The 735220-nt window shown below is 51.4% G+C and carries 657 protein-coding genes, 22 tRNA genes, 1 other RNA gene, 2 pseudogenes and 1 riboswitch; of the genes and pseudogenes, 299 read left to right on the top strand and 383 right to left on the bottom strand.

Going from position 1 to position 735220, the window contains the following annotated elements; genetic code table 11:
• Positions 1-77 precede the first annotated feature (77 nt).
• From fusA to F4X55_04535, 11 genes are all read right to left on the bottom strand, one after another.
• On the bottom strand, positions 78-2162 hold the full coding sequence (gene fusA / locus F4X55_04485) for an elongation factor G (GenBank protein ID MYC40253.1): 2085 nt from the start codon (positions 2160-2162) through the stop codon (positions 78-80).
• A gap of 17 nt (positions 2163-2179) precedes the next feature.
• Positions 2180-2650: a 30S ribosomal protein S7 gene (rpsG, locus tag F4X55_04490; GenBank protein MYC40254.1), complete on the bottom strand. Its 471-nt coding sequence runs from the start codon at positions 2648-2650 to the stop codon at positions 2180-2182.
• 18 nt (positions 2651-2668) lie between these two features.
• Positions 2669-3040 (bottom strand): 30S ribosomal protein S12, encoded by a 372-nt coding sequence (locus tag F4X55_04495; GenBank protein ID MYC40255.1) that lies wholly within the window; start codon positions 3038-3040, stop codon positions 2669-2671.
• 405 nt (positions 3041-3445) lie between these two features.
• Positions 3446-4732 carry a phosphoribosylamine--glycine ligase gene (gene purD, locus F4X55_04500; protein MYC40256.1) on the bottom strand — a complete coding sequence of 429 codons (1287 nt, stop codon included), beginning with the start codon at positions 4730-4732 and terminating at the stop codon, positions 3446-3448.
• 49 nt (positions 4733-4781) lie between these two features.
• Complete coding sequence (glmS, locus tag F4X55_04505) at positions 4782-6611, bottom strand: glutamine--fructose-6-phosphate transaminase (isomerizing) (GenBank protein MYC40257.1); 1830 nt, start codon at positions 6609-6611, stop codon at positions 4782-4784.
• A gap of 1 nt (position 6612) precedes the next feature.
• A complete protein-coding gene (gene glmU / locus F4X55_04510; GenBank protein ID MYC40258.1) occupies positions 6613-7998 on the bottom strand; it encodes a UDP-N-acetylglucosamine diphosphorylase/glucosamine-1-phosphate N-acetyltransferase in 1386 nt (461 codons plus the stop codon).
• A gap of 33 nt (positions 7999-8031) precedes the next feature.
• Positions 8032-8460 (bottom strand): single-stranded DNA-binding protein, encoded by a 429-nt coding sequence (locus F4X55_04515; protein MYC40259.1) that lies wholly within the window; start codon positions 8458-8460, stop codon positions 8032-8034.
• 65 nt (positions 8461-8525) lie between these two features.
• Positions 8526-9122, bottom strand: coding sequence for a CoA pyrophosphatase (locus F4X55_04520; protein ID MYC40260.1), 597 nt, complete (start codon positions 9120-9122; stop codon positions 8526-8528).
• Between the two features lie 11 nt (positions 9123-9133).
• The gene (locus F4X55_04525; GenBank protein ID MYC40261.1) at positions 9134-11080 is read right to left on the bottom strand and encodes a hydantoinase/oxoprolinase family protein; all 1947 of its coding nucleotides are present in this window, start codon (positions 11078-11080) and stop codon (positions 9134-9136) included.
• Between the two features lie 66 nt (positions 11081-11146).
• Positions 11147-11359 (bottom strand): DNA-directed RNA polymerase subunit omega, encoded by a 213-nt coding sequence (locus tag F4X55_04530; protein MYC40262.1) that lies wholly within the window; start codon positions 11357-11359, stop codon positions 11147-11149.
• A gap of 135 nt (positions 11360-11494) precedes the next feature.
• A complete protein-coding gene (locus tag F4X55_04535) occupies positions 11495-13225 on the bottom strand; it encodes an alkaline phosphatase (protein MYC40263.1) in 1731 nt (576 codons plus the stop codon).
• A gap of 197 nt (positions 13226-13422) precedes the next feature.
• Between F4X55_04535 and F4X55_04540 the strand changes: the two genes are divergently transcribed.
• Positions 13423-14082 (top strand): bifunctional phosphoribosyl-AMP cyclohydrolase/phosphoribosyl-ATP diphosphatase HisIE, encoded by a 660-nt coding sequence (locus F4X55_04540; GenBank protein MYC40264.1) that lies wholly within the window; start codon positions 13423-13425, stop codon positions 14080-14082.
• Positions 14083-14148: 66 nt separating this feature from the next.
• On the opposite strand, the gene F4X55_04545 is transcribed toward F4X55_04540, so the two are convergent.
• A complete protein-coding gene (locus F4X55_04545; protein MYC40265.1) occupies positions 14149-14652 on the bottom strand; it encodes a hypothetical protein in 504 nt (167 codons plus the stop codon).
• 9 nt (positions 14653-14661) lie between these two features.
• A complete protein-coding gene (locus tag F4X55_04550; protein ID MYC40266.1) occupies positions 14662-15168 on the bottom strand; it encodes a hypothetical protein in 507 nt (168 codons plus the stop codon).
• 191 nt (positions 15169-15359) lie between these two features.
• Between F4X55_04550 and F4X55_04555 the strand changes: the two genes are divergently transcribed.
• A complete protein-coding gene (locus F4X55_04555) occupies positions 15360-16385 on the top strand; it encodes an alcohol dehydrogenase catalytic domain-containing protein (GenBank protein ID MYC40267.1) in 1026 nt (341 codons plus the stop codon).
• Positions 16386-16390: 5 nt separating this feature from the next.
• Here F4X55_04555 and F4X55_04560 read toward each other — a convergent pair whose 3' ends face one another.
• Positions 16391-16909 (bottom strand): arsenate reductase ArsC, encoded by a 519-nt coding sequence (locus F4X55_04560; GenBank protein MYC40268.1) that lies wholly within the window; start codon positions 16907-16909, stop codon positions 16391-16393.
• A gap of 11 nt (positions 16910-16920) precedes the next feature.
• Here F4X55_04560 and F4X55_04565 point away from each other — a divergent pair, with 11 nt between their 5' ends.
• Positions 16921-17757 carry an enoyl-CoA hydratase gene (locus F4X55_04565; protein MYC40269.1) on the top strand — a complete coding sequence of 279 codons (837 nt, stop codon included), beginning with the start codon at positions 16921-16923 and terminating at the stop codon, positions 17755-17757.
• A gap of 13 nt (positions 17758-17770) precedes the next feature.
• Here F4X55_04565 and F4X55_04570 read toward each other — a convergent pair whose 3' ends face one another.
• Positions 17771-18676, bottom strand: coding sequence for a GTPase Era (locus F4X55_04570; protein ID MYC40270.1), 906 nt, complete (start codon positions 18674-18676; stop codon positions 17771-17773).
• Positions 18677-18788: 112 nt separating this feature from the next.
• On the opposite strand from F4X55_04570, the gene F4X55_04575 reads away from it, so the two are divergent.
• On the top strand, positions 18789-20246 hold the full coding sequence (locus F4X55_04575; GenBank protein ID MYC40271.1) for a deoxyribodipyrimidine photo-lyase: 1458 nt from the start codon (positions 18789-18791) through the stop codon (positions 20244-20246).
• Between the two features lie 65 nt (positions 20247-20311).
• Here the strand turns inward: F4X55_04575 and F4X55_04580 are convergent, their stop codons facing one another.
• Positions 20312-21085 carry a conjugal transfer protein TraT gene (locus tag F4X55_04580; GenBank protein ID MYC40272.1) on the bottom strand — a complete coding sequence of 258 codons (774 nt, stop codon included), beginning with the start codon at positions 21083-21085 and terminating at the stop codon, positions 20312-20314.
• Between the two features lie 256 nt (positions 21086-21341).
• On the opposite strand from F4X55_04580, the gene aspS reads away from it, so the two are divergent.
• The 3 genes from aspS to odhB all read left to right on the top strand — a co-directional run bounded on the left by aspS (position 21342) and on the right by odhB (position 27565).
• Positions 21342-23138 (top strand): aspartate--tRNA ligase, encoded by a 1797-nt coding sequence (gene aspS / locus F4X55_04585; protein MYC40273.1) that lies wholly within the window; start codon positions 21342-21344, stop codon positions 23136-23138.
• 268 nt (positions 23139-23406) lie between these two features.
• The gene (locus F4X55_04590; protein MYC40274.1) at positions 23407-26265 is read left to right on the top strand and encodes a 2-oxoglutarate dehydrogenase E1 component; all 2859 of its coding nucleotides are present in this window, start codon (positions 23407-23409) and stop codon (positions 26263-26265) included.
• Positions 26266-26290: 25 nt separating this feature from the next.
• Positions 26291-27565, top strand: coding sequence for a 2-oxoglutarate dehydrogenase complex dihydrolipoyllysine-residue succinyltransferase (gene odhB, locus F4X55_04595; GenBank protein MYC40275.1), 1275 nt, complete (start codon positions 26291-26293; stop codon positions 27563-27565).
• 55 nt (positions 27566-27620) lie between these two features.
• Here odhB and recG read toward each other — a convergent pair whose 3' ends face one another.
• From recG to F4X55_04615, 4 genes are all read right to left on the bottom strand, one after another.
• On the bottom strand, positions 27621-30113 hold the full coding sequence (gene recG / locus F4X55_04600) for an ATP-dependent DNA helicase RecG (protein MYC40276.1): 2493 nt from the start codon (positions 30111-30113) through the stop codon (positions 27621-27623).
• Positions 30114-30119: 6 nt separating this feature from the next.
• Positions 30120-32369, bottom strand: coding sequence for a type I DNA topoisomerase (gene topA / locus F4X55_04605; GenBank protein MYC40277.1), 2250 nt, complete (start codon positions 32367-32369; stop codon positions 30120-30122).
• 112 nt (positions 32370-32481) lie between these two features.
• Positions 32482-33468, bottom strand: a complete 987-nt coding sequence (locus F4X55_04610) for an NAD-dependent epimerase/dehydratase family protein (GenBank protein MYC40278.1) — start codon at positions 33466-33468, stop codon at positions 32482-32484.
• 31 nt (positions 33469-33499) lie between these two features.
• Positions 33500-34795 carry a UDP-glucose/GDP-mannose dehydrogenase family protein gene (locus tag F4X55_04615; GenBank protein MYC40279.1) on the bottom strand — a complete coding sequence of 432 codons (1296 nt, stop codon included), beginning with the start codon at positions 34793-34795 and terminating at the stop codon, positions 33500-33502.
• A 166-nt stretch (positions 34796-34961) separates the two neighbouring features.
• On the opposite strand from F4X55_04615, the gene F4X55_04620 reads away from it, so the two are divergent.
• The 4 genes from F4X55_04620 to F4X55_04635 all read left to right on the top strand — a co-directional run bounded on the left by F4X55_04620 (position 34962) and on the right by F4X55_04635 (position 37671).
• Positions 34962-35375 carry a YjbQ family protein gene (locus tag F4X55_04620; protein ID MYC40280.1) on the top strand — a complete coding sequence of 138 codons (414 nt, stop codon included), beginning with the start codon at positions 34962-34964 and terminating at the stop codon, positions 35373-35375.
• Positions 35372-35845, top strand: coding sequence for a DUF1285 domain-containing protein (locus F4X55_04625; protein MYC40281.1), 474 nt, complete (start codon positions 35372-35374; stop codon positions 35843-35845). The genes F4X55_04620 and F4X55_04625 overlap by 4 nt, the downstream gene beginning before the upstream one ends.
• Before the next feature lie 50 nt (positions 35846-35895).
• Positions 35896-36630, top strand: a complete 735-nt coding sequence (locus tag F4X55_04630; protein MYC40282.1) for a DNA alkylation repair protein — start codon at positions 35896-35898, stop codon at positions 36628-36630.
• Positions 36631-36876: 246 nt separating this feature from the next.
• A complete protein-coding gene (locus F4X55_04635) occupies positions 36877-37671 on the top strand; it encodes a carbonic anhydrase family protein (protein ID MYC40283.1) in 795 nt (264 codons plus the stop codon).
• Between the two features lie 2 nt (positions 37672-37673).
• On the opposite strand, the gene hemW is transcribed toward F4X55_04635, so the two are convergent.
• Positions 37674-38858: a radical SAM family heme chaperone HemW gene (gene hemW / locus F4X55_04640; GenBank protein ID MYC40284.1), complete on the bottom strand. Its 1185-nt coding sequence runs from the start codon at positions 38856-38858 to the stop codon at positions 37674-37676.
• Positions 38859-38892: 34 nt separating this feature from the next.
• Between hemW and F4X55_04645 the strand changes: the two genes are divergently transcribed.
• From F4X55_04645 to F4X55_04655, 3 genes are read left to right on the top strand one after another with little or no spacing between them, the layout of a single operon-like run.
• Positions 38893-40119: a TolC family protein gene (locus F4X55_04645; GenBank protein ID MYC40285.1), complete on the top strand. Its 1227-nt coding sequence runs from the start codon at positions 38893-38895 to the stop codon at positions 40117-40119.
• Positions 40116-41252, top strand: coding sequence for an efflux RND transporter periplasmic adaptor subunit (locus tag F4X55_04650; GenBank protein MYC40286.1), 1137 nt, complete (start codon positions 40116-40118; stop codon positions 41250-41252). The genes F4X55_04645 and F4X55_04650 overlap by 4 nt, the downstream gene beginning before the upstream one ends.
• Positions 41252-41947: an ABC transporter ATP-binding protein gene (locus F4X55_04655; protein MYC40287.1), complete on the top strand. Its 696-nt coding sequence runs from the start codon at positions 41252-41254 to the stop codon at positions 41945-41947. Before F4X55_04650 ends, F4X55_04655 begins: the two co-directional genes overlap by 1 nt.
• Positions 41948-42072: 125 nt before the next feature.
• Here the strand turns inward: F4X55_04655 and F4X55_04660 are convergent, their stop codons facing one another.
• Positions 42073-43467 (bottom strand): ammonium transporter, encoded by a 1395-nt coding sequence (locus F4X55_04660; GenBank protein ID MYC40288.1) that lies wholly within the window; start codon positions 43465-43467, stop codon positions 42073-42075.
• A gap of 417 nt (positions 43468-43884) precedes the next feature.
• Here F4X55_04660 and F4X55_04665 point away from each other — a divergent pair, with 417 nt between their 5' ends.
• Genes F4X55_04665 through leuD form a run of 3 tightly spaced genes read left to right on the top strand, consistent with a single transcriptional unit; the run spans position 43885 to position 47219 of the window.
• On the top strand, positions 43885-45162 hold the full coding sequence (locus tag F4X55_04665; GenBank protein MYC40289.1) for a phosphopyruvate hydratase: 1278 nt from the start codon (positions 43885-43887) through the stop codon (positions 45160-45162).
• 2 nt (positions 45163-45164) lie between these two features.
• Positions 45165-46589, top strand: a complete 1425-nt coding sequence (gene leuC, locus F4X55_04670; GenBank protein MYC40290.1) for a 3-isopropylmalate dehydratase large subunit — start codon at positions 45165-45167, stop codon at positions 46587-46589.
• Between the two features lie 3 nt (positions 46590-46592).
• Complete coding sequence (gene leuD, locus F4X55_04675) at positions 46593-47219, top strand: 3-isopropylmalate dehydratase small subunit (GenBank protein ID MYC40291.1); 627 nt, start codon at positions 46593-46595, stop codon at positions 47217-47219.
• Between the two features lie 23 nt (positions 47220-47242).
• Here the strand turns inward: leuD and F4X55_04680 are convergent, their stop codons facing one another.
• The gene (locus tag F4X55_04680) at positions 47243-47464 is read right to left on the bottom strand and encodes a DUF2905 domain-containing protein (GenBank protein ID MYC40292.1); all 222 of its coding nucleotides are present in this window, start codon (positions 47462-47464) and stop codon (positions 47243-47245) included.
• A gap of 173 nt (positions 47465-47637) precedes the next feature.
• Between F4X55_04680 and F4X55_04685 the strand changes: the two genes are divergently transcribed.
• The 11 genes from F4X55_04685 to F4X55_04735 all read left to right on the top strand — a co-directional run bounded on the left by F4X55_04685 (position 47638) and on the right by F4X55_04735 (position 55733).
• Complete coding sequence (locus tag F4X55_04685; protein MYC40293.1) at positions 47638-49365, top strand: peptide ABC transporter substrate-binding protein; 1728 nt, start codon at positions 47638-47640, stop codon at positions 49363-49365.
• A gap of 241 nt (positions 49366-49606) precedes the next feature.
• On the top strand, positions 49607-51034 hold the full coding sequence (gene rpoN, locus F4X55_04690) for an RNA polymerase factor sigma-54 (protein ID MYC40294.1): 1428 nt from the start codon (positions 49607-49609) through the stop codon (positions 51032-51034).
• Between the two features lie 3 nt (positions 51035-51037).
• On the top strand, positions 51038-51580 hold the full coding sequence (locus tag F4X55_04695) for an HPF/RaiA family ribosome-associated protein (GenBank protein MYC40295.1): 543 nt from the start codon (positions 51038-51040) through the stop codon (positions 51578-51580).
• 16 nt (positions 51581-51596) lie between these two features.
• Positions 51597-52061, top strand: coding sequence for a PTS sugar transporter subunit IIA (locus F4X55_04700; GenBank protein MYC40296.1), 465 nt, complete (start codon positions 51597-51599; stop codon positions 52059-52061).
• Complete coding sequence (locus tag F4X55_04705) at positions 52048-52467, top strand: hypothetical protein (GenBank protein MYC40297.1); 420 nt, start codon at positions 52048-52050, stop codon at positions 52465-52467. The genes F4X55_04700 and F4X55_04705 overlap by 14 nt, the downstream gene beginning before the upstream one ends.
• A gap of 48 nt (positions 52468-52515) precedes the next feature.
• Positions 52516-52977, top strand: a complete 462-nt coding sequence (locus tag F4X55_04710; protein ID MYC40298.1) for a hypothetical protein — start codon at positions 52516-52518, stop codon at positions 52975-52977.
• Positions 52977-53834: an RNase adapter RapZ gene (gene rapZ / locus F4X55_04715; GenBank protein ID MYC40299.1), complete on the top strand. Its 858-nt coding sequence runs from the start codon at positions 52977-52979 to the stop codon at positions 53832-53834. The genes F4X55_04710 and rapZ overlap by 1 nt, the downstream gene beginning before the upstream one ends.
• 7 nt (positions 53835-53841) lie before the next feature.
• The gene (locus F4X55_04720; protein MYC40300.1) at positions 53842-54252 is read left to right on the top strand and encodes a PTS fructose transporter subunit IIA; all 411 of its coding nucleotides are present in this window, start codon (positions 53842-53844) and stop codon (positions 54250-54252) included.
• Between the two features lie 23 nt (positions 54253-54275).
• Positions 54276-54599, top strand: a complete 324-nt coding sequence (locus tag F4X55_04725; protein MYC40301.1) for a hypothetical protein — start codon at positions 54276-54278, stop codon at positions 54597-54599.
• Positions 54600-54632: 33 nt separating this feature from the next.
• A complete protein-coding gene (locus F4X55_04730; protein MYC40302.1) occupies positions 54633-55433 on the top strand; it encodes an HAD-IIA family hydrolase in 801 nt (266 codons plus the stop codon).
• Positions 55434-55553: 120 nt separating this feature from the next.
• Positions 55554-55733 carry a hypothetical protein gene (locus F4X55_04735; protein MYC40303.1) on the top strand — a complete coding sequence of 60 codons (180 nt, stop codon included), beginning with the start codon at positions 55554-55556 and terminating at the stop codon, positions 55731-55733.
• Between the two features lie 147 nt (positions 55734-55880).
• On the opposite strand, the gene F4X55_04740 is transcribed toward F4X55_04735, so the two are convergent.
• From F4X55_04740 to F4X55_04830, 19 genes are all read right to left on the bottom strand, one after another.
• Positions 55881-58319 (bottom strand): TonB-dependent receptor, encoded by a 2439-nt coding sequence (locus tag F4X55_04740; protein ID MYC40304.1) that lies wholly within the window; start codon positions 58317-58319, stop codon positions 55881-55883.
• A 102-nt stretch (positions 58320-58421) separates the two neighbouring features.
• Positions 58422-58506: transfer RNA gene (locus F4X55_04745), tRNA-Leu, on the bottom strand.
• Between the two features lie 24 nt (positions 58507-58530).
• Positions 58531-58605, bottom strand: a tRNA-Cys gene (locus tag F4X55_04750).
• Positions 58606-58682: 77 nt separating this feature from the next.
• Positions 58683-59474: a PhzF family phenazine biosynthesis protein gene (locus tag F4X55_04755; GenBank protein ID MYC40305.1), complete on the bottom strand. Its 792-nt coding sequence runs from the start codon at positions 59472-59474 to the stop codon at positions 58683-58685.
• Positions 59474-60694 (bottom strand): VWA domain-containing protein, encoded by a 1221-nt coding sequence (locus F4X55_04760; GenBank protein MYC40306.1) that lies wholly within the window; start codon positions 60692-60694, stop codon positions 59474-59476. The genes F4X55_04755 and F4X55_04760 overlap by 1 nt, the downstream gene beginning before the upstream one ends.
• Positions 60695-60712: 18 nt before the next feature.
• Complete coding sequence (locus F4X55_04765) at positions 60713-61549, bottom strand: MoxR family ATPase (GenBank protein ID MYC40307.1); 837 nt, start codon at positions 61547-61549, stop codon at positions 60713-60715.
• A 37-nt stretch (positions 61550-61586) separates the two neighbouring features.
• Positions 61587-62456 carry a formyltetrahydrofolate deformylase gene (gene purU, locus F4X55_04770; GenBank protein ID MYC40308.1) on the bottom strand — a complete coding sequence of 290 codons (870 nt, stop codon included), beginning with the start codon at positions 62454-62456 and terminating at the stop codon, positions 61587-61589.
• Positions 62457-62505: 49 nt separating this feature from the next.
• On the bottom strand, positions 62506-62994 hold the full coding sequence (locus tag F4X55_04775) for a GNAT family N-acetyltransferase (protein MYC40309.1): 489 nt from the start codon (positions 62992-62994) through the stop codon (positions 62506-62508).
• A 19-nt stretch (positions 62995-63013) separates the two neighbouring features.
• Positions 63014-63790 (bottom strand): enoyl-CoA hydratase/isomerase family protein, encoded by a 777-nt coding sequence (locus F4X55_04780; GenBank protein MYC40310.1) that lies wholly within the window; start codon positions 63788-63790, stop codon positions 63014-63016.
• A gap of 30 nt (positions 63791-63820) precedes the next feature.
• On the bottom strand, positions 63821-65521 hold the full coding sequence (locus tag F4X55_04785) for a glutamine--tRNA ligase/YqeY domain fusion protein (GenBank protein MYC40311.1): 1701 nt from the start codon (positions 65519-65521) through the stop codon (positions 63821-63823).
• 109 nt (positions 65522-65630) lie between these two features.
• Entirely contained in the window at positions 65631-66185 is a 555-nt protein-coding gene (locus tag F4X55_04790; GenBank protein ID MYC40312.1) for a thioredoxin family protein, read from the bottom strand.
• A 26-nt stretch (positions 66186-66211) separates the two neighbouring features.
• Complete coding sequence (locus tag F4X55_04795; GenBank protein MYC40313.1) at positions 66212-66622, bottom strand: hypothetical protein; 411 nt, start codon at positions 66620-66622, stop codon at positions 66212-66214.
• Positions 66623-66683: 61 nt separating this feature from the next.
• Positions 66684-67874, bottom strand: a complete 1191-nt coding sequence (locus F4X55_04800) for an acetyl-CoA C-acetyltransferase (GenBank protein ID MYC40314.1) — start codon at positions 67872-67874, stop codon at positions 66684-66686.
• Positions 67875-67876: 2 nt separating this feature from the next.
• Complete coding sequence (locus tag F4X55_04805) at positions 67877-68659, bottom strand: hypothetical protein (GenBank protein MYC40315.1); 783 nt, start codon at positions 68657-68659, stop codon at positions 67877-67879.
• 11 nt (positions 68660-68670) lie between these two features.
• A complete protein-coding gene (locus F4X55_04810) occupies positions 68671-69537 on the bottom strand; it encodes a 3-hydroxybutyryl-CoA dehydrogenase (protein MYC40316.1) in 867 nt (288 codons plus the stop codon).
• A gap of 48 nt (positions 69538-69585) precedes the next feature.
• Positions 69586-70734, bottom strand: coding sequence for an acyl-CoA dehydrogenase (locus F4X55_04815; protein ID MYC40317.1), 1149 nt, complete (start codon positions 70732-70734; stop codon positions 69586-69588).
• A 174-nt stretch (positions 70735-70908) separates the two neighbouring features.
• Positions 70909-73275 (bottom strand): MMPL family transporter, encoded by a 2367-nt coding sequence (locus F4X55_04820; GenBank protein ID MYC40318.1) that lies wholly within the window; start codon positions 73273-73275, stop codon positions 70909-70911.
• A 229-nt stretch (positions 73276-73504) separates the two neighbouring features.
• Entirely contained in the window at positions 73505-74326 is an 822-nt protein-coding gene (locus F4X55_04825) for an outer membrane lipoprotein-sorting protein (protein ID MYC40319.1), read from the bottom strand.
• Between the two features lie 216 nt (positions 74327-74542).
• A complete protein-coding gene (locus tag F4X55_04830) occupies positions 74543-75889 on the bottom strand; it encodes a hypothetical protein (GenBank protein ID MYC40320.1) in 1347 nt (448 codons plus the stop codon).
• Positions 75890-76138: 249 nt separating this feature from the next.
• Here F4X55_04830 and F4X55_04835 point away from each other — a divergent pair, with 249 nt between their 5' ends.
• Positions 76139-77140, top strand: a complete 1002-nt coding sequence (locus F4X55_04835; protein MYC40321.1) for a methyltransferase domain-containing protein — start codon at positions 76139-76141, stop codon at positions 77138-77140.
• An 87-nt stretch (positions 77141-77227) separates the two neighbouring features.
• Here F4X55_04835 and F4X55_04840 read toward each other — a convergent pair whose 3' ends face one another.
• Positions 77228-78367, bottom strand: a complete 1140-nt coding sequence (locus F4X55_04840; GenBank protein ID MYC40322.1) for an ergosterol biosynthesis protein — start codon at positions 78365-78367, stop codon at positions 77228-77230.
• 356 nt (positions 78368-78723) lie between these two features.
• Between F4X55_04840 and F4X55_04845 the strand changes: the two genes are divergently transcribed.
• The gene (locus tag F4X55_04845) at positions 78724-80742 is read left to right on the top strand and encodes a cytochrome P450 (protein ID MYC40323.1); all 2019 of its coding nucleotides are present in this window, start codon (positions 78724-78726) and stop codon (positions 80740-80742) included.
• Between the two features lie 136 nt (positions 80743-80878).
• A complete protein-coding gene (locus tag F4X55_04850; GenBank protein MYC40324.1) occupies positions 80879-82273 on the top strand; it encodes an NAD(P)-binding protein in 1395 nt (464 codons plus the stop codon).
• 42 nt (positions 82274-82315) lie between these two features.
• Here F4X55_04850 and F4X55_04855 read toward each other — a convergent pair whose 3' ends face one another.
• Positions 82316-83218, bottom strand: a complete 903-nt coding sequence (locus F4X55_04855) for a hypothetical protein (protein ID MYC40325.1) — start codon at positions 83216-83218, stop codon at positions 82316-82318.
• Positions 83219-83533: 315 nt separating this feature from the next.
• On the opposite strand from F4X55_04855, the gene F4X55_04860 reads away from it, so the two are divergent.
• From F4X55_04860 to F4X55_04875, 4 genes are read left to right on the top strand one after another with little or no spacing between them, the layout of a single operon-like run.
• Positions 83534-84691 (top strand): SpoIIE family protein phosphatase, encoded by a 1158-nt coding sequence (locus tag F4X55_04860; GenBank protein MYC40326.1) that lies wholly within the window; start codon positions 83534-83536, stop codon positions 84689-84691.
• Entirely contained in the window at positions 84691-85125 is a 435-nt protein-coding gene (locus F4X55_04865) for an ATP-binding protein (protein MYC40327.1), read from the top strand. Before F4X55_04860 ends, F4X55_04865 begins: the two co-directional genes overlap by 1 nt.
• 28 nt (positions 85126-85153) lie before the next feature.
• On the top strand, positions 85154-86335 hold the full coding sequence (locus F4X55_04870; GenBank protein ID MYC40328.1) for an ABC transporter substrate-binding protein: 1182 nt from the start codon (positions 85154-85156) through the stop codon (positions 86333-86335).
• Positions 86336-86380: 45 nt separating this feature from the next.
• Positions 86381-88603, top strand: coding sequence for a HAMP domain-containing protein (locus F4X55_04875; protein MYC40329.1), 2223 nt, complete (start codon positions 86381-86383; stop codon positions 88601-88603).
• Positions 88604-88609: 6 nt separating this feature from the next.
• Here the strand turns inward: F4X55_04875 and F4X55_04880 are convergent, their stop codons facing one another.
• Positions 88610-88969 (bottom strand): STAS domain-containing protein, encoded by a 360-nt coding sequence (locus F4X55_04880; protein MYC40330.1) that lies wholly within the window; start codon positions 88967-88969, stop codon positions 88610-88612.
• A 175-nt stretch (positions 88970-89144) separates the two neighbouring features.
• Between F4X55_04880 and F4X55_04885 the strand changes: the two genes are divergently transcribed.
• Together F4X55_04885 and F4X55_04890 are read left to right on the top strand one after the other, a co-directional pair.
• On the top strand, positions 89145-89609 hold the full coding sequence (locus F4X55_04885) for a peroxiredoxin (GenBank protein ID MYC40331.1): 465 nt from the start codon (positions 89145-89147) through the stop codon (positions 89607-89609).
• 69 nt (positions 89610-89678) lie between these two features.
• On the top strand, positions 89679-92009 hold the full coding sequence (locus F4X55_04890; protein ID MYC40332.1) for an MMPL family transporter: 2331 nt from the start codon (positions 89679-89681) through the stop codon (positions 92007-92009).
• Positions 92010-92085: 76 nt separating this feature from the next.
• On the opposite strand, the gene F4X55_04895 is transcribed toward F4X55_04890, so the two are convergent.
• A complete protein-coding gene (locus tag F4X55_04895; GenBank protein ID MYC40333.1) occupies positions 92086-93129 on the bottom strand; it encodes a Rieske (2Fe-2S) protein in 1044 nt (347 codons plus the stop codon).
• 539 nt (positions 93130-93668) lie between these two features.
• On the opposite strand from F4X55_04895, the gene F4X55_04900 reads away from it, so the two are divergent.
• The gene (locus F4X55_04900; protein ID MYC40334.1) at positions 93669-94706 is read left to right on the top strand and encodes a methyltransferase domain-containing protein; all 1038 of its coding nucleotides are present in this window, start codon (positions 93669-93671) and stop codon (positions 94704-94706) included.
• Positions 94707-94841: 135 nt separating this feature from the next.
• Here the strand turns inward: F4X55_04900 and F4X55_04905 are convergent, their stop codons facing one another.
• From F4X55_04905 to F4X55_04915, 3 genes are all read right to left on the bottom strand, one after another.
• Positions 94842-96290, bottom strand: coding sequence for an SDR family oxidoreductase (locus tag F4X55_04905; protein MYC40335.1), 1449 nt, complete (start codon positions 96288-96290; stop codon positions 94842-94844).
• A 43-nt stretch (positions 96291-96333) separates the two neighbouring features.
• Entirely contained in the window at positions 96334-97245 is a 912-nt protein-coding gene (locus F4X55_04910; GenBank protein MYC40336.1) for a GIY-YIG nuclease family protein, read from the bottom strand.
• A gap of 308 nt (positions 97246-97553) precedes the next feature.
• Positions 97554-98222 carry a glutathione S-transferase gene (locus tag F4X55_04915; GenBank protein MYC40337.1) on the bottom strand — a complete coding sequence of 223 codons (669 nt, stop codon included), beginning with the start codon at positions 98220-98222 and terminating at the stop codon, positions 97554-97556.
• Between the two features lie 198 nt (positions 98223-98420).
• Between F4X55_04915 and F4X55_04920 the strand changes: the two genes are divergently transcribed.
• Entirely contained in the window at positions 98421-99056 is a 636-nt protein-coding gene (locus F4X55_04920) for a sterol desaturase family protein (GenBank protein ID MYC40338.1), read from the top strand.
• On the top strand, positions 99026-100132 hold the full coding sequence (locus F4X55_04925) for an NAD-dependent epimerase/dehydratase family protein (protein MYC40339.1): 1107 nt from the start codon (positions 99026-99028) through the stop codon (positions 100130-100132). Before F4X55_04920 ends, F4X55_04925 begins: the two co-directional genes overlap by 31 nt.
• A 56-nt stretch (positions 100133-100188) precedes the next feature.
• Here the strand turns inward: F4X55_04925 and F4X55_04930 are convergent, their stop codons facing one another.
• The 4 genes from F4X55_04930 to F4X55_04945 form a co-directional block, all read right to left on the bottom strand.
• On the bottom strand, positions 100189-100788 hold the full coding sequence (locus tag F4X55_04930) for a DUF479 domain-containing protein (protein ID MYC40340.1): 600 nt from the start codon (positions 100786-100788) through the stop codon (positions 100189-100191).
• A 9-nt stretch (positions 100789-100797) separates the two neighbouring features.
• Positions 100798-102648 carry a molecular chaperone HtpG gene (htpG, locus tag F4X55_04935; protein MYC40341.1) on the bottom strand — a complete coding sequence of 617 codons (1851 nt, stop codon included), beginning with the start codon at positions 102646-102648 and terminating at the stop codon, positions 100798-100800.
• A gap of 202 nt (positions 102649-102850) precedes the next feature.
• The gene (locus F4X55_04940) at positions 102851-103669 is read right to left on the bottom strand and encodes a class I SAM-dependent methyltransferase (GenBank protein ID MYC40342.1); all 819 of its coding nucleotides are present in this window, start codon (positions 103667-103669) and stop codon (positions 102851-102853) included.
• A complete protein-coding gene (locus F4X55_04945; GenBank protein ID MYC40343.1) occupies positions 103666-103890 on the bottom strand; it encodes a hypothetical protein in 225 nt (74 codons plus the stop codon). The genes F4X55_04940 and F4X55_04945 overlap by 4 nt, the downstream gene beginning before the upstream one ends.
• Before the next feature lie 27 nt (positions 103891-103917).
• Between F4X55_04945 and hemB the strand changes: the two genes are divergently transcribed.
• The 3 genes from hemB to F4X55_04960 all read left to right on the top strand — a co-directional run bounded on the left by hemB (position 103918) and on the right by F4X55_04960 (position 106730).
• Positions 103918-104952 carry a porphobilinogen synthase gene (gene hemB / locus F4X55_04950; GenBank protein MYC40344.1) on the top strand — a complete coding sequence of 345 codons (1035 nt, stop codon included), beginning with the start codon at positions 103918-103920 and terminating at the stop codon, positions 104950-104952.
• A 90-nt stretch (positions 104953-105042) separates the two neighbouring features.
• Positions 105043-105324 carry a type B 50S ribosomal protein L31 gene (locus F4X55_04955; protein ID MYC40345.1) on the top strand — a complete coding sequence of 94 codons (282 nt, stop codon included), beginning with the start codon at positions 105043-105045 and terminating at the stop codon, positions 105322-105324.
• Between the two features lie 524 nt (positions 105325-105848).
• Positions 105849-106730, top strand: a complete 882-nt coding sequence (locus tag F4X55_04960; GenBank protein ID MYC40346.1) for a DUF1295 domain-containing protein — start codon at positions 105849-105851, stop codon at positions 106728-106730.
• 256 nt (positions 106731-106986) lie between these two features.
• Here F4X55_04960 and F4X55_04965 read toward each other — a convergent pair whose 3' ends face one another.
• The 9 genes from F4X55_04965 to F4X55_05005 all read right to left on the bottom strand — a co-directional run bounded on the left by F4X55_04965 (position 106987) and on the right by F4X55_05005 (position 115025).
• A complete protein-coding gene (locus tag F4X55_04965) occupies positions 106987-107871 on the bottom strand; it encodes a methyltransferase domain-containing protein (protein ID MYC40347.1) in 885 nt (294 codons plus the stop codon).
• 26 nt (positions 107872-107897) lie between these two features.
• Entirely contained in the window at positions 107898-108356 is a 459-nt protein-coding gene (locus F4X55_04970) for a hypothetical protein (GenBank protein MYC40348.1), read from the bottom strand.
• Positions 108357-108475: 119 nt separating this feature from the next.
• Complete coding sequence (locus F4X55_04975) at positions 108476-109225, bottom strand: type 1 glutamine amidotransferase (protein ID MYC40349.1); 750 nt, start codon at positions 109223-109225, stop codon at positions 108476-108478.
• 57 nt (positions 109226-109282) lie between these two features.
• On the bottom strand, positions 109283-109963 hold the full coding sequence (locus tag F4X55_04980) for a leucyl/phenylalanyl-tRNA--protein transferase (protein ID MYC40350.1): 681 nt from the start codon (positions 109961-109963) through the stop codon (positions 109283-109285).
• A 67-nt stretch (positions 109964-110030) separates the two neighbouring features.
• A complete protein-coding gene (gene msrA / locus F4X55_04985) occupies positions 110031-110558 on the bottom strand; it encodes a peptide-methionine (S)-S-oxide reductase MsrA (protein MYC40351.1) in 528 nt (175 codons plus the stop codon).
• A 200-nt stretch (positions 110559-110758) separates the two neighbouring features.
• Positions 110759-111865 carry an aminofutalosine synthase MqnE gene (gene mqnE / locus F4X55_04990; protein ID MYC40352.1) on the bottom strand — a complete coding sequence of 369 codons (1107 nt, stop codon included), beginning with the start codon at positions 111863-111865 and terminating at the stop codon, positions 110759-110761.
• Positions 111844-113619, bottom strand: a complete 1776-nt coding sequence (locus tag F4X55_04995) for a menaquinone biosynthesis decarboxylase (GenBank protein ID MYC40353.1) — start codon at positions 113617-113619, stop codon at positions 111844-111846. The genes mqnE and F4X55_04995 overlap by 22 nt, the downstream gene beginning before the upstream one ends.
• Before the next feature lie 9 nt (positions 113620-113628).
• A complete protein-coding gene (locus F4X55_05000) occupies positions 113629-114180 on the bottom strand; it encodes a UbiX family flavin prenyltransferase (GenBank protein ID MYC40354.1) in 552 nt (183 codons plus the stop codon).
• Positions 114181-114182: 2 nt separating this feature from the next.
• Positions 114183-115025, bottom strand: coding sequence for a 4-hydroxybenzoate octaprenyltransferase (locus F4X55_05005; protein MYC40355.1), 843 nt, complete (start codon positions 115023-115025; stop codon positions 114183-114185).
• A gap of 177 nt (positions 115026-115202) precedes the next feature.
• On the opposite strand from F4X55_05005, the gene recO reads away from it, so the two are divergent.
• Positions 115203-115889, top strand: a complete 687-nt coding sequence (gene recO / locus F4X55_05010) for a DNA repair protein RecO (protein ID MYC40356.1) — start codon at positions 115203-115205, stop codon at positions 115887-115889.
• Between the two features lie 36 nt (positions 115890-115925).
• On the opposite strand, the gene argJ is transcribed toward recO, so the two are convergent.
• From argJ to F4X55_05030, 4 genes are all read right to left on the bottom strand, one after another.
• The gene (gene argJ / locus F4X55_05015; GenBank protein MYC40357.1) at positions 115926-117104 is read right to left on the bottom strand and encodes a bifunctional glutamate N-acetyltransferase/amino-acid acetyltransferase ArgJ; all 1179 of its coding nucleotides are present in this window, start codon (positions 117102-117104) and stop codon (positions 115926-115928) included.
• A gap of 112 nt (positions 117105-117216) precedes the next feature.
• Positions 117217-118323 carry a quinone-dependent dihydroorotate dehydrogenase gene (locus tag F4X55_05020; protein ID MYC40358.1) on the bottom strand — a complete coding sequence of 369 codons (1107 nt, stop codon included), beginning with the start codon at positions 118321-118323 and terminating at the stop codon, positions 117217-117219.
• A gap of 71 nt (positions 118324-118394) precedes the next feature.
• Complete coding sequence (gene ychF, locus F4X55_05025; GenBank protein MYC40359.1) at positions 118395-119495, bottom strand: redox-regulated ATPase YchF; 1101 nt, start codon at positions 119493-119495, stop codon at positions 118395-118397.
• Between the two features lie 32 nt (positions 119496-119527).
• Positions 119528-119605 (bottom strand) — tRNA-His (locus tag F4X55_05030).
• A 237-nt stretch (positions 119606-119842) separates the two neighbouring features.
• Here F4X55_05030 and F4X55_05035 point away from each other — a divergent pair.
• From F4X55_05035 to F4X55_05045, 3 genes are all read left to right on the top strand, one after another.
• Positions 119843-121603: a hypothetical protein gene (locus F4X55_05035; GenBank protein MYC40360.1), complete on the top strand. Its 1761-nt coding sequence runs from the start codon at positions 119843-119845 to the stop codon at positions 121601-121603.
• 271 nt (positions 121604-121874) lie between these two features.
• Positions 121875-123758, top strand: coding sequence for a malate synthase (locus F4X55_05040; protein ID MYC40361.1), 1884 nt, complete (start codon positions 121875-121877; stop codon positions 123756-123758).
• Positions 123759-123802: 44 nt separating this feature from the next.
• Entirely contained in the window at positions 123803-126076 is a 2274-nt protein-coding gene (locus tag F4X55_05045) for an isocitrate lyase (GenBank protein ID MYC40362.1), read from the top strand.
• 251 nt (positions 126077-126327) lie between these two features.
• On the opposite strand, the gene F4X55_05050 is transcribed toward F4X55_05045, so the two are convergent.
• Together F4X55_05050 and F4X55_05055 are read right to left on the bottom strand one after the other, a co-directional pair.
• Positions 126328-127818: a hypothetical protein gene (locus F4X55_05050; protein ID MYC40363.1), complete on the bottom strand. Its 1491-nt coding sequence runs from the start codon at positions 127816-127818 to the stop codon at positions 126328-126330.
• Position 127819: 1 nt separating this feature from the next.
• Positions 127820-129685 carry an N-6 DNA methylase gene (locus tag F4X55_05055; protein ID MYC40364.1) on the bottom strand — a complete coding sequence of 622 codons (1866 nt, stop codon included), beginning with the start codon at positions 129683-129685 and terminating at the stop codon, positions 127820-127822.
• A 436-nt stretch (positions 129686-130121) separates the two neighbouring features.
• Between F4X55_05055 and mgtE the strand changes: the two genes are divergently transcribed.
• Positions 130122-131645 carry a magnesium transporter gene (gene mgtE / locus F4X55_05060; GenBank protein ID MYC40365.1) on the top strand — a complete coding sequence of 508 codons (1524 nt, stop codon included), beginning with the start codon at positions 130122-130124 and terminating at the stop codon, positions 131643-131645.
• Positions 131646-132487: 842 nt separating this feature from the next.
• Here mgtE and F4X55_05065 read toward each other — a convergent pair.
• The 5 genes from F4X55_05065 to F4X55_05085 all read right to left on the bottom strand — a co-directional run bounded on the left by F4X55_05065 (position 132488) and on the right by F4X55_05085 (position 135427).
• Positions 132488-132562 (bottom strand) — tRNA-Arg (locus F4X55_05065).
• Between the two features lie 34 nt (positions 132563-132596).
• A tRNA-Pro gene (locus tag F4X55_05070) sits at positions 132597-132672 on the bottom strand.
• A 67-nt stretch (positions 132673-132739) separates the two neighbouring features.
• Entirely contained in the window at positions 132740-133636 is an 897-nt protein-coding gene (locus tag F4X55_05075; protein ID MYC40366.1) for an MBL fold metallo-hydrolase, read from the bottom strand.
• Between the two features lie 31 nt (positions 133637-133667).
• A complete protein-coding gene (locus F4X55_05080) occupies positions 133668-134129 on the bottom strand; it encodes a hypothetical protein (protein ID MYC40367.1) in 462 nt (153 codons plus the stop codon).
• 137 nt (positions 134130-134266) lie between these two features.
• Positions 134267-135427, bottom strand: coding sequence for a DNA replication/repair protein RecF (locus F4X55_05085; protein MYC40368.1), 1161 nt, complete (start codon positions 135425-135427; stop codon positions 134267-134269).
• Positions 135428-135468: 41 nt separating this feature from the next.
• Here F4X55_05085 and F4X55_05090 point away from each other — a divergent pair, with 41 nt between their 5' ends.
• The 5 genes from F4X55_05090 to obgE all read left to right on the top strand — a co-directional run bounded on the left by F4X55_05090 (position 135469) and on the right by obgE (position 140898).
• Positions 135469-137580 carry an AAA family ATPase gene (locus F4X55_05090; protein MYC40369.1) on the top strand — a complete coding sequence of 704 codons (2112 nt, stop codon included), beginning with the start codon at positions 135469-135471 and terminating at the stop codon, positions 137578-137580.
• Between the two features lie 47 nt (positions 137581-137627).
• The gene (locus F4X55_05095; GenBank protein MYC40370.1) at positions 137628-138464 is read left to right on the top strand and encodes a prepilin peptidase; all 837 of its coding nucleotides are present in this window, start codon (positions 137628-137630) and stop codon (positions 138462-138464) included.
• Positions 138465-138468: 4 nt separating this feature from the next.
• Positions 138469-139284 carry a DUF1460 domain-containing protein gene (locus F4X55_05100; protein ID MYC40371.1) on the top strand — a complete coding sequence of 272 codons (816 nt, stop codon included), beginning with the start codon at positions 138469-138471 and terminating at the stop codon, positions 139282-139284.
• Positions 139285-139351: 67 nt separating this feature from the next.
• Positions 139352-139768, top strand: a complete 417-nt coding sequence (locus tag F4X55_05105; GenBank protein ID MYC40372.1) for a hypothetical protein — start codon at positions 139352-139354, stop codon at positions 139766-139768.
• 92 nt (positions 139769-139860) lie between these two features.
• Positions 139861-140898: a GTPase ObgE gene (obgE, locus tag F4X55_05110; protein MYC40373.1), complete on the top strand. Its 1038-nt coding sequence runs from the start codon at positions 139861-139863 to the stop codon at positions 140896-140898.
• Here obgE and F4X55_05115 read toward each other — a convergent pair.
• Genes F4X55_05115 through F4X55_05125 form a run of 3 tightly spaced genes read right to left on the bottom strand, consistent with a single transcriptional unit; the run spans position 140858 to position 142935 of the window.
• Positions 140858-141280: a nuclear transport factor 2 family protein gene (locus F4X55_05115; GenBank protein MYC40374.1), complete on the bottom strand. Its 423-nt coding sequence runs from the start codon at positions 141278-141280 to the stop codon at positions 140858-140860. The genes obgE and F4X55_05115 overlap by 41 nt on opposite strands.
• Before the next feature lie 12 nt (positions 141281-141292).
• A complete protein-coding gene (gene queG / locus F4X55_05120; GenBank protein MYC40375.1) occupies positions 141293-142429 on the bottom strand; it encodes a tRNA epoxyqueuosine(34) reductase QueG in 1137 nt (378 codons plus the stop codon).
• A gap of 8 nt (positions 142430-142437) precedes the next feature.
• Complete coding sequence (locus tag F4X55_05125; GenBank protein ID MYC40376.1) at positions 142438-142935, bottom strand: hypothetical protein; 498 nt, start codon at positions 142933-142935, stop codon at positions 142438-142440.
• Positions 142936-142980: 45 nt separating this feature from the next.
• Between F4X55_05125 and F4X55_05130 the strand changes: the two genes are divergently transcribed.
• Positions 142981-143700 (top strand): rhomboid family intramembrane serine protease, encoded by a 720-nt coding sequence (locus F4X55_05130; GenBank protein ID MYC40377.1) that lies wholly within the window; start codon positions 142981-142983, stop codon positions 143698-143700.
• On the top strand, positions 143690-144937 hold the full coding sequence (locus F4X55_05135) for a 6-phosphofructokinase (GenBank protein ID MYC40378.1): 1248 nt from the start codon (positions 143690-143692) through the stop codon (positions 144935-144937). Before F4X55_05130 ends, F4X55_05135 begins: the two co-directional genes overlap by 11 nt.
• Before the next feature lie 84 nt (positions 144938-145021).
• Here the strand turns inward: F4X55_05135 and F4X55_05140 are convergent, their stop codons facing one another.
• From F4X55_05140 to lysA, 6 genes are all read right to left on the bottom strand, one after another.
• Complete coding sequence (locus F4X55_05140; protein MYC40379.1) at positions 145022-146716, bottom strand: OFA family MFS transporter; 1695 nt, start codon at positions 146714-146716, stop codon at positions 145022-145024.
• A 48-nt stretch (positions 146717-146764) separates the two neighbouring features.
• Positions 146765-146836, bottom strand: a tRNA-Thr gene (locus F4X55_05145).
• 125 nt (positions 146837-146961) lie between these two features.
• A complete protein-coding gene (hemG, locus tag F4X55_05150; protein MYC40380.1) occupies positions 146962-148359 on the bottom strand; it encodes a protoporphyrinogen oxidase in 1398 nt (465 codons plus the stop codon).
• Positions 148360-148374: 15 nt separating this feature from the next.
• The gene (hemH, locus tag F4X55_05155; GenBank protein MYC40381.1) at positions 148375-149316 is read right to left on the bottom strand and encodes a ferrochelatase; all 942 of its coding nucleotides are present in this window, start codon (positions 149314-149316) and stop codon (positions 148375-148377) included.
• Between the two features lie 18 nt (positions 149317-149334).
• Entirely contained in the window at positions 149335-151290 is a 1956-nt protein-coding gene (gene hemE, locus F4X55_05160) for a uroporphyrinogen decarboxylase (protein ID MYC40382.1), read from the bottom strand.
• Between the two features lie 42 nt (positions 151291-151332).
• A complete protein-coding gene (gene lysA, locus F4X55_05165; GenBank protein MYC40383.1) occupies positions 151333-152595 on the bottom strand; it encodes a diaminopimelate decarboxylase in 1263 nt (420 codons plus the stop codon).
• Positions 152596-152834: 239 nt separating this feature from the next.
• Between lysA and F4X55_05170 the strand changes: the two genes are divergently transcribed.
• The 4 genes from F4X55_05170 to F4X55_05185 all read left to right on the top strand — a co-directional run bounded on the left by F4X55_05170 (position 152835) and on the right by F4X55_05185 (position 155754).
• Positions 152835-153455, top strand: coding sequence for a MotA/TolQ/ExbB proton channel family protein (locus F4X55_05170; GenBank protein MYC40384.1), 621 nt, complete (start codon positions 152835-152837; stop codon positions 153453-153455).
• Positions 153452-153850, top strand: coding sequence for a biopolymer transporter ExbD (locus F4X55_05175; protein ID MYC40385.1), 399 nt, complete (start codon positions 153452-153454; stop codon positions 153848-153850). The genes F4X55_05170 and F4X55_05175 overlap by 4 nt, the downstream gene beginning before the upstream one ends.
• 97 nt (positions 153851-153947) lie before the next feature.
• Positions 153948-154856 (top strand): bile acid:sodium symporter family protein, encoded by a 909-nt coding sequence (locus F4X55_05180; GenBank protein ID MYC40386.1) that lies wholly within the window; start codon positions 153948-153950, stop codon positions 154854-154856.
• Positions 154843-155754, top strand: a complete 912-nt coding sequence (locus tag F4X55_05185) for a DMT family transporter (GenBank protein MYC40387.1) — start codon at positions 154843-154845, stop codon at positions 155752-155754. Before F4X55_05180 ends, F4X55_05185 begins: the two co-directional genes overlap by 14 nt.
• 3 nt (positions 155755-155757) lie before the next feature.
• Here F4X55_05185 and F4X55_05190 read toward each other — a convergent pair whose 3' ends face one another.
• The gene (locus F4X55_05190) at positions 155758-156870 is read right to left on the bottom strand and encodes a D-alanine--D-alanine ligase (GenBank protein MYC40388.1); all 1113 of its coding nucleotides are present in this window, start codon (positions 156868-156870) and stop codon (positions 155758-155760) included.
• A 218-nt stretch (positions 156871-157088) separates the two neighbouring features.
• Here F4X55_05190 and F4X55_05195 point away from each other — a divergent pair, with 218 nt between their 5' ends.
• From F4X55_05195 to F4X55_05205, 3 genes are read left to right on the top strand one after another with little or no spacing between them, the layout of a single operon-like run.
• Positions 157089-158723 (top strand): LysM peptidoglycan-binding domain-containing protein, encoded by a 1635-nt coding sequence (locus F4X55_05195; GenBank protein ID MYC40389.1) that lies wholly within the window; start codon positions 157089-157091, stop codon positions 158721-158723.
• Between the two features lie 7 nt (positions 158724-158730).
• Complete coding sequence (locus F4X55_05200; GenBank protein MYC40390.1) at positions 158731-159375, top strand: N-glycosylase/DNA lyase; 645 nt, start codon at positions 158731-158733, stop codon at positions 159373-159375.
• Between the two features lie 25 nt (positions 159376-159400).
• Positions 159401-160051 carry a hypothetical protein gene (locus F4X55_05205; GenBank protein MYC40391.1) on the top strand — a complete coding sequence of 217 codons (651 nt, stop codon included), beginning with the start codon at positions 159401-159403 and terminating at the stop codon, positions 160049-160051.
• Positions 160052-160053: 2 nt separating this feature from the next.
• On the opposite strand, the gene F4X55_05210 is transcribed toward F4X55_05205, so the two are convergent.
• Both F4X55_05210 and F4X55_05215 read right to left on the bottom strand, forming a co-directional pair.
• A complete protein-coding gene (locus F4X55_05210; protein MYC40392.1) occupies positions 160054-160719 on the bottom strand; it encodes a PIG-L family deacetylase in 666 nt (221 codons plus the stop codon).
• Positions 160720-161171: 452 nt separating this feature from the next.
• Positions 161172-162437 carry a hypothetical protein gene (locus tag F4X55_05215; GenBank protein MYC40393.1) on the bottom strand — a complete coding sequence of 422 codons (1266 nt, stop codon included), beginning with the start codon at positions 162435-162437 and terminating at the stop codon, positions 161172-161174.
• 305 nt (positions 162438-162742) lie between these two features.
• Between F4X55_05215 and gatB the strand changes: the two genes are divergently transcribed.
• From gatB to F4X55_05235, 4 genes are all read left to right on the top strand, one after another.
• On the top strand, positions 162743-164167 hold the full coding sequence (gene gatB, locus F4X55_05220) for an Asp-tRNA(Asn)/Glu-tRNA(Gln) amidotransferase subunit GatB (GenBank protein ID MYC40394.1): 1425 nt from the start codon (positions 162743-162745) through the stop codon (positions 164165-164167).
• Between the two features lie 96 nt (positions 164168-164263).
• Positions 164264-164458 carry a DUF5131 family protein gene (locus tag F4X55_05225; GenBank protein ID MYC40395.1) on the top strand — a complete coding sequence of 65 codons (195 nt, stop codon included), beginning with the start codon at positions 164264-164266 and terminating at the stop codon, positions 164456-164458.
• Between the two features lie 150 nt (positions 164459-164608).
• The gene (locus tag F4X55_05230; GenBank protein ID MYC40396.1) at positions 164609-164773 is read left to right on the top strand and encodes a DUF5131 family protein; all 165 of its coding nucleotides are present in this window, start codon (positions 164609-164611) and stop codon (positions 164771-164773) included.
• A 14-nt stretch (positions 164774-164787) separates the two neighbouring features.
• Positions 164788-164997, top strand: a complete 210-nt coding sequence (locus F4X55_05235) for a hypothetical protein (GenBank protein MYC40397.1) — start codon at positions 164788-164790, stop codon at positions 164995-164997.
• A gap of 631 nt (positions 164998-165628) precedes the next feature.
• Here the strand turns inward: F4X55_05235 and F4X55_05240 are convergent.
• The 4 genes from F4X55_05240 to lhgO all read right to left on the bottom strand — a co-directional run bounded on the left by F4X55_05240 (position 165629) and on the right by lhgO (position 171969).
• The gene (locus F4X55_05240; GenBank protein ID MYC40398.1) at positions 165629-167248 is read right to left on the bottom strand and encodes a SulP family inorganic anion transporter; all 1620 of its coding nucleotides are present in this window, start codon (positions 167246-167248) and stop codon (positions 165629-165631) included.
• Positions 167249-167448: 200 nt separating this feature from the next.
• A complete protein-coding gene (locus F4X55_05245) occupies positions 167449-169083 on the bottom strand; it encodes a SulP family inorganic anion transporter (protein MYC40399.1) in 1635 nt (544 codons plus the stop codon).
• 285 nt (positions 169084-169368) lie between these two features.
• Positions 169369-170625 (bottom strand): NADH-quinone oxidoreductase subunit NuoF, encoded by a 1257-nt coding sequence (gene nuoF, locus F4X55_05250; GenBank protein MYC40400.1) that lies wholly within the window; start codon positions 170623-170625, stop codon positions 169369-169371.
• A 138-nt stretch (positions 170626-170763) separates the two neighbouring features.
• On the bottom strand, positions 170764-171969 hold the full coding sequence (lhgO, locus tag F4X55_05255; protein MYC40401.1) for an L-2-hydroxyglutarate oxidase: 1206 nt from the start codon (positions 171967-171969) through the stop codon (positions 170764-170766).
• Positions 171970-172048: 79 nt separating this feature from the next.
• Between lhgO and F4X55_05260 the strand changes: the two genes are divergently transcribed.
• Entirely contained in the window at positions 172049-172546 is a 498-nt protein-coding gene (locus F4X55_05260; protein ID MYC40402.1) for a CarD family transcriptional regulator, read from the top strand.
• A 6-nt stretch (positions 172547-172552) separates the two neighbouring features.
• On the opposite strand, the gene F4X55_05265 is transcribed toward F4X55_05260, so the two are convergent.
• The 8 genes from F4X55_05265 to F4X55_05300 all read right to left on the bottom strand — a co-directional run bounded on the left by F4X55_05265 (position 172553) and on the right by F4X55_05300 (position 184691).
• The gene (locus tag F4X55_05265) at positions 172553-173971 is read right to left on the bottom strand and encodes an alkaline phosphatase family protein (protein ID MYC40403.1); all 1419 of its coding nucleotides are present in this window, start codon (positions 173969-173971) and stop codon (positions 172553-172555) included.
• On the bottom strand, positions 173971-176772 hold the full coding sequence (gene glnE, locus F4X55_05270; protein ID MYC40404.1) for a bifunctional [glutamate--ammonia ligase]-adenylyl-L-tyrosine phosphorylase/[glutamate--ammonia-ligase] adenylyltransferase: 2802 nt from the start codon (positions 176770-176772) through the stop codon (positions 173971-173973). Before glnE ends, F4X55_05265 begins: the two co-directional genes overlap by 1 nt.
• A 9-nt stretch (positions 176773-176781) precedes the next feature.
• Positions 176782-179205, bottom strand: a complete 2424-nt coding sequence (priA, locus tag F4X55_05275) for a primosomal protein N' (GenBank protein MYC40405.1) — start codon at positions 179203-179205, stop codon at positions 176782-176784.
• 97 nt (positions 179206-179302) lie between these two features.
• A complete protein-coding gene (gene ilvB / locus F4X55_05280) occupies positions 179303-181015 on the bottom strand; it encodes a biosynthetic-type acetolactate synthase large subunit (protein MYC40406.1) in 1713 nt (570 codons plus the stop codon).
• 108 nt (positions 181016-181123) lie between these two features.
• Complete coding sequence (tsaB, locus tag F4X55_05285) at positions 181124-181810, bottom strand: tRNA (adenosine(37)-N6)-threonylcarbamoyltransferase complex dimerization subunit type 1 TsaB (GenBank protein MYC40407.1); 687 nt, start codon at positions 181808-181810, stop codon at positions 181124-181126.
• Between the two features lie 82 nt (positions 181811-181892).
• Positions 181893-182933: a recombinase RecA gene (recA, locus tag F4X55_05290; GenBank protein ID MYC40408.1), complete on the bottom strand. Its 1041-nt coding sequence runs from the start codon at positions 182931-182933 to the stop codon at positions 181893-181895.
• 45 nt (positions 182934-182978) lie between these two features.
• Positions 182979-184223, bottom strand: a complete 1245-nt coding sequence (locus tag F4X55_05295; GenBank protein MYC40409.1) for a competence/damage-inducible protein A — start codon at positions 184221-184223, stop codon at positions 182979-182981.
• 12 nt (positions 184224-184235) lie between these two features.
• Complete coding sequence (locus F4X55_05300) at positions 184236-184691, bottom strand: phosphatidylglycerophosphatase A (protein MYC40410.1); 456 nt, start codon at positions 184689-184691, stop codon at positions 184236-184238.
• 96 nt (positions 184692-184787) lie between these two features.
• Here F4X55_05300 and F4X55_05305 point away from each other — a divergent pair, with 96 nt between their 5' ends.
• The 14 genes from F4X55_05305 to F4X55_05370 all read left to right on the top strand — a co-directional run bounded on the left by F4X55_05305 (position 184788) and on the right by F4X55_05370 (position 206348).
• On the top strand, positions 184788-185573 hold the full coding sequence (locus F4X55_05305; GenBank protein MYC40411.1) for a ParA family protein: 786 nt from the start codon (positions 184788-184790) through the stop codon (positions 185571-185573).
• A gap of 79 nt (positions 185574-185652) precedes the next feature.
• Positions 185653-186432, top strand: coding sequence for a ParB/RepB/Spo0J family partition protein (locus F4X55_05310; protein ID MYC40412.1), 780 nt, complete (start codon positions 185653-185655; stop codon positions 186430-186432).
• 38 nt (positions 186433-186470) lie between these two features.
• Positions 186471-186725: a phosphoribosylformylglycinamidine synthase subunit PurS gene (gene purS / locus F4X55_05315; GenBank protein MYC40413.1), complete on the top strand. Its 255-nt coding sequence runs from the start codon at positions 186471-186473 to the stop codon at positions 186723-186725.
• A gap of 1 nt (position 186726) precedes the next feature.
• Complete coding sequence (gene purQ / locus F4X55_05320; protein ID MYC40414.1) at positions 186727-187440, top strand: phosphoribosylformylglycinamidine synthase I; 714 nt, start codon at positions 186727-186729, stop codon at positions 187438-187440.
• A gap of 56 nt (positions 187441-187496) precedes the next feature.
• A complete protein-coding gene (locus F4X55_05325) occupies positions 187497-187736 on the top strand; it encodes a sulfurtransferase TusA family protein (GenBank protein ID MYC40415.1) in 240 nt (79 codons plus the stop codon).
• Positions 187736-188677 (top strand): cysteine synthase family protein, encoded by a 942-nt coding sequence (locus F4X55_05330; GenBank protein MYC40416.1) that lies wholly within the window; start codon positions 187736-187738, stop codon positions 188675-188677. The genes F4X55_05325 and F4X55_05330 overlap by 1 nt, the downstream gene beginning before the upstream one ends.
• Positions 188671-189138 (top strand): M67 family metallopeptidase, encoded by a 468-nt coding sequence (locus F4X55_05335; GenBank protein ID MYC40417.1) that lies wholly within the window; start codon positions 188671-188673, stop codon positions 189136-189138. The genes F4X55_05330 and F4X55_05335 overlap by 7 nt, the downstream gene beginning before the upstream one ends.
• 58 nt (positions 189139-189196) lie before the next feature.
• Positions 189197-190654: an NADH-quinone oxidoreductase subunit N gene (locus tag F4X55_05340; GenBank protein ID MYC40418.1), complete on the top strand. Its 1458-nt coding sequence runs from the start codon at positions 189197-189199 to the stop codon at positions 190652-190654.
• A 59-nt stretch (positions 190655-190713) separates the two neighbouring features.
• Positions 190714-192924: a DNA translocase FtsK gene (locus F4X55_05345; protein MYC40419.1), complete on the top strand. Its 2211-nt coding sequence runs from the start codon at positions 190714-190716 to the stop codon at positions 192922-192924.
• Entirely contained in the window at positions 192921-193580 is a 660-nt protein-coding gene (locus F4X55_05350) for an outer membrane lipoprotein carrier protein LolA (protein ID MYC40420.1), read from the top strand. The genes F4X55_05345 and F4X55_05350 overlap by 4 nt, the downstream gene beginning before the upstream one ends.
• A 329-nt stretch (positions 193581-193909) precedes the next feature.
• Complete coding sequence (locus F4X55_05355) at positions 193910-204283, top strand: SDR family NAD(P)-dependent oxidoreductase (GenBank protein MYC40421.1); 10374 nt, start codon at positions 193910-193912, stop codon at positions 204281-204283.
• A 111-nt stretch (positions 204284-204394) separates the two neighbouring features.
• Positions 204395-204640: an acyl carrier protein gene (locus F4X55_05360; GenBank protein MYC40422.1), complete on the top strand. Its 246-nt coding sequence runs from the start codon at positions 204395-204397 to the stop codon at positions 204638-204640.
• Between the two features lie 32 nt (positions 204641-204672).
• Entirely contained in the window at positions 204673-205446 is a 774-nt protein-coding gene (locus tag F4X55_05365) for a 4'-phosphopantetheinyl transferase superfamily protein (GenBank protein MYC40423.1), read from the top strand.
• A complete protein-coding gene (locus F4X55_05370; protein ID MYC40424.1) occupies positions 205443-206348 on the top strand; it encodes an alpha/beta hydrolase in 906 nt (301 codons plus the stop codon). The genes F4X55_05365 and F4X55_05370 overlap by 4 nt, the downstream gene beginning before the upstream one ends.
• A gap of 38 nt (positions 206349-206386) precedes the next feature.
• On the opposite strand, the gene F4X55_05375 is transcribed toward F4X55_05370, so the two are convergent.
• The 5 genes from F4X55_05375 to F4X55_05395 form a co-directional block, all read right to left on the bottom strand.
• Entirely contained in the window at positions 206387-208201 is a 1815-nt protein-coding gene (locus F4X55_05375; protein MYC40425.1) for a hypothetical protein, read from the bottom strand.
• A gap of 142 nt (positions 208202-208343) precedes the next feature.
• On the bottom strand, positions 208344-209570 hold the full coding sequence (gene nuoD / locus F4X55_05380) for an NADH dehydrogenase (quinone) subunit D (protein MYC40426.1): 1227 nt from the start codon (positions 209568-209570) through the stop codon (positions 208344-208346).
• Positions 209570-210088 (bottom strand): NADH-quinone oxidoreductase subunit C, encoded by a 519-nt coding sequence (locus tag F4X55_05385; protein ID MYC40427.1) that lies wholly within the window; start codon positions 210086-210088, stop codon positions 209570-209572. The genes nuoD and F4X55_05385 overlap by 1 nt, the downstream gene beginning before the upstream one ends.
• On the bottom strand, positions 210085-210570 hold the full coding sequence (locus tag F4X55_05390; protein ID MYC40428.1) for an NADH-quinone oxidoreductase subunit B: 486 nt from the start codon (positions 210568-210570) through the stop codon (positions 210085-210087). The genes F4X55_05385 and F4X55_05390 overlap by 4 nt, the downstream gene beginning before the upstream one ends.
• Positions 210561-210920 carry an NADH-quinone oxidoreductase subunit A gene (locus F4X55_05395; protein ID MYC40429.1) on the bottom strand — a complete coding sequence of 120 codons (360 nt, stop codon included), beginning with the start codon at positions 210918-210920 and terminating at the stop codon, positions 210561-210563. Before F4X55_05395 ends, F4X55_05390 begins: the two co-directional genes overlap by 10 nt.
• Before the next feature lie 127 nt (positions 210921-211047).
• Here F4X55_05395 and F4X55_05400 point away from each other — a divergent pair, with 127 nt between their 5' ends.
• Both F4X55_05400 and F4X55_05405 read left to right on the top strand, forming a co-directional pair.
• A complete protein-coding gene (locus F4X55_05400) occupies positions 211048-211797 on the top strand; it encodes an NAD-dependent deacylase (GenBank protein ID MYC40430.1) in 750 nt (249 codons plus the stop codon).
• A gap of 250 nt (positions 211798-212047) precedes the next feature.
• On the top strand, positions 212048-213577 hold the full coding sequence (locus F4X55_05405; GenBank protein ID MYC40431.1) for a peptidase: 1530 nt from the start codon (positions 212048-212050) through the stop codon (positions 213575-213577).
• A gap of 236 nt (positions 213578-213813) precedes the next feature.
• On the opposite strand, the gene pdxA is transcribed toward F4X55_05405, so the two are convergent.
• Genes pdxA through F4X55_05425 form a run of 4 tightly spaced genes read right to left on the bottom strand, consistent with a single transcriptional unit; the run spans position 213814 to position 217291 of the window.
• Entirely contained in the window at positions 213814-214734 is a 921-nt protein-coding gene (gene pdxA, locus F4X55_05410) for a 4-hydroxythreonine-4-phosphate dehydrogenase PdxA (GenBank protein ID MYC40432.1), read from the bottom strand.
• Between the two features lie 56 nt (positions 214735-214790).
• The gene (locus tag F4X55_05415) at positions 214791-215573 is read right to left on the bottom strand and encodes a TatD family deoxyribonuclease (protein ID MYC40433.1); all 783 of its coding nucleotides are present in this window, start codon (positions 215571-215573) and stop codon (positions 214791-214793) included.
• A 5-nt stretch (positions 215574-215578) separates the two neighbouring features.
• A complete protein-coding gene (gene nrdR, locus F4X55_05420) occupies positions 215579-216037 on the bottom strand; it encodes a transcriptional repressor NrdR (GenBank protein MYC40434.1) in 459 nt (152 codons plus the stop codon).
• 3 nt (positions 216038-216040) lie between these two features.
• On the bottom strand, positions 216041-217291 hold the full coding sequence (locus tag F4X55_05425; protein ID MYC40435.1) for a serine hydroxymethyltransferase: 1251 nt from the start codon (positions 217289-217291) through the stop codon (positions 216041-216043).
• Between the two features lie 267 nt (positions 217292-217558).
• Between F4X55_05425 and uvrA (F4X55_05430) the strand changes: the two genes are divergently transcribed.
• The gene (gene uvrA / locus F4X55_05430; protein MYC40436.1) at positions 217559-220306 is read left to right on the top strand and encodes an excinuclease ABC subunit A; all 2748 of its coding nucleotides are present in this window, start codon (positions 217559-217561) and stop codon (positions 220304-220306) included.
• 67 nt (positions 220307-220373) lie between these two features.
• Positions 220374-220721 carry a hypothetical protein gene (locus F4X55_05435; GenBank protein ID MYC40437.1) on the top strand — a complete coding sequence of 116 codons (348 nt, stop codon included), beginning with the start codon at positions 220374-220376 and terminating at the stop codon, positions 220719-220721.
• Positions 220722-220972: 251 nt separating this feature from the next.
• Here F4X55_05435 and F4X55_05440 read toward each other — a convergent pair.
• Positions 220973-221048, bottom strand: a tRNA-Asn gene (locus tag F4X55_05440).
• Positions 221049-221171: 123 nt separating this feature from the next.
• On the opposite strand from F4X55_05440, the gene rpoH reads away from it, so the two are divergent.
• Both rpoH and F4X55_05450 read left to right on the top strand, forming a co-directional pair.
• Positions 221172-222026, top strand: a complete 855-nt coding sequence (gene rpoH, locus F4X55_05445; protein ID MYC40438.1) for an RNA polymerase sigma factor RpoH — start codon at positions 221172-221174, stop codon at positions 222024-222026.
• 191 nt (positions 222027-222217) lie between these two features.
• Positions 222218-223153, top strand: coding sequence for a porin family protein (locus tag F4X55_05450; GenBank protein ID MYC40439.1), 936 nt, complete (start codon positions 222218-222220; stop codon positions 223151-223153).
• A 347-nt stretch (positions 223154-223500) separates the two neighbouring features.
• On the opposite strand, the gene F4X55_05455 is transcribed toward F4X55_05450, so the two are convergent.
• The 8 genes from F4X55_05455 to F4X55_05490 all read right to left on the bottom strand — a co-directional run bounded on the left by F4X55_05455 (position 223501) and on the right by F4X55_05490 (position 231810).
• Positions 223501-224361, bottom strand: coding sequence for an outer membrane beta-barrel protein (locus F4X55_05455; GenBank protein ID MYC40440.1), 861 nt, complete (start codon positions 224359-224361; stop codon positions 223501-223503).
• Positions 224358-226979 (bottom strand): alanine--tRNA ligase, encoded by a 2622-nt coding sequence (gene alaS, locus F4X55_05460; protein MYC40441.1) that lies wholly within the window; start codon positions 226977-226979, stop codon positions 224358-224360. The genes F4X55_05455 and alaS overlap by 4 nt, the downstream gene beginning before the upstream one ends.
• 132 nt (positions 226980-227111) lie before the next feature.
• A complete protein-coding gene (locus F4X55_05465; protein MYC40442.1) occupies positions 227112-228557 on the bottom strand; it encodes a hypothetical protein in 1446 nt (481 codons plus the stop codon).
• A 104-nt stretch (positions 228558-228661) separates the two neighbouring features.
• On the bottom strand, positions 228662-228916 hold the full coding sequence (locus F4X55_05470) for a 50S ribosomal protein L27 (protein ID MYC40443.1): 255 nt from the start codon (positions 228914-228916) through the stop codon (positions 228662-228664).
• 19 nt (positions 228917-228935) lie between these two features.
• Positions 228936-229250 (bottom strand): 50S ribosomal protein L21, encoded by a 315-nt coding sequence (gene rplU, locus F4X55_05475; GenBank protein MYC40444.1) that lies wholly within the window; start codon positions 229248-229250, stop codon positions 228936-228938.
• A gap of 54 nt (positions 229251-229304) precedes the next feature.
• The gene (thpR, locus tag F4X55_05480) at positions 229305-229856 is read right to left on the bottom strand and encodes an RNA 2',3'-cyclic phosphodiesterase (protein MYC40445.1); all 552 of its coding nucleotides are present in this window, start codon (positions 229854-229856) and stop codon (positions 229305-229307) included.
• Between the two features lie 15 nt (positions 229857-229871).
• The gene (locus F4X55_05485; GenBank protein ID MYC40446.1) at positions 229872-231137 is read right to left on the bottom strand and encodes a hypothetical protein; all 1266 of its coding nucleotides are present in this window, start codon (positions 231135-231137) and stop codon (positions 229872-229874) included.
• A 76-nt stretch (positions 231138-231213) separates the two neighbouring features.
• A complete protein-coding gene (locus F4X55_05490) occupies positions 231214-231810 on the bottom strand; it encodes an HNH endonuclease (protein MYC40447.1) in 597 nt (198 codons plus the stop codon).
• A gap of 311 nt (positions 231811-232121) precedes the next feature.
• On the opposite strand from F4X55_05490, the gene F4X55_05495 reads away from it, so the two are divergent.
• Positions 232122-232880: a prolipoprotein diacylglyceryl transferase gene (locus tag F4X55_05495; GenBank protein MYC40448.1), complete on the top strand. Its 759-nt coding sequence runs from the start codon at positions 232122-232124 to the stop codon at positions 232878-232880.
• Entirely contained in the window at positions 232867-234486 is a 1620-nt protein-coding gene (lnt, locus tag F4X55_05500; GenBank protein ID MYC40449.1) for an apolipoprotein N-acyltransferase, read from the top strand. The genes F4X55_05495 and lnt overlap by 14 nt, the downstream gene beginning before the upstream one ends.
• Here the strand turns inward: lnt and hisC are convergent.
• The 6 genes from hisC to F4X55_05530 all read right to left on the bottom strand — a co-directional run bounded on the left by hisC (position 234463) and on the right by F4X55_05530 (position 240708).
• Positions 234463-235542, bottom strand: coding sequence for a histidinol-phosphate transaminase (hisC, locus tag F4X55_05505; GenBank protein ID MYC40450.1), 1080 nt, complete (start codon positions 235540-235542; stop codon positions 234463-234465). The genes lnt and hisC overlap by 24 nt on opposite strands.
• Positions 235543-235573: 31 nt before the next feature.
• Entirely contained in the window at positions 235574-236866 is a 1293-nt protein-coding gene (gene hisD, locus F4X55_05510; GenBank protein MYC40451.1) for a histidinol dehydrogenase, read from the bottom strand.
• Positions 236867-236934: 68 nt separating this feature from the next.
• Positions 236935-237228: an HPr family phosphocarrier protein gene (locus tag F4X55_05515; protein MYC40452.1), complete on the bottom strand. Its 294-nt coding sequence runs from the start codon at positions 237226-237228 to the stop codon at positions 236935-236937.
• Between the two features lies 1 nt (position 237229).
• Positions 237230-237982: a hypothetical protein gene (locus F4X55_05520; GenBank protein MYC40453.1), complete on the bottom strand. Its 753-nt coding sequence runs from the start codon at positions 237980-237982 to the stop codon at positions 237230-237232.
• Positions 237972-239717 (bottom strand): tetratricopeptide repeat protein, encoded by a 1746-nt coding sequence (locus F4X55_05525; GenBank protein ID MYC40454.1) that lies wholly within the window; start codon positions 239715-239717, stop codon positions 237972-237974. The genes F4X55_05520 and F4X55_05525 overlap by 11 nt, the downstream gene beginning before the upstream one ends.
• Before the next feature lie 187 nt (positions 239718-239904).
• Entirely contained in the window at positions 239905-240708 is an 804-nt protein-coding gene (locus tag F4X55_05530) for a hypothetical protein (protein MYC40455.1), read from the bottom strand.
• 174 nt (positions 240709-240882) lie between these two features.
• Here F4X55_05530 and mqnC point away from each other — a divergent pair, with 174 nt between their 5' ends.
• Complete coding sequence (gene mqnC, locus F4X55_05535) at positions 240883-241962, top strand: dehypoxanthine futalosine cyclase (GenBank protein ID MYC40456.1); 1080 nt, start codon at positions 240883-240885, stop codon at positions 241960-241962.
• A 73-nt stretch (positions 241963-242035) separates the two neighbouring features.
• Here mqnC and F4X55_05540 read toward each other — a convergent pair whose 3' ends face one another.
• From F4X55_05540 to F4X55_05550, 3 genes are read right to left on the bottom strand one after another with little or no spacing between them, the layout of a single operon-like run.
• Complete coding sequence (locus tag F4X55_05540) at positions 242036-242494, bottom strand: hypothetical protein (protein MYC40457.1); 459 nt, start codon at positions 242492-242494, stop codon at positions 242036-242038.
• Positions 242484-242852: a hypothetical protein gene (locus F4X55_05545; GenBank protein MYC40458.1), complete on the bottom strand. Its 369-nt coding sequence runs from the start codon at positions 242850-242852 to the stop codon at positions 242484-242486. Before F4X55_05545 ends, F4X55_05540 begins: the two co-directional genes overlap by 11 nt.
• Before the next feature lie 2 nt (positions 242853-242854).
• Complete coding sequence (locus tag F4X55_05550) at positions 242855-243466, bottom strand: bifunctional 4-hydroxy-2-oxoglutarate aldolase/2-dehydro-3-deoxy-phosphogluconate aldolase (protein ID MYC40459.1); 612 nt, start codon at positions 243464-243466, stop codon at positions 242855-242857.
• A 77-nt stretch (positions 243467-243543) separates the two neighbouring features.
• Here F4X55_05550 and F4X55_05555 point away from each other — a divergent pair, with 77 nt between their 5' ends.
• Together F4X55_05555 and F4X55_05560 are read left to right on the top strand one after the other, a co-directional pair.
• The gene (locus F4X55_05555) at positions 243544-243993 is read left to right on the top strand and encodes a transcriptional repressor (GenBank protein MYC40460.1); all 450 of its coding nucleotides are present in this window, start codon (positions 243544-243546) and stop codon (positions 243991-243993) included.
• A 46-nt stretch (positions 243994-244039) separates the two neighbouring features.
• Positions 244040-245341 carry a hypothetical protein gene (locus F4X55_05560; protein MYC40461.1) on the top strand — a complete coding sequence of 434 codons (1302 nt, stop codon included), beginning with the start codon at positions 244040-244042 and terminating at the stop codon, positions 245339-245341.
• Between the two features lie 28 nt (positions 245342-245369).
• Here the strand turns inward: F4X55_05560 and efp are convergent, their stop codons facing one another.
• The 3 genes from efp to F4X55_05575 form a co-directional block, all read right to left on the bottom strand.
• Positions 245370-245939: an elongation factor P gene (gene efp, locus F4X55_05565; GenBank protein ID MYC40462.1), complete on the bottom strand. Its 570-nt coding sequence runs from the start codon at positions 245937-245939 to the stop codon at positions 245370-245372.
• Positions 245940-246029: 90 nt separating this feature from the next.
• Positions 246030-247829, bottom strand: coding sequence for a DNA mismatch repair endonuclease MutL (gene mutL, locus F4X55_05570; protein MYC40463.1), 1800 nt, complete (start codon positions 247827-247829; stop codon positions 246030-246032).
• 158 nt (positions 247830-247987) lie between these two features.
• On the bottom strand, positions 247988-248326 hold the full coding sequence (locus F4X55_05575) for a GYD domain-containing protein (protein MYC40464.1): 339 nt from the start codon (positions 248324-248326) through the stop codon (positions 247988-247990).
• A gap of 182 nt (positions 248327-248508) precedes the next feature.
• On the opposite strand from F4X55_05575, the gene F4X55_05580 reads away from it, so the two are divergent.
• Positions 248509-249771: a hypothetical protein gene (locus F4X55_05580; GenBank protein MYC40465.1), complete on the top strand. Its 1263-nt coding sequence runs from the start codon at positions 248509-248511 to the stop codon at positions 249769-249771.
• A gap of 54 nt (positions 249772-249825) precedes the next feature.
• On the opposite strand, the gene F4X55_05585 is transcribed toward F4X55_05580, so the two are convergent.
• Complete coding sequence (locus F4X55_05585; protein MYC40466.1) at positions 249826-250047, bottom strand: DNA-binding protein; 222 nt, start codon at positions 250045-250047, stop codon at positions 249826-249828.
• A gap of 131 nt (positions 250048-250178) precedes the next feature.
• Between F4X55_05585 and F4X55_05590 the strand changes: the two genes are divergently transcribed.
• Positions 250179-250613 (top strand): thioesterase, encoded by a 435-nt coding sequence (locus F4X55_05590; protein MYC40467.1) that lies wholly within the window; start codon positions 250179-250181, stop codon positions 250611-250613.
• 28 nt (positions 250614-250641) lie between these two features.
• Here F4X55_05590 and F4X55_05595 read toward each other — a convergent pair whose 3' ends face one another.
• The 7 genes from F4X55_05595 to carB are packed head-to-tail and all read right to left on the bottom strand — an operon-like array spanning position 250642 to position 258083.
• Positions 250642-252111, bottom strand: coding sequence for a DegQ family serine endoprotease (locus F4X55_05595; protein MYC40468.1), 1470 nt, complete (start codon positions 252109-252111; stop codon positions 250642-250644).
• A complete protein-coding gene (locus F4X55_05600) occupies positions 252108-252620 on the bottom strand; it encodes a shikimate kinase (protein MYC40469.1) in 513 nt (170 codons plus the stop codon). Before F4X55_05600 ends, F4X55_05595 begins: the two co-directional genes overlap by 4 nt.
• A 7-nt stretch (positions 252621-252627) precedes the next feature.
• Positions 252628-253260: a riboflavin synthase gene (locus tag F4X55_05605; protein MYC40470.1), complete on the bottom strand. Its 633-nt coding sequence runs from the start codon at positions 253258-253260 to the stop codon at positions 252628-252630.
• Positions 253261-253749, bottom strand: a complete 489-nt coding sequence (lspA, locus tag F4X55_05610) for a signal peptidase II (GenBank protein ID MYC40471.1) — start codon at positions 253747-253749, stop codon at positions 253261-253263.
• Positions 253750-253778: 29 nt separating this feature from the next.
• Positions 253779-254366 (bottom strand): energy transducer TonB, encoded by a 588-nt coding sequence (locus F4X55_05615; GenBank protein MYC40472.1) that lies wholly within the window; start codon positions 254364-254366, stop codon positions 253779-253781.
• Between the two features lie 9 nt (positions 254367-254375).
• On the bottom strand, positions 254376-254852 hold the full coding sequence (gene greA, locus F4X55_05620; GenBank protein ID MYC40473.1) for a transcription elongation factor GreA: 477 nt from the start codon (positions 254850-254852) through the stop codon (positions 254376-254378).
• Positions 254853-254894: 42 nt separating this feature from the next.
• Positions 254895-258083, bottom strand: a complete 3189-nt coding sequence (carB, locus tag F4X55_05625) for a carbamoyl-phosphate synthase large subunit (protein ID MYC40474.1) — start codon at positions 258081-258083, stop codon at positions 254895-254897.
• A 277-nt stretch (positions 258084-258360) separates the two neighbouring features.
• On the opposite strand from carB, the gene F4X55_05630 reads away from it, so the two are divergent.
• A complete protein-coding gene (locus F4X55_05630; protein MYC40475.1) occupies positions 258361-258990 on the top strand; it encodes a hypothetical protein in 630 nt (209 codons plus the stop codon).
• A gap of 16 nt (positions 258991-259006) precedes the next feature.
• Here F4X55_05630 and F4X55_05635 read toward each other — a convergent pair.
• The 3 genes and pseudogenes from F4X55_05635 to F4X55_05645 all read right to left on the bottom strand — a co-directional run bounded on the left by F4X55_05635 (position 259007) and on the right by F4X55_05645 (position 262661).
• Positions 259007-259106 (bottom strand) — tRNA-OTHER (locus F4X55_05635).
• 369 nt (positions 259107-259475) lie between these two features.
• A complete protein-coding gene (gene thiC, locus F4X55_05640) occupies positions 259476-261356 on the bottom strand; it encodes a phosphomethylpyrimidine synthase ThiC (GenBank protein MYC40476.1) in 1881 nt (626 codons plus the stop codon).
• A 110-nt stretch (positions 261357-261466) separates the two neighbouring features.
• Positions 261467-262661, bottom strand: a pseudogene (locus F4X55_05645) (sorbosone dehydrogenase family protein).
• A gap of 157 nt (positions 262662-262818) precedes the next feature.
• Between F4X55_05645 and tsaD the strand changes: the two are divergent.
• Complete coding sequence (tsaD, locus tag F4X55_05650; GenBank protein MYC40477.1) at positions 262819-263838, top strand: tRNA (adenosine(37)-N6)-threonylcarbamoyltransferase complex transferase subunit TsaD; 1020 nt, start codon at positions 262819-262821, stop codon at positions 263836-263838.
• On the opposite strand, the gene F4X55_05655 is transcribed toward tsaD, so the two are convergent.
• Positions 263826-264128 carry a Dabb family protein gene (locus F4X55_05655; GenBank protein ID MYC40478.1) on the bottom strand — a complete coding sequence of 101 codons (303 nt, stop codon included), beginning with the start codon at positions 264126-264128 and terminating at the stop codon, positions 263826-263828. The two genes, tsaD and F4X55_05655, sit on opposite strands and share 13 nt — an antisense overlap.
• A gap of 157 nt (positions 264129-264285) precedes the next feature.
• The gene (locus F4X55_05660; protein MYC40479.1) at positions 264286-264588 is read right to left on the bottom strand and encodes a Dabb family protein; all 303 of its coding nucleotides are present in this window, start codon (positions 264586-264588) and stop codon (positions 264286-264288) included.
• Between the two features lie 155 nt (positions 264589-264743).
• Between F4X55_05660 and F4X55_05665 the strand changes: the two genes are divergently transcribed.
• A complete protein-coding gene (locus F4X55_05665; protein ID MYC40480.1) occupies positions 264744-267473 on the top strand; it encodes a cyclic nucleotide-binding domain-containing protein in 2730 nt (909 codons plus the stop codon).
• Positions 267474-267477: 4 nt separating this feature from the next.
• On the opposite strand, the gene F4X55_05670 is transcribed toward F4X55_05665, so the two are convergent.
• On the bottom strand, positions 267478-267870 hold the full coding sequence (locus F4X55_05670) for a hypothetical protein (protein MYC40481.1): 393 nt from the start codon (positions 267868-267870) through the stop codon (positions 267478-267480).
• Positions 267842-268618: a type III pantothenate kinase gene (locus tag F4X55_05675; protein ID MYC40482.1), complete on the bottom strand. Its 777-nt coding sequence runs from the start codon at positions 268616-268618 to the stop codon at positions 267842-267844. Before F4X55_05675 ends, F4X55_05670 begins: the two co-directional genes overlap by 29 nt.
• A 255-nt stretch (positions 268619-268873) precedes the next feature.
• Here F4X55_05675 and F4X55_05680 point away from each other — a divergent pair, with 255 nt between their 5' ends.
• The 3 genes from F4X55_05680 to F4X55_05690 all read left to right on the top strand — a co-directional run bounded on the left by F4X55_05680 (position 268874) and on the right by F4X55_05690 (position 271371).
• Positions 268874-269644, top strand: coding sequence for a hypothetical protein (locus F4X55_05680; protein MYC40483.1), 771 nt, complete (start codon positions 268874-268876; stop codon positions 269642-269644).
• A gap of 341 nt (positions 269645-269985) precedes the next feature.
• Complete coding sequence (locus F4X55_05685) at positions 269986-270912, top strand: NAD-dependent epimerase/dehydratase family protein (GenBank protein MYC40484.1); 927 nt, start codon at positions 269986-269988, stop codon at positions 270910-270912.
• 246 nt (positions 270913-271158) lie between these two features.
• Positions 271159-271371 (top strand): hypothetical protein, encoded by a 213-nt coding sequence (locus F4X55_05690; protein MYC40485.1) that lies wholly within the window; start codon positions 271159-271161, stop codon positions 271369-271371.
• Positions 271372-271374: 3 nt separating this feature from the next.
• Here the strand turns inward: F4X55_05690 and guaA are convergent, their stop codons facing one another.
• From guaA to F4X55_05710, 4 genes are all read right to left on the bottom strand, one after another.
• A complete protein-coding gene (gene guaA, locus F4X55_05695; GenBank protein MYC40486.1) occupies positions 271375-272907 on the bottom strand; it encodes a glutamine-hydrolyzing GMP synthase in 1533 nt (510 codons plus the stop codon).
• Between the two features lie 54 nt (positions 272908-272961).
• Positions 272962-274431 (bottom strand): IMP dehydrogenase, encoded by a 1470-nt coding sequence (gene guaB, locus F4X55_05700; protein MYC40487.1) that lies wholly within the window; start codon positions 274429-274431, stop codon positions 272962-272964.
• 5 nt (positions 274432-274436) lie between these two features.
• The gene (locus F4X55_05705; protein MYC40488.1) at positions 274437-274814 is read right to left on the bottom strand and encodes a hypothetical protein; all 378 of its coding nucleotides are present in this window, start codon (positions 274812-274814) and stop codon (positions 274437-274439) included.
• 242 nt (positions 274815-275056) lie between these two features.
• Positions 275057-275668 (bottom strand): hypothetical protein, encoded by a 612-nt coding sequence (locus F4X55_05710; protein ID MYC40489.1) that lies wholly within the window; start codon positions 275666-275668, stop codon positions 275057-275059.
• 222 nt (positions 275669-275890) lie between these two features.
• Here F4X55_05710 and F4X55_05715 point away from each other — a divergent pair, with 222 nt between their 5' ends.
• The 3 genes from F4X55_05715 to F4X55_05725 all read left to right on the top strand — a co-directional run bounded on the left by F4X55_05715 (position 275891) and on the right by F4X55_05725 (position 279089).
• The gene (locus F4X55_05715; protein ID MYC40490.1) at positions 275891-276718 is read left to right on the top strand and encodes a porin family protein; all 828 of its coding nucleotides are present in this window, start codon (positions 275891-275893) and stop codon (positions 276716-276718) included.
• A gap of 242 nt (positions 276719-276960) precedes the next feature.
• Positions 276961-277917 (top strand): MoxR family ATPase, encoded by a 957-nt coding sequence (locus F4X55_05720; GenBank protein MYC40491.1) that lies wholly within the window; start codon positions 276961-276963, stop codon positions 277915-277917.
• Between the two features lie 17 nt (positions 277918-277934).
• Positions 277935-279089, top strand: a complete 1155-nt coding sequence (locus F4X55_05725) for a VWA domain-containing protein (protein MYC40492.1) — start codon at positions 277935-277937, stop codon at positions 279087-279089.
• A gap of 31 nt (positions 279090-279120) precedes the next feature.
• Here F4X55_05725 and mltG read toward each other — a convergent pair whose 3' ends face one another.
• On the bottom strand, positions 279121-280122 hold the full coding sequence (gene mltG, locus F4X55_05730; protein ID MYC40493.1) for an endolytic transglycosylase MltG: 1002 nt from the start codon (positions 280120-280122) through the stop codon (positions 279121-279123).
• Complete coding sequence (gene proB, locus F4X55_05735; GenBank protein ID MYC40494.1) at positions 280119-281258, bottom strand: glutamate 5-kinase; 1140 nt, start codon at positions 281256-281258, stop codon at positions 280119-280121. Before proB ends, mltG begins: the two co-directional genes overlap by 4 nt.
• 85 nt (positions 281259-281343) lie before the next feature.
• Here proB and F4X55_05740 point away from each other — a divergent pair.
• Positions 281344-281420 (top strand) — tRNA-Gly (locus F4X55_05740).
• A gap of 18 nt (positions 281421-281438) precedes the next feature.
• On the opposite strand, the gene F4X55_05745 is transcribed toward F4X55_05740, so the two are convergent.
• Genes F4X55_05745 through gyrA form a run of 4 tightly spaced genes read right to left on the bottom strand, consistent with a single transcriptional unit; the run spans position 281439 to position 285724 of the window.
• Positions 281439-282176: an NAD-dependent protein deacylase gene (locus F4X55_05745; GenBank protein MYC40495.1), complete on the bottom strand. Its 738-nt coding sequence runs from the start codon at positions 282174-282176 to the stop codon at positions 281439-281441.
• Positions 282177-282191: 15 nt separating this feature from the next.
• Positions 282192-282797 (bottom strand): glutathione S-transferase family protein, encoded by a 606-nt coding sequence (locus tag F4X55_05750; GenBank protein MYC40496.1) that lies wholly within the window; start codon positions 282795-282797, stop codon positions 282192-282194.
• The gene (locus F4X55_05755; GenBank protein ID MYC40497.1) at positions 282798-283292 is read right to left on the bottom strand and encodes a PaaI family thioesterase; all 495 of its coding nucleotides are present in this window, start codon (positions 283290-283292) and stop codon (positions 282798-282800) included.
• Positions 283292-285724 carry a DNA gyrase subunit A gene (gene gyrA / locus F4X55_05760; GenBank protein MYC40498.1) on the bottom strand — a complete coding sequence of 811 codons (2433 nt, stop codon included), beginning with the start codon at positions 285722-285724 and terminating at the stop codon, positions 283292-283294. Before gyrA ends, F4X55_05755 begins: the two co-directional genes overlap by 1 nt.
• A gap of 146 nt (positions 285725-285870) precedes the next feature.
• Here gyrA and rsmD point away from each other — a divergent pair, with 146 nt between their 5' ends.
• Genes rsmD through F4X55_05780 form a run of 4 tightly spaced genes read left to right on the top strand, consistent with a single transcriptional unit; the run spans position 285871 to position 289242 of the window.
• Positions 285871-286419 (top strand): 16S rRNA (guanine(966)-N(2))-methyltransferase RsmD, encoded by a 549-nt coding sequence (rsmD, locus tag F4X55_05765; GenBank protein MYC40499.1) that lies wholly within the window; start codon positions 285871-285873, stop codon positions 286417-286419.
• Positions 286416-286922, top strand: a complete 507-nt coding sequence (gene coaD, locus F4X55_05770; protein MYC40500.1) for a pantetheine-phosphate adenylyltransferase — start codon at positions 286416-286418, stop codon at positions 286920-286922. The genes rsmD and coaD overlap by 4 nt, the downstream gene beginning before the upstream one ends.
• A 1-nt stretch (position 286923) precedes the next feature.
• A complete protein-coding gene (locus F4X55_05775; GenBank protein ID MYC40501.1) occupies positions 286924-288117 on the top strand; it encodes a pyridoxal phosphate-dependent aminotransferase in 1194 nt (397 codons plus the stop codon).
• 6 nt (positions 288118-288123) lie between these two features.
• Positions 288124-289242, top strand: a complete 1119-nt coding sequence (locus F4X55_05780; protein MYC40502.1) for an ABC transporter substrate-binding protein — start codon at positions 288124-288126, stop codon at positions 289240-289242.
• Positions 289243-289246: 4 nt separating this feature from the next.
• On the opposite strand, the gene F4X55_05785 is transcribed toward F4X55_05780, so the two are convergent.
• Positions 289247-289322: transfer RNA gene (locus F4X55_05785), tRNA-Ala, on the bottom strand.
• Positions 289323-289390: 68 nt separating this feature from the next.
• A tRNA-Ala gene (locus F4X55_05790) sits at positions 289391-289467 on the bottom strand.
• Positions 289468-289601: 134 nt separating this feature from the next.
• Here F4X55_05790 and F4X55_05795 point away from each other — a divergent pair.
• The 3 genes from F4X55_05795 to F4X55_05805 all read left to right on the top strand — a co-directional run bounded on the left by F4X55_05795 (position 289602) and on the right by F4X55_05805 (position 293488).
• Positions 289602-290903: a homoserine dehydrogenase gene (locus tag F4X55_05795; protein MYC40503.1), complete on the top strand. Its 1302-nt coding sequence runs from the start codon at positions 289602-289604 to the stop codon at positions 290901-290903.
• On the top strand, positions 290900-292000 hold the full coding sequence (locus F4X55_05800; protein MYC40504.1) for a PAS domain-containing protein: 1101 nt from the start codon (positions 290900-290902) through the stop codon (positions 291998-292000). Before F4X55_05795 ends, F4X55_05800 begins: the two co-directional genes overlap by 4 nt.
• A gap of 72 nt (positions 292001-292072) precedes the next feature.
• Entirely contained in the window at positions 292073-293488 is a 1416-nt protein-coding gene (locus tag F4X55_05805) for a sigma-54-dependent Fis family transcriptional regulator (GenBank protein ID MYC40505.1), read from the top strand.
• Between the two features lie 3 nt (positions 293489-293491).
• Here F4X55_05805 and rnc read toward each other — a convergent pair whose 3' ends face one another.
• Positions 293492-294148 (bottom strand): ribonuclease III, encoded by a 657-nt coding sequence (gene rnc, locus F4X55_05810; GenBank protein MYC40506.1) that lies wholly within the window; start codon positions 294146-294148, stop codon positions 293492-293494.
• A 346-nt stretch (positions 294149-294494) separates the two neighbouring features.
• Here rnc and F4X55_05815 point away from each other — a divergent pair, with 346 nt between their 5' ends.
• Together F4X55_05815 and glnA are read left to right on the top strand one after the other, a co-directional pair.
• Positions 294495-294833, top strand: coding sequence for a P-II family nitrogen regulator (locus F4X55_05815; protein MYC40507.1), 339 nt, complete (start codon positions 294495-294497; stop codon positions 294831-294833).
• 61 nt (positions 294834-294894) lie between these two features.
• Entirely contained in the window at positions 294895-296346 is a 1452-nt protein-coding gene (glnA, locus tag F4X55_05820) for a type I glutamate--ammonia ligase (GenBank protein MYC40508.1), read from the top strand.
• A gap of 64 nt (positions 296347-296410) precedes the next feature.
• Here the strand turns inward: glnA and F4X55_05825 are convergent.
• From F4X55_05825 to F4X55_05875, 11 genes are all read right to left on the bottom strand, one after another.
• A tRNA-Leu gene (locus tag F4X55_05825) sits at positions 296411-296495 on the bottom strand.
• A gap of 2 nt (positions 296496-296497) precedes the next feature.
• On the bottom strand, positions 296498-297589 hold the full coding sequence (locus F4X55_05830; GenBank protein MYC40509.1) for a general secretion pathway protein GspK: 1092 nt from the start codon (positions 297587-297589) through the stop codon (positions 296498-296500).
• Entirely contained in the window at positions 297589-298278 is a 690-nt protein-coding gene (locus tag F4X55_05835) for a prepilin-type N-terminal cleavage/methylation domain-containing protein (protein MYC40510.1), read from the bottom strand. Before F4X55_05835 ends, F4X55_05830 begins: the two co-directional genes overlap by 1 nt.
• A complete protein-coding gene (locus tag F4X55_05840; GenBank protein ID MYC40511.1) occupies positions 298232-298606 on the bottom strand; it encodes a hypothetical protein in 375 nt (124 codons plus the stop codon). The genes F4X55_05835 and F4X55_05840 overlap by 47 nt, the downstream gene beginning before the upstream one ends.
• Positions 298607-298618: 12 nt before the next feature.
• Positions 298619-299152 carry a prepilin-type N-terminal cleavage/methylation domain-containing protein gene (locus tag F4X55_05845; protein ID MYC40512.1) on the bottom strand — a complete coding sequence of 178 codons (534 nt, stop codon included), beginning with the start codon at positions 299150-299152 and terminating at the stop codon, positions 298619-298621.
• Positions 299149-299568, bottom strand: coding sequence for a type II secretion system protein GspG (gene gspG, locus F4X55_05850; GenBank protein MYC40513.1), 420 nt, complete (start codon positions 299566-299568; stop codon positions 299149-299151). The genes F4X55_05845 and gspG overlap by 4 nt, the downstream gene beginning before the upstream one ends.
• 16 nt (positions 299569-299584) lie before the next feature.
• Positions 299585-300793, bottom strand: a complete 1209-nt coding sequence (gene gspF, locus F4X55_05855) for a type II secretion system protein GspF (GenBank protein MYC40514.1) — start codon at positions 300791-300793, stop codon at positions 299585-299587.
• A gap of 32 nt (positions 300794-300825) precedes the next feature.
• Positions 300826-302463, bottom strand: a complete 1638-nt coding sequence (gene gspE / locus F4X55_05860; protein MYC40515.1) for a type II secretion system protein GspE — start codon at positions 302461-302463, stop codon at positions 300826-300828.
• Between the two features lie 60 nt (positions 302464-302523).
• Positions 302524-305112, bottom strand: a complete 2589-nt coding sequence (gene gspD, locus F4X55_05865; protein MYC40516.1) for a type II secretion system protein GspD — start codon at positions 305110-305112, stop codon at positions 302524-302526.
• 41 nt (positions 305113-305153) lie between these two features.
• Positions 305154-306104: a PDZ domain-containing protein gene (locus F4X55_05870; protein ID MYC40517.1), complete on the bottom strand. Its 951-nt coding sequence runs from the start codon at positions 306102-306104 to the stop codon at positions 305154-305156.
• A gap of 155 nt (positions 306105-306259) precedes the next feature.
• Positions 306260-307303: a DUF4872 domain-containing protein gene (locus F4X55_05875; GenBank protein MYC40518.1), complete on the bottom strand. Its 1044-nt coding sequence runs from the start codon at positions 307301-307303 to the stop codon at positions 306260-306262.
• 145 nt (positions 307304-307448) lie between these two features.
• Between F4X55_05875 and F4X55_05880 the strand changes: the two genes are divergently transcribed.
• The gene (locus F4X55_05880; GenBank protein MYC40519.1) at positions 307449-308390 is read left to right on the top strand and encodes a DUF1152 domain-containing protein; all 942 of its coding nucleotides are present in this window, start codon (positions 307449-307451) and stop codon (positions 308388-308390) included.
• Here F4X55_05880 and F4X55_05885 read toward each other — a convergent pair.
• Entirely contained in the window at positions 308387-308785 is a 399-nt protein-coding gene (locus tag F4X55_05885; protein ID MYC40520.1) for a DUF3568 family protein, read from the bottom strand. The two genes, F4X55_05880 and F4X55_05885, sit on opposite strands and share 4 nt — an antisense overlap.
• Positions 308786-308887: 102 nt before the next feature.
• Here F4X55_05885 and F4X55_05890 point away from each other — a divergent pair.
• The 3 genes and pseudogenes from F4X55_05890 (at position 308888) to F4X55_05900 (ending at position 310234) form a co-directional block, all read left to right on the top strand.
• Positions 308888-308989, top strand: a pseudogene (locus F4X55_05890) (dicarboxylate/amino acid:cation symporter).
• The gene (ruvX, locus tag F4X55_05895) at positions 308973-309419 is read left to right on the top strand and encodes a Holliday junction resolvase RuvX (protein MYC40521.1); all 447 of its coding nucleotides are present in this window, start codon (positions 308973-308975) and stop codon (positions 309417-309419) included. The pseudogene F4X55_05890 and the gene ruvX overlap by 17 nt, the downstream one beginning before the upstream one ends.
• Before the next feature lie 23 nt (positions 309420-309442).
• On the top strand, positions 309443-310234 hold the full coding sequence (locus F4X55_05900; GenBank protein ID MYC40522.1) for an alpha/beta fold hydrolase: 792 nt from the start codon (positions 309443-309445) through the stop codon (positions 310232-310234).
• 125 nt (positions 310235-310359) lie between these two features.
• On the opposite strand, the gene F4X55_05905 is transcribed toward F4X55_05900, so the two are convergent.
• The 6 genes from F4X55_05905 to F4X55_05930 form a co-directional block, all read right to left on the bottom strand.
• Positions 310360-312585, bottom strand: coding sequence for a TonB-dependent receptor plug domain-containing protein (locus tag F4X55_05905; protein ID MYC40523.1), 2226 nt, complete (start codon positions 312583-312585; stop codon positions 310360-310362).
• A 174-nt stretch (positions 312586-312759) separates the two neighbouring features.
• The gene (locus F4X55_05910) at positions 312760-313008 is read right to left on the bottom strand and encodes a hypothetical protein (GenBank protein MYC40524.1); all 249 of its coding nucleotides are present in this window, start codon (positions 313006-313008) and stop codon (positions 312760-312762) included.
• A 77-nt stretch (positions 313009-313085) separates the two neighbouring features.
• The gene (clpX, locus tag F4X55_05915) at positions 313086-314378 is read right to left on the bottom strand and encodes an ATP-dependent Clp protease ATP-binding subunit ClpX (GenBank protein MYC40525.1); all 1293 of its coding nucleotides are present in this window, start codon (positions 314376-314378) and stop codon (positions 313086-313088) included.
• Positions 314375-314977: an ATP-dependent Clp endopeptidase proteolytic subunit ClpP gene (clpP, locus tag F4X55_05920; GenBank protein MYC40526.1), complete on the bottom strand. Its 603-nt coding sequence runs from the start codon at positions 314975-314977 to the stop codon at positions 314375-314377. The genes clpX and clpP overlap by 4 nt, the downstream gene beginning before the upstream one ends.
• 24 nt (positions 314978-315001) lie before the next feature.
• Positions 315002-316309, bottom strand: coding sequence for a trigger factor (gene tig / locus F4X55_05925; GenBank protein MYC40527.1), 1308 nt, complete (start codon positions 316307-316309; stop codon positions 315002-315004).
• 127 nt (positions 316310-316436) lie between these two features.
• On the bottom strand, positions 316437-318389 hold the full coding sequence (locus tag F4X55_05930) for a c-type cytochrome (protein ID MYC40528.1): 1953 nt from the start codon (positions 318387-318389) through the stop codon (positions 316437-316439).
• A gap of 274 nt (positions 318390-318663) precedes the next feature.
• Here F4X55_05930 and F4X55_05935 point away from each other — a divergent pair, with 274 nt between their 5' ends.
• The 3 genes from F4X55_05935 to F4X55_05945 all read left to right on the top strand — a co-directional run bounded on the left by F4X55_05935 (position 318664) and on the right by F4X55_05945 (position 321157).
• Positions 318664-319977: a hypothetical protein gene (locus F4X55_05935; GenBank protein MYC40529.1), complete on the top strand. Its 1314-nt coding sequence runs from the start codon at positions 318664-318666 to the stop codon at positions 319975-319977.
• Between the two features lie 127 nt (positions 319978-320104).
• Positions 320105-320638 (top strand): FMN-binding protein, encoded by a 534-nt coding sequence (locus F4X55_05940; protein ID MYC40530.1) that lies wholly within the window; start codon positions 320105-320107, stop codon positions 320636-320638.
• A 21-nt stretch (positions 320639-320659) separates the two neighbouring features.
• A complete protein-coding gene (locus tag F4X55_05945) occupies positions 320660-321157 on the top strand; it encodes a hypothetical protein (GenBank protein ID MYC40531.1) in 498 nt (165 codons plus the stop codon).
• A gap of 10 nt (positions 321158-321167) precedes the next feature.
• On the opposite strand, the gene F4X55_05950 is transcribed toward F4X55_05945, so the two are convergent.
• The 3 genes from F4X55_05950 to F4X55_05960 form a co-directional block, all read right to left on the bottom strand.
• Positions 321168-322145 (bottom strand): FAD:protein FMN transferase, encoded by a 978-nt coding sequence (locus tag F4X55_05950; GenBank protein ID MYC40532.1) that lies wholly within the window; start codon positions 322143-322145, stop codon positions 321168-321170.
• A gap of 28 nt (positions 322146-322173) precedes the next feature.
• Positions 322174-322255 (bottom strand) — tRNA-Leu (locus F4X55_05955).
• 69 nt (positions 322256-322324) lie between these two features.
• Positions 322325-322398 (bottom strand) — tRNA-Lys (locus F4X55_05960).
• 79 nt (positions 322399-322477) lie between these two features.
• On the opposite strand from F4X55_05960, the gene F4X55_05965 reads away from it, so the two are divergent.
• Positions 322478-323434 carry a mechanosensitive ion channel gene (locus tag F4X55_05965; GenBank protein MYC40533.1) on the top strand — a complete coding sequence of 319 codons (957 nt, stop codon included), beginning with the start codon at positions 322478-322480 and terminating at the stop codon, positions 323432-323434.
• A gap of 45 nt (positions 323435-323479) precedes the next feature.
• On the opposite strand, the gene F4X55_05970 is transcribed toward F4X55_05965, so the two are convergent.
• From F4X55_05970 to F4X55_06000, 7 genes are all read right to left on the bottom strand, one after another.
• Positions 323480-326140, bottom strand: coding sequence for an insulinase family protein (locus F4X55_05970; GenBank protein MYC40534.1), 2661 nt, complete (start codon positions 326138-326140; stop codon positions 323480-323482).
• 12 nt (positions 326141-326152) lie between these two features.
• Positions 326153-326986 (bottom strand): CDP-diacylglycerol--serine O-phosphatidyltransferase, encoded by an 834-nt coding sequence (pssA, locus tag F4X55_05975; GenBank protein MYC40535.1) that lies wholly within the window; start codon positions 326984-326986, stop codon positions 326153-326155.
• Positions 326974-327621 carry a phosphatidylserine decarboxylase family protein gene (locus F4X55_05980; protein ID MYC40536.1) on the bottom strand — a complete coding sequence of 216 codons (648 nt, stop codon included), beginning with the start codon at positions 327619-327621 and terminating at the stop codon, positions 326974-326976. Before F4X55_05980 ends, pssA begins: the two co-directional genes overlap by 13 nt.
• Complete coding sequence (ilvC, locus tag F4X55_05985) at positions 327621-328637, bottom strand: ketol-acid reductoisomerase (protein ID MYC40537.1); 1017 nt, start codon at positions 328635-328637, stop codon at positions 327621-327623. The genes F4X55_05980 and ilvC overlap by 1 nt, the downstream gene beginning before the upstream one ends.
• A gap of 15 nt (positions 328638-328652) precedes the next feature.
• Positions 328653-329147, bottom strand: a complete 495-nt coding sequence (gene ilvN / locus F4X55_05990; GenBank protein MYC40538.1) for an acetolactate synthase small subunit — start codon at positions 329145-329147, stop codon at positions 328653-328655.
• Positions 329148-329250: 103 nt separating this feature from the next.
• A complete protein-coding gene (gene grxD / locus F4X55_05995; protein MYC40539.1) occupies positions 329251-329571 on the bottom strand; it encodes a Grx4 family monothiol glutaredoxin in 321 nt (106 codons plus the stop codon).
• 11 nt (positions 329572-329582) lie between these two features.
• Complete coding sequence (locus F4X55_06000) at positions 329583-329822, bottom strand: BolA/IbaG family iron-sulfur metabolism protein (protein ID MYC40540.1); 240 nt, start codon at positions 329820-329822, stop codon at positions 329583-329585.
• Positions 329823-329948: 126 nt separating this feature from the next.
• Between F4X55_06000 and F4X55_06005 the strand changes: the two genes are divergently transcribed.
• From F4X55_06005 to rnpB, 12 genes are all read left to right on the top strand, one after another.
• On the top strand, positions 329949-330392 hold the full coding sequence (locus tag F4X55_06005) for a CBS domain-containing protein (protein MYC40541.1): 444 nt from the start codon (positions 329949-329951) through the stop codon (positions 330390-330392).
• Positions 330393-330418: 26 nt separating this feature from the next.
• Positions 330419-330796 carry a peptide chain release factor-like protein gene (locus F4X55_06010; protein MYC40542.1) on the top strand — a complete coding sequence of 126 codons (378 nt, stop codon included), beginning with the start codon at positions 330419-330421 and terminating at the stop codon, positions 330794-330796.
• A gap of 121 nt (positions 330797-330917) precedes the next feature.
• Positions 330918-331394, top strand: a complete 477-nt coding sequence (locus F4X55_06015) for a thermonuclease family protein (GenBank protein MYC40543.1) — start codon at positions 330918-330920, stop codon at positions 331392-331394.
• A gap of 31 nt (positions 331395-331425) precedes the next feature.
• Entirely contained in the window at positions 331426-332706 is a 1281-nt protein-coding gene (locus F4X55_06020; GenBank protein ID MYC40544.1) for a putative sulfate exporter family transporter, read from the top strand.
• Between the two features lie 84 nt (positions 332707-332790).
• Entirely contained in the window at positions 332791-333786 is a 996-nt protein-coding gene (locus F4X55_06025) for a zinc-binding dehydrogenase (protein MYC40545.1), read from the top strand.
• Positions 333759-334664, top strand: a complete 906-nt coding sequence (locus F4X55_06030; protein MYC40546.1) for an ABC transporter substrate-binding protein — start codon at positions 333759-333761, stop codon at positions 334662-334664. The genes F4X55_06025 and F4X55_06030 overlap by 28 nt, the downstream gene beginning before the upstream one ends.
• A complete protein-coding gene (locus F4X55_06035) occupies positions 334651-335688 on the top strand; it encodes an iron ABC transporter permease (GenBank protein ID MYC40547.1) in 1038 nt (345 codons plus the stop codon). Before F4X55_06030 ends, F4X55_06035 begins: the two co-directional genes overlap by 14 nt.
• 1 nt (position 335689) lies before the next feature.
• Complete coding sequence (locus F4X55_06040) at positions 335690-336463, top strand: ABC transporter ATP-binding protein (protein MYC40548.1); 774 nt, start codon at positions 335690-335692, stop codon at positions 336461-336463.
• A 92-nt stretch (positions 336464-336555) separates the two neighbouring features.
• Positions 336556-336629, top strand: a tRNA-Ile gene (locus F4X55_06045).
• A gap of 128 nt (positions 336630-336757) precedes the next feature.
• A complete protein-coding gene (locus F4X55_06050) occupies positions 336758-337459 on the top strand; it encodes a hypothetical protein (protein ID MYC40549.1) in 702 nt (233 codons plus the stop codon).
• Positions 337460-337487: 28 nt separating this feature from the next.
• Entirely contained in the window at positions 337488-337904 is a 417-nt protein-coding gene (locus tag F4X55_06055) for a ribonuclease HI family protein (GenBank protein MYC40550.1), read from the top strand.
• Positions 337905-338271: RNase P RNA component class A (gene rnpB / locus F4X55_06060), an RNA gene on the top strand.
• 71 nt (positions 338272-338342) lie between these two features.
• Here the strand turns inward: rnpB and F4X55_06065 are convergent.
• The 4 genes from F4X55_06065 to gltB all read right to left on the bottom strand — a co-directional run bounded on the left by F4X55_06065 (position 338343) and on the right by gltB (position 348127).
• Positions 338343-340661 carry a tetratricopeptide repeat protein gene (locus F4X55_06065; GenBank protein ID MYC40551.1) on the bottom strand — a complete coding sequence of 773 codons (2319 nt, stop codon included), beginning with the start codon at positions 340659-340661 and terminating at the stop codon, positions 338343-338345.
• Positions 340662-340777: 116 nt separating this feature from the next.
• On the bottom strand, positions 340778-342076 hold the full coding sequence (locus tag F4X55_06070; GenBank protein ID MYC40552.1) for a tyrosine--tRNA ligase: 1299 nt from the start codon (positions 342074-342076) through the stop codon (positions 340778-340780).
• Positions 342012-343496, bottom strand: a complete 1485-nt coding sequence (locus tag F4X55_06075) for a glutamate synthase subunit beta (GenBank protein ID MYC40553.1) — start codon at positions 343494-343496, stop codon at positions 342012-342014. Before F4X55_06075 ends, F4X55_06070 begins: the two co-directional genes overlap by 65 nt.
• A gap of 32 nt (positions 343497-343528) precedes the next feature.
• A complete protein-coding gene (gene gltB / locus F4X55_06080) occupies positions 343529-348127 on the bottom strand; it encodes a glutamate synthase large subunit (protein MYC40554.1) in 4599 nt (1532 codons plus the stop codon).
• A 126-nt stretch (positions 348128-348253) separates the two neighbouring features.
• On the opposite strand from gltB, the gene F4X55_06085 reads away from it, so the two are divergent.
• Positions 348254-348619, top strand: coding sequence for a hypothetical protein (locus F4X55_06085; GenBank protein MYC40555.1), 366 nt, complete (start codon positions 348254-348256; stop codon positions 348617-348619).
• Here the strand turns inward: F4X55_06085 and F4X55_06090 are convergent.
• Complete coding sequence (locus tag F4X55_06090; protein MYC40556.1) at positions 348616-349401, bottom strand: biotin--[acetyl-CoA-carboxylase] ligase; 786 nt, start codon at positions 349399-349401, stop codon at positions 348616-348618. The two genes, F4X55_06085 and F4X55_06090, sit on opposite strands and share 4 nt — an antisense overlap.
• Before the next feature lie 78 nt (positions 349402-349479).
• On the opposite strand from F4X55_06090, the gene F4X55_06095 reads away from it, so the two are divergent.
• The gene (locus tag F4X55_06095) at positions 349480-350085 is read left to right on the top strand and encodes a CPBP family intramembrane metalloprotease (protein ID MYC40557.1); all 606 of its coding nucleotides are present in this window, start codon (positions 349480-349482) and stop codon (positions 350083-350085) included.
• 100 nt (positions 350086-350185) lie between these two features.
• Positions 350186-351925: an NAD+ synthase gene (locus F4X55_06100; protein MYC40558.1), complete on the top strand. Its 1740-nt coding sequence runs from the start codon at positions 350186-350188 to the stop codon at positions 351923-351925.
• A 10-nt stretch (positions 351926-351935) separates the two neighbouring features.
• Here the strand turns inward: F4X55_06100 and F4X55_06105 are convergent, their stop codons facing one another.
• The 8 genes from F4X55_06105 to F4X55_06140 all read right to left on the bottom strand — a co-directional run bounded on the left by F4X55_06105 (position 351936) and on the right by F4X55_06140 (position 360290).
• On the bottom strand, positions 351936-352298 hold the full coding sequence (locus tag F4X55_06105) for an acyl carrier protein (protein ID MYC40559.1): 363 nt from the start codon (positions 352296-352298) through the stop codon (positions 351936-351938).
• Positions 352193-353638: an acyl--CoA ligase gene (locus F4X55_06110; protein MYC40560.1), complete on the bottom strand. Its 1446-nt coding sequence runs from the start codon at positions 353636-353638 to the stop codon at positions 352193-352195. The genes F4X55_06105 and F4X55_06110 overlap by 106 nt, the downstream gene beginning before the upstream one ends.
• 7 nt (positions 353639-353645) lie before the next feature.
• Positions 353646-354674 carry an N-acetyl-gamma-glutamyl-phosphate reductase gene (locus F4X55_06115; GenBank protein MYC40561.1) on the bottom strand — a complete coding sequence of 343 codons (1029 nt, stop codon included), beginning with the start codon at positions 354672-354674 and terminating at the stop codon, positions 353646-353648.
• Positions 354675-354778: 104 nt separating this feature from the next.
• A complete protein-coding gene (locus F4X55_06120; protein ID MYC40562.1) occupies positions 354779-356095 on the bottom strand; it encodes a hypothetical protein in 1317 nt (438 codons plus the stop codon).
• 20 nt (positions 356096-356115) lie between these two features.
• The gene (locus F4X55_06125; GenBank protein MYC40563.1) at positions 356116-356916 is read right to left on the bottom strand and encodes a tryptophan synthase subunit alpha; all 801 of its coding nucleotides are present in this window, start codon (positions 356914-356916) and stop codon (positions 356116-356118) included.
• Positions 356917-357064: 148 nt separating this feature from the next.
• Positions 357065-358264: a tryptophan synthase subunit beta gene (gene trpB / locus F4X55_06130; protein ID MYC40564.1), complete on the bottom strand. Its 1200-nt coding sequence runs from the start codon at positions 358262-358264 to the stop codon at positions 357065-357067.
• Positions 358251-358871, bottom strand: a complete 621-nt coding sequence (locus F4X55_06135) for a phosphoribosylanthranilate isomerase (GenBank protein MYC40565.1) — start codon at positions 358869-358871, stop codon at positions 358251-358253. The genes trpB and F4X55_06135 overlap by 14 nt, the downstream gene beginning before the upstream one ends.
• 153 nt (positions 358872-359024) lie before the next feature.
• On the bottom strand, positions 359025-360290 hold the full coding sequence (locus tag F4X55_06140; protein MYC40566.1) for a hypothetical protein: 1266 nt from the start codon (positions 360288-360290) through the stop codon (positions 359025-359027).
• A 167-nt stretch (positions 360291-360457) separates the two neighbouring features.
• On the opposite strand from F4X55_06140, the gene F4X55_06145 reads away from it, so the two are divergent.
• On the top strand, positions 360458-361156 hold the full coding sequence (locus F4X55_06145; GenBank protein MYC40567.1) for a response regulator transcription factor: 699 nt from the start codon (positions 360458-360460) through the stop codon (positions 361154-361156).
• The gene (locus F4X55_06150; protein ID MYC40568.1) at positions 361153-362520 is read left to right on the top strand and encodes a PAS domain-containing protein; all 1368 of its coding nucleotides are present in this window, start codon (positions 361153-361155) and stop codon (positions 362518-362520) included. Before F4X55_06145 ends, F4X55_06150 begins: the two co-directional genes overlap by 4 nt.
• Before the next feature lie 13 nt (positions 362521-362533).
• Here F4X55_06150 and phoU read toward each other — a convergent pair whose 3' ends face one another.
• The 9 genes from phoU to F4X55_06195 all read right to left on the bottom strand — a co-directional run bounded on the left by phoU (position 362534) and on the right by F4X55_06195 (position 372768).
• Positions 362534-363214 carry a phosphate signaling complex protein PhoU gene (gene phoU, locus F4X55_06155; protein MYC40569.1) on the bottom strand — a complete coding sequence of 227 codons (681 nt, stop codon included), beginning with the start codon at positions 363212-363214 and terminating at the stop codon, positions 362534-362536.
• Positions 363215-363227: 13 nt separating this feature from the next.
• The gene (locus tag F4X55_06160) at positions 363228-364070 is read right to left on the bottom strand and encodes a phosphate ABC transporter ATP-binding protein (GenBank protein MYC40570.1); all 843 of its coding nucleotides are present in this window, start codon (positions 364068-364070) and stop codon (positions 363228-363230) included.
• 51 nt (positions 364071-364121) lie between these two features.
• Positions 364122-365738 (bottom strand): phosphate ABC transporter permease PstA, encoded by a 1617-nt coding sequence (gene pstA / locus F4X55_06165; GenBank protein ID MYC40571.1) that lies wholly within the window; start codon positions 365736-365738, stop codon positions 364122-364124.
• Positions 365731-368025 carry an ABC transporter permease subunit gene (locus tag F4X55_06170; protein MYC40572.1) on the bottom strand — a complete coding sequence of 765 codons (2295 nt, stop codon included), beginning with the start codon at positions 368023-368025 and terminating at the stop codon, positions 365731-365733. Before F4X55_06170 ends, pstA begins: the two co-directional genes overlap by 8 nt.
• Before the next feature lie 44 nt (positions 368026-368069).
• Positions 368070-369044, bottom strand: a complete 975-nt coding sequence (locus F4X55_06175) for a PstS family phosphate ABC transporter substrate-binding protein (GenBank protein MYC40573.1) — start codon at positions 369042-369044, stop codon at positions 368070-368072.
• A 191-nt stretch (positions 369045-369235) separates the two neighbouring features.
• Positions 369236-369940: a M48 family metallopeptidase gene (locus F4X55_06180; protein ID MYC40574.1), complete on the bottom strand. Its 705-nt coding sequence runs from the start codon at positions 369938-369940 to the stop codon at positions 369236-369238.
• Between the two features lie 209 nt (positions 369941-370149).
• A complete protein-coding gene (locus F4X55_06185; GenBank protein ID MYC40575.1) occupies positions 370150-371322 on the bottom strand; it encodes an aminotransferase class I/II-fold pyridoxal phosphate-dependent enzyme in 1173 nt (390 codons plus the stop codon).
• 33 nt (positions 371323-371355) lie between these two features.
• Positions 371356-371985, bottom strand: a complete 630-nt coding sequence (locus F4X55_06190; protein ID MYC40576.1) for a TetR/AcrR family transcriptional regulator — start codon at positions 371983-371985, stop codon at positions 371356-371358.
• Between the two features lie 132 nt (positions 371986-372117).
• Positions 372118-372768, bottom strand: coding sequence for a uracil-DNA glycosylase (locus F4X55_06195; protein MYC40577.1), 651 nt, complete (start codon positions 372766-372768; stop codon positions 372118-372120).
• Between the two features lie 131 nt (positions 372769-372899).
• Here F4X55_06195 and F4X55_06200 point away from each other — a divergent pair, with 131 nt between their 5' ends.
• The 3 genes from F4X55_06200 to F4X55_06210 all read left to right on the top strand — a co-directional run bounded on the left by F4X55_06200 (position 372900) and on the right by F4X55_06210 (position 375857).
• A complete protein-coding gene (locus F4X55_06200) occupies positions 372900-374327 on the top strand; it encodes a DUF4403 family protein (GenBank protein MYC40578.1) in 1428 nt (475 codons plus the stop codon).
• A gap of 81 nt (positions 374328-374408) precedes the next feature.
• Positions 374409-375140 carry a molecular chaperone DjiA gene (locus F4X55_06205; protein ID MYC40579.1) on the top strand — a complete coding sequence of 244 codons (732 nt, stop codon included), beginning with the start codon at positions 374409-374411 and terminating at the stop codon, positions 375138-375140.
• A 51-nt stretch (positions 375141-375191) separates the two neighbouring features.
• On the top strand, positions 375192-375857 hold the full coding sequence (locus F4X55_06210; protein MYC40580.1) for a diphthine--ammonia ligase: 666 nt from the start codon (positions 375192-375194) through the stop codon (positions 375855-375857).
• 33 nt (positions 375858-375890) lie between these two features.
• Here F4X55_06210 and F4X55_06215 read toward each other — a convergent pair whose 3' ends face one another.
• Genes F4X55_06215 through F4X55_06230 form a run of 4 tightly spaced genes read right to left on the bottom strand, consistent with a single transcriptional unit; the run spans position 375891 to position 377572 of the window.
• On the bottom strand, positions 375891-376337 hold the full coding sequence (locus F4X55_06215) for a periplasmic heavy metal sensor (GenBank protein ID MYC40581.1): 447 nt from the start codon (positions 376335-376337) through the stop codon (positions 375891-375893).
• Positions 376334-376624 (bottom strand): hypothetical protein, encoded by a 291-nt coding sequence (locus tag F4X55_06220; GenBank protein ID MYC40582.1) that lies wholly within the window; start codon positions 376622-376624, stop codon positions 376334-376336. The genes F4X55_06215 and F4X55_06220 overlap by 4 nt, the downstream gene beginning before the upstream one ends.
• A gap of 8 nt (positions 376625-376632) precedes the next feature.
• Positions 376633-377196 (bottom strand): sigma-70 family RNA polymerase sigma factor, encoded by a 564-nt coding sequence (locus F4X55_06225; GenBank protein ID MYC40583.1) that lies wholly within the window; start codon positions 377194-377196, stop codon positions 376633-376635.
• Positions 377197-377242: 46 nt separating this feature from the next.
• Positions 377243-377572 (bottom strand): hypothetical protein, encoded by a 330-nt coding sequence (locus F4X55_06230; GenBank protein ID MYC40584.1) that lies wholly within the window; start codon positions 377570-377572, stop codon positions 377243-377245.
• 177 nt (positions 377573-377749) lie between these two features.
• Between F4X55_06230 and F4X55_06235 the strand changes: the two genes are divergently transcribed.
• Positions 377750-378529, top strand: coding sequence for a hypothetical protein (locus tag F4X55_06235; protein ID MYC40585.1), 780 nt, complete (start codon positions 377750-377752; stop codon positions 378527-378529).
• A gap of 151 nt (positions 378530-378680) precedes the next feature.
• On the opposite strand, the gene F4X55_06240 is transcribed toward F4X55_06235, so the two are convergent.
• Entirely contained in the window at positions 378681-379838 is a 1158-nt protein-coding gene (locus F4X55_06240; GenBank protein MYC40586.1) for a glycosyltransferase family 4 protein, read from the bottom strand.
• 195 nt (positions 379839-380033) lie between these two features.
• On the opposite strand from F4X55_06240, the gene F4X55_06245 reads away from it, so the two are divergent.
• Both F4X55_06245 and F4X55_06250 read left to right on the top strand, forming a co-directional pair.
• Positions 380034-381248, top strand: a complete 1215-nt coding sequence (locus F4X55_06245) for an FtsX-like permease family protein (GenBank protein MYC40587.1) — start codon at positions 380034-380036, stop codon at positions 381246-381248.
• Complete coding sequence (locus F4X55_06250; protein MYC40588.1) at positions 381241-382377, top strand: glycosyltransferase; 1137 nt, start codon at positions 381241-381243, stop codon at positions 382375-382377. The genes F4X55_06245 and F4X55_06250 overlap by 8 nt, the downstream gene beginning before the upstream one ends.
• A gap of 4 nt (positions 382378-382381) precedes the next feature.
• Here the strand turns inward: F4X55_06250 and F4X55_06255 are convergent, their stop codons facing one another.
• The 4 genes from F4X55_06255 to F4X55_06270 all read right to left on the bottom strand — a co-directional run bounded on the left by F4X55_06255 (position 382382) and on the right by F4X55_06270 (position 386201).
• Positions 382382-383308, bottom strand: a complete 927-nt coding sequence (locus F4X55_06255) for a hypothetical protein (protein ID MYC40589.1) — start codon at positions 383306-383308, stop codon at positions 382382-382384.
• Positions 383301-383921 (bottom strand): hypothetical protein, encoded by a 621-nt coding sequence (locus tag F4X55_06260; protein MYC40590.1) that lies wholly within the window; start codon positions 383919-383921, stop codon positions 383301-383303. Before F4X55_06260 ends, F4X55_06255 begins: the two co-directional genes overlap by 8 nt.
• A 201-nt stretch (positions 383922-384122) precedes the next feature.
• Positions 384123-385433, bottom strand: coding sequence for an oligosaccharide flippase family protein (locus tag F4X55_06265; protein MYC40591.1), 1311 nt, complete (start codon positions 385431-385433; stop codon positions 384123-384125).
• Between the two features lie 27 nt (positions 385434-385460).
• Positions 385461-386201 carry a class I SAM-dependent methyltransferase gene (locus F4X55_06270; GenBank protein MYC40592.1) on the bottom strand — a complete coding sequence of 247 codons (741 nt, stop codon included), beginning with the start codon at positions 386199-386201 and terminating at the stop codon, positions 385461-385463.
• A 443-nt stretch (positions 386202-386644) separates the two neighbouring features.
• Between F4X55_06270 and F4X55_06275 the strand changes: the two genes are divergently transcribed.
• The 12 genes from F4X55_06275 to argF all read left to right on the top strand — a co-directional run bounded on the left by F4X55_06275 (position 386645) and on the right by argF (position 400127).
• Positions 386645-387529, top strand: a complete 885-nt coding sequence (locus F4X55_06275) for an EamA family transporter (protein MYC40593.1) — start codon at positions 386645-386647, stop codon at positions 387527-387529.
• 105 nt (positions 387530-387634) lie between these two features.
• On the top strand, positions 387635-388510 hold the full coding sequence (gene xerC / locus F4X55_06280) for a tyrosine recombinase XerC (protein ID MYC40594.1): 876 nt from the start codon (positions 387635-387637) through the stop codon (positions 388508-388510).
• Positions 388511-388534: 24 nt separating this feature from the next.
• Positions 388535-389071, top strand: a complete 537-nt coding sequence (gene hslV / locus F4X55_06285; protein MYC40595.1) for an ATP-dependent protease subunit HslV — start codon at positions 388535-388537, stop codon at positions 389069-389071.
• Positions 389072-390421 carry an ATP-dependent protease ATPase subunit HslU gene (gene hslU, locus F4X55_06290; protein MYC40596.1) on the top strand — a complete coding sequence of 450 codons (1350 nt, stop codon included), beginning with the start codon at positions 389072-389074 and terminating at the stop codon, positions 390419-390421. It begins immediately after the preceding gene.
• Positions 390422-390482: 61 nt separating this feature from the next.
• Complete coding sequence (locus F4X55_06295; GenBank protein ID MYC40597.1) at positions 390483-391958, top strand: circularly permuted type 2 ATP-grasp protein; 1476 nt, start codon at positions 390483-390485, stop codon at positions 391956-391958.
• Positions 391952-392932 (top strand): alpha-E domain-containing protein, encoded by a 981-nt coding sequence (locus F4X55_06300; protein ID MYC40598.1) that lies wholly within the window; start codon positions 391952-391954, stop codon positions 392930-392932. The genes F4X55_06295 and F4X55_06300 overlap by 7 nt, the downstream gene beginning before the upstream one ends.
• 14 nt (positions 392933-392946) lie before the next feature.
• Complete coding sequence (locus F4X55_06305; protein ID MYC40599.1) at positions 392947-393684, top strand: peptidase; 738 nt, start codon at positions 392947-392949, stop codon at positions 393682-393684.
• Positions 393674-394555 (top strand): transglutaminase family protein, encoded by an 882-nt coding sequence (locus tag F4X55_06310; GenBank protein MYC40600.1) that lies wholly within the window; start codon positions 393674-393676, stop codon positions 394553-394555. Before F4X55_06305 ends, F4X55_06310 begins: the two co-directional genes overlap by 11 nt.
• A 128-nt stretch (positions 394556-394683) precedes the next feature.
• Positions 394684-396933 carry a TonB-dependent receptor gene (locus F4X55_06315; GenBank protein MYC40601.1) on the top strand — a complete coding sequence of 750 codons (2250 nt, stop codon included), beginning with the start codon at positions 394684-394686 and terminating at the stop codon, positions 396931-396933.
• Positions 396934-397142: 209 nt separating this feature from the next.
• Complete coding sequence (gene argB / locus F4X55_06320) at positions 397143-398024, top strand: acetylglutamate kinase (protein MYC40602.1); 882 nt, start codon at positions 397143-397145, stop codon at positions 398022-398024.
• 11 nt (positions 398025-398035) lie between these two features.
• Positions 398036-399229 carry an aspartate aminotransferase family protein gene (locus F4X55_06325; protein ID MYC40603.1) on the top strand — a complete coding sequence of 398 codons (1194 nt, stop codon included), beginning with the start codon at positions 398036-398038 and terminating at the stop codon, positions 399227-399229.
• Positions 399222-400127: an ornithine carbamoyltransferase gene (gene argF, locus F4X55_06330; GenBank protein ID MYC40604.1), complete on the top strand. Its 906-nt coding sequence runs from the start codon at positions 399222-399224 to the stop codon at positions 400125-400127. The genes F4X55_06325 and argF overlap by 8 nt, the downstream gene beginning before the upstream one ends.
• A gap of 56 nt (positions 400128-400183) precedes the next feature.
• Here the strand turns inward: argF and uvrC are convergent, their stop codons facing one another.
• The 4 genes from uvrC to F4X55_06350 all read right to left on the bottom strand — a co-directional run bounded on the left by uvrC (position 400184) and on the right by F4X55_06350 (position 403975).
• Entirely contained in the window at positions 400184-401995 is a 1812-nt protein-coding gene (gene uvrC / locus F4X55_06335; GenBank protein MYC40605.1) for an excinuclease ABC subunit UvrC, read from the bottom strand.
• 38 nt (positions 401996-402033) lie between these two features.
• Positions 402034-402207, bottom strand: coding sequence for a hypothetical protein (locus F4X55_06340; protein ID MYC40606.1), 174 nt, complete (start codon positions 402205-402207; stop codon positions 402034-402036).
• A 93-nt stretch (positions 402208-402300) separates the two neighbouring features.
• Positions 402301-403740, bottom strand: a complete 1440-nt coding sequence (locus F4X55_06345) for a hypothetical protein (GenBank protein ID MYC40607.1) — start codon at positions 403738-403740, stop codon at positions 402301-402303.
• A gap of 28 nt (positions 403741-403768) precedes the next feature.
• On the bottom strand, positions 403769-403975 hold the full coding sequence (locus tag F4X55_06350) for a hypothetical protein (GenBank protein ID MYC40608.1): 207 nt from the start codon (positions 403973-403975) through the stop codon (positions 403769-403771).
• A gap of 333 nt (positions 403976-404308) precedes the next feature.
• On the opposite strand from F4X55_06350, the gene miaB reads away from it, so the two are divergent.
• Together miaB and F4X55_06360 are read left to right on the top strand one after the other, a co-directional pair.
• Entirely contained in the window at positions 404309-405619 is a 1311-nt protein-coding gene (miaB, locus tag F4X55_06355; protein ID MYC40609.1) for a tRNA (N6-isopentenyl adenosine(37)-C2)-methylthiotransferase MiaB, read from the top strand.
• A 17-nt stretch (positions 405620-405636) separates the two neighbouring features.
• Complete coding sequence (locus F4X55_06360) at positions 405637-406113, top strand: bifunctional nuclease family protein (protein ID MYC40610.1); 477 nt, start codon at positions 405637-405639, stop codon at positions 406111-406113.
• On the opposite strand, the gene F4X55_06365 is transcribed toward F4X55_06360, so the two are convergent.
• From F4X55_06365 to F4X55_06385, 5 genes are all read right to left on the bottom strand, one after another.
• Positions 406114-406344: a hypothetical protein gene (locus F4X55_06365; protein MYC40611.1), complete on the bottom strand. Its 231-nt coding sequence runs from the start codon at positions 406342-406344 to the stop codon at positions 406114-406116.
• Between the two features lie 36 nt (positions 406345-406380).
• Positions 406381-407706 (bottom strand): ammonium transporter, encoded by a 1326-nt coding sequence (locus F4X55_06370; GenBank protein ID MYC40612.1) that lies wholly within the window; start codon positions 407704-407706, stop codon positions 406381-406383.
• Between the two features lie 74 nt (positions 407707-407780).
• Positions 407781-408572: an aldo/keto reductase gene (locus tag F4X55_06375; GenBank protein ID MYC40613.1), complete on the bottom strand. Its 792-nt coding sequence runs from the start codon at positions 408570-408572 to the stop codon at positions 407781-407783.
• Between the two features lie 206 nt (positions 408573-408778).
• On the bottom strand, positions 408779-409297 hold the full coding sequence (locus F4X55_06380; GenBank protein MYC40614.1) for a hypothetical protein: 519 nt from the start codon (positions 409295-409297) through the stop codon (positions 408779-408781).
• Between the two features lie 98 nt (positions 409298-409395).
• Positions 409396-410169, bottom strand: coding sequence for a DUF1949 domain-containing protein (locus tag F4X55_06385; GenBank protein MYC40615.1), 774 nt, complete (start codon positions 410167-410169; stop codon positions 409396-409398).
• 62 nt (positions 410170-410231) lie between these two features.
• Here F4X55_06385 and F4X55_06390 point away from each other — a divergent pair, with 62 nt between their 5' ends.
• Positions 410232-411947, top strand: coding sequence for an ABC transporter ATP-binding protein (locus tag F4X55_06390; GenBank protein ID MYC40616.1), 1716 nt, complete (start codon positions 410232-410234; stop codon positions 411945-411947).
• Between the two features lie 8 nt (positions 411948-411955).
• Positions 411956-413989, top strand: coding sequence for an ABC transporter ATP-binding protein (locus tag F4X55_06395; GenBank protein ID MYC40617.1), 2034 nt, complete (start codon positions 411956-411958; stop codon positions 413987-413989).
• Between the two features lie 14 nt (positions 413990-414003).
• Here the strand turns inward: F4X55_06395 and F4X55_06400 are convergent, their stop codons facing one another.
• The gene (locus F4X55_06400; GenBank protein MYC40618.1) at positions 414004-414765 is read right to left on the bottom strand and encodes a sulfite exporter TauE/SafE family protein; all 762 of its coding nucleotides are present in this window, start codon (positions 414763-414765) and stop codon (positions 414004-414006) included.
• 34 nt (positions 414766-414799) lie between these two features.
• Positions 414800-415168: a GFA family protein gene (locus F4X55_06405; GenBank protein ID MYC40619.1), complete on the bottom strand. Its 369-nt coding sequence runs from the start codon at positions 415166-415168 to the stop codon at positions 414800-414802.
• 134 nt (positions 415169-415302) lie between these two features.
• On the opposite strand from F4X55_06405, the gene F4X55_06410 reads away from it, so the two are divergent.
• Positions 415303-416199, top strand: coding sequence for a carbon-nitrogen hydrolase (locus F4X55_06410; protein MYC40620.1), 897 nt, complete (start codon positions 415303-415305; stop codon positions 416197-416199).
• 2 nt (positions 416200-416201) lie between these two features.
• Positions 416202-417257, top strand: coding sequence for an agmatine deiminase family protein (locus F4X55_06415; GenBank protein ID MYC40621.1), 1056 nt, complete (start codon positions 416202-416204; stop codon positions 417255-417257).
• 30 nt (positions 417258-417287) lie between these two features.
• Here the strand turns inward: F4X55_06415 and F4X55_06420 are convergent, their stop codons facing one another.
• Both F4X55_06420 and F4X55_06425 read right to left on the bottom strand, forming a co-directional pair.
• Positions 417288-417704 carry a methylated-DNA--[protein]-cysteine S-methyltransferase gene (locus F4X55_06420; protein ID MYC40622.1) on the bottom strand — a complete coding sequence of 139 codons (417 nt, stop codon included), beginning with the start codon at positions 417702-417704 and terminating at the stop codon, positions 417288-417290.
• A 214-nt stretch (positions 417705-417918) separates the two neighbouring features.
• Entirely contained in the window at positions 417919-419136 is a 1218-nt protein-coding gene (locus tag F4X55_06425; protein MYC40623.1) for an acyl-CoA dehydrogenase, read from the bottom strand.
• A gap of 204 nt (positions 419137-419340) precedes the next feature.
• Here F4X55_06425 and F4X55_06430 point away from each other — a divergent pair, with 204 nt between their 5' ends.
• Together F4X55_06430 and F4X55_06435 are read left to right on the top strand one after the other, a co-directional pair.
• Positions 419341-420309, top strand: coding sequence for an LLM class flavin-dependent oxidoreductase (locus tag F4X55_06430; GenBank protein ID MYC40624.1), 969 nt, complete (start codon positions 419341-419343; stop codon positions 420307-420309).
• Positions 420310-420372: 63 nt separating this feature from the next.
• Positions 420373-421218, top strand: coding sequence for an addiction module toxin RelE (locus tag F4X55_06435; GenBank protein MYC40625.1), 846 nt, complete (start codon positions 420373-420375; stop codon positions 421216-421218).
• 6 nt (positions 421219-421224) lie between these two features.
• Here the strand turns inward: F4X55_06435 and F4X55_06440 are convergent, their stop codons facing one another.
• From F4X55_06440 to F4X55_06455, 4 genes are read right to left on the bottom strand one after another with little or no spacing between them, the layout of a single operon-like run.
• Positions 421225-423021, bottom strand: a complete 1797-nt coding sequence (locus tag F4X55_06440; GenBank protein MYC40626.1) for a M3 family oligoendopeptidase — start codon at positions 423019-423021, stop codon at positions 421225-421227.
• 33 nt (positions 423022-423054) lie between these two features.
• Positions 423055-423999, bottom strand: coding sequence for a hypoxanthine phosphoribosyltransferase (gene hpt, locus F4X55_06445; protein ID MYC40627.1), 945 nt, complete (start codon positions 423997-423999; stop codon positions 423055-423057).
• 15 nt (positions 424000-424014) lie between these two features.
• Positions 424015-424362: a dihydroneopterin aldolase gene (gene folB / locus F4X55_06450; GenBank protein MYC40628.1), complete on the bottom strand. Its 348-nt coding sequence runs from the start codon at positions 424360-424362 to the stop codon at positions 424015-424017.
• A gap of 1 nt (position 424363) precedes the next feature.
• Positions 424364-425080, bottom strand: coding sequence for an SDR family oxidoreductase (locus F4X55_06455; protein ID MYC40629.1), 717 nt, complete (start codon positions 425078-425080; stop codon positions 424364-424366).
• 173 nt (positions 425081-425253) lie between these two features.
• Here F4X55_06455 and tkt point away from each other — a divergent pair, with 173 nt between their 5' ends.
• Positions 425254-427284 (top strand): transketolase, encoded by a 2031-nt coding sequence (tkt, locus tag F4X55_06460; protein MYC40630.1) that lies wholly within the window; start codon positions 425254-425256, stop codon positions 427282-427284.
• Between the two features lie 4 nt (positions 427285-427288).
• Complete coding sequence (locus F4X55_06465) at positions 427289-429019, top strand: hypothetical protein (protein MYC40631.1); 1731 nt, start codon at positions 427289-427291, stop codon at positions 429017-429019.
• Positions 429020-429108: 89 nt separating this feature from the next.
• On the opposite strand, the gene rpiA is transcribed toward F4X55_06465, so the two are convergent.
• Positions 429109-429810, bottom strand: coding sequence for a ribose-5-phosphate isomerase RpiA (rpiA, locus tag F4X55_06470; protein ID MYC40632.1), 702 nt, complete (start codon positions 429808-429810; stop codon positions 429109-429111).
• 262 nt (positions 429811-430072) lie between these two features.
• Between rpiA and F4X55_06475 the strand changes: the two genes are divergently transcribed.
• Positions 430073-430507 (top strand): CBS domain-containing protein, encoded by a 435-nt coding sequence (locus F4X55_06475; protein MYC40633.1) that lies wholly within the window; start codon positions 430073-430075, stop codon positions 430505-430507.
• Positions 430508-430559: 52 nt separating this feature from the next.
• Here the strand turns inward: F4X55_06475 and F4X55_06480 are convergent, their stop codons facing one another.
• The 4 genes from F4X55_06480 to F4X55_06495 form a co-directional block, all read right to left on the bottom strand.
• Entirely contained in the window at positions 430560-432701 is a 2142-nt protein-coding gene (locus F4X55_06480) for a nitrite reductase (protein ID MYC40634.1), read from the bottom strand.
• A 55-nt stretch (positions 432702-432756) separates the two neighbouring features.
• Positions 432757-433143 (bottom strand): DUF4186 domain-containing protein, encoded by a 387-nt coding sequence (locus F4X55_06485; protein MYC40635.1) that lies wholly within the window; start codon positions 433141-433143, stop codon positions 432757-432759.
• A 9-nt stretch (positions 433144-433152) separates the two neighbouring features.
• Positions 433153-435663 (bottom strand): helicase, encoded by a 2511-nt coding sequence (locus F4X55_06490; GenBank protein ID MYC40636.1) that lies wholly within the window; start codon positions 435661-435663, stop codon positions 433153-433155.
• Positions 435664-436417: 754 nt separating this feature from the next.
• Positions 436418-438100: a trypsin-like peptidase domain-containing protein gene (locus F4X55_06495; GenBank protein ID MYC40637.1), complete on the bottom strand. Its 1683-nt coding sequence runs from the start codon at positions 438098-438100 to the stop codon at positions 436418-436420.
• A gap of 109 nt (positions 438101-438209) precedes the next feature.
• Between F4X55_06495 and F4X55_06500 the strand changes: the two genes are divergently transcribed.
• The 4 genes from F4X55_06500 (at position 438210) to F4X55_06515 (ending at position 441986) form a co-directional block, all read left to right on the top strand.
• Positions 438210-438300 (top strand) — tRNA-Ser (locus F4X55_06500).
• A 239-nt stretch (positions 438301-438539) separates the two neighbouring features.
• Entirely contained in the window at positions 438540-438755 is a 216-nt protein-coding gene (locus F4X55_06505; protein MYC40638.1) for a helix-turn-helix transcriptional regulator, read from the top strand.
• Positions 438748-439695, top strand: a complete 948-nt coding sequence (locus F4X55_06510) for a hypothetical protein (GenBank protein MYC40639.1) — start codon at positions 438748-438750, stop codon at positions 439693-439695. Before F4X55_06505 ends, F4X55_06510 begins: the two co-directional genes overlap by 8 nt.
• Before the next feature lie 188 nt (positions 439696-439883).
• The gene (locus F4X55_06515) at positions 439884-441986 is read left to right on the top strand and encodes an N-6 DNA methylase (protein MYC40640.1); all 2103 of its coding nucleotides are present in this window, start codon (positions 439884-439886) and stop codon (positions 441984-441986) included.
• Positions 441987-442064: 78 nt separating this feature from the next.
• Here the strand turns inward: F4X55_06515 and F4X55_06520 are convergent, their stop codons facing one another.
• Positions 442065-444023: a VacB/RNase II family 3'-5' exoribonuclease gene (locus F4X55_06520; GenBank protein ID MYC40641.1), complete on the bottom strand. Its 1959-nt coding sequence runs from the start codon at positions 444021-444023 to the stop codon at positions 442065-442067.
• A 112-nt stretch (positions 444024-444135) separates the two neighbouring features.
• Between F4X55_06520 and F4X55_06525 the strand changes: the two genes are divergently transcribed.
• The gene (locus F4X55_06525; protein ID MYC40642.1) at positions 444136-444318 is read left to right on the top strand and encodes a hypothetical protein; all 183 of its coding nucleotides are present in this window, start codon (positions 444136-444138) and stop codon (positions 444316-444318) included.
• 38 nt (positions 444319-444356) lie between these two features.
• Here F4X55_06525 and pilM read toward each other — a convergent pair whose 3' ends face one another.
• The 8 genes from pilM to amt all read right to left on the bottom strand — a co-directional run bounded on the left by pilM (position 444357) and on the right by amt (position 450371).
• Positions 444357-445418: a type IV pilus assembly protein PilM gene (pilM, locus tag F4X55_06530; GenBank protein MYC40643.1), complete on the bottom strand. Its 1062-nt coding sequence runs from the start codon at positions 445416-445418 to the stop codon at positions 444357-444359.
• 39 nt (positions 445419-445457) lie between these two features.
• Positions 445458-445820 (bottom strand): hypothetical protein, encoded by a 363-nt coding sequence (locus F4X55_06535; protein ID MYC40644.1) that lies wholly within the window; start codon positions 445818-445820, stop codon positions 445458-445460.
• The gene (locus F4X55_06540) at positions 445817-446557 is read right to left on the bottom strand and encodes a hypothetical protein (GenBank protein MYC40645.1); all 741 of its coding nucleotides are present in this window, start codon (positions 446555-446557) and stop codon (positions 445817-445819) included. Before F4X55_06540 ends, F4X55_06535 begins: the two co-directional genes overlap by 4 nt.
• A 14-nt stretch (positions 446558-446571) precedes the next feature.
• The gene (locus tag F4X55_06545) at positions 446572-446985 is read right to left on the bottom strand and encodes a helix-turn-helix domain-containing protein (protein MYC40646.1); all 414 of its coding nucleotides are present in this window, start codon (positions 446983-446985) and stop codon (positions 446572-446574) included.
• A 125-nt stretch (positions 446986-447110) separates the two neighbouring features.
• Complete coding sequence (locus F4X55_06550) at positions 447111-447551, bottom strand: DUF3574 domain-containing protein (protein ID MYC40647.1); 441 nt, start codon at positions 447549-447551, stop codon at positions 447111-447113.
• Positions 447552-447597: 46 nt separating this feature from the next.
• Positions 447598-447670 (bottom strand) — tRNA-Phe (locus F4X55_06555).
• Positions 447671-447850: 180 nt separating this feature from the next.
• Positions 447851-448957, bottom strand: coding sequence for an outer membrane beta-barrel protein (locus F4X55_06560; protein ID MYC40648.1), 1107 nt, complete (start codon positions 448955-448957; stop codon positions 447851-447853).
• A 61-nt stretch (positions 448958-449018) separates the two neighbouring features.
• Positions 449019-450371, bottom strand: coding sequence for an ammonium transporter (gene amt, locus F4X55_06565; GenBank protein MYC40649.1), 1353 nt, complete (start codon positions 450369-450371; stop codon positions 449019-449021).
• Between the two features lie 280 nt (positions 450372-450651).
• On the opposite strand from amt, the gene F4X55_06570 reads away from it, so the two are divergent.
• A complete protein-coding gene (locus F4X55_06570) occupies positions 450652-451584 on the top strand; it encodes a methionyl-tRNA formyltransferase (GenBank protein ID MYC40650.1) in 933 nt (310 codons plus the stop codon).
• A gap of 6 nt (positions 451585-451590) precedes the next feature.
• Here the strand turns inward: F4X55_06570 and F4X55_06575 are convergent, their stop codons facing one another.
• The 3 genes from F4X55_06575 to F4X55_06585 all read right to left on the bottom strand — a co-directional run bounded on the left by F4X55_06575 (position 451591) and on the right by F4X55_06585 (position 453928).
• A complete protein-coding gene (locus tag F4X55_06575; GenBank protein MYC40651.1) occupies positions 451591-451959 on the bottom strand; it encodes a hypothetical protein in 369 nt (122 codons plus the stop codon).
• Positions 451943-452809: an NAD(+)/NADH kinase gene (locus F4X55_06580; protein ID MYC40652.1), complete on the bottom strand. Its 867-nt coding sequence runs from the start codon at positions 452807-452809 to the stop codon at positions 451943-451945. Before F4X55_06580 ends, F4X55_06575 begins: the two co-directional genes overlap by 17 nt.
• Positions 452806-453928 (bottom strand): peptide chain release factor 2 gene (locus tag F4X55_06585; GenBank protein ID MYC40653.1). Its coding sequence is split into 2 segments (ribosomal slippage): positions 452806-453879 and positions 453881-453928, totalling 1122 coding nucleotides; the frame shifts between segments, so codons are not numbered across the junction. Before F4X55_06585 ends, F4X55_06580 begins: the two co-directional genes overlap by 4 nt.
• A 153-nt stretch (positions 453929-454081) precedes the next feature.
• Between F4X55_06585 and F4X55_06590 the strand changes: the two genes are divergently transcribed.
• Complete coding sequence (locus F4X55_06590; protein ID MYC40654.1) at positions 454082-455221, top strand: alanine--glyoxylate aminotransferase family protein; 1140 nt, start codon at positions 454082-454084, stop codon at positions 455219-455221.
• 57 nt (positions 455222-455278) lie between these two features.
• The gene (locus tag F4X55_06595) at positions 455279-455950 is read left to right on the top strand and encodes a DUF2461 domain-containing protein (protein MYC40655.1); all 672 of its coding nucleotides are present in this window, start codon (positions 455279-455281) and stop codon (positions 455948-455950) included.
• Here F4X55_06595 and F4X55_06600 read toward each other — a convergent pair.
• From F4X55_06600 to F4X55_06630, 7 genes are all read right to left on the bottom strand, one after another.
• A complete protein-coding gene (locus F4X55_06600; protein ID MYC40656.1) occupies positions 455933-456214 on the bottom strand; it encodes a hypothetical protein in 282 nt (93 codons plus the stop codon). The genes F4X55_06595 and F4X55_06600 overlap by 18 nt on opposite strands.
• Before the next feature lie 14 nt (positions 456215-456228).
• Positions 456229-456573, bottom strand: coding sequence for a hypothetical protein (locus F4X55_06605; GenBank protein ID MYC40657.1), 345 nt, complete (start codon positions 456571-456573; stop codon positions 456229-456231).
• 10 nt (positions 456574-456583) lie between these two features.
• The gene (aroC, locus tag F4X55_06610; GenBank protein MYC40658.1) at positions 456584-457654 is read right to left on the bottom strand and encodes a chorismate synthase; all 1071 of its coding nucleotides are present in this window, start codon (positions 457652-457654) and stop codon (positions 456584-456586) included.
• A 13-nt stretch (positions 457655-457667) separates the two neighbouring features.
• A complete protein-coding gene (locus F4X55_06615; protein ID MYC40659.1) occupies positions 457668-458660 on the bottom strand; it encodes an SDR family NAD(P)-dependent oxidoreductase in 993 nt (330 codons plus the stop codon).
• 107 nt (positions 458661-458767) lie between these two features.
• Positions 458768-459778 (bottom strand): tRNA preQ1(34) S-adenosylmethionine ribosyltransferase-isomerase QueA, encoded by a 1011-nt coding sequence (gene queA, locus F4X55_06620; GenBank protein MYC40660.1) that lies wholly within the window; start codon positions 459776-459778, stop codon positions 458768-458770.
• Positions 459779-459793: 15 nt separating this feature from the next.
• Positions 459794-460993: an argininosuccinate synthase gene (locus F4X55_06625; GenBank protein ID MYC40661.1), complete on the bottom strand. Its 1200-nt coding sequence runs from the start codon at positions 460991-460993 to the stop codon at positions 459794-459796.
• Between the two features lie 42 nt (positions 460994-461035).
• The gene (locus F4X55_06630) at positions 461036-461464 is read right to left on the bottom strand and encodes a hypothetical protein (GenBank protein MYC40662.1); all 429 of its coding nucleotides are present in this window, start codon (positions 461462-461464) and stop codon (positions 461036-461038) included.
• Positions 461465-461849: 385 nt separating this feature from the next.
• Here F4X55_06630 and F4X55_06635 point away from each other — a divergent pair, with 385 nt between their 5' ends.
• The 5 genes from F4X55_06635 (at position 461850) to F4X55_06655 (ending at position 466934) form a co-directional block, all read left to right on the top strand.
• Positions 461850-463043 (top strand): DUF1214 domain-containing protein, encoded by a 1194-nt coding sequence (locus tag F4X55_06635; GenBank protein MYC40663.1) that lies wholly within the window; start codon positions 461850-461852, stop codon positions 463041-463043.
• Between the two features lie 10 nt (positions 463044-463053).
• Entirely contained in the window at positions 463054-464310 is a 1257-nt protein-coding gene (locus F4X55_06640; GenBank protein MYC40664.1) for a sulfotransferase, read from the top strand.
• Positions 464311-464366: 56 nt separating this feature from the next.
• On the top strand, positions 464367-465368 hold the full coding sequence (locus F4X55_06645) for an SDR family NAD(P)-dependent oxidoreductase (GenBank protein MYC40665.1): 1002 nt from the start codon (positions 464367-464369) through the stop codon (positions 465366-465368).
• A 104-nt stretch (positions 465369-465472) separates the two neighbouring features.
• Entirely contained in the window at positions 465473-466474 is a 1002-nt protein-coding gene (locus F4X55_06650; protein ID MYC40666.1) for an SDR family NAD(P)-dependent oxidoreductase, read from the top strand.
• Positions 466464-466934, top strand: coding sequence for an SRPBCC domain-containing protein (locus F4X55_06655; GenBank protein MYC40667.1), 471 nt, complete (start codon positions 466464-466466; stop codon positions 466932-466934). The genes F4X55_06650 and F4X55_06655 overlap by 11 nt, the downstream gene beginning before the upstream one ends.
• Positions 466935-467024: 90 nt before the next feature.
• On the opposite strand, the gene pgeF is transcribed toward F4X55_06655, so the two are convergent.
• From pgeF to F4X55_06670, 3 genes are read right to left on the bottom strand one after another with little or no spacing between them, the layout of a single operon-like run.
• The gene (gene pgeF, locus F4X55_06660) at positions 467025-467699 is read right to left on the bottom strand and encodes a peptidoglycan editing factor PgeF (GenBank protein MYC40668.1); all 675 of its coding nucleotides are present in this window, start codon (positions 467697-467699) and stop codon (positions 467025-467027) included.
• Positions 467696-468652: an RluA family pseudouridine synthase gene (locus F4X55_06665; GenBank protein MYC40669.1), complete on the bottom strand. Its 957-nt coding sequence runs from the start codon at positions 468650-468652 to the stop codon at positions 467696-467698. The genes pgeF and F4X55_06665 overlap by 4 nt, the downstream gene beginning before the upstream one ends.
• 8 nt (positions 468653-468660) lie before the next feature.
• Positions 468661-469443 carry an SAM-dependent chlorinase/fluorinase gene (locus F4X55_06670; GenBank protein MYC40670.1) on the bottom strand — a complete coding sequence of 261 codons (783 nt, stop codon included), beginning with the start codon at positions 469441-469443 and terminating at the stop codon, positions 468661-468663.
• A gap of 55 nt (positions 469444-469498) precedes the next feature.
• Between F4X55_06670 and F4X55_06675 the strand changes: the two genes are divergently transcribed.
• Complete coding sequence (locus F4X55_06675; GenBank protein MYC40671.1) at positions 469499-470257, top strand: MBL fold metallo-hydrolase; 759 nt, start codon at positions 469499-469501, stop codon at positions 470255-470257.
• Positions 470258-470273: 16 nt separating this feature from the next.
• Here the strand turns inward: F4X55_06675 and pyrF are convergent, their stop codons facing one another.
• On the bottom strand, positions 470274-471191 hold the full coding sequence (pyrF, locus tag F4X55_06680) for an orotidine-5'-phosphate decarboxylase (protein MYC40672.1): 918 nt from the start codon (positions 471189-471191) through the stop codon (positions 470274-470276).
• Positions 471192-471201: 10 nt separating this feature from the next.
• Here pyrF and ispH point away from each other — a divergent pair, with 10 nt between their 5' ends.
• Both ispH and F4X55_06690 read left to right on the top strand, forming a co-directional pair.
• Positions 471202-472143 (top strand): 4-hydroxy-3-methylbut-2-enyl diphosphate reductase, encoded by a 942-nt coding sequence (gene ispH / locus F4X55_06685; protein ID MYC40673.1) that lies wholly within the window; start codon positions 471202-471204, stop codon positions 472141-472143.
• Positions 472144-472154: 11 nt separating this feature from the next.
• Entirely contained in the window at positions 472155-472451 is a 297-nt protein-coding gene (locus tag F4X55_06690) for a hypothetical protein (protein ID MYC40674.1), read from the top strand.
• Positions 472452-472476: 25 nt separating this feature from the next.
• On the opposite strand, the gene F4X55_06695 is transcribed toward F4X55_06690, so the two are convergent.
• Positions 472477-473247, bottom strand: a complete 771-nt coding sequence (locus F4X55_06695) for an SDR family oxidoreductase (protein ID MYC40675.1) — start codon at positions 473245-473247, stop codon at positions 472477-472479.
• 161 nt (positions 473248-473408) lie between these two features.
• A tRNA-Glu gene (locus F4X55_06700) sits at positions 473409-473484 on the bottom strand.
• A 172-nt stretch (positions 473485-473656) separates the two neighbouring features.
• Between F4X55_06700 and F4X55_06705 the strand changes: the two genes are divergently transcribed.
• From F4X55_06705 to F4X55_06715, 3 genes are read left to right on the top strand one after another with little or no spacing between them, the layout of a single operon-like run.
• Positions 473657-474442 carry an HAD-IA family hydrolase gene (locus tag F4X55_06705; protein ID MYC40676.1) on the top strand — a complete coding sequence of 262 codons (786 nt, stop codon included), beginning with the start codon at positions 473657-473659 and terminating at the stop codon, positions 474440-474442.
• 18 nt (positions 474443-474460) lie between these two features.
• The gene (locus F4X55_06710) at positions 474461-476854 is read left to right on the top strand and encodes a glycoside hydrolase family 65 protein (GenBank protein ID MYC40677.1); all 2394 of its coding nucleotides are present in this window, start codon (positions 474461-474463) and stop codon (positions 476852-476854) included.
• A 42-nt stretch (positions 476855-476896) separates the two neighbouring features.
• Positions 476897-477892, top strand: a complete 996-nt coding sequence (locus F4X55_06715; GenBank protein ID MYC40678.1) for a 3'(2'),5'-bisphosphate nucleotidase — start codon at positions 476897-476899, stop codon at positions 477890-477892.
• A gap of 9 nt (positions 477893-477901) precedes the next feature.
• Here the strand turns inward: F4X55_06715 and F4X55_06720 are convergent, their stop codons facing one another.
• From F4X55_06720 to F4X55_06740, 5 genes are all read right to left on the bottom strand, one after another.
• On the bottom strand, positions 477902-478705 hold the full coding sequence (locus F4X55_06720) for an undecaprenyl-diphosphate phosphatase (GenBank protein ID MYC40679.1): 804 nt from the start codon (positions 478703-478705) through the stop codon (positions 477902-477904).
• Between the two features lie 3 nt (positions 478706-478708).
• Positions 478709-481531 carry an excinuclease ABC subunit UvrA gene (gene uvrA / locus F4X55_06725; GenBank protein ID MYC40680.1) on the bottom strand — a complete coding sequence of 941 codons (2823 nt, stop codon included), beginning with the start codon at positions 481529-481531 and terminating at the stop codon, positions 478709-478711.
• 40 nt (positions 481532-481571) lie between these two features.
• Entirely contained in the window at positions 481572-482318 is a 747-nt protein-coding gene (locus tag F4X55_06730; GenBank protein ID MYC40681.1) for a gamma-glutamyl-gamma-aminobutyrate hydrolase family protein, read from the bottom strand.
• A gap of 1 nt (position 482319) precedes the next feature.
• Complete coding sequence (htpX, locus tag F4X55_06735; GenBank protein ID MYC40682.1) at positions 482320-483183, bottom strand: zinc metalloprotease HtpX; 864 nt, start codon at positions 483181-483183, stop codon at positions 482320-482322.
• Positions 483184-483344: 161 nt separating this feature from the next.
• Entirely contained in the window at positions 483345-484442 is a 1098-nt protein-coding gene (locus F4X55_06740; GenBank protein ID MYC40683.1) for a hypothetical protein, read from the bottom strand.
• Between the two features lie 442 nt (positions 484443-484884).
• On the opposite strand from F4X55_06740, the gene F4X55_06745 reads away from it, so the two are divergent.
• The 5 genes from F4X55_06745 (at position 484885) to F4X55_06765 (ending at position 489163) form a co-directional block, all read left to right on the top strand.
• On the top strand, positions 484885-485337 hold the full coding sequence (locus F4X55_06745) for a hypothetical protein (GenBank protein MYC40684.1): 453 nt from the start codon (positions 484885-484887) through the stop codon (positions 485335-485337).
• A gap of 117 nt (positions 485338-485454) precedes the next feature.
• Positions 485455-487371, top strand: coding sequence for a tRNA uridine-5-carboxymethylaminomethyl(34) synthesis enzyme MnmG (gene mnmG, locus F4X55_06750; GenBank protein MYC40685.1), 1917 nt, complete (start codon positions 485455-485457; stop codon positions 487369-487371).
• A gap of 282 nt (positions 487372-487653) precedes the next feature.
• Positions 487654-488058: a hypothetical protein gene (locus F4X55_06755; GenBank protein MYC40686.1), complete on the top strand. Its 405-nt coding sequence runs from the start codon at positions 487654-487656 to the stop codon at positions 488056-488058.
• A 62-nt stretch (positions 488059-488120) separates the two neighbouring features.
• A complete protein-coding gene (locus F4X55_06760) occupies positions 488121-488591 on the top strand; it encodes an RNA polymerase sigma factor (GenBank protein ID MYC40687.1) in 471 nt (156 codons plus the stop codon).
• A 5-nt stretch (positions 488592-488596) separates the two neighbouring features.
• The gene (locus tag F4X55_06765) at positions 488597-489163 is read left to right on the top strand and encodes a hypothetical protein (GenBank protein MYC40688.1); all 567 of its coding nucleotides are present in this window, start codon (positions 488597-488599) and stop codon (positions 489161-489163) included.
• Positions 489164-489229: 66 nt separating this feature from the next.
• On the opposite strand, the gene F4X55_06770 is transcribed toward F4X55_06765, so the two are convergent.
• Positions 489230-491341, bottom strand: coding sequence for a thioredoxin domain-containing protein (locus F4X55_06770; protein ID MYC40689.1), 2112 nt, complete (start codon positions 491339-491341; stop codon positions 489230-489232).
• A 175-nt stretch (positions 491342-491516) separates the two neighbouring features.
• Between F4X55_06770 and F4X55_06775 the strand changes: the two genes are divergently transcribed.
• Together F4X55_06775 and F4X55_06780 are read left to right on the top strand one after the other, a co-directional pair.
• Positions 491517-491933, top strand: coding sequence for an NUDIX domain-containing protein (locus F4X55_06775; protein ID MYC40690.1), 417 nt, complete (start codon positions 491517-491519; stop codon positions 491931-491933).
• Positions 491934-491989: 56 nt separating this feature from the next.
• On the top strand, positions 491990-492784 hold the full coding sequence (locus tag F4X55_06780) for a class I SAM-dependent methyltransferase (GenBank protein ID MYC40691.1): 795 nt from the start codon (positions 491990-491992) through the stop codon (positions 492782-492784).
• Between the two features lie 106 nt (positions 492785-492890).
• Here F4X55_06780 and F4X55_06785 read toward each other — a convergent pair.
• A tRNA-Arg gene (locus F4X55_06785) sits at positions 492891-492967 on the bottom strand.
• Positions 492962-493708, bottom strand: a complete 747-nt coding sequence (locus tag F4X55_06790) for a uracil-DNA glycosylase (protein ID MYC40692.1) — start codon at positions 493706-493708, stop codon at positions 492962-492964. Before F4X55_06790 ends, F4X55_06785 begins: the two co-directional genes overlap by 6 nt.
• Positions 493709-493844: 136 nt before the next feature.
• Here F4X55_06790 and F4X55_06795 point away from each other — a divergent pair, with 136 nt between their 5' ends.
• The 4 genes from F4X55_06795 to F4X55_06810 all read left to right on the top strand — a co-directional run bounded on the left by F4X55_06795 (position 493845) and on the right by F4X55_06810 (position 499808).
• The gene (locus F4X55_06795) at positions 493845-496301 is read left to right on the top strand and encodes a leucine--tRNA ligase (GenBank protein ID MYC40693.1); all 2457 of its coding nucleotides are present in this window, start codon (positions 493845-493847) and stop codon (positions 496299-496301) included.
• 102 nt (positions 496302-496403) lie between these two features.
• Positions 496404-497384 (top strand): deoxyhypusine synthase, encoded by a 981-nt coding sequence (locus F4X55_06800; GenBank protein MYC40694.1) that lies wholly within the window; start codon positions 496404-496406, stop codon positions 497382-497384.
• Between the two features lie 242 nt (positions 497385-497626).
• Positions 497627-498754, top strand: coding sequence for a porin (locus F4X55_06805; GenBank protein MYC40695.1), 1128 nt, complete (start codon positions 497627-497629; stop codon positions 498752-498754).
• 238 nt (positions 498755-498992) lie between these two features.
• Positions 498993-499808 carry a class I SAM-dependent methyltransferase gene (locus tag F4X55_06810; protein ID MYC40696.1) on the top strand — a complete coding sequence of 272 codons (816 nt, stop codon included), beginning with the start codon at positions 498993-498995 and terminating at the stop codon, positions 499806-499808.
• Positions 499809-499946: 138 nt separating this feature from the next.
• Here F4X55_06810 and thiE read toward each other — a convergent pair whose 3' ends face one another.
• From thiE to F4X55_06830, 4 genes are all read right to left on the bottom strand, one after another.
• The gene (thiE, locus tag F4X55_06815) at positions 499947-500585 is read right to left on the bottom strand and encodes a thiamine phosphate synthase (protein MYC40697.1); all 639 of its coding nucleotides are present in this window, start codon (positions 500583-500585) and stop codon (positions 499947-499949) included.
• 53 nt (positions 500586-500638) lie between these two features.
• Positions 500639-502024, bottom strand: coding sequence for an argininosuccinate lyase (gene argH / locus F4X55_06820; GenBank protein ID MYC40698.1), 1386 nt, complete (start codon positions 502022-502024; stop codon positions 500639-500641).
• 1 nt (position 502025) lies between these two features.
• The gene (locus F4X55_06825) at positions 502026-503135 is read right to left on the bottom strand and encodes a mechanosensitive ion channel family protein (GenBank protein MYC40699.1); all 1110 of its coding nucleotides are present in this window, start codon (positions 503133-503135) and stop codon (positions 502026-502028) included.
• 87 nt (positions 503136-503222) lie between these two features.
• A complete protein-coding gene (locus tag F4X55_06830) occupies positions 503223-503858 on the bottom strand; it encodes a DUF924 domain-containing protein (GenBank protein ID MYC40700.1) in 636 nt (211 codons plus the stop codon).
• A gap of 338 nt (positions 503859-504196) precedes the next feature.
• On the opposite strand from F4X55_06830, the gene F4X55_06835 reads away from it, so the two are divergent.
• Entirely contained in the window at positions 504197-506674 is a 2478-nt protein-coding gene (locus F4X55_06835) for an adenosylcobalamin-dependent ribonucleoside-diphosphate reductase (protein ID MYC40701.1), read from the top strand.
• Positions 506675-506712: 38 nt separating this feature from the next.
• Here F4X55_06835 and atpC read toward each other — a convergent pair whose 3' ends face one another.
• The 8 genes from atpC to F4X55_06875 all read right to left on the bottom strand — a co-directional run bounded on the left by atpC (position 506713) and on the right by F4X55_06875 (position 513942).
• Entirely contained in the window at positions 506713-507132 is a 420-nt protein-coding gene (gene atpC / locus F4X55_06840) for an ATP synthase F1 subunit epsilon (GenBank protein MYC40702.1), read from the bottom strand.
• Positions 507129-508529, bottom strand: coding sequence for a F0F1 ATP synthase subunit beta (gene atpD, locus F4X55_06845; protein ID MYC40703.1), 1401 nt, complete (start codon positions 508527-508529; stop codon positions 507129-507131). Before atpD ends, atpC begins: the two co-directional genes overlap by 4 nt.
• A gap of 71 nt (positions 508530-508600) precedes the next feature.
• Entirely contained in the window at positions 508601-509485 is an 885-nt protein-coding gene (gene atpG / locus F4X55_06850) for an ATP synthase F1 subunit gamma (GenBank protein MYC40704.1), read from the bottom strand.
• Between the two features lie 20 nt (positions 509486-509505).
• The gene (locus F4X55_06855; protein MYC40705.1) at positions 509506-511023 is read right to left on the bottom strand and encodes a F0F1 ATP synthase subunit alpha; all 1518 of its coding nucleotides are present in this window, start codon (positions 511021-511023) and stop codon (positions 509506-509508) included.
• A gap of 26 nt (positions 511024-511049) precedes the next feature.
• Positions 511050-511592, bottom strand: coding sequence for an ATP synthase F1 subunit delta (atpH, locus tag F4X55_06860; protein ID MYC40706.1), 543 nt, complete (start codon positions 511590-511592; stop codon positions 511050-511052).
• On the bottom strand, positions 511571-512080 hold the full coding sequence (locus F4X55_06865; protein ID MYC40707.1) for an ATP synthase F0 subunit B: 510 nt from the start codon (positions 512078-512080) through the stop codon (positions 511571-511573). Before F4X55_06865 ends, atpH begins: the two co-directional genes overlap by 22 nt.
• A 45-nt stretch (positions 512081-512125) precedes the next feature.
• Positions 512126-512635: an ATP synthase F0 subunit B gene (locus F4X55_06870; protein ID MYC40708.1), complete on the bottom strand. Its 510-nt coding sequence runs from the start codon at positions 512633-512635 to the stop codon at positions 512126-512128.
• A 26-nt stretch (positions 512636-512661) separates the two neighbouring features.
• Positions 512662-513942 carry a cation:proton antiporter gene (locus F4X55_06875; protein MYC40709.1) on the bottom strand — a complete coding sequence of 427 codons (1281 nt, stop codon included), beginning with the start codon at positions 513940-513942 and terminating at the stop codon, positions 512662-512664.
• A 164-nt stretch (positions 513943-514106) separates the two neighbouring features.
• On the opposite strand from F4X55_06875, the gene pyk reads away from it, so the two are divergent.
• Entirely contained in the window at positions 514107-515513 is a 1407-nt protein-coding gene (gene pyk, locus F4X55_06880) for a pyruvate kinase (GenBank protein MYC40710.1), read from the top strand.
• Between the two features lie 16 nt (positions 515514-515529).
• Here pyk and F4X55_06885 read toward each other — a convergent pair whose 3' ends face one another.
• The 6 genes from F4X55_06885 to F4X55_06910 are packed head-to-tail and all read right to left on the bottom strand — an operon-like array spanning position 515530 to position 522269.
• Positions 515530-516927 carry an SLC13/DASS family transporter gene (locus tag F4X55_06885; GenBank protein ID MYC40711.1) on the bottom strand — a complete coding sequence of 466 codons (1398 nt, stop codon included), beginning with the start codon at positions 516925-516927 and terminating at the stop codon, positions 515530-515532.
• Between the two features lies 1 nt (position 516928).
• Positions 516929-518149, bottom strand: coding sequence for a glutamate--cysteine ligase (gene gshA / locus F4X55_06890; GenBank protein ID MYC40712.1), 1221 nt, complete (start codon positions 518147-518149; stop codon positions 516929-516931).
• Between the two features lie 6 nt (positions 518150-518155).
• A complete protein-coding gene (locus tag F4X55_06895; GenBank protein ID MYC40713.1) occupies positions 518156-518953 on the bottom strand; it encodes an RDD family protein in 798 nt (265 codons plus the stop codon).
• Between the two features lie 19 nt (positions 518954-518972).
• Positions 518973-520013, bottom strand: a complete 1041-nt coding sequence (locus F4X55_06900) for a DsbA family protein (GenBank protein MYC40714.1) — start codon at positions 520011-520013, stop codon at positions 518973-518975.
• Between the two features lie 22 nt (positions 520014-520035).
• Positions 520036-521334 (bottom strand): adenylosuccinate lyase, encoded by a 1299-nt coding sequence (locus F4X55_06905; GenBank protein MYC40715.1) that lies wholly within the window; start codon positions 521332-521334, stop codon positions 520036-520038.
• A complete protein-coding gene (locus F4X55_06910) occupies positions 521331-522269 on the bottom strand; it encodes an MBL fold metallo-hydrolase (GenBank protein MYC40716.1) in 939 nt (312 codons plus the stop codon). Before F4X55_06910 ends, F4X55_06905 begins: the two co-directional genes overlap by 4 nt.
• Before the next feature lie 39 nt (positions 522270-522308).
• Between F4X55_06910 and F4X55_06915 the strand changes: the two genes are divergently transcribed.
• The 4 genes from F4X55_06915 (at position 522309) to F4X55_06930 (ending at position 526212) form a co-directional block, all read left to right on the top strand.
• Complete coding sequence (locus F4X55_06915) at positions 522309-523295, top strand: TRAM domain-containing protein (GenBank protein MYC40717.1); 987 nt, start codon at positions 522309-522311, stop codon at positions 523293-523295.
• Positions 523295-524011, top strand: coding sequence for a 2-C-methyl-D-erythritol 4-phosphate cytidylyltransferase (gene ispD, locus F4X55_06920; GenBank protein MYC40718.1), 717 nt, complete (start codon positions 523295-523297; stop codon positions 524009-524011). Before F4X55_06915 ends, ispD begins: the two co-directional genes overlap by 1 nt.
• Positions 524004-524492, top strand: coding sequence for a 2-C-methyl-D-erythritol 2,4-cyclodiphosphate synthase (locus F4X55_06925; GenBank protein ID MYC40719.1), 489 nt, complete (start codon positions 524004-524006; stop codon positions 524490-524492). The genes ispD and F4X55_06925 overlap by 8 nt, the downstream gene beginning before the upstream one ends.
• Positions 524493-524763: 271 nt before the next feature.
• Positions 524764-526212: a hypothetical protein gene (locus tag F4X55_06930; protein MYC40720.1), complete on the top strand. Its 1449-nt coding sequence runs from the start codon at positions 524764-524766 to the stop codon at positions 526210-526212.
• Positions 526213-526335: 123 nt separating this feature from the next.
• On the opposite strand, the gene F4X55_06935 is transcribed toward F4X55_06930, so the two are convergent.
• Positions 526336-527073, bottom strand: coding sequence for an ABC transporter ATP-binding protein (locus F4X55_06935; protein MYC40721.1), 738 nt, complete (start codon positions 527071-527073; stop codon positions 526336-526338).
• Between the two features lie 146 nt (positions 527074-527219).
• Between F4X55_06935 and F4X55_06940 the strand changes: the two genes are divergently transcribed.
• Both F4X55_06940 and F4X55_06945 read left to right on the top strand, forming a co-directional pair.
• Positions 527220-527831, top strand: coding sequence for a superoxide dismutase (locus tag F4X55_06940; GenBank protein MYC40722.1), 612 nt, complete (start codon positions 527220-527222; stop codon positions 527829-527831).
• Between the two features lie 168 nt (positions 527832-527999).
• The gene (locus F4X55_06945; GenBank protein ID MYC40723.1) at positions 528000-529145 is read left to right on the top strand and encodes a sigma-70 family RNA polymerase sigma factor; all 1146 of its coding nucleotides are present in this window, start codon (positions 528000-528002) and stop codon (positions 529143-529145) included.
• Between the two features lie 13 nt (positions 529146-529158).
• On the opposite strand, the gene F4X55_06950 is transcribed toward F4X55_06945, so the two are convergent.
• The 5 genes from F4X55_06950 to F4X55_06970 form a co-directional block, all read right to left on the bottom strand.
• Entirely contained in the window at positions 529159-530556 is a 1398-nt protein-coding gene (locus F4X55_06950) for an inositol-3-phosphate synthase (GenBank protein MYC40724.1), read from the bottom strand.
• Complete coding sequence (gene rpsI / locus F4X55_06955) at positions 530510-530905, bottom strand: 30S ribosomal protein S9 (GenBank protein ID MYC40725.1); 396 nt, start codon at positions 530903-530905, stop codon at positions 530510-530512. Before rpsI ends, F4X55_06950 begins: the two co-directional genes overlap by 47 nt.
• A gap of 6 nt (positions 530906-530911) precedes the next feature.
• Complete coding sequence (gene rplM, locus F4X55_06960) at positions 530912-531343, bottom strand: 50S ribosomal protein L13 (GenBank protein ID MYC40726.1); 432 nt, start codon at positions 531341-531343, stop codon at positions 530912-530914.
• Between the two features lie 83 nt (positions 531344-531426).
• Positions 531427-532215, bottom strand: a complete 789-nt coding sequence (locus tag F4X55_06965; protein ID MYC40727.1) for an ABC transporter permease — start codon at positions 532213-532215, stop codon at positions 531427-531429.
• Positions 532212-532766 carry a hypothetical protein gene (locus tag F4X55_06970; protein MYC40728.1) on the bottom strand — a complete coding sequence of 185 codons (555 nt, stop codon included), beginning with the start codon at positions 532764-532766 and terminating at the stop codon, positions 532212-532214. Before F4X55_06970 ends, F4X55_06965 begins: the two co-directional genes overlap by 4 nt.
• A 108-nt stretch (positions 532767-532874) precedes the next feature.
• Here F4X55_06970 and grxC point away from each other — a divergent pair, with 108 nt between their 5' ends.
• Positions 532875-533147 (top strand): glutaredoxin 3, encoded by a 273-nt coding sequence (grxC, locus tag F4X55_06975; protein ID MYC40729.1) that lies wholly within the window; start codon positions 532875-532877, stop codon positions 533145-533147.
• Positions 533148-533167: 20 nt separating this feature from the next.
• Positions 533168-533417, top strand: a riboswitch (cobalamin riboswitch).
• A gap of 147 nt (positions 533418-533564) precedes the next feature.
• Complete coding sequence (locus F4X55_06980) at positions 533565-535502, top strand: TonB-dependent receptor (protein MYC40730.1); 1938 nt, start codon at positions 533565-533567, stop codon at positions 535500-535502.
• A gap of 149 nt (positions 535503-535651) precedes the next feature.
• Here the strand turns inward: F4X55_06980 and F4X55_06985 are convergent, their stop codons facing one another.
• Positions 535652-536677 carry an LLM class flavin-dependent oxidoreductase gene (locus F4X55_06985; GenBank protein MYC40731.1) on the bottom strand — a complete coding sequence of 342 codons (1026 nt, stop codon included), beginning with the start codon at positions 536675-536677 and terminating at the stop codon, positions 535652-535654.
• Between the two features lie 110 nt (positions 536678-536787).
• Between F4X55_06985 and F4X55_06990 the strand changes: the two genes are divergently transcribed.
• Both F4X55_06990 and F4X55_06995 read left to right on the top strand, forming a co-directional pair.
• Positions 536788-537843, top strand: a complete 1056-nt coding sequence (locus F4X55_06990; GenBank protein MYC40732.1) for an LLM class flavin-dependent oxidoreductase — start codon at positions 536788-536790, stop codon at positions 537841-537843.
• A gap of 175 nt (positions 537844-538018) precedes the next feature.
• Complete coding sequence (locus F4X55_06995; GenBank protein MYC40733.1) at positions 538019-538579, top strand: hypothetical protein; 561 nt, start codon at positions 538019-538021, stop codon at positions 538577-538579.
• Positions 538580-538636: 57 nt separating this feature from the next.
• Here the strand turns inward: F4X55_06995 and F4X55_07000 are convergent, their stop codons facing one another.
• The 7 genes from F4X55_07000 to F4X55_07030 all read right to left on the bottom strand — a co-directional run bounded on the left by F4X55_07000 (position 538637) and on the right by F4X55_07030 (position 547316).
• Positions 538637-540244 (bottom strand): peptide ABC transporter substrate-binding protein, encoded by a 1608-nt coding sequence (locus tag F4X55_07000; GenBank protein MYC40734.1) that lies wholly within the window; start codon positions 540242-540244, stop codon positions 538637-538639.
• A 7-nt stretch (positions 540245-540251) separates the two neighbouring features.
• Positions 540252-541409, bottom strand: a complete 1158-nt coding sequence (locus F4X55_07005; GenBank protein MYC40735.1) for an ABC transporter substrate-binding protein — start codon at positions 541407-541409, stop codon at positions 540252-540254.
• A 30-nt stretch (positions 541410-541439) separates the two neighbouring features.
• On the bottom strand, positions 541440-541928 hold the full coding sequence (locus tag F4X55_07010; GenBank protein ID MYC40736.1) for a hypothetical protein: 489 nt from the start codon (positions 541926-541928) through the stop codon (positions 541440-541442).
• Positions 541925-543421, bottom strand: coding sequence for an acetyl-CoA carboxylase biotin carboxylase subunit (accC, locus tag F4X55_07015; protein ID MYC40737.1), 1497 nt, complete (start codon positions 543419-543421; stop codon positions 541925-541927). Before accC ends, F4X55_07010 begins: the two co-directional genes overlap by 4 nt.
• A 16-nt stretch (positions 543422-543437) precedes the next feature.
• Positions 543438-544982: a methylmalonyl-CoA carboxyltransferase gene (locus tag F4X55_07020; GenBank protein ID MYC40738.1), complete on the bottom strand. Its 1545-nt coding sequence runs from the start codon at positions 544980-544982 to the stop codon at positions 543438-543440.
• Positions 544983-545049: 67 nt separating this feature from the next.
• Positions 545050-545655 (bottom strand): dephospho-CoA kinase, encoded by a 606-nt coding sequence (locus F4X55_07025; GenBank protein MYC40739.1) that lies wholly within the window; start codon positions 545653-545655, stop codon positions 545050-545052.
• A gap of 2 nt (positions 545656-545657) precedes the next feature.
• The gene (locus tag F4X55_07030) at positions 545658-547316 is read right to left on the bottom strand and encodes a glutamate--tRNA ligase (protein MYC40740.1); all 1659 of its coding nucleotides are present in this window, start codon (positions 547314-547316) and stop codon (positions 545658-545660) included.
• On the opposite strand from F4X55_07030, the gene F4X55_07035 reads away from it, so the two are divergent.
• On the top strand, positions 547106-548104 hold the full coding sequence (locus tag F4X55_07035) for a cobalamin-binding protein (GenBank protein ID MYC40741.1): 999 nt from the start codon (positions 547106-547108) through the stop codon (positions 548102-548104). The two genes, F4X55_07030 and F4X55_07035, sit on opposite strands and share 211 nt — an antisense overlap.
• 2 nt (positions 548105-548106) lie before the next feature.
• Here F4X55_07035 and F4X55_07040 read toward each other — a convergent pair whose 3' ends face one another.
• Complete coding sequence (locus tag F4X55_07040; GenBank protein MYC40742.1) at positions 548107-548364, bottom strand: hypothetical protein; 258 nt, start codon at positions 548362-548364, stop codon at positions 548107-548109.
• 110 nt (positions 548365-548474) lie between these two features.
• Between F4X55_07040 and F4X55_07045 the strand changes: the two genes are divergently transcribed.
• From F4X55_07045 to F4X55_07055, 3 genes are all read left to right on the top strand, one after another.
• Entirely contained in the window at positions 548475-548930 is a 456-nt protein-coding gene (locus F4X55_07045) for a hypothetical protein (GenBank protein ID MYC40743.1), read from the top strand.
• A gap of 56 nt (positions 548931-548986) precedes the next feature.
• Positions 548987-549964: a ketoacyl-ACP synthase III gene (locus F4X55_07050; GenBank protein MYC40744.1), complete on the top strand. Its 978-nt coding sequence runs from the start codon at positions 548987-548989 to the stop codon at positions 549962-549964.
• Between the two features lie 70 nt (positions 549965-550034).
• Complete coding sequence (locus F4X55_07055; GenBank protein ID MYC40745.1) at positions 550035-550928, top strand: AEC family transporter; 894 nt, start codon at positions 550035-550037, stop codon at positions 550926-550928.
• Between the two features lie 4 nt (positions 550929-550932).
• On the opposite strand, the gene rpmB is transcribed toward F4X55_07055, so the two are convergent.
• From rpmB to F4X55_07075, 4 genes are all read right to left on the bottom strand, one after another.
• Positions 550933-551175 carry a 50S ribosomal protein L28 gene (gene rpmB, locus F4X55_07060; protein MYC40746.1) on the bottom strand — a complete coding sequence of 81 codons (243 nt, stop codon included), beginning with the start codon at positions 551173-551175 and terminating at the stop codon, positions 550933-550935.
• A 15-nt stretch (positions 551176-551190) separates the two neighbouring features.
• Positions 551191-551352 carry a 50S ribosomal protein L33 gene (rpmG, locus tag F4X55_07065; GenBank protein ID MYC40747.1) on the bottom strand — a complete coding sequence of 54 codons (162 nt, stop codon included), beginning with the start codon at positions 551350-551352 and terminating at the stop codon, positions 551191-551193.
• 171 nt (positions 551353-551523) lie between these two features.
• Entirely contained in the window at positions 551524-551919 is a 396-nt protein-coding gene (locus tag F4X55_07070) for a MerC domain-containing protein (GenBank protein MYC40748.1), read from the bottom strand.
• 7 nt (positions 551920-551926) lie between these two features.
• Positions 551927-552373 (bottom strand): transcriptional repressor, encoded by a 447-nt coding sequence (locus tag F4X55_07075; protein ID MYC40749.1) that lies wholly within the window; start codon positions 552371-552373, stop codon positions 551927-551929.
• Positions 552374-552657: 284 nt separating this feature from the next.
• Between F4X55_07075 and F4X55_07080 the strand changes: the two genes are divergently transcribed.
• On the top strand, positions 552658-553968 hold the full coding sequence (locus tag F4X55_07080) for an amino acid ABC transporter substrate-binding protein (protein ID MYC40750.1): 1311 nt from the start codon (positions 552658-552660) through the stop codon (positions 553966-553968).
• 36 nt (positions 553969-554004) lie between these two features.
• On the opposite strand, the gene F4X55_07085 is transcribed toward F4X55_07080, so the two are convergent.
• Genes F4X55_07085 through F4X55_07100 form a run of 4 tightly spaced genes read right to left on the bottom strand, consistent with a single transcriptional unit; the run spans position 554005 to position 558178 of the window.
• A complete protein-coding gene (locus F4X55_07085) occupies positions 554005-554766 on the bottom strand; it encodes an SDR family oxidoreductase (protein MYC40751.1) in 762 nt (253 codons plus the stop codon).
• Between the two features lie 41 nt (positions 554767-554807).
• Positions 554808-556106, bottom strand: coding sequence for a sodium ion-translocating decarboxylase subunit beta (locus F4X55_07090; protein ID MYC40752.1), 1299 nt, complete (start codon positions 556104-556106; stop codon positions 554808-554810).
• Positions 556107-556110: 4 nt separating this feature from the next.
• Complete coding sequence (locus F4X55_07095; GenBank protein MYC40753.1) at positions 556111-557928, bottom strand: biotin/lipoyl-binding protein; 1818 nt, start codon at positions 557926-557928, stop codon at positions 556111-556113.
• Between the two features lie 25 nt (positions 557929-557953).
• A complete protein-coding gene (locus F4X55_07100; GenBank protein MYC40754.1) occupies positions 557954-558178 on the bottom strand; it encodes a hypothetical protein in 225 nt (74 codons plus the stop codon).
• Between the two features lie 169 nt (positions 558179-558347).
• Between F4X55_07100 and rpmH the strand changes: the two genes are divergently transcribed.
• From rpmH to F4X55_07125, 5 genes are all read left to right on the top strand, one after another.
• Positions 558348-558497, top strand: a complete 150-nt coding sequence (rpmH, locus tag F4X55_07105) for a 50S ribosomal protein L34 (GenBank protein ID MYC40755.1) — start codon at positions 558348-558350, stop codon at positions 558495-558497.
• Positions 558485-558844 carry a ribonuclease P protein component gene (gene rnpA / locus F4X55_07110; GenBank protein MYC40756.1) on the top strand — a complete coding sequence of 120 codons (360 nt, stop codon included), beginning with the start codon at positions 558485-558487 and terminating at the stop codon, positions 558842-558844. Before rpmH ends, rnpA begins: the two co-directional genes overlap by 13 nt.
• Positions 558841-559077 carry a membrane protein insertion efficiency factor YidD gene (yidD, locus tag F4X55_07115; protein MYC40757.1) on the top strand — a complete coding sequence of 79 codons (237 nt, stop codon included), beginning with the start codon at positions 558841-558843 and terminating at the stop codon, positions 559075-559077. Before rnpA ends, yidD begins: the two co-directional genes overlap by 4 nt.
• Before the next feature lie 195 nt (positions 559078-559272).
• Positions 559273-560940 carry a membrane protein insertase YidC gene (yidC, locus tag F4X55_07120; protein MYC40758.1) on the top strand — a complete coding sequence of 556 codons (1668 nt, stop codon included), beginning with the start codon at positions 559273-559275 and terminating at the stop codon, positions 560938-560940.
• 2 nt (positions 560941-560942) lie between these two features.
• On the top strand, positions 560943-561593 hold the full coding sequence (locus F4X55_07125) for a hypothetical protein (protein MYC40759.1): 651 nt from the start codon (positions 560943-560945) through the stop codon (positions 561591-561593).
• 2 nt (positions 561594-561595) lie between these two features.
• On the opposite strand, the gene F4X55_07130 is transcribed toward F4X55_07125, so the two are convergent.
• Both F4X55_07130 and F4X55_07135 read right to left on the bottom strand, forming a co-directional pair.
• Positions 561596-562033 (bottom strand): nucleoside deaminase, encoded by a 438-nt coding sequence (locus F4X55_07130; protein ID MYC40760.1) that lies wholly within the window; start codon positions 562031-562033, stop codon positions 561596-561598.
• 42 nt (positions 562034-562075) lie between these two features.
• Positions 562076-563797 carry an ATP-dependent acyl-CoA ligase gene (locus F4X55_07135; protein MYC40761.1) on the bottom strand — a complete coding sequence of 574 codons (1722 nt, stop codon included), beginning with the start codon at positions 563795-563797 and terminating at the stop codon, positions 562076-562078.
• Between the two features lie 155 nt (positions 563798-563952).
• Between F4X55_07135 and F4X55_07140 the strand changes: the two genes are divergently transcribed.
• A complete protein-coding gene (locus tag F4X55_07140; GenBank protein ID MYC40762.1) occupies positions 563953-564924 on the top strand; it encodes a sodium:calcium antiporter in 972 nt (323 codons plus the stop codon).
• On the opposite strand, the gene F4X55_07145 is transcribed toward F4X55_07140, so the two are convergent.
• The 4 genes from F4X55_07145 to trpE form a co-directional block, all read right to left on the bottom strand.
• Entirely contained in the window at positions 564913-566631 is a 1719-nt protein-coding gene (locus F4X55_07145; GenBank protein ID MYC40763.1) for an ATP-dependent acyl-CoA ligase, read from the bottom strand. The two genes, F4X55_07140 and F4X55_07145, sit on opposite strands and share 12 nt — an antisense overlap.
• A 249-nt stretch (positions 566632-566880) precedes the next feature.
• Complete coding sequence (locus tag F4X55_07150) at positions 566881-568656, bottom strand: glutathione-regulated potassium-efflux system protein KefB (GenBank protein MYC40764.1); 1776 nt, start codon at positions 568654-568656, stop codon at positions 566881-566883.
• 343 nt (positions 568657-568999) lie between these two features.
• Entirely contained in the window at positions 569000-569569 is a 570-nt protein-coding gene (locus F4X55_07155) for an aminodeoxychorismate/anthranilate synthase component II (protein MYC40765.1), read from the bottom strand.
• A gap of 20 nt (positions 569570-569589) precedes the next feature.
• The gene (trpE, locus tag F4X55_07160) at positions 569590-571077 is read right to left on the bottom strand and encodes an anthranilate synthase component I (GenBank protein ID MYC40766.1); all 1488 of its coding nucleotides are present in this window, start codon (positions 571075-571077) and stop codon (positions 569590-569592) included.
• A 109-nt stretch (positions 571078-571186) separates the two neighbouring features.
• Here trpE and F4X55_07165 point away from each other — a divergent pair, with 109 nt between their 5' ends.
• Positions 571187-572545 carry a phosphomannomutase/phosphoglucomutase gene (locus F4X55_07165; protein ID MYC40767.1) on the top strand — a complete coding sequence of 453 codons (1359 nt, stop codon included), beginning with the start codon at positions 571187-571189 and terminating at the stop codon, positions 572543-572545.
• Here F4X55_07165 and F4X55_07170 read toward each other — a convergent pair whose 3' ends face one another.
• Positions 572546-572953: a hypothetical protein gene (locus F4X55_07170; GenBank protein MYC40768.1), complete on the bottom strand. Its 408-nt coding sequence runs from the start codon at positions 572951-572953 to the stop codon at positions 572546-572548.
• Positions 572954-573107: 154 nt separating this feature from the next.
• Between F4X55_07170 and thiD the strand changes: the two genes are divergently transcribed.
• The gene (gene thiD / locus F4X55_07175) at positions 573108-573890 is read left to right on the top strand and encodes a bifunctional hydroxymethylpyrimidine kinase/phosphomethylpyrimidine kinase (protein ID MYC40769.1); all 783 of its coding nucleotides are present in this window, start codon (positions 573108-573110) and stop codon (positions 573888-573890) included.
• A gap of 227 nt (positions 573891-574117) precedes the next feature.
• Entirely contained in the window at positions 574118-574852 is a 735-nt protein-coding gene (locus tag F4X55_07180) for a hypothetical protein (protein MYC40770.1), read from the top strand.
• Between the two features lie 60 nt (positions 574853-574912).
• Here the strand turns inward: F4X55_07180 and F4X55_07185 are convergent, their stop codons facing one another.
• Complete coding sequence (locus F4X55_07185) at positions 574913-575260, bottom strand: hypothetical protein (protein ID MYC40771.1); 348 nt, start codon at positions 575258-575260, stop codon at positions 574913-574915.
• The gene (locus tag F4X55_07190) at positions 575247-576026 is read right to left on the bottom strand and encodes a DUF4065 domain-containing protein (protein MYC40772.1); all 780 of its coding nucleotides are present in this window, start codon (positions 576024-576026) and stop codon (positions 575247-575249) included. The genes F4X55_07185 and F4X55_07190 overlap by 14 nt, the downstream gene beginning before the upstream one ends.
• Positions 576027-576230: 204 nt before the next feature.
• Here F4X55_07190 and folD point away from each other — a divergent pair, with 204 nt between their 5' ends.
• Complete coding sequence (folD, locus tag F4X55_07195; GenBank protein MYC40773.1) at positions 576231-577088, top strand: bifunctional methylenetetrahydrofolate dehydrogenase/methenyltetrahydrofolate cyclohydrolase FolD; 858 nt, start codon at positions 576231-576233, stop codon at positions 577086-577088.
• 13 nt (positions 577089-577101) lie between these two features.
• Here the strand turns inward: folD and folK are convergent, their stop codons facing one another.
• Positions 577102-577659 carry a 2-amino-4-hydroxy-6-hydroxymethyldihydropteridine diphosphokinase gene (gene folK / locus F4X55_07200; GenBank protein ID MYC40774.1) on the bottom strand — a complete coding sequence of 186 codons (558 nt, stop codon included), beginning with the start codon at positions 577657-577659 and terminating at the stop codon, positions 577102-577104.
• Between folK and F4X55_07205 the strand changes: the two genes are divergently transcribed.
• A complete protein-coding gene (locus F4X55_07205; protein ID MYC40775.1) occupies positions 577660-577938 on the top strand; it encodes a 4a-hydroxytetrahydrobiopterin dehydratase in 279 nt (92 codons plus the stop codon).
• Between the two features lie 29 nt (positions 577939-577967).
• On the opposite strand, the gene F4X55_07210 is transcribed toward F4X55_07205, so the two are convergent.
• From F4X55_07210 to F4X55_07225, 4 genes are all read right to left on the bottom strand, one after another.
• The gene (locus F4X55_07210) at positions 577968-578234 is read right to left on the bottom strand and encodes a hypothetical protein (GenBank protein ID MYC40776.1); all 267 of its coding nucleotides are present in this window, start codon (positions 578232-578234) and stop codon (positions 577968-577970) included.
• A gap of 23 nt (positions 578235-578257) precedes the next feature.
• Complete coding sequence (gene secA / locus F4X55_07215; protein ID MYC40777.1) at positions 578258-581113, bottom strand: preprotein translocase subunit SecA; 2856 nt, start codon at positions 581111-581113, stop codon at positions 578258-578260.
• A 111-nt stretch (positions 581114-581224) separates the two neighbouring features.
• Positions 581225-584764, bottom strand: a complete 3540-nt coding sequence (gene smc, locus F4X55_07220) for a chromosome segregation protein SMC (GenBank protein ID MYC40778.1) — start codon at positions 584762-584764, stop codon at positions 581225-581227.
• Positions 584765-585021: 257 nt separating this feature from the next.
• Complete coding sequence (locus tag F4X55_07225; protein ID MYC40779.1) at positions 585022-586611, bottom strand: hypothetical protein; 1590 nt, start codon at positions 586609-586611, stop codon at positions 585022-585024.
• 152 nt (positions 586612-586763) lie between these two features.
• On the opposite strand from F4X55_07225, the gene F4X55_07230 reads away from it, so the two are divergent.
• Entirely contained in the window at positions 586764-587717 is a 954-nt protein-coding gene (locus F4X55_07230; protein ID MYC40780.1) for a 2-phospho-L-lactate transferase, read from the top strand.
• A 7-nt stretch (positions 587718-587724) separates the two neighbouring features.
• On the opposite strand, the gene F4X55_07235 is transcribed toward F4X55_07230, so the two are convergent.
• Together F4X55_07235 and F4X55_07240 are read right to left on the bottom strand one after the other, a co-directional pair.
• On the bottom strand, positions 587725-588660 hold the full coding sequence (locus tag F4X55_07235; GenBank protein MYC40781.1) for a sucrase ferredoxin: 936 nt from the start codon (positions 588658-588660) through the stop codon (positions 587725-587727).
• A 1-nt stretch (position 588661) separates the two neighbouring features.
• A complete protein-coding gene (locus F4X55_07240) occupies positions 588662-589954 on the bottom strand; it encodes a transglycosylase (GenBank protein MYC40782.1) in 1293 nt (430 codons plus the stop codon).
• 228 nt (positions 589955-590182) lie between these two features.
• Between F4X55_07240 and F4X55_07245 the strand changes: the two genes are divergently transcribed.
• On the top strand, positions 590183-591127 hold the full coding sequence (locus tag F4X55_07245; GenBank protein MYC40783.1) for an ROK family protein: 945 nt from the start codon (positions 590183-590185) through the stop codon (positions 591125-591127).
• Here the strand turns inward: F4X55_07245 and tilS are convergent.
• The 14 genes from tilS to F4X55_07315 form a co-directional block, all read right to left on the bottom strand.
• Positions 591124-592539 (bottom strand): tRNA lysidine(34) synthetase TilS, encoded by a 1416-nt coding sequence (gene tilS / locus F4X55_07250; protein ID MYC40784.1) that lies wholly within the window; start codon positions 592537-592539, stop codon positions 591124-591126. The genes F4X55_07245 and tilS overlap by 4 nt on opposite strands.
• Positions 592508-593209 carry a DUF502 domain-containing protein gene (locus F4X55_07255; GenBank protein MYC40785.1) on the bottom strand — a complete coding sequence of 234 codons (702 nt, stop codon included), beginning with the start codon at positions 593207-593209 and terminating at the stop codon, positions 592508-592510. The genes tilS and F4X55_07255 overlap by 32 nt, the downstream gene beginning before the upstream one ends.
• Positions 593187-593474 carry an integration host factor subunit alpha gene (locus F4X55_07260; protein ID MYC40786.1) on the bottom strand — a complete coding sequence of 96 codons (288 nt, stop codon included), beginning with the start codon at positions 593472-593474 and terminating at the stop codon, positions 593187-593189. Before F4X55_07260 ends, F4X55_07255 begins: the two co-directional genes overlap by 23 nt.
• A 15-nt stretch (positions 593475-593489) precedes the next feature.
• Positions 593490-595904, bottom strand: a complete 2415-nt coding sequence (locus tag F4X55_07265; protein MYC40787.1) for a phenylalanine--tRNA ligase subunit beta — start codon at positions 595902-595904, stop codon at positions 593490-593492.
• Positions 595905-596365: 461 nt separating this feature from the next.
• Positions 596366-597760, bottom strand: a complete 1395-nt coding sequence (mnmE, locus tag F4X55_07270; GenBank protein MYC40788.1) for a tRNA uridine-5-carboxymethylaminomethyl(34) synthesis GTPase MnmE — start codon at positions 597758-597760, stop codon at positions 596366-596368.
• Between the two features lie 118 nt (positions 597761-597878).
• A complete protein-coding gene (locus F4X55_07275) occupies positions 597879-598562 on the bottom strand; it encodes a hypothetical protein (GenBank protein MYC40789.1) in 684 nt (227 codons plus the stop codon).
• Between the two features lie 169 nt (positions 598563-598731).
• Positions 598732-599361 (bottom strand): TetR/AcrR family transcriptional regulator, encoded by a 630-nt coding sequence (locus tag F4X55_07280; GenBank protein ID MYC40790.1) that lies wholly within the window; start codon positions 599359-599361, stop codon positions 598732-598734.
• Positions 599362-599446: 85 nt separating this feature from the next.
• On the bottom strand, positions 599447-600574 hold the full coding sequence (locus F4X55_07285) for a hypothetical protein (GenBank protein ID MYC40791.1): 1128 nt from the start codon (positions 600572-600574) through the stop codon (positions 599447-599449).
• A 452-nt stretch (positions 600575-601026) separates the two neighbouring features.
• Positions 601027-601857: a GTP cyclohydrolase I FolE2 gene (locus tag F4X55_07290; GenBank protein ID MYC40792.1), complete on the bottom strand. Its 831-nt coding sequence runs from the start codon at positions 601855-601857 to the stop codon at positions 601027-601029.
• A gap of 127 nt (positions 601858-601984) precedes the next feature.
• On the bottom strand, positions 601985-602323 hold the full coding sequence (locus tag F4X55_07295; protein MYC40793.1) for a nucleotide pyrophosphohydrolase: 339 nt from the start codon (positions 602321-602323) through the stop codon (positions 601985-601987).
• A gap of 61 nt (positions 602324-602384) precedes the next feature.
• Positions 602385-603194, bottom strand: a complete 810-nt coding sequence (locus tag F4X55_07300) for an aminodeoxychorismate lyase (GenBank protein MYC40794.1) — start codon at positions 603192-603194, stop codon at positions 602385-602387.
• A gap of 9 nt (positions 603195-603203) precedes the next feature.
• Positions 603204-604430, bottom strand: a complete 1227-nt coding sequence (locus tag F4X55_07305; GenBank protein ID MYC40795.1) for an anthranilate synthase component I family protein — start codon at positions 604428-604430, stop codon at positions 603204-603206.
• Positions 604431-604484: 54 nt separating this feature from the next.
• Positions 604485-606488: a 4Fe-4S dicluster domain-containing protein gene (locus tag F4X55_07310; GenBank protein ID MYC40796.1), complete on the bottom strand. Its 2004-nt coding sequence runs from the start codon at positions 606486-606488 to the stop codon at positions 604485-604487.
• Between the two features lie 233 nt (positions 606489-606721).
• Positions 606722-608212, bottom strand: coding sequence for a hypothetical protein (locus F4X55_07315; GenBank protein MYC40797.1), 1491 nt, complete (start codon positions 608210-608212; stop codon positions 606722-606724).
• Between the two features lie 286 nt (positions 608213-608498).
• Here F4X55_07315 and F4X55_07320 point away from each other — a divergent pair, with 286 nt between their 5' ends.
• Both F4X55_07320 and F4X55_07325 read left to right on the top strand, forming a co-directional pair.
• Positions 608499-611042: a TonB-dependent receptor gene (locus tag F4X55_07320; protein MYC40798.1), complete on the top strand. Its 2544-nt coding sequence runs from the start codon at positions 608499-608501 to the stop codon at positions 611040-611042.
• 81 nt (positions 611043-611123) lie between these two features.
• The gene (locus tag F4X55_07325) at positions 611124-611738 is read left to right on the top strand and encodes a thioredoxin domain-containing protein (protein MYC40799.1); all 615 of its coding nucleotides are present in this window, start codon (positions 611124-611126) and stop codon (positions 611736-611738) included.
• 10 nt (positions 611739-611748) lie between these two features.
• Here the strand turns inward: F4X55_07325 and F4X55_07330 are convergent, their stop codons facing one another.
• Positions 611749-613704 (bottom strand): tetratricopeptide repeat protein, encoded by a 1956-nt coding sequence (locus F4X55_07330; protein ID MYC40800.1) that lies wholly within the window; start codon positions 613702-613704, stop codon positions 611749-611751.
• Positions 613705-613970: 266 nt separating this feature from the next.
• Here F4X55_07330 and F4X55_07335 point away from each other — a divergent pair, with 266 nt between their 5' ends.
• Positions 613971-615098, top strand: a complete 1128-nt coding sequence (locus F4X55_07335; protein MYC40801.1) for a glycosyltransferase family 2 protein — start codon at positions 613971-613973, stop codon at positions 615096-615098.
• A 77-nt stretch (positions 615099-615175) separates the two neighbouring features.
• Here the strand turns inward: F4X55_07335 and F4X55_07340 are convergent, their stop codons facing one another.
• The 4 genes from F4X55_07340 to thiL are packed head-to-tail and all read right to left on the bottom strand — an operon-like array spanning position 615176 to position 620830.
• On the bottom strand, positions 615176-617233 hold the full coding sequence (locus tag F4X55_07340) for a DUF2723 domain-containing protein (GenBank protein ID MYC40802.1): 2058 nt from the start codon (positions 617231-617233) through the stop codon (positions 615176-615178).
• Between the two features lie 56 nt (positions 617234-617289).
• On the bottom strand, positions 617290-618498 hold the full coding sequence (locus F4X55_07345; protein ID MYC40803.1) for an HlyC/CorC family transporter: 1209 nt from the start codon (positions 618496-618498) through the stop codon (positions 617290-617292).
• Positions 618488-619828: an HlyC/CorC family transporter gene (locus tag F4X55_07350; GenBank protein MYC40804.1), complete on the bottom strand. Its 1341-nt coding sequence runs from the start codon at positions 619826-619828 to the stop codon at positions 618488-618490. Before F4X55_07350 ends, F4X55_07345 begins: the two co-directional genes overlap by 11 nt.
• Positions 619829-619852: 24 nt before the next feature.
• Positions 619853-620830, bottom strand: coding sequence for a thiamine-phosphate kinase (thiL, locus tag F4X55_07355; protein ID MYC40805.1), 978 nt, complete (start codon positions 620828-620830; stop codon positions 619853-619855).
• Positions 620831-621041: 211 nt separating this feature from the next.
• On the opposite strand from thiL, the gene dnaA reads away from it, so the two are divergent.
• The 9 genes from dnaA to msrB (F4X55_07400) all read left to right on the top strand — a co-directional run bounded on the left by dnaA (position 621042) and on the right by msrB (F4X55_07400) (position 630578).
• Positions 621042-622493 (top strand): chromosomal replication initiator protein DnaA, encoded by a 1452-nt coding sequence (dnaA, locus tag F4X55_07360; GenBank protein ID MYC40806.1) that lies wholly within the window; start codon positions 621042-621044, stop codon positions 622491-622493.
• A gap of 347 nt (positions 622494-622840) precedes the next feature.
• Positions 622841-624001 carry a DNA polymerase III subunit beta gene (gene dnaN / locus F4X55_07365; protein MYC40807.1) on the top strand — a complete coding sequence of 387 codons (1161 nt, stop codon included), beginning with the start codon at positions 622841-622843 and terminating at the stop codon, positions 623999-624001.
• A 15-nt stretch (positions 624002-624016) separates the two neighbouring features.
• Positions 624017-625483 (top strand): hypothetical protein, encoded by a 1467-nt coding sequence (locus tag F4X55_07370; GenBank protein MYC40808.1) that lies wholly within the window; start codon positions 624017-624019, stop codon positions 625481-625483.
• Between the two features lie 26 nt (positions 625484-625509).
• The gene (locus F4X55_07375; GenBank protein ID MYC40809.1) at positions 625510-626118 is read left to right on the top strand and encodes a hypothetical protein; all 609 of its coding nucleotides are present in this window, start codon (positions 625510-625512) and stop codon (positions 626116-626118) included.
• A 9-nt stretch (positions 626119-626127) separates the two neighbouring features.
• On the top strand, positions 626128-627033 hold the full coding sequence (gene gspN, locus F4X55_07380; protein ID MYC40810.1) for a type II secretion system protein GspN: 906 nt from the start codon (positions 626128-626130) through the stop codon (positions 627031-627033).
• An 86-nt stretch (positions 627034-627119) separates the two neighbouring features.
• Positions 627120-628205: a prephenate dehydratase gene (gene pheA, locus F4X55_07385; GenBank protein ID MYC40811.1), complete on the top strand. Its 1086-nt coding sequence runs from the start codon at positions 627120-627122 to the stop codon at positions 628203-628205.
• A gap of 24 nt (positions 628206-628229) precedes the next feature.
• Positions 628230-629315, top strand: coding sequence for a histidinol-phosphate transaminase (locus F4X55_07390; protein ID MYC40812.1), 1086 nt, complete (start codon positions 628230-628232; stop codon positions 629313-629315).
• Positions 629312-630166, top strand: a complete 855-nt coding sequence (locus F4X55_07395) for a prephenate dehydrogenase/arogenate dehydrogenase family protein (GenBank protein ID MYC40813.1) — start codon at positions 629312-629314, stop codon at positions 630164-630166. The genes F4X55_07390 and F4X55_07395 overlap by 4 nt, the downstream gene beginning before the upstream one ends.
• 7 nt (positions 630167-630173) lie before the next feature.
• A complete protein-coding gene (msrB, locus tag F4X55_07400; GenBank protein MYC40814.1) occupies positions 630174-630578 on the top strand; it encodes a peptide-methionine (R)-S-oxide reductase MsrB in 405 nt (134 codons plus the stop codon).
• 6 nt (positions 630579-630584) lie between these two features.
• Here the strand turns inward: msrB (F4X55_07400) and F4X55_07405 are convergent.
• A tRNA-Met gene (locus F4X55_07405) sits at positions 630585-630656 on the bottom strand.
• 93 nt (positions 630657-630749) lie between these two features.
• Positions 630750-631427, bottom strand: coding sequence for a 2-phospho-L-lactate guanylyltransferase (gene cofC, locus F4X55_07410; GenBank protein ID MYC40815.1), 678 nt, complete (start codon positions 631425-631427; stop codon positions 630750-630752).
• 181 nt (positions 631428-631608) lie between these two features.
• On the opposite strand from cofC, the gene hisB reads away from it, so the two are divergent.
• Together hisB and hisH are read left to right on the top strand one after the other, a co-directional pair.
• Entirely contained in the window at positions 631609-632196 is a 588-nt protein-coding gene (hisB, locus tag F4X55_07415) for an imidazoleglycerol-phosphate dehydratase HisB (GenBank protein MYC40816.1), read from the top strand.
• The gene (hisH, locus tag F4X55_07420; protein MYC40817.1) at positions 632196-632816 is read left to right on the top strand and encodes an imidazole glycerol phosphate synthase subunit HisH; all 621 of its coding nucleotides are present in this window, start codon (positions 632196-632198) and stop codon (positions 632814-632816) included. The genes hisB and hisH overlap by 1 nt, the downstream gene beginning before the upstream one ends.
• Here hisH and F4X55_07425 read toward each other — a convergent pair.
• Genes F4X55_07425 through queF form a run of 3 tightly spaced genes read right to left on the bottom strand, consistent with a single transcriptional unit; the run spans position 632765 to position 635994 of the window.
• The gene (locus tag F4X55_07425; GenBank protein ID MYC40818.1) at positions 632765-634933 is read right to left on the bottom strand and encodes a transglycosylase SLT domain-containing protein; all 2169 of its coding nucleotides are present in this window, start codon (positions 634931-634933) and stop codon (positions 632765-632767) included. The two genes, hisH and F4X55_07425, sit on opposite strands and share 52 nt — an antisense overlap.
• A complete protein-coding gene (locus F4X55_07430) occupies positions 634804-635613 on the bottom strand; it encodes an ABC transporter permease (GenBank protein MYC40819.1) in 810 nt (269 codons plus the stop codon). The genes F4X55_07425 and F4X55_07430 overlap by 130 nt, the downstream gene beginning before the upstream one ends.
• A 21-nt stretch (positions 635614-635634) precedes the next feature.
• Positions 635635-635994: an NADPH-dependent 7-cyano-7-deazaguanine reductase QueF gene (gene queF, locus F4X55_07435; GenBank protein ID MYC40820.1), complete on the bottom strand. Its 360-nt coding sequence runs from the start codon at positions 635992-635994 to the stop codon at positions 635635-635637.
• 149 nt (positions 635995-636143) lie between these two features.
• Between queF and F4X55_07440 the strand changes: the two genes are divergently transcribed.
• Positions 636144-636217: transfer RNA gene (locus tag F4X55_07440), tRNA-Gln, on the top strand.
• A gap of 10 nt (positions 636218-636227) precedes the next feature.
• The gene (locus F4X55_07445; protein MYC40821.1) at positions 636228-636755 is read left to right on the top strand and encodes a mobile mystery protein A; all 528 of its coding nucleotides are present in this window, start codon (positions 636228-636230) and stop codon (positions 636753-636755) included.
• Positions 636756-636789: 34 nt separating this feature from the next.
• Here the strand turns inward: F4X55_07445 and F4X55_07450 are convergent, their stop codons facing one another.
• A complete protein-coding gene (locus F4X55_07450) occupies positions 636790-637695 on the bottom strand; it encodes a carbon-nitrogen hydrolase family protein (protein ID MYC40822.1) in 906 nt (301 codons plus the stop codon).
• A gap of 66 nt (positions 637696-637761) precedes the next feature.
• On the opposite strand from F4X55_07450, the gene F4X55_07455 reads away from it, so the two are divergent.
• Both F4X55_07455 and F4X55_07460 read left to right on the top strand, forming a co-directional pair.
• Positions 637762-638526 (top strand): glucose 1-dehydrogenase, encoded by a 765-nt coding sequence (locus tag F4X55_07455; GenBank protein MYC40823.1) that lies wholly within the window; start codon positions 637762-637764, stop codon positions 638524-638526.
• A gap of 61 nt (positions 638527-638587) precedes the next feature.
• Positions 638588-639469 (top strand): hypothetical protein, encoded by an 882-nt coding sequence (locus tag F4X55_07460; protein MYC40824.1) that lies wholly within the window; start codon positions 638588-638590, stop codon positions 639467-639469.
• Between the two features lie 80 nt (positions 639470-639549).
• Here the strand turns inward: F4X55_07460 and F4X55_07465 are convergent, their stop codons facing one another.
• Positions 639550-639927 (bottom strand): cytochrome c, encoded by a 378-nt coding sequence (locus F4X55_07465; protein MYC40825.1) that lies wholly within the window; start codon positions 639925-639927, stop codon positions 639550-639552.
• 139 nt (positions 639928-640066) lie between these two features.
• Between F4X55_07465 and F4X55_07470 the strand changes: the two genes are divergently transcribed.
• The 3 genes from F4X55_07470 (at position 640067) to F4X55_07480 (ending at position 644013) form a co-directional block, all read left to right on the top strand.
• Positions 640067-640333, top strand: a complete 267-nt coding sequence (locus tag F4X55_07470; GenBank protein ID MYC40826.1) for a SelT/SelW/SelH family protein — start codon at positions 640067-640069, stop codon at positions 640331-640333.
• A 96-nt stretch (positions 640334-640429) separates the two neighbouring features.
• On the top strand, positions 640430-641980 hold the full coding sequence (locus tag F4X55_07475) for a 2-isopropylmalate synthase (GenBank protein MYC40827.1): 1551 nt from the start codon (positions 640430-640432) through the stop codon (positions 641978-641980).
• Positions 641981-642432: 452 nt separating this feature from the next.
• The gene (locus F4X55_07480) at positions 642433-644013 is read left to right on the top strand and encodes a calcium-binding protein (GenBank protein ID MYC40828.1); all 1581 of its coding nucleotides are present in this window, start codon (positions 642433-642435) and stop codon (positions 644011-644013) included.
• A gap of 157 nt (positions 644014-644170) precedes the next feature.
• Here the strand turns inward: F4X55_07480 and F4X55_07485 are convergent, their stop codons facing one another.
• Positions 644171-644698 (bottom strand): IS1595 family transposase, encoded by a 528-nt coding sequence (locus F4X55_07485; protein MYC40829.1) that lies wholly within the window; start codon positions 644696-644698, stop codon positions 644171-644173.
• 285 nt (positions 644699-644983) lie between these two features.
• Here F4X55_07485 and mutS point away from each other — a divergent pair, with 285 nt between their 5' ends.
• From mutS to F4X55_07510, 5 genes are all read left to right on the top strand, one after another.
• Complete coding sequence (mutS, locus tag F4X55_07490; protein ID MYC40830.1) at positions 644984-647596, top strand: DNA mismatch repair protein MutS; 2613 nt, start codon at positions 644984-644986, stop codon at positions 647594-647596.
• 128 nt (positions 647597-647724) lie between these two features.
• The gene (locus F4X55_07495; GenBank protein MYC40831.1) at positions 647725-648015 is read left to right on the top strand and encodes a co-chaperone GroES; all 291 of its coding nucleotides are present in this window, start codon (positions 647725-647727) and stop codon (positions 648013-648015) included.
• A gap of 20 nt (positions 648016-648035) precedes the next feature.
• Positions 648036-649670 carry a chaperonin GroEL gene (gene groL, locus F4X55_07500; GenBank protein ID MYC40832.1) on the top strand — a complete coding sequence of 545 codons (1635 nt, stop codon included), beginning with the start codon at positions 648036-648038 and terminating at the stop codon, positions 649668-649670.
• A gap of 282 nt (positions 649671-649952) precedes the next feature.
• On the top strand, positions 649953-650543 hold the full coding sequence (locus tag F4X55_07505; protein MYC40833.1) for an SCO family protein: 591 nt from the start codon (positions 649953-649955) through the stop codon (positions 650541-650543).
• Positions 650544-650555: 12 nt separating this feature from the next.
• Positions 650556-651002 (top strand): copper chaperone PCu(A)C, encoded by a 447-nt coding sequence (locus tag F4X55_07510; GenBank protein ID MYC40834.1) that lies wholly within the window; start codon positions 650556-650558, stop codon positions 651000-651002.
• A gap of 3 nt (positions 651003-651005) precedes the next feature.
• Here F4X55_07510 and F4X55_07515 read toward each other — a convergent pair whose 3' ends face one another.
• From F4X55_07515 to F4X55_07525, 3 genes are all read right to left on the bottom strand, one after another.
• Positions 651006-651416 carry a polymer-forming cytoskeletal protein gene (locus F4X55_07515; GenBank protein MYC40835.1) on the bottom strand — a complete coding sequence of 137 codons (411 nt, stop codon included), beginning with the start codon at positions 651414-651416 and terminating at the stop codon, positions 651006-651008.
• Between the two features lie 12 nt (positions 651417-651428).
• Entirely contained in the window at positions 651429-652271 is an 843-nt protein-coding gene (locus F4X55_07520; protein ID MYC40836.1) for a M23 family metallopeptidase, read from the bottom strand.
• 136 nt (positions 652272-652407) lie between these two features.
• On the bottom strand, positions 652408-653238 hold the full coding sequence (locus F4X55_07525; protein MYC40837.1) for a vitamin K epoxide reductase family protein: 831 nt from the start codon (positions 653236-653238) through the stop codon (positions 652408-652410).
• A gap of 175 nt (positions 653239-653413) precedes the next feature.
• On the opposite strand from F4X55_07525, the gene F4X55_07530 reads away from it, so the two are divergent.
• Positions 653414-654040, top strand: coding sequence for a phosphatase PAP2 family protein (locus F4X55_07530; GenBank protein MYC40838.1), 627 nt, complete (start codon positions 653414-653416; stop codon positions 654038-654040).
• A 24-nt stretch (positions 654041-654064) separates the two neighbouring features.
• Here F4X55_07530 and F4X55_07535 read toward each other — a convergent pair whose 3' ends face one another.
• Entirely contained in the window at positions 654065-655138 is a 1074-nt protein-coding gene (locus F4X55_07535; protein ID MYC40839.1) for a glycosyl transferase, read from the bottom strand.
• A 224-nt stretch (positions 655139-655362) separates the two neighbouring features.
• Between F4X55_07535 and F4X55_07540 the strand changes: the two genes are divergently transcribed.
• Entirely contained in the window at positions 655363-656529 is a 1167-nt protein-coding gene (locus F4X55_07540) for an LL-diaminopimelate aminotransferase (GenBank protein ID MYC40840.1), read from the top strand.
• 42 nt (positions 656530-656571) lie between these two features.
• On the top strand, positions 656572-658032 hold the full coding sequence (locus tag F4X55_07545) for a glycosyltransferase (protein ID MYC40841.1): 1461 nt from the start codon (positions 656572-656574) through the stop codon (positions 658030-658032).
• 81 nt (positions 658033-658113) lie between these two features.
• Here the strand turns inward: F4X55_07545 and F4X55_07550 are convergent, their stop codons facing one another.
• The 3 genes from F4X55_07550 to F4X55_07560 all read right to left on the bottom strand — a co-directional run bounded on the left by F4X55_07550 (position 658114) and on the right by F4X55_07560 (position 659540).
• On the bottom strand, positions 658114-658380 hold the full coding sequence (locus tag F4X55_07550) for a hypothetical protein (GenBank protein MYC40842.1): 267 nt from the start codon (positions 658378-658380) through the stop codon (positions 658114-658116).
• Complete coding sequence (locus tag F4X55_07555; protein ID MYC40843.1) at positions 658368-658787, bottom strand: hypothetical protein; 420 nt, start codon at positions 658785-658787, stop codon at positions 658368-658370. Before F4X55_07555 ends, F4X55_07550 begins: the two co-directional genes overlap by 13 nt.
• A gap of 111 nt (positions 658788-658898) precedes the next feature.
• Positions 658899-659540: a hypothetical protein gene (locus F4X55_07560; protein ID MYC40844.1), complete on the bottom strand. Its 642-nt coding sequence runs from the start codon at positions 659538-659540 to the stop codon at positions 658899-658901.
• 149 nt (positions 659541-659689) lie between these two features.
• Between F4X55_07560 and F4X55_07565 the strand changes: the two genes are divergently transcribed.
• The 3 genes from F4X55_07565 to F4X55_07575 all read left to right on the top strand — a co-directional run bounded on the left by F4X55_07565 (position 659690) and on the right by F4X55_07575 (position 663741).
• On the top strand, positions 659690-660034 hold the full coding sequence (locus tag F4X55_07565; protein ID MYC40845.1) for a hypothetical protein: 345 nt from the start codon (positions 659690-659692) through the stop codon (positions 660032-660034).
• Positions 660035-660396: 362 nt separating this feature from the next.
• Complete coding sequence (locus F4X55_07570; protein ID MYC40846.1) at positions 660397-661953, top strand: hypothetical protein; 1557 nt, start codon at positions 660397-660399, stop codon at positions 661951-661953.
• 159 nt (positions 661954-662112) lie between these two features.
• Positions 662113-663741 (top strand): TolC family protein, encoded by a 1629-nt coding sequence (locus tag F4X55_07575; GenBank protein ID MYC40847.1) that lies wholly within the window; start codon positions 662113-662115, stop codon positions 663739-663741.
• A 47-nt stretch (positions 663742-663788) separates the two neighbouring features.
• Here F4X55_07575 and purH read toward each other — a convergent pair whose 3' ends face one another.
• Positions 663789-665354, bottom strand: a complete 1566-nt coding sequence (gene purH, locus F4X55_07580) for a bifunctional phosphoribosylaminoimidazolecarboxamide formyltransferase/IMP cyclohydrolase (GenBank protein ID MYC40848.1) — start codon at positions 665352-665354, stop codon at positions 663789-663791.
• Between the two features lie 160 nt (positions 665355-665514).
• Here purH and F4X55_07585 point away from each other — a divergent pair, with 160 nt between their 5' ends.
• The 3 genes from F4X55_07585 (at position 665515) to F4X55_07595 (ending at position 667852) form a co-directional block, all read left to right on the top strand.
• Complete coding sequence (locus F4X55_07585) at positions 665515-666300, top strand: MCE family protein (GenBank protein MYC40849.1); 786 nt, start codon at positions 665515-665517, stop codon at positions 666298-666300.
• Positions 666301-666375: 75 nt separating this feature from the next.
• Positions 666376-667155, top strand: coding sequence for a hypothetical protein (locus tag F4X55_07590; GenBank protein MYC40850.1), 780 nt, complete (start codon positions 666376-666378; stop codon positions 667153-667155).
• A gap of 82 nt (positions 667156-667237) precedes the next feature.
• The gene (locus F4X55_07595; GenBank protein MYC40851.1) at positions 667238-667852 is read left to right on the top strand and encodes a GtrA family protein; all 615 of its coding nucleotides are present in this window, start codon (positions 667238-667240) and stop codon (positions 667850-667852) included.
• Positions 667853-667898: 46 nt separating this feature from the next.
• Here the strand turns inward: F4X55_07595 and F4X55_07600 are convergent.
• Positions 667899-667972 (bottom strand) — tRNA-Gly (locus F4X55_07600).
• Between the two features lie 92 nt (positions 667973-668064).
• Between F4X55_07600 and murQ the strand changes: the two genes are divergently transcribed.
• The 6 genes from murQ (at position 668065) to F4X55_07630 (ending at position 679087) form a co-directional block, all read left to right on the top strand.
• Entirely contained in the window at positions 668065-668997 is a 933-nt protein-coding gene (murQ, locus tag F4X55_07605; GenBank protein MYC40852.1) for an N-acetylmuramic acid 6-phosphate etherase, read from the top strand.
• A gap of 55 nt (positions 668998-669052) precedes the next feature.
• Complete coding sequence (locus F4X55_07610) at positions 669053-670234, top strand: anhydro-N-acetylmuramic acid kinase (protein MYC40853.1); 1182 nt, start codon at positions 669053-669055, stop codon at positions 670232-670234.
• Between the two features lie 2 nt (positions 670235-670236).
• On the top strand, positions 670237-671754 hold the full coding sequence (locus F4X55_07615) for a glycoside hydrolase family 3 protein (GenBank protein MYC40854.1): 1518 nt from the start codon (positions 670237-670239) through the stop codon (positions 671752-671754).
• Positions 671751-673493 carry a Na+:solute symporter gene (locus F4X55_07620; GenBank protein MYC40855.1) on the top strand — a complete coding sequence of 581 codons (1743 nt, stop codon included), beginning with the start codon at positions 671751-671753 and terminating at the stop codon, positions 673491-673493. The genes F4X55_07615 and F4X55_07620 overlap by 4 nt, the downstream gene beginning before the upstream one ends.
• A 34-nt stretch (positions 673494-673527) precedes the next feature.
• Positions 673528-674145, top strand: coding sequence for an NADH-quinone oxidoreductase subunit I (locus F4X55_07625; protein MYC40856.1), 618 nt, complete (start codon positions 673528-673530; stop codon positions 674143-674145).
• A gap of 277 nt (positions 674146-674422) precedes the next feature.
• Positions 674423-679087: an autotransporter domain-containing protein gene (locus F4X55_07630; protein MYC40857.1), complete on the top strand. Its 4665-nt coding sequence runs from the start codon at positions 674423-674425 to the stop codon at positions 679085-679087.
• Between the two features lie 85 nt (positions 679088-679172).
• On the opposite strand, the gene F4X55_07635 is transcribed toward F4X55_07630, so the two are convergent.
• Positions 679173-681020, bottom strand: coding sequence for a hypothetical protein (locus F4X55_07635; protein MYC40858.1), 1848 nt, complete (start codon positions 681018-681020; stop codon positions 679173-679175).
• 217 nt (positions 681021-681237) lie between these two features.
• Positions 681238-681561, bottom strand: coding sequence for an iron-sulfur cluster insertion protein ErpA (gene erpA / locus F4X55_07640; GenBank protein ID MYC40859.1), 324 nt, complete (start codon positions 681559-681561; stop codon positions 681238-681240).
• A 155-nt stretch (positions 681562-681716) separates the two neighbouring features.
• Here erpA and F4X55_07645 point away from each other — a divergent pair, with 155 nt between their 5' ends.
• The 3 genes from F4X55_07645 (at position 681717) to F4X55_07655 (ending at position 684613) form a co-directional block, all read left to right on the top strand.
• Positions 681717-682847: an aminopeptidase P family protein gene (locus F4X55_07645; protein MYC40860.1), complete on the top strand. Its 1131-nt coding sequence runs from the start codon at positions 681717-681719 to the stop codon at positions 682845-682847.
• A 16-nt stretch (positions 682848-682863) separates the two neighbouring features.
• Entirely contained in the window at positions 682864-683634 is a 771-nt protein-coding gene (gene mazG, locus F4X55_07650) for a nucleoside triphosphate pyrophosphohydrolase (GenBank protein MYC40861.1), read from the top strand.
• Positions 683635-683704: 70 nt separating this feature from the next.
• Positions 683705-684613 carry a porin family protein gene (locus F4X55_07655; protein ID MYC40862.1) on the top strand — a complete coding sequence of 303 codons (909 nt, stop codon included), beginning with the start codon at positions 683705-683707 and terminating at the stop codon, positions 684611-684613.
• Between the two features lie 12 nt (positions 684614-684625).
• Here the strand turns inward: F4X55_07655 and F4X55_07660 are convergent, their stop codons facing one another.
• Positions 684626-685831: a cofactor-independent phosphoglycerate mutase gene (locus F4X55_07660; GenBank protein MYC40863.1), complete on the bottom strand. Its 1206-nt coding sequence runs from the start codon at positions 685829-685831 to the stop codon at positions 684626-684628.
• Positions 685832-685871: 40 nt separating this feature from the next.
• The gene (locus F4X55_07665; GenBank protein ID MYC40864.1) at positions 685872-686246 is read right to left on the bottom strand and encodes a DUF2237 domain-containing protein; all 375 of its coding nucleotides are present in this window, start codon (positions 686244-686246) and stop codon (positions 685872-685874) included.
• A gap of 96 nt (positions 686247-686342) precedes the next feature.
• On the opposite strand from F4X55_07665, the gene aroA reads away from it, so the two are divergent.
• The 6 genes from aroA (at position 686343) to lipA (ending at position 692453) form a co-directional block, all read left to right on the top strand.
• Complete coding sequence (gene aroA / locus F4X55_07670) at positions 686343-687632, top strand: 3-phosphoshikimate 1-carboxyvinyltransferase (GenBank protein ID MYC40865.1); 1290 nt, start codon at positions 686343-686345, stop codon at positions 687630-687632.
• Positions 687569-688297 carry a (d)CMP kinase gene (locus F4X55_07675; protein ID MYC40866.1) on the top strand — a complete coding sequence of 243 codons (729 nt, stop codon included), beginning with the start codon at positions 687569-687571 and terminating at the stop codon, positions 688295-688297. Before aroA ends, F4X55_07675 begins: the two co-directional genes overlap by 64 nt.
• A 99-nt stretch (positions 688298-688396) precedes the next feature.
• Positions 688397-690106, top strand: a complete 1710-nt coding sequence (locus tag F4X55_07680) for a 30S ribosomal protein S1 (protein MYC40867.1) — start codon at positions 688397-688399, stop codon at positions 690104-690106.
• An 11-nt stretch (positions 690107-690117) separates the two neighbouring features.
• Positions 690118-691017, top strand: coding sequence for a signal peptide peptidase SppA (gene sppA / locus F4X55_07685; GenBank protein MYC40868.1), 900 nt, complete (start codon positions 690118-690120; stop codon positions 691015-691017).
• Positions 691018-691074: 57 nt separating this feature from the next.
• A complete protein-coding gene (locus F4X55_07690) occupies positions 691075-691482 on the top strand; it encodes a LapA family protein (protein ID MYC40869.1) in 408 nt (135 codons plus the stop codon).
• Positions 691483-691505: 23 nt separating this feature from the next.
• Complete coding sequence (gene lipA, locus F4X55_07695; GenBank protein ID MYC40870.1) at positions 691506-692453, top strand: lipoyl synthase; 948 nt, start codon at positions 691506-691508, stop codon at positions 692451-692453.
• 63 nt (positions 692454-692516) lie between these two features.
• Here the strand turns inward: lipA and F4X55_07700 are convergent, their stop codons facing one another.
• A complete protein-coding gene (locus tag F4X55_07700; GenBank protein MYC40871.1) occupies positions 692517-693638 on the bottom strand; it encodes a carbon-nitrogen hydrolase family protein in 1122 nt (373 codons plus the stop codon).
• A gap of 22 nt (positions 693639-693660) precedes the next feature.
• Positions 693661-694062, bottom strand: coding sequence for a hypothetical protein (locus tag F4X55_07705; protein ID MYC40872.1), 402 nt, complete (start codon positions 694060-694062; stop codon positions 693661-693663).
• Positions 694063-694155: 93 nt separating this feature from the next.
• On the opposite strand from F4X55_07705, the gene F4X55_07710 reads away from it, so the two are divergent.
• The 3 genes from F4X55_07710 (at position 694156) to F4X55_07720 (ending at position 695743) form a co-directional block, all read left to right on the top strand.
• Entirely contained in the window at positions 694156-694629 is a 474-nt protein-coding gene (locus tag F4X55_07710; protein ID MYC40873.1) for a cupin domain-containing protein, read from the top strand.
• Between the two features lie 13 nt (positions 694630-694642).
• Complete coding sequence (locus F4X55_07715; GenBank protein MYC40874.1) at positions 694643-695047, top strand: DUF393 domain-containing protein; 405 nt, start codon at positions 694643-694645, stop codon at positions 695045-695047.
• A gap of 63 nt (positions 695048-695110) precedes the next feature.
• Positions 695111-695743, top strand: a complete 633-nt coding sequence (locus F4X55_07720; protein ID MYC40875.1) for a hypothetical protein — start codon at positions 695111-695113, stop codon at positions 695741-695743.
• On the opposite strand, the gene dnaB is transcribed toward F4X55_07720, so the two are convergent.
• Genes dnaB through nuoE form a run of 3 tightly spaced genes read right to left on the bottom strand, consistent with a single transcriptional unit; the run spans position 695740 to position 698938 of the window.
• Positions 695740-697095 carry a replicative DNA helicase gene (gene dnaB / locus F4X55_07725; GenBank protein MYC40876.1) on the bottom strand — a complete coding sequence of 452 codons (1356 nt, stop codon included), beginning with the start codon at positions 697093-697095 and terminating at the stop codon, positions 695740-695742. The two genes, F4X55_07720 and dnaB, sit on opposite strands and share 4 nt — an antisense overlap.
• A gap of 41 nt (positions 697096-697136) precedes the next feature.
• Complete coding sequence (locus tag F4X55_07730; protein MYC40877.1) at positions 697137-698465, bottom strand: glycerate kinase; 1329 nt, start codon at positions 698463-698465, stop codon at positions 697137-697139.
• On the bottom strand, positions 698462-698938 hold the full coding sequence (nuoE, locus tag F4X55_07735; protein MYC40878.1) for an NADH-quinone oxidoreductase subunit NuoE: 477 nt from the start codon (positions 698936-698938) through the stop codon (positions 698462-698464). The genes F4X55_07730 and nuoE overlap by 4 nt, the downstream gene beginning before the upstream one ends.
• 148 nt (positions 698939-699086) lie before the next feature.
• Here nuoE and F4X55_07740 point away from each other — a divergent pair, with 148 nt between their 5' ends.
• From F4X55_07740 to nadA, 6 genes are read left to right on the top strand one after another with little or no spacing between them, the layout of a single operon-like run.
• Positions 699087-699647 (top strand): cob(I)yrinic acid a,c-diamide adenosyltransferase, encoded by a 561-nt coding sequence (locus F4X55_07740; protein MYC40879.1) that lies wholly within the window; start codon positions 699087-699089, stop codon positions 699645-699647.
• Positions 699647-700285 (top strand): O-methyltransferase, encoded by a 639-nt coding sequence (locus F4X55_07745; protein MYC40880.1) that lies wholly within the window; start codon positions 699647-699649, stop codon positions 700283-700285. The genes F4X55_07740 and F4X55_07745 overlap by 1 nt, the downstream gene beginning before the upstream one ends.
• Positions 700228-702930: a [protein-PII] uridylyltransferase gene (gene glnD, locus F4X55_07750; protein MYC40881.1), complete on the top strand. Its 2703-nt coding sequence runs from the start codon at positions 700228-700230 to the stop codon at positions 702928-702930. The genes F4X55_07745 and glnD overlap by 58 nt, the downstream gene beginning before the upstream one ends.
• A gap of 21 nt (positions 702931-702951) precedes the next feature.
• Positions 702952-704532 carry an L-aspartate oxidase gene (nadB, locus tag F4X55_07755; GenBank protein MYC40882.1) on the top strand — a complete coding sequence of 527 codons (1581 nt, stop codon included), beginning with the start codon at positions 702952-702954 and terminating at the stop codon, positions 704530-704532.
• On the top strand, positions 704532-705383 hold the full coding sequence (gene nadC / locus F4X55_07760) for a carboxylating nicotinate-nucleotide diphosphorylase (GenBank protein MYC40883.1): 852 nt from the start codon (positions 704532-704534) through the stop codon (positions 705381-705383). Before nadB ends, nadC begins: the two co-directional genes overlap by 1 nt.
• Before the next feature lie 34 nt (positions 705384-705417).
• Positions 705418-706371, top strand: a complete 954-nt coding sequence (nadA, locus tag F4X55_07765; GenBank protein MYC40884.1) for a quinolinate synthase NadA — start codon at positions 705418-705420, stop codon at positions 706369-706371.
• 36 nt (positions 706372-706407) lie between these two features.
• Here nadA and F4X55_07770 read toward each other — a convergent pair whose 3' ends face one another.
• The 4 genes from F4X55_07770 to F4X55_07785 all read right to left on the bottom strand — a co-directional run bounded on the left by F4X55_07770 (position 706408) and on the right by F4X55_07785 (position 712114).
• Positions 706408-708336, bottom strand: a complete 1929-nt coding sequence (locus tag F4X55_07770; protein MYC40885.1) for an autotransporter domain-containing protein — start codon at positions 708334-708336, stop codon at positions 706408-706410.
• Positions 708337-708384: 48 nt separating this feature from the next.
• The gene (gene ggt / locus F4X55_07775) at positions 708385-710112 is read right to left on the bottom strand and encodes a gamma-glutamyltransferase (GenBank protein ID MYC40886.1); all 1728 of its coding nucleotides are present in this window, start codon (positions 710110-710112) and stop codon (positions 708385-708387) included.
• Positions 710113-710132: 20 nt separating this feature from the next.
• Positions 710133-711437: a hypothetical protein gene (locus F4X55_07780; GenBank protein MYC40887.1), complete on the bottom strand. Its 1305-nt coding sequence runs from the start codon at positions 711435-711437 to the stop codon at positions 710133-710135.
• Between the two features lie 182 nt (positions 711438-711619).
• Positions 711620-712114, bottom strand: coding sequence for a ferritin (locus F4X55_07785; protein MYC40888.1), 495 nt, complete (start codon positions 712112-712114; stop codon positions 711620-711622).
• 205 nt (positions 712115-712319) lie between these two features.
• Between F4X55_07785 and F4X55_07790 the strand changes: the two genes are divergently transcribed.
• Together F4X55_07790 and F4X55_07795 are read left to right on the top strand one after the other, a co-directional pair.
• Positions 712320-714731, top strand: coding sequence for an endopeptidase La (locus tag F4X55_07790; protein MYC40889.1), 2412 nt, complete (start codon positions 712320-712322; stop codon positions 714729-714731).
• 78 nt (positions 714732-714809) lie between these two features.
• Complete coding sequence (locus F4X55_07795; GenBank protein MYC40890.1) at positions 714810-715862, top strand: PA0069 family radical SAM protein; 1053 nt, start codon at positions 714810-714812, stop codon at positions 715860-715862.
• A gap of 30 nt (positions 715863-715892) precedes the next feature.
• Here F4X55_07795 and F4X55_07800 read toward each other — a convergent pair whose 3' ends face one another.
• Genes F4X55_07800 through prmC form a run of 3 tightly spaced genes read right to left on the bottom strand, consistent with a single transcriptional unit; the run spans position 715893 to position 718593 of the window.
• Complete coding sequence (locus F4X55_07800) at positions 715893-716510, bottom strand: ATP phosphoribosyltransferase (GenBank protein ID MYC40891.1); 618 nt, start codon at positions 716508-716510, stop codon at positions 715893-715895.
• Positions 716507-717763 (bottom strand): UDP-N-acetylglucosamine 1-carboxyvinyltransferase, encoded by a 1257-nt coding sequence (murA, locus tag F4X55_07805; protein ID MYC40892.1) that lies wholly within the window; start codon positions 717761-717763, stop codon positions 716507-716509. Before murA ends, F4X55_07800 begins: the two co-directional genes overlap by 4 nt.
• On the bottom strand, positions 717751-718593 hold the full coding sequence (gene prmC / locus F4X55_07810; GenBank protein ID MYC40893.1) for a peptide chain release factor N(5)-glutamine methyltransferase: 843 nt from the start codon (positions 718591-718593) through the stop codon (positions 717751-717753). Before prmC ends, murA begins: the two co-directional genes overlap by 13 nt.
• Before the next feature lie 75 nt (positions 718594-718668).
• On the opposite strand from prmC, the gene F4X55_07815 reads away from it, so the two are divergent.
• The 5 genes from F4X55_07815 to npdG all read left to right on the top strand — a co-directional run bounded on the left by F4X55_07815 (position 718669) and on the right by npdG (position 721858).
• Positions 718669-719280, top strand: a complete 612-nt coding sequence (locus F4X55_07815; protein ID MYC40894.1) for a septum formation inhibitor Maf — start codon at positions 718669-718671, stop codon at positions 719278-719280.
• Complete coding sequence (locus tag F4X55_07820; protein MYC40895.1) at positions 719264-719953, top strand: YggS family pyridoxal phosphate-dependent enzyme; 690 nt, start codon at positions 719264-719266, stop codon at positions 719951-719953. The genes F4X55_07815 and F4X55_07820 overlap by 17 nt, the downstream gene beginning before the upstream one ends.
• Positions 719954-719961: 8 nt before the next feature.
• The gene (gene proC, locus F4X55_07825; GenBank protein ID MYC40896.1) at positions 719962-720777 is read left to right on the top strand and encodes a pyrroline-5-carboxylate reductase; all 816 of its coding nucleotides are present in this window, start codon (positions 719962-719964) and stop codon (positions 720775-720777) included.
• Position 720778: 1 nt separating this feature from the next.
• On the top strand, positions 720779-721078 hold the full coding sequence (locus F4X55_07830; protein ID MYC40897.1) for a YggT family protein: 300 nt from the start codon (positions 720779-720781) through the stop codon (positions 721076-721078).
• 120 nt (positions 721079-721198) lie between these two features.
• Positions 721199-721858 (top strand): NADPH-dependent F420 reductase, encoded by a 660-nt coding sequence (gene npdG / locus F4X55_07835; GenBank protein ID MYC40898.1) that lies wholly within the window; start codon positions 721199-721201, stop codon positions 721856-721858.
• A gap of 7 nt (positions 721859-721865) precedes the next feature.
• On the opposite strand, the gene F4X55_07840 is transcribed toward npdG, so the two are convergent.
• Both F4X55_07840 and F4X55_07845 read right to left on the bottom strand, forming a co-directional pair.
• Positions 721866-722285 (bottom strand): YjbQ family protein, encoded by a 420-nt coding sequence (locus F4X55_07840; protein ID MYC40899.1) that lies wholly within the window; start codon positions 722283-722285, stop codon positions 721866-721868.
• Between the two features lie 7 nt (positions 722286-722292).
• A complete protein-coding gene (locus F4X55_07845) occupies positions 722293-723267 on the bottom strand; it encodes a hypothetical protein (GenBank protein MYC40900.1) in 975 nt (324 codons plus the stop codon).
• A 391-nt stretch (positions 723268-723658) separates the two neighbouring features.
• Here F4X55_07845 and F4X55_07850 point away from each other — a divergent pair, with 391 nt between their 5' ends.
• A complete protein-coding gene (locus tag F4X55_07850; protein MYC40901.1) occupies positions 723659-724765 on the top strand; it encodes a hypothetical protein in 1107 nt (368 codons plus the stop codon).
• Positions 724766-724868: 103 nt separating this feature from the next.
• Here F4X55_07850 and F4X55_07855 read toward each other — a convergent pair whose 3' ends face one another.
• Positions 724869-725288, bottom strand: a complete 420-nt coding sequence (locus F4X55_07855; GenBank protein ID MYC40902.1) for an Hsp20/alpha crystallin family protein — start codon at positions 725286-725288, stop codon at positions 724869-724871.
• Positions 725289-725417: 129 nt separating this feature from the next.
• Here F4X55_07855 and F4X55_07860 point away from each other — a divergent pair, with 129 nt between their 5' ends.
• Positions 725418-727136: a thiamine pyrophosphate-binding protein gene (locus tag F4X55_07860; GenBank protein MYC40903.1), complete on the top strand. Its 1719-nt coding sequence runs from the start codon at positions 725418-725420 to the stop codon at positions 727134-727136.
• 14 nt (positions 727137-727150) lie between these two features.
• Here the strand turns inward: F4X55_07860 and lepA are convergent, their stop codons facing one another.
• On the bottom strand, positions 727151-728947 hold the full coding sequence (lepA, locus tag F4X55_07865) for an elongation factor 4 (GenBank protein MYC40904.1): 1797 nt from the start codon (positions 728945-728947) through the stop codon (positions 727151-727153).
• 235 nt (positions 728948-729182) lie between these two features.
• Between lepA and F4X55_07870 the strand changes: the two genes are divergently transcribed.
• Positions 729183-731723: a TonB-dependent receptor gene (locus tag F4X55_07870; protein ID MYC40905.1), complete on the top strand. Its 2541-nt coding sequence runs from the start codon at positions 729183-729185 to the stop codon at positions 731721-731723.
• 71 nt (positions 731724-731794) lie between these two features.
• Here F4X55_07870 and F4X55_07875 read toward each other — a convergent pair whose 3' ends face one another.
• Positions 731795-733189: an aldehyde dehydrogenase family protein gene (locus F4X55_07875; protein ID MYC40906.1), complete on the bottom strand. Its 1395-nt coding sequence runs from the start codon at positions 733187-733189 to the stop codon at positions 731795-731797.
• 119 nt (positions 733190-733308) lie between these two features.
• Here F4X55_07875 and msrB (F4X55_07880) point away from each other — a divergent pair, with 119 nt between their 5' ends.
• From msrB (F4X55_07880) to F4X55_07890, 3 genes are all read left to right on the top strand, one after another.
• The gene (gene msrB, locus F4X55_07880) at positions 733309-733800 is read left to right on the top strand and encodes a peptide-methionine (R)-S-oxide reductase MsrB (GenBank protein MYC40907.1); all 492 of its coding nucleotides are present in this window, start codon (positions 733309-733311) and stop codon (positions 733798-733800) included.
• Positions 733801-733909: 109 nt separating this feature from the next.
• Positions 733910-734776 carry a trypsin-like peptidase domain-containing protein gene (locus tag F4X55_07885; GenBank protein MYC40908.1) on the top strand — a complete coding sequence of 289 codons (867 nt, stop codon included), beginning with the start codon at positions 733910-733912 and terminating at the stop codon, positions 734774-734776.
• Positions 734777-734796: 20 nt separating this feature from the next.
• Positions 734797-734976 (top strand): hypothetical protein, encoded by a 180-nt coding sequence (locus F4X55_07890; protein ID MYC40909.1) that lies wholly within the window; start codon positions 734797-734799, stop codon positions 734974-734976.
• Positions 734977-735220: the final 244 nt, after the last annotated feature.

The raw sequence follows: 735220 nt of genomic DNA on the forward strand, positions 1-735220 counted from the left end.
TTAAATGAGGCTTCCCCCTCTCAAACTTCTCCTTTGACATTACTCGTTGACCTCCTTACTAAAAAGAACATGAAATATCAGCTGACATTCGCTGCCTGCTTTAACTCCTCGGCTATGTTGGCAGGCAGAGCAAAATAATGGGAAAATTCCATAGTGAACAGTCCCCTCCCCTCGGTCATCGACCTTAAGCTGGTCGCGTAACCGAACATTTCGCCAAGCGGAGCTTCCGCTTTTACCGCCTGCATAGCGCCTCTCATTTCCGTACTGCTCACTCTCCCCCGCCTCGAACTCAGGTCACCTATAACGGTTCCCATATGAGCTTCGGGAACAACCACCTCAAGCTTCATCACTGGCTCAAGAACAACCGGAGAAGATTTATGAACCGCTTCCTTAAATGCCATGGAACCCGCGATCTTAAAGGCAATTTCGGAAGAGTCGACATCGTGAAAAGAGCCATCGTAGAGCGTGACCGCTATGTCGACAACCGGGTATCCGGAGACAACACCGGTTTCCATCGCCTCGACTATTCCCTTCTCCACCGCCGGAATAAACTCCTTTGGAATCACTCCTCCCTTTATCTGATCATGGAACTGGAATCCTTCGCCCCTCTCAAGAGGCTCCACCCTTATCTTCACATGGCCGTACTGACCACGTCCGCCGGTCTGTCTTATGTATTTTCCTTCGGTTGCGGATGTGCCCGTTATCGTTTCTCTGTATGCAACCTGAGGCTTGCCGACATTGGCATCAACCTTGAACTCTCTTCTAAGCCTGTCGACGATTATCTCGAGGTGAAGCTCTCCCATGCCGGAAATTACCGTCTGACGGGTCTCCTCGTCGGTTTTCACCTTGAAGGAAGGGTCCTCCATGGCAAGCTTGCTCAGCGACAGGCCGAGTCTTTCCTGGTCGGCGTTTGACTTCGGTTCTATAGCAATCGAAATAACCGGGTCTGAGATATGAAGACTCTCAAGAATCACGGGATTCGAATCGGAGCACAGGGTATCGCCCGTGAGGGTGTTTTTGAGCCCCACAGCCGCTGCTATCCCCCCCGCCTCAACCTCTTTTATGTCCTCTCGTTTCTCCGCGTGCATGCGAAGAAGTCTTCCGATTTTTTCGTTTTTAAGATTGGATGAATTGTAAACCGTTGTGCCTGATTTAAGTTTTCCAGAATAGACACGAAGGTAGGTAAGTTGGCCGACGAAAGGATCCGACATGATTTTAAAAGCAAGCGCGGAGAAAGGTTCGTCCTTATCCGGTTTTCTTTCGACTTCCTCGTCGGTTTTGGGATGAATGCCCTTTACCGCAGGCAGGTCCACTGGAGCCGGCATGTATTCCACAACGGCGTCGAGCAGCAACTGCACTCCCTTGTTCTTAAAAGCCGATCCCAGCATCACCGGAATTATGGTCGCGTCAATTGTCTGTCGTCTAATGGACTTTCGGATCATTTCCTCGGGGACATCCCCTCCGTCGAGATAAAGCTCCATTATTTCCTCGTCGTTATCAGAAAGGGCTTCCAGAAGCTTCTCCCTGTACTCGGCCGCTCGCTCTTTGGTGTCCTCGGGAATATCGATGAATTCAAACTTGGCCCCAAGGCTCTCTCCGTCCCACACCGCCATTTTCATCCTTATAAGATCAACTATCCCGGTGAACTCTTCACCATCGAACCACGGAATCTGAAGACACACGGGATTAGCGTTAAGTCTCTCTACTATCTGGTCCACAACCCTGTAAAAATCCGCCCCCACCCTGTCCATCTTGTTCACAAAACACATTCTCGGAACGGAGTAGCGATCGGCCTGCCCCCACACTGTCTCAGTCTGAGGTTCGACTCCACCAACGCAGTCAAATACTACTACCGCCCCGTCAAGCACCTTGAGCGATCTTTCGACCTCTATAGTGAAATCAACATGACCGGGAGTGTCTATAATGTTTATCCTGCAGTCTTTCCAGAAACATGTAGTGGTGGCAGAAGTAATGGTGATACCCCTTTCGCGTTCCTGCTCCATCCAGTCCATAGTCGCCGCGCCTTCATGCACTTCGCCTATCTTGTAGGTTATTCCGGTATAGAACAGTATTCTTTCGGTAGTAGTGGTCTTGCCAGCGTCTATGTGGGCAACTATTCCGATGTTTCTTACCCTGTCTATGGGAAATATCTGCTCTGACACCTTGATTCTCCGGGGGATTACCACCTGTAGTGGGCAAAAGCTCTGTTGGCCTCGGCCATTCTATGAATATCTTCTTTTTTCTTTACCGCGGTACCCCTGTTGTTATGGGCATCGATTATCTCTGAAGAAAGCTTGTCTATCATTGATTTTTCAGATCTTGAGCGGGAAGAGTTTATAAGCCACCTGATCCCGAGTGACTGCCTTCTGAAGGAACTAACTTCCATGGGGACCTGGTAGTTGGCTCCGCCGACGCGCCTTGACCTTACCTCAACCGAGGGCTTTACCTTGTCAATAGCGTCGTGGAAAACCTCAAGGGGATCTTTTCCAGTTTTTTCCTTTATTTTTTCAAGAGAACCATAGAAGATTTTTTCCGCCTTGCTCTTTTTGCCGTCGTACATGAGGCTGTTTATAAACTTGGCGACTATGGGGTCTCCGGTTCTTGAATCCGGAGCCAGTTTTCTTCTTGCAACCCTACCTTTTCTCGGCATCTTCTGATTCTCCGCCAGCTACTTAGGCTTTTTGGCTCCGTACTTGGATCTCCCGTTTCTTCTGTTCTCAACTCCGGTCGAGTCGAGAGTTCCCCTGACTATGTGGTACCTGACTCCGGGAAGGTCCTTTACCCTTCCACCCCTTACAAGCACAACAGAATGCTCCTGCAAGGTGTGTCCTTCTCCGGGGATATACCCCGTGACTTCTATGCCGTTTGTAAGCCTTATTCTGGCCACCTTCCTAAGCGCCGAGTTGGGCTTTTTCGGAGTGGTGGTGTAAACCCTTACACAGACCCCTCTTCTCTGGGGACACTTCTGGAGAGCCCTGGCCTTACTTTTCTTCTTGGCCGTCTCTCTTCCTTTGTTCAGCAACTGACTTATCGTAGGCATAAAAACCCCTTCCCGAAATTTGGGGAATCCGATCATTATAAGCTTAATAACGAGCTGATGTCAATAAGCTTGAGGAAAAAAAACGTTAAAGACCCAAATCAAGGGAAGGACTATACTACAGAAAGAAAGCAGGTTTTCAACAGAAATTTGCATACGCAACTGCTCAAGGGAATTCCTGCCGAGAAATTTCTGTATTCTTAGCTAGTTAGAACCGATTTCCTAGCACTATTCTTGCCTGACAATTCAAAGATAAGTGTAGTAGGATCAAGAGAATTTGTAAGGAAAACCAATGCTAGGCGATCCCGCATAATTTTCTCCGCAGCTTCGCGTAACAATGGAATAGCAGAAAAGCAACCCAAACTCAGAAGGAACAAACACAAGAGGAACAGAAATATGGTTTCAGGGTTATTTATTGTCCCCCACGCGCACAAGCGCTTTTTTCCCTATATCTGTTCTGTAGACGAGGTTTTCCTCGGAGATAGAATCAACGGCCTTATACGCACTTCGTATTGACTCCTCTATGGTATCACCGAGAGAAGTGACTCCAAGAACCCTTCCGCCATTTGTAACCAGCTTGTCCCCGGAAAAAGCGGTTCCCGCGTGAAAAACCACCGTCTCCGAAGTGTCAGTGAAGTCCCCGAGCCTCTTAAGTTCCACACCCTTGTCATAGCTTCCCGGGTAACCCCTGGAAGCCATAACGACACAGACGCAGAAACCGTCCTTCCACTCTATCGGATCACACTTTACCTCCCCCTTAGCTATTGAATAAAGAATGGGAACTAGATCCGATTCCATTCTCATAAGAAGCGGCTGAGCTTCGGGGTCGCCGAAGCGGCAGTTAAATTCAAGCACTTTAAGATCGTTGTCTTTTATCATCAATCCAGCGTAGAGAATTCCCCTGTAGGTTCTGCCCTCGGATTTCATTGCCCGCACGGTCGGAACCATTACCTCATCAATTATTTTCTGCCTTAATTTATCGGTAACCACGGGAGCGGGAGTATAAGCCCCCATGCCTCCAGTGTTCGGTCCCTTGTCCCCGTCAAAAATCGGCTTATGGTCCTGGGAAGGCTCCAAGGGGAGTATGTTCTCCCCGTCGGTGAAAGCAAAGAAAGAAGCTTCCTCCCCAGTAAGAAATTCCTCTATTACAACCTTCGTCCCCGCTTGGCCGAACGCTTCATGCTCCATCATGGAGCGAACCGCGTCTTCTCCCTCCTCGCGGGAGTGACATATGATAACCCCTTTGCCGGCGGCAAGGCCATCGGCTTTCACCACGAAGGGAGGCTCAGTTTCCGCCACCTTGGCAAACGCCTGCTCGATATCAGTAAAAACAAAATACTCTCCTGTCGGAATACCGTATTTCTTCATAAGGTCTTTTGAGAAAATCTTGCTTCCTTCAAGCTCCGCCGCAACTTTTGAGGGACCGAAGATCAGAAGACCCTCTTCTTCAAAGAAATCGGTTATCCCCTCGCAAAGAGGTTGCTCGGGACCAACGACCGTAAGATCCACCGACTCTTCTTTCACAAATTGCACAAGCGAATCAAAATCTCCCACGCCGATATCAAGGCACTCGGCGTGGCGGCTTATCCCGGCGTTTCCGGGAGCACAGTAGGTTTTCTCCACCAAGGGACTCTGGCTTATCTTCCAGCAGAGAGCATGCTCCCTTCCACCTCCTCCGACAACAAGTACTTTCATTCAGAACCCCTCACAAAATTCATATCCTTTCGCCTAGCGACAGTAGAGATCATTCAACCGTGACGACCTTGGCCAGATTCCTCGGCTGATCCACATCCGTACCCAGAATATTGGCAACATGGTAAGCCAGAAACTGCACGGGGATAACAGATATCATCGGGCTTACCAGATAGGAACTTTTCGGAATCACTATCTTTCTGTCCCTCTCGTCTGGAAGTTGAAGACCCTTATCCGAGGTTATGAAAATGATCCGCCCTCCCCTGGCCTTTACCTCCTGGAAATTTCCAAGGAGCTTCCTGTAATACACATCTTCCTCGGGCGCGATGAACACTACGGGCATGTTCCTGTCTATAAGGGCTATGGGGCCGTGCTTCATCTCCCCGGCAGCGTATCCCTCGGCGTGAATGTAGGAAACTTCCTTGAGTTTAAGCGCACCCTCAAGAGCCACGGGGTAGTTAATCCCCCTGCCAAGATAGATAAAATTCCTGTAACGGTGAAAATCTCTTGAAAGATCTTTAAGCTCCCCGTCAAGCTCAAGGGTCTTCTGTTGGAGCTTTGAAACCGCCATGGCATCGGCTATTAGTTGCCTCGCCCTCCCAGAATCGATCACCTTCCTTGAGATTGCAAGGTATACGGAAAAAAGATAGAAGGCCATAACCTGCGCCGTGAAGGACTTGGTGGAGGCAACTCCGATCTCGGGACCCGCCTTTGTTGTTATGACGCAGTCAGATTCTCTTGAGATTTTGCTTAGCCTCACGTTCGTTATGCCGACGGAATTCATACCGAGGTCCTTGGCTTTTAGGAGGGCTTCCGAGGTATCGGCAGTCTCGCCGGACTGAGAAACCGCAATAAAAAGCGCGTCGGGACCGGTGACGGGATTTCTGTAACGGAACTCAGAGGCAAGCTCTACCTGGGTGTTCACCCCGGCCAATTCTTCTATCATGTATTTCCCTATAAGGGAGGCGTGGTAGGAAGTGCCACATGCCGCAATAATGATTCTTTGAGTTTTTTGCAAAAGAGAAGGGTCAACGTCCTCGAAAACCACTTCCTTCATGTCCGCCGTGAATTTTCCCCGGAGCGTGTCGAAAATCGCTTGGGGCTGCTCAAAAATCTCCTTCAGCATATAATGACGATAACCCGATTTCTCAGTCGCCGAATGATCCCAGTCTACAACCGTTGGCTCCCTTTTAACCGCCTCGCCGGCTGCGTCGGTTATCGAGATACCGTTTTCATCCATAACCACGAAATCGTTGTCCTCAAGAAAAACAAACTCTCTGGTATAGGGCAGAATCGCCGGGATATCGGAAGCCAGAAAACATTCGTCCCCGTTGCGCGCTATTATAAGAGGAGAAAAGCGCCTTGTGGCTATTATCTTTCCGGGTTCTGTATCCGACATGACCGCCACGGCGTAAGAGCCCTCCACTTTTTCAAACGCTTTTCTTGTTGATTCGAGAAGGGAGTTTCCTTTTTCCGTGAAATCGCGGATCAGATGAGAAATGACCTCGGTATCTGTATCGGAGCAAAATTCGTAACCGGCCGTGACAAGCTCCTCCTTGAGTTCGGGGTAATTCTCCACTATGCCGTTGTGCACCACGCTGATCGGGCCCGATACCTGAGGGTGAGCGTTTCTCTCCGAGGGATCGCCGTGGGTGGCCCACCTTGTGTGGGCAATTCCGAGCGAAGAAGTCACTTCGCAGTCTTTTAGCTTGGTGAGAAGGTTTTCAAGCTTTCCTTCGCTCCTTATTACCCGGGAGCGGCCGTTTTCAAAAAAACATATCCCGGAAGAGTCGTATCCCCTGTACTCAAGTCTCCCCAGGCTTTCACAGAGAACGCTTTTGGTTCTCCCGGAATTTCCCACGTATCCGACTATTCCGCACATCTCAGGATTTCTCCTTCTTCGGCCTTTTTCTCTCCGCCCAGCCCTTTATTTCCTTCTGCGCCGCTCGCTCTATCGCGAGAGCACCAGAGGAAACGTCTCTCGTTATTGTGGAACCCGCAGCCGTAGTGGCCTCTTTCCCCACCTTTACAGGCGCAACCAGCATTGTGTCGCTTCCTATGAAAGCACCGTCCTCTACAATAGTCCTGTGTTTGTTTACCCCATCGTAGTTACACGTGATGGTCCCGGCGCCAATATTAACCCCGGCGCCGATATCGGCATCCCCCACGTAGGAAAGGTGAGGAACCTTGGAACCAACTCCTATTTCCGATTTCTTTATCTCGACGAAATTCCCGATCTTGGCCCCGTCTTTTATCTTGGCCTCGGGCCGCAGATGACAGAAAGGCCCCATTACTACCCCGTCTTCGACTTCGCACCCCGTAAGATACGAGGAGAATCTTATCTCAACGTTATCTCCTATACGCGAATCTTCAATGTATACCGAGGGGCCCAGCCGACAGCCATCCCCGATGCGGGTTTCACCGTAAATATAGGTATTCGGACAAACCGTCGTATCCTTGCCTATGCTAACAGAACCCGATATGTAAGTGGTTTCAGGATCCTCTATAGTAACCCCGTTTTCCATGTGTCTGCGGTTTATCTCACGTCTTATGGTTTTCTCCGCTTCGCCAAGCTGTTCTCTGCTATTCACTCCGGACACCTCCTTTGAATCCGCCAACGTAAAGGCCTGAACCCCGCATTTTCGGGAAACGCAGAAATTTATGATCCCGGGCAGGTAATACTCTCCCTGTCTGTTTTCACTATCAAGCCCGCCCAGACCTTCCCAGAGAAAAGAGGAATTCACGCAGTAAATTCCGGCATTTATTTCCTTTTCCCTCCTCTCCTCAGCCGTAGCGTCCTTGTGCTCCACTATGCGAAGCACTTCCCCTTCGGCATTTCTCAACACCCTTCCGTATCCATCAGGATTCTCAACAAGGGTGGATATGAATGAGACATCCGCTACGTTTTTCGCATGAGAATCCGTAAATTCACGCAGAGTGAGCACACTCGTCGCAGGAACATCTCCGCTAAGTATTAGAATGTCTCCTGAAAAATCCCTAAGAGCTTCCTCGCAGCACGAAACAGCGTGTCCCGTTCCGAGCTGCGGCTCCTGGATCACTATCTCCATCGGGTAATCCAGAACCGACTCTTTCACGAGCTCAGAGTCGTGCCCCAAGACAAGCACAATCTTGTCGGGTTTCATCTCTTGGGCTGCGTCCAGAACATAACGCAGCATGGGTTTTTTCAGGATGGGGTGCAGCACCTTGGGAAATTCCGAATTCATGCGGACTCCCTTGCCCGCCGCCAGAATTATAACGGCCAGAGACATAACCTTATTATGTGTCAGTAAAAACCAAAAGAATCAGAACGGAACGTCATCGTCCGTGAGGCCGGCACCCTCTTCGTAGGCAAAATCATCTTCTGCGGGGGGTGCTCCTCTACCTCGACTTCCGCTTTCCCCTCTAGCGGAGAGAAACTGCACGGTCCTTCCCACAATCTCGGTCGTATATCTCTTGTTTCCTTCCCTGTCTTCCCAGGAACGGGTTCTCAGATAACCCTCCACGTAAACGGAACTTCCTTTGGAAAGATACTCTCCGCAGACTTCTCCCAATCTGTCAAACACCACCACTCTGTGCCACTCAGTGCGCTCTTGGGAATTTCCGTCCCTGTCTCTCCATTTTTCCGTCGTAGCAACCGAGAAATTGGTGACCGCCTTCCCGTCCGGCGTATATCTCACTTCGGGGTCTCTTCCCAGATTGCCGAGTATTATAGCCTTGTTAACCGCTGCCATGAGTTTTAATCACCACCGTTTTTACGTTTGCAGAAATTTACACGATCATCAGAGAGATTTAAACATTATCTCTTGAAACATCCCGAAGTTTTCCTGAAAAACTCATCAAGTATTCTTCCCGTAAGTCCCCATATTATGTGATTGCCGTAAGCGAACACATAATCATTTATCACCTTCCCGTCCCGTTTTCTTTCCCTCACGTCGCGGTTTTTCGGATTAACCAAGTGGGAAACAGGAACGCAGAAAAATTCAGATACTTCGTAATTGGGAACAAATTCCACTTCACCATCTATCATGGCTACAAAAGGCTTTACAGCATATTGCCTGACAGAAGGGGTGTAGGGACGTACGAAATCCATTTCCCCGAGAATCTCCGCTTCCTTCGTAGCGTCAAAGCCGAGTTCCTCCCCAGCTTCCCTCAAAGCCGTATCAACAAGAGTCGCATCGCTTTGTTTTTTCTTTCCGCCCGGGAAAGCTACGTGGCCTGAGAAAGCATCATTCCTGTATTCGGTCCTCTTTATAAACCATATTCCATGGCCTTCACCCTGCTCGCAGAACATAACCAACACAGCGGATGCCAGAAGTCCTTCGCCAGAATCAGGGGAGGCTCCTGGAGGATCCAAGGCTTTCCTTATCTCTTCCCGTATGTTCATCGTGCTCATCAAAAAAAGCTCTACGCATCGAAACTCACTATAATGCTCCCGTAATCGTCCACTTCGCAAGCACTATCGGGAGGAATAAAGGTAGTTGCGGTTTTCTCGTAGAGAACGCATGGCCCTTCGAATCGAAAACCCGGCCCGAGCTTTTCTCTCTCGCAGCATCTGGCCTTCACTTTTCTGCCCTCAAAAGTCACATCTTTTACGAAAAACCGCGGTTCCGATCCCAAACCTGAAGCGGGAAGAATATTTACTTTGCGTTCGGGCATATAAGCCCTCAGTCTCAGGGTCACGATCTCGACAACGGAAGATTCCTTCTTGTATCCGTAAGCTTTTTCGTGCTCGCGGTGAAAATCCGAAGCCATGGAATCACTGTAGGGAATCGTGAGTTCATGGGATTGCCTTCGGTATCGGGCGTCAACATGTTTTTCGAATCTGAGATCTTCTCTCCCCAGATCCGCATATGCGATTTCCTTGAGTTCCGCGAATTTTCGGTCCGTTTGCCGAAGGTCTTCATTATCCGCGGAGGAGAAAAACGTAACTCCGTAGTCCTTAAATGAATCGGCCAGAAGCATCCCGTAGGCGGAAAGCGCACCCGGATTCCTCGGAAAGACAACTTCCTGGATGTCTAGAGAACGGGCAAGATCACAGGCGTGAAGACCCCCGGCACCGCCAAACGAGACCAGGGAGAATTCCCTCGGATCATAGCCCCTCCCGACCGATATCACGCGAAGCGCCTTTTCCATGTTTGAATTCGAAATTCTGATTACGGATTCCGCAATCTCTTCCGCGGAGTGATCCGGGGCAAGAGAGCTGAGTGCCTTGAACGATCTTTCGGGATATATTTTCATCTCGCCGCCCAAAAACCAGCCAGGGTCCATTCTGCCAAGGACTATATTAGCATCCGTTACAGTCGGCAAAACGCCCTTTCCGTAGCACGCGGGTCCGGGATCAGCCCCAGCGCTTCGCGGCCCGACCTTCAATATGCCTCCCTCCGCGATATAGGCGATTGAACCCCCTCCCGCCCCTATGGTGGAAATGTTTATCATCGGCACCTTGAGCGCGGTACCACCAAAGGTGTTTTCGGTCGTAAAGCCTATCTTACCGTCGCAAAGAGATATGTCGGTCGAAGTTCCCCCCATGTCATAGGTAATAATTTTTTTTCTTCCAGAAAGCACACATATCTCAAAAGCCCCTACAACTCCCCCCGCAGGGCCGGAGAGAACTATTTTTGCGGGCTCTTCGGCAGCCTGCTCAGCGGATATAACTCCGCCGTTTGACTGCATGATAGAAAGAGATTTTTCTTCGAGGCTGCGGGAAAGCGAACGCATGTAATTGTCCACTTTGGGAATTAGGTAAGAATTCAAAACGGTTGTTGAGGTCCTTTCGTACTCCCTGAATTCCGCAACGAGGTTCGACGAGAGAGTGATAGGGATACCGAGTTGAGCAAGCACGGTCGCGACTTTATGTTCATTTTCGGGATTCGCATACGAATGGAGAAAACAGACCGCTATAGCCTCAACACCTAGAGAAGATATCTTCTCCATTATCTTCCCTACCTCAGCCTCATCCGGGCTATCAAGCACACAGCCGCGGTAATCCGTTCTCTCGGAAACACCGAATCTTAGCTCCGAGGGAACCAGAGGCACGGCGGGACTCCAAGACAGGTCGTAAAGTCTCTCCCTGTTTTGCCGTCTAATCTCGATTACGTCTTCAAAACCTCTTGTGGTGACAAGGCAGGTTCTCGCGCCCTCGCGTTCCAAAAGGGCGTTTGTGGCCACAGTGGTTCCGTGGATAATTTCCGATATATGGGAAAACTCAGCGGGATGGTTTTCAAGCCCCTTGAGTACCGCTATGGAGGGGTTACGTGGGGTGGAAGGAACCTTGTCTATCGATATTTCTTTTCCGTCGAAAAAAACAAAATCGGTAAAAGTCCCTCCCGCGTCTATGCCTACAGAAAGCATAAAAGGATTTTTACCTCACTGCGTGCGATTTAAGACCGCACGTGGAATTACTTCCAAGGTGTTTGATTAGTAGTTATCCCTGTCTTTGGGATATATAACGTTTACCTTTCCCTCGGCTATCTCTCTTAATGCCGAAACGACATGCTTGTTGTCGTCATTTTCAGACGCTACGACTGTAGCTCCCTTGGATATCTGGCTTGCCCTTTTCATCGCCGCTATGGAGAGAGCAAATCTGTTCTCGACTTTCTCTAAGCAGTCTTCAATTGTAATTCTGGCCATAAGTTATTACCTTCCCTGATTAGTACCGAATTATTAAAAACGGTTTTAAAACAGAATACCCAATATCATTCAACTCTTCACGATAATGTCAATTAAATTCCGCCCTCTTTCTCTCACTCAAAATGTTTTCATCGATTAATCGTCAACAGCAATCAACTTGCGGTTCCCCGCATCAGGAAGTACACCCAGCATCTTTCCGCCTGAAGTCAACTCCCTGAATTCCAGCTGTTTGACGGTATCCACGTATATCCACTGCGACTGCGCCCTTTTAGCGGTAAAACTGACGATTATATAACCGCGGTCCTTTGTGTTTGAGTAGACGAGGTCATCAACCAGCACTTCCAGATCGCGGGCAAACTCCTCGGCCTGTTGCGACGTAAGCTTGAGATAAGTTTCAAGACCTCCTGAAGACACAGATGGGGTAGCGAACTCAACGCCTACCTGATTTCCCATTGCATCCTTAAGGTTGTTCGCCCATCCGTTATGTGTATCCCCTGCAAGTACCACCAAGTTATTATCCGCCCCGTAAGCCGTTCCCAGCACCGCTTCGCGCTCCGCAGGGTAACCGTCCCAGGCATCAAGATTATAGGGAAGAACGGTATTTATACGATTCATCTCATCCTGAGTTACAGAAGAATCCTCTCGCAACATCCGGGCCTTAATCTTGGTCAGTTGATCAATAAGACCAGCAACCTCAGGCGTACGATCGCCCAGATGGGGAATTATTTCAAATGGAACGTTCATCCTGCCCATAAGGACCTGCTGACCAAGAACCTGCCAAGTGGCGGTTGAACCGGCAAGTTTTCCCCGAAGCCAAGCAAGCTGATCCGGACCGAGCAGTGTCCGTTCTGGAGAACCAATATCTTTACGGAAACGCTGGCCGTCAAAACCAGTGTCCGGGTCGAAATAATTTTTGTAACCAAGCTGTTTTTCCCGTCCGCTCAGGCGGGTATCGAGCATGAAAAGTTCAACTAGGTTTCCAAAAGAAAAACTGCGGTATATCCGTTGAGGATTTTTCCCGTCTACAGAACGAACTGGCATCCATTCGTAATAGGCCTGAAGCGCAACCGTCTTGCGTTTATCAAAACTTCCTTCACTTTCATCATGATTCTGGGCACCGCCTACGTAAGCGTCGTTTGCAACCTCATGATCATCCCAGACGGTGATAAACGGATGTGCGGCGTGAAGAGCCTGAAGCTGGGGGTCTGTCCTGTATAGAGCATAACGCCTCCGGTAATCACCAAGTGTCAGGATTTCCTTGTCACTGTACTGCGGAAGATCCCTGTCGGCTTCCTTTGAATTACCAGTGCCGGAATCCGGTGCTCTACCATACTCGTAAATATAGTCGCCAAGGTGAATGACGGCATCCACGTCAGCCGTTTTAGCCGCGTGACCGTAGACATTAAAGTAGCCGCCATGGGAAATGGGATAGTTGGAACATGAAAACACCGCCAGCTTAACCGAGTTTACATCGCCCTGTGGCAGGGTCTTGGTACGACCGATAGCGGATGTTACCTTCCCCGAGCGGAAACGATAGTAGTAAACGGTTCCGGCCGAAAGACCCTTAACATCAATTTTGACCGTGTAATCCCTCTTGGCCGTGGCAGTCTGAACGGAACTATAAACGAGGCTTTCGAACTTTTCATCCGAAGCGACTTCAACCCTGACCCTAACTCTTTCCTGAGATGTCAGAGGAGTAACTCTTGTCCAGACAATAACCCTGTCAGCCAACGGGTCTCCGCTTGCAATACCATGATCAAAACTCACACGCCCTGAACCGCCGTATAATGCAAAACCGATAGCAACCAGCAAAACGGCAAAGAAAAAGGCCGTTAAGGCGTAAACCAGATGTTTTCTGGAAAGCAAAATTCAACTCCTCCCTGCGCAGAGCAGTTTTACAGTTATACACCCAAAATCAACAACAATTCAGAGAAAAACTCTCAGATGCAAAAAGTGCTTCGAAACGAGCCCTCCGAACGATGATCTCCTGCATCTCCGGCTCTTTGACAACTAAGGCTTTGCAATTATTATCTTGACGTATTACCAGCGGAGCGAAACCCCCCATGGATATGGATTTTGAAAAACTGAAGTTCAACGACGAAGGTCTTCTGCCCGTGATAGTGCAGGACAGTTCAAGCGGACAGATCCTTATGCTCGCATACGCGAATAGGGAAGCCCTTGAGATGACCGTCAAGACGGGAAGGACCCACTTCTGGAGCAGGTCAAGAAAAAAGATCTGGAACAAGGGCGAAGAATCAGGCCATTTTCAGGACGTAAGGGAAATCTTCGTCGACTGCGACTGCGATACGGTGCTCATAACGGTGAAGCAGACAGGGGCAGCCTGTCACACGGGAAACCCCACATGTTTTTACAGATCAGGGGAGATGCAAGAAAAAGCGGCCCCTACATTCGAAAAAGCATCCCTTAAAAAGGTGTTCTCCGTAATAGAGGACAGGAAGCAAAACCCGAAGGAAAAATCCTACGTAAGCAGCCTTATGAAAGGCGGGCTCGACAGGATACTAAAGAAAATCGGAGAGGAAGCCGGCGAAGTCGTAATAGCCGCAAAAAACAGGGATAAAGATGAACTCGTATACGAGCTTACTGACTTGTGGTTCCACTCCATGGTGCTTCTCTGCGAAGCGGGCCTTTCGCCCCAGGACATATCAGATGAACTTGAGAGAAGGTTTGGCAAGCGCAAAGAAGAATATTCTGGGAACAATTAAGCGCGACCAGACGCAAGAACCCGGTTAAAAACCAAGAAATCGTGTGCCGACGGCTAGATTTTTTTCTTAGGAGAGTCTTTTCGGAGTAGGCCTGTTCTTTTTAGGCCTGTCCTTCTCTTCTATGTACTCCCCGATATGAGTTCTTTTTCTCACCGAAGGCGGCAGGTTTGAGAGATCGGGCTTCGGCATGTCGGTTGAAAGGTCCCTGGTAAAAGCGAAAGTCGAGATCACTTTTTCCACCTTCTTTTTCTCCCCGCAATAGCACTTTACGTTCTTTTCATCCCCTTCTTCGTATATAAGTTCGGAAAACCTGTAGTTTCGCATGTTGAAAAGCGCAAGCAGGGTTCCATTCTTAAGGTAGTAGTCGTTGAATATGGAATCTTTTCCCTTTCTCCCGTGTTTTGCGACTATTTCTTCGCGCTCGAGGTCGACAACCTCTATAGCATAGATGTTGTCATATTTCTCGACAAGGCTTTTGACGGTACTCTTGTCCCGTTTTCTCTCAAGAGTCTTTAGTGATTTTTCAACGTTGCCTCTGCACTTAGTGCATTCAAATTCATAGAGTGGCATTTGCGTCTCCTATCTGTTGAAATACTGGTTAAGGTGATCCTGTCCTACCCAGTCGCTTGCTATTTCTTCATCTTTTTGCTGCTTGTATTCAAGATGCCACCTGAGTTCGTCCCCGGGACCCGGAGCTCTTTTGCTCTTGTCGTCGAATATGGCCTTGAAGGTGGAAAAAACCCTTCTCACAGATCCGGGATCGTCGCAGAGAGGACATTTGATTTCATCCTGATCGTCGTCATCTCCGTACACAAGGTGGTCGAAACGAAAATTCTTAAGCTCAAGATAAAGCACTTTCCCGTTATCAAGCTTGTAACGAAACCGCCTTGCACCGCTTATACCCCTTTCCCCTAGTTCAAAGAACTGTTTTCCATTCTTGTCGCTTGTTACTTCGATGTAACAGAAGTTGCGGTTCTGCTTGAAAATTTTCCTCGCATTAGTCTTGGTAAGCTTAGCGACCAGATCGTCTATATCCGTGTTGTAACTCTCCATACAACTGTCGCATTCATATTCGTATAACGGCACGTTATGCCTCCGGAAAAACTTTTAATCTGGAGAATTATAAACAATATAATCTGAGTTTAAAGCCCGAAAACCCTGAAGCCTCCAAAACATTGCTGAAAAAGAGTGCAGTGAGCAAACACCGCTGCACTGAAATCACATCACCCGAATTGATCAATTCCCTGCCATATTATGGTGTTATACTTTGTAGCACGATGAAGGCAATGGTTCTAAAGGGTACGCACGACCTGTCTGAAAACAATACTCCTCTTGAGTTGCTGGAAATCCCCACTCCGAAACCCGCTGAAGGAGAAGTGCTGATACGGGTTTTGGCCTGCGGCGTCTGTCACACCGATATGGATGAGGTGGAAGGAAGGGTGATGCCTCCTTCTTTTCCAATTGTTCCTGGGCACCAAGTTGTAGGGGTGATTGAAGAACCCAGCCTGAGATTCAACGCAGGCGACATGGTTGGAGTCGCGTGGATAGGAGGAACCTGCGGAAAATGCGGCCACTGCGGGAGTGGACGGGAGAACCTCTGCCATGAGTTTACTGCTACCGGCAGGGACAGAAACGGGGGGTTTGCCGAGTTCATGGTCGCAGACGCAGAATTCATTTACCCCATACCTGCGGAAATGGATCCGGTGAAAACTGCCCCTCTCCTATGCGCTGGAGCGATAGGTTATCGCTGCGTGAAACTCTCCGGAATAACAGACGGAGACGCCATAGGGCTTATGGGATTCGGGGCTTCAGCTCATCTGGTGATAAAGCTGCTTCGCCACACATATCCCCTAAGCGAGGTATTCGTATTCGCAAGGGGGGAAAGGGAAAGACAATTTGCCACAGATCTCGGAGCATTCTGGTCAGGGAAAATTGAAGAGCATTCCCCAAAGCAACTTTCCGCCATCATCGACACCACGCCGGTATGGAAGCCGGTTCTGCACTCGCTTGAGAATCTCGTCGCCGGGGGAAAACTGGTCGTAAACGCCATCAGTAAAGAAAACTCCGATATTGACTCTCTGCTGAGCCTTGATTATCAGTCGCACCTCTGGCTTGAAAAAGAGATAAAGAGCGTAGCAAACGTCACAAGAGAGGATGTCGCAGGCTTTCTCTCGGTCGCATCCAGCTTGGGAATAGAGGCTGAGGTCACCGAGTATGGACTTGAAGAGGCAAACACGGCGCTTTTGGAAATCAGAAGGGGAGGAGGCAAAGGTGCCAAGGTTCTAAAAATAGCCGACCGGTAACTTTTTCAAAATACAGAGTGTCCAATTTCCTCCAGTTTATTCTCAAGCGACTCGCTCTCAAGCGACTCGAATGGAAGAGACAAAAACGCCCTAACCCGTCTTTCCAATAATCCATAGGCTTCGGCGAAAGCTTCTCGCTGTTCGGCCTCGGTCCCCTGAACGCCCGCAGGATCCTCAAGACCCCAGTGGGCCGTTACGGACCTGCCCGGCCACACAGGACAAACCTCATTCGCCGCATTGTCACACACTGTAAAGACAAAATCCATCGCAGGGGCACCCGCCGCCTCAAACTCGTCCCAAGACTTGGAACGCAGGTTCTCCGTGTCATGCCCCCGGCGGAGCAGAAGTTCAAGAGCATAAGGGTGAATTTCTCCCCGCGGATGACTTCCAGCGCTGTAGCCGACAAAACGCCCGTCACTATTGCGATTCAAAAGAGATTCGGCGATAACCGAACGGGCCGAGTTGCCCGTGCAGAGAAACAGTACCCTGTAGATTCGTTCGCGTGATGGCTTCTTTTCTTTCATAACCTTGCTCTATCGGTTTGCCTACATTTAGACACCTAGGCTTGGTAATATATAATTTCTCCGTGCCCAAAAATAAAGAAATTCTTGTAAAAACTGAAAATTCCGTCTGTACCCTTACGCTTAACCGCCCCGAGAAAAGAAACTCTCTTACCCCGAAAACTCTCAAACTGTTAACAGAGGAATTCCTAAAACTGGGAGAAATCCCCGAAATCAGGTGTGTTGTGATAACGGGAAGCGGCGATAGGGCATTTTGCTCAGGATACGATATAGACTCAATATCCGATGAAGAAATTGCCATAGAAAACGACCATCCTCTTACCGAAGCCATACGGGCAGTAAAATCTTACCCCCTTCCCGTAATAGCAATGATAAACGGTCACGCTTTCGGGGCAGGGCTTGAGCTTGCGGTTGCCTGTGATATAAGAGTGTGCGTTTCCGATGCCAAGCTCGCAATCCCGCCCGCAAAACTGGGAGTCACCTATCATTACGGGGGAATAAAACAGTTTCTGAATTTGGTGGGTCCCGGATTTACAAGGGAGCTTTTCTTAACAGGAAACTCCGTTAACGCCGAAAGAGCCTTGGAAAAAGGGCTTGTCAACCATGTCGTGAAAAAAGACGAACTTGAAAAATTCACCTACGCACTTGCCGAGGGGATAAGCGAGAACGCGCCACTTTCCATGATATCAATGAAAAAGATGATAAATATCTGGGAAGAAGGGAATCCGCCTTCAGAAGAAAACGAAGAACTTATAAAATCCCTTCTTGCGAAGGTAAGGGAAAGTAGCGACGCCCAGGAAGGGAAAAAAGCCTTTCTTGAGAAAAGAAAGCCCGTTTTCAAGGGAAAATAGAAGCTTTTAAAGTTCAGTTTCCGTAGCCAAATTCCTTTATCAGGAAATCCCTCTGGGTCCAGTTCTCCTTTACCTTAACCCAAAGCTCAAGAAACAGCTTCACTCCCAGTATTCTTTCAATCTCGACCCTGGCCTCAGAACCAATCTGCTTGAGCATCCCCCCGCCCTTGCCTATAAGAATTCCCTTGTGGCTTTTCCTCTCAACGTAGATTTCCGCGTTTATCCTAATGAGGTTCTTCTCCGCATCCTCGCTGAACCCCGAGACCACAACGGCAACCTTATAGGGAATCTCCTTTCGCGTGAGATTGAAAACCTTCTCCCTTATGAGTTCGCTTATATAAAAAACCTCGGGCTGATCCGTGAAGATATCATCGGGGAAATATTTCGGTCCCTCGGGCAGGTATTTCTTCAGAAGTTCCGTGAGATGCTCCACCCCGTCGTTGTTAAGTGCTGAGATGGGAATTACTTCGAGGAATTTGTCAGAGAATTTTTCAGCGGCTGAAAGTATCGACAGGAGTTTTGATTTCTTTACCTTATCGATTTTGTTCACGACGAATAAGGAGGGCTTTTTAAGCATTCTCAGTATGGATTGATCCGCTGTTCCGAAAGGTTTCTCCACATCCGTAACAAACGCCACAAGATCTGCTTCCGACAATGCGCCGCTTACCGCTCGGGCCATTGACTTTCCAAGCCTGCTTTTTTCCCTGTACACGCCCGGAGTATCGAGGAAAACCAATTGAGAATCTTCGAAAGTCTTTACACCCAGGATTCTGTTTCTCGTTGTGCTTGGCTTATCGGAAACGGCGGAGACCTTCTCTCCCACGATGGAATTCACAAGTGTGGATTTGCCGACGTTGGGCCGTCCTATCACGGAAATAAATCCGGATCTGAAACTCTCTTTCGAAGCTGTCTGGGACATAGGAACAGATCTCTGGTTAAATTCTAACAAAAAGCTACCGAATTTCTGCCAGGGAGATACCTTTTTACCAGTATAATTTATCGTCATCTCCAGAGCAAAAACCAAGTTTCCAATGAAAATCAATCAAGACACAGAAACTTCACGTCCAATTATCCATTGGTTCAGAAACGACCTCAGACTCTCGGACAATCCGGCACTTGTGGAGGCGGTAAAATCCACTCGGCCCGTAGTTCCGGTCTATATACTTGAGGACGCAGATTCAGACCCCTGGGCACCCGGTAGTGCAAGCAGATGGTGGTTACACCACAGCCTCGCGGCACTAAGTGAATCATTGGAAACCCGCGGGAACAGACTGATTCTGCGTCGCGGACAACCCAAGGATGTGTTGCAAGATCTGGTAACCGAGACTGGCGCCACAGCAGTCCACGTCACCCGGCTTACGGAACCGCGTGCAATCAAGGTTGAATCCAAAGTGAAGACCGCTCTGAACAGTCTTGGAGTTAGGCTAAGGGTATTTGACGGCAACCTGCTTTTTCCGCCGGGGTCCATAATGACAAGGAAAGGGGAACCCTTCAAGGTTTTCACGCCCTTCTATAAAACCTGTCTGCAGAGATTTTCGCTCCAGAAATCCTTGCCCGCTCCCAAACGGCTTATTTGTACGAAAGAACCCGTCAAGAGTGATTCGCTCGACCAGTGGGATCTGCTGCCTACAGGGCCTGATTGGGCTAGCGGCTGGCTTGATATATGGACGCCAGGTGAATCAGGAGCTCTTGATTCTCTTGACTCGTTTTTGCAAGATTCAGCGACGGAATACCAGACTCAACGCGACCGGCCTGACATTACGGGAACTTCCAAGCTTTCTCCACATCTTCATTTCGGAGAACTATCGCCAAGGACATGCCGGCACCGCTCGCTCATGAATGTAAAATCCGCCTCGAGAGACGATTTGGAACCCTTTTTTCGCCAGCTTATATGGAGGGAATTTTCCCATCACCTGCTTTATCACTGGCCGACATTCCCTGAAAAACCGTTCCGACCCGAATTTGAACGCTTCCCATGGGTAAGAGACGAAGAAGCGTTACGCCTGTGGCAACGCGGGCTTACGGGTTATCCGATAGTTGATGCGGGGATGAGAGAACTTTGGACGACGGGCTGGATGCACAACCGGGTACGCATGATAGCTGCTTCTTTTCTTGTGAAACATATGCTTATCCCGTGGCAGGACGGCGCCAAATGGTTTTGGGATACTTTGGTAGACGCAGATCTTGCCAGCAACTCAGTGAACTGGCAGTGGGTAGCGGGCTGCGGAGTCGATGCTGCCCCGTTCTTTCGAATTTTTAATCCGATTCTTCAGGGTCAGAAATTCGATCCCGATGGCACTTATGTGCGCAGTTGGGTTCCCGAGCTTGAGAATTTGCCAAACAAGTATATTCACCAGCCATGGACAGCGTCTGAACATATACTTGCGGACTCGGGAATTTCTCTAGGAAGCACCTACCCCTGCCCCGTTGTAGATCATATGGACGCGAGAAATCGCGCTTTAGCCATGTTCAAACAGATAAGAAGCTAAGTTTTATGACTTTCGCTGAAGTCGTCTCTGGCCTTAATTCCCCTACATTAAACAAACGGAAACGCTCAGAAAATCCCGCCTATCGACCTCTCAAGACCCGCCTGAAGATGCGGTTTTGCCTCCTCAAAATCTAGATTCGCCTTGTTGGCAACGCTCACGACCCTAGTCCTGTAGATTTTCCATCTCACGTCGTCAACATGCGAAGTCTGTCTGGTTTTTGTCGCAGTGCCTTGTTGGGCATCAGTATCATCTGTCTGGTAAATAAGTTCTCCCTCACGGGCTTTCTCCCTGATTTGAATATCGGTGACCATCGTGAAAAGGTCATCTGTTACAAGCGCATCAAATAAAAAGCCCGCAACTCCGCCCGCAATAGCACCCGCAACGGTACCTTTGTTGACCTCGTCAACATCTCCTCCTATAGCGCCACCTATCACTGCTCCGATAACCGCTCCCTCGACCACGCCCTGATAGCCCTCTCCGAACATAGCGTTTGTCTCTTCAAGATCGGATCTGCCGACCTTTAGTATGTTGGCCTGAAGAATGAAAGTCGCCTCGGCCGGGTCTTCCGTGACCCTGTAACCGTTAGAGGCTATTCTCCCTTTGATCCCGTATTCAATTCCGGGTAGTTCCTTATCGGTCGTATTTTTTATGTCAACGTATACGACTCTCTCTTCCGGCGACACCGGTTCAAGAAAAATCGTCTCGGACATCTTAGTCTCAACGGTAAGTTTCCTCTTCTCTATAAGGGTTCTGGTCGCCGCGCAGCCGTTTACAAGAAAGATAAGGCTGACAGCTATAGCAAAAAACAAATTCCTTCTACAGATAAGATCTTTTCTCATTGATTCGAAACTCCCTTGGTTTTAGTATCGGAGGGAAAATTCCCGCCTTCCAAGATAAAATCGTATTTAAAAAGAAAGAAAAAAACAAATAGAAAAAGAGCTTGAAAAACAGGTGCCATCGAAGTCTTTTTCACCAGAAATACGGAAGAAAAGATCACGCCTTACCCTCCTCTTAAAACGTCGCCACGACCTTGCCAACGCAAATCAATCTAGTATCATTAGCCAATCTTTTTACTGCCGGGAGAACCGCGTTTTCATGCTTGAACTTATGGGAGAGTGGGAAAGATCAAATTTCTGCGGAGAGCTTACCAAAAAACATATAGACAAAACGGTAACTCTAATGGGTTGGGTCCAGTCCCGAAGAGATCATGGCGGGGTGATTTTCGTTGACCTGCGCGACAGGGAGGGACTCTGCCAGATCGTTTTTAATCCGGAGCGTGATCCAAAGATCCATCAGACCGCTGAGCAACTGCGGGACGAATGGGTCATAGCGGTAAAAGGTAAAGTAACACCGAGAACTGAGGAAACCCTAAACCCGAACCTAAAAACCGGCGAGATCGAAGTCATAGCGGAGCACGTAAGGGTTCTTAACACTTCGAAGGTAATACCGTTTCTAATAGAAAACGAAGTGAACGCCGATGAGCTTCTGAGGCTTAAGTATCGTTATCTTGACCTCAGAAGACCGCCGATGCGGGATAACATAATCCTCCGCCACAAAGTCGCCGCCATGGTGCGAAGCTACCTTAACGAAAACGGGTTTCTCGAGATCGAAACCCCCTATTTCACTAAATCGACTCCAGAGGGAGCAAGGGATTTCCTCGTCCCGAGTCGACTTAACGAAGGGCAGTTCTACGCGCTTCCCCAATCACCTCAGATATTGAAACAGACCTTAATGATTTCGGGCTTTGATAAGTACTACCAGATAGTCAAATGCTTCAGGGACGAGGATCTAAGAGCGGATCGCCAGCCCGAATTCACCCAGATAGACCTGGAGATGTCGTTTGTCTCAGAAGACGACGTAATCTCCACGGTCGAAGGCATGATAAAAACAGTCCTTTGGGAAACAAAAGGAATCGAGGTAAGCACTCCCTTTATGAGAATGCCTTACGAAAAAGCCATGGAGAGATACGGGACTGACTGTCCCGATACGAGGTTCGGACTTGAACTAAAAGATATCTCCTCCATATTCGAGAACTCGCAATTCAAGGTGTTTCGCGGAGCGTTGGAAAAAGGTGGAGCGATAAAGGCGCTTAACTTAAAGGGAGGGGCCGAGAAACTCACCAGAAAGGAAATAGACGATCTTACCGAATACGCGGTTTCTCTCGGAGCAAAAGGGCTTGCCTGGATAAGGGTCGGCGAGGACGGATGGAACTCTCCCATAGTTAAGTTCCTAAGCGAAGAGGAATGCGAGCTTTTAGCCGAAGCCCTTTCAATGGAGAAAGGAGACATAGTGTTTTTCGGTGCGGACTCCGTTGAGATGGTAAACCAGGTGATGTCAAGCGTAAGGCTCAGCCTTGGCCGAACTCTTTCTCTTGTTGACGAAGAGAAACTCGAATTTCTCTGGGTGGTCGATTTCCCGCTTCTTAAGTACAGTCCCAAGGAAAAAAGATACGTCGCCGTTCATCACCCCTTTACCGCCCCCAAGGACGAAGACATGGAAAAAATTGAAAGTTCCCCGGGTGAGGCAGTTTCAAAATCCTATGACATAGTCCTAAACGGAGTGGAGATAGGCGGGGGAAGCATAAGAATCCACAGAAAAGACATACAGCAAAAAGTGTTTGAAGTAATAGGGGTAGGAGAGGATGAGGCACGGGAAAAGTTCGGTTTTCTCCTCGAAGCCCTCGAATTCGGAGCCCCTCCCCACGGAGGCATAGCGCTCGGCCTTGACAGGCTTTTGATGCTTCTCTCCGGCGAAGAATCGATAAGAGACGTAATAGCTTTCCCAAAAACGCAGAAAGGATCCTGCCCCCTGACAGAAGCACCTTCTGAGGTCTCTCCCGAACAGCTTCTTGAAGCGGGAATAAGCTCCATAGCCAAAAAGCCAGAAGACTGACTTTCAAACAAGAACCGCACATTCTGAATATGCAGAACCCGTGATTTCTTCATTGACGAGGGCAACTGACCATTAAGATACGGTCTAACACGGGAAAAACTTCTTGAATATGAAATCAAACAAATCTGCCAAGAGCGTGAACCCGCTTCATACGCAGTTTAGAGTCGTTATTACTTCATTTTGACAAGGTCTCAAAAATCCTTGTTTGCTTTATATTTTTTTATGCTATGATTCTATGCGGTTACCGTTCAGAGCAGGCGGAAGGTGCATGGACATCTGGAAAAACTTTCACGGGCTCAATTCAGGTTACGTAATGGATCTCTACGAACGTTACGTAAGGGACTCCTCTTCAGTCGACCCCGCGACAAAAACCATCTTTAAGGATTGGAAACCCGACACCAAATACTCGTCCCTCAGAGTTGAAATAGAACCTGAAATCGAGAAAAACGGCTTCAAGCAATCATCCGTAAGAGACGTAAACAAGGCCGTTGCGATCGCGAACATGGCCCAGGCGATAAGACGACACGGCCACCTGGCAAGCAAGATAGATCCACTCGGGGGTCCTGTTCACGGAGACCTCACCCTGCACGCCGAAACGTTCGGGCTTGAAGAGGAAGAGCTAAGAGACTTCCCCTCGACCCTTGTAGGATGGCCTCTTTCGCAGAACTCACTTGACGCGCTCGACGGAATAAGAAGGCTAAGGAAAATCTATTCATCCACGACAGGATACAACTACGACCATATCTATGAAGCCGAAGAGAGAAGATGGATGAGGGGCGCAATAGAGTCTGGTGTTTACCGTCCTCCCCTAAATCCCGTGAACGAAGGGGAGCTCCTAGATACCCTCACTAAAGTGGAGGTATTTGAAAACTTCCTCCACAGAATCTTTCCTGGGAAATTCAGGTTCTCGATAGAAGGCGTCGACATGCTGGTGCCGATGCTGAATGAACTCATACATCTCGCCATCAAAGCCGACATACACCAGATAATTCTGGGAATGGCTCATCGCGGACGGCTGAACGTAATGCACCACGTGATGGAGAAAAACTACAAGTACACGCTGCTTAAGTTCAAGGACCCTGTTCTGGTAAGAGACTTTGCCGACGACATGGGATGGACGGGGGACGTGAAGTACCACGAGGCCGTAAAACGCGATATCCCGACGGGAGACATGCTCGACCGCAACATGAGGATAACCATGGTCCCCAACCCCAGCCACTTGGAATCGGTAAATCCTGTAGTGCAGGGAATGTCGAGGGCATGCGGGATAAGTGACGATACGCCGGGTTCTCCGCAATTTGACCCGTCGGCGGTAATCCCGGTACAGATTCATGGAGATTCGGCATTCATGGGACAGGGAATAAACGCGGAAACGCTTAATCTCTCCGCTCTTTCGGGCTACCATACCGGCGGGACGATACACATAATCACCAACAACCAGCTCGGCTACACTACTCTTCCCGCCGACAGCAGAAGCACGCTTTACGCAAGCGATCTTGCCAAGGGATTCGAAATACCGATTGTCCACGTAAATGCGGATGACCCGGTTGCCTGCATAGAGTCAATACGCCTGGCCTTCGGCTACACATCCAGATTCGAAAAACATTTCCTTATAGACCTAGTCGGCTACAGAAGGTACGGACACAACGAGGCAGACGAACCGGGATTCACCCAGCCCATGATATACAAGAAGATAGATGCTCACCCCAGGGTGATGAGTATCTGGGCGAAAAACCTGATAGAAAAAGGCACTGTCTCCGAAAACCAAGTAGAGCAACTCCGGCAAAAACATATGGAGAAGATTTCCGAGGAATTCGAATCGATCTCCCCTGACGACTCCCCCGAGGAATCAACGGCACCTTCCCCGGAACGGGGGATAGCGAAAAAAACGGTTACCAAGGTTCCAGACGAAACCCTCCGCGAGCTAAACGACTCCCTTCTCTCGGTTCCCGAAGAGTTCACCGTAAATTCGAAAATCGCCAGAATACGGGACAGAAGAAAAAACGTTCTCGACGACCCGAACGAAAAGACAATCGACTGGGCCATGGCGGAAGAGCTTGCCTACGCCTCCATAGTCGCACAAGGCATTCCCATCAGGATAACCGGACAGGACTGCGAGAGAGGGACTTTCAGCCATCGCCACGCGGTGCTCCACGACCCCGAGAACGGCGCGATCCATATTCCCCTGCAGAGAATTCCCCAGGCGAAAGCGGCGTTTGAGATAAAAAACAGCCCGCTCAGCGAAAACGCCTGCTTGGGTTTTGAGTACGGATACTGTATCGAGAGAACGAACTGCCTTGTCATATGGGAAGCTCAGTACGGAGACTTCATAAACGGGGCGCAGACCATAGTGGATGAATATCTCGTATCGGCAAGGGCGAAATGGGGGCAGACCCCATCTCTGGTTCTCCTGCTTCCCCACGCCTACGAGGGACAGGGACCCGACCACTCGAGCGGAAGGCTTGAAAGATTTCTCATGTCAGCCGCTGAATATAATATAAGGATAGTAAACTGCTCCACGTCGGCGCAGTTTTTCCACGTGCTCCGTCGCCAGGCCCTGCTGCTTGAAAAAGATCCCCTTCCCCTGATCGTGATGACGCCCAAGGGACTTCTTCGAAACCCGATGATAAACTCGTCCCTCAAGGATCTGTCCGAGGGGAAATGGCTCCCGGTAATTGACGACCCCATGAGCACCCGGCAGGCCAAAAAAGTAAGAAGGCTGATATTCTGTAGCGGAAAAGTATACATTGACCTCATCTCAAGCGACCTCAGAACCAAATCTCCCGACGTAGCAATAGCCAGAATCGAGCAGCTTTACCCAAGACCCAAGGAAGAGGTAAGCGCCATCTTGGAGAGGTATGGTAAACTTGAAGAGGTTGTCTGGGTGCAGGAAGAACCCCAGAATGCGGGAGCCTGGAAATACATGCTGCCTTTTTTCAGAAGAAAAATTATCAAGAAGCGGTTTCCACTCAGTTATATAGGAAGAAAACGCTACTCAAGCCCTTCCGAAGGACTTTCCTCCATGCACAAATACAATCAGGGTCTGCTCATCAAACAGGCGTTCAGCATAGATAAAGTAGTGGAAGGAAATGAAGAAAGCGGTATAACCTGGCACAGGGATATCTGAAACAAGCGCGCAAGCGAGGGAGAAAATGGCCAAAAACATCGTCGTTCCCCACTTGGGGGATTCCGTAATAGAAGCAACAATAATCAAGTGGACCAAGCAGCTGGGAGACACGGTAAAACTCGGAGAAACCGTGGTTGAGCTTGAAACCGAGAAGGCCAACTTCGAAGTCGCTGCCGAAACAACGGGTATTCTGGCATCAATAGCGAAAAAAGCCGACGAGGATGTCGAAGTGGGAGACATCCTAGGAACCATCGAGGCGTCCGCAGGCAAACAGGATACAAAAGACGATACGGAAGAGCCCGCCAAGGAGGCTGAGGCTGCACCCGAGGCGCCAGCCGAAGAAATTCCACAGGAAAAGCAACGGGAAGAAGAACCGCAGACCCGCGTGACTCCCGTCGCGAGGAATATCGCCGAGCAAAACCAAGTTGACCTCTCCCAAGTCGTACCCGAGGGAAACAGAATCACGAAAGAAGACGTGGAAAAACACCTTGAGTCACAGAAAACCAAAGAGGAAATCCCGCAAGAGGCTCCATCGGAGGAAAAAACTCCCGAAACCCCTGTGTCACCCGAGCTTTTCCCATCCCTATCCCAGCTAACCGCTAACAGGGAAAGAAGGATGAAGATGTCGAGACGTCGCAGGACTATCGCAAGACGTCTTGTTGAGGCTCAGCAGACGGCCGCCATACTCTCCACTTTCAACGAGATCGACATGTCAAACGTAATGGAGCTTCGCTCGAGAAAAAAAGATGACTTCAAGGAAAGATACGGTGTGAACCTCGGTTTTTCCTCCTTTTTCATAAAAGCCTCTATCGGAGCACTGAAACTGTTTCCCGAGATAAACGCCGAGATCCAGGACGATGAAATAGTTTACAAGGACTACTACGACATCGGAATAGCCGTAGGGGCCGAGGGAGGGCTTGTCGTTCCCGTCATAAGGGAAGCTGACAGAAAAACCTTCGCGCAGATAGAAAAAGAGGTCAGGGAACTTGCCGAGAAGGCAAACGCGAACACGCTCTCACTTGATGAAATTTTCGGCGGGACCTTCACCATAACAAACGGCGGGGTGTACGGTTCCCTTATGAGCACCCCGATACTGAATCCCCCTCAGGTCGCGATACTGGGACTTCATAAGATAGAGGAAAGACCCGTTGCGGTTAACGGGGACATATTAATAAGGCCGATGATGTACACGGCTCTTAGTTACGACCACAGGATAGTCGACGGGAAGGAAGCCGTACAGTTCCTTGTAAAAGTAAAAGAACTTATCGAAGACCCCGAAGCTCTTCTTATCGAAGGCTGAGTCCTGCGCTTTGCACCAAGTAAAAACAAGGCAATAAGTAATACCCATTCGGTATTTATGAACTCGTATCCAGTTCAAGCATTTCGCCCCATTTCTCCGCTACATGCGTGAAGAGTTTTTCGTATTCCTTGTAGTTATCCACCTTACCCATTAATTTGCGGGCGGAATTCCTTGATTCGCCCAGCAACGCGGAATCCCTTATAAGGTTGGCGAAATTGAAACTGGGAACCCCTGATTGCTTAGTGCCCATAAATTCCCCGGGCCCCCTGTTCGCAAGATCAAACTCAGAGATTCTGAACCCGTCTGAAGTTTTACCCATTATTTTAAGTCTCTCCCCGGAGTCCTCTCCCGACGCAAACGAATATACTACATAGCAGGTCGACTCATGCCCGCCCCTGCCTACCCTTCCTCTCATCTGGTGAAGCTGAGAGAGCCCAAAACGTTCCGCATTTTCTATAACAATTTCAGTAGCATTGGGAACATCAACTCCGACTTCTATCACCGTTGTGGAAACAAGAATATCGCAGCGCTTCGCAAGAAAATCTCCCATTACCATGTCCCTCTCTTCACTTTTCATCCTGCCGTGGAGAAGGGAAACTCGAAACTCGGAGAACTCTTCCCGCAGTTCCTCAACCATTTTGGTCACATGCCTTACGCGCTTAAAATCCTGATTCTCGGACTCCTCTATAAAGGGATAGACAAAATAGGCCTGACGCCCCTGTTCAAGCTTCTTTTTTACCTGATCATAAAACCATGTTCTGTTCTTCTGCGTATCCCTAAGAACAAAGGTCTCTACCTTTTTTCTTGAAGGAGGGAGTTCGTCGATTATGGAGACTTCGAGATCTCCGTACACTGTGATGGCTAGGGTTCTCGGAATTGGAGTAGCCGTCATAACCAGCACATCTGGCACCGTTGCTTTTCGAACAAGCTCGGCCCTCTGAACAACTCCGAACCTGTGCTGTTCATCTATTACCACGAACCCGAGAGCCTTAAAATCCACCGATTCCGAGATCAGAGCGTGGGTTCCCACCACTATATCGGCCTGGCCGGTTTTTATCTCTTCGTGAACACGAGATTTATCCACTTTGGAGAGGGCACTTTTAAGAAGAACTACGGTTACTCCTATGTTCTGGGTCATTTGTCGCATATTTCGAAAATGCTGTTCGGCCAGTATCTCTGTCGGAACCATAAGTGCGGCCTGATAACCGGACTCAACCGCCCGGAGCATGGAGGCAAGCGCAACAAGTGTCTTTCCGCTTCCAACATCACCTTGCAACAGTCTGTTCATCGGGCGAGGAGAAACCATATCGGCCTTTATTTCCGAAACAACTTTTTCCTGTGCGCGAGTAAGAGCAAAAGGAAGTGAGCGGAAAAGTTTTTCTGGAAGAGCGTCACTGGAGTTAAAAGATATACCGCGACTTTCGTCCACCTTTCGCTTCTTGGAAAAAAGTCCGAGCTGAAGAACAAAAAACTCAAAGAATATAACGGTTCTGTGGGCCCGGGAATCCGCGACCGACCCGGGGTCGTCCAGGTCAACCGGAAGCACATCGCCGGGCGGGAAATGAACCTGCTCAAGGGCCTCGGGCAAGTCCATCAGATCGTTTTTTTCCTGAATGTCTTTCGGGATCAATCCCTTGAAGTCCTGTGCGTGGATATCAAGAGCGTTTCTTACCGCCTCCCTCAGTTTTTTTTGCCTGAGGCCTTCAGTAAGAGGGTAGACGGGGACAATTCTTCCGAACTGAAGAGGGTTTCCGATATCCTTTTCGCTCTCTATTATCTCAATGTCCTGGGCAAGCGGGTGAATTATCTGAAGAGCCCTGCCGCCCGGAGCCACGGACACCTTACCATGAATTATGAAACTCATCCCCTTTCTAAAAACTCCCCTAAGGTAAGAAGAGTTGTAATTAAACCAAGTGAGTCTCAGCTTGCCGGTTCCGTCATAAATCACTACCTGAAAAAATCTCCTCTTCCTGTTTCTTATGTCGCCCACAGAAGCAACCGTACCCCTGACCGTACAGAATTCTTCTGGGGTGGCTTCAGAAATACTGACTATTTTTCTTCGGTCGTCGTATTTTCTGGGAGAATAAAAAAGAAGGTCATAAACCGTGTGTATGGATTTTTTCGCGAGAAGCCTTCCAACTCTTGATCCGACCCCCCGAAGTCGTGTGACACTCGGAGAAAAGGCATCTGCACCCGGGTGAGGTTTTTTTTCCGGAACTTGGGCTCGGGTGCGCTTCTCAGGCAAAACATTCTCATGGGCTTTCTCTTCTGAGAAGCTTATTGCTTTGTGAACGATTCTGAGTGCGGAAGATATTTTTTTTCTTTTCTCTCGCCGTCCCAATCTCTCGAAGTCAGAAAAAGAATCCCGGAGGGCAGTTATTTGAGTTTTTATCTCCGCCGGGGGACCGGATGTAAGAACTTTTGTGCATGAGTTCCTTACGGTTACTCCCAGGCCAGCCATCCTGTCTAGATTTGAGAAATTATCTTTTGAGGCAAATTTAAGAGGTTTTTCCAAAGAAAGCAGATTTTTTTCCAGCTCGCCCCGCATGATGAATCAGTTTTTTTCCGCTTTCGTGGTTTTTCTGACTATATTGCCGTCTTTATCGAGGTTAAGGGTGCTTCTACACTTGGGATAGCCGCTGCAGCCGAGAAACTGCCCGCGTCGGCTCCGCCGAACAACCATCGGTTTGCCGCATTTCTCGCATTTGATATCTTCGCGGATCTGGGGAGCCTCTTTATGCTTTATGACAATTCTGCCATTTTCTCTTGTGAATTCCTTGGGGTTTTTGCAATCTGGATACCTTGAACAGGAAAGAAACTGCCCGTAGCGTCCCTCCTTTATCACCATGGGAGCTCCGCACTTGTCGCATTCGACATCATCGCAGATTTCGGGATCGGTTTTCTTCCCCACGATGATTTCCCCGTCCTCCCCCCTTGTAAAGTCCTTTGCGTTCTTGCAGTCCGGGTATCCTGAACAGGAAAGAAACTCCCCGTAGCGCCCTTCCCTTATTACCATCGAGGCTTCGCACTTATCACATTTGATATTGGTTGGAATTTCCACCTTGCGTCCCTCGATTTCCTCCTCGGCCCGGGTCACGCTTTTTGAAAACCCCTCGTAAAAGCCCCGCAACAGATCAACCCAGTGAACTTCACCTTCTTCCACCCTGTCAAGATCGCTCTCCATCTGGGCCGTAAACTCCTCGTTCATTATCCCCGGGAACCCTTCCATCAGAAAATCGTTCACGGAGCATCCAAGAGTGGTCGGGACGAACCTTCCTTTCTGCCGCTCGGTGTACCCCCTATCCTGTATTGTCGAAAGGATAGAAGCGTAGGTCGAGGGTCTTCCAATGCCTTTTTCCTCAAGTTCCTTCACAAGCGAACTCTCCGAGTATCTGGGCGGAGGTTGAGTGAAATGCTGCTTGGGGTCAAGCTTCAGAAGGGAGAGAACGTCTCCTTCATGAAGCTCGGGGAGTTTTTTGTCCTCATCTTTTCTCGAGCTCGTATCCGTTTTGGCATTTTCCTCTTTCTCCGTGGCTTCCTCGTAGGCGGCCGTGAAACCCGGAAATTTCATCACGTTGCCCGTCGCCCTGAAAACCGCTTCGCCCGCAGTGATATCAGCACGAGTCTGGTCGTATACAGCCGGGGTCATCTGCGAGGCAATAAACCTTTTCCATATAAGGGAGTAAAGCTTGTACTGGTCTTCTGTGAGAAACTTCCTTAGCTCATCGGGATGCCTCGAGGGAAACGTGGGCCTTATGCATTCATGGGCGTCCTGCGCAGATTTTTTTACCTTAAAAACGTTCGGGCGTTTCGGTACGTAGGTTCCACCGTAATTCTCGGATATAAAGCTCCTGGCCTCCGCTACGGCGTTATCAGACGCCCTCACAGAATCGGTTCTCATGTAGGTTATAAGTCCTACCGGGCCCTCCCTTCCAAGCTCAACTCCCTCGTAAAGCCCTTGTGCAACCAACATGGTCTTCTTGACGGAGAAGCGGTTTTTCTTCGAGGAATCCTGCTGAAGCGTGCTGGTTATGAAAGGGGGTGACGGCCTTCTTTTCCGTTCTTTCTTTTCAATTGATCCTACGACAAAATCCTTTCCTGAAATTGCGGAGACTGTTTCCTCGGACTGCCGTGCGTTTTCGATCTTGGCCTTTTTTCCCCGGAACATATGGAGCGAAGCCGTAAAAGCTTCTGAATCGGGGACTGCGTTCTTCTTAACGAGTGCATCAAGAGTCCAGTATTCCCGCGGCTTGAAATTCTCAATCTCCCTCTCCCTCTCCACAACGAATCTAAGAGCGACGCTTTGCACCCTGCCGGCGCTCAGCCCCTTTTTCACCTTTTTCCAGAGAACAGGACTCACCTTGTAGCCGACGATTCTGTCAAGAATTCTTCTTGCCTGCTGGGATTCGAAACGGTCCCTGTTGATTTCAAGAGGCCTGCTCATTGAGTCCTTGATGCCCGCTTCTGTTATTTCATGTATAAGCACCCTTTGGACCTTGTCCCAGAGATCGAGGCGGTTGGCTATATGCCACGCGATGGCCTCCCCTTCCCTGTCCGGGTCGGAGGCCAGATAGACTTTTTCCGCGTCCCGCGACGCTTTTTTCAGATTCTCAAGATACTTCGTTTTACCTTTTATGACGGTATAGTTGGGCTTGAAATCGTTTTGGATATCCACCCCGAGCTTGCTACTCGGAAGATCTATGAGATGCCCCGAAGAAGCCTCCACACGGAAATCCCGGCCGAGATATTTTTTTATTGTTCTCGCCTTTGATGGAGATTCGACTATTACAAGGGATTTAGCCATAAAAACAGTTGTTCCGTTTATAGAATTCAGCCTAAATCTTATAAAAAGCCGACGGAATCTGTCAAGACCGACGGAAAATCCGGGATTGTTTCCCCAGAGCCGCTACAGCGTATCAGACTTCAATACTCCCCGCAAGAGCCCTGTTGGCATTATACCACCTGAGCGAGTTTTCAATGCCGGTTTCTATATCAAAGAGAGGGTCCCAGTCCAGAATTCTTTTTGCCTTGTCTATGCTTGCTAGGGTAACCCTGATATCGGAAGGATGCGGAGGGTCACAAACAATATTGGCTTTTTTGCCGGTTCTGCGCTCTATTACATCTATCATCTCGTTTAGGGAAACCGAAGTCGCGCTTCCGAGGTTTATTATCTCAAAGCCCAGATTCCTTATCGCTGAAACCGTACCCGCCGCAATATCATCAACATAGGTAAAATCCCTTTTCTGCTCCCCGTCGCCGAGTATAACTATTTCCTCTCCCTCATTTATCCACTTTATGAACCGAAAAACACTCATGTCCGGCCTTCCCGCGGGCCCGTAAACGGTAAAGTAGCGGAGCACCGAGATATCTATTCCGTAAAGGGAGTTGTAAACCGAGCAAAGGCCCTCGGCGGATTTCTTTGAGGATGCGTATGGAGAAAGCTGATAATCGGTCTTCATATCCTCGCTGAAAGGAATATCGTTTTCCCCGTAAACGCTCGAAGTTGAAGCCTGCACGAACTTGCCTATTTCCTCGCAGCGGCAGAACTCAAGCAGATTAAGGGTCCCCGTCACGTTGGTAGAGTAATATATCCAGGGATTTTCGATGCTCTGGCGAACCCCGGCACTGGCCGCAAGGTTAATTACGCAGTCAATTCGGCCACCCTCGCAAAAACCTTTTATTTCTTCACACGCCGAAAGAAGCCTGGGGTTATCCGATATATCGCATCCGAAAAAACTGAACCTCTCCCGCTCGAAGAGAGTTTCAAGCCTGTGGTGTTTGAGTCTCACGTCGTAAGCATCCGACATGTTATCGAGCCCGAAAACAAAATCCCCGCGCTCAAGAAGGAACTCGCACACCCTAGCGCCTATAAATCCCGCACAACCCGAAACGATTATATTCATGACAGTAAAAACCGCTCCCAGACCATCTTTCTCACCTGCCGATTCCGAAATACGTGATGCCCAAGATCTTTAGTTTCGCTTGATCATAAATGTTTCTTCCGTCAAATATCACCGGGGTCTTCATGAGTTCCCTTATCTTCTCGAAATTCGGCTGTCTGTACTGGCTCCACTCGGTGTGAATCACCAAGGCATCCGCATCTCTGCAGGCATCATAGTAGGATTCGAAATAATCCACACTGTCTCCAAGGACAGCCCTCGCGTTACCCATGGAAGCAGGGTCGTGGACGGCAATCGAACATCCCACCTCAAGGAGTCTGCCTATAACGTAAAGCGACGGGGCCTCTCTTATATCATCGGTATTGGGCTTAAACGAAATTCCCCACACGGCAATTCTTCTTCCGCTTAGATCGCCGAAAAATCCGGCTATTTTATCAAAAAATCTCTCCCTCTGCGCTGTGTTCACCCGATCAACCGCAGTTACCACTCTGGATTCATACCCTACATCGCGCGCCATTTGCTCAAGAGCCTTTACATCTTTCGGAAAACACGACCCTCCGTATCCGATTCCCGGGTAGAGGTAATATCTGCCTATCCTCGAGTCAGAACCCATCACAGAGCGTACCTCGGATACGTTCGCGCCAAGAAGCTCACACAGGTTCGCTATATCGTTCATAAACGATATCCTGGTAGCAAGCATTGCGTTTGATGCATACTTTGACATTTCAGAAGACCGGATGGAAACCACTATTGTCCTGTCGGCTGACCTCATGAAGGGGGAATAAAGATCCCTAAGAACGGAACCCACCGATTCGTCCTCAACCCCTATGACAACCCTGTCGGGTTTAAGAAAATCTTCTACAGCCGCGCCTTCCTTGAGAAACTCCGGGTTAGACGCCACACCGAATTCCTGGTCCGTTATAGACTTTATGGTGTCGCGCACTTTCTCGGTAGCGCCCACGGGTACCGTGCTTTTGGTGACGACTATCTTGTAGCCGTCAAGATTCTCTCCTATCGATCGCGCCACATCGAGAACGGAGGAGATATCGGCTTCGCCGTTTTCCGCCTGAGGAGTTCCGACCGCAATGAATATCAGAAAGGATTCCCTGACGGCAAAAGCTATGTCGGTCGTGAAAGAAAGTCTTCCCTCGTCAATGTTGGTGCGCACTATCTTGTCAAGACCGGGCTCGAAAAACGGAACCTCTGCACGCCGAAGAGTCTCGATTTTCTCCTTGTCTATGTCAACGCACAAAACGCTGTTTCCGCTTCCGGCAAAACACGCGCCTGTGACAAGCCCGACGTAACCTGTTCCTATAACCGCTATTTTCATCTCTTGAATCTCTCCGGAAAAACCCGTTGGCAACACTCCCACAGGAGCTTTTCAGCAACCTAAAAAGACAAGATAGGGTACAACAAATCCCCAAAAAATAAACAGAACCGAGGAAAACCTGCGACGGACAAAGTATAGTTACAGTAAAAAAACAAGGAGGCGGATTTTGAAATCTCACACCGAGTATCTGTGGTTTAACACAGACAAAAAAAGGGAGTTCATTCATATAACTCCGACGGTAAGACGGATCGTGCAGCAAAGCGGCATAACCGAGGGTTTTGTCCTCGTGTCCGCGATGCACATAACGGCTTCTGTCTTCGTAAACGACCTTGAGCAGGGACTTTTCGAGGACATCTGGGAGTGGCTTGAAGGCATCTCCCCCTTCAGGGAAGATTACAAGCATCACCGCACGGGGGAAGACAACGGCGACGCTCACCTGAAAAATCTCCTCATGCACCACCAGGTGATGGTTCCCGTTACGGAAGGAGACCTTGACCTCGGTCCCTGGCAGGAGATCTTCTACGGAGAGTTTGACGGCGGAAGAAGAAAAAGGGTCGTCGTGAAGGCCCTCGGAATATGAAAAACAGTCGACAGAACAGAAAGCCCAGAATATTCATAGACAGCCGTGGAAGGTGGTTTCACGATGGGGTCAGGATAACCCACAGGTGGACATACCTTGAGAACAACAAAAACCTCGATATAGACGAGGACGGAAGATTTTTCGTTGAAGAAAGAGGAAGCAGGGTCTACGTTGAGTGCGAGGACACCCCTTTTGTTGTTACCATGGTAACTAAGACGGAAGACGGTTTTTCAATAAGGTTAAACGACGAATCCGGGGAAGAACTGGATTTGACGACTCTCACCATAGCCGAGCAGAACATACCTTACGTAAGAGTAAAGAACGGGAAATTCGAGGCTAGGCTGCTTAGCGCGGCCTACTACGAACTAATGAAATACGCAGGAAAAGACGAGAAAGGCTTTTACCTGGAATCTGGACGGAGCAGATCCTATCTGCACCCCAACTCAAGAACCGTAAAAAACTACAAGTAAGTTCGTTGCGGAAACATTTTTTATAAACTTATAGACTTCGAGGACTTTTTTTGAACCACATCAAGAAACTCCAAACCAAGCTCGATGAAGTCTCGGATGAGAAAACGAGAAAATGGTTTGAGAATTATCTGAAAAACGCCATCTCTTACAGAGGAGTAAAGACTCCTACGGTTGCGAAGATTGTCAGCCATTGGAGAGTTGATAAGGCCATTGACAAGCTACCTCTGAAAAAACAGATGGAGATAGCATGCGACCTGATCAGGGAGAAAAAAGCCGAAGATAAGTTTGCCGGAATCATATATATACAGAAGTATCTCTTGGGCAGCCTCGAGACCGATATTCTCCTTCAGAACTTCAGTCGCCTGTACGATCAGGAGGCGTTCCAGGACTGGTCAACTACCGACTGGTTTTGTATTCGAGTTCTTGACCCTTTTATAATGAAGTCAGAGGATACAGTCGCACGGGAAATAGGCTCCTGGTACAAGAGCAGGGATCTCTGGCAAAGAAGGTCGTCAATAGTTTCTTTCAGAGGTTCGGCCAAAAAAAACAAATATCTGGCAATCATAAAAAGAAATATAGCTTCCCTAGTAAAGGAAGATGAAAGATTCATTCAGACAGCTATCGGCTGGCTGATCTCGGAGTTATCTCGCCACTACCCCGATGAGGCAAATAATATCGTATCAGAGCATTTCTCGGACCTTTCATACGAAGTGGTTAATCGGCATACCAAATATTTACCAGACCATAAAAAATTAAAGGAGAGAAAAAGAAAGTCGTTACGGTAGCTGAAAATCCCGTTTAGAACAGGAGAAAAAAAGAGAAATAACACCAGATTTAAGAATCATCTAATTAGATTTGTTTGAAACCTGTTGGGGCATGGGTTACACTGCCCCTGCAAATTATGGGCTCCATCCGCTCAGAAAACAGATTTGCAATGCAGTCCATAAAACCGTGTATTGAAATCGCCATCAGCCTTGGCAATGCGATTGGAGAAAAATGCTGCAAATTGAAATTATTACGGTTTCGTCGCAATCGGGACAATCGAGGTCTTTACAGCCTGCAGTTTTGGCAACGGCTACGCGTATTATGCTAGTGATATCTGCATTCACAAAAACCCATACGGAAATGCGTCATGGAGGACTGGGTTGACTTGCTGGGGTTATACCGGGGTCAAAGGTCCCGATAACTGGGGCTTGCTCTCGCCGGATTATGAGACCTGCGCTATCGGACGCATGCAGTCACCGATTGACATCACCGGTGCCTTTCCCGTCAATGGACCGGCACTGAAATTTGATTACAAACCCTCTTCTCTGAAGATTCTAAACAGTGGACACACCCTCCAGGTAAATTACGCACCAGGCAGCACACTGACTGCAACAGGCGAAATTTACGAACTGTTGCAGTTTCACTTTCACGTTCCGAGCGAACACGCCTTTGATGGTTCGCACGCGGCGATGGAGGCACATTTCGTACACAAAAACCTAGCAGGCGTGCTGGCAGTGGTTGGTGTTATGATGGAAGTAGGCACACAAAACCATGCTCTGGCTGCGGTGTTTGACAACGTACCGACCGAGGCAGGAATAGAAGTTGATGTTGCGGGCACGACAGTGGATGCATCTGCAATACTGCCGACGGCGACCACCGGTTACTTCCATTACAAGGGGTCACTCACCACCCCTCCCTGCAGTGAGGGAGTACACTGGTTCATTTTTCCGGACGCAATTCAGGTGAGTGCAGAACAGGTCGCAAACTTTGAGCGGATGTTCGGACACAATGCACGTCCGTTACAAAAGCGCAACGACCGTCTGCTGATTGTATCTTCGTAGTTTCAGTGAAAAACCCCGCACACCCTTGCAACCAACTCATCGGTGAATACCCTTCCCTTGGCGGTGAGCCTGAGACGGCCGCCGTCGGTGAGAATAAAGCCGTCTGACTCAAGATATTCGAGGCTGCAAGTATCGGTTTCACAGCCAAAACGTTTTTCTATGTCTCCAATTTCCACCCCTTCACTAAGCCGAAGTCCCATGAGAATGGTATCCTCAAGGGCGGTCATCCGCGAGAGATCATAAGAGGCACAGACAGCTCTTCCATCTCCCGCTATCCGTTTCATGTAGAGTTCGGGATTTCTTACGTTTGACCACCTTCTTCCCCATCCCTCTTCTCCTTCGTGGCGAATATGGGAATGGGCCCCGGCACCAACTCCCAAGTAATCATGGCAGTTCCAGTAAATAAGGTTATGCCTGCACTCATAGCCACGCTGGGCAAAATTCGATACCTCGTAATTACCGTATCCCTGCCCCTCCAGAATCTCCCGTGCACTTTGCATGAATTTGACCAGAACCGAATCATCGGGAAGAGAAAGCTTCCCTTTGCGCCAAAGTGTCGCAAACTCCGTACCGGGCTCAATCGTAAGACAGTAAGCAGATATATGGGTCGGGGAGAAACTCAGGGCGGTGTGGATATCGTTCTCAAACTCTTCCCGAGTCTCCTGCGAACTTCCGTATATAAGATCAAGGTTATAGTTATGAAAACCAGCATCCCCAACATCAACAAGCGCTCGAACGCAGTCCTCCGGAGTCGTGAATCTCCCGTAGAAATCAAGTTTTCTCTGGGAAAAAGACTGTATGCCGACGCTTATCCTGTTTATGCCGACGCTCCGAAGCAAAACCAGTTTTTCCCTGTCGGCGGTTCTCGGGTTTACCTCAAGGGTTACTTCCGCGGTGGATGAAAAGGAGGCAATCGAAGCAAGTTTCTCCATTACCAGCCCTATGTTTCGGGGTTTTAAAAGCGACGGGGTTCCTCCCCCGAAAAACACCGTGCTTATTTCTCTTCCTTCAAGAATCTGCCGGCAGCTTTCAATTTCTCTTTCCAGAGCGCAGACATAATCATCCTCCGGAAAGTTGCCATTAGTCCCATAGGAGTTAAAATCACAGTAAGGACATTTGGTAAGACAATACGGAATATGGACATATACGCCAAGCGGCGTTTGGTCTTTACAGATATTCTCTTTCATCCGCGCTCAAGCGGCACACAGCGGTTGCCACACGATGAGTATACCGAAAAAATTCCTCCTTTCTCTCTGTTCACTGCTGCTGTTTTCCCAGACCGCGTGGGCACAGGAAATAATCCCGATTGAGCGAGCCGTCGAGATAGCTCTGCTTAACAATCCCGAATTCAGGATTTCCCGTTCCGAGGTCGACATCTCGAAATCACTGCTCACGCAGGCCAAAGCTCCCCTTTACCCTCAACTTAAGGGAAAAGTGGTAGTACCGTTTGTGGGAAGGGAATCCGGTTTTTACGTGGACCAGATGATATGGGACTTCGGAAAGACAAGAGCCAGGATAAGGGCAAGAGAACACCACCTCGAGTCGGCAGAACACTCGCTTACAGGTTCAAAAACGATGCTTGTACGCGACACTCACATAGCCTATTACCAAGCGCTTTCCGAAAAGAACCGGCTTCAGGAAGCAGCCACGGAGACCCAACGCAGAGGATGGCTTCTTGAAAAGACCGAAGAACTTTTCGCCGTCGGAAAAAGATCCGCCCAGCAGCTAAGCCAGGCGGAAATCGACCTGCAGCAGGCAAAACTCGAACTTGTCTCAAGAGAAAGCTCCTACGAGCTGGCCATGCTTAACCTAAGACACCTGATGAATGATCCTTCGCTTGAGCAATTCGATATCCGGGAGAACCTTTTCTATGAGAAGGTGAACGAAACCAGAGAGAATCTTGTGGGGCTCGCCCTTTCTCAGAACCCGGATATAAAGAGTCTCCTGGCGGACCGCGGCGGAATAAAAGCCTCGCTTGCCGAGAACAGAGGGAAGTTTCTCCCGTCGATATTCGGCAGGGCGGCCTACAGGTTCGAAGGAGAAGGTGCCGAGACGCCGGCGTTTATCGCCGGGGTCGGCATAAAGATTCCCATTTTCGAGGGATTCTCAAGATTCGGCCAGATGGCCCAGTCAAGAGCCGAACTCGTAAGAAACGATGCGCAGACCGAACTGCTTAGAAACAGAATAATTCTCTCGGTCGGGGAACTCTATCTCCAACTCAAACATCTTGAGAAGAGAATAGGAATATTCGCGGATTCGGAATCGATATCTGAGAGAAACCTGCGTCTCGTGAAAGAAAGATACGAGGCCCGAAGCGCTTCGAAAATAGAACTCGCCGAAGCGCAGGCGCTTTACGAAGAGGCGGTAGCGGACTACAAAAACTCCATATATGACTATAAAATAGTGAGATTAAGACTGCTAAGTCTCTGTGGAAAAGAGATACCATGAAAAACTTGCCACGCTCAAAACTTCTCTACGCCCTCGCCGGAGCAATCGTTATCGCCGGATACTTCATTTTCTTCGGAGGAAGCAAGGGCGAGATAAAATACGTAACTCAGAAAATCGAGAGGGGAGATATAACTTCCCTAGTAAGAGCCTCTGGAACCCTGGAACCCACGAAGGAAGCAAGGATATATTCACAAATAAACGGAACCATAAAGGAAATCCGCGCGGAGGTAAACGACGAGGTAAAAAAGGGCCAGGTGCTCGCCCTCATAGAAGGGCCGGAGGGACTTTCGGGAGACGTTGAATACTTCAAGGAGATACTTAAGAAGACCGAAACCGACCTCGAAATTTCAACCAACTCGCACGAGGCAAGCAAGAGGCTTTACGAAAAAGAACTCATTTCCCGTGAGGAATTCAACAAATCGCTTTCCGAGCACAGCATGGCGGCTGCCGCCCGGGAAAAAGCTCAGGCCGATCTGGATACGGCACAGAGAAGACTCGACTCAACGCGAATTACTTCAATTCTTGACGGCGTGGTGCTCGAAAAAAACATCATAATCGGCGAACAGATACACCCGAACAAATCTGAACCCCTGTACGTACTGGCCGAGAACCCCAGAACTCTCCATCTGGTTTCAAACGTAAGTGAAGCAGACATAGGAAAGATAAAAGAGGGTCAGGATGTCCTCTTCAAAGTTGACGCATTCCCGGGCAAGGATTTCAGCGCAAAGGTAAAGCGGGTGGCAAACTCCCCCAGCATAAAAAACGATGTCGTCACCTACGACGTAACGTGCCTTGTCGAAAACCCGGAACTTGAGCTTAAACCCGGTATGACCGCCGAAGTAAAAAAAGTCATATCAACCAAAAAAGACGTGCTCAAGATTCCTACTGCCGCACTTCGCTTCATTCCCCCGAAATCCTCAGCCGTCGCTGCTGAGGCAGGGGAAAACGTCTGGATCCTCAAACAGGGGAAACCCTCGCCCATAGTAATAGAAACCGGGATAAGCGATGATTTCCACACAGAAGTCGTAAGCGGTCCCCTCTCAGAAGGAGACCAGATAGTGGTTGAGTACACAATTTCCGGCAGAAACAACAAAGGACCGGGATTTGCGCTGCCCCAGCCGAAAAGATTCTGATGACACTCTCTGTAATCAAGCTAAAGGACATCGGCAAAACATACTCGAACGGGAAAGTGCAGGTCGAAGCGCTTCGCGCAATAAACCTTGAGATCGCACAAGGAGAATTCGTCGCCATCATGGGATCCTCAGGGTCCGGCAAAAGCACCCTTATGAACATTCTCGGCTGCCTCGACACCCAGAGCCGGGGAGATTATCTGCTTGACGGTACCGACATAATGGAGCTTGAAAGCGATGAGAAGGCGGAAATACGGAGCACGAAGATCGGCTTTGTCTTCCAGAGCTTTAACCTGTTGCCCCGAACGACGGCGCTTGAAAACGTGGAGCTGCCGCTCGTTTATTCAGCCATGCCGGGGGCGCAGAGAAAAAGGCTCGCCTCGGCCGCGCTCGCCCTCGTGGGACTTGAGCAGAGAGCGGACCACCTTCCCAACCAACTCTCGGGGGGACAACAGCAAAGGGTGGCGATAGCAAGGGCAGTTGTGAACAACCCGAGGATGATACTAGCGGACGAACCCACCGGAAACCTGGACACGGCAACTAGTTACGAGATAATGAAGATATTCAGGGACCTGAACGAACAGGGAAAAACCATAGTAATGATAACGCACGAAGAAGACATCGCCTCTCACTCAAAAAGAATAATAAACCTGAAGGACGGGGAGATTATCGAGGACAGACCGAACGGCCCGATTTGATTCCGTAGACCCTCGCAAACCGTGACGCCGCAACTCGGGAAATCCCGATTGTGAGAACTCAATCGGGTCGCAACTTGCCTCTGGCCGCCCGCGGTCAAAATCGGAAGACTGCCCTGGCGTTCTAATCAGTCTTCTTCCGGCATTACCACGAATTCTGGATAAGCTTCGATGCCCAGTTCGCCCACATCCTGGCCGATGGCCTCGACATCCTTCGAGACCCGCAATCCCAGGGTCCGGTCGATTAGAAACCACAACAGCATCGAAAGCCCAAACACAAACGCGCCGATGGCCAAAATGCCGATGACCTGAGCAAAGAGGCTTCCACCGGCGGCGATGCAGACCGCCAACGTCCCCCAGATTCCGGTGCAGAGATGAACGGGGACAGCACCCACGACGTCGTCAATCTTTATCATTTCCAAAGACTTCATGGACAACAGGCAAACAATGCCCCCGATCGCTCCGATCACTATTGCCCAGTGATGCTGGACGATATCCGGCGCCGCTGTGATCGCAACGAGACCAGCCAGAGCGCCATTAAGTCCGGCGAACAGATCGACACGGCCCAGCACGGGCCGGGAGAGGCTCAGAGCTGCCAGAACCCCAGCCCCGGCGGCTAGATTGGTGTTGGCGAAGATGTTGCTCACGGCCACGGCATCGAATGCGCCGCTGAGGGCAAGCTGTGAACCGCCATTGAAGCCGAACCAGCCCAGCCACAAGATAAAAACGCCGAGAGTGACGACCGGAACATTGGATGGAGGGGTCGATTTGACACTGCCATCGGCCCGGAACTTGCCAGAGCGCGGCCCAACCATGATGGCCCCCGCGAGCGCTGCCCAGCCTCCCGTGGAGTGGACCACGGTGGAACCGGCGAAGTCCTTGAACCCCAATTCGGCCAACCAGCCCCCAGCCCAGGTCCAAGCGCCAACAACTGGGTAGATGACCGAGGTCAACACCACTATGAAAACGAAAAAAGACCACAGCTTCACGCGCTCGGCCAGAGTACCCGAGACAATCGAAGCCGTGGTCGCCACGAACACCATCTGGAAGAACCAGTACGACATCGCCGAGTAGCCGCTCTCGACAACGGCCGTGGCAGCTGTTTCCTCACCGCCCAGCAGTGCTACTTCATCGGCGGTCGTGCCGTACAGGAATTCCAGCGAACCAAACCAGCCACCCGGCTCGACGCCGACATACATGATGTTGAAGCCGATCAGGTAGTACGCCAGTCCGGCAATGGAGTAGAGACCAATGTTCTTCAAGCAAATGACCGAAGCGTTTTTCGTCCGCACCGAACCCGCCTCGAGCATTGTGAAGCCTGCTGCCATCCACATCACGAGGGCACCCCATACAAGGAACCCAAACGTGTTGAAGACGAACTGCGCCTCGCCCTCGACGGCGGCCTGCGCGGGCGTGGGCGACAAGGCGCAGACAAGTAGTATCGCGACAATGCCGAATCTAGTCACAACCCGGGCGGCAACACTTCGACAGCCCTTAAATAAGCGAAAGTCATGGATGATCATAGCTGCTTTTTACCTCCTTCTACGATGGACAGTGTCCACGCAACGAGCGACAAGACCAAGACGCAGCCTTAGAGAGCATAGCGCTCGTGTTGAAATCAAGTCAAAATAATGCCCGATTGCCGAAAAGATATTTCTCTACCCATTATAAGATACATTACACGCCTTGGGCAACTGCTCAATACAAACCAATTGATTCTACACCGCAGTGAACAAGCAATTCTGCCGGTTTTATCACGAAATCCAGATGCCCGTAACTTCCAGACGTGAGAGGAAGTCTTTGTTTCGCGTTGGAGATTGTCACCTTTGCACTGCTAATTCTACGACATGTTTGAAAAATACTTCCAATTCCGTACAATCAAACCCAAATCAGGCGGTTGCGCTTCATAGTTGAACAGGAGACTCAAGAGGAAATCAAAGATGTCAAAGATAAGCAAAATAAGAGCAAGAGAGATACTGGACTCAAGGGGAAATCCCACGATAGAGGTAGAGGTTCATTGCGCAGACGGCGCCATCGGCCGGGCGATGGTTCCCTCGGGAGCATCGACCGGAGAGCACGAAGCACTTGAGCTTCGGGACGGGGAAAAAAGCAGATATATGGGCAAAGGGGTTCTCGAGGCGGTAAAAAACGTCCACAACATAATAGCCCCCCATCTCGCGGGCTTTGACGCGTGCAATCAGGTTCGAATAGACCGGGCCATGATAGAGCTTGACGAAACGGAAACAAAATCCCGGCTCGGAGCGAACTCCATTCTGGGCGTCTCGCTTGCTTCGGCAAGGGCAGCAGCGAATTCTGAGGAAATATCTCTTTTCAGCTACCTGGGAGGCGAAGGCGCAGTTACCCTTCCCGTACCACTTATGAACATAATAAACGGCGGCGCCCACGCGGATAACAACCTTGATTTCCAGGAATTTATGGTAGTGCCCCACGGCTTTTCAACTTTTAGAGAAGCCCTTCGAGCGGGAGTGGAAACCTTTCACGCGCTGAAATCCATACTCGCCAACAAGAACCTCTCAACAGCGGTAGGAGACGAAGGAGGTTTCGCCCCCTCCCTGGGATCAAACGAAGAAGCCCTAGAGTGCATAATAGAGGCAATATGGAGAGCTGGATACAAACCCGCAGAGCAGATATCAATAGCGCTTGATGTAGCCTCAAGCGAGTTTTTTCAAGAGGGGAAGTACCACGTGGAACGGAAAACCGTACCCGTTGCCGGGTTAATGGAGATATACGAGGAGTGGATAGAAAAATACCCTATCGTTTCAATAGAAGATCCCCTGGATGAAAACGACTGGGAAGGCTGGAAGGCTCTTACAAAAAAAATAGGTTCCGCCGTCCAGCTCGTCGGAGATGATCTCTTTGTAACAAACACGAAGAGACTTTCGGACGGAATAACCGCAGGCGTTGCAAACTCGATCCTTATAAAGGTAAACCAGATAGGAACACTTACAGAGACCCTCGAGGCCATTGAGATGGCCAAGCAGGCGGGTTATAGTTATATAATATCCCATCGCTCGGGAGAAACGGAAGACTCGACGATAGCGGATATTGCGGTTGCCACAAACGCCGGTCAGATCAAAACCGGATCGGCGTCCCGAAGCGACAGGATAGCAAAATACAATCAGCTCCTCCGCATAGAGGAAGAGCTTGGGGAAAAAGCACGGTTCGGGAACGAAAAAACAACGTCTTGGAGCGGATAAAAATGGCGGGAAAAACTCTTTTTGACAAAATCTGGGAATCTCACCTCGTTCATGAGGAAGAGGGCAAGCCCTCCCTTCTCTACATAGACCTTCACCTCGTTCATGAAGTTACTTCTCCGCAGGCGTTTGAAGGGCTTAGAATCACAGGGCGGAAGGTAAGACGACCTGATCTCACTTTCGCCACTATGGATCATAACGTCCCGACCACAGACCGCAGCGGACCCATCTCGGACCCCATATCCGCAAAGCAGATAGAAGCTTTGCGGCAAAACTGCAAGGATTTCGGAATAACGCTCTTCGGAATAAGAATAAACAATCACTCCCAAGGTATAGTGCACGTTATCGGTCCCGAACTCGGTCTCACAAAACCAGGGATGACCATAGTGTGCGGAGACAGCCATACCTCCACCCACGGTGCGTTCGGAGCGCTTGCTTTTGGCATAGGAACAAGCGAGGTGGAGCACGTTCTTGCGACACAGTGCTTAAGGCAGAACCGCCCCAAGGTGTTTGAAATAAAAGTCGAGGGCGAACGGCAGTACGGAGTTACCGCGAAAGACATAATCCTTGGCATAATCGGGCACATAGGAACCGCAGGGGCCACAGGAACCGTAGTCGAATACCGGGGGGAAGCAATAGAGGCACTTTCCATGGAAGAAAGGATGACGGTGTGCAACATGTCGATAGAGGGAGGAGCCAGGGCCGGAATGATAGCACCTGACCAAAAAACCTTTGAGTACGTAAAGGATCGCCGCTACGCCCCCAAAGACGGCAATTACGAAGACGCGCTGCGTCACTGGGAAACGCTTCGCACGGACCCCGACGCCGTATTCGATAAATCCGTCACTCTTGATGCCTCCGAGATAGCTCCGCAGGTAAGCTGGGGAACAAACCCCGGGATGGTAACGGACGTAACTTCAAGAGTACCTGACCCCAGGGAATGCGAAGATTCAAGTAGAAGAAAATCAATGGAACAAGCCCTTGAGTACATGGGCCTAAAGGCAAACACCCCAATAACGGACATACACGTTGACAGGGTGTTTATCGGTTCGTGCACGAACTCCAGAATGGAGGACCTTCTGGCGGTTGCGAATCTTGTAAAAGGGAAAAAAGTCGCCGACGGAGTAAATGCCATGGTGGTTCCCGGTTCCCAGCTCGTAAAGAAAAAAGCCGAAGAGATGGATCTTCACAAGGTATTTACCGAGGCTGGGTTTGAGTGGCGCGAGTCGGGATGCAGCATGTGTCTCGGAATGAACCCCGACATACTTGCGCCGGGAGAGAGGTGCGCCAGCACGTCTAACAGGAACTTCGAGGGTCGCCAGGGAAAAGGGGGAAGAACTCACTTGGTTAGTCCGATTATGGCGGCGGCGGCAGCACTCACGGGACATTTCGTTGATGTGCGCGGCTGGGAAATAGAAAAGGGAATCTGAGACATGGAAAAACTTCTTAAGGTATCGGGAAAAGTTGCGGCTCTTGACAGAATGAATGTCGACACCGACCAGATAATTCCCAAGCAGTTCTTAAAACGTATTGAGAGAACCGGGTTCGGAGAGTTTTTGTTTTTCGATTGGAAATTCAACGATGACGGCACCTTAAATGAGGATTTCGAACTCAACCAGACAAGATACGCAGGCGCGTGCATACTGCTCACGAGAGAAAATTTCGGAAGCGGAAGCTCTAGGGAACACGCTCCCTGGGCGATAAGGGAAGCGGGGTTCAGGGTAATTCTGGCTCCTTCCTTCGCAGATATTTTCTACAACAACTGTTTTAAGAACTCGATACTTCCCATAGTCCTCCCCAAGGACAGAACAGATGAGTTGTTTCGCATTGTATGGGAAAATGAGGGTTATTCCCTTGAGGTTGACTTGGTTGAAAAATCCGTAACAGGGGAAGGGATAAGTTTTTCATTCGAGATAGATGACTTCAAAAGAAAGGTGCTCCTTGAGGGACTCGACGACATATCGCAGACCCTTGAGTTAGAAAACAGCATAGAGAAGTACGAAAAACTTTTCGCGGATAAAAGAAAGTGGGTCCTTCCTGAAGAGCGAGAGAGCCTTTAATCCCCACCCAACCTACCCCGTTTCTATTTTCTGAAGAAAAGATTGCCCAGAAGCGTGAGCAGGATGCTCAGCACTATGCAGGTTACGATCGGAAAATAAAAACTGAAGTTCTCTTTTTCGATTTTTATATCTCCGGGAAGTTTTCCGAAGAAATCAAGTTTCGCCGCATAAGGCAGCATGACTCCGAGCGCTATTAGCACCGCACCGAGAATGATTATGATTCTTGCGGCTTCGCTTACGTTCACACGAAAAAAGATAACCGCATAAAAACAATTGAGAAATTCTCCGCAGTCTCAAAGTTTTTCCGAGCATCTGCAATTGATGGCCCCGATAACGATTGCGTTCCAAATGTTTCTTGGTAATAATAGGAAAATTCTAAAACTTCAGTAGTACTAATAACCTCTCAGGAGAAATTCAGATGAAATACAAAAAAACGTTCCTAGTCTTGGCCATGATAGTGACAGGACTCTTCATAACTTCCTGTGGAGATGACGATGATGATGAAACCCTGACCATACTTTACTGGCAGGCCCCTACTATCGCCAACCCTTATCTCGCCGGCGGGACCAAGGATGTTGATGCTAGCGCTTTGATCCTAGAGCCCCTGGCTAACTATGATGAGGAAGGAAGGCTAGTACCTCGACTAGCCGAGGAAATCCCGACCGTGGACAATGGCGGCGTATCAGAAGATATGACCATGATTACCTGGAAGCTCAAAGAAGGAATCCTCTGGTCCGATGGCACCCCTCTAACGGTCGAAGACGTTATATTTACCCACAGATACCTGTGTTCTCTGCCAGCAACGGAAAATGTGTGTGGTCCCGTACCTATAGGGAACGTGGACCCTGTCGAGGATTCCCCCCATAGCGTCAGAATTACCTTCTCCGCCCCCGTAATTTATCCATATACTCTCTTTGTCGGGGCCTCTTCCCCTATCCTGCAAAAAGCGCAGTTTGCAAACTGCGTTGGTGAGGCAGCTCAGGGTTGCCGCATGGAGAACCTTTATCCCGTAGGCACGGGGTCCTACAAAATCACCGATTTCACAATCAGTGAATCGGATGCCGAAACTACCTCTGTTCTTACCTACAAAATCAATGAACATTTCCACTCGACCGAGAAACTCTTCTCGAAAGTAGTTATCAAAGGCGGCGGGAACGCTACGGCTTCCGCCCGGGCCGTTTTGGAAACAGGAGAGGCAGATTATGGTTGGAACCTGCAAATAGACCCTCAAACTCTCGCATCTTTCCAAGAGGTCGGCAGGGGAACAGTTCGGCCGGCCTTCGCCTCTCTTATTGAGCATTTGGTAGTCAACTTCACTAATCCCGATCCAGCTCTGGGAAACCGGCGCTCCGAGTGGTCAGACGGCAATAACCCTCATCCCTTTCTGACCGACCCGGCAGTGCGCAGGGCCTTGTCTTTAGCAATTGATCGCGGACATATCGTCGAACAGCTTTACGGCACCGCGGGCAGGACAACCTGCAATGTTGTTCCGGCGCCTCCCCAGTACACTTCACCAAATAACGAAGACTGCCTGACCCAGGATATTGAGGAAGCAAAAACCCTGCTCGATCAGGCCGGATGGGTACCAGGCGACGACGACATCCGGGAAAAAGATGGAGTCCGCCTGAAAATTCTTTATCAAACCTCTACAAACCCGGTTCGCCAAGGTACCCAGGAACTGATTCAGAGATGGTGGAGGGATATAGGGGTGGAAACCGAGTTGAAGAGCATTAACGCAGGTGTTTTCTTTAGCAGCGATCCAGATAATCCCGACAACCTCTGGAGATTTTATGCCGATATTGAAATGTATGCCAACGGAACATCATCCATTGATCCGCAGGGTTATCTGTCGAGCTGGCTAGCTACTGAAATTCCCGGCTCCGAAAACGACTGGGCGGGCAGCAACGTATCCCGCTGGTCTAACCAAGATTACGATGATCTCTATCAGGAACTGACGCGGACCCCTATCGGCCCAGATCGCGAAAACCTAGTCATCCAAATGAATGACATGTTGGTTCAGAACCATGTAGTGATTCCCTTGGTTCACCGCGCCTTTGTCTCGGCTTTCAGCAACAGCCTGAAGGGAGTAAGGGTAAACGGATGGGATTCCGAGCTGTGGAATATACACGAGTGGTACCGGGAATAATCCCAACCGCTGACACTTGAAATTCGGGGTTCAGGTTTTACATCCAAGCTGTAATCACCGCCAGATGCCACTATCATCGATCCGCCTGAACACCCCCTGCTCCGCATGCTGCAGCAATTGCTATTAACCTTGCTCTTCCCGCTCGGTGCCTTGCCATAGCAGGTCGAAAATTAAATAAAAATCAAATGGTGTTATACTTTTTGTAAGGGGTGGAAGAACAAGGAAAGGAGAAAATAGTTTAATGAGCGGAATCGGAGTCGGTCTCGCGCAGAGCCCGAACGTGGTACAGAAGCAAAAGCTCATACTCACCCAGCATCTTAAGCTTTTTCTAAGCCTAGTCCAGATGAATACGGTTGAGCTTAAGGAATACCTTGAGGAACAGCTCATAGAGAATCCCGCTCTAGAGGAAGATCCCGATTCATCTGTGGAGACGGAAAAAGAGAGCCTGAGCGAATCTCTTCTAAACGAGCTCGGCCCCTCAGAAACCGACTATCCTATGCCCGAAGAGTTCTCCCCGGAGATAAACGAGGCACCGGAGTGGGAGAACCAGATACCCAGCCAGGATTCCCTGTTTGAGCACCTCAGCTGGCAACTCTCAATGACTGATTTAAGCGAACGGCAAAAGCAGATAGCTTCGCTTATAATCGGGAACATAAACGAGGACGGATACCTTGAGATTGAACCTGAAGAGATAGCAAGGCTGCTTGAGGGAGAAAGCTCATCCGCAGGGGGTGAGAACTGTCTAATGGAAGTAATGCGGGTTGCCGAGAAAATACGCACCACGTTTGATCCCGTCGGAGTTGGTTCCCGCTTCCTCTCCGAGTGTCTTGCGGCGCAGGCCATGGATCTCGGTTATCAGAAGGAAAGTCCGATTATGAAAGTGCTGGAAAATCATATCGACGACCTAAGCACAAAAGACTACGACAAGATCTGCGCGGAGCTTGAGGTGAGCAGTGAAGAAATAAAGGAAATCGAAGCTGTAATAACCTCGCTTGAGCCTAAGCCGGGGAGACCCTATTACACCAAAGACACCGCCAGAAGCATCGTCCCCGACTTCTATGTGTACAAGGTGGGAGACGATCTCCAGATGCAGTCAAACAGAAGCTTCCCGAAACTCAGGATAAGCTCCTACTGCAGAAAAATTCTCGCCGACCGCGCGAACCTTACCGGAGAAACCACGGACTACCTGCGGGAAAAAATCGAGGTGGCCCAGAGAATAGTCCGCTGCATTGAAGAGCGGGAGACCACAATGCGCAAGGTGATAGAGAAGATCGTAAACGAGCAAAGAGAGTTCTTCGACCACGGAAGCGCTCACATAAAACCCCTCAGGCTAAAGGACGTGGCTGAAACCGTGGGCATTCACGAATCAACCGTGAGCCGGATAACAAGCAGAAAATACATACAGTGCCCGCAAGGAGTCGTGGAACTTAAAAAACTTTTCTCAAGAGGAGTTCACTCATCAAACGGGCAAAAAGTTTCGCTTGAGAGAATAAAATCAATGATAAGGGAAATAGTTAATGACGAACCGGCCCAGTGCGCATTCTCGGACGAAGACATATCCAGAATACTTTCCATGAAAAACATAAAGGTCGCGAGAAGAACGGTCGCGAAATACAGAAAAATACTTGGGATACCCAGTTCATCAAAAAGACTCTCAAAGGAGGTTTGAACCATGAAGGTTGATATCATCACGAAAAACATTCCCGACAAAAGAAGATCGGAGCACCTCAAGCGTTACGCGATGAAAAAAATGCCAAAGCTCCAGAGGTATATAGACCCTGAGAGGAATCCCTCGGAGGCAAGAATACTTCTTTCAGCAGAAAAACTCAGAAACAACGCGGAAATTACTATCAGCTCGGGACCCTTAAAAGCATCAGCTTCAGTAGAAACCGAAGAAATGCACTCCGCCATAGACAAGCTTTTCGACACGATCATAAAGCAGCTGCGAAGAAGAACGGACAAACAACTGACACTCAGAAGAAGGAACGCGTCAAAGACCCCTTCCGCGGCACGCGAACAGAGAGCGGAAAGGGGAAACAACCTTAGGGTGGATCACCAGTTTTTGAGCCCCAAACCCATGAGCGTTGCGGAGGCACTGCTGCAGCTTGACGCCTCCGAAGAGGATTTCGTGGCCTTCAGAAACAGTGAGACGCTTGAAATGAATGTTGTTTACAAAAAAGCTGATTCGAAAAAGGTAGGACTTCTTACCCCCTGAACGCGGAAAAAGAAAAGTGAGAATATCGGAATGCCTGGAGAAAAATTCCGTATTTCCCGAACTCGTTTCGACAACAAAACCGGACGTGCTGAAGGAAATCTCAGAGAAAGTCGCAGGGGCCGTCCCCAGGCTTAACGTGCAGAGACTTAACGAAACTCTTGCCGAACGGGAGGGAATATGCAGCACAGCGATTGATTCCGGGGTAGCAATTCCGCACGTAAAACTCCTCGACATTCCAGATATAACCATCGCATTTGCCAGAAGCGAGGCCGGGGTTGATTTTGACTCGCTTGACGGAGAGAGGACCCATCTCTTCGCTGTTTTAATAACCCCAGAGAACTGCCCCATGGAAACCCGGGTAAAACTGCTTGCCCGGTTATCCCGTATACTCGGGCAAAATGACTTGAGGCCAAAACTCGTTGCCTCAAAAGAGGCTTCTGAGATTTATAATCTGCTTATTGAAGAAGATGAAAAGCTCTGAAAATAATCACTCCCTCTCGGTTGGGGATTTTTACGGAAAGTTCGGAGAAAAGCTCTGCCTTGATCCCGTCCACGGGGAAAGGGGGTTTGAAAGACGCATAATTTCGCCGAGCGCCAAAAAGCCGGGACTGAGAATGATTGAAAAGAAAATAGAGCTCGAGGAGGGAAACATACAGGTACTCGGCAGAACTGAAATCTCCTACATAAACGGATTCCCCGACAGAACACAGAAAAAGATAATAACGAATCTTCTGTCAAACGATATTCCGTGCTTTATACTCTCAAAGGGAGCCCGCCCGGATAAATCCTTTGCCGAACACTTTGAAAGAAAACAGATACCGCTTTTCACCACTACCCTGGGCACGGGTAAATTCATAACCATTTTAAATGAGCTTCTCACCGAGTAATTCGCGACCCGGATAACAGTTCACGGAGTACTGCTGGATGTGCATCATATGGGAGTTCTTATCCTCGGGAAAAGCGGAATCGGGAAAAGCGAATGCGCTATTGACCTTATAATACAAGGTTCCAAGCTTATCGCGGACGACGTGGTTGAGATAAGAAAGATAGGCTCTCAGACACTTGTCGGAGTGGGTCCTGAGAACATAAGATATCTTCTGGAGGTAAGGGGGATAGGCATAGTGAACATAAAGGATCTTTTCGGAACCACCTGCGTTATGGAAAAAAGAGAAATCGACATGGTCATAGAACTTCACAAGTGGGACTCCGAGACGGAATACGATCGTCTTGGCGTGGACACGAAAACATACTCCATACTCGACATCGAACTGCCGTACATGGTACTGCCGGTGAGCCCGGGAAGGAACATGGCGTCGGTAATAGACGTGGCAGTGCGAAGCCATATACTTAAGGACACCGGTAAAAGTATCGAGATTCCCTCCGGCACTCGGAAATAATGGAGCAGATAATAATATTAAGCGGACTCTCCGGTTCGGGGAAAAGTACCGCGGCGAAAGTGCTTGAAGACCTGGGCTTTTTCTGCGTCGACAACCTGCCTCCCGAGCTTCTTTTCTCTTTTATCGACCTTTGCGGAAAATCCCTTACGCAGATAAAAAAAGCGGTCGTAGTAATTGACATACGTATACCGGTAAAAGATGCGCTTCATGACTTCGAAGAGGTGCTGGGAAAAATAAGAGAGTCGGCCAAAGAAGTCGACCTCGTATTTCTTGAATGCTCCGATGAGACAATTGTTAAAAGGTATAAGGAGACAAGGAGAATCCACCCGCTTGGAAATGAGAGAACTCTCCCCGAGGGAATATCAGAGGAGAAGCAAATTCTTGAAGACATACGCGAACTCTCGAACCATCGCATAGACACAAGCGCTCTCAGCATTCACGATCTAAAAGCGGTCATAGCCAAGATTGCCGGGACAACTGACAAAAGCACCCCCCTTCTTACCTTCCTTTCCTTCGGCTACAAGTACGGAATTCCCGAAGATGCAGACCTGGTTTTTGACGTTCGCTTCTTGAGAAATCCTCATTTTACCGAATCCCTGAGGGATTTAGACGGAACAAGGAGCGAAATCGTTGATTTTGTCATGTCGGATAAAGCTTCACAGGAGTTCCTGGAGAAACTCTGCGCTTTTCTGCGCTTTTTGATTCCCAAATATTCCGAGGAAGGGAAATCATATCTTACCTTGGCGGTTGGCTGCACCGGGGGAAAACATCGGTCGGTAGTTATAGCCGATGCCTTGGGCAAAAACCTCTCCGAACACTCTGCGATTATTAGACACAGGGATATAAATAAGCTATAAAAATCCTATGTTTTCCATAGTAGTGATCACGCACGGAGAGCTCGCAAAAGAGCTTATATCAGCCGTGAACTTCATCCTGCCCGAGAAACCTAGGGTCAAGATGACTGCGGTCTCAATAGACGCTTCAAAAGACTCAAAAGATTTCGAAAAAAAGGTGCGGGCTTCAATTGATACCGTTGACGAGGGAGGCGGAATACTGCTTGTAACTGATATGTTCGGAGGAACCCCTTCCAATATAAGCCTTATGTTTCTTGAGAGCGGCGAAATGGAGGTAATTTCAGGGGTAAACCTGCCTATGCTCCTAAAACTAGGCACTGTTAAGGAAGAAACTACTCTCAAAGAAGCTGTGGACCTCGCGGCCAAGGCGGGAAGAGATAACATAATAGTGGCAAGTGAACTTCTTAATAAAAACGGTTAGAATACGCCGGAGAGGATGCTGAAATGGACGTAAACACGCTTGACTCCGTTATCGAGATGTACACAAATCACCTTCTTCAGGGCGATCTTGAGGGATTTAAGATCGAGATATCTCCGGAAATAAAGGATGAGCTCGCGGCAATAGCCCTTTACCTCGATTCAAAGACCGTCAGGGCGTCGGGGGAAATAGAAGAATTCTACGAAGGGTACAAAAGAGCGGCGTTTGACGTACTTACTTTCATGGGGGTTGAGTTTTTTGAAGACAGGGAGAACAAGCTGATCAAGATAATGAAGTCAAACTATAACTCCCAGCTACAGGAAGAGCTCAAGAAAAGTATCTGGGGATAGAATACCCTCCCCCGTAAATTCCCGGCCCCGATTATGGATTTTGGAAATTCATTTGATTACTTCGTCTTTGATCTGGACGGGGTTATATATTCCGGCGAAAAAGCCATCGGCAACTCCCCCCGAGTGCTCAAAACATTAAGGAAGAATAAAAAGAAAATACGTTTCATAACCAATAATCCTTCACGGGCACCCTCTGAATACGCCAAAAAACTCCGAAAACTCGGAATCGAATCCCACAGCAGTGAATTTGTAACTTCCCCCATGGCAACCGTTTCTCTTATAAAGGAAAAGCTTCCCTCTGAAAAATGGAATACCGTCTTCATAGCGGGAAGCGACTACCTGAAAAACGAAGTCACCCAAACCGGACTGGTTGAACTTTACGGGGAAGATTCCCTCGACGCAGACCTCGTGGTGATGGGAAGCCATCCCAGATTTAACCTTGAGGAAATAAAAACCGCATCCATAGCCATCGGAAACGGAGCAGACTTTATCGGTACGAACGGAGATTACTTCTATCCCTGCGAACACGGCCGGGCTCCCGCGACAGGAGCCCTTCTCGCTTCAGTGGAAGCGGCGTCGGGAAAGAAGGCGTTGACAGCCGGAAAACCCCAGAGATACATGTTTGACCTCCTGGAACAAAGCGGTGTAGCACCGACAAAAAAGACTCTTCTTGTCGGAGATAGTCTCCGCACCGACGTTGTCGGAGGGAAAAAAGCGGGTTATAGCACGGCGCTTGTGCTGAGCGGAGTTACAAAGAAAACCGACCTCGGGAGCGATGAAACAACACCCGATTTTATCTTGGAGAACGTCTCTTTTCTTTTGAGATCGCAGTAAGGGACAAGTAATAGATGAGAGTACATCGCATTCCTTAACAAAGACCCAATCTCGGGCTGTTGACTTTTGGTAACCGGGGTGTAGTGTTTGGATAGAAATTTTTTCCCGCCGGAGGCAACCATGCTCAAATTTATCAAAAAAGAAGATGAAAACCTCGATTACCCATTAGATATATTTGATGAAGAGGATGAATTTGCCGACGAGTTTGATGAACTCTTCGAAGAAGTAAACTACCTTTATTACGATGACGACTCAGAAGAAATTCTCGGAGATGAAAAAGAAAGAAGAGTGCTTCACTGAGTCCCGTCGTAACAATTTGTCATCACTTTTATAAACTCTCTGAGAATCTTTTCCCAATTCCCAGATCCGAGTTTTGAAAGCGGATTCAAGACGCCCTGAGTTCCACACATAACTCAAAGCGTCTTAGATCAAACTGAACCCCATCTATCAGAAGCGCATGCGGGTAACCACGCCGAAAGTACGGGGTTGACCCACTCTGTAGGCAAGACGGGCCCGTCCGTTCCTCTCACGATCAAACGAAAGCCTCACGTTTTCATCGGTAAGATTCTTCACGTAGGCGGTGAATTCAAGATTGTTATATACAAGCCCTGCCGAGAGATTGAACAGGTGGTATGAATCAAGCAGCAGATCAACAGTTGTAGAAGCAGGGATACCATGTGGGAAACCATGCTCGAAAACTCCCTTGCCGGGTACTTGATCACCCGACTGTGTTATGCTGTCACCTACGAACTGCCATGAACCGGAGATATAGCTTTCTCTAGCGTTCAAAAGACCCGGCAAAGTATAAGTGGCGGATCCCGAGAGCTGCCAGTCGGGAACTGAAGGTATACGGTTACCTTCTTCTATTCCATCAAGCACACCTCCTCCAACCGTCCTCAAAGTGGAATCAAACTCCGCTTCTATGTAGCTTCCCGCAAAGGCAAACAGCAAATATCTTGTCGGCTGAATGGATAACTCAAGTTCCGCTCCTGCCGTGTGAGATTCGGGTACGCTGATCGTAACCCTGGAAGAACAGGGTCCCGCATCAACATTTACACCCAGATTTTCAATGTCGGTATAAAAAACCGAGCCGTTGAATGTAACATTCTCAAAGGAGGACTTAAACCCGACCTCATAGTTCCAGAGAGTCTCGTCTTCAAACTCCTGATAAACACTATATACAGGAAAATGATTAACCCCCTTACTGTCTGTACAAAGCGGTTCGTTCAGCGGGTCGTTGACGCCGCCTAGGCGAAATCCACGGGAGACTTGGACATTAAAAGTAAGGTTATCGTTAGCATCATAACTCACCATGAACCGGGGCGAGAACCCGTCGGAGGAAACCGTTTCGTCCTGATTCTGGGCAGCACTATTAGAGAAACCTCCGCCAGACTTGAAAGTCTTATCCTCTTCCCAGTCATACCAGCGAAGCCCCGCCGTCAGATCCAGACGTTCAAGCAGAGCGTAGGTCGCTTCACCGAAAAGCGCGATCTGCCTCAAGTCGTAAGTAAGATCGGAACTGTATGGCGAGTCCACCGCGTCAGGGAAATTAGTGTCAGCCGAAGGCACCATCCATAGATCATCATATCCAGGCGTCGGCAGACGCTGGGAATAGTCACGCTCCACATCCGAGTAGAAAACCCCCGCAAGCCACTGCAGACGGCTTGCGCTATTTGAGCTTAAACGGAACTCATGGGTCATCTGCTCAAGATCCGTGGTATCGCGCAGGTTAGAAGGATTTATTACGTTGCTAATAGGATCATTGGGAAAAGGAACAGCTGGATGATTACGAAGATCCACACTTACGCTGCCGGTAAGAGCGCTTGCGTCGCGGCTTACAAGAAGATCGCGGTTTATATAAGCCGCGGAGTAAGTAACGTCAAAAACTCCTTCTATCTCCCAGTTAATTACCGTGTCGAAAACAAGAGTCTCGTCTTCAAAGGCTTCGTCGAGCAGAAGTACCTGCTCCCTCTCTCCAAGAGTTACGCTATTACCCAAGTAAGCAAAAATGTTGAATACCTCGTCGCGGTTAAATCCCCCGAGATCAATGTTCTGATACACAACGCGAGGGGTGATGGAGAGATTTTCGGTCGGCTTCCACAAAAAGGAGAGGCGCCCGCCGTGTCGGCTTCCGTCATTAACATCTTCATCCATCCCGCCGCTTTCTCTATGCGCATCGATGAAGCCGCCGTACCTAGTTCCGTAAGCTACAAGCCTTACGGCCGCGTCATCGCCCAGAGGAACGTTAAGGGCGGTTTTGAGATGACCTCCCGCGGAGCCTTCGTCAAGATAGTTTCCGTCAACCTCGACTTTAATCTCATTTACACCAAGTTGCGGCTGGTTGGTTATGTAGCGAACCGTACCGCCGATTGAGCCTGATCCGAAGAGCGTGCCCTGCGGACCTCTCAGTGTCTCAACACGGTTAAGGTCGAAAAGGTCGATATCAGGGGTGAAAAGCGACAATGATATCGGGGTTTCGTCAAGATAGACCCCTACCTGCTCCTTTACGCCGGGCTGGTCCCGCACTATCTGTCCGGAAGAAACGCCACGGATCGTAACTACGCTCTGGCCCGGTCCGAGGTTCTGTATGGAGAGTCCTGCGACGTTTCGGGAAAGATCCTCCAGGTCAGCGGTGTTAAGGCGCTTGATATCCTCTTCTGACTGGACATTCAAGGAAAAAGGGACTTCCTGGGCAAGCTGAGCGCGCTTGGTGGCGGTCACGATCATTCTCCGAAGCGTGTAACTGCCTTCCTCTACAGCACTGAGATTTTCTTTTTGTTCATCCTGCCCCTCCTGCGCAACTGCGGTTAGGGAAAAAACCAATGAGAACAGGGAAAGAAATGCAAAAAACCTTATGGCTACGCCAAGCCGAATCTTAAAATTCATCTCCAAAACCTCCTTAAATCACTCACTTTACTGTGACTCAGGCCACATACTTAGGCAATATTCGCATTTTAACACATTTGTTTCAGGATTTGTTAGAAAAAATGCCCAGGGCCGGACTCGAACCGGCACGGGAGATACTCCCGAGGGATTTTAAGTCCCTTGCGTCTACCAATTCCGCCACCCGGGCATTACGCTGAACTTGGTTCAGAACTGGAGGCGGCGCCCGGAATCGAACCGGGGTATGACGGTTTTGCAGACCGTTGCCTTACCTCTTGGCTACGCCGCCCCTGTAGCACGGAATTTTGAATTGTACCGAAAAAAAGAAGTTTTGTGAATTTTGCCAAGCGGCGCATCCAGCTTCTCTCACGACGCGGGATCAATTTCGAAGTTTCCCGTAACAGTTGCTTTTCCCGACAAGCAGACTCTTTTCTCAAGAAGTCTTGTATGAACTAAGCCACCCCTTTCTGACGCCTGGTAGCCAGCGAGTTCTTTTTTCCCGAGCCTACGGCTCCAGAAAGGGCAGAGGCAGCAGTGAGCAGATCCCGTGACCGGATCCTCGTCTATCCCGGCGTTGGGTGCAAAAAAGCGTGAGACAAAATCGTAACGATCAGAACTTGAGATGCTAGTTATGATAAGTCCTCTTGAATCAAGCTTCTTAACATGGTTCAGTTCCGGGACAGCGTTTCTTATTGTTTCCTCGTTTTCGTAGAGGGCGATGTAATCAAAACGGTTTCTTCCCACGTAAAGAGGCGCAGAGGAAATTGCTATGAGCAAATCCTTCGGCATCCCCACTTCCCAAGGATCCTCCGAGGGAAAATCCATCTCTACAAGATCATTTTTTCTCCTTGCGGTAAGAACCCCGCTTTTTGTAGAAAACACGGCATCTTCCGTCGCGGGGATGATGCCGAGAGTAAAGATAATGTGGGCACTCGCCAAGGTAGCGTGTCCGCACAAGTCAACTTCTGTTTCGGGAGTAAACCACCTGAGTTCAAAAACGCCGTCTTTTTCGAGAAGAAAAGCCGTCTCGGAAAGATTTACCTCGGAAGCGATTTTCTGCTTTGCCCGATCTGGTATTTCTTCCTCAAGAATGCTCACGGCAGCCGGATTCCCTGAATCCGGCCCGTCGGTAAAGGCATCAACGATGTATACTCTCATTAGAAGCCCGCTGGAAATTCCGACGCGCCACGGTGGCCGGGACGGCGCTTGAGAGCCAAAATCGCGTCTTTTATGCCTGCAAGCGTCAGGGGAAACATGCTACCTTCGTAGAAATCGTTCAGCATTCCTATGCTTTCAGTCCACTTCCAATCATCCCGCGGTACGGGGTTAAGCCACACGGTAAAAGGATATTTCGTTTTTACTCTCTCAAGCCATCGCAGGCCAGGCTCGTCGTTATTGTGCTCGACGCTTCCGTTGGGATAAACAAGTTCCCATGGGGACATGGACGCGTCGCCGACTATAATGCACTTGTAATCGCTGTTGTATTTGTTGAGCACCGAGAAGGTAGGTATCCGCTCGCTGAAACGTCTTGCGTTATTTTTCCATACGGCTTCGTAGATACAATTGTGAAAATAGTAGAATTCAAGGTGTTTGAACTCATGTCTGGCTGCGGAAAAAAGTCTTGAGCAAAGCTCGACATGATCTTCCATCGAACCTCCGACGTCGAAGAACATAAGAACCTTGACGTTGTTTTTCCGTAGGGGAACAAACTCAAGGTCAAGCAGCCCCGCGTTTTTCGAAGTTCTGTCGATCGTCCCCTCGATGTCAAGTTCCTCCCCCACCCCTTCTCTTGTGAGAACCCTGAGTTTTCTCAGGGCCATCTTCATGTTCCTGACGTTTAATTCCACCGAATCGTCAAGATCACGAAATTCCCTTTTGTCCCATACTTTAACGGCCCGTCTCTGCCTGCTGCCATCCTGTCCTATGCGAACCCCGGCCGGGTTGTAACCGTAAGCTCCGTAAGGCGAAGTCCCCCCGGTGCCTATCCATCTGTTTCCTCCCTGGTGGCGTTTTCTCTGCTTCTCGAAAATTTCTCTCAGCCTCTCCATCAGTTCCTCTAGCCCGCCCATGGAGCGGATCATCTCTTTATCCTCCTCGGAGAGGACGTTTTCGAAATTCTTGCGCAGCCACTCAAGCGGAATCTGCATGAACTGCTCGGTATCGGCAAGCTGGGCTCCTCTGAAATAAGCGGAAAAGAGCCTGTCGAATCTGTCAAGATGCCGTTCGTCTTTTACCATCACGCAACGGGCAAGATAGTAGAAATCGGTTGAGTCATAACCGATCACGTCACGGTCAAGGGCTTCCAGGAAAGTAAGATACTCTTTTAGGGTGACGGGAAATCCGTCGTTTTTAAGCAGCAGGAAAAAATCAAGAAACATGAGCGTATCCCCCAGCCCTCACCTTCTGAATCTTCGCCTCATAACCTCAAGCATCTCGTAGTCCGCCTCATTTTTGATAAGTGCGCCCGAGTAAGGAGGCAGGTTCTCCTCAAGATCCACTCCCGGGAGTTCCCCTGCGGCCACTCGATCAGCCGCAAGGAGCTTTATCCAGTCTATGAGTTCGCTTGTCGAAGGTTTTTTCTTAAGACCGTCGATTTCCCTGACGGAATAAAAAAGGGTAAGCGCGTTGTCCATAAGTTTCCGCCCGAGATCCGGGTAATGAACTTTTACTATTTTCTCAAGAGTCTTGCGGTCGGGAAAGGCTATGTAATGAAAAAAACATCTTCTCAAAAAGGCGTCGGGAAGCTCCTTTTCGTTATTCGAAGTAATTATCACTATTACTCTCTTAACCGCCCTTACGGTTTTTTTAAGCTCGTAGCAATAAAATTCCATCTTGTCTAGTTCCAAAAGAAGGTCATTCGGAAACTCTATGTCCGCCTTGTCTATCTCGTCAATCAGAAGTACTACCTGCTCCGGGCTCTCAAAAGCCTCCCAGAGTTTTCCTTTCTTTATGTAGTTTGAGATATCGTTTACCCTCTCGTCCCCGAGTTGTGAGTCACGAAGCCTGGCGACGGCGTCGTATTCGTAAAGACCCTGCTGGGCCGTCGTAGTGGACTTTATGTGCCACGTTATAAGTTGCTTTCCAAGCGCCTTCGCAACCTCAAACGCGAGCATTGTCTTACCCGTGCCCGGCTCTCCCTTCACAAGTAGCGGACGCTCAAGAGTAATAGACGCATTAACGGCTACTGATAAGTCGTTTGTGGCTATGTAATCGCTTGTGCCTTTGAACTTCATTTTTCACCTGCCTGTTGGGGAACCGCAGAGACCCCGCCTATTTATTGAATACGATTGTCCTGTTTTTGTAAATCAAAATCTCCCGGTTTATATGGGACCAGATCGCGTTTGAAAGAACCAGCTTCTCAAGATCCTGCCCCTTTCTTTTGAGGTCGTCTATCGAGTCATCATAGTTAACCTTTATGACATCCTGCTCTATTATGGGTCCCGAATCGAGTTCATCGGTTACGTAATGACAGGTTGCTCCGACCACCTTAACCCCCCTTTCATACGCAGAGTGATAAGGGCGCGCACCAGGAAAGGCCGGAAGAAACGAATGATGGATATTCATTATTCTGTTGGGATAATGCGATACGAAATTCTCGGTAAAAATCTGCATATACCTTGCAAGCACTATGAAATCCACATCGTAGCTGTGAAGAAGTTCAAGCTGCTCTGCCTCCACTTTTTCCTTGTTGTCCTGAACGTTCTCGAACACATAGAAATCCGCTCCGTGAAGACCCGCCACATCCCTGAGATCCGGATGATTGCTTATCACAAGGGGCATCTCAACGTCCCATTCCCTAGCGCGGAGTCTGTAAATTATGTCCGAGAGGCAGTGGGGAAGCTTGGAAACGAAAACCGCCATGCGCGGGATGTCTCCCGTAAAGAAAACCTCGAATTTCATGTCGAGTTTCTTCGCTACTTTCTCGCGGAAAATCTCCTCCGTCTCCTCGCGGGAGAGAGTAAAGCCGTCCATCCCCCACTTGGCCCGGATAAAGGTCACCATGTCGTTCGTGTCAACACAATGCTGCAGTGCGTGGATATTACCCCCGTATTCGAATATAAAGTTGGTGACCGCATGAACAAGACCGGGGCGATCCGGGGAGTGCACTAGCAGAATTGCTTCTTCCTGTTTTTCCGGCATTTTCAGTTAAAATCCGTTTCCTAGTTTTTGATGGCTTCCGCCTATAAGACTACGACCAAGGCTCCTTGTAGTAGTAGGTAAAGTTAGCAACCTTCGGCCGCTCCGTCCATCCTTTTTTTCTGTAAAAACCCCGCAGGTACGATGGCTTGTCCCTGCCGTTGGTCACCATCAGACGGTAAACATCCCTTTTTTTACCCTCTTCCATAACCGCTTCGATAAGGCGGCTCCCCGCCCCCATTCCACTTGCCGAAGGACTTACGAACAGGTCTGAGACGTAGCCCTCGTAGCTTCCGAGCATAACAAACGGTACCCAGTGAACGGTGGTGAACCCGAGGACCCTTCCCCCGGAATCACATGCGACGTACATGGTGTGCCCTTCCGGATCTCCGTTTGCTTGAAGTATGAGATCCCGAATCGGAGACGACACTTCCTCAAGTGAAAGGGAGTTCCTTCTCTCAGACCAGCCAATCTCTTTCAGTATCAGGGCCATCGCCTCCGCGTCGTCGTCCGTGGCTTTTCTTACGGTGAGTTCTTTCAAAGTTCTTCCTGCAACATTATCATTTTTTCTTTTTTCCCAAGGTTTCAACCAGAGCCCGGAGGCTCTCCAAAACTCCCGGGCTGCGCAGAATTTTCGGAAGTTCCCTGTCAACCTCGGCACAAGTTCCTTCTATATTCGCCACGACCTCGCGGCGAAGAGCCGTTTTAGAGAAGGCGTAACCGGGAATAAGCGACGGACCGTACTGACCCGCGAACTCAACGCAGTGAGAAAGAAGCTTGTCCGCTTCGTTGCTTTCATCGAAAAAACCGAGTCTGACGGCGTCGCGGGGTTCGTAAAGAAAACCTGTTGTCATGACCTGCTGCGCAATTGCCGTACCCAGCACGTAAAGCACGATCTGGGCTATCGCCGAAGGAATGGGAAAACCTATGGTGATTTCATTAAGACCGAACCTTGCTCCTGAATCAACGCATACCCTGTAATCGCAGCAGAGCGCCAGTATAAGTCCACCCGCTATCGCGTGACCGTTCACCGCAGCCACAACAGGTCTTTCATAAGTAAAAACCCGAAGCAAAGCGCCGCGAAAACGTTCGTACCACTGCCAGATTTCCTCTTCGTCCCCAGTGGTAAAAAGCGAAAGATGGTACTTAAGATCAAGGCCGGCGGAAAAAACCCTCTCAGAAGAGGTAAGGACCACGGGGCTTTCCGTGTGATCGCTCTCAAGCGTCGTGAAAGCCTCGTCAAGGTCACTGAAGAAGCCCTCGCCCATGACGTTCATCGGGTTTGAGTTCATGCGCACGACTGCGACGTCACCAATTCTTTCAATTTCCCAGCTCATAATGTTTCTCAATCCGCACGAAAGCCGCAATCAAGCCGTTTTGCCTCCCGAGCGGCGACTCCATGAATCCCTAAGGGAAACCGTCCTGTTAAAAACGGGCGCCCCGGGCACTGAATCCGCGGAATCAAGCATGAAATATCCCTTCCTTTCAAACTGATAGTTGATATCTCCTAAACAGTCCCCAAGAGCCGGTTCGGCCGCGCAATTCTCGAGTATCTGCAGGGAATCCGGATTCAGAAACTCGGTAAACTCCCTCTGCTTGTCGGCCATCGGGTTGGGAACGGTAAAAAGTCTGTCGTAGAGCCTGACGGTCACCCTCGAGGCGTTTTTCGCGCAAACCCAGTGTATGGTACCTCTTACTTTCCTTCCATCAGGCGCGCTCCCACCTCTTGTTTCGGGGTCGTATTCACAGTGAACCTCGGTTACCTCTCCGGTCGCCGGGTCGCGCTCAAAACCCACGCACCTCACTATGTAGGCGTAGCGCAGGCGCACTTCGGAACCGGGGGAGAGCCTGTAGAACTTTTTCGGCGGATCCTCCATAAAATCATCCCTTTCAATGAAAAGCTCTTTTGAGAAAGGGACTTTCCTTTTTCCCATGGAGGGATCTTCCGGATTGTTTACCGCTTCGAGCTCCTCTTCCGCGCCCTCGGGATAGTTAACTATCACCACTTTCAGCGGGTCAAGCACCGCCATAACCCTCTGCGCCCTCTTGTTAAGGTCTTCCCTTACGCTGTGCTCAAGAAGCTCCACGTCTATAACGCTGTCCTGTTTCGTAATACCTATTTTCCGGCAGAAATCCCTTATCGACTCAGGCGTGTATCCTCTTCTGCGCAATCCCGAGATTGTGGGCATCCTAGGATCGTCCCAACCGCTTACGTATCCCTCGGAAACCAGCTTCATGAGATTTCTTTTGCTGAGAACCGTGTAGCTGAGGTTGAGCCTCGCGAACTCGATCTGCCGGGAATGATATATACCGAGCTGGGCGATAAACCAGTTGTAAAGAGGCCGGTGGTCCTCAAACTCAAGAGTGCAAAGCGAATGTGTGATGCCCTCAATGGAGTCGCTCTGTCCGTGGGCCCAGTCATACATCGGATAAATGGACCAGGAATCCCCAGTACGGGCATGGGTCTTCTTCATTATCCGGTACATGACCGGGTCGCGCATGTTCATGTTGCCCGAAGCCATGTCTATTTTCGCCCGAAGCACGTACTGTCCATCGTCGAAATCCCCGTCTCTCATAACCCGGAAAAGCTTCAGGTTCTCCTCAATAGACCTCTCCCTTGAAGGGCTCTCACTGCCGGGTTCAGAAAGTGTTCCCCGGTATTCTCTTATTTCCTCAGCGCTCAGGTCGTCCACGTAGGCCTTCCCCTCGCTTATCAGCCTAAGGGCGTATTCATAGAGCTGCTCGAAATAATCAGAGGCGTAATAAGTCCTGTCTTCCCACTCAAACCCAAGCCAGCTTATATCTTCCTTTATGGCCTCTTCGTAGATTATGTCTTCCTTTGAGGGGTTTGTATCGTCAAAGCGCAGGTTGCATGTTCCGCCGAATTCTTCGGCTACACCAAAATTGAGACATATGGATTTCGCGTGGCCTATGTGGAGATAGCCGTTTGGCTCGGGCGGAAAACGGGTAATGGGCTTTGCAATTCCGGATTGAAGATCGCTTCTTATCCTGGCCCTTATAAAATCCTCGGACTCCGGAGGTCCGTTTTTGTCCGCCTTCGGTTTCATGGTTACGCGCGATGACATCCACCGAGCAAGAAGATGAAGTTTCGGGTAGCGGTCCCGAAGCGGTCCGTTTTTCCCCCCGGGGCGGTTTCACGTGGCGGGGAAAACCGCACTATTTCCATTTTATGTTGCACCCGATACTCGGAATCTGCTCCCATCCAATTGTCTGGCCCGCTATAATGGAGTCGAGTGCCATACGCATATCCTTTCCGGTAACCGGTTTTCCGTTTCCGGGTCTTGAGTCGTCAAACTGCCCCCTGTAAACGCATTTCAGACCTTGGTCGTAAACGAAAAAGTCGGGTGTGCAGGCGGCGTCATAGGCCCTGGCGACTTCCTGCGTCTCATCGAACAGGTAGGGAAACGAATACCCCTTTTCCTCCGCGACTTCCTTCATTTTCTCGGGAGAATCATCAGGGTAGTTCTCAACGTCGTTTGAATTTATCGCTACGAAGGAAACTCCTCTGGGAATGTACTCATCGGCAACTTCCACCAGCCCATCCTGCAGGTGCTTCACGTAAGGACAGTGATTGCATATGAACATAAGCACCGTAGCCACATCCGACTTGAGATCGCCAAGCGACAGTTCGCTGCCGCTTACGACATCCGGCAGCCGGAAGTCAGGAGCCTCGCTCCCCAACGGAATCATCGTCGATAGAGTCTTAACCATTTTTTCATCTTCTCCTGGTTCTTAGGTTATTTGTCAGTGAAACCGATCTGCTTGTGCGAACCGTCGCAAAACGGCTTGTTCTCAGAAGCCCCGCAACGGCAAAGATAGTAAGGATCATCCCCAGAGAGTCCCGAATCATCCCCAATGCAAAGTTCAGTATCTCCGCAGACCTCGTAGGGACCGTTCTTAAGCGATCTTATAACCGTGTCGCCTTCCTTGTCGGGGACAGAAGACTCGCCAGGGGGAATAATGCTTTTAAAACCCGCCCTCCTGTGCGAACCATCGCAAAATGGCTTGTTCTCAGAGTTTCCGCAACGGCAAAGAGCGATTTTCTTTTTTATCGCCAGTCCGTTCCCTTCCCCGTCTTCAAGCAACTTGAGGTCGCTTACAATCAGGGGACCATCGTCCATGATCTCTATTTTGGCTTTTTCGCTCATATCGGGCTATTGGTCAAGGGAATCCGCCGCCCACTCGGACAGCTTCCACTTATGTCTGAGTTTACATTTTTTCGACAACCATTGCTATACCCATACCGCCTCCCATGCAAAGAGAAACCATCCCGTATCCACCGGGGCGGACATTTTCAAATTCATGAAGAAGCTTTACGAGCAACACCGCTCCCGTGGCCCCCACGGGGTGCCCGAGCGCTATGGCTCCACCGTTTACGTTCAGTTTTTCCTCAGCAATTGGGAAATCGCTCAGTACCGCGAGGGACTGCGCCGCGAAGGCCTCGTTAAGTTCAACCAGATCGATATCGTCGATTCCGAGCCCGGCTTTGTCAAGAGCCATGCGCATTGCGGGAACCGGACCGATTCCCATGATCGCAGGGTCAACGCCGGAAATCGCATAGGATTTAATCGACGCAAGCGGATTCAGACCCAGTTTTTCCGCTTTACTCTCGGAAGATACGATCAGGGCGGCAGCACCGTCGTTGATGCCCGAGGAGTTTGCTGCCGTTACCGTGCCGTCTTTCTTGAAAACCGGTCTTAACTCCGAAATCCTCTCAAGCGTAACGTCCGGTCTCGGGTGCTCATCAGCGTCAAACTGAACGGAACTGCCCCTTCGCCCGGGAACGGACACCGGAACGATCTGGGAAGTGAATTTCCCATTCTCCATCGCGGTTTTGGCCTTCATCTGGCTTGAGTAGGCGAACTCGTCCTGGCGCTCTCTTGATATTTCGTATCTCTCCGCGAGGTTCTCCGCCGTAACGCCCATGTGGTAGTCGTTAAACGCATCCATGAGCCCGTCACACAGAATTCCATCCACAAGCTCATCGGAAGGCGTTGACATCTTGTATCCCCACCTAGCTTTCCGAAGATAGAAGGGAGCCGTACTCATGCTCTCCATCCCCCCCGCCACAATGCATTCGCAGTCGTCGGACTTTATGGCCTGGGCGGCATTTACGACAGACTGAAGACCCGAGCCACATACCCTGTTAACGGTAATCGCGGGGGTTTCAGCCTTTAATCCGGAATTAATCGATACCTGCCTCGCCGGATTCTGCCCCTGCCCCGCTCCCAGTATGTTGCCCATTATGCAGTCATCTACCTGTTCGGGCGGCAGGGACGCTCTGTTTATAACCTCCTTGACAACCGCCGTCCCGAGATCGACTGCGGAGACATCCTTAAGCGTTCCTCCGAACGTCCCTATCGCAGTCCTAAGTGGCTCTGAAAGCACGACTTTTTCCATGGCTACTCTCCTTTGAACTCAGCCGTCCTCTTCTCAACAAATGCACTCATTCCCTCAACCCTGTCATAGGAATCAAAACACTGAAATCCCGTTTCCATCTCGTACGCAAGTCCTTCGGAAAGCCCCGTCTCGGACCCCTGGTTTATCGCTTTCTTGGCGTAACTTACGGCAAGCGGGCTGTTGGACGCGATCTGCTGTGCTATTTTCATGACTTCATCCATAAGTTCATCCTGCTCTACTACCTTATCCACAAGCCCGAGGGAAAGCGCTTCGGCGGCGGTGATCATCTCCCCGGTAAAAACCAGTTTTTTGGTTCTCCCAGGTCCTATAAGCCTGGTTGATCTCTGGGTTCCTCCCCAGCAGGGAAAAAGACCGAGCTTGGTTTCGGGAAAACCCACGCGGGCATTTTCGGAAGCGATTCTTATATCGCATCCAAGCGCAAGTTCAAGCCCACCTCCCAAGGCATATCCGTTTATTGCGGCTATAACCGGAAAAGATGCCTGCTCCAGATAGTCAAAAGCCCCTCTGCCCAAGGCACAGTAATCCCTGAATTCGTCAGTTGTCATTTGACTCATCTGCCTTACGTCGGCCCCGGCGACAAAAGCTTTTTTTCCGGCTCCGGTCACAACCAGCACTTTAAGATTCTCAGCGGGCAGCTTTTCGGTCACAAAGTCTTTAAGCTGACTTATGGTGTCGCCATTAAGAACATTCATAGACCTCTCTTTGTTAATCGTCAACACTCCCACGCCGTCATCAGTGCTTTCAAACAAAAGATCCTTGTACATTTATGCCTCCCTTACTTTTTGCCGTATTCAAAAAAACCTTTTCCCGTTTTTCTGCCAAGATTTCCCGCTCTTACCATTTCCTTAAGCAGCGGAGCGGGTCTGAATTTCGGATCTCCATACTCTGTGTAGAGAACGTTAAGTACGCTTAAAGTGACGTCAAGCCCTACAAGATCCGCAAGCGCAAGCGGCCCTATAGGATGATTCGCTCCTAGTTTCATGGCGTTATCGATCTCTGCCGCCGTTGCAATGCCTTCATCAAGAGCAAAAATCGCTTCGTTCATCATCGGCAGCAGAATTCTGTTTACAACAAATCCAGCTCTGTCTTTTGCCATAATCGGATATTTATCAAGGCTCCGCGCGAATTCCATTGTCTGCTCAAGGGTCTCGGGGGATGTTTTCGCGGTATTGATCACCTCAACCAGCTTCATTATCGGTGCGGGATTAAAAAAGTGGATTCCAACAACCTTTTCGGACCTAGAGGTGCTCATGGCAAGCTCGGTAACCGACAGGGTCGAGGTATTGGTAGCGATGATCGCGCTTTGTTCGGTGTTTTCCTCGATTTCAGCGAAAACAGCCTTTTTAAGGTCCATATCCTCGCTTGCGGCTTCAATTACTATATCCGCACCGTGGAAATCACCGTAGTCTTCGGTCGGGTGAATCCTTGACACGATAAGGGGGACCTGCTCTTTTTCGATTTTGCCTCTTCGCGCCAGTCTGCCAAGACTTTTTTCTATTTTTGCGACCGCATCCTCCGCAATATTTTTTTCAATATCCAAAAGAACGACGCCCTTCCCCACTGAGGCTACAAGCTCGGCTATACCCGAACCCATAGTGCCAGCCCCAACGATACCTACAGTGTTTGTGTTTGACTCGGACATGCTTTTCTCCCGGCTGATAACTGATTATGAACCTTGAATTATAACACCTTAGAGCGACTCGGAAAGAACCTGTCTGGCGATAACGATCCTCTGTATCTCAGAGGTTCCTTCATATATCTCCGTTATCTTGGCGTCGCGGAAATGCCGTTCCACCGGATAATCGGTCGTATATCCGTTTCCTCCGTGTACCTGAATGCCTTTGGTCGCCACCCACATCGCGGTTTCCGAAGCGTAGAGCTTGGCCATGGATGAGTGCTTGGCATATTTTTCTCCACGATCCTTCATCAAAGCCGCCTTGTAGGTAAGCAGCCTCGAGGCCTCGATCCTAGTCGCCATGTCGGCAAGCATAAACTGTATCCCCTGAAAATCTGAGATCTTCTTGCCGAAAGCCTCTCTTTCCTGAGAATACCGAGTCGAAGAGTCAAGGACCGCCTGGGCTATCCCCACTGCCTGGGCCGCGACCCCTATTCTTCCCGCATCAAGTGTTTTCATGGCGACCTTGAAACCCTCTCCCTCTTTGCCGAGCACCCGACTCGTCGGCACCTCGCAGTTCTCAAAAACGATCTGCGACGTGCTCGTGCCCTTTATCCCGAGCTTGCTTTCCGATTTTCCAAGAGAGATTCCAGGAGCGTCGAGATCAATGATAAACGCCGTGATTCCACCGCTTCGTTTCGTTTTATCGGTCTTTGCGAAAACCACGGCGACTTTCGCCTCGTGACCGTTTGTAACCCAGCTTTTGGTTCCGTTAAGGATATAAACCCCGCCTTTTTTCACGGCGCTTGTCTTTATGGCCGCCGCATCCGAACCCGACTCGGGTTCGCTAAGAGCAAAGCACCCTATGGCCCCCCGGGACAGCCGTGGCAGATATTCTTCCTTTTGCTCCTCGGTGCCGAAATCAATAATCGGAGCGCACGCAAGGGAATTATGAGCCATAACTATCGTCCCGGTTGAAGCACACGCCCGTGATATCTCCTCAATGGCGATTACGTATGAGAGGTGATCAAGACCGCTTCCTCCGTAGCGCTCTTCAATGAAATGACCCATAAAACCAAGATCGAACAGTTTTTCCACGATCTCCGAGGGGAAAGTGCTGGTTTTGTCAATTTCGGAGGCAACCGGCCTGATTTCTTTTTCGGCAAACTCCGAGACGAGATTTTTAATTAAACGCTGCTCTTGCGTAAGAGCCGAAGCGAGCATGGTGTGTAATTCCCTTTTTAGGATTTGGGTATGCAGAAATTTTAATTTACCCCTCTCTAAAAGGCAAAAACGTGTGTTTTTCAATTTGTACAGTTTCAGGGTACCCGGTGCGGTTTGTTACTTGCCAACCCTGTCCAGTGAGCCCCCGGGTGGCGTCTTGGTGAACTGTCCTTCTCACCTTGATAACCGCTTCCCAGAGAAGACGGGACGCCCATTCACGTCGAACTTCATGAGAAGCGGTGGCAGGAGAAGGAAATCGGCCACTAGGGCCAAAGCGATTACAAGCGCTGTGAGCTTGCCCATCGCTGAATTGAGTTCGAAATTGGAAAAACTCACCACGACAAAGCCTGCCACGAGCACAAGCGAGGTCGTAAGCAGTGCCTGACCCACGGTTCGGAAGGCAGCCAGTACCGCGTCAGCAGAGGTGGAACCGAGTTCGCGTCGGGTTCGTTGGTACCTGCTGAGAAAATGAACAGTGTCGTCGACCACGATACCCAACGTCATGGCTGTTACCATCGAAAGTGATACTCCCACTTGTCCGACTGTCAAACCCCATATGCCGAAACCCAATGCCCCGGGAATCAGGTTTGGGACCATGCTCGTGATTCCGAGTCGCCATGATCGCAGCGCGAAGATGAGAATGAAGGAAATTCCAACGAGCGCGAGCGTGGTTCCAGCGAGCATGGAAATAATATTTCGGCGGCCGAGATTGGCGAACATCAACGTGGTGCCGGCACTCACCTGACCGGAGATATTCGGCGCGTGGCCTGCGAGCCATTGCCGCGCGCGCTGATCAAGCGCGATCACTTCGTTTGACGAGAGCGTCCGCGTTCTCACTACCATCCGGGTGGCTGACTTACTGACGTCGATCTGGTTGTTGAGATCAAGGCCATAGGGTAGAGAGATCTCGTAGAGAAGCAGGTACTGCGCAGCAAGCTCCCGGTCTGCGGGTAGCCGGTAATAGGCGGGATCGTCTCCGTTCATGCTCTTGTTTAGCCGTCGGAAGGTATCGGTGATGACGTTTACGTGTATCGTTTCAGGCTGCCCCCTGTACCACTCGGCAAACCCTTCGACGTCGGAGAGATACGCCGGGTCGCTAACCCCACCCGGGGAGCGCGATGGGAGCGAGTACTCCATGGCATACAAACCGGTGAGGTTGTTAACGATGAATTCAGAGTCTTTTCGGAATTCGACGCTCTCGTCAAAGTAGTGGAGGAAGACATCGTTTAGCTCGTTCTTGGAAATCGATGCCACAAGCACTACCACGATCAGCACGGAACCCCAGAGCAACTGGCGGCTTCGGCGTATCACGAACTTGCCGAACATGATTATCAGGGAATTCTCTCGAGGCAGGGATGTGCGTACCCGAACCGGCAGCAGCGAGAGCAGCGCCGGCAGAAAAGTTACGGAGAGTACAAACGCTGCACCTACCCCAAATGCAACGAAGGTACCCAGATGGCGGAAGGGAGGCGAATCGGAGAAGTTCAAGCTCAAAAAACCGAGCGTGGTTGTCAGGCTCGACAGGAAGACCGGCTGAAAGTTCACCCGGACCGACTCGACAATTGCATCCCGCCTAGTTCTGCTGCCGTGATTCTCAGACGTGCCGGACACCGCATCATGCATGTAGTTGACAACGGCGGAATAGATGTGGACGCAGTTGGCAATAGCCACCGTCAGCACGACGACCGGGGAAACCGCCGAAGGTGATGTCATTGGAAGTCCTACCCAGCCTCCGATGCCCACAGCGGTCATTACCGACATCGTCACGACGAGCATTATTGCGAACGTTCCAGAAAATCCCCGCGTCAGCAGCAACAGCATGAACGCCATTGCCAAGAAACTCACCGGGATAAGCGTCCTAAGGTCGTCCAGCGACACATCCATAAAGGCCTGATTAAAAATCACCATTCCAGCCAATCGCACATCAATGCCGGGGAAACGCTCCCGAAACTCATTAGCAAGTTTCCGCGAGTGCTCAACAACCTCCGCGCCTTCGCGCATCTGGTCCTCGCCCGGCAACTGCAATGTGACGTTTACTCCCGAAACACCGCCGTCGCGTGCCAGCAGGCGCCCCGCGAGAGCCGGTTCCGCCAAGGCGATTTCGCGAATCCGTGACCGCTCTTCGGCATCGCTGAAAGCACTCTCGTCCACAAGTTCACGCACCAATATCTCGTCGCCGTCGGCTTCGGTATGCTGAAAGTTGGTAATGGAATCGACACGGCTCGCGAATGGGGTCTGCCAAGCCCGTTCGGTGAGCCACTCCGTAGCTTTAAGTGCGAGAGCCGACGTGGCGTCCCGGTCCTCCGGCACGATGGCGAAAAAGACGTTGTCGCTCTTGCCGTACATGTCCTCCATCTCCTGGTACTCCAGAAGCTGAGGGTTATTTTTGGAAAAGTAGACGCGGTGGTCAGTCGAAAATTCAAGCAACAACGTGCCGCTTGTTGCAATCCCGGTCAAGACAATGGCGGCGACTATGATCGGCCACCGGTGCATGATGGCCCAGTTGCCCAGCCGCGACTCTATCTCTCTCAGCAATTTCATTATTGCCAAAACAGGGGATTTGACTTGCGCCCGGAACTAAGGGTCACGTCCCCACTTTCTGGGTAATGGGTTGTAGGAATGGTTGAAGACATAGGTATTCCGCCGTTTTTCATGGGCCTGATGAATCCACTTACGGAAGTTCTCCGTTCGTTGCGTAGTGTGCTCACCCAATTTCAGTTGCGGTCACTCCGGCGGGCGGCAAACCGGACTGGGCAGTCAAGAAACCTTTCTACCGTATCCGCTTTAGGGCTGTTTTGGTAAAGTCCTTGGCGTCGAGATCGGTCCCGAACTTGTAGTCTGACCATAGCAGCACGGTACTCTTGCCCGTCAGCAGGTTTGTCATCGTTATAGTGCTGCTCCGCCAAAATCGATCAAGGTATTTTGCATAGCCCTCCACGACCATCGTCTTGAGGTGCTCATCCCTGCGATCGAAGTAGTGGACCTGAATTGTTCGAAGTTCCTCCCGGTCTAGCCAAACCACCTGGCGTGAGTACCCGGAATCCTGGCTTTTCGGGATACGCTCCAGAACGAGGCACTTGAGATCACCGCAAGGTTCTTCGCGGATGAACCGGTGAATGAATTTCCCGACCTCAACCGCTCCCATGTCCTCGTAGGAGAATTCGCTGCCCATGAAAGAACCTGATTGTTTTGAGGCGCTGATGCCTTTCACCCGCTTAAGGGCGGGAAGATAAAGCCACTGTTTGTCCGGGCCGGTCTTGTGGGCGTGGACGAGAAAAGCGGTTCCTTTGACGTCCCGTGGATGGTCAAACACAAACAGGGTTCGATCGCCGTCCTCCTGGACTTCAATGACCTTGAGGCGGAGTGAACGCTGGGTTTCTTGCCCTTGTTTGTTACGCAGCGTCATAGTCAGGCTTGCGGTAAAATTGCCGAAACCCTTCTGGCGCTCACGAGCTTCGGTCGCAACCCTGAGACCCGCTTCCTCAGCGGTACCGCTCAGGAGATCGGAATACGACTCAGCCGGCCAGAAACAAATTGCAAGAAAGCTCCCAAGCACCGCAAGTACTACGCGTGGAATTGAAAACCGAATCATTGGTTCCTCCTGCCAATGGGTATAAACAAAACCGGAGATATAGTCAAGTCTGGCGTATGGATACATGACCAACCGGCGGCTTGGTTGTGTTATTTTAACTCGATTCCATCTTTGAATTTCACTTCGGTTATTACTTTTTCAGGAAAGTCACAGAATACCATCAGTTCATTACGGTCTTTCTCAAGACACCGCGCCACTTTCGGGTCCTAGTCCGATTTAGAAACTGTAGGCCAAATTGACCTTTACGAAGCTGTCGCGCCGCACATAGTATATGAAGTCCTCCTCGTCGATATCCAGAAAAGCTGAGGCCTCAATATGCAGGAACCAGTTGTCCGAAGAAAGGCGACGCTTGAACTCGCCCGCGAGGACGCGACTGCTCTTGTTGAGGGAGCCCAAAACGCTGACGACAAATTCGGTGCTCTGCGGATCGTTCAATCCGAGACGCGCGGCAATGAACAGGTCGTTCTCGAATGCATTGGTTGCCCACCGTCCACGTCCGTCGTAAGCCCATTCGGCAAACAGGATCAGATCAGAGTTCGAACCCAATATGGAATAGAGTGTGTACTCGCTACCCAAGATAAAAGCCGTGTAGTCCTCTTCCTCTAAAGTATTGAGGTGCTGAATGAACCTGCTGTTCCTCGCGCCGGCACGGTAGATGGCTTCCAGCTTAAGCAGCAGGGAGCCCTTAGTAAGCTGGGCATCCACGCCGAATTGGCGAATTTTCTCGTAATGTGGAGCCAAGACCAATCCGGAGTCAAGAAATATCGGCAAAAGGGTGGGTTCTCGGTTTGTACCGTTGAACAGGCTGAGACCGATCTCGAGCGGTCCGAATAAGCCACTGTACCGGCTGGCAAGATCAATATGCCACTTTTTCGCGCCGGATTCGTATGAAATCATATCCTGGTCCACAATGAACTCATACCGCTGGCGACCACGCGGGCCCGGATAGGTGCGCGCACGGTGCCATGTCATTGCGAACAATTCCAGCGCTCCCCAGTCCCCCGACCAGGTGAAATGGGCCATTGGCTGACCCATCTTTATCTTTTCGTTCTGGTGTTCAATAACATCGGTCTGATTGATGATGTCCACCAAAGAACGCAACTCCACGACGCCCCAAAATACCCGATCGATGCCCAGACGCAATTCCCATTCCCCGTTGCCAATATCGCCGTACATCAGCAGATAGGCCTCACGAAAATCACCGTATGTGCGGTCCGGGTCCCCGGCATCGTACCGCAAAAAGGGAGTCACCGTTATGCTTGTGCCTTCGTCGTTCTCAACATAGAACGTTGTCTCCAGAGCAAGCCCGCCAGCATACGAACGCTGGTCAGGATACGCGGCACTTTGGGGATACAGCCAAGCCTCAGTCGAGAGGCGCCCGGAGATATCAACCTCGTCGCCGAACCCGGCCGGGTACGCTACGGTCGGGAGCACCGAGACAAGCACCCCCAGCACCACCGCTAAAATCGCCGGGAAGATTGAAGCCGGAACGCTCCTGCCGCTCTCAGTGGGTAAGGTGAACGGATTTTGGATAATCCGGCGCTGGGTCTTTTCAAACAACATGATGGTAGTGCGTAAGCCTCATTTTATTCAGGAATATAGTAACCTAAATTTTCGCGTTCCAAGTCTCGAACCAGAATTATATTCAAATCTGGTTTTATTGAGGTTCTGAAAAAAGCGGGTTTGGCAATCCAAAGAATGTTTTTGACCCATTGACGGAGATTGGATAAGATGGTTTCCCAAAATTCAGAAGAAAAGTCAGAAGGTGATAAGGAATCTTTCATATAGAAGATTCCTCAGAAGGAAACACAAATGGCAGATGACTCCCATAACCCAGTTTCAAATGCAGTTCAGCCGGATGATATTTTGGAAAGGCTGTCGAAGTACCGCAGAAGCCAGGGGATGAGCAAGGAAGAGTACGCCAGCACGGTAACGGCGTTTTATAACCTCATTACCGACTTTTGCGAACGTGGATGGGGACAGTCAATTCACTTCGCAGTGATGGAGCCGGGGGTGTCTTTCGAGGAATCCATTGCCAACCATGAGTATTTTCTGGGCGAAGCCATTGGGTTGAGACCGGGTATGAAGGTGCTGGATGTCGGGTGCGGAGTGGGCGGGCCCCAACGCTCCCTCGCAAGAAAGTTCGGCGCTTCGATCGTGGGCCTCAACATCAACAGATATCAGCTCGGGAAGTGCTCCGTGTATAACAGCGAGGCTGGCCTGGACCATCTCTGCAGCGTCCTGCACGGCGATTTCCTGAATATACCGGCGGAAGACGGAAGCTTCGACGCGGCTTACCATATCGAGGCCTTGTGTCATGCGCCGGATAAAGCCGCGGCCTATGCCGAGATATTCCGTGTATTGCGGCCCGGCGCGGTCTTCGTCGGCTACGACGTGTGCACGACCCCGCTTTACGACGGCGGAAATCCTAAGCACCGGGAACTCAAAGAAATAAACGAATACGTCTCCGCTCTTCCGGAAATCGCTTCATTCACGGAGGTAGACGACAGCCTGCGGGCAGCCGGTTTCGAACTTGTCGAGGCGCGTGACCGCGCTCTTGACGCCGACTCCAAGACGCCGTGGTATCAACCGCTGGAAGGGGGCAGCCTGAATCTGAGGAGTTTCTCGAGAACGGCCCTTGGCCGCAAAATCGCCTCGGCGGTTGTGCCCGTTCTGGAAGGCGTGCGCGCCGTACCCAAGGGGTCGTCCGAGGCACGGAGAATTATCAATGTCGTGGCCGACAGCCTCTTGGCCGCAGGACGTCTGGGAATTGTTACGCCCATGTACTACCACAAGGCGCGCAAACCGGGTTGATCCGTAAAGTAATCGGTACAACTCGAGCACGATACGGACAGGCGGCGACCGCAATCACCCCCCGAATAAACTCCGAAGAGAACTCTATCAATAAATGCCGGGAAGAATCCGGTATTTGACCCGTGCCTGATATTCCGCCCACTTTTCGGCACCGTATTTCTCGGCACAGTACGCATCGTCAAAACGTTGACGAAAGGTAAAAAACGTTACGACGAAGACAAAGTAGGTCCACGCCCAGGGATTAGTAAAGTAGCCGAATGCCAGGGCAATTGAAAGACCAAGGAAACCTTCGCCCAGGTAGTTGAAGTGGCGAGCGGCACCCCAGAAACCACTGCACAGGATCTTGCGGTCTCCGGCCTGGATGTACTCAGGCTCGAAGATCCCGAGAAATTTGCGGTCGGGCCATCGCTTGAATGTATATTTCTGCATGTTGGCGCCGCGAGAGATGCCCCACCCGAACAGGAACAGCGCAGTCGTTCCGATTAGCCAGAAATATGTCCACGCCGACGAAAATCCGGGAGACGGATAAGCGGCCATGCCCCACAACGGGAGGATGAACAGCCACCCGTAGATCACGAGGCCTCCCCAGAACATTTTGAAGCCGATGCCCTCATGGATCAGATCGTAGGTATATAGCTGGACGCGCTCAAAGATAAAGTAATCCAGTATGTAGTATGTGTAGAATGCCGCATACAGGAAAACGCCCGGATTATAGTTCTCGCCAAAGATTTCGTAGTTGTACGCAGCCCCGGACAAGGCGTTGAGCGCCAGCATCGTCCCACCGACGACATAGAAATACATCTTTATATCGAAGCGCTCGTTAAAGAACGATATCTCCTGCGCCCGCCCGTCCCAAAGCGCCAGAAGCGGGTTCTTTATCTTGCCTTGCGGCTGGCTGAAAACCGCTATGATCGCAAAGATTGTGGTGAAGACTGTTCCGCCCACCACGGCATAGATCGAGGACCGGTAGAACCACTCACGCGGCATCCCGGTGAGCTCGAAAGCCCACACGATCAGCGCAACTGCAAACACCACGATACCGTTTAGCCGATAATTACGGGGTTTACCGGTCTGCGGATTAATAACGTAGCCGGGAACCCGCTTTCCGGGCAGGATAAGCTGCGCCAGAAAAAACACGGCGAAAATCACCAGCGGGGTGAAAAAACCCGCAATCGCTTCCGTACGGGAAAGCTCGAAAAGGTGGGTAATACCAAGCCATTCAATCATAACCAAATCCTCCTTCCTTCAATAACGTGGTCACTTATGGATATGGACACAGAGAAGATCAATAACGCACAACACTGGAATTAAATAATATTCGTAGTATATAGATTATATATCATGTTATGTAGAAGGGTAGTGCTTGGAATTTTTCGCAAATTCAAGTCTTCGGCATTTCTTCAGTCTAGATTCAAAAACCCGTGAGTCTTTGAATCTAACTCTGATCTTGTTCAATATACGCCAGATTTGACTATATACCGGTTGGTATATACAATTTTTATGTTGAGAACCATGGTTGTCGGCCTTACAATTCCTGCAATCATTACCGCGCTACAGATTCAAATTGAAGGAGGCGCCGGCTGATGAATGACCCTATTGAGAGCCAGCCGCTGAGCTTGCTCGACGAGTTCATATTGATGCTTCTCGACGAGGAGAGCGGCTACTTTTACCAAATAGCCGCCCACAAAATGAACTGCGCTATTATCGGCGCGGCACTTGCGGAACTCTCTCTGCTTTCTCGTATCGACACAGACGTCGATTCTCTTCTCCTTCTGGATCAAACAGAAACGGGTAACCCCGGCTTGGACCTAATTCTTAAGGAAATCGTCAATGAGCCAGTTCAGCACAACGCCCAATACTGGATTGAAAAGCTCTTCAGCCATGCGGAAACAATCACTGATTTTACATTAGAGAACTTGGTTAATCTGGGAATTCTGGAACATCACCAGGGTGATTTCTGGACAGTGGCAGCTGGCAAACTATACGCGGATGCAAACGGCGACGATGAAGATGCAAGTCTAAGTCAGTTCATCAAAACCAGAATCGGCAAAGACATCTTTTCAGACGACATTCCACATCCGCGAGATATTATCATCATTTGCCTGATCGAGACATGCGGTATCTTTCCCCTCATGTTTAAGCTTGACAAAAAGGCGGAAGAACGGATCGAGCTTATCTGCAGGATGGACCTCATCGGCCGTTCAATGGCGGACGCGGTCGCACAGAACATCAATAATCCGCTGCTTACAACTTCCCATCATGGCAAAAAAATCCCGCGCGCCTCACTTCATCGGGTACTGCTCAACCCACATACTCGTAGTGGAAACCTTCCAGCACTTTTTGCAGATTTGACAAAGCAGCACGGCCCAGTCTTTGAGCTCACACTTCCTTTCTCAAAGCCAAATATTTTTATTTCCGGACCGGAAGTAAACCACTGGGTACGTCGACACGGACGGAAGTACCTGACATCCAAGAACCTTTTTGGCGAATTTGAGAAAGTGTATGGGGCGGTAGGCATATTACCTGCCCTGGATGGCGCAGACCATTTCCGGTATCGGAAAACCATGACTCCAGCCTACTCCCGCGGGAGACTGGAAGATCAGCTGGATGTGGTCTTCAGTAGGGCTCGCGAATTCATGGCAAATTGGAAAGTGGGCGAAAGCTATCCTGCAAGGGACCTGTGCCGAAAAATGATTAACGCTCAGACATCACCTTTAATGATGAACATTGATACGCAGGATATCATGGATGATATAATTGCCTACAAGGAGCGGGCGCTCAGCACCCATCTCTTAAACATTCTGCCAAAATTCATGTTGGAAACACCGGGAATGAAACGCAGGGCCAAGGCAATAGGCACTTTGATGGAGCGGGTGCAAAGTGTCCATACAGCAGCACAACGGGCCGGTTGTCCGCGAAACTTTGTGGATGATCTGCTAAGCCTCAATGCGAACTACCCGCTATTGATGCCCGAGTCGAATCTGAGTTTCGCTCTATCGGCAGTGGTGCTTGCCAGCATGTACTTGGGTGACGGCTTTAACTTCGCCCTTTATGCCATGGCGTCACATCCTGAGCTTTACGAAAGAATTCGAAGTGAGGCCGACGCACTGTTTTCAAATGGTGATCCAACTGGCAAAGACTTCTCTCCTGCCAATCTGGAAGTCACCGATCGCTTCATCAATGAATGCCTTCGGGTGTACCCGATTGTTCCAATGTCCATGCGTGGCGTCGTGAATACGTTCACGATCGAGGGCTACGAAATACCGCAGGGGGCCAGAGTAAACATTGCACAAACCGCCCCGCACTATATGGAAGATTGCTTCCCGGATCCCTTTTCATTTGATATCGACCGCTACCTGCCGCCCCGCAATGAGCATAGAAACCCCGGATACGCCCCATACGGACTGGGCCCGCACACGTGCCTCGGCGCCCGATGGATGACTCTGCATATGGCTGTCAACCTGCTGATCATAGCGCATTACTTTACCCTTCGCGTACACCCCGAAAACTATAAACTTGGGATCACCGCGTTTCCATCAATGAAGCCGGACAAAAAGCTTAAATTTCATATCGCCGAGCAGAAGCACGAACTACCCATCTGATGTGCCATAATCCCTGAATACGTTGACGCAGCAGGGGTCGAATTTCAGCTTTCTAGGGCTTCCTCCTAATGTCTGTTCACCCTTGTTTTACACCCGGCTGACCGGGTGCTATAATGGGCAAGCACATTAAGAGGCCATGGTATCGGCTATGAATGAAACGGAGGACACTGGAAAAATGAGAAAGGTTGCTATCATCGGTGGTGGAGTATCCGGGCTGGGGGTGGCTTGGGCTCTGCACCGACACCCCGATCTGTTCGAATTTCGAATCTTTGAAGCCCAGCCTCAGCTTGGCGGCAATGCCGTAACAGCTGACATGCCTCAAGAAGATGGGACCTCGATTCCGTTCGATATTTCCGTCACCGCGTGCATTCCATCGGTATACCACAATATACTGCTGTTCATGGAGCAACACGGTATTGATCTGTTAGACACCAAATTCAACTACAGCGTTAAGTACCGTGGCGAAATCTATGCACACGATTTCGACTCAGACATCAGGAGCCAGCTGCAACCGGAAATTGCCAAGTTCCAGAAACTCCTGGGACGTCTCAAATGGTTCGGCCAACTTAACCACTCCAGATCCCGATTGCTCAATGCTCTCAATCCGTTCAACTACATCAGCATGGGTGCGGTTCTCAACTGGGGCAGGTTCTCCGGAGACTTCAGGTACAAGGTTCTGAAACCGATGTTCGTCAATTTTCTGATGGCAACAAACGTGTTCGACATGCCCGCGTCCCTGTTTGCCCGGTATCTTGAGTTCTTTGATATAGAAACCGCAACACCAATGCAAACATGGGAGATGGGTACGCGGCGTATATACAAGGAAATGTCAGCCGGATTTCGGGACAAGATATACCTAAACAGGCCCGTGAAGAAAGTGTATCGGCGCGCATCCGGTGTGGTCATTGAAGATGAAAAGGGAACCACGGAGACATTTGACGATGTGGTCTTTGCGTGCAACGCGAACCAGACATTGATGATTCTGGACAATCCGACCTTACTGGAAAGCTTTCTTCTTTCTTCGATTCGTTACGAGAGCGAATTGCACAACCATACGATTGTCCATTCAGATGCCTCGGTTCTCCCGGACAACGCTGTCAAGCCCCTCGAAACCCGAAGCAACCACATTGAACAGTATGGTGTGAGACCCGACAACTATGAAATCACCTACATCATGCACAACCAACAGCCCTGGGCAAAGAAATCGGACAAGCCATGCCTGGTGACCTACAACCCGATCAGTCGTATCAACGAAGAAAAAATCGTAAAAAAATGGTGGTTTCAGCATATCGTGCACGATGTGTTTCACATAGCTTTTCTGGTTAATCTGTTTGGTTTCGTTCAAGGCAGGAAAAGAACTTGGCACTGCGGTGCCCATACTCTGATCAACAGTCAAGAGACATGTTTTGTTTCCGGCCTCGTCACGGCAAGACAACTTGGAGCAGACTATCCGTTTCAGGATTCCGAAGCGAGGAAGTGGTTTAACTTCTACGGACGTATGATGTACGGCTGGCGCTTCAGAAAGGCGTAAGACAGCCCCGGCATCTCCGGTTCCGGGAGATGTTGCAAGCCGTCAGTAGTCGTCATCGTCATCGTCATCGGATTCATTGAGGCTATTTAGGGCCTCGATCGCTTCGGTGTGCAGTATCCGTTCGTAAGCGTCCTTGGCCGGCAACTTGATGGCACGCATCAGCAGATCCCGTGCCTTCCCCCGGTATTGGTAATCATCCAGCGCCAGCAATCCGAGTGCGTATTGCAGAGACACGGCTTTTGCATTGGGAGCCAGGGCAAGAGCCTTTTCAAAAGAGGCAATTGCATCCTTTTTCCGCGCACCGTAGACGGTGCGGGCCATGAACGAACCCATCGCGCCGACCAATTCCGAATGCCACCTCCCCAGGCTGAGATGTGCTGCTACCAATTTGGGATTAATTCGAAGCGCGTTTTCCGTGGATTCGCGTATTTTTTCCGCCTCTCCCGCCGCTTCGAACACCCCGACAGTCTCCGCGCGCCGTCCGATAGTACGCGCCAGCTGCAGATGGGCATCCGCATTGCCGGGATTGGAGGTAACCGCCTTTCTCGCCAGCGTTACGGCCTGCTCAAGCAACTCTTTCTTCTCGCCTTTTTTGGCAATGTAGTTGGCGTGAACCGACAGCGACTTTGCGGAAAGCGCGAACCCCTGCGAAGTCCCGAGCCTTTCACCGATCCGGGCCGCCTCGGCGAATCGCCCCTGTGCATAGGCCGCCTTTGCCTCGTCAATGCTTTGTGCGTGTGCAACACCGATCAGAGACAGGACGCATACAAAAGCCAGACAGCAGGAAAAAAACAGGCAGACCGCATTAACTGGATAGTATTTACTCCGACTGTTCATTAACGGTTCCAAAGTAATTGGTGTCTGCCAGAAAACCGAACGTTTACGCAACAGTTCGGACACGCTATGTAGCGTACCAACCACAAGAGTTATATTCAAATCTGGCATGCGGAAGTTCTGAAAAGAAGCGACGTATGCGGTTCATTTAAATTCACCGAACAAACAACAGCAGGATACGCCACTATGGGCTGAGAATATAAGGATTCTGAACTGGAACAGCTTGATTACGAAAATGCCTTTGCTTAAGTTCTTGCCTAATGCTTTTGCCATAAAATAACTGTGTTTTCGGTGGGTCTGCTAGTGTCGGACACAGATATTTTGCCGAGCCGAGTATATGATTCCCTATACATAACTTCGCGTAATCAGGTATATAATTACCGATTTAGCAATTAAATAGGCCCTAAATGGCAAGGTAGGTTCTAAATGGACGACAGCAGAATCCGAATTTTGGTTGTCGATGATGAGATAGATTTAGAACAGCTTATGTTGCAGAGAATGCGGCGTGAAGTTCGTCGCGGTCGTTACGAATTCGAATTTGCACACAACGGTGTGGAAGCACTCGAACTTCTACGCAAAGACGACGGATTCGACATTGTACTGTCTGACATCAATATGCCCGTTATGGACGGGTTGACATTATTGGCACAGATACCCGACGTAGACCCTGATATTCGTGCCGTAATGGTCTCGGCATACGGCGACATGGAAAACATACGGACTGCCATGAACCGTGGGGCATTCGACTTCGTGACCAAGCCGATAGACTTCACGGACCTGAAGACTACAATTGAACGCACGATTGAAAACCTTGCTATGTGGCGTAAAGCACTGAGTGCGCGCGACAAACTCGTAGCTCTCCAGAACGAGCTTGATGTGGCACGGACAATGCAGCAGGACATTCTTCCAAAATCCTTCCCGACTTCTGAAGCATTTGATCTGTACGCGAGCATGGTTCCGGCTCTTTCCGTAGGCGGCGACTTTTTCGATGTTTATCAATTTAGTGACGGCCGGATCGGCGTTGCAATAGCTGATGTGTCGGGCAAAGGAGTGCCCGCGGCAATGTTCATGATGGCCAGTCGTACACTGTTGAAGGCTTGTGCGGCAATTTCCACCTCTCCGGCCGCCGTGCTGGAACAGGTAAATACGATGTTGGCGGATGAAAACGATGCCATGACATTCGTAACCCTGTTATATGGCATTTACGATCCTGGAACGAAAGAATTCGTTTACGCAAACGGCGGACATAATCCGCCGGTCATCGTCAAACCGAATCTGACAACTGAACTATTGGAGTCAACGGGCGGAATTGCTCTGGGTGTGATGCAGGATTTCAAATATCAGGAAAATACAATCACCCTTGAACCAGGTTCCATGATTGTATTTTACACTGACGGAGTAGTGGAAGCTGAAAAAGAAGATAAGGAATTATTTGAAATGGACAGGTTTTGCGAAATTTTCCAAAGCGGCACTTTCAAGGACGCCGAGGAAGTTACAAATGAGGTATTCGAGACGGTCAAAGAGTTCGCTGGTGAAAATCCGCAATCTGACGATATAACCTGTCTAGTTCTGCGAACCACATAATGGGCAAAGAAGGCCAGATACAAGCTTCACGTAAGTTGATCGTTCCCAATCGGATGGAAGAAATCCGAACGATCACAGCGGCGCTGGAGGAATTTTTTGAACAGCAGGGTCTCCCCCCTGAAGCATTGTTTAACACGCAGCTCTCCTTAGAGGAAATCTTCACTAACGTGGCAAGCTATGCGCATGATGATGATCAGGAACATGAAGTGGAAATCATACTTTCTAGAGAAGGTGAAACCATAACTGTTGAGATACTGGATGACGGATCCCCCTTTAATCCGCTAGAAGACGCACCGGAGCTTGATGTCGAAAGTTCGCTTGAAGACCGCGGTATTGGTGGAGCGGGAATAATGCTGGCGAAGCAACTGATGACAGAGTTGCGCTATCGACGCAACAGTGATCGTAATCATCTGACTATGATCAAGAAAATTTAGCAAAGATAAAATGCGGTTATTAAGCAGACTGTCTCTCAAAAAAGTGGTTACCGCCTCAATAGTTGCAATACTGGCAACCGCAGCATCAGGGGAAGCCCAACAGCAAACACACGCTGTGCCGGGCGTATACAGTGACCGTATTGTCTTTGGGCAGTCAGCTGCCTTCAGCGGCCCGGCCGGCAAACTTGGTAAAGGCATGCAAACCGGCATTCTTTCCGCGTTTAAAGAGGTTAATGACCGGGGTGGCGTTAACGGACGTCGTCTGGAACTGCAATCAATGGATGACGCATACGAACCGGAAGCGGCAATTGTAAATACGCGACGACTGATTGGTGAAAATGTTTTCGCACTCATCGGCGCAGTTGGCACTCCTACATCCAAAGCTGCGGTACCCGTCGCGGAGGAACACGATGTACCTTACATAGCACCTATGACCGGTGCGGAATTCCTGCGTGACAGCGCACGCCGGACAGTGATCAATCTTCGGGCTTCGTATTATCAGGAAACCGAGGAGATGGTAGAACGATTGACGACCGATCTCGGAATTAATCGCATTGCCATTCTCCATCAGGATGACTCATTCGGTCGTGCCGGTTTGAATGGGGTCCTTCTTGCCCTTGAGCGTCGCAAGCTTTCTGCTATCGGAACGGGGATATTTCCTCGCAATACTGTCGCGATAAAGACGGCCCTTCTTGATCTGCACGCTACCGGACCGGAAGCTGTGATTATTATTGGTCCCTACAAGCCAACCGCGACATTTATTAAGTGGGCGCGCCACATCGGTATGAACTCCATTTTTATGACACTTTCTTTCGTAGGCAGTAGTGCCTTGGCAAGCGAACTGGGTGATCAAGGGGCCGGAGTTCTGGTTACCCAGGTGGTTCCTTTTCCAACCGGAAACACGGTGCCTGCTTCCGCTTCCTATCGTGCTGCGCTCAAGGCGTACGACCCGGCGGCAAAACCCGGATTTCTATCGTATGAAGGATATTTAGCAGGGCGTTTGGCTATCTATGTGGTAGATAATTGCGGCAACCGGGTTAACCGCGGTTGCATCGACGCGGTGCTGCGGACCGGCAACAACATTAATTTGGATGGCTTCACCTTGCGATATAGCAAGAATGATAATCAAGGTTCAGACAGCGTGTTTTTGACGATTATTGGTCCTGATGGCCAGTATACGCCACTCACGTCTCTAACACGACGATACTGACCGACGTTTTGCATAGGCAAAAGACGTTGAATTGAGATAAGCGAAATGTTTTCAAAGCTTTGGAACCGAATTTCTACGCAAATTTCTACGCAACTTTATATAAGTTACGCAGGTGCTGTAGTACTCATCATCATCGTCAGCTTGATGGCTCTTTCCTTCCTTAACCAAATCGGCAAAGTTCAGCAGAACGTTAATGAAAAGAATATACCCGAGATGACATCGGCGTTTGCAATTGCCCAGCAGACAGCCATGCTCGTCGCCGCTGCTCCCCGACTCACCGCGAGCACGCCTGAGCAGTTCAGGACCGTTGTCGGGACGGTCGACCTGCAGGCGGATGCATTTAAAACACAACTCTCGACAATGATGGAAAATCAAGGAGAAAGCGAACAAGCGCGGCAGATTCAATCTGACGGGGTCGCCATAATCCAGAACATTGAGCGGATCAAGCTGCTTGTCAGGGAACGCTTTGAACTTCGCGAGAGCAGTCTCAATCTTAGAGACGAGCTCCGGGGTATCCAAAGTAAAATAACGCCGATTATGATTAACGAAATCGACGATCAGATGTTCTATTTAATGACCGGACACCGGTCTCTTGATGCAGTACAATCTCCCCGCTCGGTTCATTTCTCCGAACCGGAATTCCTGATCTATCGTCGCCTGTTTGAACTCCGCGAAGCGGCTGTAGTCGCTTCGCAGTTGCTCGCAACCGCGTTTGTAGTGACCGATGCGGCCATGCTGCAGCCATTGCGAGAACGGTTTGAAGCCGCAGCCGGTAGCACCAGCCGATCGCTTGATGCGCTTGAGAAATACGAACAGGGGGGAGGCGACCTTCATGACCAGCTGTCTGGGATTTTCGAAGACCTGGTCTCATTCGGCAGAAGGGAAAACAACGGATTTGACCTGCGCAGTCGGGAACTTGCAGTTGACGATGAATTATCCGCCCTGCTTCTCGAGAATCAAGCTTTGGGAATTGACATCGTAGCGCGAGTAGAAAGCGTTGTAAACGATTCAAGCATGACTGCAGGGGAGATGGCGAGCAAAGCGGCGGCGGTAACTGCCACCAGCACGAAGGTACTACTGGTTTTCAATATTGTTGCTATAAGTGGTGGAATCTTGTGGGGATGGATACTTGTACATCGTCGTCTGATTCGGCGTCTGGAGAGAATATCGAATCAAATGCAAGAAATGGCTGATGGCAACCTGGAAATAGCCGTCGACACTAGAGGTAATGACGAAATCGCGCAATTAGCCAAGGCGCTTGAGGTGTTCCGATATAACGCACTGGAAGTACAACGCCTTAATCTTGTAGAGACGCTCGCCAACCAGCTGCAAGAAAAAAACGAAGAACTGGCACATACTAACGAAGAGTTGAAACGGGCGCAGGACCAGATCGTGATGCGAGAGAAACTTGCTGCGCTTGGCCAGTTGACAGCCGGGGTCGCACACGAAATCAAAAATCCAATGAACTTCATCATGAACTTCTCGGAGGTTTCACAAGAGCTGCTGGAAGAACTTCTGGAGGAAGTGGCCAAAATGGAGGCTAACGGGGACGCGAAAGAGGAATACGATCCGGAGTTAGTCGAGGAAGTAGCCGAGGATTTGACAGGAAATTTGAAACGCATTCACGAGCACGGAACTCGTGCGAACCGAATTATAACAGACATGCTCAAGATGGGCCGTGGTGGCGGGGAATGGCAACCGACTGACCTCAACATATTGCTTAACGACCATGCGCTGCTCGCGTTCCACAGCGCTCGCGCTGCCGACCCTGACTTCCAGCTAGAAATCCAGGAAGACTACTCGCCGGATATAGGCGAGATCACGGTGCAACCGCAGGACATCGGCCGGGTTTTCCTAAATCTGGTAACTAATGCTTGCTATGCCGCGGACGAAAAACGAAAAATGCTGGCAGCCGACAATGCGTCGAAGAAAGATTATCAGCCGACGCTTAAATTGAGTACGCGGCTCGTTGATGACCGTATTGAGGTACATGTTCGTGACAATGGAACCGGTATTCCCGAATCCGCATTGGAACGTATCTTCAACCCGTTCTATACAACGAAGCCCACGGATCAAGGGACAGGCTTGGGATTATCGCTGTCCAACGACATAGTACGACAGCACGGCGGTGAGTTTCGCGTAGAAACGGAGGAAGGAGAATACACAGATATGATTGTCGTCTTGCCGCTTGACCCTGTAGCTCATCAGGTAATTGATACTTCAGAAGAAACCGCAGAAGGCGAGGACTCGGCAACTGCCTCTTCGTGACGCGTTTTAACCCGTTGTTGCAGCTATAGCGTCAGAACGAGATTTGAGCACATCAATGATTTTATCAAAACCTGCGATCTCGAAGATTTCCCTTATGGGACCAGGCAAGGAACACAGCATGAATCTCGTATTTCTACTTTGCAATGTTTTTGCAATAAGCAGAATTGAACGCAATCCCGCACTGCTGATGTAGGACAGCTTTTCAAGATCCAGAACTACGGGATTGTCAGAACCACCTATTTCCTTGTCCAGGTTCTCGTGGAATTCCTGTGCGTTCAGACCATCAATTCGACCAGCTACGGTTATTATCAAGACACCTTCGACCTGATCGGACTGCAATTCAAGTTGATTGTTTTGACTAGCCATTTTTCAATCGTAGTAACTTATCTAACTATAAAGCGATAATCAAGATAGGATTTGCATGTCCAAACAAAAGAGACAATACCGGGATATTCCAAGGGATGCAACCCCGGGAATCCGGGGTTGCGCAGGTGCCGGGGACTTGTTACCCTTTATCAAGCTTGTTTGTCAAGCTACAATCATGGGAAAAAATCTTGAGATAGGGAACCAGGCCCCTGATTTTGAAACCGAAACCTACGGAGCGGAGAAAGTAAGGCTAAGCGACTTTTATTCTAAAGGAACCGTAGCGCTTTACTTTTATCCTAAGGACAACACTACGGGCTGTATTAATGAGGCTTGCTCGCTTCGCAATGCGGAGGAGGAACTTGCGTCTCTTGGAGTACAGGTCTTGGGGGTAAGCACAGACGGGGTGAAGTCCCATGAGAAGTTCAGAGACAAGTTTTCACTCAATTTCCCGTTATTGAGCGACAGGAGCAGGAAGATAGTGGCTCTTTACGGGGTAAGGTGGAAGTTCTTCCCCTTCGTTGCTCGCAGGACTACCTTCCTTATAGAAAAAGGCGGCAGGATAGCGTATATTTGGAACAAAGTTAAATCCTCGTCCCATGCCGAAGAGATACTCAGCAAGGTAAAAGAACTAGGTCTTTGAACGGTGAACAAAGTATGAGGAAATGCCAGATCTGAAACCTACACATATTGTATAATTCGGCACGATCTTATGAACTTGGAATCCTACATCTCAACAATTCTCGCCCGCCGCTGGCTGACCATTCTGCTCTCTTTGCTTGTTATGCTGGTCCTTGCCGCGGGAGCCACGCGCTTGATTGTGGTGGACGTAGACTTCCGCAACCACTTTAGTAAATCCGACCCACACCTCGTTGCACTCGAACAGCTTGAAGAGACATATGCACTGTCCGATGTCGTATTGGTTGCCATAGCACCGCATGACGGCACCATTTTTACACGGGAAACGCTTGTTGCCATTGAAGAGATGACCAAGCAGCTTTGGCGCACCCCGTACGCCACCCGCGTCGATTCTATTTCAAACTATACGCATAGCGAGGGGTTTGAAGACGAGCTGGTTGTTGAGCAGCTTATAGACGAAGCCAGTTCCCTGAGCGATACCGATATACAACGAATCATGGATATCGCGCTCGGCACTGAGGAAGTTGCCGGGCGATTCGTCTCCCGTGACGGACGAGTTGCAGGTCTGGTTGTCAGTATTATTCTTCCTGACGACAATAGGGAATTGGCCAAGCGAGAGGTTACTGACTACCTGTATGAAACTGTTGCCGACGCCGGGGAGAAATATACATCCATCGACTACCACCTTTTAGGTGGACTCATCCTCAATCGTGTCATAGGTGACGCGCTTGATGATGAAACGGCCATCCTCGGGCCCATTGCTCTTGGAACCATGCTGCTTGTCGCCTTGGTTCTGATACGTTCGATATGGGGGACACTTGCCATTGTGCTGATGATTGCTACCGTCATCCCATCCGCGCTGGGCTTTGCCGGGTGGACAGGCTTAAGACTGTTTGGTGAAAGCGGTGCCGCAATGTTCGTGCTGATGGCCGTGACCGTCGCTCACTCCGTGCACATTATTGAGGCAATGGCCGGGGGCTTACGCCAGGGCATGACGAGAACAGAAGCGGCAATCTATGCCGTGCGAGTGGACGTGTGGCCTATTTTCCTTACCTCGTTCACAACCGCAATCGGATTTCTGAGCCTGAATTTCGTAGATATGCCACCGTTTAAGGTCATGGGTAACATCGTGGCGTTCGGTTCCATGTGCGCTTTCGTCTTTTCGGTGACTCTGTTGCCCGCATTCCTGTCACTATTACCTATTCGTCCCCGGAAGCTGCGCGAAGACAAACAGGATTTTTTCGATCGTCTCAGCCGTTTTGTCATCTCCTATCGTACGATCCTTCTGTGCTTCTTTGGCATTGTGACTGTCTTTCTGGTTGCAGGCATTTCCAAGATTGAGCTTAGGGAGAACTGGCTTGAGGTTCTTGACGAGAGTTACGAGTTCCGGCGATCCGCGGATTTTCTGAGCGAGAATTTCCCTGGCGTGGAAACCTATGAGTACTCTCTCGATTCCGGCCGTGAAGGCGCCGTCACGGATATAGAATACCTAAAACAGGTTGAGTCGTTTGCGGATTGGTACCGGGAGCAACCGGAATTTGTCCATATCTTCTCAATTGCCGATATCATGAAGCGTCTTAACAAGAACCTGCATGGTGATGACCCGGATTACTACGCCCTTCCCGACGATCCTGACCTTGCTGCGCAGTACCTTTTGCTTTACGAATTCTCTCTTCCGGTAGGCCGCGATCTGAACAACCTGATCGACCATGACCGGAGGGCAACACGCGCAACGGTCTCAGTGAAGAGTATGTCCAGCAAGGAAAAGATCGATCTTGACGATCGTTCACGTGCGTGGCTGCGGCAAAATGCCCCCGGCATGGAAACCGGCGCTACAGGAATTTCGATTGTGGGGTCTCATTCGATTCAGAGGAACATTGAAAATATGTTGCAGGGCACTTTTGTGGCGATGGCCATCGTCTCCCTGCTGCTGTTCGCCATATTCAGAAGCATACGCCTGGGACTGGTCAGTTTGATCCCCAATTTCCTTCCGGCCGCTATGGCCATGGGACTGTGGGGGTATTTGGTGGGAGAGGTAGGAGTTCCAGCGGCGGTCGTCACCGCTATAGCATTCGGCATCATCGTGGATGACACCATCCACTTCATGACAAAATATACGGATAGCAGAAAAGCAGGGAAATTGCCTTCGGAGTCCGTTCAAATTGCCTTTCGCTTGGTGGGCAGGGCACTGTTTACAACTACCGTAGTGTTTGGTCTGGGCTTCATGGTGTTCGGAGCATCCGGGGTGGTGGGAAACCAAGTGCTTGGTCTTTTGGTAGGAATAACGGTAATTATTGCTCTACTGGCAGATTTCTTCTTTCTTCCGCCGCTTCTGATGCTACTTGACGAGACCAAGGAAACCACCGAGGAGATTAGGGAGAGATTGAGACGCTCAACCGCATAGATCGCGAAGATTCCACTGTGCGGTATGGAAAAGCTGAATAGTATGCCGAAATCGGCATAAACGTCTCCACATACCTCTACGGATTATAATACTGACCATCCGGATAGAACTGCCTGCAGTAGCGCCGATACTTCCCGATATCGCCGTCAACGCTGCAAAGCCTTGGAAGTGACCGATGTTTTAGATTGCTCCAGATGACGACATCCTGCATGACGTCATGCTCCTGGGAAGCAATGAGGACCTTGTTCATGAGGCGGGTCCTGAGTCCCAGGGGAAGGAGCCGCAGCCCGTGGCCCACTCCCTTCAGATTACGAAGTTGTCGCACTTGGCTCACCAACGTCAATTCAATAATTTTGCCATCAATCGGTGTTGCAAGCACCCACAGGCGGGTGTCCATATTGATCGAATGTTCGTGAACCTCGACAATTGAATAGCCAAGCCCGTGTATACTGGCGACCGCAGAAACGTCGTACTCGAAAAGCTTGATGCCAGCAACTGTAAGGTTACGTTTGAAGTTAAAGGAGTTCCTGAGGAAGGTGCCGTCAATCGATACCGAACCGACAATGTTCACACTGTTGTAGTGGTGCACATAGTTAAGGTGTGCAACATCCACGGAGTTCTCGGTAGTTTCCTGGGGATGTCCCGGGAAACGGAGGTGGCAGAATTCCATCCCGCTCCAGTCGGTATCCGTTGTGGAGATTTCGGGCAGGTGCCATAGAGGTTCTCGACCGCCGCTGCCCCACCAACCAAAAATGAGACCCTCTATCTCTCGTGTCTCGAACACCTTCAGCTTGGCGGTTTTTGGCGGAGGAGCGAAGGGTGTCGCCACGCATTGACCGCTCACGTCAAACTCGAAACCGTGAAAAGGACATACGAGGCAACCGTTGCGCACCCGCCCCCCTGCCTCAGGGCCAAGATCGGCTCCAAGATGCGGACAGACCGCCTCAGCAACACAAACGTTCCCTTCCCCGTTGCACCAGACAACAATCTGTTCTCCAAGCCAAGTTCTCTTTAAGAGTCCCTTTTTTTCAATCGTCTTGCGGCTGGCAACAAAATACCAGCCTTCCGGAAATGGGTAAAGCAAGGCTTCATCCTTGCGCACGTTTGAGTTTGGATTCATTTGCTGTTATTCCGCTTATCCAGCGTTAAGTACCAGAAATGCATTTGCATTAGCTTCAGGGAATTATATATCTAAACCGAAAAAGTGTAAATTCTGCTTTTTCTCGTTTGTGGGGGGAATAATAATAAGCGTTTTGCTTGCCTTTTGTTTCTAGATCAATGCACAGCTAGCCTGTTCTCTTAACATAAACTCATAACTTGTCCTTATGAAATATTTTGGTTGCAGACAAAATGGCATCCGTCTAGCCAAGTTGATCTTGAAATTGCATCTTTCATTAAATACTATACTAGTGCTGGTGGCGACCGGCTCGTTCCACAGGACTCTTTATGAGGCAGATGCCTTTGCTTCCGTGAACTATGGAAAACCTTAGATACATAATCGCTTACCTGTTGGGCTTTGTGGCTATTGCTCTTGTGGCAATTCTGATAGTAGTCGGCGGTGTTACTCTAGTTCGCTGGATTTTTGGGTAATTAAAGGGTTAAGCCCATAACCACTTATTGCGAAAAATAATTCCATAAATTTTATAGGGGAAACCTGCTATGCAACTCCGCAAATTATTGAACGGACTGAAGACCGCGTACAGCGGGTCGAACGTCGCCCGCCGCGTGCAATACTTCAATGGATGGACAGACAGGGCGTCCGCGGAGAATACCGGTGCGGCGGACTATGATCACACCAAGACCGTCAAGGAATACTACGACCTTTGCAGCGAGCTCATGGTGTTCGGCTGGGGCGAATCCCTTCACTTCGCACCGCTGTCGCCCCGCGAGAGCCTGGAGGACTCCAAGATTCGGCATCAGCGGCTGATGATTGCCAAGCTGGAGCTGCACGAGGGGATGACGGTGGTCGATATCGGTTGCGGGATCGGCGGCCCGATGCGCCGTGTCGTCCGCGAGGCCGGAGTCAGGGTCGTCGGGGTCAACAACAATGAAATCCAGTTGGACAAGGCAAAATCGTTGAACGTTGAGGCAGGGCTCGACCACATGGTCGACTACATCGCGTGCAGCTTCATGGACATGAGCGCCATCGCGGATGACACCTTCGACCGGGGCTACGCGATCGAATCGACGTGCCACGCGCCAAAAAAGACGGACGCGTTCGCCGAGATCTACCGCGTGCTGAAACCCGGAGCCCTCTTCTGGGGTCAGGAAATGTGCCTTACGGACAAGTTCGATCCCGACGACAACCGGCACCAAGCCATCAAGCAGGAACTAATGCACGGCATCGCGCTCAAGGATATCGCGACGATGGGCGAGGTGGACCGGGCGCTTGAAACCGTGGGATTCCAGGTCGTCGAGGGGGCGGACCTAGCCGTCGAGGAGAACGGTCCGACCACGCCGTGGTACCAACCCATGGAAACCCGGCACGGAACGCTGGACAATTTCCTGCCTAGGCTTCCGCTGGGGCGTAAGGTGTTCATCGGGGCATCCAGGCTGGCCGAGATACTGGGGGTGTTCCCGAAAGGTTCCGCGGAAGTCTTCAGTCTGATGGATCGGACCGCCGACGCCTATGTCGCGGGCGGCAGGACCGGGGTCTTCACGCCGCTATATTGCTTCCTGGCACGCAAACCCCTCTAAATCCCCGCATTCCCTAGTGCTCCAGCGGATCCTCCCATGGCGCACTTCAGGCGGACAATTTGCACATCCGCTCGGCAATGCGGAATTTCAGCTTTTGGTTCGGTTTCATCGCAGGTAAGGGTATATCTTAGGGAATCAATAAGCTGCGCGTCTTGCAATTTCTTTAAGCATCTGCCTGAAAATAATCCAGTGGATTGGATAAAGACCATACCAGTAAAGCAGACCGCCGAGACCCAAGGGCTGGAAAACGGCCGTCTGCGTTATCTGACTGCCCCTTTCAGCGGGCTCGACTTCAAACTGAAGCCACGCCTGACCAGGCAACCTCATTTCCGCTCTCAGGCTCAGCAGTCGATTCTCTTCATACGCCTCAACACGCCAGAAATCCAGAGGGTCGCCCTGGCGCAAGTCGGTCGGATGCCGCCTGCCCCTCCGCATCCCTACTCCACCCACCAGCAGATCAACCAGGCCGCGCAGATACCATATCCAAGTGGCAAAATACCAGCCCTGCTCTCCGCCAATGCGTCGTATGGGCGCGAAGGCTCGGGCGGGGTTCACTTTGACGACGGCCTGCTGGCGGTCAACAAGTTGTGAGCCGAAACGTCTTCTGCCCCAAGACGGCCGGTTACCGCTTGAAGACACGGCGTCGCTCCAGCGGGTCTGGGCAATTTCCATATTTTCCTGCTTAAGGGCACGGTCTATCGCTTGGCGCACTCCCAAGGGATGTACCGGGAAACGCTTCAGGGCCGTTTTATCGCGGACGATGGTCTCGTTGCGTAAACCGTCAACGAGTTTCCTTCCCACCCGGGCGTAAAGGGGAGTCACAAGACCCAGCCAGAGACTTGAGAGATTGGGACTCAGTACAGGCACCGGAATCATGAAGCGCCGCACGCCGATCTGGCGTGCGTACTCCTGCATCAACTCACCGTAGGTAACCTGGTCAGGACCGGCGATTTCAAAAACCGCGCTGTCTTGCAGTTCCAGATCCAAGCCACAAATGAGATAGGCTATTACGTCTTCGATGGCGATGGGCTGGGTTAATGTTCTCACCCAGCTCGGGGTAACCATCAGCGGCAGCCTGTCAACCAGGCTTCGCAGCAACTCAAAAGAAAGCGATCCCGAGCCGATTATGATCGAGGCGCGAAATTCCAAGGTCAGGGGACCTTCTGAGGCCAGAATATCCCCTACTTCCCTGCGGCTCGCTAAGTGAGAGGAAAGTTCACCATCTCCGAACAAGCCTCCCAGATAAATAATTCGACGCACCCCATGTCGGCGTGCAACCCGGGCAAAATTACGCGCCCCGATACGGTCCTGCTCCTCGAAGTTGTCCCCGGAACCCATGGAATGGACCATGTAGTAGGCCGTGTCCACCCCTTCAAGCGCGATCTCGAGAGAATCAGGGTCAAGCACATCGCCGGCGATAATCCGGGTATCGGGGGAGAAACGACCGGCGAGATATCCGGGATTGCGGGCAAGACAACGCACCGGCTCTCCCCTTCCCTCCAAAGCCGGGACCAGCCGCCCGCCAACATAACCGCTTGCCCCCGTTACCAGTATAATCCGGTCTTCTTTCTTATCATCGGACATTAACTTCTCGATGCAATTATTAACTGAGATTAATTAACCTCTTTTAAAAAACATCGCTGAGCTTTTTTGCTGTCCTGAGCTTTTCAAATGTGGTGTAGCGTAGCCCCTGCATAGCTCCAAGCGGAGCGTCGCTGAAAGGTATCGGCCCAATCTCTTGTGCTTTCTCAGAGAAAACAATCCGATACTTACCACTCTCCCCATATGGTTCGATCCGGTCAACCGGCGCATAGTGTGTGATTGCGGAAACTGGATTTGTTTGATAAGCGGCGATGTATTTAATCTTTCCAAGCATCCCACCAGAGATACGTATTGCATGCCAAGAGTCTTCTCCGAGAAAGACCTTCTTAAACCCCTCTTCACGTGCGGGCACTATTACAGTATCGGGTTTGTGCGAAGGCAAATTGGGCAGTATATCTTCAGTAGTAGCTCTTGGCGTAGCAACTGGTTTCGGAAACTCGAACACTCGCAAGCCCACCAATGGGAGTATTTGGAGGATTTCCTTTAGAAATCTCTTTGTATCCGCTTTCTCAGATTCAGTCATCACAGGTTCTTGCGGAACATTACCGTTGGCCAAATGGCAGCGGTTAGCTTGCGCTGCACGATCCAGTAGCGCATATTCCAGCCAAGTAATATGAGCCCGGTTGAGACCATCATTGGCTGAAACAAACACGATCCCATGATCCCAGAAATCCTTATCCTTATAGTGAGACTCAATACGTTTATGGACACCATCCGCCTGACCAACATAAATAGTTGGCAACTCATCATCCTCATTCTCATAACCCTTTAACATATAAACACCGGCTCGAGTGAACTCAGGACGCTGCTTGATTTCTGCCCATTTGGAACGTGGAAAGGCCAAACCGACCCCTGTCCAATTCATATGGTCAATCACCATAAGGCTTTCTGGGTCGCCATCGGGGACATATATGTGGATTGTAAACGCTTCAGCCATTAATTGCTCTGGTTTTTAATACTCCCACACTGAGAACTTAATATTGATGATTTCATTAGACCTAGAACTGGAGCATACTCCAAACAAATTCTATGTAATGAGAAAATATATGTAAGAACATGTTTAATTGTCAATCATGTATGCACAACTATAAGAACGTGTTCTGAGTTTGCTAAAATTCAGGTTTTGACATTTCTTCAAATTTCTTCTTATGGTTCAGGAAAATCACATCCAATCCCCTACCTTGATGGAAATTGCTAAAAAAATGTTTTTGCCCAAAAAGGAAAAGAGTCCTCAGTATACGGAAACTAGGAAAGCAGTTTCTGAATTCTCTTTATCCTCTCTTCTTCCGTTTCCTCTTCCTTCAAGCTTGGGGGAATCCCGTTTCCTCTTATCACGGCGGGCCTTTCGCCAACTTCGGCATGCCACCTAGTAAGATTCGGAAAAGCCCTGAGATCCAGTTCCGCCCAGTCGTAAGCGTTTATCCAGGGCCATGTGGCTATGTCGGCGATCGAATACTCTTCTGCAAGATACTCCACTTCAGAGAGTCTTCCGTCGAGTATCGAGTAGAGCCTTTTAGTCTCCTCGGTGTATCTCTTTATGGCATAGGGTATTTTTTCCGGGGCGTACTTTAAAAAGACGTTCAGCTGTCCCTGCATGGGCCCTACCGCCGACATCTGGAACATGAGCCACTGGATGCACGTTGTTCTGCGACTGTCCCCTAGGGGCGGAAGAAAGTTTCCGAACTTGTCGGCAAGATATATGAGTATGGCTCCTGACTCAAAAACCGCCGTGCCGTCATCATTGTCAACTATTGCGGGTATTTTCCCGTTCGGGTTTATCTCGAGAAACCACGGCTCCTTGTGTTCAAGCTCAGAGAGGTTAAGAGCGTGAATCTTGTAGGCGGCTCCCAGTTCTTCAAGCATTATTGAAACCTTCTTGCCGTTCGGCGTGGCCGCCGTGTAGAGATCGATCATTTTTTGCCTCGGTTTATATCGGGCCCTCAGTTAGGGAATTATATACAATAGTTACGAAAAATCCGGTCAATTTAACTTGTTTCCTGCATCGGCCGTATATGTTAAATTTTCTTTTGGAAGGAGTCAGACGATGACCGCAACAGGTCACGCTCCCGAAATGAAACGTAGATTGAGTACGGCTGGACGAAGGATGCCCAGATGACCTATATAATAAGCGCAATCCTGGTGATGAGCGGATTTATGGCCGGAGCCCAGCTGGCCTACTCTAAGCTCTATGACTGGAGAATAGCCGAGGGAGACGGCAGTCGTCTCAAGGACCGTTACAGAAATGCTTCAATGAACGGAACGATCGCCGTGGCGCTTTACCTTGTCGCGATCGTGATGTTCGGGGAACTCCTGATAGACTTGGATGCAGCTTCCACCTGGTACAAGCCCATCCTTGTCCTGCTGCTTTACGATTTCGGGTACTACTGGCTGCATCGTCTGCTGCATGTGCGGAAAGTCATGCAGAAAGTGCACTGGGTTCATCACATGAACCTGCATCCCACTGCCGTCGACTCCCTGTATCTGCACCCGGTGGAAATGATCGCGGGGCTGGCTTTCCTGTTAATCTCGATAGTGATAGTGGGCCCCTTGGGTATCGGAGCGTTTCTGGCGGTCGTTTTGCTTCATACCATCATCAACATACTGCATCATACGAATCTGCAGCTACCCTATCGTCTGGCATGGCTCGCGAACCACTGGGCCTCAAGTCACGATGCGCATCATAGCCAGGGAGGAAATTACGGAGTGATTACGCCTGTATGGGACTGGATATTCGGAACGCGCTCATAAAAGGTCCCGTACTGGTAACCGGCGGATGTGGATTCATCGGAGGGGCGATTGTCCACGCATTGGCCGACGAGGGGCGGGATGTGCGGGTAGTCAGTCCGCATTGCCATTCGTTTCGGTCCGACGTGCGATTTCTGAACGTGGATATCAGAGACCTGTCTGCCCTCGTCCGGGCTTGCCAAGGATGCGAGACGGTTATTCATTGCGCGTCCGTCGTACAGACCCGCAACACGGCACGGGATGAAATGTGGTCCGTGAACTACGGCGGGACGGTCAACGTGATAGAAGCATGCAGGAGGGCTGGGGTACGCAAACTCGTGCATATCAGTTCGGCCAGCGTGGTTTTCGAGGGCAGGGATATCGAGGCCGGAGACGAGACCCTTCCCTATGCGGAAGTATCTATGAGCGCCTACGTGGACAGCAAGATAGAGGCGGAACGGCGTGTCCTGGAATTCGCTACAGAGGATGTAACCCGGGCATGCGCGCTGCGTCCTCACCTTGTCTTCGGTCCGGGAGACCAACGTTTCCTCCCGAACATTCTCAAACGGGCAGACGGGGCAGGTATCCGGGAAGTTGGTCGGAGGGAGAAGCTGTCCGATTTCGTCTATGTCGACAATGTGGTCGATGCCGTGCTGGCCGCGGAACGGGCCCTTGACTCGAACGGGCTGGTATCCGGTCAGGCATATTTCGTGACAAACGCGGAGCCGGTCCCGTTTTTCGAGTTCATAGAACGCCTGCTTATGGCGTCAGGGTACGGTCCCATCCGACGACGTATTCCCTACTGGGTGGCGTACGCGGGAGCGGGCATTGTGGAGGGCTTCCATGCCGTGATACGACGGGGTTTGGTCCCGGAGGACGGCCTGTCCCGGTTCGCGGTCCGCTACTTGAATACGCATCACTACTTCCGTATTGACAAGGCGTGCCGCGACCTGCATTGGCAACCCCGCGTATCCCTTGCCGAGGGGATAGCACGCACGGCCGATTCGTTGCACGATTCGGCGTACGACAGGGCGTTACGTGTTCAACAAGAACCCTCTATCGCAAAGGAACCAGACGATAAAGGTGATGTCCCGCGATAACTGGACCTTCGACGCACAGATCGTAACCGCCGTAGGAATGTTCAGCGCAGGGTCCATTAGGCCTGAATCTCGTCCGCTCTCTCAAGATGTTTCGCGTATTCAATAATTTCCGGGAAAAACCGGTTGAAATGCTCGTTCATCTCGTCGTAGTGCGCCACGAGTTCCTGCTCGGACCCGGAAAGGGGATTTTTTCTCCTTACTCTTATCGACATCCCCCGGAATACGACGCTTAGCCCGGAAATGCTCCGGTACTTCTCTATCCAGCCGTCCTTGATGATGGTGTTTATCCTGGCCGCCGCGTGCTCGGGGAAGATATCCGCCGCCCCGAGGATTATACCGTACGACCTGTCAAGAAAGTCCCTTAGGCTCTCATCCGAATACCTCTCCCAGTTAACGGCAAGCAGGTGGTCATAGAAGATGTCAAGAATAACCCTACTCCAGCGCCTGCGCTCGGGACTTATAAGCCGGGCGCACTCCCTCGTTATTTCATGAGAATCCGTCCAGGCGTCAATCCTGCGGTGCATCACTATCCCGCGTCTTATGCCCGGGGAATAGCGGTCCTCGGTGAGGCGGCCCTTCACGAAATCGCCCAGGAAATTTCCTATCAGGCATTCAGGGTCATCCCCGGCAAGGCGGATATGGGCAAGGTAGTTCATCTGCGAACGTCACCCGGAACTCAGCCGCTCAAGAAACTTGTTTATTCTTCCGACCATGCTTCCGGGATTCTCCATGTACCCGGCGGCCAAAAGCGCGTTATCAAAGAGTTGCTCAACTATGATTGCGGCGAATTCCCCGTCTTTTCCTCTCATGGATGCAAGGTTTTTTATAAGCGCATGGTCGCCGTTTATCTCAAGGCGGACGACGGAACGCATCTCGGCACCCGCGCTGATGTTCTTCATGATCCTTTTCATTCCCTGGGTCATGGTGGAATCGGAGTTAAACGCAGCAGCGGGACTCTCAATGAGCCTCCGGCTCATGCGCACGTCCCCGACCTTCTCGCCAAGCACTTCCTTCATCCAGCCGCAAAGCGATTTTTCCTCCTCGGAAGGACCCTCAGAAGAACTCTCCGCATCCTTACCCACAACTCCTATGTCAACGCTGTCGGCAGAAATAATCTTTTTTTCCTCATACTCCCCGAGAGTCGACATCACGAATTCGTCAATCGGTTCGTATATGAAAAGAACCTCGATGTTCTCGGAGCGGAAAAACTCCATGTGAGGCCCGTTCTCAAGCGTTTCTCTTGCGGAACCGAACAGGTAATAGATCTCCTCCTGATCTTCGCGCATCCCCGAGAGGTAGTCCTCAAAGGAAACCAGTTCCCCTTCCCCCTTGCGCGAGGACTCAAAGCGCAGCAGCCCCCGAAGCTGCTCTTTGTGTTCAAAATCCGATGCTACACCCTCTTTTATGAAAAAACCGAACTTGCCGTAGAAATCGCCGTAACTTTTCGGGTCGTCAGCCGAACTCTGCTCGAGAAACTTTATGAACCTTTTCGTGATGGCGGAATTAAGCTTCTTCACAAGCGAGCTGTCCTGCATGGTTTCTCTTGAGATGTTAAGAGGAATGTCAGCGCTGTCCACCACGCCCTTTAGAAATCTTGCCCATTCGGGAAGAAGATTTTTGGGAGAGGCGTCTATAAGAACCCTTCTTGAGTAAAGACTCACTCCGGGATCCATTCTCCCGAATCCCAGGCGCTCCATGTTGTCCTCAGGCACGAACAGAAGCACGTTCATGTCAATCGGGGCTTCCGAGGAGAAATGAAGCCTGTATCTGGGTTCGTCAAAGGAATTTGTCTGGAATCTGTAGAAGCCGCCGTACTCCTGATCCGTAATTTCGCTTTTGTTGCGAAGCCAGACGGCTTCCGTCGTATTTATCTGCTCACCGTTTAGCTTAAGCGGGAATGGAACAAACGCGGAGTATTTTCTAAGGATGTCCCTTATCACTTCCGGGTCGGAGTACTCCTTTGCATCCTCCCTGAGAGACACGACGACCTTTGTGCCCCTTCTGTGCCCCTTTCCCTTTGTTATCTCGAACACTCCGTCCCCGCTGCTTCGCCAGACGAGATGCTCTGAATTCTTCCTGTAGCCACGGGTCACCACTTCAACCGAATCGGCAACCATAAAGGAGCTGTAAAAGCCCACCCCGAACTGCCCGATCAGATCTCCGCCTTCAGTCCCGCTTTTCTCTATCGCCTCAAGAAAACTCCTTGAACCCGACCGGGCTATCGTTCCGAGGTTCTCAACGAGCTCTTTTCTGCTCATTCCGATGCCGTAGTCGGTAAAGGTGATCGTATTGTCCTCGCTTGATGTGGATATTTCGATTTCAAGCGGGAGCGCCTCGTCGTATATCTCTTTTTCGGTAAGCTGTATGTACCTCAGTTTTTCAAGGGCGTCACAAGCGTTTGAAACCAGCTCCCTGATGAATATCTCCTTGTCTGTATAGAGAGAATTGATCACGATATCCATCAGCCTTCGCACTTCGGCCTGGAACTCGTGCTTTTCAGTTTTCTCCTTGGTCATCTAAAACCTCCATTAAGCGGCAAATTCCATTTGGAAAAACCGTTTTCACTTAGTAAAAATAAGACTGATTGCTCCCTTGACAAGTGCACGCGGCCCGAGAACCGTTTTTTTATACGGTAAATGTTCCAAGACGGCGAGCTTACCGTAGAGAATTCGGAAGAAAGATATGGGGTCAGGTCTTGATAAAGTCCCAAAGGCAATCCTATTTGCGCCCTGTCGCTTCCCCCCAGGCAAAAGCCGCCAGCGCTCCAGAGGTGTCCTTCCACTCATCAAGCTTCCGGCGCCAGTCATCGAACTGTTCCTGGGTAGCAATACCGTATTTCGTGGCCGCTTCAACTGTATCAGGGGAGAAAAACCAAGCGCTAATGAAACCGTGAAGAAAATCAATGTCTTCGTCCGTGCAGAAAGGTTCGAACGAAACACTCGCACTTATGTCCGAGAAACCGGCCTCAACAAACAGCCGCTTGAGTTCCCTGCCGATCTGGGGGTGGCCCCCGTTAGCTTCGATAAGCTTCGCAAACGTTTCCCATCCGTCCCTCAACGAAGGCTCCAAAAACGAGGAATCAACAAACATCTCCCGGCTTGAGATGATGCCGCCGGGCTTCAGGACTCTACGCACCTCCGCCAGAACAGCCAAGGTTTGCGGGGCGTGCATGAGAACGGCGTGACAGTGTGCGACATCAAACGAGTCATCCTCAAAGGGCAGATCTGCCACGTCAGCGGTCTGGAACACAGCGTTTCGGTGTCCGCCGGCATCCGCGGCGGCCCGTGCGATCTCAATCTGCGAAGCCTCCATATCGACACCGAAAAACTCTCCGGGTTCAACCGCTTTTGCCAGTCCCACAGAAATCGTTCCGGGGCCGCAGCCGAAATCAAGAACGCGCATGCCCGGCTCAAGGTGCGGAAGCAGGTGTGCGGCGCTGGTCCCCGCATTGCGGCGCCTGAGCAGTTTCTGAAAATCGTCGCTGTATCCCATGGTGTAGGCAGAAGTGGAAGCATCTTGGGTCTTGTTGCTGTTCATGGATTCCTCCTCAGTGCTTTTGGCAAATCATTATAGACCCCGGCTGCCACATTTAAAAGCCCTAGGAAGGCAGAATCCGGAAAAAACTTGAGCAGAGTCTTCTCCACCGTCCCCATCCTCCAAGTGCTAGCCGGGAATATTCGGCTTTTGTTGACTATTCTCCCGAGCCTTTTATTATTTTCCGGGGGTTTCGCGCTGTGTAAAAGCGCTTCTCCTCCCATGCTTATAAAACCAAGATTGCAAAAACCATGAGCACCAGAAGAAAAACTAAAATAAAAACGCCGGTTAGAGACGTCCCTTCTCTTGACCTCTCCGCAAGGCCAAGAAGAAACCGCAAATCCCCTTCCATAAGAGACTTGGCGCGGGAAACTTCGCTTCTGCCGGGAGACCTTGTGTATCCACTTTTTATCCACGATAAAAACGGCGATGAGGAAATAGAATCGATGCCCGGATGCAAAAGATGGGGCATTGCGGGTCTTGTGGAGGAAGTGAGGCAGTCCCACAATCTGGGCGTCGGGGCGGTAATGATTTTCCCTGCAATCGAAGACGGACTTAAATCTCCTTTTGCCGAGGAGTGTTATAACCCGAGGGGTCTTGTGCCAAGGGCCATAGCCACCATTAAAAAAGAGGTTCCGGAAGTTGCCGTCATAACGGACATAGCCCTTGATCCATACTCAAGTGACGGGCACGACGGCGTGGTGTCCCCATCCGGGGAAATACTTAACGACGTAACGGTCGAGGTGCTCTGTAAGCAGGCTCTATGCCATGCCGCCGCAGGAGTCGACATAGTCGCCCCGAGCGACATGATGGACGGGAGGGTTGGAGCGATCAGGGAGATCCTCGACGAAGAGGGCCATACGAACGTTTCGATAATGTCGTACACGGCAAAGTACGCCTCCTCTTTTTACGGACCGTTTCGCGGAGCGCTTGACTCAGCGCCCAGAGGCGGGGACAAAATGACTTACCAGATGGATCCCGCTAACTCAAGAGAAGCCTTGAGGGAGCTCATTTTGGACGAAGAAGAGGGTGCGGATATGGTGATGGTAAAACCCGCTGGGTACTACTTGGATCTGGTATCCCAGTTTCGGGAAAACACCGACCTGCCGGTGGCGGCCTATCAGGTAAGCGGCGAGTACCTCATGATAAAGGCGGCCGCGCAATCGGGGTGGCTTGAGGAGGAAAAAATAATCCTTGAAAGCCTTCTTAGCATAAAAAGGGCCGGGGCCGACATTGTAATCACCTATTTTGCGAAAAAGGCGGCTGAAATTCTTTCCCGAACCTAGCAATAGGAAAAGACCGGTGCCGCAGCGCGCTTTACAAAATTTTATAGTCGTATAGAATTCCCTTTCTCAAAAAAACACTGGACAGACAAGATGAAAAAAGACATTCACCCAGATTACAACTACGTGGTTTTCAAGGACTCGTTCACCGGGCATATGTTCCTTACGCGCTCGACCAGAACATCCGAGGAAACCACCAAATGGGAAGACGGAAACGAGTACCCGCTTATAAGCGTGGAAATCTCAAGCGACTCTCACCCTTTCTACACCGGAAGGGAAAAACACTATAAAAAAGAAGGCAGGGTCGAGAAATTCCGTCGCAAGTACCAGAAAAAGTCCCCCAAGGAAGAGACCGCGGAAACCGAATCACAGTAAAAAGGTTTCAGAATCCCTCCGTTTTTGCCATAACCGAATGAGGGAAGATGTGGTTGCAAAAACGGTTTGATCAATTATTTCGTCTGGCGCAGTACGGGATCGTGAATTCGCAATCGATGAAGGGCTCTATCCAGATGTATTCATGAATGCTCCGGGTAGCCGCACTGCGGGTGGTTCGGATGGAATCATGCTCAACATTTTGGCTGAACGTGTTCTCGGAATGCCACAGGACATCCGCTTCGATAAGGGGATTCCATTCAGCAAAATTCCGACGGGAAGCAACAATTGATGAGCGTAGGGCCGTTACCGGGCAAGTCGATACGTGTTTAAGACTTTCTTCGGTTTGCTTAGTGTGTTACGAGCAATGAATCAATCGAAAGTTCAAGATTTGCCGGCATGGCGCGAACTTAATGCACGTGCAAATTTCTAAGTTGGTACTGTAGAAACTCATTTGCGACATTTGAACAGAGCGATATTGATGCTGGAGCGTATGACGGATACGTTAGTCGGTGGAAAATGAAAGTATGCTGGATATCAATTTTTTTAACCATCCACTCGCAGGTACACCGTTTGGTACAGCATTTGACCTGTGCTTGATCTCGGCGGCGATAGTGTGGCTATTGTCCGTGGTAACTCGCGAATACTCTTGGGTTGATCGGTTGTGGTCAATTTGTCCAATCATCTATTGCCTTATCGTTGCAGCAAGTGTTGACTTTGACGTGCCGCGTTTAAATCTCATGTTGATTCTCGTATCGCTTTGGGGAATTCGTCTCACATTCAACTTTGCGCGCAAAGGAGGTTTTTGGAAAGGAGGTGAAGACTATCGATGGGGCATAGTACGCGAAAAAGTTGGCGAACTCAAGTTTCAAGTGATTAATATCCTGTTTATTGCGTTCGGGCAGATGCTCATAATTTGGTTGTTTACTGCTCCAGTGCATCTGGCATGGTTAGGACGCGATACGTCGCTTACTTGGATTGATGGAGTATCTGTAACTTTATTCCTGGTGTTCCTTGTTGGTGAAACCATTGCTGATGAGCAAATGTGGGCGTTTCAGCAGGCTAAGAAACAGAAGATCGCAGCAGGCGAGGAAATTACGCAACCATTTATCAAGACTGGCCTTTTTGCTTTTTGCCGCCATCCGAATTATTTTTGCGATATAAGCCTGTGGTGGGTGTTCTATCTCTTTGCCGTTGCGGCTACGGGGCAGTGGTTGAACTGGTCTGGGCTCGGCTTCATTATATTAACGTTGCTTTTCATTTTTACTTCAAAATTGGTAGAGTCCATTTCTCTTGAGAGGTATCCTACCTATCGGGAATATCAGGAATCGGTTCCACAGCTAATGCCATTTACGCGGATAGGCTGCCCGAAGGTGCGAAACGACAATGGAACTGAGCTGCTCAGCTAACCTGTATAGGAGACCGTCCACGGTATGCTGACCAATTGGGCCTGATTCTGTTTGAGAGTGAATGCTACTGACGTCAAATTTTGAATTCGAACGGTAGTTTTCAACTTGGCGACAGTCGCGGGCCTCCAGCTTATCTATTTGTTAAATAGTCAGAATTCGAGGTCAATACGTGCAAATGATTCTGCAGTTGGGAAAATGGCTTGCTCGGATGAAAAAGGAGCTTCCAAACTATAGAAAATCCAAGTCCACCCTGCCCTCAGGCTAGCGCAATGATGAACAGGCGAGGGAAAGGATACAGCGTACGGTTCCCCGAACCCCTGGGATAAGCATCCCGAAGCCGCCGCTTGTATACTTTTAAAAACCGGTTTCGTTCAGTATCGGACAAACCATTTAGAATCGGGCGCAGACCGCTGCCCATAACCCATTCAAAAACAGGATCATCGCCCTCCAGCACATGGAGATACCGTGTTTCCCAGATATCAAGGCGTCGCGTACAGGGAGAAAGGATATCATAGTAAAAGTCCGCATCTTCAACCCATTTGTTCGACAATGTGGCAAGAAGCGAAGTGTCGCCAACGGGCTTCCCGTCGGGACCGCCATCTGCCAACGTATTCCGCATCAAGCGGTGAGACGGAAGATCCCAGCTAAGCGGCATCTGGACCGCAAGGCAGCCTCCCGGGTTAAGGTAGCCCACCAAGCGCGCAAACAGTTCAGAGTGGCCGTCAACCCAGTGCAAAGACGCATTGGAATAGATAAGGTCCGGGGCTTCCTCCGGCACCCAGCTGCGGATATCGGCATCTGCCCAGTGTACGGTCGACGGCTCCGCAGCCGCCTCGGCCAGCATCTGTGGTGAGTTATCGATACCGTATACCTTGGATGAGGACCAGCGCTTCGCCAGAAGACGGGTTATGTGGCCTGAACCGCAGCCCAGATCATAGATCACACCCGGAGCCTCAAGGGGTATACGATCCAGCAACTCAAGGGCCGGTCGCAAACGCTCCTGGGAGAACTTCAGGTACTGACCGGGGGCCCAGCGCGTTCCGGCAACCTCGCCCTGATGCGCTCTTTGCGACATGCGATTTCCTCGCTCCACCCCTCGGAGATGTCCGCACGGTTTTTTGTGCGGAGTGGTCAGCAACATCGTCTTTTTAACTTCAGGAACTACGATTAGTCGCCGCTCAGGTAACTTACCACGTCATCCTGAATGGACTCGTCCACAAGTTCCCTCCACTCCTCATTGCCGCTTGCTATCGATTCGCGTATTTTGGTAGCCGATATGAACCCTATGTTCTCAGGCGGAAAAAACTCGTTCATCTCGTAACCGACTCCCCTGCCCCAGTTTACCGATTCAATGTCCGGAATCACCATCACGACCACATCATCCCCCTTGCTCTCGTGATATTTTCTTATCATTCCAACGGTCTGTTCCGTGGTGAAGGGGTTTTTCGGGTCGGGAGGAATATCCCTTACCATTATCAGGCACGGAACTCCATTGTCGAGCTTCTGCCTGACAAGGCTTATGTGCCCGGCGTGGTAGGGCTGATATCTGCCGATGAATATGGCTCTTCTGGAAGGAGAAGGCTTTATGTCCGGATGACCGTGATTTTTACATTCCCAGTTGCTCATTATTTACCTCGTCGAGTGGATTAAAAGAAGATTTTTACTAACTGAAAGACGCACGGATTATACACACGTCCGGATTTTTTTCAACAGCAATCAATAAGGGGACTGCAGGCGGCAAAGCTTCAGACAGAAGGCATATGCGCCTTTTTCTCCGAGATGCCCCCGAGCAGATCGATAAAACCGCCGAAAGTCCGCCTGCTGAGATCGGAAAGGGCATCTATGTATTTTGGCGTCTCGGATCTTATAACATCGGGATTTATCTTGCCGCCGAGTTCTTCGATTTCCTTTTTGTTCACCGGAGTAACAAGCCAGCGCTCTATCATTGGTGCGTCTACCTCGAGGTGAAACTGGAACCCGTACACCTTGTCTCCGTATCGAAACGCTTGGTTCGCACACGCGGGGGAAGTGGCCAAGTGCACGGCTCCCGGAGGAATCTCAAAAGTATCCCCGTGCCACTGAAAGACCTTCTCAACCGCGCCGAATGCGCCCATAAGACGGTCCTCTCCCCCCTCTTCGGTAGGGGAAACGTCATACCAGCCGATCTCCTTCTCCGGGTTCTTGCGAACCCGGGCTCCGAGGGCCTTGGCAATCAGCTGCGAACCGAGACATACGCCGAGCACCGGAGCGTCCATTTCGATAAATTCCCTTATGGACTCGGTCTCCGGTACGAGGTAAGGATACTCCTCGGTCTCGTCCACGTTCATCGGCCCCCCCAGAACAACAAGACCGTCGTAATTGCGGAGTCTGGGGATCTTGTAGTTTGAACGGCCGAAGTTTACGTAACGTATCCTGAAACCGGCATCCCTTAGCATCGGGTCAAGCGTTCCCAGTATCTCGTGAGGCACGTGCTGGAAGACAAGCAATTTCGGCATGAGGCAGGATTTTAACCATTTTTCCGGCCTCTGTCATTTTGCTGGGGCAGCGACAGTTCAGAGCTCCCACCTGCCGCGCAGGGTCTTCTTCTCAAGAGAGGATTCAAGCGCAGACAGAAACTCCTTTCTTGAGATTTCTCTTCCCCCGAGAGTCCTCATATGATCAGTCGGAACCTGGGAATCTATGAAATCAAAACCGGATTCCCAGCATTTTCGCGTCAGATGGAAAAGGGCCACCTTGGAAGCGTCGGTTTCGAGGTGAAACATCGATTCCCCGAAAAACGCACCGCCGAGAGACACTCCGTAAAGACCGCCGACGAGTTTCCCATCCAGGTAGGTCTCAAGAGAATGAGCGTAACCCAGTTCATGCAGTTTCCCGTAAGCCGCCTTCATCTCCTCGGTTATCCAAGTCCCGCTCTGCCCTTTCCTTTGGACCTGAGCACAGTTCTCGACGACCGCGGCGAAATCCGTATCGGCCCTTACCGAGAATTTCCCGGAAGACACCGTTTTTAAGAGGGTTTTTGAGAACTTGAAGTCCCCCGGAAGAAAAATCATTCTCGGGTCGGGAGAGAACCATAAAATGGGGTCTTCCTCGGAATACCAGGGGAAAATGCCGTTTTCGTAGGCCAAAAGAAGCCTCTCGGGAGAAAGGTCCCCTCCGACCGCCAGAAGCCCTCCCGGCTCCGCTTCGGACGGATCGGGAAACATTATTCGGGAGTCGAGAAAGTAAACGGTCATCGGTTCCGGATAAAATCCTTTTAGCGTGACGGCCGCTCACTCAGGAAAATCCCTCGGGTTTGCCAGTTCACTGAAGATCCTGCTTCCCCCAGGTTCTTTCAATAAAGCCCTCCCTCCCCGAACCTATTTTGTAATTGCCGTAGTGAATCGGGTTTTTCTTGTAGTAATCCTGGTGGTATTCCTCCGCTCTGTAGAAAGAGACGAACTTCTCTACCGAGGTGACTATCGGCTTTTTGAATTTGCCCGACTCCTCGAGTTTCTTTTTCGAAAGAAGGGCTTTTTCTTTCTGTGAATCGTTATGGTAGAAGATAGCGGTTCTGTAGTGCCTTCCCCTGTCGGCAAACTGCCCGTCCACCTGGGTCGGATCAATGTTTATCCAGAAAGTCTCAAGAAGGGTTTCGTAGTCTATCTTCGCGGGGTCGTAAACGACCCTTATCGCTTCCGCGTGGCCCGTCTTTCCCTGCCAGACCTGCTCGTAGGTGGGATTTTCCTCCTTTCCCCCAGAGTAACCCACTACCGTTTCGACAACCCCGCTGAGACTGTCAAAAGGAGGTTCCATGCACCAGAAGCATCCTCCGGCGAAAGTTGCCTCCATGTAACCGCTGTTTTTCCCACTTTCCATGTTTTTAACCTCCCCTACACTTTCGTTGTACACGGGAAAAGCCGCACCCGCAAGCACAACAAGCACCGAAACAAAAATCCTAGACCAGAAATCACGTCTCATTTTTCCTCACACCAAGCAAAAACCGGGAAATTACCGACTCCGAGGACCCGTAGAGCCCCCCCAGGCGGGAATCAGTTATATACCCTTATTTCGTTATAAAGCGCGTCTCTCTCAACGGGAACGTACCCCGAATCCCGGATCATCTTTATCATGAAATCCCTGCTGTGACCCACTTCAGAAGGAGCGCCGGCGTCGTGAATGATCTTCTCCCTCATTATCGTTCCGTCCGCATCGCTCGCACCGTAATGCAGGGCCACCTGGGCCGCTTTTTCCCCAAGGGTAATCCAGTAGGACTTTATGTGAGGGAAATTGTCAAGATAGAGCCTCGCAAGCGCGTGAACCTTCATGTCGTATGAGGCCGGAAAAGGCTTTATATCCTTAAGACCCGTGTTCTCCGGCTGGAAAAGAACGGGGATGAACGCAAAAAACCCGGGGAACTCGTCCTCTATTTTTCTAAGCCTCTCCATGTGGTCAACTACGTGGAAGGGTTTTTCAAGATGGCCGTAGAGTATGGTGGCGTTTGTAGGGATGCCGAGTGTGTGGGCTAGGCGATGGATTTCCTCCCACCTTGTCGCAACCGTCTTCGGGGCGCAGATCTTTTTTCTTACCTCTTCGTGCAGTATCTCCGCTCCCCCGCCCGTAAGTGCGTCAACGCCCGCGTCTTGAAGGGCAAGAAGTACATCCTTCAGGGAAAGGCCGCTTATCTCCGAGAACCAGTCGATCTCAACCGCGGTGAAGGCCTTTACGTGAATATCCGGGAAGTGGCGCTTTATCATCTTCACTATGTCCAGGTAATGATCGAACTCCCAGTCAGGGTGAAGGCCGCCAACTATGTGAACCTCTCTCATCTCCTCGCTCAGCATGGAAAGCATCTGCTCGTCCGAGAGCTCGTAGGCGTTTGCGGACTTCTTCGTGGTCCCGAAAGCGCAGAACCGACACGATATGGCGCATATGTTTGAAGGATTTATGTGGCGGTTCACGACGAAATAGACCTTTTCCCCCGATTTCTTTCTCTTAACGTAATCCGCCATCATGCCGACCGTGTTAAGATCGGGGGAATCAAGTATCGAAAGCCCGTCTTCAAAGGAAAGTCTGCGGCCCTCGGCGACCTTCTCCATTATGGGGAGCAGGTTCGGGTCGGTGCAGAAACTCTCGGTCAACTCCAGTACTCGCTCCATCTCGTCTCAACCTTGTCCTTCATATCCTCCGACATCTCTATTACCGGGGGATACCACTGTTTTATGGTGGCGTCGATTCCCATCCTGCCGTCGTAAACGACTGCCGAACCACGAAGTTCCGTATGTTCGAACAGAACATCCAGGTAAGGATCGAACCTAGTAAAGATACCCCAGATAAGTTCCGTGTCATCAGTTAAATCTATATCCGGGCTCACAAGGGCGATTATGCGCACCCCCTCAAGACCCGGAGTATCGAACAGTCTGCGTATCATCTCCTTGGGATCGGTCCGGGATTCATCCATCCGGACGACGCAGAAACCTCCCGAAAGAAGTCTGAATCCCGTTATCTCCGGATGTTTTTCCCTAGGATCGGGAACCTCCTTGGCGTAGGTTTTTCTCTCGGGGGAGTTTTTCCTTACTGCGTTTATTCCCATCTTGCTTCCCACGTTAAACTTGTTGCTCGTAAAATCAAGGGTGTCCAAGGGGGCCCACTGTATCATGAGGAAATCCTCCCTGGGATCGAAGTTCTCCCCAATTTCGTGAAGCACTGCCGAGAAATCCCTCGGGTTAACGTCGCCTGAAACGCAGACCATGCACTTTGTGAGAAGCAGCTGCCCAGTTCCCCAGAGGGCCAGCATTGCCTTTATCCCACCCTTGGGATAGCGCTCATCGACGGAAACAGCGAGAAGGTTGTGAAATCCCGCCTCGGGATACGCCCACATGTCCTTTACCTCGGGCTGTATTATTCTTATAAGAGGGGAGAACATCTCGCCGGCGGCAATCCCAAGGTAGACATCCTCCTGCGGGGGCTTGCCAACCACGATGGAAGGGTACACGGGGTTTTTCCTGTGGGTTATTTCGCTCAGGTTAAAAACGGGGAAATCGGCCTCCATCGAGTAGTGACCGAAATGATCTCCGAAGGGTCCTTCCTGCCTCAGCACGTCCCTCGGAACGGAACCCTCAAGTACGAATTCCGCGTCGGCCGGAACATGAAGCGAGATGCTTTTTCCTTTTACCATAGGCATCGGGCTTCCGCGAAGATAGCTCGCAAACGCAAGTTCATCCATGCCATCAGGGAGCGGAGCGACCGCGGAAAAGATCATCCTGGGATCTCCCCCGAGAATCACCGCGGCTTCGAGGTCCCTTCCCAGTTTTTTCGCCTCGTGGTAGTGCGCAGCTCCTCCCTTGTGCGCATGCCAGTGCATCCCGGTGGTCCTCCGGTCATATACCTGAAGCCTGTAAATCCCGAGGTTTCTTGAACCCGTAGCGGGATCCCTAGTTAGCACCAGACCAAACGTCACGAACTTTCCCCCGTCGCGCGGCCAGCATTTCATCACTGGAAGTCTTGAGAGGTCAGGTTCGGTTTCAACCTGCTGAACATCGCCGCGCTTCACCTTCTTAGTTCTCATGGAAAGCAAGCCGGTGGCCTTGGGAAGCACGGAAAAAATCCCCTGTATTGAGGGAGGGTTAACCTTGCGGAATATCTCGACAAGCTCCTCGCCGACGTCCGACGGTCTTCTGCCGAGAGCAAGCTCCACCCTCTGCTCGGTTCCGAAAAGATTGATTACAAGAGGAAAATCCGATCCTTCCACGTTTTCAAACAGAAGGGCAGGACCACCTTCCCTAACGGTTCGGGAAGCTATCTCCGTTATTTCAAGCTCAGGTGAGACTTCGGTTTTTATTCTCTTGAGATCGCCTATGCTTTCAAGATGGCTTATAAAACTCGCTAGATTGGAAAAACCTTTTGGGGGCATGGGAAAAAACTACTCCAGTTCGTCCCTTTTCCATCCCCTGCCGGTATCGACGCCGACGAGGCCTAAGAGCTTGTCCACGTATCCGCTCACCACATCGGAGATCGATTCGGCGCCCATGTAGTCAGTCGGAGAAATCGGCGCGATCACTACTCCCTCGCGGGAGAGCCGAAGAGCGTTCTCAAGGGCGATTGTGCCAAGCGGGGTTTCCCTGAGGGCGATTATAAGCCTTCTTTTTTCCTTGAGGGCGACGGCGGCTATTCTGGTTATGAGCGTGTCGGCTATGCCGTTTGCGATCTTGGCAAGCGTTGATACCGAACACGGTACTATGACCATAGAATCGAAATGGTTGCTCCCCGAGGAAAAAGGCGACGCGAGGTCTGAATCGCTGTAAATATCGGTTACCCAGGGACGCAGTTCCTCAACCTTGAGGCCGAGTTCCTCGTGAAGAACCCTCTTTCCCCATTTGCTTGCCACCAGATATTTCTCGTCGGGACACCTTCTTAGAAAATCAACCCCGTAAGCAACCCCCGACGCCCCGGTAATTCCGACTATGGTTCTCATTATTAAGGTAAGTATATACCCGCGAGAGTGAAAAATAAAACCGCAAAACCTATGAGAATATTGGTTCTGAAAAAAGCGGAATCAACCTGCCCGAAGCTTCCGTGTTCAAGGTAAAGCAGGTAGCCGCAGAGCAAAAGCGGCAAAAGCGCAGACAGGGTCCGGAACGAAAGAATATAGAGAAACACGAGGCAGGCGAACGAAAGCAGGTGAGAGACCCTCGAGACAAGCAGCGCCTTCTGTCTGCCGAAACGAGCAACAAGCGAGTAAATTCCGCGGCGGCGGTCAAACTCCTCGTCGGCCGTGGCGTATATTATGTCAAAACCCGAAATCCAGAGGAAAGTGAAACCCGAGAGCACAACTGCCGGAAGCATCTCCTCGAAGGAGCACTTAACGGCAAGCCATCCGCCAAGCGGACCGAGCGCAAGGGAGAGTCCCACGCCGAAATGACAGAGGCTGGTAAATCTCTTCATTAACGGATAGACGGTAAACGCCACAAGCGGAAGCGGCGAGAGAAAGAATACAAGCGGACATATGAGATAGGCGGAGACAAAGTAAAGCAGGGCCCCCGCGGCCGCCACGGCCAAAGCCTCGACCATGCTCATCTTGCCCGAGGGAAGCTCTCTCTGAGTGGTTCTCGGGTTCTCCCGGTCTATTTCCCGGTCAAAAATCCTGTTAAGCGCAAGCGCGGCGGTCCTCGCCCCCGTTCCCGCGAGCACTATCAGCACAAAAAGCCGGGCACTGAATATCCCGCCGGCGGCAAGAAAAGCTCCCGCGAAAATGACCGGAAGTGAAAAAAACGTATGTTCTATTCTAAGAAATCCCGAGAGATTCTTTAAAAAAGCCATTGCTTGATACGGAATCCTACTGAATGTTTCGTCTGCGCGGACGATCTTCCGGGCGGATAGTCACCCGCAGAGAACGTGTCCGCAGCTTACTTTGCCTGTCATCTAAAATAACAGTAATCTTCTCAAACACACGGGAAATTTCAATGAAAATCAACATTTTGAGCCTGGAAACAAACGATGGAAACATGTGAAGCGCTTGTTTTAAGGAAATCAAGTTACGGGGAAGCCGATCTCCTGGTAACCCTTTTCTCAAGGGAACTCGGGAAATTCAGGGCGCTTGCCAAAAACGCGAAAAAAAGCCGAAAGCGCTTCGGGGGACGTCTCGATTTCTTTAACCGCCTGGCAATCGAAGTAACCCTGAACAAGGGAAGATTCAATCTCATCGGGGACGTGACACTTAAAAAAAGCTACAGGGAGATAACGGAATCCGTTGACTCTTTCGTCGTGGCAACCCGAATTCTCGAGCTGCTCGATTTCCTAACCCCCGAACAGGAACCCGGAGGCGAACTGTTCGACCTTGCGGCAGAAACCTTGGGGCTTCTCTCGGAAAAACGGGAACCGTATTCTGTTTTTCTCGTTTTCTTCCTTCGAGCGCTTACCCTTTGCGGTTACAGACCCGATTTGCGCTTTGACAGGGAAAAAGACATCGCGGGGTTTGACGTTGAGAACGGAAAACTCGGCAATCTTGAGAAAACACGCGGGAAAAGAAACGTCTACCCCTTCCACATGGACATAATGAGACACCCGGAAATCATGGACGCAAACCTGGAGAAGGTAAAAAATAACATAAGGGTTCTCACGAGATACGCCGAATACCGCACCGGAAGACATCTTGAAAAAACCGGGTTTGCTGACGAAACCTAAGCATGAAACACGAAGTCTCCGCCGAAGGCCCCCTGATCAGGTCCTGTAATCGGAATTGATCGAGACGTACTTGTGGCTGAGATCGCTTGTGAGAATCGAGTAGGCCGCTTCCCCTTCCCCGAGACTAAGTGTCACGGTAAAGGACGGTTTTTTGAACACGGAGGCAAACCTTGATTCCGGTTTAGATCTTACCCCTTTTGAAAATACCTCTATTCCGCCAAAATAAAGCTTTATTTTTTCCGGATCGAATTTCACGCCGGCCCTTCCGGCGGCCGCCACTATCCTTCCCCAGTTCGCGTCCTCTCCGTAAAACGCGGTCTTAACGAGCTGGGAAGTGGCTATCGTCCTTGCGATCTTCTCGGCGTCTCTCTCGGTCTTGGCTTCCGTAACATTGATCCTGACGGCCTTAGTAGCTCCTTCGCCGTCGCTTACTATCATCTCGGCGATCTCTCCGCATAAAGACGAAAGCACGTCTACGAACCTGCCGTAATCCCCGCTTTTCTCCGTAATCTGCTTGTTTCCCAGAACTCCGTTTGCAAGGATGAAAACGGAGTCGTTGGGGGAAGTGTCCCCGTCAACAGTTATGGCGTTAAAAGAACCGCCTGCCGTTGCCACAAGAGCTTTTGAAAGAGCTTTCCGCTGAATATTAAGGTCAGTCATTATAAAACAGAGCATGGTCGCCATGTTAGGACATATCATCCCCGCCCCCTTGCCGATAGCCGAGACGGTAGCGGTCTTTTCTCCCACGGCAAGCTGCCTTGATGCGTACTTGGGAAAGGAGTCGGTCGTCATGATGGCTTCGGCCGCCTCGCGTAAATTGTCTTCTCCAAGACCCTTTATGAGCCTAGGAATGGACTTTTTGATTTTCCCGACGCGCAGCCGTTCCCCTGTAACCCCGGTTGACGAAGGGATCACGAGCGATTCATCTATACCGAGCCGCCCCGAGAGCGTATCTGCAATTTCAAGTGAGTCTTCATAGCCCTTTTGACCCGTGAAGGCGTTAGCATTTACGCTGTTTATTATTAGCGCCTGGCAGAGCCCGCCTGCGATTCTCTCCTGCCCAACAAGCACGGGGGCGCCTTTTATCAGGTTTTTCGTGAATATGGCGGACGCGTGGGCCGGAACCGTTGAGAATATAAGCGCCAGGTCCCTCTTTTCGTCTTTCCTAAGCCCGGCGGATACGCCGCTTAGCAGAAATCCCGGTACGTTTTTCATAGGGGAATTATATACAAACTATGCTGTCTACGGAATAAAAACCGGAACCAAGCCGCAATGACCACCGCAAGAAAGACTCAAGGTCCGGTCTCCCTTAACGCTTCTCTGCGGTTCACCGGTGGTCGGAACCTGTAATCTCGCTTATGTCGCTGATTCCGTTTTTATCCATGAACCGGAGAAGCCCCCTGTTTATCAAGTTCGCAACCGAAAGCCCCTCTCCGCGAAGACCCGTAACCACCTGGAGGGCTCTTGCGCCCGCACAAAGCTTCTCAAGCGCAGAAGCGGTGTCGCAAACGCCCCCGACCCCGATTATCTCAAGCTCCCCGCCAGTAGTACGGTAAATGTGGGAAATAATCGACGTTGAAAGCGACCTGTACTCAGGATCGTTTCCGCTTATTCCCCCGGGAAGACCTTCCCACTTCGCGCCGTATTTCGCCTTGAGGGCCCGGTTGTCACTCGTATTGGTAGCGATTACGCCCGAAATCCCGGAATCGATCACGACCCTAAGGAGGTCATCGATCGCCTCCAGGGAAAGATCCGGGGAGATTTTTACAAATAATGGTTTCCCCACGCCCGAGGAATCCACGAGTGACTCCGTTACCGCACATATTATCTCCCCAAGGCGCCCTCCGTCCTGAAGCTTCCTGAGCCCCGGGGTGTTCGGGGAACTCACGTTTATGGCGAAGTAGGCAGCGTCGGAACGGAATTTCCGCGCGACGGCGGCGTAAGCCCGCGGAGCGTCTTCATGGCTTGTGTCAGAGTTTATGCCCAGGTTTATTCCCACGGGCGTATCGAGACGGCCATACCACCTGAGGTTCTCTAAAACAGCGTCCATCCCCGGGCTGTTAAGGCCAAGAGAATTAAGGCACACATCGGGGGTTACCATGAACTGCCTGGGCTTGGGATTTCCCCTCTGGGGCCTCTCGACGACCGAACCCACCTCGACTCCCGCAAACCCAAGAGAGTAAAGCGCTCGAAGCGCTTTCCCGGTCTTGTCCCATCCGGCGCCCACGATAAGCGGGTTCTCAAAAGGCACCCCGGCGACCGTAACGCCAAGTCTCTTGTCCCTGACCCTAGCCCCGCCGCTTGCGGCGAACTCAAGGAGTCTCAAAGTGAGGCCCGAGAACTCGCAGAGGTGCATGAGTTCCTTTACGTTATGGTGCCACGTTTCTGAATCGAGACGGTCAAGAACCGGCCTTAGAAAAGTTTTATAGATCATGCCTTTTGGAGAATTTTATCCGAACAAGGCGTCGGCAGGCAAAACCGGACCCGGAACTAGGCACGTGCGGGTCAGACGTTGAACCTGAAAAACATGACGTCCCCGTCGCAGACCTCGTAATCCTTTCCCTCAAGCCTCATTTTTCCGGCTTCCCTTACCATCTGCTCGGAACCTTCCCTCACGTAGTCCTCGTAGGATATGGTCTCGGCCCTTATGAAGCCCCTTTCGAAATCGCTGTGGATAATCCCGGCAGCCTGGGGCGCCTTGGTTCCCCGCTTGACCGTCCACGCCCTTACTTCTTTCGGCCCCGTGGTGAAATAGGTAAGAAGCCCGAGATTCGAGTACGCGCAGTTAACAAGCCTGTCAAGACCGGAGTCGCAAAGCCCGAGCTCCTCCAGAAAAACCGCCTTCTCCTCGTCCCCAAGTTCGGATATCTCGGCCTCTATCTTGGCCGAAACAATGATAACATCATCTCCCGCGCCGCTCGCGTGCTCCCTCACCTTCTGAACCTCCACATTTCCTTCGGTCCCCGAAACTTCGTCCTCCGATACGTTACATACATAGATAACAGGCTTTGAACTCAGAAGAAAAAGCTCCCGCATAGTATCCGCACATTCCTCTCCGCCGGGAAAATCACGCGCGCGCCTCCCCGTCTCGATAAATTCTCTAAGAGATCTTACCGTCTCAAGCTCCCTGATTATGTCCCTGTCCCCGCTTTTAGACTGATTCGCGAGTCTTTCCTCCCTTTTCTCAACCGTTTCGAGGTCCTTGAGGATAAGTTCGTCCTCGATCGTGTGGATATCGCGGATGGCGTCAATTCCCTCCTCAACGTGAACAACGTTTTCATCCTCAAAACATCTGACTACGTGAAGTATTAGATCCACTTCCCTTATATGGGAGAGAAAAGCGTTTCCCCTGCCCTTTCCCTCAGAAGCTCCCTTCACGAGCCCCGCGATGTCAACGATCTCTATGCTTGCGGGGACGGTCTTCGGGGGTTTTACGATATCCGAGATGGCATAAAGTCTGGGGTCCGGAACCCCGACCACCCCTATGTTAGGATCTATAGTGCAGAAAGGGAAGTTGGAGGCGTCCGCGTCCGCGTTTGTAAGCGCGTTAAAAAGAGTCGACTTCCCGACGTTCGGGAGTCCCACTATTCCGCATCGAAGTCCCATTTGTCTTTAATTTTCCGCTGCCTGTGAGGAAATGGGGTGGATGACCGGATTTGAACCGGCGACCTCTTGGGCCACAACCAAGTGCTCTAACCGGGCTGAGCTACACCCACCGTTGAAACTTTCATTTTCTATAGAAGTAAAAACCAAGCTTGCTAGTATACCGGCAACCCCATTAACAGACAAAATCGCCGGGAGAAAGTCCCCAGAAGCCCTGCGTCCGCTTTCGGCGCCACGGGGCAGGTCTCGATCGGCAAGCCGTCGCTGCCGGACAGACGGCGGGATCGTTTCTGCTTGCAGCTCAAACACATGATTTCCAAAATCTGACCATTTTAGTATAGTATCTCGGCATGTCTACCGACACTTCCACTTTGCGATCAGACGTCCGCTACGAACCTAACGACAGACCGCCAACGCCACTGGTAGCCGGGCTGGGCCTGCAACTTGCCATTATCACCATATCGGGGATCGTCCTCACGCCGTTAATCGTGATCAAGGCGGCCGGCGGATCTGAGACTTACATGATGTGGGCGGTATTCGCATCAGTCGTGATCAGCGGGGTCAGCACGATATTGCAGGCCGTCAGAGTTGGTCGAATCGGCGCAGGATATGTCCTCCTGATGGGCACCTCCGGCGCATTCATCGCAATCTGTATTACCGCGATCGCGCAAGGCGGACCCGCAATGTTGGCGACGCTCGTCATTATCTCGTCTTTGTTTCAATTTGCCCTAGCGAGACGTCTTTCCCTCTTTCGCCGGATACTCACCCCCACAGTCGCAGGCACGGTAATCATGCTGATTTCCGTCACCGTGATGCCAATAATTTTCGATCTCCTGGACAACGTTCAGGATGCCGCACATCCCCAGGCTGCCCCCCTCACTGCGCTTGCAACCGTACTTGTCATCACTGCCATCGCCCTCAAGGGCACCGGTGTATTTCGACTTTGGGCACCCGTAGCAGGCGTCATTATAGGATCCATTCTTGGCGGCTTTTTCGGAATTTACGACACGGCACGCATTTCCGAGGCCGCCTGGATCGGGTTTCCGCAAGGAGGCTGGCCCGGCCTCGATCTGAGCTTTGGACCTATATTCTGGACGCTTCTGCCCGGGTTCATTTTTGTCACCCTGATTGGTGCAATCGAAACAGTTGGCGACTCCGTAGCAATTCAGCGCATTTCGTGGCGACGGCCGCGGGCCGTAGACTTTCGTTCCGTTCAGGGAGCCGTGGCTGCCGACGGGGTGGGCAACCTGCTATCCGGGTTCGCCGGCACGATTCCAAATACGACGTACTCGACCAGCGTATCGGTAACGGAACTTACCGGAGTGGGAACCCGGACAGTCGGGACTGCTGCGGGCATCGTCTTTCTCATCTTGGCGTGCTTCCCCAAGGCACTCGCCGCAATTCTTGCAATTCCGAGTCCGGTGGCTGCCGGGTATCTAGCCATCCTGGTGGCCATGCTGTTTGTGGTCGGAATGAAGGTCGTCGTCCAGGACGGAATTGACTACCGCAAAGGCATGATTGCAGGAGTTTCATTCTGGGTAGGTGTCGGCTTTCAGAACGGCGTGATCTTCCCTGAGTATTTTGCTGAATTTGCCGGTGGCTTATTGCAGAACGGCATGACAGCAGGTGGCCTCACCGCTCTGCTCCTGACGCTTTTTGTTGAAGTCACTGAACCCCGGCGAAGACGCATAGAACTTCCGTTCCACATTACGACATTGCCGAAAATCCGGGAGTTTCTGCGATCGTTTGCTTCCCACAGCAGTTGGGGGGAGGCAATGGCTAACCGCCTTGACGCCGCCAGTGAGGAAACCCTGCTCACACTGCTTGAGCAGAAGACGACATCAGATCAGGAAGAACCCTTGCGGCGACTGCGCATTATTGCGCACAAGGAAGGCGACGAGGCTGTGCTTGAATTCGTTGCATCAGCCACTAAAGAGAATCTCGAAGACCAGATCGCGCTGCTAGGCGAGCGGGCTACGGAAGCCCCAACTGAACAAGATGTGTCTCTGCGACTGTTGCAACACATCGCCTCGTCGGTACAACATCAACAGTATTACGACACGGACATCGTCAAGATCCGCGTGAAGGCACCGGCTCCTTCATCCGACTGAGTGCTCAAAGGAAGAGCGCTCGAGGTTTTAGCTGTGTCAGCCGGGAAATACCGGCGTTCCCGACCGCCTGTCTTCCCCTATGAAGCTCACATACCGGCAGCTTAAAAAACCCCTTCTATACTCACCTGTATGATCCCGTTCAAAGTTAAAAAACCGCCGTTTTCCCCGACGCCCAACGGGTTCCGGCTGGGATATTTGATTTAATCGAGAACTTGTTTATACTAGGCTGTTTTTATTCAATCATAACAGGCATCCGAGGAGCGAATAACCAATGGGCACCACGCTGCACATAAGAGACAACATCGAGCAATCCTACGGGGACGTGTACACGCCGGAGGCGCTGGAGGCCCTTGAATTCATGGCCCACTTCAACGGCGAGCAGAAGGCCCTCATGGAAAAAAGGACCCAGAGAAGAAAAAGGCGCTATGAATCCAAGGAAAGAATAACTTTTCTTGATCCAGATTCTCTTATCCCGCGCACCAATCTCAAGATCCAGGACGCAAGGGACGGAAAATTCGAGGGGCCGGAGATTCCCCACGACCTCAAAACACAGTGGATACAGGGAACGGGCCCAGCGGCAAAACCGAACTCCCCGGTTGAGAAAAGCATAAGAAACGTCGCCTACGCCCTTCTCTCGGGCGCGGACGGGTGGATGTTCGACGGCGAGGACGCCCTGGGGCAGATATCAACGATGTCCCTTGACAATCAGCGTAATCTAAAGCTCGCAATCGCGAGGGACGAAGTGTTCATGAAAACCGCGGAAGGCGTGGCCGGGGAAATGAACAGGTGGGGACGGGATTTCTTCGGACACGACATAATCGAGGACTGGGAAAAGCAGCTTGACTTCACCACCGTTATTTTCAGGGCGAGGGGACTTCATCTGGACGACCGCCACATACGCGACGCCGATGGCGTAGCGCTTTCGGCTTCCGTGGTCGACATGACACTCTTTGTCGTTAACAACTACAAGGAGCTTGCCAAGAGAAACTCATCCATAGTCCTTTACCTGCCTAAGATCCAGACCGCCGAGGAAGCCGCGCTATGGAACGAGATGCTCAGCGCCCTTGAGGGCCACATCGGGCTTCCCGAAGGCACGATAAAGGTATACGTGCTTATAGAGCAGCTCGAGGAAACCTTTCAGCTGATGGAGATAAGGGCAGTTTTGGGCAAGCACTTCGCCGGGTTTAACACCGGCAGGTGGGATTACATAAACAGCGTCTCAGATGCCATGGCGTGGGATGAGGATTTCGTTAACCCGAACATAGAGTCAATCACCATGACCTACGGATACATGAGAAACTACGAGGACCGCGTGAGAAGGGCCGTAAACACCCCGGACGTAAACGGGAACTTTGCGCTCTGGCAGGGAGGCATGGAACCTAACATACCGGTGGGGTCGAAAGAGGGGGTCGAGAGCAGCATGGAGAAGGCCTACGCGGGGGCCGTAAGGGAGCAGCAGGAAGGAGCAAGCGGCAAATGGGTTGCCCACTGGAAGATGGTTCACATAATAAGGCCCGTCTGGGAGAAGGTCGGCGAGGAGAACCAGCTCGGAAGGGAGTTCCCTCCCCTTACCTACACCCAGGAGGACGCAGACGGCCTCATACTTCTTGAGCCCGCCCCGAGAACGATAAGGGGGGCGCGCAACCTGCTTAGCGTCGGACTTCAGTACGGAAACGCATTCGGCCAAGGATTCCAGGCCGCGGCACTTAAGCCCGCCGACTTCTTCGGAAACGACGACATCCTCTACCTGATGGAGGACGCCGCGACCGGGGAGATAAGGCTCAGCATACTCTGGGAGTGGATCCACAAGGGAGCGGAACTCACCGAGGACGACCCCGAGACGGGGCTTAAGGCCGGGGACACGTTCACCGTCGAGGTCTTCGAGAGGCTTCTTGAAGAAGAATACGCAAAGCTCCAGGCGGCAAGCGACAGGGACGTCCACGACATCTCTAAGCCCACTACCCTTCCGATAGCAAAGCAGATAGTGAGAGCCTACGTGCTTGACGACGTAAAGGTGCCGTGGTACATAGACCTGCTCAACATAAACCTAAACAACCACGACCACGAGGTGGCCTCGCAGAGAATCGAACTCTACATGACGGAGTTCGCGGGCAATGACACGAGAATCACCGAGAACCTCGATTTCGTAATCTAGGTTCCCGAAAAAACAACCATTTTTATTTTCAGGAGAGCATATCGATGAGCCAGTTAGAAGCTGAGATAAGGAAGACGAAAAGGTATTTCTCAAGCGCGCGCTTCAGGGGAATAACCCGTCTTTACTCGCCCCGCCAGGTGGTGGAGCAGAGAGGAACCATAAGAAGGGACTACTCGATCGCGAAAAACGCCGCGGGAGCGTTCTACAAGAGACTCCGCGAGCTTTTCGCCGAGCGAAAGCAGATAACGTCCTTCGGCCCCTATTCGCCCGGCCAAGCGGTCATGATGAAAAGAAAGGGAATAGAGGGCATATATCTCGGCGGATGGGCCACGTCGGCAAAGGGATCGATCGGCGAGGACCAGGGAGCGGATCTCGCGAGCTACCCGCTTAGCCAGGTGCCGGACGAGGCGGCCCCCATAGTGAGGGCACTTCTCGCCGCGGACAAGAACCAGAGATACAACCGCGCAAGGATGACCGAAAAGGAAAGGCAGCAGACGCCCGAGATCGACTACAGCCCCTTCATAATCGCCGATGCGGACACGGGGCACGGCGGCGACGCCCACGTTAGAAACCTTATCAGAAGGTTTGTCGAGGCGGGCGTTACAGGCTATCACATAGAAGACCAGAAGCCCGGAACCAAGAAATGCGGTCACCAGGGCGGAAAGGTTCTCGTGCCTTCCGACGAGCAGATAAAGAGGCTTAACGCCGCCCGGTTCCAGCTCGATATCATGGAAGTGCCGGGAATAATAGTTTCAAGGACCGACGCCGAAGCCGCCACCCTTCTTGACGGAAACGGGGACGAGCGCGACCAGCCGTTTGTCCTGGGAGCAACCAAGCTCAACATCCCAAGCTACAAAAACGCCTACCTTACTATTCTTAAAAGAATCCACGAAAAAGGCGTAAAGGAGATAAACGGCCACAAGCTCTACAAGATAAGCAAAGAGGTCTACGCGGAAACGGACAAGTGGCTTGAGGAAACCGGCATAGCGTCGTTTATTGACGAGAATATAGAAGCAATGAAGGGGGATACCCAGGAGCTTGAAACCGCTTTGGATTCCGTAGTCACCAAGTTCGTCGAGATATGGGAAGAGGAGTCCGGCCTCAGCACCTTCGGCGAAACAATAGAAACGCTAATGGAGTTTAACATGGAGCAGGGCATTGAATTCGATATGACCATCGAGCAGTGGAGGGAGTTTGCCAAGACCGCCTCCACTAAAGACGCCATGGAGAAAGCTGATTCTCTGGGAATCGACTACATATGGGACCCCGAGATTTCAAGAACGCCCGAGGGATATTCCCAGGTAAAAGGCGGAATCGAATACGCGATCGCGAAGTCGCTTGCCGTGGCGCCCTTCGCCGATCTGCTCTGGATGGAGACCAAGACGGCTGACCTTGAGGACGCAAGGCAGTTCGCGGACGCCATCCACGAAGTGTTTCCGGACAAGATGCTTGCCTACAATCTCTCTCCTTCCTTTAACTGGGACACGACGGGAATGACCGACGAGGAAATGAAGAAATTCCCGGAGGAGATAGGGAAGCTCGGCTTCGTGTTCGATTTCATAACCTACGGAGGCCACCAGATCGACGGCATGGCCGCCGAAGAGTTCGCGACCGCGCTCATGCAAGACGGCATGCTCGCCCTAGCGCGCGTGCAGAGAAGGCTGAGGCTCATAGATTCGCCCTACAAGACTCCGCAGACCCATGTCGGAGGACCCCGCATGGACGGAGCGCTCGTGGCAAGTTCGGGAAGAACCGCAACCACGAAGGCCATGGGCAAGGGTTCGACCCAGTTCCAGCACCTAGTTCAGACGGAGGTTTCGATCAAGCTTCTCGAAGAGTGGCTCGAGGCCTGGACAAGGCACTACAAGATTGAAGACAGCTTCACCGTTGAACTCAAGCCTCACACCGTGGGCACTTTCGTGCTTGAACTGGACATCATGAACGGCAAAGGCGATAAGGTGGCAGATGTCATATTCGAGATACTGCAGGACAGAAAGGGAGAGAAGATACTGACGGTGAGGGACGAGAACAATTTTGACCCTGCCCTTCGCCAGAAACGTCTCGCTACCCTGCTTCACCTGTTTTTGATCCACCGCTACAGAACGGATTTCGTGCACTACGTGAGCCCGACAGAGGATAATCTCATGCAGACCAAGGGGATGATGAGGCTTGGGATCTACGAATCGGTTAACACCGAAGTCGGTCACATAATAGTGACGAAGGTGAACGTCGAATACGTGAAGGAACTGCTTAGTCCCAACCGCAGGGAACTCAAGAAGCTTATCGCGAAAAAAACCGGTAGACGCAAAAAGAAGTAACGGAGTGCCGGATTGAAAAGATTCTGTTTTTGTGCGTGCCCAAGGTGAAAAGTGTTTCTTTTGGGAATTATATATCTAGGTTGACTGCTTTCTCTGTTTGTCCGCTTCCGTCGCCATCGTCTTCTCGACATACTGCCGAGCCCGTTTGTTCGCAGCCCGCTTCAGGAACCGCTTGACGAGGACTCCGTTTGTGTCCTTGTTAGGTCACGGAAGTGCAATTGTCCGTGCTTTTTCGATGGTTCCATTGTGCTTCACCGTTTCCCCGGTCGGTAGGTCTGCACCCCCTTGGCCGCTTCTTCGGGCGTTGCACTCTTGTAACCCGCTTTGTATGTCTGCTTTTGCGGATGGCTAAACCTGTCGGTAAGTTTCGCTACGCCCGCTTCGGCAGATAAAACGGCTTGCGATTTCATGGACATTCCTTTCTTCATGAACGAATCTATGTTGCGTAACATACTTGATTTCGGCAGCGGAACCAAAACATTCCTGATGTGATCCTCAGTCAGTTCATCCACAACCGCACCATGAATGTTGGCAATTAGTTGAATCTGCCCCAACGGGGATGTGAGGAACGAGCATAGATATCCGGCGGGACACGCCTTTTCCTGCGGCACGACACGCATAATGTGTTCGGAAGCCGCCCAGCCATCCCACTCATCTGGGCAAATGGTCACGCGCCCTACGGTTCCAGATCGTGTAACGAGAACCCACCCGGCTTCAATCGAGACTTCGTCTATGAGTTCATGTTCTCGGGACAGGTATTTCAAGTCCGCTGCTTGGAATTGGACAACGTGACTCCCTTGGAGAAACGGCACCCCGTACTCGGGTTGGACGTAGATTCTCTTGAATCTCTTTGGCATGAAAACTTCCGCAACATTCCGTAGCGGCACCGCATCCATTTCGCGCAATTGGTCAAGGGCGTCGAAAAGGGCAGGATTGTAGTGTCCGGCATCGATTCTGAGTTCCCCGCTCAGGTGCGTTGACCGAAGGGAGAACCAATTGGCTTGGGAACAGTCTGCCGATGACGTTACCGGGATGGTGTCCACGGCCTTGCGTACCAAGGTCGCTGCTTCCGAGCGTTCATCGACCGATGCTGTCATTGCAGTCTCAATCGAATGGACCAATGCTCTATCTTCCGCCGTTTCCGGTAAGGGCACGAGAATGTCTTCTGCTTGTTCTTCGGTTAGTTCATCGACCACCGCCCCATATATGTTTGCGGTCAACTGGGCTTGACCGAGTGGCGAAGCGAGGAACGCGGCTAGATAACCGGAAGGGCATTTCGTCTCATCTGGAACAATACGAAGGATATGCTGCGAAGCCGCCCAGCCATCCCATTCCGGCAGGCAGATGGCAGTTCTTCCAATGGTTCCCGAGCATGTCACCAAAAGCCATCCGGCGCGCACTATCCACTGTTCGAGCCTATGGCTGGACAGGGATAGGTATTTGAGATCGGCGGGTTGGAAGTGAACGACGTGGCTTCCCTGCAAGAATGGGATACCGTGTTCTCTCTCGACGTACATGCGTTTGAATCTCGGCGGGATGAACACGTTTTCCGTGATGTCGGCCAATCGTTCGAGGCGCATGCCCGATTCATTCAAAGTGCGTAGCGCTTCGATCAGACGGGGACTGTATCGTTCCGCGTCAAAGCGAAGTTCGTCCGAGTCTGTCAGGAAGCCGGACGGCAGGACGTAGCTCTCCGTTTTGGACGGAGGTGCATGCTTGGGAGAGGGAACCGTTTGCAGCATCTCATGCTCCTAGCCATTCCTCGAAGTCCAGCACTACCTTTGGCAAATCGTCATCTATCGTTGGTTCTTCGTTGTCGTCGAGAATCACGAATCCTTCCGGTGTCTTCACGAAGACCTTGTTTCCCCTCTTGTCTATGCCGACCTTCTTGGGAATGGCCATGAAGACACCGTATTCGTCCAGCGCTCCCGCCCGCGCCAGCTTTACTTCCTCCCGAGAGAGTCTTTGCAGCACCAGGACACTCGGATTCGGCACTCCACCCCCTTCGGCGAAGGTCTCCTTGGGCAGGTCTATGGAAGCCACGATCCGCGTGTTCTGGAGCAGCCACTTCCGGATGAATCTGAGTCCGGGGTTGTTGGCGATGCTTCGAGGAAGGACGATGGCGAGGTATCCGCCCCGCTTGACGTACTTCAATGCGCCCTCCACAAACAACTGTTCGGCGGGCATGAATCTCCGCATGTCCTTGGATTCCAACGCAGGCAATTCATAGCGAGAAAGAATATGCGGGTCGTCTATGTTTGCTTGTCCTCCAAACGGAGGGTTCGTCACCACGATGTCGAATGCGCCTTGCTTGATTTTCTGACGGGCCGTTTCGTCCTCCCATTCCCCCGGTGCAGCGAGGGAGTCACCTTGGAACACGTTCACGGAACCGTCGCCGTGCATGACGAGGTTCATCTGCGTTGTGCGGACAAGAAAGGGGTTGATATCCATGCCAAAGATGTTGCGTTCCGCCAGTTCTTTGACGCGGATTTCCGCACGGGTGCGGATATCTTCTTCGGAACCACCTTTCGCCCGCTCGAATCCGGTTATCTTTTCTCGCACAAGGTTGATTACCGCGACGAGGAATCCGCCCGTTCCGCAGCAGCAGTCGAGCACCTTCAAGGAGGCGATTCTCTGGTTCGAGTGCAGCGACAACACCATACGGACGGCCATGTCGCAGACATTGCGAGGCGTGAAGAACTCGCCCCGATCTCCCCGCAGGTTTGCTCCAACCAGTTCCTCGTATGCCTGCCCCTTTATATCCGTCCGGGTATTGAGCAACGAGTATCGCTGCAATTCGGATACGATGTAGGCGAGAACCTTCAGGTTCAACTTGATCCGGTCATCTGGTTCAAAGATATAGGGATAGCGGTCCTTGACCTCGTTGAACAATGGCGAGATGCGTTCGTCCCGAAGCCTGCGCTGCCCAGCGATGGACTTGCGCTCCTCCCCGAGAACGAAAAATCGCAGATCGTCCACGACCTCTTTCTCGTCTAACACCTTGCAGAAGATAAGCTTTTGGAGTTCGTGGAATGCTTCAGCCTTCTGGATTCCCTGATTGGCGTAAATATAGTTGTGACAGCGCCGGAGTGAAGCCTTGAGGTCAGTCGCCGGGGTAAGTTCGTGGAACTTGGGCGGTTGCGGCTGCGTATCCCCAAACCGTGGAATATCGGTCGTGTCTTCAATCTTCCCGTCTTCGGCTTTCTCGTAGGCCAGCCTCTCCGAACCTACCCACAGCCCGAACCGGCACGACGAACAGGCGCTCATGTAGCTCTTGAGTTGTTCGACGCCTTCATCTTTGTCCTTCGGCTTGATGTCTTCGCGCTTCGCTTCCACAATGACGGCAACTGTGTCCTGCCGTCTGGGACCACCCGGTTTGAAGATCACGATGTCGGCGCGTTTTCGCTTCGTCCCCATCTTCACCGAGAACTCGACGGCCATGTCCGATACGTCATATCCGTACTCGTCAACGAGACTCCTCGCCCATCGCTGCCGGACGTTTTCCTCGGGGGTATCCTTCCGCAGTTTACCGCTGACAAAGCACCTAATCTTGCCTGCCGGTACGAAGGGAATTACCTCGGCAGGAGGTTTTTTGTCTTTCCCGCTCATGCCTGTACCTCTACCGACAGTCTGTTGTTGCTCACCAGCTTCCGGTAGGGCAGCATGAGTCCGCCTGTGACGATGGCCATCTGTTCGATAGTGTCTAGTTCCTGGATGTTGTGGCAACTAGCGAACTTATCTACGAACCATCGGCGGGCGGCTTCCTCGTCGGGAAACATCCGCACCAGTTCTATGAGGGAAATGCCTTTCCTGTGGGCATTGGCGGGTGCCTTACGTGCCATAGTCTTCGTCCGTTGTAATTTAGGCTGAAGTATGCCCGAACCGGAATCAAATGCCAACCCAAGTATATAGTCCCCTTTCTTTTCACCTTGGGCACAGCTTTTGTCTGCTTCTTCCGCGAGATATCGCTCACTGATTAAATCTCACTTCCCGATCACCACTCCCCCATAGGAGTTATGCGCGACCATAACCACAAAGTGGGGGAATGCTCGGTTTCCCGCCGCTACAGCTTCAAAGAAAAAGATCGCAGGATATATTTTTTGTAGTAATCAATACCGAAAACTGTATCCTAATCTGTTCAGGAAAGAGGCACTCAACACGCCTCCCGAGAAAACACGGAACCGAGAGTAACAAAATGCCGATTAACGTCAAAAAAACGGTAAAAAGAATAGACAGAGTCCTTAAGAAAGGGAACTGGGATGCAGTTAGAAGCATAACACAGTCCATGCACCCCTCCGAGATAGCATCCCTTATACAGGCTTCTCCGCAGGAAAAAAAGCATCTGATACTTGAGGCTCTCGACACCGAAGTAGCCTCTGAGGTCTATTTCCAGCTAAACCCCGAGGAACGCGTAAGCATGCTGAAGCTTATGCGGGAGACGTCCATCACCGCGATGGCAGAAGAAATGGAATCGGACGATGCCGCCGACTTCCTGGGAGAACTGCCGGAAGACCTGGCGAAGAAGGTTCTCGAGGCTATGGATCCGGAAGAACGCGAGGAGGTGACGCCGCTTCTCAAGTACCCGCAAGATTCTGCGGGCGGAATCATGCAGACCGAAGTTCTAAAAGGTTCGCATGACGCTACTTCTAGAGAAACCGTCGAACTGATAAGAAAAATCGAGGAAGAAGACGAAGAGGACGTAGAGGACCTGCATATGGTCTACGTTGTGAACGAAACGGGAAGGCTCGTCGGAAGGGTGTTTCCACTTAAGCTCTCAACTGCGGCGCCGGATTCTCCCCTCTGGACGATAATGGACCCTGTCGAGGTAACGCTCACTCCGAATATGGACCAAGAGGAAGTTGCCAAAATCTTCAGAAAATACGATGAAATGTCGCTTCCCGTTGTGGACGATTCGGGAGTGCTGCTCGGCAGAATAACCGCAGACGATATACTCGACGTCATATCCGAAGAGGCTGGGGAAGACATATACAAGCTCGGGGGAATAAGCGGCGAAGGACTCCACCCCATACACACGTCCATATACGACAACGTGAGACTGAGAGCGCCCTGGATAATGCTCGCTCTTGTGGGAGAACTTCTGGTGGCTTTCATAATAATGCAGAAGTTTCAAACCACACTTGAGAATTTCATCATACTCGCGGCGTTGCTACCCTTGGTCATGGCCACGGGTGGAAATGTCGGAGTTCAGACAAACACCATCACTGTCAGGGTCCTAGCCACTGGTGATTTCGTGATGAACCGGATAAAAGACCTCCTTCTGGCGGAACTCAAGGTGGGACTGGCCCTCGGGATCATAAGTGGCCTTCTGGGCGCCTTGATCGGACTTCTGCTAAATACCGCGGAAGCTGATGTTACAAGATTGTTTCTGGTAATATTCGCAGGGATTGTTGGAGCTACGCTTACAACTTCGTTTCTTGGAGTTGCGGGGCCCCTTGTTCTTAACAGGCTAAAGATGGATCCGGCGGTATCCTCAGGGCCGTTTCTCGTTACTTTCAATGATATATTCGGCACCGCTTTCTACCTGTTTTTAGGTGCGGCGCTGCTGTAAATGAAGTAGAGTCAGTATCCTTAGCAAATGATGTTAATCAACACTTAGTAGTTTGCCCTCATTGTCTAGCCGCCACTGAGCCGCATCAACAACATCGTTGCAAAAGAAACATGAATATTTTACTATCAGTGCTTCGAAACTGCGGTCGAGTTGGCTGCGATCACGGAGAACTTTAAACCCTTGTTGGAGATCAGCACTAATCGCGAGTTTTGACAATGCGTTAATGGGACCATCGCGTTCAATCATTTGCCGAGTTCGCGATGCCGCAAACCCAATGGCTTCCTCATAAAGTGTTATAGATTCCTCAATTTCTCGTAACAACGATCGTTTTGACAACATAATGTTCTTTTAAGCTTACCCGAATGTTTGACCTAAACGTGATTATATAACGTAATGGATGCTTTATAGAACTTGCAGTTTGGTCGCTAAGGACAAAGTGTGTTATACTTATGTCCATCGATTTAGCCGATGAATTGTTTTTTTTAGTCCGCTTTATCTTTGTGGTATGTATTAGCTTCATTTCGGCTTCCGCACATGGGAATTTAATCCTGAAAGTGGAGGTAGATATGATAATTGCCAAAACGTGCGTGGAGATGTCGGCGATCTTGTGGAGGCCGTAATGGTATGCTGATCTACGCAATAAAATGTGGATAGTGATTCTAGGCTAGAAGGATCGCCTCATTGCCACGGGGAGGTCGCCCTCCCCCTCCACGCCCACTCTTTTGCCATGTTTGAATGGTATAAAGTGTGTGAAATTCATCGGTTTAAAACCTTTTACTAAGTATCAGATTTAGTCCCCAAAGTGAGTATTCCGATAGGAATTACATCGGAATATGGAAATGCGCGCCCGAGAGGATTCGAACCTCTGACCTACGGATTAGAAGTCCGTTGCTCTATCCTGGCTGAGCTACGGGCGCCAAAAAACCAAACACGCATCAAATCACGAAGAAATGGTCGGGGTGAGAGGGCTCGAACCTCCGACCTCAGCATCCCAAATGCTGCGCGCTCCCAGCTGCGCCACACCCCGATTTAAAAACGCATAATTATAACGACAGCTACTGAAGAAAACAAAACCGCCGTCCCGGCGGAAAAACTCAGGAACCCGGAAGCATATACTTCTTCCAATATCTTATGAGACCGCCGGCATTCATATGGTAAGGAGTCATAAGATCATATTTTTGATAGACTTCCTCGCTCACCCCTTCCCGCTCGAATATTCCCCTGAAGTAGTCTCCGAATTCTTCTGTTATCTCCTCATCGCTCTTCCCGGCCGACACTCTCTCGCCGATCCACTCAGACCACTCTTCGAGTTTTTCGGCGGCGTCGTCAAGCATGGGACCCACATCCGTGTATCCGCCGAAATGGGTGAGATAAAGTATGTCGGGGGATATCTCCCTCATCTTCTCAATAGAAGCGTTCCACTTCTCAAGGTGTATCTCCGGAGGAGGAGTCGCAGGAATCATGGGCCCGCCCGCCATCAGGCACCCCGCAGTATCCCCGGTAAAAAGGGCGTTCTCAATCAGGTAGCAGTGATGATGCCCGGCATGTCCGGCTGTCTCAATAATTTTCACTTCAACGTCTCCTATGTTGATGACTTGGCCGTCCTCAATGGCAACCACGCGGTCTTTATCCATTCCCCTGACCTCACCCCAGAGACGTCGCATGTTGTCCTCCCCGTATATCCTCGTCGCAGATCTCATGAGTTTCTCGGGGTCAACAAGGTGCGGAGCTCCCACCGGGTGAACGTATATGGTGGATCCCGCCTCGGCAAAATGCCAGGCGGCACCCGAGTGGTCAAGATGAATGTGGGTTACGAACACGTGTTTTACGTCAGAGGGTGCGTAGCCGAGGTCCGAAAGACCGCTTTTAAGATTCTCAAACGACGTGTCGGGACCGGTTTCTATCAGCATCGGCCCTTCTCCAGTCTCTATCAGGTAAGACGCTACCGCCTCCGTTGTAAAGAAATTAACGTCAATGATCTTCAAGTCCATTTAGTTATGTCCTCCTGCGTTTGTTCCATTTTTAGAATCCGAAACGTAAACCTGCGTGAAAAGTAGTATTGTCGATTGACAACGAGTCTATTATATCGCTGCTTCTGGCAATCCCCAGTTTCAGCCTTGCGCTCTCTCCCAGGTTAACAAAACCCGCAATGGCCAACGCGGTGTTACCTACACACGGGTCCCCGTCCTTTACCGGGTAAGAAGTCCCGTTTGTATAGTGACTGACACCCATGCCCAGTTTCACCCCCGCTACCTTGAAGCCCGCTCCCCCCGTAAATACGCTGATATTGTCAAGCTCAGAGTACTTTTCATCAAACGGGGTATGCGACGCGCTTACGTCAAACGTAACTTTCTGGTGAACAAGTTCGGGTACCGCGTGGATTGCTAGATTGTTGTTTTCAACGGTACTGCAATCGTTCGCAGTTGCCAGCGCCGGCATAATAGCTATTAAGCCCGCTATTAGGAACATTTTGATCTTATTCATTTCTCTATCTCCTTTAAATCAGGAACTTACCTTGTCGATTGAGCAGTCTGCCAATGCAGACGGTTAACTGCATCGGCATAATTCTTCCTTTTCAGATATTTTTTGGCAATCATTTTCTATACGGGAACTTTCGTCTCCTATGCGCCGGCTTTTACCCGGCCGGAGTCAACAAAAAACGAGTGGAACTCTCCTTGACGAGGTATCTCGTTTTTATCAGTCGATGTAACAAATACCTGCCCGGTAAATTCCGAAAGCGTCTGGAAAAGAAAGCTCCTGCGTTTAATGTCAAGTTCGCTTGTTATGTCGTCTAGAAGAAGTATGGGATTGGTCCCTGTATGCTCCTTAAAAAGCCTTATCTCTGAGGCCTTAAGCGCAAGAACCAGGTTTTTTGACTGCCCCTGCGAGGCAAAGCGCGAAGCGTCCTGTCCATTCAGCAGAAAACCGACCCGGTCCCTGTGGGGACCGACAGTCGTGTGGCCCCTTTTTTTATCCGAAGGGAAATTCCTTGAAAGCGCCTCCCTTATGCCCTCGCCTAGGTCTGCCTTGCGTTCAAAGGAAAATCCGTAGCTCACGCGCGCCGACGTGTCAGACTCCCCGTGCTCTCCGTATACTTCGGCTAGCTTGCGGTTAAAGCTTTTTATCATCTCGACGCGCCTGCTTACGATATCGGCTCCGATCCCGGCTATCTGCTCATCCCAGAGTTCCATGGAAAGAGAAGACATTTTCTCCCTTGAACCGAGCATGTGGTTTCTCTGGCTCACGGCCCTCTGGTAATCGCGAAGCTGCTTTATGTGGACCGGATAAACAGCGCTTATGACGGAATCGAGATAATTTCTCCTAGCCTGAAGCCCTCCCTTTACTATCTCTATGTCCGAGGGAAGAAACAAAACTACTTTGAAACGGCCGAAGTGCTGGCTTATGCTCCGCACGGTCTTTGAGTTAAGCCGCGTGTGGCGGCCTTCTTTCTTCACGGTTATGTGCACTTCGTTGAGGCCGTTTCCCGAAAGAATCTCCCCCTTCACGAGGGATGCTTCGCAGCCGAAGCGCACAAGCTCAGAGTTTTTCGCACCCGAAAACGGCCGCAGTCCGCAGACAAGATAGATGGCTTCGAGGAGGTTGGTTTTCCCTTGGGCGTTTCGACCGTGGATAACGTTGAATCCGGGATAGAACGGAAGGGAAAGGTTTTCGTAATTTCTGTAATTTCTTAGGCTTAAATGTTTGAGCTGCACTTGATCTACCGACTGTTTTTTCTGGGAAAAAACCGCTTCGCCGCTTCCCGCAGGCCCTTTCTTGACCATAAAATTTTAAGCGTTAATATCTTTTTTGAAAGGTACGGCTAATGATATCGCTTAAAATATCGGAAATCCACTCAAAGGACTGGGGAAAGGGTTACGCCAGGATCAGCAGTCTGGATATGAAAGAACTCGGCCTCACATCCTGGGATCTCATACAGATAGACGGAAGGAAAAAAACCGTTGTAAGGGCTCTGCCGTTAGATATAGACGAAGAGGAAACGGAATCCGTCATAGAAATAGATACGGTAACGAGAGAAAACGCGGGAGTGGGGCTTGACGACATAGTGATAGTGACAAAAGCCGATCTTGAGAAGGCAAGCAGGATAACGCTTTGCCCGAGGGACAAGGCGTTTCTCTACGACCCCGCAAAAAGCAAGCGCCTTTCCAACAGACTCGAAGGGCTTGCGGTAACGGTCGGAGACAGGGTGTCGGTCAGGGTATCCGCCGCCAAGACCGAAGACTTCGACGTGCTTACCGCCATGCCGGAGCATTCAGTGATCATAAGCCAGAAGACCCGCATGGACGTGATACAGAGACCGAAAACCAAAGTAGACGCAGAAAGGATCTCTTACGCGGACATAGGGGGACTTTTAAGCCAGATAAAGAGAATAAAGGAGATTCTTGAATTTCCGATACGCTTTCCCTCGCTTTTCGAAAAGCTCGGAGTTCAGCCACCCAGAGGAGTTCTTCTTACCGGACCTCCTGGAAGCGGAAAGACCCTGCTTGCAAAAGCCATAGCGTTTGAAACGAATTCCAATTTCCAGGTAATAAACGGTCCCGAGATAATTCACAGATTCTATGGAGAAAGCGAAGCTAAGCTGCGCCAGATATTTGAGGCCGCGACGAAAAACCAGCCGTCAATAATATTCCTTGACGAACTCGATGCGATAGCTCCCCGCCGGGACAAGGTAACGGGAGACGTGGAGAAAAGGGTAGTGGCACAGCTTCTCTCGCTCATGGACGGACTTACGAACAGGGGAAACGTTACGGTTATCGGAGCGACAAATCTTCCGGATATGCTTGATCCGGCACTGCGTCGCCCCGGCAGGTTCGACAGGGAAATCCACCTTCCGGTTCCCGATACCAAGGCCCGCCTCGAGATATTCCAAGTTCATTCAAGAAGCATGCCTCTTTCAAATGACGTGGATCTCCAGAGGCTCTCTGAGCTTTCAAGCGGTTACGTCGGGGCCGACATAGAAAACCTCTGCAGGGAGGCAGCCATAAACTCCCTTACCAATATTCTGCCGGACATGGAGGAAGACTCCGCCTCTGACTTCGGGCAGAGCTTTCCCGTCGAAGTCAGCATGGAAAACTTCCTTGAGGCCCTCCGGAACATCCATCCTTCCGCCATAAGGGAGATAGTGGCTGAGATACCGAAAACCTCCTGGGATGACGTTGGAGGTCTTGAGAACGTAAAGAACGACCTGATCGAATCGGTTATATGGCCGATGAAACACAGGAATTTCTACGAGGCTCTGGATGTAACGTCCCCGAGGGGAATAATGCTTCACGGTCCGCCGGGAACGGGAAAAACCCTTCTTGCAAAAGCGCTTGCCAACAGAACGGAAGTGAACTTCATTTCCATAAAGGGAGCGGAGCTTCTCTCCAAGTACGTCGGCGAGTCGGAGCGTGCCGTAAGGGAAGTTTTCAGAAAGGCAAAGCAGGTTTCTCCGTGCATAGTGTTTTTTGATGAGATTGACGCCCTTTGTCCCAGACGCTCCGAATCAAACTCAACCCGTGTGAGCGAAAGGGTCGTAAGTCAGCTGCTTGCCGAAATTGACGGGGTTGAGGAGCTCCCGGATGTTCTGGTGCTGGCTGCGACAAACAGAATTGACATGGTCGAACCGGCTCTTCTGAGACCGGGAAGATTCGATCTGGTGGTTGAAGTTCCCGCTCCGTCAAAACAGGAAATTCTCGAAATCCTGAAAATTCACACCTGGAAAAAACCTCTAGGCACCGACATAAAAATCTCTGCGCTTGCGGAGCAACTGGAAGGCAGGACCGGAGCGGACGTAAAACTCGTATGCAACAGGGCTTCTCTGCATGCGATAAAAGAACATCTGGGGAAAAACAAAAAAGTCATCAAACTCTGCAAAAGACATTTTGACCTGGCACTTGCGGAACTCCAGAAAAGAAGCGGTTACCGAGAAGAGTAGCTAGGACAGGAGTCGTCTTGGAAAGTTCCTTTTTCTTTCTTGACAGTATCGTTCCAGAAATATGGTTTTTCATCCTGGGGGCGGCACTCGGAAGTTTTGTGAATGTCTGCGCAAGGAGAATTCCGGCCGGGGCATCAGTTATCTCCCCCCGCTCCCGCTGCGAGAGCTGCAAGACTGCTATACGGAGCTATCACAACATTCCCGTTTTAAGCTGGATTCTTCTAGGGGGCAAATGCGCCTACTGTAAAGAGCAGATATCGATTGAGTATCCGCTCACGGAACTTCTGTGCGGAGTGCTTGTGCTTTTTCTCTACATGGAGTTCGGAGTATCGCTTGAGCTGCTTTTCTACCTGGCGCTTTGCCTGTCGCTTGTGGTTATAACTCTGATAGACATAAGGCATCTCATTATCCCCGATGTGGTAACATTGCCGGGAATAGCAGCCGGGGTTTTGCTCAACGCAATTAAGACCGACTGGGAAACCGTAGCCGAGGTGGTTTTCTCTCCCGCACTTTCCGACTTTCTGCCCGCCATAGCGGAAATCGCGGTTTTTAATTCAATAGGTGGGGCACTGCTTGGAGGAGGAGCTTTCTTGCTAATCGCCACGGTTTACAGAACCTTGAGAAAAAAAGAAGGGATGGGGATGGGTGACGTCAAGCTTGTCTGCATGCTTGGTGCTTTCTTCGGAATGTGGGGAGTGCTGGTCATAATATTTCTAAGCTCCATCCTGGGAACCCTGATCGGACTGTCGGTTATAATACTGCGCAAAAAGGATCCGGGACACGCTATTGCCTACGGCCCCTTTCTTTCCTTCTCGGCCATCTTGTATCTGCTTGGAAATGAACTTTTTCTTCTTGCCGGAATAAGCATCGGGCCACTGGGGTAAAATCATGAACAGAATAATCAAAAATCTCTTTCTCCTGATCGTCATAGTCATCGCGGCCAAGTTTCTGATCACGGTCTTCGGAAAAGACCTCTCCACCGGATATCCGGAGAAAATAATCCTTGGAAGCTGGACGGAACAGAGCATTGAAACCCTTATAAAACAAGCCGGCTCGAAAAATAGTTCCGGGGAAAAGATAGAATTTCTCTCGGAGAGTTTTCTTGGGACTCCCTACGCCGAGAACACCCTAGGCGGAGGAAGCGATCAGACGGAGCAGCTTACCGTGGATCTCTCGGGACTCGACTGTTTCACTTATATTGACTACGTGGAATCGCTGAGACTCTCGGGAAGTTTTGCGGAATTTAGAGAAAAACTCGCGAAAATCAGATACAAACACGGCGCCGTGCTATGGGAGAAAAGAAAACACTTTTTCTCCGACTGGGTTAGCGGTGGGGATAAAAACGCGCATGACGTCACGGGGAAAATCGGGGGTGACGCCGTGCTTACGGCAACCAAGGAATTAAACAGAAAAACAGACGGTTCGCTCTGGCTTCCGGGCCTCACCACAGTAAAAAGGGAAATAAGCCACATTCCCTCTCAGAAAATCAGTCCGCAGGTACTTCGGGAGATAAAAACGGGAGACTACATTGGAGTCTACTCCGATAGAGACGGTCTTGACGTGTCTCACACCGGAATCGCGGTGAGAAAAAATGGCGGGGTTTACCTGCGTCATGCTTCCCTGGTGCATAAGAAAGTGCTTGACGAGGAACTTGCCACCTACATGAAAAACAAGCCCGGACTCTTGGTATACAGGGTAAAGTAATCTATTATGTGGTAGAATCAGAACTGCCCCAAGGAGGGGTATGATCGTAATCTAAGGAGGCAAATTGATGTCTTTAGACCCGAAAGAACTCACGGGATGTCTTAAGGAAGTGCAAAAAGCGCAGAAATCTCTTGATCATCTTCTTGACTTCGTAGACCTGATGAAAAACGTAAAGGAATCTTTCCCGGGAGATGTGGCGACTCCGGCTGAGAAAATCAGGGAGATTTCAAGCACCGTGGCGCCTTACATAAAAGAGATAAAAGCGGCTTTTGACGAGGAGCTGAACAAGGTTCCGATAAATGACGAAGAGGTTGAAGACGCTGCGAAGAAACTGGTTCTTTATCACGGAGACCACATGCAGGTTCTTATCTGGGCCGAGCAGCAGAAGGCAAACCACGAACCGGACTCCTACTGGTGGAAATATTGGAACGGTATAACGGAAAACGTAAAAAAAGACATGGCGGAGCATCAAAAACAGCTCTGAGGCTTCTCTCCAGACACGGCCTCCCAAAAATCCATCCGGACAACTCCAACTCCGAAGCCCCCGTGAAGTGATTCCCGCCCGCCCAAACCAAAATGCAATTCATAGACGAGGCAAGAATAACCGTCATATCAGGTAACGGCGGCAACGGATGCGTCAGTTTCAGAAGAGAGAAGTTCGTCCCCAAGGGGGGGCCAAACGGCGGCGACGGAGGCAAGGGGGGAGACATAGTAGTGGTCGCGGACGCGAATATGTCCTCTCTTCTTGACTACAGGTACAAAAAGGAATACAAAGCCCAAAACGGGGAGCCCGGAAGGGGGAAGGACCAGCACGGAAAATCGGGTTCTGACCTCATTATTCCGGTCCCCACGGGAACCATAGTGACATCCTGCGAAGACGGAGAGACGCTCGCCGACCTTACCAAAGACGGCCAGCGTTTTACAATAGTGCAGGGAGGAAGGGGAGGAAGAGGGAACTCAAGGTTCGTCTCACCGACTAACCGGGCGCCCAGAGAAGCGGAGAGCGGTCGGGAAGGACTGCGCCGGGAAGTGAAGCTCGAACTTAAGATACTGGCCGACGTCGGCATACTGGGATTCCCAAACGCGGGGAAATCAACCCTTATATCGAAAATCTCGGCCGCGAGACCTAAAATCTCAGGTTATCCGTTTACCACACTCGTCCCCAATCTCGGGGTCGTAGGCTACGGTGACTATCAGTCTTTCGTAATCGCGGATATCCCCGGGATCATCGAGGGAGCTCACAAGGGCCAAGGACTGGGTCTTCAGTTTCTAAAGCATGTCGAGAGAACCCGCCTTCTGGTTCACATGCTGGATCTTGACCCCATATCGGGGAGAGACCCCGTGGAAGATTTTGACAAGATCAATTCAGAACTCAGGAAGTATTCAGCTAATCTTGCTGAAAAAACCCAGCTGGTGGTACTTAACAAGATTGACATCACTGAAGCCAGGGAGTTAAGCGTTAAGACAGCCGAGAGATTTAAAGAAAGGAACATTGAAACCCTCAGCATATCCGCGGTCACGGGAGAAGGTTCGCAGGAGCTTGTTTACTCAATCGGGGAGAGGCTCAAGCTTCTTACTGAAGATTCTCGTAATCAATCTCCTTCCGCGGAATAGGCATCAAAGAGGCGTGGTGAAGTGCCATCTTCCATTCTCCATCCGCATGCTCAAATATGTTGGTTGCCTGAGCCAGCACGACAACCCTGCGATTGTCTAGCGAGTAAGTTGCCCTCTCAACACAGTTAAGCCAAGCCGAATTTCCCTTCACTTCAACAAAGAAATCAGAAATATCAACACGGTCAAATCCGCCCGTTTCAAAAATAGTTTTCCAGCTCTCTTTTATAGCTTCCCACCCGAAAATTATCGGCCAGCCCGCATGGACGCACTTGGCCCGGCCATCGGTAAGCCAGACCTGTTCTATCAGATCGATATCGTAGCGGTTGCGGGCATCGTAAAATTTTCTGTTTGCCTTTATTATTTCGTCTTTTTCATAACTCATAGAAAACAGGCCTCAGTTTCGCACGGAATCAATAGCATAATGAACTTCTTCTAGAACCTCTTCGTCGGTTTCGGTCTCAAGCAGGCGCTCAAGTTCAACCAGACATCCCTCGCCCTTGAGCTTCCAAAGCGCCCAGACCGCATGAGCCCTTATGATCGGCTCATCATCACCGAGAAAGCCTATTACGTATTTTATATACTCCTTATTTCCCGAATTTCCAACAGCCACAAGTACATTTCTCATAAAACCCCTGCGCTTGGCCCTTTTTACGGGACTTTTCCTGAAAACTTCCCGGAATCCGTCCCCGTCAAGTTCCATAAGCCATTTGAAATCAGGGCTGAGCAGTTTCTCGCGCGGATTGAAGCTTTCCTTCAGGGTGAAAAGGGCATCGTGGTTCCACGGACAGATATCCTGACAAATGTCGCACCCGAAAACATTGTTTTCCATCCCTTCCCTGAGTTCAAGCGGTATTTTCCCCTTAAGCTCTATTGTGAGGTAGGAAATGCATTTCCTGGCATCAAGCACATAGGGTTCCACTATGGCGTCGGTGGGGCAGGCATCTATACATCTGGTACAAGTACCGCAACGGTCCTCAACCGCCGTGTCGTAGTCAAGTTCAATATCAGTTATCACCTCGCCGAGAAAAAGCCAAGAACCGGCCCGCTGATTGATAAGACAGGTGTTTTTTCCTACCCACCCTATTCCCGAATGGCTGGCGTGCACCTTCTCGAGAACGGGACCCGTATCCACATAAGCCTTAACGCCGGATTTCTCGGGACAAAGACCCGTTATGTATTCGGAAAGCTCGCCGAGCATTTCCCCCATTACGTCGTGATAATCATCTCCCCACGCGTACCTTGATATCCAACCGTCTCCCGAAGTCTCGGTTGAGTGGGGATTTTCCGTATTGTAGTTAACGGCGCAGGACACAACCGATTTGGCACCGGGAAGAACCCTTTCCACCTCTTTCCTCTTCAAAAGACCCCTGTCAAGATAGCTCATCTCCCCGGCGTAACCCCGCCCGAGCCACCTCTCAAACAGGTCCGCTTCCCCGTAATGGCTCTCGACCGGACTTATCCCTACAAGGTCAAACCCAAGAGCGAGCGCATGATTCTTTATAAGTGCGGAAAGTCGGCGGGATGTCTTCATCTCAACACTCAACCCCCCCTCTTTGAGTTTACGATCAGGTTCCCAAGCTCCGTGAAAACCGCTTCTCCGTCAAAGTTTGATACGTAATTCGAGACCATTCTGAGGTCAAGCGGAGCGGAGATGGGTACGACGGAAAAAACCCCGGAACAGAATAAATCAATGTCGGAGACTTCCGAGCCGAGCAGTACGCAGTCTTTTTTTTCCGCCCTGTTCCGAACGTAGCCGCGATCTTCGGTGACACGGTGGCCGTTTTTTTCGATCAGGTCCCCGAACCCGCTCGTCGAAGCAAAATGCCCTCCCCCGGAACCATAAAAAACGATCTCGGTGCCAAGGGAGTGAAACTCCCCAAGAAGCTCCGACGCGGAAAAATTCTCGGGAACCCCAAGGTCACCGTTTGACGGACGGGCGAACACCCCGACGTTTACCAGAAGGGTAGTGGCTTCGCGGAATATCTTTTCCATGTCCGTCCTGATCCTTGTCAAAACGTCTTTGCTGTGTTTTCGCAATTTACCCTAACTCCCGAAACTCTCTCAAGTATAATTGTCACGATAATGATACCGATTAGAAGCACAATAAAAACCGAAATCATACCCTACGTAAATTACACGCTTCTTGCCGTAAACATTGCGATTTTCGCGTACACCCTTTCTCTTACGGGTGAGTCACTTGAGATGTTCTACCAAACGCACGGTATAGTGCCCAGCAAGATAACGGCTTTGGACACCTACGGATTTTTCGACAGGACGGCAAAGTATTTCAGTTCCATGTTCATTCATGAAAACTGGGTGCACATAGCCGGGAATCTCATTTTTCTCTATATATTCGGAAACGGAATTGAAGATCTGCTCGGCCACACAAGATACCTGCTTTTCTATCTGGTGTGCGGGCTCGCGGCTGTATTTATTCAGGTGATCCTAAACTCTCACTCGGCAATCCCCGCAATAGGAGCAAGCGGGGCAATCTCCGGAGTTCTGGGTGCGTACATGCTTTTTTTCCCCAGATCAAAGATCCTTACGCTTCTCATAGTCCTGGTTTTTGTCCACTTCGTACGCATAAGTGCCTACCTGTTCATAATTTTCTGGTTTGCCGTTCAGTTTCTGACGGGAATCGGCTATATTGGTGACGCAGGAACCGAGGGTTTATGGGCGCATTTGGGGGGATTTGCCTGTGGAGCCATTGCCGGAAGCGGTTTCCTATACACGAGGGGATATCGCAGCAAAAAATACAAAGCTGGCTACGGAACCGGGTGGTACAGAAAAGATGGCGAATAGAAAAATGGACAATGTGGGAATAATTGCGGCGGGAGGACCTGCTCCTGGGATAAACGGCGTTATCAGCTCAGCCACGATCGAGGCCAGAAACAGAGGGAAGAAAGTAATAGGGATTCTCGACGGGTTCAAGTGGATTTCTAGGGGAGACACCTCGAAAGTTCTAGATCTTGATATCCACAACACTTCGAGGATTCATACAACCGGCGGCTCGATTATCGGAGTATCAAGACAAAGTCCCCTTGCTACTGAGGAAACCTTTAAAAACACGGTTTCCTCGATCGAAGAACTCGGCATAGGAAACCTGATAACCATAGGCGGCGACGGAACAATGTTTCTCGCAAAAACGCTTCACGAGCGCTTCGGGGGAAGATTAAAAATAGCGCATCTGCCTAAGACTATAGACAACAATATCGCCCTTCCCGACTACATATCAACCTTCGGATTCGAGACCGCAAGGGATGTGGGAGCGAAGATAATGAATAATATAATGGAAGAGGCGAGAACTACGGGCAGGTGGTTTCTGGTTATAACCATGGGGAGAAGAACTGGCCACCTTGCTCTTGGAATCGGGCAGTCAGCTGGAGCCACAATAACGATAATCCCAGAGGATTTCGAAGAGGAAAGAGTGCCGCTTGAGAAAGTCATAGCCATCCTCGAGGGTTCCATAATAAAAAGAATGAGCATGGGGAGGGAGTACGGAGTGGCGATACTCGCCGAAGGGATGCTTGACAAGATAGATCCCGTTGACCTGGGACTTATGGACAAAGACGGCATGGGAAGAATAAGATACGTTGACGTTAACTTCGGTCAGCTTCTGAAAAGCACTCTTAGCGAAAAACTCTCCGAAAAAGGAGTCGAAGCGGAGCTAGTGCATAAAAGGTTGGGCTACGAACTCCGCTCGGCCAATCCGATTCCGTTTGACGTCGATTATACGCGAAAGCTCGGCTACTGTGCCGTAAAGTACCTGCTCGGCGGAGAGGCAGATGGGGCTCTTGTATACGTAAGAACGGGAAAAATACAAGCGACCCCGTTTCAAGAACTAATAGATAAGAAAACAAACAGCATTAAAGTAAGATATATGGACAAGAACACAGAAGCCTACGAGGTTTCGCAGAAATACATGATCAAGTTAAATCGCAACGATATCGAAACGCCCGCAACCCTTAAAAAACTCTCAAAACAGACCAACCTTAGCAGCAGCGAATTCAGGGAATACTTTTCAAAAATTTTCCGCTGACGCCGTACGCTACGTTCGGTTCCAGCGCGAGCAGTTTCTCTGCGAAACCGACGGGACGGAAGTCGGAAGAAAGGCCAACCAACATCAGTCCTTTATGTGATGTTTTTCGTGAACCGGTTTTATCAGGAGATTGCTTATCAACGCGATTATTAATAACGCCGCCATCACATACATCGTCGAGTTGTACAAGGAAGCCGTCGGGTCTACTGTCCCTTCAGGCGCGATATCCATAAGTTTCGCAAGCGTTACGGTTTTATTTTGCACGAGTATCTCTAGGTCGCTAACTCCGGCTCCGAAAGTCCTGACGAATTCATCTGGCGATACCTTTTCAGCGAGGCGATTGATTTCGGCCATAAGCGAACGATCTCTAAGCGAGGTGACCGCCAAGGGACCGAGCACGCCGGCGACGCTCCAAGCGGTCAGCAAACGTCCATAGATACCACCAACGTAACGAGTACCAAACAGGTCGGCCAGATATGCCGGAACGGTGGCGAAGACTCCCCCGTAGAAAGTAAAAATTATCATCGTCGCCGCGTAGAACATTAACAGCCAGAAAATCGAAGGATTAAGGTTAACGTAATGGGCGGCCACAGGAATGGACAAATACAACAAAAAACCGGCCGCGCAAAATATCGAACACGTATTGCGTCGCCCTAGTTTATCGGAGGCACTCGCCCACATAACACGCCCTAGCATGTTGAACATGCCGATCATCAAAACGTAAGTGGCGGCAAAGGTGACGTCAACAATATCCGGAAGCGCGTTACTGAATATCTCGGTCATCATTGTCTTGGCGACAGAGATAATCCCGATGCCGGCTGTAACGTTAAGGCACAGTACAACCCACACTTGGTAGAACTGAGGTGTTTTTAACGCCTGATCCATATGCACATCTTTCTGACTGATCATTCGCTTGCTGGAATCCTTGCCGATCGGCGGCTCCCATCCCTGCGGCTTATACCCCGGAACCGGGACACGATATAAAAAGGCCGATACCATTATCACAAGAAAATAAACCGCTCCGAAGAAAAGAAAGGTCTGGGCGACTCCCGCGGAACCGGTGCCAACCACATACACTCCGGCTGCTTCGGTTCCGGGCGCCAGCACATGTGCCGCCTCGGCAGCCCCCGCGACAACGACCTCTTTGAGCTGACCGCCGACTTCAACAAAGCGTCGGCCCGAATGAGTGATCATATCGAGGGCGTCGGCCGTCCCCAAGTATTGAGGCGCCTTGTAAAAGTACTGGAGGAAAAATTCCTTAAGCGGCACCGCGATCATCGCCCCGCCGCCGAAGCCCATGATCGCCATTCCGGCGGCCAAGCCGCGTCGGTCCGGAAACCAGCGAATTAAATTGGTGACCGGAGAAACATAGCCTAAACCCAGACCGATACCGCCGATTACGCCGTAACCCAGATAAATCAGCCACAATTGATGCAAAGTAACGCCGAGACTGCTGAGCATATAGCCGCCACCCCAAAAACACGCTGCCATCACACAGACCATGCGCGGTCCCACCTTCTCAACCCACTTGCCGGCAAACGCCGCCGTAAGCCCGGTGAACGCGATCGCGACGCTGAATATCCACACTACCTGACGCAGAGTCCAGTCGTCCGCCGCACTGGTGGCAACCCCAAGCACCTCAATTAACGCGGGATTATATATGCTCCAGGCGTAAACGGAACCAATGCACAGGTGAATCGCAATAGACGGAGGCACAGCCAGCCAGCGGTTGAATTCCGGACCTCTAACGATACGTTCCTTTGATAAAAGACTCGCCATTGGCTGTACCACGTAGTTAGTCGAGGAGGTGGAGCTGAAGCTACATACAGCCGACGAGGGGATTCGAACCCCTGACCTGCTCATTACGAGTGAGCTGCTCTACCACTGAGCTACATCGGCAGTAATAAGCCTTTAATTTTGCCACAGTAAAAGTCTTTGTAAACATGATCCCTTCAACAATCACCTTAAGCTAATAGGATCCGAAAGCATACAATTAAATATGGGTGGGCGTATCTTGTTTTATATCAGGGTGCCATATCCACGTGAATTTTTCTGGCCGCAAATTCCGCTGAACGCACGCAATCGGGAATCCCAACGCCCAAATAAGCCGCTCCGCAAAGCGCAAGCCCCGAGTGACGCGAAAGTCGGTGCATAACGCCCGAGATATCCTCTTTGTGCCCCAGCGCAAAGCGCGGCATGGACATCCTATATCTCCTGATATAAATATCCGTCGGATGATTATCGAATCCAAAAACTCTCGCAAGTTCTTCCCTTAAGACGGATTTTATTTCTTCCTCATCCCAAAGCACCGCATCGGGGTTAAGCTCTCCTCCGAGAAAACACCTGATCACCACTTTTCCGCTCCCGGACTTTCCGGGAAACTTGCTGCTGTAAAGCGAACAAGCAACGAGGTTCATTCCCTCTCTGGAAGGAATTATGATTCCCAAGCCCTCGGGAAGACCGCGGAAATCCTTTTCCTCAAAAACAAGAGTCGCGACAACAGAAGAAACATAGCGCACGCCCGAGAGCCTCACTCCAAGCTGCGGATCGATATCGGAAAGCAGCAGGCCGGCCGCATCGGCCCCGACAGACAGGATGACAGCGTCAAACTCCTCTTCTCCACGGTCAGAGCCGACAAGCCATCCCTTTTCTGATTTTTTAAGGGAAAGAACCGGGGTCTCAAAATCCTGCCTCGCAAATTCGGCACTTTCGCAAAGTCTTTCGGCGATAATGGACATACCTTCCGCCGGAGTGAGAAAAAGACCGTACCTGGCACCGCTTTCCCCACGGGACGTCGGTGGATTGCGAAGAAGGTCCCAAAGAACGCTTCGGCTTCGCTGCTCCATCTCAAGGAACTGCGGCATGGTGGCCAAGAGGCTGAGCTTATCCGGGTCGGCCATGTATATCCCGCCCAGAAGAGGCTGCGCGGCCTTCTCGAAGATTTCCCTTCCGAACCTCCTTTCTACAAAAGAACGGACGCTTTCATCCCCTCCCCCACCGCGGGGAACCAGAGGCTCAAGAAGCACCCTGAGCTTGGCCCCGGCGCTGAAAAGTCCGCTACGCAAAAAGGGAAGAAGCTTTGAGGGAGCCATCAGGAAAAAACCTTCGGGAAGCGCCGAAAGCCTTTCCTCCTGATACACGAACGTATTCTTTCCCTTGCCGTATCCCACCCCAAGGAGCGAATCCCCCAGTCCGAGTTCCCTTGCAAGATCAAGCGCCCAAGGCTTTGACGTTATAAAGGAATCGGGTCCGAGTTCAAGAACCATGTCCCCCTTTTTTACGGTATCCAGAACCCCACCTGGACGCTCAGAGGACTCGAAAAGAACAAGCTCAAGGGGGACACTTCCCTCCCGGCAAAGCTTTCTCAGGTAATGGGCCGAGGAGAGACCCGAGATTCCCGCGCCGACAATAGCGACTTTCATACCAAACTATCTTACTTACTGCTGGGAGTTTTCTGAATCGATAAGCCTCAGCACCCCGTCACCCAAGGCCTTTATGTAGCGGTCATCATCGTTTACGGTCTCAGCCCTGTAAAGGTTCACCCCGCACTCACGCGCGGCTTCGCTTGCTTCAACACCTATATCGAAAAGTACCTCGATATGATCGCATACAAACCCTATCGGCTGAATCACAATATCCGTAAAACCCCGGTCAGCAAGATTCCTTATCACGTCGCATACGTCCGGTTCAAGCCACTCCTCGTTTGGAGAACCGCTCCTGCTCTGATAGGCAACCATCCATTTTTTGTGCCTAGCTCTGTCCGCCACCAGCATGGCGGAAGTTTCAAACTGTAAAGCATAAGGGGATGAATCCGACATCCTCTTGGGAATGCTGTGAGCCGTAAAGACCAGCATGGTGGTATCGAGCCTGCTCTCGGGAATATCGCCCATTCGCTCCATTACCTTGGCCGCGGAGCCCTCTATGAAAAGAGGATGGTTAAAAAGCGGCGGAACATATTCCACATGAAGTTCCATCTTGAGATCTTCGCAGGCATCGCTTACATCTCTCATGTACCTCTCCCAGCTCGCATCGGAACGGTAAACGGCCATTATGAGGCCTATAAGACTTTTCACTCCCTCCTCCTGCATGCGCTCAAGAGAGTCCCTAATGAACGGATGCCAGTTCCTCATCCCGACGTAAACCGGAAGATCGTACCCCCACACTGAAAGAAGCCTCTCAAGTTTCCGGGCCTGCTTGTACGTAAACTCGTTGAGCGGAGATTTTCCGTCGAAAATTTCGTAGTGGTGGGCGACTTCCCGCAACCTGTCCTCAGGTATCGGTCTCCCGCTCGCCACGTTTTTGAGAAAAGGCATTATGTCCTCTTTTTTCTCGGGAGCTCCGTATCCGATCATCATTATGGCATCAAAGTTTTTTCGCATGGAATTCCCTTTTAAACATCACCCTCGCGCGGAATACTCGTGTACCTCATCAATCAGTCTAAGAACATTATCAACCGGTGTCTGCGGCAGTACTCCATGACCCAGATTAAATATGTGCCCAGGCCTCCCTCCCACTCTGTCCAGTATCTTCCTTGCCTCCCCTACGACGTGAGACGGGGTTGAGAGCATCGAAACCGGATCAAGATTCCCCTGAACCGCAAGAGAACTGCCGGCCCTGCGCCAGCCGTCAAGAATATCAACCCTCCAGTCAAGACCGATAACCCCCGCTCCCGTCTGCCCCATGAGTTCGAGAAGAGAACCGGTTCCGGTTCCAAACAATATTACGGGAACATCAGAGGGGATTGCGGATATGAGTTTCTTTACGTGGGGAAAAACAAATCTCTCATAATCCGCTGGGGAAAGACAGCCTACCCAGCTGTCGAAAATCTGCACGGCATCGGCCCCGGAATCCACCTGGGCACAGAGATAATCCGAAATACTCGCAGTCAGAATCTCCATCAGCCTTTCCCACAGGGAAGGGTCTCCATACATGAGTTTCTTTGTGTTGACGTAGTTTTTCGAGCCGCTTCCCTCAACCGCGTAGGAAGCCACGGTAAACGGAGCACCGCTAAAACCAATAAGCGACACTTCGGGGTCAAGCGCCTTTCTCGTGATACGCAGAGCCTCGTAGACAAAATCCATGCTTTCGGAATCAAAGTCTCTTAAGGCCTCTATGCGCCTCCGGGTCCTAAGAGGCTTAGCTATCACTGGACCGTCAACGCTTGAATACTCAAGGGAAAGCCCCAAAGGTTCCAGTATGAGCAATATGTCCGAGAAGATAATGGCCGCATCCACGCCGAAGCGATCAACCACCATAAGCGTAATTTCCGAGGCCATATCAGGAGTTTTGCAAAACTCCTTGAACGAAACGCGGGAGCGGACCTCCCTGTATTCCCGAAGAAACCTGCCCGCTTGGCGCATAAGCCAGATGGGAGTATAATCGGCTTTCTCGAGCCGACACGCCTTCATAAACGCCCCCGAAGACGTGGTTCCCCTCCTTTGTGGCTGGGCGGCGTCTCCCGACCAGACCATCTGCGTGCGGTTCCAGTTCCGGGTATCCACCCCGTTTTGAAAAGCGGTTCTTTTCTTGGCGAGAAGCGCCGCTGACCTTCTGGCCACCTCTCTCACCAGATTTCCCATCTTCGGGCTGTCGGGCTCATAGTCAACGGATATTCCGTTTTCCCTGAGCGTCTCCGTGGTGGTCGGCCCGATTGAACATATAAGCGCCTTTTTTATTCCCTCCATGAAGTCGGCTCCGCACTCCTCCTTCCCCGCGACTTCAAAAAGGTTAGATACCTGCCGGGAACTTGTGAACAGAAGACAATCCTCTGCGCCCTCGGATATAGACCTTACAGCATCCTGCAGGGGACCCAGATCTTCTGGCAACGCCCACCTGTAAATGGGAATTCTTCTCACGTCCGCCCCTCTTTTTTCAAGGGAAGCGAGAAACTCCTCGTTGGAAACCCCGTATTCCTGAACGTACACGACCAGGTTTTCAAGCGACATGTCCCTGCGGTCAAAAGTGGAGAGAATGTCCCTCCACGTGTTCGGTTCAGGAACGGTGATATCCGGCCTTATCCCGAATTTGCGAAGTGCCGCAACGGGTTTCGGGCCTCTTGCAAGAATTGTCGTCGCACGCAGGGCATCGAAATATTTCTTTTCCTCCGACTCCGCAATCACCATGTCGGAGAGAATCCGGGTGCCCACCCCCGTCATCAGAACAAGGATATCAACGCTGCCCGAGAAAAGATCATCGGCAAATCTGTCAACGTAAGGACTTTTCAGATCGGGAACTTCTCTCATCGAGGGCGCGACTCTGGGCACTCCGCCATGATAAGAGATAAGTTTTTTCATCTCCTCGCAACGGCGACTTTCAAAAGACGTTACCCTGAGTCCGTTAAAATTCTGTTTCACAACTTAACCCCCGATCCAGGCTCCACAACCGAAGCCCCGATACTACAGAAATTCCGCTATGCTCTCAGCTTTCAGCATATCCTCGAGAGTTTCTCTCGCCCTTATCTCACAGTACCTATCGCCGCTTACAAGAACTTCCGCCGCCCGGGGTCTAGTATTATAATTCGACGACATCACGAAACCGTAGGCCCCCGCGCTGAAAACCGCAAGCAGTTCGCCCGCGGAAACCGCGGGGAAACTCCTGTCTCTTGCCAGAAAATCACCCGATTCGCATATGGGACCGACTATATCCACTATCTCGGAAGATCCGGAATCTCCCCCGTGCACCGGTTCTATGCGGTGAAAGGAGTCGTAAAACGCGGGTCTCACAAGATCGTTCATCGCGGCGTCAACTATTACGAATTTCTTTGAAGTTCCCTCCTTAACATAAAGCACCCTAGTGGCCATTATTCCCGCATTTCCCACCATTGATCTTCCGGGCTCAAGAACCAGTCCGTAACTGGTATCGCGAAGATGTTCTTTGAACACCTGCGCGTACTCGGATTTCGCCGGGGGCTTCTCCTCGCTCTCGTAGCTTATCGCCAGGCCCCCTCCTATGTCTATGTAGGAAATTTCAATCCCGTCGTCCCCCAGCCTATCGGCAAGATAAACGAGCTTCGATATGGACTCGGAAAAGGAGGAAAGATCGAATATCTGGGAACCTATATGGGCGTCGATTCCCCTTATCTCGATTCCCCTCATCCGCGAAGCGTTTCTATAAACATCCACTGCTTTTGCGATTCCGATTCCGAACTTGCTTTTCTCAAAACCCGTTGATATGTACGGATGTGTGTCGGGATCGATATCAGGATTCACCCTTATGGCAACCGGGGCTCTTTTTCCTATGGAAACGGCTACCTCGTTTATTTTCTCAAGCTCCGCTTCGGATTCCACGTTGAAAAAAAGTATCCGGGAGCGAATGGCAGCTGCTATCTCCTCTTCGGTCTTTCCGACTCCCGAGAACACCACTCTCGAGGTGTCTCCCCCCGCGGCAACAACCCTTTGCAGTTCCCCGGACGAGACTATATCGAAACCCGAGTCCATGGAGGAAAAAATCTTGAGTACTGATATATTCGAGTTTGCCTTCACGGAATAGCAGATCAGAGGGTCGATCTCGGAAAACGCCTCCCTATATTCAAGGAAGCTTGAACGGATGGAGTTGTGGCTGTAGATATAGACTGGAGTTCCAAAGTCCTCGCATATCTGCCTCACGGGAACTTTTTCCACGTAAAGTTCGCCGCCGGTATATTCAAAATCGGAAGTCATAGTGCAAATCCCCACGGGTTTGAAGCTAGAAAATCTACCCGAAAAAAACAGCGGAAAACAATTATGGAATCCGAAGCCGGGCAAAGCCCTGCAAGCCCGGGGTGGCAACTATGACTAAGGAAATAAAGGGATTCCCCAAATTTTGCTTGGACAAAACCCGGATTTGTTTTATAATGGTTTCGTCGTATTGAAAATCCAGACTTCGGAGCAAAAACCTCTCTATTTAAGGATAAATCCCCATGGACGCAATTATTGATCTGTTTACCAAGGGCGGAATATATATTTTCCCCCTGATTTTATGTTCCATATTCGGGCTTGCGATTTTTCTTCAGAAGTTCCATATACTTCAGAGGAAAAAGCTTCTCCCCGAAGAATTTCTTTCAAGCCTGTACAAGACTGTCGAGACAAAGGGGCTTGAAGAGGCAAAATCTCTTTCTGCATCAAGCGATTCTGCGGTAGCCAAGATAGCTCTCGCGGCCGCGCAGAACTCGGGCACATCGAAAGCGGAAATGCAAGAAGCCATTGAGGCTGTCGGAAAGGCCGAGGCGCAGGGCCTTGAAAAATATATCGAGACCCTGCTCACCATAAGCAGCATAAGCACTCTTATCGGGCTTCTCGGCACAATATCGGGAATGATAAAGGTGTTCGCCGTCATATCGGAGAAGGATATAGTGGATCCGCCTTCCCTAGCGGGAGGCATCTCGGAAGCACTTTATACGACGGCCCTCGGACTTACGATAGCGATCCCGGCACTCATAGCCTACAAGTACACAGACGGAAAATTCAGGGAGCTGATCTCTGAACTCGAGGATGAAGGCAAAAAAATACTTGAAGCTTTTTCCGCAAAAGCATCCCTATGAAATTCGCGCAAAGAAAATCAGGTAGTAGATCCGGCATAGACATGGCTCCCATCGTGGACGTGATTTTCAACCTCCTTATTTTCTTCGCCCTTACACTTAATTTCGCCATATCAAGCGGCATAAAAGTCAACCTCCCGAAAGCAACAGGCGAAATCGTTGAGATAAAAGACGTAAACATACACATTGCCAAAGACGGAAAAGTCTACTTCAATGACGTGCTTATGCGTTCCGCCAACTCCTTAAAGCGGGAGTTTCAGAAGATACCCAACAAAGACACCTTGGTAATAATAAGGGCGGATTCCGAGGCCATGCACGGCCCGGTGGTAAGCACCATGGATTTGGCCAAAACCCAAGGGTTCTCGAAAATAGCAATCGGAGTTGAGCCAAAGCGATAAAACCCCACCATAATCGCTTTCCGGCAACCCGGCTGCCTTACGGTAACAAACAAAGTTGAACTCGATACAAGGCGCTTTAACCTCGCTAAACGACCTCATAACAAGATTTTTCATCCTCTGGATAATACTGTTCTCGGCCGTCGCATTCTTTTTCCCCTTCGTCTTTGAGGATCTCGGGTTCCTTATAGTACCCATGCTCGCGGTGATAATGTTCGCGATGGGCATGACGCTGAGAATAGATGACTTCAAAAGAGTTTTTCTAAGACCGCTTGAGATTCTCGTGGGCGTTTGCGCTCAATACGTCGTGATGCCCCTTTTGGGCTTTCTGCTCGCCCTTGCGTTCGGAATAAACCCACTGATTGCGGTCGGAATCGTTCTTGTGGGTTCCTGTCCCGGGGGAACAGCTTCAAACGTCATTACCTATCTGGCAAGAGGTGACCTCGCGCTTTCCGTAACGCTCACTTCGGTTTCGACGCTTCTTTGCCCGTTTCTGCTGCCCGCGCTGATGTACGTTTACGCGGGAAAATGGGTAGACGTTCCGCTCACAGACCTTTTTATCTCCGCGCTTCAGATAGTGCTGCTACCCGTACTTATGGGATTGGTGTTGAGGAGTCTGCTCGGGAAAAAGTCAGAGAGCGTACTGCCCTTTCTGCCTTCCGTATCGTCTTTGGCCATAGCGTTCGCAGTAGGAATAATCGTGGCCCTAAACGCAGAATCCATAAAAACCATTGGCACGGTGGTTTTCCTTGTAGTAATAATTCATAACGCTTTGGGCCTTATATGCGGTTATCTTATAGCGAAGGCACTGGGCTTCCGGGAAAGCAGTTGCAGAGCGATATCCGTAGAAGTGGGAATGCAGAACTCGGGGCTCGCGGCGGCTCTTTCCCAGCTGCATTTCGGTTATCTCTCCGCGCTTCCCGCCGCACTTTTCAGCATCTGGCATAATATCTCGGGCGGAGCAATAGCCTCGTTATGGAGACACAGGAGCGTTCATGAACAAACCTGAGAAAAAAGAAAAGCTCCCTATAAAGGGCTATCTTTTTCTGATAGCCACAGCTTTTTTCACGGCACTCTCCTACGCCATAGGAAAAGCCCTTGAGCGAAGCGATCTTCACCCGGAAACCACCACATTCTTCTGGTTTTTCGGAGCTTTTATAGTCGCCCTGATTCTGTTCCCCTTCCTCCGTGCGCAGAGAGAAGAACTTAAAAGAATTCGCCTGTACCGCGACATTTTCATCTGGAGTTCCGTTATAACCTCGGCCGGAGCCGCCTTGTGGATGGTGGCACTTTGGACAATCGGGCCCGCTCTCACTTCATTTTTAATGAAAGCCCAGACGCTTTTTGCGCTCCTGCTCGGCATACTCTTTCTCGGAGAGAGGCTTAACAAGGGAGAGAGCATAGGGATAGCCATGACGGTGGCGGGCGGAGCGGTAGTCGCCTACCAGAGGGAAGGCTACCTCATCTTCGGGACAGCCATGGCTCTGGGGGCCGCGTTCTTGTATTCCTTTCTCTCCTTCATGGTAAAAAAAATAGCGCAGGATCTCAATATGCTCACAGTCGCAACTCTTAGAACTCTTGGGGTCTCGATTGTTCTTTTTCTTTACCTATTAGCCACCGGAACCTTCGAGCCCCCCAGTCTGAATCAGGCACTTATAATGGCGTGTGGAGGGGCGTGCGGAGCATACATAGCCAAAGGAAGTCAGTTTCACGCCATAAAGCTTCTTGATATCTCAAGAACAACGGCCGTTATGCCGATGGAATCGATTTTTGTGCTGATTTTCGCGCATGTCTTCTTCGACGACCTGCCGTCGGTCACGAAACTTCTGGGGGGAGCTTCCATAATCGCCGGAGTTGTTTTCCTGGTGCTTTTTCGGGGACAGAAAAACGATATTCTCGGCAAGTGAACCCTACCGGAAATCTGAGAAATCCGTTCTGAGTTCTCTCTTCATCCGATGTCTCTGCTCCGCAAGCTCAAACAGCATCTCGAGCATTTCCCCGACGGGAATCCCGCTTGCCTCCCACAGCTTCGGATACATGCTTATGGGCGTGAAACCCGGGATCGTGTTTATCTCGCTAACAAACACCTGTTCCGTATCGGCGTCAACCAGAAAATCCACCCTTGCCATACCGGTGCAACAAAGAGCGGAATAGGAAGCAAGAGCGAGGGTTCTTATTTTATCCTGAATCTCTTGACCAAGGTCGCAGGGGATGCAAAACTCCGTCGATTCGTCGTGGTACTTCTTTTCGTAATCATAAAAACTTCCTTTCACAACGAGTTCCCCGGGAATCGACGCCTTCGGATTCTGATTCCCTATTACGCTTACCTCGACTTCCCTTAGGTTCAATACGGCCCGCTCAACAATCACCCTTTCAGAAAAATCAAAAGAAGCCTCCACGGCATCGGCAATTACCGCAGAAGAGTCCACTTTTGAAACTCCTACGCTTGAACCGAGGTTTGAGGATTTTACGAAGCAGGGAAATCCTATTTCGTCTTCTATGCGGAAGAGGATGGCTTCCTTATCGTTTTCCCATTCGGTTTTCGCGAAACCGAAAAAGGGAACAACCGGAATACCATTATCCCTGAGAATGGTTTTTGAGACTATCTTGTCAATGCAAAGTGAAGACCCGAGCAAATCGGCTCCCACGCAGGGAACACCCATAAGGTCAATCAAACCCTGTACCGATCCATCCTCGCCGAAAGTTCCGTGAAGAACGGGGAAAACCGCATCTACGGAAAAGATCTCAGCTATTTCCCCTTGGATTATTTCAGCAAAACGACCGGGAGGAAAACCTTGAAGCATGGGCACGATCTCGGAATCGGGAATCAGGGCAGGAGGTTCCTCCTCAGGCCAGTTCTCAATAACGGCTCTCTGCCAGCGACCTTCTTTCGAAATAAAGATTGGTAACGTGACGAATTTTGAAGGATCAAGGTTGCTGACGATAAACTTTGAGGAAACGAGCGACACCTCGTGCTCAACTGAAACACCACCGAAAAGAACCGCTATTGTTTTTCTGCTCAACTTACAACCCTCGACATTTTTAAGAAAAAAATTTCATGAAAGATTCTAGGAAAACAACAGCCCGGAAAATCTTGTTTTTAAGAGATTCCCCAAAACATACTTTGACTATTAGAACTATGTGGTTACAATTATTGTACAAATAACTAACGGAAAAATAAACCGGAAAGTTCTATTAGGGGATTGCCGTCCCCGCCATTGATTCAAAACTGCGAACATACATGGATAAATTTACTTCAGACAGAATCAATTCTAGCTTAATTTTTACACTTTGCGCGATTTTCACTGTTTTCCTGCCGTGTGCTTCCGCTACCGCATTCAGCAAGGATTTGCTGGGGTCAACTCCTTTTTCGCAAGAAGAACAGGCCGAATTCGTCGAGTTAGCGCAGAAAACTGAAGAAGCAGGGCCGATACGGCAAACTGAAAAGCCCGGAGAAGTCGAAAAAATTGGGGGAAAAGACTCTCATACCGAAACCCAATTATCTTCTGAATCTGCTAAGCAAATTCCCCAGATAGAGCTTGGCGCTCAAGAAACCCCGGCACTCGAGCACACAGACCCTCCGCAGAGTTATGAGGATATAAAATTCGAGACAAAGAGAAACTCAAGAGTTGAACATTACATCCGCCGGTTCTCATCGGGAAAAGGAAAGAAAAACTTCGCCGAGATTCTCAAAAGGTCCGGTAAATTCCTTCCCGAAATCAAGGAAATACTCCGCTCCGAGGGAGTTCCCTCAGAAATCGCGTATCTGCCTCTCATAGAAAGCGGGTTCAACCCCCGCGCCGTTTCGAGAAAAAACGCCGTCGGGCTCTGGCAATTCATAAGACCGACCGGACTGAAGTACGGGCTCAAAATAAACTACTGGGTAGACGAGAGGATGGACGTAGAGAGATCAACCTTGGCGGCGGCCAGATATCTCAAGAAGATGCACGAGGAATTCGGTTCATGGGAACTCGCTCTCGCAGGTTACAACTGCGGGGAGAAAAGGGTATCGAAGGCCATTAGGAAAACGGGTTCGACCGATTTCTGGACACTCTCAAGAAAGCTTCCGAGGGAAACAAGGAACTATCTGCCGAAATTCAACGCCGCTTTGATAATAGCCGAAAACCCTGAGAAATACGGCTTCAGAATCACGAAATTGGAGAAAGATTATCAAGCTGTGAGCGTTCCGCCCAGAAAAAGTATTGCGGAAATTGCCAACCTCCTTGACATGGGATACAAGGAAATTTCCAAGTACAACCCCTCGCTTGTCGGGCTTTCCACTCCCCCGGGAGGAAACTATGAGCTTAAGGTCCCTAAGGACTACGCGGAGAAGCTCATTTCAGTCCAAGACCAAGTAATTGCCCTCAAAGACGTTGAAATTCCTTTCAGGACAAGGCCCGTAAGGTACACGGTGAGGCAGGACGACAGCTTGTGGAAAATAGCCAGGAAATTCGGAACGTCTGTCGAGAAGCTCAAGTACGCAAATCACCTTTCTAGTTCGATCATACGTCCCGGACAAAGGCTGAAGATACCCTCGAGGGGAAATCTCGTATACGTAAAGCACAGGATTCGCCCTGGAGAAAATATTTACCTTCTGGCGAAAAGATACGGAACCTCAATCGACGCAATAAAAAGGGCTAACAACCTTAAGAGTTCGCTTATAATAGCGGGAAAAACCCTCTCTATTCCCCAGAGACTCTCATCCACCTATGTGCCACGCGACGTTCCGAAGAAAATGAGCCACAAGATAATCCCCGGCGATACTCTGAGCGAACTGGCCCTTCGCTACAGGGTCTCGGTCTCACAGATCAAGAGGTGGAACAACATGTCCTCAACCACGCTGATCGCCGGAAGAAATCTGGTCATCTACAAATAAGCCCTAGATGTTGACAGTAAGGTCAATAAGGGAAACCCTTCCGCAGAAAGCCCCTGAGATACGGCACAAGCTCAAGGAATTTGAAAACATCATCAAAAACGCTTCTGAAGAAGTGATCTTTGAAGAACTGGTTTTCTGCATATTCACGGCCGGAACAAGCGCCAGGATGGGTCTGAGCGCACTCAGTACAGTAAGAAGCATCCTCCGGAGCGCAAGCGAGGATGAACTAAGGGCAAAACTTCGGGGAGTATACAGATTTCCAAACGTACGCTCAAAACACGTGATCCACACAAGAAACTATCTTGCCCGCGAATATGGACTCAAGCTGAGGCCGCTTCTTCTGTCGTTTAAAGATCCGGTTGAGAGAAGAGATTTTTTCGCACTTAACAAGGATATAAAGGGGCTCGGTTTCAAGGAAGCAAGTCATTTTCTAAGAAACATCGGTTTTCGCGGTTACGCGATACTTGATAAACACATACTCCAGTGCCTTTTCGAACTCGGCATAACGGAATCCTCCCGGGCACCGCACTCAAGATCCAGATACATTGAAATTGAAAACAAGTTTAAGAAATTCTCGGAAAGAAACGGATTTGATTTTGATGAAATGGATCTGTTTCTCTGGAGTGAAAAAACAGGCGAAATACTGAAATAACGCCTCGGAAAAGAAAACTCTCCCCATGACTGAGGAACAAAAACGAGAACTTCTGGAACTCTATGAGCTTAGAGGAGAAGAAATACGGAAGCGGCTTCTGGAATTCAAAGAGACTTTCCAAAAGGCCGATGACCTCCAAGTATTTCATGAACTCTCATTCTGTATACTGAGTTCCGGTGTCGGTCCCAAAATAGCCGGCCAATGCATGAGGGCCATAGGAGAAAAGCTTGCGGATGGAAAAGAAGATGAACTCTTGGGCCGCATTGAAACGATTCATAAATATGCCGAAAACGTCTCCCGCTATATTGTTTTTACAAGGGAATATCTTAAAGAAGAGCACGGATTTCTTCTGAAATCACTTGTCAGTTCCTTTGAAGACAGAGTGGAAAGAAGAGATTTCTTTGCAAAAAACCCGGGAATAAAAGGACTCGGATACATGCAGGCAAGCCATTTTCTGAGGAATCTGGGATTTTCCGGCTATGCGATTCTTGACAGAAACAATCTGGCGTCCCTTTCCGAACTGGGGATCATAGGCGAGACGAAATATCCCCTGACGAAAAGAAGATACCTTGAAACCGAAAGTCTTATGACGGAAGCCGCTCACGAACTGGGAATCAGTCTTGATGAATTTGACCTGCTCCTTTGGTCAAGGAAAAGAAAATACGTTCCGAGATAAGGTCACTCGGAGTCATGCTTTATGAAAACCTCGGCCCAAAGCGGCGCAAATCCGTCCGCGGTGTCGTGAAAAGCCCCCCGGTACCTGTTAAGGCCCATGATGCCGTCAGTGTAATCCTTGTAGGCCGTCTGGCTCCTATGTGCCTCGATCGCCCGGCGCTTGCGGTCGGCAAAAGACGTTATATCCTCGATCCGGTCGTATGAGGGAAAAGGCGTCCATACCTCATAAAACCAGCATTCGCACTCAAAGGGAATCTCCTTAATTGCCGCCTTAAGACAATCAAGAGTCAGACGCGAAACCGTCCTGTGGGTTCTGTGCTTGTCAATTTCGGGATGCGGGAGGTATACCTCCCCCGGGCGGAGATTTGTTATTATTTCCACCATCCTGGAACTGAATTCACGCTTGTTCGAATCGGATTCCATGTCGGAGAGCCCCAGAACAGAAAGCTCCACTCCGAGTATCTCCGATGATTCCCTGACTTCTGACTCCCTCGTCCGCACAAGTTGCTCCTGCGTGATACCAAGCGGATTCGCACTTCTTCTTCCATCTGTAACGACAACGGAAATCACGTCAATACCTTTTTCCAGAAGCAGGCAGACAGTTCCTCCCATGCCTATTTCAAGATCGTCGGGGTGGGGAGAAATTATAAGGGCTTTTGTGTCTTGCATATCGGTCCTTCTCAGTGAAAAGAGTACCGGAATCTACATTACACCGTGAACTCAAATTAGGAAAATACTAATAAATAACCTGTTACGCGCTTTATCGAGAAAGCATCGAAAAGGCTCATAGTTCAAAAAACCCACCTATCCTGCAGCAATTCATCTATGATTTTAAAAACACCTGAGAGGAACATTTGCCAGCAGGTCGTTGCTTTCTAGACCCATCGGGGGTTGTATCTCGTAGCTCCCTGAAATTCCGAAGTTTCCGCCGAACTGCAGAAAATTACTCAGACGTATGAAGACTCCAACCAAGCTCAATATCGTCAAAACGTAAAAGAGTGAAATTCAAAGATGGAATCGAGCAGACAATGGACAAAACAACAGGGGTAAAAACATACTATCAGGTCGGCGGTTGATTATGCTCCTATACACCAGATTTGACTATATTTCTAAATGCATCTCTAGAAGTAGGTCTGAACCTGCGCTCTTACCATCGACTCATCAGACTCTACGCCAGCGAGATCCTCTTCTCTCTGGAACGTGTAGTCAAGCTGTATTTTCCACTTGTGATTGCCGCTGAGGTAGTAGTTAAGTCCCTGCGTGAATGTCCATATGTTGTCAAGGTCATTTCCCCTGACAACGTTGGCATCATCGTCAAACATGACCATCGCATACCTTGAGGCGAGCTCAATCCTCTTCGGAAGAAGGAAGAAACCGCCCTGTACCCTGAAACCGGAATCATAGGCAGTGTCCACACCGGCGTCATCGGGATTGACCCACCTTCCGACATACTCGCCGGTAAGATTGAATCTCGGGTCCCTGTAGTTTACGTCAGCCGTAAAGGAAGTGACTCTACCGCTTTCAAGGTCTCTCTCTCCAGATGGAATTCCTATATTGCCATCATTTCCATCCTCAACATCTATGCCCGCAACAGCGGCTCCTACCATGAGCGTGGGCCTCTTGGCGAAATTCTCTTTTACACTCTTGGCTTTCCCGCCGATAATGGCCGCCTGAACCCTTCCTGCCCAGAGCATTCCGGTGTCACCCTTATCGTTTTTCTGGTTCGCGCCTTCACCTTGGAAAACACCCGCATCATAGCGGATCATCCCGTCGCCGAGAAAACCGTAAACACCGCCACCGATATCCCTGCCATACCGAAAGTAATCGTCTATGATCGAGGTTCCCACAAGCTGCAGGGCGGTAATTGAGGTAAGAAATTCTCTGCTAAACGGAACCTTGTACTGGCCCACGGTAGGAATGAACATCTTGTTCTTGGCAAACGAAAGCCTCATGTCCTTTAGTGCTCCACCTGCGAGATCATACTGAATCGTGTATTTCATCCAGGGAGCGAAAGCGTTACCGTCCCAGATCAACCAGAGGTTTCTTACACTGAAGCCAAAACCCTCTTCGTCGGTGTCAGGATCTGTGTAGTTGGCCAGAAACTGACCAAAAAATCTCATCCTGAGTTTGTAGTTGCTGTCCGCGGTCTGGAAAGTAAGGCCCGCACCTTTTTTGGTCTTGACCTTTATCTTGTTGTGCCAGGCCTTGGAATCTTTCACCGTGGCCTCGTACTCCTTCATGTTCATCTGCTGCTCAAGCTCTTCTATCTTCTTCTTAAGTTCCTCTATCTGCTCCTGTATGCTCTGGTCGCCACCGGCCTGGGCGGGAAGTGACATAAAGGAAAGCAGAATGAAAAAAGAAACAGCTAAAACTGCTAAAATCCTCATATTACGTCCTCCTCTGAGTTATATTCAAATCTGGTGCACGGAGGGTTTGAAAAAAAAGCGGCATATCCGGTTGATTTGAATTCACTCAAACTAATCAACAGGAGGATACACCTCCATGGGCAGAAAGAATAAAGTTTTTGAGACGAAAGGTCAAAAAGAAACGATGGATCTGTTGAGAGGACTTTCCGCTAGATCTATTCCCTGTCCTGAACAGAAATACGCGGACCAGAGGTTGCCTGCTGGCCAAGTACATATATAATTTTCGCTCGACTGCTTTATCAAATTTTCCCTGAAGGAACGATCATATGGAGTACGAAGCGGTAATCGGTCTCGAAGTACACGCACAACTCGCCACTGAATCCAAGATATTTTCTTCTTCCTCGACGAAATTCGGAAGTCCCCCCAACTCCCAGGTGAATCCGGTCTGTCTGGGCATGCCGGGGGTTTTGCCGGTTTTTAACGAAAGGGTTCTTGAATACGCCATAAAGGCCGGTCTGGCGACCAACTGCGAAATCGCCCGGAAATCCAGATTCGCAAGGAAGAACTACTTCTACCCGGACCTTCCGAAGGGCTACCAGATTTCCCAGTACGACGAACCGCTTTGCCTCAGAGGGCATCTCGAGATAGATTCGGGGGATGGCAAAAAAAAGATCAGGATAACCCGAATACACCTGGAAGAAGACGCGGGGAAACTCGTGCACGAATACTCCGACTTTGAAAGCCATGTGGATCTCAACAGGGCCGGAGTGCCGCTTGTGGAGATAGTCAGCGAGCCCGATATCTCAACCGCCGAAGAAGCGGTTGAATACGTAAAGAAACTTAGGACAATCCTCAGATATATCGAGGTTTGTGACGGGAACATGGAGGAAGGAAGCCTGCGCTGCGACGCAAACGTCTCCGTGCGGCCGGCAGGGCAGAGCGAACTCGGAACTAAAACCGAGATCAAGAATCTTAATTCCTTCCGCTTTATACAGAGGGCCATAGAATACGAAATAAAGAGACAGGAGGCGGTTCTGCGAAGCGGAGGGAACGTGGTCCAGGAAACAAGGCTCTTTGACTCCCAAAAAGGGATCACGTTTGCAATGAGATCAAAAGAAGAGGCTCACGACTACAGGTATTTTCCAGACCCAGACCTTCTGCCGGTAGTGGTGGTGGTGGATTATCTGGAAAAAATCCGCCTGTCTCTCCCGGAACTTCCCGAAGAAAAACTCAGCAGGTTCGTGGATGAATTCAACATACCGAGAAACGATGCCGAGACGCTTTCATCCTCAAGACCGCTTGCCGAATACTTTGAAGAGTGCGCAAAACACGCAAAAGACCAGAAGGCGGTGAGCAACTGGATCTTAAACGAGATGCTTAGAGAAGTCGAGAACGAAGACAGCATAGCCGAATTTCCAGTTAAGCCTGAGAACCTCGCTGAACTGCTGAACCTTATCGGGGAAGGAAAAATAAACCGCAAGACCGCTAAGGAAATATTCTCCGAGATGATAAGCGGGGGAAAACGCGCAGAAGAAATAGTAACCGAAAAGGGGCTTACCCAGATTACCGATGAAGACGAGATCTCCTCTATTATAAGCAAAATAATCGAAGAGAATCCGAAGGAAGTCGAAAGATACAGGAACGGGGACACAAAGCTTCTCAGCTTTTTCATCGGTCAGGTGATGAAGGCAACAAGGGGGAAAGCCGATCCCGCAGTAGTAAATCAAACGCTCAGAAATTCTCTCGGATAATCTATGGGTGCGCATGAACATATGCTATAACGGCGAAAACAGTTTGGCGAAATTTGGAAATGAAATGGCGAGTTTTTTTTGCCGTGTCATGCGACCATGGCTTGCCAGGAAGGCAACCATCACGTGTACCAAGTGCTGACGAAGAGGGCGGAGAGAATGTGGGAGTTCGTGAATCGGCCGATGATCGTAGAAGACATTTACGATTACTGGTATTCCGTCTCCGAACAGCCCAAGGAAATGCAGTCTTGGCCTCTGCCTAATGTCTGGTTCGGAGTGAGCGTGGAGGACTAGGAAAGGCTTTGCCGCGCGAACTGGCTGGTAAAGACCCCGGCCCCTGCGCGGTTTCTCTCGGTAGAGCCCATGCTCGGGCCGGTCCGGGACATTCCCCGGGGAATTAACTAGATAATCTGCGGCGGGGAGTCCGGGCCCGGAGCGCGGCCGATGGATCCCGCCTGGGTACGCGAGCTCAAGGATGAGTGCCTGGATAAACGCATTCCCTTCTTCTTCAAGCAGTGGGGAGGGGTTAACAAAAAGCGGACCGGCCGGGAGCTTGACGGCAGGACCTGGGACGAGATGCCTATTGGCACAACAGAATGCGGAGTATAAAGTATGTATTTACGATGAAATTCAAAGAAATCACAATAGACGAAGTTAGGGTAGGCTCCGTTAACTTGTCAGACCAAGAAACCTTCTCTACAGATCACGGAATTGCTGTTGATTTTTACAAAGGCGGCAAGAAGGTGGCTTCGATTATTGGACTGATGATACCTATAAAAGAAGGCGCAGAGATACCGCCTTTTAAGGTAGATTTCTCGCCTTTTGTGAGATAGATTTGGGAGCTTAGTACCAAACCAGGAGAATCGGAAGCTTTCTCAATTCTAAGGTTTTGGCCAGAATAACCGCATCGATTGTTTCTTCCGTAGCTTGGACCGTTATCGGTTTGTGTTGTCCTTTGAAATAAATTGTAAACTCTTTCATAATGTTAGCCTTAATATTTTTTGTTGTAATGATAGCGCTTATAATTTGGCAAGTCAAAGACGATTTGTAGGATATTGGGTACCCCTAAATTTAAGTAACTGGCTTAAAAAACCGTTTGTCCGTTCGGTGTCCGTTCAACTTGTCTAACTGCCTGAGACCACTTGTTTTTCTTGTCCGTTCAAAAAAAAGTAGCGATTTTATAGCGCTCGTGTTATTCTTGCGTAAGGTCTTGATATTACGGCGTTTTTTCGGGGTTTTCAGGCGGATTTCCGGAACATCATCGCTACTTTAGCGCTACTTTTGCTACTTTCTGAAAACGGACATTTTCTGCCCGGTCAGCTCTTTTTTTGGGGTTTTCTCAAAGAATAGCAAGGACTTACGAGAAAACAGAAACTCGCCAAGTCATATCTTTCAAAAAGACAAAGTAGCTATTAAAACATATATGCGCCAACGCATTTGCACGGCACCGTTCATCCTCCTTCACTAGGCTTCGTCATCGGCACCGCGCTTTTGGAGAAGATCCTTGGACAACTGCTTCGCCTCGTCAAGACTGTCCACGAAATTCCCGGCGGGGACACGGTGGAAGACCTTGAGAGATTGCAGAACTCTACCCACGTCACCAGACAGGCCCAACACTATGCAGGCGGTGTCATCGTCGATGGCAGATTGGACGAGTTCCTCGATCGCAAGCGCGGCGCTATCGTCCACGCTGGTGGTCTCAGAGAAATCGAGGATGATTACGTCGTGATCCTCGATGTCCGCAGCAATCACTCGGGTCAATTCGTTTGCCGAAGCGATCGAGAAACTTCCTCTCAATTTGATGAGTCCGACCGGCATGTTATAGGGATCGATGTCTGCCAGAGACGGTAAAAAATCAAAGTCCAAAACTGGCAGGGAAAACACGCCTTCCAGTTCGTTCTGCGTCAGGTCTCTTGAGCGTACCACGCCCGCAGTGATCAACCCGAGCGCGACGGCGGTGACTAAATCGACGAACACCGTCACAAGGAAGGTGAGGAGCATTATAAAGACATACTCAAGGCGGATTGCTCGCAGGTGGACAACGAAGCGCCAGTCAATAATGTCCCAGCCGACTTTAATGAGAATGCCGGCCAGAACAGCGAGCGGAATCGGTTCGGCAATCCAGCCGAAGCCGAGCAGTAAACCGAGCAGCAAGATCGCGGTCAGGATGCCTGCCAGCGGACTGCGCCCGCCGGCCCGGATGTTGGTGACGGTGACCAGTGGGGCTCCTGAACCCGGCAACGCGCCCAGAATACCGGCCGCCAGATTGCCGAAACCTTGCCCCATAAGCTCCCGGTCGGGATTGTGGCGTGTGCGGGTTTGGGAATCCGCTATCAATGAGGTCAGCAAACTGTCGATGGAACCGAGAAGCGCAAGAATCAGTGCCGGCTCCAAGAAGCCCCCGATTGAGCCCAACCCTATCTGCGGCGCCTGAAACGTGGGCAGGCCCGTAGGAATCGCGCCGATGGTTCGTGCCTCTGTGAGCCCGAAGAACGCAATGCAGGTGCCGATTGTCAAGGCGGCCAGCGCAGGGGGCAGGAAACGTCGTATTCGACGGGGCCAGAAAACGCAAATAGCCAAGGCAACTAACCCAACAGCAAGATCGTGCGGATTGGGGTTGGCGATTGCCTCCGGCCAAGCTGCAATCTGGACAAGCGGCCCTCCCGAGACCGGATCGGCGCCGAGGATAGTCAGGACCTGCAGGAGTATGATGATCGCGCCGATCCCGGTCATGAAACCGGAAATCACGGAGTATGGAGTGTAACCCACAAAGCGGCCGACCCGGAGAAACCCCAGGGATATCTGTATCAGGCCGGCTAGCATAACGATGGTGAATGCGGTCGCCAGATCGTGGGCATACAGGGTGACAATCGCAGCCATTGCGATAGTCATCGGACCGGTGGGACCGGAGATCTGCGCAGGCGTGCCGCCGAACGCGGCGGCAAAGAATCCCACCGCGACGGCGCCGTAGATTCCAGCAACTGGCCCTAGCCCCGAGGCAACACCAAAGGCTAACGCCAGCGGCAACATTACAATCGCGGAAGTGACACCGCCGAATACGTCATCTAGAAAAGTGTGCCTCATCTCAATCTTCTGATAGTACCAAAGCTCGTTGTAAAATTCTACCTCTCTCCCTATACAACTCCTTGCTTCTTTAACCGAACCATAAGTGTTCAGATACGCTCGCTCTTATTTTAAACCGCAAGCGCTAAGAATATCCTCTTTTTATATGCTCTTCGAACTCGTCTCTGAATTTTCTCACTATTGATTCAATGGGCATGGAGTCAGCTTGAGCCTTGGCTGATCGCCTTCGGCGTTTCGCCCCCTGCATTTGCGCTACCCTCACCAACGCTGAGCTTCATTGCATCGGCACTGCATTCGTGGAGGAGGTTCTTGGATAACTGTTTCGCTTCGTCAAGGCTGTCCACGAAATTCCCGGCGGGAACACGGTGGAAAACCTTGAGAGATTGCAGAATTCTACCCACGTCACCAGACAGGCCCAACACAACGCAGGCGGTATCATCGTCAATGGCAGATTGGACGAGTTCCTCGATCGCAAGCGCAGCACTATCATCCACGCTGGTGGTCTCAGAGAAGTCGAGGATGATGATGTCGTGATCCTCGATGTCCGCAGCAATCACTCGGGTCAGTTCGTTTGCGGAAGCGATTGAGAAACTTCCTCTCAACTTGATGAATCCGACCGGTAGGCTATAGGGATCGATGTCCGCCAGAGACGGTAAAGAATCAAAGTCCAAAACTGGCAGAGAAAACACGCCTTCCAGTTCGTTCTGCGTCAGGTCTCTCGAGCGCACCACACCCGCCGCGATCAACCCGAGCGCGACGGCGGTGACTAAATCGACAAATACGGTCACAAGGAAGGTGAGGAGCATTATAAGAACGTACTCAAGGCGAATCGCCCGCAGATGGACAACGAAGCGCCAGTCAATAATATCCCAGCCGACTTTAATGAGAATGCCGGCCAGAACAGCGAGCGGAATCGGTTCGGCAATCCAGCCGAAGCCGAGCAGTAAACCGAGCAGCAAGATCGCGGTCAGGATGCCTGCCAGCGGACTGCGCCCGCCGGCCCGGATGTTGGTGACGGTGACCAGTGGGGCTCCTGAACCCGGCAACGCGCCCAGAATACCGGCCGCCAGATTGCCGAAACCTTGCCCCATAAGCTCCCGGTCGGGATTGTGGCGTGTGCGGGTTTGGGAATCCGCTATCAATGAGGTCAGCAAACTGTCGATGGAACCGAGAAGCGCAAGAATCAGTGCCGGCTCCAAGAAGCCCCCGATTGAGCCCAACCCTATCTGCGGCGCCTGAAACGTGGGCAGGCCCGTAGGAATCGCGCCGATGGTTCGTGCCTCTGTGAGCCCGAAGAACGCAATGCAGGTGCCGATTGTCAAGGCGGCCAGCGCAGGGGGCAGGAAACGTCGTATTCGACGGGGCCAGAAAACGCAAATAGCCAAGGCAACTAACCCAACAGCAAGATCGTGCGGATTGGGGTTGGCGATTGCCTCCGGCCAAGCTGCAATCTGGACAAGCGGCCCTCCCGAGACCGGATCGGCGCCGAGGATAGTCAGGACCTGCAGGAGTATGATGATCGCGCCGATCCCGGTCATGAAACCGGAAATCACGGAGTATGGAGTGTAACCCACAAAGCGGCCGACCCGGAGAAACCCCAGGGATATCTGTATCAGGCCGGCTAGCATAACGATGGTGAATGCGGTCGCCAGATCGTGGGCATACAGGGTGACAATCGCAGCCATTGCGATAGTCATCGGACCGGTGGGACCGGAGATCTGCGCAGGCGTGCCGCCGAACGCGGCGGCAAAGAATCCCACCGCGACGGCGCCGTAGATTCCAGCAACTGGCCCTAGCCCCGAGGCAACACCAAAGGCTAACGCCATCGGCAGCATTACGACCGCGGAGACAACACCACCGAATACGTCATCTAGAAAAGTGTGCCTCGTCGACCCGAAAGAAGAATTTCCTTTTTTTTTCCTGAACAATTTAAAGCTGCTTCCTTTTTCAGCAACTTTCCACCCAAACCGTAATAAGCTTCATCCGGCGTATGCCCCTCAATCCCCTGATGGCGCTGAAGCTTGTTGTAAAATCCTACACACCTCCCCATACACCTCTTTACCTATCTAACAGAACCGTAAGCGTTCAGATACACATCCCCGCATTTTAAACCACCAGCGCTAAGAATGCCCTCTTTTTATATGCTCTTCGAACTCGTCTCTGAATTTTCTCACTATCGATTCAATGGGCATGGCGCAGCCGTCTGCAAGAGCGCATATGGTCGTTCCCCTCATCTGCGAGCATGCGTCAAGCATTATATCGAGGTATTCAATGGACCCTTTACCTTCGTCAATCTCTCTTAGTATTTTCTCAAGCCACCACGTTCCTTCCCTGCACTGAACGCACTGTCCGCACGACTCATCCCTGTAAAAATGGGCGAGGTTCTGAGCTACCTTGATCATACTTACCGTTTCATCCATCACCGTTACTCCCGCCGTTCCGAGCATGGAACCCGCGGCTGCCACTGTATCGAAATCCATAGCAATGTCCAGCTCATCCGCGGAAAAAACCGCGGAAGAAGAACCGCCTGGAGAAACGGCCTTTATTTTTCTTCCCCCGGGAATTCCTCCGCCGTACTCTTCAATCAGCTCAAGAAGATTTATTCCGAGGGGAAGCTCGTAAAGCCCGGGGTTGTTAATGTGTCCGCTCAGCCCGAAAATCTTGGTTCCGGTGTTTCTGGGAGTCCCTATCGAGGCAAACCAGTCCGCTCCGTTGTTTATTATATGGGGAACGCATGCAAGGGTCTCCACGTTATTAACTATTGTGGGACAGCCGAAAAGGCCTACCTGGGCCGGGAAAGGGGGCTTGGGTCTCGGCTCTCCCTTTTTTCCCTCTATTGACTCAAGAAGGCCGGTTTCCTCCCCGCATATGTAGGCGCCGGCACCTATGTAGAGCTTCATATCAAGATCAAAACCGCTCAGGAGTATGTTTTTGCCCAGATAGCCGTGCTCATAAGCTTCCTCTATTGCCTGCTGTATTCTTCTGGCTCCGTAAGGCATCTCTCCCCTTATGTATATGTAAGCCTTGTGGGAGCGTATAGCGTAGCAGGCGATTATTATGCCCTCTATCATCTGGTGGGGATCTTTCTCCAGAATCTCCCTGTCCTTGAAGCTTCCGGGTTCGCTTTCATCGGCGTTGCAGCAGAGATAAACGGGTTTTTTGGAGTCGGGCGGGATGAAGCTCCACTTTATTCCCGCCGGAAAACCCGCCCCTCCCCTTCCACGGAGACCTGATTTCTTGACCGCGTCGGTTATCTCCCCTGGGGTCATTCCGAGGGCCTTTCTGAGCGCTGAATATCCACCCGAGGCCAGATATGACTCTACTGTATAGGAATCGGGCCTGTCGACATAATTTCTTATGACTCTTTGTTCGGGCATTTTCGAGTCCGGTTAAAGCAACTTCTCAATGGAAAAAAGGATAAGTACGGATAAATATTAAATGCGATTGCCGGAATTTTTTCAAGGAAAAATGGAAAAAATAAGGCCGGGCATAAAAAAGCCCCATGTTCACTGCTTCTAGCGAGCTTCTTCCTCAAGGAGAATGTCTGCGACATACTTGGCAAACGACATTGAAGAGGTAAAAGCGGGAGATATCGCGTTTAGCACATGAAAACTGTTCCCTTCCGTGCAGACAACATAGTCCATAACCAGCTTTTTCTCCTTCCAGTCCACAAGCTGTGAGCGGATGCCGATTTTCGCAGAGGAAATAAGGTCTCGGGGAGAAAGCCTGGGAACCAGCTTTCTGGCTTCAGAGTAAAAGTGGCGCCCCAGATATTTTTTCGCTTCGGAGAACGCATTTGCCCTGAAGCCGTTGTCGCTTATGAACATCGATGCGTTCCTGTAGAGAAAGCGGAACGACTCAAGTCCCAGATCCTCGAGAAATCCGTAGCTTTCCCTTCCCAGAACCGGCACGGCTGTAGGACCGATAAAGACCCGCCCCGAAGTGCTCCTCGTAAAGTGTACCCCCAGAAAGGGCATTCTCGGGTCGGGAACCGGGTAGATATTGCCGCGGACGAGGTATGAGCTTTTCTTCGTAAGTTCCCTGTAGGAACCCATAAAAGGAATGGATCTGTACATAAGACCCACTCCGAAGTGGCGCGCCACTACGTCTGCGTGGAGCCCGGCCGCGTTTATGAGTTTTCCGTAACTGATATTCCCCCCGCTTGTAGTGGCGACTTGCTCCTCCTTTTTCCCGGTAAAAGCCGTATCAAAAAGTACGCGTGCCTCTCCAGTTCCCGTAACCTTAGAGTAAAGAGCCTCGAGAACCCCCAGAGGATCAAACACGGACGTTGCCGGAGAATATATTGCTTTCTCAAACGTGGCGGCGTGCGGTTCTATCTCCGCAAGCTCTTTCTCATCAATAAGGTACGACTCCACGCCGTTTCTCTGCGCCCTCTGCTGAAGCGCCTCGAGCCCCTCAAGCTTCTCCTCTGAATCCGCCACAATGACCTTTCCGCATTCAGATATCATAACTCCGTTTTCCCGGCAGAAATCCCTCATCAGCCGGTTTCCCTCAATGCAGTACCTTGCCTTCAGAGAATCGGGCGTATAATAGATCCCGGCATGCAGAACACCGCTGTTCCGACCGCTTGAGTGCACTCCGAGATTCTTTTCCTTTTCCAAAATAAGGATGTTCTTGCAGCCGCGCAGAAGAAGTTCGTTTGTAATGGCGAGACCCACAATTCCTCCCCCAATGACAAGAAAATCGCAGCTTTTTTCCATTGCTACAGCCCTTATAACCCGTTTTCTGGCAAACCGACGGTAAATCAGGTAAAATATCGGTTTTGTATAACTTAATAAAATGAGCAAGAAATTTAAAGCAGGACAGAACGCCGTGTATCCAGTGCATGGGGTGGTTGAGGTTCAGGGAGTCGAAGAAAAAGAGATACTCGGTTCGAGAAAAGCCTTTTACGTGCTCAACGTTCTTGAGAGCAACGTGAAGCTTATGGTTCCCACGGACAACATCAACTCCGTGGGGTTAAGACCCGTAGTGGCTAGAAAGGAAGTAAAGAAAATCCTTGACATACTGAAGGAAGAAAACGGCGAGATACCCAAGCTGGGCGTACAGAGCTGGAACAAAAGGTACAAGGAATACGCAGACAAGGTTAAAAGCGGCGACATATACGAAATAGCGCGGGTGTTAAGAGACATACACCACCTCAAGAAGGTAAAAAACCTCTCTTTCGGTGAGAAAAGAATAATGGAAAACGCTCTCTCCCACGTCGTTAAGGAACTTTCCATAGCGCTTCGGAAAAAAGAGGGAGAAGTAAGCAGCCAGATAGAGGAGATCTTCTCCTAAAACCATTCACTCAAGGATATCCCTTCCGTCAACGCCCTCGGGAATATCCAGTCCCATATAACGGACAATACTAGAGAATATATCCGCGGTCCGCACATAGTCGTACTGTGCTGGTCGGCTTATAAGAATGGGAACCGCCATGTGGTCTCTGTGCAAAGAGCCGTGGGAACCATGATGCTCAGGGTTCTCGTGGGTAGCCCGAAGGTCGTAGCCCGGTTTCGAGCTCACCACCACGTCGCCGGTGCGAGGCGATTCGAAGAGCTGTAGAATCTGGAGGGGAGCATCGGGGTAATCAGAATCGATCGTGAGTCGAAGCGACTCCGATGCGTCCATCTTCTTCGAGGAAAAACCGTAGCCGAGAGGGTCGCCCGAAACACTTCGGTAGCAGATAAGCCCTTCATCATCGATGTTCACCAAAGCCTCTCCCCTGGGATTTATTATTTTCACCTCTCCTCCAGCCCCGCCAGTTCTGGCGCAGACAATGTCCACTTCCGGTCGGTTGGAAAGCTCATCCACTATATCCGTTATCTCTTCACAGAAGGTATGTCTTTTCCACCCATCGGAATTTTTAAAATAGTAATGGGCCATGGAGTTTCCCGAAACCATGACGGATGAATCAGCGTCTAGGAAATGCCTAAACACGTTGGTGTAATAAAGCGGCTTTAAACCCCGTCTGCGAAGAAAACCCAGAGAATCGAAATGAGAATGCGTAGATGTAAGACCGTGGTCGCTTCCCACGACAAAAAGCGTATCGTCAAGTTCACCTTGCTCGGCGATCCTCTCCGCAACCATCCCAACGTACCGGTCAAGCCTTCTGTAGGATTCCATAACCTTGCGGTGAAACGGATGGTAGCGGTGGGAGTAGGCATCTGCCGCGGTGAAAACACAGAAAACAAAGCGCGGAGAATCCTTAAGAGAGTCAAGTAGAATTCTTCCCGCTCCCTCTTCAACGTCGTCGCTTCTGTCCGTGAAGTGGCTTTTTACAACTAGGTAATACTTAAGATACTTGGTCTTGTTGTTCCCCGAGGGACTTATATCCCTGGTTATCTCGTTTAGGATGCTTACGCTCCCTGGAACCAGGCCGAAAAGCGTCGGGGAGCTGCACTCTATGTCCCGATTGATAAGAGACGCCTGGGGACCCGCATAGCTTCTGAATCTTCGCAGGGAAAACGGGGTCTTATCGTAATACCTTCTGTCAAACCACCTTATGCCGGGGAGGTTGCACCTCCCCGGGAACTTGCCAAGAAGGTACGGAGTATAAGCCGGCCCCGTTGTCGAGGGAAAAACCGTGATTCCCCTGAGAAATTTCCCCGGCTCTACGACATACTTCTGTATATTCTCAAGATCGCCTCTTTTGAAAAGTTCAGCAAAGACATCCAGCCTCGTACCATCGGCAAGAAAAAAAATGCATTTCCTTTTATCCATCAGGCGCTTCCCAGGAAATATTTGTTATAAACTCCCCTGATATCTCCAGTCACGCGTGCGTATTCTGACCTGAGAAAATCCCCCTCTCCACCGGAACCACCGAACTCAGGCGCCATTCGGTCAAAATCGCGCCGCGTGATTTCGTTTTTGGTCCTGTCGTTGAAAAGACTCAGCAGATTTCCCATTTTTCTTAAAAACAGATAGCCCTCGCTAAGCGTCAGAGCCTCGCCACTTTTAATTAACCCGGCCCTGTAGAGTGCCCCGATAGCCTCCATGGTGTTTGCCGTTCTTAGCTCGGGGTTTGCAGGACCATGGGCAAGCTGAAGCATCTGGACGAGGAACTCAACGTCAACCAATCCCCCCCTTCCCGTCTTCAGGTTAAACTTGGATTCCGTCTCGTTGGCGAGTTCTTTTTCGACCCTCCCGCGCAACCTGTGGATTTCCTTGCGAAAATCCGGAGCGAGCTCTTTCGCATAAACGAAATTCTCTATGACTTTCATTACCTTCTCGCCGAGCGCTCGGTTTCCCGCAACGGCGCGGGCTTTTACAAGAGCCTGTCTCTCCCAGATATGAGCGCTTGATTCATGGTACTCCTCAAAGGCCTCAAGCGAGGCAACGAGGGCACCCGAGTTTCCCGACGGGCGCAGCTCCACATCCACCTTGTAACAGAAGCTCTCGGAAGTGTAAACCGAAAGATTGGATATGAACCTCTGACCATACTTTGAGAAAAGCTCATGATCATCTCCTTCGTAAATGAAGATTATGTCGAGATCGGAAGTGTAGCTCATTTCCCTGCCTCCAAGTTTTCCAAGCCCAAGAACAACCATGTTGTCAAGGAGCTTTTTCTTCTTCGAAGAAGCCTTAAGAGAGTCCTTGGCGAGCTCGAGACTTGAGTCCATTACCACGTCTGCCACCATCGACAGATATTTTCCCACGTGGATCGGTTCCAAGTCCTCGGAAAGTTCCTTGAAGCAAAGCTTGAGCGACTCAATGTGCTTGAAGCTCCTAAGAGCGTTGAGTTTGTCCTCAAAGAATTCCTCTTCCGAGACGATTTCCCCGAGAGCCCGTGCCATGGCATCTTCCGAATCGTAAAACTGCGTCACGTCCTTCAGTATGATGGAGTCAAGATACTCGGGATGCCTGATAAGAAAATTAGACAGCATGCCGCCTCTTGAAAAGAGCCTTGAGAGAAGAGCAATGATTTCCGGGTTTTCCGATAAAAGAGAGTAAACCGACATCTTGGATCCCAGACCGGAGATGAATCTTTCAAGATTCATGAGTGCCGAATCCGGGTCGCTCAGCCTGATTATGCTTGAGAGAAAAGCCGGTATCACTTTTTTTGAAAGGATCCTTCCCCTTTCCGTGAGTCCGGCCCTCTGGGGATTCATGAGGCTCGATATGATTTCGATCGCGTCGTCCGGCGCCAAGAACCCGAGATTTCCGAGGGTCGAAATCGCCTCCTCGCGGTTTACATTTCCCTCGGCCATAAAATCCGCCACCTCCCAGAATTCCCTGCCTTTTTCCTCAAGCTCCACCTCGGGATCGAAGAACAGGTTCCCGCAGTTCTTCACGACAAGCGAGGTTATCTCTTCGTAAGCAGCCTTGAAGTCTGCCGTCGTTTCAAAACCCATCCTCCTTGAGAGTCTGGCGAGCGAACTTTCCTCCGTGGGAATGCTGTGCGTCTGAAGTTCATCCCAGAGCTGAATCGAATGCTCCACCTTTCTGAGAAAAAGATAGCAATGCTCCATCTCTTCCTTTACCTGTTTTGTTATGAAACCCGTCGTCGCCATGGCGGAAAGGCCGTCAAGAGTGTTCATGAGTCCCCTGAGCTTCTTCACCGCCCCGCCGCTCATAAGCTGGGTCGCCTGCACGAAAAACTCGATATCCCTTATTCCTCCCCTGCCGAGCTTCACGTCGTTTTCCTTCCGGATACCCTCGAGACGAATCTTCATGTCCTTGAGATCCTCTATGGACTCGTAATCGAGCAGCTTGCGGTATATTACCGGTTCAAGGTCCCCGAGGAATTCGCGACCGAGCCCAATGTCCCCGGCAACAGGGGTCGCCTTGAGCAAAACCGCTCTCTCCCAGGTCTCGGCCCAGTGGTAATAATGATCAAGGGCCGCGTCAATCGACACCGCGACCGGACTCCTGCTACCCCCCGGACGCAGACCCAGGTCGACTCTGTAGAGAAAACCGCCCGGGGTGACGGAACTTATCGTTCTAGTAATCGATGAGGAAAGCGTGAATATCTGTTCGGCGTACCCCTCGCTTCTGTAGAGATAAACGAGGTCTACATCGGAACTGAGATTAAGGAGTCTTCCGCCGAGTTTCCCCATGCCCAGCACCACGAACTCAAATTGGTCCCCGCCCTCGACTCGGGACCTGTAAAAATCAAGCACCGCCCTGACCACGGAACCGGCGAGGTCGGAAATCTCCTCCATGGTCTGGCGAAACGCGCAGAGACCCAGAATTTCTCTGTAGATTATTCTCGAGAGTTCTGTGTACTTGTACTCCTTGAGTCTTTCAGAGAACCGCTCTGAATCCTGCGAATTTCTCACAATCGAGGCCAGCGGAGCACGGTGGGAAGAAAGCGTTTTTTTTCTTGTAAGAGCTTTTTCATTAGCGAGTACGGTCAGCGCACGTGGATTTCTTATGATCGAATTGCCGAGGAATCTGCTGTGCGAAGAGATTATGCGGAGGATCTTTTCTTTTTCTCTGGAGAGTCTGCCGTTTATCTCCCGGAATCTCTCAACGGTTAAGCGCGCGTTTTCTTCGTCGGGAAGAGGGATTTTCTTTCTCATCGAGCCGGGTCACATGAAATCATAGGGATCAACATCAACTACAAGCTTAATTCCCGAGGCGTGTTTTTTCAACGAATCGTAAAGCGCCGAGGCGTAGTTCCGAAGCAGCCCCAGATTCCCTGATGCGACAATGATCTGCCATCTGAACCTGTTCCTGAGTTTGTATATGGGAGCCTCTGCGGGGCCGAGCACTCTGAGCGACCCGGGCGGAAGATTGAGAAGAAATCTCTCGGCCGTGCGTTTCATTCTTTCGGCGAAATCTCGCGTTTTCTCCTCATCAAATCCGTTTACTCTGAAGGATATGAACCTTGAGAAAGGAGGCTGATCAAGAGACTTTCTAAGCTCCAGTTCTTCATCCAGAAACCCGGAACTGTTATGGGAAATGGCAAATCTTACCGAAGGGTGTTCGGGATTATATGTCTGCAGAATGACCGTCCCGGGTTTTATTCCCCTGCCTGTTCTTCCGGCTACCTGTGTGAGGACCTGGAAAGTTCTTTCTCCCGAGCGGAAGTCGGGAATCCCTAGCATATGATCGGCTGAGAGAATACCGACAAGCGTAACCCCCGGCAGATCATGTCCCTTGGCTACCATCTGGGTCCCGATAAGAACATCCACCTCTCCGGACTCAAGTTTTCTGTAAAGGTCAAGAAGTTTGGTTTTTCCGCGAGTGTAATCCCTGTCCATAACGAAAACCCTGGCGTCGGGAAGCATGCTCTTTACCTGCTCCTCTACTTTCTGAGTCCCGAGACCCTTGCCCATGTATCTGGCGCCGCAGTGGGCGCAGGTATTTTCGAATTCCTGCATAATTCCGCAGTAATGGCATTTGATCGAATTATCCTTTTTGTGAAAAGTCAGGGTTATAGAGCAGTTGGGACACCTGAAGATTTCACCGCAGTCCCCGCAGACCAGAAAACTTGAAAAACCTCTCCTGTTAATAAAAAGAATCGATTGTTCCCCACGGCTGAAATTTTCCACCAGGGCATCCCTTAGGTGCGGGGAGAAAACAGTTTCATTCACGTTTTTCATATCCACAAGCTCAACATCGGGAAGCCTGTTCGTTCCCACCCTTGCGGGAAGAGAAAGATATTCGTACTTGCCCCTGATCGCGTTTGCATAGGATTCAAGCGAAGGAGTCGCAGAACCCAGTAGCACCGGACAGCCGTATATGGTTCCGAGCATGACCGCGGCGTCGCGGGCGTTGTAACACGGCGCCTCGTTCTGCTTGTAGGACGACTCGTGCTCCTCGTCAACCACCACAAGGCCGAGATTCTCAAGCGGAGCGAAAACCGCGGAGCGGGCCCCTATCACCACACTCAATTCGCCGCTGCGCGCCCTTCGCCACACGTCAAACCTCTCGCCTTCGCTAAGAGCGCTGTGAATCACCGATACCGCATCGGCAAAACGTGAACGAAACCTCTTCACAAGAAGCGGAGTAAGCGCTATCTCGGGAACGAGAACTATCGCCTGTTTCCCCTTGGCAATGACCTCGCTAACGACTCTCAGGTAGACCTCGGTTTTTCCGCTCCCGGTAACTCCGTGAAGGAGGAAACAGCGATATTCGTCCCCAGTTACGTAAGGCAGGATTTTCTCCATCGCCATCCGCTGATCCTGGGTAAGTTTTTCAGGCCGCTCTTCTTCCGCATCAAAGGCGCCGTAAGGGTCCCTTCCGATCTCTTTCAGTTCCACGGAGACCAGTGCATTATCCACAAGCCACTTTACGTGGACCGTAAAATTGCCGAATATCTCCTTTAGTTCCGAGTGAGGTGCGGAATCCCGGCTGCTTATAAACTCAAGTATGGTTCCCTTGGCCGGTTTTTTTCGCTTAATCTCTGAGACGCTGCCGGAATCGCAGGAGGCGCGGTAGATCTTCTCATACTTTACCTTCTCATCGCTTATGACCCTGTAGTCGAACTGAATATATCCTCTTCTCTGAAGAGAGTTAAGATTCTCTAGCGATGCTTTGCCGCTTAGTTCCAGAAGCTTTTCCGAAACCAGTTCCTCTTCAAGCAAAAGAGTTTCTAGGACCTTTTTCTCAAGATCGTCCAGACCCCTTTGCTGAAGACGGTTTTTCCCCTCCTCCGTGATCCGCACGGTTTTCCCGACGCTTTTACCGAGTCCCAGTGGGTGAGCAAATTTAAGTACCACTCCGAGAGGTGCCATGTAGTACTCGGAAACCCGGCGAAAAAAGTCCAAACGCTTTTCGTCAAAAAGCGGGGACTCATCCAGAATGTCGATTATATCCTTTAACTCGAAATCGACTTTCCGTTCGGCTTCATGCCCCACCACGTATCCTATGGCCTTTCGGTTTCCGAAGGGAACAAACACCCTCTTTCCTGTGGCGACCCCCTCTGGAAAACGTCTTGGAACCGAGTATAGAAAAAGCTGTTCGGAATGAATCGGCAAAGCTACCTGAACAATCTTTCCTGAAGCCATAACGATACCAGAAGACCCGAAGGCGCGGTCTTAGGGAAAAGTATATATGAAAGTGGGAAAAGAACCTTGAGTCCAGACCAGGAAACTGCTTGCAATATCAGGCAAGATCCGCGGGCATCATTATCATGTCGTCCATCGTACCGCCGGGAGCTATCATCGGATAAACCATTTCCGTACAGTCAACTTCTATCTCCATGAGAACAACCCCGGGGGTGTTTAGGCCTTCCCTGAGAGTGGGCTCAAGCTCCTCGGGCTTCACCGCCCGAAGACCTCTGGCGCCGAACGCCTCGGCAAGCTTTACGAAATCGGGCAGCACTTCAAACCGCGACGCGGAGTAATTGCTCTCAAAAAACATCGTCTGCCACTGCCTTACCATTCCGTGGTGACGATTGTTGAAAACAATAATTTTAAGATCCAGATTGTTTTCAACTGCCGTCGCGAGTTCCTGAAAATTCATCTGGAAGCTTCCGTCGCCGGCAACGCATATAACCTGCTCATCAGGTCTCGCGTATTTCGCTCCCATAGCCGCAGGGAAACTGAATCCCATAGTTCCCAGTCCTCCCGAGGTAAGATGGGTTCTGGGTCTCTCAAACTTGTAGAATTGAGCCACCCACATCTGATGCTGACCCACGTCAGAAACTATTATGGAGTCTCCTTTGGTGAGCTTGTAAAGCGTGTCTATGGCGTAGGTGGTGAGGATCTTCTCGCTTCCCTGGGAATAGGTAAGCGGATGTTTCTCCTCCCAGTCCCTTATCCTCCTGAGCCAGGATTCCCTTCCTTCAAGGTCAACTTCTCCAGGAAGAGCGTCAAGTATCTGGCGCAGTACGATCTTGGCGTCTCCTACTATCGGACACTGAACCGTTATGTTCTTGTCTATCGAGGAAGGATCTATGTCTATGTGGATAATTTCCGCGTTGGGGGCAAATTCCTCGAAGTTTCCGCCCGTGGCCCTGTCGTCAAAACGCCCGCCGATCGAGATAACGAGATCCGATTCAGTAACGGTCATATTGGCCGCGTAGGAACCGTGCATCCCGAGCATGCTTATGAAAAGCGGGTCGCTTGCCGGATAGCCTCCGAGTCCCATGAGGGTTGATGCCACGGGTATCTGGAGGCGGTGGCAGAACTCAAGCAGTTCATCCGTAGCCCCGGACCAGATAACCCCTCCTCCAGAATAAACAACCGGCCGCTTCGCAGCTACCAGCATCTCTACAGCTCTTTTTATCTGCGAGGGATTTCCCTTCATGGTGGGCTTGTAGCCTTTGATATCTATTTCACTATCCTCGGGGATTACAAGCTCGTCTTCCCCTATGAGGACGTCCTTCGGCATATCAACAAGAACCGGGCTGGGTCTTCCGGTGCCGGCTATGTGGAAAGCCTCCTTCATCGCTCTCGGAAGATCCCGGGTTTCCCGTACAAGGTAGTTATGTTTCGTGCAGGGTCTCGTTATGCCAATATGGTCTGCTTCCTGAAACGCATCGCTTCCAAGGTACTGCGTAGGAACCTGTCCCGTAAAGATAACTATAGGAGATGAATCCATCTGCGCCGTCGCTATACCGGTAACGGTGTTGGTCGCCGCCGGGCCCGAGGTGCAAAGCACCACTCCCGGCTTGCCCGAGGCCCTAGCGTATCCGTCGGCCATGTGCGTAGCTCCCTGCTCATGCCTCACGAGCACGTGATTTATCCTGTCCGTATAGTCGGTCATCACGTCATAGACCTTGAGAACGTAACCTCCCGGCAGTCCGAAGACCACGTCAATGCCTTGGTGAAGAAGCGTCTCAAAGAACATCTGTGCGCCGAGCATCTTGGCCATTTTACTATGTCTCCCTGATTGTTTTTAAAATACGGAGTACCTAAAACCTCACCCGCTTAATCTATCACCGCGTACAGACAACTTCAAGACCGCCGGCGAAAAAGATTCCTATCCCCTTTTCTGCGACTCCACTCCGCGCTCAGCGGCAGAGCGGCGAAGATAAAAGGGAGTCAGGGTGAAGGGATCGTCCTTTTGTCCGGAGAGAATCTTCTTTCTCCCCAGAAGCGCGCAACCGGACGCTCTAGGAGTGTTCAGATTCGGGGGCAAAAACAAGGCGTCCCCTCCCTGCATCTCCCGTATAAGTTTGGCGTGGAGAACCGCAGCGCTGCCCACAAAAACGGTTTTCCCTCTCGTCTTGGAGCATACAGACTCCGGGGTGGCGATTTCCGCCTCCGCTACTTCTTTGCCCTCGGAGTCATAAAAGGCAAAGAAGACTTCCCCTCTGCCCGCATCGGTCATGACGCATACGTCATCTCCTGACCAAAGCGCGTTTGAGGCAAGAATTTCAAGCGAGGGAACTCCCGCAAGATCTGCCCCTAAGGAATAGCTAAGCGCCTTCGCTGTGGATACCCCTATTCGAAGCGAGGTGAAGGAGCCCGGTCCGGTTGATACGCAGACCGCGTCCAGATCGTCTTTCCCGAGCCCGCAATCCGAGAGAAGCTTCTCGACTGTGGGAATAAGAACTTCATTGTGCCTAGGACCGGTGTTAAAGACATATTCGCAAAGAAGCGCATCGTCGTCGGATATTGACACGCTTCCCGAAAAAGTAGAAGTTTCGATCCCTAGAATTTTCATATGTATTGCCAAAAATATAGCAGGAGGGGTACTAAAGAGTGGCGCTATGCGCTCAGACTCAGTCGATTCGGCATTCCGGAAACTATTTTTTCGCGGGTTCCTCTTCCTCCACTTCCCCAGAAGAACCCATCCCCGAGGCTTTTATGATCTCGTTTCTTATTTTCTCGCGAATTTCCGGGTTTTCGTGGAGAAACTTCTTGGAATTCTCTCTTCCCTGCCCTATCCTCTCCCCTTCATAGGAATACCAGGTTCCGCTTTTCTTTATCACGTTGAACTTGGCTCCCAGATCCACAAGCTCCCCGAGTTTTGATATGCCCCTTCCGAAAACCACTTCGAATTCCGCTTCCCTAAAAGGCGGAGCGACCTTGTTCTTGACAAGCTTCGCCCTGACCCTGTTGCCCACGATGCGATCTCCGTCCTTAAGAGACCCAATGCGCCTTATGTCAACTCTCACCGATGAATAGAACCTAAGCGCGTTACCCCCGGTAGTCGTCTCCGGGTTCATGTACGCCGGAACCCCTATCTTCATGCGGAGCTGGTTAACGAAAATCACTATGGTTTTGGAGCGACTCACGTTAGCCGTTATCTTGCGAAGCGCCTGCGACATCAGTCTTGCCTGAAGACCCACGTGAGTGTCCCCCATCTCTCCCTCGATCTCAGCGCGAGGGGTAAGAGCCGCGACCGAGTCAAGCACTATGAGGTCAACGGCGTTGCTTCTTATCAGAGTATCGACAATCTCAAGGGCCTGTTCCCCGAAATCGGGCTGGGAAATGAGAAGATCTTCAACCTTGATGCCCAGCGCCGCCGCGTAGCTTGTCGAAAGAGAGTGCTCGGCGTCGACAAAAGCGGTTATTCCGCCGGCCTTCTGCGCTTCCGCTATGGCGTGAAGCGCTATTGTGGTCTTACCCGAAGCCTCGGGACCGAAAACCTCTATGATCCTTCCCCTAGGAAAACCTCCGACGCCAAGAGCTATGTCAAGCCCGAGGGAACCCGAGGTAATCACCGGGATGTCTGAGAGAGAAGCATCCTCGCCAAGTCTCATTATGGACCCCTTTCCGAACTGCTTCTCTATAGTGTCTATAGCTACGTTTATGCTTTTGTTTTTGTCGTCGGTATCGCTCATTTAAGTTTTAGTCTCCGTTCTGGTTTTTTGCGGTTCTAAAAATTACTATCCTACATAATCGAGACAGAACTTCCTAACCATATCGATCGCTGTTGCAGCGGCAAAGTTTTTTATCTCATCCCTCGTGCCCGCAAAATTCCGTCTCTCGCAAAAAGTTCCGTATGAAACGTGAGTGAACCCGAACCACACCGTACCCACCGGTTTCTCCGCGGTTCCGCCTCCCGGACCCGCGATCCCGGATATGGAAAGCCCTATATCGCTTCCGAAAAGATTCCTTGCCCCGCGGGCCATCTCAGAGACCACTTCCCCGCTCACCGCGCCGAACCGCTCAAGGGTTTCGGCGCTTACCCCGAGCAGTTTTTCCTTGGAATCGTTGCTGTAAGTCACTGCTCCTCCCAGAAAATAAGCCGAACTTCCTGCGATGTCCGTGAAGCGGCTCGAGCAGAGTCCTCCTGTGCAGGACTCTGCGATTGATAGGGTCAGGTCTTTTTCAAGCAGTAAAGACGCGGTTACCTCTTCAAGGGTCTCATCCCCTAGTGAGAAGAGGAAGTCTTCTAGCCTTTCTTTCGCTTCACCGCAGGCATCGCGCAGAAGCGAATCGAGCATCTCGCCGTCATTGCCCGAGGCCGTGAGCCGAAGATGAATCTCGGGCAACCGGATCCTGTATCCAACATCCACTCCTTCGGGGGAGAAGCCTTCCAGTCTTTCCGCCACTTCGGACTCGCCGAGACCGAAGGTCCTGAGCACCCTTACGCACAGCATGGTTCCCTTCTCCGCAACGCCGCTTATATCCGGGAAAACATGTTCTGAGAACATTCGCCTGAATTCCCTTGGGACACCGGGTAGAAAGTAGAATTTCGAGCTGCCGGAAACAAAACTGAAGCCGGCGGCCGTGCCGACGGGGTTTTCGATGACTGTCGTTTCCTCGGGAAACATGGCCTGTTTTTCATGATGGGTGTTAGGCTTTCTTCCCCTCTTCTCAAGCTTTCTGGCTATGTCTTCATAGACCGCGGAATTGAAAACGAGGGGAGTTCCCAGGAACTTCGAGGCGGCAAGCGCGCTTAGATCGTCCCCGGTGGGGCCGAGTCCTCCTGAGACTATGACAAACCTGGCTCTTTTTGACGCTGTCTTAAAAGAAGCAAGAAGATCCTCGAGGTCATCTGCAACCGCGCACTGATACTTAACCTCAATGCCCGACGAGGACAGTTGCGCGGCGACCCAACTGAAATTTGTGTCCTGGGTGAGACCGCTCATTATCTCGTTTCCGGTCGTTATTACCTCAACGCTCATTGCCGGGTAATTCTAACCGGAAAGGAAAACAAACGCCTGAAGACACAGATTTCCGTACACTCCGGCCAAAACATCATCCATCACGATACCGTAGCCCCCCGGGAGTCCTTCGACTTTCCTTATCGGGAAGGGCTTTGCGATATCGAAAAACCTGAAAAGGAAAAAGCCGAGCGCTAGGTTAACAGGATTCAGTGGGACAAAAAGCATACAGACCAAAAATCCGCATACTTCGTCAATCACAACCTCAGGCGGGTCTTCCCTTTTAAAAATCGACACGCAATGGCCAGCGGCTATAAAAGAGAGGATAATCAACCCTAAAGTGAATGCTGAATAAAAAACCGCACCGCCCGCGAGGCTGAGCAGGTACACAACTCCGACCGCCGCGAGAGTCCCTGCGGTTCCAGGGGCTCCAGGCACATATCCCACCCCGAAAAAGGTCGAAAAAACAACGCATATCCTGTTTAACAAGACTAACCCTCCGGGAACTGTCCGCGCAGGCGTAGTTCCGGTACAAGACTTATTTGACTGATAACATCCGCAAGTTTATCATTCTTTAATCACCAAATGTCAAAAGTAATATGCGTGGTAAATCAGAAAGGGGGAGTCGGCAAAACCACAACCGCGGTTAACCTTTCGGCTTCTCTGGCGGCGGCAAACCGCCGCACACTTCTAATAGATCTTGACTCGCAGGGAAACGCAACTGGGGGGCTCGGCGTCGACAAAGAATCGATCAATTCGAAAAACATCTGCAGCGTCATACTGGGAGAAATTGCGCTTGGGGCCACCGCAATTGACGTCCATCCGGATCTTCTGAACGGCTACCTGCACTTGTGTCCCGCGAACCACGAACTCACCGGGGCCGAGGTGCATCTCATAGAGACGGAAAACAGGGAGTACCGCCTGAAAGAGGCTATTGACGAGATAAGGGAGAAATATGACTACATATTCATAGACGCCCCGCCGTCACTCAGCCTGCTCACCATAAACGCGCTTGCCGCGGCCGACCGGGTGCTAATACCGGTTCAGTGCGAATACTACGCGCTTGAAGGAATAGGCCAGCTGCAGACCACCGTATCCCTGGTAAAGCAAAGGCTAAATCCCTCTCTTGAGGTGGAAGGCTATCTTCTGACTATGTTCGACTCCCGAAACAACATATGTCACTCGGTGGCCGAAGAGGTAAGAAACCATTTCGGCGAGAAAACCTTTGACACCGTGATAAGCAGAAACGTGAAGCTGGCCGAAGCGCCAAGCTACGGAAAACCGCTTCTGCTTTACGAAATAAAGTCGAGCGGAGCACAAAACTATATGAAACTCGCAAATGAGATAATAAGCAGAGCGGAGGTTAACTGAAGTGAAAAGACGGAGTCTGGGAAGAGGACTTGATTCGCTTATACCCAAGAATCTGGAAACGGAATCGAGAGAGTATCAGATGGTGAGCACGGACCTGCTGAAGCCAAACCCCTCGCAGCCGAGAAAACAGTTCGAACAAAGCACTCTTGAGGAACTCGCGGAGTCAATAAAGGAAAACGGAGTTATACAGCCGCTTATCGTCAGGAAGGAAAATGGTGGCTTCGAAATAGTTGCTGGAGAGCGCAGGTGGAGAGCGGCAAAAATAGCAAAGCTTGAGAAACTGCCCGTGATAATAAGGACCGCGACTGATCAGGACGTAGCGGAACTCACGTTAATAGAAAACATACAAAGAGAGGACTTAAATCCAATTGAAGAGGCAGAGGCTTATGAGAAACTCGCGGAGCGCTTTGGGCTTACCCACGAGGAGATAGCGAAGAAAACGGGAAAAAACCGCTCTGTCATCACAAACCAGATGAGACTCCTCAAGCTTTCCGAAAATACTAAAAAAGCCCTTGTCTCGGGCGCAATAACCGTGGGACACGCAAGGGCTCTTCTGGCTGCTTCTTCACCCGGGCAGATGGATTCCCTTCTCGGCGAGGTGCTGAAAAAGGACCTTACGGTAAGGAGGACCGAAGCGCTTGTAAAAAAGAAAAACGCAAGCGCTCAACCGCCCCCGGAGTTCACTTCAGGAGTAGTGGAAGAAGATATTTTCACCAAGGAACTTACCGAAGAGCTTTCCGGGAAGTTCTCAACCAAAGTGAGGATAAGCCGCAACAAGACAAAGGGGAAAATAGAAATAGAGTACTATTCTCCCGAGGAGCTTGAGAGAATTGTTGGCATACTCCTCTCGCGCGGGTAATATCCCGCGGAAGTCGCTCCGGAGCAAGAAAACGAGAGATGAAGCAGTTTTCGGTAAAAATAGAGGTCAAGCTTAAGCCCGTGGTGCTCGACCCCCAGGGCAAAGCGGTGCTAAACGCGCTCAGCGGTCTTGGATTCAGCGGGGTTTCCGACGCAAGGGTAGGAAAGATCGTGGAACTCACCATGGAAGGGGCGTCCGCCGATGAAGTAGGCCGCAAAGCGGATGAAATGTGCCGGAAGCTCCTCTCCAATCCTGTAATTGAAGATTCTTCTGTAGAGATAACGGAAAAGTAAGATGCCAAATTTCGGAGTTCTCCTCTTCCCGGGTTCCAACTGCGACCACGACTGCTATCACGCCATAAGAAAAATTCTGGGACAGCCCTGTGATATGGTATGGCACGAGGAAACTTCCCTCGAAGGAATCGACTGCGTCGTGATACCGGGAGGATTCTCCTACGGGGACTACCTTCGCGCGGGCGCAATATCACAGTTCTCTCCGGTGGTAAGCCCGCTCAGGGAACTCGCCGCACTCGGAGTTCCGGTAATAGGAATATGCAACGGGTTTCAGATCCTGGTCGAATCGGGGCTTCTCCCCGGAGCTTTCATACACAACTCCTCTCTTAAATTCGTCTGCAGATGGACAAACGTCAGGATTGAAGACACCGACACCCCTTTTACCTGCCTTCTGAGCGAGGGAGAAGTTCTGGAGCTTCCGGTAGCGAACGCCCAAGGCAACTTCGTTCTGCCCCCGGGTGGGAACGACACCCTGGAGCGGAGAGTAGTTTTGCGGTACTGCGGGAAAGGGGGAGAGCTGACCGCTGAGGCAAACCCAAGCGGCGCCGAGGACAACATAGCCGGAATCGCCAACAGCCAGGGCAACGTACTCGGGATGATGCCTCACCCGGAGCGCAGTTTCGAGAGCCTGCTGGGCTCAGAAGACGGCAAGAAGATGTTCGAATCCGTAATATCGTGGATAAAGTCCCGAAATAAAGACGGGGCGGCGGTTTGAGTAAAACGCGGACTGTGTTAGTCTTAACGGGAGAATGAGCGCACGAGGTTTTTAACATGGACGATACGCAGAGCAACGAAAGAATAGATATAACGGACTACATCTGTCCGATGACGTTTGTTAAGACCAAGCTTAAGCTTGAAAAGATGGATCCGGGTGAGATCCTTGAAGTCAAGCTCTGCGAGGGAGAACCTCTTTCCAACCTCCCAAGAAGCGTGGAACAGGACGGCCACAAGGTTCTGGCCATAGAGAAGGAAGAAGGCCGCTACCACAAGGTAATCATCGAGCGCTGCTAATGCATAGACCCGAAGCCGGAGCCTCCGCTGCCAGAGGTTCAAGAGTCGAATCGGTGGTTGACCTTATAGGCAACACCCCCCTTCTGGAACTTTCCGAAACAGCAAAAGAATGCCCCCCGGGGATCAGCATTTACGCAAAGGCCGAGTGGTTTAATCCCGGAGGTTCGGTAAAAGACCGCCCAGCCCGCAAAATGATCTTGGAAGCCATACGCTCAGGCGAACTCACAAAAGACAAGGTCATCATGGACTCCTCCTCCGGGAACACCGCAATCGCATACGCGATGCTGGGAGCAGCGCTTGGGTACGAGGTTGAAATCGTAACGCCGGAGAACGTAAACACCGAGAGAAAAAAAGCGATCGAAGCATACGGAGCAAAAATAATCTTCTCAAACCCTCTTGAGGGTTCCGACGGGGCTATAAGAATGGCGCACAAGTTAAAAGTGGATAATCCTGACAGGTATTTCATGCCGGACCAGTACAACAACATCAACAACGCCCTCGCCCACTACGAAACTACCGCTCCGGAGATCTGGGAGCAGACAAAGGGTGCCGTGACCCATTTCCTAGCTGGACTCGGCACATCGGGAACCTTTATGGGAACCGCAAAAAAACTTAAGGAGTACAACCCGGAAATAAGAACAGTCGCTATCCAGCCCGAAGAAAGTCTTCACGGACTTGAGGGTATGAAACATATGCCCACTTCAATAGTTCCCGGCATATATGACGAGGAGGCAGCCGACGAAGTTGTCTTCGTCTCGACCGAGAAAGCTTATGAGATGATGGAGCGGCTTATGGATACAGAAGGGATGTTTGTCGGTCACTCGGGCGGAGCAGCGGTTTGCGTGACGCTTGAGTACGCGAAAAGGCTGAAAGAGGGAGTGCTGGTAACGATTCTTCCCGACTCGGGCAGAAGATACCTGAGTGAGAGACTCTGGTGGTAAAGATACTTAAATCGGCTTATCTGGGCATGACACGAGACGCTGAATCCGGTTACCCTTACGAGGTGTGCGGCGTGATGATCGGGAAGGGAGACACCGTGACCCACTTTCGCAAGTGCGCCAATCTGGTCGCCGACGACGAATCAGAAACAGCGTTTAAGGAAACAGGCAGTATTGACAGCAGACGGTTAAAAGACCGTTTCGAGCTTGACCCGCGCTCTTACATAGAGACTGATTCGTGGGCAAGGGAAAACGGCCTCGAGATCCTCGGCATATATCACTCGCATCCGGACCACCCTTCAGTCCCTTCAGAAACGGACAGACAGGTGGCATCACCCGGATGGGCGTATATAATCTTCTCGGTAAACCGCGGAAAGCTTGCCGACGCAAGAATATGGTACATCGACGAGCAGAACTTCCAGTTCGAGGAAAAAAAGTTCGAAGTGGTTGAAAACTCCGATTGAAGCAATAAAAAACGACTAAGGTCCGGAAAAAATTGTACATGCCGGAAGAGACGCAGCCATGAATATACAAACCCTATTTGAAAGCACGCTGGTCATCCTTCCCGAGTGCATACTTATACTCTCCGGGCTTCTCATACTTATCTGCGCCCCGATTTTGAAAAAGAGATGGAAAGAATCGCTTTTTCTTCTCGCGGTTTTGGGTACCGTAGCCTCGTTCATTCTTAACTTCTCAAGATTCTCTGGTACGGGTTCCGCGTTTTCCGGCGCGATTGTAATAGATTCCTTTTCCGCCTATTTTAACTCCATTTTTCTGCTGGCAGCCCTTGCGACAATTCTCTTTTCAAAAGATCACTTAAAGAGCCGAACGCAATGGCTTGAGGAGTTCTACGCCCTCGTCCTGTTCTGCACGAGCGGGATGATGGTTCTCGCCTCATCGGTTGAACTCATGACGCTTTTCGTGGGATTCGAAATCATGTCAATAGCCATCTACATACTTTCGGGGTTCAAAAGCAGGTCTCTTGACTCAACGGAATCGGGCGTAAAGTATCTTATCCTGGGAGGATTTTCTTCTGCCGTACTGCTTTTCGGGATCGCCCTTCTCTACGGGGCTACAGGCTCCACTTTTCTGGACGAAATTCTGAGGGGTTCCGCAAACCTGCCGATGTATATCTGCGGAGCCGTTTTCGTGGCAGCAGGAGTTATTTTCAAGATAGGAGCAGTACCGCTTCATCAGTGGGTACCCGATATCTACGACGGCGCTCCCCTCACCGTTACGGGGTACATGTCCGTGGCGGTAAAAGCGGCGGCTTTCGTGCTGCTGCTGAGAATATTCCTTGACTTCGGTCCGGCGTTTGAGAACTACTTGACAGCCGCGATACAGATCGCAGCGGTGCTGACAATGGTAGTGGGGAACATAGCAGCCATATACCAGAAGAGCATAAAAAGGATGCTAGCCTACTCAAGCGTGGCACACGCCGGATACGCCCTTGTTGGAGTGGCAGCCGTTCTCTCGGACGCTTCGGTCGGAAGCGGAAGCGTTCTTTATTATCTGTTTGCCTATACTTTCATGAACCTCGGGGCTTTCGGAATTCTCGCCTACGCAAGCAGGGAGGAGAACGACTGCGACACCTTCGAGAGAATATCGGGACTATGGAGCAGAAAACCGGCTACATCGCTCGCGCTTGGAGTATTCATGTTCTCGCTTGCGGGAATTCCGCCGACTATAGGATTTTTCGGAAAATACAGGGTGTTTTTAGCTGCGGTTGACGCTAATCTGACGCCACTTGCAGTTATAGGAATAATAACAAGCGTAATCTCCGCATACTACTACCTTAAGGTGCTTGTCTACGCGTTTATGAGGGAGGACAGTTACGGAGCAAGCGCAAACAAGCCGCTTTCTGGAGCCACAATCGCCGTGCTTACCGCAGCCACGGTTTTTTTCGGTATATTTCCTTTGTTGTCATGGGATCTGGCGGCCCAGGCCTCAAACACGCTTCTCGCGGTAATCGCCTTCTAGGTGGCGGGAATCTTCCCTTTCGCCCGGGTGCGGAGGGTTTTTATTTCAGAATTTAAGAAATGCAGAAAGGCAAAAACTCTCAAGGCGTATTCGTAGACGTGATGGCGGTCTTTTTCTTCGCCCTCGGTGTATTCACCTTCGTAAGTCTTCTGGTCTTCAGCAACCTGCTTGAAATCGACGTAAAAGGCGCAATGGGGAACGCGGGACTTTACGTGTCGGGATCTCTTGGAAGTTCCTTCGGCACGCTTTCCTTCGTATTTCCCGTGCTGATGTTCTATGCGTCATACGTGATTCTGAGGAAACAGCCCGCCGGGAAGATATACTGGAAGCTCTTCTCCACCATTATCTTCCTTCTCTCCTCGACCACCCTTCTCGGGCTCGTTTACGGAAAAAGTTCCCTTCTTGGCTACTCGCCGGCCGGGGGATGGTTGGGTCTTGTGATCTCCCGGGAATTCGCGCAGAACATCTTGGGGACTTTTGGAACATACATTATCGCCATAATCATCATATTCCTCTCCGTGATAATAACAACGGAGACCAAGATCGCCAGCATAGTGAAAATCATCCGCCTGCTCTTCTCAGGCGTTCTAAAAGGAGTTTTTGCACCGATCGGCGCGCTAAGACGCATCGCCACACGAAGGGGCACCCGAGAAAAAAAGAAGCAAGGCGCACCGAAGGCAACCCCTAGCGCGGCAAAAGCCCCTCCCGTAGCACAGAAGCAGGAACCCGACGGAAAAACCGACGCAGAACCGCAGATAGTGTTCACTCCTCCCACCCCAGATAACAAAACCGAGCCGGCACCCACCGTACCCGAGAACAGATGGCTTGACTTCTCTCTCCCCGCAATTGATCTGCTTGACCCGAAAATCGATACATCAGTAGAGATAGACAAGGAAGCCATGTACCACAAAGCCACCTTGATCGAGGAGAAACTTGCGGACTTCGGAGTAACCGGAAAGGTCATGGAAATACGTCCCGGCCCGGTCATCACGATGTTCGAATACAAGCCCGCCCCTGGAATAAAAATAAACAGAATATCATCCCTCGAAGGCGATCTTGCAATGGGTCTTAAGGCTCTCAGCATAAGAATAATAGCTCCCATACCGGGAAAAGACGTGGTGGGAATAGAGGTGCCGAACGAAAGCAGGGAAATCGTGGTGCTGAGGGAACTTTTCGAAAGCAGTTCATTCATGGCGCAAAAATCAATGCTTACAATCGCCCTCGGGAAAGACATATCCGGAAAACCGCGCTATATGGATCTTCAGACCGCCCCGCACCTCATGATCGCCGGAACAACCGGCTCGGGGAAAAGCGTGCTTCTAAACGCCGCGATCACAAGCCTGCTCTACAGGGCCACCCCCTATGAACTCAAGCTCATAATGATAGACCCGAAGATGCTTGAACTCTCGATATACGAAGATATTCCCCACCTGCTACACCCTGTGGTCACCGAATCGAAAAAAGCCGTGGCCGCCCTCAGGTGGCTGGTTTCGGAAATGGATTCCAGATACAGCATGCTCTCCGAAGAAGGTGTAAGAGACATAGACAGCTACAACAAGAAGCTTGAGACACTTGAGATCGAGGAAAAACAGCTCAGGTGGCTTCCTTACATAGTGGTTATCATAGATGAGCTTGCCGACCTGATGATGGTTTCCCCGACAGACGTCAAGGATTCGATAATAAGGCTTGCGCAGAAGGCCAGGGCGGCGGGAATCCATATAATAGTCTCCACCCAACGTCCCTCGGCGGACGTGGTGGCCGGACTCATAAAGGCTAACTTCCCGGCACGCATATCCTTCCTCGTGTCCTCAAAAGTGGATTCGAGGATCATTCTCGACACCGGGGGAGCGGAGACCCTGCTCGGAAAGGGCGACATGCTTTTTCTCACATCCGGGGGAGCCAACCTACTAAGACTTCAGGGCGCCCTGATATCCGATGACGAAAGAAAACGGGTAACGGATTTTCTGAGGTCCCAGGCAAACCCGGTCTACATAGAAGAAATAACCAAAGACGACTCAGATGATGAAAGCTCGGGGGTTAGCGAAGACGAGAAAGACGAACTTTACGAAACCGCCTTGGGAATCATAGCGGAAACCGGGCAGGCATCCATCTCGATGATCCAGAGAAGGTTAAAGATAGGGTATAACCGCGCGGCAAGGATCGTTGAAGTGATGGAAAAAGAAGGCCTTATAGGCCCCCAAGGGGCGGCCGGGAAGCCAAGAGAAGTCTATGTAGACATGATTAAGGCGGACAGGGGAAGTTCGGATTGAAGAAAATCCCGCTTGCGGCGGCACTTCTCGCCGTATCCATTCTCTTTATCACCCACCCGGCGAGGACCCAAGACCCGACCACTGTTGTAAGCAACATCCAGAAAAAATACGCATCGATAAACGACCTTAAATCGCCTTTCACGCAGGAAACCCGGATAAAAGACCTCGAGGAGAAAATCTCATCCTCGGGAAAAGTATGGTTCAAGAAACCGGCGATGATGAAATGGCAGTACGAAGAACCGTGGAAAGATACGATAGTCTCTGACGGAAAAAAGGTCTGGTATTTTGACAGCCAGGAAAACCAGGTTGCCGAAACGGAATTTGACAGCGTTTGGACAGGCTCCTTCGGCTCCTATACAGTCATTTCTATACTGGAGGACCTTGACCGTCTTTTCGATGTCCGCCTAGGCGCCGGAAGCACGGATGAACAGGGAAACATCCTTCTTGACTTGAAACAGAAAGACCAGGAGCAGTCAAAGCAGGTAACGATAGCAGTCGATCCCAAGACCTATGCGCTGAGAAAAATCATAATCGGCGATGTTTTCGGAAACACGACCATTATAGAACTGGGTACGGCAGAAGTTAACCTCGGCATTCCCGATTCGTTTTTTACGTTTAAAAAACCGGCGGGAGCAGGGACAGTGACTTTTCCTTGAGGCCCGGCATTCATTTGATTGTGATAACCTCGCAGACAGGGGCAAAAAGCGTACAAATGCCAAACTGCCTGTCCGGTTTGTTGAAAACCCGCAAATCTTAAATAAAATGCCACCTGGATTTAGCGCGAGATAGTCGTGGCACGGGCAAAGAAGAGCTTTGTTCCCTGGCCTTCCCTATGCTAAACTTTTCTGAAAGAGAATTATCAAAGTCAGTGGTGAACTTCATAGTTCAAGTGGTGAGTTGAAAACCGTTTTGTAAAACAGAAACGGTTCAGATTGAGGGAACACAGGTAGAACCATCAGTTCATAATCTTGGGAGGGAGATTTCGATGACAAAGTCAAACAAGTCTTGCGATTCTTCTGGGGAATCGCTGCCCAACTCTGAAACTCAGAAACAGGAAAAATCTGGATTCGGTCCGCCGATAGCGATCGTGGGCATGGGGTGCCGGTTCCCCGGCGCATCGAGTATACCGGCCTTTTGGCGCCTGCTCGAATCCGGCCAGAATACGGTGACGGAGGGTGTCCCGGGTTCCGGCGTCGGGCGTATGGACGAGCTTTTCCCCGATGGACAGATTCCGAGCAATGCCTGTCGTTTCTGTGGCTATGTCGACGGAATCGAGCAGTTCGACGCGGGGTTCTTTCGCATTTCTCCGGTCGAGGCCCAGTTGCTGGATCCACAGCAGCGGATGATGCTGGAAACCACTTGGGAGGCTCTCGAGGATGCGGGCATGGATCCGGATCGGCTGAAGGGCAGCCGCACCGGGGTATATACCGGGATCAGCAACGACGAATACAGGATGCTGGTAGTGGAGTCAAGGAAACCTGCCGAGGCTGCTTCATGTCTTTATGCTCTGAGCGGCACGAACTTAAACGGTACCAGCGGTCGGGTCTCTTTCGTGCTGGGACTCATGGGACCGGCGAAGGCAGTGGACGCCGCGTGCGCGTCGTCCATGGTGTCGGTCCACGACGCGGTGGCGGACCTGCAGCAGGGCAAGGCGGATCTAGCCATTGCGGGCGGTGTGCAGGCCATCCTGAACAGTCGCATTTTCGAACTCCGTGCGGATGCGATGATGCTGTCTCCGGACGGGCAGTGCAAGACGTTCGACGCGTCCGCGAACGGTTACGTGCGCGGCGAAGGTTGTGGCGTCGTTATCCTGAAGCGGTTGAGCGAGGCCGAAGAGGATGGCGATCGGATCTGGGGGGTAATCCGAGGCTCGGCGGTGAACAACGGCGGGCCCGGCACCGGACTGACCGTACCACATACCCCTGCATTGGAACAGGTGATGGAAGCGGCACTGTCGCAGGCCGGAGTTACTGCTTCGGATGTGGATTACATCGAGGCACACGGGACTGGAACAGCTGTAGGCGACCCTATTGAGATCGAGGCCGTCTCCGCCGTGTACGGCAAAGGGCGCAAAGCCGACCGTCCTCTTTTGATCGGTTCCGTAAAGACCAATATCGGCCACCTCGAGTCGGCTGCCGGAATCGCCGGTCTGATCAAAGCAGTGCTGGTGATGCAGCGCGGCGTGATTCCGAAGCACCTGCATTTCCAGGTTCCCAACCCCGCCCTCGATTGGGACCGACTGCCTTTGAAAGTTACTTCGTCCATAATGGACCTGCCCGAGCGTGGCGGACGGCCGCGACTGGCAGGAGTAAACTCCTTCGGGATATCCGGGACGAACGCCCACATAGTGGTGGAAGAATACATCGCCCGGGGGACATCGCCCTACAGAAAGCATGAGCTTGCGGGCTCGGCCCAGGCGGTGACAGTCTCTTTGCCGGAGGCCGTGGAGAGTTTGTCGCCGCCGGAGCAGGAGTTAAAGAGGCGCGAGACCCGTTTGCTGCCGCTATCCGGCAAATCGGTGAGCGCGCTCCGCGAACTTGCGGAGCGTTACCTCTCATGGCTTGACGAGCGTCCGGAGGATATTGCTTCCCAAAGCGCCTCTGCGGAGCCGTTGCTCTCGGACATGGCGTGGACTGCAGGCGTAGGAAGGAGCCATTTCGATCACCGCGCGGGCGTGGTGTTCCGGGATGCCGGGTCGCTGCGGGAGGGGCTGAAAGCGCTGGGGGATTCGGGCGAGAGTCCAGGGCCGCAGACGCCGACGAAGGTGGCGTTCGCTTATACCGGGCAAGGAAGCCAGTGGGCCGGCATGGGAAAGGCGCTCTACGAACGTGAGCCGGTGGCGCGGGCGGTTCTCGACCGCTGCGAGGAGGCGTTTCGGGACGAAAGGGGCACCTCGCTGCTTGACGTGATGTTCGGGGGCGGCGAAGGGGATCTGGGCGATACGGCGTGGGAGCAGCCTGCCCTCTACGCTCTTGAGTGCGCGCTCACGGCCCTCTGGTCAAGCGTAGGGGTTCGTCCCAGCGTGGTGCTGGGGCACAGCGTCGGGGAACTGGCGGCCGCACAGGCGGCGGGAGTGTTCAGCCTGGAGGATGGAATGCGGTTTGCCGCGGCGCGAGGCACCCTGCTGTCGGAAACCGAACCGGGCGCGATGGCAGCGGTTTTTGCCACCCCGGCACGAGTGACGTCGACGGTCGAGGAGATAAACGAATCATCTGCCAGTGTCGGGCTGAGCATCTCGGCGGACAACGGCGGCCACCAAGTGGTGAGCGGCCCGGTTGCAGATATTGAAACCATCTCGAAGCGTTTCAAATCGGAAGGAGTCCGGGTAAGACGATTGAACACGACCCGCGCGTTCCACAGCGCCTTGGTGGAGCCAGCTCTGGACATGCTGGAAGCTTCCCTGGATAGTGCGGCGATCGAACCACCCTCCCTCACCGTGGTCAGCAACCTGACCGGCCAGACGGTGGAGCCCGGCCAAGCGCTGGACGGAGCCTACTGGAGGCAGCATGCCCGTGAGAAGGTGGCGTTTGCCAGCGGTGTCCGGACATTGGCGGAATTCGGGGTGGATTTGGTGCTGGAGATAGGACCGAGACCGATCCTGGCCTCGATGACAGTCTCGGCCTGGCCGGACTCGGCACAGACACCAGCGCCCACGGTGCTGTCGAGCCTGCGCCCGCCGTCTGGTGAATCTTCAGCGTCTGTGGATGACGCCGATTTCACGCGGGCGGTCGCGGAAGCGTATCAGGCGGGGCTCCCGATTCGTTTTGAAGGGCTCTTTGCGGGGGAGTCGCGCCGTCGCATCTCGTTGCCAAGCTATCCATTCCAACGCGAACGCCATTGGCTCGATTCGAAGAGAAAACAACGCTCGGGCGTCGGCCACCCCCTACTGGGGGTTCGGCACGAATCCGCCTCAGGCCAAGTCACATTCGAGACAGAAGTGTTCCAGTCGGATCCGGAGTGGTTGAGCGATCACCGGGTGTTCGGCCGGGTTATAGCTCCGGGCGCGCTCTACGGTGCCATGGCAGCATCGGCATCCCTTACGGAAGAGAGCGGAGCGGTGGTTGTGGAGGACATGCAGCTGCTCAACGCGCTGATTTTCCCGGAGGAGGGTTCCGAGGACGGTACCGGCGACGAGGGCCGGGAGGTGCAGGTTGTGCTTGATTCTTCCGAGCGGGCAAATTCGCGTCGCGTCCAGATATTCAGCAAGGGGAGCGGAGAGGACTGGACGGCACATGTGGAAGGCCACATATCGTCGGGCGCCCCGATTCCGGAAGCCGGTGGGCGCATCGATCTCGAAAGCCTCAAGGCCCCCCTGTCGCCGATAGACGTGGCAGCCTACTACCGCGCCCGGGCCGATACGGGGATCAATCTCGGCCCGTTCTTCCGCACGCTCGAGAATGCCTGGTCCGGGCCAGGCGAGGCGTTAGGCGAGATCTCTTTCCCTGAAGCTCTCGGCCGCAATGAGCTGGACGTTCATCCGCTCCTGCTGGACGGTTGCTTTCAGGTTGTGGCCGCAGCACGCAATCCAGGCGGGGTAGAAGAGGAAACCACCTATCTGCCATTTGGCTGGGAGCGACTGTGGCTGGCGGACCGGCTGCCGGATCGCTTGTTCTGTCACGTGCGCATGAGTGAGGTTTCCCAAGGGACGGAAGCGGAACAGGACGAGCCGCCTGAGGTCTGGAACGGAGAATTGAGAATCTACGACCCCAATGGAGTTCTGCTTGGCGGGCTGAACGGATACATGGTGAAACGCGCGACGCGGGCGGCGCTGCTCTCCGCAGGCGAAGGGGTGAATGAACTGCTGTATGAGGTTGTGTGGCGCGAAAAGGCTCTCACGCCCGGAATGCTGCCCGCAGATTTCCTCGCGTCTCAGGCAACGATTGTGGCGCGCTCGGGATTGCTCTCAGATTATTTAGCCGACGAAGGAGTCACGCCCAAAGACAGAAGCGCCCTCCTGACCGACCTGGAGCGGTGGTCCCGGTCCTGCGCGCTCGAGACCTTGGAGAAGCTGGGGTGGGAACGCGAGGTGGGCGTGGCCGTGGATTCAGAGGACCTGCGGCAGCGCTTGAACGTCGTGGAGGAGCATAAGAAGTTGTTCCGCCGAACGCTCGAGATGCTGGCCAAGTCCGGGGTGTTGGAGGAGGTGGACGGTGACTTCGTCGTGAGAATCGGACCCGGGGATCCCTTGCCGGATGAAATGCCTCCTGACACCGAGGAATTCGCTGCCCGAATGGCTGAACTGTATCCCCACGGCTTGACCGAGATCGGGCTTTTTCGACGCTCCGGCAACGCCCTGGCAGACGTGCTGCTGGGCCAAGCGGACCCGTTGACGGTCCTGTTCAGCAGCGGAGACCCGACCCCGGGCGATCTGTATCTAAAAGCTCCGGTGGCACGTGCGGCGAACCGGCTACTGCGAGAAACGGTTCAGACTCTTGTGGCGGGGCTGCCCGACGGCCGACACCTCAGGGTGATCGAAGTCGGGGCGGGCACAGGGTCGGCGACCGCGGCCATCCTGCCGGAACTCCCGGAAGGGCGGTTCGACTACATGTACACGGATATCTCGGCGGGCTTCTTTGCGGAAGCGGAGGCGCGTTTCGGAGGCGAGGAAGCGTCGATAGATTACCGCATGCTGGATATCGAGAAGGATCCGGTGGAGCAGGGATTCGACTCCCACGGTTATGACCTGGTGATTGCGTCCAATGTGCTGCACGCCACTCGATACCTAGACGAGACGCTTGGGCACTGCCGGCGGCTTCTCGCGCCATCAGGACAGATGGTCGCGCTCGAGAACCTGAGGGGTATGGGTTGGATGGACCTGACTTTCGGGCCGCTGGACGGCTGGTGGCGGTTTGCCGATGCCTACCGACCGCAGCACGCCCTGGTGGAACCTGCTGTGTGGCGTCGCGTACTCGCTGACGTGGGTTTCGAGGAAATAGAAGTGCTGGGGGTGAAAGAGTCCGACTCGACCGAGATGCCGGATAAGGGTGTGATCGTGGCGCGGGGTCCGGCTGAGGTGACCGAAAAACCGGGCGTCTGGGTTCTGGCGGCGGATAGCGCCGACGTGGCCGAGGAGCTGGCAGCAGGGTTGGCCGCGCGCAACCAGACAGTCGTGCTGGCGGACCATCAACCCCCGGAGAACGGGCATTCAGAAGTGGACGGGTCCGGCATTTTGCGGTCAACGGTGGAAATGGAGCGGCGCGAGTCGTGGCAATCGTTGCTGGAGAGCCTGCCAGGAGATACGCCTCTTAGCGGCGTCGTGCACCTCGTGGCGCTGGGCGGCCACGGCCCGAATGCGACAACCGAAGAGATGGCGGAGGACACGAGGCGAGCGGTGGCAAGCGCGCTGGCGTTGACGCAGGGGCTGCTTGACTCCGATGTGGCGCCCGAGAACGGAGTGTGGTTTCTTACGCGGGGCGCGCAGGTGCTGGAAAAGGAGCTTGGCGGGGAACTTGCCGGCGCGACGCTATGGGGTTTCGGGAAGGGCGTGTCCCGTGAAGCGGCGCATCTGAAGCTGAGAATGATTGACCTCGACCCCGTAGAAACGCAATCGCCTGAACTCCTCGACGAACTGCTGTATCCCGATCACGAGAATCACATCGCGCATCGCTACGGCCGACGTATGGTGGCCCGCCTGGTCCGGGCGGGGACCAGCACGGAGCGGTTGACATTTCCGGAGCAGTCGGCCTGGGCGTTGGCTCCGGACCCGGACGGCATATTCGATAAGCCTTACGTCAAGCCGCTGCCGGCGCGTTCCCTGGAGCCGAAAGAAGTCCGCATCGCGGTCCGGGCTGCCGGAATGAACTTCTGGGACGTATTTCGTTCACTTGGCTTCATTGAAGAAGAGAACTTAGGAAAGGAGATGTGTGGCCACGTGCTTGATGTGGGTTCCGAGGTGTCAACCGTCTCGGTCGGCGATCACGTGGTTGGATTGGGGTTCGGCGGTGCGTTCGCAGCCGAAACGATCATACGGGAGGAACTGGTGGTGCCCGCGCCACCGGGAATCCCGGCGACGGGTCTCGCCACAGTGCCGAATGTGTACGTCTCAGCCGCGTTTTCGTATGAGCTCTCAGGACTGAACGCTGGCGACCGGGTGCTGATTCACGCGGGCGCCGGCGGTGTGGGACTCGCGGCTATCCAGTTGGCGCATGCCGCGGGCGCCGAGGTGTATGCCACGGCGAGTGAACTGAAGCGGCCCTATCTCCGCTCCATCGGCGTGGAGCATGTGTTCGATAGCCGTACGACAAAATTCGGGGAAGAGATCCTCGAGGCCACGGACGGCGCAGGAGTCGACGTGGTGCTGAACAGCCTGACGGGAGAGGGATTCATCGAGGCGAGCCTGTCATGCCTGGCACAGGGTGGCCGGTTTGTGGAATTGGCCAGGCGAGACATCCTGAGCGAGGAGGAGATGGCGGAAGTTCGTCCCGACGTTGCCTACTCCATCCTGGAGCTGGATGTTTTGAAGAAGACTGAGCCGGCTTGCGTCGGAAGAGTTTTCCAGGAAGTGATGGAGCGCATTGCGGCGGGAGAACTGAAACCCCTTATCCACAGCAGTTGGCCCCTAGCTGAAGCGGGGGCCGCGTTGAGATTCATGCGATCGGGTCGGCACATAGGCAAGATCGTTCTTACAAATTCGCCGCTGCAGACGGGACGGCTGCGGGAGGACAGAACCTACCTGGTGACCGGCGGCCTGGGCGGTATCGGGTGCGCCGTGGCCGGCTGGCTGGCGGATCACGGTGCTGGGACAATCGTGTTGAATGGACGACGGTCGCCGGACCCCGAGGTTGAAAAAGAGATCGACTCGTTGCGTGAACGCGGGTTCACGGTGAGGGTGGAACTGGCGGATGTGACGGATACCGCTGCCGTGGACGACATGCTGGGGCGGATGGATCGGGAACTGCCGCCGCTCGGCGGAGTGATTCACAGCGTGGGAGTGTTGTCGGACGCTTCGCTGTCGAACCAGAGTTGGGAGAGTTTCGAACAGGTGCTGTGGCCGAAGGTGCTGGGCGCTTGGCACCTGCACCGTGCGACGGCGGAGCGCGATCTGGAGTTCTTCATCCTCTTTTCGAGCCGAGTCGGCGTCATGGGCAATCCGGGCCAGTCAAACCACGCCGCGGCCAATGCGTTCCTGGACCAGCTCGCCGCCCACCGGCGGGCGGTGGGGCTTCCGGGACAGGCCATTGCCTGGGGGGCGTGGTCAGAGATCGGCGAAGCGGCGGAACAACGAGACCGGATTGAACGGCAACGATCGGCGCTCGGCGGCCGCTGGTTTACACCGCAGCAAGGTCTCAGGGCGTTCGACAGGCTGGTGCGCCAGGACGTAACGAATTCCGTGGTGATGTCTATGGACTGGGAAGTTTTCGAGGAGGCTGTCGAAGACCGTCCCTCCCTGCTAGAGGACCTGATTTCCACCAGCCTCAAGGCCGACACCGACTCGCCTGCTCAGACGGACGACCTGATGTCCAGGGTGCGGAAGACGACTGTGGCGGAACGCGAGGGTATGCTGGTGTCATTCCTGCAGGGGGAAGTGCAGGCAGTTCTGCGGCTGCCGTCGACGCCGACGCCAACGGTGGGGTTCTTCGATCTGGGGATGGACTCATTGATGGCAGTAGAACTGAGAAACCGGCTCAACCGGGCATTCGCGGGCGAGTATGTCGTCTCCAACACGGCCGTCTTCGACTACCCCGACATCACGACCTTAGCCCGCTATCTGGGGGATGAACTCGGTCAACTGGGCGGGGACGACGGGACGTCCCAGACACCCGAGACAGCCACGCCCGCACCGCGCGCCCCCGTCTCTACTGAGAATGACGACATAGCGATAGTCGGCATGGCGTGCCGTTTCCCGGGCGCGAAAAACCTTTCGGAATATTGGCATCTCTTGGAATCGGGCACTGACGCGGTAACCGACGGACGCCAGGCCGGCGATTCGCCGAGGAACGCCTTTGGAGACTCGAACTCCGAGAGCACCACCCACCTGCACGGCGCGTTTGTTGAGGATATCGAGTGGTTTGACTCACGCTTCTTCCGTATTGCGCCGATAGAAGCGCGGATGATGGACCCACGACAGAGAATGATGCTGGAGACGAGTTGGGAGGCTATCGAAGACGCCGGAATCGCTCCCGACAGCCTACGAGGCAGCCGCACCGGAGTGTATGCCGGAATCAGCCACAGCGAATACCAACATGTGATTGAAGAAACCCAAGGCAAGGCCGACACTTTCCTCGGTCTAATGGCCAGCGTCACCGCCGGGCGGGTCGCGTCCGCACTGGGCCTTGAGGGCCCGGCAATGGCCATCGATATGGCTTGCGCCTCGGCATTGGCTGCGGTGCATCAAGCCGTCGCCGGGCTACGGCGGGGCGATGTGGACCTAGCCCTCGCCGGAGGCGTGCATGCGGCGCTGTCGCGCAACATTTCCAAACTTATGCTGGATGTGGGGATGCTGTCGCCAAGCGGGCAGTGCCACCCCTTTGATGCGTCTGCGGACGGCTATGTACGCGGCGAGGGCTGCGGAATGCTCATTTTGAAACGGCTGGGTGAAGCGCAGATTGACGGCGACCGGATATGGGGCGTCATCAAGGGTTCTGCCGTTAACCAGAACGGGGCAAGCGCGGGATTCACCATCCCGAACGGCCCGGCACAGGAGCGTGTTATAGAGGAGGCTCTTGCTCAGGCGGGCCTCACCGGGAGGGATGTTGACTATCTCGAAGCGCACGCGACAGCCTCCCAGTTGGGCGACGCAATTGAAGTACACGCAGCAGGTTCGGTGTACGGCAGGGGGCGAGATGCCGACCGACCGCTGCTGATAGGCACCGTAAAGTCAAACATCGGATATCTGGAGACGGCGGCGGGCGTTGCCGGCCTGATAAAGGCCGTGCTGGCGATGAAGCAAGGTGTCATTCCGAAACATCTGCACTTCAAGGAACCGAACCCACAAATCGACTGGGACCGACTGGCCGTGCGAGTGACTTCTGAAAAGACCGACTGGCCACCCCATCCTGACAGGCCGCCACGCGCGGCAGTAAGCGCGTTCGGCATATCGGGCGCAAACGCACATATGGTGGTGGAAGGCTACGGAATCGCAACAGAGAATGGCAGCGGAAGTGCCGGAGTGCAGTCGCTTAGGGGCGCTGCACAGCAAGTACCCATTTCTCTGCCAGAGCCGGTTGCGAATCTGCCGCTAGTCATGGACGGGCTAATGGAGCGCACAGTGCGGTTCCTGCCGCTATCGGGCAAGTCGGACGGCGCACTGCGGGACATTGCAAAACAGTACCTGTCGTGGTTCGACGAGCATATTGCCGAGTCGTCGCCCAAAGCGCCTGCACTTGCTGACATAGCGTGGACGGCGGGTGTCGGACGCAGCCATTTTGACCATCGGGCCGCTGTAGTGTTCGGGGATATGCAGTCTCTGCGCGCGGGGCTGACGAAACTCGCGGAGACCGGCGCCACGCCTGATAAGCCAGATCCGCAGCCTTTAAACAAAGTGGCATTCGTGTACACAGGCGAGGGCAGCCAGTGGGTTGGCATGGGCGAGACATTGTACAACAGCGAGCCGGTCGTGCGCGCTGTTTTGAACCACTGTGACGCCGTGGTGCGCGCGGAGAGAGGAGCATCGCTGCTCGATGTGATGTTCGGGCGCACCGAAGCAACGGACGATCTGAATGATGCAGACTGGGCACAGCCGGCTCTCTACGCGTTGGAGTGCGCGCTGACGGCGCTTTGGGCAAGCGTTGGAATCCGCCCGACCGCCGCGCTGGGGCACGGCACGGGTGAGATTGCCGCAGCTCAGGCCGCAGGAGTCTTCACCTTAGAGGAAGGATTGCGCTTTGCCTTGACTCGCGGCACGCTGATGGCGGCCCTGCCGGGAGTGGACCCGGACCAATCTCTGAACGGTCTGGAAGCGGCATTTGCAGAGAGTGCGGTCTCGCCTCCATCCCTGACTCTGGTGAGCGGCGTTACGGGGCGAGTTGTGGATGCGGACAGCCCACTCGACGGGGCGTACTGGCGTACGCAGGCGTGCGAAACCACGGCGTTCGGCGCAGGGGTCTCCGCGCTTGCCGAGTTGGGAGTAGATGCAGTGGTAGAGATTGGCCCCGGCGCGGTACTGGGGCCGCAGGTGAGTCTCGAGTGGCCGGACTCGTCGGACGGAGAGGAAGCCACCACTTCACCACTCGTGCTTGTGAGCCTGATGCGGCCATCCGACGAGGATTCAGAGGAGGACGGTACCGGTTTTGCAAAGGCGGTTGCAGGGGCATACGAGGCGGGACTGGCGCTTTCCTTTGAGGGCATGTTCGCCGGGGAGTCGCGCCGCCGCATCTCGCTGCCGAGCTATCCGTTCCAGCGCAGGCGTCACTGGGTGTAATCGGGGGGTCGTGTCACGAAGAAAACTAGAGGAAATTGATTGACCTAAGCGCCTATATGTTATACCATTGACTTCTAATATCTTAAATTCTTAAAAGGAGGGCTTTATATTATGGCTTCAACTGAAGAAAGACTGAGACAACTTGCGGACGAAAACCTGGAGGTAGATGGACAGCCGGTAGGCAAGTTGCTGGACCTAGACAAGGGTCTTGCTGATGTGGGTGTTTCCTCTATGGACGCAGTCTCATTCGCCAAAGTGCTAGAACAGGAGTTCAATGTCTCCCTTCTTCCCGATAAGGCCGGGGAGATTCAGACTATTGGAGACTTGATAGCGTACTTGGAGGCCAACGCTTCTTAACACCTCACTCCTGTAGAGGTAACCGGCATCTGATGTCCGCTTCTGCTGCAAGGTACTGGTGGAGTTTTTTCCGTAAAGCTGGTCCCGTTACCGTCACGCATGTAGACCTGACGCCTAATGCCAGCCGTGAGGCATCATCTTTATTATTGCTGAACGAGGAAGAACAGGTGCGTTGTCGCCAATATCCGCTTCCAGGTCCTCGTCGCAGATTTGCTCTGTGCCGTGCTGCGCTTCGGACTATCCTCTGTCGCCAACTCGGCTGCAGCAATGAACGCCTCAGCTTCGGTTCATCTGAGTATGGAAAGCCGTTTGCGCTAGTAGACGAGGAACCGGCAGCCATCAGCTTCAACCTCAGCCACAGCGCAAAGCATGGCTTGATAGCTCTTGTTCCCCATGGACGGCTGGGCGTGGATGTGGAGGAGCGGGTCCCTCGAGGGGATTTTGACGAACTGAGCGAAGCCGTGTTCGGTCCTCATGAACAGTCCGCCCTTGGAAACGTACGCGGACGCGACAGGACTCGGCTGTTCTTCAGACTCTGGACCATCAAGGAAGCCCTAATCAAGGCTCTTGGCCTAGGCTTTACTCTTGATGTGTCTCAGTTTGAAGTGCCACCAGCCTTGCATCAGGGGAGAGTGGGCATATTTCGCTTTCCACAGCTACCGGAAGTGCACTGGCGCGTCGAATACATCGGCAACGAAGATTTCTCAGCGGCCATCGCGCATGAGCTTGTCCCGTCCCAATTGGGCGACCAGTCACTGCAGCGGCGAAACGGTGACGTGCTGGAAAAACAAGGAGCTTGCCAGTGACTTCAGAAATCGTATGGGAGGTACCTGAACCACTTTCCACTCACGATGTCCGCGTGGATGACGACACCATAATTACGCTGCGGCAACATGGAAATCCGTCAGGACCGCGACTCGTCATGAGCCATGGCAACGGTCTCGCAGTCGATCTGTACTATCCATTCTGGTCGCTCCTGACCGACGACTTTGACCTAATAATTTACGATCTCAGAAACCATGGATGGAATCCGGTAGGCGATCTTCAAAACCATAGTCTTCCAACATTGGTTCAGGACAACGACACCATTCTCGAGGCTATCGACCGCCACTATGGAGCAAAGTCCAGAATAGGTGTGTTCCACTCAGTTGCGGCTCTGGCGACTCTGCTATCACCCAAAAAGGGCGGCGACTTTGCAGCCCGGGTTCTGTTCGACCCGCCTGTCTGCAAACCTGGCCGAAGCTTTAAGGATTATGAAGATATCGCAAAACGTATGGCCAAAACGATCCGTCAAAGCACGAGTCAGTTTAAAACCACGCAGGAACTTGTGGACATTCTTCCCTACATTCCAGCCTGGCAGCACGTGGTGCCAGGGGTATTCGACCTTTATGCAAGAACAACCCTGCGTGAATGTGCGAATGGAGAGGGGTATGAACCTCGCTGCCCTTCTGAGTACCAGGCGCAGTTAATAGAGTACGCCAGCGCCTTTGCCGTACTCGTGGACTTTCAGTCGCTCCTCTGCCCGACAAAGGTCATCGGGGCCGACCCGACCTTGCCATACTCATACCTGCCGACGCTCGACCTGAGCGATATGTCTACCGTGGATTACGACTTTCTGCCTGACACTACGCACCTTCTTCTTTTGGAAAAGCCGCAGGAATGCGTCAAGTCCATGCTTGAGTTCATCGAGCCGATTATCACTACGTAAACTCGACCCCTTCCCTTGCGTTCCAATCCAGAGAGTCGTTACGCTTCGACCCGCACCGCGACGATATCCATCCCCTGATATTTCCGGTGGCGCACCGATGAAGCATAATGACGCAACAGGCGGAACGATATTTCCCTCTCGTCCACGCTTTCGTCCTCTTCGTTCAGATACGCGAGACGGTCCTCCAGATTCTCCTCGTCCTCAAGCGTCGAGATGAATTCCATCTCCGCTGCTCCACCGTCGGGACGCACGGCTATGATCAGGCGCGGAGTCTTGTCCGTCCCACCACCCGCGGGATGTCCGCTGTCCGGCTGCAACAGGCTCGACAGCGTCTCCTCGCCCGCCGAACGCAGCCGCTGGGTCGCCTCCTCGCTCCAGTGCATATCGGCGGCAACTTTCCGCATGAAAGCGTCAATTCGCGGCAGGTCGGAAAAGTCCAGTCGGACCTCCAGCCGCCTGGAACGCGGACTGGTCAGATTCAGGAAGACGTTGAGCGCAATCGCCGTTGCCGCGCCCACCGTGATGCCGTTGCCAAGCAGTGTGCCCCACGGGTGCACCAATAAGTTCTCAAGAATGTTTTGTTGCTCGAACCCGGCACCAAGCGCGAACGACACGCCTACCACAACGGTCTTTTGAAAATCGAGCCCGTCCCGCACGATAGTCTGTACTCCCTCGACAAAAAATATTCCCACGGCAAGTAAGAGAAATGCCCCCATCACCGGACTGGGTATGGTGAGCAGCGCGCCCGTGAACTTTGGCAGCAATGCCAGTACCAGAAGCATGATCGCTATGACGTATCCCACATTGCGGGCGGCAACTCCCGTCATGTTCACGACCGACGCCGTGAATGACGAATATGGCGACGCAGGAGGCGTTCCGGCAAGACCCGACAGCAAAACACCCAGCCCATTTGAGTAGAGCGAGCCTTGCAGCAGCCGAAAATCGGTCGTCCTCGGTCTGCGCCGCGACACCCGTTGAATCACCACGTTGTCTCCAATGCCTTTGATCGCCTGCACCAGAGTGACAATCAAGAACATCGGCAGCAGCGCCCAGAATCCGGCAGTCGGCGTAAGGTCCAACCCTTGGAAACCGACTTCGGGAATGCCGACCCACGGTGCTGCGTACAGCGGCTCCAGGTCATACACTCCCAGCAGGGCAGCGGCCACGCAGCCGGACGCGAATCCGATCAGTATGGACCACGGACGCCAGCGTCGCGGGGCGCGTAGTATCAGCACAGTGGATACGATCAGCGTTACCAAAGCTACGCACAGCCCAGCAAGTGTCGGCGCACCCTCCGGCACTTCCCCGAATCGATCCAGACAGATGGGCAGCACCATCACGGCTATCAGCATAAGGACCGTGCCTGAGACGGTCGGCGTTATCACTCGCCGCAGTTGCGGAAGCCTTGTCGCTATCGCAAAGAAAAAGAACGCAGACACAACCATCAGGCTGGCCAGCATCGCCGGCCCTCCCTCATTCAAGGCGAGCACCGACAGCGGGATGTAGTTGGGAGTCACTCCCATGACGACCAGATGCCCCGCGCCAAATCGACTTATCCTGGAGGCTTGCAGCGCGGTAACTATCCCTACGATTATCAGCGCCGAGAATACGGACCAAGTCAGGAATGCTTCGTCCTGGCCGGTCGCTAGAACATTAATAACCACTATCGAAACTGCGAGCGGCAGCACGAGCACGATGCCCTGTATGGCGACGACGAAGGACGAGAGTGGCGTGCACTTCTCATCCGGCTCGTAGCGGATGTGGTCGTTTATAGGGGTTGACGCCAAGCTGAACCTCCCAATCAGGTTTCGTCGCTGGCGTAAAGAGTAGCCGGTGTTCCGAGATTGCGTCAAATGAGCATGCGGCTAATGGAGAGAGATATGGGCAACCCAAAAATTGCTGCTTTCTGCCGCAGCTATGAAGACGTATAGAACCACGACAGGTTCAGGGATGATCCCATAGCGTCAGGGATAGTGGCAGTTTTTTCTAGTTTAATCAGCGGTCAACTTCCCCGAGCACTATGTCGATGCTGCCTATTGCGGCAACGACGTCGGAGACAAATCCCCCCTTCACCATATCCGGAAGGGCCTGCAGATTCACAAACGACGGCCCACGAACCCGCATCCTGTAGGGCTTTCCCGTACCGTCGCTTACTATGTAGTAACCAAGCTCTCCCTTGGGGTTCTCGACGGAGTGGTATATCTCCCCCGGAGGAGTCTCAAAACCGTTGTAGACCAGCACGAAATGTCTTATCAGGGATTCCATTTTCGTGTAGACAAGCTCTTTTTCAGGCAAAACGATGTCGGGAAGATCGGCAATGTAGGGACCGTCCGGAAGATTTTCAAGGGCCTGCTCGATTATGCGGAGGCTCTGTCTCATCTCCTCCATCCTGCAGAGATATCTTGCGTAGGCGTCTCCCTCATTAGCAACCGGTATGTCGAACTCGTAGTTTTCGTAATCAAGGTAGGGAACGGCTTTTCTCACGTCGTAGGGAACGCCGCTTCCTCTAAGTATGGGTCCCGTAATACCGAGATCGATCGCCTGCTCCTTGCTTATGACCGCTACCCCCTTGGTGCGACCGATCCATATCTTGTTTCTTGTAAGAAGCCTGTCTATTTCGTTTAACGTCTCGGGGAATATCTTAAGGAAGTTCCTTATCGTGTCGGAGAAATCCTCGGGCAGGTCCTGGGGAAGACCCCCTACCCTCGGATAGGAAGTCGTGAGCCTTGCTCCGCATACCATCTCGAGAATTTCGTAGATACGCTCCCTCTCCTTGAAGCAGAAAAGAAAAGCGGTCATCGCGCCGAGATCCATGGCGTTTGCGCCTATGCCTATGAGATGGGACTCGATTCTTCCGAGCTCAAACATTATCACCTCGGCTACCTTGGCTCTTTCGGGAATTTCATCCTCGATCCCGAGAAGCTTCTCAACGGCCAGTATGAAACCTATGTTGTTGCATATCGAGGCCAGGTAATCCATCCTGTCGGTGTAGGGAAGACATTTCTGATAGGTGATGTCCTCGCAGAGCTTTTCTATTCCCCTGTGCAGGTAGCCGATGTGAGGAACGGCCTCCTTGACTATCTCCCCATCGAGATAAAGAACCACCCGCAGAACCCCATGAGTTGACGGATGCTGCGGCCCCATGTTAAGCATCATGGTCTGCTTTCTCGTACCGTCAGCCTCAGTGCCGAGTTCTTCCGTAACAATCTCTACTCTTTCCATCACTCAGCTCCTTCATCAAGAGCCCTCTCGAAACACCTCTTTGAAGATTCCCTGTCTCTCACGTCGAAATCCTTTCTCAGCGGAAACTGGTCGTAATCCTCGGGCATAAGTATTCTTCTCGGGTCGGGATGTCCACTGAAAGTTATCCCGAACATATCGTATGCTTCTCTCTCAAGCCAGTTCGCCCCGGACCACACTGACGTCACGGAATCAATTGCGGGGTTGTCTTGCTCGAGAGCAGCCTTGAGCCTTATTCTCAGATTCTCTTCGTAGTTCTCGCCGAAGCGGTGAAGGAGGTAAACAACTTCGTATCTCGGAAACTTGACGGTCAGGTAGTCGACAATCGTAACGTCCACAAGATAAGTAAAACCGAGCGCGTTTTTGAGAAGCGAGCAGCACTCTACTATCGACTCGGCCCCTACGGTAAAGCTGGTCTCCCCGCGGAATTCGCTCTCCGAGAGGATGTATCCGCTTATTTTTTCCCTTATTTGATCGACAGGGTCAGGTTGGGAGGTCATACGATCGGGGGTCCCTCGTTATCTATTTTCTTCTGGATTTTCATGACGGCGTCAATAAGGGCCTCGGGTCTCGGCGGACAGCCACCCACGTAAACATCCACCGGAAGAAACTCGTCAATCCCCTGAACGACGGCGTAACTGTCAAAAGGTCCGCCACCGCACGTACACGACCCCATCGCTATTACCCACTTGGGCTCGGGCATCTGCTCGTAGATCCTTCTGCAGACCGACGCCATCTTGTAGGTTATGGTCCCAGAAACTATCATCAAATCCGCCTGCCTAGGCGAAAACCTAACGGTTTCGGCCCCGAACCTCGCGATATCGAACCTCGAGGAAAAAGTCCCCATCATCTCAATCGCACAGCAAGCAGTTCCGAAAGCCATGGGCCAAAGGCTGTGCTTTCTTCCCCAGTTGGCAACCGCAGAGATCTTGGTCGTGAGAAAACCGTCTCCGCCAAGGAGTGGTCCGCTACTTACTCCCATTCCAAAGCTCCTTTTTTAAGAACGTAGAAATAACCGCCGATGACAATAATAAGAAACGCCAGCACCTCGATAAGGGCCACCATTCCAAGCTCCCTGAACACTACCGCCCAAGCTATGAGAAACACGATTTCTATGTCAAACAGTATGAAAAGAGCTCCTATAAGGTAGTACTTGAGCGAAACCTTTTCCCTTGCGTCTCCCTTGGGAATCATCCCCGATTCATATGGAATTAGCTTGCGCCAGCTTCCGTATCTCTTTGGACCCAGCAGATAGGAAACGGACAGAAGCGCCGCGGCCAAAACGATCGCTATTACTATTATCAGGAGGACGGGAACATACTGGTCTAACACAACACAGACAAGGTTAGTATCAGGGGATGAATTGTCAAGGAAATCTCCTGCTTCCACAGTCAGGTTTTTACGGTCAACAATGGGAAAAGACCCATAAAACGGTTAACATATCCCGGGTTACAGGAACATGGAAAAAGAGATCGCAAAAGCGTACGAACTCGTAACCAATTCCAACGAAATCGTCGTCCTTACAGGGGCGGGAATCTCGGCTGAAAGCGGTATTCCCACATACAGGGGAGAAGAAGGGCTCTGGAGGAATTACGATCCCCACGAACTTGCGACGCCAGAGGCCTTTTTCAGGAATCCCAAGCTCGTGTGGGAGTGGTATGACTCGAGAAGGGCCATAATGAAAAACGCCAAGCCCAATCCCGGCCACTTCGCAATAACCGCGCTTGAGAAAGAAAAAAGAGACTTCACCCTCATAACACAAAACGTAGATGGCCTTCACTTTGCGGCCGGAACCCGAAACGTAATCGAGCTTCACGGAAGTCTCTGGGAAATCAAATGCACGGAATGCGAAAAAGTGGAAAAAAACTATCAGGTGCCTATTCCGGAACTTCCCCCGAAGTGCGGCGCCTGCGACGGGATAATGAGACCGAACACCGTGTTGTTCGGAGAAATCATCCCGATGGAAAGAATAGACAGGTGCCTGTTTGCCATAGAGCAATGCGATCTTCTTCTGATAGTAGGAACTTCCGGAGTGGTTGAACCCGCGGCTTCAATGGGACTCATAGCGAAAAAAAGCGAGAAACCTGTAGTGGAAATCAACATCGATATAACTCCGGGCACGGGCCTTTACGACGCAAGCGTAATGGGGAAATCGGGAGAGGTGCTGCCCCTCCTTGTGGAATCCGAAACCTCTCGAAACCGCATGTAACTAGGATGAAACCGAGCCTCCAGAACTCGGATCAAAAAATCCATCCAGAAAAAACTTGCAAGAGCATAGAGAGATTAGCGTTTTGGCACACACTACCATCCGGCCGCAACGGCCACCATTAATCACCTGTCAAGCTTGAAAAATCGGGCATATAAAGTACCGTATAGGTAACTTGATAAATTTGGACCATCTGGTGATAATTTAAGTCTATCCAACTCCACCCGGTCGCTTAATCATAGAGGGAACTATAGTGCACAAAAGAAAAAATCACCGCCTTTTTCCATACAGATCCGCCTCGAAACGCCTGCTCGCGATATGCCTGGCGCTGCTCGGAGTATCGATTTTTCTCGGTTGCGGCGACACTTATGAAACAGCCCCAGCAGAAGAACCGCTGTTTCTTCCCAGTGATATCTTCGCAGATACCTGTGCCGACCTCAGCAAAGCTCACTTTAAAAGTATCTCTTCTCAAGGCATTTACGCAGATGAAAACAACTGGCTTCGCTCCTGGAGTCACGAAACCTATCTCTGGTACGACGAAATCATAGATCAGGATCCTTCCTGCTGCAGCACTCCCGTCTACTTTGATTTGATGAAGACTTTTGAAACAAATGCTTCCGGAGCTCCCAAGGATAGATTTCATTTCACCGTACCTACCGCGGAATTCCTGGCGAACAGACAAAGCATTGATATAGGATACGGCGCCGAGTTTGTGATTTTAAGCTCTAGACCCCCACGAGATGTAAGGATCGCCTACACGGAACCTAGTTCGCCGGCTACGGCTCCCGAGGTTAATCTTTCCCGCGGCGCGCAGATTCTCGAGATTGACGGTGAAAAGATGTTAGATTCGGATAACCTAGACGTATTAAACAACGGCCTGTTTCCACGCACAGTAGGCGAGAGCCACACATTCACCGTCTTGGACCTCGGATCACAGACTCCCCGCACGGTAACCATGACTTCCGTGGCAATAACTTCTCATCCGGTTCAGAACGTGAAAATCCTTTCCACTCCCAGTGGAGACCGCGTAGGTTACATGCTGTTTAACGCTCACAACGCGCCTGCCGCACAAGCTATCGTGGAAGCGGGCAAACATCTGAAAAACGCAGGCGTCGATGATCTGATCGTTGATCTTCGCTATAACGGCGGCGGACTTGTCTATGTAGCGCAAATATTATCGTCGATGGTCGCAGGGGCTGATAAAGAGGGGCTTACTTTCGAAGAGTTTGAGACAAACGGCAAGATTCCATCGGAAAGCTGGGAGTTCACTTTTGAATTCACGGCGGATGACATAATCGGCGACACAGGCTTAACGGTTCCCAGCCTCGGCTTGCCGCGCCTGTTCGTTCTTACAAGCCCCCGAACCTGCTCGGCAAGTGAATCAGTCATAAACAGTTTGCTCGGCATCGACATAGACGTAATCCGAATCGGGTCGGCTACCTGCGGCAAACCCCATGGTTTCCTTCCAACCGAGAACTGCGGCACTGTTTACCATTCGATTAACTTCAGGGGGGTAAATGCCAAGGGCGAGGCAGACTTCGAAGATGGTTTTACTCCGCACTGCCGAGTTGCAGAAGATTTCAATCACCAGCTCGGTGACCCCGAGGAGATTCTCCTCAAAACAGCTCTTGCTTATCGAGCCAGCGGTGCTTGTCCTCTTGCCGAGGAAAAAGGTAGCAGAGCAACAGGACCATCTGCGGAGTCTTCGTCCGGTGAAGCTATTTCCAGACCTCCTGGATTTTCAGGCAAGATAGCTGGATCCGGGATATCACCATCGAACTGATCCCTGATGAAAACAGAGATCAATATTTTTTCTGTCCTCTGGAACTCATTACTGCGCCCCTGCCAAACAGTTTTTCCATCATTTATGGTAAGTATGCAGCAACCGCGGCTATCCAGAAAAGGACCGCTGTGACGGGCAATTTATAATTGCCAAGCAGGAAAAGCTCCCCAAGCAGACTTCGGAGCGTGTTCTAGACACGTTATGCTGTTTATTAATATGGCCGCTGAAGCGCTTTACTACCTTGCGTCGCATATCTCCATGGCTACTTTTATCGCCTGAATCATGCTCTCGGGACGCGCCGCACCTTTCCACGCTATGTCAAAAGCAGTTCCGTGGTCAGGAGAAGTCCGCAGTATAGGCAGTCCCAAGGTGACGTTAACCCCGGTATCGAAAGAAAGCATCTTGAAGGGCACGAAACCTTGGTCGTGGTACATGGCGACCACCAGATCCCATTTGCCGCGAAGAGCGTCGTAGAAAAGAGTGTCCGCAGGGAGGGGGCCCTCGACCGATATCCCTTCGGCTCTTGCCCTCTCAAGAGCTGGAATTATATGCTCCTGCTCCTCATTTCCGAAAGATCCCGACTCTCCAGCGTGTGGGTTGAGCCCGCAGACAACTATCTTTGGATCTTCAACGCCGAATCTTTTCTTGAGTTCCCGAGCAGATATGGAAACGGTCACATAAACGCTTTCTTCCGTAATCATGTCCGGAACTTCGCGAAGGGGAACATGTATCGTCACGGGCGCTACACGGAACCTCGTTCCCTCAAAAAGCATTACTACGTTTTCTGAACCGGTAAGATCCATGAGCATTTCCGTGTGCCCTGGATAGGTGGAGCCGGCCATGTGTATGGATCTTTTGCTTATCGGAGCCGTGACAATAGCTTTAACCTCGCCTGAGAGAGCCATGGCCACTGCCTTTTCTATACACGCAATAGACGCCCTGCCCGCTTTTTCGGATCTCACCCCTTCTTCAATATCCCCGAGCACAAAATCCGTGGGGTCTATAATTGAAAGAGGACCATCCTTTCCGAACTCACTGTTGGCCCTCTGGAGAACAGATTCACTTCCGACAAACACGATGTCGTATATTTCCTCGAAGAAACCGTCGTAAAAAGCTCTTATGCAGACCTCGGGCCCTATCCCGTTCGGATCTCCCATCGTTACAGCTATTTTCGGTTTTCCGCTCACGCAAGCACCTCTTAATTTCTCTTTAACTAGATAAGACCATTTTTTTTCTTCTGTACTTTTGGGAAAAGCTCCGTCACGTTCTCGAAGACAACCTGAGTAAATTCCTCAAGAGGCAGTCCCCTGAGCTCTGAAATAAGCTTGGCCACGTAAACGACATTGCGCGGCTCGTTCGGTTTTCCCCTCTGGGGCACCGGCGCCAGGTAAGGAGAATCGGTTTCGTAAAGAAGCCTTTCGATGGGGATTCTGGCCGCCGCGTCCCTTACCTCCTCGGCCCTCTTGAAAGTCACTATGCCCGAGAAAGAAATAAAAAAACCCAGATCGAGATATCTCTTCGCTGTTTCGTAATCCCCCGAAAAACAATGAATAACTCCGGGATTCTGGCCAAGGTTCGTTCCCCGAAGCATCGAAAGCAGTTCCTCCTCCGCGTCCCTTACGTGAACCACGAAAGGAAGGCAGTGCCTCTTTGCAAGCTCCATGTGCGCCTCAAACGACCTTATCTGATCTTCCTTGGGGGAATTCATGTAGTGATAATCAAGCCCGGTCTCTCCAATTGCCACTACTTTTGGGTCTTCGGCTAGGCGCTCAAACTCCCGCATTACCTCTTCGCTGAAAGTTGAAGCGGAGTGCGGGTGGATACCGACCGAAACGTAAACTCCCCTGTATTTCCTCGAAAGCTCTATGGTAGCAAGCGAAGACTCAAGCCCAGTTCCGATGGATATGATTTTGCCGACGCCTTCGTCCGCAGCCCTCGACACGGCGTCCACTGGGTCCTCAAGGCTAAGCAGATGGGCGTGGGAATCAACCAGCATGCTGTTTATTTCTTCTCCTTCAAAAGACCCGTTACTTCGTTGAGAAACTCGTTTACGTCCTTAAAGGACCTATAGACCGAAGCGAACCTCACGTATGCGACCTGATCGATTTCATAAAGCTTGTCTATCAACTTCTTTCCTATATCTTCGCTCGATATCTCCCGTTCTCCCCTCTCAAGAAACTCCTTTTCAAGACTGGAAACGAAATCCTCTATGACTTCAATGCTGACCGGCCTCTTCTCACACGCCTTGCGCATTCCCGCTATTATCTTGTTGCGGTCAAACTCTTCCCTGCGCCCGTCTTTTTTCACCACCATGACTTCGGCGTGATGAATTCTCTCGTAAGTGGTGAACCTCTCCTGGCAATCGTTGCACTCCCGACGTCTCCTGACGGAAAAACCGTCTTTTCCTTCTCTCGAATCAACTACTCTGGTGTCATCTGACTTGCAGAAAGGACACTTCATTTCTTATCCGCCTAATCTGTGGCCATAAACGGGAAAACGCAGGCACAGTGCCTTTACGTCTTCTTTTATTCTGCTGAGAACCTTTTCATTTTCATGATTGTTAAAGGCTTCCATTATAAAACCGGATATCGTATCGATCTCCGCCTCTTTCATTCCTCTTGTGGTAATCGCGGGGGTTCCGATCCTTACCCCACTTGTGACCATTGGAGGACGTGGATCGAAGGGAATTGTGTTTTTGTTGACTGTTATTCCCGCCCGCTCAAGGGTCTGTTCAACAACCTGTCCTGTAAACTCCGTTTCCGTAAGATCAACCAGCACCAAGTGATTATCTGTTCCACCCGAGACAAGCTTAAGACCCGCATTTACGAGATTTTCCCCGAGACGTCTTGCGTTTTTCACAATCTGGCGCTGGTACTCCAAAAATTCAGGCTCAAGAGCCTCCTTAAACGCAACAGCCTTGGCCGCTATCACGTGCATAAGCGGACCGCCCTGAGTTCCCGGAAAAACCCTGCTGTTTACGGTCTTAGCGTGCCGCTCCTTCATCATTACCATACCGCCACGCGGTCCCCGAAGCGTCTTATGTGTGGTAGTAGTTACGAAATCACAGTGGGGAACGGGGTCCGAGTGAAGTCCGGCGACCACAAGCCCCGCAGGATGCGCTATATCCGCCAGCAGAAGTGCCCCGCATTCATCCGCTATGCTTCTGAATTTCGCGTAGTCAACATCCCTCGGATAAGCACTCCAGCCAGCGATTATAAGTCCGGGAGAGTGTTTGAGGGCAAGCTCCCTTACCTCGTCGTAGTCAATCGTTCCCGTTTCTTTCGAAACCCCGTAGGCAACAACATTGTAGAGTCGGCCGGAAAAATTAACGGGGTGTCCATGGGTAAGATGTCCTCCGTGGTCAAGCCTCATTCCCAGAACCGTCTCTCCAGGCTTAAGCGCAGCGAAAAAGACGGCCATGTTCGCCTGAGCCCCCGAGTGCGGCTGCACATTCACGGCGTCCGCCCCGAAAAGCTCAAGGGCACGGTCGCGCGCAAGGTCTTCAGCCACATCAACGAATTCGCATCCCCCGTAATAACGCCTTCCCGGAAGACCCTCGGCGTACTTGTTGGTAAGAACAGACCCCATGGCCTCCATGACGGCGTCGCTCACGTAGTTCTCAGACGCTATCATCTCGAGTTTCCATTCCTGACGCTGCGTTTCCATGCGGATAACTTCCGCTATCTGCTCATCGACTCCCCTTAGATGGCTCATCTGTTCACCTCGAAGCAAAAAAGTATTTAGAAGACGGCCCCTCGGGGCCAAGCGCCGTCCGGCGCGGCGACCCGTCGATAATCCGGTATCCTGGAAAAAAATCGCACGATAATTGTGTAAATTTAAAGTGAGAAGCCACGGGATATTTCATTTTTCCCGAGGAAAAGAATACCGAATGCCCCGGAAACCTCAATTTCGCTATAAATGTCGCTCGGGGGAACGGAAAATCCCTCTGGGAGAGGATAAACACGGGGAGTGAGAACTGTAATGGCGAAAACCGCAAAACGAAACGGATACATAAAGATAAAAGGCGCCAGGGAAAACAACTTAAAGAACATAGATGTTCTGATCCCTCAAAACAGGTTCACTGTGGTAACCGGTCTCAGCGGCTCGGGTAAATCATCCCTAGTACTTGATACCGTTTACAAAGAAGGACTCAGAAGATATATCGACTGTCTTTCAACCTACGCAAGACAGTTCATAGAAAAAGTCGAGCGCCCCGCAATGGACGACATAGAAGGTCTTCCGACCCCCATAGCGATTGAAAGCCGAAACAGCGTAATAAACTCCCGCTCCACCGTGGGCACAACAACGGAAATATACGACTACATGAGGCTTCTCTTTGCAAAAATCGGAAAAACCCGCTGCTCCGAGTGCGAAGAGGGGGTAACCGAGCACTCCCCTCAATCCATCATCCGACTGCTGATTGAAGAATTCCCGGGAAAAAGAGCCGTCATATGCTTTGAGACCGAAGAGGGGGTATCCCTATCTCAATACATGAAAAAGGGCTACTCCCGCGCGTACAAGGACGGGAAAACAGAGGATATCGAAAAAAGCGGAAGGCAACCGGGCGGAAAAACACAGATAGTCACCGCTAGAACCACTATCGGCGAACGGTCAAAATCGAGGATCACAGAAGCCCTAGAAGCCGCCTTCTCCGAGGATAGCCGGGCGTTTGTGCACATAGTTTCAGATCAAAGCCTCCGTTTCTCGAAAGAACTCCGCTGCGACAGCTGCGACACGGTATTTGAAAAACCCACCCCGAACATGTTCTCCTTCAACAGCCCCTACGGCGCCTGTGAGGAGTGCAGCGGATTTGGAAGAAACCTGGAGATAGACCCCGAACTCCTCGTCCCGGATCCCGGTCTAAGCCTCGCCGAAGGGGCAATCGAACCTTTTACGAAAACTTCTTATAGAAGGCAAATGAGAAAACTGCTTGCCTTCGCGGAGGAGACGGGGATAGACACGGGAAAACCTTTTTCGAAACTTTCGGCAAGAGAGAAAGATCTGGTTTTCAGCGGAAATGACGACTACTACGGCGTGAAAGGATATTTCAGGAGACTTGAGCGGAAGAATTATAAAACCCACATAAGGGTTTTTCTTTCAAGGTACCGCTCCGCTTTCACCTGCGGGGACTGCGGTGGAAGCAGGCTCAAGGAGAAAGCCCTTAACGTACGAATAGAAGGGGAAAATATATTCGATCTCTCGAGGATGTCCGTAAAGGATCTAAAATCCTGGTTTGACTGCATAACTCCATCCGCTTACGAACTTGAGATCGCCTCCGACATAATGAAGGAGATAAATTCGCGGCTGGATTTTCTTATCCACGTGGGGCTTGACTACCTGACTCTCTCGAGACTCACGCGCACGCTCTCGGGCGGAGAGGCACAGAGAATAAATCTCGCCTGCCAGATGAGTTCACGGCTTACCGAAACCCTCTACATTCTGGATGAGCCCTCGATAGGTCTGCACGCAAGGGACATGAACCGGCTCAACTCGCTTATAAGAGAACTCCGGGTAAGAAACAACACCATCATTCTTATAGAACACGATCTTGATACAGTAAAATCCGCCGACTATATAGTGGAGCTAGGTCCCCAGGCGGGCGACGGCGGGGGAGAGATCGTATATCAGGGAACGCTAAGGAATTTCCTGCGTTCGGCGAAAAACTCGGTCACGAAAAAATACCTCGCAAACGAAAGGAAAATAGAGGTTCCGAGTTCCCGTAGAAAGACCACCGGCAATTCAATAAACGTAATCGGCGCAAAAGAAAACAACCTTAAAAACATCGACGTACGCTTCCCCCTCAGAAGTCTCACGTGCGTAACCGGGGTATCGGGGTCGGGGAAAAGCTCGCTTGTAAACGACATTTTGTATAACGCTCTTTTAAGGAAATTCAGAAGAAAAACGGACAGGGTCGGAAAACACGAACGGATAGAAGGCACGGACAATATAGATGACGTGATAATCCTTGATCAGGCAAGCATAGGAAGAAGCTCGCGGTCAAATCCCGTCACTTATATAAAAGTTTATGACGATATACGCAAGATTCTCGCCGGACATTACCAGGCGAAGCTCCGCAAACTTACCCCTTCGCATTTTTCCTTCAACGTAAGGGGAGGGCGATGCGAGAAATGCATGGGAGAGGGAAGTCACAGGGTCGAGATGCATTTTCTAGCCGACGTCATGGTGACGTGCGAGGAATGTGAGGGCAGGAGGTTCGGAAAAGAAGTTCTTGGCTACAGATACAAAGGAAAGAACATAGATGACATACTCAACCTTACAGTTGACCAAGCCATGGTTTTCTTCTCGGAAAGTGTTGCCGTCACCAGAAAACTCAAGGTTCTAAAAGACGTCGGCTGCGGTTACCTGAGGCTCGGTCAGCCCGCAACGACGCTTTCGGGCGGGGAGGCTCAGAGAATAAAGATAGCCAGGGAACTCTCAAGGAAGGAAAAAAACAACATCCTCTACATCCTCGACGAACCCACGGTAGGACTTCACATTGACGACATAGGAAAACTTCTTAGTGTCCTCAACAGGCTTGTCGATGCCGGAAACAGCGTGATAGTGATAGAACACAACCTTGAGATGATAAAATGCGCCGACCACATAATTGATCTCGGACCCGAAGGTGGAGACAAAGGAGGGCGGATAGTGGCCGCCGGCACTCCCGAGCAGGTAACCTCCGTAAAAAACTCTTACACCGGAGAGTACCTTAGGCCGCTTCTCGGCTAGCCGGGTTATGTATTTTTTCGCCATGGTGTAGAATAAAACCTTAAAAATAATTTTCCGGAGAGAAAAAATGCTTGCAGACAGAAAAATACCTTTTAGCGAATCCAAGGAAGAAGAGTGGGAAATTCTGAAACAGAAGACTGAAGGCGGTATAGAACTTATGCTCGAAGACTCCCAGCGGTGGTTTCTGGCCACGACAGAAGGCGATGGAATCAGGATAACTTCAGCTGAGAAAAACGTGCGGCCGCTTGCAGTTCGCGAACCGCCGCTTATCGAGTTCGATGAGTTTAAAAGAGTGGCAGAAGTCTATAACGACGCCTTTTTCGGCGGAATCGGGGATCTATCGGCAAGACTCGACACTCACAATTCAAGCCCGAACATGCGCTACCTCTTCATGATGATCTACAATCTGATCTAGACGGCCCTGAAAGCGGTAAGTATATCAAGAAACGCTACATCGCATTTGAAAAAATTATCCTATGATCAGATGCCTTACCGAGTGGAAACCAGCTCAAGGATATCTTTAGGCCAATTCAAGAAAACAATTTCAAATATCCTAAACTGCCCGTAGCTCTCAGTCCGACGATCAATCACAACTTCGCCTTAAAACCTATGAGAAGAGCATTAAAATCGCACTTCTGTGTCACTTAAGTTAGATGGATGGAAATTTGGCTCCGGCGGCAGGGCTCGAACCTGCGACCCGATGATTAACAGTCATCTGCTCTGCCAACTGAGCTACGCCGGAACTGTAGAAAATAGAAAAAACCCAAAGAGTAGTTAATTTTATATAGATAAGAAAAACAGTCAATAAATCCAACACCGAGTAAAAATGACCGGGGAAAAAGAAGAAAAAAAGAAACCGGAGAAAGTGAATTCATCTCTTCCCGCACTTTCAAACTCCCTGCAAAGCTATCTGGCGCAGATCAGAAACTACCCCGTTTTGAGTAGAGAGGAGGAGTACGAACTCGCAATGAGGCACAGGGAAACGGGAGACCTTGAGGCCGCTAGGAAACTGATCGTATCAAACCTGAAATTCGTCGTGCGCATCGCGAACGAATACAAAAACTATAACGTAAACACCATGGACCTTATCCAGGAAGGCAACATAGGACTTATGAAAGCCGTAAGGGGCTTTGATCCGACCAAGGGATACAGGCTTATCTCATATGCAGTTTGGTGGATAAGGGCTTACATACAGAACCACATAATGAAAACCTGGAGTCTTGTGAAAGTCGGAACAAACCAGTCCCAGAGAAAGCTCTTTTACAAACTGAGGTCAACGAAAAACAAAATCGAAGCCACCGGAGCGGAGATGGGAGAGGACATTTACTCCGAGATAGCCAGAGAACTTGACGTGCCAGACAGCCAAGTAATCGAGATGGACCGGATAATGTCCGGAAAAGACCTGTCTCTTGACGCAAACATAGAAGGCAGCACGGAACGTACCTACGTTGACATCCTAGGGGACACATTCGATCAGGAGCAATTCCTCGAAGATTCCCAGATCCGACCGCTTGTGGCCAAGAAGATAAAAGAAGCCCTGGAGAGCCTAAAAGACAGGGAAAGATACATTATCGAAAAACGGGTTCTCACCGATTCTCCCGAGACTCTTGAAAAGCTTTCCCGTAAATTCGGCATCTCAAGAGAGCGCGTAAGACAGATAGAAAAAAATGCTCTTAACAAAATCAGGCAGGAATTTCAAAAAGAGCAGTTTCACGTATAAAGTTCTCGGGACAAGCATAAGCCCGAGAGGATTTTTCTCCATAACACCCTGAAATTTCTAACTATTTACGAACCTTCCATTTTTCAATCACAACTGCAAATTTTAATTGAATTAGTACCCGAATTATAATATGTTCTATAGGTAGGTAGTGTGGTTTTTGTTCCCAGTAGAAAATCTAATAGGAGGGATGAATGAGTAGATTTATAATCCTTACCTCTTTTTTACTTGTCTTCATACTGTTTCCTTTCTCATCAAATGCCCAGCAGTTGTATATAAGCACTGAATTGGGAATTGGTATCGGGAATTCTCTGGATACCGACGCCAGTGATACCGATTTCGGTACGCTGTGCGATCAGCACTTAAACAATCCAGAGGACCGTAATCATTTTGCATCTGGTGTATGTTCTTCCGAGACATCAGTCTGGGATAACAGCTTTGACGGTTCAACGGGAGTAATAGCGGGCGTCGCTTTGGGCGTCAGCACAGATTTGGGTGCGAGAATTGAAGCTGAATATCTTTATTTTGGCGCGCAATACGACTCGACATCCCCGGTTGTTGGAGGAGGTGGAGATATTGCGGATAAAGTAAATGAGGAACTTATCCGTTCTGACGAACGCATAGGAGGGGTAAATATAAACAGTCTGTTCGTTAACGTTTATTATGACCTTCCGGTTTCCGGACAGTTGCGTCCTTACATTGGAGGCGGTGTGGGTTTTGGAATGGCCGAGGTGGAATGGGATGCTGTTTGGGCCCGTAATATAAACCCGGATGTAATCACGACGGCGGATGATGCAGAATATCTGGGTGACGGCAACGAAGAAGAGGACCGCCAAGCTCTGCATGGAAGAATCGCCGGTACTTCAAGCACGGCGAGTCACACGCTCGAAGATACGGTGTTCGGTTACCAAGCAATTGTCGGCGTGGACTACATGCTGACCGATAATGCCTCAATTGGAGTCAAGGGTCGCTGGGTCAGGTACGCCAAGTTCAGCGGCACAGATGAGTGGGACCAGTTGCGCAGTCACGCCCCGAACAATGGCCCGGGAACGAATACGGTTGAGTATACAATTGAAACTGACGACTTAAGCGCATTTGGGGTCAGTCTGATTATGAAATACGCGTTCTGATTTCCGCTTCCTCCAAGCGGAGCGGAGCAAAACTTAACGGACCGAGGTCCCGTATGGTTTTTGGGAACACGGCGGTGCTCTCATAAACAGGATGAAGGCATAGGGCCAGTCACCATGAATTCATACGGGATCCTCGAGTCCATCTTAGCAGGAAACTTAACCACTGAGATTTTCCACAGGTCCCGAATCTCAATTCATGTCAATCCCCATCTACACATGAAAAGCTTTTCCTTATATGAATTTTTCAAGTAGAGATAGACTTTTCTAGTCAAGTTTGAACTTCACGAAAAGGAGTTCCGTACAAGCTGTTTGGGATTTACAAACCAGCCTAGTGGGTCTCGCCAAACTCAGAACCGGCGAATTAGTGCAAGGCGTGCAGTGGAAAGCCTGTTTTCAACTTCGTAGTACGCGGCCCTTTTGGGAGTTTCGGGTCCGCAGCAGCGATTATTTGCGGATCGGTTAACAAGATGTGTGCTCTCCCCGAAATCCATATACAAACCTTCAAACCGAAGCGTCCAGGCATCTGACAGCGCAGCTTCGAGGCCGGCTCCAGCCGCCCAGCCCACCTCAGTTGAATCTTTGCTGAAAGAATCATCGGGATCCACCATGGAACCCGATTCATTGGAGTCGATATCGGTTACCGAATTGCTGATTCCGGCAAAAGCCAGTCCGCCGGTGACAAATACCGTTATGCGGCCAACTGCCTGTTCAACTCCCCCGCGCGCAGTAACGATCCATGAAAATTCTGATTCGGCAGTTTCGTCAAGACCTTCAGGATCAAGCTTGTCAGTTGACGCCGATACATTAGTCAGCGTACCGTCAAGCTCGCCTCTCAGGGTAAACCCGCCGACATCGAATTTCCCCCCTACAAGAACCCCACCGACAAAGCCCGTATCGTCGTAATCTGAAACAGAACCCGGGTTGCCCCAGTCAGCAAAACCGTCAATGTCAACGATCCGGTTTTTCATAAAACCGGCACCCATAAAAACCCCGGCGTAATTGCCAAAGCTTGCAAACTCAATTTCACTCTGCGCAGCGCCATCCACGATTTCGCTTGGTGCGAGATCTTCCGGCACGACACCCGAAAAACCGGTATCTGGAATGATCAGACAAGCGAGCAGAAAAACTGCCAAACTACCTGCCAGAAGTTTTGCTCCGTCGTTTTCTCCCAGCGCAAGACCTACAAAGAAATCAATAATCTTTTTCATATGAGTTCCTCTAGGTAATTCAGCATCTTCGGTATGTTGCCGGGCATGTTTCCGCCCGCCTGAGCCATTTCACCGCCCCCGCCTCCCTTTCCGCCGACAATTCCGGCAAGCTCGCTCACTAATTTTCCGGCGTGATACCTGCCGACAATATCTTTCGTAATGCCCACAAGAATAAAAACCTGTCCTCCTCTCTCCGCCACAAGCAAAGCAACTCCATTGCTCATTCTCCCCTTCAGGTAATCCCAAAGAGAGCGTAGTTCCGCCGGTTTTGAAACGGAGACCTTGACCCGAAGAAGATTTATTCCCCCCACGTTCTCAATCTTGTCAATTAACCCTGTGGCCGTTTCAGAAATGGTTTTTGCCCTGAAAGATTCGATTTCCGCTTGAAGTCGTGCGTTTTCGTCAACCACGCCCGCAAGCCTAGAGAGAAGTTCGGAAGTGGGAGCGTTAAGTGCGGAAGAAAATTTGTTCAGTATATTCTCTTGACCTTTCATGTAATTCCACGCCGCCTGGCCGCTTACGGCCTCTATCCTCCTAACCCCCGCAGAAGACGCGCTCTCGGACACTATTTTCATCATTCCTATCTCACCCGAGGCCCGCACATGGGTTCCGCCGCAAAGCTCCTTGCTGTAATCCCCTATGGTTACCACTCTTACCCTGTCGCCGTATTTCTCTTCGAATATCGCAGTGGCACCGTCCTTTATGGCTTCGTCGTATGAGACATCTTCTTTAGTCACGACCGCATCGTCACGTCTTATTCTCTCATTAATAATCTGCTCTATGGAATCAAGTTCTTTTCTTTCAATCGAGGAATAGTGGCTGAAGTCAAATCTGAGCCTGTCTGGTCCGACGAACGATCCCGCCTGGTTCACGTGGGTGCCGAGAATTTCTTTTAAAACGGCATGAAGCACATGGGTTGAGGTGTGGTGAGCCATAACCCCCTGTCTGAACACTGGGTCAACCTCCATACGCACTCCTTCGCCCACCCGCACTTCTCCCCTTTCCACAAGAACATTGTGGAAGAAAAGCGTGGGAGTGAGCTTTTTCGTATCGAGGACTTTCGCCTGAAACCCCTGCCCAGCAATCTCGCCCCTGTCCCCCGTCTGTCCGCCCGACTCTCCGTAAAAAGGGGTGACGTCAGTCAATATCTGGGCTTCCTGACCCTCCTGGGCAGTCTGGGATATCTCTCCGCGACTTATTATTCCCGTAATCACGCTATCGGATGAGAGTGTCTTGTAACCGACAAACTCAGTAGTCGTCTCTCCGGCAAGCTCAAGTAAAAGAGACGCAAGATCGGTTTCACCTCCGCCTCCGCGGGCCTTTCTTGACTTGGTTCTCTGCTTCTCCATCTCTTTCTCAAAACCCTGCAGGTCAATCTCTATACCCTCATTTCTGGTTATGTCCTCCGTGAGGTCAACCGGAAACCCGTAGGTATCATAGAGACTGAAAACCACCTTGCCGGAAAGCTTTTTCTTTTTCCCAAGCTTTGAGATTTCCTGATTAAGGAGTTCAAGCCCCCTGTCCACCGTCTCAAGGAATCTCTCCTCTTCGCTTTTCACCACCTGGGACACGAAATCCCCTTTTTCCCTGATCTCAGGATAGGCCTCTCCCATTATCCCCTCAACCGCGGGCAGAACCCTGTAGACAAAAGGTTCGTCTATCCCCAGAAACTTCGAGTGGCGGACCGCTCTTCTGAGTATTCTCCTTAAAACGTATCCCCTGCCCTCGTTTGACGGGAATACTCCGTCTGAGATAAGAAAGGCAAGCGCTCTTGAGTGGTCCGCTATAACCCTCATCGCCACTTCCGTTGAGCGGTCGGCGGAGTATTCTTTCCCGGAAAGCTCCTCTATACGGTTTATGACGCCTCTTAAAAGATCGGTCTCATAGTTGCTCGGCACTCCCTGAAGAACCGCCGTAAGTCTTTCAAGCCCGAGCCCCGTGTCAATGCTGGGACGAGGAAGGGGCGTCATCTCGCCTTTCTCGTCTCTCTCAAACTGCATGAACACGAGATTCCAGAGTTCGAGATAACGATCGCACTCGCACCCGACCGCGCATCTAGGCTTCCCGCACCCGAACGACTCCCCTTGGTCTATCAGTATCTCGGAACACGGACCGCAAGGACCCGTATCTCCCATTGACCAGAAATTGTCCTTCTCCCCCATTCTGACTATCTTTTTCTTGGGAACGCCGATGTTCTTGTTCCAGATATCAAACGCCTCGTCGTCGTCTTGATAAACGGTGACCCAGAGTTTTTTCTTTGGCAGCCCGTAAACGTTGGTAATAAGATCCCATCCGTAGCTGATGGCTCCCTCCTTGAAGTAATCCCCGAAAGAGAAATTCCCCAGCATTTCGAAAAAAGTATGGTGTCTCGCCGTATACCCTACGTTGTCAAGATCGTTGTGCTTTCCCCCGGCCCTGAGACACTTCTGGGAGGAAACCGCCCTTTCAAAATCCCTGGTCTCAGCTCCCGTGAAAACATTTTTGAACTGAACCATCCCGGCGTTGGTAAAAAGAAGAGTCGGGTCGTTCTCCGGTATGAGAGTCGAACTGCGGACCGGTTCATGGCCTCTTTCGGAGAAATACTCTATGAACTCTCTTCTAACGTCGTATCCTTTCATCTGATAAACCCCCGCACACGCAAACGGCAAACTGCGATTGACTGCGAAGCCCGTTGTTCAGTCCGGATGAGAAAATATAACAGGAATGGTAGAAAACTGAATTGAAGCAAAAGCGGGAAACAAGCAAGAACGTTACTTTCCGGTCCGCCGCAATGCTTCTTCCTCGACCCCAGTAACGGAGTAGCAGAGTTCGCCCTGAACCTTCTCGCGCCTTACCTCGAGATAATCACTTGCGCTTTCGCGGAAATCCGTGGTAACAAATATGCTCCAGGCCCTAGCCCCATCGCAAAGAGTCTTGGCTTCATCCACAAAGGGCTTTGCTTGCGTGAAGACGTCCGATTCCTCCGGCACCGCTAGATCAGCCGAGGCAACGCCCATTTTAAGCTTTAGATCCGACCGGCCTGGTATTCTCTGCCCATTGACAACGCCGGCGAAAAGCTGCATTGTCTCAACTGCGCAGCATACGCAGCTGAGTTCCGCCGCGGGACCTGCATCGGGGTCGGAGTTTGTGAAAAAGGCTACAACCTCATCGCGGAGTATGGCTTCTACTTTCCCCCCGAAGGCACTTATGCTGGTTGAAACGGATTTTCTGTAATCAGCCGTAAGGGAGTTGACGCTAGACGGCGAAATATCTTCAATCAGGTTCTCAAAATCCGCAATCTTTATGACGAGGACGCTGATATCCGTTTTCTCTCCCTCGGAATCTTCAGAGACGGCAACAGGAGAAGATGGCTCTTCAGGTTCCGTATCCTCTTCGTCAGAAACATGGACGATTTCCACAACACCATCGTCAAAGAAATCTTCCGAGGTCTCGGGCGGAGCCTGAAACGAAACTTCGGGCGGAATCTCGGACGGTTTTTCCTGGCTTAGGATTATTTTCGGGCGAAAATCCGCCTGCATCTCAACGGAACCTTCAGCGTCCAGATCTTCTGACTCTCCAAGACCTCCACGTACGGCCGAATCGCCCTCGAGTGAAGAGGTCATTTCGTTAAATTCGCGGCAGAGCCGCTGAACCCCGGCTCCCGCAATAAGCGAAGATCGCCCGTCTAGACGAACCGAGTAATCTCCACTGGCAACGGAACTCAGAGCGTCTGAGAATTCCCTCAAGAACCTAAATGCCCGATCGCTTACAAAACGTATCAAGGAGGTAAAGACAACCGCCAGCAGGGAACCGAAGATCAGGCTCCAGAGCAGGGCGTCAAAGGAGAATTTCTTGCCGATGGAGCTTCTCAGTCCCACAAGTACGGTTTTTCCCTCAGGTCCCCTGAGCGTGAGCTTTTGAAAACCCTCGTCATCCTGAAAGCCGAAGCTTTTCTCAAGCACCCCGTTATGGTCAAGTAGTCTTACGTACCCTACATCGTTTCTGGTATCGAGGACGCTCCTCGCGCGGTCGGCGAAAAACTCCTCCTCGCCGAACACTTCTTCCATCTCAGCAACCCTGAGATCGGCGTATCTCTCCGGAAAATAGAAATACTGGAATACGAAGACCGCCAAGCACGAGAGTATGAGACAGAAAAGAAATACGGGGAAAAATGGAACGAGATTGAAAGATTTTTTCCGGTTTTTCAAAGGACTCAAGATAAATTTCCGTTTAACTTATCCAGAAAAACAACATGCCGGTAAAAGTGTTGCAGTAATTATAATAGGAGAAAAACAAAAAAACTAGTTTTGCGGGGAATCGCTCAGGCGGGGACTACGGAAACCTTGGTTCTGCCTTTTCCGGATTTCTGGAATTTCACAACTCCGTCAGCCATCGCGAATATCGTGTAATCCTTTCCAAGCCCCACGTTCAAACCGGGCTTGATGCTGGTACCACGCTGCCTTACTATTATGTTCCCCTTGACAACCGGCTGGCCTCCGAATTTTTTTACGCCAAGCCTTCTGCCTATGGAATCCCTTCCGTTTTTGGAACTTCCGCCACCTTTTTTGGTTGACATTCTTATCCGCCTCCGCGAATCAAGCGCTTATGCCTGTAATCTCAACGCTGGTCAGGTTCTGGCGATGGCCCGCCTTCTTCCTGTACCCCTTCCTTCTTTTGAACTTGAAAACTACTATTTTCTCGCCCTTTTTCTGCCTTACTATTTTACCCTCAACTCTGGCACTTTCAACAAGAGGGCTGCCGACTTTAACTTCCTCTCCGTCAGCGGACACGAGTAGGACTTCCTCAAAATTAACCTCTTCGCCTGGTTCGCCGGAAATTTTCTCTATATCAATAATGTCACCCGGCTTGACTATGTACTGCTTTCCGCCGGTTTTTATAACAGCGTGCATAAGATCCTCCGCACTTTATGGAAGCACTATTTTGCCTGTTATAAAATTCTTTTGTCAAATACCACCCTGAAAATCCCATGTCTTAAGGCTGGTGTAACGGGACCCCTGAGGTCCGAGTTCGCTTCGTACAAGCCCGATCCTAGTAATGGAAAACTCCGTTGCGTCCACTGGAGGAATCTTTCTGATTCCCCGAAAATCTCCCTTGATCCTGCCTATGGTCACGTGAGGGGTGAACTTTCTTTTTTCCCTCTCGAACCCGTTTTGCAAGACCGCTTGCTGCACTCCGTCAAAAAGAGCTTGGAACCGCTCGCTTCTCACAAGGCACAAGGCCAGCACTCTAGGATTTCTCGGGCCTGGAAACAGACGGAGACCGTCAAACCCCGACTCGACGCATCCAGAACCGCTAACCGCGGAACCGATATCCGTTGATATTCCCACAAGACGCGATTCTTCCACATCGCCCAGGAATCTAAGGGTTACGTGAAATTTCTCCTTGGGCTCCCACCTTACTCCTCGGACAAGATCCCGAAACGAATTCACGTAGCGAAAAAGCGCGTCTTTTGTTTCCTCGGGAAGAAAAGCCGCGATAAAAAGTCTCAAGAGCAAGGTCCTCCCCGCCCGCTATTTCACGCACCAGGTGGAAAACGAATCGTTTTCGCCGCGGGAAAGCGGACGCTTGTTCTCTCCGTTTAAATACATAATATGTATCTGTCTCTTCCCCAGTCTCTTTGAGGAAAAAGTGATGTAGTGGCCGTCGGGAGACCAGGAGGGATGCTCGTTTCTCCCAGAAGAGGTAAGCCTCTGTTCCCCCCGGCCGTCAGGTCCTATGGCGTGGATATCGGCCTTGGATTTTCTTACTTTGACAAACGCTATACGGTTAACCGAAGCATTCGGAGACCATACGGGATCGGTGTTATAGCCGCTCGAGGTAATTCTTACGGCACGGCCTCCCTGCGAACTTATCACGTATATGTTCGGAGTCCCTGCCCGATCCGACACAAAAGCAATCTTTCCGCCGTCGGGAGACCAAGTGGGCGAGAGATCTATGGCGGGAGAGCTGGTAAGCCGCTTCAGTATTTCTCCTGAAGACGAAGCTATGTATATGTCTCCGTTACGGCTAAACGCCACGCGAGTGCCGTCAGGAGACCAGCGCGGAGAATTGTCAAGATGGATGCCTCGGGTTATTCTCTGGCCCTCAGCGGGAAGACGGGTGGCCTTGAAGTTAAGAAGATAGACGTCATGGTCCCAGCTTCTGTCGGAAGTAAAAACCAGACTGTTTCCGTCGCGTGAACAGTCAGGAGAGAGAACCGAAGATCCGTGGTTGGTCAGTCTTTTCCTGTTGTGTCCGTCGTAATCCATTATGAAGAGATCCTTTCCCTGCCCCCTTCCGCTGACAAACACGATCTCGGATTCAAAAAACCCCTCAAGACCCGTAAGTTCCTTCATAAGCTCGCCTGCAAACCTGTGCACCACGTTTCTTATGTGGCGCGGAGACGTCGCGTATCTTCTTCTCATGCGCTCCCGCATTGAGGGCACGTCATAAACTATGAGTTCGTAGAGGACCTCCCGGGACGAAACATCGAAATTTCCGCTCACCAAGTACTTGGTTTTCTGCGCAGCTAAATACTCGAAATCTATGTCTTCAAAAGAGGAGGAAAACAGTATGTTCACCGTGCGGACGTCGAAAAGCGCGGCGTTTGTAAGATCATTTTTGAGGACATCGGTAAAATTTTTCCCGTAAGTGCTTAACTCCCCTTTAGCTTTAAGCACGGCAACAGCAAGGGGAATTTTTTTTATCGGAGAGGCCACCGGCGGGAGCAGTATCTGCGCGGTCGCAAGGCAGGGCAAAAACAAGAGAGTAAGGAAAACCGCAAGCGCTGATCTCATTTTTTTCTCTTTCCAAGCCCCGAGGCTGAAGACTAGGTAACGGTCCCGCAGCGAAAATATATCCTGAGATAAACCTTCAGTCACTCAGTTCAACATTCCAGTAGGACATATCGACAAAGCTCAGGAAAGGCTCCCACTCCTCATACCTCACGGTCCTGAAATGGAGGTTGGAAAAAATACTAGCAGCGGGCTTTACGGGTTTGGTAAGCAGTTTCATGTTCGCCTGCTCGGGAGTCTTTCCTCCCTTTTTCCTGTTGCACTTAACGCAACAGCAAACCACATTGTCCCAAGTGCTTCTTCCACCCATAGACCTCGGAACAACATGGTCAATGGTAAGGTCGCTTTTCGAAAAACCCTTCGCGCAGTACTGGCATTTATCCCCGTCCCTTCTGAAGATGTTTATTCTGTTGAACTTAGGCTGTTTTCTGTGATACCCATCGTACCTCACGAGAATTATCACCCTAGGAACCTTTATGACGCTGGTAACGGTCCTTACGCAGTCGTCGGCATCGACCGAACGGATATCCTTCCACGAATCGAAATCAAACGTCTCGTACTCCCTGTTTACAGCCTTCGCGGCCCCGCCGTAAAGAAGAATAAAAGCTCTTTTCAGGCTGGTTACCGAAACAGGGATGAAAAACCTGTTTAAAACCAGTACCGGTGACTGAAGCATATTAGCCGACTAATTTACCGGCTTGGTAAGGTTATTCAAGAACGGTCCGGCACTTTTATTTTCCTTAACTGTTGGTTAAAATTCCCATCGCCCAGCCAAAATGCAATCACGACTGCATCCCGTTCGTCTTTACTAAGCAAGCATGCACTTTGAGGAGAATGTTCAAGAGGAAGTCCCTTAACATGGAAATGAAAACCAACCTGCTGATCCAGATAATCCTCTGCATAGCACTTTTTCTGTCCATATTTCTTCTCGTAAGGTCAAACTCCGAAGCGGAAAAAGAACTGGAATCTAGAAAAGATAAAGAATAGATGTTTCCCGAGCTTCTCAGAATAGGCGATTTTCATATTACATCCTTCGGGGCGATGGTCGCCGTCTCTTTTCTTGTCGCTTTCTGGGTTTCCGGGATGGAATTTGAGAGGAAAGGAATATCCAGACGACTTCATGAACACATTTTTCTCGCCTCTATCCTTGGAGGCATATTGGGTGCCAAGTTCCTTTTCCTGATCGAGAATGTTCCCTTAAGCGATCTTCTTTCCTACCCCAAGCATTATCTGCTTCTACGGGGTGGCCTTACTTTCTACGGGGGGCTTTTTTTGGCTCTCTTTGCAGCTTTCGTAGTAACAAAAAAGCACAAGGAAAGCTTCTGGAAGGTTCTTGACGCCACCGCCCCGGCGCTCGCAATAGCCTACGCGACGGGAAGGGTCGGCTGTCTTCTAGTTGGAGACGATTACGGAATCCCCTCCACACTTCCCTGGGCTATGCCGTTTCCTAAGGGTTCCCCCCCAACACTTGAAGCGGTTCATCCGACTCAGATTTATGAAACGATAGTAATGTCGCTTGTGTTCGTAGCGCTGTGGAAAATTAGGAAGAAAGAAAGACCCATCGGGTGGCTTGCGAGCATATACCTTGTGCTCGCAGGTCTTGAAAGATTCTCAGTCGAGTTCATAAGAAATACCACTGAGAGCCCTATATCCGGCTTGTCGGTAGCGCAAATAATGGCATTTTTTCTGATTCTTATCGGAGTGCTTAAATATATGTCCATTCGCAAACGCGGTGAGTCATCTTGAACTCGTAATTTCGCCGCTACACATGAGAAGAATCCGGATAACCAAGCCGACCGGGAGCCAGATCTTGGCCGCCGGGTCGGGAATACTTTTTTCCGTATCCCTTTTTTCAAGCGCGTTAGGCATACTGGGCTGGATATGCTTTGTCCCGCTGCTCGTGGCACTTCAGGGAAAAAGTGCCTCTCGGTCCCTCCGACTGGGCATGATATCCGGGACATCCATGAATCTCGTCTCGCTCTACTGGCTTGTAGGAACCCTGACCAGATTCGGGGAAATACCTCTGCTCGCGAGCATCGCGGCCGTATTTATTTTCTGCGTCTACTCATCGCTTCAGTTCGGAATTTTCACCTGGTATATCTCAAGACTTGGACTCTGCCGTGGGAAAAGCGTCGCAAACGCACTTATGATCTCCTTTGCATGGGTGGTTGCGGAATTTTTCTTCCCGGTTCTTTTCCCCTACGGAATAGGAGTCTCCCAAAGCTACTATCCGACGGTAATACAAGTGGTTGATACGCTTGGGGTGAACTTTCTCGGGTTTTTGATGTTTTTTGCAAACGTATCAGTTTTCTACCTCTTAGACGATATGCAGCAAAGAAGAAAACCGGTGTTCGCTCCCCCGGTAATCTCGATCGCCGTAATTGCAATTGTGCTCGGCTACGGAACTTTCAGAATAGACGAAATAGAGGAGCTTCTTGAGACAGAACCCCGGGTGGAAATCGCAATGGTTCAGGCAAATTTTGATTACGCGGAAAAAAACCTCGACAACGAGCCGATTATAACGGAAAAACACAGGGAGATGTCGCGGGAGTTCACGGAGGTGGATATTGTGATCTGGCCGGAAACATCGGTTCAGCACTGGTTCCCCAAAGAAGAGTCTGTGTACAGAATAGATTACCAAAGAAATGTAGTGCCGACGGGACACACAGCACACTTCCTTATAGGGGGACTCTCCTTTATCCAAGACCCTGCCCTCCTCGAAGACGGCTGGGACGAGGAGGATCACAGAAAATACAACACGGCTTTTTTAGTTGATCCCCAAAGCAATATCCTTGGGCAATACAGCAAGACCCGGCTTTTTCTACTGGGCGAATATTTCCCCTGGATAAATGAGGAACTAAAGTTCTTGAAAAGGGTCTTTCCTATGATCGGTGATCTCACCCCTGGAGAGGGGCCCAAGGTGCTTGAGGTTCCCGGAAAGAACTTAAGAATAGGACCCCTTATATGTTATGAGGACATAATGGCCGAACTCTCGAGAAACTACGTGAAAACGGGAGCCAACCTGCTCGTGAATCTTACAAACGATGCGTGGTTCGGAAGGAGCGTAGCTCCCCACCAGCACTTGCTTCTTTCAATTCCAAGGGCGGTTGAAACACGCCGCTACCTAGTGAGATCAACAAACAGCGGTATAAGCGCGATAGTATCTCCGACCGGGGAGATCGAGGCCCGCACGGATATATTCACCACGGAGAATCTGAAGGGAGAAGTGGTTCTGATCGATTCGCTTGAAACTCTCTACACGAGGGTGGGGGATATATTCGCGTGGGTAGCATTGGCCATGACCGCGCTTTTCGCCGCGAAGAAATACCTAGGAAGAAAATATGCTGACTAGGGCCCTGATGAGACTGTCGTTTTCCTCTCTGGTTCCGACCGTGATCCTGAGACAGTCGGCAAGCCTCCCCCCCTCTCCAAAGCAACGGACTAGAATGTCGTTTTTAACAAGCTCTGTGAAAAGAAAATCCGCGTCCGGAACCTTGATCAGAAAGAAATTTGCATCGGTCGGATAGACCAAAATGGCGTCAATCTGCTCGAGCGCGTCGCGAAGTCTTTCTCTTTCGCTCAATATAAGGTCTATCTTCCGTTCGATAACCTCGGGATTCTCAAGCGCAAAGGACATTACAAGCTGGCTAAGAGAATTTATGTTGTAGGGAAGACGCGCCTTGTTTACCTCGCCCACGATCTGCGGCCGCGCAAAGAGCATTCCCAGTCTGGCCCCCGCAAATCCTATTTTGGACATTGTTCTCAGTACCAGCAGATTCTCATATTTCTTTATATGGGGAATATAGCTTTTTTTCGAAAAATCGCAGTAGGCCTCGTCGACAACCACCGCGCCCGCGCTTGCCTCCAAGATCTCAAGCACTTTTTCCTCTGAAAAAGAGTTCCCCGTAGGGTTATTCGGAGTCGCTAGAAAAACGATGTCAGGATCCTCCGCGCGGATCATCTCCAGAGTCGGCTCGAGGTCTATATCAAAGTTCTCATCAAGCGCAACCTCCGTTACCCGTTTGCCCAAGACAAGCGAGGTGATTCTGTACATCGAAAAAGTCGGAGACGGTACGAGCACGCGACCGCTTTTGCCTCCGAATACCTCGACGATCATCTGGATGATCTCGTCTGAACCGTTTCCAAGCGATATACCGTCTGTGGGAAAGTCCAAAGTGCGGGAAAGAGACGTTCTCACGCCTAGAGCCTCAGGATCCGGATAACGGTTCACGGGAAGTTCCGCCAGCCGCTCGGAGAGCAGAATCTTCTCCTCACCCTCGAGGTCATAGGGACTTTCGTTCCCGTCAAGCTTCACCGAGCACTCCACCCTCGGCACAGAGTAAGGAGATATTGACCTTACGTTCTCAGGAATCCTGCTTTTAATTGAACTTGAGTCAGACACCTGCATCTCCTGGTTTGGGTCGTAGTATGAACATTACTCAGGAATTCTCAATACGTCTTTTTACCGAAAACGCGTGGCCCGAAAGCCCCTCGGCGTGGGCAAGGTTCATAACGGCCCCACCGAGAGACGAAAAACCTTTTCTCGACATCGATATGGTGCTCGGCATTCTCAGAAAATCATAAACGCTCAGGGGAGAGGAAAACCTCGCCGCTCCTCCCGTGGGAAGCACGTGGCTCGGACCCGATACGTAATCGCCGAAGGGCTCGGTGGAAAGAGACCCCAAAAACACCGCTCCTGCGTGCTTTATGCCTTTCAGAAGAGATTTAGGGGCACGCACGCAGAGTTCAAGATGCTCGGGGGCAACCGCGTTTGAAAGCGCCACCGCCTGCTCCATATCCTCGGTCACGTAGATTCTTCCGTTGTTCGAGACCGCGGCGCCCGCAATCTCCTTTCTGTCAAGTTCCTCCAGCTGCAAAAGCAGTTCCTTTTTTACTTCCTTAGCGTAATCGTGGCTTGTGGTAGCAAGAATCGGGATTGACATCTCGTCATGCTCGGCTTGGGCAAGCAGATCCGAGGCCACCCATTTTGCCGGACACGAACCGTCGGCGATAATCAAAACCTCGGTCGGACCCGCCAGCATGTCAATATCACAGAAACCGTAAACCAGTTTTTTAGCTATCGTAACGTAGATGTTCCCAGGACCCACTACCTTATCCACCTTGGGGATGCTCCTAGTCCCAAATGCTATGGCCGCTATTGCATGCGCCCCACCTATTTTGTAGACATTGCTCACCCCGGCAATTTCGCATGCCACAAGAACCTCGGGATTCACTCGTTCCCCAGAACACGGCGTGACAACACTTATTTCGCTTGCTCCCGCGACTCGCGCCGGTATGGCGGTCATAAGCACGGTTGAAGGATATGAGGCCTTTCCGCCGGGAACATATATTCCCACCTTCTCGATAGGTCTTATCAGCCAGCCGAGTTCGTTTCCGAGAGTGTCCTTGTAGGTTTTGGGCTTCGGAAGCTTTTTTCTCTGGTAGGAACGAATCCGCGAGGCTGCCTTTTTAAGGTCTCTTACAATGCCCGGCGCAACAGCCCTTGCGGCCTCTTTGAACTCGCGGTCGGAAACCCTCACGTTTTTTGCGTTTACCCGAGCCCGGTCAAATTTTTTCGCGTAGCGGAAAAGAGCAGAGTCTCCATGCTTGCGGACATCCTCTACAATCCTCTCCGTCTGCGAGACAAGCTCCGGGTCAAAATGGGAAGCTGATTTTTCTATCTCTCTGGATCTTCTTTCCAGGTTCTTTGAATTGATCCTTATAAGTTTCATGGCAGTAACCGCATTTTTCCCTTAAAAAACCGGGACTGAATTTATCCCGTTTGCTAAGATGCGCGAACTCAGTTCCCCGAATCGATTCCTTCTCCAAAGCCGCTTTCAATCAAACGGGAGACTTCCTCCATGGCAAGCTCCGAATCTTCTCCCTCTATGGTAACGGCAACTTCCGTACCGCAGATGGCGGCAAGGGACAAAACGCCCAGTATGCTCTTTCCGTCTATCTCGAAGCTATCCTTCCTTATCATTATACTGGAACTGAACCTGCTGGTCAGGGCAACCAGAACTGCGGCCGCTCTGGCATGAAGACCCAACTGGTTTTTTATTACGAAGTTTCTCTCAAGCGGTTTTTGCGACAATTCACCGTTCCTCCACAGGGCGGAACAAAGAAAGATCAGCCTTTGAGTTTACCCGTAAATTTTCATCATAATTCACGCTGAGACTGTAGTTCGCGGTTTCAAACAGCAGTTTTCTCGGGAAATAGGTATTCCGGGCAATCCGTGTCAGAAGGGAGAATTCAATTTTAGCCTTCTGTCCGCCGACAAGCTCACCCTTAACTCTTGTTATGAAGTTTCTCCGGGAATCAACCGTTACCTCAACGGGCGTCCTTTCCGAGAACACGAAAATTATTTCCCCTTCTTTTTTTCCCACCCGTGCAGAATAATCTTTCTGGGGAATGACAAACGGAGACCCCCCGAGCAAGAAGTTTACAACTTCCTCAATGCCCAGTTGGGGCGGAAGTCCCGGATAAAGATAGGAAAGTCTGAAATCCTCTGTGTTCTCAAAAACCAACTCTTCCCAGTTGGTTTTCATTCTCACACTTTCTCCATCAGAAACTATCTTCGCGAGCATCTCGCCGAAAGGAGCGAAAACAGCAACTGTCAAAAACTCCGGGCGGACAACCGTGGCCACCTGATCGAAAACGATTTTCCCTTCTGGGGACTTTATCGACACCCTAGCCCTGGCTTTTACTGAAGCAAAGCCCTGCTGGGTCTGTATCGCCTGCGTCAATACGGAGTAGATATCCGGATGCCCGGCAACTATCGGCGGGAGTTTTCCAGCGCAGGAAAAAAGGAGAAAAACAAGAGGAACAAGAACGTAGCTATGCCTCATCGCGTCCGAATCCCCTTAGCTTCTCTTTTAGCCTCGTGCGGATTTTTTTATCTTCAGTTGTAAAAAGTTTCTGCGAATTCAAAAGCTCGAGGGCCTTTGTGTAATTTTCCTGCGCAAGTTCCCTTTTGCCGAGTTTTTCATACGCATCGCCCACATGCTCCAAAATGGTCGGATCGGGAGGAGGTATCTCCGAAGCGCGAAGCAGATATTCAAGGGCTTTGGCGAAATCCCCCCTCTGATAATAAACCCACCCGAGACTGTCTATTATGTAGCCCCGTCCGGGAGCAAGCTCAAGAGCTCTGTTTATAAGCTCCTCGGCGTAATCCAGTTTCTCTCCGCGCTCGGCGTATGTGTACCCTATAAAATTCATCGCGTCGAAATTATCCGGATTCCTGCTCATTATATCCTCCATTACCGAAAGCGCTTCCAGTATACGGTCGCCGTAGTAATAGGAAACGGCAAGCGCGTAGAGAATGGATTCGTCGTCGGGGTGCTTTTCAAGGTATCTGCCATATAGAGAGAGCGAATCTTCCTGTCTTCCCTGCCTTCCGTAAAGCTCTCCCAGAGAATTCACGGCCTTGGCGTTATACGGATCTTTTTCGTAAAGTCCTTCCAGTATCTCGACCGCTTTCTGTGCAGAACCCTCAAGTTCGTGTATGTAGGCTCCGTGAACGACCGCGTCCACGTAAAGTGGAGAGCTGTGGGGTATTGAATCGAGAAGCTTCCTTGATTGAGAATACCGTTCAAGCTTGGTGTTGGCGACGGCGGAGTAGTATTTTGCCTCGAAATGGGCAGGCAATCTTTTGAGAACCTCCCCCAGTTTTCCGATCGCTTCCTCGTAACTGCCGCTTTCAAGGTACAAGAGACCTGTTCTGAACTTGATCTCGGGATTGTCCGGATCCGCGGCCTCGGCACTTCGGTACTGCTCGATGGCCTGTTTGAACATGCGGTGGCGGTAAAGCATGTTCCCGTAGGAAATGAAGACATCGCGGAAAGGAGAAAATTTCCTGATCGCAGACTCGTACTGAGCTATCGCCTCTTCGATCCTTTTTGCCTTCTCAAGGGTTTCAACGAGTCCCACAAATGCGGGGTAGTACGTCCGCTGAATTTCAAGCGCCCTTTTGTAGTGCTTTACGGCGACGTCGAGATCATCTCTTCTGACCGCGATACTCCCTAGGTAGAAGTGGCCCATGACATCGGTCGGACTTATTGAAAGGCTTTTTTCAGCGTATTGTTCTGCATTTTCAAGATTGCCGGAATACAGTTCACTTGCGCAAAGAAGCAGATAGGTCTCCTTATCTTCAGGATCGATTTCGGCCGCCTTAAGCAGAAACTTCTTCCCCCTCTTCTTCATGGCTTCGTCAGGGGATGCAAGGTAGATACGGGCAAGATCCCTGTAGGCAGGAGAATTTGACGGATCAAAAACGATAGACTGTGTGAACTTGGCGACGGCCTTCTCGCGCACGTTAAGGGCCATGTAAATCAAGCCGAGGCGATATTTTATTTCGGAAGATCGGGGATCAATCTGCTCCGCCTTCTCAAGGTTTTCTACCGCGCGCGGCAGATCTCCTTCCTCGAGAAAAAACATCGAGAGTGCAAAATAATAATAGGCGTTTGTCTGGTCTCCGCTCTCAAGACTCCGTTGGGAGTCAATGGAGAGCCCCGCACCTGCGCAGGAAAGGCAAAAAAACAGAAAGAAAAGAAGAAAAAGTTTTTTCTCAGGAAATTTCTTCAAGCCACACACCCAAGCACATATCAATCCTCGGTTCCGAAACCCTGGTGCGTATCAGTCACGAAAGGAAAACCCGCCGGGATACCACCGGGCAGAATCTTTTCAAACAGAATAACAAAAATGGATCAAAATACACAGCAAAGGGAAACAACACTGACTGCTTCTGCCCAGCAAGCTGGTCAGTCAATAGCTATTGTCTTTCGAGCCGTTGTATCCAGCCACGCTTCGCAAGGATCTCGGCAAACTCCTCGATTCCCGTTGCGCGCTCCAGATCAGTTCGTTCCACTTCACCTCCATGTTCGACAAAGAAGTGGAGTTCTGAAAAAATACAGCCGGACGGACAATCGCCCCATGCCCTGCGAAACACCACGTACCATTTCCCATCCGACCACAGCGCTTCAATATCGGAACTATCTCCCAACACAGAAACAGGTCTGGCGTAAATGACTCCTTCTATTTTCTCATATGATGCGCCCGCGGAGTAGATGTGCTCGCGCGGGTCAAACCTGATCTCTACCGCATGCACATATTTCAAAGGAAAAATTTCCACGCCTCGCAGACCGACCGCAGCATTGAGAGCATCAAACTCCGGGTGTCCAGTGCAAAAAAGAGCGGAAACACCATCCTCTTCAGGCAAACTGAGGGACACTGCCTTAAACAAAGACGGTTCCAAACGCAGAATCAACGTCCCGGGTTCCCATCTTGGACGCGCATTCACCTTGACCATCTCCGGCCATGTAGAACGTATTATCCCCAGGACCCGCGCTATCTCGTCGGTCAGACCGTCTCCAGAAAAACCCGGAATTCCTAAGACGCGACGGGCCAGAATCACAGGATCAGTCTCGCTAGTCCGTCCAAGACTTCCGCGAGTGACAACTGGGGCCTTGTCGCCGCACACATCAGGTGAAATAACAGCAGACGGTGATACCGGTGAACCCGCGAAGCATGCCGTCATCAACATCGACAAAACAGCAATTATTGAGATCCTGACCATTGATATCCAAAACCTCTGAACAGATACAGAGTATATACTTTTTCAAGCCGCTAAATTATACGTTTTTTCTCAACTGCGGGGAACCTTTTGCTCACACCCGTGTTGAAAGCGGCTTAAGGAACACTGCACGCGGAATTGACTTTGCCTCCGCTATTAGCTTTATTAATTTTCTCTATGAGTTCGCTTGAAAATATCTACGCGAAGGTCTTTGAAGGTAAGCGTATATCGACCGACGAAGCCGCCCTGCTTCTCGGAAAGGCTGACCTGCTCCAGCTAGGTTCCCTGGCTGATATAGTAAGGAAGAGATTTAATCCGGAAAACATAGTGACCTTCGTTGCGGATACAAACCCCAACTACACGAACGTCTGCGACACGGAGTGTCTTTTCTGCGCCTTCTGGAGACCTCCGGGCGCCTATGATGCTTACACCCTGAGCGTCGACAAGGTAATTGAAATAATGCGCACCTCGTACCACAACGGCGCCACTACCGTCCTTCTGCAGGGAGGCCATAACCCGGAACTCAAACTCGACTACTACATCGAAATCGTAAAAAGGGCCAGGAAGGAAATACCAGACCTTCATCTCCACGCCTTCTCCGCCCCTGAGATAGCCGCCATTGCCAAGTATGAAGACCTTGACACCAAGTATGTGCTGCAAAGCCTTTGGGACGCGGGTCTAAGAACAATACCGGGAGGAGGAGCTGAGGTACTCTCCAACAGGGCAAGAAGAGCAATAAGTCCTCTCAAGATAGACGCCGACGAGTGGATGAAGATCACCAGGGAAGCTCACCTGACGGGCTTTAAGACAACCGCGACTATGATGTTCGGTCATCTCGAGCAGGATGAGGACATAATAGAACATCTCTCGAGGATAAGAGAGCTTCAAGATGAGACGGGGAATTTCCTAGCGTTTATCCCGTGGACGTTTAAACCGAAAAACACCTTGCTCGAGAAAAGAATAAAGGACGAGGTCGGCGGGGAAAGATACCTGAGGGTTCTATCGGTGTGCAGGATATTTCTCGATAACTTCAAGCACGTCCAAGGCTCGTGGTTTACCCAAGGAAAGAAAATGGGCTCAATGTCCATGCACTACGGCGCAAGTGATCTCGGCGGGACTCTTTACGATGAAAACGTCTTGGGATGCGCCGAGAACAAGATTCGCTCAACCGTGGATGAACTGGTTCACATGATAAAAAGCGCCGGGTTTATCCCCGCGCAGAGAAATACCTATTACGAAATTCTGGAGCGGTTCTAGAGGCAAGCCCCACCTCTGTATCGGTGACCTCAGGCTTCACCCTGCTTCTCCACTCCCAAAGTGAGCAGCCCGCTCATTGATTTCCCCTGCCCCCGGGACCATTCAGCACGCCTCCCCAATAACATGTCCGGACATATCCTTTTCCGATACAGTTCTCGCCAGTACCAAAATTGTAGTAATATCCCGTCCGGCTATCGTAACTCCAGGGGTTATAATTGCTGTCGTAACCCCTCATATCCCCATCCGGTTCGATAGTCGCATTCCAGTACGAACCCGTTTTCGTATCAAAGCCGTGAACGGTTGTCTTACCCCTAGAATCCGTATTCCAATAGTAGCTGTTTCCCGAATACCAATCGTAGCCCGTCCCGCTCTGTGCATAAACAGGCAACGAAAACGCGGTCACTAAAATCAGCAATAACAGCGAAAATCTCATTTTGCTAAAATAACAGGTTTTCAGCGCACCAGCAAAAAAGCGAACCGGAAAAAAAACCACATCTAAAAACGGCCGGAAACAACCGCCATCATTGGTCATTAACGGCTATTATCCAACTGTTTCCCGCAAAATCCACGCCGCAGACAACCTCCGATCTTTGGGAGAAGACATAGTCGAAAAACTCAAGCGCACTGCTTGTATGCACAGGAACCCCGAGATACTCTCCAAGATCCGCCGAGGCTATGCCCGAACACTCAAGGGCACAAAGCTCGAAATCAACAGCCCTCTCTCGATCGATCTTCTGGTTGACGCGTGAGAAAAAAGCGCTTACAAGCGAAGTTTCGGAAGCAATTTCCATCCGGACATCAAAGCAACCGCCGAAAAGAAAGAAAATCTCAGCGAAGACCTCATCTATAGAATCCAGGTAAAACTCCCTTGCCTCCAGTTTTGTATCCATTTTCACGCACAAAACTCGGAGAATTCTTCTGCCCTTTGTCTTATGGACCGATAGTCGTCTCCCCCGCTCAGAAGCGCGGTGGAGACTCCTGCAAGCGCGGCTCCCGACGCAAGGTAATCCCCGATGTTGTCTGTGGTAATTCCCCCGGTGACCATGATATCCATGAATCCGAGAGGCTCCTTTATGGCCTTTATGTAACCCGGACCGAAGCTCGAAGCGGGGAACACCTTTACAAAGTCCGCTCCGATGCTGCGGGCGTTAACCATCTCCGAGGATGTAAAGGCGCCTGAGATAACCGTGATGCCGTTTTTGCGGCAATACTCGATTATCTCGGGATCCGTGTGCGGAGAGACTATGAAACGGGCCCCGCAGCCGGACATCCGCTCGGCAGAGCCGCGATCAAGAACCGTACCTGCCCCGACGCATATTCCGTCCTCTGAGGCAAGTTCCCCAAGAAGTCTCTCCGAACCGGGAGAGATAGATATGATTTCTATGATTCTTATTCCGCCGTCAACGCATGCCCTTGCAAATTCAAGAGATTTTTCGTAACTCGTGGACCTTATAACGGCTACGACCCTGTTTTTTTTCATAAACTCAATCACAGTTCTCTCCATGACGCGCGGTTTGAGACTTGAACACTTTTAAGGTACATTGAGATTGGATTGTTTTAATTTTCTTCAAGGAACGGAGCATGAAGAATCCGGAACTCAGGACCGAAAACAAGATATCGCAATTCATAAAAAGAAGCAAAGAACTGGGGCTTAAGGTAACTCCCCAGAGAATAGCGATATACAGGGAACTTGCGGGGAGCATGCAGCACCCGAGTACCGAAATGATCTACAAGAACATAAAGGACTACTACCCGAACATATCCCTTACCACCGTGTACAGAACGCTTGAAACATTTGAGAAGATGGGACTCATATCCGTAGTGAACACTCTGTATCACGCCGCAAGGTACGACGCCAACATGGAACCTCACCACCACGTCGTATGCGTTAAATGTAAAAAAATAGAAGACCTCTACGACGATTCCATAGCTTATTCGAAACTCGACCCGCAAATAGACAATTACAAAATTCTCGGATACTCGGTGCTTTTCAGCGGAATCTGCGAGGAATGCAAAACCCTCAACAACTGACCGGAACCCAGCCGTTTCTCGCGAGGCCGCCTAAAAGAGCGGAAAAATGAAAATCCCCCAGGGCTTTGAAAAAGCCATAAACTTCAGTCTTCTGGACTCCATATTCTCAAGAAGGTCGCGTCGCTTCGGCCTCGGCATGGAAATTCCCGAAGGAAACCTCGCTTACAGTTCCGCTCACGATCCCGTTCCTCTTTCCGAACTCGAAGAGGCATTCCTGATCTGGGCGGGCACGGGAACCACGGGTCTTTCCCTTGGGGATCTTCCAAGAACCGGCATATCGTGGCTTTTCCAGTGGACGGGAAGAAGCTGGCCGTGCTCCTGTAACTCCCACTCGACCGAGCTTTTCTACACAAACGACGAAGGAGTCTACATGGTACGGCTTTTTGACCTAATGCCCCCCGACACCTCCATCTTCATGTCACTTGACAGGGAAAAACAGCTTGAAAAAATACTTGAGCTTTTCAGGGCAAGCAGAATTACCCTTGAGAACCAAAGAGCAGACCTTCCGAAAGGAGAACCCGGCCTTTTTGACTTTAACGCCTGGAATACCAACAAGCCGGGAACGACCTTCTTCATCCCGGTAACAAACACCACCGTTGAGTATATGGTGCTTCTGTTCATATACTTCGGAGCCAAATACGGCTTTAACATCATCGACGAGCTAAACGGGGGAAGGTCGTGCGGTCTTGATAAGTGGATAGAGAAAGGCTACATAAGAAACGACGTCAGGCTTTCACTGTTTGATTTGGAACTAAGGGTGCTGACAACGCTTAACGTGGAGCAGGCATTCATAAGCCAGAACATGAATCTCGCGCTGCAGGCCCTGGGTCTCGGGGGCTGGACTTTTACGGGGCTGCTTCCCCATTACGCACTCGGGGTCGACCCTTCCCACAAGGGACTTGGATTCCGGTTCGTCCAGCCGGAGGAAAGCATCAGGAGCACAAACCCACCTTATCCCGTCGGAAGAGACGGAGTTTTCGAATCCCTCTGCCCTCCCTACGTGGCGGACATGGGCGAAGCGGTCGACAGGTTTCTCAAAGTAAGAGGGGGGTTCTGGAAGGAGGACAATCCGTTTCCCTACAGAGATCCCGCGTCTATTCTGCAGGATGAATACCACCCTTCTGAAATCAGGATACAGATAGTAAAGGATTTCTGCACCTACGTGTACGAGAACTACGGCAGATTCCCGGCTTTTCTAGACCCTATGTTCGTGCGGCTGGTGTTCCAAGCCCACCATCTCGATCTTGAATTCTACGACAAGTATTTCGAGAAAGATTCATACCACGACCTGCACAGGGAACACTTCAGACTCTGGCATCCGGAGATGGAGAATCCTTTCGGAAAATAAGCCTGGTCGACAATTCGGCGGTCTCCGCTCAGGATTTCGCCCTTTCGAGATAGTTTCCGTTCCTGGTATCGACCTTTATCATATCCCCGATATTAATGAAAAGAGGGACGGCCACCACCGCTCCGGTTTCTATGGTCGCAGGTTTGGTAGTGCTTGAGACCGTATCCCCCTTAACTCCAGGTTCGGTGTGAGTAACCTCGAAGACAACGGCGGTTGGAAGTTCCACGCCTATGAGCTCTCCTTCATGCATCTGCACCGTGACTTCCTGCTGCTCCTTAAGAAATTTCACCGTATCACCTATTATGTCCGCACTGAAAGGAAACTGGTCAAAAGTCTCGGAATCCATGAAGTAAAACATCGTATCGTCCCTGTAGAGATACTGCATAGTCCTTCTCTGGATGTCGGGAACGTTAAATGTGTCTCCCGCACGGAATTTCATTTCCCGCACGGCCCCCGTGGCGATATTTTTAAGCCTCGCGGTAACTATCGGGCTTCTCTGCGCCATTTTCGAATGCTTGTACTCGACTATCTCCCAGATGGCCCCCTCGGTCTCGATCTTCATGCCCTTGTGAAAGCGACTCGTGTCAACAACAGCCATTTCGGATTTACCTCTCCTTTATGAGTTTGCAAAAAGTAATCTTTTCTCGAAAATCCTCGCTTACGATCATAACGTATTAACCCGTCCGAATCAGGTTCTTTTAAACATCTTCTCGAGCATATTGTACGATATCCGGGCCGCAACCGGCCGGCCGTGAGGACAGGCGTGAGGATTTTCAGAAGCGTCCATATCCGCAAAAAGAGCCATCGCCTCCTCTTGGGAAAGCATACGGTTTGCAGTTATTGAACTGTGGCACGCCATCGTAGCGCACACGGTGTCAAGATGTTCCCTCAGACTCCTGGGATCGCCGAAACCGTCAAGCTCATCAAACAGATCACTGAAAACCCGGGAGTAATCAGAGTCTCTCAGGAATCCCGGAACGGATTTCACCCTTACCGCGGTTTCTCCGAAAATCTCAAAATCAAAACCGAGCTTCCCCATCTCATCCGCGAACCGTTGGGCCACACTTATCTCCCGAACCGTAAGTTCGATGACTTCGGGAATGAGAAGTTTCTGGGAACAGGAAGAAGTCTCTTCAAGGTAAGATCTCTTTATTCTCTCGAAGTTAACCCGCTCATGGGCCGCGTGCTGATCAACAAGGATGATCCCGTCGGAATTCTCACATACTAGATACAGTTTCCCGACCTGTCCCAAAAACCTGAGGCTTGAGTAAAAGCCGTCGGAGAACATGTCCTCTTTCGCAAGCGGGGGGGATTTCTCAAATACAGCGGAAGCGCCGTGGTGGGAGCTGGAAGACCCCAATTCGGACTCGTAGGCAACTTGAGTGGAAGTCCTCTTGGCCGAAGATGCGGCGGCGTAATTCCTCCTCTCGGAGGATCCCGAGTCCTTCTGCCCCTTGTAATAATCTTCAAGGGCCTTTCGGGTTCTTTCCCCGTGTCCTTTCATCCACGGGGCATCGGCAAGCATACCGCTTATCGCACGGCGGATACTCTGGCCAACTTCGTACTGGTTCTCAAACATCACCTCACTTTTAGTCGGGTGTACATTCACGTCCACAAGAGCGGGATCCCTTTCAATGAAGATCACTCCCTGGGGATACTTTCCCTTTTCGAGCATCCTTCCGTAGCAATCCATTATGATCCTGTTTATAAAACGGTCCCTTACGGGTCTTGCGTTCACGTAAGTAAACAGCCTGCGCATCGAGGAGCGGGGGTCCAGAGGACTTCCCAGAAAGCCGTGCAGCGCAAGCACCTCGTCTTCAAATTCTATTTCGTAAAGCGATGTGCCCGGAATTATCTGCGCTACGCGCTGTGCGAGCGATTCGCTTGCGCCGTAGCGATGGATATTCTTCCCGTCCGAAAAAATCTCAAAAGACACTCCAGGCCTTGACAGGGATTCGCGCTGGATAGCCTCAAGAACCCTGCCAAGTTCGGTTTCCGGCTTTTTAAGAAATTTAAGGCGCGGCGGCGTATTGAAAAACAGGTTTTTAACCTCAACTGAAGAACCTACGGGAGAGGCCGACTCCTTCACCTTCCTCATGACCCCGCCTTCGATGTAGATTTCGGTGCCAGATTTAGACCCCTCAGCACCCGTTATCATCCTGAACCTTGAAACGCTGGCTATGCTCGGAAGCGCCTCGCCGCGAAAACCGAGAGTTCCTATAGAGAAGAGATCGTCAATATCCCTTATTTTGCTCGTGGCGTGGCGTTCAATGCTCATAAGGGCGTCATCCCGGGACATCCCGTGGCCGTTATCTACTACCCTTATAAGTCTCTTGCCTCCGGCTTGAAGATGTATGGATATCCTGGTCGCCCCGGCATCAATTGAGTTTTCAACAAGTTCTTTTACTACAGAAGCCGGTCTCTCGACTATTTCTCCGGCTGCTATCTTGGAGACAAGGACATCAGGGAGCGTTCTTATCTTTGCCATTAATACTTCAGAAGAGCTTCAACACAATAAACAGAATAAGTATAACAAGGGGCAAAATGACTGCGGCAACCGAGAAAAATGAAAAAACTGAGAGGGTTTTTTTCGCATGCGTCCCGAAAACGTCCTGCGACTGTTCTTCTACCACGCCGAAATATTTCTTAAACATCTTTACCTTCCTCAGACGGCGCGGGAGGCATTTTTTCCGTCCTAGCTCTGTTAAGCGACTCCACCAAAGATTCGACTGAGACCGCCGGAAGGGTTATCAGTTCGACCGTCCCCCTGGAGCAGAGATCCACCGAGACTTTTCCTATGGTCTCGTTATCGGGCGCCTCCACTATGTTCACAAAATCGTACCTGCCCAGAGTCGCGTACTGCTCGATAACCCTCACGCCTATATCCTCAAGCTCCTTGTCAACTTCCTTTATTCTCCCGGGTCGCTCCTTCACGGTTTTTCTGCCCTCTGGGGTAAGCCTGCTGAGTAATATATAAATTGCCATTGAAAAAACCTGCTGTTTCTATGAGTTGCGGCGAATCGTGTGCTGAAATAACCTTCGGTTGCCGGTTAGCTGTTCTAGATTTATAACCTTTTTGCAAGATATCTCAAGAAAAAAAGCCCCTCCCCGGAACTTCCATAACAAAAACTCTCCGTTATATTATTATAAGCATTCTTTCAGACCTGATGAAAAGCATACTCCACGTTGCGACAATCACTCTTGCTGTTCTGCTTTTTCCGCTTTTACTTTCTCCGCGGGCGGAGGTGGCTTACGCACAGGCAAATCCGCGGGAAGAACTCAGCGTAAAAGACTACTCGTGGAAATCCTACGGAGTGGGACGCATGGCGACGCTTGGGGAAGTAACCGTCGCAAACTCGGGCAAAAACAGCTACAAGAACATCAAAATCAGGGTCGATCTGTTTACGAGAACAGGCAAGCTTCTGGGATCGCTTCAAGGGACAATACCCGAGGAATTGCCCGCCGAAAGTGAAAAAACCTTCTCCGACCTGGATCTGGGGCTTATGAACTCGGATCTTGAAGAGTCTGAAGCGATGGTAGTGGGAGCAGAAGTATCGGGAAGCTCTTCGTCCACAAGTGCCGAGAACGTGATTTTTATAAAAAACTGGGAGTTTGAAGGCGCAAGCTTCGGAACTGAAGGCTTCATAACGGAAATCACCCTTGAGAACACCGGAAAAATCCACTTCAAAAATATAAAGATACTTTTAACGGAAAAAGATGGTGGAGACAGGCCGGGGAGCACTCACCTGTCCTCGGTGGTAATACATGACGTTCTCCCAGCCGGAGCGGAAAGAACTTTTACGGGAATAAACGTGGGCTTCTCGAGTCCGAACGCTCTTGAGAGATCAATCGCCATCTCAGGAGCCGTGCCTGTAACAACAAAGGAACTCAACTACATCCTTGGGGGCGGGGGAAGCATCGGCGAGAAGATAAAGGAAAAAATCAGCTCCGTGAGCATACTTCGGAAAAAAGACGGAGAGAAAAAAGCTGAGTCCCAACAAAAGATATCATCTCCGGATAAAGCTGAAAGCGGCTATGAAGGCGGAGCGGAGAGCCCTCCCCCTTCAGCCGAGACAGCTATGGAGAGAAACACCCAGCCCTATCAGGAACAACTCAGTGAACCTTTCCCTAAACACGATATAGTCATAAGGGAATTTAAATGGGGAAGCGGAATCCCCGGATCAACCGCGACGCTAAGCAAACTCGTCATCGAAAACATAAGCGACATCACTTACGAGAAAATAGAGTTTGAAATAGAGTTTTTTACATCCTCTAATGCACCTTTCGGATCAAACCGCTTCAAGGTGAAGAAAGTCCTCGCTCCGGGACAGGTGATGCGACTGAAAAATGTTCAGGTCGGGTTTATAAGTAAACTTCCCGACCCGAATTATATAAAGCTCAGAGTGGTAAAAGCAAAAGTGGTAATGTAAGAAACTTACGCCTGAGTACTGAATGGGGGAGGGATTAAAGCGCTTGGGAACTCTCTAGTTCCCCACTAACTCAAGGGATTCTTTTATCGTTTCGACCAGCTTGTCCCTGAACTGCTCTATTCCTTCAAAAGGAACCACTATGCTGGATCTGCCGCCGCTTAGTTCCGTAATCCTCAGGTACTGACCCTTGTGGTTCTCCTTAACGTCAAAGAAAAACCTCTTGGATTCAATATCGACGTGGTTACTAACATGCTCCTTTTCTGTCCTTTCTTCCATCTAATTCTGCCTCCTAGAAAAATTTGTTGGAACAATTATTGGAGCATGACTATAACCCCTTAAAAGCAAAAAGCAAACAATTCTTTCCTAGCCGCGCAAATGCTGATATATTCAGGGGGAAAACTCCAAAAATGTCCAGAATAAAAATAGATATCCCCAGCAGATTCGTCTTCTCAACGCAAATCCCGATAAGAATAGACGACATAAACTACGGTTCCCATCTCGGACACGATTCCGTGCTCACTCTGACGCATGAGGCTCGCGTGAGGTTCCTCACAACCCATGGTTACACCGAAGACGACATAGAGGGGGTGGGAATCATAATGGGAGACGTGGGGATTACCTACAGTTCAGAAGCATTTTACGGAGACGTACTAGAAATAAGCATAGGCATCGGTGAATACGGCAACCATTTTTGCGAACTTGTCTATGTGCTTGTGAACGAAAAAAGCGGTAAAGAGGTTGCGAGGGTGAAAACCTCGCTCGTGTTCTTTGACTACAAAGAGAGAAAGACCGTGCGGATGCCGGAAGAATTCCGAAGAAAAATCATCCCCGAAACAGAGTAATAATCATCGCAATCTCACATGTCCGCCGCTACTGTTTCTTTTTGACGGCGTAGCCGATGTAAATGGTGTTTTTGCGTTTTTTTACCAGAAAAAGATACTTTTTCCCGGGTTCCAAGCGGCTAATGACCTTGTTGTAGTCCCCTAGGTTCGCCACGGGGCTTTTGTCAACCTCGAGTATCACGTCCCCAGGACGAAATCCCGCTTCCCAAGCAGAACTGCCACGGCTTACGTTGGTAACCAGAACTCCGGTTTCATCTTCAATGCCGAACCGTGAGGCGATATCCGGGGTAATGTCGCTTAATTCAATATCCTCGTCCTGCCGGGATTCGGCGGCAGTCTTATCATCCGGCATCTCACCAAGAACAACGGAGATGTCCTTACGCTTCCCGTCGCGGAGAACCGTGAGTTTAGAAGAAGTGCCGGGAGCCTTCATTGCCACGAGTTTGGACAAAGACGTAAACTCCTTTATAGGATTTCCGTCAAACTCCACTACCACGTCTCCCCTTTTAAGACCCGCCTTTTCCGCGGGGCTTCCCGGGCTTATATCGGATATAAGAGCCCCGTCCGTACTTTCATGGCCCATGCTCTCCGCAATCTCCTGCGTTATGGGCTGGATGATGACCCCAAGCCATCCTCTTACCACCTTGCCTTTCTCCATTAGCTGGGATATGACTCCCTTGGCCATGTTAGCGGGGATGGAAAAACCTATTCCCTGCCCCCTAGCAGCTATCGCAGTGTTAACCCCGACCACCTCTCCTCCCAGATTAAAAAGCGGACCTCCGCTGTTCCCTGGGTTAAGCGATGCGTCGGTCTGAATGAAGTCATCGTAGGCACCGAGACCCAGAGATCTTCCCTTCGCGCTTACTATTCCGACCGTGACAGTGTAGCCAAGACCGAAGGGGTTTCCGATGGCCATGACCCAGTCGCCGATCCTCAGTTTTCCGGAATCTCCGAAAACAACGGGCTTAAGTTTTTTTTCAGGTTTTATCTTCAGCACCGCGAGATCTGTCTTTATGTCCTGTCCGACAATCTCGGCCGTATATCTTGACCCGTCGTAAAGAACGACTTGTATATCTTCTGCCCTGCTAATCACGTGGTTGTTGGTTACTATGAAACCGTTTTTGCTGACTATGAACCCGGAGCCCAGCCCCTTTTTCCTGAACTCCCGCTCTCGGTCGTTCGGAAAAAATCTCTTGAAAAACTCCTCGAAAACATCTCCCTCGCCGAAATCAGGGAACATGGGTCCTCGTTTTACGACACTTGTGGTGCTTATGTTCACAACCGAATGTTTTTGCTTCTCGACAAGACCAGAGAGAGAGGGAAAAGTCTCCGTAGAACCTGAAGAAGAAAGAAGCTCAGGGGCGCTTTCGCCCGACAGCAGTTCAGAGGTCTTATCATCTTCCTCTACTTTTGCGCATGAAAGAGAACCAACAAGCAGAAAACAGGCAGCAAAAAACAAGAAAACAGTTTTTTTCATAGTTAAAGCCTCCAGATTCATTTCAGCATTCCAACTATTTTATCAGCAACTTCGGAAATACTCATATCATCCGTAAAAACAATATGCGGCAGGCGTTCGTAAATATCTTTTCTTTTCATGAAAAGCTTCTGGAACTCAGCACGAGGATCCTTGACATCAAGAAGGGGCCTTCCCTTCTTGCGCCTTACCCTGTTCCAGAGGGTATCAATATCCGCCTTGAGATAGAAGACCTCGCCCGAGGCACTCATTATGTCCCGGTTCTTTTCCCGTAGGACCACTCCTCCTCCAGTCGAGATCACAGTCGGGGACGCTTTCTGCGAGAGAACCTCAAGTATTTCGGTTTCCTTCTCCCTGAAGCCATCCTCCCCGTCCGTCGCGAAGATCTCGGTTACCGAAAGCCCACGGGCCCTTTCCACTTCACTGTCAAGATCATAGAAATCCACATGCAGCTTCCGGGAAAGCTCCCGGCCAACGCTGGTTTTGCCCGCTCCCATGAACCCCGCAAGGAAAATGTGTCGTTTCTCGCTCAAGTCACTGCTACAGTTTTCTTCCGACAGAAGAACCCTTGGCAGGGGTATCTGTGCCGGAGAGCATTTTCTCAACGTACTTGCCTATTATGTCGCACTCTATGTTAACTTCCCTGCCCCGGCGAAACTCAGAAAACGTCGTTTCCCGAAGCGTGTAAGGAATTATGTTTACCGAGAACTCCACACCCCTTACCGAATTAACGGTGAGACTCACGCCGTCAACGGCAACCGATCCTTTTTCAACCACATATTTTGCAAGCGCAGCGGGGATCGAGAAAGAAAAAACCCGGGATTCCCCGACCGGGGCAGTAGACTGAACGGCCCCTACCCCATCCACATGACCTGTGACGATATGTCCACCCATCCTGTCTCCGACCCGAAGAGATCTCTCAAGATTTACTCCGCTTCCCGCCCGAAGGCCGGAGAGATTAGTTCTTGAGAGGGTTTCGTGGGAAGCGTCAACAGAAAAACTCCCGTCCTCCACTGAAACCACCGTAAGGCATACGCCGTTTACAGCCACGCTCTCCCCCAGAACAAGTTCCCCAGCATCAATTTTCCGAACCCCGACTCTTAAAACAACTCCCTTGTCTTTTTCCTCAAGCGCCTGGAGCACTCCAATATCTTCAACTATCCCGCTAAACATCTACCTCTCCTTGTTCCGTCCCACAACCCCGGAAATCAGAATCGAAATCGCTCCGACCGTGATCGCGGAATCAGCCACGTTAAACGGTGGCCAGAGCAGATCAGGATTTCCCGGCCAGTAGACCGCGATAAAATCGGTCACGTATCCGTAGGCAAACCTGTCTATTGAGTTTCCAATCGCTCCTCCAAGCACAAAAGCCAGAGCATACCGAAAGAGCCTCTGTTCCTCCTCCAGCCTGCGAAGAAAGAAAAAAATCACGATCAGCACCAGAACGAAAACGGCAATGTAAAAGTAGAATCTTATATCCTCGGACATGTTCCTTAGCATGCCAAACGCGATTCCGGGGTTTCGCAGATGCGTTATATCAAACCAGGAAAACACGTTTATCCTCGAGAGAAGCGGCACGTGCGCCTTGACGAGCCACTTAGTCAGCTGGTCAAGCGCCACGATCAAAAAAGATATAACGAACACGCCCAGATAATTTCTCATGAAAAAGACAAAGAAGCCCGGCTGACCGCTCAGCCTCCCTCCAGTCGAAACTCTATCGGAACCTTAACCCAGCTTGATACCGCCTTGAAGCCCCTCTGGGCCGGGACGAATTTCCATCTTTTTACAGCCTTCAAAGCAGCATTATCAAGAACCTTGTGACCGGAGGATCTGAAGATGGTCACTTCATCAACCTCGCCGTTTGGAAGCACATGTGCGTTAAGCAACACGCTTCCCTCGTAACCGCGCCTTATTGCAACCGCGGGATAGCCGGGTCTGGGAGTAAAACCGTAAGAGGGCCTCGCGCTCGCGTAAGTCTCATCAGGTTCCTCGGCCGGAGCGGATTTTTCTTCCTTTTTGAGCGCCAGGGAATCATCCCGCTTTTCCACTTTCTTTACGGTTTCTTCCTTTTTCTTCTCGACAACCTTCTTTTTCTTTACGACTTTTTCCGCGGGTGCGGGTTTTTTGAATTCAAAACGCCTGAGGGAAACCTCTATGTGATCGCCGTATACAGGAACGCTTCTCTGCACGACAATCTTCCCCCAAGCAAAAGAGATAAGAACATGGAAGGCAATTGAAAACAGTATGAATTTCCTAAGATTGTCAACCGGCCCGCCCATACCAAAACACTATTCTATACTAAGAACCAGAAATTCCTTAATTCCTCCGGGAACCCTGACCTGTATCTCGTCATCAACCCTCTTACCGATAAGCGCGCTGCCGACCGGAGAGGTAACGGATATGAAGCCATTTTCAGGTTCGGATTCATCCTCTCCCACGAGCTTATATTTTCTTATATCACCGGAATCGACATCCTCAACCGTAACCGTAAGACCGAAGACAACCCTGTCCCGCGCGGTGATTTTCTCGGGGTCGATCACCTCCGCTCGGCCAAGGCGGCCTTCTATTTCCAGTATCCTGCCCTCTATGAATGACTGTTTCTGCTTGGCGGTCTCGTACTCGGCGTTTTCAGAAAGATCCCCTAGAGATCTCGCGTACTCTATGAGCTTGATAACTTCCTGTCTTTCGACGGTCTTTAGCCTGTGAAGCTCGTCCCGAAGCTTTTTCCATCCATCGGGAGTAATTAAAACTCTTTGGCCACTCATCAATATATCCTCTGCGTCCCAATCATCGTCCCCGTATCCTTGCTAATAGTAGCTTTGCAAAGCCTTTACCTCGAGGCCGCTTCTCACAAGAGCCTCAATCGCACCGACTCCGGCAACTGCGCCGGCAAGAGTCGTGAAGTAAGGAACGTTGTTTACAAGCGCGGTCCTTCTTATTGAATAAGATTGCGCGATCTCCTTTTTCCCGAAAGTGGTGTTTATAACCAACTGGACCTCACCGTTTTTAAGGTGATCGACTATGTGGGGACGGCCCTGCTTTACCTTTTTTACTGTCCGGGAAAATATACCATTTTTATTAAGAAATTCCGACGTGCCCCCGGTAGCCATTATATCAAAACCGGTATCGCTGAGCCTTTGGGCTATATCAACCATCTTGGCTGACTTGTCCTCGTCCTTTACGCTTATGAAAGCCACCCCTCCCGATGGAAGGCTGTTGCCGGCCGCGATCTGGGACTTGGCAAACGCCTGGTCAAGGTCGGGAGCAATCCCCATGACCTCGCCGGTGGATTTCATCTCCGGACCCAGAATCGTGTCGACTTCCGGGAACTTGACGAAGGGAAAGACCGATTCCTTCACGCAGTAGTGCTCCGGGACGATTTCCTCCGTGTAGCCGAGTTCCTCAAGAGATTTTCCAGTCATCACTTTGGTCCCTATTTTAGCTAACTGAACCCCTATGGCCTTACTCACGAAAGGAACGGTGCGGCTCGCTCTGGGGTTTACCTCGATTATGTAAACCTTTCCGTCCTTTACGGCAAACTGGATGTTAACAAGCCCTTTTACATCCAGAGAAAGAGCAAGTTTTTTCGTCTGGGATTTTATTTCCTCGACAATCTCAGGTTCCATCGAAAACGGGGGCAGAATCGCCGCGCTGTCCCCGGAATGAACCCCTGCTTCCTCAATGTGCTCAAGCACTCCGCCCACAACAACGGTTTTACTGTCGCAAACTGCATCCACGTCGACTTCCTTTGCGTCCTTTAGAAACTTGTCTATCAATATCGGGTGGTTCGGCGAAACGCTCGCGGCTTCCTGTATGTAAGTCCGAAGAGACTCTTCGTCGTAAACTATCTCCATGGCACGACCACCCAGAACGTAAGACGGGCGGACCATGACCGGATATCCTATTTCGCGGGCTATGCCAATGGCTTCCCCCTCGCTTCTCGCGGTATCGCTCTGGGGCTGAAGCAGATCAAGGTCAGAAACGAGCTTTCTGAACCTGTCTCTGTCCTCGGCAAGATCTATGCTCTCGGGGGAAGTTCCTATTATCTTCACCCCCTCCTCCTCAAGCGCGAGTGCAAGGCGAAGAGGAGTCTGGCCTCCTAAATGAACTATAACTCCCCAAGGATCTTCCCTTCTTATCAGAGCCAAGGTGTCTTCAAGCGTAAGCGGTTCAAAATAAAGCCTGTCCGAGGTGTCGTAATCCGTGCTCACGGTCTCGGGATTGCAGTTAACCATAACGGCCTCGTACCCTTCTTCCCGAAGCGCAAAAGACGCGTGCACGCAGCAGTAGTCAAACTCTATGCCCTGACCTATGCGGTTCGGTCCCCCGCCGAGTATCACAACTTTTTTTCTGTCCGTGGGAAACGCTTCGCTTTCGCTCTCGAAAGTCGAGTAGAGATAAGGCGTGTAGGCCTCAAACTCGGCGGCGCAAGTATCAACCATCTTAAAAGCAGGCTCAATTCCCTCGCGCAGGCGGAAATCCCTCACTTCCCCTTCTTCCATGGAAAGAATCTTCGCGACCTCAATGTCGGAAAAACCGTGGCGCTTGGCCTGTAGTATGGTCTCGCGGTTAAGCCCATCCTTCGCAATATCAGATTCGAAATCGACAATCTGCTTTATATTCCGAAGAAACCAGGGGTCCACATGAGAAATCGAGTAGATTTCCTCCAAGTGCATGCCCAGACGAAACGCGTCGGCTATGTACCAGAGTCGACGAGGGGATGGAACCCTGAGTTCTTCCCTTACCTCTTCGGGGTCATCAGACACCTTCTCGAAACCGTAGGAATCTATCTCAAGAGATCTCATCGCCTTCTGCAGGGATTCCTTGAAAGTCCTTCCCATGGACATGGCTTCCCCCACTGATTTCATCTGTGTGGTGAGAGTCGGGCTCGTCTGCGGAAACTTCTCAAACGCGAACCTAGGTATCTTCACCACAACGTAATCTATCGTCGGCTCAAAAGACGCGGGGGTGTACTTCGTTATATCGTTTGAGATCTCATCGAGAGAATAGCCAACCGCAAGCTTAGCGGCTATCTTGGCGATCGGAAACCCGGTGGCTTTTGAGGCAAGCGCGGAGCTTCGCGAAACCCTCGGATTCATTTCTATTACCATCATCCGTCCGTCTTTGGGATTAACAGCGAACTGGATGTTTGAGCCGCCTGTTTCAACGCCGATTTCCCTTATTATCGCTATGGACGCGTCGCGCATATGCTGGTATTCCTTGTCGGTAAGAGTCTGCGCAGGAGCTACCGTTATGCTGTCTCCCGTGTGAACACCCATGGCGTCGAAATTCTCTATGGAGCAGATTATGACGACGTTATCCATGTGATCCCGCATTACCTCGTATTCAAATTCCTTCCACCCCACTATGGATTCCTCTATTAGTATCTCGCTTGCCGGAGAACTTTCGATTCCCGCCTTGGCAAACTCTTGGAATTCCTCCTTGTTGTAGGCAACGCTTCCGCCGGTTCCTCCAAGGGTAAAAGAAGGCCGTATAATGACCGGAAACCCTATCTCATCCACAACGTTCCAAGCCTCTTCCATGTTATGCGCGATGCCGCTTTTCGGCACCTCAAGACCTATGTCGGCTATCGCTTTTTTGAAAAGATCCCTGTTCTCGGCTTTTTTTATCGCGGGAATTTTCGCACCTATGAGTTCCACGCCGTGGCGCTCGAGCACGCCCGACTCGGCAAGCGAAACGGCGAGGTTAAGTGCCGTCTGTCCGCCTATTGTGGGCAGAAGGGCGTCGGGCTTTTCCTTCTCTATTATTTTTTCCAGTATTTCGGGAACCAGCGGTTCCACGTAAGTGCTGTCGGCAAAGTCCGGGTCGGTCATTATGGTGGCCGGGTTGCTGTTTACCAGAACCACCCTGTAGCCTTCTTCCTTCAGCACCTTGCACGCCTGAGTGCCCGAATAGTCAAACTCGCAGGCCTGTCCTATCACTATCGGACCGGAGCCGATGACCATTATGGTTTTTATGTCAGTTCGCTTGGGCATGGAACGGAAAAGCTTGTAACAGGTTGCAAATATATACTTAATAACACGCTGACAGGCAACACGGAGAAATTGCTGCTTTCCGTTTTAGAGTCCATTTTTAATTGGTCTCGCTGACATATAGCGGATGCCTCAGCATTTCGCTTTTGTATGTATCAAGATGCGTATAATTTATGGGAATTACATACATAAATAAAAAGAGATTGGTATGTTTGTATTCTGTACCATGTAGGATACGAACGGGGTATAATACAAACATACCAACCAAAGAGGATTTTACATGAGAAATATAGCCATAGCAGTATTGATTTTTATGATGGGAACGACAATGGTGGGCTGCGGTGATGATTCTAACGCTACAAGTGAACCGGTATCAAAAGAACCGGTAAAGATGACGGCGTTTTTTGCCACTATCACAAACGGCAATGATGTCTGTGAAAGCCTTGATCTTGATTTCTATTTCGATGAAGACCCTGTTGCCGGATTGGAAATTGGAAAACCCAATATCAGAATACTAAGGTCAGGTGAAACCGTGGAAAACGCAACCTACGGCCATATAGGAATTGATCTCGGTAACGTGCTCACCACTGCATACGTGCTTCGAGACCAAGACGGAAACTTTGCAACACCGGGATCCACTTATGTCATGACTCGAATAGATACCGATATCAGTCAGGAAGAAATTTATACCGGTCTATGGGTTGGACAAGCAGTTCGTACTCCCGGTAATCCCCTTGTGATTTGTCCGGTTGTCCTGATACCGGAGGGAACGGTGGGAAAGGACGCTTGTGGGATGTCTCCTACTGACGTAACCGGCATGGATGAAGGTTTGAGTAAATATCTTCTGAATGAGGATGGGACTCTTAATACTTGTAAAAGTTTCTTGAAGGATGGCGTGTTCAGTTATTGAATGGAATGATAAGAAGTGGAGGTGACGGGTCTCGAACCCGCAACTTCCCGGCCTCGTTTATTATTGTGTAAATAATAAACTTAGTGGGCTATTTCCCCGGTTAATACTACACCCCCGCTTCTTACTCTATTATAACATGATAATACGAAAAAGTTAATAGTTAGAGGGGCTTAAAAGTGAAAAAGGATAAATTTTTAGGGGAGGAAAAAACTTTTCATGAATTGGGTTCTTTCTGGATGTAATAGTGTATAGGGTTTTTTATTTAAGTATGTAATTCCCAAATTTAGTGTCCGGTTTTTACGAAACTGCTGGCCAACGTCTACGTGCGTACCAGTCTCCGGCTCCTAGGGTTCGTGAAGATCGAATTGATCCAGAAAGTGTTACTCCAGAGGGGCTACAACGTACAACTAAAGAAGAAAAATCCGAACACACATAACCATCATGATTTGGTAGTTAAAACCAAAATAAAATGTAAAAACGTTTATCTAGTCCGGCCTTTCGACGTATATCTCTTTCCCCTTATCCACAAATTCTCTGGCCTTGGAATCAAGCCCTTTCTGAACAGCATCCATCTCTGAAAGACCCTGCTCTTTCGCGTAATCCCTTATATCCTGCGTGATTTTCATAGAGCAGAACTTGGGGCCGCACATGGAGCAGAAATGCGCAACCTTTGCCCCTTCTGCCGGGAGAGTTTCGTCATGGAACTCACGCGCGGTATCCGGGTCAAGAGAGAGATTGAACTGATCATTCCACCGGAATTCAAACCTGGCTTTGCTGAGCACGTTGTCGCGAAGCTGCGCTGTGGGGTGGCCCTTAGCAAGGTCCGCAGCGTGCGCGGCTATCTTGTAGGTTATAACCCCGTCCTTTACGTCCTTTTTATTGGGAAGGCCGAGATGCTCCTTCGGGGTGACGTAGCAAAGCATCGCGGTCCCGTACCAGCCTATCATAGCCGCTCCTATGGCGGAAGTTATGTGGTCGTATCCAGGGGCTATGTCGGTCGTAAGGGGCCCAAGAGTGTAGAAAGGAGCCTCTCCGCATATCTCAAGCTCCTTGGTCACGTTCTCCCTTATCATCTGCATCGGGATGTGTCCGGGACCTTCTATCATAACCTGAACGTCGTGCTTCCAGGCTATCTGGGTAAGTTCTCCGAGGGTATCGAGCTCGGCAAACTGCGCAGCGTCGTTCGCGTCGGCTATCGAACCCGGTCGAAGGCCGTCACCCAGAGAAAATGCTATGTCGTAAGCCTTCATTATCTCGCAGATTTCTTCGAAATTGGTGTAGAGAAAACTTTCCTTGTGATGTGAGAGACACCACTTGGCCATTATTGACCCGCCCCTCGAAACTATCCCCGTAACCCTGTCGACGGTAAGGGGAATGTAGCGAAGGAGCACTCCCGCGTGTATGGTGAAGTAGTCAACCCCCTGCTCCGCCTGTTCTATTAAGGTATCCCTGTAAATCTCCCAGGTAAGTTCCTCCGGTTTTCCCTTAACTTTCTCAAGGGCCTGGTATATGGGAACGGTTCCCACGGGAACCGGGGAATTTCTTATTATCCACTCCCTGGTTTCGTGAATGTTGTCTCCGGTCGAAAGATCCATTATGGTGTCCGCCCCCCATCTGCAAGCCCAGACCGCTTTTTCGACCTCCTCCTCAATGCTCGATGTAACGGCGGAGTTCCCTATGTTCGCGTTTATCTTCACGAGAAAGTTCCGCCCTATTATCATGGGCTCGCTTTCGGGATGGTTTATGTTGTTGGGAATTATGGCGCGCCCGGCGGCAACCTCTTCCCTTACGAACTCGGGGGTGATGTGGCGGGTCTGAATGCGCGCATCAAAATCAACCCCCTCGTGGTAAGCCGCAAGTTGCCCGTAGGCATCCTTCAGTTCGTCGATTCTCTGGTTCTCCCTTATGGCTATGTACTCCATCTCGGGCGTTATGATTCCCTTCTTCGCGTAGTGCATCTGGGTTACGTTTCGCGAGGGAACGGCGCAAAGGGGCTTTCTTATGTTCCCGAAAGTTATCCCGTTTGCCCTCTCAAGTCTTTTTCTCGCGAATTCCGAGGAAAAATCAGAAAGTTCCTGAACATCTCCCCGCTCCCTTATCCATTTTTCGCGAAGCGGCGGAAGACCCCTGTGAACGTCAATATCGACATCGGGGTCGGTATAGGGACCGCTTGTGTCATAAAGGGTTATGCTGAACTTGTCCGCACCCGGGGCATCAGAGATAGGATCGTCGGTCTCAACCTCTCTCATGGCCACCTTTATGTCGTGGATTTTTCCATCCACGTATATCTTTTTTGACTTGGGAAAAGGGTCTCTCGTTATTACGGATTTGGTGGGTATTTTCTCTTTTTTCCGGGAAGAACTCATTAGCAAAGGCCCCCTTGACCAAAACGCTTCGGACAATATTAGTTTAGGGGATTATAAGCCCCTTTACAAATAATTTGGACGACAAAAAACTCCGGTTATCAATGGAAATGTCAGCGGGAAATCCTGTAGACAGCGTCTCTGCGGTCATCGGATACAAGCAAAGCTCCGTCCGGGGCAACGAGTACATCAACGGGCCTCCCCCAAGCGGTCCCGTCGCTTCCGAGCCACCCCTGGGCAAACACGTCGTATGAAGCCGCGTTCCCCGATTGATTGAGGCGCACCGCGGTCACCCTGTAACCTGCGGGCACGCTTCTGTTCCAAGATCCGTGCTCCGCGATGAAAATCGCGTTTCTCCAAGACACGGGGAACATGGAACCCGTGTAAAACCGCATGCCGAGCGCCGCAACGTGCGCGGGAAGTTCCCACTGAGGAAAAACAAACTCGTCGCAACCGCGCTCCGAGCCGAACTGCGGATCCTGAACATCCGCCCCGTGGCAGTAAGGAAAACCGAAATGAAGTCCGGATTCCCCGGCGCGGTTAAGTTCATCCGGAGGGCTGTTATCATTAATTTCCCGATCGCTACTGATATTATCTCTTCCGTTATCCGTAAACCAGAGCACACCGGATTCCGGGTGCCAGTCAAAACCCACGGTGTTTCTCACTCCGTGGGCGAAAACCTCAAGATTCGATCCGTCGGGATCGATTCTCAGGATCGCGGCGTAGCGCTCGTCGTCTCTTTTGCAGACGTTGCACGGCGCTCCGACCGGAACGTAGAGTTTTCCGTCCGGTCCGAATCGGATGAACTTCCACCCGTGATGCGTATCCCTCGGGAGCGTGTCAATTACAACCACGGGGTCCGGAGGAGAAGAGAGATGGTTCTCGATATTGTCATAGCGGAGAATTCGGCTTATTTCCGCAACATAAAGGTCTCCGTCTTGAAACGCAACGCCGTTTGGAGTATTGAGGTTGTCCGCGATTATACGAACGGTTTCGGCATAATTATCACCATCCGTATCGCTAAGGGCGTACACAGTTCTAGATCTAGTGCCGACAAACAATGTGCCCTTGGCGCCAAGTGCAAGCGAACGCGCACCGGGCACCGGGCACCTCATTTGAATAAAACGAAATGGAAAAACCCTCGGGAAGAGATATACGTGAGAGCATGGGATCCGCAGGAATTTCCGAGGGCACAGGCTCGCTGGGAGTTTGAATGCTCCCGTCCGGGGCGGCTTTTTCCCCACAGCCGCAGCCGAACGAGAGGAAAACGCAAAGACACGGAATTAGCAGCTTGAAAATCCTCGGCATAATAACCTCTCTGAAATAAAAACACTCGCAAACCCGCTGAATGTCAACATATTCGCATGCAAACAGAGTAGGACCGAAAATTCTTCCTTGGCACACCGTTCACTAAATTGAGCACTTGGGTAAAGTTATTATCCATCTCATTGAAGAGGTTCGATTTATGTCTTCTCTAATCCTGGGTATTGAAACATCATGCGATGAAACTTCCGCGGCAGTGATAAGAGACGGAAAACATATGCTCTCAAACGTGATTTCCTCGCAGATTGACGTTCATAACGCCTTCGGCGGAGTCGTTCCGGAGATAGCGTCGCGCATGCACACCGAAATAATCCTCCAGGTAATAAATCAGGCTCTCGAGAACGCCGAGACTTCCGCCGGGGAAGTAGACGCCGTAGCGGTAACCCAAGGACCAGGACTCATAGGCTCTCTCATGGTCGGAATCTCAACGGCCAAGGCGCTTGCGTTCTCGCACGGAAAACCTCTTGTCGGGATAAACCATCTGGAAGCACATATAGCCGTGGCGCACCTTGAGAACGAAATTGATTTTCCCTTTGTCGCACTCATAGTTTCCGGAGGGCACACGAACCTTTACATGGTAAGGGGGTTTCTTGACTTCGAACTGCTCGGAAGCACGAGGGACGACGCCGCAGGAGAGGCTTTTGACAAGGGGGCAAAGGCACTCGGGCTCGGATACCCGGGAGGAGTTGAAATAGACAAACTCTCAAAAAACGGCAATCCCGACGCGATCAGTTTTCCAAGACCGTTTAACAATGAATCCCATGATTTTAGTTTCAGCGGGCTTAAAACGGCTCTTCTTAACCACATAAAGAAAAACCCGGTTAAAAGCGAAGAGAACCTCTGCGACGTATGCGCCGGGTTTCAGGAAGCCATAGTGGAAACCCTTATTGACAAGACGCTTAATGCCACAAGGAAAAACGGAGTTGAAAGCGTCGTTTTAGCAGGAGGGGTAGCCTGCAACTCAAGGCTAAGAAAGCTAAGCGAAGAGAGAATAAGAAGCGAAGGAATAAATGTTTTTATCCCCTCGCCCGCTCTTTGTACCGATAACGCAGCCATGATAGCCACGCTCGGTTACCACATGTACACGGATAACAGGGTGTCCGCACTTGATATATCTCCTTATTCAACCGCCAGACGAAACCAAAGAAATCACGTTTCGTAGTCTACAACAACCGCATCCGTCCTTATCTGCCGGATGAATTCCGCAACTTTCAGGTGCTCGGGGTGCTTCTGGTAGATTTCAAGATCTTCCTTCGATTCAAACTCGGAATAAAGAGCAACATCAAATGAGGTGGGAAGTTCATTAGAATTCCTGCCGATCTCCATGTCCTTTATCTCAGGAATCACGCTTTTGAGACTTTCAAGATCCTGCTTGATCTTGTCCATGAGCTCATCCTTGCTCATCCCTTCGTGCGAATCCTTGAGTTTCCACATCACTATATGCTTTATCACTTGAGTCTCCTTGGAGAAAGTGTCCGTAGCTTACCTAAGCAGTGTAAATTATTTTTCATAAAATTGCGAAAACTTTTTCATTGCCGATAAAAGCGGGTAACAGGGTGTCCGCACTTGATATATACCCTTATTCAACCGCAAGGCGGAAGCAAAGAAATCACGTTTCGTACTCGACAAGAGCCACGTCCGTTCTTATCTGCCGGATGAACTTCCCGACCTCCAAGTGCTTGGGATGCTTCAGGAAAACTTCGTAATCTTCCTTCGAGTCGAACTCAGAATAGAGAGCTACATCGTACGTGACGGGAAGTTCGCTAAAACTTTTGCCAAGCTCCATGGTCTTTATCTCCGGAACGGCGCTTTTCAGTCCCTCTAATTCCTGTTCGAACTTGGCAATAAGCTCATCCTTGCTCATTCCTTCGTGCAAATCCTTCAGCTTCCACATCACCATACGTTTTATCACTTGAGTCTCCTTGGAAAAAGTTTCTGTAGTTTTTTCAAACAGCGTAAATTATTTTCAGCGGAATTGCGAAAAAGCCCTTGATCATATCCAGACATATACCCCGCTTCCGGTGACAAAGTATATTCTGTAGATAAAAAAGGTATGATTTATTTTTTATGTGGGAAAAAAAAGAGATATTCAGCGAACTTCCGTTTGTTTCGAATTTCGAGAAAGACAAAACTGATTTCCTGCTTAAGATAGGCGAACTGATAGAAGTGCCGGAACGCTACGTTCTCACCAAGCAATTCGAACCGAGCCATTCCTTCTACTTTCTGGTTGAAGGCCAGGTGAATTTCTCAATCAGCGTCGAAGATAAAACAGATGAGTTCTCCGTGGGGAAGAGCAGTGAAAAATTCACGCCCATAGGTTGGTCGGGCTTTCGCTCTCCCAAACGCTACTACACAACTATTACATGCGAGAAGCCCTGCATACTGCTTAAGTGGAGTCACCAGAATCTTGAAAAATTCTTTGACCAGGAACCGCTTCTCGGACGTGAATTCCTGCTTTTCGTTCTCGGCAAGAGCATAAACCTCCTGACGCATGTCCGAGCAGAGCTTGCAGAATACAACAACCTAAGCTGGGATATTGAGTCGGGAAAAACAGGCGACTTCTCCCAAGAGGGAAAATACATATCCGTGCCCAGCCCGCTTGCGCTTCTGAGGCAATCCCCTTTTTTCGAGATTTTCCCCGACAAGACACTTCGCCATCTGGCAAAAGCGGTCCAGAAAAAATATTATCTGAACAACGAGCCCATATTCGCTCAGGGGGATATCTCAAAGGGGATAGACATACTGGCTTACGGAAAGGCGGCACTGTGCTTCTCGCCCGACAGCTCGCAGGGTGGAATCGAGGAATCGGTCGCACTTCACCTGATTAACCTTCCCGGATATCTGGTCGGCTGGATGGGGGCCGCCCCGGCAGGGTCAAACGACGTTACCGCCGTTGCGAGCAGGAATTCAGTTATCTACCACATAAGCGCACGCAATCTTCATAAAATCCTGAATCAGGACCCATACTCGGCCCTGGCTCTGGCCAGAAGACTCCTGTGGCTTATATCGATTCGGCTTCGAAACGCCCGCGCGGGACTCATATCGCAGAGATATGAACGCGAAATACTGGCCATAAGCAATCTTATCGAGCAAAACTCCATGCAGTTAAGCGTGAATTCTCCCATCCATAAACTTCCTCATCTGCTGAATAACCCGCTGACGCTCGATGACGCCTTCCGGCTTCTGTTCAGACTGGAAAAAGAAGGAAGCAGCCTTGAGAGGGAAATGTCCCGTCTCAGCCTTGATATTCTCGGAAAAATCTACAAGGAGTACAACTTTTTCGAGGGCCTGAAAAACGTTTATCAGTCCGTGACTGCCGCGCCAAAGTCGCTTTCTCCAAGCGAAATAAGAACAATGGCGGCCAAGCAATTCGCAGGTGTATTCAAAAACACCCCTTACGTAATCGAAGGCTGGGAGAACCTGCCCGACCAACCGGGGCACATCTTCATATACAATCACCTACTGAACCACCCCTACAACACCCTTCCCAACCATTTCCAGATCACGCTCGATTCCCACTTCATAAGCTCAATGGTTCTCTACGCAAAGTACGGCGAGGCCGGGATCCGCGTCGTGCGCGTCCCAAGAGCCGAGGAATACGGACACGAATACTACTACGAAAGACTCGGGCATATAAACGTCTACACCGACGAATCCGACACCGCGAACCAGACCCCCGAGCGTAGAAAAGCATGGAGGAAAAAATTCTACGATACCGCCAGGGAATACATCGCGAAAGGATTTAACATAGTTATAAGTCCCGAAGGAACCAGCATGACAACCGAGGAATCGCCCGGGCCGTTCAAGCTGGGCGCCTTTCTCCTGGCAGCGTCAATTGAACCTGAACCTTATATCGTTCCCATAGCGGTTGCGAACTTCGACAAGAGAATAAACCAGAACGTGTTTTCCCTAGCAATAAAAAAGCCCTTCAAGACATCCGATTACGTCAAAAATCCCGAGGATAACAAAGACAAGCTTTTTGAATTCGTCAAGGAATACGGAAACCTGTACAGGACTTACGTGGAAGAGGCGGCGGGGCTCGCAAGGCGAGCGGAATCCACCAAGATCAACTTAAAAACTTTTGAGCAGGTCGAAAAAGAATCCCTCGTAATCGACAAAAACCTGTTTGAGCAAGACGTAAGGATTCTTGAAAGACGTCATGTCGGAAAGAAAAATGACGCTACGGTTTTTTACGGCAGTTCAAGCTTCCGCCTCTGGAGAGGCATGGCAAGGGATTTTCCCGAATACAATGTTTCAAACCTGGGTTTCGGCGGCGCCAGGATTGCCTACTGCCTGCACTATTTCGAACGCCTTATAAAACCGAATGACGTTAAATCCCTAATTTTCTATGCGGGCGACAATGATATAGGAGACGGCTGTCTGCCAAGACAAATACTGAATTTCTTCGTGGATTTTTACTACCGCTTCAGAGAATCCTATCCCCACACGAAATTCACGTTTGTTTCCATAAAACCAAGTCCCGTAAGGTTCCCTTTTCTCGACAGAATCGAAGCGTCAAACGATCTCATAAGGCAGTTTCTGTCAAGAGAACCCAACGCTTTTTACCTAAACGTCTACGATTACATGCTAAATGAGAACGGAGACGTAAAAGAGGAACTGTTCACAGAAGACAGCCTCCATATGAACAGAAAGGGATACGCGTTATGGAGAGAGCTGTTTTTGGCGAACGAAAAAGAAATTTTTTACGATCCAAGACCCGAAGAATCCGAAAAACTCAAGGTTCTCCCAAAAACGGGAAACCATACCAGGGTATCGACTGACCTCGGTCTAAAATAGCCGGTCACTGCCGACCGCGCTCCCTCCCAGAAGCGGGAATCAAAAGCCACATCTTTCTTCGGGAACGTCGCCCCCAGCTTGGAGAAAGTAAAACGTAATTGCCCTCAAGCAACGGAGAGTCATCGAGGTAAAAAGAAAGTTTAGCGGAACCTTCGTGGCGCGAAACGTACCTTCCAGAAACGGAAAAATCGGCTTTCGCCGAGCAACATTGCCCGCGTAAAAAAACCCAAAGGTCGTTTTCTTCAAACTCAATCCCTATAGCCTTCTGCCTTTTATCCATCCATCCAGCGTTTGGAAAAACCCAGTGGCGACGGCCCTCTGAAAGTTCAAGGGAAAGAACAAAGCAGGTGGTTTCCGAGACGATTTTCCTAACAGAGTATCTGAGAGTTAAGTTCATAGAGCAGTCTCAGGCCATGGAGAGCAAGGTCATTGTCGACCCGGTTCGCGCAGGTGCATTCCTCAGAGATCGCTTCGGCAAACCCCCCGGTCATTACGATTTCAGGAGAGGATTTCATCTCCTCCTTGAGCTTTGCGCAGAGCCCGTCAATCATTGAGGCGTAACCGTAAAACAGCCCCGACTGTATGCACTCGACTGTGTCTTTGCCGATCACCTGTTCGGGTTTTTCGGGATCAACCTTCGGAAGCTTGGACGTCCCGTGGTAAAGCGCTACTGTAGATAGCTCGATCCCCGGGACTATCACTCCGCCCAGATATTCCCCTTTTTCCGAAACGCAGTCAAAAGTTGTAGCCGTGCCGAGATCAACCACTATCACGCTTCCGCCGAAACGGTGGTAAGCCGCAACAGCGTTTGCTATCCTGTCGGCTCCGAGCTCCTCGGGATTGTAAATCCGGATCTGCATTCCCGTCCTCGTCTCAGGACCCACGATTATGGGCTGATGACCGAAATATTTCTCCACCAGTTTCGCCATCCCCTCCTGCATCTCGGTAACCACACAGGAAAGTATGGCGCCGCTTAACGAAGAGGACGATATGTCGTTATCGTTCATCTTCCCGAAGAAGATAATTCCGTAATCATCGGGACTTTTAGTTCTGTCGGTATCGATCCTGAAACTGTATACGAGATCCTCTCCGGAAAATATTCCGACCATTATGCTGGTGTTGCCGACATCAATTGCGAGAAGCATGGCTAATTAAGCCCGGTCATTGTGATCTCACCTGTTGATTGACAGGTGCAGGCGTTTCCGGGACAACAAGATATTATTAATCCGATGCGGATAAACTGGTTTCGAGGGGAGTATAACTTAAAAACCGTGTAAACCGAAGCACTAAACTATGTACACTGACATAAAAACAGACCTTTGATAGGAGTAGATCGTACAAGTATTTCTATGGGAATTGTGCTATAATCGCAAAATCTTATATTAGAGGGGGTTTTAGTTATGAAGAGGTTTTACAATAATCCCGCGTGGTGCCGTATTCGTGGGTTGCGTGGTCTCGGAACTCTTGCTTTATCGATTGCGTTTTGTCTTACCGGATTGCTCGCGCTCTCATCTTGCGATCTTGATTTTTGGGATGACGATGATAATGGAGTGGAGCCGATTGAGATGAGAGGATTCTATACCAGTGTTAATATGGGTGGAGATACGGATTGCGTAACCGAAATTGTCAAAGTTTCTTCGGAAAGAGATGATGTGGTTGGGGGTGAACCTAACGTTACGCTTACCGCCAGCAGTAGCGCTTTTGGAGAGGGGTTCTTCCCGCAAATTGGTATAAGGGTCGGCGAAAGTGATAATAATCCGGCGACTATCGTATCCGCCTATGTGAGTGAAACGGGCGAAACTTTTGACAGGCCCGGAGCATATTTTCTTGCTGCAACAACCGACGATGCAGTTGTTCAGGGAGAAACGATATATACCGGTTACTGGACGGGCTACGCTTACCGCCCAGGGGGAGAAGGAACACTTAAACCTGTGGTGATTTGTCCCTACGTGCTGGTACCAATAGATACATTAGATGTTGAGAGTTGTGGCGGAACAAAAGATCCTGATGATGAAAGTGCGACAACGGCGAATGGAACTGATCCAGACATGGTCCACACGGGGCTGCAAAAGTATCTTACACAGGATAACGGCAACGGACTGGAACTGAGATCATGCTACAATGTTTTTGACAGCGATGGCAGGGTTTCTCCCGAGCAGCGTATGCCATAATCGAAATACCGCTGAACAATTAAAAAGATTGGAAGGGAGAATCTCGCGATTTCTCCCCTTCCATGCCTCCACATATGGGTTCGTGTGCACCGGTTTGATAGATTCAAGCTGCTGAATCGGTCAACACAGAAACAAGGTCAAGCTTAGTAGAACAACCTTTGGCGGAGCAAAGGGAAGCGCCGAGTTGTTCCTGATACACCATAGACTGCACAACCCGCGACGGGTTGGGTCATCAGGTTCCTACCAATACCGAGACAACACAATCTCGTAAAGTGCATGCTAGCTTTTTGACAAAATCCTAGGGGAAAACTATTATTTCACCGCGTCCGGAAGAAGAAAAAGTGAGAATAATAGTTACAGGCGGAGCGGGGTTCATAGGTTCCTGGGTATGCGAAGCGTATATTTCCGAGGGGCACGAGGTTTTCGTAATAGACAACCTCTCCACGGGATCTGAAAACAATATTCCGCCAAAAGCCGAATTCATTGAGTGCGACGTAAGGGATTTTACGGGACTCGAAAAAGTGTTCCTCCAGTTCCGCCCCGAGGTCGTAAACCACCACGCGGCCCAAATAAATGTAAGAGACTCGGTTGAAGACCCCAGTTTCGATGCCGATGTAAACATAGGTGGTTCCCTCAACGTTCTAAGGCTCTGCGCGGAACACAAAACAGAGAAGTTTATCTTCTCATCCACCGGAGGTGCCCTCTACGGAGAACCAGAAAAACTTCCTGCAGACGAGTCAACCCCGGCTCTTCCCCTCTCTCCCTACGGCATCTCGAAACTCTCAACGGAAAATTACGTGAGGTACCACTCGAAAAACCATGGCTTCGGACACGTGATCCTAAGATACGCAAACGTGTACGGAGAAAGGCAGAACCCCGAGGGAGAAGCGGGAGTAATAGGGATTTTCTGCGAGAACATAATCAACGGAAAACCCTGCCTCATATTCGGAGACGGAGAACAGACGAGGGATTACGTACATGTCTCTGACGTCTCCCGGGCAAACCTTCTCGCCGCAAGCCTCGAAGAAGAGGGAACCTTCAACATAGGAACGTCTATCGAAAGTTCTGTAAATGATATAGCGTGCATCCTCGGGGAAGTAACAAAAACTGGATTCGAAACCGTCCATGAAAAACAGCGTCCCGGCGAGGTAAGGAGAATAAGCCTTGACTGTTCCTTGGCGGTGGAAAGACTAGGATGGAGTGCGCAAGTGGCTTTGCGCGAGGGGCTTTTTAGAACATGGAACTGGTTTTCACAAGAGAGAGGTTAAGTAGGACCAGAAGCTTTTGTCTTTGAAAAAACCTCGTCCGTGGTTAAAATCTTGCTTTCACGGAGGGCGGAAGATGAAGGACAATGAAGAATTCTTTGATGTGCGTATTTACAAAAGATACATAACGGAAGGGGAAATCTCCCAGAAAGATTACGATAAACACATAAAATCCCTTCCCGACGTAACTGACAAGGCAACGTTCCTTGTCATTGACGAAGAAGAGGAAACCGGAGAGCAAGAAGAATAATGGAACGCTGGGATTACAAGGTAGTCTCGACCGACGTGCTTGTCAAAAGGCCGCAGGACCATGATATAGACGTCTACAAGGAAGAGGTTGACTCTCGAAGGGAAAGCACAAGGGGAAACCTTGAAGATTCCTTGGTTTCGCTTGGCGAGGAAGGCTGGGAACTTGCCACAATTACTGGCGAATTCGCCATATTTAAAAGAAGGGTCAGCTAAACGTCACTGCCACTCTATTGTGCCGGGAGGCTTCGTGGATATATCATAGACGACCCGGTTTATCCCCTTTACCTCATTTATTATCCTCACAGAAATTTTCCCGAGCAGGTCATAGGATACCTTCGACCAGTCGGCGGTCATTCCGTCCGTACTGCTCACGGCCCTAAGCGCGCAGACATTCTCATAGGTGCGTTCATCGCCCATCACCCCGACTGTCTTCACGGGAATAAATACGCAGAAAGCCTGCCATATCTCGTCGTAGGCGCCCGATTTCTTAAGCTCGTCGATAAAAATGCTGTCGGCACACCTCAGTATGGAAAGTCTCTCTCGCGTGACTTCCCCCATTATCCTGATCGCAAGACCGGGACCGGGAAAGGGGTGGCGGCCTATCAGGGAGGTAGGGAGACCAAGCTTCTCGCCAACACTTCTCACCTCGTCTTTGAAAAGTTCTCTAAGGGGTTCGACTATCTCAAAGTTCATTTTTTCCGGAAGTCCCCCGACGTTGTGGTGGGACTTTATAACGGCCGAGGGCCCCTTGACGCTCACACTCTCAATCACGTCGGGATAGAGGGTTCCCTGGGCAAGGAAGCGGACGTCGGATATTTTTTCCGCCTCTTCCTCAAACACCCTAACGAACTGCTCGCCCATAATCTTCCTTTTCGTCTCGGGATCCTCAACACCCTCAAGATGAGAAAGAAACCTGTCGGAGGCATCCACGTGAATGAAGTTCATCTCAAACCCGGAGAAGGCATCGCAGACCTCCTGCGCCTCATCAAGCCTCATGCATCCCGTATCGACGAAAATACAGTAAAGCCTACGGCCGACCGCCTCGTTAATGAGGGCCGCCGCAACCGAGGAATCCACTCCTCCTGAGAGCCCGCATATGATTTTGCCGTCCCCGACTCTTTCTCTTATCTCGTGTATTGAGTGCTCTATGAAAGATCCCGCCGTCCAGTTCCCGCCGAGACCCGCAACCCGGAAAAGAAAGTTAGAAAGTATCTCGACTCCGAATTCCGTATGCACGACTTCCGGGTGGAACTGCACTCCGTATATGTCTCCGCTCACGTTCCTAACCGCCGCGCACTCCGTGTTTTCGGTATCGGCTATCGCCGAAAAACCCTCGGGCACTCTCAAGACCCTGTCGCCGTGGGACATCCAGACGCCCGAGGTCTTCGCCACGTCCGAGAAAAGTGGATCTTCAGTGACTAGGTTCAAAACGGCGGGTCCGTATTCCCTTTTCTCAGAGCGCTCGACTTCCCCGCCAAGCTGGAAGACCAGCACTTGAAGCCCGTAACAGATTCCCAAAACGGGAACTCCCAAAGACAGTATCTCCTCATCCACCCTTGGAGAAGCATCCTCCCAGACGCTTGAGGGCCCTCCGGAAAGTATTATCGCCCCCGGCGGGTCCTTGCTTATTTCGTCTGCTGGAGTGTTGTAGGGCTTTATCTCGGAATAGACCCCGAGCTCCCTCGTGCGCCTAGCGATAAGCTGCGTATACTGGGAACCGAAATCAAGAACCAGAACTTTTTCGCGCATTTTAGGGTAAACCGCGCTCCCTGAAGCTTGCTTTACGAGACAATAAAACCGTTATCACCCGATCCTGTAGTTAGGAGATTCCTTGGTAATTACGATATCGTGAACGTGACTTTCCTGAAGCCCGGCGTTGGTAAGCTTCACAAACTTTGCGTTTTCCTGAAGTTCTTTCACGGTCGCGGAACCTGTGTAGCCCATCCCCGCCCGAAGCCCACCGACCAGCTGATAAACTATGGCTCCTATATTGCCTCTGTAAGGAACTCTTCCCTCTATTCCTTCGGGAACAAGCTTGGCTTCCATCATCTCATCGTCCTGGGCGTAGCGGTCCCTGCTTCCGGCCCTCATCGCTTCAATCGAACCCATGCCACGGTACACCTTGTAGGTTCTCCCCTGATAGAGAACGACCTCCCCGGGAGCTTCATCCGACCCGGCGAGCAGATTTCCTATCATGACGGAATCAGCGCCGGCGGCAAGTGCCTTGGTTATATCCCCCGAGTACTTTATTCCCCCGTCTGCTATTACGGGTATGTCATGTCTTTTCGCTACGGAACAGACCTTTCTTATGGCTGTTATCTGGGGCACTCCTATACCAGCTATAACGCGCGTTGTGCATATCGACCCGGGTCCGACCCCAACCTTAAGACAATCCACACCCGCTTTTATAAGATCCTCGGCCGCCTCGGATGTGGCTATGTTGCCGGCCACAAGATCTATATCGGGGTACTTATTTCTTATTTTAGCTAGGCTGTCGAGCACTCTTTTCGAATGCCCGTGGGCGGTATCCACCACTATGACATCACAACCCCCGGCGACAAGCTCATCCACCCGCTCCTGGCTGTGCTTGTCAACTCCGACCGCAGCTCCCACAAGAAGTCTTCCCATCGCATCCTTGGACGCCTTGGGGAACTTCTCTATTTTCTCTATGTCCTTCATGGTTATGAGGCCACGAAGCTTAAAGCCCTCGTCAACCACGGGAAGTTTCTCTATCTTGAACTTGTGAAGAAGCTCCTTGGCTTCCTGAAGAGTTGTGCCCTCTTTGACCGTGACAAGATTTTTTCTGGGCGTCATAACTTTATCGATTTTAAGGTCCATGTTCTTTTCGAACCTTATGTCCCTATTGGTGATTATTCCGTGAAGAGTGTTGTTGGGCTTTACGACGGGAAGACCCGAGATATCGTTTTCAACCATTATCTCAAGCGCTTCACTGACCCGTGTTCCCGGCCGTACAGTCAGAGGATTCACTATCATTCCGCTTTCGTATTTTTTTACCCTTTCGACCTCGCCCGCCTGCGCCGGGATGGAAAGATTCCTGTGGATTATTCCTATGCCGCCTTCCTGCGCCATGGCAATCGACGTCCGGGACTCGGTCACGGTATCCATAGCCGCGCTCAGTATGGGGATATTAAGGGTTATGCGCCGGGTAAGCCTTACTGAAACGTCAACTTCGCTCGGAAGAACTTCGGAGTAGCAGGGAGAAAGTATTACATCGTCAAAGGTAAGCGCTTCTTCAAAAACAAAATCCTGCATAGCAGTTAGCCGGCCTTCTTTGTGGCAGTGACCTTCCTCGCCCTGGGTTTTTTTGCTTTCGGGGCGGGTTTTGCTTTTTCCTTATCACTGGGAACATCGCTCCCGCTCATACTTTGAAAACCCTTCCCGAAAAGATCCAGAATTTTCTTTCTCGCGTCGGAAGCCTCAACCCCGAGTTCAATCTCTATTTCCTGCTCTTTATCAAGAAGATTCAGGAAAACGGATACGATACCCACATAAGTCGTATCGTCCACTTTCTCAAATCCCATGGATTTCAAAAGCTTCCTGGGAATGACCGGAAACTGGAAATCAACAGTGTCGACAGATTCCTTGGAAAGGGAACCATCTTGACTTATGCTTACTTTTATTCGTGTAGATTTCATCGCTTAACCACCGGATTGCTCTATAATAAGAGATCGTAGTTTACTAAAAACGGCTTAATAAAGCAATTTAAGTCCTTCCAATATGCATTTGCGCCGTAACAATTTTTGGGGCCCGGTTTCCGTAATGAGAGCGGGGAAGGCACGGCACCAGCCGTATCGCAGCAATCTGACAGCCGGATTTCTTGATTAAGACACAATGCAGCACTGATTTCCACAGAATCCCCAGCCCTAAACAGATCCCCTTAGCCCTCAGACATCACTTCGAAATCCGTAATCTCGATTTCATACTTAAGGCCCAGTATCTTGTTAACGGAAAGGTAAAAAGTGTTGAAAAAGACGGTGTTGCCGGGCTTTATGTTGACATTGGCAGAGGCACCAGTACCGGTGAGCGCCGAGAGGTCATCCCCGCTTTTTCTGTTCAGTTTCTGAAGAGGATGGTCAGTATCGGCATTTCTAAGATCCCGAATCGAGAGGGTGTTTCCGGAATAAAAGTCCTGAACGTAAACGGTCCGCCCCGATACCTGAAAGCTGCTCCTGAGCTTTATGTAGCTGACTGGCACATCGCTTTCATTCATGATCTCCCCGCGAACGAAGAAAAGGTAGCCTTTCTTCGTGCTTATCCACTGGGATTCCATATTTCTTACGATCAGTTTGCGGGAAATGCCATCGCTCTCCCAGAACCACTGCTCGGGGTAAAGTCCGAACTTAAAAGCCCCGAGACCCAGTGCGAGGAGAACCGCTATCAGGATAGGTCTGCGCGGATATCTTCTCTTTTTTCCTTCGTCTATACCGTAAAATATCTTTTCCGCATCCATAAGCCCGGCCCCGGAAATAAAAAGCCTTCTAAAAGGCAAAGCGATGCCTTCGGAGGCAGATTATAACCGTAATACATGCTTTTCCCCACAAACCAAGTCTTCCTCGCGGACCACAGTCCGGAAAAGCATCTGGAACCATTAACCGCTTCATTTTACAACCGCCGTCCTTCTAGCTATAAATATTAGTGAAAAAAGGGTCCCAAGCCCCGCCCTACGTAGAAATTCAACCTCGGAAATAAGAACATATAGGGAGAAAAAACCATGATCAAAACTCTTAAGAATAGTAAAACTCTTTGGGTCTTAATACTTGCGGCAGGAATGATTTTCGGTGTTTCCGGCAACGCGGTCGCCCAAAGTGGCAGTTTTTACATCGGAGCTTCAGCCGGGATTGAGCGCGCGAGCATGGAACACGCGAAAACCGTTGACAACACCGATGTTCCGGCCAATTTTCTCCAGCACGGAGAAATCTACAACACCAGCGACTCGGCAAGCAAAACGGGTTTTTCAGGCGGACTCCTCGCCGGCTACCGGCTCAATCTCGACCCAAGCGGCACCATCTACTTAGGCGTCGAGATTGACGGACAGTTCCACAGCGGCACAATAAGCGGAACGCTTCCCGGAGAAGGCCAATCCCAAGGCCGAAACCAGCACGGAGAGGCCTGGCCGGACGAGTGGAGCGTCGAGAGAAAAAACAGCTACGGCGTGACGTTGATGGCAGGGTTTAGCCCCCCGTTTCTGATCTCGCTTCTGGGTCCAGGTGCCGGAATCTACGCTCTTGGCGGCGTACGCCGCTTGGATGCGGAGTTAAAGGTTGATTACAACGGCTGCCCAACTGGCGACGTGCTCTGTGGTCCCGGCGAGTTTACCGCAGAAGGCACCAATTCCTACGACGAGACTTTATACGGGCTGACAGTAGGTGGAGGTCTTGAAAAGATGATCGGCGATAAGATAGGAATCCGGGGCGAGATACGCCATACGCAGTACGGAAAGGAGGACCGGGAGACTTTTGCGGATTTTGAGGTCAAGGTTCCCATATCGCTTGACGGAAGCGAAACCGGCTTTTCAGTAAAAGCGGTTGTGTACTTCTGAACCGCTCCTAGTCGGTCGTCTCGCAGAAATCTCGGTCCCGTTCAAGAAGACTCTTTCTCTCCCGACGGCTTTTGGATTCGGGAGAACAACAGTTAGCTTGGAGTTCCAGACAAAGTGGGCCTTGTGGCTTTTCCCGAGAAAACTGCACCCGAAACTACCTGTTCCGTGCACAGCAAAACAGATTGAAAAAAATATCCCTTTATGTAATAATAACGCTCATTGCCTTTTTCAGGAGTGGATGAATGAACCCGGCTAACCCCTTTGCGTCCCTTCGGGAGGAAATGGATAAGCATGTCGTCGGACACGACGAAGTGAAGACTGCTCTTCTTCTGGGAATAATCTCAAGAGAGCACATTTACATTGAAGGTCCTCCAGGTACGGCAAAGACCATGCTTTCGGAGATCGTTTCCAAGGCAGCCCAGCTCAATTTCTTTTTCTACCAGCTTCACAGAGACACCAGGCTCTCAGAACTTGTCGGAGACCTTACCATAGTGAAGGAAGACACCGAACTCGGAGAAAGGATAAAGCAAGATATCATAAAGGGCGGCATACTGACGTCTGAGATTTGTCTTTTAGACGACATATCGCGCGCGCCGGGGGAATCACTCAACATACTCCTTCGTATACTTAACGAAAGAAAATTCTTCAACGAACCTATTCCCCTTCTGACAGCAATAGCGACAAGCAACCCGACGGCGGACGAGTACTACAACGAACCCCTTGATCCGGCAAACCTCGATCGGTTTATTCTTCAGGTGAAGGCCCTTGGAATTTCCTACGGAAGAAAATGGGACGAAGCCAGAAAGGTTATCGAGCTTTACGCCGAAAAGCCGTTTGAAGAAAAAATACCAAAAAGAGTAAGCAAAAAGCTTTTCGACAAAAGTTACAAGAAACTTGAGAAAATCCAGATCCCGCCCGATGTGCAGGAAGGTCTTGCGAGATTTACCGCCATAATGATCGAGGATTTCGGGCTTAACGAAACCAACTCCCTTATTACAGACAGGACGTTTTTCGTAAAAGCACTGAAGCTTGTCCGCTCCCACGCGCTTCTGAACGAAAGAGAGGTATGTTCAAGAGAAGACCTCGACGTTTTAAGATACATGACCGCTTTCCGGGTTCCTCCCGATGTCTACGAACAGATGGACAATATTCTTCGGAACATAGTTCAGGATAAAAAAAAAAGCCAGATGACCAGCTAAAGCCTGATCCGGATCAGATGCCTGATTCGGAGTTCGACCAGGATTTTTCTCAGGAACCCAAAGGGGAAATCCCTGACGAGGAAGCGGACAAGGAAACCGAGAACCCGCTTGCCGAAGCCCAGAAAACCTTCTTCGACGCGCTCAAGGATCTAAAGCAGAACCTTGATAACAACCAGAGCGAAATGGCTCCTCCCGAGGGCCAAGACGTGCCGAGCGACCCCACCGGGAACCCCCAGGACAGCGGAAACACGGAAAGGGAGGACAAATCCGCGCGCGCCTACATGAGCAGCAAATCCACCAAGGCCGGAGAGGACGACGATACTGTCATCCCGGGAAGGGGAAATACGGAAACCGCCGAGAACATAAAACGCATCATGAGAGTCCTTGAGGGCAATTTCCAGAAAAGCATGGCCAAGAAAACCTCCCACCCGGGAGGCTCCCCCAGAAAATGGAAACGCATGTCCTCTTTTGACGAGATAGAAGATATAGATCCCGTAGAGGCGTTCATATGGTCCCAGCATACCTCTCCCAAACTCCCGCGGGTTCACCTTCGAGAGAAAGAGACGCTCGGAGGAGAAATAGCCATACTCAGGGACATAAGCACTTCGATGATGGGAGTTTACAGCGAGTGGTCTTCATCCGTCGTAAAGGGAGTAATAGAGCTCGCGAGAAGAAAGAGAATGAGAATCGGCTATCTGGAATTTAATCACCGCTCAAGAAAACACACGAAAAATTCCCGCTTTTTCACCAGGGACTACAGGTGGATAGAACAGCTTGCGGAGAAAACGGACTGCTCTGGCAACACAAACTACGAAGAGGCACTTGGAGAAGCGCTTAAGGAATTCCGAGGCAGAGGGCTTAGAAACAAGCACATACTCTTTATAACCGACGGAATTCCAACTTCCGGCGATCCAAATGTGGAAGCTCAGAGAGTACGCGCAAAAAGTATAGGCGTCTGCATACACTCCATATTCATCGGGTCGAAGAACTACCCGCCAATACTTGAAATAATTTCAAAAGAAACGGTCGGAACACAGTTCATGGCGTCAAAGGGGCGTGACGACATAATACGCATAGAGAGAAAAGACAGGGCTTATCTGCAAGCCGAGCAGGAAAAAATCGCCAGATCGCAGCATGACGGCTTCGCAAGAGCATTCAGAGGAGAGTTCTAGTATGCCCGAAAGATGTTTTGAACATAGAAGATTATTGCTTCGCCTTCTTTAAAAGCTTGTTCACGGCATTTAAATGATCCTCGTATTTGCTTGAGAAAATATGGACCCCGTCTCCGTTTGAGACGAAGTAAAGATAGTCCACGTCTGCCGGTTCAAGCGCCGCGCGGATTGAATCAAGACCAGGGGCGGCTATCGGGCCCGGGGGAAGTCCTGAAACCACGTAGGTGTTATAGGGAGAAGGGAAACTCAGATCTTTTTTTCTAATATCGCCGTCAAACTTCTCGCCAAGAGCGTAAATCACCGTCGGGTCAAACTCAAGCTTCATCCCTTTGCGAAGCCGGTTGCGTATTACGGCCGAAACAAGAGGCCTCTCCGGGGAAAAAGCCGTTTCTTTCTCTATCAGTGAGGCGATGGTCACAATCTTCTTGATATCGGGTTGCGTGCTTACGATACCAAGCGTCGCGCAAACTTTCCGAAATCTATCGAGCATCGTTTCAATTACCTTTTCCGCAGGGTAGTCCCGCGCGAAGAAATAAGTATCGGGGAAAATGAATCCCTCAAGATTCGAAACGTCCACGCCAAGTTTTTTCTTGGAATACTCACCGTTTTCCGCAACCGCGAGAAACTCTTCCCGGGAAACTATCTGCGAGGCATCGAGAATCCCGGCCATCTGTACAAGAGTAATCCCTTCGGGAAAAGTGACTTTCCTTAAAGACACTTCGCCGCGACGCAGCTTTCTATGAACAGCATAAGGCGTCTCGCCGGCTGAAAACACGTATTCGCCGTGCTTAAGCTTCCTCTGGGTTCCGCTTAAAAAAGCCGAAAGAAAAAAAACCTCAGCTTTTCTTATCACTCCATCCCCTTCAAGCTTCTCCGCTATAGCGGATAGGCCAAGGCCTTGCGGTATGTCGACAATTTTTGTCTCAGTTGAAAAACCGTCTAGGAAATAAAGCCAAGCAGACAAAGCTAAGAGAAGGAAAACAAAAACCGCAAGCCCCGCTGATAAACGGTTAAATCGACGAGTCCCGCTCATCTGGAGAGTATCACCATCTCGTTTCGGTGGATTATCTCATCGCTGTACCTGTACCCAAGCACATCCTCTATTTCCGATGACCTCTTTCCGACGATCTTCCTTACCTCTGAAGAGCCGTAGGAACAAAGCCCTCTTGATATCTCGACCGCAGAGGAATTAAAGCAGCTTACAAGCTCTCCTATCCCGAATTCTCCCTCAACTTCCTTTATTCCCGAGGGAAGAAGGCTCTTGCCTTTCTTGGTAATCGCCTCTGCGGCGCCCTCATCCAGTATGAGTTTCCCCTGAGGCTTAAGCGTATAGGCAATCCAGTGCTTTTTGCCCGTGAGCCTTTCCCTTGTCGGAAGTATCACGGTTCCGTATTCGTGGCCGTCAAAAATACTCAGAAGAGAATCTTTTCTTTTACCGTTTGCGATTATAGTCGGCACCCCGAAGGCAGCGGCAGACCTTGCCGCCTGAACCTTGGTTCTCATCCCCCCGGAAGTGGTCTTGCCGAAAGTATCCCCGGCAAAGGACTCTATTCTCGAATCTATCTCCGCGATCGTGGAAAGCAACTTTGCGTTTTCGTCTTTCGCCGGATCCTTGTCGAAAAAACCCTCCACGTTGCTCAGCAGCACGAGAAGATCCGCTTCCGTAAGGGAAATCACAAGCGCCGCGAGATTGTCATTATCCCCAAACATGATTTCCTCGAAGGCCACCGTGTCGTTTTCGTTTATAACGGGAATTATCTCCATCTCAAGCAGCCGCCGGATGGTCTTTCTAGAGTTAAGGAACCTCTTCCTGTCGGAGAAGCCGTCGCGGGTAAGCAGAATCTGCGCGACATTAAGGCCGAACTCGGAAAAAGCCTCTTCGTAATTCCTGATAAGCTCGGTCTGACCGCAAGCCGAGATCGCCTGTTTTACGTCTATCTCCCGGGGTTTGGTCGAAAGACCCAATTTCTTCATCCCCGACGCTATGGCTCCCGAAGAAACTATGATCGTTCTCACTCCCCTCTGCTTAAGGTTAAAGATCTGCTTCGCCATTTCCTTGAAAACAGACTCGTTAAGAGACCCGTCGCCGTGGGTAAGCACGCTGCTTCCTATCTTGACTACGGCGGTCTTTACCTTCTTGATGAGATTTTTTCTTTCCTGCTCGCTCATGGCGGTTCTATTCTACCCAAATACGAAAATCCATCCTATTTGACAACAAATAAGGCTCTTGATATCTTTTCAGTTCGCTTTCGTTGCGGGAATAGCTCAGTTGGCTAGAGCGTCTCCTTGCCAAGGAGAAGGTCGCGGGTTCGAATCCCGTTTCCCGCTCCACTTCCCACACTGTTCCGTTCATATCTCGGTTTCTTCGAAAAATTCGCCGATTTTCCTGCGGATCACTATATCAGCCTCATCATCAAAAGGAGTTTCCATCAGATTTATGATCACAAGCGCGGCTCCTTTGGAGAGAGCTAGGCGAGGAAGTCCGCTCGCCGGAGCAACGAGAAGGGAAGAGCCCATAACGATAAGCGCTTCCGAGTTTGAAACGAGATCAATCGATTTCTCCCACGGTTCCTCTGGAAGAGCTTCCCCGAAAAAAACGGCATCGGGCTTCAAAATTCCCTCGCACCGCGAGCAGAGCGGAGGATTTTCTCCCTCAAAAACCCTGCTCATCACATCTTCCATCGGATAGTACTCCCGGCACTGGAGACAAACAACGCGTCTTACGGAACCGTGGAGCTCAAACACGTTCTCAGAACCCGCCTTGGTGTGCAGGCCGTCCACGTTCTGCGTTATAACCCCCTTGAGCCAGCCCCTTTCCTCAAGACGCGCAAGTGCGTAATGGCCCGCATTGGGTTCGGCGGCAGCCCTGACCGGATAGGATTCCATGGCGTAGGAATAGTAATTCTCGGGATTTCTCAAAAACCCGGAGAGCGAGACCACTGACTGGTCCATTTTTTCCCACATGCCGGTTCCGGGAGAACGGTAGTCAGGTATTCCGGATTCGGTACTTATTCCGGCTCCAGTGAAGGCAACCGCGCTCTTGGTTTCCTCCAGCAGTTCCAAAAAAAGCTTGACTTCCGTTTCCATAAAGTACAGCCAGCACTACCCGGCAAAAGCAATGAAGTTCGGAGTTTCTTCGACGCTCCCACACCACCTTCTGACCGACGGATAAATCTCCAGGTCGAATCCCCCTTCGCCGCAAAGCATTGTGTAAGGATAGCACGCGATGTCCGCTATGGAGTAACTCCCGCAGAGAAACTCGTTTCGGGAAAGGTGGTCTTCAAGAATCGCAAGCGCGACGTTTCCTTGTGCGTGAAGTTTCTCTAGCGTCCCTGGCGGCACTTGGTCGGGGGACAGAAACTTCACAAAATACCTTGCGAGCGCCAAGTTAGGATCTACAGTTGTCTTTCCGAAAAAAGTCCACTGCGCAATCAGACCATAAGTTTCCGGATCATCCGATAAATAGGGATTCGGAGAAAATTTCTTTGCCAAGTAGAAAAGTATTGCGTTTGATTCCCACATAACAAAGTTCCCATCCGCAAGAACCGGGATCTTGCAGTTGGGATTAAGCGCGGAAAACTCCTTTTTTTTATGTTCCCCCGCGAATATATCCACAGTCACTCCCTCATATTCGACCGAGAGCTGGTGCAGGAGAAGTTTCGCTTTGTAGGCGTTTCCAGAAAGCGGATGTTCGTAGAGTCTTATCATTTAATCCCTCACATATTGCAAGAATTCTTCGCTCAGAAGCTCAGGGCCCAGTATCTCGCGCAGAGTTTCCTTTCGGGGGAACACGTAGGTCACCGCGGCACTTGCAAGCTCGGTTCCGTCCTCATCCCTTATTACCGAATCGACTTCAACTCTTCTTCCCCTGATCTCCCTTATCTTGGCTCTCACGTCAAGCATTGTGCCGCTTGGAACCTTTTTCATGTAAGCAATGTCTATTTTCGCCGTAAAGGCAATCTTGCGGGTTTCATTGAACATGGCCCAGAAAGAAACCTCGTCGACAAGAGCACACTGAACTCCCCCGTGCACTATCCCCGGCCAGCCGCAAAAATGCTCCTCGGCAGAAATGGTAGTGAAAACCTCGTCGGTTTCCTGATCATGAAAAAATTTAAGGCGGAGTCCGTGCTCATTGTGCGGACCGCACGCAAAGCAGTTATAGCCTGGAAAACCGGAGAGCACGTTTTCGACTTCCTTTATCATCAGTCTCCCTCCGCGACTTTCGCAACCGCGGCCACAAGTTCCTCGGGCTCAAGGTTTATGACTTTCACCCCTTGGGCGGCTCGGCCCGTGTTACGTATCTCGGAAACGCTCGTTCTTATAATCTTGCCGCCCTGATTACTTATGAGCATTATCTCCGTATCATCATCCACTTGGAACCCCCCGACCACTCTTCCATTTCGCTCGGTTATGTTGACGGTCTTCACCCCCACCCCTCCCCTTTTCGTGAGCCTGTACTCCGAGATTAGGGTGCACTTGCCGTAGCCCATCTCGGTTATGGTAAGTATCTGCGCGTTCTGGTTCCTTATGACCTCAAGACTCACCACTTCGTCACCTTCTCTGAGCCTTATACCTTTAACACCTGTCGACACCCTGCCCATGTTCCTGACGTCCGTGCCTTTGAACCTGATCGCCTGGCCGTTCCTTGAAGTAAGAAGCACCTCGTCGTCCTCTGACGCAAGCGCCGCTCCCACAAGTTCATCTCCCTCGAGTATGTTAAGGGCTTTTATCCCTCCTACGCGGGGATTTGAATATGCTCTCAGCTTCGTTTTCTTAACGATTCCGTTTCGAGTCGCCATGACTATTGAGACGTCTTCGGCGAAGTCCTTTACGGGCAACACGGCTGCCACCTTCTCTCCCTTATCAAGATTAAGCAGGTTCACCATCGCCCTTCCCCGCGCGGTGGGAGAGGCCTCGGGAATCTGGTAGACCTTGAGCCAGTAGCATCTTCCTAGGCTTGAGAAAAACAGAATGCTGGTGTGTCTTGACGCGGTGAACAGGTCGTTAACGAAATCGGCATCCTTGGTGCCCATTCCGGTTCTTCCCCTCCCGCCCCTTCTCTGGTTTCGGTAAACGCTGAGCGGTATGCTCTTTATGTAACCCCCGTAGGTGGTGGTAACCACCATCTCCTCGTCGGTTATAAGATCCTCGATGGATATCTCCCCGACGTCCTCAACGATTTCGGTTCTCCTTGTGTCCCCGAATTTTTCCCTCAGCTCGGTTAGTTCTTCCACCGCAAGATCGAGTATCAGTTTTTCGCTTTCCAGTATCTCCCTTAGTTTGGCCACGGTGGCGATAAGCTCGCGTCTTTCCTCGAGTATCTTGTCCCTCTCAAGTGCCGTAAGTCTCTGAAGGCGCATCTCCAAGATGGCCTGAGCCTGGCGCTCCGAAAGCGCAAACGTCCGCACAAGACCCGCTTTCGCGGCCGCGGGGCTCTCGGAACCTTTTATGAGCTCGACGATCTCATCGAGGTTATCAAGAGCGATCTTGAACCCCTCAAGAATGTGAAGACGCTCCTCCGCCTTGCGAAGCTCATACTGGGTTCTTCGGGTAATTACTTCTTTTCTGTGCTCTATGAAGTAGGCAAGGAGTTCCTTTAAGCTAAGAACCTTCGGCTGGTTTCTCACAAGCGCCAGCATTATGATGCCGAAGGAGGTATACATCTGCGTATGCTTGTAGAGCTGGTTAAGAACCACCTGGGCGTGCTCCCCGCTCTTCACGTCGATAACGAGCCTTATACCTTCTCTGTCGGACTCATCCCGTATGTCGGTGATCCCCTTTATCTTTTCCTCCCTTACGAGTTCGGCGATTTTCTGGGCAAGCCGCGCCTTGTTAACTTGATAGGGAAGCTCGGTGACGATTATCACCTCCCTTCCTCCTTTTTTCTGCTTCTCTATGCGAACCCTTGCCCTCGTCCTGACTATTCCGCGGCCGGTGGCATAAGCAGTGCGGATGTCATCGCGACCGCTTACGAAACCCCCCGTGGGAAAATCTGGCCCCGGCATGATCTCAAGAAGCCTGTCCACAGTGATGTTGGGGTCGCGTATCTGTGCCACTACGGCATCGAGAAGCTCCCCAAGGTTATGAGGAGGAATATTGGTTGACATGCCCACCGCGATTCCCGAAGAACCGTTTAGAAGCAGGTTCGGCACCTTGGTCGGCAGCACGCTCGGCTCAAGTTCTCCCCCGTCGTAGTTCGGATAGAACTCAACCGTTTCTTTATCCAGATCCTCAAGCATCTCAGAAGAAATTCTCGAGAGCCTGACTTCCGTGTAGCGCATGGCCGCCGGGCTGTCCCCGTCAACGGAGCCGAAATTACCCTGACCATCGACAAGCGGGATCCTCATGGAGAAATCCTGAGCCATACGGACAAGGGAATCGTAGATCGCCGAGTCTCCGTGAGGATGATATTTACCCATGACGTCCCCGACCACCCTGGCGGATTTCTTGTAGGGGCGGTTCCACACATTTCCTGCCTCGCTCATCCCGTAGAGAATTCTCCTGTGAACGGGCTTGAGTCCGTCGCGCACGTCGGGAAGAGCCCTTCCGACTATGACGCTCATGGAGTAACTGAGATAGGACTCCTTCATCTCATCTTCAATGTTTACAGTCTGCACTCTGGATGAAGTGTCCATTCCTGAAAAAACCCTCCGGAGAAAAGAAAAAGAATGGTTGTGAAATAAACCAGTTAGAATGATATTTTACATGAATAAATCTGCGACTTCCAGAGCAAAACGCGGAGTAAATCTAGTCTTGCCGAAAGAGTTCGTATACAATCGACATGCGCGTACTTACCGGACAATCCAAGGGAAGGATACTGAAGGTTCCGAGAGGAGAATCGCTTAGACCAACCGCGGCCAGGATAAAAAAATCGATGTTCGACATATTGGGTCCTGAAGTTCCTGGAACAAGCGTGCTTGACCTGTTCTCGGGCTCGGGAAATCTGGGAATCGAGGCTTTAAGCCTAGGTGCCTCATCCTGCGTGTTTGTTGAGAAAAACCCTGCCGCGGCGGGGATAATCGCCCGGAATCTGCGTTCCTGCGGGTACGGTGAGCAATCGAGAATACTCAATTTTGATTTCAGGAAAGCATTGAGTATGTTAAGTGCGGAAAATTTTGGGTTTGATCTTGTTTTCATTGATCCCCCGTATAAGTTTTACGAAAAGACAGAGCCGCACTCGCTTGCCCGCGAGATAGGAAGTGTCGTCGGAGAAAAAGGAATCATGGTCATTGAACATCCGTCCGGAAATGTTATGAGACCTGAAGGATTTGAGGTGAGAACCAGAAAATACGGAGGCACCTCCGTAAGTTTTTTAAGGAGACTCGATTGAACGGCAAAACTGTAATATATCCGGGTTCATTTGACCCTTTCACAAACGGGCACCTGAACATAATCGCCCGGGCGGCAGGGATCTTCGAGAAAATCATAATCTCGGTCGGACACAACACTTCCAAGAAAACGACCCTCTCGACCGAGGAGAGGGTGTCTCTCATTGCCGAGGTGACCAAGGATTACCCCAATGTCGAGGTTGAAAGCTTCGAGGGACTGCTGGTCGACTACATAAGGAAAAAAGAAACCAACACCATACTGCGCGGAATGAGATGCCACTCAGACTTTGAGTACGAACTTCAGATGGCCACCGCGAACAAGCTTATGAACGAAGAGGTGGAGACGCTGTTTATGGTGACCGAAAGCCAGTTCTCCCACATAAGCTCATCTCTGATAAAGGAAATAATCTCTCTGGGAGGTTCCGCAAAGGGTTTCGTCCCGGCGGCGGTTGAGGAAAAACTGATCGAAAAACTCCGCCCGGCAAAAAAGCGGAGGAAAAAATAAAGTGAGACTTTCAGAAAGGGTAAGCAACCTCAAGCCTTCCGCGACTCTGACCATAACGGCAAAAGCCAAATCGCTTCGCGCCCAAGGGGTCGACATCATAGGGTTCGGAGCTGGAGAACCTGACTTCGACACTCCCGAGAACGTGAAGAAAGAGGGTGTGGCCGCGATTAAAAGCGGCTTTACGAAGTACACAGCCGTCGGTGGAATCGATGAACTCAAAGACGCGATAGCGGCGTCCCTGAAAAAAGACCACGGCCTTGAGTACGCAAGGGATGAGATACTGGTTTCCTGTGGTGCCAAACACTCGATATACAACATTACCCAAGCGCTTTTCGAACCCGGAGACGAGGTTATAATCCCGGCCCCTTACTGGGTTTCCTATCCCGACCAGGTAGCGTTGACGGGTGCAACCCCGGTGATCATAGACACAGACGAGCAAGAACTTTTCAAGATCACCCCTAAGCAGCTCGAAGCGGAAATAAACGAACGGACGCGGGCCTTTATTCTCAATTATCCTTCAAATCCCACGGGGACAACGTATTCGCGCGGAGAACTTGAGGAAATAGTCGAAATCGCCCTTGACGCCGGTCTGATCATAATCTCAGATGAGATATACGAGAAGATAATCTATGGGGAAACGGAGCACGTATCCGTCTGCTCTCTTAGCGACAGGGCTAAAGAATCCACCATACTTGTAAACGGGGTATCAAAATCCTACTCAATGACCGGATGGCGCATAGGATACGCGGCGGGGGATAAAAGAGTAATAAGCGCGATGGCGAAGCTTCAGGGACAGTCTACCTCGAACCCCTCTTCAATTTCCCAGATGGCCGCCCTTGAGGCACTTTGCGGACCGCAGGACCTGCTCGCCAAAAGGGCAAGAGAATTTGAGAGAAGGAAGAACTTCATAGTGAAAAGGCTGAACGAAATTCCGGGATTTACCTGCTTTGACCCAATGGGAGCGTTTTACGTGTTTCCCAGCATAAGCGGTTTTGTGGGCAAAACATACGGAGACAAGAAGATTGACGGGTCCATCTCGTTTACCGAATTCCTGCTTGAGGAAGCGAAAGTGGCCGTCGTTCCGGGCATAGCCTTCGGAAAGGAAAACCATCTCAGGATATCCTACGCCACATCCATGGAGAACATAGAAGAGGGCTTAAACAGAATCGAAGAGGCGGTAGGAACCCTGCTCTGATTCGAAATGAACTCCTTTAAAATCGGACTTTCCGCAACGCTCTCTGGACGCCACGCCGTCCAAGGCAGGGAAAGCCTTCGGGGAATAAAGCTTTTCACGGACCACCTGCGCAGCCGTGGCGGAGTTAAAACGCGGGATGGAGATTCCTTGGTGCCAGAACTTGTTTTCTACGATGACTCTAGCGTTGCCGAGAAAACAAGGGAGAACACCCGCCACCTGATAGAAAAAGATCGGGTAGACATACTGCTGGGACCGTACTCAAGTAGCCTCACGCTTGCGTGCGTCGAGGTCGCAGAAAAGGCGAAAAGAGTAGTTTGGAACTACGGCGGATCGCTTGACGACATTCCAGTCCGCACCCGGGGAAAGACTGTAACCGCCATAACCGAGGCATCTTCTTACTTCCATGCTGTAGTGGACATGATCCACGACCGCTACGGCGAGGCAGCCGAAATCACTGTTTTGCGTCTTGAGGGAAGCCGATTTTCCCATACCGTGAGTGAAGGAGCGCTTCTTCGTGCGGAAAAACTCGGGATATCGGCACAAGTCTATGATTTTTCCTCCGGCACGAAAGACTTCTCCTCCATACTCGACCGAGCGAAAGGCCAAGGCGCTTCCTGCGTGCTCTGCTGCGGGGGGATGGAAGACGATATAAATCTCGCCAAGTGGGTATCGAAGAACTCAGCCGACGCCTTCGTGGTGGTGGCAACGCTTGCAGCCGCAGTAAACGAGTTTGAAAAACGTCTCGGCAGGGAGGCCGAGGGTTTTGTCTCGACAAGCCAGTGGGAACCCACGCTTTGCGTATCCGTGGATTTCGGCCCGAGTCCCAAGGAATTTTCAGACGAATTCGCCCGCGCCTACGGATACACGCCCGACTACACAGCCGCACAGTCTTACAACATGGGGCTCATAATAGAAAAACTCATCGGGAAAACAGGAACTACGGACGAACAGACGCTTCTGAGCGAAGCCCTGCACTCTCGGTTTACGACTTTTTACGGAGATTTCCGCATAGACCCCGAGACCCTGCGCCAGACGGGACACCGGATGCTGGTAACCCAGTGGCAGGACGGGGAGAAGAAGATAGTTTTTCCGCAAGAATATTCGAATTCCCGGCTCATAATCTGAGGGGTGGTGGAGCCGACGGGAGTCGAACCCGCGACCTCATGAATGCCATTCATGCGCTCTCCCAACTGAGCTACGGCCCCGAACGAAACAGGATTATAAATCTAGTTCCAAGGTAAGTGTATGTCAAACCCGAAGGAAATTCGAGAAGTGGTGGAGCCGACGGGATTTGAACCCGCGACCTCATGAGTGCGATTCATGCGCTCTCCCGGACTGAGCTACGGCCCCACGAAAAACAAGAGTAAGTAGTTTATTTCAGGAAATATCACTGTCAAACTTTCAGTGCCGTATAACGCTTCCACTGTATTGTGGAAAGGATTATGTATAATTTTTCTTTTTTGAATAATTGAGGAGATCATGGGATGAATTCCGTTAACATAGGTCTTGTAGGCGCCGGAACCATAGGTTGCGGAGTTTATAAAACGATAAGCGAAAACACAGACATAATAGAAAAAAGAACCGGGATAAAGCTGCGCATAAAAAAAGTGGCCGATATCGACATAAAGAGAAAACGCCCGGTCAAGATCCCGAAAAGGCTTTTCACCACCGACGCGGACGAACTCATAAACGACGAGAGCATCTCTATAATAATAGAGCTTATCGGCGGAACCACGGCGGCGCGCGAACTGGTTCTGGACGCGATACGGAACGGAAAAAACGTCGTAACCGCGAACAAGGCCCTTCTGGCTCACCACGGCGGGGAAATTTTCAGGGAGGCAGCCGCAAACGGAGTTCACGTGGCGTTTGAAGCTAGCGTGGGAGGAGGGATACCTGTAATCAAGGCGGCACATGAAAGCTACGTGGCTAACAATATCCTCTCCATACACGGAATAATGAACGGGACGTGCAACTACATACTTCATAACATGTCGGAGCAGAAAAAAGGGTTTGAGGAAATGCTGCGGCGCGCCCAGGACGAGGGATATGCCGAAGCCGATCCTTCGTTTGACATAGACGGCATTGACGCCGCCCACAAACTCTCGATCCTGATAATGCTTGCCTACGGATTTTTCCCGGAATTCGACGACATATACGTCGAGGGAATAAGAAACATCTCCTCGACCGACATAAGCTTCGCCGAACAGCTCGGCTACAAGATCAAGCTGCTCGCCATAGCCAAGTCGACCGACTCGGGCATACAGGCTGGAGTTTATCCGGCCCTTATAAGAAAAAACACACAGCTTGCCGACGTAAAAGACGCCTTTAATGCAATCCACATCGTGGGAGACAAGGTAGGTCCGACAATGCTTTATGGAATGGGGGCCGGGATGCTCCCGACGGCAAGCGCTGTCGTGGGCGATCTGGTTTCAATAGCCAAAACCGTTCAGAACGGCTCGCAGGCTGCTCCTCCCATGCTTTATTCCGAGGATGCCGGACACAGGTCTCTTGTCGGCACCGACCGCCTTGCGGGACGCTACTACCTTAGATTCCAAGTTGAAGATAAGCCTGGCACTCTCGGGAAGATAACTACGGTTCTCGGGAAGTGCGGAATAAGCATAGAGTCCATAATACAGCAGACAAGAGAAACAAACGGCGGGGAAGTTCCCATCATAATAATGACCCATGAGTCGAGCGAGAAAAGCCTTAGAAAAGCGCTTGGGAGAGTAGAAAAATCCATGACGTCCGTTGCCGACGCGATTTTCATAAGGATTGAGGAGATATGAGAGAACAGGCGGCTGTAACCGCGAGAAAGATAATTACGGGCATAGAGCGGCAGGAACATCCGACGTTCTACAAGGATCTTCTGGATTCGCTTCCCGAGGGAGTGATAGTAGCTGACGGGGATCTCAATATAATTTCCGTTAACGAACCGTCTGAAACCATACTCAATATCTCAAGGCGAAAAACCGTCGGAAAGCATATATCCAGATTTCTGCCTGAAGAAATAACCAACCTCTGCACCAGGGCGGTGAAAGAGGAAAGGGTTATGCAGGAAAACGACCTGCTTTTCCGCATATCAAAGGACTCGTCGATCAACGTGGAATGCACGGCATCTCCCATACACGGAAACGACGGGAAAATGAGCGGACTCGTAATACAGATAAGAAACACGGAAAAGATGAACATGATGTCCATCATCAGCAGGAACTGTAGCCTTGAAGAAAATTACGAGACCCTGGTAAGAGGACTTGCGCACGAAATCAGAAATCCACTCAGCGGGATAAAGGGAGCAGCACAGCTTCTAAAAGGCACGTTGTCGAAAACGGAGAAAAACCGGTGTTCCAAGATAATAATAAACGAAGTAGAGAGACTGAAAGACCTGGTCGACAGGCTCGTCAAACCCTCATCTGTATCAACGCAGCATCTGATGTCTGTGGATATAAATGAGATTTTGATTGACATAATATTTCTCGAATCGAATCTTCATAAGAACATAGAGTTCAAGCACAAGCTCGACATTACCATTCCTCCCATACCCGGGGACTACAACTCTCTCAAACAGGTGTTCATAAACATCATCCAAAACGCCGTGAGCTCGATCAAGAGCGACGGGCAGATAACGGTCAGCACGAGATGGGTGACGGATTACAAGATACGTAATAAACACACTGTCATGATATCGGTAAAGGACAATGGAAGCGGCATACAGAAAAAAAACCTGAAAAAAATATTCACCCCGTTTTTTTCAAGCAAAAAGAAGGGAACCGGGCTTGGTCTTTTCATATCGAACCAAGTAATAGCCAAATACGGAGGAATAATTACCGCGGAGAGCTGGGAGGGAAAAGGCTCCGAATTCAAGATACAGCTTCCGGCAAGCTAGCGAATCATCCGCTCCTCGCCGCTCCGGGAAAAACAATGTAGCGCACAACGCGCCTACTAGAGGAATCAGATCATGAAAGACCGTATTCTGGTAGCCGACGACGAAGAAGACATCAGGTGGATACTCGAGACATCCCTTAAGAAATCGGGATTTGAAGTCGAGTGTGCGGAAAACGGAGAGGATGCCGTCCGAAAGGCCCGCGAGGAGGCGTATTCCCTGATTCTCCTTGACATAAACATGCCGGATATGAACGGGTTTGAGGTTCTCTCCCAGCTTAGAGACAGGGGAATTGACTCTCCCATAATATTCATAACCGCGCAAAATACCGTCAGTAACGCCATAGATTCAATGCAGCTCGGCGCCTATGATTACCTGACCAAACCATTTGATCTCGAAGAGGTGAAACTCTTTGCCGAGCGGGCGATAAAAAGCTACGATGCGGGAAGAAAAATAAGGCTGTCCGAAGATGCCGAGGAAAACATATCGTTTGAGGAAATAGTCGGCAGTTCGCCCGACATGCTAAACGTATACAAGATCATCGGCCGCACCGCCTCCAAGAACATCACAGTGCTTATATCGGGAGAAAGCGGCACGGGAAAAGAACTTATCGCAAGGGCGATACACTATAACAGCCCGAGAAGAAAAAAAAGGCTCGTGTCCGTAAACATATCCGCAATCCCCAAGGAACTTATGGAGAGCGAGCTGTTCGGATACGAAAAAGGAGCGTTCACGGGTGCCGCGGCCTTGAAGAAGGGAAGATTCGAGGAAGCCGACGGGGGAACCCTCCACATAGATGAAATAGGGGAACTTTCAACCGACTTGCAGTCAAAACTCCTAAGAGCCATCGAGGAGAAGCAGATCTACCGGCTCGGAAGCGAAAAACCAGTCCCGGTTGACCCCAGGATAATCGCGAGCACGAATAAGAACCTAAGAGATGCCGTCGCGGAAGGCTCTTTCAGAGAGGACCTGTTCTACAGACTCAACGTCATAAGCATAAACCTTCCTCCCCTGAGAAAAAGAAAAGAAGATATAAGCGAACTGCTCAAGCATTTTCTGAAGAAGTACTCCGCGGAACTCGGCACCGAGAAAAAGGTCTTCTCCAGCGAAGCGGAGCAGTTACTGATTACCCACAACTGGCCCGGAAACGTAAGAGAGCTTGAAAACACCATAAAACGCCTCTTGGTCCTAAGCCCCGATAGCATAATAAGTGCGAAGGAGACAAAAGACGCCATGGATTCGCAAACCAGCTACGGGGAAACTGAAACAATGGAGAGGAAAACCGAAGAACTTGTCCGAGTTATGGTAGAAAATTCGGACTTCTCGCTGCAGAACGTCCACGAGCAGGTAATCGGCAGAGTTGAAAAACAGTTAATCCAAACAGTTCTCGCGAAAACTGGCGGAAACATGAAGCAGGCGGCAGCTATACTGGGAATAAACAGGAACACGCTTTCAAAAAAGATAAACGACCTGGGAATAGAAAAGGGTTAAAGACTAATAGCCGAGCTTTCTCAAAGCGTCGCGGGCCGCGGACTGCTCGGACTGCCTTTTACTGCTGCCTTTTCCCCTACCCCTCAGGTCGGAAGGAATTGTGACCTCTACGGTGAAAGTCCTTTCATGCGGAGGACCCTCCTCGCTTAAGATTCTGTACTCAGGAGTCTGTCCAAAGATGCTCTGGGAAACTTCCTGAAGCTCGGTTTTGCTGTCGCGTGGGAAGTCGTTTTCCTCAATAGCGTCCCGAAACAACCCAGAGACCACCTCGAAAGTTTTCTCGTAGCCCGCGTCAAGATACAACGCACCTATAAGCGCCTCAAAAGCGTTTGCGTTATTTGACTCCCTTTTCCTTCCCCCAGTGTTCTCCTCTCCTTTCCCAAGCCTCATCTGTTTTCCCAAGCCAGTCGTCTCGGCGTATCTCGCGAAATTCGCGCCGCTTACCACTCGACTTCTGACCTTGGAGAGATCTCCCTCAGTGTGCGAAGGGTATTTTTCATAAAGAAGCACACTCACCATGCATCCCAGCAGGGCGTCTCCGAGAAACTCAAGTCTCTCGTTGCTAGGGCACGAGAACTCATTTGCGTATGAACTGTGGGTAAGAGCAGTTTCAAGCAGTGAGCGGTCTTTGAACTTGTAGCCAAGTTTCTGTTCGATCATTGGGGAAAAATATCATTAACGACATTTAAAATCAATCTGCCCGCCGCGGTGTCTAAATTTTAAGATTCTATGCACAATAAACGTGCATCTTTGGAAAAACGAAAAATCTTTCTTGGGGGAAAAAGAGATTTTTTTGTAAACGAAAATATAAATTGCGAAGCTGGCAGATTCTAAGAATATTGAATGATAATACGGAGTTGCAAAACGAAAAACTTTCCCTTCGCAAAAGAAACAGTTATTTTATACGCCGGTTTGGGTAATCAGTTCACTTCAAAGCGAAAGAAATGGTATATTTCTTGATACTTTAATGTAGATGAATAAATACGCGTAGGAGGATTTTATTACCATGAAGAAGATAGAGGCCATTATCAAACCGTTCAAACTGGAGGACGTTAAGGAGGCTCTCAGAGAAATAGGGATTCAGGGTCTGACAGTTGTCGAGGTAAAGGGGTTCGGCCGTCAGAAAGGTCATACGGAGCTTTACAGGGGTGCAGAATACGTCATCGATTTTCTCCCTAAAATAAAGCTGGAAATAGTAGTTTCCGACGATATGGTCTCCAAGGTAATCGAGACCATAAGAGAAAGCGCGAAAACCGGCAAGATAGGAGACGGAAAGATATTTATCTTCCCAGCCGAGGACGTAGTGAGAATCAGAACTGGAGAAAGAGGCGAGGATGCTATATAATTAGCGCTCGTACCAAATAATTTCTTTCTGAAAACAATCGCATTAAGGAGGATAATTGATCATGCCTACTGACAGCAAGTCAGGTCAGCCGGTTATTCCAAAAAAGCCGGCTGAACTAATAAAGTTCATAAAAAATTACGAGATTGAGTTTGTTGATCTCAGGTTTCTTGATTTTATAGGAATGTGGCAGCACTTCACTATACCGGCGGAGGAAGTTGACAAGTCATTTTTTGAAAACGGCCTTGGTTTTGACGGTTCAAGCATCAGGGGCTGGCAGGCTATTAACACAAGCGACATGTTGATTATGCCAGACCCAACCACCTGCAAGCGCGATCCTTTCATGCAGGCCGAGACTCTCGCCATAATATGTAATATTGAAGACCCCATAACAAGGGAGCCCTACACGAGAGACCCGAGAAACATAGCGATGAAAGCTATTTCTTTCATGCAGGGCACGAAGGTCGCGGACACCGCTTACTTTGGTCCCGAGCTGGAATTTTTCATTCTTGACGATGTCAGATACGATCAGAGTCCGCGTGGCGGATACTACTTCATAGATTCGGAGGAAGGCATCTGGAATTCTGGGGCCGACGAACAGCCGAACCTCGGTCACAAGCTCAGGCACAAGGAAGGCTACTTTCCAACTCCTCCTTCAGACAGCATGCACGACATACGTTCCGAAATGGTAAGCGTGCTTCTGAGCCTCGGTATTTCAGTTGAGGCCCATCACCATGAAGTCGCGACGGCAGGGCAGGCGGAGATTGACATGCGTTTCGCTCCTCTGGTCCAGATGGGAGACAATATGAAATGGTATAAGTATGTGGTAAAGAACGTTGCCCGGGAACATGGGAAAACAGCCACTTTCATGCCAAAGCCCGTCTTTGACGATAACGGTTCCGGAATGCACATTCACCAGTCTCTGTGGAAAAACGGAAAACCTCTTTTCGCCGGAAAGGGATATGCTGGACTGAGCGACCTTGCAATGTATTATGTGGGTGGAGTTCTAAAGCACGCAAGAGCCATATGCGCATTTAGCAACCCGATAACGAACTCCTACAGGAGGCTCGTTCCTGGGTTTGAAGCTCCCGTGAATCTTGCTTACTCCGCGAGAAACAGAAGCGCTGCGGTAAGAATCCCCATGTATTCTCCTAACCCAAAGGCAAAGAGAATCGAGACCCGGTTTCCGGATCCCTCGTGCAATGGTTATCTAACGTTTTCTGCTTTGTTGATGGCCGGACTCGACGGAATCGAAAACAAGATTAAGCCGGGAGACCCGCTGGACAAGGATATTTACGCACTGGGACCCGAGGAACTGAGTAACATCCCCTCCGTACCAGGTTCGCTCGAAGAGGCCGTAAAAGCCCTTGAAGAGGATCACGAGTTCCTGCTTAAAGGAGACGTGTTCACTGAAGACGTAATAGAGACATGGATTGACTACAAAACGGAAAACGAGATCAACCCGATCAGACTAAGACCCGTACCGTACGAGTTCACACTTTATTACGACGTGTAAAAAAGGAAAAAACAGATAAGAAAAAAGGGGTGCTTTCTCGGAAGGCACCCCTTTTTTTATGCTCTGCCGAAGGGGGGAGTCGAACCCCCACGGGCGCAATGCCCACAGGATCCTGAATCCTGCGCGTCTACCAATTCCGCCACTTCGGCTTTTATCTTTCTCTCCAGGATACAACGGTCGGATATGAATTCTTCTTTTTCAGGTTTTTGCGGATGACGGCTCGAATCTGTCTTGACACCGGAATTTCTCTTCCCACCATGCCGGTGGAGACGGCGGTATAAACATCGCTTTTCCCGCCTTTAAGAACCACGCCCGAAATACCGGAACTTATTTTCAGACTGGAATCCACTTTCTTCAAGATCTTCTTGGTCTCACTAGCCGATATGATCCTCTTGGTGCTCCTGCGTGTTACTATCTCGTCGGCCATTCTCCGCACAACGCTGTCTTTTATCTCTCGGTAATCGCTCTGTCTCTCGTTGACCGAGACCCCAGCGGCCTTGATAGTAGACATTATCACCGTCTCCGGAGCGGTGCTGAAATTCACCTGCTTGTCCTTAGGATACACGGTCAGATAGTCCTTGACCTTGAAAAAGAAATCCTTATCCATCCCCTGAATCATCCTAATTTCCTCAACGCTGTCAAGCAGCCCGTCTTTGATATAATAGGGGTTTTCAAGTCCCGCGTAATAAGCTGCGGTGGCACCATCGGGATCCTGATCGTTTCCAGCGCCTTGCACCGCTCCGTCAAGCCAGTTTACAAGGCTTGCCACGAAAAGATCGGCTTTCTCCGTCTCCACACCGAGAAAGCGGAAAAGTTCATTTAGCTGCGTGCGGACCTGGAAATCCACCCGGTTTGATTTCTGGTCCACAAGAGCGTTGAGGTTGACTCTTGATCTCTCATCTATCACCTCAAGGGATATGTTTCCGTCTCCAATGGGGAAGGAGCTGATGGAAAGACTCCATCCGCCGGCACCGTTCTGCGACTTTATTGCCTGGGCTAGCACTCCCTTGATTACGGGAATATCCTCAAGCGTTTTCTTTCTCAGCACGCCTTGTACGACCCTCACCCCCGATTTCGCTATATGTCTTGCCTGGACGTCGCTTGAGCTGTTCGCGGAGATCTCGTAGCTCACGCGGGTTGAATATATGAAGTCAATAACGATCGTGGAGAGTATGGCGATCGTTATGACGACAATAACAAGGACTATACCTCTCTGCGCTGTTTTCGAATCTGCTCTCCGCATCAGTCAGCCACCGGTATGGCAACAATCATGGAATGGACTTCTTCCTGTCCTCGGTCCCCCACCAAAACGATCTGGATCTGAACGGCTCCGGGAAATCCTCGCATTACTGACGAATCCCACTCCCATACTCTCTGCTCACTCGCCGAGTTCAGGGACCGCCCGCTAAGGAAATTCACCCGGAAACTCAGCACCCTCTCCGAAAGTGGGTACGCGGCTCCGGCCTCATCGTTTCCGATCCAGTAATTATCCTTCCTCATAAGGGCGAACATATTTTCGCGCTCGCCGCGGAGCGGAAGCACGTAATAGGATATCTCACTCTGACCGGACTGGGTGGAATAATGCGTTGGGTCCTTTGCAAAAGAAGTAAAGACAATCCTGCTATTCTCCCCTTCAAGCCTCCCGGTAAAATAGCGGTAGGTGGAGGAAGAAGTCCCGGCGTTGATATTCCCCCGGGGAAACGCATTCACCAAGTCGTGGCGCATCTTGAGCAGGATGGTGTTTGTCTCCTGGATCAGTTCGTTTTCCGTCTCCACTCTGCGTTTGGCGGTTATTAGCTGGGAAAAAGAACTATAGAGCATCGTAAGCACGATGACCGTTATAGTGACGGCGATAAGAACCTCTATAAGGGTAAAGCCGCTTTTGTCATCCCGAATCGACGAAGTTGATTTCATAGCTTTCCTCCCCGTCATCCCAGGTTATAAGAATATTTACGATGTTCATTTTCGCTTCGAACTGCGGCAGGTTGTAAGGAACGACCACGATATGCCACTCAAAGCCCGGATGGTTATCAAACTTTCCGCTTCTCTTCGACGCGGAGGGAAGCCCCTCGGCGTCAATCCGGGAAGCTATCTCGTCAGCAAGGCTCGTGGCTATGAGATAGTTTGTGGATCTTGTGGCAATATTTATATTGTGACCCACAATGCCGAGTATGGACACCATCGCGAAGGCAAGCAACCCCACAGCAACCATGACTTCAAGCAGCGTGAATCCGCAAATGCCGTTTTTCCAGGTTCTCATTCCGTTTTTCTCCTACTGCTCCGTCACGCTTTGAAGCCGGTTGTTAAACTCGACGTACCTGTCAAAAACTTTCGTAGCCCCCGTATAGGGATTAGTTGAAAGCGTGAAGAAATTGTCCTCACCGGTTCTCAGGTGAATAACCGCTGAGTCGACAATCCCAGTTGGCAGAAAAAGTATAAACGCGTCCCTTCCCGAACCGACTTTCCCTTGAGTTCTCTCTGTTTGTATGTCGTTGAAAAAAACTCCGTTGGGAAGATTCCTGCGGCCGTATCCGGAATCCTCTCGCGCCTGAAACTGGTTTCCCTCAAGAACCTCCGCCCAGTACTCCCCGGCGTCAATATCGAAAGAAAGCTTATATATCCGCTTTTCAAAGATGGACCTGCTGTAAAGATATCTTATTGTCGTTACAAGCCCTCTTGAAGCGCTGCGCAGGTTCATGTCATCTGTCTTGAAGACCCTCGGCATCGCCACGGAGAAAAAAGCTCCGAGCAGAAAAACAACCACCATGAGTTCAATTAATGTAAAACCTGCGGATTTTCTTCTCATCTGTCTCTGCTGGACAGATCGTCGTCTGAATTCCCCACCCCGTCGGGGCCATTAGACCTTATATAGTACAGTCCGTCCTCGGTCTGGTCGGTCCCGAAATATACAAACTCGTTTCCCCAAGGATCAAGCGGCACGCCTGCGGATTCCAGATAACGCCTCCACCTCCTGGCTTCCCTGCCAACCGTTACGGGTTCGACCAGAGCGCGTAATCCCTGCTGGGTTTCGGGATAAAAACCGTTATCAAACTTAAACAGCTGGAGCGCCTGCTCAAACTGCCTGATCTGAATCATGGCCTGTTTTTCCTTTGCCCTCTCCCCCTGACCTATCACGTTGGTGCCTACTATGTAGGCAAGCCCTGCTATGATAAGCACGACCACCATAATTTCAATCAGAGTAAATCCCATCTGGGATCTCATTTTCTCTACCTCCTGTTCAGTTTATTACCGAAGTTAGATTCAACACTGGTAAAAGTATAGCAAAGACTATAAAACCCATCACAACGCCCATAATCAGTATCATTACCGGTTCAAGAAGAGAAGTCAGAGTGGAAAGCATGCCATCGACCTCGGTGTCGTACATATCAGCCACTTTCGAGAGCATGTCTTCAATTTTGCCGGCCTCCTCCCCCACAGATACCATTCTCACTACAAGGGGCGGAAAAATCCCGGTCTGTCCAAGAGAGGACCCGAATGCCGCTCCTTCCGCCACCTTGACCCGGACATCCTTGATATTTTCAACGTAAAGACTGTTTCCCAAGACCGATTCGCTCACCTTAACCGACTCAAGAAGAGGAATACCGCTTGAAAGCAACGTTGAGAGCGTCCTTGTAAAACGGGAAATCATTACTTTTGAAGACATTTTCCCGAACACCGGTACCCTCAGGGAAAACCTGTCGTATACTTTTTTTCCGGAAGGCGTTTTTACGTATCTGTGCGCAAAAAAGAATACGACGGCCATAAAAACCAGAATCAGGGCGAAATTTTCCCTTAGAAAATCGCTTGCCCCTATGAGCACTACTGTAACAAAGGGCAGAGCCTTGTTGCTGGCCTCGAATATATCGGCGACTTTGGGAATTACAAAAGTCATCATGAAAACAAGCACCCCAAGCCCAACGATAAACATTATCGCCGGATATATCATTGCGCCCCTTATCTTCGAATTGAGTTCCTGCTGCTTTTCAAGAAAATCCGCGAGACGGTCAAGTACGACGTCAAGAGTTCCGCTCGCCTCACCCGCGCGGACCATGCTCACATAAAGATCGGAAAAAACGTTTTTATGCTCCTCGAGCGCAACATGGAGAGAACTGCCTTCACTCACTCGGCTTCGCACCTGGGAGAGAATCTCCTTAAGCTTCTGATCATCTGTCTGCTCGTAGAGAGCCACAAGCGACGTTTCAAGAGGAAGACCGGAAGAAACCAGAGTGGAGAACTGTCTCGTCATGACGGCAAGCTCCGAGGTGCTTACCCCGGTCCACGGAAGGCTTATAGACGAGCGGCGAGACCCGGTCGCTTCCTTTATGGAAGAGAGATAGACCCCTCCTTTTCTTAGCTTGTCGCTTGCGATCTTGACCGATTCCGCGCTTATAACACCCCTTACCGATTCGCCCTTGTCGTTAATGGCTTTATAGTTGTAAACAGGCATTTCCAGATACCGATGTTAAGGATAACCGTGGACTAGGTCTCCGCCAGTTCCTCTTCAGTGACCCTGAGCACTTCGTCAATCGACGTTATGCCTTTCGCAACTTTGTCGGCACCGTCCATTCTCAGGGTGACGAGTCCGTTTCTCAGGGCCTTTTCCTTAAGCGTGGCCGAATCCGGGTGGGTCAGGACAGTGTTTTTAAGTTCGTCATCAATAAGAAGTATCTCGAAAATCGCTATTCTCCCGGAGAACCCCGTCCCCATGCACTCCTGGCACCCCTTGGCTCTGTAGATCTTTCCTTCGGGACAAGACTCGCGCGCTAGCCCAATACGGCTAAGCTCCTCATCAATCGGTACGTACTGTTCCTTGCACTGCTCGCAAAGAATCCTGACAAGTCTCTGGGCTATGACCGCCGAGAGGGTCGAAGCTATGAGAAAGGACTCCACTCCCATGTCGGCAAGCCTGGTCACGGCGCTTACCGAATCGTTGGTATGAAGCGTGGAGAATACGAGGTGTCCGGTAAGAGAGGCATTCATGGAAATATCGGCGGTTTCCCTGTCCCTTATTTCCCCCACCAGTATAACGTCGGGATCCTGTCTCAGTATTGAGCGAAGTCCGTTTGCGAACGTAAGATCGACCTTGGTGTTGACCTGTATCTGGTTGATCCCCTGTATCTGGTATTCAACCGGATCCTCTACGGTAATTATCTTCTTGTCGGGAAGATTGATTCTCTGCAGGGCGGCATAAAGACTCGTCGTCTTGCCGCTTCCCGTGGGTCCCGTAACGAGTATGATCCCATGGGGACGCTGGGTAAGAGATTCCACAAGTTCAAGCTTCTTGCCTTCAAGGCCCAGCTGCTCGAAGCTCATAAGCACTGAAGACCTGTAAAGCAGCCTCATCACCACGCTTTCTCCCCACGAAGTGGGAACGGTCGAGACCCTTACGTCTATATCTCTTCCCCCAATCTTAAGCCTTATGCTTCCGTCCTGGGGCTTTCTTTTCTCCGCTATGTCAAGCTCGGACATGATCTTCACGCGCGAAATTACCGAAGACTGCACCGTCTTCGGAACTTTCGTCACGTCGTGCAGAATGCCGTCCTTTCTGAACCGGACCAGCACCTCTTTCTCGAAACACTCTATGTGAATATCGCTTGCGTGCTCCCTTACGGCCTGGAAAAGAAGCGTGTTTATGAATTTTATGATCGGGGCTTCGTCCTCGGCCTCAATCAGATCCTGAGGTTCTGTAAACTCCATTTCGGAGAGCCCGGAACCCTCGTTTATATCTTCTGAGACAACATCCTTGCCCTGTTCGTAAACCCTGTTGATGCTGTCGTTGAGCACGCGCTCAAGGGTAATATATGTTTCAAGCGAGCACCCGAAGCGGGAGCGCACTTCGTCAAGGGCATAGAGTTCCTGGGGCGGGGCGAATACGACTTTGAGCGTCCCGTTATCCTTGTTTATGGGAAGTATTCTGAATTTTTTCGCGAAACTGATCGGGAACTGTTTTATCAGTTCATAATCTATCTCGTCTTCCGGAATCGATTCGATCTTCTCGATTCCGTAGAATTCGGAAAGAACGTCAAGGGCCGGGAAATCCTTGAGTACATCTGTTTTGAGCAGTATGTCTTCGGTGTTCCGGCCGTTTTTCCCTTTCAGCTCTTCAATTCTCCCCATCACCTCGGGGTAGCGCCTGCTTATTATTTCGTCAAGAGCCTTCATTTCTTAAAAACTTCCCTATTCAAGCGTATTCAGGTCCCTTCTGTGAAGCAAGGTCTTTCTCCTCTGGTGATCCAGAAGCAACTGCTTCATGTCGCTTTCCGTCTCAACTATCCGCGGGGTAAGGAGTATCATCAAGTTGAGTTTCCTGCTCTGGTTGCGCTTGAACCTGAAGAGGTTTCCAATCAGCGGGATATCTCCAAGCAGAGGAGTCTTGTTGTGAAGCACCTCTTCTCTGTCCTGGACCAACCCGCCTATAACAAGGGTCTGTCCATTTTTGACTATAACTGACGAGTCGGCACTTCTAGTCGTGGTTGCGATACCGAACTGCGCTGTGTTAAGTCCCGCTGGAGCCTCCCGGGTGGAGGAAACTTCGGTAACTATGTCAAGGTTGAGGTATTCTCCTTCACTTATCTGGGGAGTAATGCTTAGCCTTATTCCAACCGGCAGTCTCTCAATCGTCTGAACCGTCACGCCGCTTGTGCCCACGGTGCTGCCCATCGGAAACGGTATTACGTCAGCCACCACTATCTCAGCCGGCTCATTGTCGGTTGTAATGATGCTCGGGGTTGAGAGAACATTGACGTCGGTCACGGAACTCAGTGCCTGAAACACCGCAGAGAACGAAGGAAGAGCCGGAAGCGGGCCTGAACCGTCGGCGTCAACTTCCTCTCCCACGACCCCAAGAAAAAGTCCTGAAAGACTGCCTATGGAGGTTGTTGCGATCGCAGGGTCGGCCGCAACTCCGAGGAGGCTCGGTATGCCCGGCAGCTGCTGTCCGACAAAACCGAGGTTGTCGCCTTCTATTCTAAGACCGAGACCGAAATTGGTTCCCAGCGCATTCAGGTTGTCAAGACCCACTTCAAGTATGGCAGCTTCCACGAATACCTGTCTTCTTCTTATGTCAAGCTTGTCCACTATCTGCTTGACCATTCTGTACTGAGTAAGAGAACCGATAACTATAATCGAGTTTGTCGCGGGGTCCGAAGTTATCTTCAGTCCATCGGCCGAAGACACGACAACGGAACCGCCACCGGTCTTACTGCTTCCTCCCCTCTCAATGGTTCCGCCTTGCGATCCGAGACCGCCGGTATTCCCACTTCTACTCAGGTTGCCCTCTCCGAGGCGGTTCGAAGATTGACCGGTTCTGCCGGACTGTTGCGTCTGGCCACGGGAGGAAACCGATGAAACCATAGCCCCCCCCCTCCCCTCCGCAAACAGATTCCCGAGAACTTCGATTATCTGCTCGGCATCGGCGTTTTTAACCGGTATGACGTAGACGTCCTGTTCAGCGTGTTCACTTTCTATGTCCAAAACAGCGATCGTTTCCTTTATCAGGGAAATGTCCCTCGGGTCGGCAATAACTATTATGGAATTCGTCCTCTCGTCATTTATCACTTTAAACCCTAGAAGCTCGGAACTTCCGGATACGAAGCCGTCTTTCTTGCTCTTTGAAGCTTTTCTTTTGGCTCTTTGAGGGCTGAATATCTCAAGCAGCTTGTAGATGACGCTGGCCGAGCTTGTGTTATGCACCCTTACGAACTCTATTTTCTTGTTGTAATCAAGGCTGGCCACCACTTCGGCTATCCTGTTCACGTTCTGCTCGTTGTCGATCACAACCAAGGTGTTTGACGGTTCGTAAGGCTTCATGAACCCTTCCTTGCTCACCAAGCTTCGAAGGGTGTTAGAGACCCCTTTGGCCTTTACGCTTTTAAGCTTTATAAGCTTCATCACGTATTTCTGGGAAGATTCTCCAGGGTCGAAATCCTGCCTCAACGGTATGCTTTCTGACTTTATCCCCTTTTTCGGAACGACCTTGTTGACTCCGTCCGCGCTCACGACCGAATAGCCGTTCATATCAAGCAGTATTTCAAAAATCCTAAACGCGTTTTCTTTCTCGAAGCCACCCTGAGGAGTTATGATCGTCACGTTCTTGTCTCTGATCTGGTCACTCAGGAGATAGACCTCAGAGGTAATCTCACTTATAGTCTTCACCATCTCCTTAAGCGTCATGTTGGCACGAAGGTTTACCATTCCCTGATCCTCGGGAATTTCCTCGTCCTTCTCTTCGAGGGTCTCATCAGCCGGAACCTCGGCAATCTCCTCACCCCCAGCTCCAGCGACTTCCTCGCTTGGGACCTCGGCAACCGCAGGCAACGTCTCCTCAGGTTTCTGTGCTTGAGACTCAGGCGTTTTCTGCGGCTCGGGTTCAGACTCAGCCACGACTCCCTCAGGCGCTAAATCGAGCGGGAGACCGGGTTCCTCAACGATACCCTCCACGGTCTCGTTGCCGGAAACCTTAACGGCGTCTTTGCCGAAGGGTCTTAAGGTTTCTTTGCGAGGGTCCTTTGCAGCCTCCTCCGCTAATAACTTCGCGGCCTCCTCGGTAACCTCAGCGGGTTCCGAGGGCGAATCTTCCCCGGATTCATTCTGCGCAGGCGCTTTTTTCAGTCTGGTACCCGGAGCGACAACAACCTTCGCTCTGGTAAGATCCGGCAGCGGCTCGGATTTCTCGGCGAAAGCCGGCTGCGGACAGACGACGGAAACAGAAAAAAAGAGAACCGCCGACAGAATCGGGAAAAGACTACTATTAAGAAGATATTTCATAACCTGTTTTAACCTCAAGAAACCGATTTTTCGCCGCAGACCTAGTAAACCGTGTACCGGTTGCTTTTTCTTTTGCCTCTCCTAGTGAAATCAACAGTAAATTCGCTCTGCCCCTTTAAGTCGGTCAAAAGCGAAAGAGCGTTCGGCACGTCGTTTAAAGCGACTTCATTTATCTGGTGAACTATATCCCCGTTTCTAAGACCCATTTTATAAAACACGCTTCTGCTCTTCACGCCGAAGATCTTGATGCCGTCATCGCGCGGCACAATTCTAGCCTCGGTTATTAAGCTTCTTGGTTCCGCTAGCAACTCATCAAACATCCTTCTCTCTATCTGGTACACGCCGTCGCCGACTTTGCTCACTCCCGAGGCCGACGACTTTTTCGACTTCACAGACGTCCTGCTTCTTTTGGGAGAAGAACTAGCGGCGCTTTTTGAAAAAACGGATTCAAGCTCATTTCCGCAGGTAATCAGTTCAGGACCTCCGGCGCGACGTATAGTCACTTCGCAGTCGTCTATTTTCACTACCTCCACTTTTTCGGATGCTATGAGGTCAACCAACTGCCCTTCAGAATAACCCTTTATTTTAAGATTTTCCATACTCTTTATTACTGCAACACTTTTGTTCGTTGAAGGATGAGTTCTGCTTTTGAGTATGAAAGTTCCCATGAGTTCAAGCTTAAGGGAGGTCTTCGGAGTAATTTCTCCCTCGAAAACCTCGGGAAGATCACCGGTGTCCGTCGGCCCCGAGTACCCACCAACTCCAAACAGATTCGTTTTCAATATCGAGTCGTAGTAACTCCTCGCACGATAAGGAATCTTAACCCGTCCGTACTTCTCCTTGTACAGGTGCTCGCCTGTCATACCGCCCTTGTCAGACTCTATTCTGTCACGCAAGCCGTTGTTGACCATAGCCGAGACCGAGTACGCGATGGCAACTATCAGCAAGACGTTTACGACCCATACATATTTCCTTAAAAGAAAAAAAAGCATAGTCAGTTCCTAAAATAATTCCGCATAATTTAATAGAATACCTTATTTTTTTGGCAATATCTCAATTATTATGCAACCTGCGGAAACGCAACGTCACGAAAACCCGGAACTCCCAAGCGATACCGCGCCATGATTTTTAAATGCCAATGCAATGTTCATTCACCGAGACTTCTTTCTCCCGCAGTGTGGACAACAGGGGATTTTTCAAGCACGACGTTAAAATACTGCCTTTCAAGATCATATATTTCAAAAGCAAGTTCCGAGGCCCGTTCGAATCCCCGCTCGCATGAATCGCTCTCGCTTATCTGTTTGAAAAGTACTCCCATATCGTACCATTTCTGGCCGATTCTGTTCATCTCCTCTGGGAGATCAGACCCGTAAAAAGGCGAAAGCACCGAGGAGACCTCTTCCAGAAAATCCCTGTAAAACCACCTGAAGGCAGCGCCGCAAACCCCTCTTCTGCATATAACTTGGTAAGTAAACCTGGAGGTCCACTTCCAGTCACTAATATCCTTCCAGCCCGGTAGATCCTCAGCCCACTTCTTTATGACTTCAACGCTTGAGGTTCCTCTGAGAGTGGTTCGACCTTCAAGCATCATCTCTGCGTTTTTCCTTACGGCACCGAAAACCATATCCCGAAGATCAGAACCGTTTCGAAGAGACTCCACTTCAACGCGGTTGTTTGAAAGCGGATACGGCCTCGCTTTGGAGCTTCTCGCTTTCGCCATATTTTCAAAAGAGACGGTCTTAAGATCTTTAAATGAGTTGTCCGCCACGTAAAAAACAGATTCAGAGTCATCGTACCCACATACCGCAATTACGTGTCCGGGGAAATGGGTTTTGGAGTCAAAATACTCAAGGTAACGAATATCTGCCTGTATCAGTACCGGGACGTCCCTGTCAATAGATTCCCTAAGGTCAGCCGAGGCCCGCTCATCGTCGTCCTCGTATTTCCAGTCGGTGATGTCAGCACCGAAGTTCCTGAGGAAATTAATTTCCATCAGGGGACCACGGGGCTGTATAATCCTGCTCGGGTTCATGCTCTCGTCACAAGAGTAATAAAAACCGAGCCCGGCTCCGAGCCCGAAACACATCTGCTCTGAGAGATCATGTCCGTAATAGGAGCATATGTCCCTGATCGCGGCGGAACCGCAGTGCACGCCTTTTAAGTGTTTCCAACCCTTTATTATTTTCTTCATAAGAAGCCGTAAAACGGAGAGATTAATATAGCCGGAAATCAATTTCCCATAAAGACCCTGACCCGGCCAGTCGATTCGCCGCGCGTAAAAATACCTTGATGATTACTGCAGAACGGATATTAGTAATCACCACTGCGGATAGATCATGCTTGAGGACATTCTTAAAAATTCGAGAAAGGCCATCGTGCTCGGAATAGGAGGTGGAGGTGATATAGTCGGAACCCTTCCAACCGTAAACCTGCTCGAGACGAATGGTACGCAATGCGTTCTTGGGGGACTCAGCTGGGAGCGCTTCACGATAGACCCCGACCCGGGACCCAGAAAACTCGAAGAGGCACGCAATGTCAGTGAGATAAACGACGTGGTCTGGAGATGTAACAAGGACTCCTTAACCCGGGCGGGAGCAAGATTCGCCGAGGCGGGGATGGCCGAAGTGCTGGGAGAAGAAACCCTTCTTGTCGATATCAGTTACGGCCCAGCTAAGGTTTTCGAGGGGATAACCGATGCTGCCCAGAAACTCGGCGCGGATCTGGTAGTCGGGATAGACGTCGGGGGGGACGTACTCGGATCCGGAGACGAAAAGGGGCTCATGAGCCCGCTTGCCGACGCCATAATGACCGCCGCACTTTACAGGCAGAGTTTCCGGATGCCCACCATAATGGGGGTATTCGGTTTCGGAAGCGACGGGGAACTGTCCAAGGAAGAACTTGAAAGATCCTTCGGCGCCATTGCGCGCAACAACGGAATGCTCGGAAGCTGGGGAATATCCGCAAAGACACTGAAGCTTATGGAAAAAGCCATAGGCATAATACCCACCGAGGCAAGCAGAGGACCCGTTGAATATGCAAAAGGCGCCTTCAGGACCACCTCAATAAGGGAGGGCAGAAGAAAGGTCGAACTTGATATAAGATCTACCGTGACTTTTTACGTGGACCCAAGGGTGGTTTACGAAAAGGTATCAAAACCCGCACAAGCGGTCTACGAGTGCGAAACGATAGGGGAGGCAAACACGAAGCTCAACGAAGCAGGAATAAGAACAGAACTTGATATTGAGATGGAGCTTTACGAAAATCTCGAGGGAAGCTAATAAAGCTTTTCGTGAATAAGCTTGAGTATGCGCCTTGATTCGTCCTCATCTCCCCATATGCCCACGCGGATATGAAGATCGGTTATTTCGGGCTTGTGGTACTTGACGGTTATGTAGACATCTTTGTCCTGATCACGAAGCTTGGCTTCAATCAGTGCCTTTCCCGCATCGCTTTCTTTTTTGGTTACCTGAAACTCCTGCTGTTCCACGATCTCCACCACCGCGAACCACACCTTGTCAAACGAGGCGGGCTCCTTGGTTTTTAGAACTCCCTTAAGATAAGCAGCAGCGCCCCCGCCGATCACACCACCCGCCACGACCGCACAACCCGAAGAAAAAACAAGCAGGAACAAGCATAAAAGAACTGTGCGACAGTTATTTGAAAGGAAATTCATCTTTACCCCCGGCGGGCTTTACAAAAAAAATCTATATGATTAATTAAGCTAACCTAGGGGGGAAAAGAGTCAATACGATGGAATCTTTTATATCAAAAAACAGATTGGTTTTTGGACAGGTTCCGCACTACCGTAAACATTTGGGGAGACAGCATAGGAGCGGCAGTCATAGAAAAACTTGAGTCCGATGAAGATACCGGCTGAAAAGCAAAGCAAAACTTCAGGGAGAACAATCTCCCTTGATATAGGAACCAAGACCATAGGGGTTGCTGTAAGCGACGAACTTGGGATCACGGCAAACGGCGTCTGTACAATCCGTCGCGAAAACGAAAAGAAAGATCTCTCGCAGCTTCGCGATGTAATAGAGAGATATTCCCCCCATGAAATTCTAGTGGGGATTCCCTACAACCAGGATGGTTCCCTTGGAAGCAGGGCAAAAGGCATAAAGAAACTCTCCGAACGCATTCGAGATTTTCTGGGTCTTCCAGTTAAATACTGGGACGAGAGTTTTTCCACCAAGACTGCGGAGAAAACACTGATAGACGCGGGTATGGGAAGAAAAAAGCGAAAAACGGTAATAGACAAGATGGCGGCTACAGTGATACTGGAAGAGTACCTTCTGAGCAGGAACTAGATAAACCTCAGGGCAGACCTGATATGCCATACGCAAGGACAAACGCAATAAATCTTTATTATGAAGAATGCGGAAAGGGAGATCCGCTCGTGCTCATCCACGGCCTCGGGAGCAGTCTTGAGAGCTGGGATGTACAGGTTCCCATCTACTCGGAGCATTTCCGCGTGATAGTGCTCGACAACAGGGGCTCGGGCCGCTCCGAGAAACCCGATTATCCCTATACGATGGAACAGATGGCGGATGACGCCGCGGGGCTCTTGGACTTTCTCGGGATAGAAAAAGCACACTTCGTTGGAAAATCAATGGGCGGAATGATATGCCAGTGGCTGGGTATAAAGTACCCCGAGAAGGTAAGCAAGCTCGTTATGGGATGCTCCTCCGCGCACAGGGACGAGGTCGGAAACTTGCTTATCAAAACCGCGAGGGACATAGTGGATAAGGCAGGACCGGGGGCGGGATGGGTTTTTGCACTTTTTCTCGGATACAGAAGGAAATATATCGAAGAGAACTACGACTCCTTAATAAGCAGAATCCAAGAAGTTCCCGTTGACCCTGATGCGGCCGCCGGATACAGAAACCAAAGTTACGCATGCGAGAACCACGACGTGTTAGCCCAACTCGGGAAAATCTCCGCGAAAACCCTGGTCATGTACGGAGAGCGGGACATCGTCACGCCTCCCGAGAGATCGAAAAAGCTTGTGGAATCTATACCGAACGCGGTTGAAAAGGCGTTTGCGGACGTCGGCCACGGATTCTGGAGGGAATGCCAAGCCGAGGTGGATAAAGCCGTGCTTGATTTTCTCACGAAAGACTAGCCACGCGGAACTCCGCCCAAAAAACGGCCGCAGTTCCTGCCCCGTAATCTATCCAGATCCTGCGGGCTTCTATCTGCCCGCTTTAAAAAACGCAGCCGCTGTACATGTGTATGCTTTTCTTTCCTCTATGACCTGTGTCGGTAGGTTAGCTGCACACCGAAGGTTCTGCCTTTGGAGAGCGGCGCGAACGAACCTCCCCCGAGTTGGGGGTGGAGCTCAACATAGCTTCCGTGTTTGACTCGGTCAAGAAGGTTCTTTCCGTAAAATCCGATTGAAAACCTGCCGTCCATCGGGGTGATATCAATTCCGGCGTCAAGAATTTTCTGCGCGGGAGTATATCCTTTGTTGTCATCTGTAAGGTATAAATTGTCGCGAAATGAATAGCTTATTCTTGAATTCATCTTCGCCCAGTTCGCAAGTCCAGTGTCATGGGTCGCGCCGACGCTCCAAGTCCACTTCGCGGCCCGGGGAAGTTCTAAAGCTAGGTCTTTTTCGTCAAGAGTGCCGTCTAGATTAAGGTCATGTTTTACCTTGGTGTACTCGGGATCTACGTATCCGACGAAACCCAAAAGAAAAAGCTTATCGGTAACGGCAATCAGCCCGTCAACTTCAAAGCCGAAGGCTTCTACATCCGCGGTGTTGTGAATTTCCTGAGCTATGCCGCCCAAGGCCACGGATTCTGGAAGAGTTATCACTCTCTGCACATCATCGATAAAGTTATAGAAAACCGCACCGTTCAGGATGCCTATGTTTGTTGATATCTTCAATCCCGCCTCGAAGGTATCGATCTTTTCTTCATCGTACGGTCCCGGGAGTTCCACCTCTGGGGCATAGGTATTTCGCAGATTATAGCCTCCGGAGCGGTATCCCCTGGTCCAGTGCCCGTAAACGTTCGCTTCAAAATTCGCTCCGCCGCCCATAAAATAGGCAACGCCGAGCTTGGGCGACCAACTGTTCCAAGTCTCCTCGTCGGTGAAATCAAGCGGGCATGCAGGTCCGACCGCAAAGTTGCATGGCGTTCCCTCGCTGCTTGTAATGGCGGCGGAGGAGGTTTCAGCTTCTCTCTTTTCATAGCTGTAACGGGTGCCCGCGGTAAGCATTATCCGATCCGTAAGGTCGTAATCAAAGGAGAGAAACACGCCTAGCGTATCGACGTAATAATTTCCTCCCAGATCTTGGGGGGGAATAACTCCTCCTAACAGATAACGGCGGTCATGATAATTTATCTCGTTTGTAAAGTAATAAAAACCGGTCGTCGCGTGGAGACTTTCGAAGAATCTGCCCGCGTAGCGCAGTTCATTGCTCCACTGGCGGTAGGGGGTCCATCCACGTATATTCAAAAGGTTTTCCGGCGAAGAATCGATATCAAGCAAGGCGGACCCGTCCGCGTCGTAAAGGCCAAATATGTTCGTTATGGTTCCGTCTCCGAAACCCACATCCCAATTCACCTGAGCGGAGAAAAAGTGATTTCTATGCTCCCTGAAGCCTTCCTCGTCGATGCTGAAATCGTGACTATTAATATTGAAGTCGCGCTGGTTCTGCCCCGCAGAGCCATCGCTTTCCGAATTCTCGTACCGGTAGCGCAAAACAAGGCTTACGTCATCCGTCGGATTCCACGTAATAACCGATCGTACCATTCGTGTGTCGTTCTCTCCGAAAGCCTCGCCCGTGTGGAAATTCTTAAACCAGCCGTTATCCTGATTTGTGTAGGCAGTTACCTTTATGCCGACGGTCTCGCTAATAGGGCCTCCGATTGTTCCCATGTAATAGCTGTTAAGGCTTTCCCCCCCTCCTTCAAACGTAGTGCGTGCCGATATCTCAAGAACATCTCCCGGTTTTTTCGTGTTAACCAGTATAGCGCCCCCTGTGACATTCCGCCCGAAAAGCGTTCCCTGCGGTCCCCTCAGCACCTCTATGCTTTCAATATCGAAGGTATCAAACAAGACGATGGTTGTCTGCCCTAGATACACGCCGTCGACAAATACCCCCACGGTCGGATCAACAGACGCTATGGAGTTGTTTATCCCGACACCGCGGATGGAAAAGTTGGCTATTGCCATTCCCGCGATGGAATCGTCAAGTGCCACATTGGGCACGCTCACTGCGAGGCTTTCAAGGTCGTTTACCTTCAAGGCTTCAATCTTTTCGGAACCGAAATGAGTGATCGCCAGGGGAACGTTCTGAATCAGTTCTTCTCGTTTTCGGGCGGTGACCGTGATTTTTTTGAGAAATACGCCGCTTACCCCGAACACATCCTGTGGAACTGCATCATCGTCCTGCGCAACCGCGTCACCGCCGCCGAGCGACGCTAGGAGCAGAGCTGCGAGAAACAAGCTTAAAAACTCCTTCATTCCTGATTTGAATTTCCTTTTAATTATGACGCCCTCCTTTTTGCCAGAAATTATAACATAATCCTGCACGAAAAATCCAAGTCATCAGAGATTATTGCATAACAGGACCTATAGCGCGACTTGAAACGCTCGGTCCTAATAAACGCACGGGCATGCTTCGCCACGCAGGGAAAATCAAGCTGCGGGAATGGAGTTTTCGATCAGAAGAATCGGTATGTTTTCCCTTACGGGGTAGAGATATTTTCCCCCGCGGCAGATAAGACCCCCCTCAATCTTTTCGGAAACCCGCTCTCCCGACCTGTCAACGAGAGTTCCGATCTCAACAAGTTCGTTAAGCCTGTCGATAATTTCCCGACCAGCCTCTTCGAGAGGTTCTCCGGTCTCAGGACACACGAGAATTTCAAGCAGTTCCTTGTCAATCATCGGTTTTGGAATTTGCGGTTTGCGAGGGCATCCACTGGGATGCAGGCGCAGGGGAACCTCCGCTCGCAAGAAATCTTCTAGGTTCCCAGCAGCTTCTGGTCTTCCTCATCCGATTTCTCAAAATAAAACTTGGGATCGCTCCGCCCGGCTATAACGCTCTCGTCAATGACGCAACGCGTTACCCCCTGCAGTGAAGGCACTTCATAGAAAACTTCAAGCATAATCGATTCTATAATGGCTCGAAGCCCCCTGGCTCCGGTCTTTCTCAATACTGCCTCCCCGGCAATGGCCTTTCTCGCGTCTTCCGTTACCTCCAGCTGCACCTTCTCGATTTCCATCATCTTCTCAAACTGCTTCACGATCGCGTTTTTGGGCTTGGTCAGAATTTCGACCAGCTGCTCTTCGGTAAGTTCGCTCAGACTGGCGATAATAGGGACTCTCCCGACGAATTCGGGAATCAGCCCGAACTGAACAAGATCCTCGGGCTGGACCTTGTTGAGAAGATTGCTCTCGTCCTCAGCAGTCCTGTCCGACAACTTCGCCCCGAAACCGATTGATTTTTCCCCGATCCTCGCACGGACAATATCCTCAAGGCCGCAGAAAGCGCCGCCGCATATGAAAAGTATGTTCGTGGTGTCCACCTGGGTAAATTCCTGCTGGGGATGCTTCCTTCCCCCCTTGGGAGGAACGTTCGCCAGAGTTCCCTCCATTATCTTGAGCAGAGCCTGCTGCACGCCCTCTCCCGAGACATCCCTTGTGATTGAGGGACTGTCGCTTGATTTGCGGGTGAGCTTGTCTATTTCATCTATATAGATAATGCCTCCACGGGAAGCTTTTTCGACATCGTAGTTTGCCGCCTGAAGCAGGCTTACGATCATGTTTTCCACGTCCTCGCCCACATAGCCGGCTTCGGTATAGCAGGTAGCGTCCACTATTGTGAAAGGAACATCGAGAATCTTGGCCAGCGTCTGCGCAAGCAGGGTTTTTCCCGAACCCGTGGGGCCTATGAGAAGTATGTTGCTTTTCTCCACTTCCACCTTGTCGCTTCTTCTCCTGCCGGAATCGCTGAACTGCATTCGCTTGTAATGATTGTAGACAGCGACGGAGAGCACTTTCTTGGCGTTTTCCTGACCTATTATGTATCCGTCGAGGAAGGACTTCATCTGCTGGGGAGTCGGAAAGGATTTTTTCGGCTTCGGAAAAGCGCTGTCCTTGGTCTTTTCTTCCGCTATTATCTGGTTGCAGAGATCTATGCACTCATCGCAGATATAGACGCCGTGGCCCGCTATGAGCTTGTTAATCTCTTCCTGATTCTTCCCGCAGAAAGAGCAGTAGTGTTTCGTTTCTTCTTTGCCTTTTCTGGGACTCATCCGGTTGCCTCCTCCCTCTCGGTAATTATGGCATCCACTATACCGTAATCAATGGAATCCTGAGCGGTCATGAAAAAGTCTCTGTCTGTATCGTTTGCTATCTTCTCAAGAGTCTGCCCGGTGTGCTTCTCAAGTATGGAATTCAACTGTTGTTTCACCCTTACGATCTCTCTTGCGTGTATTTCTATGTCGCTTGCCTGCCCGGAAACACCCCCCAGCACCTGATGGATCATAACCCTTGAATGAGGCAGAGCGTACCTTTTGCCCGCGGCGCCGCTGGCCAGAAGAACTGCAGCCATGCTCACGGCCTGCCCGATGCATATGGTTGAGACTTCGGGCTTTACGTACTGTATGGTGTCGTAGATGGCAAGACCCGAGGTAACATGTCCTCCGGGAGAGTTTATGTAGAGGTAAATAGGCGTTTCGGGGTTCTCGGATTCAAGGAAAAGAAGTTGCGCGATAACGACGTTGGCTACCGCGTCGTTTATGTCGGAACCTATGAAGACGATCCTGTCCTTAAGGAGCCTTGAGAAGATATCATATCCCTGATCGCCCCTGCTCGTACGCTCAATAACATAAGGTATGAAATCGGTTATCATCAAAAACCGATTATACTAAGCAGGTTATTCCTTGTCAATCTGCTCGGAGTCGGGTTCAACTTCCTCAACCTGAGCTTGCTCGAGGAGAAGATCCAAAACGCCCTGTGTTTTAATCTGGGACTCAAGATGCTCCATGGTCCCCGGCTGCTCGTAAGCCTTGTACACCTGATCGCGGGGGAGATTGTACGAAGCGGCAAGGCGGTCTATCTGCTCATTTATCTGCTTGCGGGTGACTTTTACGTTCTCCTTCTGCGCGATGCGGCTGAGAATTATCGAGGTCCTGACGCTCTCAGTAGCCTTCTCGGTAAATTTCGGCATTACATCTTCTTCGATTTCAGGCTCTGGAACTCCGCCCCTCTGCATATCGGAAACAAATCTTGCTTTTAGACTCTCTTCTTCCTTCTCAAGCATCGACGGCGGAACGTCAAACTGATTGTTCGAGAGAAGACTGTCGACTATCTGCTCCCTCATGGAGGAAAGCTGTTCGTTTTCGTGCATACGCTCAAGCTGTTCCTTTATGGCATCTTGCAGCTCAGAGACACTCTCGACTTCGAAATCCTTGGCGAAATCATCGTTTACCTCGGGAAGCACCCTGTCGTGAATCTCCTTTACCTTTACGGTAAAGCTGACAGTCTTTCCGGCAGCTTCCTGTATCAGGAAATCTTCCGGATAGGAAACTGAGAATTCCGCCTCCTCGCCCGTTTTCTTCCCAAGCAGGTTCTCTTCAAACTCTGGGGAGATTTGCTCTTCGCCCAGCAAGAATCTGACATCCTGCCTGTTAAGATCGTCTATGGTTTCTCCATCTTCAAATGTGCCGCTGTAGTCAACAAAGACATAATCACCTTCTTTGGCCGGACGGTCCTTCTCAATAAGTCTCGACTGCGCTGCCCTCTCCCTGAGTTTCTGCACCTCGGCGTCTATATCTTCCTCCGCTATCTGGCGAACGATTTTCTTCACGGAAATTGAACTGTAATCAGAGAGCTCAAAATCGGGAATCACCTCGAATTCAGCCGAGTAGGCAAACTCTTCACCGACTTTGACCTCATCTATCTCCGTGATGTCGGGGCGCGTCACCGGCAGAAGCGAGCGCTCCGCAAGGGCTTCTGACAAGGTGTCCGAGACTAGGTTGGACGCGGTTTCCTGGTCGACTTCCTTCCCGTACATGGATTCGACCACATGGCGGGGAACTTTTCCCTTTCGAAATCCCTTGACGCTGACTCCTCCCATCACCTCGCGGAACACTGAATTTCTTTTTTCCGCAACCTGTTCTGAAGAAAGGGAAACCCTGATCTTTTTCCTAGTGCTGTCAATGTCCTCAATATTTATCTTCATCTCGTCTAAGACCCCTCGGTAAATAATTCGGGTAACAATATATCATTATTTGCAAAATACCAACATGTCCCAAGCATAAAGCAGATCTTCAAATCAGAAATCAAATACTGGACTGTGACGCTTCATCTTAAGTAGCGCTCGCGGCTCGCGAATGTTTTTCCCGGTATCCGTAATGCCGTGCGAACAATAACAAGGCAAGGACAATTAGAACAGCTTGGGGGATAGCAGTTTCATAAGTGGGATATATTCCGAGAGTATCCACGTAAGGAATGAAATCCGCCGAAGTCGAGGAAATAATTCCCGATTCCTGGAATTCCAGTATTCCCTTGCCAAGCAGTATGAAGCAGAGCAGGTAGAGGAAAATGCTCGCGAAGGAAAAAAAGTATTTAAGAGGAATCCTGAGGGTAAACCTGTACATAAGAAAAGCTATGACGAAAACAACCGCTACTCCCGCAACAAGCCCGTAGACCACGTGGGGCATGGATGAACCTGTCTGATAGAAAAGGGCCTGATAGAAAAGCATTGTTTCGAAAGCCTCTCTGTAAACAGCCAGAAACGAAACAAAGGCAAGAGTAAATCCGCTTCTACGGGTAAGCGCGCCCTGGGTTTTGGAGCGGACGTATTCCTTCCATTTTTTTACATCTGCCTTTGAAACAAGCCAGTAACTCACGTAGAAAAGAACCACGGCTGCCAGAAGAGAAGTTACTCCCTCGACAATCTCCCTTCTCGCTCCCGAGATATCTATCACGGTCCTTGCCGCAACCCAAGTCGCAAAACCCGCAAAGATTGCAACCACCCATCCATAGTGGACGTACCTGATCATCCCGCGGTTACCTGAATGCGCCAAAGCAGCGATAATGGCCGCGATTATAAGCAGAGCCTCAAGCGCCTCTCTCAGTATTATGGCAAAAGAATTAACGAAACTCAGGTATTTGCCGAGAGACGAACCGCCTTTGAGGATACGTTCCGACTCGAGAAGATCCTCTTCTATGCTCGCTTTCAGATCACGAAGCTCGGACGAATCCCGGTCTGACATTACCCATGACCTGAAAAATCCCATTTTCTTCTCAACCTCAAAAACAAGCGCTCTCTTTTTCGAGACCAAAGCAGGCTCGATTCTCTGAAAACCCCCCAGGTACCCGTCGAGAGCCTCCTCTAACGCCTCATCTTTTCTTCCAGCTTCGTAAAGCTCTATAGCTCTTTCAAGTTTTCTAATGGTATGGGCTATAGCCTCAGAAGCTCCACCGGCAATTCCGTCCCGAAGGTAGGCGGTTCTAAGGTAAAAAAGCACGTCCCCGTCACTGCCCCCGGTCCCGGCATCAAGAAGAATCTCCGCGTTGCTTGCGAGGGCGAGATTTTCAAGTTTCCTCATATCGTCCGGGATGTCCTTAGAAGAGAATCTCGAGCCGCTTCCTCCTGAAGGAATATCCGGATACCCGAGCGAAAGAACGTAAAACGCCACATCCCACTTCTGTTTTTCGTCAAGCACCCTTTCAAACGAGGTCATGGCGGTACCTTCAATCCCGAAAGTGGTGGTGTTGTAGACTTTAAAGGGTGAGAGCCCGAGATTTATATCGGGGTCCGTGAAATCCGTGGGAGGAGGGTTAAGAGTCTTGGAGAAAGCATCATCCGGTCTTCCCGAGAGCCCGTGACAGGAGGAGCAGTTCTCCGCGTAAAGCGCCTTTCCGCTTTCGTAATCAGGAATCTTTGCCGGGTATGGCTTTATGTCATAGGCCGAGATGATCCGCCCCTTGAGTTCACCGGCAAGACTTTCCACCTCGGAGGTGGGACCTCTGGATACTATGATTGAGTGAAGGCGCGCAAACTTTTCGGAAAAATCCGCCGTCTCTTCTCTCTTTTCCACAGCCTTTTCCCACAGTTCAACTGCGGCGGAAGAGAAATCCAGCATCTCCTGATACTCAAATTCGTTTATGATCTTCCCGTCTTCAACAGCGTTTAGGTAATCTCCCCCTATGTAGTCGACAAGAGAGAGGATCCTATCCATCTCTCCCGCGTAGGAAAGTCCCGGAAAAAGAAAAAATATGAGAACGGTTACACGGAAGAGACTTTTTCTAAGCATGGTTTATAACCATTTCCACATCTGGGAACTGGGAAGCGTATTTTTTATCATTCTAGACCTTTATTGTCAATAATTCTCACTGCCGTTATCTTTGAAGACAGAAAGGAAATCAGGTGGACAATTCAGCTGATTTTCTCCTTGGCAAATATTTCTCAAAAAATATTCTTGACATCCTAGGTCCAGGATGTTATTAATTTCCATCCTGGATATCAATTATCCATGATATCTATCACTTGTACAAACATAATAAGCTGCAAAAGGAGGATGTTAAGAAATGGTCAATTATATAATACGGTGGAAACCACTTTTAGCCTTTTTCCTGATTTTCTCACTAGGGAGCACACAGGTTTCTCTCGCGGGTACGGCTTCGGAGGAAAGGATAAAAAGGCTTGAGGAACAGATAAAGATTCTCGCAGACGAAATAGAAGCCATAAAATCCGCTTCGGTAACGGAGCCTCCCGTATACGAAATGGAATTCGGGGTGGCCCCGGCAGCTTCAAAGGTCTACAGGGTTGACCAAGGAGTATCTTTTGGAGGATACGGTGAGCTGCTCGTAGCCAATGTAAAAGAGGATTCACACGACGTAGTGGATACACTGAGACTGGTTCTCTATAACGGCTACAAGTACAACGACCACATAGTTTTTAACTCGGAGATAGAGTTCGAACACGGCACAACGGGAAGCAACAAGGACGGAAAAGAGGGTTCGGCGTCGGTTGAGTTTGCGCTGATTGACTTTCTTATCAGCGATCAGTTCAACCTGAGGGGCGGTCTTCTCCTGGCTCCTTTTGGAGTCGTCAACGAAGTTCACGAACCGACGACGTTTTACGGAGTAGGCAGGCCTTCGGTTGAGAGACAGATAGTTCCCTCTACATGGAGAGAAGCGGGAGCCGGAGCACACGGAACGTTCGATCTGGGTAGCATAGGAGCGCTCTCATACAGAGCCTACGGAATGTCGAGTTTCGATTCGCGGGGATTCAAGGCATCAAACAACAGGAGTCTTCGGATAAAGGGAAACAGGGCTAGGTTCGACGACATAGCTTTTGTCGGAAGACTTGAATACGACCCGATTCCGGGAGTCAAGATCGGAGGATCCCTGTACTACGGCAACACGGGTCAGGACGAGGAATTTAACGGCCAGACGATAGACGGTCTTTTCAAGATGTACTCGGTGGACGCGCAGTTTCAGTACGCAGGACTTGACTTAAGGGCGCTGTCCGTGTGGACAAGTCTTGATGACGCTGCACTTATAAACCAGAACAACGGCCTTGAAGGCAACAAATCTGTCGGAGAAAAACAGTCCGGCTGGTATGTTCTCGGAGGGTACAACATCTTCTCCATGCTTAACTCGGGAAGCAAGTACATGGAGTATCTTGCGCCTTTTATCCGGTACGAAAAATACGACTCTCAGAAGGAGGTCCCCACCGGGTATGAAAGAGACCCAGCAAATAATAGGACCGAATATACTTTCGGGATAAATTACAAACCGATTTCAAACGTGGTAATAAAAGCCGAATATCAGAAGCTTGACAACGAAGCAAGTGAGGCGAAGGATCAGTTTAACTTTGGGCTCGGATATGTGTTTTAGGGTACGAGACTTAAATCCGCGATAAACGGGCGCGGGTTTATGTTTTTTTTCTCTCTTTCTCTCTCTTCACAAGGGCAATATTCAGATAGAATGTTGCCCTTATTCTACCATGACTATGAAAATCCTCATGTTAATAACGCTTGTGTTTCTTTTCCATGGTGCAGAAGACGCCTCCGCCAAAGTCCTTCTTACCAAGGGCAAGGCGCTTGAACTTGCTTTCCCGAAAGCCGACGAAGTGGAAAAAAGGCATGTTTTTCTTACCGAGCGCCAAGCCGAGAGCATACGCAAGATGGCCAAGGCTGAGGTAAATTCAAGACTCTACACCTTCTATGTAGCAAAGTCCGGCGGAAAGGAAACAGGCTACGCGGTTATCGATACCCATACTCTTCGAACCCTGACTGAGACCGTAATGTTCGTAATAAACCCTGACGGGACGCTTCGCCACGCCGAGATTCTTGCGTTTTTTGAACCCACAGATTACATGCCGAGCGGAAAATGGATAAACTTGTTCCCAAGAAAAACCAAGCTGGACAAAATGAAAGTAGGCAAAGGAATCCCCAATATCACAGGAGCAACAATAAGCGCCAGATCCTTTTCAACAACCACAAGAAGGGTTCTAGCCGTCTATCGGGTTATGTTCGGGGTTCCGGCTGATTCATAATTAGCTGTCCAAGAGAGAGAAATGAAATTCTTTATCTCAGGAGATATAAGAAAAAACGACCTGCTGAAACTCGTCGTCCTGCTCACGACGATTTTCTTTCTCTTTTTGTGGCTAACCAACCTTCTGCTTTTTTTGAAGGTGGGATTCAGTTATGAAAGCGTCGTCGAGTACTACAGGGGGTCCGAGGAGAGCTTCAGGCCTCCGAGAAGCTACCTGGGGCTACTTGAAGAAGCTCATTTCCACCTTTTCTCAATGGCCGTTTTGCTTGTAACTCTTAACCACCTGTTCCTTTTCACGAACAGAAGTTCCGCCGAAAAGCTCCTCGTGATAATCGCGTCATACGGTTCGGCTTTCCTCGATATAGCCGGCGGCTGGCTCGTAAGATACGTAAGCGCCGAATTCGCTTATGTTAAGATCGGTTCTTTTGTCGTCCTTCAGATATCCCTTCTGTATCTAATCGCCATCGTAACGGTTTACCTCTATAGAAAAAAGCCCGAATACCCGAAGCCACCGCAATGACCCCGGAACGCTAGGGGCACACGTAAGACCCGAAGCAGGATTTTTCCTCTCCTTTCCCCCCGACAACCAGAAAACCCAGGGACTTATCCCTCTGGACAAACGTCTGCGCGCCGGGCAGACCAAGAACCGAAACGGCTGTCGAGAAGACATCAGCTTCCGTAGCGGTCCTAGAAACGGCAACGACAGAAGTCACGTCCCCGGCAGGCCAACCCGTTCTGGGATCTATTATATGGGAGTATCTTTTCCCCCCGTGCTCAAAGTAGCGTTCGTAATCCCCCGAAGTCGCAACACCCTTGTTCACAAGATCAATATTTGAGATGATTTCACTGTCGCTCCCGGGCTTCCTTACTCCCACATACCAGAATTTCTTGCCGGCGGGAGGATTCATCGCATATATGTTTCCCCCGAAATTCACAAGTCCCCTCGTGATCCCGTTTTGCCTGGCAATCCTTACCATCTCGTCAACCGCGTAGCCCTTTCCGATGGCACCGAAATCGAGTCTGAGGCAATCCGTGTCAAAGAAAACCTGAGATTTGGCTTCGTCTATCTTTATTTTCCGAAAACCTGTACACCTAAGCGCACTGTGTATCCGTGATTTCTCGGGCAGCCGTCCCGCAACGGTTTCAGCACGCCAGAGCTCAAAAAGACTACCGATAGTTATGTCAAAAGCTCCGCCGGTAATTTCCGAGTAATTAACCGAGATCCGCACGAGACGCAGAAACTCCCCGGGAACGGATACGGGACGGGCCCCCGCGTTTCTGTTAACTTCCGCAAGGACGCTGTCGTCCCTGTAGTTGCTGAAAAGCCGGTCTATTTCCTTGGTTCTCTCAACGCAGGCATCGACAACCCGGTGAAAAAGCTCCTCGCTCGGGGAATAGAACTTGAGTTCTACGGTTGAGCCCATCGAGTGAAAAGATCTCTCGTAGAGATGCTCTGTGCTTTGAGAACAGGAACAGAAAAGCAGAACTAGAAGCGCAATCAGGCGCATGTTTTCGAAATTACGTAAACCGTGTTTCTGCGAGAGGAGGGAGTCGAACCCTCACACCCTAAGGTACTAGATCCTAAATCTAGCGCGTCTGCCTATTCCGCCACTCTCGCTCTTTAAAGTCAAAACCGGCAAGTGCCTGGAATCGCATTCCAGACAGCGCCGCAAGACGCAAAATGAAATGGGCTGCGAGGGATTCGAACCCACGACCGACTGATTAAGAGTCAGCTGCTCTACCAGGCTGAGCTAGCAGCCCGGAAACAGAATAACAGAAAAGAAAATAAATGAAACCCGCAACACCAGTCAGTGGAAACACCTGAAAAACTTCCGCCTTTTTGAACTATCCCCAAGGATCGTATATTTTTGAAGTTGTGGAAAATCTAATAAATCACTTCAGAGAATACCACAATGCTTACAGCTCGCAGATAGAAAACCTACTGCTGTCCATTCTGATAGTGGCGGGGTTGCTCTTCCTCAGAAGAATTCTTATCTCCCTCATATCCAAGAACACAAAAGATCCAAAAACCGTTTATCACTCCAAGCGCATTATCGGGTACTCCCACGCTTTTCTTCTCATAATACTGCTCGGCAGCGTGTGGATAAAAGGGTTCGGTTCCATAGGAACCTACCTTGGTATCGCCAGTGCAGGTATCGCGATAGCACTTCATGAAACCATTGCCAACATCGCCGGATGGTTCTTCATACTCTGGAGAAAGCCCTTCGTAATAGGGGACCGAATACAGATAGGAGACACCAAAGGAGACGTAATAGACTTAAGGCTGTTTCAGTTCAGCCTAGTCGAGATCGGAAACTGGGTGGAAGCGGAGCAGAGCACGGGCAGGATTATACATGTTCCAAACAGCCATGTGTTAAAAGAAAGAACCGCAAATTACCACGGCGCATTTAACTACATATGGAATGAAATACATATTCTCGTAACGTTTGAGAGCAACTGGGGAAAAACCCGCGAAATCCTTGAAAAGGTAGCGAAAGAAAAAATCGACCCCTCTTGGAAACAGGCAGAGCAACAGCTCCACTTAGCCGCCGAGAGGTACATGATACATTTCTCAAAGCTCACTCCGGCGGTTTACATGTCGGCAAGAGAAAGCGGAGTGCTGTTCTCAGTCAGATACATGGTGAACCCGAGACAGAAAAGGAGTTCGGAGCAAACCCTGTGGGAAGCGATATTAAGCGAGTTTAAAAAGCATTCCGACGTTGAGCTCGCTTACCCAACAACGCGCTTCTATACCTATACGCAGGAGAGCACGGACAAAACAGATCCCGCTCCATGAGCCGGGACGGAGGAAGTCTACTAAGAGTTGTCCCACCAAGGACCTCTATTCGGGCCTCAAGATGGCAACTGCGGCCGCCCCGGGGTTTATGTACTTCCTAGCTACCCTCGCTACATCATCCACCGTAACGGCGAGGATTTTTTCCGGGAACTTTCTGTACTCGTAAGTACCTATACCGTAAAGCTCGTCAAACCCGACTGTGGACGCCTGGGCGGAGTTTCTCTGAAGTCCTATCTCGAAGCTTCCGACTATGTAGTTTTTCGCCCTCTCAAGTTCCTGCTCCCCAACACCGTTTAAGACGAGCCGAAGTTGTTCCCTTATAGCTCCGAGCGCTTCTTTTTCCTTCTGAGGAGCGGTTCCTATATAGACTCCGAAATAGCCACCTTCCATCCCCGGAACGTAAAACGAGGTGACCGCGTAGGCAAGGCTTTTTTTATCCCTAAGTTCAATAAAAAGTCTCCCTCCCTGACCAGAAAGAACGGTGTTGAGCACCTCAAACGCGTAGCGGTCCTGGCTCCTAAACCCTGGGGCGTGAAAACCGGCTATAATGTGGGTCTGGGCCTTTTCCCTTTCAAACTCGATGTTCTCCCTTGCGCTGGAAAGTGCGGATTCACGCGGCGGTCGAATCTTTTTAAAACCGCCTTTTTTCATGCCGCCAAACAGTTTTTCAAGGACGCCAAGTGTTTTCTCCGTATCGATGTCGCCCGCAACGGAAATGACCATGTTCTCGGGTCTTATAACTTTCTCATAGAATCTTGAAACGTCGGTCGAGGTAAATCCGCTTACGTTCTCCTCGGTCCCAAGAACGTTGAACCTGTAAGGGTGACTGAGAAAAAGGGTGCTTAGAAAATTTCTTACCGTCTTTCCCGTGAGATTGTCTTTCTGTCTCTCTAAAGCGGCCAGGATTTCCCTTCTTCCCCGCTCCATTTCCTCATCGGAAAAAGATGGGTTAAGTATCACGTCGGAGAAAATATCCATGGCTCCCTCAAAGTTTTCGCTTAGGGCGGAGAGGGTTACGCCGACGCTGTTTTTCCCCGAGAAGCCGTCGACCGTTCCACCTAGCCCCTCTATCTGGGTGGCTATATCTTCAGCGGAGCGGCTTGATGTGCCCCGGGTGAACATCTCGGCCATGAAGTTTGAAATTCCGTTTGTGCTCTCGTCCTCATACCTGAGACCGCCTAGAAACACCGCGTGAACAGAGAAAAGCGGAACGGCGGGATTCCGTTTCAAAAGAACGCGGACACCGCTTGAAAGCTTGTATTTTTTAAACTCCGCCTGAGGAACGGGACCCTTTTTCTTTTCTTTTTTGGAGGTTGAGCCGGGAAAAACAAGGGCTTTTTTTAAATCCCGCTCGACCTCCTTGGTTTTATCTTTCGGAAGCAGCACTCCCGCGGTGAGGTTTTTCCCTATCAGATACTTCCTAGCTACGCGCATTACATCCTCCGAGGTTACGCTGCTAACCCTCTCGAGGTAGAGCTGTTCGTAACTGTAATCGCCAGTTTCAATCTCAAAGTACCCGAGTTTTCTTGCCTGGCCCTGCATCGTCTCCTTGGCACGGATGAAGTCCCTTTCTATGTTCGTTTTGGCACGGGCAAGTTCCTCAGCTCCCGCGAGCTCGTTTTTTATAAGCTCTATCTCCGCTATTATCTCCTTTGAGGCCTTTTTGACCTTGCCGGGATCAAACACCCCGCCCACGACGAAAAGACCGCTTTCCTTAAGGCTGTACGCATAGGCGTATATGTCATTTACGGTACCGTTCTGCTCCTTTAACTTTCTGTAGAGCCTTGAGCTCTCCCCAGTGCCGAGGATGCCGCTTATCACGTCAAGAACCGGCGTGTCCGCGTGGCTTGCCGGAGGGGTGTGGAAGGCGAAACTGAAGTAACCCGTGCTTACGTCGCGGCCAATAACGAAGGTTCTAGTGCGTTTCTGCTCGGGCTCTGGTGGAAGTTCGCACGCAGGGGTTTTTCTTTTCTTTATCTTCCCGAAAGTCTTTGCCACCGAGCCTTTTATCCTCTCGGGATCAAAATCCCCGACCACAACAAGAATCATGTTGTCCGGGGAGTACCACTTCCTGTAGAAATCCAAGATTCCGTCCCTAGTGAAACTTCCCACGCTCTGCTTGGTTCCTATTATGGGTCTTCCGTAGGGATGAACACTGTAGGCGGTGGAAAAAAGCTTCTGGCTGATTACCCTTGAAGGAGAGTCCTCCCCCCTTCTTATCTCTTCCTGTACAACTTCAAGCTCCTTTTCGAGTTCCGTGGGGTCAAAAGCCGAGTTCTCCATAACGTCGGATAGTACGTCAAGCGCCATGGGCAGGAAGCGCCGCGCGCTTACGATGTAGTAAACCGTCTCGTCAAAGGAGGTAAAGGCGTTTATGTCTCCGCCGCCCGCCTCGACCATCCCTGCTATCTCCCCGACCCGCCTTTTCTCCGTCCCCTTGAAAAGCATGTGCTCGTGCACGTGAGCAAGACCGTATTCCCCCTCCTCCTCGCACGCGCTCCCCGTTTTCACCCACACGTTGACGGCGACGACCGGAGAGGAATCGTTTCTCTCTAAAAGTACCGTCATGCCGTTATCAAGACTGTATTTAGTTATTCCGCCAACACCCGGCAAGGTCTGCGCATTCAAACTCATAAGGTTTACTCCCGTAATCAGAATGAACAAAAAAAGTAATTTGAAAACCCCGTTCATCAACTCCGGCCGCATGAAGAAAAACCTCTAGGATTCGTCACCAGCGAGGGTTTCTGATTCCTTGCCCCGCGATTTTGCCTTCATGGCAAGCTTCCAGGCGCAACGTCCAAGCTCGAGGAAAAAATAGCAGTAAGTTATTACGACCGCGACCACTCCAGGATTGGTAACAAGCGCCGTAATAATTATGGAACCCGCAACAAGAGTGCTGAAAGGCCCGAATCTGGCAAACCGGGGAAATTTCCTGTGAGGAACCTCGCTTACCATGACAAGTCCCACGATAGGAACGAAGAAGAGATAAAAAGACTTCATAAGAGGCGTAGCCATAATCTGAAACTCGGAGAAAAGAAGTATGGGAGAAAGGATAAGTCCCGCGGCCATCGGACTCGGAAGACCCGTGAACATGCGTTTTTCCTTGGTTGTGAACTGCACGTTAAAACGCGCTAACCTAAGCGCCGCGCAGACCACGTAAAAAAGCATCGCCATCAGTCCCGGATTTCCGTAACCTGAAAGTCCCCACACGTAAAGAAGCACGGCCGGGGCCACTCCGAACGATACAAGGTCGCAGAGAGAATCATAGGATGCACCGAAGCGGCTTTCCGAGTTAAGCGCCCGGGCTATTCTGCCGTCAAGCATGTCGACAAGCACCGCCAGGCCGATAAAGGCTGCGGCCCACCAGAACCGATTGAAAAGCCACTGTTCGGAAACGGCGGTGGAGCCGTAGTCTCCGTAAATGGAAATCGAAGTCGCAATCGACGCAAGCCCGAGCGTAAGACCCAGGGTCGTGAGCAGGCTCGGCAGTATAGGAATGAGTCTTCCCGGACGGGGAGACCTTCTCCTTCTCTTTTTCTTCAAGTTAACCATGCTATAACTGTCCTGCCGGCTACAACCTTCTGCCCCACCTCGACTCCCACCTTCACGTCCTCGGGCAGGTATACATCCACCCTTGAACCGAACTTTATCATCCCGAATTTTTCCCCGATTTCCAACTCATCGCCGAATTTTGCGCGCGATACGATTCTTCTCGCGAGGAAACCGGCCACCTGAACTATAACCACTCTAACGCCACTTTCGCACTCGATCAGGGTTACAAGACGCTCGTTTGCATCGGATGAATTTCTCTCAAAGGCCATTTTGAACTTCCCGGGATAGTAGGTGGTTCCGACAACCCTGCCCGAAACAGGAGATCTGTTTATATGGCAGTCAAAGATCGAGAGGAAAATACTTATTCTCCTTGTGTTCTGCTTAAGGTAGCCGTCTTCGAAGGTCTCCGAGATATCTATTACTTTCCCGTCCGCAGGACAAATCACGGAACCCGGGTCAAGCGGAGGAAGATCCCTCTCGGGATCCCTGAAGAAATAGACAAAAAAAGCGGTCAGCAGAACAAGAACAAAGAAGAGAAAGAAAAAACCCAGAAGCGCGGAGAGAAGACAGAGTGCGACAGAAACAAAAATTACACTGAGTCCTTCGCCTGCGACCCTCAGAAACCCAAAATCCATCAGTTCTTGTCTTTATCAACCAGCTTTTTTTGGAAAAGCGAGCTCATCATGCCCCTGAGCTCGGCTCCGACGCTTTCAATCGGATGTTCTTCCCCTTGTCTCAAAAGCGCGTTATAGGTGGGCCTTCCGGCCTGATTCTCAAGTATCCACTCAGTGGCAAACTGCCCGGACTGGATCTCCCCGATTATCTTTTTCATCTCCTGTTTGACGGAGTCGTTTATGAGCCTCGGGCCTCTGGTTATATCTCCAAATTTGGCCGTATCGCTTACCGAGTAGCGCATGTTCGCTATTCCGCCCTCGTATATGAGGTCGACTATCAGCTTGACTTCGTGGCAGCATTCGAAATAAGCCATCTCGGGCGGATAACCGGCCTCGACAAGTGTTTCGTATCCGGCCAGGATGAGGGCCGTGAGTCCTCCGCAGAGAACCGACTGCTCCCCGAAAAGATCGGTCTCAGTCTCATCCTTGAAAGTCGTCTCTATAACACCCGCCCTCGAGCATCCGATGGCCCGGGCGTAAGCTAGGGCAAGGCCTTTCGCGTTACCCGTCGGATTCTGGTGAACAGCAACGAGTCCCGGCACCCCCGCACCCCCGACATACTGGTCTCTCACAGTGTGCCCGGGAGCTTTCGGAGCGACCATGAACACGTCCACGTCCGCAGGAGGTTTGATCTGTCCGTAGTGAATGTTGAAACCGTGGCTGAACATAAGAGCGTTTCCGGCAACCAGATTCTTTTCGACATGCTCATGGTATATAGCCGGCTGATAAGTGTCAGGAGCAAGCATAACCACTATGTCTGCGGATTTAGAAGCGGTTGAAACGGTCTTTACGCTAAAGCCCGCCTCCTTGGCCTTTTTCCAGTTGGCTCCGTCCTTAATATCCGCGACCGTGACCGAGATTCCGCTCTCTCTTAAGTTCTGGGCGTGTGCGTGGCCTTGGCTTCCGTAACCTATGATCGCAACTTTCTTTTTCTTAAGCTTAGACGGATCAATATCCTTATCGTAATAAACTTTCACCGGTTATATCCTCCTTTACTTGCTTTTCTTGTTCGCCCGGGACATGGCGACGGTTCCCGTTCTTGCGATTTCCTTTATCCCGAAAGGTCTTTGAAGCTCAATAAACGCCTGAAGCTTCTGCTCATCCCCCGTAACCTCGAAGGTGTAGGATTTCGGAGACACGTCAACGACCTTGGCCCGGAATATGTCCGCGACCCGGAGGATCTCCGCCTTGGAATCGGCCTTCGCGTCAACCTTAATGAGAACCATCTCTCTTTCCACGCGGTCAAGCTCGGTCATGTCAACAACCTTGATCACGTTAACCATGTTGTTGAATCTTTTTATTATCTGCTGAATTATGGCCTCGTCGCCGGTTGTGACCAGGGTTATTCTGGACGTCCCCGGTTCCTGCGTTTCCGCAACGTTAAGACTCTCTATGTTAAAGTCCCTCGCGCTGAAAAGCCCCGAGATTCTTGAAAGTACTCCGGCTTCATTGTCTACCGTTATTGATATGGTGTGCCTCGATTTCATGGAACCTCCAAACTATGGTGAAAAAGTTATCAGGGAAACGCAATTATACCGAATCCCCGAAAAATGTTAATACCCCCGGTCGAAGAACCGGCCGCCGCTCAGGCTAGCCCTCCGCAGTCCCCTTAAGAATTTCTCCAAGCTCCCCGTTTACGTGCATGTCGGTACATATATCGCATCCGCCTATGAAATTGCCGTTAACGTAGAGTTGAGGAAGCGTCGGCCACTGCGAGTAGTCCTTTATTCCCTGACGGATCTCCGGGTCCAAAAGAACATCTACCGTTTCGTAATCCACCCTGTAAAAATTGAGGATGCTCACCACCTGGGCCGAAAAACCACACCGGGGCGCATCCTTTGACCCCTTCATGTAGAGAATAATGGGGTTCTCCTCGATCTGACGCCCTATTTTTTTCTGTATATCCGACATTTTCCTGCTCCTTACTTCTTAAGCTTCTCCCACTGATCATCCGTGTAGGTTTTTATCGAGATGGCGTGGATCTCAGATTCCATGGCGTCTCCAAGCGCCGCGTAAACAAGCTTGTGACGTTCAAGCGGCGGCTTGCCCCTGAACTGCTCGGACACCACGACCGCCTGAAAATGGGTCCCATCCCCTTCGACCTCTACAAACGACGTTGAAATACCCCGTTCTATCATCTCGCGAACCTGCTGCGTTTCCATCACAGCGGGAAATTATATACGCATATCACGGCGTTTCCAAGAAAAGGCCCAGGGCCAAGCTCCTTGCAAAAATCCCCGGCTGTTCTATTCTTAAAAGTGCCTGAGAAAAGAGGTTTCCAAGAACATATGAAAGCAAAAGATATAATGAACAGCCCAGTGGTTACTGCCAGCGAGGATGACTCGCTCGAGCAGTGCGCGCGCAAGATGCTTGAGTTCGGAATTGCCCAGCTTCCCGTAGTAAACGATGAAGGAATGCTTGTCGGGTTTGTCTCCGCAAGTGATTTTATCGCCAAAAAAACCACCGTTTCCTTCTCGAGAACCGAAATTCTTCAGCTTTTCGGACAGTGGTTTAGCAAGGGAGAAATCGAAAAAGTATACGAAGATGCGGGACGTATTACCGCAAAGGAAATAATGAGCACCCCAGCCATATCCATCGGCCCGGACGAATCGGTAATAGAGGTATTCGAAAAACTGGCCGGAGACGGCATCCACAGCGTCGTCGTGGTCAAAGACGAAAGACCCGTGGGGCTTATCTCGGTATCGGATTTTCTGAAACTCATCGTAAGATAATCCACCTCCCGGTCCGCCGGCCCATCATGAAAAGCTTCGGAGTATCAAAGGAAAAACAGACGGCACTTGCCAAAGAGATGGAACGTCTGGGCATAAGGGAAGAAGATATAGAGGAAACTTTCACGAGATCCTCGGGACCCGGGGGGCAGAACGTAAACAAAGTAGCCACCTGCGTGCAGCTGCGACACCGCCCAAGCGGTATTACAGTGAAGGTTATGAGAGAGCGCTCTCAGGCGCTTAACAGATTCCTAGCCAGAAGAAATCTCGCCGAGAAAATCGCGACGCTGCTTTACGGAGAAGATTCCGCGGAAAAGAAAAAAACGCAGAGGATCATAAAACAGAAGAAAAGAAGGAAAAGAAAAACAGCGAAAAAGCTGGCCGGGGACGGCGCAAACGCCAAGTGATGAGCTGGCAGTTGCCGAGTGCGTAATGAGAAAAGCTTCCGATTCAGAACGTGACGCTAAAATGCAGGGTGCCAAAAACAGACCCGCGTTTCAGTGTCCCCTACGGAAATTACGGTGCGTAATGCTTTTTTTACTGCTCTGCCCCACAGCGGTCGAAGCCGAGACCCTGACGGGCAAACCTTATGTAACTGACGGCGACACGATCAAGATTTCAGGGGAGCGAATCAGGCTAGAAGGTATTGATGCTCCGGAGACAAACCAGCGATGCAGAGATGCAGCCGGCAAGAATTACGGCTGCGGCCTTGCCGCGACTGCGGCGCTTAAAAACAAAATAGGGCGTAACTCCATAACGTGTAAGAGTGCAACGCGTGACCGCTACGGGAGGCTCCTCGGTACCTGTTACCTGAATGAACTCGACCTGAACGGCTGGCTGGTTCAAAACGGTTACGCACTCGCTTACAGGCGCTACTCGAAACGCTATATCGCCAAAGAGAAAGAGGCTCGCGAAACCGGCAGCGGCCTGTGGTCCGGAGAATTCGTTGCCCCTTGGAACTGGCGAAAGGGAGAACGGCTCGGCGATTCGGCAGCCCCGCATTGAAAAATCGGGAGTTCGTGTTAAGGTCTCGCGTATGGAAAATGAGGTCACAGCTTCTCCCGAGGAAGAACACGGACTCTCCGAAGACTGGGTAGTTTTCGGACCGGCTTTCATCCTTATAGCTCTCGGGCTTCTTTTTCCCTACCTATCTCTTCCCAAGTTTTCGTGGACCCCCGATTCTGTGGCCAAGGTTCTCAGCGCACAGAACATCTCTCTTTCCCTCTCGCTGGGCGTGGTCTTCTTATTTTTCTCAAGCTTCGGCATCCGTATGATGGGCGGATCGGTCGCCCGCTACGTCGTGGGCTTCCCCATGGTCTTCGCCCTCGCATGGGCATCCAAGTTTCTGGCCGGAAACGCAATGGCCAAGGAATGGGGCGTGAGCTACGTAATCTTCGCCCTTTTCATCGGAATGCTCGTCGGCAACGTTTTCCCCAACCGCTTCCGGGAAGCGGTCCGCACAGAGTACTACATCAAAATCGGGCTTATCATCTTAGGTTCAAACATTCTGTTCGGCAAAATACTCTCCGCGGGGTCGGCGGGGATTCTACAGGCCCTGATCGTTGTGCTCGTCATCTGGTATGCCTGTTACTGGGTCTGCAGAAAGCTCGCCGTGGATTCAGAGTTTGCCGCCATGCTTTCCACGGCCGTTTCAATATGCGGAGTGTCGGCCGCCATTGCAGCCTGCGGGGCCATAGGAGGAGACAGAAAAAAGCTCTCCTACGTAACCTCCATCGTCCTTATAGTGGCCGTCCCAATGATGCTGATTATGCCCTGGGCCATAGAGCATTTCCAGATTCCCGCAGCGATCGGAGGGGCATGGATCGGAGGAACAATTGACACCACCGGGGCAGTGGTGGCAGCAGGGGAACTGGTAGGAGAATCGGCGATGAACGCCGCCGTCGTGGTGAAGTTCTCGCAGAACGCCATGCTGGGTCTCGCGGCATTCGCTCTTTCCCTGTGGTGGACATTCCGTCAAGGTGCGGATGAAGGGGTAAAGCCGTCGGCCGGAGTCATATGGGAGCGCTTTCCCAAGTTCATCCTAGGCTTCATGGCAGCATCGCTTCTTTTTTCCTTCGTCGTGGGAGATGATCTCGTCTCCCAGACAAAGGGGCTCATGAAAGGACTTCGCGGCTGGTGGTTCGCCCTTGCCTTTGTCTGCATAGGCCTTGAGACCCGCTTTTCCACGCTAGTCAGCATGGAGGAAGGCCGCCCAGCCTACGCATTTCTCATAGCACAGGGAATGAACATCATCTGGACACTGATTGTGGCATGGATCCTTTTCGGCGGCCTCTTATTCCCTGCCCCCGTTCTTTAGGCGTTCCGATCGCTCCAGAGATATTGCCAAACCCTCAAAGCCAAGTACCTTAATCCGACAAATATTCTAAAGGAGTTCGCGAAAATGAAAGCCATTATCTATCATGAATTCGGAGAAACTGACGTCCTTAAGTACGAGGAAGTAAGCAACCCGGAGCCTGGACCCGGAGAAGTGCTGGTAGAGGTAAAATCCTCTTCGATAAACTTCGTCGATCTCAGGCTTAGAAGCGGGAAATCCCCCCGCCCGGTACCCCTGCCGCACATCGGGGGAGTAGACGTGGCGGGCATTGTCTGTGAGAAAAGCGACGACGTATCCGACGTGGAAATAGGCCAGCGGGTCATAGTCATGCCGGCGGTGCGCTCGGATAGGGGACTCGAAATAGTCGGGGTCAACCTCCACGGAGGATTTGCCGAATACGTAAAGATACCTTCATCGAATGTTGTAGCGATTCCCGAAGGACTTTCCTTCGATGACGCGGCGACGATTCCCACCTGTTACGTTACCGCCTGGTACGGCTTTTGCGAAAGAGGAAATATCGGCAAGGGAGAGACGGTCCTCGTGCACGCGGCGGGAAGTGGAACGGGGAGCGCGGCGATTCAGGTGGCCAAGCTTTTCGATTCTTTCGTGATAGCTACCGCAGGAAGTGACGAGAAACTCGAAAAGGCAAAAGAAATCGGGGCCGACGTCACCATAAACTACAACTCCTCGGATCTTGGAGAAGAACTCAAGCAAGTCACTAAAGAACACAAGATAAACATGATCTTCGATCCCGTGGGAGCTTCCGTGTGGAAGGAGAACACGCAGTATCTGGCCCCCGGGGGAAAACTTCTGCTAATCGGTGTCGCAGGAGGAGGGGCCACTGAAGCGGCCCTCGGCCCTCTTATCATGAAAGATCTCTCGGTACTCGGAGTAACGGTGTTTAACGCCCGGGCGGAACATTTCGAAAAAGTCGCCCAGCTTGCCGGTGAAGGAACTCTTAAACCTTCGATACACAGCAGGTTTCATCTGAGCGAAGCGGCGGCGGCGCAGAAAATTCTCGAAGACCGACAGCAATTCGGAAAAGTCATTCTGAACCCATAAGGAAAAGCCGGGGGTTCAAGGTGAGCATCAAAAATCTGTTCGCGGCGGTCCTGCTTTCCCTGGTAGTTGCTCCTGCCGCGTGCCTGGCAAAAGCGTCGCCTTGTCCCGAAAGCATAATATCGCTTACCTTAGCCTCAGACGAGATACTGGTTGACATAGTCGGCGACAGGAAAAAGATAGCCGCGCTCACCTATTTCTCGACAGACCCGCTTATTTCAAACGTAGTGGGAAAAGCGCAGGGAATTCCCCAGGTCCGGGCGAACCTGGAACAGGTAATCGCAAAATCGCCGGATCTCGTGATAGTAGCGGGCCACACTAACCCGAACATACGCTCGCATCTTCAGACGGCAGGAATAAATGTTCTCGTTCTCAACGAAATCATCTCGCTTGGAACCATAAAAAAGAATATAAAAATGGTGGGGGAGGCTGTCTGCGAGGAGTCCGCAGCAAAGAGCCTAGTGGAAAACATGGAAAGACAGATCGCCGAGGCCAGAGCAGAAATTCCCCCGCAAGCAAAAGCTCCGACGGTTCTTTTCTACGGAGCTCCCGGGTTCACTGTCGGCAAACGCACTACCATAAACGACATAATAGAGAGTTCCGGAGCTATCAACCTCCCGGCCCGCCTCGGACTAAGCGGATACAGAAACATATCGACCGAATACGTGATCCAGAACAACCCTGACCTGGTGCTTACAAGTAGTTATAATCCTTCTCATCCGGATTTTGTCGGCCAGATGTTCCAAAATTCAGCTTTCAGGGACAAAAAGATTATAGTCCTTGAGGGAAAACATCTCGATGCCGCGTCTCACTACGCGGCCCTCGGTGTAAGCAAACTGGTGACCCTGATTTTCAAAGCAAAAAACAATGCCGACCGGTAAAAAAACGCTTTCCGTATACGCAATACTTGCCTTCCTGCTTCTGCTGACCGTCGTTGCGTGCGCATCGCTCGGGGCAGTAAGCGTTCCCTTTGACGAGGTGCTCAGGATAATAGCCCGCAAATTACTCTGGTTAGATGTAGGAGGGGAGATTGAGAAAACATACGAACTTATCGTATGGGACGTGAGACTTCCGAGAGTCCTGCTCGCCGCGACTATAGGCGGGGGCCTCTCAATTGTGGGAGCTGTAATGCAGGCAATGTTCAGAAACCCCCTGGCCGAGCCCGGAATACTGGGCTGGTCAAGCGGAGGAGCGTTTTTCGCCGTTCTGGCAATCTACACCGGCGTTTATCAGCGGTGGTTTTTCCTGCTTCCGCTTGTCGCCTTCGCGGGCACCCTTCTTACGGCATATGCGGTCTACGGAATATCCCGCTACAGGGGTTTTGTCGAGAACACGACGCTTCTTCTCTGCGGAGTGGCGCTCGGAACGCTTTTTGTCTCTCTGACGACTTTCGTGCTCTCCATATCGAGCGCATGGTCCATGAAGGAAATGCTTTTCTGGATAATGGGCGGAGTCGATTCACGCACATGGACACATTTCGCAATGGCCGCAGCACCAGTGCTCCTCGCCTCGGTCGCCCTGCTTTTCTACGCCAAGAACTTAAACGCAAGACTCCTAGGCTACGAGACGGCAAAAACCATCGGTGTTGATATCGAAAAAACGACAAAACACCTCATAATCCTCTCCTCCCTCATAGTCGGAGCAAGCGTGGCGGTAAGCGGCATAGTCGGTTTCGTCGGACTTATAATTCCGCACTCTGTAAGACTCATAATCGGAGTAGATCATCGTCGGCTTCTTCCCGCGAGTTTTATCGCGGGAGCCATATTTCTTCCTGTAGCCGATCTCATAGCAAGAACCGTCATGAGCCCAGAGGAACTGCGGCTCGGAATAATCACTTCCCTTGTCGGAGTTCCTTTCTTCGTATTCTTGCTGAGGAAAAACTTTAACGGGGATAAAATCGCGTAAAATGCAGAAAGAAAAATCATCCATGAAAATATCGGGTCTTAGCTACGGCGTAAACGGAAAAACCATAGTTGCCGACGCAAGCTTTGAAATCAAAGGGAACGAGCTTCTAGGCATAGTTGGCCCCAACGGCGCCGGGAAATCCACGCTCCTGCGGCTCCTTACCCGGATAATCCATCCCTCCGGAGGAGACATTCTGCTTGACGGAGAAGATATCTCCCGATACCAAGCAAGAGAGCTATACAGGAAAATATCTTTTCTCCCCCAGAGTTCCTATTTCGATTTTCCGCTGAGCGTACTCGAGGTAGTGCTCATGGGAAGGTACCCGTATCTCGGAATTTTCGACAGCGAGACCAAAGAGGATATAAAGCACGCCGAGAACTGTCTTTCGCTCGTGGACATGGACGGGTTCTCTCGCAGAAAAGTGACCACGCTTTCCGGGGGGGAGCAGCAGAGGGCATTGATTGCGAGAGTGCTTGTGCAGGAAACCGATTTTATTTTTCTTGACGAACCCTCTTCCCACCTTGACATACATCATAAGTTCGCCCTTATGGAACTGCTTAGGTCGGTTGCGCAAAAAGGAAAAGGAGTTGCGGTGGTTCTACACGATCTGGGTCTTGCAAGCAGGTTTTGCGACAGGATACTGGTGCTTGAGAGCGGACGGATCAAAGCCCTAGGAGAACCATCCCGCGTACTTTCTGAAGAACTTCTTTGGTCAGTGTTCAAGGTAAGAGGTTCGTGGGATCCCGGAAGCGGAAATCTTCTTGTTTTCCAGTGAATCCGAGGAGGTTAGAACCGTTTTTTATATTTTCAGGCTGAGAATTTGACAAAAAAATTCGATTAACTATATTCTGTTGCCTAGTTTTATTAGGGCCCATAGCTCAGTTGGTTAGAGCAGCGGACTCATAATCCGTCGGTCCCTGGTTCGAGTCCGGGTGGGCCCAGAATTGAGAAACACAGGCCATGAAGGTTCGCAGAGAGAAAATCGAAGCAACTCCCTCCAAAAGCGCAGAAAATACCACTTTTTCCTCTAAAGAGCACGCTGAGACCGCTTTGCCTGAAGTAAAAGACTATGCAAGAACATATTGAAAGCCTGCAGAAGCTTCAGACAGTTGACTTAAGAATCAGAGAGTTAACGGAAGGACTCAGAAAATATCCAAACGAAATCGACAATCTTAAAAAAAACCTCCTGGAAAAAGAAGAATCAATAAAGCTAAAGGAAACCAGCCTCTCGGAACTCAAGGAGCAAAGAGACGGCCTCGAGTCGTCGCTTCGCTCCAATCAGGAATCCATAAAAAAATCCGAGGAGAGGCTGTTTGCCATAAAAACCCACAAGGAATACGAAGCGCTTCAGAAGGAAATAACCGATACCAGAAAGGAAAACCTCGAAATAGAAGACAGGACAATCTCCGTAATGACAGAGATTGAAGAGATCGAGGCGGTGCTTGCCGAAGAAAAGGAAGACTACGCGTCACTAAAAGAACAATCTGCGGAGCAAATCGCGGAAAAAGAAAAAAAGATTGAAGAACTCCAAATTTCCCGTGAACCGGCGGAGAAGGAAAAAAGCGAAATCGTATCAAAGATAGACCCGAAGATACTTCCGCTTTACGAAAAAATCTTCAACAGAAACGGTAGAGCGCTTGCACTTGCCGAAAACGAGAAGTGCACAAGCTGCAACATAAACATCCCCCCTCAGCTCTACAACGAAATACTGAAACGGACAAAGCTGGTTCAGTGCCCGAACTGCAAGAAAATTCTTTACACTGGCTCATAACCGTTCAAGCGGTTATCTTCCAAAGAACATGCCCTCTGGAAAAATAACCGAAGTCTACGTAGACGGAGCCTCGAGGGGAAATCCAGGAGAATCCGGCATCGGGGTTCTTGTAATCCGTCCCGACTCGGGCAAAAAGGAGATAAGGGAGTACATCGGCAAGGGAACAAACAACGAGGCGGAGTACAAGGCGCTCATTAAGGCCCTCGGTTATCTTGCGGCCGAAGGAGGTCCCGCCGCAAAGATTCACACGGATTCTCAACTCGTCGCAAGCCAGATGAACGGGCTCTGGAAAGTAAAGGATTCGAGGCTAAAACTCTTGTACTCAGAAGCGAAAAGACTCGCTTCCCGGCTCCCGGCACTCGAGATAGAGTATATCCCAAGGGAGAACAATACCGACGCCGACAGGCTTGCAAACGAGGCCATCGATAGATATTTTAATGACTAGCGAGTCGGCCGCGCGGTCGCCCGCGGCTTGTACGCGGGAGGAAAGTCCGAGCTTCGCAGGGCAGGGCGCTGGTTAACGACCAGGTGTCGCGAGACAACGGAAAGTGCAGCAGAAAGTATACCGCCTAGGCGCCGCAGGCGCCCCGGCAAGGGTGAAAAGGTGGTGTAAGAGACCACCGCTCCGAAAGTGATGGAGGAGGCAAGGCAAACCCCGCCCGAAGAAAGACAAATAGGAAAACACCCGGACAACTCTCCGGTCAGGGCGGCCCGTCCTGGTTTTCGGGTAGTCGCTTAAGGTATTCTGGTAACAGATATCTCAGATGGATGACCGTGCTTGACGGAACTCGGCTTACAGGCCGACTCGTTTTTTCCCATCGCAACCCGCGCCCGGATTCAATAATCTCTCCCCCGTCCCATTGCTTCACATCCATAGAACGACTTATTGCCCCCGCTCAGCCGCTTTCGCCATGCTTTCAAGGACCTGTTCCTTGTAGTCTCGTGCCAACTCAAGGGTCGGGTCAAGAAAAAGAGCGCGCTCCAAACTCTCAAACGCTTCCTCCGCTTTACCGGTTTTAAAAAGCGCGATGCCGATTTGAGAATGAGTAACTGCGTTATCGGGTTCGATCTCGGCGAGCGCCTTATAACGGTCCGCTGCTTCCTCGTAACGTTCCTGAAGCAGCAGTAATCCTGCAAGACTACTTAAAGCCTCCTTAAAATTCGGTGCGGTTCGCAAAGCATCTTCGTAATGGACCTCGGCCTCGTCGTGGCGACCCATCTTCCGAAAAGACTGGCCCGTGAGATAATGCAGAGTAGAAGCCAAGGGAAAATCGGGCATTAGCTCAAGGGCCCGTTTCATGCTCGAGACGGCTTCCGGGTAGCGGCCTAACCGGTAAAGCGAATCTCCCATTCCGGCGTAGGCCAAGGTGAAATCGGGATCTAATTCAACAGCGGAGAGATACCACTTGAGTGATTCCTGATGCAGTTTTCGCCCGCGCAGATCCTGGGCCCGGGAAAAAAGAACTCCCGGGTCACGCGGATTCATCTCCATGCCGAGTTTCACGCTGAGATCAAAGTACTTGTCCGCCTCGCCGTGGCGACCCATCTTCCTTAACCCCTGACCTATAAGAGAATGAATCCCCGGCGCTGTAGAGAAGTCAGGTTGAATCTCAAGAGCCCGTTTCATGTTCGAAATTGCCTCCTCGTATAGTTCCAACTGAAAAAACACCGTTCCCATGCCCACGTGGTTAAGAGGTTTGTCGGGTTCCAGACTGACTGCGGCACGATACCACTTGAGCGATTCCTCGTAGCGCTCCTGCCTCCTAAGCGCCTCTCCCAGATTCCGAAAAGCCTTCGGGTTAAGCGGAAAGATTTCCAGGGAGCGGCGAAGATAGCTCTCCGCCTCCTCAGATTCGTTGAGCCTGAGCAAGGCTATGCCCAGATTCTGATGAGCCACCCATGATTGAGGATTAAAAGAGATGACATGCTTAAACAGGGAAACCTCGTTTTTGTAGACGCCTGTCTGGTTCCAGGTAGCAACGCCTAGTAAGGCGAGCAATGCCAAGGCGATGCCTTTTGCGGCAGATTTGCTGGACACGGATGGCAACCTCTGCACGCCGCGCGTCGCGGCGGCAGCGAAAAAAACTATAACCCCGGCCCCAGCTAGGTACTGATAGCGATCAGCCACGAACGATTGGCCCATGTAGTTGTAGTCGACGAAACCAAGAGTAGGAGACAGAGTGACCGCGAAAAAAAGCGCGCAGGCAAGCGGTCCTCTGCCTATTCGGTGCCGCAAGGTCCAGAAAGCCAAAGCAACCGCTGCCGCCGCAACGACGTAAACCCAGCCAGCAGGGTCCGCCGCGTCAATTTCCCAGCGGGGATAGACCACTGCTAGGTCTACGGGCCAAAGAAGCCTTTCCACATAGAACCATAAGGCGCGTGAGGCGATAAGCACCCGCTCGTAAACTGAATAGTCAAAAGAAAGGGCAGTATTAGCTTTGTAAAACCATGTGTCGAATCCCCCGACGATAAGTCCGACAAGAAAAAACGGCGCCGTCAGGATAAAATCCCTCGGCGTAACACGATCCTCTCGCCACCACTGAAAAATCAGGAGAGTCACGGGCAAGGTGATCGCAATCGACTTACAAAGCAAAGCGACTGCGAACAACAGAAGTGCCGCCACATAGCACCTTGAGCGAGACATCTTGATAAAACGCATCCACATAAGAAACGCACTCAGGTAGAACAGCGCTGAGAGCAGATCCTTGCGGGAAATCACCCAAGCAACCGATTCCACATGCAGCGGATGCACAGCAAATATCGCCGCAGCGAAAAAAGCCCCGGGAATCTCCAAGCGCAGAAGCAGGCGCCAGAGAAGCGCCGTGTTTGCGAAGTGAAGCAGAAGATTAAACACGTGATAGCCCAGAGGGTGAAAGCCCCAGAGCTTGTGATCAAGCCAGAAAGTCGTATAGAGAAACGGCCAGTAGTGACTCTCCACGGCATCTCTCTGCAGGTAGGCTGTCGCGGGATCAAACCAAAGCTGCCAGATACCTCCCCAACTCGAGACAGCCTTGAGCTTCGTTAAAAGAAAATCATCCCACACAAACTCCGCCTGAAGAGCCGGAGAGTAACTTGCCGCTACAAGAAGACCCAGAATCAGCAGCGATGCCACGGGACCCTGCAGCACCCCAAGCCCCGTAACCCTTTCCCGAAAATCCGCCAGGGTTCCCGCATTCTCCCCATCAGGCCTGTCCCGCGTCATAAGGCGGGAATCATACCCGCCGGATGGTTCTAAAGCAAAGCTTGTGCTTTATCCCACAATTCCCGCATAGGCAGGTTCGATATGGTAAGGATTGTCTGGAAAAAAAGCTGGGCGGATTACTTGATAACGACTTTCAGGAACTCTTTTTTCCCGACCTTAACCTCGAAAACAGCTTTGTCGGGAAACTCCGAATTTGGATCGGTGTACTTATCCCCGTCTATTACAAGCCCTCCTTGGGATATGAGCCTTTTTGCCTCCCCTTTGGTGCTGACGGAATCGGACACTTCCAGAACAAGATCAACTACCTTGCGGGAGCCGGGAATGTATTCCTTTTCCTTGGCATCTTCCGGAAAAGATCTTTTTGAAAACTTGGTTTCAAAATCTCTAGCGGCCTCCAGCGCGCTTTGCGAGTCATGAAGCCATGAGACAATTTCCGAGGCAAGCGCTTTTTTCGCTTCCATAGGATGGCGGGCTTTTAGCTTTCGTATCTCCTTTTCATCGCGCATGCTCAGAAGAAGATAGTACCTCCACATAAGATCATCCGAGATCGACATCACCTTTCCGTATATATCCTGAGGAGATTCATCAAGACCTATGTAGTTTCCAAGGGACTTCGACATCTTTTTTACTCCATCGGTTCCCTCAAGTATCGGAAGAAACACTCCTACCTGCGGGGGCTGTCCGTAATGTCTCTGGAAATCTCTGCCTAGCAGTATGTTGAAGGTCTGATCCGTGCCGCCAAGCTCAACGTCGCAGTGCATCTGTACTGAGTCATACGCCTGCACCAAGGGGTATATGAACTCCCTAAGAGAAATCGACACCCCCTCTTTGTATCTCTTTGAGAAATCATCCCGATCCAGTATCCGAGAAACGTTAACCAGAGAAGTAAGTCCGAGAAGCTCTTCTGATCCAAGGTCGCCGAGCCAGCGGGAGTTTGAAAGAACCCGGGTCTTTTTCTTGTCAAGAACCTTGAAAACTTGGCGCTCGTAGGTCCTTGAGTTTTTAGCTATCTCCTCTCTTGATATTGACGGGCGGGTTTCACTTCTCCCCGAGGGGTCTCCTATATAGGCAGTAAAATCCCCTATGAGGAAAAGAACCTCATGGCCGAGAGTCTGAAAATCGCGAAGTTTCTTGAGAATGATCCCGTGGCCCAGATGCAGATCGGGAGAAGTGGGATCAAACCCAGCTTTTACCTTGAGGGGGCGGTTGCTCTTTGCCGAAGCTTCAAGCTTCAAAAGGAGCTCTTCTTCGGGAATTATCGCCTCGGTCCCTCTTTTTATTACCTTTAATTGTTCCTTCGGATCAGAAAAACCCACCTGAAAATTCCTCCTCGTCGCGTGCAGAGAGTGTTCATGGAAGGTCAGTTGATCCCATAAGATACCTGTCGCATTCCCTGGCGGCCTCCCTTCCCTCATTTATCGCCCACACAACAAGACTTTGCCCCCTGCGCGAATCCCCCGCCGCGAAGACTCCCTCGATGTTCGTCATGTACTTTCCGTACTCAGCCATGGCATTTGAGCGCTCGTCGGTACAGATTTTCATCTGTTCCAGAAGTCCCTGTTCGGGCCCCAAAAATCCGAGAGCCAGAAGCACGAGTCCGCATGGCCACCTCTGCTCAGAACCCTCCACTTCCCTAAACGTCATCCTTCCGTCGTCTCCCCTGTACCACTCAATGCGCACGGTCTCAAGTCCCGCTACTCTGCCTTCGTCGTCGCCTATGAATCTTTTGGTCAGAACCTGATACCTTCTCGGATCTTCTCCGAAAACCGCCATAGCTTCCTGCTGACCGTAATCAAGCCTGTACACCCTGGGCCATTGCGGCCATGGGTTGTCCGCGGTCCTCTCGGTCGGAGGCTTGGGAAGTATTTCAAATTGAAGAAGGCTCCTGCATCCATGCCTCATGGAGGTCGCGACGCAGTCGGTTCCGGTGTCGCCGCCCCCGAGAATGATCACGTCTTTGTCCGCGCCGGAAATGTAGTGGCCGTCGTTTAGCCCGCTGTCAAGAAGGCTTTTCGTGTTGGCCTTTAGAAACTGCATGGCGAAATAAATCCCCTCAAGGTCCCTCCCCTCAATCGGAAGATCTCTGGGTTTGGTCGCCCCCGTGCATATCACTACGGCGTCGAAATTTTTTATGAGTTCATTCCCGTCAACGTCCTTTCCCACTTCAGTGTTGGTAACGAACTTGACTCCCTCCTCCGCTAGGATATCGACGCGGCGGTCAACGATTTTCTTATCAAGGTGAGGGTTGGGAATTCCGTACATTAGGAGTCCGCCGATACGGTCATCCCTCTCAAACACCGTGACCAGATGCCCGGCCTTGTTAAGTTGCGCGGCGCACGCAAGTCCCGCGGGTCCGGAGCCTATGACTGCCACTTTCTTTCCGGTTCTAAGTTCAGGAGGCTCGGGCATGATCCATCCCTCCTCAAAACCCCTGTCAACTATGGCGCACTCTATGCTCTTTATGGTAACCGCGGGTTCGTTTATCCCCAGAACGCAGGATCCCTCGCAGGGAGCCGGGCATATGCGGCCCGTGAATTCGGGGAAATTGTTCGTCTTGTGGAGCCTCTCAAGAGCCTCTCTCCAGAGGCCCGAGTAAACGAGATCGTTCCACTCGGGTATAAGGTTGTTTATCGGACATCCTGCGGTCATTCCGCCGATTATCTGACCCGTCTGACAGAAAGGAACCCCGCAGTCCATGCACCTTGCCCCCTGGGTCGCTAGCTCTTTTTCAGGAAGGTGCCCGTGGAACTCGTCCCAGTCGGCGATTCTCTGGGCAGGATCCCTGTCAGGCCCGAGCTTTCTTTTGTAATTCATAAAACCTGTGGGATCGCCCATTTAAGAACCTTTCCTCCGTTCGAGTCTCCGTGTCAGTTTCCGCTTACGCGCGCGAGATCTCTTTTGTTTTCTTCAAAGGCCGCCATAAGGGCTTCATCGCCGGAAAGACCGCTCTGTTGCGCGCGGTTTATGTGCTCAAGCATTCTCTTGTAGTCTTTCGGTATCACCTTAACGAATCTGGGGAGACTGGTGGACCAGTTCTCAAGAATCCGTTGCGCTACCTCGCTCCGGGTGTACTCAAGATGCTTCCTTATCATCCCGAGAAGTTCCGCTTCGTCATGCTCTTCCACGAACTCAAGGAACACAGACTCCGTATTGCATCTTCCCGCAAAATCCCCTTCGGGGTCATAGACATACGCTATGCCGCCTGACATTCCTGCCGCAAAATTCCTCCCCGTCTGACCCAGCACCGCGACGCGGCCCCCGGTCATGTACTCGCAGCAGTGATCTCCTACCGCCTCCACCACGGCGCGGACCCCGCTGTTTCTGACGCAGAATCTCTCGCCGGCAACACCTCTGACGTATGCCTCCCCTCCGGTGGCCCCGTAGAATGCGACGTTTCCGATTATTATGTTCTCCTCGGCAACAAAAGTGGATTCCTTAGGAGGATAGATGATCACCTTGCCCCCTGAAAGTCCCTTTCCCGTATAGTCGTTTGAGTCGCCCTCAAGAACAAGTGTCATGCTCTTGGGAACAAAGGCTCCAAAACTCTGTCCCGCCGAGCCGGAGAAATGAAGTCTTATTGTATCCTCCTCGAGCCCGTCAAGACCGTATCTTCTGGTAAGCTCGCTTCCGACAATGGTTCCTACGGTCCTGTTTACGTTTCTTATAGGCACGGCAGCCTCTACCCGCTCGCCTTTTTCAATCGTCGGGCGACATATATCCATCAAGACGGTTTCGTCAAGAGAGTCCTGTATGCCGTGGTCCTGTTCTATCTGGCAGTAGGTTCCCCAGTCCTCCGGGACTTCGGGACGGACGAGGATACTGCTGAGGTCTATGCCCTTGGCCTTCCAGTGGTCAAGCGACTTTCTCATCTCGAGGCGGTCCGTTCTGCCTATCATCTCGTTTACGGTCCGGAAGCCCATCTTCGCCATTATCTCCCTGAACTCCGCGGCGACAAAATGCATGAAATCAACCACCTGTGCCGGGTCTCCTGTGTATTTCTTTCGAAGCTCTGGGTTCTGCGTAGCAACTCCTACGGGACAGGTATCAAGATGGCAGACCCTCATCATTATGCATCCGAGAACTATCAGTGGAGCCGTTGAAAAACCATACTCCTCGGCACCCAGAAGGGCAGCGATAGCAACATCCCTTCCGGTTTTCATCTGACCGTCCGTTTCGAGGACCACCCTGCTTCTGAGATTGTTAAGAACCAAGGTCTGATGCGTTTCAGCTATGCCTAATTCCCAGGGAAGTCCCGCGTGGTGTATGCTGCTTTGTGGGGATGCGCCCGTCCCCCCCGAGGTCCCGCTTATGAGTATCACGTCCGCGTGACCTTTCGCCACGCCTGCGGCTATGGTGCCGACGCCGACCTCTGAAACCAGTTTCACGTTTATCCGGGCATGCTTGTTCGCGTTTTTAAGATCGTAGATAAGCTGCGCCAGATCCTCAATCGAGTAAATGTCGTGGTGCGGTGGCGGCGATATAAGCCCCACTCCAGGGGTCGAAAGTCTCACCTTGGCTATCCACGGGTAGACTTTTCTCCCTGGAAGCTGTCCCCCCTCTCCAGGTTTTGCACCCTGAGCTATCTTTATCTGTATCTCATCCGAGTTCACCAGGTATTCGCTCGTGACGCCGAAACGGCCCGAAGCTACCTGCTTTATGGAGCTTCTCCTGAGGTCTCCGTTCGGATCGGGAGTGTATCTGTCGGAATCTTCTCCCCCTTCGCCCGTGTTGCTCTTGCCGCCGATGCGGTTCATCGCGATTGCCAGGCTTTCGTGGGCCTCCTTGCTTATCGCCCCGTAAGACATAGCCCCGGTCTTGAACCTTCTGCATATGCTCTCAACCGACTCCACCTCGTCAAGCGGTACGGGGTTATCCGAGAACTTGAGATCTATGAGGCCGCGGAGCGTGAAGTGCTCTTTTTCCTCGTCGTTTGCAAGCTTGGTGTATTCCTTGAATTTTTCGTAACTGCCGGTCTGGCAGGCTTCCTGAAGCTTGTGCACGGTGCGCGGATGGTACATGTGCCGTTCTCCGTCGGGCCTCCACCTGTAAACCCCTCCGGTTTCAAGCGTCGCAGTCTCAACGTCCCTTTCAGCAAATGCCCTCGAGTGGCGCTTTATCGCCTCTGCGGCTATGACATCGATCCCCACTCCCTGTATACGGGAAGCTGTCCAAGTGAAGTATTTATCGACAAACTCGGTGTTAAGCCCGAGCGCCTCGAATATCTGGGCTCCGTGGTAGCTTTGCACCGTGGAAATGCCTATTTTGGACATTATCTTCACTATGCCCTTTACAAGACTTTTCACGTACCCCGATACCGCTTCCTCGTAAGATATGCCCACGAGCATGTTCTGGTGAATCATGCCGTTTATGGTCTCATAAGCCATGTAGGGCGCTACGGCGCTTGCTCCGTAGCCTATGAGAAGCGCCATGTGGTGAGTTTCTCTCGGCTCGCCCGATTCAATGACTAGTGCCGCGCGCATCCTGTTTCCGTTTCTTATCAGGTGATGGTGAAGTCCCGAGACCGCCAGCAAGGCGGGAACGGGGGCGTTTCGAGCGTCAAAGCCCCTGTCCGAGAGAACCAGTATGTTGGCACCTTTCTCTATGAGTTCGTCAGCACGGGCGAATATCCCGGAGAGAGCGTCCTCGAGTCCTTCTGTTCCCTTTTCAGGATCAAAAAGAGTGGGAATCACTTCGCAACGGAACTTCTCCCCCTGAATCATCTTAAGCTTCTCAATCTCGGGATTAGTCAGAAACGGAGTCTCAAGCTCTATTTTCTCGGAGCTCCTCGCCTCGGGCCGCAGTATGTTGGCCGTTGTCCCGAGCGTAACCATGGTCCCGGTTATAAGTTCCTCGCGTATGGCGTCAATCGCGGGGTTTGTTACCTGAGCGAACATCTGCTTGAAATAGTTGTAAAGAAGCTTCGATTCGTCAGAGAGCGCCGCAAGCGGAGTATCGACTCCCATGGCTCCCACCGGTTCGACCGCATTTTTTGACATCGGGCCCAGAAGAATGCGCAGATCCTCAAACGTGTAGCCAAAGACCCTCTGCCTCGTAAGAAGCTCTGAGGGGTCATAGTCGGGTGGTGTCTCGGCGGGCTCTTCTTTCATCATCCCGGAGAAACTCTCCATGTTCTCCTCGAGCCACTTCCCATAGGGGTTTTCCGTCGAAAGCCTCTGCTTGAGTTCAGAGTCCCCGACTATGCGGCCCTCGCAGGTGTCTATAAGAAGCATCCTTCCCGGAAGCAGGCGACCCTTGTAGCTCACCCTCTCGGGCGGTATGTCAAGCACTCCCACTTCGGAGCCCAGCACCACGGTGTCGTCCTTGGTGACGTAGTATCTGGTGGGACGCAGCCCGTTTCTGTCGAGCACCGCTCCCACTTTTTCGCCGTCTGTAAAAGCTATGGAAGCGGGACCGTCCCAAGGTTCCATAAGACAGCTGTGAAACCTGTAGAAATCTTTCTTCTCAGCCGACATGCTCTCGTGCTTTGACCACGGCTCGGGAATCATCATCATAACGGCGTGCTCTATTGAGTAGCCCGAGAGACACAGAAATTCCATTGCATTATCAAAGGAGGCGGAATCACTACCCTCGGGAGCTATCACGGGAAAGATCTTTTCTATATCGTCGCCGTAGAACTCGGATTCCAAAACAGCCTGCCTTGAGTGCATCCAGTTTATGTTTCCCCGAAGGGTGTTTATCTCCCCGTTGTGTATCACGTACCTGTAGGGGTGAGCCCTGTCCCAGCTTGGAAACGTATTCGTGCTGAAACGCGAGTGCACGAGCGCTATCGCGCTTTCCATTAGATCGGACGTGAGGTCCGGGAAATAAGGTTCAAGCTGCCAGGTAACGAGCATCCCCTTGTAAACTATTGTTCTGCATGAGAGGCTGGGAACGTAGAAATGCTCGTCGTGCCCCGCGGTCTTTATTTCCGCCTCGGCACGCTTTCTTATTATGTAAAGTCTTCTCTCGAAGCCGTCTCCGGCAGGGGTCCCGTTCCCCCGGCCTATGAATACCTGCCTTATCGCGGGCTCACATCCCAAAGCGGTCGCACCCAGAGAGGAATTGTCGGTGGGAACGGTCCGCCAGCCCAAAACGGTCTGGCCCTCCCCGGTGATTATATTTTCAAGTGTCTTTTTCGTTTTCTTCCCAACGGACGGGTCGGGAGAGAGGAACATCATTCCGACTCCGTAATCCTCCTCCGCCGGGAGGGTAATTCCCTCGGTTCCTAGAGCCTCGACGAAAAATGCGTGGGGTTTCTGAAACAGTATTCCGGCTCCATCTCCCGTGTTCGGCTCGCATCCGCACGCTCCACGGTGCTCGAGGTTTTTGAGCACGGTTATGGCATCGCGGATTATGGAATTCGACCTTACACCCTTTACGTTAACGACGAATCCTATCCCGCAGGAATCGTGCTCAAACGCAGGATCGTAAAGCCCGTTTTTTTCGGGAAATTTCTTAACACTCATATAAACTGTCCGCCTGTTGTGTCGTTATGAAAAAACAAAGCGAGAACTGATGTGGCGCAAGCAACCTCATTCATACGCCATCGGGTAATTATAACATAAATCCCGAACTCCGCACACGCCCCGCCCATGGTTATAATAAACAGTATAGAGATGACAACTAATCCCCAAGAGAGTAAAGAAAAAGAAGACCCCGGAAGCGTAATTCTCTCTTTCCACATGGAGTCAAGCGCCACCTTGTGGAACAGGATATTCGAGGGCTTTTCCTCAGAGATGATCCTTGTAAGCAGGTTTGAGGGAAAAGACAGAAAGGCCCTTGAGATACTCTACAGGTTCGGCTCCATGGTCGCGAAGAGATACCGAAAGTGCGCAGTCGAGCCCAGAGTCTACGGAATAGTCATAAAAAAAGATGTAAGTGACGAAACCGAGGAAACGATAAACGAGTGGATGGATCTCATGCGCAAGCTTCGTCACGAAATAACCGGGTTTCTCTAAAAGACCGTATCCCCAGTAATCACCCTGCGAAGATCGCCCTCACCAGTTCTCAGGTAAAGAAATCCGTTCGCGTCAACGCGCTCTACCACCCCGCTTATAATTTCGCCCGAGACGTCAACCGATATCTCCTCCCCAACAAATCCCCACCTCTCGATCCACATATCCACAATCGCTCGCGTCCCGCGGCGACGAAACTCACGGTAGAGACGGTCAAGGGCGCTGATAAGCTCGGCGCAAAACTTTTCTCTACCGACCTCTTCCCCAAGCAGTATCGAAAGAGAAGTGGTCTTCTGTGAAATATCCTCCATCTCGCGGCGTATGAATTCCTCGGGCAGGTTGAGGTTGACCCCGATTCCGATCATAAGATAATCAATCGCGCCGTCCGAGGTGCCAAGCTCTGTAAGCACCCCGGAGATTTTTCTTCCGCCGACCAGAATGTCGTTCGGCCATTTTATCGTGGCGTCTACACCGTAGCCGGAAAAAACATCCACAAGCGCGCAGGACGCAAGAAATGTGAAAACGGAAGATTCCTGAGGGGAGATTTCCGGGCGAAACAAGGCTGAGAGGTAAAGATTGCTGCCCGCGGGAGATACCCACCTGCGCCCGAGCCGCCCCCTGCCCGCAGTCTGCGAATCGGAAACCACTACCGTCCCGTCCGTGGCCGTGCCCTCACCTACGAGTCCGAGAAGAACATCGTTTGTGGAACCTACTTCGTCATAGACAAAAAGCTTCTCCCCGACCGTCTCCGTGGCAAGATGTTTTCTTATTTCCGAGATTTCCATTAAGACAACCTGCTCCTTTTCCGAGATATTCAAGTATTATAGTCGCAATCCAGACTCAAGAGAAAAACCCCTGTTTCCGTGAAACAATTTCTTTCCAAAAACCTTGCGGTACCGCTTATCGCCTACGTGACAGTCATAACGGTGATAATTGTCTCGAGAACGGCGATCAGCCGCGAGTACGCCCTTTTGCTCTCGGCAGGGGTTATGCTCTGGGTTCCGTTTCTCCTTGATCGCCACAGTGCGAACGTTTTGAGGTTCGAGCTGCGCGGACTACTGCGGGGAACGGGGATTTCTCTCGCGGTGCTTTTCGGCTACCTGGTCTGCTTATATCTTCTCTCTTCTTACTTGGGAAAGACGGTTAAGTTCACAGAGCCGACGGCGCTTTTCGTGTTTACGCATCTTGTGGCCATAGCATTTCCCGAGGAATTTTTCTTCAGGGGGTATATACAGAGAACACTCGGCGGCGGGTGGAGCGCGATCATCGCGGCAAGCGTGCTCTTCGCCTTGGCGCACCTTCTTGTAATCTGCGTATTTGCCGGTGGGGGTGTCTGCGGGCAAAACACTCTTACCTTTTTCCCTTCGCTTGTCATGGGATATCTCTACATGAGAACCGGGACCATATGGTCAAGCGTTTTCTTTCACTTCGCCGCAAACATCGTCTACCTGTCTTTTAGGTTGATTTAGTATGAATCTTCGAAAAAACCTCTTTTCCCAGTCAAGCCCAAAATAGTTCTCAAGCCGCAGAGTTCTAGAAATATCACACAGTTACGAGTATAGTTTTCAAATGAAACAGTTACGGGCCGGGCTCTCCCAGATTAACCCGAGCGTGGGAGACATAACCGGGAACACGAAGAAAATAACCGAAGCGATCGAGGCGGCGCGAGGTCTCGATATAGACATCCTGTGTTTTCCCGAGCTTGCCGTAACGGGCTATCCTCCCGAGGACCTTCTTCTTAAAACCGAGTTTATCGACGACAACATCCGCGCTCTTGACGAAATAAAGAAGCACTGCCGGGACAATATGGCCGTCATAGTGGGATTCGTGGACAAAAAAGACGACATATTCAACTCTGCGGCGGTAATCCAGAGAGGAGAGCTAATCGACATATATCACAAGCTCCGCCTCCCAAACTACGGGGTGTTCGACGAGAACCGCTATTTCCAGTCAGAAAGACGGTTTCCCGTGTACTCAATGGGGAAAATGACCTTCGGGGTCACGATCTGCGAGGACATATGGTACCCCGGAGAACCAATAAGAAGCCAGGTTCTGCTCGGAAACGCCCAGATCATATTCAATCTCTCCGCGTCTCCCTACTACATGGGAAAGCCCGTGGCGAGAGAAAGAATGCTTGCGACGAGGGCGGTTGACTATAACACCATAATAGCCTACTGCAACATGGTCGGGGGACAGGATGAGCTTGTATTTGACGGAAACAGTATGTTCATAGACGAAAAAGGCAATGTCGTCGCCACCGCTCGCAACTTTGAGGAAGAGCTGCTTGTCTGCGACGTTAACACCGAGAGGGTTTATAAATCAAGACTCAACACACCTACCATAAGAAAAACAAGATACGAACTTTCTTTCGAGGAGAATCAACTGGAGGCGTTTGCGCTTAAGTCCGCAAAGGCGAAGCGCAAAGTGAAAATCCCGCAAAAACAGGTCATCCCTCAGGAAGATCCGCTACGATGCGCCTTCTCCGCTCTTGTCCTCGGCACAAGGGACTACATAAGGAAAAACGGCTTCAAAAAAGTGGTGCTCGGGTTAAGTGGCGGGATAGACTCCTCTCTTACTGCCGCCGTTGCCGTAGAAGCCATCGGACCCGAAAAAGTCGTCGGAGTCTCCATGCCTTCAATGTACAGCTCCAAGGGAAGTGTTACAGACGCACGCAGGCTTGCGCGCAATCTCGGAGTGGAACTTCTCAGCATTCCCATAGAGGACGTTTTCAGGTGCTACGAGGGAATGCTCGCCGAGCTTTTCTCCGGAATGGAAGACGACGTGACTGAGGAGAATATCCAGGCGAGGATAAGAGGAAATATTCTTATGGCGCTTTCAAACAAGTTCGGGTGGCTGGTGCTCGCAACCTCGAACAAAAGCGAGTTGGCAGTAGGCTACTCGACGCTTTATGGGGACATGTCCGGGGGATTCGCGGTGATAAAGGACGTGCCCAAGGCCATGGTTTACGAGCTTTCCCATTATTACAACCGCTTGCGGGGAAAGAGGATAATACCAAAATCAGTGATTGAAAAACCCCCTTCAGCCGAGCTTCGCCCCGGCCAGAAGGACACCGACTCGCTTCCTGAATACGACACGCTCGACAGGATACTGAAGGCTTACGTGGAAGATGGCCTCGGGGTTGACGACATAGTAAAGCTAGGAGAAAAGAAAAACACCGTGCGCAAAATAATCAGGATGGTCAACACGAACGAATACAAAAGAAGGCAAAGCGCCCCAGGGGTAAAGATAACGTCGCTTGCCTTCGGGAAAGACCGCCGCTTCCCTATAACCAACCTCTACAGAAAATAAAAGCGGTTAATCACTCAAGCGAGAGAATAAACTCAGAAAGACTGTCAACAGTCTCAAGAACCTCCGGGTTAACTTCGGACTCGTCGATAGATATCCCAAACTCCTCTTCAAGCTCCATAATGAACTCAAGAGTTGATACGGAATCGACGCCTACTCCGAGTTCAATCAGCGATTGCTGGGCCGAGATGTCCCGGGGTTCAATATCAAGATCAAACTTGCTTACGACAAGCTGTCTTATCTTCTCCTCTAAAGCTTCTTTTCGCACAGTCACTTGAGTTTCTCCCTCAAGACCTTGCCCGCTGGGCTTCTTGGAAGCGCATCCAGAAATTCCATCTTCACGGGAATCTTGTAATCCGAGATCTTGCCCCTGCAAAAATCCACGACTTCCCGCCTCGTGAGACCGTCTGCAACGATAAAGGCCTGTACCTCTTCGCGGCCTCCCGCGCCGGGGGCGCCTACCACCGCAGCTTCAGTTATTTTCTCATGAGTCATAAGCAGGCTCTCGACCTCGTAGGGATCGACCTTGTTCCCCGAGATGTTTATGAAAAGCTTTTTTCTTCCGCGAATGAAAAGATACCCGTCGCTATCGAACATTCCGAGGTCCCCGGTATGGTAAAAACCGTCAACGAAAACCCTCTCGGTCTCTTCAGGAAAATCTACGTAACCATCGGTCATGGAGGGGCTATTTATAGTGATCTCGCCGATTTCCCCGGCCGGAAGTTCGCTACCATTCTCTGAAACTACCCTGACAACTACGTTTTCAACCGCCACTCCGACCGAAAGACGCTTCTCCACTATGTTCTCCGCGACATTAATCGTCATAACCCCGGTCTCAGAGGAACCGTATAGCTGGCGGGGATAGGTACCGAAAGCACTGTGGAAGGAGAAAAACGTCTCCTCTGCCAAAGGGGCCCCGGCCGAGATAACATGCTTTAACCGGGGGAAATCGTAATCTCCCCGGCTAGCGCTCCGCGCTAGGGTCTCAAGCATGAACGGGACAGCGGGGAAGACGGTTATTTGCTCTTTTTCAAGCACCCCCAAGACTTCTCTTCTTACGAACTTCGGAAGAAAATAGCAGCACGCCCCGACGCTTACGGCGCTTACGAAGTTTCCAAGGCCGTAGGTATGCGATATCGGAATCGAAAAAAGAATTCTGTCCCCGCTGTCCCAGTTTATGGTAGCTGTATGGTTTCTGGCAAGGGCTATCATGTTGCCGTGGCTTCTCGCGACACATTTAGGTTTTCCGGTGGAACCCGTAGAGAAAAGATAGATCGCCTTGTCAGCAAGAGAGTTTCCAGGCGGACCCGCGGGGGCGTCACCCGTAAAATCGTCCCGGGTTACGGAAACGGTTTTTATGCCTCCAGAAACTGGAGTCACGGTTTGCTCAAGGGACTCGTCTGTGACGATCAGAGCAGGCTCTGAGAACTCAAGGCAGTGTTTTATCTCTTCTGTTCCGCAGGCACTGTCAATCGGAACGCAAGCAGCTCCGAGCCTCGCGATCGAGAAAACGGACACGGCAAGCGAAAGCGAATTAGGAAGAAAAACGCAGACTCTATCTCCCCGTGACACTCCCCGCTTGAAAAGAAAGGAGGAAAAACCGTCAACAAAACCGCAAAGCTGCTCGTAGCTGTAGGTCTCTCCCTCGTACCAGACTGCAGCTCCCCGGGAATTTCGCCCAAGGTTCGAATAAAGTATTTCGCAGTAGTTTCTCATCGCCCCGTCACGGGAAAAGGGGAACTTGTCCGAGCGCCGTTTCCTCGGAAAATCCGAAAACGATGTTCATGTTCTGAACCGCCTGGCCCGCAGCCCCTTTCATGAGATTGTCAAGAACCGATACGACAACAAGGTAGCCTTCCCGCTCGCAGAACCCCAAGGAAACGTAATTGGAACCCGAAACAGACGCCATCCCGGGCGGCCCGTCGCAGATCCGGACGAAAACATCCTCTTCGTAGAACTTTGAGTAAAGCTCCCTCACCTCCTGAGGAAAGACCTGCGAGCGAGGCTTGAGGTACGAAGCGGCCATTATACCTCTTTTAACCGGAACGCGGGTGTTAAAGAAAAGAAGCTTTTTTGAAACACCGCAAAAATCAGAAAGTACTCTAAGAATCTCATGCTTCTGGTCTTCTCCTCCAGTATCCCGGGCAGAGACATCTTCCTTTACCTCGGTGTAGTGACTCTCCGGCTTCGGGGCCCGCCCAGAAGTCGAGAAAGAAGACTTGATATCTACTATAATGTCGTCTTCCGCGTCATATTCTTTTAGAAAAGGGGCTATTCCAAGGGAAACGCAGGTTGAATAGCAGCCCGCGTTAGCGACCAAGGAGGCGTTCTTTATCTTCCCGCGGTTAAGTTCGCTAAGACCGTAGACCGCCCCGGAGAGAAGCTCTGGAAATCGCGGTGCCGTGCCGTGGACCCGGGAGTAATCGGCCGGATCAGAGAATCTTAGGTCCGAACTCAGGTCAATTACCTTCGCGCCCGTTTCAAGGAACTTCTGCACGAAAACAGAAGAAGTTCCTCCCGGAAGGCAGGAAAACACGACATCGAGCGGCTCCGAGTAAGAAATTTTTGATACGGAGCTCAGGTAAAGGTCCGCGTAGCCCAGAAGGTGCGGGAAGGCCTCGTCCGCCTTTTTGCCCGAGAATTTCTCAGACGTAAGCAGGCGCAGATCCGCGTTCGGGTGGCACGCCAGAAGGGAAAGAAGTTGCTGGCCGACATAACCCGTAACTCCAAGAATTGCCGTTTTAAGTTTCATTTTAGGAAACCGCCTCGGTGTGGTGAACCCGTCCCGATTAATATAGCTTTAAAAGCGCCTAGGAAAAAACCGGGGCCGGCGGAAAAAAGGCTTCCCCTTTGTCTTCAGGCATTCTGAGCGGTCGCCGTCCGAAAGACTCGGTCAATCCACTGCTCCATGCTTTTGCGCGAGGTCCTTCCTATAAGCTCCCTTACCTCGCTCATGGGAATCACGGCCTTGGCGTAGGACCTGTGCCCCCCGGCACTTCCGATTTCGCTGAAAAGTTCGAAAAGCAGGCGCCCGGCGCTTTTGACGGAGCCGCTGTTTCTAACGGATATGACTACATGGGAACCGGAAATGATTCCGAAGGCTACCGACCACTCGACCCCTCCCACTTTCATTCCCATGTCCGCTACCTGAGAAATCAGGTGCTCCTTTTCTATCCTGCCTAAGTTCATGAAGATTATTCCGTCATTTATCCAGTGCTTGGAAAGCGCCTCGCCGTAATGCTTGATCTCCTCTGAATACAGGTTCCTGGACTCTATTTTCCTGAGAAGCCCCAAGTCGGCCTGATTGTAGAGGTAGGTAAACGCTTCCAGATCGTCAAGGTCGGCACCTCTGTTGAGAATCATGGTGTCAGTCTTTATGCCATAGAGAAGGGCGGTTGAGAGTTTCGCAGAAATCTCAACCTGTGCGGCTCTCAGGAACCGGGTCATGATCGTCGCGGTAGCACCTTCCTCGGAACTTATTTCGGTGAATTTCGCGTCGCATTCGGGAGTTCTCGGATGATGGTCGATAACCGAATCGATATCCGTAATCTCGCCTCTAAAATAAGAAGGCTGCACATCTACAAGCGCTATGGAATCGAAATTCTTTACATCCTCATGGGAAATCACCTGCAGATCTATGTTCATAAGCTCTACCATGGCCACGTTCTCGGGCCTTGAAATCTTCTCTCCAAGGTAACCTATGGTCGCCGTTTTTCTGTTTCTCCTGAGAAGAGTCCGAAGCGCCAGGGCGCTTGCTATGGCATCCGGGTCAGGCTGGTTGTGAACGAGTATAAGAAGTTTTTTGGCGTCCTGGTGAACTTCCCTGAGCAGCCTTACCGAGATATCCGATCTCGCGAGCTTTTCCTCAAAAGATATCTGGCTGTCTGCAACTTTCTCGAATCTTACGTATCTCGCTATATAGCCATCCTTTCGTCGCTCGCCGTCAGCAGAAACAACTATCGGGCTCGTGGGGTAACTGCGAGCAAGAGACAACAGAAATTCTTTGCTTGAGAGATGGTTGTTCACAACTATGAGGGTAAAGGTTCCCCCCTTACTAAGCGCGTCCTCGGGAGAGTCAAGCTGTATTACCTTGCCTCTGTTTCTAAAAAGACTCATCAGGAGAACTTCAACTTCCCCGATGAACATATATCTTCTCTCCCCGTTCGTACTCATCGTATCAGAAACGCAGACAGCTACCTTTGGCAGGCTGCGCTGAGCTCCTCCGTGAAGCTTGAAATTCTTCCAAGTACTTCCTGCCTTTGCACTCCACCGTCCTCAATTATTCTCACAAGCGCGCTCCCGACGATAACAGCGTCTGAAAAGGATGCTATCGCGGCGGCCTGGCGCGCAGAAGACACCCCAAATCCCACCCCTACGGGAAGTTCCGAGCGACGCTTGATTCTTCCCACGAGATCCTCGAGATCGTAGTCCATATCAGGGCGTGCTCCCGTGACCCCGGTGACCGAAACCACGTAGATAAACCCCGAGGCGTTCTGCGACACCATCTCTATTCTTTCCTCGGTGCTCGTCGGTGCAAGAAGGAAGATACGGTCAAGCCCCTCCCGCTCGACATGAACGCTGAGTTCCCCGGCTTCTTCGGGCGGAAGATCGACAACCAGAACCCCGTCCGCCCCCGCCTCGCGGGCGTCGCGGGCAAAACGCTCAGTGCCGTAGGAGAAAAAAGGATTGTAGTAGCCGAAAAGTATTATGGGAATATCCGAGCGGAACCTTATTCTTCTAACGAGAGAGAGCACGTCGGAGAGGGATGTTGAGTTCGCAAGAGCCCGCTCAGAAGCCGCCTGAATGACCGGTCCGTCCGCCATGGGGTCTGAGAAGGGAATGCCGATTTCAACCATGTCGACACCGCTTGCCTCCAAGCGGTCAATAATCTGCTCGGTAAAATCGATATCCGGATCCCCGGCGGTAACATAGCAGATAAGAGCCGCTTTGTCCTGCTCCCCAAGCTCGCGGAATTTTTCCTCTATCCTTCCCATGTGCTTTTAGAAGACACCGGCTTTCTGGCACAGGCCGGAAACGCAGAAATCGTAAGCAACCAGAATGAAAATGAAGCTCCAACCTTCCCACCTTTATATACACGCTTATGGGCATTGTCAAGCGCGCGACACAGGAGAAAAACCGGTTTCACATAAAAGAAGAAGCTGTATGTATGTCTTTATCCCCCCTGCCCGAAAGACAGATAACGATAATCTGCTCGTGGGACATCGAGGGAGCGATCTTGCGCACATGGGCGACGGCGTGAGCGGTCTCAAGTGCGGGTATTATTCCCTCAACTTCCGAGAGAAAGGAAAACGCAGAAAGGGCCTCTTCGTCCGTAACGGACACATACTCAACCTTGTCCGAGTCCTGAAAATACGAATGCTCTGGGCCCACGCCCGGGTAATCAAGCCCGGCTGCAACAGAGTGAGCGCCTTTCACCTGGCCGTCAGCGTCCTGAAGCAGGTAGGTTTTGCTTCCGTGAAGAACCCCTACGGAGCCCGCTGTTATGGTCGCCGAATGCAGATCACTCTCAATTCCGTGGCCCGCTGCTTCAACACCGATTTTGCGCACGCCCTGCTTCTCTATAAAGGGAAAGAAAAGACCCATGGCGTTTGAGCCGCCTCCAACGCAGGCAACAAGGGTGTCGGGGAGCCTTCCTTCCGCGGCGAGTATCTGCTCCCTCGCCTCGCGTCCGATTACTGACTGGAAATCCCTTACCATCATCGGGTAGGGATGGGGACCGGCGACGCTTCCTATTATATAGAAAGTGTTTCTGACGTTAGTGACCCAGTCTCTCATGGCCTCGTTCATGGCGTCTTTAAGCGTCTTCGTGCCCGAGCCAACGGGCATTACCTCGGCACCCAGAAGCTTCATGCGGAAAACGTTTAGTTCCTGGCGCTTGGTGTCCTCCTCCCCCATGTATATCACGCACTCCTTGTTCATAAGTGCGGCTACAGTGGCCGTTGCAACTCCGTGCTGTCCCGCCCCGGTTTCGGCTATTATCCTCTGCTTGCCCATTCTCTCGCAGAGAACCGCTTGGCCTATCGTGTTGTTTATCTTGTGTGCTCCCGTGTGGGCGAGATCCTCTCTTTTAAGGTAAATCTTGGCGCCGCCGAGGCTCTCAGTCATCGCGCGGGCGTAGTAAAGCGGGGTGGGCCGCCCCACGTAGTGCTTCAGGTAGTAATCGATCTCCTCGTGAAAGGTCTTGTCCGCCGCGGCCTCCTCGTAGCCCTTCTGAAGCTCTATCAGAGCCGGCATCAGGGTTTCCGAGACGTAGCGGCCACCGAAATCCCCGAAATGACCCCCCACGTCAGGGTAGCTGTATTTCCGGTTAGTTTTGCCCATCACTCACAGCCTCCATGAACCTCTCAAGCTTCGTATGGTCTTTTATCCCCGGGAAACTCTCAACCCCGGAACTTACGTCAATGGCGTAGGGACCTACCGCCCGTATGGCATCGCGCACGTTATCCGGGTTAAGTCCTCCGGAAAGTATAACGAATTTGTCCTCAAGTTTCCGGCGAGCGAGAACGTCCCACGAAAAATTCTCTCCCGTCCCCCCGTAGGCGTCGGGAGAGTAAGTGTCGAAAAGAAAAGTGTCCGTATCGTATAGATCGATCGTATCAAGACTGTCTGCGTTTTTTACCCTTATGACCTTTATGTAGCCCTCGCCGAACGCGGCGCAGAACCCAGGGGTCTCGTCTCCATGGAATTGGTAGACGTCAAAACCCGCGATCTCCTTTGCCTCGCGCAGGGAAGCCGCTTCAGCGTTAACGAAAACCCCCACTTTCGTTACAAACGGGGGAATCTGCCTGATCACCTCTCCTGCCTCGCGGGGCGTAATGAACCTCGGGCTTTTCTCATAGAAAATAAAACCGAGCGCCGAGGCTCCGAGCCGCACGGCGCAGAGAGCGTCTTCCAAGTTAGTTATCCCGCACACTTTTACTCTAGTCATTTGCGGGTAATCCTAACCGATGAGACAGAATTAATTAACCCGAATTTAAGCGCGAAAAAACAAAAGCCCTCCCGCATCGTCTCCAATGCGAAAGGGCTTCAGCCTAACAGATTAATAAGGAAGGAGAAAAAAACTTGTTCCTTCACGCGGATCCTAGAAGTAGGCCTGAACCTGCGCTCTTACCATCGACTCATCAGACTCTACGCCAGCGAGATCCTCTTCCCTCTGGAAAGTATAGTCAAGCTGTATTTTCCACTTGTGATTACCGCTTAGGTAGTAGTTAAGTCCCTGAGTGAATGTCCACACATTGTCAAGATCATTTCCTGCGCCTTCATCAAGAGTGACTCTCGCGTACCTTGAGGCAAGTTCAATTTTCTTCGGAATCAGAAAGAAACCGCCTTGGACTCTGAAACCATAGTCATAGGCTGTCTCGATACCCGTTTCATCTGGATTCACCCATCTTCCGATATACTCGCCGATGAGGTTAAATCTCGGGTCCCTGTAGTTCACGTCGGCGGTAAAAGAGGTTGCTTTTCCACCAGCCGACAAATCTCTTTCGCCTTCGTGAATTCCGATATTGCTGTCTTTGCTACCTTCCTCAACATCTATACCGGCAACAGCGACTCCTACTATCAAGGTTGGTTTCCTAGCAAAATTCTCTTTTATCTTCTTTGCTTTTCCGCCGAGAATGGCCGCTTGAACTCTTCCTGCCCAGAGCACGCCCGTATTATCTTTGTCGTTTTTCACGTTCGCACCCTGACCCTGAAAAAGACCGAAATCATAGCGAATCATCCCGTCTCCCAAAAGACCGTAAACACCTCCACCGATATCCCTGCCGTACTCAAAGTAGTCGGTTATGATAGAGCGTCCGACCAGTTGAAGCGCGGAAGAGGAATTAAGCCGCTCCTTGTTAAATGGAACCTTGTACTGACCCACTACAGGAACAAGAGCCCTGTTCTTGGCAAACGAAAGCTTTATGTCTTTCAGTTCCCCGTTTCTTGAGAGATCGTATTCAACTTTATATTTCATCCACGGAGCAAAGGCGTTACCGTCCCACACTACCCTGAGCCTTCTTACCCTGAAACCGAGACCCTCGTTGTCACCTCCGTCAGAATTTATGTAATTGGCCAAGAACTGGCCGCGAAGCCTCATTCTCATCTTGTAGTTCTTGTCCGCGGTCTGGAAAGTAAGACCCGTGCCTTTTTTAGTTTTGACCTTTATTTTGTTGTACCAAGCTTTGGTGTCCGTGGCCTCGTACATCTTCATGTTCATCTGCTGGCTCTGCTGCTCGAGCATTTCTATCTTCTTCTTCAGTTCCTCGATCTGGGCCTGAATACTGTCCTCGCCGGCGTTTGCCTGCAGGGGCATAAAGGAAAACAGCGTCATGAAAGACACTGCCAAAACTGCTAAAAATCTCATCTCTCATGTCCTCCTTAGGTGTTTATTACTATGCTTTGAACAACTGTGAGCTAATGATATGCGCGAATGGTTAATTCATAATAAACGAATTGTTAGTTCTATGTTAAGAGGCCGCACCGAGCAATTGATGTACACCTGCGCATTCTGTAAATTAAGAGGGAAAGCATATGGAAAAGCTCATAGCGGTAGTAGATGACGAAAAGGACATACTCAACCTTATAACCCACCACCTGAAGCGCGAGGGGTATCAGGTAAAGTCCTTTCAGAGCGGAAAGGATTTTCTGCTCTACATAAATTCCGTCCCGCCGGACCTGGTGCTGCTTGACATAATGCTCCCCGGCCTAGACGGCTTGGAGATCTGCAGGATCCTGAAAAGCAAGACCTCCACTGAATCTATACCAATAATAATGATCACCGCGAAATCCACCGAGGCCGACATAGTCGTGGGCCTCGAACTAGGCGCTGATGACTACATAGTGAAGCCCTTCCGTACCCGTGAGCTTGTCGCCAGGGTGAAAAGCATCTTGAGAAGATACGCGATGAAAGATCCTGGAGACGGAACGCTTCGAGTCGGTCCCCTCAGCATAAACCCCGCAAGCTATGAAGTATCCGTTTATTCACGGAAAATCGACCTCACCACAACTGAGTTCAGAATACTCGAGACCCTAGGGGAAGCGGAAGGAAAGGTGTTCACCCGCGATCAGCTGCTGAAAAGAAAGACGCTGTGGGGAGACGAAAGGGTGGTTTTTGACAGGACCATAGACGTCCACATAAAAAACCTGAGAGAGAAACTGGGTTCCGCCGGTAAGATGATAAAGACTGTGAGAGGAATCGGTTACAAACTAGAAGAGATCCAAACAGCTTGAAGATATTCAGAAAACATTTTCTATACCTGCTTTGCATAGCCGCCGCCGCGGCCCTGCTCGCGGTGCTGCTTCCCCCCGGGCGCGGCCCCCTCGGCTACATCATTTACGTGTTCGCGTTTGTCGTGTTCGGATTCATCCTCTCCTGGATCATCGAAAGGGATATTCTCAAGGACTTTTCAAGGATATCAAAGGCACTTGAGCATTTGCCCGAAAAGCAGAAAAAGGCCCGGAAGACGGGCCGCAAGGTAGGCGGCTTTGACACGGGGGTTTCGATCTCCATAAGCGAACTCTCAGAGAGAATTTCCCTTCAGATGCAGTCAGCTGAGAGAGAGGGAAACCAGCTTAAAAGCATAATCGAATCCATGTGGGAAGGGGTCATAATAATATCGAGGGAAGAGGAACTGCTGCTTCTAAACGACACCGCGAAGGAAATGTTCGCAATAGACGACGCGGCCATCGGACGACCCTACATGGAAACCGTGAGAAACCCCGACCTCCAGGCGCTTATCTCCCGGATGCAGCGGAAGAAAAAATCGGCCACCCAGGAAATATCCGTGCTCTACCCCCAAGAAAGATCATATCTTGTGAGCGTCCGCGTGAGTCCACGCTACAGGGAAATCGTGGTAGTGATATTTGACATCACGGAATTCAAAAACCTTGAGCGTATAAAGGCGGATTTCGTGGCGAACGTCTCCCATGAGCTCAGAACCCCGCTTACGTCCATAAAGGGATACATTGAAACCCTTCTTGATAAAAGCTACGACACAAACGCGGAGAAAAAAAAATTTCTCGAGATAATAGAGGAGAACACCGACAGGCTCATAGCCATAGCCTCAGATCTGCTCGTGCTCTCCGAGCTTGAAAGCGGGGAAACCGATACTCAGGACTCAAGGAAGGGGGACGAAGAAATCGATATAAGGGAAACGATCCTTCGCTCCGTGGGTTCGCTTGACTCCCTTTTCTCGAAAAACAGAGTCAATCTTTCCCTTGAGATAGAAGACGGCATGCCCCCTTACAGGGCAAACAGGTTCCTCGTGGAGCGCATGTTGATTAACCTCGTTGAGAACTCGGCCAAGTACACTCCCGCCGACGGTTCCGTTTCTGTCCGCGCCTCGGCACAAAACGGCTCCCTCCGCATAGAGATTGAGGATAGCGGAATTGGAATTCCCCCGGAGCACCACGAGAGGATATTCGAGAGGTTCTACAGGGTGGATAAGAACCGCTCGAGGGAAATAGGGGGGACGGGGTTAGGCCTCAGCATAGTAAAACACATAGTGATACAGCACGGGGGAACCATAGCCCTCAGAAGTACAGAAGGCGAGGGGAGCACTTTTACGGTCGAGCTTCCGCACCGCGATCAGTGAGCGCGGGAGACGGTTAGTTCATCTCCGAAGTGTGCTGATGCTTAAGCACCTCTCCGGTGGCTATGTAATAGGCGTCCTCAGCTATGTTCGTCGCGAGATCCGCCACTCTCTCAATGTGTCTTGCGACATAGATGTAGCGAAGTGCCCTGTTAAGCGTGGAAGGGTCCGACATCACGAAGGTTATGAGTTCCCTTACTATCTGGGGCTCGTAGTTATCGACCTCGTCGTCTTTCTGGCATACCGCGACTGCCAGCTTCGCGTCCCGCCTTATAAACGCATCGAGGCTCTCTCTCAGCATCTCCATCGCCTTATCGGCCATCTTGGGAATGTCCACAAGCGGCTTTATCGGCGGGTAGTCGGCCATGAAAAGGGCCATTCTCGAGATGCTAGAGGCGTGATCCCCTATCCTCTCGAGATCGTTGTTAACCTTCATTATCATGGTGACGGTCCGAAGATCCTTGGCCTCGGGCTGGTAAAGAGCCAGGATCTTTACGCAAAGATTGTCTATCTCGATCTCCATGGCGTTTACCTGATCGTCGGTGCTGATCACTTCCTGCGCAAGGATCATGTTACCCTCCCTGAGGGCCTTTATGCTCTTGGCGATCATGCTTTCGACGAGCGACGCCATCTCAAGCAGTTTCTTGTTAAGAAGCACGAGTTCCTCTTCGTACTTTATCATCCGTGATCGCTTCATCGAGACGCGCCTCCTAGCCGAACTTGCCCGAAACGTAGTCTTCGGTGTGCTTTTTGGCGGGGTTAAGGAATATCTTCTCCGTGGTGTCAAACTCCACTATGTCACCTATGTACATAAAGGCCGTGTAATCCGAAACCCGGGCGGCCTGCTGCATGTTGTGGGTCACGATCACTATGGTGAACTTGCTTTTAAGCTCCGTAACCAGATCCTCTATCTTGGCCGTGGCTACGGGATCGAGCGCCGAGCACGGCTCATCCATCAAGAGCACGTCCGGTTCAACCGCTATGGCCCTTGCGATGCAGAGTCTTTGCTGCTGGCCTCCCGAGAGGCTCATGGCGCTGTCGCTAAGCCTGTCATTTACCTCGTCCCAGAGGGCTGCGCGCTTGAGGTTCTTCTCTACGATATCATCAAGAACAGATTTTTTCTTGATCCCCGCTATCCTCGCCCCGTAAGCAACGTTTTCGTAGATTGACTTCGGAAACGGGTTTGATTTCTGAAATACCATGCCGACCCTTTTTCTAAGATCGGTGATGTCGACGTCGGGGTCGAATATGCTTTTGCCGTTAATCGATATCTCCCCTTCGACCCTGCAGTCGTCAATGAGATCGTTTAAGCGGTTAAAGCAGCGAAGCATCGTGGATTTGCCACAGCCCGAAGGGCCTATAAACGCCGTTACATGTCTTCTTGGGATATTCATGTTGATGTCCCGAAGGGCCTGCTTTGCACCGTAAAAAAGGCTCAGGTCTTCGACTTCGACCAAGGGATCGGGGACGGGCTTTGCCTTCTCTTGTTTTCTGGCCTTGGGAGCCGGGGCGGCTCCGTTTATCTCTGGGGCTCTGAATTCTTGTCTCTCCATCGGTTCTCCAGACAGCATTAAATCTTCCTCCTCTACTTATACACTATAAAACTACACCGCGGAAGTCGCATATTTTTTCCTCAGCCTGTTTCTTATTATTATCGCCGTTATGTTAAGAACAACCACTATCAGTATGAGCAGAAACGCGGTCATAAACACCATGGGTTTCGCAGCCTCGGCGTTTGGAGACTGAAAGCCGAGATCGTATATGTGGAATCCGAGATGCATGAACTTTCTCTCGAGATGAAGGAAGGGGAAGTGCCCGTCTATGGGAAGATCAGGCGCAAGCTTAACGACCCCCGTTATCATAAGCGGTGCCACCTCCCCAGTGGCCCGGGCGACCGCGAGGATAAGACCCGTGAGTATGGCCGGAAGCGCGCTCGGTATAACTACTTTCCAGGTAGTCTCAAACTTAGTGGCCCCAAGTGCAAGCGAACCTTCCCTTATGTTTCTCGGAACTGCCGCAAGCCCCTCCTCGGTCGCAACTATCACCACCGGAACAGTGAGAAGAGCCAGGGTAAGCGACGCCCACAGTATGCCTCCCGTGCCGAAAGTCGGACTTGGGAGAGCTTCCTTGAAAAACACCGTATCGATTATGCCCCCTATTCCGTAGAGAAAAAATCCCACTCCGAAAACCCCGAACACTATCGAGGGAACCCCGGCAAGGTTATTAACGCATATTCTGACTATCCTCACCATCACTCCCTGCCTAGCGTACTCCCGCAGATAAAGCGCCGCTACGATTCCGAAAGGCATGACCACTATGCTCATGATCAGCACCATGAGCACCGTGCCGAAAATGGCGGGGAAGATTCCACCCTCGGTGTTCGCCTCCCTCGGGTTATCGGTAATAAATCCCCAGAACCTCTTTACGTAAAAACCGGCTTTCTCCGCAAATCCCATGTCGTTTGGGCGATAAGCCATGACGATTTTCCCAAGCGGTATCACCTTCTCGTTTCCATCCGCTGAGAGCATCACCGCCTCGTTTCTGTTAAGTTCCGAATACAGCGCTTCAAGCTTAGCCTCGCTTGCCTTGTAGCGCTGCTCGTACTCTTTTATTCTCAGGCGATACTCAGCCTCCTTCACCGGGTTATCCTCTCCGCGCATGGAAAGTCCCCTGAGCTTGAGGCGTTGCCGCTCGATCCCGTAGTTTATGTCCCCTATCTCACCTTTCTCTATCTTGAGTATCTTGGTATGTATCCTGTTTGCGTCACGTATTAGATCATCAAGAATGGTGAAAGCTTCGGGATTCCCGCCCGGGATAACCCGCCCTTCCCTCCTTATCTCCTTTAGGTAGCCGTGATAATCTCCCCATTCGCGTCGCTCAAGCACCACGGCGTCGCGGGGATAGTCTCGCGACGCTATGTCCACCTCGTCTATCCATCTGAAGTCAAGGCCGTAGAGATCCCTGTTTCCTATCTTAAGCTTGATGCGGGACTCCGAACCGCTCGCGCCGTCTTGTCCCCGCACGGATTCCCTCGCGTGAAGCTGCCCCAGGTAGACAGAGCCGTCCCTGAGCGTGTAGCGCCCGATGTCCGCCGGCCACATCGAACCCAAGCCCTTTGTGGCTATCAGAAACAAAAGCCCCCCTATCATCACAAGCGTGATCATGAGAGCAAGGCCCGATATCCAAATGTAGGCGTCGCCTGCTTTCCAGAACCTAGGCATCGGACTGCGCGTACTTCCTCCTGAGTCTCTGGCTTAGAATTTCCGCCAGGGTGTTAAGCAAAAAGGTGACCACAAACAGCAGAATCGCCGTCAGGAAAAGTACCCTGTAGAGGGTTCCCCCGTGCGGGGCCTCGGGAAGCTCAACAGCGATGTTGGCCGAGAGAGCCCGGAAGCCGTTAAAAAAGCTCCAGTCCATAACCGGGGTGTTACCAGTGGCCATGAGCACGATCATCGTCTCTCCCACGGCTCTTCCGAAACCTATCATGACGGCCGAGAATATGCCGGCGCTTGCCGCAGGCACAACTATCCTCATGGCCGTCTGCCACCTGTTGGCCCCGAGGGCCAGAGAGCCCGCGGACAGAGTTCTAGGAACGCTTGAGAGCGCGTCTTCGGAGATGGTGAATATGATGGGAATCACTGTAAAACCCATCGCGAATCCCACAACCAGCATGTTTCTCTGGTCGTAGCGAAGATCGAAGAGCCTGAAAAACCAGTCCTTAAAGTCTCCGGCGAAAATAAGGCTCTCAAGGGGGCCGTTTAACCACAAAGAAAGAGCGGCCGCTATTCCTATCACGCCCACCAGCGTGAAAAGCTCGGCCCCCACGCGGAACCTCCCGGAGAAGGAAAAGGGAAAGCGGTGCCAGAGAAAAAGCATCACAAGCGTAAGGCCGATCACTATAAACGGCATCACCACGATCGCAACGAAGATGTTCTCAAGCAGCGGCGCAAGCCAGAGGCCCGCGAGAAAGCCGAGCACCACGCTCGGAAGCGCCGCCATCACCTCTATAACAGGCTTAACAACATTTCTTATCGAGGGATGGAGAAACTGCGAAACGCAGATTGCCGCGAGGACCGCAAGCGGTATTGAAAGTATCATCGTGTATATGGCGCCCTTGAGGGTTCCATAGGCAAGCGGCGTCAGGCTGAACTTGGGTTCGAACTCGTCGGTTCCCCCCGTCGACTGCCACACGTAGCGGGGCCTGTCATAGCCCTCATACCATATTTTTCCGAAAAGAGTACGGAAGTTCGTCTCGGGATGCGGGTTGTCAAGATAATAGCTTGAAAGCACCATGTCCGAATCCACGGCCACCACCCCGTTCGCCTTCGGAGAGAAGGTAAGTCCGGCATAAGGAGCTCCTCCGCCCGGAAAATCAAGCTGCTTTGTGGCGGAAGTCGCCTGGTAAAGCGAGATGTTTCCCGAGATGTCGGAAGCAAGAAAGCCCCTTCCCCTCTGTGACGCGGAAAACCTGTCGACCGCAGCGGGAAGCGGGGGGAGGACGTGTATCTTCATAAGCTTGCTTTCCCCGCCACCGCCCGTAGTTTCAAACCACACGCTCACGTTTCCCGCGGCATCACCGACAATGAGCGAACGGTGACCCAGAAGGAACCCTATTTCAGTAACTGCCACCCCGGGATTCGCGGTAGCCGCAAGCGTGGATTTGAGTTCCGGAGAAGACGGATCTGAAAGCGACCAGTGATAAAGCTTCCCGTTCTCCGTTGAGACATAGAGGTTTTCAGTTTCGGAATCGATCTGCACTCCGGTTACCGCGGCTCCTTCAAGTTCCCCGGTAAGATCAGCCGTGAATATCTCCGTTTCACTCTCCCCCAAAAACCCTTCCTCCTCGACCTCAGCGTAGGTGAGAAGACGCCCGGACGCCGTGTAGGCCGCGACCACGGGGGTCCCGGTCTCGGGCGAACTCTGGTAGGCAAAGATTTCTATGGGTTCCCCCGTTATCTGGAGAGCTTCTCCCTCCCTCACTTTTGACACTATGGTCCTTTCCGTCCCTTCGCGGAACTCCACCCTGAAGCTGACATCGAAAGGCACTACGCGACCCTCCCTGTCGGCAATCGCGTAGGACGTGTTGCTTTGAGCCTTATAAAAAGAGGTATAGCCAGCTGTCTTGTGGGAAATCGTGTGGGTCTCAAGGAGCTTGGGTTCTTCTTCAAGGGCAAAAAAACGAACGGACCCAAGGGAGTCTACAGTGAAGAACTGTTCCCTGTGCTCATCCACCCCCACATCGAAAATACGTATTTTGTCGGCAGCCGCCCCGGGGCCCAAGCGGTCCCACATCTCCGAGACGGTTTCAAGTTTTTTCTCGGGGCTTTTCCAGAGAGGAACAGCTTCGATTCCTATAAAAAAAAGTATCGCTATGATGCAGAAAATGATTCCCGCGCCGCCGACAAATACCACGTGCCTTGCCAGCCTGTCGTAGAGCTTTCTTCTCCGTATCTGCTTTTGCTTGGAACTCTCTTCGATTCCAAGCTCGTCAGTTTTATTGCTTGACAATGAAGTTACCTTTCATCCGAAATATCAGGCATGAAAAAGAGGGATTAGAACCCGACCTCCTTTGCTCCTACAAGTACTCTGAGCTCGGAGACTTTGGCGGCTGTCAGGGGCAGATAGCCGTCTTTTATGACTATTTCCTGTCCCTCCTGGCTAAGAATGTACCTGAGGAACTCGAGGCGAAGCGGATCAAGCGCTTCATTTGGTTTTTTGTTAATGTAGAGGTAGAGGTACCTTCCAAGCGGATACTTCTTGCCGACAATATTTTCGAGACTGGGACCAAAACAGCCCTTCTCCACAGACTTCGCAATCTCGATTGCCTTTACTCCGGATGTTTTGTACCCGATGCCGCTGTAGCCGATACCCTGAAGATCCTCGGTGATTCCCTGCACAACGGCGGAGGATCCGGGCTGTTCCTTGACGGTGTCCTTGTAGTCGCCCTTGCAAAGCGCCTTCTTCTTGAAGTAGCCGTAGGTGCCCGACGCGGAGTTTCGTCCGTAAACGCTTATCGGCTTACCGGCCCAATCGCCGCCTAGTCCTGCCGCTCCCCACGTGAAAATATCGGAGCCACCCCCGCATTTTCTGTTCTTTGAGAAAATGGCATCAACCTGCTTTATCAAGAGACAGCTAAGCGGGTTGTCCTTGTTTACGTAGACCGCGAGCGCGTCAATTGACGTCGGAACCGCGGTCGGCTTATAGCCGGCTTCCTTTTCAAATTCGTCAATCTCTTTTGATTTCATCATTCTTGACATGGGTCCGAACTGTGAAGTCCCCGCTATGAGGGCCGGAGGAGCGGTACTTGAACCCTTGCCCTCTATCTGGCATCTAACGCTGGGGTAGAACTTTGCGAATCCCTCGCACCAGAACGTCATAAGATTGTTCATGGTGTCGGAACCCACGCTGTCTATGTTTCCAGAAACACCCGTCACCTTAGTGTAGGAAGGTATGGCCGGGTCAACAGTGACTGTCTGGGCAGAGGCGACCGGACCGAGGGCGAGCGCGCAGATGACCGCCACAAACACAAAACATGATTTAACACTCAAATTTTTCACTACGGGAATCCTCCTTAAGATAGTGAAAAACAGATCAAACAAGCTGGATTAATTAAAACCCGGAAAGGTTAAGTGCGTGTTAAGAAGCAATTAAAGGAGGGTAAACAAAAATAACGAGGGAGAACGACGCAACCGGAAGAAAAAAGAGCCGCTTGACAGCGCTAGCGTCCGGTTTCTTTGGCAATTATAATGCGATTGTTGGGAGCCTTCCGGCTTGCCTCGTAATATTCCATGGCTTCGGGCATCCACTTGCGAAGATTCTTTATCCTGGTCCTGTAACCTGGGTGGGTAGAAAGAAACTCAGGCGGAGCGCCCCGTCCCGCAGCTCCCATCCTCTCCCAGAAAGGAATCGCCTCGCGCGGGTCATAGCCCGCCTTCGCCATATATATAAGGCCTATCCTGTCGGCCTCGGATTCCTGCTTTCTTGAAAACGGCAGGGCGACCACGAGAGTGGTTCCGATCCCGTAGGCCGCAAGAACCCTGCTTTGTGTTTTCTTGTCCTTTTTGTTCATGGCCGACGCCAGGGCCGCAGAACCCATCTCAAGCAGTATCCCGAGAGTGAGTCTCTCCCCGCCGTGGCGCGCTGTTGCGTGGGCGACCTCATGGGCCATCACAGTCGCCAATCCCGCATCGGTTTTGGCAACGTGCATCATTCCCGTGTAAACCCCGATTTTCCCGCCGGGAAGCGCGAAGGCGTTTACCATCTTGTCATTATCGAAAACTGTGTATTGCCACCTGAGATTGGGTGTGTGTGATACCGCCGCTATGCGTTGGCCGACCCTTGTTACGGTCTGGGCGTAGTGCTTGTTTTTCGAGACCTTTTCGGTCTCAAGCATGCCGAGATACGCACTTGCGCCGAGCTGCATTTCAAACGCCCGGGGGAGGAGGATTAGCTGGGTTCTGTTAGTGATCGGAACTTTGGCGCACGCAACAAGTAGGAGCAGAAAAAGCAGAACTGCAACCGGAAAAAAATTCTTCCTTTTGAGTATCGACCTCAATTCCCGTTAATTCTCTAGGCCCGCAAGCCTGCGGGCCCAAGATAAAGTAAAAATCCTAGCCTTCTATGCTAATGGAATCAGGAAAGATCAGCTTCCCTCATTCTCTTCATGCCCTCGTCTATGTCATCGTCAGAACATGCGTAGGTGACGCGGACATAACCTTCTCCCTGGCTTCCGAAGGCCGTACCGGCAACTACGGCAACCGCCGCGCGCTCCACGAGCCTGTCGGTGAACTGCTGAGAGGTAAGTCCCGTGCCCGAGATGTCGGCAAACGCGTAAAAAGCTCCGTCGGGCGTATCGCAGGTTATGCCATCAACACTGTTTAGCCCGGCAACCATACGGTCCCTTTTCTGCTCGAGCAAAACAAGCTTGTTCTCGACCCAGTCCTGCGGTCCCGTGAGCGCCGCGTGCGCCGCTTTCTGTATGAACGCCGCCACGTTCGTTATCGAGTCCTGAAGGAATATCGAGAGCTTATCGATAACAGGCTTCGGAGCCACGGTCCACCCTATTCTCCACCCCGTCATGGCCCAAGTCTTTGAGAACGTGTCTATGCAGATCACCCTGTCGCGTATGCTCTCTATCGAGGAGATCGAGAGATGCGGCTTTCCGAAGGTGACCTGAGAGAATATCTCGTCCGATATAACCATCACCTGGGGATGGCGCTCAAGCATGTCGGCTATCTCCTGGGGATTTTCCACTAGGTGGCCGTTAGGCCTCTGGGGGGTGTTTATGATCACGAGCTTTGTTTTAGGAGTTATGAGTTCCTCAAGCTTCTCTACGTCGAACTGCCAGTCGGGCTTCGTTAACGGGGTATGCTTTATCACCGCGTTTGCGTACTTTGCCCATACCTCATCGGGGGGATACCCTGGGTTCGGAAATATCACCTCGTCCCCGTCCTCAAGAAAAGTAAGAAGGTTCATCGTAAGGGAGTGCTTAGCTCCCGCTGTCACTATGACCTCATCTGGCTCCGTGGGCCTTCCCCGCTCAAGCATCTTCTCCGCTATGGCCTCCCGAAGCTCCGGAAGTCCCGGTCCGGGATCGTACCTTACGTAACCGTCTCTAAGTGCCTGCTCCGTAGCGTCAAGAACATGCTCCGGCGTATCGAAATCGGGTCCCTGATAATCACCCTTTTCAAAGTGAATGATCTTTTTCCCCGTTTTCCTCTCAAGTTCCCTCGCGACCCTCATGCTCGCCCACTGCTTGGGCGGAACAAAGTGCTGGGTCCGCGAACTGTATCCATATGATGACATAACTTCTATCCTCCTTAAATATGTTTCAAAAAGCTAAGATTCCGTTTTTACAAGCAGTCCCGAAGCAAGCTGCGAGAAAACCGCGTCTGCCACCTCTCCCGCGTCCATCGAGAAATCGTGATGAACCATTACCGCACCCACGGCCCCGTAGAGCATGAGGGCTCGGAGCCTCGGGTTCTGTCTCACGAAGCTTCCTTCGTCTATGCCTTTTTCTATTATTCTCTCGTAGAGTCTCACGCGACTCATTCTCCATTTTTCGGTAAGTTCGAAGTGCTCCTTTAGAAGATGGGTCTCGTCGCGGGAGAGGATCCGAAGAACCTTAAGGTTCCGTCTGTAGAAAGTGAATATGGTCGCAAGCAGTTTCCTAAGCTTAGCGGGAGCGGGATCTGAGTTTTCTATTTCCTTCTGCAAAAGCGTCTCTATCGCCTCGAAGCTCTCCTTCAAGATTTCGAGGTAGAGGTTCTCCTTCGAGGAGAAGTAGTTATAGATTGTTCCCTTAGATACGCCAATCTCCTCAGCTATCTCCTCCATGGTGAGTTCATGATAGCCTTTCTCGGAGAAAAGATCGGTTGCGGTCCTCAGTATCTCGCCGCGACGGCGGAATTTTCTGGATGTTTTTGCTGCTGACGTGCTTCTCTCGGGAACGCTTGTAGCTTGAACCATACCTCACCCACTGACTGACTCGTCAGTCAGATTAACAATTTCCAAAAAAGTTGTCAAGCAGAAATTTGGAGAATGGGCTAGAAATACTCGCGGAGGTTCTCTGGCAATTCTTATTGGGACAGCAATTTGCCGTCAGGACCGCATATCCGGACGGGTAAAACCGTATATCTCACTCATTCGTCTTCGAAACTCCCTTTGACCTCCGTGGGCGGGATGGCGGACCCGGAAAACCTCCCTGTCTACCCGCAGACGCTCTAGGCTAAAAACCGCGTCGTTTCCTATGGCAACCAATCTTTCGGGCTTCAAAAGACAGATAAGTTCATAAAGCATTTCCTCTCCCGCTTTTCTTTCGCAGGCGTTGTGCCTGCGGTTTGTAAAAGGATTTTGGGGCTTGTGCGGATGTAGCGGGAAAACGTTCCAGAGAAATACCGTGTCATTAATCTGGTCAAGAACATCCCATACGACAGTGGCAGTACCCTCATTTATCATGCCTTTTGTCGGCTTTTCAATCGAAACACCCCAGCGCTTTGCGTGGTTATTGAGGTGCGCGTCATCAGTGAAAGCCAGCCCCGTTCTCCTGCCACCTCGATGCCCGAAATCGCGCCCGACCCAGAGGGAATCGACCCCCGATTCCGTGGCCGCAATCAGTATCTTAAGCAGAGAGTCGCGTCGTATCCGAGCCGCGCCTTTGCGGTCGCACACTGCGCAGCACTCGGAATAGGGATTAAATGCATCCTGAAAACTAAGGCCCTCTAGTGTTTTTACAAACCCTTGGTGCGTCATGATCCCCTCCGCGCCTGCGGCATCATATCTGCGGAAACCAATCCGCATACGTAGGACCTAATATAAACGACATCCCCGGGGTGGGAGAAAATCTTTAAATTCACGAAAATTCCCTTACCATAATATCTTCGATGAAAAGGATACTGGCCATTCTCGCATTCGGGGTCATTCTAGGTGTGGGCCTTTGCATGTCGGAGAACGTATCGAGGCATGACGCTGAGAAACCCACTCCCAAGACCCCGGTGCTTGAGCCGCTTGCGGAGCGGCTTTCAAGAGCAACTATCCCGGTCACCGTTCCCACAGCCGCCGTGGGAGAAGCGCTTGAGCGCAGAACGCCGAAACGGGTGTCAGGCTTGAGGAAAAACGTTCTCGGAGGACGTTTTATCCAAAGCGAGCTTAGCTGGGATCTTGTACGCTCGGACCTTAGGGTATCGGGCCGCAGCGGGGCGCTGAGCGTAGCAACCGAGCTTAGCGGAGAGACCCGCGCAACGGGAACTCTTCAGCTGATAAGAAAGTTTGACGTGAAAGCGCGCGGCGACGTACTTGCAAGCGTCTCCCTCACCGCAAATCCGACCCTCGAAACTGACTGGCGCATCTCCCCGAATCTCTCCAAAACAAAAATAGACATACAAAGAGCCGATATTCCGATAAAGCGCATCGGAAATCTTGACGTAGGGAAGCATATAATTCCCGGAGTTCAAATCACGGCTGAGGGACTTCGCACGCAACTCAACCGAAGCGTGGCCCGAAGCAATTTCTTCAGGCAGGCAGCCGAAAAAGGCTGGAAGAGGCTCTGCGGTTCAACGCCGCTTGGAGAGGGCTCGGGGCTCTGGCTTGAGACAAAGCCCGTAGTCGCGCGCGCGGCGCAGGTCCGCATCGGTCGCAAAGAAATCCGCTCCACGATTGGAGTTGAAGTAAAAACGCGCATCCTAACCGAAAAGACGCAGCCCAGATGCCCCTTCCCGAAAGCCCTGCTCATAGAAAAGCCCAAGCCAGGAGGCTTCGAAATCGTCATTCCCACTATAATCGATTACGAAACGCTTGAGCGGACGCTTGCCGAGGAGACAGTCGGCAAGTCTCTCGGCAAAAACGTCTCCATAGTCATAAAGGCAATAAGGATCCGCCCGCATGGAGAGCGGCTTCTGCTTGAAACCACGGTGGCAGTGGAAACGGATTACCTATACGGCACGGGGACCAAGGGGATCCTGTACGTGCTTGCCGAACCGAAACTAAACCCTAAAGCGCAGACCATAACGCTCGAAAACGTAAAGCTTGAAACTGATTCGCAGAATGTGCTTTTCTCAATGGCGGGAAAGGCCGCGGAACCCCTGCTGCTGGAGGCCGTCTCAAGGCGCATCCCCTTTGACCTTGGCCCGAAGCTCGAGGAGCTTAGGAACCGGTCAGAGGACGCGATTTCGGCGCTTTCATCAGAAAATGTCTCGGTTACGGGCAAAGTGAGGCGGGTGCGTATAACGCGCCTTGACGTGGGGCCCGAGCACCTGCGTTTAGTCCTAACGGCAGAAGGCAGGGTGAGAGCAAGGGTACAGGCGATTCCCTAGCTGAATTCTTCCGCATCCGGGAGTCTTAGGAAGATTCCGAAGGGCGGTTTTTCTGGTACACTTTTCAGAGGAGAAGATCATATGAGCGTATGGGGAAAAATAATCGGCGGCGCGGCGGGATTCGCGCTGGGCGGCCCGCTCGGGGCGCTGCTCGGCGCCATGGCGGGACACGCGTTTGTCGACACCGGGGAGCGGCCGACCGACACGCGCTCGAGAAAGCAAGTCGCCTTCACGGCCGGGGTTATAATACTCGCGGCCAAGATGGCGAAAGCCGACGGGGTAGTGAGGGAAGAGGAAATCGAGGCTTTCCGCCAAACTTTTAATCCGATTTTAAGAAACGAGGTGAAAGAGGCCGAGGTAGCACGCATCTTCAACATCGCCAAAAAAGACTCGGAGGGTTTTGAGCCCTACGCTCAACAGCTTGCCGAGATGTTCAGGGGCAACCCCGCGGTCCTTGAAGAGCTTTTAAACTGCCTGTTTCTCATTGCCAAGGCCGATAACGTCTACCATCCAAAGGAAAACGAGTATCTCGAAAGCGTGGCCGAGATATTCGGGCTGAGCGAAGCGGCATTCAGGCGTATCCGCGCTGCGCACGGTGTCGACAAGCCGGATCCGTACGAAATCCTAGGAGTTGCGAGGGAAATTCCGGACGAAGAACTCAAAAGCAAGTACCGCGAACTTGTCCGCGCCCACCATCCCGACACGCTGATCGCCCAAGGCGTTCCCCAGGAGTTCGTAGACGCGGCAAACGAGAAGCTCTCGGTCATAAACGATGCGTACGACCGGATCGAGAAGGAGCGGAAGGTGGTCTGATCCCACTACCTGGACGATCCCCTATAACACCCTAAAAGGAGAATCATCCCATTGAGCGAGACGATCGCCCTTTGCTTCAGCGGCGGCAAGGACAGCGCCATGGCGCTTCAGGAAATTCGAAGGCGCGGAGGATACCGCGTGGCGGAACTTGTGACGACGGTAACTGACGCCTACGACCGGGTGAGCATGCACGGAGTGCGCCGCGCACTGCTTCGCAGGCAGGCAGAGTCCCTAGGTCTGCCGCTTATGGAAGTCGTGGTACCGCCGGAATCGTCAAATGCTGTCTACGAACGGGAAATGGGAAAGGCGTTCTCCAGGATTCGCGACAAGGGCATTCGCCAAGTCGCCTTCGGCGATATATTCTTGGAAGATCTCAGGGATTACAGAGAACGACAGCTTGCAGCCTCGGGACTAACCTGCCTCTTTCCTATATGGAAGCGACCGACACGGTCTTTAGCCCAAACCTTTATAGATGAGGGATTCTGTGCGGTAACGGTATGTGTTGACTCAGAGGTGCTGGATAAGTCTTTTGCGGGGCGCCATTTCGACATAGCGTTTCTTAACGACCTTCCAAGCAGTGTCGACCCCTGCGGGGAGAACGGCGAATTTCACACGTTTGTTTTCGACGGACCGATATTCTCCCACCCGATTGAGTTCACAGGCGGTACGGTAGTTGAAAGAGATGGTTTCTTTTTCTATGACCTCTTGCTAAGTTAACACCGGCAAACTGGGAATTCTTTCGCATCTAACTCAATTTATCCGCGGGAGATGTCTGAACTTAGACGACCGGCGAAGTATATCCGCAAGAGCTTTTCGTTCCTCCCAGTTAAGCTCGGATGCTATCTCGGCTATAACTTCGAGAACCCGCCGCTTCTGCCTATGGCGCTCCAGAAACATCTTATCCAGGCTCTCCCGGTAAGCTTGAGCATTGAATTGCTCCGCCTCGAGAATAGCGATTACCTCCCCGCTCAGCTGACGTCTTACTTTTTTCCTCTCCGCATCGGGAAGCGCAGTGCGCAGTTTTTCCTTAAGCTCGGCGCGCCTTGCTTCCGGAAGGGAAGATTGGTCAAGTAGGGCGATTATACGCTCTCCCCGCTTCACTTGATGACGGTCGCACCCTCGCCCAGTTGCAAAACCTATGAGAACAACTCCCAGGACAACCAACAACAGTACTAATAATCTGACCGGGTTTCTCATAACAATCCTTCCTCGTCGTCAAGCAGCTGCTCGATAACGCTCTCGGGGGCCACATGGGAATCCGCTCCGCCGTAGCTCATCACGCCTGCCAGGAACCCGACCGCAAGAAACAAGGCAAGGCAGAATGCGGGAACGGGCGACCAGAACACCCTGAAAACCCACCTCAAGGCTCCCTGTCTCTGCGGGACGAGCGACGCCGCGCTTATTATTCTCCCGGCCAGGTCACCGGGGACCGGGGGAACGTCATACGTGCGCAACAACTCCTCAAGTTTCCTGTCCTTATCCATATACCTTCTCAAAGATAACGGCCCATCTCCCGTCTGAGTGTCGCCTTGGCCCTCATTAGTAAAGAGCGAATCGCCGAAACGCTTATCTTCATGATCTCGGCGGCGTCCTCATGTCTCAGTTCCTCGTAGAAGCACAGGATCAAAGCGGTTTTCTGTCTCGGAGGCAACCTCTTAATCTCCCTTGCAAGCAAGGCCTTCTCCTCGCTCTCGGCAACCTTGCTTTCCGAGTCGGGGTTTTCATCTTTTGGTTCAAGAGATTCGGGGACCGCCGCCTCGGCGCGTTTTTTCCTGCTGTCAAGACAGAGATTCACCACCACCCGGTAAAACCAGGTAGTGAACCTTGCTCCCCTTCGAGGATCCCATATATCCGGGGTCTCCCACAGCTTTATAAATGCCGCCTGCACTATGTCTTCTGCTTCCTCACGCCTAGCAGTGTAGCGGTAGGCAAGCCGGTAATACCTGTCGCTATGCCTCCTTACAAGCACGGCGAACGCCGCACGGTCGCCTTCGCCTACACGTTCAAGCAAGCTTTCATCGTCCGGTGACTCTTTTGCCATGCGGTTTGTTTCCATCTAGCCGTGGCCGCAGAGCGCCACCGATCTTATTGCTGTTTCCGCGCTATTTGCCGGCGCACTGCCCGGAATCTTTTTTCTTCTCTCTGTGCTTTTCTTTCTTGGCGGCCCAGTATTTCTTTACTTCTTCCTTTGTAAGACTGCCGTTGCCGTCAGCATCCATCTTGGCGAATTTTTTCTCCACGTGGGCCATAAACTCGGCCTTTGAGATAACGCCGTCAGAGTTTGCGTCTTTTTTCTCGAACATTCTGTCCATTTTAGCGGACTTTCTGGGGCAATCCGCTTCCTTACCACAATCTCCGCAATGGGCCGAGGCAAATGTCGCCCCACCGAGGAACAGAACCGCCAATACGGAAAACATCAGTGCTTTTCTCATTACGCACCTCCATGTGATTTATGAATTTAGAACTAGTCTACAATTTTATACGATTGAGAGAGAAAAAGTGTTCGCGGTGAATAGAAACAGGTCTGTTTCTTAACGACTTTTTTCTCGCGTTTGTATATTCTAGCACTATATGATTGGATCTAAGCAATCTAACACGGAAAAATTTTAATGCTTGAAAAATTCCCTTATTGTTCTGGAACCTGGCAATACCGACGAATCGTAAGTGCAACTGTGGTTTTGGTGGTTTGGTTTATGTTTTTGGGTTCTTCAGAAATCCAACAGCATCCCAAGACATTTCACAATGCAAAGATGCTGTTGGCAGATATTCATGAACAGATCGACCATTTAGAGACCTTTTATTGTAGATGCCATTATGTTCGCAAGAATTCAGGCGGTGACATAGACCGCAACTCTTGTGGCCTTAAAGCACGCAAAAACGAGGACCGATCTGACAGAGTTGAATGGGAGCATATTGTGCCTGCATCTTGGATTGGGGAAAATCATTCTTGCTGGACACAAGGACATGATCTGTGCGTTAAAAATGGAAAACGATTCAAGGGTCGAAAATGTTGCATGGAACCAGGGGTTGACCAAGAATTTATGGTAGCACATAACGACCCGCACAACCTTTTTCCAGCTAGCGGAGAATTAAATGGTGACCGTTCCAATTATCCCTATGGGACTGTAAATGGAGAACCGCGTAAATATGGATCATGCGACTTCGAGCTAGGAGGTTCGCCGAAAGTAGTCGAACCAACTAACAGTGTTCGCGGTGAAATTGCTCGCGCAATGCTCTATATGGAAGACAGGTACAAGGTAAATGTGAGAATGGCACGCAAGGAATTGCTTAAATGGCACAAGGACGATCCACCCGCCAGTTGGGAGTTGAACCGTGCAATGCAAATCGAAGTTGAAACCGGACTGGAAAATTCCTATATTACCCCGTAATTTTACGTGCGATTCTCTTACTCTTATTCGCAATAAGAGGTTTTTCCGCTGAGAAATTTAAATTCGATTTGTTCTTGGCCGGCCGTAAGATTTCTCTTTTAAAATATAAAAATCTTCAATTTGGGCCCCTAGGTGCAACTAGTTGGAAAACTCACACAGCGTCAACCCCAACCCCGTCAATTATCCTCTCCACCCTCTTCTCCCACGTGTATTCGGCAGCGTCCGAGCGGGCCCCTTCTGAAATCCGAGCGCAGAGCTCCGAATCAGCAAGCATGAGGCCAAGCGCCCGAATAAACTCCCCCCCTTTATCAGGAGGAGTAACAATCGAGTTCTCCCCCGGCCTCAATATCTCAAGAACCGACGGAACCCCGGTAGCAACAATGGGTTTTCCAGCGGCCATATACTCGAAAAGCTTAAGCGGAGAAGTAAACTTCCCTGCCTCCGTCCCGTCCCTTATCGTTACCTTGGACGAATAGGGCATAACCAAAACATCTGAGGCAAGGAGGTAAGAAGGTACTTCCCGTTGTCGCACAAACCCCTCTATTTTGAAATTGGCCGATCCATCTTGCCTCACCATCTCGCGCCAAAGCGCGTTGTCCTTCTCCCTGCCCCCGACAATGAGAAACTCGACTTCGGGCATTTGTGCCGCGGCACGCACTAGAATCTCAAGCCCTCTTCCCCTGTAAGTATTCCCACAGTAGCACACTATTTTTCTCCCGAGCGGAAGACCGAGACGCTCCCGGAGCGAGGAAATGTTGTGTTCTCCTTCGAATGCCTCCCGTTCGAAGCCGTTCGGTGCAACTATGGGATTTTGCCCCGTCATCCCGAGGCAGAAGTATATGTCGTGTAGCCCCCGCGAGTTAAAGGACATCCCGAGCAGGTTCTTCGAGCGGGAAAAAGAACTTATTATTCTTTCGGCCGCCCAGTTAACCGGAGGGTGGTGAGCATCGTAGACCGTCGGAACCCCGAGAGCCTTGGTCGCGAACCAAGCAAAAACAAGGTCCCTGGTGAGCACAAAATCAAAATCATTTCTTTTTCTCCGGGCATAAAAAGCACTCAAAAAACCATGTAGCGGCCGCCTAGCAGGCCCGCCCGAAAGCGCAATCGAGGTTACGCGAAAAGGAGTCTTAATACCGTAATATGAAAAAAGTCTTTCCTTGTTAACCCGCCCCGGCAGGACGCACTCAACCTCGATTCCCAGATTGGCCATCGCCTGACACATCTTGAGCATGTGAACGGCGCTTGCCCCTTCTGTAAAGAGCGGGTGGCTTCCTACGTAAAGCACTCTCAGTCCTTCGTATTTTTTCATCCGGGCTTAAACCTTAAACCCTCTTTCGGCTTTATTTATAACCCCGACCGATCTTCGAGAGGATTGCTTGCGTAAAAAGCGGATACTTCGGGATCAGAAGCTCGCTTGAGGCTATTTTACCTTGAACGCCGTCCATTCTTAAATCCAAACCGTTCCCGGTCACACACCCGTACCAATTCAGTTAGAATTAGCCCCATGAATCCACTTCTCTCGATCGATATCTCATACAGAGCGATAAGGAGCAACAAGGTAAGATCGTTTCTTACCACTCTGGGAATAATCATAGGTGTCGCGGCGGTAATTTCCCTTGTATCGATAACCGGCGGCGCGAAGAAAATGATAGAGGGACAGCTCGCGTCCCTCGGAGCCAACTCCCTGGCAGTAAAGAGCGGAAAAATTACAAAGAGCGGAAAAACCCTCCTCGGGGGTAATGTAAAACCACTTACAAGGAAAGATGTGGAAGCGATAAGAAATCTTGAATCGGTCAAATACGTCTCAGCGATATCCAACACGACCGCCAATGTGGTCTCGGGAAACAGAAACGTTTTTACCGCCGTGATAGGAACAGGAAAAGACTTCATATTCATAAACGACTGGTTTCCCGAGAGGGGAACGTTTTTCAATGAGATTGACGTAAGGGAAGCGGCCCTCGTCTGCGTGCTGGGAAAGACCGTGAAGGAAAATCTGTTCGGAAGCCAAGACCCTATAGGAAAAAACCTGAGAATCGGCAAATACACCTACAGGGTTATCGGGGTGATGTCCCCGATCGGTCCCACTCCCAGCGGAAAAGACCAGGACGATATCGTTCTGCTTCCCTACACCTCTGTTCAGAAGAGGCTTGTCGGAACCAGATCGCTCGACAGAATCACGATTTTCGTGGACCCCTCCTACGATCTCGCTCTCGCCCAAGGGCAAGTGGAAAAAGTTCTGCGAAGACAGCACGGGATCAAAGACGAAATGGAAGACGATTTTTCCGTAAGAACTCAGCAAACGCAGATAAACACCATAAAGAACGTCTCAAGAATCCTTACCGTGCTTCTCGGAAGCATAGCGTCGATCTCGCTTGTTGTGGGAGGAATCGGGATAATGAACATAATGCTCGTCTCGGTAGGGGAAAGAACAAGGGAAATAGGCATCAGGCTCGCCGTAGGGGCTAAGGAGAAAAACATACTGGTCCAGTTTCTAATCGAATCCGTACTTCTTTCCCTTGTAGGCGGCGCGATAGGAACGGCGGCCGGAATACTGATCTCCAAGTTAGCTTCGGCGATAACCGGCTGGCCCACCCAGATATCCGTGCTGTCTATAATCGTGGCTTTTCTGTTCTCAGCCCTCGTCGGTATAGTCTTCGGCATATACCCCGCGAAAAAAGCGGCGGCGCTTAATCCAATAGAAGCTCTGAGGTATGAGTAAGAAATCCAACGCCCGCCCTAAAAAGATCCTTTTCGTCTCTCCCAATCTCGCGGCCGGAGGAGCTCAGAGGCAACTAATCAATATCGCTAACGGCTTGCACCGCAGAGGATACGAAGTCTCGGTCTTTTTGTTCTATGACAAAGGAAACTTGAGGAATTCCCTCGATAAAAACATAAAAATATTTTCCCCATGCTCCATAAAGTTTCTGCAAAGACCGAAGCTCCTCGGGATCCTTTATGGAACACTGAGACTTCTGGGGATCGTAGTGACCGAAAAACCGGATCTGCTCTACAGCAGGCAGTGGCCCAAGATACCAGTCGCCATAATAGGAAAAATCCTGAAAGTTAAGACGGTTTCAGTTGAGGGGAACAACCTTGAACACACGCTTCTTCTAAGAAAAAGACCGCTTCTATTTCGGATCAGGAAACTGTGCGCGCAACTCTCGGATAAGGTGGTCGCCAATTCCAGAAGCCTCGCCTACGAAGTAAAAGAGGTGTTCAGTCTAGATTCCGAAGTGGAGGTAATTTACAACGGTATCGACATCGAGGATATAAGAAAAAAATCAAAAGAGGAGCAAAATCACAAATGGCTTGGAACCGAAGCGCCTCTCATACTCGCGATGGGGTACCTAAAGGACGAGCAGAAAGGGTTTTCTTATCTCCTTGAGGCCCTTGAAATCGTAAACCGCTCAAAATCCGCACGACTGATAATTATCGGAAACGGCAAAAAGGAAAAACTGGAAGAACTCTCAGAGAGACTTTCAATAAGAGACAAAACGGATTTTTTCAGTACGGTCCCTAATCCTTTTCCCTACATGGCAAGAGCCGACATCTTTGCGTGTTCTTCCTTATACGAAGGACTCTCAAACGTTATTCTCGAAGCACTGGCTCTGGGAAAACCGGTGATATCCACGGACCACAAACACGGCGCAAACGAAATCATCGAGAACGGAAAAAACGGAATTCTCGTACCCATAAGAGATCCGCAAAAAATGGCGGATGCCATCCTGAAAGTACTGGAAGACGGAGAACTGAGGCAAAGTCTGGAAGCAGAAGCGAAGAAAAGATCGGAGAACTTTTCAAGAGATAAGATGATCTCCGGATACGAAAAACTCTTCGGCGACATGTAGCGCGCTATTCCCGAAAGAGACCTAGTCGCCTGACCGAAAGACCATCCCACGACACCCAGAAGACAAACGCCGCAAGCCACTGCGGAAAAGGCGTTCCTATGATAATCCCGAAACCCAACAACATAAAAAACAGTCCCGGAACTATAACCATCCTCAGATGTCTGTTAACCAAAGCCAAAGGAGCGCAAGACTCAAGCAGTACCGTCGCGCCGGCCAGACAGGAAGAGAGCCAGACCTTGCTCCCAAGCCAAAAAGGTAGCCACTCTATGAGCGGATCGACCCTGTCTCCCGCAAGTCCCTTATTTACGAACAAAGTTGCCATGTATTCAGAAGTAATCCACTCCAAATTGGGGTTTCTTAACTTCGAGATCCCGGCCGCGCAGAAAACCAGCGTGATCATCACCCAGATCAATCTTACGGGCCACTGATACGCAGGGCTTGGTTTTTTTACGCTCGACCCGAATGGCCACCACCCGTACCTTCGCTTAACCACCGAGTCAAGGGAGAAACCGTCCCCGCAACGGGAAAAACACAAAACGCAGAATATAACGAGCATCAATGATTCCATATGGTGCGTTTTGGCGAAGCTGTTTTCCATCCCGAGCAGATAAAAGCCCACTAGAAAAGAACAAAGAGTGCTGAAACGCGTAAGGAACCCGAGAGAGCTCAATAGAAGACTTGCAAGCCACAGAAACCCTAGAAATCCGAGAATATCAGCGGAGAGAACCGGTATACGGAAAAAATCAAAGATAAATATCGGATGCCAGAGAACATCGGGAACCTTGGCCCACTGGGAAAAATCCTTTCCCAAATAAAGACACAGGATGATTCCGTAGAAAAGAAACCTGCATATTCCAAGATTCCGGGGGTCAGCATCCTCAAAGAAAAAACCGGAAAAAGCAGAACTCAATTTCCCAGAATTACTACTCATCCTCAGGTAACCCGTATTTATAAGAATAAACCAGCTTGGTTTCGGGAATAACTTCTTGTGGCGGTACATCGGTCCAATCCCACTTGGTTAGGTAAAGATTCATGGAGACAATAGGTGGGCTGCCGTGAAGTTTTTCCCCGCGGTTATGTTCATATTGCGCAAGCAGGTAGTCAAACAGTATGCGAAGCTCTTTTTTGGTGTCTCCCACAGCACCGCTTTTCTTATAGGGAAGCAGACGTTTTATATTTTCTTTGAGGTCTGTTTGATCCACCGGCAGGAAGTTTAGACGCCCAAGAGCGGATTCGAGTTCTTTTTCCTGCTTACGGGCAAAAGATTCCCGGTTGAGAATCCTGTTTATACCCTTCTCCAACCTGACTTTGTCAAGAGGCAAGAAAGCTTTTTGGCTGTCCAGTATCACCTCTTTTCCGTCGCTTGTCAGTCCATAAAACTCAAAACTCGAAGCTATAGTTACTGGATTAGACTTGCTGAACATCGAGTAATTCGAAAACGGCCAGATATCGGGAAGGGGAAAAACGACGTATAACCCCTGAATGGTTATCAGGGTTATTACAAATACCTGTACGCACCTGCTTCTCACGGTGTTTTTATTCATAAACTCTGCCAGCGGAAAATTCGGTTGCCGCCAGTTCTCTCAGAAGGAGATGTCCCCTGAACGCAAAAACCGACTTAAAACTCGGTAGAAACACTCTTAAGATGATAAAAAGTTAACCGGATGCTGAGGGCTTTTTGTTTATCTCCAGATTAAAAAACATCCGATTAATAATTACAAACAATCTCTCGAGGGGCAAGACAGTCACCTCAAATACACATGTTTAAGCCTCTGCGCCAAATAAAGGGCCGCTAGGAAATGAACAAATTCCACAACAAGGTAAGTGATGCCGGCGCCCATGTATGAATATTTTGGAACTAACACAAGCAATAAAGCAACATACCCCAATATTTTAAACATACTGACTGCCGTTCTCAGTCCAGGTCTTCCAACAGCCAGAAGCAACGGAGTTAGCCAGAATGTGGCTCCCGTAAAGAGAACCCCTATTGTCAGCACCCTCATGGTATTGGAAGCGGGCACGTACTGGTCACCGAAAATGAGGCCAATGAACTGTTCCGTAAACAGAAGTATTACGATAAGAACCGGTACTATGAATTTTAGCAGGCTCCTAACGGAAAACTTCACGATTTCAACTAGCCTGTCATATAAATTCAACGTTGAAAGACTTACAAGCTTCGGGAAAATTGCCTCATATAAGGGATCCGTAATCCTCCCAATCACTTTGATGACAGCCCTTGCAACTTTGTATAAACCCGCAGCCTCCGTGGTGAAAAAATATCCCAGCACCAAAACGGCGATTTTCCCCTCATTGGCTATCGTCAACGTCGCGTTAAAGCTCGTGTTGACCAGAAACCACGTTATCTCTCTCATCCTGTGCGAAAGAAGTCCTATTCTCGATGAAAACCAACTGCCAAGCCCCTTATCCCTAAGCATCCTGCTGACCACTATCTGAGTCAGTAAAAATTCAAAGAACGAAACGGCTACATAGGCGAAAAGTACACCCCTGATTCCGTAACCGAGATATAAGGCTATCAATACGGAACTCAGCTTAAAAACCGCCTTTGATGACTTAACGAAAACAATCGTTTTGAACTTGTCAAACACCCTGAAAAGTGCTTCGGACGTGGCATTAGCGGTAGCAATCACTAAGCTGAAAGAAAAAATCAGGACCAGTTCAAACCCGTCAGGAGATTTTATGAATACATCATTAGCCACTCCGGCAAGCAAAACACAGACCGCAAAAGCTAAAAGACCAGTTGCAACGTCAACTAAGTAAGAGAATTTTATCATTGATAAAGCATTGTCCGATTCATTTTTCTCCGTAAACTCACCCACATATTTCACAACGGATTCCCAGACTCTGAAATCAAGAAGAGAACTTACGATTTTCACGTAAGCGACAACCAAAGTCAGCAGACCAAAGAGTTCAAGCCCAAGAAATCTTGCCAGAATAATCATTTCCACTATGTTAGCAGCGGATGGAACGGACTTTGCCACAAAAAGCCAAGACACGTTTTTCGTAAGTTCCTTTTTGTCCGCTTTTAGTTCATTCATTAGGTACTTACCATGCTCTTTTTGAGGCTATTGCTGGATTGGGCTCGACGTAACAACCGTGAAACGCCCATAACTTGCAACAGTAAAATCAGGATAGCTTTGTCGAATCTGTGAATGCACCCACTTGTTGTCTTCAACGAAATACACAAACCGATCAGAAAGATAAGGAACTACACACTCCATTGTTTTCATGATGGCTTCGGAGTCATGGACACCATCGTCAATAAAAATATCGATTTTGTCATGGCCCAGAATGTCCCCCAAGTGTTCATGATTATCTTCATACTGATCAAAGTAATGCAGTTCCGGCATGTTATTTGCGAAAGCTCCCAAGCCCTTTAGCTTGTCAATATTCGCATTGAAATATTCAAGATCAATATCGAGACCTATTATCCGTCCAGATTCAAACAGATCGCACCACAAGGCAAGACCCGTTCCCTTTAAAATGCCGAGTTCTATGAGAGTAAAAGAGTCAGAGCTGGAAACGAAAGGGGCAAGATATCTTGCGTACACTTTCCCGTAATCATGAAACAACATGCGATCCCCCCCTTGCATGAGTCGACGCTCCAATTTGGCTTTGGTATGCGAATCATGGTGCTCGCTCATAACTCTACGAGGCAAACCGCCTATATATCCTCCATATTTTTGCTCTGTCTCGATCAGCCATCTTAGATTCCCAGGTCGCGAAGAGTTGTTTTTGCTAAGATATATTTGTTTCCGAATGTAAACTCTGGCAAAACGAATGTTTCGTTTAATAAAACGCCACATGCTCAAAATTTGATTCCTCCTATAATTTACTAGGTGAAAAATGTTGGAGCATAATATATTTCTATTCAAGTTAATGCTTTTATAGCAAGGATTTTACGTGAAGAGCTCTCTTACCAATGCGCTATAACATACTCTAATAGGAGAAGAATAGATTATTGTGAGGAGATTTGCGAATAATGAAAACACTATTGATAACGGTATTTGTTTCGGTGACCGCGTTCACGTTACCATTCAAAGCTGAACTATTCAGATTAAGCACATACGGAAACTGCACAATTTATAAAGAGATAAATGAATTCAATGATGAATTAAAAGGCTATCATCTTACATATAGCTTTGAAGGGACGGTTATTACAGTTCCGCACCGAAACCCGGTTATCAGGTCCAAGGCAGTTTCCGCTACACTTCAACCCTATATTCAGAGGTAATGGAAGAAATATTTAATGCGAGCAACGCTGATCGGATTTAGCGCAATCCTTATGTGGTCGCTGCTGGCCCTTCTGACGGCCTCATCAGGGAAAGTGCCGCCATTCCAGCTTGCCGCGATGTGTTTTTCGATTGCCGCCTCCATCGGACTGATCGCACTTTCCGCAAAGCCGTCGGGCTTTCGCAATTTGCGCCAGCCCTTGCACATATGGTTTCTCGGCGTTGGAGGACTGTTCGGCTATCACTTTTTCTATTTCACCGCACTGCGCAACGCACCGGCTGTTGAAGCGAGTCTGATCGGCTATCTCTGGCCCCTGCTTATTGTCGTTGGTTCAACGTTCCTTCCCGGAGAGCGGCTTGGCTGGCATCACATAACAGGCGTACTGGCTGGTCTGGCGGGAACAGTGCTGATCGTTTCGAAAAACAGCCTTTCTTTCGATGATAGCTTTGCCTTCGGCTATGGCGCGGCGCTGCTCTCCGCCTTTACCTGGGCTGCCTACTCTCTTCTGTCACGGCGGTTCGGCGCGGTTCCGACCGATGTCGTCACCGGATTCTGCGCAATGACGGCCACTCTTTCGCTCATCTGCCATCTGGCGCTGGAACAGACCGTCTGGCCGCAAGGAACCGGACAATGGCTCGCCGTCGTCGGCCTCGGCCTGTTGCCTGTGGGTGCCGCCTTTTACGCTTGGGACTTTGGAGTCAAACACGGCGATATCCGGGCCTTAGGTACTGCGAGCTATGCAGCGCCGCTGCTTTCAACCCTGATCCTTATTGCATCAGGTGTCGGCCAAGCCGACTGGCGCATCGCTCTTGCCTGCGTCCTGATCACCGGGGGTGCCGTGCTGGCCGCAAAGGATCTGTTGTTTGCGTCGGCGCGCCAAGAAGAACGGGCAGAGGAATGATGCGGATATTCGAATACGCCCTCGGTTCGCCACAGTTCGGCAGCCGCTAACAATACTTCTTTTATCCCTTGTCCAAAGCAAATGAGCGTATATATTTCAGAATAGATGAACGAACTACTCGAAAGCTTCATAAAGCACCTCTCGGACGAAAGAAACTATTCGGAACACACGGTAAAAGCCTACAGGGGCGATCTTGAGAATTTCTGCGATTTTCTCTTAAAAGAGGAAAAGAAAATCGAGGAAGCAGACGTCGCAACCATAAACGCGTACATCTCAACCCTCTACGGAAAAAACTCCCCTGCTTCGGTCGAGAGAAAAATATCGGCCGTGAGATCCTTTTTCTCGTATCTCGTAAAAAAGAACATCGTGGCACGGAACCCCGCAAAACTTGTGCGCACCCCTAAAAAAGAAAAGCATCTCCCCGTGTTTTTAAGCGTGGACGAGGTATTCAATCTCGTCGACGTAAAGGATCCTGAGAATAGCCCTCTTCGCGTGCGTGACAGGGCGATTCTTGAGCTTCTTTACTCAAGCGGCCTACGGGTAAGCGAACTCGCGGAAGCCACCCTCGCCAACTTGAGCATAGGAGAGGCGATAATAAGGGTGCGCGGCAAGGGGAACAAAGAGAGGATAGTTCCCGTGGGATCAAAGGCGCTTTCCGCCCTAGGAGAATATCTACAGATAAGGGAAAAGTTAAAACCCGTATCTGATCATATATTCCTTAATTCCAGGGGAGGCGGGATAACCACGAGAAGTCTCGCGCGGATAATAAAAAAATACGGTCTTGTCTCCGGGATATCGAAAAACGTAAGTCCCCACGTGCTTAGGCACTCTTTCGCAACACATCTGCTCGCGGGCGGAGCCGACCTTAGGGCGATCCAAGAGATGCTCGGCCACGCAAGCCTCTCGACCACTCAGAAATACACCCATCTCTCGGTCGAGCGGATAATGGAGGTATACGACAAGACCCACCCGAACGCCTAGGCGCTAGGGAAAGGAAGAAAGACTATGAGCCAGTTTCACGGAACAACGATACTCTGCGTTAAAAAAGACGGCCGGGTGGCCTTGGGGGGCGACGGCCAGGTGACCATGGGGGCGACCGCGGTAAAACATAACGCGAACAAGATAAGGAAGATGTACGGCGGGAAGATCTGCGCCGGCTTCGCGGGCTCGACGGCTGACGCCATGACTCTTTTTGACAAATTCGAGGGAAAGCTTGAAGAATTCCGCGGCAGCCTAGAGCGTGCCGCGGTCGAACTTGCGAAGGAATGGAGAACCGACAGGATCCTTAGAAGACTCGAGGCCCTGCTTATAGTGGCCAACGCGGAGACCATGCTTATAATTTCTGGAAGCGGAGACATAATAGAGCCCGACGAGAGCGTGATAGCCATAGGATCGGGAGGTCCCTTCGCCCAGGCAGCGGCCCTAGCTCTTGCCAAGTACTCGGAGCTCTCCGCCACGGAAATAGTTGAGCGCTCCCTTGAGATCGCAGCCGGTATCTGCATTTACACAAACAGCCACATATCGATAGAGGAAATAGAATAGATGTCCCAGGAATCCTATCTCACCCCCAGAGAAATAGTATCGGAACTTGACAAATACATAGTCGGACAGAACATGGCCAAAAGGGCCGTTGGCGTCGCACTTAGAAACAGGTGGAGAAGACAGAAGGTATCTCCTGAGCTCAGAGACGAGATTTCTCCCAAGAACATACTGATGATGGGACCCACCGGGGTCGGGAAAACCGAGATAGCGCGGCGTCTCGCGAAACTCGCTCAGGCACCCTTCGTAAAAGTAGAAGCGTCCAAGTTCACCGAGGTCGGCTACGTAGGGAGGGACGTTGAGTCGATGATACGGGATCTCACGGAGATAGCCGTCAACATGGTGACCGAGGAAGAGACCTTGTCCGTTAACACAAGGGCCAGAGAACTTGCCGAGGACAAGCTGATTGACCTGCTCGTTCCGACGCGCCCCGTCACGGAGGCGGATGGGGACATCGACGAGGCAAAAAGGAAAATGAGCGAGACCAAGAAGAAGATGAGAAAACTTCTCTGGGACGGAAAGCTTGACGACAGGGAGGTCGAGATAGAGATAACGGCGAGGTCACTCCCGATACAGGTGTTCAGTCAGGCGGGAGTGGAGGAGATGGATCCCGGGATCTCGGAGATGATCGGAAGTCTCATGCCCAAGAAATCAAAGGTGAGAAAGGTGAAGGTCCCTGAAGCCATGGACATCCTCACCGAGGAGGAAGCCCGAAGGCTGATAGACATGGACAAGGTAACGCAGCTCGCTTTAGAGAGAACAGAGAACTCGGGGATTATCTTCATAGACGAGATAGACAAGGTCGCAGGGAAAAACGGCGTTTCGGGCCCCGATGTTTCAAGGGAGGGAGTGCAGAGGGACCTTCTCCCGATAATCGAGGGAAGCAGCGTAACAACAAAGCACGGGATGGTCAGAACCGACCATATACTTTTCATCGGAGCCGGGGCGTTTCACGTCTCAAAACCATCTGATCTAATACCCGAACTCCAAGGGCGTTTCCCAATAAGGGTAGAGCTTGAGGCGCTCACAAAAGACGACTTCATACGAATCCTCACCGAGCCCAAAAACGCGCTCATAAAACAGTACACCGAGCTTATGAGGACCGAGGATATAAACCTCGTATTCAGCGAACAAGCGGTGGAAAAAATAGCTGAGACCGCTGCTGAGGTTAACAGCTCCACCGAGAACATAGGGGCGAGAAGACTCCACACCGTTCTTGAGAAACTGCTTGACGAGATATCCTTTAACGCTCCCGACATGAAGGAGAAGAAATTCACCATAGACAAAAGCTATGTCGAGGAGAAAATAGCCGACATCGTCAGGGACCGTGACCTCAGCAGGTACATACTCTAGGGAGCTTTTGTCATAACCCTCGCTTTTAGTTAGATTTTCTGAAAAACTCCTTGGAGCCAAGATGGATTTTAAAGACTACGACACAGAAGGCTTTTACGACGAGGTCTTCAAGGATAGTTCCACCCCGTACGAGTGGACTCGCTTTCTGACCGACAAAATAGAAAGCCTCTCCGACGGAGAACTCATCGAAAGGCAGAAAGCTGCCGAGATGAACCTCTTCGAGATGGGGGTCACGTTCACCCTCTACTCTGAGAAGAAGAAAGGCTCAGAAGAAAACATCTTCCCCTTCGACATAATCCCGAGAATAGTTTCAGCCGAGGACTGGGAGATAATCGAAAGGGGCCTTAAGCAGAGAATCCACGCGCTTAACCTCTTCATAGACGACATATACAACGACCGGAAGATCCTGAGGGACAAAGTGGTCCCCAAGGAGCTTATCCTCTCAAGCAGAGAGTTTCGCTTGGATTGCGTGGGTTTTTCTCCACCGAGGAATATCTGGTGTCACATCACGGGAACAGATCTCATAAGACATTCTGACGGCAACTTCTACATCCTGGAGGACAACCTCCGTTCCCCTTCGGGCGTTTCCTACGTGCTTGAGAACCGCGAGCTGCTAAAGCGCACGTTCCCCAAGGTGTTTGACGCGGTGGAGATAATGCCGATAAGCGATTACGGGCTCCATCTTCTGGACACTCTCCAGTATCTGCTCTCCGACAGAACGGCGAATCCCAAGGTGGTGCTTCTCACCCCGGGGATCTACAACTCGGCCTACTTTGAGCACTCGTTTCTGGCCAAGGAGATGGGAATAGAGCTTGTCGAGGGAAGAGACCTAATCGTAGTCGACAATTTCGTTTACCTGAAAACCACTAAGGGACCTGAGAAAGTAGACGTCATATACAGACGGATAGATGATAACTTTCTCGACCCGCAGGTGTTCCGCCCGGATTCCATGCTTGGAGTTCCAGGTCTTTTCAGCGCGTACAAGGCGGGAAACATCGCCATAGCGAACGCCCCCGGAGGAGGAGTAGCCGACGACAAGATAATATACGCCTACGTGGAGAAGATAATAAAGTACTACCTCGGGGAGGATCCGATGATTCCGAACGTGCCGACGTATATCTGCGAGGAGGACGAGGCCCGAAAATACGTGCTTGACAATATAGAGAAGCTGGTAGTGAAACCCGCAAACGAATCCGGCGGATACGGGATAGTGTTCGGTCCCAAGGCCACCAAGGAAGAACTTGCCCGGGCTAAAAGGAACATAAAGACCGATCCAAGAAATTACATAGCGCAGAAGACCATGGCGCTTTCTAGGGCCCCGGTGATAGTCGACGATCACTTTGAGGGACGCCACGTCGACCTAAGACCCTTCATTCTCTACGGAGAAGAGATATTCGTCCTGCCGGGAGGCCTCACCAGGGTGGCTCTTCGCAAAGATTCGATGATAGTTAATTCGTCCCAAGGCGGGGGAAGCAAGGACACGTGGGTTCTCGCTCCCGGAAATAACAGCGGGAGCAAAGGAGGCAAAAAATCCTAAGCCGCGTCGCAGAATCAATATACTGGATGAGCCGCTACGCCGAGCGCGCAGGAAACACCGCAAGGCTTATAAGCACTAATCTCGGCCTGGCTATCGACACCCACGACTCCGTTGAGCAGGAGTGGGATCCCATAGTAAGGGTCACGGGGGACATGGAACTTTTCAGAAGCCTCTATGAAAGCGCGACCCGAGAGAACGTAATAAACTTCATGGTGCTTGACCGCAACAACCCCAACTCCATCATCTCCTGCGTTAACCACGCCCGGGAGAACGCAAGCTCGGTAAGGGAGATAATCTCCTCCGAGATGTGGCTTCTCATAAACCGCTTCTACCACCGACTAAACAGCAACGAGGCCAAAGGGAAGCTGCTTGACAATCCCGGCAAGTTCTGCGAAGTGTCAAAAGTGCAGAGTCTTCTTTTTCACGGCTCTGGGTACATCAGCATATCCCACGGGGAGGCGTGGCATTTCTCGGAGCTCGGAAAGCAGATGGAGCGGGCCGATAATACCTCGAGAATACTTGACGTGAAGTACTACACCCTGCTTCCCAAGGCAGAACTTGTGGGAACGTCGATAGACAACATGCAGTGGATATCGCTTCTTAAGTCCTCAAACGCCCTTGAGACCTACAAGGCAAAGCACCAGCAGATATCGATAGAGAATGTGCTTAACTTCCTCATCCTCGACAACCAGTTTCCCCGATCGATAATCTACTGCGTCGCGCGCGCCGACGAGTCGCTTCACTGCATATCGAACAGCCCGGCGGGCACTTACAACAACGAGACCGAAAAGAAAATGGGGAGACTTCTCTCCGACCTTCGATTTATAAGCGTGGAGGAAATAATAGAGCACGGAATGCACGAATACCTGAGCAGTTTCCAGTCCCGCATAAACGAGGTCGGAAACCGCATATACGACGATTACTTCAGCTATAACCTAAAAAACGGCGTCCTTAGTGGCTTTGACGATATCTGAGAGGAAAAAACAAAATGACTTTCTGCGTGGGAATGAGACTCAAAGAAGGGATAATCGGCCTCGCCGACAACCTCATAATAACGGGAAACGAAGCCATACGGGCAAAAAAGGTCACCTCCCACAGGACCGGGAATAACTCATTTTTCCTGATGACCTCGGGTCTTCGCTCCGCAAGAGACAAGACGATCACCTACCTTGACGAGGCGCTTGAGCACCCCGAAGAACCCCTTGACCGTATCTATAAGGCCGTGAACCTGTTCTCAAAGCAGCTTCGAAAAGTAAAGGAAGAAGACGGAGAGGCGCTTTCCGAGTCGGGATTTACCTTCAACATGTACTCCATAATAGGAGGGCAGTTCGAGGACGACCCCGAGCCACAGCTTTTCCTAGTCTACCCCCAGGGAAACTGGATAAACGTGGGAACCACCTCCCCTTACGTGATAATAGGCGAGTCGAAATACGGAAAACCGATTATAAAAAGAACCCTTACCTACGACACGAGCCTAGATACCGCGCTTCGCATCGCGTACCTCGCGTTTGATTCAAGCCGCATAAACGCCATAGATGTCGATTTCCCGATAGACGTGATCGTCTACAGAACCAATTCGTTTTACCTCGAGCAGTACCGCTTCAGCGAAAGCGAGCTGGCCTATATATCCGAGTGGTGGCAGGAGAGACTCAGAAAATCGGCCGAGGAAATGCCTGCCGAATGGGTAAGGAAGATCCTTAACGGAAAACCCCAAAGTGCTGCTTAGCATAGATCACAACACGACCTACTCCTACGGGAGAGAAGTTGTTCTGGCTCCCCACACCGTTAGGCTCCGCCCGAGAGACGGCGGCGGGCAGATGACCCATATGTTTTCGCTCAGGACCACTCCCCCCGAAGCGGGAAGAAGCGTAAATTCCGATCTTGACGGGAATGTCACCATTACCCTGTGGTTTGTGGGCGAATTCGACCGCCTGGTGATTGACACCGGCTGCGTCGTTGAGACGCTCAGGGAAAACCCCTTTGATTTCATCCTCTCCGATGTAAGGTTCCTCGATCTGCCCATGCAGTACCCGCCGGAGCAGAAGGCCGCCTTGGGACCTTATCTGGCGGTGAGCAGAAAAACCGCCCTTGCAGTCACAGAACTTCGCGAGACCATTCTTTCTCGGACTCGGGGAAGAACCACGGATTTCATTCTCTCGCTCTGCGAGCACATACACGAAAACTTTCCTCATGTGGCGAGAGATGAGGGAGCCCCATGGCCCGCCGAGAGAACCCTCAGGGAAAAAAAGGGCTCCTGCAGGGATATTGTGGAGCTTTTCGCAAGCGTCTGCCGTTCGACGGGACTCGCGTGCAGGCACGTAAGCGGCTACGCCCTAAGTGAAAGGAGCAGGACAGGGAACGAGCTTCACGCCTGGGCAGAGGTCTATTTGCCGGGTGGGGGGTGGAGAGGATATGACCCTTCGGCAGGTCTTGCGGTCGCAGACCGACACGTAGCGGTCGCAAGCGGAGCGACCCATGAGCTTATCGCCCCTATTTCGGGAAGCTTCTACGGAGAGGGCGCCGAAGCCGAACTCCAGTTCCAGGTAAGGGTAAGGAAAACGGGGAAACGCGAAAAAAAAGCTCTGGGGCTTCTGTAAATCCAAGAAAGCTCCCCCTAACGCCCCTCCCTAAAAAATCGTGCGATCAAGATCCGGTTCATGCTATAATGGAAATTTGAGGGGAGTATCAGCTATACCTAAAGAATGCAGTAAGGGGGATTATCAACATGATTCGCAGGAAACTAATATCTCGGATAAAAGCGCTTTTCGCCACGTTTGCCGCGGGAGCAATCTTGATTCTTATCAGCAGCACGGGAGCCTATGCCCAGGAAGCGTTCGGCGTAAGCAGCGTTTTGCTTGAAAAAATCACGGTCACGGCGCGAAAGCGGGAGGAGCCGATCCAGAACGTTCCGCTCTCGGTAACGCATTTCAGTTCCGAGCAAATTGACACCCTTAAGGTAAGAAACCTTGAGAGTCTCACGGTAACGATGCCCAATGTCGCGCTTGACGACATCGGGACCGTGGGAGGAATTGCCAACTTTTCGATTCGCGGATCCGGGATAAACAGTTCCATCCCGTCTGTCGACCCGACAGTGGGAATGTTCGTAGACGGCGTGTATTTCGGGGCCAACATCGGCGCCTTGTTCGATACGTTTGATATTGAAAGCATCGAAGTGCTGAGAGGGCCCCAAGGAACGCTTTTTGGCCGTAACGTGATCGGAGGCGCAATACTTGTGAACACAAAAAAACCCGGCGACAGCCTTGAGATGTCCGTTCGCACCTCGTTTGAAGGAGGCGGAGAAAGCCTGAACTCCTATTACATGGGCACCGTCGGAGGTCCGTTAAGCGAAACCGTCAGCGCCAGGATAACCGCGTACACAAACCAGGATAACGGCTGGTTCAAAAACCTCCACACCGGCGAAGCTTTCGGCGATCTCGATATCCGAATGGTACGGCCGGTGCTCGTCTGGGAACCCATGGACGACTTGAGCCTGGTGCTCCGATACCAGTACGAGAGGGTTGACGGCGACGGCCCAGCGGCACAGAGTCACACGAACGGGTTCGGTGTTACAAACCCATTGGTTCCCTTTGACCGCGACAGCCACGACTTCAGCATTGACGAGAAAGGCAAAAGAGAAAACGATGCTCACTTTTTCACGGCCCAGATGGACTGGGAGGTGGATTTCGGTGGCGGAACGATAACAAACATCTTTAGCTGGCGCGATTCAGAAACCTCCTCTTTAGTCGACCTCGACGCTTCTCCGCTTAATCTCCTCCACGCGGAGGCATGGAGCAACTACAGTCAGTTAAGCAACGAGTTGCGTTACTCGGGCAGGTTTCTCGAAAAACTCCACGCAACCACGGGAGTTTACTACTTTACAAACGAGATTAACTACCATGAGCGCCGCTCCCTGCTTACCGGCGCTATTTCTCTGCTCGGAGGCGGAAATTACGACATTGAAACTCTGGGTCTGTTTCTGTCCTTGGACTATGATCTCACGAGTCAGTTGACGCTCACCGCGGGCACACGATACACGCGTGAGAAAAGAGAAGCCGAAATAGCCCGGATCGATGCCATTCAGCCCTGCAACATCGTGGAAGGCCCAGCCTGCGAGTTTGACTTTACAGGCGAGGAAACTTGGCACAGTTGGTCACCCAAGCTAGGCGCCGCCTATTACATAAGCCCCGGAGCCAACGTTTACGGACACTGGACTAGGGGATTCCGCTCGGGAGGCTACAATCTGCGCAACCTTATTCCCATTGAGATCCAACCCCCGGGACCGTATGATGAAGAAAAGATCGACAGCTTCGAAGCCGGATTCAAGATTTCAAAAGACCGCGGACGTCTCTACGGGGCGGTTTTCTACAACATGATTGATGACATGCAGAGGGAGATCAACTTTTCCGATGAAACACTACCCGGCGGCATAGTCCAGCTGATCGACAACACTGCCGACGTTGAGATCTACGGATTCGAGCTTGACGGACTGTTCGCCATCACGGAGAGCCTGTTTCTAGTCGGTTCGGCGGGGTACCTGAATCCCGAGTACACCAAGGTGAAACAGGACCTGAATCGCGATGGCACCTTGGATGAAAATGACTTAGCCCTTGAGGTTCCCCGCGCCGCAAAGTGGACTTACAGCGTGGGACTTACTCACGACACGGGAACGACTAACTGGGGTCGGATGACCTCCCGCATAAGCTACGCTTACCGAGATAAGGCATATTTCACCGATGACAACAGGGGCTACATCATGGAGCAGAACATCCTTGACGCAGGAATTGACATAACTCCCGCAAACGGCCGGTTCTCAATCGGTCTTTACGGCAAGAATCTGCTTAACGAAGTCAAGCATGGAGGCGACAGCCAGCTACCCGCCACGCTGTCGGGTCTGGCGGATCTGGGTGGCACGTTCTCGCCGCTTGCCAAAGGCAGGATTTTTGGAGTGCAACTGACCTACAGGCACAGGAGTTAACGGACCGGTAACCGCGGAAAGACATCTTAGACTTAAATTCCATCTCCGCCCGCAAGCGGCTTTCTCACTTGCGGGCGGATTTTCCATCCGGGACACGCCATCTTAGTACTCTGCCCCGAAATCTGAATTCTCATATATGATTATCCCCGGGTGTTGTAATAAAAACCCCGGTTGCTATATAATGTTTTTTTCGCAAAAAGGAGTTTTTCATGGACAACTCGGCAAAAAGGGCAGAGATACTGGTTGAAGCCCTCCCGTACATAGAGGCCTTTCACGGCAAAACCGTAGTGGTCAAGTACGGGGGAAGCGTCGCCAGCGAAGATCTCGCGAATTTCGTGCGTGACCTGATACTCATGAAATACGTCGGGATAAAACCGGTAGTGGTGCACGGGGGCGGCCCGCAGATCCAGGAGCATCTCGACAGTCTGGGAATAAAATCCGACTTCGTCGCCGGGCTTCGAGTTACAGACGAGCAGGTAATGGAAGTGGTAGAGATGGTGCTTGTCGGGAAGATAAACCAGCAGATCGTAACGTCGATAAATAAACACCAGATGGAAACGGTAGGACTTTCGGGCAAGGAAGGAAAACTCATAAAGGCCAAAAAATTCGATCTGCAGAAATTCGCCGCCGAGCACAAAATAGACATTCCCGAGGACTCGGACCTCGGGTACGTCGGGGAAGTCCAGGAAATAAACCCCGAGATAGTCAAGGTTCTTGAGAGCAAGGACGTCATTCCGATAATAGCCCCGATAGGCGCGGGGGAGGACGGAACCACCTACAACATAAACGCGGACCATGCGGCGGGAAAAATAGCCGGGGCACTTCGCGCCGCAAAGCTCATACTGCTTACAAACGTGGACGGCATACTCGATAAGGAGGAAAAGCTCATATCCTCCGTGACGAAAAAGCAGGCCGCAAAACTTATCCGCAACGGAACAATAAACAGCGGAATGATCCCGAAGGTGATGTGCGCGCTTGAAGCCTTGGAAGAAGGGGTAGAGAAAGTGCACATAATAAACGGAAAGGTGAAAAGGGCTTTGATACTCGAACTTCTTACCGATTCCGGAATAGGGACGGAGATAACTCTTTGAGGTAAGAGGATATGAAAGACCCAAGGGCAAAACACCTGATGGAGACCTACAGCCGTCTCCCCATAACGATGCAGAAGGGAAGCGGTTCGTGGCTATGGGACACCGAAGGCAAAAAGTATCTTGACTACACAACTGGGATAGCCGTTAACAACCTCGGGCACTGCCACCCGAAGATCAAAGATGCCATAATCTCCCAAGCGGCTACTTTAGTTCACACCTCAAACCTCTTTAACATAGAAAACCAGAGCACACTCGCAGAAATGCTCATATCAAACTCGTTTGCGGACAGGGTGTTTTTCTGCAACAGCGGAACCGAAGCTGTTGAGGGTTCGATAAAACTCGCTAGGAGGTGGGGAGCGCAAAACGGCGGAAGACACGCGATCATCTCAACAGAAGGAGCTTTTCACGGAAGGACTTTAGGGGCGCTTAGCGCGACGGAATCGGAAAAATACAGAGAGGGATTCTCTCCTTTTCTTGAGGGATTTCACTTCGCTCCCTACGCGGACCCCGACGCGATAGCCCGCCTGGCCGCCGAGACAAACCCCTGCGCGGTCATTCTCGAACCGGTGCAGGGAGAAAACGGAGTCATCGTTCCGCCCCCGGGATACCTAAGGCAAGTAAGGGAGATATGCGGGGAAAACAACATTCTGCTCATACTTGATGAGATCCAAGTCGGGATGGGAAGGACGGGAAAACTGTTCGCCTACGAGCACGAGGACATAAGGCCAGACATAGTGGCTCTTGCAAAGGCCCTCGGCGGCGGTGTGCCGTGCGGTGCGGTTCTGGCCACGGAGGAAGTGGCGAAGCACTTCACTCCCGGGGCACACGGAAGCACTTTCGGCGGGAACCCCTTGGCCGCGGGGGCGGCATGCGCCACGATCGAAACAATACTCAAAGAAAACCTGCCCGAGAGAGCGGGCAAGCTCGGGAACTATTTTCTCGAGAAGCTTGAAGAAATACGGCAAAAGTATCCCGAGTACATAAAGGACGTAAGGGGAAAAGGGTTTATAATCGGGGTTGAGTTTTTTGACGGGGATTTCGCGCGGGACTGTTTTTCGGCTTCGGTTAAAAACGGACTTTTAGTTATTCTTACTGTCGAGCGCGTGTTTCGGATTCTCCCTCCGCTCAATACGAGCGAGGAGGAAATTGACTTTGCCGTCGCGGCAATAACGAAATCCATCGAGGAGGTAGTTTCAAATGGGTAGGAGTCTTCTTGCAGTCTCTGACCTTAAAAAAAACGACTTCAGGGGAATACTCCGTCGCACGGGCGAACTAAAGGAACTTAAAAAACAAGGCGGGAGTCCCAAGAGCCTTGAGGGTATGTCGGTAGGCCTTCTCTTTGAAAAACAGTCGACCAGAACAAGACTTTCCTTTGAAGCGGGGCTTTTTGATCTGGGCGCCCAGGCGGTTTACATGAATCCTGCGGACACTCAGCTCGGAAGGGGAGAAACCATAGCCGACACGGCGAAAATTCTCTCCTCCTATCTTGACGGAATAATAGTAAGAACCTACGGACAGGAAAAGGTTCAGGAGCTCGCGGAGAACTCGTCAGTTCCCGTTATAAACGCCCTTACCGATCTTGAACATCCAACGCAGATAATCTCCGATCTTTTCTCGATCTCGGAGCAGGGAGTGGACCCAGAAAGTTTCAAGCTTGCCTTTCTCGGCGACGGAAACAATATCGCCAATTCCTTCGTGGCCGCTTCCGCGATAATGGGATTTGATCTTTCGGTTGCGGTTCCCCCAGGACATGAACCCGACCCGACAATTATGGGCGAGGCCACGGAACACGGAAGTTCCAAAATCGAAGTCACCTACGACCCCGCCTCCGCTGTAAGAGATGCCAACGTGATCTACACCGATGTCTGGGTAAGCATGGGAGAAGAGGGAAAGGGAACTGAGATTTTCAGGCCCTTTCAGGTAAACAAGAAGCTTCTTTCCCTCTGCAGTAAAGACCCATTGATAATGCACTGTCTCCCGGCACACAGGGGAGAAGAGATAACCGCGGAAGTCATGGACAGTCCGCGCTGCGTCGCCTTCACGCAGGCCGAGAACAAGCTTCACGCGGGAAAGGCCATACTTGAATTCTGTCTTCAGGATTAGCCGTAAGGCTTAGTCAGTAAATCCGCATGCCATGATCGAATCTGGCGTTTAACCGACTAGCGCAAAAACTCTTTTATGTTCCGTGCGGCCTGTTTCGTCATTCCCTTAACGGAGGCAAGTTCTTCGGCGGTGGCTCCTTTTATTTTCTCCACACTCCCGAAGTGATTAAGAAGCAGAAATTTTCTTTTTTTCCCTATACCCGGAACGCCGTCCATCTGCGAAGCCAGGGTTTTATCCTTCCTTAGTCCCCTGTGATAGGTAATCGCAAAGCGGTGGGCCTCGTCCCTTACCCTCATCAGGAAGTAAACACCCTTTTTGTTGGAAGAGAAATCGCAGGGCTCGCCATTTCCATGCACGTAAATCCTGTCAACTCCGGATCGACCTTCGGTTTTCGCTATAGAGGCAAGATCGACCTCATTTTGCACCCTGCAGTCCTGAAGCGCGGCGTAGGCAGCGTTTAGCTGTCCCTTGCCTCCGTCTATAAGAATGAGGTCGGGAAGATCCCAGTTATCCTCCGCCGCCCTAAGAGCCCTCCTGTAAACTACCTCGTACATCGACCGGAAGTCATCCTGCCCCGTGGTGGCCGTGATTCTGTATTTTCTGTACCTGTCCCTCTCCGGTCTCGCGTTTCGAAACCTTACGAGCGACGCGACCGTCTGGCTCCCCTGAATATTTGATATGTCAAAACACTCTATGGTATAGGGAATCCGTTTTATCCCGGCTGACTTTCTTATGCTTCGAAGAAGCGTGCCCTGCCTAGCTTTTTCCTCGGCCTTTCTCGAAGAACTTTCCTGTGCGTTTTTCATGGCGAAACGCACAAGCTCGTTTTTAGGCCCTCTACGGGGGGTCTCGAGGTAAACACGCTTGCCTCTTTTTTCGGTAAGCCACTCTGAGTACCCTTCTCGGTCCCTTATGGAAAGAGGCAGCAGTATCCTCTTGGGGACGTAGTGATCTGAGAAATAAAACCTGCCGAGAAATTCCCTCAGGCATTCGGCCTCATCGCCGTGGAGACTCTTTACCGAAAAATCAAGCTTGTCGACCACGGAACCTCCTCTCGAAAGCAGAACGGTAAATTCGTACTGTTCCGATTCCCGGTAAAAACCCACTATGTCCATATCTTCAAACTTCGAGGAAGTAACCTTTTCGATCTCGGCGTTTTCTCTCAGGCTCACAAGCTGATCCCGGTAGTAGGCCGCGTTCTCGTATCTCCCCTCCTCCGAGGCCTTTTGCATCATCTCCCTGATCATCCTCACGAGTTTTTTCCTCTCTCCCCGAAGAAACGATGTCGCCTGGCGTACCAGTTCTCCGTAGTTTTCCTCCGAGATCTTGCCCGCGCACGGCCCCGAGCAAAGCTTCATGAAGTAGTTAAGACAGGGACGGGCCCTGTGTCTTTCGAACTTGCCCTGAGTGCAGTCCCTGAGAGGAAAAAGTCTGTGGACAAGATTTATTGTGCTTTTCAGAAACTTCCCAGAGGCAAACGGACCGAAATAAAGCGCCCCGTCATCCCGTACTCTCCTTGTGCGTGAAAGCCTGGGGAACTTATCTCCCACGGAGAGACGAAGAGAAGAGAAAGTCTTGTCGTCCTTAAGCCGTATGTTGTACTTCGGCTTGTGGCGCTTTATAAGGGAATTCTCGATGAAAAGGGCTTCGCTTTCTCCCTCCGTCACCACGTAGTCGATCGAGTCGACCTCTCTTACCAGATAGGAAATCTGTCCTCTGTCCCTTCCCCCCTGGAAATAGGACATTACGCGGGAACGAAGGTTCTTGGCCTTGCCTATGTAAACAGGGGTGCCGCCCGCCCCTTTCATTATGTAAACCCCGGTTGTGGAGGGAAAAGATTCGGAAAGCTCAAGAATTTTTTCACGCATAAGATGTAAAAATCAGAAGCCGCTATACGTCAAGGTCCTTACCACTGGTCTTCTAATTCCTTAATTAAACAATTTATTTGAGGCCCGTTGTTGCCACTGACATTAAAATAAGAGCTGATCCTGCTTCTCAAATTCTTGGCTTTTCCTGTATAAACAGGCCTGCCGGATGCATTTTTCACAATATATTTTAAATAATTGAAAATATTTTTCAGATTATAAAGCTATAGAGACAGCACCAAGCTGGCGTGAAAATTGTCGGAAATATGCATTGAAAGGAATTCAGGCGGGGCAGCCTCTTAATAATTTCAAGACGGCTGCTGGAATGTTTTATTTGTTTTTTTCAACTCGGTTAAAACCACCGAAATCGTAATCAGCGTATTGATGGCAAGTAGTATCAGATCCGTGCGTAAACCCATTACCATGCTTGGCACGAGTCCAAAAAGCGACAGTAAAAACACAACTAGGCTGATAGCCGTAACAACTGGGATTACTGTACCGAAGCTTCTTCCTTTGCATAGAATTGAGGTAAGGACCATAGGTGCCATGAGAGCAGTACCCATGAATCCCGACACAGCAAGAGATATAATTCCCTGAGAGCTCTTCATGGCAACAATGAAAGCGGCTATGCAAAATACCAGTATCACTAGTTTCACAAAAACAATAGGAGATACTTTTAACTTCCTGCTAAACCTGCCAAGAGCATTGTTAATCTCAGATCCAAGAGCGAAAAACTGAGAGTCGGATGTGGACATAGCTGCCGCCAGAATACCTATCAAGGCAACGGCACCTATAACAGGATTCTGCTCAAGTATCAGTTTACCGATGAACTCCGGACCCGTTTTAGCCGGTATTGCAACTGCACCGTATAAACCAATTATAAGGCCCGCTATCAGAAGCAGGAAGGTGAAAGACGCATGCAAAACCGGGATTTTGCGCCTCTCGTTCAAACCCTTCAGAATGCTGAGCCTCGAGGTCAACTGAGGTTGCGACACAGGCAGCAGCACAATTGATATAAATCCCGCAATAAGCCACTGAACCGATAACAACCCCTTGGGGCCGGGAGTAGACAGCAGTTCAGGTTTCTCCGCCGCTACGGCCTGAACTAATTTCCCAAGACCTCCAAAGTTATCCAAAACAATGAACGCCATTATCCATATAACGGTAAACAGTACAACTCCCTGAAGTGAATCACAGTACATAATACCCCTGAGTCCTCCTATGGAAGAGTACAGATACATAAGAAACAGTATAATGACAGCCCAACCCCACTGGGGAACTTCATAGGGAACAATATGGGCTAGAATGCCCGACGCTCCTTTTATTTGAATTGCTATGTAGGGAACGAGAAATATGACAAGGCCCAGAACATACACGAAAACTCCACGGGAACTAAAAGTTTCACGTACCAGATCCGATATGCTCCGAAAATCCGTTGAAGAGATCCTTTCCCTTAATTTGAGTGAGAGCCAAAGCGTGAAAACGGCTAAAGCCATATCGGTAACGCCAAGAAATATCCATGTTCCCACGCCGTGTACGCGGAAGAAATTGGGCATCCCTATCAATATGAATGTACTGTAGAGGGTAGCAAAAAAGGTTAAGAAGCCAATTATAGTTCCAAGACTGCCGCCGGCAAGAAGGAACTGATGCTCATCCCCTTTGTTTTTCCTGTTTCCTATGACAGCGAGGGATATCAACACTGCAAGATATACTAGTGCAACCGCAACAAATGCCATTCCCCTGTTCATGTCTATTTCTTCCTCTTATATGAGTAGACTACCCTTGGTCACCGGACGTAAGCATTGCCAAAACAAGCAGCACATATATGCAGAGTGATATTCCCAACCCAGCCCAGAGAGTCCTAGGGAGTCCCAGAAAATATGGCTCCGCCACTCCATAGGGAATTACCAGAGGAGTGAAAGACACCGCCGACAGAATAGATACCGCCACCCCAAAGAATATCCATCGATTCTTGTTATTCATATCTAAAACACAACTGCCTATTAAGGTTAGAGTTTCTGAAGAAACCAACCTACTAAATCTACAAGAAAGTGTCAAATAGATTAAGGCTAAATATAAATTTCTTTACAATTATAGACAAGTTAAATATGCCGATAACCTTTTCATCTGCAAGTACCGTTTTCCTGATATTGATGTAGTTGAGAAAATGGTTTTGCCATTTGATCCTTTTCGTTATACCCGCAACAGGCAGGGTTAAAAACAATCGAGGCTGACGCCGCTGGAATTTCCTTTCAGAAAAGCTCATCTCGCCTTTCTTGATACTTATATTCCCATGCGTTAGGATTTCCCTTAACCATGAAGACCGATACCCTTTACCTTGAAACCTACGGTTGCCAGATGAACGAGTATGACTCGGACAGGATACAGAACGCCCTCGGCGCCAGCATCACCAGCAACCCCAAGGAAGCCGATATAGTGATTGTAAACACCTGCGCCATAAGGGAAAAGGCTGACCAGAAGGCGCTCAGCAGCCTGGGACGGTTCAAGCACTTAAAGGCGAAGAACCCGGAGCTTATAGTCGGGGTATCGGGATGCGTGGCGCAGCTCTACGGGGAGGAACTCATCCGCAGGATGCCGCATCTTGATTTCGTGCTCGGGCCCCGCGCGATCCCGGGACTCCCGCGGCTCATAGAAGAAATAAGAGAGAAAAAATCAAGGCCCGTCGAAACATCTTTCGACGTGGAAGAGCCCTTCGATGTACTTCCCTACCACCAGGAGGGAAAACCCACCGCGTTTCTGTCCATACAGCAGGGATGCAACAAGAAATGCGCTTACTGCATAGTGCCTACGGTAAGGGGCTCTGAGGTAAACAGGCCGGTTGAGGACATAACCTCAGAAGCGCATTACCTTATCGAAAAAGGCGTAAGGGAGATAACCCTGATAGGACAAACGGTCAACTCCTGGAAACTGGAGGGGCTTAAGTTCGGGGACCTGCTCCGGGCCCTTGGGGAACTCGACGGTCTTGAGAGAATAAGGTTCACGACTTCCTATCCAAGAGACATAACGAAAAAGATGGTGGAAGCGATGGCGGATGTGCCCAAGGTATGCCGCCACATTCATCTGCCCGTGCAGTCGGGCTCCGACAAGGTGCTTAGACTTATGAACAGGACATATACCAGGGGCTGGTATCTGGACTCGGTTAACAGGCTCCGCGACGCCATGCCGGACATAGCCATATCTTCTGATATAATAGTAGGGTTCCCCGGGGAGACCGAAGATGACTTCGAGCAGACGATGAGCCTTGTCGGGGAAGTGGGTTTTGACAGTTCCTTCTCGTTTAAATACTCGCCGCGCCCGGGAACTGTTGGTGAGGAGCTTTGGAGATCGGACGAAAGGGTTGGAGACTCGACGGCGGGCGGGCGGCTCGCGCGCCTTCAGGAGTATCAGAGGGAAATCACTCTTGCCAAAAACATGGAGAGGGTAGGAAAATCAGAACGGGTGCTGGTTGAGGAGGAGAGCAGAAACGACTCCTCGTGGCTTTCCGGGAGAACCGAGCATAACAGGATAGTCAATTTCCCTGGAGGAAAAGAGCTTATCGGAGAAATGGTGGACGTGAGGATAACCGAAGGACTTGCGAATTCGCTTAGAGGACAATATCTGAATTAAAACAGGGAGGAGAGAAAATGTTTCTTGAGATGAAAGTTTCCTGCATAGTTGCCGACCCGTTTACCGACATGCCCGTCGTTATCCTAAACGACGAGGAGGGAGAAAAAAGTCTTCCGCTCTGGGTAGGATTCGAGGAAGCAAGCGCTATAGCCATGGAGATCAAAAAAACCCCAAGACCGAGGCCTCTCACCCACGATCTTCTGAAAAACGTAATCGCCGCCACGGGCTACGAGGTCAGCGAAATAGAGATTACGGAACTTCGGGAAAATACCTTTTACGCGCGTCTTCGCATCAAAAAAGACGGAGAGGAACTCCTTGTGGACTCCCGTCCGAGCGATGCCATAGCCATAGCGCTCAGGACGGGGTGCCGCATCATGGTTGACGAAGAGGTGATAAAAGCGTCCCTGAGCGTAAAGGTCGGGGACAAGGGCCAGAGCGCGGGCGACATCCTAGAAGACATGCCGGATGAGGATTTCGGCAAGTACAAGATGTGATCAGCGGTTGCGGAGCATATACTCCTCGAGGAATTTTCCGTCTCCCTCAATCACGTCGAAAATCTCCCCGCAACGGTCACACTCTATGTTGATCCGCTTCGCCGGGTAGCTTATCCCGCAACTCATAACGAACCAGCCGAAAAGAGAGTACCTCTGCTTCGGAACCACCCACGGGTCCCCAACGGAGTACCCGCAGGCACAGACCACAGTTTCCCGTGCAGGAGGGCTCATACATAAACCATGCGGGTGCAGACCTCCGCTCCCACTCTAGATGCCGTGGTAACCCTCTTCTCCATGATCCGTTATGTCAAGACCCTGGCGCTCTTCGTCCTCATCGACCCTGAGCCCTACGAGCATGTCAACAACTTTGAGCACGATATAGCTCACTATGGCGGTGTAGACGACCGCGAATATGCCCCCGTAGATCTGCACGCCGAGCTGCGCGCCTATGTCCAGGTCTGCAATCGACCCGCCGTAAGAGGTTGAGGCGAAAATCGCAACCAGTATGATTCCCACAAGGCCTCCGACTCCGTGGACTCCCACGACGTCAAGTGCGTCGTCATAACTGAACCGAAACTTTATATAAGTAGCCGCTATGTAAGCCAGTATGGAAGATGCAGCCCCTATGACTATGGCTCCAAGCGGTCCCACTGTGCCCGAGGCGGGAGTTATGGCGGCAAGACCCGCGATGGCCCCCGTTACGAAACCCAAGGCGCTAGGCTTGCCCGATCTTACGCTTTCCAGGAATATCCAGGTGAGGGCGGCAACGCACGGAGAAATCTGGGTCACGACAACCGCCATGGCTGCCTGTCCCCCCGACGCGAGAGCGCTTCCACCATTGAACCCGAACCACCCGACCCAGAGCATCGCGGTACCGATCATCGTAAGAGTGAGGTTGTGCGGGGGCGCAAGCTGGTTGGGGTAGCCTCTTCTAGCGCCGATCACTATCGCCGCCACCAGAGCCGCGGTACCCGCCGTGATGTGAACTACTATTCCTCCGGCAAAGTCGATCACTCCCTTGTCTCCAAGGAAGGAACCTTCCCCTCCCCAGACCATGTGCGCGATCGGGAAGTAACAGAATATCACCCACAGTCCGGTAAACAGAAGCATCGCCGAGAACTTCATTCTCTCCGCAAACGACCCGATTATAAGTGCCGGAGTGATAATCGCGAAGGTAAGCTGAAAGGCGAAGAACAGAACTTCGGGGATTGTTCCCGAAAGAGTGTCAACACCCACTCCGTTTAGAAAGGCCTTTGAGAAACCTCCCACAAAGGCGTTCATCCCGACCTCTCCTGCTACCATGCCGGTGGTGTCAAAAGCCATGCTGTAACCGAAAATGGTCCATATAACCGTTACGACCGCAGTAATAGAAAAACACTGCATAAGCACAGAAAGAACGTTCTTCTTGCCGACAAGGCCCCCGTAGAAAAGCGCAAGTCCGGGAATCGTCATGAAAAGAACAAGCGCGGTTGAAGTCAGTATCCAAGCGGTATCGCCCGTATCAAGTTCACTCGCCGAAGCGGGATCGGTGAAAGCAAGAAAAGCAAAACCAAAAAAGAAAACCAAAAGTGAAAGCGTTTTTTTGAAACTCATCGCACACTCTCCTCCTCTTATTCCATGTTCAATTCCCTAAGTATATCACATAATTGGGGCCCGAAAACACGACCTCAAAAAGCGTCATCCAGTCTGCTAAGCTGCTCAGGGGAAAGTCTCCACCCCGAAGCCCCGCAGTTCTCAACGGTTCTTGCGACCGAATCCGCCTTCGGAATCACGATGACGTTCTCCTGGCAAACGCACCAGTTAAGTGCAACCTGAGCTTCTGTCTTTCCCGTCTCGACCGCTATCTGAGACAAAACTCCTAAAATTCCTCCCCGGCGGGTTCGGCAGAGCCTTCCTGCGTCAAGCGGGGTATAGGCCATCACGGTTATGTCGTTATTCTGGCAGTAGGGAAGCAACTCTTTTTCTATATCTCTTGATCTAAGATTATAGAGCACCTGGTTTGATACTATCGGATAATTCGGAAAACAGTGCTGCGCCTCGCGCATCTGTCTCACGGAGAAATTGCTCACCCCCACGTAACTCACGCATCCGCGGTCAACCAGCTTCTCAAGCGCTCTCATCGTCGCGTCTATAGGATAGGCGGGATTCGGCCAGTGTATCTGGTAAAGATCTATGCAGTCCGTGCGAAGCTTCTCGAGACTCGCCTCGCAGGATCTCAGCACGCTGTCATGGGCGAGATTCCTTCCCGAAACCTTGGTAGCTATGATGACTTCGTCTCTGAAAGGCAATACGGCCTCGCCAACTATGTCCTCTGTGTAATACCCCTCGGCGGTATCTATGAGCGAGGCCCCCAGTTCGATCCCGGCTCTTAGAGGCTCGACCCCTCCCTTGTAGTTCCACGTGCCGAGCCCGATCTCGGGAACGAAAACTTCCGTTTTTCCAAGTCTCTTGAGGTTCATCTCATTCAGTTCTTGCAACCTGATGGGACGCGCCGCGAATCTACTCGTCCGAGTGGATGAGTTTGTAGATTGCCGCAGCGAAAAAGCCTCTGATGGAGTTCGCACACAGGTAAATTCATGAAGACCCTGAGATTCCCATTATGATTATTCCCACAGGCACCGCAGAATTAAAAAGTCCCTATGAACTCGACGAAATATTTATTCATTCAAAACCCTTCGCGAATTCTGTTTCCATAACTATTTAGGTGAAAGACCTCGTCGGGGCTTTTCCTCGATTTCCCAGTGGCGACCCGTCTTTTGTCAAAGTACCCGAACGGAAGTACCGTCAGGACGTCAAGCTCATTCGGCACTCCCAGGTAGCTTTTAAGCTCCTCTTTCTCTATTCTTCCTATCCAGCAGGATCCGATCCCGTGGCTCCACGCCACAAGAACCATGTTCTGAGCTGCTCTGGTGCCGTCGATCTGGTGCCACTTGCTTCGGGGGTCCACCAGAAGCACTACCGCGAAAGCCACCTGCACTATGAAACTGCCACTGGTGCAGTATTTTCCCATTTCCCGGAGCATCGCCCGGTCATTTATTAGCACAAACTCCCACGGCTGATTGTTGTGGGCACTTGGCGAGAGCCTGCCCGCCTCTATGACTTCCATTATGATTTCGTCCGGGACTTCCCCATCGGTGTAGCTTCTTACGGAACTAAGGGATCTTACGCACTCATAAACGTTCATAACTACCTCCAAGGCTTATTAAAAGTTAGTATACCGGCTTTGACCGCACGTAAGAACGGGCAAAAGCTCAAGGAAATTCCTGAGAGGCAACACCGTTTCTATGTCCAAACAAATTTGGATTTCCCTCTGGTCAAAGAAGCGATTCTCTCTTCAAGGTTCTCGGCGACGTTAAACGGCGCTGCGAAACTGAAACGTACGTCTTCGGCGCGCTCGACGCTCGTTATCGTAACCCCCGATTTTTCAAACAGAACCCGTATGGAATTCTCATGAGCGTATGAAAACACCAGATATCCGTTACGCACCGGAACGTGTTCCTTTATCTCAAGTTCCCCGAGGGCAGTTCGCAGACAGTCCGTGTATGCTCTCAGGAGCCCACCGGGGCCGAGCTTTATCCCTCCGAAATACCGGCTTACAACCGCCACTACCTCCCCTATGCCGCTGTGTTCCAAAAGAGTAAACATGGGCCGTCCTGCGGTTCCCGAGACCTCTCCGTCGTCGCCAAAACCTATATCGGTCCCGCCCGGAGCGCAGGCCACAAACGCGTAGCAGTTATGGCTCGCCGCGGGGTGAAGGTCCCTTACGCTTTCTATGAAATCTTCGGCGTCCCGTCTTGTGGCTGCCCTGCCGACGGCAGCCACAAACCTGCTTTTCTTTATAACCAGTTCAGCAGTAGAGGCTCCCACGGGAACCTTGTAGGAAATATCTTCCACGCTCTTTGCCTCCGCCGGAGAAAAATACCCTATCAACCGCCACGCGGGCAAAATCCGTTGCCGGTCGCAGCGGATTACCCTCTGGGGGTTTTTCACTGTATAATGATTCGCGGCGGGATTTACCGCGCGGTGCGCGGCTCCCAGAATTTGCTTTTTATCCAAAAGGACTGAGGCTCGGCAGCCGCCTAGCTTTTCAGTCCCGTAAAATATTTACTCGTATACAGTTGGTCAAAAAAACAAGCATCTCCTCCCTCATTCTGCGCTACAGGTACTCATTTCTAACGGGTATCGCCTCCCTCACTATGGTGGATCTGGCCCAGCTTTCGGTTCCCATAGTAATCCAGTGGATAATAGACGAACTCACCCTGCAAAGCGCGAATTTTTCCCTCATAACCAAGTACTCACTCTACATACTCGGCCTTGGGTTGTTCATGGCGTTTTTCCGCCTCGGCTGGCGGTATTTCATAATGGGCGGCGCGAGGAAAATAGAGTATTCGCTCAGAAACGATTTCTTCAAGCATCTCCAGAAGCTTAACTTTGATTTTTTCTCGGGAAGAAAGGTCGGCGATCTGATGGCGCACACGGTAAACGACATAGAGACTCTCAAGTTCTCCTGCGGCCTCGGACTGCTCATAGCGTACGACGGAATATTCCTGTTTTTCTTCATCTTCGGCGCAATGATTTACATTTCTCCGGAGATGGCCTTCTACGCGTTTTTGCCGTTTCCCGCACTTGCCGTCTTTGTATACAAGTTCGGAAACATGATAGAGAGAAGGTTCCAGCGGTCCCAGGATTCTTTCTCGGAACTCACCGAAAGCGCGAGGAAGCCAGTCTCGGGAATCAAGGTGGTAAAGGCGTTCGGGCTTGAACAGGCCGAGGGACGGGATTTTGACCGCGCAAGCGCAGATTACCTTGAAAAGAACGTACACCTCGTGAAGATCCGGGCGGCCTTCCAGCCGTTTATATATTTCGTACCCTCACTAGCAATGGCCCTGTTTCTCTTCTTCGGCGGAAAGGGCGCGATCGGCACCGAAATAACCCTAGGGGAGTTCACCGCCATACTCGTCTACCTAATGATGCTCGCTTGGCCCATGATGGCAATGGGATGGGCAATTGATCTTTTAAAAAGGGGAAACGCTTCGATAAACCGACTAAACGACATTTTCGCAGTTGAGTCAAAAAACGCGGCTCAGGAAGGGGAGAAGGATTACGAACTCAAGGGAGACATAAGATTCTCCGGGGTTTCCTTCTCCTACGACTCCACCCCGGCTCTGCGCAATGTTGATCTCCATATGCCCCGAGGAACAACTCTGGGAATAACGGGACTTGTGGGCTCCGGGAAGACCACGCTGATGAAGCTGCTCATGAAAATCCACGAACCCGACTCGGGCGCAATAACGATCGACGGGATCGATATAAGGGAGATATCGAGAAAAAGCCTCCAGGATACCATCGTCTACGTGCCGCAGGAAATAACCGTGTTCAGCGGAACGGTTTATGACAACATCACTTTCATAAACCCGAACATAACACGCGAGCAGGTAGAGCAGGCTGCCAAAACGGCGGGGATATACGAACAGATAATGGAGTTTCAGCAAGGATTTGATACCGTGGTGGGAGAACGGGGACTCAGTCTATCGGGAGGGCAGAGACAACGCTTGGCTATAGCGAGAGCCCTGGTGCTCAAGCCCGAGGTCCTGATACTCGATGACGTGCTTTCGTCTCTTGATCCACAGACGGAGAACACCGTGATAACAAACGTGATAGGGGCAATGCGCGGGCGCACCGTGGTGATAATCTCAAACAGGATATCCTCCGTAACGGGGCTCTCGCGGATCGCGGTAATGAAAGACGGACAGATAATCGAAAGCGGGGGACGGAGAGACCTCGTGGAGCGACGCGGAGTTTACTACGCGCTTGAAAAACTGCAGTCGGCTTAGGCAAAACAATGAGCGACTTGGAGAGAAACAGAAAATCAACCTACGATCTTAAGATACTGAGGTGGATTCTGGGATTTTTGGGAAAGTACCGCGGTTACTTCGCCCTGTCCCTTCTTCTGATGATCGCTACCGCAGCGCTTGAAATCACGGTTCCCTACCTAATCAAAGTCGCGGTCGACGACTATATCTATCCCACCTGGAGCAAAGCGGAGGGAGGAGGAGAAACGGAGCGTATGCTCTCGGGACTCGAGGGGAAGTCCGTACTCGCCCTTGTGGACGGAGAATTCCTGGTTGATTTCTCAAAGCTCTCCTCCTCAGAGAAAGACAGAATCGAGCGCTCGGGCGTTGAGTTCTCCGAGACAAAATACATCGTGGTCAACCCCGGGGAATTCGAGGGAGACGAAAAACAGGAGGTTCTGGGAATAATAGCCCGAAACGCCTCCCTGTTCGAGAGGACCGAAGGAGTCGCGTTTCTGCCTCATTCAGACCTTGACTCACTCAGCAAAGAGGAGGTATCGCTTCTCCGCTCAAAACAAACTAAAAGGCTCGGGACCCTAGCTCTCTACGTGGTTTTGTCCGTGATCGGAATTTTTGTCTTCACCTCGGCTTTTACCTACATTCTTCACTACTCGGGCCAGAAAATAATGCACGACATGCGAAACCATACTCTCTCCCACATACTCTCCCTTCCCCAGCAGTATTTCGACCAAAACCCCGTGGGCAGGATAACCACCCGGGTCACAAACGACGTAAACGCCATAAACGAGATGTACACCTCCGTTCTCATACATTTCATAAAGGACATCATAATCATAATTGGCACCTTAGTGATCATGTTCAGGATGAATGTCGGACTCACGCTTATAATCGTCGGGCTTACCGTGTTTCTGACTTTCACGGTTTCCATTTTCCGAATGAAGCTTCGACTGGTGTACAGGGAAATTCGAAGGACCATAGCCAAGCTAAACGCCTTCGTCGCTGAAAGCATGAGGGGAATTGTACTCCTTAAGCTTTACGGGAAAGAGGAGAGGAACTTCGAGAAATTCTGGGAGGTAAACAGGGAGAACTACAGGGCAAACATACGGCAATTGTGGGTCTACGTGATTTTCCGTCCCTCCATAGAGTACGTGGGCATAGCCGCGACCGGAATAATTCTCTGGTACGGGGCGATCAGGGTGATGAACCTTGACCTTTCCCTGGGCGCGCTGCTCGCGTTTCTCTACTACGTAAGGATGATATTCAAACCCATACAGGAGCTCTCGGAAAAATTCAACGTCTTCCAGTCCGCAGTGGCCGCCTCGGAGAATCTCTACGACACTTTGGCTGAAAAACCGGAGGCAACCGGGTCTATGGTACCTGCGACAACCGAGGGTACGCTTGAGTTCCGGGGCGTATGGTTTTCGTACAACGAGCGGGAGTGGGTGCTTAAGGACGCATCCTTTGCAATAGGACCGGGGCAAAGCGCTGCTTTGGTGGGAATCACCGGAGCGGGAAAAACGACCATCGTTAACCTGATCCTTAAATTCTACAAGCCCCAGAGAGGGGAAATCCTGTTTAACGGCGTGAACGTAGAAGAGCTGTCAAACGAGTACCTGCGCTCTAACGTAACCGCCATTTTCCAGGATCTGTTTCTGTTCGAAAAGGACGTCTCGGACGAAAGAGACGAGCGGGATGGCCCGGCTCCCGAGACCCAAAGGCTATCTTCCGGACAGACCCAGGCCCGCTCGATTGAAAAAGCGGTCAGGAAAAATTCAAAGCTCCTTATAATGGACGAGGCCACATCCCACCTGGACGCAGAAACGGAGGAAAGGATACAGGGAATTATAAGGAAAAATGCGGGCGCCCAGACAAGGCTTATCATAACCCACAAGCTCTCGACCCTGAAAAACGTGGATAACGTAATAGTCATCCACAAAGGGGTGGTGGTGGAGCAGGGAACTCACGAGAAGCTCCTGGAAAACGAAAGCATTTACTACACGCTCTATGAGTTTCTAAGAAAAACCGCCGCAGATCCGGATCCGCTCCCAAGTGCCAGCACATGACATCCGACTAAGGCCTAAAACACTCCGAGAAGCTTAAAAGCCATCAATCCGACGGCAATGACAAGCGCCACCCTTATGTATTTTTCGCCCCCTCTTACGGAAAACGTGGCGCCGAACCATCCTCCGATCGAGTTCCCCGCGGCGAGACAGATTCCTATAAACCAGCTTATGTTCCCGCTTAGAAAAAATATGATGATCACGGGAATTGTGTAAAGAAGGACCACGATCACCTTGTGCGCGTTCACCCTAGCAAGGGATGCTCCCATAAGATGGTAGAGAGCCGCCATTATGAAAAGCCCCACGCCGACCTGGATAAAACCGCCGTAGAACCCTATCAGCACAAGCGCCGGGTAGAGAATCCACCCCCGTCCCGATCCGTTGCGCCCGCCGAGCAGGTTTCTGAAAGAATCCACATTGAGGAAAAAGGAGACGCAGACGAAAATAAGCACTACGGCCAGGATCTTCTCGAAAAGCTCATCCCCAACCCGCACCGCCGCAAACGCTCCCACCAGGACGCCCGGGAGAGTAAAAGCCGCGAGTTTGATGCCGGTTTTTACATCAGCGATGCCCTCTTTTCTGAAGGAAAGAGTCGCGAAGAAATTCTGAAACAGGATCGCCACCCTGTTTGTTCCGTTTGCGACAGTGGGATCGATTCCAAGAAATATGAGCACGGGAAGCACTATGCTGCTTCCACCGCCCGCCATCACGTTTATTACTCCTGCCAGAACACCTGTGAAAAAGAGCAGAATTAGAGAAAGAAGATCGTATTCGTACATGTTGCCCAGCTACCTGATCAGTATAATCGCTCGGTCAGAGCTCCGGAAGGTCGTAGTAATCGCCAGCGTCCTCGGTGTAGATATTGCGCTCGATTGTGAGCCCAGTCGCGCCGTCGAGGGTACCGGCGGCAATCGAGACGCGATCCTCGCCCGTCGGTTCCCAGAACAGGTTGCCGCCGCAACGCCCACAGAACCCGCGCCTGGCTAAATCAGAAGACTTGAACCAGACCAGGGTCTCGTCAGACTCGAAAACGAGGTTGGCACGGGGTACCGAGGTCATGGCCGTATGATGACCGGATGTCTTGCGGCACTGCGTGCAGTGGCAGGCGATCACTGAGCGCAGGGGACCGGTAGCCTTGTATCTGACGCCGCCGCAGAGGCAGCCGCCTGTGTGGATATCCATCACGTCGCCCTCCTGATCCTATTTCCTTCATAACATAATTAGAAAATCGGCTTTTACAAAATAAGTCGAAAAGTCGCATGTAGAAGCTGCTTCATCTTCTTTTATTCTCCGTCTTCGGGGGTTATCGTATTCGCATGAGCGCTTTTAAAGTCGCCCTTGTTCAGACCCGGGTGCATAAAGACAGAGAAGAAAACCTAAAAAAAGCCATATTAAACGTAGAAAAGGCTTCTGCCCTCGGAGCAGATATAGTCTGTCTTCCGGAACTTTTTCTTACTAGGTATTTCTGTCAGTCAGAGGACACAAGCTGTTTTGACCTCGCCGAGCCCATCCCTGGTCCTGCCACAAACAGATTCTGCGGGGAGGCAAAAAAAAGAAGGGTTTTCATCGTATGCCCGCTTTTCGAGAAAAGGGCTTCTGGCGTATATCACAACTCTCTTGTACTTATCAGCCCTGAAGGTGAGATACGCGGCATTTACAGAAAGATGCATATACCGGATGACCTAGGCTATTTCGAGAAGTTCTACTTTGCTCCAGGAGACACGGGGTTTTCCTGCTTTGAAACCGGCTTTGCAAAAATAGGAACGCTTATCTGCTGGGACCAGTGGTATCCCGAAGCGGCGCGCATAACCTCGCTCAAAGGAGCGGACATGATTTTTTATCCGACCGCCATAGGATGGCGCACGGACGAGGACGAGCGTTCGAAAAATACCCAGCTTGAAGCTTGGAAAACCGCCCAGCGTGCCCACGCTATCTCAAACGGAATTTACGTCGCGGCCGTTAACAGGGTGGGGTTCGAGGAACTGGGAAAAACAGGCGAAGGAATAGATTTCTGGGGAAGTTCCTTTGTATGTGACCCGGAAGGGGTAGTGATTTCCGAGGCATCGGGCGAAAAAGAGGAAATCATCCTGGCTGACATAGATCTTCGAAAGCTTGAGGAAACCAGAAGAAACTGGCCTTTTCTCCGGGATCGAAGAATTGACGCCTACTCGGAGCTTCAGCAAAGGTTTATTGATAATGATTCCGGGACCTGAAATTGAGTGACTCGCACGCGGTTCGCTACAGACTTCCAGCTGAATGGGAGCCTCACGGCGCCACATGGCTCGTGTGGCCGCAGAACACAAGGGACTGGCCGGGAAAATTCCAGAAGATAAAATTTGTTTACCGCAAGATCGTAAGCCACCTTTTAGAATCGGAGAAAGTAAGAATAATCGTCAATCCCGGAGAAACCCGGAAGCACGTTAAGAGTTTTCTCAAAAAAGAATCAGTTGACCTTGCCAACGTAGAGTTTTACGAGTGCCCGACCAACAGGTCCTGGATACGGGACTCAGGACCTTTTTTCGTAAGGGAAGATTCCGCAGAGCCAAGCATTCTGGATTTCAGGTTTAACGGATGGGCAAAATACCACGACTGGGAAAACGACGACCTGGTCCCGGGATTCATCGCCGAAACCCTCGGTATTGACCTGTTAAGTCCAAACCGCCTCGGAAAGAAAATCGTTCTTGAGGGCGGAAGCATTGATGTAAACGGAAAAGGTTCTCTCATCACGACAGAGCAGTGCCTTTTAAGCTTGGATAAACAGGCAAGAAACCCTTCCTTCGAGAAAAAAGACTACGAGGAGATATTTTCCGAGTACCTAGGCGCAACGAATGTTCTTTGGCTGAGCGAAGGAATTGAAGGGGATGACACAAACGGTCATGTCGACGATATATGCCGGTTTATCGACCCCTCGACCGTTGTTTTATCTCTAGAGGACAGTCCCGAAGATCCGAACTGCTCACCGCTTCGCGAAAACCTCGAGATACTCCAAGACCTTAGACTCGAGGACGGGGGGAAAATCGAGGTCGTGCCTCTTCCGATGCCCTCCCCTCTTTTTTTTGACGGCGAGAGGCTTCCGGCGACTTACGCCAATTTCTATATCTCAAACGAAAAGGTTCTAGTTCCCACCTATAACGACCCGAAGGACCGTGAGGCACTCGGCATACTGTCGGAGCTTTTTCCCGCAAAGCGTGTCGTGGGAATAGACTGTGTTGATCTTGCGTGGGGATTCGGAGCTATTCACTGCATGACAAAAGAAGAGCCTGTCCGCTAACTCTGAAGACTCGAATCAAATCCGTCGTCCCTAGACTGTGCTCACGCCCTCGTATTCAAGAATCGCCCTTTTTATGTCCAGACCCCAGCGGTAACCGTGAAGGTCCCCCGTTTTGCCTATGACGCGGTGGCACGGCACCAGGTAAGCAACCGGGTTTCCAGCCACAGCGTTCGAAACGGCTCTTACGGCTGCCGGCTTTCCGATCGACCTCGCGAGATCTGAATAGGACAGGGTTTCTCCCTCTTTGACTTCCAGCAGTTTTTCCCAGACCCTGAGCTGAAACTGCGTCCCAAGAAGCAGTATAGTAGGTGGCCGTCTTTCCGGAGAGAAAAGCACTTCCCGCAATGCCTCGGCCGTCTTCCCTTCATCTCTACAGTTCTTCGGGTTCTGCCATGTCTTCTTGAACTTTTCCATATGGGTCTGCGGGTCGGAGCGGAAAAAACTCATATGACATATACCTTCTTCGCAAACTCCGACAAGGCATTTTCCAAACGGGGTGCCATGAACTCCGAAGACAAGGCGAATCTCAGCCCTGACTCTCTTCTTTTTCTGAGAGGAAACCTCTTTTGCATTAACCAGAATATTCCGCCATAGGAGGCTCTTGGAATTTTTCAAGACACTTTTGTTGTGGTTATCAGTATTTATCAGCCTCAAGACAGAACTACCTCCTTCCGAAAATAGATCTCGCTATTATCATCTTGTGTATCTCGTTTGTACCCTCGTATATCTCCCCGACCTTCGAATCCCTGTAAATCTCTTCAACCTTGTAGGTGGAGGAGTCGTGGGCGAGTTCCACCATGAGCCCGAGGCCTCCAAATATCTGAACCGCGTCACGGGCCATGGTAACGCTTATTTCCGAGCCGTAGTACTTGGCGGCGGATGTCTCGAATGTTGGGAAAGGATCCCCCTTGTCAAGGCAGAGCGCGGCTTTCAGATACAAGTTTCTCGCGTTTTCTATCTCCACCGCCCTTTGCGCCAGCAGAAACTGCCAGTATTGAAAATCCGCTATCTTCTTTCCAAAAACCTCCCTTTGGTTCATGAACTCTATGCACTCATCAAACGCCGACTGAGCCATCCCCACTCCGCTTGCCCCGATCCCGGTCCTTCCGTAAAGAAGAGAGTTGACCGCCACTCGGAGGCCGTCTCCTTCCTTCCCTATGAGATTTTCCCGGGGCACCTCCACATCCTCAAGATATATGTCGTAGGTAAGCTCCCCCCTGTTTCCGAGTTTTTTATCCGGAGCGCTCACGGAACAACCCGGCGAATCAAGATCGACCACTATCATTATGGATTTGTCTCCTCCCACGCTTGCGAGCAGGGTAACGAAATCCGCCACTCCGGCGTTTGTTATGTAGCGCTTGCGGCCATTTATAATGTATTTTTTGCCCTTTTTCCTGGCTTTCGTTACGAGAGACTCGGTCCTTACGTCAGAACCTGACTGGGGCTCGGTCATCGCAAACGATGCCACGGAAGTTCCGTCGAGGGCAGGAGCGAGATATTTTTCCTTTATGTGGGGGGAGCCCATGGCTAAGGTCTTTCCCGAGAGCAGAAAGTGGGCATTTATCGTTCCCGCCACGCTAGCGCTTATGTAGGCCAGTTCCTCGGCCATGACCGCAGCTCCGCATGCGGGGTAGGAGAGGCCAAGTCCCCCGTCTTCCTTTGAAAACGGAATCCGGAAAAACCCTTCGGCCGCCATTTTCCTGAAAAGCCTGCGGGGAAAGTTCCTGTTTCTCTCTTTTTTCTCTCCTATATCCCGGGCCAGTGGAAAAACCTCTTTTTCCGCAAAGGCCCTCACCTTCTGTCTAATCTCCCTCGTCTCCTCGGGAAAAAGGTGCTCCTTGTAAAGCTTGGTCTGCATTCTTGAGGGTAACTTGCGCATTGTGCTAACTCCCGAAAAGATCGTGTTTTCAGAAAGACATCTCGGCAGATATCCTGTAAACAGTCTAACCAACTATCGGAGGAAGGTTAAAGCCGTCCCCAAGAGGCTAGCGCCCCGGAGGTGCAGGCAGGAACCGCGCCTTCTCACGGTCTTAAAATTCAAGTAAAATGAACCCGAGCAAACCCACGCGGAAGGAGGAAGCAATTGTCTTCGACGGGGATCGTCGTGCCCTACTGGGCGGACGTAAAAAAAGATGATCTTACCTATTTTTCGAAACTGGCCGAGAACCTAGGATATCATTCGATCTGGGTTCCCGAGATGTGGGGGCGTGACGCGTTCTCCCTTATATCCCACATGGCTTCGGTCACGGAGAAAATCAAACTGGCCACGGGAATCATCTCAGTCTACAGCAGAAGCCCAGCGCTTATCGCTCAGAGCGCCGCAACTATGGATGAGTATTGCGGGGGAAGACTGATTCTCGGCTTGGGAATAAGCAGTGTTTACCTGAATGAATACTGGCACGGCACAAAATTCGAGAGACCTATCCGCCGAACGCTTGAATGCGTCGAGATAATAAGAACGATAATCGCGGGAAAAAGGGTTAACTACGACGGGGAGATCTTCAGGCTCAGAAACTTCAGGCTTCTTTTCGAACCGCTTCGAAGCGAGATTCCTATATACATAGCGTCCATGGGACCGAAGAACATCGAGCTTACCTCCCGTGTCGCAGACGGCTGGATTCCCTATCTCTGCCCCGTGAGTCTCATAAACGAGAGGAAGAAAGTACTCGCTTCCGGCGAAAGAGAAATAACGGTAGCTCCGTTTTTACCGGCAATGGTTTCCGATGACCGAAGCGAATCAAGGGAAATCGTAAGAGAGTTCGTGGCTCTCTACGTATGCTCCATGGGAGATTACTACCACAAGCTTGTGAGCAGCTACGGATTCGGAGAGGAAGCGGACAGGGCAAAAAAACTCTGGCGCGATAACAGAGCAAAAGCAATAAAAAGCATAAGCGACGAACTGATTGACCTTGTTTCCGTGAGCGGATCCCCGGATGAGGGAAGAGAGAGCCTCAGGGCGTTCGCCGAGAACTCCGATCTTCCTATTTTAATGTTTCCCTACAACGCCTCGAAGGAGCAGATGGTCTTTGCCATGAAGGCGCTTGCGCCTTGAGGGAATAATTCGACTAAGGGTCAGGTCTTGAAATAATTTTCCGTCTTTGTTATAATTTACCGTATGGCAAGACCCTTAAGACCGGAATACCCAGGAGCGATCTATTACGTCTCCTCCGTAGGAAACAGGGGGCAGAGCGTCTTTCAGAACTCGGCCGACGGCAACGCGTGGATAGAAATTCTTGAGGGAGTATGCGGAAGGTTCGGCTGTCGCTGCTTCGGCTACTGCCTTATGTCCGACGGATACCATCTCGTCATTGAAACCCCGAAGCCTAACCTCTCAAAAGCCGTAAGACAGTTAAACGGAGTTTACACCCAGCGCTCAAACAGGCTGCACGACACAGACGGCCATGTTTTCCGGGGAAGGTATAAATCCATAGTCGTTGAAAAGGAGAGATACCTTCTGCCGCTTATGACCCACATTTTTCTCCTGCCGCTTCGAGCCGGCTTCGTAAAACATCCGAACCAGTTTAAATGGAGCAGCTGCAGGTATCTCTACAGAAAAGATGAAGCGCCTGAATATATCGACCTTGAATGGTTCTCCGAGGGCTTCTCCTCGGACACAGACAGTTTTGATGAATTTTGGGAGGAGAACCGTTCTCGCGACGTGATCTCGGAGACTCGAAAGCAGATATATCTCGGCGATGACAAATTCATAGAGCTTGTGCAGAAAAAAACCAAGAAAGGACCCCACTCAAAAGATATTCCCAGGTATCAGGTCACAAAACCCGCATCAAGCGTCTTAAACGGTCTCGAGCGAAGCGGGCATTCAAGGGACGAGGCCATAGCAAAGACCTATCTAACCGGGGACTACACGCTAAGGGAGGTCGCAGACGCAGTCTCCGTTCACTACTCGGTTGTAAGCAAAATCGTAAGCGAGTACGAAAAAAGCTCCACCCGCCCGCAGTAAAAACTCTCATCCAAGTCCCGAGAGTTCCTCGACCTCGTCCACCATCGCGCCTATTACGTTAAGTCCTGACTGCCAGAAATCGGGGTTGTTTATATCCACTCCTACCCCCGAGAGAAGCTGTGCCGGAGAAGCGCTTCCCCCAGAGCGGAGAAGCCGCATGTAATCGGGAACGAAAGATCTTCCCCGCTCCAGAAACATTCCGTAGAGAGCGAGGGTAAGCAGTTCGCCGAAGGAGTACGCATAGCAGTAAAATGGGGAGTGTATGAAATGGGGGATGTAGAGCCACCAGTAAGAGTAGTTTTCGGTGAGGGTGACAGAATCTCCGAACATCTGCCGGTTGGCCTCAATCCAAAGCTCGTTTATCCTCGGGGTCGCAAGCTCCCCTTTCTCTCTTCTTTCGCGGTGCAAGTTCTGCTCGAATCTTGTAAGCACCGCTTGTCTGAAAACCGTGGCCATTATGTCCTCAAGTTTCTCCGCTACCAGAATCAGCCTGCCTTCCCTCTCCGTCTCCACCTCTTTTAACCGATGAAACACGAGCATCTCAGCAAAAACGCTCGCGGTCTCGGCAGTGGTAAGAGGTGTGTGGGCCTGGAGATATCCTTGGCGCCTCGAGAGATACTGGTGCACTCCGTGACCGAGTTCATGGGCCAAGACCATCACGTCCCTGGGTTTTCCGGTGTAGTTTGTAAAGACGTAGGGATGCACGCTGGGAACCGTTCCGTGACTGAAGGCACCTCCTCTTTTTCCGTCCCGAAGTTCGGCATCTATCCAGTTTTTCTCGAAAAACAAAGATGCAGTCTTTTTCATCTTGGAAGAAAACTCTCCGAACGAAGAAAGTACGATCTCCTTTGCCTTCTCCCACGGCACCTGTTCCCTCTCTGAGCCCAGTGGAGCGTAGCGATCGTAGTCGTAGAACCTGCGGTATCCGAGAAGTTCTCTTTTAAGGCTGTAATAGCGCCTTACGAATCCAAAACTCTGCTCGCACGATTCAAGAAGCGTGTTCACAGCCCCGTGGGATATCTCGTTGCTGAGATGCCGCGCCGACATGGGATCTTCGTAGCTCCTAAGCCTGTCGTTTATCGAGTGGTCGTTTACAAGCGTGTTGAATATATAGGTAAGCACGTGCGAGTTTTCCTTAAGTCCTCTGGTAAGACCGGACCAGGCCGTCTTTCTCTTCTTTCTGTCCGGATCGTAGAGAAGGGAAAGAGTCCGGGACTGGTTCAGCCTCTCGACCTTGCCCGAAAGCCTCACACGAAACTGGATATTGTTCACCACCTCATCAAAAAGCCTTGAAAACGCCTTCTGTCCAGTGTTTGATTTTTCCTGAAGTATTTTTTCCTCGGGTTCCGAGAGGGTGTGGTCTCTGTACTGTCTTTCCTGCTCAAGGAAATGTCTGTATCCCGAAAGTTTCGGGTTATTCAGTAGTTTCTTCGCCCTTTTCTTGGGAACTGAAACCCACTCTACGTAAAAGAAGATAAGCTTTCTCTGAACTTCAGTCGCCTTCTGCTGCATTGACGAGCGAAAGGCACCGGTTTCGGGGTTCCGAGTGTCGGTAGCGAAAAGAAGGTAGGCAAAGGAAAGTATTTTTCCGATTCCCTCCGATAAGTGCTCAAGCTCCCTTACCGCTTCCGCGAGTTTCCCCGCAGTAAGCGAAGAAGACTTTATCTTGCCCCTGTACTTTTCCTCAAACCTGTCGGCACGCGCCGATATTCTCTCGAAATCCTTCTCCAAGCGGGGATCAGAAATTCCTTCGTAAAGGTCTCCAAGATCCCACCTTACGTCTTCTGCTTTCGCCATGTCCATCTTTCTAACCCTTTGTCGGGAGCAAAAACAAATTTACTCCTGAAGCAGGTATATGTCCTCAAGCGCCCGTCCCCTTTCCATGTAATCCATTCCATAGCCCACGAGAAATCCTTCGTCCACCCTAAAACCCACATAATCAGGTTCTGGACCCCTTGGATTTTTTCCCCTTTTGTCCACAAGCGCGCATATCCGAAGCGAACCCGGGTTTTTAGATTCCATGTACCGGAGGATAAACTTCGCCGTCTCCGAAGTGTCAATTATATCCTCAATGATTATAACGTCCCTGCCATTCACTTCGCATTCAATGTCTCTTACGAGCTCGAGACGCCCCGGCCGTGTCGCCTCTCTGTAACTTGAAACCCTGAGAAACTGTCTTTGGACCGTCACGGTCACCTGCGCCAGAAGATCTTCAAAAAAGGGACGCGCTCCCTTAAGAACACAGACCGCAACGGGAGTTTTCCCCTCGTAGTCTCCTGAAATTTGCTTGGCGAGTCTCCAGACGGCGTTTTTTACATCGTCTTTTGAGAGAAACTTTCTAAGCGTGATACCTTCTAGGATTTCGGTTTTTTCAGGCAGGACCCTGTCCCCCTCAAGTGTTTTTTCAAGTTCAGGACAAAGTTCGATCACGGAACGGCGAAGAAATTCCCGCTCGTAAACGTCAGAATCGACAATCTCTCCGTTCCACACCAGTATATCCAGATCCATTTTTCTCGGGCCATAGCGATCCTCCCCTGCACCCCTTCCAAGGGCAATTTCCACCCCCTTAAGCAGGACTTTTAGACGTTTGCGGCCGAGACGGGTTTTTACCAGCAGGGAACCGTTTAGGAAATCCCGCTGCTTCCGGGATCCTACAGGTTTGGTTCTTATGAATTCTGACTCTCCAAGAACATTGAGTTTTTCGCGGAGCATTCGTTTGGCTACGCTTACGTTGTTCTCGGCATCTATGTTTGAACCGACTCCGATAATGACCGTGTTCACACCCTGATACCCCGTCTATCTCTCTCTTGCTTCGGTCACCGAGACGGAGTCGGCAAAGCGGAGCGCTCCGGGTTTTTCCACCTTTACAGAAGCCCACCTGACCGCGGGGTCCTCAAAAACTATATCGCATATGCCGGCGGCGACTCTCTCAAGCAGATTAAAACTGTTTGTCTCTACAAAGCTTATGATCTTTTTGTTCATGGCCTTGTAGTCAATAGTATCTTCTATATCGTCGCTCGCCGCAGCTTTTTCCCCGTCAAAATCGATAGTGACGTTTATAACTAGGTCCTGGAGGGTTTCCTTCTCCCAGTCATAAATCCCTATTATCGTGCGAAGCCTCAGGTTTTCGATTTTTATTATCATCTCAATAGGTAAGGCTCTTTCCCCCGTCAACAAAGAGACACTCTCCGGTGACGTAATCATTTTCCAGAAGATAGTTAAACGCGTTAATTATATCCTCAATAGAACCCGGCCGCTTCATCGGAGCACCACGAGCCATCTTGCGAAGATAGTCTTCCCCCTGCCCCGGAGGCGCAAGAATGGCTCCCGGACAAATGGCGTTTACACGGAAACCGGGAGCGAGTTCTCTGGCGAGCATTTTCGTTAAGTGATAAAGGCTCTTTTTGCTCAGGTTGTAGCAGAAATGCTCTACGGGGGTTTTCTTAACCCTAGTGTCAAGGAAGTTAACGATAAGCCCTCCGCTTGTCCCGGCAGAAAAAGACTGGGAGAGGAACAAAGGAGCCTTGAAGTTTACGGCCATATCCGTTTCAAGAAACTCCGGGGTCACATCATGGAACCCGATGTTCTCGAAAATCGAGGCATTGTTAACCAGAACGCAGAGTCCCTCAAAGTTTTTCATGACTTTCGGAACAAGCTCTCTCGCGTCATGAGGAGATGAGAGATCGCATCTGAAAAGCTCGCAGCCCGCGCCGCTCTCAAGAATCAGCTGCCTTGTAGCAAGGGCTTCTTTTTCAGAGGAATTGTAATGAAGGGCGATATCGTAGCCCTTTCGTGCGAGGTTAAGGGAGATTTCCTTTCCTATTCTCACCGCCCCGCCTGTAACTAAAGCCGCCTTTTTCATTTCGCCGGGAAAGCAGCGGTTTTTATGTTGCGCACGTCGCGAAAACCGCCTAGGGGTATATATTGATATATTATCACTATTGTTTATGATAAGTAAATTTAAAAGCGGCCCGCGCAAGCGAAACCCCGGTCGTCTTTTTACATGAATCAAACGCGCGGCGCGGCAGATTTTCAATGTTCCCGCGTGGATTTCTCCCCGAGGATGAAGAATTGGAAAGCCTTGTAATCAACTGCATAAGAACACTCGCCATGGACGCTGTCCAGAAAGCTAAATCCGGCCACCCGGGAACCCCGATGGCCCTAGCTCCAGCGGCTTTCGTGCTTTTCGACAAGTTCTTGCGGCATAACCCCCAGAATCCGAACTGGCCCAACCGTGACCGCTTCGTACTTTCCGCAGGTCACGCTTCCATGCTCCTCTACGCTACTCTTTACATAAACGGATACGACATCTCGATTGACGACATGAAGAAATTCAGAAGCCTTCACAGCCTCTGCCCCGGTCATCCGGAGCTTGGAATCACCGCCGGAGTCGAGACCACAACCGGACCTCTGGGCCAAGGAGTCTCCAATTCGGTCGGAATGGCCATAGCGGGCAAATGGCTTTCGGAGCACTTTAACCGACCCGGTCACAACATCGTAGACCACCTCGTGTACTCGATCTGCAGCGACGGGGACATGATGGAGGGCATTTCCTCAGAAGCCGCATCAATAGCGGGTCATCTGGGGCTTGGAAACCTGATCTGGATATACGACAGCAACAGCATAACCATCGAGGGCAGCACCTCGCTTGCGTATTCAGAGGATACGGAAATGCGCTTCGGTTCCTACAACTGGCATGTGGAAAAAGTCGAGGACGCAAACGATCTTAAGGAAATAGAAGGAGCCCTTGTGCGTGCACGGTCCGAAACCGAGAAACCCTCAATTGTCATACTCAAAAGCCAGATAGCCTACGGAAGCCCGAACAAGCAGAACACGTGTGAGGCTCACGGAGCACCGCTTGGAGATGAGGAAGTCCAGCTTACGAAGGAGTTTTACGGATGGGACGCCCCGGGGGATTTTCACGTCCCCCCCGAAATCCTCTCCTACAGGGAGGAGACTATCGCTAAGGGAAGCGAGACCGAAGCGCTTTGGACTGAGAACTTCAGGAAGTACTCAAACGAATATCCAGAACTCGCTCACGAGTTCGAGATGCTTGAGAAAAGAAAACTGCCCGAGGGATGGGACAGCGATATCCCGTCTTTTCCCTATCCGGCCGACCCGGTTGCGACGCGCTCTGCGAACTCAAGCGTAATTAACGCCATCGGGAAAAAGGTGCCTTGGTTCATGGGCGGCGCCGCAGACGTGGGTTCCTCGACGAAAACCTATCTTAAGTGCACAACAAGCTTTTCCGCAGAGGACCGTGAGGGAAGGAACTTTCATTTCGGAGTCAGGGAACATTCAATGGCTGCGATAGCAAGCGGCATGTGTCTTAGCGGACTCAGAGCTTACGCCTCGACCTATTTCGTCTTTGCCGATTACATGAAACCTTCAATGAGGCTTGCTGCCTTGATGAAACTACCCGTCATCTACATTTTCACCCATGACAGCATAGGGGTAGGCGAAGACGGACCCACGCACCAGCCCATAGAACACCTCGCGGCCCTGAGGGTGACACCCAACATCGACGTCATCCGACCCTGCGACGCGAACGAGCTTGCGATTCTGTGGAAACACGTGATGGGACTTTCTGACCGTCCCGCAGCGTTCGTTCTCACAAGACAGAATGTTCCGGTAATAGACAGAGATTGTTACGCCGCGGCCGAGGGAGCGCTTGCTGGCGGATACGTGATAGCGGATTCAGACGGCACGCCCGACATCATACTGATATCAACGGGTTCTGAAGTCCACATCTGCCTTGAAGTGTATGAAAAACTGCGTGAGACTGGAGTAAACCCCAGGGTGGTGAGCCTTCCGTGCTGGAGCCTTTTTGAAGCACAGCCCCAGGAGTACAGAGACAGTGTTTTGCCGCCTTCTGTGCGCGTGAGAATCAGCGTCGAGGCCGGAGCAACATTTGGATGGGAAAAATTCACGGGATCGGGCCCTAACGCAAAGGCCTACGGAATAGACTGCTTTGGAGAGTCGGCGCCGTATCAAGATGTGATGAACAACTTCGGTTTCAACGCGGAAACCATCCTCAAGGAATGCCTCGAACTGCTTGGTAACTAAGGCCGTGTCCACTGAAAACAAAGCCGGTTTCGAGTCGCAAAACTACTTCGAGTACCTTGACGATTATCAAACCGTAATCAAATCTGAACTCCTTAAGCTTGAAAGAAACCGATTTGCCGAAAGATTCTTCAATTATGATTATCTGCTCTGGGCTGATGATCCTTCGGAAATCACAAACCGTCTAGGCTGGGTTCACCTCCCCGAAGAGATGCTTCGGGTGACGGATGAAATTGACGATTTCTCAGAATCCGCAAGGAAAAAAGGCTTCACCGACGTCGTAGTTCTGGGCATGGGGGGATCAAGCCTCTCCTCCGAGGTTTTCAGAAACATATTCACTCCGCAAGAAGGTTTTTTGCAACTAACTCTTCTCGATACGACGGATCCGGATTCCATCCTTAGGGCTCGAAACAACCTCGATCTTCTGAAAACTCTATTCGTGGTCTCCTCGAAATCAGGCTCGACCGTGGAAACCGTTTCTCTGATGAAATATTTTTACGGCGAGCTAGCGGAGAAAACTGATTCTGCGGGAGAACATTTCGTCTGCATCACTGACCCGGGCTCAGAACTCATCGATGCGGCCAACAAACATGGTTTCAGCAGAGTGTTTATAAACGATCCGAATGTCGGCGGAAGGTTCAGTGCACTTTCCTACTTCGGTCTCGTGCCGGCTTCTCTCGCCGGGATCAATATACGAAAAATACTTCAGTCGGCCGCTTCCGTGCTGTTTGAACTTAAAAGCGCAGTCGGAAGAGACTGCCACGAAAGCCTCTCTTTTCGCCTAGGGGTTTTTCTCGGGGTCATGGCCAGGGAAGGAAGGAACAAGCTGGGTTTTGTTTTTTCGAAAAAACTTTTTCCTTTCGGTTACTGGGTGGAGCAGTTGATTGCCGAAAGTACCGGAAAAGATGGTACCGGCATCCTTCCCCTGCTTGATGAAGCAAGCATTGGAACACCGCGACCCGGAGAAGACAGGGCTTATATACTCCTTTCCTTAAAGGAAGACGAAGAAATAGACGCTGTGGCCAGGCGTCTAGTGGACGGAGAAGTCCCCTTCGTGAGAATAGCCGTTGACTCGCCCGATCAGATCGCAGCGGAGTTTCTGCGCTTTGAGTTTGCGGTTGCGGTTGCCGGAAGCATCATGGAAATAAATCCTTTTGATCAGCCCGATGTCGAATCCGCAAAGGCTTTCGCCAGAAACTTCCTCAAGCTCTATAGAGAGACTGGCGAGCTTGAATTCGAAAAACCCGATTTTTCCGAAAACGGGCTTGTCTTTTCAAGTAACAGAAATATAGAATCCTCCGAGCATCTAATAGAGACTGTCTGTTCAAAAAAAAGAGGGTACATATCGATTCAGGCGTATGTGGATCCCAGAGAAGAGAATTCAAAGGAGCTTCTTTCCCTCCGTGGGCAGATCGAAAGCATATCATCCGTGCCTGTAACTCTGGGTTTCGGCCCGAGATTCCTGCACTCAACCGGCCAGCTTCACAAGGGAGACTCCGGAGAAGGGTTTTTCATTCAGATCGTGAGCCGGAACGCAAACGATCTTCGCATACCTGACGATGTCGGCTCTCCGGAATCGGTATTTTCTTTCGGGATACTCAAGATGGCACAGGCCACGGGCGACTTCAAGTCTCTTGACGAAAAAGGAAGGGGGATAGTAAAAATCGACATTCCGTCAGAGGTTGCGGAAAACATCGCGAAGATTGCCCGGCTCTTTTCAACTGGAAAAACTGATTAACCTTAAGATAAAACGCTGAACACTCCTCTATCACACGCAATCATGTTCTCCGACTGCAGTTAAGGCGCGTATACGGGAACCGCAAGGACTCAAGCCGCTTCACCTGGGACAAGATGCTCCACTCCTCCCGCAAAACCTATTATGATATCGCTTGCGACCCCCACAAAAAGACCGTGTTCAACTATCCCGGCCCTTTTTGACAGACGATCGGCGAAAAAAGAAGGATCACTAATCTCTCCAAAACCCCAGTCGACAATAAAATTACCCTGATCCGTCAAAAACGGAGAACCGTTCCGAGTAAGCCGCAAGCGCGCCGCTCCTCCAAGGCTCTCAAGGTAACCTTTTTCAGCTTCGAGGGCGAATTCAAGCACCTCGACGGGCACGGGAAAACGCTCTCCCAGCCGCTTTGAGAGCTTCGACTCGTCAGCGACGATTATGTTTCTCTCGCTGTTCTGGGCAAGTATTTTTTCTCTCAAAAGGGCGCCTCCGCCCCCTTTTATAAGATTGAAGTCGGAGTCGATTTCATCTGCTCCGTCAATAGTTACGTCAATCTTTCTTGCCGAATCAAGCTCAACGAGATGAAGGCCCAAGGAATGAGCGAAATCTTTCGTTCTCTTGGAACTTGGAACGCAGGATATGTTCGAGAGTCTGCCGTCCCTTATCCGTTTTGAAAGCTCCTCTATGGCAAACTCGGCCGTTGACCCAGTACCGAGACCAACGAGCATCCCGGTATAAACAAAGTCAACAGCTCTTACGCCCGCAGCCTTTTTAAGTTCTTCCTTTCCGCTCATTATGAAAAAAGAGTTAGCAAAATTATCCCGCGTACCCAAACACTTAACACAGACATAATACTATACGAATAATTACCGGATACGGTAACAAAAGAGATGAAATTTTCCGAAAGCAATTACGAAAAACAAGTGTCGGCTCCTAAAGCTTTCCCCAGTTACAACCCCCCTTGTTCTTAGGGCGCGTATCGTTTTGTTTTGGCGGAAAAAGCTTATATACTTGATAATGAGGCTAAATTACCAGATATAAAAGATAGAGTGGGTTATGGAAAATCTAAGACACATACTCAAACACAAAGGCAGCAGCGTATGGTCGATAGGGCCGGATGAGACCGTGTACAAAGCCCTTCAGATGATGGCGGAGAAGGAAATAGGGGCTCTGCTCGTGCTTGACGGAGAAAAAGTCGTTGGGATATTCTCCGAGCGCGACTACGCGAGGAAGGTCATACTTCAGGGAAGATCGTCAGCCAACACTAAAATAAGCGAACTTATGATAAGGGATGTCATCTATGGTTCACCCGATGACCCGATTCAGGAAAGCATGGCGATCATGACGGCAAATAAGATAAGACACCTTCCGGTAATAGAAGACGGCAAGCTCTGCGGGATGGTGACAAGCGGCGATATAATAAATCACATCATCTCCCGCCAGAAATTCGAAATTGAAGCGCTTAAAAAATACATAACCGGAGGCTACTGATCCCCGACTGTCTGTAATTGATAAGGAGCAGGATTTATACGCTCCCGGGGTCCTACGCGGTCAGTTGTTCCTGAACCTTTTCGCAGTCTGAGTGGAAACTCTTTGCGACTTCAAGAAATTCTATGGCTTTTGACGCCGAGGCGTCTCCGTCCCTGTATTCACTGAACTTACGCGAAATATCAAGCCACTTATCATCGGTTTCCCCAGTTCTCACAACAAGATTCTCAAACTCCCATATCGTCTGCTCCGGAGTGAACGGATCGACAAGCTTGGTGTAGAGGGGAACATGGGCGCTGTCTGAGCACGCCAGATAAAGTTCGTTTATGCACGCTTCGTAGTCGCCGTGGAGGAAAAGGGCCTGAGCCTGTTCAAGACGCCTCTCGGCATCTGCGAAAACCGGGATTTTCTCTTCGACGGTAACCCCGGCGCACTCTCCCCTTACTCCCTGCTGAACGGCAAATTTCTCTTCTTCGTGCCCCCAGTCGGTGTAAAAGTCCGGGTCGTCCTCATACGAGGGAATCGTGTTGAATTCGGAAACCGCTTCCTTTATGTACTTGGCGCCGAGTCTTTTCATCGTGAGGTCAAAATGCTCGCCGTCTTCTTTTTCCCTCTCGTATATCTCAAGCAGCCTCTCGACAACCTTGGGAGCGTTTCTGGTCGGAATCTTGGTTACCGGCATGGCAAGACGCGAGTCGTCTCCATAAAGTCCCCCGCCGAGGAAAAGCATCTCCGCCGGAACGCTTCTCCCCTCTCTGGTTATGGAAGCCCCCTGAAACCCTATGCTGGCCGAGACATGCTGGGCACATGCGTTGGGGCAGCCTGATATTTTGATTCTCAGGTCCCCGAGAGTTTCCTTGTACTTTCCAAGACCGTTACCCATCATGCTGGTAAGCTTAGTCGCAAGACCCTTGGCCGAAGTGATGCCCAGACGGCAGGTATCGGCGCCCGGGCAAGCGGTTACATCCTCAAAAGTGTCCGCACCCGAGTTGGAGACACCCGTCTCTTTAAGACCTGCGTAAAGTGAGGGAATCGCCTGGTCCGGAACCCACCTGATCACGAAGTTCTGCTGGATCGTTATCCTTATTGAACTGTCGGCAAAGGCATCTATCATGTCCGCAAGCGCTCTTGCCGTATCAGACGGAACATCCCCAAGAAGGACTCTAACGTTAACGATGGAATATCCGTCAACCCCCGCCGGGGAAACGTTTTTCTGCCGCCACTCCGCAAAATCCGGGTCGTCCTCAACCCAGCCCGGAGCTTCTGGAAGGTCATGTCCGTTCAGTCTGGGGGTTTCGTGCTCCTGGTCAATTTCCTTAAGATAGTCATTCCAGGAAGGATCAACCTCAAGCGAAGCCCTCTCTTCCTCGACTACCTCCTTGAACTTATCAAAGCCGAGTTTTCTCACAAGAAATTTCATCCTCGCCTTCATCCGCACCTTCCTCTCCCCGTACCTGTCAAACACCCTGACTACCGAAGCGGAAAAAGGTATCATCTCCTCAACTGGCATGAACTCGGTCCAAAGATGTCCAAGCGAAGGTGAAGCGCCGAGCCCGCCGCCCACGTGAACCTGAAATCCGCGCTTTCCGTCCTCTTCCCTGACCCTAGCACGAAAACCCAGATCGTGGATGCGCACTCCGGCGTTATCAACATCAGGATTGCTCTCGAAGCAGACTTTGAACTTCCTCCCCATGTTCTGGCATATGGGATTGCGGAGCATAAACTCCTTAAATGCCTCGGCGTAAGGAGTCACGTCGAAGGTTTCTGTAGGCGAAGCGCCGGTTATAGGGGAAGCCGTGACGTTTCTTATGGTGTTGCCGCATGCCTCTCGGGTGGTGATTCCCGCGCTCGCAAGATCCCTCATCATGTCGGGAACGGTTTCAAGATTGACATAGTAAAGCTGCGCGTCCTGACGGGTCGTAAGGTGAAAGAAACCGCTTGCGTACTTGTCCGAAACGTCCGCAAGCCTTCTTAGTTGAGCAGAGCTCAATTTCCCGTAGGGAATCTTTATCCTCTGCATCTGGACTCCTTCCTGACGCTGGGCGTACACTCCCAACTGAAGTCTTATCTTCTGGAATTTTACTTCGCTTATCTCTCCGTTCCTGTACTCGGAGATCTGATGCTCAAACTCGTCGATCTCGTCCTTTACAAGTTCAGGCAGTGCGACTGTCTCTTCATCCATGTCTTCTGGCTCCATCAAAATCCTTTAATATCTCCCGATATTCTAACACAAAACAAATATTTTTTTGAAATTAGGCTTGCGTGCTACTCTGGGCCGAAAGCCACCTCTCAATCACCAGAAGAATATAGCCAAGCTCCCGTTCCGTAAGCTTTTTTCCCTTGGGAATACCGTGCCACTTCAAAAGACAACTTCGACAGCACGTGGCCGTGGCATGCTGGGCCCGAAACACCGGATGCCCTCCCCAGGGGGTCTGCTTCCCGTCGTTTGCTGGCAGAGCTGGGGCAAGCCTTTTCTGAAGAAAATCCCTTCCGTGCGAAAGCACCGCAGGAAGCCCCTTTTCCCTGAGATAAAGCACCTCTTTCGGATTCAGCTTAAACCCCGAGCGGAACCGAGATCTGCGGAGCCTTCTGAAAACATTTTCCAAGCTCTTCTCTCCGCCGTTTTTCTCTTTATCCATGGAAGAAATTCAGTGCTTCTCTGCTCTGAAGAAAAAATCCCGCATTCTCCCCAGGACTTCTTCCGTTTTCCCGCAGAAAAAAGCGCTCCCCGAAACGGAGTTTATAAAGAACTTCCCGTAATACTTTGACACTATGCGTCTGTCAAGAACCATGACCACGCCGCGGTCAGTCTTCGTGCGTATGAGCCTCCCGAAACCCTGCTTGAATCTCAGAACTGCGTGGGGAAGTATGTACTCGCGAAACGAATCGATATCCTGTTTTTCCATGTACTCGATTTTCGCCTCCGTAACGGGATCCGTTGGAACCTTGAAAGGAAGCCTGCATATAACGACCATACTCAGGGAATCCCCAGGGACGTCAACCCCCTCCCAGAAACTGTCGGTCGCGAAAAGCACCGAGTTTCCAAGCGTTTTGAATTTCTCAAGCAGCAGACCTCTGGGCATCTCTCCCTGTTTAAAAAGGGAGATGTGCGCGAATCCGCTCTCCTCAAGGATCTTCCCTGTCTTTTCGTAAACCCTGTTAAGCGAAGAATAAGACGTAAAAAGCACCAAGGCGTTTCCGTTCGTTATGGAAATGGAGTCGGATAGTATCCGCGAGAGAGAATCCTCGTAGTCATCACGTCCAGGCTCGGGAATGTCCGCCGGGACCAGCAGCAGGGACTGCGTACGAAAATCAAACGGGGAATCGACGATCAGTCCCCTGAATCTCTCGTCATCCGAAAGCCCAATGTTTTTTTTCTGAAAATCGAAATTCCTGTCCACGGCAAGCGACGCGGAGGTCATAACAACGGTCTTTGTCTTTGAGTAGAGCTTTTCTGAGAGCTCTTTAGACACGTCAAGCGGAGAGAGGTTGATGGAGCAGAAAATGGCCGCGCGTCTACGGTTTCCCTCAAACCACCTGATGTGACTCTCGTCCCCCTCGCCGAAGAACCTTGCTATGACTTCGCGGAAGGCAAGGGATCTTTTAGCAATGCCACCGAGTTCGGCGGTGAGTTTTATGTGGGAATCCGCGTGCGGTGAGGGCTCAACCACTCCCAGAAGGTGGCCAATCTCGTTTTCAAGCGAGAAAAGAGATTTTTCAAGCGCTCCGAAGCGCTCTTCCACGCCGGTCCATTTCTCATTCCGCACAATTTCCTCCGTAAGCCTAATGCTTATCGCTGCTTCCCCTGATATCTCCGCCCCGAAACCGTAAAGCGAGTTAAACACTTCTTCGCTCACGGCTTCGATCCGCTCGACGGCGGCGGCAAGAGCACCGCCCGAGCGCTCGAAAACCCCCCTCAGGGCGGAATCCTTTTCCCTCTGTGCAAGATGAGAGATGTAGGATAGGATCCCCTTGTTCCCGCCTTTGCTTTTCCGGGAGCGGAGCCTCGAGAGGGTTTTCATAATCCCGTGCTTGCTCAGTTTCAGGCTGAAATGCGAAGTCGCCGCCTCGGCAATATTGTGCGCTTCGTCGAAAACGACCTTCGCGTAGCGGGGAATTATCCCGAAATCCGAATCAGGTCCAGCAGTCCCTTTTATTGCGATATCGGAGAAAAGCATATGGTGGTTAGCGACCAGCACCGAGGCTCTTGAGAGCTCTCTTCGGGACTTGAAGAAAAAGCAGTTTGAATAGTGGGGGCACTTCATCCCCGGGCAGCTTTCGCTTTCTGCAGACACCCTGTCCCACACGTCATCAGGAGGCGTGAAGGCAAGGTCGGAAAGAGAACCGTCCGTGGTAGTCTTCGCCCACTCGAGTACGTCCTTCATTGATCCTCTTTCTCCGTCATCTATAAAATCGAAAAGATCCTGTCCCACGGCTTCGCCGCGCAGAAGACAGAAATAGTTTCTCATTCCCTTAACAAGCGCGTAATCGAACTTCTTCGGGAAAACATCCCGAAGGAGCGGAAGATCCTTGTTTATCAGCTGTTCCTGCAGATTGATAGTGTTTGTAGAGATCAACACCCTTTCATCGTTGTTAATAGACCAGAGAATGGAGGGGACGAGATAGGAGAGAGTTTTTCCGGTACCCGTGCCGGCCTCTATCATCGACAGGTATTCATCGTTAAAGGCATCGGTTACGTTTGAGAGGACTTCGAGCTGCTCGTCTCGGTATTCGTATTTCTCTCCCAAAACCCGGGCCACGGGACCTGCCGGCAGAAGGTATTCCCTCGCGGATTCATTATCGACGCGTACCGTCTCTCCCGGAACAAAAGGCTCAATCACAACGTATACATTTTCGACCTCGCTGTCCACTATGTAGAAACCGACCCCCTTATTTCCGAAAGCCGAGGCAACGGCCACATCCTGAGGAGAAGGTTCTAGGTTGCCCGAGGGATGATTGTGCACAACCACGTTTCCCGTCTTCGCCGCGGCAAGGATCGCCGGAACCGCATGGCGGTTGCCACGGGCAAAGACCCTGACGTCGTAAACCAAGGAATTATCGTTTATTTTCCCGACGAAAAAAACCTCGTTTCCGTGGGCCTCGGTTATCGCCTCCCTGATGAATTCGGCAGCCTCGGGAGTAAAGTGGTCCTCAATCATATCCGCTTAATTTTACACGGAGGCGTTAATAACAAAACTTCCCAGGAAATGTTGCCTTGCCTCTTGAGTTTGAATCCCACTCTGTCCACCATCTTCTCCAATCCGTACCAGTTGCGCTATGATCAGATATTGTTGCACTCCCACAAGTTCTTACTGAATATTGAAACAATTGTACGCTTGAGTACAGAGAGCGTTTCGCTCAGTGAAGAAATCTTCCTTGAGGATATGGCCCACCATATACGTCTACAGCGAGAATCACGGCGGGGTCACGTGCTGCTGTTCATGCCCGCGTATTACGTAGAATGGCAAATAAGGAGGACTTTCCGCCCTGTTGTTCGAGGGTGACGTCAGGAACGAACTTTCGCCCGTTCAGAAGGAAGCACTTGACCTGTTGGGAATGGCGGAAGAAGATTTCTGGGGCAGTCTTGTCACCCAGCAATGTGATTGATGATGTCCGGAATCAGAAAATTCGCAAAATTGGAAAGCAGGTTCCAGAATTATTCCCTTTGTTTTTTTTCAGCAAGTTAAGGAAATCCCTATTTTTGTCCGAACTTCTATGGGAAGTTGTCCGTAATCTTGAACCGCAAACCAAATTTTTAGAAGTGCCCTGAATGCTATACTGGGTTCGGTGTGCCGAATATCAGGTTTTTCGCGCTTGAATTCTGTTTCAGCTCTTCGTTAGGAAAAGTCCGTATCCGAAGATCCGAGGGATACACATCCAGCTCCTTCCGGTGCCGCTCAGACAATTTGCCGGTTATTCACATCGAAAATCACTGTCTTCAATAAACCTTTTCATAGTTTCTGAGTTCGGCCCGTCCGAAGCATGCTGTTTCATGTAAGTCGGAATTCGGGTGTGAATAAACAGAGAAGCCGGTTTGGTAGGCTGCTGTCCAGACGGCCCGACGAAGTCGAATGCCTCCGAGGCCAGAGAAATCACCTCGCCTTCTCTGTTTAAAACCGGGCCGCCACTCATGCCGCCGCGAGAGGATGGCGAGAAGAATTCGGACAAATACTTCCGGGTTCCGCGATAAACGGCCGTGACTCCCTGCAGGTTTCCCGCCGGCCTGTAATCGGCGGCGGTGCCGATTACAATGACAGGGTCGCCACACCGAAGCGAAGAGGAATTGCCGATTTCAAGTTCTCTATATCCCGACAAGGCTCCCGGCGCCGTTTTTATAACGGCGATATCACATTTTCCCGGTTCGTTCTGTGTTTTGGAAACAGTACCCTTGTGAACTTCGCCGTCCGCTGTTGTAATGTAGACTTCCAATCCCGTTTCAGTGACCACGTGTCCCGCGGTGATGACGGTACTGTCGTCATATATAAAACCGGAACCAACTGATATTTCCGAGTCTGATGACACTTTCAGGCTCACGGCTCCTTCGCGCTCTCTTTTGTATACATCGTTCATGTGGTCAAACTGGTCGATCGGAAACGGGTTGTATTTGTCGCCGAACGCGTTATCCGTAGTTTTCCACTGGTTGTCATCCCTGTACTGACCGGCGTTTGCGGGTTCCCGAAGATCGGGAGCCGCGCTGTTGTTGTAAAGCTGTTTTAATTCCTCGGGATTCGACCCGAACTCGTAGGAACCGGGAATCGGCTGATAAAATGCGTAAACCCAGAGCTTTTCGGGCAGCCCACGTGTCGTGAAACCAAGAGGTATCTTTGTTCCGGATACCGTGGAGACCACTTCTCCATTGCGATTGAGTACGGGCCCTCCACTCATTCCTCCTATTACGGGCGCCAAATGGTATACTCTGTCGCGCGGCAAATCACATCTGGATTCCACCCTTCGGCAGTGTGACTCATCAAGCGCGGGTCCCATCGTAACGATCCATCCTCCAAGACCTGATGCTATGGAAGTCTGACCTATTACGATAAGCATGTCATCTTTTTCGGGTCTTGCGTCGGCGATTTTCAGAGGAACGGCATCAATCTCCCGCTCAAGCTTAAGCAGAGCCAAGTCGCTTGTTCCTGTTTTGTCATACCATGCGACTTCCGCGCCTATAGTTTCGCCGTCAAATGTCTGGACGTGCATGGTATTATAATTTTCATTTATCGAGTGCGCGGCTGTGACAACATGGCGAGGAGCTATAAGCCAGCCTGTTCCCAGTCTTCGACCTGATCTTATCCGCAATACCGAGCGGCTTATCTTCTTTACGGTTTCGTAATCATTTTCGGTCGGGGATATGTCCCCAAGGGCGCGACTGTCCAGGTTCGGATAGTAAATCTCTCTTTCGTATCCTCCCCGCTCGGGAAGGTCGCACTCTACGGGAGGTTCGTAACCGGGTGGCGGCGGTTCAGACGTTTCGCAGGAAACCGCCACCAGAAAGAAGATAGCAAGCAAAAACGGGAGGAAATTTCTTAAGCGGAATGTCATGACAAAGGTACTGGGGGGATCCATACCTTTCCTCCGTTTGGGTATCGCTTTTCCCATGTTACTGGTATTCTAACATTCTGACAGTAATTTAAAAAAGTCGGGACTCTGCCTGTTTTCGTAGATGTTGCCTTGCCCCTTGGGCTTCGGTAGCCTGTTTTGCGGGTTGGGAGGGATGGCCGAGTGGTTTAAGGCGCTGGTCTCGAAAACCAGTGGGGTCTTTTTGGCCCTCGTGGGTTCGAATCCCACTCCCTCCGCCAGTCAAAAAATTCAAACCAAACTCTCTCTCAATTCACAAGGCCAACAAGATTAAATCCTTCTTTTTTCCCTGCCCACAAAAGTAACCCCTTAGGATAAAAAATTGTCCTAACATCTGTGTTCCTCTCTAAAGAGAAAGCTCCCCAGCACCCTTTTTAATATAAAACTTATCTGCCAACTATAGTATGTAGAACTAAAGTTAGCAAGAACATATGCTTTAACAGCGTAAAGTCATAAGTTCATGAGTAAAACCACTCTAGAAAAATTTGGTCAGAAAGTACGGGAAGAAAGGCTTAAACAAGGACTTTCGCAAGAGGAGCTTGCTGCAAGGGCAAGAGTTCACAGAACTTACATTGGAATGATTGAAAGAGCTGAGAAGAACATAACTTTAGAAAACATAGAGAAGATTGCGACGGCTTTGAAGTTAAAAATAAATGACCTGTTAACATTTGAATAATACAAACAAAAACATCCTGAAAGATTTTGGAGTAAGTGAGCAAACCTTTTACGAAGCACTAAGGTCAAGTCCAAATGCAAGGGGCTATATACTAGGTGCTATCAGTGAGATATTGCTTAAAGACCACCTTGAAGCAAAAGGTTATAAAGTAGTTAGAATCAAGGAGAAACCGAGTGGTGGCAACAAAGCGAAAAATGACCAAGCAAGAGGCGATTTTTACATCAGAAAGAAGGGGAAAAAGGCCAAGAAGTGGCTAGTAATCGAAAGCAAAGGATTAAAAAGCAATTCCGAGTTTCGAGGTGGAAAACTTGATAATCCTAAGAAGGTTTTCAGATTTCTTAAAAATCGCATATTTAACGTGCAAACCAAAGAGGCAATTTTCAACAAAGGGTCTGATAAATATTCAAAGGCAAAGCTATCTTTCAAAAAGAAAAACCCGAGAAAAAGGTTTCCCGATTTCAAGTGGGACCATAATTTCCCTGGACCAGAATGCTATAATCTTGACGACCTTTGGAGCAATGAAGATGAACTTAAAGAATGGGTTTTTTCTCTAGACAAAAAATTTTTCACAGAAGATGCTTATAGAGATGTTGCAGGTGCTATTGCAATACTGGAAACTCACCAACCAACTAGAAGAAAAGGAATTAAAACCGATATAATTCAGGCTGCTCCACTCGTTAGTGATTTTAATATTATGAGTATCGATTTATTTTTGAGAACTGGAAAGCATGAGTTCGTATTTACAAACAGTGAAAAAATTAGTCATTCTCCAACATCACCGGAACATTTATATCAGAATTACACAATTGATATATTGGTCAAAGACAAAAAAGACAACCCTGTAATCCAACCTCCTTGGTATGATGATATTGATATTTGCATACAAGAAACGAACCCAATGTATAGAAAAATCGATCACTCGCAAATAGATGATAGGTAGTCAATTGCAACCCCTTATATATGTAGGCATTTGAAGACCGACCCCCAAATCTTAGCGAGATACAGAAGTTATTTACAATCCTGAAACACTTCTGTATTATCTCTTTTATTGCATCATTGATAATTAAATCCTAGTATTGGTGTGTACAGTAAACAGACCAAAATTCAGGTTTTCTATTAGTAAAAACTATGAGTCAAATTACACTTCCCTTATTTCCCCCTTCTGAGCAAACATCTTCCTTAGAAAAAAGCGATAAATTACTAAAAGTCTTTGAAGATGTTCATAACCATATTTACGCTAACGATGGCTTGTTCCCAGAACAGGCTTTGGAAGAAACAATAAAAATACTTTTTCTGAAAATTTTCGATGAAAAAAACAAAAAATTTGAATTCAAAATTACATCATCAGAGTATGAAAACATTATCAACGGGAAAAACGAAAGCGATTTTCTTAGCAGGCTCTACAAGCTACAAGAAAACACTTTTACTTATTTCTCGGACCTCTTTGAAAAAGATGAAAAAATAAAATTAAAAGATAATTCGCTTGCTTTTGTCTTCAATAAGCTTCAGAACATTGACCTTCTAAATTCTTCAAATGATGTTAAAGGTCTCGCTTTTCAAAAATTCATACATGCCTCGCAGAGAGTTGGGAGAGGACAATTCTTCACTCCTGAACAAGTGGTTAAACTGTGTGTTGAAATAATACAACCAAAATCAAACGAGAAAGTCCTAGATCCAGCTTGCGGAAGTGGGGGTTTCCTGAGTTCAACTTTGCAATATATCTACTTAAACGAACCTGGTAAAGCTAAAGATTTCGCTAGAAACAATGCTTATGGAATCGAGATAAACAAAACGGCCGCTACGGTCGCAAAAATGATGATGATTTTAGATGGCGACGGTTTCTGCAACATTATCCGACATGACTCATTATCTGATTGGAATAGTATTGATGCAGAATTAAATAAAACCAGCAAAACCAACTTAAAAACATATCGAAATTATTTTGATATTGTTCTCACAAATCCACCTTTCGGTACACAAGGCAAAATTACTAGTAAATCAATACTTAAAAACTTTGACTTAGGTTACAAATGGAATGAATTTGATTCTAAGTTTTACAAAAGCGGGGACCTGTTGCATGGACAGGTCCCGGAAATCTTATTCATTGAAAGATGTTTAAAGTTTTTAAAACCTGGAGGTAGAATGGCAATCGTTTTACCCAATGGTGATTTTGAGAACTCTAGCCTTTCTTATCTTCGTAATTATATAAAAGAACAAGCGGATGTGCTTGATATTATCAAGCTACCTCAAGAAACATTTATTCCATCGGGTACAGGAGTGAAAACCTCTATTTTATTTTTAAAAAAGAAAAACGATGAAAAACCAACTGAAAAAATATATTTTGCTCAAGTAACAAAATTGGGCTATGCAGGAAACAAGAATGGGTCTTTAATTTATAAAAAAGATAATTCAGGAAATATACAAAAAAATGAAAAAGGAGAATTCAAAGTAGATGAGGATATTTCTGATGTTATTTCTTCATACATAAATTTCAAAAAAGATAAAAAATTTAATAACACTGAAAATGCCTTTTTGATAAATAGAGACGACTTAAACTACATGCGACTGGATTTCGAGTTTTATAAACCGAGCTACAGAGAAACCGAGAAAATTCTTCTAAAAAATGGTGCTAAAAGACTTGGAAATTTACTGGATATAAAAAAAGCGAAGTCAAGCAAACTTAAGCAAAGAAATCTCACCGTTCGCTATGTAGAATTGTCCGACATTAGCACACAGTACAATGAAATAACAAATGCGACAGAGCAGCTTGTTCATGAGTTACCAAGCAGAGCATCATACGAATTAAAAGAGGGTGACATAATCACCGCTGTAGCGGGCAACTCCATTGGTACAAATAACCATGTTTCAGCATACGTAACAAAAAAATATGATGGCTGTATTTGTACAAACGGATTTAGAGTTTTCAGTAAAAGAAAAAGAAATACACTAGACAAAGAATCCTTATATCAACAGGGTTCTAATTTTGACGAAGAAGTATTAAACCCATTTTATCTATTATATTTTCTTAAGTCTAAATATTTTCTCGACCAAGTGTATCGATTCAGAACCGGGGCTGCCATACCATCATTGTTAGATTCTGATTTACTTAATATTTTGATTCTAGTCCCAAGCAAAGAGGAACAGAATAGAATAGGAAAGATCGTAAAAAAGGGTTTTGAGCAGAGAAGAAAATATCAAGATCAAATTAACAACTTAAAAATTAACATATAGTCTAGAAAGAAATTATTGCAAAAGTCAGCAAACTGGAAGAAGGGTCACCAAAGTAGAACGAAAAACTTGAATGGGCACCTAAGACGCAAGATCAAAAGTGAGCCTTCTTCTTTCCAGGTCAGCTGACACGAGTTTTACGCGAACATCCTCTCCGAGTTCAAACCACTTCCTTTTCTTGCCCTTGTGTTTGTAAAGGTGCTCGGGGATGAGTCCTTCGACGAAGTGTTCCTTTATTTCTATGAATACTCCGAAGGGATGTATGCTGAGTATTTTCCCGTGGAATACTTCGCCCACGCGAGTTTTCATGAAATTCGCAGTCTCGAGGTTCATGAACTGACGTTCCGCGCCCTCTGCCGCCCTCTCCAGAATCGAGCAGCGTTCGGCAATCTTTTTGAGAAGAGCGGAATCGTAGGAAGGGTCTTTTTTTTCCAGTATATCGTCGACAATCCTGTGAACAACAAGATCGGGATACCTTCTTATGGGCGAAGTGAAGTGGGTGTAATCATCTATCGCAAGACCGAAATGGGGAACATGCTTTGTCGAGTAGACAGCTTTTTTAAGCGCGCGCAGAATCATGAAATTTATCTGTTCCCGGTCCCGTCTTCCCGAAGCGGTCTTCATCACCGCCTGAATGTCAGGCTGTTTTGCTCTTGCTCCCAGGTTCGCCTTGATTCCTATTTTGAGAAGGCTTTCGCGCAACTGCTTTATTGAATCCGGGTCAGGAGGCTCATGAATTCTGTAGATCGATTCGAAACCGTTTCTAAAGACAAAGTCCGCAACTACGGAGTTAGCCATGATCATGAACTCCTCTATTATCTCGTGGGCCGTGTTTCGCTTAAACCTGTCGACGTCTCTTACCTCTCCTGAGGAATTGCGAAGCAGCACAGCCTCGGGAAAATCGAAGTCAAGACCGCCTTTTCCGATTCTAAGCTCCTTGAGCTTGCCATAGAGCTCTCTCATCACAAGCAGGGAAGAAGTTATGCTTTTGCTAAGTGAGGAGGAGGCAGTACCATTTCCCTCCAAAACGGCCGCGGCCTTGGAATAGGTGAGCCTCGCGGAGCTTTTTATCACGCTGTTGTATATCCTTGAGTCTTTAAGTCTTCCCGAGGAATCAAAATCCATCTCGACTGTTTTGGTAAGCCGTCTTTTTCTCGGTCGCAGGCTGCAGAGATCATTCGAGAGCCGCTTGGGAAGCATGGGAATAACCCTGTCCGAGAGATAAGTGCTGGTGGCCCTGCGCGCGGCCTCCTCATCGCACGCGCTCCCGGAAAGCACGTAATGAGAAACATCCGCTATGCTTACCCAGAGTCTGTATCCCTTGCCCTTGCGGATTCTTTTTATGCCCACCGCATCGTCAAAATCCTTTGCGTCATCCCCGTCTATGGTGAAAATGGTTTCCCCCTCAAGATTCACCCTCGCCGAAAGATCACCGTTTGAGAATTCCGCGTTCAGGTTGCCGACCTCTTTGATCACGTTGCGCGAAAAACCCTTCGGAAGACTGTACTCGGAAATAATCCCTTTTTTCTCGGTTTCGATTTCTCCAGATATCCCAAGACGCTCGGTCACTCTCGCCGATGTTTTCCCAAGCCCAATCTCTATAACCACGAGTTCCCCGTCGGAGAAGCTCCTTTTCCCCCCTCTGCTTTCAATCTCACACTCGGGAATCTCCGTCTTTCTCGGGCATGCAACAAAACCCCTTGGGGTTTTTCGCAGGTCGGCCAAAACCCTCAGGGAGTTCCCGTTTGACAGGCCGTTTGACCCGATCTTTTTCCGGTTCCCGTTTAAAGTGTGACCGGGAAAATTCGGACGCCGGTGATCTTTCCCGGCGGATTTTTTCCCGTATTTTCCAAGGCGGTAGCGCCCTTTGGAGGTCCTTTTGATCGTACCCTCAAGAACCATGCGCTCAAGTGTAGCACGGAGGTTTTTTCTTTTTCTCTCGGGTATCTTAAGCTCCCGGAGAATTTTTTGCTCGGAGAGGCTTTTGCCCTCTTTTTCGCTAAGCAGCCTCAGTACCCGTGACTCCCTTTTACTCAACATTGTATTAGTTCAGCTCTCCAGCCGCGGTGATTCCCTGTTTTAAGAATTGAAATTTGCGCGGTCTTATATACAATAGTGCCGTTTTTATTAATTCTGCTTACTGGAGTTTCGTATGCTTAGAACAAACATCCTCGGAGGAATTCTTATAACCGCACTCGTTCTCTTTATAATCGGTTTCGGAATTTCCCTCAAATTTTCACTTGACTGGTCTTTTTACTTCAAGACTCTCTCGGTAGTCGGCGCGGTCGCGCTTGCGGTTTCCTTGATAATCCACCTTATACCTTCAAGAAACTGATCTGGTACGCGGAATTTCTTACCAGTTTTTTCTCCTATTCACAAACCCCTAAGCGCAAGGCCTACTGCAACTGTCATCTTCGGGGCCAGATGCTCGATGTACTCCGAGTCAAAACGCGAATCCGAAACAGCGATATTGCGAAAAGGATTTGAAATCTCAACTGATGTCCCCGTAGCATCCCCTAACGCGTCAGGCATGGTAGCGATCTTGGAAGATCCCCCAGAAAGGATTATGCGGGCAAGCCCGCCTCCTGCATCGTCCAGAAACGTTTTTATCTCACCCACGGCACGGGCGACAAAATCGGCGAAAACAGAGGTTATCTCATCATATCTGCCGTAACCCTTTATGCTGCACTTTATTCTCTCCGCCTCCTCATAGGTGATCTTGAACTTCTCCATAAGGCGGAGCGTGACCCATTGCCCTCCAAACGGAATGTCTCTCAGCATGAAAGGCACGCCGTCGTCCAAAACGCTCAGATTGATCACCGACGCCCCAATGTCTACAAGTGCCACTTTCTCGCCGCGAACTGCACAGGAAACCGCGTAGGCGTTTGAAAGGGCCATGGCGTCAATATCAATTACCCGAGCGCGAAGGCCCGCGGTGGAAACCAAGTTTTTATATCCCTGCGCCGTTTTTTTCGAAACCGCAGCGATCAGCACCGGGACCTCCGCTGATTTTCCGTTGCGCCGGAAAAGCGGAGTATAGCTGTAATTAACCCCGCCAACGTTTCTCCGAAGACTGGTGCTCACAAGGTCCGGAACAAGCTTTTCCATGTCATTTCTGAGAAGAGTTTTGGGAACACTGACGATTTTTAAAGCAACGGCTTCGCCGGAGAGACCTATGGCTACCCTTCTTGCCTTTATGCCGAGTTTTGAAACAAGATTTGAGATGACCGCCGAAACCACGTCTCCCTTTGAAACCGACTTGCCGGTTATAGCGCCGCTTGGGAGCATAGCCTCTCCAATATTCTCAAGCCGGTAATTTCCGCCCTCGTAGGCAAATTCCACGACCTTAACGGAATTTGAACCTATATCCACTCCAACCATGGAGTCTTTCCCCTCGGAGGACGAATCCGGGCGGTGAAGTTTGCCAAAAGCCAATTTTTTAAACGGAGAAATCAACAAAACGAGGATGGAAGACTACTCTTCCAAAAGGTCGTAATATATTTGTACTTCCCTGGAATGGGCTTCCGGGGGAAGATTATCGAAACTGGCCGTGAAGAAAAAGCTTTGCGCCGGATCAAGTATATCCCCTTCTTCAACAAGGGCAGAGGTTGCGGCAAGGGCGTTTCCGTCCGAATCCTTCACGAAGATAACAACATAGACCGACTGCACGGGGAAATTCGCCGTGTTCACGACGGCGCCGTTAAAATCCACGCTCCCGTCAAAGTTCTCAGTCTCGAGAACGGGCCCGTCAAGCTCGACGGCGGATTCTTCCGCGATACAGGCCGCAAGGAAAAGAACCCCAAAAACAAAGGATATTATCAGAAAACTTTTTTTCATTTTTCCGGTTTAGTACCCACGTTTGAAATCGAAATGACGTTCCTTGAGTCCGCGGTTTTTTCCTCCGGAGATTTTTTATCCTCCGAAGCGTGATCTTCTATTATGTCTCCTAGCACCTTGTGCATAAGCTTAAGGGCACTTATGGAGTGTTCCTTCAGGTAACCCTCTCCGCCAAAAGGTATCTCTTCTTTTCTCCTTCTGAGAAACAGATGAAGAATGAAGGCCTGGTTGTTAAGCACCACTAAAATGGCTACATAAAGCAAAAAGTTGTCGGCGAAGACCTTTTTCATCAACGTTTTCGTATCGGAGTCGATTTTAACTATGCCGAGCGGCCCGTCGGCCTGCGGAGCGAGAAACGGAACGGAAACGGAAATCTTCCCTGCATATTTCTCAACCGAGTATCCCTCGGGAGGATAAGAATTTTCCAGAAAATGCCCGGAAGCTATTTCATTTTCTCCCTGTTTCGTAAAAGTGACGCTGAAAAACTTTGGGGAAACGCCGAAAGTGTTAAACAGTTTTTCCCTGCCCAGCCTTTCGTCAAGAAAAAGATAGAATTCGTCGCTTGTGGATGCTTCCCCATGGTCTCTGTAAAAGGTGGTTGCCTGGTCCCCTATTGTTTCGGCAATAGCTCGTGTCCTCGTGACGAATTCTTTTTTCGCGTTGTCAAACTGGAAATAAAACACCACCCCTATAAGGGCGATAATGCCCAATTCAACCATGGATATTTTGAACAACAATCCAAGTTTTTGGTTCAGGCGCATTTTACGAATTCTTCAAGTATCTTGCGTAATTTTTTGTCTTGGGAATGACGGAGAAGCATGAATATCATTCCGGCAAAATCCTTTTTTATCTCTCCGTCAAGGCTTCTGTAAAGCTTAACGAGCATCTTCTCCTCGTTTGTGAGAACCTCGAGTTCCTGCTCGGATATGGCTTCTTTATCGATGAATCTTTTGAGTCTCTCAGCCCTTGAAACGCTCCATATTTCTTCAACCTTGACCCCCAATATTGAAGATATCTGCCGGCAGCGATCAAGAGAGGGTGCGTCAACCTTCCCTGTCTCAAGCTGATGTATATACACGCTTGAAACGTCAAGAGATCGAGCTAGATTCTCCTGTGTAATTTTTTTTCTCTTCCTTATCCTCTTTAGATAATCTCCAAATTTCATTTAAAACTCCTCCGAGAATAAAATAGTCCTATGTATGGCAAGTTTAACCTAATGTATATAACAAAACAACTTGGCAAGACGCACCTCGGCTAAGACAGTTTAAAAACCTGGAACAGAAAAAAGAATCAGAACGACGCGCAGGTGGCTTTAACCTCGCGCAAAACCCCCTGCTGGGAGAACCTCTGCTTGTACTCCTCGATAATCCTGTCTATTCCGGGAGCGGAGTCGGCATCAGGCGGGACGAGTATTATAAGTACCTTAGTATCCTCTTTTATCAGATTTCCTGCGGAGTCCGTGTACTGTCCATAGGCATCTAAGACGGTAAGACCGGCTGGAAACTCCACAGTGATGGTATCTTCGAGAAAACCTTCCCACTGCTGATCACTAACGACCTGGGGATTATCCGCATCTCCACGCCCGAAAAAAAGCCTGTATTCGGTATAGGGTTCGGTGCCGTCAGGACATGGGTTTGTCTGTGCCTCGGAAGAACATGAAAGGATAAGAGCGCAAGCCGCAAGAGCGACAACAGTGGCGAGAGCGCCAGACATCCGATTAAGCTTCGACATAAATCACCTCGCTCAAGTGTCCCTGTAAGAACGTGACAAAATGATGTGCCCGGAGGCGGAATCGAACCACCGACACGAGGATTTTCAGTCCTCTGCTCTACCAACTGAGCTATCCGGGCAGAAACAAACGGGCTTTAATTCTACCCGAAGAAAATATTTCGTTTCAAGAAAGAGTGCCTCTTCGTTCATAAACAAAGGGGCCTCGGCCTTTTTTAAAAGAACCGAAGCCCCCCTGAACACAGAAAAAAGAGGTATGGAGAGATGGTTTTTTCTTCTGCGTTGTGGTTGTTTTCCTTTATCTATACGTCAAGCCAGTAAAGAAGCTGTACGGCAAATCCGTGCTGATCATCTCCTCCGGCGAAATAAGCGTCGTCTCCGTCTGCCTTGTCGTACCTGTACTCAAGTCTCGTCTCGAAGTTCCCCACGGACTCGAAAGGAGTCAATATGAGCGTTGAGGTAAACTCGTAAAGCTTGACGCCCGCCAAACCCGTGAAGTTTCCGTCATCGTCATAGTTTCTTATTTCCTCGTCATCAACATATTCACCCCTGAGAGCGAGTGACATGGAGTCCGCAAGACTCACTATCGCGTAACCAGCAAAACCCCAGCGGTCTCCGCCGTAGTCATGCGACGTATACTCGAAATCGGCTATCAAGGTGACTTTCTCCATGAGGGTCATGGTACCAACGACCGTGACAAGGGTCCTAGTATCGCCGTCAGTATCGCCGAAGTATCCAGTAACGCCGAGCCAGCCGTCGTTTGGCAGATTAAGCGCGATCTGGCCTTCAAATGTCTTGCCGTCGTCTTCATCATCAAGCGCATCCCAGTCGTTGCTCAGGCCAAGCGCGAAATCAAGCGATCCGGCACTGAAGGTGGCGCGCACACCGCTATGCGCAAACGGAATCCTGTAGAAAAGCAGGGATCTCGTTATGTTGGTGTTGTCCTTGGCTTCTATAAGCTCCCAGCCGGCAAGCGTGGTGAACTGACCTGCGTAGACGTTAAGACCGCTTCCGGCCCCGGGAATGAGCACGTTTATGTAAGCCTGGTAAGGGCTTACCGCGCCGTCACCATCGCTGTTAAAACCGAAGCCGAGCCGCTCGGCCTGCTCGCCGAAAAGAACATCAGCCCTGAAACCCACCTGATCCATCACTCCTTCGCCGACGGTTGGAACCTTTTCAAGCGAAAGGGTGAAGGCATCTATCGAAAAATCGTTATGCTCGGGATAAAGGCCCCTCTCGTCGATCCCCTCTCCGACTTCCCCATCCGAAATATACTGATAGGTCGTGTCGAGCGAAACGCCGATCCCAATCGAATTTCCGATATCAACGGCGTTTGCCCTAGGGGCCGTAAACTGGGCCCCCAGCAGCAAAACCGTTGCGATCATCAATTTAGAAACTATACTTCTCATTTTTTCTCCTCCTTTAAGAGAGTTGTTTTTTCTCTACTTTTTTTCCTGTTCTAATACTTGATTAAACCTGCGATACGGCTTGGAAATCCGGATAGGACTCCATTCCATGCTCGGTTATGTCGAGTCCTCTTCTCTCCTCTTCCTCGCTCACTCTTATGCCTATAGCCATCTTTATTGCATAGAAAATGATGAAGGCACAGACAACCGTGAAGACTCCGTAGGCCACAACTCCGATAAACTGGGTCACAATGCTGAAATCAGGTCCTCCGAAAATTCCCACGGCAAGCGTTCCCCATACACCGCAGACTAGGTGAACGGAAATCGCACCCACCGGGTCATCTATTCTTATCTTGTCAAAGAAGCTGACCGCGAAGACCACGATTATTCCGGCCACAAGTCCTATGATGACGGCCTCTCCGGGACTGACCACGTCAGCTCCCGCCGTGATTCCCACAAGACCGGCGAGCACACCGTTTAGGGCCATGGAGAGATCAGGGTACTTAAAGGTTCCCCACGACGTGAAAGCCGCTCCCAAGGCGCCCGCAGCAGCCGCAAGCGAAGTCGTCACTATGACCAGCGAAATAAGTTTCGGATCCGCGCTCAGAACCGAACCGCCGTTAAAACCGAACCATCCCATCCAGAGCAGGAATACACCAATAGCAAGAAGAGGTAGCGAGTGACCCGGAATCGGCCTCATCGCTCCCGAGGCAAGGTATTTCCCGACACGCGGGCCGAGAAGATACGCCCCGACAAGTCCTCCCCATCCGCCGACGCTGTGAACGAGCGTGGAACCGGCGAAATCATAGAAACCCATCTGATCAAGCCATCCGCCGCCCCACTTCCAGGATCCCGCTATGGGATATACGATCGCAACGAATACAGTTGCGAAAATGAGGAAGCTTGAAAGCTTTATACGTTCCGCGACCGCTCCGGAAACGATAGTGGCCGCCGTCGCGGCAAACATCGCCTGGAATATGAAATCTGTGTAGTAGGTGTAACCACCATCGGCATATTCTATGAGCCCCTCAGCCCCTGCCGGCGATGAAATACCGAAACCCGCAAACCCGAAGATCCCGCCGCCTATAAGGTTGAAGTCCCCCGGGTACATAAGGTTAAAGCCCATAAGGGCATAAGTGAGAATACCCGCCGAGATGATGAACGTGTTTTTAAACAGTATGTTTACTGTGTTCTTCGATCTGGTAAGTCCGGTCTCAAGAGCGGCAAATCCGAGATGCATTATAAAAACAAGAAAAGTAGCAAGTAGCATCCATACGTTGTTCGCCACAAAGACTGAGTGCGCAGAACCGTCTGACGCAAAAGCCGAATAGCCCCCCAGAACAATAAAAGCGAAAACCGAGAGAAACAGCACGCGGCTGCATCCGAAAGGTTTTCTCAAGAAATCTGCGATATTCATAACCAACTCCTCCATTGTTTGGACAATTTTCTTCTCAACACTTTCTGCAATTAAGAGGCCAAAAAAACAAAAGGCGGATGATGTTCAACTTAACTCTCTGAAATAATTAGAAAAAATTAAATTCTCAACACCCACGGATTTTCAAGTAGACTTAGAGTTTGAGAACCATGCCTAAAAAATGTGCACCGCATGCACCGAAAAAAACCGCTTGGAACAAAAATCGCGCGCGGGCACAAAGAATGGAGACCGAAGCAATCGCTTCTCGCAAGAACACGGAAAAATGAAAATTCTTTTCGCAGGAACGCCGGAATTTGCCGTACCATCCCTCGCGGCACTTTGCGACTCCCCCCACGAGGTCATCGGACTTCTCTCGAGGCCGGACAGGCCGAGGGGCAGGAGCCGAAAGCCCGTATGGACAGAGACAAAGAAATTCGCCAGAGAGCGCGGAGTACCCGTTTTTCAGCCCCAGGACTTAAAAACGCCAGAGTTCGGGGAAACCCTCAAAGCCCTTTCCCCCGACCTGATAGCGGTCGTGGCCTACGGAGAGATATTCCCCGCAACCGTGCTGAACATACCCCCGCTTGGCTGCGTAAACGTTCACGCGTCTCTGCTTCCCAGCTACAGGGGCGCAGCCCCCATTAACTGGGCCATAGCAAAAGGAGAGAGGAAAACGGGAGTCACCATCATGCTGATGGACGAGGGAATGGACACTGGAGACATCCTCACTCAAAGGGATGTTCCGATAGGGGAGGAGGAAACCGCGGAGGAACTTTCAAAAAGACTTTCGCTTGAGGGAGCCGGGCTTCTTCTAGAAACGATCGACCGCGTCGCAAGAAATGACATATCGCCCGTAAAACAGAACTCAGATACAGCTACCTATGCTCCTCTTCTCTCGAGAAAAGACGGCGAGATTGACTGGAGCCAGAACGCAGAAGAGATAAAAAACCTAGCAAGGGCGATGACTCCGTGGCCGTGCGCCCACACAACTCTGGGAGGAAAGAACCTCAAGATATTCAGGGCGCTTGCGGGCACGGGAAAAGGGAGTCCCGGAGAGATAGTATCGGTGGGGGGCGAGAGTCTTGATGTTGCCGCGGGTAAGGGAATTGTTCGCATATTGTCCCTTCAGATCGAAGGCGGGAGAAAAATGGACGCCTCAGAATTCATAAGGGGGAAAAAAGACCTTCAGGAAGGACAGTTCATGGGGGTTGTCTGAAGTTCTCTATGTCCTGATTGAGATTTCGAAAGTTCCTATGTTCACTTTGCCCGCGAGTCCGCATTTCCAGCAAAGATCCGTAACTTGAGTTTTTAACTTCGCGGGAACCAGCAGAACCAGCTGGGCGGAAAGGGCCGAGAGTTCCTTCCAGTATTCGCTTCTTTTCTCGTCGATAGTGGCTTCAGTCTCAACTTCCATTATCTGCACGACCTGTCCGTAGGAACCGAGAATTATGTCGGGGAAAAAACCCTCGAACTCGCAAAGCTGCTCTCCCCCGGGGTTGGTACGGATCTCCTTGTAAAGCGAGGAGTACTTGTGCTCCACCTGCTTTATTACCCAGTCATGCATGAACCTCTGGTCACTCGGAATTTTCATATCTCCCGCTCCACATAAGTTTTGTTTTCAGGATATTGAAATAATCCCTGAAAGGGGATTTTATGATATTCACGAAAGACTCAGAACCTTCAAGTATAACCTCGTCTCCGAGAGAAAGAGGCACTCCCACCTGACCGTCAAGCGTGAGGTAGGTGTTCTGTATGTCGGTAAGCACCTTCGTCCTTATCTTTTTCGTGTTGGGCACCACAATGGGCCTGTTGGTCAGAATGTGCGGACATATGGGAGTAACGGTTATCACAGGCAGCGTGGGGTAGATTATCGGTCCGCCCGCAGAAAGAGAGTAAGCGGTTGAACCGGTCGGAGTCGCGAAGATGATTCCGTCAGCCTTAAAAGTAGTTACGTATCTTTCTTCTATATATATGGAGAGGTCCACTACCTTGGAAATGGGACCGTTGTTTATCACGATATCGTTTAGCACCGTGAATTCTTCCTGCTCTCCGTCCTTTCTGACCACGGAGCACGATATCATATCTCTTCTCTCGATCTCGTAATCTCCGGCGACCACTTTTTCCATCATCGGAAAAAACTCGTCCACGGTAAATTCCGTTAAAAATCCGAGCCCGCCGAGGTTGCAGCCGAGTATCGAAACGTCCTGTCCCTGCGCTATGCGGGAGACCCATATAAAGGAGCCGTCGCCGCCGAACACAACTATTATGTCGACAGCCTCGGCCAGATCCGGCTCCGCAAGCAGGTTTTCCGCTTCTATATTGCGGCCGAGGTTCTGCTCGACGAAAAACTCTATGCCCCTTTCACCAAGCCACTCGCACAACCGCCTGGCGATTTCGTAGACTTCCGCACTGTCCTTTTTCCCCGTTATACCGAATTTCAAGTTGCTTCCTCCCTTTGATTTTCGGTCGCTTCATGCAAAAGATATGATTCTATGAAATCTTCTATCTGTCCGTCAAGTACCGTGTCAACTCCAGAGGACTCGAAATCTGTTCGGTGATCCTTAACCATGCGGTAAGGATGCATGACGTATGACCTTATCTGACTTCCCCAGCCGATCTCTTTTTTCGAGGAATTCAGCTCCTCTTCTTTCTGCCTTTCCTCCATTCTGCGCAACTCATAGAGCCTCGCCTTGAGTATCCTCAGGGCGCTTTCCTTGTTCTGGCGCTGGGATCTCTCGTTCTGGCAACTGACCGCGACCCCAGTGGGCAGGTGGGTGATGCGAACCGCAGAATCAGTCTTGTTAACGTGCTGGCCTCCCTTTCCGCTTGCGCGGTAAGTATCGATCCTGAGATCTTTTTCCTCTATGTTCACCTCTATGGAATCATCTATTTCGGGAGAAACAAAAACCGAGGCAAACGACGTGTGCCTCCTTTTGTTCGAATCAAACGGGGAGATCCTCACCAGCCTGTGAACCCCCGTCTCCGCCTTGAGATAACCGAAGGCAAACTTCCCTTGGGCAAGAATAGTGGCGCTTTTTATGCCGGCTTCCTCTCCGTCCTGAGTTTCAAGCAGCTTTGCGGAAAATCCTTTCCTCTCCACGTATCGAAGGTACATGCGGAGAAGCATCTCGGCCCAGTCCTGAGCCTCGGTTCCCCCGGCTCCGGCATTTACGGATATGATAGCGTTTCGCGCGTCGTCGGGGCCACCGAGAATCCGGGCGAACTCAAGCTCGGAAAGCCTCGCGTCAACAGACGCAAGCATGTTGTGGGCTTCTTCAATTGAATCGGGGTCGTCTTCACCGACCGCGAGTTCGAAAAGGCATGTCGCATCCTCCATGTCGGAGCGGAGCTTCTCGAATCCCGAAACGCAGTCCTTGATTTCGGACTGCTCCTGAAGCGTTTTGCGCGCTAGCTCGGAGTTATCCCAAAATCCGGGACCCGCTGTAATTTCTTCAAGCTCTTTGAGTCTTTCAGTTTTGCCAGGCAGGTCAAAGACAGTCTCCTGTCCTGTGGATTCTGCTTCTCAGATCTTCTATAAGACTGCGCAATTCTTCTTTCATCTAAGATGCCTCCTTAAACGCACCGAAAGATAGTACGCAAATAACCAGCGAATTCAAAAAAAACGGCACGGAAATCAATTGAAACAGCGTACGTTTGTGGGTATTTTATCCGCTTTGATTCAATCCCTTAACTATGCGAGGAGAAACACCGAAATGAAAAAGTTGCTGCTGACCCCGGGTCCCGTGGCGGTCTCAAGCGAAATAATGGTTGAGATGGCCAAGCCGCTCATTCACCACAGAACCACAGAGTTCGAGGCGATATTCGAGCGAGCAAGAGAAGGACTGAAGCATATTTTCCAGACCGAAAATGAAGTTTTCATACTAGCGGCTTCGGGAACCGGCGCCATGGAAGGAGCAGTTGTGAACACCCTTTGCGCAGGTGATAAGGTGATCACGGTAAACGGCGGAAAATTCGGTGAGAGATGGGGGAAAATTGCGAGGGCCTACGGACTTGAGGTGGATGAGATACAAGTTACGTGGGGGGAGGCGGTTTCGCCCGCAATCATAGAGGAAAAGCTCGATAGCGACCCCTCAATAAAGGCGGTTATGATGCAGGCAAGCGAAACCTCTACGGGCGTGAAGCATCCCACGGATCAGGTCGCAGCGATTACCTCAAAAAGAGACGACGTACTGTTGATAGTCGACGGCATAACGGCCGTCGGCGTGTTTCCTCTTCCGTTTGACGAACTGGGAATCGACGTTCTGGTGGGCGGTTCGCAGAAGGCTTTCATGCTTCCACCGGGACTTTCATTCGCGGCGATGAGCGAGAAAGCCTGGGAGTTCAACAAAACCTCGGATCTTCCGAAGTTCTATCTAAACTTTGCCGACTACCAAAAAAGCGCCGAGAAAAACACGACGCCTTGGACTCCGGCCGTCACGCTCATAATCGGCCTCGGTAAGGTTATAGAGGGATTCATGGAAGAAGGGATGGAGAACATTTACAGAAAACGCCAGATCATGTCGCTCGCGACACGCGAGGCGCTTGGAGCGATCAACATAGATCTTTTCACCACAGATGAGGCAAGCCAAGCTCTTACCGTTGGGGTAGCCCCCGAGGAAATAGGTGCAGGAAAGATCATCTCCGAGCTTCAGACGAAATACCACATGACTGTCGCCGGGGGACAGGACCACGCCAAAGGGAAAATCTTCAGAGTATCTCACATAGGAGATGTTGACCGAAACGACATGGTCGCGTTTGTCTCGGCCCTTGAATCCGTCTTGGAATCTCTGGGACACGATTTCACAAGCGGAGCCGGTGTTTCCAAGGTCTCGGAAATACTGGCAACCGTGTAGCTGCCGCTACTGTGCGGTGTGCAGAAGTCGGCTGCGCTTGGCACTGGTGAAATCTTCATGAAACACTTCTCCACGGAGACCTTCCGTTTTTTAAAAGACCTAAGCAGTCCACGCGACAAGAAGTGGTTTGAGGAAAATCGTGGTCGCTACGAGGAAAGCTTGCTCGGGCCGTTGCGGCAAGCCATTACCGACATAGGTCCCGCCCTTAGAGAAGTGATCAAAGACTTAGAGATCCGTCCCGCGGTCAACAAGACGATTACCCGGATCAACAGGGACATGCGTTTTGCAAAGGGACAAAGTCCTTACAAAGACAACATGCTCGCGCTTTTTTATAGAGAGGGACGTAAAAGACTTGACGCTCAATTGTTTCTGGGTTTTCAGCCGAAAGGGGTATGGCGGGGACTCTACGTACCCACCCCTCTGCTGGCCCTGGATTCCCCGATGGCCGGAAAGATAAAGAACGATCCGCAAGGCGTTATAGATCTCGCGCAAGACATCGGCATCGGAGACGATATAGATTTAGTCGCGTGCAAAAAGTACGGAGAGGTTGACCGAACGCTTGACCCCATAAAAGTGGAAAGCTTTCTTGAAGGACCGCACCTCTGCGCTCTTCAAACACGGGAACCGGTCGAGGTTGCGGCCGACCCCTCTGCCTTTATCCGCGAAACCCGGGACCTGCTGGTGCGACTCGCTCCCCTCTGGAGTCTTTATTCAGGAGAAATGCTTTGATACAAGCGGGTCGTTGTCTATTTCCGAGATCAGATAACCGGTCCCGTAATAATCGCCCGAGTTGTGGTAGAGTCTCACCCCTTGGGGAGTGGTGAGATAGTTTCCCGTTTTTACGGTTTGCTCAGGAAGATCAACCTCGTATACCGTGTAGCCGATCGTTCCGGAACCGATATTAACTTTTTTCCGCTCTTCCCTAAGCTTCCTGACGCTTTTCGCGATCTCCCAAGCTTTGGGGTAGATGTGTCCTTTAACAAGAAACTTCATAACGACTGAGAAAATTAAACGACTTCCATCTCCACGCGGTCTATTAAACCGATGCACATCATTATCTTGTCTATCGCCGGATTGCGTTCATGGATGAAGGTTTCCGAAATCTCTCCGTCGCAGTCCACGCACACACCCCCCTCCTCCAACTCCTTCTCGCAATTCCCGCAGTAATATGTCTTGAGGTTATACCAATGTAAAGAGGAGTAAATAAGCTCTCTGAAACCGCTCTTGCTAAGACACTCTCCCCACTCGGAAATCGCTTCAACCAAGTTGCTGCGGTAGTAATCGGGGATATCCTCCAAGTGCCCTGAGTATATCTCTTCCTCTCCTACATAGATTCTGAAAAGTTCCGGCATGGCAGTAAAATCAGATCGTTGACAGTTTCGAGATCAGGAGGTGATCAACCAGAACGAGATTGACCATGGCCTCCGCTATTGGAACAGCCCTAGGGCAAAGACACGGGTCGTGCCTTCCCTTTACCTGCAGCTGCGTTTTTTCTCCTCTCTTATCTACCGTGTCCTGCACCTGTGATATGGAAGAAGTGGGTTTTATGGCAATTCTGACAACGAGATCCGCCCCGCTCGTTATGCCGCCTAGAAGACCGCCCGAGTTGTTCGTTCTGAAACCCAAGGTCCCATCCTCCTTTTTATACATGAGGTCATTTACCTGCGAACCTTTCTTCTCGACAACCCCGAAACCCATCCCCACCTCAAAGCCCCTTATTCCCCCTATGCTCATAAGCGCGCGCGCAAGGTCCGCGTCAAGCTTGTTAAAAACTGGGTCCCCGAGACCTGAAGGAAGCCCTTGGGACACGACCTCGACGGTTCCTCCCACGGAATCCCCTTCCTTCCTGACCGATTCTATAAGACCGATCATCTTCTCGGCGGCTTTTGGGTCAGGGCAGCGAACCGGGTTTTCCTCAATCTGGTCAAAATCGATGTCTTGGGCGACTATATCCCCCACCTGCTTTACGTATCCAGTTGTCCTCACTCCCTGGGAGTCCAGAATTTTTTTCGCTATCGCGGCGGCCGCCACTCTGCCTACCGTCTCCCGCGCCGAAGAGCGACCTCCCCCGCGGTAATCCCTGTGCCCGTATTTTTCATCGTAGGTGAAATCGGCGTGGCCGGGACGGTAGACATCCTTTATATCCTCGTAGGATTTGGATATGACGTCCGTGTTTCTCACCATCATGGATATAGGAGTCCCTAGGGTCTTTCCCTCAAAAACGCCTGAAAGTATTTCGATTGCGTCGGCTTCTTTTCTCTGGGTCGTGATCCTGCTTTGCCCGGGACGCCTTCTGTCAAGTTCGTACTGTATGTCCTCGGGAGAGATATCAAGTCCTGCGGGACAACCGTCAACGATCACTCCGAGGGCCAGTCCGTGAGACTCTCCCCAAGTGGTAATCCTAAAAAATCTTCCGAAACTGTTTCCCGCCACTTTACTCTCTTCTTCAGCTTAAATAGCCGTTCTCCCTGAACCACTCAACGGTTTTCCGTATAGTCTGCTCAATGGGAGTCGTAGTGAACCCAAGTTCCTTTACTGCCTTTGAATTGTCAGCGTGCCAGTTGTACCTTGAAAGCCTTATGGAATCGATGTCAAGTGTCGAATAGTTCGGGAATCCGAGCCCCAATACCCTCTCGAGCAGAAACGCTGTGGTGTAGGCAAACACGTAGGGGATCTTCATTTTCGGAGCCGAGATGCCGGTTATCTCTTCAAGAAGAGCGAAATAGCCCCGCACATCGACGTTTTCGTTCGCAAGTATATAGCGCTCTCCGGGTTTTCCATTCTTCTCCGCAAGCAGATGTCCATTCGCAACATCCTCAACGTCGACAAGGTTAAAGGTGCCGTCCATGTAACCAGGAAACCTTTTCTTGCAGAACCAGAGAACCGACCCGGAGCTTGAGAGATAGATGTCCCCTGTACCCAAGACAACCGAAGGATTAGTGATAACCACGGGAAGTCCCTTTTCGCTGAAGCTCTTTGCCTCTCTTTCCGCGAGGTACTTGCAGTTCATATACCCTATCCCTTCGGAGTAAAGGTCGTATTGCGTGGCTTCGGTTACCGGGGAGCCGTCCCGCTCAACTCCGATTGCGGCAACGCTGCTTGTAAAAACGACCTTTGATATTCCCACATCCATGGCGGCGGAAAGAACATTAGAAGCGCCCCGCACGTTTATATCCAGCATTTTCTGATGGTCGGATTTCTTAAACGATACGAATCCCGCAGTGTGAAAAAGAGTGTCGCATCCGGAAAAAGCGGCCTTAAGGGAATCAGGGTCTCCAACGTCCCCGTAGACCTTCTCCACGTCAAGGGAGTCTATGTTTTTAGTATTGCTCGTCTTTCTGACGAGAACCTTGACTCTGTCCCCTCTTTCAACCAGCTTTCTGGTTATGTGCGATCCTATGAATCCGGTCGCTCCCGTAACTACTGTCGCCATCTGCATTTTCCTCCGGGGAAATTGATTGAAGAAAAAACTTGTTCCAAAGAGTATAACAATTCCGCCTGATAATGTACAAGAACAGGCCCGAGTTGCGCACGGCCAGGGTCCCGTCACACTATTATCATAGAGTCGCCGTAACTCAAAAACCTGTAATCGTGCAATTTCGCTTCCTCATAGGCGGCCAGAGCCAACTCCCTGGTACCGCAGAACGCGGAAACAAGCATAAGAAGCGTTGAACGCGGCATATGGAAATTGGTTATAAGAACATCTACAAACCGGAATTCGTACGGAGGTCTTATGAAAAGATCCGTCCTACCGGAAAAATGCCGCATCTCACCGCCTTCGCTCCTTGCCGACTCAAGAGTCCTCGTGACAGTGGTTCCGACGGAAACCACCCTTCTTTTCTCCGCCTTGGCTTCGTTTACCGCTCGGGCGGTTTTCTTTGAGACGAAAACGCGTTCGGAATGCATAGCGTGGTTATCGATCAATTCTTCTTTTACGGGCCTGAAGGTCCCTTCTCCGACATGGAGAGTGACATATTCCATCAAAACGCCCTTTTCACGAAGATCCGATAGAAGTTCCAGATCGAAATGAAGACCGGCCGTCGGAGCGGCGACGGCCCCCTCCTCGGTCGCGTAAACGGTCTGATAGGTTTTTTTATCCGACGGCTCCGGTTCTCTTGGTATGTAGGGAGGAAGCGGCATCCGCCCCGTGCTGCTTATGATCCGCTCAACCGGTTCGCTGAACCTTATTGTCCAGCTTTTATCGGGTTCCCTTTTAAGACTGCCCGACACTCCTCCGTCCAGCTTGACCCGAAGACCCTCGCTCGGGTTTTTAAAAAGCACTTTCCACTGGGTCTCATCCTTTCTCTCGGTAAGAAGAAACTCCACATCTCCCCTTCGCTCCACGTGCCCCGCAAGCCTCGCAGGAATGACTCTGGTGTTGTTTAAAACCATGAGGTCACCTAGGCGCAGCAGGTCCTTAAGATCGGAAAATCTGGCGTGGGAAAAGCGTCGCGTCTTCCTATCGACCACAAGAAGCCGGGAGGAACTGCGTTTGGAAAGCGGGTAGTGCGCAATCAGCCGCGGGGGGAGATCATAGTTGAATTGATCCGTTCTCATCCGCTATGGAAGTCATTACCCCTCAAGAAGTTTCTTTACTGAGAGGCGAAGCGAGTTAAGCCTTATGAAACCGGTAGCGTCCGACTGGTCGTAAACCGAATCCTCCTCGAAAGTCGCCAGATTCTCGCTGTAAAGAGAATTCGGAGACTTTCTGCCGCAGACTATGACGTTTCCCTTGTAAAGCTTGAGCCTCACCGTACCGCTTACATCTTCCTGGCTTTTGCGGACGGCGGCAGTCAGCATCTCCATCTCGGGGGAAAACCAAAAGCCGTAATAGATAAGTTCAGATATCTTGGGAATCAGAGAATCCCTAAGGCGCATCACTTCCCTGTCCATCGTAATTGATTCAAGAGCCCTGTGCGCCGCGTGAAGAATCGTGCCGCCGGGGGTCTCGTACACGCCCCTTGACTTCATCCCGACAAACCTGTTTTCAACAATGTCGACCCTTCCGACGCCGTTTGCCCCGGCAACATCGTTTAAGAGGCCAAGAAGCGCGGAAGGAGAAAGCTCCTTTCCGTCCACGGAAACGGGGATGCCGCTCTCAAATCCGATTTCGACGTAAACGGGTTCATCAGGAGCAGCCTCGGGAGAAACCGTCATCTCGAACATATCTTCGGGCGGTTCGGCCCAGGGGTCTTCCAGAATCCCGCCTTCGTAACTTATGTGAAGAAGATTGCGGTCACAGCTGTAAGGCTTTTTCTCGGTCGCGGTGACGTCTATTCCGTTTTCCCTAGCGTAATTTATCAGGTCGGTTCTCGACTTGAAATCCCACTCGCGCCACGGGGCTATGATCCTTATATCGGGGTGAAGGGCGTAGAAAGTAAGTTCAAAGCGGACCTGATCGTTCCCCTTGCCGGTCGCTCCGTGGGAAACGGCGAAAGCTCCCTCGCGCTTGGCTATCTCGATCTGCCTTTTTGCGATAAGGGGCCTAGCTATGGAAGTTCCGAGAAGATAACTGCCTTCGTAAACGGCGTTTGCGCTTATCGCGGGAAAAACATAATCCCTTACGAATTCATCCCTCAGGTCTTCAATAAATACCGCGCACGCACCGGTTTCCCAAGCCTTGCGCTCCGCCTCCTCAAGATCTTCTTTCTGCCCTATGTCCGCCACGTAGGCTATAACATCGGAATCATATTCGTTTACGAGCCACTTGAGAATTACCGAGGTGTCAAGCCCCCCTGAATAAGCAAGGACTATCTTGTTTTTCTCAGACATTTTACGGTTGCTCCAGGATTTCTTCGCGTACGGAAAGCTTGATCAGGGCCTATCCTGATTCTGCTCGGAGATCGGACGAAGATCTAGAAGATAGAATTTTATTCCTTTGTTCTGGTAAAACTTCTCAAGCGAAAGGCCCGCATACTCTATTTTCTGGAGATCGTCTCCCGTGTAGTTAAGATTTTTTACCTCGCCTGAAAGCTTGCATGAAAACGGTATGTCCTTATCCGGTCTTTCCTGACAGATAAAACCCATGTCTATCTGCCCGCTCAAATCCATGCTCAAAGGAACAATAAATCCCACCACCAGATTCACACTCTGCAGTTCGACCACCATGATCTTTATCCTGCTTGAATCCTCCTCATCTCCGACTTCCATTATGTAGCCGTAGTAGTTAATTTCCTTGCTCTGCTCGCTAAGGGAATTCATGTACCAGTAATCTTCCGAATCGAGCCAGGACATTATCTTCATTGTTTTTTCCTCCGGGAATTCACATGGATATTTTAGGGAATTATATACTATTATTCCATCTTTGGGCAACGATGCGGGATTGATTTAAACTGCCGTTATCCTTTATTGTCAAGTGCCTTTTTCGTCATCCTCTTGAGAATCTCGAGAAAATCTTTTTCTCATTCTGCAGTTTCTATAACAAAACAATTGTCATTTTTTGGATGTCTTATATATTTGTTAAGTCATTACAGGATAAAACGAATTATTCTCGGACAAAGTGTGTGCCACAGGAAATACAAAAAAACACATCCGCAGTTATGTATATAATTCCCCTTTAATTTAATCATTGGTTCGTTCGCAGCAGTCTACTACGAGCGATGAAATCAGTTTTGCTTAGAGGTACGCCATGCCAAAATTCGCAATCCGTCTTCTCGCCTTGTTTCGACAGACATCTCTTTTCATCTGGAAGCTGCGTGGCAAAACGGAAGCCGACTTAGCCGCTCAACGGGTAGTCAGTGGAAAGTCCTGGGATGAGTTCTGCGATACTTTAAAGGCCGCGGGAGCGGCTTTAAATTTCCCAAAGGCACCTAAAGACGCATTTAGTCAGGCAGAAGGGTATCGGTACTTAAGCCGCATCGCCCGGGCCGGATTGATGGCATTTATCGAGCATGCCGACCCGAAAGCACCTGTGCTTCATCGCGTCGTCAACGAAACAACCAAGCTAGGTGCGGACAATCCCGACAATTTCTACCAGACAGCAGCCCTGAGCGGAGAGTATGAATACAAAATCAGAGGGAGGCGCAACAATATTGCATACCTAAGCTTTGGCACTCAGTCCGGCAACTATGGGCAGGGACGAGGGTTGCCTCCAACAGGGCATATAGAGTCTGACAAGATAGAAACCGACGAAAACGGGTGCTTTGAACTGATACTCAGTCGCAAACCTCAAAGCAAGAACTGGCTTCCTATGACCCCGGAAACCGGCACATTAATCGTACGTCAGACTTTCCTTGATCGCGAAACAGAAACTCCGGCAGACTTGCGAATAGAACGGATCAACTGTTCCGAAGATGAACGCCGCCCTTCTCCATTGACGCCGAAGCAGCTCGACGAAGGATTGAAAACCGCGGGAATGCTCGTGGCAGGCGCACCTTTACTGTTTGCCAAGTGGGCTCGTGATTTTCAAAAGCACACCAACGAACTGCCAATGTTTGATCCGGAAGTATCGCTGGCCGCCGGGGGTGACCCCAATATCGTTTATTACCACAGTCATTGGAAAATAGCGGAAGACGAAGCACTTTTGATAGAAGTAACGCCGCCGGAATGCGAACACTGGAACTTCCAGTTAAATAACTACTGGATGGAATCGCTGGACTACCGCTATCACACTATACACACTAACAAGCACCTTGCCCGCTATGAAGATGACGGTTCCGTGCGCCTAGTAGTAGCTCACGAAAATCCCGGTCATCCCAACTGGCTCCAAACAGCCGGACATTCTTCCGGCACGATGTGCTTTAGGTGGGTGCGCGCCAAGGAACATCCTCAACCACAGACCAGACTGATCAAGTTAACCGAGCTTAAGCAGCTGTTGAATTGAGCAAACCGCGATGGCTAAAAAGAATCTAGCGACTTCTACAGACTATGAGAATCCCTACCGTCCTCTTCCCGTTAGGATTTTCAATTCCCTCGGGAAGCTAAGTGAAAACCTCGGATTGTCGAGTTCTTTAAATATTGAAAAGCTCACCGCCAGCGCGACTCGAAAGACCGGGCTTGAGGATTTTGGCCAGGACGGTCACTCTGAGGCGTTGGAAGTTCTCATAAATTCGATTAACAACGAAGCCGAGCTGACCCCAACCGGCAAACTGATACAGAAAATTCGACTTGCAAGCGCATTAGTTCATCGCTTGCGAATTGAAGAACTGCTAAAACAACACCCTGAAATACATGACATCAATTTGGGGAAGATTATCCTGATCACGGGATTGCAGCGCAGCGGAACGACAATATTGCATAGACTGCTGAATTCTCATCCGAATATCCGAGGCGTGTCAGGCACAGAAGCACTCAATCCGTTACCGCCAAGCAACAAAGCCAAAAGAATGGCCGCTCGACATGTGCATGCAGTCCTCGCACAGCGACTGATCGCGTATTTGTCCCCGCAGTTCATGGCAGTCCACCCCATTGACCATAACGAGCCGGAAGAAGATGTAATGCTCCTTGATCTGAACTTTATGAGCCAGGCGCCGGAAGCCACAATGTATGTGCCGAGTTACTCCCGGTGGCTTGAGGAACAGGACCATACGCAGACCTACGAATATTTCCACAAGGTGCTTAAGATTCTGTGCTGGCAACGCCCCAGCATTAACTGGGTGCTCAAAACACCGCATCACATGGAATATCTGGATGTGTTTCTTAAGGTTTTCCCCACCGCGACAGTCGTGCAGACCCACCGCGACCCTCGAAAAACCATGCCCTCTTTCTGCAGCATGGTTGCTCACAACCGCGGCATATTCAGCGATCATGTGGACCCGAAGGAAATCGCCAGGCACTGGTCCAGGAAAACTCGCAGGATGGTTGAGTTAACCATCGAATCTCGAGATAAAGCAGATGCCGATCGATTCGTCGACGTTTCGTACTACGACTTGATGAAGGATCCGATTGCTCAGCTTCACCGGATTTATCTAAAGGCGGGGATTGATTTTGATGCTGAAGCGGTGCAGCAAGCCGAGACTTTTATGAAAAGAAATCCGCAAAATCGCTTTGGCAGACACGTCTATCGTTTGAGTGATTTTGGGTTGAGCGAGGAAATTATTGAAGATTATTTCTCCTTTTATCGGGAGAAGCATGAAATTCCCTTCGAATAGTCCATGCAAATCCAAGCAACCTCAGAGAACCGGAAAACAATGCGGAGAAACTCACCATGAAGCGAAAAACAAACCAAATGGGGGATGGTTCTTTCATAGACGCTATAATCATCGCAATTCGAGATTTGAAGCAACCCAAGGTATCGGAAGTAAATCCCGTTCCAAGGCACGTACGTATCGATGGCAAAACTTGTCTAATAACCGGAGCGAACAGCGGGCTGGGTAAAGCCACCGCCATTGAGCTTGCTCGCCGTGGCGCAAACATGATTTTAGCTTGTCGGCCCGGTCATACGGAAACATGCGACGAAATAAAGACGCTGTCCGGGTCTCAAAACGTAGAAATGATGGAAGTAGACCTCTCGGACCTTCGGTCGGTACACCGTCTTTGTGATAATCTGAGCAACTGCAACATCAAGATTGATATTGCGGTTTTCAACGCAGGCCTGGCGCTCCAAAAGGCAACCAAAACACCGCAAGGATACGAAACAATGTTCGCGGTTCATTTCCTGGCGAATCGCGTCATGATTGACCGGTGGCTGCAAGACGGCGTGATCTGTCCATCCAGCCAAGCTGGAAAGACACCGCGAATTATCTTCGTTTCATCTGAGGCTCATCGCTCCTCTTATACGATCGATTTCGACCGCCTCGGGGAATTTACCGACTATGAGCCCAGGGATGGCTTCAAGTATTACGGCATCAGTAAACTCGTTCTGTGTATGTTTGCGACTGAACTCTCACGCCGTCTGAACACAGGCGGCAAAACCGAAGTTGCAGTTCACTCAATGTGTCCTGGAGGCGTCGCTACGAACATTTCACGAGAAACACCGTCGATTCTGAAGCCCATAGTTAACCCGTTGCTGAGATATTTTTTCCAATCTCCGGAAGAAGCTATTGGGCCGGTAATTTACTTATGCTGTGCGGAAGAGGCCGGTACCGACACAGGCATCTACTTACATTTAATGCAGCGAAAATCAGTGTCTCCTACGGCACTGGATGAGGAAAACGGAACCAAGTTGTGGGAAGCAAGTGAGCCATTAGTCGCCAGTTCCCGAGAGTGAACCCCATAACCGGCACAGCAGCAGGCCACGTAAGTACCGGACGCGCATTTGTGTTATATAAAGAGTTGTACGAGACCACACCCTATACATAACGCTGTTCCCACATGCCTAACACGTTCTCAAAATCCGTAACCCATATCTTGCAGTTGTTTACGAGTAAGCCAATGGCGGAAGAAGTCGACATGTCGAGTCGGAACGTCATTGTTACGGGTGGCGCTCCTAATTCAATTGGTTACGAAACGGCCAAGATTCTTGCAAGCTGGGGAGCTACGGTTGTTGTCACCAGTACTCCCGACATTGAATTGATGGAAAGCTCTTTGAAAAAAGATTTGCGAATCATTGGCGCTGACGAAAAGAAGATTACAGCCCATGCGTTAGACCTGTGCGATGTTGACAGTGTCAACAATTTCACGACGTGGTACCGAAAAAATTACAGCGACCGACTGCACGTACTTATCAACAACGCAGGGATTCACAAGAATATTCTTAATCCCAGGAAAAAGCCGCCCATGACAAAAGACGGTTTTGAAATTCATTGGCGAACCAATTTCCTTGGAACCTTTCATCTGACGAGTTTATTGCTTCCAATTCTTAAGCAAAGTGGTCTGGAAAGCGGAGACGCGCGAATCATAAACTTGACTTCCCACCTGCACGACAGGGTGAAAAACAAGAGCATGTTTAACGATGACGGAGAATACCACTCCTGGGACGCTTACGGGCTGTCAAAATTAGCGCTAATTCACTTTACCTTCGAGATCCAGAGACGATTTGCCAAAAAGTACAACCTCCAATCGGCAGCGGTACACCCCGGGTCTGTTAAGACTAATCTTACGCGGATTGAGGAATTTGAAGGAAAAACCGGGTATCTTCTAAACCAAATCTGTTCCGCGCTCGCATCTTTTGTCCTGTTAAGCCCGATATCGGGCGCACAAACTTCCGTGATGTGCGCTAGCAAATACCCGCTTCAAGGTGGAAACTATTACAAACGCTGCGAAATAGCGGAATCATCCGACGATACAAAAGACCAAGATGTGTCGAAAATTCTATGGGACAACTCAGATGCATGGATTAAAACCCTAGTTAAGGGCAGCAGAGATGGGCATTAATAGTTCTACCGTACGTACCGACCGCATTCAGATCAACGCACCCATTGACTTCGTTTGGGAGGTCCTTACTGACGTTGAAAAATATGGTGAGTGGAATCCATTCACATCTCAAGCCAGAGCCGATTTTAAAATTGGGTCGCCCGTTCGTCTACTGGTAAGAATGGGACCCACAAAATTCAGAATAACTGAAACTCTATGTGCATTTGAAAAACCACGCCTTATTGCTTGGAGCAGAAAATTCGGAGCTTCCTGGTTTTTGTTTGTGGTGCGAGAGCAGCATCTGGAACCTATAAGTGATACCAGTTGCAGCTACCATAATGTCGACCTGTTAAGCGGTGTATTTTCATCAATCGTCTCGCTGCTCTTCGGCGGTTATATGCGTCGCGGTTTCAGCGATGTAGGCGTGGGATTAAAACTTCGTGCAGAAACTCTGTATCGGGAGACGAAGAACCAAAGCTAACCTAATCCCCCAAAGGTACCGTGTTCCGTCTCGGCGTGTAGGATTTTTGGAGGATACCGAACTAACGCTGAAAGAAAAAGAAGAACTCTACTAAGGAGAAATCCCGACAAAGCTGATCATCTTGTCCGTACCGGAACCGTCTCTTCTGTACGAAGGAAGATCCTGACAGCAAGTGCACATGTCCATCGTCTCGATTTCTGAGACCCCAGCGTTGCGAAGCTCGATTCTGTTAAGTTCCGCAAGATCAAGAAGGAATTTCCCGTCCCCTTTTTCGAAAAGCCAATCCCCGCCGCCGAACCTTGAGACAAACTGTGACGCCACGTCGTCCCGAACCTCGTAGCAGCATTTTCCTATGGCCGGACCTATCACGGCCAAAGAGTCCTGCGGTCTCAAAGAATACTTTTCACAAACGGCGCCAAGACAATTTTTAACCACGCGCGAGAAAGTTCCGCGCCACCCCGCATGGACGGCGCAGACGCATCTTGAATCGGGAAAGCAAAGAAGAATCGGAAGACAGTCGGCCGTGAGAATCCCGATCCCAACCCCCTTTTGGCGCGTAACGATAGAGTCAGCTTCAACAAGCTCCTCACCAGCGCCGCAGTCGGCGAAAAAAACGGAGTTCCCATGAACCTGGTTGACGGTAAGGATGCTTTCAAGCCCGTGAGCAGAAGCAATCTTCGGAATATCCGGTCCTCCCGGATCATGCACGAACCCGTGAATCACGCCGTTATATTTCTCAAGCATAGACGAATGGAAAACCCTCATCCGCCCTGTCTCCTCAAAAAATCGATCACGGAAATCATATCTTCTGGAATTTCGGCCGAGAACTCAATCCGTTTTCCCGTGGCTGGGTGGGTAAATCCGAGGCTTTTTGCGTGAAGGGCCTGTCTTTTTATTAAGCTCCCTACGGTCCCGGAGTTTCGCGGACGGCTTTTTTTGCCTCCGTAAACCTTATCGGCAAGCACCGGGAACCCGTTCTCGGAAAAATGAACCCTTATCTGGTGGGTTCTTCCGGTCTTCGGCCAAACGCTCACAAGCGTCGCTCCGCGCAGCCTCTCAACCACTTCCCAGCGGGTCTCTGCATCTCTTGCGGCCTTGGAAGAAGAGCTCATTTTTATCCTGTTCGAGGGACTTCTTCCTATCGGGGAACTAAAAACACCTGAACTTTTCTTCATCTCCCCCGAAACAACGGCCGCGTACTCTTTTTCCGTTTCCCTGCTTTTGAACTGCTCGGAAAGACTCTTGTGCGCACGATCGTTTTTCGCAACGACCATGATCCCCGAAGTCTCCTTGTCAAGGCGGTGCACTATCCCCGGACGCATCTCGCCTCCTATTCCCGAAAGGTCCTCGCACATATGAACAAGGGCGTTCACAAGCGTACCACCCGTAACTCCCGCCCCGGGATGAACCACCATGCCGGCGGGTTTGTTGACCACGATCATGTCGCGATCCTCATGGAGAACCTCAATATCGATTTCCTCTCCCTCGACGCCACAGGGTTCGGGAGGCGGAATGTTGACGCTCAAGCTCTCTCCGCCACTTATGATCTTAGAAGGCTTAAACGTTTTGCGGTCAATAAGTATGTTTCCCCGCTCTATATGCTTTTTGATGCTTGAGCGGCTAAGATCCGTCAGGAAACCCGAGAGAAACACATCCGCTCTTTGTCCCGCAAACTCCAGGGGTATTTCCGTTATGTTCTTTTCCTCGGGGGGTTCCATAATTCCTCTCAGTTCTTCTCCTCAACGATAATGACTTCCGGCGGCTCTTCGCCGAAAACATCACACGCTCGGCCCTGGTTAACCGATATCTCGATATATCCGCCGCTTCCTCCGACGGCGAGAATCTCCCCAGTCTCCGCCGAAGAATAGGACTCTGAAATTCCGGCGATCCGTTTCCCTCCGACGGTCACCGAGGCCCCGGCCCCGTTGCCAACGGCCTCAGTCGGTATGCTGGTCACAAGGTTCCCGAACTTGTCGGTGTAAACAACGGTTCCGCGAATCTCATTTCCGGTTACCGAGTATCCGTCGCGGGGAAGAATTTCGGGATCCTTTATCTGGGGTCCGATTTCCGAGAACGGAACCCCGAGCGAGAGATGTGCCGCTACCGGGGCGAATATGTCCCTTCCGTGAAAAGTGGAGCTTATCTCTTTTAGACAATAATCAAGGTTTTTTATCTCGCGGGCACGGAAATCTTCGCAGGAACGAATGACCGAGCTGAATACACCGTTATCCGGTCCCACGAAGAAATGACCGTCAGCCAAAACCGCAACGGGTCTTCGTTCGCTTCCGACCCCAGGATCAACAACTACCAGATGCACGGTTTTTGCCGGAAAATACCGGTATGAATTGCCGATCACAAAAGACGCGGCGCGGATGTCGTGAGAATCAATGCAGTGGGTTATATCGACCGGACGGGCATTTTCGTTTACGGAAAGCATCACTCCTTTCATCACTCCCACATAATGATCCTTTAACCCGAAATCGGTTGTCAGTGTTATAATGTTTCCCATCTAAACGGCTCCGCGAGTAAGATTATGGAACGGAGACGGGATTATATCAAGTCAGATGGTGAAACTTACGGTTTTGGGTTCGGGAACATGCGTTCCCCATGAAAAAAGAGGTTCTTCCGGATATCTTCTGAGCACCGATACCGGCACGTCCCTTTTTGACTGCGGAAACGGCACGGTATGGAAACTCGAAAAAATTGGGGTCGACTATCTTGGAATCGACAATGTTTTCATAACCCATTTTCACCCCGATCACACGTCCGACCTGATCCCCCTTCTTTTCGCCACGAGGCACCCCTATGGGAAAAGAAGAGAAAAGACACTTGGAATATGGGGGCCGGATGGGTTCTCGGAATTTCTCGAAAAGCTACGGGTGCCCTACAGAGAGTGGGTAAGGCCTGAACTCGTGGAAATCCACGAGATAGGAAAAAAGAAACAGAAAGTCGGCGACCTTGAAATAAAAACATTCAAAACCGTTCACACTGAAAACAGCATCGGTTATGTCGTGCGCTCGGACGGAAAGAAAATCGTTTATACCGGAGACACGGGTTATTTCCCCGGCCTTCGCAAGGCGGCTAAGGAAGCTGACATATTCGTTACGGAATGCGCACTTCCAAATTCAGAGAAGATGGCCGTTCACATGACTCCCTCCGACATAGCAAAGATTCTTCAGGAAAGCAGTCCCAAAAAAATCGTGCTCTCGCATCTTTACCCGTCAATGGACGGAAGGGACCTGCCGGAAGAAATAAAAACCCTTTCGGGAAACAACGAGACGGAAATAATAGTCGCAGAAGACTTAATGGAAATTGCTACATAAAAAATTGGTACTTAGTTCAATCCTCTCTCACTGCAACGGCACGATTTACTTCCTCTATCAGGCTCTCCGTAATCTCGAGATTGTTTTCCGCCTCAGTAACCGGCCGTCCCACAACCAGATAATCTGCTCCGTACTCAATAGCCATCGTCGGAGTTAGAGCCCTTTTGTGGTCGTTTCTTTCCATTCCCTGAGGGCGTATTCCCGGAGCGACTATTACCAGACGGCTTCCGAATTCCTGCCTTATTTCCCGTATCGATTCCCCAGAAGCCACGACCCCGTCGCAACCGGCTTCGACCGACCTCCGCGTAAAAACTCGCACGTACTCCTCAAGTTCAAGATTCTCATTCATCATAAGCGCCCTCAAGTCATCCTGATTAAGGCTCGAAAGAAAAGTAAGCGAAAGAATAAGCGGCCGGTCTCTTTCGCCACGGCCTTCCTTCGCCGCGGCCACGGTGGCCTTCCCGCCATTTATGGTAACGAACTCAACACCCTCGGGCACCGCCCGAAGCGCCGCCGCAATTGTACGGTCTATGTCCCCCATTTTAAGATCGAGAAAAACCTTCTTTCCAAGTCCCACGAGCTCTTTTACAAAACTCATCCCCTCTCGCATAAACAGTTGATACCCGACCTTGTAGGTGCCGATCCTTTCGCCAAGAAGCTCAACAAGGACAAGGGCTTCTTCCCTTGAGTCAAAGTCAAGCGCTACTATAAGCCTCTCACAACTCTGCACGGCGTTTTTTCCGTTGTTCTCAGGTGCCATAGCTCGAAATTCCTTCGATGTGTTTTTCCGGTCAGATGTTCTGACGATAACAAGACCGCAAGCGGGATAAAGCATACCCGGCAAACGCGTGCCGTGCCTGCGGCAGAACCTAGTTTTCCCCATCTCCGCTCCAAAGCCGTTTTGCTTGACCCTCTTTTGCCGCGGCGTTATCATCTACGGTGAAATGCGAGTCGTAGTCGCTAAACCCAGAGGATTCTGCGCCGGAGTGGAGAGGGCAATTGAGATAGTCGAAATGGCCCTTGAGATGTACGGACCCCCGATTTATGTCCGCCACGCCATAGTGCACAACAAAAGGGTCGTCGATTCCCTAAGAGAAAAGGGTGCTGTTTTCGTCGAGGAACTGGACGAGATCGAAAATCCCGAAGCGCGAGTCATCTTCAGTGCCCATGGCGTAAGTCCCGCAGTCATCGACGAAGCCAAAAGACGAGGCTTCCAGATAGTAGATGCCGTCTGTCCGCTAGTGACCAAGGTCCACAACGAAGTAAGGCACTACTCCGAGAGGGAATATACAATAATACTCGTAGGTCACAGGGATCATGTTGAAGTAATAGGAACCAAGGGCGAGGCACCAGAAAGCGTAGTAGTGGTGGAATCGGTAAGCGAAGCTCTTTCGGTTAATGTTCCGGACCCGGAAAAAGTAGCCTACGTGACGCAGACCACCCTAAGCGTCGACGATACCAAGGAGATAGTGACTGCGCTTGAGAAACGTTTTCCGAAAATCGCAAAACCTTCGAAGCTCGATATCTGCTATGCGACCCAAAACCGCCAGGACGCCGTAAAGAAGCTTGCCGAAATATCAGATGTCATCTTTATCGTTGGATCCCCCGAAAGTTCAAACTCAAACAGGCTGGTTGAAGTCGCCAAGTCCTGCGGCGTCAAGGATGCCTACCTTATTGAAGACACAGACGGACTGGATGGCATGGGAACGCTTAAGCGCGGTATGACCGTGGGTATAAGCTCCGGGGCGTCAACCCCCGAGGTGATAATCGAAGAGCTGATCTCAAAGCTAAGGGACCTTGGGGCCACTACCTTTGAAGAGTTCAGCTTGAAGGAAGAATCCACCAAGTTCCCCTTTCCCCACTCCCTTGAGTTCTCAACAGGCTGAGTTTACCGAAAATGCAGGAGCAAACCTCAAGGTACGTAGCCGACATAGAAATCCCGGATGGGATAGTGTCGATAGACTGCGAAGTGAGAAGCGGGGAAAAAACGGAGATTCTCTTTATCCTTAACAGTTCGACATGCGAAGGAAATAAAAACCCTGCCGCCGGGGACTTCCGGGGCTCTCTTGAGAGCCGCGGAGAAATCCTCGTTGAAGCCGAAACAGATGACCCAGAATCCTTTATAAGGGAAACTCTCTCGGCCACGTACGGACCACTTGCGGACATAACCCTTACAGACACCGATACCGACTGATAGCGCCAGAAACGAAAACGGTTTCTTAGTTAGCTATCCAGCCGCCGTCGACGGAGAGTTCTGCTCCAGTCATATACGCCACGTTTTCACTGTCGCAGAGGAAAAGCACCGCGTGTGCCATTTCCTCCGGGGTCGCAAAACGGCCCAGATGCCCGGTTATAGGCTGAAGTCCTTTAAGATATGCATCAAGCTCCGGGGGCGAATTGTCAAGAAAAGCCTGTACCATCGGAGTCAGGGTGGTGCCGGGATTTATGGCGTTTACTCTGATGCCGTTTGCCCCGTACTCAAGGGCCATGCTTCTTGTGAGCTGCGACACTGCTCCTTTGGTGGAATTATATGCAGCGGTACCTGGTATGGCTTTAATTCCCAGTATGGAGGAATTGTTGATTATTGTGCCTCCACCCTGCTCAATCATGTGTGGAATCGAGAACTTGGACATCATGAAGGTTCCCCTTACGTTAATGGCAAATACCTGGTCCCAATCCTCAATAGATGTCTCGTGAGTAATTGAGAGGGGAAGCACCCCTGCGTTATTAAACAGTATGTCAATTTTGCCGAAAAGCTTTATGGCGTGCTCCACAGCTTCTTTGCAGTCCTCTTCCTTCGACACGTCGCTTACGAGATACTCTATGCTGCCGGGAGAATCCTTGGCCAACTCCGCAGCCTCCACAAGAGTGCTTTCAGTTCTGCCGGTTATAAGAACATTTGCGCCCTCATTTGCAAAAAGAAGCGCCGTGACCTGTCCTATTCCCAGACTGCCACCGGTGATTATCGCGGATTTACCCTCAAGTTTCATTTTACTCCTCCTTTGTGTGTATTAATGCAGGCGTCAAGCACCTGCCACTTCAAAGTTAGTTTAAAACATCATGGGTAGTTGCGTCAATTTTCAGGTGACTTTTTTCGCTGTCCCAGAGATAAGGCAGGGAGAAAATGGAGAAAATCGCCAAAAAAGGGAATTGGTAGCCCCAACGGGATTCGAACCCGTGTTTCAGCCTTGAGAGGGCTGCGTCCTAAACCCCTAGACGATGGGGCCAAACTCGAAAGAGACTATCAAACTATCATAAAAAGAATTCGATTTCAAAAAAATGGCGCAGGAAGATACGAAAAAAACTGACTTGGCTTCGTATGGTTTTTCCACGGGAATATGCTGTATAATTACCACGGCGAAAACGGCCCTGCCGAAATCCCTGACCGCAAAAGCTGATATGGAAACAAGCACAACCAAAGTGAGAATTCCAAACGGGGAAGCCATCTTTTCAAAAAACATCTACGACGCAGTTCTTTTTGACCTTGACGGAGTGATTACCACGACCGAAAAGATTCACTGCGCCTGCTGGAAAAAAACGTTTGACGAGTTTCTCCGCTCCCACGCAAGCAAGAGCGGGGAGAACTTCGTTCCCTTCAACGAAACGGACGACTACCTCGAGCATGTTGACGGCAAGCCCCGCTACGAGGGCGTGCGCAGCTTTCTACTCTCGCGAGGAATAGAACTCCCTGAGGGTAGCAGCGATTCCCCGCCGGGTGAAGAGTCTGTTTTCGGACTCGGAAACAGGAAAAATCAGTTGTTTGGGGAAACCCTCGAAAAAGAGCCCCCCGGTGTCTACGAAACGTCCGTCGTGCTTGCGCGCCGTCTTAAGGAAACCGGATTCCGTCTGGCGGTCGTATCCTCAAGCAGAAACTGTCGGGCTGTGATGGCAGCCTCAGGAATAGAGAATCTCTTCGAGGTCACGGTCGACGGGGTCACGGCGGTCGAAAAAAATCTTCGGGGAAAACCCGAGCCGGATACTTTCATTGAAGCGGCATCGGCACTTGGAAGCAAGCCTAAAAAGAGTATCGTTATCGAAGACGCCACGGCCGGGGTTGCGGCGGGAGCAAGCGGGGGCTTCGGACTCGTAATCGGCGTCGCGAGAAAGCAAAACGAGGATGAGCTGCTTTCAAACGGAGCGGACGTGGTCGTCAGCGACTTGGGAGAACTAGAGTTTGCAGAATAGCAAACCAGAGAAACTGAGATGATAAAGAGAGAGAGAAAAGGGATATATTCAGCCCCTCACATATACTCCCCGGACCCTTGGAGGATAAGCGAAAATCAGTTTTACCCCGAACTGATAGGACTTACGGAAACCATCTTCTGCACATCAAACGGTTACATAGGAATGCGCGGGGCTTTTGAGGAAGGAAAGCCCAGTTATCAGAACTTCACCATAGTCAACGGTTTTTACGAAACATGGCCTATCATATACGGAGAGGAAGCCTTTGGGTTCACGAAGATGGGACAGACCATAGTGAATGTCCCGGACTCAAGGATAATCAAGCTTTACGTGGACGACGAGCCCTTTTACCTGCCGACTGCTACTCTTGTTCACTTCGAGCGGTTCCTCGATATGAGAAACGGCGTGGTTGAAAGAAACCTCGTATGGGAAATGTTCTCGGGCAAACAGATATCGATAAGGTCGAAAAGGCTGGTTTCCCTGGAACACCGCCATCTGGCAGCCATATCTTACGAAGTAACGGTTCTTAACGACAGGGCTCCTGTGGTCATATCTTCGGAAATCGTTGATCACGAAAACTACGCGGAAGGGGATGAAGAGCGGCGAACCCATGGTAATGGAGGAGATCCGCGAAGAGCGAGCAGGCTTGAGCATCGAGTCTTGGAGCCAAGCCTTAGCGACGCGCAGGACACGAGCGTGATTCTCTGCCATTCGACCCGAAACAGCAAGATGACTATCACTTCGGGAATCGAGCACACGCTTGAGACAAACTGCAATTTTTCCTACACGAGCAGGGCGACGGATGACCGCGGAAAAGTAGTTTTCATGGTTGATGCCCGCAAGGGAGAACCTATAAGCCTTACCAAGTACATGACCTACCACACCACCAGAACCGCGCCACACACAAACGAGGAGCTTCGGGAGAGGGCTAGGAGAAGCCTTAAAAGAGCCAAGAAATTCGGATTTTCGGACCTGCTTGAGGGACAGCGCAAATACCTCGACGAGTTCTGGGAAAGAAGCGACGTGCGCGTGGAGATGGACAGTGACGAGCAGACCGTATCCTTCCAGCAAGCGATAAGATTCGGCCTTTTCCAGATGTACCAGTCGTCGGCAAGGGTTGAAGGAGCCGGCGTGCCGTCCAAGGGGCTGACCGGAGTGGGTTATGACGGCCATTACTTCTGGGACATGGAAATATATTTGATGCCTTTTCTCATCTACACCTCGCCTACTATAGCCGAAAACCTGCTCAAGTTCCGTTACAGCATGCTTGACAAGGCGAGGGAATACGCAAAAAGGCTTAACCAGAAGGGAGCTATGTTTCCCTGGAGGACAATAAACGGGGAGGAGGCGTCCGCCTACTATGCCGCGGGAACCGCGCAGTACCACATAAACGCCGACATAGTCTACGCGCTTAGAAAATACGTAAACGTTACAGGAGATCAGGATTTTATCTTCAAGTACGGAGCGGAAATCCTGATCGAAACGGCTAGGCTCTGGAGCGACCTTGGATTCTACTCCAACTCGGAAGGGGAAAAATTCGAAATACACGGAGTCACGGGGCCGGATGAATACAACACCGTGGTGAATAACAATACCTACACCAATCTCATGGCACGCGAGAACTTAAGACTGGCCGCCGCCACGGTTGAAAGACTCAAGGAAACCGAACCAGAACTGTTCAAAAGCCTCGCCCACAAAACCGACTTCCGCATCTCGGAAATCAATGGCTGGAAAAAGGCCGCCCGTCACATGTACATACCTTATGACAAAAAACTCGGAATACATCCCCAGGACAACTACTTTCTCGAGAAGGAAAAATGGGATTTTGAAAACGTCCCGGAGGACAAATACCCAATACTGCTCCACTATCATCCGTTAGTAATCTATCGTCACAGGGTGGTAAAGCAGTCGGACCTTGTACTCGCGATGTTCCTTCTGGAAAAAGAATTCTCGCGGGAGGAGCAAAGACGCAATTTCGATTACTACGACCCCCTGACCACGGGAGACTCCTCGCTTTCGGCCTGCATACAGGGCACAGTGGCCGCCAAGGCCGGACGCATGGACAAAGCGATGGAATACGCTGAAAACGCGGTTTTCATGGATCTTGGAGACATGGGACGAAACACCGTCGACGGCTGCCACATAGCTTCCATGGGAGGAACCTGGATGATGTTTGTGTTCGGATTCGCCGGACTCGCCAATACGGGGGAAAACCCCGAATTCTCTCCCAACCTGCCGGAAGAAATCCTTAGGCTCAATTTCTCCGTCACGATCCTAGGTAATCTGATAGAAGTGGACCTTAACCACTCGGAAGCCAGATACACGCTTAAAAAGGGAGATGGAATAGCGCTTTGCCACTCCGGGGTCGACTTTGAAATTTCCCCGGAGAGCCCAACATTCTTAACGAAAAACTGAAGAACTACCGCAGCTTTGCTCTAGACAAGGAATCGGATAAAAATGGGCTTTGAACTGGAAAAAAAGGTTGGGCTGGACGCGGTAACCAAAGCAGCGCAGTCCTGCGCGCAAATGGGTGAAAACCCCGAGTTCCGCGAAGTGCTTTACAAAACGGACGGCTCCCCGGTTACCCTCGCGGATTTTTTCGTGCAGGCATTGATAAATGAGGAACTCGCGACCGCTTTTCCCGAGATTCCCATAGTGGCTGAGGAAACCTCGCTTTGTCTTGAGGGCGGTTGCGGAAAAGAACTAAGAAACCATCTAGGGAAATTTCTCCCCGGAAGAACCCCGGAAGAAATATTGCGCATGATCAACAGAGGAAATCACGGGGCCGGGGGAAATGGAAGATTCTGGACGCTTGACCCGATTGACGGAACAAGGGGTTTTCTCGCGAAACGCCAGTACGCAATCGCGCTCGCGCTGGTTGAGGACGGAGAAGTCGTTCTGGGGATCTTGGGATGCCCCGAGCTGGGACCGAATGCAACCAACGGCGCGGGCGGAGAAAAGGGGTTCGTATTTTTCGCCGAGAAGGGGCAGGGCTCCTACCAAGTGGGGCTTTCAGGAAGTCCCGAGACACGCATTTCGGTATCCGGAATTAAAAAAGCCTCGGACGCCGTCATGTGCGAATCTGTCGAGGCCCCGGATTCATCCTATGAATTCTCGGGGAAAATCGCCCAGTCCCTCAATATAAGCGCAAAGCCCGTAAGAATGGACAGCCAGTGCAAATACGCAGTTCTAGCCCGGGGAGACACTTCCATTTACTTCCGTCCCTCTCCGCACAAAAACTACAAGGAAAACATATGGGACCACGCAGCTGGGTACATAATCGTCAAGGAAGCCGGAGGAACGGTTACGGACTCTTCCGGAAAATCGCTCGATTTCTCCGTCGGCAGGAAGCTCCATGGGAATAAAGGAATCTTGGCAACAAATGGTGCCATCCACGAGGCGGTCCTGCAGTCAGTGAGAAAAAACCGTCTCCAAAAAAGAGATGCTAGCTGACAGGACAGTCTATGCCCATAAATACACCGCAATTATCACAACTGAGAGAACCGCTCTGTAAACGACAAAAAGGGTAAATGATCTTGTCCTCACGTAACCCAGCAAAAACCGGATGGCGAAAAGCGCCGAGAGAAAAGAAGTCGCTACCCCGAGAGCAAAAGACCATCGGAACATCTCCGCATATCCCAGATGCCTGACCTCGAAAACCCCGGCCGCCACTATGACAGGTATGGCCAGGAGAAATGAAAACCGGGCGGCTTCTTCTCTTCTGTAGTTTCTAAAAAGCCCTCCCGTAATCGTAACGCCCGCTCTCGAAGCCCCAGGCAGAATCGCAAAGGCCTGCGCCACGCCGAAAAAAAGCGCATCGACAAGGTTCATGTCCCGAAGAGTTTTGCTCGCCGTAGTCTTTCTGTCGGAAATGTAAAGAAGCGCCCCGAAACCCAGAAGAAAGGCGGCAACTGGAACCGGGTCGCGAAGCACGCCGGAGGCGTAGCGCTCAAACAAAAACCCGGTCGCAACCGCGGGCAGCGTGGCAACTATTAGATAGACCCCCGTTCTCCCATCCTGACGCCCCTCGAATGAAAAAGATCTCAAGCCGCAGAAGAAATCCCGTATGATGAGCACAAGTTCTTCCCTGAAACAGTAAAGAATCGCGAAGAGGCTCCCTACGTGAAGAGCAACCGTGAAAGGCAAACCCTGATCCTGCCAAGAAAAAAGCCACGGAATCAGAAACAGGTGAGCGGTGCTGCTTACGGGAAGAAACTCGGTTATTCCCTGTATGAGGCCGAGGACTATCGACTGCACTATTTCCAATTCTTAGCTCCCCGCAAACCCATTTTCCAAAACTCCTCTAAGATAAAAAGCCGTGTGCGAATCGCCAACCCCGCATATCTGCTCAGGGGTACCGGAAGCCACAAGTTCTCCTCCATCCTCTCCGCCCCCAGGCCCAAGATCGATCACGTGGTCTGCGCACTTTATGATGTCCAGATTATGTTCTATTACAACTACGGTATTTCCGAGATCCACGAGCCTGTGTATTACCGAAACGAGCTTCTGTATGTCATCGAAATGAAGCCCGACCGAGGGTTCATCAAGCACGTAGAGGGTTTTTCCAGAGGTTCTTTTCCCAAGCTCCCTTGCGAGCTTTATGCGCTGTGCCTCCCCTCCGGAAAGAGTCGTCACCCGTTGGCCAAGCCTCACGTAGCCGAGACCCACGTCGTTTAGTACCCTAAGTTTCCCTGAAATCTTCGGTATGTTCTCGAAAAATTCCGCCGCCTCTTTTATCGTCATCTCAAGAACATCCGAAATGCTCTTGCCCTTGTACTTGATCGCCAGAGTCTCGTCATTATATCTTCTCCCTCCGCACACTTCGCACATGACGTAAACATCGGGAAGAAAATGCATTTCGATTCTCACGGTTCCGCTCCCTCCGCACCCGGCACAGCTTCCCTGCGAGAGGTTAAAGCTGAAACGGCCCGGGCCGTATCCCATTACCTTGGCCTCGGGAAGCATAGAGAAGATTTTTCTTATCTCGGTAAGCACACCGGTGTAAGTTGCAGGATTTGATCTCGGGGTTCTCCCTATCGGGCTCTGATCGACCTTTATGACCTTGTCAAGATTTTCAACGCCGGTAATTTTTCCGTGGGGAGCAACGCGGTTTCTGCTCCTGTTAAGCTTCCTTGAGAGACCGTTGTAAAGAGTGTCGACAACAAGGGTGCTTTTCCCAGAACCAGAAACTCCCGTCACGCATATAAACGTTCCAAGGGGGAAATCGACATCGAGTTTTCTCAGATTGTTCCCGAAAGCTCCCCGCACTCCGACCCGGATGTCTGAAGACCGCCTTGAGCCGGGGACCGGGATCTTTTTTTTCCCCGAAAGATATTTTCCGGTAACCGAACCGGCACAACGGGAGATTTTTCCGACGCTTCCAGAGCAGACAACCTCCCCTCCAAGCTCGCCAGCTCCGGGGCCAACATCAAGCACGAAATCCGCACTCTTTATGGTTTCCTCGTCATGCTCAACAACAATAACAGTGTTGCCCATGTCCCGTATGTTTTTAAGCGTTTCCACCAGTTTTCTGTTGTCTTTCGGGTGAAGTCCTATGGAGGGTTCGTCAAGCACGTACGTTATTCCCGTAAGCTTCGAGCCCACCTGAGTCGCGAGCCTCACCCTCTGAGCCTCTCCTCCTGAAAGAGTCGGAGCCGTACGCTCCAGACTCACGTAGCCAAGCCCTATATCGCCCAGAAAATCGAGTCGGGAAGATATTTCCTTTACCACTTCTCCGGCAATCGTCCCTTCCCTGTCCGAGAGCTTAAGCGACCCGAAGTAAGAAACGAGATCGCAGACCGCCATCCCCGCAAGGTCCGATATGGTCTTCCCCCTGAAAAGCACAGAAAGAGCGATCTTGTTGAGCCTGGCTCCGTCGCACATTCTGCACGGAACCGTTCTCATGTACTTTGATAGCTTCTCCCGGAGTTCCTCTGACTGGGTTTCCGAGTACCATTCCGTCAGCATGCCGACAATCCCCGGGAAAGTCGCAGTGTACTCCCTCAGTCTTCCCCTTCTCGCCTTCCTGAAACTTATCCTCTCCGCCCCTGAGCCGTACAATATCTTTTTCTTGTGCGATTCAGAAAGCCGGGAAAACGGCACGTCGAGTGCGAACCCGTAATGTTCGGAGAGTCCCTTAAGTATCCGCGCGATGTATTTTGAATCCTCAAACGGTTTTATAGCTCCCTTGGAAAGCGGTTTCCCGGGGTCTTCCACTATAAGTTCGGGGTCGAAGAACGTTTCGAACCCGAGTCCCTGACAGTTCACGCATGCCCCGTAGGGACTGTTAAAGGAAAAAAGCCTCGGGGATATCTCCGGGTAGTTTATCGCGCAGCGGGGACAGGAAAAATGCTCGCTGAAAGTAAGAGTCTTTCCACCTTCGATCTCGCATTTCAAAAGCCCGCCCGACCTTTTAAGCGCCAAGGAGACTGCGTCTGAGAGCCTTTTCCTTGAACTCTCGTTGCGCAGCACTATACTGTCCACCAGAAGTTCGATTGTGTGCTTTTTGTTTCGGGAGAGCTCTATGTCGTCTTCGAGGTCGTAGGTTTCTCCGTCAATTCTTACCCTTACGAAACCCTCCCTTCTCATGTCCTCAAGCTCTTTTCTGTATATTCCCTTCCTTCCCTGAACTACCGGTGAATACACGTTCAAGGGGTTTTTGCCCGCCTCTTCACAAATCCTCTCGATCATGCTCGATGGGGTCTGGGAGGATATTTCCTCGCCACACTCATAGCAGTGCGGCTCTCCAACTACGGAGAAAAGCACGCGCATGTAATCATATATCTCGGTAATCGTCCCAACGGTTGAGCGAGGATTTCTGTGAAAGGTCTTCTGGTCAACCGAAACAGACGGGGAAAGACCCTCGACAAAATCGACGTCCGGCTTGTCAAGCTTCTCGACAAACTGCCTTGCGTAGGAGGAAAGAGACTCCATGAACCTTCTCTGCGCCTCCGCAAAAAGTATGTCAAAAACCAGAGAAGACTTTCCCGAACCGCTAACTCCCGTAACTACGGTAAAGCTCCGCCTAGGTATCTTGACGTCTATGTTTTTGAGATTGTGCTCTCTCGCACCGATAATGCTTATGAACTTCAATCCAGAGGCTCCCAGCGGAGGTAAGAATACGGAGATAAAATTACCCGATACTCGAGGAACCGTCCGCCGTCTGAGCAGCTTCTGAGAGAAACCGGGTGAAAATCAGCTCTGAGAGGCGGGTCTGCTCAAGCTCGGGATGCCACTGAAAACCCATGAGGCGGCCGTCTGCGGACTCGAATCCTTCCACTATTCCGTCCGCGGCCGAAGCATTTACCCGAAGACCCTCTCCTAATCTGTTTATAGCCTGGTGATGGTAGCTTTTTATTTCGAATTCCTTTTCTTCCGTCAAACCGCCGAAGATCGTATCCGCAAGAACCGTGACGCCGTGAACCTTGCCCCCCTCGTGACAAAGCGCATCGGGCAAAAGCGCTTTTATGTCCTGATGGATCGAACCCCCGTGGAAAACGTTTATAAACTGCATGCCCCCGCATATCCCCAGAACTGGCATATCTCTCTCAAGGGCAAGGCGAAGGACGCTGAATTCCGTTTCCGTCCTCTCGGGGTTCATAGAATTTATGGCAGGATGCGGGGATTCGCCGTAGAATTTCGGGTCCATGTCCCTTGAGCCCGGTACCAGAAGCCCGTCAATAGCACGGACTATATTTAACAGGAAATCCGAGCCCGAAGCTTCTGCAACTGTGGGAATCAGAACCGGGGCGCCGCCATAGAACTCAACTGCCTTTGAGTAGGCAGATTCTATAAGGTTGGATTTGTCCTCTAGGTCGGTTGTTATGCCGATGAGCGGTCGTGCTTTCATGTGCTCCTTTTGAAGAATTCTTTCTTTCAAGCTAGAGAGAAGTGCCGCCGACCATGGCTTCCAGCCTAGCGACTCTCTCTTCGGTCGGAGGATGCGTGCTGAAAAGCTTCGCGAAACCTCCCCCGATCATCGGGCTAACTATCATCATGTGCGCCGTGCTCTCAGCCGCCTGCTCGCTTACCTGAAGGGGAATTCTTGACGCTCCCGCCTGCAGCTTTCTAAGCGCGTCGGCGAGATAAAGGGGGTTCCCGCATATCTCCGCCCCGGTCTTATCCGCTCCGAACTCCCTTGTTCTCGATATAGCCATTCTCACGATCATGGCCGCCATAGGGGCGATAATTGCCATGGCCAAAAGTCCCAGCATTCCCCCGCCGCCTCTTCTGCCACCGCCTCCTCCAAAAATGGCCGCAAACTGCGCCATGTAGGCAAGGTAGCTGATGGCTCCCGCGATCGTCGCCGCCACGGAACCGATCAGTATGTCTCTGTTCTTTATATGCGCAAGCTCGTGAGCAATTACACCTTTAAGCTCGTTTCGGTTCAAGAGCCGCGTGATTCCCTGAGTGACTGCGACGGCTGAGTGGTGCGGGTCCCTTCCCGTGGCAAAGGCGTTTGGAGCCTGTTCAGGGATTACGTAGACCCGGGGCATCGGAAGCCCGGCTATCTGAGCAAGTTCCTCCACATCGGAATAAAGCTGAGGAGCGTCGTCCCTTCCAACTTCACTTGCCTTGTACATTCTGAGAACGATCTTGTCGCTCCACCAGTAGCTTGCGAAATTCATAACTCCCGCGAGGACAAGCGCCACCAAGGCGCCGTTTTTGCCCCCGATCATACCTCCCACCCAAACCAGAATGGCGGAGAGAAAAGCAAGCAGAAAAAGACTTTTAAGAGTGTTCATTTTTTACGAATGCCTCCAAAATATTTTCCAAGCCCCAAGAAAAACAGCGGCTTCCTCTTATAAAAAGTATAATAATACCGCCGACGGTAAATTCAACGGAAATGGGGGGATGAAAACAAGCTTTAGAATCTTTGATTATAAGACTTACCTGCTAATTCAAGTCAAAACTCAAGTTTAAGCCCACTGGATTTCCCGAAAGGAATTCCTGCTATTTTGCAGGCTTTTCGTAGTATGCGAACTTTCCTATCAGTTGATGAATGGGTTTTTAACCACCAGCCTCCGGGAAGACGCCTAGCTGTTTTCTGGGCAACATCATAGTCTCCTAGGTCTGCAAGATTTCGGGAGAGCTGTTTGTTTTTCCTGCCTTCAACTTCTGGAGCTAGTAGGGTAAGAAAATTCTTATCTCTCTCAGCAAGGATTTCTATGATTTTTGTAAACGCAGAAGCTATAGTATCCTGACCTAGATACTCCTCACCTAAAAGAAGAAAAGAAGGCTTTCTTCCAGTCGCTCTTCTTTGAAAACGTTTTTGGTCTTTAGGTATTTTTGGTTTTATTTCAGAATGAACCTTCAGGCTTCTTTCAACATTTTGGATGCTTCTAAGAAACTCTTCTACATCCGACCTTGCTGGAGCGTATCCAGAAGAAATCCGCGATGTTTCTTCAATAAGCAGAGTAACAAGTTCGTCGGAAGAACCGTCCAGTAGATTTTCCCAAGCCATGGAAATGTTTTTTCTAGTCTCAATACTTTTAATTCTTTGATTATGGTCACGCTCTGCATTCTCTTTGGCTTTTCCTGAGCGTGTATTCTGAAAGGATAAATAACGGACCAGTCCATTAACTATTTCTTCGTGCGAATGCTTCCCAAAATCCAGAGTACGGACAAGTCTTTCCTCAAATTTCCCTGGGACCATTGGAAGATAGAACCTCCAATGTCTTCCATCAGTAAGAACAGCCAGTGGAGCACCTGCGAGGAATGCATATTGAAAAAGTTGGTGGTCGGCATCCAGGTTTCCTTCGGCTTTGACTTCAATTATGCATCGCAGACCTTCCCTGTTACCTTTAGAAATTTTGAGACCGTAATCAACCTTGCGTCTATCAAGCGGATACTGCGGACAAACATAATCTGGGCTGTGTATATCCCAACCTAGATGTCCAAGAACCGGCAGAACAATCTGCACACTAACGGACTCTTCACTCGGGTAAGAACCTAATCTGCTTTTTACCGAGGATACAAATTCCAGAAACTCGGAAGATATCATTTCACGAAATTCTAACAATTGTATGGAGTTCGGTCAATCTTAACATAGAAAAATCGGAATTAGTGTGGATTAAAAAAAATAACAAATATCTAAAACTCCAACTCTTCTCCTTAGTCAAAGTGTGGTTATTTTTGTTGATATATAACATGGCTATGTATAGTTTCTGAGCACAGTGGCAAATCATATTTTCCAAGATACTGTAGATCAGATAGAGAATTTCTATGTAGAGCATGGCTACCAACTTGGCTGGAGATTTTTAACTTGCTCCAAAACCGTCTTGAAAAGCAACCCTAAGATAGCCCTTATTACATTGAATCCAGGCGGGAGTAGAATACGAGACGATCATCCATCGGCCAGTTGTGAAAACGGTAATCCCTACTTAGACGAAAGTTGGAAGGACCGAAATCCGGGAGAAAGTCCCTTACAAAAGCAGGTTCAGGCAATGTTTGGCAAAATCCGCGAAAAGACAAATTATCTGGGAAGTACGCGCAAACTGATTGAATCCACTTTGTCTGGCTATTTCATACCTTTCAGGTCTCCAAGCCTAGATGATCTGGAGCACGGAAAAGAAGCTTTTGATTTCGGAGAGAAGATATGGCTAAGAATACTGAAAACCGTTCAGCCGGAGCTGTTTGTATGCATTGAGAAAAAAGCAGCTAAACGCTTAAGAAAAATAATCGAAATCGCTTACAACTTGCCTGAAAGCAGATCGTGCAAGCTGCCAACCGGCTGGAGCGACACCACCAACTACACTGCCGATATCTTTGAGTTCGGCAGTAACACCGAGGTCAAACTCCTGAGACTTCCGCACCTGTCTACATACAAGCTTTTCTCAAGAACAGAATGCGGAGAAAAAATTGAAGACATCTTCACGCAGTTCTGCGGTAAACAGTAATCTTCAGGTCAAAGTCCTGAACGGCGCTTGGAACAGTTCTAAGGTTTTTCCCCGTTTATCCGTCGGATTCTGACGGTTATACTTGGCAGGGAAAAACTCCTTGGGTGAGTTAGAAAAATGTCTCTTTTAGGTTCAAAAAAATACGAAGTAATAGTAATTGGAGCTGGTCACGCAGGCTGCGAGGCTGCGCTCGCCGCGGCCAGGATGGGCTGTACCACATTGGTTCTCACGGCAAATATAGATACCATCGGGCTCATGTCGTGTAACCCTTCGATAGGAGGAGTCGGAAAAGGTCATCTGGTGAAGGAAATAGACGCACTTGGAGGCGAGATGGGAAAAGCCGCCGACACCGCGGCCATACAGTTCAGAAGGCTTAACACCCGAAAGGGAGCTGCGGTCCAGGCGACCAGGATACAGGCCGACCGCCAAAGCTACAGGACCTACATGAAAAAGGCTCTTGAGGGCGAACCCAACATAGAGATAAAACAGGCGATGGTCGAGGAGTTTTTGGTTGACGGAAAAAAAGTAGCAGGGGTTAAAACCGCTCTAGGGGAGAGGTTCTTCTCGGATACCGTCGTGGTTACCCCGGGAACGTTTCCCGGGGGACTTATACACATAGGACTTACCCGGATCTCTTCAGGACGCGCGGGGGAAGCCGCCGCGGGAGCCATATCGAATTCCTTTGCGGACCTGGGCTTCACGACGGGACGGCTTAAAACCGGAACCCCTCCGCGCTTTGACGGAAGAACTATCGACTGGGACAAGCTCGAGAGGCAAGACGGGGATGTGGATCCGGTGCCTTTTTCCTTTTCCCCCGGAAAAATCACGACGCAGCAGATGCCATGCTACATAACCTACACGAACGAGGAAACTCACCGCGTGATAAACGAAAACATGGACAAATCCCCTCTCTACTCTGGCCTCATAAAGGGAATAGGTCCAAGATACTGCCCTTCGATAGAGGACAAGGTGGTCAAGTTTCCCGACCGTAACCGCCACCAGATATTTCTTGAACCGGAGGGAAGAAACACTTATGAGATCTATCCCAACGGAATTTCGACCAGCCTTCCCATCGAAGTTCAGTATGAATTTTCAAGAACCATGGAAGGACTCCACAACGTGGAAATAATGAGGCCTGGATACGCGGTCGAATATGACTTCCTCGATCCCACGCAGCTCGGGACGTCCCTTGAATCGAAACTTCTCGCAAACATATTCTTCGCGGGGCAGGTAAACGGAACCACGGGCTACGAGGAGGCGGCAAGCCAAGGACTCATAGCGGGGATAAACACAGCGCTTCGGGTGAAAGGAAAAGATCCTTTCGTACTCGGGCGCTCAGAAGCCTACATAGGAATCCTGATTGACGACCTAGTCACAAAAGGAGTCGACGAGCCCTACAGGATGTTTACATCGAGGGCAGAGTACAGGCTCATATTGAGGGAGGACAACGCCGACCTGAGGCTCGGAGAGCTGGGACACGCCATAGGACTTCTGAGTGACGAGCGGATGGAGGAGTTTCGCACAAGGAAAACCAGACTTGAAAACGAACTTGAAAGGCTTGAGAACGAAAAGGTGTTTCCAAACGAGAAGACAAACAGGATTCTTGAGAATCTCGGTTCCCAGAGAATCAGAAAGCCCCAGAGCCTAAAAGAGATACTGAGAAGGCCCGGCTTTACTTACGAAATGCTGGGCTTTATCGACTCCGCCGCAAACCCGGATATCTCCCCGAAACTCGGAGCGCAGATAGAGATGGAAGTAAAATACGAAGGCTACATAAAAAGGCAGAAAGAAGAAGTCGGGAAACTGCAGAAGTTCGAGAGCATGAAAATCCCGGAGAAATTCGAATACGGAAGCATCCCGGGACTTTCAAATGAAATCGTTCAGAAACTATCTAGAGTAAAACCTGAATCGGTAGGGCAGGCAAGCCGCGTTTCAGGTGTAACGCCCGCCGCTATATCGGTACTGCTTGTGCATATAAGGAAAATGCGGGGGCTTGAGCAGGAAGCTCAGTTAAAATCAAGTTCCCCGTCGTAAAGACTGTCGGTTCCCTCCATCTCCTCAAGCTCCTGCTCATAAAGCTCCATGGCATCGCAGTCGCTTCCGATGTAACCGGAACCGTCAGGGTCCTGCATCATTTCAACAAGATCTCTTACTTTTTTCTCATTCCTTCTATTGGTCATCTGGTCCCCCCTGAAAAAATTTTACATAGATTATAGAAACACTTTTCACAAATGCAACAGTCCTGACAAAAAAATTTCGTTAACCCCTTGGCGCAATCAGAAGACTATCCCGTTCGTCTCTAATAAGTAACCACTCATGTTAAAGGAGGTATACAACATGAAAAGCATCATGATAATACTGGTCTTACTGGCTTTCCCCCTGACCACCCTTGCCGCCAACGACCCGAACATTAAAGGGGAGAAGCGCCGCGCGATCCAAGCAGCGATGCAGGAACACATTGGCCAGAACACTGTGAACGGGCATTACATCCTGTATGATACAATCACAGATGATGTCCTCAAACTGAAACTCGCAAAGTTACATGACGGAATCGTGAAAAAGGCCGATTACTACATCAGTTGCGCAGATTTCTACGACCGTGACGGTACTTATTTTGACCTCGATTTTATGGTGATCGAGAAAGACGGCAGGTTCAGAGCTTTACAAGGCATCGTACACAAGGTCGGGGACGTCAAACGGAAGTATCATCTGGAAGACTGAACCGGGCACAGAAACTAGGAAGCGGCAGAGGCGGCTGGGGTCGTGCCTAGCCGCGCGAAGCCATGCCAGAATTACTATCACCCAGTGCGGAAGAACTGTTACAGAGCGGATTTCAGTATGCCTACGCACTCACGCATCACCATCACGATGCTGAAGATCTGGTGCAGACTGCTTGGCTAAAATTACATCAGCGGTATGGAACGGTGACGACGAAAGCTCTTTTCTTTACAATTATTCGAAATCTATACATCGACCAATACCGCAGACGTCAACGCGTCCGGTTCGTCACGCTCACCAGCGAACACGAACCCTTCTCGGCTTCAGGAAAGACCACTAGAGAAGAAACGAAGGTTGCGATAGAGCAGATGCTCGCCAAGCTGCGGGACATTGAGCGGGAAGCCCTGTTTCTACATATCGTCGAGGGTTACTCCGCTAATGAGATTGCCACTCTCACGGGTAGACCGCGGGGAACCGTCCTGAGTCTCATACATAGAAGTAGGAAAAAATTGGCTGCCCTAGACGCACCTGACTGAGCATCATGAAGAACTTGGAGCAAGAACTCAAGAACTACTATCGAAGCAAGCGCCTTGCTTCGCACAGGATCACGGCAATACAGGTCTCCATGCATGAGACAGGCAGAACCCGCCACCGTGTTTCTTATCTTATCCCGCTGGCCGCAGTCGTATTGCTGACAATCGGAATTGGGTTGTGGTTGCACATGAGCACGGACAGCAGTCTTACCCATCAGGTGGTTACCGAAATCAGACACAACCACTTGCAGCACGGTGCTCTGGTGGCAAAATCAGATCAGTACGCCGTTGTACAAGCCGCGCTTAGCAAATTGGACTTTCCCATCCGGCCGCGCCGTGACGAGCTGATCCAGGACTTCATCCTCATAGGCGGCAAGTATTGCACCATTCAGGGCTACCGGGCAGCTCAGTTGAAGTTGAGCCACCGCAACAGCCGGATCATTCACACCTTGTATGTTTTGCCGATGACCGATGACATAAAGGATATTGAACCAGGTGTCTATGAAACAAACGGTGTACAAATAGAATTGTGGACCGACCAATTGCTGTTTTACGGTCTTGCCCACAGTCAATAATCAAAACCTGGAATTGCGGAGAATGGTCCTGTTCTTTCTGTACTGGGCTTTTCCGTGCAAATATCCCTACTCAGGGGCTTTATCAGAATTTCTGGCCTCTTCCATAAGTTCAAGCATCCGTGCCGGGTCATCCGTCGGCAGCCGGCACTCGTAATTTGAGCACACATACGCCGCAGTTTTTCCGTTAAGGGGTTTGTGGCTCTCCGCGTAGGGAGCGATTCTCGATATTTCCGCTTCGTTTGCTTCGTCTTTTAATATCACCACCTTGTTCGGCAGGTACTCGCTTGAAAGGGTGTTGAGAAACCGGCGGGTCTCGGGGGAATTTCTGTCCCCGGCTATAACTATCTCAAAAGAAGGCCCCAGCATGAAGTCAAGAGAGTTCATGTGCATCGAAAAAGAAGCGGGGTGCCTTGAGATTTGAGAGGAAAAAGCCGCGGCCATCCGAGCCGCTTTGTCCTCGAGCTCGGGGTCACCGGTCAGCCTCGCTATTTTCAGGATGTTAAGAGTCGAAACCGAGTTTGCGGACGGGAGTGCCCCATCATAAATTTCCTTTTGCCTGGTTATCAGGGCTTCGCCGTCATCGGCCGTGAAGAAAAAACCCGAAAACTCCTTGTCCCAGAAATGTTCGAACTGATCGCGGCACAAAGAAATTGCCAGAGCTAGATATTTTTCGTCGAAAACACTTTCGTAGTACTCAAGAAGTCCCCATATAAAAAAAGCGTAGTCATCAACACTTGCCATTATGGCCGCTTCGCCCTCGCGGTAGCGGTGAAGGAGCCTTCCGTCACGGACAAGGTTTTGCCTTACGAACTCTATCGAGTCCTGCGCCGCGTCAGAATATCTCTTTTCGCCGAAAGCCGCCGCCGCTTTTGAAAACGCGGCTATCGCTATTCCGTTCCAGTCCGTGAGCACTTTGTCGTCCTTGTAGGGATGTACTCTTTTTTCCCTGCTGGCAAAAAGCTTCTCCCTCAGACCCTCAAGTCTTTGCTCAAGCTCCTCGGCGCGGACTCCGAGCCGAGCGGCCGTGTCGTCCAGGGGCTCTTTCAGATGAAATATGTTTCTCTCTGTTTGCTCTCCCGTAGCCTCGTCCTTGAAATTTCCGTCGCGAGAAAGATTATAGACCTCGCAGAGAAGTTCCGCGTCATCCGCTCCCACAAGCTCCTCTATCTCCCCTACGGTCCAGAGATAGAACTTGCCCTCCTCCCCTTCGCTGTCGGCATCCTCGGCCGAGTAAATGCCTCCATCGGGAGAGGTCATGTCGCGAATCAGATATTCAAGTATCTCTCTCGCCTTTTTTTCGTAAAACGGGTTTTTCGTGATCTGCCAGGCTTCTGTGTACGTAATTGCCGCGAGCGCCTGGTCGTAAAGCATCTTCTCGAAATGGGGGACGAGCCACTGCGAGTCAGTCGAGTACCTGTGAAAACCGAAGCCCACGTGGTCGTATATACCGCCCCTTCCCATGGCAAGAAGCGTCTGCTCAACCATCCTCAAAGAGGCTTCCTTCCCGGTGCGCCCGTAATACCTCATCAAAAACATCAGGTTGTGGGGAGTCGGGAATTTGGGTGCTCTGCCGAAGCCGCCTTCATCGGGATCAAAAGTCGAAAGAAAATAACTGTAGGCCTGATCAAGGGTCTTCTCGTTAAGCAGTGAAGTCCCGACTCTCCGCAGAGAGTCCCCCATATTGCGGACGGCATCGGTTATCTGTCGGGCTGACTCAAGCACCTCTTCCTTTTTATTTTCCCAGAGTTCCTTTATCGCCGGCACAAGCTCCTTCATTCCGACCCTCCCGTAACGGTTCTCCTTCGGTATGTAGGTTCCGGCAAAAAAGGGTTTTCCCTCGGGCGTCATGACTATGTTAAGGGGCCAGCCGCAGCTTTTCCTTGAAATCACGTGACAGACGGTCATGTAGATATTGTCGATATCCGGGCGCTCTTCCCTGTCAACCTTGATGGAGACGAAGGCATCGTTCATTAATTCCGCCACCTCGGGATCCTCAAAGGATTCGCGTTCCATAACGTGGCACCAGTGGCAGGTCGAGTACCCTATGGAAAGAAACACCGGCCTTCCAAGCTCCCGGGCCCTCTCAAACGCCTCCTCCCCCCACGGATACCAGTCGACCGGATTCTCCGCATGCTGGAGAAGATAGGGGCTTTTTTCGTCTTTAAGCCTGTTTGACACTTAAACCTCCGTTGTGGAGAAATGGAAAAATTATACAGTCTGACTGGAAATAAGCTCTATACAACAAAAAGCATTTCCTGTTTTAAAAAACGCGCCGGAAAAATTTTTCCCGATCGAGAAAAACAGCATTTTCTTTCTGTTCATATTCGATTTTTAGGCTAACATTCTCACCTAAATGCGTAAACCCGTACAAAAAGCTGGAGTCGTCGCCTACAGGGAAAACAGCAGTGGAGAAATCGAAGTCATTCTGGTGAGTTCAAGAAAGCTTCATAATTCATGGGTTTTTCCCGCAGGAGGAGTTGATTACGGCGAAACTCCCGCCGAGGCGGCGGAGAGGGAATGTCTTGAGGAAAGCGGATATAGGGTGGAAATAGAGCATCCTCTCGACATAATGATCATCGAAGGCGGGAAAAGACACGTTCTTTACACTTTTTTCCGCGCTAAGGCCATAGAAGATACGGGAGATTACGAGAGGGATAGGGAAAGAAAATGGTGCAGGATTGATGACCTTCCCGATACGGTGGCTTACCTGTTCAGGGAAATCGCGGAGAGTTTCCAGAAAAACATGCTGAGTCCCCGCCCCCTCGGATGAAGTCTTAATCGGTCAAGCGACAATCGGAATTTCATACTCACACCGGAGAGGAACAAATGAAAAGCCAAAAATTCATAAAGAAAACGCAGAGTCACTACGCGCGGATAGCGGACATCTACAGATCCCTGAGGGTTACCGACTCTGAACCCGTACTCTACATAAAGGAAATAATCGGGGACAAGGGAAAGATAACGGCCGCCGACGTGGGGGCCGGAGCAGGACGGTACGCCAGGCTTTTCTTCGAGCAGCTTGGCAAGGAGAACCTGTTTCTTTACTGCTACGATACAAACGAGTTCATGCTTGAGAGTCTCGAGCAGTACCTTGACGATAACGATATCCGGAACTACGCGACCAAAATTGCCATGGCCCAGGAGCTTCCCATAGCGGACAATTCTCTTGACGCGATATTCTGCTTCAACGCCATACATTTTTTCAACACCCCGAAATTCCTCAGAGAAAGCGTGAGGGTGCTGTGCGAGGGGTCGTTCCTTTTCATCTACACAAGAACCAGGAGCCAGAGCATGAAAAGCATATGGGGAAAGCATTTTCCGTCTTTTAACCAGAAAGAATCGGATTTTTACAAAACCGAAAGACTTGAGTCCGAGATTAAAGAAACCCGGGGACTCGAACTTATTGAAAAGAAAACTTTTACCCTAGGGCGCGAGAACTCCCTTGAGGAACTCACAGAGAGGGCGCAGAGCAAGCATTACTCAACTTTCTATCTCTACGAAAGCGAAGAGTTTGAAAGATCTCTTGAGGAATTCAGGAAAAATATCCGCAAATCCTATAAGGATCCCGGCAAGATCAAATGGTCAGACGAAAAAACCATGTATACGGTACTCAGAAAGTAACGTGAGGGTCTCTTCGGTTGCGGTTGATTCAACACCCGGGTGCTCCCAACTAATAAAACCGACTTCATATCAGTCGGATTTTCGGGTCGATGCGTAATGGCTTTCATGGCGGGCGATGGGGGATTCGAACCCCCGACCCCAGGCTCCGGAGGCCTGTGCTCTAATCCACTGAGCTAATCACCCGTCAACAGGTATCCCGAGTTCCCTCATCACAAGCTTCATGTCCTCCCAGACGGGCTTTTTAAAAGAGGGGTTTCGCAGCAACGCGGCGGGATGGTACGTAATCATAAGCTTTGAGTTCCCATACTGGTGAAAAGTGCCTCTTAGCTGCCCCATCTTGAAGTTCTTAAGCTTGAGCATCAATCCGGTAGCAACGCTTCCGAGGGAAACTATGACCTCGGGATTTATGCTTTCTATCTGTTTTTTAAGAAACGGCTCGCAGCTTGCTACCTCATCGGGTTCCGGGTTCCTGTTGCCCGGAGGACGGCACTTCACGACGTTGCATATATACACGTCCTTTCTCTCAAGCTTCATAGCCCGGATTATCCTCGTAAGCAACTGCCCCGCCCTTCCGACAAAGGGCCTGCCCTGAATGTCTTCGTCTCTTCCGGGACCCTCGCCGACAAATACAAGTCTCGCCTTGGGATTGCCCTCGCCGAACACTATGCTCTTTCTCGTCTCGCAAAGACGGCACCTCGTGCAGTCTCCAAGTTCCTCCCTTATCTCGGAAAGCGTTTGGACCGCCGATGACCCGCGTGGTTCTCTGCGATCATGCGAAAGAGCGGTTCCGTTTTTCTCCGTGTCCGCTATCTCGATCCCTCCTGCCGCAAGCCCCGCCGGCAGTTCTCCTATTCCGATTTCCTTGCAGAAACGAAGATAGTTCTCAAGCGCCCGCGCCGTCTCGTAAAATTCGTTGGAACTCATGGCCTGTAGGGGAGAAAGTTTAACACAAATACAGGGAGGGGGCGAAACGGTTTGAAAGCGGAAAGGGTTTTAATTAGAATAAGACCGCGTTTGCAAAAACCTAAGACCTAAACCCATCAAACGCTTTCCCCTAGCAATGGAAAGAGAGTACAGACCGCAGGAAATCGAGAAAAAGTGGCAGGATTTCTGGGCGGAAAAAGATACCTACAAGGTCTCCGAGGAGACTTCCGGAGAAAAGTACTACGTTCTCGAGATGTTTCCCTACCCATCGGGAAGAATCCACATGGGACACGTGAGGAATTATACGATCGGAGACGTCGTCTCCAGATTCAAGAGGGCAAGGGGATTTAACGTTCTCCATCCCATCGGCTGGGATGCCTTCGGGCTGCCCGCTGAAAACGCGGCCATACAAAACGCCATACATCCCTCGACCTGGACTCGGGCCAACATAGAGCAGATGAAACAGCAGCTCATGCGCCTTGGGTTCAGCTACGACTGGAGCAGGGAAATCGCAACGTGCGACGTTGATTATTACAGATGGGAGCAGTGGCTTTTCACCAGACTTCATCGCGAGGGACTAGCGTACAGAAAGACCTCGGTGGTGAACTGGGACCCGGTTGACCAGACCGTGCTCGCAAACGAACAGGTAATCGACGGAAGGGGATGGCGCTCGGGAGCGCTTGTCGAAAAAAAGGAGATACCGCAGTGGTTCCTCAGGGTAAGCGACTACTCAGAAGAACTGCTGAATGAGCTTGAGAAGATGGAAGGGTGGCCCGATGCTGTCAAAACCATGCAGAAAAACTGGATAGGAAAATCCGAGGGAGTCGAGGCCGAATTCCGCGTGGACGGGCAAGAAAGCGTCCTGAAGATATTCACCACGCGCCCGGACACGATAATGGGAGTAACCTACCTAGCTCTGGCCCCCGAGCATCTGCTTGTAAGCGAGGTGGCGGAGAAAAACCCCGGGGTTGCAGACTTCATCGCCCAATGCCGCAAGGCCCCCGTTTCCGAAGCGGAGATCGAGACTATGGAGAAAAGCGGCGTCCCGCTTGGAATAAACGCCATCCACCCCATAAGCGGGGAGAAAATACCCGTATGGACTGCGAACTTCGTACTTATGAGCTATGGAACGGGAGCGGTAATGAGCGTCCCCGCGCACGACCAGAGGGACTGGGAATTCGCTAAAAAATACGGTCTCCAGATAAAGCAGGTGATTTTCCCCGCAGACGGAAGCGTCTCCGACATCGAAAAAGAAGCATTTACGGAAAAGGGAACGCTTGGGAATTCGGAATGGCTCTCGGGATTCACCTCGCAGGAAGCCTTCGGAAAAATAGCCGAATTTCTCCAAGAAAACGCTTCGGGCGGCGTGAAAACCAACTACCGTCTTCGGGACTGGGGAATCTCGAGACAGCGCTACTGGGGAGCGCCGATACCGATAGTGTATTGCGGGCAGTGCGGAGAGGTTCCGGTCCCGGATTCGGATCTTCCGGTAGAGCTTCCCCTTGAAATAGACATTGACGGAGAGCGTATTCCGGCTCTCTCCAAGATTGAAAGCTTCATCGCCACCAATTGCCCTACCTGCGGGGAAGCTGCTAGGCGGGAAACCGACACGATGGATACGTTTGTCGAGTCGTCCTGGTACTTTCTAAGATACGCATCCCCTGATTTCAAAGAAGGAATGTTCGAGCCCGGAAAAGCTTCTTACTGGCTTCCGGTAAATCAGTACATAGGCGGAATAGAGCACGCCATACTTCACCTGCTTTACTCAAGATTCTTCACTAAGGCGCTTCGCGATATCGGCGTTTTTGAGCTTGACGAACCCTTCGCGAATCTTCTTACCCAGGGGATGGTGGTAAAAGACGGGGCGAAGATGTCAAAGTCCCTCGGAAACACCGTGGATCCCGATGACATGATAGTCCGTTACGGGGCCGACACCGTGAGGATGTTCATGCTTTTCGCGGCTCCGGTGGAAAAAGACCTTGAGTGGAGCGAGCAGGGAGTAAACGGAATGTTCAGGTTTCTGGGCAGGGTTTGGCGCTTTGCGGTCGGGTTTTTTGCCGAGCGGGAAAACGAAAAGAGGGACCTGGAACTCCCAGAGGAGGGAAAACCGGCTACTCTCGTCACCGCAACCAATCGGACAATCAAGAAAGTCACCGAAGACATAGAGAGCTTCAAATTCAACACGGCAATATCGGCAATAATGGAGCTTTTCAACGAACTAAGCGTGCTTTGGAAGGAGAAAAGCGTGGGAAGGGAAGATGCCCGAGCGGCGCTGCTTGCGGTCACGAGACTTATCTGCCCAATGGCTCCCCATTTCGCGGAGGAGCTCTGGGAACTCTCAGGAGAAAGTGGAAACCTAGTCGATAAGGAGTGGATAAAGTGGGACGAGAGCGCTTTTGAGAGCGCGGAAATAACCATCCCTGTAAGGGTGAACTCAAGAGTCAGAAACCAGATTTCCCTAAGTGCGGACGCGGATGAAGATACAGTCAGGGAAATTGCCCTCTCCGACAGCAGGGTAAAGGAATATATAGCGGGGCGGGAAATAAAAAACTTTGTCTACGTGCCGAAAAGACTTGTAGACATAAGAGTTTAGCGAGAGGGAAAAAACGTGAAGGAAGACTCAGGCTATCTAGGGAAAAAAGTAAAAGCTATAGAGGTCTCTCCCGAGAAGCCAATCTCTAGGCTGCTTGAAGAAATGGCGGAAACGGGATTTCAGGGCAAGAACCTTGCTAGGGTCGCGGACGTTTTCTGCAGGATGGTGGAAGCCGAGAATCTTACGATTTTCTTCGGCTACGCGGGTTCCCTTTCCACGACCGGGCAGTGGAAAATAATAAACTGGCTCATAGAAAACAGGTACATAGATGTCTTGATCCCCACAGGCGCGAACATCTCCGAGGACATAGTTGAGGCAATGGGGTTTTCCTACTGGCAAGGAACCCCGAATGAAGACGACGCGAAGCTTTTTTCCGAGGGGATAAACCGCTACTACGACGTTTACGGGACTGAGCCCGACTACCTTGAGATGACCGAACTTCTGGCTGAATTCATAATGACCCTCGATAAATCCCGGGCCTATTCCTCAAGAGAATTTCTAAAAAGATGCGGCCAGTGGCTCGACAGGAAAAACATAAACAGCATCGTGGCCGCCGCCGCGAGAAATGAAGTCCCGGTCTTCTGCCCCGCCATAGCTGACAGCCCTTACGGAGACGCGGCACTTATCGCTGAAAGCAAGGGGCATCATCTCACGATTGACGCCATACAGGACTACGTGGAGTTTATGGGAATGGGCGAGAGCGTGATTGACACGGGAGTGGTTTACATAGGCGGCGGAGTGCCGAAAGACTTTATTCAGCTTTTCGCCGTCACGGGCGACCTTCTTTACGAAGACAGGAAGATTCCGGGAAGAGCGGCCGGCCTTAACCGCAAGGGAACCGGGGAACAGGAAACCTACTATCCTCATAAATACGCAATCCAGATTACGACCGATTCTCCACAGTGGGGGGGACTTTCGGGGTGCACTTTCGAAGAGGCGGTTTCCTGGGGAAAGGAAAACCCTGAAGGCGGCCTAGTTCAGTGCTATTGCGACGCCACCATAGCTCTTCCAATCGTCTCCCACGCCCTTTCGGAAAAAACGAAAGTGAAAAGAAAGGGGACTGTTTTTAAATTCGACGATTAATACGAACCCCTCTCCTTAACCGTCGACGCGCATCAACGCCAAATCAAGCACTTTTTCTAATCCAGAAACTTTTACATCAAAAAACTCCCCCCCTATAAACCGATTGTTTTAGGCGTAAGCCTCTGTAACCATTAGACTAAAGGGATGTATACGAATTTAGAAAATCTTTTGCCACAGAAAAATGAATAATATGGTAGAATCTTCAGTATAGATGAACACAGATCCATAAGGAGGGATGAATTATGTATCGTTTTATAAAGAACGGTTTAATGGTTTGTTTGCTGGCTTGCGCTTCACTTGTGATCTCGCTGCCAGCGTTTGCCGGCGGAGGTGGGGACGTATCCGAGGAGAGCATGGCCGAGGAAGCAGCGCCTGAGGAAGCCATGGCCGAGGAATCAGCACCCGAGGAAGCCATGGTTGAAGAAGCGCCGCTTATCAAGGATACCGACGTTTCAATTTACGGCAGGTTCTGGCCGAGGGTTACTTATGAAAACAGTGATGGGAGCTCAACCGACATCACCGACGCGCTTTCACGGGTTGGTATCAAAGCCAATACGCAGATAACCGAAACGCTCAGCGCGGTGTTGCACGGAGAGTGGGATGTTGATATTGAGCAAAACGGCAATTTCGGCGACGCGCGTCAGGCTTACGTGGGTTTACGAAGCGAGGAATTGGGTATGTTAGCTATCGGTAAGCAATGGGATCCCTATTTTAACATCGTTGCTGAAGTAACCGACATTTTCTATCATCGCGCAAGCCCCTTCGGATATGACCAGCAGGGTCCTTTCCGAAGCAGCAATCTGGTAACCTACGCGAACAATTTTGGGGGGTTAAACGTAAACGCGGGTATGCAGGTAGACGGTGAGGTCGGGAACAATGCCTACTATGCCTCCGATGACTCCGCCTCTAATGCTGACAACGTTGACGCGGCTTCAGTCGGCGTGGGTCTCAGTTCCGGTCCGGTTTATATCGGCGTATCCTACTTGCGTCAGAATCAGGACGATAACGAGCGTGAGAGAAATTACTTCGGTGTAGGCGGCAGCCTGAACGTAAATGACAATATCTACATGGCGGTTACCTACCAGTACATAGTGGACAATTACGATAACGGCGATGAGCTCAATCCCTTTACTCTCGACGTAGCCACTTCCTTTTCTTTTACCCACGGGGTTACGGCGCTTGCGGGATTTTTCATGTCTGATCCAGATGACGGAAACGAATTGATGGGTGGAAACCTTACCTTGATTAAAGAGGTGCATCCTGCCTTGGACGTCTTTGCCGAATGGGTATTGACTGACGAGGACCAAGGCGAGAACGTAAATACTCTTAGCCTCGGTTTCCGCTATGACTTTGACGTAGCAATCTTCTAGTCAGCCATAGACTTTAAGATCTAAAGGTCAGAATCATGACGGCGACTTTGTCGTGATTAATATTCTCGGGGACATGTTTGGAGTTTTCTTCAGATATGTCCCCGTTTTTTTATCTCCTAGTCGACTAACTTTTAAAATTCCTTTCCGCAACCGCCTAGAGCCTTGCGTTTAGGCAATTAAATTGTAGATTCAATTACGGAAATTCCTTAAAAATCCAAGCGGAGGAAACACACGGCAGATGAGCGAAAAACGTATAGGGGTAGATTATTCTGAGCTTCACCAGCTCGACAGTCCCGCAAACAGGCTTATAAGAGAATCCATATGGGGAAAAGAAGACGACATAGGACAGCAGTCGTTCACTACCCCACGCTATCTCGATCAACTGATCCCGAGGCTCAGCATAGGAAAAACAACCCATGTGCTTGACGTTGGAAGCGGAGCGGGAGGTCCCGCGGTATACATAGCCGACAGGACCGGATGCAGGGTATCCGGGATGGAAATTAACGAAGTGGGGGTCAACGTATCTAGAAAACTAGCGAAAAACTCAGGGCTTGAGGATAAAGCAGAATTTTATCTGGGCGACGCGATGAAAATGCCGTTTACGGAAAACACTTTTGACCTCGCCATAAGCCTCAACGTGATGAACGTGTTCGAAGATAAGACTGGGCTTTTCAAAGAAGTTCTCAGGGTTCTTAAGCCCTCTGGCATCTGGGCGTTTTTAAGCGGCACATTCGAGATATCCGGTGACGAGGAAACGAAACAGAAGATGGCAAGGGGCTATCTTATCCCGCAATATTACGACTCGCTTGAAAGTTACAGGGAAATGCTTGAATCAGCCGGGTTCCGCATTGAGGAAATAACGGAATACGTGGCGGATTTCCGGGTTCAGGTCAAGAGATGGGGAGACGCCTACAAAAAACACTCGAAAGTGATTGCCGAGGAGCAGGGAGAGGAAAATACCCGGTATCACATTGAGTATTTTGATACGTATCTGAAACTGGTGGATGAGAAAAAAGCTTCAAACCATCTCGTCATATGCTCAAAACCTGAATAGCTGTACCAACCGTTAACAGTATTTCGTGCAGTCCACATCGGGGAAAGAGAGAAGAGCCCAAGAGGCCGCTTCCCCTTTTTTATTTCGACTAGTTTACTTCTGTTTTTTCGATGCTTGTCCGCAAGTCCCCCGTACAGGTCAGACAGCCGGACGGTCAAGGACGGAGCAGAAAGCCCTTGAAGCCTTCTCCGGGTCGTCTGACCCGAAAACGCTAGTTATGACCGCTACGCCGTCCACTCCTGTAGCAAGAACCTGCGTCGCATTATGGGGGAATATTCCCCCTATGGCAAATATCGGGATCCCTGTGATAGCAGTTTTCGCTTCAACCAGGGTTTCAAAAGGGGTGGGGGTCCTGCCGGGCTTTGTCGGAGTAGACCAAGGCGTGCCGAAAACAACGTAGTCCGCTCCCATTCTCTCGGCGTGTATGCCCCTTGGAAGAGAATAGTAGCAGGAAACACCTATGATGGCGTCGTTACCGAGCTTCTTTCTCGTAGGTATTATGTTCGGGTCGTCCTCGCCCAAGTGCACTCCGTCGGCTCCTATTTCCATCATGAGTTCCGGGAAGTCGTTTATTATAAGTGGCACTCCGTACCTTTTCGTAAGACCGAGAAGCTCCTTGCCCAAAGCAACGACGTCCGAACGCAGGGAGGTCTTGTCCCTTAATTGGACGATGTTAGCTCCTCCAGACAAAGATTTCTCTACTGTTTCAAGAAAAGAGTCGCGCGGAATAAGCCCCTCATCGGTAATTACGTAAAGTCCCTTAAGTTCAAAACCCATGGCGCATCGGAAACGGAACAGGAATCACTCTTAACCCCTTTCGGAAGAATCGGCTACATGCATCTCTTAAGGAACCTTCTGGCTGCTGCTATCTCTTTTCTGACGTTCGCGGTTGAAGTGCCCCCGAATGAATTCCTGCTCTCAGCGGAACCCGAAAACGTTATCACCTCGAAAATGTCCTCGCCGATTTTCTTAGAAAACCTGCGAAATTCGGAAAGCTTGAGATCGGAAAGCTCTTTTCCATCCCGCTCTGCGTAAGAAACTATCTTTCCTACGGTTTCGTGGGCCGAGCGGAACGGAACGCCTTTGCGGGCCAGATAGTCCGCCACGTCGGTCGCGGTAACAAAGCCCCCCTCAAGAGCTTTTTTCATATTCTCTTCCTTAAATTCAAGCGTCTTGAGTATTTCGATATTAACCCGAAGGCAGAGCTTTACCGTGTCAACCGTATCGAAAAGAGGCTCTTTATCCTCCTGCATATCCCTGTTGTAGGAAAGAGGGAGTCCTTTCATCAGAGTCAGAAGTGCATTCAGGTTCCCGTAGACCCTGGCAGTTTTTCCCCGGGTGAGTTCCGACATGTCGGGATTTTTTTTCTGGGGCATTATGCTCGACCCCGTAGTGAACCCGTCCCCAAGGTCAACGAAGTCAAACTCTTTTGCGCTCCACAAAACAAGTTCCTCGGAGAGCCTGCTGAGGTGCATCATCAGAACCGAGCAGCAGAATACGAACTCTGCGCAGAAATCACGGTCGCTCACCGCATCAATGCTGTTTTTGGAAACCGACTTAAAACCCAAGTCTCCGGCCGTCATCTCCCTGTCTATCGGAAACGAAGTTCCCGCCCCAGCGCAACTTCCAAGCGGGCTTACGTCCACCCTCGAAAGGCAGTTAATAAACCTCTCACGATCGCGCTTCAGCATCTCGTAGTAGGCCAGAAGATGGTGGGATAGAAGCACGGGCTGGGCGCGCTGCATGTGTGTGTAGAGAGGAAAAATTACTCCGAGATTCTTTGCGGAAAGCTCAACGAACTGTTCCGCCAGAGCGCACACAAGTGAAATTACCTCTTCCGTTTCCGTCTTAAGATAAAGCCTCGTGTCGGTTAGAACTTGGTCGTTTCTGCTCCTGGCCGTGTGCACCTTGGCACCCGAAGAACCTGTTTTCTCGATAAGCCTTTTTTCTATATTGAGATGAATATCCTCGTAGTTCTCACTGAAAGGAAATTCCCCGCGGTCTATTTCCTTTTCGATCTCTCGAAGACCTTTGGTTATCCGGGACGCATCCTTGCGGGAAATAATCCCGGTTTCGCGAAGCATTTTCACATGAGCGATACTTCCCCTTATGTCTTCTTTGTAAAGACGCCTGTCAAAACTTACCGATTCCGAGAACTCCTCGGCGATGCTGTGTGTACGGGAAGCGAAGCGGCCTCCCCATGCTTTTTTAGCCAATTCAGTCTCCAGTTCCCGCGCCGGTCAACGCAGTGTCCGTCGAATCAAGAAAAACCTTCCGGGTAGGATAAGCGAACTCTATTCCCTCTTCTGAAAACCTTTTGAATATCTTCAGGTTAACGTTCTGCTGTATATCCATGTAATCATCAAACGAAGGAGTAAGAACAAAGTAAACTATATCGTAGTTAAGGGCAAAATCGCCGTAACTGCTGAAATGCGCCCGGCCGAATCTCGCCTTCGGTTCCCCGTCTATTATCTCCTTTATCAACCCGGGTACTTTCACGAGCTCATCGTATGGCGTCTCGTAGACAACGCCGAGGGAAAAAAGAATCCTGCGGGTGTTCATCCTCTTGTAGTTTTTTATGCGGCTTTGCAGCAGGTCGTTATTCGACAAAACAAGCTGTTCGCCCGAAAGGCTCCGCAGGCGCGTGGTCTTAAGCCCTATGTGCTCCACGTCCCCGCTCATACCGTCTATTACTATAAAATCCCCGACCTCAAAGGGCTTGTCGAAAATAATGGAAAGCGAGGCTATTAGATCGCCCAGAACGTTCTGGAGCGCAAGCGCCACGGCTATGCCCCCCACACCGAGCCCCGCGATTATCGTGGTCGGGTCAAAACCCAGGTTGTCAATTGTTAGAATTACGAGAATTACCCAGAGAACCGATTTCGCGAAAAACCCCAAGCTCCTTATGTGCGTTATGGAAGCACCGGCGCCAGTTCCGATTTTTGAGAGCTTCTTCGAGACGTAATAGTCGATGAAACCCCCTCCCCATAAACCGACCTGAACGAGAAGGCAGATAATTACCACACTTTTTCGGAATTCCTTTACCTGCTGGGTGAGGTCAAGGAAGAAGGTCGCCACATAGACCGAGAAAATTATGATCAGCACTATGCTGGTTTTCCCTAAGAGTGCCGAAACCAGATCGTCAAGATCGGTTTCGGTCTTCTCGGCAAGACTGGCAAACGACCTCACGAACCTTTTCAGAATAAAGTTAAAGGCTAAGGCTAAGACGACCGCCGCTCCGAGAGCCCAGAGCCACGACTCGGCGGAATTGCCCAGGTAAGTCTCGCTAAATATTTCCTCGATGTTCAATTTAATGCCCTCTCTGATACAAAAACACGCCCGTCCCCGTGTACGGCCATCATATAGATACCCGCTTGATTAACCTTAAACAACAAAGAAAGCCAGAGGAAAGAATCAGAAGGAACTTCCCGGCTCTTTTAGAAACTCGGTTTCTTCCGGAGTGGATTCTCTTCCCAAAGCCGCGTTCCTGTGGGGATACCTTCCGAATCTTTTTATTATGTCAGAGTGCCGCCCCGCGAAATCTGTAGAACAGGCTAGAGTTTCCCTGATTTCCGGATGCGGGGCGTATTCTTTTTCAAGAGCGGAGTATTTCTCAACACTCAGGCTCTGAATTTCCGGGCTCTCCGAGTGCATAAGCGGGAGGTAGAAAAAAGTCCTGCGTATTGGATGAAGGCCTTGGTCAAACCCCTTTTCAATACCCCCAAGGCATGCGCTAAGAGCCAAGGCGTCCCTAGAGAACGCTCCCGGGGTATCGCGGTAGATGTTCCTCGGAAACTGATCGACGACTACTATAAACGCCACGGTGCCCAAGGGCGTCTCGAGCCAGTGGGAAAGTTCCCCTTTTTCGGCGAGCAGAACATATTTCTCAAATCTCCGCCTTACAAGATCGTCAAACTCCTCTGACTTCATCCACCAAGTCATCTGCTTTTCCTTCTCCGGCAGTTCACCCTCGCGCAGGTCGCCGAACCAGAAACTCAGCACTTCGGAGATTTCCTCGAATCCGTCTGCTGTCGAAGCTCCCTTTTTCATACTTTGGGAGTATAACACAGGCAGCCAAAATCCTCATGGAAGCCCCACTCCCCGACCCAGAATCTTTCACTCTGCAATTATGAGGGGGTTTTTAACCGCCCCGGAGTTACAAAGAAACTTTCATGATCCGAAGCTAATCATCTGATCTCACTGAAATTTTAGAACCTGATAGTCTCTCTTTATATGGGCCTCTTTAATTTTATCTTAACAAAAATAAAATAGTTTCTTGACAATACCCAATATATTGTGTTTAAATAAACTTCACGCACAAGATAAGCAATACATCTTGTACGTAAACTGGAAGGTAATGTTTATACGGAACTGCAAAGGAGGAGAATGTGCCCGGAGATAAGAACCCCCCTGAAATCGCCGCGAATGGAACATCTGATCATGAAACTACAGCCGTTAATGAACAAGAAGCTAAGACTCAAGAACCTTCTCCGGAACATGTAAAACCTCCAAGCGATACTATAGATATTCCCGCAGAAACCATCGACGCCTTCGGCGGAGATAAGCTCAGGGCCCGGGTTTTCTACGAAAAATACGCCCTTCGCAACATAAAAGGAGAGATAGTAGAAAAGACTCCAGAGCAGATGTGGCGGAGGGTGGCAAGGGAAATAGCATCCCCCGAACAAAAAAAGGAACTAAGAAAGCAATGGGAGGAAAATTTCTACTGGCTGCTTTCCGATTTCAAGTTCATCCCCGGCGGAAGGATTCTCTTCGGCGCTGGTCAGAAGAGAAGGGCTACGCTCCTTAACTGCTATTTCATGCCCATAAAGGAAGACTCCATAGAGGGAATATTCGAATGGTGCAAGGAGGCAGCCAGGACCTATTCTTTCGGCGGAGGAGTCGGAACCGACATATCGGTTCTTAGGCCGAAAGGCGCCCCGGTGAACAATTCAGCCATATACTCGACTGGGGCCGTATCGTTCATGGACCTCCTGTCGACCACAACCGGAACCATAGGGCAGGCGGGAAGAAGAGGAGCCCTCATGATAACCATGAAGGTCAATCACCCCGATATAATGGATTTCCTCGACATAAAAAACGACGAGGCAAGATCAAAGGTCCAGTTCGCCAACATCTCGGTAAAAGTGGATGACAAGTTCATGGAAGCCGTTGAAAAAGACACGGATTACGAACTCAGTTTCTCAAACGAGAAAACCGAAATGAAAAAAACTGTACGGGCCCGCCAGATATGGGACAGGCTGGTTAAATCTGCATGGTCTTCGGCCGAGCCAGGGCTTATCTTCTGGGACACGGTCAAAAGGTACTCCCCTACCGAATACGCAAACATGGAAGTAAACGGCGTGAACCCCTGCAGCGAACAGGCGCTAGAGGACTACGGGAACTGCTGTCTCGGAAACGTGAATCTCTCCATGTTCGTCAAAAACGCTTTCGAGGAGGATGCCTCAATAGAATGGGAGAAACTCGAGAAAGCCTTTCAATACAGTGTCAGGTTCCTTGACGACATACTGGATTACAACATCGAAAAGCATCCCCTAAGTTTCCAGACAAAAGCGTCTTTAAGGTCTAGGAGAATAGGGGTCGGGTTCACCGGCCTAGGGGACATGCTTGCCAAGCTCAACATAAAATACGACACGGACGAAGGTGTAAAATTCACTGACGAGCTTTTCGAGCATATAAAGAACATCGTTTATGAAGCCAGTTCCGACCTTGCCAAGGAAAAAGGAGCCTTCCCGGTATTCGACCTCAAAACGCACATAGCGAATCCGTTCGTAGAAACCATGCGCGATAACGTAATGAGCAAGATAAAAAAGCAGGGCCTTCGAAATGCGTGCATACTTACGGTTCCACCCGTCGGAAGCGGTTCGGTTCTTGCGGGGACCACAAGCGGCGTCGAGCCCATGTTCGCCCTGTCTTACCTCCGGCGCTCGGAATCCCTGTCGGAAGGAGAATTCAAGGTCTACCACCCACTTGTTTCTGAGTACATGGAGAAATTCGGGCTGGACGACGAGGCGGATCTTCCGGACACGTTCGTCACCTCTCACGAGATAAAGCCGGAGCTTCGGGTTCGCATGCAGGCAGCTATTCAAAAGCACATAGATTCGTGCATATCAAGTACCGTAAATCTCCCCAAGGACATAAGCCTTGAGGAAGTCGAAAAAATATATTTCCTCTCTTGGAAACTCGGCTGCAAGGGTATAACCGTCTACAGGGAAGGTTCCAGGGAAGGAATACTGATCACAGAAGATCAAGCAAAAGAAAAAACAAGCTCTCCACCCCGGGATGAAGGGATGTCAACCACCCACTCCAACCTCACACCATCCCCTCATCCCCCTCAAAAAGAAGCGGTAAAACCTGTCACGAGACCCCAAGTTCTGGAAGGTTTTACCGAGGCGATAAAAACTGGGTACGGGAATCTCTACGTGACTGTCAACAGTCACGAAGGCAAGCCGTTTGAAGTTTTCGTCCAGATTGGAAAATCCGGATTTACTACAATGGCCGATGCCGAGGCAACTGGAAGGCTGATATCTCTGTCTCTGAGGTCCGGGGTCGATGTCAGAGATGTCGTGGAACAGCTGGAGGCCATTGGAGGTTCCTCACCAGTTTTTTCAGGCGGACGGGTCATAATGTCCGTCCCCGACGCCATAGCGAAGGTGCTGAGAAGCCATTTCGTCACTAAGGAAAAAACTGGTGGCGAAGCCGAGGTGGCGGTGGATGCAAATGGCGGCAGCCAGAAGATTTCAACGGATCTTATGCTTGAGCAATGCCCGGATTGCGGAAGCAGAGCCCTGGCGTTTGAATCCGGCTGTGTTACCTGCAGAGGTTGCGGATTCTCAAAATGCAGCTAGGCTTCTAGCTCTGAATTCAGACAAGTTCTGAAAAAGAATTACTCTCCTGCCCGAGCCCGTGCTATCCTGAGCTTTCTATCAAGCTCCTCTCTCTGCGAAGGTTCCGCGTCCTGAAGTTCGTCAAGTTCCCTCTGGAAAGTCTCAGCGTCTTTTTTAGCGGCCGAGACGTCAACTTCTTCGGGATTCTCTGACTGGTCGGTAAGAATGCTGATGGTGTCGTCCTTCACATCAGCAAGACCGCCATGGATTATAAGCGTATTTTCTCCCGACTCCTCAGTTTTAAACCGGAGCCTTCCAGGAAAAAGCACGGAAAGAAAAGGAACGTGACCCGGCAAAACGCCGAATTCTCCCATCTGGCCGGGAGCCACGAGTTCCTCGACCTCGCCGTCAAACACGAGTTTTTCGGGAGTTATTATCTTGAGTCGCAGTTTTTCAGCCAATGTACTTATCTCCGTCAGGAAGCCATCGCCGCGGCCTTCTCGCGCACTTCGTCAAGATTGCCCACCATGTAGAAGGCCTGTTCGGGGATATCATCCATGTTGCCCGAGATGATTTCGCCGAAAGCCTCTATGGTCTGTTTAATAGGCACGTATTTACCCGGAGTACCCGTGAACTGCTCGGCCACGTGGAAAGGCTGCGATAGGTATCTCTGAACTTTCCTCGCCCGGGCAACCGTGAGCTTGTCGTCTTCTGAGAGTTCGTCCATGCCGAGAATCGCGATTATCTCCTGAAGCTGCTTGTAGCGCTGCAGAACCTCCTGAACATCCCTTGCAATCCTGTAATGCTCATCCCCTACTATTCTCGGATCAAGAATGTTCGAAGTCGAGTCAAGGGGATCCACGGCCGGATATATTCCAAGCTCGGTAAGCTGCCTTGAGAGAACGATCGTACCGTCAAGGTGCGCAAAGGTGGTAGCTGGGGCAGGGTCTGTAAGGTCGTCCGCCGGAACATAAATCGCCTGCACCGAGGTGATTGAACCTTTAACCGTAGAAGTAATTCTCTCCTGAAGTTCCCCGAGGTCGGTTGAGAGAGTCGGCTGGTAACCAACGGCAGAAGGCGTTCTTCCCAAAAGAGCCGATACCTCAGAACCTGCCTGGGTGAAACGGAAGATGTTGTCGATAAAGAGAAGCACGTCCTGGCCCTGGGTGTCGCGGAAATACTCGGCAAGAGTAAGCGCCGTAAGGGCAACCCTAGCTCTTGCTCCCGGAGGCTCGTTCATCTGTCCGAATATGAGCCCGGTGTTTCCGAGAACCCCCGATTCCTTCATCTCCCAGTAAAGGTCGTTCCCTTCTCTGGTTCTTTCTCCCACTCCGCCGAAAACCGAGTAGCCGCCGTATTCCTTGGCTATGTTATGGATGAGCTCCATGAGCAAAACTGTCTTGCCTACACCGGCTCCGCCGAAAAGACCGATTTTCCCGCCCTTAAGAAAGGGAGCGAGAAGATCAATAACCTTGATGCCCGTCTCGAAGAGCTCCATCTTGGTGCTCTGCTCGACGAACTCCGGCGCGGGACGGTGAATGGGCCAGCGCTCCTCCGTCTCTACGGGACCGGCTTCGTCTATTGGTTCTCCGACCACGTTAAGCAATCTCCCGAGAGCTTCCTTGCCGACGGGAATCGTTATACCGTCGCCGGTGTTAAGTGCGTCCTGCCCTCTTTTCAGTCCCTCGGTCGAATCCATGGCGATGCATCTTACGCGTCCTCCGCCGAGCTGCTGGGCAACCTCAAGCACCAGATTCCACTCGGTTTCGCCGAGCGCCGGATTCGTCACCTTAAGAGCCGTGAACACGGTGGGAAGAGCCCCCTCCGAGAATTCGACGTCCACAACGGGGCCCATTACCTGAATTATTCTCCCCATCCCATCGTCCGCACCACCTGCCGCATCGCCGCCGATACCGCCTGCCGTAAACGCTGCTTCAATACTCATTTTTACTCGTTGCCTCCTTTCTGAGCTTCCGTACCGTTAACGATATCCATAAGCTCCGTTGTAATGATCGCCTGCCTGGTTTTGTTAAAGAGCAGGGTAAGTTTCGCTATCACCTCGTCCGCGTTGCTGGTCGCGTTCTCCATCGCCGTCATCCGCGCCGCGTGCTCGCTAGTGAGCGACTCGTTCATCGCACGCTCAATCCTCACCTGAACGTACTTCGGAAGAATCGAACCTATTATCCGTTCTTTCTCGGGCTCGAATATGTAATCAGAAGAACTCTCCGCAGCACCGTCGTCGCTCTCCTCAGCCGAAAGCGGAAGAAGTCTCTCAAACGTCATCCTCTGCGAAATGGCGGAAACAAAATGGTTGTATGCAAGCACTATTTCGTCACTCTCCCCCGCCCTGAACTCCTCTGTCAGCGCCTCTGCCAGTTCCTCGGAGAATTTCCGGGAATTCTTTTCGTTCACTCCTGTGTAGTACTTGCCCGGGGCAAGCCCGTTTTTCGAGAAATAATCCCGTCCCCGCCTTCCGACGAAACTCAGTTTTATGTTCCCGAAAATCTCCCCCTGTTCCTCGATGTAGCGCTGCATGTTTCTTATCAAAGCACTGTTGAAGCTTCCGCAAAGCCCCCTGTCGGAAGTGAAAAACAAAACGTGCAGGCTAGTTTTTTCCTCAGGGACCCGAAGAAGGGGATGATCCTCTGATTCCGAAAGCGCCGCCACGTTTAGGACTACATCGCGGTACGCATCCGAATAAGGCCTGTATGCCATAAGCGCCGCTTGGGCCTTCTGCAGGCGCACAGCGGCTATGAGCTTCATAGCGCCCATTATCCGCCGCGTACTTCTCACGCTTTTTATCTTTGTCGTTATCTGTTTAAGACTCGGCATTGTCCTTTTCCGCTAGTATGTCAGGCAAGCTCGCCCAGTTGGTTTTTAAGTTCGTCAAGCGCAGCCTCAAGCTTTCCCTCAAGCTCATCCGAAACAACTTTTTTCTCCTTTATTTCCGCGAGATACTCAGGGTACTTAGACTCAAGGAAAGAAAACAGCTCCCTTTCGTATTTTCTCACCGCGGAGGTCGGATAGTCGTCAACATAGCCGTTTGTAACAGCGAATATAATCAGGATCTGCTTTTCAACCCCCTGGGGTTCGTACTGATCCTGTTTGAGGGCTTCAACAAGCCTGCTTCCCCGGGCAAGCTGGTTCTGGGTTACCTTGTCAAGGTCGGAAGCGAACTGCGCGAACGCCTCGACTTCCCTGTACTGGGCAAGCTCGAGCCTCAGGGTTCCGGCAACATTCTTCATCGCCTTTATCTGAGCGCTTCCCCCTACCCTTGAAACCGAAAGACCGACGTTAATCGCGGGGCGCACACCCGAGTAGAAAAGATCACTCTCAAGGTATATCTGCCCGTCGGTAATAGAAATCACGTTCGTGGGAATGTAAGCGGACACGTCACCCGCCTGCGTTTCAATTATTGGAAGGGCCGTAAGCGAACCCCCACCGTCCTCGTCTCTCATTTTGGCAGCGCGCTCAAGAAGTCTTGAGTGAAGATAGAAAACGTCTCCCGGGTAAGCCTCTCGTCCCGGCGGTCTCTTTAGAAGAAGCGAGAGCTGACGATATGACCACGCGTGCTTCGTCAAATCATCGTATATTATGAGCGCATGGCGGCCGGTGTCTCTGAAATACTCTCCCAGTGCACAGCCAGAGAAGGGAGCAAGGAACTGAAAAGGAGCCGGGGTGCTGGCCGTGGCGGAAACTATGGTCGTGTACTTCATGGCATCGTGTTCCTTGAGCTTGTCGACTACCTGCGCTACTGTCGACTGTTTCTGCCCTATGGCCACGTATATGCAGTGAACATCCTCTTCCCTCTGGTTTATTATCGTGTCAATTGCAATAGCGGTCTTTCCGACCTGACGGTCCCCCAGTATAAGCTCTCTCTGTCCCCTTCCTATCGGTATCATGGAATCGACGGCCTTAAGTCCAGTCTGAAGGGGTTCGTTTACCGACTGGCGGTAAATAACTCCAGGGGCTTTCACCTCGATCTGCCTTGTTTCCGTGGTAGCTATTTCTCCGAGACCGTCAATCGGTCTTCCGAGAGCGTCAACTACCCTTCCGCCAAGAGCGTCTCCGACCGGCACCTCGGCGATGCGGCCTGTGCGCTTTACCGTCCCCCCTTCGCTGAGGTGAGAGTCTTCTCCGAAAAGAGCGACTCCGACATTATCCTCTTCAAGGTTTAGGACAAGTCCGGTGATTCCGCCGTCAAACTCGACGAGCTCTCCCGCTACCGCCTGGTCAAGACCGTAAACCCTGGCAATACCGTCGCCGACGGAAATAACCGTGCCGACTTCTTCGGTATCAACCTTTCGTTCATAGCCCTTTATCCTGTTTCTCAGAATCTCGCCTATACTTTCTGCTCTTAGTTCCTGCATTTCTAGCTCCTTTGGAATTATTGGAATCAGGACGGGGAGAGAACTCCTCTTATTCTCTCAAGTTGCGTCCTAACGCTGTTATCGTAAACCTTGTCTCCCACCTGCGCCTTTATTCCGCCTATCATGGAAGGATCGACCTTAAGCGATACTTCAACCGTTTTTCCGGTCGCCACGCGGAGTGCAGCGCTGAGTCTGTCGACATCGCCCGGGCTAAGATCCCTAGCTGAGGTAACCTCGGCCGTCACCTTTCCTACCGCTTCGTCAAGTCTTGCGAGCACGGCTTCCCTTGAACCAAGAAGAGCCGGAACCTTCTCCATCTCCAAAACGAGCAGAATAAATCTTCTCGTAATATCAAGAAAAGACGCCGCCTCGAGAAAATCCCCCACAACCGCCTTTTTCTCCTCCATCGAAAACACCGTGCTCAAGAGAACGTCCCTTAGTTCCCCCGAACCGCAGAACCGTTCGAAGAAATTCTCCATGTCGGTTCTTACCCCCGAAAGCTCGCGCTCATCCGCAGCGGAATCCACAAGTGCCGAGACAAGATCTCTCAGTGTCGCAACTGTTGCCATTTTCCTTCCTCGATCATTTTTACAAAATCGTCAACCGAATCGGTCGTAAAATCTGCGTCCACCTTCTCCCTTATCATCTTCTCGGCAAGCACAAGAGCCGAGTCGACCACTTCGGACTGTATCTCGGAAACCGCCTTTGTGGTCTCGAGCCGAATAGTATCCTCGACCTCTTTTTTTATCATCTCGCAGCTTTTCTCGGCCGCGGAGACAAGCTCATCCCTCTCGGTCTCACCCTGCTTTTTTATATTCTCCTGAAGAGCCGCTACCTCGGAGGCCACCGCATCAAGCTTCGCCGAGTATTCTTCAAGCGTCGCTTTCGCCTGCTCGGCCGCAGCGGCAGCGCGGTCCACTTCCGAGCGGAGTCTTTCTTTTCTGTTTTTCAGGAAGGAAAGAAAGGGCTTCCTGATGAGGTATATAAGAAGACCCATCAGCAGACCCAGGTTAACGGCGTGCTTTATTACAAACGCCCAATTAAAATGGCTATCCAATTCGTGGTTCCCCCGAAAAATTAAAATCCGAATCCGCCCTCAAAGCTATACCCCCTTCCTCAAGACGCGCTGGCTTATTTCCCCGGCAAGTGACTCTATCTCGCCTTGCAGGTCTGCTCTTATCTTCGCTACCTCGCTCTCAAGAGTCCCTCTCGCCCCCTCAAGTTCCGCCTGAGCGGCCTCTCTTGCCTCAAGAAGCATCTTCGAAGATTCGGCCTGCCCCTGCTGACGGAGTTCGTTTCTGGTTTCGGTCGCCTGGGCCCTTGCCTCGGCAAGTTTCTCGTTGTACTCGGAAATGGCGCTCTCGGCCTTCCGAGTCATCTCTTCGGCTTCCCTGAGCGTGCCCGCGGTGAGCTCCTCCCTCCTGTCCCAAACCCCCAGAAGAGGGCGGAACACGAGCCTGTTAAGGAGAAAGAGCGCTATCAGAAAGATAACAAGCTGAATTACCAGCGTTTGATCGACGCTTAACAGGTTCTCCGCGGCGCTTGCCGGGGGAACAACCGCCAAAGTGAAAATCACAGCATATAACAATGTCTTAAGACTGCAGAATCTCATGATTAACACATCTTCAAGGTTATTTGCTAAACCACACTTTCGTTCAGCTCGTGTTCCTTGCTTTCTTTCTCAAACATCCACTTTAGAAGCGGCGGCACTATGAAAGTTGTCAGTATGACCATAGCCGTGACGGCGGAGAAAAGATCAGTTTTGAAAACGCCGTACACAAGACCGATTTTAGCGAAAATAAGCCCAACCTCACCTCTTGGGATCATTCCGACGCCGATTATACTTTTTCTTACACCTTTTTCATAGACCACATAGCCGCTCACGTACTTGCCTATAACCGCGACCGCGAAAAGAATTAAAGCGATTGATATTACCATAATATTTTCAGATACAAAGGGGTTAAACACAGAAACATCAACGGCGGCGCCCACCATCACGAAGAATATCGGTGCAAAAAAGTGCGAAACGGGCTTCACACCCTCCTCTATCGTTTTGAACTGGTCGGTTTCACGGAGAACCAGACCGGCCGCAAACGCACCGACTATGGGGGCCAGAGAAAAAAGATTTGAGCAGTAGGCGTAGACAAAGCAGAAGGCTATTGCCATGATCCAGACGAGGTTGTTTCTATCGATACGGGCGAAAAACCCGAAAATTCTGGGAGCGACAATCCTGCCGACGACTATGGAAACGGCAAGAAAACCGAAGGCCTTCGCGGTTATAAAGGCCACCGAACCCAAGGTAATGCCTTCCGCCCCCGCACCGCCTGATTGAAGAGAACTCACTAGACCGCTTACGACCCCGAGAATTATGAGCCCGAGCACATCATCTATTATGGCAGCTGTAAGGACTATCCTGGCTTCTTTTGTCTGGAGCTGGTCAAGGTCCGCAAGGACCCTGGCCGTGATCCCGACGCTCGTGGCAGTAAGAGTTGCCCCCGTCACTATGGCCACTAGCCCGACCATGTTGGCTTCAAGGCTGAGTATGGCAAACTTCTGGAAGTAAATTATGGAAAAATATCCAAGCACAAACGGAAGCACCACACCAACTATGGCGACAAGCGCAGAGACGGGACCCACTTTTATCAGGTCCGCTAGCCTGGTCTCAAGGCCTATTTCGAAAAGAAGAAGAACGACCCCTATTTCCGCAAGAAGGTGAAAAACATCATATCCGACCATGCCTTCCGTAGAGGGAATAAGCGCCAGAACACCCGCGCTCAAAACAACCCCGGCAAGGAGCTCCCCCAGAACCGAAGGCTGTCCGATTCTTTCAGCCAGCCGGCCGAAGGCCTTGGCAAAAACAAGGATTATCAGAAGATAAAGAATGAATTTTTCTACTGATAAATGCTCAACGTATTCCATTGTCTCGTCTTGGGAAATTCGGGGGTTTCGTCAGATTAGAAAGCAGTTTACTATCATAAAACGGGGGGACTGTCAAAAAAGACTTGTCGGTTTATCTCAGCATATTAAGTTTAGGGTTAAGAGAATTTTGCATTTTCTGAATTTATCGACATATTTTCCCGCTTATGAGACCTTCTAGAAAAACCAAGATAATCTGTACCGCCGGCCCTTCCACAAGCTCGTACGAGATGCTGACGAAAATGTACGAGGCGGGCATGAACGCCGTACGTCTTAATATGTCGCACGGCACTCACGAAAGCCACCTTGAAGTAATCAACACGGTGAAATCCATCAACAGTGAAGTCGAAGATTCAATCGCCCTGATACTTGACACGCAGGGACCCGAGATCAGAACCGGAGTTCTGCAAAGTGATCTGCATATAAGCGAGGGAGACGTAATTACAGTGTCCGTAAGACCCGGTGACGTCGAAGAATCCTCAATTCATATTAACTATGAGGACATTATCAACGAAGTTCAGATAGGGGAGAAGATAACCGTGGACAACGGTCTCATAAATCTGGAAGTGCTCAAGAAGGACCACGGAACTATGAAATGCAAGGTAATCGACGGCGGAACCATGAAGAGCAAACGCCACGTCAATCTGCCCGGGGTAAAAGTCAATCTTCCTTCAATAACGGATAAGGACAAGGCGGACATAGAATTCGGAGTCAAAAACGAAGTCGATTACATAGCCCTTTCCTTTGTGAGGGAAGCGCAAGACGTTTTGGATCTCAAAAAACTGCTAGGACCCGACGGGGAGGGAATAAAAATCATCTCCAAAATCGAAGATCAGGAAGGGGTGCGCAATGTAGAGGAAATCGTCGAGGCATCAGACGCGGTAATGGTCGCCAGGGGAGATCTGGGCATTGAAATAAGCATCGAGGAATTGCCGGACGTGCAGAGAGTGATAGTCGGCAAATGCCAAGAGAAAGGCAAAAGAGTCATAGTAGCCACCCACCTTCTCGAATCAATGATCGATAACCCGATTCCTACCCGGGCTGAAGTAACGGACGTCTCAAACGCGGTCTATGAAGATGTGGACGCACTTATGCTCTCGGGGGAGACGACAATCGGGAAACACCCCATAAGGTCAATAGAGCATCTCGACAAAATAGCCTTAAGGGCAGAGAGCCTCAGGAGTCTGCAGATGGGCAAGCTTCTTGTTAAGCAAGATCTCAAACAGCATATAGCGGCTTCGGCAGTTGAACTCGCCGAATCAATTGACGCCAAATGCCTGGTCGTAATAACGAAAAAAGGATTGATGGCTCAACTGACGACAAACTGCAGGCCGGCCAAAACACCTATTCATGCGGTAACTTTCGATAGCAGAATAAAACGGCAACTGTCTCTGAACAGAGCCGTAATCGCGCATCGCATGGATGAATCCGAGGATCCCGAGGGGAGGACCCAAGAAGCATTCGAACTTCTGAAGAAAAAGCGGATATTAAATCCGGGTGACCGAGTCGTGTTAGTATCCGACGTCATAACGACTGCCGGCATAGACTCAATCCAGCTAAGAGAGATAGGGTAAAGGAATTTAACTCTGCTTAAAGCAAAACCGCACACACAGCCGTAATAATAAACGCGCCGATAAAATTAAGCACTACCCCCTTCCTCGCCATCACCCTAGCCGGGAAGGCTCCTGTGCTGAATACCACAACGTTCGGCGCAGTCGCAACCGGAAGCATGAACGCGCAGCTTGCGCTCATCGCCGCGGGGACCATAAGCAGGGCCGGTTCAATGTCCATCGCCATCGCGGTAGCAGCCAGAATCGGCATCATCAGAGTTGTGGTTGCGGTATTGCTCGTGAGTTCCGTGAGAAAAGTAATCGTAAGGCAGATAATGGCCAGTATCAAAACGATGTGCAAAACGCCAAGACCGGAAAGAGCTTCGCCGAGCGCAATGCTTAACCCGGACGAGATAAAAGCCTTTGCAATCGCGATACCGCCACCGAACAAAATGAGCATTCCCCAAGGAATGTCGCTTGCCGTATCCCAGTCAAGCAACCTGCCTCCCTTGCCGTTTGGGACGAGAAACATCACTATAACGGCTGCAAGCGCCACACTGGCATCGGTCGCTCCAGGAACTCCAAACCAAGTTTTCCAACCGCCAAACGGCTCGCTGCGCGTCATCCAGGCAACTGCAGTGAGTAGGAAGACAATCAGCACGCGCATCTCGTGAGCACTCCACTTCCCCACTTCCGGCATGGTGAAGCTGCCCGAACCGCTAAGATGCCGAGTTAGGTAGAACCCGATTATGGGAACGAAAATCACGACAACCGGAATTCCCCAGCTCATCCAAGTGAGAAACGGGATTTCCGCCCCGGTGTTCTGGAAATAAATCTCGCTGAACACTAGGTTGGGGGGAGTTCCTATGGGCGTTCCTATCCCTCCGACACTCGCCGCGTGTGCTATGCCGAGCAACAGTGGCACCGCTAGCGTTTTGTCTTTGGCTTTTTCCAGCACGGCTATGGCCACGGGGAGCATCATAAGAGTGGTGGCGGTGTTTGAAATCCACATGCTTAACACCGCCGAGGCTGCCATAAAACCGAATACCAGCCGCCTGTTGCTTGACCCTCCGAAAAAACTGACCATGGTGAGCGCTATGCGCCTGTGGGCTCCGCTGCCCGCCATCGCCGTTGACAGTATGAATCCGCCGAGAAGGAGCAATATAAGAGGAGCCCCATAGGATTCACTGATTTCCCTCGGAGAAAGAACACCCAGAATCGGAAACAGTGCAAATGGCAACAGGGAAGTCACAGGAATCGGCACGGGTTCAAAAATCCACCACACCGCACATACGGCGGAAACCGCGGCAGTCCAGCACGCGTCACTCTCCCACCCAAGGGATTTTAGCGTGAAAAAAAGGACGGCCCCGAGAACAGGACCCATGATGAGAAAAAAAAGAGAGAGTCCGCTGGTCGGAAACTGTTTTTTTCCGCACATTTCAGCAATCCACGTCTCTCAGCACCTTTTCTATCTCGTAACCCGCTGCTATGGTCGCAACCTTGGAAACAAGATCAAACGTTGACGGAATCCCGTTTGGCGAAGAGGTCTCACACGGCAGAAACTCCATCCCTTTTGAATTAAGGTTCTCAAGTTCACTCCGAAGAGGATTAACCCTGTAGAACATCCCCGCCACTTGGGACTGAACGAGGTAAACAACGGGCTCGCCGACAAGACCGTCCCCGACGCGAAGCGATGTCGGCACACCCTCCTGTATGACAACGTCCCGAACAGGTACTCCTCCTTTTGAAACCCGCATTCTCTTCCTGTCGCGCGAGTTCATCCGCACTATGCTTTGCGGATCGATGACACTCGCAACAGCCATGCCGTAGGTCCCCGAATTGCTTTTGACGAAAAGTGAAGGCTCGTGATCTATGCCTCTTTTCGAATACTCGTCTTTGACTATTGAAAGAACTTCGCCGGCCCTTGCAGAAACCCGCTCCCTGTCCTCGGGAAAATCGAAATCCACCCCGCTTTCCAAGACAGTTTCAACCGACATCACCCAGGGATCAACCTCCAGTATTTCGGCAAGTTCGCTGCAGAGACGATTATAAAACTCAAAATGTACGTCTTTTTTTCTCGCATGCCATCCTATTTCAACGGGCGGCAAGACGGGCTGGCGCAAATTATGAAGCGTCTTCGGACATCTTTCCGAAAAATCGTTGTTTATCATTACAATATCAGGAACGAAGCCGTCTATTTTTGCCAAGCCTCCCTCCTGAAAAACCCGTTTCGCCTCGATTACCTTCCCGCTTGCCGAACTGAACGAGACGCTTTCTCTTCGAAACTCCTCATTCGCGATTCCGACCTCTACCTCGTAGTCCTCGTCCTCCAGAACAGATTTTATTACCAAGACGTTTTCCCAGTAGTGGGTGTTCTTAGTATTCAACTCGGGAACCAAGAGAATTTTTTGGGCACTTGGATACCTGGAAAAAAGATATTCTCTGAAAAGCTTTCCAGCATTTTTCCTGAACCCTTCGGAAAGATTGTTAAAGCCCGCGGGAAAAACGTTGGTATCTATAGGGGCGATTTTGTGCTCGGAGAAACGCAGGTCGACGGAACTGTAAAGCGGCACCATAACCTTTTCGCAATGAGACCCTATCCAGCGGGAAATCTCCTCACTCTTGCCTTCTATACTTTTTTCAAGCTGCTCCATAAACATCGTACGCTATGAGACCCTTACGACGAAAGTTCCGCAGAGCCTGTCACTGAGAGTCTTGCGTTGAGGATCAGGTACCGCCAGTGCAAAACCCAAAAAAACCGTGGCCACGGAAAAAACCCAGCCTATCCACCTGAGTAAGTTTGCCTGAAACCCGGCAAGTGAACCGTCCTGCATCACGACCCGAATACCCGCAACCGCATTTCCGAGAGTCGTTCCGCACAAGAAGGGAAGAAAAATAAAATAAGTGGTCGCCAAGATATAAGCGCAAAGACATACCCATCCCCATATGGAAACAAACTCGCTGAAACCCGGGAAAAAAGTCTCTCCGATCAGGTGCGCTCCCGAGAGAAGCGCAACAGCAGCCACGCAGAGAGTAAACAGAAGATCAACGGAGAACGCGAAAAATCTCTCTCCGAAAGTCGCAGGCACCATTCCGTGGGGCAGCGGCGGGGGACTCTCCTTTTCTATTTCTTCTTCCTTTGCTTCCGCCTCTACCTCCGCGATTTCCTCTCCCAGGTCCCTTTCAAACCTGAGAAAATCCTCCATCTCCTCTGTCTCATCCGCCGCCAAACCCTCGTCCCGAAGCTCATCCGGGGCGCCAAGCTCGCTCAGGGCTTCAACAGTCTCGGACCAGGTAAGAACGCCGCTGGGTGCGAGTTCTCTGTCCCCGCCAATAACCACCTCCGTACTCAGCTCGTCTTCGTAGAGATACTTAAAAATAGGCACTGGTGACAGGACGGCTCCACATTTCTTGCATTCCTCAAGATAATCGAAGCTTGTGTAACCGCACTCAGGACATTTCATGGTCAGGATCTTGCGGAGGCTATCTCCCGGAGCGCTCGGAGTTCAGGGAGAGACGGTAATCCACGGCATTTCTGATCGCCTTTATGTTGGCCCCTCCCGAGATCACGAAACCATCAACAACGAATGTCGGCGTGCCGCTTACCCCGATCGATTTGCCTTCCTTCATATCCGAAGCAACCCTGCGTTTGGCCTGCTCGGATTTTACGCACTCATTGTATTTTTTCATGTCGACCCCGAGCCCGCGTGCCAGCCCCTCAAGGGTCTTTTTAGCGTTGGCCACCTTTATCTCGCCCTGCTTTTCGAAAATGGCGTCGTGGAACTTCCAGAATTTCTCGTTCGACTGGTCATAGACGCAAAGAGAAGCAATCGAGGCTTCTTCGGCCCACTTGTGAAAGGAAAGCGGAAACTGCTTGTAAAAGAACTTGACTTTGCCTTTGTAATCCTTAAGAAAATCGGCCATCTGGTTCGCGGCTCTCGCACAGTAGCCGCACTGAAAATCCGAGTACTCAACCACCGTTACCTGGGCCTTGGGATCTCCTTTTGAAGGAACATTCTCAAGAGAGATTTTCCGGGCGGTCTCGGCGGCGGGATCCGCATCGAGATTTTCAAGATCGCCGACCATTATTGTTTTGCCATCGCCGGAAATCAGAATCGGAACCTGCCCGCCTTCAGTGGCAAGAAGCCCTCTCCTCATTCCTTCCACGCCAGTTTCCTCCATCTCATCCACCTTTACAGTGGGAGCACTGCCCATTATCAAAAACCTGCTGTCGCGGCTTACGAAAAACGGGTACGTCCTGCTTCGGCCATCGGGAAACCCGACCTGATATCCGCCTTCCCTGAATCCCTTTATATCAGAATCCTTCACTTTGACTACCTTTACTGTGAAACCACCGGGCAGATAAACCCCGTAGCGGTTCTTGAAGTGGTGCTCAAGTTTCCCGACATCAACGTTGTCGAGCGCGAAGAGGCTCCCGGGGAAAAGAAAAAACACGGCTAAAATAACCGATGCGGCTGTCGCCAGAATTGATTTTCTCATTTTCGAAGCAAGTATTTTTTCCATAAGAATGAAAGCTCCTTGTCAGTTATGACTCGCCGAATACCGTGGCGAAGATACGGTCCACGTTCTTAAGGTCTTCCTTGAGTTCAAAACACGAATCGATCTCTTTTTCCGAGAGAACATCCGTCACTTCCCCGTCGCTTTTCAGCATCTCCCGGAAGTCCTTTTTTTCCTCCCAGCACAGCATGGCGTTTCGCTGCACAAGCGAGTAGGCATCTTCCCTTGAAACGCCCTTTTTTACAAGTTCAAGCAGAACTTTCTGGGAAAAAACCAGTCCTCTAGTAATCCAGATGTTGCCCTCAAGCCTCTCGGGATAGACCCGCAGACCTTCAATGAGACCGCAAAGCCTCTCAAGCATGAAATCAACCAGTATGGTTCCGTCAGGACCTATAATTCTCTCAACGGAAGAATGGCTTATGTCCCTTTCGTGCCAGAGCGCTATGTTTTCAAGAGCCGCGATTGAGTGAGACCTTACTATCCTTGAGAGCCCGCAGAGGTTCTCCGATAGCACTGGATTTCTCTTATGGGGCATGGCGGAAGACCCCTTCTGTCCTTCGGTGAAGGGTTCCTCCATCTCCCCTATCTCGGTTCTCTGATAATGCCTTATCTCGGTAGCAATTTTCTCCACCGACGCCGCTATGAGAGAAAGGCAGAGAAAATACTGGGCGTAAATGTCTCTCTGTATAACCTGCGTCGATATTCCCGCGGGACGGAGCCCAAGCAGTTCGCACGCGTAATGCTCAACCTCGGGAGTGATATTGGCGTAGGTGCCGACGGCGCCCGACATCATCCCCACGCTCACGGCCTCCCGTGCGACGTTCATCCTTTCAAGATTCCTTCTCATCTCGTCATACCAGAGCGCAAAGACGAGACCCAGTGTTCTGGGTTCGGCGTGTATGCCGTGGGAACGCCCGATCATGGCAGTGTCCTTGTAGTCAAACGCCTTTTTGCGAAGAACCCCAAGCAGCTTCTCAAGTCCCCCGACTATAAGTCCTCCCGCCTCGCGAAGCTGCATTGAAAAAGCGGTGTCAAGAACATCAGAAGAAGTCATCCCGAGATGGACGAATCTTGAATCGTCCCCCACATACTCGGAAACGCAGGTGAGAAAAGCCAGAACGTCGTGCTTAAGGGTTGTCTCAAGCTCCGCAATTCTTTTTACATCGAAGTCGGCTTTTTCCTTTATATTAGAGAGGGCGTAGGCGGGGATTTCCCCGTAATGCGCCCAAGCTTCGCACACGGCGAGTTCCACCTCGAGCCAGATACGGTAGCGGTTCTCATCCGACCATATCTGCGACATTTCCTCTCTTGAATATCTTGAGATCAAACCGTTATAACCTCCCCGACCGTGTTTCGTGGAGCGATGGCCACGGCGACGCGGCCGTCAGCTCCCTTTCGGCGCAACACACCAAGCGAACATCCAAGTGCCTTCTCGGGCGTGTTGTTCTTCGTGCTTAGGTGCGCGAGCAGAACGTATTTTAACCTGTCGTGCAGAACATCGCCCAGAAGTGAAGCCGACTGATCGTTTGACAGATGTCCGTGTCCCCCGCTTATTCTCTGCTGCAGGTAGGGAGGGTAGGGACCCGAGAAAAGCATTTCCCTGTCATGATTCGACTCGAGAACCAGCGCATCGCAGCCCTTAAGACTCTCCACGACAAGCGCCGTGGACTTTCCTATGTCGGTTACTACGCCTATCTTGACCCGGCCGTCGGTTACGGCGAAGCCGACCGGATCAATCGCGTCGTGGGCCACCGAGAAGGGAGTTATGGTAAGGTCGTTTATACAAAACGGCTCCTCGGAATCAAATTCCCTCAGTTTCTCTATAGCGCCGTTTCCGTTGCTGTACCCGTTTCTCTTTCTCTCCCAGAAACCCACGGTTTCACCCGATACGTAAACGGGCACCTCGGACATTTTCCCGACGGCTCTCGAGTGGTCTTCGTGCTCGTGCGAAAGCACCACCGCATCAAGATCGGATACAGCTACGCCCATGCTCCCGAGACTCCGCGAGATCCTTCGGAAACTAATCCCCGCGTCAATCAGTATTTTCGAGTATTTCGACTCAAGATAAAGCGAGTTGCCAGAACTGCCGCTGGCAAGAGTGCAGAATTTCATCATGTTCCATCCACGCGAAAACCGGCTGTGTGGAAAACCAGAGAACCGGGTCGTCTCGCCCGGCGAACCGTAATTATAACTGACCAGAAAAAATCGTGGAAAAGCCGCGCGCATCAATACCGGAAAACTTGTTAAAACCGAAGCCGTCATATATCCTATAATTGCTCCCTCGGAAGGGCCGGATTATTAATGAGACTCTCGATCACACTTTCCATAGCGTTTGCGCTCGTGGCGCTTGCACTCGGCCCTGATTACCTTTCGTTTTCCAGTTCGCTGCTTACGGCACTGGGTTGCGGGATATTCGCCTTTGTTGTGCTCTCAGGCTTCCGGGTCCTTTTCAGGAAGATATCCCCTCGCTGTGCGATCGGAATCTCGGCAGGTGCGCTTACGGGCGTTTTTATATACCTTGCAGTGCTTACGATCCTTAACAGTTTTCCGATAGCCACCCATCTTCTGCCCCATGTAAAAGCGGGGATATTCCTTCTTCTAGTCTGCCTAGGCGCAGTAATAGGCTATGACAAAACATCCCTTGCCGGAGCGGCTTCCGACTCGTTTTTCAGGAAGCCCGAGGCGCTTGCTCCTAAAATACTCGACACGAGCGTGATAATAGACGGGCGCATCGCCGATATCGCGGAAACAGGATTTCTCCAAGGAGAGCTCATAATACCCAAATTCATCATACAGGAACTTCAGTACATAGCGGACTCCCCGGATCCCGCGAGAAAAACGCGAGGCAGAAGAGGGCTTGACATCATAACCAGGATGCAGAAGGAAATTCCCTTAATAAGCGTCAGCATCACCGACCATGATTTCGAACACATAAAAGACGCCGACATAAAACTCATCGAGCTTTCAAAAAGACTGAACGGAATACTCGTCACCAACGACTACAACCTGAAAAAGATTGCCGACCTGGAAAAGGTCACCGTGCTCAACATAAACAACCTCAACCACGCCCTCAGGCCCGTCGTGGAACAGGGACAGACGATAAGAATAAGCCTCGTAAAGCCAGGGAAGGAACAGCATCAGGCAGTCGGCTACCTTGATGACGGAACCATGGTGGTAACAGACAACGCTTCGAGGCAGATAGGAAAAGACGTGGAGGTTTCAGTGAGGAGCATGGTGCAGACGCCTACTGGAAGAATAGTTTTCGCGAAACTGAAAAAAGAGGGCTAATCCCCGTGAGCGCGCCCAAAGTCTCAGCCGTAGTGCCGGCCGCAGGTCTCTCGAAAAGATTCTCCCTGAGTGAGAAAAAACAGTTCGCCACACTCGGCGGAAGACCTCTTCTCAGCTATTGTCTCTGGACCCTTGAGTCAAGCGAACTCATAACAAACATAGTGGTGGTGGTGCCTGAAGACGAGATCCAGAATTCCAGGAAGCTATTTGAGGACCTCGGGCTTAAAAAAATCACTTCGGTCGTTGGTGGCGGTTCAAAAAGACACATATCTGTAAGAAACGGTTTTCGCGCCACGTCCCCGGACAGCGAAATTGTAATCATTCACGACGCCGCAAGGCCTTTTGTCGATAACGATACTATAAGAAGAGTAATAGAGCAGTGCATGCGCACAGGTGCTTCAATATGCGCCGTTCCCGTTACAGACACTTTGAAACGGGCAGAAGAGCAAGGCTCGTTCATCTCGGAAACGGTTTCGAGAGAAAAACTTTGGAGAGCCCAGACTCCGCAGGCCTTTCGCCGGGGAATACTCGAAGAAATCTATTCATCTATCGGTACCGAGGATATAGCCGTAACTGACGAATCGGCACTTGCGGAAGCGAAAGGAATAAGAGTAAGTATAGTAATGGGAAGCGAACTCAACATGAAAGTCACTACCGCCGCAGACCTTGCATTCGCGGAGCTTATCGTAAGTAGAGGAATATGGAGCCATGTATAGGATAGGGACGGGGTTTGACGCACACGCTTTCTCCGAGGAAAGAAAACTGGTACTTGGCGGAGTTGAGATCCAAGGTTGCCCGGGACTTGTCGGTCACTCAGACGCCGATGTGCTCTCCCATGCCGTTGCCGACGCTATTTTGGGAGCTATCGGAGAGGGAGACCTGGGAAAACATTTTCCGCCGAACGATCCGAAATACAAAGACGTATCAAGCCTCGAAATTCTCTCCCAGGTCGCCCGGATGATGGCAGACAAGGGCTACCGCATAGAAAATATTGACTGCACGGTGGTGTGCGAGGAGCCAAGAATTTCTCCTCACTCATCCGCTATGGAGGTGAAAATCGCCGATGCCCTGGGAATTTCAAGCGACGCCGTAAACGTAAAGGGAACTTCAACCGAAGGGCTGGGTTTTACGGGAAGAAAAGAGGGTATAGCGGCCATGGCCTCAGCGTGCCTAAGCCCGTATTCGCCGAAGCTATAATCCTTAGAAAAACTCCTTCCCAATAAGAATTCTCCCTCTTTTTCGGGATCCGTCATGAAAGAATCTATGATCTTCTCGTTAATTCTTTCCAGTATTCACGGTTAACTGGAACTTCTTCTAAAAAGATCTATGATTTAAACGATTTTTTACGAAGAATTTCCATCTCTTCTGCTCTTAGAACTCAAGAGTTGATGCAGATTTTCCTTGACAAAAATCAGGTTTTTTTGTTCAATGAAAGCACGGAGTATTACTAAAAAGGAGATCTCAAAAAATGAAAAATCCTCTGCTGTTTTCCTGCTTCATGTTTGTTCTTGCTGTTGTTTTTGCCGATACGCATCCCGCTTCTGCGCATGAGATGTATACAACAACTGCCCAACAGGCGCGTGAGACGGGTACTATGGAAGCTATGAGAGATTTCGTACTGCACGTAAAAGAACACCGGGAGCAACTCAGAAACTACGATGATCACGCTGAATTCCGCAATGTCATGAGAACTGATGATGGAACATGGAAGAGCGGAAATACATACATTATCGCCGTTAATTCAGGAGAATTCGGCGGGAGGACAAAAGCAGGTGAAGTCATAAGCTTTCATGCGCAACACCCCGGCGCTACAGATAAGTCGTTGAGGAACATCAAAATTTTTGAAGAGCTCATGATCAAGCTAGAAGGAGCAGGCGGAGAAGCGGTCTGCGTTGAAGACCCAAGCGAGAATCATGGCAACCATATCTGCGCCGTTGAAACTACCATTACGAACCAATTTGGTGTCAGAAATACTCTTATATCAGTCGCCGGCTTCCACCATGAACTGGGTGAAGAAGGCGATCACAAGGTTGTGTGTCCTGATTTCGGCCCCCAATACTTTAGGGAGCCCGGAACAGACTCCAATGGAGAAAGCTTTACACGCGTAAGCGCTGGAATGCTTGATATGGCTGCCGACAGGGAGACTCTCGTAAATTATGTGAAAACGGTAGACGAGCACATTACTGAGCAAATTAAACAAGTTACCGAAAGTCCGCAATACGCCGAGTTAGAGGGTAGCCCTACTAGGCAAGGAGGATTGATAACCACAAGACTAGTTCAACTCAGGCCCTGCTGGAGGCAGGAGCCCTGGAGATCGGAATCCATATATTTCGTTATGTTCAGACATGCGGCGGGCAAACGATACAGTGTATTTAACGGGCTCAATCCGGCACTTAAGGATTCAACGCTTATTGCCTATGACGGCTGCGTCGATGTCGATCAGCTCGTTGTTCAGAAATCAGGAGAACAGGACGAGGACGACCGTTTTGTCGAATACTACTGGTCTAACCCTGTTAAAGACGATGACGTAGTGCTTGATGAAGATGGAAACCCCATACCGGGCTTATCCCCTGGTACGTCGCTCAAGGTGAGCTATGTTTTACCAACAAACTTCGGCGGCGCGATAAGAGCGAATTTTGTTATTGTTTCCGGTATTTATCCCGAGGATAGAAAACGTTACGTTCCCGAGAGCGGGATGTGTCATCCCATCCCTGATAACTTATCAGCATTTGCCCGCGATCAGCTTCACAGATACCCCGGACCGGCAAAAGATGACGGAGGATGTGCAATTGCCTCCGGGGACCAAGGCAATATGAAGATTGCGGGGTTCAACCTGTTTTTGCTAACCGTGGTTCTGTTCTCCGCGATTTGGGGAAAAAGCCGCTCTGGCGGAAAGTTCTGGACTTCGAAGCTCTGAGCGCGGCGGAAGAATCGGGGCCGGAAAGACTGAAGAACTGAAGATGCTGCTTTAATTTGGGAATTTGAAAGCCAAATGGAGAACCAATCGCAGTTACTTTAATCGAACCTGGTTACAATATCGCTACATCTTGCTATCGAGGAAATTCCTGAAAGTGGAAATGTTGCTCTCGCGGGCCTCAGGCACCGTTCCCGAGAAAATAATCTCCCCCTCGTAGAGAAAAGCCACCCTGTCTGAAACCTCGTAGGCGGTACCTATGTCGTGCGTGATGACAACCCCTGTTATGCTGAGCCGGTCTCTCATGTTTTTTATCAGCCTAGCGATCCTTTTCGTATTGGGAGGGTCAAGGCCGGTAGTGGGCTCGTCGTAGAGAAGAATCTTCGGACGCGTTGCGATTGCTCTTGCAAGAGCCACCCTTTTCTTCATTCCTCCGCTGAGCTCTCCTGGATACTTGTCCTCGATTCCGGGAAGGTCGACCAACTCGAGGTTCCTAGCAACCGCTTTTTTTATCTCCTCTGGAGAGAGGTCGGAATTTTCAACCAGAGGATAAGCGATATTCTCCTCAACCGTAAGCGAGTCAAAAAGGGCCGAGCCCTGAAACAGCATGCCCGTTTCCTTTCTTATTCTCACAAGCTGTTTTTCATCCATCTGCGACGTGTCTTCCCCAAGAACCGCAACCTTCCCGCTGTCGGGCTTAACCAGACCGTTTATTTCCTTGAGCAAAACGCTTTTCCCGACCCCGCTTTCCCCCAGAACCGTAACAATTTCCCCCCTTCTTACAAAAAGATTTATCCCCCTGTGAACCGGTTTCCCGTCAAAGGACTTATACACGTCCGTCATTTCAATTATATTTTCCGACATGGCGACCTCGGGTTTAAATTTACTTTATCGTAACTATATGTAAAAACGGAAGAAATTTTCTGGTATAATTTACTTGTAACTGCCCGCAGTTGCTGATACAATGCCAGATTTAGCTTTTTATTTCGAGAGATTAACAGGAGAGGGAAATGGCACACGAATTACCTGATCTTCCTTATGATCACGATGCTTTGGAACCGCATATAGACGCGGAAACGATGAGAATACATCATTCAAAGCACCATCAGGGGTATGTAAACAACTTAAACGCCGCACTGGAGAAACATCCGGAGCTTGCGGAAAAATCGCTTGAGGAACTGCTCAGTGATCTTGACTCGGTTCCCGAAGACATAAGAACCGCAGTAAGAAACAACGGCGGAGGACATGCTAATCACAGCCTTTTCTGGCCGTGTATGGCTCCCGGTTCTGGAGGAACGCCATCGGGAGAGCTTGCCGACGCCATAGATTCCACATTTGGAAGCTTTGACGCTTTTGTCGAGATGTTCTCAAAGGCCGCCGCCACAAGATTCGGAAGCGGCTGGGCATGGCTTTGCGTGGATGGGAACGGAGGACTGGTGGTAACATCCACCGCGAACCAGGACAACCCGGTTTCCGATGGGCTGAAGCCGATTCTGGGTCTTGACGTCTGGGAGCATGCATATTATCTGAACTACCAGAACAGAAGGCCCGACTACGTGAAGGCGTGGTGGAATGTGGTGAACTGGGAACAGGTTTCCGAGAACTTCGCCGGGGCTAAATAATTCCCCGCAAAAACACTTTCGGAAAAAAACGCTTACATTTTAGCACGAAAAACCTTATAATGGCAGTAGGAACGGAAGGTGCCGATTTTCATTGCCCGCTTGGGTTTTGAAGGTTTTTTTGTTGCCTCCGTATTCTGTTTTCAATCAGTAAATTGGTGAAAAATTAGTATGGACATAAAATACAAGGATTTTCAGGATGACGCCGGGCACGACGCCAGTTTCGAATCCTACGATGTTGATGACGACATCGAGGAAGAGGAAGTCGAAAAGGATTTTGACTCCCAAGAAGAAGAGGAACTGAAACCTAGGGGAAAGGAAAAGGACAAGGACAAGTGGATCCCGGATGAACAGCTCCGCCTTCTCTATGTCTACTTCAAGGACATGGCCGTTGAGCCTCTTTTCGCCGCAAAGCAGGAAGTCGAGATATCCGCAAGAATCAAGATGTGCGAACTCAGGATGGCCAAGGTGCCTAAGAGCATCGAAAAATTCGAGAAAATCCGCACGAGGAAAAACTCAGCTAGGGCGCGCGCGATAGCGCGCAGAATAGCAATCCTGCGCGCGATGGAGAGAATTTACGTCGACTGGGCGCTTAAGCTCAAGCAGAAATTCGTAAAGGCAAACCTTAGGCTCGTGATAACGATCTCGAGACGGTATATGAGCAGGGGGCTTCCCCTCCCGGACCTTATCCAGGAAGGAAACCTCGGCCTTATGCGCGCGGTTGAAAGATTCGACTATACCAAGGGCTACAAGTTTTCCACCTACGCCTCCTGGTGGATACATCAGGCCATACTGAGGGCTCTTCAGGGACAGACGAGAACCATAAAGGTTCCCGTTTACCTATTGGAGCAGGCAAACAGGGTTTACAAAACAAGCGCGAAGCTGAGCAAGGAAATGGGAAGGAAGCCGACACCGAAGGAAATATCCGAGGCTTCAGGTATCTCGGCCGAGGTAATAAACAGGATTCTCAATTCCACAAATGACGCCATAAGCCTTGACACGCCGGTTTTGGATGGGGAGAAAACCACGCTTCTTGATTCGGTTGCTGACAAGGAAGCTAAAATTCCCGATACCATCATAGCGAAAATGTCTCTTGCAGAAAAGCTCCAGGAAGCACTCACCCTTCTGAACTCAAGGGAAGAGGAGATCATCAGGCTCCGCTTTGGCATAGGACGCCAGAGCACCTACACGCTCGATGAGATCGGCAAGAGGTTCAATCTGACCAGGGAAAGAATAAGGCAGATAGAAAAAGCCGCCCTAGGAAAACTCGCAAGTTCCGGCGTGAGAAAAGATCTGGAAAGCTTTCTCAAGCAGTAAGTCCGCGGTCCGTTCAGCCGAACCCGTAGTAATCAATCCCCAAGTGGCTTATCAGTTCCTCGCCCCGCAGATAGCGGAGCGTGTTCTGCAGCTTCGTGAACTGTACGAAAAGATCATGCTCCGGGTAGAGCCTTTTATCAACCATGGGGCTTTTGAAATAAAAGGAAAGCCACTCCTGGACTCCGTAGATGCCGGCTCGGTGAGCAAGATCCAGAAAAAGCACCAGATCCAAGACCACGGGGGCAGCCAGTATGCTGTCACGACAGAGAAAATTGACCTTGATCTGCATAGGGTAATCGAGCCATCCAAAAACATCTATGTTGTCCCACGCCTCTTTCTCATCCCCGCGCGGCGGATAGTAGTTTATTCTCACCTTGTGGTAGTAATCCGAGTAAAGCTCTGGATTCATTTCGGGCTGGAATATGTACTCAAGCGCGCCCAATTTGCTTTCTTCCTTCGTTTTAAAAGAACCCGGGTCATCGAGCACCTCTCCGTCCCGGTTGCCCAGTATATTGGTTGAAAACCATCCGTTGAGCCCGAGCATCCTGCTTTTAAGCCCCGGCGCCAAGATGGTCTTCATGAGGGTCTGACCGGTTTTGAAATCTTTGCCGGCTATCGGAACCTCGTTTTCGATCGCAAGTTGCTGGAGAGCAGGGATGTCCACGGACAGATTCGGCGCCCCGTTCCCGTAGGCGGCCCCGCACTTTATGGCCGCATATGCATAGATCATGCTCGGGGAAATGTCCTCGTGATTTTCCCTGAGTCCTTTCTCGAAACTCTCCACGGTTTCGTGAACTTCGGACGGTTCGAGATATACCTCGGTACTTCCGCACCAGAGCATTACAAGTCTTTCGATGTCATTTTCCCTCTGGAATTTCTTTATGTCCCTGATCAGCGCCTCGGCAAGATGCATCTTGGTCTTGCCCTTTTTTACGTAAGTGCCTTTGAGATTGCGGACATAGTCGTTATCGAAAACGGCTCGCATCGGGGACTCTTTCTGAAGATCCCGCCTTATCTTTCCGAGAAGTTCTGGGTTAAGAACCCCTGCGCGAAGCGCGGAAGCGTAGCAGTCCTCGTCGTATATATCCCATCCGGCAAACACCATGTCCTGTATTCTCGCCAGTGGAACAAGATCTTTTATGAAGGGAAAATTCTTCTCGGTTCTCTTGCCGATTCTGATTTTGCCCATCTGAGTCAGGGAACCGATGGGTCTTCCAACCCCCTTTACCACCGCCTTTACGCCCGCTATGAAAGTCGTGCTTACCGCACCGCTCATTCCGGGGATAAGAACGCCCAGCTTCCCCTTGGCGGGGCGGATGTCAAATTTCCTCTGAAACTTCTGGGTTGGATCGGTCAAGTATGGATTACCTTTTGGAGAACTGTTGTCCTCTTCTCGCCTTGCGCTTCCCATACTTTTTGCTTTCGACCATTCTGGGATCGCGTTTCAGCAGTCCGGAAACCTTTAGCTTCTTGCGAAGTGATTCGTTGGCCTTGAGAAGGGCTCTGGCAAGTCCGTGGCTCACGGCTCCCGCCTGACCGGTGAGTCCCCCTCCTTTCACCCTTACCATCACGTCATACTCCATGGAAGTGTCGGTGACGCTTAGAGGTTCGCGAGCCTTTATCTGCCACACTTCCCTGGGAAAATACTCTTCCACGGATTTTTTGTTCACAGTAATGGAACCGCTGCCCCTTTTAAGCCAGACTCTGGCGATTGAGGTTTTTCTTCTCCCAGTGCCATTGTAAATAACGGTTTCAGGCATAATGAATCAGACCTCCAGAACCTCGGGATTTTGGGCCGCGTGCGGATGCTCGTCTCCGACGTAGACCTTCACTCGCTGTATAAGCTTCTTCTGCCACCTGTTTTTGGGAAGCATCCCCCAGACGGCCTTGCGGATTATCTCGCCCGGTTTCTTCTCGGCGAGTTTTTCCGCAGTCACGGATTTAAGTCCTCCAGGGTAGTGAGAATGGCTGTAGTAGGTCTTTTGCTCCCATTTCCTGCCCGTGAAACTGGCTTTGTCTGCATTGACTATCACGACGAAATCCCCGATATCCGAATGGGGAGCGAACTCTGGCTTGCCCTTCCCCCTGAGAATCGAGGCTACCCTGCTCGCAAGCCTTCCGACGGGTTTTCCCTGCGCGTCAATCAGGTACCACTTCTTTTCAAAATCGCCGTTTCTGGGCATGTATGACTTCATAATATCCTCTCTCGGAGAAATTAGGGGTCACAATTCTACTGAATGTAACTTTAAAGTCAAAGGACTTTGCTCGGGCCGGGGAAAACCTAGAAGTCGTAAATGGCGATAACGAATATCTTCGAGAGAATGAAGTCGAAAAGTATTATCAGAAAAAGCGAGATCACGACCGTTTTAGTGGTGGCGTTCCCGACTCCGCGCGTTCCTCCCTCGGCCTTCATTCCCACATAGCAGCCGGTAATCGCCACTATGATTCCGAAAAACAGCGTCTTGGAAATACCGGTCATAAGGTCCTCAAGAGAAACCCAGCCCCTTATGCTCTCGATAAAGAGAGTGGGTTTCACGTTAAGTTCCATCTGCGAGATAATCATCGCTCCCCCTATGCCGGCGAGGTTCGATATGACGGCAAGCAGCGGGAAGGAGATGATGCACGCCATAAGTCTCGGCGAAACGAGCTTTCTGATCGGATCGGCCCCAAGGGTCTTTATGGCGTCTATCTGCTCCGTGACCTTCATTGAACTTATCTCAGCCGTGATTCCGGAACCAACCCTGCCGCCCACGAGAAGAGAGGTTATTATGGGACCGAGTTCCCTAACGAATGCAAGCGTGACCATGGGACCCACAAGCCCCTTCGCCCCGAACCAGGCAAATCCCCACGCCATCTGCACCACCATCACCATTCCAATCGCCATAGCAGAAACCACTACTATGGAAATTGAACGAAAGCCTATATCGTATATCTGGGCAACCAGAAGACCGTAGTCATAAGGAGGAGTAACAGTGGCCACGATCGAATTCCAGAAAAAAAAGCAGACCTCCCCGACCCCGAAAATGAAGTTAAGGCAACTGTTGGTCACCTCGGACAGAAACCTGCTCATTTGGCCCACAGCTCCTCAAAACCGGAGAGAAAATCGAAGAACTTTCCGAGATGCGCCTGAAAGCCGGACGGGTCCGCGGAATAGCTAAAGTCATAATCGCATTTCTCGGACTTGTGCACTACCGTCGCAAGAGCAAAGCTCTCATCGTCAAGCAACGCCTCATACTCAGTGTAAAGTCCCGCGGCGCCGCCGACCTCGATATCCTTTCGCACTCTCATCCGCTTTTTGCTCAGACCAATCACCAAGGAGTCCGACAACGTCTCAAGATCGTAATCCCGGTCCTCCGTGCAAACGGAACTTACAGTGAACATGATATCGTCCGCAGAGTCATAAAAAGCGATGTCCCCACCTTCTATAGGAACTCTCTCCCAGCTTTGCGGAAGCGGCGCGACACGGTAGCTGTTTTGCTCCGCGGTGTAAACCCAGTCCTTTATCTTTCCGGGTTTTCTGTCATCGCCCGAGGCGTAGTTCATCAGAAACTTCGTGGCTGAGCACGAGCTTACAAGGAAAACCAGCGAAAGCGCAATGAAAAAAAAGGCTTTTTCCCGCATAACGTAGAGACTCCATCGCCTGTCAAGGGCGCGCAAACGCTTAAAGTACTTGAATATCTACAAAAAACCAAGCATTCTAGGACCCAAAGAACAAACCGAGGTGCAATATTGAGTTCCGTAACGATATACACGAGCGCTTACTGCACTTACTGCAGAAGGGCAAAAAAGCTTCTTGAGAGAAAACAGGTGGATTATGAAGAGGTAAGGCTTGACGAAGATGCGGAGAAAAGAAAAGAGATGGTTGAGAGACTGAACTGGAGAACCGTGCCCATGATCTTCGTAAACGAGCAATTCATAGGAGGTTACGATCAGCTCGCGGCCCTTGAGCGCTCAGGAGAGCTTGACAGCATGCTCGGTTCCGCCGCCCCAGGCGATTCCTGACTGCGCCACCCGTCCCCCCTCCGGCTTTTGACACCGGAGGCCCTAGCACGTAGAGTTATCTTCAGATTCAGGTTAAGGGAATCGGGTGAGAATCCCGAACTGTTCCCGCAGCCGTAATAAGGGTTTTTTCCATGCCCTAGCGGAGCGCGCCTGCGCTTCGGGTCACTGGCTTTGAGAAAAGCCGGGAAGGCCGCATTTGGAAAACCAGTTCTGTTTTGACAACAGATGGCCCTTTGAGTCGGAAGACCTGCCTGCGTCAATCTAGTAGCTTTGCCTCGGGAGTTAGGCGCATGATCTATAGAAACACATTTTTCGTTTTCCGCGCTGTCGCGCGGTTGTTGTTTCCTGCCTTACACGTTCATTCAGGCAACCACTCTTCCAGGAAAAGCTATATACCAGCACCTGGAGGAGCTAAGAATGAACGGCCTTAAGGCATTTTTTACCTTTATTTTGCTTGTGTTCCTGTTCCCGCACGCGGGTTTTTCCGAGCAAGAGGAACCGAAAAAGATCATAGTAACGGGGACAAAAACCTGGATTGACGTCGACCGTCTAGGGTCTTCCGTTACCGTCATCAACAGAGAGGAGATTGAGAGAAGCGGGGAAAAAGACATCTCGTCCATACTCTCGAGAGTAACGGGATTCAACGTAGTCGGCACGGGAAGCCGTGGAGGCAACTCCTCGATTTTCGTGAGGGGCGGTCAGTCGGATTACAATCTCGTGATGATAAACGGCGTTCAGATAAACCAGGCCGGAGGAGGTTTCGACATCTCTTCTCTTACTACCGAGAGTGTAGAGAGAATAGAGATAATAAAAGGCGCACACTCTTCTCTTTACGGTTCAGACGCGGCGTCTTCCGTTATAAACATAATAACGAAGCGCGGCAGCGGAAAAATCAAAAGGACAGGATCAGTGGCCCTAGGATTCCGTGCCGAAGACGCCATGATCCTCGAGCATTCCGCGAGTGTATCGGGCAGCTTGGAGAAACTGGGATATTTTCTTTCTCACCAGAGAATCGTCGATGAGGGCATTTTAGAGATCAACAACGATTACAAAAACAATAACTTCACGGCAAACCTGAACTTGGAAGCAAGCGATAATTTAAATCTCTCCTTCTTCTCCTTATACAGAGACTCAAAGTTTGAATTCCCGACCGCAGGCGCGGGGGACAGATTCGACGCTTTCGCCGACCCCGACAGCCAGACTAAAGAAAAATCATTTATCACGGGTTCGGACATCGTTTTTTCCCCGACGCAATGGTGGGAGAATTCACTTAAGATCGGCTATATGAGGCTTGACCGGGAAAGCTACGATGGTCCCGAGCCCGTTGAACTGGATGGGGCAGAGTCAGAGTTTGACACTCTCGACAAAAGAATATCCCTTGAATACGGGTCCAGCCTCTTTGTCGACCTTGATCAGATCTCGAGCATAATCTCAACTGGGTTTGAGTATGAAAAGGAAAGCTTCAAGACCGACTCCCTAGATGAATCAAGAAAAAACTACGCCTTCTACGCTCAGAAAAACCTCGCACTGCTTAAAACGTTTTTCGTAACAGCGGGCATAAGGTATGACGACAATGAAGCGTTCGGGAGCGAGTGGAGTCCGAGCATCTTCGTTAAGTGGAAGGTAAAAGAATCGGGAACCGAGATAAGGGGAGGGGTAAGCAGGGGAATCAAGGAAGCGAACTTCTTTGAAAATTTCAGTACGGCTTTCGGAACAATACCTAACCAGGACCTAAAACCCGAAGAGACCCTGACCGCGGAAATAGGCATTAATCAGCCGCTGTTTGACAACGCGGTCGAATTCGACCTGAGCTTTTTCCAGAACAAATTCAAAAACATTATCGCCTACAGTTTCACACCTTTTGAGAATGGAACTAACTACGAGAACATAAGCCGTGCGGAGTCAGAGGGCGCAGAAGCCGTAATCCGCTTCTACCCGAGCGACACTTTAACTCTGAGCACAGCCTACACGTACGTTAAAACCGATGTGACTGACGACGGCGGCTTGGGGTCTGCGGCCTTTTCCGAAGGGGAAAGGCTCATACGGGTACCCGAACATTCGCTCTCATTTAACGCAGGATATTCAAAAAACGCTATTAACCTCAGTCTTTCGGGAAGCTACGTAGGCAGCAGGGATGACGTGGACTGGAGCGGGTTTCCGAGCACCAGAGTTAAAAACGATTCTTTTTTCCTCGTTGACGCGGCGGCTTCCTACGAAATCAGCCTGAAGGGGTTTGTCGACAAAATCAGGCTGTTCTCAAGAGTAAACAACCTGTTCAATAAGGATTACGAAAATGTTTTCGGCTTTTCATCCCCGGGGTTCAGCATGATTTCAGGAGTTTCAGTAGTGCGGTAGCGAAGCGAGTTTGGGAAGCTGTCTCAGCAGATGAGAATCAAGGGCCTGTCTCGACAGGCCCGGGTGGTTGCTTGAGTCAATCCGGCCAAAAGACCGGATGACATCTCATCCGCAGGCAGCTCCCTGAATTTGCCCTTCCCTGATTCGCCTTAAGATTTGAATTCGGGAATTACCTCTTTGCCGAAAAGCTCAATTGAGCGCGTTATAACTTCGGCGGGGGCTTGAGGAAACACCATCCTGCACATTATGTTGCGGATCCCCGTTTTCTCCTCATATTTTTTTACCTCCCGGGCGCAGTGCTCAGGGGTGCCGATCATGAAACGGTCTTCCGCCATGTATTCAAAGAAAGGATCGTCGGGATCCGTTATGCTTTTTCCCCTTATCACTATTTTAACCCCGAGGCTCAGGTAAAACCTGTACATGTTTATTATGTATTCGGTTCCACCGGCAAGAGCTTGTTCAGTACTTTCGCCCACGTAAGTTTCCCGAAGCAGTACGTGCTCCACTTCGGACGGATCGCGGCCGGCTTTTTTGGCTTCGTCATCATACCACCCGAGGGTATCCATGATCATTGGAACCGTCCTGCCGGGACCGATAAGAAGCGGGTAGCCAAGCCGCCCGGCCCTTCTTACGGCAGGTTCTTCGAAGGCTCCTATGTATATGGGTATGGGCCTCTGCACAGGCTTGGGAGTGACATCTATGTTCGAGAAACTGAACCTTTTGCCATCGTAGGAGAAAGGCCCGTCCTCCCAGCATTTTTCAATTATCTCTATGGCTTCTTCAATTCTCGAGGGTCTTTGCTTTATCGTAAGGCCGAATCCTTCAAACTCCTCTTTTCTGTATCCTATAGCAACTCCTAGGTCGAACCTTCCGTTCGAAATCAGATCGACCGTGGCGGCATCCTCGGCGATCCTCACTGGATTATGAAGCGTGAGTATCAGGGCCCCGGTACCTATCCTCACCCTTTCGGTCACAGCCGCTATTGCGGCGGCCATCGTGAGAGGGGAAGAGCAGTAACCGTCCTCAAGAAAATGGTGCTCGGAGAGCCATACGGAATCGAAATTCACCGCTTCGGCGAGTTTTACGTGCTCCAGGGAATTTCCGTAAAGGTCCACATGGTCGTAGTCAAGATCCTTGTGGGTCTGCATGCTGAAGAGTCCTACTCCGAATTTCATTTCGTACCTCCGGTATATTGGCTGGATTATTTGCCTTTGGACAGCAAATCAACCATAATTTTAACCGTGATCGCTATCTACTTCCAAAACCATCCACGAGGTACTACACAATGGGAAAAGAAATAAAATTCGGACTTTCGGCTCCGATGCCAGGAGCTGACGTTGACGGACTCGTAAATTTTTCGGTAAAGGCCGACCAGCTTGGATTCGACACCATATGGTACCCCGATCATCTGCTTTTCGTGGCACCGGGAGCCATCGCTCCCGAGGCGTGGACCGTAGCTGCGGCGGCAGCGATGAGAACGGAAAACATAGCTTTGGGAACGGTTTCCGATCCCCACAGAATGCATCCTGCCGTTTTCGCCCAGAGGCTCGCAACTGTTGACCAGCTTTCAAAGGGTAGGGTAGTGCTCTCCCTCGGGGTAGGCGAATCGATGAATCTTGACGCGTTTGGAATCGAGTGGGGAAAACCTCTTTCGAAGCTCAGAGAATCCATAGAAGTCATGGAACTTCTTTGGGAAACCGACGAACCCGCGGACTTTAACGGGCAGTTCTACAATCTCGAGAGCGCGTTTTTGCAGATAAAACCCTACGAGAGAAACAAAATACCGTTTTACATGGCTACCCACACCCCAAAAGGACTTCAGTTGACGGGAGAAAAAGGCGACGGGTGGCTGCCGATAGATCTAAATCCCGATCTCTACTCCCATTACCTGGGAGAAATAAAGGCCGCGGCGGATAACGCGGGAAGGTCGCTTGACAACGGTTTCGATCCCGCTTTATGGGTATTCACCTCTCTTGGAGAAAGCGTTGATGCCGCCTACGAGACGCTTGAACCCTTCAAGTACGTACTGGTTATGCAGGACCAGCTGCTGAAGGCCGGATACGATGTCGAGATACCCGAAGAATATCACGGTCTTAACTACTTCAACATAGTTCCGACGGATGAAGAGGGAAGGCAGAGGTTCAGGCAGCTCGGACAGCTTTTCCCGAGAGAAGCCATACTTGATTTCACAATTACGGGGTCGAAAAAAGACTGCATAGAAAAAATCGAGAAATTTATAGACGCCGGGGTAAGAAATTTCGTCTTGTTCTACAGGTTCAGCCCCGATCCTGATCTGGCGCTTGAGACTTACTCGAAGGAAATAATTCCTTATTTCAAATAAAGTCTCCGGCGGTCTCAGGATCTCTTTGCAAACAGTTTCTGTATCTTTGTTAGGACTTACCGTCTCGTATTGCCTTGAAATCACTTTATTTCTTGACAATCCTCCAAATCCTTTGTTAAATATAAAAGTGGCATTTGGCATCTAAAACCACCGGAATAAGAACTCCGGAAGGAAAATGCTTTTGAAGAAAGCGACCGCCGTTATACTTTGCGCTATAATTCTCCTAGCTTGGGGATCCGTGTCATGGATGGTTCTTCCATGGCACCAGATGGTGGCCAATGAATTTACAAACGAATCCGAAGTCGCCGAAGCCATAAGGGCAAATGCCCCGAAAGCCGGAATTTACTGGCTGCCGTTCTCGCATAAGGATCATAAGCCGGGAGAGACAGCAGCGTTTGTAAACGCCCTTCCTCAGGGCTACGGTCCCGGCATGATAAAACAGCTTGTCACCCAGTTCATCGGCGATCTTGTAAGCGTCCTGATCGTTGTCTGCCTTCTATCCCTGACAGCAGGACTTGGTTACTGGGGACGAGTGGGGTTTGTCACTTTAGTCGGAGTGGCCATAGGCTTTGTAGGCCATTTTGCTTACTGGAACTGGTTCGGGTTTCCAACTCCGTACCTGATCGTCACCGTCGCCGACAGTGTGATCGCCTGGCTTCTCGCGGGACTCGCGATGGCCAGATTTGTAGCAAAAGATACCAAAAAGTTAACCACCGCCGGTGGAAGGTACGGTTAGGCCGGCAAATAATCCGTGCTCAGACATTCTCTTCGAGCGCAGAATCCTGGTGGATCCTTAACGTTCGCCGGAGGCGGAAGGACTTGCAAACCTGACTTTGCTGAAGTAAAGAAAATTGAGGCGGTCGGGCTCGAGTCCCTCCACATACGGCTTGATCATATTCTGCTGAACCGAGTTCAGGTAAGGAACTATCGCAACTCCCGTTTCCACGAGAATTCTCTGAGCACCGTTGTAAAGAACCGCTCTTTGCTTGCGATCCAGAACCCCGGCGGCCTTTTCAACCAGACGGTCGTATTCCGGATCGCACCAGCCTGTACGGTTGTTCCCGCTTCCGCACTCAAAGAGGTTCATGAAATTGTGAGGATCCGGGAAATCCGCCTGCCATCCGGCTCTGAATACGGGAGGAGGGTCGGTTCTGAGCGTACTCAGGTAAACGGCCCATTCTTGATTCATAAGCTTGACTTCAATGCCCAGATGCTCCTTCCACATGCCCTGGAACGCCTCAGCGACAATTCTATTGTTTCCGGTATCCGGGTAGAGAAAGGTAGTCTGCGGAAAATTCTCTCCGTTCGGATATCCGGCCATCTCAAGAAATTCCCGCGCCTTTTGCACATCGAACGAAATACCGATCCGAGGATTGTGGGCAAGCATGTCGATCGGTATCCATGAAGTTACGGGTACTCCAGCCCCCTGAAGAAGTCCGGCGAGGCTTTCCCTGTCTATCGAACTCGCAAAAGCCTTTCTCACCAGAGGATTGTCAAATGGGGCTTTCTTGGTGTTGAATCCTATGTAGTTGTTTCTGAAAACTATGCTCTGCTTAAAATCCGGAAGTTTCATAACCCTTGGAACCTCAAGCAGGGGAATTCCCTTGCTGTCAAGAAAATCGAGCTCCCCGCTCTCATAAAGGGCCAGAGTGGATACGGGATTTTCGTTCATTATCATCTTTACCTTCTTAGCGCTTTTGGGTTTCTCCCCCCAGTAGCCTTCGTACTCCTTGATAAGAACTTCCTTATGATGCTTCCATTCTTTCAATCTGTAAGGTCCCAGAGTTGCTATGTTTTCGGCTTCAGTCCACCTGGTTCCGTATTTCTCAACAATATCCTTTCTCATCGGAAAAGTGGACATGAAAGTCACCAGGTTCAGAAAATAGGCCCTCGGCTTTTCAAGAGTAACGACAAGAGTATGTTCATCCGGGGCTTTTACCCCGACTTTGCCAAAATCCTTTATCTCCCCCGAGTTAAACTCCCTGGCGTTTTTTATGTCAAAAAGAAAGTAGGCGTAGCTTCCGGCGGTTTCCGGCTTGAGAATCCTTTTCCATGAATAAAGGAAATCCCCGGCCTTAAGGGGCTTTCCATCCGTCCACAAGACTTTTTCCCTTATTTTAAAAGTATAAGTCCTTCCGTCCTCGCTTACTCGCCAGCTTCGCGCGAGAGCGGGTACGGGCTCATATTTTTCATCAAACGCCGCGAGGCCGTCCATTATGTTCTCTATGATTGTAAAAGATGTGACATCGGTAGCGAGAGACCAGTCAAGCGTGGGAGGTTCGGTGCCGATATTTATGTTAAGCGTGTCCTTGCGGGAGATATCTGCGGCGTCGGGGGCCCTGTTTCCAGAACCGCAGGAAATAAAAAGCATGGAGAAGAAAACGCAAAAAAAGACTCTCAACTGAAAATTACTGGCCTAAAACTTTGAACCCGCCGTCTTGCTCTATTCCTACAACCGGGTCGTAAACGGCGTCTCCGTTAAGATCAAAATAGAAATCGCTGCCGTAAATACTGTTCTCCAGCCTCACATTCTCCATTGCGTCGCGAATCGCCTCCCGGTCGGTTGAACCCGCGTCAGCTACAGACTGTGCGAAAATCCTGACGGCTTCGTAGGCCCGTGCGGTAAAAGAGCTGGCATCTTCACCCGTTCTCTCTTTGTACTCGTCGCGGAACTTGCGGTTCTCCGGCGTATCGATGGAAGGAAGCCAGACCGTAAAGGTAAGCGCGCCTTTCCCCGCCCCGGCCTCTTCTTGCTGTGCGTCTCTGATTTCGTTGGTTGTGAGAAGAATTCCTATAATGGAAGCTTCCAGTCCGTCAACCCTTTCGGCCTGAACCAGGATTCCCGTGCGCTCTGTCCCCTGAGCCGACATGAATATATACTCTGCTCCTGAGTTTGCTATCTGGGTCAACTGGGCGGTCAGGTCAGGCAACTCTTCGCTTGAAGGTACTGTATAAGTCTGGTCGCTGACGATCGAGATGCTTCGGTCCTTTTCAATCTCCCGCTTCACCGCCTCATAAGCGCTAGCTGAAAAAGTGTCCCCCGCATTTGTTATCATGGCCACTTTAGTATAGTTAAGCTCCCGCTTAGATTCTTCGACCCCGTGAGGAACCAGTCGCTCCACGGTGAGAGATGAACGGAAAAGAAATTCGCTTCGGGCGCTGAGCCCCATAGCGGCCGAGGTCGGGCTTAAAGAGACGGTCCTGTTTTTATCAATGATATCAATAATATCTTCGGTCCTGCTTGAACTGAAGGGACCGAGTACGGCTGCCACTTCGTCCTGTTCAATAAGCTTTGTGTACGCTTCCCGCACGGATTGCCGATTACTTTTGGAATCCCCAAAAATGAATCTGATTTCCTGGTCCCCGAGAAGCGGCGATTCGTGAATTTCTTCAAGGGCAAACTCCATAGCTTTTCTCATGGACACGCCTATCGATGCGTGCGGGCCCGAAAAGGGAAGAACAACACCTACCGGAATCTCATTGGCGCTTTCCCTGTCATCGCAGGAGGCAAAAACCAGTACCGCAGCGACCGCGGCGAAGAGCATAACAACAGCAATTTTTTTCATAACCAGGCTATCTCCTTGCTCTGAATACTTCTACTCATCGGAGAGAACGACCAGAACAGAGTCCTTCTCAGCCGTTTCCCCTTCCTTGACCCTTATTTCCTTTATTGTACCCGAAGCGGATGCCTTAAGCTCGCTTTCCATCTTCATGGCTTCAACCACTATGACGCTGTCTCCCACCTCGACGCTGTCTCCCTGCTTCTTAAGGATCTTCACTACCCTGCTGTGCATCGGCGCCGTTATGTTAAGACTTCCCGTGCCTTCCTCCTGCGAAGCGTCCCTTCCGGAAACGGCCTCTATCTCATAGAGGTCGCCCTCGTGGAAAACCTGTATTTTCTTCCCTTCCCTGAATATCCCTACGGTAATGCTTTTGTTATCAACTAGGATCGAATACGTATTTTCGTCTATACGCAGAAATTCTATCTCTTTCTGCTCGCCGTCGATGCCGAAGAGACTAAGCCCCTCCTTCTCTTCGAAGTCTACTTTGTAGGTTTTGTTCCCCAGTTTGAAAGTGTATGTCATAAAAGCGGATTCCCGGATACGCCCATTCTTCTGGCAAAATGCTTCCAGCCTGAAGAGATAGCCTTTGTTCCCTGCGCGATTTGGTTTGAGCCGCCGTTCATGGCGACAGCCGCAGCCATGAGTATAAGTTCAGGATCGGATTCCTCGGGCACCAGAGTCTCCGGATGTCTTTCTATAAAACCCGTGTCAATCTGCGCCTTGCGGAACTCAGGGTCCCGCATCATTCTGATCAGAAAACCGAGATTGGTTCTCACTCCAAGAACCACGTATTCCCTCAGGGCAGAGAGCATTCTGTCTACCGCGTCTTCCCGGGAATTTCCCCAGACGACAAGCTTTGAGAGCATCGGGTCGTAGAAAGACGTTATCTCGCAGCCGCTGTAAACGGATGAATCATCCCTTACTCCCGGACCGCTGGGAGCCCGCACGTACCGAAGGACTCCTGGCGAGGGAAGAAAATTGGTGGCGGGATCCTCCGCGTAAACCCTGCACTCAAGGGCGTGGCCTTGCATTTTTATGGCGGACTGTTTAAACGGCAGTTTCTCTCCCGAAGCTATCCTTATCATCCACTTCACAATATCGATTCCTGTGATCATTTCCGTGACCGGATGCTCAACCTGCACCCTGGTGTTCATCTCCAGAAAATAGAAATTCTCCTCTTGGTCCATTATGAACTCGACAGTGCCGGCCCCGAAATAGTCAACCGCCTTTGCTATGCGAAGGGCGACTTCGCACATGTTTTTTCTGGTCTTAGCGCTTATAAACCCCGAGGGGGCTTCCTCTATCACTTTCTGGTGGCGCCTCTGTATTGAGCATTCCCGCTCAAACAGATGCAGTAGGTTTCCATGCTTGTCCCCAAGAACCTGGACTTCTACATGTCTCGGTTGCTGAATAAACTTCTCTATGAATACAGAATCATCCCCAAAAGAGGAAAACGCTTCGCTTCTGGCCATTCGGAGGGACGATTCGAACTCTTCCTTGGAATTAACAAGCCTCATTCCCTTTCCGCCTCCGCCCGCAGAAGCCTTTATCATGACCGGGTAGCCGATTCTCTTCGCCACCCTTGAGGCCTCAACGTCGGACACGGCTCCTTCGGATCCCGGGACAAGCGGCAGTTTCGCGTCTCTGGCTATTTTCCTCGCGGTGACCTTGTCCCCCATAAGCCTTATAGCCTCGGCGGAAGGCCCTATGAAAACTACGCCTTCTTTCTCGCACAGCTCGGCGAAAGAATCGTTTTCGGAGAGAAATCCGAATCCGGGGTGTATGGCTTCGGCTCCCGACTCCTTGGCAGCGGCGACTATCTTTTCTCCGACCAGGTAGCTTTCCGAGGGTTTCGGCGATCCTATGTGGTAGGCCTCGTCCGCGAGCATCACGTGAAGAGCGTCTCTGTCAGCGTCTGAGTAGACAGCCACGGTAGCGATCCCAAGCTCCCGGCACGCCCTGATGATTCTTACCGCTATCTCTCCCCTGTTTGCTATCAGTATCTTCTTGAACATCTTTCTAACCGGCCGCTCAGAGGGGAATGTTCCCGTGCTTTTTCGGCGGGAGCGTCTGTCTTTTTCCGCTTAGCATCTCCAGTGCCGCTATCACTCTGTGTCTCGTGTCTTCGGGTTTTATGACCTCGTCTATGTAACCTAGGCTCGCAGCGCGATACGGATTCGCGAAATTCTTTTTGTACTCCTCAATGAGCCTGATTCTCTCGGCGTCGGGGTCGTCCGCGGCGGCTATTTCCCCGCGGGAAATTATGTTCACGGCCCCGTCGGGCCCCATGACCGCTATTTCCGCCGTGGGATAGGCGAGGTTAACGTCTCCCCTTATGTGTTTTGAGGACATGACGTCGTAAGCTCCTCCGTAGGCCTTTCTGGTTATCACCGTGATTCTCGGAACCGTGGCCTCGCAGTAGGCGTAAAGCAGCTTCGCACCGTGCCTTATGATTCCCCCCCATTCCTGCGAGGTTCCCGGAAGAAAGCCCGGCACGTCGACAAAAGTAAGAAGCGGGATATTAAAAGCGTCGCAGAACCTCACGAACCTGGCTCCCTTAACCGAAGCGTCTATGTCAAGGCATCCCGCCAGCACCTTGGGCTGGTTCCCGACGATGCCGACTGTATGTCCGTTCATCCTCGCGAACCCTATAACTATGTTTTTCGCGTAGTGCTCCTGCACCTCAAAGAAATACGAATTATCGACTATAGGTCTGATCACATCCAGTATGTCGTAGGGCTTGTTGGGGTTATCAGGGATAAGTTCGCGAAGACTCATCTCCTTTCTGTCCACGGGGTCATCGCACGGGACCACCGGCGGATCCTCCATGTTGTTTGAGGGAAGAAAACCCAAGAGTTCCTTTATTATCTCTATCGAGTCGCCGTCGTCCTCGGAGGCAAAATGCGCGACGCCGCTCACGGAATTGTGAACCATGGCGCCGCCAAGCTCTTCAGAGGACACCTCTTCATGCGTAACGGTCTTGATCACGTCGGGACCCGTCACGAACATGTAGCTTGTGCTCTTTGACATGATCGTGAAGTCGTTCATTACCGGGGAGTAAACGGCCCCGCCGGCGCACGGGCCCATGATCGCGGATATCTGCGGTATGACTCCCGAAGAGATGACGTTTCGGAGGAATATTTCCCCGTAAGCCCCGAGGCTCTTGACCCCTTCCTGGATTCTGGCCCCGCCGGAATCGTTAAGACCTATGATAGGCGCCCCGGTTGAGAGGGCAAGATCCATTATCTTGCATATCTTTTTTCCCTGCTCAAGGCCCAGAGAACCGCCGAAAACCGTAAAGTCCTGGGCATAGACAAACACTTGGCGCCCTTCAATTTTTCCGTAGCCCGTAACCACGCCGTCGCCGAGGATTCTCCTTTTCTCCATGCCGAAATCGGTGCAGTCGTGAAGAACGAACTTGTCAAGTTCGACAAAAGTATCCCTGTCAAGGAGCTCGGCTATTCGTTCGCGGGCCGTCTGCTTGCCGGAATCATGCTGTCTCTTGATTCTGGCTTCGCCGCCGCCTAAGCCCGCCTCTTTTTCTTTATCTTCTAGAATTCTGACTTTCTCTTTCATTAGATGCTCCAGACCCACCCACAGCTAAAAAACGGATCAGTCAATCATAACACGCGGGGACGCTGTTTCAAGACTCAACGGCGCAAAGAGCCTCGAATAAGGCACACACCTGAGCGCCCAGATTCTCCATGTCGGAGGAATTTTCTATCAGAAAATCGGCCTGGGATGCCTTTTCCGCTTCAGACATCTGGGAATCCATGCGGCGACGGATTTCCTCAGGCGACATGCCGTCGCGCTCCGCCACCCTGCGCTCCCTCAACTCCCCGGGACACGTAACCACCACCAGACCGTCGATCAGGTCATTAAGACCGCCGCTTTTGCGATCTATGAGAGATGCCTCGACGAACACCATCTGTTGCTCGTCGTCTCGGGTGGATATTCTCTCCTTTATGCGCTCAAGAATCCTAGGATGGGTTATCCGGTTTAGCCGCGCGCGCTCTCTTTCGTCTGCAAACACCACTTCGGCAAGGGCCTCGCGGTCAAGTGTGCCGTCCTCGCGGAGAATTTCCCTGCCGAAGCCGGCAACGATTTCCGCAAGCGCCGGTTCCCCTGGGCTCACGATTTCCCTCGCCACCTCATCCGCGTCCAGGGTGAAGGCCCCCAGTTCGCGAAGCATCCGCGCCACCGTCGACTTGCCCGAACCTATGTTTCCCGTGAGTCCGTATATTTTCATCTTCAAGCACTCCGGGACCTTGTAAAGTCAATTGCCCTGGCAAGGCGCCGCGCAACTGTGTCCCTGCCCAGTATCTCAACGACATCGAAGATTCCCGGGCTCTTTGTCGAACCGGTAAGCGCTACTCTTACGGGCTGGGCTATCTTCCCGAGGCCGAGACCCGTGCGCTGCATTACGCGCTCGAAGCCTCCGTGAATATCATCATGGGAAAAATTCTCAACTCGGGAGAGCTCTTCTGAGAGAAGCTCGAAAATCTCGCCGCTTCGCTCCACCAGGAATTTATCCGCCGCCTTTTCGTCGTATTCAAAATCATCGGTGAAAAAATAAAGGGACTGCTCCACAATTTCGTTCAGCGTCTCCGAACGCTCGCGCATCTGTGCGATTATTTTGCGAAGCTGTGCGGGAGGCGGTTCAGGCAGCTCCGTCTGCTTAATGAGAGAAACCACCCCTTCTGATATGCGCTCCTCGGGCAGGTCCCTTAAGTATTTTCCGTTAAGCCAGAGGAATTTCTGAGAGTCAAACACCGAAGGGGATTTACCGATGCCTTTCAGGCTGAATTTTTCAATGAGTTCCTCTACTGTAAAAATCTCCTGATCCCCGAAAGACCACCCCAGTCTCACCAGGTAGTTAAGTACCGCCTCGGGAAGATATCCGCGCAGTCGGTACTCCGTAACGGATTCCGCTCCGTGGCGCTTTGAGAGTTTTTTTCCGTCAGACCCGAGTATCATCGGAACATGGGCAAGCTTGGGCTTCGCCAGACCGAGCGCGTCGGCTATCAGTATCTGCCTCGGGGCGTTTATTATGTGGTCATCGCCCCTTATAACGTGAGATATTCCCATCTGCGCGTCATCAACCGCGGCAGCGAAATTGTAGGTCGGAAACCCGTCGGCTTTCAGTATCACGAAGTCTTCAATTTCCGAAGAGTCAAAAACTATCCCGCCGCGGACGAGATCCTCAACGGAAATCTTTTCTCCCAGGGACACGGAAAGCCTAACGGCGTAGGGTTTTCCGGGGGCGGCGCCGATCTGCGACCACTCCCTTCTGTATCTGAAGACCTCCCCTTTCTCTCTGGCTTCTTCTCTCCTGCGCGCGAGTTCCTCGGCCGCAACATAGCATCTGTACGCTTTTTCCTCGTCAACCAGCCGCTCGGCAAGTTGTCCGTAAGTGTCAAGTCGCTCTGACTGGCGGACGATTTCCCCCTGCCACTTAAGTCCGAGCCACTTAAGCGATTCTACGATCTGCCGTTCGAATTTCTCCTCGGAGCGCGCGCGGTCGGTATCCTCAATCCTGAGCAGGAAATCTCCGCCAAGACTCGCGGAAAAAAGCCAGTTGAAAATAGCGGTGCGGGCCGCTCCCACATGAAGAGCGCCCGTGGGGCTGGGAGCGAATCTTGTTACGATCTTCACAAAGACTATTTTACACGCCGAAGCGGTAAAAAAAGAAATGCTCCATGGAAGGGGGCTTGGGAGTTCTCTTGCGGCGACTGTATAATAAGGGCATGAGAATATGTTCTCTCCTCCCGAGCTCAACCGAGATAATATTCGCCCTTGGGCTTGAGGAAACCCTGGTCGGAGTAACGCACGAATGCGATTACCCTCCGCAGGCGCGAGACAAGCCCGTGGTGGTAAACAGCATTCTCGAAGGAAAAGGCAAGCTCTCAAGCGCACGCATAGACGAACTTGTAAGCAGCAGCCGCTCGGAGGGAAAAAGCGTTTATCTGATCGACTCCGAGCTCCTAAAGGAGATGAAACCGGATCTCATAGTAACCCAAGGGCTTTGTGACGTCTGCGCGGTATCTGAAAACGAGGTGACGGATGCCTGCGAAATTCTCGAGAACAGTCCTGAAATACTGTCCCTTGACCCTACCACCGTCGGCGAGATAATGGATTCCATACTGGTTCTGGGAGAAATCACGCGCACCAGAAGCAAGGCTTCGCAACTCGTAGAGAATCTTCGCAAAAGAGTCGAGACCGTCGAGAAAAAACTTTCGGGAGAAAGATACCGTCCGGGGGTTTTCTGCCTTGAGTGGCTTGACCCTCCGTATGCGGCCGGGCACTGGGTGCCGGAAATGGTAATGACGGCTGGAGGAGAACCGCTCATCTCAAGGGTGGGAGAACCTTCGTTTAAGACAAGCTGGAATGAGATACTAGAGGCGAACCCTGATTACATGATCATAATGCCCTGCGGGTTCGACATAGAAAAAACGCTTGACGGAATAGAAGAGGTAACGGGCAGGGTAAGGCAATGGCACGTACTGCGCTCCGTAAGAAAAGGCCACTGTTACGTAGTGGATGCGAATTCCTATTTCAGCAGGTCTTCACCCAGGGTAGTTGATGGAATTGAACTGCTGGCAGGAGTAATCCACCCCGACATATTTACGCAACGACCGAAGGATAACTCGGTCTTAAACTTGAAAAACCACTTCTATCTGCAGACTTTTCTCGGTTAGGATTATTGCGGAGCCTGAAAGGGATCCACTTCTCCCGAAGCAGCACCGGAATCCGAGGGAGCCGCTGCGCTAGCTTCCTGTGGAGCCGCTTGAGCAGACTGGAAAGGATCCGCATCGCCTTGGGACTCCTGAGGTTCAGGCGGAGCGGGTGGTTCGGAAGCCTGCTGCCCACCTCCTCCTCCTTCGTTTACCATAAGGAATATTCCTATGATAAGAATCACGATAGCTAACAGCACTAACTCATTCCCTTGTATAGTCATGAAATCTATCTATCCTCCTGATACTCTTTATACTACTATGTCAGGACCACGAACCTAAAGTCCGCAATAACCTGCGTCCTACCCTTAATGATACTGATTGATCGAGCGATATGTCAAGGATATTTTCAGCGCCTCAAACAGCATACGACACCCTTGAGCGGGACATGGAGCTGCAAATAGCGCTCTCGCAAATCCTCTACGGCTGCGTGCCGCACGCAACGGACGAGGAATGCCTGATGATTTTCAAGGAGAAACCGGAAAAAATCGCAGCGATTGCCGACACCCGGAAAATATCAACCCGCTTTTTCGCAGTGGAAAAAGAGGAATTCCCCTCGGTAGCCATGGAGATAAGGATAACGACGGGCAAAGATCTCAGGCTTAAGTACGAATACTTCTTCCTCACCGAGTCCTCTGAGGAAGCCCTGTTTCTGACCACCCTGACGAAATCGGGGAAGTATTTCCTTATTTTTCTCTGCGACGAGGCTCGTCATGCGCTCGCGGCGGAGATAACCGAGGCGGAGATGGAGCCGCTGAGGGAGATTGTCTCCTCGATCGGAGATGTTTGACAAAATCAGGGCTTTAAACTATTATTGCGCTAACCGCTTCGGAGAGAAATTCCAAGTTGAAGTACGCAAAGATCATAGGAACCGGTTCTTCGGTTCCCGAGACCGTGCTTTCCAATTCAGACCTGGAAAAGATGGTCGACACTTCCGACGAGTGGATTACGTCCAGGACCGGAATTAAAGAACGGAGAATCGCGGATGAAAACACTGCCGCCTCCGATGTTGCCTATGGCGCCGCCGAAAAAGCCCTGAAGGCCGCCGGCGTAAGCCCCCAGCAGCTAGACGTGATCATAGTTGGAACCATAACCCCGGATTTTATCTTCCCCTCAACCGGCTGCATTCTCCAGAGCCGCCTCGGAGCGAAGAAGGCATACGCCTTCGATCTTATGGCCGGCTGCTCGGGATTTCTTTACGCACTTCACGTCGCCGAGGGAATTATAAAATCTGGAGGCGCGGAAAAAATCCTCGTAATAGGCGCAGACGTTCTCTCGAAAGTCACTGATTTTGAGGACCGCTCAACCTGCATACTTTTCGGTGACGGGGCGGGGGCCGCAGTTCTCACCGCCTCTGACGAACCGGGAATTCTCTCATCCATTCTCAATTCGGACGGAAACGACTGGGACCTTCTCTATGTTCCGGCGGGAGGCTCGAGAACGCCGATTGACGAGGAAGTGCTTAAGAGCAGGGAGCAGTACATAAAGATGGAGGGAAACGACGTCTTCAAGGTCGCGGTCAAAAGTATGGAGTCGGCAACCATGGACGCCATCTCCAAGGCAAACGTCTCTCCCGAAGACATTGATCTCTTCGTCCCGCACCAGGCAAACTACAGGATTTTGGAAGCCGTGAGGAAAAGACTTGATTTCCCGGAGGAAAAAGTGTTCGCAAACCTCGACAAATACGGGAACACCTCAGGGGCATCCATTCCGCTCGCCCTTGACGAGGCAGTTCGCCAGGGAAGCGTAGGAGAAGGAAGTCTTGTGCTGTTCGCGGCTTTCGGAGCCGGTTTTACCTGGGGCGCTTCGGTGGTAAAGTTCTGAGCACCTTCCATGACGCCGTATCGGGCTTGTCAAGGATACGGTTTGTTTTCTTCGCGGAAAAAAGCAGAACATGACTCTTTCCTCAATCCCAGAGCTTGCAAACATCGTCCTGCCTGCGTTTCTTGTAATCGCCGCGGGTTTTCTTTTCAGCAGAACAAAGAAAATAGACATTTCCTCGATTAACGAGCTTGTGGTCTACGTGACCACGCCGTGTCTCATAATCTCGTCCCTCTCAGACTTCACGATGGACCCGTCCGTGACGGCAAGGCTGTTTCTCTCGATATCGGCGGTCATTTTCGTCACCATCATAATCGGCGGGGCGCTCGCGAAGGCACTTAAGCTTGACTCGAGGGTGTACGTGCCTCCCGTGGTTTTCGCGAACACGGGAAACCTGGGGCTTCCCCTCTGTCTTTTCGCATTCGGGCAGTACGGGTTCAACATTGCGATACTCTGTGTCGTCTCGACCATGCTGCTTCACTACACTGTGGGAATTCTGATTCTCGGGTCCGGGAAGAATCATCTGCGCGAGATATTCAGGCTTCCCCTGATATACGCCACCGTAGCCGGAATAATCATAAACTCGGTCGGCTTTCAGATCCCGGTAGTTATCGAGAGGCCAGTAGCCCTTCTCGGGGATATCACCATACCCGCGATGCTTTTCTCGCTCGGATACAAGCTCTCCGAGATGAAAATCTCCAGGCTTTGGCTTTCATTCTTCTTCGGTTCCGCGAGGATATTCCTCGGGGTCTTTCTGGGAGTACTGTTCGTAAATATGTTCGGCCTGAAGGGAGTCGAGGCGAAAGTGGTCATTCTCGAGTGCTCGATGCCTCCCGCGGTCTTTAACTTCGTGCTCGCGGAGAAATACGGGAGGGACTCGGAGACGGTCGCGTCAATAATAGTGGCCGGAACGGCAGTTTCCCTTCTGGTGCTTCCGTTCGTTATTTCGTATCTCGTAAATCAGTGAGAGTTCAGCGGGTTATGTCTCTCAGGGTGAGGCCCTCGTCCCTCAGGTAGGGCATAAGACCTTTTTTGGTGATTGTCCTCAGCGCACGGGCGGAGATTTTTACCCTCACGTATCTGTCCAGCTCCGGAACGTATATTCTCTTCCAGTGCAGGTTCGGATTCTGGCGTCTTTTAACGTGGTTGTTCGCGTGGGAAACGCTGTTTCCGAAAAGGGGCTTTTTTCCTGTTATAGCGCAGCGGCGGGCCATAGGGATCTCCTTCGACTACTTGGTCTCCTTGAAAACGACATGTTTTCTTATGACCGGGTCGTACTTTTTGAGCTCAAGGCGGTCCGGAGTATTCATCTTGTTTTTCTTCGTGTAGTAGATGTAAGGACTCTCGGTGCTTTTCATCTTCACGAGTACTCTGTTTAACGACTTTCCCATTTTAACCCTCGAAAAAGTGAATGGTTATTATCCACAAAAAAAAACTGTTTTCAAGAAAATTTTAAAATTTCTTTCGTTTTATCCCGACGAGAAATCCATTGCGGGCAATTAAGTTCCGTGCTTTAACGCCACAATCTTGCGGTTTTGATGTTCAAAAAAAGTGGTGAAGGCTCAGTGCTCGCAGTGCTCACAACTATCTTCCCTGCAGAGCCTGAAATTACGCAGGTGGCCGGAAATCATGATAAAAGCGCCGATAAGAGTAAGAATCGATTCTAAGTAGCCCGTAACGGCGAAAGCTCCGACTAGGAGAAAATAAAGTCCCACACCCCCCAGCATGATCACGCTGAAATCCTTATGCCGCCTACAGCCAAGAAACATGGCGACCGCACTTGCCGGAATGACCATAAAAAGCATCAGCTCGTGGAAAACCTCTTCAAATACTAATGTCGAACCCACAACCGGGAACAGTATGAGTGCCACTGGCGTCAGAAAACAGTGGACGACGCAGATACCCGCAAGGGATATCGAAGTATAATCGGTCAACCTCTGAATTTTTACCTGGTTCATTGTATCGTTAAGCCGCCTCCGCGCATTTTCCGCATTGACCGAAAAGCTGTATAAAATGATCCTTCACGCGAAAACCCTGCCTTTCGACCGAAGCGTAATCAAAGCTTTCCACCGGACACTCGGGAAAATCGAAAACCTCCCTGCAGTCAACGCATACCATGTGATGAACATGCTCGCCCTGGGAAAACGCGTAGCCGTGGCCCCCGTCGGGGAAATGAAGGCGCTTCACGATGCCCAGGTCCTCAAACATCTCAAGCGTTCTGTAGATGGTGGCAAGCCCCGCGGCACCGAGCATTTCCTTCACCCCGTCGTGTATTTCTCCGACCGAAAGCGATTTTCCGCTCGTGTGGAGAACATGAACGACGGCAAGGCGCTGCGTGGTGGACTTAAGTCCCTTTTCCCGCAGAACCTCCCTAGCATACAATTCCTGAGTGCATTCAAAATCTTTCATCATGAGAATGATTAAATGAGAATGATTTTCAATTAGCTCTTATTCTAAATCGCTTATTACGAACCGTCAAGGACAAAAACCGAAATTAAAAAGACGCAACCGCGGAAAGCAAGGAGCCTATTTGCGAGGTGATTACATATCGGAAAATCCATGTGAATAAGGGTGCCCAGCGTTTGTTCCCATAAGTATTCAGGGTTATACTCTCATCGGAATAAAGATGTATTCGGGTTTCCATTTCCAGAAAAACGATTTCAATTTGACATGCGCGGGAGACAGTTAAGTTCATCATGAGAATTCTGAGAGGAGTACTTTCGATTGCGCTTCTTGTCTTTGCCTTCCTTCTCCTGTCCCCGGGATGTGACGACGGAACCAACGAGCAAGTCGGCACCGGCTGCGAAGACGCCTTTTGCATAGGGACGCTTTTTCGGGCAGGCGATTCTCCTTCCTCCGTAATAAAGGCCGCAGAATTCGCAAGGGACGACATTAACAAAGCAGGTGGAAACGTAAAGCTTATCACCGGAGACGGCGCCACGCCTCTTGCCTCAGCCATGGAACTCCTGGAAATGGGCGTGAAGGCGATAATCGGACCCGGAACCTCGCAGAGTTCCGTTGAAATTTTTGATTTCCTAGTTGACAACGGCCTAGTCGCGGTTTCACCTTCCGCAACCTCCGTCACCCTGACCGAAAAAAACAGGGAAATTTCCCAAGCCGGTGGGACACCCTTTTTCTTCAGGACCGTTCCAACGGATTCGTTCCAAGCGAAAATTCTGGCGGCCGAAGTCCGAAACGGAAGCGAAGTGCTGATAGTCCATCGAAACGACAACTACGGAGTGAAACTTGCGGAACTGATCAACGAGGAATTCCTTTCCCGAAATCGTCCCGCCGCCAAGGTCGTCTGGTACGAGCGATACTATTCTGACGATCCAAGGTTCGATGAGAAAACCCAGGCCTTGCTTGACGATATCGAGGCGGTAAGTGGAATCGGTGACATAAGTTCCGTAATACTGATCCTGTCGATAGACGAAGGAGGGAAGATAATAAAGGGCATGCTTGACTCCACGGTCGTTCCGTCCGCCGCGAGATATTACATCTCCGACTCATTCGCAGTTGAGAACCTGTATGAACGCGTGGACCGGAACAACCCGGCCGCGGTTGAGGGCTTCAAAAGCACGACTCCGTGCTCTCTGCCGAACCCTCCCGAGAGAAAAGACGAGTTTGAAAAGCGATTTGACCGGGAGACGTACCCTTCCCTTCGATTCGCCGTCCATGCTTATGACGCAGTGGTAGCGGTAGCACTCGCGGCCTTGAGCGCCGGAAGTAACGACCCTTCCGAATATGTCTCCGAAATGGCAGACGTTACGGGAGGAGGAAACCGGTGCTTAAGCTACGCGGAATGCGCCGCCGCCATTACTGATGAGACCGCAGCCAACGACGACATTGACTACGAAGGGGTTTCAGGACCGATCGAGTTTGATGAAGATGGGAACATAGGAGCCGGATGCTATTCCGTCTACACATATGATGCCACGGGCGGGCGCACGAGACGAATTTTCGACGTTCCGGGATTAAACGACGTAACACCTGGCCGGATGCCTTAAAACCGCCTGGGCACCAAAGCGGTTTCGAATAATGAATTATTTAGCTATAATGCCGCCGTCGATGGAGAGCATAGAGCCCGTGTTGAACATGGCTTTCTCATCGCAGAGAAACAGGACCGCTTCTGCTATCTCATACGGATCGGCCAGCCGCCCCATGGGGTGAAGCGACTCCATGAACGCCAGGGCTGCGTCGGCATCCTCGGCTCTCTCAAGATAGGAGTCAAACATCGGCGTCCAAACTCCGCCGGGACAGACGGCGTTTATTCTAAGTCCCTTGTCCGCATACTCAAGAGCCATGCTTCTTGTGAGCTGAACAAGGGCCCCCTTGGATGCCGAGTAGGCCGAAAGTCCCGCGAACCCCTTTAACCCGATAACAGAAGAGTTGTTGACGATAAAACCCCTGCCCGCGGAAATCATGTGAGGAATCGCATATTTGCACATCATGAACGCTCCCCTCACGTTTATGTCGAAGATCTGCTGGAATCTTTCGGTTTCGACTTCGTGGAGGGGACCGGAAAAAATGATACCGGCATTATTAAAAAGAATGTCGATCTTTCCGTGCTCAGAAAGTCCAGCCTCTACGGTGGCCGCGCAGTCGCTCTCAACGGAGACATCACAAACCTTGTATGCTATCGAAAGCCCCTCTTCCTCCGCTTTCTCACATACCTCTTTTAGCTTCTCCTCTCTTCTCCCGGCAATCAGAACCCTGGCTCCATTTCGCGCCAGCAGAAGTGCCGTAGCCTCACCGATTCCGGTGCCTCCTCCGGTAATAATCGCAGACCGTCCTTCAAATCTCATTGTAGGCTCCGCAAAAACATCTCTTTGAAGAAGTCAAAAACTTACTGAAAAAACGCAAGCAGCATTCCCGCCGCCACAGCCGAACCTATGACCCCGGCTACGTTCGGACCCATGGCATGCATAATAAGCACGTTCTGGGGATCCTCCTTCGACCCCATATCCTGTGAAACCCGGGCAGCCATAGGAACCGCCGAAACCCCGGCTGAACCGATCAGAGGGTTGATCTTGGTTTCTGAGAAAACATTCATAAGCTTGGCCATCAGCACTCCGGAGGCCGTGCCTATGCAGAAAGCTACGATCCCAAGAAGAAGTATGCCGAGGGTCTCAAGGGAAAGAAATTCGGAGGCCAGCAGCTGCGACCCGACTCCGAGGCCGAGAAATATCGTAACTATGTTGATAAGCGCGTTTCTCGTCGTATCCGATAGCCGGTCAACCACTCCGCACTCCCTCATCAGGTTACCGAAAGCGAAAAAACCTATGAGCGGCGCCGCGGATGGAAGAAAAAGAAAGCAGAGGGTAAGGGCAATCAGCGGGAACATTATTTTTTCTCTTTTCGCCACGGGACGAAGCTGCTTCATTCTTATTTTTCTCTCCTCAGAGGAAGTAAGAGCCTTCATTATCGGGGGCTGGATTATCGGCACAAGCGCCATGTATGAATACGCGGCGACAGAGACCGCACCGAGAAGCCTTGGGGAAAGCTGCGAAGAAATATAAATAGAGGTCGGTCCGTCCGCTGATCCTATTATTCCTATAGACGCCGCGTCGGTTAAGGAAAAATCAATTCCGGGCACATACTGGGTAAGCACAAGCGCACCGATCAATGTTGAGAAAATACCGAACTGTGCGGCGCCTCCCAGAAGAACCGTCTTGGGATTGGCCAGAAGCGGCCCGAAATCGGTAAGCGCCCCCACTCCCATGAATATCAGAAGGGGAAAAATACCGGTCTTTATACCAACATCGTATACGTAGTAAAGTACCCCTCCGGGGTCGTTTATCCCCGCAAGCGGAATGTTGGCTAATATGCACCCGAAGGCTATTGTAACCAGAAGAAGAGGTTCGAATTTCTTCGCGATCCCGAGGTAGAGAAGAAGGAACCCTACCAGAATCATCAGAAACATCCCGAACCCGTTAACCCAGGAAGACGCATTGCCCGCAATGAACCCGTAGATACCTGTACTGGTAGCCACGTTCTTCAAAAGCTGGGAGAAAGACGCAAGCTCCCTGGTTTCCTCGGCGGCGACTTCCCCGGCGCTCACAGTTTCCCCAAGACAATCGGGTATACCGGCAAACACTCCCAGAGAAAACGCAAGGATCCCAAAAATGAATATGAATCTTTTCATGAACTCAAGAGGGAAGAATGGTCAGGATGAGCTGACCCGCTTCGACGACCTGTCCCTGTTCAACCTCGATTGACACCACTTCCCCGTCGCACGGAGAGGCAACCGGAGTTTCCATTTTCATGGCTTCAAGCATGATCAGCGTTTGATTTTCCTTTACCTTGTCCCCCTCCCCGACTAACACCCTGTATATGTTGCCCGGCACGCTCGCCGTAACAGCCACAACATCGGGAGAATCCTCTTCCTTAACGGAGGATGTCGTCGCAACAGGCGCTTCGGTTACTGAAGCGACCTCCGAAGACCCCTCCTTCACTGTTACGTTATAGCTTCTCCCGTCAACAGTAATTACGAAGTTCTCTCCGGTACCGGACACCTTAGACGCCACGCTTGTGGTAAGACCGCGTTTTGGCGGAGACTTATCTTCAGGTGTTTCCCTTCTGACGTTGACGCTGAAGTTCCCCTTGAGGAAATCAAGACCCTTGTTTCCGCCCTGGGTCTGAAGCGCCCCGACTATGAATATGTTTTCTTCTGTGACCTCAAGGCCTTCTTTTTCAAGAATTTCGGTCGCCTTCGGAATTCCGGGGTCGAGTATATCAAGCGGGTCGCCTTCAAAGCGGGGCTTGCCCATCTGCTCTTCCGCTATGGCCACCACTTCGGGATCGGGCTCGACGGGCGTGCGTCCGAAGTAGCCGAGGACCATGTTCCCGTAGCCGTCTGTGATTTTCTTCCACGGTCCCTGAGTGACATTAGCATAAGCCTGCTGGAAATAGAACTGGGAAACCGGTGTGACCGAGGTTCCGAATCCTCCCTTTGCGACGCATTCGCTCATCGCCTCTATAACCTTCGGGTAGAGATCGAGGGTGCCCGTGTCCCTCATCATCATGGTGTTCGCGGTAAGCGCCCCGCCGGGCATCGGAGAGAGAAGAACCTCCGAGGAGACCCGAAGGGCCTCGGGCGGGAAATAATAGCCCGACATGCATTCCTTGAACACGGAATTAGCCTCGAGAACCTTATTTATGTCCACATCCAAGGTGTATTCCGTTCCCTTAAGGGCGTTCCACATTGATATCAGATCGGGCTGTGACGTTCCCCCGGAAACCGGGGCTCTCGCGACGCAGATTCCGTCGCACCCGCCGTTTATGGCGGCCATGTACTGATTGACTCCCTGAGCAGCCGTCTCATGGGTGTGCACCCAGAGAATGGTGTCTTCTCCGACCAGCTTTCTCGCGGCCTTAAGCGTCTCGTAAATCTTTTGGGGATTCGAGGTTCCCGAAGCGTCCTTGAAGCATATGGAATCGTATGGAAGTCCCGAATCGAGTATTTTTCTCAGCCTATCTATATAGAAATCAACGTCGTGGGCTCCCTCGCAGCCCGGGGGAAGCTCCATGAGCGTCACCACGGCCTGGTGATGCAAGCCCGCGTTTTTTATGCACTGGCCTGAGTACTCGAGGTTTCTTACGTCGTTTAAGGCGTCGAAGTTTCTTATGTGCGTTATGCCGTGCTTCTTGAACATCCTAGCATGAAGATCTATCATGTCCTTGGGCTGCTGGGACAGCGCGACCACGTTAATTCCCCTTGCAAGCGTCTGCAGGTTGGCATCCGGCCCAGCCGCCTCGCGGAAGCGGTCCATCATGTCAAAAGCAGACTCTCCGCAGTAAAGAAACAGGCTCTGGAACCTAGCTCCCCCGCCCGCCTCGAAGTGGGTTATTCCGGCTTCCCTCGCGGCTTCAACCGCCGGGATAAAGTCTTCCGTAAGTACTCTCGCGCCGAAAACGGACTGAAATCCGTCGCGAAAAGATGTATCCTGAAATAAAATTTTCTTCATGACAAAACCTTGGGATTTTCAAGATCTAGCCGTCGTCGGCATGCTTCGCCCTGTAGGCCGCAACCGCCGCGGCTATAATCGGAATGACGTCCCTTCGGGACTTTTGGGGTGCTGCGGAATCCGAAGGCTCGCGGGCGTCGCTGTCTTTAAACAGCTTCGCCGACAGCATTACGCTCAGCATCAAAACAAGCAGAAAAACATATACTATGGCCATACCGATGACCATAAGTTTTACACCTTCAAGGATCATAATGGACGAAGAATCTCGAAAATCGATTTGAATTTGATAGCTATCAATTATTTATAAGAACTTGTTTGTTGTCAATTTGGACCCGGGCCTCGCGCTGATGTCACGGATTCTGACCCCCCTGCTTTTCTCTTGACCTTCAAATCCTTACGTGTTATTCTGACCCCCCACTATGAAAAGGACTTATCAACCGCACGTAAAAAAGAGACTGAGAACGCACGGCTTCCGCGCGAGGCTCAGCACTAGGGGAGGAAGGAGCATACTGAGGAGAAGAACCGCCAAGGGAAGGTATGTTCTAACGGTTGGGAGATGGAAAAAGTAGCGATTGAGTCCGATAATTCGTTCCCCGCAAAATTCAAGATAAAGACATCCCGCGACTTTCGCAACATACTCGCAGAAGGCACTAAAACCCACTCGAAAAACTTCATACTCTACGTAAAACCTAATTCCCTGGGCTTCCCCCGCCTCGGAGTGTCCGTGGGCAAAAAGACATCGGCAAGTTCCGTCAGAAGAAACAGGATGAAAAGGGTGCTGAGGGAGGTTTTCAGGAAAAACAAGCCTGTCTTTTCCTCAAACGATATTGTGTTCGTAGTAAAAAACGATGTGTCGGACAGGAAGTTCTCGGATCTTTACTCGGAAATAAAAAAACTCGCAGGCCGTATCAAATGAAAGGAAATTTCACAGTCAGATTCTTTGTTTTCCTGGTAAGACTCTACCAGAGGGCGATCTCTCCCCTGTTTCCCTCGACCTGCAGGTTTTACCCCAGCTGCTCTGCGTATTCGATTGAAGCACTAAGGGAACACGGAGCTCTCAGGGGAATATGGATGACCCTTAGGAGAATACTGCGCTGTCATCCGCTAAGTGCGGGGGGATATGATCCCGTGAGGAAAAAAAAGCGATAGGCGGGAAGGCGCATAGACAAAAAACGGTCTATTCCTATTTGAACTTATCATGTATCATTGCTTTAATGAGTTTTTGCCATTTGATCTCCTGCTACATGCTAAAACCACGCACAGAAAAAGGGAGCGGTTTCACAAGTGTTTCGCGGAAATCACTATAGCGTCCCACATCCCGGATAAAGCCCGAAGAAACAGCATATGAACAGCGACCTCAAGAAAAACTATATTTTATTCCTTGTACTGTCGGTACTGGTAATCGTCGGTTACTCGGCATTTTTCGCAGAAGCCCCGAAGGAAAAACAGCCGGCAAAAATAGATCAACCCGCATCGGCGTCCGCCGCCCCGGGGAAAACATCCGAAGAAACGGGTTCCATGCAGGAACTCCCTACGGAATTCGAGCCGATAAGATCTTCCTACGCTTCCAAGATCATAAAAGTCAAATCCGATCTTTACACAGCCGAGATAGACACTCTCGGAGGAAGGGTGGTCGGCTGGAATCTTGCCGAATACAAAAAGACGATTGAGTCGGACTCGGTTCCGGTGGAAGTGATAAACGAAGGGAAGAAGTCGTTTAACACAATACTGAGAGTCAAGAACGAAAAAATGCCGGAGCTAATCCCATTTTCCTACAATGGGAGCACGAATCTGGTCGTGGGTCCCGATGGACTTAACGTCAATTTGGTCTGGAAAAAGCCCGGCGGACTCGCGGTTCGAAAAACCATCTCCTTTTACCCCGGGAAATATTTCATCAAGGAAAACCTCGAGATTCTTAACGGAACCCAGAGACAGATAAACCAGAAAGTTTACGTTTCTTGGGAGAACACGGTATATGAAAGCGGTTCAAACAGCCTGTACGAATTTATTTCCATGGTCGCAGGCGATGTCAACCGGACCAAAAAACCTCTGAAGGAAACCAAGATGTTTAACGGAGAGATAAACTGGTTCGGCTTTGGCGACAAGTATTTCCTCGGCGCATTTCTACCCGAAATAGGAGGAGACCAGGGGCTCTACCTGCAACCCCTCGACGCAAAAGGTCTGGCGGGAGCGGGTTTTTCCTACCCGCAGCAGAGAATCGCCGCGGGAAAAAGCTATAAGGTCGGGTGGAAATCGTATTTCGGTCCGAAAAATGAACCGGACCTCAGGGAAGCCGGTTACAACCTCGAGAAGTCCATTGACTACGGCTATGCGGGAGTACTTACCAAGATTGCCGTCATAGCTCTTAAGTTCGTCAACGACTTTTTCAGCAACTTCGGGATCTCCATAATAGTGCTTACGGTTCTTCTCAGGGTGATATTCTTCCCCCTTACCGTGAAAAGCATGAAATCGATGAAAGCCGTGCAGAACAAGATGAAGAAGCTGAAACCTGAAATCGACGCCTTGAAAGAAAAATACAAGGATGACAAGTCGACGCAGCAGGCTGAGATGATGAAGCTTTACACGAGCAACAACATAAACCCTCTCAGCAGTCTCGGGGGATGTCTGCCCCTGCTCATACAGCTTCCCGTTTTCATAGCTCTTTATTTTGCGCTTCTGTATTCGATAGATTTAAGACACAGCTCGTTTCTCTGGGTAAATGACCTCTCCCAGCCCGAACATCTGTTTGACGTACTGGGGATACCGTTTCGGATACTGCCCCTCTTGATGGGCGTTTCGTGGTTTCTCTCTCAGAGGCTCACCCCCATGACTGCTCCGGGAAGCGAAACGATGGAACTGCAGATGAAACTCATGCAGTTTATGCCTATAATTTTTACCGTAATGTTCTGGGGCCTGCCCTCCGGTCTGATACTTTACTGGACCGTGAGCAACATTCTTTCCGTCGGTCAGCAGCTTTACATCAATCGACAGGTTCCGGAAGAAGGAGGATAACGATGGCCAATGTAATAGAAAAGGAAGGAAAAACCATTTCCGAAGCCGTAGTAAACGCCTGCGAAGAACTCGGAGTCTCAAAAGACGAAGTAGAAATCGAAGTTATCAGGGAAGACTCCAAGGGGGTTCTGGGGATAGGCAGCAGGAACGCCATAGTCAGGGTGGAGGTAAAAACGGGAGGACTGGGCGAAAAGGCGTTCTGGGCGAAAAAAACTCTTGAAACCGTTCTGGGCTTCTTGTTTTCAACACCGCAGAGCGTAAAAGCCGAGGAGACCGAGAACAGGATAATACTTGAAGTATGGCCCGTTAAAGACAAGAAATTCCTCATAGGAAAAAACGGGGAAGTGATAAAGTCCCTCGAGTACATAGTCGGGAAGATAGCTTCGAAAAACAGCGACGAGGGAAAAAGCAAGCGGGTGGCCATAAACATCGGAGGCCATGATGGCAAGAAAAAGGACACTGACGTGCCGAAAAAAGTCGCAGAGACGGTACAGAAGGTAAAAGAGAGCGGAAACTCTCACTCAATCGAGCGGCTCTCCTCTTACGAAAGAAAAATGGCCTACATCGAGCTTAAGAAGCAGGAAAACATAACGTACGAGACTGTCCCCAGCAAAGGCAACTCGAAAAAAATTGTCGTAAGCCCCCAGGCCTGAGCTCAGGAATCCCGAAGCATCCTGAAAAAATCCTCTAGAATCTGTGCGCATTGCTCACCGCACACCCCCCCGGAGAACTCCACCTGGTGATTGAGTTCCCCTCCTGCGCCGATTCCGAAGTTGCTTACAAGCGCTCCACCCTTTGGGTCGGGAGCGCCGAACACAACTTTGGTTATTCTTGCGTTAACAATGGCTCCCATGCACATGGCGCATGGCTCGAGAGTAACGTAAATAGAGGTATCTGGAAGTCTCCAGCTTCCTAGAACTTCGCACGCGCGCCTTATGGCAAGAATCTCGGCGTGAGCGGTCGCGTCCGAGGCGGACTCCCTCAGGTTGTGGGCCGCCGATATTACAGCTCCTTCCCCATCGACGATAACGGCACCGACCGGCACCTCGCCCTCCGAAGCGGCCCTCTCGGCCTCCCTGATAGCCAGGGCCATAATGCTTTCATCTGACTGCCCTGCCACGGACAAACGGCGAACCTACTTTCTCGCGCTGAATTTAAGACCCGTTTCGTTTCTGTCCCAGGTGTTGTCGGTGATTTCCTTTATCTCGGCAACTTTCACTTTCTGGGTCGCAGTTACAGGGAACCCTTCCTCGTAAACCTCTATGAACCTGGGAACCATGGCCACTATGACCCTTTCGGCCATCCACTTGGAGAACTCGACCGGATCGAATTCCTCACCCGCCTTGAGCGTCACGCAGAGCTTGACCTCGTCATCCGAAACGTTCGGAAGCCTTATGCCGACCGCTATGGCCTCCTGGATCGCGGGATAGAGCATAGCCTCGTCTCCGACGGCTACCGGATCCACGTTTTCACCCGAAACCCTGATGCGGCTGAATCTTCCAACAAAATAATATCTCCCGTCAATACCTCTGGCGAAGAGATCATCCGAATTGAAAAAGCCGTCATCGTCAAACGCCTCTCTGGTTCTTCTCTCGTCCTTGAAATATTCATTCAGGGTTGTATGCGGAACAAGCGGCTTTACGAAAAGAAGCCCCTTGGCCTCGTCGGGAGGAGTAATATCGTCGGTAGAGTCCCAGAACGGTCTTACCACGGCATCGATATCTTCGGGGTCTCTGAGCTCAACGTAATATCCTTCCATGGGAAAACCCGATGACCCTGGACGGTGATCCTCGGGATCTTTCCAAAGAACCATGCCCATCTCGGTCGAACCATATCCGTCTATTACCCTGACCCCGAACCTTTCCTGGAATTCCTTCAGGTTTCTCGGAGCCGGTGAACCCAGCATTATCCTTACGTTGTGCTTCTGATCCCACTCGCTCTCGGGCGCCGCCCAGAGGTACTCGGCAACCGCCCCCAGCATGTTAATGCAAGTAGCGCCGCACCCGCCTGCCCACTTCCAGAAATTAGAAGCGGAAAATCTCGGGAAAAACACGGCCGTCGCACCAGACGCCATGGCACTGAAAAGACACATTACCTGAGCGTTAGCGTGGCCGAGGGAAAGTATGCTCATAAGCACGTCATCGCTCCTTACCCCCTGCTGCTGCAGATAAGAGCGAACCGTCATGATCACTCCTCCGTGATCCCTGGCAACCCCCTTGGGCATCCCGGTAGTACCGGACGTGAACATGCATCTCTCCATGTCGGCTGTAGTAACATCCACCCCGGGATTAGTATCGTCATATTTGTCGAATTCTGAAAAAGGTAGTGCTTTTATGCCCCCGATTTCTTCAGGAGGGCTGTCAACCGTTACGAAAATCACTTCAAGATGCTCGAGACTGTCGCCAATCTCTTCTATAAATGATATGCTCCCCTCGTCAATAACAAGGGCTCTCATGTCCGAATAGTTGATCACGTAGGCAAGTCTTTCGCCCTTTTCGTCCTTGTTTACCGGAACCTGCACTCCGCCACACTTGTGTATGGCGATAATCGATATCACGTGCTCAGAACAGTTAAGCATGTACATGCCTATTTTGTCCCCTTTCTTTATGCCGAACCCCTCGGAAAAACCATTTGCCACCCTGTTGGCCCATGCGTTGGTTTCCGCGTAAGTGTAGCTCTCGACAATGTTTCCATCCCGGTCTCCGACCTTGAACATTGCCTTTTCTGGAAACGCTTCGGCACCTTTTTCGAGATTTCTAGTTATAGGTTCCCACTGCGAAGTGTCCTCAAATCTGCCGAAGGGAAGGTCTCCGCTCCCCAGATAAGAAGCTTCGCGCGGTTTGAATAATAATTGCATTTACTGTAACCTCCTGAAAGTCTTATAACGTTGGAAATAAAAAAACACCCGGACTATTATAGGTTAATCGGTGCTTCATTGCAAACCTTGTTCTTTCCGGTTCCTGAAAAAAGCTCTGGCCTGCCATATAAGGACTGAGTTCCGCTTCTGATCATATGGAAATTTTGAATCTGCTGATTTTTGTCGCAAGTTTATTTGTTCTCTGGAAAGGAGCCGACTTCCTCGTTAAAGGCGCATCGGGGATCGCGAAGCTGACCGGCATGGGTGCTTTTCTCGCAGGATTTATTGTGGTCGCACTTGGAACATCCGCTCCTGAATTCGTGGTTTCCCTCATAGCCATCGTAATGAACTCAAGCGACATAGCGGTCGGGAACATGGTCGGGAGCAATATCGCTAACATCGGGCTTATTTTCGGCCTGACAGTCCTTATAAGTCCCATAATGATAAGCAAGGAAGCATGGAATGAGCAGAAGCTTCCACTTGGTTTCCTAGTGCTTATGACTCTTGCCGCTTATGGTCTCAGCCGCATGGGATTCTCCATCGGAAGAGGCGAGGGGGTACTGCTGTTTTTTCTGCTCATCGTCTTCTTGTCTGTTCCCTACAGAAGATCAAGGGAAGAAAAAAACGAGATTTTGTCCGCCCAACAAAGCGACAGCGGGTGGAAACTTCTTTTCTACGTGGTCCTAGGCTCCGTGCTTCTGTCGGGAAGCGCGCATTTTCTTGTTAAAAGCGCAATAGGGATGGCGACAGAGCTTGGAATAAGCGAACTGTTCATAGGCGTAACGGCGGTTGCTCTCGGAACCTCACTTCCGGAACTTGGCGCTTCGCTTGTGGCAGCGTGGAGAAAAGAACAGAACATAGTGGTGGGAAACATAATAGGCAGCAACTTCTTTAACCTCGGCTTTCTGGGTCTCGTGGCAGTCATCCGGCCCCCCGTAGACGTAAACCAAAATATGTTCGGGAACACGTCCGAATTCGCATTTCTTATCCTGCTTACAGTCCTTTTCGTGGGATTAATCGGAAAAACCCGGATCAGCAGCAGAAACAGGATCGGAAAAAAGAAAGGGGCGCTTCTGCTTATCCTTTATGCGGCATTTCTGTATTTTATCTCAGGCTCACTTTCTTGATCTGAGCTTGAGCCCGCTTTCGTGCCTGTCCCAGGTGGAATCGGATATATTCTTAAGTTCTGAAACCGCGATCTTCTGCGTTGAGGTGAGCGGAAACTCCTCGTAGATTTCGATGAACCTTGGAACCATGGCCACCATAACTTTCTCGGCCATCCACTCGCAGAACTCCACGGGATCGAAGTCCGCACCTTCCTTGAGTATCAGGTTAAGCTTGATCTCGTCATCCGATATGTCGGGCAGTCTCAGTCCTACGGCCACGGCTTCCCGAACGGAAGGATGTTCCTCCGAGACATCGGCCACAGCTACCGGATCCACGTTCTCTCCCGACACCCGTATCCTGCTGTAGCGACCCATGAAGTAATATCTGCCGTCGGTCCCTGCGGCGAACAGGTCATCCGAATTGAAAAAACCTTGGTCGTCAAAGGCGTTTCTCGTTCTCTTTTCATCCTTGAAATATTCATCGAGGGTAGTGTGCGGAACTAGGGGCTTTATGAAAAGAAGCCCTTTTTCCTCCTCGGCGGGAGCGGGATTCTCATCCACATCCCAGAGTTTGTCTATGATTTCGTCTGTGTTTTGCGGGTCTCTTATTTCAAGGTGGTATCCCTCGACAGGAAATCCGCAGGAACCGGGTTTCTCGTCCTCGGGGTCTTTCCAGAGCGGCATTCCCATCTCGGTCGAGCCGTAGCCCTCCACTATCTTCGTGTTGAACCTTTCCTCGAACTCGCGAAGCTTTTTCGGCGCGGGGCCTGAAAGCATCATCCTTATCCCATGCTTTGAATCCCATTCAGACAGCGGCGAAGCCCATATGTACTCGGGCACCGCCCCGAGCATGTTCGCCCCGGTCGCCCCGCATCCGGCTGCCCATTTCCAGAAATTGGAAGCGGAGAATCTCGGGAAGAAAACAGCAGAACCACCAACAGCTACTGAAACAAAAAGGCACATCACCTGGGCGTTCGCGTGTCCCAGGGAAAGGATCGTCATTAAAACGTCCTCGCTTCTGAGTCCCTGCTGCTGTATGAAGGAGCGGACCGTCATGATCACTCCCCCGTGATCGCGGATAACCCCCTTGGGCATCCCTGTGGTGCCGGAAGTGAACATGCACCTTTCCTTATCGGCGATTGTCACGTCAACTCCCGGGTTTTCGGATGAGTATTGGTCAAAAGTGGAAAAAGGAAGTGTCCTGATGCCCCCGATATCTGCCGGAGCATCCTCCGAGACAAGAAAAATCGCCTCAAGGTTCTCAAGCTTATCCGCTATCTCACTTATGTAGGGAAGGCTCTGGGTGTCAACCACGAGCACACGCATCTCGGAGTAGTTTATTACGTAAGCCAGCCTATCGCCTTTTTCATCCTTGTTTATCGGAACCTGGACGGCGCCCGATTTGTGCGCGGCGATGATCGATATAACGTATTCGGAACAGTTGAGCATATACATGCCGACCTTGTCCCCTTTTTCTATGCCAAACTCATCGACAAGACCATTTGCCACCTTGTTCGCCCAAGAGTTGGTCTCGCCGTAGCTGTAGCTTTCTGCTACTTTGCCGTCCGAATCCCCGAGGCTGAACATCGTTTTTTCCGGATATGACTCAGCCCCCGCCTCAAGGTATCTGGTTATTGGAAGCCATTTGTCGGTATCGTCTAAGGGGCCGTTTGGAAGAGTCCCTTTCCCTATGTATTTTTCGTCTCTCGGACGCAAAGGCAGTTTCATTTTTTCCCTCTTGCGTATTTTAGTTTCAGGATAAAAATGGGAACTTTTGACGGTTCTTAACCATTGTCTATTCTGAGCGTCCTAGTTTACCTGAAAAACAATTGACCGGAACTTGATATCCACACGCTTACGGCCTACCGGGTTATTGTGCGTTTTCTTTAAACTGACAAAAAACGCTGTTCAAAGGACTTCCGCTTAATTTTGCACAACTTGAATTGGCTAGTATGGCCGGATTCGCAAAAAAACTTATCAAGTTTTATTTTCGACGCGGAGACTGGTTTTTTTATCTTCCTTGAACAATTCCTTTAGTTCCTGTGTCGTATCAAACACATCTTCGGGAAACCCGGCCTTATCGTGATAAACCGCCATCTGATTATCCAGAGCTTGGGCATCGTGTTCTCGAAATGCCTGAATTATCCTCGCCGCATCGGGCGGGGTTAATCCCAGATGCTCAAGCAGCTGGGTTGAAAGAGCAAGGCTTGAAAGTAGAGTCTCGCGAATCACGGAAGTCACTCCAAGCTCGCGGAGCTTTATTTCGTGAAAACGATTCCTAGCACGTGCCATGATTTTAAGGTTCGGAAAAGAGTTAGATACTTGGCTGACTATTTTCAGAGACGATTCGACATCGTCAATCGCCACGATAATCGCAGGAGCCCGGTCAATATGAGCGGACAGCAGAACCCGCAGGCTTGATGCGTTGCCATAGTATGTTTCGCTTGCAAACTGACGAACGAAATCAACCCTCTTGGGATCGAGTTCAATTACCGTAAACGGAATTTCAAGTATGGTCAGTATTCGGGCTACAGTCTGGCCGAACGGACCAAAACCTACGATGATAACGGAATTTTGCGATCCATGAGTTTCCTCTAACGGCACAGGTGCACTGTCCTTTTCGGCACCGAACCGGGAACCGAGCGCAACGAGAAAAGGTGTTGCTGCCATTGACAGCGTTACCACCAAAACGGCAATATCGACAATGAATTGATCTACAAGCTGCGCCGAAACGCCTATGGTAAACAGAATAAAGGCAAACTCCCCGCTCTGGGAAAGCACAAGTCCCGTCCGTACCGCTTCATCGTGCTTAAGACCCTGCAATCTGGCAAGCGGGTATATAACGAGCGATTTTACGACCATGAGAACCGCAGTCAGTCCGACGATTAAAAGCGGCTTGCTGATCAATAAACCCAGGTTGGCCGACATGCCGACCGCAATGAAGAAAAGACCCACAAGCAACCCCTTAAAGGGCATTACGTCCGCTTCAAGCTGGTGGCGATACTCAGAATCGGCAACCATAACGCCCGCTACGAAAGCCCCGAGCCCCATTGAAAAACCGATGCTGTGCATCGCTAAGGCAGCGCCTGTCACGAGCGTAAGCGCGGCGGCCGTGAAAAGTTCATGGACTCCCGTGGAGGCAACAAAACGCAGGGCGGGGCGAAGCGTAAACCGAGCAATCACGAATCCAGCCACAACAGCGATAAGAAGCAGCAAGTTCAACGACACCGAATCCCCGGGCTTAGAAGACAAGATGCCTATTAAGGCTATTGCAGGGATAACGGCAACATCCTGCATAAGCAGCGTGCCGAAAGCCGCACGTCCATGGGGCCTGTTAAATTCCTTGTGCTCCCCGAGCCACTGCACGACAAATGCCGTGCTTGAAAGAGCAAGGGAGAACCCGATCAGCATTGACGCAGGCGTTCCCATCCCCAGCAACATGAAGCAGAGCACCGCAATGACGACTGAAGTGATAAGGATCTGGGTTATACCCAGCCCGAAGAGAAATCTCCGCATGGTCCAGAGACGATGCGGACGAAGTTCGAGACCGATGAGAAACATCAACAAAACGATTCCGAACTCAGCGAAGTGCAGAACTTCCGTTGCATTGCCCACAAGCCCGAACACGCTTGGACCGATCAACAATCCGACAAGCAGGTAGCCAAGCACGCTGCTCAATCCGAACTTACGGCAGACAGGAACAACGACAATCGTCGCCAGCAGGAAAATGAAAGCTTCAACCAGAAGACTCATCTGACCTCCTGCGAAACGGACTCGAATCCTGCTCTCTTAAAACTTCTCTTTGTTTAACCAACTCAGACATAGCTTACTCCTTCGGGACTTTGCGCTCACACTGAAATGTGGGCAAGTAAAAACAGACCGTAAACCGCTTTTTCGGTTCAGGGCCGCATTTGGGTGAAAAGCCGGTCAAAATGCGGTCCTATGCTCTAAATATGTTAATAAGTCGAAAGGGTTTCTCAAACAGGAAAAAAGAAACGGTTCCTCTGCGGTTTGCAAAACGGGATGAAAGATTCAGAACTTGGTTATTTCCCAGGATACGGAGTTATGAGGAAGAAACGGGAAAGCCGTATCGGCTTTACCCATAGTAGTCAATAAAGTTTCTTAGAAGATCCTTTCCACACTCTGTAAGGATGGACTCGGGATGGAACTGAACGCCCTCAACGGGGAATTCCCTGTGCCTTATTCCCATGATCTCACCTTCCTCGGTCCAAGCGGAAATCTCGAACTCAGGGGGAAGAGATTCCTCTTCAACAAGAAGCGAATGATATCTAGTGGCTTCAAAAGGATTAGGAAGGTCTTTGAAAATAGTTTTTCCGTCATGGAGAATCGGGGAGGTTTTTCCGTGCAGAAGTCTTTCAGCCCGCACTATGTTCGCCCCGTGGGCGTAGCCAACCGCCTGGTGTCCCAGGCAGACGCCGAGAATGGGTTTTTTCCCGACGTACCTTTTTATTATGTCGACCGAAAGCCCCGCCTCCTTGGGCGTACAGGGACCCGGAGAGATTACAATCATGTCGGGGTCGAGGCCGTCCACGAAATCAAAATCAAGACTATCGTTTCTCTTCACCTCGATCCGCTGGCCGAGCTCCCCGAGGTAATGAACCAAGTTATAGGTAAAGGAATCGTAATTATCGATCATCAAAATCATTTTCCTTTCGCTCTCGGTCATCAGATTCCGTCCTTCGCAAGCTCAACGGATTTAACCAAGGCCTTTACCTTGTTAACCGTTTCCTGGTACTCGGTCTCGGGATTCGAATCGGCTACTATGCCGGCTCCCGCCTGTATGTAGACTTTACCGTCTTTTATCACAAATGTTCTTATTGTTATGCAGCTGTCCATATTGCCCGAGAAACTGAAGTAACAGACGCAGCCTCCGTAGGCCCCTCTCGTTGCCGGCTCGGCCTCCTCAATTATTTCCATAGCCCTTACCTTGGGCGCCCCGGAAAGGGTGCCCGCCGGGAAAGTCGCCTTTATTACGTCAAAGGCATCCGCCCCGTCGGCAAGCAACGCGGTCACGTTGGAAACTATATGCATCACGTGGGAATATCTCTCCACAACCATGAACTCTTCAACTTTGACCGAGCCCGTGTCGGAGACCCTTCCCAGATCATTTCTCGCCAAGTCAACAAGCATTATATGCTCCGCTCTTTCCTTAGGATCCGCAACGAGTTCGGCCGCAAGGTCATCGTCCTCGGAAACGGTTTTTCCCCTGGGCCTGGTCCCGGCTATAGGCCGGCTCGCTATTCTTTCTCCCTCGACCCTAACCATCACCTCGGGAGAAGATCCGGTGAGCATTTCATCTCCCATCCTCAGGAAAAACATGTACGGAGACGGATTTAGCATCCTAAGGGCCCTGTAAAGATCAAAAGGATCAACTCTAAGGTCCGTTTTCCACCTTTGCGATATGACCGCCTGTATTATGTCTCCCGATTTTATGTATTCCTTGGTTTTCAGGACCGCTTCTTTGAACTGCTCGGGCTCGAAATTGGACTCAAGTTCGAATTCTTCCTCGGAAGCACCTTCGGAAATACCGTTTGTAAACGTCTCGTCCAGTGAACTTCTAAGCTTTCCTCTAAGCTCGGCTATTTTCGCCAGGGATTTTTCGTATTCCTCTTTTGCGTTTTCTGCGTCGGGAACATAGGCGTTTGAAATGATCTTTATCTTGCTGGTGACGTTATCGAAGGCCAAAACGGTGTCCATGATCATGTAAATGGAATCCCACAGGTCAAGCTCATCGGGAGAAGTGTCGGGAATATCTTCGATGAACCTCACCATGTCGTAACCGAAATAACCGACCGCTCCACCGTGAAACCTCGGAAGTTCCTCGCAGGAAACCGGCCTGTAGCACGAAAGCAGATCCCTTAGCGCCAGAATCGGATCGCCCGTTAACGCTTCGGTTTCCCCGTCCGCACGCATTATCTCGATGCTTCGGCCCTTGGAGCGGAACACCACCGAGGGTTCCGTGCCCATAAAACTGTAGCGCGCCCACTTGTCTCCTCCTTCGACGCTTTCGAGAAGAAAGGAGTACTCGGGCGATTCTATCTTCCTGAAAACCGAAACCGGGGTGTCATAATCGACCAGAACCTCCTCCCACACGGGTATAAGATTCCCGTGTTCGAGGTGTTCGAGAAACTGCTCGTAGGAGGGAGAAATCATGAGAGGAAATGATAAGACCCGAAAAACTAAAGTCAAGAAAGGAGGCTTCCATAAATTCCCGGGGACATTATAATTAAGGGCTTGAAAATAAAGGAGCAAGTGAAAGTTGATTCCCGATAAAGCGATATTCAGAGAGTACGACATAAGGGGCATAGCGGGGGAGAGCATCACAGAGGAAGTCGTCGAGAGGATCGGAAAAGCCTACGGAACCATGGTAGCCGATGGCGGCGGAGCGGAGGTTTCCGTGGGATACGACTGCAGGAAATCTTCCCCGGCATTTCGTGACGCGCTTTGCGAAGGAATAACCTCAACCGGCGTGGGGGTAGTCGACATAGGAATGGTGACGACTCCCATGGTTTATTTTTCCACCTTCACCTCGGGCGTCGACGGCGGGGTGATGGTAACCGCGAGTCACAACCCCTCCGAATACAACGGGCTTAAAATGTGCGTTGGCCAGGACTCCCTTTTCGGCGAAGGCATACAAAGAATAAGAAAATCGGTCGAAAAAGGAAAATTCAGAGCGGGAAAAGGGAAAAAAAGAGAGACCGATATAATTGAACGCTACCTCGAGTTTTTCGAGCGGAATCTCCACATAGACCCGGGGATAAAGGTCGCTGCCGACGGCGGCAATGGAACCGCGGGGGTTGCCTGCCCGGAGATACTCAGAAGATTTGGCTGTGAGACCCACGAGCTTTACATGGATCCCGACGGGGATTTTCCGAACCACCATCCGGATCCCACGGTCGAGGAGAATCTCTCCGACATAAAGAAAAAAATTGTGGAAGCCGGTCTTGACGTGGGTTTGGCATTTGACGGGGACGCGGACAGGATAGGTATCGTCGATGAGCGGGGAAGCTCCATGAGCGGCGACATGCTGCTTCTTGTCTATTCGCTTGATCTTCTCGAAACGAATCCGGGAGCGACCATAATAGGGGACGTTAAATGTTCGGGGAATCTTTTTGCCAAGATACGGGAAGTTGGCGGAAACCCCATCATGTGGAAAACGGGTCATTCCGTTATCAAGGACAAGATGAAAAAGGAGGGTGCGGAACTCGGAGGGGAAATGAGCGGCCACATCTTCTTTAAACACAGATTTTTCGGATACGACGACGCGCTATACGCGGGACTTCGTTTTCTCGAAATTCTCTCGAAAACGGGCAAAAAAGCATCTGAATTGCTCTCAGGACTTCCAGAGACTTTCGCGACTCCTGAAATAAGAATCGACTGTCCGGATGAAATCAAGTTTCAGGTTACCGAAGCGGTAAAGAGAAAGCTCGGGGAGCAAAACGAAGTGATCGATATAGACGGGGTCAGGGTCGAGTACCCGGACGGCTGGGGGCTTCTGCGGGCGTCCAACACCCAGCCAGCCCTTGTGCTCCGGTTCGAAGCGCAGACCGAATCCAGGCTCGCGGAAATAAGGGAAACCGTGGAGAGGACGCTTAAAGAAACGATCAGTGAAATTAGCTGATCAGGAACACTCTCTTGCGGGAATGAACTTGTAGGATCTTACATCCGTTCCGTCGGGCGCCGTCTTTATCACACCGATCGTAACGGCCATCTCCTCGCCGAATTCAAGAGAATCGGGGTCTTCTGTTTCAACCTGTGCCATGACCCTTACCCCTTCCGGAAAATCAACAAGAGCGAGAACATAGGGCACCTTGAATTCCGGCATGCTTCTTCTCACGACCGTAAAGGAATGCAGAACGCCCGTGGGGCTTAGAAACTTCTCCTCCACGTCGTCTGTAAAACTCACGGGGTCCGCAAGGTACTTTGGAAAGGTCCAGTTGTCGGATTCCTTGCAGTAACCCGCGATCAGCCTAATTCTGCCCTCATCGTCGGTTGAAAACAAATCCTGTCTGAAAATATCTTCGCTCATGACACTCTCTCCTTAAACGATCGTTTAGCGTGAAGGGAAATTATATACAACTGAAAACAGTTTTCAATTCCCGCAAAATCACATTGAGGCAAAGTCCGCGTCCGGGTTTGTAAAACAACGGCCGAATTTGTAGAATCCTTACGTGCCGGAAAAAATCCCAAGAGCACTGACCGTAGCCGGGTCCGATTCAAGCGGAGGGGCGGGAATCCAGGCGGACCTTAAAACCTTTACCGCACTGGGAGTATACGGACTTTCCGTGCTCACCTCCGTTACCGCACAGAACACTGTTGAAGTAAGCGCGATACATGATCTTCCCGAACAGTTCGTGGGGTTGCAGTTCGACGCCGTGATGAGCGATATAGGCTGCGACGCGGCGAAACTAGGGATGCTTTCCAACGAAAAAATCGTCGAGACAGTAGCTGAAAAAATAGATCAGTACGGAATCGAAAAACTTGTTGTAGACCCTGTGATGCGTTCAAAAGGCGGAACCGCTCTTTTAAGGGACTCAACGGAACTTCTGAAGGAGAAGATTCTCCCAAGAGCGCTTATAGTTACCCCAAACATACCCGAGGCCGAGATACTGAGCTCCGTGAGCATAAGCGACATAAGCGACATGAAGACCGCAGCTGAGAAGATTCACTCGCTCGGAGCGAAGACGGTTCTTGTAAAAGGCGGACATCTCGCGAAAGACCACCCGGCGGTGGACCTTTTTTTCGATGGGGAGAGTTTTAAAGAGCTGGTTAGCGAGAGAATCGAAACGAAAAACACCCACGGGACCGGCTGCACTTTTTCAGCGGCAGTATGCGCTTTTCTGGCAAAAGGAATGTCTCTTTCGGCTTCCTTGGAAAATTCGAAGTCCTTTATCACGGAGGCAATAAAGAATTCCTTGGAAATAGGAAAAGGCCATGGGCCTCTTAATCACCTCGGAAAGACCTGAACCACAAGGCTGACCGATTTTGCCTGCTGCGCACCGCTACAGCTTTCGCGCCTCTTGCCGATGAACAATTTCAGCAGGGAAGTCAGGTTTTTTCTTGACTATTGTATATAATTCCCCTATCGAAAGTATCCGTCTGGAGCACGGCAAGTTTGTCCGGAACGTGAGACGCTCCGAAGAGTACAATGTAGCGAGGCGTAACGCCAGGCTTTTTCCGAGGATCAGAACAAATGCCCGAAAACCGAACCGACCGAGCACACTCCGAACCCGGAGCACCCCAGACCCGGCTGGCAATTTCGGCAGTGCTGTTCACAGTGCTGATTATCGCGACCCTGACATTGGCAGGCATTGGCGCGCGTTACTGGATCCACGGAGATTTCAACGTTATTCATGCCCTGTTGATTCTGTTCCTTTCGATTAATCTGGTGATCTGCTATTGGGAAGTATGCCTGTTCCTCAAACGCGACTATATCGAGCTGCGCACCGAATATTGGCGCAAGCGCTGGCGGGAAACGGGCCGAAAACCGGCCACCGAATTCCTTACCACAAAAGTTCCGTTGACGAGAGTGTTGTCGCCGACGGTATGGGCGGATGTCTGGGCAACCTATTCCCAGTTCGACGGTTCCTACGCAGACCGACGCACATACGGTTACACCGTGGATATTGCCAACGGCTTCGCGAGCCCGCTCCCGACGCTGATTCTCTACGTCGCCTTCACCTTCGATATTCTGTCCGCCCCCGTCGCGGGCATCGTCGGAGTGATGCTGTTCTGGCAGTTGACGTACATAACTTCAGTTTATTGGGTCAGTTTTTTCTCGGCCAATCGGCAAACCCGGATCAGCCGAGGGGATATGTACATCTACATCTGGGGGATGAATTCTCCATGGGTGCTTTTCGCGTTGCTGGGACTCTACGTCTCCATTCGCCTGATCGTGAACGGCGACTACAGCGTTCTGGGTTATTGATAACGCTTCGGCGAGCAGTCGACCCGATAATTGCCAGCTCCAAAAATCAACAGATTACGTTTAACCAGACCCAGCAACTGATTTTAAGTATTCCTTAATCCTGGTCCGATCCTCGTTTTCTTTATTTCCCTTGTAATAAATCTCAATGAATTCAACTTTCTCTTCTCGTTCAAGATACGCGTAAATAACCCGAAGAGACCTGTCGCGAAGCGAGCGACACGCCATGCGCGCTTTTACTATTTTGATAACTTCGGTGGAATGGATAACGGTAAAATTCTTTCCAAAACCGGTTGGAGAACTTGAGAGAACTTCTTTGAATATTTCCAGATCGTCGTTAAGGGTGCCGTATTTTCGAGAGAGTTTTCTTAATTCCCTCCTGAATTCAGGCAGGGAATTAAAGTTCTTCATATTCTCTGACGGAGGTTAACTGGGGACGGTAAAACACATGCTCATACTTTAGTTCCTCCCTGTCTTCGGCCACGACCCAAGGAGTATCAAGATGGGACAATTCGCTTATTTGCGCAGCAGTCATATTTTCCAATCTGCGTATTTCCCAATTTATATGCTCAAGTTCCTTGGATGAAAGAGATGATATGTCCAGTTCTTTTGAATTGACCAGATATTTCACTTGGTCGTAGTTGTGAAACTTGGTTTTTACTTTTTCGATCTTGTCTTCTTTTTCAAGCTCCTCAACGATTTTGGCGAACATTACGGGGCTGGGCCCATAAGTGTTTTTAATATACTTTGCACCGATTAACTGCTCCTCGTATTTTTCGTAGTAATCAAAGTCGATAAAATAGAGAATCTTATAGAGCACCGTCTGGCCCATATTTGGCCGGGCGCCTATTTTGGCAAGAATATACAAAAGAACCTGTTTGAACTTCTCCATTTTTTCCTGAGGAATGCTGATGCGGATATTGGATTTTTCAGCCGGTTTTTTCTTCTTGGGTTTTTCAATTTCAATCATAGGAGACGTTTGTTCCCTTTCATTAAGAAAATCCTCAATAGGCATGTCAAAAAATTCCGCAAGCTTTATCGCCTCGCTTACCTTAAGCTCACGCTTCCCAAGTTCAATCTGCACGTAAGTGGCACGAGATAAGCCGAGTTTCGAAGCAAGATGTTCTTGTGTAATAAGACACTTTTTCCGTTGTTCGCGTATAAAATCTCCTAACATTTCACTATAAACATAAAGAGGTTTGTTTTTTTGTCAATAGAAATGTATGAAATTTAATACATTTCTATCGCCGCCTAAGTACATAGTTGAGCAACCTTGTCTAAACTGTCTAGATAAATCCGGTCCAATGTGGATTAACCCGCCGGAGTCGATTATACTAATAGTTTTCCAACCAGCCATCTTTCGAAAAAAAGGGAACTGAACATGTCTAAAATCATGGATGGCAAAAAGGTCTCTCAAGACATTAAAGAATGGATCATCCGAAGGACCCAAGAACTTAAAGACCGCACGGGAGTAGTGCCCGGTCTTGCTTCCATTCTGGTCGGCGACGATCCCGCGTCCGAAATATACGTGAGGAACAAGAGAAGGGCGTGCGGAAGATGTGGAATGCTTTCAGAAGAATACAATCTTCCAGAGAAAACCACAGAACAGGAGCTTCTTTCGCTGATCGAGCGCCTCAACTCGGATGAAAAAATTCACGGCATACTGGTACAGCTTCCCCTTCCGGTCCATATGAACCCGGCAAAAGTGATAAGAACGGTGTCTCCTGACAAAGATGTCGACGGGTTTCATCCCGAGAACATCGGAAAACTGTTCCAGGAAAACCCTAGCGCCATCTCCTGCACCCCGTACGGAATAGAAAAAATTCTCGATTACTACGGCGTAGAGATATTGGGCAAGCACGTAGTGGTCGTGGGAAAAAGCAACATAGTTGGAAAACCCGCAGCGGCCTTGATGCTCAACAGGGACGCCACCGTCACCATAGCCCATATCGAAACTCGAAACCTCTCGTCTATAACCACCATGGCGGACATACTCATAGTCGCAATAGGGGATCCGCAGTTCATAAAGAAAGAGATGATAAAGGACGGAGCCGTACTAATCGATGTCGGAATCAACAGGAGCGAGAGCGGAAAGATCGTCGGCGACATTGACTTTGAGGACGTAAAGGAAAAGGCCTCTTACATAACCCCCGTTCCCGGGGGGGTGGGTCCGATGACCATAACCATGCTTCTTTGGAACACGCTTGAGGCGGCGGAGATATTCGTGCTGGGCGAGTAGCCCCAAACCGGGGTCAGAGAAACACCTCGGGGCCATCGGTTTTGGAAATCGCCTGCGAATCCCCGAGCCCGGAACATATATCCCTTACCGCCATCTTCTTCGCGGGATGCCAGGCGGCCGGGTCTATCTCGAGCAGAGGTTCCAGGACAAATCTTCTTTCGTGCGCCCTCGGGTGAGGAATTACCAAGGAATCCGTGCTTATTACGAGATCCCCGTAGAAGATTATGTCAAGATCTATCACCCTGGGGCCCCACCTCTTCGTTCTTTTTCTCCCGATCTCCCTTTCGATTGTCTTGAGATAATCAAGAAGCTCAAAAGGGGAGAGTTCCGTTTCCACCTTAGCGACAGCGTTTGTGAACTTCGGCTGATCCTGCGGTCCCACGGGATCCGATTCATAGAGGGAGGACATCGCCACCACGCGCGCACGCTTTTCTATACTCCTTAGCGCGCGGGTGAAATTCTCGCGCACGGGGCCGAGGTTGGCTCCAATGCCTATGAAAACAGCGCTTGACGAAACTTCGGATTCATTCAATGGAATACTCACCACGGTTAATATATAATGAGAAAATATATGGCACTTCTAACCGAAAAAGAAATTTCTTCCGCGCTTGAAGGTCTTGACGGATGGCAGAGGAAGGGAGAAGAGATAGAAAAAACCTTCGTTCTCAGAAACTTCGTCGATTCCATGGGGTTTGTTAACAAGGTCGCGCTTCTCTCCGAGATGGCGGACCATCACCCAGACATCCTGATCCGCTGGAACAAAGTTTCCATTACGCTTTCCACTCACAGCGAGGGAGGAATCACGGAAAAAGACGTGAGTTTGGCGGGGGAAATAGAAGGAGCGCTCTGATGCCGGCTCCCGCCGCCCTTCGCGGGGAGCTAGTCGACGTCCCTTATTTCGTAATCGTCATCGCCTAGGGTAATAGTGTCTCCCTCGGGCCCGCCGACGCGGGGGCCATCCTTTTTACCCCTGCCTGGAAACAGCTTCCTTAACACCGAAGCACCAGCCCCTAGCACTCCAAGCACAACTAGGGCCAGAACGCCGAAAAACGCGAAAAGGCAGACGGCCACGACCACGAAAAGCATTATGAAGGGAAGAGAGAAAAGAGGGGCTCTGCCCTTGCGAATGTAGATTTTTCCAGCCATTAAAACACCTTATCCTAATATTATTACCGACCGCAGCATCTTTTGTACTTCTTCCCGCTGCCGCAGGGACACGGGCTGTTTCGACCGACTTTTTTCTGCGTTCTCCTGACCGGGGTCCTGGCTTTTTCCTCCGAGCCTTCTCCCCGCCCGAGCACCATCTTCTTCTCCTCAAGCTCCCTCTTGCGCTCAAGTTCCTCGATCTGCTCTTCGCTTGCCGGCCGTATCCTGAAAAGATTCGAGCAGACGTCCATCTTGAACTTGTCCATCATGAGGGTGAACATGTCGAAGCCCTCTCTTGTGTACTCCCGGAGGGGGTCTTTCTGCGCGTACCCTCTGAGCCCCACTCCTTCCCTCAGGTGGTCCATGTTAAGAAGATGATCCTTCCAGAGATAGTCGATGTGCTGAAGCATTACGTAACGCTCGACCTGGGTAAGATTGTCAGAACCTATCTGCTCCTCTTTTTCCCGGTACGCTCCGATCAGCTTTTCAACGACTTCATCCGTTATCGCATCCGCATCCGCCTTGCCAGGAGCCTCTATAACAATCTCCGTTCCGAAGATTCTTCCAAAAGTCTCGGAAAGTACGGAGAAGTCCGACTCCGAGTCGTCGTCCTGCTGCGCCAGATAGCTGCCTACGACTTCCCGCACTACATCTTCTGAAAACGAAAAAAGCATTTCCCTCAGGCTCTCGCCACCCTCGAGGATTTCGCGGCGCTGCCTGTAGACCACATCTCTCTGGGTGTTCAGAACGTCGTCGTACCTCAGAAGATGCTTCCGTATGTCGAAATTTCTTCCCTCGACCTTTTTCTGCGCGTTTTCAATCGACTTGCTTATCATCGAGTGCTCTATCGGCTCCCCTTCTTCCCACCCGAGTTTGTCCATGACCCCCGTTATCCTCTCCGAGGCGAAAATGCGCATCAGGTCGTCCTCGAGGGAAACGTAGAACCTTGAAGAGCCGTCATCTCCCTGTCTTCCCGATCTTCCCCGAAACTGGTTGTCTATCCTTCTCGCCTCGTGTCTTTCGACCGAGAGAATGTGAAGACCTCCCAGTGTCTTCACCTTTTCCTTTTCCGAATCGCAGATCGACTTGGCCTCGAAAAGCGCTTCCTCGTACTGCTTGGGCTCCGCCTCGTCGGGCTCTATCCTAAACTCTTTCCTCAGAATATCCCTCGCGAGAAACTCCGGGTTTCCTCCGAGCAGTATGTCCGTCCCCCGCCCCGCCATGTTGGTCGCTATAGTGATTGCTCCCACCCTGCCTGCCTGGGCCACGATTTCGGCCTCCTTCCCGTGCTGCTTGGCGTTCAGTATGTTGTGGCGAAGACTCATCTTTTCAAGGTGGGCGCTCAGTTTTTCCGACTGCTCGATCGAGGAGGTGCCGACAAGCACCGGCCGGCCGGCGGAATTCATCTCCCCTATCTCGGCGCACGCGGCGTTGAACTTCTCGCGTTCGGTCTTGTAGACAACATCGTTGTGATCCTTTCTTATAAGCGGCTTGTGGGTCGGTATCACCGTGACGTCAAGATCGTATATATGCTTGAACTCAAACGCCTCGGTGTCGGCGGTACCGGTCATCCCGGCAAGCTTCCTGTACATCCTGAAATAGTTCTGGATGGTTATGGTGGCCATAGTCTGGTTCTCGCTTTCGATTTCCACCCCTTCCTTTGCCTCAACCGCCTGATGAAGCCCGTCGCTCCACCTGCGTCCGGGCATGAGCCTTCCCGTGAACTCATCGACTATCACCACCTTTCCGTCCTGCATCATGTAGTCAACGTCGCGGCTGAAAAGGGTATTGGCCTTTAGAGACTGGTTCACGTGGTGGAGAACCTTGAGGTTTACGGGGTCGTAGAGGTTCGGGATGTCAAGCGCCTTCTCCACCTTGGAGACCCCCTCTTCGCTGAGATCCACCTGTCTTGTCTTTTCGTCCACCGTGAAATCGCTTTCCCCGGAGAGTCTCTTTACCACCCTGTCCACATCGTAGTAAAGATCTGTCGAGTCTTCGGAAGGTCCAGAAATTATGAGCGGGGTCCTTGCCTCGTCTATCAGAATGCTGTCGACCTCGTCCACTATGGCAAAATTGTGGTCGCGCTGAACGTAGTCCTCAAGGGAAAACTTCATGTTGTCGCGCAGGTAGTCGAAGCCGAACTCGTTGTTCGTGCCGTAGGTAACATCCGCCCCGTAGGAATCCTGCCTGGAGCAGGGCTCGAGGCAGGTCTTAAAGGAATTAATGATCTCAAGATTTTTTTCCGGGAGAATGTCGCTTGAGATGTACTCGTTCGGCCAGGCGGTCAGGCTCTTCTCCATAGCCTCTTCAGCCCGCTTCGGATCTTCCCACACAAGCACGTAGGAGGCGTCGTGATTTATAACCCCGACTTTCATGTCCAAAACCATGAAAATCGGCGACATCCAGGTGGCATCTCTCGCGGCGAGGTAATCGTTTACCGTGACTAGGTGGGAACCGAGTCCCGTGAGGGCGTTTAGATAGAGCGGGAGGACTGCTACAAGGGTCTTTCCTTCCCCTGTTCTCATCTCGGCTATTCTTCCCTTGTGAAGAACTATCCCCCCTACCATCTGGACGTCGAAGTGCCTCATGGCTATTGTCCTCCTCGACGCTTCCCTGACGGCGGCAAAAGCCTCGGGCAGAATCTCCTCGAGGACCCGCTCCATCTCCGCGAAATATTTCTCGTCAGCAAGGTTTCCGTTCGGGCCGAGGCGGGAGTGGATCAGTTCCCGGAACTGCGCGGTTTTGGCGCGGAGCTCCTGGGTCGGGACCTCGATCAGGGTTTCCTCAAGGGCATTTACCCGCTCGGCGAGGGTGCCGAGCTTTTTTACTTCCCTCTCGTTCTGCGAGCCGACTATTTTTTTTAGCACGTAAGAAATCATGCGCCGAAACGGTCTCCTTTACTGCCGGATCCCGGAAAATCCGGGGACAGCTCTCCTAAAACAGTGTAATAATCCGTGGGAAATAGACAAGGGATGTCTCCCGGGGCGGCTTCAGGCGGCATCAAGCTTCACGCTTACCACCCTTGACGCTGCAGTGCCGTCCGTGGTTATGCCTATAAGTGCGTGAGCTTCGTGCATGGTAGTTCTGTTATGGGTGATGACGGCCACCTGGGAGTGGGTAGAGATCTCGCTGAGGATCTTGTTGAACCTCACGGTGTTCACCTCGTCAAGAGCGGCGTCTATTTCGTCGAGGAAAACAAAGGGTACGGGCTTTACCAGGCACGCGGAGATTATGACCGCTATGGCCGAGAGCGCCTTTTCTCCCCCCGACAGCAGGTTTATGGGCTGGAATCTTTTTCCTCCGGGCCTTATCATGACCTCCACACCGGTTTCAAGCATGTTAGCGGGATTCGTAAGCTCAAGGCGAGCCTCCCCGTTTTCGAAAAGCTTGGCGAAGGTCTCGCTGAACTTCTTGTTCACGGTCTCAAACGCCTCCCGGAACCTCGAAATCGACTCCCTGTCGAGTTTCCTTATCGCGCTCTCAAGGTAATCAAGCGCCCGGGCGAGATCGTCGGTCTGGCGCTGGAGAAAACTGTTTCTTTCCTCAAGCTGCTCGTGTTCCTCGGGCGCGAGCAGGTTCACGGGACCGAAATTCTCCACGCGGCGGCGAAGCCCCTTAAGTTCCCTCTCCCCCTCGGGTATCGAAACGGAGGATGGATCCGGCTTCTCGAAGGTGTCGGGAAGCTCTTCGCCGAATGCCGCGTCATACTGTTCGCTCAGATACTTAAACTCATCTTCCGCGCGCTCAAGCTGCGCCTGCGCCGAGGCAAGCCGCTCCCTGCTCGAGGAAAGCTCTGCGGAAGCGGCCTCGAACTCCTGCTCGCTTCTCTCAAGCTCCTCCGCGCAACGCGACACTTTTTCCCTGAGCTCCCCGAAGGATTCCTCTCTTAGGCCGAGGTCGCGGGATATCTTCTCAAATTCCTCTTCCGACTCGCGTTTTGAAAGGGCAAGCGCCTCCCCCTCGCGGTTTTTAAGCTCGATGTCCTTTTTTCTGAGCGCAAGCTTCTCGTTTATTACGGCCTTTATTCTTTCGGCCTCAGATATCTCGTACTCAAGAGCTCTTTCCCTCTCAAGAACCCCGGCGTTATCTATCCTGAGTTTCGTGATTCTCTCCTGAAGCGCGTTCTCCTCCTCGGCAAACTCAAGGACCCGTTTTTCTATCTCCCCGTACTTTGACTCGAGGGCGCCCCTCTGGGCGTCAAGCTGCTCTATAAGCGACCCCATTTCCTCAACTGTGCGGTTTTTGCTGCCGAGCTTGCGCTCAAGGTCCTCGCGCTGGGCCCCCAGGCTCTCGATTCTCATCCCAAGCTCCTCTATCCTGGCCTCCACGCTTGAGCGGTCCTTTACATTTTCAACCGAGCTTATCTCGCAGCGCCGGAGAAGCTCCTCGACTTCCGCGCGACGGCACTCAAGTGTGTCCATCTCCTCGCGAAGCGCCTTGCACGCAGCTTCCGATTCCGCGACATCGGCGGAGAGGATTTGCGTCTGTTCCTCAAGCTCCCCTATCTCCCTTTTTCTCTCAAACACACCCGCCGAGGATTTCCCGCCGGTTATGGCTCCGTGGGAATCGACGTAGTCTCCTTCAAGGGTGGCGAAGCACGCGCCGTTGCCCGTGTGTGTCTTAAGATTGATAGCTTCCCTGAGGTCGGAAGTGACGTAGACCTCCTGAAGCATCGAGTCTACAAGGGCTTTCTCTATCACCTTCACGTCAAGGAGGCTGTTAAGCGACTCGGCGTCCGGCTTGGCATGGGCGTTGCCCGAACCGTTTCCGTTGCCTGCACCGTTTTGCGCGAACCGGTCCGTGGCCGGTATGAAGGTTCCCCTTCCCGCATCAAATTCCCTCAGAAGCTCAACGGCGGCAACCGCCTCGGTGCTTCCCTCGACCACTATCCAGTTAAGTTTTTCCCCGAAAGCCGCCTCTACCGCCCTTTCGTAGCTTCTCGGAACGGAGACGAAGTCGGAAACCACCCCGAGCACGCCTCTCTGCTTGCGCTCGAGCACGAACTTCCGCGTGGCCTCGGGAAGCCACTCGTAATTGCTCTGTATTCTGTTAAGGGCCTCCATTCTCGAGGCACAGTCTTTTTTGCGGCCCTCAAAGCTCCTCAGTTCCCCGAGTTTTTTCTCGTGCTCAACCCTGAGGTCGTAAAGGCGTGAATCGACTTCCTCTTTTTCCTTGGCGCTCGAGGTGAACTCGCTTTTTATTTCTCCCTCCCGGCGGAGAAGCGAGGCGAGTTTCTGTTCGTACTCAAGCTTTTCAACCTCCAGGGCGGAGAGTTCCCCGTCAAGGGTGTCCTTTTTCTCCGAAAGTTCCTCAAGCTCCTTTGAGAAGGCTCCTACCGTGCTTCCGATCGAGCTTCTCCTGGTCATAACGTCCGAGAGATGGTTCCCCGTCTCCTCAAGTTCCTTTTTGCTGCGCTCCCATTCGCTTTTAAGGGCCGCGAGGTTCTGCTCCTCCCGCAAAATCTCCTCGGAAGCAGAAAGACGGCTGCTTTTAAGTTCGCCTGACTGGCGCTCGGCGCGGCTGCTTTTCGCCTCCATGTCCGAGATCTCGCGCCCCAGACTCTCTATCTCGGCTTCTATGTTCTCCACGTATCCCGAAATCCCGGCGATCTCCCGTTCAATCGAGGCCCCTCGGTATTCGTTTTCCTTTCTCTGCGCCCGAAGCTCGTATATTTCCCTCTCAAGGGATCCAAGTTCCCGGCCCGAAACGGAGTTCCTCTCCCTGGCGCTCTGAAGAGATTCCTGCTTTTCCTCCTTTCCGGCCTCAGCCGAGAATACCACCTGCTCCGCGCCCCGCTTTTTCTCAAGAAGCGTTTTCCTTCGTCCCTCGGAGTTTGCGAGCTTGGCCGAGAGGATATCGAATTCAAGCGAGCGGGCCCGCCCGGTAAGCTCCTCGTACTCCCTGGCGCGCTTCGCCTGCAGGGCCACCTCCTCAATGCGGTCCGACACCTCCCGCTTCATATCCAGAACGCGCGTGAGGTTCTCCTTGGTCGACTCTATCCTGCTTCGGGTCTCCTTTCTCCTGAGCTTGTACTTTTCGATTCCCGCGACTTCCTCTATGAACTTCCTTTTCTCTTCGGGCTTTGACATGATGAAGGACTCTATCTGGCCCTGCTCGACGATTGAGTAGGCCCTCGCGCCCATTCCGGTGTCGAGAAGCATCTCGGTTATGTCCTTGAGTCGGCACTTGACCCCGTTTATGCTGTATTCGCTCTCTCCCGAGCGGTAGAGTTTCCTTCGGATCCTGACTTCCTCGAAACCGAAGCCCTCCACCCCTTCAAGCACTAGGGACACGTCGGCCATGCCCAGGGGCTTGAGCTCCGCGCTCCCGTTGGAGATAACGTCTTCCATGCCCCCTGCGCGCAGCTGTCTCGGATTGTGCTCGCCGATTACCCACCTGATGGCGTCCAGGATGTTGGATTTTCCGCAGCCGTTTGGACCGACTATGGCGGTTATACCCTCGGAGAAGTCTATCTTCGTCTTCAGGTAAAAAGACTTAAAACCTGCTATTTCAAGCGCTTTAATTCTCATGGGAGAGCCGCGACCCGGTATAGCGACGACATTTACGCGCGTCGCTTCCCGCTTTGCGTCAAAACCCCTGCCGCAACAGGGAAATTAAAACTCCCGCGTCCATTATAGAAGCCCTGACGGGGCCAGAATCCTGAAGAAGGCCGCCGGGATACATCTTCGGCGGTTAGGTGAAAAAAGATTCCTTGTCGCCCATGGTCTTCCGGTCAGTACCATTATACCACAAATCCGGAAATATTTACAAATTCTTGGGCGGGAACTCATCCTCCCTGGGAAAGGAGGTTCTTGTTGGGAGAAATTTTGGAGCTTTCTCTCAGCTTCTCAAGCAGGCTTTCGACTACAAGCGCCTTGCGCGCCGAGACCTCTTGTCGCCTGAAAGAGTCCTTTTCTAGCCCGAAGGCCCCGCTGTCTACGGGCTTTGTTTCGGCAAGCGACACTATGTAAAAAGTCTCCCCGGACCTGTAGACGCGATCCATGGTGGGCCGGTTGCTCCTCAGCCCGAAGACATCCGATATGAAATCCCCGGACTCAACCCCAAGAGGGTTCTCCGACCTTGAGAAAAAGCCGGTCTGCTCCACCACGTGGTCAAGAGACTTAGCGGCCGCCGCGAAGCCTTTGGCAGAAGCCTTTATTTTTCCGAGGTCGCCCCCGGCGGTCTCCCTGGCCCGCTCGACGGCTTTTTCCTTATTAAGAGCCCTAAGTATCTCCCCGCGCGCGGGCTCAATCCCCGAGCGCCTCGAGCGCTCAACGCGAGTCACCTCGAAAAACCAGGTGAAATCCCGCAGAACCACGTTCGCGAGCCTGTTTTTCTTAACCGAAAAAGCCTCTCTTCTTATGGCCCCGGGAACGTCTCCGCCCACACCCCCGAGCGTGAACTCCGCGGTTTCCCGCACCTCAAGCGAACTCCTCTCGGAAAGAAGGTCGGACAGGCGTTTTTTCCGAACGAATTCCTCAAGGAACCGGTCATAGAGAAGGGAAGCCTTCCCGTCCACAAGCTGCTTCCTTATCTCCTCCCTTACCTCGTCAAGCGGTTTCGGAGTCCCGTCGGAGGCAAACTCCTCCGGGTACGTCCTGTAGTATGCCTCGATTTCCTCGTCCGAGACCTCGGCATCCCCGGCAAAATCCCCGGGAGAGAGCTTGACGTAGCGAGCCTTTCTTTTCTCGGGCTCCCAGAAAAGATCGGTGTTCGCCCTGTAGTACCGGGCGATTTCCTCTTCGCTTGCCTTCTGGCCCCCGGTGTAGTCCTCGGCGGCAAACGAGACGTAGTAAAGATCGATCTCCTCTTCGCGCATCCTGTAGATGCTTAAAAGCTCCTCGTCGCTTGCCGTTATCGAGCTGTCAAGGACCGAAACAAGCTTCTCCACCAGCAGGTCTTCCCTGTAGGAATCCTCAAAATCCTTCACGGTGCGGTTAAGCCCCCTAGAGATAAAATCCCTGTAGCGCTCGAAACCCACGAAAGCTCCGTCCACCTGGAAACCGGGATCGTTTCTTATGGCGTCCGAGAGTTCCTCCTGGCTTACCCTGATCCCGAGCTTCTCCGCCTTCTGGGCAAGCAGTTTCTTGTTAACCAGTGAATCGATCACCGCAAAATTCACGTATTCCACAAGCTCGTCCGATATTTCCTGGTCGCTTCGGCGCAGGCGGTCAAGCATCGAGTCCCTGAGGTTATAGAACTGCGCTATGGAAACCTTGTCCCCGTTCACCTCAACCGCTACTCCGCCGCTTGGACCCCGCCCGCCGATGCTTATTCCCCCCACGTATCCGAAACCGATAACGAAGGTGAGGGCAAGCAGCAAAAGCAGCGCCCTCGTGAGAAAGTTCTGCTTGTTTTTTATGATATCGAACGACAACGGGGTTTTCCTTGAAAAGACGAACTAAACTCTATACAAGCCGGTATCAACTTTCAAGCCTCCCGCGCGGGCCGCGCGGCCTCCCGGCTTGACACGGATAAGGCGCTTAAATAGCTTACAGGTGAAATGCCCGGGGGCACGACAAAACTCAGATGATAACTGCGCTTGGCGGCGGAAGCGGAGCCGCGAAATTCCTTAAGGGACTCACGGGGGTAATTCCCCCATCGGAACTCACCGTAATAGTTAACACGGCGGATGACATGGACCTTTACGGAATGAGGGTCTCCCCGGACATAGACACCATAATCTACAGGCTTTCGGGAAACATAGACGAGAAAAAAGGGTGGGGGCTCCGCGGCGACACGTTCGAGGTTCTGGGCGCCGCAGCGAGATTCGGCTTTCCGACATGGTTCGGACTCGGCGACAGGGACCTGGCCACCCACCTGTTCAGAAAGGCAGTAATTGACGCGGGCGGAACCCTGAGCGAATCCACGGCCAGGATAGCGCAGCGCTTCGGCCTAGGGGAAATGCGCATACTGCCCATGAGCGACGACAGGGTCGAGACGTGGATAGAGACCGACGAGGGCGAGATGCACTTTCAGGAATACTACATAAAGCACGCGATGCGTCCCGAGGTGCGGGGGGTCAATATAAAGGGCGCACGCGAGGCCGCTCCCGCCCCGGGAGTTCTCGACTCCATAGATGCCGCAGAGCTGGTGATCATATGCCCGAGCAACCCCATAATCAGCATAGGGCCCATACTCGAGGTAGGGGGAGTGATGGAAAGGCTCGTCGGCGCACCGGGGCTCAAGGTGGCCGTAAGCCCCCTCATGCGCGGAAAGCCCCTTAAGGGTCCCGCCGACAAGCTCATGAGAGGATTGGGGATGGAGGCTTCCTCGACGCAGGTGGCGAGGCTTTACGCCGATTTTCTCGACGTGCTCGTAATCGACCGCTCGGATGCGGCGGAGGCGGCTAGCATAAAACTGCTTGGGGTAAGCGTTTTCGTCACGGACACGGTGATTCCCGACGAGCAAAGTTCGAAACGCCTTTCGCGGGAAATTCTTGGTTTTACGGAATCTCTGGGGCGGCGGCGCGCTTCGCCCTAGGAAACGATCAGGAATCCTCTTTTTCTTTTCTCTGCGGCTCGTAGGGCACGATGCTGTAGAAAAAGAACTGGGGTATGCCCTTTACTTCCGATGAATCGCAACTCGTCCGGATCTTTACGATATGGTTCATGACCACCGTTCCTATGGCGTAAACCGTGGTTTCCCCCTCAACTCCGAACTCAACCGCGGTATAGTCCTCGTTGTCTTTCTCGAATTCCCACCTTATGTCGTAAATGCCGAGTTTTTTCAGCTCTTTCCTCAAAAAATAGTCGGAAACCTGCGAAGTCTGGGAATAACACGACCTTCCCCTGAAGCAGTCAAGAAATATTTCGCCGCGAAGGTGAGAGGAAACCACATCACCGAGATTTCCGCCGTTCACCCTCCCGTAATATATCCCCTCGGGAAGCATGATCATGTTGGCGGCGAAGCGGTGGCCTCCCACATGGCTGGTTCTCCACGCGGAAATCCCCTCTTTCTTTAAAAGCTCCCTGTAGACTTCGGCCCCTGCGACCGCACAGCATCCGTCGTGGGCTCCGTGGGTGCAGACCAGAACGAGCTTTTCCCCGCAGGAAAATTTCTCTATCTCCCCGGTGCGGACAAGCTCGGGGAGATCTATCGAGAGGAGATCTTCGTATGTTTCTATCTCGAACCTGTAGAGTTTCGGGGAAAACTCAGAAGAGTGCGCGTAGTAAAAAGCGAGGTTTCCCTTGCTTGGGCCCGGCCCTCCTATCAGCTGAATCCTAGATTCCTCAAAAGACGAAAGAAGGCCTTCAAGATGCTCTTTTACCTCCGCCGGCAGCGCGCTTTCTGGAAAAGCATCCCTTTTCCATACCCTAGAGTACTCAAGCAAAAACCAGTTCTTCACCTCAAGAGCGGTTCCGTAGAGATGTTCTCCGCTTTGAAAAGACCCCTGGGAACATGTAAGTGCTTTTTCGTCGGTCATTTCATCCTCCTTGGCTCTGTCCGCCGTTTTTTTCCCTAAGTACCGTCAGGAATTCCCCCTTCGGCACCAGATAGAAGAACTTTCCCCAGTTTTTCATCACACCCGCGTGCCGGGAAGCGTCTTTTCCCTCCCCCCAGAAAAGGTCGACGCGCCGGGCCCCTTTTATAGCCCCCCCGCTGTCGTGGTTAACGACAAAGCGGGAAACCGGTTCCCATTGCGACGGCTCGACCGAAGAGGGAGTTTCGAAGACCGGTCTCTCAAACTCCATGAACGCCAGAGCTCCCTTAGGAAAAAAAGCCTTGTCGGTCGCTATGGTTCTGCCGTCAACGACTTCCGTTCCGAAAGAGGTCTCGGGTTTGCCCGGAAGTCCGCGGAAGAAAATGTAACTCGGGTTTTTGTAAAGGATATTCATCCTCTCCGCGTAGGAGAGGGATCTCAGGTGGCTTTCTATGGCCCAAAGGCTCATTTTTTCCTTCGGAATCCACTTGAAGAGAAATTTCCCTATTGCCACGTAATCGTGTCCGTTCTGGGCGGCGTAGCCCACGACCCGTTCCTCTCCGTCTGCGAACCTTACCTTGCCTGAGCCCTGAATCTGAAGAAAAAACGCGTCGACAGGGTCCACCCACGCGATCTCGAGCCTTTTCCCCCGGAGTCTTCCCCCGGAGTCTATCTCGCTTCGTGAGTAATAGGGAACCAGTTCGGACGTCCTGCCGGGGCCTCCGGGGGCAACCCTGCCGTAAAGGGACTGGAGCTTTCCCCGGGCGATTTTGTCGTCCTCAAGAAACGAAAATCTCTCGAACCGCTCGACGAACCTGTCTATCCTCAAACGCACCAAGTCGTCGGGAACCCCGTAGAGCGGCTGGGTGTGCTGCGGCGTCCTGGTCCGGGAAGCGGAGAGCACCGGAGAAAAGTAAGAGGTTATAAAAACCTTGCCCCAGGGTTTTCCCGGAAAGCCGTAGAAATCAAAATTCTTCCTCACGTCCTTTATGAAATCGTCCTTGCTAACGCCCGCTTCAAGCCTGGTGAGAAGATAATCGAGCGCCAGAGCGTAATCCCCCGCGGAGACGGTCTTCTGCCCGAAAACGAGTTGGGAGTTCTTTGTCCGGGAAAGTTTCTCAACGCTTGCGCCTATGGATTCCTTAAGTCCCTCGGGGAAAAGATCGTCGTCCATCTCGGGAACGACGGGAATCGGGCGCATGGACCCGGGTTCAGGAATCTCGGGGGGTCTTTCGCAGGAGAGATAGAGAAAAAGCGAAAAGACAGCTAAGAGAATGCCCGCGGCTTTTGAGTTCATTTCGACCTGTTAGTTACAAAATATGCGACGCGAAACGCCCGCGCATCAGAATAAATTTATACCCTGTTAGGTGCGGCTTACGCAAAAAACCCCGGGCAGCGGGGAGAAATTCCGCGTCCCGGGCCACCGCCGCGGTCAATATTTTTGCGAAAAGACAGGGTAGAATAGAGATTTCGGGGCGGTTGGATCGCGGCCGTCCGCAATTTTTCACAGTCTGCAGGCGGAAAAATGAAGCGGAAATTTCTCGGCATAGATATAGGGGGGACCAATCTCAGGGGAAAAATCATCTCCGAGGAGGGAAACGTGCTCGGGGAGGGAAAAACTCGCTCGGACGCCCATATGGGCATCTCGTCGCTCATGGAGCACTTGGGCGATTTCATAAAAGGATTCTCCAGAGAAGAGATATCAGCAATAGGGATAGGGGTGCCGGGAACGGTTGACCGAAGAGATGGCATGCTTGTTCATGCCCCGAATATAGCCAACACGAAGAATTTTCCGTTTACGGAGGCCCTTTTGGAGAGAATCGGGACTGAAACGCCCGTTTTTATCGAAAACGACGCATCCTGCGCAGCCCTGGGGGAATACCGGGCAGGTGCGGGCAGAGGCTCCGATTCAATGGTAATGATAACCTTGGGAACCGGATTCGGAGGCGGGATAATCCTCAACGGCAACCTCTGGTCGGGAGAGGACGGCTTTGCCGGGGAACTGGGACACATGACTATTGATCCGTCGGGGCCCGAGTGCGCATGCGGGGGAAGAGGATGTGTCGAAACCTACGTTTCGCAGGTAGCGATAAAGAGAATCGTCCGCGAGTGCCCGGAGCTTGCCCAAAAACTGGCCGGTACCGAAGAATCGGCCATCCCCGAGCGCCTGGCGGAGCTTGCCCGCGAAAAAGACCCGGAAGCCGTCTCCGTATGGAACGATTTCGGGGCGAACCTCGGGGTGGGAATATCGATTCTCGTAAACGTTCTGGACGTAAAAACGGTGGTTGTTGGCGGGGGGCTTTCAAACGCGTGGGAACTATTTATCGGGAAAACCCTCGAGGAAGCCGGAACAAGGTGCCTTAGCGGGACGGAGAGAAAGCTAGAGATAAAAAGGGCCGCTCTGGGAGACGACTCCGGAGTCCTAGGGGCGTGCTACGTGGCCAAAAGCGGACTCGGAGAGAACTCCTAGGGCGCTTCCAGGCTTCTAACCGCAAGATCGAGCAACTTCTGCGAAGAACCGCAAATTCTTATCCTAAGCCACGGCCCTTTCGTCTTATCCGCTCTGAACCTGTTGTCCGTTCTTAACCCGCCCACCCAGATTATTCCGTCTCGGGTTTCAAAAATCGGCACTTTTTTTCTTAGGAATCTCGGTATTTTTTCGTCAATGAAGAAATCCTTCAGCTTCTTGGCCCCCCTCATTCCGAGCGGAACGAACCTGTCTCCCTCGGAAAAGCTCCTGAGCGTTATGGGAAAACCGACTTTTTGGGGCGGAAAATATCCGACGTCGGCCTCGCCCCACAGAGAGACGTCGTCTGTAAGCTCAACTGTGACCTCAAGGTCCGGGGAGACCCGGTGGGTTCCGTGGCTTTTTATCTCGGTTGGAGGGAACCCGTGGAAATTCTCCTCGCGCGTAAAAAAGAAAACCCCGTGACCCGCGTGAAAAACGACTCCGCCTGGGAGGTTCACCTCCGCTGAGGAATCGCCCGAGCGCACTACCTCGTCAATCGAGAAGAGATGCTTGGCGGAAACCGAGTTGAGGTCTCCTTTTACGGCAAGAATCGACTTTCTCATCACGGAGAACCTGATTGCCGGGGGTTCGCGAAGGAGTTTTTCCGCATCTCCAAGCACGCCTCCTTCCACAACACGGGCGATTTTACCAAACCTCTTCTCGCCCTCGGCCGAAATAAAATCCGCCTCCGCAGCGCAGACGGCCGCTACCCGGGAGAGAACCTGCTCGACGGCCGGATTGTAGCTCTCAAGCAGGGGAACAAGTTCGTTTCTTATCCTGTTTCTTAGAAATTCGTCGGAACTGTTGGTCGAATCTTCCCTCCAAGACACGCCTTTTGACTGAAGGTACTCCCTGGCTTCAAGCTTGGTAACGTTTATCAGGGGACGTATTATGTTGCCGACTGACGGTCTTATCCCGGCAAGACCCTGGGAGCCGCTCCCCCTTATGAGCCTCATTATAACGGTCTCCGCCTGATCGTTAAGCGTGTGTGCCGTGGCGATTCTATGAGCCGAGCGTTTCGCGAGAATATCGTTGAAAAAACTGTAGCGAAGCTCCCTGGCAGCGTCTTCGAGGGAAAGCCCGCGCTTTTTCCTGAAGGCTTCGGTGTCAACCCGCACGCACTCAAACGAAAAGTCGAGCCGCCGCGCCGCTTCTCTCACGAACTCGGCGTCTTCGTCCGATTCAGCGCCCCTGAGACCGTGATTGACGTGGGAAACCACCACGTCCGTATCTGGATAGAACTCCCGCAGATCCCAAAGAGCGAACAGAAGCGCCATGGAGTCCGATCCCCCGGACACTCCGGCGACAACCACATCCCCGGGATCAAGCATCCCGAAAGAATCAACCGTTTTTCTTATCTTGCCCAGAAACATCGGAGTCGCTTTGAGAAATTCCGGCGGAAACTATAAGCCGAAACGCGTCTTCCACGGAAATATCCAGTTCCTGCAGTTCCTCCTCCGGAACCATTACGTAAATACCGCTTGTCGGATTCGGCGTGGTGGGAACGAACAGGCTGACGAGCTTTTGGTCCGTCATGTTGTGGTTCCTTCCGGCCTCCGTAACTCCCGTCACGAAAGCTATGGCGCGAACCCCCTTTCTGGGGTACTCGACCAGCACGACCCTTTTCATGCTCTGCATCTGGGAAGTGAAAAAAAGCGTCTGCACGACCTGCTTCACGCTCACGTAGAAGGCTCTCGCAAGCGGAATCTTCGAGATAAGCGACTCGCCGAACAGAACTATCCTTCTGCCAACGAAGTTCCGCGTCACGGCTCCCAAAAAAATGATTAGCAGCAGGGTGGCCACTATCCCTATGACAAAAGATATTCCCTGGAACACGTAAGGCGGGACATCTATGAAGTGGCGGAGTATTCCAGCGGGGCCGGTGCTGAAAAAGAAGAGCATCCACTTTATCAGCTTGTAGAGGACAAAAATTGTTACCCCGAAGGGAACGATAATCAGGATGCCGGCAATGAAGCTCTGCTTGAGAAAAGATGATTGGGGCGGTTTCGAGTCTGGTATTTTAATCCCCCCGTTTTTGGTCAATCTTTTTCCTGAGAAACCTGCTGGGCTTGAAAACGACCGTGAGGCGGGAAGGTATGTCTACTTCCTCTCCGGTGGAGGGGTTTCTCCCTATTCGTGATTTTCTTCTCGTGACCCTGAAGGTTCCGAAACCCGGGAGTTTCACCTCTTCCCCGGCCATAAGCCTCTCTCTCATCAAGTCGAAAAAAAAGTTAACTATTTCCGCGGATTCCCTTCTTGAAAACCCTATTTCCTTATACAAAACGCCTGCCAGATCCTTCTTTGTCATGAAAACCCCCCTTTCTTAAACCGAACGCAACTCAGCCCCTATTGTCTTTTCCAAACTCTTGAGAACATCCTGCTGAACCCTGTTAGCATCCTCATCGGTAAGGGTTCTTTCCCTGTTTCGAAGAATAAGGGAAAGCGCGACGCTCTTTTTTCCTTTCTCAAGGGAATTTCCCTTGTAGACATCAAACACCCACGCATTTTCTATTATACCAGAATCAGCCTTTTTTATAACCGAAAGAATCTCCCTCACCGGAACCGCGTCATCAACCACAAGCGCGATGTCGCGACGAAGGGAGGGAAACTTGGGAAGCGGGGAAAACTTTCTCTCGAAACTCGTGTAGACAACCGACAGGAGGGATAGGTCGAGTTCGAGCACGTACACGCTCTCGCTTATCTCGAGTTTTTCCAGAAGATGCGGGTGAAGCTCCCCTACCACTCCCAGAACATTCCCGTCAACCAGCACGGCGGAAGATTTTCCCGGCCACAAAAATCCATGGTCGGGAGAAATGGACTCGAAGTCTATCCTGGAATCCACGGAAAGAACCTCAAGGCTTCTTTCAAGCACGCTTTTGATGTCAAAGAAATCGAATTTTTCCCCATCCCATATCTCAGGGGCCCTTTTTCCGGTCGCAATTGCGGCGAACTTTTTCACTTCGTTTGGCAACTGGTCCATGTCCTTGGGGTAAAAAACCTTTCCGGACTCGAAGAGTCTCACGTCCTGGTTCTGCCTTGAGAGATTGAGTCTCACGTTTTTCACCAGAGAGGGAAGAAGGCTCATCCTCATTTCCGAAAGCTCCCGCGATATGGGGTTCATAATGTGGATCGACTCTTCAAAACCGAAAGTTCTTAGAAGTTCGGGAGACTCGAAACTGTAGTTTATAGCCTCGAGAAAACCGTAGGAAACGAAAATATCCCTGAGCCTTTTTTCCATGACGGTTATCACGTTGGGCTTTTTGGCTACCATCGGAACCTCCGGCAAGACGGAGGGAATGTTGTCATAACCCAGAAGACGCGCGACTTCCTCAACGATATCCACCTCGCGCTCTATATCCACCCTGAAAGTCGGAACCCGAAGCAAAAGCGCGTCGTCGGAGAGGCTGAGAACCTCAAACTCAAGGCCTTCAAGAAGCCCCGCTATCTCGTGGGAATCGGTGGATATGCCGACTAGGTCGCAGACCCTGTCAACCGAAAGGGAAATCTCCCTTGGGCTGACGGGGTCGGGATAGACATCGATGAGGCCTTGGGCGACCGTTCCTCCGGACAAACGGCTTATAAGCTCGGCTGCGCGGTCAAGCGCAAACAAAACATTGTTTATGTCGACCCCTTTTTCAAACCTGCTCGAGGATTCACTCTTAAGACCATTGCGCCTGGATGTCTTCCTTATGCCCACGGGAGAAAAGTAAGCGGCCTCAAGCAGAACGCTGCTTGTCGCGTCATCTATTTCGGAGTCGGCACCACCCATAATTCCGGCAAGCGCGACGGGGCGGTCCCCGCTGCAGATAACCAGATCTTCAACGAGCAGTTCCCTCCCGATGCCGTCAAGCGTTTCTATCGTTTCCCCTTCCCCGGCCTTTCTGACTGAAATGCTGCCCCGATCAAGCTTGTCGCAGTCAAAAGCGTGAAGCGGCTGTCCCTGTTCAAGCAGAACGAAGTTCGTAACGTCAACAACGTTGTTAACGGAGCGGATTCCGCAGTGCTCAAGCCTTTCCCGAAGCCATGAGGGAGAAGGTTCAATTCTGACTCCTTCAATCAGCCGGCAGCAGTACCTAGGACACGCCTCCGTATCCTCAAGCTCTACCGTCACCCTTTCCGAAATGCCCTTTTCTCCCTCTTTTATGGAGAAGCTGGGTTTCTGAAGGTTCTCCCCCAGTATTGCCGATACTTCCCTTGCAATTCCGAAAATGCTCATGCAGTCAGGGCGGTTGGGAGTAATTCCAACCTCGAAAATGACACCGTCGTAGCCGATCTGGTCGCTCATGCTGGTTCCAAGCTCGGCCTTGGAAGAGAGAATCATTATTCCGTCCTCGCCGCCCGAGAGACCCATTTCATCGGCGGAACACAGCATTCCCTCCGAATCTTCGCCACGGATCTTAGAGCGCTTTATCTTGACGCCTTCGGGGAACTTGGACGTAGCGGGAAGAACCGTTCCCGCCTTGGCGAAAGCGACCTTGTCCCCTTCCTTCATGTTGTCCGCCCCGCAGACAACCGCGTAGCGGTCCTGGCCGTCGGTAATCTCGCAGACACTCAGCCTGTCGGCGTTCGGGTGCTTCTCTATACTGTTTATCTGGGCGACGCAGACATCCCCAAGAGCCTTGCCCTTGTCTTCGAGGGCCTCAAGCTCCAAGCCTGCCATGGTAAGCATTTCTCCCAGTTCTTCTGCGGAAACGTCGATTTTCAGGTAGTCAGTAAGCCATCCAAGAGGAAAAATCATAAGTTCACCCGGCAAGTTAGGTTACACGCTATAAAAAACTGGTCAACAGTTAACCCGCTGAAAATAAAAGACTATTTAAGAAAACGCAGGCAACCCTCGAACAGCCCCGACGAGAATCCGAGTGACTGCAGGATCAGTTCCGCCGGCACACCGGTTTTTAATCGGCCATAGGGACAAAAAGCCGACTTTCCCGGGATGGGAAAAGCGTGCGTACGCGAGAAATCCCTACAGAGGTTCTGCTATTGTTAATAAATCATTAAAAATTCGTTTGAAATTCCTTAATTAACTGATATGAAACACTTTTTCTTGTCGATAAATTGTGAATGGAATTTTCCGAATGACACAGGGTATAACTTAACTGCCTTAAATCATTGAATAATTTTAAAAGCAGCCCGTCCCTTCCTTTTTATCCCGCAAAGCACTCTGTGAAATGTTTCACGTGAAACATTCTGTCCCTGATATTACTTTCCGATACAGAATCTGGAGAAAATTCTGCCCAGAAGATCTTCCGTGGTTATTTCTCCCGTGATTTCGCCAAGCGAGTCCATGGAGTTGCGAAGCTCTATCGAGAGGATCTCCAGATACTCGTTCCGCTCAAGAAGCCTGAGAAACATGCGCAGCTGGTCTCGGGCCTTTTCCATCGATTTCTTATGGCGGAGATTAGTCAGCACAAGTTCCGAGGCATCCGTGCCGCGGGGCGAGCCCGCCAGGGTCTCGAACATTGTTTGCCTAAGCCGCTCTATTCCCTCTTTTGTAAGCGCCGAGGTTTTCACCGGCTCTTTCCCCTCGAGAATCTTCTGCAGCTTCGACTCTTCGAGCCTTTCCTCAAGATCCATCTTGTTGATTACGACAAGATGTTTCTTTTTGGCGGCAGTTTCGAGGATTTTTCTATCCAGGGAATCGAGTTCGGTGCTCTGGTCCAAGACGACGAGCACAAGCTCGGATTCCTCGGCTTTTTTGAGAGAAAGTTCCACCCCGAGTCTTTCTATCCGGTCTTTCGTGTCTCTTATGCCGGCCGTATCCGTTATAACGAGGGGAATCCCTCCAACATTTATCTTTTCTTCAATAAAATCTCTCGTGGTTCCGGCTACCGGGCTCACTATAGCCCTTTGGGCCTCGAGCAGGCAGTTAAGTATGCTCGATTTCCCGACGTTGGGCTTGCCCAGTATCACCATCGTCACTCCGTCTCTGAACATTCTGCCAGTATCGTAGCTCTCGATGAGGGTCGAAAGTTCTTTTTCCACGGATTCAGACGTTTCCTTGAGGCGGTTTTTCGCAACAGGATCTATATCTTCTTCGGGAAAATCGAGGTTCGCCTCTATTTCCGCCAGAATGTCGAGGATTTGATCTTTAAGCGCGTTCACCTTGCCCGAAAGGACTCCTTCGAGCTGCGCCTCGGCGTACCGAAGGCTCTGCTCAGTCTGGGCGTTTATGATGTCAGAGACCGCCTCGGCCTGGGCCAAGTCCATTTTCCCGTTAAGAAACGCCCTCTGGGTAAATTCCCCCGGGGCGGCAAGGGTCGCCCCGAGGCCGATTAGGATTTCAAGTATCTTCCGGGGAACGATATGCCCCCCGTGAGAGTGTATTTCGGCTACGTTCTCGCCCGTATAGGTATCAGGAGAGTTCATAACGACGCAGAGGACCTCGTCCACGGTTTCATCGGTTTGGGGATTGACTATTTTTCCGAAACAAAGTTTTCTCTCGGAAAACCCCGAATTTCCGGCAGGAACGAAGATTTTCCTTGCGATCGCGTGAGATTGCGCGCCACTTATGCGGATTACGGCCACTCCTCCCTCTCCAGGGGGGGTGGAAATGGCGGCTATGGTGCTTTCGCGTTCGGGCACAAGTGACGACATGAAAGAGAATCTACCATATAAAGCCGCATTCGGTCAGAGGAAAAAGCTAAAAAACCCCGAATGTTTCACGTGAAACATTCGGGGTAAATGAGGAGGATTTTCAAAAAAACCGTTAAAGCTATTTCTCGAGACTCTTAAGCGTGTCCATGGCGATGCTGGTGTGCGCATAACAGGAACCGGCGGTCATGACCATGGCAACGTTTATGGCCTCAGCCATCTGCTCCGCAGTTACGCCGTCGGTATGCGCGTCCTTCACGGTTCCCCTTATACAATAAGGACATTTGGTCGCATGAGCGCAGGCAAGACCTATTATGCCCCTTTTCATTGTTTTGCTGAGGGCTCCGTCGGCAAAAATTTTCTTGTGAAGCTCCATGAAATGGGGAGAAATATCGCCGCTGCATTCTCTGAAACTGGCAATTTCCTTTGCTATGTCCTTTTTGAAGAAATGCCCCTCGGTAAGCGGGATGCCGCTTTCGAGGGTGTCCCAGGCTTCAAAAGCCAAGCTTGAAAACGCGAAAGGGCCACCCATGTTGAGCCTAAGTCCCACGTATATCGATTCGACTATTTCCTGGTCGCTCGCTCCCTCTTTTTTGCTGGCGCGGACCCTTGACCTTATGCAGTAGGGACAAGCCGTAATATGCGCTACGGCTACCGCAATGAGCTGTTTTTCCTTTGCGCTAAGGGCTCCGTCGGCAAATACAGAATCATGATAAGCCATCCAAGAATCGTAAAGATCCGGGTTCAGTTTTCTAAGATGAGCTATATCCCCGCCGATCTGGGCCTTCATTATAGTATCAGACATACCGATTATACCTCTCCTTGATTATTATTTCCCCGTCTTTCAAAGAACTGCGCTTGACCAAAGCACAGAAACCTCAAATCCTCGGGCATAGAGTAACTGCTTCGGACAGGAAAATCAACAGGTTGGGTACCAATGGAAACAGGTTTTGCCTGGATAGCGAGGATGCGAGTTAGGTTTCATCGATTAAGCGCATCCACTCATCAGCTAAGTGTATCCACTCGTCTCTAAAAAGGAGGTATTTCCCCTGCCGGATTACATCTTTTATAGGAGAAAGGGATTTCCTGGCTTTAGTCAGAAGCACGGCTCCTTCGAACTGAGAAACCATGAATCTGGCCAATTCCTTCGGATCAATATCCTCTTTAAAAAACCCCTGTTCCATTCCTCTTCTCAAACCTTCCTCAATCAGAGCTTCGCATTCCTGGAAATACTTATCCAGAAGAGAACGGAATTTCTCGTTGATGGAACTCTGTTCCAAGGCAATGTTTCCGAAAAAAGAACCTGGGTATATGGGCCGCTTGAGAAGACTGCTGTGAGAAGTAAACGACATCTTGTATACTTCCATAAACTGTTCATGAGCATTGAGATCAGTCTGCATGGCTTCCGAGAACTGACGGACATGCTCATCGGCAAGTTTTGTGAGAACACTTAATCCCAGCTCTTCTTTGCCTTCGAAGTAGTAGTAGAAATTGCTCTTGGAAACGCCCGCTTTCTTTATGAGCATATCTATGGAAGTTCCGTCATACCCGTAGAGATGGAAAAGCTCGGTGGCGGCCTCCATAATTCTATCTTTATTGCTCATAACGCTTAGTTGCCCCTAGTACTAAGAGTACTAAACCTTTAAAAAAATCCGTTGTCAAGAGCGGTTCAAGCGAATCTAGGAGTCATTACAAAGTAATACGGAACGATCGGTCCTTATCGAGCCCAGCCAGTTCTTCGGGTGAAAGACCCTTTGACTGGAGCAGAACCTTGAATTTCCTCCCCATGAATTCAGGCATAAAAAGCGTCTTGGCCGCAAGACGGTCTCCCTGGTCCTGGGGCTTGTCGTATGTCTTGAAAATTTCGAGAATTCCCCAGTCAACAAGGAACTGCCCCTGCGTTGTATACTCGACAGTGGCAAGACCCGAGACATCCCCGACCCTCATAAGTTCGGAAAAATTAACGTCAGCTGTTATATCCTGCTCTCCAACTCTCATGTAGGGGTCGAAACTCAGTTCATGGCGATAAAAGCACCTGAAGGTACCTTTTCGTCTTCCGGGGGAGTAAAGATCGGGAGCGAGAGATCCATAATCAATGCATAGAACAAACCCTTTTTGAAGCGCTTTTCCCACCTCGGCAAGCCATTTTCCCGCCAGCGGACAAGCTTCCGCCTCTTCGCCCTGAGCGTATCCGTCCAGATACCGTTTCGAAAACTCATGGACATCTTCGGTTTCAGGATCCCGGAGAACCTCCTCGATTTCCCCGTCGCGAAGGGAAAGAAAAACCTCGCGCATCTTCCCCCCATCCGATTTCAGCCTGTGGAAAGGCAAAGAATCAAGAAACTCGTTCGCGATTACCACTCCGCAGAAGCCGTCTCTTTCGATTTTTCGCAGGTCGTCCGTCCACCGCACTTTTTCGCGGTGTCCCTCCAAAGTTTTTTTCGCCGCCTGTCTCGCCACAGGGCTTATTTCGCTTATAACGTAATCGGTTCTCGAGTAGAGGTCCGGGTGGGTTTCACGAAGAGCTTCGAGTATGTCGAATGCAAGCTGACCGTTTGAGGCCCCGAACTCCACGACCGTGAACTTTCCGCCTCCAAGAAGAAGCGAAGCCTTGGCAAGCAACCGCGAGAGGGTCTCCCCGAAAGAGCGGTGAACCGACGGGGCGGTGTAAAAATCGCCCTTCTTTCCGATTCTCGCGTTCCCCGACGAATAGTAGCCCTGCTCAGGGTGAAAAAGGGAAAGTTCGACAAACTTCCGGAAAGAAATCGAGCCGGATTCCCGTATTTCCTCCTTTATGATTTCCAAAAGCGTACGCATTTTTTCTCCGCCGCAGAAAACAACAGCCCAGAGATTAAATTACACAGCTTTTTGAGGTTTTAAAAACGGGGAGAAATCCTCCTGAACCGCCTGAAAAATAAAGGGAAAGAAGAACTTTCGCACGGATAAAAACGGTGTTTGCTCCGGGCGGGCATTTCACAGAACGCTAAAAGAACCCTCGTTGAGCCTAAAAAATTTATCAAGTGATTTCAGGGAATTACCTCTTTCGAACTGGGTCTAATCAAAACATTCCACAATCTATCAACAGAAAAAAATTGTTTGATATCAAGTAATTACGAAAACACGAGGCCCTCTTTCGGCTTCCTCCGCGACACGGAACGCAAAAGTTGCCGAAGGAGTCAGTTTACGTCCATTATCAACTGGGAAATCCAAGGCGGATTATGCCCGAAAAACACCTGGAAACCGGCACAAACCCTATGGTTTCCGTCGGTCTACTTGTTTGAGGATCTTTTGCCGATGCTGGCAAAGGCGTTATGGCTGTGAATGCTCTCGTAGTTAAGAACCCTGAGTTCGTAAGAGTCGAAACTGGGGTTGCCGTGAAGCTCCGAGGCTATGTTTCTCACGACATCCTCCACGAAGCAAGGCTTGTTGTAGGCACTCATCGTGACATGGCGCTCGTCTTCTCTTTTTAAAAGCGGGTAAAGCGGGGAAGATGCCCCTCTTTCGGCGATCCCTATGATTTCCTCAAGGCATATGTCTATCGGGTCGCTTTCCTTCTTGTTTTCGTGCGTGATGGTTATGAAAACCTTGGAACGCTGGTTGTGAGCCCCGTAATCGCTTATCTCCTTGCTGCAGGGACAGAGGGTCTTTACCGGAACCACCACGCTCTGGGTGAGGCGTATGCCCTCCGGGTGCATTTCGCCGTGGTACGTGCATTTATAGGGCTGGGGGGATATCTTGCCGCTCACAGGGGCGTGCCGGTTGAAAAAGTAATCAAATTCTATTTTGACGTCGGAATCCTCCGAACCCTGTCTGTCGCAGAGAGCAATCAGAAAAGAAGCCATATTCTCCAAGGAAAAGGCTCCGTTGAAATCAAGAGCCGTTTCAAGCAATCGGCTCATGTGAATCCCCTTCTGGTCGGGATTCAGGTTGACGCTCAGGCTCAGGGAAGCCTGGACGCTTTGGTCTCTCTCCGAATCGATTTCGCAGCCTTTTAGCTTGAGCGGAATCTTGAGGTCGCAGACGCCGACTCTGTCTATGGAGATATTCCTGTAGTCTTTTCTCGCCTGTATGTCTTCAATGGGCTTTTCTTCCAATTTCATTTTCAAAGTACTTTTCCTCTTTCTTCGATAGAGTAACCGCCGCTGATCAAAGGCGGATTCTTCTCAGGACGGGGAAGGATACCACAACAAGAGACCTTTGCAACAACCAGAACAATGGCAAGGGGCTTCAGCGAAGTTTGGGATTATCCGCGTGCCGTTTCCCGTCCCTATGCGTTTTCTTCTCAAAGTTCTTTCTCAAAACCTCCGTAAGATCAACTCCCGTCTGATTCGCTATGCATGTCAAGACGAAGAAGACATCGGCAAGCTCGTCCCCAAGCTCCCGGCGATCCTCATCCCCCTTGAAGCTCTGCTCCCCGTAGGTCCTGGACATGATCCTCGCAACTTCGCCCACCTCCTCGACAAGCTGCGCGAGATTGGTAAGCTCAGAGAAGTACCGCACCCCCACTTTGCTTATCCATTCGTCAACTTCCCTCTGATACTCACTGACCGTTATCTCGCTGGACATAAAACCACCCTCGGCTTCTTAGCGACCGCAACAAGCTCGAAAAAATCTTCTTCTCTTAATTCTACCACCCAAACCTCAAAAGAAGCGATTCCCTCATAATCCGGTAACTCTTGGGAACCGAAGGCATCGCTTCGCCGTCCACCCCGCTTACGTAAACAATACCCGCAACTGCATTCGTAAGAAAAGCGTAATCGCTTGAGAGAATATCCTCAAGGGAAAAACTCCCGCAGACGGCCTCGTGGCCCAGCTGCTCGGCCGAGCGCAAAACAATCTCCCTTGTCACTCCCGGCAGAACGGGGCACTCAGAAGACGGGGTAAAAAGCTTCTCTCCCTTGACCCAGAAAACATTATGGCACGAGGTCTCGGCCACCCCGCCGTCCGTATCGAGGAAAAGGGCCTCGTCAAACCCTTTCTCAAGAGCCTCTCTTCTCGCCAAAATGTTTCCCAGGTAGTTAAGGGTCTTGTGCGAAAAAAGACGGTTCCGTCGAGACCTCCTCTCCCCGCAGACCCAAAGAGAGACGGCCTCGGGGCTCTTTGCGCGGGGCTTTACGGACACAAGAAGCGAAGCCTCCCGGGGTCGCGAGTGAAAAACCACGTCCCCTTCTCCAAAAAGACATGCCTTTACGTGAAGATCGTCTCCCGCGGCTTTTCCCACGGCATCTTCGATCCGAAGCCTCACCCGGGCTTCTCCGGGAAACGGTATGCCGAGAAACTCGGCTCCTCTTTTCATTCTCTCAAGGTGCATGGAGAGGAAAACAGGAGGCGCGCCCTTCCACGTGAAGCTCTCAAAGACCCCCTCTCCGTAAAAAAGAGCGCGGAGCGCGGGCGGGTCTTCAAGCCTTTTTCCGTTAAGAAAGAAAAGTTCCTCCATGGCCGATGATTATATCACCTGTCGGGACGCGACCGACGCAAGCGCCTTTGCCTTGAGTTCCGTCTCCCCGTATTCCTCTTCCGCTCTCGAATCCCACACGATTCCGCCTCCGAACCAGAAGTCCGCACCTTCGGGACGGTTAACCCCAGTGCGGATCGCGACGCTCATGGTGAAATTCCCGTCCGGGGGGAAAAGACAGATCGCCCCGCAGTAAGGACCCCTGAGATGGGGCTCGAGGCTGTCTATTATGCTAAGAGCCTCTCTTTTCGGGGCGCCGGTAACGGACCCCGGGGGAAAGGTGCTGGCAATTATCTGGGAGAATCCGACTCCGGGGCGGAGGCGTCCCTCGATTTCCGACTCCATCTGGAAAAGGGTGCTGTAGGGCCTGACGGCGAAAAGCTGCCTCACCCCTATGGAACCGTAACCGCATATTCTCCCGAGGTCGTTTCTCATGAGATCAACTATCATGAGGTTCTCGGCCCGCTCCTTGGGGCTTTTTCCGAGCGTCTCGGCAAGTTCCCTGTCGCGGCGGGGGTCCGGGTCCCTGCGGATCGTCCCCTTTATGGGCCTTGTGGTAATCCTGTCTCCCCTTTTCCTGAGAAAAAGCTCCATAGAACCGCTTACGAGATCAAAACCCGGAAAACTGATAAGGGCGGCGAAAGGAACGGGCTGAGCGCGGTAAAAATCCGCAAACCACGAAAGCGATTCGCCCAGGGGCTCGAAGCGGAACTTGCGCGAAAGGTTCACCTGGTAAACGTCTCCGGCGGCTATGTGCTCCTTTATCGCGGAAATCTTCCGGGCGTACTCCTCCTTCCTGATGTTCGGGCGCGGAGCGCCCCCGGGGCAGTTCTCCGCGGAGGAAGCGGGGACAGAGAGCGCCTCCTCGCAGGAACCGACGTAAAAGCCGCTCTGCTCGTAGAAGTGGAAAAACACGAGGGGGAGCTTTTCTTCTCCCTTTCTCTCCGAGGTCCTAACCCCGGGAGTCGTGTACCGAAAGTATTCGTAGCTTATGTAGCCGAGCGCGGTGTATCCCTCGGCGGCCAGGCGCTCGACGAAGCGGAGGGGGTCTTCGGAAGAGGTTTCCTCCGTGGAATCGGAGAACATTCTGGTCTTTCCGCCTGAGAAGCAGAGAGTTAAAACGGGATCGCCGAAAACTCCGGCCATGGGAGAGGAACCCGAGTCGAACCATCCTCCGCCCGAGTCTATCAAAAGGGACCTTGGCTTGTAAGACTTCATCGGCTCCTCCTTCTGAGACTCAACACCCGGTCAGGCAGGCGCGCGGGAACCTGTTTACGACGGGGGCGAAGCATCCGCACCGTCGACCGAGCGGCGAAGGATCTCGGCTATGTCCTGAATGCCGATATCCTCCTCCTTGCCCTTGAACCTGGCGGCGTCGTCAAACATCGTGTTGCAGAAGTAGCACGCGGTCGCCAAGGTGTCCGGGTTAATCTCCGCCGCCTCATCGAAGCGGTTCCAGTTAACCCTAGGAGCCTCTTCCTCCATCCATATCTTTCCGCCCCCGGCGCCGCAGCAGAAGCTCTTGGTCCTGTTCCTTTTCATCTCCACGAGATCAATCCCCGGGATGCTTTTCAGTATTTCCCTCGGGGAGTCGTAAACATTGTTGTAGCGGCCGATGTAGCAGGAATCGTGGTAGGTTATCTTCTCGTCGATCGGGGCGTCGGGATTAAGTTTTCCGTCCTGGATGAGCTGCAGGAGAAAATCGGTGTGGTGAACGACTTCGTAGTGCCCGCCGAACTGGGGATACTCGTTCTTTATGGTGTTGAAGCAGTGCGGGCAGTTCGCGAGAATCTTCTTTACCTTAAGCTCGTTCATAGTCTCGATGTTCTGGACGGCGAGCATCTGATAGAGGGCCTCCTCCCCGAGCCTTCTCGCGGGATCTCCCGTGCAGGTCTCCCCGGGACCCATAACGGCGAAATTTACCCCCGCGATCTTAAGCAGGGTCACTATAGCCTTCGATACTTCCTGCCCCCTGGGGTCGTAGCCCCCGAAACATCCCGTCCAGTAGATCACGTCGAATTCGCTTGCGTTCTCGGCGGAAACGCCCAGGATGGGAACTTCCATCTCAGAGAGCCACGAGCCGCGGTCCGCCTCCGGGAACCCCCAGGGGTTTCCGTTGTTCTGAAGCTTCTGAAGAGTTCTGGTCGCGGTTCCGCTCAGTCGGCCCTCAAGCGTAAGGAATCTTCTCATGTCCATTATCTTGCCCATCTGATCGATAAAAAGCGGGCACTGCTCCACACAGGCATTACAAGTGGTGCACGCCCAGAGCTCATCTGGAGTCACCCACTCGGTGTCGGGAAGGTCGGGCTGCTCTTCCAGGGGCTTTCCGGCGAGTATGTCCTTCCCCTCGCTTGAGACGTAATGGCGAAGCTTGACAACGATGTCCCTGGGAGAGAGAACCTTCTCGGTGTTCCACGCCGGGCAGTTGTCCGTGCACCTTCCGCACTCGGTGCAGGTATAGGCGTCAAGTATGTCTTTCCAGCTGAAATCGGCTACCTTCGAGGAGCCAAAGTGGTCAAGGTCCTCGGGGATCTCCTCGAAATCAAGCTTCGAGAGCTGCCCGCGGGGCTTTAGGCTCTGGAAAAAAACGTTAAAAACCGCCGTCAGCACGTGGCTGTGCTTCGAATAGGGAAGGTAATTGAGGAACGAAAGCACTATCAGGACGTGGAACCACCAGAAAAACTCCTTCCAGAAAAAGGTGCTCCCGGCGCTCATGCCGTCGTAGAGCCCGGAGAAGGCGCCGGACACCGGCAGCATGGCGGGGCTTGCCTCGGCAAGCGCGATCCTTGCTCCCGTGGTGAGAAAGGCGGTGATCATGAGGCCGAATATAAGACCCAGTATCACGACCGCGTCGGGTCCGTTAACCTCCCTTCTTCTGCCTATGGTGAGCCTGTTTATTATGCCCATGGCTATGGCGACCAGAACCAGGGCCTGCACTACGTCGAGGATCAGCTCGTAGATTCCCCCCAGAGTTCCCGGGAAAACGTGAAATCCGGGAATAACGCCGCTTATCAGCATCTCAACCGTCCCCACCGTTATTATGACGAAACCCCAGAAGATCATGGCGTGCTCTATGCCGGCGAAACGGTACTTGAAAAGCCTTCTTTGCCCGAACACGTAGATGATGACCTTCTTTATCCTCTCGGGAATGTTGTCAAACCTGTTGTCTTCCTTTTTGCCGAGAGTAACGAGCCTTATGAGCAGGCGGATGTTGTAGGCGAAAAAACCGAAAGCTGCCACAAGCACCAGAAGCATTATCGCGGATTTGGGGTTCATACAGTTTCTCCGAAGCAAGACTATGGAAAAAAGCAGGATGAATTATATTGAATCCGCGGGGTTTAATCAAGCCGGGAGGAGAGCGCCGGTCTCATCTGCCACTCAAGCGTCGAGGCACGCTCGCCGGGAATAAAAACCGCCTCTTTCACGGTGCCGAAGAGGCAGCGCTCGACTCTGTTCGGCAAAAAAAGTTTCCCTGTTCCGCTGCCCGCGGCGCGTTCGCTCAGACAAGGTCAGCTTTTCCGGCTCCTGTCCTTCCGCCGCGCCCGCAGATCCCAGGTCAGAAGCTTTTCGCCCGGGCGGCTTTTCCCCGAGGTCGCCAGAAACAGAACCGCAGTGATTAAAAACAGGCCGAAAGCCGAAACTTCAAGCCCGTTCCCGCTCCCGGAAGCAATCGCGCATCCTCCAGCTCCGCCCCCGCCCCTATGGGGCCTCGGATAAATGCCGGAACCGAGGATATAGTCGGTATCTCCTTCTATGCCGAAGTCTGTCAGCATGAAGTACCCGCGCTTAACCGAGGTGCCGAGGGCCCTGCCGGGGATAGGTCCTCCCTCGTCGCAGAAGAGCATCTGTTCATCTTCGTCCCCGCCTTCATCCTCCAAGGGGGACGCAACAGGAACAAATCCCGTCTCCCTGCAGAGCACCTCGTCGCCGTCGACAGACGGATCGTCCCAAAGGTAAGTGAGAAAGCCCTCGCCCGGGGTATCGTCCTGTTTGCGCAGTTCTTCCAGCACGGCCCGGGCAATGTTGAGACCGTTGTCGTCTATGACATGGAATGCCGTATCCTGAGATGCCGGGTTGTGTCCGTTAAAAATCGCAAACCGCTTATCCGTATAAGTGAATATAAAGAAATATATGGAACCCGATTTCCAAGGCCCGTTTTCATCCCTCCAGCAGGGCATAAGCTGAATCATTCTCACCAGAGGAAACCTTCCCTGCGCGTTATTGGCGGGAACCTCGGCAAGCTCACCAGTAACGTGCTCGTTTACCGTTTTCACGTAATTCTCAAGACTCTCCTCGTCGCGGACCATATCGGCCCTTGTGCGTTTGAACTGTTCTCCGTTGGGGCCTGTTCCGGGTTCGTTAAAGTACTCGGGGCCGAGATCGGGGCACCGGACCTTGGAAAAATCCACTTTATCCCGTTCATGATTAAAACCCGCGACTGTATAAACGATATTTTGGGCTCCTGTCTGGCTTGTAATGATAGTTTGAACGGCGCAGACACGGTTGCCGTATTTCTTCTCCTCCTCGTTTTGAGCTTGAACGCAGACCGCCTCTTCACCTGCCCCTTCTGCCCTGGTCATAAGTCGCTCGAAAATTGCGAAGTTCCTCAAAGACCCGCTTCCGGCGGAAGGATGTTTCCCATGAAAAAACACGATATCGCCTGACTGAGCGGAAGCGTCGGTCTGTTGCCCGCCGCCTGCTTTATTAACGGTAATTACGTACATGTCGCCATGCCTCCACACTCCGTTACTGTTTCTCATGGCGTTGCGGAAATCCGCGTGCTCATCGTAGCTTCTGCGTTGCTCCTGATGCTCTTTTACGTGCAGTACGAAATCCTTCACCGCCCTCTCGGCTTCCCGATCATCGTTTCCCATATTCGCGTCACTCGCCTCTTCGGCAGTTGTTGTATACATCCCTTCGTCATGCGCAGAAGCGGGAGGGGCGGCGGAAAAAACGATTACACAGAAGAAAAACAGGGTGAGCGCCGGAAATTTTTTCATGATTTAAAATCCCTCCCTTTTCGCCGATTAAGAGAGAAGTTCGAGCTTAACTGCAGGTTTTGATTCTTTATCGAACTGATAATACCTAGTTGGCGCTAAAAACGAAATTGGGATAAAGTAATTTTCATAATTCGGATTCCTGCCCGATTAGATTCATGAATGCCGGGATTTTACAAAGTCCGCCGGTTTTGCGACGATTTCCGGGAAGTGAGCGGATTCAGGTATCTAGAAACGCCATCATCAGACGGGGTCTGGAAGCTCAAGCGGCAAAAAGGAGTAACAAAAAATGATTCATAAGTTTTATGAGGCAATTAACCAAGCTGCGTCCCGGAATATTATTTTCGCGCTGCTTGTCCTGGCGACGGGCCACCCCATGGCCTGGGATGCAGCCGCAACAGAAGGGAATCTTGTCGGCAATCGGCCGTATTTCGAAGCGATATCCGGAAGCCTGCACCCCGTGAAAGTTATCACCCTACGGGACATTGAACTCTCAGGCGTAAAAAGGATAACTGACCTGTTGGGTCGGCGGGCTTTTAACAATTTCGGTCTTCAAAGGCCGTTCGTTCTTGGAGGAAGCCGTACTCTGATCCTGATTAACGGGCGACGGGTCTCAGACTCCGGAGTTGACCTAGACGCCATCCCGATCGCGGCTGTCCAGCGCATTGAAATCTTCAGTGACAGCACAAGCGCCCTGCATGGCGGGGAAGCGATCGGCGGCACCATAAATATAGTTTTGAAAAAAGACTATAAAGGTCTTGATATCCAGCTAAACGCCGGGCGTCCCCGCGGTGAGGGCGCCGATTCCGAGCACCTAAGCGTTCTCTGGGGCACAAGCGTCGGAGAGGGAAATCTTACTGTCGGGGCGGATATATTCCGGCGGGACGAGGTACGCGACGCCGACCGAGATTACAGCCGCGCCAGATATGAAGCCGGAGGTTCCTTCGCCGACACCGAAGGAGTGTCGTCTCTCGGCAACACGGTTTTCGTGAGAAAAAGTGACGGAGGATCCGTCTCGGGACCGCTGGGCGACTGCGACGAGAGCGTGTATACGGGAGAACTCACGGACCCCCCGGGCGGATTTTTCGGCACCGTCTGCGGGTTTGCCTATGCGGATATCGCGTGGCACTTGTGGCGCAGGCAAAATGACAGCGCGTTTGTGAATTTCAGTTATCCGCTCGCCGACGCGGCCGAAATATACGTTGAAGGACGCGTGACCAAGGAAGAACGAAGGCTGCTGTATGCGCCAGACCCTAACCTTTTTCGCCTCGCGCCGGACGAGACGCTGAGAAACAGCCTGATTGAAAGTGGAAACTTCGAAGGTCTTGACGAAAGCAATTTCCCCGAACGTATCACGGTCGGCCACCGTTTCCTGGGACACGGAAACCGCCAGTGGGACTCGGACCTTGAAGAATATGACGTTGCGCTGGGGCTGCGGGGGAATATTAAAGACAACATAAGATACGACGGCTATGTTCACTACAATCGCTGGGACTATGGCGAAGATGGCCGCACGTTCATTAATGAACCCATAATAAACGCCGCCATCGAAAGCGGAGATTACAACCTCCAGAATCCTCTTTCCGACGACGAAAGGCATAGGGCCGCAATCAGGGAAAGCAGCGTGCGGAGCGAAGAGAAAGGCAAAACCGAGTATGTTGACGCCGGGGTGGAACTTGACGGCCCGCTGTTTGAGCTTATGGGCAACAGGATTCGCTGGAGCGCCGGTCTGCAGGTCGCCAAAGAAGATATAAGCTTTTCCGAGGAAAATTTCAATCTTAGCGGCGAACCGGTTGACGCGGATGATGTCTTGGGGGGAGCTTCGCTGTCGCTGACGGCCGATCGTCGACGCCTGTCGGCTTTCGGCGATATTCTGGTGCCCCTGGGGGACGCGCTGGACGTGTCGTTTGCCCTTCGCCACGACGACTTTGACGACGTCGGGGGAGCGTTTTCGCACAGGATAGCGACGCTTTACCGCGTAATCCCCAATATCGCGCTACGGGCATCATGGAGCGGGGGCGCGCGGGCGCCCGGCCTTGCATTGCTACATGCAGAGGAATTTGTTTATTACCCGTATGTATGCGACGCTGACACGCCGACTTCCGACTGTCCCAGGGAACAGGTACGGGTGGTCACGAGCAGCAACCCGGAACTTAAACCGGACGAGGCTGAAAGCTTCGGCACCGGCGTCTCCGCGGGCTGGGGTCCGCTTTCGGCCGACTTTGACTGGTTCCGCCTCCGTCTTCAGGGAACGCCCACCACGCTGAGCACGCAGTTCGTCGTCAGCCTGGAAAGAAGCGGAAGGCTTAGCGAATATCCGGGACTGAGCGTTACACGTTCCGACGGTCGATTGGCAGAAATCCGCAATCCGCTGACCAACAGCGGAGAGACTGATATGGACGGGTTCACAGCCCGGCTCGGCGGCGACCTGAAAACCGACCTGGCGAATTTCATGCTCAATGCCAACTGGATCAGGATAACGAATTACGAAAGACGCGTAGGAGTAGAGACGCAGCCAGGAGATATTCCGCGCAACCGTATTCACGTTCTGCTCCGCGCAGACCGCAACGACCTGTCCGTGCAGTGGAACACGCACGCGGTTACGTCTTTTTGGAACAGCACCAGAACCAAACGCTTCAGAAAATGGGTGGGACACGATATCGCTCTTAACTGGAGAAACGCTTTCGGCTTTAACTGGTTTGAACTCACGGGAGGCGTTTTGAATGTCGGCAACGAGGGACAGTCCCGCCCTGGTTCTGATGAGGATCACATATTGTATACGGATTCGATTCTGGGGCGCACGCTGTTTCTGACTGCAAAGTTTGGGATCTAGTGCATACGGTCATTCCTGACGAATAGAAAGACCTGACCCTATACAGAAACCTTTTTCTTTCGGAAAAAACCGCGTTCCGGTATCCTTAAGGGGAACGTGAATATCCTCCTCTACTACGACTACATCTGCCCCTTCTGCTTTCTGGCCACCGAAAGGGTGCTCGGCCTGACAGAGGAGTTCGGCCTCGAAGCGAAGTGGCTCGGCGTGGAGATTCACCCCGAATACCCGGCCGAGGGAAAAAGGCGGAGAAAAACGGAGAGAACCGTCCGCGTCTCGAAGACGCTTGAGAACGTAGCCGCCGAGGCCGGGGTGGAAATAAAGCTCCCGGGATTCGTAACCAACTCGAGGCTCTGCCTTGAGGGAGCGGAATTCGCAAAGCAAAAAAACAGGTTCATGGAGTTTCACAAGGCCTGCTACGCAGCCTACTTTCGGGAGGGCAAAAACATAGGCCTTCTGGAAACCGTTCTCGAGGCGGGCGAGAGAGCAGGGCTCTGTTCCGAGGAACTCTCAGAGTCTCTTCGGGAAAGAAGCTTTTCGGAAAAAATAGAGGAGAACATGGAAAGCGCCAGGGAAAACATGGTCTTCGGCGTTCCCACCCTCTACCTCGGCGAATTGAGGATACACGGAATCCAGCCGCTTGAATCATACAGACAACTGATAGCGAAAGAACTCGGCAGGGGAGAGTCGCTGCACTGAGGCCATCTAGTCATTTCCGCTTCGGGGCAAGCTCCCTGGCGCGACGCAGGTGTCTTTCGGCCTCATCGTGGCGACCCATTTTCTCAAGCGCCTTTGCTGTAAGAAAATGAAGTCCTGGGGCTATAGGCAAATCAGGTTTGAGCAAAAGAGCCCTCTTCATGCTGGAGACGACCTCATCGTAGCGCTTGAGCTCGAAAAACACGTAGCCCATTCCGACATAAGGAAGCGGGTAGTCCGGATCTATCCTGACCGCAGCCAGATACGCCTCAAGCGCCTCTTCGTAACGTCCCCGAACCCTGAAACTTTCTCCGAGGTTCAAAAAGGCCGGCGCATAGCGGGAATTCAGTTCAATGGCCCTGCGCAAGTGCTCCTCCGCCTCTTCATACCGCCCCAGTTTCGACAACGCCAGCCCCAGAACATTATGGGAATTGTAATAAAGAGGACGCTTCTTTACGGCAATGCGGGCGGCGGCGAGAGCTTCTTCCGATCCGCCCTTGCTGTGGATCAACGCGTATGCAAGGTTAAGGTGAGCCGTGCGAGCGTCCGGATTAAGAGAAATAATGTGCCTGAACAAGGTGACCTCGTCCTTGTAAACACCCGCCTGATTCCATGTCGCCGCCCCAAGCAGAACGAGCAGCGCCAAGGCGGTTCCCCTTGCGACCTTTCCCGGCAGATCCGGCAGTTTCCCTGTTCCCCGGGCCGCGGCGGCGGCAAAAAACACGATTAGGCCGATGCCCGCAAGATACTGGTAGCGGTCGGCGACAAACGAATAGCGCATGTAGCCGTAGTCAATGAAACCAAGAGTGGGGGACAGCATGGCCGCGAAAAACAGGGCGCAGGAGAGGGGTCCCCGCCCGATCCTGCGGCGAAGAAACCACAACGCCGCGGCTACGGCAACTGTAGCGACGACATATACCCAACCCACGGGATCAGCAATGTTTACATCCCAGTGCGGATAGATAACCGCCAGATCTGTCGGCCAAAGAAGCTTGCCCGCGTAGAACCAGAGAGCCTGCGCCGCTATAAGCACCCTCTCAACCATCGAGTAACCAAAAGAAATATGTTGTACGCCTTGGTAAAACAACAGGTCCCCAGCCGCTATAGCAAGTCCCACGAGGAAAAACGGTGCCGTCCGCAGCAAATCTCCCCGGGTGATGCGACCATCTCCCCACCACTGAAGGATCAGCAGAGCGGCCGGAAAGACGACCACGACCGACTTTGAGAGCATGGCGGCCGCAAACAGCAGAAGTGCTCCCGCGTAGCGTCCCCGGCTTGGTGACTCGGCGAAGCGAAGCCACAGCAAAAGCGAGGAAAGGCAGAACAGGGTTGCGAGCATGTCCTTCCTTGCCATTATCCAAGCGACGGATTCCGCGTGCAATGGATGCACGGCGAACACCGCGGCCGCAAACCAGGCGCCAGGAACCGCAAGGCGCGAAAGCACGCGCCAGAGCAGCACGGTGTTTGCGAAGTGAATCAGAATATTAACTATGTGATAGCCCGCGGGAGAAAAGCCCCAGAGCTTGTGCTCAAGCCAGAAGGTCGTATAGAGAAGAGGCCAGTAGTGTCCTTCCTTCCGCGTGCCCCCCTCAAGATAAGCACCTACGGGATCAAACCAGATCTCCCAGATTCCTCCCCATGTCGAAACGGCCACAAGATTCCTCATTATGACGTCGTCCCAGACAAATCCCGCCTGGGTGGCCGGAAAGTAAATGACGGCTACAAGCACACCGAGGACTAGGGTGGCGAAAGCATCCCGCCGGGAAATCCTCATCCGAGACGACAGTTGCACATGTGAAGTCTCAAGATATTTTGGCCTGCTTCCCGTTGCGTCTGTCGGTGGAGTAGTCCTAGATCTGCTAGAACCTCTTTTTTTCTTTCCGGTCATCATTTCCGTAACTGGACTTAATTGCAAAATACAGCAATCAGGTCGTTCCGAAGGGTACATGATCCCTTGTTCTGAAGCCAAGACATTTTCGCGGTCGATTATTCAGTTCGTCCTTGATGAACCAGCTGGTGACTTACGAACCGGCCTTCGTCGTCCGCTAGTTTCCAAACCTTCCCAAACCACGTATCTTTTCTCGCAAACAAACTGGTAGTGTTTATTGAACAAGTGTTCCTCTGGTTCGACATTCCCCGATATAGCTTTGACAGAAAGTTTTTGTCTAGAACAAGGAAAAATATGCTGTTGTTGTATCCTTTTATAAATATGTGTTGTGCAGCGAGGTCGTCCAGTTGAATCAAGATATGCGTGGCGAAAAAATATGCTTCGTTATCCCCACGTACAACGAGGCGTTGAACGTAAATCCGCTGTTGCGTCAACTCACTGAACTCTATAGAAACCCGGACGTTGCGTTTCTTGTCGTCGACGACGAAAGTCCCGACGGCACGGCTCATTTGGTCAGAGAGTTTATGGAAAAGGTTGACGGTCGCGTACGCCTGCTTCAAGGCAAGCGACGCGGACTGGGAGACGCCTACGTACGGGGAATCACCTATGCCATCAACAACCTCGGTGCTGACATCATAGTACAGATGGATGCCGATTTCTCGCATGATCCCGCCGCCGCGGGCAGACTGCTTGACCGCATTGCAGGCGGGGCGGATGTAGCCATAGGAAGCCGTTATGTCGCGGGCGGGTCGCTTGATGAACGATGGCACGTCAGGAGACGACTGTTGTCCCGCTGGGGAAATCGCCTGGCCAGATGGATCGGCGGTCTGAAAGGGGTTTCGGATTGCACCGCGGGGTTTAAGGCAATAAGAGCGGACAAGTTAAGAGAAGCAAAAATTGAGAGCATCCAGGCCCGGGGTTATGTGTTTCAGGTAGAACTCCTGCACCGACTGATCCGCTGCGGGGCACGGGTCGTTGAAGAACCAATTCATTTCCGCGACCGCGAGCGCGGAGAAACCAAGCTCGGTATGTTTAACATGCTTGAATTTTTCTTCAACGTACTGCTGCTGCGCCTGAGAAGCCACCTTACCTTCATCAAGTTTTCCCTGACGGGAATTTGCGGGGTCTTTGTCAACCTCGGCTCCTTCTTCATTCTCACTGAGTTGGGGCTTCACAAATTCCTTGCGTCGCCGATAGCCATATTGGCTTCTATCATTTCAAACTTCCTGATGAATAACCACTGGACTTTCGGTGACCGCGTTATGACCAGCCGCAAGTCCGTAAGGGGCTTTAAATTCATAGTCGTTTCTCTAACGACGCTGTTGCTCAGCTACACGGTCTTTGTTGTCCTATCAATGCTTTTTCCGAAAGTTTTACCCTTACTGCTTCAGGCAGCGGGCATCGTCCCGGGTGCTTTGCTTAACTATTACCTGAACTCCCGCTGGACCTTTCGCGAGGCATCCCGCGAGGGGTGACGGCTTTCAAACCAGAGTTTTCCGTAAAAACGCCGAGCTTTCTTGGGGAGTCGGTGTCTTTGGTTAATGATGACGGGTCATTGATCGGCGGTTCCTTCGAGTTTCTTGAGCATCTTTTTGGACCTGTTCTCCGGGTTATTGTAGACGGCTACCGATTCTCTGAACACCGAGACGGCGGCTTCTTTTTCACCGCTTTGAAAAAGCACAAATCCTTTAAGATAAAGAAACTTGGCCTCGTCATCCCTTTTCAATAAAGTGTGGGGGCGCAGGTATTCTGCCTGCTTCACCCAGCCTTTAGCCTGCTCAAGGTATCTCGCGTTCCACCGACGGAATACCGTTTCCATCATGCTCGTGAGGCTATAGAAATCCTGCTCCGCAAGCTGTATCAGGTGTTCTGCCCGCCCCCGCAACTTCGGGTTGTTGGAAATGATGAATTTGCCAAGGTAGTCTCCGTAAAGTCTGAACAGATTGTTTCTCGTGTAACGCTCCCAGGCATCGGCAGGCTCGCGCGACAATAACTCCTTGAAGTATCGTTCTCCTTCAGAACTATACAGCAGACGCTCTGTGCGCGGAGTTCCGTCCCTTATGACTTTCTTTATGAATCCGTAATTCCTCACTTCGCAACCTGGGCAGAAATCCCGACGGGTCCCGGAGGAAAAAAAGACCGGGCCGTCAGTTTTGCTGATAAACTCCCGCAGGATTCCTCGTTTTTCTTTCTGGGGCATGCGAGGTCGGTTGGACTTGCTATTGTAAACTAACCCTGACCGATGCAGAAGAGTGATGTCGGGACGGCGGTTCTCGACAAAGCGGTAATAGCCGAGCACCCCGGTTTCCACATCGTTGGATACCAGCATTATCGCACCCGGCTCCATATGACCGAACATCATATCCGCATACTCTTTTGCGAAACCACTTGAGGACCGACCGCTTTTCTGCCAGTTCCCCTGTACGGAAAAAACCACCATCGCCAGACTTAAAACGGCGGCCAAGGCGATATGAAGAACCGGTTTGCGTCCCTGATCCGTGTGTAACCGCAGACGCAAATAATCCATAAGCAACTGAAACCCCACCGCTGACCATATCGCCAGCAGTCCGTAGCAGACAAGCGAGTAGGGACGGAAAATTCCAATCTGTATATAGTTGAAACTGAAGTTCGTCAGGATGATTAGAACGATGCTTTGCCCGAAAAACACTAATAGCCCCGAACCGGCTTCCGCCAACTGCCGCCTGCGTAGCAGAACTACAAGCCCCAGCACGGCCAGCAGGAAAGCCGGAAGGGTCAACTGCCACGTGATTTCCCCGGCGAACCACCGCAGAAACTCAAAATTGTCACCCCATTTAGGAGCAGAACCGTAGAAATGGGAGTAGCCCTTGCGACTGATGTGATACCAGAGGTCGCCCCAGCCGTTCATGGAACCGTAGAAGCTGATCTTGGGGTTCTGCTGGGCCCGCAGAAACATCCAAGCGTAGGGAACAGCCGCCCCCAGAGCAGCAACGCCGGAAAGCATCGGCAGCCTGCAAAACATTGCCTTTCTGGCAGGAAGAATCAGAAGAAACAAACCAGGTGCCGCCAGTACCATAAGCGGCCAGTGATTCGCAAGGCTCATGCCGTAACACGCCGCCGCCAGAATCCAGACCCAAAGACGCTGCTGACCTCTTAAGCCATAGAGAAGAAGCGCATAGACTGCAAAGAAAAACAACGAGTTAAAGGCATAAACCTCGGCTATTGTGGACTGGGACCACACGTGTTCCGAGGCGCCGAAAAGCCACGCGGCGGCAAGAGCGGGAAGCGCGGCTGCGCCAAGCAGTCTCGCACAGAGGTAAACCCCTCCGCAGGCGAGCGCTCCCAGAACAGCGCTTGAAAGGTGTCCCAGAAAGGCCGGAGTCCCAAAGGGCAGTTGCATGAACAGGTGAAGAATAAGAGTATAGATCGGGTAACCCGGAGGGTGAGCTATGCCTAGGTGGGCACCCGCCATGAGAAATAACCCGTCGTCTTCAAGGGCCACGGTGTGGGATAAAGTGAGTATGTAGACCGCAAGCGGTCCCAGCACCGCTGCGGCAAGCGCCAGCGAATCGGTTACGCAGAACCCTGTCCGGGGCAGAACCAATGCATTTATGCGCGATTTATTCCCCATCCGCTTTTGTTATTCTCCACATCGGCTTTCGGAAGCGAAAAACCCGGAAAAGGATGTTATTTTTCCACCCGCAGATGAACTTCGTTTATCATCCTAACGGTCGAAGAAACCACTGTAAACGTTTTTTTCCCGAAAACTATCACGGTTCCGGGAGCGGGAATCGACCCGTACCTGTAAAGAAGAAACCCTCCGAGCGTCTCGTAATCTTCTCCCTCGGGAATAGCCAGCCCGAGGCCATCGTTAAGCCGCTCTATCTCGACTGTGGGGTCTATAAGGTACTGCCCGGCGCCCAGATTTCTCCACGGGGTCTGCCCCGTATCATACTCGTCCTCTATTTCCCCCACCACCTCTTCAATTATGTCCTCGAGGGTTATGATCCCGACTGACCCTCCGTACTCGTCGACCACGACAGCCATTCCTGCGCGTCCCCCTTTCATCTCGTCCATAAGCTCGTTCACGAGCTTTGACTCCGGAACGTAGAAGGGGGGTCGGGCGTACTGCTCCACGCTTTTGTCAAGATCCTGTTCCCCGAGAACATAAAACGAGTTGAGTATGCCGGTTATGTTGTCGACCCGGTCGCTGAAAATCGGGATCCTCGAGTGGCTTTTCTCCGCTATGAGCCTCTTTACGTCCCGAAGCGTGGATTTTCTCTCAAGCGCGTCCACCTTCACGAGGGGAATCATTATCTCTCCCACGGTGGTCTCCGAGTACCCGAAGATCCTGCGGAGAACCCTTCTTTTGTAGTCCGCGCTCGGCTTGTTCTTGTCCTCCTCCACCACGCCCTCGAGCTCCTCGCGGGTTATGGAACTCATCTTCATTCCCCGGGTGAAGAGACCGACGAAGAAAAGCACCGGATAGAAAAGCTTGGAGAAAACCCAGAGGGGATAGATCACCCAGAGCACTATTGAATTCCTCTTGCTCTCGAAAACCGCCTTGGGGACCACCTGGCCGAAAACTACTATGAGCGGAGAGAGCAAGGCCACAGTGTAGATGCCGCTTCGCTGCCCGAACGTCTCCTCGAAATAAAAGGTGAGCACGAGGGTGTTTATTATGAGCGAGAGGTTAACCCCTATGAGCGTGGTGCCGATGAAGCTTTCGATCTTCGAGTAGGCGTCGAGAACGAGCCCAGCGGCGGCCGAGCCATCCTCGGCAAGGGATCTCATCTTTATCTTGTCGCAGGAGATAAGCGCTATCTCGGAACCGGCGAAAAAGGCCTGGAGAACCAGAAACAGCAAAACCAGCAGAACCACAATCTCAATGGACATCGCCCCGGACCTCCTTGCTGACGCCAACCCGTATCTCTGAAATTCTTTTCCCTTCCTTGCCCTCAACCGTGAAAACCAGCCCGCCGAAACCTATTTTCTCCCCTTCCGCGGGCAGCCTCCCGAAAAGATCAAACACGAAGCCGCCCATCGTCTCGTTCTCCATCCGAAGCGGGATCACGCTCTCCTCCAGTATCTCTCCCAGGTTCTCGAGTCCAGCCGAGCGGGCGACCGAGAAAAGATAGTCGTCGTTAAATTCCTCTATTCTCATCCCCCCGGGAATCGTAATGGCGCCCCCGCGGACCGCGGGAGCGGCCTTCTTGAGTACCGAGCGCTCATCCTCTATTTCTCCGAAAAGCTCCTCCAGTATGTCCTCCATGGTCACGAGCCCGTCAAATCTTCCGTACTCGTCAACCACTATCGCTATGTGGATCCTGTGCATCTGGAATTCGCGCAAAAGCGCCCCCGCGGGCTTGGAGCGGGGGATGAAATAAGGGCTCCTGAGACACTCGCTCACTGCGGCGGCCGAGTTCTGCTCGGTGAAGTCCCACTTGAGAAGATCCTTGCTGTAGAGAACGCCGGCTATGTTGTCCCGTCCCTCCTCGTAAACCGGGATGCGGGAGTGACCCATCTGGCGGACCCGCCCCACAGCCGCCTCCACGCTTATGTCGTGGGGAAGAGTGAAACAGTCTATGGCGGGGGTCATTATCCTGTGGGCGGGCAGGTCCTCGAGATTGAAAAAGCCGTCGGCGAGATACTTCTCGACCTCGTTCAGCACCCCTTCGTCCCTTCCCATGCCCACGAGAATCTCAAGCTCATCGGAGGAGATGTCATTCCCCTGGGCACGGTGGCCGAGATCCGCACCAAAGGCCCTTATGAAAAAACCCGAGACAAACATGATCGCCCACCTAAGCGGGGTGACCGCAACGTGGAAAAAGTAAAGGGGAAGCGCAACGGCCTTGGATATGGTTCTCGGGGACTTTACCCCGGCGGTCTTGGGAATAATCTCCCCGAAAACAAGGAGCGTGGGGGACGCTATGGCCAGGGAGATAAGGGCAACTGTCTGCTCCGGGGTGTCCTGGAGGTATTTTCTCGCCGTGAGACCTATGACGCTTGAGTAAGCTATGTTGAAGACTTCGTCGGCCAGCAGGACCGTGGTTATCAGCTTGTGGGAATTTGAGAGAAGTTTCTCTATAGCCGCCGAAACCCTGCCCCCCTGCTTCGATATGCTCTCCCTCTGGGGACGGCTCAGGGAAAAAAGAGCCCCCTCGCTGAAGCAGAAAAACGCCGAGCAGCAAAGCAGAAAGAGAATCAGAATAAAATTTTCGCCCAAAAGAATCTATCTCCCGCGGAGGAGTCAGCAGAAATGCTCAAACCCCCCGGTATCGTAAAAAACCTCCTCCCCACCTTCGTCAAAAAACCTTACTCCCCGCCCTCCGGTAACGGATCCGATCTTCGAGATCGCGACCCCGCAGAGGCGGGAAACCTCATCCACCGCAATGCGCTTGTCCTCAGGCGAGGTGAAAAGAAGCTCGTAGTCCTCCCCGCCCGAAACCGCGAGGAGGTAGACATCCTCGCAAAACCTTGCGGAGAGGGAGAGAAAACACCGAGAGAGCGGAAGGCTCCCGAGGTTCACTTCGGCACCCAGCCCGCGCTCGGAGGTAAGTTTCTCAAGATCGCAGAAAAGCCCGTCGCTTATGTCTATCATAGATGTGGCTATCCCGCGCTCCGCCACCATCCGGCCCACGGCAAGGCGCGGCGTGGGTTCAATATGTCTCGAGACGGCAATCTCGCCCCCGTCAATCCCAGGATCGCTTGAAAGAATCCTGAGGCCCAAGGCGGAATCCCCGAGGGTCCCGGTCACGTATATGCCGTCTCCCTCCGCCGCTCCGGAGCGGAGAACCATGTCGTCCCCCACCACCTCTCCAAGCGCCGTCATGTTTACGAAAATGGTCTGCGATTCGGAGAGGTTCCCCCCGACTAAAGAGACATCGAACTCCCGGCAGCCATCCTCGACCCCCCGCGAGAACTCCTCAATGAACTCCCCCGCGCCCGCGCCCCGACAGCCCAAGGAGCAGAGCAGGTACCTCGGCACGGCTCCCATCGCCCCTATGTCGCTTACGGCCACGCAGACCGCCTTTTTGCCCAGCTGCCTCGGGGTCTGGGTTTCAGCACGGAAGTGAACGCCTTCAACCAGAGTGTCAGTCGAGGCGACAAGACAGGTTTTGTCTCTGAGTTTTAAAACAGCGGAATCGTCCCCTATCCCCATCAAAACTTCTTTCTGAGTAGCCTTGAACCTATCAGCTAAAAATCTCAAGGCGTCTTCTTCACCCATTTGTGCTTGAAAAGTGTATTGTAAACGCGGTTGGGTGTCAATTTGGCCGTAGCGGGCGAAAAAATTTTTTCTCCCCTTCCCACAAGCACAAAAACCGGGTTTCGCCCCGGGAAAAACCGTTTTTTCTTGACACGAAAAACCGATGTAATTAGAATTAAATTCCACTTTCCGAAGGGTGGGCTGGACTTTTTTCTGAAGTACCTGTTTTTGGGTGGTTTTTTGCTTTTCTGGAGAAGCACTGTTGAAAAAGGCAGAGGATGTTGCGCACGGCAACCTGGCTACTGAAACCGACCAACTGAATCAAGAAATAGAGTTTGACTGGGACGCAGTTCTCGACTGCGTCAAAAAGGATCTTTACTTTCCCCCCTCATGGCTGTTTTCCATAAAAGTCGCGAAGATCGAAGGCAGGCTGGTAACGCTTGAGGCTAAGAGTCACTTCCAGGCCCTGTGGGTGAAAAACCACTATCTTCAGTTGATAAACGAAACCGCCCAGAGCCTCTACGGAGTGGGCCGCTTCCAAGTAACGATAGATGAGCGCGAGAGGAATTCCGTGGCGGACGGAGCGAAAAAAAACAACGCCGCGGAATTCAAGGCGGGGGACCGGTCGCACGATCCCCAGTCCGTAAGCTTTTTCAGTTCAACCAACACGTTTGAGAACTTCGTCGTCGGACCGAGCAACCAGTTCGCCCACGCGGCATCCTACGCAATCGCCGAGAACCCCGGCATGGCGTACAACCCGCTTTTCATACACAGCGGCGTGGGGCTCGGGAAAACCCACCTCCTCCACTCAATAGGGAATCACATACTCCAAAAATACGGAAACCGCCTGAACACCCTCTGCATCTCGGCCGAGCACTTCACAAACGGAGTGGTGCAGAGCATAAAAACGGGTTCCATGGACAAGTTCAGAAACCTCTACAGGTTTAACTGCGACGTTCTGCTCATAGACGACATCCAGTTTATCGCCGGAAAGGACAGCACCCAAGAGGAGTTCTTCCACACCTTTAACTCCCTCTACACCGCAAAAAAGCAGATAGTAATAACCAGCGACAAGCCTCCGAGCGTGATGAAGAACTTCGAGGAGCGCCTCAAGTCAAGATTCGAGTGGGGGCTCACGGCGGACATACAGCCGCCAGAAGTGGAAACCAAGATAGCCATCATAGAGAAAAAGGCCGAGGAGGAACAGATAGAGATCCCCGGCGACGTGGCCTCATTCATAGCGCAGAACGTCCTCTCCAATATAAGGGAGCTCGAAGGCTCGGTGAACAAGCTGTTCGCCTACTCGAGAATGTTCAGAGAGAGAATAACTCTCGAGCTGGCAAAGCAACTCCTCAAGCATCTGGTGAGAAAAGAGACCCCGAAGATTATAACCATAGAGTTCATTCAGAAAGAGGTGGGATCGTTTTTCGATCTTTCGGTAAAGGACCTGAAATCCAATCAGAAGCAGAAAAAAGTCTCTGAACCCAGGCAGATAGCGATGTTCCTCTCAAGAAAGTACACCTCGTCCTCGTTCCCCGAGATCGGGAGCAAGTTCGGCGGAAAGAACCATTCCACCGTGGTTCATGCGGTAAAGAACATCGAAAAGAAAACCGACAAGGATCCGAACGTATCAAACGCCGTCGCGGCGATCTCCGCAACCCTAGAGAAGTTCATCACATCCTGAGGCCAGACCGAGGCACAGCCTGTTAGAAAAGAACCGAAAAAGCTGTGCAGTGATTTTTGTTTCCCGCCAGCACGGCCACACCAAGAAAAAATGTGTGACTTTCTGTTAGTAAAAAGAAAAGCTGTGAACACGCCGTCGCCGGAAAAAGAAAAGGGTTTTAGGCAATTTCACACATTTCACCCTTTTCACAGCAACTACTATTACTGCTACTGAGAAAAGTTTTTAAATACAGATAGAAGTAACAGTAGAAAGAACAGCAATGTTTGCGGATTATGGTTTTGTAGCCAAAAAATGGTTATTATCCCTATGATAGACATGTTTTCACACGACAGGAGGTTTTTCCTCAGATGATGTTTAAAATCAAGGTCGGGGATTTTTCAAGGAAGCTCGGAATGATTCAGGGAGTTGTTGAGAAAAGAACGACCATGCCTATTCTCTCCCATGTCCTTATGAGTTCTACGGACAAAGGCCTTCTGTTGGAAGCCACCGATCTTGAAAACACCGCTACCGTTTTTTGCGACGCTCAGACGGAGGGAGAATTCAAAATAGCGGTTCCCGCCGGAATACTTTCCGACCTCGTAAGGGAAATGCGCGAAGAAGAGGAAATTTCGGTTACCGCCGCCGAGAACAACTGGATCGAGGTGGTAACAAGCTCCGGTTCCTTTAAGATAGCCGGGCTTGCGGCCGATGATTTCCCGAGAATCCCTGAGATTTCCTCCGAGGATCTCTTCCAGGTTTCTTCTGAGGCGCTTGAGGAAATGATATCCAAGACGGTTTTCTCCGTATCGGACGATGAGATGAGAAGGAGTCTCTCCGGGGTGTTTTTTGAAAAAAGGGGAGAGCAAACCCTGAGGCTGGTCGCTACCGACGGCCACAGGCTAAGCTTCGTCGACCGAAAAATAGAGGGTCTTAATCTCTCAAAAGACATACTGGTTCCCAAAAAGGCGGTCATGGAGATAAGAAGGCTTCTTCGTCTCTCAAAAGAGGTCAGAATCGGTAGCAGCGGCAATTTCTTCGTTTTTGAACTCGGGGACGAAAACTTGGTTTTCATCTCAAGGGTGATCGATGCCGAATTTCCAGACTACATGCAGGTAGTTCCGGTCTCGACGAAAAACACGGTCAAGGTTGACGCTGCCAGCCTACTGCTTGCGCTTCGGAGGGTTTCCCTCTTTTCCGCCGACAACGTAAGGGGCGGAGGCAGGTTTGTCGAGATGGCTTTTGGGGAAGGAAGCATGCTCCTTGGCGCCTATCTTAACACCGGCGAGGGAAGGGAGAGTATCCCGATCGAGTATTCTGGGGAAGAGGTCAGGCTGGGTTTTAACTTCACCTACTTTCAGGATGTTCTCGACGCGGTCGGGTCGCCCGAGGTCATAATCGGTTTTTCCGGCCACAAAAACCCGGTGTACGTGGTTCCCTGCGAGGAGGGAGAGAAGCAGGACGGCTACGTGAACGTCATAATGCCAATGGAGCTTGACGCCAGAGCGGCGGAAGGGCAGGCAAGGGGATAATTCTCGTACCTTAAGATGCTAGGTGGATTCATCGGAGTCGATTTTTCCGGCGGAGGCGTCAGGACCGTAACCGTAAGAAGGGGGCTCAAGGGAACTGAAGTTCGCAAGGCCTCTTTTGACGGGAAATCTGGGAGCGACGATACGGTTGCCTTTCTCCAAGGAGAAATTTCTCTTGGAACGCGGGCGGTCACGGGGATAAGCTTTTCGCCACTTCTCCTCAGGGTGCTCAAATTTCCGTTTTCAGACTCAAAAAAACTCCAGAGGGTCTACCGCTTCGAGCTTGAGAACTCCACCGGGTTTTCCCTAGGGGACGATGTTCTGTCCGACTACCACGAAGTAAGGAGGCCAGAAGGGGCAGAACTTATAGTCCCGGCCTTTGAGAGGGAAGCGTTTGAAACCTATCTTGGTTCCATGCGGGAATCCGGCGTGGATCCCGACCAAGTGACTTTTTCCCCCGTTGCGTTTTCTTCTTTGGGGGATTTCCTCGGGGAGCAGAGACCTCTTCTTCTGGTGGACATGGACCAGGGCCACCTCAACTTCTCGTTTTTTGATGAGGGAGGGTTAAGCAGGGTCAGAAACTGCGACGACGCCGTGGAGAGAGTTAAAAAGGCCCTCTCCGTGGACGCCCTTGACTTTCGGGAGATAAACGCGAGCGAGGAAAGAAGAAAAGCCTTTTTCGAAAGCTCTCGCTTCATCGCCGAGGAGATAAGAAACACCTCCCGCTACTTTGAGGGCGAGACCGGTGAGGGGATAGAAGCCGTTGTTCTTACGGGCGGGATCTGCGAGGTTGAGGGGATCGCGGAAAAACTGGGAGAGCAGCTCGGCCGGGAAGTAGAAACGATTTTCATACCGCAGCTCGGCCGGGAAGATTCCCCCTTGTTCGCCAAGGCGTACGCACTGGCTCTCTATGGGGGTTCTTCGGGCAGGGGCGCGAGACTTAACCTTAGAAGGGACGGGTACAGGCCGCGCGGAATCGTGAAGGATCTTCTGAAGGAATTTAGGGTTCCGGTAGCTCTGTGCGCAGCCCTTCTGCTGATAGTGGTTCTCGGGCGCGTAACAGAAACTGTCTCCGCCAAGAGCAAGATGAGTTCCCTGCGCTCCGAGATGGAAAGAGATCTCAGGGAGGAGTTTCCCGAGGCCGCCGGAACCCAAGACCCGGTTGCTTTTTACAGTGGGAAGCTTGAGATCATCAATCGCAAACTGGACATACTGAAGCAGGTAAGGGGCGCCCACAGCCCGCTTGAGGTGCTGACGGCGGTTTCGGAAGCCGTTCCCAAGGACGTAAGCTTCTCGATTGACGAGATAAGGATCGAGGACGGGGGCAAGGCCAAGATATGGGGCAGGGGCGATTCCTACGAGGAGATAGCGTCCATAGAGAAGGCCTTCTCCGAGTCGGGGAGTTTCACCCAGGTAAAGATGGGACAGGTAAGAAAAGGGGTTAACAACAGCTTGAAATTCGAGATTTCAATGGTCGTCAGGTGAAAATGCGGGGACTGATACAAAGACTTTTGCAGGGACTTAAATCGCTTCTCGGGGTCGTTCGGGAAAAAACCGAACCTTTGGCGCAGAGGGCAAGAGACCTTGTGGGAAGACGGGATTTTTCCCCGAGAGACATCCGCGCCCTCAAGATAGGCGCCGCGGTCGTCGCGATCCTTATCGTCTTTTCGGTCTACAGGGCGGTCTTTCCCGGGGGCTCCGCCGCAAGAACCGAGGTAAGCCAGATGAAGCTTCAGCTAAACGAGATAAGGGCCATTAAGGAAGAGTACCGCTACTCAAGGGATCTTCTCGCCAAGGTAAGCGGCTCCATGAAGGAGGAAAAGGAAGCCCTGATTTCGGTGGCGGAGAAGGTTCTTATCAGAAACGGCATAGACCGCCGCTCCTTTTCAATAAGAGGAATCAACCCGTCGGTGAGGGGGAAGGGGATAAAGAGGGAAAGGGCCGTTTTGGTCAAAGTAAACAAGGTAGCGGTTCCCAGGGTGCTGAACATCCTCTATTCCTTTCAGAGGAGCAAGACCATACTCAGGGTGTCGGACCTCAGGATAAAAACCAGATTCGACAACCCGAACCTGACGGATGTTTCCTTCCGCCTGTCGACTTTTTCTTTCAGCGAATCATAAGCGGGAAAAATGAATATAAGAAACAGGATAAAAATACCGGGAAAAATATCTGTCCCCGCATACGTCGGGATATTCCTCGTGTCCCTTCTGGCTTTTTTGCTCCTTGGATTTCCCTGGGACTCGGTTGAGAGAAGAGTCGCCTTCGAGATACAGAGCAACTCCCCGGTTCCGGTTCTCATAGGCAGCACGGACCTCAAGGGCATTTCCTCGGTCGAGCTTAATGATGTCCGGATTCTGCTTGGGGACAGGGGGATGCTTGTGATTGACAGGGCAAGGGTGAGCGCTGGTCTTTTCTCCGTCATTTTTTCGGACGACACGCGGGTTTCCTTTTCGGTTGATGCCTACGGGGGGAAAATAGACGGCAAGGTTTCGCAGAACAAGAAGAAAAACAAGGTCACAAGCGCCGAGGTGGACGTGAATTCCGTCGAGTCCTCGACCGTTTCCCGCCTGTTTCTCGAGGGCGGGGGGATTTCGTTGAGCGGCAAGGTTGACGGAAGCGTGAAGTTCCTTGGAGAAGGGGAAAGCGGGGGAATTTCCAAGATGGAGTATCTTGTATCTTCACCTTCTCTTTCGGTCGGGGTTGAGGAGGTGCAGGGTTTTAAGGTGAAGGAGGAGTACAAAAACTTAAGCGTGGTGCTCCGCGGCACCGCTAACCGCTTCGAGTCGCGAGTCGAGAGGTTTTCCCTCACTAACCCCAGGCTGTCACTTGAGGCGGAGGGAAAGGCTCCGTCTCCGCTCAGGTTCAGAAAGGGAGCCGCCCTCGATCTCTCCGTTACGTTCAGGCCTTCTCCGGACGATAAGAAGCTTGCTCTTGTCGGCGGTTTTCTAAGCCCCCGCGGGGACGGCAGCTTCTCCGGGAGGATTCAGGGTACGCTCTCAAAACCCAAGATCGTGAGCCCGGACGGGGGCGGTTGAGAGGCCCGTTTTTGGCGACTCGGACTATTTGACTTTGCCCTACCCCCTCGCTATTCTTCTCGCAATATTCTCCTTAAGACTGGATAATGGCTCCCAACAAAGAACTCGCCGCTGTAAGAAAGGAAATAGACGCGCTTGACTCCGAGCTGCTTGAACTTATAAACAAGCGGGCCGAACTCGCGACAGAGGTAAGCAGGCTCAAGAAAAAAGCTTCCCTGAGAGTTTACGACCTGGACAGAGAGAGGGAGATTGAAGCCAAGATAACGGAGAGCAACTCCGGCCCCCTCTCGGACGAGGACATCCTTTTAGTTTTCAGGGATATAATATCGCGTTGCAGGTCTCTTCAGCACGATGAGAAAGTCGCCTACCTGGGACCCGAAGGCAGTTTCTCAAACCAGGCCGCGTTTCGAAGATTCGGCGCTTCCTCCGAGCTTTTGCCCGTGTCGAGCGTCGTGGACGTGTTCGAGGAGGTGCACGGCAAAAGGGCCGATTTCGGCATAGTGCCCGTCGAGAACTCGGTAGAAGGCTCGGTGGGAGACGTGCTGGACATGTTCCTTGAGTGGGACCTCAGCATTTCCGCAGAGTGTTTTGAGCGCGTCGAGCACTTTCTGCTTTCCGCAAGCGGCGACATGAAGGATGTAAAGACCGTCGCCTCGCATCCCCAAGCGCTGGGGCAGTGCAAGAGGTGGATCGCCGCGAACCTCTACGGAGTCAAGCTTCTTGAGACCTCAAGCACCGCGGCGGCGGCGAAGCTTGCCGCGAGGGAAAACGATGTGGCTGCGATCGCAAGCGAGTTCTCGGGAACCATATACAACCTGAAGACGATCCAGAGCTACATAGAGGACAGCCCGCGCAACATGACCCGGTTCGTGATCGTGGGCAGGGAGAAGCCTCCCCCGTGCGGAGAGGACAAGACTTCGATTGCCTTTTCCGTCAAGGATGAGCCGGGAGTGCTTTACAGGGCGTTTTTTCTTCCTTTTTCGAAATCCAACATAAACCTCACCAAGATCGAGTCCAGACCCCTGCGGGACGGGCAGTGGGAGTATGTGTTCTTCGTTGACTTCTCGGGACATCGCGAGGAAGATGCCGTAAGGGACGCCCTCGAGAAAGTGGAAGCCAACTGCGTTTTTCTAAAGGTGCTCGGATCCTACCCAGTCGGATCGCTGGGCTGACGCCGCCTGCCGGGCAGAACCCCGATGGAACCAAGAGCAAGCGTAAAAAGCCTTATCCCCTACATTCCGGGAAAACCTATCGAGGAACTTGAGCGGGAACTCGGGATCCAAGGCGCGGCGAAGATGGCTTCGAACGAAAACCCCCTGGGCCCCTCCCCGCTCGCGCAAAAGGCGCTTGCGGAACACGTCTCGAAGGTAAACCTCTACCCGGACGGGGGCTGTTTCGAACTCAGGCGGAAACTTTCTGAGAAGCTCGGGGTGGCGGAGGACACCATAGTGATCGGCAACGGTTCGAACGAGGTGATAGAAATAGTTGCCAGGACGTTTCTCGAGCCGGGGGATGAAGCCATATACGGCCGTCACGCGTTTATCGTCTACCCGATCGTTACCCAGTCCCTCGGATGCTCTCACGTCATCTCCGAAATGCCGGATCTTACGCATGATCTCGAGGACATGCTTTCTCTGGTGACTCCGAAAACGAAAATCATCTATATCGCGAACCCGAACAACCCCACGGGGACTATAGTGAGGAGGGACGAGTTCGAGCGGTTCCTCAAGCGGGTGCCCGAGGACGTGATAGTGCTTGTGGACGAAGCCTATTTCGAGTACGTTGACGACCCCGAGTATCCGGACACGCTACGCTACCACCACGCTCGCGAATCGCTCGTGACGGTGAGAACCTTCTCCAAGATTTACGGGCTCGCGGGCCTCAGGGTCGGCTACGGGGTGGCGTCCGCCGAGGCGGTTTCCTACATGGACAGGGTGCGGGAACCGTTTAACGTGAACTCGGCCGCCCAGGCGGCGGCCTGCGCCGCGCTTGACGACGAGGGCCACGTCGCGCGCTCAAGGGGGCTTAACCGCGAGGGGAAGGAATTTTTCCGCGAGAAACTCGGCGAGCTCGGGGTCGGGTACACTGAGTCCCATACGAATTTCTTTCTCGTGGACCTTGAGAGGGACCCGATGCCGGTTTACGAGGCGCTTCTTCGCGACGGAGTGATAACGAGGCCCGTGGGCGGCTACGGACTTAAAACTCATCTCAGGGTAAGCTTCGGTCTCGCGCAGGAAAACGAAAGATTCATCGAATCGCTAAGGAGAATTCTCGGAAGATGACTTTTAAAAAGGTGGCGGTGATCGGTTTGGGGCTCATAGGAGGTTCCCTCGCGGCGGCTCTCCGCAACTCAGGAGAGGTGGGGGAGGTCTTCGGGGTCGAAAGGGATGCGGAGTCGCTCCGCTTCGCCCTCGAGGGCGGAATCGCGGACGCGGGCTCTTCCGAGATAGGCCCTGGGATATCCGGATCCGAAATAGTCGTCGTCGCAACCTATGTAGACGTCATAGCCGGGGTCGCGAAGGAAGCCTCCCGGTTCGTTTCCCCGGACGCGGTCGTTTGCGACACGGGGAGCGTTAAGGCTCCGATAGTGAGGGAGATGGAAAAGGGTCCCCGGAAGATCCGCTTCGTGGGAGCCCATCCCATCGCGGGAAGGGAAGTGTCCGGGGTAAGGGAGTCTGATCCCGCTCTTTTCTCCGGAAAAAGATGCGTGGTCACGCCCGTGGAGAGCACGTGTCCCGAGGCTCTCTCCGTGGTCAAGATGCTTTTTTCGCTTGTTGGAAGCGAGGTTGTGGAGATGGATCCCGAGTCCCACGACGAGGTCTTCTCGCTCGTAAGCCACCTCCCCCACGCGGTCGCCTATTCGCTTGTCGGTGCCGTGGCTTCTTCGGGAGGCGAGAGAAACCTTTTTGATTTTTCGGGAGGGGGCCTTGCCGACTTCACCAGGGTCGCGGGAAGTTCCCCCGAGATGTGGGCCGGGATTTTCATCGAGAACCGCGACGCGCTGCTCCGCGCCATCTGTGGTTTCTCGGGGAAGCTCGAGGAAATTGAAAAAGCCCTGGTCTCCGGTAATGTAGAAGAACTGGCGACACTTTTGAGGGAAGCCCGGGATTCCAAAAGGGATCTCGGGAAGTGAGCGGAGAATGTCCGATAAGGTAAAGAAAACGGACGAGCAGTGGCAGCAGCAGCTCTCCAGCGAGCAGTTTCTGGTCACGAGAAAAGCGGGCACCGAGAGGGCCTTTACCGGAAAGTACCACGACCATCACGAAAAAGGCATGTACAGATGCGTGTGCTGCGGGCAGAAGCTTTTCCGTTTTTCGGAAAAATTCGATTCCGGAACGGGATGGCCAAGCTTCTGGGAACCCGTCTCGCAGGAGAACGTGACGGAGAAGGCCGACCACTCCCACGGGATGACGAGAACCGAGGTTCTCTGCTCAAAGTGCGACGCCCATCTGGGCCACGTTTTCCCTGACGGCCCCCAGCCCACCGGGATGAGGTACTGCATAAATTCCGCCTCTTTGGATTTTGAGGAAGAAAAAGAGGAGTAGGAAAAGTGGCGACGGGTGGGATCGAACCACCGACACAGGCCTTATGAGAGCCCCGCTCTACCCCTGAGCTACGCCGCCCCAGGAAAAAACAAGGTAGACAGAAAGGCAGCAAATTATACCGGAACTCCGCCAGGATTCAACGCGCAGATCCACTATCCGGGCTTTTAGCAATCAGCCGGCGGCCGCGCCGTTTTTCTTGGTTTCTTCCCTGATGAGTCCGAGTTCCAGGAGTTTTCTGTAGGTTCTGGTGTGGGAACCGTAGAGGGAGAAGGTCTCTATGTCGCCGGGTTCGTCAATATCGATGCTGATGTTCAGATTCTTGTAGATGTCGCAGGGCACGTATCTCCGTTCGGCTTCCTCCCTGTGTTTCCTGAAGCTGTCGTTGCCGAACATGGATGGTATGGTGTCGGGGGGCTTTCTCAGTATGGCGTTTGTGCCGAGCTCGTCATCTGAGGGCACCAGGATAACGGACTTTCCCTTTTTTTCCTTCTCAAGGATGAAATCGAGATCCTCGCCGGTTACAAGCGGGGTGTCGCCCGGAATCACGAGCACCGATTTGGCGCCCATTTTCCTGCAGACCTGAAGCGCCAGGTCGACCGACCCGCTTTCTCCGAGCGGCTCTTCCTCCCTTATGACGTCAAACCCTTCCTCAAGCGCCATTTTCTCCGCCTTCCTGTCAACCGTCACGATAACCTTGTTGTCGGCAAGCTTGGAGCTTCCGACCGCGGAGAACACATCCTCAAGCATCACGTAGGCAAGCTCGGTCCTCTGTTTTTTGCTGAGCACGGAGGCGAGCCTCTCGTTCGCTCTGGAAAGATCTTTTACCGGAATCAATATGAACTTCAAAATAGCTACCTCACAGTGGTGGGCTTCCGCCCCCGCACTATTCTATCAATAAAACCATCGCTTGAAAAACAAAAAGAAGAGGCGGCTCTTGCCGCATCCCGTTTATTGACAATGAAAGATGCCTCTATATAGAATGATTAGCAGAAATTCGCCGGTAGGCCGCGAAAAAAGGAGCCCAGTTTAAATGACCCGCAAAGCGGTTTTAAAAAGAAAGACATCCGAAGTGAGCGCCAGCGTAGAACTTGATCTTGACGGAACCGGGAAATTCGACATCTCGACCGGGGTGCCGTTTTTCGATCACATGTTGAGCCAGTTCGCAAAGCACGGCTACTTTGACCTGACGGTGAAGGCCGAGGGAGACATTGACGTTGATTTCCACCACACCGTTGAGGACGTCGGGATAGCGCTCGGCGAAGCTTTCTCTGAAGCCCTCGGAGACAAGAGGGGAATCACGAGGTACGGACACGCCGTAATTCCCTTTGACGACGTGCTTGTCGTGGTGGCGGTCGATCTAAGCGACAGGCCCTGCTTCGTTTTCAAGGGGGATATCCCGGGGGGCAAGGTCGGGGACTTTGACGCGGAGCTTGCCGAGGAGTTTTTCAAGTCTCTTACGAACTCGCTTCGCTGCAATCTGCACATCGAGTTTCGCCACGGAACGAACCTGCACCACATAATAGAGGCCATGTTCAAAGCCTTGGGAAGATCCATGGATGCTGCCTCAGCGCTTGACGGGCGCCGCGACGATATTCCCTCGACCAAGGGGACTCTCTAGTGATTTCCATAGTGGATTACGGAATGGGGAACCTGAGAAGCGTCGAGAAGGGCTTTACCTCCCAGGGCATTGACGTGCGCGTTACCTCGGATCCGGGCGACATAGAGAGCTCAAGCGGCATCGTGCTTCCCGGAGTCGGGGCTTTCGGCGACTGCGTAAAGAACCTTCGGGACCGCTCCATGATCGGACCCATAAAGGATTTTGTCGAGAGCGGGCGGCCTTTTTTGGGAATATGCCTCGGATTTCAGGTGCTGTTTGAGTCAAGCGAAGAGGCGCCGGGGGAGCAGGGGCTCGGGATCTTCAGGGGGAAGGTCGTTCGGTTCCGCCCCGAGGATAAGAGCATGAAAGTGCCCCACATGGGCTGGAACAGGGTGAGTGCGCCCGAGCGGAATCCCATACTCGAGGGGATACCGCAGCGAAGCTGGTTTTATTTCGTTCACTCCTACCACGTGGTCTCGGAGCAGGCCGGGGTTGAGGTTCTTGTCTCTGATTACGGAGGCTCCTTTGAGGCGGGGGTCATATCGGGCAACCTCTCGGCTTTCCAGTTTCACCCTGAAAAAAGCTCTGACTACGGGCTCACGATCTTGAGGAACTTCTCGAAGCTCTGTCTTGAGAACTGATCCTTCTCCCGTCCGTAAACCGCTTCGTACGCGGCGTAGCTCCTGAGGATTTTCTTCACATAGTTCCTTGACTGCTCAAACGGGATTTCCTCTACGAATTCGTCGATGTCGAGAGAGCCGTTTTTCTCGTACCATGTCTTGGCGCTCGTGGGACCGCCGTTATACCCGGCGAGGCTTACGGCGAAATTCCCCTCGAAGATGCTGAGCAGCCAGCTCAGGTAGTAGCATCCGAGATCAAGGTTTATGTCGGGAGAGAAAAGCTGGGAGGCCTGAAAATTGCTGAGGCCCGCCTTGGGCGCCGCCTCAAGCGCCGTCGAGGGCAGAAGCTGCATGAGTCCCCTCGCGTCGGAAACGGAAACCGCCTCCTTGTCGAAATGGCTCTCCTCCCTTATGACGGAATAGACAAGGAACTCATCAAGGGCGTATTTGTGCGAAAAAAGCCTTACCCGCTTCTCAAACCCCTTCGGAAAGGAGAGGCGGAGCGCCTCGGGGGATCCGAGACCGTCTGCCAGGCTTATGGAGCTTTTGTAGTCGTGCGCCTGCAGGTAAAGCGAGGCGAGATAGATCCGCTGCACTACCGTTTTCGCCCGGGGGCGCAGAAGTTCCGCCTCCCGTAGCGCGAGATCGTATATCCCGGCCTTTATGAAGAAAAGGAATTTCTCGATCGCGGGATTTTTCCCGAAGGGGTTCCCCGAGTAGGCGGCGGCCGTGCTCCGAAGCGGGGGCAGGGCCTGCTTGAGCCTGAGTTTGGCGAGGAACGAATAGTAGGTGATTTTCCGCGAGTCGGCTAGCTTTCCAAGCGCGAAAAGAGCCCCGGGCTTGTCCCCCGCCCGCTCGGCCGCTCTCGCGTACCAGTAAAGAAAGCGCTCCCGCTCGGCGCCGTACGCCCAGGCGCGGTCAGAGAAAATCTCGACCGCCTTTTCGTACTCCTTTTTCCTGTAGTGGATCCATCCGAGATTCCAGGCGCTTTTCTCGGCCTCCTCCCTCCTGGGATATTTCTCGATGATGAGGCGGTAGAGGCGCTCGGCCTCTTCGAATTCTTCGCGCAGGTGGCGGAGCCTCGCGGCCTTAAAAAGCGATTTCACGGCCCAGGGACTTTTCGGGTTAAGCTTATGGAGAAGCTCGAAAACTCCTATGGCTTCTTTTTCTTTTTCCATGCTCATCAGGGTCACGCCCTTCCAGTAAAAAGCCTTCGGGGAGTCTATGGCCGAGAAGACTTCCAAGGCTTCGGGAAACCTCGAGAGCCTGTAGAGGCAGATGCCGGTTTTTATTCTGACCGCTTTTGTCTGGGGAGCCCCGGAGAAGGCCGAAAGCGCACTCTCCCAGTTTCCGGCTGCGAACATGACTTTCCCTCTTTTTACGAATTGCTGCGGAGAGGGAGTGAAGACCTTTTCGTTTTTTTCGTGAAGTTCAAACACGTAGTCGGAGAAGCTCACTTCGGGGTGCTCGACCCAAATTCTCTCAAACACCCCCGAGGCCGCGTGAAACAGCCCCTGTCTTTCCTTTATTTCGCCCAGGTTTTTAAGATGGACGGCTTTTTTCCACCTGCTGTCCGTTTTTCGGGCGAGCTGGGAGTATATTTTCTCCGCCTCCGCGTGGCGATCGCTTTCAAGGTGGATTTTGGCGAGCTGCTCGTGCGCGTCATGGCCGACCGCCGAATTCGGGTGATGTTTCAGGATTTTAAGGAAAAGCGCTTCCGCTTTTTCTTTCTGCCCGAGGCCGAGCGCCGCCTCCGCCTCGTAATAGAGCAGGTAATCCTCCATGAAGATGAGCTTGTCCCTTATCTCGGCCAGGATCCCGCGCACCTCCGCGTGCTGATCGTTTCGGGCGTGGCAGTGAAGCTTGAGAAACCGCGCCTCGAGGGTTTGCTCGGCGGAGAGCAGGGCTTTTTTGCAGTCGGCGTTGCTGGCGCGCGCCGCATCCGCGGAGACGGCGACAAGAAGGAAAACAAAAAGAAAAACCCGCAGCGCGGTCTTTTTCGGCCCCATTACCTTGAGTTCTCCGAAGCGAGGAGGTCCCTTATGCCTTCTCCGAAAAGATTGAAAGAAAGCGCCGTTACGAAAATCGCGAGGCTTGGGAACACTATCAGGTGAGGAAATGTCCTTATCCCCTGCCATCCGGTGCTCGCAAGCGTTCCCCAGCTTGCCTCGGGAGGGGATATGCCGAGGCCTAGAAAGCTAAGCGTGGATTCCGTTAGGATGGCGTAGGGAACCGAAAACGTGACGGTGACTATCAGGGGACTGAGCGTGTTGGGAAGAATGTGCCTTATCAGAATGGTCCGGGGGGGTGCCCCGAGCGCCCTTGCCGACTCAACGTACTCAAACGACTTTATCTGCAAAACGCTTCCCCTAACTATCCTCGCGACCCTCATCCACGACATAACCCCCAGGGATATGACGATGCCCGTTACCCCGGTTCCGATAACCAGCGTCAGCAGGACGATCAGCAAAAGATCGGGAACGGCGTAGAACACGTCCACCGTGCGCATTATGAGTTCGTCGATTTTTCCCCCCGCGTATCCCGAGACCGCTCCGAGCACCGTTCCTATGACGAGGGCCATGGCCGCGGTTCCAACGGCGACTGCGATCGATATCCTCGAGCCGTGGATGACCCTGCTCAGCAGGTCGCGCCCCTCCTGGTCCGTTCCCATGAGGTGCACCGAGTCGGGAGCGCGAAGGGCGTTCGAGAAATTCGTCTGGTCGTACTCGTAGGGGGAGAGAGCGGGCGCGAAAATAGCTACCAGAATTATGAGGAGTATTATCGTTCCCGTGATCGCTATCTGGGTTTTTACGTACATGCTGCCTGGGACCCCGGAAGTTCAGGTGTCCTTTCTGTGTGTGGCCCGGACGACCGTCTTTATTCCGCCGCGGACATTGAAGTCGCCCGTGACCTCGACCGACCTGGGATCGCACACGGAAACAAAGTCATTTAGAATCCTGTTTGTCACGTGCTCGTGGAACTCGCCCGTGTTTCTGTAGGAGAACATGTAAAGCTTAAGGGACTTCAGCTCCACGCAGAGACGGTCGGGGACGTATTTTATGGTGATGGTCGCAAAGTCCGGCTGCCCCGTTTTCGGGCAAACGCAGGTGAACTCGGGACAGGATATCTCGATTTCGTAATCCCTCTCCGGGTTTTTGTTCTCGAAAGTCTCGAGGATTTCCGGGTTCGGTTCGTCCATGGGGCAAAAACGCCGCGCGGCCTTCGCGCACGCCACCTCCGTCTCCGCATAATTTATCAGATGTAAGTCGGTAATCAACCCCGGGGGCGGGAGTTTTCCCCGGTTTGACACCTCGGGGTTTAGAGTAAATAATCTTTTCTCCAATGCTCTGGGGCATCGTATAACGGCAGTACAGCGGACTCTGGATCCGCTAGTCTAGGTTCGAATCCTAGTGCCCCAGCCAACTGTTTTTGATGATTTCCCCCTATCAAGCTTTACTTACAGCTTTTGTTCTGTTATTATTTTCTTGTTTACAGAATATAGGCTGTGATATGACCGATAAATTCAAGTATATCCAATTACGGACACTGGATGATCACCTCTCCAGAGTAAATGTTTGCGACCGTCCCTCTAGCGGTTGGATTCGTGCTGTCCGCACCTCGCTTGGCATGAGTGTCCGCCAGATGGCGGAACGTATGGGCATCGCGCAGCAGTCCGCCGCTCGTCTGGAAAAAAACGAGGCGGACGATGCCATTAAGTTAAAATCACTCCGCAGAGCTGCCGAGGCACTAGGTTGCAGGCTCGTTTATGCTCTTGTTCCCAATGAAGGCAGCTTGGGGGGTATCGTACACAAGCAGGCGCTTAAAAAGGCCAGAGATATTGTCGCTCCTGTGGACCACAGCATGATGCTGGAAGGGCAGAATGTGGGCGATAGGCAGGAGAAAATCCTGCAGATTGCCGATGAACTGGCGCGGAATCCGGGCCCCAGGCTTTGGGATTAAATGGCCAGCGGATAAAATATTGTCCCAGGCGAAGTCACTCCATTATCTCAAACCGGAATATGTCCGGCCTTGAGAAGTGCCCCACGGAGTCTATGACGGTCTTGGCCCTTATTATCTGGTCAAGCTCGATTTCGGCGTAGAGAATCTCCTCCTTTCCGTACACGGGACCGGCTATGTACTGTCCCCTCGGGTTTATTATGCCGCTTCCCCCGGGGTAATCCCAGATCGTATGCTCTTTGAGGGGAAAGGAGTCGGGGATCATGTCCTCTTCAATGAAGCCCGCTGAGATTATGACGAACACCTGCCCCTCAAACGCGTACTGGCGGCTCGCGAAATCCATCGTGTCCTTAACGAACGAGTGTCCTCCCCAGAGCCCCACGTGCACCTGCTCTCCCTTGGTGAACATCGCATACTTCTCAAGGGTCATGTGATGCTCGTAGCAGAAAAGCCCCCCTATTTTTCCGACTTCGGTGTCAAATACTCTCACGTCCTCGGCGGTTCCGTTGGCCCAGACGCATTTTTCGCTGTCAATCGACATGAGCTTTCTGTGCCTTCCGAGAAGGGAGCCGTCCTTGCCGAAGTAAAGTATGGTGTTGTAGAGGGTTCCCCCCTCCTTTTCGTTAACCCCTATTACGACGCACATCTTGGCCTTTCTTGCGGCATCGCCGATTCTTTTCGTATCTTCCCCCGGAACCTCGACCGAGTTTCTGTGAAGCTCGACGTGGGCGTCCATGGTGAGCTTTTTCTCGGCGCCGAACCCGAGATCCTTGGGCCAGTAGGGATAGGTGGGTATGAAAGCCTCGGGGAAAACCACCAGTTCCGCCCCGTTTCCCGCGGCCTCCTTTATTAGCCTGAGGACTTTATTGACCGTGCCCTTTTTGTCGAGAAAAACGGGAGCGGCCTGCACCGCGGCCGCCGTAAAGGATTTTCCGTTGCTCATAATGAGTTATTATATAATGAAAGTTAAAAAAAAGCAGGGTTTTAACCCGAAGCAAGGGGGATAAAAATGGGAAGACTTACCGGAAAAACCGCGCTCATAACGGGCGGGGGAGAAGGAATAGGAAAAGCGACGGCGCTTCTGTTCTCAGAAGAGGGCGCCAACGTGGGCATAATGTCCAGAACGGCGGAGAGGCTGGATGAAGTGGTAGCCGAGAACCCGGGTCCCGGGGAGATAAGGGCATATCCGGGGGATGTTTCAAAGGAAGAAGACGTAAAGAGAGTGGTCGAGGCCTTCTACGAAGATTTCGGAAAGGTCGACATACTGTTTAACAACGCCGGAATTCTGGAGGGCGGCACGGTGGTAACTACCTCTAACGAGGTTTGGGACCGGACGATCGACATAAACGTGAAGGGGGTCTTTCTCGTAAGCAAGTATGTCGTTCCGCTGATGGCTGAGCACGGCGGGGGCTCAATAATCAACAATTCAAGCGTGCTCGGCATCGTGGGCATGGAGGGCTGCGTGGCGTACAATGCCTCCAAGGGTGCCGTGAGGCAGATAACGAGGAGCATGGCCCTTGATCACGCAAAGGACAACATAAGGACAAACTCCGTCTGCCCCGGCTACATAAAGACCAAGATGGACCCCGAGTTCATGGGGAACCCCCCGGACGCCGAGGAGCAGCTTGACGCGATAGCGGCCGACATGATTCCCCTTGTGAGAAGGGCCGAGGCCGAGGAGGTGGCCCACTCGGTGCTCTACCTGGCTTCTGACGAGGCGCGGTACGTAACGGGTTCCGATCTGGTGATAGACGGGGGCTGGACCACGCTTTAGGCGCGGTCCTGCCGGCAGAAAAACTTGAGAAAACAAGCTAGAGATAGAGGAGGAATTTCACATGGAAGTTTTTGAAGCAATGGGCACGAGGAGAAGCTTTCGGTTCTACAAGCCCTGGAAAGAGGTCGAGGACTGGAAAATACAGAAGATGCTCCAGGCGGCGCGGTACTGCTCCTGCCAGGGCAACTGCAACTCGACCGAGGCGATAGTTATAGACAAGAGGACCTATCCCCCGGAGAAATTCGAGAAGATAGTGGAGTGCGGATCCGCGTTTAACGAGATTCATTTGCGCCAGGCCCCGATTATCGTGGCGTGGCTCATAAACCTGGACGCCTGGTACAAGGAGCTCATACAGACCTTCCAGGTGCTGTTTCCCGCAAGGGCCATAACCGCGGCTCACGGCTGGACCTACAAGATACTGACCGAGAGCACCTATCCGAGGCTTATGAGTTTTCCAAAGGACAGGGCGGAGGATCTCCTGAGGGTCGAGGCGGGCCAGGCGATAGCAAACGCCATGCTCGCGGCCACCGACATGGGCCTTGGGTGCTGCCTTATCGCCACGGGAAGAAAGCCGGCCGAGTTCCCGAAAGTTCTCGGGACTCCCGAGAATATAGTTCCGATCTGGCTCATGACGGTGGGATACGCGGCCGAGGACCCCGGGCAGAGGCCGAGAAAGAGGTTCGACAGGCTTTATCACTCAAATGAGTACGGAACTCCGCTTGCCGAGGATCAGAGCGTGCGCAAGGAGCTTGAGAAGGAGAAACTGATACAGCCCATGGATCCGCTTCCTGGAAGGGAGGAGGAGTTGAGGCACATATGCAGGATGTTCGGTTTCACAGAAGACATGTGCGACATGCCGAAGGAGAGGGTTCTCGAGATGTACGAGGAGGACTCTCCCTATTACGGAGAGCTTCCCCCTGGCCTTGAAGAAAGGGGAGTCTGAAAAAACGTATATATAATAAGGAAAAGGGGCGCGGCCGTCTGTGGGATGTCTCCGCGGAAGCCGCACCTTTTTTCCCGGCCCTACTTCTTATACTCGCACTTGCAGAGATTCTGCCTTATGTATGCCACCACGTTTTCTATGTCTTCGGGACTCACCACCCCGCCCCAGGGAGGCATGGCCGGGGACTTGCCTACAGCCATCCCGCCGTTTGTTATCACGTTAACCAGATACTCGTCCGTGTAGGTTTCAAGCAGCGTCGCGCTCGAGAGGTCTCTCGGTTTGGGATCAAGCGCCGCCGCGCCGACTCCGTCGCCGAGCCCCGTGGGGCCGTGGCAGAGAGCGCAGTAGGTGTCGTAGACTTCCTGACCTTTCGCGCTGTCAGCCGCTTGTGAGGGCCCTGCAGCGAGAAAAAGCGCGCACGAAAAAACAAGGGTTGCCAGTAGAATTCCGTTTTTCATTTTCTTTGGTCTCTCTCCGGGAAAAAGTCTGATTCGGGGAAAAGCTTCCCCGGCCTTTGAATATATCCTCTTTGCCTTTTATAATCAAACTGTGGAGGCGGCTTTGCGTGAGCGCCTCGGGACAGGAGATAAAGGCGAAATGGTGGAGATAAAGTACTGCGTGCGCTGCGGCTGGCTTCCGCGTTCCGCGTGGATGGCGCAGGAGCTTCTGGGCACCTTCGGGGAAGCCCTGGGAGGGGTGTCGCTCGTTCCCTCAAGCGGCGGGATCTTCGAGGTGCGCGCGGGCGGGGAGCTTGTGTGGTCGCGAAAGGAGACGGGAAGATTCCCGGAGATAAAGGAGCTTAAGCGCGCGGTGCGCGACGCGGTGTGTCCCGGCATGGACTTGGGGCACACGGATTCGGTCTGAGGACCGGGCTCGCGCCCCGCGAAATTGTTTTTGACAAGAGCGTGCGGCGCGTGTAAATACCTGCCTTTACGGCTAGAGCAGAGAGAAGGTTTGGGAATGTCAAACAACAACTACATACATATATTCGACACCACGCTTCGCGACGGGGAGCAGGCCCCGGGCTGCAGCATGACCTCAGGGGAGAAACTGCGGGTCGCATATCAGCTCGAGCGCCTGGGCGTCGACATAATAGAGGCGGGGTTTCCCATATCCTCTGAAGAGGACTTCCAGTCAGTCAAGAAAATAGCGCAGAGGATAAAGGGCTGCCAGATAGCCGGGCTCTGCAGGGCCAACCTGAAGGACATAGACCGCGGCTGGGAAGCCGTGCAGCATTCAGAGAGCCCGAGGATACACACCTTCATCGCCACATCCGAAATACATCTTAAGTACAAATTGAGAAAAACGAGGGATCAGGTCCTTGAGATGATAAGCGGTGCCGTAAAGCACGCGCGAAACTACACGGACAACGTCGAGTTCTCCTGCGAGGACGCGACGCGCACCGATATCGACTATCTCTGCACCGCGGTCGACGTCGCCGTCCGCTCGGGAGCCACGACGATTAACATTCCCGACACGGTCGGGTACACGATCCCCGAGGAGTTCGCTTACATAATCCACACGCTCGTTAAAAACGTCCCGAACCTCGACGACGTGATCCTCAGCGTCCACTGCCACAACGACCTCGGACTCGCCGTCGCGAATTCCCACGCGGCCATAAGCGAGGGGGCAAGGCAGGTGGAATGCACGATTAACGGCCTCGGTGAGAGGGCCGGCAACGCATCGCTTGAGGAAATAGTGATGGGCCTGAGCGTAAGAAGCGACAAGAAACCCTACACTTTCGGGATAAACACCACGCAGATATATCCCACCAGCAGACTCGTTTCCCAGGTTACCGGGGTCAACGTTCAGCCCAACAAGGCGATTGTGGGAGCGAACGCGTTTGCCCACGAGGCGGGAATTCACCAGGACGGGGTGCTTAAGGAGAGCATAACCTACGAGATAATGACCCCGCAGGAGGTAGGGATTCCCTCTAACCAGATAGTGCTCGGCAAGCACTCGGGACGCCACGCGTTTCGGGATCGCCTCGAGGAGTACGGCTACGTTTTGGAGCAGGAAGCCTTTGAGAACGCGTTTACGAAGTTCAAGGCCCTTGCCGACAAGAAGAAATACGTTTTCGACGAGGACATAGAGGCCCTTATAAACCAGGAGTTCCTGCGATCCTCTGATTATTACGAGTTCACGGCCGCGAGCTACTCGGGCGGAACGGACACGTCGCCCGAGGCGAGCGTCACGATCATGGCGGGCGGGGAGGAGATCTCGGTTTCCGAGACGGGCTCGGGGCCCGTCGACGCTATTTTCAAGGCGGTTAAGAAGGCGACGGGGCTTGACCCGAGGCTTGAGAGTTTTTCGGTTTCCTCGATAACCGGCGGAACCGACGCGCAGGGAGAGGTCACGGTCAGGATATGGGATGAGGGAGTGATATCCCAGGGGCAGGGGGTCGATACGGATATTTCAGTTGCGAGCGCGAAGGCTTTTGTTAGCGCGCTTAACAGGCTTCGCTGGAGAAAGGAGCATCCGCGCAGGGGCTCCGAGCTTAAGGGAATTTAACGTGGTTCTGACCGTTCGGTTTTCCGGGGAACGGCTGACCGGATGTTCCTGAAATGCGGCTTGCGGACCGAAGTTCCGGTTCGGCTTTTGGGATGTGCTGGGGCGGGGGCAAAACGGAGGTACGGCGGCACTTGATTTGCCGGTGAATATCGGTTTTTATTGAATTAAGTTGAATTTCGATTTTATTAGTGTTATTGTTTGAGTTAGACGGAAGGTAGCTTGAAGTGAAAGAAATCAAGAATGGATTCAAGAAAGCGGTGGGTCTGGGATTCTTTATCTCTAAAAACCGCTTGACATTCTGTCCGGTGTCAGAGTAAGATAATGATTGAAAAAAAGCGGGCGGTTGTATCGGTTTGCGTTCAACAAACCATTGTTTAGAGGCTGATGCCTCTTCTCGGTATTGTCGCCTTAGAATTATGGAAACAAAATTATTTTCAAGGAGGAGGTTTTAAATGAGGTTATTTAACTTCTTTGCAATAATGTTCTTGCTGGTGGGGGCGTTGGCTTTTTCCGCCTGCACGGGCACGGACACGGAAACCGTAACCGAAACCGTAACGGAAACCACAACGGAAACCGTAACGGAAACTGAGTACGTGTGCGCTGACGGAACTACAGCGGCAAGCGCCGACATGTGCCCGGATCCGGAACCTGTTTATGACGAGATAGGGCCGGGTCATGAGGTAGGAAAAATGAACTGCTATGAGGATGGTGATCGCGACGGCATGATAGCCGGTACCGACATGGGCGATTGTATCCATGGCGAGGAGGGCAACGACTCCATTAAGGGCATGGGTGGTAACGACGTTCTTGACGGCGGTCCTGGAAACGACACGCTCTACGGGGGGCCCGGCAATGATGACCTTATCGGCGGCAGCGGCGACAACACGCTCTACGGGGGTGAAGGCGCCGACATTGCGGTCTACAAGGATGCTATGAGAGTAGTGGCCAACCTGGGCAACAATACAGCTAGGATTCGACACGCCGATCCTGAAATGGTGGACGAGCTCGTAGAGACGGGAGATAGCGGAATAGGTACAGATACCTTGATGGAAATCGAGAACGTCAAGGGCTCTCTCCTAGGAGCAGACATACTAACCGGCGATGACGGTCCGAACGTGCTTAAAGGTCTTGACCAGGCCGACACGCTTAACGGTGGAGACGGTGACGACATGATTCTTCCCAACCGTCCTGTGGATATGGATTCTAACGGTATGGCTATAGCAAACGTGGCCAGCGGCACCGAACCAGAAATTGACGGCGTTGATGTGGTCGACGGGGGAGAGGGGAGCGACACCATAAACTACGAGGGTGAAAGCGGATCGCTGGTCGTTGCCCTTGGCACTGTTGTTGCAGCGGTGCCAGACGATCCTGCCACGACGGATACCAACGAAGCGGTCATTGCTCACGTGGCGGCCACGGTTGGTGCCGTTACCGACATGGTCGTGGTTGTGAATCGAGGCACGGAAGATGAGCCGAAACTAGAGAGCACCATTGAGAACGTTATGGGAGGCTTCGGTGGCGACACGCTTACTGGTGACGCTCGGAGCAACACGCTTACAGGCGGAGCCGGTGTCGACACGCTTAACGGAGAAGCAGCCCCCGACGGCGCGGACACGATGGGCGCTGACGACACGCTTAACGGCGGTCCCGGTGGTGACACGCTTAACGGCGGTCCCGGTGGTGACACGCTTAACGGCGGCGCGGACGACGACACGCTTAACGGCAATGCAGGCGATGATACGCTTGACGGCGGAGGCGGTGACGACACGCTTGCAGGCGGCGACGGCGATGACGTATATATTATCACCAAAGGCGATGCCGGTGATACGATCAGCGCGTTTGTGGCTGGCGACATGATACATCTGAAGGGCTTCACGTCCGCCGATAGGACTGAGAACAACCTAAATATGACAGCAGCAGGCGTGCTTCAGCATGTGGACAAAGATGACTCAACTGATACTACTGATCTTGTCACCCTTAGTGCCGGTGGGGGTCTTGTCCGGCTGACCCAGGACGTACGGTACGTGGACTGAGGCAACGGAGCTAAACTTGTTTGTTTTAAGCGCGGTTTCCGGTAATCCCGGTTGCCGCGCTTTTTTTTTATGGGGCCGGTTTGCTAGCGCTTCGTGTCAGGTGAGTTCCCGCTCTCGTTTGCAAATGGCCCGCCCCCTTTTTAATCTCCTCCTGTTGTTATGAGAGGGTCGGTGCCGGTTTTCCGCAAGTCCCGGCTGAAGATGTCCCGACATGCCGACCCTTCCATTGAATCAGCTCTTTGTACTTGAGTCTTTTCCCGTTCACTGCCTCGATAACGGCATCTATCTGCTCGATAGTCACAAGCGGGCGGATGTTGCGTCTTCCCGCATGCTCATCTGTGTGGCGTTGAAGGTGCTGCTTGCTCATCTTGCGATAAACTCCAGCGTGCCCTCTTTTGAGCATGAACCAAAAAGGCTCTATGCCTTGCCTGTGAGCTTGTCCTTCTTTTATGGATTCTCCGGCTGAGTGGCTTACCGCCTCGTGCCTGTAGCTCTTCTTCGCGAGCCATTTGTACCCGCAGTTCTGACCCGTGTAAACTGCGGTGCCTTCGGGTACGGTTTCTTGCATCATGCTCTGAAGCGTGATACTTGAAACGGGTTCGGCAATCTTCGCCTTAACCTTCTTGCCTGCTCTTTCCTTAATTGCCACGACAGGGATCTTGTCCTGCGCTCCGGCTCCTGACACGCGAGGCTTCTTTTAAGTGTGCGTGTTGTGGTATTTCCCCCTGACGCAGGTTTTATCCATCTCTACATCTACCGCGTGTCACCGTGACGATGTCGTGCGGATGAGGACGATGGACGTATTGGCTGGCGGTATTTGAAATAAACTTTTATAATAAGCCCTCCCCCCACGCGTGTTCTTAAACTGTATCGATCTTCAAAAGCTTTGGACAATGGTGTCGCCTCGCACCGTTGTGCCCCCTTTTGCCGTTTCTGCCGCCCCGTTAAAATTCTGTATAATAGTACTCCCATGAGTTCGCAGACTCCCCTTATGAACCAGTACCTCCGCGTAAAAAGGGAATGCCCGGACGCGATACTTCTTTTCAGGCTCGGGGATTTCTACGAGATGTTCTACGATGACGCGAAAACCGCGTCGGAAATACTCGGCATAGCCCTCACCTCGAGGGACCGCTCAAAGAAAAACCCCGTGCCGCTTTGCGGCGTTCCCTTCCACAGCGCCGAACCCCACATATCTAAGCTTCTCGCAAGCGGAAAGAAGGTGGCGGTCTGCGAGCAGATAGGGGATCCGAAGCAGGCAAAGGGAATCGTTGAGAGAAAGGTAGTGAGGGTTCTCACTCCCGGGGTGGTCCTAGATTCAGAGAACCTCGAAGGAAAAAGCAACAATTTTCTCGCGTGCGTCGCGGAGGAAGAGGACGGCTTCGGGCTTTCTTTCTCCGACATCTCGACCGGGGAGTTTCGCGCCTCCTTTTTTCACTCGCGGGAAGACCTTCTCTCAGAGCTTGTGCACATCGATCCTAAGGAAATCCTCGTTCCGGATCAAGACACCGATTCTCCTTGGCTTAAATCCCTGCTAGGCTCAACCCCCTGCGCTCTTGTGACCAAGGTCGATTCCTGGAAGTGGGAGGTTGGGAGATGCGCGGAGATCCTGCGGGACGGCTTCTCCGTGCTTACCTTGGAGGCCACGGAGATCGAGAAAAGACCGGGATGTGTTGTGGCCTGCGGGGTGCTTTTCGATTACCTGCGGGAAACGCAGAGGGACTTCCTGCCGCGGATAGAGTTCCCGAGGTACTACGATACCGTCGACTACATGAAAATAGACGAGTGGACCGCGAGGAACCTCGAGCTCAGAAGCTCTGCCGACGGGTCCGTGAAACACTCGCTGCTCGGCGTAATGGACGAGACCCGCTCTCCAATGGGCGCGAGGCTCCTTCGCCGCTTTATGAGCTATCCTCTGCTCGATGTCGAGGAGATAAAGAAAAGACAGGAGGCCGCGGCCGAGCTGCTTGAGAACCTCTCCGCGAGGGAAGACCTGGCGGAGGCGCTTCGCCATATCGGGGATCTTGAGAGGCTCATTCACAGGATCGAAACCCCGTCCGCGAGGCCCAGGGACCTTGCCTCGCTTCGGGATTCCTCGTTTTACATAGAGAAGCTTCGCGACGCCATGTGGGATCTTAGCTCGGAGGCCCTTGCGTCACTTCGAGAGAGGATGGATGATTTCCGGGATCTTCGGGATTATCTCGAGGGAGCGCTTGTGGAGGCCCCGCCCGTTTTCGCGCGGGAGGGAGGGATAATAAGGGAAGGGTTTTCCCCCGAGCTTGACCGCCTCCGCAAGATCCAGAGCGACGGGCGCAGGTGGATATCCGAGCTTGAGGGGCGGGAGAGGGAGCGGACCGGGATAACCAACCTAAAGATCGGCTACAACAGGGTGTTCGGCTACTACATAGAAGTTACCAACTCAAAGCTCTCGCTCGTTCCCGAGGACTACTCGAGAAGACAAACTCTTGCGGGAAGCGAGCGCTTCATTTCCCCCGAGCTGAAGGAGTACGAAGAGCAGATACTGACGGCAGCGGAGCGCATAGCCGAGCTTGAGACCTCTCTTTTCGAGCGGGTGCGCGTGCGTGCGGCCGCCGAGGCGAAGCGGATAAAGGCCACGGCGGCAGTGGCAGCCGAGACAGACGTTTTTTGCTCCATGGGAGAGATAGCCTCGCGCTACGGCTACTGCCGCCCGGAATTTGTCTCTAATCCCACAGTCGAACTCCGCGACTCCCGCCACCCCGTGGTAGAGAGGATAAGCCTTGAGAAGGGATTCGTTCCGAACGACGTCACGCTTGATTCTGAAGCTGACCGCTTCATGATAATCACGGGGCCCAACATGTCGGGCAAGTCGACCCTCATAAGGCAGGTGGCCCTCATATCTCTCATGGCCCAGATGGGAAGCTTCGTTCCGGCGCGCGCGGCGCGCCTCGGGGTGGTCGACCGGATATTCTCAAGAGTCGGGGCGTCGGACAATCTCACGGCGGGGCGGTCAACATTCATGGTTGAGATGGTCGAGACGGCGCACATCCTGCAGAACGCCACCCCGAGGAGCCTCGTCATACTGGATGAGATCGGGCGGGGCACCAGCACCTTTGACGGGATGAGCATAGCGTGGGCGGTTTCCGAGTATCTGTATGACTTGGGGCCCCTCACCCTTTTCGCCACACACTACCACGAGCTCTCAAACCTCGTGGACGTAAAGCCCGGGATCACGAACTCCAACGTGTCGGTAAAGGAGGAGGGGGGAGAGATACTGTTTCTCCGCAAGCTTCTCCCGGGAGCCACGAGCCACAGCTACGGCATACAGGTGGCCCGTCTTGCCGGTGTCCCTCCGAAGGTTCTTGCCTCGGCCAGGAAGGTCCTTTTTTCCCTCGAGAAGCTGAAGGCCTCTTTGTCCCAGTCGATGCTCGGCGGACAGCTTCTTCTTTTCGACGAGGAAGCGGACAGGGAATCGGAAGCCGCCTATCGCAAGGAAGAGCTTTTGGCTGAGGATCTTGCGACGCTTGATCCCATGAATATGACCCCTATGGAGGCGTTGGAAAAACTCGTGGAACTCTCCGAGAAGGCCAAACAGAGCCGCTCCTAGCCCCGGGGGATGCCCTCTTTTTTCCCTCCATCCCTTGACACTCGCAAAAACGTGCTTACTTTATAGTTGGCACTTGGCAGGCAGGAGTGCCAGACAAGCTTTAAAAAGTTAAAAAGGAGGTATTTGAGATGAAGATAAGACCGCTATATGACAAGGTCTTGATAAAGTGTCTTGATATGTCTGAGACGACGGAAGGGGGAATCATAATCCCCGACACCGCCGCTGAGAAACCCCAGCAGGCGGAGGTTGTTGCCGTGGGAAAGGGAAGGCCTATTGAAAACGGAGAAATTTTTCCGCTTGACGTCAAGGAAGGCGACAGGGTTCTTTTCGGGAAATACAGCGGAAACGAGGTTTCCCTCGGCGGCGAGGATTACCTGATTATCGCCGAACACGAAATACTCGCGGTAATAGAAGACTAACTAAAGGAGGAAGCAAAAAAATGGCAAAGGATCTGTTATTTGACACTGAGGCCAGAGAGAAGGTTCTCGAGGGCGTTAACAAGCTCGCGGCCGCTGTAAGGGCGACGCTGGGTCCCAGGGGACGCAACGTGCTCATAGAGAAAACGTTCGGAGCTCCGGTAGTAACCAAGGACGGGGTTTCCGTGGCTAAGGAAGTGGAACTTGAGGACAAGTTCGAGAACATGGGAGCCCAGATGGTGAAGGAAGTCGCCTCGAAAACAAGCGACGTCGCGGGAGACGGCACCACCACAGCCACCATACTGGCCCAGGCCATATACCGCGAAGGAATAAAGCTGGTGGCCGCGGGACACGACCCCATGAAGCTTAAAAGGGGAATAGACCAGTCGGTCGAGGTTGTGACCGACAGCATAAGGAAATCAAGCAAGCAGGTAAAGGGCCGCACGGAGATAGCCCAGGTTGCCACGGTTTCCGCAAACGGTGACGGCAATGTCGGAAGCATCATAGCCGACGCCATGGAGAAGGTAGGAAAGGACGGCGTTATAACCGTGGAAGAGGGAAGAAGTCTCGACACGGAGCTTGACGTTGTGGAGGGAATGCAGTTTGACAGAGGATACCTGAGCCCCTACTTCGTAACCGAGCCCGAGAAGATGACGGTTGAGCTTGAGGATCCGCTCATCCTGCTTTTCGACAAGAAGATAGCTAACATGAAGGATCTTCTCCCGCTTCTTGAGGAAGCGGCGAGAAGCACCAAGCCCCTTCTGATAATCGCCGAGGACGTCGAGGGAGAGGCCCTCGCGACTCTCGTCGTTAACAAGATCAGGGGAACGATAAAGGTCGCGGCCATAAAGGCTCCCGGGTTCGGGGACCGCAGGAAGGACATGCTCGAGGACATAGCCGTTCTCACCGGAGGACAGGTTATATCCGAAGAGGCCGGCATGAAGCTTGAAAACGCGAAGATAACCGATCTCGGAAAGGCGAAAAGGGTCGTCATAGACCGCGACGACACCACGCTGGTCGGAGGCTCGGGCACCAGAAGCGCCATAGAGGGCCGCATAGGCCAGATCAAGAACCAGATAGGGATAGCAAGCGGCGAGTACGACCGCGAGAAGCTCCAGGAGCGCCTCGCCAAGCTCGCCGGAGGCGTGGCCGTGATTAGGGTAGGGGCCGCCACCGAGACCGAGATGAAAGAGAAAAAGGACAGGGTTGAGGACGCCTTAAACGCCACCCGGGCAGCGGTCGAGGAAGGAATAGTTCCGGGCGGAGGCGTTGCCTTCATAAGGGCCATAGGCGCGGTCAGCAAGTACGGCGGCGCGGACTCGGAGGAGCAGGCGGGAGTCAACATCGTAAAGAAAGCGCTTGAGGAGCCCCTTAGGGGAATAGCTTCCAACGCTGGATGGGACGGTTCCATAGTGGTCGAGAAGGTAATCAACCAGAAGGGCTCAAACGGCTTTGACGCCGCGAAGCTCGAGTACACGGACCTCATAAAGGCCGGTATCCTCGATCCCGCGAAAGTGACCAGGACCGCCATGCAGAACGCGGCAAGCGTCGCGGGCCTTCTGCTTACCACAGAGGCGCTCGTGGTCGACATTGAGAAAGATGATTCGGGCGCGGGAGTGCCTCCGGGCGGACCGATGGGCATGGGCGGCATGATGTAAGAGCCTCCCGGCACTGGGGAAAACAAACCGAAGCGGGCACGGCGCTCTGGCGCCCTGCCCGCTTTTTTTTTGCCGTTTTGAATTTTTTTTAATTTTCCCTTGACAGTTTAAGTAAATTACTTATATTTTATAGTGTTGATTAGAAACAATGATCAATACTCATCCTTCATCCTCCTTTTTGTAATAGAGAGCGTCTCGGCCCCCCTGAGGCGCTCTTTTTTTGTCTAATCGAAAAGGTGGTGTATATTTTCTGCCCAGACGCGTTTTCGGGAGTCTATTGAAATGAAACGATACTACCTGCCCTTGGCTGCCCTGGTTCTGATCGCCCTTGTGTGGTTTGCGGTCCTGGGGTTTCTTCGCACGGACAAGACAAAGTTCTACGGGGACGAGTACCGCCGCCCCGCCTTTGATTTTTCGCTCACCGACCAGCGGAACCAGAAATTCATTCTCTCTGAGCACGCGGACAAGGTCATACTGCTTAACTTCGGCTTCACCAACTGCCCCGACGTGTGCCCCACGACTCTCGGGATACTGGGCGAGGTGCTTGATATCGTGGGAGACGATAGGGCGATGGCGCTTTTCGTAACCGTCGACCCCGAGCGCGACACCGCCGAGCGCCTCGGCGCCTACATACCGTTTTTCCACGACCGCATAGTGGGGCTTACGGGTTCCGAGGAGAAAATAAAACAGGTAAACGACGCCTGCGGGACCTTTTATTCAAAGGAGCAGGAGATCTCGGAAGAGGATTACATGGTGGTTCACTCTCCCGCCGTTTACCTGATAGGCCCGGGCGGTGCGATGTTGCTGCGCTACCCCAAGGAAAAGCTTCTTCCGGAGAAAATGGCCGATGACGTAAAACGCCTTCTCCTTTAATGGACCGAACCCATGAGAAAACGCCTTCTTTTCCTTCTTCTTTTCCTTCTTCCGGCTCCCTTGGCGCACGGCGAAGGAATATCGGTAACGGATCCGTGGGTAAGGCAAAACCCGCCGGGCACTTCCGTGACCGCGGCCTACATGGTTATCGAGAATCCCGGTGCGGATGACGAGCTGCTCGGGATTCGCTGCGCCTGCGCCCGCGAGGCCTCGATTCACGTTATCGAGATGAAGAAGGGTTCAGATTCCATGGTGATGCGGGAGGTCCCGTCGATAGCTATTCCCTCGGGCGCTTCGCTCGCCCTTTCCCCGGGAGGCACCCACGTGATGCTGATGGGACTCTCGGGCGATATGGATAAAAGCGTGGTTTTGGAGCTGGAATTCCGCTCGGGCGCGCGGATATCGGTTACCGCGCCCGTTCTCTCCCCCAAGGCCGCGCAGAAGCACAGCCACCACTAGGGCTTACTGCTTGGAGTAGGAGACGGTCAGCACCTGGTCGTCCGAGCCCGTCTGCTGCGCGGGGCCTTTCATTTCGCACTTGGCCCTCATGACGCCCCCCGCCTCGGTTATCAGGGTTTCGATCAGTATTTCTCCGGTTATCCTGCCGGTGCTTTTGATCTCAAGCGACCCGGCGTCTATCTTTCCGTTCACTTCCCCGAATATGATGACCCCTCCGGCGTTTATGTCCCCGGTGACCGAGCCGTTCGGACCAACCACGAACGTGTGGTCCGCCTTCACGTTCCCCTTGAGAGTCCCCTCGACTTTCATCGACCCCTCGCACGAAATGTTCCCCTCGAACACCGCGCCCTTGCCGAGAATCGTTTCAACCGTCTCCGGGTTCTTTTTGCCGTTTTTCTGTTTCTTGCCGTACATGTCGTTTCCCCCCTATCTTATGTATTTTTTGGGGTTTAATCTCATTCCGTGCCTTATTATCTCGTAGTGAAGATGCGGCCCGCTTGAGCGTCCGGTCGACCCGATCTCCCCTATCTTCTCCCCCGCGACGACCTTCTGGCCCTTTTTTACCTCTATCTTCGAGAGGTGCGCGTAGAGAGTCTTGTAGCCTTTTTTATGCTTGATGACTACATACTTGCCGTAGCCCTTGACCCGTTTCGCCTTGTCGACCACGCCGTCTGCCGTGGCGACTACCTCGGTCCCCGTTTTCCCCCTGAAGTCGATTCCGCCGTGAAACTCCCTCGCACCGGAGAAAGGAGATTTCCTGTAGCCGTATCCCGAGGAGATGCTCCCCGAGACGGGTTTTCCGAATGGAAGGACCGCCAGGGAGTCGGCGATGCGGTCTATGTCCTTTTCCACCGCGTCAAAGTAGTCATGGCCTATGTCGTCCACCCTGAACCCGCGCCCGCCTATGGCCGGAGTCCGCCTCTGCTTCTTGGTCGAGAGCTTCTTCTCCATGGAGGCAAGCTTTTTCTCAAGCCTTAAAACTCTTTTTATGAACTTGTCCTCAAGCCGCTTGTCTACGATTATGTCCTGCGACATGTTCGCGACGGCGTCGAGCAGCTCGTTTATCTCCGCTTCCTTCTGCGCCCGTATATCTTCTGCTTCCCCGTAGAGACTGTATGAGAAGAAAAAGGATAAAAACGCGCCCGCAAGGAAAGTTCCAAGCACTCCAAGCGCCATGTGAAACCGCGCCCTGCTGATACCCCAGGAGCGGGTCCAGCCGAACTTGTTGCAGGATACGGTAAGCGACAGTCCGTCGTTTCTTTTCTCCACCCTTAACCTCGCTGCCGCCCGGGAGGCGGCACGTAAATCATGATACGAATCTCCCGTTAAGGATAATCTATAAAAGCCCCTTGTCAAAAAGCCCCAGGCCGCCGCGGCGCCCTGCCGTGGGGCCGGAGAGTCCCCGCTAGTCCGAGTAGCCGGAGATGCGCCCCAGCTGCTCAAGCGTCCTCACTCCCTCGTAGAACTCTCCCCCGATTTCCCAGGTGGGATAGCTCTTTATGTTCTTGGCCGCGCAGAGCGCGGGGTCGGGGTCGGGACCTCTTCGACTGCACTCAACGTAGGTTATGTAGCCGAACGCCCCTCCGAAAAGCTGCTTCTGCCTCTCGCAGTGAGAGCATTTGTAGGAGCCGTACATGGTGGCTCCCCGCTCGGAGAGGTATTTCGCGAGGCTCGCCTGGTAAAAGGTGGCGCTTGAGGGCGATGAGGCCTCTTCTGGCGCCGGAGAGTGAACGGAGTAGGAAATGGCGAACACAAGGACGATCACCGCCCCCGCCCCGCCAAGCGACACGAGAGCACGCCCGGTCGTCCCCTCCCTCCGGGATGCCGCGAGCAAAAACACCGCCGCCGCCACTGCTGCAGACACAACGCACCAGGAGCAGATCGCGTCTATTATAAAAAGCTCGAGGTAGGTTAGGTAGGCGGAAAAACCGACCGCCGCGGCCGAGAGCCAGAAAACAAGGCTCCACTTGGTCCTCCGCCCGAGCGGCAGGAGCACGGCGCCGGCCATGGTGGCGTATCCCAGCACTCCCAGAAGCGAAACCGGGATGCCGCCGATGCTCGAGTAGCGGCTCTCCCTCACCACGTCACAGCCATGCCCCGTGAGGCAGAGCTCGGCTCCCCCGAGCACAAAGTCCGCCACGAGCAGATACACGGAGACCGCCGTTCCCAGCACGCAGAGGGCAAACGCCGCAAGCCCCGTCCCCTCGCCCAGAAAGCTGTTTTTCCATTTGGCCATGGCTGAAACCACCCGTGGGGATATTATACAGCCTATCCGCGGGGTTTAGAAACCGCGGCGGCACAGAAGTTTAAGGACGCGTTAACGGTTTTTTAAGAGGTGATTAAAAAACGCAAAACCTTCGATTTTCCCCTTGTTTTTTCCGCTCCCTGCGGTTTAATAGGTCTTAGGGAAGATGATTAACAACGACAACGTAGCTCACAAGGTCACATTTCCCCGTCCGGCGGAAGGCGGCAGGGCGGCGGCGACGGCGAACCTCGTCTCGACGGTGTTCTCTCCCGCGCTCGTGGTCTTCTACGCCGTCCTTCTCTGCTCCTACTCGATCGAGCACTCCTCGAAGTTTCTCTGGGCCTCCTTTTTCGTGCTGCTTTTCGTGCTCGCCCCCACGGCCTACATTTTCTATCTCATGGGCCAGGGCAAGGTGACGGATTTTCACATAAGCGTCAGGGAGGAGCGGATAAGGCCGCTGAGCGTCATCTTCATCTACTCGGTCTTTCTGCTTATGTTTTACAGTTTCGTCGGCGGACCCGCCGCGCTCGTGACGCTCGGCTATTCGTGCCTGGCGCTGACGGGCCTCTGGATACTGGTATCGTTTTACTGGAAGATAAGCGGCCACTGCGCCGCCATGGGCGCTTTGGGGGCTATGGTGTTCGCCCACCCGCACGAGAGCCTGATTTTCGTTCTTCCGCCCCTGGCCCTGCTGGTTATGTGGTCGAGAGTGAGGCTCGGGTGCCACAGCCTAGCCCAGACTGTCGCGGGACTGGCCATGGGCACAGCGGTTTTCTGGTTTTTCCTTTCCTGATTCCCGGGGTCGGGCGGTCCTTGTTCAGATAAAAAGGTCCATGAGCCCCTTTTTCTCCGCGTCCTCTATGGGGGAACCGCTTGGGTGGCGGAACTCCTCCTCGCCTCCGTAACGCTCGGCCAGGGCCAGTATGGTTTCGGATATGTCGGGAACGACGTCCCGGTAGGGCTCGGACTTTGCCCGGGGAAGCCTGACCCACTTCTCGAGGGTCCCGTCGAATTCTTCGTCCACCCTGTGGAGCACCTCGAATCCCATCTGATCAAGCGCCACGGCGTTGCATTCCTGCTCGTACTGCCCCTTCATCGGCACCGCCAGCAGCTTCTTCCCGAGGAAAAGGGCCTCAGACGGCGTCTCGAACCCCGCGTTTGTGAGTATGCCCTCGCAGCCGGTGAAACTCTCTATGAACCTCTCGTAGCTCACCGGGTACACGGCGACGTTGCCCTCCGTGTAGGGCTCTCCCTTGTAGTGCTTCGAGAAAAGCTCCCAGGGCACGTCGATTTTGCTCAGGTGCCTGATCAGGGTGCGCTCGTCAAAACTCGGGAGGTAAACCGTGTAGTGGCCGTTTTGGCGGACGTCGAAGCGGCGGAGCTCCCCTCTTATTATGGGAGTCTTTATGAAATTGTCGTATTCGCGGAAGTGGAGCCCCAGCGGTATGCACACCGGGGCGTACCACTTTATTATGAACTCCATCACCTTGTTCGGCTTCTCGGGCCTCGGGGTCTTAGGGGAGACGAACGAGGTCTGGTGGGAGAGCGAAACGCAGGGGCGTTTCTTAAGGCGGCACGCCCACGAGGATATGGGCTCGAAGTCGCTTACCACCATGTCGTAATCCGCGACGGGGAGGTCGTTGACGTCCCCTAGCAGCTTGTCGAAGCGGGCCTTCTTTATCGAGGCGTAGTAGTCGATCCCGCCGTTTTTCCCGAAAACGAACCCGAGCCCCCGCAGGTTGTACTTGACCTCGAAGCCGAGATCTATCTCGTGCTGGCGCTCGCTTACCATTATGTCGACCTCGACCGACTTTCTGAGCTCGGCTATCACGTCTCTTGAGCGGCTTATGTGACCGTTTCCGGTTCCCTGTATGGCGTAGAGTATCTTCATCTGCTCTTTTCCCGCGCGAAAATATATTGTAATCCCTTTTGCGCGCGTTGTTAAACGGAACCCGCGGATACAGTTATCCGCGGCATTGTCAAAGCGGGGTAAACGTCCCGTTAAGGGGTGGTTAAAGGCTCGTTCCGGGCGCTTTGGGGCCACTTGCCCATTCGCCGGGGTTTGGTTAACCTAAATGCTCCGTCAAGGCGCATCCGTCATCGGGAGGACTTCATATGGAAATCAAATGGGCGAAGAGAATCGAGGAGCTTCCTCCGTACCTTTTCGCGGAGATCGACAGGAAAAAGGACGAGCTCGTCCAGAAGGGGGTCGACGTGATCGACCTGGGGGTGGGCGATCCGGACATACCGACGCCCGATCACATAATCGAGTCGCTTCGCGAGGCCGCGGGGAATCCCGAGCACCACCGTTACCCCTCCTACGTGGGGATGCTGTCTTTTCGGGAGGCGGCGGCCGACTGGTATGCGGAGCGCTTCGGGGTGACCCTCGATCCCGCAAAAGAAGTAGTGACGCTGATAGGCTCGAAGGAAGGGATAGCCCATGCGCCCCTCGCGTTCGTTGACCCGGGGGACGTGGCGCTCGTGCCGGACCCGGGATACCCGGTGTACCCGGTTTCGACCACGTTTGCGGGAGGAGTTCCCTATCCCATGCCGCTTCTCAAGGAAAACGGCTTTTTCCCTGACCTCGACGCCATTCCCTCCGCGGTGGCGGAGAAAGCGGTCATGATGTTTCTTAACTATCCCAACAACCCGACCACGGTTCTCGCAAACGAGGGATTTTTCAAAGAGGTGGTCGATTTCGCGCGGGAAAACAGCATACTGGTGTGTCACGACGCGGCCTACACCGAGATAGCGTTTTACGGCCAGAATCCCATCAGCTTCCTTGAGATACCGGGGGCGATGGATGTCGGAATCGAGTTCCACTCGCTGTCGAAGACCTTCAGCATGACCGGGTGGCGCCTAGCGTTCGCCGCGGGCAACGAGAAGGCCATAGCGGGCCTGGGGAAGATAAAGACGAACATAGACTCGGGGGCTTTCCAGGCGGTCCAGGAGGCGGGCATAACGGCTCTTCAGAACAGCTCCTTGGGGCTTGAGGAAAGAAAGGAGGTCTACAGGGAGCGCCTTGAGATATTCTGCCGGGGGCTTGAGGAGGCGGGCATAGAGTACACCCGGCCCGAGGCCACCTTCTACGTGTGGTTCGAGGTTCCCGAGGGGATAAGCTCTTCGGAGTTCTGCGCGAGGATGCTTTCTGAGGCGGGAGTGGTGGTCACTCCCGGAAACGGGTTCGGGGACTGCGGGGAGGGCTACGCCAGGGTTTCCGTCACGTTCGATACCGAGAGGATAAGGCAGGCGGCCGAGAGGATAGCCAGTTTCAGGCCGTAGGCGCTCGGGGCCCTAGCCACAGCGAAAAAGAGGTTTACCATAGTGTTTGATTTTCTTAAGTACTTTTGCACCCTGCTTTACATTATTTCTTCCGTTTTTCTCTGCGTATTCGGTCTTCACCGCTACTACCTGGTGCATCTTTACTCGAGGGCCAAGGCGCGCCGGGGAGAAGCCCCGGGGGGCGGGGGTCCGCTTCCGCGCGTCACGGTGCAGCTGCCCGTCTATAACGAGATGTACGTAACCGAGAGGCTTATGCGGGCGGTCTGCGGCATCGACTACCCGAGAGAGCTTCTCGAAGTGCAGGTCCTTGACGACTCAACCGACGACACAAGCCGCATAGCCGCGGGCTGCGCGGAGGAGCTTCGGGCCGCGGGGTTTGACATAAAGCATATCCGAAGGGGATCCCGGGAAGGGTACAAGGCCGGGGCGCTTGCAGCGGGCTGCGCCGAGGCAAGCGGGGAGCTTTTGGCGGTTTTCGACGCGGATTTCGTTCCCCCGAGGGATTTTCTCAGAAAAACCGTGCCATGCTTTGAGGATCCGGAGGTCGGGATAGTGCAGACGAGATGGGGGCATCTGAACCGCGACTACTCCCTTCTCACAAAGGCCCAGTCCGTGCTTCTTGACGGCCATTTCGTAATCGAGCAGGCGGCGCGCCACGGAAACGGCCTTTTTCTTAACTTTAACGGCACTGCCGGCGTGATCCGCAAGAAATGCATAGAGCTCTCCGGCGGGTGGCAGCACGACACCCTCACCGAGGATCTTGACCTGAGCTACAGGGCGCAAATAAATGGGTGGCGTGCGGTCTACCTGCCCGACGTGGTGTCTGACGCCGAACTTCCCGTTGACATGAACGCCTTTAAAATACAGCAGCACAGGTGGGTTAAGGGAGGAATCCAGACTGCCCTCAAGCTTCTGCCCACGGTACTCGGCGCCCCCGGGATTCCGTTTAAGGTAAAGGCCGAGAGCGTATTCCATCTTCTCGGCAACTTCAGCTACCTTTTCCTGCTCGCCACGATAATCCTCATAATACCCATGAACTTCCTCTGGGAGCGCATCTGGCTTAACGACCTTTTCATCGCGAGCGTCACAGGGGTGGCGGTCGGCACTTTCGCCATAATAAGGTTCTACATACTTGCCGTGGGGGAGGCCCACGGTTCCCGGGCTCGGGGATTTTACAAGTACATACCCGTTGCGCTAAGCGTTGGGGCGGGCATCGCCGTTAACAACGCCAAGGCCGTTTTGGAAGCGGTTGCGGGCAGGACGTCGGGCTTTGCGAGGACGCCCAAGTACGCCGTCGTCAGCAGGAAGGACGGGTGGAGAACCTCGGCGTATGTTTCCTCAAAAGGGGTTACGACTTTTTTCGAGGTCGTTCTCTCGCTTTTCTTCACGGTTCAGGTGGCCTACGTCCTGTACATGGGATTTTTCATCTGGATTCCCTTTTTACTGCTCATGCAGTTCGGTTTCACCTATACAGCTTTTCTCTCCATATATCACAGTTCGTGAATCAGGCACTCACCCGGATTGTTCGGATCCTCCTGGCTCGAAAAAATCACGAGTTTCGCGCCTATTCTGATCGAACTCAAGTTAGCCAACGTGCTCTCGAGGAGAAGTAGCGTATTCGAAAGCTTTTGTTCTTACTTCCTCGAGAATTTCTGCGTCGTTCCCACTCGGAGAGATCAGATCTTTTTCGGCCTGGGTAAGATCGGTTCCGTCCTTGAATCCCTCTCCCGTGTCGTCATCGTATATTTCTTCGACCGTGACCGCGATGCAAGGGGGGAGCGGGGCCATGACGACTAGCAGAAGAAAAAGTGCCCCGGGGAGAAGCTTTTTCACCACACTTAGTGATTGCATCTGATATGGGCCTTCCCCTTCTCGTCGAACCATGCCTTGGTTTCAACCATCTCGGATTCGGGAACATCGACCACTATGACGTAGTCTCCGTTTCCAAGATCGATCTGCCTGCCTTGGAATACCGTCTGGGTATTCTCAGGTTCGGGGGTGTTGGAGGAGGAGCGCGGAATCGCCTCGGCTTCGTCGTTTTCGAGGCCGAGAGCATGCCATCTCTCATGGGTCAGGATTTCTCCCGTGTCCGGGTGTATGAAGGCTTTTGATTTGGCGCTGGGTGCGTCGGCAGGTCGCGAAACCGCCGCTTTTTGCCTTGAACGCTCTCCAAGAACTTCAGAAGTCTGGCTGTCGGCAAAAGACCCTGTCGGCCAAACGCAGATCAAAAGCGCGGTGATGAGCAGAAGTGCTTTCATATCAATGACAATTATAAGCGGATTTCGCTTCGAAGCGCAACCGGATTGAGTGCTAGGGGACCGTTGCAAGCCGGATTCGGTACGCTCCGCTCGCCTTGTTAAAAAGGTCATCTATTCCGAAGTAAAGGACGTTTGACGCCTCGTCCTGTTTTCCTTTATCCTCCTGAACGTGAACACGGGCCGCTCGCCTATGGACCTCGATATGAGCATTAGGCTCTGCACCACGACAAGCGTTACCTCGTAGGCTATGTTGAAGTAGGACTCTTCCCGCACCCGCACTCCGGAGACGACGTGGTTAACTATCTCCTCCGGCATGAAGTAGTGAGATAATGGGTCTATTTTCACTGAGTAGCGGGGAAAAACGGGAGAGAAGAAAAGAAGGTCATCCTCTCTTCCCGTTTCCCTGGCCACAGTCACTATGTTTGAGAAAATGGCGTTATCCCCCTTGGGATCTATCCAGAGGATGCTACGCCCGGCTCTTATGTCGTGCTCTATCATGGTTTCTGCGAGGCGGGTCTTTCCGCTTCGCGTGGCGCCCATGGTGAATATGTGCCCCTCCCTGTCCGCATCGGGAACTGTTATGGGAGCAGATCTTGCCTCGGGATCGCGGTCAAGTGCTGCGCCTTCGCCTATAGCGGTTCCCGCAGGCGGGGCCGGTTCCCTAAGTTTCTTTGTGCCGAGAGAGATCAAGAGATTTTTCTCCTGGGTTTTTTCTTGATTTTCTTCATCGCTGCCCTTTTGTTTTTTGTCCATTTTTCGACATTTGAAATACAATGTATTACAATTAGGAGCAAATGTCCATATCTTTTTTTGAAAACTTTTCCGGGACGGCGGATCCGCGGGAGCCTAGGGACGGAAAAACCGTCGGTTTTCCTCGCTTTACATATATGAGGAACAAAACTGTGAGCGGTGGACGCGGAGGATTCGTTCCCATATCGTCCTCTCCGCATGCGTCTCCCAGAAACATGATAGACGCGATATCGGAGATACAGCAGTACCATATATATAGAGCGCACGGGATTCTTGTATTTTTTGTGTTTAACCTGCTCGTGTTTCTGTTGAGTCCGAAAAACGTTTTTTATCTCACAGAAGCAGTCGGGAGTTTTATCGGGGACTCGGCTTCGCTTTATTGGGGAATAATGGAGATGAAGGAGCCTTTGCGCAAAAGCGCCGCTACGCAGCTTGTCCTCTCGCCCGCGCTCAGCCTGATTCCGTTTGTCACGCTTCGGCTTTTCGGGCGGGGGTGATGCTCAGATTGGTTTCTGGCGGGGATTCGCACGGATTGCATACCAGATAGTCCAATACGGGTGTTTTCGCCCCGGTTTCTGTCCTTGCCAAAGACAGCCCTATGATGCTTCAAAAGCTCCCTGTGGTTGTTGATTCTTGGTTTTCCCAGTCAAAAAACTCCTTGACATAATTGCCATTGTGCTTTATTGTTAAGGACGTATTAAGGAAGTGGAAGGTTTTCCGTTAAGGAAAAAAACGCTTGAATTAGGCTTGCTTTTATAGTAAGCTTGTAAAGAAATTGGTCATGTTCTGTGTCCATTTTAGGGGGATCAGTAATGATCGTTTACTTTGGAAATATAAATTTTACAGGAGGTAAGGAGAGATGATTCAAGCCAGATGGCTTATTATATTTTTCGCCGTTCTCGGTATGTCGATTCCGTCATTCGCCATAGACTGGTCGCTTGGCGGATTTCCGAGTTACCTGAGAACGAGGGCTCGTGTCATTGATAATGCCGTTGCCGGTGGTGATGGCATGATTAGTGTTGTTGATACGACGCTCAGGCTCACTCCGCAGTTGGGCTTAAGCGATGCAGTCACCGTGAGAGCTCAGGTTGATGTTGCTAGCAACATGATATGGGGTGGGCAGACTGCCCACTTTTTCGGTGGCACCATTTATGAGGATGACAGTGTGGTGCTTTCCGATCTCAGACCAAGCGACCGTTTCAACGGTGCGATTCTGACAGGCAATAAGGCGGTAGACGATGATTACGGGTTTTTCACCGTACGCATGCTTCACGCCGACATAGTTCTTCCGAACAACCTTGGTTTTGTAAGGATAGGACGCCAGCCCTTTGACTGGGGTCTCGGCATCCTTGCAAACGGCGGACACGATCCGCATTCGGATCTTGGTTTCGTGGTTGACAGGGCTCTTTGGTTAAAGTCCTTCCCGGCCGGAGCTGGAACCTTCACCTTGGTTCTCGTATCTGACGTGTTCAGCAACGGTAGTTCGTTGTTTGCCGGAGAAAACGGTGTAGGTTACGACATACTTGCCGCGGCGGGTATCTATAACCAGCAGATGGGAGACGTTAACGTGACTGTTGGGGCATACGGATTCCCCTACTTGCATCAGAACGACGTATTCAACGATGCGGGTTTCGGCTACGATTTTGATGTTGACCGTACTTCCCTATACTCCGGTCTTCTCGTTCTTAAGGCCGCTAGCTGGAGCCTCACCTACGAAGTCCAGATGTTCGGAGGGGGAGAAATAACCAATCCTGCGTTAGGTCCTCTTCCCGCTGGAGAATTTGAATTTGACTACGCTTTTGACATGGCTGGCCGCTTAGAGGTTTATCCTTCGATGATGGCTCAGGTAAGCACGGTAGGTGTTGAAGCTGGTTGGGCTCAGGGTGACGATGGTTCTACTCCTTTGACGATTGAGGGGAACGCTCTTCCTTTCAGCCCGGCTTATAACGTTGACAACCTCCTCTTCAAGCACGTCATTCCGACTATATATCAGATAGAGGGAAGCGTTATAAACGCTATTTACGTCAGGGCATACGCAAATATGCAGCTTGCTGACAATATAGGGTTTACTCCTCAGGTTCTGTTTGCCTGGAATGATGAGACGAATGCAGTTTCGGCCTTTGACTCGAATTATCCTGGTATTGCGGATTTCGGTGGTGGTGCAGGTAATCGGGGTATTTCTAGCACTGAAGTTGAAAAATATCTCGCTACCGAGATCGAGGGGACGCTTACTTGGACGCTTCATCCGGGTGTAAACCTTGACTTCATCGGAAGCTTGGTGCTTGCCGGCGACGGTCTTACAGACCTTATGGAGTCTCATGCAGCTGCTAATGAAGTGACTGATGCCGATGTTGAGGATACGATCTGGGGATTCCAGACAAGGTTGATGGTTTACATCGATCAGTTCGCGAAATAAAAACAAAATCAAAGCTCACAAAGCTTGAATGAAGCGGGCTTCCTAACAAAGGTCGCCCGCTTTTTTTTGCCCTTTTGAAACCGGGAGGAATTTTCTCTTGGCCCCAAATTAGTCTTTTTCCGGTTTTTTCAGTAAATTCTTAGCGCAGATTCGGGGAGGATGACGAAGAATCCGGACCTATGCATAGAGCACAAGGGTTCGGTTTCAGGTAACAGAGCTATCTCGATGTCGAAACGCTTAAAGATATTTCTGGTTTTTGCCGCGTGCTTTCTTTTCGCCACAGGTGGGGTTTCAGCCCTTACGCTCACGCAGGCAAAGATAATGGCCCTTGAGAAAAACCACGACATAAGGGTCTGGATGCTCGGCGTCGACGCCGCCCGCGGGGAGCACAAGAGCAGGAAGGGCGCATACGATCCCGAGATAAGCTTTATGGCCTCGTACGCTGATACCAAGATTCCCACCTCGAGTTCTCTCATAGAGGACGGAATAATAAATGCCGAAGTTTTCTCTTTTGGAAGCGAACTCTCGGGCAGGCTTCCCACCGGGACCTTCTATAAGCTCTACGACCTCGAGGTGTCGAGAACCGAGACCGATTCCCCGATTGAAAGCCTTAGCCCGTCATGGGCTGCGAGCCTCGGTTTCAGCGTGGGGCAGGAGCTTCTCCGCGGCTTCGATATTGCTTCTGACAGGGTATCGGTTGTGCTCTCGAGAAAAGACAAGAACATATCCGTGTACGAGTTCGAGCGCGTGGTGGCAAAGACGCTTTTTGATCTTGAGAAAAGCTACTGGGGAGTAGTGGCCGCCGCCCGCGACCGCGACCTTGAGAAAAAAGCCTATGATTTGGCACTTGATCTTGAGAGGAGAACCGGAATACAGGTGGAGGTCGGGGTTCTGCCGAGAGTGACCCTTACACAGGCGCGCTCTGAGAGCGCCGCTAGGAAGGTGAGGATGATAAACGCGGAGAACGCCTACGAGGCCTCTATGGACGCGCTTAAGAACCTGCTTGTCATCCCCTTGGAGGAGAGCGTCGAACTGCTTGAGATAACCGATTCCATGCCGACTGCGTATGACCCGGTGTCAGAGCTTGAGGCGGTGCTTCAGGCCTTTGAGAAACGTCCCGAGATGCGCCGGGCAGAGCAGGAGATGGAAAAGGCCCAGGCGCTTAAGACCTTTTACTCCCGCCAGAGGCTTCCCCGTCTCACGGTCGAGGGCCGTCTCGAGTATCTGGGTCTCGGAGGCTCCGAGAACCCCGACAGGATAATTTTCGGGGGGCTTGCCGACGTGTCCCCGCGCTTTGCCGATTCCTCGCACGCCTATGACAGCATCGTCGACCGTGATTTTCCGAGCTGGAGCGTCACGGGGAAGCTCAGCTTTCCCGTTTTTGGGAGAAAGGCCGGGGGAGACTACGCAAAGGCCCGTGCCGACTATGACCGAAGCGTTATAAGCTACCAGAAGCAGAAAGATGCTGTGCGCCTTGACGTGAGAAACGCCATAAGGGAGATTGCAAGCAGCCGGAAAAAAATGGAGGCCGCCCTGCTTTCGACCAACTTGGCCAAAGAGGTTCTGGGAAACGAGGAGGAAAAGTTCAAGGCGGGACTTTCCACAACGAGGGAGATACTCGAGGCGCAGAGGGACCTCATAAGCGCAGAGGCCAACTACATAAGCGCCTTCGCAAGCTACCGGATCGCCTTGGCCGACCTTGAACGCGCAAGGGGGACGATGATTGAAAGCAATTCCTTTCTCATAGAGAACCACTCGGACATCGCGCCTTATCTTGAAGTTAACTGATTTTCCGGAGGCCTATTGCAAGATCTTTTTAGCTGGCGGCCAGCACATCAGTGCTTGAAGTGCCTTTTCCCGGTGAGGACCATCGCCATCGAGTGTTCGTCCGCGGCAGCTATAACCTCTTTGTCCCTTATCGATCCCCCGGGCTGCGCTATTGCGGTTATTCCCACACGCGCCGCTTCGTCAACACCATCTCTGAAAGGAAAAAATGCGTCGGAAGCTAATACCGAGCCGTCGGTCGGCGTACGGGCTTTCATCCCCGCGATCCTGACGGAATCAACCCTGCTCATCTGGCCCGCTCCTATGCCCACCGTCCTGCGATCCCTCGCGTACACAATAGCGTTTGACTTGGTGTGCCGACAGACCTTCCAGGCAAACCGGAGGTCGGCCATCTCCTCCTCGGTGGGTTTTCTTTTGGTCGGGATCTTTATGTCTGAGAAATCATCCCCCCAGTCCCTGTCGCTTTGCTGTATAAGCGCCCCGCCCGTCACTTTCTTTATGTCCCAGCTCCCCGCCCCGCCGATCCCCATACCGCCTGTGAGAAGCACTCGCAGGTTCTTCCTGGCCGAAAGCAGCATAAGGGCTTTTTCCGAGAAACCGGGCGCTATAATGACTTCCGCGAACATGCTGGCTACCTCTTCTGCCGCCGTCTCGTCAACCTCCCTGTTGAAGGCTATTATCCCGCCGAAAGCGCTTTCCGGATCACACTCCCTCGCCCTTGAGAAAGCCTCCGCGGGAGTAGCCCCAAGCGCCGCCCCGCAGGGGTTGTTATGCTTTACTATCACGCAGGCGGTGTCCGAAAACTCTCTCACCAGCTCGAAGGCCGAGTCGGTGTCGTATATGTTGTTAAGTGAAAGCTCTTTTCCCTGAAGCTGTCTTGCGTTTGCGACGCAGCAAGCGTCGCCGATTCCGCTCTCTGTGTAGAAGGCTCCACGCTGATGGGGGTTTTCCCCGTAGCGAAGGTCGAACTTCTTTTCAAGGTAGAGAGTGTAAGTCCCGGGAAGGGTGTTTCTCGCGCCACCGGGCTCCACAGACGAGAGGTAGTTCGATATAGCCGCGTCGTATCTTGAGACATAGGAGAAAGCCTTAGCCGAGAGGCGGAAATTGGTCTCGGGAGAGATTGTGCCCTTGTTTTTCCGAAGCTCACGGAGCACCGTCCCGTAGTCGGCCGGATCCGTGAGCACAGTCACCGACGCGTGGTTTTTCGCGGCGGCTCGAAGCATTGCGGGCCCCCCTATATCTATGTTCTCCATAGCTTCAGAAAACGAGGTTCCCTCTTTTGCCGCAACTTCCTCAAACGGGTAGAAGTTCACCACCAGCATGTCTATGGGCTCGATGGAATTCTCGGCCATCTCCTCTGAGTGGCGCTCATCGTCCCTTATCCCCAGAAGCCCTCCGTGTATTTTCGGGTGAAGGGTCTTTACCCTTCCTCCGAGGATTTCCGGAAAGCCGGTGTAATCGGAAATCTCAGTCACCTTCGCTCCGCCGTCGCGAAGCCTCTTGGCGGTGCCGCCCGTTGAGAGTATCTCCACTCCCAGTTCCCCAAGACCCTTTGCGAGCTTGGTTACTCCCTTTTTATCATAAACGCTTATTACCGCTTTTTTTATCGTTGTCATGAATGAAAGCGCCTTTTGGAGATCGGGTCGTGCCTAGGGCGGAATCAGAGTACTAAAGCTATCACAGCCGCCCGCATTTTCAATTCTCCGCTTACAAACAATCAGGTTTTTCGGTACAATATCAAAGATAAAGCACGGCACTCGTGCCGGAGAAGCGCAGATGAAAAAAGAAAGGTCAGCTCAGCTCAAGGTAGGGATTTTCGTTCTGGTGTCGATCGCTATTTTCGTTTACGGAGTTTTCACGATAAGCGGCCAGGAGGAACTCTTTGAGAAGGAGTACACGGTAAAGACCTACTTTGACAACACGGCCGGGCTCCTCGAGGGTGCCTACGTGCGCCTCTCGGGCGTCGGGGTCGGGTCGGTTTCCTCAATCAGCTTCTCCGACGATTCCTCCCTGGGGAAGGTTCAGGTGGTGATGGAGATCAACAAGCGGGCGCTTGCCAGGGTCTCAGTGGACTCTCACGCCACGATCAAGACTGAAGGGCTTTTGGGGGCGAAATTCGTCGAGATCGTTCCCGGCCAAGGGGAGAGCATAGGAAAGGCGCGCGACGGGATCGTGATCAGGGGCTACACATCGCCCGAGATGCAGGAGATAATAAGCCAGTCAGAGGAGTTCGTCACGAACCTCACGTCCATCTCCAGGAACCTGGACAAGATGGTGTCGGCATTTGCGGAACAAACCACCCCTGAACAGGAGGGCTTTCTGCACACTCTCATCTACGACGAGGAGTTCGCAGCGGACATGCGGAGCTTCTCCTCCAACTTGGCCGAGGTTTCCCGGATGATCAGGGAAGGGGAGGGTTCCATTGGAGCGCTCGTAGTCGATCCGTCGGTTCACGACGCGCTTAAAGGAGTGCTCGGGGAGGCGGAGAGAAACAGGTTCATCCGCTCCGCCGTGAGATATATGATAGAAGAAAAGGAGAAAAAGGCGTCAGAGGAGCATTAGAACTTTCGTGGGGAGTGGTTTCCGCTTTCTGGTGGCGCCTGAAGATTAAGACACAGTTTCAAGGAGGTAATAGAGATGTCAGCGAGAAGATTTATGGTTTTTTTAATTGCTCTTGTTTTCTGCGCTGTTCCGCTCACGGCGACGCATGCGGATCAGTGCTCGACCAAGGCGGCGAGCAGCTCCACTTCGCTTCCGGGCCCCCAGCTCGTGACGGGCGCGTGGATGTTCATAGCGGCCTACAAGGCCGACCCGGAGGTTTTGAAATCGATGCTTCCGGCGGGCCTAAAGCCGCATCCCAACAATCACATAGTCATCAACATGTATACGGTTCCCGACAAGAACCAGACCTCGGGATTCGGGGCGTACACGCTCACCTATCTTACGGTGGAGGTTGACGGAAACGACTCGTACGTTATGGATTCGGACATAACCTACCCCGGTAGGTATTTCGTCCAGTACTACAACAGCTCCCCCAGGATGAGGGAGTTCACGAAGGCAGTCGGCATTCCCGCCCAGGAGGGAATGACCACCACCGTGGTAAAGGATGGAGTGCTTACGACAAGGCTTGAAGTTGACGGCAAGACGATGATTGAGGCCACGGCCGAGGTCGGAAGCGAACTCGGAGGCTTCGGCGGAGGGCACCTTAACTACTTCGGCTATCTGAAGGAGAAGGGGAAGGTGGTCAAGTACCCGATTCCGTGGAATGGGGGAACGGTGTCCATGGCTAACCCGAAAATAAAGTTCAAGGCTCCAAAGGGCCATACGCTTAGCAAGCTGAAGCCGCTTGGGGATCCCACCTGGGCCATCTGGACCAAGGGAAGCTTCGTCTATCCCCAGTTCCAGATAATGAACTGAACGTATAAATAAATGTAGTTCTCAGGGGTTGCGCTCCGAAGCCTCCCGCTTCGGGGGGCACCCCTTTTTTTCTGAAGCCGACATGACCAGATCGGATTACCCCGTCTTATTCGTAATAAGCGAGATAAGCGCGTTTTTCGTACTGCTTCTTTTCTTCACGCTCCGCGCGGAGATGCCCGGCGTGCACTCCACGCTTGTCGGGGTGCAGTGGGGGCTTTTCATCCTGAGTCCCGTGATCCACTTTCTTTTTCTCCGGTTTTTCTCCCAGTGGTCCTCGCTTGTCCAGTTCGCGAAGTTCTGCATGATAAGCTTTTCGAACCTAGTGATCGACTTTGGGATACTCAACCTGCTCATTTATTATTCCGGGGTGGCCGAGGGGGTTTTGTACTCGGTTTTCAAGGCGGTTTCCTTTATCCTGGCGAACGTTAACGGGTATGCGTGGAACAAGTTCTGGACGTTTCAAAGCAACGGAGCCGAGGGGTGGATGAACCAGCTCGTAAGATTCTTCGTAGTAGTGGGCGTGGGGCTTGTGATAAACGTTGCGGTCGCCACGTACGTGGTCACCGAGTTCGGAGGTTCGGGGGGGTCCATCTCCTCCACCGTCTGGGCGAACATAGGAGCCGCAGTGTCTCTCCTGATAACGCTTTTCTGGAACTTTTTCGGCCTTAAGTATCTGGTTTTCGAGAAAAAGTCTTGAACGACCGGTTCGGAGCACTGCTTACACACGGCTTGGGGAAAGTGAGAGCGGGCGACGGGATTCGAACCCGCGACCCTTGGCTTGGGAAGCCAATGCTCTGGCCAGCTGAGCTACACCCGCAATACCCAGAGGACTCTATACGGATATTGTCTACAAATCAAACCTGCCGCTGCGGACAGTTGCCCGGATAACCGCGGCGGGTTTCAGATATAATGTTGTCTGTGAAGAAGACTCGCCGTACAGCCCATTTGCTTACAGAAAAGGTAAACCCGAGAACGATCAATATTGATGAACTTTCGTGCTCAGAAATTATCGATCTTATAAGCGGGGAAGATCGGGAGGCGTTTGAGGCTGTCTCAAGGGAGAGGGATGCCGTTTCCCGGGCGGCGGAAATGGTTTTCCGTTCGCTTGAGAGCGGCGGCAGGGTTTTTCTCGTCGGGGCGGGAACGAGCGGACGGCTCGGGGTTATGGAAGCCGCTGAATGTCCTCCGACTTTCGGGACGGACCCCCAGACAGTGCAGGCGGTTATGGCGGGAGGACGCGACGCGGTGTGGGAATCGGTTGAAGGCGCTGAGGATTCCCCTACGGCTTCTGTGAAAGCCCTTCGCGGCAAAAAGCTCTCCGGCGACGACGTGGTCCTTGGAATCGCGGCCAGTTCCGGGACGCCGTTTGTGGTATCTGCCCTGGAATACGCCCGGGCGGTCGGTTGTGCCACCGTCCTTATATGCTGCAGCGAGCCCGAGGATGTCTCCGCCGACTTGGTCATTCCTCTTCTTGTCGGTCCGGAAGTGATAGTGGGTTCGACGAGACTTAAGGCCGCGACCGCGACCAAGATGGTCCTTAACATGATTACGACGGCCGCAATGGTGCTTCTCGGGAAAACTTACGGAAACCTGATGGTGGATCTTAAGCCGGCATCCTCGAAACTTATTGACAGGGCAGGGAGAATCATAATGGACATATGCGGCGTGGGGGAAGAAGAAGCCGCTTCGCTTTTCCGGGAAGCTGGAGGGAACCTCAAGGTTGCAGTGGTAATGAAACTCGGGGATCTCTCTCGCGAAGAGTCGGTAAAGCTGCTGAAAGAAAACGGTGGATTGCTGAAAAAGACCCTTGCGAACGTATCCGGCGGCACGGAAAGTCCTTAATTGTTCCCGGCCGCCTGTCTGCTAAATCCCCTTTTCATCAGGTAGCTTTTTCCGTGTGAACTGGCTTCATCCGATAATTTCGAAAAAGGAAAAACTCATCATCGGTCTCATTTCCGGGACTTCAATGGACGGCATTGACGCGGCGCTGGTAAGAATTCGCGGCTCGGGGGAGGATACCGAAGTGCGGATCGAGGACTTTATCTGTAGGGAATACTCGGATGCTGCCAGAAAGTTTCTTCTCTCGATCGGTTCCTTAAACGCCGGTTCGGTCTCCGACCTGAATTTCCTCCTCGGCCAGGAGTTTGCCGCCGCAGTGTCTGATCTTCTCCGCAAAGCCTCCCTGAAAACGACCGATGTGGATCTTGTGGGCACCCACGGTCAGACGGTTTTTCACAACCCGCCCTCTCTCGGGGGAGTTGTTTCCTCGACCTTCCAGCTCGGCGAAGCCGATGTTATCTGCGAGGAAACGGGAATCACCACTGTGGGAGATTTCAGGACGAGGGACGTGGCGGCTGGTGGAGAAGGTGCTCCCCTTATGCCCTACGTGGACTACCTGCTGTTCTCTAGGACCGGGAAAAACATAATCGCCCAGAACATAGGGGGCATTTCCAACTGCACTCTGGTTACGGGAAAACCCGGGGAACTCCTGGCGTTCGATACGGGCCCCGGCAATTCCCTGATTGATTCGGTGGCGCGGCTTGCCTCGGGAGGGGAGAAAAATTTTGACGAGGACGGAGCGATGGCGAAGAGGGGTTCGGTCAGGGAGGATCTTCTTCGCAGTCTTATGAAAAACCCTTACTTCGACATAGAACCCCCTAAATCGACCGGCAGGGAGCTTTTCGGGGAAGAGATGGTCGCGAGGCTTTTCTCGCTTACGGAAAAAAAGAACATCTCCCTGCCTGATCTTCTGCTCACGCTTGTCGAATTTACCGTCTGCTCCATAGTTTCCGCCTATGAAAGATTCGTCTACCCGCGCGCGGACGTGGAGGAAGTCGTGCTGAGCGGAGGAGGGGCCTACAATCCGGTGATGGTCTCAAGGCTTTGTGAAAAGCTCGCCCCGACGAAGCTCTGCCTCTCGGATGAGTACGGCATTCCCCCGGATGCCAAGGAAGCCGTGGGATTCGCGGTACTCGCAAATGAAACCGTGTGCGCAAACCGGGCGAACGTGCCAGAAGTCACGGGAGCCCGAGAGACTACGGTTCTCGGGAAAATCTCAATCGGGAAGAATGTATTGTAAAAATGTATGAAAATCCAGCCGTGTTTTCATCAGAAGATCTCCCGCCGCCCCGTCTGGCGGCGCAGTTCCTAATGCCGAGGATCGATTTTTCAGATTCCGGCTCCGTCAGGCGTGCGGAGCGCCTCGTGCGGGATTTCTGCGTCTGCGGTTTCATAGTATTCAACGGGGACGTCGAGCAGGTAAGGGAGACCACCAGGAAACTTGCGTCCTTGTCCGAACTTCCGCTTCTTTTCGGCTGCGATGTTGAAAGGGGCCTCGGTCAGCGGGTCTCGGGAGCGACCCTTTTCCCCTTTGCTATGGCCCAGGGGGCGATAGATGACGAGGAGGTTTTAAGACGCCAGGCCGTTATAACCGCCCAGGAGATGAAGTACTGCGGGCTTAATTTGGCCTTCGCCCCGGTTCTTGACGTAAATACCGAACCGCAAAACCCGATAATAAACGTAAGAGCATTCTCTGATGACCCTGCGGTCGTTTCAAAACTGGGAAGTGCCTTTGCGGAAACCCTGCAGAAAGAAGGGGTGCTTGCCTGCGCGAAACATTTTCCCGGTCACGGCGCAACTCTCGAGGATTCCCACGCGCGCCTCCCAAGCGTCAAGAGACCCCTCGAGCGACTTATGGAAACTGATCTTGCTCCTTTTAGAGAAGCGATCGCGGAAAGGCTTCATTCCGTGATGCCGGCGCATGTCCGTTTTCCGGCCCTTGACCCGCTCGGGCTCCCTGCCACGCTCTCCGAACCGATTCTGTGCGGCCTTCTGCGGGAAAAATTCGGATTCAACGGCCTGATCGTCTCGGATTCCTTCAGGATGGATGCCTTGGGTGGAGAAGAGCGAGAGGAGGAAAATATACTCGCAGCGCTTGGAAGCGGGGTGGATATAGTCCTCGATCCCAGAGATCCAGAAGGGTTTCTCGAGAGGCGCGCGGAGGATAGCTTTTTCCGGGATCCGGCGCGCGGGGAATCTCTTAGCAGGATATTCTACGTGAAAAGGCTTTTCGCCACGGGCATGGAGAAAGCGCCTTCGCCCGATTTTGAGAAAAACGCAGAAGACGCAAGGGAAATCTCCCGCTGCTCTGCCTGCGTTCTGAGAGGAGGAGTTCTTTCCGGCGGGGAGGTCTCGGTTTTCCACTTCGGCACGGATGAGACAGAGGAGCTTCTGGGCGGGCTTCGCGAAGGGTTCTCCGGGGGAGGAGTAAGGATAGAGAAGCTTTCCTGCTGGCCCGAGACTCCGCAGTTGCATGGAGATTCTTCGCTTGTGTGCGTTTTGTCGGTCGCGCCCGCGGGCTGGACTGAGAACTGCGTTATTCCCCCGGAGATAATCGATTGCGTAAACAGTTTCTGTTCTTTTTCGGGCGAGAAGATTCTGCTTACCTTCGGGTCTCCTTATCCCGCGGCCGAGTTTACCTTTTTCGATACCGTTATCTCGCTTTTCGACTCCTCGCGCGCGGCGGGCCGGGCGGCCGCGGAGGTTCTCACGGGAGATAGGTTTTCCACGGCAGGGCTTCCGGTGAAAATAACGCTATGAAACTCTATGCAATAGACTGGGCGCTCGTGGGCATCTATCTGGTTTTTTCCTTGGGGGTCGGCTTTTATTTTTCAAGGAGAGCGTCCGGAAGTCTTTCGGACTATTTCGTCTCGGGACGCGGGCTTCCCTGGTGGCTTCTCGGAACCTCGATGGTCGCCACCACTTTTGCCGCCGACACCCCCCTTGCCATAACGGGGTGGATAAGAACCGAGGGGATATGGAAGAACTGGTTCTGGTGGAACTACATCTTCAGCCACGCGCTTGTGATAGTGGTTTTCTCAAGGCTCTGGAGAAGGGCGGAGGTGATAACCGACAACGAGCTCATAGAGCTTCGCTACGGGGGCCGCCCCGCGGCGTTTCTCCGCGGCTTCAAGGCGTTTTATTTTTCGACGATTTTCAATTTCATAGTCATGGGCTGGGTGATTACCGCGATGACCAAGGTATTTGAGGTATTTTTCGGAGTCGGCCAGATATATGCCGTTTCGCTGTGCGTTGGAATCGTGCTTGTCTACACGGTTTTCTCCGGGCTCTGGGGGGTGGTGATAACGGATTTGGTGCAGTACGCAATAGCGCTCGGCGCCACGGTCATACTCGCCGTCGTGGTCATAAATTCTGACGCGGTCGGAGGCTACAACCAGTTCGTAAGCAAAATAGCGGAACTTCCCCCCGAGCAGGTCTCTATGTTCATCACGCAACCCACGGGCGGCGAAGATTTTTTCTCTTCCGATTTTTTCACCTTCCTCATTTTCATGACCGTCGTCTGGTGGTCTTCCCATAACGCCGACGGGGGAGGCTATTTTATACAGCGGCTCTGTTCGGCGAAAAACGAGAGGCATGCCTTGGCGGGCACCGCGTGGTTCGCGCTTAACCATTACGTGCTTCGCCTCTGGCCGTGGGTCCTTGTCGCCTTGGCGTCGGTCGTAATCTTTCCCGAAGCGGCTGGGGTGGCGGGCGGAGACGATGAATCTATGTACCTGGTTATGATAAGGGATTTTCTCCCGCCGGGTCTTCGAGGTCTTCTGCTGGTTTCTTTTCTCGCGGCGTTTATGTCCACGGTCTCTACGCATCTTAACTGGGGCGCCTCGTATCTTGTGAATGATCTTTACAGGAGGTTCATGCGGCCAAGCGCCCCGCAGCGCCATTACGTGCGGGTCTCGAGGATAGCGACCGTGGCGCTTGCCGTGATCGCGGGCGTGGTGGCGCTTCAGATAAAGAACATAGGGGATGCTTGGATATTTCTCTGGGCGATGAGTTCGGGTATTGGCCTTGTGCTGATACTCAGGTGGTTCTGGTGGAGGATAAACGCCTGGAGCGAGATAGTGGCGCTTGCCTCATCGCTTGCGACCATACTGGTTCTGATTCTCTACACCGAGGCGAAGGGAATTCCGCTTGAGCTTCGCCACCAGATACTCGTTGTTCCAGTCTCGATAACCTGCTGGGTTGTGGCCACTTTCGCCACCGCTCCCGAGCCGTGGGAGAAACTCTCGGCATTCTACTCGAGGGTAAGGCCTCCGGGTTTCTGGTCGCCTGTCCGTAAGAGGGCGGGGGTTGAGCGGGAGCGGGGAGCCTTTTCCTCGGTTCTTCTTAACTGGTCGCTTGTCGTGTCTTTCCTGCTCTGTTTAATGATAGGGGCGGGAAAGCTCGTCTTGGGAGACGGCAGAAGCGCTCTCTGGCTTCTTTCTGCCTCGGCGATTGCGTTCGCCTTCATCCTGCATCGTCGCGGCAGTTTTTTCCGCTAGCGGTTTCAGTATTTTTCTTTTCTGTGGTATATAGATGGTTGCTATGGCGATTAACGTGAAAGTGCTCAAGCGGCCGCGGCTTTCCTTCTGGGAAAAACTCTACATTCCCCAGGTGCTGAGGGGTCTTATGATCACCATAAGGCATATTACGCATTTTCAGCCTATAACAGTGAAATACCCCGAAGAGGTAAAAGCCCTTCCCGAGAATTACAGAGGACTTCACGTGATGCCTGCCGATGACGAAGGGGAGATAAGGTGCGTCGCGTGCAAGCTCTGCGAGATTGCCTGTCCCACCCAGGCTATTTCCATAGTTTCCGAACCCGCCGACGATTACGGCATCGAAAGAAGGCCCAAGGTTTACAACATAGATTTCATGCGCTGCGTTTTCTGCGGCTTCTGCGTTGAGGCCTGCCCGTGCGACGCGCTTCGGATGGGGATGAAGTACGAACTTGCCTCCTACAACCGCGCGGGACTCGTTCACACAAAAGAGGTCTTCTTCGACCCAAACGTGAAAAGCGACGCCCCCAGGGACAACGCGAATTTTCTTTACAAGATGCAAAAGGGAGAGATACTCGATTCCCCTGAAGAAATTTCAAGAATAACGGGGATGGACGGCACCTACTCCAAAAAGGCCGACCCGCATTCTTCTTAGGACTAACCGTTCGTATAGTCCTGAAATCACTTTATAAATTCCTTGACATAACTCAAAATCCCCTGTTAAATATAAACCGTGGATTTAGTGCTTGTAACCACACTCACAACTATGGGTTGTGTAGAAACAGGCGATTCAGCGGGAGTTTCGCCTTACTTAACAGATTAAATCGAAAGGATTTTTAGTCTCGGGAGCGTGCACATACGCACTCCCAAGACCTGAGAAAAAGAGAAGTCGGGTTGTTTTTTCCTGATTTCTTCACGCAAGACCGGCCGAGATGGTGGAACATAAACGGCTTGTCTGTCGGGCAGAGCGCCAGCGGGAATCCCTCTCGTCCTTGCATCGCAATGAGAGAGCGGCTGAGCCAATCCCGAAACGGGCGAGTTTCCAGATCAAGGTTCTTGGAACCTTATTTTTCCTCTTCTGTCTGAGGGGACTGCGTGCTGTATGTCCCTTATCCCTTTTCACCGTCAGGAAAAGAGTAACCCTGAGAAGCGGGGTCTGTCTCCTGCTGTTTGTGTACATGCTGTCGATGTTTTTCTCCGTAGCCGCGCATGCCCAAACTCTTGGATTCGCCACAGATAGCTATAAGGTGACGGATACCACGGAGAAAATTATCCGGGGAAGGCTTGAATACAGTAATGGTCAAGGAGTATGCGACGATTACTTCACGGATGAAGACGCAATGGTTGCGTGCGCGGAGTTGGGGCATATACGTAGTGAGGGGAGAGCGCTGACAAGATTGCGTAGCGCTGGCAATGACGACTTCCGGTTGGATGACTTGTTGTGTGACGGCAGTGAAGCAAGTCTTGGTGATTGTAGTAGAAGCGATGATGGAAATCCCGGTGACCACAATTGCCGGGACACCGAGCATACGGGTGTTGTCTGTCATACAGAAGTCGTCAAACCAAAAGCACCGGAGCTAAGTGCGGCCCCCGACCCGGAAGATGAAGACACGGCAATACTGTCCTGGACTGCTCCAAGGATCGAATTCACGGGCCACGGCATTAATTACATAGAATCCATAGTTGACAGATATCAACTCCAGATATCGGAGGATGGCAATACGGGCTGGACGGATGTTTCCACCGGTATTAGATCCACAAGAAGAGAGTTTCTTCATAGAGGTCTTTCCTCCGGAACGTGGTATTACAGGATCAGGGCTGTCAACACCGCGGGTAACGGCCCGTATTCGAACGTGGCCGAAGTTACTCTTGGAGGGAATGGGAGCCCCGTATTTTCCGAAGGAACTTCTGCCACCCGTTCTGTAGCGGAAAACACCGTGGCGGGAGAAAACATCGGTGGTCCGGTCGAGGCTGCGGGTTCAGAAAGCTACTTGCTTGGCGGCACGGATGCGAACTCGTTCGATATTGATGGAACTACCGGGCAGCTGAAGACAAAGGCGGCGCTTGACTATGAGGACAAGAATTCTTATTCAGTTACGGTTACCGCCCAGCATAACGGGAGTGCGACCTCAATAGATGTGGCAATTTCGGTTACCAACGTGGATGAACCGGGAGTGGTAATTTTTTCTTATCCGTCACCGTTTCAGGTGAATGAGATCGTGACTGCGACTTTGAGCGATCCTGACGGTTCCGCTTCAGGCGTCACGTGGGAGTGGGAGAGGTCATTGAGCCAGAACAGCGGTTGGACTTCAATCACCGAGACCACGGACGCGAGCCACGATCTGGTTGTAGCCGACGAAGACCATTATCTGAGAGCAACGGCGACCTATACGGACGCTGTTTTTGGTTCCGGCAAGACTGCGCGGGCGATCTCCAACAAGGTGCCGAATCTTAACTGGCCGCCCATGTTTGATGAAAGTGATCCCGCCACGCGTTCCGTTGCTGAGAATACCACCGCCGGAGAAAACATCGGTGCCCGAGTTACGGCTATGGATCCGGAAAGCGACACGCTTATCTATTCGCTCGGAGGTACGGACGCGAATTCATTTGATATTGACAGTTCGACAGGGCAGATAAAAACCAAGAATCCGCTTGATTTCGAGACCAAAAACTCTTACTCGGTTACTGTCATTGCCAGGGACCGGCCCGTGGGCGCCGCAGACCTCCAGAGTGATACGATCACAGTGACCATCGGCGTAACCGACGAAGAGGAGGAAGGGACAATAACCCTCTCTTCTGTGCAGCCGCAGGTAGACGCGCTGTTGACTGCGGCTTTAAGAGACCCGGACGGTGACGTATTGGCCGTCACGTGGACTTGGGAGAAATCAACAAGCCGGAATAATGGCTGGACTGTCATAAGCGGTGCCACGGGATCAGGCTACACGCCTGTTGACGACGACGTGGATAATTACCTGCGTGTGAAGGCAGACTATACGGACCGGCGCGGTTCCGGGAAAATGGCGCACGTAATTTCCGACCTTGTGGTGCGTGTCGAGCCGCCGTCAAACAACGCGCCTACGTTCTCCGCTCCCACGGCCACGCGTTCCGTTCCTGAGAACACCCCGCCCGGAAGGAACGTCGGCGCGCCGGTAACCGCGATGGATCAGGATAACGATCCGCTTACCTATTCGCTTGGAGGTGCTGACGCAGCTTCGTTTGCCCTGGCCGATCCAACTTCAGGACAGATAAAAACCAAGGCACCTCTTGACTACGAGACCAAGAGATCTTACTCGGTCGAGATTACTGTGAATGACCCTTCCCTGGAGAGCGCTACCATCGCGGTAACCATCAACGTGACCAATGTGACCGAATCGCCTTCAAGCACGAAAACGCCTGACCCCGGGGTAACGCCGAACACACCGAACACACCGAACAAGCCGAACAAGCCAAACACACCGAAAGCGACGGTTCCAAGCGCTCCCGGAAATCTCATGGCGGCTGGGGGCGACGGAGAGGTGACGCTTAGCTGGAGGACCCCGAATGACGGCGGAAGCGTCATCAAGTACTACGAATACATGATTGATGACATCCAGTGGATCTCGACCAAAAGAAAATCCACTACCCACACCATAACCGGGCTTATCAACGGTGAGACCTATAAATTCAAGGTGCGTGCGGTGAACAGCATCGGTCCCGGCCCTGAGTCTAGGCCGGTAAGAGCCACGCCTGCCACCGCGCCTGGCGCCCCGCAGAATCTGACGGCGGTTCCGGGCGATGAGCGCGTGACGCTCATGTGGGAGCGACCCGTAGATAACGGCGGTCTTCCGATCACCAGTTACGAGTACAGCCAGAAGGAAGAGGGTGGCTCGTTTGGCAACTGGATATCCATAGATAACAGCGGTCCCATGGAGACAAATGAAACCAGCTACGTGGTCACGGGTCTTAAAAACGGCACTGTCTACTCCTTCAGGGTGCGCGCGGTGAACGTAGTAGGTCCGGGAGATGCTTCAGCCGAGGCCACGGCCGAGACGAGCGCTTCTGCCTTTCGGCGGCTAAGACGTGTCAGCATCAGTATTCTTCCCGAGTTCGGGAGGACTATGACGAGGAATTCGCTTGATGCGCTTACGTGGCGTCTTGACAGCGTGCTTTCGGGGTCTTTTGAGCGCACAGGGATGTTCAGGCTCATGGATCAGCGCGCGGGGCTCCACGATGTCATTGGAATTGATATGTGGGATGATCCGGAACTGTTGGAAGAGCTCAGCCTCGAGGAACTGCTCTACGGGTCTTCATTCATAATCAAGGCCGGAGGGATGCCTAGGAAACCGAAGCAATATCCAAAAGAACGGCCCAAAGAAGCTCCCGGAAAGCATACTCGGGAACATTCAAAAGAATTACCGAAAGAATTACGGAGGGAATATCCCGGGGATGAAAATATGTGGATTGAAGAGGATGGGAAACCGGAGCTCATAGAGAGGCAGGGGGATATAGCGTTCTGGGGCAAGGCGGACTACAGTGCCCTTTCGGTCGGGAGAAGCGGCGAAAGTCTGAACTGGGACGGTAGCGTAGCAAGCGGCTATCTCGGGGTCGACAGGCGGTTAACCGAGAGCGTGCTGATGGGACTTTCCGTCGCTTTGACGAAGGGAGATTTCGATTACACGGACTCCACCCCGGGAGAGGGAGGAAGTGGAGATTACTATGTAAGGATGCTTAGCGTGGCTCCGTACGTTGCGTGGCTTATATCCGAAGACGCTTACCTCTGGGGTGCGATTGGCTACGGTCGCGGGGAAATAGAGATAGACGACGAAGAAGTTCAGAGCGTCGCTTCAAGCGACCTCAGCTACAAGTCGGCGGCCGCGGGAGGAAGCGGCAGGGTGTTTGACGTGGGAGACACCACCTTCTCGCTTAAGGGCGAAGCGTTTAAGGTATGGATGGATGTTGAGGGCGACGACTACCTGATCGATGACTCCTCCGTGGGAGTACACCAGCTGCGGTTGAGCATGGAGGGAAGCTATGAGTACAGGTTTGCGTCCGGAACTTGGCTCAATCCCCTTGTGGAAGTTGCGCTTCGCCATGACGGGGGAGACGGAGAGACGGGCACCGGGGTTGAAATCGGAGGCGGGTTCCTTTTCGAGGATCCGAATATGGGCCTGAGTATTTCCGGAAGGGGGCGCTGGCTGGCGACCCACAGCTCAGATAAGTTCAGCCAGTGGGGCGTGGGGGGAGCGATAATCCTTGATACGGGAGCGGACAAGCGGGGAGCGCTGTTCAGCGTGGCTCCGGGGTGGGGAGAGACTTCAAGCGGGATTGAGAATCTCTGGGAGCGCGGAGTTAAAGGACTCTCGTCAGAAGACGGCAGGAACAGCGATATGCACCTTGACGCGGAGTTCGGATACGGACTCTCGGCTCTCGGCGGAGACGGGCTCCTTACTCCTTACAGCGGCCTCAGGGTTAGAGGAGACGGGTGGCGACAGTACCGCCTCGGCAGTCGTCTGGACCTCGGGCATTCTGCAAGCCTGAGCCTTGAAACCGAGCGCAGGCAGAGCGACGCGAAGAAACCCGAGCACGGAGTCATGCTGAGAGGAAAGCTTAATTTCTGATCGGTTCCAAAGGCGGCGTCCGGACTGCTGACTGCTCCCTTTATCGCAAGAAGAGTCCTCAGGTAAGAATCGGCTTTTTAGACAACTACAGCCAGTCGTCTTCAAACGTATCGGCCGGGCGCTGGTGGAAAGCTCCCGTGTCCAGACTGTTTTTAAAACCCCGGAACTTAAGCAGTCCCGAGATCGCGGGTTTTATCTGGCTTCTTTCGACCACCAGGTGAACCCCTCCGTGTTCTTCGTAGAATTCAGAGGACATTATTTTCGGGTCGACCCCGCGGCCGCCGCTTGTGAGCTTCACAACGCGGTCCCCGGCAAAAGCTATGGTCGCTTTCTTCTCCGATATCAGGAAGTCTCCCTGCACAGCGTAGCTCGCAAGCGCTCCTCCCGTTGTCGGGTGGCCGAGTATGGAGATGTTCGGAAGCCCGTGCTCCTTGAGCCTCATTATCGCGGATATGGTCTTCGCCATCTGGTAGAGCGCCACGGTCCCTTCCTGCATCCGGGCGCCTCCGCTTACTGTTATCGTTACCAGGGGGAGCTTGTGTTCTATGGCGTAGCTCACCACTATGTTCATCTTCTCACCGAAAACGGAGCTCATTGACCCGCCCATGAACCTGAAATCGCAGACCGCCACCGCGACGGGTATGCCGAACATGGTCCCGTAGCCCGTTACCAGGGAATCTTTCGAGTCGGTCTTTCCGGCGAGCTTCTGTCTCGAGGACGAATAGTTAAAGAACTTGTAGACGGAATCCACGTCTTCAAGAGAGAGGCCGGGTTCTATTTCGTGAAAAGACGCCTCGTCGAGGAGAAAGTCAAGGTAGTCGTCCGAGCTCAGCGCTTCAGGGCGGTTGCAGTAAGGACACGAGGAATTGTTCGCATGAAGCTCTTTTTTCGTGAGCTGCTTTTTGCAACCGGGGCGTATGATTTTTCCCTGCCCGTCCTTTTCGTCGTTGCAGAAATGGGGTTCCGATCCGTAGATGGCTATCTGCATCTCTTCGATGTCGGGATTTTCCTTTCTTCCGCTGAAATAGTTGGGAAGCCAGGCCTTTATTTTCTTTGAGATTCCTTCGTAGATTCTTTGCTGTTTTTTCACGCGCCCGCAGCGCTCGATTTTCCTTCGAAGCTCCTCGCGCAGGTGCCTTACGTCGTAGCGGTCAAGCTCCTTTGAAGCGGCTGAGAGAGACGCCTGCAGGTTTTTCAGGGTCGCGGGGATGTAATTGCTTTTTCCAAGAGGGGCCTCTTTCACCACTTCGTCTATTATTCCGTATTTCTTCATGTGAGTCGCGGTGGGCTGAAGCACCTCGAGGGCTTCTGCGACCTTGTCCGCGCTTCTGAAGAGAATGGCGGAGCAGCCCTCGGCGGTTATCACGGAGTATTCGGCTCGCGAGAGCATAAGTCTTTTGTGTCCGAGCTGTATGGCGATTGCGCCCCCGCTTCCCCCGAGTCCGAGCACGGTGGTTATCGTTTTCGTTCTTATGGAGATCATTTTCGACTGGCAGTAGGAAATCAGCCAGGACTGAAGTTTTTCGGCCGAGTACTCGTAGGGATCTCCTCCTATGGTATCAATGAACGTGAAGAGCTTGAGGCGGTTCTGTTCCGCATACTCCATCATGCATAAAGACAGTCCGTAACCGTCTGCCTTTACCATTCCGAAGTTAAGTGTTGTTCTTTCCTTTTCGCTGGAAGGGGTCTGCTGGGCTATTACGGCCACTTCCTCTCCCGTGCCCTTGAACACTGCGGTGCCTACTATGACGGCGGGATCGTTAACGAATTCGATCTTCTTGCCCGAGGGGGCGTGGATGAAGTTTCTGAACCCGTGGAGCTTGTTCCAGGGAGTAAAGTCGGTGAAGAGAGTTCCGATCAGGTGCTTTGACTTGATCCTGTCGTAGCTCTTTGCCTCCTCGTGGGCCCGAAGTATTTTTGCCGTTGATGCCATGGTGTATTTTGCGGCGACCGCTCCACGGACCCGCCATATATAAGTATATAATTAAATCTGTTTGTGGGAAAAGGAATCTGTTCTCCAGAAAACCGCGAACTGCCTCCCACTATACCAACCCGCCTGTGCCCAACGAATCCTCCGCGCGAAGAATCGTCGCAAGATTCGTCCAGGGTTTTGTTATGGGGAAAATCTAGATATACGGGTTTCTGCTTTTTTATGCGTTGAAAGACTGTCCGCAGCCGCAGGAACCGGTCGCGTTCGGATTTTCGATCGCAAAGCCCTTTCCCTCAAGACCGTCCTTGAAATCAAGGACTGCCCCGTCAAGATAGGTATAGCTGAGCTCGTCGATGGCGACCTTTATGCCGTCGGATTCAATCAAGTTATCTCCTTCTTCGGTCTCGTCGTCAAATCCCATCTCGTAGGAGAATCCGGAACAGCCGCCGGGTACTATCCTCACCCGGAGAAACGCTTCCTCGATATCATCTTCGGCAAGCAGCCTTTTTATTTCATCTACGGCTTTGGGAGTTACGGAAAACATATTTCCTCTGCCTCCTCGCAGTGTGAATTCTTTTACCACTCCGTCTAACAAAATACATCTGCCGGGCGCGGTTGTCAAAGCGAAGCCAGCAACGAACCGTTCGGGCATCCCCCGCGGTTTGCCCGTACGCCCTGGTTTGCTGTATAGTTTTCGGCGTGAGCAGAACCGCCTACCTTATAATCGATTCAAGCGAGCGCAATTCCGACCTTTACCACAGAACCGGTTTTTTCGTTCCGGATCCCGTTATTTTTTTCGAGCACGACGGCGAAGGAACACTGGTTCTCAGCGATCTTGAGCTTGAGCGGGGAAGAAGAGAGGCTAGGGTAGAACGGGTCGTCTCGCTCGGGGAGTGGGTTGCCGCAGTTCGCGGAAGGAGGAGGAAAAGGCCCGGCATTGCCGAGGTGGCTGCGGCAATCCTAAGGCAGAGAGGAATAAGGAGCCTGATTGTCCAGAGATACTTTCCGGTTTCCTATGCCGACGCGCTTCGGGAGGCCGGTTTTTTCGTCAAGATTGCAAAGACAGATTTTCTTTTCCCCGAGCGTCTCAGGAAATCCCCGGCGGAAGTCTCACTCATAAAGAAGGCCCTTTCCGCTACGGCATGGGCCATGAGGATTGCTATTTCAATTATATCGGACTCAGTGGTGAAGGGCTCCGTGCTTTACCGTGACGGCAAGCCCCTTACCTCGGAGATAGTGCGCTCCGCCGTAAGTTCCTATCTTGCCGCACATGGGTATGTGGCTTCGAACACTATAGTGGCCGGAGGGGTCCAGGGCTCCATGCCCCATGAGAAGGGTTCGGGTCCTCTTAAGGCTGGATGGCCGGTGGTGATCGACATTTTCCCGAGATCTCAGGAGAACGCCTACTTCGGCGACATGACGAGGACAGTTGTTAAGGGCGAGCCTTCGGCGGAACTTTCAAGGATGTACAATACCGTTTTGCGCGGCCAGAAAATCGCGTTTTCCATGATAAAAGACGGCGTGAGATCAAAGGACGTGCACGGCGCGGTAATGGATTTTTTCACGGAACGGGGGTTTCCGACCACGGCTTCGGGTTCCGCAAGCCCCCAGGGCTTCATACATTCCACGGGGCACGGTCTGGGGCTTGACATCCACGAGCCGCCGAGAATCGGTCCCGGCAACGAGATTCTGAGGGAGGGAAACGTCGTTACTGTAGAGCCCGGTCTTTACTACGAGCGTCTCGGGGGAGTCAGGATAGAGGACGTGGTTGTGGTGACGCGGGATGGAAACGAGAATCTGACCCGGTGTTCGAAGAGGTTTCGGGTCTAAGGTTGCCCTAGGAGCCATGGAAGAGAAAAAGACTTTTGAGGATATAGTTTCGCTTGCGAGGCGTCTTCGCGCTCCGGGAGGCTGTCCGTGGGACAGGGAGCAGACCCTCGAGTCCCTTCGTGCTTATGTTCTCGAAGAGGCCTACGAAGTGATACAGGCAATAGAGCTTGAGGACACGGACGGACTCGTAGAGGAGCTTGGAGATTTCCTTTTCCAGGCCGTCTTCATCTCCCAGATAGCGAGCGAAGAGGGGAAGTTCGACATAGGCGACGTCACGCAGAGACTCCACGACAAGCTCATAAGAAGGCACCCTCATGTGTTCGGGGAAAAAAAGGCCAAGGATGCGGCCGACGCATTGAGGACTTGGAATGCCGAGAAGCTCAAGGAGAAGAAAGGGAAGCCCGATCTGGAGGAAATACCCAGAGCCATGCCCTCTTTGATGAGGGCGCAGAGGGTTGGCGAGAAAGCGGCCCGCTCCGGGTTTGACTGGAGGGATACTTCTTCAGTTCTTGCTAAGGTAAAGGAGGAACTGCTTGAGCTTGAGCGGGAAATGGAGGCCGGAGAGGGAAACAGATCCCGGGAGGAATGGGGAGATTTAATCTTTTCCGTCGTGAATCTGGCAAGACATCTAGACATCGACGCCGAGACTGCGTCTCATGGGGCCATCGAGAAGTTCATAAAGAGATTCTCCCGGTTCGAGGAGAAAGCGCGGACCAGTGAAAAAGAGATAACCGCTCTTTCCATGGAGCAGATGGACGAGATCTGGGAAGAGGTAAAAAAGACGTAGCTTTTTCCGCTTCAGGGGTATTCTTTGGCCGTGAACGGTTCTTAAATTGAGAAATACAAGGAGAAAACATATGAGGCATTTTACGGGGAACGGGTGTTTTTGGCTTGTGGCGGTTCTTGTGGCGTCCGTCTTGTCGGTGACGGATTCCGCGGCGGAAGGTTTTTATGTAGGGCTTGAGGCAGGTTTTTCAAAGTCGGGAGACATGGACGTTTCCCAGTCCTTAATTGATCACCCGACCCAATGCGATTCGTTTCTTTACCCTTCCGGTGCGACTCCGCCGATGGACGCGGAGTGTACCACCGAAAAAATAACTACCATTGCAAACGTGTTTGCCCCCGGCGCTGGCTTCGCGGGAGGCGCGACCCTGGGTTATGCCTTCGGCAACGGGCTTCGTTTTGAGGCGGAGTATCTGAACCGCCGTCAGGGCTCGCAGAGAAGGCTCGCGCGCCTCGGTCCCGGCGGCGGCGAAACGCTTGAGCAAAAGGAGAGCGAATGGGACGAGAACGATCCTCCTTCAGAACGCGTGTACGACCTCAGCGCTCATCATTTCTTCCTGAACGCCTACTACGACCTGCGCAACGGCTCGCCTTTTACGCCCTATATCGGGGGCGGTATAGGTGTGGGTTCGACGGAGATGCGTTACTCGGCCAGATTTCTGCGCAGAAGCGATCTGGGTCCGGAACCGTGGCAGATGGCCGCGTCGGGAACGGTCAGCGACATAGACACGAAGCTGGGAAAAACCAGGTTCGGCTTTCAGGTTGTGGGCGGAGTCGACTATGCGCTTGGCGACGATCTTTCAGTCGGCGCCAAGGTCCGCTGGACGCGCCTCAGCGGTTTTGACCGAAACGACATGTCTTGGACGCGGGTCAGAGGCCACAAACCCATACGCGCAGACGGCGTTACGCCGCTTACGACCGATTTCGAAGTGAGTGACGCAGACATCTGGACCTTCACGGTCGGGCTCAAGTATTATCTCTGAGGTGCCTCGCGCCTATCTGGCGACGAGCGTTCCCATGAGCTTCCAGCCTTGCTCAACGAAGATTCCGCTTGAGGCGGCGCTGTCCTCGGTATAGACAAGCGAGCCGTTTTTTACCGAGCGGTTCCCGGAATCGAGTATGGCGAAGGGAACGGGTTCGTTTGTGTGGGTCCTGAGGTCTATGGGGGTGGGATGGTCCGAAAGTACAAGCACCCTGTATTCGCCGAACTGCTCCATCCCGGCAAGCGCGGGCCCCACTACCTTCTGGTCGAAATCCTCGACCGCCCGTATCTTGAGGCGGGCGTCCCCCACATGCCCCGTTTCGTCAGTCGCCTCTATGTGGATCATTGCGAGGTCCACGCGTCGCAGCGACTCAATAGCGCCGCTTACCTTTCCCGCGTAGTTGGTGTCAAGGTACCCGGTCGCTCCTGGAACCTCGATTACTTCCATCGAGGCGAAAATTCCTATTCCCTTTACGAGGTCGACCGCCGATACGACGGATCCGGTGATTCCGTAGAGTTCTTGAAGGGGCGGCATGTCGGGTCTTGTCCCTTCGCCCCAGAGCCATACGGAGTCGGCGGTGTTTTTGCCCTCAGCCCTTCTTTTTGCGTTCACGGGGTGATCTTTCAGTATCCTGCGGGATTTCTCCATCAGACTCAGAAGTTTTTCCGCTCCGTCTCCCGAAGGAAGCCAGGGAGCGATTTCTTTTCCCGAAATGTCGTGAGGCGGGGTTGTTCGGATACCGCTGTTTCCTCCGCGCCAGAGCAGAAGATGCCTGTAGCTTACCCCCTGGCTCAGGGAGAACTCTTCCCCGTCGAACTCTTTTTTTAGATCCTCGATTATCCCGGCTGCGTCATCATCCGTTATGTGCCCGGCGCTGTAGTCCTCCATGACCGTCCGGCCGTCTCTCTCCGCAAGGGTTACAAGGTTGCACCGGACTGCGACGTCCGTTTCCCCGAGCGAAATCCCTATGCTCGCGGCTTCGAGGGGGGATCTTCCCGTGTAGTATTTCGTGGGGTCGTAGCCCAGCACCGCGAGGTTTCCCACGTCGCTTCCCGGAGGAAGCGGGTCGGGAATGGTTTTCGCGATCCCGAAAATCTCTGCCCGCTTCGCGATCTCGTCAAGATTGGGAGTGTCGGCTGCTTCAAGCGGAGTCCTGCCGTCAAGCTCGGGGAGCTTGTGGTCGGGCATGCCGTCGCCTTGGAGGATAAGGTATTTCACGGTGAGAAGAGGGTATATGTAAATTTGGGGGAATCAAGCTTCAGGACACGTCGACCGCGTGTTTTTTAAGATCGGAGAGATCGATGACCCTGAGCACCGATTCATGAGTCGACTGAAGAAATACCGGGGGAGCCACGCCGCCGTCAAGGGCCTCTTTCCACCGAAGCGCGCAAAGACACCACCTATCTCCGGGTTTTAGGCCCTCGAAACCGAACTCGGGGCGGGGGGTTGTAAGATCATTCCCCTTGGATTTTGAAAACGCGAGGAACTCCTCGGTCATCTCCGCGCAGACCAGATGAAGCCCCACGTCCTCAACCGCCGCCCTGCAACAGCCGTCGCGGAAAAATCCGGTCATGGGATCCGTTCCGCACTCTTTTAGCTCTTCGCCGAATATGTTTTTCTCTTCAGTTTTCATTGCGCGCGCCCGGCAAAAACACCCCGGCGGGGTGTTCCCGCCTGATTATTATATATTGTTTTGCCGAGTATAAGTATATAATTCTCAATCATAAAGATGGCCGATTTCATACTGAAGGAAAAACCCCGCGCATTCAGCGGGGATATAGCACTTCCGGGAGACAAGTCCATTTCCCACAGGGCGGTTATTCTGGGTTCTCTGGCGCATGGAAAAACCCGGGCGAAAGGGTTCCTCGCCTCCCGGGACACTCTCGCCACCGCGAACGCTTTCAGGAGCATGGGGGTCGAGGTGGCCGTGGGCGCGGGGGAAGTGGAGATCTCGGGAAAGGGACTTTTCGGCCTTGAGGCGCCCCGGGAAACCATAGACGCCGAGAATTCGGGGACGACGGCCAGACTGCTCTCAGGAGTGCTAAGCGCCCAGAGCTTCCCCTCGACCATTACCGGGGATTCCTCGCTTCGCCGCCGTCCCATGTCGAGGGTGACCGTTCCCCTTCGCAGGATGGGGGCAAGGATTTCGGGAGAAGGGAAAACCCTTCCGCTTCGCATAACGGGCTCGGAACTTCGGGGAATAGACTACGAATCTCCCGTGGCTAGCGCGCAGGTGAAGTCGGCGATTCTGCTCGCGGGACTCTACGCGGCGGGGCGGACCAGCGTTACGGAACCCGAGAGAACCCGGGACCATACCGAGAGAATGCTTCGCCATTTCGGGGTTCCCGTGGAGACGGAAGGAACCTGCGTTTCGGTAAGCCCTGGTGCGGAGTTCTCGGGAACCGAGATTGAAATTCCCTCCGACATCTCCTCGGCGGCTTTTTTCATCGTCGCCGCGCTTATAAACCCGGGATCGGAAATCATGGTAAAAAACGTGGGCCTTAACCCCCTTAGAACGGGGGCGCTGGATATCCTGCGGGAGATGGGGGCCGACATTTCGGTTGAGAACCTCCGCGAGCGCTGCGGAGAGCCTGTGGGGGACATAATAGCCCGCCACTGCGCACTGAGCGGCGTGCGGATAGGGGGAGAGTCGGTGTCCCGGGCAATAGACGAGCTTCCGGTTGTTTCGGTAGCCGCGTGTTTTGCGGAGGGCGAAACGGTTATAAGCGATGCGGGGGAACTTCGGGTAAAGGAAACCGACAGGATAAGCGCCATGGCGGGGGAACTTTCGAAGCTGGGAGCTGACATCAGGGAAACGCAGGATGGCATGGTTATAAACGGCGTGGAGGAGCTTTGCGGCGCCCGGTGCGGAAGCCGCGGCGACCACCGCGTGGCCATGTCTCTTTCCGTCGCGGCCACGCGGGCCCGGGGAGAGACGGTGATTGAAGACGCCGGGTGTGTTTCCATCTCGTTTCCCGAGTTTTTGTCGCTTTTCGAGGCGCTTGGAGACCGGAAGTGAAGCGAAGCGGCGACAATATAGTTACCATAGACGGACCCTCGGGAGTCGGGAAAAGCACGGTCGCAAGACGGGTCGCCGAGCAGCTGGGTTTTTCGTGCCTTGAGACAGGCGCCATGTACAGGGCCGTCGCGCTTAAAGTTAGCAAAGCGGGAGTGGACCTAAGCGACACAGTATCGCTTTCTGGGCTGCTTTCCGGGACAGCGGTGGGATTCTCCCCGGCGGGCGGCATTCTCCTTGACGGATGTGATGTCTCTGAGCTTATAAGGACGGAGGAGATATCTTCCCTTTCATCCCGGCTCGCGGAACTCGGCGAAGTAAGGGAATTTCTGATCGGAATCCAGAGAGAAATCGGGGAGAGCGGGAACATAGTCGCCGAGGGAAGGGACATGGGAACGTATGTTTTCCCCCGGGCGAAGCACAAGTTCTATCTTGACGCCACCGTGGCCGAGAGGGCGAAAAGAAGGTTTCTTCAGGGGGAAAGCGGTTCCCTTCCGGATGTCGAAAGCGAGCTTCGCAGAAGGGACAGCCGCGACACGCAGCGCTCAGAAAATCCTCTTCATCCCGCCTCCGACGCCGTGATTATAGATACGACCGACATGGAGGCCGAGCAGGTGGTTTCCGAGATAGTTCTTCGCGCGAAGGACATTTCCCTTCGGGACGGCTGAAAATAATTTCCCTTCTCGAGTATCCTTTCCCTTTTAGGCAGTTTTCATGTAATCTTGGCATTATTATTAAAAGACTGACGGCAAAGGCGGCTAAACCAAATGACCCAGGATAATGGTATTACGGATTCGAACGAAAAAAGCTTTGAGGAGTTGCTTGATGAAAGCATGGAATCGCGCTTGAGCGAGCCCGAGAACGGGGAAATAGCGAAAGGAAGAGTCATAAGAGTTGACTCTGACGCTGTTTTCATAGACCTTGGGTTTAAGTTTGAGTGCATAGTTCCAATAAACCAGTTTTTAAACAAAGACGGCGAATATGAAGTCTCGGTGGGCTCGGAAATAGAGGTTTTGGTCGAAAGACCGAATCCCAACACCGTCAGGGCCTCGAAACAGAAGGCGGACCAGATCAGGGAAAGAAGGGCGATCGAGGAGAAGTTCAAAAACAAAGAACCGGTCGCGACGAGGATTCTAAACAGGGTTAAGGGCGGTTTTAACTGCGATATAGGGCAGAGCAGCCCCTTCAAGGTTTTTCTTCCAGGCTCCCAGGTCGCCCTGCGCCCGGTTGCGGATTTTGACGAGATGGTAGGCCAGACGATCGAAACCCGCATTATACAGAACAACGATAACGGCATAGTAGTGTCGAGAAGGGCGATTCTCGAGGAGGAAAGGGAGGAAAAGAAAAAACAGACTCTCGCCACCATCTCCGAAGGCCAGATGATTTCGGGGAACGTCGTGAAGATAATCGATGCGGGGGCGTTCGTAGACATAGGGGGTATAGAGGGCTTCGTTCCTATAGGGGAGATTTCCTGGGGCAGGGTGAGGCACCCGGGAGACGTTCTGAAAGAGGGTGTAGATACGCAGGTCAAGATTCTTAAGCTCGATATCGAAAACGGAAAAATAACCCTCGGGGTGAAGCAGACCACGGAAGACCCGTGGGAGACCATACAGGAAAGATACGAGGTCGGCGGCAGGGTGCAGGGGAAAGTGGTTTTCGCCGCGGAGTTCGGCGTGTTCGTCGAACTTGAGCCGGGAATAGAGGGACTCGTGCACGTAAGCGAACTCTCGTGGGTTAAGAATTTCCGCCACCCGAACGAAGTGGTCTCCGTCGGAAGCGAGATCGAGGTCGCGGTCCTCGGAGTAAAGCCCAAGGAAAGGAGAATTTCGCTCAGTCTCAAGCAGGTACAGGAAAACCCCTGGGATGAGTTCAAGAGGAACAACCCTCCGAACACCAGAGTGACGGGAACCATAAGAAACGTCACGGAACTCGGGGTCTTTGTAGAGGTTGCTCCTGACATGGTCGGTCTTGTGCGCCCTGAGAATCTGAGGTGGGAGGGGGAGGCGAGCCCCCTTGAGGTCTTCTCAAGCGAGGATGTCGGAAAGGAAATAGAGCTTGTGGTGCTTAATGTCATCCCGAGGCAGAGAAAGATCGGGCTTGGAGTAAAGCAGCTTACCCCGGATCCGTGGAATAAGGTGCTTCGGGACTACAAGGTTAACGAGACGGTGGTCACTTCCAAGATAGAGGAAATTGATGATCATGGAGTTACCGTGGCGCTTGCGGACAACGTGAGGGGTTTTTACGCCATACGCGAATTCCAGGACGATGAGTTAAGCCGTGAATCAATCAAGGTCGGAGACGAAATAAGCGGTCTCGTCACGGGGTTTAACAAGCCAAAGCACCAGGTGAACCTAAGCCGAAGACGGCTTGAGAAAAAGCAGGAGAAGGACACGATGAGAGACTTCGTGTCATCCCAGCAGGAAAGTTCCTCAAAACTCGGGGACATCCTCAATGAGAAACTCAAGGCCCTTGACTGACGAGCGGTGAAGTGAAAGTCCTCGATCTTAATTTCTTTCTTAAAACTTTTCTTTCCCTTCTGGTCATCTTCATTATCGGTTTCGCCGGAATCCTGATAGGAATGCTGATTTCGGGCGAGAGCCATCGTCCGGGCGGGGACGGCGTGGCGGTAATAAACGTCGACGGCATAATAATCGACTCCGACCCCTACATTAAGAGCATAAGGAAGATACGCGAGACCGGTTCCGTAAAGGCCGTTGTGGTGAGGATAAATTCCCCGGGAGGATCTGTTGCCACTTCCCAGGAAGTATACGAGGAACTGAAAAATCTCGGGAAAGAGATGCCGGTTGTAGCCAGCATGGGAACGGTCGCCGCTTCGGGTGGCTACTATATCGCCTGCGCGGCTTCAACGATTTACGCAAATCCCGGCACCGTAACGGGGAGCATAGGCGTGATAGCGCAGTTCGCTAGCTACGAGCAGCTGCTTGAGTGGGCGAAAGTTGAAGTAGAAGTGATAAAAAGCGGGGAATTCAAGGATCTCGGCTCACCGCTTAGAAAGATGCCCGAGGCTGAGAAAGCCTACCTGCAGACGCTGATAGACAGCGTTCACTCCCAGTTCAAAGACACGGTTTCCAAGAGAAGGAACCTGTCCCCCGAGGAAGTTGTTTCGCTTTCGGACGGAAAGATATTCACCGGGAGCCGCGCCAGGGAACTTGGCTTGATTGACCGCATCGGAACCCTTGAGGCGGCAATCGCAGAGGCAAGAAAACTGGGTGGCTTGGATGAGGATTCGTGGATCAGAGAATATCCCGTGAGGAAAAAGACATTGCTTGATTTCGTCTTTCCTGAGACTCTGGCCGAGCGTGCGATTTTTGCCTCTCCAGTGAAAACCGGGTTTGGTCTCTACTACATAGCCGACGTGATTTACTAGTACAGCGCAACTGGTATTTTCTCGAAAAACCGATATTCTAAGCATTGTTGTCGCTAGATGGGTTGCACTGGCGTAGCGAAACCGTTTTTCAAACAACCGATGAAACACGTAAAAAGATTTCTTTTCTTAGTCATATGCTGTTTCGTAGCCGTTTTCTTCATCCAGAACCTGGAAATAGCCACGCATGTATTCGGAATCGAGCTTGGTTTTTTCTCCTATAAATACACCTGGGCGGTTTACAACGCCGGGGTGCTGGGGGTTTCGTTTCTTCTGGGTGCGTTTGTCTTTTTCCTGCTGAGCTTTTCCAGAGGCCATTCCAGAAAATCTGAATTGAAACGGAGCAGGGAAACCGTAAAGAATCTAGAGGAAAAAGTCGGGAAGCTTGAGGTGGAGCTTCTCCAGAACAAGTCTGCCGGTTACCAGCAGCAGGCTTCTTCCCATGAGATGTTCAGGCCGCCGAAATGAGATCTTCCATCACCGAAACCCAGATGCCTGGCCGGACGGGCATTCGCAAGAAACCCGAGTGGATAAAGGCAAAAATTCCCAGCGGTCCGAATTACACGAGGCTCAGGGGCCTTGTGCGCGAACTCGGTCTTCACACGGTGTGCGAGGAGGCGAAGTGTCCAAACATAGGGGAGTGCTGGGGAGCCGGAACGCTTACTTTCATGATTCTGGGGGACGTATGCACGAGAAGCTGTGGTTTCTGCCACGTCAAGACCGGAAAAGGCGGCGAGCTTGACTGGGAGGAGCCTGCCAGGGTGGCAAAGGCGGTTGAGGAACTTCAGAAAAACAATGCACAGGTGACTCACGTAGTCATAACTTCTGTGAACAGGGATGACAGGAATTATGAAAGTGCATGTATATTCGCCCAGACTGTTAACGAAGTGAGAAACAAGGTTCCGGACATAAAGATCGAGGTCCTTATCCCGGATTTTAAGGGGGAGACCGAGGCGATTGAAAAAGTGATAGAATCGTCTCCCGATGTTCTGAATCACAACATTGAAACCGTCCCAAGACTTTACTCCCTGCCGCAGAAAACCCAGTCGGGAAGAACAAGATCCGTAAGGCCTCAGGCGGTTTACCGAAGGTCTCTCGAACTTCTTTCGATGTCCTCGAGCGGGGGAAATCCCGCAGTGCTTACCAAGTCGGGCATCATGGTCGGTCTTGGGGAGAGCTACGAGGAGATCGTCGAAACGCTCGCCGACCTCAAGCGGGCGGGATGCGATATAGTCACCATAGGCCAGTATCTTCAGCCCACGGTTGACCATATACCCGTATCAAGGTTCTATCATCCTGTCGAGTTCGAGTCTCTTAAAAGCTACGGGGAAAAGATAGTCGGCATCCCGCATGTCGAAGCCGGACCCCTTGTGAGAAGTTCCTATCACGCGGAAAAGCAGGTTTTCGAACTTTCCCGCGACATTATGACTGGAACGTGAAAATATATTTCCACTTCTTCTCGTAATGCCCGAGTTTGCGCTTTTTTCTTGAGAATTTGCCGTTTAGTCAACAAGCTTTCTGAGCTCTTCGGCGATCGCTTCCAGCTTTTCCTCGGAAACCCCGTAGTCCTCGGAAATTCTCTTTATTTCCTTGGAGGATATCTGCGGTTTTGTGGTTTTTTCCGTTACGGGTTCCTGTTTTTCCCTGTCAATGAGAAGCTTCGCGACGTCCCATCTTGAATAGTGGCCCAGAGAATCGAAAACCGCCTTTACCGCCTTTATCTGATTAGCGTAACAGTCGGCGTAGAGTATCGCGTCTTTTTCGAAATGGGGAGGGAACAGGTACCTGCCGGCAGGATTGACGATAGAACTCCCCCCTCGCGCCCAGTCGTAGTTCATGTGGTTCCCGTCCCGCACGTAGTGCCATCTTTCGGGAAAATCATCATCGTCAAGGTAACCGCAGGCACTGAGCACAAAGGCCCCCGATTCAAACGCGTGAACCCTTATAAGCGGCTGCACGGTGCATCCCGCTCCAGGGTCCTCAGTTTCGGCGGCTAGCAGTTTTTCGTCTCCCCTTCTCCAGTTCCCCGGCCACACTGCCACGTGGAAGTCCTGACCGCTGTGGACCATCGCGGCTCTCACGAGAATCATGTGGTTCTCCCAGCAGACAAGTCCTCCTATCCTTCCTATGTCCGTATCATAGGTGGCTATGTCACTCCCGTCTCCCTGGCCCCAGTAGGTCCTCTCAGTGTAGGTGGGCATGAGTTTTCTGTGTTTGCCGAGCACATTACCTTCGCGGGATATGAAAAGAAGGGAATTGTAAACGGTGCGGCTTCCCTTGCGGTCGTCAAGCTCGTTGCAGCCTATTACCACGTGGGTATCTGCCGCGCGTGCAGCTTCCGCGAGCATCTCGGTATCGTCTCCAGGAATAACGATGGAATTATCCTGAAGGGCGATCATGAAGTCAGTCCAGTCGTGTGGCGGGGTTTCATAACCGACTGTGTAGTAGGCTGGGTAGCCCGGTATGAAGGCCTCGGGAAAAGCGACCAGTTCCGCCCCGTTACCCCCCGCTTCCTTTATCACGCGGCAGGCCTTCTCAAGGGTACGCTCCTTGTCCATGAACACGGGAGCTGTCTGGGCAACCGCGACTTTTACTTTTTCCCTACCGCCTAGAACTTTTCTCATGAGCCTTGGGCCGCGAATGGGTTCAGGTTATTATCCTGCTTCCGCCCGGGGGCTCCCCTTCGGCTTGCTTTTGCTGGTTTTGCCTTGCCCTCGCGTAGACGAGGTCGAAAAGTCTCTGCTTAAAGTCATTGTCAAAAGCGCACACCCCGGGAATTATGTATCCCATAAGGGCTATCTGGAGAAAGTATTCGGTGTTTGCCTTGAGAAAGGACTCGTTTATCTCGCCGCCGTATGCCTGTGCGAAATTCTGGTATATCTGGTTTCCGAGCTCGGTCGCTATTTCTACGACGTTTTTTGACTGACCTGACGACTGATGGGCCGCTACTCCTAGGTTAAAAGCCATGTTTATGGAGTTCATGAACTGGTCCGCAACCATCTCTTCCGGGTTTGTTTCCTCTTCCGGCTTTGTATCTTCTTCTGACATTTTATCTCTCCCGTTGTTTTATATGGTTAAATCATCCTGCGGTATTATACTATATTGCTGCTTTGATTTTAACAATTTTGCTGGAGGAAAATCATGAAAGCTGATCACCTTATACAGAGACTCGGGCTGAAAAGGCTTCCGGGCGAGGGAGGATACTACAAGGAGACTTACAGAAGCGACCAGACAGCAGGGAACGACCGCGATCTTTCAACCGCTATCTACTATCTTATAACCCCGGAGGCCAGTTCAAAGATGCACAGGGTGAGTTCGGACGAGATTTTTCATTTTTACTTCGGCGACCCGGTCCAGATGCTGCTTCTCTATCCTACGGGAGAGTCAAGGGTAGTGGTTCTGGGTGATAATCTTCCTTCGGGGCAAAAACCCCAGCTTGTCGTTCCGAAGGGAACCTGGCAGGGCGCCATGGTTGTTGAGGGAGATTGCGGATACGCTTTTATGGGAACTACAATGGCTCCAGGTTTCGAGCTTGACGACTTCGAGCTCGGCGCTCTGGAGAGTCTGCTGCTGCGATTTCCCCAGCATGAAATGCTGATACGGGAACTTACGTAAACGGGGGAGAGAGATTCCAGGATCAGAAAAACCGGTGATTTTCTTTGACGGCGTGTGCGGATTCTGCAACAGGTTTGTCGATTTCGTAATGTGGGCGGATGTCCGCCGGGAAATACTCTTTTCCCCTGTGCAGGGAGAGACATCCGTTAAGTTTTCCCTATATCAAAACCAGCCGCCGCGCGAGTGGAAAATTGCTTATGCTGACGAAAAGGGGGTTTACGAGGGAGCCGACGCCATTTTGCTGGTTCTGAGGAGGCTTGGAGGGCTGTGGATGCTTCCCGCGCTCCTCATATATGTTCCCCGCCCGGTGAAGGATTATTTTTACGGGATGATATCAAGGAACCGCTATAGTATTTTCGGTAAAAGAGAAACCTGCCGCGTGCCGTCTCCTGAAGAAAGGGAAAGGTTTTTGCCCTAGTGTGCTTTTTTGATAAATTTGCCCGTATATGTATATTGAACCGGAGGAGAATTTTCATTTCAGATGCCTTCACTTGAAGAGCTTGTTTCGGCCGACGAAATTGCGGATGAGATAGCCCGCGCAAGCGAGATAGCCCGGGAAGAGTGGGAGAAAATAAGGGTTTCCCTGGCTCTCTGTGGGGATATCGGGGAGTTTTGCGGGGATGATTTCATGCTGGGAACCATTTCGGGGGAAACCATAACGCGCGAGCCGCTTGGGAGCCCGACGAAATCCGTTTCGCTTTACTCTCCGACTTATTATCCGATGTATCTTCTGGAAAACCTGCGCGAGTTTCGGGAGAAGTTCCCGGAGAAAAACTACCGCACGACAGAGGCTCTCTATGTCTATGTTGAGCTGGTGAACGCCGCTGCGCTAAGGCTCGGACTCGAGGGGACGCTGGCGATGGGTTTTGCAAGCGGCTACGCGAACGTCAGAACGGGGTGGATTGTGGAGAAGGGACTTGCGGAGGAGAGCGCCGTATTCTCCGAGATGTTTTTTTCTGACAGGCCGAAGAAATACGACTGGGATTTTCACTGGACCTCGGTAAGGCAAAGGTTCGGGGAAATCTACGAAAAATTCATCGCCTGGCAGCGCTCCCCAGCACTTTACCTCGAGGAGTCGAAATCCAGGGCGACCGTAAAGCCCTTCATAGTCTAGACGAACCCTTCCTCGAATTCGTCTGAAGGGTTCTCGAAACTCGGAACCCCGTTTTGCTCCAAGAACACGAGCTTCACCGTGCCCGTGGGTCCGTTTCTTTGTTTTCCGATTATAAGTTCCGCCATGCCATCTTTCTCCTCGGGGTTTTTCCTGTATATGTCCTGGCGGTGAATGAAAAGCACGACGTCGGCGTCCTGCTCTATGGCGCCGCTCTCTCTTAGGTCCGAGAGCTGGGGGCGGCGGTCGGTTCTGGTTTCGGTCTGGCGGCTAAGCTGCGAGATCCCTATTACAGGCACGTCGAGTTCCTTGGCGAGAGCCTTGAGTGCGCCCGAGATCTCGGCTATCTCCCTTTCCCTGGTTTCGTTTCTCGAACTGCCCCTCATGAGCTGCAGGTAGTCGACCACTATCAGGTCAAGCCGGTTGTCCTTTTTAAGTCGCCTTGCCTTGGCCCTTATCTCGAGAACCGTGAGAGCGGGGGTGTCGTCTATGAATATGTTCGCGTTTGCGTACCTCTCGGCGGAATCAAACAGTCTCTGGAGGTCGTCATCCCTTATGTACCCGCTTCTCATCGCCGAGAAGCTGACTTTCGAGCTTATGGAGAGAAGCCTCAGCATTAGCTGCTCCTTGGTCATCTCGAGGGAGAACATCGCGACCGAGAGATCCTCGTTCACCGCGGCGTTGCTTATTATGTTGAGAGAAAGCGATGTTTTCCCGGCACCCGGACGCGCGGCGATTATAACCAGATCGGATTTCTGAAGACCCGAGGTCAGGTGGTCAAGCCTCTCGAAGCCGGTTCTTAAGCCGGTTATAAGCTCCTTTTTCTCGTGGAGCCGCTCGATGTTCTCTATAGCCACCGGAGCAAGGTCTCTTGAGTGCCAGAAGCTTGGCTTTATCTTGTTCTGCGCGATATCGAGGATCGACTGCTCCGCCCTGTCGATGAACTCGTCGACGTCGATATCGGGTCCGTACCCCCGGTGCGCTATGTCGGTTGCGGTGAGCACCAGTTTTCTCAGGACGGACTTGTCTTTTACTATTCTTGCGTAATGGGCGACGTTTTCCGCCGTGGGAACGGTCGAGACGAGATAGGTGAGGTAGGCGGCTCCCCCGATTTCCTCTATGATTCCCTTCGAGCTCATCCACTCGTACAGGGTGAGGACATCTATGGCCTGGCCTTCCTTGTCAAGATCTATCATGCAGCTCATTATCTTGGAGTGGCTCTCGCTGTAGAAATCTTCGGCTATCAGGATTTCAAGAACCTGGTTTATCGAGCTTTGTTCGATGAGTATGGAACCCAGTACCGCGCGTTCCGCTTCCTCGTTGCTCGGAAGGGGGGCTTTCGTTAAATTTTCCATCGTTCGAGGTTACCTTCTTGTTCCGCCTTCACGATGGCTTCTCATTCCGCTATCAGAACCACTCCCACGTCCATGACGTTTGTTCCGGTGCTTCCGGTTTTTATAAGATCTCCCAGATTTTCAAAGAAAGAGTATGAGTCATTGTCGGCGAGATGGTCTCTCGCGCTTATGCCCATCGATCTTGCTATAAGGCGCGACTGCCCGTCGCATATGGCTCCGGCGGCGTCCGTGGGACCGTCTATTCCGTCGGTTCCGGCGAAAAGCCCCACGATTCCCTCGCTTCCTATTATCTCAAAGCAGAAAGAAAGCGCGGTCTCGGTGTTACGTCCGCCCCGCCCCCTTCCCATCACGTTCACTGTCGTCTCTCCCCCGAAAAGTATGCAGGCGGGTTTCTTCACGGGCCTTCCGAACCTCTTTATGTCAAACGAAATTCCCGCGATCACCTTGGCCACTTCCCTTGCCTCTCCCGATATCTGGGAGGAGAGAAAAAGCGTGTTGTACCCCATCTCCTTCGCCTTCTTCTCCATCGAGGCTATGGCCTTGTGATTGTTTCCGACAACGACCGTGGTGGCTCCGCTTCGTTCGTACTGTTCGTGGTCCATCGCGGGAGAAGCGTTCTTGTTTCTTCCCTTTTCAAGATGCACTACCACCCTCGGGGGAATCCTGTGCTCAAGCCCGAGCGCCTCTATGACGCGCCACGCGTCTTCATAGGTGGTGGTGTCGGGAACCGTGGGCCCCGAGGCTATGAATTCGAGCTGGTCGCCCACGACGTCTGAGAGGATAAGCGTGATGACTTGGGAGGGAAGGGCCTTTTTAAGGAGCCCGCCTCCCTTTATCTGCGACATCTTTTTTCTCACCGTGTTAAGGCCGTAGGTGTCGACTCCGCTGAGCATCAGTCTCTGGGTTGCCGCTCTTTTATCTTCTATGGTGAGACCTTCGCTCGGCATCGCGAGTATGGAACTTCCGCCTCCCGATATGAGGAAGATCACAAGATCCTTCTCTCCCGATCTTTCGAGAAGCGAGAGCACTTTTTCCGCCGCCTCGACGCTTTTTTCATCCGGCACCGGGTGGGAGGACAGATGAAAGTCCATTTTCTCAAAAGCCCGCTTGGAGCGGACGTTCGATACCACGATTCCCTCGGTTATTCGATCGCCGAGAAGTTCCTCAAGCGCCGTGGCCATAGAGGATGCGGCCTTTCCGAAGGCCACGACGTAGAGAGACTCGAAATCGGGGAGATTGAAGCTTCCTCCCCCGACCCTGAGCCGGTTGCCCCTGAGTTTAATGTGCTCCAGGACGCATTTTCCCGGGTCGGCTTCGGTGAGCGCCTGATCAAAAAGCTCCCTGGCGTCTTTTCTGAGTTTTTCGTTCATCCGCTTTTCTTGATCTCATCCACTATTCTGTCAACTTTCGATTCGGTAAGGTTCTCGTAAAGGGTGTCGTCCACAAGCATGGCGGGGGCCGTCCCGCAGGAGGCGAGGCACTCCGCCTCAAGAAAGGTTATTTTTCCGTCGGCGGTCGTTTCCCCGGTTTTTACCCCGAGACGCTCGCAGAGATGATGCTCCAGACCCTCGGCTCCGCGAAGCGCGCAGGAAAGGGTTCTGCAGAGCCACATGACGTGGGTTCCGACCGGTTCCGTGAAGAACATGGTGTAAAACGACGCTACGTTCTGAACCGAAGAGGCGGGAATATCAAGCGCCTCGGCCACTTCCTCCATGGATTCTGTGGAAAGCCAGCCGAATTCGTTCTGCACTTCCCGCAGGACGGGTATAAGCGCCGAAAGCCTGGTTTCGTGGTCATCCGCTATCTCTTGTATCTTGTCCCTGAGTTTAGGGGGAAAGGGCACTCCGAACCTCCTTGCGACTTAAAGCCGGGAATTAAAAATTAACATGATTTACCATGCCGGGCAAGGCAGGAGCCGGCGGGCTAGGTTTTAAATCGCAATTGAAGCTCGCAGGGAGGCGGTTAAAATTTTTTACGTGCCGAAAAAAAGAATAACTTCTGTTTACACGGGTCTTGGAGATGACGGGAAAACTTCGCTTCTCGGCGGAAAGAGGGTGAGAAAATCGTCCCTGAGGGTCGAGGCGTACGGAGATGTGGACGAGCTTAACTCGGTTCTTGGGGTCGCCTGCACGAAGGCGGTCGATCCAAGAGTCGGGGATCTTCTGCGGGGAATACAGAACGCCCTTTTCACCGTGGGGAGTGATCTGGCGACCCCGCAGGATTCGACCTTTTCCGCCCCCAGAGTAACCGCTCAGATGGCACAGGAGCTTGAGAAGCACATAGACGCATTTTTGCCCGAGGTAGGGGAGCTTCGGGAATTTGTTCTGCCCGGAGGGTCAGAAGGCGCATCCTATCTTCATCTCGCCCGCGCGGTGTGCAGGAGAGCCGAGAGAGGAGTCGAGGCGCTTTTGGGGGATTCAAAAGAGGGGAGGGATGTTCTGGTTTATCTTAACCGTCTCTCTGATCTTCTTTTCGTTCTTGCCAGAGTCGAGAACAAGACCTCGGGAACGGGGGAGATATTCGTCGATTTCGGGCGGAGCGAGGACGGGTGATGGACGAAACCTTAACCATAACGAACCCCGAGATTGAAGAATACATCCGTTCTCTTTATCCCCGAGTCCACGAGGTTTTCTACGAAATGGAGAAGCGGGCGGAAGAAAGCGACGTGAAAATAGTGGGGCCCCTCGTGGGAAGGTTCCTCTCCCAGATATGTCTTCTGCGGAGGCCGCGGAGCATTTTCGAGATGGGTTCGGGGTTCGGGTATTCGGCTCTCTGGCTCTCTCTTTTTACTGAAGGCGAAGAGGCGATAACCTGCACGGACTGGCTTGAGGAAAACGGGGAGGCGGCGCGCGAGTACTTTGCGCGGGCCGGGCAGATTCGCAAACTTCGTTTTGTCTGCGGGGACGCCCTCGATATACTGGCGAATTCGAACCGTAAATTTGATATGATATTCAATGACGTTGACAAAGAGGACTACCCGCGGGTAATCGAGCTTGTGCGGGAGAAGCTTAACCCCGGGGGCATGCTCATTACCGATAACGTGCTTTGGGGAGGGAGAGTTCTCAAGGGCGAGGGTTCTGAGAGCACCGAGGGGATCTTGGAGTTTAACCGGCTTTTGTTTTCAGACCCGGAATTTTTCTCAACGGTGGTTCCCCTTCGCGACGGGGTGGCGATCAGCGTCAGGATTTAGTGGATATTTTATTTTCTTGGGATTCCGCAGTGAGAAAACCTGAAATCACAGAAAAGGATCTAGTGGCTTTTTTCACGGACTCCTACGAGCACATACGCAGGCGCCATTACGCGAGGAGAAGAAGAAACAGGGCCCTGATAGGCTACGAGCTTGCACGCGAGAGGACTGCAGTTGTGGACAGCTTCATCAAGCAGGCCCTTTCGCAGTACGGTTATCCGGAACTTAAAGGCGTCTCCATAGTTGCTCTGGGTGGTTACGGCAGGGAAGAGCTCTCCCCGTACTCCGACATAGACCTTCTTTTTCTCCACGAAAAAGGTTCAAAGGGTCTCGCGGAAGAGATAATAGAGCGCCTTCTTTACCTCCTCTGGGACACCAAGATGGATATAGGAAACTGCACGAGAAGCGTCGATGAATGCAGGGAACTCTCCATGGACAAAAACGATGTCACTATCCTGAGTTCGCTCCTTGACTCGAGGTTCATCTGCGGGGACAGGGGTCTTTACGACGAGCTTGAGAACGAAATTTATGGCGAGGTGCTCCCCAAGATCTCGCATGATTTCATAAAGAGGAAGATCGAAGAGAGGGACAGCAGGGGAGAGAGGTACGGAAAGACCCTCTACATACTTGAACCGAACGTCAAGGAAGGAAGGGGAGGGCTGAGGGAGTTCCAGACGGCGATGTGGATCGCCCAGGCAAGCTACAAGGCCAAAAACTTTGAGGAAGTGCTTCAAAGAGGCTTTATCTCGGAAAAGGAATACATGGTAATGCGCAAATGCCTTAATTTCCTTCTGCTCGTGCGCGCGCAGCTGCATTACCAGGCGAAAAGACGGGAGGACAACCTGAGTTTCGAATTCCAGTCCCAGGCGGCTAAATCTTTCGGCTACAGGGACGGGAACCTCCGCGCGGTTGAAAAGTTCATGAGAATTTACTACCTGCGCGCCGCGGTGGTGGTGCAGCAGTCCCGCAGGCTGACGGAAAAATGCACCAGGGTCTATGCGCGGGGAAGGCTCACCAGAAAGGCCGTTCATCTTGACCATGGGTTTACTATACGGGGCAAATATCTCTCCGTGACGAGCAGGAACGTTTTCAGCGAGGACTTCTGCAATTTCCTGCGCGCGTTTGAGTACGCTGATCGCTACTCGGTCGAATTCACCGAATACCTTGAGCTTCTCATGGGAGAACAGGTCTTCCGTGTAGACGAAAAAGTCAGAAACGACCCGGAGTTCAACAGGATATTCACAAGGCTTCTGCGTTTCGGAAAGGATGTCTCGAAAATGCTGCTCAAGATGAACGAGATACGCCTTCTGGGACGCTTGATACCGGAATTCGGAAAGATAGTCTGCATGGTGCAGTTCGATTCCTACCATGTCTATACGGTCGATATACATTCCATATTCATGGTGAGGGAAATCGAAAGGCTTATAAATTACGAATACGAGGAAAAGTTCCCTTTTCTTACCAAAATCTCCGAGGCTCTGGTGAAAAGACATGTTCTTTTCCTCGCGTGCCTTTTCCACGACATGGGAAAAGGCCAAGGGGGAAGCCACGCGCAGAAAGGGGCCGCCATGATTCCTAAGATAGCCGAGAGGATGGGGCTTGGCGCCTCGGATGCGGAGCAGCTTGAATTCCTTGTGAGACATCATCTGGCCATGGTTCATTTCTCCCAGAGAAGGGATCTTGAGGACCCGGTAGTGCTGAAACGGCTGGCCAAATCCATTCCGGACCAGGAGACCCTCTCCCTTCTATACCTGCTGACCTTTGCGGACATAAGATCGGTCGGTCCCGACGTGTGGAGGGACTGGACGGGAATGCTGCTTCAGGAACTCTACATAAAGACTCTTCGGCAGATGTCTGCGGGCACGTACCGGCGCAAAACCGAAGAGGAATGGGTGCACAAGATGACCTCGGACATAGTGGCGGACGCCGAAGGGGAGATTCCCGAGCGGAAAGTGAGAAAAATACTGAAAAAGATGCCGATTTCCTATTTCAGCCAGTTCTCAAGACAGAACATTTTACGCCACGTGAAATTGATTGGCTCCATGGAGGGAAAGTTTGCGACGGAGGTTGTCCGCTACGGGGAATACGACGAGTTCACTGTTTGCGCCCCCGACAAGAAGGGAATATTTTCGGTGTTCTGCGGGATTCTCAGCGCAAACGGACTTAATATTCTGGGTGCGAGAATCGTAACCACACTTGACAAAAAGGCGCTTGACGTTTTCTACGTGGACAGGGCCGATCACCTGACCGAAGAGGAGTACGACGAGGTGTGGAAAAAAGTGGAGAAGAACCTGAGGAAGGCGCTTGACGGAGATGTTGATGTGGACGAACTCGTTGAGAGAAGGAAGAGAAATTATTCCTCCTACGGAAGGAAGGTTCCCGAATATCCTCCGGAAATCGTGTTTGACAACGAATCTTCCGACAAGGCGACCGTTATGGAGGTCTATGCCCATGACAGAGAAGGGCTTCTCTACGGCATCACAAAAGCGATTGCGGAACTGGGTCTTTCGATTGACTACGCCAAGATCTCGACCAAGGCCGATCAGGTTGTAGATACGTTTTACGTTCGCGATTCGAGGGGGCGTAAGATAGGCGGTCCCAAGAAACTGAAAAAGATAGAGGATTCCCTTATATCCGCGGTGAGCTAGAGAGATAAGGCGGCGGTTTTAATGAGTGTGGAAATTATTGACGTTGAGTGCGATTTTCTTGTTGTGGGCGGTGGACTCGCAGGCCTTTACGCCGCCGTGTGCGCGTCGTCTCTCGGCCGGTGCGTTGTGGTGACCAAACAAACCCTTGTGCAGAGCAATTCTTACTGGGCTCAGGGGGGAATCGCGGCAGCCGTCGATCCTGAGGATTCTCCGGTCTTTCACAAAGAGGACACAGTTGCCGCGGGGAGAGGGCTTTGCGACGCCCGCGCCGTGGAGATTCTGGTTGAAGAGGGAAGGGAGAGGGTTGCGGATCTTATAAATCTCGGCATGAAATTCGATTCAGACGACAGCGGTCTCCTGCTCGGCCTCGAGGGGGGTCATTCGAAAAGAAGAGTTCTTCACGCGGGAGGCGACTCCACGGGAAAGGAGATGATCGATTTTCTGATCTCTTACGTGAGTTCAAGCGAATCGGTAACCATTCTTGAGCTTGTCACGGTTACAGACATAATCTCGGATGGGGAAAGATGCTACGGTGTCTGGGGTTACGACGAGGGGAAGAAAAGCTACGTGAGAATAGCCTCTCCTTCGACCATCCTGGCCACCGGCGGCGCAAGCGCTCTATACAGGAGGACCACCAATCCGGAAGGAGCCTCGGGGGAAGGCATATCGCTTGCTTGGAGGGCTGGGGCCGAGATCTCCGACATGGAATTCGTGCAGTTCCACCCCACGGTGTTCAGCGGTCCGAAAGGCGAGGCCTTTCTTTTGACCGAGGCGATAAGGGGAGAAGGCGCATATCTTCTGAACGCCCGGGGAGAAAGATTCATGGAACGCTACAGCTCCCTTCTAGAGCTTGCCCCTAGAGACGTGGTTTCAAAGGCGATTCACGGCGAGATGAGATCCTGCGAGGAAGACTACGTGTGCCTTGATCTCTCTCACATGGATCCAGAGTTCGTCAGAAAAAGGTTCTCAAACATAGAAAAACTCTGCAGAAACTCGGGTTTTGACCTTGCCAGGGACCGCATCCCCGTGGCTCCCGCCGCCCATTACACCATAGGGGGAGTGAGAACCGGTCTCATGGGGGAAACCAGCATAGAAGGGCTTTACGCCTGCGGCGAGGTTTCAAACACCGGTGTGCACGGGGCTAACCGTCTTGCGAGCAATTCTCTTCTCGAGTGCATGGTGTTTGCCAAAAGATGCATTGACGGCGCGGCGCGCGCGGGCCGCCCGGGCGGCGTTGGAGGAGATTTCGAGGGTTTTATGCTTGCCGACACCAGGGGAGCTGACACCGAGTTTTTCAACGAAGCCAGAGATGCGATAATCGGGGGGATGAGCACGCATCTCGGGATAGTGAGGGAGCGGGAGGGAATAGAGCGATTCATCGCGCGGCTCGAGGAGATTTCCTCGGCAAGCGAGGACGTTACGGGGTGGTTCGGGTTCAAGCTCGGGACGATGCTCGATGTTTGTCTGCTCGTCGCACGGGGAGCTCTTTTGAGGAAGGAATCTCGGGGAGCCCACCTGAGGTCTGATTATCCGGAAGAGGACACGGATTATGAAAAGCACCTGATTTTCAGGAAGGATTTAGAAGTCTACGGAGCCGATTGATGAAAATCCGCGAAAGTTACCCCCAGGAAGTGGAAGCCGTCTTGGATCTTGCCCTTCGGGAAGATATAGGGAACGGGGACGTTACTACGGAGAGCATCGTTCCCGAAGATGCAGTTTTGACAGGAGAACTGCGTGCGAAGGGGAGCGGTGTTATCTCGGGGGTCGGGCTCTCCGGTGCGGTTTTCCGGAAACTTGACCCTGACTGCGAGTGGGAGGAGATGGTTTGCGACGGGGACGGGGTCTCGCCCGGAGACGTTATCGCTCGCGTTACGGGCAGGAGCAGGGCGATTCTTTCGGCTGAGCGGACAGCCCTTAACATTCTTCAGAAAATGAGCGGGATCTCGACTCTCACCTCTTCTTTCGTCAAGGCCGCGGACGGGTCCGGAGTTAAGATAAAAGATACGAGAAAGACGCTTCCGGGACTCAGGTGGATCAGCAAGTATGCCGTGGCCGCGGGCGGGGGACATAATCACCGCGGCGGGCTTTACGATGGAGTGCTCATAAAGGACAATCACATAAAGGCCGCAGGAGGCATAGCGGCAGCCGTCGGGAGGGCAAGGGAAAACGTTGGAGATACTTTCCCCATAGAGGTTGAGACTAAAACCTTGGAGCAGGTGAAGGAGGCGGTTTCCTGCGGCGCCGACGTCATAATGCTTGACAACATGGACATTGCGCAAACAAGAGAAGCCGTGAGTTTCATAGACCGCCGCGCGCTTGTCGAGGCATCCGGCGGAGTCACCCTTGAGAACGTAGGGGAGATAGCCCGAAGCGGAGTCGATTTCATATCCGTCGGCGCCCTTACGCACTCGGCTCCGTGTTTAGATATTTCTTTTGATGTGTTAGAATCTTGACTGCAGGCCGTATAATAGGGGTTCGGCTGTTGAGATGGACAGCGTGCGTGACATTTCAGAAGAAATAGACAGGCTCAGAAGGGAAAAAAACGCGGTAATTCTGGCCCACAACTACCAGATACCCGAAATCCAAGACCTTGCCGATTATACCGGGGACTCACTGGGTCTCTCGCAGAAGGCTTCTGAAACCGAAGCGGAAATCATTATCTTCTGCGGGGTTCACTTCATGGCCGAAACCGCGTCCATCATCTCTCCCGACAAAAAAGTGCTTATTCCGGATCCCGAGGCGGGCTGCTCCCTCGCCGAGACCATAAACCTCGAACAGCTTAAAAAGTGGAAATCGGAGCATCCCGACGCCCTCGTGGTCTCCTACGTTAATACCTCGGCCGCAGTTAAGTCGGAGACCGACTACTGCGTCACTTCCTCAAACGCCGTCAAGATAGTGGAATCCATTCCCAAGGACAAGGAGATACTTTTTCTGCCGGACATGTTCCTGGGCGCTTTCGTTTCCAAGGCTACGGGCAGAAAGATTCACATCTGGCCCGGGGAGTGCCATGTCCACGCGGGAATACGGCCGAAGGACATAAGGAGGATAAAGGAATCCTATCCTAACGCGGAGATGATAGTTCACCCCGAATGCGGCTGCACCACCTCTTTTCTTCACTCCGCGGCCGGGGATGATGAGCTTGCGAAGGAGATAAAGTTTTTCTCTACCGGAAAGATGATTGACTACACGCGCAATTCCGATACTCCGGAGTTCGTGGTAGCGACTGAAACCGGCATTCTTCATACGCTAAGGAAGCAGAGTCCCGAAAAAGAGTTCTACCCCGCCAAAGCCGACGCGATCTGCGAATATATGAAGATGATAACGGTTGAGAAGGTGCTGAACTCGTTAAGAGAAGAGGTGTACGAGGTCAGGGTTCCGGAAGACATCGCTCGCAAGGCTAAAAAATCGATAGACAGGATGCTCTACATCTCGGCTCAATAACCGCCGCTTTATTACATAAAGGTCAAATCATCATGACTAGAATGTAATGCGCGCTCCGAGACTGAACTCGTGGTTGAGTTTAGAGTCGTTGCCGAATCGCCCCGAGTAGCCGATGAAAGTTTTCGTCCGGCTGCCGATGTCGGCGATAAGGCCGCCGCCGGCGTTCACCCATTCCTTCGGCGGCTCGAAACCCGAGAAAGTAAAGCGGCCGGACATGGTGTTTGATCCTGCGGTGACCGAAACTGGATCGTCGTTAAGTTCTCTCTCGTAAGAAACGCGGAGATACGGGAGCAGCCTTTCGCTTAAACCCGGATTTCCTTTGATCTGATAACCCGCTCTCGCAACTAGGGAGTCGCGTTCAAAGTCCGAGAAATTCATCGAGGTGGAGCTAGTGCCGTTTTCACTGTAGCCGTCGATTTTCTGATTGAGCCATCCGAGCCCCAAAAACAGGTTGTGTATATATCCCTCGGATCTGCCTAGAACCCAGCCCGCCTCAACATCGGTTCCGAACTGATAAGAGCTTGTGGAGCCGTGCTCCGTGCGCAGTGCCGATCCGAGCCGGATCGAACGGTTGATGTCAATGGATGCTCCGCCCGCGTTAAAGGCACTGCTTAGGTAAAAAATGTCGTAAATGAGCGTGCCGTGCAGCGAGCCGGTCACAACGAAGCTGTCAATGCTTGCGCCCGGGATGTCGCTGTCGTGGTTCCCGAAGCTCAATGCCGCGCCCAGATGGAGTACATTCCCGACGCGGTAGTCGGTACCCAAGGTAAGCGCCCGCGTTTCGGCCTTCGTTTCACCCAGATGGGGCAGGGATTCGAGTTCGTATTTGCCTATGTGGCCCCTCGCGTAGCTGTGCCATTTCCCGGTCGAACGGCTAGGCCCGAGATCAAGCATCCGCTCCGTAAATACGGCGTCGCGGTGCACTCTGGCAATCTCTACTCCTCCCTCCCCCCCAAGTGATACCTGAACCGGGGCCGCGAGGGTGGAAGTTACCGTGTTTGCGATCGCAGCGTGAACCGCTCCGCTGGGATGGGAACCGTCCGCAAAAAGATAGTTCTCACTGGCGTCGGGAGGCGATAGATAGCCCGAGTCGGTCGGACCGCACACGATTGACTCCAGTCCTCCATCGGGGCGCAGGGGATTGGAACCTGGAGTGCAAGCTATATCATCAATGTTGGTAAAACCGTAGTTAGCGGGGGCTTCAATTATCTCGTCCATCAGTGCGGAGACATTTATGGGGATGATTCCGCGTTCCAGAGAAGCAAGACCCGTGTCTAGCGCTTCATTGTAAGAGCCGGATAGGGTGGAGAGTCCCGCTGCAGCTTCGGCTCCGGCACGCTGAGAGTTTAAGGTTTTGCCGATGTCGGGCAAGTTAAGAACAACGATGTAGCGCGCGCCGGCGTCCTGAAGACCTCGGATCTGATCTACGTACGCTTCCGCCGCTTCCAAGGCGCCGTCGAGTGCGCCTTGTGGATCAGACTGATTTTCCCCGGCTACGGCGCTTATATCGTTTGCGCCGCCCCAGATCATGTAAAACGTGTTCGGATCGGCGCTTGCCCCTGAGAGATGCTGGTTAATCTGCTGGTGTGTTGTAGGCACAGGATTCTCACATGGGCCGGTCGGATTTACGCAGGCGCCTCCCCAGGAATAGTTTGTTCCGCCGGCGAGCGAATTGGTTATCGATGCTCCGAAGGTTTCGGCCACTATCTCGGCCCAGACAGGGTCGGGATTTGTGGTGAAGCTTGTGCCGGCCGGGAGGCCGCTGGTCTGGGCGATATTTCCGGAGTCGGTCAAGCTGTCGCCGAACACGACGACGGAATGAAAAGTTTGGGCCTGAACGCTGTAGACAACCCCGAACAGTATTGCAATCAAAAGTGCAAAATTCAGACGCCGAAACATTTGGGGTACTCCTTGGGATTTTATTTCAATATTAATTTTACCATCTGTATACGGCATCTTCCACATGGCACCGGTTTTTGAGATGAGTTTGCGGCGACTTGTTTTTCCGGTGAATCAGTACCCCCGCGCCAGTCCCCCCGGATGCCTGGGGTCGGCCGCCCCGTGAAAAACTCCGTTGACTCTGGATACGCTCTGCGTCCTTCCTATCGGGCCGGTTCTTTTTGCTTCGTACCCTTTTTTCCGGAGCTCGGCCGCCAGATTTTCTCCCGCTTCCTTTTCCACGTACAAGATGTCGGGGAACCACTGGTGATGTACCCTCGGTGCCGATGTGGCCTCCCGTATGTTCATCTTGTGGTCGATCATGTTCAGGATTACCTGGAGCACGGACGTTATTATCCTGCTTCCCCCGGGGCTTCCCGTTGCGAGAAAAAGCTCCCCATCCTTCAGCACTATGGTCGGGGTCATAGAGCTCAGCATTCTTTTGCCGGGGGCTATGGAGTTTTTTTCGCCGCCTGTAAGGCCGTAGGCGTTGGGCGCCCCGGGCTTTGCCGAGAAATCGTCCATTTCATTGTTCAGCAGTATTCCGGTTTCCGGCACGGCGAGCCCAGAGCCGTAGGAGAAGTTAAGCGTGTACGTGTTTGAAACCACGTTTCCGAACCTGTCGGCTACCGTGAAATGCGTTGTGTTGGCGTCTTGGACAGAGACGGGAGAGCCGGGCTTTACGTATCTGCTTGGAGTCGCTTTTTCCGGATTAATCCGGTTTGCGAGGCGTTTTGCGTACTGTTTTGAGATTAATTGTTCTGTGGGAACGGGGGAGAAGTCCGGGTCGCCCAGATATTCTGACCTGTCCGCGTACGCAAGCTTCATGGTTTCCGAGAGAACGTGAACGTACCGGGCGGAGTTATGTCCGTACTGCTGGAGAGGATAGTGCTCGAGAATGTTGAGCATCCCGATTAGAAGAACCCCGCCCGAGCTTGGAGGCGGCATCGAGTAAATTTTGTAGCCTCTGTAGTTCCCGGTCACGGGTTCTCTTGCCACGGCTTCATACGACGCCAGGTCCATTTTGGTTATAAGCCCGCCTTTGTTTTTCATGTAAGCCGTGATTTTCTTCGCTATGGCCCCCCTGTAAAACGCTTGCGGCCCGTTTCTGCTTATCTGCTTCAGGCTCCACGCAAGATTCTTCTGCCTCAGGATTTCCCCTTCCCGGGGAGGCTCTCCGTCCTTTCTGAAAAAAACATCCATGCTCTCGGCTGATTTTTTCATCCGTTCTTTTGCCCCGAGAAGCGATTCTCTGAGTTCCGCCGAAACCGCAAAACCCTCTTCCGCAAGCCTTATCGCGGGCGCAATGACTTTTTCAAGAGGCATGGTCCCGTATTTCTCGAGTGCGAGGGAGAGGCCCGCAACCGTTCCCGGAACTCCAGAGGAATAAACGCTGTGGCGTGCCCGCTCGATGTTCACTTCTCTTTTTTCATCTAGAAACATGTTGCGCGTGGCTTTAAGCGGGGCCTTTTCCCTGTAGTCTATGGCGACGGTCCGCCCGGTTTTGCCCAGATGAACCAGCATGAATCCGCCGCCCCCGAGATTCCCGGCCCTCGGGTAAGTGACCGCAAGCGCGAATCCCATGGCAACCGCGGCATCAACCGCGTTTCCACCCTCCTTGAGCACCGAGAGGCCGACAAGAGTTGCTACCCTTTCCTCGGATACGATCATGCCGTTTCGAAGGGACGCGGGTTCCGCCGTATCTCTGCTTGAGGAACCGGGTTCCGCGCGGGCGGAGGTGACCAAGATAGATAAGACTAGTAGGAGTGCGACGGTGTGTTTAAGGATTGAGTCCGCGGGCATCTTAAGTGGCCGGGGAGCGTTTAAAAGGAAATTCCGTGTCTGTAGCGCTTCGACATGTTTATCCTGTCTTCGCAGATCTTTATTTTTTTGGAATAGAACGCTCTCTCGAAAGTTCCTTCGGCAAGGCCGATTGCGCGATTGAAGTTCGATATAGCGTCTTCGTACTTGTGAAGCTGGAAATGAAGATTGCCCAGAGTCGAGTACAGAAGATCGTTCGATGACAGTTCCTCGACCTTGCGTATGTCCCTTATCGCCTCAAGACCTTCTTCGGGTCCCCGGGTTTTCGAGATGGCGATTGCTTTTTGGAGCTCGACGAGCGGACAGTAGTTGCATGCCAGGTATTTATCGTAGAGAGAGATTATTCTGTCCCAGTTCGTGTCCCCGTATTTTTCCGCCAGGGAGTGCACAGCGTCAACGCCGGCCTTTAAGTGAATCTCCGTGACCTCTCCACCTTCCTCGGCTGACAGGGCCAGGTGCTCGAATCCCCTTTTGATCATGTTCCTGTCCCAAAGTTCCCTGTTCTGCTCCTTTATCCCGAGAGGTTTTCCGGTACCGTCGTTCATGGTGTGAAGCCTTGAGGCGTTTAGCAGCATGAATGATAAAAGGGCATGAACCCCGGGTTTTTTAGTAGCTGGGAAGTCAAGCAGCGCCTCGCCCAGTCTTATCGCGGAAAAACACAGGGAAGGGGTTGAAGGTGTTCCTTTTCGCAGACCGCTTTGGCCGAGAGAGAAAATCTCGTAAATGTTCTTTGTCACTGCCCCGAGATTTCTCTCCGCTTCGGCCCGGGTCAGGCGAACGGCTCCTTCGGTTATTTTTTTTCTTTCCGAGGCGAGTTGTTCCTCGAGCGCCTTTTCGTTTCTCTCAAGTATTCTGGCTAGAGAGGAACTCGAAAATCCGCAGAGTACGTTCAGTATCAGGTACTTCTGAAAGGATCTCTCTATCCGGGCGGAGGACAGCGCAAAGAGAAGTTCAACCAGGTTTTTCGTCACTTCCTCTTTTGGGGGGAAGGGGAGCCGGAACCCCGACACGTCGATTCTTTCCTCTCCCTCGTTTAGCCTGGAGAGGTAGTTTATCTTTCTGCAGAAAAGCTTGCTTGAGTTCTCCGTTATGTCAGTCCACACCGCGCCTTGGGGATCATCGGGGATGCCTTCTTTCCCCCACTTGGCCCTCATTTTCTCAAAGGAGTTGGCGCACGATCTCTGCACGTGCTCAAGGCTTTCGCAGCCGAAGACCTTGATCAGAGTGGAAACAATCGCTCCGTAGTCGTTTATGAGCTGTTTTGTAATCTGCCTGTTTACTTCAGGCCGGTTGTACTTTATTCCCAACTGTCCGCTTCCTTTCTCCCGACTGTGGAGAACAGTTTTAATCCAAAACCTGACTAAAATACATACCGGAGACTGAAAGTAAAGACTGGTGGAATTTTTGCCTGAAGAAACCGGAGAGGGGAGGTAGAGACGGTTCTTCCCCGACAAAAATTACTTGCAAGGAAAAAACGCTCCGCTTTTGCTTATTCTCCCTCTCTTGCGGCGAGTTCCCTGTCCAGGATCAGAAGCGCCGCCGGGCTGTCTTCGGCGAGTTTCAGCTGCTCAACGACTTCTTCGGCGCTTTTTTCCTCTTCAACCTGCTCTTCTATGAACCAGTGAAGCATTACCAAAGTCGCCTGGTCGTTTTTCGAGGTGGCCAGATCGTAGAGATTGTTTATCATCCCGGTCACCTCCCTCTCATGCTCGAGCACCTCCTCGAACATCTCGACAAAAGCTCCGAACTCGGAAGCGGGCTGCTCTATCGATTCCAGGACTACTCTTCCTCCCCTGTCAAGCAGGTAGTCGAAGAACTTCATCGCGTGGACAAGCTCCTCTTCGCTCTGTTTGCGTAGCCAGCTTGCGAAACCCGGAAAGTTCCTGGATTCGCAGTAGGCGGCCATTGAAAGGTAGAGATAGGATGAATAGTATTCGTTTCTTATCTGCGTGTTTATCGCGTCCTGTATGTCGCTGTCAATCATTTTAACTCCTCCTTGGTTTCTTGCTTTGCAGTGTTAATGATAACCTGTTTATTAAAAATTACTACTAAATGGTAATAATTCCCAATAAGGATTTCCCCTCTTGATTATGCCTGATCCCCCGCATGCTGTATAATACTAGACCTTGTAAAGATCCGAATCGTTATTATATAATCTAAACAGGCCTTTTTTTTACGAGGAGGAGAAAATGTCAGATTCCGTAAATGTTAACGAGAAAGTTCTTCCGCTCCTTCCGCTTCGCGACGTAGTTATTTACCCCTACATGCTGGCTCCGCTTTTCGTGGGCAGGGAAAAGTCTATCAAGGCCCTTGAAGAGGCGGCGAAGGGCAGCAAGGAAATATTCCTTTCGGCGCAGAAAGACGCGAAGGTGAACGAACCCGGAAACGAGGACATGTACAAAATCGGGACCATCGGAACGATAGTTCAGATGCTCCGGCTTCCCGACGGCACGGTGAAGGTGCTCGTCGAGGGCAAGAAAAGAGCCTCCATAGCGGGCTTTGTCACCCACAAGGACATGTTCGTCGTGAAGGTGAATGAGATAGAGGAGCCGCCGGGGGAGAGCGTCGAGGTTGAGGCGCTTATGCGTTCGGCGACCAAGCTTTTCGAGGATTACGTGAAGCTGAACACCAAGATTCCCTCCGAGACTCTCGTCACTTTCATGTCGATTGACGAGCCGGGCAAGCTCGGCGACACGGTCGCTTCGCATCTTAACATGAAGCTTTCGGACAAGCAGGAGATCCTCGAGGTGATCCATCCGCTCGAGAGGCTTGAGAAGCTCTGCGAGAAGATGCAGTCCGAGCTTGAGATACTCCAGATGGAAAAGCGGATAGGGAAAAGGGTCAAAAAGCAGATGGAAAAGGCCCAGAGGGAGTACTACCTCAACGAGCAGATGAAGGCCATACAGAAAGAGCTCGGCACAGGCGACGACCTTAAAAGCGAAATAGACGAATTTGAGGAAAAACTGAAGGAGAAGACCCTTCCGGAGGACGTGGAGCAGAGGGTTAAGAGAGAGATAGGCAAGCTTCGCATGATGTCCTCCATGTCGGCCGAGGCCACAGTGGTCAGAAACTATATCGACTGGCTTCTTGATCTGCCGTGGATAGAGGAGAAAACCGAGGACAGCCTTGATCTCAAGGGAGCCGCGACGATCCTTGATGAGGATCACTACGGCCTTGAAAAACCCAAGGAGAGGATACTTGAATATCTGGCGGTGCGCGTTCTCACAGAGAAGCTCAAGGGGCCGATACTGTGCTTTGTCGGACCTCCGGGGGTCGGAAAGACCTCCCTGGCCAAATCCATAGCGCGCGCCATGGGCCGCAAGTTCGTAAGGACCTCTCTTGGCGGTGTGCGCGACGAGGCCGAGATAAGGGGACACAGAAGAACCTACATAGGGGCCCTTCCCGGCAAGATCATACAGGGAATGAAAAAGGCCGGAACCGTGAACCCGGTTTTTCTCCTTGACGAGATCGACAAGCTTGGGATGGACTTCAGGGGAGACCCGGCTTCAGCGCTTCTCGAAGCCCTCGACCCCGAGCAGAACTCAAGTTTCAACGATCATTACATCGAGGCCGACTACGACCTCTCGAAGGTGATGTTCATAATGACGGCCAACGTGCTGCACACTATTCCCTGGGCGCTTCAGGACCGCATGGAGATAATCCGCCTTCCGGGCTACACCGAGGGGGAAAAGCTCCAGATAGCCAGGAAATTCCTTATAGGAAAGCAGAAGGAGAACCACGGTCTAAACGACCACAAGGTGTCCATAAAGAACGAGGCGCTTCTGCAGATTATAAGGAGGTACACGAAGGAAAGCGGCGTCAGGAACCTCGAGAGGGAGATAGCGGCGCTATGCAGGAAAGTGGCGAGGGAGATAGTCGAGAAGAAAAAGACCAAGGGGGTCAACATTACGGCCAAGAGCGTTAACAAGTATCTTGGTACTCCCAAGTACGAGTACGGGGAGATCGAGCAGACCGACCAGGTGGGAGCCGCGACGGGTCTTGCTTGGACGGAACTTGGAGGGGAGCTTCTCACTATAGAGGTCTCGATCGTTCCCGGCAAGGGGAATTTTACCGTGACCGGCAAGCTCGGGGAGGTAATGCAGGAGTCCGCGCGCGCGGCTATGAGCTACGTGAGGAGCAGGGCGCAGCGCTTGGGGCTTGAAAGGCTGTTCTATCAGAACGTGGATATACACATTCACGTTCCCGAGGGAGCTACTCCCAAGGATGGACCGAGTGCCGGCATAGCGATAGCGAGCGCCATAGTGAGCGCCATCACCAGAAAGCCCATAAACAGGGAAGTTGCCATGACGGGAGAGATAACGCTTCGCGGAAGGGTGCTTACCATTGGAGGGCTCAAGGAAAAAATCCTCGCGGCCCACAGGGGCAGGGTGAAGGAAGTGCTGATTCCCGTGGAGAACAAGAAGGATATCGAGGACATACCGGAGAACGTGAGAAAAGAGGTTAAGATAACCACCGTGGAGCATATGGACGAGGTTGTTGAAAAGGTAATCCTCTCCGATGAGCCGGTGCTTAAGAACTTCGTCGTTCCCAAGGCCGGCTACGCTATTGAGACCGACCCGGTGCCGAAGAACATAAACTGAAGGGAAAAAGTCGTTTAGTGTTTTAAAAGCCCCGAGGCGGTTGATGCCGCTTTGGGGCTTTTTAGTTTCAGGGAGACTCTGAAAGTGAAGCCCGCGATAAAAGGAAGGGGATCGCCGGAGAACCCGGCGGGAAGGTTCGAGCGGATCGACTTCGTTGCGGACGGGGAAGCGCCTGCAGCTGAGGGTGTCCCCGAGACCGTTTACTACAGGGACCGGACGAAAACCATAATCTCCTACAACCAGAGTCCCGACGTTTCCTTTGACGCGAGCGTCAATCCCTACAGGGGGTGCGAGCACGGATGCGTTTACTGCTACGCTAGGCCCACGCACGAGTATCTGGGGCTTTCCGCGGGGCTTGATTTCGAAACGAAAATTTTCGTCAAGCAGAACGCCCCGGAGCTTTTAAGGAAAGAGCTTAGTTCGGCGAAATGGGTTCCTAAGCCTATAGCGATGAGCGGGGTCACGGACTGCTATCAGCCTGCGGAAAAACATTTTCGGATAACGAGAAAATGCCTCGAGGTCCTGCGCGAATTCCAAAACCCGGTCGGCATAGTGACTAAAAACTATCTGGTGACCCGTGATCTCGATATCCTCTCCGACATGGCCGAAATTGGCTGCGCCAGCGTGATCATCTCCGTCACGACCCTTGACGGCGAACTCTCAAGAAAAATGGAACCGCGGGCCTCGCACCCCGAATACAGGCTAAGAGCAATAGCTAGGCTCGCGGATGCGGGCATTCCCGTTACGGTGCTTATAGCCCCGGTGATTCCCGGACTCACGGATCACGAGATTCCGGCCATAATGAAAGAGGCTTCGGCCCGCGGGGCTCAGGACGCAGGTTATGTGATGCTCAGGCTGCCCTATGGCGTGGGCGATATATTCTCTTCGTGGCTCGAGCGTCACTACCCCGGCAGGAAGAAAAAGGTTCTCGGGCGGATCGAGTCGATGAGGGACGGGGAGCTTAATTCTTCTGAGTACAGTGTCCGGATGAGAGGGAAGGGGATTTTCGCCGAGCAGACGGAGAGGATTTTTCGCGTCGCTTACGGAAAATTCGGCTTTTCGGGGAGAAAGGCGCCTCTTGACGTTTCCCGCTTCAGAAGGGGCGGAGCCGGTCAGCTTTCGCTTTTCTGATGCGCCGCCGTGAAATAAGGAGCCTACGGCCTACCTTGCCTTTTCAAGCTTGGCCAGCAGCAGCTTGATCTCCTTTGACTTTATTTTCATGCTCACCTTGTTAACGACGAACTTTGCGCTTATCTCCGTAACCACTTCGACTATCTCAAGTTCGTTTTTCTTAAGCGTTTCCCCCGAGGCCGTAAGATCCACTATTACGTCGCAGAGGCCTATTATGGGCGCCAGCTCAACCGAGCCGTAGAGTTTTATGACTTCCGCGGTTACGCCTTTTTTGTTGTAGAAGTCGCTTGCGATTTTCGGATACTTACTGGCGATCCGCAAGGAGGTCTTGCCCGATTTATCGAAGCCCCTCGGAGCGGCGACCACCATCTTGCATTTCCCTATTTTGAGGTCGAGGGGTTCGTAAAGATTGCAATCCTGCTCCATGAGGGTGTCCTTGCCGACTATTCCGCAGTCCGCGGCGCCGTACTCGACATAGGAGGCGACATCCGTGGGTCTCACTATAAGCAGCTTGATTCCCTCCTCTTCGAACTCGAATATGAGCTTTCTCGAATCCCCGATTATTTCCGTTATGTCTATCGAGGCTCTTTTGAAAAGCTCAACGGTCTCCTCAAGCAGTCTTCCTCTGGGCGTCGCTATCGTTATCACTCTTTTTCCCTCCAGATGCTGGCTCCTACGGAGCGAAGCTTTTCATCAAGTTTCTCATATCCGCGGTCAAGATGATAGATTCTCGACACTTCGGTTTTGCCGGCGCCGCAGAGCCCGGCCAACACTAGCGAGGCGCTTGCCCGAAGATCGCTCGCCATTATGGGGGCGCCCCTAATTTCCCGTACCCCCCTTACCACGGCGCTGTTTCCCACGAGCTTGATGTCCGCGCCCATCCTCCGCAGTTCAGCGGTGTGCATGAATCTCTGCGGAAATATGTTTTCCGTTATCACGCTCATTCCGTCGGCAACGCACATGAGTATCATCATCTGGGCCTGCATATCGGTCGGAAATCCTGGGTAGGGAAGGGTGGAGAAATCTATGCTTCTTATCTCTCCCGTGCCCCGGACTCTGATAGAATCCCCGTTTTTCTCTATTTCCGTCCCGGTCTGGAGCAGTTTTCCCGTAAGCGCCCCCAGATGCTCGAATCTGCAGTTCCTTATCGTGAGGTCGCTTTCGTTAAGGGCGCCCGCTATCATCAGGGTTCCCGCCTCTATCCTGTCGGGCATAACCCTGTAGTCTTTAAGCGGACCGAGAGAGCTTGCCCCCGTTATCGTTATTATATCCGTCCCCGCCCCTTCTATTTTCGCTCCCATCAAGTTGAGCGCGTTTGCGAGATCCACCACTTCAGGCTCGCAGGCGGCGTTTAGGATGACGGTTTCTCCTTCGCAGAGGCTTGCGAGCAGCATTATATTTTCGGTTCCCGTAACGGTCGAGAGATCGAAGGGGACGGTGGTTCCCTCAAGTTTTTCCGCCGCGGCGCTCACGTAACCGTCTTCGAGGCGCACGGAAGTCCCCAGAATGCGAAGTCCCTTTATATGCTGGTCTATGGGTCTCTCCCCTATCGCGCATCCTCCGGGAAGAGATACCTCGGCTTTTTTAAAGCGGGCCACAAGCGGTCCCAGAACCAGAACGGAAGCCCTCATCGTCTTTACCAGATCGTAGGGAGCCTTGTAGTGGTCAATGGTGCTCGAGTCGACGAGCAGTTCTCCGTCTGTGTACTCGCATCTCGCGCCCAGGGTTTCGAGGAGCTTCATCATCGTCCGCACGTCCGCCAGGTCCGGAACATTCGAGATGGTATTCTCCCCGTCGTTGAGTATGCAGGCCGCCATTATGGGGAGCACGGCGTTTTTCGCTCCGCCGACCGTTATCTCTCCCGAAAGCCTCTTTTTCCCCTCTATTATTATTTTTTCCAAGTCGCTTTCACTACCCTTCTTATATCGCCGATATCGGTTTCGAAACGTATGTCGGAAAAACCGTTTTCACGAACTATACCTTCTACGCTTTGCGCCTGCCCGGCTCCGATCTCGAGAAGCAGAAAGCCTCCTTCGCGAAGCGCTTTTGTGGCTGCGGCAGTTATTTTCCTTATATACGCAAGCCCGTCCTTTCCGCCGACAAGCGCGGAGCGGGGCTCATAGCACCTTATTTCCTTGGAAAGGCTCTCGTACTGCGCTTGGGAGACGTAAGGCGGATTGGAAATTATGATGTCAAACGAGGATTTTGCAAAGCAGCCAAGAAGATCGGAGTTTACAAACTGTATGCGTGCGCCGTGCGTGCGTGCGTTTTTTCTCGCTACCGAAAGTGCGGCGGCGGATACGTCCGAGGCGAAGACCCTGCAGCCTCGCGTCTCAAGAAAGACGGTTACGGCAATACAGCCGCTTCCCGTGCCGAGGTCAAGAACCCGGGGATTTTTCATCTGCCCCGCGGTTTCTATGGCGAGTTCCGCGAGCGTTTCGGTCTCCGGTCTCGGTATCAGGACGTCCGGCGTCACGGCAAAGGGCCTTGAATAGAATTCCCGCTCGCCGGTTACATACGCCAGCGGTTCTCCCGCGAGGCGCCTGTGAAGGAGTTTTTCGAACGCTTCTGCGCGCTTGGAACCCACGCGTCTTTCCGGATGGGCGTAGAGTTCCAGCGGGTCTGCGTCTAGGCTTCTTGCGAGTATCGCTCTTGTTTCTATGCCGGGGCACTCGAAACCGTTTCTCTCGAAGCTTTTTCTACCTTTCAGGTAAAGTTTTTTCAGTTCCATTTGAGCTTGGATGAGTGTATACGCGAAAGACGCGTTTTCAAGTTTCAGGCTCCGGCCCGGAGGGGTTTTCCCTAAATGCTTAAAAGCAGAAGCTTTATACTGGCGTCCTCTTCCCCGAGAAGGCGGGAGCTGCTCGCGAGAGTGGGTCTTGATTTCGAAGTGATTGAGCCCCGGGTGCGCGAGAGGGCCCGGGAGGGAGAGGGACCGCTTGATTTTGCAAAGCGCATGGCCAGGGAAAAAGCGCTCAGCGTTTCCGGGAGTGTGCAGCGGGGGCGAATCGTCGTAGGCAGCGACACGGTCGTTTCTGTTTCGGGAGAGATTCTCGGCAAGCCCAAAAGCGAAGAGGACGCGTTTTCGATGCTGCAAAAACTTTCCGGAAAGACCCATGAGGTCATAACGGGCTTCTGCGTGGCGAAATCCCCCTCAGAGGTCATTTACCTGGGTGCCACCCGTACCGAAGTGCGGATGAAGTCCCTTGATAGCAAGGGGATGCGTCGGTACATTAAAACCGGGGAGCCCATGGACAAAGCGGGTGCCTACGCCATCCAGGGTGCCGGGTCCTGTCTTGTCGAGTGGATAAGAGGTTCCTACACGGGGGTCGTCGGACTCCCGCTTTTTGAACTGGTTTCCGTACTCTCGGGTATAGGTGTCGTGGAAGGTTTCAGTCCGGATGGGTTTGAAGAATAGAATAGACTGGGTGGAAGAGAGAATCGGGGAAGCGTGCCGAAGATCCGGAAGGAACCGGGGGGAGGTGAAGCTGGTTGCGGTCTCCAAGAAGTTTTCCATCGACGTGATTCTGGAGGCCAACCGGCTTGGGCTTTGTGATTTCGGGGAGAATTACGCCCAGGAACTTCGCGACAAGCAGAAGGAGGCCGGGAACCAAGCGGACGGAATGCTTCGCTGGCACTTTGTCGGGGCTCTGCAGAGAAACAAGGTTAAGTACGTTTTGGGCAAGGCGGATCTTATACACGCGGTTGACAACATGGCCCTTGTGGCGGAACTTGATAAAAGGGCCGCGGCTGCCGGAATCTGTGTCCGGGCGCTTGTGGAGATAAACGGCGGCGAGGAGAGCAAAAACGGGATTTGCGGGGATGACCTTCGGGAGTTTCTCGAGAGCGCTTCCCGGTTCCGAAACGTTTCGCTTGAGGGACTCATGATAATGCCTCCTTACTTTGAGGATCCCGAGATGGGGAGGCCATGGTTTTCGGGACTTAGGGAGATGAGAGACGAGGTAGCGGGGGAATTTCCGGCCGTACAGGAGCTTTCAATGGGCATGAGCAACGATTTCGAGGTGGCGATTGAAGAGGGAGCCACGATTCTAAGGGTCGGTTCGGCGCTCTTCGGTCCGAGGCCCGGGTGAATTTGAGAATGAAAAAGGCAGCGTTCATAGGAGCGGGGAACATGGCCGAGGCGATGATAAGGGGACTTCTTGCCTCGGGGAGCTTTAAGAAAAAGGACATAACGCTCTCAGACATAGACCCCGAGAGGCTCTCCTGCCTGTCGTCGCAATACGGAGTTGCGACTACCCCTGATAACAGGGAAGCGGTGAAAAAGTCCGACATAGTGATTTTCTCCGTGAAACCCCAGGTAATTCCTGCGGTCTGCACGGAAGTGAGAAACGTTGCCACTAAAGACAAGCTCTACATTTCAATCGCGGCCGGAGTGAAGCACTCTTCCATAAAAAAGCTTGTAGGCAGGGATATAAAACTTGCCCGGGTTATGCCAAATGCTCCGAGTCTGGTGCTTGAGGGGGCCTCCTGCGTTTATTTCGGGGAGGGGTTCTCCGTTGAGGAGGAAGATCTGGTTCTCACCGTCCTTGGGTCTTTGGGAAAAGCCTTTAGGGTTGATAGCGAAGGCGTTATGGATGCCGTTACCGCTCTTTCCGGAAGCGGCCCGGCGTTTGTGTCGATTTTCATCGAGGCGCTTTGCGACGGAGCGGTTAAAATGGGGCTTTCAAGAAAACTTGCCACGGATCTTGCCGTGCAGACGGTTCTGGGCACCTCGAAAATGGTTCAGGAGAGCGCCAAACATCCGGCCGAGATAAAGGACATGGTCACATCGCCCGGGGGAACCACGGCAAGCGGGATTCATTCGCTTGAGCAGGGTGGTTTTCGGGCCGCTGTAATATCTGCTGTCGAATCGGCAGCAAGACGTTCCGCGGAACTTTCAGGAGAGGAGGACTGACATGGAAATATTAGGAGGCAATTTTTTAAGGGCCGTAGCGGAAGTGGTGGACATACTTCTTAGTGTCTACATATGGCTCATAGTGGGACGGGCGATACTCTCCTGGGTGAATCCCGACCCGTACAATCCCATAGTGAGGTTTCTTTACTCGGCCACGGAGCCGGTTCTGGGTTTTGTCAGAAGATACATGCCTCCCCTCGGGGGCTCAATAGACCTGAGTCCGATAGTGGTGCTGCTTCTGATAGTTTTTATAAAGCGTGCCGTCGTAAACTCTCTTTTCCAGATTGCGGCCGGTTTGTAGTGGTTTACGAGCTGAATTCTGCTATTCCCGACATAGCGGTTTTTGCCTCGCTTGAAAAACGCTCTGCGGGCATATAGGATAGATGTTCTGGAAAATTTTTATGCAAGGAGACGTTGAAAAATGAAAATTTCACTTCTGGGTGGAACGGGAGACATAGCGGAAGGTCTGGTTTTGCGGTGGTCGAGAGCTGGGCATGAAATCTACATAGGTTCTAGAAGCGAGGAAAAAGCGCTCGGCATAGCCGCGGGTCACGCGGAAACGCTTGATGGACTCGGCATAGAATCGAACATACACGGTATGGCCAACGCGGACGCCGCGGCGGCTTCCGAGATAATAATAATAAGCATTCCGCCCGAGTATGCGGCGGCCACTGTAGCGGGATGCGGAGACAGCATCACGGATCAGATAGTCGTAACCCCGGTAGTCTCGATGAAAAGGGAAGGCAAGACTTTTCTGTTCGATCCTCCCGCCCAGGGTTCTTCGGCTCTTGAGATAAAGGATGCGCTTCCCGAAACGGCGAGACTTGTGTCCGCTTATCACAATCTTCCCGCAAATGAGCTTGCCAAAATAGACGAGGATCTTGATTATGACGTGGTCATATGCGGGGATGACGAGGGGGCAAAAGAAGTGGTCAAGAATCTTACCGAGGAAATGAAGAATCTCAGGGTGCTTGATGCGGGTCCGCTAGAGATCTCCTCGATGATAGAGTCGCTTACTCCTCTTATCGTTAACCTTAACGTAAGGTACAAGCCCTCGCATTTTTCGGTCAAGTTCGTCTAAGGCGCGGTCATTCTCCGATAATCTGGATGATTACCCTTCTAGTTCTGGGGCGGTTATCGAAGTCAACGAGCACTATCTGCTGCCAAGTGCCGAGCAGGGGGTTGCCCTCTGAAAACGGAACTGTAAGCGAGGGTCCAAGCACCGAGGCCCTTACGTGCGAGTGTCCGTTTCCGTCGCCCCATCTGGCGTTGTGCGCGTAGGGCATGCCCTCTGGCGCCATTCTTTCAAATGCGTCTTTAAGATCGGAGAGTACACCGCTTTCGTACTCTATGGTTGTTACGGCACAGGTCGAGCCGGCGACAAAGACCGTGGCCGTGCCCGAAGATAGTTCAGCCTTGGAAAGCTCACGGCTCACGTGAGGAGTTATGTCCAGTATGTCGCAGTCGCCTTGGGTGCTTATCGTGAATGATTTCGTTTCTACCGGCATCTTGTCCTCAGAAAAGCGCCAGCTGGCGCGGTTTTTTAAACGCAGTTATGTTCCACCCGTCCTTCTTGAGTCCCTCCGTGAAGCTGTCGCCGAAGTTTCCCCTTATGATCACGTTCTCGGGCCTCGAAACGCCGAGATACTCTGAGATCTCATCGTATCCGAAGTGGTTGCTTAAGGGAAACGCCACCTCGGCCCGCAGAGCCGATCTAATAAACGTTCCGTTTTCCATTGAGCGGCCGCTTATCACCGCAACCTTCTTTCTTTGAAGGTTCTCGATGACCGCTGAGCCCCTGTAGGAAAGAGGGGCTATCATGACATTGTTTTTAAAATGCTTTCTTTTTATGCCCCCATAGGGCGGAATCTTCACCCCGAGTTCTTCATAGAGCCTGAGCGTCTTGGCCATCGCGGGGTGGAGGCTCAATTCAATGTCCCTTTCCCCGAGAAAAATTATCAGGTCCTGTGCTTTTCCCATCGGGTTTAACAGGATTACCGGTATCTTGTCCTCAAACAGCGTCCTGTTTACAAATTCGAATATGGATTCCATTACTACTTCGGGCGGAGGGAAAATGAACTTCGGCGCTCCGTAAGCGCAGTCGACAACCAACGTGTCGCATCTTCTGAGTTCCGCGTAACCCGCAGTGGCGGTATTTTTAAGCTTGAAACCGCCCGCGTAAACGATTCTCTTCCCGTCTTTTTCGACGACTACCTGCGCCGCCCCGAGCATCTGTCCCGATGGGATAAGCTCAATCGAGTAGCTGCCCAGAGTGAAAGGTTTTCCGTAAGGGGAAGAAAGAGCCGCGGAGTCTTTAATTTTTTTCCCCAGAAGCTTTATCGTTTCGGGCGTAGCTATGATTTTTTCGCTTCGGGGAAGTTTGTTGAAGTTTGCGCTTGAAACAAAAGAAAGCGGCACGGCCCGTTTTGAGTCAAAGTATATATCGGTGCCGGAAAGCTTTATTTCAGAGCTAGAATTGATCTCCAGCATACGGAAGAAAATTTACTTTAGTTTCTTCTTCATAACAAGCGATCCGTCCCGGCCTCGCAGACTTCATGGATCAATTGCTTGGCGGCGGCCGATAACGTGCTCGGCCTGAAATCAGATTGCCTGAAGACAAATATCTCGGGACAAAAAACGGCCGAGGTCACCGGTTTTCCCGGTCGTTATTTGAAAGCGGAAAGGTCTTTTCGCCACGGAAGACTTACGGGTCAAATTATCATGGCCGCAACCCAGAGGGGTTTACACGCAGTTTTGTTTTGTTTAGTACTTGACAGTCCTTTTGTTTTTTTGTTTTAATTGGAAAATAAATTCTATAGGTGACCCGGCGAGAGCATGGGTTCCTAGAGTTTAACCTGACTGAATCAATAAGGAGGATATAATGAAAATCTTAATGAGAAACACAGCTTTTAAGACCGCGATGCTTGCGGGCCTTTTTTCATGTTTGCTGGCACTTGCTGTTGTCTTTTTCGGTACTGCGGATTTTGTGCATGCCACCCATGACGAAGAACCTAGTATAACGGCGGATCAAGTAGAAACCGAAGCGCAGCTTGAACAGTTTGTAAAAGAGGCGGTCGATGCCTATTACATAGACTTTATCATGAAGCATCACTGTGACTTTACCGGTCATACAATTACTGTTCCGGGATTTGGCACGTTTGATGGGCAAACGATTAATGCCCTTCTTCCAGGCCTTCCTACGTCCCAGATAAAGGGTTTCATACCTCAATTTTCTAGTATAGCCTTAGAGGATGTTTGCGACCTTGAACAACCTTTCCATGAGGTGTTTGGTAGAGCAGACGGATATTGGAAGTCGGGCTCCATATACCTTTTTATTATGAATGATCAAGGAGAGATGCTTTATCATGGAACAGAGCCAAGTGTTGAGGGCACTACTCTGGATGCCAGGGACGCGGACGGAAGAGATGTCCTTGAGGAAATTACTGACGAGATAGAGACTCCCAGTAACGCCGGCATTGTTCGGTATTGCTGGGATGATCCGACCGTAATGAATGACGACAACCGCGATGAGAATGGAAACCGCATTGCAGGAGAGGCCCCTGGTGACTCCTGGAAAACTAGCTACGTTGTGGATCCCTTTGAGTACTTGGGAATAAACCCACCCATGGGTTCTCCGGGTGTTATTTTCGGTTCCGGTATTTATCCGAAAACAGGTGCCCCGCCTTCGGGATGCCGAATAGTTACGGATGACGAGCCTGAGCCAATGGAGCCTGAACCCATGGAACCCGAGCCAATGGAGCCTGAACCCATGGAACCCGAGCCAATGGAGCCTGAACCCATGGAGCCTGAGCCAATGGAGCCTGAGGAGGTCACTTCTGTTAGCGGAGGAGGTTGTGCAATTGCGGCGGGAAGCAGCAGTACTCCTCGGAATAATGCGTTCAACCTGCTGTTGATAGTGTCTGCATTGCTTTTTACCGTATCTTTCGGAGGCCGTGCAGTGAGCAGACGGAACGACATTCGGTCTTAGTTTTTAGAGATGTTTTTTGACTAAGGCACCTCCGCAGAGCGGATTGGTGTTTTAGCTTAGACAATTAAAGGGGGAGCGTCGCTTGACGCCCCCCTTTTTTTGATCAGTTCACCTCTATTTTCTTTGAAGGTTCATCCTGCTTTCTCGGTAGCGTGAGGTGCAGGACGCCGTCTTTGTACTCGGCTTTTATGTTTTCTCTGTCTATGTTGTCGTCAAGAAAAAAACTTCTCTCAAACGCTCCGTAGGATCTCTCGACCCTGAGATATCCTTCCTTTTCGGTCTTGTTCTCAAGCTTTTTTTCTCCCTTTATCATAAGCCGGTTGTCCTTTACGTCTATGTCGAGGTCTTCCCTGCTTACCCCGGGCAATTCCGCCGATAAAACGAAATTGTTTCCGTCGTCAAAGATATCAACTCTCGGACTCCGGCCACTCTCCGCCGCATCGGAATCAAAAACCCTTGGGAAGACGCTTGCGAAATTACGAAAGACGTTAGCCGGCTCCCACAGATTTACCGCATATTTCATTGTTTTTACCTCTGTTTAAATGGATTTTTTATCCCCGTTTTCCCTTCCACAGTTCCATATTAATCATCATCCGGGGCCACTCAAGGAAGAAATTTTTTATTTTCTCCGGGTTGTATTTCCCGCCAAATAATGGTTTGTTTGATTACGGGAGAACCATTCATGGCGAGACTACAGGGCGGATACTTGGTTTCCAAAGCTCTTTACGACCTGGGAGTGAGGGATGTCTTTACCTTGGGAGGGGGACACATAAACCCTGTTTACAGGGCCTGCACGGATCTCGGCATAAGGCTTGTCGACACCCACCATGAGCAGGGAGCCGCAATGGCGGCGGATGCCTACGGAAGACTCAGAAGAGTGCCGGGGATATGCCTTGTGACGGCGGGCCCCGGTCTCACAAACGCCCTTACGGGTGTTTCGGGTTCCTACCTTGCCAATTCTCCAATGATGCTGATTTCGGGACGTTCGGGGATCGAGGAGAACGACAGAATGTCCCTTCAGGAAATAGACCAGGAAGCGATCGTAAGACCCGTTACGAAGTGGGCTAGGACGGTTTACGAAGTCGGAAGACTCGAAGAGTACGTCTCGGCCGCCTACGGAGCCGCAATCTCTGCCAGGCCGGGGCCCGTGTACCTTGGAATGTCCTACGAGGTTCTCTATCCGAGCTGCGACGAGAGGGAAGCTTCCCCTGCGAGGGCTCCCGTTCCCGATACGGACTGCGAACCGCCTGAGCGCAAGATATCGGAGTTTTTCCGGTTGCTTTCCGCCTCGAAAAGGCCCGTTGTGGTTGTCGGAAGCGGCGGGTGGTATTCTGGGGCCGAGCAAAGTATTTTGGAATTCGCAGAAAGACTCGGGGCGCCTTTTTTCACGCTTAACATGGGAAGAGGCATCCTGCCGGACAACCACAAATGTTGCTTCGGGGCCGCTTCCCCGGCAAGTCCCGGGGGATTCAGGGAAATAAGCGCGAATACGGACCTTGTAATCCTCCTCGGCATAAGGCTCAGCATCTATGCCGGGTTCGGAAACACCATAAACCCTAATGCCAAAACGGTACAGGTGGATATTAACCCAGAGGAAATAGGAAGGAACCGCCCGGCCGATCTCGGGGTCGTCTGCGATCTCGATTCTTTTCTCGCAAAGGCTAATCTCTACGCACGGGAAAACAAGGCAAGTCTCAATTTCAGTTCCTGGATGAAGGAGGCCCGCTCCGCAAGGTCCCGCGCCCGCGCGGCGTTTCGCCGGACCGTTTCCAAATCGAAAGGAATCCACCCGGCCGCGGTAGCAAAAACTGTTTCTGACTACCTTGGGGGAGAAGGGGTAATCGCGGTTGATGGCGGGGACTGCCAGTCATGGACCGACCTTTCATCCGAAGTGAGAAAACCTGGACATTACTTAAAGGGAGGCCCGCTCGGGTGCATGGGCGTCGGAGTTCCTTTCGCCCTCGGGGCAAAGGTGGCCTTTCCCGAAAAGCCCGTGGCTCTTGTGACCGGGGACGGAGCCGTGGCCATGAACTTCATGGAGATGGAAACCGCCGTGAGACACTCCATCCCGTTTGTAGCTGTGGTCTGCAACGATTCCGCGTGGGGAATGACCAAGCACCAGATAGAGATAACCTATCCGGATGCGGGAGCGACCCAGGGCGTGGATCTCGGTTTTGTGGATTTTCACGAAATAATAAAAGCGATGGGCGGGTACGGAGAGAAGATAGAAAACATAAAAGACCTGACCCCAGCATTGGAAAGGGCCTTTTCTTCGGGGCTTCCGGCGGTTCTTAACGTGAGAACAGATCCGGACGCTGTGAGCGGCGCCACGCGTGTGATCACGGAGATGATGATGAGGGCGATGGACTGAAGCCGTTTTTACCTTCAGTCGTTTTTTAACACGGCCAGAAAAGCTTCCTGCGGTATCTCCACCCTGCCTACCTGCTTCATCCTCTTTTTTCCCTCTTTCTGTTTTTCAAGAAGCTTCCTTTTCCTGGTGACGTCTCCACCGTAGCACTTGGAGGTAACGTCTTTTCTCATCGCCTTTACCGATTCGCGGGCTATCACCCGGCTTCCGATCGTCGCCTGTATGACCACCTCGTAGAGCTGGCGGGGAATTAGCGAGCGGAGCTTCACTATAAGTTCCCTCCCCCTCTCGTATGCCTTGTCCTTGTGGGAAATTATCGAGAGCGCGTCAACCGGGTTTCCGTTAACGAGGATATCAAGCTTTATGAGGTTCGAGTCCTTGTATCCCGCGGGTTCGTAGTCCATCGAGGCATACCCCTTGGTGACGGATTTTAGAGTGTCGTAGAAATCGTAGACTATTTCCGCAAGCGGGAGTTCGTACTCGATTATGGCCCTGTTTTCGGTCACGTAGCTCAGATTTTTCTGTATTCCCCTTCTTTTTTCACAAAGCTCGAATATCTGTCCAAGATAGTCCGAAGGGGTATGAACGGACACGAACACGTAAGGTTCCTGGAGTCGGGCGGAACGGTCTCCGGTCGGAAGTTCGCTGGGGTTGTCGACATACACTTCCCTTCCTCCCGGATAAATGGCCCTGTAAATGACCGTGGGGGCGGTCGTTATGAGATTTACTTCGAATTCCCTCTCCACTCTCTCCCGCACGATCTCCATATGGAGAAGTCCAAGAAAACCGCAGCGGAATCCGAATCCGAGCGCAAGCGATGTCTCCGGTTCGTAAACGAGAGACGAGTCATTTAGCTTGAGTTTTTCGAGTCCCTCTTTCAGTTTGTCGTAATCTCCCGTGTCGATCGGGTAGAGTCCGCTGAAGACCATGGGCTTTATGACCTTGAATCCTTCAAGGGGCTTTTCAGTGGGGGAATCGGCCGCCGTTATTGTGTCCCCGACCCCCGCTTCGCCGATTTCCTTTATCGAGGCAGTTATGAATCCGACCTGTCCCGCTCCTAGCTGCTCAAGTTCCGTTGCCTGCGGAGCGAACGTGCCTATTTTCCTGACTTCGTATTTCTTGCCGGTTGCCATTAGCTTGATGTTCATGCCGAGTCTTACGGTTCCTTCGTATATCCTTACCAGCATCACGACGCCTTGGTACGAATCGAACCAGCTGTCGAATATGAGCGCCTTGAGCCTTGAGTCCTCGGGGCTTTTCGGGGGTGGTATGAGCGCCACGATCGATTCCAGTATTTCCTTAGTGCCGGTTCCTTCCTTGGCACTTGCCAAAACGGCATCTTCTGTGGAGATTCCGACTATGTCCTCTATCTCTTTTTTCACCCTGTCGGGTTCTGCGGAAGGCAGGTCTATTTTGTTTACGACGGGGACGAGTTCAAGCCCGGAGTCGGCGGCCAGATAGGCGTGGGCAAGCGTCTGGGCCTCAACTCCCTGGGAGGCGTCAACGACCAGTAGAGCTCCCTCGCACGCTATCAGGCTTCGCGACACTTCATAGCTGAAATCGACGTGCCCGGGAGTGTCTATAAGGTTGAATTCGTATGTTCTGCCGTCGTCAGCCTTGTACTTGAGCCTGACCGCCTGAGCTTTTATCGTTATTCCCCTTTCCCTCTCTATCTCCATGTTGTCCAGGAACTGCTCGGTTTTCTCGCGTTCGCTTAGGGTGCCGGTGAACTCAAGGAGCCTGTCGGCGAGAGTTGACTTGCCGTGATCGACGTGGGCTATTATAGAGAAATTTCGAATTAGGTCTGTTTCCATGATCAGGCTGAAAGTATAAAGCAATGTACTTATGTTTCAAACGCCGGAAAAACCCATTGCGCCTGAATGAAATCCGATCGTCCGCACTTGCTCCGCGATGGTCTTTCTTAGGATTTGTAAAGAACGGTAATTACTCCTAGATTTTTTGTTTTCCCGTAGATATTAGGGGTTTAAACTATGCTGTGTTCTGTGTTATAATCGGAAATCTGCATTGTTTGAGTTATGGAGGATCAAGATGAAGAAAGGAATTATTACAGGGCTTACAGCGTTGCTTTTCGCGGCTTTGTTAAGTCCCTTGGCGCAGTCTTACGAACTTGAAAAGCTGGTGGTGCTCGGCAGCCGTTTTCAGGAACGCAGCGTTTCGGATTCACCGGTTCCGGTTGATGTCATAACCGAAGAGGAAATTGTCGCCACCGGACAGACCGAGGTAGGCAGGGTTATTCAGGAACTCATACCGTCTTTTAACTTTTCAAGCTCAACCATAAGCGACGGAACGGACGCTCTCCGTCCCGCTACGCTTCGGGGCTTGGGACCTGATCAGGTCCTGGTGCTGGTTAACGGAAAGCGCCGCCACAAAAGCGCCCTTATACATGTAAACACATCCGTCGGACGTGGTACGGCGGGCGTTGACATGAACACAATTCCGGTAAGTGCGATAAAGAGAATCGAAGTTCTGAGGGACGGTTCTTCAGCCCAGTATGGCTCAGACGCTATCTCCGGCGTTATAAACATAATCCTTAAGGATGGCTACGATGGTAAGGTCGCGGCATCTGTGGGACAACTTTACGAAGGAGACGGAGAAACCGTGGTCGCGAGCATAAACAAGGGTTTTTCACTTGGCGGCGAAAGCGTCGTGAACGCTACGCTTGAAGTAAGGGACAGAAGTTCCTCCAACAGGGCTGGGGTCATGGGAGATATTCAGTATCCGGGCAGCGAATGTCTTGACGAGAACGGAAATACGGCACCGTGCGGAAGCCTGAGCGGTCCGCGGACGCTTTCGGCCAGTAGCGTGAACGACCCCGAGCGCGCTTTTGACAGGGACAGGTTCCGGGTAGGTGATGCTGACTCCACCCACGTAAGCTTCGTGCTCAACATGAGGGGACCGGTGGATTTTATGGACGGGGAGGTATACAGCTTCTTTGACTTGTCCACAAGGGAAAATGAGAGCGGAGGTTTTTACAGAAGGGCAAATCAGCTTGACAGAAACCCCGCCGGATCAGATTACCCGGATGGTTTTCTTCCTCTTATCAACACCCGTATAAATGATATCGCGTTCGGTGCGGGTTTCGAGGGAAACCTTACCGACAGCGTCAAAATGGACGCGAGTTATGTAGTGGGCGGAAACACTTTTTCCTTCGAAATCACTGATTCCCATAACGCCTCATGGGTCAGGTGTCATACCGGTGAAGCGGAGCAATGTCTCTCCGACGTGGATTACACCGGCTCAATTCCATTGTCTGCCGACGCGGGAGAGTTGAAGCTTTTTCAGCACACCGTGAATCTTGATTTTACGACTCCTTTTACGTTTGGAAATCTCGCTTGGGGAGGTGAGTACAGAAGGGAGGAATATGAAATAGAAGCCGGTGAAGCGTATTCATATGAAGACTACGATGGTCCCGGAGGTAGAGGGTCTCCCGGAATACAGGTGTTTCCCGGTTTCAAACCCAGCAATGAGCTTTCAGAAACGAGGGATGCTTTTTCCGCTTACGCCGACGCGGAATTTGACGTAGGGGAGATGCTGCTTTTAAGTCCTGCGGTGCGCTACGAGAACTACAGCGATTTCGGAAACACCTTTAACGGAAAACTCTCTGCCCGAGCTGCGCTTTCCGATTCTTTTGCCTTGCGCGGTTCTGCGAGCACGGGTTTTAGGGCTCCTTCCATGCAGCAGATTTATTTCAATAACGTCTCGACGCAGTTCAATCTCAATCCGGACACGGGAGAGTTTGATGCATTTGAAGTGGGAACTTTCCGTAATGACAGTGATCTGGCAAGAATGATAGGAATTCCGGAACTTAAAGAAGAAACCTCAAGGAATTTCAGTGCCGGCTTTGTGTTCAATCCCCTTCCTGCTTTGACGATTACAACCGATTTTTACTACATACTTATTGACGACCGCATTATCCTAAGCGGCAGGATTAGCGAGGGCAATGAAGCTATTCCTCAATCGGTAAGGGACAGCATTGGGATACAGCAGGGTCAGTTCTTCATGAATGCAGCGGACACTACAACCAAAGGGGTGGACGTGGTTGCGAGCTTCGATCATTCCTTTGCCGACAATTCCACTTTGAAGATCGTTTTGGCCGGAACGGTAAACGAAACCGAGATCACGGACGTGAATCTTCCGCTTGGCCTTCCCGAGGAGCTTTTTACAGCGCAAGACCGTTCGATCGTGGAAGAGTGGCAGCCTAAAGACCGTTTCTCCCTTTCCGGCTCTTATTCGAAAGGATTCGCTTCCCTGCTGGTTGCTGTTCACCGTTACGGAGAGTATACGGTTCTCGACGGTGGAAAAAGCCAGACTTACGGAGCAAAGTACCTGACCGATGCGAATCTTAGCTTGGACTTGGGTAAAGTCGGAATGTTTAAGATCGGAGCGAACAACCTTTTTGACGTAAAACCCGACAAAAACGAGATCGGCCAGTCAAGAGGCGGTATCATATACGATCACGACGGATCCCCTATAGTGAATTCTCCTGGAGTTTTCACTTATTCCCGACGTTCAGCGCCTTTCGGATTTAACGGCGGTTATTACTACTTGGCTTACGAGTACAGCTTCTGAGAACATTTCAGTTAGACGATATTTTCCTGCCGGGACATAACTTATCCCGGCAGGAATTTCTTCCAATTTCCTCATATCGCGGATGATCTTATTACCATAAGCTTTTCATGGGTCATCTCCCGCATCGTATAAGGAATTCCTCCCGTTCCGATTCCCGAGTGTCCAGCTCCCCGAAAAGGCATCCAGTCGACCCGAAACGCGGTGTGGTCGTTTACAAGCACCGACGCCGCTTTTAATTTCCTTACAGCTTCAAGGGCGCTGTCGATGTTCTTAGTGAACACCGACGCCTGAAACGAGTAGGGGAGACTGTTCGCGAGCTCTATGGCCTCTTCCATTTTTTCGTAAGAGTAGACGGCTATAACGGGTCCGAAGATCTCACTACGCGAGAGTCTGCAGTCTTGCGACGGATTAAGGATTACAGTCGGTTCATAGCAGGTCTTTCCGATTTTTCTGCCTCCGCAAAGAAGCTTCCCGTTTTTCCTCAAGGCCTCTTTTACCCAGGTATGGACTCTTGAGACCTCCCTCGGACTTATGAGAGGGCCTATCTGCGTTTCTTCGCTCATCGGGTCTCCGACTTTTGCCTCAAGGGCGAGTTTTTTTAGTCCTTCGGCGACCTTTTTAACTACCGAACTCTGCGCGAAAACCCTCTGCACGGAAACGCAGACCTGTCCTGCGTGATAGAATCCGCCTTTTGCTAGGAGAGGGAGCATGTCGGCCATGTCGGCGTCGCGCTCAACTATCACGGGAGCCGCACCTCCGTGCTCAAGGGCGCATCTTGCTCCAGGCGCGAGTTTTGACCTCAGATGCCATCCCACTTTCGCGGAGCCTATGAACGTAAGGTAGTCGACCCTTTTGTCGGTGGCCAGCGCTTCCGCGAGCGTATCGTCCACTACAACTGCTCGGGCCCATTGTTCCGGGAGGCCGCTTTCGTAAAGGGCTTCAAGAAGGTTAAGGCAGGAGAGGGGAGTGTTGAGCGCGGGCTTTATGATTACTGGGCAGCCGACGGCCACCGCGGGTATTACCTGGTGAACGGCGAGATTGAAGGGATGGTTAAAGGCTGAGATGGCCACCACAACCCCTATCGGTTCCCTGATGGTAAAGGCCATCCTGTTAAGCGAAGCCGCGTTTGAGCCCATAGGTATTTCCTCTCCCCCCAGGGCAGAAAGGGACTCAATCGCCACCTTTATTCCGTTTATGGCTCTTGTGATCTCGGCTCTGGTATCAATGAGGGGTTTTCCGCCCTCCGCGGCGGCATCCGCTACGATGCGGTCGTAGTTTCTCTCGACAAACAACCTCGTTCGCTCGAGGATCTCTATTCTTTTCGGAAGGGGAATTCTCCCTGACGGGTCATCGGCAAGAGCCCTAGCTGTGGAGAGTGCTTTCTGCATCTCCCTTTTTCCGGTCACGGGAATTTTTCTTATGAGTTTTTCGTCGTAGGCTCCGAGGACATCAAGTGTTTTCGGCATGCTTGTTACCTCCATAGCGCTTCGCGCGGGCGTTTTGTTTTTAGATACCTGATTTTAAGACACTTTACATGGACAGCACGGATGTTTATATTGAGAAACAAGAGGTCATCTTCATGATTATGCGCGGAATATTCTTGATTATCCTTGCGGTTGCGGCGCTTGTTTTTTCGCCGTTTTCGCCTGCGGGAGGCGAGCAGGCTGAGAAGAAGCCGCCCGAAGGGATAATGGGGCTCACAACCGAGCAGTGGAAAAAGAAGCTTTCGCCACTTGAGTACAAAGTGCTCTGGAAAAAAGGCACGGAAGCTCCTTTCTCGGGGGACCTGCTTTACAACAAGGAAAAAGGGGTATACGTGACCGCGGGCTGCGGACAGCCCGTTTTTTCCTCCGAACATAAATATGATTCAAGGACCGGATGGCCGAGTTTCTGGAAGCCCATAAGCGAGGATGCTGTGAGGATAGTTCCCGATAATTCCTTCGGACTCAGACGCTTCGAAGTGGTGTCAAGCAAATGCGGGGAGCACTTGGGGCATGTTTTCAGGGACGGCCCCCCTCCGACCGGACTTAGGTATTGCATAAACTCTGTTGCCTTGGACTTTATTCCCTCTCAATGATGCCGTATCCCCCATGGGTAACAATGTATATAGTTCCCATTTTTAAAGATAATCTTGTTTATCAAGGTTATCCCTGGTACAATCACCGTTTTTTTAAGGAGGAGAAATCATGTTTCAAAAAGCATTAAAAACAGTCATGAAGTATACCCTTCCAGTAGTTGTTTTTTCTTACCGAAAAAACGGTAAAACCGAAAGCCTGATTGCAACTTTTGTAGTTTTAAACGATGAGGGATGGGTTCTAACTGCAAGTCATGTTATAGAACACGCAAGGAGGTTAGAAGATTCCAAACTCTTTGACTCGAGAGTTGCTGAAATTAAACAAAACTCCAAACTCAACAAAAAAGAACAAAAAGAAAAAATTCAAGCTTTAGGTACTCGCCCAAAAAACCCAGTTCAAGAATTTTCAATTTGGTGGGGACACAATGAATGGAAAATCGAAAATTTTTCTGGCAATAGTACAGTAGATTTAGCTGTTGGGAAGATACTTGGTTTTCAGAAAAACCAGATATCAGATTACCCTGTTTTTAAAAATCCAACTGTTAATTTCCACCCAGGAGAAGCTCTCTGTAAATTAGGATTCCCTTTTCACAAGTTCGACGCCGAGTACGAAAAAGAAAACAACAGATTTTTTCTTCCACCTAAAGCATTACCCTTTCCACTTTTTCCAATCGAAGGAATATTTACGCGTGTTATAGAGACAGAACAAAAAGAAAAAAATTCATCCCAAATTCGATTTATAGAAACTTCTTCTCCTGGTTTAAGAGGACAAAGTGGAGGTCCTACTTTTGACGTTGAAGGGAGAATTTGGGCAATACAATCAAGAACAGTTCATTATCCTTTAGATTTTTCACCGGTTCCTCCGGGAGGGGGGAATAAGGAACATCAATTTCTTAATGTTGGCGTAGGAACACACTCAGAAACTGTTATCCAGTTTCTAGACAGTTTAAATATCAGGTATAACTTATCTGAGAATTGACGTTGATAAGGAGAACAGAGATGAAAAACATTAAAGAAATCAAAATTACAGAAACAAAACCAACTATATCCTTGGACGAAGAAAAACCAATAACGGCTTTTGAAGGAAACGAATTCTGGGACTCAGAACTTACTTCACAAGCTGAACAACCGGATGATCTTGTTTTCGAGTTTTCCAATCAAGAACTGGCGAAGAAGTAATTAACGGTCGGTTCTTCCTACTCTTAACCCTTCCTTCCCTCGTTTCTAGCACCACGCCCAGGATCGCTCCAAGAGTGTATAACATAGTATATAGTCCCCTAATTTAATGCTTGACATTGAAGACTCATCTATGATAAAAGCATAATTAGCGGCCCCTGTCTTGGGGCTAGGAACGGTTATGATCTCATAAGGAGGTATGGTTGGTATGGTTCCAATAGAAGCTTTGTTAGGTTACGTATTGCTG

It is taken from the genome of Candidatus Dadabacteria bacterium (assembly GCA_009840385.1).
Taxonomy (GTDB): Bacteria; Desulfobacterota_D; UBA1144; order Nemesobacterales; family Nemesobacteraceae; genus Nemesobacter; species Nemesobacter australis.

What these genes read in the sequence shown, in the direction of transcription:
- rpsG (MYC40254.1), bottom strand. Translation starts at nt 2,650, where the DNA reads ATGCCGAGAAAAGGTAGGGTTGCAAGAAGAAAACTGGCTCCGGATTCA.
- F4X55_04495 (MYC40255.1), bottom strand. Translation starts at nt 3,040, where the DNA reads ATGCCTACGATAAGTCAGTTGCTGAACAAAGGAAGAGAGACGGCCAAG.
- purD (MYC40256.1), bottom strand. Translation starts at nt 4,732, where the DNA reads ATGAAAGTACTTGTTGTCGGAGGAGGTGGAAGGGAGCATGCTCTCTGC.
- glmS (MYC40257.1), bottom strand. Translation starts at nt 6,611, where the DNA reads ATGTGCGGAATAGTCGGATACGTGGGAAATTCCGGGAGAACCAAAAGC.
- glmU (MYC40258.1), bottom strand. Translation starts at nt 7,998, where the DNA reads ATGTCTCTGGCCGTTATAATTCTGGCGGCGGGCAAGGGAGTCCGCATG.
- F4X55_04515 (MYC40259.1), bottom strand. Translation starts at nt 8,460, where the DNA reads ATGGCAGCGGTTAACAAGGCTATAATACTCGGCAATCTGGGAAGAGAC.
- F4X55_04520 (MYC40260.1), bottom strand. Translation starts at nt 9,122, where the DNA reads ATGAGCACGATGAACATACGGGAAGAGATAAGGAAAGCCTTGGATCCT.
- F4X55_04525 (MYC40261.1), bottom strand. Translation starts at nt 11,080, where the DNA reads ATGCTTTCTGTAGGCATAGACGCGGGAGGGACTTTTACCGATTTTGTT.
- F4X55_04530 (MYC40262.1), bottom strand. Translation starts at nt 11,359, where the DNA reads ATGGCCAGAATTACAATTGAAGACTGCTTAGAGAAAGTCGAGAACAGA.
- F4X55_04540 (MYC40264.1), top strand. Translation starts at nt 13,423, where the DNA reads ATGGATATGGATTTTGAAAAACTGAAGTTCAACGACGAAGGTCTTCTG.
- F4X55_04545 (MYC40265.1), bottom strand. Translation starts at nt 14,652, where the DNA reads ATGCCACTCTATGAATTTGAATGCACTAAGTGCAGAGGCAACGTTGAA.
- F4X55_04555 (MYC40267.1), top strand. Translation starts at nt 15,360, where the DNA reads ATGAAGGCAATGGTTCTAAAGGGTACGCACGACCTGTCTGAAAACAAT.
- F4X55_04560 (MYC40268.1), bottom strand. Translation starts at nt 16,909, where the DNA reads ATGAAAGAAAAGAAGCCATCACGCGAACGAATCTACAGGGTACTGTTT.
- F4X55_04570 (MYC40270.1), bottom strand. Translation starts at nt 18,676, where the DNA reads ATGTCCCAGACAGCTTCGAAAGAGAGTTTCAGATCCGGATTTATTTCC.
- F4X55_04575 (MYC40271.1), top strand. Translation starts at nt 18,789, where the DNA reads ATGAAAATCAATCAAGACACAGAAACTTCACGTCCAATTATCCATTGG.
- F4X55_04580 (MYC40272.1), bottom strand. Translation starts at nt 21,085, where the DNA reads ATGAGAAAAGATCTTATCTGTAGAAGGAATTTGTTTTTTGCTATAGCT.
- aspS (MYC40273.1), top strand. Translation starts at nt 21,342, where the DNA reads ATGCTTGAACTTATGGGAGAGTGGGAAAGATCAAATTTCTGCGGAGAG.
- F4X55_04590 (MYC40274.1), top strand. Translation starts at nt 23,407, where the DNA reads ATGGACATCTGGAAAAACTTTCACGGGCTCAATTCAGGTTACGTAATG.
- odhB (MYC40275.1), top strand. Translation starts at nt 26,291, where the DNA reads ATGGCCAAAAACATCGTCGTTCCCCACTTGGGGGATTCCGTAATAGAA.
- recG (MYC40276.1), bottom strand. Translation starts at nt 30,113, where the DNA reads ATGCGGGGCGAGCTGGAAAAAAATCTGCTTTCTTTGGAAAAACCTCTT.
- topA (MYC40277.1), bottom strand. Translation starts at nt 32,369, where the DNA reads ATGGCTAAATCCCTTGTAATAGTCGAATCTCCATCAAAGGCGAGAACA.
- F4X55_04610 (MYC40278.1), bottom strand. Translation starts at nt 33,468, where the DNA reads ATGAATATAATCGTTTCGGGTTGTGCGGGATTTATAGGCGCTAGGGTG.
- F4X55_04615 (MYC40279.1), bottom strand. Translation starts at nt 34,795, where the DNA reads ATGAAAATAGCGGTTATAGGAACAGGTTACGTCGGGCTTGTCACAGGC.
- F4X55_04625 (MYC40281.1), top strand. Translation starts at nt 35,372, where the DNA reads ATGAAAAACAGTCGACAGAACAGAAAGCCCAGAATATTCATAGACAGC.
- hemW (MYC40284.1), bottom strand. Translation starts at nt 38,858, where the DNA reads ATGAAAGAGAATATCTGTAAAGACCAAACGCCGCTTGGCGTATATGTC.
- F4X55_04645 (MYC40285.1), top strand. Translation starts at nt 38,893, where the DNA reads ATGAGTATACCGAAAAAATTCCTCCTTTCTCTCTGTTCACTGCTGCTG.
- F4X55_04650 (MYC40286.1), top strand. Translation starts at nt 40,116, where the DNA reads ATGAAAAACTTGCCACGCTCAAAACTTCTCTACGCCCTCGCCGGAGCA.
- F4X55_04655 (MYC40287.1), top strand. Translation starts at nt 41,252, where the DNA reads ATGACACTCTCTGTAATCAAGCTAAAGGACATCGGCAAAACATACTCG.
- F4X55_04660 (MYC40288.1), bottom strand. Translation starts at nt 43,467, where the DNA reads ATGATCATCCATGACTTTCGCTTATTTAAGGGCTGTCGAAGTGTTGCC.
- F4X55_04665 (MYC40289.1), top strand. Translation starts at nt 43,885, where the DNA reads ATGTCAAAGATAAGCAAAATAAGAGCAAGAGAGATACTGGACTCAAGG.
- leuC (MYC40290.1), top strand. Translation starts at nt 45,165, where the DNA reads ATGGCGGGAAAAACTCTTTTTGACAAAATCTGGGAATCTCACCTCGTT.
- leuD (MYC40291.1), top strand. Translation starts at nt 46,593, where the DNA reads ATGGAAAAACTTCTTAAGGTATCGGGAAAAGTTGCGGCTCTTGACAGA.
- F4X55_04685 (MYC40293.1), top strand. Translation starts at nt 47,638, where the DNA reads ATGAAATACAAAAAAACGTTCCTAGTCTTGGCCATGATAGTGACAGGA.
- rpoN (MYC40294.1), top strand. Translation starts at nt 49,607, where the DNA reads ATGAGCGGAATCGGAGTCGGTCTCGCGCAGAGCCCGAACGTGGTACAG.
- F4X55_04695 (MYC40295.1), top strand. Translation starts at nt 51,038, where the DNA reads ATGAAGGTTGATATCATCACGAAAAACATTCCCGACAAAAGAAGATCG.
- F4X55_04705 (MYC40297.1), top strand. Translation starts at nt 52,048, where the DNA reads ATGAAAAGCTCTGAAAATAATCACTCCCTCTCGGTTGGGGATTTTTAC.
- F4X55_04710 (MYC40298.1), top strand. Translation starts at nt 52,516, where the DNA reads ATGGGAGTTCTTATCCTCGGGAAAAGCGGAATCGGGAAAAGCGAATGC.
- rapZ (MYC40299.1), top strand. Translation starts at nt 52,977, where the DNA reads ATGGAGCAGATAATAATATTAAGCGGACTCTCCGGTTCGGGGAAAAGT.
- F4X55_04720 (MYC40300.1), top strand. Translation starts at nt 53,842, where the DNA reads ATGTTTTCCATAGTAGTGATCACGCACGGAGAGCTCGCAAAAGAGCTT.
- F4X55_04725 (MYC40301.1), top strand. Translation starts at nt 54,276, where the DNA reads ATGGACGTAAACACGCTTGACTCCGTTATCGAGATGTACACAAATCAC.
- F4X55_04730 (MYC40302.1), top strand. Translation starts at nt 54,633, where the DNA reads ATGGATTTTGGAAATTCATTTGATTACTTCGTCTTTGATCTGGACGGG.
- F4X55_04735 (MYC40303.1), top strand. Translation starts at nt 55,554, where the DNA reads ATGCTCAAATTTATCAAAAAAGAAGATGAAAACCTCGATTACCCATTA.
- F4X55_04740 (MYC40304.1), bottom strand. Translation starts at nt 58,319, where the DNA reads ATGAATTTTAAGATTCGGCTTGGCGTAGCCATAAGGTTTTTTGCATTT.
- F4X55_04755 (MYC40305.1), bottom strand. Translation starts at nt 59,474, where the DNA reads ATGAGAGTATACATCGTTGATGCCTTTACCGACGGGCCGGATTCAGGG.
- F4X55_04760 (MYC40306.1), bottom strand. Translation starts at nt 60,694, where the DNA reads ATGTTTCTTGATTTTTTCCTGCTGCTTAAAAACGACGGATTTCCCGTC.
- F4X55_04765 (MYC40307.1), bottom strand. Translation starts at nt 61,549, where the DNA reads ATGAAGTTCAAAGGCACAAGCGATTACATAGCCACAAACGACTTATCA.
- purU (MYC40308.1), bottom strand. Translation starts at nt 62,456, where the DNA reads ATGCCGGAAAAACAGGAAGAAGCAATTCTGCTAGTGCACTCCCCGGAT.
- F4X55_04780 (MYC40310.1), bottom strand. Translation starts at nt 63,790, where the DNA reads ATGAGCTGGGAAATTGAAAGAATTGGTGACGTCGCAGTCGTGCGCATG.
- F4X55_04785 (MYC40311.1), bottom strand. Translation starts at nt 65,521, where the DNA reads ATGAAACCGAAGGCGGACAAAAACGGACCTCCGGAGTCCGAGGATTTT.
- F4X55_04790 (MYC40312.1), bottom strand. Translation starts at nt 66,185, where the DNA reads ATGGTTAAGACTCTATCGACGATGATTCCGTTGGGGAGCGAGGCTCCT.
- F4X55_04795 (MYC40313.1), bottom strand. Translation starts at nt 66,622, where the DNA reads ATGAGCGAAAAAGCCAAAATAGAGATCATGGACGATGGTCCCCTGATT.
- F4X55_04800 (MYC40314.1), bottom strand. Translation starts at nt 67,874, where the DNA reads ATGGAAAAAGTCGTGCTTTCAGAGCCACTTAGGACTGCGATAGGGACG.
- F4X55_04805 (MYC40315.1), bottom strand. Translation starts at nt 68,659, where the DNA reads ATGTACAAGGATCTTTTGTTTGAAAGCACTGATGACGGCGTGGGAGTG.
- F4X55_04810 (MYC40316.1), bottom strand. Translation starts at nt 69,537, where the DNA reads ATGTCCGAGTCAAACACAAACACTGTAGGTATCGTTGGGGCTGGCACT.
- F4X55_04815 (MYC40317.1), bottom strand. Translation starts at nt 70,734, where the DNA reads ATGCTCGCTTCGGCTCTTACGCAAGAGCAGCGTTTAATTAAAAATCTC.
- F4X55_04820 (MYC40318.1), bottom strand. Translation starts at nt 73,275, where the DNA reads ATGAAATTGCTGAGAGAGATAGAGTCGCGGCTGGGCAACTGGGCCATC.
- F4X55_04825 (MYC40319.1), bottom strand. Translation starts at nt 74,326, where the DNA reads ATGATTCGGTTTTCAATTCCACGCGTAGTACTTGCGGTGCTTGGGAGC.
- F4X55_04830 (MYC40320.1), bottom strand. Translation starts at nt 75,889, where the DNA reads ATGTTGTTTGAAAAGACCCAGCGCCGGATTATCCAAAATCCGTTCACC.
- F4X55_04835 (MYC40321.1), top strand. Translation starts at nt 76,139, where the DNA reads ATGGCAGATGACTCCCATAACCCAGTTTCAAATGCAGTTCAGCCGGAT.
- F4X55_04840 (MYC40322.1), bottom strand. Translation starts at nt 78,367, where the DNA reads ATGATTGAATGGCTTGGTATTACCCACCTTTTCGAGCTTTCCCGTACG.
- F4X55_04845 (MYC40323.1), top strand. Translation starts at nt 78,724, where the DNA reads ATGAATGACCCTATTGAGAGCCAGCCGCTGAGCTTGCTCGACGAGTTC.
- F4X55_04850 (MYC40324.1), top strand. Translation starts at nt 80,879, where the DNA reads ATGGTATCGGCTATGAATGAAACGGAGGACACTGGAAAAATGAGAAAG.
- F4X55_04855 (MYC40325.1), bottom strand. Translation starts at nt 83,218, where the DNA reads ATGCCAGATTTGAATATAACTCTTGTGGTTGGTACGCTACATAGCGTG.
- F4X55_04860 (MYC40326.1), top strand. Translation starts at nt 83,534, where the DNA reads ATGGACGACAGCAGAATCCGAATTTTGGTTGTCGATGATGAGATAGAT.
- F4X55_04865 (MYC40327.1), top strand. Translation starts at nt 84,691, where the DNA reads ATGGGCAAAGAAGGCCAGATACAAGCTTCACGTAAGTTGATCGTTCCC.
- F4X55_04875 (MYC40329.1), top strand. Translation starts at nt 86,381, where the DNA reads ATGTTTTCAAAGCTTTGGAACCGAATTTCTACGCAAATTTCTACGCAA.
- F4X55_04880 (MYC40330.1), bottom strand. Translation starts at nt 88,969, where the DNA reads ATGGCTAGTCAAAACAATCAACTTGAATTGCAGTCCGATCAGGTCGAA.
- F4X55_04885 (MYC40331.1), top strand. Translation starts at nt 89,145, where the DNA reads ATGGGAAAAAATCTTGAGATAGGGAACCAGGCCCCTGATTTTGAAACC.
- F4X55_04890 (MYC40332.1), top strand. Translation starts at nt 89,679, where the DNA reads ATGAACTTGGAATCCTACATCTCAACAATTCTCGCCCGCCGCTGGCTG.
- F4X55_04895 (MYC40333.1), bottom strand. Translation starts at nt 93,129, where the DNA reads ATGAATCCAAACTCAAACGTGCGCAAGGATGAAGCCTTGCTTTACCCA.
- F4X55_04900 (MYC40334.1), top strand. Translation starts at nt 93,669, where the DNA reads ATGCAACTCCGCAAATTATTGAACGGACTGAAGACCGCGTACAGCGGG.
- F4X55_04905 (MYC40335.1), bottom strand. Translation starts at nt 96,290, where the DNA reads ATGTCCGATGATAAGAAAGAAGACCGGATTATACTGGTAACGGGGGCA.
- F4X55_04910 (MYC40336.1), bottom strand. Translation starts at nt 97,245, where the DNA reads ATGGCTGAAGCGTTTACAATCCACATATATGTCCCCGATGGCGACCCA.
- F4X55_04915 (MYC40337.1), bottom strand. Translation starts at nt 98,222, where the DNA reads ATGATCGATCTCTACACGGCGGCCACGCCGAACGGCAAGAAGGTTTCA.
- F4X55_04920 (MYC40338.1), top strand. Translation starts at nt 98,421, where the DNA reads ATGACCTATATAATAAGCGCAATCCTGGTGATGAGCGGATTTATGGCC.
- F4X55_04925 (MYC40339.1), top strand. Translation starts at nt 99,026, where the DNA reads ATGGGACTGGATATTCGGAACGCGCTCATAAAAGGTCCCGTACTGGTA.
- F4X55_04930 (MYC40340.1), bottom strand. Translation starts at nt 100,788, where the DNA reads ATGAACTACCTTGCCCATATCCGCCTTGCCGGGGATGACCCTGAATGC.
- htpG (MYC40341.1), bottom strand. Translation starts at nt 102,648, where the DNA reads ATGACCAAGGAGAAAACTGAAAAGCACGAGTTCCAGGCCGAAGTGCGA.
- F4X55_04940 (MYC40342.1), bottom strand. Translation starts at nt 103,669, where the DNA reads ATGAACAGCAACAAGACCCAAGATGCTTCCACTTCTGCCTACACCATG.
- F4X55_04945 (MYC40343.1), bottom strand. Translation starts at nt 103,890, where the DNA reads ATGGGAGGAGAAGCGCTTTTACACAGCGCGAAACCCCCGGAAAATAAT.
- hemB (MYC40344.1), top strand. Translation starts at nt 103,918, where the DNA reads ATGAGCACCAGAAGAAAAACTAAAATAAAAACGCCGGTTAGAGACGTC.
- F4X55_04955 (MYC40345.1), top strand. Translation starts at nt 105,043, where the DNA reads ATGAAAAAAGACATTCACCCAGATTACAACTACGTGGTTTTCAAGGAC.
- F4X55_04960 (MYC40346.1), top strand. Translation starts at nt 105,849, where the DNA reads ATGCTGGATATCAATTTTTTTAACCATCCACTCGCAGGTACACCGTTT.
- F4X55_04965 (MYC40347.1), bottom strand. Translation starts at nt 107,871, where the DNA reads ATGTTGCTGACCACTCCGCACAAAAAACCGTGCGGACATCTCCGAGGG.
- F4X55_04970 (MYC40348.1), bottom strand. Translation starts at nt 108,356, where the DNA reads ATGAGCAACTGGGAATGTAAAAATCACGGTCATCCGGACATAAAGCCT.
- F4X55_04975 (MYC40349.1), bottom strand. Translation starts at nt 109,225, where the DNA reads ATGCCGAAATTGCTTGTCTTCCAGCACGTGCCTCACGAGATACTGGGA.
- F4X55_04980 (MYC40350.1), bottom strand. Translation starts at nt 109,963, where the DNA reads ATGACCGTTTACTTTCTCGACTCCCGAATAATGTTTCCCGATCCGTCC.
- msrA (MYC40351.1), bottom strand. Translation starts at nt 110,558, where the DNA reads ATGGAGGCAACTTTCGCCGGAGGATGCTTCTGGTGCATGGAACCTCCT.
- mqnE (MYC40352.1), bottom strand. Translation starts at nt 111,865, where the DNA reads ATGGAGCGAGTACTGGAGTTGACCGAGAGTTTCTGCACCGACCCGAAC.
- F4X55_04995 (MYC40353.1), bottom strand. Translation starts at nt 113,619, where the DNA reads ATGCCCCCAAAAGGTTTTTCCAATCTAGCGAGTTTTATAAGCCATCTT.
- F4X55_05000 (MYC40354.1), bottom strand. Translation starts at nt 114,180, where the DNA reads ATGAGAACCATAGTCGGAATTACCGGGGCGTCGGGGGTTGCTTACGGG.
- F4X55_05005 (MYC40355.1), bottom strand. Translation starts at nt 115,025, where the DNA reads ATGGCTTTTTTAAAGAATCTCTCGGGATTTCTTAGAATAGAACATACG.
- recO (MYC40356.1), top strand. Translation starts at nt 115,203, where the DNA reads ATGGAAACATGTGAAGCGCTTGTTTTAAGGAAATCAAGTTACGGGGAA.
- argJ (MYC40357.1), bottom strand. Translation starts at nt 117,104, where the DNA reads ATGAAAAACGTACCGGGATTTCTGCTAAGCGGCGTATCCGCCGGGCTT.
- F4X55_05020 (MYC40358.1), bottom strand. Translation starts at nt 118,323, where the DNA reads ATGATCTATAAAACTTTTCTAAGGCCGGTTCTTGACCGTCTCGATTCA.
- ychF (MYC40359.1), bottom strand. Translation starts at nt 119,495, where the DNA reads ATGGGACTTCGATGCGGAATAGTGGGACTCCCGAACGTCGGGAAGTCG.
- F4X55_05035 (MYC40360.1), top strand. Translation starts at nt 119,843, where the DNA reads ATGTCTACCGACACTTCCACTTTGCGATCAGACGTCCGCTACGAACCT.
- F4X55_05040 (MYC40361.1), top strand. Translation starts at nt 121,875, where the DNA reads ATGGGCACCACGCTGCACATAAGAGACAACATCGAGCAATCCTACGGG.
- F4X55_05045 (MYC40362.1), top strand. Translation starts at nt 123,803, where the DNA reads ATGAGCCAGTTAGAAGCTGAGATAAGGAAGACGAAAAGGTATTTCTCA.
- F4X55_05050 (MYC40363.1), bottom strand. Translation starts at nt 127,818, where the DNA reads ATGCTGCAAACGGTTCCCTCTCCCAAGCATGCACCTCCGTCCAAAACG.
- F4X55_05055 (MYC40364.1), bottom strand. Translation starts at nt 129,685, where the DNA reads ATGAGCGGGAAAGACAAAAAACCTCCTGCCGAGGTAATTCCCTTCGTA.
- mgtE (MYC40365.1), top strand. Translation starts at nt 130,122, where the DNA reads ATGCTCGGTTTCCCGCCGCTACAGCTTCAAAGAAAAAGATCGCAGGAT.
- F4X55_05075 (MYC40366.1), bottom strand. Translation starts at nt 133,636, where the DNA reads ATGGACTTGAAGATCATTGACGTTAATTTCTTTACAACGGAGGCGGTA.
- F4X55_05080 (MYC40367.1), bottom strand. Translation starts at nt 134,129, where the DNA reads ATGAATAAGATCAAAATGTTCCTAATAGCGGGCTTAATAGCTATTATG.
- F4X55_05085 (MYC40368.1), bottom strand. Translation starts at nt 135,427, where the DNA reads ATGGTCAAGAAAGGGCCTGCGGGAAGCGGCGAAGCGGTTTTTTCCCAG.
- F4X55_05090 (MYC40369.1), top strand. Translation starts at nt 135,469, where the DNA reads ATGATATCGCTTAAAATATCGGAAATCCACTCAAAGGACTGGGGAAAG.
- F4X55_05100 (MYC40371.1), top strand. Translation starts at nt 138,469, where the DNA reads ATGAACAGAATAATCAAAAATCTCTTTCTCCTGATCGTCATAGTCATC.
- F4X55_05105 (MYC40372.1), top strand. Translation starts at nt 139,352, where the DNA reads ATGTCTTTAGACCCGAAAGAACTCACGGGATGTCTTAAGGAAGTGCAA.
- obgE (MYC40373.1), top strand. Translation starts at nt 139,861, where the DNA reads ATGCAATTCATAGACGAGGCAAGAATAACCGTCATATCAGGTAACGGC.
- F4X55_05115 (MYC40374.1), bottom strand. Translation starts at nt 141,280, where the DNA reads ATGAGTTATGAAAAAGACGAAATAATAAAGGCAAACAGAAAATTTTAC.
- queG (MYC40375.1), bottom strand. Translation starts at nt 142,429, where the DNA reads ATGAAGACATCCCGCCGACTTTCCGCACTTATAAAGAATCATGCGCTC.
- F4X55_05130 (MYC40377.1), top strand. Translation starts at nt 142,981, where the DNA reads ATGATACCGATTAGAAGCACAATAAAAACCGAAATCATACCCTACGTA.
- F4X55_05135 (MYC40378.1), top strand. Translation starts at nt 143,690, where the DNA reads ATGGCGAATAGAAAAATGGACAATGTGGGAATAATTGCGGCGGGAGGA.
- F4X55_05140 (MYC40379.1), bottom strand. Translation starts at nt 146,716, where the DNA reads ATGGCGAGTCTTTTATCAAAGGAACGTATCGTTAGAGGTCCGGAATTC.
- hemG (MYC40380.1), bottom strand. Translation starts at nt 148,359, where the DNA reads ATGAAAGTCGCTATTGTCGGCGCGGGAATCTCGGGTCTCTCCTCGGCC.
- hemH (MYC40381.1), bottom strand. Translation starts at nt 149,316, where the DNA reads ATGCGAAAAAACTTTGATGCCATAATGATGATCGGATACGGAGCTCCC.
- lysA (MYC40383.1), bottom strand. Translation starts at nt 152,595, where the DNA reads ATGACTTCCGATTTTGAATATACCGGCGGCGAACTTTACGTGGAAAAA.
- F4X55_05170 (MYC40384.1), top strand. Translation starts at nt 152,835, where the DNA reads ATGGACGCAATTATTGATCTGTTTACCAAGGGCGGAATATATATTTTC.
- F4X55_05175 (MYC40385.1), top strand. Translation starts at nt 153,452, where the DNA reads ATGAAATTCGCGCAAAGAAAATCAGGTAGTAGATCCGGCATAGACATG.
- F4X55_05185 (MYC40387.1), top strand. Translation starts at nt 154,843, where the DNA reads ATGAACAAACCTGAGAAAAAAGAAAAGCTCCCTATAAAGGGCTATCTT.
- F4X55_05195 (MYC40389.1), top strand. Translation starts at nt 157,089, where the DNA reads ATGGATAAATTTACTTCAGACAGAATCAATTCTAGCTTAATTTTTACA.
- F4X55_05200 (MYC40390.1), top strand. Translation starts at nt 158,731, where the DNA reads ATGTTGACAGTAAGGTCAATAAGGGAAACCCTTCCGCAGAAAGCCCCT.
- F4X55_05205 (MYC40391.1), top strand. Translation starts at nt 159,401, where the DNA reads ATGACTGAGGAACAAAAACGAGAACTTCTGGAACTCTATGAGCTTAGA.
- F4X55_05210 (MYC40392.1), bottom strand. Translation starts at nt 160,719, where the DNA reads ATGCAAGACACAAAAGCCCTTATAATTTCTCCCCACCCCGACGATCTT.
- F4X55_05215 (MYC40393.1), bottom strand. Translation starts at nt 162,437, where the DNA reads ATGAGGATTTTAGCAGTTTTAGCTGTTTCTTTTTTCATTCTGCTTTCC.
- gatB (MYC40394.1), top strand. Translation starts at nt 162,743, where the DNA reads ATGGAGTACGAAGCGGTAATCGGTCTCGAAGTACACGCACAACTCGCC.
- F4X55_05225 (MYC40395.1), top strand. Translation starts at nt 164,264, where the DNA reads ATGGCTTGCCAGGAAGGCAACCATCACGTGTACCAAGTGCTGACGAAG.
- F4X55_05230 (MYC40396.1), top strand. Translation starts at nt 164,609, where the DNA reads ATGGATCCCGCCTGGGTACGCGAGCTCAAGGATGAGTGCCTGGATAAA.
- F4X55_05235 (MYC40397.1), top strand. Translation starts at nt 164,788, where the DNA reads ATGAAATTCAAAGAAATCACAATAGACGAAGTTAGGGTAGGCTCCGTT.
- F4X55_05240 (MYC40398.1), bottom strand. Translation starts at nt 167,248, where the DNA reads ATGAGGCACACTTTTCTAGATGACGTATTCGGCGGTGTCACTTCCGCG.
- F4X55_05245 (MYC40399.1), bottom strand. Translation starts at nt 169,083, where the DNA reads ATGCTGCCGATGGCGTTAGCCTTTGGTGTTGCCTCGGGGCTAGGGCCA.
- nuoF (MYC40400.1), bottom strand. Translation starts at nt 170,625, where the DNA reads ATGCCCGAACAAAGAGTCATAAGAAATTATGTCGACAGGCCCGATTCC.
- lhgO (MYC40401.1), bottom strand. Translation starts at nt 171,969, where the DNA reads ATGGAAAAAAGCTGCGATTTTCTTGTCATTGGGGGAGGAATTGTGGGT.
- F4X55_05260 (MYC40402.1), top strand. Translation starts at nt 172,049, where the DNA reads ATGAGCAAGAAATTTAAAGCAGGACAGAACGCCGTGTATCCAGTGCAT.
- F4X55_05265 (MYC40403.1), bottom strand. Translation starts at nt 173,971, where the DNA reads ATGGATAAAAGGAAATGCATTTTTTTTCTTGCCGATGGTACGAGGCTG.
- glnE (MYC40404.1), bottom strand. Translation starts at nt 176,772, where the DNA reads ATGAGAAAGAAAATCCCTCTTCCCGACGAAGAAAACGCGCGCTTAACC.
- priA (MYC40405.1), bottom strand. Translation starts at nt 179,205, where the DNA reads ATGGCTTCAGGAAAGATTGTTCAGGTAGCTTTGCCGATTCATTCCGAA.
- ilvB (MYC40406.1), bottom strand. Translation starts at nt 181,015, where the DNA reads ATGGCCAAGATGCTCGGCGCACAGATGTTCTTTGAGACGCTTCTTCAC.
- tsaB (MYC40407.1), bottom strand. Translation starts at nt 181,810, where the DNA reads ATGAAAATTCTAGGGATCGAAACTTCTACTTTTTCGGGAAGCGTGTCA.
- recA (MYC40408.1), bottom strand. Translation starts at nt 182,933, where the DNA reads ATGAGCGATACCGACGACAAAAACAAAAGCATAAACGTAGCTATAGAC.
- F4X55_05295 (MYC40409.1), bottom strand. Translation starts at nt 184,223, where the DNA reads ATGAGCGTTGAGGTAATAACGACCGGAAACGAGATAATGAGCGGTCTC.
- F4X55_05305 (MYC40411.1), top strand. Translation starts at nt 184,788, where the DNA reads ATGTCAAAAGTAATATGCGTGGTAAATCAGAAAGGGGGAGTCGGCAAA.
- F4X55_05310 (MYC40412.1), top strand. Translation starts at nt 185,653, where the DNA reads ATGGTGAGCACGGACCTGCTGAAGCCAAACCCCTCGCAGCCGAGAAAA.
- purS (MYC40413.1), top strand. Translation starts at nt 186,471, where the DNA reads ATGAAGCAGTTTTCGGTAAAAATAGAGGTCAAGCTTAAGCCCGTGGTG.
- purQ (MYC40414.1), top strand. Translation starts at nt 186,727, where the DNA reads ATGCCAAATTTCGGAGTTCTCCTCTTCCCGGGTTCCAACTGCGACCAC.
- F4X55_05325 (MYC40415.1), top strand. Translation starts at nt 187,497, where the DNA reads ATGGACGATACGCAGAGCAACGAAAGAATAGATATAACGGACTACATC.
- F4X55_05330 (MYC40416.1), top strand. Translation starts at nt 187,736, where the DNA reads ATGCATAGACCCGAAGCCGGAGCCTCCGCTGCCAGAGGTTCAAGAGTC.
- F4X55_05340 (MYC40418.1), top strand. Translation starts at nt 189,197, where the DNA reads ATGAATATACAAACCCTATTTGAAAGCACGCTGGTCATCCTTCCCGAG.
- F4X55_05345 (MYC40419.1), top strand. Translation starts at nt 190,714, where the DNA reads ATGCAGAAAGGCAAAAACTCTCAAGGCGTATTCGTAGACGTGATGGCG.
- F4X55_05355 (MYC40421.1), top strand. Translation starts at nt 193,910, where the DNA reads ATGACAAAGTCAAACAAGTCTTGCGATTCTTCTGGGGAATCGCTGCCC.
- F4X55_05360 (MYC40422.1), top strand. Translation starts at nt 204,395, where the DNA reads ATGGCTTCAACTGAAGAAAGACTGAGACAACTTGCGGACGAAAACCTG.
- F4X55_05365 (MYC40423.1), top strand. Translation starts at nt 204,673, where the DNA reads ATGTCCGCTTCTGCTGCAAGGTACTGGTGGAGTTTTTTCCGTAAAGCT.
- nuoD (MYC40426.1), bottom strand. Translation starts at nt 209,570, where the DNA reads ATGGAAAGAGTAGAGATTGTTACGGAAGAACTCGGCACTGAGGCTGAC.
- F4X55_05385 (MYC40427.1), bottom strand. Translation starts at nt 210,088, where the DNA reads ATGACCTCCCAACCTGACCCTGTCGATCAAATAAGGGAAAAAATAAGC.
- F4X55_05390 (MYC40428.1), bottom strand. Translation starts at nt 210,570, where the DNA reads ATGGGAGTAAGTAGCGGACCACTCCTTGGCGGAGACGGTTTTCTCACG.
- F4X55_05400 (MYC40430.1), top strand. Translation starts at nt 211,048, where the DNA reads ATGGAAAAAGAGATCGCAAAAGCGTACGAACTCGTAACCAATTCCAAC.
- pdxA (MYC40432.1), bottom strand. Translation starts at nt 214,734, where the DNA reads ATGGGAGATCCGAACGGGATAGGGCCCGAGGTCTGCATAAGAGCTTTT.
- F4X55_05415 (MYC40433.1), bottom strand. Translation starts at nt 215,573, where the DNA reads ATGCTGGTTGATTCCCACGCCCATCTGCTTAGCCTTGAGGACCCAGTG.
- nrdR (MYC40434.1), bottom strand. Translation starts at nt 216,037, where the DNA reads ATGAAGTGTCCTTTCTGCAAGTCAGATGACACCAGAGTAGTTGATTCG.
- F4X55_05425 (MYC40435.1), bottom strand. Translation starts at nt 217,291, where the DNA reads ATGAGCCATCTAAGGGGAGTCGATGAGCAGATAGCGGAAGTTATCCGC.
- uvrA (MYC40436.1), top strand. Translation starts at nt 217,559, where the DNA reads ATGGCGAAAACCGCAAAACGAAACGGATACATAAAGATAAAAGGCGCC.
- F4X55_05435 (MYC40437.1), top strand. Translation starts at nt 220,374, where the DNA reads ATGCTTGCAGACAGAAAAATACCTTTTAGCGAATCCAAGGAAGAAGAG.
- F4X55_05450 (MYC40439.1), top strand. Translation starts at nt 222,218, where the DNA reads ATGAGTAGATTTATAATCCTTACCTCTTTTTTACTTGTCTTCATACTG.
- F4X55_05455 (MYC40440.1), bottom strand. Translation starts at nt 224,361, where the DNA reads ATGAAAAAGATTATTGATTTCTTTGTAGGTCTTGCGCTGGGAGAAAAC.
- alaS (MYC40441.1), bottom strand. Translation starts at nt 226,979, where the DNA reads ATGAAAGGATACGACGTTAGAAGAGAGTTCATAGAGTATTTCTCCGAA.
- F4X55_05470 (MYC40443.1), bottom strand. Translation starts at nt 228,916, where the DNA reads ATGTCAACCAAAAAAGGTGGCGGAAGTTCCAAAAACGGAAGGGATTCC.
- rplU (MYC40444.1), bottom strand. Translation starts at nt 229,250, where the DNA reads ATGCACGCTGTTATAAAAACCGGCGGAAAGCAGTACATAGTCAAGCCG.
- F4X55_05485 (MYC40446.1), bottom strand. Translation starts at nt 231,137, where the DNA reads ATGAGATCAGCGCTTGCGGTTTTCCTTACTCTCTTGTTTTTGCCCTGC.
- F4X55_05490 (MYC40447.1), bottom strand. Translation starts at nt 231,810, where the DNA reads ATGCTTCAGTCACCGGTACTGGTTTTAAACAGGTTTTTCATCCCTGTT.
- F4X55_05495 (MYC40448.1), top strand. Translation starts at nt 232,122, where the DNA reads ATGTTTCCCGAGCTTCTCAGAATAGGCGATTTTCATATTACATCCTTC.
- hisC (MYC40450.1), bottom strand. Translation starts at nt 235,542, where the DNA reads ATGCAGGTGTCTGACTCAAGTTCAATTAAAAGCAGGATTCCTGAGAAC.
- hisD (MYC40451.1), bottom strand. Translation starts at nt 236,866, where the DNA reads ATGAAACTTATAAGGATCAATTCAAAGAACCTGGAAAGAAGATCCAGA.
- F4X55_05520 (MYC40453.1), bottom strand. Translation starts at nt 237,982, where the DNA reads ATGAGGCATAGCTACGTTCTTGTTCCTCTTGTTTTTCTCCTTTTTTCC.
- F4X55_05530 (MYC40455.1), bottom strand. Translation starts at nt 240,708, where the DNA reads ATGGTCAGGATCTCAATAATTGCTGTTTTGTCGATGTTGATGACGGCA.
- mqnC (MYC40456.1), top strand. Translation starts at nt 240,883, where the DNA reads ATGAGTTCGCTTGAAAATATCTACGCGAAGGTCTTTGAAGGTAAGCGT.
- F4X55_05540 (MYC40457.1), bottom strand. Translation starts at nt 242,494, where the DNA reads ATGACCAATGATGGCGGTTGTTTCCGGCCGTTTTTAGATGTGGTTTTT.
- F4X55_05545 (MYC40458.1), bottom strand. Translation starts at nt 242,852, where the DNA reads ATGGATACAAAACTGGAGGCAAGGGAGTTTTACCTGGATTCTATAGAT.
- F4X55_05550 (MYC40459.1), bottom strand. Translation starts at nt 243,466, where the DNA reads ATGGAGAGAACTGTGATTGAGTTTATGAAAAAAAACAGGGTCGTAGCC.
- F4X55_05555 (MYC40460.1), top strand. Translation starts at nt 243,544, where the DNA reads ATGAAGAATCCGGAACTCAGGACCGAAAACAAGATATCGCAATTCATA.
- F4X55_05560 (MYC40461.1), top strand. Translation starts at nt 244,040, where the DNA reads ATGAAAATCCCCCAGGGCTTTGAAAAAGCCATAAACTTCAGTCTTCTG.
- efp (MYC40462.1), bottom strand. Translation starts at nt 245,939, where the DNA reads ATGGCTGTTGTTGACACGAGTCGCTTTCACAAGGGCATGAAGATCGAG.
- mutL (MYC40463.1), bottom strand. Translation starts at nt 247,829, where the DNA reads ATGGCAAAGATAAGAACGCTCCCTGATGTCCTTGTCTCCAAGATAGCA.
- F4X55_05575 (MYC40464.1), bottom strand. Translation starts at nt 248,326, where the DNA reads ATGGCAATTTATATATTACTCAGCAGGCTTACCCCAGAGGGCAGAAAA.
- F4X55_05580 (MYC40465.1), top strand. Translation starts at nt 248,509, where the DNA reads ATGAAAAGCATACTCCACGTTGCGACAATCACTCTTGCTGTTCTGCTT.
- F4X55_05585 (MYC40466.1), bottom strand. Translation starts at nt 250,047, where the DNA reads ATGGAAGAAAGGACAGAAAAGGAGCATGTTAGTAACCACGTCGATATT.
- F4X55_05590 (MYC40467.1), top strand. Translation starts at nt 250,179, where the DNA reads ATGTCCAGAATAAAAATAGATATCCCCAGCAGATTCGTCTTCTCAACG.
- F4X55_05595 (MYC40468.1), bottom strand. Translation starts at nt 252,111, where the DNA reads ATGAATCTGGAGGCTTTAACTATGAAAAAAACTGTTTTCTTGTTTTTT.
- F4X55_05605 (MYC40470.1), bottom strand. Translation starts at nt 253,260, where the DNA reads ATGTTTAGCGGGATAGTTGAAGATATTGGAGTGCTCCAGGCGCTTGAG.
- lspA (MYC40471.1), bottom strand. Translation starts at nt 253,749, where the DNA reads ATGAGAAATTATCTGGGCGTGTTCGTTATATCTTTTTTGATCGTGGCG.
- F4X55_05615 (MYC40472.1), bottom strand. Translation starts at nt 254,366, where the DNA reads ATGGGCGGGCCGGTTGACAATCTTAGGAAATTCATACTGTTTTCAATT.
- greA (MYC40473.1), bottom strand. Translation starts at nt 254,852, where the DNA reads ATGAGTGGCCAAAGAGTTTTAATTACTCCCGATGGATGGAAAAAGCTT.
- carB (MYC40474.1), bottom strand. Translation starts at nt 258,083, where the DNA reads ATGCCCAAGCGAACTGACATAAAAACCATAATGGTCATCGGCTCCGGT.
- F4X55_05630 (MYC40475.1), top strand. Translation starts at nt 258,361, where the DNA reads ATGAGAAATATAGCCATAGCAGTATTGATTTTTATGATGGGAACGACA.
- thiC (MYC40476.1), bottom strand. Translation starts at nt 261,356, where the DNA reads ATGAGTTCTTCCCGGAAAAAAGAGAAAATACCCACCAAATCCGTAATA.
- tsaD (MYC40477.1), top strand. Translation starts at nt 262,819, where the DNA reads ATGTCTTCTCTAATCCTGGGTATTGAAACATCATGCGATGAAACTTCC.
- F4X55_05665 (MYC40480.1), top strand. Translation starts at nt 264,744, where the DNA reads ATGTGGGAAAAAAAAGAGATATTCAGCGAACTTCCGTTTGTTTCGAAT.
- F4X55_05670 (MYC40481.1), bottom strand. Translation starts at nt 267,870, where the DNA reads ATGAACTTAACTCTCAGATACTCTGTTAGGAAAATCGTCTCGGAAACC.
- F4X55_05675 (MYC40482.1), bottom strand. Translation starts at nt 268,618, where the DNA reads ATGCTTCTCGCAATTGATGTCGGCAACACCAGCATAATGGTCGGAATA.
- F4X55_05680 (MYC40483.1), top strand. Translation starts at nt 268,874, where the DNA reads ATGAAGAGGTTTTACAATAATCCCGCGTGGTGCCGTATTCGTGGGTTG.
- F4X55_05690 (MYC40485.1), top strand. Translation starts at nt 271,159, where the DNA reads ATGGAACGCTGGGATTACAAGGTAGTCTCGACCGACGTGCTTGTCAAA.
- guaA (MYC40486.1), bottom strand. Translation starts at nt 272,907, where the DNA reads ATGCGCGAAAAAGTTCTGGTTCTTGATTTCGGTTCCCAGTATACGCAG.
- guaB (MYC40487.1), bottom strand. Translation starts at nt 274,431, where the DNA reads ATGCAGGATTTTGTTTTTGAAGAAGCGCTTACCTTTGACGATGTAATA.
- F4X55_05705 (MYC40488.1), bottom strand. Translation starts at nt 274,814, where the DNA reads ATGAAATCTACACGAATAAAAGTAAGCATAAGTCAAGATGGTTCCCTT.
- F4X55_05715 (MYC40490.1), top strand. Translation starts at nt 275,891, where the DNA reads ATGATCAAAACTCTTAAGAATAGTAAAACTCTTTGGGTCTTAATACTT.
- F4X55_05720 (MYC40491.1), top strand. Translation starts at nt 276,961, where the DNA reads ATGAACCCGGCTAACCCCTTTGCGTCCCTTCGGGAGGAAATGGATAAG.
- F4X55_05725 (MYC40492.1), top strand. Translation starts at nt 277,935, where the DNA reads ATGCCTGATTCGGAGTTCGACCAGGATTTTTCTCAGGAACCCAAAGGG.
- mltG (MYC40493.1), bottom strand. Translation starts at nt 280,122, where the DNA reads ATGAGCGGGACTCGTCGATTTAACCGTTTATCAGCGGGGCTTGCGGTT.
- proB (MYC40494.1), bottom strand. Translation starts at nt 281,258, where the DNA reads ATGAGCGAGCAGGAAAGAAAAAATCTCATCAAGAAGGTAAAGACCGCC.
- F4X55_05745 (MYC40495.1), bottom strand. Translation starts at nt 282,176, where the DNA reads ATGGAAACGGAAGTCAAGCTTTTTTTGGAACTGCTGGAGGAAACCAAG.
- F4X55_05750 (MYC40496.1), bottom strand. Translation starts at nt 282,797, where the DNA reads ATGATAAGACTCTACGAACATCCGCTTTCTGGAAACGCCTACAAAGCG.
- F4X55_05755 (MYC40497.1), bottom strand. Translation starts at nt 283,292, where the DNA reads ATGATAAAGGAAGTCGAAAACGTGCTCTCCGGTTTTCCAGGCTATAAC.
- gyrA (MYC40498.1), bottom strand. Translation starts at nt 285,724, where the DNA reads ATGGACACTTCATCCAGAGTGCAGACTGTAAACATTGAAGATGAGATG.
- rsmD (MYC40499.1), top strand. Translation starts at nt 285,871, where the DNA reads ATGCGCGTACTTACCGGACAATCCAAGGGAAGGATACTGAAGGTTCCG.
- F4X55_05780 (MYC40502.1), top strand. Translation starts at nt 288,124, where the DNA reads ATGAACTCCTTTAAAATCGGACTTTCCGCAACGCTCTCTGGACGCCAC.
- F4X55_05795 (MYC40503.1), top strand. Translation starts at nt 289,602, where the DNA reads ATGAATTCCGTTAACATAGGTCTTGTAGGCGCCGGAACCATAGGTTGC.
- F4X55_05800 (MYC40504.1), top strand. Translation starts at nt 290,900, where the DNA reads ATGAGAGAACAGGCGGCTGTAACCGCGAGAAAGATAATTACGGGCATA.
- F4X55_05805 (MYC40505.1), top strand. Translation starts at nt 292,073, where the DNA reads ATGAAAGACCGTATTCTGGTAGCCGACGACGAAGAAGACATCAGGTGG.
- rnc (MYC40506.1), bottom strand. Translation starts at nt 294,148, where the DNA reads ATGATCGAACAGAAACTTGGCTACAAGTTCAAAGACCGCTCACTGCTT.
- F4X55_05815 (MYC40507.1), top strand. Translation starts at nt 294,495, where the DNA reads ATGAAGAAGATAGAGGCCATTATCAAACCGTTCAAACTGGAGGACGTT.
- glnA (MYC40508.1), top strand. Translation starts at nt 294,895, where the DNA reads ATGCCTACTGACAGCAAGTCAGGTCAGCCGGTTATTCCAAAAAAGCCG.
- F4X55_05830 (MYC40509.1), bottom strand. Translation starts at nt 297,589, where the DNA reads ATGCGGAGAGCAGATTCGAAAACAGCGCAGAGAGGTATAGTCCTTGTT.
- F4X55_05835 (MYC40510.1), bottom strand. Translation starts at nt 298,278, where the DNA reads ATGACGGGGAGGAAAGCTATGAAATCAACTTCGTCGATTCGGGATGAC.
- F4X55_05840 (MYC40511.1), bottom strand. Translation starts at nt 298,606, where the DNA reads ATGAGAACCTGGAAAAACGGCATTTGCGGATTCACGCTGCTTGAAGTC.
- F4X55_05845 (MYC40512.1), bottom strand. Translation starts at nt 299,152, where the DNA reads ATGAGAAGAAAATCCGCAGGTTTTACATTAATTGAACTCATGGTGGTT.
- gspG (MYC40513.1), bottom strand. Translation starts at nt 299,568, where the DNA reads ATGAGATCCCAGATGGGATTTACTCTGATTGAAATTATGGTGGTCGTG.
- gspF (MYC40514.1), bottom strand. Translation starts at nt 300,793, where the DNA reads ATGCCTGTTTACAACTATAAAGCCATTAACGACAAGGGCGAATCGGTA.
- gspE (MYC40515.1), bottom strand. Translation starts at nt 302,463, where the DNA reads ATGGGGAGAATTGAAGAGCTGAAAGGGAAAAACGGCCGGAACACCGAA.
- gspD (MYC40516.1), bottom strand. Translation starts at nt 305,112, where the DNA reads ATGAAATATCTTCTTAATAGTAGTCTTTTCCCGATTCTGTCGGCGGTT.
- F4X55_05870 (MYC40517.1), bottom strand. Translation starts at nt 306,104, where the DNA reads ATGCTTTTTTTTCTTTTAAGGAAATATGTATGGGTCGTAAACGTCTTG.
- F4X55_05875 (MYC40518.1), bottom strand. Translation starts at nt 307,303, where the DNA reads ATGAAGAAAATAATAAAGGGTTGGAAACACTTAAAAGGCGTGCACTGC.
- F4X55_05880 (MYC40519.1), top strand. Translation starts at nt 307,449, where the DNA reads ATGCTTGAGGACATTCTTAAAAATTCGAGAAAGGCCATCGTGCTCGGA.
- F4X55_05885 (MYC40520.1), bottom strand. Translation starts at nt 308,785, where the DNA reads ATGAATTTCCTTTCAAATAACTGTCGCACAGTTCTTTTATGCTTGTTC.
- ruvX (MYC40521.1), top strand. Translation starts at nt 308,973, where the DNA reads ATGAAGATACCGGCTGAAAAGCAAAGCAAAACTTCAGGGAGAACAATC.
- F4X55_05900 (MYC40522.1), top strand. Translation starts at nt 309,443, where the DNA reads ATGCCATACGCAAGGACAAACGCAATAAATCTTTATTATGAAGAATGC.
- F4X55_05905 (MYC40523.1), bottom strand. Translation starts at nt 312,585, where the DNA reads ATGAAGGAGTTTTTAAGCTTGTTTCTCGCAGCTCTGCTCCTAGCGTCG.
- F4X55_05910 (MYC40524.1), bottom strand. Translation starts at nt 313,008, where the DNA reads ATGATTGACAAGGAACTGCTTGAAATTCTCGTGTGTCCTGAGACCGGA.
- clpX (MYC40525.1), bottom strand. Translation starts at nt 314,378, where the DNA reads ATGAGTCCCAGAAAAGGCAAAGAAGAAACGAAACACTACTGCTCTTTC.
- clpP (MYC40526.1), bottom strand. Translation starts at nt 314,977, where the DNA reads ATGATAACCGATTTCATACCTTATGTTATTGAGCGTACGAGCAGGGGC.
- tig (MYC40527.1), bottom strand. Translation starts at nt 316,309, where the DNA reads ATGAAGATAAATATTGAGGACATTGACAGCACTAGGAAAAAGATCAGG.
- F4X55_05930 (MYC40528.1), bottom strand. Translation starts at nt 318,389, where the DNA reads ATGCTTAGAAAAAGTCTCTTCCGTGTAACCGTTCTCATATTTTTTCTT.
- F4X55_05935 (MYC40529.1), top strand. Translation starts at nt 318,664, where the DNA reads ATGGTCAATTATATAATACGGTGGAAACCACTTTTAGCCTTTTTCCTG.
- F4X55_05940 (MYC40530.1), top strand. Translation starts at nt 320,105, where the DNA reads ATGTTAATAACGCTTGTGTTTCTTTTCCATGGTGCAGAAGACGCCTCC.
- F4X55_05945 (MYC40531.1), top strand. Translation starts at nt 320,660, where the DNA reads ATGAAATTCTTTATCTCAGGAGATATAAGAAAAAACGACCTGCTGAAA.
- F4X55_05950 (MYC40532.1), bottom strand. Translation starts at nt 322,145, where the DNA reads ATGCGCCTGATTGCGCTTCTAGTTCTGCTTTTCTGTTCCTGTTCTCAA.
- F4X55_05970 (MYC40534.1), bottom strand. Translation starts at nt 326,140, where the DNA reads ATGCGGCCGGAGTTGATGAACGGGGTTTTCAAATTACTTTTTTTGTTC.
- pssA (MYC40535.1), bottom strand. Translation starts at nt 326,986, where the DNA reads ATGGTTAACTTGAAGAAAAAGAGAAGGAGAAGGTCTCCCCGTCCGGGA.
- F4X55_05980 (MYC40536.1), bottom strand. Translation starts at nt 327,621, where the DNA reads ATGGATTTTGGGTTTCTGAGGGTCGCAGGCGAAGGACTCAGTGTAATT.
- ilvN (MYC40538.1), bottom strand. Translation starts at nt 329,147, where the DNA reads ATGAAATCGAGGCACACCATATCAATAACGGTAGACAATGAAGCCGGA.
- grxD (MYC40539.1), bottom strand. Translation starts at nt 329,571, where the DNA reads ATGTCGGATATACAGAAAAAAATAGGGCGTCAGATCGAGGAGAACCCC.
- F4X55_06000 (MYC40540.1), bottom strand. Translation starts at nt 329,822, where the DNA reads ATGGAAACGCAGCAGGTTCGCGAGATGATAGAACGGGGTATTTCAACG.
- F4X55_06005 (MYC40541.1), top strand. Translation starts at nt 329,949, where the DNA reads ATGAAAGCAAAAGATATAATGAACAGCCCAGTGGTTACTGCCAGCGAG.
- F4X55_06010 (MYC40542.1), top strand. Translation starts at nt 330,419, where the DNA reads ATGAAAAGCTTCGGAGTATCAAAGGAAAAACAGACGGCACTTGCCAAA.
- F4X55_06015 (MYC40543.1), top strand. Translation starts at nt 330,918, where the DNA reads ATGCTTTTTTTACTGCTCTGCCCCACAGCGGTCGAAGCCGAGACCCTG.
- F4X55_06020 (MYC40544.1), top strand. Translation starts at nt 331,426, where the DNA reads ATGGAAAATGAGGTCACAGCTTCTCCCGAGGAAGAACACGGACTCTCC.
- F4X55_06025 (MYC40545.1), top strand. Translation starts at nt 332,791, where the DNA reads ATGAAAGCCATTATCTATCATGAATTCGGAGAAACTGACGTCCTTAAG.
- F4X55_06035 (MYC40547.1), top strand. Translation starts at nt 334,651, where the DNA reads ATGCCGACCGGTAAAAAAACGCTTTCCGTATACGCAATACTTGCCTTC.
- F4X55_06040 (MYC40548.1), top strand. Translation starts at nt 335,690, where the DNA reads ATGCAGAAAGAAAAATCATCCATGAAAATATCGGGTCTTAGCTACGGC.
- F4X55_06050 (MYC40549.1), top strand. Translation starts at nt 336,758, where the DNA reads ATGCAAGAACATATTGAAAGCCTGCAGAAGCTTCAGACAGTTGACTTA.
- F4X55_06055 (MYC40550.1), top strand. Translation starts at nt 337,488, where the DNA reads ATGCCCTCTGGAAAAATAACCGAAGTCTACGTAGACGGAGCCTCGAGG.
- F4X55_06065 (MYC40551.1), bottom strand. Translation starts at nt 340,661, where the DNA reads ATGACGCGGGACAGGCCTGATGGGGAGAATGCGGGAACCCTGGCGGAT.
- F4X55_06070 (MYC40552.1), bottom strand. Translation starts at nt 342,076, where the DNA reads ATGAGGGAAGGGAGGCCGCCAGGGAATGCGACAGGTATCTTATGGGAT.
- F4X55_06075 (MYC40553.1), bottom strand. Translation starts at nt 343,496, where the DNA reads ATGGGCGATCCCACAGGTTTTATGAATTACAAAAGAAAGCTCGGGCCT.
- gltB (MYC40554.1), bottom strand. Translation starts at nt 348,127, where the DNA reads ATGAGTGTTAAGAAATTTCCCGAAAAAAACGGGCTTTACGATCCTGCG.
- F4X55_06085 (MYC40555.1), top strand. Translation starts at nt 348,254, where the DNA reads ATGGTTATAATAAACAGTATAGAGATGACAACTAATCCCCAAGAGAGT.
- F4X55_06090 (MYC40556.1), bottom strand. Translation starts at nt 349,401, where the DNA reads ATGGAAATCTCGGAAATAAGAAAACATCTTGCCACGGAGACGGTCGGG.
- F4X55_06100 (MYC40558.1), top strand. Translation starts at nt 350,186, where the DNA reads ATGAAACAGTTACGGGCCGGGCTCTCCCAGATTAACCCGAGCGTGGGA.
- F4X55_06110 (MYC40560.1), bottom strand. Translation starts at nt 353,638, where the DNA reads ATGAGAAACTACTGCGAAATACTTTATTCGAACCTTGGGCGAAATTCC.
- F4X55_06115 (MYC40561.1), bottom strand. Translation starts at nt 354,674, where the DNA reads ATGAAACTTAAAACGGCAATTCTTGGAGTTACGGGTTATGTCGGCCAG.
- F4X55_06120 (MYC40562.1), bottom strand. Translation starts at nt 356,095, where the DNA reads ATGAGTACGAACGGGGAGAGAAGATATATGTTCATCGGGGAAGTTGAA.
- F4X55_06125 (MYC40563.1), bottom strand. Translation starts at nt 356,916, where the DNA reads ATGGGAAGGATAGAGGAAAAATTCCGCGAGCTTGGGGAGCAGGACAAA.
- trpB (MYC40564.1), bottom strand. Translation starts at nt 358,264, where the DNA reads ATGGGCAAAACTAACCGGAAATACAGCTACCCTGACGTGGGGGGTCAT.
- F4X55_06135 (MYC40565.1), bottom strand. Translation starts at nt 358,871, where the DNA reads ATGACTAGAGTAAAAGTGTGCGGGATAACTAACTTGGAAGACGCTCTC.
- F4X55_06140 (MYC40566.1), bottom strand. Translation starts at nt 360,290, where the DNA reads ATGAGATTTTTAGCAGTTTTGGCAGTGTCTTTCATGACGCTGTTTTCC.
- F4X55_06145 (MYC40567.1), top strand. Translation starts at nt 360,458, where the DNA reads ATGGAAAAGCTCATAGCGGTAGTAGATGACGAAAAGGACATACTCAAC.
- phoU (MYC40569.1), bottom strand. Translation starts at nt 363,214, where the DNA reads ATGAAGCGATCACGGATGATAAAGTACGAAGAGGAACTCGTGCTTCTT.
- F4X55_06160 (MYC40570.1), bottom strand. Translation starts at nt 364,070, where the DNA reads ATGGAGAGACAAGAATTCAGAGCCCCAGAGATAAACGGAGCCGCCCCG.
- pstA (MYC40571.1), bottom strand. Translation starts at nt 365,738, where the DNA reads ATGCCTAGGTTCTGGAAAGCAGGCGACGCCTACATTTGGATATCGGGC.
- F4X55_06180 (MYC40574.1), bottom strand. Translation starts at nt 369,940, where the DNA reads ATGCAGCTCGGCGCAAGTGCGTATCTCGGCATGCTTGAGACCGAAAAG.
- F4X55_06185 (MYC40575.1), bottom strand. Translation starts at nt 371,322, where the DNA reads ATGTCATCATATGGATACAGTTCGCGGACCCAGCACTTTGTTCCGCCC.
- F4X55_06190 (MYC40576.1), bottom strand. Translation starts at nt 371,985, where the DNA reads ATGGTTCAAGCTACAAGCGTTCCCGAGAGAAGCACGTCAGCAGCAAAA.
- F4X55_06195 (MYC40577.1), bottom strand. Translation starts at nt 372,768, where the DNA reads ATGACGCACCAAGGGTTTGTAAAAACACTAGAGGGCCTTAGTTTTCAG.
- F4X55_06200 (MYC40578.1), top strand. Translation starts at nt 372,900, where the DNA reads ATGAAAAGGATACTGGCCATTCTCGCATTCGGGGTCATTCTAGGTGTG.
- F4X55_06205 (MYC40579.1), top strand. Translation starts at nt 374,409, where the DNA reads ATGAGCGTATGGGGAAAAATAATCGGCGGCGCGGCGGGATTCGCGCTG.
- F4X55_06215 (MYC40581.1), bottom strand. Translation starts at nt 376,337, where the DNA reads ATGAGAAACCCGGTCAGATTATTAGTACTGTTGTTGGTTGTCCTGGGA.
- F4X55_06220 (MYC40582.1), bottom strand. Translation starts at nt 376,624, where the DNA reads ATGGATAAGGACAGGAAACTTGAGGAGTTGTTGCGCACGTATGACGTT.
- F4X55_06225 (MYC40583.1), bottom strand. Translation starts at nt 377,196, where the DNA reads ATGGAAACAAACCGCATGGCAAAAGAGTCACCGGACGATGAAAGCTTG.
- F4X55_06230 (MYC40584.1), bottom strand. Translation starts at nt 377,572, where the DNA reads ATGAGAAAAGCACTGATGTTTTCCGTATTGGCGGTTCTGTTCCTCGGT.
- F4X55_06235 (MYC40585.1), top strand. Translation starts at nt 377,750, where the DNA reads ATGCTTGAAAAATTCCCTTATTGTTCTGGAACCTGGCAATACCGACGA.
- F4X55_06240 (MYC40586.1), bottom strand. Translation starts at nt 379,838, where the DNA reads ATGAAAAAATACGAAGGACTGAGAGTGCTTTACGTAGGAAGCCACCCG.
- F4X55_06245 (MYC40587.1), top strand. Translation starts at nt 380,034, where the DNA reads ATGAATCCACTTCTCTCGATCGATATCTCATACAGAGCGATAAGGAGC.
- F4X55_06250 (MYC40588.1), top strand. Translation starts at nt 381,241, where the DNA reads ATGAGTAAGAAATCCAACGCCCGCCCTAAAAAGATCCTTTTCGTCTCT.
- F4X55_06255 (MYC40589.1), bottom strand. Translation starts at nt 383,308, where the DNA reads ATGAGTAGTAATTCTGGGAAATTGAGTTCTGCTTTTTCCGGTTTTTTC.
- F4X55_06260 (MYC40590.1), bottom strand. Translation starts at nt 383,921, where the DNA reads ATGAATAAAAACACCGTGAGAAGCAGGTGCGTACAGGTATTTGTAATA.
- F4X55_06265 (MYC40591.1), bottom strand. Translation starts at nt 385,433, where the DNA reads ATGAATGAACTAAAAGCGGACAAAAAGGAACTTACGAAAAACGTGTCT.
- F4X55_06270 (MYC40592.1), bottom strand. Translation starts at nt 386,201, where the DNA reads ATGTGGCGTTTTATTAAACGAAACATTCGTTTTGCCAGAGTTTACATT.
- F4X55_06275 (MYC40593.1), top strand. Translation starts at nt 386,645, where the DNA reads ATGCGAGCAACGCTGATCGGATTTAGCGCAATCCTTATGTGGTCGCTG.
- xerC (MYC40594.1), top strand. Translation starts at nt 387,635, where the DNA reads ATGAACGAACTACTCGAAAGCTTCATAAAGCACCTCTCGGACGAAAGA.
- hslV (MYC40595.1), top strand. Translation starts at nt 388,535, where the DNA reads ATGAGCCAGTTTCACGGAACAACGATACTCTGCGTTAAAAAAGACGGC.
- hslU (MYC40596.1), top strand. Translation starts at nt 389,072, where the DNA reads ATGTCCCAGGAATCCTATCTCACCCCCAGAGAAATAGTATCGGAACTT.
- F4X55_06295 (MYC40597.1), top strand. Translation starts at nt 390,483, where the DNA reads ATGGATTTTAAAGACTACGACACAGAAGGCTTTTACGACGAGGTCTTC.
- F4X55_06305 (MYC40599.1), top strand. Translation starts at nt 392,947, where the DNA reads ATGACTTTCTGCGTGGGAATGAGACTCAAAGAAGGGATAATCGGCCTC.
- F4X55_06315 (MYC40601.1), top strand. Translation starts at nt 394,684, where the DNA reads ATGATTCGCAGGAAACTAATATCTCGGATAAAAGCGCTTTTCGCCACG.
- argB (MYC40602.1), top strand. Translation starts at nt 397,143, where the DNA reads ATGGACAACTCGGCAAAAAGGGCAGAGATACTGGTTGAAGCCCTCCCG.
- F4X55_06325 (MYC40603.1), top strand. Translation starts at nt 398,036, where the DNA reads ATGAAAGACCCAAGGGCAAAACACCTGATGGAGACCTACAGCCGTCTC.
- argF (MYC40604.1), top strand. Translation starts at nt 399,222, where the DNA reads ATGGGTAGGAGTCTTCTTGCAGTCTCTGACCTTAAAAAAAACGACTTC.
- uvrC (MYC40605.1), bottom strand. Translation starts at nt 401,995, where the DNA reads ATGCGTGAAAAAATTCTTGAGCTTTCCGAATCTTTTCCCTCCACAACC.
- F4X55_06345 (MYC40607.1), bottom strand. Translation starts at nt 403,740, where the DNA reads ATGAACAGGGGAATGGCATTTGTTGCGGTTGCACTAGTATATCTTGCA.
- F4X55_06350 (MYC40608.1), bottom strand. Translation starts at nt 403,975, where the DNA reads ATGAATAACAAGAATCGATGGATATTCTTTGGGGTGGCGGTATCTATT.
- miaB (MYC40609.1), top strand. Translation starts at nt 404,309, where the DNA reads ATGAAGACCGATACCCTTTACCTTGAAACCTACGGTTGCCAGATGAAC.
- F4X55_06360 (MYC40610.1), top strand. Translation starts at nt 405,637, where the DNA reads ATGTTTCTTGAGATGAAAGTTTCCTGCATAGTTGCCGACCCGTTTACC.
- F4X55_06365 (MYC40611.1), bottom strand. Translation starts at nt 406,344, where the DNA reads ATGAGCCCTCCTGCACGGGAAACTGTGGTCTGTGCCTGCGGGTACTCC.
- F4X55_06370 (MYC40612.1), bottom strand. Translation starts at nt 407,706, where the DNA reads ATGAGTTTCAAAAAAACGCTTTCACTTTTGGTTTTCTTTTTTGGTTTT.
- F4X55_06375 (MYC40613.1), bottom strand. Translation starts at nt 408,572, where the DNA reads ATGAACCTCAAGAGACTTGGAAAAACGGAAGTTTTCGTTCCCGAGATC.
- F4X55_06380 (MYC40614.1), bottom strand. Translation starts at nt 409,297, where the DNA reads ATGAACGTTTATGAGTGCGTAAGATCCCTTAGTTCCGTAAGAAGCTAC.
- F4X55_06395 (MYC40617.1), top strand. Translation starts at nt 411,956, where the DNA reads ATGAGCGACTTGGAGAGAAACAGAAAATCAACCTACGATCTTAAGATA.
- F4X55_06400 (MYC40618.1), bottom strand. Translation starts at nt 414,765, where the DNA reads ATGTACGAATACGATCTTCTTTCTCTAATTCTGCTCTTTTTCACAGGT.
- F4X55_06405 (MYC40619.1), bottom strand. Translation starts at nt 415,168, where the DNA reads ATGGATATCCACACAGGCGGCTGCCTCTGCGGCGGCGTCAGATACAAG.
- F4X55_06410 (MYC40620.1), top strand. Translation starts at nt 415,303, where the DNA reads ATGAGCGCTTTTAAAGTCGCCCTTGTTCAGACCCGGGTGCATAAAGAC.
- F4X55_06420 (MYC40622.1), bottom strand. Translation starts at nt 417,704, where the DNA reads ATGAGTTTTTTCCGCTCCGACCCGCAGACCCATATGGAAAAGTTCAAG.
- F4X55_06425 (MYC40623.1), bottom strand. Translation starts at nt 419,136, where the DNA reads ATGCGCAAGTTACCCTCAAGAATGCAGACCAAGCTTTACAAGGAGCAC.
- F4X55_06435 (MYC40625.1), top strand. Translation starts at nt 420,373, where the DNA reads ATGGCAAGACCCTTAAGACCGGAATACCCAGGAGCGATCTATTACGTC.
- F4X55_06440 (MYC40626.1), bottom strand. Translation starts at nt 423,021, where the DNA reads ATGGACATGGCGAAAGCAGAAGACGTAAGGTGGGATCTTGGAGACCTT.
- folB (MYC40628.1), bottom strand. Translation starts at nt 424,362, where the DNA reads ATGATAATAAAAATCGAAAACCTGAGGCTTCGCACGATAATAGGGATT.
- F4X55_06455 (MYC40629.1), bottom strand. Translation starts at nt 425,080, where the DNA reads ATGAAAAAGGCGGCTTTAGTTACAGGCGGGGCGGTGAGAATAGGAAAG.
- tkt (MYC40630.1), top strand. Translation starts at nt 425,254, where the DNA reads ATGTTCCCGCGTGGATTTCTCCCCGAGGATGAAGAATTGGAAAGCCTT.
- rpiA (MYC40632.1), bottom strand. Translation starts at nt 429,810, where the DNA reads ATGAGCGGAAAGGAAGAACTTAAAAAGGCTGCGGGCGTAAGAGCTGTT.
- F4X55_06475 (MYC40633.1), top strand. Translation starts at nt 430,073, where the DNA reads ATGGAAAATCTAAGACACATACTCAAACACAAAGGCAGCAGCGTATGG.
- F4X55_06480 (MYC40634.1), bottom strand. Translation starts at nt 432,701, where the DNA reads ATGGAGCCAGAAGACATGGATGAAGAGACAGTCGCACTGCCTGAACTT.
- F4X55_06485 (MYC40635.1), bottom strand. Translation starts at nt 433,143, where the DNA reads ATGGATAAAGAGAAAAACGGCGGAGAGAAGAGCTTGGAAAATGTTTTC.
- F4X55_06490 (MYC40636.1), bottom strand. Translation starts at nt 435,663, where the DNA reads ATGATTGAGGACCACTTTACTCCCGAGGCTGCCGAATTCATCAGGGAG.
- F4X55_06495 (MYC40637.1), bottom strand. Translation starts at nt 438,100, where the DNA reads ATGGGAAAAGCGATACCCAAACGGAGGAAAGGTATGGATCCCCCCAGT.
- F4X55_06505 (MYC40638.1), top strand. Translation starts at nt 438,540, where the DNA reads ATGAGTAAAACCACTCTAGAAAAATTTGGTCAGAAAGTACGGGAAGAA.
- F4X55_06515 (MYC40640.1), top strand. Translation starts at nt 439,884, where the DNA reads ATGAGTCAAATTACACTTCCCTTATTTCCCCCTTCTGAGCAAACATCT.
- F4X55_06520 (MYC40641.1), bottom strand. Translation starts at nt 444,023, where the DNA reads ATGTTGAGTAAAAGGGAGTCACGGGTACTGAGGCTGCTTAGCGAAAAA.
- F4X55_06525 (MYC40642.1), top strand. Translation starts at nt 444,136, where the DNA reads ATGCTTAGAACAAACATCCTCGGAGGAATTCTTATAACCGCACTCGTT.
- F4X55_06535 (MYC40644.1), bottom strand. Translation starts at nt 445,820, where the DNA reads ATGAAAAAAAGTTTTCTGATAATATCCTTTGTTTTTGGGGTTCTTTTC.
- F4X55_06545 (MYC40646.1), bottom strand. Translation starts at nt 446,985, where the DNA reads ATGAAATTTGGAGATTATCTAAAGAGGATAAGGAAGAGAAAAAAAATT.
- F4X55_06550 (MYC40647.1), bottom strand. Translation starts at nt 447,551, where the DNA reads ATGTCGAAGCTTAATCGGATGTCTGGCGCTCTCGCCACTGTTGTCGCT.
- F4X55_06560 (MYC40648.1), bottom strand. Translation starts at nt 448,957, where the DNA reads ATGAGAAGTATAGTTTCTAAATTGATGATCGCAACGGTTTTGCTGCTG.
- amt (MYC40649.1), bottom strand. Translation starts at nt 450,371, where the DNA reads ATGAATATCGCAGATTTCTTGAGAAAACCTTTCGGATGCAGCCGCGTG.
- F4X55_06570 (MYC40650.1), top strand. Translation starts at nt 450,652, where the DNA reads ATGAAAATTCTTTTCGCAGGAACGCCGGAATTTGCCGTACCATCCCTC.
- F4X55_06575 (MYC40651.1), bottom strand. Translation starts at nt 451,959, where the DNA reads ATGAAAATTCCGAGTGACCAGAGGTTCATGCATGACTGGGTAATAAAG.
- F4X55_06590 (MYC40654.1), top strand. Translation starts at nt 454,082, where the DNA reads ATGAAAAAGTTGCTGCTGACCCCGGGTCCCGTGGCGGTCTCAAGCGAA.
- F4X55_06595 (MYC40655.1), top strand. Translation starts at nt 455,279, where the DNA reads ATGAAACACTTCTCCACGGAGACCTTCCGTTTTTTAAAAGACCTAAGC.
- F4X55_06600 (MYC40656.1), bottom strand. Translation starts at nt 456,214, where the DNA reads ATGAAGTTTCTTGTTAAAGGACACATCTACCCCAAAGCTTGGGAGATC.
- F4X55_06605 (MYC40657.1), bottom strand. Translation starts at nt 456,573, where the DNA reads ATGCCGGAACTTTTCAGAATCTATGTAGGAGAGGAAGAGATATACTCA.
- F4X55_06615 (MYC40659.1), bottom strand. Translation starts at nt 458,660, where the DNA reads ATGCAGATGGCGACAGTAGTTACGGGAGCGACCGGATTCATAGGATCG.
- queA (MYC40660.1), bottom strand. Translation starts at nt 459,778, where the DNA reads ATGAGAACGGATCAATTCAACTATGATCTCCCCCCGCGGCTGATTGCG.
- F4X55_06625 (MYC40661.1), bottom strand. Translation starts at nt 460,993, where the DNA reads ATGTCTGAGAAAAACAAGATAGTCCTTGCTTATTCAGGGGGGCTTGAC.
- F4X55_06630 (MYC40662.1), bottom strand. Translation starts at nt 461,464, where the DNA reads ATGAAGATAATGTCCTGGCTCGATTCGGAAGATTACTGGTACATGAAT.
- F4X55_06635 (MYC40663.1), top strand. Translation starts at nt 461,850, where the DNA reads ATGCCAAAATTCGCAATCCGTCTTCTCGCCTTGTTTCGACAGACATCT.
- F4X55_06640 (MYC40664.1), top strand. Translation starts at nt 463,054, where the DNA reads ATGGCTAAAAAGAATCTAGCGACTTCTACAGACTATGAGAATCCCTAC.
- F4X55_06645 (MYC40665.1), top strand. Translation starts at nt 464,367, where the DNA reads ATGAAGCGAAAAACAAACCAAATGGGGGATGGTTCTTTCATAGACGCT.
- F4X55_06650 (MYC40666.1), top strand. Translation starts at nt 465,473, where the DNA reads ATGCCTAACACGTTCTCAAAATCCGTAACCCATATCTTGCAGTTGTTT.
- F4X55_06655 (MYC40667.1), top strand. Translation starts at nt 466,464, where the DNA reads ATGGGCATTAATAGTTCTACCGTACGTACCGACCGCATTCAGATCAAC.
- pgeF (MYC40668.1), bottom strand. Translation starts at nt 467,699, where the DNA reads ATGAGGGTTTTCCATTCGTCTATGCTTGAGAAATATAACGGCGTGATT.
- F4X55_06665 (MYC40669.1), bottom strand. Translation starts at nt 468,652, where the DNA reads ATGGAACCCCCCGAGGAAAAGAACATAACGGAAATACCCCTGGAGTTT.
- F4X55_06670 (MYC40670.1), bottom strand. Translation starts at nt 469,443, where the DNA reads ATGGGAAACATTATAACACTGACAACCGATTTCGGGTTAAAGGATCAT.
- F4X55_06675 (MYC40671.1), top strand. Translation starts at nt 469,499, where the DNA reads ATGGTGAAACTTACGGTTTTGGGTTCGGGAACATGCGTTCCCCATGAA.
- pyrF (MYC40672.1), bottom strand. Translation starts at nt 471,191, where the DNA reads ATGATAACGCCGCGGCAAAAGAGGGTCAAGCAAAACGGCTTTGGAGCG.
- ispH (MYC40673.1), top strand. Translation starts at nt 471,202, where the DNA reads ATGCGAGTCGTAGTCGCTAAACCCAGAGGATTCTGCGCCGGAGTGGAG.
- F4X55_06690 (MYC40674.1), top strand. Translation starts at nt 472,155, where the DNA reads ATGCAGGAGCAAACCTCAAGGTACGTAGCCGACATAGAAATCCCGGAT.
- F4X55_06695 (MYC40675.1), bottom strand. Translation starts at nt 473,247, where the DNA reads ATGAAACTTGAGGGTAAATCCGCGATAATCACCGGTGGCAGTCTGGGA.
- F4X55_06705 (MYC40676.1), top strand. Translation starts at nt 473,657, where the DNA reads ATGGAAACAAGCACAACCAAAGTGAGAATTCCAAACGGGGAAGCCATC.
- F4X55_06710 (MYC40677.1), top strand. Translation starts at nt 474,461, where the DNA reads ATGATAAAGAGAGAGAGAAAAGGGATATATTCAGCCCCTCACATATAC.
- F4X55_06715 (MYC40678.1), top strand. Translation starts at nt 476,897, where the DNA reads ATGGGCTTTGAACTGGAAAAAAAGGTTGGGCTGGACGCGGTAACCAAA.
- htpX (MYC40682.1), bottom strand. Translation starts at nt 483,183, where the DNA reads ATGAACACTCTTAAAAGTCTTTTTCTGCTTGCTTTTCTCTCCGCCATT.
- F4X55_06740 (MYC40683.1), bottom strand. Translation starts at nt 484,442, where the DNA reads ATGATATCTTCCGAGTTTCTGGAATTTGTATCCTCGGTAAAAAGCAGA.
- F4X55_06745 (MYC40684.1), top strand. Translation starts at nt 484,885, where the DNA reads ATGTTTGGCAAAATCCGCGAAAAGACAAATTATCTGGGAAGTACGCGC.
- mnmG (MYC40685.1), top strand. Translation starts at nt 485,455, where the DNA reads ATGTCTCTTTTAGGTTCAAAAAAATACGAAGTAATAGTAATTGGAGCT.
- F4X55_06755 (MYC40686.1), top strand. Translation starts at nt 487,654, where the DNA reads ATGTTAAAGGAGGTATACAACATGAAAAGCATCATGATAATACTGGTC.
- F4X55_06760 (MYC40687.1), top strand. Translation starts at nt 488,121, where the DNA reads ATGCCAGAATTACTATCACCCAGTGCGGAAGAACTGTTACAGAGCGGA.
- F4X55_06765 (MYC40688.1), top strand. Translation starts at nt 488,597, where the DNA reads ATGAAGAACTTGGAGCAAGAACTCAAGAACTACTATCGAAGCAAGCGC.
- F4X55_06775 (MYC40690.1), top strand. Translation starts at nt 491,517, where the DNA reads ATGCGTAAACCCGTACAAAAAGCTGGAGTCGTCGCCTACAGGGAAAAC.
- F4X55_06780 (MYC40691.1), top strand. Translation starts at nt 491,990, where the DNA reads ATGAAAAGCCAAAAATTCATAAAGAAAACGCAGAGTCACTACGCGCGG.
- F4X55_06790 (MYC40692.1), bottom strand. Translation starts at nt 493,708, where the DNA reads ATGAGTTCCAACGAATTTTACGAGACGGCGCGGGCGCTTGAGAACTAT.
- F4X55_06795 (MYC40693.1), top strand. Translation starts at nt 493,845, where the DNA reads ATGGAAAGAGAGTACAGACCGCAGGAAATCGAGAAAAAGTGGCAGGAT.
- F4X55_06800 (MYC40694.1), top strand. Translation starts at nt 496,404, where the DNA reads ATGGCGGAAACGGGATTTCAGGGCAAGAACCTTGCTAGGGTCGCGGAC.
- F4X55_06805 (MYC40695.1), top strand. Translation starts at nt 497,627, where the DNA reads ATGTATCGTTTTATAAAGAACGGTTTAATGGTTTGTTTGCTGGCTTGC.
- F4X55_06810 (MYC40696.1), top strand. Translation starts at nt 498,993, where the DNA reads ATGAGCGAAAAACGTATAGGGGTAGATTATTCTGAGCTTCACCAGCTC.
- thiE (MYC40697.1), bottom strand. Translation starts at nt 500,585, where the DNA reads ATGGGTTTTGAACTTAAGGGACTTTACGTAATTACCGATGAGGGGCTT.
- F4X55_06830 (MYC40700.1), bottom strand. Translation starts at nt 503,858, where the DNA reads ATGAAAAAGGGAGCTTCGACAGCAGACGGATTCGAGGAAATCTCCGAA.
- atpD (MYC40703.1), bottom strand. Translation starts at nt 508,529, where the DNA reads ATGGGGAGAATAATTCAGGTAATGGGCCCCGTTGTGGACGTCGAATTC.
- atpG (MYC40704.1), bottom strand. Translation starts at nt 509,485, where the DNA reads ATGCCGAGTCTTAAACAGATAACGACAAAGATAAAAAGCGTGAGAAGT.
- F4X55_06855 (MYC40705.1), bottom strand. Translation starts at nt 511,023, where the DNA reads ATGCAGGAACTAAGAGCAGAAAGTATAGGCGAGATTCTGAGAAACAGG.
- atpH (MYC40706.1), bottom strand. Translation starts at nt 511,592, where the DNA reads ATGGCAACAGTTGCGACACTGAGAGATCTTGTCTCGGCACTTGTGGAT.
- F4X55_06870 (MYC40708.1), bottom strand. Translation starts at nt 512,635, where the DNA reads ATGAGATTCTGCAGTCTTAAGACATTGTTATATGCTGTGATTTTCACT.
- F4X55_06875 (MYC40709.1), bottom strand. Translation starts at nt 513,942, where the DNA reads ATGGAATACGTTGAGCATTTATCAGTAGAAAAATTCATTCTTTATCTT.
- pyk (MYC40710.1), top strand. Translation starts at nt 514,107, where the DNA reads ATGAGACCTTCTAGAAAAACCAAGATAATCTGTACCGCCGGCCCTTCC.
- F4X55_06885 (MYC40711.1), bottom strand. Translation starts at nt 516,927, where the DNA reads ATGTGCGGAAAAAAACAGTTTCCGACCAGCGGACTCTCTCTTTTTTTT.
- gshA (MYC40712.1), bottom strand. Translation starts at nt 518,149, where the DNA reads ATGTTTATGGAGCAGCTTGAAAAAAGTATAGAAGGCAAGAGTGAGGAG.
- F4X55_06895 (MYC40713.1), bottom strand. Translation starts at nt 518,953, where the DNA reads ATGAAATGTCCTGAGTGCGGTTACACAAGCTTCGATTATCTTGAGGAA.
- F4X55_06900 (MYC40714.1), bottom strand. Translation starts at nt 520,013, where the DNA reads ATGGAAAAAATACTTGCTTCGAAAATGAGAAAATCAATTCTGGCGACA.
- F4X55_06910 (MYC40716.1), bottom strand. Translation starts at nt 522,269, where the DNA reads ATGACGGCTTCGGTTTTAACAAGTTTTCCGGTATTGATGCGCGCGGCT.
- F4X55_06915 (MYC40717.1), top strand. Translation starts at nt 522,309, where the DNA reads ATGAGACTCTCGATCACACTTTCCATAGCGTTTGCGCTCGTGGCGCTT.
- F4X55_06925 (MYC40719.1), top strand. Translation starts at nt 524,004, where the DNA reads ATGTATAGGATAGGGACGGGGTTTGACGCACACGCTTTCTCCGAGGAA.
- F4X55_06930 (MYC40720.1), top strand. Translation starts at nt 524,764, where the DNA reads ATGAAAAATCCTCTGCTGTTTTCCTGCTTCATGTTTGTTCTTGCTGTT.
- F4X55_06935 (MYC40721.1), bottom strand. Translation starts at nt 527,073, where the DNA reads ATGTCGGAAAATATAATTGAAATGACGGACGTGTATAAGTCCTTTGAC.
- F4X55_06940 (MYC40722.1), top strand. Translation starts at nt 527,220, where the DNA reads ATGGCACACGAATTACCTGATCTTCCTTATGATCACGATGCTTTGGAA.
- F4X55_06945 (MYC40723.1), top strand. Translation starts at nt 528,000, where the DNA reads ATGGACATAAAATACAAGGATTTTCAGGATGACGCCGGGCACGACGCC.
- F4X55_06950 (MYC40724.1), bottom strand. Translation starts at nt 530,556, where the DNA reads ATGGGAAGCGCAAGGCGAGAAGAGGACAACAGTTCTCCAAAAGGTAAT.
- rpsI (MYC40725.1), bottom strand. Translation starts at nt 530,905, where the DNA reads ATGCCTGAAACCGTTATTTACAATGGCACTGGGAGAAGAAAAACCTCA.
- F4X55_06965 (MYC40727.1), bottom strand. Translation starts at nt 532,215, where the DNA reads ATGAGCAGGTTTCTGTCCGAGGTGACCAACAGTTGCCTTAACTTCATT.
- F4X55_06970 (MYC40728.1), bottom strand. Translation starts at nt 532,766, where the DNA reads ATGCGGGAAAAAGCCTTTTTTTTCATTGCGCTTTCGCTGGTTTTCCTT.
- F4X55_06980 (MYC40730.1), top strand. Translation starts at nt 533,565, where the DNA reads ATGAACGGCCTTAAGGCATTTTTTACCTTTATTTTGCTTGTGTTCCTG.
- F4X55_06985 (MYC40731.1), bottom strand. Translation starts at nt 536,677, where the DNA reads ATGAAATTCGGAGTAGGACTCTTCAGCATGCAGACCCACAAGGATCTT.
- F4X55_06990 (MYC40732.1), top strand. Translation starts at nt 536,788, where the DNA reads ATGGGAAAAGAAATAAAATTCGGACTTTCGGCTCCGATGCCAGGAGCT.
- F4X55_06995 (MYC40733.1), top strand. Translation starts at nt 538,019, where the DNA reads ATGCTTTTGAAGAAAGCGACCGCCGTTATACTTTGCGCTATAATTCTC.
- F4X55_07005 (MYC40735.1), bottom strand. Translation starts at nt 541,409, where the DNA reads ATGAAAAAAATTGCTGTTGTTATGCTCTTCGCCGCGGTCGCTGCGGTA.
- F4X55_07010 (MYC40736.1), bottom strand. Translation starts at nt 541,928, where the DNA reads ATGACATACACTTTCAAACTGGGGAACAAAACCTACAAAGTAGACTTC.
- accC (MYC40737.1), bottom strand. Translation starts at nt 543,421, where the DNA reads ATGTTCAAGAAGATACTGATAGCAAACAGGGGAGAGATAGCGGTAAGA.
- F4X55_07020 (MYC40738.1), bottom strand. Translation starts at nt 544,982, where the DNA reads ATGAAAGAGAAAGTCAGAATTCTAGAAGATAAAGAAAAAGAGGCGGGC.
- F4X55_07025 (MYC40739.1), bottom strand. Translation starts at nt 545,655, where the DNA reads ATGAAAATATACGGACTCACGGGAAACATAGGTTCGGGCAAGTCGACG.
- F4X55_07035 (MYC40741.1), top strand. Translation starts at nt 547,106, where the DNA reads ATGGAAGGGGGCTTGGGAGTTCTCTTGCGGCGACTGTATAATAAGGGC.
- F4X55_07040 (MYC40742.1), bottom strand. Translation starts at nt 548,364, where the DNA reads ATGACTATACAAGGGAATGAGTTAGTGCTGTTAGCTATCGTGATTCTT.
- F4X55_07045 (MYC40743.1), top strand. Translation starts at nt 548,475, where the DNA reads ATGTCAAGGATATTTTCAGCGCCTCAAACAGCATACGACACCCTTGAG.
- F4X55_07055 (MYC40745.1), top strand. Translation starts at nt 550,035, where the DNA reads ATGACTCTTTCCTCAATCCCAGAGCTTGCAAACATCGTCCTGCCTGCG.
- rpmB (MYC40746.1), bottom strand. Translation starts at nt 551,175, where the DNA reads ATGGCCCGCCGCTGCGCTATAACAGGAAAAAAGCCCCTTTTCGGAAAC.
- rpmG (MYC40747.1), bottom strand. Translation starts at nt 551,352, where the DNA reads ATGGGAAAGTCGTTAAACAGAGTACTCGTGAAGATGAAAAGCACCGAG.
- F4X55_07070 (MYC40748.1), bottom strand. Translation starts at nt 551,919, where the DNA reads ATGAACCAGGTAAAAATTCAGAGGTTGACCGATTATACTTCGATATCC.
- F4X55_07075 (MYC40749.1), bottom strand. Translation starts at nt 552,373, where the DNA reads ATGATGAAAGATTTTGAATGCACTCAGGAATTGTATGCTAGGGAGGTT.
- F4X55_07080 (MYC40750.1), top strand. Translation starts at nt 552,658, where the DNA reads ATGAGAATTCTGAGAGGAGTACTTTCGATTGCGCTTCTTGTCTTTGCC.
- F4X55_07085 (MYC40751.1), bottom strand. Translation starts at nt 554,766, where the DNA reads ATGAGATTTGAAGGACGGTCTGCGATTATTACCGGAGGAGGCACCGGA.
- F4X55_07090 (MYC40752.1), bottom strand. Translation starts at nt 556,106, where the DNA reads ATGAAAAGATTCATATTCATTTTTGGGATCCTTGCGTTTTCTCTGGGA.
- F4X55_07095 (MYC40753.1), bottom strand. Translation starts at nt 557,928, where the DNA reads ATGAAGAAAATTTTATTTCAGGATACATCTTTTCGCGACGGATTTCAG.
- F4X55_07100 (MYC40754.1), bottom strand. Translation starts at nt 558,178, where the DNA reads ATGATCCTTGAAGGTGTAAAACTTATGGTCATCGGTATGGCCATAGTA.
- rpmH (MYC40755.1), top strand. Translation starts at nt 558,348, where the DNA reads ATGAAAAGGACTTATCAACCGCACGTAAAAAAGAGACTGAGAACGCAC.
- rnpA (MYC40756.1), top strand. Translation starts at nt 558,485, where the DNA reads ATGGAAAAAGTAGCGATTGAGTCCGATAATTCGTTCCCCGCAAAATTC.
- yidD (MYC40757.1), top strand. Translation starts at nt 558,841, where the DNA reads ATGAAAGGAAATTTCACAGTCAGATTCTTTGTTTTCCTGGTAAGACTC.
- yidC (MYC40758.1), top strand. Translation starts at nt 559,273, where the DNA reads ATGAACAGCGACCTCAAGAAAAACTATATTTTATTCCTTGTACTGTCG.
- F4X55_07125 (MYC40759.1), top strand. Translation starts at nt 560,943, where the DNA reads ATGGCCAATGTAATAGAAAAGGAAGGAAAAACCATTTCCGAAGCCGTA.
- F4X55_07130 (MYC40760.1), bottom strand. Translation starts at nt 562,033, where the DNA reads ATGGCCCTGGCTATCAGGGAGGCCGAGAGGGCCGCTTCGGAGGGCGAG.
- F4X55_07135 (MYC40761.1), bottom strand. Translation starts at nt 563,797, where the DNA reads ATGCAATTATTATTCAAACCGCGCGAAGCTTCTTATCTGGGGAGCGGA.
- F4X55_07140 (MYC40762.1), top strand. Translation starts at nt 563,953, where the DNA reads ATGGAAATTTTGAATCTGCTGATTTTTGTCGCAAGTTTATTTGTTCTC.
- F4X55_07145 (MYC40763.1), bottom strand. Translation starts at nt 566,631, where the DNA reads ATGAAACTGCCTTTGCGTCCGAGAGACGAAAAATACATAGGGAAAGGG.
- F4X55_07150 (MYC40764.1), bottom strand. Translation starts at nt 568,656, where the DNA reads ATGAGTCTTCTGGTTGAAGCTTTCATTTTCCTGCTGGCGACGATTGTC.
- F4X55_07155 (MYC40765.1), bottom strand. Translation starts at nt 569,569, where the DNA reads ATGATTTTGATGATCGATAATTACGATTCCTTTACCTATAACTTGGTT.
- trpE (MYC40766.1), bottom strand. Translation starts at nt 571,077, where the DNA reads ATGATTTCTCCCTCCTACGAGCAGTTTCTCGAACACCTCGAACACGGG.
- F4X55_07170 (MYC40768.1), bottom strand. Translation starts at nt 572,953, where the DNA reads ATGAGCGAAGATATTTTCAGACAGGATTTGTTTTCAACCGACGATGAG.
- F4X55_07180 (MYC40770.1), top strand. Translation starts at nt 574,118, where the DNA reads ATGCCCGAAAACCGAACCGACCGAGCACACTCCGAACCCGGAGCACCC.
- F4X55_07185 (MYC40771.1), bottom strand. Translation starts at nt 575,260, where the DNA reads ATGAAGAACTTTAATTCCCTGCCTGAATTCAGGAGGGAATTAAGAAAA.
- F4X55_07190 (MYC40772.1), bottom strand. Translation starts at nt 576,026, where the DNA reads ATGTTAGGAGATTTTATACGCGAACAACGGAAAAAGTGTCTTATTACA.
- folD (MYC40773.1), top strand. Translation starts at nt 576,231, where the DNA reads ATGTCTAAAATCATGGATGGCAAAAAGGTCTCTCAAGACATTAAAGAA.
- F4X55_07205 (MYC40775.1), top strand. Translation starts at nt 577,660, where the DNA reads ATGGCACTTCTAACCGAAAAAGAAATTTCTTCCGCGCTTGAAGGTCTT.
- F4X55_07210 (MYC40776.1), bottom strand. Translation starts at nt 578,234, where the DNA reads ATGGCTGGAAAAATCTACATTCGCAAGGGCAGAGCCCCTCTTTTCTCT.
- secA (MYC40777.1), bottom strand. Translation starts at nt 581,113, where the DNA reads ATGATTTCTTACGTGCTAAAAAAAATAGTCGGCTCGCAGAACGAGAGG.
- smc (MYC40778.1), bottom strand. Translation starts at nt 584,764, where the DNA reads ATGAGAATTAAAGCGCTTGAAATAGCAGGTTTTAAGTCTTTTTACCTG.
- F4X55_07230 (MYC40780.1), top strand. Translation starts at nt 586,764, where the DNA reads ATGATAACTGCGCTTGGCGGCGGAAGCGGAGCCGCGAAATTCCTTAAG.
- F4X55_07235 (MYC40781.1), bottom strand. Translation starts at nt 588,660, where the DNA reads ATGACCGACGAAAAAGCACTTACATGTTCCCAGGGGTCTTTTCAAAGC.
- F4X55_07240 (MYC40782.1), bottom strand. Translation starts at nt 589,954, where the DNA reads ATGAACTCAAAAGCCGCGGGCATTCTCTTAGCTGTCTTTTCGCTTTTT.
- F4X55_07245 (MYC40783.1), top strand. Translation starts at nt 590,183, where the DNA reads ATGAAGCGGAAATTTCTCGGCATAGATATAGGGGGGACCAATCTCAGG.
- tilS (MYC40784.1), bottom strand. Translation starts at nt 592,539, where the DNA reads ATGTTTCTGGGCAAGATAAGAAAAACGGTTGATTCTTTCGGGATGCTT.
- F4X55_07260 (MYC40786.1), bottom strand. Translation starts at nt 593,474, where the DNA reads ATGACAAAGAAGGATCTGGCAGGCGTTTTGTATAAGGAAATAGGGTTT.
- F4X55_07265 (MYC40787.1), bottom strand. Translation starts at nt 595,904, where the DNA reads ATGATTTTTCCTCTTGGATGGCTTACTGACTACCTGAAAATCGACGTT.
- mnmE (MYC40788.1), bottom strand. Translation starts at nt 597,760, where the DNA reads ATGTCGTCACTTGTGCCCGAACGCGAAAGCACCATAGCCGCCATTTCC.
- F4X55_07275 (MYC40789.1), bottom strand. Translation starts at nt 598,562, where the DNA reads ATGTCTGATACTATAATGAAGGCCCAGATCGGCGGGGATATAGCTCAT.
- F4X55_07280 (MYC40790.1), bottom strand. Translation starts at nt 599,361, where the DNA reads ATGAGCAATAAAGATAGAATTATGGAGGCCGCCACCGAGCTTTTCCAT.
- F4X55_07285 (MYC40791.1), bottom strand. Translation starts at nt 600,574, where the DNA reads ATGCGTACGCTTTTGGAAATCATAAAGGAGGAAATACGGGAATCCGGC.
- F4X55_07290 (MYC40792.1), bottom strand. Translation starts at nt 601,857, where the DNA reads ATGAAATTGGAAGAAAAGCCCATTGAAGACATACAGGCGAGAAAAGAC.
- F4X55_07295 (MYC40793.1), bottom strand. Translation starts at nt 602,323, where the DNA reads ATGTCCAGCGAGATAACGGTCAGTGAGTATCAGAGGGAAGTTGACGAA.
- F4X55_07300 (MYC40794.1), bottom strand. Translation starts at nt 603,194, where the DNA reads ATGGAGGAACTTTTCTTTCTTAACGGAAAAAGGCTTGAAGACCCGCCC.
- F4X55_07305 (MYC40795.1), bottom strand. Translation starts at nt 604,430, where the DNA reads ATGAAGTCTTACAAGCCAAGGTCCCTTTTGATAGACTCGGGCGGAGGA.
- F4X55_07310 (MYC40796.1), bottom strand. Translation starts at nt 606,488, where the DNA reads ATGAACCCCAAATCCGCGATAATGCTTCTGGTGCTTGTGGCAGCTTTC.
- F4X55_07315 (MYC40797.1), bottom strand. Translation starts at nt 608,212, where the DNA reads ATGAAAAAATTTCCGGCGCTCACCCTGTTTTTCTTCTGTGTAATCGTT.
- F4X55_07320 (MYC40798.1), top strand. Translation starts at nt 608,499, where the DNA reads ATGATTCATAAGTTTTATGAGGCAATTAACCAAGCTGCGTCCCGGAAT.
- F4X55_07340 (MYC40802.1), bottom strand. Translation starts at nt 617,233, where the DNA reads ATGGGGAATAAATCGCGCATAAATGCATTGGTTCTGCCCCGGACAGGG.
- F4X55_07345 (MYC40803.1), bottom strand. Translation starts at nt 618,498, where the DNA reads ATGTCCATTGAGATTGTGGTTCTGCTGGTTTTGCTGTTTCTGGTTCTC.
- thiL (MYC40805.1), bottom strand. Translation starts at nt 620,830, where the DNA reads ATGGGTGAAGAAGACGCCTTGAGATTTTTAGCTGATAGGTTCAAGGCT.
- dnaN (MYC40807.1), top strand. Translation starts at nt 622,841, where the DNA reads ATGATGTTTAAAATCAAGGTCGGGGATTTTTCAAGGAAGCTCGGAATG.
- F4X55_07370 (MYC40808.1), top strand. Translation starts at nt 624,017, where the DNA reads ATGCTAGGTGGATTCATCGGAGTCGATTTTTCCGGCGGAGGCGTCAGG.
- gspN (MYC40810.1), top strand. Translation starts at nt 626,128, where the DNA reads ATGAATATAAGAAACAGGATAAAAATACCGGGAAAAATATCTGTCCCC.
- pheA (MYC40811.1), top strand. Translation starts at nt 627,120, where the DNA reads ATGGCTCCCAACAAAGAACTCGCCGCTGTAAGAAAGGAAATAGACGCG.
- F4X55_07390 (MYC40812.1), top strand. Translation starts at nt 628,230, where the DNA reads ATGGAACCAAGAGCAAGCGTAAAAAGCCTTATCCCCTACATTCCGGGA.
- F4X55_07395 (MYC40813.1), top strand. Translation starts at nt 629,312, where the DNA reads ATGACTTTTAAAAAGGTGGCGGTGATCGGTTTGGGGCTCATAGGAGGT.
- msrB (MYC40814.1), top strand. Translation starts at nt 630,174, where the DNA reads ATGTCCGATAAGGTAAAGAAAACGGACGAGCAGTGGCAGCAGCAGCTC.
- hisB (MYC40816.1), top strand. Translation starts at nt 631,609, where the DNA reads ATGACCCGCAAAGCGGTTTTAAAAAGAAAGACATCCGAAGTGAGCGCC.
- F4X55_07425 (MYC40818.1), bottom strand. Translation starts at nt 634,933, where the DNA reads ATGGCAGGGGATAAGGACATTTCCTCACCTGATAGTGTTCCCAAGCCT.
- F4X55_07430 (MYC40819.1), bottom strand. Translation starts at nt 635,613, where the DNA reads ATGTACGTAAAAACCCAGATAGCGATCACGGGAACGATAATACTCCTC.
- queF (MYC40820.1), bottom strand. Translation starts at nt 635,994, where the DNA reads ATGGACGAACCGAACCCGGAAATCCTCGAGACTTTCGAGAACAAAAAC.
- F4X55_07445 (MYC40821.1), top strand. Translation starts at nt 636,228, where the DNA reads ATGATTTCCCCCTATCAAGCTTTACTTACAGCTTTTGTTCTGTTATTA.
- F4X55_07450 (MYC40822.1), bottom strand. Translation starts at nt 637,695, where the DNA reads ATGAGCAACGGAAAATCCTTTACGGCGGCCGCGGTGCAGGCCGCTCCC.
- F4X55_07455 (MYC40823.1), top strand. Translation starts at nt 637,762, where the DNA reads ATGGGAAGACTTACCGGAAAAACCGCGCTCATAACGGGCGGGGGAGAA.
- F4X55_07460 (MYC40824.1), top strand. Translation starts at nt 638,588, where the DNA reads ATGGAAGTTTTTGAAGCAATGGGCACGAGGAGAAGCTTTCGGTTCTAC.
- F4X55_07465 (MYC40825.1), bottom strand. Translation starts at nt 639,927, where the DNA reads ATGAAAAACGGAATTCTACTGGCAACCCTTGTTTTTTCGTGCGCGCTT.
- F4X55_07470 (MYC40826.1), top strand. Translation starts at nt 640,067, where the DNA reads ATGGTGGAGATAAAGTACTGCGTGCGCTGCGGCTGGCTTCCGCGTTCC.
- F4X55_07475 (MYC40827.1), top strand. Translation starts at nt 640,430, where the DNA reads ATGTCAAACAACAACTACATACATATATTCGACACCACGCTTCGCGAC.
- F4X55_07480 (MYC40828.1), top strand. Translation starts at nt 642,433, where the DNA reads ATGAGGTTATTTAACTTCTTTGCAATAATGTTCTTGCTGGTGGGGGCG.
- mutS (MYC40830.1), top strand. Translation starts at nt 644,984, where the DNA reads ATGAGTTCGCAGACTCCCCTTATGAACCAGTACCTCCGCGTAAAAAGG.
- F4X55_07495 (MYC40831.1), top strand. Translation starts at nt 647,725, where the DNA reads ATGAAGATAAGACCGCTATATGACAAGGTCTTGATAAAGTGTCTTGAT.
- groL (MYC40832.1), top strand. Translation starts at nt 648,036, where the DNA reads ATGGCAAAGGATCTGTTATTTGACACTGAGGCCAGAGAGAAGGTTCTC.
- F4X55_07505 (MYC40833.1), top strand. Translation starts at nt 649,953, where the DNA reads ATGAAACGATACTACCTGCCCTTGGCTGCCCTGGTTCTGATCGCCCTT.
- F4X55_07510 (MYC40834.1), top strand. Translation starts at nt 650,556, where the DNA reads ATGAGAAAACGCCTTCTTTTCCTTCTTCTTTTCCTTCTTCCGGCTCCC.
- F4X55_07515 (MYC40835.1), bottom strand. Translation starts at nt 651,416, where the DNA reads ATGTACGGCAAGAAACAGAAAAACGGCAAAAAGAACCCGGAGACGGTT.
- F4X55_07525 (MYC40837.1), bottom strand. Translation starts at nt 653,238, where the DNA reads ATGGCCAAATGGAAAAACAGCTTTCTGGGCGAGGGGACGGGGCTTGCG.
- F4X55_07530 (MYC40838.1), top strand. Translation starts at nt 653,414, where the DNA reads ATGATTAACAACGACAACGTAGCTCACAAGGTCACATTTCCCCGTCCG.
- F4X55_07535 (MYC40839.1), bottom strand. Translation starts at nt 655,138, where the DNA reads ATGAAGATACTCTACGCCATACAGGGAACCGGAAACGGTCACATAAGC.
- F4X55_07540 (MYC40840.1), top strand. Translation starts at nt 655,363, where the DNA reads ATGGAAATCAAATGGGCGAAGAGAATCGAGGAGCTTCCTCCGTACCTT.
- F4X55_07550 (MYC40842.1), bottom strand. Translation starts at nt 658,380, where the DNA reads ATGCAATCACTAAGTGTGGTGAAAAAGCTTCTCCCCGGGGCACTTTTT.
- F4X55_07555 (MYC40843.1), bottom strand. Translation starts at nt 658,787, where the DNA reads ATGAAAGCACTTCTGCTCATCACCGCGCTTTTGATCTGCGTTTGGCCG.
- F4X55_07560 (MYC40844.1), bottom strand. Translation starts at nt 659,540, where the DNA reads ATGGACAAAAAACAAAAGGGCAGCGATGAAGAAAATCAAGAAAAAACC.
- F4X55_07570 (MYC40846.1), top strand. Translation starts at nt 660,397, where the DNA reads ATGATTCAAGCCAGATGGCTTATTATATTTTTCGCCGTTCTCGGTATG.
- F4X55_07575 (MYC40847.1), top strand. Translation starts at nt 662,113, where the DNA reads ATGACGAAGAATCCGGACCTATGCATAGAGCACAAGGGTTCGGTTTCA.
- purH (MYC40848.1), bottom strand. Translation starts at nt 665,354, where the DNA reads ATGACAACGATAAAAAAAGCGGTAATAAGCGTTTATGATAAAAAGGGA.
- F4X55_07585 (MYC40849.1), top strand. Translation starts at nt 665,515, where the DNA reads ATGAAAAAAGAAAGGTCAGCTCAGCTCAAGGTAGGGATTTTCGTTCTG.
- F4X55_07590 (MYC40850.1), top strand. Translation starts at nt 666,376, where the DNA reads ATGTCAGCGAGAAGATTTATGGTTTTTTTAATTGCTCTTGTTTTCTGC.
- F4X55_07595 (MYC40851.1), top strand. Translation starts at nt 667,238, where the DNA reads ATGACCAGATCGGATTACCCCGTCTTATTCGTAATAAGCGAGATAAGC.
- murQ (MYC40852.1), top strand. Translation starts at nt 668,065, where the DNA reads ATGTTGTCTGTGAAGAAGACTCGCCGTACAGCCCATTTGCTTACAGAA.
- F4X55_07615 (MYC40854.1), top strand. Translation starts at nt 670,237, where the DNA reads ATGTATGAAAATCCAGCCGTGTTTTCATCAGAAGATCTCCCGCCGCCC.
- F4X55_07620 (MYC40855.1), top strand. Translation starts at nt 671,751, where the DNA reads ATGAAACTCTATGCAATAGACTGGGCGCTCGTGGGCATCTATCTGGTT.
- F4X55_07625 (MYC40856.1), top strand. Translation starts at nt 673,528, where the DNA reads ATGGTTGCTATGGCGATTAACGTGAAAGTGCTCAAGCGGCCGCGGCTT.
- F4X55_07630 (MYC40857.1), top strand. Translation starts at nt 674,423, where the DNA reads ATGGTGGAACATAAACGGCTTGTCTGTCGGGCAGAGCGCCAGCGGGAA.
- F4X55_07635 (MYC40858.1), bottom strand. Translation starts at nt 681,020, where the DNA reads ATGGCATCAACGGCAAAAATACTTCGGGCCCACGAGGAGGCAAAGAGC.
- erpA (MYC40859.1), bottom strand. Translation starts at nt 681,561, where the DNA reads ATGTTTTCCGTAACTCCCAAAGCCGTAGATGAAATAAAAAGGCTGCTT.
- mazG (MYC40861.1), top strand. Translation starts at nt 682,864, where the DNA reads ATGGAAGAGAAAAAGACTTTTGAGGATATAGTTTCGCTTGCGAGGCGT.
- F4X55_07655 (MYC40862.1), top strand. Translation starts at nt 683,705, where the DNA reads ATGAGGCATTTTACGGGGAACGGGTGTTTTTGGCTTGTGGCGGTTCTT.
- F4X55_07665 (MYC40864.1), bottom strand. Translation starts at nt 686,246, where the DNA reads ATGAAAACTGAAGAGAAAAACATATTCGGCGAAGAGCTAAAAGAGTGC.
- aroA (MYC40865.1), top strand. Translation starts at nt 686,343, where the DNA reads ATGGCCGATTTCATACTGAAGGAAAAACCCCGCGCATTCAGCGGGGAT.
- F4X55_07680 (MYC40867.1), top strand. Translation starts at nt 688,397, where the DNA reads ATGACCCAGGATAATGGTATTACGGATTCGAACGAAAAAAGCTTTGAG.
- F4X55_07690 (MYC40869.1), top strand. Translation starts at nt 691,075, where the DNA reads ATGGGTTGCACTGGCGTAGCGAAACCGTTTTTCAAACAACCGATGAAA.
- lipA (MYC40870.1), top strand. Translation starts at nt 691,506, where the DNA reads ATGCCTGGCCGGACGGGCATTCGCAAGAAACCCGAGTGGATAAAGGCA.
- F4X55_07700 (MYC40871.1), bottom strand. Translation starts at nt 693,638, where the DNA reads ATGAGAAAAGTTCTAGGCGGTAGGGAAAAAGTAAAAGTCGCGGTTGCC.
- F4X55_07705 (MYC40872.1), bottom strand. Translation starts at nt 694,062, where the DNA reads ATGTCAGAAGAAGATACAAAGCCGGAAGAGGAAACAAACCCGGAAGAG.
- F4X55_07710 (MYC40873.1), top strand. Translation starts at nt 694,156, where the DNA reads ATGAAAGCTGATCACCTTATACAGAGACTCGGGCTGAAAAGGCTTCCG.
- F4X55_07720 (MYC40875.1), top strand. Translation starts at nt 695,111, where the DNA reads ATGCCTTCACTTGAAGAGCTTGTTTCGGCCGACGAAATTGCGGATGAG.
- dnaB (MYC40876.1), bottom strand. Translation starts at nt 697,095, where the DNA reads ATGGAAAATTTAACGAAAGCCCCCCTTCCGAGCAACGAGGAAGCGGAA.
- F4X55_07730 (MYC40877.1), bottom strand. Translation starts at nt 698,465, where the DNA reads ATGAACGAAAAACTCAGAAAAGACGCCAGGGAGCTTTTTGATCAGGCG.
- F4X55_07745 (MYC40880.1), top strand. Translation starts at nt 699,647, where the DNA reads ATGGACGAAACCTTAACCATAACGAACCCCGAGATTGAAGAATACATC.
- nadB (MYC40882.1), top strand. Translation starts at nt 702,952, where the DNA reads ATGAGTGTGGAAATTATTGACGTTGAGTGCGATTTTCTTGTTGTGGGC.
- nadC (MYC40883.1), top strand. Translation starts at nt 704,532, where the DNA reads ATGAAAATCCGCGAAAGTTACCCCCAGGAAGTGGAAGCCGTCTTGGAT.
- nadA (MYC40884.1), top strand. Translation starts at nt 705,418, where the DNA reads ATGGACAGCGTGCGTGACATTTCAGAAGAAATAGACAGGCTCAGAAGG.
- F4X55_07770 (MYC40885.1), bottom strand. Translation starts at nt 708,336, where the DNA reads ATGTGGAAGATGCCGTATACAGATGGTAAAATTAATATTGAAATAAAA.
- ggt (MYC40886.1), bottom strand. Translation starts at nt 710,112, where the DNA reads ATGCCCGCGGACTCAATCCTTAAACACACCGTCGCACTCCTACTAGTC.
- F4X55_07785 (MYC40888.1), bottom strand. Translation starts at nt 712,114, where the DNA reads ATGATTGACAGCGACATACAGGACGCGATAAACACGCAGATAAGAAAC.
- F4X55_07790 (MYC40889.1), top strand. Translation starts at nt 712,320, where the DNA reads ATGTCAGATTCCGTAAATGTTAACGAGAAAGTTCTTCCGCTCCTTCCG.
- prmC (MYC40893.1), bottom strand. Translation starts at nt 718,593, where the DNA reads ATGGAACTGAAAAAACTTTACCTGAAAGGTAGAAAAAGCTTCGAGAGA.
- F4X55_07815 (MYC40894.1), top strand. Translation starts at nt 718,669, where the DNA reads ATGCTTAAAAGCAGAAGCTTTATACTGGCGTCCTCTTCCCCGAGAAGG.
- F4X55_07820 (MYC40895.1), top strand. Translation starts at nt 719,264, where the DNA reads ATGGGTTTGAAGAATAGAATAGACTGGGTGGAAGAGAGAATCGGGGAA.
- proC (MYC40896.1), top strand. Translation starts at nt 719,962, where the DNA reads ATGAAAAAGGCAGCGTTCATAGGAGCGGGGAACATGGCCGAGGCGATG.
- F4X55_07830 (MYC40897.1), top strand. Translation starts at nt 720,779, where the DNA reads ATGGAAATATTAGGAGGCAATTTTTTAAGGGCCGTAGCGGAAGTGGTG.
- npdG (MYC40898.1), top strand. Translation starts at nt 721,199, where the DNA reads ATGAAAATTTCACTTCTGGGTGGAACGGGAGACATAGCGGAAGGTCTG.
- F4X55_07840 (MYC40899.1), bottom strand. Translation starts at nt 722,285, where the DNA reads ATGCCGGTAGAAACGAAATCATTCACGATAAGCACCCAAGGCGACTGC.
- F4X55_07845 (MYC40900.1), bottom strand. Translation starts at nt 723,267, where the DNA reads ATGCTGGAGATCAATTCTAGCTCTGAAATAAAGCTTTCCGGCACCGAT.
- F4X55_07850 (MYC40901.1), top strand. Translation starts at nt 723,659, where the DNA reads ATGAAAATCTTAATGAGAAACACAGCTTTTAAGACCGCGATGCTTGCG.
- F4X55_07855 (MYC40902.1), bottom strand. Translation starts at nt 725,288, where the DNA reads ATGAAATATGCGGTAAATCTGTGGGAGCCGGCTAACGTCTTTCGTAAT.
- F4X55_07860 (MYC40903.1), top strand. Translation starts at nt 725,418, where the DNA reads ATGGTTTGTTTGATTACGGGAGAACCATTCATGGCGAGACTACAGGGC.
- lepA (MYC40904.1), bottom strand. Translation starts at nt 728,947, where the DNA reads ATGGAAACAGACCTAATTCGAAATTTCTCTATAATAGCCCACGTCGAT.
- F4X55_07870 (MYC40905.1), top strand. Translation starts at nt 729,183, where the DNA reads ATGAAGAAAGGAATTATTACAGGGCTTACAGCGTTGCTTTTCGCGGCT.
- F4X55_07875 (MYC40906.1), bottom strand. Translation starts at nt 733,189, where the DNA reads ATGCCGAAAACACTTGATGTCCTCGGAGCCTACGACGAAAAACTCATA.
- msrB (MYC40907.1), top strand. Translation starts at nt 733,309, where the DNA reads ATGCGCGGAATATTCTTGATTATCCTTGCGGTTGCGGCGCTTGTTTTT.
- F4X55_07885 (MYC40908.1), top strand. Translation starts at nt 733,910, where the DNA reads ATGTTTCAAAAAGCATTAAAAACAGTCATGAAGTATACCCTTCCAGTA.
- F4X55_07890 (MYC40909.1), top strand. Translation starts at nt 734,797, where the DNA reads ATGAAAAACATTAAAGAAATCAAAATTACAGAAACAAAACCAACTATA.